Annotated in this window: 827 protein-coding genes, 2 tRNA genes, 9 pseudogenes and 3 riboswitches (2 of these 841 cut by a window edge); of the genes and pseudogenes, 380 read left to right on the forward strand and 458 right to left on the reverse strand. The window is 64.3% G+C overall.

Going from position 1 to position 914,084, the window contains the following annotated elements; genetic code table 11:
• On the reverse strand, positions 1–1,489 hold the start of the coding sequence (locus MTX21_RS10605) for a DUF5801 repeats-in-toxin domain-containing protein (RefSeq protein WP_280964747.1). 9,485 nt of this gene lie to the left of the window's left edge; only the first 1,489 of its 10,974 coding nucleotides appear in the window; it begins with the start codon at positions 1,487–1,489; its stop codon lies off the left edge, out of view.
• Positions 1,490–1,724: 235 nt separating this feature from the next.
• On the opposite strand from MTX21_RS10605, the gene MTX21_RS10610 reads away from it, so the two are divergent.
• A complete protein-coding gene (locus MTX21_RS10610; protein WP_280964748.1) occupies positions 1,725–2,144 on the forward strand; it encodes a hypothetical protein in 420 nt (139 codons plus the stop codon).
• 168 nt (positions 2,145–2,312) lie between these two features.
• Here the strand turns inward: MTX21_RS10610 and MTX21_RS10615 are convergent, their stop codons facing one another.
• Positions 2,313–4,841, reverse strand: a complete 2,529-nt coding sequence (locus MTX21_RS10615; protein ID WP_280964749.1) for a hypothetical protein — start codon at positions 4,839–4,841, stop codon at positions 2,313–2,315.
• A gap of 719 nt (positions 4,842–5,560) precedes the next feature.
• Here MTX21_RS10615 and MTX21_RS10620 point away from each other — a divergent pair.
• On the forward strand, positions 5,561–6,652 hold the full coding sequence (locus MTX21_RS10620) for a PAS domain-containing protein (protein ID WP_280964750.1): 1,092 nt from the start codon (positions 5,561–5,563) through the stop codon (positions 6,650–6,652).
• A gap of 104 nt (positions 6,653–6,756) precedes the next feature.
• Positions 6,757–7,137 carry a hypothetical protein gene (locus MTX21_RS10625; protein ID WP_280964751.1) on the forward strand — a complete coding sequence of 127 codons (381 nt, stop codon included), beginning with the start codon at positions 6,757–6,759 and terminating at the stop codon, positions 7,135–7,137.
• A 52-nt stretch (positions 7,138–7,189) separates the two neighbouring features.
• On the opposite strand, the gene MTX21_RS10630 is transcribed toward MTX21_RS10625, so the two are convergent.
• Positions 7,190–7,453, reverse strand: a complete 264-nt coding sequence (locus MTX21_RS10630) for a hypothetical protein (protein ID WP_280964752.1) — start codon at positions 7,451–7,453, stop codon at positions 7,190–7,192.
• 326 nt (positions 7,454–7,779) lie between these two features.
• Between MTX21_RS10630 and MTX21_RS10635 the strand changes: the two genes are divergently transcribed.
• Entirely contained in the window at positions 7,780–8,094 is a 315-nt protein-coding gene (locus MTX21_RS10635) for a hypothetical protein (protein ID WP_280964753.1), read from the forward strand.
• 114 nt (positions 8,095–8,208) lie between these two features.
• Here the strand turns inward: MTX21_RS10635 and MTX21_RS10640 are convergent, their stop codons facing one another.
• The 7 genes from MTX21_RS10640 to MTX21_RS10670 are packed head-to-tail and all read right to left on the reverse strand — an operon-like array spanning position 8,209 to position 15,371.
• Positions 8,209–9,246, reverse strand: coding sequence for a tagatose 1,6-diphosphate aldolase (locus tag MTX21_RS10640; RefSeq protein ID WP_280964754.1), 1,038 nt, complete (start codon positions 9,244–9,246; stop codon positions 8,209–8,211).
• Positions 9,243–10,190, reverse strand: a complete 948-nt coding sequence (locus tag MTX21_RS10645) for a sugar kinase (RefSeq protein WP_280964755.1) — start codon at positions 10,188–10,190, stop codon at positions 9,243–9,245. The genes MTX21_RS10640 and MTX21_RS10645 overlap by 4 nt, the downstream gene beginning before the upstream one ends.
• 8 nt (positions 10,191–10,198) lie before the next feature.
• On the reverse strand, positions 10,199–11,272 hold the full coding sequence (gene ugpC / locus MTX21_RS10650; protein ID WP_280964756.1) for a sn-glycerol-3-phosphate ABC transporter ATP-binding protein UgpC: 1,074 nt from the start codon (positions 11,270–11,272) through the stop codon (positions 10,199–10,201).
• Between the two features lie 5 nt (positions 11,273–11,277).
• Positions 11,278–12,282 carry an alcohol dehydrogenase catalytic domain-containing protein gene (locus tag MTX21_RS10655; RefSeq protein ID WP_280964757.1) on the reverse strand — a complete coding sequence of 335 codons (1,005 nt, stop codon included), beginning with the start codon at positions 12,280–12,282 and terminating at the stop codon, positions 11,278–11,280.
• A 7-nt stretch (positions 12,283–12,289) separates the two neighbouring features.
• Positions 12,290–13,117 (reverse strand): carbohydrate ABC transporter permease, encoded by an 828-nt coding sequence (locus MTX21_RS10660; RefSeq protein ID WP_280964758.1) that lies wholly within the window; start codon positions 13,115–13,117, stop codon positions 12,290–12,292.
• A gap of 4 nt (positions 13,118–13,121) precedes the next feature.
• Positions 13,122–14,009 (reverse strand): sugar ABC transporter permease, encoded by an 888-nt coding sequence (locus MTX21_RS10665; RefSeq protein ID WP_280964759.1) that lies wholly within the window; start codon positions 14,007–14,009, stop codon positions 13,122–13,124.
• 60 nt (positions 14,010–14,069) lie between these two features.
• Complete coding sequence (locus MTX21_RS10670; RefSeq protein WP_280964760.1) at positions 14,070–15,371, reverse strand: sugar ABC transporter substrate-binding protein; 1,302 nt, start codon at positions 15,369–15,371, stop codon at positions 14,070–14,072.
• 206 nt (positions 15,372–15,577) lie between these two features.
• Between MTX21_RS10670 and MTX21_RS10675 the strand changes: the two genes are divergently transcribed.
• Genes MTX21_RS10675 through MTX21_RS10685 form a run of 3 tightly spaced genes read left to right on the forward strand, consistent with a single transcriptional unit; the run spans position 15,578 to position 17,658 of the window.
• Positions 15,578–16,618 carry a LacI family DNA-binding transcriptional regulator gene (locus tag MTX21_RS10675; RefSeq protein ID WP_280964761.1) on the forward strand — a complete coding sequence of 347 codons (1,041 nt, stop codon included), beginning with the start codon at positions 15,578–15,580 and terminating at the stop codon, positions 16,616–16,618.
• A 10-nt stretch (positions 16,619–16,628) separates the two neighbouring features.
• Positions 16,629–17,363 carry an SDR family oxidoreductase gene (locus MTX21_RS10680; protein WP_280964762.1) on the forward strand — a complete coding sequence of 245 codons (735 nt, stop codon included), beginning with the start codon at positions 16,629–16,631 and terminating at the stop codon, positions 17,361–17,363.
• Positions 17,364–17,382: 19 nt separating this feature from the next.
• Positions 17,383–17,658 (forward strand): cupin domain-containing protein, encoded by a 276-nt coding sequence (locus MTX21_RS10685; protein WP_280964763.1) that lies wholly within the window; start codon positions 17,383–17,385, stop codon positions 17,656–17,658.
• Positions 17,659–17,742: 84 nt separating this feature from the next.
• Here MTX21_RS10685 and MTX21_RS10690 read toward each other — a convergent pair whose 3' ends face one another.
• Positions 17,743–18,777: an AraC family transcriptional regulator gene (locus tag MTX21_RS10690; RefSeq protein ID WP_280964764.1), complete on the reverse strand. Its 1,035-nt coding sequence runs from the start codon at positions 18,775–18,777 to the stop codon at positions 17,743–17,745.
• 130 nt (positions 18,778–18,907) lie between these two features.
• Here MTX21_RS10690 and MTX21_RS10695 point away from each other — a divergent pair, with 130 nt between their 5' ends.
• Both MTX21_RS10695 and MTX21_RS10700 read left to right on the forward strand, forming a co-directional pair.
• Complete coding sequence (locus MTX21_RS10695) at positions 18,908–19,444, forward strand: carboxymuconolactone decarboxylase family protein (protein ID WP_280964765.1); 537 nt, start codon at positions 18,908–18,910, stop codon at positions 19,442–19,444.
• A gap of 41 nt (positions 19,445–19,485) precedes the next feature.
• A complete protein-coding gene (locus tag MTX21_RS10700) occupies positions 19,486–19,992 on the forward strand; it encodes a DUF417 family protein (protein WP_280964766.1) in 507 nt (168 codons plus the stop codon).
• Between the two features lie 71 nt (positions 19,993–20,063).
• Here MTX21_RS10700 and mdlC read toward each other — a convergent pair.
• The 6 genes and pseudogenes from mdlC to MTX21_RS10730 all read right to left on the reverse strand — a co-directional run bounded on the left by mdlC (position 20,064) and on the right by MTX21_RS10730 (position 27,780).
• Positions 20,064–21,669, reverse strand: a pseudogene (gene mdlC / locus MTX21_RS10705) (benzoylformate decarboxylase).
• 40 nt (positions 21,670–21,709) lie between these two features.
• Complete coding sequence (locus MTX21_RS10710; RefSeq protein WP_280964767.1) at positions 21,710–23,158, reverse strand: aldehyde dehydrogenase; 1,449 nt, start codon at positions 23,156–23,158, stop codon at positions 21,710–21,712.
• Positions 23,159–23,185: 27 nt separating this feature from the next.
• Positions 23,186–24,511 (reverse strand): MFS transporter, encoded by a 1,326-nt coding sequence (locus MTX21_RS10715; protein ID WP_280964768.1) that lies wholly within the window; start codon positions 24,509–24,511, stop codon positions 23,186–23,188.
• A 76-nt stretch (positions 24,512–24,587) separates the two neighbouring features.
• The gene (locus MTX21_RS10720) at positions 24,588–26,297 is read right to left on the reverse strand and encodes an FAD-dependent oxidoreductase (protein ID WP_280964769.1); all 1,710 of its coding nucleotides are present in this window, start codon (positions 26,295–26,297) and stop codon (positions 24,588–24,590) included.
• Between the two features lie 46 nt (positions 26,298–26,343).
• Positions 26,344–26,808: a MarR family transcriptional regulator gene (locus MTX21_RS10725; RefSeq protein WP_280964770.1), complete on the reverse strand. Its 465-nt coding sequence runs from the start codon at positions 26,806–26,808 to the stop codon at positions 26,344–26,346.
• A 48-nt stretch (positions 26,809–26,856) separates the two neighbouring features.
• Entirely contained in the window at positions 26,857–27,780 is a 924-nt protein-coding gene (locus MTX21_RS10730; protein ID WP_280964771.1) for a LysR family transcriptional regulator, read from the reverse strand.
• 108 nt (positions 27,781–27,888) lie between these two features.
• Here MTX21_RS10730 and MTX21_RS10735 point away from each other — a divergent pair, with 108 nt between their 5' ends.
• The 11 genes from MTX21_RS10735 (at position 27,889) to MTX21_RS10785 (ending at position 38,763) form a co-directional block, all read left to right on the forward strand.
• On the forward strand, positions 27,889–28,212 hold the full coding sequence (locus MTX21_RS10735; protein ID WP_280964772.1) for a Dabb family protein: 324 nt from the start codon (positions 27,889–27,891) through the stop codon (positions 28,210–28,212).
• On the forward strand, positions 28,209–29,288 hold the full coding sequence (locus MTX21_RS10740; protein ID WP_280964773.1) for a maleylacetate reductase: 1,080 nt from the start codon (positions 28,209–28,211) through the stop codon (positions 29,286–29,288). The genes MTX21_RS10735 and MTX21_RS10740 overlap by 4 nt, the downstream gene beginning before the upstream one ends.
• 4 nt (positions 29,289–29,292) lie before the next feature.
• Positions 29,293–30,666 carry an amidohydrolase family protein gene (locus tag MTX21_RS10745; RefSeq protein WP_280964774.1) on the forward strand — a complete coding sequence of 458 codons (1,374 nt, stop codon included), beginning with the start codon at positions 29,293–29,295 and terminating at the stop codon, positions 30,664–30,666.
• Positions 30,667–30,687: 21 nt separating this feature from the next.
• Complete coding sequence (locus MTX21_RS10750; protein ID WP_280964775.1) at positions 30,688–31,590, forward strand: NAD(P)-dependent oxidoreductase; 903 nt, start codon at positions 30,688–30,690, stop codon at positions 31,588–31,590.
• A gap of 15 nt (positions 31,591–31,605) precedes the next feature.
• Complete coding sequence (locus tag MTX21_RS10755) at positions 31,606–32,493, forward strand: intradiol ring-cleavage dioxygenase (protein WP_280964776.1); 888 nt, start codon at positions 31,606–31,608, stop codon at positions 32,491–32,493.
• Positions 32,494–32,554: 61 nt separating this feature from the next.
• Complete coding sequence (locus MTX21_RS10760; RefSeq protein ID WP_280964777.1) at positions 32,555–33,949, forward strand: FAD-linked oxidase C-terminal domain-containing protein; 1,395 nt, start codon at positions 32,555–32,557, stop codon at positions 33,947–33,949.
• Positions 33,946–35,472, forward strand: a complete 1,527-nt coding sequence (locus MTX21_RS10765; RefSeq protein WP_280964778.1) for a sugar ABC transporter ATP-binding protein — start codon at positions 33,946–33,948, stop codon at positions 35,470–35,472. Before MTX21_RS10760 ends, MTX21_RS10765 begins: the two co-directional genes overlap by 4 nt.
• The gene (locus MTX21_RS10770) at positions 35,465–36,415 is read left to right on the forward strand and encodes an ABC transporter permease (RefSeq protein WP_280964779.1); all 951 of its coding nucleotides are present in this window, start codon (positions 35,465–35,467) and stop codon (positions 36,413–36,415) included. The genes MTX21_RS10765 and MTX21_RS10770 overlap by 8 nt, the downstream gene beginning before the upstream one ends.
• A complete protein-coding gene (locus MTX21_RS10775; RefSeq protein WP_280964780.1) occupies positions 36,412–37,389 on the forward strand; it encodes an ABC transporter permease in 978 nt (325 codons plus the stop codon). Before MTX21_RS10770 ends, MTX21_RS10775 begins: the two co-directional genes overlap by 4 nt.
• Before the next feature lie 42 nt (positions 37,390–37,431).
• On the forward strand, positions 37,432–38,409 hold the full coding sequence (locus MTX21_RS10780; protein WP_280964781.1) for a sugar ABC transporter substrate-binding protein: 978 nt from the start codon (positions 37,432–37,434) through the stop codon (positions 38,407–38,409).
• 66 nt (positions 38,410–38,475) lie between these two features.
• Positions 38,476–38,763 (forward strand): YciI family protein, encoded by a 288-nt coding sequence (locus MTX21_RS10785; RefSeq protein WP_280964782.1) that lies wholly within the window; start codon positions 38,476–38,478, stop codon positions 38,761–38,763.
• Here MTX21_RS10785 and MTX21_RS10790 read toward each other — a convergent pair.
• Genes MTX21_RS10790 through MTX21_RS10810 form a run of 5 tightly spaced genes read right to left on the reverse strand, consistent with a single transcriptional unit; the run spans position 38,735 to position 44,234 of the window.
• Complete coding sequence (locus MTX21_RS10790; RefSeq protein ID WP_280964783.1) at positions 38,735–39,745, reverse strand: dipeptide ABC transporter ATP-binding protein; 1,011 nt, start codon at positions 39,743–39,745, stop codon at positions 38,735–38,737. The two genes, MTX21_RS10785 and MTX21_RS10790, sit on opposite strands and share 29 nt — an antisense overlap.
• Positions 39,742–40,731, reverse strand: coding sequence for an ABC transporter ATP-binding protein (locus MTX21_RS10795; RefSeq protein ID WP_280964784.1), 990 nt, complete (start codon positions 40,729–40,731; stop codon positions 39,742–39,744). The genes MTX21_RS10790 and MTX21_RS10795 overlap by 4 nt, the downstream gene beginning before the upstream one ends.
• A gap of 19 nt (positions 40,732–40,750) precedes the next feature.
• Positions 40,751–41,674: an ABC transporter permease gene (locus tag MTX21_RS10800; RefSeq protein WP_280964785.1), complete on the reverse strand. Its 924-nt coding sequence runs from the start codon at positions 41,672–41,674 to the stop codon at positions 40,751–40,753.
• Positions 41,671–42,612, reverse strand: a complete 942-nt coding sequence (locus tag MTX21_RS10805; RefSeq protein ID WP_280964786.1) for an ABC transporter permease — start codon at positions 42,610–42,612, stop codon at positions 41,671–41,673. The genes MTX21_RS10800 and MTX21_RS10805 overlap by 4 nt, the downstream gene beginning before the upstream one ends.
• 17 nt (positions 42,613–42,629) lie before the next feature.
• Complete coding sequence (locus tag MTX21_RS10810) at positions 42,630–44,234, reverse strand: ABC transporter substrate-binding protein (RefSeq protein ID WP_280964787.1); 1,605 nt, start codon at positions 44,232–44,234, stop codon at positions 42,630–42,632.
• Between the two features lie 608 nt (positions 44,235–44,842).
• Here MTX21_RS10810 and MTX21_RS10815 point away from each other — a divergent pair.
• On the forward strand, positions 44,843–45,976 hold the full coding sequence (locus tag MTX21_RS10815; protein ID WP_280964788.1) for an MFS transporter: 1,134 nt from the start codon (positions 44,843–44,845) through the stop codon (positions 45,974–45,976).
• A 50-nt stretch (positions 45,977–46,026) separates the two neighbouring features.
• Here MTX21_RS10815 and MTX21_RS10820 read toward each other — a convergent pair whose 3' ends face one another.
• From MTX21_RS10820 to MTX21_RS10830, 3 genes are all read right to left on the reverse strand, one after another.
• Positions 46,027–47,460, reverse strand: coding sequence for an NAD-dependent succinate-semialdehyde dehydrogenase (locus MTX21_RS10820; protein ID WP_280964789.1), 1,434 nt, complete (start codon positions 47,458–47,460; stop codon positions 46,027–46,029).
• Positions 47,461–47,599: 139 nt separating this feature from the next.
• Positions 47,600–49,012, reverse strand: coding sequence for a PepSY domain-containing protein (locus MTX21_RS10825; protein WP_280964790.1), 1,413 nt, complete (start codon positions 49,010–49,012; stop codon positions 47,600–47,602).
• 12 nt (positions 49,013–49,024) lie between these two features.
• Positions 49,025–51,379, reverse strand: a complete 2,355-nt coding sequence (locus MTX21_RS10830; protein ID WP_280964791.1) for a TonB-dependent receptor — start codon at positions 51,377–51,379, stop codon at positions 49,025–49,027.
• 113 nt (positions 51,380–51,492) lie between these two features.
• Positions 51,493–51,694, reverse strand: a riboswitch (cobalamin riboswitch).
• A gap of 75 nt (positions 51,695–51,769) precedes the next feature.
• Here MTX21_RS10830 and MTX21_RS10835 point away from each other — a divergent pair.
• On the forward strand, positions 51,770–52,342 hold the full coding sequence (locus MTX21_RS10835) for a histidine phosphatase family protein (RefSeq protein ID WP_280964792.1): 573 nt from the start codon (positions 51,770–51,772) through the stop codon (positions 52,340–52,342).
• A 3-nt stretch (positions 52,343–52,345) separates the two neighbouring features.
• Here MTX21_RS10835 and cobT read toward each other — a convergent pair whose 3' ends face one another.
• The 7 genes from cobT to cbiE are packed head-to-tail and all read right to left on the reverse strand — an operon-like array spanning position 52,346 to position 58,517.
• Entirely contained in the window at positions 52,346–53,398 is a 1,053-nt protein-coding gene (cobT, locus tag MTX21_RS10840; RefSeq protein WP_280964793.1) for a nicotinate-nucleotide--dimethylbenzimidazole phosphoribosyltransferase, read from the reverse strand.
• Positions 53,399–53,413: 15 nt separating this feature from the next.
• Entirely contained in the window at positions 53,414–54,160 is a 747-nt protein-coding gene (gene cobF, locus MTX21_RS10845) for a precorrin-6A synthase (deacetylating) (RefSeq protein ID WP_280971022.1), read from the reverse strand.
• A gap of 2 nt (positions 54,161–54,162) precedes the next feature.
• Positions 54,163–54,888: a uroporphyrinogen-III C-methyltransferase gene (cobA, locus tag MTX21_RS10850; protein ID WP_280964794.1), complete on the reverse strand. Its 726-nt coding sequence runs from the start codon at positions 54,886–54,888 to the stop codon at positions 54,163–54,165.
• Entirely contained in the window at positions 54,885–56,195 is a 1,311-nt protein-coding gene (locus MTX21_RS10855; protein WP_280964795.1) for a cobyrinate a,c-diamide synthase, read from the reverse strand. Before MTX21_RS10855 ends, cobA begins: the two co-directional genes overlap by 4 nt.
• Positions 56,192–56,974 (reverse strand): precorrin-4 C(11)-methyltransferase, encoded by a 783-nt coding sequence (cobM, locus tag MTX21_RS10860; RefSeq protein WP_280964796.1) that lies wholly within the window; start codon positions 56,972–56,974, stop codon positions 56,192–56,194. The genes MTX21_RS10855 and cobM overlap by 4 nt, the downstream gene beginning before the upstream one ends.
• Positions 56,971–57,339, reverse strand: a complete 369-nt coding sequence (locus MTX21_RS10865) for a cobalamin biosynthesis protein (RefSeq protein ID WP_280964797.1) — start codon at positions 57,337–57,339, stop codon at positions 56,971–56,973. The genes cobM and MTX21_RS10865 overlap by 4 nt, the downstream gene beginning before the upstream one ends.
• Positions 57,336–58,517, reverse strand: coding sequence for a precorrin-6y C5,15-methyltransferase (decarboxylating) subunit CbiE (gene cbiE, locus MTX21_RS10870; RefSeq protein ID WP_280964798.1), 1,182 nt, complete (start codon positions 58,515–58,517; stop codon positions 57,336–57,338). Before cbiE ends, MTX21_RS10865 begins: the two co-directional genes overlap by 4 nt.
• Between cbiE and MTX21_RS10875 the strand changes: the two genes are divergently transcribed.
• Complete coding sequence (locus MTX21_RS10875) at positions 58,516–59,262, forward strand: cobalt-precorrin-6A reductase (RefSeq protein WP_280964799.1); 747 nt, start codon at positions 58,516–58,518, stop codon at positions 59,260–59,262. The genes cbiE and MTX21_RS10875 overlap by 2 nt on opposite strands.
• Here MTX21_RS10875 and cobJ read toward each other — a convergent pair.
• Genes cobJ through MTX21_RS10910 form a run of 7 tightly spaced genes read right to left on the reverse strand, consistent with a single transcriptional unit; the run spans position 59,238 to position 67,145 of the window.
• On the reverse strand, positions 59,238–59,972 hold the full coding sequence (cobJ, locus tag MTX21_RS10880) for a precorrin-3B C(17)-methyltransferase (RefSeq protein WP_280964800.1): 735 nt from the start codon (positions 59,970–59,972) through the stop codon (positions 59,238–59,240). The genes MTX21_RS10875 and cobJ overlap by 25 nt on opposite strands.
• The gene (locus tag MTX21_RS10885; protein ID WP_280964801.1) at positions 59,969–60,700 is read right to left on the reverse strand and encodes a precorrin-2 C(20)-methyltransferase; all 732 of its coding nucleotides are present in this window, start codon (positions 60,698–60,700) and stop codon (positions 59,969–59,971) included. Before MTX21_RS10885 ends, cobJ begins: the two co-directional genes overlap by 4 nt.
• 2 nt (positions 60,701–60,702) lie before the next feature.
• Complete coding sequence (locus MTX21_RS10890; RefSeq protein ID WP_280964802.1) at positions 60,703–61,332, reverse strand: precorrin-8X methylmutase; 630 nt, start codon at positions 61,330–61,332, stop codon at positions 60,703–60,705.
• Positions 61,332–62,495, reverse strand: coding sequence for a precorrin-3B synthase (gene cobG, locus MTX21_RS10895; protein ID WP_280964803.1), 1,164 nt, complete (start codon positions 62,493–62,495; stop codon positions 61,332–61,334). Before cobG ends, MTX21_RS10890 begins: the two co-directional genes overlap by 1 nt.
• A complete protein-coding gene (cobN, locus tag MTX21_RS10900; RefSeq protein ID WP_280964804.1) occupies positions 62,492–65,740 on the reverse strand; it encodes a cobaltochelatase subunit CobN in 3,249 nt (1,082 codons plus the stop codon). Before cobN ends, cobG begins: the two co-directional genes overlap by 4 nt.
• Positions 65,740–66,774: a cobalamin biosynthesis protein CobW gene (gene cobW / locus MTX21_RS10905; RefSeq protein ID WP_280964805.1), complete on the reverse strand. Its 1,035-nt coding sequence runs from the start codon at positions 66,772–66,774 to the stop codon at positions 65,740–65,742. The genes cobN and cobW overlap by 1 nt, the downstream gene beginning before the upstream one ends.
• On the reverse strand, positions 66,771–67,145 hold the full coding sequence (locus tag MTX21_RS10910; protein ID WP_280964806.1) for a DUF1636 domain-containing protein: 375 nt from the start codon (positions 67,143–67,145) through the stop codon (positions 66,771–66,773). The genes cobW and MTX21_RS10910 overlap by 4 nt, the downstream gene beginning before the upstream one ends.
• A gap of 92 nt (positions 67,146–67,237) precedes the next feature.
• Positions 67,238–67,456, reverse strand: a riboswitch (cobalamin riboswitch).
• 40 nt (positions 67,457–67,496) lie between these two features.
• Between MTX21_RS10910 and cobO the strand changes: the two genes are divergently transcribed.
• A complete protein-coding gene (cobO, locus tag MTX21_RS10915) occupies positions 67,497–68,132 on the forward strand; it encodes a cob(I)yrinic acid a,c-diamide adenosyltransferase (RefSeq protein WP_280964807.1) in 636 nt (211 codons plus the stop codon).
• Positions 68,133–68,144: 12 nt separating this feature from the next.
• The gene (locus tag MTX21_RS10920) at positions 68,145–69,593 is read left to right on the forward strand and encodes a cobyric acid synthase (protein ID WP_280964808.1); all 1,449 of its coding nucleotides are present in this window, start codon (positions 68,145–68,147) and stop codon (positions 69,591–69,593) included.
• Between the two features lie 4 nt (positions 69,594–69,597).
• On the opposite strand, the gene cobD is transcribed toward MTX21_RS10920, so the two are convergent.
• Both cobD and cbiB read right to left on the reverse strand, forming a co-directional pair.
• Entirely contained in the window at positions 69,598–70,563 is a 966-nt protein-coding gene (gene cobD, locus MTX21_RS10925; RefSeq protein WP_280964809.1) for a threonine-phosphate decarboxylase CobD, read from the reverse strand.
• Between the two features lie 11 nt (positions 70,564–70,574).
• Positions 70,575–71,516: an adenosylcobinamide-phosphate synthase CbiB gene (cbiB, locus tag MTX21_RS10930; protein WP_280964810.1), complete on the reverse strand. Its 942-nt coding sequence runs from the start codon at positions 71,514–71,516 to the stop codon at positions 70,575–70,577.
• Between the two features lie 127 nt (positions 71,517–71,643).
• Between cbiB and cobU the strand changes: the two genes are divergently transcribed.
• The 6 genes from cobU (at position 71,644) to MTX21_RS10960 (ending at position 77,443) form a co-directional block, all read left to right on the forward strand.
• On the forward strand, positions 71,644–72,147 hold the full coding sequence (cobU, locus tag MTX21_RS10935) for a bifunctional adenosylcobinamide kinase/adenosylcobinamide-phosphate guanylyltransferase (protein ID WP_280964811.1): 504 nt from the start codon (positions 71,644–71,646) through the stop codon (positions 72,145–72,147).
• Positions 72,144–72,929: an adenosylcobinamide-GDP ribazoletransferase gene (gene cobS, locus MTX21_RS10940; protein ID WP_280964812.1), complete on the forward strand. Its 786-nt coding sequence runs from the start codon at positions 72,144–72,146 to the stop codon at positions 72,927–72,929. Before cobU ends, cobS begins: the two co-directional genes overlap by 4 nt.
• Positions 72,930–72,933: 4 nt before the next feature.
• Entirely contained in the window at positions 72,934–73,566 is a 633-nt protein-coding gene (bluB, locus tag MTX21_RS10945; protein WP_280964813.1) for a 5,6-dimethylbenzimidazole synthase, read from the forward strand.
• A gap of 51 nt (positions 73,567–73,617) precedes the next feature.
• A complete protein-coding gene (locus tag MTX21_RS10950) occupies positions 73,618–74,454 on the forward strand; it encodes a methyltransferase domain-containing protein (RefSeq protein WP_280971376.1) in 837 nt (278 codons plus the stop codon).
• Between the two features lie 200 nt (positions 74,455–74,654).
• Positions 74,655–76,259, forward strand: coding sequence for a sensor histidine kinase (locus MTX21_RS10955; protein ID WP_280964815.1), 1,605 nt, complete (start codon positions 74,655–74,657; stop codon positions 76,257–76,259).
• A 257-nt stretch (positions 76,260–76,516) separates the two neighbouring features.
• Positions 76,517–77,443 carry an alpha/beta hydrolase gene (locus MTX21_RS10960; protein WP_280964816.1) on the forward strand — a complete coding sequence of 309 codons (927 nt, stop codon included), beginning with the start codon at positions 76,517–76,519 and terminating at the stop codon, positions 77,441–77,443.
• A gap of 131 nt (positions 77,444–77,574) precedes the next feature.
• On the opposite strand, the gene MTX21_RS10965 is transcribed toward MTX21_RS10960, so the two are convergent.
• Positions 77,575–77,871 (reverse strand): DUF1127 domain-containing protein, encoded by a 297-nt coding sequence (locus tag MTX21_RS10965; protein ID WP_280964817.1) that lies wholly within the window; start codon positions 77,869–77,871, stop codon positions 77,575–77,577.
• 174 nt (positions 77,872–78,045) lie between these two features.
• On the opposite strand from MTX21_RS10965, the gene MTX21_RS10970 reads away from it, so the two are divergent.
• Positions 78,046–79,596: a winged helix-turn-helix domain-containing tetratricopeptide repeat protein gene (locus tag MTX21_RS10970; protein WP_280964818.1), complete on the forward strand. Its 1,551-nt coding sequence runs from the start codon at positions 78,046–78,048 to the stop codon at positions 79,594–79,596.
• A gap of 153 nt (positions 79,597–79,749) precedes the next feature.
• On the opposite strand, the gene MTX21_RS10975 is transcribed toward MTX21_RS10970, so the two are convergent.
• The gene (locus tag MTX21_RS10975; protein WP_280964819.1) at positions 79,750–80,694 is read right to left on the reverse strand and encodes a LysR family transcriptional regulator; all 945 of its coding nucleotides are present in this window, start codon (positions 80,692–80,694) and stop codon (positions 79,750–79,752) included.
• Positions 80,695–80,812: 118 nt separating this feature from the next.
• Here MTX21_RS10975 and MTX21_RS10980 point away from each other — a divergent pair, with 118 nt between their 5' ends.
• Positions 80,813–81,751: a ring-cleaving dioxygenase gene (locus MTX21_RS10980; RefSeq protein ID WP_280964820.1), complete on the forward strand. Its 939-nt coding sequence runs from the start codon at positions 80,813–80,815 to the stop codon at positions 81,749–81,751.
• A pseudogene (locus MTX21_RS10985) lies at positions 81,748–82,373 on the forward strand (alpha/beta hydrolase). Before MTX21_RS10980 ends, MTX21_RS10985 begins: the two are co-directional and overlap by 4 nt.
• A gap of 51 nt (positions 82,374–82,424) precedes the next feature.
• Here MTX21_RS10985 and MTX21_RS10990 read toward each other — a convergent pair.
• From MTX21_RS10990 to MTX21_RS11105, 24 genes are all read right to left on the reverse strand, one after another.
• Positions 82,425–83,399: a magnesium transporter CorA family protein gene (locus tag MTX21_RS10990; RefSeq protein WP_280964821.1), complete on the reverse strand. Its 975-nt coding sequence runs from the start codon at positions 83,397–83,399 to the stop codon at positions 82,425–82,427.
• A 224-nt stretch (positions 83,400–83,623) separates the two neighbouring features.
• Positions 83,624–84,652 (reverse strand): amidase family protein, encoded by a 1,029-nt coding sequence (locus MTX21_RS10995; protein WP_280964822.1) that lies wholly within the window; start codon positions 84,650–84,652, stop codon positions 83,624–83,626.
• The gene (locus MTX21_RS11000) at positions 84,577–85,263 is read right to left on the reverse strand and encodes an amidase family protein (RefSeq protein ID WP_280964823.1); all 687 of its coding nucleotides are present in this window, start codon (positions 85,261–85,263) and stop codon (positions 84,577–84,579) included. The genes MTX21_RS10995 and MTX21_RS11000 overlap by 76 nt, the downstream gene beginning before the upstream one ends.
• 250 nt (positions 85,264–85,513) lie before the next feature.
• Positions 85,514–87,010, reverse strand: a complete 1,497-nt coding sequence (locus MTX21_RS11005) for an ABC transporter substrate-binding protein (RefSeq protein WP_280964824.1) — start codon at positions 87,008–87,010, stop codon at positions 85,514–85,516.
• 50 nt (positions 87,011–87,060) lie between these two features.
• Positions 87,061–88,071, reverse strand: a complete 1,011-nt coding sequence (locus MTX21_RS11010) for an oligopeptide/dipeptide ABC transporter ATP-binding protein (protein ID WP_280964825.1) — start codon at positions 88,069–88,071, stop codon at positions 87,061–87,063.
• Positions 88,068–89,087 carry an ABC transporter ATP-binding protein gene (locus MTX21_RS11015; protein ID WP_280964826.1) on the reverse strand — a complete coding sequence of 340 codons (1,020 nt, stop codon included), beginning with the start codon at positions 89,085–89,087 and terminating at the stop codon, positions 88,068–88,070. The genes MTX21_RS11010 and MTX21_RS11015 overlap by 4 nt, the downstream gene beginning before the upstream one ends.
• Complete coding sequence (locus tag MTX21_RS11020) at positions 89,084–89,977, reverse strand: ABC transporter permease (RefSeq protein ID WP_280964827.1); 894 nt, start codon at positions 89,975–89,977, stop codon at positions 89,084–89,086. Before MTX21_RS11020 ends, MTX21_RS11015 begins: the two co-directional genes overlap by 4 nt.
• Complete coding sequence (locus tag MTX21_RS11025) at positions 89,974–90,924, reverse strand: ABC transporter permease (protein WP_280964828.1); 951 nt, start codon at positions 90,922–90,924, stop codon at positions 89,974–89,976. Before MTX21_RS11025 ends, MTX21_RS11020 begins: the two co-directional genes overlap by 4 nt.
• 86 nt (positions 90,925–91,010) lie before the next feature.
• A complete protein-coding gene (locus MTX21_RS11030; RefSeq protein WP_280964829.1) occupies positions 91,011–92,432 on the reverse strand; it encodes an amidase family protein in 1,422 nt (473 codons plus the stop codon).
• Positions 92,433–92,557: 125 nt separating this feature from the next.
• Positions 92,558–93,493, reverse strand: a complete 936-nt coding sequence (locus MTX21_RS11035) for a carbohydrate kinase (protein WP_280964830.1) — start codon at positions 93,491–93,493, stop codon at positions 92,558–92,560.
• 5 nt (positions 93,494–93,498) lie between these two features.
• Positions 93,499–95,148: an FGGY-family carbohydrate kinase gene (locus tag MTX21_RS11040; RefSeq protein ID WP_280964831.1), complete on the reverse strand. Its 1,650-nt coding sequence runs from the start codon at positions 95,146–95,148 to the stop codon at positions 93,499–93,501.
• 38 nt (positions 95,149–95,186) lie between these two features.
• Complete coding sequence (locus tag MTX21_RS11045; RefSeq protein WP_280964832.1) at positions 95,187–95,960, reverse strand: SDR family oxidoreductase; 774 nt, start codon at positions 95,958–95,960, stop codon at positions 95,187–95,189.
• A gap of 34 nt (positions 95,961–95,994) precedes the next feature.
• Positions 95,995–97,002 (reverse strand): ABC transporter ATP-binding protein, encoded by a 1,008-nt coding sequence (locus MTX21_RS11050; protein WP_280964833.1) that lies wholly within the window; start codon positions 97,000–97,002, stop codon positions 95,995–95,997.
• Positions 97,003–97,017: 15 nt separating this feature from the next.
• A complete protein-coding gene (locus MTX21_RS11055; RefSeq protein WP_280964834.1) occupies positions 97,018–97,848 on the reverse strand; it encodes a carbohydrate ABC transporter permease in 831 nt (276 codons plus the stop codon).
• Between the two features lie 3 nt (positions 97,849–97,851).
• Entirely contained in the window at positions 97,852–98,724 is an 873-nt protein-coding gene (locus MTX21_RS11060) for a sugar ABC transporter permease (protein ID WP_280964835.1), read from the reverse strand.
• 96 nt (positions 98,725–98,820) lie between these two features.
• The gene (locus MTX21_RS11065) at positions 98,821–100,134 is read right to left on the reverse strand and encodes a sugar ABC transporter substrate-binding protein (protein ID WP_280964836.1); all 1,314 of its coding nucleotides are present in this window, start codon (positions 100,132–100,134) and stop codon (positions 98,821–98,823) included.
• 309 nt (positions 100,135–100,443) lie between these two features.
• The gene (locus MTX21_RS11070) at positions 100,444–101,394 is read right to left on the reverse strand and encodes a sugar-binding domain-containing protein (RefSeq protein WP_280964837.1); all 951 of its coding nucleotides are present in this window, start codon (positions 101,392–101,394) and stop codon (positions 100,444–100,446) included.
• A 7-nt stretch (positions 101,395–101,401) separates the two neighbouring features.
• On the reverse strand, positions 101,402–102,067 hold the full coding sequence (locus MTX21_RS11075; RefSeq protein WP_280964838.1) for an HAD family hydrolase: 666 nt from the start codon (positions 102,065–102,067) through the stop codon (positions 101,402–101,404).
• Positions 102,068–102,142: 75 nt separating this feature from the next.
• A complete protein-coding gene (locus MTX21_RS11080; RefSeq protein ID WP_280964839.1) occupies positions 102,143–104,053 on the reverse strand; it encodes a VWA domain-containing protein in 1,911 nt (636 codons plus the stop codon).
• Between the two features lie 10 nt (positions 104,054–104,063).
• On the reverse strand, positions 104,064–104,876 hold the full coding sequence (locus MTX21_RS11085) for a CbbQ/NirQ/NorQ/GpvN family protein (RefSeq protein ID WP_280964840.1): 813 nt from the start codon (positions 104,874–104,876) through the stop codon (positions 104,064–104,066).
• Positions 104,877–104,938: 62 nt separating this feature from the next.
• The gene (locus MTX21_RS11090; RefSeq protein ID WP_280964841.1) at positions 104,939–106,285 is read right to left on the reverse strand and encodes a cbb3-type cytochrome c oxidase subunit I; all 1,347 of its coding nucleotides are present in this window, start codon (positions 106,283–106,285) and stop codon (positions 104,939–104,941) included.
• Positions 106,286–106,322: 37 nt separating this feature from the next.
• Positions 106,323–106,775, reverse strand: a complete 453-nt coding sequence (locus MTX21_RS11095) for a cytochrome c (RefSeq protein ID WP_280964842.1) — start codon at positions 106,773–106,775, stop codon at positions 106,323–106,325.
• Positions 106,776–106,890: 115 nt separating this feature from the next.
• Positions 106,891–107,154, reverse strand: coding sequence for a cytochrome C oxidase subunit IV family protein (locus MTX21_RS11100; protein WP_280964843.1), 264 nt, complete (start codon positions 107,152–107,154; stop codon positions 106,891–106,893).
• Positions 107,154–107,729 carry a cytochrome c oxidase subunit 3 family protein gene (locus MTX21_RS11105; RefSeq protein ID WP_280964844.1) on the reverse strand — a complete coding sequence of 192 codons (576 nt, stop codon included), beginning with the start codon at positions 107,727–107,729 and terminating at the stop codon, positions 107,154–107,156. Before MTX21_RS11105 ends, MTX21_RS11100 begins: the two co-directional genes overlap by 1 nt.
• Positions 107,730–107,906: 177 nt before the next feature.
• Between MTX21_RS11105 and MTX21_RS11110 the strand changes: the two genes are divergently transcribed.
• Positions 107,907–108,062: a hypothetical protein gene (locus tag MTX21_RS11110; RefSeq protein WP_280964845.1), complete on the forward strand. Its 156-nt coding sequence runs from the start codon at positions 107,907–107,909 to the stop codon at positions 108,060–108,062.
• A 108-nt stretch (positions 108,063–108,170) separates the two neighbouring features.
• Positions 108,171–108,596 (forward strand): cupin domain-containing protein, encoded by a 426-nt coding sequence (locus MTX21_RS11115; RefSeq protein WP_280964846.1) that lies wholly within the window; start codon positions 108,171–108,173, stop codon positions 108,594–108,596.
• A 63-nt stretch (positions 108,597–108,659) separates the two neighbouring features.
• On the opposite strand, the gene mmsB is transcribed toward MTX21_RS11115, so the two are convergent.
• The 16 genes from mmsB to MTX21_RS11195 form a co-directional block, all read right to left on the reverse strand.
• Positions 108,660–109,850, reverse strand: a complete 1,191-nt coding sequence (gene mmsB, locus MTX21_RS11120; protein WP_280964847.1) for a multiple monosaccharide ABC transporter permease — start codon at positions 109,848–109,850, stop codon at positions 108,660–108,662.
• A complete protein-coding gene (mmsA, locus tag MTX21_RS11125) occupies positions 109,847–111,424 on the reverse strand; it encodes a multiple monosaccharide ABC transporter ATP-binding protein (RefSeq protein WP_280964848.1) in 1,578 nt (525 codons plus the stop codon). The genes mmsB and mmsA overlap by 4 nt, the downstream gene beginning before the upstream one ends.
• Positions 111,425–111,488: 64 nt before the next feature.
• Positions 111,489–112,562 (reverse strand): multiple monosaccharide ABC transporter substrate-binding protein, encoded by a 1,074-nt coding sequence (gene chvE / locus MTX21_RS11130; RefSeq protein WP_280964849.1) that lies wholly within the window; start codon positions 112,560–112,562, stop codon positions 111,489–111,491.
• A gap of 70 nt (positions 112,563–112,632) precedes the next feature.
• A complete protein-coding gene (locus MTX21_RS11135) occupies positions 112,633–113,511 on the reverse strand; it encodes an SMP-30/gluconolactonase/LRE family protein (protein ID WP_280964850.1) in 879 nt (292 codons plus the stop codon).
• Positions 113,511–114,587: an aldose epimerase family protein gene (locus tag MTX21_RS11140; RefSeq protein ID WP_280964851.1), complete on the reverse strand. Its 1,077-nt coding sequence runs from the start codon at positions 114,585–114,587 to the stop codon at positions 113,511–113,513. The genes MTX21_RS11135 and MTX21_RS11140 overlap by 1 nt, the downstream gene beginning before the upstream one ends.
• A gap of 2 nt (positions 114,588–114,589) precedes the next feature.
• On the reverse strand, positions 114,590–115,516 hold the full coding sequence (locus MTX21_RS11145; RefSeq protein WP_280964852.1) for a Gfo/Idh/MocA family oxidoreductase: 927 nt from the start codon (positions 115,514–115,516) through the stop codon (positions 114,590–114,592).
• The gene (locus MTX21_RS11150) at positions 115,513–116,289 is read right to left on the reverse strand and encodes a FadR/GntR family transcriptional regulator (RefSeq protein WP_280964853.1); all 777 of its coding nucleotides are present in this window, start codon (positions 116,287–116,289) and stop codon (positions 115,513–115,515) included. The genes MTX21_RS11145 and MTX21_RS11150 overlap by 4 nt, the downstream gene beginning before the upstream one ends.
• Entirely contained in the window at positions 116,286–117,266 is a 981-nt protein-coding gene (gene yjfF / locus MTX21_RS11155) for a galactofuranose ABC transporter, permease protein YjfF (protein ID WP_280964854.1), read from the reverse strand. The genes MTX21_RS11150 and yjfF overlap by 4 nt, the downstream gene beginning before the upstream one ends.
• Positions 117,263–118,255 (reverse strand): ABC transporter permease, encoded by a 993-nt coding sequence (locus MTX21_RS11160; RefSeq protein WP_280964855.1) that lies wholly within the window; start codon positions 118,253–118,255, stop codon positions 117,263–117,265. The genes yjfF and MTX21_RS11160 overlap by 4 nt, the downstream gene beginning before the upstream one ends.
• Positions 118,252–119,796: a sugar ABC transporter ATP-binding protein gene (locus MTX21_RS11165; protein ID WP_280964856.1), complete on the reverse strand. Its 1,545-nt coding sequence runs from the start codon at positions 119,794–119,796 to the stop codon at positions 118,252–118,254. Before MTX21_RS11165 ends, MTX21_RS11160 begins: the two co-directional genes overlap by 4 nt.
• A gap of 129 nt (positions 119,797–119,925) precedes the next feature.
• On the reverse strand, positions 119,926–120,891 hold the full coding sequence (gene ytfQ / locus MTX21_RS11170) for a galactofuranose ABC transporter, galactofuranose-binding protein YtfQ (RefSeq protein WP_280964857.1): 966 nt from the start codon (positions 120,889–120,891) through the stop codon (positions 119,926–119,928).
• A gap of 457 nt (positions 120,892–121,348) precedes the next feature.
• Positions 121,349–122,521: a fumarylacetoacetate hydrolase family protein gene (locus MTX21_RS11175; RefSeq protein ID WP_280964858.1), complete on the reverse strand. Its 1,173-nt coding sequence runs from the start codon at positions 122,519–122,521 to the stop codon at positions 121,349–121,351.
• A 108-nt stretch (positions 122,522–122,629) separates the two neighbouring features.
• Positions 122,630–123,607 carry a HEAT repeat domain-containing protein gene (locus MTX21_RS11180; RefSeq protein WP_280964859.1) on the reverse strand — a complete coding sequence of 326 codons (978 nt, stop codon included), beginning with the start codon at positions 123,605–123,607 and terminating at the stop codon, positions 122,630–122,632.
• Between the two features lie 2 nt (positions 123,608–123,609).
• A complete protein-coding gene (locus MTX21_RS11185; protein ID WP_280964860.1) occupies positions 123,610–123,843 on the reverse strand; it encodes a ferredoxin family protein in 234 nt (77 codons plus the stop codon).
• A 33-nt stretch (positions 123,844–123,876) separates the two neighbouring features.
• Entirely contained in the window at positions 123,877–125,619 is a 1,743-nt protein-coding gene (locus tag MTX21_RS11190) for a fumarate reductase/succinate dehydrogenase flavoprotein subunit (protein ID WP_280964861.1), read from the reverse strand.
• Between the two features lie 104 nt (positions 125,620–125,723).
• Positions 125,724–126,497, reverse strand: a complete 774-nt coding sequence (locus tag MTX21_RS11195; RefSeq protein WP_280964862.1) for a ferredoxin--NADP reductase — start codon at positions 126,495–126,497, stop codon at positions 125,724–125,726.
• A 210-nt stretch (positions 126,498–126,707) separates the two neighbouring features.
• Here MTX21_RS11195 and MTX21_RS11200 point away from each other — a divergent pair, with 210 nt between their 5' ends.
• From MTX21_RS11200 to MTX21_RS11220, 5 genes are all read left to right on the forward strand, one after another.
• A complete protein-coding gene (locus MTX21_RS11200) occupies positions 126,708–127,013 on the forward strand; it encodes a DUF971 domain-containing protein (protein ID WP_280964863.1) in 306 nt (101 codons plus the stop codon).
• 264 nt (positions 127,014–127,277) lie between these two features.
• Complete coding sequence (locus tag MTX21_RS11205; protein ID WP_280964864.1) at positions 127,278–128,051, forward strand: Crp/Fnr family transcriptional regulator; 774 nt, start codon at positions 127,278–127,280, stop codon at positions 128,049–128,051.
• Positions 128,052–128,216: 165 nt separating this feature from the next.
• Positions 128,217–129,638 carry an ABC transporter substrate-binding protein gene (locus MTX21_RS11210; RefSeq protein WP_280964865.1) on the forward strand — a complete coding sequence of 474 codons (1,422 nt, stop codon included), beginning with the start codon at positions 128,217–128,219 and terminating at the stop codon, positions 129,636–129,638.
• Positions 129,635–130,546, forward strand: a complete 912-nt coding sequence (locus MTX21_RS11215) for an ABC transporter permease (protein ID WP_280964866.1) — start codon at positions 129,635–129,637, stop codon at positions 130,544–130,546. The genes MTX21_RS11210 and MTX21_RS11215 overlap by 4 nt, the downstream gene beginning before the upstream one ends.
• Positions 130,543–131,415: an ABC transporter ATP-binding protein gene (locus MTX21_RS11220; RefSeq protein ID WP_280964867.1), complete on the forward strand. Its 873-nt coding sequence runs from the start codon at positions 130,543–130,545 to the stop codon at positions 131,413–131,415. The genes MTX21_RS11215 and MTX21_RS11220 overlap by 4 nt, the downstream gene beginning before the upstream one ends.
• Before the next feature lie 107 nt (positions 131,416–131,522).
• Here MTX21_RS11220 and MTX21_RS11225 read toward each other — a convergent pair whose 3' ends face one another.
• The 7 genes from MTX21_RS11225 to MTX21_RS11255 form a co-directional block, all read right to left on the reverse strand.
• Entirely contained in the window at positions 131,523–132,581 is a 1,059-nt protein-coding gene (locus tag MTX21_RS11225) for a putative sulfate exporter family transporter (protein ID WP_280964868.1), read from the reverse strand.
• A gap of 107 nt (positions 132,582–132,688) precedes the next feature.
• The gene (locus tag MTX21_RS11230) at positions 132,689–132,868 is read right to left on the reverse strand and encodes a hypothetical protein (RefSeq protein ID WP_280964869.1); all 180 of its coding nucleotides are present in this window, start codon (positions 132,866–132,868) and stop codon (positions 132,689–132,691) included.
• A 205-nt stretch (positions 132,869–133,073) separates the two neighbouring features.
• Positions 133,074–133,787 (reverse strand): ABC transporter ATP-binding protein, encoded by a 714-nt coding sequence (locus MTX21_RS11235; protein WP_280964870.1) that lies wholly within the window; start codon positions 133,785–133,787, stop codon positions 133,074–133,076.
• Positions 133,784–134,539: an ABC transporter ATP-binding protein gene (locus tag MTX21_RS11240; protein WP_280964871.1), complete on the reverse strand. Its 756-nt coding sequence runs from the start codon at positions 134,537–134,539 to the stop codon at positions 133,784–133,786. Before MTX21_RS11240 ends, MTX21_RS11235 begins: the two co-directional genes overlap by 4 nt.
• A 2-nt stretch (positions 134,540–134,541) precedes the next feature.
• The gene (locus tag MTX21_RS11245) at positions 134,542–135,564 is read right to left on the reverse strand and encodes a branched-chain amino acid ABC transporter permease (RefSeq protein ID WP_280964872.1); all 1,023 of its coding nucleotides are present in this window, start codon (positions 135,562–135,564) and stop codon (positions 134,542–134,544) included.
• Positions 135,561–136,463 carry a branched-chain amino acid ABC transporter permease gene (locus tag MTX21_RS11250; RefSeq protein ID WP_280964873.1) on the reverse strand — a complete coding sequence of 301 codons (903 nt, stop codon included), beginning with the start codon at positions 136,461–136,463 and terminating at the stop codon, positions 135,561–135,563. Before MTX21_RS11250 ends, MTX21_RS11245 begins: the two co-directional genes overlap by 4 nt.
• An 88-nt stretch (positions 136,464–136,551) precedes the next feature.
• A complete protein-coding gene (locus MTX21_RS11255) occupies positions 136,552–137,811 on the reverse strand; it encodes an ABC transporter substrate-binding protein (protein ID WP_280964874.1) in 1,260 nt (419 codons plus the stop codon).
• A gap of 172 nt (positions 137,812–137,983) precedes the next feature.
• Between MTX21_RS11255 and MTX21_RS11260 the strand changes: the two genes are divergently transcribed.
• The 4 genes from MTX21_RS11260 to MTX21_RS11275 all read left to right on the forward strand — a co-directional run bounded on the left by MTX21_RS11260 (position 137,984) and on the right by MTX21_RS11275 (position 142,833).
• Positions 137,984–139,477 (forward strand): AMP-binding protein, encoded by a 1,494-nt coding sequence (locus MTX21_RS11260; RefSeq protein ID WP_341510894.1) that lies wholly within the window; start codon positions 137,984–137,986, stop codon positions 139,475–139,477.
• Positions 139,474–140,121 carry a TetR/AcrR family transcriptional regulator gene (locus MTX21_RS11265; RefSeq protein ID WP_280964876.1) on the forward strand — a complete coding sequence of 216 codons (648 nt, stop codon included), beginning with the start codon at positions 139,474–139,476 and terminating at the stop codon, positions 140,119–140,121. Before MTX21_RS11260 ends, MTX21_RS11265 begins: the two co-directional genes overlap by 4 nt.
• Positions 140,118–142,028, forward strand: a complete 1,911-nt coding sequence (locus tag MTX21_RS11270) for an NAD(P)/FAD-dependent oxidoreductase (protein ID WP_280964877.1) — start codon at positions 140,118–140,120, stop codon at positions 142,026–142,028. Before MTX21_RS11265 ends, MTX21_RS11270 begins: the two co-directional genes overlap by 4 nt.
• 169 nt (positions 142,029–142,197) lie before the next feature.
• Complete coding sequence (locus MTX21_RS11275; RefSeq protein ID WP_280964878.1) at positions 142,198–142,833, forward strand: DsbA family protein; 636 nt, start codon at positions 142,198–142,200, stop codon at positions 142,831–142,833.
• A gap of 60 nt (positions 142,834–142,893) precedes the next feature.
• Here MTX21_RS11275 and rnk read toward each other — a convergent pair whose 3' ends face one another.
• From rnk to ald, 3 genes are all read right to left on the reverse strand, one after another.
• A complete protein-coding gene (rnk, locus tag MTX21_RS11280) occupies positions 142,894–143,337 on the reverse strand; it encodes a nucleoside diphosphate kinase regulator (protein WP_280971377.1) in 444 nt (147 codons plus the stop codon).
• Positions 143,338–143,356: 19 nt separating this feature from the next.
• On the reverse strand, positions 143,357–143,827 hold the full coding sequence (locus tag MTX21_RS11285) for a GreA/GreB family elongation factor (protein WP_280964879.1): 471 nt from the start codon (positions 143,825–143,827) through the stop codon (positions 143,357–143,359).
• 334 nt (positions 143,828–144,161) lie between these two features.
• Positions 144,162–145,277 carry an alanine dehydrogenase gene (ald, locus tag MTX21_RS11290; RefSeq protein WP_280964880.1) on the reverse strand — a complete coding sequence of 372 codons (1,116 nt, stop codon included), beginning with the start codon at positions 145,275–145,277 and terminating at the stop codon, positions 144,162–144,164.
• 142 nt (positions 145,278–145,419) lie between these two features.
• On the opposite strand from ald, the gene MTX21_RS11295 reads away from it, so the two are divergent.
• The 6 genes from MTX21_RS11295 to MTX21_RS11320 all read left to right on the forward strand — a co-directional run bounded on the left by MTX21_RS11295 (position 145,420) and on the right by MTX21_RS11320 (position 152,814).
• On the forward strand, positions 145,420–145,899 hold the full coding sequence (locus MTX21_RS11295) for an Lrp/AsnC family transcriptional regulator (protein WP_280964881.1): 480 nt from the start codon (positions 145,420–145,422) through the stop codon (positions 145,897–145,899).
• Positions 145,900–146,041: 142 nt separating this feature from the next.
• The gene (locus MTX21_RS11300; RefSeq protein WP_280964882.1) at positions 146,042–146,533 is read left to right on the forward strand and encodes a (2Fe-2S)-binding protein; all 492 of its coding nucleotides are present in this window, start codon (positions 146,042–146,044) and stop codon (positions 146,531–146,533) included.
• Positions 146,530–147,546 (forward strand): xanthine dehydrogenase family protein subunit M, encoded by a 1,017-nt coding sequence (locus tag MTX21_RS11305; protein WP_280964883.1) that lies wholly within the window; start codon positions 146,530–146,532, stop codon positions 147,544–147,546. Before MTX21_RS11300 ends, MTX21_RS11305 begins: the two co-directional genes overlap by 4 nt.
• A gap of 7 nt (positions 147,547–147,553) precedes the next feature.
• Positions 147,554–149,761 (forward strand): xanthine dehydrogenase family protein molybdopterin-binding subunit, encoded by a 2,208-nt coding sequence (locus MTX21_RS11310; RefSeq protein WP_280964884.1) that lies wholly within the window; start codon positions 147,554–147,556, stop codon positions 149,759–149,761.
• A gap of 110 nt (positions 149,762–149,871) precedes the next feature.
• Positions 149,872–152,229, forward strand: a complete 2,358-nt coding sequence (locus MTX21_RS11315) for an Orn/Lys/Arg decarboxylase N-terminal domain-containing protein (RefSeq protein WP_280964885.1) — start codon at positions 149,872–149,874, stop codon at positions 152,227–152,229.
• A gap of 6 nt (positions 152,230–152,235) precedes the next feature.
• Positions 152,236–152,814, forward strand: coding sequence for a GNAT family N-acetyltransferase (locus MTX21_RS11320; protein ID WP_280964886.1), 579 nt, complete (start codon positions 152,236–152,238; stop codon positions 152,812–152,814).
• A gap of 15 nt (positions 152,815–152,829) precedes the next feature.
• Here MTX21_RS11320 and MTX21_RS11325 read toward each other — a convergent pair whose 3' ends face one another.
• Together MTX21_RS11325 and MTX21_RS11330 are read right to left on the reverse strand one after the other, a co-directional pair.
• Positions 152,830–153,042, reverse strand: a complete 213-nt coding sequence (locus tag MTX21_RS11325; protein WP_280964887.1) for a hypothetical protein — start codon at positions 153,040–153,042, stop codon at positions 152,830–152,832.
• Positions 153,043–153,203: 161 nt separating this feature from the next.
• Complete coding sequence (locus tag MTX21_RS11330; RefSeq protein ID WP_280964888.1) at positions 153,204–154,253, reverse strand: hydroxyacid dehydrogenase; 1,050 nt, start codon at positions 154,251–154,253, stop codon at positions 153,204–153,206.
• Positions 154,254–154,504: 251 nt separating this feature from the next.
• Here MTX21_RS11330 and MTX21_RS11335 point away from each other — a divergent pair, with 251 nt between their 5' ends.
• The 3 genes from MTX21_RS11335 (at position 154,505) to MTX21_RS11345 (ending at position 156,137) form a co-directional block, all read left to right on the forward strand.
• Positions 154,505–155,080, forward strand: coding sequence for a thiamine pyrophosphate-binding protein (locus MTX21_RS11335; RefSeq protein WP_280964889.1), 576 nt, complete (start codon positions 154,505–154,507; stop codon positions 155,078–155,080).
• An 8-nt stretch (positions 155,081–155,088) separates the two neighbouring features.
• Complete coding sequence (locus MTX21_RS11340; RefSeq protein WP_280964890.1) at positions 155,089–155,685, forward strand: thiamine pyrophosphate-dependent enzyme; 597 nt, start codon at positions 155,089–155,091, stop codon at positions 155,683–155,685.
• A 77-nt stretch (positions 155,686–155,762) separates the two neighbouring features.
• Positions 155,763–156,137, forward strand: a complete 375-nt coding sequence (locus MTX21_RS11345; RefSeq protein ID WP_280964891.1) for a VanZ family protein — start codon at positions 155,763–155,765, stop codon at positions 156,135–156,137.
• 63 nt (positions 156,138–156,200) lie between these two features.
• Here MTX21_RS11345 and MTX21_RS11350 read toward each other — a convergent pair whose 3' ends face one another.
• From MTX21_RS11350 to MTX21_RS11370, 5 genes are all read right to left on the reverse strand, one after another.
• Positions 156,201–157,088 (reverse strand): 2-hydroxy-3-oxopropionate reductase, encoded by an 888-nt coding sequence (locus tag MTX21_RS11350; RefSeq protein WP_280971024.1) that lies wholly within the window; start codon positions 157,086–157,088, stop codon positions 156,201–156,203.
• A 12-nt stretch (positions 157,089–157,100) separates the two neighbouring features.
• Complete coding sequence (gene hyi / locus MTX21_RS11355) at positions 157,101–157,886, reverse strand: hydroxypyruvate isomerase (RefSeq protein WP_280964892.1); 786 nt, start codon at positions 157,884–157,886, stop codon at positions 157,101–157,103.
• A 13-nt stretch (positions 157,887–157,899) separates the two neighbouring features.
• Positions 157,900–159,690, reverse strand: a complete 1,791-nt coding sequence (gene gcl / locus MTX21_RS11360; RefSeq protein WP_280964893.1) for a glyoxylate carboligase — start codon at positions 159,688–159,690, stop codon at positions 157,900–157,902.
• A 177-nt stretch (positions 159,691–159,867) separates the two neighbouring features.
• Entirely contained in the window at positions 159,868–160,716 is an 849-nt protein-coding gene (locus tag MTX21_RS11365) for an IclR family transcriptional regulator C-terminal domain-containing protein (protein WP_280964894.1), read from the reverse strand.
• Positions 160,717–160,966: 250 nt separating this feature from the next.
• Positions 160,967–163,096, reverse strand: a complete 2,130-nt coding sequence (locus MTX21_RS11370; RefSeq protein WP_280964896.1) for an acetate--CoA ligase family protein — start codon at positions 163,094–163,096, stop codon at positions 160,967–160,969.
• A 313-nt stretch (positions 163,097–163,409) separates the two neighbouring features.
• Between MTX21_RS11370 and MTX21_RS11375 the strand changes: the two genes are divergently transcribed.
• The 5 genes from MTX21_RS11375 to MTX21_RS11395 all read left to right on the forward strand — a co-directional run bounded on the left by MTX21_RS11375 (position 163,410) and on the right by MTX21_RS11395 (position 169,097).
• Positions 163,410–164,141, forward strand: a complete 732-nt coding sequence (locus MTX21_RS11375; RefSeq protein ID WP_280964897.1) for a GntR family transcriptional regulator — start codon at positions 163,410–163,412, stop codon at positions 164,139–164,141.
• An 87-nt stretch (positions 164,142–164,228) separates the two neighbouring features.
• Positions 164,229–165,962, forward strand: coding sequence for an oxalyl-CoA decarboxylase (gene oxc, locus MTX21_RS11380; protein ID WP_280964898.1), 1,734 nt, complete (start codon positions 164,229–164,231; stop codon positions 165,960–165,962).
• A gap of 153 nt (positions 165,963–166,115) precedes the next feature.
• Positions 166,116–167,393 (forward strand): formyl-CoA transferase, encoded by a 1,278-nt coding sequence (gene frc / locus MTX21_RS11385; protein WP_280964899.1) that lies wholly within the window; start codon positions 166,116–166,118, stop codon positions 167,391–167,393.
• Between the two features lie 415 nt (positions 167,394–167,808).
• Positions 167,809–168,498 (forward strand): hypothetical protein, encoded by a 690-nt coding sequence (locus tag MTX21_RS11390; protein WP_280964900.1) that lies wholly within the window; start codon positions 167,809–167,811, stop codon positions 168,496–168,498.
• Between the two features lie 155 nt (positions 168,499–168,653).
• Positions 168,654–169,097 (forward strand): SRPBCC family protein, encoded by a 444-nt coding sequence (locus tag MTX21_RS11395; protein WP_280964901.1) that lies wholly within the window; start codon positions 168,654–168,656, stop codon positions 169,095–169,097.
• A 249-nt stretch (positions 169,098–169,346) separates the two neighbouring features.
• Here the strand turns inward: MTX21_RS11395 and MTX21_RS11400 are convergent, their stop codons facing one another.
• Positions 169,347–170,678 carry an Hsp70 family protein gene (locus MTX21_RS11400; protein WP_280971025.1) on the reverse strand — a complete coding sequence of 444 codons (1,332 nt, stop codon included), beginning with the start codon at positions 170,676–170,678 and terminating at the stop codon, positions 169,347–169,349.
• Positions 170,679–171,038: 360 nt separating this feature from the next.
• Between MTX21_RS11400 and MTX21_RS11405 the strand changes: the two genes are divergently transcribed.
• The 12 genes from MTX21_RS11405 to MTX21_RS11460 all read left to right on the forward strand — a co-directional run bounded on the left by MTX21_RS11405 (position 171,039) and on the right by MTX21_RS11460 (position 184,862).
• Positions 171,039–171,176 (forward strand): hypothetical protein, encoded by a 138-nt coding sequence (locus tag MTX21_RS11405; protein WP_280964902.1) that lies wholly within the window; start codon positions 171,039–171,041, stop codon positions 171,174–171,176.
• A gap of 246 nt (positions 171,177–171,422) precedes the next feature.
• Positions 171,423–172,709 (forward strand): oxalate/formate MFS antiporter, encoded by a 1,287-nt coding sequence (oxlT, locus tag MTX21_RS11410; RefSeq protein ID WP_280964903.1) that lies wholly within the window; start codon positions 171,423–171,425, stop codon positions 172,707–172,709.
• 260 nt (positions 172,710–172,969) lie between these two features.
• A complete protein-coding gene (oxlT, locus tag MTX21_RS11415; protein ID WP_280964904.1) occupies positions 172,970–174,292 on the forward strand; it encodes an oxalate/formate MFS antiporter in 1,323 nt (440 codons plus the stop codon).
• 189 nt (positions 174,293–174,481) lie between these two features.
• On the forward strand, positions 174,482–174,907 hold the full coding sequence (locus MTX21_RS11420; RefSeq protein ID WP_280964905.1) for a CBS domain-containing protein: 426 nt from the start codon (positions 174,482–174,484) through the stop codon (positions 174,905–174,907).
• 111 nt (positions 174,908–175,018) lie between these two features.
• A complete protein-coding gene (locus MTX21_RS11425) occupies positions 175,019–176,038 on the forward strand; it encodes a 2-dehydropantoate 2-reductase (RefSeq protein WP_280964906.1) in 1,020 nt (339 codons plus the stop codon).
• Entirely contained in the window at positions 176,038–176,823 is a 786-nt protein-coding gene (locus MTX21_RS11430) for a fumarylacetoacetate hydrolase family protein (protein WP_280964907.1), read from the forward strand. The genes MTX21_RS11425 and MTX21_RS11430 overlap by 1 nt, the downstream gene beginning before the upstream one ends.
• Before the next feature lie 256 nt (positions 176,824–177,079).
• Entirely contained in the window at positions 177,080–177,316 is a 237-nt protein-coding gene (locus MTX21_RS11435) for a hypothetical protein (protein ID WP_280964908.1), read from the forward strand.
• A 57-nt stretch (positions 177,317–177,373) separates the two neighbouring features.
• Positions 177,374–178,027, forward strand: coding sequence for a hypothetical protein (locus tag MTX21_RS11440; protein ID WP_280964909.1), 654 nt, complete (start codon positions 177,374–177,376; stop codon positions 178,025–178,027).
• A gap of 453 nt (positions 178,028–178,480) precedes the next feature.
• Entirely contained in the window at positions 178,481–179,476 is a 996-nt protein-coding gene (locus MTX21_RS11445) for a nitronate monooxygenase family protein (RefSeq protein WP_280964910.1), read from the forward strand.
• Positions 179,477–179,721: 245 nt separating this feature from the next.
• Complete coding sequence (locus MTX21_RS11450) at positions 179,722–180,690, forward strand: zinc-binding dehydrogenase (RefSeq protein ID WP_280964911.1); 969 nt, start codon at positions 179,722–179,724, stop codon at positions 180,688–180,690.
• 244 nt (positions 180,691–180,934) lie between these two features.
• The gene (locus MTX21_RS11455) at positions 180,935–182,308 is read left to right on the forward strand and encodes a cation-efflux pump (RefSeq protein ID WP_280964912.1); all 1,374 of its coding nucleotides are present in this window, start codon (positions 180,935–180,937) and stop codon (positions 182,306–182,308) included.
• A gap of 226 nt (positions 182,309–182,534) precedes the next feature.
• Positions 182,535–184,862, forward strand: coding sequence for an ATP-binding protein (locus MTX21_RS11460; RefSeq protein WP_280964913.1), 2,328 nt, complete (start codon positions 182,535–182,537; stop codon positions 184,860–184,862).
• A 12-nt stretch (positions 184,863–184,874) separates the two neighbouring features.
• Here the strand turns inward: MTX21_RS11460 and MTX21_RS11465 are convergent, their stop codons facing one another.
• Complete coding sequence (locus MTX21_RS11465) at positions 184,875–185,768, reverse strand: LysR family transcriptional regulator (protein ID WP_280964914.1); 894 nt, start codon at positions 185,766–185,768, stop codon at positions 184,875–184,877.
• Positions 185,769–186,003: 235 nt separating this feature from the next.
• Here MTX21_RS11465 and MTX21_RS11470 point away from each other — a divergent pair, with 235 nt between their 5' ends.
• Genes MTX21_RS11470 through MTX21_RS11490 form a run of 5 tightly spaced genes read left to right on the forward strand, consistent with a single transcriptional unit; the run spans position 186,004 to position 191,972 of the window.
• Entirely contained in the window at positions 186,004–186,480 is a 477-nt protein-coding gene (locus MTX21_RS11470) for a formate dehydrogenase subunit gamma (RefSeq protein WP_280964915.1), read from the forward strand.
• Positions 186,477–188,033 carry an NADH-quinone oxidoreductase subunit NuoF gene (locus tag MTX21_RS11475; RefSeq protein ID WP_280964916.1) on the forward strand — a complete coding sequence of 519 codons (1,557 nt, stop codon included), beginning with the start codon at positions 186,477–186,479 and terminating at the stop codon, positions 188,031–188,033. Before MTX21_RS11470 ends, MTX21_RS11475 begins: the two co-directional genes overlap by 4 nt.
• A gap of 10 nt (positions 188,034–188,043) precedes the next feature.
• Complete coding sequence (gene fdhF / locus MTX21_RS11480; protein ID WP_280964917.1) at positions 188,044–190,917, forward strand: formate dehydrogenase subunit alpha; 2,874 nt, start codon at positions 188,044–188,046, stop codon at positions 190,915–190,917.
• A gap of 4 nt (positions 190,918–190,921) precedes the next feature.
• On the forward strand, positions 190,922–191,749 hold the full coding sequence (gene fdhD / locus MTX21_RS11485; RefSeq protein WP_280964918.1) for a formate dehydrogenase accessory sulfurtransferase FdhD: 828 nt from the start codon (positions 190,922–190,924) through the stop codon (positions 191,747–191,749).
• Positions 191,739–191,972 carry a formate dehydrogenase subunit delta gene (locus tag MTX21_RS11490; RefSeq protein ID WP_280964919.1) on the forward strand — a complete coding sequence of 78 codons (234 nt, stop codon included), beginning with the start codon at positions 191,739–191,741 and terminating at the stop codon, positions 191,970–191,972. Before fdhD ends, MTX21_RS11490 begins: the two co-directional genes overlap by 11 nt.
• Before the next feature lie 9 nt (positions 191,973–191,981).
• Here MTX21_RS11490 and MTX21_RS11495 read toward each other — a convergent pair whose 3' ends face one another.
• The 16 genes from MTX21_RS11495 to MTX21_RS11570 form a co-directional block, all read right to left on the reverse strand.
• Entirely contained in the window at positions 191,982–192,767 is a 786-nt protein-coding gene (locus tag MTX21_RS11495) for a Crp/Fnr family transcriptional regulator (RefSeq protein ID WP_280964920.1), read from the reverse strand.
• A 129-nt stretch (positions 192,768–192,896) separates the two neighbouring features.
• On the reverse strand, positions 192,897–194,105 hold the full coding sequence (locus MTX21_RS11500) for an ABC transporter substrate-binding protein (protein WP_280964921.1): 1,209 nt from the start codon (positions 194,103–194,105) through the stop codon (positions 192,897–192,899).
• 148 nt (positions 194,106–194,253) lie between these two features.
• Positions 194,254–197,223, reverse strand: a complete 2,970-nt coding sequence (locus MTX21_RS11505; protein WP_280964922.1) for a bifunctional [glutamine synthetase] adenylyltransferase/[glutamine synthetase]-adenylyl-L-tyrosine phosphorylase — start codon at positions 197,221–197,223, stop codon at positions 194,254–194,256.
• Positions 197,220–198,680 (reverse strand): ATP-binding protein, encoded by a 1,461-nt coding sequence (locus MTX21_RS11510; protein ID WP_280964923.1) that lies wholly within the window; start codon positions 198,678–198,680, stop codon positions 197,220–197,222. Before MTX21_RS11510 ends, MTX21_RS11505 begins: the two co-directional genes overlap by 4 nt.
• Positions 198,664–199,344 carry a response regulator transcription factor gene (locus MTX21_RS11515; RefSeq protein ID WP_280971026.1) on the reverse strand — a complete coding sequence of 227 codons (681 nt, stop codon included), beginning with the start codon at positions 199,342–199,344 and terminating at the stop codon, positions 198,664–198,666. Before MTX21_RS11515 ends, MTX21_RS11510 begins: the two co-directional genes overlap by 17 nt.
• Before the next feature lie 285 nt (positions 199,345–199,629).
• On the reverse strand, positions 199,630–201,204 hold the full coding sequence (locus MTX21_RS11520; protein ID WP_280964924.1) for a Do family serine endopeptidase: 1,575 nt from the start codon (positions 201,202–201,204) through the stop codon (positions 199,630–199,632).
• Between the two features lie 209 nt (positions 201,205–201,413).
• Positions 201,414–202,757, reverse strand: coding sequence for a HAMP domain-containing methyl-accepting chemotaxis protein (locus MTX21_RS11525; RefSeq protein ID WP_280964925.1), 1,344 nt, complete (start codon positions 202,755–202,757; stop codon positions 201,414–201,416).
• A 105-nt stretch (positions 202,758–202,862) separates the two neighbouring features.
• The gene (locus MTX21_RS11530; protein WP_280964926.1) at positions 202,863–203,345 is read right to left on the reverse strand and encodes a cytochrome c-type biogenesis protein; all 483 of its coding nucleotides are present in this window, start codon (positions 203,343–203,345) and stop codon (positions 202,863–202,865) included.
• A 5-nt stretch (positions 203,346–203,350) separates the two neighbouring features.
• Positions 203,351–205,333, reverse strand: coding sequence for a heme lyase CcmF/NrfE family subunit (locus tag MTX21_RS11535; protein WP_280964927.1), 1,983 nt, complete (start codon positions 205,331–205,333; stop codon positions 203,351–203,353).
• Positions 205,330–205,818, reverse strand: a complete 489-nt coding sequence (ccmE, locus tag MTX21_RS11540) for a cytochrome c maturation protein CcmE (protein ID WP_280964928.1) — start codon at positions 205,816–205,818, stop codon at positions 205,330–205,332. The genes MTX21_RS11535 and ccmE overlap by 4 nt, the downstream gene beginning before the upstream one ends.
• A 37-nt stretch (positions 205,819–205,855) precedes the next feature.
• Positions 205,856–206,962 carry a c-type cytochrome biogenesis protein CcmI gene (gene ccmI, locus MTX21_RS11545; RefSeq protein ID WP_280964929.1) on the reverse strand — a complete coding sequence of 369 codons (1,107 nt, stop codon included), beginning with the start codon at positions 206,960–206,962 and terminating at the stop codon, positions 205,856–205,858.
• A 131-nt stretch (positions 206,963–207,093) separates the two neighbouring features.
• Positions 207,094–207,363, reverse strand: a complete 270-nt coding sequence (locus MTX21_RS11550) for a hypothetical protein (protein WP_280971027.1) — start codon at positions 207,361–207,363, stop codon at positions 207,094–207,096.
• Positions 207,364–207,462: 99 nt separating this feature from the next.
• Positions 207,463–208,863 (reverse strand): hypothetical protein, encoded by a 1,401-nt coding sequence (locus tag MTX21_RS11555; RefSeq protein WP_280964930.1) that lies wholly within the window; start codon positions 208,861–208,863, stop codon positions 207,463–207,465.
• Between the two features lie 159 nt (positions 208,864–209,022).
• Complete coding sequence (locus MTX21_RS11560; RefSeq protein WP_280964931.1) at positions 209,023–210,399, reverse strand: sensor histidine kinase; 1,377 nt, start codon at positions 210,397–210,399, stop codon at positions 209,023–209,025.
• Between the two features lie 106 nt (positions 210,400–210,505).
• Positions 210,506–211,174, reverse strand: a complete 669-nt coding sequence (locus tag MTX21_RS11565; protein ID WP_280964932.1) for a response regulator transcription factor — start codon at positions 211,172–211,174, stop codon at positions 210,506–210,508.
• Between the two features lie 231 nt (positions 211,175–211,405).
• A complete protein-coding gene (locus tag MTX21_RS11570; RefSeq protein ID WP_280964933.1) occupies positions 211,406–211,561 on the reverse strand; it encodes a hypothetical protein in 156 nt (51 codons plus the stop codon).
• Between the two features lie 238 nt (positions 211,562–211,799).
• Here MTX21_RS11570 and MTX21_RS11575 point away from each other — a divergent pair, with 238 nt between their 5' ends.
• The 5 genes from MTX21_RS11575 to MTX21_RS11595 all read left to right on the forward strand — a co-directional run bounded on the left by MTX21_RS11575 (position 211,800) and on the right by MTX21_RS11595 (position 216,349).
• A complete protein-coding gene (locus MTX21_RS11575) occupies positions 211,800–212,756 on the forward strand; it encodes a Ku protein (RefSeq protein WP_280964934.1) in 957 nt (318 codons plus the stop codon).
• A 58-nt stretch (positions 212,757–212,814) separates the two neighbouring features.
• Positions 212,815–213,051 carry a hypothetical protein gene (locus tag MTX21_RS11580; RefSeq protein WP_280964935.1) on the forward strand — a complete coding sequence of 79 codons (237 nt, stop codon included), beginning with the start codon at positions 212,815–212,817 and terminating at the stop codon, positions 213,049–213,051.
• 359 nt (positions 213,052–213,410) lie between these two features.
• The gene (locus MTX21_RS11585) at positions 213,411–213,575 is read left to right on the forward strand and encodes a Flp family type IVb pilin (RefSeq protein WP_280964936.1); all 165 of its coding nucleotides are present in this window, start codon (positions 213,411–213,413) and stop codon (positions 213,573–213,575) included.
• Between the two features lie 310 nt (positions 213,576–213,885).
• The gene (locus MTX21_RS11590; protein ID WP_280964937.1) at positions 213,886–214,458 is read left to right on the forward strand and encodes a hypothetical protein; all 573 of its coding nucleotides are present in this window, start codon (positions 213,886–213,888) and stop codon (positions 214,456–214,458) included.
• A 1,288-nt stretch (positions 214,459–215,746) separates the two neighbouring features.
• The gene (locus tag MTX21_RS11595; protein ID WP_280964938.1) at positions 215,747–216,349 is read left to right on the forward strand and encodes an NYN domain-containing protein; all 603 of its coding nucleotides are present in this window, start codon (positions 215,747–215,749) and stop codon (positions 216,347–216,349) included.
• A gap of 445 nt (positions 216,350–216,794) precedes the next feature.
• Here MTX21_RS11595 and MTX21_RS11600 read toward each other — a convergent pair whose 3' ends face one another.
• Positions 216,795–217,124 carry a DoxX family protein gene (locus MTX21_RS11600; protein WP_280964939.1) on the reverse strand — a complete coding sequence of 110 codons (330 nt, stop codon included), beginning with the start codon at positions 217,122–217,124 and terminating at the stop codon, positions 216,795–216,797.
• A gap of 210 nt (positions 217,125–217,334) precedes the next feature.
• On the opposite strand from MTX21_RS11600, the gene MTX21_RS11605 reads away from it, so the two are divergent.
• From MTX21_RS11605 to MTX21_RS11645, 9 genes are all read left to right on the forward strand, one after another.
• A complete protein-coding gene (locus tag MTX21_RS11605; protein ID WP_280964940.1) occupies positions 217,335–218,105 on the forward strand; it encodes a hypothetical protein in 771 nt (256 codons plus the stop codon).
• 260 nt (positions 218,106–218,365) lie between these two features.
• On the forward strand, positions 218,366–220,000 hold the full coding sequence (locus MTX21_RS11610) for a thiamine pyrophosphate-requiring protein (protein ID WP_280964941.1): 1,635 nt from the start codon (positions 218,366–218,368) through the stop codon (positions 219,998–220,000).
• A gap of 85 nt (positions 220,001–220,085) precedes the next feature.
• Positions 220,086–222,599, forward strand: a complete 2,514-nt coding sequence (locus tag MTX21_RS11615; RefSeq protein ID WP_280964942.1) for a GAF domain-containing protein — start codon at positions 220,086–220,088, stop codon at positions 222,597–222,599.
• A gap of 171 nt (positions 222,600–222,770) precedes the next feature.
• The gene (locus MTX21_RS11620; protein ID WP_280964943.1) at positions 222,771–226,382 is read left to right on the forward strand and encodes a GAF domain-containing protein; all 3,612 of its coding nucleotides are present in this window, start codon (positions 222,771–222,773) and stop codon (positions 226,380–226,382) included.
• 41 nt (positions 226,383–226,423) lie between these two features.
• Positions 226,424–228,142 carry an alpha/beta-hydrolase family protein gene (locus MTX21_RS11625; RefSeq protein ID WP_280964944.1) on the forward strand — a complete coding sequence of 573 codons (1,719 nt, stop codon included), beginning with the start codon at positions 226,424–226,426 and terminating at the stop codon, positions 228,140–228,142.
• A 204-nt stretch (positions 228,143–228,346) separates the two neighbouring features.
• A complete protein-coding gene (locus tag MTX21_RS11630; protein ID WP_280964945.1) occupies positions 228,347–229,687 on the forward strand; it encodes an extracellular solute-binding protein in 1,341 nt (446 codons plus the stop codon).
• Positions 229,688–229,797: 110 nt separating this feature from the next.
• On the forward strand, positions 229,798–230,823 hold the full coding sequence (locus MTX21_RS11635) for an ABC transporter ATP-binding protein (RefSeq protein WP_280964946.1): 1,026 nt from the start codon (positions 229,798–229,800) through the stop codon (positions 230,821–230,823).
• A 26-nt stretch (positions 230,824–230,849) separates the two neighbouring features.
• Entirely contained in the window at positions 230,850–231,779 is a 930-nt protein-coding gene (locus MTX21_RS11640; RefSeq protein WP_280964947.1) for a sugar ABC transporter permease, read from the forward strand.
• A 1-nt stretch (position 231,780) separates the two neighbouring features.
• Positions 231,781–232,626, forward strand: a complete 846-nt coding sequence (locus tag MTX21_RS11645; RefSeq protein ID WP_280964948.1) for a carbohydrate ABC transporter permease — start codon at positions 231,781–231,783, stop codon at positions 232,624–232,626.
• Between the two features lie 30 nt (positions 232,627–232,656).
• Here the strand turns inward: MTX21_RS11645 and MTX21_RS11650 are convergent, their stop codons facing one another.
• A complete protein-coding gene (locus MTX21_RS11650) occupies positions 232,657–234,240 on the reverse strand; it encodes an MDR family MFS transporter (protein WP_280964949.1) in 1,584 nt (527 codons plus the stop codon).
• A 182-nt stretch (positions 234,241–234,422) separates the two neighbouring features.
• A complete protein-coding gene (locus MTX21_RS11655) occupies positions 234,423–234,938 on the reverse strand; it encodes a YcgN family cysteine cluster protein (RefSeq protein ID WP_280964950.1) in 516 nt (171 codons plus the stop codon).
• 295 nt (positions 234,939–235,233) lie between these two features.
• Between MTX21_RS11655 and MTX21_RS11660 the strand changes: the two genes are divergently transcribed.
• The 3 genes from MTX21_RS11660 to MTX21_RS11670 are packed head-to-tail and all read left to right on the forward strand — an operon-like array spanning position 235,234 to position 238,699.
• Positions 235,234–237,531, forward strand: a complete 2,298-nt coding sequence (locus MTX21_RS11660; RefSeq protein WP_280964951.1) for a PBP1A family penicillin-binding protein — start codon at positions 235,234–235,236, stop codon at positions 237,529–237,531.
• Between the two features lie 8 nt (positions 237,532–237,539).
• Positions 237,540–238,118, forward strand: a complete 579-nt coding sequence (locus MTX21_RS11665; protein ID WP_280964952.1) for a DUF1214 domain-containing protein — start codon at positions 237,540–237,542, stop codon at positions 238,116–238,118.
• Positions 238,115–238,699 carry a DUF1254 domain-containing protein gene (locus MTX21_RS11670; protein ID WP_280964953.1) on the forward strand — a complete coding sequence of 195 codons (585 nt, stop codon included), beginning with the start codon at positions 238,115–238,117 and terminating at the stop codon, positions 238,697–238,699. The genes MTX21_RS11665 and MTX21_RS11670 overlap by 4 nt, the downstream gene beginning before the upstream one ends.
• On the opposite strand, the gene MTX21_RS11675 is transcribed toward MTX21_RS11670, so the two are convergent.
• On the reverse strand, positions 238,651–239,010 hold the full coding sequence (locus MTX21_RS11675; protein WP_280964954.1) for a hypothetical protein: 360 nt from the start codon (positions 239,008–239,010) through the stop codon (positions 238,651–238,653). The genes MTX21_RS11670 and MTX21_RS11675 overlap by 49 nt on opposite strands.
• Positions 239,011–239,060: 50 nt before the next feature.
• On the opposite strand from MTX21_RS11675, the gene MTX21_RS11680 reads away from it, so the two are divergent.
• Together MTX21_RS11680 and MTX21_RS40070 are read left to right on the forward strand one after the other, a co-directional pair.
• A complete protein-coding gene (locus MTX21_RS11680) occupies positions 239,061–239,183 on the forward strand; it encodes a hypothetical protein (RefSeq protein ID WP_280964955.1) in 123 nt (40 codons plus the stop codon).
• Between the two features lie 89 nt (positions 239,184–239,272).
• Positions 239,273–239,605 carry a hypothetical protein gene (locus tag MTX21_RS40070; protein ID WP_341510892.1) on the forward strand — a complete coding sequence of 111 codons (333 nt, stop codon included), beginning with the start codon at positions 239,273–239,275 and terminating at the stop codon, positions 239,603–239,605.
• Positions 239,606–240,932: 1,327 nt separating this feature from the next.
• On the opposite strand, the gene MTX21_RS11690 is transcribed toward MTX21_RS40070, so the two are convergent.
• A complete protein-coding gene (locus tag MTX21_RS11690) occupies positions 240,933–241,760 on the reverse strand; it encodes an MBL fold metallo-hydrolase (RefSeq protein WP_280964956.1) in 828 nt (275 codons plus the stop codon).
• A gap of 95 nt (positions 241,761–241,855) precedes the next feature.
• Between MTX21_RS11690 and MTX21_RS11695 the strand changes: the two genes are divergently transcribed.
• The gene (locus tag MTX21_RS11695; RefSeq protein WP_280964957.1) at positions 241,856–242,731 is read left to right on the forward strand and encodes a LysR family transcriptional regulator; all 876 of its coding nucleotides are present in this window, start codon (positions 241,856–241,858) and stop codon (positions 242,729–242,731) included.
• Here MTX21_RS11695 and MTX21_RS11700 read toward each other — a convergent pair.
• On the reverse strand, positions 242,715–243,476 hold the full coding sequence (locus MTX21_RS11700) for a hypothetical protein (RefSeq protein ID WP_280964958.1): 762 nt from the start codon (positions 243,474–243,476) through the stop codon (positions 242,715–242,717). The genes MTX21_RS11695 and MTX21_RS11700 overlap by 17 nt on opposite strands.
• Positions 243,477–243,492: 16 nt before the next feature.
• On the reverse strand, positions 243,493–243,681 hold the full coding sequence (locus MTX21_RS11705; RefSeq protein WP_280964959.1) for a hypothetical protein: 189 nt from the start codon (positions 243,679–243,681) through the stop codon (positions 243,493–243,495).
• Positions 243,682–243,933: 252 nt separating this feature from the next.
• Here MTX21_RS11705 and MTX21_RS11710 point away from each other — a divergent pair, with 252 nt between their 5' ends.
• Positions 243,934–244,908 (forward strand): DUF2336 domain-containing protein, encoded by a 975-nt coding sequence (locus MTX21_RS11710; protein WP_280964960.1) that lies wholly within the window; start codon positions 243,934–243,936, stop codon positions 244,906–244,908.
• 145 nt (positions 244,909–245,053) lie between these two features.
• Here MTX21_RS11710 and MTX21_RS11715 read toward each other — a convergent pair whose 3' ends face one another.
• The 4 genes from MTX21_RS11715 to MTX21_RS11730 all read right to left on the reverse strand — a co-directional run bounded on the left by MTX21_RS11715 (position 245,054) and on the right by MTX21_RS11730 (position 249,109).
• On the reverse strand, positions 245,054–246,013 hold the full coding sequence (locus MTX21_RS11715) for an IS5 family transposase (protein ID WP_280964961.1): 960 nt from the start codon (positions 246,011–246,013) through the stop codon (positions 245,054–245,056).
• Positions 246,014–246,137: 124 nt separating this feature from the next.
• Positions 246,138–246,482: a DUF1491 family protein gene (locus MTX21_RS11720; RefSeq protein WP_280964962.1), complete on the reverse strand. Its 345-nt coding sequence runs from the start codon at positions 246,480–246,482 to the stop codon at positions 246,138–246,140.
• A 58-nt stretch (positions 246,483–246,540) separates the two neighbouring features.
• Positions 246,541–247,242, reverse strand: coding sequence for a peptidoglycan-binding protein (locus tag MTX21_RS11725; RefSeq protein ID WP_280964963.1), 702 nt, complete (start codon positions 247,240–247,242; stop codon positions 246,541–246,543).
• Positions 247,235–249,109: a PAS domain-containing sensor histidine kinase gene (locus tag MTX21_RS11730; protein ID WP_280964964.1), complete on the reverse strand. Its 1,875-nt coding sequence runs from the start codon at positions 249,107–249,109 to the stop codon at positions 247,235–247,237. The genes MTX21_RS11725 and MTX21_RS11730 overlap by 8 nt, the downstream gene beginning before the upstream one ends.
• 366 nt (positions 249,110–249,475) lie before the next feature.
• On the opposite strand from MTX21_RS11730, the gene MTX21_RS11735 reads away from it, so the two are divergent.
• Both MTX21_RS11735 and MTX21_RS11740 read left to right on the forward strand, forming a co-directional pair.
• Complete coding sequence (locus MTX21_RS11735; protein ID WP_280964965.1) at positions 249,476–249,910, forward strand: DUF5330 domain-containing protein; 435 nt, start codon at positions 249,476–249,478, stop codon at positions 249,908–249,910.
• 70 nt (positions 249,911–249,980) lie between these two features.
• Positions 249,981–250,409, forward strand: a complete 429-nt coding sequence (locus MTX21_RS11740) for a SufE family protein (protein WP_280964966.1) — start codon at positions 249,981–249,983, stop codon at positions 250,407–250,409.
• 7 nt (positions 250,410–250,416) lie between these two features.
• Here the strand turns inward: MTX21_RS11740 and MTX21_RS11745 are convergent, their stop codons facing one another.
• Complete coding sequence (locus MTX21_RS11745) at positions 250,417–250,830, reverse strand: MucR family transcriptional regulator (RefSeq protein ID WP_280964967.1); 414 nt, start codon at positions 250,828–250,830, stop codon at positions 250,417–250,419.
• 161 nt (positions 250,831–250,991) lie between these two features.
• On the reverse strand, positions 250,992–251,870 hold the full coding sequence (locus tag MTX21_RS11750) for a DUF308 domain-containing protein (protein WP_280964968.1): 879 nt from the start codon (positions 251,868–251,870) through the stop codon (positions 250,992–250,994).
• A 311-nt stretch (positions 251,871–252,181) separates the two neighbouring features.
• Between MTX21_RS11750 and MTX21_RS11755 the strand changes: the two genes are divergently transcribed.
• Together MTX21_RS11755 and MTX21_RS11760 are read left to right on the forward strand one after the other, a co-directional pair.
• Positions 252,182–253,831, forward strand: a complete 1,650-nt coding sequence (locus MTX21_RS11755; protein ID WP_280964969.1) for a glycosyltransferase family 39 protein — start codon at positions 252,182–252,184, stop codon at positions 253,829–253,831.
• A 250-nt stretch (positions 253,832–254,081) separates the two neighbouring features.
• The gene (locus tag MTX21_RS11760) at positions 254,082–254,861 is read left to right on the forward strand and encodes a class II aldolase/adducin family protein (protein ID WP_280964970.1); all 780 of its coding nucleotides are present in this window, start codon (positions 254,082–254,084) and stop codon (positions 254,859–254,861) included.
• A 226-nt stretch (positions 254,862–255,087) separates the two neighbouring features.
• Here the strand turns inward: MTX21_RS11760 and MTX21_RS11765 are convergent, their stop codons facing one another.
• Complete coding sequence (locus MTX21_RS11765) at positions 255,088–256,482, reverse strand: M20/M25/M40 family metallo-hydrolase (RefSeq protein WP_280964971.1); 1,395 nt, start codon at positions 256,480–256,482, stop codon at positions 255,088–255,090.
• A 198-nt stretch (positions 256,483–256,680) separates the two neighbouring features.
• Positions 256,681–258,297: a helicase HerA-like domain-containing protein gene (locus MTX21_RS11770; RefSeq protein WP_280964972.1), complete on the reverse strand. Its 1,617-nt coding sequence runs from the start codon at positions 258,295–258,297 to the stop codon at positions 256,681–256,683.
• Positions 258,298–258,647: 350 nt separating this feature from the next.
• Between MTX21_RS11770 and MTX21_RS11775 the strand changes: the two genes are divergently transcribed.
• From MTX21_RS11775 to MTX21_RS11845, 15 genes are all read left to right on the forward strand, one after another.
• Complete coding sequence (locus MTX21_RS11775) at positions 258,648–259,013, forward strand: DUF2267 domain-containing protein (protein WP_280964973.1); 366 nt, start codon at positions 258,648–258,650, stop codon at positions 259,011–259,013.
• A gap of 24 nt (positions 259,014–259,037) precedes the next feature.
• The gene (locus MTX21_RS11780; protein ID WP_280964974.1) at positions 259,038–259,445 is read left to right on the forward strand and encodes a DUF4332 domain-containing protein; all 408 of its coding nucleotides are present in this window, start codon (positions 259,038–259,040) and stop codon (positions 259,443–259,445) included.
• Between the two features lie 306 nt (positions 259,446–259,751).
• Positions 259,752–260,612 carry a dihydropteroate synthase gene (folP, locus tag MTX21_RS11785; RefSeq protein WP_280964975.1) on the forward strand — a complete coding sequence of 287 codons (861 nt, stop codon included), beginning with the start codon at positions 259,752–259,754 and terminating at the stop codon, positions 260,610–260,612.
• Positions 260,609–260,977 carry a dihydroneopterin aldolase gene (gene folB / locus MTX21_RS11790; RefSeq protein WP_280964976.1) on the forward strand — a complete coding sequence of 123 codons (369 nt, stop codon included), beginning with the start codon at positions 260,609–260,611 and terminating at the stop codon, positions 260,975–260,977. The genes folP and folB overlap by 4 nt, the downstream gene beginning before the upstream one ends.
• Before the next feature lie 137 nt (positions 260,978–261,114).
• The gene (folK, locus tag MTX21_RS11795; protein ID WP_280964977.1) at positions 261,115–261,630 is read left to right on the forward strand and encodes a 2-amino-4-hydroxy-6-hydroxymethyldihydropteridine diphosphokinase; all 516 of its coding nucleotides are present in this window, start codon (positions 261,115–261,117) and stop codon (positions 261,628–261,630) included.
• Positions 261,631–261,711: 81 nt separating this feature from the next.
• Entirely contained in the window at positions 261,712–263,583 is a 1,872-nt protein-coding gene (locus MTX21_RS11800) for a methylmalonyl-CoA mutase family protein (protein ID WP_280964978.1), read from the forward strand.
• On the forward strand, positions 263,580–264,044 hold the full coding sequence (locus tag MTX21_RS11805) for a GFA family protein (RefSeq protein WP_280964979.1): 465 nt from the start codon (positions 263,580–263,582) through the stop codon (positions 264,042–264,044). The genes MTX21_RS11800 and MTX21_RS11805 overlap by 4 nt, the downstream gene beginning before the upstream one ends.
• A 32-nt stretch (positions 264,045–264,076) precedes the next feature.
• Positions 264,077–266,233, forward strand: coding sequence for a methylmalonyl-CoA mutase (scpA, locus tag MTX21_RS11810; protein WP_280971378.1), 2,157 nt, complete (start codon positions 264,077–264,079; stop codon positions 266,231–266,233).
• Positions 266,234–266,488: 255 nt separating this feature from the next.
• Positions 266,489–267,223, forward strand: a complete 735-nt coding sequence (locus MTX21_RS11815; protein WP_280971029.1) for an RsiV family protein — start codon at positions 266,489–266,491, stop codon at positions 267,221–267,223.
• A gap of 131 nt (positions 267,224–267,354) precedes the next feature.
• Positions 267,355–268,347 carry a tripartite tricarboxylate transporter substrate binding protein gene (locus MTX21_RS11820; protein WP_280964981.1) on the forward strand — a complete coding sequence of 331 codons (993 nt, stop codon included), beginning with the start codon at positions 267,355–267,357 and terminating at the stop codon, positions 268,345–268,347.
• 211 nt (positions 268,348–268,558) lie between these two features.
• A complete protein-coding gene (locus tag MTX21_RS11825; protein WP_280964982.1) occupies positions 268,559–269,053 on the forward strand; it encodes a tripartite tricarboxylate transporter TctB family protein in 495 nt (164 codons plus the stop codon).
• Positions 269,054–269,056: 3 nt separating this feature from the next.
• Positions 269,057–270,571, forward strand: a complete 1,515-nt coding sequence (locus tag MTX21_RS11830) for a tripartite tricarboxylate transporter permease (protein WP_280964983.1) — start codon at positions 269,057–269,059, stop codon at positions 270,569–270,571.
• 51 nt (positions 270,572–270,622) lie between these two features.
• Positions 270,623–271,612: a methylmalonyl Co-A mutase-associated GTPase MeaB gene (gene meaB / locus MTX21_RS11835; RefSeq protein WP_280964984.1), complete on the forward strand. Its 990-nt coding sequence runs from the start codon at positions 270,623–270,625 to the stop codon at positions 271,610–271,612.
• The gene (locus MTX21_RS11840) at positions 271,609–272,256 is read left to right on the forward strand and encodes a pyroglutamyl-peptidase I (RefSeq protein WP_280964985.1); all 648 of its coding nucleotides are present in this window, start codon (positions 271,609–271,611) and stop codon (positions 272,254–272,256) included. Before meaB ends, MTX21_RS11840 begins: the two co-directional genes overlap by 4 nt.
• Positions 272,257–272,482: 226 nt before the next feature.
• Positions 272,483–273,853, forward strand: a complete 1,371-nt coding sequence (locus tag MTX21_RS11845; protein WP_280964986.1) for a TIGR03808 family TAT-translocated repetitive protein — start codon at positions 272,483–272,485, stop codon at positions 273,851–273,853.
• A 309-nt stretch (positions 273,854–274,162) separates the two neighbouring features.
• On the opposite strand, the gene MTX21_RS11850 is transcribed toward MTX21_RS11845, so the two are convergent.
• The 4 genes from MTX21_RS11850 to MTX21_RS11865 form a co-directional block, all read right to left on the reverse strand.
• Positions 274,163–274,693 carry a TIGR03809 family protein gene (locus tag MTX21_RS11850; protein ID WP_280971030.1) on the reverse strand — a complete coding sequence of 177 codons (531 nt, stop codon included), beginning with the start codon at positions 274,691–274,693 and terminating at the stop codon, positions 274,163–274,165.
• A 506-nt stretch (positions 274,694–275,199) separates the two neighbouring features.
• Complete coding sequence (locus tag MTX21_RS11855) at positions 275,200–276,876, reverse strand: S8 family serine peptidase (RefSeq protein ID WP_280964987.1); 1,677 nt, start codon at positions 276,874–276,876, stop codon at positions 275,200–275,202.
• Positions 276,877–276,891: 15 nt separating this feature from the next.
• Complete coding sequence (locus MTX21_RS11860; RefSeq protein ID WP_280964988.1) at positions 276,892–277,593, reverse strand: hypothetical protein; 702 nt, start codon at positions 277,591–277,593, stop codon at positions 276,892–276,894.
• Positions 277,590–278,159: a sigma-70 family RNA polymerase sigma factor gene (locus tag MTX21_RS11865; protein ID WP_280964989.1), complete on the reverse strand. Its 570-nt coding sequence runs from the start codon at positions 278,157–278,159 to the stop codon at positions 277,590–277,592. Before MTX21_RS11865 ends, MTX21_RS11860 begins: the two co-directional genes overlap by 4 nt.
• Positions 278,160–278,595: 436 nt before the next feature.
• On the opposite strand from MTX21_RS11865, the gene MTX21_RS11870 reads away from it, so the two are divergent.
• The gene (locus MTX21_RS11870) at positions 278,596–279,753 is read left to right on the forward strand and encodes a GGDEF domain-containing protein (RefSeq protein WP_280964990.1); all 1,158 of its coding nucleotides are present in this window, start codon (positions 278,596–278,598) and stop codon (positions 279,751–279,753) included.
• Positions 279,754–279,816: 63 nt separating this feature from the next.
• Complete coding sequence (locus MTX21_RS11875) at positions 279,817–280,920, forward strand: DUF2336 domain-containing protein (RefSeq protein WP_280964991.1); 1,104 nt, start codon at positions 279,817–279,819, stop codon at positions 280,918–280,920.
• Positions 280,921–280,929: 9 nt separating this feature from the next.
• On the opposite strand, the gene MTX21_RS11880 is transcribed toward MTX21_RS11875, so the two are convergent.
• Both MTX21_RS11880 and MTX21_RS11885 read right to left on the reverse strand, forming a co-directional pair.
• Positions 280,930–281,568, reverse strand: a complete 639-nt coding sequence (locus MTX21_RS11880; RefSeq protein ID WP_280964992.1) for a DUF1109 domain-containing protein — start codon at positions 281,566–281,568, stop codon at positions 280,930–280,932.
• A gap of 2 nt (positions 281,569–281,570) precedes the next feature.
• Entirely contained in the window at positions 281,571–282,116 is a 546-nt protein-coding gene (locus MTX21_RS11885) for a sigma-70 family RNA polymerase sigma factor (protein WP_280964993.1), read from the reverse strand.
• A 298-nt stretch (positions 282,117–282,414) separates the two neighbouring features.
• Here MTX21_RS11885 and MTX21_RS11890 point away from each other — a divergent pair, with 298 nt between their 5' ends.
• Positions 282,415–283,080, forward strand: a complete 666-nt coding sequence (locus MTX21_RS11890) for a hypothetical protein (protein ID WP_280964994.1) — start codon at positions 282,415–282,417, stop codon at positions 283,078–283,080.
• Between the two features lie 107 nt (positions 283,081–283,187).
• Positions 283,188–283,967 carry an enoyl-CoA hydratase gene (locus MTX21_RS11895; protein ID WP_280964995.1) on the forward strand — a complete coding sequence of 260 codons (780 nt, stop codon included), beginning with the start codon at positions 283,188–283,190 and terminating at the stop codon, positions 283,965–283,967.
• A gap of 242 nt (positions 283,968–284,209) precedes the next feature.
• Here the strand turns inward: MTX21_RS11895 and MTX21_RS11900 are convergent, their stop codons facing one another.
• Positions 284,210–286,069 carry an acetyl-CoA hydrolase/transferase C-terminal domain-containing protein gene (locus MTX21_RS11900; protein ID WP_280971031.1) on the reverse strand — a complete coding sequence of 620 codons (1,860 nt, stop codon included), beginning with the start codon at positions 286,067–286,069 and terminating at the stop codon, positions 284,210–284,212.
• Positions 286,070–286,384: 315 nt separating this feature from the next.
• Here MTX21_RS11900 and MTX21_RS11905 point away from each other — a divergent pair, with 315 nt between their 5' ends.
• Together MTX21_RS11905 and MTX21_RS11910 are read left to right on the forward strand one after the other, a co-directional pair.
• On the forward strand, positions 286,385–287,728 hold the full coding sequence (locus MTX21_RS11905) for a TolC family outer membrane protein (protein WP_280964996.1): 1,344 nt from the start codon (positions 286,385–286,387) through the stop codon (positions 287,726–287,728).
• A gap of 163 nt (positions 287,729–287,891) precedes the next feature.
• On the forward strand, positions 287,892–288,854 hold the full coding sequence (locus tag MTX21_RS11910; protein ID WP_280964997.1) for an amidohydrolase family protein: 963 nt from the start codon (positions 287,892–287,894) through the stop codon (positions 288,852–288,854).
• A gap of 5 nt (positions 288,855–288,859) precedes the next feature.
• Here the strand turns inward: MTX21_RS11910 and MTX21_RS11915 are convergent, their stop codons facing one another.
• The 3 genes from MTX21_RS11915 to MTX21_RS11925 form a co-directional block, all read right to left on the reverse strand.
• Positions 288,860–291,976 carry a CusA/CzcA family heavy metal efflux RND transporter gene (locus tag MTX21_RS11915; protein ID WP_280964998.1) on the reverse strand — a complete coding sequence of 1,039 codons (3,117 nt, stop codon included), beginning with the start codon at positions 291,974–291,976 and terminating at the stop codon, positions 288,860–288,862.
• A gap of 29 nt (positions 291,977–292,005) precedes the next feature.
• Entirely contained in the window at positions 292,006–293,250 is a 1,245-nt protein-coding gene (locus MTX21_RS11920; protein WP_280964999.1) for an efflux RND transporter periplasmic adaptor subunit, read from the reverse strand.
• A 154-nt stretch (positions 293,251–293,404) separates the two neighbouring features.
• Positions 293,405–294,817 carry a CoA transferase gene (locus MTX21_RS11925; RefSeq protein ID WP_280965000.1) on the reverse strand — a complete coding sequence of 471 codons (1,413 nt, stop codon included), beginning with the start codon at positions 294,815–294,817 and terminating at the stop codon, positions 293,405–293,407.
• Positions 294,818–294,874: 57 nt separating this feature from the next.
• Between MTX21_RS11925 and MTX21_RS11930 the strand changes: the two genes are divergently transcribed.
• Both MTX21_RS11930 and MTX21_RS11935 read left to right on the forward strand, forming a co-directional pair.
• Positions 294,875–295,162: a hypothetical protein gene (locus MTX21_RS11930; RefSeq protein ID WP_280965001.1), complete on the forward strand. Its 288-nt coding sequence runs from the start codon at positions 294,875–294,877 to the stop codon at positions 295,160–295,162.
• 230 nt (positions 295,163–295,392) lie between these two features.
• Positions 295,393–296,163 (forward strand): SDR family oxidoreductase, encoded by a 771-nt coding sequence (locus MTX21_RS11935; RefSeq protein WP_280965002.1) that lies wholly within the window; start codon positions 295,393–295,395, stop codon positions 296,161–296,163.
• 254 nt (positions 296,164–296,417) lie between these two features.
• On the opposite strand, the gene MTX21_RS11940 is transcribed toward MTX21_RS11935, so the two are convergent.
• The 3 genes from MTX21_RS11940 to MTX21_RS11950 are packed head-to-tail and all read right to left on the reverse strand — an operon-like array spanning position 296,418 to position 302,195.
• Positions 296,418–299,903 (reverse strand): error-prone DNA polymerase, encoded by a 3,486-nt coding sequence (locus tag MTX21_RS11940; RefSeq protein ID WP_280965003.1) that lies wholly within the window; start codon positions 299,901–299,903, stop codon positions 296,418–296,420.
• Positions 299,900–301,492, reverse strand: a complete 1,593-nt coding sequence (locus tag MTX21_RS11945; RefSeq protein WP_280965004.1) for a DNA polymerase Y family protein — start codon at positions 301,490–301,492, stop codon at positions 299,900–299,902. Before MTX21_RS11945 ends, MTX21_RS11940 begins: the two co-directional genes overlap by 4 nt.
• Positions 301,389–302,195 carry a DNA repair protein gene (locus MTX21_RS11950; protein ID WP_280965005.1) on the reverse strand — a complete coding sequence of 269 codons (807 nt, stop codon included), beginning with the start codon at positions 302,193–302,195 and terminating at the stop codon, positions 301,389–301,391. Before MTX21_RS11950 ends, MTX21_RS11945 begins: the two co-directional genes overlap by 104 nt.
• A gap of 166 nt (positions 302,196–302,361) precedes the next feature.
• Here MTX21_RS11950 and MTX21_RS11955 point away from each other — a divergent pair, with 166 nt between their 5' ends.
• Together MTX21_RS11955 and MTX21_RS11960 are read left to right on the forward strand one after the other, a co-directional pair.
• A complete protein-coding gene (locus MTX21_RS11955; RefSeq protein WP_280965006.1) occupies positions 302,362–303,759 on the forward strand; it encodes a UdgX family uracil-DNA binding protein in 1,398 nt (465 codons plus the stop codon).
• Between the two features lie 107 nt (positions 303,760–303,866).
• A complete protein-coding gene (locus MTX21_RS11960) occupies positions 303,867–305,489 on the forward strand; it encodes an inorganic phosphate transporter (RefSeq protein WP_280965007.1) in 1,623 nt (540 codons plus the stop codon).
• 77 nt (positions 305,490–305,566) lie between these two features.
• Here the strand turns inward: MTX21_RS11960 and MTX21_RS11965 are convergent, their stop codons facing one another.
• Positions 305,567–306,739 (reverse strand): M20 aminoacylase family protein, encoded by a 1,173-nt coding sequence (locus tag MTX21_RS11965; RefSeq protein ID WP_280965008.1) that lies wholly within the window; start codon positions 306,737–306,739, stop codon positions 305,567–305,569.
• A 201-nt stretch (positions 306,740–306,940) separates the two neighbouring features.
• On the opposite strand from MTX21_RS11965, the gene MTX21_RS11970 reads away from it, so the two are divergent.
• The gene (locus MTX21_RS11970; protein WP_280965009.1) at positions 306,941–308,560 is read left to right on the forward strand and encodes a GMC family oxidoreductase N-terminal domain-containing protein; all 1,620 of its coding nucleotides are present in this window, start codon (positions 306,941–306,943) and stop codon (positions 308,558–308,560) included.
• Positions 308,561–308,643: 83 nt separating this feature from the next.
• On the opposite strand, the gene MTX21_RS11975 is transcribed toward MTX21_RS11970, so the two are convergent.
• From MTX21_RS11975 to MTX21_RS11990, 4 genes are all read right to left on the reverse strand, one after another.
• On the reverse strand, positions 308,644–309,876 hold the full coding sequence (locus MTX21_RS11975; protein WP_280965010.1) for an ABC transporter permease: 1,233 nt from the start codon (positions 309,874–309,876) through the stop codon (positions 308,644–308,646).
• On the reverse strand, positions 309,876–310,595 hold the full coding sequence (locus tag MTX21_RS11980; protein WP_280965011.1) for an ABC transporter ATP-binding protein: 720 nt from the start codon (positions 310,593–310,595) through the stop codon (positions 309,876–309,878). Before MTX21_RS11980 ends, MTX21_RS11975 begins: the two co-directional genes overlap by 1 nt.
• Positions 310,592–311,764: an efflux RND transporter periplasmic adaptor subunit gene (locus tag MTX21_RS11985; RefSeq protein WP_280965012.1), complete on the reverse strand. Its 1,173-nt coding sequence runs from the start codon at positions 311,762–311,764 to the stop codon at positions 310,592–310,594. The genes MTX21_RS11980 and MTX21_RS11985 overlap by 4 nt, the downstream gene beginning before the upstream one ends.
• A gap of 187 nt (positions 311,765–311,951) precedes the next feature.
• Positions 311,952–312,266 (reverse strand): hypothetical protein, encoded by a 315-nt coding sequence (locus MTX21_RS11990; RefSeq protein WP_280965013.1) that lies wholly within the window; start codon positions 312,264–312,266, stop codon positions 311,952–311,954.
• A gap of 365 nt (positions 312,267–312,631) precedes the next feature.
• Here MTX21_RS11990 and MTX21_RS11995 point away from each other — a divergent pair, with 365 nt between their 5' ends.
• From MTX21_RS11995 to MTX21_RS12010, 4 genes are all read left to right on the forward strand, one after another.
• Positions 312,632–313,570, forward strand: coding sequence for a metallophosphoesterase (locus MTX21_RS11995; protein ID WP_280965014.1), 939 nt, complete (start codon positions 312,632–312,634; stop codon positions 313,568–313,570).
• A gap of 13 nt (positions 313,571–313,583) precedes the next feature.
• Entirely contained in the window at positions 313,584–313,907 is a 324-nt protein-coding gene (locus MTX21_RS12000) for a cupredoxin family copper-binding protein (protein WP_280965015.1), read from the forward strand.
• A gap of 151 nt (positions 313,908–314,058) precedes the next feature.
• Positions 314,059–314,607 carry a sigma-70 family RNA polymerase sigma factor gene (locus tag MTX21_RS12005; protein WP_280965016.1) on the forward strand — a complete coding sequence of 183 codons (549 nt, stop codon included), beginning with the start codon at positions 314,059–314,061 and terminating at the stop codon, positions 314,605–314,607.
• Entirely contained in the window at positions 314,604–315,368 is a 765-nt protein-coding gene (locus tag MTX21_RS12010) for an anti-sigma factor (RefSeq protein WP_280965017.1), read from the forward strand. Before MTX21_RS12005 ends, MTX21_RS12010 begins: the two co-directional genes overlap by 4 nt.
• 23 nt (positions 315,369–315,391) lie before the next feature.
• Here the strand turns inward: MTX21_RS12010 and MTX21_RS12015 are convergent, their stop codons facing one another.
• Positions 315,392–315,796, reverse strand: a complete 405-nt coding sequence (locus MTX21_RS12015; protein WP_280965018.1) for a GFA family protein — start codon at positions 315,794–315,796, stop codon at positions 315,392–315,394.
• Between the two features lie 121 nt (positions 315,797–315,917).
• Positions 315,918–317,309 (reverse strand): aminobacteriohopanetriol synthase HpnO, encoded by a 1,392-nt coding sequence (gene hpnO, locus MTX21_RS12020; protein ID WP_280965019.1) that lies wholly within the window; start codon positions 317,307–317,309, stop codon positions 315,918–315,920.
• Between the two features lie 141 nt (positions 317,310–317,450).
• Here hpnO and MTX21_RS12025 point away from each other — a divergent pair, with 141 nt between their 5' ends.
• Positions 317,451–318,071 carry a DUF2147 domain-containing protein gene (locus MTX21_RS12025; protein ID WP_280965020.1) on the forward strand — a complete coding sequence of 207 codons (621 nt, stop codon included), beginning with the start codon at positions 317,451–317,453 and terminating at the stop codon, positions 318,069–318,071.
• Here MTX21_RS12025 and MTX21_RS12030 read toward each other — a convergent pair.
• Positions 318,039–320,627, reverse strand: a complete 2,589-nt coding sequence (locus MTX21_RS12030) for an MMPL family transporter (RefSeq protein WP_280965021.1) — start codon at positions 320,625–320,627, stop codon at positions 318,039–318,041. The two genes, MTX21_RS12025 and MTX21_RS12030, sit on opposite strands and share 33 nt — an antisense overlap.
• A 461-nt stretch (positions 320,628–321,088) precedes the next feature.
• Here MTX21_RS12030 and ispH point away from each other — a divergent pair, with 461 nt between their 5' ends.
• On the forward strand, positions 321,089–322,015 hold the full coding sequence (gene ispH, locus MTX21_RS12035) for a 4-hydroxy-3-methylbut-2-enyl diphosphate reductase (protein ID WP_280971032.1): 927 nt from the start codon (positions 321,089–321,091) through the stop codon (positions 322,013–322,015).
• A 35-nt stretch (positions 322,016–322,050) separates the two neighbouring features.
• Positions 322,051–323,211: an adenosyl-hopene transferase HpnH gene (gene hpnH / locus MTX21_RS12040; RefSeq protein ID WP_280965022.1), complete on the forward strand. Its 1,161-nt coding sequence runs from the start codon at positions 322,051–322,053 to the stop codon at positions 323,209–323,211.
• 166 nt (positions 323,212–323,377) lie between these two features.
• Here hpnH and MTX21_RS12045 read toward each other — a convergent pair whose 3' ends face one another.
• The 6 genes from MTX21_RS12045 to MTX21_RS12070 form a co-directional block, all read right to left on the reverse strand.
• On the reverse strand, positions 323,378–324,190 hold the full coding sequence (locus MTX21_RS12045; protein WP_341510105.1) for a phosphorylase: 813 nt from the start codon (positions 324,188–324,190) through the stop codon (positions 323,378–323,380).
• Entirely contained in the window at positions 324,124–326,076 is a 1,953-nt protein-coding gene (gene shc / locus MTX21_RS12050; protein ID WP_280965024.1) for a squalene--hopene cyclase, read from the reverse strand. The genes MTX21_RS12045 and shc overlap by 67 nt, the downstream gene beginning before the upstream one ends.
• Before the next feature lie 55 nt (positions 326,077–326,131).
• Positions 326,132–327,388: a hydroxysqualene dehydroxylase HpnE gene (gene hpnE / locus MTX21_RS12055; RefSeq protein WP_280965025.1), complete on the reverse strand. Its 1,257-nt coding sequence runs from the start codon at positions 327,386–327,388 to the stop codon at positions 326,132–326,134.
• Positions 327,388–328,227 carry a presqualene diphosphate synthase HpnD gene (gene hpnD, locus MTX21_RS12060; protein WP_280965026.1) on the reverse strand — a complete coding sequence of 280 codons (840 nt, stop codon included), beginning with the start codon at positions 328,225–328,227 and terminating at the stop codon, positions 327,388–327,390. Before hpnD ends, hpnE begins: the two co-directional genes overlap by 1 nt.
• Positions 328,217–329,101: a squalene synthase HpnC gene (gene hpnC / locus MTX21_RS12065; protein WP_280965027.1), complete on the reverse strand. Its 885-nt coding sequence runs from the start codon at positions 329,099–329,101 to the stop codon at positions 328,217–328,219. The genes hpnD and hpnC overlap by 11 nt, the downstream gene beginning before the upstream one ends.
• A gap of 190 nt (positions 329,102–329,291) precedes the next feature.
• On the reverse strand, positions 329,292–329,525 hold the full coding sequence (locus MTX21_RS12070) for a hypothetical protein (RefSeq protein WP_280965028.1): 234 nt from the start codon (positions 329,523–329,525) through the stop codon (positions 329,292–329,294).
• A gap of 460 nt (positions 329,526–329,985) precedes the next feature.
• Here MTX21_RS12070 and MTX21_RS12075 point away from each other — a divergent pair, with 460 nt between their 5' ends.
• On the forward strand, positions 329,986–330,483 hold the full coding sequence (locus tag MTX21_RS12075) for a hypothetical protein (protein WP_280965029.1): 498 nt from the start codon (positions 329,986–329,988) through the stop codon (positions 330,481–330,483).
• A 125-nt stretch (positions 330,484–330,608) separates the two neighbouring features.
• On the opposite strand, the gene MTX21_RS12080 is transcribed toward MTX21_RS12075, so the two are convergent.
• The 4 genes from MTX21_RS12080 to MTX21_RS12095 all read right to left on the reverse strand — a co-directional run bounded on the left by MTX21_RS12080 (position 330,609) and on the right by MTX21_RS12095 (position 337,103).
• Entirely contained in the window at positions 330,609–332,975 is a 2,367-nt protein-coding gene (locus MTX21_RS12080) for an MMPL family transporter (RefSeq protein ID WP_280965030.1), read from the reverse strand.
• 162 nt (positions 332,976–333,137) lie between these two features.
• On the reverse strand, positions 333,138–333,956 hold the full coding sequence (gene eutC, locus MTX21_RS12085; protein ID WP_280965031.1) for an ethanolamine ammonia-lyase subunit EutC: 819 nt from the start codon (positions 333,954–333,956) through the stop codon (positions 333,138–333,140).
• Positions 333,957–333,961: 5 nt separating this feature from the next.
• Positions 333,962–335,548 carry a B12-binding domain-containing radical SAM protein gene (locus tag MTX21_RS12090; RefSeq protein WP_280965032.1) on the reverse strand — a complete coding sequence of 529 codons (1,587 nt, stop codon included), beginning with the start codon at positions 335,546–335,548 and terminating at the stop codon, positions 333,962–333,964.
• Between the two features lie 172 nt (positions 335,549–335,720).
• Positions 335,721–337,103 (reverse strand): ethanolamine ammonia-lyase subunit EutB, encoded by a 1,383-nt coding sequence (locus MTX21_RS12095; RefSeq protein ID WP_280965033.1) that lies wholly within the window; start codon positions 337,101–337,103, stop codon positions 335,721–335,723.
• 219 nt (positions 337,104–337,322) lie between these two features.
• Here MTX21_RS12095 and MTX21_RS12100 point away from each other — a divergent pair, with 219 nt between their 5' ends.
• Positions 337,323–339,062 (forward strand): methyl-accepting chemotaxis protein, encoded by a 1,740-nt coding sequence (locus tag MTX21_RS12100; RefSeq protein ID WP_280965034.1) that lies wholly within the window; start codon positions 337,323–337,325, stop codon positions 339,060–339,062.
• Between the two features lie 405 nt (positions 339,063–339,467).
• Entirely contained in the window at positions 339,468–340,046 is a 579-nt protein-coding gene (locus MTX21_RS12105) for a YdeI/OmpD-associated family protein (RefSeq protein ID WP_280965035.1), read from the forward strand.
• A 120-nt stretch (positions 340,047–340,166) separates the two neighbouring features.
• Here the strand turns inward: MTX21_RS12105 and MTX21_RS12110 are convergent.
• The 18 genes and pseudogenes from MTX21_RS12110 to MTX21_RS12200 form a co-directional block, all read right to left on the reverse strand.
• Positions 340,167–340,547: pseudogene (locus MTX21_RS12110) on the reverse strand (acyl-CoA dehydrogenase family protein); the annotation flags it as partial.
• 127 nt (positions 340,548–340,674) lie between these two features.
• Complete coding sequence (locus MTX21_RS12115; protein ID WP_280965037.1) at positions 340,675–341,196, reverse strand: GNAT family N-acetyltransferase; 522 nt, start codon at positions 341,194–341,196, stop codon at positions 340,675–340,677.
• A gap of 139 nt (positions 341,197–341,335) precedes the next feature.
• On the reverse strand, positions 341,336–341,602 hold the full coding sequence (locus MTX21_RS12120; RefSeq protein WP_280971033.1) for a hypothetical protein: 267 nt from the start codon (positions 341,600–341,602) through the stop codon (positions 341,336–341,338).
• Between the two features lie 252 nt (positions 341,603–341,854).
• Positions 341,855–342,040: pseudogene (locus MTX21_RS12125) on the reverse strand (acyl-CoA dehydrogenase family protein); the annotation flags it as partial.
• Positions 342,041–342,144: 104 nt separating this feature from the next.
• Positions 342,145–342,537 (reverse strand): hypothetical protein, encoded by a 393-nt coding sequence (locus tag MTX21_RS12130; RefSeq protein WP_280965039.1) that lies wholly within the window; start codon positions 342,535–342,537, stop codon positions 342,145–342,147.
• A 75-nt stretch (positions 342,538–342,612) separates the two neighbouring features.
• Positions 342,613–343,290: a hypothetical protein gene (locus MTX21_RS12135; RefSeq protein ID WP_280965040.1), complete on the reverse strand. Its 678-nt coding sequence runs from the start codon at positions 343,288–343,290 to the stop codon at positions 342,613–342,615.
• A gap of 374 nt (positions 343,291–343,664) precedes the next feature.
• Positions 343,665–344,630: an ABC transporter substrate-binding protein gene (locus MTX21_RS12145; RefSeq protein WP_280965041.1), complete on the reverse strand. Its 966-nt coding sequence runs from the start codon at positions 344,628–344,630 to the stop codon at positions 343,665–343,667.
• Between the two features lie 432 nt (positions 344,631–345,062).
• The gene (locus MTX21_RS12150) at positions 345,063–346,280 is read right to left on the reverse strand and encodes an acyl-CoA dehydrogenase family protein (protein WP_280965042.1); all 1,218 of its coding nucleotides are present in this window, start codon (positions 346,278–346,280) and stop codon (positions 345,063–345,065) included.
• 27 nt (positions 346,281–346,307) lie between these two features.
• Positions 346,308–347,519, reverse strand: a complete 1,212-nt coding sequence (locus MTX21_RS12155; protein ID WP_280965043.1) for an ABC transporter substrate-binding protein — start codon at positions 347,517–347,519, stop codon at positions 346,308–346,310.
• A gap of 121 nt (positions 347,520–347,640) precedes the next feature.
• The gene (locus tag MTX21_RS12160; protein ID WP_280971034.1) at positions 347,641–347,862 is read right to left on the reverse strand and encodes a lipopolysaccharide assembly protein LapA domain-containing protein; all 222 of its coding nucleotides are present in this window, start codon (positions 347,860–347,862) and stop codon (positions 347,641–347,643) included.
• A gap of 25 nt (positions 347,863–347,887) precedes the next feature.
• Positions 347,888–348,463 carry an HdeD family acid-resistance protein gene (locus MTX21_RS12165; RefSeq protein ID WP_280965044.1) on the reverse strand — a complete coding sequence of 192 codons (576 nt, stop codon included), beginning with the start codon at positions 348,461–348,463 and terminating at the stop codon, positions 347,888–347,890.
• A 273-nt stretch (positions 348,464–348,736) separates the two neighbouring features.
• Positions 348,737–350,257 carry an FAD-dependent oxidoreductase gene (locus MTX21_RS12170; protein ID WP_280965045.1) on the reverse strand — a complete coding sequence of 507 codons (1,521 nt, stop codon included), beginning with the start codon at positions 350,255–350,257 and terminating at the stop codon, positions 348,737–348,739.
• 32 nt (positions 350,258–350,289) lie between these two features.
• Entirely contained in the window at positions 350,290–350,916 is a 627-nt protein-coding gene (gene folE / locus MTX21_RS12175) for a GTP cyclohydrolase I FolE (RefSeq protein ID WP_280965046.1), read from the reverse strand.
• Between the two features lie 157 nt (positions 350,917–351,073).
• A complete protein-coding gene (locus MTX21_RS12180; RefSeq protein ID WP_280965047.1) occupies positions 351,074–351,967 on the reverse strand; it encodes an alpha/beta hydrolase in 894 nt (297 codons plus the stop codon).
• A 112-nt stretch (positions 351,968–352,079) separates the two neighbouring features.
• Positions 352,080–352,907: a metal-dependent phosphohydrolase gene (locus MTX21_RS12185; protein WP_280965048.1), complete on the reverse strand. Its 828-nt coding sequence runs from the start codon at positions 352,905–352,907 to the stop codon at positions 352,080–352,082.
• A gap of 301 nt (positions 352,908–353,208) precedes the next feature.
• A complete protein-coding gene (locus tag MTX21_RS12190) occupies positions 353,209–354,087 on the reverse strand; it encodes a transglutaminase family protein (protein WP_280965049.1) in 879 nt (292 codons plus the stop codon).
• Entirely contained in the window at positions 354,084–356,597 is a 2,514-nt protein-coding gene (locus MTX21_RS12195) for a circularly permuted type 2 ATP-grasp protein (RefSeq protein WP_280965050.1), read from the reverse strand. Before MTX21_RS12195 ends, MTX21_RS12190 begins: the two co-directional genes overlap by 4 nt.
• A 28-nt stretch (positions 356,598–356,625) precedes the next feature.
• Positions 356,626–359,895: a transglutaminase family protein gene (locus MTX21_RS12200; protein WP_280965051.1), complete on the reverse strand. Its 3,270-nt coding sequence runs from the start codon at positions 359,893–359,895 to the stop codon at positions 356,626–356,628.
• A 129-nt stretch (positions 359,896–360,024) separates the two neighbouring features.
• Here MTX21_RS12200 and MTX21_RS12205 point away from each other — a divergent pair, with 129 nt between their 5' ends.
• Positions 360,025–361,104 (forward strand): lipase family protein, encoded by a 1,080-nt coding sequence (locus MTX21_RS12205; RefSeq protein WP_280965052.1) that lies wholly within the window; start codon positions 360,025–360,027, stop codon positions 361,102–361,104.
• Positions 361,105–361,304: 200 nt separating this feature from the next.
• On the opposite strand, the gene MTX21_RS12210 is transcribed toward MTX21_RS12205, so the two are convergent.
• The 3 genes from MTX21_RS12210 to hpaR form a co-directional block, all read right to left on the reverse strand.
• Positions 361,305–362,828 carry an altronate dehydratase family protein gene (locus MTX21_RS12210; protein ID WP_280965053.1) on the reverse strand — a complete coding sequence of 508 codons (1,524 nt, stop codon included), beginning with the start codon at positions 362,826–362,828 and terminating at the stop codon, positions 361,305–361,307.
• Between the two features lie 93 nt (positions 362,829–362,921).
• Positions 362,922–363,698, reverse strand: a complete 777-nt coding sequence (locus MTX21_RS12215; RefSeq protein ID WP_280965054.1) for an aldolase/citrate lyase family protein — start codon at positions 363,696–363,698, stop codon at positions 362,922–362,924.
• Positions 363,699–363,953: 255 nt separating this feature from the next.
• Positions 363,954–364,472: a homoprotocatechuate degradation operon regulator HpaR gene (gene hpaR / locus MTX21_RS12220; protein WP_280965055.1), complete on the reverse strand. Its 519-nt coding sequence runs from the start codon at positions 364,470–364,472 to the stop codon at positions 363,954–363,956.
• Between the two features lie 114 nt (positions 364,473–364,586).
• Between hpaR and hpaH the strand changes: the two genes are divergently transcribed.
• The 6 genes from hpaH (at position 364,587) to MTX21_RS12250 (ending at position 370,987) form a co-directional block, all read left to right on the forward strand.
• Positions 364,587–365,393, forward strand: a complete 807-nt coding sequence (gene hpaH, locus MTX21_RS12225; RefSeq protein WP_280965056.1) for a 2-oxo-hept-4-ene-1,7-dioate hydratase — start codon at positions 364,587–364,589, stop codon at positions 365,391–365,393.
• Positions 365,394–365,423: 30 nt separating this feature from the next.
• Positions 365,424–365,822 (forward strand): 5-carboxymethyl-2-hydroxymuconate Delta-isomerase, encoded by a 399-nt coding sequence (locus MTX21_RS12230; RefSeq protein ID WP_280965057.1) that lies wholly within the window; start codon positions 365,424–365,426, stop codon positions 365,820–365,822.
• Complete coding sequence (hpaE, locus tag MTX21_RS12235; protein WP_280965058.1) at positions 365,815–367,353, forward strand: 5-carboxymethyl-2-hydroxymuconate semialdehyde dehydrogenase; 1,539 nt, start codon at positions 365,815–365,817, stop codon at positions 367,351–367,353. Before MTX21_RS12230 ends, hpaE begins: the two co-directional genes overlap by 8 nt.
• 126 nt (positions 367,354–367,479) lie before the next feature.
• Entirely contained in the window at positions 367,480–368,463 is a 984-nt protein-coding gene (gene hpaD / locus MTX21_RS12240; RefSeq protein ID WP_280965059.1) for a 3,4-dihydroxyphenylacetate 2,3-dioxygenase, read from the forward strand.
• Between the two features lie 3 nt (positions 368,464–368,466).
• Positions 368,467–369,336, forward strand: coding sequence for a fumarylacetoacetate hydrolase family protein (locus MTX21_RS12245; RefSeq protein WP_280965060.1), 870 nt, complete (start codon positions 368,467–368,469; stop codon positions 369,334–369,336).
• A 25-nt stretch (positions 369,337–369,361) separates the two neighbouring features.
• Positions 369,362–370,987: a thiamine pyrophosphate-dependent enzyme gene (locus MTX21_RS12250; protein ID WP_280965061.1), complete on the forward strand. Its 1,626-nt coding sequence runs from the start codon at positions 369,362–369,364 to the stop codon at positions 370,985–370,987.
• A gap of 9 nt (positions 370,988–370,996) precedes the next feature.
• On the opposite strand, the gene alkB is transcribed toward MTX21_RS12250, so the two are convergent.
• The 4 genes from alkB to MTX21_RS12270 all read right to left on the reverse strand — a co-directional run bounded on the left by alkB (position 370,997) and on the right by MTX21_RS12270 (position 374,584).
• A complete protein-coding gene (alkB, locus tag MTX21_RS12255) occupies positions 370,997–371,650 on the reverse strand; it encodes a DNA oxidative demethylase AlkB (protein WP_280965062.1) in 654 nt (217 codons plus the stop codon).
• Positions 371,651–371,659: 9 nt separating this feature from the next.
• Positions 371,660–372,406, reverse strand: a complete 747-nt coding sequence (locus MTX21_RS12260; protein WP_280965063.1) for a 2OG-Fe(II) oxygenase — start codon at positions 372,404–372,406, stop codon at positions 371,660–371,662.
• A gap of 149 nt (positions 372,407–372,555) precedes the next feature.
• Complete coding sequence (locus MTX21_RS12265; protein WP_280965064.1) at positions 372,556–373,242, reverse strand: DUF2848 domain-containing protein; 687 nt, start codon at positions 373,240–373,242, stop codon at positions 372,556–372,558.
• Entirely contained in the window at positions 373,235–374,584 is a 1,350-nt protein-coding gene (locus MTX21_RS12270) for an amidase (RefSeq protein WP_280965065.1), read from the reverse strand. The genes MTX21_RS12265 and MTX21_RS12270 overlap by 8 nt, the downstream gene beginning before the upstream one ends.
• Positions 374,585–374,762: 178 nt before the next feature.
• Here MTX21_RS12270 and MTX21_RS12275 point away from each other — a divergent pair, with 178 nt between their 5' ends.
• The 4 genes from MTX21_RS12275 to MTX21_RS12290 all read left to right on the forward strand — a co-directional run bounded on the left by MTX21_RS12275 (position 374,763) and on the right by MTX21_RS12290 (position 378,695).
• A complete protein-coding gene (locus MTX21_RS12275) occupies positions 374,763–375,176 on the forward strand; it encodes a Zn-ribbon domain-containing OB-fold protein (protein WP_280965066.1) in 414 nt (137 codons plus the stop codon).
• A 3-nt stretch (positions 375,177–375,179) separates the two neighbouring features.
• A complete protein-coding gene (locus tag MTX21_RS12280) occupies positions 375,180–376,319 on the forward strand; it encodes a thiolase (protein ID WP_280965067.1) in 1,140 nt (379 codons plus the stop codon).
• A gap of 181 nt (positions 376,320–376,500) precedes the next feature.
• The gene (locus tag MTX21_RS12285) at positions 376,501–377,415 is read left to right on the forward strand and encodes an SDR family oxidoreductase (RefSeq protein ID WP_280965068.1); all 915 of its coding nucleotides are present in this window, start codon (positions 376,501–376,503) and stop codon (positions 377,413–377,415) included.
• Between the two features lie 113 nt (positions 377,416–377,528).
• The gene (locus MTX21_RS12290) at positions 377,529–378,695 is read left to right on the forward strand and encodes an SMP-30/gluconolactonase/LRE family protein (protein WP_280965069.1); all 1,167 of its coding nucleotides are present in this window, start codon (positions 377,529–377,531) and stop codon (positions 378,693–378,695) included.
• A 62-nt stretch (positions 378,696–378,757) separates the two neighbouring features.
• On the opposite strand, the gene ppc is transcribed toward MTX21_RS12290, so the two are convergent.
• From ppc to MTX21_RS12310, 4 genes are all read right to left on the reverse strand, one after another.
• Entirely contained in the window at positions 378,758–381,556 is a 2,799-nt protein-coding gene (ppc, locus tag MTX21_RS12295; RefSeq protein ID WP_280965070.1) for a phosphoenolpyruvate carboxylase, read from the reverse strand.
• 155 nt (positions 381,557–381,711) lie between these two features.
• Positions 381,712–382,116, reverse strand: a complete 405-nt coding sequence (locus MTX21_RS12300; protein ID WP_280965071.1) for a YccF domain-containing protein — start codon at positions 382,114–382,116, stop codon at positions 381,712–381,714.
• 83 nt (positions 382,117–382,199) lie between these two features.
• Positions 382,200–383,744: an acyl-CoA synthetase gene (locus tag MTX21_RS12305; RefSeq protein WP_280965072.1), complete on the reverse strand. Its 1,545-nt coding sequence runs from the start codon at positions 383,742–383,744 to the stop codon at positions 382,200–382,202.
• Positions 383,745–383,873: 129 nt separating this feature from the next.
• Positions 383,874–384,683, reverse strand: a complete 810-nt coding sequence (locus MTX21_RS12310) for a crotonase/enoyl-CoA hydratase family protein (protein ID WP_280965073.1) — start codon at positions 384,681–384,683, stop codon at positions 383,874–383,876.
• A 105-nt stretch (positions 384,684–384,788) separates the two neighbouring features.
• On the opposite strand from MTX21_RS12310, the gene MTX21_RS12315 reads away from it, so the two are divergent.
• On the forward strand, positions 384,789–385,661 hold the full coding sequence (locus MTX21_RS12315; RefSeq protein WP_280965074.1) for an SDR family oxidoreductase: 873 nt from the start codon (positions 384,789–384,791) through the stop codon (positions 385,659–385,661).
• Positions 385,662–385,871: 210 nt separating this feature from the next.
• Here MTX21_RS12315 and MTX21_RS12320 read toward each other — a convergent pair whose 3' ends face one another.
• The gene (locus tag MTX21_RS12320) at positions 385,872–387,146 is read right to left on the reverse strand and encodes an acyl-CoA dehydrogenase family protein (protein ID WP_280965076.1); all 1,275 of its coding nucleotides are present in this window, start codon (positions 387,144–387,146) and stop codon (positions 385,872–385,874) included.
• A 210-nt stretch (positions 387,147–387,356) separates the two neighbouring features.
• Between MTX21_RS12320 and MTX21_RS12325 the strand changes: the two genes are divergently transcribed.
• The gene (locus MTX21_RS12325; protein WP_280965077.1) at positions 387,357–388,136 is read left to right on the forward strand and encodes an enoyl-CoA hydratase-related protein; all 780 of its coding nucleotides are present in this window, start codon (positions 387,357–387,359) and stop codon (positions 388,134–388,136) included.
• 252 nt (positions 388,137–388,388) lie between these two features.
• Here the strand turns inward: MTX21_RS12325 and MTX21_RS12330 are convergent, their stop codons facing one another.
• From MTX21_RS12330 to MTX21_RS12340, 3 genes are read right to left on the reverse strand one after another with little or no spacing between them, the layout of a single operon-like run.
• Entirely contained in the window at positions 388,389–388,766 is a 378-nt protein-coding gene (locus tag MTX21_RS12330; protein WP_280965078.1) for a DUF6285 domain-containing protein, read from the reverse strand.
• A 3-nt stretch (positions 388,767–388,769) separates the two neighbouring features.
• The gene (locus MTX21_RS12335) at positions 388,770–389,756 is read right to left on the reverse strand and encodes a phosphotransferase family protein (RefSeq protein ID WP_280965079.1); all 987 of its coding nucleotides are present in this window, start codon (positions 389,754–389,756) and stop codon (positions 388,770–388,772) included.
• Positions 389,753–390,541 (reverse strand): enoyl-CoA hydratase/isomerase, encoded by a 789-nt coding sequence (locus tag MTX21_RS12340; RefSeq protein WP_280965080.1) that lies wholly within the window; start codon positions 390,539–390,541, stop codon positions 389,753–389,755. The genes MTX21_RS12335 and MTX21_RS12340 overlap by 4 nt, the downstream gene beginning before the upstream one ends.
• Positions 390,542–390,722: 181 nt before the next feature.
• On the opposite strand from MTX21_RS12340, the gene MTX21_RS12345 reads away from it, so the two are divergent.
• From MTX21_RS12345 to MTX21_RS12355, 3 genes are all read left to right on the forward strand, one after another.
• Positions 390,723–391,502, forward strand: coding sequence for an SDR family oxidoreductase (locus MTX21_RS12345; protein ID WP_280965081.1), 780 nt, complete (start codon positions 390,723–390,725; stop codon positions 391,500–391,502).
• 114 nt (positions 391,503–391,616) lie between these two features.
• Entirely contained in the window at positions 391,617–391,994 is a 378-nt protein-coding gene (locus MTX21_RS12350) for a VOC family protein (protein WP_280965082.1), read from the forward strand.
• 301 nt (positions 391,995–392,295) lie between these two features.
• Positions 392,296–393,573, forward strand: coding sequence for an acyl-CoA dehydrogenase family protein (locus MTX21_RS12355; protein ID WP_280965083.1), 1,278 nt, complete (start codon positions 392,296–392,298; stop codon positions 393,571–393,573).
• A 132-nt stretch (positions 393,574–393,705) separates the two neighbouring features.
• On the opposite strand, the gene yghU is transcribed toward MTX21_RS12355, so the two are convergent.
• Together yghU and MTX21_RS12365 are read right to left on the reverse strand one after the other, a co-directional pair.
• Complete coding sequence (gene yghU / locus MTX21_RS12360) at positions 393,706–394,584, reverse strand: glutathione-dependent disulfide-bond oxidoreductase (RefSeq protein WP_280965084.1); 879 nt, start codon at positions 394,582–394,584, stop codon at positions 393,706–393,708.
• A gap of 235 nt (positions 394,585–394,819) precedes the next feature.
• The gene (locus tag MTX21_RS12365) at positions 394,820–396,475 is read right to left on the reverse strand and encodes an NAD(P)/FAD-dependent oxidoreductase (protein WP_280965085.1); all 1,656 of its coding nucleotides are present in this window, start codon (positions 396,473–396,475) and stop codon (positions 394,820–394,822) included.
• A 249-nt stretch (positions 396,476–396,724) separates the two neighbouring features.
• Here MTX21_RS12365 and MTX21_RS12370 point away from each other — a divergent pair, with 249 nt between their 5' ends.
• Together MTX21_RS12370 and MTX21_RS12375 are read left to right on the forward strand one after the other, a co-directional pair.
• Positions 396,725–397,858, forward strand: coding sequence for a nitronate monooxygenase (locus MTX21_RS12370; protein WP_280965086.1), 1,134 nt, complete (start codon positions 396,725–396,727; stop codon positions 397,856–397,858).
• Positions 397,859–397,973: 115 nt separating this feature from the next.
• On the forward strand, positions 397,974–399,491 hold the full coding sequence (locus MTX21_RS12375; protein ID WP_280965087.1) for an acetyl-CoA acetyltransferase: 1,518 nt from the start codon (positions 397,974–397,976) through the stop codon (positions 399,489–399,491).
• 107 nt (positions 399,492–399,598) lie between these two features.
• Here MTX21_RS12375 and MTX21_RS12380 read toward each other — a convergent pair whose 3' ends face one another.
• The 6 genes from MTX21_RS12380 to ltnD all read right to left on the reverse strand — a co-directional run bounded on the left by MTX21_RS12380 (position 399,599) and on the right by ltnD (position 409,175).
• Positions 399,599–400,798: an efflux RND transporter periplasmic adaptor subunit gene (locus MTX21_RS12380; RefSeq protein WP_280965088.1), complete on the reverse strand. Its 1,200-nt coding sequence runs from the start codon at positions 400,796–400,798 to the stop codon at positions 399,599–399,601.
• Positions 400,785–403,964 (reverse strand): efflux RND transporter permease subunit, encoded by a 3,180-nt coding sequence (locus MTX21_RS12385; protein WP_280965089.1) that lies wholly within the window; start codon positions 403,962–403,964, stop codon positions 400,785–400,787. The genes MTX21_RS12380 and MTX21_RS12385 overlap by 14 nt, the downstream gene beginning before the upstream one ends.
• 252 nt (positions 403,965–404,216) lie before the next feature.
• Positions 404,217–405,905: a methyl-accepting chemotaxis protein gene (locus tag MTX21_RS12390; RefSeq protein WP_280965090.1), complete on the reverse strand. Its 1,689-nt coding sequence runs from the start codon at positions 405,903–405,905 to the stop codon at positions 404,217–404,219.
• A gap of 170 nt (positions 405,906–406,075) precedes the next feature.
• The gene (otnK, locus tag MTX21_RS12395; RefSeq protein WP_280965091.1) at positions 406,076–407,365 is read right to left on the reverse strand and encodes a 3-oxo-tetronate kinase; all 1,290 of its coding nucleotides are present in this window, start codon (positions 407,363–407,365) and stop codon (positions 406,076–406,078) included.
• Positions 407,362–408,144 carry a 2-oxo-tetronate isomerase gene (gene otnI / locus MTX21_RS12400; protein WP_280965092.1) on the reverse strand — a complete coding sequence of 261 codons (783 nt, stop codon included), beginning with the start codon at positions 408,142–408,144 and terminating at the stop codon, positions 407,362–407,364. The genes otnK and otnI overlap by 4 nt, the downstream gene beginning before the upstream one ends.
• A 14-nt stretch (positions 408,145–408,158) precedes the next feature.
• Complete coding sequence (gene ltnD / locus MTX21_RS12405) at positions 408,159–409,175, reverse strand: L-threonate dehydrogenase (RefSeq protein ID WP_280971379.1); 1,017 nt, start codon at positions 409,173–409,175, stop codon at positions 408,159–408,161.
• A 6-nt stretch (positions 409,176–409,181) separates the two neighbouring features.
• On the opposite strand from ltnD, the gene MTX21_RS12410 reads away from it, so the two are divergent.
• Complete coding sequence (locus MTX21_RS12410; protein ID WP_280965094.1) at positions 409,182–409,850, forward strand: aldolase; 669 nt, start codon at positions 409,182–409,184, stop codon at positions 409,848–409,850.
• A 181-nt stretch (positions 409,851–410,031) separates the two neighbouring features.
• Here the strand turns inward: MTX21_RS12410 and MTX21_RS12415 are convergent, their stop codons facing one another.
• From MTX21_RS12415 to MTX21_RS12440, 6 genes are all read right to left on the reverse strand, one after another.
• A complete protein-coding gene (locus MTX21_RS12415) occupies positions 410,032–410,736 on the reverse strand; it encodes an ABC transporter ATP-binding protein (protein WP_280965095.1) in 705 nt (234 codons plus the stop codon).
• Positions 410,720–411,451 carry an ABC transporter ATP-binding protein gene (locus MTX21_RS12420; RefSeq protein WP_280965096.1) on the reverse strand — a complete coding sequence of 244 codons (732 nt, stop codon included), beginning with the start codon at positions 411,449–411,451 and terminating at the stop codon, positions 410,720–410,722. The genes MTX21_RS12415 and MTX21_RS12420 overlap by 17 nt, the downstream gene beginning before the upstream one ends.
• Positions 411,448–412,443 carry a branched-chain amino acid ABC transporter permease gene (locus MTX21_RS12425; RefSeq protein WP_280965097.1) on the reverse strand — a complete coding sequence of 332 codons (996 nt, stop codon included), beginning with the start codon at positions 412,441–412,443 and terminating at the stop codon, positions 411,448–411,450. Before MTX21_RS12425 ends, MTX21_RS12420 begins: the two co-directional genes overlap by 4 nt.
• On the reverse strand, positions 412,443–413,276 hold the full coding sequence (locus tag MTX21_RS12430; protein ID WP_280971035.1) for a branched-chain amino acid ABC transporter permease: 834 nt from the start codon (positions 413,274–413,276) through the stop codon (positions 412,443–412,445). The genes MTX21_RS12425 and MTX21_RS12430 overlap by 1 nt, the downstream gene beginning before the upstream one ends.
• A gap of 363 nt (positions 413,277–413,639) precedes the next feature.
• Complete coding sequence (locus MTX21_RS12435; RefSeq protein ID WP_280965098.1) at positions 413,640–414,884, reverse strand: ABC transporter substrate-binding protein; 1,245 nt, start codon at positions 414,882–414,884, stop codon at positions 413,640–413,642.
• An 87-nt stretch (positions 414,885–414,971) separates the two neighbouring features.
• Positions 414,972–415,787 (reverse strand): putative hydro-lyase, encoded by an 816-nt coding sequence (locus tag MTX21_RS12440; protein ID WP_280965099.1) that lies wholly within the window; start codon positions 415,785–415,787, stop codon positions 414,972–414,974.
• Between the two features lie 119 nt (positions 415,788–415,906).
• Between MTX21_RS12440 and MTX21_RS12445 the strand changes: the two genes are divergently transcribed.
• The 4 genes from MTX21_RS12445 to MTX21_RS12460 all read left to right on the forward strand — a co-directional run bounded on the left by MTX21_RS12445 (position 415,907) and on the right by MTX21_RS12460 (position 420,250).
• Complete coding sequence (locus MTX21_RS12445; RefSeq protein WP_280965100.1) at positions 415,907–416,824, forward strand: LysR family transcriptional regulator; 918 nt, start codon at positions 415,907–415,909, stop codon at positions 416,822–416,824.
• A gap of 166 nt (positions 416,825–416,990) precedes the next feature.
• Positions 416,991–418,241 carry a Zn-dependent hydrolase gene (locus MTX21_RS12450; protein ID WP_280965101.1) on the forward strand — a complete coding sequence of 417 codons (1,251 nt, stop codon included), beginning with the start codon at positions 416,991–416,993 and terminating at the stop codon, positions 418,239–418,241.
• 12 nt (positions 418,242–418,253) lie between these two features.
• Positions 418,254–419,165: an NAD(P)-dependent oxidoreductase gene (locus tag MTX21_RS12455; RefSeq protein ID WP_280965102.1), complete on the forward strand. Its 912-nt coding sequence runs from the start codon at positions 418,254–418,256 to the stop codon at positions 419,163–419,165.
• Between the two features lie 11 nt (positions 419,166–419,176).
• Positions 419,177–420,250 (forward strand): malate/lactate/ureidoglycolate dehydrogenase, encoded by a 1,074-nt coding sequence (locus tag MTX21_RS12460; protein WP_280965103.1) that lies wholly within the window; start codon positions 419,177–419,179, stop codon positions 420,248–420,250.
• A gap of 229 nt (positions 420,251–420,479) precedes the next feature.
• On the opposite strand, the gene MTX21_RS12465 is transcribed toward MTX21_RS12460, so the two are convergent.
• Positions 420,480–421,553 (reverse strand): tartrate dehydrogenase, encoded by a 1,074-nt coding sequence (locus tag MTX21_RS12465; RefSeq protein ID WP_280965104.1) that lies wholly within the window; start codon positions 421,551–421,553, stop codon positions 420,480–420,482.
• Positions 421,554–421,706: 153 nt separating this feature from the next.
• Here MTX21_RS12465 and MTX21_RS12470 point away from each other — a divergent pair, with 153 nt between their 5' ends.
• Both MTX21_RS12470 and MTX21_RS12475 read left to right on the forward strand, forming a co-directional pair.
• Complete coding sequence (locus MTX21_RS12470; RefSeq protein ID WP_280965105.1) at positions 421,707–422,483, forward strand: SDR family oxidoreductase; 777 nt, start codon at positions 421,707–421,709, stop codon at positions 422,481–422,483.
• A gap of 38 nt (positions 422,484–422,521) precedes the next feature.
• Complete coding sequence (locus tag MTX21_RS12475; protein ID WP_280965106.1) at positions 422,522–423,940, forward strand: amidase family protein; 1,419 nt, start codon at positions 422,522–422,524, stop codon at positions 423,938–423,940.
• Positions 423,941–424,094: 154 nt separating this feature from the next.
• On the opposite strand, the gene MTX21_RS12480 is transcribed toward MTX21_RS12475, so the two are convergent.
• Both MTX21_RS12480 and MTX21_RS12485 read right to left on the reverse strand, forming a co-directional pair.
• Complete coding sequence (locus MTX21_RS12480) at positions 424,095–425,201, reverse strand: amino acid ABC transporter permease (RefSeq protein ID WP_280965107.1); 1,107 nt, start codon at positions 425,199–425,201, stop codon at positions 424,095–424,097.
• A 2-nt stretch (positions 425,202–425,203) separates the two neighbouring features.
• Complete coding sequence (locus MTX21_RS12485; RefSeq protein WP_280965108.1) at positions 425,204–426,391, reverse strand: ABC transporter permease subunit; 1,188 nt, start codon at positions 426,389–426,391, stop codon at positions 425,204–425,206.
• 88 nt (positions 426,392–426,479) lie between these two features.
• Between MTX21_RS12485 and MTX21_RS12490 the strand changes: the two genes are divergently transcribed.
• From MTX21_RS12490 to MTX21_RS12505, 4 genes are all read left to right on the forward strand, one after another.
• Positions 426,480–427,352, forward strand: a complete 873-nt coding sequence (locus MTX21_RS12490; RefSeq protein WP_341510111.1) for a MurR/RpiR family transcriptional regulator — start codon at positions 426,480–426,482, stop codon at positions 427,350–427,352.
• A gap of 2 nt (positions 427,353–427,354) precedes the next feature.
• Positions 427,355–428,704, forward strand: a complete 1,350-nt coding sequence (locus tag MTX21_RS12495) for an aspartate aminotransferase family protein (protein ID WP_280965110.1) — start codon at positions 427,355–427,357, stop codon at positions 428,702–428,704.
• 12 nt (positions 428,705–428,716) lie between these two features.
• On the forward strand, positions 428,717–429,730 hold the full coding sequence (locus tag MTX21_RS12500) for an amino acid ABC transporter substrate-binding protein (protein WP_280965111.1): 1,014 nt from the start codon (positions 428,717–428,719) through the stop codon (positions 429,728–429,730).
• A 153-nt stretch (positions 429,731–429,883) separates the two neighbouring features.
• Positions 429,884–430,534 carry an aspartate/glutamate racemase family protein gene (locus MTX21_RS12505; protein WP_280965112.1) on the forward strand — a complete coding sequence of 217 codons (651 nt, stop codon included), beginning with the start codon at positions 429,884–429,886 and terminating at the stop codon, positions 430,532–430,534.
• Here MTX21_RS12505 and MTX21_RS12510 read toward each other — a convergent pair.
• Entirely contained in the window at positions 430,531–431,178 is a 648-nt protein-coding gene (locus tag MTX21_RS12510) for a TetR/AcrR family transcriptional regulator (protein WP_280965113.1), read from the reverse strand. The genes MTX21_RS12505 and MTX21_RS12510 overlap by 4 nt on opposite strands.
• Before the next feature lie 151 nt (positions 431,179–431,329).
• On the opposite strand from MTX21_RS12510, the gene MTX21_RS12515 reads away from it, so the two are divergent.
• From MTX21_RS12515 to MTX21_RS12535, 5 genes are read left to right on the forward strand one after another with little or no spacing between them, the layout of a single operon-like run.
• The gene (locus tag MTX21_RS12515; protein WP_280965114.1) at positions 431,330–431,539 is read left to right on the forward strand and encodes a ferredoxin; all 210 of its coding nucleotides are present in this window, start codon (positions 431,330–431,332) and stop codon (positions 431,537–431,539) included.
• A 57-nt stretch (positions 431,540–431,596) separates the two neighbouring features.
• Positions 431,597–432,817 (forward strand): cytochrome P450, encoded by a 1,221-nt coding sequence (locus MTX21_RS12520; RefSeq protein ID WP_280965115.1) that lies wholly within the window; start codon positions 431,597–431,599, stop codon positions 432,815–432,817.
• A 32-nt stretch (positions 432,818–432,849) separates the two neighbouring features.
• On the forward strand, positions 432,850–434,172 hold the full coding sequence (locus MTX21_RS12525) for an MFS transporter (RefSeq protein ID WP_280965116.1): 1,323 nt from the start codon (positions 432,850–432,852) through the stop codon (positions 434,170–434,172).
• 3 nt (positions 434,173–434,175) lie between these two features.
• Positions 434,176–434,841, forward strand: coding sequence for a sulfite oxidase-like oxidoreductase (locus MTX21_RS12530; protein ID WP_280965117.1), 666 nt, complete (start codon positions 434,176–434,178; stop codon positions 434,839–434,841).
• A 25-nt stretch (positions 434,842–434,866) separates the two neighbouring features.
• A complete protein-coding gene (locus MTX21_RS12535; protein ID WP_280965118.1) occupies positions 434,867–436,090 on the forward strand; it encodes a bifunctional alpha/beta hydrolase/OsmC family protein in 1,224 nt (407 codons plus the stop codon).
• Between the two features lie 9 nt (positions 436,091–436,099).
• Here the strand turns inward: MTX21_RS12535 and MTX21_RS12540 are convergent.
• Positions 436,100–437,522: pseudogene (locus tag MTX21_RS12540) on the reverse strand (PLP-dependent aminotransferase family protein).
• 100 nt (positions 437,523–437,622) lie between these two features.
• Here MTX21_RS12540 and MTX21_RS12545 point away from each other — a divergent pair.
• A complete protein-coding gene (locus MTX21_RS12545; RefSeq protein ID WP_280965119.1) occupies positions 437,623–438,540 on the forward strand; it encodes a DMT family transporter in 918 nt (305 codons plus the stop codon).
• Here MTX21_RS12545 and MTX21_RS12550 read toward each other — a convergent pair.
• From MTX21_RS12550 to MTX21_RS12625, 16 genes are all read right to left on the reverse strand, one after another.
• Positions 438,519–439,577: a YeeE/YedE family protein gene (locus tag MTX21_RS12550; protein ID WP_280965120.1), complete on the reverse strand. Its 1,059-nt coding sequence runs from the start codon at positions 439,575–439,577 to the stop codon at positions 438,519–438,521. The genes MTX21_RS12545 and MTX21_RS12550 overlap by 22 nt on opposite strands.
• A gap of 2 nt (positions 439,578–439,579) precedes the next feature.
• A complete protein-coding gene (locus MTX21_RS12555; protein ID WP_280965121.1) occupies positions 439,580–440,584 on the reverse strand; it encodes a zinc-binding alcohol dehydrogenase family protein in 1,005 nt (334 codons plus the stop codon).
• Positions 440,585–440,786: 202 nt separating this feature from the next.
• Entirely contained in the window at positions 440,787–442,118 is a 1,332-nt protein-coding gene (gene paaK / locus MTX21_RS12560; RefSeq protein WP_280965122.1) for a phenylacetate--CoA ligase PaaK, read from the reverse strand.
• A 34-nt stretch (positions 442,119–442,152) separates the two neighbouring features.
• The gene (gene paaI, locus MTX21_RS12565) at positions 442,153–442,608 is read right to left on the reverse strand and encodes a hydroxyphenylacetyl-CoA thioesterase PaaI (RefSeq protein ID WP_280971036.1); all 456 of its coding nucleotides are present in this window, start codon (positions 442,606–442,608) and stop codon (positions 442,153–442,155) included.
• 56 nt (positions 442,609–442,664) lie between these two features.
• Positions 442,665–443,747 (reverse strand): 1,2-phenylacetyl-CoA epoxidase subunit PaaE, encoded by a 1,083-nt coding sequence (paaE, locus tag MTX21_RS12570; RefSeq protein ID WP_280965123.1) that lies wholly within the window; start codon positions 443,745–443,747, stop codon positions 442,665–442,667.
• Between the two features lie 130 nt (positions 443,748–443,877).
• Positions 443,878–444,381, reverse strand: coding sequence for a 1,2-phenylacetyl-CoA epoxidase subunit PaaD (gene paaD, locus MTX21_RS12575; RefSeq protein WP_280965124.1), 504 nt, complete (start codon positions 444,379–444,381; stop codon positions 443,878–443,880).
• Entirely contained in the window at positions 444,375–445,151 is a 777-nt protein-coding gene (gene paaC, locus MTX21_RS12580; RefSeq protein WP_280965125.1) for a 1,2-phenylacetyl-CoA epoxidase subunit PaaC, read from the reverse strand. The genes paaD and paaC overlap by 7 nt, the downstream gene beginning before the upstream one ends.
• A 149-nt stretch (positions 445,152–445,300) precedes the next feature.
• Positions 445,301–445,588, reverse strand: a complete 288-nt coding sequence (gene paaB / locus MTX21_RS12585) for a 1,2-phenylacetyl-CoA epoxidase subunit PaaB (RefSeq protein ID WP_008136594.1) — start codon at positions 445,586–445,588, stop codon at positions 445,301–445,303.
• A gap of 9 nt (positions 445,589–445,597) precedes the next feature.
• On the reverse strand, positions 445,598–446,590 hold the full coding sequence (gene paaA / locus MTX21_RS12590) for a 1,2-phenylacetyl-CoA epoxidase subunit PaaA (protein WP_280965127.1): 993 nt from the start codon (positions 446,588–446,590) through the stop codon (positions 445,598–445,600).
• 75 nt (positions 446,591–446,665) lie between these two features.
• Complete coding sequence (gene paaX, locus MTX21_RS12595; protein ID WP_280965128.1) at positions 446,666–447,532, reverse strand: phenylacetic acid degradation operon negative regulatory protein PaaX; 867 nt, start codon at positions 447,530–447,532, stop codon at positions 446,666–446,668.
• A 211-nt stretch (positions 447,533–447,743) separates the two neighbouring features.
• Positions 447,744–448,514, reverse strand: a complete 771-nt coding sequence (locus tag MTX21_RS12600; RefSeq protein ID WP_280965129.1) for an alpha/beta hydrolase — start codon at positions 448,512–448,514, stop codon at positions 447,744–447,746.
• 202 nt (positions 448,515–448,716) lie between these two features.
• Complete coding sequence (locus tag MTX21_RS12605) at positions 448,717–450,003, reverse strand: DUF445 domain-containing protein (protein WP_280965130.1); 1,287 nt, start codon at positions 450,001–450,003, stop codon at positions 448,717–448,719.
• A 193-nt stretch (positions 450,004–450,196) separates the two neighbouring features.
• Positions 450,197–450,652 (reverse strand): phasin, encoded by a 456-nt coding sequence (locus MTX21_RS12610; protein WP_279371151.1) that lies wholly within the window; start codon positions 450,650–450,652, stop codon positions 450,197–450,199.
• 215 nt (positions 450,653–450,867) lie between these two features.
• Complete coding sequence (locus MTX21_RS12615) at positions 450,868–451,461, reverse strand: GNAT family N-acetyltransferase (protein WP_280965131.1); 594 nt, start codon at positions 451,459–451,461, stop codon at positions 450,868–450,870.
• Positions 451,458–452,540, reverse strand: a complete 1,083-nt coding sequence (locus MTX21_RS12620) for an alpha/beta fold hydrolase (protein ID WP_280965132.1) — start codon at positions 452,538–452,540, stop codon at positions 451,458–451,460. Before MTX21_RS12620 ends, MTX21_RS12615 begins: the two co-directional genes overlap by 4 nt.
• A complete protein-coding gene (locus MTX21_RS12625) occupies positions 452,537–452,917 on the reverse strand; it encodes a hypothetical protein (protein WP_280965133.1) in 381 nt (126 codons plus the stop codon). Before MTX21_RS12625 ends, MTX21_RS12620 begins: the two co-directional genes overlap by 4 nt.
• Positions 452,918–453,087: 170 nt before the next feature.
• On the opposite strand from MTX21_RS12625, the gene MTX21_RS12630 reads away from it, so the two are divergent.
• Positions 453,088–454,008, forward strand: coding sequence for an alpha/beta hydrolase (locus MTX21_RS12630; RefSeq protein WP_280965134.1), 921 nt, complete (start codon positions 453,088–453,090; stop codon positions 454,006–454,008).
• On the opposite strand, the gene MTX21_RS12635 is transcribed toward MTX21_RS12630, so the two are convergent.
• The 6 genes from MTX21_RS12635 to MTX21_RS12660 all read right to left on the reverse strand — a co-directional run bounded on the left by MTX21_RS12635 (position 454,005) and on the right by MTX21_RS12660 (position 461,734).
• The gene (locus MTX21_RS12635) at positions 454,005–454,679 is read right to left on the reverse strand and encodes a spermidine synthase (RefSeq protein ID WP_280965135.1); all 675 of its coding nucleotides are present in this window, start codon (positions 454,677–454,679) and stop codon (positions 454,005–454,007) included. The genes MTX21_RS12630 and MTX21_RS12635 overlap by 4 nt on opposite strands.
• Positions 454,680–454,710: 31 nt before the next feature.
• Positions 454,711–457,947 carry a cytochrome P450 gene (locus MTX21_RS12640; protein WP_280965136.1) on the reverse strand — a complete coding sequence of 1,079 codons (3,237 nt, stop codon included), beginning with the start codon at positions 457,945–457,947 and terminating at the stop codon, positions 454,711–454,713.
• Positions 457,948–458,073: 126 nt separating this feature from the next.
• Positions 458,074–459,069 (reverse strand): alpha/beta hydrolase, encoded by a 996-nt coding sequence (locus tag MTX21_RS12645; protein ID WP_280965137.1) that lies wholly within the window; start codon positions 459,067–459,069, stop codon positions 458,074–458,076.
• 10 nt (positions 459,070–459,079) lie between these two features.
• Positions 459,080–460,630 carry a wax ester/triacylglycerol synthase family O-acyltransferase gene (locus MTX21_RS12650; RefSeq protein ID WP_280965138.1) on the reverse strand — a complete coding sequence of 517 codons (1,551 nt, stop codon included), beginning with the start codon at positions 460,628–460,630 and terminating at the stop codon, positions 459,080–459,082.
• Between the two features lie 46 nt (positions 460,631–460,676).
• Positions 460,677–461,477, reverse strand: coding sequence for an alpha/beta hydrolase (locus tag MTX21_RS12655; protein ID WP_280965139.1), 801 nt, complete (start codon positions 461,475–461,477; stop codon positions 460,677–460,679).
• Positions 461,477–461,734, reverse strand: coding sequence for a DUF6489 family protein (locus MTX21_RS12660; protein ID WP_280965140.1), 258 nt, complete (start codon positions 461,732–461,734; stop codon positions 461,477–461,479). Before MTX21_RS12660 ends, MTX21_RS12655 begins: the two co-directional genes overlap by 1 nt.
• Before the next feature lie 416 nt (positions 461,735–462,150).
• Between MTX21_RS12660 and MTX21_RS12665 the strand changes: the two genes are divergently transcribed.
• From MTX21_RS12665 to MTX21_RS12720, 12 genes are all read left to right on the forward strand, one after another.
• Entirely contained in the window at positions 462,151–463,752 is a 1,602-nt protein-coding gene (locus MTX21_RS12665; protein ID WP_280965141.1) for an ABC transporter substrate-binding protein, read from the forward strand.
• A 102-nt stretch (positions 463,753–463,854) separates the two neighbouring features.
• Positions 463,855–464,835: an ABC transporter permease gene (locus tag MTX21_RS12670; protein WP_280965142.1), complete on the forward strand. Its 981-nt coding sequence runs from the start codon at positions 463,855–463,857 to the stop codon at positions 464,833–464,835.
• Between the two features lies 1 nt (position 464,836).
• Positions 464,837–465,802, forward strand: a complete 966-nt coding sequence (locus MTX21_RS12675; RefSeq protein ID WP_280965143.1) for an ABC transporter permease — start codon at positions 464,837–464,839, stop codon at positions 465,800–465,802.
• A gap of 13 nt (positions 465,803–465,815) precedes the next feature.
• Positions 465,816–466,802 carry an ABC transporter ATP-binding protein gene (locus tag MTX21_RS12680; protein ID WP_280965144.1) on the forward strand — a complete coding sequence of 329 codons (987 nt, stop codon included), beginning with the start codon at positions 465,816–465,818 and terminating at the stop codon, positions 466,800–466,802.
• Positions 466,799–467,788 (forward strand): oligopeptide/dipeptide ABC transporter ATP-binding protein, encoded by a 990-nt coding sequence (locus tag MTX21_RS12685; protein WP_280965145.1) that lies wholly within the window; start codon positions 466,799–466,801, stop codon positions 467,786–467,788. The genes MTX21_RS12680 and MTX21_RS12685 overlap by 4 nt, the downstream gene beginning before the upstream one ends.
• A gap of 86 nt (positions 467,789–467,874) precedes the next feature.
• Positions 467,875–469,680, forward strand: a complete 1,806-nt coding sequence (locus MTX21_RS12690) for a gamma-glutamyltransferase family protein (protein WP_280965146.1) — start codon at positions 467,875–467,877, stop codon at positions 469,678–469,680.
• A gap of 11 nt (positions 469,681–469,691) precedes the next feature.
• Positions 469,692–470,402, forward strand: coding sequence for a DUF1028 domain-containing protein (locus MTX21_RS12695; RefSeq protein WP_280965147.1), 711 nt, complete (start codon positions 469,692–469,694; stop codon positions 470,400–470,402).
• Positions 470,399–471,388 carry an ABC transporter ATP-binding protein gene (locus MTX21_RS12700; RefSeq protein WP_280965148.1) on the forward strand — a complete coding sequence of 330 codons (990 nt, stop codon included), beginning with the start codon at positions 470,399–470,401 and terminating at the stop codon, positions 471,386–471,388. Before MTX21_RS12695 ends, MTX21_RS12700 begins: the two co-directional genes overlap by 4 nt.
• Positions 471,385–472,494 carry a dipeptide ABC transporter ATP-binding protein gene (locus tag MTX21_RS12705; RefSeq protein ID WP_280965149.1) on the forward strand — a complete coding sequence of 370 codons (1,110 nt, stop codon included), beginning with the start codon at positions 471,385–471,387 and terminating at the stop codon, positions 472,492–472,494. The genes MTX21_RS12700 and MTX21_RS12705 overlap by 4 nt, the downstream gene beginning before the upstream one ends.
• 22 nt (positions 472,495–472,516) lie before the next feature.
• Positions 472,517–474,025 (forward strand): ABC transporter substrate-binding protein, encoded by a 1,509-nt coding sequence (locus MTX21_RS12710; RefSeq protein ID WP_280965150.1) that lies wholly within the window; start codon positions 472,517–472,519, stop codon positions 474,023–474,025.
• A gap of 10 nt (positions 474,026–474,035) precedes the next feature.
• Positions 474,036–474,977, forward strand: a complete 942-nt coding sequence (locus MTX21_RS12715; RefSeq protein WP_280965151.1) for an ABC transporter permease — start codon at positions 474,036–474,038, stop codon at positions 474,975–474,977.
• Between the two features lie 3 nt (positions 474,978–474,980).
• Positions 474,981–475,868, forward strand: coding sequence for an ABC transporter permease (locus MTX21_RS12720; RefSeq protein ID WP_280965152.1), 888 nt, complete (start codon positions 474,981–474,983; stop codon positions 475,866–475,868).
• Here MTX21_RS12720 and MTX21_RS12725 read toward each other — a convergent pair.
• From MTX21_RS12725 to MTX21_RS12765, 9 genes are all read right to left on the reverse strand, one after another.
• Positions 475,865–476,611 carry a hypothetical protein gene (locus tag MTX21_RS12725; RefSeq protein ID WP_280965153.1) on the reverse strand — a complete coding sequence of 249 codons (747 nt, stop codon included), beginning with the start codon at positions 476,609–476,611 and terminating at the stop codon, positions 475,865–475,867. The genes MTX21_RS12720 and MTX21_RS12725 overlap by 4 nt on opposite strands.
• 9 nt (positions 476,612–476,620) lie before the next feature.
• Complete coding sequence (locus MTX21_RS12730) at positions 476,621–477,871, reverse strand: adenylate/guanylate cyclase domain-containing protein (RefSeq protein ID WP_280965154.1); 1,251 nt, start codon at positions 477,869–477,871, stop codon at positions 476,621–476,623.
• Positions 477,868–478,257, reverse strand: a complete 390-nt coding sequence (locus MTX21_RS12735) for a response regulator (protein WP_280965155.1) — start codon at positions 478,255–478,257, stop codon at positions 477,868–477,870. Before MTX21_RS12735 ends, MTX21_RS12730 begins: the two co-directional genes overlap by 4 nt.
• Complete coding sequence (locus MTX21_RS12740) at positions 478,254–480,833, reverse strand: cache domain-containing protein (RefSeq protein WP_280965156.1); 2,580 nt, start codon at positions 480,831–480,833, stop codon at positions 478,254–478,256. The genes MTX21_RS12735 and MTX21_RS12740 overlap by 4 nt, the downstream gene beginning before the upstream one ends.
• Positions 480,834–480,999: 166 nt before the next feature.
• On the reverse strand, positions 481,000–484,095 hold the full coding sequence (locus tag MTX21_RS12745; protein WP_280965157.1) for a MexW/MexI family multidrug efflux RND transporter permease subunit: 3,096 nt from the start codon (positions 484,093–484,095) through the stop codon (positions 481,000–481,002).
• A 68-nt stretch (positions 484,096–484,163) separates the two neighbouring features.
• Entirely contained in the window at positions 484,164–485,357 is a 1,194-nt protein-coding gene (locus tag MTX21_RS12750; RefSeq protein WP_280965158.1) for an efflux RND transporter periplasmic adaptor subunit, read from the reverse strand.
• Position 485,358: 1 nt separating this feature from the next.
• Positions 485,359–486,045, reverse strand: a complete 687-nt coding sequence (locus MTX21_RS12755; protein ID WP_280965159.1) for a TetR/AcrR family transcriptional regulator — start codon at positions 486,043–486,045, stop codon at positions 485,359–485,361.
• A gap of 185 nt (positions 486,046–486,230) precedes the next feature.
• Positions 486,231–486,821: a thiamine pyrophosphate-dependent enzyme gene (locus MTX21_RS12760; RefSeq protein ID WP_280965160.1), complete on the reverse strand. Its 591-nt coding sequence runs from the start codon at positions 486,819–486,821 to the stop codon at positions 486,231–486,233.
• A complete protein-coding gene (locus tag MTX21_RS12765) occupies positions 486,818–487,372 on the reverse strand; it encodes a phosphonopyruvate decarboxylase (protein ID WP_280965161.1) in 555 nt (184 codons plus the stop codon). The genes MTX21_RS12760 and MTX21_RS12765 overlap by 4 nt, the downstream gene beginning before the upstream one ends.
• 107 nt (positions 487,373–487,479) lie before the next feature.
• On the opposite strand from MTX21_RS12765, the gene MTX21_RS12770 reads away from it, so the two are divergent.
• The 4 genes from MTX21_RS12770 to MTX21_RS12785 all read left to right on the forward strand — a co-directional run bounded on the left by MTX21_RS12770 (position 487,480) and on the right by MTX21_RS12785 (position 492,110).
• A complete protein-coding gene (locus MTX21_RS12770; protein ID WP_280965162.1) occupies positions 487,480–488,700 on the forward strand; it encodes a cytochrome P450 in 1,221 nt (406 codons plus the stop codon).
• 67 nt (positions 488,701–488,767) lie between these two features.
• Positions 488,768–489,985, forward strand: coding sequence for an ornithine--oxo-acid transaminase (gene rocD, locus MTX21_RS12775; protein ID WP_280965163.1), 1,218 nt, complete (start codon positions 488,768–488,770; stop codon positions 489,983–489,985).
• A 120-nt stretch (positions 489,986–490,105) separates the two neighbouring features.
• On the forward strand, positions 490,106–490,468 hold the full coding sequence (locus tag MTX21_RS12780) for a hypothetical protein (RefSeq protein ID WP_280965164.1): 363 nt from the start codon (positions 490,106–490,108) through the stop codon (positions 490,466–490,468).
• Positions 490,469–490,565: 97 nt separating this feature from the next.
• Entirely contained in the window at positions 490,566–492,110 is a 1,545-nt protein-coding gene (locus MTX21_RS12785; RefSeq protein WP_280965165.1) for a Spy/CpxP family protein refolding chaperone, read from the forward strand.
• Positions 492,111–492,139: 29 nt separating this feature from the next.
• On the opposite strand, the gene MTX21_RS12790 is transcribed toward MTX21_RS12785, so the two are convergent.
• The 9 genes from MTX21_RS12790 to MTX21_RS12830 form a co-directional block, all read right to left on the reverse strand.
• Positions 492,140–493,003 carry a sugar phosphate isomerase/epimerase family protein gene (locus MTX21_RS12790; protein ID WP_280965166.1) on the reverse strand — a complete coding sequence of 288 codons (864 nt, stop codon included), beginning with the start codon at positions 493,001–493,003 and terminating at the stop codon, positions 492,140–492,142.
• Complete coding sequence (locus tag MTX21_RS12795) at positions 493,003–494,193, reverse strand: dihydrodipicolinate synthase family protein (RefSeq protein WP_280965167.1); 1,191 nt, start codon at positions 494,191–494,193, stop codon at positions 493,003–493,005. The genes MTX21_RS12790 and MTX21_RS12795 overlap by 1 nt, the downstream gene beginning before the upstream one ends.
• Before the next feature lie 10 nt (positions 494,194–494,203).
• The gene (locus tag MTX21_RS12800) at positions 494,204–495,355 is read right to left on the reverse strand and encodes a Gfo/Idh/MocA family oxidoreductase (protein WP_280965168.1); all 1,152 of its coding nucleotides are present in this window, start codon (positions 495,353–495,355) and stop codon (positions 494,204–494,206) included.
• Complete coding sequence (locus MTX21_RS12805) at positions 495,352–496,749, reverse strand: hypothetical protein (protein WP_280965169.1); 1,398 nt, start codon at positions 496,747–496,749, stop codon at positions 495,352–495,354. Before MTX21_RS12805 ends, MTX21_RS12800 begins: the two co-directional genes overlap by 4 nt.
• A 4-nt stretch (positions 496,750–496,753) precedes the next feature.
• On the reverse strand, positions 496,754–497,602 hold the full coding sequence (locus tag MTX21_RS12810) for an ABC transporter ATP-binding protein (RefSeq protein ID WP_280965170.1): 849 nt from the start codon (positions 497,600–497,602) through the stop codon (positions 496,754–496,756).
• Positions 497,599–498,591, reverse strand: coding sequence for an ABC transporter substrate-binding protein (locus MTX21_RS12815; protein WP_280965171.1), 993 nt, complete (start codon positions 498,589–498,591; stop codon positions 497,599–497,601). The genes MTX21_RS12810 and MTX21_RS12815 overlap by 4 nt, the downstream gene beginning before the upstream one ends.
• Positions 498,592–498,642: 51 nt before the next feature.
• Positions 498,643–499,452, reverse strand: coding sequence for an ABC transporter permease (locus tag MTX21_RS12820; RefSeq protein WP_280965172.1), 810 nt, complete (start codon positions 499,450–499,452; stop codon positions 498,643–498,645).
• A gap of 282 nt (positions 499,453–499,734) precedes the next feature.
• A complete protein-coding gene (locus tag MTX21_RS12825; RefSeq protein ID WP_280965173.1) occupies positions 499,735–500,442 on the reverse strand; it encodes a TetR/AcrR family transcriptional regulator in 708 nt (235 codons plus the stop codon).
• 228 nt (positions 500,443–500,670) lie between these two features.
• Positions 500,671–501,519, reverse strand: coding sequence for a VOC family protein (locus MTX21_RS12830; RefSeq protein WP_280965174.1), 849 nt, complete (start codon positions 501,517–501,519; stop codon positions 500,671–500,673).
• A 217-nt stretch (positions 501,520–501,736) separates the two neighbouring features.
• Between MTX21_RS12830 and MTX21_RS12835 the strand changes: the two genes are divergently transcribed.
• Positions 501,737–502,630 (forward strand): sugar kinase, encoded by an 894-nt coding sequence (locus tag MTX21_RS12835; protein WP_280965175.1) that lies wholly within the window; start codon positions 501,737–501,739, stop codon positions 502,628–502,630.
• Positions 502,631–502,648: 18 nt separating this feature from the next.
• On the forward strand, positions 502,649–503,557 hold the full coding sequence (gene rbsK / locus MTX21_RS12840; protein ID WP_280965176.1) for a ribokinase: 909 nt from the start codon (positions 502,649–502,651) through the stop codon (positions 503,555–503,557).
• A 30-nt stretch (positions 503,558–503,587) separates the two neighbouring features.
• On the opposite strand, the gene MTX21_RS12845 is transcribed toward rbsK, so the two are convergent.
• Positions 503,588–504,808 (reverse strand): FAD-dependent oxidoreductase, encoded by a 1,221-nt coding sequence (locus MTX21_RS12845; RefSeq protein ID WP_280965177.1) that lies wholly within the window; start codon positions 504,806–504,808, stop codon positions 503,588–503,590.
• A gap of 251 nt (positions 504,809–505,059) precedes the next feature.
• On the opposite strand from MTX21_RS12845, the gene MTX21_RS12850 reads away from it, so the two are divergent.
• Positions 505,060–505,854, forward strand: coding sequence for an enoyl-CoA hydratase/isomerase family protein (locus tag MTX21_RS12850; RefSeq protein WP_280965178.1), 795 nt, complete (start codon positions 505,060–505,062; stop codon positions 505,852–505,854).
• Between the two features lie 9 nt (positions 505,855–505,863).
• On the opposite strand, the gene MTX21_RS12855 is transcribed toward MTX21_RS12850, so the two are convergent.
• The 4 genes from MTX21_RS12855 to MTX21_RS12870 all read right to left on the reverse strand — a co-directional run bounded on the left by MTX21_RS12855 (position 505,864) and on the right by MTX21_RS12870 (position 510,618).
• Positions 505,864–507,204 carry a TRAP transporter large permease gene (locus tag MTX21_RS12855; RefSeq protein WP_280965179.1) on the reverse strand — a complete coding sequence of 447 codons (1,341 nt, stop codon included), beginning with the start codon at positions 507,202–507,204 and terminating at the stop codon, positions 505,864–505,866.
• Entirely contained in the window at positions 507,201–507,779 is a 579-nt protein-coding gene (locus MTX21_RS12860; RefSeq protein ID WP_280965180.1) for a TRAP transporter small permease, read from the reverse strand. The genes MTX21_RS12855 and MTX21_RS12860 overlap by 4 nt, the downstream gene beginning before the upstream one ends.
• A gap of 62 nt (positions 507,780–507,841) precedes the next feature.
• Positions 507,842–508,837, reverse strand: a complete 996-nt coding sequence (locus MTX21_RS12865; RefSeq protein ID WP_280965181.1) for a TRAP transporter substrate-binding protein — start codon at positions 508,835–508,837, stop codon at positions 507,842–507,844.
• A gap of 62 nt (positions 508,838–508,899) precedes the next feature.
• Positions 508,900–510,618: an IlvD/Edd family dehydratase gene (locus MTX21_RS12870; protein ID WP_280965182.1), complete on the reverse strand. Its 1,719-nt coding sequence runs from the start codon at positions 510,616–510,618 to the stop codon at positions 508,900–508,902.
• Positions 510,619–510,802: 184 nt separating this feature from the next.
• Here MTX21_RS12870 and MTX21_RS12875 point away from each other — a divergent pair, with 184 nt between their 5' ends.
• The 3 genes from MTX21_RS12875 to MTX21_RS12885 all read left to right on the forward strand — a co-directional run bounded on the left by MTX21_RS12875 (position 510,803) and on the right by MTX21_RS12885 (position 513,513).
• Positions 510,803–511,489: a GntR family transcriptional regulator gene (locus tag MTX21_RS12875; protein ID WP_280965183.1), complete on the forward strand. Its 687-nt coding sequence runs from the start codon at positions 510,803–510,805 to the stop codon at positions 511,487–511,489.
• Positions 511,490–511,694: 205 nt separating this feature from the next.
• Complete coding sequence (locus tag MTX21_RS12880; RefSeq protein WP_280965184.1) at positions 511,695–512,858, forward strand: TAXI family TRAP transporter solute-binding subunit; 1,164 nt, start codon at positions 511,695–511,697, stop codon at positions 512,856–512,858.
• 34 nt (positions 512,859–512,892) lie between these two features.
• On the forward strand, positions 512,893–513,513 hold the full coding sequence (locus tag MTX21_RS12885; protein ID WP_280965185.1) for a hypothetical protein: 621 nt from the start codon (positions 512,893–512,895) through the stop codon (positions 513,511–513,513).
• Positions 513,514–513,600: 87 nt separating this feature from the next.
• Here the strand turns inward: MTX21_RS12885 and MTX21_RS12890 are convergent, their stop codons facing one another.
• Positions 513,601–514,425, reverse strand: a complete 825-nt coding sequence (locus MTX21_RS12890) for an NAD(P)-dependent oxidoreductase (protein ID WP_280965186.1) — start codon at positions 514,423–514,425, stop codon at positions 513,601–513,603.
• 90 nt (positions 514,426–514,515) lie between these two features.
• Between MTX21_RS12890 and MTX21_RS12895 the strand changes: the two genes are divergently transcribed.
• Positions 514,516–515,511 carry an SMP-30/gluconolactonase/LRE family protein gene (locus tag MTX21_RS12895; protein ID WP_280965187.1) on the forward strand — a complete coding sequence of 332 codons (996 nt, stop codon included), beginning with the start codon at positions 514,516–514,518 and terminating at the stop codon, positions 515,509–515,511.
• Between the two features lie 140 nt (positions 515,512–515,651).
• On the opposite strand, the gene MTX21_RS12900 is transcribed toward MTX21_RS12895, so the two are convergent.
• Positions 515,652–517,082, reverse strand: a complete 1,431-nt coding sequence (locus MTX21_RS12900; protein WP_280965188.1) for an aldehyde dehydrogenase family protein — start codon at positions 517,080–517,082, stop codon at positions 515,652–515,654.
• 312 nt (positions 517,083–517,394) lie between these two features.
• The gene (locus MTX21_RS12905; RefSeq protein ID WP_280965189.1) at positions 517,395–519,758 is read right to left on the reverse strand and encodes a transketolase; all 2,364 of its coding nucleotides are present in this window, start codon (positions 519,756–519,758) and stop codon (positions 517,395–517,397) included.
• Between the two features lie 132 nt (positions 519,759–519,890).
• On the opposite strand from MTX21_RS12905, the gene MTX21_RS12910 reads away from it, so the two are divergent.
• Entirely contained in the window at positions 519,891–520,352 is a 462-nt protein-coding gene (locus MTX21_RS12910) for an Lrp/AsnC family transcriptional regulator (protein ID WP_280965190.1), read from the forward strand.
• 132 nt (positions 520,353–520,484) lie between these two features.
• Here MTX21_RS12910 and MTX21_RS12915 read toward each other — a convergent pair whose 3' ends face one another.
• From MTX21_RS12915 to MTX21_RS12960, 10 genes are all read right to left on the reverse strand, one after another.
• Complete coding sequence (locus MTX21_RS12915) at positions 520,485–521,426, reverse strand: DMT family transporter (protein ID WP_280971037.1); 942 nt, start codon at positions 521,424–521,426, stop codon at positions 520,485–520,487.
• A gap of 187 nt (positions 521,427–521,613) precedes the next feature.
• The gene (locus MTX21_RS12920) at positions 521,614–522,453 is read right to left on the reverse strand and encodes an aldo/keto reductase (RefSeq protein ID WP_280965191.1); all 840 of its coding nucleotides are present in this window, start codon (positions 522,451–522,453) and stop codon (positions 521,614–521,616) included.
• Between the two features lie 96 nt (positions 522,454–522,549).
• Positions 522,550–523,446, reverse strand: coding sequence for an SMP-30/gluconolactonase/LRE family protein (locus MTX21_RS12925; RefSeq protein WP_280971038.1), 897 nt, complete (start codon positions 523,444–523,446; stop codon positions 522,550–522,552).
• Positions 523,447–523,714: 268 nt separating this feature from the next.
• Positions 523,715–526,420, reverse strand: coding sequence for a nitrate reductase (locus MTX21_RS12930; protein ID WP_280965192.1), 2,706 nt, complete (start codon positions 526,418–526,420; stop codon positions 523,715–523,717).
• Between the two features lie 13 nt (positions 526,421–526,433).
• A complete protein-coding gene (locus MTX21_RS12935) occupies positions 526,434–527,651 on the reverse strand; it encodes an FAD-dependent oxidoreductase (RefSeq protein ID WP_280965193.1) in 1,218 nt (405 codons plus the stop codon).
• Positions 527,652–527,724: 73 nt separating this feature from the next.
• Positions 527,725–529,116, reverse strand: a complete 1,392-nt coding sequence (locus MTX21_RS12940) for an MFS transporter (protein ID WP_280965194.1) — start codon at positions 529,114–529,116, stop codon at positions 527,725–527,727.
• A gap of 340 nt (positions 529,117–529,456) precedes the next feature.
• On the reverse strand, positions 529,457–530,251 hold the full coding sequence (locus MTX21_RS12945; RefSeq protein WP_280965195.1) for an ABC transporter ATP-binding protein: 795 nt from the start codon (positions 530,249–530,251) through the stop codon (positions 529,457–529,459).
• A 12-nt stretch (positions 530,252–530,263) separates the two neighbouring features.
• Entirely contained in the window at positions 530,264–531,160 is an 897-nt protein-coding gene (gene ntrB / locus MTX21_RS12950) for a nitrate ABC transporter permease (RefSeq protein WP_280965196.1), read from the reverse strand.
• Between the two features lie 59 nt (positions 531,161–531,219).
• A complete protein-coding gene (locus MTX21_RS12955; protein WP_280965197.1) occupies positions 531,220–532,539 on the reverse strand; it encodes a CmpA/NrtA family ABC transporter substrate-binding protein in 1,320 nt (439 codons plus the stop codon).
• A gap of 347 nt (positions 532,540–532,886) precedes the next feature.
• The gene (locus MTX21_RS12960; RefSeq protein WP_280965198.1) at positions 532,887–533,804 is read right to left on the reverse strand and encodes an intradiol ring-cleavage dioxygenase; all 918 of its coding nucleotides are present in this window, start codon (positions 533,802–533,804) and stop codon (positions 532,887–532,889) included.
• A gap of 163 nt (positions 533,805–533,967) precedes the next feature.
• Here MTX21_RS12960 and MTX21_RS12965 point away from each other — a divergent pair, with 163 nt between their 5' ends.
• Positions 533,968–535,242, forward strand: a complete 1,275-nt coding sequence (locus tag MTX21_RS12965) for a serine hydrolase domain-containing protein (RefSeq protein ID WP_280965199.1) — start codon at positions 533,968–533,970, stop codon at positions 535,240–535,242.
• Positions 535,243–535,559: 317 nt separating this feature from the next.
• Complete coding sequence (locus MTX21_RS12970; RefSeq protein WP_280965200.1) at positions 535,560–535,901, forward strand: DUF1236 domain-containing protein; 342 nt, start codon at positions 535,560–535,562, stop codon at positions 535,899–535,901.
• A gap of 306 nt (positions 535,902–536,207) precedes the next feature.
• Here MTX21_RS12970 and sulP read toward each other — a convergent pair.
• Positions 536,208–537,916, reverse strand: a pseudogene (gene sulP / locus MTX21_RS12975) (sulfate permease).
• Between the two features lie 257 nt (positions 537,917–538,173).
• On the opposite strand from sulP, the gene MTX21_RS12980 reads away from it, so the two are divergent.
• Both MTX21_RS12980 and MTX21_RS12985 read left to right on the forward strand, forming a co-directional pair.
• Positions 538,174–539,682 carry a sensor histidine kinase gene (locus MTX21_RS12980; RefSeq protein WP_280965201.1) on the forward strand — a complete coding sequence of 503 codons (1,509 nt, stop codon included), beginning with the start codon at positions 538,174–538,176 and terminating at the stop codon, positions 539,680–539,682.
• 25 nt (positions 539,683–539,707) lie between these two features.
• Positions 539,708–540,844: a mandelate racemase/muconate lactonizing enzyme family protein gene (locus MTX21_RS12985; RefSeq protein ID WP_280965202.1), complete on the forward strand. Its 1,137-nt coding sequence runs from the start codon at positions 539,708–539,710 to the stop codon at positions 540,842–540,844.
• On the opposite strand, the gene MTX21_RS12990 is transcribed toward MTX21_RS12985, so the two are convergent.
• Entirely contained in the window at positions 540,841–541,572 is a 732-nt protein-coding gene (locus MTX21_RS12990; RefSeq protein WP_280965203.1) for a cytochrome c biogenesis protein CcdA, read from the reverse strand. The genes MTX21_RS12985 and MTX21_RS12990 overlap by 4 nt on opposite strands.
• 206 nt (positions 541,573–541,778) lie before the next feature.
• On the reverse strand, positions 541,779–542,015 hold the full coding sequence (locus tag MTX21_RS12995; RefSeq protein ID WP_280971039.1) for a hypothetical protein: 237 nt from the start codon (positions 542,013–542,015) through the stop codon (positions 541,779–541,781).
• A gap of 511 nt (positions 542,016–542,526) precedes the next feature.
• On the opposite strand from MTX21_RS12995, the gene MTX21_RS13000 reads away from it, so the two are divergent.
• The 4 genes from MTX21_RS13000 (at position 542,527) to MTX21_RS13015 (ending at position 545,525) form a co-directional block, all read left to right on the forward strand.
• Positions 542,527–543,573: a LysR family transcriptional regulator gene (locus MTX21_RS13000; RefSeq protein ID WP_280965204.1), complete on the forward strand. Its 1,047-nt coding sequence runs from the start codon at positions 542,527–542,529 to the stop codon at positions 543,571–543,573.
• A 28-nt stretch (positions 543,574–543,601) separates the two neighbouring features.
• Positions 543,602–543,973, forward strand: coding sequence for a helix-turn-helix transcriptional regulator (locus tag MTX21_RS13005; protein ID WP_279377845.1), 372 nt, complete (start codon positions 543,602–543,604; stop codon positions 543,971–543,973).
• A 337-nt stretch (positions 543,974–544,310) separates the two neighbouring features.
• Positions 544,311–545,132 carry an enoyl-CoA hydratase gene (locus MTX21_RS13010; protein WP_280965205.1) on the forward strand — a complete coding sequence of 274 codons (822 nt, stop codon included), beginning with the start codon at positions 544,311–544,313 and terminating at the stop codon, positions 545,130–545,132.
• 105 nt (positions 545,133–545,237) lie between these two features.
• Positions 545,238–545,525 (forward strand): hypothetical protein, encoded by a 288-nt coding sequence (locus tag MTX21_RS13015; protein WP_280965206.1) that lies wholly within the window; start codon positions 545,238–545,240, stop codon positions 545,523–545,525.
• A gap of 45 nt (positions 545,526–545,570) precedes the next feature.
• On the opposite strand, the gene MTX21_RS13020 is transcribed toward MTX21_RS13015, so the two are convergent.
• From MTX21_RS13020 to MTX21_RS13030, 3 genes are all read right to left on the reverse strand, one after another.
• Positions 545,571–546,650: an isocitrate/isopropylmalate dehydrogenase family protein gene (locus MTX21_RS13020; protein ID WP_280965207.1), complete on the reverse strand. Its 1,080-nt coding sequence runs from the start codon at positions 546,648–546,650 to the stop codon at positions 545,571–545,573.
• Positions 546,651–546,778: 128 nt separating this feature from the next.
• Positions 546,779–547,846 carry an alcohol dehydrogenase gene (locus MTX21_RS13025; protein WP_280965208.1) on the reverse strand — a complete coding sequence of 356 codons (1,068 nt, stop codon included), beginning with the start codon at positions 547,844–547,846 and terminating at the stop codon, positions 546,779–546,781.
• A 147-nt stretch (positions 547,847–547,993) separates the two neighbouring features.
• A complete protein-coding gene (locus tag MTX21_RS13030; protein ID WP_280965209.1) occupies positions 547,994–549,190 on the reverse strand; it encodes a CoA transferase in 1,197 nt (398 codons plus the stop codon).
• Between the two features lie 143 nt (positions 549,191–549,333).
• On the opposite strand from MTX21_RS13030, the gene glgA reads away from it, so the two are divergent.
• Positions 549,334–550,788: a glycogen synthase GlgA gene (gene glgA, locus MTX21_RS13035; RefSeq protein WP_280971380.1), complete on the forward strand. Its 1,455-nt coding sequence runs from the start codon at positions 549,334–549,336 to the stop codon at positions 550,786–550,788.
• Between the two features lie 53 nt (positions 550,789–550,841).
• On the opposite strand, the gene MTX21_RS13040 is transcribed toward glgA, so the two are convergent.
• Complete coding sequence (locus MTX21_RS13040) at positions 550,842–551,789, reverse strand: oxygenase MpaB family protein (protein ID WP_280965211.1); 948 nt, start codon at positions 551,787–551,789, stop codon at positions 550,842–550,844.
• A gap of 91 nt (positions 551,790–551,880) precedes the next feature.
• Positions 551,881–553,023, reverse strand: coding sequence for a patatin-like phospholipase family protein (locus MTX21_RS13045; protein ID WP_280965212.1), 1,143 nt, complete (start codon positions 553,021–553,023; stop codon positions 551,881–551,883).
• A gap of 201 nt (positions 553,024–553,224) precedes the next feature.
• Between MTX21_RS13045 and MTX21_RS13050 the strand changes: the two genes are divergently transcribed.
• The gene (locus MTX21_RS13050; protein ID WP_280965213.1) at positions 553,225–554,112 is read left to right on the forward strand and encodes a LysR family transcriptional regulator; all 888 of its coding nucleotides are present in this window, start codon (positions 553,225–553,227) and stop codon (positions 554,110–554,112) included.
• A 193-nt stretch (positions 554,113–554,305) separates the two neighbouring features.
• Here the strand turns inward: MTX21_RS13050 and MTX21_RS13055 are convergent, their stop codons facing one another.
• Both MTX21_RS13055 and MTX21_RS13060 read right to left on the reverse strand, forming a co-directional pair.
• On the reverse strand, positions 554,306–555,022 hold the full coding sequence (locus MTX21_RS13055; RefSeq protein WP_280965214.1) for a peroxiredoxin-like family protein: 717 nt from the start codon (positions 555,020–555,022) through the stop codon (positions 554,306–554,308).
• A gap of 82 nt (positions 555,023–555,104) precedes the next feature.
• Positions 555,105–555,389 carry a hypothetical protein gene (locus MTX21_RS13060; protein WP_280965215.1) on the reverse strand — a complete coding sequence of 95 codons (285 nt, stop codon included), beginning with the start codon at positions 555,387–555,389 and terminating at the stop codon, positions 555,105–555,107.
• A gap of 238 nt (positions 555,390–555,627) precedes the next feature.
• Between MTX21_RS13060 and MTX21_RS13065 the strand changes: the two genes are divergently transcribed.
• The gene (locus MTX21_RS13065) at positions 555,628–556,110 is read left to right on the forward strand and encodes a cupin domain-containing protein (RefSeq protein ID WP_280965216.1); all 483 of its coding nucleotides are present in this window, start codon (positions 555,628–555,630) and stop codon (positions 556,108–556,110) included.
• 86 nt (positions 556,111–556,196) lie between these two features.
• On the forward strand, positions 556,197–557,405 hold the full coding sequence (locus MTX21_RS13070) for an MFS transporter (RefSeq protein ID WP_280965217.1): 1,209 nt from the start codon (positions 556,197–556,199) through the stop codon (positions 557,403–557,405).
• Here MTX21_RS13070 and ccoS read toward each other — a convergent pair.
• The 10 genes from ccoS to MTX21_RS13120 form a co-directional block, all read right to left on the reverse strand.
• Positions 557,402–557,569 carry a cbb3-type cytochrome oxidase assembly protein CcoS gene (gene ccoS, locus MTX21_RS13075; protein WP_280965218.1) on the reverse strand — a complete coding sequence of 56 codons (168 nt, stop codon included), beginning with the start codon at positions 557,567–557,569 and terminating at the stop codon, positions 557,402–557,404. The two genes, MTX21_RS13070 and ccoS, sit on opposite strands and share 4 nt — an antisense overlap.
• The gene (locus tag MTX21_RS13080) at positions 557,569–559,761 is read right to left on the reverse strand and encodes a cation-translocating P-type ATPase (protein WP_280965219.1); all 2,193 of its coding nucleotides are present in this window, start codon (positions 559,759–559,761) and stop codon (positions 557,569–557,571) included. The genes ccoS and MTX21_RS13080 overlap by 1 nt, the downstream gene beginning before the upstream one ends.
• Positions 559,762–559,773: 12 nt before the next feature.
• Positions 559,774–560,259 (reverse strand): FixH family protein, encoded by a 486-nt coding sequence (locus MTX21_RS13085; protein ID WP_280965220.1) that lies wholly within the window; start codon positions 560,257–560,259, stop codon positions 559,774–559,776.
• 15 nt (positions 560,260–560,274) lie between these two features.
• The gene (gene ccoG, locus MTX21_RS13090; protein WP_280965221.1) at positions 560,275–561,741 is read right to left on the reverse strand and encodes a cytochrome c oxidase accessory protein CcoG; all 1,467 of its coding nucleotides are present in this window, start codon (positions 561,739–561,741) and stop codon (positions 560,275–560,277) included.
• A gap of 111 nt (positions 561,742–561,852) precedes the next feature.
• A complete protein-coding gene (gene ccoP / locus MTX21_RS13095; protein ID WP_280965222.1) occupies positions 561,853–562,725 on the reverse strand; it encodes a cytochrome-c oxidase, cbb3-type subunit III in 873 nt (290 codons plus the stop codon).
• A 6-nt stretch (positions 562,726–562,731) separates the two neighbouring features.
• Positions 562,732–562,896 carry a cbb3-type cytochrome c oxidase subunit 3 gene (locus MTX21_RS13100; protein WP_280965223.1) on the reverse strand — a complete coding sequence of 55 codons (165 nt, stop codon included), beginning with the start codon at positions 562,894–562,896 and terminating at the stop codon, positions 562,732–562,734.
• Between the two features lie 13 nt (positions 562,897–562,909).
• Positions 562,910–563,644, reverse strand: coding sequence for a cytochrome-c oxidase, cbb3-type subunit II (gene ccoO, locus MTX21_RS13105; protein WP_280965224.1), 735 nt, complete (start codon positions 563,642–563,644; stop codon positions 562,910–562,912).
• An 11-nt stretch (positions 563,645–563,655) separates the two neighbouring features.
• Complete coding sequence (gene ccoN, locus MTX21_RS13110; protein WP_280965225.1) at positions 563,656–565,305, reverse strand: cytochrome-c oxidase, cbb3-type subunit I; 1,650 nt, start codon at positions 565,303–565,305, stop codon at positions 563,656–563,658.
• A 275-nt stretch (positions 565,306–565,580) separates the two neighbouring features.
• On the reverse strand, positions 565,581–566,006 hold the full coding sequence (locus MTX21_RS13115) for a CBS domain-containing protein (protein ID WP_280965226.1): 426 nt from the start codon (positions 566,004–566,006) through the stop codon (positions 565,581–565,583).
• 27 nt (positions 566,007–566,033) lie between these two features.
• Positions 566,034–566,867 carry a universal stress protein gene (locus MTX21_RS13120; protein ID WP_280965227.1) on the reverse strand — a complete coding sequence of 278 codons (834 nt, stop codon included), beginning with the start codon at positions 566,865–566,867 and terminating at the stop codon, positions 566,034–566,036.
• 206 nt (positions 566,868–567,073) lie between these two features.
• Between MTX21_RS13120 and fixL the strand changes: the two genes are divergently transcribed.
• The 4 genes from fixL (at position 567,074) to MTX21_RS13140 (ending at position 570,476) form a co-directional block, all read left to right on the forward strand.
• Positions 567,074–568,591: a sensor protein FixL gene (gene fixL / locus MTX21_RS13125; RefSeq protein WP_280965228.1), complete on the forward strand. Its 1,518-nt coding sequence runs from the start codon at positions 567,074–567,076 to the stop codon at positions 568,589–568,591.
• A gap of 3 nt (positions 568,592–568,594) precedes the next feature.
• Positions 568,595–569,212, forward strand: a complete 618-nt coding sequence (gene fixJ / locus MTX21_RS13130) for a response regulator FixJ (RefSeq protein WP_280965229.1) — start codon at positions 568,595–568,597, stop codon at positions 569,210–569,212.
• Between the two features lie 43 nt (positions 569,213–569,255).
• Positions 569,256–569,687, forward strand: coding sequence for a response regulator (locus tag MTX21_RS13135; RefSeq protein WP_280965230.1), 432 nt, complete (start codon positions 569,256–569,258; stop codon positions 569,685–569,687).
• An 84-nt stretch (positions 569,688–569,771) separates the two neighbouring features.
• The gene (locus MTX21_RS13140) at positions 569,772–570,476 is read left to right on the forward strand and encodes a helix-turn-helix domain-containing protein (protein ID WP_280965231.1); all 705 of its coding nucleotides are present in this window, start codon (positions 569,772–569,774) and stop codon (positions 570,474–570,476) included.
• 34 nt (positions 570,477–570,510) lie between these two features.
• Here MTX21_RS13140 and MTX21_RS13145 read toward each other — a convergent pair whose 3' ends face one another.
• Genes MTX21_RS13145 through MTX21_RS13160 form a run of 4 tightly spaced genes read right to left on the reverse strand, consistent with a single transcriptional unit; the run spans position 570,511 to position 576,419 of the window.
• Positions 570,511–571,830: an MFS transporter gene (locus MTX21_RS13145; RefSeq protein WP_280965232.1), complete on the reverse strand. Its 1,320-nt coding sequence runs from the start codon at positions 571,828–571,830 to the stop codon at positions 570,511–570,513.
• Between the two features lie 23 nt (positions 571,831–571,853).
• Positions 571,854–572,375: a PRC-barrel domain-containing protein gene (locus tag MTX21_RS13150; protein ID WP_280965233.1), complete on the reverse strand. Its 522-nt coding sequence runs from the start codon at positions 572,373–572,375 to the stop codon at positions 571,854–571,856.
• A 23-nt stretch (positions 572,376–572,398) separates the two neighbouring features.
• The gene (locus MTX21_RS13155; RefSeq protein ID WP_280965234.1) at positions 572,399–574,603 is read right to left on the reverse strand and encodes an amylo-alpha-1,6-glucosidase; all 2,205 of its coding nucleotides are present in this window, start codon (positions 574,601–574,603) and stop codon (positions 572,399–572,401) included.
• Between the two features lie 52 nt (positions 574,604–574,655).
• On the reverse strand, positions 574,656–576,419 hold the full coding sequence (locus MTX21_RS13160) for an ABC transporter ATP-binding protein (RefSeq protein ID WP_280965235.1): 1,764 nt from the start codon (positions 576,417–576,419) through the stop codon (positions 574,656–574,658).
• A 276-nt stretch (positions 576,420–576,695) separates the two neighbouring features.
• On the opposite strand from MTX21_RS13160, the gene MTX21_RS13165 reads away from it, so the two are divergent.
• Positions 576,696–577,766, forward strand: coding sequence for a glycosyltransferase family 4 protein (locus MTX21_RS13165; protein ID WP_280965236.1), 1,071 nt, complete (start codon positions 576,696–576,698; stop codon positions 577,764–577,766).
• A gap of 146 nt (positions 577,767–577,912) precedes the next feature.
• On the opposite strand, the gene MTX21_RS13170 is transcribed toward MTX21_RS13165, so the two are convergent.
• From MTX21_RS13170 to MTX21_RS13190, 5 genes are all read right to left on the reverse strand, one after another.
• Positions 577,913–579,841: an alkyl sulfatase dimerization domain-containing protein gene (locus MTX21_RS13170; protein ID WP_280965237.1), complete on the reverse strand. Its 1,929-nt coding sequence runs from the start codon at positions 579,839–579,841 to the stop codon at positions 577,913–577,915.
• 222 nt (positions 579,842–580,063) lie between these two features.
• Positions 580,064–581,023: an IS5 family transposase gene (locus MTX21_RS13175; RefSeq protein WP_280964961.1), complete on the reverse strand. Its 960-nt coding sequence runs from the start codon at positions 581,021–581,023 to the stop codon at positions 580,064–580,066.
• A gap of 228 nt (positions 581,024–581,251) precedes the next feature.
• Positions 581,252–583,291, reverse strand: a complete 2,040-nt coding sequence (locus MTX21_RS13180; protein ID WP_280971040.1) for a TRAP transporter large permease subunit — start codon at positions 583,289–583,291, stop codon at positions 581,252–581,254.
• A 90-nt stretch (positions 583,292–583,381) separates the two neighbouring features.
• On the reverse strand, positions 583,382–584,383 hold the full coding sequence (locus tag MTX21_RS13185) for a DctP family TRAP transporter solute-binding subunit (RefSeq protein ID WP_280965238.1): 1,002 nt from the start codon (positions 584,381–584,383) through the stop codon (positions 583,382–583,384).
• 194 nt (positions 584,384–584,577) lie between these two features.
• Positions 584,578–585,348 (reverse strand): methyltransferase domain-containing protein, encoded by a 771-nt coding sequence (locus tag MTX21_RS13190; RefSeq protein WP_280965239.1) that lies wholly within the window; start codon positions 585,346–585,348, stop codon positions 584,578–584,580.
• Between the two features lie 144 nt (positions 585,349–585,492).
• Here MTX21_RS13190 and MTX21_RS13195 point away from each other — a divergent pair, with 144 nt between their 5' ends.
• From MTX21_RS13195 to MTX21_RS13225, 7 genes are all read left to right on the forward strand, one after another.
• The gene (locus MTX21_RS13195; RefSeq protein WP_280965240.1) at positions 585,493–586,236 is read left to right on the forward strand and encodes an SDR family oxidoreductase; all 744 of its coding nucleotides are present in this window, start codon (positions 585,493–585,495) and stop codon (positions 586,234–586,236) included.
• A 346-nt stretch (positions 586,237–586,582) separates the two neighbouring features.
• The gene (locus MTX21_RS13200; RefSeq protein ID WP_280965241.1) at positions 586,583–586,966 is read left to right on the forward strand and encodes a hypothetical protein; all 384 of its coding nucleotides are present in this window, start codon (positions 586,583–586,585) and stop codon (positions 586,964–586,966) included.
• Between the two features lie 355 nt (positions 586,967–587,321).
• Entirely contained in the window at positions 587,322–587,498 is a 177-nt protein-coding gene (locus MTX21_RS13205) for a hypothetical protein (RefSeq protein WP_280965242.1), read from the forward strand.
• A gap of 71 nt (positions 587,499–587,569) precedes the next feature.
• A complete protein-coding gene (locus tag MTX21_RS13210) occupies positions 587,570–588,874 on the forward strand; it encodes a peptidoglycan-binding domain-containing protein (RefSeq protein WP_280965243.1) in 1,305 nt (434 codons plus the stop codon).
• Positions 588,875–589,007: 133 nt separating this feature from the next.
• Positions 589,008–590,540 (forward strand): MFS transporter, encoded by a 1,533-nt coding sequence (locus tag MTX21_RS13215; protein WP_280965244.1) that lies wholly within the window; start codon positions 589,008–589,010, stop codon positions 590,538–590,540.
• Positions 590,541–590,985: 445 nt separating this feature from the next.
• Complete coding sequence (locus tag MTX21_RS13220) at positions 590,986–593,031, forward strand: Ig-like domain-containing protein (RefSeq protein ID WP_280965245.1); 2,046 nt, start codon at positions 590,986–590,988, stop codon at positions 593,029–593,031.
• A gap of 186 nt (positions 593,032–593,217) precedes the next feature.
• The gene (locus MTX21_RS13225; protein ID WP_280965246.1) at positions 593,218–593,904 is read left to right on the forward strand and encodes a hypothetical protein; all 687 of its coding nucleotides are present in this window, start codon (positions 593,218–593,220) and stop codon (positions 593,902–593,904) included.
• A gap of 198 nt (positions 593,905–594,102) precedes the next feature.
• Here the strand turns inward: MTX21_RS13225 and MTX21_RS13230 are convergent, their stop codons facing one another.
• The 4 genes from MTX21_RS13230 to MTX21_RS13245 all read right to left on the reverse strand — a co-directional run bounded on the left by MTX21_RS13230 (position 594,103) and on the right by MTX21_RS13245 (position 598,268).
• Positions 594,103–594,717, reverse strand: a complete 615-nt coding sequence (locus tag MTX21_RS13230) for an HAD family phosphatase (protein ID WP_280965247.1) — start codon at positions 594,715–594,717, stop codon at positions 594,103–594,105.
• 655 nt (positions 594,718–595,372) lie between these two features.
• Positions 595,373–596,662, reverse strand: a complete 1,290-nt coding sequence (locus tag MTX21_RS13235) for a glycoside hydrolase family 5 protein (protein WP_280965248.1) — start codon at positions 596,660–596,662, stop codon at positions 595,373–595,375.
• A gap of 270 nt (positions 596,663–596,932) precedes the next feature.
• The gene (locus tag MTX21_RS13240) at positions 596,933–597,133 is read right to left on the reverse strand and encodes a hypothetical protein (protein ID WP_280965249.1); all 201 of its coding nucleotides are present in this window, start codon (positions 597,131–597,133) and stop codon (positions 596,933–596,935) included.
• Positions 597,134–597,206: 73 nt separating this feature from the next.
• Positions 597,207–598,268 (reverse strand): isocitrate/isopropylmalate family dehydrogenase, encoded by a 1,062-nt coding sequence (locus tag MTX21_RS13245; protein WP_280965250.1) that lies wholly within the window; start codon positions 598,266–598,268, stop codon positions 597,207–597,209.
• 171 nt (positions 598,269–598,439) lie between these two features.
• Between MTX21_RS13245 and MTX21_RS13250 the strand changes: the two genes are divergently transcribed.
• Positions 598,440–599,828, forward strand: a complete 1,389-nt coding sequence (locus tag MTX21_RS13250; RefSeq protein WP_280965251.1) for an MFS transporter — start codon at positions 598,440–598,442, stop codon at positions 599,826–599,828.
• Between the two features lie 41 nt (positions 599,829–599,869).
• On the opposite strand, the gene MTX21_RS13255 is transcribed toward MTX21_RS13250, so the two are convergent.
• Positions 599,870–601,483: a B12-binding domain-containing radical SAM protein gene (locus MTX21_RS13255; protein WP_280965252.1), complete on the reverse strand. Its 1,614-nt coding sequence runs from the start codon at positions 601,481–601,483 to the stop codon at positions 599,870–599,872.
• A gap of 304 nt (positions 601,484–601,787) precedes the next feature.
• On the opposite strand from MTX21_RS13255, the gene MTX21_RS13260 reads away from it, so the two are divergent.
• From MTX21_RS13260 to MTX21_RS13305, 10 genes and pseudogenes are all read left to right on the forward strand, one after another.
• Positions 601,788–602,237, forward strand: a complete 450-nt coding sequence (locus tag MTX21_RS13260; RefSeq protein ID WP_280965253.1) for a (2Fe-2S)-binding protein — start codon at positions 601,788–601,790, stop codon at positions 602,235–602,237.
• 11 nt (positions 602,238–602,248) lie between these two features.
• Positions 602,249–604,433, forward strand: a pseudogene (locus tag MTX21_RS13265) (molybdopterin cofactor-binding domain-containing protein).
• 42 nt (positions 604,434–604,475) lie between these two features.
• Positions 604,476–605,753: an NAD(P)/FAD-dependent oxidoreductase gene (locus MTX21_RS13270; protein ID WP_280971041.1), complete on the forward strand. Its 1,278-nt coding sequence runs from the start codon at positions 604,476–604,478 to the stop codon at positions 605,751–605,753.
• Positions 605,746–606,198 (forward strand): sulfur oxidation c-type cytochrome SoxX, encoded by a 453-nt coding sequence (soxX, locus tag MTX21_RS13275; protein WP_280965254.1) that lies wholly within the window; start codon positions 605,746–605,748, stop codon positions 606,196–606,198. The genes MTX21_RS13270 and soxX overlap by 8 nt, the downstream gene beginning before the upstream one ends.
• Before the next feature lie 8 nt (positions 606,199–606,206).
• Entirely contained in the window at positions 606,207–606,674 is a 468-nt protein-coding gene (locus tag MTX21_RS13280) for a SoxY-related AACIE arm protein (protein WP_280965255.1), read from the forward strand.
• A complete protein-coding gene (gene soxZ, locus MTX21_RS13285; RefSeq protein ID WP_280965256.1) occupies positions 606,674–606,994 on the forward strand; it encodes a thiosulfate oxidation carrier complex protein SoxZ in 321 nt (106 codons plus the stop codon). Before MTX21_RS13280 ends, soxZ begins: the two co-directional genes overlap by 1 nt.
• Complete coding sequence (gene soxA, locus MTX21_RS13290; RefSeq protein WP_280965257.1) at positions 606,991–607,770, forward strand: sulfur oxidation c-type cytochrome SoxA; 780 nt, start codon at positions 606,991–606,993, stop codon at positions 607,768–607,770. The genes soxZ and soxA overlap by 4 nt, the downstream gene beginning before the upstream one ends.
• A gap of 79 nt (positions 607,771–607,849) precedes the next feature.
• A complete protein-coding gene (locus MTX21_RS13295) occupies positions 607,850–609,175 on the forward strand; it encodes a sugar ABC transporter substrate-binding protein (protein WP_280965258.1) in 1,326 nt (441 codons plus the stop codon).
• The gene (locus MTX21_RS13300; RefSeq protein ID WP_280965259.1) at positions 609,172–610,110 is read left to right on the forward strand and encodes a sugar ABC transporter permease; all 939 of its coding nucleotides are present in this window, start codon (positions 609,172–609,174) and stop codon (positions 610,108–610,110) included. Before MTX21_RS13295 ends, MTX21_RS13300 begins: the two co-directional genes overlap by 4 nt.
• Positions 610,107–610,931, forward strand: coding sequence for a carbohydrate ABC transporter permease (locus MTX21_RS13305; RefSeq protein ID WP_280965260.1), 825 nt, complete (start codon positions 610,107–610,109; stop codon positions 610,929–610,931). Before MTX21_RS13300 ends, MTX21_RS13305 begins: the two co-directional genes overlap by 4 nt.
• Positions 610,932–610,993: 62 nt before the next feature.
• Here the strand turns inward: MTX21_RS13305 and MTX21_RS13310 are convergent, their stop codons facing one another.
• Entirely contained in the window at positions 610,994–611,698 is a 705-nt protein-coding gene (locus MTX21_RS13310) for an isochorismatase family cysteine hydrolase (protein WP_280965261.1), read from the reverse strand.
• Positions 611,699–612,172: 474 nt separating this feature from the next.
• Between MTX21_RS13310 and MTX21_RS13315 the strand changes: the two genes are divergently transcribed.
• Positions 612,173–615,649: an indolepyruvate ferredoxin oxidoreductase family protein gene (locus tag MTX21_RS13315; RefSeq protein ID WP_280965262.1), complete on the forward strand. Its 3,477-nt coding sequence runs from the start codon at positions 612,173–612,175 to the stop codon at positions 615,647–615,649.
• Positions 615,650–615,939: 290 nt separating this feature from the next.
• Here MTX21_RS13315 and MTX21_RS13320 read toward each other — a convergent pair whose 3' ends face one another.
• From MTX21_RS13320 to MTX21_RS13335, 4 genes are all read right to left on the reverse strand, one after another.
• Positions 615,940–617,631 (reverse strand): FAD-dependent oxidoreductase, encoded by a 1,692-nt coding sequence (locus MTX21_RS13320; RefSeq protein ID WP_280965263.1) that lies wholly within the window; start codon positions 617,629–617,631, stop codon positions 615,940–615,942.
• Between the two features lie 111 nt (positions 617,632–617,742).
• Positions 617,743–618,768, reverse strand: a complete 1,026-nt coding sequence (locus MTX21_RS13325) for a trypsin-like peptidase domain-containing protein (RefSeq protein WP_280965264.1) — start codon at positions 618,766–618,768, stop codon at positions 617,743–617,745.
• A gap of 82 nt (positions 618,769–618,850) precedes the next feature.
• The gene (locus tag MTX21_RS13330) at positions 618,851–619,300 is read right to left on the reverse strand and encodes a hypothetical protein (protein WP_280965265.1); all 450 of its coding nucleotides are present in this window, start codon (positions 619,298–619,300) and stop codon (positions 618,851–618,853) included.
• Positions 619,301–619,307: 7 nt separating this feature from the next.
• Positions 619,308–620,906 carry a GMC family oxidoreductase gene (locus tag MTX21_RS13335; protein WP_280965266.1) on the reverse strand — a complete coding sequence of 533 codons (1,599 nt, stop codon included), beginning with the start codon at positions 620,904–620,906 and terminating at the stop codon, positions 619,308–619,310.
• A 202-nt stretch (positions 620,907–621,108) separates the two neighbouring features.
• Here MTX21_RS13335 and MTX21_RS13340 point away from each other — a divergent pair, with 202 nt between their 5' ends.
• Positions 621,109–621,891: a thermonuclease family protein gene (locus tag MTX21_RS13340; protein ID WP_280965267.1), complete on the forward strand. Its 783-nt coding sequence runs from the start codon at positions 621,109–621,111 to the stop codon at positions 621,889–621,891.
• Between the two features lie 220 nt (positions 621,892–622,111).
• Here the strand turns inward: MTX21_RS13340 and cyoD are convergent, their stop codons facing one another.
• Genes cyoD through MTX21_RS13360 form a run of 4 tightly spaced genes read right to left on the reverse strand, consistent with a single transcriptional unit; the run spans position 622,112 to position 625,965 of the window.
• A complete protein-coding gene (cyoD, locus tag MTX21_RS13345; protein WP_280965268.1) occupies positions 622,112–622,501 on the reverse strand; it encodes a cytochrome o ubiquinol oxidase subunit IV in 390 nt (129 codons plus the stop codon).
• The gene (locus MTX21_RS13350) at positions 622,498–623,139 is read right to left on the reverse strand and encodes a cytochrome (ubi)quinol oxidase subunit III (protein WP_280965269.1); all 642 of its coding nucleotides are present in this window, start codon (positions 623,137–623,139) and stop codon (positions 622,498–622,500) included. Before MTX21_RS13350 ends, cyoD begins: the two co-directional genes overlap by 4 nt.
• Positions 623,139–625,142 carry a cytochrome o ubiquinol oxidase subunit I gene (gene cyoB, locus MTX21_RS13355; RefSeq protein WP_280965270.1) on the reverse strand — a complete coding sequence of 668 codons (2,004 nt, stop codon included), beginning with the start codon at positions 625,140–625,142 and terminating at the stop codon, positions 623,139–623,141. The genes MTX21_RS13350 and cyoB overlap by 1 nt, the downstream gene beginning before the upstream one ends.
• Positions 625,132–625,965: a cytochrome ubiquinol oxidase subunit II gene (locus MTX21_RS13360; protein WP_280965271.1), complete on the reverse strand. Its 834-nt coding sequence runs from the start codon at positions 625,963–625,965 to the stop codon at positions 625,132–625,134. Before MTX21_RS13360 ends, cyoB begins: the two co-directional genes overlap by 11 nt.
• 146 nt (positions 625,966–626,111) lie before the next feature.
• Between MTX21_RS13360 and MTX21_RS13365 the strand changes: the two genes are divergently transcribed.
• Positions 626,112–626,861 carry an SDR family NAD(P)-dependent oxidoreductase gene (locus MTX21_RS13365; RefSeq protein WP_280965272.1) on the forward strand — a complete coding sequence of 250 codons (750 nt, stop codon included), beginning with the start codon at positions 626,112–626,114 and terminating at the stop codon, positions 626,859–626,861.
• A 184-nt stretch (positions 626,862–627,045) separates the two neighbouring features.
• Here the strand turns inward: MTX21_RS13365 and MTX21_RS13370 are convergent, their stop codons facing one another.
• Positions 627,046–628,383, reverse strand: coding sequence for a sorbosone dehydrogenase family protein (locus MTX21_RS13370; protein ID WP_280965273.1), 1,338 nt, complete (start codon positions 628,381–628,383; stop codon positions 627,046–627,048).
• Positions 628,384–628,631: 248 nt separating this feature from the next.
• Here MTX21_RS13370 and MTX21_RS13375 point away from each other — a divergent pair, with 248 nt between their 5' ends.
• From MTX21_RS13375 to MTX21_RS13395, 5 genes and pseudogenes are all read left to right on the forward strand, one after another.
• Complete coding sequence (locus MTX21_RS13375; protein WP_280971042.1) at positions 628,632–629,825, forward strand: urate hydroxylase PuuD; 1,194 nt, start codon at positions 628,632–628,634, stop codon at positions 629,823–629,825.
• Positions 629,826–629,978: 153 nt separating this feature from the next.
• Positions 629,979–630,836, forward strand: a complete 858-nt coding sequence (locus MTX21_RS13380; RefSeq protein ID WP_280965274.1) for a VOC family protein — start codon at positions 629,979–629,981, stop codon at positions 630,834–630,836.
• A gap of 78 nt (positions 630,837–630,914) precedes the next feature.
• Complete coding sequence (locus MTX21_RS13385) at positions 630,915–631,190, forward strand: hypothetical protein (RefSeq protein WP_280965275.1); 276 nt, start codon at positions 630,915–630,917, stop codon at positions 631,188–631,190.
• A gap of 38 nt (positions 631,191–631,228) precedes the next feature.
• A complete protein-coding gene (locus tag MTX21_RS13390) occupies positions 631,229–631,642 on the forward strand; it encodes a hypothetical protein (RefSeq protein ID WP_280965276.1) in 414 nt (137 codons plus the stop codon).
• A gap of 93 nt (positions 631,643–631,735) precedes the next feature.
• Positions 631,736–632,071 (forward strand): annotated as a pseudogene (locus MTX21_RS13395) (NUDIX domain-containing protein); the annotation flags it as partial.
• A gap of 134 nt (positions 632,072–632,205) precedes the next feature.
• Here the strand turns inward: MTX21_RS13395 and MTX21_RS13400 are convergent.
• From MTX21_RS13400 to MTX21_RS13410, 3 genes are read right to left on the reverse strand one after another with little or no spacing between them, the layout of a single operon-like run.
• On the reverse strand, positions 632,206–632,589 hold the full coding sequence (locus tag MTX21_RS13400; RefSeq protein ID WP_280965277.1) for a cupin domain-containing protein: 384 nt from the start codon (positions 632,587–632,589) through the stop codon (positions 632,206–632,208).
• Between the two features lie 22 nt (positions 632,590–632,611).
• Positions 632,612–633,316 (reverse strand): SDR family oxidoreductase, encoded by a 705-nt coding sequence (locus tag MTX21_RS13405; protein ID WP_280965278.1) that lies wholly within the window; start codon positions 633,314–633,316, stop codon positions 632,612–632,614.
• A gap of 48 nt (positions 633,317–633,364) precedes the next feature.
• Positions 633,365–635,164: a thiamine pyrophosphate-binding protein gene (locus MTX21_RS13410; protein WP_280965279.1), complete on the reverse strand. Its 1,800-nt coding sequence runs from the start codon at positions 635,162–635,164 to the stop codon at positions 633,365–633,367.
• 225 nt (positions 635,165–635,389) lie between these two features.
• On the opposite strand from MTX21_RS13410, the gene MTX21_RS13415 reads away from it, so the two are divergent.
• The 6 genes from MTX21_RS13415 (at position 635,390) to MTX21_RS13440 (ending at position 642,456) form a co-directional block, all read left to right on the forward strand.
• Positions 635,390–636,301, forward strand: a complete 912-nt coding sequence (locus MTX21_RS13415; RefSeq protein ID WP_280965280.1) for an IclR family transcriptional regulator — start codon at positions 635,390–635,392, stop codon at positions 636,299–636,301.
• 141 nt (positions 636,302–636,442) lie between these two features.
• Positions 636,443–637,687, forward strand: coding sequence for an ABC transporter substrate-binding protein (locus MTX21_RS13420; protein ID WP_280965281.1), 1,245 nt, complete (start codon positions 636,443–636,445; stop codon positions 637,685–637,687).
• Positions 637,688–637,771: 84 nt separating this feature from the next.
• A complete protein-coding gene (locus tag MTX21_RS13425) occupies positions 637,772–638,647 on the forward strand; it encodes a branched-chain amino acid ABC transporter permease (RefSeq protein WP_280965282.1) in 876 nt (291 codons plus the stop codon).
• A complete protein-coding gene (locus MTX21_RS13430) occupies positions 638,644–641,184 on the forward strand; it encodes a branched-chain amino acid ABC transporter ATP-binding protein/permease (RefSeq protein ID WP_280965283.1) in 2,541 nt (846 codons plus the stop codon). Before MTX21_RS13425 ends, MTX21_RS13430 begins: the two co-directional genes overlap by 4 nt.
• 346 nt (positions 641,185–641,530) lie before the next feature.
• Positions 641,531–642,190 (forward strand): hypothetical protein, encoded by a 660-nt coding sequence (locus MTX21_RS13435; RefSeq protein ID WP_280965284.1) that lies wholly within the window; start codon positions 641,531–641,533, stop codon positions 642,188–642,190.
• Between the two features lie 29 nt (positions 642,191–642,219).
• Complete coding sequence (locus tag MTX21_RS13440; protein ID WP_280971043.1) at positions 642,220–642,456, forward strand: HGGxSTG domain-containing protein; 237 nt, start codon at positions 642,220–642,222, stop codon at positions 642,454–642,456.
• A 128-nt stretch (positions 642,457–642,584) separates the two neighbouring features.
• On the opposite strand, the gene MTX21_RS13445 is transcribed toward MTX21_RS13440, so the two are convergent.
• Positions 642,585–643,181, reverse strand: coding sequence for a hypothetical protein (locus MTX21_RS13445; RefSeq protein WP_280965285.1), 597 nt, complete (start codon positions 643,179–643,181; stop codon positions 642,585–642,587).
• A 672-nt stretch (positions 643,182–643,853) separates the two neighbouring features.
• Between MTX21_RS13445 and MTX21_RS13450 the strand changes: the two genes are divergently transcribed.
• Both MTX21_RS13450 and MTX21_RS13455 read left to right on the forward strand, forming a co-directional pair.
• Positions 643,854–644,306 (forward strand): ester cyclase, encoded by a 453-nt coding sequence (locus tag MTX21_RS13450; RefSeq protein WP_280965286.1) that lies wholly within the window; start codon positions 643,854–643,856, stop codon positions 644,304–644,306.
• 138 nt (positions 644,307–644,444) lie between these two features.
• Entirely contained in the window at positions 644,445–645,392 is a 948-nt protein-coding gene (locus tag MTX21_RS13455) for an Ada metal-binding domain-containing protein (protein ID WP_280971407.1), read from the forward strand.
• Between the two features lie 92 nt (positions 645,393–645,484).
• Here MTX21_RS13455 and MTX21_RS13460 read toward each other — a convergent pair whose 3' ends face one another.
• Positions 645,485–647,059, reverse strand: coding sequence for a winged helix-turn-helix domain-containing protein (locus tag MTX21_RS13460; protein ID WP_280965287.1), 1,575 nt, complete (start codon positions 647,057–647,059; stop codon positions 645,485–645,487).
• A 414-nt stretch (positions 647,060–647,473) separates the two neighbouring features.
• On the opposite strand from MTX21_RS13460, the gene pflB reads away from it, so the two are divergent.
• The 8 genes from pflB to MTX21_RS13500 all read left to right on the forward strand — a co-directional run bounded on the left by pflB (position 647,474) and on the right by MTX21_RS13500 (position 658,141).
• A complete protein-coding gene (pflB, locus tag MTX21_RS13465) occupies positions 647,474–649,741 on the forward strand; it encodes a formate C-acetyltransferase (protein ID WP_280965288.1) in 2,268 nt (755 codons plus the stop codon).
• Between the two features lie 13 nt (positions 649,742–649,754).
• Positions 649,755–650,582, forward strand: a complete 828-nt coding sequence (gene pflA / locus MTX21_RS13470) for a pyruvate formate-lyase-activating protein (protein WP_280965289.1) — start codon at positions 649,755–649,757, stop codon at positions 650,580–650,582.
• 28 nt (positions 650,583–650,610) lie between these two features.
• The gene (locus MTX21_RS13475) at positions 650,611–652,212 is read left to right on the forward strand and encodes a TrkA C-terminal domain-containing protein (RefSeq protein ID WP_280965290.1); all 1,602 of its coding nucleotides are present in this window, start codon (positions 650,611–650,613) and stop codon (positions 652,210–652,212) included.
• Positions 652,213–652,244: 32 nt separating this feature from the next.
• Positions 652,245–653,105, forward strand: coding sequence for a formate/nitrite transporter family protein (locus MTX21_RS13480; protein ID WP_280965291.1), 861 nt, complete (start codon positions 652,245–652,247; stop codon positions 653,103–653,105).
• 115 nt (positions 653,106–653,220) lie between these two features.
• Positions 653,221–654,465, forward strand: coding sequence for an MFS transporter (locus tag MTX21_RS13485; RefSeq protein ID WP_280965292.1), 1,245 nt, complete (start codon positions 653,221–653,223; stop codon positions 654,463–654,465).
• Positions 654,466–654,532: 67 nt separating this feature from the next.
• A complete protein-coding gene (locus MTX21_RS13490) occupies positions 654,533–655,726 on the forward strand; it encodes a M20/M25/M40 family metallo-hydrolase (RefSeq protein WP_280965293.1) in 1,194 nt (397 codons plus the stop codon).
• A gap of 74 nt (positions 655,727–655,800) precedes the next feature.
• Positions 655,801–656,889 carry a mandelate racemase/muconate lactonizing enzyme family protein gene (locus MTX21_RS13495; protein WP_280965294.1) on the forward strand — a complete coding sequence of 363 codons (1,089 nt, stop codon included), beginning with the start codon at positions 655,801–655,803 and terminating at the stop codon, positions 656,887–656,889.
• 103 nt (positions 656,890–656,992) lie between these two features.
• Complete coding sequence (locus MTX21_RS13500; RefSeq protein ID WP_280965295.1) at positions 656,993–658,141, forward strand: amidohydrolase; 1,149 nt, start codon at positions 656,993–656,995, stop codon at positions 658,139–658,141.
• Between the two features lie 156 nt (positions 658,142–658,297).
• Here the strand turns inward: MTX21_RS13500 and MTX21_RS13505 are convergent, their stop codons facing one another.
• The 3 genes from MTX21_RS13505 to MTX21_RS40075 all read right to left on the reverse strand — a co-directional run bounded on the left by MTX21_RS13505 (position 658,298) and on the right by MTX21_RS40075 (position 661,138).
• Complete coding sequence (locus tag MTX21_RS13505; RefSeq protein WP_280965296.1) at positions 658,298–659,728, reverse strand: DUF1254 domain-containing protein; 1,431 nt, start codon at positions 659,726–659,728, stop codon at positions 658,298–658,300.
• Positions 659,729–659,883: 155 nt separating this feature from the next.
• Positions 659,884–660,552 carry a hypothetical protein gene (locus tag MTX21_RS13510; RefSeq protein WP_280965297.1) on the reverse strand — a complete coding sequence of 223 codons (669 nt, stop codon included), beginning with the start codon at positions 660,550–660,552 and terminating at the stop codon, positions 659,884–659,886.
• Between the two features lie 199 nt (positions 660,553–660,751).
• The gene (locus tag MTX21_RS40075) at positions 660,752–661,138 is read right to left on the reverse strand and encodes an AraC family transcriptional regulator (protein WP_341510141.1); all 387 of its coding nucleotides are present in this window, start codon (positions 661,136–661,138) and stop codon (positions 660,752–660,754) included.
• 226 nt (positions 661,139–661,364) lie between these two features.
• Here MTX21_RS40075 and MTX21_RS13520 point away from each other — a divergent pair, with 226 nt between their 5' ends.
• A complete protein-coding gene (locus tag MTX21_RS13520) occupies positions 661,365–662,381 on the forward strand; it encodes an AraC family transcriptional regulator (RefSeq protein ID WP_280965298.1) in 1,017 nt (338 codons plus the stop codon).
• A 204-nt stretch (positions 662,382–662,585) separates the two neighbouring features.
• On the opposite strand, the gene MTX21_RS13525 is transcribed toward MTX21_RS13520, so the two are convergent.
• A complete protein-coding gene (locus MTX21_RS13525) occupies positions 662,586–662,978 on the reverse strand; it encodes a VOC family protein (RefSeq protein WP_280965299.1) in 393 nt (130 codons plus the stop codon).
• A 27-nt stretch (positions 662,979–663,005) separates the two neighbouring features.
• Between MTX21_RS13525 and MTX21_RS13530 the strand changes: the two genes are divergently transcribed.
• Complete coding sequence (locus MTX21_RS13530) at positions 663,006–663,743, forward strand: alpha/beta hydrolase (protein ID WP_280971381.1); 738 nt, start codon at positions 663,006–663,008, stop codon at positions 663,741–663,743.
• A 694-nt stretch (positions 663,744–664,437) separates the two neighbouring features.
• On the forward strand, positions 664,438–665,508 hold the full coding sequence (locus MTX21_RS13535; RefSeq protein ID WP_280965301.1) for a glutamate-cysteine ligase family protein: 1,071 nt from the start codon (positions 664,438–664,440) through the stop codon (positions 665,506–665,508).
• A gap of 399 nt (positions 665,509–665,907) precedes the next feature.
• Here MTX21_RS13535 and MTX21_RS13540 read toward each other — a convergent pair.
• Positions 665,908–665,982: transfer RNA gene (locus MTX21_RS13540), tRNA-Gln, on the reverse strand.
• 268 nt (positions 665,983–666,250) lie between these two features.
• On the opposite strand from MTX21_RS13540, the gene MTX21_RS13545 reads away from it, so the two are divergent.
• On the forward strand, positions 666,251–668,029 hold the full coding sequence (locus MTX21_RS13545; RefSeq protein WP_280965302.1) for an acyl-CoA dehydrogenase: 1,779 nt from the start codon (positions 666,251–666,253) through the stop codon (positions 668,027–668,029).
• A gap of 240 nt (positions 668,030–668,269) precedes the next feature.
• Here the strand turns inward: MTX21_RS13545 and MTX21_RS13550 are convergent, their stop codons facing one another.
• Complete coding sequence (locus MTX21_RS13550) at positions 668,270–669,499, reverse strand: MFS transporter (RefSeq protein WP_280965303.1); 1,230 nt, start codon at positions 669,497–669,499, stop codon at positions 668,270–668,272.
• Positions 669,500–669,782: 283 nt separating this feature from the next.
• Here MTX21_RS13550 and MTX21_RS13555 point away from each other — a divergent pair, with 283 nt between their 5' ends.
• From MTX21_RS13555 to MTX21_RS13590, 8 genes are all read left to right on the forward strand, one after another.
• Positions 669,783–670,541 carry an enoyl-CoA hydratase-related protein gene (locus tag MTX21_RS13555; RefSeq protein ID WP_280965304.1) on the forward strand — a complete coding sequence of 253 codons (759 nt, stop codon included), beginning with the start codon at positions 669,783–669,785 and terminating at the stop codon, positions 670,539–670,541.
• An 87-nt stretch (positions 670,542–670,628) separates the two neighbouring features.
• Complete coding sequence (locus tag MTX21_RS13560) at positions 670,629–672,296, forward strand: bifunctional metallophosphatase/5'-nucleotidase (RefSeq protein WP_280965305.1); 1,668 nt, start codon at positions 670,629–670,631, stop codon at positions 672,294–672,296.
• 135 nt (positions 672,297–672,431) lie between these two features.
• Positions 672,432–673,361, forward strand: coding sequence for a histone deacetylase family protein (locus MTX21_RS13565; protein WP_280965306.1), 930 nt, complete (start codon positions 672,432–672,434; stop codon positions 673,359–673,361).
• A gap of 75 nt (positions 673,362–673,436) precedes the next feature.
• On the forward strand, positions 673,437–673,688 hold the full coding sequence (locus MTX21_RS13570; protein WP_014497196.1) for an exodeoxyribonuclease VII small subunit: 252 nt from the start codon (positions 673,437–673,439) through the stop codon (positions 673,686–673,688).
• Positions 673,689–674,208: 520 nt separating this feature from the next.
• Positions 674,209–676,137, forward strand: a complete 1,929-nt coding sequence (gene dxs, locus MTX21_RS13575; RefSeq protein WP_280965307.1) for a 1-deoxy-D-xylulose-5-phosphate synthase — start codon at positions 674,209–674,211, stop codon at positions 676,135–676,137.
• 37 nt (positions 676,138–676,174) lie between these two features.
• On the forward strand, positions 676,175–676,729 hold the full coding sequence (locus tag MTX21_RS13580) for a nucleoside 2-deoxyribosyltransferase (RefSeq protein WP_280965308.1): 555 nt from the start codon (positions 676,175–676,177) through the stop codon (positions 676,727–676,729).
• Between the two features lie 26 nt (positions 676,730–676,755).
• Positions 676,756–677,490: a TlyA family RNA methyltransferase gene (locus MTX21_RS13585; protein ID WP_280965309.1), complete on the forward strand. Its 735-nt coding sequence runs from the start codon at positions 676,756–676,758 to the stop codon at positions 677,488–677,490.
• A complete protein-coding gene (locus MTX21_RS13590) occupies positions 677,483–678,730 on the forward strand; it encodes a methyltransferase (RefSeq protein ID WP_280965310.1) in 1,248 nt (415 codons plus the stop codon). Before MTX21_RS13585 ends, MTX21_RS13590 begins: the two co-directional genes overlap by 8 nt.
• A gap of 4 nt (positions 678,731–678,734) precedes the next feature.
• Here MTX21_RS13590 and MTX21_RS13595 read toward each other — a convergent pair whose 3' ends face one another.
• Complete coding sequence (locus MTX21_RS13595; protein WP_280965311.1) at positions 678,735–679,337, reverse strand: hypothetical protein; 603 nt, start codon at positions 679,335–679,337, stop codon at positions 678,735–678,737.
• Between the two features lie 277 nt (positions 679,338–679,614).
• Here MTX21_RS13595 and MTX21_RS13600 point away from each other — a divergent pair, with 277 nt between their 5' ends.
• The gene (locus MTX21_RS13600) at positions 679,615–680,682 is read left to right on the forward strand and encodes a class I SAM-dependent methyltransferase (RefSeq protein WP_280965312.1); all 1,068 of its coding nucleotides are present in this window, start codon (positions 679,615–679,617) and stop codon (positions 680,680–680,682) included.
• A gap of 6 nt (positions 680,683–680,688) precedes the next feature.
• Here the strand turns inward: MTX21_RS13600 and MTX21_RS13605 are convergent, their stop codons facing one another.
• Complete coding sequence (locus MTX21_RS13605) at positions 680,689–681,141, reverse strand: GNAT family N-acetyltransferase (protein WP_280965313.1); 453 nt, start codon at positions 681,139–681,141, stop codon at positions 680,689–680,691.
• Between the two features lie 159 nt (positions 681,142–681,300).
• On the opposite strand from MTX21_RS13605, the gene MTX21_RS13610 reads away from it, so the two are divergent.
• Entirely contained in the window at positions 681,301–682,164 is an 864-nt protein-coding gene (locus MTX21_RS13610; protein WP_280965314.1) for a nucleotidyltransferase domain-containing protein, read from the forward strand.
• A 4-nt stretch (positions 682,165–682,168) separates the two neighbouring features.
• Here MTX21_RS13610 and MTX21_RS13615 read toward each other — a convergent pair whose 3' ends face one another.
• Together MTX21_RS13615 and MTX21_RS13620 are read right to left on the reverse strand one after the other, a co-directional pair.
• Positions 682,169–682,801, reverse strand: coding sequence for a hypothetical protein (locus MTX21_RS13615; protein ID WP_280965315.1), 633 nt, complete (start codon positions 682,799–682,801; stop codon positions 682,169–682,171).
• 179 nt (positions 682,802–682,980) lie between these two features.
• Positions 682,981–683,829: a DUF1194 domain-containing protein gene (locus MTX21_RS13620; RefSeq protein WP_280965316.1), complete on the reverse strand. Its 849-nt coding sequence runs from the start codon at positions 683,827–683,829 to the stop codon at positions 682,981–682,983.
• Positions 683,830–684,141: 312 nt separating this feature from the next.
• Positions 684,142–684,219, forward strand: a riboswitch (Fluoride riboswitch).
• Between the two features lie 89 nt (positions 684,220–684,308).
• On the opposite strand from MTX21_RS13620, the gene MTX21_RS13625 reads away from it, so the two are divergent.
• From MTX21_RS13625 to clpS, 5 genes are read left to right on the forward strand one after another with little or no spacing between them, the layout of a single operon-like run.
• Complete coding sequence (locus MTX21_RS13625) at positions 684,309–685,532, forward strand: MFS transporter (protein ID WP_341510145.1); 1,224 nt, start codon at positions 684,309–684,311, stop codon at positions 685,530–685,532.
• Between the two features lie 25 nt (positions 685,533–685,557).
• Positions 685,558–685,947, forward strand: coding sequence for a fluoride efflux transporter CrcB (crcB, locus tag MTX21_RS13630; protein ID WP_280965317.1), 390 nt, complete (start codon positions 685,558–685,560; stop codon positions 685,945–685,947).
• Positions 685,948–685,953: 6 nt separating this feature from the next.
• Positions 685,954–686,382 carry a fluoride efflux transporter CrcB gene (gene crcB, locus MTX21_RS13635; RefSeq protein WP_280965318.1) on the forward strand — a complete coding sequence of 143 codons (429 nt, stop codon included), beginning with the start codon at positions 685,954–685,956 and terminating at the stop codon, positions 686,380–686,382.
• 2 nt (positions 686,383–686,384) lie between these two features.
• Positions 686,385–686,726 (forward strand): DUF190 domain-containing protein, encoded by a 342-nt coding sequence (locus MTX21_RS13640; RefSeq protein ID WP_280965319.1) that lies wholly within the window; start codon positions 686,385–686,387, stop codon positions 686,724–686,726.
• Between the two features lie 43 nt (positions 686,727–686,769).
• Complete coding sequence (clpS, locus tag MTX21_RS13645) at positions 686,770–687,075, forward strand: ATP-dependent Clp protease adapter ClpS (RefSeq protein WP_280965320.1); 306 nt, start codon at positions 686,770–686,772, stop codon at positions 687,073–687,075.
• Positions 687,076–687,269: 194 nt separating this feature from the next.
• On the opposite strand, the gene MTX21_RS13650 is transcribed toward clpS, so the two are convergent.
• The 6 genes from MTX21_RS13650 to fabI form a co-directional block, all read right to left on the reverse strand.
• Entirely contained in the window at positions 687,270–688,451 is a 1,182-nt protein-coding gene (locus tag MTX21_RS13650; RefSeq protein ID WP_280965321.1) for a radical SAM protein, read from the reverse strand.
• A gap of 33 nt (positions 688,452–688,484) precedes the next feature.
• Positions 688,485–688,763, reverse strand: coding sequence for a hypothetical protein (locus MTX21_RS13655; RefSeq protein ID WP_280965322.1), 279 nt, complete (start codon positions 688,761–688,763; stop codon positions 688,485–688,487).
• A 184-nt stretch (positions 688,764–688,947) separates the two neighbouring features.
• Entirely contained in the window at positions 688,948–690,138 is a 1,191-nt protein-coding gene (locus MTX21_RS13660) for an adenylate/guanylate cyclase domain-containing protein (protein ID WP_280965323.1), read from the reverse strand.
• 78 nt (positions 690,139–690,216) lie between these two features.
• On the reverse strand, positions 690,217–691,305 hold the full coding sequence (gene aroC, locus MTX21_RS13665; protein WP_280965324.1) for a chorismate synthase: 1,089 nt from the start codon (positions 691,303–691,305) through the stop codon (positions 690,217–690,219).
• 128 nt (positions 691,306–691,433) lie between these two features.
• Positions 691,434–692,033 carry a histidine phosphatase family protein gene (locus tag MTX21_RS13670; RefSeq protein WP_280965325.1) on the reverse strand — a complete coding sequence of 200 codons (600 nt, stop codon included), beginning with the start codon at positions 692,031–692,033 and terminating at the stop codon, positions 691,434–691,436.
• Between the two features lie 74 nt (positions 692,034–692,107).
• A complete protein-coding gene (fabI, locus tag MTX21_RS13675; protein ID WP_280965326.1) occupies positions 692,108–692,923 on the reverse strand; it encodes an enoyl-ACP reductase FabI in 816 nt (271 codons plus the stop codon).
• 169 nt (positions 692,924–693,092) lie between these two features.
• Between fabI and MTX21_RS13680 the strand changes: the two genes are divergently transcribed.
• Positions 693,093–693,581, forward strand: coding sequence for a sigma-70 family RNA polymerase sigma factor (locus MTX21_RS13680; protein WP_279371693.1), 489 nt, complete (start codon positions 693,093–693,095; stop codon positions 693,579–693,581).
• Positions 693,582–693,687: 106 nt separating this feature from the next.
• The gene (locus MTX21_RS13685; RefSeq protein ID WP_280965327.1) at positions 693,688–694,458 is read left to right on the forward strand and encodes an anti-sigma factor; all 771 of its coding nucleotides are present in this window, start codon (positions 693,688–693,690) and stop codon (positions 694,456–694,458) included.
• A 323-nt stretch (positions 694,459–694,781) separates the two neighbouring features.
• Here MTX21_RS13685 and MTX21_RS13690 read toward each other — a convergent pair whose 3' ends face one another.
• Positions 694,782–695,741 carry a DnaJ C-terminal domain-containing protein gene (locus tag MTX21_RS13690; protein ID WP_280965328.1) on the reverse strand — a complete coding sequence of 320 codons (960 nt, stop codon included), beginning with the start codon at positions 695,739–695,741 and terminating at the stop codon, positions 694,782–694,784.
• A gap of 110 nt (positions 695,742–695,851) precedes the next feature.
• Entirely contained in the window at positions 695,852–696,418 is a 567-nt protein-coding gene (locus MTX21_RS13695; protein WP_280965329.1) for an RT0821/Lpp0805 family surface protein, read from the reverse strand.
• Between MTX21_RS13695 and pdxH the strand changes: the two genes are divergently transcribed.
• Entirely contained in the window at positions 696,376–697,017 is a 642-nt protein-coding gene (pdxH, locus tag MTX21_RS13700) for a pyridoxamine 5'-phosphate oxidase (RefSeq protein ID WP_280965330.1), read from the forward strand. The genes MTX21_RS13695 and pdxH overlap by 43 nt on opposite strands.
• Positions 697,018–697,031: 14 nt before the next feature.
• Positions 697,032–697,784: an SDR family oxidoreductase gene (locus MTX21_RS13705; protein ID WP_280965331.1), complete on the forward strand. Its 753-nt coding sequence runs from the start codon at positions 697,032–697,034 to the stop codon at positions 697,782–697,784.
• Positions 697,785–697,975: 191 nt separating this feature from the next.
• Here MTX21_RS13705 and MTX21_RS13710 read toward each other — a convergent pair whose 3' ends face one another.
• Both MTX21_RS13710 and MTX21_RS13715 read right to left on the reverse strand, forming a co-directional pair.
• Positions 697,976–698,188 (reverse strand): hypothetical protein, encoded by a 213-nt coding sequence (locus MTX21_RS13710; protein WP_279371699.1) that lies wholly within the window; start codon positions 698,186–698,188, stop codon positions 697,976–697,978.
• Between the two features lie 185 nt (positions 698,189–698,373).
• Positions 698,374–699,351 carry a magnesium transporter CorA family protein gene (locus MTX21_RS13715; protein ID WP_280965332.1) on the reverse strand — a complete coding sequence of 326 codons (978 nt, stop codon included), beginning with the start codon at positions 699,349–699,351 and terminating at the stop codon, positions 698,374–698,376.
• 337 nt (positions 699,352–699,688) lie between these two features.
• Between MTX21_RS13715 and MTX21_RS13720 the strand changes: the two genes are divergently transcribed.
• Positions 699,689–700,378 carry a L,D-transpeptidase gene (locus MTX21_RS13720; protein ID WP_280965333.1) on the forward strand — a complete coding sequence of 230 codons (690 nt, stop codon included), beginning with the start codon at positions 699,689–699,691 and terminating at the stop codon, positions 700,376–700,378.
• Positions 700,379–700,415: 37 nt separating this feature from the next.
• Here MTX21_RS13720 and MTX21_RS13725 read toward each other — a convergent pair whose 3' ends face one another.
• On the reverse strand, positions 700,416–701,552 hold the full coding sequence (locus MTX21_RS13725) for an extensin family protein (RefSeq protein WP_280965334.1): 1,137 nt from the start codon (positions 701,550–701,552) through the stop codon (positions 700,416–700,418).
• 65 nt (positions 701,553–701,617) lie between these two features.
• Here MTX21_RS13725 and MTX21_RS13730 point away from each other — a divergent pair, with 65 nt between their 5' ends.
• Complete coding sequence (locus MTX21_RS13730; protein WP_280965335.1) at positions 701,618–703,246, forward strand: fatty-acid--CoA ligase; 1,629 nt, start codon at positions 701,618–701,620, stop codon at positions 703,244–703,246.
• A gap of 307 nt (positions 703,247–703,553) precedes the next feature.
• Here the strand turns inward: MTX21_RS13730 and MTX21_RS13735 are convergent, their stop codons facing one another.
• Positions 703,554–704,687: a hypothetical protein gene (locus MTX21_RS13735; RefSeq protein ID WP_280965336.1), complete on the reverse strand. Its 1,134-nt coding sequence runs from the start codon at positions 704,685–704,687 to the stop codon at positions 703,554–703,556.
• 474 nt (positions 704,688–705,161) lie between these two features.
• Here MTX21_RS13735 and MTX21_RS13740 point away from each other — a divergent pair, with 474 nt between their 5' ends.
• Positions 705,162–706,016 (forward strand): DUF1499 domain-containing protein, encoded by an 855-nt coding sequence (locus MTX21_RS13740; RefSeq protein ID WP_280971382.1) that lies wholly within the window; start codon positions 705,162–705,164, stop codon positions 706,014–706,016.
• Between the two features lie 69 nt (positions 706,017–706,085).
• Here MTX21_RS13740 and MTX21_RS13745 read toward each other — a convergent pair whose 3' ends face one another.
• The 4 genes from MTX21_RS13745 to MTX21_RS13760 form a co-directional block, all read right to left on the reverse strand.
• Complete coding sequence (locus MTX21_RS13745) at positions 706,086–707,003, reverse strand: MBL fold metallo-hydrolase (protein ID WP_280965338.1); 918 nt, start codon at positions 707,001–707,003, stop codon at positions 706,086–706,088.
• Positions 707,004–707,193: 190 nt separating this feature from the next.
• Positions 707,194–708,408, reverse strand: coding sequence for an acyl-CoA dehydrogenase (locus MTX21_RS13750; protein WP_280965339.1), 1,215 nt, complete (start codon positions 708,406–708,408; stop codon positions 707,194–707,196).
• Positions 708,409–708,597: 189 nt separating this feature from the next.
• Positions 708,598–709,674 (reverse strand): 3,4-dihydroxy-2-butanone-4-phosphate synthase, encoded by a 1,077-nt coding sequence (gene ribB / locus MTX21_RS13755; protein WP_280965340.1) that lies wholly within the window; start codon positions 709,672–709,674, stop codon positions 708,598–708,600.
• Between the two features lie 175 nt (positions 709,675–709,849).
• Positions 709,850–711,580, reverse strand: a complete 1,731-nt coding sequence (locus MTX21_RS13760) for a cation:proton antiporter (protein WP_280965341.1) — start codon at positions 711,578–711,580, stop codon at positions 709,850–709,852.
• Between the two features lie 67 nt (positions 711,581–711,647).
• Here MTX21_RS13760 and MTX21_RS13765 point away from each other — a divergent pair, with 67 nt between their 5' ends.
• Both MTX21_RS13765 and MTX21_RS13770 read left to right on the forward strand, forming a co-directional pair.
• Positions 711,648–712,190 carry a DUF3124 domain-containing protein gene (locus MTX21_RS13765; RefSeq protein ID WP_280965342.1) on the forward strand — a complete coding sequence of 181 codons (543 nt, stop codon included), beginning with the start codon at positions 711,648–711,650 and terminating at the stop codon, positions 712,188–712,190.
• 55 nt (positions 712,191–712,245) lie between these two features.
• Positions 712,246–713,481, forward strand: a complete 1,236-nt coding sequence (locus tag MTX21_RS13770) for a PLP-dependent aminotransferase family protein (RefSeq protein WP_280965343.1) — start codon at positions 712,246–712,248, stop codon at positions 713,479–713,481.
• 10 nt (positions 713,482–713,491) lie between these two features.
• Here MTX21_RS13770 and MTX21_RS13775 read toward each other — a convergent pair whose 3' ends face one another.
• Positions 713,492–713,764, reverse strand: coding sequence for a helix-turn-helix domain-containing protein (locus MTX21_RS13775; protein ID WP_280965344.1), 273 nt, complete (start codon positions 713,762–713,764; stop codon positions 713,492–713,494).
• Positions 713,765–713,920: 156 nt separating this feature from the next.
• On the opposite strand from MTX21_RS13775, the gene MTX21_RS13780 reads away from it, so the two are divergent.
• Both MTX21_RS13780 and MTX21_RS13785 read left to right on the forward strand, forming a co-directional pair.
• The gene (locus MTX21_RS13780; RefSeq protein WP_280965345.1) at positions 713,921–714,367 is read left to right on the forward strand and encodes a hypothetical protein; all 447 of its coding nucleotides are present in this window, start codon (positions 713,921–713,923) and stop codon (positions 714,365–714,367) included.
• A gap of 127 nt (positions 714,368–714,494) precedes the next feature.
• Entirely contained in the window at positions 714,495–714,719 is a 225-nt protein-coding gene (locus tag MTX21_RS13785) for a hypothetical protein (RefSeq protein WP_280965346.1), read from the forward strand.
• Positions 714,720–714,794: 75 nt separating this feature from the next.
• Here MTX21_RS13785 and MTX21_RS13790 read toward each other — a convergent pair whose 3' ends face one another.
• The 5 genes from MTX21_RS13790 to MTX21_RS13810 form a co-directional block, all read right to left on the reverse strand.
• Positions 714,795–715,613: an aldo/keto reductase gene (locus MTX21_RS13790; protein ID WP_280965347.1), complete on the reverse strand. Its 819-nt coding sequence runs from the start codon at positions 715,611–715,613 to the stop codon at positions 714,795–714,797.
• Positions 715,614–715,909: 296 nt separating this feature from the next.
• Positions 715,910–717,484, reverse strand: coding sequence for an alkaline phosphatase D family protein (locus MTX21_RS13795; RefSeq protein ID WP_280965348.1), 1,575 nt, complete (start codon positions 717,482–717,484; stop codon positions 715,910–715,912).
• A gap of 118 nt (positions 717,485–717,602) precedes the next feature.
• Positions 717,603–718,031, reverse strand: coding sequence for a hypothetical protein (locus MTX21_RS13800; RefSeq protein WP_280965349.1), 429 nt, complete (start codon positions 718,029–718,031; stop codon positions 717,603–717,605).
• A gap of 107 nt (positions 718,032–718,138) precedes the next feature.
• Positions 718,139–719,140: a nitronate monooxygenase family protein gene (locus tag MTX21_RS13805; protein ID WP_280965350.1), complete on the reverse strand. Its 1,002-nt coding sequence runs from the start codon at positions 719,138–719,140 to the stop codon at positions 718,139–718,141.
• 62 nt (positions 719,141–719,202) lie between these two features.
• Positions 719,203–719,940, reverse strand: coding sequence for an SDR family oxidoreductase (locus tag MTX21_RS13810; RefSeq protein ID WP_280965351.1), 738 nt, complete (start codon positions 719,938–719,940; stop codon positions 719,203–719,205).
• A 185-nt stretch (positions 719,941–720,125) separates the two neighbouring features.
• Between MTX21_RS13810 and MTX21_RS13815 the strand changes: the two genes are divergently transcribed.
• Entirely contained in the window at positions 720,126–720,590 is a 465-nt protein-coding gene (locus MTX21_RS13815) for a helix-turn-helix domain-containing protein (RefSeq protein ID WP_280965352.1), read from the forward strand.
• Positions 720,591–720,719: 129 nt separating this feature from the next.
• On the opposite strand, the gene MTX21_RS13820 is transcribed toward MTX21_RS13815, so the two are convergent.
• The 4 genes from MTX21_RS13820 to MTX21_RS13835 all read right to left on the reverse strand — a co-directional run bounded on the left by MTX21_RS13820 (position 720,720) and on the right by MTX21_RS13835 (position 724,244).
• Positions 720,720–722,339, reverse strand: coding sequence for a DHA2 family efflux MFS transporter permease subunit (locus MTX21_RS13820; protein ID WP_280965353.1), 1,620 nt, complete (start codon positions 722,337–722,339; stop codon positions 720,720–720,722).
• The gene (locus MTX21_RS13825; RefSeq protein ID WP_280965354.1) at positions 722,336–723,496 is read right to left on the reverse strand and encodes an HlyD family secretion protein; all 1,161 of its coding nucleotides are present in this window, start codon (positions 723,494–723,496) and stop codon (positions 722,336–722,338) included. The genes MTX21_RS13820 and MTX21_RS13825 overlap by 4 nt, the downstream gene beginning before the upstream one ends.
• 190 nt (positions 723,497–723,686) lie before the next feature.
• Positions 723,687–723,842, reverse strand: coding sequence for a hypothetical protein (locus tag MTX21_RS13830; protein WP_280965355.1), 156 nt, complete (start codon positions 723,840–723,842; stop codon positions 723,687–723,689).
• A gap of 27 nt (positions 723,843–723,869) precedes the next feature.
• Positions 723,870–724,244: a PRC-barrel domain-containing protein gene (locus MTX21_RS13835; RefSeq protein WP_280965356.1), complete on the reverse strand. Its 375-nt coding sequence runs from the start codon at positions 724,242–724,244 to the stop codon at positions 723,870–723,872.
• Between the two features lie 208 nt (positions 724,245–724,452).
• Between MTX21_RS13835 and MTX21_RS13840 the strand changes: the two genes are divergently transcribed.
• From MTX21_RS13840 to MTX21_RS13860, 5 genes are all read left to right on the forward strand, one after another.
• Positions 724,453–724,680 carry a hypothetical protein gene (locus tag MTX21_RS13840; protein ID WP_063705953.1) on the forward strand — a complete coding sequence of 76 codons (228 nt, stop codon included), beginning with the start codon at positions 724,453–724,455 and terminating at the stop codon, positions 724,678–724,680.
• Between the two features lie 94 nt (positions 724,681–724,774).
• Positions 724,775–725,329: a DUF4142 domain-containing protein gene (locus MTX21_RS13845; RefSeq protein ID WP_280965357.1), complete on the forward strand. Its 555-nt coding sequence runs from the start codon at positions 724,775–724,777 to the stop codon at positions 725,327–725,329.
• Between the two features lie 90 nt (positions 725,330–725,419).
• On the forward strand, positions 725,420–726,004 hold the full coding sequence (locus MTX21_RS13850) for a phosphatase PAP2 family protein (protein ID WP_280965358.1): 585 nt from the start codon (positions 725,420–725,422) through the stop codon (positions 726,002–726,004).
• Entirely contained in the window at positions 726,001–726,348 is a 348-nt protein-coding gene (locus tag MTX21_RS13855) for a DUF3147 family protein (protein WP_280965359.1), read from the forward strand. The genes MTX21_RS13850 and MTX21_RS13855 overlap by 4 nt, the downstream gene beginning before the upstream one ends.
• Positions 726,348–726,836 (forward strand): hypothetical protein, encoded by a 489-nt coding sequence (locus MTX21_RS13860; protein ID WP_280965360.1) that lies wholly within the window; start codon positions 726,348–726,350, stop codon positions 726,834–726,836. The genes MTX21_RS13855 and MTX21_RS13860 overlap by 1 nt, the downstream gene beginning before the upstream one ends.
• Here MTX21_RS13860 and MTX21_RS13865 read toward each other — a convergent pair.
• The gene (locus MTX21_RS13865; RefSeq protein WP_280965361.1) at positions 726,807–727,001 is read right to left on the reverse strand and encodes a hypothetical protein; all 195 of its coding nucleotides are present in this window, start codon (positions 726,999–727,001) and stop codon (positions 726,807–726,809) included. The genes MTX21_RS13860 and MTX21_RS13865 overlap by 30 nt on opposite strands.
• A gap of 320 nt (positions 727,002–727,321) precedes the next feature.
• On the opposite strand from MTX21_RS13865, the gene MTX21_RS13870 reads away from it, so the two are divergent.
• On the forward strand, positions 727,322–727,579 hold the full coding sequence (locus MTX21_RS13870) for a hypothetical protein (protein WP_280965362.1): 258 nt from the start codon (positions 727,322–727,324) through the stop codon (positions 727,577–727,579).
• 148 nt (positions 727,580–727,727) lie between these two features.
• Here MTX21_RS13870 and MTX21_RS13875 read toward each other — a convergent pair whose 3' ends face one another.
• From MTX21_RS13875 to MTX21_RS13885, 3 genes are all read right to left on the reverse strand, one after another.
• Entirely contained in the window at positions 727,728–727,934 is a 207-nt protein-coding gene (locus tag MTX21_RS13875; protein WP_280965364.1) for a hypothetical protein, read from the reverse strand.
• Between the two features lie 83 nt (positions 727,935–728,017).
• Positions 728,018–728,149, reverse strand: coding sequence for a hypothetical protein (locus MTX21_RS13880; protein WP_280965365.1), 132 nt, complete (start codon positions 728,147–728,149; stop codon positions 728,018–728,020).
• A gap of 120 nt (positions 728,150–728,269) precedes the next feature.
• On the reverse strand, positions 728,270–728,464 hold the full coding sequence (locus tag MTX21_RS13885) for a hypothetical protein (protein ID WP_280971046.1): 195 nt from the start codon (positions 728,462–728,464) through the stop codon (positions 728,270–728,272).
• 96 nt (positions 728,465–728,560) lie between these two features.
• Here MTX21_RS13885 and MTX21_RS13890 point away from each other — a divergent pair, with 96 nt between their 5' ends.
• Entirely contained in the window at positions 728,561–729,073 is a 513-nt protein-coding gene (locus tag MTX21_RS13890; protein WP_280965366.1) for a DUF4142 domain-containing protein, read from the forward strand.
• 5 nt (positions 729,074–729,078) lie between these two features.
• Here the strand turns inward: MTX21_RS13890 and MTX21_RS13895 are convergent, their stop codons facing one another.
• A complete protein-coding gene (locus MTX21_RS13895; RefSeq protein ID WP_280965367.1) occupies positions 729,079–729,372 on the reverse strand; it encodes a hypothetical protein in 294 nt (97 codons plus the stop codon).
• A 276-nt stretch (positions 729,373–729,648) separates the two neighbouring features.
• Here MTX21_RS13895 and MTX21_RS13900 point away from each other — a divergent pair, with 276 nt between their 5' ends.
• Together MTX21_RS13900 and MTX21_RS13905 are read left to right on the forward strand one after the other, a co-directional pair.
• Positions 729,649–735,948 (forward strand): HAMP domain-containing protein, encoded by a 6,300-nt coding sequence (locus tag MTX21_RS13900; RefSeq protein WP_280965368.1) that lies wholly within the window; start codon positions 729,649–729,651, stop codon positions 735,946–735,948.
• 13 nt (positions 735,949–735,961) lie between these two features.
• Complete coding sequence (locus MTX21_RS13905) at positions 735,962–737,452, forward strand: HWE histidine kinase domain-containing protein (protein WP_280965369.1); 1,491 nt, start codon at positions 735,962–735,964, stop codon at positions 737,450–737,452.
• Here the strand turns inward: MTX21_RS13905 and MTX21_RS13910 are convergent.
• A complete protein-coding gene (locus MTX21_RS13910) occupies positions 737,449–737,670 on the reverse strand; it encodes a hypothetical protein (RefSeq protein ID WP_280965370.1) in 222 nt (73 codons plus the stop codon). The two genes, MTX21_RS13905 and MTX21_RS13910, sit on opposite strands and share 4 nt — an antisense overlap.
• Before the next feature lie 164 nt (positions 737,671–737,834).
• Here MTX21_RS13910 and MTX21_RS13915 point away from each other — a divergent pair, with 164 nt between their 5' ends.
• Together MTX21_RS13915 and MTX21_RS13920 are read left to right on the forward strand one after the other, a co-directional pair.
• Positions 737,835–738,095, forward strand: coding sequence for a hypothetical protein (locus tag MTX21_RS13915; RefSeq protein ID WP_280965371.1), 261 nt, complete (start codon positions 737,835–737,837; stop codon positions 738,093–738,095).
• Positions 738,096–738,191: 96 nt separating this feature from the next.
• Entirely contained in the window at positions 738,192–738,428 is a 237-nt protein-coding gene (locus tag MTX21_RS13920) for a hypothetical protein (RefSeq protein WP_280965372.1), read from the forward strand.
• 153 nt (positions 738,429–738,581) lie between these two features.
• Here the strand turns inward: MTX21_RS13920 and MTX21_RS13925 are convergent, their stop codons facing one another.
• Genes MTX21_RS13925 through MTX21_RS13935 form a run of 3 tightly spaced genes read right to left on the reverse strand, consistent with a single transcriptional unit; the run spans position 738,582 to position 739,264 of the window.
• Positions 738,582–738,782, reverse strand: a complete 201-nt coding sequence (locus MTX21_RS13925) for a hypothetical protein (RefSeq protein ID WP_280965373.1) — start codon at positions 738,780–738,782, stop codon at positions 738,582–738,584.
• A 60-nt stretch (positions 738,783–738,842) separates the two neighbouring features.
• Positions 738,843–739,028 carry a hypothetical protein gene (locus MTX21_RS13930; protein ID WP_280965374.1) on the reverse strand — a complete coding sequence of 62 codons (186 nt, stop codon included), beginning with the start codon at positions 739,026–739,028 and terminating at the stop codon, positions 738,843–738,845.
• 17 nt (positions 739,029–739,045) lie between these two features.
• On the reverse strand, positions 739,046–739,264 hold the full coding sequence (locus MTX21_RS13935) for a hypothetical protein (RefSeq protein ID WP_280971047.1): 219 nt from the start codon (positions 739,262–739,264) through the stop codon (positions 739,046–739,048).
• A gap of 114 nt (positions 739,265–739,378) precedes the next feature.
• Here MTX21_RS13935 and MTX21_RS13940 point away from each other — a divergent pair, with 114 nt between their 5' ends.
• Both MTX21_RS13940 and MTX21_RS13945 read left to right on the forward strand, forming a co-directional pair.
• A complete protein-coding gene (locus MTX21_RS13940; protein WP_280965375.1) occupies positions 739,379–739,573 on the forward strand; it encodes a DUF3072 domain-containing protein in 195 nt (64 codons plus the stop codon).
• Between the two features lie 86 nt (positions 739,574–739,659).
• The gene (locus MTX21_RS13945; RefSeq protein WP_280965376.1) at positions 739,660–739,914 is read left to right on the forward strand and encodes a DUF6496 domain-containing protein; all 255 of its coding nucleotides are present in this window, start codon (positions 739,660–739,662) and stop codon (positions 739,912–739,914) included.
• Positions 739,915–739,997: 83 nt separating this feature from the next.
• Here MTX21_RS13945 and MTX21_RS13950 read toward each other — a convergent pair whose 3' ends face one another.
• The 3 genes from MTX21_RS13950 to MTX21_RS13960 all read right to left on the reverse strand — a co-directional run bounded on the left by MTX21_RS13950 (position 739,998) and on the right by MTX21_RS13960 (position 743,209).
• Complete coding sequence (locus MTX21_RS13950) at positions 739,998–740,360, reverse strand: hypothetical protein (protein WP_280965377.1); 363 nt, start codon at positions 740,358–740,360, stop codon at positions 739,998–740,000.
• A gap of 288 nt (positions 740,361–740,648) precedes the next feature.
• Positions 740,649–742,190 carry a Do family serine endopeptidase gene (locus MTX21_RS13955; protein ID WP_280965378.1) on the reverse strand — a complete coding sequence of 514 codons (1,542 nt, stop codon included), beginning with the start codon at positions 742,188–742,190 and terminating at the stop codon, positions 740,649–740,651.
• 131 nt (positions 742,191–742,321) lie between these two features.
• Positions 742,322–743,209 (reverse strand): transporter substrate-binding domain-containing protein, encoded by an 888-nt coding sequence (locus MTX21_RS13960; protein ID WP_280965379.1) that lies wholly within the window; start codon positions 743,207–743,209, stop codon positions 742,322–742,324.
• Between the two features lie 111 nt (positions 743,210–743,320).
• Between MTX21_RS13960 and MTX21_RS13965 the strand changes: the two genes are divergently transcribed.
• On the forward strand, positions 743,321–744,007 hold the full coding sequence (locus tag MTX21_RS13965; RefSeq protein WP_280965380.1) for a GntR family transcriptional regulator: 687 nt from the start codon (positions 743,321–743,323) through the stop codon (positions 744,005–744,007).
• A 42-nt stretch (positions 744,008–744,049) separates the two neighbouring features.
• Positions 744,050–745,417, forward strand: a complete 1,368-nt coding sequence (locus MTX21_RS13970) for an FAD-dependent oxidoreductase (RefSeq protein ID WP_341510149.1) — start codon at positions 744,050–744,052, stop codon at positions 745,415–745,417.
• Between the two features lie 23 nt (positions 745,418–745,440).
• Here MTX21_RS13970 and MTX21_RS13975 read toward each other — a convergent pair whose 3' ends face one another.
• The 9 genes from MTX21_RS13975 to MTX21_RS14015 form a co-directional block, all read right to left on the reverse strand.
• Positions 745,441–745,653, reverse strand: a complete 213-nt coding sequence (locus MTX21_RS13975; protein ID WP_280965382.1) for a hypothetical protein — start codon at positions 745,651–745,653, stop codon at positions 745,441–745,443.
• Between the two features lie 317 nt (positions 745,654–745,970).
• Entirely contained in the window at positions 745,971–746,708 is a 738-nt protein-coding gene (gene rpe, locus MTX21_RS13980; protein WP_280965383.1) for a ribulose-phosphate 3-epimerase, read from the reverse strand.
• On the reverse strand, positions 746,705–747,634 hold the full coding sequence (gene cbbX, locus MTX21_RS13985; protein ID WP_280965384.1) for a CbbX protein: 930 nt from the start codon (positions 747,632–747,634) through the stop codon (positions 746,705–746,707). Before cbbX ends, rpe begins: the two co-directional genes overlap by 4 nt.
• 99 nt (positions 747,635–747,733) lie before the next feature.
• On the reverse strand, positions 747,734–748,141 hold the full coding sequence (locus MTX21_RS13990) for a ribulose bisphosphate carboxylase small subunit (protein WP_280965385.1): 408 nt from the start codon (positions 748,139–748,141) through the stop codon (positions 747,734–747,736).
• 12 nt (positions 748,142–748,153) lie between these two features.
• Entirely contained in the window at positions 748,154–749,614 is a 1,461-nt protein-coding gene (locus tag MTX21_RS13995; RefSeq protein WP_280965386.1) for a form I ribulose bisphosphate carboxylase large subunit, read from the reverse strand.
• Positions 749,615–749,648: 34 nt separating this feature from the next.
• Positions 749,649–750,734: a class II fructose-bisphosphate aldolase gene (fba, locus tag MTX21_RS14000; protein ID WP_280965387.1), complete on the reverse strand. Its 1,086-nt coding sequence runs from the start codon at positions 750,732–750,734 to the stop codon at positions 749,649–749,651.
• A 111-nt stretch (positions 750,735–750,845) separates the two neighbouring features.
• Positions 750,846–752,876, reverse strand: a complete 2,031-nt coding sequence (gene tkt / locus MTX21_RS14005) for a transketolase (protein WP_280965388.1) — start codon at positions 752,874–752,876, stop codon at positions 750,846–750,848.
• A gap of 31 nt (positions 752,877–752,907) precedes the next feature.
• Positions 752,908–753,783 (reverse strand): phosphoribulokinase, encoded by an 876-nt coding sequence (locus MTX21_RS14010; RefSeq protein ID WP_280965389.1) that lies wholly within the window; start codon positions 753,781–753,783, stop codon positions 752,908–752,910.
• Between the two features lie 12 nt (positions 753,784–753,795).
• Positions 753,796–754,833 (reverse strand): class 1 fructose-bisphosphatase, encoded by a 1,038-nt coding sequence (locus MTX21_RS14015; RefSeq protein WP_280965390.1) that lies wholly within the window; start codon positions 754,831–754,833, stop codon positions 753,796–753,798.
• 118 nt (positions 754,834–754,951) lie between these two features.
• Between MTX21_RS14015 and MTX21_RS14020 the strand changes: the two genes are divergently transcribed.
• Positions 754,952–755,929 (forward strand): LysR family transcriptional regulator, encoded by a 978-nt coding sequence (locus MTX21_RS14020; protein ID WP_280965391.1) that lies wholly within the window; start codon positions 754,952–754,954, stop codon positions 755,927–755,929.
• A gap of 218 nt (positions 755,930–756,147) precedes the next feature.
• On the opposite strand, the gene MTX21_RS14025 is transcribed toward MTX21_RS14020, so the two are convergent.
• The 5 genes from MTX21_RS14025 to MTX21_RS14045 form a co-directional block, all read right to left on the reverse strand.
• Positions 756,148–756,339, reverse strand: coding sequence for a hypothetical protein (locus MTX21_RS14025; RefSeq protein ID WP_280965392.1), 192 nt, complete (start codon positions 756,337–756,339; stop codon positions 756,148–756,150).
• A gap of 140 nt (positions 756,340–756,479) precedes the next feature.
• Positions 756,480–756,899 carry a DUF4118 domain-containing protein gene (locus MTX21_RS14030; RefSeq protein ID WP_280965393.1) on the reverse strand — a complete coding sequence of 140 codons (420 nt, stop codon included), beginning with the start codon at positions 756,897–756,899 and terminating at the stop codon, positions 756,480–756,482.
• Between the two features lie 141 nt (positions 756,900–757,040).
• A complete protein-coding gene (locus MTX21_RS14035; protein WP_280965394.1) occupies positions 757,041–758,237 on the reverse strand; it encodes an MFS transporter in 1,197 nt (398 codons plus the stop codon).
• A 50-nt stretch (positions 758,238–758,287) separates the two neighbouring features.
• The gene (locus MTX21_RS14040) at positions 758,288–758,908 is read right to left on the reverse strand and encodes a TetR/AcrR family transcriptional regulator (protein WP_341510230.1); all 621 of its coding nucleotides are present in this window, start codon (positions 758,906–758,908) and stop codon (positions 758,288–758,290) included.
• A gap of 212 nt (positions 758,909–759,120) precedes the next feature.
• Positions 759,121–759,636 carry a hypothetical protein gene (locus MTX21_RS14045; RefSeq protein WP_280965396.1) on the reverse strand — a complete coding sequence of 172 codons (516 nt, stop codon included), beginning with the start codon at positions 759,634–759,636 and terminating at the stop codon, positions 759,121–759,123.
• Between the two features lie 212 nt (positions 759,637–759,848).
• On the opposite strand from MTX21_RS14045, the gene MTX21_RS14050 reads away from it, so the two are divergent.
• The 3 genes from MTX21_RS14050 to MTX21_RS14060 all read left to right on the forward strand — a co-directional run bounded on the left by MTX21_RS14050 (position 759,849) and on the right by MTX21_RS14060 (position 760,777).
• Positions 759,849–760,175: a hypothetical protein gene (locus MTX21_RS14050; RefSeq protein WP_280965397.1), complete on the forward strand. Its 327-nt coding sequence runs from the start codon at positions 759,849–759,851 to the stop codon at positions 760,173–760,175.
• A gap of 125 nt (positions 760,176–760,300) precedes the next feature.
• Positions 760,301–760,531: a hypothetical protein gene (locus MTX21_RS14055; protein WP_280965398.1), complete on the forward strand. Its 231-nt coding sequence runs from the start codon at positions 760,301–760,303 to the stop codon at positions 760,529–760,531.
• A gap of 78 nt (positions 760,532–760,609) precedes the next feature.
• Positions 760,610–760,777: a hypothetical protein gene (locus tag MTX21_RS14060; RefSeq protein ID WP_280965399.1), complete on the forward strand. Its 168-nt coding sequence runs from the start codon at positions 760,610–760,612 to the stop codon at positions 760,775–760,777.
• Positions 760,778–760,927: 150 nt separating this feature from the next.
• On the opposite strand, the gene MTX21_RS14065 is transcribed toward MTX21_RS14060, so the two are convergent.
• Positions 760,928–761,004, reverse strand: a tRNA-Pro gene (locus tag MTX21_RS14065).
• A 68-nt stretch (positions 761,005–761,072) separates the two neighbouring features.
• Here MTX21_RS14065 and MTX21_RS14070 point away from each other — a divergent pair.
• From MTX21_RS14070 to MTX21_RS14095, 6 genes are all read left to right on the forward strand, one after another.
• Positions 761,073–762,062: an L-threonylcarbamoyladenylate synthase gene (locus tag MTX21_RS14070; RefSeq protein ID WP_280965400.1), complete on the forward strand. Its 990-nt coding sequence runs from the start codon at positions 761,073–761,075 to the stop codon at positions 762,060–762,062.
• 91 nt (positions 762,063–762,153) lie between these two features.
• Positions 762,154–763,581 (forward strand): FAD-binding oxidoreductase, encoded by a 1,428-nt coding sequence (locus MTX21_RS14075; RefSeq protein ID WP_280965401.1) that lies wholly within the window; start codon positions 762,154–762,156, stop codon positions 763,579–763,581.
• The gene (locus MTX21_RS14080; RefSeq protein WP_280965402.1) at positions 763,578–764,033 is read left to right on the forward strand and encodes a GNAT family acetyltransferase; all 456 of its coding nucleotides are present in this window, start codon (positions 763,578–763,580) and stop codon (positions 764,031–764,033) included. The genes MTX21_RS14075 and MTX21_RS14080 overlap by 4 nt, the downstream gene beginning before the upstream one ends.
• Positions 764,034–764,053: 20 nt before the next feature.
• Positions 764,054–764,635 carry an NUDIX domain-containing protein gene (locus MTX21_RS14085; protein ID WP_280965403.1) on the forward strand — a complete coding sequence of 194 codons (582 nt, stop codon included), beginning with the start codon at positions 764,054–764,056 and terminating at the stop codon, positions 764,633–764,635.
• Positions 764,636–764,935: 300 nt separating this feature from the next.
• On the forward strand, positions 764,936–765,865 hold the full coding sequence (locus tag MTX21_RS14090; RefSeq protein WP_280965404.1) for a glycine reductase: 930 nt from the start codon (positions 764,936–764,938) through the stop codon (positions 765,863–765,865).
• 35 nt (positions 765,866–765,900) lie between these two features.
• Positions 765,901–767,094 carry a CoA transferase gene (locus MTX21_RS14095; protein WP_280965405.1) on the forward strand — a complete coding sequence of 398 codons (1,194 nt, stop codon included), beginning with the start codon at positions 765,901–765,903 and terminating at the stop codon, positions 767,092–767,094.
• A gap of 186 nt (positions 767,095–767,280) precedes the next feature.
• Here MTX21_RS14095 and MTX21_RS14100 read toward each other — a convergent pair whose 3' ends face one another.
• Positions 767,281–768,039 (reverse strand): SOS response-associated peptidase, encoded by a 759-nt coding sequence (locus MTX21_RS14100; RefSeq protein WP_280965406.1) that lies wholly within the window; start codon positions 768,037–768,039, stop codon positions 767,281–767,283.
• 63 nt (positions 768,040–768,102) lie between these two features.
• Between MTX21_RS14100 and MTX21_RS14105 the strand changes: the two genes are divergently transcribed.
• The 4 genes from MTX21_RS14105 (at position 768,103) to MTX21_RS14120 (ending at position 770,033) form a co-directional block, all read left to right on the forward strand.
• Complete coding sequence (locus MTX21_RS14105) at positions 768,103–768,603, forward strand: hypothetical protein (RefSeq protein ID WP_280965407.1); 501 nt, start codon at positions 768,103–768,105, stop codon at positions 768,601–768,603.
• A 3-nt stretch (positions 768,604–768,606) separates the two neighbouring features.
• Positions 768,607–769,047: an NUDIX hydrolase gene (locus MTX21_RS14110; RefSeq protein WP_280965408.1), complete on the forward strand. Its 441-nt coding sequence runs from the start codon at positions 768,607–768,609 to the stop codon at positions 769,045–769,047.
• A gap of 45 nt (positions 769,048–769,092) precedes the next feature.
• Entirely contained in the window at positions 769,093–769,470 is a 378-nt protein-coding gene (locus tag MTX21_RS14115) for a TIGR02301 family protein (RefSeq protein ID WP_280965409.1), read from the forward strand.
• A 296-nt stretch (positions 769,471–769,766) separates the two neighbouring features.
• Positions 769,767–770,033, forward strand: a complete 267-nt coding sequence (locus MTX21_RS14120; RefSeq protein WP_279371778.1) for a hypothetical protein — start codon at positions 769,767–769,769, stop codon at positions 770,031–770,033.
• Positions 770,034–770,128: 95 nt separating this feature from the next.
• On the opposite strand, the gene MTX21_RS14125 is transcribed toward MTX21_RS14120, so the two are convergent.
• The 5 genes from MTX21_RS14125 to MTX21_RS14145 form a co-directional block, all read right to left on the reverse strand.
• Positions 770,129–770,449, reverse strand: a complete 321-nt coding sequence (locus tag MTX21_RS14125; RefSeq protein ID WP_280965410.1) for a cupredoxin domain-containing protein — start codon at positions 770,447–770,449, stop codon at positions 770,129–770,131.
• 10 nt (positions 770,450–770,459) lie between these two features.
• The gene (locus tag MTX21_RS14130) at positions 770,460–770,981 is read right to left on the reverse strand and encodes a DUF4142 domain-containing protein (protein WP_280965411.1); all 522 of its coding nucleotides are present in this window, start codon (positions 770,979–770,981) and stop codon (positions 770,460–770,462) included.
• 98 nt (positions 770,982–771,079) lie between these two features.
• Entirely contained in the window at positions 771,080–771,775 is a 696-nt protein-coding gene (locus MTX21_RS14135; RefSeq protein ID WP_280965412.1) for an RNA polymerase sigma factor, read from the reverse strand.
• A 116-nt stretch (positions 771,776–771,891) separates the two neighbouring features.
• Complete coding sequence (locus MTX21_RS14140; protein ID WP_280965413.1) at positions 771,892–772,764, reverse strand: sulfurtransferase; 873 nt, start codon at positions 772,762–772,764, stop codon at positions 771,892–771,894.
• A 228-nt stretch (positions 772,765–772,992) separates the two neighbouring features.
• A complete protein-coding gene (locus MTX21_RS14145; protein WP_280965414.1) occupies positions 772,993–774,327 on the reverse strand; it encodes a dihydroorotase in 1,335 nt (444 codons plus the stop codon).
• 102 nt (positions 774,328–774,429) lie between these two features.
• On the opposite strand from MTX21_RS14145, the gene MTX21_RS14150 reads away from it, so the two are divergent.
• The 6 genes from MTX21_RS14150 (at position 774,430) to MTX21_RS14175 (ending at position 780,972) form a co-directional block, all read left to right on the forward strand.
• A complete protein-coding gene (locus MTX21_RS14150; protein WP_280965415.1) occupies positions 774,430–775,311 on the forward strand; it encodes a folate-binding protein in 882 nt (293 codons plus the stop codon).
• Positions 775,308–775,934, forward strand: coding sequence for a DNA-3-methyladenine glycosylase I (locus tag MTX21_RS14155; protein WP_280965416.1), 627 nt, complete (start codon positions 775,308–775,310; stop codon positions 775,932–775,934). The genes MTX21_RS14150 and MTX21_RS14155 overlap by 4 nt, the downstream gene beginning before the upstream one ends.
• Positions 775,931–776,545, forward strand: a complete 615-nt coding sequence (locus MTX21_RS14160; RefSeq protein WP_280965417.1) for an HD family hydrolase — start codon at positions 775,931–775,933, stop codon at positions 776,543–776,545. Before MTX21_RS14155 ends, MTX21_RS14160 begins: the two co-directional genes overlap by 4 nt.
• A gap of 179 nt (positions 776,546–776,724) precedes the next feature.
• The gene (locus MTX21_RS14165) at positions 776,725–777,231 is read left to right on the forward strand and encodes a protein tyrosine phosphatase (RefSeq protein ID WP_280965418.1); all 507 of its coding nucleotides are present in this window, start codon (positions 776,725–776,727) and stop codon (positions 777,229–777,231) included.
• A gap of 25 nt (positions 777,232–777,256) precedes the next feature.
• Positions 777,257–778,222, forward strand: a complete 966-nt coding sequence (locus MTX21_RS14170; protein WP_280965419.1) for an NAD regulator — start codon at positions 777,257–777,259, stop codon at positions 778,220–778,222.
• Positions 778,223–778,269: 47 nt separating this feature from the next.
• On the forward strand, positions 778,270–780,972 hold the full coding sequence (locus MTX21_RS14175; RefSeq protein ID WP_280965420.1) for a DUF2339 domain-containing protein: 2,703 nt from the start codon (positions 778,270–778,272) through the stop codon (positions 780,970–780,972).
• A 3-nt stretch (positions 780,973–780,975) separates the two neighbouring features.
• Here MTX21_RS14175 and MTX21_RS14180 read toward each other — a convergent pair whose 3' ends face one another.
• From MTX21_RS14180 to MTX21_RS14200, 5 genes are all read right to left on the reverse strand, one after another.
• Positions 780,976–782,664, reverse strand: a complete 1,689-nt coding sequence (locus MTX21_RS14180; protein WP_280965421.1) for a methyl-accepting chemotaxis protein — start codon at positions 782,662–782,664, stop codon at positions 780,976–780,978.
• A 237-nt stretch (positions 782,665–782,901) separates the two neighbouring features.
• Complete coding sequence (locus tag MTX21_RS14185; RefSeq protein ID WP_280965422.1) at positions 782,902–783,153, reverse strand: hypothetical protein; 252 nt, start codon at positions 783,151–783,153, stop codon at positions 782,902–782,904.
• A gap of 165 nt (positions 783,154–783,318) precedes the next feature.
• The gene (locus MTX21_RS14190) at positions 783,319–783,906 is read right to left on the reverse strand and encodes a hypothetical protein (protein ID WP_280965423.1); all 588 of its coding nucleotides are present in this window, start codon (positions 783,904–783,906) and stop codon (positions 783,319–783,321) included.
• 113 nt (positions 783,907–784,019) lie between these two features.
• Positions 784,020–785,006: an MDR family oxidoreductase gene (locus MTX21_RS14195; protein ID WP_280965424.1), complete on the reverse strand. Its 987-nt coding sequence runs from the start codon at positions 785,004–785,006 to the stop codon at positions 784,020–784,022.
• Positions 785,007–785,046: 40 nt separating this feature from the next.
• A complete protein-coding gene (locus MTX21_RS14200) occupies positions 785,047–786,300 on the reverse strand; it encodes an MFS transporter (RefSeq protein WP_280965425.1) in 1,254 nt (417 codons plus the stop codon).
• A gap of 339 nt (positions 786,301–786,639) precedes the next feature.
• Between MTX21_RS14200 and nadA the strand changes: the two genes are divergently transcribed.
• From nadA to nadC, 3 genes are all read left to right on the forward strand, one after another.
• Complete coding sequence (gene nadA / locus MTX21_RS14205; protein ID WP_280965426.1) at positions 786,640–787,746, forward strand: quinolinate synthase NadA; 1,107 nt, start codon at positions 786,640–786,642, stop codon at positions 787,744–787,746.
• 169 nt (positions 787,747–787,915) lie between these two features.
• Complete coding sequence (locus MTX21_RS14210) at positions 787,916–789,520, forward strand: L-aspartate oxidase (RefSeq protein WP_280965427.1); 1,605 nt, start codon at positions 787,916–787,918, stop codon at positions 789,518–789,520.
• Positions 789,521–789,531: 11 nt separating this feature from the next.
• Positions 789,532–790,410: a carboxylating nicotinate-nucleotide diphosphorylase gene (nadC, locus tag MTX21_RS14215; protein ID WP_280965428.1), complete on the forward strand. Its 879-nt coding sequence runs from the start codon at positions 789,532–789,534 to the stop codon at positions 790,408–790,410.
• 44 nt (positions 790,411–790,454) lie between these two features.
• On the opposite strand, the gene MTX21_RS14220 is transcribed toward nadC, so the two are convergent.
• From MTX21_RS14220 to MTX21_RS14230, 3 genes are all read right to left on the reverse strand, one after another.
• Complete coding sequence (locus MTX21_RS14220) at positions 790,455–791,906, reverse strand: cell wall hydrolase (RefSeq protein WP_280965429.1); 1,452 nt, start codon at positions 791,904–791,906, stop codon at positions 790,455–790,457.
• Positions 791,907–792,425: 519 nt separating this feature from the next.
• A complete protein-coding gene (ppdK, locus tag MTX21_RS14225; protein WP_280965430.1) occupies positions 792,426–795,311 on the reverse strand; it encodes a pyruvate, phosphate dikinase in 2,886 nt (961 codons plus the stop codon).
• 96 nt (positions 795,312–795,407) lie between these two features.
• The gene (locus tag MTX21_RS14230; RefSeq protein WP_018648785.1) at positions 795,408–795,563 is read right to left on the reverse strand and encodes a DUF3096 domain-containing protein; all 156 of its coding nucleotides are present in this window, start codon (positions 795,561–795,563) and stop codon (positions 795,408–795,410) included.
• A 240-nt stretch (positions 795,564–795,803) separates the two neighbouring features.
• On the opposite strand from MTX21_RS14230, the gene MTX21_RS14235 reads away from it, so the two are divergent.
• Complete coding sequence (locus MTX21_RS14235; RefSeq protein ID WP_280965431.1) at positions 795,804–796,148, forward strand: DUF1236 domain-containing protein; 345 nt, start codon at positions 795,804–795,806, stop codon at positions 796,146–796,148.
• 241 nt (positions 796,149–796,389) lie between these two features.
• Here the strand turns inward: MTX21_RS14235 and glyS are convergent, their stop codons facing one another.
• The 6 genes from glyS to MTX21_RS14265 all read right to left on the reverse strand — a co-directional run bounded on the left by glyS (position 796,390) and on the right by MTX21_RS14265 (position 802,583).
• Entirely contained in the window at positions 796,390–798,489 is a 2,100-nt protein-coding gene (gene glyS, locus MTX21_RS14240) for a glycine--tRNA ligase subunit beta (RefSeq protein ID WP_280965432.1), read from the reverse strand.
• On the reverse strand, positions 798,489–799,427 hold the full coding sequence (locus MTX21_RS14245) for a glycine--tRNA ligase subunit alpha (protein ID WP_280965433.1): 939 nt from the start codon (positions 799,425–799,427) through the stop codon (positions 798,489–798,491). The genes glyS and MTX21_RS14245 overlap by 1 nt, the downstream gene beginning before the upstream one ends.
• A gap of 220 nt (positions 799,428–799,647) precedes the next feature.
• On the reverse strand, positions 799,648–799,839 hold the full coding sequence (locus MTX21_RS14250) for a hypothetical protein (RefSeq protein WP_280971048.1): 192 nt from the start codon (positions 799,837–799,839) through the stop codon (positions 799,648–799,650).
• Positions 799,840–799,945: 106 nt separating this feature from the next.
• On the reverse strand, positions 799,946–800,854 hold the full coding sequence (locus MTX21_RS14255; protein WP_280965434.1) for a S49 family peptidase: 909 nt from the start codon (positions 800,852–800,854) through the stop codon (positions 799,946–799,948).
• A 741-nt stretch (positions 800,855–801,595) separates the two neighbouring features.
• The gene (locus MTX21_RS14260) at positions 801,596–802,363 is read right to left on the reverse strand and encodes a methyltransferase (RefSeq protein WP_280965435.1); all 768 of its coding nucleotides are present in this window, start codon (positions 802,361–802,363) and stop codon (positions 801,596–801,598) included.
• On the reverse strand, positions 802,356–802,583 hold the full coding sequence (locus MTX21_RS14265) for a DUF2007 domain-containing protein (RefSeq protein WP_280965436.1): 228 nt from the start codon (positions 802,581–802,583) through the stop codon (positions 802,356–802,358). The genes MTX21_RS14260 and MTX21_RS14265 overlap by 8 nt, the downstream gene beginning before the upstream one ends.
• 130 nt (positions 802,584–802,713) lie before the next feature.
• Here MTX21_RS14265 and MTX21_RS14270 point away from each other — a divergent pair, with 130 nt between their 5' ends.
• The 5 genes from MTX21_RS14270 to MTX21_RS14290 all read left to right on the forward strand — a co-directional run bounded on the left by MTX21_RS14270 (position 802,714) and on the right by MTX21_RS14290 (position 807,603).
• Entirely contained in the window at positions 802,714–803,721 is a 1,008-nt protein-coding gene (locus MTX21_RS14270) for a polyprenyl synthetase family protein (protein WP_280965437.1), read from the forward strand.
• A 456-nt stretch (positions 803,722–804,177) separates the two neighbouring features.
• Positions 804,178–804,693 carry a helix-turn-helix domain-containing protein gene (locus MTX21_RS14275; protein ID WP_280965438.1) on the forward strand — a complete coding sequence of 172 codons (516 nt, stop codon included), beginning with the start codon at positions 804,178–804,180 and terminating at the stop codon, positions 804,691–804,693.
• A gap of 1 nt (position 804,694) precedes the next feature.
• A complete protein-coding gene (gene fabF / locus MTX21_RS14280; protein WP_280965439.1) occupies positions 804,695–805,957 on the forward strand; it encodes a beta-ketoacyl-ACP synthase II in 1,263 nt (420 codons plus the stop codon).
• Positions 805,958–806,068: 111 nt separating this feature from the next.
• Positions 806,069–806,701 (forward strand): LysE family translocator, encoded by a 633-nt coding sequence (locus MTX21_RS14285; RefSeq protein WP_280965440.1) that lies wholly within the window; start codon positions 806,069–806,071, stop codon positions 806,699–806,701.
• A 29-nt stretch (positions 806,702–806,730) separates the two neighbouring features.
• Positions 806,731–807,603, forward strand: coding sequence for an alpha/beta hydrolase (locus MTX21_RS14290; RefSeq protein ID WP_280965441.1), 873 nt, complete (start codon positions 806,731–806,733; stop codon positions 807,601–807,603).
• 135 nt (positions 807,604–807,738) lie between these two features.
• Here the strand turns inward: MTX21_RS14290 and MTX21_RS14295 are convergent, their stop codons facing one another.
• From MTX21_RS14295 to MTX21_RS14305, 3 genes are all read right to left on the reverse strand, one after another.
• Positions 807,739–808,623 carry a 4-(cytidine 5'-diphospho)-2-C-methyl-D-erythritol kinase gene (locus tag MTX21_RS14295; RefSeq protein ID WP_280965442.1) on the reverse strand — a complete coding sequence of 295 codons (885 nt, stop codon included), beginning with the start codon at positions 808,621–808,623 and terminating at the stop codon, positions 807,739–807,741.
• Positions 808,624–808,709: 86 nt separating this feature from the next.
• Entirely contained in the window at positions 808,710–810,506 is a 1,797-nt protein-coding gene (locus MTX21_RS14300; RefSeq protein ID WP_280965443.1) for a tetratricopeptide repeat protein, read from the reverse strand.
• Positions 810,507–810,763: 257 nt separating this feature from the next.
• On the reverse strand, positions 810,764–812,425 hold the full coding sequence (locus MTX21_RS14305) for an electron transfer flavoprotein-ubiquinone oxidoreductase (RefSeq protein ID WP_280965444.1): 1,662 nt from the start codon (positions 812,423–812,425) through the stop codon (positions 810,764–810,766).
• Between the two features lie 136 nt (positions 812,426–812,561).
• Between MTX21_RS14305 and MTX21_RS14310 the strand changes: the two genes are divergently transcribed.
• Positions 812,562–813,371 carry a uracil-DNA glycosylase gene (locus MTX21_RS14310; protein ID WP_280965445.1) on the forward strand — a complete coding sequence of 270 codons (810 nt, stop codon included), beginning with the start codon at positions 812,562–812,564 and terminating at the stop codon, positions 813,369–813,371.
• Positions 813,372–813,493: 122 nt separating this feature from the next.
• On the opposite strand, the gene MTX21_RS14315 is transcribed toward MTX21_RS14310, so the two are convergent.
• From MTX21_RS14315 to MTX21_RS14330, 4 genes are all read right to left on the reverse strand, one after another.
• Entirely contained in the window at positions 813,494–815,002 is a 1,509-nt protein-coding gene (locus MTX21_RS14315; RefSeq protein WP_280965446.1) for a glycosyltransferase family 39 protein, read from the reverse strand.
• A gap of 151 nt (positions 815,003–815,153) precedes the next feature.
• On the reverse strand, positions 815,154–816,050 hold the full coding sequence (locus tag MTX21_RS14320) for a ribonuclease HII (RefSeq protein ID WP_280965447.1): 897 nt from the start codon (positions 816,048–816,050) through the stop codon (positions 815,154–815,156).
• Between the two features lie 78 nt (positions 816,051–816,128).
• Positions 816,129–816,584, reverse strand: coding sequence for a VOC family protein (locus tag MTX21_RS14325; protein ID WP_280965448.1), 456 nt, complete (start codon positions 816,582–816,584; stop codon positions 816,129–816,131).
• Between the two features lie 24 nt (positions 816,585–816,608).
• Positions 816,609–817,772 carry a PA0069 family radical SAM protein gene (locus tag MTX21_RS14330; protein ID WP_280965449.1) on the reverse strand — a complete coding sequence of 388 codons (1,164 nt, stop codon included), beginning with the start codon at positions 817,770–817,772 and terminating at the stop codon, positions 816,609–816,611.
• A gap of 196 nt (positions 817,773–817,968) precedes the next feature.
• On the opposite strand from MTX21_RS14330, the gene MTX21_RS14335 reads away from it, so the two are divergent.
• Both MTX21_RS14335 and MTX21_RS14340 read left to right on the forward strand, forming a co-directional pair.
• Positions 817,969–820,383, forward strand: a complete 2,415-nt coding sequence (locus MTX21_RS14335) for a phosphoketolase family protein (RefSeq protein WP_280965450.1) — start codon at positions 817,969–817,971, stop codon at positions 820,381–820,383.
• A 9-nt stretch (positions 820,384–820,392) separates the two neighbouring features.
• Positions 820,393–821,583 carry an acetate/propionate family kinase gene (locus tag MTX21_RS14340; RefSeq protein WP_280965451.1) on the forward strand — a complete coding sequence of 397 codons (1,191 nt, stop codon included), beginning with the start codon at positions 820,393–820,395 and terminating at the stop codon, positions 821,581–821,583.
• A 183-nt stretch (positions 821,584–821,766) separates the two neighbouring features.
• Here the strand turns inward: MTX21_RS14340 and MTX21_RS14345 are convergent, their stop codons facing one another.
• A complete protein-coding gene (locus MTX21_RS14345; RefSeq protein WP_280965452.1) occupies positions 821,767–822,603 on the reverse strand; it encodes an RMD1 family protein in 837 nt (278 codons plus the stop codon).
• Entirely contained in the window at positions 822,600–822,971 is a 372-nt protein-coding gene (locus MTX21_RS40080; RefSeq protein ID WP_341510228.1) for an MJ0042-type zinc finger domain-containing protein, read from the reverse strand. Before MTX21_RS40080 ends, MTX21_RS14345 begins: the two co-directional genes overlap by 4 nt.
• Before the next feature lie 108 nt (positions 822,972–823,079).
• Between MTX21_RS40080 and MTX21_RS14355 the strand changes: the two genes are divergently transcribed.
• From MTX21_RS14355 to MTX21_RS14365, 3 genes are all read left to right on the forward strand, one after another.
• On the forward strand, positions 823,080–823,655 hold the full coding sequence (locus MTX21_RS14355; RefSeq protein ID WP_280965454.1) for a glycosyltransferase: 576 nt from the start codon (positions 823,080–823,082) through the stop codon (positions 823,653–823,655).
• A gap of 62 nt (positions 823,656–823,717) precedes the next feature.
• Positions 823,718–824,668, forward strand: a complete 951-nt coding sequence (locus MTX21_RS14360) for a helix-turn-helix domain-containing GNAT family N-acetyltransferase (protein WP_280965455.1) — start codon at positions 823,718–823,720, stop codon at positions 824,666–824,668.
• Complete coding sequence (locus MTX21_RS14365) at positions 824,668–824,808, forward strand: hypothetical protein (protein ID WP_280965456.1); 141 nt, start codon at positions 824,668–824,670, stop codon at positions 824,806–824,808. The genes MTX21_RS14360 and MTX21_RS14365 overlap by 1 nt, the downstream gene beginning before the upstream one ends.
• Positions 824,809–825,079: 271 nt before the next feature.
• Here MTX21_RS14365 and moaB read toward each other — a convergent pair whose 3' ends face one another.
• Together moaB and MTX21_RS14375 are read right to left on the reverse strand one after the other, a co-directional pair.
• Positions 825,080–825,643, reverse strand: coding sequence for a molybdenum cofactor biosynthesis protein B (gene moaB, locus MTX21_RS14370; protein ID WP_280965457.1), 564 nt, complete (start codon positions 825,641–825,643; stop codon positions 825,080–825,082).
• Between the two features lie 140 nt (positions 825,644–825,783).
• A complete protein-coding gene (locus tag MTX21_RS14375; protein ID WP_280965458.1) occupies positions 825,784–826,722 on the reverse strand; it encodes a neutral zinc metallopeptidase in 939 nt (312 codons plus the stop codon).
• Positions 826,723–827,127: 405 nt separating this feature from the next.
• On the opposite strand from MTX21_RS14375, the gene MTX21_RS14380 reads away from it, so the two are divergent.
• The 3 genes from MTX21_RS14380 to MTX21_RS14390 all read left to right on the forward strand — a co-directional run bounded on the left by MTX21_RS14380 (position 827,128) and on the right by MTX21_RS14390 (position 829,571).
• Positions 827,128–828,258, forward strand: coding sequence for a site-specific DNA-methyltransferase (locus MTX21_RS14380; protein ID WP_280965459.1), 1,131 nt, complete (start codon positions 827,128–827,130; stop codon positions 828,256–828,258).
• 178 nt (positions 828,259–828,436) lie between these two features.
• Positions 828,437–828,763, forward strand: coding sequence for a hypothetical protein (locus MTX21_RS14385; protein WP_280965460.1), 327 nt, complete (start codon positions 828,437–828,439; stop codon positions 828,761–828,763).
• Positions 828,764–828,890: 127 nt separating this feature from the next.
• Complete coding sequence (locus MTX21_RS14390; protein WP_280965461.1) at positions 828,891–829,571, forward strand: glutathione S-transferase N-terminal domain-containing protein; 681 nt, start codon at positions 828,891–828,893, stop codon at positions 829,569–829,571.
• Between the two features lie 68 nt (positions 829,572–829,639).
• On the opposite strand, the gene MTX21_RS14395 is transcribed toward MTX21_RS14390, so the two are convergent.
• Both MTX21_RS14395 and MTX21_RS14400 read right to left on the reverse strand, forming a co-directional pair.
• Positions 829,640–831,649 carry a HAMP domain-containing methyl-accepting chemotaxis protein gene (locus MTX21_RS14395; protein ID WP_280965462.1) on the reverse strand — a complete coding sequence of 670 codons (2,010 nt, stop codon included), beginning with the start codon at positions 831,647–831,649 and terminating at the stop codon, positions 829,640–829,642.
• A 281-nt stretch (positions 831,650–831,930) separates the two neighbouring features.
• Complete coding sequence (locus MTX21_RS14400) at positions 831,931–832,368, reverse strand: nuclear transport factor 2 family protein (RefSeq protein ID WP_280965463.1); 438 nt, start codon at positions 832,366–832,368, stop codon at positions 831,931–831,933.
• 91 nt (positions 832,369–832,459) lie between these two features.
• Between MTX21_RS14400 and MTX21_RS14405 the strand changes: the two genes are divergently transcribed.
• Positions 832,460–833,374 (forward strand): LysR family transcriptional regulator, encoded by a 915-nt coding sequence (locus MTX21_RS14405; RefSeq protein WP_280965464.1) that lies wholly within the window; start codon positions 832,460–832,462, stop codon positions 833,372–833,374.
• Positions 833,375–833,508: 134 nt separating this feature from the next.
• Here MTX21_RS14405 and MTX21_RS14410 read toward each other — a convergent pair whose 3' ends face one another.
• Complete coding sequence (locus tag MTX21_RS14410) at positions 833,509–834,129, reverse strand: glutathione S-transferase N-terminal domain-containing protein (protein ID WP_280965465.1); 621 nt, start codon at positions 834,127–834,129, stop codon at positions 833,509–833,511.
• Between the two features lie 123 nt (positions 834,130–834,252).
• Between MTX21_RS14410 and MTX21_RS14415 the strand changes: the two genes are divergently transcribed.
• Both MTX21_RS14415 and MTX21_RS14420 read left to right on the forward strand, forming a co-directional pair.
• Positions 834,253–835,536, forward strand: a complete 1,284-nt coding sequence (locus MTX21_RS14415) for a flavin-dependent oxidoreductase (protein WP_280965466.1) — start codon at positions 834,253–834,255, stop codon at positions 835,534–835,536.
• A gap of 480 nt (positions 835,537–836,016) precedes the next feature.
• Positions 836,017–837,018, forward strand: coding sequence for a helix-turn-helix domain-containing protein (locus MTX21_RS14420; protein ID WP_280965467.1), 1,002 nt, complete (start codon positions 836,017–836,019; stop codon positions 837,016–837,018).
• A gap of 207 nt (positions 837,019–837,225) precedes the next feature.
• Here MTX21_RS14420 and MTX21_RS14425 read toward each other — a convergent pair whose 3' ends face one another.
• Complete coding sequence (locus tag MTX21_RS14425) at positions 837,226–837,408, reverse strand: hypothetical protein (RefSeq protein ID WP_280965468.1); 183 nt, start codon at positions 837,406–837,408, stop codon at positions 837,226–837,228.
• A gap of 617 nt (positions 837,409–838,025) precedes the next feature.
• Here MTX21_RS14425 and MTX21_RS14430 point away from each other — a divergent pair.
• Positions 838,026–839,393, forward strand: coding sequence for a phenylacetate--CoA ligase family protein (locus MTX21_RS14430; RefSeq protein ID WP_280965469.1), 1,368 nt, complete (start codon positions 838,026–838,028; stop codon positions 839,391–839,393).
• Between the two features lie 37 nt (positions 839,394–839,430).
• Here MTX21_RS14430 and MTX21_RS14435 read toward each other — a convergent pair whose 3' ends face one another.
• Positions 839,431–839,850, reverse strand: a complete 420-nt coding sequence (locus MTX21_RS14435; RefSeq protein WP_280965470.1) for a PaaI family thioesterase — start codon at positions 839,848–839,850, stop codon at positions 839,431–839,433.
• Positions 839,851–839,919: 69 nt separating this feature from the next.
• Positions 839,920–841,041 (reverse strand): A/G-specific adenine glycosylase, encoded by a 1,122-nt coding sequence (gene mutY, locus MTX21_RS14440; RefSeq protein ID WP_280965471.1) that lies wholly within the window; start codon positions 841,039–841,041, stop codon positions 839,920–839,922.
• A gap of 127 nt (positions 841,042–841,168) precedes the next feature.
• On the opposite strand from mutY, the gene MTX21_RS14445 reads away from it, so the two are divergent.
• From MTX21_RS14445 to MTX21_RS14480, 8 genes are all read left to right on the forward strand, one after another.
• Positions 841,169–841,648 (forward strand): DciA family protein, encoded by a 480-nt coding sequence (locus tag MTX21_RS14445; protein WP_280965472.1) that lies wholly within the window; start codon positions 841,169–841,171, stop codon positions 841,646–841,648.
• A 140-nt stretch (positions 841,649–841,788) separates the two neighbouring features.
• A complete protein-coding gene (locus MTX21_RS14450) occupies positions 841,789–842,460 on the forward strand; it encodes a DsbA family protein (protein ID WP_280971049.1) in 672 nt (223 codons plus the stop codon).
• A gap of 230 nt (positions 842,461–842,690) precedes the next feature.
• Entirely contained in the window at positions 842,691–846,155 is a 3,465-nt protein-coding gene (gene smc, locus MTX21_RS14455; RefSeq protein WP_280965473.1) for a chromosome segregation protein SMC, read from the forward strand.
• Between the two features lie 137 nt (positions 846,156–846,292).
• Complete coding sequence (locus tag MTX21_RS14460) at positions 846,293–847,270, forward strand: small ribosomal subunit Rsm22 family protein (protein WP_280965474.1); 978 nt, start codon at positions 846,293–846,295, stop codon at positions 847,268–847,270.
• A gap of 135 nt (positions 847,271–847,405) precedes the next feature.
• The gene (locus MTX21_RS14465) at positions 847,406–847,966 is read left to right on the forward strand and encodes a LemA family protein (protein ID WP_280965475.1); all 561 of its coding nucleotides are present in this window, start codon (positions 847,406–847,408) and stop codon (positions 847,964–847,966) included.
• Positions 847,967–848,138: 172 nt separating this feature from the next.
• Positions 848,139–849,347, forward strand: coding sequence for a M48 family metallopeptidase (locus MTX21_RS14470; RefSeq protein ID WP_280965476.1), 1,209 nt, complete (start codon positions 848,139–848,141; stop codon positions 849,345–849,347).
• 194 nt (positions 849,348–849,541) lie between these two features.
• Positions 849,542–850,294 (forward strand): hypothetical protein, encoded by a 753-nt coding sequence (locus tag MTX21_RS14475; protein ID WP_027553825.1) that lies wholly within the window; start codon positions 849,542–849,544, stop codon positions 850,292–850,294.
• A 60-nt stretch (positions 850,295–850,354) separates the two neighbouring features.
• A complete protein-coding gene (locus MTX21_RS14480; protein WP_280965477.1) occupies positions 850,355–851,032 on the forward strand; it encodes a hypothetical protein in 678 nt (225 codons plus the stop codon).
• 116 nt (positions 851,033–851,148) lie between these two features.
• On the opposite strand, the gene MTX21_RS14485 is transcribed toward MTX21_RS14480, so the two are convergent.
• From MTX21_RS14485 to petA, 5 genes are all read right to left on the reverse strand, one after another.
• Positions 851,149–851,688 carry an adenine phosphoribosyltransferase gene (locus MTX21_RS14485; protein WP_280965478.1) on the reverse strand — a complete coding sequence of 180 codons (540 nt, stop codon included), beginning with the start codon at positions 851,686–851,688 and terminating at the stop codon, positions 851,149–851,151.
• A 152-nt stretch (positions 851,689–851,840) separates the two neighbouring features.
• Entirely contained in the window at positions 851,841–854,006 is a 2,166-nt protein-coding gene (locus MTX21_RS14490) for an anthranilate synthase component I (RefSeq protein WP_280965479.1), read from the reverse strand.
• 305 nt (positions 854,007–854,311) lie between these two features.
• Positions 854,312–854,986: a dienelactone hydrolase family protein gene (locus MTX21_RS14495; RefSeq protein WP_280965480.1), complete on the reverse strand. Its 675-nt coding sequence runs from the start codon at positions 854,984–854,986 to the stop codon at positions 854,312–854,314.
• 284 nt (positions 854,987–855,270) lie between these two features.
• Positions 855,271–857,334, reverse strand: a complete 2,064-nt coding sequence (gene fbcH, locus MTX21_RS14500; protein WP_280965481.1) for a cytochrome b/c1 — start codon at positions 857,332–857,334, stop codon at positions 855,271–855,273.
• A 62-nt stretch (positions 857,335–857,396) separates the two neighbouring features.
• Positions 857,397–857,927, reverse strand: coding sequence for a ubiquinol-cytochrome c reductase iron-sulfur subunit (gene petA, locus MTX21_RS14505; protein WP_280965483.1), 531 nt, complete (start codon positions 857,925–857,927; stop codon positions 857,397–857,399).
• 275 nt (positions 857,928–858,202) lie between these two features.
• Here petA and MTX21_RS14510 point away from each other — a divergent pair, with 275 nt between their 5' ends.
• The 6 genes from MTX21_RS14510 to MTX21_RS14535 all read left to right on the forward strand — a co-directional run bounded on the left by MTX21_RS14510 (position 858,203) and on the right by MTX21_RS14535 (position 861,990).
• Positions 858,203–858,661, forward strand: coding sequence for a tRNA (cytidine(34)-2'-O)-methyltransferase (locus MTX21_RS14510; RefSeq protein WP_280971051.1), 459 nt, complete (start codon positions 858,203–858,205; stop codon positions 858,659–858,661).
• 18 nt (positions 858,662–858,679) lie between these two features.
• The gene (gene queE / locus MTX21_RS14515) at positions 858,680–859,312 is read left to right on the forward strand and encodes a 7-carboxy-7-deazaguanine synthase (RefSeq protein ID WP_280965484.1); all 633 of its coding nucleotides are present in this window, start codon (positions 858,680–858,682) and stop codon (positions 859,310–859,312) included.
• A 17-nt stretch (positions 859,313–859,329) separates the two neighbouring features.
• Positions 859,330–859,695 (forward strand): 6-carboxytetrahydropterin synthase, encoded by a 366-nt coding sequence (locus MTX21_RS14520; protein WP_280965485.1) that lies wholly within the window; start codon positions 859,330–859,332, stop codon positions 859,693–859,695.
• A gap of 4 nt (positions 859,696–859,699) precedes the next feature.
• A complete protein-coding gene (hemF, locus tag MTX21_RS14525; protein WP_280965486.1) occupies positions 859,700–860,599 on the forward strand; it encodes an oxygen-dependent coproporphyrinogen oxidase in 900 nt (299 codons plus the stop codon).
• A complete protein-coding gene (locus MTX21_RS14530) occupies positions 860,596–861,336 on the forward strand; it encodes an HAD family hydrolase (RefSeq protein WP_280965487.1) in 741 nt (246 codons plus the stop codon). Before hemF ends, MTX21_RS14530 begins: the two co-directional genes overlap by 4 nt.
• A 432-nt stretch (positions 861,337–861,768) precedes the next feature.
• Positions 861,769–861,990, forward strand: a complete 222-nt coding sequence (locus MTX21_RS14535) for a DUF2158 domain-containing protein (RefSeq protein WP_280965488.1) — start codon at positions 861,769–861,771, stop codon at positions 861,988–861,990.
• Positions 861,991–862,179: 189 nt separating this feature from the next.
• Here the strand turns inward: MTX21_RS14535 and MTX21_RS14540 are convergent, their stop codons facing one another.
• Positions 862,180–862,929 carry a hypothetical protein gene (locus MTX21_RS14540; RefSeq protein ID WP_280965489.1) on the reverse strand — a complete coding sequence of 250 codons (750 nt, stop codon included), beginning with the start codon at positions 862,927–862,929 and terminating at the stop codon, positions 862,180–862,182.
• Positions 862,930–863,275: 346 nt separating this feature from the next.
• Between MTX21_RS14540 and MTX21_RS14545 the strand changes: the two genes are divergently transcribed.
• The 3 genes from MTX21_RS14545 (at position 863,276) to MTX21_RS14555 (ending at position 866,684) form a co-directional block, all read left to right on the forward strand.
• Positions 863,276–864,136 carry a site-specific integrase gene (locus MTX21_RS14545; RefSeq protein ID WP_128943944.1) on the forward strand — a complete coding sequence of 287 codons (861 nt, stop codon included), beginning with the start codon at positions 863,276–863,278 and terminating at the stop codon, positions 864,134–864,136.
• Positions 864,137–864,142: 6 nt separating this feature from the next.
• Positions 864,143–865,324, forward strand: coding sequence for an IS91 family transposase (locus tag MTX21_RS14550; protein ID WP_280970930.1), 1,182 nt, complete (start codon positions 864,143–864,145; stop codon positions 865,322–865,324).
• A 413-nt stretch (positions 865,325–865,737) separates the two neighbouring features.
• Positions 865,738–866,684 (forward strand): IS630 family transposase gene (locus tag MTX21_RS14555; protein ID WP_280965490.1). Its coding sequence is split into 2 segments (ribosomal slippage): positions 865,738–866,076 and positions 866,079–866,684, totalling 945 coding nucleotides; the frame shifts between segments, so codons are not numbered across the junction.
• Between the two features lie 115 nt (positions 866,685–866,799).
• Here MTX21_RS14555 and MTX21_RS14560 read toward each other — a convergent pair.
• The 5 genes from MTX21_RS14560 to MTX21_RS14580 are packed head-to-tail and all read right to left on the reverse strand — an operon-like array spanning position 866,800 to position 870,385.
• Positions 866,800–867,570 (reverse strand): sulfite exporter TauE/SafE family protein, encoded by a 771-nt coding sequence (locus tag MTX21_RS14560; protein WP_280965491.1) that lies wholly within the window; start codon positions 867,568–867,570, stop codon positions 866,800–866,802.
• Entirely contained in the window at positions 867,567–868,823 is a 1,257-nt protein-coding gene (locus MTX21_RS14565) for a CCA tRNA nucleotidyltransferase (RefSeq protein ID WP_280965492.1), read from the reverse strand. The genes MTX21_RS14560 and MTX21_RS14565 overlap by 4 nt, the downstream gene beginning before the upstream one ends.
• A gap of 10 nt (positions 868,824–868,833) precedes the next feature.
• The gene (locus MTX21_RS14570) at positions 868,834–869,097 is read right to left on the reverse strand and encodes a DUF6111 family protein (protein ID WP_280965493.1); all 264 of its coding nucleotides are present in this window, start codon (positions 869,095–869,097) and stop codon (positions 868,834–868,836) included.
• Positions 869,094–869,765, reverse strand: coding sequence for a CoA pyrophosphatase (locus tag MTX21_RS14575; RefSeq protein WP_280965494.1), 672 nt, complete (start codon positions 869,763–869,765; stop codon positions 869,094–869,096). Before MTX21_RS14575 ends, MTX21_RS14570 begins: the two co-directional genes overlap by 4 nt.
• Entirely contained in the window at positions 869,762–870,385 is a 624-nt protein-coding gene (locus MTX21_RS14580) for a DUF1285 domain-containing protein (RefSeq protein WP_280965495.1), read from the reverse strand. The genes MTX21_RS14575 and MTX21_RS14580 overlap by 4 nt, the downstream gene beginning before the upstream one ends.
• 249 nt (positions 870,386–870,634) lie before the next feature.
• Here MTX21_RS14580 and MTX21_RS14585 point away from each other — a divergent pair, with 249 nt between their 5' ends.
• The 6 genes from MTX21_RS14585 to MTX21_RS14610 all read left to right on the forward strand — a co-directional run bounded on the left by MTX21_RS14585 (position 870,635) and on the right by MTX21_RS14610 (position 880,639).
• Positions 870,635–871,633, forward strand: coding sequence for a MoxR family ATPase (locus tag MTX21_RS14585; RefSeq protein WP_280965496.1), 999 nt, complete (start codon positions 870,635–870,637; stop codon positions 871,631–871,633).
• A complete protein-coding gene (locus tag MTX21_RS14590) occupies positions 871,633–872,577 on the forward strand; it encodes a DUF58 domain-containing protein (protein ID WP_280965498.1) in 945 nt (314 codons plus the stop codon). Before MTX21_RS14585 ends, MTX21_RS14590 begins: the two co-directional genes overlap by 1 nt.
• A complete protein-coding gene (locus tag MTX21_RS14595) occupies positions 872,574–875,381 on the forward strand; it encodes a DUF4159 domain-containing protein (protein WP_280965499.1) in 2,808 nt (935 codons plus the stop codon). Before MTX21_RS14590 ends, MTX21_RS14595 begins: the two co-directional genes overlap by 4 nt.
• Before the next feature lie 7 nt (positions 875,382–875,388).
• Positions 875,389–877,452, forward strand: a complete 2,064-nt coding sequence (locus MTX21_RS14600; RefSeq protein ID WP_280965500.1) for a hypothetical protein — start codon at positions 875,389–875,391, stop codon at positions 877,450–877,452.
• Between the two features lie 245 nt (positions 877,453–877,697).
• Positions 877,698–878,102: a DUF2946 domain-containing protein gene (locus tag MTX21_RS14605; RefSeq protein ID WP_280965501.1), complete on the forward strand. Its 405-nt coding sequence runs from the start codon at positions 877,698–877,700 to the stop codon at positions 878,100–878,102.
• Between the two features lie 137 nt (positions 878,103–878,239).
• Positions 878,240–880,639 (forward strand): TonB-dependent receptor, encoded by a 2,400-nt coding sequence (locus MTX21_RS14610; RefSeq protein WP_280965502.1) that lies wholly within the window; start codon positions 878,240–878,242, stop codon positions 880,637–880,639.
• Positions 880,640–880,723: 84 nt separating this feature from the next.
• Here the strand turns inward: MTX21_RS14610 and MTX21_RS14615 are convergent, their stop codons facing one another.
• From MTX21_RS14615 to MTX21_RS14645, 7 genes are all read right to left on the reverse strand, one after another.
• A complete protein-coding gene (locus MTX21_RS14615; protein ID WP_280965503.1) occupies positions 880,724–882,046 on the reverse strand; it encodes a TAXI family TRAP transporter solute-binding subunit in 1,323 nt (440 codons plus the stop codon).
• Between the two features lie 122 nt (positions 882,047–882,168).
• The gene (locus MTX21_RS14620; protein ID WP_280965504.1) at positions 882,169–882,612 is read right to left on the reverse strand and encodes a DUF2721 domain-containing protein; all 444 of its coding nucleotides are present in this window, start codon (positions 882,610–882,612) and stop codon (positions 882,169–882,171) included.
• Positions 882,613–882,617: 5 nt separating this feature from the next.
• Positions 882,618–882,920, reverse strand: coding sequence for a hypothetical protein (locus MTX21_RS14625; protein WP_280965505.1), 303 nt, complete (start codon positions 882,918–882,920; stop codon positions 882,618–882,620).
• A 29-nt stretch (positions 882,921–882,949) separates the two neighbouring features.
• Complete coding sequence (locus tag MTX21_RS14630) at positions 882,950–883,342, reverse strand: hypothetical protein (RefSeq protein WP_280965506.1); 393 nt, start codon at positions 883,340–883,342, stop codon at positions 882,950–882,952.
• 121 nt (positions 883,343–883,463) lie between these two features.
• A complete protein-coding gene (locus MTX21_RS14635) occupies positions 883,464–885,869 on the reverse strand; it encodes an arylsulfatase (protein ID WP_280971052.1) in 2,406 nt (801 codons plus the stop codon).
• 167 nt (positions 885,870–886,036) lie between these two features.
• Entirely contained in the window at positions 886,037–888,388 is a 2,352-nt protein-coding gene (locus MTX21_RS14640; RefSeq protein ID WP_280965507.1) for an arylsulfatase, read from the reverse strand.
• 16 nt (positions 888,389–888,404) lie between these two features.
• Positions 888,405–888,716 (reverse strand): hypothetical protein, encoded by a 312-nt coding sequence (locus tag MTX21_RS14645; protein ID WP_280965508.1) that lies wholly within the window; start codon positions 888,714–888,716, stop codon positions 888,405–888,407.
• 210 nt (positions 888,717–888,926) lie between these two features.
• Here MTX21_RS14645 and MTX21_RS14650 point away from each other — a divergent pair, with 210 nt between their 5' ends.
• The 4 genes from MTX21_RS14650 (at position 888,927) to MTX21_RS14665 (ending at position 892,135) form a co-directional block, all read left to right on the forward strand.
• Positions 888,927–889,196 carry a hypothetical protein gene (locus tag MTX21_RS14650; RefSeq protein ID WP_280965509.1) on the forward strand — a complete coding sequence of 90 codons (270 nt, stop codon included), beginning with the start codon at positions 888,927–888,929 and terminating at the stop codon, positions 889,194–889,196.
• Positions 889,197–889,210: 14 nt separating this feature from the next.
• Positions 889,211–889,582: a hypothetical protein gene (locus MTX21_RS14655; RefSeq protein WP_280965510.1), complete on the forward strand. Its 372-nt coding sequence runs from the start codon at positions 889,211–889,213 to the stop codon at positions 889,580–889,582.
• 211 nt (positions 889,583–889,793) lie between these two features.
• Positions 889,794–890,600 (forward strand): hypothetical protein, encoded by an 807-nt coding sequence (locus tag MTX21_RS14660; protein WP_280965511.1) that lies wholly within the window; start codon positions 889,794–889,796, stop codon positions 890,598–890,600.
• Between the two features lie 917 nt (positions 890,601–891,517).
• A complete protein-coding gene (locus MTX21_RS14665) occupies positions 891,518–892,135 on the forward strand; it encodes a hypothetical protein (protein WP_280965512.1) in 618 nt (205 codons plus the stop codon).
• Positions 892,136–892,183: 48 nt separating this feature from the next.
• Here the strand turns inward: MTX21_RS14665 and MTX21_RS14670 are convergent, their stop codons facing one another.
• Both MTX21_RS14670 and MTX21_RS14675 read right to left on the reverse strand, forming a co-directional pair.
• On the reverse strand, positions 892,184–892,699 hold the full coding sequence (locus MTX21_RS14670; protein WP_280965513.1) for an N-acetyltransferase: 516 nt from the start codon (positions 892,697–892,699) through the stop codon (positions 892,184–892,186).
• Positions 892,700–892,845: 146 nt separating this feature from the next.
• Positions 892,846–893,337, reverse strand: a complete 492-nt coding sequence (locus MTX21_RS14675) for an NUDIX domain-containing protein (protein WP_280971053.1) — start codon at positions 893,335–893,337, stop codon at positions 892,846–892,848.
• Positions 893,338–893,442: 105 nt separating this feature from the next.
• Between MTX21_RS14675 and MTX21_RS14680 the strand changes: the two genes are divergently transcribed.
• A complete protein-coding gene (locus tag MTX21_RS14680) occupies positions 893,443–894,327 on the forward strand; it encodes a metallophosphoesterase (RefSeq protein ID WP_280965514.1) in 885 nt (294 codons plus the stop codon).
• 129 nt (positions 894,328–894,456) lie between these two features.
• Here the strand turns inward: MTX21_RS14680 and MTX21_RS14685 are convergent, their stop codons facing one another.
• The 3 genes from MTX21_RS14685 to MTX21_RS14695 all read right to left on the reverse strand — a co-directional run bounded on the left by MTX21_RS14685 (position 894,457) and on the right by MTX21_RS14695 (position 897,119).
• Positions 894,457–895,011, reverse strand: a complete 555-nt coding sequence (locus tag MTX21_RS14685) for a hypothetical protein (protein ID WP_280965515.1) — start codon at positions 895,009–895,011, stop codon at positions 894,457–894,459.
• Between the two features lie 197 nt (positions 895,012–895,208).
• A complete protein-coding gene (locus MTX21_RS14690; protein ID WP_280965516.1) occupies positions 895,209–895,421 on the reverse strand; it encodes a hypothetical protein in 213 nt (70 codons plus the stop codon).
• 72 nt (positions 895,422–895,493) lie between these two features.
• Positions 895,494–897,119 (reverse strand): isocitrate lyase, encoded by a 1,626-nt coding sequence (locus tag MTX21_RS14695; protein ID WP_280965517.1) that lies wholly within the window; start codon positions 897,117–897,119, stop codon positions 895,494–895,496.
• A gap of 241 nt (positions 897,120–897,360) precedes the next feature.
• Between MTX21_RS14695 and MTX21_RS14700 the strand changes: the two genes are divergently transcribed.
• A complete protein-coding gene (locus MTX21_RS14700; protein ID WP_280965518.1) occupies positions 897,361–898,806 on the forward strand; it encodes a short-chain fatty acyl-CoA regulator family protein in 1,446 nt (481 codons plus the stop codon).
• Positions 898,807–898,982: 176 nt separating this feature from the next.
• Here the strand turns inward: MTX21_RS14700 and MTX21_RS14705 are convergent, their stop codons facing one another.
• On the reverse strand, positions 898,983–899,276 hold the full coding sequence (locus MTX21_RS14705) for an antibiotic biosynthesis monooxygenase (protein ID WP_280965519.1): 294 nt from the start codon (positions 899,274–899,276) through the stop codon (positions 898,983–898,985).
• Positions 899,277–899,504: 228 nt separating this feature from the next.
• Here MTX21_RS14705 and MTX21_RS14710 point away from each other — a divergent pair, with 228 nt between their 5' ends.
• Positions 899,505–900,326 (forward strand): hypothetical protein, encoded by an 822-nt coding sequence (locus MTX21_RS14710; RefSeq protein ID WP_280965520.1) that lies wholly within the window; start codon positions 899,505–899,507, stop codon positions 900,324–900,326.
• 192 nt (positions 900,327–900,518) lie between these two features.
• Positions 900,519–900,881 carry a hypothetical protein gene (locus MTX21_RS14715; protein WP_280965521.1) on the forward strand — a complete coding sequence of 121 codons (363 nt, stop codon included), beginning with the start codon at positions 900,519–900,521 and terminating at the stop codon, positions 900,879–900,881.
• Between the two features lie 171 nt (positions 900,882–901,052).
• On the opposite strand, the gene MTX21_RS14720 is transcribed toward MTX21_RS14715, so the two are convergent.
• Together MTX21_RS14720 and htpX are read right to left on the reverse strand one after the other, a co-directional pair.
• Positions 901,053–901,748, reverse strand: coding sequence for a tetratricopeptide repeat protein (locus MTX21_RS14720; RefSeq protein WP_280965522.1), 696 nt, complete (start codon positions 901,746–901,748; stop codon positions 901,053–901,055).
• A 185-nt stretch (positions 901,749–901,933) separates the two neighbouring features.
• The gene (gene htpX / locus MTX21_RS14725; protein ID WP_280965523.1) at positions 901,934–902,869 is read right to left on the reverse strand and encodes a zinc metalloprotease HtpX; all 936 of its coding nucleotides are present in this window, start codon (positions 902,867–902,869) and stop codon (positions 901,934–901,936) included.
• 305 nt (positions 902,870–903,174) lie between these two features.
• Here htpX and MTX21_RS14730 point away from each other — a divergent pair, with 305 nt between their 5' ends.
• The gene (locus MTX21_RS14730; protein WP_280965524.1) at positions 903,175–903,606 is read left to right on the forward strand and encodes an SgcJ/EcaC family oxidoreductase; all 432 of its coding nucleotides are present in this window, start codon (positions 903,175–903,177) and stop codon (positions 903,604–903,606) included.
• A 100-nt stretch (positions 903,607–903,706) separates the two neighbouring features.
• Here MTX21_RS14730 and MTX21_RS14735 read toward each other — a convergent pair whose 3' ends face one another.
• Entirely contained in the window at positions 903,707–904,441 is a 735-nt protein-coding gene (locus MTX21_RS14735; RefSeq protein ID WP_280965525.1) for a hypothetical protein, read from the reverse strand.
• Between the two features lie 221 nt (positions 904,442–904,662).
• On the reverse strand, positions 904,663–904,950 hold the full coding sequence (locus MTX21_RS14740; RefSeq protein ID WP_280965526.1) for a hypothetical protein: 288 nt from the start codon (positions 904,948–904,950) through the stop codon (positions 904,663–904,665).
• Between the two features lie 306 nt (positions 904,951–905,256).
• On the opposite strand from MTX21_RS14740, the gene MTX21_RS14745 reads away from it, so the two are divergent.
• Complete coding sequence (locus tag MTX21_RS14745) at positions 905,257–905,796, forward strand: hypothetical protein (RefSeq protein WP_280965527.1); 540 nt, start codon at positions 905,257–905,259, stop codon at positions 905,794–905,796.
• A gap of 91 nt (positions 905,797–905,887) precedes the next feature.
• Positions 905,888–906,412 carry a septal ring lytic transglycosylase RlpA family protein gene (locus MTX21_RS14750; protein ID WP_348637483.1) on the forward strand — a complete coding sequence of 175 codons (525 nt, stop codon included), beginning with the start codon at positions 905,888–905,890 and terminating at the stop codon, positions 906,410–906,412.
• An 86-nt stretch (positions 906,413–906,498) separates the two neighbouring features.
• Here MTX21_RS14750 and MTX21_RS14755 read toward each other — a convergent pair whose 3' ends face one another.
• Entirely contained in the window at positions 906,499–907,977 is a 1,479-nt protein-coding gene (locus MTX21_RS14755; RefSeq protein WP_280965529.1) for an FAD-binding oxidoreductase, read from the reverse strand.
• A 164-nt stretch (positions 907,978–908,141) separates the two neighbouring features.
• Between MTX21_RS14755 and MTX21_RS14760 the strand changes: the two are divergent.
• Positions 908,142–908,529, forward strand: a pseudogene (locus tag MTX21_RS14760) (aminotransferase class I/II-fold pyridoxal phosphate-dependent enzyme); the annotation flags it as partial.
• A gap of 65 nt (positions 908,530–908,594) precedes the next feature.
• On the opposite strand, the gene MTX21_RS14765 reads toward MTX21_RS14760, so the two are convergent.
• From MTX21_RS14765 to MTX21_RS14785, 5 genes are all read right to left on the reverse strand, one after another.
• Positions 908,595–909,365, reverse strand: coding sequence for an amino acid ABC transporter ATP-binding protein (locus MTX21_RS14765; RefSeq protein WP_280965531.1), 771 nt, complete (start codon positions 909,363–909,365; stop codon positions 908,595–908,597).
• A 19-nt stretch (positions 909,366–909,384) separates the two neighbouring features.
• Positions 909,385–910,080 carry an amino acid ABC transporter permease gene (locus MTX21_RS14770; RefSeq protein WP_280965532.1) on the reverse strand — a complete coding sequence of 232 codons (696 nt, stop codon included), beginning with the start codon at positions 910,078–910,080 and terminating at the stop codon, positions 909,385–909,387.
• Positions 910,077–910,871, reverse strand: coding sequence for an amino acid ABC transporter permease (locus MTX21_RS14775; RefSeq protein WP_280965533.1), 795 nt, complete (start codon positions 910,869–910,871; stop codon positions 910,077–910,079). Before MTX21_RS14775 ends, MTX21_RS14770 begins: the two co-directional genes overlap by 4 nt.
• A gap of 62 nt (positions 910,872–910,933) precedes the next feature.
• Positions 910,934–911,836, reverse strand: coding sequence for an amino acid ABC transporter substrate-binding protein (locus MTX21_RS14780; protein ID WP_280965534.1), 903 nt, complete (start codon positions 911,834–911,836; stop codon positions 910,934–910,936).
• Between the two features lie 29 nt (positions 911,837–911,865).
• Positions 911,866–913,023 (reverse strand): aminotransferase class V-fold PLP-dependent enzyme, encoded by a 1,158-nt coding sequence (locus MTX21_RS14785; RefSeq protein WP_280965535.1) that lies wholly within the window; start codon positions 913,021–913,023, stop codon positions 911,866–911,868.
• Between the two features lie 168 nt (positions 913,024–913,191).
• On the opposite strand from MTX21_RS14785, the gene MTX21_RS14790 reads away from it, so the two are divergent.
• Complete coding sequence (locus tag MTX21_RS14790; RefSeq protein ID WP_280965536.1) at positions 913,192–913,989, forward strand: IclR family transcriptional regulator; 798 nt, start codon at positions 913,192–913,194, stop codon at positions 913,987–913,989.
• Positions 913,990–914,003: 14 nt separating this feature from the next.
• Here the strand turns inward: MTX21_RS14790 and fsrB are convergent, their stop codons facing one another.
• Positions 914,004–914,084, reverse strand: the 3' end of a protein-coding gene (gene fsrB / locus MTX21_RS14795) for a siderophore utilization protein FsrB (protein ID WP_280965537.1). It continues 1,209 nt past the right edge of the window; the window shows 81 of its 1,290 coding nt (coding positions 1,210–1,290); its start codon lies off the right edge, out of view — the gene reads right to left on this strand; it ends in the stop codon at positions 914,004–914,006.

The raw sequence follows: 914,084 nt of genomic DNA on the forward strand, positions 1-914,084 counted from the left end.
GAGTATTGGCAAGCGCCGTCGCGGTCAGGTTCGTGCCGACGGTCGCGCTCGACAGCACCAGCTTCATGACGTTGCTGATGCCGCCGTCCGGACCGGGACCATCCGTTCCGAAATCGACGAGCGCCGCGGGGAAGAGATTGATGAGCCCGCCAGCGGGCGTCGACAACTCCCCGATCGCCTGGGCCTGCGTCGGTGCAGTCGACACCGTGATGGTGGTCACCCCGGTGTCGTCCAGAGTGCCGTTCGGAAAGCCACCGTTCGATTCTGTTTCGCCGGTGTTGTAGGTGTCGGGCTGCGGGCTATCGCCGTGCCCAATCGTCTCGTCGAGATTCAACACCCCGAGGGAAGGCATTTCGCTGCCCTCGCCGCGCGTGACGGTCGGACCGTCGTCGAGGAAAGACACGCCGAGCGAACCGGTCGAAACCGCAGTGGCCGTGTTGCCGCTGCCGTCCGTCACCGTCTGCTGCACGAACACGACGTCGGCAAGCTGGGCGCCTTCGCTCGTGTCGGGTTCGGACGCGGTACCGTGCTTGATGGCTTCATACTGAGCCACGTCAAGCTTGAAGGTCACGGGATCGAGATAGAGCTCGAAAGCGATCGCACCGTTCGCATCTGCCGCACCACCGGCGGTGCCCTCGCGGCCGACGACGAGATTGCCTTCGGTGAACAGGAAGATTGCGTGGCCGGTCACCGTGGCCTGCAGACCGGAATCGACGCCCGCGAACGCCGCGCCGGTCGACGTCGTCAGTGCATAGGTGATCGTTCCAGTGCCGCCGCTCCCGAAACTGGCGCTCGACGATGCGATCTCCGAAACGGCGCTCTCGGCCCATCCGATCAATCCGACGGGAGAGAAGACCGCAGGCAATGCGGCAATGGCCCGATCGTTGGCGCCGTTGAGGGTCTGCACGTCGACGGTTTCGTCGTGGATGACTATCGTGCCCGAAAGCGTGAAGCCAGCGCTCGGCGGAATCGTTGTAGGCAGTGCCGTGAATGTCTCCGGACCGAGGGCGAAATTGCCGAGCTCTTCCTGACCCAGCAGGTCGAGCGGATTGCCCGCAACCAACGGATCGACGGCGCTGCCGGTGAAGTGGGCGCCGCTTGCTTGCGCGTTGCCGTTGCCGTCGCCGGCTGCGGGCAGCACTGACTGATCCGTCGTGATCGGGAAGAGGCTTGCGAACTCCTGCACGTTGACATCGCGCCCGGGCGCGAGCTCGATCGACAGGAGCCCGCCATCGTCATGCCGGGAGTCGAAGACGGGATCGACCGTGACCGTCGACTGGTTGTCGAACAGAATGATCAGCTTCTCGCCGACATGGACGAGCGTGATCTTCTCATTCGCGATTGCCGAAAAATCGAGCTTGACCTTCTGGTCATACCCAAGATGCACGACCACCGCCTGATCTGTCAGCGGCTTCGATAGCGAGAAAGTTCGAACTGGGGTGGAATTGGTCGGAACAGCGGAACCGGTGGCCTGAAATTGAGCATTCATTAATTGCCCCTGCCAAACACTCTGTGCGCTTGAAAAACAGAAAGTAAGCCGAAAAACTTAGGTATTAAGCTATTGTTAACTGCATCAGCGGTCAACGAAATCAACTAGTTAACGAAGACTTTTTGGTCGACCGTGGTAAATTGGTTGATATGGGTGAGCGTCGCCCGAAAAGGCATTAGAAATGAATATCTTGCCGCGAATTGATCGGAAAAGTTGCACCAAATCGGGAGCGACAATGAAGGTACTATTGTCCGCCGTCGTCGTAATGCTGTGTGGATTCGCCACGCCGGCACGGACCCAGGATGCACCCGCTCCGGTCGAGCGAACGGTCAAATCGGCGCCCAACAGGGACACGCGAATCGGCGTCTACATCAACGTGCTGCCGGACTGCACGTCAGGGCCCCTCCCCACGATCCGCCTGGTCAATCCGCCCGTATCCGGAAAGGTGACCGTCAAGTCGGCGAAGGTGAAAGCGACCAACTACAAATCTTGCCTCGCGCTGGAGGTGCCGGCCTACGTCGCGTTCTACAAGTCGCAGCCCGACTTCATCGGCGACGACGTGCTGACGATCGAGGTCAAATATGCCGGCGGCCGAACGGAAATTCAGAAGATCACGGTCAACGTGACCGGTCCGGGCACGCAGCAGAAGATTTAGGTGGGGGCGGACCTACCGCGCGCAGGTGCCAGTAGGGCCTGATCTCGCCCACGGCGTAGCGCGTAGACGCGCATCGCTAACAGCAAAAATCCGGCCGGGTATATTCCCGGCCGGACTTTCTTGCGAACCATCGAGCTGGCCGCATCGATCAGTCAGCGTCCCCTCCGCTTACGCGTGCAGGGCGAAGTCGTTCGAGCTCAAAGTACCCGAGACATTGGTCAGGTGAATTTCCATCACGTGAGCTCCGGACGTGGCGTCCTCGCTGCCACTGCCGACGTTAGCGTAGATGGTGGCGTTGCTGCCATTCTGCACGAACTCTACATGTCCCGCCGCCAAGGTCGAATTGAAGGTGGTATCGACAGCGGTCAACCCGAGACCATTCAGGAAGCTAATCGTGTCGCTTCCATGCGTGAAGTCGATGATCGTGTCCGACGCGCTATGGGTCGAGTCGACAAGAGCGGTAAAGACGAAGTTGTCATTGCCGTTGCCACCCGCCATCAAGTCAGCGCCACCGAGACCCTTGATGGTGTCGTTTCCAGATCCGCCAAGGATGTAGTCGACGCCAGCGCTGCCGGTCAGGCCGTCGGCGCCGTTTTGTCCAGCCTCAATATTGTTGGTGGGAGAAAGTACGTAGGCCGTTGAAGGCGGTACAGACGGCATGGTATCGCCCGAAGGCGTGTTTGTGCCGAGCAGCAGGGTAAACTCGACGGTGGTCGACGTGCCATCGGGCGCGTCAGCATCAGTAACTGTCACCTGCAGGTCGTGAGTGCCGGCCGATGCGTTACCTGCAATGAGCAGATTTCCAGCCGAGTCGATGCTGATACCTTGATTATTACTGTTGCTGGCCAGCGACCAGGCGTACGTGTCGGTGCTATCCTTATCGACGGCAACAAAATGACCGAGGCTGTTCCCGGTGTTTCCTGTCTGATCCGGCGCGAACAGGATGTTGGTCGGCTTGCCGGTGTCCGCGGCGACATCAAGCGAGCCATCGAGATGGATGGTCACGTACTCGGTCGTCGTGCTGACCGGCGCATACGCGTGCAGCGGATCTGTAATGCTGTAGTCGTTCAACACGACCTGGAAGGTGTCGGACGTATGAACGCCATCGATCTTTGCATCGTCGATCGAATAGTGCCAACTGACCGTGCCCGTGCTGTCATCGACGGTTGCTGTCAGTGTGCCGAGATGATTGGTGTTGTCGATCGACACCGTATGGGTGTCGTGGATATCGGCATCGGTGAACGAGAGCGTGCCATCGGCCGTGAATACCACCGGCGACGTGGTGTCGCTGGTATAAGCGTCGGTGACGGTGGCTTCCGTGTGGTTGCCCGCATCATCGTAGCTCGATGCAAACACCGCCGCATCGTCGGTGCCGGTGATCGTGTACGTGACGGTGATCGGGTCGATGGTGGTCGAGTTGTCACCCGGATGATGCTCAACCAGATTGACCGTAAAGGTCTCGACCTTGGTTTCGCCCTGACCGAGGTAATTGATCAAGCTGTCGGCCACCGAATACGAAAGATCGATCTCACCAACCGCACCATTGCCGCTGTCGGTCGCCACGGTCGCCGTCAACGTACCGAGATCGCCGGCCGCCGCCACGACGCCTGTGGTCGGGTCAATCGAGTGAGTGTCGGTCCAGTCGGCGTCGGTGAACGCGAGTGTCCCGTTCTCAGTCTCGACTCCCGTGGTGTCATCGCCGGTTGCATTTTCGGTGACCCCGGCCGTCCCAGCGAATGAGACCGGGTGACCGACAACGCCGCTCATGTCGCTCCCGGCCGTCACGACGGCCGCGTCATTGGTGCCGGTGATCGTATAACTTACCGTCGTGGTGTCGGTGGTGGTTGTACCGTCGGGGTGTTTCTCGACAAGATCGACCGTAAAGGTCTCGGTCTTGGTTTCGCCCTGACCGAGATAGTTGATGTCGCTGTCGGCCACCGAATAGGACAGGCTGATCACGCCGGTCGCGCCATTCTGGCTGTCCGTGGTCACGATCGCATCGAGATGACCGAGATTGCCGCTGAGTTCGACTGAAGCCGTATGGCTATCGTGCCAATCGGCGTCAGTGAAGTTCAGCGTACCGATCGAGGTTTCGCTCCCGGTCTCGTCCCCCTGCGCGTCCTCGGTCACCCCGACCGCCGTGAACGGTCCGTTGTCGGGGCCGCTCGTGTTGGTCGCCGCGACGATGACTGCGGCATCGTTGTCGCCCGCAACCTTGATGTCGGCCTGCGCTACGCTGAACGCGCCGTTCGACATGCGGATAATGTAAGTGAACTGACCAAAGTCGATGGTCTCGCCAGCAGAGAGATGCTGCAGAAGAGCAGTGTTCGCCGGGTCCAAAACGAAATTGATGTTGTGTGTGGCGTCGAGCAAGACTTTTCCGGTCATATCCCCGACGGTCGAATGTCCGGTCAGAGACACACTCGATGATCCGGGCAGCGGCGCGGCGAAGTTCGACAGGTCGACGTAGTGCGCCAAATTGCCCTGAACCTGAGCGACGGTGTCGGAGGTGATTCCCATGATCGTGGCGGCCGCTCCGCCACCGTCGTTCGCCAGAATGTTCTCGTTCGGGTCGCTGCCGGTGCTGAGTGACTGCGTTCCGTCGCTCAAATCATCTTCCTGCAGAAGTAGATTGTCGTTCTGCGCCTGCGGGGTGAATTTGACTGCAACCGTCAAACCGCCTTTTGCCGTTCCCATAATTTAACTCCTCAGAGGTGATGCGGCAGCACGCCGGAGCGATGTCGCGAAAAGCGCTCGCCTCGTCGGCTGCTTGAGAGATTTAGTAACGATGAAATTCGCGAGCGCTCGTAGAACCCGGCGCGCCCGCTGCTTGGTCCTTCAATTCTGTCTGTTTGCTGAGAGCGCCCGCCCTATTGAAAATGGATACGATGTTGGACCGACCGACGTGCGCGGCCGTTAAGAGAGAGTGTCTGAAATTTCGAATTTGGAGAACGCGGCACAAGATACGTATCGACGCAGCCGCGACTAACGGCTGGCGAGCGAATGGCTGAACTGGATTGAGCGTACTCACACACCGTCCGTGGACGCGCGGACGTGGAGATAGTGCCGCGAGCACAAATCGCTTCGGCGCCCAAATCAGGCGCGGAAATAAAGTCGCCTCGCGAAGAACGCACCCCAGCCCCACAGCAATCGCTTTAACCAAATATTAGCCAAAGGCTATCGTGCGCGTTTGCATTGAGGCAATAGTAGTACCTCGATTTTGTTCGCTCAAAACGATGCGCTTCGCTCAACTTGAGCCAACGCATCGCAACGTCGCGGCATTAATTCCCTATCAGACAGCATTTAAATACCTTCATGCTTCGAACCCGATACAGCAATGCGCATCTCGGCGTCACCGCGATTCGGCCTCTGCGTGTGCTCGTCGGCCACGCAGATATCAACTCTTGCGCGTCCGCATGAGCAAGCCGGAGTATCTCGGCTCCATGCCGCGGCTGTTGCTGGATGGCATTTCGATCGGCGCCGTGCTGCTCGATGCCGCGTCAGGCCGGATCGCGTATGCGAACAATGCTGCGCGACGGGCTCTGGCGTACGATGCGGAAGAGCTCCATCAGCTCACCCTGCACAATCTGCTGCATCCCGCGCACCGTGACGCGTGGTTTGCCAACTTGCGCCGCGTCGTGAATCGCACGACCGATCCGTGCCGCTTCGAGGCCCTTTACTTGGCGAAGAACGGCCACTTCGTGCGAATGAAAACCGTGCAGTCCGGCGTCGCGAATGATGACGGCACGGTCAAGTGGATCGGCTGCCTGCTCGAGCAAGTGCCTGCGGCGCATGACGAGGCCGCCTCGGATCTTGCGGGCGTGACGATCTGGCGGTGGAGCGTGCCGGGACGGCCCGACGGACTGGGCGCATATCGCGTGCTCGCAGGACCGCCTCCGGCCTCCTCTGAGGCCACATTCGATATGCTGACCGAAGCCGTCCATCCCGACGATCTCGATCAGGCGCAAGGACTGCTCAGACGAGGGCTCAGCGGCGCAGCGGGCATGCTGGCTTACCGAGAACTCGCCAGCGATGGCGATGTGCGCTGGACCCGACAGACGGTGAACCCGGTTGGCGACGACCGAGGACAGGTGACGCATCTGATCGGAATAGATGTCGACATCACCGAGCGAAGGGAGCGCAGCAGGACGTCCGAGAAGATGCTGCACTTCATCCAGCATCTGCAAACCCAGTGGGACAAACCCCTTGTCATCGCCGACGTCGCCCGCCAGCACGGCGTCAGCTTACGCGCCGTACAGAAGCATTTTGCATTGCGGGGGACCTCGGTCGCCGAATTCCTGAAGCGCATCCGCCTGGTGCACGCCTACGACATGCTGGCGGCGGCCGGCTCGCGAACAACAGTGACCAAGGTCTGTGCGAAATGCGGCTTTGGCAATCTCGGCCATTTTGCCCGCGACTACCGCAGCGAGTTCGGCGAGCTGCCCTCGGATACCCTGCTACGGGGCAGGATGCGGCGCCCTGACCTGTCGCGTGACGGCAACAGGTGAAGGCCAAGTGCGACCTCCCGGCGTCGCGGCAACGCCGCCGTTTGACGCTGTTGGCGATTTTTGCTCTCTTAGCGTGTGATTTCAAAATGTCTTTGGGGGCGGCGATGCGCAATTTAACGGCCAAATGTCTCACAGCGGCGGTTCTTTTCGGAGCCGGACTGGCTGGCAATCCCGGCGGGGCCGTCGCGGCCGACATGGCCTTGAAGGCTTCGCCCGGCGCGGTCGGCAGTTGCTCGGAGCTCGTCTTCACCTGCGAGAACGGCAGGCAGTATCCCCTGTGTCCGATCGCCGTATCGATCGAAGGCGAGGTCGTTACGGCCTCGCTACATACCGGCCGCTCCGGCGGCGTGCATGTGCGCCTGGTCCCGATGGGGGTTGGATATCGCTATGCCGGTCCGGGCGTTTGGGTCGACGGTTTCCGCGGCAATGCCTTGCTCAACTTCGGCAAGCACAGCCAGATCGCCTGCACGATCGAGAACTACTGATCGACTGGCCCAAGCGGCGCCTCCGCGAGGCGCCGCGCATCCGCTCCGCTCGCTAGCCTTTGGTGCGAACGACGATCGCCCTCGCGCGAGGGTACATGTAAGCCTTGGGACGGACGTAAACCGGGCAGTAGTCGTCCCACTGGTATTGCTGCCAATTCCACTTCCAGCAGCCGTTCGCGATCTCGGGCTCGGGCTCGGGATACCAGTTCAGCCGGTACGGCTCATCACCAAAGGGGTATGGACCGCCCAGAGCGCTGGCGGAAGATGCATACATGCAGGCGGCGGCAGCAATCGCAATAAGGCATGACTTATACATGACTTTCTCCGAATGTGCCGGCATAGTGTCAAATCGCTACATCCATATCAAGTTCGGAAAACCCCAGCCAAAGTCGCGATCTCATTCTTCCGCAGCGCGCCAATGTAGCTGCGTCTGCCCAACGATCACTATTCTTAAGACCAAGATCTTCCTAAGACCGAGACGTTCCTAAGAACCAAGACTTGGGCGTGTCGCACGCCCCGAATACGGACCGGATTATTCGGACCGAACTTGCTGACGGACCTCGGCACCAATTGCGAGAGCCGCTCGGATCATTGCAACCGAAGTCATTCAGTCACCAGTCACCACGACACAAGTCTTGCTTCATGAAACAAACCATCTCCCTCAACGCGAAGCTTCGGTGGCCGGACGTCAAGGACCATTACGTCGTCATTTACGAGGGGCATGTGATCGGCAGCGTGTATCGTTCCGGAGACAGTTGGTCCTGGTCGATAAGCGTCCCGATGGCCTTGCCTGATTGGTCGGCCGGAAATGCTCCTACTCTGCGCGACGGCATCAAGGTACTTGGCAGCGCCTGGACCCGCATATTGAGTTCGACGAGCACCGAGCGCCTGCAGCGGGCGTGGGACCTCGAGAGAGCTGCCGAGCTTCGGAGCAAGGATTCCGGCTCCAACAAATAACGAACGGACCGGGTTCTCCGCATTGAAGCGCCAGAACCTCGGTCCCTCTCGTCAGGGCTTCGAAGGCTCGAGCCGGACCATCGAATTTGCGCCCGATGAGGCCGGGCGTGTGTCTCAATAGGCGCGCGCGAAGTCGCCTTCCTGCTTGATGTCGGTGAACACCGGAAAGCGTGCCTTCCACGGGCTTGCCTTGGCCGTCGTCAGATCGTTGAGCCGCTCGAGCACGGCAAGGCCGTCCTTGCGCAGGCTCGCGGCGACTGCCGCGCGGTCGGGGAAGTTCTTCAGCACGGCGTCGAGCCAGATCGTACGGCCCGCAAGGAATCCGCCCGCGCCCGCGGCATAGGCGAAGTCGAGCACGCGTTCGAATTTTTCCGGTGCAGCACCACCCGACAGCAGCACCCACGGGATGCTTCGTTCGCGACAGATATCGCCGATCGCATCGAATTCCTTCTGCGCGGCTTTCGCCTCCGCGCTGCCGTCGCGGGCCGGCAGGCTGTTGGCCGCAAGCGGGCTCTCCAGTTTCAGAAGATCGACGCCGTACTCCGGCTTGGCAAACTCACGCACGCTCTCGATGACGAGACCGGGAAGCTTGCCGGGCGATTCCACGTAGTCCGCGGTGTGATTGGCACTGCCGAGGAACGGATAGACCAACAACTCCAGGACATAAGGAATGTCGTGCCGGGCACAATCCTGTCCGATCTCGCGGACAAAGCGCTTCTGATGCTCGTTCACCACGGGGTCCGCATCCGGCCGGTACCAGGCCAGAACCTTGACGGCGTCGCCGCCCATGGCGCGGATCTTCTCGACGTTCCAATTGCTGATCGCCCGTGACTTGCGTCCGCCGGAGGTTTCGTCGACGCGGTGCTCCTCGAGCGTCATGATGAGACCGCAGCGCGGCGGCAAGAGATCGATCGCCGCGGGCACCGCGAAGTTCGGATCGAACAGCATCGAGCTGCAGTGCGGGGCGAGGTTCTCCACGAGGAGACGCTTCGCGGCCGTGACGTCGGAGTATTCGACCTTGTCCCGTGCAATCCCCCTCGCCCTCGCGATGGCGTCGAACAGTGGCGGCCGCTGATCCAGCGCGACCATGCGGAAGTGACCATCCGCGTCAGCCAGACGCGCCAGGCCGCGGTTCTTTCCAATCGTTCTCATGGCTTCGTCCTCATGAATGCAAGACACTCGTTGATGGTAGGGATTCCGTTGCGGCCGCCTGCGTGGCGGCATTTCATCGCTGCCGCCGCGGCCGAAAACGCCATCGCCTCGCGCACGTCGAGGCCGACGCCGATCGCAAGCGCGTAGGCGCCGTGGAAGACGTCGCCCGCGCCCGTGGTGTCAACGACATCGACGGCAAAGGCGGCTTGCCGATGCAGACGGCCATTCTCGTACCAGCTCACGCCGTCCTCTCCTCGCGTCACCGCGATGACGCGGCAATTGAAGCGCGCGAGCGCGGCCAGCGAGTCATCCCCCGCCGACCCGGCGAAGGGCGTGAGCGCGGGCTCGGAGAAGATCGCGTGGTCGGTCAGCGGCAGCAACCGCTCGAACACCTCGGCATCGGCCACGTCGCCGTCGAGCACCGTCGGAATGGCCCGGGCGCGCGCTTCGCGAAACAAGGTTGCGGCTCCCTCCGCCCAGCGCGGATCGGCCAGCACGCAAGAAGCGCGGGCGACCACCTCCCGCGGCAGCCAATCCGCAGCTTCCGGATAGAGACCACGGAAATTGACGATCTGCCGTTCGCCGGACCTGTCGACGATGATCCCGGAGACTGACGAACGGCCATCGACAAACAGCCGGAAGTTCTCGACATCGACGCCTTCAGCGACAAAAGCCGACCGCATCTCCTGCCCGGCCGCATCATTCCCCGCCCGCCCCCAGAACGCGACCGACGCGCCGAGCCGCGCAACCGCGACGGCAGCATTGGCGGCCATGCCGCCACCGAGCGTCGCATAGTCGAGGCTCTTGATCTTCTCGCTTCCACCGGCAAAGAGCCGATCGACACGCCAGATCTGGTCGAGCGCGGACAGCCCGAGGCAAATGACCTGAACGCGACGCGTCTTGGACGCGACGTCCGCCAGCGCCGACAGATTTGCAATGTTCACTGGCGAGCTCACCGCAGAACCTGCCCGTTGGCTGCGTCGAACAGGTGCGTCTTGCCCGGTTGCGAACGAAGGCTGAGCCGATCTCCGACCTTCGGCCGCAGCGCCGGATCGATCCGCGCGATGGCCGACACGCCGGCGAGATCGAAATGGATCAGCGTATCCGAGCCGAGCGGCTCGACCAGCTTGACCGTCACGGCGATGCCGTCGGCCATATCGGTGGTAACGGCAAAATGTTCAGGACGAATGCCGAGCACGGCGCTGCCGGCTTGCCGCAGCCGGTCTGCGGCCGCGCCATCCAACGGCAGCACCGTTCCGCCTTGCGAAAGGATCGCGCGCTCCTGTTGCCATTCGACCGGAAAGAAGTTCATCGCCGGAGACCCGATGAAGCCGGCCACGAACTGGTTTGCCGGCCGCTCGTAGACTGTCTCCGGAGTGTCGTATTGCTGGATCGTACCGCTCTGCAGGACCACGATCCGGTCGGCCATGGTCATGGCCTCGATCTGGTCGTGGGTCACGAACACCATCGTGGTCTTGAGCTCCTGCGACAGCGCCTTGATCTCGGCCCGCACCTGCCCGCGCAGCTTCGCATCGAGGTTAGACAGCGGCTCGTCGAACAGAAACGCCTTCGGATTGCGCACGATCGCGCGTCCCATCGCGACGCGCTGGCGCTGGCCGCCGGACAATTCCTTCGGCTTGCGGTCCAGGTAAGGCTCGATGTGCAGCAGCGCCGCCGCACGCTTGACCCGGGCATCGATCTCCGCCTTCGGCGTTCCCCGCAGCTCCAGCGCAAACGACATGTTGTCATAAACGCGCATATGCGGATAGAGCGCGTAATCCTGGAACACCATGGCGATGTCGCGCTGCGCGGCCTGCACGCCGTTGACGCGCTTGTCGCCGATGTAGAGATCTCCGGACGTGATCGGCTCGAGGCCTGCGATGATGCGCAGCAGGGTCGACTTGCCGCAGCCGGACGGGCCGACGAAGACAACGAATTCATGGTCCGCGATCTCCAGGTTGAGATCCGGGATCACGGTGAAATTGCCGTAGCGCTTGACGAGGTTGCGGATCGAGATCGAGGCCATGATCGCTAGTCCAGCGCCAATACCGGCTTGATCAGCTCGCCTCTGGCGAAACGCGCGAAATTCTCCGGCAGGGCCGACAGGCCGAACTCGCCATCGACGAGCACGCGATACTCGTCCTTGTATTGCCGCAACAACGCGATGTTCGGCTCGAAATCGGAGACCGGGAAGTAGAAGGTGCGGATCATGTAGAAGTCCTTGCGGCGGAACACCTTGCCCTCCTCGATGGTCCAGGGCGCCGCATTCTCGCCAACCAGCACCAGCGCGCCGCGCGGCAATACGAGCTCGATGCCGAGATTGCGGGCCGCATGCGCGCCGGAGCATTCCATGATCAGGGCGAAGCGCTCCGACGCATCGCCGACAGGATGCGCCTTGGCGCCGAAGGACTGCGCGATCCTCAGCCGCGTCGCATTCGGATCGGCAACGTGGACGTCGTCATAACCAAGGCTGCGGAGCGCCAGGACGACCCCCAGTCCGACCGGGCCCGCGCCCATCACCAGCACCGGCCCCGCATCGCTCGGCGCCACCACGCGGCTGACAAACCGCACGGCATGACCCGACGTGCCGATCACGTCGAGCAGGAGCGGCGCGAGACTATCCTCGATGTCGTCGGGCACCGGCAGCAGGCAGTTCTCCGGCACCGGCACATATTCGGCATAGCCCCCCGGCCTGTTCCAGCCGATCAGGCTCGACACCTCCAGGCACATCTGCGTATCGCCGCGCTTGCAGGCCGCACAGTGATCGCAGTGCAGCGGGATGTAGACGGCGCAGCGGCGGCCATGCAGGCGGTGACCGGGCTGCTCGACGACCCCGAAGATCTCGTGGCCTGCGGTGAACTCGGCGCCCTTGTGCCAGAGCTTGAAATCCGAACCGCACAGCGCGGTGCGCGAGACCCGCACCAGCACCTCACCTGCCAGGACGTCGGGCATCGCCACGCGCTCGATGGTGATGCGCTCGTGGCCGTGAAAGATCGCCGCCTGCATGATCGAATTCGGACGTGGTGATACGTTCATCAGATGCCTAGCCTTTCACCGCACCGAGCGTCAGCCCGGACACCAGCCAGCGCTGAACGAGAGCCGCCAGCACGAGCGGCGGCAATGCGATCAGCGTTGCCGCGGCCATGAGCGCGCCCCACTGCGTCGAGCCTTCGCCGATAAAATTGAAAGCCGCCGCAATCAGCGTCTTGCTGTCGCCGTTGGAGAGCACCAGCGCAAACAGGAAGTAGTTCCACGAAAATACGAAGGCGAGGATCGCCGAGACGGCGATGCCGGAGGCCACCAGCGGCAGCGCGATCCGCCAGAGAATGCGCGTGACGCTGCATCCGTCGACCTGCGCCGCCTCGAACACGCTGCGCGGGATGCCGTCGAACGACGGCAGCAGGACCCAGATCACGATCGGCAAGGTGATGACGGCGTGACTGAGGATGAGCGCCGTATAGGAACCGATCATGCCGATCTGCCGGAACATCACGTACCACGGCAGCAGGAACAGCGTGCCCGGTGCCATGCGCGCCGCAAGCGTCAGGATCGCCGGCCACGAGATCCGCGTCCAGGAAACGGCAAAGGCGGCAGGAATTCCGAATAGCAGCCCGAGTGCGGTCGAACCGACCGTCACGATGAGGCTGTTGAGAGCGTAGCTCAGGAACGGCGTCGTCTTCGTGAGCTCGACGTAGTTGTCCAGCGTGGGCGTGAAGACCAGCGTCGGCGGATAAGCCGTCACCTCGAAGGACGGCTTGAGGGAGGACAGCACCATCCAGACCGTGGGCGCCATGATGATTACGCCGGCGAGCACGAGCTGCAGCAGGTTGAGCCAGCGTATCCAGCGGTCGGTGGCGGCTGCGTCCGTCATGACATCACCACGCGACCGCGCCGCGCAGGCGGTTGCAGGCGAGCACCGCGCCGAACACGATCGCGGTCAGCGTCAGCATCAAGGCGCTGGCATAGCCGATGTTGAAGAATTCGAAGCCGACCCGGAAGCCGTAGATGTTGAGCGTGTTCGACGCGTTGCCGGGGCCGCCCTGGGTCGTGATGTAGATGATGTCGAAGAAGCGCAGGAGATCGACGCTGCGGAGTATGGCTGCGGTGACGATGGTCGGCAGCAGCAGCGGCAGCGTGATGCGCTGGAAGGTCTTGAACGCAGATGCGCCGTCGATCTGTGCGGCCTCGTAGACGCTGGGCGGCAAGGACTGCAAGCCGCCGAGGACAATCAGTGCGACATAGGGCGTCCACTGCCAGCTATCGATCAGCGCGACGGTCGGAACCACCCATGTCGGCGAGGCCAGCCAGTCCGACGGCGGCAGGCCGAACGACTGGAGGATATAGTTGGCCGCGCCCAGCGACGGGTCGAGGATCACGAGCCACATCATGCCGGCCACCACCGGCGGCATCATGAACGGTGAAATGAACAGCGAGCGCACGATGCCCGGCAGGCGTTTGGCGTGGAACAGGACCAGCGCCAACCAGACGCCGAACACGAGTTGCAGCGTCAGCGAGAGCACATAGAGCGCGATGGTAACCCAGAGCCCATGCCAGAACTCGTTGTCGGACACCAGCTTGGCGTAGTTCGCCAGGCCTACGAAGGATTGCTTGCCGGTCGATGAAAAGCTCTGGAAAGCGAGCCACACCGTATAGATCACCGGAAATGCGATCATCGCCACGGTGAAGACCACCGCCGGCGCCGAGAGCGCCGACAGTTCCAGCCTTTGCCGGTCCTGCGTCAATGTCGCAGCCGTGTCCGACATGCCTGCATTCCCTGATCCGTTGAGGCGCCGGCCGCATGAAGCAGACGGCGTTCTGTGCCGTTACTTCTGCGCAATCAGCGCGTCGAGTGCCTTGTCCGCGTCCGCGCAGGCCTGGTCGACGGTCTTCTGCTTCAGGATCAAGTCCTGCACGGCCTGACCGATGAATTCGCGCGACTCCGGGTTGGCGACGATGGGATAGCCGACCTCGGACGAGCCCTTGGTTGCGAGCACGTCGAGTGCCGCCTGCCACTCTTTCCGCACCGGCTCCTCGTCGATCCACTTGCGATACTCGGGATCGTTGGCGACCGACGGCCGCGGCGGTGCGATCCCCTGCAGCGCCATCTTCTTCTGCACCTCGGGGCTGGTCGCCCACTGCACGAAGTACCACGCCGCATCCGGCTGCTTGCTGTGCGAGGACACCGCCATGCCCCAACCGATCGTGGTCGGCACCTGGCCGGCCTCGCCCGCCGGGAACGGCAGCAGGCCGGTATCCTTGAGGCGCGCGCCGCCGTCCATCACGGTGCGCAATTCGTTGGACGATTCAAACGCCATCGCGGCGCGGCCGCTGCGATAGAGCGCGGAAATCTGCTGGAAGCTGTAGTTGACAACACCGGGCGGTCCGAAATCGCGCAGCAGGCGACTATAGGTATCGAGCGCCTCCTTGCCCTTGGCCGAGCAGAGGTTCGACTTGGCATTTGCGATGTAGCTGCCGCCGATATTGTGCAGCATGTTGCTGAAGGTGTAGGCAACCGCCGGCTTCAGGCCGCGCGACACGAACGGCGTGAGCGCGCTGTCGCATGTCTTGATCTTCTCCGCGGCTGCCTCGACATCCTTGATGGTCTTCGGCCGCTCGATGCCGCACTTCTTGAAGATGTCGGTACGGTAGTAGAAGATCGGCCCTTCGATGTTCATCGGCATGCTGGTCAGCTTGCCGCCGAAGGTCGCGGCCTTCAGCAGGGCCTTGCTCAAGCCGGCCGGGTCGTACTCCTTGGCAACTTCGTTCTTGGCCATCGCCGTGAGATCGGCATACCAGCCGGCAGCGGCAAACTGCTCGCCCTCGCGCGAGGGCAGCGTCATGAACGCGTCGACCTCGTCGCTATGCGCGTTCATCACCGTGACCAGGCGCTGGCGCATCTGCTGTTCCTGATAGCCGTCGACCTTCAGGGTCATACCGGTCAGCTTTTCGAAATCGGCCTTGTAGGTCAGGAGCGCCTGCGACACCGGATTGTTGTTGGCGAGAAAGGTGACGGTCTTGCCCTGAAACTTCTTCCAGTCGAAATCGGCCCCGTGCGCCTGCGCGCTAAGTGCGGCAACCGCAAGAACCGGCAACGCGAGGCGCGTCGCGAACATCCTGGCCTTCATCGAACTCTCCTCCCGGCTGGCCGCCTTAAGCTGACGGCACCTTTAATTGACGGCAGCTTTTTGCTGACGGCACTTTCTGAAAACGGTTACATCCTAAGCATCGGATCCGCCCTGTCAAGCGATGGACAAGCGACACGATATGCGGCAGATTCGCGACAAAATCGCTTGCCAGGCGGGTTCGCCAACCGGTATGTAACGTTACATTCATGACCGTGCCGATTGCCAGATCCGAGAAGCAGGGCATCCGCGCCGTTGCGGCCCGCGCCGGCGTGTCCACGGCGTCGGTCTCGCGCGCACTCAACAATCCCGACGCGGTGAGCCCGTCCTTGCGCGCGCGCATCGCGCAGGCAATCGAAGCCGTCGGGTACATCCCGCATGCGCCGGCTCGCATCCTGTCGTCGCGACGGTCGCGTACGCTCGGCGCGATCGTGCCCACGATCGACAACACCATGTTCGCGCGCGGCATCGCCTCACTGCAAAGATATCTATCCTCGGTGGGATACATGTTGTTCCTCACCACGAGCGGATACGATCTGGACATCGAGCTGCAGCAGGCGCGCAATCTGATCGGCCGCGGCGTGGACGGCCTGGTGCTTCGCGGCGACTGCCATCACGACGGGCTGCGCAAGCTGCTCGCGGACAATGCGGTGCCCTTCATCAACGTCGGCATCTATCAGCCCGACCGGCCCTACCCTTGCGTTGGAACGAACAACGAAGCCGCGGCCCATCGCGCGGCCGCACATGTCATCGAGCTCGGTCACCGACGGATCGGAATCGTCTCTGCTCTCCAGCGCAACAACGACCGTGCCAGCGCGCGTGTCGCCGGTTTTCGCCGCGCGCTTGCGGAGAACGGACTTGAACTCCCTCCGGAATGGCATGTCGAGGTGCCCTATACCTTGGACGACGCGCGCGAGGCGGCCCGCCATCTCCTGAACCTCCGCGATCGCCCGACGGCCGTGGTCTGCGGCAACGACGTCATCGCCTATGGCGTGCTGCTCGAGGCGGAGCGTAGCGGCTTTTCGGTGCCGCGTGATCTGTCGGTCGTCGGCTTCGACGATCTCGACTGGAGCCGCCATTTGCGACCGAGCCTCACCACGATTCATGTCCCAACCGACGAGACCTGGCAGCGCGCCGGAGAATACCTGGTGCGAAGCCTCGCGGGCGAGCAGACCATTATGCATCGCGAGATCGACTTTTCGCTGGTGGTCCGGGAATCGACGGCTTCGCCTCCCACAATCCTGAAGTGAGATCCACGCGATGAGTTCCAGCTTTTCCCTCGCCCCCGGCTTTCATGTCATCGTGATCGGCGGCGCCGGCGATATCGGTGCTGCGATCAGCAACCAGTTCTGCGATCTCGGGGCGACGGTGACCGCCACGGGCGTCAACGACGCCGATCTCGCGCGCTCCACGCTCAAGCCGCGCGCTGGACTTACCCTCGCGACTCTCGATGTCACGAGCGATGAAGCCGTCGCGTCATTCGCCCGGCAACATCAGCGCGTCGACGCGCTGATCAATTGCGCCGGCATTCTGGCGCGCGACAAGGAATACGAGATCGAGACCTTCATGAGGGTGCTCGATGTCAATCTCACGGGTACGTTCCGGACCTGCATGGCATTCCGCCCACTGCTGGCGGACAGCAAAGGGGCAATCGTCAATATCGCCTCGATGAATGCGACCCTGGCCCTGCCCCGGATTCCCGCGTACTGCGCCAGCAAGGGCGGCGTCGTGATGCTGACCAAGGCGCTGGCCCTTGCCTGGGCCGAGGATGGCATCCGCGTCAACGCAGTTGCACCCGGCTACATCGAGACCGCGATCAATGCCGCGGGCCGCACCGATCGCGCGCACTATCAACGTATCGCCGACCGCACCGCGTTCAAACGTTGGGGACAACCGGAAGACATTGCCGGTGCGGTCGCCTTCCTCTGCATGCCGGCCTCACAATACGCGACCGGAACGGTGGTCGCGGTGGATGGCGGGTTTCTCGCGGGGTAGCAGCCGCCCCGCAGCTTCTTTGCAATGGCTCGCATCGAACACCGAAGGGCGGGCACGGACATTCGATTACCGTGCAGGTGATGTCGGCTACGTCCCGATGTCGATGAGCCATTTCATCGAGAACACTGGCAACGAGCCATTGCGCTTCCTCGAGCTGTTCAAGGCGCCGCGCTTCGTCGATGTCTCGCTCGCGCAATGGATGGCGCTGACTCCACCCGAGCTCGTCGCGGCGCATCTGAACATCGAGCGCGCCGTGCTTGAGCAATTGCGCAAGGCGAAGCAGCCGGTCGTGTAGACCTTTGTCCGCGCTGGACGCGCACGCCTCGGCAGAGCAGCGAGGAACGATGTGACCGGACCGGGATCACCGGACACGAACACTCTACTTCGCAGACGTCACATTGGATGTACGACCTCCCCGTTCCGAAGCGGATTCAGCCGTGCTCTCGCGATCGGTCACCGCGGGGCTTGCGAACACGTCGCGGCCGGGGGGCTCCTGTGTCTTTCGCCACTGCGCCGGCGTGACACCCATATGGCTCTTGAAAGCGCGCTGGAATGCCGCCTCGGATTGATATCCGACCGCTTCGCCAACCGCTCCGGTCGAGATCGACGATGTCCTCAATTGGTTCGCGGCGAGGATCATACGGATGTCGGTCAGGAGACCACTCGGCGAGCGTCCGAGCTTCTCCTGAAATAGACGGGCGAGTGTCGCGCGCGACATGTTGCAGAGGCGCGCCAGCGCGGGCAGCGTCCACGCGCGTGCCGGCTCGTTGAACAAGGCGGCGACAGCCGGCGCCAGGCGGGGGTGGCCTGCAAGCGCAAGGAGCCCCCGTGGCGCGCCTCCGGTCTCGCTGGCGAGCCGCAGCACAAGCGCGAACATCGCCGTCGATAGCGCGTTCAGCATCGCAAGCCCGCCCAATTGGTCTTTCGCCGTCTCGCCGCGCATCAGGGCAACGAGGCCTGCGACCTGCCCCGCGCTGCCCCGCTGTCCGGCGTGAGCGCCGGCATTCACGATGAGGATCGGCGGCAGATAACTGCGCAGCAACCGATCGTGCGGCGGAGCGATCGCGAAATGTCCGCATAAGAGATCGAGGCGCTCGTCCGAGCCGGGATTTTCGCTGATCGTGAAGTTGAGAGCCGCGCGATTGCGGGCCTTGAGCGGCGCGGCCCCGCTGCCGTCATGCATGACGTGTCGTGGATTGCCGGGAAGCAGGAGGATGTCGCCGGTCTTCAGCAGCAGCGGCCGCCCTCCCGCTGGATTTTCCAGCATCGCAGAGCCGGCAAGCACTGCATGGTACGGGATTTCGTTCACCTCCCCAGGCCCCTGCTCGATTCGCCAGGGCGCGCCGTAGGCGCAGCGCAGGTCCAGACGACCGCGCACCGGCATCATTTCGAACAGCCGGCTAAGCCAATCCATCGCGCACCTCCTCCTCCTGCTGCTTGAGACGATTGAGCATGTATCAGAGCCATATCGGCATTAAAAGTCTCGTATCGGGACCCTACTGTCACTCCGTGATCGTTCACCACCTCAACCACGGAGTGCCACCATGTCTCGTCTTTCTGTCCCGAACCTCGAAGCCGATGCCGGTCCGTCCGGTCAGGTCTATGCCCAGATCAAGAAGACCGTCGGCAGCGTGCCGAACACGTTTGCAGCCATCGCCGCCCATGGCCCCGCTGCACTCAAGGCAATCCTCGCCGCCGATACGGTGCTCGCCTCCGGCAGCCTGACCAGGCCCGACAAGGAGCTTATCAAGCTCGTCATCAGCGAAGCCGCCGGCTGTGACTATTGTGTCGCCGCCCACAGCTACCTCGCCAAGCTCGCCGGCGTGAAGCCGGATGTGCTCAAGCAGATCCGCGAAGGCGAACTCACCGGCGATGCCAAGCGCGATGCGCTGGTCGGCTTCGTCCGCAAGCTCGCGCGCACCAGCGGCACCGTCAGCGACGAGGACTTCGCCGTGATTAAGGCCGCCGGCTATAGCGACGCGCAGCTCGTCGAGATCAGCCTCGCCTTTGCGACCACGGTGTTCACCAACGTCTTCAACCGCATCAACGACACCGAGATCGACTTCCCGGCCGTCGCGTAACGCGACTGCGCCTCGTCGATCATCCCAAAGGGATCACGACCATGACCACGCTTTTCAACACCGCAACAAACCCTCTCGTCCGCATGCTGCACAGGTCCGGCCTGCTCGCTGAGGACCTCGACTACCAGGTCGTCCGCGCCGCGATGGTGATCATGTTCTTCTTCTTCGGTTACCAGAAGTGGTTTCCTTACGAATTCGAACGACTGGTCCCGTTCATCAGCAACGGTCCGCTGATCTGGTGGCTCTATCCCGTGTTCGGCCATGCAGGCGCCAGCTATTTCCTCGGCGTCTCGGAATGGACATTCGGCTCGCTGCTGCTCGCGGGCTTCTGGAGCAAGCGGCTCGGCGTACTCGGCGCCCTGGGCTCGACCGGCACCTTCATCGCGACGGTTACCATCATTCCGTTCATGCCGGAGGGCTGGGACGTCGCCGCGGGAGGCTTCCCTGCCATGACAGGAAACGTGCCCTTCCTGATGAAGGACGTCGTTCTGCTCGCAGTCTCCCTCTATCTGCTGAGACAGGACGTGGTTCGCCTGACGCGGCAATAGGGTGGCACCTGCTGAGGGCGATACGTCGCCGGCGAGCTTTCCCGCTCGCCGACGATTGCGCGTCTGACGCTCTAGCGAGAGTGGCTGAACAGGTCCGTCGTGGCGTCATCGACTGCGATATCGACCAGCGCGGGACCGCTTGACGCCAACGCTTCGGTCAGAATGCGATCGAGGTCGCCGACATCAGTCACGCGCCGGCCTGGGCAACCGAGCCCCTTGGCGAGCGACACGAAGTCGAGCCCGGGCAAGTCGATCCCAGGCGGGCGATGTGCCTGCATGAGCTGGCTGAAGGCGCGCATCGCGCCATAGCCGGAATTGTTCATGATCACGAAGGTGATCGGCAACTTACGTTGCGCCGCGGTCCAGATTGCCTGCACGCAATACATCGCCGATCCGTCGCCGATCAGGCCCACGATGCGATGGTCCGGCCGCGCCAGCGCCACGCCGATGGACGCCGGCAGGCTGTAACCAAGCCCACCGCTCGCCATGGTGTAGAAGCTGTCCGCTCCCGGTCTCGGCAGAAACTGTTGAATGGCAGGACGATGCGACGGCGCCTCCTCCACCACGATCGCATCGCGCGGCATCAACTCCGATAGCCGGCTCAGCGCATAGGCGGGTGGAATCGGATTCGTCGCTGTGGGAATCACGGGCCGTGGGCGCGCGGCGGGCGCATCGCGCTGCGCGATCTCAGGCAGCGCCGACAGTAGCGCAGTGAGCGCCTTGGGGAGCGTGCTGATGATGGCGTCGCCGACAGCGGCGGATGCGGCCTCGGTCGGATCGTCGGTGATCTGCCATACCGGCGTTCCGTCGTCGAGCAGTTCGCATTGCCCCTCGACATGGAAGGTGAACACGGGCGCCCCGACCACGACGATCAGATCGGCCCCACGCAAGGCAAGGGCGAGCCCTCCTGGCACAGCCGGAAGGAAGCCCGCGAATTGCGGATGCAGTTCCGGAAAGCTCGACCGGCTCGACATCGGGCTTGCCCAGACGGGCGCCCTCACCCGTTCGGCCACCGCGACCATCGCCTCGACGCAGCCGTTGCGATCGACCTCGGGCCCGACCACGAATGCAGGCCTCTTTGCCGCTGCGATCGCCGCACCGAGCCGAATGATCGCAGCCGGATCCGGCGCAAACTCCATCGCGATATGGCGGACCGGCGGAAGCGACGCAGGACGCCCAATCATCCGACGGCACCGACACGAATGTCGGGCCGCGCGGATGCTGCATGGCGGTGAGGAAGGCTTGCGCGATGGCCGCGGGGACATCCTCAGGCCGCGCAGGCTCCGAACTCCATTTCACATAAGGCTTTGGAAACTGTTCGGCGTCCTCGGCGAAGAGGTAGGGCCGCATCCGCAGCAGGCTGCGCGCCTGCTGCCCCGCCGTGACGACCATCGGCGTCTTGTTGCGGAACGCCGTGAAGAGATTGCCGAGCGCATGGCCGAGTCCCGCGGCCGAATGCAGGTTGACGAAGGCGGGGCGTCCGGTCGCCTGCGCATAACCATCCGCCATGCCGACGACGCAGCCTTCCTGCAGACCGAGCACGTAGTCGATGTCGTCCGGCCAATCGTGCAGGAAGGCAAGCTCGGTCGAGCCCGGATTGCCGAAGACACGATCGACGCCGAAGGACCGAAGCACACCGAGGGTCGCTTCCCGAACCGTCAAAACTTTCGAATTCATGGACTGTCTTCCTGGCATGCTTCGTCGTGTCGTGGTGCGATCAGAAGGGATAATGCTGGGGCTGCGTCTCGATGGTGATCCAGCGCAGGTCGGTGAATTCAGCGATCCCGGCCTGGCCGCCGAAGCGGCCGTAGCCCGATCCCTTCATGCCGCCGAACGGCATTTGCGCCTCGTCATGCACCGTCGGTCCGTTGACATGGCAAATGCCGCTTTCGATGCGCTGCGCCACCGTGAGCGCACGCGCAACGTCCTTGCCGAACACGGCCGCCGAGAGGCCGTACTCGGTGTCATTGGCGAGCCGGACCGCATCATCCACGCCGCGCGCGCGGATCACCGAGACGACGGGGCCGAAACTCTCTTCGGTGTAGATGCGCATGCCGGGCACGACGCGGTCGAGCACCGTTGCCGGGACGACCGTGCCGGCGCGCTCGCCGCCCGCGAGCTTGACGGCGCCCTTGCCGGTCGCATCGTCGATCAGCGCAACCACGTGCTTGGCCGGCGCCTCGTCGATCATCGAGCCGACGACGACCGGACCGGAGCGCGGGTCACCCGCCGGAAGCGCGCTGGCCTTCTTGGCAAGCTTCTCGACGAACTGATCGGCCACGAGTTCATCGACGATCACGCGCTCCGTCGACATGCAAACCTGGCCCTGGTTGATGAAGGCGCCGAACACCACGGCCGCGACTGCGGCATCGAGATCGGCATCATCGAGCACAACGAGGGGCGCCTTGCCGCCGAGCTCGAGCAGCACGGGTTTGAGATGCCGGCCGGCGAGTTCGGCGATCACGCGGCCGACGCGGGTCGAGCCGGTGAAGTTGATCCGCCTGACGGCAGGATTGGCGATCAGACGTTCGACCACGGCGGGTGCATCGGCTGGCGCATTGGTCACGACGTTCACAACACCAGGCGGGAAGCCGGCATCCCTGAACACCTCTCCGATCAGTCGGTGGGTTCCGGGACAGATTTCGGAGGCCTTGAGCACTACCGTGTTGCCGCAGGCGAGCGGCGTTGCCACCGCGCGAACGCCGAGAATAATCGGCGCATTCCACGGTGCTATGCCAAGGCATACGCCGGCAGGCTGACGAACCGACATCGCAAGGCATCCCGGCTTGTCCGACGGGATCACTTCACCGGCAATCTGCGTGGTAAGCGATGCCGCCTCGCGCAGCATGCCGGTCGCGAGCTTCACGTTGAAGGCCGACCACACTTCCGTGGTGCCGATCTCGGCCATCATGATCTGGATGAACGCGTCACGCTTGGCCTCGAGCGCATCGGCTGCCTTCAGCAGCAGAGCGCGCCTCGCATTCGGGCCGAGCGCCGACCATTGCGCCAGCGCGGCGGAAGCCGCCGCCACCGCGGCGTCGGCATCGGAAGCCGTCGCGCCGGCCGCCCGGCTTGCAAGCTCTTGCGACAGCGGATTGCGCCGTTCGAACACCTTGCCGGTGGAAGCGGCCTGATCCTGCCCGTTGATCAGAAGACTGACGTCCATGAGAACCTCCCTTTTGTTGGCGCGGGCCTAGCCGAGCAGCCGCGATTTGCTGGTTTCGCGCGCAAAGCCGAGCGCGATCATCGCCGCGAGCGCGAGCGCGATGTAATATCCGGTGATCGCATAGGTCGTGCCCGTTTGCGCAAACAGGCTGGTGGCGACGAGCGGCGCCATACCGCCGCCGAGCACCGTTCCGAGCTGCTTTCCGATCGACACGCCGGTGAAGCGGATACGGGTCGGAAACAGTTCCGGGAAATAGCTGCCTTCGGTGCTGAACATCAGCGGATGGATCACGCCGGCGGCCAGGATCAGCGCCGCCGTCACCAGCAGCGTATTGCGGCTCGCGACCACGCCGTAGAATGCAAACATCGAGGTGGTTGCGAGCGCGACACCGGCGAGGAACAAGCGTTTCCGTCCGATCCGGTCGGACCACGCGCCGATGAGCGGCATGGCAATCAGGCCAACGAGGTTTGCGAACAGCACGGCCTGCGTGATCACATCCTTTTGGACGCCGAGCTGGCGCGTGGCGAAGGAAATGGTGAAGATGGCCGTGAGGTAGAAATAGGATGTCTGCGCCATCTCGGCGAAGAACACGATGAGGATCGGTCGCCAGTGTCCCCTCACCGCCTCGACGGCGGGCACGGCTTCAACTTCCCCCGCCTTGCGGAACGTCGCGCTCTCCTCGATGCGCAAGCGCATGTAGACGCCGAGCGCAACGAGCACCGCACTGATCAGGAACGGAACGCGCCAGCCCCAAGACAGCAGGTCCGCCTCCGGCAGCCGCGAGATCGCGAGCGCGGCAGAAGATGCGAGCACGACGCCGACGGGCCCCGCGGCCTGGATCACGGCGGCCGAGAAGCCGCGCTGGTGGCCGGGAGCCGTTTCGATCGCCATGAGGATCGCCGCGGTCGACTCGCCGCCGAGGGCAAAGCCCTGAAGGAAGCGCAACACGACGAGCGCGATGGTCGCGATCAGACCCGCGCTGGCGTAGGTCGGCAATAGTCCGATCGACATGGTCGCTAGTCCCATCATGAGCAGCGTGCACAACAGGACGGATTTGCGACCCAAGCGGTCACCGAAATGGCCGAACACGATCCCGCCGAGCGGACGCGCCAGGAATCCGACGGCGAACGTCGCGAAGACCGCGATGGTCGCCGTGAGCTGATCGAACTTCGGGAAGAAAAGCTGGTCGAACACCAGCGGCGCGATCAGGCCGTAGATGAAGAAATCGTACCATTCGATCGCGGTACCGATGGTGCCGGCGATCAGAATGCGCCGCCGGCTGCTTGCCGTCTGCTCGGCGCCGATAGCGGCGGCCGCATGATCGTCGTAGTCCTCGAGCGTCCTTGTCGTCAATTTGTCCTCCTCCGGTATCATTGTCGTTTTGTTGTTATTGCTGCGCGCCGCAGGTGGGTGCGGCGGCGGGTATCGATCAGCTTGCCAGACGCGCGCCCTCGCTCGCGCCGTGCCCAAGCGCGCGGGCAAGGACGCGCCCGATCATCCCGGCCTGTGATACGGTGCCGCGCCAGGCCACGATCTGGTCAGGACGTATGAGTGCGAGATCCGCCTCGTAGAGATCGCGCAAGGATCTCGGCAGCGTGACGAGTTTCACGTCGACACCAAGCGCGCGGACAGCCTCGGCGAACGGAGTGTGAGCGAGCACGACCTCCCCAAACTGAAGCAGCGTCCATTCGAACCCGAACAGGTCGTACAGGGACACGCCGTCCTCCAGCCACGCATGCGGCGCGCGGCCGCCGGGACAGGCGCTCGGGACATAGACATTTGCAGCGTCGGGCGGCGGCTGGCTGCCGTCGGAGACAATGACCGGCGAGCCGTCGTAACGTCCGCCGAAGGTAACGCCGGGGATGTTGAACTCGGCGCGGGCGTGCCGCTCGAGATAGATACCTGCCTTACGCCGCGCCTCGTCGCCTGCTTCCGTGGCGTCTTCGATCTCCGGCGCGGGCGCAAACAGACCGAGCGAGTCGGCGAAGCGGCGCGCATAATCGGTGTTGCGGAGTGCCACCGGACGCCGCTCCACCTCGTAGCTGTCGAGCAGCGCAGCCGGGCTCACGCCCTTGACGATGCTTGCGAGCTTCCAGCCGAGATTGACCGCGTCCTCGATCGCGGTGTTGTAGCCGAGCCCACCGGTTGGCGTGAACAGGTGCGCCGCGTCACCGCCGAGGAAGACCCTACCCCGCTGCATTCCGGTCGCGACCAGCGCGTGACCTGCGGTCCAGGTCAGGAACGAGAGCACGTCGCAATCGATCGGCGCGCCGCAGGCACGCTGGAACGCGGCCCTGGCCTCGTTGACGGCGATCGCACTCTCGTCTTCGTCGGGTCGGAGCTGCGTATGGAACGCGAATTCGTCGCGACCGTTCACGGACGCCATGAAGGCACGACGATCGCCATTGAAGCAGTTGTACATCCACGCCTTGGCGTGCGGGATGTTCGCGTAGAAATCAGGTGAACGGAGATAGACCGCCAGCATCCGCCCGCCCATGAAATCGCGCTGCGTTCCCGTCTCGCCGCCATAGACGATCCCGAGCGATTGCCGGACCATCGAGCGCGGCCCGTCGGCGCCGACCAGGAAATCGGCATGGAGCTGAAAGCGGCGACCATCATCGAGACATTCGATGTCGCCGACGATGCCCTCATCGCTCTCGGTGTAGCTGACCAGCCGATGACCGTAGTTGAGCTTTATTCCAGGGAGCCGTTCGGCATGCCGGCGCAGCACCGCCTCGACATATTTCTGCGAGACGCGATGCGGCAGTTCGGCGGCGCTCCAGGAGCCGGACATGCCCTTGATGAGCTCGCTCGCGCGTGACGATGACGGCAACGAAAACCGCGCCAGCTCATAGCCGGCATAACGGGTGAAGTACGCGACATCGGTCGGATAATCGGCAGGCAAGCCTTCTCGTCTGATCTCGTCGGCAAATCCCAGCCGCCGATAGTGCTCCATCGAGCGGGCCTGCGTCGCATTGGCCTGCGGATTGAACGCCGTCCCCGGCTTTTCATCGACCAAGATCGCGGACACGCCGCGGCGGCCAAGCTCGTTGACCAGCATCAGCCCGCATGGGCCCCCGCCTACGATGAGCACCGAGGCCGTCAGACGTATCTCCAAGACGCTTCTCCCTACCAGCATTATCCTGCATGGTAAGGTCGCCTGACGATATCGTCAAGTAGCCTGACTAATCTGCGTCGAGCGTATCGAACTTCGCGCCATAGACGGCGAGGCCCTTCAGGATCGCGTCCATCGTGGCCTTGCCGAGTTCGGCGCGCATTTCCTGTTCGGCAATGTCGACCGCATCGCGAAACGCATCTAACCATTTGATCCCGGCCGGCGTGAACATGACGATACGGGCGCGCCGATCTGTCGGATCGGCAATGCGATCGACGAGGCCGAGCTCGGCGCATTGATCGACCAGCTCACCCATCGCCTGCTTGCTCATGGATGCGCGGCGGGCAAGCTCGGTGAGCCTCGTCCCCTCCACATCGAGATTGCGGGTCAGGCTGACATGCGCGATGCGCGTTTCGTCGTGCCCCCTGTCGCTCATCAATTCGAGCACGCGACCTTCGAAACGTCGCACTGCGTTATTGAGCAGGCGACCGATATTGGCATGTCGCCACGCGGTGCCGGATGTCCTGGCTTTCAAATGGATGTGCCTTCTTGGAAGCAGTCTGAATTCGAGAATGTATCTTGCTCACTTCGTTGCATCCATCCAGATCCCCGGCTCCGAATGCTCGCGGATGTAAGTCACCAGGAAGTCTGAAAAGACCCTGATCTTGGCCGGCAGCCCGGCGCGGTTCTGATACGCGATGTTCATGGTGAGCAGAGGCAGCTCCCAATCCATCAGCACCGGGACGAGACGGCCCGCCGCGATGTCGCTCTGAACGATGTAGAGCGGCTGGATGAGGATGCCGAGCCCTGCCAGTGCCGCGCCGCGGATGACCTGGCCGTCATTGCTGTCGAGCGTCGGCGTGATGCGGATGGTCTGCGCTCCATTGCCTTTGCGCAGGCGCAGGGAATAGGGATCGTTGGCAAGGTTGTAGACCAGCATGTTGTGACGCGCGAGGTCGGCCGGCTGTTCCGGCCGGCCGCAGCTTGCGAGATAAGACGGCGCGGCCGCCAGCACACGGCGCATCTGCCCGATACGGCGCACGACGATGTTCGAATCCGGTTCCTGCTCGCGCGTCCGGATCGCCACGTCGATGCCCGCCTCGATGAAATCCGGGTATCGGTTCGCGGTGGTGATCTGCAGGTTGAGCTTCGGGTAGCGCGCGCGAAACGCCGGCAGCATCGGCGCCAGATAGATCACCGCAAAGGAGAGCGAGCTGGTGACGCGCAGCATGCCCTGAGGCGACAAGGCGCGATCGCTGACGATGTCCTCGGCTTCGGCCAATTCGTTCAGAACCGGACCGCAACGTTCGAGCAGCTCCTGCCCCGCTTCCGTCAACCACAATCGGCGGGTGTTGCGCTCGATCAGCCGGACTGCAAGGCGCTCCTCCAGCGCACCTAGATAGCGGCTGGCAGCCGCATTCGACATCCGCAGCGCCTCGGCGGCTTTGGAGAGGCTGCCGAGCTCAGCCGTCTTGGAGAACACTTCAAGCTGCAGCAAGCGGTCCATTTTTTCACATATCGAAAAAGAGACTTACAATTATTGGCCTTTATTTCCGTGTTCTGCAAGGCAAAATGCCGCGCAAACAAGCAGAGCGGCAGGCGAGGAATCAGGAAAATGTCGGGCCCGATCAGGCACATCGTGATGTGGCGGCTGCGCGGGGAAACCCCCGAGGAGCGCTCCGCCGCCCGGCTCAAGGTCAAGACCTTGTTCGAAGGCCTCAAGGGCCGGATCGACGGCCTCACCCACATCGAGGTCGGCGTCGACGTCAGCGCCGTCGATTACGCCTGCGACGTCGTGCTGTTCTCGGAGTTTGCCAATCAGGCCGCGCTTGCCGCGTACGCCAACCATCCGGAACATCTGCGCGTGCGCGAGGCGCTCGGCGACTTGCGAACCGGTCGCTTCCAGGTCGATTATCCCATCAAAGAGACCGGCACATGATCGGTTCGTTCACCTTTGAAAACCTCCCCTGCCGTGTCGTGTTCGGCACCGGGACGCTCGCCGCGGCCAAAGCCGAGGTCGAGCGACTCGGCGGCAAGCGCGCGTTGGTGCTGACGACGCCGCAGCAGGAGACGCAGGGCAAAAGCCTCGGCGCGGCGCTTGGCCCACTCTATGCCGGCATCTTTCCCGGCGCGACCATGCATACGCCGGTCGACGTCACGGAGCAGGCGCTTGCCGCCATGAAGGCGTGCGATGCCGACTGCGTCGTGTCGCTCGGCGGTGGATCGACCACCGGCCTTGGCAAGGCGCTGGCCCTGCGCACCGGCGTCAACCAGCTCTGCATTCCCACCACTTACGCCGGATCGGAGATGACGCCGATCGTCGGTCAGACCGAGAACGGCCTGAAGACCACGGTGCGCGATGCTGCGGTGCTGCCTGAAACCGTGATCTACGACGTCGATCTCACCTTGACGCTGCCGGTGAGCCTCACTGCGACCTCCGGCATCAACGCGATCGCGCATGCGGTGGAAGCGCTTTACGCGCGCGACGCCAATCCCGTCACCTCGCTGATGGCGGAGGAAGGCATCCGCGCACTCGCGCGCGCCCTGCCCGCGATAGCCGCCAAGAGCGACGACCGCGAGGCGCGCACCGAGGCGCTCTATGGCGCCTGGCTGTGCGGCGTCTGCCTCGGCACGGTCGGTATGGCGCTACATCACAAGCTCTGCCATACCCTCGGCGGCACCTTCGATTTGCCGCACGCCGAGACGCACACCATCGTGCTGCCGCATGCGCTGGCCTACAACGCACCCGCCGTGCCCGATGCGATGGCGCGCATCTCGCGCGCGATCGGCGCCGCCGATGCTTCGCGTGGACTCTACGATCTGGCGAAGCGGCTGAATGCAAAGCTTGCGCTGCGCGATGTCGGCATGCCCGAGGGCGGCATCGACAAGGCGGCTGATCTCGCGGTCACTAACGCCTACTGGAATCCGCGCCCGCTCGAGCGCAATGCCATCCGCGACCTGATCGCGCGTGCCTGGGCCGGCGATCCGCCGAGCGCAACCAAAACGGCGGCTTGATTCGATGCGACGCACGCTGATCAAATCCGCCGTCGTCATCAGCATGGATGACAGGATTGGCGATCTTCGCACCGGCGACGTGCTGGTCGAGCGAAATCGCATCGTTGACGTCCGTCCATCGATCGATCTCGGCAGCGGCACGGCCGACACCGAGATCGTGGACGGTACGGGGCGCATCGTCATCCCCGGCCTTATCAACGCGCATATGCACACCTGGCAGACGGCGCTGCGCGGCTACGCAGCGAACTGGACCCTGCTCGAATATTTCCGCCGCATGCATGCCGGCCTCGCAACCGTGTTCCGGCCCGAGGACATCTACATCGCGACGCTGGTCGGCGCGCTGAACCAGATCAATTGCGGCACCACCACGCTGGTCGACTGGTGTCACAACAATCCGACGCCCAACCACACTGACGCCGCCGTGCGCGGCCTGATCGAGAGTGGCATCCGCGCCGCCTTCTTCCACGGCTCACCGAAGCCCGAGCCGAAGCCTGGCGAGCCGCATTTCTCTGAGATTCCGCATCCACGCCGCGAGGTCGAGCGGTTGCTGGCAGGCCCCCTCGCCGACCGCGACGGTCTCGTTACGGTTGGACTCGCCATTCTCGGCCCGCACTATTCGACGCTCGATGTCGCCATGCATGACTTCCGCCTCGCGCGGGAACTCAACCTGATCGCATCGATGCACCAGGGCGGCGGTCCGGCCAAGACGCCCGGCGGCTGGGAGAAGCTGATCGAGGCGCGCCTGGTCGGCCCCGGCATCAACATCGTCCATGGCAACGACCTGCCTGACGATCTCCTCGATCGCCTGGTCGGTCTCGGCGTGTCGTTCTCGGTGACGCCGGAGAACGAGATGATCCAGGGCCACGGCTTTCCGATCACCGGACGGCTCTTCAAGCGCGGAGTGCGCCCGACGATCGGCATCGATCTCGAATCCGTGCTGGCTGGCGATCTCTTCTCGGCCGCGCGCGTCGCGCTCTCGATGCAGCGGGCGCTCGACAACGCTGAGACACGCAGGGCCAACGGCACGATTCCGGCGACCACCACGATTCCGGCGCGCGAGGCGCTGCACTGGATCACGACGGAAGGCGCGCGCATGCTCGGCCGCGAGGACCAGATCGGCTCGCTGACACCGGGCAAACTCGCCGACCTCGTCATCATCAATGCGTCCGATCTCAATCTCTTCCCGGTGCACGATCCCGTTTCCACCGTCGTGATGCAGACGAGCCTCGCCAATATCGAGGCCGTCATGATCGGCGGCACCTGGAAGAAACGGAACGGTCGGCTGCTGGTTGAGGGGCTGGAGACGAAGAAAGCGCTGCTCGCGCAATCCGGCCAGCGGCTGGTGCAGGACATCGAACGACAGGGACGCGCCGCCTAGCGGCGCCAACGGACAACAACAATGACAGACGCTTCGAAGAATGTCGCCTTTATCGGGATCGGCAAGATGGGCCTGCCGATGTCGGTGCTCGTCGCCAAGGCCGGCTACGCCGTGACCGCCTTCGATCAGAGCGCCGCGCGGCTCAACGAGGCGCGCACGCAAGGCATTTCGACAGCCGCTTCGCCCACTGATGCGGTGAACGGCAGGGCTGCGGTCGTCACGTCCCTGCCCGATGACGCGGCGTTGCGCGCCGTGATGCTCGGCCCCACCGGACTCATCGGCGCGATGGCCCCTGGCGCCGTGCTGATCGAGACCAGCACCGTAAGCGCCGAGGCGTCCGCCGAGGTCGATGCGGCCGCGCAGGCGCGCGGCGTCATCTACCTGCGCGCGCCGGTCTCCGGCAATGCCAGCATCGTTCACACCGGCGCGCTGACCTGCTTCGTCTCGGGCCCCAAGGACGCCTTCGAGCGCACAAAACCGCTGTTCGCCGCCTTCACCCGCGCCCAGACCTATCTCGGGCCCGGCGAAGAGGCGCGCTACGCCAAGCTCGCCGTCAATCTGATGATTGCAGTCTCCGCAGCCATGATGGCCGAGAGCCTGGCGCTGGCACGCAAGGGCGGCATCGCCTGGCAGGACATATTGAAAGTGCTCGACGACAGCGCGGTCGCCTCGCCGATGGTGAAGTACAAGACCGCACCGCTCCGGACCCGCGATTTCGAGTCCACCTTCTCCTGCAAGCAGATGGCGAAGGATCTCGATCTGATCTTAGGGGCCGGCCACGCCGTCGGCGTGCCGCTGCAGCTCGCGGCCCAGGTGCGCGAGACCTACGGTTCGCTGGTCGCGCAAGGCGACGGCGAGACCGACTTTATCGCAACCGTCAAGCATCTCGAGCGGCTGTCCGGCCTCGGCGAGCCCAAACTCTGATCCACGGAGGCACATATGCGTAACTTCAACGAGAACACGATCACGGACGCAGTGCTGGAGCGGATCAAGGACGCGACGGATCCGCGGATCAAAGAGGTCAGCGAGGCGCTGGTGCGCCATCTTCATGCCTTCGTGCGCGAGGTGCGCCCGACCCAGAAGGAATGGGAATACGGCATCGATTTCCTGACCCGCACGGGTCACATGTGCGATGACAAGCGCCAGGAGTTCATTCTGCTGTCGGACACGCTCGGCGTCTCCATGCTGGTCGACGCGATCAACCATCCGATGCCGGAAGGTGCGACCGAGACCACGGTGCTGGGGCCGTTCTTCGTGCAGGCCGCGCCGGAGAAGGACAGCGGCGCGGATATCTCGGGCCCGATGGAGGGCGACCCGATGCTGGTCACCGGCTCGGTCTCGACCGTCGATGGACGGCCACTTGCGGGCGCCATTGTCGACGTCTGGCATTCCGACGATGACGGCTATTACGACGTGCAGCAGCTCGACGACATCGGCGGCGATCTCGCCATGCGCGCACGCTTCCACACCGACGCCAACGGCCGCTTCCATTTCTGGTCGATCAAGCCCGCCGCCTATCCTGTTCCGCATGACGGCCCGGTCGGCGAGATGCTCGAGGCGCAGGGTCGCCATCCCTGGCGCCCCGCGCACGTGCATTTCATGATCTCCGCACCGGGCTTCGAGCAGCTCGTGACCCACGTATTCGTTGCCGGCGACCAGTATCTCGACAGTGACGTGGTGTTCGGCGTCAAGGACAGCCTGATCCGCGAGTTCGTCCGCCACCCGCCCGGCCGTGCGCCGGATGGTCGCATGGTGGATAGCGCGTATTTTCATCTCAACTATGATTTCGGCTTGAAGCAGGTTGCGAGCAACGTGCAAGCCGCCTAAGCCGGACGGTAGCGGAACGGACCGACAAGAGTCCGGCATCGGGGGCAGAGAGGGAGCAAGGATGGGACCGCGGGTCAGCACAGCAGCATTGGCCGATCGCCTCACAGGCATGATTGGCCCGCGCGCGAGCGTTGCGCGCGGCGTGCTCGATCAGCATGGGCAGAGCGAATCCCACTATCGCAACCTGCCGCCGGACATCGTGGTGTTCCCGGAGACGACGCAGGAGGTCGCCGAGATCGTCAAGCTGTGTGGCAGCGCGAGTATGCCGATCATACCCTTTGGCGCCGGCACCTCGCTTGAGGGTAACGCGGCGTCGGTCGCGGGCGGCGTCTGCTTCGACTTCGCGCGCATGAACAAGGTGCTGGCGGTGCATGAGAGCGACATGGACGTCGTCGTGCAGCCCGGCATCACGCGAAAGCAGCTCAACGCGGCGCTGCGCGGCACGGGCCTGTTCTTCCCGATCGATCCCGGCGCCGACGCCTCGATCGGCGGCATGACATCGACCCGCGCTTCGGGCACCATGGCCGTGCGCTACGGCACCATGAAGGACAATGTCATGGCGCTGGAGGTGGTGCTGGCCGACGGGCGCGTGATCCGCACCTCACAGCGCGCGCGCAAAACCGCTGCCGGCTACGATCTGACGCGGATGTTCGTCGGCGCGGAAGGCACACTCGGGATCATCACCGAGATCACACTCAAGCTCCATCCCGTGCCGCAGGCGATCTCGGCGGCGGTCTGCAGCTTCGATACCCTGCACGATGCCGTCGACACGGCGATCTCCGTGATCCAGTCCGCCATTCCCGTGGCGCGCATCGAGCTGCTCGACGATGTCATGATGCGGGGCATCAATGCCTATGCAAAGCTCGGCTATCGCGAGGCCCCGACCCTGTTCTTCGAATTCCATGGTTCCGAGACCTCCGTCGCCGAGCAAGCCGAGGCCGCGCAGGCCATCGCCGCCGACCATGGCGGTCATGGCTTCGCCTGGGCCAAGGCCCCGGAAGACCGCAGCCGGCTCTGGCATGCCCGTGACAACACGCTCTATGCCGGCCTCGGCTTGCGGCCCGGCGCACGCGCCGTGATCACGGATGTCTGCGTGCCGATCTCGCGGCTCGCCGAATGCCTGACCGAGACGCGAAGGGACGCAGACGAGCACGGCTTTACGGCCCCGATCGTCGGCCACGTCGGCGACGGCAATTTCCACATGCTGATCCTGATCGATCCGGCAAGATTGGATGAGGCCGAAGCCGCCAAGGCGCTGCAGGCCCGCATGGTCGGCCGCGCCATTGCCATGGACGGCACCTGCACCGGCGAGCACGGCATCGGGCTCGGCAAGATCGACTATCTCGCCGACGAGCTCGGCGAAGCCGTCGATGTGATGCGATCGATCAAGCGGGCACTCGATCCGAACGGCCTGATGAACCCCGGAAAGATCTTTGCAGGCGGAGCCCAGGCATGAGCACGGCGATCTTGCCCACTGAGGCCCCCTCGCCCGCGCCGCTGCTGGAGCTGCGCGGCATCAGCAAGGAATTTCCCGGCGTCAAGGCGCTGGACGACGTGTCCTTCGCCGTTTTCCCCGGCGAGGTCCACATGCTGCTCGGCGAGAACGGCGCCGGCAAGTCAAGCCTGATGAAGGTGCTGTGCGGCGCCTATCGCGCCGATGCCGGCGAGTTCTTCTACAAGGGTGAAAAGGTCGCGATCAGCTCGGCCGCCGACGCGCAGAAGCTCGGCATTGCCGTGATCTTCCAGGAATTCTCGCTCGTCCCCCATCTCGATATCGCGCAAAACATCTTCCTCGGCCGCGAGCCGAAGGGGCGCATTCCCGGCACGATCGACCGCCGCAGGATCCTGGCCGACGCCAGGCGCGTGCTCGACACGATCGGCTTCGACATTGATCCCGCCATCACCGTCGACAAGCTTGGCGTGGCGCAGCAGCAGATGGTCGAGATTGCGAAAGCGATCAGCCAGAACGCCCGCATCCTGGTGATGGACGAGCCAACCGCGGCGCTGTCCGACCGCGAGACCGAACTCTTGTTCGCGCTGATCGCGCGGCTGAAGGCCGATGGCGTTTCCATCGTCTACATCTCCCACCGCATGGCCGAAGTATTCGCGCTTGGCGACCGCATCACCGTGCTGCGCGACGGTCGTCGCATCGACGGCGTCCGCCCCGCCGACGTCACCCCGGACCAGCTCGTCCGCATGATGGTCGGCCGCAACGTCGACATGACCTATCCGCGCAATTTTGCCGACAAGGCTGGCGAGGTGCTGCTCAGGGTCAAGGATCTGGCGGCGCCGACCGGCATTTCCGACATCAACATCGAGGTGCGCCAGGGCGAGATCGTCGGCCTGTGTGGCCTTGTCGGCTCGGGTCGCAGCGAGGTCGCGCGCGCCATCTTCGGCGCGGATCCCGTGACCTCCGGCGAGATCATCTTCGACGGCAAGGCGATCTCCGGAGAGCCCGACATCGCGGCCCGCCGCGGCATCGCGCTGATCCCGGAGAGCCGCAAGAGCGAGGGGCTCGCGCTGCTCCGCTCCGTCAGCGACAATCTCGTCGTCTCGGCGTTGCGAAAGCTGTTCCCGAGCGGCCTGTTCGACCAGCGCAATGCATTGCGCACATCCGACAGCCTGATCCGACAGCTCCGTATCGCGACGCCGAGCGCGCGTCAGACCGCCGGCCTGCTCTCCGGCGGCAATCAGCAGAAAGTCGTGATCGGCAAGTGGCTGGCGGCCGGCGCAAAGCTCTTCATCTTCGACGAGCCGACGCGGGGCATCGACATCGGCGCCAAATCCGAGATCTTCGCCCTGATCGACCGTCTGGTCGCCGAAGGCGCGGCGGCGCTGATGATCTCGTCCGAGCAGGTCGAGATCTGCCATGTCTGCGACCGCGCCTATGTGATGCGCGAGGGCCGTATCGCCGGGCATCTGACGCGCAATGAGCTGACGGAGGAAAACATCGTGCGACTGGGGATGCATCATGCGTGAGGCCGCGGTCGCATCACAACCAAATCCGCTGCAACGCATTCCCGGCGTCGCCATCGTGCTGGTGCTTCTGATCGCGCTGTTCGGCGTGCTCGCGCCGGGCTTCCTGTCGGTCGCCAACCTCTCCAACGTGCTGGTGCAGTCGACGATCCTGACCATGCTCGCGCTGCCGATGACGCTGATCATCATGACGGAAGGCCTGGATCTGTCGATGGGCGCGGTGTTGACGCTGACCTCGCTCTGCGTTGCGATCGTGTCGCTCGCGACCAAGTCGATGCTGCTGGGCCTGGGCGCGGGCCTGCTGGTCGGCGCGGCCTTCGGCACCGTCAACGGCTGGCTGGTTGCGATCCTCCGCATTCCGCCTTTCGTCGCGACACTCGGCACGCTCGGCATGGCACAGGGCCTGTCGCTGATCGTCAGCGACGGCCAGAGCGTGGTCGGCATCCCCCACAGCGTACGGGACATCTATTCCGCAACGCTTCTGGGCGTTCCTGTGCCGATCGTGATGGCGCTCGTCACCTATGCAGCGTTTCACGTCCTGCTCTATCATACCCGCTTCGGCACCTACATCTTCGCCCTCGGCGGCAATCGCGAGGCACTGCGCTATGCCGGCCTCTCCGCGAACCGGCTCCTGATCGCGGTCTATGCGATCGGCGGCGCCATGGCCGGCATCGCCGGCCTTTTGATGACCGCGCGCATGAATTCCGGGCATCCGACCGCGGGTCTCGGCCTCGAATTCGACGCCATCGCAGCCGTGGCGGTCGGCGGCACCTCGTTCGAGCGTGGCAATGGCTGGCTGCTCGGCACCGTGCTCGGCGTGATCGCGGTGGGCGTGCTGCGCAACGGGTTGAACCTGATCTCGCTGCCGTCCTCGGTGCAGGTCGCGAGCGTCGGCGTCCTCGTCATCGTCGCACTGTTCCTCGATGGCCTTCGGAGCCGGTCATGACCGACATCACCAAAGAGACCATCGCACCGCCCCGCTCGTTCCTGTCGCAGGACGCGATCCAGCTCTGCTATCGCCTGCTCGCCGCGTTCCTGATCTGCGCTGTGCTTGCGGTGCTCAGCGATTCCTTCCTGAGCCTCGGCAACATCCTCAACGTGCTGCGACAGGCGAGCCTGACCTTCTTCATCGCGTCAGGCCTGACGCTGGTGGTGCTGACCGCGGGCCTCGATCTCTCCGTCGGTGCCAATGTCGCGCTGTCCGCCTGCCTCGCCGGCACGGTGATCCACCAGACCGGCTCGCCCGTGCTCGGCATCCTCACCGCGCTGGTCGTCGGCGGCGTCGTCGGCTTGCTCAACGGCATCATGGTCACCGCGCTGCGCATCCCCTCCTTCATCGCCACCTATGGCATGCTGTGGGTGCTGAACGGCCTCACCTACTGGTACATGGCCGGCGACACCATCCACGGCTTCCCCGCCGGCTTCCGTCAGATCGGCAGCGGCTATCTCTTCGGCCTGCCGATCCCGGTTTATTTGCTCCTGATCTTCCTTTCGATCGGGACACTGTTCGCGCAGCGGACGATCTGGGGCCAGGAGATTTATGCGATCGGCGCCAATCCAGTCGCGGCACGGCTCTCCGGCATTCCGGTCGCCCGGCGCCTGCTCCTCGTCTATGCCGTGTCCGGCACCATGGCGGGCCTAGCCTCTATCATCTTCCTGTCGCGGCTCAATTCGGCCGAGGCCGATATCGGCGAGAGCCTGACGCTGCCCGCGATCGCGGCCGTGCTGATCGGCGGCACATCGCTGTTCGGCGGCCTCGGCACCGTGTTCGGCACCTTCGTCGGCGCGCTGATCCTGACGCTGGTGTTGAACGGCATGAACCTCTTGTCGGTCAGCGCCAACTGGCAGCCGCTCGTCACCGGCATCATCGTCATTCTCGCCGTCTGGCTGGACATGAAGACCCGGCGCCGCGGGCAATGAGTTCCTGATATCCAACAAGCCAAAATGAGGGATGGAGACGACATGAGACACCGGAAACTGGGCTACCTGGCACTGCCGCTTCTGATGGTCGCCGCGTTGACCACGCAGGCCCGCGCCGACGGCGAGACCATCGCCGTCTTCACCAAGAACCAGACCAATCCCTATTTCCAGACCGTGCGGGTCGGCGCCGACGTTGCGGCCAAGACGATGAACGCCAAGACGCTGCACTACATCCCGACCAAGCCCGACTCGATCCCCGAGCAGCTCAGCCAGATCGAGGACGTCGTGGTGAAGAAGCCGAGCTCGATCGTCTTCATCCCCGTCGACTACAAGGCCATGGTGCCGGGGGTCGAGAAGATCAACGAGGCCAAGATCCCGGTGGTCAACATCACCGACCGCTCCGCCGGCGGCAAGTTCGTCTCCTTCATCGGCGCCGACGATTACAGCCTCGGCCTCGAGACCGCGCGCTATCTCCTCAAGACGCTCGGCGGCAAGGGCAACATCGTCATCATCGAGGGCGTCAAGGGCTCGCTGACCAACGTCGACCGTATCAGAGGCTTCAACGACGCCATCAAGGAGAATCCGGGTGCCAAGCTGCTGGCCTCGCAGCCGGGCAACTACCAGCGGCTCCAGGCGCTCCAGGTGATGGAGAATTTGATGCAGTCCAACTCGCAGATCGACGGCGTTCTCGCCGCCAACGACGCCATGGCGGTCGGCGCGATCGAGGCCCTCGACGGCGCGAACCGCAAGGCGCAGGTGATCGGCATCAACGGCACCAAGGAGGCGATCGACGCCATCAAGTCGGGCAAGCTGCTCGCCAGCGGCGACTATAACGGCTTTGCGCAGGGTTGCCTCGGCACCATGATGGCGATCCGCTCCCTGCGCGACCAGCCGGTCATCAACGAGATCGTGCTGAAGCCGACCGTCATCACCAAGGACAATTACAAGCCGTTCGATGTTCCGCTGGAGCAGCGGAGCTGCCCGACCTTCGAGGAGGCCGGCAAGCTCGGCAGCAAATAGACTCCGCACATCATCGCAAGCCTGGACGGCCGCTCTCTGCGGCCGTCCATCAAGACTGGAGTTACAATGCTGTTCGCAATTCACGCGCTCGACCGCGCCGGCGCGCTGCCGATCCGGCTTTCCAACTACGACGCCCACAAGGCCTTCCTGAGCGACACCTCGCGCTTTGGCGTCAAGATCGTGATGTCGGGCCCCCTTGTCTCGGACGACGGCCAGACCATGATCGGCAGCCTGTTCCTGATCGAAGCTCCCGGCCGCGCCGAGGTCGAAGCCTTCAACCGCGCCGATCCTTTCGCCGCCGCAGGCATCTGGGAAAAGGTCACGATCACCGGCTTCCTGCGCCGCCAGGGTTGAGTCCCTGCGGCGGCTCCTCAAGATGACACGCCACCCATTGATTGCTTCCGGTGGCGCGGAGCTGCGGTTCTTCGGTCCGGCAGCGATCGAAAGCAAACGGACAGCGGGTGTGGAAGCGGCATCCGCTCGGCGGGCGGATCGGGCTGGGCACGTCGCCGCGCAGGATGATCGGGCTGCGCGCAGCGCCCGGCTCGGGCACCGGCACCGCCGACAGCAGCGCCTGGGTGTAAGGATGTCTCGGCGCGGCGAAGATCTCCTGCTTCGGCGCCAGCTCGACGATCTTGCCGAGATACATCACCGCGACGCGATGGGTCATGTGCTCGACGATCGCCAGATCATGGCTGATGAAGAGCAGCGCGAGGCCGAACTCGCGCTGGAGGTCCTGTAGCAGGTTGACGATCTGCGCCTTCACGGAGACATCAAGCGCGGAGACCGCCTCGTCGCAGACGATCAGCTCGGGGTCGGCCGCGAGCGCCCGCGCGATCCCGATGCGCTGACGCTGGCCGCCCGAAAACTCGTGCGGCCTGCGGTTCAGCGCCTCGCGCGGCAGCCGCACGGTGTCCATCAGCGACGCCACGCGTGCCTCGAGGTCGGTTGCCGACTTCGCAAGACCAAAATTGCGGATTGGCTCGGCCAGGATGTCGCGCACGCGCATCCGCGGATTGAGGCTCGAGAACGGATCCTGGAACACGACCTGCACGCGGCGGCGCATCTGGCGGAGGGCGCGCGGTGAGGCGTCATCGATGCGCTGGCCGTCGAGGATCACCTGGCCGGCCGTGACGTCGATGAGACGCAGGATGGCGCGGCCGACCGTCGACTTGCCGCAGCCGGATTCGCCCACGAGCGACAGCGTCTCGCCGCGCTCGATCTCGAAGGACACCCCGTCCACCGCGTAGACCCGCTCGGACCTGCGGCCGAACAAGCCGGCGCGCACCGGAAAATGCTTCTTGAGGTCATTGACCTGGAGCAGCGGAGGACTCATGCCGCGGCGGCTCCTTTGGCGGCGTAGTGACAGGCGGCGATATGTCGAGGGCCCTTCTCTTCGAGGCCCGGCGCATATTGGCGACAAAGATCGGTCACCAGCGGACAACGTCCGGCAAAGACACAGCCGGTGATCGGCTTGCGCAGATCCGGCACTTGGCCGGGAATCTCGGCCAGCCGTTTCGAGGCACCGGAGAGCGAGGAGCCGAGCCTCGGCACCGCGCCGAGCAGGCCTTGCGTGTAGGGATGGCGCGGCGCGCGAAACAGCTCGGCCACCGGCGCCTCCTCGACCTTGCGGCCGGCATACATGACCATGACACGCTCGGCGATCTCGGCGACGACGCCGAGATCGTGGGTGATCAGGATGATCGCCGCACCGACCCGGCTCTTGAGATCCAGCATCAGTTTAAGGATCTGCGCCTGGATCGTCACATCGAGCGCGGTGGTCGGCTCGTCCGCGATCAAAAGCTTTGGATTGCATGCGAGCGCGATCGCGATCATCACACGCTGGCGCATGCCGCCGGAGAGCTGATGCGGATATTCGCGCACGCGCCGCTTCGGCTCGGGGATGCCGACCAGCGTGAGCATCTCGATTGCGCGCGCTTCGGCCTTCTGCTTGTCGAGGCCCTGATGCATCATCAGCGTTTCGCGGATCTGCCGGCCGACAGTCAGAACCGGATTGAGGCTCGTCATCGGCTCCTGGAAGATCATCGAGACGTCGTTGCCGCGAATGGCGCGCATCTCCCGATCGGAAAGCTGCAGCAGGTCTCTGCCCGCGAAGCGGATGGTGCCCGCGATCCGGCCCGGCGGCTCCGGGATCAGCCGCATCAGCGACATCGAGGTGACCGACTTGCCGCAGCCGGACTCGCCGACGATCGCCAGCGTTTCGCCTTCGTTGACGTGGAACGACACGCCTTCGACCGCGCGGTTGATGCCGCCGGGTGTGCGGAAGTGGGTTTGCAGATTCTCGACTTCGAGCAAGGCCATCGCGATTCGACTCGACGCGCTAGAGACGCTTGGCCATGCGCGGATCGAGCGCATCGCGAAGACCATCGCCGAGCAGGTTCACGGCGAGCACGGTGACGGACAGGAAAGCCGCAGGAAAGAACACGATGTAGGGCTTGACCTGCCACAGCGCGCGGCCCTCGGCCATGATGTTGCCCCAGGACGGAACGGTGGGCGGCGTGCCGGCGCCGATGAACGACAAGATCGCCTCCGTGATCATGGCGCTGGCGCAGATGTAGGTCGCCTGGACCAGCATCGGCGCGAGCGTGTTGGGCAGGATATGGCGCAGGATGATCATCGGCGTACGCGTGCCGCAGGCCACGGCCGCGTCCACATACGGCTGCTCGCGCAGCGAAAGCACGACACTGCGCACGAGGCGCGAGACGCGCGGGATCTCGGCGATGGTGATGGCCAGGATGACGTTGCCGACGCTGCCTCGCGTCAACGCCATCAGCGCGATCGCCAGCAGGATCGGCGGGATCGCCATCAACCCGTCCATGAACCGCATCACGACGCCGTCGGCCCAGCGCACGAAGCCGGACACGACGCCGATCGCGAGGCCGGCAAACGAGGCAAGTGTCGCAACCGATAGACCAACCGTGAGTGAGACTCGTGCTCCATAGAGCACGCGCGAATAGATGTCGCGGCCGAGCACGTCGGTGCCGAACCAGAAATCGGCCGACGGCGCGCGGGTGCGCTTGGCGGGGGCCAGCGCGGTCGGATCGACGGTTCCAAGATACGGCGCGAAGATCCCGATCAGGATGAGCACAATGAGCAGCGCGCCGCCGATCGCGACCGTTGGATGGCCGCGCAGAAAGCCGATGATGCCGCGCCGGATCCTAACCGGCTGCAGCAGCTCCGGGAGCTGCGGTGCGATGACGAGGCCGGCCGGAAGCGGCTGCGTGTTAACGGTCGTGTCGGTCAATAGCGGATCCTCGGATCAACCAGGGTGTAGATGACGTCGATCAACAGGTTGACCAGCACGTAGACGAAGCTGAACAGCAGCACGATGCCCTGGATGACGGGATAGTCACGCCGCAGGATCGCATCCACCGTCAACCGGCCGAGGCCGGGAATCGCGAACACGCTTTCGGTCACGACCGCGCCGCCGATCAGGAGCGCGATGCCGATCCCGATCACGGTCACGATCGGCACCGCCGCGTTTTTCAGTGCGTGAATGAACAGGATACCGCCCTGCCCCAACCCCTTGGCGCGCGCGGTGCGGATATAATCCTGCTGCAACACTTCGAGCATGGCAGCGCGCGTGATCCGGGCGACCAGGGCGATATAGACGCAGCCGAGCGCGATCGCCGGCAGGATCAAATTCTCCAGCCACGGCCAAAAGCCATCGCTGAGCGGCGTGTAGCCCTGCACCGGAAGCCATTCGAGCTCGAGCGCGAAGATGTAGGCGAGCATGTAGCCGACCACGAAGACCGGCAACGAGAAGCCGAACACGGCGAACGCCATGATGGCACGGTCGATCAGGCTTCCCGCCTTCCACGCAGCCACCACTCCGAGCGGCACCGCGACGACGATCGTGAGCAGGAGGGTGACGGTCATCAGCGACAGCGTCGGTCCGAGACGCTGTCCGATCATTGCGGAGACCGGCAGGTTGGTGAAGATCGAGGTGCCGAGATCGCCGTGCAGGATGCGCCAGACCCAGTCACCAAACTGGATCAGGAACGGGCGGTCGAGGCCAAGGCTCTGACGGATGCGCTCCACATCCTCCGGGCTCGCCTGATCGCCTGCAATCACCACGGCCGGATCACCGGGCGCGATGTAGAGCAGGCTGAACACGAACAGAGCGACGATCGCCATCACCGGCAAGGTCGCGACGATGCGCCGGAGGATATAGGAGAGCATCTGGCTTCAGCGCACCGTCATGCGGACTTCGACACGCCCCAGAAGAACGGCAACGGCCCCTTGGTGATGCCGGCAACGTTCTTGCGCCAGGCCGTGTAGCTCAGGAAGAAACCGGTCGGCGCGTAGACGACGTCCTCGAGCGCCGCCTTGTTGAGGCGACCGACTGCGGCCTTCTCCTCGTCGAGATTCTTGGCGTCGAACCAGGCCGTGACCTCCTTCTCGACGCCTGGGCTGTTGGGCCAGCCGAACCAGGCCTTGTCGCCATTGGCGCGAACGGCGGTGTACGGGGCGGGATTGATGCAATCGGCGCCCGCATGCCAGGTGTGGAACATGTTCCAGCCACCCTGCCCTGGCGGTGTCTTCTGCGCGCGGCGGGAGCCGACCGTGCCCCAGTCGGTCGCGACGAAGTCGACATTCATGCCGAGCCTCTTCAGGAGGTCCGCAGTCACGTCGCCCTGCGCCTTGGTGATCGGCTGGTCCTGCGCCACGAGGCACGTGACCGGCTGGCCCGCATAGCCGCTTTCGGCGAGCAGCTTCTTGGCAGCGTCGAAATCGCGCTTGCCCTTCAGGATCTCGCCGCCCAGTTCGCTATAGAGCGGCGTGTCCGGCGTGAAGAAGCCGGGCAGCGGCTTCCAGAGCGCATTGTCGTCCCCGACGATCGCGCGCATGTAGTCTTCCTGACTGAGCGCCATCAGCACCGCGCGGCGCGCCCGCACGTCGTTGAAGGGCGGGAACAGGTGATTCATGCGGAACGATCCGATATTTCCCAGGGGATCGCCGATGTCGACGCTGATGTTCTTGTTCTTTTTCAGCACGGGGACGAGGTCGGCAATCGGGTTCTCCCACCAATCGACCTCGCCGTTCTGCAAGGCGGCAGCCGCGGTGGCCGGATCCGGCATCACCACCCACTCCACGCGATCGACCAGGATCTGCTTGCCGCCGGCGAGCCAGGACGCCTTCTCCTGCCGCGGCACATAGTCGGCGAACTTCTCGAACACGGACTTCGCGCCGGGCACCCACTCGGACTTGGCGAACTTCATTGGCCCGGAGCCGACATAGTCGGTGATCTGCTTGAACGGGTCGGTCTGCGCGATGCGCTCGGGCATGATGAAGCTGCAAGGCGAATTGTTCTTGGCGAGCGCGTAGAGCATCTTCGGGAAGGGCTGCTTCAGGACCCATTTGAAGGTGCGGTCGTCGACGGCGGTGAGCTCCTGTTGCAGGGCCTTGATCATCAGGCCCATCGGATCGCGCGCCGCCCAGCGCGAGAGGCTCGCGACGACGTCCTTGCTCAGCACCGGCTCGCCGTCATGGAACTTCAGCCCCGGCCGCAGTTTGAACGTCCAGGTCGTGCCGTCGTCGGTCACCTCCTCGGACTCGACCATCTGGCGCTGCGGCTGGAGCTGCGCGTCGATCCCATAAAGTGTATCCCAGACCAGCGCGGCGGCGTTGCGCACGACGTATTGCGTGCCCCAGATCGGATCGAAATTGGCGAGGTTGGCTTGCGGCACGAAACGGAGGGTGCGTGCGGCGGCGCCTTGCGCCAGCGCGGGGGCAGCGAGGCCACTGGTCAATGCCAGACCGCCTGCGCCGGCCAGTCCCTTCAATACGGTCCTGCGATCCATGAAGTCCTCCCCGTGGTGCTGTGATGCCAGCCGCTCAAGGACCGAGCGCTGGTGAAACCGACGCCGTCGCGGTGCAAATGGTATGCCAGCAATCGAGCTTTGGCCAACAGGATTCTGATCGACCCTTGACACTTCTCTTGGCACTTCTCTCTTGGCACTTCCACGCAAGCAGCTCGACACTGCCGCAATCGGCGCGCCTCGTCGTTCCCTCGATGAGAGGGCACAGGGAAGGTCGGGCGCCGGCTGGCACCCATGAGACCCCTGTGCCAAGACATTGCGCACCCTATGCACAGGGGAGAGACAGGGCAGCCAGTGGCCCATTCGCTGTCATTCCACATTGCGCAAGTGCGCAATGGGGCGCGCCATTTGGCGCGAGCCCGGTATCGATTTCTCCGCGTCGCACGCTGCACGATGGATTCCGGGCTCGCGTCATCGGGCCGCGCTCCGCGCGGACCCGTTGGCGCGCAATGACGGCATAAGTTGCGATGTCACGATGACACAATTCGTCAACTCGCTGCGCTGTCGGAACCCTGGCATGCGACCCTGGTTGATGATCTAAGCATCCTCCTCTCCCGTGATCGCGCGCTTCCTTCCCCGGAGTTTCATCGATGACTTCAGCCGACCGGCCGGCGACACGGCTTGCGACACGGCTTTCGTTTCTGGTCGCGGGCTTCGGTATCGCGTGCTGGGCGCCGCTGGTGCCGTTCGCCAAGGAACGGCTTGCCGTCGATGATGCGGTCCTTGGCTTGCTGCTGCTCAGCCTCGGCATCGGCTCCGTCGTCGCGATGCTCGCAACGGGGATCCTGAGCGCGCGCTATGGCAGCAAGCCGATCATCATCGCCGGCGGGCTCGGCCTCGCCCTCGTGCTGCCGCTGCTGACAATCGTGGGCTCGCCCGTGGCGCTGGCGCTGGCGCTGCTCGCATTCGGCGCCTCGCTCGGCTCCATCGACGTCGCCGTGAACATCCATGCGGTCGAGGTGGAGCGCGCGGCGGGGCAGCCGCTGATGTCCGGCTTTCATGCGCTCTTCAGCATCGGCGGGTTCGCCGGATCCGCCGTGATGACGACCCTGCTCTCATTCCACCTTGCACCACTCGCAAGCACGCTGATCTGCTCTATGCTGATGCTGCTCGCGATGGGGCTTGCCTGGCCGCGCCTCTTACGCTCGCCGCAGACGCAGGACGGGCCGCTGTTCGTCCTTCCGCACGGCATCGTGCTCTTGCTCGCGCTGCTTGCCGCCATCACCTTTCTGGTCGAGGGCGCAATCCTCGACTGGGGCGCGCTGCTCGTCATCGGCGCCGACCTCGTCGGCGAGGCGCAAGGCGGCATCGGCTACATCGTATTCTCGATCGCAATGACGGCGGGGCGGCTCGGCGGCGACGCCGTCGTGGCGCGTGTCGGCGATCGCGCGACGCTGGTGTCGGGAAGTTTGCTTGCAGTCGCGGGTCTTGCGGTGCTGCTGCTCGCAACCGGCGCGGCCGTTGCAATGGCCGGCTTCCTGCTCATCGGCCTCGGCGCTTCAAACCTGGTGCCGGTGCTGTTCCGCCGTTCCGCCACGCAAACCGCGATGCCGGTCGGGCTTGCGGTGGCGGCGATCACCACCGCCGGCTATGCGGGCATTCTGATCGGCCCCGCCGGCATTGGTTTTGTCGCCCATGCCGGCGGCCTGCCGTTGGCGTTCTGGATGCTCGCCGCGCTGATGTGCCTCGTCACGCTCTCGGCGCGCACGGTCACGGCGAAGTAGAAAAGCGCGCCACGGCAGGCCGTGACGCGCTTCGCTATGGACGGCGCGCGTCAAGCGCTCGCCTGGGTCACAAACTTGGTGTTGAGGTAGCCCTCGATCGCCTCAAGTCCGCCTTCCGAGCCGTAGCCGGAATCCTTGATGCCGCCGAACGGCACCTCCGGCAGCGCGAGCCCGTGATGGTTGATCGACACCATGCCGCTCTCGACGTCGGCACCGATCGCCTGCATCGTCTTGGTCGAGGTGGTGTAGGCATAAGCCGCAAGCCCATAGGGCAGACGGTTCGCCTCGGCCACCACCTCGGCGTAGCTGCGGAACGAGGTGATCGGCGCGACCGGACCGAACGGCTCCTCGTTCATGATGCGCGCATCGCGCGCCACATCGGTCAGCACCGTCGGCTCAAAGAAGAAGCCTTCGTTGCCGATGCGCTTACCGCCGGTGCGCACATTGGCGCCGCGCTGCACTGCGTCGGAGACGAGGCCTTCCATCGCATCGACGCGGCGTGGATTGGCGAGCGGCCCCATGCGGGTGTCCTTGTCGAGGCCGTTGCCGACCTTGAGGCTCTTGGCGGCCGCGACGAACTTGTCGACGAACGGCTCGTAGACGCTCTCATGCACCAGGAAGCGCGTCGGCGCCACGCAGACCTGGCCGGCGTTGCGGAACTTGTTGGCCGACAGAATCTTGGCCGCGTTGTCCAGATCGGCATCCTCGAACACGATCGCCGGTGCGTGGCCGCCGAGCTCCATAGTGACGCGCTTCATGTGGGCGCCGGCCAGCGCAGCGAGATGCTTGCCGACGGCGGTCGAGCCGGTGAAGCTGATCTTGCGGATGATCGGGTGCGGGATGAGATATTCCGACACTTCGGACGGTACGCCGAAGACGAGATTGACGACGCCGGCGGGAATGCCCGCGTCCGCATAGGCCCGCACCAGCTCCATGCAGCTTGCCGGGGTCTCCTCGGGCCCCTTGACGATGATCGAACAGCCCGCGGCGAGCGCAGCCGAGATCTTGCGCACCGCCTGGTTGATCGGGAAATTCCAGGGTGTGAAGGCGGCGACGGGGCCGACCGGCTCCTTGGTCACGAGCTGGGAGACGTTGCCCATCCGCGGCGGCACGATGCGGCCATAGGCGCGGCGCGCTTCTTCCGCGAACCAGTCGATGAGGTCGCCGGCCAGCATGGTCTCACCGGTTGCTTCCGCGATCGGCTTGCCCTGCTCCATGGTCATCACCGGCGCGATCTCGGCGGCGCGCGAGCGAATGATGTCGGCCGCTTTCCGCATCAGCTTGTAGCGGTCGAACGGCGAGGTCCGGCGCCAGGTCTCGAAGCCGGCCTTGGCGGCTTCCAGCGCCTGGTCGAGGTCCCTGCGGGAGGCGTGCGGGGTCTTGCCGATCGGCTGACCGGTCGCGGGGTTGAGGATGTCCTCCGACTTGCCGGAGGAACCATCGGTCCACTCGCCGGCGATGAACATCTGAACTTTCGGGTACATCCTTGCTGCCTCCTGACATGATTTTCGCATCGTCGGCGGGATGGGCGCCCGCCGTTCCAAGCCGGGGCAGAGCTACACTGAAAGCCGGCCGGCGAAAAGGGATCCGTGATGTCGCAGCAGCGCATCGCTGATCTTCCTCTCATGCAGCGAAAGAGAGGCGCAGGCGGCGCCAGCCGATGACGATCCCGGTGATGGAGAATACGAACCCAAGGGCGCAGAGGCCGACGATCAGGCCGTCACGCAGCATCGGGTGCGCCATCAGGACCGGAAAATCGAGCGTGTGCAGCGCGCTGTAGAGCCAGCGATAGGCCCGCCGCGACGCGTCGAGCCTTTGTAGTGCGGTGCCGTCGGCAGCGTCGATGTCGAACCAGACGTCGCCGCATATGGTACGGTAGACGGGCGCGCGAGAGACGACGGAGTACGCGGGATAGTCGTCGTTGGCCGCAAGGACGGTCGGCGTGTCGCAGCCTGTCGCAAGGCGGGCAACAAATCGCTGGACCTCGCCCGCACTGAGGAATCCCGTCTGCCGAACCGGCCCGCCCTCGTCTGCGCCGAACAGGACTTGCTTATCGAGCGCGATCCGGTCGCGGCGATAGAGTTGGCCGTTGAAGGCGAACCATTCGACCTCGCGGGCGGACGGCGACAGCGGCGCATGATCCAACGACACGGCTGCGATCCAATCCGGAGCAGCGCCCGCGGCGACCGCTTCGGCTGGCGTCAACTCGCCGCGCGAAAACAGCCGGCCGTGATCCATGGAGAGCCAGCCGCTGAAGATCCATGTCAGCACGAATGTCGTCGCCACAAGGCCGATGATGTGATGCAAGGCGTGCCAGCCGCGATAAGGCAATCTGATCCGCGCGATGCCCAACACCGCACCGAGTACGGCTGCGATCAGAGCCAGCAGCGACAACGTCCAGACCAAGCGATCCCATAGCGGCCAGTTGCTTCGGAGTACCGTCGGATAGATCCAGTGCAGGACGCTGCCGGCGAAATTCCAGCCACGCTCGCTCCGCGTCGTGTCCAGCACGACCTCGCCTGTGCGGGGCGATACATAGACCTCGGTCCCGGCGGCGTCGCCGAGCCCAACGCGAAACAACGGCCGGTGCCGATCAAAACCGTTCGGCACGCTCCATTGATCGTAGCGGGCGCGCGCGACGATGGCCGCATGCGCGGCGTCGAGCCCGCGCCGGCGGGCATGATCCCGTGCGATCGCAAGCGCGACATCGGGCGACGCCACCGCTGCATCGGTTCCATCGGAGGCGCGGACGGCGCGCAAGCGCGACGGGCCCGAGACGATGTACACGGGACCGTTGCTGCGCTGGATCAGGCGAACGCGCCTGGCGTCCGCGATCCCGCTGGCGGCGACCGCGTCAGCAGCGGCGATGACCACCGACGTGCGATCGAGACTCGCGAGGCCAGCAAAGCGTTCCGCCTCCGTCAGCGACGGAAACGGAACGAAGTGCATCACGATCCCTGTCGCGAACCACATGGCGAACAGCAGGCAAAATGCGATGCCGAGCCAGCGATGCACAAGGACGATCGCGCCCATCATACCTTCAGCGCCTCACCATTTGAACGCCGCGGAGACCTCGTAGGTGCGTGGCGCTCCCAAGAGGATCTGATCGGGATAGAACGGGTCACCCCAGATCGCATAGCGCTTGTCGGTGATGTTGCGCACGCGGAAGGTCAGGCGGGCCTGGTCGACCGCGCCAAACACCGTCCTGGGGATGTCGACGAAGGCATAGACGTCGGCCACAGTGTAGGCTTTCAGCGTCACGACGTTCGCATCGGTGTTGAAGCGGTCGCCGACATGGCGGCCGACGATGCCGAGCTCGACCGGCCAGGGCGTGAAGAAGCGGTACGATGCCCCCGCATTGGCGACGATGCGCGGTACGTTCGGCGGGGTGTTCCCTGAGAACGATCCACCGACGAAATTGTAATCGGCGTAGCGCGCATCGACATAGGCAATGTTGCCCCACAGCCGTAGCGCGTCGATGGGACGGACAGACGCCGCGAGCTCCACGCCCTTCGACTCCTGCCGTCCGGCAATGTTGAGCTGCATGCCGCCAGCCGCAGCATAGACGTTCTTGCGCTGGATGTCGTAGGCCGAGAACGACCACTCCGCCCTGTTGTCCCAGAACAAACGCTTTACGCCCGTCTCATAGGTGCGCGAAGTCGTCAGGTCGAGCGGCTGGGTGGGTGCGAGCAGGAAGATGTTGTTGGCGGAGACATCAGCCCCGGTGGCGTACTGGCTGAAGAAGGTCAGGCCGGGAACGGCCTCCCAGGTGTAGCCGAAGCGGCCCGTCACCGGTGCCCAGGACTGCGAGAACGGGAAGTTCGCCTTCTCCAGCCCGTTCACGTCGGTCGCGTTGCGGTCGAGCCCGATATGCTCGACGCGCAGGCCGCCGACCAGCGCAAAGCTGCGTGTGAGTTTCAGCCGGTCCTCGAAAGTCAGCGCCTCGTTGTCGATGCGCGCGGTCTGCTGCTGCGTCGTCAGCAGGCCGTAATAGCCGCGCACGGGATCGACCAGCGTGACCTGATCGTGCGGAAAATTGGCGGCCCCCGGCCGGACGAAGTCGAGGTTACTCACCGCAAGCGTCGTGACAAGGCGATTATCGAAGCCTGCGATATTCGTGTCCCAGGTCAGGTCGGTGATGTTGCCGACCAGCCGCTGGCTGTGCGCGACATAGAAGCGCTCGCGGTCGACCAGGTTCGAATTGGCATTGAACGCCTCGACTTCGTTGTTGAACCACTCGCGCTCCGCGCCATAACCGTAGGCCTGGCTCTTCAGGGTGAGGCCCGGCGCGAGCTTCAGCTCGAAGCCGCCGCGCAGCCACACCTCCTGAGCGACGTTACGGTTATCGAGAACGTTGTAGTTGGTATTGAAGGTTCGGTCGTCGATGGTGACGGCGCCGAGGTTCGAGCCGTTGTAGTTCGAAACGTAATTGCCGGAGACGATGCCGCTCGTCGCATGCGAGCCGCTGAAGGCGATCGGCACCAGCGGCACGCCCCAATAGGGGCTCCCGCGATCCTCGCGGTATTCGATCGCGCCCCAGATCTTAAGACTGTCGGAGATGCGGTAGTTGAGCTGGCTCGAGACGTCGAACGTCCTTGTATTGGTATCGTCGGCAAAGCCGTGCAGCGAGGAACGGCTGATGTCGAAGCGGTAGTCGAGGCCTTGTACGTTGGTGCTGCCGCCGGAGCCGTAATGGGCGCGGAACGAGTTCAGGGAATCCCAAGAAAAATCAGCTTCATTCCGGATCGGTCCGGTATGCGGCTGCTTGGTGACGACATTGACCGCGCCGCCGGCGGCGCCCTCGCCCGACATCACCGAGGCCGGGCCTTTCAGGAATTCCACGGCCTCGAGATTGGCCGTGTCCATGATGCGCGACGTCATGTTCTGCGGGCCGATCTTGATGCCGTTGTAGAGCATGTTGATCTGGCTGTTGGTGAAGCCGCGCATCGAGAAGGCCGATGGCTCGGCCGGATTGTCGCCGGAGGTGACGCCGACCGCACCTTGGGCGACCTCCGAAACGGTGCGGTAGCCCTGCTCGCGCATGGTCTCGGCCGAGATCACCTCGACGGTTGCGGGGATCTCGCGCACGGTCAGGCCGAGGCGCGAGGCGCTTACGGCCACCGCATTGGTGTTGAGCGGTGTCTGCGCCGTGGTCGCGACAACCGGGTTCTGCGCGGCCGGCACTGCGGCAGGCCTGACGGCCGCGGTTCGGCGCACGGACCGTCCCTCGCTGCGCGCAGGCTTGGCCGGTTTGCGGGACGGGGCGGGGGTCACCTCGACCGGCGGCAGCGGATCGCGGGCCTGCTCCGCGGATGCCGCAGGCATGTCAATTGACGCAAGCGATGTGAGGGCAGCGGACGCGAGCAGGACTTTGCGCGGACTCGCCGCACGGATGAAAGACATGGTTCGAACCTCGGTGTGACGTCAGTGGCACGTCACAGCGAACCAGGTCTCACCTTCGGCCTTGCAGCCCTCCGATGAAGCCGAATGTCTGTACTCCCCGACCGACATTTTCGCGTGTGACCACGGCTGACGGCAGGTCTCCTGGCTTGCGGGTCATGACCGCTTCGTCGCCTTCCCGGGACCGAGGGCCCAGTGGCTCCTGACGAAGGATTCTCCGCTCACAGTTGCGGGGGCAGCTACGGCATTGGGGATACATCCCCGCACCGCATTCCCTTTTCATCCCCTTTCGGGGAAACCGTCAGGGACATCTAGGATTAAGAGGCGGACCGAGTCAATGTATGTGGGCTGGGCTGCGGCGTTCTTGCCGCAGTGGTTTTCAGGAGACATCGAATGGAAGGCGAGACCTTCCTCTGGCTGATACGTCATGCGGCCGTCGACGGCATCGCGGGCACGATCCATGCGGCGGAGGCACCGGCCGATCTCGGCGACCGCACGCGGATCAACGCGTTGCGACGCTGCCTGCCGCGTGAAGCTGTAAGCTATGCAAGCCCTTCGCGGCGGACGGTCGATACGGCACGCGCGCTCGGGCTCAGCCCTAGGCTCGCACAGGAATTCGGCGAACAGGATTTTGGCGACTGGACCGGCCAGCGCCACGATGATCTGGCTGCGGCGGGCGGCGATACCTATGCGCAATTCTGGAACGACCCCGCGCGAGCTAAACCGCCCGGTGGTGAAAGCTTTGAGGAACAGATCGCCCGCGTCCGCCAAGGCCTCTCGACCGTCAAAACCGGTCCGGTCATTCTCGTGGTCCACTCCGGCACGATCCGCGCCGCGCTCTGCATCGCGCTCGATCTTGCGCCGCGGGCGGCGCTCCGCTTCGTCATCGATCCGTTGTCGCTCACCCGCATCGACCGGCTCGCGACCGGCTGGCGCGTCGTGTCCGTCAATCAGCGCGCCGGCTGAACATCAGGCCGGACGATCCGGCACGTTGGCCTCGGCAAACGTCGCCATGCCGTTGTGGAGTGCGCAGGCCAGACGGACCAGCGGCAACGCGATCGCGGCGCCCGATCCCTCACCCAGCCTGAGATCGAGGCTGATCAGCGGCTGGACGTTCAGCGCGCGCAGAACCAGCCGATGCCCCTGCTCCGCGGATTGGTGCGAGGCCAGCAGAAACGGCTGGCATGACGGGTTGAGACGAACCGCAGCCAGCGCCGCAACCGAGACGATGAAGCCATCGATCAGCACCGGAATGCGGCGCTGCGCGGCGGCGATGATCGCGCCGCAGATGGCCGCGATTTCGAGACCACCGACGGCGTACAGGATCTTCTCAGGCGAAGCATCGGTCAAACCATGGCGCGCGATCGCGGCGTCGATCACGCTTGCCTTGTGCGCGCGGCCGGCCGCATCGATGCCGGTGCCGCTGCCCGCGATCTCCTCGGCGCTCATAGCGAGCAGGCTCGCGGCAATCGCCGCCGAGGTCGTGGTGTTGCCGATGCCCATCTCACCGAGAATGAGTAGATTTGGCTGTGAGGCCGCGGCGCGAGCCACAGCGCGGTGCCCGCATGCAAAGGCAAATGCCAGTTCCGACGGTTCGAGCGCGGCCTCGACGCTGAAGTCGCGGGTGCCGCTGCGTGGCTTGTCGGTGATGATACCGGCCATCTTCGCCTGCGCCAGCGTGCCGGCGTCGACTACCTCGAGGGATGAGCCGAGCTCACGCGCCAGCACCGAGATCGCGGCGCCGCCGGACGCAAAATTTGCCATCATCGCAATGGTCACCGCCTGCGGATAGGCCGACACGCCTTGCGCGACCACGCCATGATCGCCGGCGAAGACGATGATCGGGACGCAGCCAGCGCGCGGCTGCTCGGTGGCCTGGAGCCCGGCAAGCTCGATCGCAAGCTGCTCGAGCCGCCCGAGCGCGCCGGTCGGCTTCGTCAGTTGCGCCTGACGCGCGGTCGCGGCGTCGCGATGGACCGCGGAGATATCAGGACATTTCTGGTAGACCCATTCGGGAAGCATGCTACCTCGTTTACGTCATGGCCTGCGTTTGAGAATGTAGCTGTCCATGATCCAGCCATGCCGCTCGCGCGCCTCTTGCCGCGCGGCGACGATGCGCGGACCGACCTCAGTGAGCGCGCCAGACATGATGATCTCATCGGGCATGCCGAGATTGGCACCCCACCAGATGTGCAGGCCCTTCGGATCGAGCGACTGAAATGCCGTGCCGCCATCAAGCATCACGACGACCGTATCTGCTCCTTGCGGCCATCCACCCTCGCGCAGGCGCCGTCCTGTCGTGACCAGAAAGGGCTCGCCGATGTCGTTCAGCGGCAGCGCATGCGCCGCACACAAGGCCTGGATCGAGGTGATGCCGGAGACCACCTCGATTGTCGGCAGTGGATCAAGCCGGCGCGCGATACGCAGCGAGGAATCGTAGAGCGAGGGATCGCCCCAGATCAGCAGCGCGACACGGCCCTCGCCTTCGAGATGATCTGCGATCGCCTGCGACCAGGTCGCGGCGACAGCGTCGTGCCAATCGTCCACCCCCTTGCGATAATCCGCTTCCTTGTCACGCACCGGCAGATCGAATTCAGCAATGCGGGTCTTTTCGTTGGTGAGCACGTCGGCGCAGATCGTCCGCCGCAAGTCGGCAAGATCGGATTTCGCGGTCCCCTTGCGCGGGATCAGGACGAGATCGGCAGCGTTGATGGCACGGATCGCAGCCAGCGTGAGCTGCTCCGGATCGCCGCAACCGATGCCTATCAGCGAGAGCGTCAGCACGATCAACCAGCCTCCGCCAGGGCGCCGAACACGATGACGGCGGCCGTCGTGGCTGCGCCGCCCCGCGCGAGCTGCCTGGCCAGCTCGGCGATCGTGGTGCGCAGCAACCGCTCGTCCGGGCGACCGAGGGATTCGGCGAACAGCGCCGGTGTGTCCGGGGAAAGCCCATGCGCGATCAGCTTCGCGGCGAGATCCGGGAATGTGCGGCGGCCCATATAGACCACGGTCGTCGCCTCTGGATCGGCCAGCGCAGCCCAATTGAGATTCTTGGGCAGTTCGCCGGTGACATCGGCCCCGGTCACGAACTGTACCCGGCGCGAGGTGTGGCGCCGGGTCAGGGGAATGCCGGCCTCGGCAGCCGCGACACATGCCGAGGTGACGCCGGGGATGATCTCGTAGCCGATGCCGGCCGCGCGCAGCGTCTCGATCTCCTCTTCCAGACGTCCGAATATTCCGGCATCGCCCGACTTCAGCCGCACCACGCGCGCGCCGGTCGCGGCATAGTCGACCAACAGGCGGTTGACGTGCTGCTGCTTGGTCGAGGGGCGCCCCGCGCGCTTGCCCACCGCGACGAGATTGGCGCCGGGCCGGGCGAGATCGAGGATCGCGCCGGAGGCGAGGTCATCATAGAGCACGACGTCGGCCTCGCGCAGCCGCGCCACCCCCTTCACCGTGAGGAGTTCGGGATCGCCGGGACCGGCGGAGACGAAGGAGACGAAGCCGCTCACCGGTCCTCCGCGATCAGATGGAAGAACGTGCCCGTGGCACGGTTGCGGCGCGAGCCGGTCTCGGCAATGACTGCGCCGGTGGCATCGCGCACGACCGCAAGTGCAGTATCAGGCTGCGCGATGATGGTTGAATAGTGGAATTCATGGCCGCGCAGGCGTGCGCCGGCCCGATGCCCCGGCATTGGCGCGGCGAGTTCGGCGAGACGATAGCCCAGATGCATGCGGCGCTTTGCAAAGCTCGTCTCCAGCCCGAGCAGGCCCGTCATCTCGTGGCGGACACCGTCGGCGTCGGTCAAGGCCGTGCCCAGCACCATATAGCCTCCGCATTCGCCATGCACGGGCCGCGTCTCGGCAAAGGCGCGCAAGCCGCTGCGAAAGCGCGCATTGGCTGCGAGCTGACCGGCATGCAGTTCGGGATAGCCGCCGGGCAGCCAGCAGACATCGGCACTCGCATCGGGTCCCTCGTCGGCGAGCGGCGAGAATGTCACGATCTCGGCGCCGGCCGCGCGCCAGGCTTCCAACATGTGCGGATAGACGAACGAGAACGCGGCGTCGCGGGCCAGCGCAATGCGCTGCCCGGGCGGCGTCACACTCAGGCCATTGGTCGCCGTTTGAGGCGTCCAGGCGGCCGCCGATCGCAACACCGCATCGAGATCGACATGCTCAGCGACGAAGCGCGCAGCCTCCCCGATCAAGCCGCCGATCTCCGCTTGCTCCTCGGCCTGCACGAGACCGAGGTGGCGCTTCGGCAGGCTGATCTCGGCGTGACGCGGCAGCGCGCCGAACACGGCGATGCCGGCATCGCTGAGCGCGCGCCGCACGAGATCTTCGTGACGCGGGCTCGCGACGCGGTTGAGCACCACGCCGGCAAGGCGCACGCCGGCGCGGTAATCACGCAGGCCCGCGGCGATCGCTGCAGCCGTCTGCGCCTGTCCGGATGGATCGATCACCAGCAGCACCGGCCAGCCCATCATCTCCGCGATATCGGCGGTGGCGCCGGTGCCGCAGACGCCGCGCGCGGCGACACCGTCGAACAGGCCCATCGAGCCCTCGGCAAGCACGATATCGGCATCAGTGCCGCGACTGACCAAGTGGGCGATCATTGCGCGGTCCATGGCCCAGCTATCGAGGTTGACGGAAGCGCGCTCCGTGGCGGCAGCGTGGAATGCCGGATCGATATAGTCGGGCCCGCTCTTGAAACACTGCACCTTGAGGCCACGATCACGCCAGGCGCGCGCAAGCGCCAGCGTCAGCGTCGTCTTGCCGACGCCGGAGGCCGGTGCGGAGATGACGAGACTGGTCGTCATGAGGCCTCCGGAAAGCGCGGCTCGGGGCCGACCGGGCGATAGCGGCGGTCATAATCTGCGGCATAGAGACGGCTCTCGGAAAAATCCGCAGAGCCCAGCGTCTTGCCGACTAGGATGAGCGCGGTGCGTTCGAGCTCGGCACCGACCGCGGCATCGAGGGTGGACAGCGTGGCGCGCACGATGCGCTGGTCCGGCCAGCTCGCGCGCCAGACGATGGCGACCGGGCAGTCCGCGCCGTAATGCGGCGTGAGCTCGACGATGACCTTGTCGAGCAGATGGATCGACAGATGGATCGCGAGCACCGCGCCGGTTGCGGCAAAGGCGGCGAGCTTCTCGCCTTCGGGCATTGCGCTGGCACGGCCCGGCGTGCGCGTCAGCACCACGGTCTGTGCGAGACCAGGCAGCGTCAGCTCGGCCTCGAGCGCCGCCGCAGCCGCCGAGAAGGCCGGCACGCCCGGCGTGACGCTGTAGGGAATGCCGAGCGCACGCAGGCGACGCAACTGCTCGCCCATCGCCGACCAGATCGACAGATCGCCGGAATGCAGCCGCGCGATGTCCTTGCCTTGCGCATGCGCGGCGGCAATCTCGGCGATGATCTCGTCGAGCGACAAAGGCGCGGTATTGACGATCCGCGCACCCGGCGGGCAATGCGCCAGCACGCCCGCGGGGACAAGCGAACCGGCATAGAGGCAGACCGGACAGGCGACGATCAGGTCGCGTCCGCGCAAGGTCAGGAGATCGGCCGCGCCCGGCCCCGCGCCGATGAAATGCACCGTCATGCGCCGTCTCCTTCTGCGATCGCCGCCGTCGCGGTCCGATCCTGCGAGACCGCCCGCGTCGCAATCAGCCGCGCGCCGGGCCCGGCCGCAGCAATTGCTGCGGCCTCGGCGATCGATCCCGTACCGAATTTTTCCACGATGAGCATTGATTGGGTCGGCGTTGCGGTGCCAGCCAGGACTTCGGCCGGAATGCCCTTGATCGGCACGCCACACTCGCGTGCGAGCAGCTTGAGTGGTTCCGCGTCCGCCTTGTGGCTGACCGTTGCGACAGCGGAAAGGCCCGCGGAACCGCCGGCCGCAACCAGCGCCTCGCGAAGCGAGGCAAGCGTCACATCCGTCTTGAACCCGAGACCGGCAACTTTCATCGGACCGCGCTCCATTGCACCACCGGACGCGCCGCCTCCCAGGAGCGATAGCGGCCGAGCGGGCCGACATGCGCGATCTCGACCCGCATCAACTCGCCGCCGTGGCGCTGGTGCAACTCACCGAGCAGCGCGTCCGTCTCCAGCGTCACGGCATGGGCAACCAGCCGCGTGCCAGCCAGAATCCGCGACCAGACAGCGTCGAACATCACGCTATCGAGACCTCCGCCGATGAAGACAGCGTTCGGCGCTTCCAGCGAAGCCAGAACTTCAGGCGCCTTTCCTGTGATGACAGCAATCCGATGCGCCAATCCGAACGCCGCCGCGTTGCGGCGAATGTTCGCAGCGCGATCCTCGCGCGCCTCGACAGCGATCGCAGTTCCTCCGCCCAGTGCCCATTCGACCGAGATCGAGCCTGAGCCGGCGCCAATGTCCCACAACCGCTCGCCAGGGCGTGGTCCCAGCGCCGACAGCGCGAGCGCGCGCACTGGCCGCTTGGTGATCTGGCCGTCGTGGACGAAGAGATCGTCCGACAGGCCCGAGCTGCGGGGAATGCCCTGCGCTCCCCTCGCCTCCAGCGCCACCGCGACCACGTTGCCGGTGGAAGCGCTCGTATAACTGTCGGCGCGATGCTGCGTCACGCTTTCACTTGGTCCGCCGAGCGCGGTGAGATTCCAGAATGTCGAAGCGCCCCAGCCGTGGGCGGTCAGCCATCTTGCGAGGTCGCCTGCCGCGTTGTTGTCGCGGACCAGGCAAATGATCCGCACACCTTGCGCCAGATGCGCCACGAGGCGTTCGAATGGCGCGGCGTGGAGACCGAGACAAACGACTGATTCGAGTCGCCAGCCCAGTCGCGCCGCGACGAGCGAGAACGTCGACGGCGCGGTGTACGCGGTCCATTCGCTGCGATCGAGTTTCTCGGCAAGGCTTCCACCGGCGCCGTGCCAGAACGGATCGCCGGAGGCGAGCACCACTGTCGGACGACCGCGACGGCTCAGCACGATTTCCGCGTCGAACGGCACCGGCCACGGACGGCCGCGGCCGGTTATGCCTGCGAGTGCAAGATGACGCTCGCCGCCGAAGACGGTTTCGGCCTCGGCGAGCGCCTTTCGGCTTGCGTCCGAGAGGCCGGCAAGGCCATCTTCGCCGATACCGATGATGGTCAGCCAGGGATCAGCCATGACGCGCGCCCTCGTTCTGGGCGGAACGGCCGACGCGAGCCTGCTCGCGGCGGAGATCGCGCGCGCGGGTATCGACGCGGTGTACTCCTATGGCGGCCGCACCCGCGCTCCTGCCGGCCAGCCGCTGCCGACCCGCATCGGCGGTTTTGGTGGGCCGAGTGGTCTTGCCGACTACATTCGACGTGAAGGCATCACGCATGTGGTCGATGCGACGCATCCCTTCGCCGCGGAGATGAGCCGCAACGCGATCGAGGCCTGCAAGGATACGGCCACGCCGCTGCTTGCACTCGAACGCGCGCCCTGGGGCCGAGCGCCCGGCGACAACTGGATCGAGGTCGCTGACGTCAACGCCGCGGTCGCTGCGCTTCCCGAGGCGCCGGCTCGCGTATTCCTCGCCATCGGCCGCCAGCACATCGCGCCGTTCGCGACCAAGCCGCAGCATGCCTACACGCTGCGTTTCGTCGATCCGCCCGCAGCGCCCCCGCCCTTCGCGGCAGACGTGATCGTGTCGCGCGGACCTTTCACGCTTGATGGCGAACTCGAAATGATGCGCACGCGCGGTATCGCGTGGATCGTCGCCCGCAACTCCGGCGGCGATGGCGCACGCGCCAAGATCGACGCCGCCCGCGCGCTCGGTCTGCCCGTGATCATGATCGCGCGGCCGGAGCTGCCCGAGAGATCGCGGGTGGAGAGCGTCACCGAAGCGATGCAGTGGCTCGGTCATCGGACCTGCCTCGGCGCATAGACCCAGCGGCCAACGCGACGCGTCTGCGAATTGCCGACGATCACGAGCGTGCGCATGTCGGCCATCTCGGGTCGGGCCTCGTGCAATGTGACGGTTTCGATCCGTTCGTCTGGTGCACTGACCGCACGCGCGAAAATCACCAGGCGCTCGCCGCAGCCAGCGTCTTTCAACACGGACAGCGCGTGGCCAAATCCTTCCGGCCGGCTCACTGATCTCGGATTGTACATTGCAATGGCAAAATCGGCTTCCGCGGCGAGCCGCAGGCGCTTCTCGATCACCGCCCATGGCTTCAGATTGTCCGAGAGATTGATCGCGCAGAAATCATGGCCGAGCGGCGCGCCCGCGCGCGCCGCCGCCGCCAGCATGGCAGTGACGCCGGGTAGCACGCGGATCGGCAGATCGCGCCATTGCGGCGTCTGTTCGAGTGCCTCGAACACGGCAGAGGCCATCGCAAAAACGCCGGGATCGCCAGAGGAGACGACGACGACCTGCCCGCCTTCGGCGGCGAGACGCAAGGCCTCGCTTGCGCGCTGCAGCTCTTCGCGATTGTCCGAGGGATGCAGCTTAAGTCCGGCCCGTGGCGCCACGCGCGCGACATAGGGCGCATAGCCCAGAATGTCGGTTGCAGCCGCAAGCGCGGCGGAGACCTCCGACGTCACCACCGCGTCGCTGCCCGGCCCAAGGCCCGCAATGGTCAGCGTACCCGTCATTCGGCGCTATCCATGAAACGTCCCTTGCCGTGCACGAGCACGATCGCGAAGTAGGGACACTCGGCCGCATCGACGTCGGCGAGCCGCGCGACCCGCTCGCCCGGCATGGTGCCGCGCTCCACCAGCCAGGCATCGTCGAGCCGGCCGGTAGCGGCGAGCGCGCGGTGCACTTTCTGGAGATTGCGGCCGGTCTTCATGATGACGAGCGCATTGGAATCGCGCATGCGCCGTTCGAGCTCATCCTCGGCCAACGTGCCCATCAGCACCGTCGTGACGTCGTCGCCGAGCGCGATCGGCTGGCCGACAGCGTTCCAGCAGCCGACCATGCCGGGAATGCCGGCGATCACCTCGATCTCGACACGACCTTGCAGGCGCGTATGCAGATGCATGAAGGAGCCGTAGAAGTAAGGATCGCCTTCGCAGAGCACGACGACATCGACAGCGCGAGCAAGCCGCGCCAGGCGCTCCGCCCATTCGTCGTAGAAACCGGCAAGGAGCCGAACATATTCTGGACTGTCGAAAGCGATCTCGGTGGTGACCGGATATTCCATCGGATACTCGGTCACCTCAGTTGCAAGCATGCCCTCGACGATGCGCCGCGCCTGGCCGGGCCCGCCCTTCTTGCGGAAATAGGCAACGTGCTTCGCCGCCCGCACCATTCGGTCCGCGCGCACGCTCATCAAATCAGGATCGCCGGGACCGAGACCGCAACAGATGATGCGTCCCATCGCTATTCGCTCCGGCTCGCCAGCGCGTTCACGGCAGCAACGGTGATCGCCGAGCCGCCGAGGCGGCCCTCGACCGTCAGCGCCGGTGCCGGCGGATCGGCCATCAGCGCGGCCTTGGATTCGGCGGCACCGACGAAGCCGACGGGACAGCCGATGATCGCTGCTGGCCGCGGACAGTCGCGATCCTCCAGCATGTTGAGAAGATGAAACAGCGCGGTCGGCGCATTGCCGATCGCAACGATCGCACCATCGAGATGCGGCCGCCATAGCTCCAGTGCCGCGGCCGAGCGCGTGTTGCGCATGGATTGCGCGAGCGTGGGAACGGCGACATCGCCGAGCGTGCAGATGACGGCATTTCCGGCGGGAAGTCGCGCGCGCGTAATTCCCTCCGAGACCATGCGCGCGTCGCACAGGATCGGCGCGCCATTCTTTAAGGCAGCCCGCGCCGCGGTTGCCATGCCCGGCGTGAAGCGGATGTGCGCCTCGAGGCCCACCATGCCGGCGGCATGGATCATCCGCACCACGACCTGCTCTTCATCAGCTGTGAAGCGGGCCAGATCCGCCTCCGCGCGGATGGTAGCAAAGGATTGCCGATAGATCGCCGCGCCATCGGTCTCATAGAGATGCGGCATCAGTGGCCTCCCAACAGAATGGAAGGATCACCGACGATGTCGGCGCCACTCAAGCCGCGCAAGACCGGCTCATCGCGCGTCGAGCCGTCGCGGACGAGATCGAATCCGGCGCGGGTCGCCACCAGCGTAACCGCAGCCGCGCCGGAATGGGCGCAGCCCTTGGCGCAGCCGGAAACATGAAGCCGGGTGTCGGCAGCGATGCGCGGCGCGAGTACCGCCGCAAGCGCCCGGGTGTCGGCATGCGCCTCGCGGCAGCGCGGCGCGCCGCTGCAGGCGATGACGCGCAGCGAGGGATCAAAGGCGTCGGTGATGAGGCCCGCCGCGCTCGGCATCTCCCGCTTGCCTTCGCTGAGGACCATTCGCCATGGCGTCATGCGCAGCGCATGTCCACAATCGGATAGCTGATGCAGCGTCGTGTGCGGCAATTGCCCGAAGGCGATGCCGACCAGCGCGCCTTGCGGATATTGGCCGGGGCGCGCCGCGGCCGTGATCGGCGCGGGCTCGGTCTCGCCGCCCAATGTCCCGGGCAATGTCACACCACGCGCGAGATGAGTGGCCATGCGCCCTCGCCCGCCCTTGATACCGCCGGAAGCGATGAACCATTCTGCCAACGCCAGCGCCGTCGTCACAGCTTGTCCACGCGTAACGGACCGACCGAGCTTTGCGCCGTCGGCCCGTACCAAAAGCCGGCCCACGCGGTCGCGCTCGATGCGCACATCGGCGGAATCGCCGGCGAGCACGCGCGATGTCCCATCATCGATAGCGAAGCCGAATTTTGTCGGAAGCTCGAGCGCGCTGTCGGCCAGCGCTTCCTCCAGCTCCGCAGCGAGCGCCTGCGTCTCGTCGCGATTGTCCCAGAACGGTGTCACCAGAATATTGCGCCGCGATTCCGTCGCCTGATCGGGGTCGAGCAATCCCAATCGCGCAAGCCCATCGAGCAGCGGCCCATGCCCCCGTTCATCGACGCCCCTGATCTGGAGATTGGCGCGGCTCGTCACGTCGATCAGGCCATTGCCGTAACGCCCGGCGAGATCGGCAATGCCGACAATTTGTGTTGCTTCGAGCCGCCCGCCGAACGGGCGGATGCGGACCACAAGGCCATCGCCCGACTGCATCGGCCGAAGCGCGCCGGGACACCAGCCCTTGATCGCGACCGCGCTCATGAGGCCTCTCGCAGCGCCGCCGCGATCGAATTGCGGCGCGTTTGCCAGAGCGACGCCTCATGCAGGCGCGTGAAGCATGCCTCCATCGCAGCCAGCGCCGCCGGATTCTCGCGCGCCATGAAGGTGCGGACGTCGTCATTGCCGAGCGTCGCGTCGAAGTAGAGATCGAACAGATGCGGCGGCACGGCGCCGGCCAGATGAGCGAAGGCGGCCATATGCTCCAGCGTCGCCGTGATCTCGGCGGCGCCGCGAAAGCCGTGGCGCATCATGCCGGCGATCCAGGCCGGGTTGGCGGCCCGCGCACGCACCACACGCGAAATCTCCTCGGTCAGCGTACGCGCATGCGGCTGCTCGGGCCGCGTTGCGTCGAGATGATAGAGCGATGGCGCGGCCGCGCCGAGGCGTGCTGCGGCTGCCGCGACGCCTGCTTCATGCGCGGCGTAATCGGCGGCGAGCAAGAGATCAGTTTCCGGCAAGTCCTGAACGTGAACGAACGCATCGGCGGCGGCAAGCCGCGCCTCGATGCCGGCGCGATCGGGCTGCATCGCGCCATCGGCGGAGAACGCCCAGGATGAAGCCGCGAGCCAGGCTTCGCCTGCGGCCTCGCGCGTATCGGGCGTGAAGACATCCGGGATCGACGATAGGCCGACGCCGTATTGTCCGGGGCGCGGCGCGAACACGCGGGCCTCGCAATGGCGATACGGATTCTCATCGCCCTCCTCCTCGCGCGCGGAGAGCGCCTCGGCTGCGGCCTCGAACATTTGAGCGAGACCTGAAAACACGTCCCGGAACAGGCCCGATACACGCAGCGTGACGTCGATGCGGGGACGGCCGAGCTCGGCCGGTGCGATGATGTCGTAGCCAGTCACACGCCCAGAGGCGTGATCCCAGCGCGGCGCAAGGCCGGCGAGATGCAGCGCCATAGCAAACTCCTCGCCTGCGGTGCGCATCGTTGCCGAGCCCCAGAGATCGACGACGAGCCCTTTCGGCCAGTCGCCGTGATCCTGCAAGTGGCGGCGGAGCAGCTCTTCCGCGAGCTTGATGCCTTGCGCATGCGCCGACGGCGTCGGCACGGCGCGCGGATCGACCGCAAACAGGTTACGCCCGGTGGGCAGCACGTCCTGGCGGCCGCGATAGGGCGAGCCCGACGGCCCCGGCGCGACGCGTTGTCCCGCAAGCGCGGCGCGCAGCGCGTCCCGCTCCGCATCGCCGCAGGCGCCGCGGCCGAACACGTGCAGCCCGTCGCCGAACTGACTTTCCTTGAGGTCGCAGACGAAGCGATCGATGCGCGGGATTGCTTCGGCCGGCGCAGCCGCGGGGCTCAGGCCGAGATCGTCCTCAAGCCCGGCGGCGCGGGCTTCGTCGCGGATCGCGGCGATCAACCGCTGGCGGCGGGCGGGATCGAGACCATCGGCCGTCGAATATTCGTCGAGGAGCCGTTCAAGCCGGCGCAAGCCTTCCGGCACCGCGGATTGCGCGAGCGGCGGCGGCAGGTGGCCGATCGTGACGGCAGAGATGCGCCGCTTGGCCTGTGCAGCCTCGCCGGGATCGTTGACGATGAAGGGATAGATGACCGGCAGATCGCCAATCAGCGCCTCCGGCCAGCAGCTCAACGACAGTGCGACGGATTTTCCGGGCAGCCATTCCAGCGTGCCGTGCGCGCCCATGTGCACGACGGCATCGATGCCCTGCTGCCGGAGCCAGAGATAGAACGCGACATAGGCGTGGCGCGGCGTGCGGGCGAGATCGTGGTAGTCAGCATCGCGCGTGCTCGCCTCACCGCGCTCCGGCTGGACGGCGATGATCGACTTGCCGCATGCAAGGCCAGCAAAATGGAACGCGCCGTTGCAGCAGCTTGGATCGTCTTCCGGCGCGCCCCAGGCTTGCGCGAGATCGTCCTGCAATTGCTGCGGAAGACGCGAGAGCGCCGCGCGATAGTCGGCAACGCTGCAGGTCAACTGCCGCGTCAGAAGGGTCTCGCCGAGCGCGTGCGCCGGCGAGACGTCGAAGCCGGTCTCAGCAAGATCGAACAATAGCGCTTCGACCGAGGCGAGCGCGTCGAGACCGACCGCGTGCGCGATCTGGTGCGGACGACCCGGATAATTCGAGAGCACGATCGCCAGCCGCCTCGTACCGGCCGGCTTCTCCGCAAGCTGCCGCCAGGCCGCAACACGTGCGGCAACCACATTCACGCGCTCTTCATCCGCACGATGAGCAAGATGGGAGAATTGCAGATCGTGATCGCGCGCAGCGGCCGATTTGAAACTCACCACGCCCGCGAACAGGCGGCCATCGACCTCGGGCAGCACCACATGCATCGCGAGGTCGCCGGGCGACAGGCCGCGCAGCGACTCCGACCAGTCCTCCCGTCGTGCCGTCGAGAGCGCGACCTGGAACACCGGGCATGAGGCTGCATCGAACGGCGTCGTGCCGTCATCGCCCGCCGCGGAGAACGCCGTCGCATTGACGATCGCCGCCGGAGGGCTTTGCGTAAGATGCGCGCGCAGCCAATCCGCAACGCCCGCAGCCTTCAGCGAGACGACGAACACGCCAAAGGCGTCAAAGCCCTGCTTGCGCAACGCCGCGATCAGGGCATCAACGGGACCGGTGTCCGCGGCGGTGAGATAGGCGCGATAGAAGGTCACAAGCGCGCGCGGCTTGCCGTCGGAGCCAGGGGGCGCCGCGATCACGCCGCGTACAGGATCGTAGAACCCCATTTCGGGAACGTTCATTTCGCCGACGACCGGCCCGGCATAGAGACCCGAGGCCAGCGCAAGCTGCGCGATCGCGGCTTGCGCTGCGACCGGACCGCCGGTGTCGCAGAGCACCTTCAGCCGCCGCAGCGTCGAGACCGGCAGGGTCGAGTACGCATCCAGCCGCGTATCGTCTCGGCCGTCGGCCGGCAGCACCGCCAGCACGATGTTACGGTCCTTTGCCAATTGGTGAAGGGCCGCGAGCCCGTAGGACCAGTAGGATTCACCGCCGATCAGGCGCACCAGAATGCCGCGCGCCTGCGAAAGCGTGCGCTCGATATAGGTATCGACCGAGAGCGGATGACGCAGCTCCGCAAGATTGGCGAGCCGCAGCGACGGCAGGCTGTCGCGGCCGCGCCGCCAGCCGGCCGCGAATGCGGCAAGATCCGAGTCCGAGAACGAGAGCACCACGAGATCGGCCGGGTCCTGGCCGATGTCCCTTGGCGTCGCGGTCTCCTCCAGACCGCGGCTCTCGCGGAAGACGACGTGCATCAGATACCAAGTCCTGCCCTGATTGCGGCCTCGTCGATATCGCCGTGTTCGCCGATCACGACCAGCTTCGACTGCCGCGCGCCCGTGCTCCAGGGCTTATCGAACTGGTGCCGCACGCGCTCGCCGACCGCCTGCAGCAACAGGCGCATCGGCTTGCCCGCGACGGCGATATAGCCCTTGGCACGCAGCACGTTCTGCTCACGCGCAAGCTTCTGGATCGATGCGACCAGCCCGTCGATATCCCTGACCTCCGGAAGATCGATCACGACGGAGGCAAAGTCGTCATGCTCGTGCTCCTCCTCGCCATCATGATGCGAGGGCCGCGCGGCGAGATCATTCTCCGCGGCAGCACCCAGGCCGAGGATCACGCGCACGTCGATCGCGCCATCTGTGACCGGCAGCATCGGCACGCGGCGCGGCATCTCGGCCAAGATCGCCGCCTTGGCTGCCTCGAGGCCTGCGGCGCCGGCAAGATCGGCCTTGGTCAGCAGCACGATGTCGGCGCAGGCGATCTGGTCCTCGAACACCTCCGACAGCGGCGTCTCGTGATCGAGATTTTCATCCGCCGCACGCTGCGCTTCGACCGCGTCGGGATCCGGCGCGAAGCGGCCGGCTGCGACGGCCTCGGCATCGGCGAGTGCGATCACGCCGTCGACCGTGATGCGCGAACGGATCTCCGGCCAGTCGAACGCCTTGAGCAGCGGCTTTGGCAGCGCCAGGCCCGATGTCTCGATCAGGATGTGATCGGGCTTCACGGGCCGCGCCAGAAGCTGCTCCATGGTCGGAATGAAATCGTCGGCGACGGTGCAGCAGATGCAGCCATTGGCGAGCTCGACGATATTCTCTTCCGGGCAGTTCGCATCAGCGCAGGATTTCAGGATCTCGCCGTCGACACCCTCGCTGCCGAACTCGTTGACGAGCACCGCGAGCTTCTTGCCGTTGGCATTGCTGAGAAGGTGCTGGATCAGCGTGGTCTTGCCGGACCCCAGAAAACCGGTGACGACCGTAACCGGCACTTTTGCGAGCGAGTTCATTCGGCGGCCTCCGGCACGACGGCAATGGGGGGAATACGGGCAAGCGACTGCTTGCGGAAGATCTCGGGACGGCTGCGCCAGGGTACGATGCCGTCAGGCGCCGCCGCATAGGCCGTGGCACCCGCGACCACATCGCGTGCGTTGGCATCGGACAATCGGCCATAAACATAGGACCAGCGGCCGGGCGCGCTCAGCGCCACCGAGCAGCCCTGGCTGCAAGCCGAAAGACATTCGACGGGAACCACGGTGACGCCCTCGGGCACACCGGCGTCGAGGATCGCGCCATGCAGGCGCTTTCCGGGCGTGACTTCGCCCTCGGCGAGCGTCTGGCCGGCACGGCAGGTGATGCAGACATGAAGCGTGACGGTCATCGCCCCTTCCACGAAAGACGGCCGGAGGCGATGAGGCGCACGAGCCGTTCTGGCGAAGGCTCGTTTCCCCGTCGCGGAACACCCCGTCCGCCGGTCTCAAACTCCGCGCTGGCAGGTCTCCCGGCTTGCGGAGCAGGGTTTGTCCCTTCGATCCCCGCCTTCCCGATCCCGGGGGATCAGTGGCTTCGGGCATCTCTCCGGTCACGGTCGCGGGGGCGGCTGCATTTTGGGCTCAAATCTTGCCGATTCGCGCCCTATCGCATTCCCTCTTCGCCTGTCGTAGGACAGGAACCAACGCGGGCCCACCATTTGCCCATGGCCGCCACTTGTCAAGCCGAAGGACCCCGTCCGATGACGCCTGAACCCGATACCCGAACCACCGAGGACACCGACACACGGCACGCTGCGAAAATGGCGAAAATCAAGGTCGCCCGCGACAAGATCATGGCGACCAAGAGCGGCGAGAAGGGCCTCATCATCGTCCATACCGGCGCCGGCAAGGGCAAGTCCTCGTCGGCCTTCGGCATGATCGTCCGCTGCGTCGCTCATGGCTTCCCCTGCGCCGTGGTCCAGTTCATCAAGGGCGCCTGGGATACAGGCGAGCGGCGGCTGCTCACCGGCCATTTCGGCGATCTCTGCCAGTTCCATGCGATGGGCGAAGGCTTCACCTGGGAGACGCAGGACCGCGCCCGCGACATCGCCGCGGCACGCGCCGGCTGGGAGAAGGCGAAGGAGCTGATATCCGATGAACGGCTGCGCATGGTCGTGCTCGACGAGATCAACATCGCGCTGCGCTACGACTATCTCGACATCGCCGAGGTCGTCGATTTCCTGAAGACCTCGAAGCCGCCGATGACGCATGTCGTCCTCACCGGCCGCAACGCGAAGGACGAGCTGATCGAGATCGCCGATCTCGTCACGGAGATGACGCTGGTTAAGCATCCGTTCCGCTCGGGCATCAAGGCGCAAGCCGGCGTCGAGTTCTGAGACAAGATCGCAATGGCGCGCGCATTGATGATCCAGGGGGCCGGCTCGGACGTGGGCAAATCGCTCATCGTCGCCGGCCTTGCGCGCGCGTTCACGCGGCGCGGCCTGCGTGTGCTCCCGTTCAAACCGCAGAACATGTCGAACAATGCCGCCGTCACGGTTGATGGCGGCGAGATCGGCCGTGCCCAGGCGCTTCAGGCCCTCGCCGCGGGCGTCGAGCCGCACACCGACATGAACCCGGTGCTGCTCAAGCCTGAGACCGATATCGGCGCACAGGTGATCGTGCACGGTAAGCGCATCGCCACCGCACGCGCCCGCGACTACGCTGCAATGAAGCCTTCCTTGATGGGCGCCGTGCTGGAGAGCTTTGAGCGGCTGAAGACGCGCGCCGACGTCGTGCTGGTCGAGGGTGCCGGCAGCCCGGCCGAAGTCAATCTGCGCAAGGCCGACATCGCCAATATGGGCTTTGCGCGCAAGGCCGACGTGCCGGTGGTGCTGGTCGGCGACATCGATCGCGGCGGTGTCATCGCGCAACTCGTCGGGATCAAGATGGTGATCGACCCGGACGATGCCGCGATGATCCGGGGCTTTGTCATCAACAAGTTCCGCGGCGATCCCACGCTGTTCGACGACGGCTACCGGCTGATCGAAACGAAAACGTCCTGGCACGGCTTCGGCGTGCTGCCGTGGTTCACGCGCGCCGGCGAGCTTCCGGCCGAGGATGCGCTGGGGCTGCGCGACGCGCGAAAGCCGGGCCAGTACAAGATCGCCTGTCTCGCATTGTCGCGGATCGCCAATTTCGACGACCTTGATCCCTTGAAGCTGGAGCCCGGCGTCGATCTTGTGATGGTGCGACCGGGCGAAGCGATCCCCGGTGACGTCCGCCTTGTCATCATCCCCGGTTCCAAGTCCACCCGGGGCGATCTCGCCTTCCTGCGCGCGCAGGGCTGGGACATTGATCTCCTCGCCCATCACCGCAGGGGTGGTCACGTGCTCGGCCTCTGCGGCGGCTACCAGATGCTGGGGCGAAGCGTCGCCGATCCCGACGGTATCGAAGGGCCGGCAGGCGAAACGCCAGGCCTCGGGCTTCTCAACGTGACGACGGAGATGAGCGCGCAGAAGACGCTGACGCGCGTCGCAGCCGTGCATACGGCTACCGACCAGCCGATCGAGGCCTACGAAATTCACATCGGCCGCACCGAAGGGCCGGATCGCGCACGCCCGTTCGCAAGGCTCGACGGCGCACCGGAAGGCGCCATCTCACGCGACGGGCGGGTGCACGGCAGCTATCTGCACGGCCTCTTCACCTCGGATGATTTCCGCAAGGCGTTTCTTGCAAAACTCGACATTCCCGGTGGCGACGAGCCCTACCACGCCAGGGTCGAAAGCGCGCTCGACGCGCTCGCCGAGCACATCGAGACGCATCTTGATGTCGAAGGCCTGCTCGCGCTGGCGCGCTGAGCGCTCAGCGCGCCAGCACATCCGCGAGGCGCGTCCATTCCGGCTCGCCGCCCGGAAGCCCCAGACGCAACCATGTCGGCTTCTGCGCGAAGACGCGCGACCAGATGTGGGCACGCGCGAGCTTGTCCTGCGCTACCAGCGCGTCGCCGGTCTCGTAGAGACGAAACAGCGGCGTGCCGCCGACGAGCCGCCAGCCTTGCGACTGCACCATGGCGTCGAGCCGAATGCTGTCGCGCACGAGCCGCGCTGCGGTTGCCTTGGCCCAGTCATCATCGCGCAAGGCGCGTTGCCCGATGGCAATCGCGGCGCCCGACACCGGCCACGGGCCGGACATCGCCGCGAGCGCTGCGACATCGGTCGCATTGCCGAGCGCGAAACCGAGCCGCAGGCCGGCAAGCCCGTAGAACTTTCCGAATGAGCGCAGGATCAACAGTCCCGGCCGATCGGCCTCACGCGCAAGCGACAGGTGCGGCAGCGCGTCGGCAAAGCTTTCGTCGATCACGAGGCGGCCGACGCGCGGCAGCAGCGCCAGCAGCGTCTCGGGTTGGTGGCATCGGCCGTCGGGATTGTTGGGGTTGACGACAAGGGCGAGGTCGGTGCCTGCGAGCGCATCCAGCTCGCCGACCTCTTCAACGTCCCAGCCCGCGGCCACAAGAACCGCGGCATACTCGTTATAAGTCGGCGCGAGAATGCGGGCGTGGCCGCGCGATGCAATGTGCGGCAGCAATTGAATCGCGGCCTGCGCGCCACCTAGCGCAACGACCGGCGCGCGCGTCCCATAGGCGTGTTGCGCGGCCTGATGCAGCGACTCGATCTCGGATCGCGACGGCAAAGCGCTCCACTGCGGCAGACTCACCTCGACGGCCGGGTAAGGCCGCCGGTTGATCCCCGTCGAGAGATCGATCCAGTCCTCCGCGCGTCCGCCGAAACGTTGCCGGGCCTGATCGAGGTTTCCACCGTGCTCGCGCATGTCTTGTTCTTTCACGCGAAGGCGAGGATCGCAAGGACGCCGGCGAGCAGCAGCATGGCGCGGCGATAGATCGTCAGCCCATGCTTGAGGTCGGCGGCGAGCGGATCGCGTGCACCTTCGTTCAGCCAGGGCTCGTTGGTGATGCTGCCGTGATAGATGCGGGGACCGCTGAGCCGCACGCCAAGCGCGCCGGCCATGGCGGCTTCCGGCCAACCGGCATTGATCGAGCGGTGGCGGTTCGCGTCCCGCGTCATGCACGACAGCGCCTCTGGCGGCCGCGGCGCCAGCAGCACGAAGAGAAAGCCGGTGAGACGCGCCGGAATGAAGTTTGCGACATCGTCGATGCGCGCTGCGGCCCAGCCGAACGCCTCGTGCCGCTCGGTGCGATGGCCGATCATCGAGTCCAGCGTGTTAATAGCCTTGTAGCCGAAGACGCCGGGCAAGCCGAACAGCGCGCCCCAGAACACGGGCGCGACGATGCCGTCGGAAGCATTCTCCGCCAGGCTCTCGAGAGCCGCACGCGCGACGCCGGCCTCGTCAAGCGTAAAGGGATCGCGCCCGACGATGCGCGACACGGCCGCGCGCGCGCCGGCGATGTCGCCGGCCTGCAACGGATCCGCGACCGCAGCCACGTGATCGCCCAGCGAACGCAACGCGACCAGCGGCCAGGCGAGGACGCCCACCAGCACGATCCCGATCCAGCCCGAGGAGAGCATGGACTGAAGCACCCAACCGAGCGCGGCGGACAGCGCGATCACGACGAGCGCGCCGGCAATGCCCGCGACGCGGCGAAGCGCCGGCGCATCGGACGGCCGATTCCAGGCGGTATCGATGGCCGTGATCAGCCGGCCGAGCCAGGTCACGGGATGGCCGATCCGCGCGAACAGCGGCGATGGCCAGCCCACCAGGGCATCCACCGCCATCGCCACCACCATCGCGCCCGCAAAACCCACGCAGCTCTCCCGTCTCGCTTTGCCCCTGATGCGCAAGACCCCGGCCGAGCGCAAGCCCCCGTCTGCCTGATTTCGGCTTTGTCTTTGCCCGCGTTTGGTGATTAGTGCTGGCCGACAGGAGACTTTGATGGCCGTCATTTTGATCACGGGCGGAGCGCGATCGGGCAAGAGCCGGCGCGCGGAGGCGCGCGCGCACAACTTTCCGGGGCAGCCCGTGTACATCGCAACGGCCGAGGCGCTCGATGCCGAAATGACGGAGCGCATTGCAGGACATCGCGCGCGGCGCGGAACCGACTGGATCGAGCGCGAGGAGCCGCTGGACCTCGTGCAGGCGCTGACTGAGACCGATGGCGGCGGCGCAAGGCTCGTCGACTGTCTGACATTATGGCTGTCCAACCTGCTCCATGCGGAGCGCGACTGGACGCGCGAGGTCGCACGGCTCGCCGAGGCCCTGCCCCGCCTCAAGAGTCCGGTCGTCCTCGTCAGCAACGAGGTCGGCCTCGGCATCGTGCCCGACAACGCGTTGGCCCGCGCCTTTCGCGACGCCGCCGGGATCATGAACCAGGCCATCGCGGCCATTGCCGACGAGGTCGAGTTCGTCGTCGCCGGACTACCGATGAAGCTGAAATGATGCTGCGCACCGAGCTTCTGCACGACATCGTCACCGATCTCAGGATCGCGGCGTCGTTCGTCACGGTCCTGCCGTTGGCACCGTCCAAGCCGGCCGGCAATGGCGCGATGGCGCGCGCGAGCTGGGCGCTGCCCGTCGCCGGCCTGCTGGTCGGGCTTGCAGGGGCGGCGGCCTACGCGATCGCGAACCGGGTCGGGCTGCCGTCAGCCGCGGCCGCCCTGTTGGCGCTGGCTGCGACCATCCTCATCACAGGTGCGCTGCACGAAGACGGGCTTGCCGATACCGTTGACGGGCTCGGCGGCGGGCGGACACGCGAGCGCAAGCTCGAGATCATGCGCGACAGCCGGATCGGGACCTATGGCGTTTGTGCGCTGATCCTGTCGTTCGGCCTGCGCTGGAGCGCGCTCGGGGCCATCACCGATCCCTGGCTGGTAGCGCTCGCGCTGTCGTCGGCGCATGTCGCATCGCGCGCGGGCCTGCCGGCCTTCATGTCGCTGGTGCCATCGGCACGGCCGGACGGACTTTCGGCGAGTGCGGGCCAGCCACCGGGCCCAAGCGTGGCCCTGGCGTTTGGTTTCGGTATCCTCGCTCTCGTCATCGCACTCGGGCCGGGCAAGGCGCTGATCGGCCTGATCCTGCTGTCGCTCGCGGGGCTGATCCTAGCGCGGCTCGCCACGCGTCAGATCGGCGGGCAGACCGGCGATATCCTCGGCGCGTTCGAGCAGATCGGCGAGATTGCGATCCTGCTGCTGGCGGCAGCAAGCCTGCAGATGGGGCGATGACCCCATGGTCGAGTTCGACGACCTCTTCCGCCGGCAACTGCACGAGCTGTTCGTGTGGCGCCGCGACGTGCGCCGCTTCCGGACCGATCCGCTGCCGGATGGCACCATGGAGCGGCTGATCGAGACGGCCTGCCTTTCGCCCTCGGTCGGCCTCAGCCAGCCCTGGCGTTTCGTCATCGTTGCGGACAGTGCCAGACGTCACGCCGTGATCGACGATTTCAAGGCGTGCAACGAAGATGCATTGAAGTCCTACGCCGGCGAGCGCGCTGGCCGCTATGCGGCGCTAAAACTCTCCGGCCTCGAACAAGCGCCAGGTCATCTCGCCGTGTTCGCGGACAAGGGAAGCGACATCGGCCATGGTCTCGGCCGCGCGACGATGCCGGAGACGACCGAATATTCCGTGGTCGCGGCGATCACCGCGATGTGGCTCGCCGCGCGCGCCGAGGGCATCGGCCTCGGCTGGGTGTCGATCCTCAATCCGGATCGCATCCACACCATTCTCGAGGTGTCGCAGACCTGGAAATTCATCGCCTATCTCTGCATCGGCTATCCCGAGGCCGCATGCGACCGGCCCGAGCTCGAGCAGGCGGAGTGGGAACATCGACGGGGAGCGGAGGAGTTCACGTTGCGGCGGTAGAGTTCGTTGGTGGCGTAAGCGCGAGGCGCACGTATGGAGTTGCCTGCTACATTGAACCTCGTTGACGTGACGGTGAGCCCACATCTGGCGCTCACAAAACCTGGACGACTGCGGTTAGACCGGTTCAGAAAGCTTGGTAGGCTCGTGACGGCACTGGCTCATGCAGCGACGCTACTTGCGGCGTTTGCCGCAACTCGCGCATACGCCGCTGATATAGGTTATCTGGCTCCCCCCGGAGTCGCTGCGAACGAGTTTCCCTCACCGCAGCGCCCTGTTGCACGGATTGTCAGCCCACGCCGCTCCGCCGAAGAGCACCGCGACGCCCTCAATGAGGCCGGCCAAATCGCACGTCTTCTTGAACTGAAACCTGGCATGACAGTCGGCGACATTGGTGCAGGCAATGGCTACCACACGGTCAGACTCTCGCACCTCGTCGGACCCGCCGGCTCTGTCGTTGCCCAGGACGTCACGCGGGACTACCTCATGGAGCTCGCCAAGCGAGCAGAACTTCTGAAGTTGACGAACGTGCAATTCGCACTCGGCGAACCACACGACCCGCGCCTGCCCGCTTCCTCGCTGGATGCCGCAATCCTTGTGCACATGTACCACGAGATCGCCCAACCCTATGCCTTCCTCTACAATCTCGCGCCCGCCTTGAAGCAGGGTGCGCGGGTCGGAATTGTCGACCTTGAACTTCCGACGTCGAAGCATGGCACGCCAATCGAGCTCTTGCGTTGCGAATTGAACGCCGTCGGCTATCGCGAGGTCGCCACATATAAGCTCGCAGGGGACGGAGGATACTTGGCGGTATTCTCTCCGCCGGAGATAGCGGGTCGAAAATCTCCCCGAGATATCGTTGCTTGTGGGGATCACTCCGGCACTCACTGATATCACGCCCGCCACCCTGCTTCTTGGCTCTGAGCTGCCTAGGCTCTGCCTAGCTGTACGTCAGTTGCTAGGGGTGAGGCAGACCCATTGTGCTCGGTGTGAGTTCTTCTCAGTTTGACCCAACTCGGACGTTAAGCGGCTAGTCTGCGGCTGCCTGGGGCGAATCCGCCCCTTCCGTCCCGATGGCCAAGACAGATAAGATGCCCGCTCTCGACCCAGGGGCGGAAATGACGCGCGTGGTAAAGACGGGCAACAAGGCAACCAAGGCGAGAGCCCGCAGGAGAAGTGCGCCAAAAGGTCGCAAATCGGCCAAGACGAAGTGCGGGATAGCCCCATCTGTCACTCGTCGCGAGGCAGTTTCGGTTGCCGATCTACAGGCGCAGCTTGAACGTCGGACTGTAGAGCTGGATCAAGCGCTGGAGCAGCAGGCCGCGACTTCGGAAGTGCTGCAAGTCATATCCAGTTCGCCTGGTGAGCTTGGGCCGGTGTTCGAGGCCATGCTGGAAAATGCCGTGCGCATCTGCAGCGCCAGTTTTGGGACGCTGCTCCTATACGAAGGCGACAGGTTCCGGCGGGTGGCGCGAATGGCCGCGCAAAACGTGCCGCAATCGTATGCGCCCGACCAGGAAACGCCGCCACACTTCATCGCGCCGTTTGATGGGACGCCTTCGCTGGGACGCCTCGTCGAGACCAAGGCGCTGGTTCACATTGCCGATATTGCCACCGAGTATCCCGACGATCTGATCTACAAGGTCGCCGCAGCCCGCACCGTTCTGATTGTGCCGATGCTCAAGGAGAGCGAGCTTGTCGGCGCCTTTGCCGTCTACCGCAAGGAGGTGCAAGAGTTCAGCGACAAGCAGGTCGAGTTGCTAGAAAATTTTGCGGCACAAGCGGTGATCGCCATCGAGAACACGCGGCTGCTCCGCGAGCTGCGCGAGCGCACTGACGATTTGACTCGTTCCCTCGACGACCTGCGCGCCGCGCAGGATCGCCTGGTGCAGACCGAGAAGCTGGCGTCGCTCGGCCAGCTCACCGCCGGCATCGCGCACGAGATCAAGAATCCGCTCAACTTCGTCAACAATTTCTCCGCGCTCTCGGCCGAGCTCACCGACGAGTTGAACGATACGCTGAAAGCCGCCGCTCTGAACGACAAGCTCCGCGAGGAAGTCAACGAACTGACGAAGTTGCTCAAGGAGAATCTTGAAAATGTCGTGCAGCACGGCAAGCGCGCCGACTCCATCGTCAAGAACATGCTGCTGCATTCCCGCGAGGGGCCGGGTGAGCAGCGGCCCGCCGACATCAATTCGCTGGTGGATGAAAGCCTCAATCTTGCCTACCACGGCGCGCGCGCCGAAAAGCCCGGCTTCAGCATCACGCTGCAGCGCGACTTCGATGCGAATGCGGGTGCGGCCGAGCTGTTTCCGCAGGAGATCACGCGCGCGTTGCTTAATCTGATCTCGAACGGTTTCTATGCCGCGACTAGGCGAAAGGCCGAAGCAGCCGACGATACCTTTGAGCCTGTCCTTAGCGCTGCCACCAAGAACCTTGGCAAGACAGTCGAAATCCGGATTCGCGACAATGGTGTCGGCATTTCGCCCGAAGTCAGAGAAAAGATTTTCGATCCCTTCTTCACCACCAAACCGGCGGGAGAAGGAACGGGGCTCGGCCTCTCAATGACCCATGACATCATTGTCAAACAACACGGCGGCAGGATCGACGTCGAGACAGAGCCTGGCGCATTTACTGAGTTTATCATTACCCTGCCGCGCGGCGACGGCACCGCATCCGGCCAGCGGCCGAAATGATTGCTTATGGCCCATCAGCGAAATTACGCCGCGTCTGATGGAGGTCCGCTCATTGCTGCAGACCGGACCAGATTTGCTCAACCTGAGTTCTTCGCATTTTGACCCAAAGGCGAATCCCGCCAGCGGCGGCCTGTGAGGCAGATTCCGCATGGATCAGGCAGCGGATTTTCCTGCTAAGATGGGATGACCATACTTTCGCGGCTGACCCGACCTCCGGCCGTGGGTGGCGGGCAACCGCAAATTCGGAGGGATTCCGCATGCGACGTTATCTTTTAGGGCTCTATGTTCTAGGGCTTTCATTTTTCGGCCCCTCTTCGAATGCGCAGCTTCTGGCACAAGAGATCAAGCCTAGCTGGTCGATTCCACCAGAAATCAAATGGGAGGCCGTTAATGGATACCCTATGGCGTACAGAGATGCAGGCAGCGGAACGCCCATCGTTCTCGTGCACGGCTCGATCAACGATTACCGAACTTGGAACGCACAGTTTAACGTTTTTAGCGAAACTCATCGGGTGATCGCGGTCAGCTTGAGGCACTTCTACCCGGAGCGATGGGATGGGGTCGGCACCGATTTTTCGATTGAGCAGCACGCTGATGACGTTGCTGCTTTGATTGAGAAACTGAACCTTGGAAAGGTACACCTTGTTGGACACTCGCGGGGCGGCGCTGTTGTAATCGAGGTTGCCAAATCGCATCCCGAAGTTATTCGAACCCTTGTTTTGCCGGATGCCAGTATCGAGATGCCGATGCCAGAGACGACCGAGGCCAAGGAGGCAGCAGGATCCACCAAAAAGCTCGTCGGCACCTTACAAACAAACCTAAAGACTGGGGACCCGGTTAAGGCAGCCGAGGTGTTCGTTGACATGGCGAACGCGGCACCTGGCACGTGGCTAAAATTGTCCGAACCTGTGAAGGAGATGATTCTGGCGAACATTTATACAGGATTGGGCGATAAAGGCCGTCCCCTTACATCATGTGATGATCTCAAGAAATTCGACTTTCCGGTTCTGTTGATGACGGGCGACAAAAGCCCGAAAAAATTTGAGTTGTTCTACCGCGAAATGCGCAAGTGCAAAGACGATCTTCCCCAAACGATAGTGATACCAAACGCCGGTCACGCCATGCAGCGAAACAACCCAGAAGCCTTCAACAAAGTTACCCTGGCGTTCGTTTCTCAGCACTAAGGATCGGCACTACTGCACCAGATGAGTCCGGTTCTGGCCCTTCTCGACCGTCACTGGCACTTGCCTGGACGTCGGCTGTGAGGGGTAGAGCCGCCATGGCCGACACGCGGCGAAAACGACGCGATTGACCCCTACCGGAAGTCGGTGGGCCCAATTTGGCCGTCCACCGTTGGCAGGTATCGCAGCCATTCGCCGGATCGGATGCCTCGCGGGTCAAGACCTCGGTGCGAGGCGACGTAGTCGATCTCGCTGCGCGTGGTGCCGATATCCATCAGCTCCCTGTCACTTAAATCGGACAGGGAGGCGCGCAATCTTTGGCGTTCGCGGCGCTCCTGAAAGGCATCCCAATATTTCCAGATAAAGCTAGAGACCTGCCGGGTCGATACGGATGTCCGTTCCAGCCACTTTGTGCCGTGGGTCGTGCTCATTGCGGTGTCTCCCTCGGACGGTGTTTTTCCACCCGCACGAGGGTGCCGCGAGATCTGCGGGCACGCTTGACCGGCAGCTTACATTTTCCTCACCGACAGTTTATCCTTCCGAATTCTAGCGGGGTTCAAAGCGGTACCCGGTGATCGGGGGGCCTCACCCAAGGGATTCGTACCTTGCGCTATCTCTTCGAGGAGTACGCATTCGATACCGACCGGCGCGAACTGCGTCGTGGAGCAGATGTCGTCCCCATCGCACCACAGGTCTTCGACCTTCTCGATTACCTGATCCGCAACAGGGAGCTGGTCGTCAGCAAAGACGACCTCATCAATGCCATTTGGAATGGGCGCAGCGTTTCGGATGCAGCACTGACGACTCGGCTGAATGTCGCCCGAAGCGCAATTGGCGATTCCGGGGAGGAACAGCGCCTGATCAAGACGTTGCCGCGCAAGGGATTCCGTTTCGTCGGACAGGTGCGGGAGGTGCGAGAAGTTGCCGGCCTAAATCACAGCGATGCGCCCGCGAGCGCTCTTGCGCTTCCCGATAAGCCGTCCATCGCCGTGCTGCCGTTCGAGAACATGAGCGGCGATCCCGAGCAGGAATACTTCGCGGACGGAATGGTTGAGGAGATCATCACCGCGCTCTCGCGGTTTAAATGGTTATTCGTCATCGCTCGGAACTCGAGCTTTACCTTCAAGGGCAAAGCCGTCGATGTGAAGGAGGTCGGACACAGGCTTGGCGTCCGGTATGTCCTTGTAGGGTCTGTGCGCAAGGCGGCGGGAAAAGTTCGCATCACTGGGCAATTGATCGATGCGACTACCGGGGCGCACATCTGGGCGGACAGGTTCGAGCGTGACCTGACAGACATCTTCGCTCTTCAGGACGATGTTACGATCGCCGTTGTCTCAGCCATTCAACCAAAATTGCTTCAAACAGAAATTTCAATGGCAACGCGGCGGCGGCCTGAGAACCTCACCGCATACGATCTTTTTCTCCGAGCCATGCAGCAGTCTTACATATCGACTCGCGAAGGGCTGGCCGAGACGCTGCGGCTGGCTCATCGCGCTTTGGAGCTAGACCCTCGGTTCGGCCTTGTCGCTGCTCTGGCAGGTATCTGCCACATGCAAAACGTCCTTTTTGGCTATGCTGCCGATGCTCAATTCGAGCGTAAGGAAGCAATTCGGCTTTCCCGCTTGGCCTTGAGCGTCGACGATGGTGATCCGGACACGTTAGCAGCGGCTGCCCAAATCTCGGCGTTCATGGTCGGCGACAGTGAAAGTACGATCGAAATGGCTGACCGGGCGGTCGCGCTCAACCCAAATTCATATCTTGCGTGGACCCGCAGAGGCTGGGTCTATAGGATCGCGGGGCTGCCGGAAGAAGCGGTGCGGAGCTTTGAACGTGCTATTCGCCTGAGCCCGGTAGACCCGCAGCTACACATAGCTTTTTTTGGGATGGGCATGGCCTTTATTGAGCTTGGTCGGTTTGACGAGGCAATCGTCGCAGGGAAAAAAGCCCAACGTCAGCACCCCTCCTATGTCGGAGCTTACCGCTGTCTCGCGTCCGCTCTCGCTCATCTCGGACGTGACGCGGAGGCCCGTGAGGCAGCGGCTCGTCTGCGTGAGGTCGATCCCGCCTTTACAATCTCTGCGTTCATCGCTCGGGGCGGTCAATCAAACGCGAAGCTGTTGATTGAGGGTCTCCGGAAGGCGGGATTGCCCGAATGAGCCCGCGACTTGTGCCGGACGAGTGATCGAATACGAGACGCAATTTGCTGCGATGCATGAGTCCGGAAGTGGCCCGAGGCCGACATGCAGCCATGTCGGCTTCAACGTCGCCTTCTTGGAGAAATGCGGACGCGACAGTTCATGAGCGCGCGCTCACTTGGTCCGCCGCCTGGCACCGGATGTGATAGACACCTCCACCGGCGCCTCCTCGTCGTTGCGCCCGAAACGCTCGACCAGAAAATCGATGAAGAGCCTCACCTTGAGCGAGAGGTGCCGCGTCGGCGGATAGACCGCGTAGAGCGCCAGCGGCGGCGCCGAATAGTCCTTAAGCACCGCGTGCAGTTCGCCCTTCTTCAGTGCGTCGGCGGCGATGAATTCCGGCAGCAGCGCCACACCCCTGCCCCGGATCGCGACATCGCGCAGCACTTCCGCATTGTTGACGCAGAGCGACCAGGCCGGCTGGATCCAGTGGTCGCCGTCCGCGCCCGTCAGCTTCCATTGATTACCGGTGAGCAGGAAGCGGTAGGTCAACGAGGCGTGATTGCGCAGCTCCTGCGGATGTTTCGGCGTGCCGTGGCGCGCCAGATAATCCGGCGAGGCGCAGATCAGCCGCGCAACGGGCACGATCTTGCGCGCGATCAGGCTGGAGGATTCCAGCTCCGCGATCCGCAGCGTCACGTCAAAACCGTCCTGGACGGGATCGAGCAGATCGTCGCTGAGCACGAGCTGGAGCTGAAGCTCCGGATATTTTTCCATGAACTCGGCCAGCACCGGCCCGAGCCGCATGGTGCCGAAGGACATCGGCGCGTTGACGCGCAACAGGCCACGCGGCGCCGACTGCAACTGCGTCACCGCCTGATCGGCGGCTTCGATCTCGGACAGGATCACGACCGCGCGCTCGAAATATTGTTGGCCGTTCTCGGTCGGGCTCGCATGCCGCGTCGTGCGGTTCAGCAATTGCACGCCGAGACTCTCCTCGAGATCGGCGATGTATTTGCTGATGGCGGAGCGCGAGAGGCGCAATTGCCGGCCGGCCTCGGCAAAGCTGCCGCTTTCGACCACTTTCACGAAGGCGCGCAGGCTGGCGAGTTTATCCACCCTGTGATTGTTTCCAAATCATAGACATAGCGGTCATAATTGCACGGATTGTCTCCAATTCAAAGCGGCACGATATTTCCTGGCAGAGCAAGGCCGCTCACGAGCTTTGGAGGATGAGATGTCTGGACTGCACCATGTCACTGCGATTGCCGGCGACCCCATCAGGAATTTCGGCTTTTACACCCGCGATCTCGGGCTGCGCTTCGTCAAGAAGACGGTCAATTTCGATGATCCGTCGACCTATCACTTCTATTATGGCGATGAGACCGGCCACCCCGGCACTATCCTGACCTTCTTCCCCTGGCAGGGCGTGCCCACGGGGCGCCGCGGCGTCGGCGAGACGCATCAGACCGCCTTCCGCGTGCCGCAGCGCTCACTCGGCTACTGGACGCAGCGCTTCACCGAAAAGGGCATCGCTTACGAGGCGCTGGAGAAGCGGTTCGGCGAGTCGGTGCTGCCGTTCACCGATCCGGACGGCATGGCGCTGGCGCTGGTCGGCGTGCCCGGTGCCGAGAATGAGCCCGGCTGGAGCAATGGCAACGTGCCGGCTGAGCATGCGATCCGCGGCTTCCATGGCGTGACACTGCTGCTCGACAGCGCGGCGAAGACGGCTGCCGTTCTCACCGACGTGTTCGGCTTCGAGGAGACGGCGCGCGAGGGCTCCGTGATCCGCTTCAAGGCGCCGGGCGATGCGCAAGGCAGCGTCGTCGACATCTACGAGGCCAAGGGCTTTCTGCGCGGACATCAGGGTGGCGGCTCGGTGCACCACATTGCTTTCCGCGCGGCCGATGATGCCGAGCAAGGCAGGATGGCGCAGAAACTCGTCTCCAACCATGGCCTGCACCCGACCGAGCAGCGCGACCGCAACTACTTCCGCTCCATCTACTTCCGCGAACCCGGCGGCGTGCTGTTCGAGATCGCGACCGACATTCCCGGCTTCGCCGTCGACGAACCCGTGGCCTCGCTGGGACGCGACCTGAAGCTGCCGGGCTTCCTCGAGCCGCATCGCAAGCAGATCGAAGGCGTCCTGCCGAAGCTGGAAGAGACCGCGTCATGACCGAGAGTTCATTCGTTTATCGCTTCGAGCCCGCGAGCAGCGCGGGCTCGGCGCCGCTCCTGCTTCTTCATGGCACCGGTGCGACGAGAACGACCTGCTTGGGCTCGGCCGGATGATCTCGCCCGGCTCCGCCCTGCTCTCGCCGCGCGGTCGCGTGCTCGAGCACGGCATGCCGCGCTTCTTCCGACGTCTCGCCGAAGGCGTGTTTGACGAGGAGGACGTGCGGCGGCGCGCGCTCGAGCTTGGCGCCTTCGTCGATGACGCCCGAGAGCGGTACGGCATCGCGGCGCCGGTCGCGGTCGGCTTTTCCAACGGCGCCAACATCGCGGCGGCACTGTTGCTGTTGAAGCCTGAGGTGCTGGCCGGCGCGGTTCTGCTGCGTGCCATGGTGCCGCTGTCGGATCCGCCCAAGGCCGAGCTCAAGGGCAAGCCGGTCCTGCTCCTGTCGGGACAGGGCGATCCGATCGTGCCTGCCACCAACTCGGCGCGGCTCGCCGCGCTGCTATCGGAGGCTGGCGCGAGCGTGACCCACAAGGTCCTGCCCGCGGGCCATCAACTCACACAGGCCGACGTCGCGCTCGCCCGCGACTGGATCGGCAACGTCGCCGCCGAAGCGGCGTGATTTGATAAGCGGCGCGCAGTGTAAGAGCTGTGCGCCGCTCACTCCTTTGCCTCAATCGAACCAGCCGCGCTGCATGAACCAGATCAGAGGCAAGACGCCGCTGGCGATGACGGCGAGCCACGCCAACGGATAGCCGAACGTCCAGCTCAGCTCGGGCATGTTCTTGAAGTTCATGCCCCAGATGCCGACCAGGATCGTCGGCGGCACACCGACCACGGATACGATCGTGAGGATCTTGAAGAGATCGTTCTGCTGGATGTTGACGAAGCCGAGGACGGCGTCGAGCAGGAGCTGGATCTTGTCTGACAAGCGCGTCTCGTAATCACTGAGCGATGCGACGTCCTTTGATACGGCTTCAAGGCGCTTCTTCGACGAGGCCGTGATCCACTCGCTTCCGACCTCGTCCGCGAAGGTTGCAATTCGGCCGACGCCAAGCAAGACGTCTCGCGCCTTGGCGAGGCGGTCGGCCAGGTCGCCGACGTCCTCCAGCGCTTCACGCATCCTGCGGCTGGAGCGAACGGGACGCTTGGTTCGAACGAGCCCACCCTTGAAGACGCGCCTCGACAGCGTATCGGTTTGCGCGCCGAGGTGCTCCAGGACATCGGCGCCGCGCTCGACCATGGATTCGAGCAGGCTGGTGAACACGCACATGCCGTTCTCGAGGCTGTCGTCCGAACCGATGCGCTTGCCGACATCGTCGAAGACAGGGAGCGGCCAGAAGTGCACGGTCACCAGCACCCGCGGCCCGATGATGAAGCCCACCGGCGTGATCTCGGCCTCGTGGTCCTCGTTAAGTCTGACGGCCGGCGAGCTGAGATAGAGCGTGCCGTGGTCGAAGATCAGGCGGCTTGAAGCTTCGATCTCGCTCAGCGTCTCTTCGGAAGGGATGCGTATCTTGAGCCGCCGCTCGACGAATTGCTTTTCTGCGGCCGTGCCATTCAGCAGATCGGCCCAGATGATCCCGGACGGCATCTCAGCGCCGATGTTCCGCCAGTCATCGGTCGGCCACCTGTACAGTTTGAGCAATGACCAAACTCCGTCATCGTGTCGGCACGCCGGATCGTGCACCCGGCCGGCCGGCTAACGCACGGGGGTTCCAAATGTTCAACGCGGCGGTAGCCTCAGCGCCACAGATTGGAGATCGCAGCGCTGTCGCGGGCGCATCGTTCACGCTGAACCGGGGCGCGTGCTCATAAACAAGCGCGAGATGAACTTCGCCGAGCATCTCTCGGCGCCGAGAGTATTGAAGTCTAAAGGGAGGGCAAACCGGGCGGCGGCTTGCGCATGTTGGAGGCCTGCTCGTAGGCGTAGGCCAGGCGCAGAAGTTTGTGCTCGCTCCAGGCACGACCCGCGAAGGTGACGCCGAGCGGATAGTCGGGCGTGTCCTTGCCATCGACCCCCGAGACGAAGCCGCCAGGCACGACGACGCTGGGATAGCCCGCTTTGGCGGCGATCGCGGCGCCCATCGCGCCGGGGAACAGGACGGCATCAAGTTTATGCAGGTTCATGTAGGCGTCCATGCCACGCGTCCTGGCGGTGAGCAAATCCATGACGCGTGCCGACTTGTACTCGCGCTCACTCAAATCGCCCCTGGTGAGGTTAGCGGCGAGGAACAGGTCCTGGCCGAAACGCAGCGTCTTGCCGGCATTCGCCTCGTTGAACGCCACGATGTCGGCGATGGTCTTGATCTTCGTGTTGGTCGCCCAGTCCTTCAGGTAGAGGTTGAGGTCACGCTTCAGTTCGTAGAGGAAAACAATCCGCTGCGCGACCGGATTGCCCTTGTTGCCGCTCAGCGGATTGCGGTTGAGCACGGCCATGGTCGTTCCTGGTCCGCTCATCCAGCCGGCCGCCGGCATACTGGCGCGCACGATGACGGCGCCCAGATCCGCCAGCACCTTGATCACGTCGGCCATCACCTTGGCCCCGCTGGGTGGCAGCTTGCCGTAGAAGCAGTCGTTCAGCGGGTCGGCTGGGTCGCTCGGCACGCCGATGCGGGCGCCCTTCATCGCATCGTGCGCGAGGTCGGCGGTGTAATCGGCCGGCCGCCGCTGCCGTTGTGTCACGGGGTCGAGCGGGTCCTCGGCCGCCAGCACGTTCAGGAGCATCGCCGCGTCGCGCACCGTACGCGTCATCGGCCCTGCGGTGTCCTGGCTGTGCGAGAGCGGCAGGATGCCGGCACGGCTGATCAGTCCGACGGTCGGCTTTACGGTGACGATGCCGTTCCGGCTGGCGGGTGCAGCAGCGAGCCCGAGGTCTCGGTGCCGATCGAGGCCGTGCATAGACCGGCCGCTACAGCGACCGCCGAACCCGAGCTTGAGCCCCCCGGGTTCACCACCGGGTTGCCTTGGTCGTCGATAAGCGTCGGCGCGTAGGGGTTCTTCACCTGACCGCCCAGCGATGAGTAGCCCGAGGGCATGTCAATTGCGAGCATGTTGGCGAATTCCGTCAGGTTCGCCTTGCCCAGGATCACCGCGCCTGCATCCCGCAGCAGCTTGACGACGGTGGCGTCGTCCTTGGCGCGCGCGCCTTCCAGCGCCAGCGAACCCGCCGTCGTCGGCTGTTCGTCGCCGGTCGCAATGTTGTCCTTCACCAGGATCGGGATGCCAGCCAGCGGCCGTTTGACCGACGGCTTCGTGTCGTCGAGCTTGCCCGCGATCGACAGCGCGTCGGGATTGAGCTCGCGTACGGAGTTGAGCATCACTCCATCGCGGTCGTAGGCCTCAATGCGCGCGAGATAAGCTTTGGTCAGCGCCGTGGCAGTAACCCGCCCACTGGCCAAAGCATGGGCGATATCGCTCATGGGCGAATTCTCGAGCTTCAGCGAGGTCGGTGCCTCGGCGCTGACGGCAGCCGCGACGCGGCGCGCATCGCGGCGGATTGGCTTCTTCATGGCGTGCCCCGCCTGGCGGCGCGTCTCGAACCATGAGGCCGAGCTCCGATGATGGTATCCTGCCGGTGTTTTGTCCGACGTGTCAACGGCTTCACAGGATGTGCAAGCCGTCCTTCCGGCCGTCACCAGCTACTTTGCATGGGGTTGTTTTTCAGATTTTTGTTTGGACCCGCCAAACGACTTACCTCACCCCACGAACGAAGGGAGAGGTAAACGTTGAGGCAACAGGCTCGCCCTGATTGGCCGGGCGTTACTCCCAGTACCAGGTCGAAAAATCGTTCTCGTACTGCGGGACGTCCTTCCAGACGCCCTTCAGCTTCTTGTTGGTGATGGTGATGAGCTGCGGCTGGTACAGGAAACCGGCGACCGCATCGGTGGCCAGCATACGCTGGGCATCGCCGAGCAGCTTGGCGCGGGCAGCCTCATCCGGCGTCGACACGATCTGCTTGTAGAGCGCGTTGAACGCCTCGTTGTTGTAGCCGAGGTAGTAGTCCGGCTCGGTGATCTTGACGAGGTCGAACGGCTCGACATGGCTCACGATGGTGAGGTCGAAATTGTGCGGACCATTGCCGGCAAACACCTGCGACAGCCACTGCGCCCATTCGACGTTCTCGATCTTGGCGATGATGCCGACCTTGGCGAGCTGGGCCGCGAGGATCTCGCCGCCCTGCCGCGCATAGGACGGCGGCGGCAGCTTCAGCGACACCTCGAGCGGCGTGGTGACGCCGGCCTCCGCCAGCAGCTTCTTCGCCTTCTCGGGATCGTAGGGATTGATGCCGGTGGTGTCGACATAGCCGAGCGCACCGGGCACGTAGAAGCTGCCGATCGGCGTGCCGAAGCCGTCGACCGCGCCGTCGATCATCGCCTTGCGATCGATCGCAGCGAGAATGGCCCGGCGCACGCGCACATCATCGAGCGGCTTCTTCCGCTCGTTGATGCCGACGATGGTCTTGGCCCTGGAGCCGCCGACCTGGACGTTGAAGCGCGGATCGGCCTTGAACTGCGCGATGGTGCGCTGGGCCGACACGCGCGGGAACGCGTCGACGTCGCCCGAGAGCAGCGCCGCGGTCTGCGCGGCCGGATCGGAGATGAAGCGGATCGTCACCTTCGACAGCTTGATCGCCGAAGTGTTGCGATAGTCCGCCCATTTGTTCAGCGTGATCGAAGAGCCCTTGGCCCAGGCGCCGAGCTGGTAGGGACCGGTGCCGATCGGTTGCGTCGCATCGGTCGGTGCGCTCTTCGGCTCGACGATCGACGCGCTTGCCTGCCCCAGCAGGAAGGGCAGGTTCGGCTCGGCATATTTCAGGGTGATCACGACCGTGTCGGCATCGGGCGCTTCGATCTTCTCGAAGCTCTGGAACAGGCTCTTGTCCTTGTTCGTGCTCGTCGCCACCGCGTTGCGTTCGAACGAGAACTTCACCGCGGCGGAGCCAAACGGCTCGCCGTTGTGGAATTTGACGCCCTTGCGCAGCTTGAACGTATAGGTCTTCAGGTCGGGCAATGCGGTCCAGCTCTCGGCCAGCAAGGGCGACGTCGAACCGTCCTCGTTGATCTTGGTCAGCGTCTCGTAGATATTGTAGAGCGTGACTTCGGCAATCGCCGCAGCGGCTGCGGTGGTGGGATCGAGTCCCGGCGGCTCCAGAGCCATCGCCATGACGACGCTGTCTTTCTTGCTCTGCGCCATGACCGGCAGCGGCGCCGCGGCGAATGCGGCGGTGAATGCGACGATGGTTAATTTCTTGAACATGCGTTACTCCCCGGCCTTCTTTCAATCTACGCCGATCCTGCCCCGAAACACTAACCTTCCATGGCAGCTTGCGGCAACGCCGCCACGGCCTCGGCCTTATGGCAGGCGGCGAGATGCGCCTCGCCGATCCTGCGTAGCGGAGGCGGAACGTCACGGCAATGCTGATCGGCGAGCGGACAGCGCGAGACATAGGGGCATCCGGTCGCGGCCGCCGATTGCGAAGCGATCGCCTGGGCGCCACGCCGCCGCCGGCCACCGCCGGCGCGGGCGCGCGGTACGGCGTCCAGCAGGGCCCGCGTATAGGGATGGGCGCAGCGCTTGAACAGGTCTTCGGGACGCCCCTGCTCCACGATCCGGCCGAGATACATCACGGCGACCTCGTCGCAGAGATAATCGACGACCGCGAGGTCATGGCTGATCAGGATGTAGCTCAGGCCGAACTGCTCCTGCAGATCCTGCATCAGGTTGAGCACCTGCGCCTGCACGGAGACGTCGAGCGCGGAGACCGGCTCGTCGGCGACGATCAGCTTCGGCTGGGTGATCAGGGCGCGCGCAATCGCGATGCGCTGGCGCTGGCCGCCGGAGAATTCGTGCGGATATTTGTCCATGTCGGCATCGCGCAGGCCGACCTGCCTCAGCACAGCCGAAACCCGCGCGCGCAGCGTGCTGCGATCGGTCTCCTCCAGCACGGTCAAGGGCTCCGCGACGATGCGCGCGATGGTCTGGCGCGGGTCGAGCGATCCATAAGGATCCTGAAACACCATCTGGAAATCGCGCCGGGCCCGGCGCAATTCATCGGCCGGGATGCGGTTGAGGTCGCGGCCGAGCAGCGCGACCTGCCCCGACGTCGGTCGCTCCAGCGCCATCACCAGTCGCGCGAAGGTCGACTTGCCCGAGCCGGATTCGCCGACGACGCCGAGGCTCCTGCCCGCCGCGACCTGCACGCTGACGCCGTTCAGCGCGAGCACTTGCGACGGCGGCCGGAACAGGCTTTCGCGCGGCAGGGTGTAACGCTGCACCAGGTCTTTGACGTCAAGGAGCGTATGCGAGGCGGCGGTCATGCGGACACTGCTCCGACGCGATCGGCCATCGAGACATCCGTGCGCAGGCAGCGCACGTCATGGCCGGGTCCGACCTCGACCATCGGCGGCAGCGCCGCGCGGCACCTGTCCTCGACGAGCGGGCAGCGATCGGAGAAGGTGCAGCCCGCCGGCAGGTCGGCGAGCTCCGGCACGGTGCCCGAGATGGTTTTCAGCCGCGTCCCTTTGCGCGCACCAAGGCGTGGGCGAGCGCGAAACAGGCCCTGCGTATAGGGATGCCCCATGCGCCTGAACACCTCGTCGGTGGGGCCGCTCTCGACCACGGTGCCGCCATACATCACCATCATGCGCTGCACGTTCTCGGCGATGACGCCGAGGTCGTGCGAGATCAGGATCATCGACATGCCGCGCTCTTCGACGAGATCGGCAATGAGATCGAGGATCTGCCCCTGGATGGTGACGTCCAGCGCGGTGGTCGGCTCGTCCGCGATCAACAGGTCCGGCTCGCAGGCAAGCGCCATGGCGATTGTGATGCGCTGGCGCTGGCCGCCGGAGAACTGGTGCGGATAGGCGTCTATGCGCTTCGCCGCATCGGGAAGGCCGACGCGGTCGAGCAAGGCGATCGCTTCCCTTCGTGCCTGCGCCGCCGAATAGTTCTTGTGACGGCGGAGCGGCTCGGCCACCTGGTGCCCGATCGTGTGCATCGGGTTGAGCGCGGTCATCGGCTCCTGGAAGATCATGCTGATGCGGTTGCCGCGCAGGCGGCAGTAGTCGCGGTCCGAGAGCCCGACCAGCTCGCGGCCCTCGAGCCGGATGCTGCCGCCGACGACGGCGCTGTCCGGCAACAGTCCCATCAGGGACAGCGCCGTAACCGACTTGCCGCAACCGGATTCGCCGACCAGTCCCAGCGTCTCGCCGCGCTTCAAGGAAAAGCTGACGCCGCGCACGGCCTGCGCCGGGCCGCGGCTGGTGTTGAGGCGGACGCCGAGATTGTCGACCTCGATCAGCGGCGCGATTGCGGGAGTGCTCATCATCATCGCTCCCGCGCCAGCCTGGGATCGAGCAGATCGCGCAATCCGTCGCCGAGCAGATTGAGACCGAGCACCGCGATCGCGATCGCCGCCCCGGGATAGACCGCGAGCATCGGCGACTGGAACAGCAGGGTTTGCGCGTCGTTCAGCATGCGCCCCCAGGACGGCTGCGGCGGTTGCGTGCCGAGGCCGAGATAGGACAAGGCGGCTTCGGCGAGAATCGCGAGCGCGAACTGGATCGTCGCCTGCACGATCAGGATCGACAGGATGTTCGGCAGCACGTGCTCGATGGTGATGCGGAAACTGCCCTTCCCCGCGGCGCGCGCCGCCAGGACGAACTCGCGGGCCCAGATCGCGTTGGCCGAACCGCGCGTCAGACGGGTCAGCGTCGGGATCTGGAAGATGCCGATGGCGACGATCGACGTCACCATGCCGGGCCCCACGACCGCAGCGAGCATGATGGCGGACAACACGGCCGGAAAGGCGAAGGTGAAGTCCGAAAAGCGCATGATGATCTCTTCGGTCCAGCCCCGGCGCGCCGCGGCGATCAGGCCGAGGCAGACGCCGAAGGTGAGACCGATGCTGACCGCGATGATGCCGACCAGGATGGTCGAGCGGGCACCGGCCAGCAGCAGCGAAACGATGTCGCGGCCGAAGGAATCGGTGCCTAGCCAGTGCGCCGCGGACGGCGGCTTGAGCTTTGCGGCGATGTCGATCTCGTAGGGCGACCACGGCGTCCACACCAGCGACAATAGTGCAGAGGCGAGAACGAGCAGGCTGAGCACGCCGCCGACCACGAAGCTGCGATGCCGCAGCGCGCGGCGCCAGAACGTGCGGGCCGGGAGAGGACGCGCGGCGACCGGCGCGTCAAGCGACGAACTCAGCGGCGCGCTCACAGGTCGTGGACCTTGATGCGGGGATCGATGAAGGCATAGAGCACATCGACCACGAAGTTGACGATCACGACCATCGCCGCGAGCAGCATCACACAGTTGCGCACCACGATCAGGTCGCGATTGGCGATCGACTGGAAGATCAGGCGGCCGAGCCCCGGCAGATAGAACACGTTCTCGATCACGATGGTGCCGGCGAGCAGATTGGCGAACTGCAGGCCCATCACCGTCATCACCGGGATCATGGCGTTGCGCAGCACGTGGCTCCACAACACCTCGCGCTTGCCGAGCCCCTTCGCACGCGCCGTGCGGACAAAATCCTCGCGCAACACTTCCAACACCGCCGAGCGCGTCACGCGCGCGAGGATCGCGGCCTGCACCACCGCGAGCGAGATCGCCGGCAGCAGCAGCGATTTGACGCCGGGCCAGATGCCGTCGTCCCAGCCGGCAAAGCCGCCGGCCGACAGCCATTGCAGCCGCACCGAGAACAACAGGATGAGGAGGATGGCGAACCAGAAGTTCGGCAGCGCCAGGCCCACTTGCGTCAGCGACATCACGCCGACGTCGCCGAGCTTGTTGTGGTTGGCGGCGGTGTAGATACCGGCGGAAAGCGCGAGCGCCACCGTGATCAGCATGGACATGATTGCGAGCGGAATGGTCAGCACCAGCCGCTCCGCGATCAGGCTAGCTACCGGCGTGCCGTAGACATAGCTGTTGCCGAGATCGCCCGAGAGCAGCCCCTCGATCCATTGCAGGTAGCGAATGGTCAGCGGCTGGTCGAGCCCGAGCTTGACGGTGAGCGCGCGCACCGCGTCCGGCGACGCATCGGCGCCCATCAGCATCTGCGCGGCGTTGCCGGGCAAGGCATCCAGCACCAGGAAAATGATCAGGGATGCGCCGACCAGCGTCGCCAGCAGGGTCAAGAGACGTCGGAGGACAAATACGCTCATGCGCGCTCGGATTCAGGGCTCACGGGCGGCACGATCAACATGTCCGGGCGCCCGACGCAAGCCCCCTGCTGCACGCCATCAACGCCTCACTCCGGCCAACGGGACAGAAGGTCGTGCGAGGCCTCGAACAGCGCGCTCACACGCAACAATTCGGCATCGGCCCGGAAGCGGCCGACGAGCTGCAGTCCGATCGGGAGGCCGTCGTGGCCGAAGCCGCAGGGCAGGCTCACCGCGGGGTGCCCGGTCATGTTGAACAGCATGGTCCACGGGAACCAATGCGGTCGGACGCTGTCGAACTGCTGACCGTCGATCTCGATGGTGCCGAACAGGTCCTGGTCGATCGGCAGCGCGGTGCGGGTGACGGTCGGCATCGCCAGCAGATGCCCACGCGCAAGCAGGGATTGCACCCGGCGGAACAGCGCGGTGCGCGCGAACATCGCCTCCTGATAGTCGACGCCGCTGACATTGGTCGCAAGAGCGACCTGCTTCACGAAAGTATCGCTCAGGACGTCGCCATGCTCGGCGACGAGCTTCGAAAACCGCGTGCGCCAGACCGTGTGGTTGATGGCGCGCCAGATCGGCTCGATGTCGAACCCCTCGCCGGAAAACTCCTCGAGCTCGGCACCTAAGCCTGCCAGCCGGTCGAGGCTCGCCTTGAAGCTGGCCGCGACGTCGGCGGACACGGGACGTCCAGGCGGCGACAGGCAGAACAGGATCCTTTGCCCGCGCAGATCGCCGCGCGGCGCTGCCGTGCCGATGAAATCGGAGACGGGAACGCCGATCGACCAGGGATCGGAGGCATCCTCGCCGGCCATCGCCTGCATCATCAGCGCAGTGTCGGCGACGGTGCGCGTGGTCGGCGTGACATAGGTCTGGTTGCCGAAGGCATCCTGCACCTGGCTGTGCGGAATGACGCCGTTGCTCTGCTTGATTCCGACCACGCCGTTGCAGGCGGCGGGGATCCGCGTCGAGCCGCCGCCATCGGTCGCGATCGCGAGCGGCGCGATGCCGCTGGCGACGGCCACCGCGGCGCCGCCGCTGGAGCCGCCGGAGGAACGGCCCGCATCCCACGCATTGCGGGTGCGGCCGAACAGCGGCGAGTCCGTCAGGCACTTGCTGCCGAATTCCGGCGTCGTAGTCTTGCCGATCAGGATCGCGCCCTGAGCGCGCAGTCGTGCGACGGCGACAGCATCCTCCTTCGGAACATTGTCCTTGTAGGGAACGGCGCCGAAGGTGGTCTTCACGCCCCTGGTGTTGACGATGTCCTTGACGGTAACGGGAAGGCCATGCAGCAGGCCGAGCGGCTCGCCTGCCATCACCTTGCGCTCCGCCTCGCGCGCCTGTGCCATCGCCTCATCGCCGCACAGCGTGATGAAGCAGTTCAGCTCTGGCTGAAGCGCCTCGGCGCGCGCGAGCACCGCGCGGGTGATCTCGACCGGCGAAAGCTCCTTGCCGCCGATACGGGCGCGCAGCTCGGTGGCGGACAGGAAACAGAGATCATTACTCATTGAAGGACCAGCTCGCATCAGAACGCGCGGACCTTGCCAGCGCACGCCAATCCTGTCCATTTCGGCTGGCGCATGGCCGCAGTCCGCCGGAACATCCCGGACATTGCGATGGCCAAACTCGCCGCTTACCAAGTCGGGGAGATCTCGCGGCTCCACGGCGGATCGGCGCCCGGACGGGTACAGGTGAGACCGGCGCAATTGGCGGCAAAGGCGAGCGCGCGGCGGAGCTCGTCGGCGCCGATATCCCTTAGCTTTTGCCGGGCGAGCCGTCCCTGCCTGTGCAAGGCAAACAACAGCGCTGCCTGAAAGCTGTCGCCGGCGCCGATGGTGTCGGCCACTTCAACTTTTGGCGCGGCGACTGCGATCTGCCCTGCCCGCCCATGCCACGCCACGGCGCCGCTGTTGCCGCGGGTGATGACGACGAGGCTCGCGCCCTGCCCCAGCAGCGCGTTCGCCCGCTGCGGACAAGGCTCGTCGCCGAAGAGATAAGCGAAGTCGACGTCGGACATCTTGATCAGGTCGGCGCTATCCGCGAACTCCACCATGCGCGCGAGGTAGGCTGGCTTGTCCTTGACCAGGTTGGGCCGGCAGTTCGGATCGAACGAGATCGTCGACGTCGCCCGTGCATCCGCGATCAGGGCCTTGGTCTCGGCCGCGCCCTTGTCGTTGACCAGCGTGGTCGAGCCGACATGGACGGCCTCGACCGTCTCGAACGGAATGGTGCCGCGCCGGTAGGTCCAGTTCCGCGTTGCGGTTTCGGCGTCATAGAAGGCATAATGCGACTCGCCCGCGACGATGCGGACAAAGGCGAGCGTTGTCTGGTGATCGCCGCGAGTCGCAAGGCCGAGCTCGACATTCGAGGCCGTCGCGTGATCGGCGATCATCTGTCCGAACAGATCGGTCGAAATGCCGCCCACGAAGCCGGTCGGCGCACCCAGCCGCGCCATGCCGATCGCGACATTGAGACAGGAGCCGCCAACGGCCGGCATCGCCGCCTCGCGGCCCTCGGCATTGCGCGTGGGCACGAAATCGATCAGCGCATCGCCGCAGGCAATCAGCATCCGATTCAACCTCCGGACAGGGCAACGCCGCGCATCGCCACGCGGCTGCTGCGGTCGACCTCGCGCAGCAGCCTGTAGACGTCCCGCTTGCGGCTGTGAAACGCGGCCATATCAGGCGTGGTCGGCTCGCTCAGGCGCCCCAACGCCGACATCTTTGCCATGGTCTCGCCGATCGAGGCGTAGGCGCCGCCGGCCACCGCCCCGAGCATCGCGGCGCCCAGCAGCACCGGCTCCTTTGTCTGCGGCAGCGCCACCGTCAGGCCCGTCGTATCGGCCATGATCTGCCGCACCAAGGGGCTCCGGCTCGCGCCGCCACCCATGATCATGATGCTGGAGTGAACGCCATGTGCGGCAAAGGCCTCGATCACTTCAGCGAGCCCATAGGCAAGCCCGCACAGGCCGGCGACGAACAGTCGTTCCATCGACCCGATATCGGTATCCAGATCGAGGCCCGCGATCACCGCGCGCGTATCGGGGTCGGCGTAAGGCGAGCGGTTACCGATGAACTCGGGGAGGACATGGACGTCGCGGGCGAACAGCGCGGCGCGGCTGGCATCGCCGGCGCGCGCGATGATGCGGCGCTCGAGAAAGTCGATGACATCGAGGCCGCCCTTGCGGGCCGCCGCGCTTGCCTCGGCATAGCCCGGATGCGACTTGAGAAGATGGTCGATCGCAGCGCCCGCGGCCGACTGCCCGCCCTCGTTGAGCCAGAAGTCCGGCACCATGCCGGAATAATAAGGGCCCCATACGCCCGGCACGAAACATGGGTCCTTCGTCGTTGCCATGATGCAGGCCGACGTTCCCATGATGTAGGCCAGGCGATCGCAGACATCCGTCGTTCCGCCCGACCCGTCGCGGCCGCCGATCGCGCCGATGCCGCCGGCATGCGCGTCGATCAGCGATGCGCCGACCGGCGTGCCCGGTGACAGGCCGAGGTCGGCGGCAGCCACGCAGGTGAGGCCGGCGCCGAGCCTTGTGCCAGGCGCGACAATCTCGGTGCCGATGCGGGCGTATTTCTCCGCGACGAAGTCCGTGAGGCCGATGCGCTGGAAGAACGGCGCGCTCCATCCGCCATCATGCGCGAGATAGTTCCACTTGCAGGTGACCGTGCAGGTCGAGCGTTGCAGCGAGCCGGTCGCTCGCCAGGTCAAATAGTCCGCCAGATCGAAGAAGTGGCCGGCTGCATCGAAACTCGCGCGCAGGTGCCGCTTCAGCCACAACAGCTTCGGCATCTCCATCTCGGGCGAGATCGAGCCGCCGACATAGCGCAGCACCGCGTCCTCGGTTTCGTTGATCAGCCGCGCCTCGGTCGTGGCGCGATGGTCCATCCAGACGATGACGTTGCGTTGCGGCTCACCGGAGGCGCTGACGGTGAGCGACTGGCCTTCGGAATCGAGGACCACCAGCGAACAGGTGGCGTCGAAGCCGATGCCGCCGACGCTGTCGGGCGCAATGCCGGCCTCCGCAATCGCCGCCCGCACGGATTTCGCGCACGCATCCCATATATCGGACGAGGACTGCTCGACGATGTCGCCGGCCTCGTGCCATATCCGGATCGGGTGCCGGGCGGTCGCAAGGAGGTTACCGGCCGCATCAAAAACCCCTGCCCGCGTGCTCGTGGTTCCCACGTCGACGCCGATATACGCTTGCGGCATTGTCGCTCCCGGTCGCTCTCGTCAGTTTTGACGCAAGCCTACCAGCAAGTGTAGCCGCCATCCACCAGCACGATGCTGCCGGTCATCAGGCTCGCGGCCTCGGAAGAGAGGAACAGCACGACGGAGGCGATCTCCTCCACCTGCCCCATCCGCGCCATCGGGGTTCCGCCGATCCAGGCGTCATACATCTTCGGATTGCTCTTTACGAAGGCATTGAGCGGCGTCTCGATATATGTCGGCGCGACCGCATTGACGCGAATGCCGCGCGCACCCCATTCGGCAGCCAGCGACTTGGTCAGATGATGCACCGCGGCCTTGGAGGCATTGTAGAAGCACTGCTCCTGCGGCTTATTGACGATGAAGCCGGACATCGAGCCGACATTGACGATGGCGCCGCTGTTCGCCTTCAGCATGTGCTTGCCGAACTCTCGGCAGCACCAGAAGGTGCCATTGAGATTGACGTCGATGACGTTCAGCCAGTGCTCATCCGTCACAGTCTCGGCCGGGGTCTCGCTGCGTGCAATGCCGGCATTGTTGACGAGGATGTCGACCTTGCCGTGGCGCGCCACGAGATCGCCCGCAACCTCCGCCACGCGTTTGGTGTCGGTCACGTCCATGATCACGGTTTCGGTGTCGTAACCCTTTGACTTCAGGCCGGCTCGGGCGCTGTCGGCGACCTTGCTGTCCCGATCGCCAATGATGACCCTGGCGCCGGCTTCCGCGAGCGCCTCGGCGCAGGCGAGCCCGATACCCTGCCCGCCGCCGGTGATGAACGCCGTCTTGCCGTTCAGCTTGAATTTTTCCAGGTACATGTTGGTTTTCCCGTTTCTTGTCTGCCCCAGTTGATCAGGACCGGATCGCGTTGCCGCCGTCGTCGAAGCGGTGAATGCGTGCAGGATCCGGCACGAGTGACACGCGATCCCCTGTGCTCAGGCTCAGCTCGCCGATGTAGCGCGCGGTCAGCATGCCGAGCGGACCGGCGTCGACATAGAGGAAGGTGTCGCTGCCGAGGTGCTCGGCGACCGAGATGGTGCCGGGCCAGCCGCCGGCGCCATCACGCTCGATCTTCAGATGCTCCGGCCGCACGCCGATGGTGGCGGCCCCGCGTTGTTGAGCGGATTCGCCGGTCACGAAATTCATCTTCGGCGAGCCGATGAAGCCGGCGACGAACAGGTTCGCAGGCTTCTCATAGAGCTCGAGGGGCGAACCATATTGCTCGATCTTGCCGCCGTTGAGCACCACGATCTTGTCGGCCATGGTCATGGCCTCGACCTGGTCATGGGTGACGTAGATCGCGGTGGTGCCGAGCTGCTTCTGGAGCCGCGTGACCTCGATCCGCATCTGCACACGCAGCGCCGCATCCAGGTTCGACAGCGGCTCGTCGAACAGGAACGCCTTGGGCTCGCGCACGATGGCGCGGCCGATCGCGACGCGCTGACGCTGGCCGCCGGACAGCTCGCGCGGCTTGCGGTCGAGATAGGGCGTAAGGTTCAGCGTCGCGGCGGCCGCCTCGACCTTGCGGTTGATCTCGTCCTTGGCGAGGCCCGCCATCTTCAACCCGAAGCCGATATTGCCGCGCACGCTCATATGCGGATAGAGCGCGTACGACTGGAACACCATGGACAGCCCGCGCTTTGCGGGCGGAACGGCGACGACGTTCTTACCGTCTATCAGAATTCGTCCATCGGTTACGTCCTCGAGCCCTGCGATCAACCGCAACAGCGTGGTCTTGCCGCAGCCCGACGGCCCGACGAACACCACGAAGGAGCCATCCGCGATATCAAGATTGGCGCCCTTGATGATATGGACCGGCCCGAACGCCTTTTGTACATCTTGAAGAGTGATCTGACCCATGATCCGGCAGCCCTTCTACTTCACAGCGCCAAAGGTGAGCCCGCGCACGAGCTGCTTCTGGCTGAACCAACCGAGGACGAGAATGGGTGCGATCGCCAGCGTCGACGCCGCCGACAGTTTTGCCCAGAACAGCCCTTCCGGGCTCGAATACGAGGCGATGAACACGGTAAGCGGCGCAGCGCTCGAGGTCGACAAATTGAGCGTCCAAAACGCCTCGTTCCAGGCGAGGATCAGATTGAGCAGCAATGTCGAGGCAAGGCCCGGGATCGCCATCGGCGTCAGCACATAGACGAGCTCGCGGCCGACGGTGGCGCCGTCCATGCGCGCGGCTTCCAGGATGTCGCGCGGGATTTCCTTGAAATAGGTGAAGAGCATCCAGATCACGATCGGCAGATTGCCGAGGCAGAGGATGAAGACGAGGCCGATGCGGGAATCGAGCAGGCCGAAGCTCTTGTAGATCAGGTAGATCGGCACCAGCACGCCGACCGGCGGCATCATCTTGGTCGAGAGCATCCAGAGCAGGATGTCCTTGGTGCGCTTGGTCGGCGAGAACGCCATCGACCAGGCCGCCGGAATTGCGATCAGCAGCGCGATCAGCGTCGAACCGCCGGCGATGATGATCGAGTTCAGCGCATGGTGCAGATAGTCGCTGCGCTCCTGTACGGTCGCATAGTTTTCCGTGGTCCAGTGAAAGAACAGGAAGGACGGCGGAACAGCAAAGGCCTCGAGCTCGGTCTTGAAGCTCGCCAGCACCATCCACAGGATCGGAAAGAAGATCAGGAAGCCGCACAGCCAAGCTGCCACCGTGGATACCGCCACCCGCCGACTCGTCGCCATCCGTGCCATGGCTCAGGCCTCCAGGTTCCGGCCGACGATGCGGACGAGGAAGAAGGCGACGATGTTGGCGATCACCACCGCGACGAGGCCGCCCGCGGACGCACTGCCGACGTCGAACTGGATCAGCGCCTGCGAATAGATCAGGAAAGCGATGTTGGTGGTCTGAAGGCCCGGCCCGCCGCCGGTGGTGACGAAGATCTCGGCGAACACCGTGAGCAGGAAGATGGTCTCGATCAGGATCACCACCGTGATCGGACGCGCGAGGTGCGGCAGCGTGATGTAGATGAAGGTCGAGACCGCGCTGGCGCCGTCCATCTCGGCGGCCTCCTTCTGCTCCTCGTCGAGCGATTGCAGCGCAGTGAGCAAGATCAGCGTCGCGAACGGCAGCCATTGCCAGGCGACGATCAGGATCACCGAGAACAGCGGCACGTCGTTGAACCAGTCGATCGGCGTCAGTCCGAACAGCGACGCGAGCCAGGCGAACAGCCCGGATACCGGATGCATCAACAGGTTCTTCCAGACCAGTGCGCTCACCGTCGGCATCACGAAGAACGGCGCGATCACCATCAGCCGCACGATGTTGCGGCCAATCACGGGCTGATCGAGCAGCAGCGCCAGGGGAATACCGAGCAGGATGGTCAGCGCAAGTACCGAGCCGACCAGCACCAGCGTGTTCTGGAGCGAAGCGAGGAAGGCGGGATCAGTGAGGAAGTAGCGGAAATTTTCCAGCCCGACGAACGCTTCCGAGCCGGGATCGAGCAGGCTGTAATGCAGCGTCGAGAAATAGATCGTCAGCGCGAGCGGGACGATCATCCAGATGAACAAGAGCCCGACCGCAGGCGTCAGGAGCGAACGCGCAAGAAACTGCGTCTGCCGGGTTGCCATCTCTGGCTTCTCCTTTGCCGGGAAGAAGGCGACCATCCGTCGGTTGGGGCGGATGGCCGCCAGTTTGAGCTCAGGAGGGAGAGCTCGGGTTTCGCCTCACTTGATGTAGCCGGCGCGCTTCATCTCGCGCTCGGTCGAGGATTGCGCGGCGGAGAGCGCCGCATCGACAGTGGTCGATCCGGCAAGGGCCGCGGAGAATTGCTGACCCACCTGCGTGCCGATGCCCTGGAATTCGGGGATGGCGGCGTACTGCACGCCGACATAGGGCACGGGCTTCACGGTCGGCTTGTTCGGATCGGCGGCGTCGATGGAGGCCAGCGTCAGCTTGGCGAACGGCGCGACCTTCAGGTAGTCAGGGTTCTGGTAGAGCGAGGTCCGCGTGCCCGGCGGCACGTTGGCCCAGCCTTCCTTCGAGGCCACGAGCTTGGTGTAGTCCTTGCTGGTGGCCCAGGCGATGAATTTCTCGGCCGCTTCCGTCTTCTTCGAGCCGGCAGGAATCGCGAGATTCCAGGCCCACAGCCAGTTGGCATTCTTGCCGAGCCCGCTGTTCGGCGCGAGTGCGAAGCCGACCTTGTCGGCGACCTTGGAGTCCTTCGGATTGGTGACGAAGGAGGCCGCGACCGTGGCATCGATCCACATCGCGCACTTGCCGGCATTGAACAGCGCCAGGTTCTCGTTGAAGCCGTTCGAACTCGCGCCGGGAGGCCCGGCCTGCTTCATCAGGTCGACATAGGTCGCCAGCGTCTTCTTCCATTCCGGCGTGTTGAACTGCGGCTCCCACTTCTCGTCGAACCAGCGCGCGCCATAGGAATTGGCCATGGCGGAGAGGAAAGCCATGTTCTCGCCCCAGCCGGCCTTGCCGCGCAGGCAGATGCCGTAGACGCCGGCGCTCTTGTCGGTGAGCTTCTTGGCCGCGTCGATCACGAAATCCCAGGTCGGCTTCTCCGGCATGGTGAGGCCAGCCTTCTGGAACAGGTCGGTACGGTACATCACCATGGAACTCTCGCCGTAGAACGGCGCGGCGTAGAGCTTGCCGTCGACGGAGACCGCGTCCCGGATCTTCGGCAGAAGATCGGCGACGTCGTAATCGGCGCCGAGATTGGCGAGCGGCACCAGCCAGCCCTTCTTGGCCCAGATCGGCACCTCATAGGTGCCGATGGTCAGCACGTCGAACTGGCCACCCTTGGTGGCGATGTCGGTGGTGACGCGCTGGCGCAGCACGTTCTCTTCCAGAGTCACCCATTTGACGGTGACGTCGGGATTTTTCGCGGTGAACTCACTGGTCAGTCCCTGCATGCGGATCATGTCGCCGTTGTTGACGGTGGCGATCGTCAGGGTGGTTTCGGCCATCGCCGGGACGGCCAGCAACAGGCAAGACGCGCCACAAACGGCGCCCAGGACGTTTTTCATGATGACCTCCCTACTCGCGTTTTGAGCATATGCCCACGCGTTGAGCGTATGTTCAACCCAAGGCGAAGCGTTGTCAAGCAGGCGCACGGGTCATCCAGCGACTTCTGAGTGCTGCGGTGCGGGAGGGAGACGCCGCACCATCGCCCGTCATGCCCCGCGAAGGCGGGGCATCCAGTACTCCGTGCGGTCAGTTGGTTTGCCCCAAGCGGGGCCGCGGCGTACTGGATCATCCGCTTTCGCGGATGATGACAGCATTACGGATGGCAAGACCGCCTACCAAACTTGGAAGATGTTGAGAAAGCGAGCCGCCTACCGCTCGAGGATCGCCCGGGCGGTGACTTCGTCGGTGATCAGCCCGTTGATCAGGCGGCCGTTGAGCGCAGCCGCGATTGCTGGAACTTTTGCCGCACCGACTGCGGCGCCGATCGTCGTGGTTTTGGCCGGCACGTCGGGGGGAATGCTGGTAAGGCGCTTGTTGGTCCCGGCCTTGAGCAGACGGCCCTTGGAATCATAGGCCCAGCCGGTGATCTCGCCGATCGCGCCGAGACGCATCATCTCGAACAATTCGTCGCGGGTGACGAAGCCGTCGATGTGGACCTGCGCCTTCTGATCCATCTGACCGATGCCGACGAGGCGAAGATCGGCCTTGGCCGCCACCGCCTTCACCCTCGCGATCGGCTCGATGCGGACCATCTTGTTTCGCTCGTCCTCCGACGACATCAGGAACGGCAGCGGCATCGGATAGTGCCGTGCGCCGGTGCGGTCGGCGAGGCGGCCGACGGTATCGTAGAAGCTCGCCGACCCATCGGCGGAGATGTTGCCGACCAGGGAGACGATCTGGTGATTGGGCCGATCGATCGGCGTGACGCGCTCGACGGCGGCGCGCACCGCCCGCCCCGTACCCAGCGCGACGATCACGGGCGTCTCGGAGCGCAGCGTTGAGTCGAGCAGATTGGCGCAGCGTTCGGCAATTCCCGCGGTTGCCTGCGGCGCCGCAGGATCCGCCGGCACCACCTCGCAATGGGCGAGATCAAACCGCTCCTTCAGGCGCGCCGCCAATTCCATGCAAGCGGCAATGGGATGTTCGAGCCGGAACGTAATCAGCCGCTCGGCAAGGCATAGCGAGACCAGACGCTGCGCCGACGCACGCGAGACCTGGAGCATTTTTGCGATCTCGTCCTGCGTATGGCCGGCAATGAAATAGAGCCAGCCGGCGCGCGCGGCATCGTCGAGCCTGGATTTTTCATTCTCGGCGGCCATGGCAGCGTCAAGCGTCCTTCCAGAAATCGATCATGCGCGAGAAGACCCGATCAGCCCCGGCGCTGCCCAATATAGCGCGGCCGTCGCGGCCGCGATAATGGCTGCCGCCGACAAATCCCCAGACGGTCATGCCGGCGGCCTTCGCCGCCTGCACGCCGCTGACGCTGTCCTCGATCACCAGCGTGCGCGCCGGATCGGCGTCCATCCTCGCCGCCGCATGGAGGAAGAGATCCGGCGCCGGCTTGCCGTGCTTCACCATCTGTGCCGTGTAGAGCCGGTCGCCGAAATGCGGTCTGAGGCCGGTGACATCAAGCGAGAGCGAGACACGGTCGAGGTCGCTGGACGAAGCCACGCAGAACGGCGCGCCCAGTTCGGACACCACGGCGCTCACCCCGGGAACCGGTGCGAGCGAGGCGGCAAATGTCTTCAGGACGTGCGACTTCAGCCGCGGCAGAAATCCCTCCGGCACGACCTGCCCGACTTCGCGATAGTGCTGTTCGATCGCCTTCGTGCTGCGTCCGAGGAACAGTTCGAGTGCTCGTTCTGCGCTGAGCGCGATCCCGAATTCCGCCAACACCTCGGACAGACAGCGGCAGCTCAGCAGCTCGCTGTCGACGAGCACGCCGTCGCAGTCGAAGATGATCAGATCAGGCTTCGGGCGGCCATTTTCCATCCGGCCATTCGATCATATACCCAATCGATGGGCAATAGCTCACCTGGAACACGTCGTCGCGGGCTTTCCAGCGCCTTAATGCGCCAACTGGCGGTAGATCGCCGGCAGCGCGGCGGGCAAGCGCCGGATATTGCCGACGATCGCGTAACCGCCGCGCCCGAACAGCGTCGGAAAGTAACACTGCGCGGTCGCATCGACCGTGACGCCGAACACGGCGATGCCGAGCCGCCGCGCCTCCCGCACGGATTTGCGGGTGTCTTCGATCGCAAAACGTCCCTCGTAGTGATCGACATCGTTCGGTTTGCCATCGGTCAGAACGAGCAGCAGCTTCTTGCGCTGTGGCTGGCGGGCAAGCTCGGCCGTCACGTGGCGCACAGCCGCACCGATCCTCGTGTAATAGCCCGGCCTGAGCGCGCCGATCCGGCGCTCCACTGTCCCGCTCATGGGTTCGCCGAAGGCCTTGATGGTCTCTAACCGCACCCAGGACCGCCTGCGTGATGTAAAGGTCAGGATGCTGTGGTGATCGCCACAAGCCGAAAGCCCATGGGCGAGCACCAGAAGCGCCTCCTTCTCGACGTCCAGCACGCGGTGACCATCGATCCACGCATCGGTCGATAGCGAGACGTCGACCAGCAGGGTGACGGCGAGATCGTGGCCCTGCGGCCGCATGGCCACATGGACGCGATCGAGCCCGCCGCTGCCGGCACGCAGATCGCAGCGTGCACGCACCAGCGCGTCGAGATCGAGGTCGTATCCGTCCGCCTGCGCCCGCATCAATTCGTGACGCGGTCGCAAGACCTCGAACCTGCGTCGCACCTGGCGGATCTGATGGCGCATGCTCTCATCCGGCACCCAGCACTCGCCGCTCTCGGCCGCATCGGCGGCGAGCACGCGGCAATGATCCGGCAGGTACGCTCCGCTGCGATAATCCCATTCCGGATAGGTGAGGCTGGCGTCGAGCCGCAAAGCATCAATGGCCTCCGGCGGCAGGTCGAGATCGAATTTAAGCCGGGTTGCGGGCTTGCCGCTCCGCCGCCCGAGTGTGATCTCGTCGAGATCGTCGGCCGCCTTCTGCGCGTCCTCGTCTTCGCTGTCGTCGGCGGGACGATCGACATGGACCATCTCGGCCATCGCGAGGATTTTTTCGAAGCGGTTCAGCACGAAGGGATCACGGCGGGCACCGTCCTCGCGCTCGCGGATGGCGAAGCGCTTGCGATCGTCCGGTGGCGTGGACGCCGCAGTCCCGGTGGCCTCGTCGTCATGCGTTCCCGCCGGCGCGAGGTCGCGCGTCCAGCAATCGCCCCAGAGCGGGCAAGGCAGAATGGCGTGATATCCTGGCGGCGCCTGGTCCGGGAGCGGCCCCGTGCCCATCATGGCCGGCCATAGCTTGCCCGCCGGCCGCGCTTCGGCGCCAAGCAGGGCGAGCACGATCTGCTCCATCTCCTGCTCGATGCGCGGCAATGGCCGGCGCGGCCGGGCCATGGCTGTTGCCGCGGTCAGCTGCGCGTAATCTTCGGTCAGGCCGGGACATTCCGCCAGCACGAGGACCGCGATTTCGCTCGCACGCCGCAACATCAGGAGATCGCGCCGCAGCGGATCGACCTCTTCGATCGCTTCGGCGGGAGCGAATGCGAACCACGCGGCGAGCCACCGATACAACGCCGCGTTCAGCGCACGATCGGCAAAGATCGCGATCCGGTCGGGAAGGAACACGGTCGCGGCGTCACGTCCGGGCTGATCGAGGCGCTCATCGCCGAGGCCGATGCGTTGCCGCCATCCGAGCCTGTGTCCCGCACGGCGGGCGCCGGCGCTGGCGATCTGGACGCCGGCCTCGCCGCCGAGCGCGCGGAACATCACCGCAATCCGCGGGCGCACCTCGCTAAGCGAGAGCGCATGCTCGGCATGAACCGGATAGCTCGCGGTGCCGCCGACCAGGCGATGCCAGGCGCGACCGACCGTCTCTTCCAGCTCGAGGAAATCGAGCATTGCACCGCCCTCAGGAGATCACGGCGCGCGTGACGTCGAGCAGGGCCGCCTTGACATCGGCATCATCGGTCAAGGGCTCGATCATGCCCGCCAGCACGGCCTCGGCGGTCGGGACGCCGGCTGCGATCAGGGTCGCGCAATAGACGACGAGCCGCGTCGAGACACCCTCCTCCAGGTCGTGTCCTTTCAGCGCCCGCAGCCGGCCGGCGAGCTGAACCAGCGGCCGCACGCGCTCCGGCGTGAGACCGCTTTCGGCCGCCACCACCGCGACCTCCTGCTCCGGCGGCAGGAAGCCGAACTCGATGGCGATGAAGCGCTGCCGCGTCGATGGTTTCAGCGCCTTCAGGAGCGTCTGGTAACCGGGATTGTAGGAGACCACCAGCATGAAGCTCGCAGGCGCCGCGAGCTCCTCGCCGGTGCGCTCGAGCGGCAGGATGCGGCGATCGTCTGTGAGCGGATGCAGGACGACGGTCACGTCCTTGCGCGCCTCCACTACCTCGTCGAGATAGCAGATGCCGCCTTCTCTCACCGAACGCGTCAGCGGACCATCAGTCCAAACGGTGTCGCCGCCCCTCAAGAGATAGCGGCCGGTGAGATCGGCCGCGGTGAGATCGTCGTGGCAGGCGACGGTATGGAGCGGCAAGCGAAGGCGCCCCGCCATATGGGCGACGAAGCGCGTCTTGCCGCAGCCGGTCGGCCCCTTGAGCAGAACCGGCAGGCGATGACGCCAGGCATGTTCGAACAGCGCGCATTCGTGGCCGCTCGCGACATAGGCCGGAAGCTCGGACGCGGGCGTCGTCACGGCGTGAAGTGCAGGTTTCATGATCTCTCTCCGGAATTCCTGACGGGCGGCCGCGCTTTTTCTTGCGCAGCCGCCCCTCGCGCCTATTCGGCAGGTTGTAGCGCGGCGGGGATGGCCGCCTGCTTCTCGCGGCCGGGCACGAGCACCGCCCAGACGAACATCAGCGCGGAGATGCCGACGAATACGCCGGAGCCGAGGCGAACCCAGTAGAACATCGCGAGCTGATCCTGCACGTCCATGTAGCTCTGACCTAGCACGCGCTGGAGATGGACCTGGATCACGCCGGCGAAGGTCAAGGCGAACGTCATGGTCATCATGGCCGTGCACATGATCCAGAAGCTCGTCATGCTGAGCCACTGGTTGTACGGCGCACGCCGCTTGAGCTGCGGAACTGCATAGGCCATCACCGCGAGATTCAGCATCACATAGGCGCCGAAGAAGGCGAGATGGCCGTGGGCGGCCGTCACCTGCGTGCCGTGGGTGTAGTAGTTCACCGAGGACAGCGTGTGCAGGAAGCCCCAGACGCCGGCCCCTAAGAACGCCATCACCGAACAGCCGACCGACCACAGCAGAGCAGCGCGGTTGGGATGCTTGCGCCCGGCTTTCCAGGTCATCTGCACGGTGAAGATCACCATGGTGAAGAAGGGCGCGACCTCGAGCGTGGAGAACAGCGAGCCGATCCACTGCCAGTAGCCGGGGGCGCCGATCCAGTAGAAGTGATGGCCGGTGCCGAGAATGCCCGAGAACAGCGCGAGCCCGATGATGACATAGAGCCACTTCTCGACCACCTCGCGATCGATGCCATTGAGCTTGATCATCAGGAAGGCGAGCACGGACGCCATGATCAGCTCCCAGACGCCCTCGACCCAGAGGTGGACGATGTACCACCAGTACATCTTGTCGACAGCGAGATTGGCCGGATTGTAGAAGGCGAACAGGAAGAAGATCGCGACGCCCCAAAGCCCGAACAGCAGGATGTTGGTGACCGTGGTCTTGCGTCCTTTGAGCGCCGTCATCGTCACGTTGAACAAAAACATCAGGCAGACGACGACGATGCCGACCTTGATGATGAAGGGCTGCTCGAGGAATTCACGGCCCTCGTGGTAGTGAAAGAGATAGCCGACCACGGCGACACCGGCCGCACCGAAGAACATCCAGAACTGAATCTTCGCGAGCAGCGGGCTGAACAGCTCGGTCTCGGTCTCCTCCGGCAGCAAGAAGTAGGTGGCACCCATGAAGCCGATCAGGGACCACACGATCAGCGCATTGGCGTGGATCATCCTGACGATGTTGAACGGCAGGATGGATGATAGGGTATTGGGCAGGACGTAGATGGTCCCGGCGAGGACGCCGAACGCGACCTGGGCGAGGAACAGCGTCAGCGCGCCGTAGAAATACAGCATCGCGACTTTTTGGGTCTGATATTTCATCGAAGTGCTCTCTGTCTTGAGGTCGGGACGCGGATGCTCAGCCGGCCTTGTTCGGCGGCCAATCCTGGCGCTTGATCGTGCTCGTCCACTGCAGGAAGTCGGCGAGATCGTTGAGTTCCTGATCTGTGAGATTGAACTGCGGCATCTGCCGCCGGCCCGGCGCGCCGGACGGCTGCGCCTGCATCCAGGCCTTCAGCGTCTCGCGCGCACCGTCAGGATCCTCCTTGCCGCCCCAGCGGTCCCAGACATTGCCGACTTCGGGCGCGAAATAGGCGCCCTCGCCGAGCAGAGTGTGGCAGTTGATGCAGGAGTTTCTCTCCCAGACGTGCTTGCCGCGGGCGACCGACGCGGTCAGCGTCGTCGCATCGGTCGAGCTCGTGACCATGTAGTAGTGGCTGTGCGCCGTCAGCCCTATGAAGATGGCGAAGAAGAAGGCCGATCCGCCGTAAAAGACGTTTCGTGCCGCCGACTTGGTCAGGCGTTCAGCCATTGCCAATCCTTTCCGGTTGAGTCGTATCGAGAGAAGCGATGATGGCTTTTATTGCCGGTCGGCACCGTCCGGTCTTTGTCTGGGCGCAATGAGCGCGACGATGGCCGCCCAGCCGTCAGATCAAGACGACGGCGGCAGACGCAAGCCAGGCAAACAGAGTGAGGACGACGATCCACCCACCCACAAGGCTGCGCCACAGCGCGGGCGCTGCGCGAAGATCGAGATAGTCGAGCACGATCCGGCGGCCCTTCACGGCGGCGAGGACAAGCAGCAGAGCGTTGGCGAGCAGCGGCCGCGGCAGGAACGATGGCACCAGGATGGTTGCAAGCGCGAGCCCGATCAGCACCATCCAGGTCGTGTCGAGACGATCGGGCGCCATCATCGCACCAAATAGAGAACCGGGAACATGACGATCCAGACCAGGTCGACCATGTGCCAAAACGCGGTTCCCGTCTCGACGCCGGTCGGCTCCGCGCGGCGGCAGACCACGGCAAGGATGACGATGCCGAGGCAGACGTGCAGGAGGTGAAAGCCGGTCAGGAGAAAGTACAGCGTGAAGAACGTGCTGGTTTCCAGGCTAATGTCGCGGCCGATCTCACCGCCATATTCGACGAGCTTGATCGCCACGAACAGGCCGCCGAGCACCATGGCACCGACGAGCCAGCGGCGCGATCTCGGCCTTTCCCCGGCGCGCGCGGATTTCGTGCCGTGGGCGGCCGCCCAGCCGCTTGTCACCAGGACGACCGTGTTGAGCCCGGCAAGACGCGAATCAAGAGCCGCCTGCCCGGCTGCGAACATTGCCGGGTGAAGCACCCGGGCGGTCACGAAGGCGCCAATGAACAGACCGAACGCGGCCAGTTCGCTGAAGATCAGCACCCAGATCATGGGATCGCCGGGAAGATCTTCCAAAATGCCCCACCCGCTCCCCTCTTGTTCGCACTCGGTTGCCGACATCTGCTCTCCGGATCAGGACACCGGCCAGCCTTAGCCCACACCTCGCGGCTCAAATTTGTCGCGCGACAAACAAGGCGACCGAGAGAAAGTTGTTTGCCCCCGCGCAACGTCGAGCCCGCCGCCCCGCCGTACGAACGGTCTCAGTCAGGGAGTTCCATGGAGCGGCGAACGGCCATCATGAGCGATGCACAAATCGGGCTGGTGACTGTCGCCCCCATCATCATCCTGTTCGCGGTGGCGCTCAGAAGGATGGGCGTGCTGTCGGCCGTGGCGAGCGCATCCGCGGTCGGCCTCTCCGTCGCCATCGCGGTGGTGCTCTTCACGACCCAGTAGTCGCAGGGTACGCAGAGCATCCGCGTGCCCAATCCTACGACAGAGCCCCTTGGCTTATCGCCATAACGCGATAGTGTTGGCTATCGCACACGATCCGATGAGATCGCCATGCCTGAGATCATCAATCTTGGCGCGCTGCAGCTCACGTTTCTGCAGAGCAAGGAAGATACCGCCGGCAGCCTCGATCTGTTCGAGATGACGCTCCAGCCGAACGCGCGCATGCCGATCCCTCACTATCACGATCGCTGGGACGAGACGATCTATGGACTGAGCGGCATCTCGACCTGGCGGATCGACGGAGAGGATGTCGACGTGGCCCCGGGCGAGACCGCGTTCATCCGGCGCGGCGCGGTACACAGCTTCACCAACCGCTCGCCCCGGCCAGCGACCTGCCTGTGCATCCTCAGCCCAGGCGTGCTGGGCCCGCAGTACTTCAAGGAAATGGCCGCCCTGCTCTCGAGCGGCACGCCTGACCCGGCCAAGTTGAAGGAAACGATGCTGCGCTACGGATTGGTTCCGGTGCTGCAGTCCTGAGCGACTGCTGAAGACGACGGGCACGGCGCTTTCGCGCCTTTGCCCGCCGATCTCGTCGCCAGCCTACCGGCGCTGGTTGTACACGTCGATGCAGACAGCACCGAGCAGCACCAGGCCCTTGATGACCTGCTGGTAATCGATGCCGATGCCGAGGATCGACATACCGTTGTTCATCACGCCCATGATCATGGCGCCGACCACGGCACCGCCGACGCGCCCCACTCCGCCATAGGCCGAGGCGCCGCCGATGAAGCAGGCGGCGATGACGTCGAGCTCGAAGCCGAGGCCTGCCTTCGGGGTCGCGGTGTTGAGGCGTGCCGCGAAGACGAGGCCGGCCAGCGCAGCAAGCACGCCCATGTTGACGAAGGTGAAGAAGGTGAGCCGCTCGGTCTTGATACCCGAGAGCTTTGCTGCCTTGGCATTGCCGCCGACGGCGTAGATCTGACGTCCGATCACGGTGCGGCGGGTGACGAAGCCGTAGAGCGCGATCAGCGCACTCATGATCACCAGCACGTTCGGCAGGCCCCGATAGGTCGCGATCAGATAGGTGAAATAGAGCACAGCGCAGGCAAGCACGACGCTCTTGCCGAGGAAGAACGCGTAAGGCTCGACCTCGATTCCGTGCGACTGCTCGCGCGAGCGGCTCTTGGCGCTGGCATAGACCAGCGCCAGCGCCAGCACGGCGCCGATCAGCATCGAGGTCGGATGCAGCGTGCCGGCCTCGGGCAGAAGCTCCGGAATGAAGCCCGAGGACAGTTTCTGGAAGGTCGGCGGGAACGGCCCGAGCGATTGACCCTGCAAGACCGCGAGCGCAAGCCCTTTGAATACGAGCATGCCGGCCAGCGTGACGATGAAGGACGGGATGCCGAAATAGGCCACCCAATAGCCCTGAGCCGCGCCGATGGCGGCACCGACCAAGAGGCAGGCGATGAAGGCGATGGTGTAGTCGACCTTGTACGTCACCATCAGCACCGCAGCCACGGCGCCGATGAAGCCCGCGACCGAGCCGACCGAGAGATCGATATGGCCGGTCACGATCACCAGCAGCATGCCCAGCGCCATGATGACGATGTAGCTGTTCTGCAGCACGAGATTGGTGAGGTTGAGCGGCTGGAGCAGCGTGCCGCCGGTGACCACCTGGAAGAACAACATGATCGCAACGAGCGATATCAGCATGCCGTAGTTGCGTAAGTTGTTCTTGATGAAGCTACCGTGCCGGCGCTCCTCGGGCAGCGAAACCGTCTTGTCGGTCATGGCTGCGATCCTCCCATCTCCGCGGCCTCAGGCACGCCGCTCCCAAAGTCTCTGTCGTTGCGCATGATGGCGCGCATGATCTTCTCCTGCGTCGCCTCGGTTGCGGGAAACTCGCCGACGAAAGCACCGTCGTTCATGACGCAGATGCGATCGCAGATACCGAGCAGCTCGGGCATTTCCGAGGAGATCACCACGACACCGCGGCCGGCCTCCGCGAGCTCGTTGATGATACAGTAAATCTCGTATTTGGCACCGACGTCGATGCCGCGTGTCGGCTCATCCAGGACCAGCACCTTAGGATCGGTCATCAGCCATTTCGACAGCACGACCTTCTGCTGGTTGCCGCCAGAGAGCTGGCCGGTCTCCTGATAGACGTCGGAGCAGCGTATGCGCATCCGGTTGCGGTAGTCGCTCGCGACCTTCAGCTCGGCGATGTCGTCGATCATCCGGCCGGGCGCGACCTGATCGAGGCTTGCGAGCGTGATGTTCTTGCGCACGTCGTCGGCGAGGATCAGCCCGAGCTGCTTGCGGTCCTCGGTGACATAGGCAAGGCCCGCGTCGATCGCGGCCGCCACGCTCGGCAGCACCATCTCCCTGCCTTCGAGCCGGAGACCGCCGCTGACATTGGTGCCCCAGGAACGCCCGAACAGGCTCATGGCGAACTCGGTGCGGCCCGCGCCCATCAGTCCCGCGATGCCCACGACCTCGCCGCGCTTGACGCTGAAACCGACGTTCTTGATAACCTGCCGTTCGGGATGGATCGGATGGTAGACCGACCAATTCGAGACCTCGAGCACGGGCTCGCCGATCGTCGCGCTGCGCTCCGGAAAGCGATGGGCGAGATCGCGGTTGACCATGCTGCGGATGATGCGGTCTTCCTCGACCGGTCCGGCACGGCAGTCGATGCTGTCGACGGTGCGGCCATCGCGCAGCACCGTGATGTGGTCGGCGACGCGGGCGACCTCGTTCAGCTTGTGCGAGATCAGGATCGAGCCGATGCCCTGCTCCCGGAATTTCATCAGGCGATCGAGCAGCGCCGCGCTGTCGGCCTCGTTGAGGCTCGCGGTCGGCTCGTCCAGGATCAGCATCCGCACCCGCTTGGACAGTGCTTTCGCAATCTCGACGAGCTGCTGCTTGCCGACACCGAGATCGGTGATCAGCGTGTCCGGCGACTCCCTTAGGCCGACCTGGGCCAGAAGCTCCCGCGTGCGACGGTACACCTCGTCACGGTCGATGACGCCGAGCTTCGATGGCGGGTGCGACAGGAAGATGTTCTCCGCGATCGACATCAGCGGGATCAGCGCCAGCTCCTGGTGGATGATGATGATGCCGAGCGCCTCCGAATCGTTGATGTCGCGGAAGCGGCGCTCCTCGCCGTCGAAGACGATGGTGCCTTCGTAGCTGCCATGCGCATAGACTCCGCTCAGCACTTTCATCAGCGTGGACTTGCCGGCGCCGTTCTCGCCGACGAGCGCGTGGATCTGCCCTGCCTCGACCGAGAAATTGACGTCGCGCAGCGCCTGCACACCGGCGAAGCTCTTGCTGACGTTGCGCATCTCCAGCATCGGGGTCATCGTCGTTGTCCCATCCTAAGGAAGTATGGTCCGGCAGGCGCCGCCCGCCTGCCGGACCCGTCGCTCACTGGAATTGCGACTTCTTGTAGTAGCCGCTGTCAACCAAAACCTTCTCCCAATTGTTCTTGTAGACCACGACCGGCTTGAGCAGATAGGACGGCACCGTCTTGACGCCGTTCTCGTAGGTCTTGGTGTCGTTGACGGTGACCTGCTTGCCGGCGAGGGCCGCGTCGACCATGTCGGCGGTGACCTTGGCGAGATCGCGGGTATCCTTGAAGATGGTCGAATACTGATCGCCGCGCAGCATCGCCTTGATCGAGGGCACTTCCGCATCCTGGCCGCTGATAACAGGCATCGGCTGGTCGGCGCTGCCATAGCCGACGCCCTTCAGCGACGAGATGATGCCGATCGAGAGGCCATCATAGGGCGACAGCACGGCGTTGACCTTCTTGTTGCCGTAGTAGGCGCTGAGCAGGTTGTCCATGCGGGCCTGCGCGGTGGCGCCATCCCAGCGCAGCGTTGCGACCTTGTCCATGCCCATCTGGCCGGAGACGACGACGAGCTTGCCGCTGTCAATGTAGGGTTTCAGCACTGACATTGCGCCATTGTAGAAGAAGTAGGCGTTGTTGTCGTCCGGCGAGCCGCCGAACAACTCGATGTTGAAGGGGCCTTTGCCTTCCTTCAGACCAAGACCCTGCTCGATCGACTGCGCCTGGAGCACGCCGACCTGGAAGTTGTCGAACGTCGCGTAGTAGTCGACGTTGGGCGTGCCGCGGATCAGGCGATCATAGGCGATGACGGTGATGCCCTTGGCCTTGGCCTGCTTCAGCACGTCGGAAAGCGTGGTGCCGTCAATCGCTGCAATGACCAGCGCCTTGGCGCCCTTGGTCACCATGTTCTCGACCTGCGAGAGCTGGTTCGGAATGTCATCCTCCGCATATTGCAGGTCGGTGTTGTACCCGCGCTCCTTCAGCACCTTGACCATGTTGTTGCCGTCGTCGATCCAGCGCGCGGAGGATTTCGTCGGCATGGCGATGCCGACGGTCGGCTTGTCTTGGGCGAATACAGGGCCGTCCGCAGCCATGGCGGCGGCTCCCGCCAGGGCGAGCGCAAGGAACGTCGTCTTCAATTTCAGCATGTTTCACTCCCTTTGGGTGTCGTTGCGTAGTCGTTGACGTCAGAAGTCGGTGTGATTGCTTCGTTGTCTCCTATGCAAGCTTGACGTCGGGCTCCGCACGACCGCGTGCGGATGCCTCGAGCAGAAAGGTGCAGCCTGCGTTCGGATCGGCGGCGCGCGCCGCCGCGTCCATATCCTGCCAGGCGGAAGTGACCAGCAAGCGCGACAGATCGGGACCAACGAAAGCGGGGCAACTCGCCTGCCGTGCCGGCACCTTCAATGAGCGAATGCGCTCGCCCTGCGGGCTGTAGATGTCGATGCGGCCAGCACCCCAGCAGGCATTCCAGATCAGGCCTTCGGCGTCGCACACCGAGCCGTCGAGGCCGCCGATGCCGGTGTGACGCAACAGCACCTGGGGCTCGGCGCGCGGCAAACCGGTGGATGGATTGAGCGGAACGGCATAGAGCACCGCGCGCGCGGTGTCGGCAAAGTAGCCGGTGGCACCATCCGGCGAGAAGCAGATCGAGTTGGGAATGCTGATGCCGGGGAACAGCGTCGAGATCTTGCCGCCATGGAGCGCGTAGATCGCACCGGCCCCTCGCTCGGCCTTGCGGCCCATGGTGCCGATCCAGAATGTGCCGGACTGGTGAACACGGGCGTCGTTGGAACGCGTGGCGGGGTTGTCGGCTTCGAGCGGACAAAACAGCGTCATCGCGCCGTCGGCGATCTGCCGGACGTAGAGCCCGTCCTCCGCGACGATCAATTGGTGTTCGGCATCGATGCGCCCGAGCGCACTCGCCATCCGGCCGAGCGCGTGGACACGGATGTTGCCGTTGCTCAAGTGCGCCTCAAACAGCCGCCCCTCGCGAATGTCGAACCACCAGGCGGTATCGGTGGTTACGTCATAGGTAGGTCCCTCGCCGAGGTGACAAGGCTCCGGGGAGAGAACGGACGTCGGCACTTGTTCCATTATGACGACCTCACCGCAAACCGATAGACCGTGTGATGCCGATAGACCTCGCCCGGCGCGAGGCGCGGGCTCGGGAAATCCGGCCGGTTCGGCGCGTCCGGCCAGATCTGCGGCTCCAGACACATGGCGTCCGACTGCCGGTACAGCTTGCCGCCTTTCCCTGCGATCGTGCCGTCGAGATAGTTGCCGGAATAGACCTGAAGTCCGGGCTGATCAGTGAACAGCTCCATGACACGTCCCGAGCGAGGAGCCTCCAGCCGCGCAGCAAGGTGAAGCTTTCCATCACGCGCCAGGCAGTAGGTGTGATCGTAGCCCTTGCCGTTGCGCAATTGCTGATCGTTCTCGCGGATGCGTTCGCCCACCTGCTTTGCCGTGCGGAAGTCGAACGGCGTGCCGGCGACCGCGCGCGGCGGCTCGGGCAGCGGAATCGCGTTCGGATCGATCGCAAGAAAATGCTCCGCCGCGACCGTGAGCCGGTGGTCGAGGATCGGCATAGCGGACGTCGCCCCTTCCAGATTGAAGAAGCTGTGATTGGTCAGGTTGACGATGGTCGGCCGGTCCGTCCGCGCCTCCATGCTCAGTGACAGCTCGGTCGGGCCGGTGACGCGATAGGTCAGGCGCACATCGAGCCGGCCGGGATAATTCTCCTCGCCGTCCGCGCTGACATAGGTGAGCGTGACCGCGGGCTCGGCGCCCTCGTCGATCTCGGCAATTTCCCAGAGCTTGCGATCAAATCCATCCAGCCCGCCATGCAGCGCATTCGGGCCGTTGTTGACGGCGAGCTGCACCGTCTCGCCGTCGAGCGAAAACTGTCCCTTGGCGATGCGGTTGGCGTAGCGGCCGACGGTCGCGCCGAAAAACTTCCGCGCGGCGAGATAGCCGGCGAACGCGTCGTGACCGAGCACGACGTCGTCATAGCCGCCCTTGGCATCCGCCGCGATCAGCGCCTGCAACACCGCGCCGTGGGTGATGATGCGCGCCTCGAAGCCACCCTCCCCGCGCAGCACGATACGCTCCACCGTGCGACCGTCCGGCAGCGTCCCGAAAGCGTCTCTTATGATTTTTGAGCCAGCCATGTTCAGTCCACAAACGGTTCGACGATATTGCGCTTGCCGAGCAGGAAGGCATCGGCGACGAGACGAAGCGGCGCAAGATCGACATCGCTTGCGCCGGTCGCGGTGAGGTCGACGAAACGCCGGTAGAGTTCGCGATATTCCTCATCGGCTGCCTCGGCAATGACCTTGCCGTCGACCGCCATGCGCCTGCCACCGCCGGACAACGTCATCCGGCCCTGGTCTGTTTCCACGAGGATATCCCAGCTCTGCGGTCCGGTCTGGCGGAAGTCGAACTCGGCGGTGATCGGCAGACCGCCGATGTCGGTCAGCGTCAGGTTCGCGGCGATCGGCGCTTGGCAATTAGCGGGAAAAGCGAGCTCGGCCGCCGTGACGAACACAGGCTTTGGAAGGATACGGGTCAAGATCGACAGCGCGTTGATGCCGGGATCGAACACGCCGAGCCCGCCGGGCTCCCAGATCCACCCCTGCCCGGGATGCCAGACGCGGACATCCTCCTTCCAGCTAATGTGCACGGAGGCGATGCGACGCGCGGCGAGCCATTGCCGCGCCGGCTCGACCGCCGGGGCATAGCGCGAGTGCCAAGTTGCAAACAGCGTTCGCTTTGCCGCTGCCGCCATCGCGATCAGCGGATCGAGCTCTGCGACGCCGGTGCCGGGCGGCTTCTCCAGCATCACGTGTTTGCCAGCGGCGAGCGCCGCGGCGGCCTGAGCGCGCCGCACCTGCGGCGGAGTGCAAAGCGACACCGCGTCGATCGGCGGTCCCAGCTCCAGCAGCTCCTCGATGGTCGCAAAATGCGGCAGTCCCGGCAGCGAGGCGTTGCGGCTCGCGATGGCCGCCAGCGTCGCGCCCGGTGTGGCCGAGATCGCGCCGACATGCTGGTCGCGCGCGATCTTGCCGAAGCCGACAATGGCAATGCGAAGTTCGGTCACGATTCCTCTCCGGATTTCACGGATGGCAGCGCGTCGGCCGGTGCGGTCTCGATCACCGTGTCCTCATGGCGGCGCATGCCGTTGTGAATGACAAAGATCATCGCCTCAGACGCGGCATCGGCATCGCCCGCGGCGATCGCATCGACGATCTTCTGGTGCCAGAGCAGCACGGTATCGCGGTCTTCGGGCTCGACCGGGGCGCTCAGCAGGAACGAGGCGCGAAGAGCGGCCTCGATGACATGGCCGATCGAGCGCATGAACAGATTGCCCGATGCGCGCGCCACCGCGACGTGCAGCGCGAGGTCGGCGTCGGCAAAGCCGACGGAATCGGAAGCTTCGTTCCGCATGCGCTCCATGCTGCGCCGGAGCTGAGCAAGGTCCTCCTCCGACCGCCGACCGGCCGCGAGCATCGCCGCCCGCGGCTCGACCGCGAGGCGAATCTCGGCAAGGTCGTTGAGGAACCGCTTGTCGATGCCGGCGTCCAGATGCCAGGCGAGCACATCGGCGTCGAACATGTTCCAGGCACCGCGCTCGCGCACGACGGTGCCGACCCGCGCCTTGGTCGTGAGCAGGCCCTTGGCGACGAGCGTCTTCACGCTCTCGCGCAACACCGGCCGCGACACGCCGAACATGGCGATCATCTCGGCATCGCCCGGCAGCCGCGTCCCCTCCCCGTAGCGGCCGGCGATGATGTCGACGCCGATCGAGCGGGCCACTTCCGCATGATTGGAATGCGCCCGCCGTGTCGGAATCACCACGATGCGCGAGGTCATGAGGCTGCTCCTGCACTCCTGGTGACCGGCCGGCGCGCGATCGCGACCAGCGCCTGCTGCAAGGCGATGAACGCGAACAGCAGCACGCCGGTCGCGATCTTGGTCCACCAGCTCGACAGCGTCCCGTCGAAGTTGATGTAGGTCTGGATCAGGCCCTGGATCAGAACGCCGAGGAAGGTGCCGATCACCGAGCCCTGCCCGCCCGTGAGCAGCGTGCCGCCGATCACCACCGCCGCGATGGTGTCGAGCTCGACGCCGACGGCGGAGAGCGAGTAACCGGCGCTGGTGTAGAACGAGAACACGATGCCGGCAATCCCTGCGAGCAGGCTCGACAGCATGTAGATCTTGACCGTCATCTTGCCCACCGCGACACCCATCAGGCTGGCAGTCGACCGGCTGCCGCCGAGTGCGTAGACATTAGCGCCGAACCGCGTGAGATGCAGCAGGAGCACGCCGCCGATCACGATCGCGAGCATGATGATCGCGATCGCCGTCAGCCGCCCGCCCCCGGGCAATCGCAGCGCAAAGTCGGAGACCGTCGAATAGACCGGCGCGGTGATCGGCACCGATTCCGTCGAGAGCAGGAAGCTCGCGCCGCGAGCCAGGAACATTCCTGCGAGCGTCACGATGAAGGGCGGCAGATCAAAGACATGGATAACGGCGCCCATCGCCGCGCCGAACGCAGCAGAGAGCACAAGAACCGCAACGAAGGCGACGAACGGCGGCATACCCCAGCGCTCGATCGCAAGCGCAACGAAGACGGTGGTGAAGCCGATCACCGAGCCGACCGAAAGATCGATCCCGCCGGAGATGATGACGAAGGTCATGCCGGTCGCCACGATTCCGAGGAAGGCATTGTCAGTGAGAAGATTACCGACCACGCGGGTCGAGGCAATGTTGGGAAACTGCACCGCACAGAGCGCAAAGCCAGCAACGAGCACCATGGCCGTGACGAGGACGGGCGGCAGGCCTTTCATGCTTTCGTCCTCCGCAGCCGCGCGACGATGCCGGCGACACCTGAAAATTTCGGCGATTGCAGCAGCAGCACTGCCAGCACCACCACCGCCTTGACCAGCAGGTTGAACTCCGGCGGATAGCCGGACAAGAGGATGCCCGTGTTCATGGTCTGGATGATCAGCGCGCCGAGCACCGCGAGGATGAGGCTGAAGCGGCCACCGAACAGCGAGGTGCCGCCGATCACCACCGCGAGAATGGCGTCGAGCTCGAGCCACAGGCCGGCATTATTGGCATCCGCCCCCATGATGTCAGCCGCCGCGATCACGCCGGCGAGCGCGGCGCAGATGCCGCACCAGACATAGACCGCCAGGATCATCGCGCGCGTACCGACGCCTGCGAGCTCGCTCGCCCGCGCATTGCCGCCGGTCGCCTCGATCAGGAGCCCGAGGGCCGAGCCGCGCACCACCGCGCCGGTGAGGATCAGCATCCCGAGCGCGATTGCGACCGGCACCGGCAGGCCGAGCACCGCACCGTTGCCGAGCCAGACCAGATCGGGCGAGGTGAAGGTCACGATGCGTCCCTCAGTGATGAGCTGCGCGATGCCGCGGCCGGCCACCATCAGGATCAGCGTCGCGACGATCGGCTGCATGCCGAGCACGCTGACGAGAAAGCCGTTCCAGAGGCCACAGAGAAGGCCCGCGCCGAGCGCGGCCGCAAGTACGACCGGAAGGCCGTGACTATCGGCGAGGCTCGCCGCGATCGCGCCCGAGATCGCCATGACCGCGCCGACCGACAGATCGATGCCGCGCGTCGCGATCACCAGCACCATGCCGAGCGAGAGCAGCGCCACCGGCGTGCCGCGGTTGAGCACGTCGATGAGGCTGCCGAACAGCCGGCCGTCCTGGAGACGCAGGTCGAAGAACTGCGGCGACACCGCGCGATCGACCGCCAGGATGACGATCAGGGCAAGAATCTGGGCAAGGCCGCGGCGCGGCAAGAGCGCTGTCATGCCCGGCCCTCATGCGCAACGGCGGCACCGTCAGCAGCAATGGCCGCGAGAATGTTGGTGACGTCGATCGCCTCACCGGTGAGCTCGTCGACATGGGCGCGATCGCGCAGCACCACGACGCGGTCGGAATAGGTCACGATCTCGTCGAGCTCGGAGGAGATGACGAGCAGCGCGAGCCCGTCGTCGCAGAGCTCGCGGATCAGGCGGATGATCTCGGCATGCGCACCGACATCGATGCCGCGGGTCGGCTCGTCCAGCACCAAGAGCCGCGGCGAGGTCGCGAGCCAGCGCGCCAGCAGTACCTTCTGCTGATTGCCGCCGGACAGCAGACCGACGGGGCGCTCGGGGTCGGGCGGGCGAATGTCGAGCATCTTGACGTAACGGCGCGCGATCTCGTCCTGCTCGCGGCGTGACAGCGGCAGGTAGAGGCCGCGCTTGGCCTGGAGCGCCAGCACGATGTTCTCGCGCACGGTGAGATCGGCGACGATGCCATCGGTCTTGCGCTCCTCCGGGCAATAGCCGAAGCCGTGGCGCACGCCGTCGCGCGGCGTCTGGAGTCGCACCGGGGCGCCCTCCACCCTCGCCTGCCCGCGATCGGCGCGCTCGGCGCCGAACACCAGCCGCGCCGTCTCGGTTCGGCCCGAGCCGAGCAGGCCGGCGAGCCCGACGACCTCGCCGTGGCGCAGCTCGAGATTGAACGGCGCGACATAGCCGGCCTTGCCATAATTCTCGAAACTCGCGCAGACCTCGCGCACTTTATGCTCGCCTGCCGAGGCCCGTTCACTGGTCGTCTCCGCGAGCTCGCGGCCGAGCATCAGCCTGATCAGCTCGAGCCGCGGCAGCGAGGCGGTCTCGCGCTCGCCGACCAGTCGCCCGTTGCGCAGCACAGTGATTCGGTCGGAAATCTCATAGACCTGATCGAGAAAATGGCTGACGAAGACGATGCCGATGCCGCGGCCGGCAAGCTGGCGCATAATGCCAAAGAGGATCTCGACCTCGTGACGGTCGAGGCTCGCGGTCGGCTCGTCGAGGATCAGCACGCGCGCCGAGAGATCGACGGCGCGCGCGATTGCCGTGACGTGCTGCACGGCGACGGAATAGCTGCCGAGCGGCGCGGCGACGTCGATGTCGAGGCCGAAGCCCGCGAGCAGCACTTTCGCGCGGCGGCGCATCTCGGCTTCGCGTACGATGCCGAAGCGCATCGGCTGGCGGTCGAGAAACAGGTTCTGTGCCACCGAAAGGTTCGGCAGCAGGTTGACCTCCTGGTAGACGGTGGCGATGCCGGCCTGAAGCGCCGCCTTGGCCGAGCGCGGCGCAACCTCCGTGCCGCCGAGCCGGACGATGCCAGCATCGCGCGGAAACACACCGGTGATCACCTTGATCAGCGTGGATTTGCCGGCGCCGTTTTCGCCGAGCAGAGCGTGGATCTCGCCGGCGCGGAGCGTGAAGTCGACCTCCTGCAACGCGCGCACCGCGCCAAAGCTCTTGCTGATCCCGCGCACCTGAAGGAGCGGCGGAGCAGGATCGAGGCTGTTTTCCATCGCAACGTCACTCCCGCCGGCGTCCGCAGGCGATGCGGACGCCCAGCCTATTCGTTCGCGCAGCGGTTTCGAAGAGGGTTGCACCGCCGTCCCCCCGCTCAAATGGCGGTCCGGCGGCGCGGCTCCCGCTCAGTAACCGAGGCCCTTCTTGCTGTCGTAGATCTTCTGCGGATCGTCGGCAGCGGTATAGAGCTTCGAGTCGGTCTGGATCCATTTCGGCGGAACGGTGCCCTTGGCCTTGAAGGCCGCGACGACATCGAGCGCGGGGCCCGCCATGTTGGGCGTCAGCTCCACCGTGGCATTGGCTTCGCCGGCGACCATCGCCTTGAAGATGTCGGGAACCGCGTCGATCGAGACGGTGAGGATGTCCTTGCCGGGCTTGAGGCCGGCCTCCTTCATCGCCTGGATCGCGCCGACCATCATGTCGTCGTTGTGCGCATAGACTGCGCAGATCGACTTGCCGCCGCCTTCGGCCTTGATGAAGCTCTCCATCACCTCCTTACCCTTGGCGCGGGTGAAGTCGCCGGTCTGGCTGCGCACCACCTTCAGATTCGGATGCTTGGCGATCGCGGTGTCAAAACCCTTCTTGCGATTGGTGGCGACGCTCGCGCCGACCGTGCCCTGCAATTCGACGACGTTACAAGCCTTCTCGCCAACAGCCTTGGCGAGCCAGTCGCCGGCGACCTCGCCTTCGTGCACGCTGTCCGAGGTCACCGCGGTGAGATAGAGGTCCTTGCCGGAGGGATCGATGTCGCGGTCGAGCAGCACGACCGGGATCTTGGCTTCCTTAGCCTCCTTCAGCACCGCGTCCCAGCCGGTCGAGACGACGGGCGCGAGGAAGATCGCATCGACGTTCTGCGCGATGAAGGAGCGGATCGCCTTGATCTGGTTCTCCTGCTTCTGCTGGGCGTCGGCGATCTTGAGATTGACCTGGCGCTTGGCGGCTTCCTGCTTGGAGACCGAGGTCTCGGCCGCGCGCCAGCCGGATTCGGATCCGATCTGCGAGAAGCCGATGGTGAGTTGGGCGGCGCTGGCCGGAAGCGCGAGCAGCAACGCGCCCGTGGCGGTTGCCGCAAAGAGGGCTTTGAAGGTCATCAGGCGTGTCTCCCCAAGAGTCGTCTTGTGTTATCCCGGGCGCCTGTTGGTAGCATAGCACCCGAAGACCGCTCCTAGCGGGCGGCGGGAGGCACTATTTCACGGAAGTTTGGTTCCGTATAGTCATATTATTTGACTATTTAGTGGAAAGCGCGGGCGAACCCTGTGGGCGGTCATATGACACCCTGAGCGCGATTTTGTTCCGTGGATGCAACGGGGAGATGAAGGAAAGAATGCGGCTCGCCGGCGAACTTGAAGGCCGGTTGAGTGAGCGCAACAGCGAAAGTGCGCTCTCCCGCCGCGCTTGCGGGCGCGCGACGAACTTTGCTCGCTCTGAGAGGGTTGGCGCGGAGACGGTGATGGACGGACTCGCGGAGAGCCCCCTCACCCGAAATCCGCGCCATGCGTGAATTTCGACCTCTCCTCGCAAGCGGGGCGAGGTGAAGTAAAGCTGGCGCTAGATCAGCTTGCGCTGCGCCAGATTTTTCATCAGCGCGCCGATGCCGAAGGTCCAGGGCTCGCATTCGTCGCTTGCGCGCATGCGGTTGACCAGCTTGCCGAGCTGAGGTGCTGCGATCGTGACGATGTCGTCGCGCTTGTGGGTGAAGCCCTGCCCCGGCGCATCGCGATCCTCGACCGGCGCGAACATCGTGCCGAGGAATAGCACGAAGCCATCCGGATACTGATGCACCTTGCCGATCGTCTGCGCGACAAGGTCGGTCGGATCGCGGCTGATCTTGCTGATCGAGGAATGGCCGTTGAGGACAAAACCATCCGGACCCTTCACGTTCAAGCTGATGTCGAGCTTGCGGGCGTCGTCGAGCGAGAAGCTGTCGTCGAACAGACGCAGCAACGGCCCGATCGAACAGGAAGCATTGTTGTCCTTGGCCTTCGACAGCAGCAGCGCGGAGCGTCCCTCGAAGTCGCGCAGATTGACGTCGTTGCCGAGCGATCCGCCGACGATCTTGCCACGGCTCGAGACGAACAGCACCAGCTCCGGCTCCGGGTTATTCCAGGTCGACTTGGGATGCAGGCCTGCATCCATGCCGGTGCCGACCGACGACAATGTCGGCGCCTTGGTGAAAACCTCCGCATCCGGACCGATGCCGACCTCGAGATACTGGCTCCAGGCGTTCTGCTCGATCAGCACCTGCTTCAGCCGCATTGCCTGGTCAGAGCCCGGCTTGAGCTTTGACAGGTCGTCGCCGATCAGCCGCGTCACTTCCTTGCGGATCGCTTCGGCGGAGGCCGGATTGCCCTTCGCCCGCTCCTCGATCACGCGCTCCAGCATCGAGATGGCGAAGGTGACGCCGGCGGCCTTCAGTGTCTGGAGATCGACGGGCGCGAGCAGCCACGGCTTCTGCGGGTCGCGTTGATCCGGCGGCGTGTTGGCCACGATCGCCTCGAGATCGCCGATACGCTCGCCCTTGGTCGCGCTGAGCGCCTTGGCGGGATCGCTCTCCTCGCAGAGCGCGCTAATGGTCGGAAATCTGGCGGTGACGTCGAAGACGCCGTCGCTGCGCACGGCGACCACGGCCGGACCGTTCGCCTGCGGCAGCCAGACGCGCCCTGCCAGCGTGCCCCTTGTTCCATCCTCGGGCAGAAGGTCCCTGGTCGTCAGTGTCGTCATGGCCGCGTCCTCGCTGTTTCTTCGATTGGCCGCGCTCACCCGGCGTCGCGGACCAATCCAGTTGGCGAAGACCAATAAACGTCTGGCTCTGGAAGTCCAGAGCGGTGGCTACGACCCTGCCCGCGCCTTCCGTGCCGCGATCTGCTGCAGCGCCCAACGCGCATTCTTGCGCACATCGGGATCCGGATCGTCGGCGATGACTGCCAGGAATGCCTCACCATCCGGATGGGCGATCTCGCCGAGCGCGGCAGCCGCCTCCTTGCGCAGGTTCGCCTGGTCGTGATTGATACAGTTACCGATCGGGCGCACCGCTCGCTCGACCTTCATCTTGCCGAGGCTGCGGATCGCCTTCAGCCGTACCTGCCAAAATCCATCGGCGAGCGAGGCAACGAGCTGATCGGCGGCGAGTGTTCCATTGACGTTGAGGCCCAGCGTCTCCGCTGCCATCTCGCGGACCATCCAGTCCGCGTCCTTCAATGCGCGAGTGATGGTCTCGGCCGCGGGCTTCATCTGCGAGAAGGCGAGCGCACTCACCGCAGCGCGGCGCACATGCGCGTCGGGATCGTTGATCAAAGCGGTCAGCGCTGGAATGGATTCTTCGAGCTTCAAAAAGCCGATCACCCCGATCGCCTGCACGCGCACGGCGGCGTCCGTATCCTGGAGCGCTTCCAGCGCCGGTTTCAGCGTGTCCTTGCGGCGCAGCTCCTTCAACGCGCGCAGCGCGCCCATACGGACGAACGCGTGAGCATGCTTCACCAGGGGCAGGATGGCGTCGGCGCAGCCGGGATCCTTGAACTCGGCCATGCTGTCGGCCGCGGCCGCAGCCACGATCCGCTCGGGGTCGACCAGTAGCTTGACGAGCGCGCTTGCCGCCTCAGGCCCGTCGAATTCGCCGAGCGCCATCGCAACCTGCTGACGCACGCCGGCATCGGGATCCGACACCATGTTGGCGAGATGGCCGACCGCGGCGGGATCGCCGGAATGGCCGAGCGCGATAATGGCGACGCGGCGCTCGGCGGGATCGGCGGCCTGCAACCGCTCGTCGGCGTCTTCGAGGTCGTCATAGGCTTCGAACGGGCTCGACATGACTACCTCAAGAGATAAGGAATGTTGACGGTGACCGCGCCGGTCGGGCAGTCCGCTTCGCAGGGCATGCAGTACCAGCACTCGTCATAGGCCATGTAGGCCTTGCCGGTCATGTCGCTGATGCGGAGCACGTCGAGCGGGCAGACATCGACGCATACGGTGCAGCCCTTGTCCGCGATGCATCTGGCATCGTCGACGACCACCGGCACCGATGTCTGGTAGGAAGCGAGAGGCATCGTCAATCTCCAATTGGCTGGTGTTGCGGCGGATCACGCACTGGCGCGGATGCGCTGTTTGTCATAGAGGTCCTTCTCGTCGTCGGCGATCGGCACGACATAGGGCTCCACGGCGCGCTTCTCGCTGGTCATCTTGCCGTCCCGCTTGCTCAGCAGGGTATGGCAGAACCAGTTCTCGTTGTCCTTCTCCGGAAAATCCGTGCACCAGTGGTAGAGGCCCCAGCGGCTCTCCTCACGGTAGAGCGAGGCATGCGCGGCCATGTCGGCGCAGTCCATGATCGACTGCACCTCGAGGGCGCGGAGCAATTCATGCGCGTTGCGCGCGATCATGCGCTCCTGCATGTCGTCCCTCACCTCGGCGAGCCGGCGCATGCCGAGCTCGTACTTCCGGGTGACCTTCGGCGGCTGGAGATAGTCGTTGACGAGGCGCCGCGTCTTGTACTCGACCTGGTTCGGCGGAATGCCGTCCTCGCGCTTGGTTGGAGCCATCACGCGATCGCGTTCCTTCGCAACCTCTTCCGCGTCGAACTCCGCAAAGTCGTGGCTGTCGGCGAACTCCATCGCGTCGATGCCGGCGACCGAGCCGTTGGTGAAGGCGCCGAGCATGTAGTTGTGCGGCACGCTCGCCATGTCGCCAGCGGCGTAGAGGCCGGGCACGGTGGTGCGCGCATTGTCGTCAACGAACACGCCGGAAGCGCTGTGGCCGGAGCAGAAGCCGATCTCGGAGATATGCATCTCGATCGACTCGCTGCGGTAGTCGATGCCGCGACCGTGCTGGAACAGGCCACGTGTCGGTCGCTCGACCTTGTGCAGCGTCGACTCGATCTCGGAGATCGTGTCGGGATGGAGATGCTTGAGCTGGAGGAACACCGGCCCCTTGCCGGACAGGAGCTCGTTGTAGAACTCCAGCATCATCTGGCCGGACCAGTAGTCGCATTCGATGAAACGCGAGCCCTCGTTGTTGGCGGTATAGGCACCGAAGGGGCCAGCGACATAGGCGCAGGCGGGACCGTTATAATCCTTGATCAGCGGATTGATCTGGAAGCATTCGAGGTTCGCGAGCGCCGCCCCCGCGTGATAGGCCATGGCGTAGCCGTCGCCGGAATTGGCTGCGTTCTCGTAGGTGCCGAACATGTAGCCGGAGGTCGGAAGTCCAAGCCGGCCGGCGGCGCCCATGCACAGGATCACTGCCTTGGCCTTGATGACGAGCATCTCGGCGGTGCGCGTGTTGACGCTGATCACACCCGCAATCCGGCCGTCGGTCGACTTGAGCAGCCGGGTCGCCATGTAGCGGTTGGAGATCAGGATGCGGGCGCGGCGAAGCTGCCGATACAGCGCCTTCTTCACGGTCTCGCCGTTCGGCATCGGCAGAACGTAGGTACCGATATGATGCACCTTCTTCACGGCGTAGTCGCCGTTCTCGTTCTTCAGGAAGCGGATGCCAAAACTGTCGAGCTCTTCGATGATGTTGTAGCAGTTCTGCGCGTATTTATAGACCGCCTTCTGGTCGACGATGCCATCGTTCGCGATGGTGATTTCCTTGGTGTACTGCTCCGGCGTCGCGTAGCCGGGGATGACGGCGTTGTTCAGCCCATCCATACCCATCGAGATCGCGCCGGACCGCTTGACGTTGGCCTTTTCGAGCAGGACGACATTGGCCTTCGGGTTCTTCAGCTTCGCCTTCAGCGCCGCCATCGGGCCGGCCGTGCCGCCGCCGATGACCAGCACATCGCAGGAAACCTCCGAAAGTCCGTCGACGATCTGATCTAGTGCCATCGCTTACTCCTGGTTCGCCGGAACGTCCGGCGCCTTTGCATCAGATTTGTTCAGGTGGCTTGCCGGCGATAGCAATTAGTTGTCACCGGCGAGAGATTTGGCCCTCAACGCTCCACGAAGGCCTTTTCGATCACGAAGTGGCCAGGCTGGCTGTGGTTGCCCTCCACGAAGCCACGCGCGGAAAACATCGCGTGGAGTTCTTCGAGCATTGCGGGGCTGCCGCACAGCATGATGCGGTCGGTGTCGCGGCTAAGGCCGGACTGTCCAATGTCGTCGAAGAGCTGGTTGGAGGCGATCAGATCGGTGATGCGGCCGCGATTGCGGAACGGCTCGCGGGTGACGGTCGGGTAGTAGACGAGCTTATCGCGAATCAGGGGCCCAAAGAATTCGTGATTGCGCAGATTCTCGACAAGGTGCTCGCCGTAAGCGAGCTCCGAGACCTGCCGGCAGCCATGAGCGAGCACGATGGTCTCGTAGTTTTCGTAGACATCAGGGTCCTTGATCAGGCTGGCGAACGGCGCGAGCCCTGTGCCAGTGGAGAGCAGCAACAGGCGCCTGCCGGGAATGAGATTGCCGGTGATCAGCGTGCCCGTGGCCTTGCGGCCGACCAGGATGATGTCTCCCTCCCTGATTTTCTGAAGACGCGAGGTCAACGGGCCGTCCTGAACCTTGATCGAGAAGAACTCGAGCGCCTCCTCGTGATTGGCGCTCGCCATGCTGTAGGCCCGCATCAACGGCCGGCCGTCGACCTCGAGCCCGATCATCGCAAACTGGCCGTTCTGGAAACGGAAACCGGGATCGCGCGTCGCGGTGAAGCTGAACAGGGATTCGGTCCAGTGCCTGACCGACAGAACCGTTTCCTTCTGAAAAGCACTCATTCTTCGTCTCTCCTTCATTCGCGATGCGCCGCAAAATTTCGGAGAGAGGGGGAGTCCGGCAATGCCGAACTGAAATCCCCGGTCGATTAGTTTCACATTTCGCGGCGAGGACTGAAGAGAAGGCAGCGCGGCGCGGATGATCGCCCCCTTTCTGGCAATTAGTTGCTATCGCTGTGCCGCACGACGACGTAGAAAGGAGCTGGAGGTTGCATGACCATGACCGCGTTGGTGGCGCCGACAGTGACCGACTATCAAGCGAGCGCAGACCTCGCCTCGCTCGTCGTGCGTACGACGGACGATGCCGAGCTGAGCTTGCCCGCCGAGCAGCTCCGCCTCTCCTGTAAATGCGCCCACTGCACGCGCGCCCGCTTCGAAGGCCGCTTCCCCGAGCGCTTCCCGGGCATCGCCATCACCGAGATCGGCGATCTCGGCTACGGGCTGAACATCGCGTTCTCGGACGGGCACAATCGGGGGATTTACCCGAAGCCGTATCTGCTCGGCTTGGCGGGGCTCTGAGCGCACGCAGAGTCGAGGTGCGAAGCGCTAACCACCTTCTCCGCTGTCATGCCCCGGCTTGACCGGGGCATCCAGTGCGCCGCGGCCTATCCGTATCCCATCGCTGTCTCTGGAATACTGGATCGTCCGCCTTCGCGGGCGATGACGGCTGAGTGAATGGCGCCAGCCCATTACAAACGCACCGCCGACCATCTCTCCCCGCCCCCAATCTGGCACGGACATTGCTCCTCTTTAGAACGGTTTGAACAAATCCAGAGGCGGGTAATGTTGCAGGCGGCCAATGTGGGTCGCGGGACGGTTCCCGCTGCGGTGCGGCCCACCGGCAGCTCCTCCCTGCTGCTCACCGAGAACCAGCAGTGGATCGGCGGGCCGCCGCCGCTGATGGACAAGCTCACCTTACGCGAGCGGGAGCTGGTGCTGAAGCAGGGCCGCCGCAAGGTGCTGAACCGCGGCCAGACGCTGTTCAGCCAGGGCGGCAAGCATGACGGCATCTGGCTGATCGAGAGCGGCCGCATCCGCGTGTTCTACACCTCGCCGCTCGGCCGCGAGATCACGCTGGCCTACTGGCATGTCGGCAATTTCGTCGGCGGGCCTGAAGTGTTCGACGGCACCGTGCATCAATGGTCTGGCGTTGCGTCCAGCAATTGCAGCGTCGTCCACCTGCCCGGAAAGGAACTGCGATCCCTTGCCGCAGAGATCCCGAACCTCGCGATCGGCCTCATCGAAGGCCTGACCTTCAAGGGCAAATGCTATTCAGCATTGGCGCAGATGCTGGGAACGCGCTCGATCACGCAGCGCCTTGCGCATCTGCTTCTGCATCTCGTCGAACTCTACGGCGTCGAGGATGCCGACGGCACCGTGATCGCCGCCGCTTTCACCCATGCCGACATCGCCCACATGGTCGGCGCCACCCGGCAATGGGTCACGATCAGCCTGAAGCGCATGCAGGAGAAGGGAATCGTGGTGACCAAGCGCTCGCAGATCGTGGTCTGTCGGTCCGAGGTCCTGGAGGAGATGCGCGGTCAGGCCAGCGACTAAGGTCGATGCACATGCAAGCGGCTTTCAAGTGCGAAACTGCCCAAGGACTATGCAACCGGCTTTTCCCGGCAACTAATCGACTGCGACGGTAAATCCGGATTTGCCCCGCCCGCGCCCTCACCCAATCATGGCAACCACAGCACATCCAACCGAATGAGGATGAGAATGGTCCGCCATCTTCCCACGCTCTCGATCGCGATGTCGATGACGTCGCTGGCGCTGTTCCTGGTGCAGCCGGCCTCGGCGGAAACCGTCACGCTCGGCATCGGAACGCAGGACACCACGACCAACACGGTGACCGCTGGCGTCGTCATCCGGCAGCTCCATCTCCTCGAAAAATACCTGCCGAGAGATGGCAAATACGCCAACATTAAGTTCGAGCTGGAGTGGCAGAACTTCACGTCCGGTCCGCCCGTCACTAATGCGATGATGGCGAACAAGCTTCAGATCGGCATGATGGGCGACTATCCGCTGATCGTGAACGGATTCACGTTCGACAGTAATCCCGAGAGCAAGAGTCGACTGATCGGGGTCGCCGCCTATAGCCTCTCCGGCTCGGGCAACGGCATCGTCGTCCACAAGGACTCGCCCTACTACGATCTCGCCGATCTCAAGGGCAAGCTCGTCAGCGTGCCCTTCGGCTCCGCCGCGCACGGCATGGTGCTGAAGGCGATGCAGGACCGCGGCTATCCGTCCGATTTCTTCCAGCTCGTCAGCCAGAGCCCGGAGGTCGGATCGACCAATCTCCAGGAGAAGAAGATCGACGCCCATGCCGACTTCGTCCCCTTCGCCGAGCTGCTGCCCTTCCGCGGCTTCGCGCGAAAAATCTTCGACGGTGTCGAGACCAACCTGCCGACCTTCCACGGCATCGTGGTCCGCACCGACTTCGCCGAGAAATATCCAGAGGTCGTCGTCGCCTACATGAAGGCGCTGATCGCCGCCAACCAGTGGCTGCGCGACGACCCGAAGCTCGCCGCCGAGAAGATACAGGAATGGACCGGCATCAACAAGGAAGTCGTCTACATCTTCCTCGGCCCCGGCGGCAACATGATCACCGATCCCACGATCAAGCCGGCGCTGATCGATGCAGCGACGACCGATGTCAAGGTGCTTCAAAACCTCGGCCGCATGAAGGAGTTCGATCCGAAGACATGGGTCGACGACTCCTACCTCCGCAAGGCTTATGTCGAGATGAAGCTGGACTACGACGCGCAGCTTGGCAGCACCAAGAACTACGAGATCTCCGGCGAGGACAGCTTTTGCAAGAAGCCGATCGCCGATCCGCGCAAGGCCGGCGAGGTCTGGGTCGACGACGTCGGCATCGTGCCGTTCGCATCCGCGGCCTGCACGCTCGGCGCCTATGCCGATTACAAGGCGAAGGGAAGGAAGATCAACGTCGCCTACGTCTTCGACACCACGCGCGGCATCAAGCTGTTCGCCGACCAGGCCTTCTTCGCGGTCGGCAGTGGCGACGTCGCGCCTTTCCTGCTGAAGAAGGACGCCGAGGCCTACGCGGCCAAGATCGGCGGCAGGGTGCTCGGCTTCGATGACGCGGTGAAGGCGGCGGTTGGCGGAGGCAAGACGTGAGCAGTCCCGCCTTCCTCAGACATCCCGAGGACAGCATGCCCGCAGCTCCAGCGATCGCAGAGGCGGACGCCTTGCCCGCCGCTCCGCCCGTAGCACCACCTTCCTTCGGCGCGCTGGCCGCGCGCTGGTACCGACTCAACCGGGACCGCCTGCGCGCGACCGCGCTCGGCATCGTCTCGCTGGTCGCGTTCCTCCTGGTCTGGCACCTGCTCACGACCTACCGCGTCGTATTCTTCGTGCGCTTCACCAACGTGCCCTCGCCGCTCGCGGTCTATGCGAGCTTCACCAAGGCGATCCACGATCCAAAATTTCTGATGCACATCCTCTTGAGCTGCCGGCGCATCTTCATCGGCTTCTCGTTAGCAGCCATCGTTGGCGTGCCGCTCGGGCTGATCATGGGCCGCTTCAAGCTGGTGCATGAGGTGATCTTTCCGGTGACGGAGGTGTTGCGGCCGATCCCGGCGATCGCCTGGGTGCCGATGGCGATCATGCTGTGGCCGACCAACGAGCAGAGCATCGTCTTCATCACTTTCCTGGGTTCATTCTTCCCGATCCTGGTCAACACGCTGCATGGCATGTCGCTGGTCGATCCCGTGTTGGTGCGGGCCGCGCAATGTCTCGGCGCGCGCGAGCGCTCCATCTTCCGTGAGGTCTATTTTCCGGCATCCTTGCCGCATATCTTCACCGGCCTCACCATCGGTATGGGGGTGGTAGCCTGGGTGTCGCTTATCGCGGCCGAGATGATCTCGGGGCAGTACGGCATCGGCTACTTCACCTGGGAAGCTTATTCGCTGGTCCAATATGCCGACATCGCGCTCGGCATGATCGCGATCGGCGTGCTCGGCCTCGGATCGAGCCTGTTGATCCGCAGCGCGGGTCACCTCGTGATGCCATGGAGATCGACATGAGCGAGATCGCGACCAGCACACCGAAGGGGCACATCGAGGTCAAGGGCTTCTCGCTGAGCTATGAGACCATCGATGGCTCGGTCCAGGCCGTCACCGACACCCACATCCACGTGAAGCCGGGCGAGTTCGTCTCGATCGTCGGGCCGTCGGGCTGCGGCAAGTCCACCTTTCTGAATGCGGTGGCCGGCTTTCTCAAGCCCACCACCGGCACCATTACGGTCGACGGCGAGCGCGTCAGCGGCCCCAGCGCCGAACGCGGCATGGTGTTCCAGCAATATTCGCTGTTTCCCTGGAAGACGGTGCGGGAGAACGTCGAGTTCGGCCTGAAGATGCGCGGCATGGCGCGTTCGCAGCGCGAACGCGCCGCGCGCACCCTGCTCGGGCTTGCCGGGCTCGAGGCCTTCGAGAAGCACTATCCGGAAAAGCTCTCCGGCGGCATGAAGCAGCGTGTCGGAATCGTCCGCGCACTCGCTACCGGGCCGAAGGTGCTGCTGCTGGACGAACCCTTCGGCGCGCTCGACGCGCAGACGCGCGTCATCATGCAGCAGATCCTCACCAACATGTGGCAGCGGCTGAAGATCTCGGTGCTGTTCGTCACCCACGATATCGACGAAGCGATCTTCCTGTCCGACCGGGTCTACTGCATGACCGCGCGCCCCGGCTCGATCAAGGCGGAAATTCCCATTCCGCTCGAGCGGCCGCGCCAGCAATCGATGATGATGTCGTCGGAATTCCTCGCGCTGCGCCGCGGGCTGATGTCACTGATCCGCGAGGAGAGCCTGAAGGCGATGGGCGGCGAGATCAACGATCTGGGCATGCAGGGCCTCAACATCGAGCTGCACGGCCATTCGCTGGCGGATGTGATCTGATTCACCTCTCCCGCTCGCGGGGAGAGCTCGGTCACTGCCCTCGAGGAGCCCCCTCACCCCACCCTCACCCCGCAAGCGGGGCGAGGGAGTGCGCGAGCAACCGTCGCTTACTTGAACCAGTGCACCAGGGTGATGCTGATGCCCAGCAGCAGCATCAGCGACAGCGTCACGGCCGCCGTCACCCGGCCACCGACATTGGCGAGCACGCGCACGTCGACGCCGAGGCCGAGGGCGGCCATGGACACCACGGTGAGAAAGCTCGTGATCTTCGTCACCGGTCCCACCACCGTCACAGGCACGATCTCCAGCGAGCGCAAGGTGGCGAGCGCAAGGAAGCCGAGGATGAACCAGGGGACGAGGCGGAAGAAGCCGACATTGGTCTTCTTGGCGCCACTCTGCCAGCGCGAGGCAACGAGCGACAAGCCGACGACGACCGGCCCCAGCATCAGGACGCGCATCAGCTTGACCAGCGTGCCGATCTGCGTGCTGACGAGACCGGCCGGCACCGTTGCCGCCAGCACCTGCGGCACGGCATAAACGGTCAGGCCTGCGAGTATGCCGTATTGCGTGGCGGACAACTGCAGCAGCGGAATCAGCAGCGGCAGGCCCAGCACCATCATCACGCCGAGGATCGCGGTGAAAGAGATCGAGGATGCGATCTCGTCATTGTTGGCGCCGATGATCGGCGCCACGGCCGCGATCGCCGAATTGCCGCAGATCGAGTTGCCGCAGGCGATCAGGATCGACAGCCGCGTCGACAGGCCGAGCAGACGGCTGAGGCCGAAGGAGACGCAGAGCGCGACCACGACGACCGCCGCGATCGATGCCAGCAGCGCGATGCCGGAGGCCGCAATCGCGGCAAAGCTGATGGAGGCCCCGAGCAGCATCACCGCGACTTCCAGGAGCTGCTTGGCACTGAAGGCGATGCCAGCCTGCCAGCGCGGCGCGGGCTTCCAGAAGCTGCGCACGGCCATGCCGAGCAGGATCGCCATCACCAGCGCCTCGACATAGGGATGCTCGAAGAGTCCCAGTTCCGCCCGTTCGAGCAGAGCCGAGAGGCCGGCCAGGGCGATGCAGAGAAGGATGCCGGGAATCAGCGCGAGGATGCGGCTTGCGGCGGTCGTTGGCTTGGCGTCGGCCGGGCTGGATGCTTGATTCTGCGACACAAATCTCTCCCAGAGGGGAAGGATTTATACGCAGGGCCACTCGATAGGGGAATAAGTTTTCGACATATCAGGGCCCAGGGAAGTTCTGTCCTCAGGCCGTGACAGCCTCAGAAGATCAGGCTCTTGGCGAGCGAGGCCACGCGGCTGAAGCCGTCATAGACGCCGGGCTCGAAGAAGGCCGCGCGCGCGAACACGATCGCCGCGACCAGCGACCAGAACAGGCCTGTGCCGGCCCGCAACAGGTATTTGGACGCGCGCGACTGTGGCTGGGCATCCGTCGCGGACACCAAGCGCTCGCCGAAGGGTTCAAATCCACCGCGTTCCATGGCTGGGCACAATCCATCAATTAGTGACGGAAATGTCGTCGTTTCCGGCCCAAACGGCAATGGAAGCGATTGGCTTTTTTGTCCCTCGCGAGGGAAACTCCTTTCGCCGCGACTGGGCGCCGCGATAGTTTTCTTCTTCAAGCGGCTTGGGTCCGGGATAGCCGGGCTAGAGCGCCAGGTAGCGGCGCCGGATCGCCTCGTTCGCCTTGAGATCCTCGATCCCGGCAGCATAGACGATCTGACCCTTGTCGATCACCGTGGCATGGCTCGCCAGCCCCAGGCAGAAATGCATGTTCTGCTCGGCAATCAGCACCGTCGACCCGATGCTGCGAAGCTGCCGCAACAATTCGCCGATGCGCTGCACGATGATCGGCGCAAGTCCCTCGCTCGGCTCGTCCAGCAGCAGCAGCGCCGGATTGCCCATCAGCGTGCGTGCGATCGCTAGCATTTGCTGCTCGCCGCCCGAAAGCCGCCCGGCGATGCGATTGCGCAAGGGCTCCAGCAGCGGGAAGACCTCGTAGATGCGCTTGATCGGCCATTCGTCCTGGCCGTCAGGCCCGCGCTTCTTGCCGATGACGAGATTGTCCTCGACCGTGTGCTCCGGGAAGATCTGGCGATCCTCGGGCACGAAGCCGAGACCGGCGCGCGCGATCACGTGCGGCTTGAGGCCGGAGATCACCGCGCCGCGTAGGCTGACCTTGCCGCGCCGCGGCGGCGCCAGCCCCATGATCGCCTTCATGGTCGTCGACTTGCCCGCGCCGTTGCGGCCGAGCAGTGCCATGGTCTCGCCCTGCCGCACCGACAGGCCGACGCCGAACAGGATCTGGCTCGTGCCATAGTAGACGTCGAGATCGGCGACTTCGATGACGGCTTCGCTCATGCGGCGGCTCCCGCATGTTCGGTGCCGAGATAGGCGTCGATCACGGCGCTGTTGCTGCGAATCTCGTCGGGCGTGCCGGTAGCGAGGATGCGGCCATAGCAGAGCACGACGATCTTCGGCGCGATCTTGAACACGATGTCCATGTCGTGCTCGATGAACACGACTGTGATCTTCTGCGTCTCCCAGAGCTCGCGCACCTTGTCGATCATGCGCCAGCGCTCCTCCGGGCCCATGCCGGCGGTCGGCTCGTCCAGCAGCAGCACCTTCGGTTCGAGCACCAGCGCCAGCGCAATGTCGAGCAGCTTCTGGTCGCCGTGCGACAGCGCCGCCGCGGTGCGGTTGCGCTTGCCGGCGAGACCTAGCAGCTCCATCACGTGCTCGGCGCGATCGCGCGTCTCGGGCAATGGAAAGCGCTTGTGCAGCACCGCGGAGGTGCGCTGATCGGCACTGACGGCGGCGAGCATGGTCTCCTGCACCGTGAGCGAGCGAAAGATGCTGGCGACCTGGAACGCGCGGCCGATGCCGTGACGAACAATCTCCGGCGGCGAGCGTCCGGCAAGGTCGACGCCATCGAGCAGCACTTGCCCCGCATCCGGCTTCAGCGCGCCGGTGATCAGGTTGAAGAAAGTGCTCTTGCCGGCGCCGTTCGGGCCTATCACGGCGGTCAGCGAGCCATCGGGGAAGTCAAGCGTGACGTCATTGGTCGCCTTCACGCCGCCAAAGGATTTTGCGAGGTTGCGGATCTCGAGCATTGCTAGCGCCCCTCGCCTGCCTCGCGCCGATGCGCGAACCATTCGGCGACGAAATCCAACAGGCCTTTGCGCAGCCCCAGCGCGAAGAACAAGATGACGACGCCGAGCACGATGCCATGATACTCGGTGAATCGCGTCACGGTGTCGTTGAGCAGCAACAGCAGCACGGTGCCGACCATCGGGCCGAGGAAGGTCGAGACGCCGCCGAGCATGTTGATGAAGATGCCCTCGCCCGAGATGGTCCAATAGGCGAATTCCGGATAGGCGCCGGAGACGAACAGCGCCATCACCATGCCGCCCGTCGACGCGAACAACGCCGCCAACACGAAGACGGTGAGCTTTGCGCGCCAGACGTCGATGCCGAGGAAGCTCGCGCGCGCGGCGTTGTCGCGGATCATGCGCAGCGTATAGCCGAACGGTGACTGCGCGATCTGGCGCATCGCGAGCAGGCCAAGGATCAGGAGCGCGCAGCTCGCGACGTAGAGATGGATCTGATTGGAGAGATCGACGCCGAGGAAGACGGGGCGCGGAATGCCGCCGCGCAGCCCCTGATCGCCGCCGGTGAAGGAGGCCCATGACAGGATGGTCGAATGGATCAGCATCTGGAAGGCCAGCGTCACGAAAGCGAAATAGATTTCCTTCAGCCGCACACAGATCGCGCCGATGATGGCGGCGACCACCGCCGTGATCGCCAGCATCGCGACGAAAGCGACCGGGATCGGCACGCCAAGCTTCTGCATGATGAGGCCAAAACTGTAGGCGCCCAGGCCGAAGAACATGCCGTGGCCAAATGAGATCAGACCGGTATAGCCAACCAGCAGATTGAGCGAGGTCGCAAACAACCCATAGGCCGAGCAGCGGATGACGAAATCGAGCAGCGCCTTGCTGCCGGTGAACAGCGGCAAGCTCGCCAGCACGGCGAACGCGATCAATGCAATCAGGATGTCGCGATAGCGTTGCCAAGCTGTGGTGACGCCGCGCGCCGGCACCAGCGTCTCCGCGCGTCCGGCCTCGAGCTCGGTCATGCCGCCTCCTTGCCGAACAGGCCGGTGGGCTTTGAAACCAGCACGATCACCATGAACAGGTACATCAGGCCTTCGGTGAACAAGGGAAAGCCGAGCGAGCCGAAGGAGCGGATCAGGCCCAGCAGCAACGCGCCGATCAGCGCGCCGAGGATCGAGCCCATGCCGCCGATCACGGTGACGATGAAGGATTCGATCAGCACCGAAAATCCCATACCCGGGGTCAGCGAGCGCACCGGCGCTGCAAGCGCGCCGGCAAGGCCCGCAAGCATGCCGCCGAGCGCGAACACGCCGCCATAGATCAGTCCGGTGTTGATGCCGAGCGCGGACACCATGCCGGGATTATGCGCGGCGGCCCGGATCACCTTGCCGATGCGGCTGCGCGACAGGCCCATGCCGAGCACGACGGCCGCGACGAGCGCGACGCCGATCAACAACAGATAGTAAGGCGGCACCACGCCGCCGGCGATGAACAGCGGCACCACCTGGAATGCCGCCGGCATGCCCATCGACTTGAATTCCGGTCCCCAGATGATGCGTACGACGTCGTCGAAGATCAGCACGAAGGCGTAGCAGACGAGAAGCTGCATCAGCACGTCGGCGCCATAGACGCGGCTCATGAAGACACGCTCGAAGATCAGCCCGAGGATCGCGGTACCGGCTGCACCCGCGAGCATCGCGAGCGCAAAGCTTCCGGTGAGCTGATAGGCCGTCATCGCGAAATAAGCGCCGAACATGTAGAAGGCGCCGTGGCTGAAATTGACGACCTTGAGCACCCCGAAGATCAGCGTCAGCCCGACCGCCACCAGAAACAGCAGCATGCCGATGATAAGGCCGCTGGTGGTCTGCGTCACCAGGCAGGCGGAACTGGAGAGGCAGCCGGCAAGCGCGTCGAGATCCACGGGAGCACTTTCATTACGGCGCCGAGCCCGGCGCGGAAAACCAGACGAAGCCGGCGGAGACGGTCACCCGTCTCCGCCGCGCACACGATCAGGTGTAGCCCTTGCTCTTCTTCCACTCGGCTTCGAGCTCGAAGATAGTCTTCCAGTCGCCGGCTTTCACCTCCGGCACATAGGGCTCCTGCGGAATCGTGGTGCCCCAGCCGATGGCGTAGCCGACCAGCGTGTGATCCTCGGCGCGCATCGTCACGGTCCCGTCGGCGCCGAACGGGCACTTGATCGTAAGGCCCGCCAGTGCTTCGGCAAGCTTCTTGCCGTCAGCGGAGTTCGCCTTTTTCGCGGCTTCCGCCATCAGCATGACCGCGGTCGCGTTCTCCCACGACCAGTTGGTCGGATATTCGCTGTACTTCGCCTTGTAGGCATCGCCCCACGCCGCATTCTCCGGCGTCGCCGGAAACGTCTTGATGTAGCGGTTGCCCGAGTGAATGCCCTTCGGCAGGTTCTTCACGACGGTGAGCGCGGTGTAGTCGGCCATGTTGACCGCGAACACCTCCATCTGGCCGAACATCGCGTAGATGTTGGCCTGGTCGATATAGGAGGTGAGATCGCCGCCCCACAGGCAGGAGTACAGCGCCTGCGGCTTCGCCTGCAGAATCTTCGTCACCACCTCGGTGTAGTCGGGCTGGAACAGTTTTGGCCAGGATTCGCTGATGATCTCGACGTCCGGCGCAAAGCGCTTCAGGTACAGCGTGAACTCGGCCGTCGTGTCGCGGCCATACGCATAGTCTGGCGAGCATGTCGCCCACTTCTTCAGACCCTTGGCCTTGGCGATCGCGGCGGCATAGCTGCCGCCGACGATGGAGTCGTGCACGCCCTGCCGCGCGGTGCGGAAGGCGTTCGGAATGCGCTGCTTGGGATCGGCGGTGAGCGCCGATGTCTCGGAATTGGTGTGGATGCAGAACACGCCGAGATCGCGCGCGACCTCATGCACCGCAAAGGCGCCGGAGGAAGCTTCCGCATCGATCAGCAGCTCGCAGCCATCGGTGTTGACGAGTTCGCGCGCGACGCGCGCGGCTTCCTGCGGCTGTCCCTTGGAGTCGCGGATCACCATCTCGATCTGGCGGCCGGCAAGGCCGCCGCCGGCGTTGACCTTCTCGACCTCGAGCATCACGGCATTGCGCGACGACGTGCCGAGCTGCGCCACGCGGCCCGATAGGATCGTCGGCATGCCGATCTTGATGGTCTTGGCCTGGGCGCGCGCCACCCAGGGCGCGGCAACAGTCATCGCACCGGCGCCCATCAGCGCCAGCGTTGAACGGCGGCTGATGCCCGGCCTGCGGGTTCTCGTCATTCTTCCCTCCCTCTGTCGGGTCGGCGTTTCCTGTCCCTTGCCGGAGATCGTCTCGTCTCCGTGTTCCCAACAATTTCAGAGCGCAGGGGGTGACGTCAAGCCAAAGATGAATTACGAGTCAGAATTCATCACGGAGGAAGCGAGGCCAGCGACCGGCCCAAAACGCGCGCAAATGATCAATCTGTCGAGCTTCATCGCCTTTCATGCCCGGCGGACGCCGGACCGGCCTGCGCTGAAATACAGCGGCGAGGAGATTTCCTACGCGACCTTCGACGCGCGCATCCGGCAAGTGGCCGGCTGGCTGGCCGCACAGGGCATTGGCGCCAGCGATGTCGTGGCCGTCCTGATGAAGAACAGCGCGGCCTTCCTCGAGCTGGTCTTTGCCACCAGCCATATCGGCGCCGTGTTCCTGCCGATCAACTTCCGCCTCTCCCGCGACGAGGTCGGCTACATCGCAGGCAATGCCGGGGCGCAGCTTCTGATCGTCGATGAGGAATTGGCTGCGAACGCCACAGGCGCGACGATCGTCGTGCTCGATGAGGCCGCACAGCGGAGCGTCACGCACCTTGCACACGGCGCGTCACCGGCGCCGATGCATGTCCGCGCGCCATCCGACCTGATGCGGCTGATGTACACCTCGGGCACCACCGACCGTCCCAAGGGGGTGATGCTCTCTTACGACAATTTCTACTGGAAGTCGGCCGACCAGACCATCGCACTGGGCCTCAGCGCCGACACCCGGCTTCTCGTCGTCGGCCCGCTCTATCACGTCGGAGCGCTCGATCTGCCCGGCATCGCCGTGCTCTGGCACGGCGGCTTCATCGCCATCCAGCGCAATTTCGAGCCGGAGGCGGCGCTCGCGGCTATTGCCGAAGATAGGCTCAATGCGGCCTGGTTGGCGCCGGTCATGACCACTGCGATCCTCACCTGCCCCACCCGCGACCGCTACGACGTCTCCAGCCTGAAATGGGCGATCGGCGGCGGTGAGAAGACGCCGGAGGTTCGAATCCGCGCCTTCTCCGAATTCTTTCGCAATGCGCGCTACATCGATGCCTATGGCCTCACCGAGACGGTGGGTGGCGACACCTTCATGGACGCCGGCCGCGAGATCGAGAAGATCGGCTCGACGGGCCGCACCATTGCCCATGTCGAGATCGAAATCCGCGACGAGGCCGGCAAGACGCTGCCACCGAACGTCAATGGCGAGATCTGCCTGCGCGGGCCGAAGATCACGCGCGGCTACTGGAAGGATCCGGAGAAGACGGCTTCGGCCTTCTTCGGCGACTGGTTCCGCAGCGGCGATGTCGGCTATCTCGACGACGATGGCTTTCTGTACCTGACTGACCGCAAGAAAGACATGATCATCTCCGGCGGCGAGAACATCGCTTCCTCCGAGGTCGAGCGCGTCATCTACGAACTATCAGAGGTGCGCGAGGTCGCGGTGATCGGCCTGCGCGATGCGCGCTGGGGCGAGAAGCCGGTCGCAATCGTCGTGCTGGCCGAAGGCGCGAGCCTCGAACTCCCTGCCCTCATCGAGCACTGCCGCGCGCGGCTTGCAAGCTTCAAGGTGCCGAAAGAGCTCGTCATCCGCGACAGCCTGCCGCGCAACCCATCAGGCAAGATCCTCAAGCGCGTGCTGCGCGCCGAGCTGGAGACCTCCGAATGATGCAAGCAGACGCGACCGCAAAGGTGACGAAGCTCAACCGCGTCGAGCGCAACGCCTGGACCAAGCAGAAGATCTTCGAGGCCGCGACCAAGGTCGTCGGCAAATATGGCTATGCCGAAGCCTCGGTCGCCCGTATCACCGAACAGGCCGGTGTCGCGCAAGGCACGTTCTACAATCATTTCGAGAACCGCCAGGAGCTGCTCGACCAGCTCCTGCCCAAGATCGGCCTCGACATGGTCGAGTTCATCCGCGCCCGCACGGGCACCGCGCATGCGGCGCGGCAGGAGATCGAACGCTTCGCGGCCTTCTTCGACTTCATCCGCGAGGTTCCGGAATTTTTGCGCATCCTCAACGAGGCCGAATTCTTCGCGCCCAGCGGCTACCAGAAGCATCTCGATAATATCTCGACTGCGTATGTGCGCATCCTGCGGCGCGCGAGGCTCGCCGGCGCGATCGAGGACTATAGCGACGAAGAGTTCGAGGCCATCGTCCACATGCTGATGGGCTCGCGCGGCTATCTCAGCCGGCGCTACTCCTATTCGGCCGATGGCGTCACTGCCGTGCCCGATCACGTCATCTCCGCCTATCGCAAACTGATGACGCGCGGCCTCTTCAATGCCCCCGGGGATCAGGACAAGCCATGAACATCGAGTCTCCGCACAAGCCGCTCGACCTCGCCTCGACCATCGCCGAGGGCGATATCCGCTGCCTGCTGATGGTGCTCGTGCACATGACGGGCGATGAGCGCTGGCTCGAGCCGCCCTATTTGCCCAAGCGCGACATCCGCCTCATTCCCGATCCCGATGCCGGCGTGCCGGAGAACGTACAGGACGAAATCCGCGCCGCCGTCGTCAAACTTTTCGCCAACGGCACGCCGAAGCCGGTCATCACCGACCCCGGCGAGGAGCTGCTGCTGAGGATGATGCGCGCCTGCCTCGGCGAGAACGTCGCGCCGGAATATGCGCCCTTGATGCGCGAGGAGATGGGCTTTGTGCCGCGCGATGCGCGCTGGACCCACCGTCCTTCCGATCAGAAGCTCGCGCAGCAGCATGTGCTGATCGTCGGCGCCGGCGTCTGCGCCATCGCGCTTGGCGTGGCCCTCGGTCATCTCGGCATCCCCTATACCATCGTCGAGAAGAACGACGAACTCGGCGGCACCTGGTGGATCAACCGCTATCCCGGCTGCGGCGTCGATACGCCGAACCATTCCTATTCCTATTCCTTCGGCTCGCGCAACGCGTGGACGCGCTATTTCTGCCCGCGCGAAGAATTGCTCGGATATCTTCTGAAAGTCGCCGACGAATACGGCATCCGCAATCATCTGCGTGTCAACACGGAGCTCACCTCATCGCACTGGGACGAAGGCAAGCGTCGCTGGATCTCCACGCTCAAGACCAAAAATGGCGAGGAGACTTTCGAATCCACCGCGCTGGTCAGCGCGATCGGCCAGCTCAACGATCCCTCCCGCGCCCGTTTCAAGGGTGAGGAGGATTTTAAGGGAACGATCCTGCACTCGGCGCTGTGGTCGAGTGACATCGAGCTTGACGGCAAACATGTCGCCGTGATCGGCACCGGAGCGACATCGATGCAGCTCGTGCCGTCAATCGCCGGCCGGGTCGCCTCGGTCACGGTCTATCAGCGCACCGCGCAATGGGCGCGCCCGGTGAAGGGCTATTCCGATCCAATCACCGAAGGCGCGCGCTGGCTGCTCGCCCATCTGCCGTTCTATGTGCAGTGGTATCGCTTCAACATGTTCTGGCGCTACGGCGATGGGCTGTTGCCCTTCCTGCGCAAGGACCCGGCCTGGCCGTATCCGGAGCGCGCGGTCAACAAGGGCAATGACCGCCACCGCCAGGAGCTGACCGAGTTCATCCTGACCGAGCTGAGGGACCGTCCAGACCTGATCGCGAAATGCGTGCCAACTTATCCTCCTTACGGCAAGCGAATCCTGCTCGACAACAATTGGTTCAAGACCTTGACGCGGGCGAATGTCGAGCTCGTCACCGACGCGATCGACCATTTCGACCAGGGCGGCATCGTCACCGCAGACGGCGAGCATCGCCCCGCCGACATCATCGTGATCGCGACCGGCTTCAAGGTCACGGAGATGGCGGCCCGTCTCAACATCAGGGGCCGCGACAGCAAAGACTTGAGCGACGCCTGGGGCAACGACAACCCGACCGCGTTTCTTGGCCTCACCGTGCCGGGCTTTCCGAACTTCTTCTGCATGCTCGGCCCCAACTCCGGTCCCGCTCATGGCGGCAGCGTCATCTTCCAGTCTGAATGCCAGAGCCGCTACATCTCCGCGTGCCTCGTCGACATGATCGAGCACGACGTCGCCGCTATCGACGTTCGCCAGGATGTGCTCGACGACTACGTCCGCAAGGTCGACGCCGAGCACGAGGCGATGATCTGGACCCATCCGGGCATGACCACCTACTACCGCAACAAGAGCGGCCGCGTGTTCTCGGCCATGCCGTGGCGCTTCGTCGACTACTGGCGCATGACGCACGACCCGGATCTCGGGCAGTACAAGCTGACGAAGGGGTGATCCACCTGTCCACGGAGATTTGCCGAAGTGGTAGCGTTCACTCTCACCATCGTCATTGCGAGCCAACGGGGCCGCGCTTCGCGCGGACCCGTTGGCTCGCAATGACGGAGCTTGCTGCGCTCACCTTTGCACATTGCTAACAGCGCGGCGTGCTCGAAAGGAGCCCACCATGCCCAAGCCGCACGTCCGCATCTACACCGACTACAAAAGCCCGTACGCATTCGTCGCCAACAAGCGCCTGTTCGAGCTCGAGGAAAAACACGGCGTCGAGCTGGAATGGCTGCCCTACACGCTACGTGTCGCCGAATTCATGGGAACGGTCGAGGAGCGAACGCCGCATTTCTGGCGCAAGGTACGTTACGCCTATATGGACGCGCGCCGCTTTGCCAATGCGCAAGGCCTCACCATGAAAGGCCCGCGACGGATCTACGACGCCTTCTACTCAAGCGTCGGCATGCTGTTCGCGCAAGCCAATGGCTTCTTTCGTCCCTATCACGACACGGTGTTCCACCGCTTCTGGAGACACGAGCTCGAGATCGACGATGTCTCCGAAATCGCCGCTGTCATCACCGCGTGCGGCGGTTCGGCCGGCGCGTTCGAAGACTACGTCAACGGCCCTGCCCGCGCCGAGCATGATCGCATCATCGACGAGGCCGAAGCGCTCGGCGTGTTCGGCGTACCCACCATGATGTTCAATGGCGAGCTGTTCTGGGGCGGCGATCGCATCGACATGCTGATCGAGCGCATCCACAGGCCGGAGACGATCGAGACCGCACTGGGGAGCCGGTATCGAAAGCCCGCGTAGCCGCTCCAGCATCGCTTTGGCCTATATGGATACGATCAATCAATTGACCGTGCCCAGCGATCAGCCTTGCACGTCCGTGCTCGCGCACGGAAGACGTTCGAAGACTACGTCCAGGACGGTCAGCATCCGCGCGTGATGACCCGGCGTCTGAAACTCGATCGCCTGGCCGACGGATAGTCCTATCAGAGCCGCGCCGACCGGCGTCAGCACTGAAATCCGTCCCTGCGAAATGTCGGCTTCGTGCGGATAGACCAGGAGCACCCCTCGGACATCGCCGGTGCTCTCGTCGCGATAGCTGACCCTCGAACCCATCCGCACCACGCCAGACAGGTCGCTGTCATCGGGCACGACATTAGCGCGCTCCATCTCACGCGCGAGAAACTGCGCCACGCGCGGGAAAATCTCCATGCTGGAGTTCGCCAGCGCGTTCAATCGGCGCATCTCGTCTGTTGTTACCAGGATAGACGGGAGTTCAGATCCGGTCGCGGACTTCTTCGGTTTCATTGCGGTCCTCAATTCGCAGTTAGGCGGCGGTCGGTCCCGGATCATCGTCGATCGGATCGTTCCTTGTGAATTCAGAGGCGCGAAACAGCGGGACCACGTTGGGCCCGGACCTCCTCACGCTTTGGACCCTGACGAGATTCAGGCAGCCGGCGACGAAATATGGCATCTGATCGTCGACGCGCAGACCGATCAATGCTGCGCCCAGCGACGACAGGACGGATATTCGGGCGGAATCTACGCTGCGATCTTCTGGCCAGACCAACCGGACCATCCTTCGTGGCACGCCCCAATTCGTCCAGTAGGTGATCCAGGACCCGATCGTCACGATCGAGTCGATGTCGCGTGCGTCGTCCGGAACGATCTCGGCGCGGCTGATCTCGCCCATAAGGAAGATCGCATCCATGTCCCCTCGCTGCACGGCTGCGCGCGCAAGCTGCTCCAGGCGGGGATAGTCGGATACTGGCAGTGCAATCTTGGGAAGAGGCAACACGGCACACTCCTTCGCGCAAGGCATCGCGCTCCCGGATGGAAGCCGCGAACTCGAATTGTGTACGAAAGGAACGCCCGGACGGCGCAACCAGCCGTCCGGCTAAACGCCTGCGTGGAGGCGGCCGGCGTGCAGACAGAAGCGCGCTACGCGCGGATCAATGTCGACGACATAGGTCATGGCGCGATGAACATAGTGCCTTATCGCGCCGACGACATTGCGGCGAAAGCGCGCATGCATTATCGCGCGTCGCGCTCTCGTGCGGCTTCCGGGTTGCATTCGGCGCGCGCGCAGCGCGCTCCGGAATTCGCGGCGGAAAATTCGTCTCGCGGCATGACTATGCCGCCAGTCCGCTCTCCGGTGGAGCGAACTCCAGCCCGAGACTGTCGGCCACCGCTTTGTTGGTGATGCGGCCGCGATGCACGTTCAGCCCGCTCCGCAGATGCGGATTTTCCAGCACCGCGGCAAAACCCTTGCTCGCGAGCATCAAGCCGAACGGCAGCGTCGCGTTGTTCAGCGCCTGGCTCGACGTCACCGGCACCGAGCCCGGCATGTTGGCGACGCAATAGTGCACGATGCCGTCGATCTCGTAGGTCGGATCAGTGTGCGTGGTCGGATGCGATGTCTCGAAGCAGCCGCCCTGGTCGATCGCGACGTCCACCAGCACGGCGCCCGGCTTCATCGATTTCAGCATCGCGCGCGTGACGAGTTTTGGCGCGCTGGCCCCGGGCACCAGCACGGCGCCGATCACCACGTCGGCGGCGAACACCTCGTCTTCAACCGTCTCGATGGTCGAAAAGCGGGTGCGCACCCGTCCGAGGAAGAGATCATCCAGTTCGCGCAGCCGAGAAATGGAGCGGTCGATCACCGTGACTTCGGCACCGAGCCCTGCCGCCATGCGCGCGGCCTGCGTTCCGACGACGCCGCCGCCGAGCACGACGAGCCGCGCGGGCTGCACGCCGGGCACGCCGCCAAGCAGCAAGCCGCGCCCGCCGGCCGAACGTTTGAGCGCGGCGCCGGCGGCCTCGATGGCGAGGCGGCCGGCGACTTCGCTCATCGGCGCGAGCAGCGGGAGGTGGCCGTCCGCGTCCGTGACGGTTTCATAGGCGATCGCGGTGCAGCCGGAAGCGAGCAAGCCCTTGGCCTGTTCGGGATCCGGCGCGAGATGGAGATAAGTGAAGAGGATCTGGTTTTCGCGAAGCTGCACCCATTCGCTCTTCTGAGGCTCCTTCACCTTCACGATCATATCGGACCTGGCAAAGATGTCGCGAGCGCTCTCCGCAATCGCGGCTCCTGCCCGCCGATAGACCTCGTCGGAAGCGCCGATGCCGCTGCCCGCGCCGGTCTCGACCATGACCTGATGCCCGGCCGCGACATATTCGCGGACGGCGCCCGGTGTGAGCCCGACGCGATATTCCTGCACCTTGATCTCCCGGGGGACACCGACGCGCATCGCAAGCTCCTTGGCCAATATGCTGATTCCTTGTTCATCGTAGCGGCAGGTGCGGTTTGGTTTCGTGCAAATATCCGCTAGTTTTGCCATCCTGGCGCCGGTTTCCGGCGCGGCTGCACCCTTTCACGCTGGAAACGAAACCTTGGCCCTCGACCGGAAAGACCTCGCCATCCTCGCGGAACTCACCACCAACGCGCGGGCCAGCCACACCGAGCTTGCCAACAAGGTCGGCCTGTCGAGCACGGCGCTGGCGCGGCGGCAGAAGGCGCTGGAGGACGACGGCTATATCCAGGCTTACCAGGCAGCGCTCGATCTGGGGCAATTCGGCCTCACCACCACGGTTTTGGTCCGCATCGCGCTGGAGAGCCAGAGCGATGACGCACTGAAGGCGTTCGAGGCGGAGGTCGTGAAATGCCCCTCCGTCGTGCGCTGCTTCCTGATGTCGGGTACCGACGACTACATCCTGATCGTGCTTGCCCGCGACATCCAGGATTTCGAACGCATCCACCGCACCGAGTTGTCTCGGCTGCCGCGCGTGGCGAGGGTGCAATCGAGCTTCGCGCTGCGCGAGATCGTCAATCGCGCGGTGCCGACGGTGGTGTTCGGCGAGGCGAAGCGCTGACCACTCCCTTGCGGCACGGAAACTCCCGCAAGGAACCAAGCGATCGGTCGTCCGTTAGGCGCTATTGGCCAGCGGAGACGACGCGCCCTCGCGTCAGCCCGGTTGACTTCTCGGCTCGGCCTTTCGTCGCAGGGGAAACGACATGGCCGATGCCGCAAATCAAATTCCCGACCGCATTCCAATCAATCTCGTCGTCAATGGCGTCAGGCGCTCGCTTGATCTCGCGCCCTGGACCACGCTCCTGGATGCCCTGCGCGACCATCTCGCGCTGACCGGCACCAAGAAAGGCTGCGATCACGGTCAGTGCGGCGCCTGCACCGTGCTGATCGATGGCCGGCGCGTCAATTCCTGCCTGACCCTCGCCGTCATGAAGGACGGCGCGGAGATCACGACCATCGAAGGACTTGCCAGGGATGGCGCGCTGCATCCCCTGCAACAGGCCTTCATCGACCACGACGCCTTCCAGTGCGGCTATTGCACCTCGGGACAGATTTGTTCGGCGGCCGGTCTCTTGGCCGAAGGCCACGTCAGGGATGCTGACGAGATCCGCGAGCTGATGAGCGGAAATCTCTGCCGCTGCGGCGCCTATCCGAACATCGTCGCTGCCATCCAGCAGGCAATGGGCCGGCCATGATCAACTTCCAATATTCCCGCGCCACCGACGTCGCCGATGCGATCCTCCTGCTCGCCGCCCATCCCGGCGCCAAGCTCATCGCCGGCGGCACCAACCTGATCGACCTGATGAAGGAGAATGTCGAGCAGCCCTCCCGGCTGATCGATATTTCCCGCCTGCCGCTCCGCAAGGTCGAGCAGACGGCCGACGGAGGCCTGCGCATCGGTGCCTTGGTGCCGAACTCGGACCTTGCCTACGATCCGCTGATCGAGCAGCGCTATCCGCTGCTCGCCAGCGCCATCCTTGCCGGCGCCTCGGCACAACTGCGCAACATGGCGTCCGTCGGCGGCAATCTGATGCAGCGAACGCGTTGCGCCTACTTCTATGACACGGCAACGCCTTGCAACAAGCGCAGTCCCGGCAGCGGCTGCTCGGCGATCGACGGCCTCAACCGTAACCATGCGATCCTCGGTGCGAGCCCTTCCTGCATCGCGACCAACCCGTCCGACATGAGCGTGGCGCTGGCCGCGCTCGATGCGCTCGTGCACGTCGCAGGCCCGTCCGGCGAACGCACTATGGCGTTGACCGATTTCCATCGGGTCCCCGGCGACACGCCCCATGTCGACACCAATCTCGGTGCCGGCGAGATCATCACGGCGATCGAACTGCCGCCGCGCGGCTTTGCCCATCACTACAGCTATCTGAAAGTCCGCGACCGACTGTCCTATGCCTTCGCCCTGGTCTCTGTGGCGGCGGCGCTCGAACTCGACGGCAACGCGATCAGGGAGGCGCGCCTGGCGCTCGGCGGCGTAGCCCACAAGCCCTGGCGCAGCCTTGAGGCCGAAACGGCGTTGCGCGGCCAGGCAGCAACAGTGGATCATTTCTCTCGTGCTGCGGACGTCCTGCTGCAGAGCGCAAAGTCGTATGCGCATAACGGTTTCAAGATCGAGCTCGCGCGCCGCGCCATCGTTCGAACGCTGATGCAGGCCGCGAACGCCACGCCGCAGTCGCAGGCTCACAAGAAGATCGCGTGAGGGACCGATGAACGCCTATGTCGGAACACCAACATCCCGCGTCGATGGTCGGGCCAAGGTCACCGGCGCCGCCAAATATGCTGGCGAATTCGCCGCCGACGGACTCCTCCACGGCGTAGCCGTCGCAGCCACCATTCCCCGCGGGCGCATAGCCCGCCTCGACACCAGCGAGGCGCTGAATGTGAAGGGCGTGATCGACGTGCTCACCCATGCGCATCGTCCGCCGCTCGCCGACAAGGACGAGGCCTGGAAGGATGAGGTGGCGCCGGAGGAAGGATCGCCGTTCCGTCCGCTCTATGATGACAGCATCAAATTCAACGGCCAGCCGATCGCACTGGTCGTGGCGGAGGACTGGGAGACCGCGAAATTCGCCGCAACGCTGGTGCGCGTCGACTATCAGGAGGAGCAGGCGTTTGCCACCGATCTCGAAGCCGAGCGCAACAAGGCGACCAAGGTGAAGCAGCCGAACAAGCCGCGCGGCGACGCCGCTAGCGCGCTTGCCGGCGCGGCCGTGCGGCACGAAGCGGACTACTTCATTCCGACCGAACATCACAATCCGATGGAGCTCTTTGCGACTACGGCCGTCTGGGACGGCAACGGCAGGCTCACGGTCTACGACAAGACGCAAGGCGTGCAGAACGTCCACAAATTTCTGTGCAGCGTGTTCGACAAGAAGCCGAACGACATCCGTGTGATCTCGCCCTATGTCGGCGGCGCCTTCGGCTCCGGCCTGCGGCCGCAATATCAGGTCGTGCTTGCAACACTTGCCGCGCTCGCGCTGAAGCGCTCAGTGCGCGTCGTGCTGACTCGTCAGCAGATGTATGGGCTCGGCCACCGGCCAGCGACGATCGAGCGCGTCGGGCTCGGCGCCAAGCCCGACGGCACGCTCGAAGCGGTCACGCACGAGGCCACGGCCGTCACCTCACGCTACGAGGATTTTGCGCGCAACGACAGCAGTTGGGCGGAACAGCTCTACAAGAGCCCGAACAGCCGCTATTCCCACAAGCTCGTCCGCCTCGATGTCTCCACGCCCTGCGACATGCGCGCGCCCGGCGCGGCTTCGGGCGTCTGCGCGCTTGAATGCGCTATGGACGAGTTGGCGGTCGCGCTCAAGCTCGACCCGATCGAACTGCGACTGAAGTGCTACTCGGATCGCGACCAGAGCGAAGATCTCCCCTACACCAGCAAGCAGCTACGCGAATGCTACGCCCGTGGCGCCGAGGCCTTCGGGTGGAGCAGGCGCAATCCCGCCGCCCGCTCGATGCGTGATGGCGAGGAGCTGGTCGGCTGGGGCATGGCGACAGGCGTCTGGGAGGCGCTGCAGGTGCCGGTCGCAGCCCGCATCGTGCTGACCGCCAATGGCCATGCCGAGGTCTCCTGCGCGGCGTCCGACATCGGCACCGGCACTTACACGATCGTGGCGCAGGTGGCGGCAGATGCGCTCGGACTGCCGATCGAGAACATCGGCGTCAAGCTCGCCGATTCGACCTTGCCGCAGGCTCCCGTCGAGGGCGGCTCCTGGATGGCTGCATCGAGCGCGCATGCGGTGCTGGGAGCGGCCGAGGACATTCGCCAGGATCTCGCGCGTCTTGCCAGCGCGATGCCTGCCTCGCCGCTCGCCGGCGTCGATGCCGCCGATGTCATCCTGATCGACGGCACGATCGCCAGCAACGGCGAGAAGAGCCGCGCGGTCTCGATCACAGATGCGATGCGCTACGGCAAGCTCGAGCGGATGGAGAAGCAAAAGCTCAACCAGTTCGCGGGGGACAAGTCGCACGCGCGCAACACGCATTCGGCTGTCTTCGCCGAGGTGAAGGTGGACGAGCAGCTCGGCGTCATCCGCGTGACCCGGATGGTCAGCGCGGTCGCGGCCGGGCGGATCCTGAACACCAAGACCGGCCGCAGCCAGATCATGGGCGGCGTGGTCTGGGGGATCGGGATGGCCCTGCACGAGGAGACGGTGATGGATCACCGCTTCGGCCGGATCATGAATCCGAATATCGCCGAGTACCACATCCCCGTGAATGCCGACGTTCACGACATCGACGTGATCTTCGTCGAAGAGCGCGACGACCACATCAACGCCCTGGGCGTCAAGGGCCTGGGCGAGATCGGCATCGTCGGAGTCCCCGCGGCGATCGCGAATGCCGTCTATCACGCCACCGGCAAGCGCATCCGCCGCTTCCCGATCACGCTGGACAAGCTCCTCGCCTGACGCGCCGGGTCAGTGTTCCCGGCGGCTGACGGGTGTGAGGCCAGCCCCTGTCATCCAACTGTCATCGAATGTGCCGAGACCTGTTTGCTCTGGCACATTCGGGACCTGACATGGACTATTTCAAGCGCTTCAACTTCCTGTTCGCCGCACCGGTGTTCGACGCCGATGACCTCGAAGGCATCCGCTTCAACCAGATCATCGAGGAGATCCAGCGCTCCGGCTTCGAGGTGGTCCGCGCCCGCAAGCTGGAGGACGCCGAGATCGCGGTGCAGACCGATGCCGCGATCGGCTGCATGGTGGTGGACTGGGGCAAGAAGGGCCTAGAGGGCAAGACCTCGGCGCTGATCAACCTGATGCGCCGTCGCGGCCTCGATTTTCCGATCATCCTCCTGATCCGGCGCAAGCGGTTCGAGGACCTGCCGGTCGAAGTGCTCGACTTCATCGACGGCTACGTCTTCCTGTCCGAGGAGACCCCGCCCTTCATCGCCAAGAACCTGATCAGCCGACTCAAGCAGTATGCCGAGACGCTGAAGACGCCCTTCTTCGGCGCGCTGGTCGACTATGCCGAGGAAGGCAACCAGCTCTGGACCTGCCCGGGCCACAATGGCGGCATGTTCTACAGCCGCAGCCCGATCGGCCGCGTCTTCGTCGAGCATCTCGGCGAGTCCGTGTTCCGCGACGATCTGGACAATTCCGTGCTCGACCTCGGCGACCTCCTCACCCATGAAGGCCCGGCGCTGAAGGCACAGAAAGAGGCGGCCGCGATCTTCGGCGCGGAAAAGACCTATTTCGTGCTCAACGGCACTTCGACCTCCAACAAGGTCGCGCTCGGCGCGCTCGTCACCGACGGCGATCTCGTGCTGTTCGACCGCAACAACCACAAGGCCGCCCATCACGGCGCGCTGATGATCAACGGCGGCATCCCCGTCTATGTCCCAACCATTCGCAACGCCTGGGGCCTGATCGGCCCGATGCGCTGGGACGCGCTCGACGAGAAGGCCCTGCGCGAGGCGATCCGCAACCATCCGCTGGTCCAGGACCGCGACGCCTGGCGCAGGGAGCGGCCGTTCCGCGTCGCCGTGGTCGAGCAGTGTACCTATGACGGCTCGATCCACAGCGCCGAGATGATCTTGAACCGCATCGGCCATCTCTGTGAGTACATCCTGTTCGACGAGGCCTGGGCCGGCTTCATGAAGTTCCACCCGCTCTATGCCGGCCGCTTCGCGATGGGGCTGTCGAACCTTTCTCCGGATGCGCCGGGCATCATCGCAACGCAGTCGACCCACAAGCAACTTGCCAGCTTTTCGCAGGCCTCCCAGATCCACATCAGAGACCGTCACATCCGCGGCCAGAAGCGACGCGTCGAGCACCGCCGCTTCAACGAGAGTTTTATGCAGCACGCCTCGACCTCGCCGTTCTATCCGCTGTTCGCCTCCCTCGATGTCGGCGCGCAGATGATGAAGGGACGCTCCGGCGAGGTGTTGTGGGATGACACGATCCGACTCGGCATCGAGTTGCGCAAGAAGATCCGCGCCATGGGCCGCGAGTTCGAGGAGAAGGAGCAGAATCCCGAGCGCCGCTGGTTCTTCGAACCCTTCGTCCCCGATCGCATCGCCATTCCCGATGTCAGCCGCCCCGGCGCCGTGCACAACGTCGCCTGGGAGACGCTTTCGACCGACGAGCTCGCTACCAATCCCGCTTTGTGGCAACTCGCCCCTGACGATACCTGGCACGGTTTTCCCGGCATGACCGAGGGCTTTGCCATGACCGATCCGAACAAGCTGACGCTGCTCACGCCCGGCTTCGATCGCGCCACCGGCGCCTATGCCGATCACGGCATCCCGGCGCCGGTCGTCGCGCAATTCCTGCGCGAGAACCGCATCGTTCCCGAGAAGAATGACCTCAACTCCCTGCTCTTCCTGCTCACCCCGGGCGTCGAGGCGAGCAAGGCCGGCACGCTGATCTCCGGCCTCGTCGCCTTCAAGAAGCTGCACGACGACAATGCGCTTCTGGCGGACGCCATTCCGGAGTTCTATCAGCGGCGGCAGCCGCGCTATGCCGGCGTGCGGCTGCGCGACCTCTGCGCCGAGATGCACCGCTTCTTCCGCGCCGCCGATGTCAGCGCACTTCAGGCCCGGCAGTTCCTACCCGAGCATTTGCCGGAGATCGCCATGTCGCCCCGCGATGCAGCGCGCCTCCTGTTCCGCAACGACGTCGATTATCTGCCGATCGAGGCGATCGCGGGTCGCATCGCGACCACGCCCTTCGTGGTCTATCCACCCGGCATCGCCACCATCGTGCCCGGCGAGCGGCTGACGGAACGAGCCAAGCCCATGATCGACTACCTCAAGATGTTCGAGACCTGCTTCAACACGTTTCCGGGTTTTGAGGTCGAGATCCAGGGCGTCTACAAGGAGGTCGATGCCGCCGGCCGCATCGGGCTCTACACTTACGTCGTCGCCGAGTAGCCGCCGATGAACGAAACGGGCGTGATGCGCGCGGAGGATGAGCCGGTCCTGGTCCGGCCCTCGCGCGACAGCGATGTCGAGGCGATGCTGGCGATCTACCGCCATCACGTCCGCCGCGGTGTGCCGCGCGATGTCGAGGGAACCGGCGCGCCTGAGCCCGACGATCTGCGCGACCGGCGCAAGAACCTGAAGCAGACCCGCCTGCCGCATCTGGTCGCGACCTTTCGCGGCGAGGTCGTCGGCTATGCCTATGCAGTGCTGTTCCGCAAGCGTCCGGCCTATCGCTACACGGCAAAGCACTCGATCTACGTCCACCACGCGCATCTCGGGCGCGGCGTCGGACGGCTGTTGCTCCGGGAGCTGATCGACGCCTGCGCGGCAGCCGGCTTCCGTCAGATGATCGGTTACATCGATGCCGACAACGCGCCCTCGCTGGCACTGCATGAAAAGTTCGGCTTTGGCCGCGTCGGGCTGCTGTGCGGCGTCGCCTATCGCAACGGCCGCTGGTCCGACACAGTCATGGTGCAGCGCTCGCTCGGCGCCGGTGCAACTGCGCCGCCGCCAGCAACGTCTCCTGGACGCTAGACGGGCTCGCAGCCCTTACGATGGAAAGTCAGCCGCTTTCACCTGGATGCGGTCGGCATGCAGGGACCAATGAGGCAAGGCCTGGTCCTTGCAGAACTTCGCCTTCGCCCGCTCCGTGGCTTCGTTCTCGTCAGAGGCATCGATCTCGAGCGCGCCCTGGCAAACCTCGATCTGCCGGCCGTACCCACCGAGCACGTCCTTCATGAACCTGACGACATAAGTCGACATAGGACCTCCTGCGCCCCCGAAGCACTCTAACCCCATTTAGCCCGGACAGGGAAAGGAGATTTTGACGCGGATCAAGTCCAATCGCGGTTCCACGCTTGCTCCGTCATTCCGAGGGCAACGCGAAGCATCGAGCCCGGAATGACCGAGTCAGTTTGCCTGCCCTACCCCGGCGCAACCCCAAACGCCTGCTTGAATCGCTCCGCGTAACGCGGCCAGACCTCGGGATTGATGATGCGCGGCGGCCGCTTGCCGTCGAGCGTATCCAGCACCTGCTCGGCCGCGATCCGCCCCATGTTCTGACGCGCCTCCTTGGTGACACCGGCGGTATGCGGGCTCGCCAGCACGTTGTCGAACTGGAGCAGCGGATGCTCCGGCGGCGGCGGCTCCTTGGACCAGACGTCGAGGCCCGCTCCCGCGATGCGTTGGTCGCGCAGCGCCTGGAGCAGCGCGTCCTCGTCGTGGATGAAGCCGCGGGCGGTTGTGATGAAATAAGCGTGAGGCTGCATCAGCGCGAATTCGCGCACGCTGATCATGCCACGGCTGCCCTTGTTGAGCGGACAGGAGATCGAGACGAAGTCGGCCCGCCGCAGCAATTCGTCGAGCTCGACCTTCTCCCCGCCCCGCTCGGCCATCACCTCGGCCGACAGATATGGATCATAGGCCAGCACCTTCATGCCGAGCAGACTTTTGCACAGCGCGGCGATGCGGCGGCCGACATTGCCGAGGCCAACGATGCCGACGGTCTTGCCCTCGACCTCGTTGCCGACGAGGTCATTGCGGTTCACGTCGCGCTCGCGGCGGAGGCGACGGTCGGACTGGATGATGCGCTTGGACAGCGTGAGCATCATCGCCAGCGCATGCTCGGCGACGGAATGCGCGTTGCCGCCGGACTGGTTGACGACGAGCACGCCCGCAGCCGTGCAGGCTTCGACGTCGACAGGGTCGAAGCCCGCGCCGTTGCTGGAGACGAGCAGCAGGTTCGGCGTCCGCTTCAGCAAGGCGGCATCGACGTGGAAGTGCGGCGCGAGCTCGTCGCGGGCCGCGCCGATCTGGTAGACATGGGCCGCGCTGAGGATCGGCGCATAGACATCCTCGGGGCTTTCGTTCTCGATGCGGTCGAGCCGGACGTCAGGGCGCGCCTTCAGGATGTCGATATAGATTGGATGGGCCAGATATTTGACGTAGAAGACGCGCTTGTTGTTGACGGACATCAGGACCCTTCCGGCTCTCTCCGGGAGATCCGCAAGGCCGGCGCCGCACGCACCTCTTCCATGCTGTCCTCCCGCTTTTTTCGTTGTCGTGGCTTATGACATGGCGGTGCCGGCCGCGGCAGGCCGTCTGGCGCAGATCACGGTGCCGGCCGGGACATGTTGACAATCCCGCTCGCCGCGTCAAGTTCGGCACAGGCCGCCGCGACAGCCAGAGACCAAGAACCGTGCAGCGCGGCCCAAGGGAGAACGCAATGGCGATTGCGGAGCAGCACACCCCACCGGCGCAAGCGTCGAGCGACAAGGCGTCCGCCGGGAAGACCTGGCACGGCATCGTCCTGCAGACGCTGAAGCGGAACGAGGTCAGCCTCGTGCCTTACGTGCCGGACCGCGTGCTGACGCCGCTGATCAGGAACCTGCACGCCGATCCCTTCTTCACCACCTTTGCCACCGCGCGCGAGGAGGAGGCCGTCGGCATCGTCTCGGGCGCCTGGATGGGCGGACGGCGCGGCGCGGTGCTGATGCAGACCTCGGGCTTCGCCACGCTCGCCAACGTTCTCGCTTCGCTCGCCGTGCCCTACCAGATCCCGCTCATCATGTTCGTCTCCGAGCGCGGCACGCTCGGCGAGTTCAACTACGGCCAGTCGCTGGTCTGCCGCACCATGCGCCCCGTGCTGGACTCGCTGGCGCTCGAGCACCACACCATCACCCGGCTCGACGAGCTCGAATTCATCGTCGACCGCTCGATCAAGCAGGCCGTGACCACCCAGGCGCCGGTCGCGCTGATCCTCAATCCGCTGCTGACGGGCGGCAAGGTGTTCGACAAGTGAGGCCGGCCATGGACACGCGCAACACCAAAGTGATGAACCGGTTCGATATCACCTCGCGCCTGGTCGCGAAGCTCAAGAACGAGGAAGCCGTGGTCGGCGGCATCGGCAACACCAATTTCGACCTCTGGGCCGCCGGCCACCGCCCGCAGAATTTCTACATGCTGGGCAGCATGGGCCTGGCCTTTCCGATCGCGCTCGGGGTGGCGCTGGCGCAGCCCGACCGCCATGTCTTTGCCCTAGAAGGCGACGGCTCGCTCTTGATGCAGCTCGGCGCGCTCTCGACCATCGCGGCCTTGAGGCCGAAGAACCTCACCATGATCGTGATGGACAACGGCATCTACCAGATCACCGGCGCGCAGCCGACGCCGGCCGCTGGTATCGCCGACATCGTCACGATCGCCGCCGGTTCAGGGCTCGCCAACAGCACCTGGGCCGCGGACGAGGAGGATTTCGAGCGGCTGGTCGAGGAGGCAATGTCCGCCTCGGAGCCGAGCCTGATCGCGGTCCGCATCGACGACAAGCCGGGCGTCGGCACCACCCGCCGCGATCCCGTGCAGATCAGGGAACGCTTCATGCACGGCCTCGGCGTACGCGAGCCACTTTAACGTTTCGTCATTAACTACACGGCGATCTGATCCCGGCGCCGTAACGGTCCGCAGCAAATCCGTGCTAAGCGGTGCGGATGTCCTTTCTATTGCGTTCCTTTGCCTGGCTGCTCGCAGCCGCCGTCACCTTCGCCACCCTTGGACCGCCCGGCCTGCGGCCGCATTCCGATCTCGGCCAGGATGGCGAACATGCCCTCGCCTTCATCCTGATCGGGCTGGCCTTCGGCCTCGCCTACAGCCGGCGGCGCCTCGCAATCGCGGCTTTCTCCGTGGTCCTGATCGGCCTGCTCGAGCTGATGCAGTTCTGGGCACCGGGACGGCATGCGCGGCTGGAGGATTTTTTGGTCGATGCGCTGACGGCCTGCCTCGGCTTTGCGCTCGCGGCGGCAGCCGACTGGACCATCGCCCGCTTTGGCGCAAGGACCGTGGCAAGCGAAAGCCCCGCGGAGTGATGCTCCGCAGGGCTCATTATCTTCGCCTGCTCACGAGACTGGCGACCATGACCACGTAAGACGTCACGCCGCGGCGATTTCGTGGCCTGCCATGAGTTCCAGAGCTCGCACCATCGCCGAATGATCCCAGGCCTTGCCGCCGTGCGCGGTACAGGCCGAGAACAACTGCTGCGCCACCGCCGTGCTCGGCAGCGACAGCCCGAGTGAGCGAGCGCCTTCGAGCGCGAGGTTGAGATCCTTCTGGTGCAGCTCGATGCGGAAGCCCGGATCGAAGTTGCGCTTCACCATGCGCTCGCCATGCACTTCGAGAATCCGCGACGAGGCAAAGCCGCCCATCAGCGCCTGCCGCACCAGAGCAGGATCAGCACCGGCTTTGGATGCGAACAGCAGCGCTTCGCTCACCGCCTCGATCGTCAGCGCCACGATGATCTGGTTGGCCACCTTCGTGGTCTGGCCGTCGCCGTTGGCACCGACGCGAGTGACGTTCTTGCCCATCCTGTCGAAGACCGGCTTCATGGTGTTGAAGGCACGCTCGGGCCCGCCGACCATGATGGTGAGGCTCGCCGCCTTGGCGCCGACCTCGCCGCCGGAGACCGGCGCATCGAGATAATCCGCACCGAGCGCCTCGATCTTCTTCGCGAACTCTTTTGTGGCCAGCGGCGAGATCGAGCTCATGTCGACGACGATCTTGCCCTTGGAGATGCCGCTCGCGACGCCGTCCTTGCCGAACAGCACGGCTTCGACATGCGGCGTGTCTGGCACCATGATGATGACGGCGTCGGCTTCCTCCGCGACTTCCTTCGCCGATTTGCAGGCGACGCCGCCGGCCGCGATCAGCTCTGGCGAGATCGGCCCGACGTCGTGCAGGAAGAGACGATGACCCGCAGTGAGGAGATGGTTGGCCATCGGCCGTCCCATGGTGCCAAGTCCGATGAAGCCGATATCGATCATGTCTGTCATTCCTCAGGTCTCGAAGGTCTGCGCCGCATGCCACGACAGGCCTTCCAGCGTCGTGGTACGCGGCTTGTATTCGCATCCGATCCAGCCGCGATAACCGATTGCGTCGAGGTGGCGGAACAGGAAGGGATAATTGATCTCGCCCGTGCCGGGCTCGTGGCGGCCGGGATTGTCGGCGAGCTGGATGTGGGCGATGCGGTCGAGATATTCCTGCATGGTGCGGGCGAGATCGCCCTCCATGATCTGCATGTGATAGATGTCGTACTGGATGAAGAGATTGTTCGACCGCACCTCGGAGATGAGCTGCACCGCCTGCTCGGTGCCGCTCAGGAAGAAGCCGGGAATGTCGAGCGTATTGATCGGCTCGACCAGGAGCTTGATGTTCTCCCGCGCCAGCGTCGAGGCCGCAAAGCGCAAATTGCCGACCAGCGTCTCGTTGAGTTCGCGCGGATCGGCATCAACGGGCGCGATGCCGACGAGGCAGTTGAGCTGGTCGCAATCGAGCGCCTTGGCATAATCGATGGCGCGGAACACGCCGTCGCGGAATTCGCTGACGCGATCGGGCAGGATCGCAATGCCGCGCTCGCCCGCTGCCCAGTTTCCGGCCGGCAGGTTGTGCAGCACCTGCGTGAGCCCATGGCTCTCGAGCTGCTCGCGCAGCAGCGCTTTGTCAAAATCATAGGGAAAGAGATATTCGACCCCGCTGAAGCCTGCCGCCTTCGCCGCCGCAAAGCGGTCGACAAACGGCATCTCGTTGAAGAGCATGGTGAGGTTGGCGGCGAATCTCGGCACGATGCTGTCCTCCCTATTCCGCCGGCTCGAGTGCGCCGGGCCGCGTGCTCTTGACCTCGTCGAGCGGCAGATCCAGCACCTCCTCGAACTCGACGATGTTGTCGATCTCCATCCCCATCGCGATGTTGGTGACGCGTTCGAGGATGAACTCGACCACGACGGGCACGCGATGCTTCGCCATCAGCTCGCGCGCGGTCGCGAACGCAGCCTGCGCGTCCTTCGGATCGGTGACGCGGATCGCCTTGCAGCCGAGGCCTTCGGCCACCGCGACGTGATCGACTCCGTAGACGCCGATCTCGGGCGCGTTGATGTTCTCGAAGGAGAGCTGGACGTGATAGTCCATGTCGAAACCGCGCTGGGCCTGGCGGATCAGGCCGAGATAGGAATTATTCACGACGACGTGGATGTAGGGCAGATTGAACTGCGCACCGACCGCCAGTTCCTCGATCAGGAACTGGAAGTCGTAGTCGCCCGACAGCGCGACGACGTCGCGGTCAGGACACGCCGCGCGCACGCCGAGCGCAGCCGGCAGCGTCCAGCCGAGCGGACCCGCCTGCCCTGCATTGATCCAGTTGCGCGGCTTGTAGACGCCCAGGAACTGCGCGCCGGCGATCTGCGACAGGCCGATCACGGTGACATAGCAGGTGTCGCGGCCGAAAGCCTTGTTCATCTCCTCATAGACGCGCTGCGGCTTGATCGGCACGTTGTCGAAATGGCTCTTGCGCAGCATCGAACGCTTGCGGTCGCGGCAGGCCGCGGGCCACGCCTGGCGCTCGCGCAACCTGCCTGACCGGCGCCACTCCCTGGCGACGGTGACGAACAGTTCGAGCGCGGCCTTCGCGTCCGAGACGATGCCGAGATCGGGATTGAACACGCGCCCGATCTGGGTCGGCTCGATGTCGACGTGCACGAAGGTGCGGCCCTTGGTGTAGGTCTCGATCGAGCCGGTGTGGCGGTTGGCCCAGCGGTTGCCGATGCCGAGCACGAAATCGGACTCGAGCATGGTGGCGTTGCCATAGCGGTGGCTGGTCTGCAGGCCGACCATGCCGGCCATGAGCACGTGATCGTCGGGAATTGCGCCCCACCCCATCAGCGTCGGCACCACTGGCACGTTGAGGGTCTCTGCAAATTCGACCAGGAGATCCGAGGCATCGGCGTTGATGACACCGCCGCCCGCCACGATCAGCGGCCGCTCGGCGGCATTGAGCATCTCCAGCGCCTTCTCGACCTGCTTGCGCGTCGCGGCGGGTTTGTAGACCGGCAGCGGCTCGTAGGTCTCGTCGTCGAATTCGATCTCTGCGAGCTGGACGTCGAGCGGCAAGTCAATCAGCACCGGACCCGGCCGGCCCGAGCGCATCACATGCAAGGCCTGGCTGAACACGCGCGGAACCAGCGCCGGCTCGCGCACGGTGACCGCCCATTTGGTCACGGGCTTTGCGATCTGTTCGATGTCGACGGCCTGGAAATCCTCCTTGTAGAGCCGCGCGCGCGGCGCCTGGCCGGTGATGCAGAGGATCGGAATGGAATCGGCGATCGCCGAATAGAGCCCGGTGATCATGTCGGTGCCGGCCGGCCCCGACGTGCCGATGCAGACGCCGATATTGCCGGCCTTGGCGCGCGTATAGCCTTCCGCCATGTGCGAGGCGCCTTCGACGTGGCGTGCCAGGATGTGGCGGATCGAGCCGCGCTTCTTCAGCGCCGAGTAAAGCGGATTGATCGCAGCTCCCGGAACGCCGAAGGCGGTCGAGATGCCTTCCTTCTCCAGAATTCGCACGGCTGCATCGACGGCTCGCATCTTCGCCATATCGGACCTCGCTCGGTTGCGTCAGCGAGCGGGATCATCGAATGCGCAGGCGCTGATCTCAACGAGATCGGTTTTATTTCCCACGGAGTGGAAGGGTCGCGAGAAAGTCATCAAAAATCAGGCGGTTGGCGACGCGCCCGCATGGAAACAGACGAGCATCGAGATCGCGAGATCTATTCAGACCCGCTTCGTCCCCGGCATCACACCACCCAGCGCCGCCGTGAGCTCCGCGGCCGTCTCGCGCACGACGCAACCGATCTCCGGCAAACGCTCGTCCGTGATGCGGCTCGTCATGCCGGAGACGGAGATCGCGGCCAGCGGTTCGGCGCGATCATCATAGACCACGGCGGCGACGCAGCGCAGGCCCATCTGCGCTTCCTCGTCGTCGATGGCGTAGCCTTGCTCGCGGATTCGCGCGAGCTCGCGGAACAGATCGCTCGGCCGCACGATCGACTTCTCGGTCAGCCTCGGCATGCCGTGATGGCGGATGATGGCGCCGACATCCTCGTCGGAATAGGTCGCGAGCACCGCCTTGCCCACGCCGGAGGTGACCATCGCGACGCGGCCACCGACCTTGGTAAGCGATCGCATGATCTCGCGGCTCTCCATGCGGGTCAGCACGATGATGAACTCGTCGTCGACCACGGCGAGGTTTGCGGTTTCGCGGGTGAGATCGCGCAGCTTGCGCAAATATGGGACCGCCTGGGCCGAAAAATTGCGCCGCCGCGCGAAGCTCGCGCCCACCGTGAAGCTGCGCACGCCGACATGCCATTTCGACTGGGTGCGGTCGAACTGCACGAAGCGGCGGCTTTCCAGCGTCGCCAGCAGGCGGTGCACGGTCGAGGTCGACAACCCGGTACGGACGGCGAGATCGCTGAGGCGATAGCCCTCGTCGTCCTCGGCCAGCGTCTCCAGGATCGACAGCGCGCGGTCGACCGACTGCACGCCGCCGTCGCGCGCCTCAGAGTCGGCCTCCGCCGGCGATCGAGGTTCGAGCGATTTGCGCCGGATCACGTTCTTGCTCATCGCGACCTGCATTCGTCAATCAGACAAAGCGCGAGCTGCCTCCTCTCCCTCGCCCCGTTCTTACGGGGAGAGGGTCGGGGTGAGGGGCTGCTTCCGCGATCACGGTAAGAGATGGACTCGCGGAGAGTCCCCCTCACCCGAATTCGAGCTCCGCTCGATTCGACCTCTCCCCGCAAGCGGCGCGAGGCAAGCAAACGTCCTCAGATGAAAATGCCGCTTCGGAAGACTTCCGAAGCGGCACTTCCTCGTCTCAGAGCAGCCCTGCCCCGCGCGCCCACTTGTACTTGGCGCCCAAGACCTCGACCGGCAGTTCGGTCGAATAGGCATAGGCCGGGATGCCGTTCTGGTAGAGATATTCGGCGGCTTCCTCGACCTCGACGTCGCCGGCGAGCGAGGCGACCATGGGCTTCACGAAGCCCTTGGCCTCCATTTCCTTCTTCACCTCGACCATGTTGCGGGCGAACACCATCGGCGGGGTGACGATGGTGTGCCAGTATCCGAGGATCAGCGCGTGGATGCGATCATCGGACAGGCCGAGCTTCACCGTGTTGACGTAGGTGATCGGCGGCTCGCCGCCGGTGATATCCACAGGATTTCCGGCAGCGCCGAACGGCGGGATGAACTTGCGGAAGGCAGCATCCAGATCCGGCGGCATCGACATCAGCGACAGGCCGTTGTCGACGCAGGAGTCCGACAGCAGCACGCCCGAGCCGCCAGCGCCAGTGATGATCAGCACGTTCTCGCCCTTGGGCGTCGGCAGTACCGGCACGCCGCGGGCGAATTCGAGCAGTTGCCGCAGGCTGCGGGCGCGGATCACGCCCGACTGCTTGAACACGTCCTCGTAGATCCGGTCGTTGCCGGCAAGCGCGCCGGTGTGCGAGGACGCGGCCTTCGCGCCGGCCGAGGTGCGGCCCGCCTTGAGCACGACAACCGGCTTCTTCTTGGAGACGCGTTTTGCCGCTTCCGCGAAGGCGCGGCCATCCTTGAGGTCCTCGCAGTGCTGCGCGATCAGATTGGTGTTCGGATCCTGCTCGAAGAAGGCGAGCAGATCGTCCTCGTCGATATCCGACTTGTTGCCGAGGCCGACGATCGCGGAGACGCCCATCTTCGCCGAGCGCGAGAAGCCGATGATGGCCATGCCGATGCCGCCCGACTGCGAGGACAGCGCCGCGTGGCCCTTCACGTCGTAGGCCGTGCAGAAGGTCGCGCAGAGATTCGCCGGCGTATAGTAGAAGCCGTAGATGTTCGGCCCCATCAGGCGAATGTCGTACTTCTTGCCGACCTCGACGATCTCGGCCTGCAATTCCGGCGCACCGGCTTCAGCAAAGCCCGAGGGAATCAGAACCGCGCCCGGAATCTTCTTCTCACCGCACTCGGTCAGCGCGCCGGCGACGAACTTCGCGGGGATTGCGAACACCGCAACGTCGATGACGCCCGGCACGTCCTTGACGCTCTTGTAGGCCTTGTAGCCGAGGATTTCGGGGGCCTTAGGATGGATCGGAATGATCTCGCCCTTGTAGCCACCGTTGATGAGGTTCTTCATCACGGAGTTGCCGATCTTGCCGTCTTCGGCCGAGGCGCCGATCACGGCGACGGCCTTCGGCTGCATGATGCGGTTCATGGCGGCGACGATCTCTTCGGTCGGGCGCGGCTTCGGTTTGGGCTTGTAGGCGAAATCGACGACGATGCGGACGTCGGCGGCGGTCGCATCCTTCGGGGTCGCGAACACCGGGTTGAGGTCGAGCTCGACGATTTCCGGGAAGTCCGAAACGAGCTGCGAGACCTTGACGATGACGTCGGCCAGCGCCGTGCGGTTCACCGGCTCGCCGCCGCGCACGCCCTTGAGGATCTCATGCGCCTGGATGCCGTCGAGCATCGACAGCGCGTCTTCCTTGGTCGCGGGCGCAAGGCGGAAGGTGATATCCTTCAGTACCTCGACCAGCACGCCGCCGAGGCCGAAGGCGACCAGCTTGCCGAACGAGCCGTCGGTGATCGAGCCGATGATCACTTCGGTGCCGCCGGCCAGCATCTGCTGCACCTGGATGCCCTCGATCTTGGCGTCGGCCTTGTACTTCTTGGCGTTGGAGAGAATGGTCTCGTAGGCCTTCTCGGCGTCCTGCGCCGTCTTCACGCCGACAATGACGCCGCCGGCTTCGGTCTTGTGGAGAATGTCGGGCGAGACGATCTTCATCACGACCGGGAAGCCCATCGAGGAGGCGATCTTACCGGCCTCCCCGGCCGACTTCGCGACCCCCTCCTTCGGCACCGGAATGCCGTAGGCGTCGCAGACCAGCTTACCCTCCGGCGCCGTCAGGCTGGTGCGCTTGTCCGCCTTGACCTGGTCAAGCACCTTGCGGACGGCATCTTTGGAATTGGACATATGATTCTCCCTTGACCTCAGTTCTTGCTTTGCAAAGCGCGCGCGTATTGCGGCCGCCAGTGATGCTTGCCATTCGCCGCGCTCTGCTCCATGCCGCGGAACGGAGTGGCGTAAGGCCAAGACTACTCCGCCGGCTTGGATCAAAAATGGCTGGCGATGGCATTTGGTATGCCAGAAGCCAACTTGTCAAGCCGCCGCATGGCTTAGAACGCCGCAAAAAATAGGCAGCTTGACATTCTGGCATGTGGTATGCCAAAAACTTTCCGGTAAATAATCCTGTAAAAGACGACTCCCCTAGAGGAGGAGAATCGTCATGTCCCTGCGGAAACCAACCAAGGCGTTGCCGAACATGGCCGAGGCAGACATCGCAATCGTTCGTATTGCCCCGGAGAGCAGCTTCAAGAACAAGGCGTATGACGCCTTGAAGGAAGCGATCCTCAAGATGGACATCTACTCGACGCCCGAGCCGGTGATGCTGGACGAGCGCGCGCTGTCCGAACGCCTGGGTGTCAGCCGCACGCCGATCCGCGAAGCGATTGCCATGCTCGAGCAGGACGGTTTCGTGAAGACGGTTCCGCGCCGCGGCATCATGGTGGTGCGCAGGACCAAGAGCGAGATCGTCGACATGATCCGCGCCTGGGCCGCGCTGGAGAGCATGGCGGCCCGCCTGATCACCACCACCGCGCGCAAGAAGGACATCTCGGCGCTGCGCGACTTCTTCAAGGATTTCGGCAAGGACCGCCTGCCCGAGGATCACGTCGAGGAATATTCCAAGGCGAACATCGCCTTCCATCAGGCGTTGATCTCGCTGTCGGAATCGCCGGTGCTGGTCGATCTCACCAACGATCTCTTGCTGCACGTGCGCGGCTATCGGCAACTGACCATCGGGCGGAAGGACCGCACCGCGACCTCGCTGCCCGAGCATCTCGGCATCATCGAAGCGCTGGAAGCGCGCGACACCGAGCTCGCCGAGAAGCGCGCCCGCGATCACACCCTTGGCCTTGCGGCTTACGTCGAAGCCCACGGCCAGGAACTATTCACGTAGCTCTTGAGCTAGCAACGTTCACCAGAAGGGCGAACCATTCGCCCCCAAAGCCAAAAACGGCACCTTGAGACCAGGGAGACAAGGCCCATGCTGAATACCGCGACCAAGTCCGAAGCACCGGGCACCGAGCAGGAACTGACGGATGGCTTCCATCTCGTCATCGACGCGCTCAAGCTGAACGGCATCAACACCATCTATAATGTGCCGGGCATCCCGATCACGGATTTGGGCCGCATGGCGCAGGCCGCCGGCATCCGCGTGATCTCGTTCCGCCACGAGCAGAACGCCGGTTACGCGGCGAGCATCGCCGGCTTCCTCACCAAGAAGCCCGGCGTCTGCCTCACCGTCTCCGCGCCCGGCTTCCTCAACGGTCTCACCGCGCTCGCCCACGCCACCACCAACTGCTACCCGATGATCCTGATCTCGGGCTCCTCCGAGCGCGAGATCGTCGACCTGCAGCAGGGCGACTATGAGGAGATGGACCAGCTCGCGATCGCAAAGCCCCTGTGCAAGGCGGCCTATCGCGTGCTGCACGCCCAGGACATCGGCATCGGTCTTGCCCGCGCCATCCGCGCCGCGGTCTCGGGCCGTCCCGGCGGTGTCTATCTCGACCTTCCGGCAAAGCTGTTCGGCCAGGTGATGAACGCCGATGCCGGCCAGAAATCGCTGGTCAAGGTGATCGACGCAGCTCCCGCGCAGATCCCCTCGCCTGCTTCGGTCAAGCGCGCACTCGACGTGCTCAAGGGCGCCAAGCGCCCGCTCATCATCCTCGGCAAGGGCGCGGCCTACGCGCAGGCCGACGAGGAGATCAAGACCTTCGTCGAGAAGAGCGGCGTGCCCTTCCTGCCGATGAGCATGGCCAAGGGTCTGCTGCCCGACACGCATCCGCAGTGCGCCGGTGCGGCCCGCTCGACGGTGCTCAAGGAATCCGACGTGGTGCTGCTGATCGGCGCGCGGCTCAACTGGCTGCTCTCGCATGGCAAGGGCAAGAGCTGGGGCGAAGCGCCGAAGAAGTTCATCCAGGTCGACATCGAGCCGAAGGAGATGGACTCCAACGTCGAGATCGTCGCGCCCGCCGTCGGCGACATCGGCTCCGTCGTCGCAGCGTTCAACCAGGCGATGGGTTCGAGCTGGACCGCACCGCCGGCCGAATGGACCAAGGCTGTTTCGACCAAGCGCGAAGAGAACGTCGCCAAGATGGCGCCGAAGCTCATGAACAACAAGTCGCCGATGGATTATCACGGTGCGCTCGGCGTGCTGAAGAACGTGATCAAGGAGTATCCCGAGGCGATCCTGGTCAACGAGGGCGCCAACACGCTCGACCTCGCCCGCGGCGTCATCGACATGTACAAGCCGCGCAAGCGTCTCGATGTCGGTACCTGGGGCGTGATGGGCATCGGCATGGGCCAGGCGATCGCCGCTGCGCTCGAGACCGGCAACCCCGTGCTGGCCGTGGAAGGCGACAGCGCCTTCGGCTTCTCCGGCATGGAGGTCGAGACCATCTGCCGCTACAACCTGCCGATCTGCGTCGTCATCTTCAACAATGACGGCATCTATCGCGGCACCGACGTCAACAGCGCCAACTCCGATCCCGCGACCACCGTGTTCGTCAAGGGCGCGCGCTACGACAAGATGATGGAAGCCTTCGGCGGCGTCGGCGTGAACGCCACCTCGCCGGACGAATTGAAGCGTGCCGTGAACGAGGCGATGAAGTCGGGCAAGCCAACGCTGATCAACGCAGTGATCGATCCGGCCGCAGGCTCGGAAAGCGGCCGCATCGGCAACCTCAATCCGCAGAGCGTCCTGCAGAAGAAGAAGTGAACACTCATCGGGTCATTCCCCGCGCAGGCGGGGAATCCAGTAATCGCCGACCATCCTTGATGGCGAACACTGAGCCCGACTGAACTTGCAGCGAATACTGGATGCCCGCCTTCGCGGGCATGACGGCAACAGATTGGAAAAGGAGCAGACACGATGACAAAGGCGCTCACGGGCGTACGCATTCTCGACTTCACCCACGTCCAGTCCGGACCAACCTGCACGCAGTTGCTGGCATGGTTCGGCGCGGACGTGATCAAGGTGGAGCGGCCGGGCGTCGGCGACATCACCCGCGGCCAGCTACAGGACATCCCGAACGTGGACAGCCTGTATTTCACCATGCTCAACCACAACAAGCGCTCGATCACGCTCGACACCAAGAACCCCAAGGGCAAGGAAGTCCTGACCGAGCTGATCAAGAAATGCGACGTGCTGGTCGAGAACTTCGGCCCCGGCGTGCTCGATCGCATGGGCTTCCCCTGGGAGAGGATTCAAGCGATCAACCCGAAGATGATCGTCGCTTCGATCAAGGGTTTCGGCCCCGGGCCGTACGAGGACTGCAAGGTCTATGAGAACGTCGCGCAGTGCACCGGCGGCGCCGCCTCGACCACCGGCTTCCGCGACGGCCTGCCGCTCGTCACCGGCGCGCAGATCGGCGATAGCGGCACCGGCCTGCATCTTGCGCTCGGCATCGTCACCGCGCTCTACCACCGCACCCATTCGGGCAAGGGCCAGCGCGTCACGGCTGCGATGCAGGACGGCGTGCTCAACCTCGCCCGCGTCAAGCTGCGCGACCAGCAGCGTCTCGCCCACGGCCCGCTTAAGGAATACAGCCAGTTCGGCGAAGGCATTCCGTTCGGCGACGCCGTGCCGCGCGCCGGCAACGACTCGGGTGGCGGTCAGCCCGGCCGTATTCTCAAGTGCAAGGGCTGGGAGACCGATCCCAACGCCTACATCTACTTCATCACCCAGGCCCCGGTCTGGGAGAAGATCTGCGACGTGATCGGCGAGCCGACTTGGAAGACCGATCCGAACTACGCCAAGCCGGCCGCGCGCCTGCCGCGGCTCAACGAAATCTTCGCCCGCATCGAACAGTGGACGATGACCAAGACCAAGTTCGAGGCGATGGAAATCCTCAACAAGGACGACATCCCCTGCGGCCCGATCCTGTCGATGAAGGAGATCGCGGAGGACCAGTCGCTGCGCAAGACCGGCACCGTGGTCGAGGTCGATCACCCCACCCGCGGCAAGTATCTCTCGGTCGGCAACCCGATCAAGCTGTCGGATAGCCCAAGCGACGTGCAGCGCTCCCCGCTGCTCGGCGAGCACACCGACGAGATCCTGCGCCAGGTGCTGGGCTTCTCGGATCACCAGGTCGCCGAGATCCACAAGTCCGGCGCGCTCGATCCGCCGCAGAAGCAGGCCGCCGAGTAAGCGGAAGCACTTCCGAGACGAAAGGGCCGCCTGTTCAGGCGGCCCTTTTTGCATGGGGAATCATCCGGCAAGCGGGTCGGATGGCGTGCCCGACATAGGCACAACAAGCGGCGAAGCAGACGCGCGCCCTCTCCCGCTCGCGGGCTCCCACCAAAATTTGAAAAACAACCCCATGCAAAGTAGCTGTCAAGTGCCGGCGCCACCGTTTTCGATTTTACGAAGCCCTTTGACACGTCGGGCAAAACAGTGGCACCAAGCTATCATGGCGCAATTCGGAAGACGTCCCCCGGGGCGCTAAGATCACGAGGGCCGAGTCGCATCTTGCGGCGGCAAGGCCTTGATGCTCATCTTCGGCGATCCTCTGGTTTTCGCTGGCACTGCTGCCGTCGAGTTGCAGAAGAGCATTGAGGTCAGCATGTCATTGTTGGGCGAGGCAGCCGTCGCGATGTGGTGGAGCGTTGGCGCCGAGCAACGCTCGGAGTTCGGCGACTGGCATTCGCATGAGCATTTTCCGGAGCGGATGAGCATTCCCGGCTTCCGGCGCGGATCGCGGTGGACCAGCACGGAGGACGCCGAGGGCTTCTTCGTGCTCTACGAGCTGGCGCAGTACGAAACCCTCACATCGCGCGGATATCTCGACCGGCTCAACGCGCCGACGCCCTGGTCGACCAAGATGATGCCGCATCATCTCGGCATGGTCCGCAGCCAGTGCCGGGTCGCGGCGAGTTTTGGTGGCGGCATCGCAACCTTGCTCGCCACCATCAGGCTGTCGCCGGATACCGGACGCGAGGCGGACCTTCAGGCCGCACTCGCGGAGACGCTCCGCGCACTCGCACCGCAACCGGGATTGACCGGCGCCCACCTGCTCTTGACCGACACCCCCAGCACGAGCGCGCCCACAACCGAGCAGCAGATCCGGGGCGCCGACGGCGCGGCCGACTGGATCGCCCTGCTGTCCGGCTACGATTCCGCGGTGGTCGAGAGCGTGTTGACCAACCAGCTTTCGCCGGCAGTGCTTGGCGCTGCGGGCGCGCGGGACAACCCGACGATCGGCCGCTACAGGCTTGCGTTCACGATGACGCCGCAGGATGTGACGGCGATTTAGCCGCTCCGGCCACAGCATCGGCAACGGCGCTCCACACAAAAGCCAACAAGAAAATCCGCGATGTCGTGTCGGACCGGCAACGTCTCGTTCGTCCTCGGGGCATGAATGGGCGATCATCGTCAACGCCGCGCCCATCAATGAAAGGATGAACGAGCATGCCCAGCACCGTACGCCTGCACCGCGTCTTGGCGACCAGCCCGGAGAAAGTCTATCGCGCCTTCCTCGAGGCGGACGCGCTGGCGAAATGGCTTCCGCCCAATGGCTTTGCCTGCACGGTCCATCACCTCGAGCCCAGGGTCGGCGGCACCTTCAGAATGTCGTTCCGGAACTTCACGACGGGCAACAGCCACGCGTTTGGCGGCGAATATGTCGAGCTCGTTCCGGGTGAACGGCTGCGCTATACCGACAAATTCGAGGACCCCAATCTGCCCGGCGAAATTCAGGTGACCGTGACGCTGAAGAAAGTCTCTGTCGGCACCGAGCTGGACGTTACGCAGGCGGGCATCCCGGACGTCATCCCGCCCGAGGCTTGCTATCTCGGCTGGCAGGAGTCGCTGCGGAATCTCGCAAGGCTCGTCGAGCCCGAGATCAAGCAGTAACAAGAGCGCCGGATCAGCGGGCCATGCAGCCGCTTCAAAGAGCTCGGTGTCGTCCCCGCCCAGGCGGGGACCCATAACCCCGGGCAATCGTTGTGGCGCGGGATATGGGCCACCGATCTTCGCCAAACACGATCCTGGGGTTATGGGTCCCGGGCTCGCGCTATGCGCGCCCCGGGACGACGATGTTCTCTATCAAATGCGGAAGCCCTGCTCTGCTTGGCATCCGTCGGCAGCCCGCCTGACCGTGGGCTACGCGCCCGCCCTCGCCTTGAGTCCACCGGCCGCGGTCCAGCGGTCCGGGTCGGGACTGTGTCCGATCAGGGCGAGGCCGTAGGCGATCGACTCGAACTGGTCTCCCGACATCAGCCGTTCGTTGCCGAACCGGTCGGCGAACAGCCGCCGGACGGCGGGCACGAAGGAGGTCCCGCCGGTCAAAAACACCTTTTCCACCTCGCGCGCGGTGATGCCGGCCTCGCCCAGCACCTTGTCGATGGTGGCCCCTAGCCGGGCGATATCGTCGGCGATCCAGGCTTCGAAGTTTTTCCGCGTGATGGCTGCGCCAATCTCGACCCCGCCGCCCTTGAAGCGGAAGTCCACCTGATCCCGGGCCGACAGCGCGACCTTGGCATCGGACACTGCGCGGTACAGCGAAAAGCCGAGGTCGAGGTCGACGATGGTGATGAAGTCGTGGAGCGGAGCCGGCTTCAGCGCGGTGCGTGCAAGCTCCCGCAGTTCGCGCAACTCGCCGCTGCTCTTCATCATCGCGAGTTGATGCCAGCGCGCGAGGTTCGTGTAGTAGCTGTTGGGGAGCGGCAGCACCTTGTCGAAGGAGCGGAAGCTCGAGCCTTTTCCCAGCCGCGGCGAGACGACGTGGTCGACGATGCGATAGTCGAACGTGTCGCCCGCGATGCCGATGCCGGCATGGCCGAGCGGCTCGGCGCGCAAGCTGCCGCCTGCGCGCGAGAAACGCATCACCGAGAAATCGCTGGTGCCGCCGCCGAAATCGGCAACCAAGACGGTGGCATCGCGCTCCAGCCGGCGGGCGAACGAGAACGCGGCGCCCACGGGCTCATAGACATAGCGCGCGTGGCCGGCGCCCAGGCGTTCGAATGCGGCCCGATAGCGCTGCATCGCCAGCGCCTCGTCGGGATTGCCACCGGCGAAACGCACGGGGCGGCCGACCACGATGTTTGCCGCATCGAAGCCGAACCTGTCTCCACCATGGCGCGCCAGCGTTCGCAGAAACGCCGCGAGAATGTCCTCGAAGCGGTAGCGCTGCCGGAACACCTGGGTGGAATTGAAGCTGCTACTTGCAGCGAAGGTCTTGAACGACTGGAGGAAGCGGTAGACGTGGCGTCCTTCGAGAAACTGCTCGATCGCCCACGGGCCGCCTTCGGCCAGGGCTCCACTTCCCGGCCGGTCCTCCCAGAAGCACAGGGCCGACACGTAGACGCTGTGCCGTTGTCCGCCATGATCGAAGCGAATGGCTTCGACCCGGCGGTCGTCCGACGCGAGCGCGACGACCGTATTGCTGGTCCCAAAATCAATGCCGATCGAGACGGCGGACGAGGCGCTCGACATGAACCACTCTGACAGATGCTTGGAAAAAGGGGGCAGACCACTAGCGGCTTTGGATTGCCCTGCCAAGACCCCGGTCCAGTGTGGCCCCGTCGGAATTCGCCGCCGCGGTGGCGCCGGGTCCGCCTCAGGCGGAACAGTGCGCCCCACCTCCACGTCTTGCTGCGACCGGGGAAGGCATTCACCTCGCGGCTTTCTCGTAATTTTAAACCCGGAATGGCCCCTTTAACGGACCATTATGCTGCAATGCGGTAGATCGCATGCTGCTATGCAATGGCGTGCATGGACTCTGGCATCTGGTATACATAGATTGCCCTTCGAAATGAGACAGCAATACCGACCGTCTCGAGAAAGGGAACTCCGATGTCCAAGACCGCTTCCGTTGCGCTCCAGCCTACCTCTTCGCTGCTCGCCCGCCTGATCGCCACCTTCGATCGCCTCCTGATGGCCAGCGCCGAGATCTCCAACCGCAACGGCGACCAGCCCCGCTTCGGCCTGTAAGCATTCGCCTTTCCCGCATTGCGATAAGGCGGCGCGGGTTTCAAAACCGTCGATATGCTACTTTTGATGAATGGCCCCGCACGACGGGGCCATCTCTATTTGTGCTGTCCCGAGTCACAACCGCAGCCGGGAAGGCCTGCGGCATTTGCGCACGGTGACCGGACCGGCGCTTGAACCCTTGGCATAATGAATACAAGAATGCCGTCCCAGCGCTCGCAAGAAATTAGAGGCGCCTCGGGAGGTTTTATGACGGACATGGTGCAGGCAACGGCCCCCACGGCCGGACGCGTAAGCGACACCTATCGCTGGGCTCAGTTGGCAATCGGCGTCGCGGCGATGGTGATGATCGCCAACTATCAATACGGCTGGACGTTCTTCGTCCCCGACATCCAGAAAACTTTCGGTTGGGATCGTGCCTCGATCCAGTGGGCCTTCACGCTGTTCGTTCTGTTCGAGACCTGGCTCGTGCCGGTCGAAGGATGGTTCGTCGACAAATACGGCCCGCGCATCGTCGTGCTGGTCGGCGGCGTGCTCTGCGCGCTCGGCTGGGTGATCAACGCCAAGGCCACCTCGCTCAACGGCTACTATCTCGGCATGATCATCGCGGGCATCGGCGCCGGCGGCGTCTATGGCACCTGCGTCGGCAACGCGCTGAAATGGTTTCCCGACAAGCGCGGTCTTGCCGCCGGCATCACGGCCGCGGGCTTCGGTGCGGGCTCCGCACTCACCGTTGCGCCGATCCAGGCCATGATCAAGGATAGCGGCTTCCAGTCCACCTTCCTGTTTTTCGGTCTCGGCCAGGGCATCATCGTCTGCATCCTCGCCTTCTTCCTGATTGCGCCAAAGGCAGGACAAACGCCGGCCGCCGTGCAGAACGCTACGCTGCAGCAGACCCGGCGCAACTACCAGCCGACCGAAGTGCTGCGTCAGCCGATCTTCTGGCTGATGTACTTCATGTTCGTGATCGTCGGCGCCGGCGGCTTGATGGTGACGGCGAACCTGAAGCCGATCGCGGTCGACTGGAAGGTCGACGCCGTTCCGGTCACGCTGATCGGCATGACCATGACGGCGGTGACGTTCGCGGCGACGATCGACCGCGTGCTCAACGGCCTGACGCGTCCGTTCTTCGGCTGGATCTCCGACATGATCGGTCGCGAGAATACGATGTTTCTCGCCTTCGGCATGGAGGGTATCGGCATCTACGCGCTGTATTTGCTCGGGCACGATCCAGTATGGTTCGTGATCCTTTCGGGCTTCGTGTTCTTCGCCTGGGGTGAGATCTACTCGCTGTTCCCCTCGACCTGCACCGACACGTTCGGCGCGAAGTTCGCCACGACCAATGCCGGCCTGCTCTACACCGCAAAAGGCACCGCCGCGCTACTGGTGCCGATCGCGAACCTGATGCAGCAGACCTCGGGCCATTGGGACAACGTGTTCATCATCGCGGCTGGCGCCAACATCCTGGCTTCGCTGCTCGCGATCCTGGTGCTGAAACCCTGGCGCAAGACGGTGGTCGCGCGATCGACCGTCTGATACGCCTTCAAAGAAGCTTCGCTCGACGCGCCCGGCCCTTGTGGCCGGGCGTTTTCGTTTTGGCCGAAGATCATCCAATTCCGCAAAACCGAAGGGAACCGCGCATTTTCCTGCCCCCTGGAGCAAGTTAGGACTTGCATTCTGGGATATGGTATACCAAGGTGCGCGCCGCGCTTGCGACGATAAGCCACAACATTTGCGACATCAGGTCATCTTGGCAACCTGGTTCGCCACCAGACAGGCGCATTGGGAGGTTGTTGATGATTTCCAGCACCGAGGGCGCTGTCACCGCCGCGCCCCTTCGTACCGGCTTCCGTTGGCTCCAGCTCGTCATGGGCATCGTCTGCATGGCGATGATCGCCAACCTGCAATATGGCTGGACGCTGTTCGTCGATCCGATCGACGCGGCCCACCATTGGGGACGCGCTGCGATCCAGCTCGCCTTCACCATCTTCGTCGTCACCGAGACCTGGCTCGTACCGGTCGAGGCGTGGTTCGTCGACAAGTACGGCCCGCGCATCGTCATCATGTTTGGCGGCGTGATGATCGCGCTCTCATGGATTCTCAATTCCTACGCCAACAGCCTCACCCTGCTCTACGCGGCCGCGATCATCGGCGGCGTGGGCGCCGGCGCGGTGTACGGCACCTGTGTCGGCAACGCGCTGAAGTGGTTTCCGGACCGCCGCGGCCTTGCAGCCGGCGCGACCGCCGCGGGCTTTGGCGCAGGCGCTGCGATCACCGTGGTGCCGATCGCGACCATGATCGCATCGAGCGGCTATCAGAACGCGTTCTTCACCTTCGGCATCGGCCAGGGCCTGATCGTCTTCGTGCTCGCCTTCTTCATCCAGCCGCCGCGCATCGCGATCCCGCCGAAGAAGAAGCAGCTCAACCTGCCGCAGACCAAGATCGACTTCACCCCGCCGCAGGTGCTGCGCAGCCCTATTTTCTGGGTGATGTATCTCGTCTTCGTCATGGTCGCCTCCGGTGGCCTGATGACCGCGGCGCAGATCGCCCCGATCGCGCACGACTTCAAGATCGCCAATACGCCGGTGACGCTCGCCGGCTTCCAGATGGCGGCGCTGACCTTCGCGATCTCGCTCGACCGCATCTTCGACGGCTTCGGCCGCCCGTTCTTCGGCTTTGTCTCCGACACGATCGGCCGCGAGCACACCATGTTCATCGCGTTCGGCACGGCTGCCTTGATGCTGCTGACGCTGTCGGCCTACGGTCACATTCCGGTGGTGTTCGTGCTGGCGACCGCGGTTTACTTCGGCGTGTTCGGCGAGATCTACTCGCTATTCCCGGCAACCTGCGGCGACACCTTTGGCTCGAAGTTCGCCACCACCAACAACGGCATGCTCTACACCGCGAAGGGCACCGCGTCGCTGCTGGTGCCGCTGGCGAGCGTGATCTCGGCGACCTACGGCTGGAAGGCCGTGTTCGTGGTCGCGGTGGCGCTGAACGCCACGGCCGCGCTGATGGCACTGTTCGTGATCAAGCCGCTGCGCCGCTCCTTCATCCTCGGCAAGGAAGCCGAGAGCGCCGATACCGCGACGAGCACCGCAAAGACCGAGACGGCGTAGCGACCACACGCCTTTTGCATCGGTCGGAAAGGGGCGCTGCACGGCGCCCCTTTTCTTTTGCCCCGCGCTCGCGCGCGAAAACGTCAATATTGCTGCCGCAAGATTTTTCGGATCAACCAAATCCAGCGCTTGACGCTTGGCATAATGTATACCAGAATTTCACCCATACATTCACCCAGGGAGGTTGCAATGCTGGTCGGAGACATTCTGCGCAAGAAGACGTCGCGCGTTGTGACGGTGCGGATGAACGAGACGGTGGGTATCGCCGCCAAGCTGATGCGCGCCAACAACATCAGCGCGCTGGTGGTCAAGGACGTCGTCCGCTCGGAAGGCAACACCGCGGTCGGCATGTTCACCGAGCGTGACGTGGTGCGCGCCATCGCCGAGCACGGCGCGAACGGTGTCAACATCAAGGTCTCGCAGCTCGTCTCGGTGCAGCAGCTCGTCTCCTGCACATCGAGCGACACGATCGAGCACGTCCGTCACCTGATGAACCGGCACCACATCCGCCACCTGCCGGTGATCGACGATTACAGCCTCGTCTCGGTCATCAGCATGCGCGACATTGCGGCCGCCGTCGACGAAGCCGCCAACTCTACGCCGCAAGCGGCCTAGAGCCGCCGCACCATTCCCCTGTGACTTCCGGCCCCGGCTCGGATCTGTCCGAGCCGGACCGGGCCTTGTCGTGCCCAGAAAACCCGTTCCTGCTCCCCTCGCGAGGATTTCATGAAGATCTGCATCTACGGCGCCGGCGCGATCGGCGGATATCTCGGTGTTCAGCTCGCGCGCGCAGGCGCCGACGTCAGCCTGGTCGCGCGCGGTGCCCATCTCGCCGCGATGCGCGAACGCGGTCTCACGCTGCTCGCCGGCGGCGAGGAACATGTCGTGCATCCCCGCTGCACCGACAACGCCGCCGAGCTCGGCGTGCAGGACTACGTCATCATCACGCTGAAGGCACATTCGATCACCGGCGTGATCGAGAAGATGCAGCCGCTGCTCGGACCGCACACCCGCATCATCACCGCGGTCAACGGCATCCCCTATTGGTACTTCTACAAGCACGGCGGGCAATACGAGAACTCGACGCTGGAGAGCATCGACGCCGGCGGCCGGCAGTGGCGCGAGCTCGGACCCGAACGCGCCATCGGCTGCATCGTCTATCCCGCGACCGAGATCGAGGCGCCCGGTGTGATCCGCCACGTCTACGGCAACAATTTTCCGCTCGGCGAGCCCTCCGGCGAGATCACGTCGGACGTGCAGCGCCTCGCCGATCTCTTCGTCGAAGCCGGCATGAAAGCGCCCGTTCTCGACAACATCCGCGACGAGATCTGGCTAAAGCTCTGGGGCAACGTCTGCTTCAACCCGATCAGCGCGCTCACCCACGCAACCCTCGACGTGATCTGCACCGATCCCGCCACCCGCGCGCTGTCGCGCGCGATCATGCTGGAGGCGCAGACCATCGCCGAGACCTTTGGCGTCAAATTCCGCGTCGACGTCGAGCGCCGCATCGAGGGCGCCCGCAAGGTCGGCGCGCACAAGACCTCGATGCTGCAGGACCTCGAGCGCGGCCGCCCGATGGAGATCGACCCGCTCGTGACCGTGGTCCAGGAGATGGGCCGCCTGACCGGCATCGCCACGCCCGCGCTCGACTCGGTGCTGGCAATGGTCACCCAGCGCGCCCGCATCGCAGGCCTCTATGACGGCGTCTCCGCGCCGACCGATCCTCGCGCGCTGGCGGTGGCGTGATGGCTGGCGCGGTGACCAAATGGCTGCGCTTCCGCCATGGCGGCGCGACCGGCTTCGGCACGCTGACGCCATCAGGCATCAGCGTGCATGACGGCGAGATGTTCGGCCGCAATGCGCCGAACGGCAAGACGCTGGCGCTGACCGAGGTCGAGCTGTTCGCTCCTTGCGCGCCCAGCAAGATCGTCGCGCTGTGGAATAATTTTCATGCGCTCGCGGCCAAGCTCAACCAGCCCGAGCCGCCGGAGCCGCTCTATCTCTTGAAGGCCACCACCAGTGTCGCCGCGCCCGGCGCGGTGATCCGCCGTCCCTCCTATTACGACGGCAAGACGACCTATGAGGGCGAGCTCGGCATCGTCGTCGGCAAGACCTGCGCGCGCGTCTCCCCGGCCGAGGCCGGCGCCTTCATCTTCGGCTACACCTGCGTCAACGACATCACCGCCAACGACATCCTGACCCGCGATCCCACCTTCGCCCAATGGGCGCGCGCCAAGGGCATCGACGATTACGGCCCGTTCGGCCCGGTGATCGCGACCGGCCTCGATCCAGCAAAGCTCGTGGTGCGCACCATCCTCAACGGCGCGGAGCGGCAGAACTATCCGATATCGGACATGATCTTCAGCGCGCAGGAGCTGGTCAGCAAGATCTCGCACGACATGACGCTGCTGCCCGGCGACCTCATCGCCGTCGGCACGTCCGTTGGCGTCGGCGTGATGAAGGAGCCGGTGAATACGGTGACGGTCGCGATCGAGGGTATCGGCGAGCTGACCAACGAGTTTCGGCTGTAGCCGCGACGGCGGAGAATTCTACCGTCATTATCGCGCCCTCTCCTCCTCGTCATGGCCGGGCTTGTCCCGGGCATGACGTGCTTACGACGGGCCGTCAAAAAGGACGGCGCAGCAAGGACTGAACCATCCTGCATGCTGCGCAGAAGCCACACCTCCCGCTCGCCGGACATATGCCGCCAACATGTCCCGCGGGCGCCGCACTGTGGACGCATTCCGACGCCCATCTGTGTGGCGTGTCTGGGGGGCACGGCAGGTCATGCCCGTGCTTGGACTAACCTTCAGGGGAGTCACTGTGAAGAAGATTGTATTTGTCGTGGGCGCAACGCTTGCCCTGGTGACGGTCGCGAACGCCGCGGATTTGCCGCGTCGGCAGCCCGTGCCCGTCTATCCGCAGCAGGGGCCGGCTCCGATCGGCAAGATGCCGATTGGCAAGAGCCCGGTTGGCAAAGCCCCGATCGGCAAGGCGCCCGGCCCGGTCGCGGCGCGCTACTGACGCGCCGGCATTGCAGCGCTCAATCTGAGTGAACGGCCGACAGTCGAGGGGCAGAGCGTGACGAACAAGTCTTATCGACCGGGATCCTGCCTGATCGCGGGGTTGGCCCTCGCGGCCATGATCTCGTGCACGATGCCATCGGTTTCGGCCCACGAAGCGAACAAGCGCATCGCCGATGCGAATGCGCTTGTCTCGAACGACCCCGGATCGCAGCCGGCACCGCAATCGACGAGACGCTCTGTCGCGCGAGCGGAGAAAGGCCCCTACTACGTCGATTTCCGTGCCCGTACGGCCGCGAGCTGGGGCCACGCCTTCGTCTGGTACGGCAAGACCAGCGAGCGCGCCGTCGAGGTCGCGGGCCTCACGCCGGCCGGCGACACGTTCGCCTACGTGCTCGGCCACCTCACCTGGGTGCCCTCCGAGACCGGCGCGAGCTATGGCGATCTCGATCCGGAGTATTTGACCGCGAGCTATCGCGTCTACCTGAACGAAGCCGACGCCAAGCGCGTGTTTGCCTATATCAAGCACTTGCAGGCCACGTCGCCGGTCTGGAATGCCGAGACCACCAACTGTACCGGCTTCATCGGCGACATCGCGGAGTTCATGGGATTGAAGGTCCCCTACCGCTGGCAGCGCCCGGAAAACTTCGTCAACCGCCTCAAGGAAATGAACGGCGGCCGCCAGATCGTGCGCCTGTCGGCGGAGCAGTAGCTTTCGACGCGCAGCCCGGATCGAGCGCAGCGAAATCCGGGACCGGCATCGCCCGCTGCACGCGCACCCCGGATTACGCTTCGCTCCATCCGGGCTACGCATCGCAAAAGTCTTTCCGCCTCCCAATCACCTCTCGCTGTCATTGCCCGCGCAGGCGGGCAATCCAGTATTCCAGAGGCAGCGCAAGGATAGGGAGAAGCCGCGGCGTACTGGATACCCCGCCTTCGCGGGGTATGACGACGGAGTGTGGGAAAACGTTTTGCCCATCGTCGCGCAAACACCTGCCCGACCGACACCAATGCCCGCCCCACGGAATCACCCTCACCCCTCGCATGATCGCCCTGCCCGCACCGCACGGCGCGGCAATAGACTTTTGCCGACCCGGGCGGCATCCTGCCGCGGACATCAACCGATAGAAGAGCCTGCGACATGCGCGGGCGGGGGGAACAGATCATGTTGCAGACACGGTTCACCAAGCTCGTCGGCGTCGAGCACCCGATCGTCCAGGGCGGCATGCAATGGGTCGGACGCGCGGAGCTGGTTGCGGCCGTCGCCAACGCCGGCGCGCTCGGCTTCATCACCGCGCTGACGCAACCGACGCCAGAGGATCTGACCAAGGAGATCGCGCGCTGCCGCGACCTCACCGACAAGCCGTTCGGCGTCAATCTCACCATCCTGCCCGCGATCAAGCCACCGCCCTACGCCGAATACCGTGCCGCCATCATCGAGAGCGGCATCAAGGTGGTCGAGACCGCCGGCAACAAGCCACAGGAGCATGTCGACGAGTTCAAGAAGCACGGCGTCAAGGTGGTGCACAAATGCACCAGCGTCCGCCACGCGCTCTCGGCCGAGCGCATGGGTGTCGATGCGATCTCGATCGACGGGTTCGAATGCGCCGGTCACCCCGGCGAGGACGACACGCCCGGCCTGATCCTGATTCCGGCCGCCGCCAACAAGATCAAGATCCCGATGATCGCCTCCGGCGGGTTTGCCGATGCGCGCGGCCTCGTCGCGGCGCTGGCGCTGGGAGCCGACGGCATCAACATGGGTACCCGCTTCATGGCGACGAAGGAAAGCCCTATCCACCAGCTCATCAAGGAGAAGATCGTCGCCAATGATGAGCGCGAGACCGAGCTGATCTTCCGCACCATGCGCAATACCTCGCGCGTCGCCAGGAATGCGGTCTCCACCAAGGTCGTCGCGATGGAGAAGGAAGGCGCCAAGTTCGAGGACATCCGCGAGCTCGTCGCAGGCGCCCGTGGCAAGATGGTCTATGCCACCGGCAATTCCGACGAGGGCATCTGGTCGGCCGGCCAGGTTCAGGGCCTGATCCAGGACATCCCGACCTGCGCCGAGCTGGTCTCCCGCATCGTGCGCGAGGCGGAGACCATCATCAGGAACAGGCTGGAAGGCATGATCGTTAGCAAACAACTTGAAGCAGCAGAGTAGGTCCCTGCAACAATCGGAGCGACGCTGGCCCCGGCGCCGAAGGTGCTCTCCCTCTCCCCGTCCTTACGGCGAGAGGGTCGGGGTGAGGGGCTATCTCCGCGATACCGGTAAGAGTGAGATTCGCGGAAGCTCCCCCTCACCCGGATCGCATCTTCCGATGCGATCCGGCTCTCCCCGCACGCAGCGAGAGGCGAAGTGGCACCGCCGTCGCTTAAACAGGTTTATCAAGCGAGAAAGAGCAATACATGAAGGCTTACGTCTACGGCCCTGATGGCGCTAGGATTTCCGACGTCGCTCAACCTACACCTAAAGGTTCACAGGTGCTGGTTCGCGTCCGCGCCTGCGGGCTGAACCGCGCCGACACCGGCATGCGCAAAGGCCATGCCCATGGCGCTGCCGGCGGCGTCGGCACCGTGCTCGGCATGGAATGGGCTGGCGAAGTCGCTGCGCTCGGCCCGGACGCCAAGGGCGTCAAGATCGGTGACCGCATCATGGGCTCCGGCGCCGCGGCCTTCGCCGAATACACGCTTGCCGATCACGGCCGCCTGTTCCGCGCGCCCTCCAACATGAATTTTGAGGAAGCCGCCAGCCTCCCCGTCGCGCTCGCGACCATGCACAACGCCGTCGTCACGGTCGGCGGCGTGCAGCCCGGGCAAGCCGTGCTGATCCAGGGCGCAAGCTCCGGCGTCGGCCTGATGGCGATGCAGATCGCCAAGCTCAAGGGCGCAAAACTCGTGATCGGTTCGTCGACGGACGCCTATCGCCGCGGCCGGCTGACCGACTACGGCGCGGATCTGGCGATCGACTCCTCCGACCCCGGCTGGGTCGACCAGGTGCTGAAGGCGACGAACGGCGAAGGCGTCGATCTCATTGTCGACCAGGTCTCGGGCAAGGTCGCCAACCAGAACCTCGCCGCGACCAAGGTCAAGGGTCGCATCGTCAATGTCGGCCGGCTCGGCGGCACGCATGCCGACTTCAATTTCGACCTGCACGCGGCCCGCCGCATCAACTACATCGGCGTCACCTTCCGCACCCGCACCATCGAGGAGATTCGCGAGATCTTTGACGAGGTCAGGAAGGACATCTGGGGCGCAGTCGAGTCGCGCAAGCTGCAGCTTCCGATCGACAAGGTGTTTGCGTTCGACGACATCGACAGCGCATTCGAGCACATGGAAGCCAACAAGCATCTGGGGAAGATCGTCGTGACGGTGTGAGCTATGGCCGGGCAAAAGCGCGAAGCGCGTCTTCGCCAAAATGACCCGGCCATCCACGCTGCTGCCGCGCGTGCATGCGGCCAGACGTGGATGCCCGGGACGAGCCCGGGCATGACGGAGTTGGTGGCACTGCTCCCTTGCTCAACTCGGAAGATTTCGCAGCCGACCCGCTCCTGCAACTCACTTGCGACTAGACTTGTGCGCGGCGGCTTGATGTTCGCCTGCGGGCTGCTAAATCCCCGCCATGACCTCCCAGCACAGCAAAACATCGGTCGCAGCGATCTCGATCTTCGCCAGCGGCGGCATGGCGGCGGCCAAGTTCGTGGTCGGGCTCGCTATCGGCTCGCTCGCATTGATCTCGGAAGCCCTGCACTCCTCGATCGACCTGGTCGCGACCATCATCACTTGGGCCGTGGTGCGGGTATCCGACAAGCCCGCGGACGAGGAGCACCATTACGGCCACGGCAAGCTGGAAAGCGTCTCCGCGCTCGGCGTTACCGCCCTGCTCTACGTGCTCGCCGGCGGCATTCTGGTCGAGGCCTATAGCCGCCTGCACGAGGGAACCCCGCCGCCGACCATTTCGGCTGTCCCCTTCGTCGTGCTGGTGATCGACATCGTCGTCAATCTGTGGCGCGCCCGCGCGCTCCACCGTGCGGCGCGGGAGACCCGCAGCCAGGCGCTGGCCGCCGACGCGCTGCATTTCGCTTCCGACGTCATGGGCTCCCTTGCCGTCATTGTCGGCCTGGTCCTCGCCGCCTTCGGCTTCTGGTGGGGCGACGCCGCGGCGGCGGCCGCCGTGGCCGTGATGATCGCGGCGCTCGGCCTGCGCATGGCCGGCTCGACAGTGCAGACGCTGGTCGATCGCGCGCCGGAGGGCGCGCAGGAAAAGGCCACGGCCGCGATCCGCAGCGTCCCCGGCGTGATCGACGTCGAGCGGTTGCGGGTGCGCATGGTCGGGGCGACCACGTTCATCGACACCATCGCCAAGGTACCGCGAACCTATCCGATCGACCGCGTCGAGGACATCAAGCGCAATGCGCAGGCTGCCGTCGGCAAGGCGTTCGGCGATGCCGACCTCACCTTCACGGCAGTCCCCGTCGCGCGCAACAACGAGACCGTGCGCGACCGCATCATGGTGATCGCGCGCAATTCAGGCCTCGCCATCCACCACGTCACGGTGCACGACCTCGGCGCCAAGCTGATCGTCGGCATCGACCTCGAGGTCTACGGCGAGATGCAGCTCGTGGCCGCCCATGACATCGCCAACACGCTGGAGCGCAACATCAAGGAGGAATTCGGCGAGGACGTCGAGGTCGACGTCCATATCGAGCCGCTGGACCCGGAACTGCCGTTCGGCGTCGACGCACCGCCGGAGCGGGTGCAGACGATCGCAGCCGCGCTCGCCGACTATGCGCGCGGCGGAGAGATCCACGACGTGCACAATGTCCGTGTCCGCAACACCGATGCCGGCGAGATCGTCAACTTCCACTGCCGCGCGGCGCCGTCGATGAGCGTGATCAAGGTGCACGAGCAGGTCGACGCGATCGAGCGCGCGCTACGCCGCAACTTCCCGAGCGTGAAGCGCGTGATCAGTCACGCCGAACCGCCGCGCTCATGACGCGACACGCGCAGAGGAGTCACACGTTCTCGTTTCGGACTCGCAGCGCACGCAAGATTGCGTACGCTCGGCGCGCAAACTCTCCATTGGATAAGAATTATTTCGCGTTAACGATTCGTTGACTCTCGACAGGCCGCGAAAACTGGATTCAAATCGCTGTGATTCGGAAGGGTTGTGGGGCTGCTTCCGGACAGTGTTGCAAGCAGGTTTTCAGGGGGCCGAAGGCATGGCGCGCGCAGACGCCGCGAACGCGTGTGCTCAATCCGATTCGATCAAGGGATTGGCGCAGTCGATCGCGAAACCTGCCTACCACCGGCTGCTGATCGCCGAGCCGGCGCTGCGACGCGCCGTGCCCACGCTCATCATCGCCTTCCTCATCACCATCTGCCTTGGCGCCTTCGTGCAAGTCGTCGACCAGACGCGCCAGAAGCGGCAGGTGATGCGACGCGACATCTCCGCGCTGGCCGACCTGCTCGCCGAGCGCATCGACCGCCTCACCTCGTCGCGCATTGAGCGGCTGAAGAACATCGAGAGCCTGCCGACGCTGCTGCCCGATCTGATCCCGTCGTGGGGGACGGCCTCGGGCCGCCACATCATCGTCACCTCGGCCGGCGTCGACCGCCGCATCCTCGCCCGCATTCCCGTCGACACCGACCCGGCCGGCAATGACCGCCTGCTCGATGCGATCACCACGGCGCAGTTGGTGGCGACGCCACCGCGCGACACCAACGTCTCAGAGATGATTCTGCCGAACGGCAACGCCGCGATGACGACGTCGCGGCCGATCCGGTCGCTGCCCGGCACGGTCACCGTGATTCAGGAGCGCAACGAGCCGATCTGGGGCTCCGACGCGGCGCTCTCGGTGACGCTGTCGGCGACCACAGGCTTCGTCGTCCTGATCCTCGGTTTCGCCTTCCACTGGCAGTCGACGCGCGCCCGCGAGGGCGACTTGATCAACGACGCCGTGCGTGGCCGGATCGACACCGCGCTCAACCGCGGCCGCTGCGGCCTGTGGGACTGGGATCTGTCGCGCGGCCGAATCTTCTGGTCGCAGTCGATGTTCTCGATGCTCGGCCTTGACGGCCGCAACGAGCTCCTCACTTTCGGCGAGGTCAATGCGCTGGTGAAGTCCGACGACATCGACCTGTTCGCGATCGCCGACCAGCTCATCTCTGAGAAGATCGACCACATCGACCGGACCTTCCGCATGCAGCACGTCGACGGCCACTGGATCTGGCTGCGCGTCCGCTGCGAAAAGGTGCGCGGGGCGACCGACTCCAGCGTGCACCTGATCGGGATCGCGGTCGACATCACCGAGCAGAAGAGCCTCGCCGAGAAGACCGTCGAAGCCGACCTGCGCCTGCGCGACGCGATCGAGACGATTCCCGAGGCCTTCGTGCTGTGGGACGCCAGCGACCGCCTCGTGCTCTGCAACTCGCACTTCCAGCGCCTGCACAAGCTGCCCGACACCGCCGTGATCCCCGGCACCTCCTACGAGACCGTGCTCGAGGTCGGCCGCATGCCGGAGGTGCGCACCCGCCACAACGAGACAGCAAGCAAGAGCCCGGGCGCGCGCACCTTCGAGGCGCAGCTCGACGACGGAAGCTGGCTGCACATCAGCGAGCGCCGCACCAAGGACGGCGGCTACGTTTCGGTCGGCACCGACATCACCCGCATCAAGGAACACGAGCAGAAGCTCGTCGACAATGATCTGCGCCTGCGCGCCACCGTGATCGACCTGAAGCGTTCGCAGGCGGCGCTGGAGCGCCAGGCGATCGAGCTCGCCGACCTCGCCGAGAAATATCAGCGGGAGAAGACCCGCGCCGAGGAAGCCAACCAGACCAAGTCGAAATTCCTCGCCAATATGAGCCACGAGCTGCGCACGCCGCTGAACGCGATCATCGGCTTCTCCGAGATCATGGGCAGCGGCATGTTCGGCGAGCTCGGCTCCGAGAAGTACCAGGAGTACTGCCAGGATATCCTGACCAGTGGCCACTATCTGCTCGAGGTCATCAACGACATCCTCGACATGTCCAAGATCGAGGCCGGCCGCATGAAGCTCGACATGGAGGATCTCGACCTGTCGCGGACGCTCGCGGAATCCTTAAGGGTCGTCTCGGGCCGGGCCGAGGACAAGAACCTGACGCTCGATGCCGACATCGCGAAATCGATCTCGGTCGTCGCCGACCGCCGCGCCACCAAGCAGATCATCGTCAACCTGCTGTCCAACGCGGTGAAATTCACGCCCGACGGCGGCCGCATCGTCGTGCGCAGCCGCCAGCTCGACGACAGGATCGTGCTGATGATCGCCGACACCGGCATCGGGATCGCGCCGCACTCGCTGGCGCGGTTGGGACGCCCGTTCGAACAGGTCGAAAGTCAGCTCACCAAGACCTATCACGGCTCGGGACTTGGGCTTGCGATCGCGCGCTCGCTGGCACAGCTCCACGGCGGCTCGATGCGGCTGCGATCGAAGATCGACGTCGGCACCGTCGTGCGGGTGACCCTGCCCCGCGACGCCAAGCTGACCGCCCGGATTTCGGCGGCGGCGTGAGGCGCCACTAATTTAGACCTGAAGCCCAGGCGCCACCTCGCGCGCGACGTTGACCAACGCCGCGATCAGCGGCGTCATCGGGTCGCGCTGCGGGATCACCATGCCGATGCTGTAATTGACGTCGGGATCGACGATCGGGATCGAGCGGACGGTATCGGAAAGGCCGAGAGTCTCGGCCAGCTTGGCCGGCATCACGCTCGCCCAGCGTCCGGTCTTGACGTGGGTGAACAGCACGAGCAGCGAATTCGAGGTCAGCGTCGGCGTCGCCTCAGCGCCGACCGAGCGCAGCGCACGGTCGATGATCCGGCGGTTCTGCATGTCGGGCGTCAGTAGGCAGAGCGGCACTTGCCCGACCTCTTTCCAGGTTACCGTCTCGCGGTCGCCGAACATCGCATCCGGCGCGGTCAGGAGACGATAGCTCTCGTTGTAGAGCGGGATGGTGCGCACCCTGCCGATCGGTTCGTTCTCGATATAGGTCAGCCCCGCATCGACCTCGAGATTTTCGAGCAACCCCAGCACTTCGGATGACGTGGTGGACTGGATGCGGAAGCGCACGTCGGGATGCCTGGCGCGGAACGGCGTCGTCAGTGCGGCGACCATGCCGAGCACCGTCGGGATCGCCGCGATGCGTATCTCGCCGGAGAGCTTGTCCTTCAGCGAGTTGATCTCCTGGCGCATCGCGCGCGCATCGCCGACGATCCGCCGCGCCCAATCCAACGCGCGCTCGCCTTCGGGCGTGAAGCCCTGGAAGCGGGAGCCGCGCTGGACCAGCATCACGCCCAGGATCTCCTCAAGCTGCTTCAGCCCGGTCGACATTGTCGGCTGGGTGACACCGCAGGCCTCCGCAGCCCGTCCGAAGTGCCGCTCCTTGGCGAGCGCCAGCAGCAGTTCAAGCTTATCGATCAACCGTCCGTCCCCTTGTCCGTCCCGTTGGGTTTGCGCGTGGCATGCAAGCTAGCACGCCCGGCCTGCACCAACACGCAAAAACCGCCAGCGGATACGAGTTTCATTAGCGTTCCGTATCGACCAATTGCACCCGCCAATCGATCCGAATTCCCGATCGCAGCATGAGACAGCTTTATTGATCTTCGAATGATTCCAAATACTCATGGGGCGTCGGACACCGAGTTGAGAATGAAGAATGACAACGGTCTACGAACCTTGGGACGAAACGCGCGGCGCTGAGATCATCGCCGAACACGCTCAGCAGGAGGGCGCTACGCTGGTCATCCTCCATGCCCTTCAGGAGGCGTTCGGCTACGTGCCGGAGGCGGCGATTCCGATGGTGGCGCAAGCGCTCAACCTGTCGCGCGCCGAGGTGCATGGCGTCTTCACCTTCTATCATGATTTCCGCCACAAGCCGGCCGGCCGTCACGTGCTCAAACTCTGCCGCGCGGAAGCGTGTCAGGCGGCGGGCGGCGATGCGCTGGCTGCGCGCGCCGAGGCGAAGCTCGGCGTGTCGCTCGGCAACACCACGGCGGACGACCGCGTTACGTTGGAGCCGATCTACTGCCTCGGACTGTGCGCGACCGCGCCATCCGCGATGCTCGACGGCCGCCTCGTTGGCCGCCTCGACGAAAAGCGCCTCGACGCGCTGGTCGCGGAGGCACAGCGATGAAAATGCGTCTCTTCGTCTCACGCGATGCCGGTGCGGTCGCCGTTGGCGCCGACGAAGTCGCGCTGACGCTGGAACAGGCTGCGGCCAAGCGCGGCCTTGCTGTCGAGATCATCCGGACCGGCTCGCGCGGCCTGTACTGGCTCGAGCCGATGGTCGAGGTCGCGACCCCGCAGGGCCGGATCGCCTTCGGGCCTGTGACCGATGCCGATGTGCCCTCGCTGCTCGATGCGCTCGCCAACAACACGCCGCATCTGCTGCGGATCGGTGCGACTGACGAGATCCCGTGGCTGAAGCGTCAGACTCGCCTCACCTTCGCCCGCTGCGGCGTGATCGACCCGCGCTCGCTTCACGACTATCGCGCTCATGGCGGCTACAAGGGCCTGGAGCGTGCGCTGTCGCTCGGCTCGGATGCGATCCTCACCGAGGTCACCGCGTCCGGCTTGCGCGGCCGCGGCGGCGCAGGCTTTCCGACCGGCATCAAGTGGAAGACGGTCGCGCAGGCGAAAGCCGATCGCAAGTTCATCGTCTGCAACGCCGACGAAGGCGACAGCGGCACCTTCGCCGACCGCATGATCATGGAAGGCGATCCCTTCCTGGTGATCGAGGGCATGACCATCGCCGCACTCACTGTCGGCGCGACCAAGGGCTACATCTACATCCGCAGCGAATACCCGCACGCGGTCGAAGCGATGAACGCGGCCATCATTGCCGCCAAGCGCGGCGGCTATCTCGGCGCCAATATCGGTGGCTCCACGCAAAGCTTCGATCTCGAGGTGCGAGTCGGCGCCGGCGCCTACGTCTGTGGCGAAGAGACCTCGCTGCTGGAGAGCCTCGAAGGCCGCCGCGGCATCGTGCGCGCAAAGCCGCCGCTGCCGGCGCATCACGGCCTGTTCGGCAAGCCGACGGTGATCAACAACGTTCTGTCGTTCGCCGCCGTCCCCTTCATCCTCGCCGAAGGCGCCAAGGCCTATGCCGACTTCGGCATGGGCCGCTCGCGCGGCACGATGCCGATCCAGCTCGCGGGCAACATCCGCTATGGCGGGCTGTTCGAGACGGCGTTCGGCGTGACGCTCGGCGAGCTCGTCGACGACATCGGCGGTGGCACGTTCACGGGCCGCCCGGTTCGCGCCGTGCAGGTCGGCGGCCCGCTCGGCGCCTATTTCCCGCGCGCGCTGTTCGACACACCGTTCGACTACGAAGCCTTCGCCGCCCGTGACGGCCTGATCGGCCATGGCGGCATCGTCGTGTTCGACGACAGTGTCGACATGCGCAAGCAGGCGCGCTTCGCCATGGAGTTCTGCGCCGTCGAGTCCTGCGGTAAATGCACGCCGTGCCGGATCGGCTCGACCCGCGGCGTCGAGACCATCGAGAAGATCATGCGCGGCGAGCGCGTGATCGAAAACCTCGCGCTGGTCGAAGACCTTTGCAACACCATGAAATTCGGCTCGCTCTGTGCACTCGGCGGCTTCACGCCCTACCCCGTGCTCAGCGCAATGAAGCATTTCCGGGAGGATTTCGCCCCGGCGCCGACCACGCTTCAGGCCGCGGAATAGGAGAACGACAATGTCTCTGATCGAAGAAATCGACTTCGGCACGCCGCGCTCGAAATCGGAAACGATGGTGACGCTGACCATCGACGGCAAGGAGATCTCGGTGCCCGAGGGGACCTCGATCATGCGCGCGGCCATGGAAGCCGGTCATCAGATTCCGAAACTGTGCGCGACCGACATGGTAGATGCGTTCGGGTCCTGCCGCCTGTGCCTCGTCGAGATCGAGGGCCGCGCCGGCACGCCGGCGTCCTGTACCACGCCGGTGATGCCCGGTCTCGTCGTGCACACCCAGACCGAGCGGCTGAAGAAGCTGCGCAAGGGCGTGATGGAGCTCTACATCTCCGACCATCCGCTCGACTGCCTCACCTGCGGCGCCAATGGCGACTGCGAATTGCAGGACATGGCCGGCGCCGTCGGCCCGCGCGATGTGCGCTACGGCTATGAGGGCGAGAACCACGTCTTCGCTAAGTCCAACGGCGACGTGAATCCCGCCTGGATGCCGAAGGACGAGTCCAATCCGTACTTCACCTACGATCCCTCCAAATGCATCGTCTGCTCGCGCTGCGTCCGCGCCTGCGAGGAGGTGCAAGGAACCTTCGCGCTGACGATCTCGGGCCGCGGCTTCGACAGCCGCGTCTCGCCCGGCATGAGCGAGAGTTTCCTGGGCTCCGAATGCGTTTCCTGCGGCGCCTGCGTGCAGGCCTGCCCGACCGCGACGCTGACGGAAAAGTCCGTGATCGACATCGGCCAGCCCGAGCATTCGGTCGTGACCACCTGCGCCTATTGCGGCGTCGGCTGCGCCTTCAAGGCCGAGATGCGCGGCGAGGAAGTCGTGCGCATGGTGCCCTACAAGGACGGCAAGGCCAATCGCGGCCATTCCTGCGTCAAGGGCCGCTTCGCCTGGGGTTACACCAACCACAGGGAGCGCATCCTCAAGCCGATGATCCGCGAGCGGATCGAGGACCCCTGGCGCGAGGTGTCGTGGGACGAAGCGTTCTCGTTTGCCGCGGCCAAGATGCGCGGCATCCAGAAGACATACGGCCGCGACGCCATCGGCGGCATCACCTCGTCCCGTTGCACCAATGAAGAAACCTATCTGGTGCAGAAGCTGATCCGCGCAGGCTTCGGCAACAACAACGTCGATACCTGCGCCCGCGTCTGTCACTCGCCGACCGGCTACGGTCTTGCCACCACATTCGGCACCTCCGCCGGCACGCAGGATTTCGACTCGGTCGAGGACACCGACGTCGTCGTCATCATCGGCGCCAACCCGGCCTCGGCCCACCCCGTCTTCGCCTCGCGTCTGAAGAAGCGGCTGCGCCAGGGCGCGAAGCTGATCGTGATCGATCCGCGCCGCACCGAGATGGTGGAATCGCCGCATGTGAAGGCGCTGCATCTGCCCTTGATGCCCGGCACCAACGTCGCGGTGATGACCGCTCTCGCGCATGTCATCGTCACCGAGGGCCTCGTCAACGAAGCCTTCGTGCGCGAGCGCTGCGACTGGAGCGAGTTCGAGGAGTGGGCCGCGTTCGTTGCCCAGCCGAACAACAGCCCGGAGGCGACCGCGATCCTGACCGGCGTCGATCCCAAGGCGCTGCGTGAAGCGGCGCGCACCTACGCCACCGGCGGCAATGGTGCGATCTATTACGGCCTCGGCGTCACCGAGCACAGCCAGGGCTCGACCACCGTGATCGCGATCGCCAACCTCGCGATGGCGACTGGCAATATCGGCCGCCCCGGCGTCGGCGTGAACCCGCTGCGCGGCCAGAACAACGTGCAGGGCTCCTGCGACATGGGCTCGTTCCCGCACGAGCTGCCCGGCTATCGCCATATCGCAGGCGATGCCGTGCGCGAACAGTTCGAGGCGCTGTGGAACGTCAAGCTCAACCCGGAACCGGGCCTGCGCATCCCCAACATGTTCGACGCTGCGGTCGAAGGCACCTTCATGGGCCTCTACGTGCAGGGCGAGGACATCCTGCAGTCCGATCCGAACACCTCGCACGTTGTGGCGGCACTATCGGCGATGGAATGCGTGATCGTCCACGACCTCTTCCTGAACGAGACCGCGAACTACGCCCACGTCTTTCTGCCCGGCTCGAGCTTCCTCGAGAAGGACGGCACCTTCACCAACGCCGAGCGTCGCATCCAGCGCGTGCGCAAGGTGGTGACGCCGAAGAACGGCATGGCCGATTGGGAGGTCACCATCGGCCTTGCCAAGGCCATGGGCTTCGAGATGAACTACAATCACCCCTCCGAGATCATGGACGAGATTGCGGCGCTGACACCGACCTTCGCAGGCGTCTCCTACGCCAAGCTCGAGGAGCTCGGCTCGGTGCAGTGGCCCTGCAACGAGACGGCGCCGGCGGGCACGCCGGTGATGCATATCGACGGCTTCGTCCGCGGCAAGGGCAAGTTCGTCGTCACCGAATATGTCGCGACCGACGAGCGCACCGGTCCGCGCTATCCGCTGCTGCTGACCACGGGCCGTATCCTCAGCCAGTACAATGTCGGCGCGCAGACGCGGCGCACCGAGAACTTGGTCTGGCACAGCGAAGACCGGCTGGAGATCCATCCGCACGATGCCGAGCAGCGCGGCGTGCGCGATGGCGACTGGGTGCGGCTGAAGAGCCGCGCCGGCGAAACCACGCTGCGCGCCGAGATCACCGACCGCGTCGCACCGGGCGTCGTCTACACCACCTTCCATCACCCGGACACGCAGGCCAACGTGATCACGACCGACTATTCGGACTGGGCGACCAACTGCCCCGAGTACAAGGTCACGGCGGTGCAGGTATCGCCGTCGAACGGCCCGTCCGACTGGCAGAAGGCATATGATGCGCAGGCACGGCATTCGCGCCGCATCGCGCCGGCCGAGGCTGCGGAGTAGGCGCATGCACGTGCCGGTCCAAGCCATCGACCGCGAGATCTGGCGCGATGGCGCAGCCTCCAAAGGGACGCGTCTGATCCCGGAGGAGAGCCCGCTCGCGCTGACCTACAATGGCGGTACATATGCCGTCATGATGGGGACGCCGCAGAACCTGGAAGACTTTGCCGTCGGCTTCAGTCTCAGCGAAGGCATCGTCAAATCGGTCGACGACATCCAGTCGCTCGAAGTGATCCGCCTCGACGAAGGCATCGAGCTGCGCATGTGGCTGGCATCGGAACATGCCGGACGCATCAGCGAGCGCCGGCGGCACATTGCGGGGCCGACCGGCTGTGGCATCTGCGGCATCGATTCCATCGCCGAAGCCGTGCGGCCCGCGGCCGTGGTGCTGCAGGGGCAGAGCTTTACGCCTGAGCAGATCATGGCGGCAATGCAGGCCATCGCGCCGCTGCAATCGATCAACCTGCAAACCCGCGCCGTTCACGCCGCTGGGTTCTGGTCTCCTGCCGGCGGCATCGTCGCCCTGCGCGAGGATGTCGGCCGCCATAATGCGCTCGACAAGCTCGCCGGCGCGCTGGCGCGCAGCCGGACGAATGCAAGCGGCGGCATGGTGCTGCTGACGAGCCGTGTCTCGGTGGAGATGGTGCAGAAGACCGCCGCGATCGGCGCGCCAGTGATAGTTGCGGTCTCCGCCCCCACTGCGCTTGCGGTCCGCACGGCGGAAGCCGCCGGCATCACGTTGATTGCCATTGCCCGCCAGGACGGGTTCGAAGTGTTCACACATGGCAGCCGGGTTGTCGTCCGCGTTGCCACGGAGGTTGCCGATGTCGCCTGACCGCCTGATCTACATGGCCAACCAGATCGGCACGTTCTTCCGAAGCCAGGGCCACGACAAGGCCGTGCCTGGGATCGCCGAGCACATCAAGAAATTCTGGGATCCCCGGATGAAGCGCGCGATCTTCGCCCATCTCGATGCCGGCGGCGCGGGCCTGGAGCCGAACGTGCGCGAGGCCATCGCCTCGCTGAAGCAGGCTACGTCCCTTCCAGCAGCGCCGTGAGAGGCCGCTCTAGCGAGAGCACTCGCTATCGGGGGCGAGCCGCGCTTCCACCGGATGAGTGTCGACGGATTCGAGGCTAAGTTGCCTCTGATATTCGCGTTCGATCACACTGAAGCAGCTACAGGAAGTCTGCTGCAACAATTTCGCATCCGCGATTGTTACCAGCCCGCGCGAGCTGCGTATCGCCCCTTCGCTGTCGAGCACTTCCAGGCAATCCGTTACGCTGGCCCGCCGCACGTTGAGAAGCTGGCTTAAAACGTCGTGCGTCAGAGGCACGTTGTCGTCGTCGAGAGCATTCCTCGCAACAAGCAGCCACCGCGCCAGTCTTTGCTTCAGCGAGTGTGCAGCATTGCAAACTCCCGATTGCGAGGTCTGCAGCAGCACAACATCTATGTATCGGAAAAGCACCCTTCGAAGAGTTGGAAGCTCTGGAAGAGCTGCGAGAAATTCGCGGGAGGAAGTCCGCAGCGCCGTGCCGCCTACTTGCACTACACGACGGTGCGGAGGCGCCTTATCGTCTTCAGCCAGGACAAGCGGCGCACCGATCATACCTTCCGAACCGATCAGCCACGCTTCGACGAACCGATCCTCGTCAATTCGCGCCGACACCGAAACCAGTCCTCGTTCGATGAAATAGACGTGATCCATTGGCGATCTCCAATGATGCAGTATCTGCCGCGGCAGGATCTGCACCGCCTCCGACTTTGATCGCAGCAGGAGAAGCTCATTGTCGGGAATAAGCCGCAGAAGCCTGTTCCGCGTCCGACCGAAACCCTGGCTGCCGAAACTGATCATCCCAGCGGACTCCTGAGCCCTATCGGGATCTATGGTCTCAGAACCAGTCGTCACAAGTGCGATGGGGCATGGCTTTCGTTGCCCGATCCGGCCCGAATTCGGCTAAAACGTCATGACAGCAATGCTGAGCTAATGAGTGAGCAGCGGGCATGCGCTGTCAGCCAATTTCCCGAACGCCTGATCACCGGACATCGTCTGTACGAGACGATAGTAATCCCAGGGATGCTTCGATTCTTCGGGCTTCTTGACCTGCATGATGTACATGTCGTGCTCCATCAAGCCATCGGGACGGATCACGCCGTTGGACGTGAACATGTCGTTGATCTTTGCCTTGTGCAGTTGGTCCATGACCTTATCCGGATCCGTCGAGCCGACCGCCTTCACAGCGTTCAGATAGGTCAGCGTCGCCGAATAATATGCAGCCTGGGTCATGGTCGGCTCACGCTGGGTGCTTTCGAAGAACCGCTTCGCGAATGCGCGCGCTTTATCGTTGAGGTCCCAATACCAACCGGTGGTGAGATACAGCCCCTGCGCAGTTTTCAACCCGAGCGCATGAATGTCGGTGATGAACGCCAGGAGCGCAGCAGGTTTCATCGTCTTTGCGATGCCGAACTCATCGGCGGCCTTGATCGAGTTGGTGAAGTCCTGTCCGGCATTTGCCAACCCAAGGACCTGCGCTCCCGAGTTCTGCGCCTGTAGTAGATAGCTCGAGAAATCCGACGTCGCCAACGGCACGCGGACCGCGCCAATTACCTTTCCTCCGTTTGCCTCGACAACCTTGGAGGCCGCCTGCTGAAGCTGCGTGCCGAAGGCGTAGTCCGCCGTGACGAAGAACCACGTCTTGCTGCCCTGCTTCACGACCGTGCTGGCCGTCCCGTTCGCCAGCGACGTCGTATCGTAGGCATAGTGCACCGTGTAGGGCGTACAGTCCTTTCCGGTAAGCGATGCAGCGGCTGCGCCGATCGAGAACAACGGCGTCTTCTTTTCCCTTGCGATGGTCGCCATTGCCAAGTTGACCCCGCTATTCGATCCGCCCAGCACCATCGTGACGTTGTCACGATCGACATATTCACGGAATTTTTGCTCCCCGAGATCCGGCTTGTTCTGATGATCGGCGACAAGCAGCTCGATCTTGTTGCCCAGCACGCTGCCGCCGAAATCCTCAATGGCCATCTTGGCAGCAGTCACTCCGCCAGGCCCGATGATGTCGGCATAAACTCCGGACATGTCATCTATGTCACCGATGACGACCTTGTTCGATGCAGCGTTCGCCACAGTGGGCGCCGCCAGCAATGCCAGACTGGAGAAAAGCAATCTGATAGTAAGATGTGGGGTCATTTCCGGTCTCCTTTGCCGGCTCACTGCCCTCTATTGAACTCTATCGATGCACGATTGTTCAGCCATAGGCCTTTTGGAGGAGATTTGGCGCGAGGGTACGGTAACGTACCAACTGGTCATCGTCTTGCCATCGCCTCGCTGAAGCAGGCTAGCCCCCTTCCAACAGCGCCGTGAACACGCGCCGCACCTCGCTTTGCGTCTCCTTCACGCGCGCCTCCAGTGCGGAGAAATCCGGCGCGTCGCCGGCGCGCGCCATCACGCGCTGAAGGTCGACGCCGGCCGTTTCCGGCTTGAAGCGGTCGCTGACGCACAGCCGCAGGATTTGCGTGAGATCGTGATAGAGCCGCGTTGCCGCGCGCAGGATCTCGGCCTCCGATTGCGCGAGCACGCCCAGCTTCGCGGCATTCTCCAGGACCTGTAACGTGCTGACGTCGAGAATGTCCGGCTTGTCGTGGGCATGTACGAGCTGGAGATATTGCGCGATGAAGTCGATATCGATCATGCCGCCGGCCGCATATTTGAGATCCCAATAATCGGCCTCGCCCTTTTCCTGTGCGATGGCACGGCGCATGTCGGCGACGTCGTTGGCGATGATCGCCACGTCGCGGCGACGGGTCAGGACCTCGCGGATGACGCGCTCGATCCGCTCGCGGAATTCGGGCGATGCCGACACCACGCGCGCGCGCGTCAGGGCCATGTGCTCCCAGGTCCAGGCCTCATTGGCCTGGTAGTCGGCGAACGAGGCGATGCTGGATGCGACCGGACCGGCGCGTCCCGACGGGCGCAGCCGCATGTCGATCTCGTAGAGCACGCCGTAGTTGGTTCGCGTGGTGAAGGCGCTGATCAGACGCTGGGTGAAGCGGGCGAAATAATGCGCGCCCTGGAGCGATTTGGGTCCGTCGGAATCCGGATTCTCGCTGTCGAAGTCGTACAGCAGGATCAGGTCGAGATCGGAGGACGCCGTCATCTCACGGCCGCCGAGCCGGCCCATGGCGATGATCGCAGTCTCCTGCCCCTTGATGCGGCCGTGCTGGGCGGCGAAGCGATCCGCGACGAGGCCATGCACGGTGTGGACGATGCCTTCCGCGACATCTGCAAATGCGGTGCTCGCCTGCTGCGCCGAGACGGTGCCGGAGAGAATGCGCGTACCGATCAGGAACAGGCTCTCCTGGCCGAACAGGCGCAGACGATCGAGGAACTCCTCATAGGAATCGGCATCCCGCACGGTGGTTGCAAGTCGCGCCGACAATTCCTGCTTGTCCGGCATGGCACCGAAGAAACGCGGGTCGATCAGGCCGTCCATGAGCTGCGGCTGCCGCGCCAGCATCTCGCCGAGCCGCGGCGCTGCGCCCAGCACCAAAGCGACGAGCGCAACGAGGTCGCGGTTCTGACTGAGCAGCGTGATCAAACGCCCGCCACGCTGCAATGCCTGGAGGAAATGATCGAAGGCCGCGACCGCGCGGTCCGGCTCCTCGGCATGCGCTAAGCCGTCGATGAGAGCCGGCACGAACTCGACGAATGCGCTCCGCGTCTGCTGGGCGCGGAACACGCGGTAGTCGCCGGTGATCCAGTCGCGCACGGTCTGCGCCACCGCCGCGGGCTTCTTGAAGCCGAGCATCGTCAGGTGCTGCAGCAGGCGGGGATCTTCGGGACCGGCACGGTAATCGAGGGCCGGCAGTTTTTCCGTCCCGGTCGGATCGTCCCCCTCGAACAGCTTTTCGTAATGCCCCTGCACGATCTCGAGCTGGCGCAGCAGATCGCGGGCAAAGGCCTCGCGATTCTCATAGCCGAAGAACCAGGCAAAGCGCTCGACCGCCTCCTTGTCCTCGGGCAGCGCGTGGGTCTGCTCGTCGGCGATCATCTGGAGGCGGTGCTCGACCCGGCGCAGGAATTGATAGGCCTTGGTCAGCTCGTCGCGGGCCTCGAAGGTGATCCAGTTGCTGGAGGCGAGCACGTCGAGCGCGGCCAGTGTCGGCCGCACCCGCAATTCCGGATGGCGGCCGCCGGCGATCAATTGCTGGGTCTGCGCAAAGAACTCGATCTCGCGGATCCCGCCGCGGCCGACCTTCACGTTATGGCCTTCGACTGCGATCTCGCTCTGGCCGCGATAGGTCTGCATCTGCCGCTTCATGTCGTGAACGTCGGCAAGCGCGGCGAAGTCGAGATGCTTGCGCCAGACGAACGGGGCGATCTCCGCCAGCAGCGCCTCGCCTGCCACCGAATCACCGGCACAGGCGCGCGCCTTGATCATGGCGGCGCGTTCCCAGGTCCGCCCTTCGCGCTCGTAGTAGTTCAGCGCGGCGTCGCGCGAGATCGCCACCTGCGTCGAGGACGGATCCGGGCGTAGGCGCAGGTCGACGCGGAAGACGTAGCCGTCGTAGGTCCGCTGCTGCAGAATGCGCGCCATCCCCTGCGTCACCCGGACGAAGAACGGCTGCGGCTCGATGTCCGGCGCCAGAGTCGTGGCCTCGGGATCGAAGAACACGATGAGATCGATGTCGCTTGAATAGTTCAGCTCGCCTGCGCCCATCTTGCCCATGGCGAGCACGATGAGGCCGCAGCCCTCTTCCGGAGCCTCGGGATTGGGCGGCGAGAGCTTGCCACGTGCGGCTTCCTGCCGCAGGATGAACTGAAGTGCCGCCTGCACCGAAGAGACGGCCACATCGGTCAGCGCCGCCGTCACCCGCATTACCGGCCAGACCCCGCCGATGTCGCAGAGCGCGGTCAGGAGCGCTGTGTCCGCCTTCATGCGGCGAAGAATTCGCATCACCTCGGCTTCATCGGCCGCGGCAAACACCGCGCCCCTCGCCTCCTCGATCAGCGCCGACAGATGCGCATCGGGATCACATTGCAGGAGCCGGATCAGGCGTGCCGGATCGGCGCGAACAAGTTCAAACAGATAGGGCGAGAATTCCGCGATGCCGGCCAGGATATCCTTCGCGAAAGGATGGGCCAGCAATCCCTCGATACTGGCCGATTGTGCCGGCTCGAGCTCGGCCAGCCAAATCCCAAGACGTCGGTCGTCGGTTACGGAAGCGGCAATATGGGGAGCTTCCGCGAAGCGTGCGGCCAGCCTCTCACCAGTCTTGTCCGCGTTTCCCGGCGCGGAGAGGTTCATGCCACCTTCTGTGACACATCCTGCATTGGGGGAGCAACCCTGTCGCCGACACCGGCGCGGGCCGGCAGGACCAGCGTGGCGACGAGACCCGGACGGGCATCATCCAGCCGCAGTTCACCGCCATGCAATGTCGCAACCGCTGACGCCAAACTGAGGCCGAGGCCGGAGCCCGGCAAGGTGCGGCTCGCCTCCAGTCGCACGAATCGCTCGACGACATGCTTGCGGTCGGCCTCGGGGATGCCGGACCCGTGATCGGTGACGCTGAGCAACACCTGCTCGCCCTCGCGCTTGGCTTCGATCGTGATCTGCCGGCTGTCCATGCTGACCACGGTTCCCGGCGCCTGGGCTGCCGGCTTGCCGTATTTGATCGCATTCTCGACCAGGTTGGCGAGCGCCTGGCTGATCAGCTCGCGGTTGCCGTGAATGGGTGCGGCCTCCGCCTTGACCCTCAGGGTCATGCCGTCGTCCTCGGCGAGCGGCTCGTACAGCTCGTGGATGCCATTGGCGACCTCGGCAGCGTCGAAGTCATCCATATTGCCGCGCGCCTGCCCGGACTCCGCGCGCGCGATCATCAGGAGGGCGTTGAAGGTGCGGATCAGGCCATCGGATTCCTCGATGGTCCGCTCCAGCGCCGCGCGGTAGTCGGCCTCGCAGCCCGATTTCGCCAGCGCCTCCTCGGCACGGTTACGCAAACGTGTCAGCGGCGTCTTGAGGTCGTGGGCGATGTTGTCGGAAACCTCCTTGAGGCCCGCCATCAGCGCCTCGATGCGCTCCAGCATGGCATTGAGATTCTCGGCGAGCCGGTCGAGCTCGTCGCCGCTGCGGCCCACCGGCAGCCGTTCGCTGAGATCGCCGGTCATGATGCGCTGAGCGGTGCCAGTCATCGCGTCGATGCGCGTCAACACGCGTCGCGCCACGAAGATGCCGCCGCCAAGGCCCAGCACCACGACGATCAGGATCGACCATTGCGCCGCCCTCGCCACGATGCCGAACAGCCGCCGCCGCTCGTCGAGATCGCGGCCGATCAGGAGACGGAAGCCGTTCTCCAATTCGGTGACGCGCACCAGCGCGCGATGATCGCGGTCGTCCGCATCCTCGATCCGCCGATAGGCCGTCTCGGACCAACCCGGCGTTGCCATCACGCCCGGCGCCAGCGAGCCGACATTGCCGGCAACCGCCTGCCCCGTCGGCGTGGTGACGAGATAGAGGTTGGCGCCCGGCCGCAGCGCCCGGTACTCGATCGCGCGCACGAGACCGAACAGGCCGCGGCGGCCATAGATCTCGTTGATCTCCGAGGTTTCGGCATTCACCGTCTGCGTGATCTCCTCGGTGATCAGCCGCCGCGTATTCCAGGCGAAATAGCCGAGTAGCGAGGCCGCGAACACGGCAAACAGCAGCAGATAGACCAGCGTCAGCCGGAACGCCGTGGTGCGGACGAGTTTACCGAATGCCGTCACGGATCATGTACCCCGCGCCGCGGATCGTGTGCAGCAGCGGCCGATCGAATCCCTTGTCGATCTTGGAGCGCAGCCGCGAGATGTGCACGTCGATCACGTTGGTCTGCGGATCGAAATGATAATCCCACACGTTCTCTAGCAGCATGGTGCGCGTCACCACCTGGCCGGCATGCTTCATCAGATATTCGAGCAGGCGGAATTCGCGCGGCTGGAGCGTCAGCTCGTCCTTGCCGCGAGCCACGCGATGCGACAGCCGGTCGAGCTCGAGATCGCCGACGCGGTAGACCGTGTCCTCGGCGGGGCCGCCGCGACGGCGCGACAGCACCTCGACGCGGGCCAGGAGCTCGGCGAAGGAATAGGGTTTTGGCAGGTAGTCGTCGCCGCCGGCGCGCAGGCCCTTGATACGGTCATCGACCTGCCCGAGTGCCGACAGGATCAGCACCGGCGTCGACTCGCCCTTTTCACGCAGGGCGCCGATCAGCGACAGGCCGTCGCGCTTGGGCAGCATGCGGTCGACCACCAGCACGTCGTAGTCGCCGTTCTCGGCCATGGATAGACCTTCCTCGCCGTCGCCGGCGTGATCGGCAATGTGGCCGACTTCGCGAAACGCCTTCACGAGATAGTCGGCGGATTCGCGGTCGTCTTCGATGATGAGGAGGCGCATCGTGCGGTCGGCGGCGGTCAAGGAGGTCAACCCTTTATGAACATGGCGCGAGCGGCGGTCGCATGCAAGCCGAGCGAAACAGACTTGGGCAGGGAAAAAGGCGGGCGGTGAAGCTGGGGGGACCTCACCGCCCTAGGCCCTTCCGACGGAGGGGGGCGTATTCCACCGGAAGGTAGATGGGGTGAGCGAACGTTGCGCCGCTCCCCGGAAGGGCGTCGACGGCGGGGGCGACTGATGCCGGCGACACCCTTCATTTCTGAAGCCTCCTGGGGTTAACCCTTGGCGTTACCCCTTGGCCAGGGGCACCGCGACGAAGCGCGACTGGCCGCCGCTCTTCACGCGCATCAGGACGCTGTTCTTGTTGTCGGTCCGCGCCGAGTTGATTGCTTCGCGCACGTCGCCGGCGGAGCTCACGCTCTTGCCGCCGACTTCGAGAATGACATCGCCTTCCTTGAAGCCGCGTTCGGCCGCGGCGCTCTTCGGGTCGACTTCGGTGACCACGACGCCTTCCTTGCCGGCGCCGGCCACGGAGTCGGCGGGAGCAACCGTCATGCCGAGCTTGGGCACGTCGGTGCCGCGGGTCGCACCCTTGCCGCTATCCTTGTCGGTGTCGGCCTTGGCCTCGACCGTGTTCGGAAGCTGACCCAGGGTGAGGTTGACGACCTTGTCCTGGCCCTTGTGCAGCACATTGAGCTTCACGGTCGCGCCGGGCGCCATGGCGCCGATGGTGCGGGCGAGCTCGCGCGCGTCCTTGACGGATTCGCCGTTGACCGCCGTGATCACGTCGCCGGACTCGATGCCGGCCTTCGCAGCCGGACCGTTCGCCTGCGGCTCCGCCACCAGCGCGCCTTCGGCCTTCTTCATGCCGAGGCTGTCGGCGATGTCGGACGTCACGGGCTGGATCTGCACGCCGATCCAGCCGCGGCTGACCGAGCCTTTGTCCTTGAGCTGGGCAACAACGCTTTTCACGGTGTTCGCCGGAATCGAGAAGGCGATGCCGACGCTGCCGCCGGAGGGTGAGTAGATCGCGGTGTTGACGCCCATCACCTCGCCCTCGGTGTTGAAGGCCGGACCGCCCGAATTGCCCTTGTTCACCGGCGCGTCGATCTGGATGAAATCGTCATAGGGGCCGTTGCCGATGTCGCGGCCGCTGGCCGAGACGATGCCCGCGGTGACGGTGCCGCCGAGGCCGAAGGGATTGCCGACCGCAAGCACCCAATCGCCGATCCGCGGCTTGCCATCGGCAAGCTTGGCGAACGAGAAGTTCGAGCCACCCTCGACCTTGATCAGGGCGAGGTCGGTGCGCTGGTCGGTGCCGATCACCCTGGCGGTGTAGGTCTTGCCGTCGTCGGTCGTGACCTCGACCTTGTCCGCGCCGTCGACCACGTGGTTGTTGGTCACGGCGAAGCCATCAGCCGAGATGAAGAAGCCGGAGCCCTGGCCCTGGACGACGCGGCCACGACCACCCTTCAGGCCCGGGAAGCCGTCCGGACCGCCGAAGCGGCGGAAGAAACGCTCCATCGGCGAGCCAGGCTGGAACGGCGAGGAATCATCACCGTCATCGTTGCTGGCGGTCTTCTCCTTGATGTTGACCTTCACCGAGATCACCGAGGGCTTCACGCGCTCGACGATGTCGGCGAAACCGACCGGGCGTTCGACCTTCCGGACCTCGTTGTTGACCTGCGCATGCGCGGGGCTGGAGAACAGGTCGGCCGGCGAAGTCGACGGGCTGAAGCCATAGACGGCGACGCCGAGACCGGCGACCACCGAGGCCATCAGCGCGACCTTGCGGGCCGAGAAAATCGACCGGCGCGGCTGCCGGTAGGACGGAAGATTCGAAAGATCGGGACGGTCGGTCATGCAGAGGTCTCCAAGGCCTTGAAATCCATTTGATGCCTGAGAGTGGCACCTTACGGCCCTGAAGATGGGGTCTTGCGCCTTACCGTGCGCTGGCGGCGGGGTTAAACTTTCGTAATGAAGGCCGATGCGGATGCGGCAGTTTATCGCAGCCAGAAAGTCCTGATCCTGCAGGAACTTAATAGGGTTCCTGTGACGAACTTCTGAACGCCCTAGCTCGCCCTGACGCTGATGATGAATTCATCGACTTCGCGCTTCAAAGTCTCGGCCTGCTGCGACAGATCGACAGCGGAATCGCGGGCCTCCGCGGCCATACGCCCGGTCTCGGCAGAGGTCGAGGTGATCTGGACGATGTGATTGGACACGTCGAGCGTTCCGCGTGCGGCATCCTGCACGCTGCGCGTGATGTCCTGTGTGGCATTGCGCTGCTGGGCGGTGTCGACCTCGATGCCGGACATGATCGAGGAGATCTCGGACAGCGTCCTGGAGATACCGTCGATTGCGCCGCGCGTCTCCGCGGTAATGCCCTGGATGCTGGCGACATGGGAGGTGATCTCCTCCGTCGCCTTGCTGGTCTGATGCGCGAGATTCTTCACCTCGGAGGCGACCACCGCGAAGCCCTTGCCGGCCTCCCCTGCCCGCGCTGCCTCGATCGTCGCGTTGAGCGCCAAAAGATTTGTCTGCGATGCGATCGCCTGCACGAGCTGCACGACTTCGCCGATCTTGTCGGCCGCGTCCGAGAGCGCATGAATGGTGTCGCGGCTCCTCTCGGCTTGTGCTGCTGCGCCCTCGGCGCGCTGGGTCGCATCCGTAACGCGGCGGCTGATCGTTCCGATCGAATTGGTCATCTCCTCGGCGGAGCCCGCGACCGTCTGGACGCTGGCGCTGGCCTGGCTCGCGGCGCTCGCCACCGCGTTGGCCTTGCTGCTGGTCTCGTTAGCCGCACGTGACAAGGTCTCGGCATTGCGCTCGAGCTGCACCGCCGAGGACGCTACGCTGTCGACGACGCTGGCAACGAGTTCGTTGAAGCTCTTGATGCGCGCATCGAGATATGTCGACCGCTCGGCCTGGTGCTGTGCCTCCTGCAACTGCCGCTCGGTGAGCCGGCGCCGCTCGATGCCGTTGGTCTTGAAGACCTCCAGCGCTCCTGCCAAAAGACCGATCTCGTTCGAGCCGCCTAGTCCCGGGACGGGCGTATCGAACTTCTGGTCGGCGACCTCGCGCATGGCATGCACGATCGCCGCCAGCGGGTGCAGAATGCCGTTGCGCACGACAAACCAGGTCGTGAGACAGATCGCGAAGGCAATGACGGTGATCACGCCGCAAGCAACCAGGAAATAGGAGAACGCGGTCTGCGCCTGCTGATAGATCTGCACCGCGTGCTCGCGCGAGGGGCCGCTCAACGCGGCGAAGTCGGACGACAGACTGGTGATCTCGTTGTTGAGATAGAGTACCGCCACAAACCCGGTACCTCCGCCGATAGCCAGCAAGAACAATAGTGCCGCGACGACGGCTCCAACCAGAAAGCGGATCGTCAGGTTGCTGTTGGCGAACATCGGAAGAACTCTAAGTCTGGAATCAAATCTCGCGACAAGCTTCCAGACAAAGGTCAACAGAGCATGAAGCGCGCTACCTTGTGCAGCTTACGTATCATTACGTAGCTAGCGCGACGCTGCGTCGTCTGACATCAACGCCGTAAGCCGCGCCTTTTCGTCGGGCGTGAGCGGCGGCGTTGGTACATCCGCACCACTTCGCGAGCGCCGCCGAATTTGCAGCCACAGCGCCAGGCCGCCACCGACGAGCAGCACCGGCGCAAGTAGCCAGAGCAGCAAGGTCTGGCGCTCGAAACGCGGCTTGAGCAGCACGAACTCGCCATAGCGGGCGACCAGGAAGTCGAGCACCTGCGAATTGCTGTCGCCGGCAGCGATCCGCTCGCGCACCAACAGCCGCAGGTCGCGCGCGAGCGGCGCCTCGGAATCGTCAATCGACTGGTTCTGGCAGACCATGCAGCGCAGCTCCCGCGACAATTCGCGCGCGCGGGCCTCCTTCGCCGGATCAGCCATGATCTCGTCGGGCTGCACCGCGCGAGCCGTCGGTGCTCCCAGCAGCGCGAGCGCGATGAGCGCGACAAACATCCGGCGCATGGCGATCACTCCGCCGGTTGCAGGCGCTGCTTCGCCCGCGCCGGCTTCGGCGCACCGACGCGCAAGCGCCGGTCGGACAGCGACAGCATGCCGCCGAACGCCATCAACACCGGGCCCCACCAGATCAGCAGCACCAGGGGCTTGTGATAGATGCGCACGGCGATAGCGCCTTCGGCGGTGGCATCACCGAGCGAGATGTAGAGCTGGCTCGCGCCGCGGGTCAGGAGCGCGGCCTCGGTGGTCGAGGAGCCGCGCGTGGTGAAGCTGCGCTTCGACGGCGTCATGACGCTGAGGGGCGCGCCGTGGCGGCTGACGTTGAATTCAGCGATCATCTCGCGATAGTTCGGACCCTGACGCTGAAACAGCCCGTCGAGCTTCAGATCGTAACCCGCGACATGCGCGACGTCGTTCTGCTTCATCGTCGCGATGTACTCGCTGTTCCAGGTGGTCTCGCAGACGATCCCGATCAGCGCGATCCCGAGACCGGCATGCGCAAACACCGTGCCCCAGGCCGAGCGCGGCAGGCCACGTGCGCGGTGCAGCGTCGTCGCGAACGGCAGGCGGAACAGGCCGGTCCGCTCCGCCAGATCCGTCACGGCGCCGGCGATCACGAAGATCCCAAGGCCGATCGCCAGCGGAGCGAGCGCGCTGCCGCCGCGGGCCCAGCCCCAGGCGATGGCGACGGCGACGAGTCCGGCCACACCGGCCGCGAGCAGGCGCTGCGTCACGCCGAGCAGATCGCCTCGCTTCCATGCCAGCATCGGCCCGAACGGCACGGCGAGCAGCAACAGCGCGAACAGCGGAACGAAGCTGAGATTGTAGAACGGCGCGCCGACCGACATCTTGAAATCGGCCAGCACCTCCATCGCCAGTGGATAGAGCGTGCCGAACAGCACGACCGCGCAGGCCACCGTGAGCAGCAGGTTGTTGAGGACCAGCGCACCTTCACGCGAGATCGGCGCGAACAGGCCCCCCTGCTTCAGGGCCGTGGCGCGCCCTGCGAACAGCGAGAGACTTCCGCCGATGAACAGGCAGAGGATCAGAAGGATGAACACGCCGCGCGTGGGATCGTTGGCGAAGGCATGGACCGAGGTGATGACGCCCGAGCGCACCAGGAAGGTGCCGAGCAGCGACAACGAGAAGGTCAGGATCGACAGCAGGATGGTCCAGACCTTCAGTGCGCTCCGCTTCTCCATCACCAGCGCCGAGTGCAGCAGCGCCGTGCCGGCAAGCCACGGCATCAGTGAGGCATTCTCGACCGGATCCCAGAACCACCAGCCGCCCCAGCCGAGCTCGTAATAGGCCCAGTAGGAGCCCATGGCGATGCCGAGCGTCAGGAAGATCCAGGCGACCAGCGTCCAGGGCCGCACCCAACGCGCCCAAGCCGCATCGATCCGGCCCTCGATCAGTGCCGCGATCGCGAAGGAGAACGAGATCGAGAACCCGACATAGCCGAGATAGAGCATCGGCGGATGCACGGCGAGGCCGATGTCCTGCAGCACCGGATTGAGATCGCGCCCCTCGATCGGCGGATTGGCGATGCGCAGGAACGGATTCGAGGTCATCAGGATGAAGAGGTAGAAGGCACTGGCGATCCAGGCCTGCACGCTCAGCACGTGCGCGCGCAGAGACAGCGGCAGATTGTTGCCGAAGATCGCGACCAGGCCGCCGAACAGCGCCAGGATCGACACCCACAGCAGCATCGAGCCTTCATGGTTCCCCCAGACGCCGGTGATCTTGTAGATCAGCGGCTTCATGGAGTGCGAATTCTCGTAGACGTTGGCGACGGAGAAATCCGAGGTCACGTGCAGCATGACGAGCGCTGTGAACGAGGCGCCGACGAACAAAAGCTGCGCCAGTGCCGTCGACCGCGCCACATTCATCAGCGCGGGGTCGCGCAGCCGTGCGCCGATCAGCGGCACGAAGGACTGGATCAGCGCCAGTGCGAGCGCGAGCACCAGCGCATAGTGTCCGGATTCCGCAATCACCGCACTGCTCCCTGTGGATTGCCCTGCGCCGTCGTCGCAGGCTTGGTGCCGTAGTCGTCCTTCCAGTGCCCCTGCTTCTTCAGGGCGTCGGCGACGTCCTTCGGCATGTAGGTCTCGTCGTGCTTGGCGAGCACGGTGTCGGCCTTGAACACGCCGTTGGCGTCGAGCACGCCTTCGGCGACGACGCCCTGCCCTTCACGGAACAGATCAGGCAGGATGCCCTTGTAGGCGACCGGCAGTTTCGCGTTGCCGTCGGCAACCTCGAAGGTCACCGCGAGATTGTCGCCGCGCTGGAGCGAGCCGGGCTGCACCAGCCCGCCAAGGCGAAACCGCTTGCCGGGTGCGAGGTGCTTCTCCGCGACCATGCTGGGGGTCGAGAAGAACACGATGGAGTCGCGCAAGGCATTCAGCACCAGCGCGGCGGCAAGCGCGAGCACGGCAAGCGAGCCGCCGATAATGGTCATACGTCGCTGCTTGCGCGTCATGGCGTGTCCGTTCTCCGCTCGTTCCGTCCCGCAATCGTCATCCGTCGAGCCCGAGATTCTTCAGGCCCTCGTTGAGCTGGCGCAACCGCTCGGCGTCATTGCTCACCGCCTGACGGGCATCGGTCGAGGCGCCCATCGCCTTGTCGCGTTCGCCCATCACGAGATAGGCACGCACCAGGCGCAGCCAGCCGTCGACATCGTCGCCGTTCTGCTTCAGGCGGCTCGCCAGACGCTCGACCATGCCACGGATCATTGCGCCGCGATCGCCCTCGGTCATGTCCTTGGCGGCCGCCATCGTCTCGTCCGACAGCGCCGGCGCGGTGCTGCCGCCGCCGACCCGCGTCAGCGAGGACTGCACGAGGTGACGCCACGGCGCATCCGCCGGCGCCTTCGCAAGCAGCGCGCGCCAGATGCTGGCCGCATCGTCCTTGCGGCCGTCCTGCTCGGCGGCGAGCCCGAGGAAGTAGTTCGCCTTGGGATCGTCGGCGTTGAGCGCATGCGCGCGCTCGAATTCGGTCTTGGCTTCAGTGGTCACGACGCCACCGGCAGTGGCCGTGAGCGCTTCGCCGAGATCCGACCTGCGCTCCGCACTCTCGCCATTGTAGGTGAGCGAGTTGCGATAGGCGCGCACCGCGTCGTCATAGCGACCGAGCCGCTCCAGGACCGGCGCAAGCACATTCCAGCCGCGACCGTCGGTCGGATTCTTCTCCAGATGTTGCTCGACCTGCACGACGAGGTTTTCGAGCGACTGCGCCATACCGGGCGCGCGGTCCCGCTGCGCCAGTGGAAAGTCGCGCAGCGCGGGCGAGCCGAGCGGGATGTAGACGCCGATCGCAATCAGCGGCAGGCCAACGAGAGCAAGAACGGCCGCGGCACGGCGCCATTTGAGGCTCGACATGAGTGCCGCCGCGGGCCCGCTGCCGGCGGCGGCAAGCAGCCTGCGTCCGATCTCGACGCGCGCGGCCTCCGCCTCCGGAGCCGCGATCAGCCCGACCGCAAGATCACGCTCGATCTCGGCCAATTGGTCTTTGTAGACTGCGACCTCGCTGCCTTCGCTCCGAGCCCGACCGCCACGGCCGAGCGGCCAGAGCACGGCGAAAATCGCCGCGACCGTCATCAGCGCGAACACGAACCATAGTGTCATCAGGCAAGCTTCCGGCAGCGCGTGGTTCGCGCCCATGGCTGGCTTTACACCACGGCTGGACGATGCGGCAATTGACAATTGTCAATTTGGCGCGACCGGTCGCAGTCCCGAAATAGTGAAAATCCAACGGCTTAGCCGATCTCGAACTCCGCGCTCTGGGCGGCATCCTCGCCGTGCCCATTGAGAGCCTTGAGGAAGTATGTTCCCGGCCTGATCGCATCGGGCAACCTGATGCGCAGCGCACCGACGGGAACCGGCGATGCAATCGTCGTGACCGTCTCCGGCAGTTGGCGGCCACTCGCCTTCTCGACCAGCACCACCTTCGCTCTGACCATCAATCTCCGATATGTCGCCGAGATCACGCGGTTCTCGAGTTCAACAAAGCTGATAATCGGTTTCATGCGCCCACAGATAGAAATTCCCAAAATGTGCACGAAACCGTACGGCCCGCCGCCGGCATCGTCAACCACAAATTGTAACAGCGAAAATGCGCGCCTGGATCAGCTTGCGCGCGACGATTTGCGCTCGCCGGTCAGCGCATTCTCCGCGGCCCGGCTCATCAGCGACGCATAGTCGTCGCCGAACAGCACCTCGCAGAAGCGGATCGCGGCCTGAACCTGTTGCTGCCGGTAGGTCCGGACCTTGTGATCGGCGGCGCGCAGGGACTGCACCAGCGATTCTGTCGATCGTTCGACATATTGCTGCAGGTCGGAGAACGTCCGCAGCGTCACCTCGTTGATGGCGAGTTCGCTCGCATAGTTGCGGCAGGTCGCAACGAAATCGATCAGCGCCGCCGCCTCCTCCACTTCGGTGCTGTCGACCCGCGCACCCGGAGGAATGTCCTTCTCGGCGCGCTGGCGCAAGATGCGGCGAACGCGGCCGGGAACGCTGTCGATCTCCGATTGCAGCGCATTGGAGATGTCCGCCCGGATCGACGTCAACTGCTTGCCCCAGGCGGAATCGTTGCGCAGATCGAGCTCGGTGCGTAGGCCGCGCACGCCGTCGTGGAGCGCTTTCAGATTGTCGGCGACGGTGTCAAAGCGACCGCGCTTGATGTCCATGCGCAGGATGGCGGCGAGACGGGACAGGTCGTGCAGCGCGATGGTGACGGCTACGCCATAGGGCGTCGCCGCGACGCGGATCTCGTCGTCGGAGGCGGCGATCTTGACCGCGAGGCGGATGATCTGCCAGGGCGCGGTCATCCGCTGGATCACCATCGACAGCGCGAAGGGCAGCATCTGCGGCGTCTGGAGCACGGGGATGTTGAGAGCCGCCGTCACCGAGGCGATCTGGGAATCGCCGAACGCGCGCAGGAAGCGCGGCAGCTTTTCGCTGAGGGTCGCCATGGCCTCGCGAACGGCAAGCACCGCACCGATCGAATAGAGATCCTCGATCACATTGGGCGGGCCGACGCGGGCGAGCGCACGCGACTTGTCGCCGCCGCCGGGTCCGATCAGCTCGGCGATGGCATCGGAGGCCACCGCTTGCAGCTTCAGTGCCAGGGCTTCGAGCTGGCCCGCATTGTCGGTCGGCAGGCGCGCCAGCGTCGCCTCGAGTTCATTCAGCTTGGCCGGAGCGCCGTCGCGGCCGAGCCATTGCCAGATCGGGTGCAGCGAGGAGCGGCGGATCTGCCCGACCCGAATCGGCGCACCGGCCTCGACGAGGAACGGTTCCAGCGGCTGGAACAAAAGCCGGGACAGATCGTCGGTGCGCGGCGGCGCGGCCTCCTCGACCTCGGTCTTGCGCACGATCTTGCGCAGTTGCTCGAGCACGAGGGTGGCGACCGCCGTGTCCTGGCCGCGCTCCAGCGCACGCTCGAACTCCCGCATCAGCAGCGCCTGCGACTGCGGCGGGAGCTGCGCGAGATACTCTCTCAGCCGCTCGATCGATGTCTGGCTCATGCGCCCGGGTAATGCACGGTAAAATGGCGGACGTGAGATGCGTCCGAGCGCGATCATAGAAGGGGCCGCCTTAAGAAGCCGTTTAGGAAGTTGGGTCGGATGCCCCGGTTTCCTGTGGAATGGTGCCCGTCACGGCAAAAAGGCGTGTCGGAACAGGCACTAAATGCCGGGGAGCACCAGCTCCGCGCGCAGGCCGCCGATCGGCGCGCTTCCGAGCGAGAGACTGCCGCCATAAAGCCCCGCCAGATCCACCACGATCGACAGCCCCAGCCCCGATCCCGGCTTGGATTCATCGAGCCGCTGGCCGCGCCGCGAGACCTGGGTGCGCTCGGCCTCGGACAGGCCGCGGCCATCGTCATCGACCATGATCCGCAGACGGTGGCCCACGCCGGCCTGGTGTGGCGTCTCCACCAGGACCTCGATGAAGACACGGGAGGTGGCCCATTTGCAGGCATTGTCGACGAGATTGCCGACCATCTCCTCCAGATCCTGGCGCTCGCCGCGAAATTTTGCGGACGGATCGGCCTTGGCCTCGACCATGATGCCACGGTCGCGATAGATTTTCTCCATGGTCCGGCGCAGCGCCTCGATCGCGGGCGCGACCTCCGTCACGGTGGCCACGACCGAGATCCTGGCCGCGATGCGCGCCCGCTCCAGATGATGGGCGACCTGGTCGCGCATCACATCGGCCTGCTCCATGACCTTGGCCGCGAACGGGTCGGCCGCGTGTACCCCCGCCTCGTTGACGATGACCGAGAGCGGCGTCTTGATCGCATGTGCGAGATTGCCGACATGGGTGCGCGCACGCTCGACGATTTCGCGATTGGCATCGATCAGCGCGTTGGTCTCGCGGGCCAGCGGCGCGATCTCGACCGGAAATTCGCCCTCGAGCCGCTCCGCCCGCCCGGAGCGGATGTCGGCGATCGCCTCCGAGATGCGCTTCAGGGGTGCAAGACCGAAGCGAACCTGGAACACCGTCGTCAGCAGCAGCACGATGCCGAGCGCGGTGAAGGTGCCGCCGAGGTAGTAGTCGAAGCTGCGCGTCTCGTCGAAGATTTCCGTGGCATCCCCCGCGACGCTGACCAGATATTTGCCGTCGGCGCCGAGATCGACCGGCCGCTCCACCATCCGCAGGTTCTGCCCTTCGGGCCCGTCGACATAAGCGAGCCGGATGCCGGCGGCGGTGAGCTCGGCCCCCTGCTCCTCCAGCTTCGGCAGCTTCTTGTCCCAGAGTGAGCGCGACGAGCGCACCTCCGGCTTCTCGGTATCGGTGCGCGTGATCTGCCAATACCAGCCGGACAGCGGCAGCTCAAACAACGGCTCGCCGAGCGACTGGAACTGACGGTCCGGCGGCTCGTCAGGCGTTGCGACCTCGGCGATCAGCGTGCGGAGATAGAGATTGAGACGGCGGTCGAAGGCACGTTCGGTGGCATTCTTGTAGACCGAGGACAGCACAACGCCGGTGATCGCCAGGATCACCACGAGCCACGCGGTCGCCGACAGGAACAGGCGGTTCGCAAGCGAGCTAGCGGGCATCGGAACGGTCCCGGAAGGCGCAGTACGGCGGGGCGTCAGAGATCATGACCGAGCAAGAGCCCTGTTCCGCCGCCCGGTCAAGCTTCGGATGCTTCAAGCCCCAACTTCAGGGGGCTGCCGGCGGGGTCAGGAGATAGCCCAATCCGCGGACGGTCTGGATGATATCGACGTCGAGCTTCTTGCGGATACGGCCGACAAACACCTCGATGGTGTTGGAGTCGCGGTCGAAGTCCTGATCATAGAGGTGCTCGACGAGCTCTGTGCGGGAGACCACGCGGCCGGAATGGTGCATCAGATAAGCCAGCAGTCGATATTCATGCGAGGTCATCTTCACCGGGTTGCCGGAGACGCTGACACGGCCGGTTCTCGTGTCCAGCGTGACGGGACCGCAGGTCAATTCGCTCTGGGCGTGGCCGGTGGAACGGCGCAGCAGCGCGCGAATGCGGGCCAGCACCTCCTCGAGATGGAAAGGCTTTGCGACATAGTCGTCGGCACCGGCATCGAACCCCTGGACCTTGTCGCTCCAGCGGTCGCGCGCGGTGAGGATCAGGACCGGCATGGTACGGCCATTGCGGCGCCAGGCCTCCAGCACCGAGATGCCGTCCTTCTTCGGCAGGCCAATGTCGAGCACCACGGCATCGTAGGGCTCTGTGTCGCCGAGATAGTGCCCCTCCTCGCCGTCGAAGGCGCGATCGACGACGTAGCCTGCATCGCTCAGCGCCTTGGTGAGCTGGCGATTGAGATCGGGGTCGTCCTCAACAACGAGCAGGCGCACGTTTCTCTCCAGCAATGGTTCGGTCCGATGGACTGCACGGCATCAAGATGATCAATCCCGGCGTGAACTGAATATGAACGCCGGGAACCGGAAAACGTTACTTTTTGGTCATAAACGATTTTCACGCACTGATGCGACTGCGCCCGCCAGGCCACCGGAGGAGCCGATGGCATGGCGGGCGCAATGTGCCGTGTTGTGCAGCGAGTCGGAAGGTCTTCTCGATCGCGGCTCCTAGGTCCGGAAGAACACGAACCAGATGACCGCCAGGATCAGGATCGCCAGCCCGGTCGAGATGGCGAGCAACGCCGCCACGGAAGGTCCCGGCTCACCCTGACGCGCTTCGGTCGGGGTTTCGATGATCTGACGTTGGTCTCGCGTGGTTGCCATGGTGACCTCGATCTATCGCTGGCGCGTCCGATTGCCGCGACCTCCTCGCGGCCCTAAGTCCTTGAGGCAACGCCCGATCGTGAACGATGTTCCGGGCCGGCCGCCCTCACCCCCGATGGCAACCCCAGCCCGGCTCCGCGGTTAACGTCGTTGCAAGATTCCACCCGGCCGCTTGCTATGATTCGCAGGTACCCGGTGGTATCTTTGGAGGTTGTCCCTGTTGCGTTTGGAGTAACCCATGGCCCCCCGAGCCAATTGGAAGGGTTTTTTGCGGCTCTCGCTCGTGACCTGCCCGGTCGCGCTCTATCCCGCCACTTCGGATACCGAGAAGGTCTCGTTCAACCAGATCAATCGCAAGACCGGCCACCGGATCAAGTATCTCAAGGTCGACGCCGAGACCGGTGACGAGGTGACCTCCGAGGACATCGTCAAGGGCTACAAGGTCGACACCGACACCTATATCGAGGTCACCAAGGACGAACTCGACGACATCGCGCTCGATTCGACCCACACGATCGAGATCGATGAATTCGTGCCCAAGGCCGACATCGACAACCGCTATCTGATCCGGCCCTATTATCTCGTGCCGGACGGCAAGGTCGGCCACGACGCCTATGCCGTGATCCGCGAGACCATCCGCAGCATGAACAAGGTCGCGATCGGCCGTGTGGTGCTGACCAACCGCGAGCACATCATTGCGCTGGAGCCGCTGGAGAGCGGCCTGATGGGCACGCTGCTGCGCTACCCGTACGAAGTGCGCAGCGAGACGGAGTATTTCGACGATATCCAGGACGTGAAGCTCACCAAGGACATGCTCGACCTCGCCAAGCACATCGTCGAGAAGAAGTCCGGGGCCTTCGAGCCCGAACTGTTCGAGGATCATTACGAGACTGCGCTGATCGATCTCATCAACAAGAAGCGCAGCGGCATGCCCATTGCCGCCAAGGCGGCGCCGAAGACCGGCGGCAACGTCATCAACCTGATGGACGCGCTGAAGAAGAGCCTCGCCAGCGAGAAGGAAGCGGCGCCCGCGGCGAAGGTCGCCAAGGGTAAGAAGCCGAAGAAGCGCGTCGAAGGCCAGCGCGAGATGCTGCTGCCGATTGCCGGCAAGGGCGGCAAGGAGGCGGCGGCTAAGGAAGCCCCGAAGAAGGACAAGCCGGTGCGCGCGCCGGCACGGGCGAAGAAGGCCGGATAGCAGCAGCGGTCGGGGGCGAAGCGCGTCGTGATGTCTCCCGCAGACGGGCCGGCCTGACATGCCCTGGTCGGCGACGTTCGACGATCCCATTCCCCTCCGCAACGGGCGCAAGCTGCAGACCCTGCAAGAGGCGGCCGATCACATCATGCAACTGCCCGAGGACGCGCAGCACGCGCGTCACTGGCAGACCGCGATCGAGACCTTGATCAACGCGGCCGAGACCGGCGGCGGCTGGATGTTGTTTGCCCGCATAGCGATGTTGCGGGCGCTGAACGCGGACGCTCGTCGCGGGTGAGGCCTGCCCGGCCCGAGATCGTTTGCACAGTGGGCTATCGATTGCGGGTCCCGTGCCGAGCCGCTGGAGAGCCGCCTCAACAATCCGTTAAGCACGCCGCCGCTTTGGTGAGACAGCCGGCTCCTCTTCACGCTGCGCGAGGTATCCTTTCGGAACACAAAATTAACCTTCGATTCCCGCGGCCGATCTTAAATCCACACGAATTGGGTGAGGAAACCTTAAGTTAGTCGATGGCAACATAGGTGGCAGCAGGCGAGGACGGCCGGACCTGTTGTTTCAACGCGCCCCAAAAGTTGATGGATCAATTTACATTCCGAAGACGGCGCGAGCATACGTTGAGGGATGAACAGGAGTTGACGATGACCTTGCTCAGGTCCTTTCTTGCCGACGAAAATGGTGCCACCGCCATCGAGTATTGTCTGATTGCCGCTGGTATTGCGCTCGCAATCGTCACCGTCGTGAACAACGTCGGGACGGCACTCCTGAACAACAAGTTCGACTCGATCAACGCGGCCACGAAGTAACCGCCATTTTTGATCCTCCGCCATCTCGCCATTGCGAGCGCAGCGAAGCAATCCAGAATCCCTCAGCGGAAACACCCTGGATTGCTCCGATGCACTCGCAGTGACGGAGTATGATCAACCACGTTCTTCCTTCCAATTGACCGGACTGCGCTGTCCTCGACCTCCGCTGGTCGATCAACCTGTATTTTGGGTGCAGCCGGATAGATGACCGCAGCAAGTCATTGAACTGGGTGCAAGCCGCTGACGACTAAAACTATGGGCTCAGCGGTTTTGAGCTGCGGCCGCGTTGTCGCGTCTGCAGGAGATTGTCATGTTTTTGGACCCAACCGACATAAAGAAGTTTCCCAAGGCAACGAAATTCATACAGGGCATCGACAGCGCCCTAAGCGCACAGCCGAAAATACGGAAGGCATTTTTCGAAGCTTGCATGGCCGATGATCAATTCCAGCCTGCCTCGGTAGCCGAGAACATTGCCAAGAAGGCGCTGAGGTTTGCATCCCCACCACGCGTAGACGTTCACGAGGGGCTGATAAAACCACCGGTGCAAGGCGAGATCGTCGACGCGTGCGGGTTTACGGATACGTTCGGCGTTGCCTTCGGCCGGAAGTCGATCGTTGTTATTACGTCCTTTTGGTTTGATGCATTCGAGGACGGCTTTGACGTTGATCCGACCCGCGCCGGAAATCGGCTGATGAGAACGCTGCTACACGAGCTTGTCCATTGGGTCCGCAACGAGGCCAAGGCGTCCGACGAAATTCTGATCGGTGGATATAAAGGACAGTACAAGGAAGCCGGTCACGTTTTCGAGGAATGGGCCTACGGCACCGCGAATATCTGCACCGAAAACGAAATATGGGCCGCAATCCTTTCGAGGCGGAAGTAAGGGTTTCAGCCGTTCGGGTGCATCCGGACAATCCGATCGGCGACCATAAGAATGAGGGCGGCGAGATCTGCTCTCGGGCGTGGCCAACGCCGGCGCCCGAAGCTGCCCCGGACATGCACCACAGTTCAGGCTGTCAGAGCCGAACCATGCATTGGTCATCGCCGGACGTCAGGGCTCAAGATCCTGAATTTTCCGCTCGCGTACCCGTGAGCAGATTTCGTCAACCGCGCGGAACGAAACAATCGACCTTTGGATCGAAGCCGCTTTCCAGCGACCACGAAGTCACGGCGAAGCATCGCCGAGCTAGCATGGATGCTGTTCTGGTTTGGAGAGGCAACAATGCGGTCGCATCAGACTTTCGTCGCTCCAGTCATCATCCTTTGTTATTCGCTGCTGAGCATCGCCACTCTGGTGATGGTCGGAGCGTGGTAATGTCGGTTAAACGTCCATGCGCGAAGAATTTACATCAATGGCTTTTCTGGCCGTGACCATCGCCGGTGTCGCCCTACTCGGATCGGGTCTGCTTGCACTGGTTTTTGTGGGATAGGCCGCGCGGCGGCTCAGAGCCGCGCATTGAGAGAGTCGATTTCTTTCCAGGCGGGCTGCTGACCGCCGCGCGAAGACTCGGGTGCCGACAGCATCGCATTGTCTCTGACGCGCATGGTTCGTGCCGATTCGGCGCCATCTAGTCCATTCGAGCTAGCCCGCAAAACCCGCCAGGCGCCATGGTGGCGGCCGCCGCGGCCTGCGGCAGCCATCCGCCAGCCCTAAGCCGTACGGTCAACCGGGCCCGCTGTCCGACGACGGGTCAGCTCCGCAGCGTGCACCGCAGAGGACCGCGAGCGCTCGCGATGCGTGGCATGGAGAAGGAGGAGGAACAGGGCGCTCCCTGCCCTGTAGCGTGCAGCGGCACGAGTTGTCTCTCGACCACACATCAACAACTTTCCGGCCTCGTCGCACACGGTCCAGCGCCACGTGCGGCTTCGGCGTCTTATCCCGGTCTCGAACAATCGGAATTCGCTGGTCATGGCGGCTTCCTATGTTTCTGCTTGAGGCAAGGAGACCCACAATAAGCAAAAAGCGTGACAAAGCTGATATAAAGGATGTAACGTCGCGTTCGGAATATTGTGGCCGCAAAGGTGTTGTTAGTAACTTATGCGGCCAAAAAATTCATTTTAGACTTTCCGCGGGAGTCACCTTCTACTTCCGCTTGAGCGAGTTTGCGGCCGATCCCCGCAATTCGCTGTATAGTTGACCAACTCACGATACTCGCGGCAGGTTAGAAATAATGTCGCCTACGTTAGACAGGATCGCGCTTTTTATCGACGGGCCCAATCTCTATGCGACGGCCAAAACGCTGGGCTTCGATATCGACTACAAGCGCCTGCTGAAGGAATTTCAGAGCCGCGGAATGCTGCTGCGGGCTTTCTATTACACCGCGCTCATCGAGGACCAGGAATACTCCTCAATCCGCCCCCTGATCGACTGGCTGGACTACAATGGCTACACCGTCGTCACCAAGGCGACGAAGGAATTCATCGATGCCTCCGGCCGCCGCAAGGTCAAGGGCAACATGGACATCGAGCTCGCGGTCGACGCGATGGAGATCGCTGAGCACATCGATCAGATGGTGCTGTTTTCCGGTGACGGCGATTTTCGCTCGCTGGTCGAGGCCGTGCAGCGTCGCGGCGTGAGGGTGACCGTAGTCTCCACTATCACCAGCCAGCCTCCGATGATCGCGGACGAATTGCGCCGCCAGGCCGACGTCTTCACCGATCTGATCGAGCTCCAGCCGAATGTCGGCCGCGATCCGTCCGGGCGTCCAGTGCTGCGCGAGCGCGAACCACTCCAGCGTGGTCCTGCAAGTCCGAAGGGAAATGATGCGCGGTAACGAGGTCCGCATTATTCCGAAACTCCGGCATTTCCCGAGTGTTTCGGTGCACTGCCACTTTTAGGAAGACTTGTCGCATCGGCGCCGTTCAGTAACACTGCTCCTATTTCACTATTTCATAGAAATTTTTAGGAGGGCATGATGCCCAGGATATTGGAAGTCATGTTGTGGTGTGCCGCGCTCGCTACGTGGCTTATGTTTTTCTTCGCAATCATAGGCGAGTGCTTGAAGCCGCTCTCAAAGAGCATCCGTCGGTTCGTTCAGGGAACTCTCAGAGCCAAAGTGAAGTGACGCAGCGGTGATTCCACGCGCGAGTTGATAGCCGCTACACCAATACTCTGAGGTTCAGCAGGGCGAGCAGCCACGATCATGATGGACGAGCCGAGCCAGGCCCCGGCCGCCCGTGCGGAGGGATATGCTCGCGAAAGGGAATGGGCCGAAGCCGCTATCTTCCGAACTTCCGGTCGAGGGAGAATCGGCCTCCACCGGTTACAAAGATCAGCATCGCGCCTCCCATGATCGAGATATTCTTCAAAAAATTATTGTACTGCCCAATCTGCTGCGAACCGGGCGGATAATCCCAGTAGCGATGGGCGATGGCGGTAGCCGCCAACACAAACAGAAAAACCAAAACCGCGGAGTAGCGCGTACCAACCCCCAATATCAAACCAGCCGATATCAGGACCTCCAGCGCCACGGTCGTCGCGGTGAACAGCTCAGGCGCTGGCAGGTTCAGCGATCTGAAATAGCCCACGGAGCCAGCGAAATTGGTCATTGCTCCGTACGCACTCCCGACGAACACCCATGCAAGCAGGATGCGGCCGATCAGAATCAGGAGGTCGGCGCTCCTACTGGCGAACGCGTCTGCCCGAGAGATTAGCGAGCGAGGATCGAATTGCACTGGCCATTGCCCCATAGCTTTTGTTGTCCGTGGGCGCACGACACTTAACCATCGACAGTAAAGCTAACATAACCAGCGAATGACATGAAGGCAGTTACCGGGTCCTTGATGCGCTGCAAACTTGCAAAGGGCGGCAGCGACACCTTCACTGGCAGGAGCGGCTCCGCCAACACTTTCTTCGGCGATGCGGGCGGCACCATGTCCGGCCATGCTCAGGGCGGCGATGACGAGGCGGTCTTCGCAGGCAATGCTCCGTTCAACGTCAGGGTCCCTAATTTTGCGTATGGCGATGCCCTTACGATGACTGGCAACGCCGTGGGCGGCAACGATCGCCTGACCGGCGGCGCCGCCACCGGCGATGTTCTCAACCAGTTCTACGGCGACGCGAAATCCATGTCCGATTCTGCGCACGGAGGTAACGATACGCTTACTGGCGGCAACGCCACCGGCCCGGGCACGGTGACCAACATTCTTTTCGGCGACGCCGAGTCCTTGTCCGGCTCAGCCAAAGGCGGCGACGATATCCTGTACGCAGGGACCGCGGCCGCTGGCTCCACGGTCACGAACGACATGTGGGGCGACGGGCAATTGAGCGGCGGCGCTCAGGGTGGCGCGGATCTATTCGTGTTCAAGGACTCGGGTTCGATGACAGTTGGGACCCACAACACCATCGAAGACTTCAGCCAGGCCCAACAGGACAAAATTGAGTTTGCCGGTGTGACGGGCGTGCAGTCGTTCGCGAACCTTGTCGTCGCCCAAAGTGGGACTGACACCGTCATCACCGCGGGAGCAGATCAAATCACTCTCCACAACTTCAGCAGCGCGCTAACAGCGAATGACTTTTTGTTCGCCTGAAAGCAGATAGCGCGGCTCGCTCGGGTTGCACTGGCACTGTGTCCGCATGACAGCGTCGGGCGAATGTCCGTTCATGTACAAAAAGCGGTCCGGAACCGTTAAGCGCTTGGCTAACATCACGCCGACACCGGCTGCACGCTCGCGCCGCATAGCTGACCTACCGCAGCCCTCCCGCGGCCGAGCTTTACGCTTCTGGAAAATCCTGATCCTCTGTCTTCCAAATCGGCCGGGCCAACCGGCCTGCTCAGGGGAGAGACGCCATGAAGCTCGGCACTGCGATCGCGGAAATCATGAAGCGCGAGGGGATCGAGATCCTCTGCGGTTATCCGGTCAACCACCTGATCGAGCACGCGGCGAAAGCCGAGATCCGACCCGTGATGGTGCGCCAGGAGCGCGTCGGGATCCACATGGCGGACGCCATCTCCCGCATCACTTCGGGACGCAGCATCGGCGCGTTCTGCATGCAGCACGGCCCCGGCGCGGAGAACGCCATGGGCGGGGTTGCGCAATGCTTCGGCGAGTCCGTGCCTGTGCTGGTGCTGCCCATGGGCTATCAGCGGCGACTGTCGCATGTCGAACCCAACTTCAACTCCAGCGAGGTGATGAAGGCATTTGCCAAGTCCTCCGAGCCGATCATCCTGGCAGCCGAGGTCGCCAACATCTTCCGCCGCGCCTTCACCAAGCTGAAGAACGGCCGTGGCGGTCCTGTCATCGTCGAGATCCCCTCGGACATGTGGAATGAGGACGTGCCGGAGCCCCTCAACTACGCCCCGGTGCTGCGCACCCGCTACGGCGCCGATCCCGTGCATGTGAGGGAAGCCGCAAGCCTCCTCGTCAATGCGAAGCGGCCGGTGATCTATGCCGGCCAGGGCGTGCACTACGCGCAGGCCTGGCCGCAACTGAAGCGGCTCGCCGAACGGCTGGCTATTCCGGTCACAACGAGCCTCGGCGGCAAGTCGTCGTTCCCGGAGACCCATCCGCTGTCGCTCGGCTCCGGCGGTCTCGCGGTGCCGCGCTCTGTGCCGAAATTCTTGGGGGAAGCCGACGTCATCTTCGGCATCGGCTGCTCCTTCACCGAAACCAGCTTCGGCATCGCGATGCCGAAGGGCAAGACCATCATCCATTCCACGCTTGACCCGAACCATCTCAACAAGGATGTCGAAGCCAAAATCGGCCTCGTCGGCGACGCCGGCCTCGTGCTCGATGCGCTGCTGGAGGAGATCGGCAAGACCGTCACATCGGATCGCGATGCCTCAGCGGTCGCGGCCGAGATCGCGGCCTCGCACAAGGAGTGGCTCGCAAAGTGGATGCCGAAGCTCACCAGCAATGACGCGCCGCTCAATCCCTATCGCGTGCTCTGGGACCTCCAGCACACCGTCGACATCCACAACACCATCATCACACACGATGCCGGCAGCCCGCGCGACCAGCTCTCGCCGTTCTGGAAGGCCGTCGAGCCCCTCTCCTATCTCGGCTGGGGCAAGACGACGCAGCTCGGCTACGGCCTCGGGCTTGCGATGGGCGCCAAGCTCGCAAAGCCCGACAAGCTCTGTATCAACGTCTGGGGCGATGCCGCGATCGGCTTCACGGGGATGGATTTCGAGACCGCGGTGCGCGAGCGCATTCCGATCATGTCGATCCTGCTCAACAATTTCTCGATGGCGATCGAGCTGAAGGTGATGCCGGTCTCGACCGAAAAATACCGCTCGACCGACATTTCCGGGGACTATGCCGCGATGGCGCGCGCCTTCGGCGGCCATGGCGAGCGGGTGACTAAGCCGGAGGACATCGTGCCCGCGATCAGGCGCGGCATCCAAAAGACGCGGGAGGGCGTCCCGGTGCTGCTGGAGTTCATCACCAGCAAGGAGACCGAGGTGTCGCGGCCGGGCACCTGAAACCTCTACTTGAGTCTTGGCCAAGCGGGCTTTTGGCGCTAAAGGCGCGGCCGTGGGACTGGCTCCCGGCCGCACCGGACGATCAATGACCGCGCTTTCCGAGGATATGGCTGCCGCGCTGAAGCGCAGGATCGACGAGCTCGAGCAGCAACTCAACTCCGGCGCGGCCGAGAAAGCGCGGCTGGCCGACGAGAAGCGGCAAGCCCTCGAACGGCTGGCCGCAACGGCCGACGTCCTGAAAGTCATCGCAGCCTCCCCGTCCGATGCACGGCCGGTGTTCGAGGCGATCGCCACCAGCTCCAAGCGTCTGCTCGGCGGCTTCTCGGCCACCGTGCTTCAGTTCATCGGCGACGAGCTCCATCTGGTGGCCTACACGCCCACGAGCCCCGAAGCCGACCGGGGATTGAAGGCCTCGTTTCCGCGGCGGATCGCGGACTTTCCGACCTTTGAACTGGTGCGCGGCGGCAAGACGATCCAGTTTCCCGACAGCGAGGCCGACGACGTCCCGCAGCTCAACAGGGAGCTGGCGCGGCTGCGCGGCTTCCGCAGCGTCCTGTTCGCGCCGCTGATGAACCGGGGAACGCCGGTCGGCATGATCAGCGTCACGCGCGCCGCGCCCGGCGCCTTCGCCGCCGAGCACGTGCAGTTGCTTCAGACGTTCGCCGACCAGGCCGTGATCGCGATCGAGAACGCGCGGCTCTTCAACGAGACGCGGGAGGCGCTGGAGCGCCAGACCGCGACCGCCGACATCCTGAAGGTGATGGCGGCCTCACCGGCCGACGTGCACCCGGTGTTCCAGGCCATCGCGTCCAACGCCAACCGGCTGATCGGCGGCTTTTCCACCGCTGTGCTTCGCTATATCGACGGCGCCGCACATCTGGCGGCCTTCACGCCGACCGACCCGGCCGGCGATCGCGTGCTGCAGGCATCGTTCCCGGTGCCATTCGCGCAATTCCCGCCATATCAGCTCGTGGCGAATGGCACGGCAGCGCAACTGCCCGACACCGAGGTCGAGCCAGCGGCGCGGGACATCGCGCGCGCCCGCGGCTTTCGCAGCATGCTGTTCGCTCCGCTGATGAGCGAGGGGCAGGCCATCGGCGTCATCATCGCGACGCGCAAGGCCACCGGCCCATTCAGCGAGCACCATGTCAGGTTGCTCCAGACCTTCGCCGACCAGGCGGCGATCGCAGTCAAGAATGTCGGCCTGTTCAACGCGACCAGGGAGGCGCTGGAACGGCAAACCGCAACCGCCGACATCCTCAAGGTGATTGCCGCCTCGCCGGCGGATGTCACGCCAGTGTTCCAGGCCATCTCCGACAGCGCCAAGGCGCTGATCGGGGGACATTCCTCCACCGTCACACGCGTCATCGACGGCATGCTGCATCTGGAGGCCTTCACCACCGACAATGAAGCCGGCAATGAGGATCTGCTCCGCTCATTCCCGACACCGTTGTCGGCGTCCGGCATCCACAGCCGGGTGGCGACGAGCGGACAATTCGCGTTCCGCACCGATATGCAGACCGAACCCGACCTCACCGAGGCAATGAGGGCGCTTGCGCGAGCCAGAGGCTATCGCAGCATCCTGGTGGTCCCGATGCTGCGCGATGGCACTGCGATCGGCACCATCGGCGTCACGCGACCGGAGGCCGGTCATTTCCCGGACAAAGCGATCAGCTTGCTCAAGACCTTCGCAGACCAAGCGGTGATCGCCATCGAGAACACGCGGCTGTTCAACGAGGTTCAGGCCCGCACCAGCGACTTAGCGAAGTCGCTCGACGATCTGCGCGCCGCGCAGGACCGCCTGATCCAGACTGAAAAACTCGCATCGCTAGGTCAGCTCACCGCCGGCATCGCACACGAGATCAAGAACCCGCTCAACTTCATCAACAATTTCGCCGCGCTCTCTGTCGAGCTCGCCGACGAGGTGAACGAGGTGCTCGCAGCCGTCACGACGCTCACGGGCGACGTCCGTGCCGATATCGACGAGCTGACCGCTCTCTTGAAGGACAACCTGCAAAAGGTGGTGCAGCACGGCAAGCGCGCCGATTCCATCGTCAAGAACATGCTGCTGCATTCGCGTGAGGGCGGCGGCGAGCACGGCCCGGCCGACATCAACGCGCTGGTCGAGGAGAGCCTGAATCTCGCCTATCACGGCGCACGCGCTGAGAAGCCGCAGTTCGACGTCACGCTCAAGCGCGATCTCGATCCCGAGGCCGGGACGGCCGAGATATTTCCGCAGGAAATCACCCGCGTGCTGCTGAACCTGATCTCGAACGGCTTCTATGCGGTGCTCAAACGCGGCAGCCACGTCGGCGGAGATTTCGAGCCCACGCTGAGCGCCGCAACCCGCGACCGCGGCAGCCATGTCGAGATCCGCATCCGCGACAACGGCATGGGCATCCCGCCGGAGGTGAAGGAGAAGATGTTCAATCCCTTCTTCACGACGAAGCCGGCCGGCGAAGGCACCGGCCTCGGCCTCTCCATCAGCCACGACATCGTCGTCAAGCAGCACGGCGGCACGCTCGATATCGAGACCAAGCCCGGCGAGTTCACCGAGTTCAGAATCCTGCTGCCGCGCAAGAGCAATTTTCCGGACTGAGGCAAGGATTCGCCCTGACAGCGAGATACCGCTCCGCCGATATCTCCGGCGCCAAAATCGCCAAAAGCACCCTAGCCCCTTCGCGCCCGGGATGGAATAATCGACCTCAGAACAGGCCGTTAAGGATTGGGCCGAGCCGCCGAATTGTCCGGTGACATGGATTTCCCAAGAATGACTGCGCTTCCCCAGGACGTTGAAGCCGATCTCAGGCGCAGAATTCTGGAGCTTGAGCGGCGGCTGGAAACGAGCACCGCGGAGCGCGGCGCGGCGGTCGAGCGGCAGACCGCGACATCAGACATCTTGAAGGTGATCGCCAGCTCTCCCTCCGATGTGCAGCCGGTGTTTGATGCAATCGTCACCAGCGCCAAGCGGCTGCTTGGAAGCTTTTCGAGCACCGTCTTCAGCGTCATTGACGGCATGGCCCACCTGAAGGCGTACACACCGACGACCCCCGAGGCAGATGAAATCCTGAAGTCGACCTTCCCGCGGGCAGTTGCCGATTTCGTGCCGTTTCAGATGACGCAGGCCGGAGAGGTTATGCAAATCCCCGATACGGACGCCGAAGCGAACGCGATCGGGGACATTGCGCGGGCACGCGGCTACCGAAGCATGCTTTTCGTACCGCTGATGAACAAGGGCGTGCCGATCGGGCAGATCAGCGTCACCCGCGTTCAGCCCGGCAGGTTCGCCGACCATGACATCCAGTTGTTGCAGACCTTCGCCGACCAGGCCGTGATTGCGATCGAGAACGTGCGCCTGTTCGACGAGGTGCAGCAGCGCACCAACGATTTAGGCGAATCTCTGCGGCAGCAGACGGCGATCGGGGACGTGCTGAAAACCATCAGCCGCTCGACATTCGAGCTGCAGCCGGTGCTCGATACGCTAGTGGCGACCGCAGCGCGGCTGTGCGAGGCCGAGATGGCGTTCATCATGCGGCGCGAGGGCGATGTGTACCGCGCCGGCGCAGCGGTCGGCTACACCACGGCATATATCGAGTTCCTCAAGAACCATCCGATCACGGCCGATCGAGGCACCATCACTGGACGCGCCGTGCTCGACCGGCGCACCGTGCAGATCCTCGACGTCGCAACTGATCCCGAATATACCTTGAACGAGTCGGTCACCCTCGCCAGCCAGCACACCGCACTTTGCGTGCCGCTGCTCCGCGAGAACGAGCCGATCGGAACCATCGTGCTGGCACGCCAGCGTGTCGAGCCGTTCACGCAAAAGCAGGTCGATCTTGTCACGACGTTTGCCGACCAGGCCGTGATTGCGATCGAAAATGTGCGCCTGTTCGATCAGCTTCGGCAGCGCACCGATGATCTCACCGAAGCCCTCACCTACCAGACCGGCAGCGCCGACATCCTGAACGTTATCGCTTCCTCGCCAACCGATGTCGGGCCGGTCCTGAAGGCGATCGTCGAAAGCGCATGCGAGCTTTGCGAAGCTTATGACGCCGTTGCGATCCTGACGGACGGAAACGACCTGTCGGTCAGTGCGCATCACGGACCGATTCCGATGGGTCAGCAACAATGGACAAACGATCGCACCTCGGTTTCCGGGCGCGCTATTGCGGATCATTTGCCCATACATTTGCACGATGTTCTATCCGATGAAGGCGCGTCATTCCCGACCGCGCAGGAGATGTCGAGCCGTGACGGCTGCCGCACCATGCTGGCTATGCCGCTTTTGCGCGAGAAGGAAAGCATTGGCGCGATCGTTCTCCGCCGCAGGGAGGTGCATCCCTTCACCGACAAGCAGATCGCATTGCTCAAGACCTTCGCCGACCAGGCCGTGATTGCGATCGGCAATGTCCGCCTGTTCGAGGAAGTGCAGGCGCGGACGCGCGAGCTTACCGAAGCACTGGAGCAGCAGACCGCGACATCGGAGGTGCTGAGCGTCATCAGCCGATCGGCCGGCGATCTCGCGCCGGTGTTCGAGGCGATGCTGAGCAAGGCAATGCAGCTCTGCGGCGCCAGTTTCGGCGTGCTCAACACCTACGATGGAGCGCACTTCCACACAGCGGCCACTTACGGCCTGCCGTCCGCTTACGATGAGTTCCGGCGCCAGATGCCACTCAATTATGGTCCGGCCACCGCGCCTGCGCGCCTTTTGAAGGGGGAAGCGTTCGTCGAAATCGCCGACCTGCTCGAGTCAGAGGCCTATCGCAGCGGAGAGCCGAACCGGCGGGCGCTGGTCGATCTCGGCGGCGCGCGCTGCGTGCTCGCGGTGCCGCTGTTGAAGGACGAGCGAGTGGTCGGCAACGTTATGATCTTCCGACAGGAAAACCGGCGTTTTTCCGAGAAGCAGATCGCGCTCCTGCAGCAATTTGCTGCCCAGGCGGTCATCGCCATAGAGAACACGCGGCTGCTCAGCGAATTGCGCCAGCGCACCGAGGATTTGACCGAGGCGCTGCAGCAGCAAACCGCGACCGCAGACGTGCTCAAGGTGATCAGCCGCTCGGCCTTCGACCTGCAGTCCGTGCTCGATACGCTGGTCGAATCGGCGGCACGGCTATGCGAAGCGGATATGGCGGCAATTACCCGCAAGACCGGCAATGTCTATTTCCGGGCGGGTTCCTACGGCTTCCCGGCCGAATTCGCCGAATATGCAAGGGATCTCCCGGTCCGGCCGGACAAGCGCACCATCACGGGCCGGACCTTGCTCGGTGACAAGGTGGTCCATGTCACCGACGTGCTCGAAGATCCTGACTACTTCTTTGAAGGCCAGGAACTGAGCGGCAATCCGCGTAGCTTTCTTGGTGTACCGTTGCTGCGCGAAGGCAGCCCGGTCGGCGCCATTGTCCTCGCGCGTCGAGCAGTCCGGCCGTTCAGCGAAAAGCAGATCGAACTCGTTACAAGCTTCGCCGACCAAGCCGTCATCGCGATCGAGAATGTACGCCTCTTCGACGAAGTGCAGGCGCGCACCAAAGAACTTGCCGCCTCGCTCGATGACCTCCGCACCGCGCAGGACCGCCTGATCCAGACGGAAAAGCTCGCTTCCCTCGGCCAGCTCACCGCCGGCATCGCACACGAGATCAAGAACCCGCTCAACTTCGTCAATAATTTTGCCGAGCTGTCATCGGAATTAACGGACGAGCTCAACGATGTTCTGAAGTCGGCCAGTCTCACCGGCAAGCTCCGCGACGAAGTCGATGATTTGACGGCCATTTTGAAGGATAACCTGCAGAAGGTGGTGCAGCACGGCAAGCGCGCCGATTCCATCGTCAAGAACATGCTGCTGCATTCGCGTGAGGGCAGCGGCGAGCACGGACTGGCCGACGTCAACACGCTGGTCGAGGAGAGCCTGAATCTCGCCTATCACGGCGCACGCGCTGAGAAGCCGCAGTTCGACGTCACGCTCAAGCGCGATCTCGATCCCGAGGCCGGGACGGCCGAGATATTTCCGCAGGAAATCACCCGCGTGCTGCTGAACCTGATCTCGAACGGCTTCTATGCGGTGCTCAAGCGCGGCAGCCAGGCCGGCGGAGATTTCGAGCCCACGCTGAGCGCCGCAACCCGCGACCGCGGCAGCCATGTCGAGATCCGCATCCGCGACAACGGCACGGGCATCCCGGCGGAGGTGAAGGAGAAGATGTTCAATCCGTTCTTCACGACGAAGCCGGCTGGCGAAGGCACCGGTCTCGGCCTCTCCATCAGCCACGACATCGTCGTCAAGCAGCACGGCGGCACGCTCGATGTCGAGACCAAGCCCGGCGAGTTCACCGAGTTCAGAATCCTGTTGCCGCGCAAGAGCAATTTTTCGGACGAGAACAGAGGATAGCCGTATCGTAGGTTCTACGGGATTAGGAAAATCGTCGCTCGATGGGTGCTTTCAAGAATCTGGCGTGGCTCATTCGGTGGCAATTGCTCTCGCTGTCCGGCGTCGGCCTCATGCTGGGCGCCCTTTTCTTCGCGGCCGCGCTGACGCCGACGCTGATTCCGCGAAGCTATCTCACCCAAGGCGTCCTCGCCGGCGCCTGCTTTGCGATCGGCTACCTCGCCGGCACACTCTGGCGTTGGATGTGGCACTATCTCGAGTTGCCCGAACCTTCGGCGCGCGCAAGGTCGATCGCCAATGCACTGGTCGCGGCCGGCTGCCTGCTCGTCGTCATCATCTATCTGTGGCGGGCCGCGGAATGGCAGAACTCGATCCGCGCAGTCATGAAGATGGCGCCGGTCGATACCGCACATCCGCTCAAGGTCTGCCTCATCGCGCTGCTCACATTCGTCGCGCTTCTGGCGCTGGGGCGGCTGTTCGCGCTTGTCGCCCGCGTCCTCGCCGCGCGCACAACGCGCGTCATTCCGCAAAGAATCGCTAACGTCATCGGCGTGCTCGTTGCCGGCCTCTTGTTCTGGTCGATCGCCAACAATCTCCTGATCCGCACGGCGTTTCGCGCGCTCGATTCGTCCTTCCGCGAATTCGACGCACTTCTCGAGCCCGAGCGGCCGCAACCGACGGCGCCTGGGAAGACGGGAAGCGCTGCGTCGCTGGTGAAGTGGAAGCAGCTCGGACGTGCGGGGCGCGAGTTCGTTGCCTCAGGTCCGACCGCAGCGGAGATCAGCGCCCTCACGGGGAAACCCGCGAAGGACCCCGTACGTGTTTATGTCGGTCTCGGCGGCGGTAACACGGCTAAGGCGCGCGCCAGGCTTGCGCTCGACGAGCTCAAACGCCAGCACGGATTTGAACGCGCGGTCCTGATCGTCATCACGCCAACCGGCACCGGCTGGATCGACCCCGCCGCGATGAATTCGGTCGAATATCTCCACCATGGCGACGTTGCAAGCGTTGCGGTGCAGTACTCCTATCTCAACAGCCCGCTGTCTCTGCTATTCCAGCCCGAATACGGCGCGGAAGCCGCGCGCGCCCTATTCTCCGAAATCTACGGCTACTGGACGACGCTGCCGAGGGACAAGCGGCCAAAACTTTACCTGCATGGGCTCAGCCTCGGCGCCATGAACTCGGAAAAATCCGCGGAGCTGTTCGAAACGATAGGCGATCCGATAGCCGGCGCGCTGTGGAGCGGGCCGCCGTTCGAGAGCCGCATCTGGCGCTCGGTTACAGCGAACCGCAATCAGGGCTCGCCGGCCTGGCTGCCGGAGTTTCGTGATGGCCGCTTCGTGCGCTTCATGAATCAGAACGGGCCGACGGTCCCGGCGGATGCGCCCTGGGGCGCGCTGCGCGTCGTCTATCTGCAATATGCCAGTGACCCGATCGTGTTGTTCGCCTACCGCGACGCCTACCAGGTCCCGGCCTGGATGGCAGCGCCGCGCGGGCCCGACGTGTCACCGGAGCTGCGCTGGTATCCCGTCGTCACGATGCTGCAACTCGCGCTCGACATGGCGGTCGCAACCAACACGCCGATGGGCTTTGGCCATGTCTACGCGCCCGAGCATTACGTCGATGCCTGGGTCGCGGTGACCGACGTCCAGGACTGGTCTGCCGACGCGCTGGCGCGGCTCAAAGATCACCTTGCCGCGGAGGCGCGGAAGGCAAACGAAGGCAGCGCGAACGACAACCCCTATGCCGGCCGCGGGGGATAGGACCGGTTGGTGACAAGCGGATTGCGTTCGATCCGTTTAAGGAGCTGCGGATGGGTCATATCTATTGACCGGCTTTCGTCGAGATATCGCAGGCCATATCGCCGCACTATGTTAGCCAAAAAGAACAATCCAGGGGAGCGAGGCTGATCTCTCATAGGAATCGGCCTGATCTAACCGGAAAACCAAACGGAGGAGGATTCGCAGATGAACACGCCCAGTCGTGTCACGCGACGCCGGCTCCTGAAGGACACGGGGCTCGCCCTTCTCGCAGCCGGTTCAGCACCGGTACTTTCGACACCATTCATCTCCCGCGCCATGGCCGACACAAAAACGCTGTCCATCGTGCAGTGGAGTCACTTCGTGCCGGCCTATGATAAATGGTTCGACAATTTCGCCAGGGATTGGGGAACCCAGAACCACATCGAAGTCACAGTCGACCATATCCCCGTTGCAGACGTTGCCGCACGCGCTGCCGCCGAGGCATCGGCCGGATCCGGCCACGATCTGTTCGGGTGGAACGGAGCCGGCGGCGCGCACCTCTACCGCAAGTTCCTCGTCGATGTGACGGACCTCGTCGAGTCGGTGGAGAAGAAATACGGCAAGATCACCGTCATCGGACGGCAGATCGGCTACAACCAGGACGACAAGACGTGGTCCGCATTCCCCGACTACTACATCAATTTCCCGGTGATGTACCGCAAGAGCCTGTGGGACGGGATCGGGGTGGTGCCCGACACGTGGGACAATGTGCGGATCGGCGGCGCGAAGCTGAAACAGAAGGGCAACCCGGTCGGGATTTCGCTCGGCCACAGCAACGACCCCAATACGACCTGGCGCGGCCTGCTCTGGAGCTATGGCGGCGCATTCCAGGACGAGAGCGGAAAGCATGTGGTGCTCGACAGCAAGGAGACGGTCGAGGCGGTCAAATTCGTCGCGGCCCTCTACAAGGAAGCGATGACGGCGGAAGTGCTCTCATGGAGTGACGCCAGCAACAATCAGTACATCGACTCCGGCGTCAGCTCGCTGATCATCAACCCGATCTCCGCCTATCGGACGGCACAGCAGCTCAACAAGAAAGTTGCTGACGACATCTTCGTGATGAAGCCGCCCAAAGGCCCCGTTCGTCAGATCATGGGCGGTGCCGCCGAGTTCTATGGCATCTGGAAGTTCGCCAAGAACAAGGAGACGGCGCTCGAGTTCCTGAAATACTACGCCGACAACTGGATCGAAGCCTTCAAGGCCAGCTCGGGTTACAACAACCCCACCTTCGCCAACATCGTCCCAAAACCGATGCCGCTGTTGTCCGACGATCCGACGTCGACACCACGTGACAAGCTGTCTGTGCTGCAGACCTCCGACGAATGGTCCGCCGTGCCCGGCTATCCCGGACCGGCATGGCCAGCCACTGACGAGATCTACAACAACTTCATCGTCTGCGACATGATGGCGAAAGCTGCGACCGGAGCAATGACTGCCGAACAGGCTGTCAAATGGGCCGCACAGCAATGCGAGGCCATCTTCGACAAGTGGCTGCACAGATCGTGAATGACGATTGCGCCTGCGAACCGCATGCACAGGCGGTTCGGAGGCGAGCCTCCAGGCGACAGCCGCACGGCACACGGCTGATCCGCATGGGCTGATTTTGGAATTCAACAATGGCCGCAGTGTCTGCAAGAAATATTTTCAAGAAGTTCGACGACGTTCTCGCGGTCAACGGCATTACGCTCACGGTGCCGGACGGCGAATTCATGGTCCTGCTCGGGCCATCCGGCTGCGGGAAGACGACTTTCCTGCGCATCGTCTGCGGCCTCGAGCGGCAGACGAGCGGCGATCTCGTGATCGGCGGCAACCTCGTCAACGACGTACCGCCCCGCGCGCGGGGCGTGGCCATGATGTTCCAGAGCTACGGGCTTTATCCGCACTACACGGTACGCAACAACATCGCCTTTCCGCTGAAGACGCAGCACGTTCGCCGCGCAGACATCGAGAGGAAGGTGAGCTGGGCGGCGAGCCTGCTCGGGATCTCGCATCTGCTTGATCGCCGGCCACGCCAGCTCTCCGGCGGCGAGCGCCAGCGTGTCGCGCTCGCGCGCGCTCTCGTGCGCGAGCCGACGGCGCTGCTCCTCGACGAGCCGTTGTCCAATTTGGACGCCAAGATGCGCGCCTCGGCGCGCCATGAAATCCGACAATTCCAGCAACGCGTCGGGATCACGACCATCTACGTGACACACGACCAGGTGGAGGCAATGGGCATGGGCGACCGCATTGCCGTGATCGACCGTGGGCAGATCCGGCAGGTGGGAACGCCGGTGGAGATCTATGAAGACCCGGCCGACCGTTTCGTCGCAACCTTTGTCGGCACGCCGCCGATGAACCTGCTGGCGCGCAACGGCGGGTATCTCGGCTTTCGGCCCGAGAACTTTCTCCCCAGGGAAATGGTCAATGGCGCCGATGCGGAGGAGTTCTCATTCCGGATCGATCGTTCCGAATATCTCGGCTCGGAGCGCATCGTCTATGGCGCGGTCGAGGGCTTCGATCCGACGCAGGTGATCGCGGCGAAGCTGCCCCCGGCACATGTCGCCGAGGAAAGCATTCGTCCTGGCGAGTGGCACCGTTTTGCCATCCGCCGCGGCGCATTGCGGTATTTCGATGCGGACGGCAAGCGGACGATGTCTCACTAGGGCGCATCACCAGAACGGGTTCTCTTATGGTCACGATCGCCGAACCAATCGCCAAGCCGGCATCGCGCTACCGCTTCATCCTGGACCGACGCGACGTGCTCGGCAGCGTCATGGTCGCGCCCGCGATCCTCTACGTGCTTCTGCTTGTCGGCCTGCCGTTCCTCCTCGCGGTCTACTACTCGGTCAGCGCCTATACGATCTACGATCCGACCTGGCGCTTCGTGGGCCTTTCGAATTTCAGGCAGATCGTCAGTAACCCGGTCTTTCAGGAAACGCTGGGCAATACCTTTCTCTTCACCTTCGGATCCCAGCTTCTCGGACTCGTGCTCGGCAAGTTCGGTGCGCTGCTGCTGATGCGACCGTTCCCTGGCCGCAAGATCGTCCGGGCCCTGATCATCCTGCCGTGGGCCGTGCCCATCGCACTCGCCACCGTTGCCTGGGAGTGGATGTTCGATTCGCTCTACAGCGTCATCAACTGGACGCTGATCGCGATCGGCGTCATCACCCGCTCCGAGGCGCCAAACTGGCTCGGCAACCCGCATTTGGCGATGCTGTGCGTGATCGTCGTGAATGCCTGGCGGTTCTTTCCATTCGCGGTCGTCATCTTCCTGGCCGGCATGACCTCGATCCCGCAAGACGTCATTGATGCCGCGACGGTTGATGGCGCCGGCTTCTGGCGGCGCAACTACCAGATCGTCCTGCCGATGATCCTGCCCATTGTCGCAGTTGGCCTCATCTTCGGCATCGTGTTCACCTTCACCGACCTTTCCATCGTGTTTCTCTTGACCAATGGCGGTCCGGTCGGCGCAACCTCCGTGCTGGGGTTCGAGGGTTTCCAGGTCGGCATCGTCTCCGGCGACGTGTCGCATGGCGCCGCCATCTCGTTGTTCATGCTGCCGGTGCTGTTCTTCGTGGTGGTCGGCATGCTGCGCTTCATCCGGCGGCGGGAGATCTGACGTGCGCCGTGCTCTCCTCAACGTCGCGGGCGAGAGCGCCTTCTACAGCGCGGTGGCGGCCTTCGTCGTTCTGACCGCCTTTCCGTTCTACTGGATGCTGATCACCTCGTTGAAGAGCAATCCCGATCTCTACAACGTCACCAACATTCCGTTCTGGTTCAACGAGACGCCGACGCTCGAGCACTTCCAATATCTGTTCGAGCAGACGCTGTTCGCGCGCTGGCTCCTCAACTCGCTGATCATCGGTCTCTGCGTCGTCGCGATCACGCTCATCGCCGCACTGCCGGCCGGCTATAGCCTGGCGCGGATGGTCGGCCGGAACGGCGAGGCGCTCGGCATCGGCATTTTCCTGACCTATCTCGTTCCGCCGACCCTTCTGTTCCTGCCACTCTCGCGCATCGTCGCATCGCTTGGCTTGCAGAATTCGATGTGGTCGCTGGTGTTGGTCTACCCGACCTTCACGATCCCATTCTGCACCTGGCTATTGATGGGATTCTTCAAGGCGATGCCGGTCGAAATCGAGGAGGCGGCGATCGTCGACGGTTGCAGCCTGTTCGGCGCTTTCGTCAGGATGGTCCTCCCGCTGTCCCTGCCAGCCATTCTGACAGCGGTGATTTTCACCTTCACGCTGACCTTGCAGGAATTCGTCTATGCGCTGACGTTCATCTCCGCTTCGGCGCAGAAGCCGGTTACGCTCGGTGTCGCCACCGATCTGGTTCGCGGCGACATCTTCTTCTGGGGCGAGATCATGGCCGGCGCGCTGATTGCCAGCATCCCCGTTGCCATCGCCTATAACCTGTTCCTTGATCGCTTCATCTCCGGCATCACAGGCGGCGCCGTCAAATAGCCGGTACCCGACTTGCGGGCAGGCAACTCCCTACTCCGCCATCTCGACGGGCTGAGCGCTCGCCGGCCCTGCCAGGGGCCGCTCCTCCATCAGGATCAGGCAGAGCGCGGCGGTGGCCATCATCGCGGCCGCCGCACCGAACACGTAGCGGAACGCGACCATCATGTCGGCCGAGGGGATCGCGTTGATGGCGCCGTGATGCTCGCCGGCAAGCGGAATGTCCGCGCCCAGCGAGATCAGCAGGATGGCCGCGAAAGCCGCAACCGCGAACGAGGACATCAGCGAGCGGAAGAAATTCATCGCGCCGGTGATGGTGCCGACCTGGGCGCGGGCGACCGAATTCTGCAGCGAGACGACGCAGACCGGGAAGGTCGTGCCGAGCCCCAGCGCAAACGCGGCCATCAGGAGCAGAAGCCCCCACAGCGGCAGCGTCAAGAAGGTCAGGCCGAGGCCACAGAGCGCGGCCCAGGACGTGCCGACGACGGCGACGCGCTTGTAGTGCTTGGCGCGCGCCATGGTGCGGCCGGCGATCGCCGCGCCGCAGGTCGAGACCGCCGCGAGCGGGATCAGCGCAAGCCCCGCCTCGCTGGCGCTGAGACGGTAGACGGACTCGTAGTAGAGCGGGAGCTGGACGGTCAGGCCAGTGATCGCGCCGAGCGCACAGCCGCCGGCCGTGAGCGCGTAAGGTGCAACCGTTCCGCCAAGCAGCGGCAGCAGCAGGAATGGCTCGTCCGCCCGGCGCGCGTGCCATACGAAGGTGAATGCCAGCGCGACGGCGGCCCCGACCATCGCAAGGACGGTTGGCGAGAGCCATGGGTAACGGGTCCCGCCCCAGGTCAGCACCAGCATGAAGACGACCGCAGATGCCATCAGCAGCACGCCGCCGAGCCAGTCGACCTCGCGCTTGCGATGGAACACGGGGATCTTGTTCATCTTCGGCAGCAGCAGCGCAAGCGCCGCAGCCGCGAGCGGCAGATTGATCCAGAAGATCATCGACCAGTGCAGATGTTCGGCGAACACGCCGCCGATCACGGGGCCAAGGATGCCGCCGACCATCCAGACGCTGGAGAAATAGGCCTGGTACTGGCCGCGCTCGCGCGGTGAGACGACGTCGGAGATCACGGTCTGCACCACCGGCATGATGCCGCCGCCGCCGAGGCCCTGCAGGCCGCGGGCCAGGATGAGCATCGGCATGTTCGGCGCGATCGCGCAGAGGATCGAGCCGGCCACGAACAGGCTGAGCGAGGTGATGATCATGGCGCGGCGGCCATAGATGTCGCTCAGCGTCCCGAACACCGGTGCGACCGCGGTCGAGGCGAGCAGATAGGCCGTGATCACCCAGGACAGGTTCGAGACGTCGTGGAACTGGCGCCCGATGGTCGGCAGCGCTGTCGCCACGATGGTCTGGTCAAGCGCCGCCAGGAACATCGTCAGCATCAGGCTGATCACGATGGTCCGCACCTCATCGGTCGAGAGCGACGCCGGCGGAGCGATGGAGGGCGAGTTGCTGACGCTGATGACCTCGGACGGAAGTCGGGAGAGCTCTTCGGCGATGTCGTCAGGCAATGCCTGGGTATCGGCAGGTTGGCTGCTCTGCCGTTCGAACTTGTTCATGTCGATCGGACGTCGTGGGAAGCGGCGCAACGCCGCGAAGGATTCGTTCTATCTAAGCAATCTAAGCAGCAAATATCTTTCCTGGCAGGCGCCGCGACGCATGGGAGCATCCCGCCCCCGCGCCATCCCGAAGACGTGATCGCCTCGGCGCGGAACAGCGAGCAGTTCTTCAGATGTCGCTTTCAGTCCTTCGGACGTCGTTTGAGGCGTGCCCGTTTCGGCAGCAGCGCCGGCCATTGCACGATGTGATCCTCGAGCTCCTCGTCCGGGATGTCCTCCTCGCTGCCCTCAACCCGGCCACGGACGGAGACGCCAGCCTCGTGAACGGTGTTGGGATCGCCGGAGACCAGGGGATGCCACCAATAGAGATCACGTCCCTCGGCGACGAGCTTGTAGCCGCAGCTCGGCGGCAGCCAGTTCAGGGTGCGGACATTGGCCGGGGTCAGGCGAACGCAGTCCGGAACCTTGTCCGAGCGATTCGGATAGTCCTTGCAGGCGCATGTCCCGGCATCGAGCAGCTTGCAGCCGACATGCGTGAAGTAGATCCGCCCGGTATCCTCATCCTCGAGCTTGTTCAGGCAGCAGCGGCCGCAGCCGTCGCAAAGGCTCTCCCATTCGACCTCAGACATCTCGTCCAACGTCTTGGTTTTCCAGAAAAATCCGTCCTGGTCTGAAGGCTTTTTGCGAGCTGCGGTCATGCGCCTCAACAAGATTCGAAAGAACTACGGCCAACTCATCTAGGGCGATGGCCGACAACGCTGCAAGCACCGCCCCCTGAAAGCCCGGTAAAGAAACGGGGCCAATTGGGCCTGTTTGTTCAAAATCGCGAGCGTAGCCATTGGTTTATAGGCCTCGCTCGGCTAGAAGAAACCCTCAAGTCCCCTCGGACGCGAACCGGGCGCCTTGGCTTTGCCGCAACGCTCCCGCAAGACGTCTCGATGCCGCCCCGGCCGGGTGCTTGAACGGTTTCGAACCGAGCCTCAAGGGTTCTAGGTGCGCCAGATCATACCACCGCATTGGAAGACCAGGATCCGGAATTTCTTCCTGGATCTCGATGCGCGCATCGACTCCTCGCTGTTCTCCTCGGCCAAGGGCATCCGCGAGCTCTATGAGCGCTACTCGACCTTCATGGATCGCTTCTATGTCGGGCGGTGGAAGCGGTGGGTGTTCATCGAGCCGCTGTCGGAAGCCGCGACCCTCGGGCTCGGCGGCCTGGTGGTGCTGCTCGCGCTCGCCATCCCCGCCTTCCGCGAGACGGCGGACGAGGACTGGCTGAAGAAATCCGATCTCGCGGTGACGTTCCTCGACCGCTACGGCAACCCGATCGGCAGCCGCGGCATCAAGCACAACGACTCGATCCCGCTGGAAGACTTTCCGGATGTGCTGATCAAGGCGACGCTCGCGACCGAAGACCGCCGCTTCTACGACCATTTCGGCATCGACATCGCCGGTACCGCGCGCGCCCTCCTCACCAACGCCCAGGCCGGCGGCGTGCGCCAGGGCGGCTCCTCGATCACCCAGCAGCTCGCCAAGAACCTGTTCCTGAGCAACGAGCGTACCATCGAGCGCAAGATCAACGAGGCGTTCCTCGCGATCTGGCTGGAATGGCGCCTGACCAAAAACGAGATCCTTAAGCTGTATCTCGACCGCGCCTATATGGGCGGCGGCACCTTCGGCGTCGACGGCGCGGCGCATTTCTACTTCAACAAGTCGGCACGCGACGTGAACCTCGCGGAAGCCGCCATGCTCGCCGGCCTGTTCAAGGCCCCGACCAAATACGCCCCGCACATCAACCTGCCTGCCGCCCGCGCCCGCGCCAACGTCGTGCTCGACAACCTCGTCGATGCCGGCTTCATGACCGAGGGCCAGGTGTTCGGCGCCCGCCGCAACCCGGCCTTCGCGGTCGACCGGCGCGACGAGAACTCGCCGAACTACTATCTCGACTACGCCTTCGACGAGATGCGCAAGCTCGTCGACACTTTCCCGAAGTCGTATACCGAGCGTGTCTTCGTGGTCCGGACCGCGATCGACACCAACGTGCAGAAGGCCGCCGAAGAGGCGATCGAGAACCAGCTTCGCCAGTTCGGCCGCGACTACCACGCCACGCAGGCGGCGACCGTCGTCGCCGATCTCGATGGCGGCATCCGCGCCATGGTCGGGGGCCGCGACTACGGTGCGAGCCAGTTCAACCGCGCCACCGACGCCTACCGCCAGCCCGGCTCGTCGTTCAAGCCTTACGTCTACACCACCGCGCTGCTGAACGGTTACACGCCGAACTCGGTCATCGTCGACGGCCCGGTCTGCATCGGCAACTGGTGCCCGCAGAACTATGGCCATTCCTATTCCGGCTCGGTGACGCTGACCCAGGCGATCACGCGCTCGATCAACGTGGTGCCGGTGAAGCTGTCGATCGAGATCGGCCGGAGGGAGCAGCCGAAGGCGCCGAATCCGGCCAAGATCGGCCGCGCCAAGATCGTCGAGGTGGCCCGCCGCTTCGGCATCAAGGCCCCCCTGCCCGACACGCCGTCGCTGCCGATCGGCTCCGACGAGGTCACCGTGCTCGAGCATGCGGTGGCCTACGCGACCTTCCCGAACAGGGGCAAGGCCGTCACGCCGCATGCGGTGCTGGAGGTGCGCACGGGTGCCGGCGATCTGGTCTGGCGCTGGGACCGCGACGGTCCCAAGCCGCGGCAGGCCATTCCACCGAATACCGCCGCCGACATGGCCGGCATGATGAGCCACGTCGTCAGCGAGGGTACCGCGCGCCGCGCCGCGCTCGACGGCATTCCGACCGCGGGCAAGACCGGCACCACCAACGCCTATCGCGACGCCTGGTTCGTCGGTTACACCGGCAACTTCACCTGCGCGGTCTGGTACGGCAATGACGACTACTCGCCGACCAACCGCATGACCGGCGGCTCGCTGCCGGCGCAAACCTGGCATGACATCATGGTCGCCGCCCATCAGGGCGTCGAGGTCAGGGAGATTCCCGGCATCGGCATGGGCCAGAAGCTGCCGCCGCAGCCGATGGCCGCCAACGCGCAGGCCAATGCGGCGCCGAAGGTGCTGGAGACCAAGCCCGGCCCGCCGCCGGTGCTGACCAAGCGCGGCGCCGATATCCTGGTGCACGTCGAGAAGCTGCTCGACGAGGCGGCCAAGACCGCGACCAAAACGACATCCGACGACACGACGAAGCCGGCCAAGCCCGCCTCCTCGTCGAGCGCGCTCGCCTTCCCGCAGAATTACGCGGCGGAAGAGAATGCAAGCTCGTCCGCCCCACGCAAGAACTGATCGATACCGTGCGGCTGATCCTGATCACATTGACGGCGCTTCTGCTCGCGACCGTCGTCGGCGTCGGGGCGACGTGGATGACCACGACGCGGGGCACCGATATCGGCGCACTGACCATCGGCGCCTGGACTGCGCGCCCCAGAACCGGCACCGCCGACGTCGATCCCTATTCGCGCGCCACCATCGTGCGCAACGGCGAGCTGCCGATCGGCACCGGTGACGGCGTGGCGTTCACGGCGACCGCCGACGACAAGAACAAGGCGCTCGACGGCCGCTGCGATGTCGTCGTTTCCGGCGTGACGCCGCCGGCGCGGTTCTGGACACTGACGCTTTACGACCGCAAGGGCCACCTCGTCGCCAACTCGCTGCAGCGCTACGGCTTCACCAGCCAGGAGATCGTCCGCGGGTCCGACGGCTCGTTCGAAATCCACATCGCCTCGCGCTCGCGCGCGGGCAACTGGCTGCCGACCGGCGGCATCGAGCGCTACGCGCTGATGCTTCGCCTCTACGACACGCCGGTGGGTGTTGCGACGCGCACCCAGCGCGATGCGCCGATGCCCACGATCACGACGGTGGGCTGCTCATGATCCGTCTGCTGTTCACCATTGTCGCCGGTATCCTCCTGGGCCTCGTGGTCCATCTGGTCAGCGTGCTGGCGCTGCCGCGAATCGCGACCCAGGACGCCTATTCGCGGCTGACGCCGATGACCAAGCTCAATGCCGTCACGCAGCTTCCCCTCGCGGACCCCAACACCTCGCCGATGCCGTTCATGGATCCGGCCTTTGCGCAGGCGATCTGCCGCTACGATCTGTCGGGCGGGCCGCTCAAGCTCGCGGTGCCGGTGAGCCAAGCCTACACCTCGGTGTCGTTCTACACCCGCAACGAGATCGCCTATTACGCGATCAACGACCGTTCGGCGGGCAAGAAGGTGATCGAGCTCGACTTGATGACGGAAGCACAGCACAACGAGCTGCCCGAGGACGAAGAGATCACGTCCGCCGACCGCCTGATCATCGACTCGCCCAGTGCGACCGGTCTGATCGTGATGAAGGCGCTCGCCGCAGAGCCCGGCCTGATGCAGCAGGCACAGGCTTCGCTCGGCGCCGCAACCTGCGCGGTTCAGACCGAGCCGCCCGCGAAGGCCGAGACGCCGCGCGGTCGCCGCTGAGCCGCCTGTTTCGCAAGCTCACTAAAAATCCGCAAAACAACCCCATGCAAAGTAGAGGGGCAGAGAGCCGACTTATTCTGCTCATTTGAGTTTTGACTGGTTTGGGCCCCCTTCGCGCAGCAACTCCTTGAGCTGCCGGCAAGCTGATTGGCGGCTTCCTCGTCAATGAGGAAATCATAATGACCTTTCTGAGTGACGAGGGTTACCGTCCCCAGAAGCTCATGAGGAGAGTCTTGGGCTGCCAGGACCCCGCATTCCAAAACGATCATATCGATAATATCGTCGCTCATGTTCAGTGGCGGATCGGGCATAGCGCGAATATCCAATCTCAGAGGTCATGATGTGTCCAAGTCAGCAAATCATGGTCGCGGCCGGTATCGAGCTTTTCCTCACCGGATGGCTGCTCATCGCCCCGCCTATCAGCAAAGTGCAGGCAAGAATGATCCGCAAGCGCGGAGAACTGATCGTGGTGAGCAACCTCTGAGACCTGTGAGAGTGACCAAGGGGTTACTCGGTCGAGATTCCGAGCGGGCGACAATCTTTACTATTTGAAATTGCGCTGCGATCGGCAGCATGATCACCCTACCCGCTCCCATTTCTCTTGCGCCCGTCCTGCCGTTGCGATTTGATACCCTGATTAAGTACCGAATTGATTTTTGCGTTTCCCGGTCCGAACTTGGTGAGGGGGGAATGATGATTGATCTTGAAGGGAAATTGGTGCGGTTCGAAGAACTCGCTGGTGAATGCGAACTCATTGCCAAACTGGCCACGGACCATAAAAAACGTGAGCTGTTTCTGCGCGTGGGAGGTCACTACCGTGACTTGGCGGCCGACATCAAAACAGCCATCATGAATGCTGCGATCGACCGGCCTAACGATCCGGACGGCAGATTGCCGTCCCGATAGTCGCGAGCCCAGATCACTGCACCTGTCATGCGTTCACGCCGGCGGTGAGCGGCGAGTTGCGCGAGACGGCCAAGTAGCGAAGCGGGCGGGGGCGCATCCGTGTCGATTTACGATCCATTGCAGCAAAGACTGGCCAGAGTCCAAGATCGGACCGTCCGACTTACCTTTGCTGAGATCGAAGCCCTCCTGGGCCGGTCTCTGCCCGCCTCCGCCTACAGGTTCTCGGCATGGTGGGGCAACGAGACCTCTCGGACGGCCGGCCACACGCAGTCGAGGGCGTGGCTCCTGGCAGGATTCCGCGCAAGAGTTTCGCTCAAGCTTCGCACCGTCGAATTTGAACGCAGGTACGTGAGCGATCACAGTCCGAAGCATCCATTGGCGCGCGCACCGAACGAGCAGTCGGGCGGGTGAAGCGCGTCCTGATCGCTTTCGATATCGCTGGTCCGAAGCAGGAAAGACTCCGGCCACCCGCCTGGCCCGGCGCCACCAGCCTCCTGAAGCGGTTCCCGAATTAACGAATTGCCGCGACATCAAGCTTAATTCGTGAGTTTGATTGCGGGGGCTCAATCGCCAGCTAACATCGCTGCCGTCGGACAATTGTCCTGGTCCGAGCCCACCATCACGAAGTCGTCGCGCCAATATACTCGGTGCGGCGGCTTCGTTGGTTGCAACCGCTTTTATTGGCTCAGTTTTGAAAATGCCGTCGGACAACGAGCACCTCGATCTGATCGAAATGCGTCGGCAGCTCACGGCCTTGCGTTCGCAGAACTCCGACAAGCGTCTCGTTACGACGCTATTGAACCGTTTCCTGGTGAAGATCGCACTTCTGTCAGCGCCGCAAGATCGGGCGCACGAAAGACATCTTCGAGCCGAGTTCGCACGGACGCTGAAGAGGGTCGAAGCAATCGCCTTGCGCAGATCATCGTCCAAGCGATCTGCTGTTGCTAAACCGCCAAAGTAACATCAACGATGAGCCAGCAGCCGTGAACTGTCACAATTCCTTGGCATGATCATTGCAGATTTAGGACCAACTGGGATTTCAGTGCTCAGTTGGACAATAGAGCGCTGCCGGGACGTGTATTTCGAGCCCGGCAGCGCTTCTTTATTGCCCTGCCCGCCAGGCCCGTCAACGTTCGACCGGTGCTGTAGCTCGGCATAGCCCCAAGGAAACGGCCCCGCCTCTTTCCGGGCAGAAAGAAGCGAGGCCGCCGCATTCCAAGAAATCGCGGCCGAATGGGGTAAGGTTTAAGGAATCAGCCGCAGACCAAGTCTAGCATGGCCTCCCGCGATCTCCGAGGCGCCGGAGCGATCGCAATCTCATCAGTCCCTAGTGCGCGCCGCACCGGCAGTTCTCGTAGTCGACGGGATCATGGCTGTTGAAGACCGTCACGCGATCGCCGTGTTTCAGCTTGAGCGCACGCAGCCGCGCCTGGTTCGCGATCCGCGCGTTGCGATCCATGTCGACCCGGCGCTGGAAATAGCCGAGCACCAGCGGCATGCGAGCCGATGCCTCGAGCTGACCGTGAAAGAAATAGCTGTCGCCGGCATGTAGCAGCCATTTGTCGCTGATGCGCACCGCGATGCCGCAATGACCGAGCGTGTGACCGGCGAGCGGGATGATCAGGACGTCCGCCTCGCGATCGCCCAGCGCGCGGACGCCCTTGAAGCCGAACCAGTCTTCGCCGGCTTCATCGTAGAACTTCCAGCTTGGTCTGTGCTGCCACTGCTCGGTGACATATCGCCCCTCTGGTGGCGGCGGCTTTCGCAGCACCGCCATGTCGTATTCGGCGCGGTGAACGTGAATCGCGGCATGGGGAAAGTCGGGAACGCCGCCGGCATGATCGCGATCGAGATGCGTCAGCAACACGTGACGCACATCATTGGGCGAATAGCCGAGCGCCCTCACCTGCTCGACTGCGGTCTCGGATGGATCGAGTTTTGGCGCGGTCTGCCGCAGCCATCGCCGTCCCAGCCGCCCCGGCGCCGCGATATCGCCGAGCCCGATGCCGGTGTCGACCAGGACTAATCCAATATCGGTTTCGATCAGCAGGCAGTGGCAGACCATGCGTGCGCGCTGGAACAGGCTTCCGGTGCCGTTCACCAGACGCTGCCCCATCGGGCACATGGTGCCAGTGTTGAGATGATGGACTTTCATCGAGAACCCTTTGCCGGTTGTGAGCAAAGCGTTCTTGTCATCGCCCGAACCATAGGTAAAATATCAAATATTGATAACATCCATAGGACTTCCCTATGGATATCCGCGAACTTCGCTACTTCGCCGCTGTCTACCGCGCGCGCAATCTGACCGCGGCGGCGCGCGCATGCTTCGTGTCACAGCCGTCGATCTCCACCGCGATCACCAATCTGGAGGCCGAGCTCGGGACGACTCTCTTCATCCGGCACAAGAAGGGCGTCGCGCCCACCGCCTCGGCAGAGCAGTTTCACGCCCACGCGCGCCGCATCATCGACGAGGCCGACGCCGCACGCAGCCTGTTCAGGAAGCCGAGCGCGAAGACCACGGTAACTCTCGGCCTGATGCGCACGCTCGACGCGCCGCGGGCCATCGCCCTGTTGAAGCCACTGACGGCCCATCCGGACGTTTCGCTCCGCCTCGTCGGTAGCGACGAGTACGCCGATGCGCGGATCATTTCGAAGAACATGCTCCGCGCAGACGAGCAATTCGTCACGCTCTGGAGCGAACACTACGTCGCAGCGCTGCCGCCGTCACACCCGCTGACGCTCAAGGACAGGCTCCGCGCGGCCGACCTCGCCGATGTTCCCCTGATCGATCGCTGCCACTGCGAGAGAGGCGAATTCTTCGGACGCACCGCGCAGCGGCGCCCGCCTGCCGCGATCGCGCAATCCGAGGATTGGGCCATGGCGCTGGTCGCGGCCGGCGTCGGCATCGCCATCGTCCCCGAAGGCGTGGCGCGCGGCAATCCGGACGTCGCAGTGCGCGAGATCGAGGTGAAGGTGCGGCGGGAGGTCGGGCTCGCCTATCGCGCATCAGTGCCGCTGGCGGATGCGCTGAAGGATTTTGTCGCGAAGCTTGGGAAGCAACGGCCTCGGTCGAAGCGGATCGCGCGCCAAACGAGCGCGCGCAAGACTCCTAGCCGCGCACGCTAACCGAACGTCCGTAAGACGGCTGCGCCGCGACCGGCGGATTGGCGGTTTGGGCTGCGAGCTCGCCGATCAGGCGGTCGGCATCGGCCGCCATGCCGTCGGGCGCGTGGATCACCAGCCGCTCGAGCGCCCAGCGATAGGACGAGACGCGCTGCTCGAGGCACTGCTGCACCCACTGGACGATCAGCGAGTTCTCCTGCATGCGCCCGACCGCATCGGCCCTCTCCTTCGGCGACAATTCGGAGACGCGCGCCATGCTGGCATTGCGCTTGCGATCGAGATCGATGACGCGGATCGCACTGGCAAAGAACGGCTCGAAGCGGGTGATGTCGTTGCGCACGTCCTCGATGAGCTGAGCATAGCGCGAGGTGTGCGTGCGATGCGGCTCGTCGATCAGGGTGCGTCCATACATGGTGCGGTCGAACACGACCTTCTGCCGCCAGGGCGACGGCAACGCCTGGTAATCACCGAACACGCTCTTCCAGGCCGGGCGCGACAGCGGCGGCTCGATCAGGGGATAGGCGAGATCACGGAGTTGGCGTTCTTCCTCGGTAAGCTGGAAGTCCGAGGGGCGCACGCCGACGCTCGAGGTGACTTCAGCGCCGAGCCAGCGATGCATGTCGTCGCTGCGCATGTCGGCACGGGTGCGGCCGAAATCGCCGCCGCTGCAGCCCGCAAGCGCTGCACCGATAAGCGCGAGCAGCACGGCCGATGAGAGAGACCGGATCTGGCGGATTGTTTCCGGCATTGCACGAGAGCCGGATCTAGCGACGGCGACGACGGCGCCCTGGCGCTGTGCCCTGTTCCGGCCCACGACCGCCGCTGGTCTCATCCGCCTCGCGCTCGATGCGGATCACGGGAAGGATCAGGACCGTCCCCATTTCCGTGCGCGGTGCCATTTCCCCCGACGAGGCGAGCCGGCGACCGGCCGGAAATTCGATGATGGTCCCCATGTCAGCTCTCTTCAATTGCCGCGCGACCGAAGGCGGTGCCGCAACATGGGTTCATTAAGATCAGCACATGGTTAACGAGGTGTAAACATGGCGTTCGGACCGTAACCACACGGACCGCGCCGCGCAGTCCCGTTGCGGCACGACAACACCCTGAAATGCGCGTCGCGTTTCACGTCTCGTTTTCCTTAACGAGCCTTTAAACGAACCCGCGATAGGCTCGTCCAAGGACCTTTCCAAGTTGCGTACGCCTCAATGACCAAGTCGCTGTTTCCCGGATTCGACGGGCTGATGACCCTCTCCCGTCGCGAAGGCGTCGATATCCGCCCGACGCTGCTGCGCGTGCTGACGGACCTCTATGTCCAGGCGAGCAGCCACAGTGACGACGAACAGCGGCAGTTCGTCGAACTCGCCACGCGCCTGATCGATCAGGTCGACGATGCGACGCGCGCCGCCGTCAAGGCGCGGCTTGCGATCTACCCGGCAACGCCCGCACCGATCATGCAGAAGCTCGGGCTGATGGCCGCGCAGGAGGGCCGCCGGATTCCGCTCGCGCGGGAAATCCCCACGCCGCCGCCGGCTCCCATGCCCGCGCGCACGCCGACCGATGCGGAACTGCGCATGGCCTCGAACATGGCGATGCAGCCAACGGACGCCGCCGATATCCACGACATGTTCTTTCGCGCCGACGAATCCGAGCGCGCCCTGATCCTGCAAAACCTGGCGCAGACACCGCTCAAGGCCGCGCCGCGCATTCCGACCGTGCGGGCCAAGCGCGCGATCCAGATCCTGGAGATGGCGGCCATCGCCAACGACGTCGAGAACTTCACCCTCGAGCTCGGCGACAGCCTGATCCTGCCCTCGCGCGTCGCGGCGGAGATCGTCGACGATCCCGGCGGCGAAGCGCTGGCGGTCGCCGCACGTGCGCTCGACATGCCGAGCCCCAACTTCCAGCGCATCCTGCTGTTCTTCAAGCCGGAGATCGGCACGTCGGTGAACACGGTGTACCGGCTGTCGCGGCTTTACGACCGTCTGAGCGACCGCTCTGCGCTGGTGATGCTAGCTGCCTGGCGCGGCTCGACGCTCGCAGTCACGCGCGCCAAGTACCAGTCCTCGCTGTACGAGGGCGAGCGCCAGCGCGCGCGTGCAATCGCTAACCAGCCGCGGCCCACTATGCAGCCCGGCGCGATCCCCGCGACGCGAACCGGCACGGGTGGCTCGGATCGCTAGAGCATAGCCTGCCGCTCGTGAGTCACCTCTCCCCAGCAGGGCCTGTTGCGCTACTGGCTTTTGAGGCCGAGACAGGTCAGGGGAGAAGCTGGTTGCCGGGGTAGCGGGCCGACGAAGGGGTCGGCTGGTGCCCTCGGCGGGCGGCTCAGGCTGTGATCGCAGCCCATTTCCTCATGTTGAACGCGATGGAGGCGAGCAGGACTTGCCCGCTTGCTTTGGCAAGACCGACATAACGGATGCAGGTCAGTCGCATGCGGCGTTTGAGGGTGGCGAAGGTGGTCTCCACCGTTGCCCGTCGTCGGGCGATGAGAAGGTTGTAGCGTTTGAGCCTCGGCGGCAGCTCCGGGTGATGCCTGTTGGGACGACGTGCGATGCGGGGCTTTTTGCCTTCAGCTTTCAGCCGGGCCCGCCTGGCATGGGTGTCATAGGCGGCATCGGCCCACACCACGGCTTCGTCGCCGCGGATCAGATCGTCCGCAGGCGTCGTGTCGTTGATATTGGCGGGCGTGGTCAGCACCGACCGGATCAGGCCGGAGCCCTCATCGACACCCATGTGAGCCTTGTAACCGAAGGTCGAGCCGCTTTTGCCTTGCCGCTTGGCAAACCGGGCATCGGGATCCTTCGACGGCTGTTCTTGCGTCGGAGGCGCTGACACCGCCTGGATCAATGTCGCATCCAGCATCGTGCCGCGCTTCAGGATGACACCAGCATTCTCAAGCTGACGATCGAGCTCACCAAACAGCTTGTCCAGCAGCCCTTGCTCAACAAGCTGGTTCCGGAAGCGGTTCAGGACCGTGTGATCAGGCGTCGCATCTTCGAGACTGAGACCCACGAAGCGCTTGAACGACAAGCGGTCCCCCAGCGCCTCCTCGAGCTCGCGCTCCGAAAGACCATAGAGCGACTGCAACAGCAGCGCGCGAAACAGCACCAGCACCGGATAGCCCGGGCGGCCAGGGCTTCCTTCATCCCGCAAATGCGCCATCAGCTTCTCGAACCGGTACCATTTGACCAAGCTCGACAACCGATCCAGCGCCGCATTGGCACCGGCTCCCTTCGGCAGCCACGCCTCAATAAAACTCGGCTGCCCCGTCTGCTTCACCGCCATCGTCAGTCCTCCAGGGCTCTGCCCTACAGAATCACAGTCGTGGGATTACGCAACAGGCCCCAGCAGGGAGAGGTGAAGCACGTTCCTCGCCGCGCTGGCTCAATTGAGATTGATATCCGCCCAATCAGGTCTTCGCCAGCTCCAGGAAATGCCGCCCCGCGCGGTCCTCGGTCTCAACGATCCAGGCGTCGGGGTCGAAGCGGATTTCCTTGGTCAGGCGGTCCTCGACGGACTGCTCCGGCTGAGGCTGCGGCGCAACGGGCACGAAGAAGCGATCGACCGGCCGGCCGTCCTCATAGACGGTCTGCGGCGCCGGCACGTACAGCATCGCATTACCGTCAAGCAGCGAGACCTTCACGAACACCGCGCCCGCCTCTTCGGCGCCGCGACGGCGTACCGCGCCGAACACGCCCTCGGTTTGGCAACGGCGCAAGTAAGCCGCCACCCAGATGCTGGATTTCAATCTCATGAGCAGGATAGATAGGCCAGCGCCGGGGTCGGCACCAGCCTGCGCGCAACGATGACGATTATTCGACGGGGTGCCCGATCGCGGCCGCGAGCTCGCGCAACAGGCGATCAGACACCTGCCCGGTAACGGCCATCCTGTGCTCGCGCTCGAACTTCTGGATCGCGGACTGGGTCTCGCCGCTCATCGTCCCCGTGACCTTCAACTGGCCGTAGCCATATTCGGACAGCGCGCGCTGGACGCCGGCGATGCGTCGCGCCGCAGGGCTCTGCGGCACCGGGATCGGCGCCGGCGGTCGGGCGATGGCGACGGATGGCGGCGTCGACGTCGTGGCCTTGACCAGATTGGTCATAGGATCGCCCGATCTCGGCGTCGATGCGGTCGCCTCGACCGGTTTCTCCGGCGCCCTCTCTGCAGGCTTCGGTTCGACGCGAAATTCAGTCGGTTTCGGCTCGAGCGGCGACATATCGGCGCCGACCGGACGCGGCCGCGGAAGCGGGCTCGACAGCGCAGCGGACGATGGCGCGGGCAGATTGATCACGGTTCCGAACATCGGCGCCGGATGCCGGCCGGTCTGGAGAAATAGCGCATTGCCGATGATGGCGCAGACAGCGGCGATAGCGACGAAGCCGGCCAGCGTGTCCTTGGGGCTGTGCAGCAGAATCCGCATCGCGAGATTGCGCTCGGTCTCGATATCGACAACAGCAGCCTTGGCGCCACGGCGGCGCGGAGCGGCAGCGTCCTTTGCAGACTTTCTAGGCACTTTTCTTCACCAGAGCAGGTTGGTCCTGGGGGTGGTCTTGAGTTTGGTCTTGCGTTTCCTGGCGCGGCGCCGGCGTCAACGTCGCGATGTTGCTCTCGGGCGGCTTGACTTGCGGCGGCGTGTAGACGAGCGGCAGCTTGACCGTGACGGCCGTGCCCTCGCCGAGCCTGCTTTGTACCGTCAATTCGCCGAGATGCAACGCCACGAGGCTCTTCACGATCGAAAGGCCGAGGCCCGTGCCTTCGTGGCGGCGTTGATAGGTCTTGCCGGCCTGGAAGAACGGCGCGCCGATGCGCTTGAGGTCATCGGGCGCGATGCCGACGCCGGTGTCGCTGATGCGAAGTGTGAGCTGCGAGGCGGACGCCGCGGCGGCGACCGTGACCTGACCGTCGCGCTCGGTGAATTTGATGGCATTGGCGACGAGGTTGAGCACGATCTGCTTGAAGGCGCGCGGGTCGCCGGTCATCATCGGCAGGTCCTGCGGCGCATCGGTGATCAGATCGATGCCGTTCTCCCGCGCCTTCAGCGCGAGTAGATTGCAGCAATGAAGCAGCGCGCCACGCGGCGCGAATGGCTCCGACGAAATCTCGAAATTTCCCGACTCCATCTTCGACATGTCGAGGATGCCGTTGACGACCGACAGCAGGTGCTGGCCGGAATCGTTGATGAGCTGGGCATATTCCTTGCGCTGGGCTGCGCCGAGCATCAAGCTCTGCTCCTGCGCGATCATCTCCGAGAATCCGATGATGGCGTTGAGCGGCGTGCGCAGTTCGTGGCTCATGGTGGCGAGGAAGCGCGTCTTGGCGGCATCGGCGGCTTCAGCGGCGCTACGCGCCTCTTCGAGCGCCTGCTCCTGGTTCTTGCGATCGGTAACGTCGCGCATCACCGCGACGACCTCCGCTTCGCACGCCATGTCGCGCGCCGACTCCTGATCGAGCGGCCGGCAACGCATCTCGACCCAGAGGAAATCGACCTGGCCGCGTTCGGGCCCCGCATTGTCGCGCCGCAGCCGGAACTCGACGCTGCGGACCTCGCCACGCGCTGCATCCGACAGTGCGGTGAGATAGGCCGGACGATCGGCGACATGGACGCGGTCGAACAGACCGTGGCCGAGCAGTTGTGCAACCGGAATCCCGAGCATGCTCTCGGCCGCCGGCGAGATGAACTGCACCGCGCCGCCGCGCTGATGCCGCGAGATGACATCACTCATATTGCGCGCCAGCAGCCGGTAACGCCCCTCTTCACGCGACAAGAGCGCGACGCTCGTGCGCGCCAGCGATTCCGCGCCAAAGGCGAGGCCCGCGGCGTAGAGCGTCGCCGAGGCGACACCGAATGCCAAGTAGACGCCGCGTTCCATGGCGCTCGGTTCTGCCGGCGGAAGCCAGCCGAACTGGCTGACAAGGATCAGCATCCCCGCACAGGACAGGGCGAGCAGCGAGGCAAAGGCCGCGGCGCGGCGCGAGGCCGACAATGCGGCTTCGAGTGGAACCGCGACCAGCCAGATCGCGGCAAAGGATTCGATGCCGCCGGTCGTGGCCACGACCGCCATGATCAGGCCGGCGAGTGCCAGCGACGACAGCACATGCGCACCTTCATAATGGCCCGTGCGCGACAGAAACCACGACAGCAGGATCGGTGCGATCAGCCATGCGAACGCCGCGACTTCGATCGCGCTCGGCGCGCCACGCATGGCAAGATAGACGGGAAAGGCGGCGAAGGCGGCCAGGCTGCCGAGCAGCCGCGGCGCCATGAAGGCACGGTGGCGCGCCCGCGTCAGCGCATCGTAACGCGCAGAGGGATGCAGCAGTGCATCGAGACAATCGCGGATGATACTCAAAACTGTCACGGGTCTCGCGCTTCGGCTCATTCGTCGAAAAGACGCGCCGGAACGCCTCCTTATCGTTGAGCCACCGTGTCAGAGTGACATTAAACGAACGCTAAGGCGGCTGCCCTCGCCGCCGAACACCGCGTGATCGCGGACATTTTTAGACGATTTGACGAGGTCTTCGACAGGGATGGTGAACGCGGGGTTTCGCTGCAACCCTCATGGTTTCGAATTGGTGGACGCGCAGGCGCCGTCAATCGAAAATTTACGAGACTGTCGGCCGCCAGGAAATTTGCGTCAATTTTCCAAGAATTAAGCTCAAGGCAATCACTTGCGATTTATCGAGGATTGCTAGATCGGACGCGTGCGGGGACCGCCGCGGGCGGGATCTAACCTACAGGTCGCAAGATGCGCTTTCTGCTCCGCATCACATTCTGGCTCGGGCTGGTGCTGGTGCTCCTGCCGCGGGACAAGACGCCCGAATCGGAGAAGCTGCCGCAGCTCGGCGCCGCCGATGCCGTGCAGGCTGCGACCGCGGCCGTTTCGGACATGAGCCAGTTCTGCAAGCGCCAACCGGCGGCCTGCGAGGTCGGCGGACAGGCGGCGACCATCATAGGCCAGCGCGCCCAGGACGGCGCGCGCAAGCTGTACCAGATCATCAACGACAAGAAAGAGCAGATCACCAACGACAAGAACGAAAAGAACGAGAAGAAGGCGCCCGACCACACCGGCTCGATCGCGATGGCCGGCGAAGGCGATACGGCCGCGAGCGAGGCGCCGCCCGACACCCTGACCCAGGACGACCTCGCGCTGGAATGGCGCGGGCCAGCAGCGGCGAATTAGAGCCCAAACCCTATCGATTTCGCGCCTTCGCGTCCCTATATTGGCGGGAACAGGGATCCACGGGCCGACTATGACGACGATTGACGAAATCAGGGATAATTTCGAGATACTGGACGACTGGGACGACCGCTACCGCTACGTCATCGAGCTCGGCCGCACCTTGGAACCGATGTCCGAGGCGTTGCACTCGGCCGAGAACAAGGTGCAGGGCTGCGTCAGCCAGGTCTGGCTGTCCAAGAGCATCGAGCGCGGCAACGGCGCGCCAGTCCTGAAATATCTCGGCGACAGCGACGCGCATATCGTGCGCGGGCTCGTCGCGATCCTGCTTTCGCTCTATTCAGGCCGCACGCCGCAAGAGATCCTGTCGACCGACGCGATCGCGGTGTTCGACGAATTCGGCTTTCGCGAGCACCTGACGCCGCAGCGTTCCAATGGCCTGCGCTCGATGGTCGAACGGATCCGGGTCGACGCGAGAGAGGCGCTCGCCGAAGCCTCCTGAAGCGGCGCTATTTCCGTTTCCGCTGCTGCTGCCCGAGCCCCATCTGCTTCGCCAGTTGCGAGCGCGCCACCGCATAGTTCGGCGCGACCATAGGATAGTCGGCCGGCAGGCCCCATTTCTCGCGGTATTGTTCCGGCGTCATGTTGTACTGGGTGCGCAGATGGCGCTTCAGCGACTTGAAGCGCTTGCCGTCCTCCAGACACACCAGATAGTCCGGCGCGATCGACTTCTTCAGCGAGACCGCCGGTTTCGCCGGCTCGAGCAGCGCCTCGGTTCGGCCCGCGGAGACCCGCACCAAGGCGCCATGCACCTGGCTGATGAGATTCGGAATCTCGCCGGCGGGTGTCGGATTGTTGCTGAGATAGGCCGACACGATGTTCGCCGTCAGCTCGATGAAATTTTTGCCGCCAGCATCCGACATGGCTCGCCCCCTCTCCAATCTGGCTTCGTCGCGCTGGATTGGCGACGCCTAAGTATTCTCTGTCAACAATACGTTCGGCTCAAATACGACGACTGGCCAATATGGGCTGGTTACTGGTGGAATGACAACAACCCCAGCGCTTTACTTGATCGCCCAAGGCGTCAGGAGCGCTGGTCGAGATGGGCGCGCAATTCGTCGATCGAGGCGAAGCGCATCATGCCCTCCGGCATCTGCGCTTCGATCGATCCGTCGGAATAAAGCGAATAGGCCATGCCGTCGACGACGCCGGATTTGAGCACGGTGACGGGTGGCTGCTCGGCCGGAGCTGGCGGAGGCGGCGGAGATTCGGACGCGGGCGGAGCAGCTTCGGTGAAGGCCGAGGGCGAGCGCGGCGGTGGCGCCGGACGACGCGACGCTGCGGGCTCGGCCGGCCGCATCCGGTCGGGCTTCGGCCAGGCATCGTCGAAGCTCGCAGGCGGCGCCTCCGGCGCAGCGGGGGTCGCAGGCTCGGCAGGCGGTTGCGGCGGCAGGCCTTCGGCAGCCTTGCCCTGGGCGCGCTCGCGCTCCTTGCGCGAGGTCGAGGCAAACAGCAGGTTGCGCCGCCGTGGCGCCTCGGGAGTCGCGGGCGGCGGCGCGGGCACTTCCGGAGCGGATGGCGCCTCGGCGCGCGACCGCTCGCGTGCGGCGTCGTCGAGCCATGGCGGGGGCGCAACGGGCGACGGCGGCGGCTCGGCCTTCATTGCTGGCGCGGACGCCGCCTCGGCCATTGGCACGCCGGCCGGCGCGAGGCCCGGCGGCAGCACGGGCCGGACCCGGACGTCCGACGGCGCTGTCAGGTTCGCAAGGCGCCGGGCGATGCTCTTCAGTTCCAGGACCACGACGTAGAGGCCCATCAGTAACATTCCGGAGCAGACGCCGATTGCGCCGACAAGTATCAGCGTGTTGCCGAAACCGAATTCCTTGATCGGGATGCCAAAAAGGATCGCAAGGAGGCCCGCCACGACAGCGACGATCCCCGCGATCAACAATGCCAACGTCATCGAACACACCCCCGGCCGCCGATCCGCTCGCGACACCCGTCGCGCCACGATACCGTCATATTGCGTACCTCGCCAACGGCCAATTGCCGCCACCGTTCCTTAAAGGAAGGAAATCAGAGACTTATTCACATTCCCTTCAGCATCGGTTCGCTAGCACTAGAATGCTGCGAAAGCTGGAAATTGCTGCGTCGCATCAGGAATTTAGCCATAATGCCCAATTACTTGGTAATGGAACTGCGCTATAGGGATTCCGGGGAACAGGCCCGCGCGCACCAGCAGGGCCAAGAGGGGATTCCGGGTCACCGATAGCCATGACGTCCATAACGACCTCGGCGATCGACACGCCTGCGCGGCGCTCGATTGAACGGACATGCGACGATCTCGCCATGCTGGTGCTGGCGGCGGTCGCTGTCATTGCGGGCCTGACTTTCCGCGACTACGGGCTCGGCTGGGACGATTACACTCACGCCGAATATGCCGACCTCCTGTTGCGCATGTTCGGTTCCGGCTACAAGGACACCGCGGCGCTGTCTTTCGCCAACCTCTATATGTATGGCGGCGGCTTCGACATGGCCGCGGCTCTCCTGCACAAGATCCTACCGCTCGAGCTGTTCGAGACGCGCCGTCTGGTCGGTGCGATCGTGGGCGTCATCGGGCTCGCCGTGACATGGCGGCTCGGCCGCCGCATCGGCGGACCGCTCGCCGGACTTGCGGCGCTGCTCCTGCTCGCGCTGTGCCCGATCTTCTACGGCCACATGTTCATGAACCCGAAGGATGCGCCCTTCGCGGTGGCGATGATCATCCTGATGCTGGGCCTGGTGCGGCTCGCCGAGGAATATCCGCAGCCCTCGCCGCGCACGATCCTGATCGTCGGCCTCGGCGCCGGCCTGTCGATCGGCTCGCGCATTCTCGGCGGCCTTGCGCTGGTTTATGCCATGGTCGGCTTCGTGCCGATGTTCCTGGAAGAGCTGCGTATCGAAGGCGCGCACGAAGCGGTCCGCCGCTTCGCCCATGTCATCTATGTGCTGCTGCCCGGCCTCGTGCTCGGCTATCTTGTGATGGGCCTGATCTGGCCGTGGTCGATCATGCAGCCCGGCAATCCCTTCGAGGCATTGACCTACTTCTCGCACTTCTTCGAAAAGCCGTGGAAGGAGATGTTCGACGGCGCGATCGTGTCCGTGCCGGACATGCCCTGGTCCTATCTGCCGACGCTGTTCGCGCTCCAGCTTCCCGAGGTGATGCTGGTGCTGACGATCGGCGCCGTGATCGGCACCTTCGCCCTGCTGCCGCGCCGCGAGGTTCCGGCGCGCCGCAAGACCATCATGCTGATGCTCACGCTGGCGGCGACGCTGCCGCTCGCGATCGCGATGGTGAAGCGGCCGGCGCTCTACAACGGCATCCGCCATTTCGTCTTCGTGATCCCGCCGATGGCGGTGCTCGGGGGCGTTGCCTTCGCCTGGGCCATGGAGCGCCTGCGCGCCAATCACCGCGCCTGGCAGCCGGCCGTGGTCGCCACGTTCTGCTTCGGCCTTGCGCTGCCACTCGCCGAGATGATCCGGCTGCATCCCTATCAATACACCCACTTCAACTACATCGCCGGCACCGTGCGCGGCGCCGACGACCGCTTCATGCTCGACTATTGGGGCCTGGCGCTGAAGCAGGCCTCCGACGAGTTGCGCGAGCAGTTGATCGAGCGCCAGGAGGTGCCGCCGCGTAATCGCAAATGGAAGGTCGCGGTGTGCGGTCCGCAGCGTCCGGCGCAGGTCGCGCTCGGACCCGATTTCACCATCGGCTGGGACTCCAACGCCGCCGATTTCGCGATGACGCTCGGCGAGTTCTACTGCAAGGGTCTCACTGCCCCCGTCATGGTCGAGATCAAGCGCGACGACGTGGTGTTCGCCCGCGTCTACGACATCCGCGGCCGCAGCATTTCCAGCCTGCTGTCGATCCCGGCGCCGTAACAATCTTGTCGGGTCGGCTGTCATTGCAGCCGATCCATCATCCAGGCTCCGTAACGCGGATGGAGCGAAGCGAAATCCGGGACAGCCAGACTCCCCGCATTCCGCGGAGCCTGTCATCGGGCGGCGCTTTGCGCCGACCCGTTGGCTCCATGCGGGCTACGCTTGACTGCTGCGCATCGGGTGCCTTGCTGGCGGCAGCTTGCGAGACTACGCTTCCTTCCCGCAACAACGATGTTCGGAGAGACCAGCCATGTCGCCAGCGGAAGCGCGCCTGAAGGAAGTGCCGTCGAACATGACGGAGGCGGAGTGGCAGCAACGGGTCAATCTCGCCGCCTGCTACCGCCTCGTCGCGCTCTATGGCTGGGACGACCTGGTCGACACCCACATCTCAGCGCGTGTGCCCGGACCGGACCATCACTTCCTCATCAACCCCTACGGACTGATGTTCGACGAGATCACGGCGTCGAGCCTCGTCAAGGTCGACCTGCACGGCAACCAGCTCACCGAAAGCGAGTACAGCATCAACCCGGCCGGCTTCACCATCCATTCGGCGATTCACGAGGTCCGCGAGGACGCGATCTGCGTGCTACATCTTCACACGCTCGATGGCACCGCGGTCTCCAGCAGCGCCGAGGGCCTCCTGCCGCTGAACCAGACCGCGCAGCTCGTGACTCACGACCTCGCTTATCACGACTATGAAGGTATTGCACTCGATCACGACGAGCGGCCACGGTTGCAGAAAGATCTCGGCAATCACAACCACATGCTCCTGCGCAACCACGGCACGCTGACGGTCGGCCGCTCGGTCGCCTCCGCCTTCGAGCGCATGTACCACCTCGAGCGCGCCTGCTCGATGCAGGTGCGCACGCGCGCGCTGGGCACACCGGTCTATCCGGTCGACGAGACCGCGATCGACAAGAACACCGAGTTATTGTCGAACCGTGATCGCGCCGAGCTGCGTGCCACCAACCTGGTGTGGCCGCCGTTGCTGCGCAAGCTCGACCGCGTCAATCCGGGCTACAGGACTTGAGATTTTCGGGATTTGGTGTAGAGTAGCGGTCAACTACCTCTGCACATTTTGGAATGAAACGCCGTCCAATCCCGGGCGGCGTTTTTATTTTGTGCGCCTTCGCAGGGTGAGTTAGCCCCGCGGCTGCGCGAAGCGCAGTCCGCCAGGCGTAACCCACCACTTCTGTCGCCGCGCAAGCGGAGGTGGCTTGCGCTTCGCTAACCCACCCTACACATTTGCGCGGTGCCTACTTCACCTCCGCCAGCGCCGCGAGGATACGGGCCCAGGAGCGGATGCCCTTCTGAAAACTTTTCAGATCGTACTTCTCGTTCGGCGAGTGGATGTTGTCGTCGTCGAGGCCGAAGCCGACCAGTAGCGAGTCCAGCCCAAGCGTGCGCTTGAAATCGGCGACGATCGGGATCGAGGCGCCCGAGCCCATCAGCACGGTCTCTTTGCCCCATTCGTCGGTCAGTGCCTTCCTGGCGGCGGCGAGCGGCTTCATGTTCCAGTCGAGCGCGACCGCGGGCGCGGCGGAATGGTCGCCGAACTCGACCTTGCAATCCCCCGGGATCCGCGCCGATACGTAATCGCGGAAAGCCTTGCGGATCTTTTGGGGATCCTGCCCCTGGACCAGCCGGAACGATACCTTGGCCGATGCGTGCGAGGGGATCACCGTCTTGGAGCCTTCGCCGATATAGCCGCCCCAGATGCCGTTGACATCGCAAGTCGGACGCGTGGAGGCTTGCTCGACCAGGAGCCTGCCCTTCTCGCCAGCGGGGATCGACAGCCCAACCGGCTTGAGGAACGTCGCCGGCGTGAAGTCGAGCTTCTTCCACTGCTCAAGGACGTCCGGCGGCGTATCCTTTACGCCATCATAGAAGCCGGGAATGGTGATACGGTTGTCGTCGTCGAACAATCCGCCGAGAATTTTGGTCAGCAAGCGGATCGGGTTCATCGCGGTGCCGCCGAACACACCGGAATGCAGGTCGCGATTGGCGGCGGTGATCTTCACCTCTTCATAGAGCAGGCCGCGCAGCGACGTCGTGATCGCCGGCGTATTCTGGTCCCACATGCCGGTGTCGCAGACCAGCACGTAGTCGGCCTTGAACTCATCCTTGTTGGTTTCGATGAAGGGTACGAAGTTCTTCGAGCCGACCTCCTCCTCGCCCTCGATCAGGAAGGTGATGTCGATCGGCAGCGAACCCGTCACCTTCTTCCAGGCGCGGCAGGCCTCGACGAAGGTCATCACCTGCCCTTTGTCGTCCTCGGCCCCGCGCGCAACGATGATCTTGCGGCCGTCAGCGTGATCGGTGACGACGGGCTCGAACGGCGGACGGTGCCAGAGATCGAGCGGATCGACCGGCTGCACGTCGTAGTGGCCGTAGAACAGCACATGCGGCCGCCCGCCCGCCTTGCTTCGACCGACGACGGCGGGATGACCGGCGGTCGGCCGGACCTCGGTCGCGACGCCGAGGCCTGCGATGTCCTTCGCCAGATGCTCGGCCGCCGCCTTGCAATCATTGGCGAAGGCCGGGTCGGCCGAGATCGACTTGATCCGCAGCAGCGCGAACAGGCGCTCGAGGCTGTTGTCGAAATCCTTGTCGATATGGTCGAGCACGGACTGAAGCTGCGCGTTGGGCATTGTCGTGTTCCTGGCTGTGGTCCCGAGAGGCCTGCGGTTTTAGCGCCGCTGCGCCGTCGGAGCCAGCGCAACCGGCGGATGGCGGATGTGCCGGACCAGCACAGCGGCGAGGACAGCCGTGGTCGCGAGATTGTTGCCCCGCGAGGTGAACTACGCCCGCATAGAAAACCGTTTTAAGGAAAGTCTCTGCCTTCCCGCCTATCGCCGCAGCAATCCGCCAAGGGCGCCGCGGACGAGGGCGCGGCCGACCGAACCGCCAAGCTGGCCGCCGACCGACTTGCCGAGATCGGCCACGACGCCGCCGACCACCTTGTCGGTGACCGTGCGCGTCACGTCGCGCGCGATACGCTGGCCTGTCGTCAGCCGGCCGCGCCTGGTGTTAGTGCCGAAGATGGTGCCGACGATCGAGCCGATCTGGCCGAGAATGCCGCCGCCGCCTCCCGCGCCGTTCGCCGTTACGGCCGTGCCGGCAATGCGCTTCTGCAGGATCTCATAGGCGGATTCGGAATCGATCGCAGTGTCGTATTTGCCCTTCACTGGGCTTGCATCCATGATCGCCTTGCGCTCCTCCGGCGTGATCGGCCCGATGCGTGCCGACGGCGGCCGGATCATCACCCGCTCGACCATCGCCGGCGTGCCATTGCCTTCGAGGAAGGACACCAGCGCTTCGCCCTTCCCGAGCTCCATGATCACCTTGGCGGTGTCGAGCTTCGGGTTGGGCCGGAAGGTCTGGGCCGCAGCGGCAACAGCTTTCTGGTCGCGCGGGGTAAAGGCGCGTAGCGCATGCTGCACCCGGTTGCCCAACTGCCCCAGCACGCGGTCGGGCACGTCGATCGGATTTTGCGTCACGAAGTAGACGCCGACGCCTTTCGAGCGGATTAGCCGCACCACCTGCTCGATCTTGTCCATCAGCGCCTTCGGCGCGTCGTTGAACAACAGATGCGCCTCGTCGAAGAAGAACACCAGCTTCGGCTTGGGCAGGTCGCCGGCCTCGGGCAACTCCTCGAACAGCTCCGACAGCATCCAGAGCAGGAATGTCGCATAGAGCCGTGGGCTCTGGAGCAGCTTGTCGGCGACAAGGATGTTGATCATGCCGCGTCCGTCGCGGTCGGTCTTCATGAAATCCTTCAGCGACAGCGCCGGCTCGCCGAAGAATTTGGTGCCGCCCTGGTTTTCCAGCACGAGGAGCTGGCGCTGAATGGTGCCGACGGTGGCCTTGGTGACGTTGCCAAAACCCTGGGCAGCTTTCCTGATCGGCGCGAGCGGATCCTCTTCGGCGTCCGGCCCCTTCTTGCCGCTATCGGGGACGATCGCATCCAGCAGTGACCGCAGGTCTTTCATGTCGAGGATAGGCAGGCCGTTTTCGTCGGCGACACGAAAGGCGACGTTGAGCACGCCCTCCTGCACGTCGTTGAGATCGAGCATCCGTGCCAGGAGGAGCGGCCCCATCTCGGTGACGGTTGCACGGACCGGGTGGCCTTGCTCGCCGAACACGTCCCAGAACACCGTCGAGAACTGGTCCGGCTGAAATGTCAGCCCTATTTCTGCGGCACGCTTGAGGATGAAATCCTTGGTCTCGCCGACCTCGGAGATGCCGGAGAGATCGCCCTTGATATCGGCTGCGAAAACCGGAACACCGGCGCGGGCAAATCCTTCCGCCATGACTTGCAGCGTGACCGTCTTGCCGGTTCCAGTTGCACCGGTGACGAGGCCGTGGCGATTGGCGAGCGCCAGCGTCAGCCAGGCCTGCTCGTCTCCCTTGCCGACGAAAATCTTCTCGCCGGTATCGCCGAGCTTGCTGTCCTGTGCCGTCATCAGTCTCTTGCCTCATTTGTCTCAGCATGTTTCGCGTATTGAAACGCAAACGCGTCAGTTCCGTAGTTTAACCCATGTTGCGAGCCGGTTAAACGGTTCGCCGCGTGCATGCGACATTGTCGGAGAATGAGTGCATGACATCCGCCCAAAGTCGGAACGATAGGTTCGCAACCGCGGCAATTTTTCTCTGATTTCGTCTCTGCTCTTGCATTGCTGCAACACTTTTCGTGCGATTGAAGATGAATCGCGACGCCGTGTGCGTTGATCGCTTGTATTTCACTTCGCACCGGCTCAAGATCAATTTTCGAAAACAAAACTCCGGCATGTGAACCGGCTGAGGGGCAGGCCATATGGACGAGCTGATCGGGCGGCTGGCGACAAACGCCAGCATAGATAGTGCTGTCGCTGAAAAGACCGTCGGCATTATCCTGGGCTTCCTTCGCAGCGAGGGGCCTTCCGATAGCGTCCAGACCCTGATCGACCAGATTCCCGGCGCAGAAGCGGCAATCGAGGCGTCCAAGAGTGGCGGCGGACTGTCGCGGCTGATGGGCGGCGGCCTGATGGCCGTCGGCACGCGCTTGATGGGCCTGGGTCTCGGCATGTCCGATATCCAGAAGGTCGCCCGTGAACTTTTTCGTTTCGGCCGAGACAAAATCGGAGCGGATCAGATGGGCAAGATCATCGCGGGGACGCCGGGCCTCAGCCAGTTCGCCTGAAGCTCGCATTGCATATCAAGTATCATGACATATCCCATCTCCGAGATTGAGGGCCTGCCGACCTTCGCCGCCAGCAAGCTGAAGGCGCAAGGTATCCGCACCACCGACGCCCTGCTCGAAGCAGCCAGCACTGCCAAGGGCCGCAAGGCGCTCTCCGCCAAAACCGGCATCAGCGAGCAGCAGCTCTTGGAATGGGCCAACGTCTCCGACTACATGCGCATTCCTGGCATGGGCAGAGCCAAGGTCGGCCTGGTCCGCGCCGCCGGCGTCACCACTGTGCGCGAGCTCGCTTATCGAAATCCGGCGAGACTCGCCCAGAGCATGCGCGAAGCGAACGAAAAGAGGAAGCTCGTCCGCATCCTGCCGTCAGAGAAATCAGTCGGCGATATCATCGCCAAGGCGAAGAAACTGGCGCCGAAGATTACGTATTAGGTCGCCCACGCATTAAGGCGTCTCTCTCAGCATACGATTGCCACGCCACACTTTCGGTGTCGTCTAGCCCGACGAGCAGCGATTCATCCCCTAACTCCGCCGTCATACCCCGCGAAAGCAGGGGTATCGAGCACGCCGCGCCCCCCGCATCGCGGCATTGTCACTGAAATACTGGATTGTCCGCCTCAGTGCGCAAGTACGCACAAGGCGGGCAATGACAGCGAATGTGTGCGACGCCATGCCGAGATGCGGCCATTGCTCCATCCCGTCTTGACTCCCCATGCCTGACCGCGCAAAGCGAGCCGCATGAACGCCTCGCCCTCCCCATCCGTCGCACCGGCCGGTTCGGCCGGGCCCGGCGTACTGCGGACGCTGCTCGGACGACCGATCCCGGCGGTGATGGGCGTGCTCAACATCACCCCGGATTCCTTTTCCGACGCCGGACAGTTCATGGCGCCCGACCAGGCGCTGGCGCGGGCGCGGGCGATGATCGCTGATGGCGTCGATATCATCGACATCGGCGCCGAATCCACCCGACCCTACAAGGGTGCCCAGCCGGTGACGGCGGCGGACGAACTCGCCCGGCTGAAGCCGGTGTTGGCCGAGGTGGTGGCGCTCGGCGTGCCCGTGTCGATCGACAGCATGAAGGCGGAGGTCGTGGCTTTCGCGCTCGACCAGGGCGTTGCCATCGCCAACGACGTCTGGGGCCTGCAACGAGACGCCGGCATGGCACCACTGGTCGCCGCGCGAAATGTCCCTGTCATCGTCATGCACAATCGCGACAGCGTCGATCCCGCCATCGACATCGTGCAGGACATGGTCGCATTCTTCCAGCGCTCGCTCGACATCGCGGCGAAGGCCGGCATCGCACGCGACATGATCGTGCTCGATCCCGGCATCGGCTTCGGCAAGACGGCGGAGCAGAGCATGACGGCCTTGGCGCGGCTCGACGCACTCAGCGCGCTCGGCCTGCCGATCCTGGTCGGCGCCTCGCGCAAGCGCTTCATCGCATCAGTGTCGCCGTCGGAGCCACAAGAGCGACTCGCCGGCTCGATCGCCGCCCATCTCCTCGCCGCGCAGCGCGGCGCCAGGATCATCCGGACCCATGACGTCGCCGAGACGCTGCAGGCCCTGCGGGTCGCGGCCGCAATCGAGAGCAAGCAATGACCGATACGATCTTCGTGACCGGCCTCGTGATCCATGCCCGCCACGGCGTGATGGAGCACGAGACCGAGGTCGGTCAGCGCTTCGTGCTCGACCTCGAGCTCTACACCGATTTGTCGGAGTCCTCCCGCACCGACCGGCTCGCCGACACCGTCTCCTATTCCGATGTGGTGGCAACCACGACGGCTGCATTCAAGAACACCAATTACAAGCTGCTGGAGCGCGCCGCCGGCGCGGTCGCCGACGCCATCCTGTCGCACTTCCCGCGCATTCGCGCCGTGAAGGTCACCGTGCACAAGCCGCACGCGCCGATCGCGGCGATCTTCGACGACGTCGGCATCATGCTGACGCGGTCGCGGCATCCCTGAGATGGCGAGTGGCCCGATCCTGACATTCGCACAGACTCGCGGAGCCACGTTTGCGAATGTCAGGATCAAAAGGGCCACTCGTACATTATTGTTTGCTCGCGGAGCGGATTTGACGTTCGCAGAAGGAAGCTCGGCAAATGGTTAGCGAACGTCAAATCCGCTCCGCGAGCGCGCTGATCGCACTCGGCGGCAATGTCGGCGATGTCCGCGCGACGTTCAAAAAGGCGATCGCCCACATCTGCAGCATGGCGCAAGCCGCGCTGTTGGCGCGCTCATCAGACTATACGACCCCGCCCTGGGGCGACGAGGAGCAGGATCCCTTCATCAATGCCTGCATCGAGATCGAGACGAACCTCGATCCGCACGCGCTGCTGTTCGTGATGCAGAAAGTCGAGCAGAAATTCGGCCGCACGCGGACCAAGGAGCGGCGCTGGGGACCGCGCACGCTCGACCTCGACATGATCGCCTATGACGATGTGGCGCTGCAGACGCCCGACCTGACGCTGCCACATCCGCGCCTGTTCGAGCGCGCCTTCGTGCTGGTACCGCTCGCCGAAATCGCGCCGGACCGCCTGATCGCCGGGATCAAGGTCCGCGATGCGCTCGCCAGCGTCTCAACGCAAGGAATTGAGCGGCTGCCGGATACCGGCTAACCAAAAACAACCGTTTGCAGGGACGGTCGACCGTGGCAATTTCGCCGCCGATAACAAGGATCTTTGGGAGTCCCTCGCTGTATGACCTCAGTGACTGATGATCTGCCGCTGGCGGCCGAGTTTCCCACGGCGCAGTACGAGGACTGGCGCAAGCTGGTCGACGGAGTGCTGAAGGGCGCGCCATTCGAGAAACTGGTCGGCAAGACCTACGATGGGCTGAAGATCGATCCGCTCTATCAGCGCGCCAAGGGCGTTGCACCTGTGGCCGGACGCCCGGCGGCAGCGCCATGGCAGATCATGCAGCGGATCGATCATCCCGACGCTGCGCTCGCGAACGCGCAGGCGCTCACCGATCTAGAGAACGGCGCCACGGGGCTTGCACTGGTGTTTGCCGGTGGCACCGGCAGCCACGGCTTTGGCCTGGAACCGACGGCGGATACGGTCGCAAGGGTCTTGAAGGACATTCAGCTCGATGCCGGCATCGGCATCGAGCTCCAGGTCGGGCCGCAATCGCGGTTGGCCGCGATCCATGTGGCGGAATACGTAAAGAGCACAGGCATCGATCCCGCCGCCTGCGACATCCGCTTCGGGCTAGATCCGCTCGCAGCCGGCGCAGAGTGGGGCAGCAGCCCCTATACCTGGGAAGAGATCGTTCCGGCCGTCACGGGGGCTATCCGCGGCCTTGCCGCGCTCGGCTTCAAGGGACCGTTCGCATCAAGCGACGGACGCGTGATCCACGATGCCGGCGGATCGGAGGCGCAAGAGCTCGCCTTCGTGCTCGCCTGCGGCATCGCCTATTTGCGCGCGATCGAAGGCGCCGGCGTCCCGCTGGAGCAGGCACAAGGCATGGTCTATGCGCGACTCGCCGCGGATGCCGACCAGTTCCTGACTATGGCCAAGTTCCGCGCGCTGCGGCTGCTGTGGGCGCGGATCGAGCAGGCCTGCGGCCTGACGCCGAAGCCGCTGTTCATCGCCGCCGACACAGCTTGGCGCATGCTGACGCAGCGCGATCCCTACGTGAACATGCTGCGCGCGACCATGGCGACATTCGCCGCCGGGCTTGCCGGTGCCAACGCCGTCACGGTGCTGCCGTACACGTTGGCGCTCGGCCTGCCCGATCCCTTTGCGCGGCGCATAGCGCGCAATACGCAGCTTCTGCTGCTGGAGGAAAGCAACCTCGGAAAGGTCTCTGATCCCGCGGCGGGCGCAGGTGGCATCGAGACGCTGACTGCGCAACTCTGCGAAGCGGCCTGGGCGCTGTTCCAGGAGAGCGAAAAGGCCGGCGGCGCTTTTGCCGCGCTTCAGCAGAACCTGTTCCAGGGGAAGGTCGCCGCCGCACGCAAGGCGCGCGAGGCCAACATCGACAAGCGCCGCGACGTGCTGACCGGCGCGAGCGAGTTTCCGAACCTGCACGAGAGCGTGACGGTTGTGCTCAAGGCGACGCCGGTCGCGCTCCCGCCCTATGGCGAGCAGAAATACAAGTTCGATGCACTGCCGCCGATCCGGCTCGCGGAACCGTTCGAGGCGCTTCGCGACAAGTCGGATGCAACCTTGAAGGCCCACGGCGCGCGGCCGAAGGTGTTTTTGGCCAATCTCGGCACGCCCGCCGATTTCACCGCACGCGCGAACTTTGCGAAAAGCTTCTTCGAGGCCGGCGGAATCCAGGGCGTCGACAGCGACGGTTTTGCCGATCCGGCGAAGCTCGCGGCTGCGTTCAAAGCCTCCGGCGCCGGGCTCGCCTGCCTTTGTTCCAGCGACAAGGTCTATACGGACCAGGCCGAAGCTGCGGCGCGAGCCCTGCAACAGGCCGGTGCACGACATATCTATCTCGTAGGCCGTCCCACTGATGCCGAGGCGGCCCTGCGCGCGGCCGGCATCGGCGGCTTCATCTTTGCCGGCGCGGATGCGCTTGCCACGCTGCAAGACGCCTATCGACGGATGGAACAGCGATGACCGAAGCAGGCAAACCAGTTCTCACCGGCGGCTGCCAATGCGGCGCGGTGCGCTTTGCTGTGACAACGGCGCCGACCCGGATTTCGATCTGCCATTGCCGGATGTGCCAGAAGGCGAGCGGCGCACCGTTCGCCTCCTTTGCCGATATCAACAAGACCGATTTCGCCTGGACCAAGGGGGCACCCTCGGCGTTCCGCTCCTCCTCGATCGCGGAGCGTGATTTCTGCCCGGCCTGCGGCACGCCGCTGAGCTTCCGTCGCATCGATGGCGACAGGATCGAGATCATGACCGGCGCATTCGACCGCCCCGACCAGGTGATTCCGACGCGGCAATTTGGAACCGAGTCCCGCCTCGGCTGGGTGGTCGGCATCGCCAATTTGCCGAGCCAGACCACGCAGCAGAACTACGGGCCGGAGAAGATGGCGACCATCGTCAGCCATCAGCATCCGGACCATGATTAGCTTACGCGCTCACCTCTGATATGGTTGGAACCATGAGCCGCATTCCCAATTTCGCCGAGATCCCCTTCGAGCGTGCCGCAACAGCCGCACCGGCCGGCAGCGCTGAGCCGTGGTTGACGCCCGAGGGCATTCTGGTGAAGCCCGCCTATGGCGAGGCCGATCTTGCCGGCGTCGATTTCCTTGAGACGTACCCGGGCATCGCGCCCTACCTGCGCGGCCCCTACCCGACCATGTATGTCAACCAGCCCTGGACGATCAGGCAATATGCCGGCTTCTCCACGGCCGAAGACTCCAACGCGTTCTACCGCCGCAACCTCGCGGCGGGACAGAAGGGCCTCTCGGTCGCCTTCGACCTTGCCACCCATCGCGGCTATGATTCCGATCATCCGCGCGTCGCCGGCGACGTCGGCATGGCCGGCGTTGCGATCGACTCCATCTATGACATGCGCACATTGTTCGCGGGCATCCCGCTCGACCAGATGAGCGTGTCCATGACCATGAACGGCGCGGTGCTGCCGATCCTCGCGCTGTTCGTGGTGGCGGCCGAGGAACAGGGCGTGCCGCCGGAGAAACTGTCGGGCACCATTCAGAACGACATTCTGAAAGAGTTCATGGTGCGCAACACCTACATCTATCCACCCTCGCCATCGATGCGGATCATCTCCGACATCTTCGCCTTCACATCGCAGCGGATGCCGAAATTCAATTCGATCTCGATCTCCGGCTATCACATGCAGGAGGCCGGCGCGACGCAGGATCTCGAGCTCGCCTATACGCTTGCCGACGGTGTCGAATATCTTCGCGCCGGCCTTGCCGCCGGCCTCGACGTCGACCGTTTCGCGCCGCGGCTGTCGTTCTTCTGGGCGATCGGCATGAACTTCTTCATGGAAGTCGCCAAGATGCGCGCCGCTCGGCTGCTCTGGGCCAAGCTGCTCAAGCCGTTCGGTCCGAAGGACCCGCGCTCGCTTTCTTTGCGCACCCATTGCCAGACCTCGGGCTGGTCGCTGACCGCGCAGGACGTCTTCAACAATGTGATGCGCACGACAGTGGAGGCGATGGCGGCCACCCAAGGCCACACTCAGTCCCTGCACACCAACGCGCTCGACGAAGCCTTGGCGCTGCCGACCGATTTTTCGGCGCGCATCGCCCGCAACACCCAGCTCTTCCTGCAGCAGGAGAGCGGCACCTACCGCATCATCGATCCCTGGGGCGGCTCCTACTATGTCGAGCGGCTGACGCGCGATCTCGCCGCGAAAGCATGGGGCCATATCCAGGAGGTCGAGGAGCTCGGCGGCATGGCCAAGGCGATCGAGGCCGGCGTGCCGAAGCTGCGCATCGAGGAAGCGTCCGCCAAGACGCAGGCCCGCATCGATGCCGGCAAGCAGGCCGTGATCGGCGTCAACAAGTACAAGCCGACCGACGAGACGCCGATCGAGATTCTGAAAGTCGACAACACCAACGTTCGCCGACTCCAGATCGACAAGCTGACGCGGCTGAAATCCGAGCGCAACCAGAAGGACGTCGATGCCGCGCTCGCGGCGCTGACGCGTTCGGCCGGCGAAGGCAACGGTAATCTGCTCGCGCTAGCCATCGACGCGGCGCGCGTGAAGGCGACCGTCGGCGAGATCTCGGACGCGATGGAGAAGGTGTTCGGCCGGCACCGCGCCGAGATCAAGTCCATCACCGGCGTCTACAAGCGGGAGGCGTCCAGCATGGGTAATCAGGTCGAGAAGGTGCAGGCGCTGATCGACGCGTTCGAGGAGGCGGAAGGCCGCCGGCCGCGCATCCTCGTCGCCAAAATCGGCCAGGACGGCCACGACCGCGGTCAGAAGGTGATTGCCTCGGCGTTCGCCGACATCGGCTTCGACGTCGACATCGGGCCGCTATTTGCCACCGCCGACGAAGCGGCGCGACAGGCAGTGGAGAATGACGTCCACATCCTCGGCGTCTCTTCGCTCGCGGCCGCGCACCTCACTGCGGTGCCGGAATTGAAGGCGGCACTGAAGAAGCAGGGCCGCGACGACATCATGATCATCGTCGGCGGCGTGGTCCCCCCGCAGGATTACGATGCGCTCCATGCCGCCGGCGCCGAAGCCATCTTCCCGCCGGGCACCGTGATCGCGGACGCGGCCGAGGAGCTGATCCGCAAGCTCAATGCCCGGCTCGGGCATAGCGAGGCGGCGGAATAGATCACCGCCGCTCGACGCTTTCTGCATCAAACCGGCAGGCGCGTTGCCGTGACCAATCTTCGCGACCCGGTGGACGCACCGGGCGTTCTGCACCGGTTCATCTTGTGATGCTTATGCCGTGGCAGAGTTTGGCCGCTGCCCTGGCGGCCTCCCGAAGGCGCATGAAAATTCATGGATATTGATGTGACATACCATCGTGCAACCGCGCGCGCAGGGCTGCTCCTGCACACGATCGCGATCCTTTCGGCTGTCGCGATGCTCTCCTCCTCCCGCGCCGCCGATCCCAAGCCTGACGCCGTGATCAAGACCAAGAGCATCGAGGCGCGCGTGCTGCTCGATGACAAGATCAAGGCGGATGCGGCGCTGGCGGCGGATTGCCTCGCCGAGGGCAAAAAATGGCTCGACAAGAACGCGGCTGAAGCGGCCGCCTCGCGCAAGCAGGATCCGCAATTCTTCAAGGACGGCGGCTGGGATTTCGAGCGCAAATATTCGATCCGCTCGGTGGTCGCCGACCGCTATGTCAGCATCCTGCGCAACGACTACATGGATACCCACGGCGCTCATCCCAATTCCGACGTGAACACGATCCTGTGGGACAAGGCCGAGAACAAGCGCATCTCGATCCGCCCATTCTTCACCGAGACCGCCGATAACGGCCCGACCATGAGGGCGATGGTGAAGGCCGTGATCGCCTCGCTCACGATCGAAAAGAAGAAGCGTGACACCAGCGAGACCGCGACCGCCGAATGGTTCAAGGGCGTCGAGCCGAGCCTGCTCAAGATCGGCGCGGTGACGCTGGCGCCGTCGACCGAAGCCGGCAAGAGCTCCGGCCTCACCTTCCACTACCCGCCTTATGCCGTCGGCCCCTACGCCGAAGGCGAATATGTCGCCTTCGTGCCCTGGGAGGCGCTGAGACCCTACCTTGCAGCGGAAGGCGTGCACATCTTTGGCGGCTCACGACAGAAGGGCGATGAGGATGATGGCCAGTGACCACGCTTTGAGCACCGCGCCGTTGCTCACAGCGCGTTGGTAGCGCTACCTTGCGGCGGCGCCGCAAAGCCGACTAGAATGCCGTCATCGACAAGAGCGCCCGATGTTACGGGCGCCGCTGGGAGGCATTCATGTCCAAGCTCACCCGCCGCGCGTTTGCGGCTTCGTCCGCTGCAGTCGCAGCATCCGCCGTCTTCGGTTTCAAACCCGCGCTCGCGCAAGCCTATCCGGCACGACCGGTCACCGTGATCGTGCCCTGGGGCGCCGGCGGCGGCACGGATGCGACTGCGCGCATTGTCGCAGCGCTGCTGGAAAAGGATCTTGGCCAGCCCTTCAACGTGGTCAACCGCACTGGCGGATCCGGCGTGGTCGGCCACACCGCAATCGCGACCGCCCAGCCCGACGGCTACACCATCGGCATGCTCACCGTCGAAATCTCGATGATGCACTGGCAGGGCCTGACCGACCTGACGCCGCGGAGCTACACCCCGCTCGCGCTGATGAACGAGGACCCGCCGGGCATCCAGGTCTCCTCCTCCTCACCCTACAAGACGGTCAAGGACCTCGCCGACGCGATCAAGGCCGCACCTCCCGGCAAGTTCAAGGCCTCCGGCACCGGCCAGGGCGGCATCTGGCACCTCGCGCTGGTCGGCTGGATGCAGGCGATGGGCCTGCCCGCCAATCAGGTGGCCTGGGTGCCGTCGAACGGCGCAGCACCGGCGATGCAGGATCTCGCCGCCGGCGGTCTCGACCTCACCACCTGCTCGGTGCCCGAAGCGCGCGCCATCATCGAGGCGGGCAAGGCGAAGAGCCTCGCCATCATGGCGCCCGCGCGCAACCCGATCTTCCCCGACGTGCCGACGCTGAAGGAATCGATGGGCGTAAACTACTCCACCGGCGCTTGGCGCGGCATCGGCGCGCCGAAGAACCTGCCGCCGGAGATCACGGCCAAGCTCACTGCGGCGCTGAAGAAGGTCTACGACTCCGCCGAGTTCAAGGAGTTCATGAGCAACCGCGGCTTCGGCACGGTGTGGGGCGACGGCGGCCAGTTCGGCAGCTTCATGGACAAGGGCGATGCGCAGATGGGCGAAGCGATGAAGGCTGCTGGCCTGACGAAGGCTTGACGTCTCACCTCTCCCCGCTCTTGTCCGCCGAAGCTTTCAGCGAAGGCGGATGCGGGAGAGGTCGAATCCGAGCGCAACTCGATTTCGGTGAGGAGGTCTCCTCGAGCCCAACTCTCACCGCTCTCGCGGAGAGTCCCCCCCTCACCCCACCTCTCTCCCCGCACGCGGGGAGAGAGAGCGCACCTCCCGGAATTCTGACAGGACTCCTCCCATGCGTCTTCCCGACTCCGTCACGGGATCGTTTCTCGTCGCACTCGGCGCGGCGGCTGCCTACGGCGGCTGGATCTTGCCGCCGGTGCCCGGCCAGCCGGTCGGCCCCAACGTGTTTCCGCTCGTGATCGGCACCGGCCTTGCACTTTGCGGGCTCGCAATCGTGTTTGGCATCGGCCATTCCTTCGAGGAGGAGGAAGAGTTGGTCCCGCTCGAGGACGGCCAGGCGGCGACCGCACCGCCGCCGCAAGGAAAGCTCTACAGCCTGCGCGCTTTGCTGCCGCCGGCACTGTTGCTGTTCTACGTCTTCGCGGCCGACCGGCTCGGCTTCATCATCACCGCGGCGATCATGGTCTACGTGACCTCGACCGCGCTCGGCGCGAAGTGGAAGCTCGCGCTGCCGCTCGCGGCGCTGTCGCCGTTCGCCATCCACCTCATCTTCGCCAAGCTGCTGCGCGTGCCGCTGCCCGCCGGCCTGTTGCCGACGCCCTGGTGATCCATGCTGAAAACGCTGATTGACGCATTCTCGCTGATCTCCACCTGGGAGGTCATCATCGCGATGTTCGCGGCCTCCGTATACGGGCTCGTCATCGGCTCGCTGCCGGGCCTGTCGGCGACGATGGCGACCGCCCTGCTCGTCCCCGTCACCTTCTATCTGTCGCCGATCGCGGCGATCGCGACCATCGTCGCGGCGTCCTCGATGGCAATCTTCTCCGGCGACATCCCCGGCGCGCTCTTGCGCATTCCCGGCACGCCGGCCTCCGCCGCCTATGCCGACGAGGCCTATGCCATGACGCGCAAGGGCCAGGCCGAACTCGCGCTCGGAGCTGGTGTATGGTTCTCGGCGGTCGGCGGCATCGCCGGCGTGCTGTCGCTGATGATTTTGGCGCCGCCCCTCGCCGAGATCGCGCTGTCGTTCTCGACCTTCGAATATTTCTGGCTGGCGCTGCTCGGCCTGATGTGCGCGACGCTGGTGGCGCGCTCCTCGCCGGTGAAGGCGATCGCCGGCATGTTCATCGGCCTTCTCGTCTCCTGTATCGGCATCGAGAATCCCGGCGGCATCCCGCGCTTCACCTTTGGCATCACCGATCTGTTTGGCGGCATCGAGCCGATCCCAGCGCTCGTCGGCGTGTTCGCGGTGGCGCAGGTGATGCGCGCGATGCTGACGCCCGAACCGCCGCCGCTGCCCCGGCGAAAATTCGGAAGCATCATGGCCGGCCAGTGGAACCTGACGAAAAAATACCACTGGCAGATGACGCGCGGAAACATCGTCGGCATCATCATCGGCGTGCTTCCAGGCGCGGGCGCCGACATGGCCGCCTGGGTGAGCTATGCGATGTCAAAACGTTTCTCCAGGGAGCCGGAAAAATTCGGCACGGGCCATGTCGAGGGCCTGGTCGAGGCCGGCGCCAGCAACAATGCCAGCATCGCCTCGGGCTGGGTGCCGTCGCTGCTGTTCGGCATCCCCGGCGACACCATCGCCGCGATCGCGATCGGCGTGCTCTATATGAAGGGGCTCAACCCGGGCCCGACGCTGTTCACGGAGAAGGCGTCGAGCATGTATGCGATCTACCTGATGTTCATCATCGCGAACATCCTGATGATCCCGCTCGGCATCGCCATGATCCGGGTCGCCGCCTACATCCTGCTGGCGCCGCGCTCCACGGTGATGCCGATCATCATGCTCTGCTGCGCTGTCGGCTCGTTCGCGATCGGCAACAATATGTTCGGCGTCGTCACCGTCGCCGCCTTCGGGGTGATCGGCTACGTGATGGAGGCGAACGGCTATCCCGTGGCCGCCATGGTGCTCGGCATCGTCATGGGCACCATGGTCGAGCAGGCCTTCGTCACCTCGCTGATCAAGTCCGACGGCAGCATTCTGCCGTTCTTCGAGCGCCCGGTCGCTGCGATCCTCGCCGCCATGGCCATCGGCGCGCTGCTCTGGCCGGTGATGGTGTGGGTGTGGCGGAAGGTGAAACCGGCGCAGACGGCGGCGGCAGCAACATCGCGGTGATTTGGGGCGAGCGGCCCTCGCCTGCTTCGCCGGGGCGTTGTAAAGCAGGGCATGACTGAGAAGAAGGCCTCGCTGGACATCAAATCCCTCGCCCGCGACCTCCGCGCGGGTCACCGCGCCGCACTGGCGCGCGCCATAACGCTGATCGAGAGCCGGCGCGGCGACCATCAGGCCCTGGCGCGCGAGCTCGTGCAGATGCTGTTGCCCGACACCGGCAAGGCTGTTCGCGTCGGCATCACCGGCTCGCCCGGCGTCGGCAAATCCACCACCATCGACGCGCTCGGCATTTACCTGATCGAGCAGGGCCACAAGGTCGCGGTGCTTGCGGTCGATCCGTCCTCTGCGCGCAGCGGCGGCTCAATCCTCGGCGACAAGACGCGGATGGCGCGGCTTTCGGCCTCCGACCACGCCTTCATCCGTCCCTCGCCGTCTTCCGGAACGCTCGGCGGCGTTGCTGCGAAAACGCGCGAGGCGATGCTGCTGTGCGAGGCGGGGGGCTTTGGCGTCGTGCTGGTCGAGACCGTCGGTATCGGCCAGTCGGAGACGGCCGTCTGCGACATGACGGATTTCTTCTTGGCATTGATGCTGCCGGGTGGCGGCGACGAGCTGCAAGGCATCAAGAAGGGCTTGGTCGAGCTCGCCGACATGATCGCGATCAACAAGGCCGACGGCGACAATCTCAAGCGCGCCAACATCACCGCCGCCGACTATCGCGGCGCGCTGCATATCCTCGCGCCGCGCTCAGAGCACTGGCACCCGCCGGTCGAGACCTATTCGGCGCTAACCGGAAACGGCATCGCAAAGCTCTGGCAAAAGATCCTCGACCATCGCAAGGCGACAAGCGCGTCCGGCGAGTTCGCCGCGCGGCGACGCGAGCAACAGGTGAAGTGGATGTGGTCGATGCTGGAGCAGCGCATGCTGGCGCGGCTGCGCACGGAGGCGTCAATCCGCGCCAAGGTGAAGAAGATCGAGCACGAGGTCGCTGACGGACGCATCACGCCTTCGCTTGCGGCCGAACAGATTATGGAGCTGTTGCAGTGAGCGATCGGCTCCGCATTCTCCTCACCGGCTTCGGGCCCTTTCCCGGCGCGCCCTACAACCCGACCCAGCCGCTAGTCACGCGATTGGCGCACCTGCGCCGTCCGGCGCTCGACGATGTCGAGATTGCAAGCCACATCTTCCCGGTCACCTATGCTGCGGTCGACCGGCAACTACCGGAGGTGCTCGCGAGGGTGAAGCCGGATGCACTTCTGATGTTCGGCCTCGCGGCGCGCACGTCGTATCTGCGCATCGAGACCCGCGCGCGCAACGCGGTCACCATGCTCTGGCCCGATGGCGCCAACACGCGCTCGCGCAAGCGCGCCGTCGCCGCCAATGCGGACGCGATGATGTTCGGCCCGCACACGGCAAGGCTGCTGCGCGCCGCACGCCTCACCGGCATCGACGCGCGGTCCTCGCGCGATGCCGGCGCCTACCTCTGCAACTACCTGAGCTGGCGCGCGATCGAAGGCGCGAAGGCCGGCGGACCGCAGCTCGCGGCGTTCATCCATGTCCCACTGCTCGCGCGGAGCGGCGCGATGCGGCGCAAGGGATTTCCGCGCATCACCCTGGAGGAACTGGTGGATGCCGGGGAAGCGATGCTGATGGAGATGGTACAGTTGGCACGGAAGGCGCGTGCATCGTAGCTTGGTAGGGTGGGTTAGCGCAGCGTAACCCACCACTTTTGACTTCCACGGGCTCCGTGCTCGAGACGGTGGGTTACGTCTTCGGCTAACCCACCCTTACGGCATCACCACCGGGGTAAACATTTAACCCTACCTCGAACAATCTGGCCGACGCCGACCGCCCCGCTCCCATTTCTGCGTTACCTAGACCGTGCGGACACTTCCCGCCTCCGCCGGAGGACGCCTCATGGACCTCAACCGCCGCCACCTCATCGGAGCCTCCGCCGCAGGCGTTGCCGGCGCGCTGGCCATGCCTGCCGGTGCCACGCGCGGTGCGCCGCTGACGTCACAGCTCGGCCGCGACGCCACGCAATATGGCGTGCGCCCCGGCAGCAGCGAGGACCAGACGCGCGCGCTTCAGCGCGCAATCGACGAGGCCGCGCGGGCGCAGATGCCGCTCGCCCTGCCGCCCGGCGTCTACCGCACCGGCCTGCTGCGATTGCCAAACGGCTCGCAACTGATCGGCGTACGTGGCGCCACCAAGCTTATCTTCACGGGCGGGGCCTCGGCGGTCCAGAGCGACGGCTCCGATGCGATCGGCCTCGCCGGCATCACCTTCGACGGCGGCGACATGCCGCTGCCGACGCGGCGCGGCCTGATCCATTGCCTCGGCGGTCGCGCCATCCGCATCACGGATTGCGAGATCACCGGCGCCGGCGGCAGCGGCATCTGGTTCGAGCAGGTGTCGGGCGACATCTCCGGCAACATCTTCACCAACATCGCCGCGACGGCCGTGGTCTCGTTCGACGCCAAGGGCCTCAGCGTCGCGCGCAACACGATCATCGGCACCAACGACAACGGCATCGAGATCCTGCGCACCGCGATCGGCGACGACGGCACGCTGGTTGCCGACAACCGCATCGAGGACATCAAGGCCGGCCCTGGCGGCTCCGGACAGTACGGCAACGCCATCAACGCCTTCCGCGCCGGCAACGTCATCGTCCGCGGCAACCGCATCAGGAACTGCGACTATTCCGCGGTGCGCGGCAATTCGGCCTCGAACATCCACATAACGGACAACAGCGTCAGCGACGTGCGCGAAGTCGCGCTCTATTCAGAGTTCTCGTTCGAGGCCGCGGTGATCGCCAACAACACGGTGGACGGCGCGGCCGTCGGCGTCTCCGTCTGCAATTTCAACGAGGGCGGCCGCATCGCCGTGGTCCAGGGCAACATCATCCGCAACCTGATCCCGAAGCGGCCGATCGGCACCACGCCGGATGACGATGCCGGCGTCGGCATCTACGTCGAGGCGGATTCGTCCGTGACCGGAAATGTGATCGAGAACGCGCCGTCCTATGGCATCGTCGCCGGCTGGGGTAAATATCTGCGCGACGTCGTGATCTCGGGCAACGTGATCCGCAAAGCGCTCGCCGGCGTCGGCGTCTCGGTCGTGCCGGGCGCGGGCTCCGCGCTTATCAACAACAACATGATCTCCGAGACACCGCGCGGCGCCGTGGTCGGTCTCGACCACGCACGCGTGGTCACGACGGATCTGTCGGCGGAGGGCGCACAGCATTTCGCGCAGGTGGTGGTCGGCGGGAATGCCGTGCGGCGGTAGCGATTGACAGAGAGCCCCTGCCATTGTCCGAGATGCGAGCCTCAACTACCCGTCATTGCGAGCGAAGCGAAGCAATCCAGAATCTGTCCGCAGCGACAGTCTGGATTGCTTCGTCGCTCCGCTCCTCGCAATGACGGCCTTTCGCGGAAACAGCTTCCATGCACTTCGTCGTTCAGGCCAAGCAACGTGCAATGCAGGACTCGTCTTGGGTGATGCGTGTGGTACAGGGCGCGCGTTCCGGAGAGATTCCGCGATGCGGATCCTGGCTTTCGCCACGACGACAGCGGAGTGTCTGGAAAAATCCTGGCCCTAAAACGCGTTCCTCAGCAGCGGGTATTTGGCTTCGATACCGTCGAGGCTGAGGGTGAGTTCGACGACACGCTCGGGGGCCGCGACGACGTCGGCGGCAGGCGGCGAGAAAGTCCGCAGGAACGCCGCAATCGGAGCGAGCGTCGCAATTGGAGCGATCGGGGCTTCGGTCACGTCAGCGAGCACGTCCGGCGCGGGGGCGAATGCGATCGGCACGGCCGTTTCAGGCGCGATATGCACGGCCTTCGGCTGCACGGTCTGGGCCTGCTCGCGCGGAGCCATGCTTGGTATGGTCGCCGGAGACCAGCCGAACGCGCCCGTCACGCTCGCAGCGGCCGCCGAGACATCCTCGCCGGCCGCGATCGCGCGCCAGGTCTGGAGCGCGCGCTTGGCTTCCTGGATGTTTTCGAGGAATGCGAGCTCCGAGTGATAGCGGCGCCAGCGCCCGGTCTCGAACATTTCCGTGAGATGTTCCAGCCGCTGCTCGGCGAGCGCGCACCAGCGCTTTGCAACGTCGCGGCCGCAAGCCACGCCTTGGCGATGTGTCATGAACCAGCCCGTTGGGAGAAAACACGGACGCGGAGGACGCAACGCTCACGAATCAATTTAGACGCGACATGAATATTTTGTGGAAAAGTTTTGACTTGTCCAGATGCGACGCGGCCGTCGTCATCAGATACCGCGAGTCTACGGAGTTTGCAGCCGATTTGCCGTCAAGCCTCACACAAGCATAGCGGTCTTGCAGCCCTCGGGGCGAATCGCTGACGAGGGACCGCAGGCGCGAGCTCAACCAAAAGCTGATATCGCAAGGAGGCCTTCAAGGAATAAGTCCCCCCCAAAAAGAAAAGACCCGTCCGGGGGGACAACCGGACGGGTCGAGCCATATGGGCGCTTGGGGTGGATGGGCGCTCGCGCCTGATATGACCGATGGGGAGGGATGACCGCTCCCACATATTTTGGTCGTGGCAGCGGGCTGAACGTTCAACGCAGCGTTCGAATTTTTAACCTTCTCGCCACGTGCATCTTTGTCGCAGCAGTTATCGTGACGCCGGCCTATCCGTCTGAGAAACCGTGGATTTATCGTCCGCGCTCGACAGTGACGGTTGGTCGATCGCGCGGATCCCAGGCTCCTCGCGACGCCCCTCGCCGCCTTCACGTTTTGTTGTACCGGACGTCGCGGCAACCGGCGTCGCACCATCGGTGGGAACGGCCATCACGGCCGCGTAAGCATCGGCCTCGCCATCGCCGAACAGATCATCACGCCCAGGCGAGCCGAGGTCGCGCGCGGTCTTCGCAAGCGTCATGCGCAGTGCCTCGGGCTTCAGGGCGAAATTGCGCTCCAGAAGCAGGGCCGCGACGCCGGAGACATAGGCCGCCGAGAACGAGGTGCCCGACGTCATCTGATACTTGCCGTCCGGTGCGGGCAAGAAGATGTCGACGCCGGGCGCCGCCAATGCGATGTAGTTGCCGCGATTGGAGGCGGTGAACAGCCTGTCCTGCTGGTCCGTCGCGCTGACCGCAATCACGTTGGGATTGGCGGCGGGATAGAGCGGCGGAGATTTCGCGCCGGCATTGCCGGCGGCCGCGACCAGCACAAGGCCGCGGGCGGCGGTCGCCGCGAGGGCGCGTCCGATCACCGCGTCCTTCGGACCGGCAAAGCTCATATTGACGATCTGCGCGCCGTGCTCGGCGGCGTAATTCAGCGATCGCAGAATGATGTAGGAGTTGCTCTCGGCACCCCTCGTGGTGCCGCCGAAGGCGCGGATGGCAATGATGCGCGCCTCCGGCGCGCTGCCCATGAGCCGCGCATGCGCCACGATGGCGCCCGCGATGCCGGTGCCGTGGACGTGCGGGCCTTCGGGGCTGCCGAGCGCGTCGAAATTGTCGGTGATCGAATTGGCGAGCTCGGGATGCTTGACGTCGATTCCGGAATCGATCACCGCGACCGTGACATTGGCGCCGTGCACCAGCGTGTGCGCCTGCGGCAGGCGGAGCTTGGCCAGCGCATATTGCGCCGGATCACCTTCGGTCGGCGCCGCTTTCTGGTCCTGGAGCATGTAGCGATAGTTCGGCTGGAGCGAATGCACGCTGCCGTCGGCGGCGAACTCGCGCCGCACAGTGTCGTAGGGCCGGCCGTCGGTGATGCGAAACAGGCCGATCGTGGCGCCGATCAGCGGAAAGTTCTCCGAGGCGACGCGCCTCAAACCATGTCGCCTGGCCAGCTCGTCGGCCTCGGCCAGCGAGAGCGCGCCGTCGATCTCGGCGACGAATTCATTGGCGAAGGTGCGCAGGTTTGCGGCGGCCTGAGCATTATTGCGGCGCGCATTGCCGGCGCTCTTCTTGCCCGATTTGCCGGCGCCGTCGCCGTCGCCCTTCGGCTGCGCGAGGCAGTCGCCATCGGCGTCGCGATAGGGCGCGGTGCAGGCCGGATAGAGGTTCGGCGAGTAGCGCACATAGGGCTGCACCGGGATCGCCAGCCGCGGCGTCAGCCGGGGCGTAGTGGCGACGCGGGGGGCGCGGCCGACACTCACGGCCCTTGCGGCAATGCTCGGACTGATGGTCGGTGTACGCGAGGGGACGCTGATCGTGGGCGTGCGCATGATCGCCTGCGCGTGGGCGACCTCGACGCCGAGCGAGGTGGCGAGGAGAAGCACGGCGGCCACGGATGATGCGTAGGCCCCTGCTCTCACCCCAGTCTCGGACTTGCGCGTCATGAGCCCGAGGCGCGCTTAAGGCGCCGCCACGGCGAGGTTGACGATCTTTTCGCGCTGCATCCGCCCGAGCAGCGCGGTGAGCTCGTCCTGGCTCATCGGCTTTTCGAATTGGAGGCGGAACATGCCGCCCTTGGCGCCGTCGATGATAGAGGCGTGATAGCTGTCGAGCAGCGACGTGATGTCGGCCACTCGCGCCTCCGGCGTGAAGCGCACCAACGCGCGCGCCGGCGCGGCGGCGGATTTACCGAACTCACGCGTGATCGGGGCGTCGGTGGTGGAGAGCGACGCCGTCTGGAAGGTCGCGGTCTGGTTCTTCATCAGCACCGCGCCGATGATGCCGGCTTGCAGCAACAGCACGATCGCACCAAGGCTCGCCGACCAGGCCAGCGTCCGCGGTGACAGACTCGCGAAGAAGGTCGAAATGCGCGCCGAGGGCGGCCGCGCACCGGTTGGGCGCGAGGGCTCGGCGTCGATCGCCGCGAACAGCTTCTGCATCGCGCGCGCCGACGGTGCGCCGAGGCTCTCGTTCAGATGGATGGTCTCTTCGTACTCGCCGCGGATCGCGGCATACTGCCGGGCGAGCTCGGGATCACGCGCGAGCGCTTCCTCGACACGGCGGGCGTCGCGCGCATTCAGCGTGCCGGCGGCATGCCATGGCAGCAGCATTTCAATTTCACTGGGCTCTTGCTCCAGCATCTTCTTGCTCAAAGCCATCATGGCCAGCCTCGCTCCACGCCGGCTGCCTTCAGCAGTTCGGCCAGTTTCTTGCGCGCGTAGAACAGGCGCGTTTTTACCGTGTTCTCAGGTATCCCGACGATCTCGGCCACCTCCTCCACGGACTTCTCGTGGTAGTAGACAAGATCGACGATTTCCCGATGTTCCGGCGAAAGCGCCGTCAGGCACCCCCGCAACGCTTCACTGGTATCCTTCTTCTGCACCACCGTTTCCGGATCGTCCGACGAATCCTCGATCGCGTTGGCAGCTTCTTCGTCCAGCTCGAGGTCCTTCCTGCGCCGGAGCGCAGACAGGGCCTTAAATCGGGTGATTGCCAGCAGCCAGGTGGAGACAGCGGATCGGCCCTCGAACTTGCCGGCCTGACGCCAGACGTCGAGAAACACCTCGCTAATGAGGTCCTCCGCCACCTGTTCGTCGCGCACGAGCCGGAGCCCGAAGCGATACACCCTGACATGGTGCCGCCCGTACAGCACCTGCATGGCGAGCCGGTCGCCTTGGGCGATCCTGGCGATCAGGACCTCGTCCGAAGCCGCCTGTGTCACGCTCAACGCCCGTCTCGCAAGGTTGGTCGGGGCGGAACGGCGGACGGTTCGACGGCAGGCGCAAAATTCTTCAACTTACCGCAATCGTACGGGGCCCTGTGTGATCTACCCCACATCGCCGCATTTTCCTTTCGCCGCCTGTGGCGGCTGGCTGCCCTAATCCAGATCGGTAACATAATACTGAAAAACTTTCCTGCGGAATGCCTGCCCAGCGCAGGCGGCCTGACCAAAACTCGGTCAATGGCGGCGGCCCTGCACGACGTATGTCTCACGAACCCCTGCCTTGGCTCGACCGATCACCGACGATCCCTCATCGCGCACTAATTTCCGCGTCGGATCAAGGCCATTTGCCCTGCGCAAGCCCGGATTCGCGAGGCGAGGATACCAAACCTAAAGGCTTGCCACGTAGATTTTTGGACTGACATCCAGCAACGGCAAGAGCATGAGCACGGCCGCCACGTCCTTCCCGGACCGGAATGCCGCAGAAGCCGCGGAGCTCGCGTTGACGCCCGACGCGACGGCGCCGGAGGTGCGCGCGCGCCGGATGCGACAGCGGCGCCAGATGTATGTCGGCCAGGCCGTGAGCTACTCGCTCGGCGCGTCGGTTCTGCTGCTCTACGCCTACGATGGCGCGGTCTCGATGGCCGTGCCATCGCTGTTCTGGCTCGGCGGCCTGATGATCATCGGCACGTTCACCGTGCTCTCGGAATCCGGCTTCGGCGACCAGTTCGAGGACCACTACCTCACCGTCTTCCAGATCTCGGCGCATATGGCGCTGCAGATGGTATTCCTGCTCGCGGTCCCAACGGTCGGGGTCGCCTTCATCAGCGTGCTGTTCCTGATCTTCGCGTTCGGCACGCTGCGCATGACCTCGGGCCAGGCGATGATCACCTGGGGTCTGGCAACCGTCGGGCTCGCATTCGTCTTCCTGGTCTCGAACCTGCCGATCGGACTGCCGGTCGCAACACGGCTCGAGCGGACCGCGTCGATGCTGTGCTTCGTGCTCGTGATCGGCCAATGCGCCTTCCTCGGCTTGTTCGGCAGCACGCTGCGCAAGATTCTGTATCGGCGCAGCATCGAGCTGAAGACTGCCTACCAGCGCATCGAGGAGCTCGCCGAGCTCGACGAGCTCACCGGCTCCTACAACCGCCGCTGCATCATGCGGCTGCTGGACGCCGAAATCGAGCGCTCGCGCGGGACGGCAGGATCCTGCGCGATCGCGCTGATCGACCTCGACTGGTTCAAGCGTATCAACGACGTCCACGGCCATCCCGTCGGTGACGAGGTTCTGCGCACCTTCGCAATCACCATCTTCGCCAATATCGGCCCGGACGACCGCTTCGGCCGCTACGGCGGCGAGGAATTTCTGCTCCTGCTGCCGCATACGCAAGCCGACGCCGCTGCGCGGATGCTCGAGCGTCTGCGCGGGATCGTCGCCGATCTCGACTGGAACGCATTTTCTCCCGGCATGAACGTGACGATTTCCGCCGGGGTCGCCTCGCTGCGCGACAACGATACTGCCGACACATTTCTCGCGCGCGCCGACGGCGCGCTTTATTCCGCCAAAGCGCAAGGGCGCAACCGCATTGCAACGAGCTGACTATCCCATTTGCCGCCGGTCGCGCAGAAGCCGCCGCCGGACCGAACGCTCCAGGACAGGGCCATGAGATCCAAATCCGCCAAACCTTCCGAAAACCTGCTCGACGAATTGCAGGCCGCGCTCTCGCACGGCACGGTGGCGCGCCGGGTGGAGACCCTGCGCCGCGTCACCGATCTCTTCATCAACAACGCGGTGGATTATTCGGATGAGCACATCCGCCTGTTCGACGACGTCTTCCAGTGCCTGGTTGAGCAGATCGAAACCTCGGCCAAGGCGTTGCTCGCCGACCGTCTCGCGCCGGCCGGCGCCGCGCCCCCCAAAATCATCCGCACGCTGGCACTCGATGACGTCATCGACGTCGCCGGCCCCGTGCTGTCGAAGTCGGAACGGCTGGACGAGGCAACCCTGCTCGAGATCGCGCGCAGCAAGAGCCAGGCCCATCTCAAGGCGATCTCGCTGCGCCGCGTGCTCTCGGACGCGCTCACTGACGTGCTGGTGGCGCGCGGCAACGACGAGGTGGTGCAGTCAACCGTCAGCAATCCGGGCGCCCATTTCTCCGAAGAAAGCCTCGTGGACCTCGTCACCCGCGCCGAGCGCGACGACGACCTCGCCACCTGCATAGGCCTACGGCCCGACCTGCCGCGCCACCACTATCTGAAGCTGGTCGCGAAGGCATCGCTGAGCGTGCGCCGGAAGCTCGAAGCCGCCAATCCGGAGCTCGCCGGCGAAGTGTCCAGCGTCGTCCAGGAAGCGACCCAGCGCATCCGCGCGGCCGCCATGACCAGGCAAACCAAGATGGCGCGTGCGCTGGTGAAGTCGCTGCACGAGGACGGCCGCCTCAACGAATACCAGGTCGGGACCTTCGCCGAGCAAGGCAAGTTCGACGAGACCAATGCCGGGCTTGCGGCCCTCGCCGGCGTCTCGATCGAGATCGCCGAAAACATGATGATCGAAAGCCGCACCGAGGGTGTGATGATCCTCGCCAAAGTCGCAAACATGTCGTGGTCGAGCGTGCGCGCGATCATCGCCATGCGCGAAAAGCTGTCCGGCGGCTCGCAGACCGACATGCTGACGCTGCGGGATACCTATGAGGCGCTGCGCAGCTCCACAGCGCAGCAGGTGCTGCGCTTCCACCGCATGCAACAGAGCACGACGCCGGCAGCCTGAACCGGCGCGCTAGTAGCGCAAAACCTTCGACCCGACGAGCGCACCGATCGCCGTCACCAGCGCGGTCGCGATCGTGTACCAGGTCGCGACGAACAGGGGAGAGTCGTCGGTGCAGTGCGAGGCATAGAGCGTCGCGGCGAGCCCGGCCGACAGCAAGCCGGCCAGCGCGCCGGCGAGCGCGGGCCGCGACGGCGCGCCGTGACGCAGGCCAAACAGCGCGCCCGCAAGCAGTGGCAGCGACATCGCCGGGATTGCCGACAGGCATACCCTGGAATTCTTGCCGACCATCCGCATCGTCATCGGCATGGCCGGCGCCATCATCATCTCGCCGCCGATCGCGACCGCGAGCAGTCCCGCGGGGAGCAGCAGCAGCCAGCCCCAGCCGCGCATCAAGGCTTCGGGGCGCGACAGGTGCAGGCTGATGATGATCGCAGGGATCGCCAGCGACAGCGTCACCGCGAACTTCATGTCGAAGAACGGGTTGTGCATCGCGCTCATGACGTCCGGCCGAACGCCGAGGAAGGTCGCGAAGATCAGGATCGACAAGGGCGCCGCCACCAGCAGCGCCATGGTCAGCACCGCGCCGACGCGCGGCGCACGATGGGCGTTGTCGGCCGCGAGCGTGCGAATGAGTTGATCGGTATCCATGACTAGTGGTCCCGCAGTTTGGCTGTGAGCGCGGCAAGACCTCGATGCAGCGCGACGCGCACCGCACCTTCGCTCATCGAGAACTTTGCCGCCGTGTCCCTGATCGAGGCGCTATCGACGGCGATCGACTGCAACACCTCGCGCTGGCGTTGTGGCAGGGTGTTGAGCTGGGTCGCGACCTCGCTCGCCGAGGCCGTGTCCTGCGGCGTCTCGCCCGGCAGCGTCTCGGCGAAATCGTCGATGTTGACGAAGACACGCCTGCCGCGGCGTCTCAGCGCATCGATCAGCTTGTTGCGGGCGATCGCGAACAGCCACGGGGCGAAGGGGGCTTGGCTATCCCAAGTGTGCCGCTTCAGATGCACCGCCAACAGAATGTCCTGCACGATATCCTCGGCTTGATCGGCAGGCTGCCCAGCCCGCGCCAGACCGCGCCTTGCGGCAGCCCGCAGCACCGGCGTGATCGCCTTCAACAGGCGATGATACGCCGCACCATCGCCCGCCATGGCCGACCGCATCAGGCCGGTCCACTCGTCCTCACGTCCGCGCACGCGCGCCCCTCACCATGCAATTCGGCCGCTCTTTCAATTTGTTACGCCGATCCCACAAGATCACAAATTCGTGATCAATGGTCAGCCTCCCAAGTCCCGGCCGCGAAGCCCGGGGAGGCTCATAACACCGATCAGTCCCGCTCGCATCCGAGGGCGGGTCAGAGAGCGGATCAGGAGGTGCTGGTTTGCCCCGTTTTTGCCCGGTGTAGCCCGAAGATTCCCATTTTCTGCCCCGCTGTGGTCACGCCCCGGCGTCTCTCTTCGCCCCCGGGACGGGCGGATTGGGGAGATCGTCAACATGATGAAAACCAGTGGACGCGCGGCCTTGATTCTTCTGGCCGGACTTTTCTTGCTGTGCGGGGGCGCGGCACAGGCGGCGCCGGATGCTGCCACCAAAACGGACAGCGCGAGCAAACAGGCCGACGAGGTCAAGCCCAGCAAGCACCGGCGCCACACCTCGCACCGCCGCAGCAGTAGCAGCAAGACGGCGGAAAAATCCTCCGACGACCAGGCCGGCAAGAAGGACGCGGCAAAGGCAGCCGACGCAAAGGCCAACAACGACACGCCGGCCTCCAGTCAGATGCCGCCGACAGTCGCCAACGCCAATGCGCAGCTTGCTGCCGCCGACACACCGACTGCGGCTGCGGCCACTGCAATGACCAATCGGGCCAACGACAACGTGCAGGCGGCCGCCGACAATGCCGCCGCCTCCTCCGGCGCCGAGAACCAGGTGGTCGCGTCCGACCAGCTCAACGAGGTCGACCGCGCCCTGCAACAGGACAACCCGCCCGCGCAGAAGGCGGTGGCCGCAGCAACCGACGCGCAGCCGCGTCCGGCGCCGGTGATGGCCGCAAGCAGCCAGCAGAGCTCGGCCTGGGACCAGAGCTCGCTGATCGGCAAGATCTTCATCGGTGCCGGCGCACTTCTGACGCTGGCATCCGCCGCGCGCATGTTCATGGCCTGACGCCTGTTCCGGGGCGCGCGGCACGCGCGTCCCGGTGGCTTTTGGCCCCTTGAAGCCCACCGCGCCAGCGGGCAAATTGCCCGCTCAATCAAAAGCGTGGGTGGAGCATGAGCACGTTCGAACACATCATCGTCGAAAGCAAAGGCGCGGTCGGCATCATCAAGCTGAACCGGCCGAAGATGCTCAATGCGCTGTCTTTCGGCGTCTTCCGCGAGATCGCCGCGGCCGTCGACGATCTCGAGGCCGATGACGCCATCGGCTGCATCGTCCTGACCGGCAGCGAGAAGGCCTTCGCCGCCGGCGCCGACATCAAGGAGATGCAGCCGAAGGCCTTCATCGACATGTTCTCCGAGGATTTTGCCGCGATCGGCGGCGATCGCGTGGCACGCTGCCGCAAGCCTACGATTGCGGCGGTCGCGGGCTATGCGCTCGGCGGCGGCTGCGAGCTCGCCATGATGTGCGACATCATCATCGCCGCCGACACCGCGAAGTTCGGCCAGCCCGAGATCACGCTCGGCACCATTCCCGGCATCGGCGGCACGCAGCGCCTGACGCGCGCGATCGGCAAGTCCAAGGCCATGGACCTTTGCCTCACCGGCCGCATGATGGATGCGGCGGAAGCCGAACGCAGCGGCCTCGTCAGCCGCATCGTTCCGGCCGACAAGCTGATCGACGAGGCGCTGGCGGCCGCCGAGAAGATCGCTTCGATGTCGCGGCCCGCGGCCGCGATGGCCAAGGAGGCGGTGAACCGCGCGTTCGAGACCACGCTCGCCGAGGGCATGAGCGTCGAACGCAACCTGTTCCACTCGACCTTCGCGCTGGAAGACCGCTCCGAGGGCATGGCCGCGTTCATCGAGAAGCGCAAGCCGGTGAACAAGAACCGGTAGGGGTCCGCTAATTAAAATTCGCCGTCGTGCCGGACAAGCGCAGCGAAGCGGAGCGCAGATCGGGGACCCCCGCGCGAGCGCTTTGCGCTCGTCGCGATAGCCAGAGGAAGTGGTTTGGCGAAGACTCGCGGTTACCGGTTCGCGCGACAACTTCTCCCTGGGTTTATGGGTCCCGGCCTTCGCCAGGCCTTCGCCGGGACGACGGTGATTAAACATTCGCAGTCGTCCCGGCGACGGCCGAGTTAGTTGCTACGGCTCCGCGCCAAGGCTGCACTCACCAGCGCGCGATAGCCGTGTTCCGGCCAGGTCTTGGGACGATCAAGGCCAAGGCGTGCGAGGCAGGCCTCGTCGGCCGCGTCGGGAATGCGTGTCACTCCCTGCCATAGCAGGCCCGCGAGCACGCGTGGCGAGCGCTGCGCACCTTGCAGGATCTGCAGCGCAGGGATGAGACGTTGCTCGACCTCGGTGAAATCAGAGCCGAACGGAAACGACGGCAGCAGCCCGGCTTCGCGCGCGCCTTTGAGCGCCTTCGCAATCCGCTCGGGGTGGTTCTCGCGATGGACCGCCCGGAGCTCGTAGCCGCGGGGCAGTTTGCCGGCCTCCTGCGCAACCCGCATCAGCTCGTCCTGGAAGCGCGAGTCGGCGATCGCAAGCATTGCGGCGATCACGTCGGCGTCCGACTTTCCCCTGAGATCGGCAACGCCATATTCGGTGACGAAGACATCGCGCAGATGCCGCGGGATGGTCTCATGCCCGTATCGCCAGAGGACGTTTGATCGGAGCTTACCGCCGGCCTGCCGCGTCGCCTCGAGCGTCAGCACCGATCGTGCTCCCTTCAGCGCAAAGGCTTGCGCCACGAAATTGTACTGCCCGCCGACGCCGCTCACCACCTGCCCATCGTCGAGGCCGTCGGAGACGGCGGCTCCCATGAGAGTCGCCATCATCGTGTTGTTGACGAAGCGCGCATCGACGCGGGCGCGGCGCTTCTGCTCCTCCTCGCCATACAGCGCGTTGGTGAACGACACCGGCATCATCTGGATGCGCGCGATCTGGTCGGGCGGCATCTCGCGCAGCGCGCGATAGAAGGACTTTGGACCGAGAAAGAAAGCGCCGTGCAGCACGACGCCGTCGACTGCGCGCTTGAGAATGCCGGCATCGATCAGCCCGATGAACGCCTCCGTCAGCATCTCGCTGACGCCGTAGAGGCCTAAGTCGAACGAACTGGTCTCCTGAGCGACCGCCGGCCGCGCCGGCGACAGCCGGGTCATGATGTCGTGAAAGGCTGCACTGTCGCGATGGCGCAGGATCAGGCCCTGCGCCAGTGCGTCGCCGATCTGCCCGATGCCGATCTGAAGCGAGCCGCCATCGGGCACCAGCGATGCCGCATTCAGCCCGATGGCATATTTGGTATCGGAGATCGGCTCCGACGGCGGCGCGAACAGCGGAAAGTCGGTCGCAGCACTCTCCAGAACCGCGCTGAACTCATCGGCCGGAAGATCGCCCGCGCCGGGCATGAACGGCAGTTCGGAATTCACCTGCGCGATCAGCTTGAACGATGCGCGTCCGGCGCGGCGCTCGCGCAGCACGTCCAGCGTCGTGTCCGTATTGCAGGACAGGCTGTAGCGCGGCACGCCATTGACGATGCGCTTGGCGACAAGCTGCGTCACCACGTTGAGCCCGCATGCGAGGAGATAGTCCGCGGCGTGGGTGTAGTTGGCCGAGATGTAGTTCTGCTGCGCTGCAGGCACATGCAGCCAGCGCCCTGCAAGAAAGAAGAATTCGAAGACACTGACATTGGGCGGCAACCTGCCCTCGCGCAGCGCGCCGGCATAGGCGAGATCGGGATAGCCGCCGAACAGGCGGTCGATGACGGGCGTGATGAAGCGGCGCTCGATCAGGCTCGCCGGCTTCGGCTTTTCCAGTGTCAGCGCCGAGAGCAGTGTCAGCTTGATGTCAGGATCGGCGCAAGCCCGCGCATAGAGAGCATTGACCACATGATTGGCCTTGCCGAGGCCGAGCGGCAGCCCGACCACAAGATCGGTCCCGACGTCGCGAATGATCTCCTCGGCGAGAGCGTCGGCGTCGGAGAACAGTTTCGGCATCATCCGCGAGGTCCGGACCGCAAGGCAAAGGCGCCTTCCGGGATCGAGAGGCGTCTGTGCTCTCCTATAGCGCATTTGGGGATGGGATTCGTGTGTGACGCACCTGCAACAAGCACGGATTTCATGGGGGTTTCATCCGCGGCAGTTTGCCTGCGAGACCTCCGCTGGTTAAACAGTTAAGAGGGCCGCCGTCGGCGGGGGCGGACAGCCGGGGTTTTGCGGGATCATATGAACGGGCGGACCGCCAGTACTGGCCGCGAGTGGATGCGGCGTCGACCGGGCGCGGGCCCTGCTCTTGTCGCATGGTCTGCGCTGATGCTGACGTGCGCCCTGCCGGCCCCTGTGCGGGCCGAAGCCCTGCCCGAGGCCCTGGCCAAGGCCTACCAGACCAATCCGCAGCTCAATGCCGAGCGCGCGCGGCAGCGCGCGACTGACGAGAATGTGCCGCAGGCGCTCGTCGGCTACCGGCCGCAGATCGTGGCGAGCCTGAGCGCCGGCCTGCAAGCGGTACGAGACCTGCTGCCCAACAACACCATCCAGACCGCGACGCTGAAGCCCTGGACCATCGGCGTCACCGTGACGCAGACCCTGTTCAACGGCTTCCGGACCGCCAACAGCGTGCGGGTCGCCGAGCTCCAGGTGCAGTCTGGCCGCGAGGCACTGCGCAATGTCGGACAGGGCGTGCTGCTCGACGCGGTCACGGCCTACACCAACGTGCTTGCCAACCAGTCGTTGGTCGAAGCCCAACGCTCCAACGTCGCCTTCCTGCGCGAGACGCTCGCTGTCACCCAGCGACGCCTCAACGCCGGAGACGTCACCCCGACCGACACCGCGCAGGCGGAGGCCCGCCTCAACCGCGGGCTCGCCGATCTCAACGCCGCCGAAGTCGCGCTTGCGGTGAGCCAGGCGACCTATGCGCAGGTGATCGGCAATCCGCCCGCGCAGCTTCGCCCCGCCGAGGTCGTCGATCGCTATCTGCCGAAGAGCCGGGAGGATTCGATGGCGATGGCGATCCGCGAGCATCCGGCGGTGATGGCCGCCGGTTTCGACGTCGACGTCGCCTCGACCAACATCCGCGTGGCCGAAGGCGCGCTGCTGCCCAGCGCCAGCGTCCAGGGCAGCGTCAGCCGCAGCCGCGACAGCGACCCGACGCTCGGCACCTTCGGCACCGACCAGGCCTCGATCGTCGCCAACGTCACCGCCCCGATCTACGACGGCGGCCAGGCCGCCTCGCAAACCCGGCAGGCCAAGGAAGTCACGGCGCAGAGCCGGCTCGTGCTCGACCAAGTCCGCAACCAGGCGCGCACCGCCGCGGTCAGCGCCTGGGTTGCCAATGAGGGCGCCAAGATCGCAGTCTCTGCTTCCGAGTCCGAAGTGAAGGCAGCCACGGTCGCCCTGCAAGGCGTGCAGCGCGAGGCGGCCGGCGGACAGCGCACGACGGTGGACGTGCTGAACTCGCAGGCCGACCTGATCCAGGCCAAGGCACGCCTGATCGGCGCGCTGCGCGACCGCGTCATCGCGTCCTACACGCTGCTCAGCGCCATCGGGCATCTCGACGTCAAGACGTTGAACCTGAACACGCCGGACTATCTGCCCGAAGTGCACTATCACCAGGTCCGCGACGCCTGGCACGGCCTGCGCACGCCGTCGGGGCAGTGATCGCTCGCGACATATCCGCCTCCGGCGTCCGGCCCCCAATCCCGCCGGCCAGCCCTGAAGAAACTCCCTGCAACGCTCACCAGCCATGCGGCCGCTGGACGAAGGCGCCGCCGGCGGACGTGATATTCTCCCTCGATCAGAACAATAAGCGGGGAGAGAAACCATGCTCAACCGACGCAGCGTCCTGCTTGCCTCCCTTGCCGCAGGAGTAGCCATGACCAGCAAAGCCCACGCCAAGGCAGCGCAGCCCGCGACGCCGGTCAATTTCGATGTCCCGGCCCACGCGTGCGACTGCCACACCCATATCCACGGCGATCCCGAGAAGTTTCCGTTCTTTGCAGGGCGCGTCTATACGCCGGAGCCGGCCTCTCCGGAGGAGATGGCGGCGCTGCACAAGGCGCTGCATATCGAGCGCGTGGTGATCGTGACGCCGAGCGTCTACGGCACCGACAACTCCTCCACCCTGTTCGGCATGAAGGCGCGCGGCGCGACCGCGCGCGGGGTCGCGGTGATCGACGACAAGACGACGGAGGCCCAGCTCGATACGATGCAGCAGGACGGCTTCCGCGGCATCCGCATCAATCTCGCCACCGGCGGCATCAGCGATCCCAATGTCGGACGTACCCGCTTCACCGCGGCGGTCGAGCGCATGAAGGCGCGCGGCTGGCACGTGCAGCTCTACACGACGCTGCCGATGATCTCGGCGATCAAGGATCTCGTGCTTGCGGCACCCGTGCCGGCCGTGTTCGACCATTTCGGCGGCCTTGAGGCCTCGCTCGGGCTGGAGCAGCCGGGATTTGCCGACCTGATCGCGCTCGTCAAATCCGGCAAGGCCTATGTGAAGATTTCCGGAGCCTATCGTTCGTCAAAGCTCGCGCCCGACTATCAGGACATGGTGCCCTATGCGCGCGCGCTGATCGCGGCCAATCCGGACCGCATCGTCTGGGGCACCGACTGGCCGCATCCGGATTCGAGCCATGTCGAGGGGCGCAAGGCCACCGACATCGCGCCGCTCTACCAGATCGACGACGGCCGCTTGCTCAACCAGCTTCCGGTCTGGGCGCCGGATGCCGATGTGCGCAAGAAAATCCTGGTCGACAATCCGGCGCGGCTCTACGGGTTCTGAGGCTCTCAGCGCGCGCGACGCGAGAAGAAGGAGATCAGGACCGGCAACGTCACCAGGATGACGACCGGCGCCAGCATCATGCCGGTGACGACGACGACCGCCAGCGGCTTCTGCACCTGCGAACCGATGCCTTGCGAGAGCGCCGCGGGCAACAGCCCGACGCCTGCAACCACGCAGGTCATCAGCACGGGGCGGAGCTGCAATTCGCCGGTCCGGATCACCGCGGTCATCCGGTCGATTCCCTCCTCGATGAGCTGGTTGAACTGCGAGATGATGATGATGCCGTCCATCACGGCGATGCCGAACAGCGCGATGAAGCCGATCGCCGCGGAGACGCTGAAGGGAGTGCCGGTGATGACGAGGCCGAGCACGCCGCCGAAAATCGCCATCGGGATCACGCTCATGGCGAGCAGTGTTTCTGTCATCGAGCCGAAATTGAACCAGAGCAGGATGGCGATTAGCGCCAGCGAAATCGGCACCACGATGGACAGCCGCCGGATCGCGTCCTGGAGGTTGCCGTACTCACCGACCCACTCCATGTGCGAGCCCGGCGGCAACTGCACCTGGTCGGCGATCTTCTGCTGCGCTTCTCGGATCGCGCTGCCGAGGTCGCGCTCACGCACCGAGAACTTGATCGGCAGGTAACGCTCCTGCTGCTCGCGATAGATGTAAGCGGCGCCGGAGACGAGGCTGATGGTCGCGACCTCGCTCAGGGGGATCTGCGTGATGGTGCCGTTCGGCCCGGGCGCGCCGATGCGCAAATTCTGGATCGCCTCGGCGCTCTTGCGGTATTCCGGCGCGAGGCGGACGATGATCGGGAAGTGGCGGTCCGAGCCGGGCTCGTAGAGATCGCCCGCGGTATCGCCGCCGATCGCGACCTTGATGGTCGCATTGATGTCGCCGGGCGCAAGGCCGTAGCGTGCGGCCTTGGCACGGTTGATGTCGATCTGAATGGTCGGCTGTCCGAGCGAGGTGAACACCGCAAGGTCGGTGACGCCCTGCACGGTCGCCAGCACCGATTTGATCTTGTTGGCGGTGTCTGTCAGCGCCTGGAGATCGCTGCCGAACAGCTTGATCGAGTTCTCGCCCTTCACGCCGGAGACGGCCTCGGAAACGTTGTCCTGGAGATATTGCGAGAAATTGAACTCGACGCCGGGGAAGCGATCGTCGAGCTGCTTGAGCAATTGCGCGGTCAGCTCTTCCTTGTCATGCGTGCCCGGCCATTCGCTCGCGGGCTTGAGCGGCGCGAAGAACTCGGCGTTGAAGAAGCCGGCCGCGTCGGTACCGTCATCGGGGCGGCCGTGCTGCGACACCACGGACTCGACCTCAGGCCGGCTGCGGATCAGCTTGCGCATCTCGTTGACGTAGGTGTTGCCTTCCTGGAGCGAGATGGTCGGCGGCAGCGTGGCTCGGATCCAGAGATTGCCCTCCTCCAGCTTCGGCAGGAATTCGAGGCCGAGCAGCCGGCTGAGCGCCAGCGTCATCACGACGATGCCGACTGCACCGCCGAGCACGATGTTACGATTGGCGACCGCCCAATGCAGCACCGGCGAATAGATCCGGTGCAGGATCAGCATGACCTTGGTTTCGGTTTCCTCGACATGCGCCGGCAGAATGATTGCGGATAGCGCCGGCGTCACCGTGAAGGTCGCGAGCAGCCCGCCGGCGAGAGCATAGGCATAGGTGCGCGCCATCGGCCCGAAGATGTTGCCCTCGACGCCGGAGAGCGTGAACAGCGGCAGGAAGGCCGCGATGATGATGGCAGCGGCAAAGAAGATCGAGCGCGACACGTCGGCCGCGGCGCTGAGGATCGCATGGCTCTTCATGCCGAACAGCGTCTCGTTCGAGACCTGCTCGAACTCGGTGAGCGGCGTGGTCTGAGTCAGGCGGCGGAAGATCGCCTCCACCATGATGACGGTGGCGTCCACGATCAGGCCGAAGTCGATCGCGCCGACCGATAGCAGGTTCGCCGATTCCCCGCGCAGCACCAGGATGATCACGGCGAAGAACAGCGCGAACGGAATGGTGGCGCCGACGATCAGCGCGCTGCGCAGATCGCCTAAGAATATCCACTGCAGCAGCACGATCAGCAAAATGCCGACCACCATGTTGTGCAGCACGGTATGAGTGGTGAGGTCGATCAGGTCCTTGCGGTCGTAGATGCGCTCGATGTGCACGCCGGGCGGCAGGATGGAGGAGTTGTTGATCTGTTGAACGAGCTGTTCGACGCGCTTGATGGTCGGTGTGCTTTGCTCGCCGCGGCGCATCAAGACGATGCCTTGTACGATGTCGTCTGCATCGTCGAGCCCGGCGATGCCGAGCCGCGGCTTCTCGCCGACGGTCACGGTCGCGACGTCCTTGACCAGCACCGGATTGCCCGCGGTCTGCGCGATCATGGTGTTGGCGAGATCGTCGATGGAACGGATCAGGCCGACGCCTCGCACCACGGCCGACTGCGAACCGATGTTGACGGTATTGCCGCCAACATTGACGTTGGAGTTGCTCACCGCCTGGAGCACCTGCGGTAGCGTGAGCCCATTGGCGATCAGCTTGTTGAAGTCGACCTGCATTTCGTAGGTCTTGGTCTTGCCGCCCCACCCCGTCACGTCGATCACGCCCGGCACGGCGCGGAAGCGGCGCTGCAGGATCCAGTCCTGGATGGTCTTGAGATCGAGCACGCTGTAGTTCGGCGGACCGACAAGGCGATAGCGGAAGATTTCGCCGATCGGGCTCAAGGGCGAGATCTGCGGCTGCACGTTGCCGGGCAAGGGCGCGAGCTGCGCCAACCGGTTCAGGACCTGCTGCAGCGCCTCGTCATAGGTGTAGGCGAAGGAGAACTGCAGCTTGATGTCGGACAGGCCATAGAGCGAAATGGTGCGGATGGTCGTGAGATTTTTCAGACCCGCCACCTGGGTCTCGATCGGAATCGTGATGTAGCGCTCGATCTCCTCTGCCGACAGGCCCGGGCTCTGGGTCACCACATCGACCATCGGCGGGGTCGGATCGGGATAGGCCTCGATGTTGAGCTGGTTGAACGCAATCAGGCCGCCGATCAGCACGGCGACGAACATGCCGACCATCAGGAAGCGCCGGTTGACGGCAAAGGCGACGAGGCGATCCATTCAGGTCTTCGTTATGCTGGGGTCGTCGATCAGCTACCGGACGCCGCGCGGTCGATGAACAGGCTGCCCTTGGTGATGATCTGCTCGCCGGGCTTGAGGTTGCTGGTGACCTCGACGAGGTCGCCATTGACGAGACCGATCTTGATGTGGCGCAGCTCGACCGACTTGTCGTCGCGCGCGACCCAGATGCGCACCTGGTCGCCCTCATAGATCAGCGCCTGCTTCGGCACCGCGGGCGCGGCGCGGTCGCCTGCCGAATAGATCGTGACGTTGGCGAACATCTCGGGCTTGAGCAGGCCGTCCTTGTTCTCGATGGTGGCGCGCACCAGCAGGCGGCGGGTGCTGGGATCGATCGCCGCGGCGACGTAGTTGATCTTGGCGGTCAGCGGGCGGCCCGGCAGCGCCATCACGTTGACGCTGATGTCCTGCCCGATGCAGACGGAGGCCGCATCGCTCTCGCGCACGAAGGCGGTGAGCCAGACCGTGGAAAGGTCGCCGATCACGAAGACCGGATCGCTGGCGCCGGAGTTGACATACTGGCCGGGACCGATTTTTCGCTGCACGACCGTGCCTGACAGCGGCGAATAGATCGTGATCTCCGGATTGATGCTGCCCTTGTCCTGGAACGCCTTGATCGCCTCATCGCTGAAGCCGAGGATGTGCAGCTTGTTCCGTGCGGCTTCCAGCGCCGTCACCGACGAGCGCATGTCGTTCTGCGCCTGGATCTGGTTGGTCTCGGCCTGCTGGTAATCTTTCAGCGGAACGGCGTGTCCTTCGTACAGATCCTTGGCGCGCTTGTACTGGATGTCGGCGAGCTCGAGCGCCGACTTCGCCTTGTTCTGCGAGGTCATCGCCGAGATGAAATCGTTCTGGGCCTGCACGGTGTCGGCGGCCTCGATCGTGAACAGCGGTTGACCTTGCTTGACGCTCTCGCCGGGCTTCACCAGCAGCTTGGTTACGCGGCCCGCATAGGGCGAGAACACCGGCGTCGAGCGATCCTCGTCGACTGCGACCTTGCCTTCGGTGACATATTCGGCGCGGAAGGTCTTGGCCTTGACCGGCTCCATTGTAAGCGTCGCCCATTCGGACGGGGTCGGCGTGAAATTCTGGGCGTTCCTGCGCGACTGGCTGGAGATTTCGGAGTGATTCTTCTCCTTGGCCCCTACAAAGACGAAGCCATAGACGCCGGCTCCGGCAAGTAACAGTAAAACTACGGATGTGATCACCCGTTGCTTTGTAAGCACCTGCAATCGCTTGGTATTTTCAACTACCATGGGGCCCGGTCATGTCTGCGATGATATCGGCAAATGACCGCGTCATCGGTTGCGCTAATAGTGCCGAATTGGGATTTCAAACAACCAAAAAACGCAGGTCGCCTTTCGGTTTGCGTTAAAATTCTGCCACGTGAGCGCTTACGTCAGCTTGGTGTCAGCTACGAGCCGGCCACAGTGCCGGATGGCTGCCGAGCGGCATCGCCGGACGACTCCATTGTGCCGGCGTTTTCGACAGCAGCGCCGAATGGCGCACCGCCTGCAGTGTGCCGAAGCCAGATGGCATGGTTTCGATGAACGCCAGATGTACGGCATCCCCCGGAATCTCCGGGGTGTTTAGCCCACCTTCGAGCCGTCCGAGATTCCACAGCCAGCGTCCGGTTTGCGCCAACGATACGCTAACGTGCCAGCTTCCGCCTTCGCGCGCCTGGCGGACCTTGGCCATCATCGCGCCGAACGCCATCAGGTAGCCGGTGGCATGATCGAGCATCTGCGCCGGTAATTCCTTCGGCCCGTCAATGCCGGCCGCCTGGCCCTCGGCATGGTTGAAGCCGGTCGTGGTCTGCACCAACGAGTCGAAGCCGCGCCGCTCGGCCCACGGGCCGGCATGGCCGTAAGCCGACAGCGTCACATAGACGATGCCGGGATTGATCTTGGCTGCGTCCTGCGGTGAAAAGCCGAGCGCGGCGAGCGCGCGCGGGCGATAGCCTTGCGAGAAGATGTCGGCGTCTTTCAGAAGCTCGCGCAATTGCGCCCGCCCCGTCTCACTCTTCAGTTCGACGAACGTGGTGAGCTTGCCGCGCCCGGTATCGATGGTGAGCCAGGGGATCGCCGGCAGTTCGGGTCCCGAGATCAGGAGCACGTCTGCACCGTGTGCCGCGAGCGTGCGGCCTGCGACAGGGCCCGCGATCACGCGGGAAAGATCGAGCACGCGAAGGCCGGACAGTGGGCGGTCGCTCTTCGATAACCCCTTGGGCCAGGGTTTTGGCGGCGCGTCACCGATCTTCTCGATCGAGACCAGCGGCAGTTCGGCGAGCGCGCGCGCCTGCGGCAGCGCCGACCATTCTTCGTAGGATCGCATCAAGGCGACGACCCCGCCGGCAGCGTACGTCGCGGTCTCGAAATCCTCGCCCTTCCACTGCACCAGCGCGGACTGCACCTTCTCGCGCTGAGGCTCGCAGGCCAGCACCTTGCAGACGGCCTCACGGTGATGCGGGAAGTTGGTGTGGCAGCGGACGAAGCGGTTGTCGCCGGTCTTGTAGACTCCGGCGATCGCGTCCCAGGCGGGCGGCGGTGGCTTGTCGTCGACGCGCAAGTAGCGCTCGGAACGGCATTCGACGACGGCGTGGCGCATGTCGACGCAAACGTCCTGTGCCTCGCCGCTGCGCAGTCGCCAGATTTCCGCCGCGGCAAGACCCGCGGCCGCAACGCTGGCCTGGCCTGCGGCCGCGACACGAAACGAGGACGGGATTTGCGGCTCCTCGCCTGTCAGGCGCACGCGTTCGAGCGCGGACACCTCGCCGCCGACGGAGGTCCAGATGTCCCTGAGGATACCGGCGGGGCTTTGCATGGCCGTTGCTCTCCCTTTAGTTTTGCCGACCATCCCATTAGCACGGAAAGGACTGCAATGGTCGCCATCGATCCCCTCACTGCGGGTGCCGTGTTGGTCGCGACGGCAGCAACCGACGCGGTGTATGTGATGTTCACCTCCGCCGTCGTCGCGCGCAAGCGCGTGCCCGCCGCGACCTGGAGCGCGGTCTGGTACCTGCTCTCGTCTTACGCGGTGATCAGCTACACCGAAAATGCCTTCTATGTCGGTTTCGCAGCGATCGGCTCATGGGTCGGCGCCTACGTATCGCTGACCTTCCTGCACCGCCCACCCGGCGGCCCGCCGGTGGGCGCCGCGCCGGAGTGAGGGCGTTCGATGTGAGCGACGCAATCAACCGCAGACGCGATGTCGTCCTGGCGAAAGCCAGGACCCATTACCCCGGTCGAACGTTGTTAGACGCGCCCTGGCCACAGCATCACGCAACAACGCGCGTTCATGGTAATGGGTCCTGGCTTTCGCCAGGACGACATTGGCGAGGCTCCGCGTTTCATCGCGGTTAGATTGCTCGCGGCCAACAACAAGAAGGAAAACCAACAATGGATCTCGGTCTCAAAGGAAAAACCGCCGTCGTGCTGGGTGGCACGCGCGGCATCGGGCGGGCGATTGCGGCGACGCTTGCCGGTGAAGGTGCTGATGTCGCGGTGTGCGCGCGCAATGCGGATCAGGTTGCCACCACCGTCGCCGAGTTGAAGGCGAGCGGGATTCGCGCGACCGGCAGCCCGGTCGACGTCACCGATGGCGCGGCGCTGAAATCCTGGATCGAGGGCGTCGCAAAAGAACTCGGCGGCATCGACATGCTGTTCTCCAATGCCGGCGCGATGGCGCAAGGAGCGGATGCCGCGTCATGGGAGCAGAATTTCCGGCTCGACGTGCTCGGCGCCGTGCATGCGTTCGACGCCGCGCGGCCGTTCCTCGAGGCAAGCGGCGAAAAGAGCGGCGATGCCGCTTTCGTCATCATCTCTTCGATCTCGGCGGCGCAGGCCGACCAGGCAAGCTCCTACGGCCCGGTCAAGGCGGCGCTGATCCACATGGCCAAGGGACTGGCGCGGCAATACGCAAAGAAGAAGATCCGCGTCAATGTGGTGTCGCCGGGCACCGTCTATTTCAAGGGCGGCGTCTGGAACATGGTCGAGCAGAACATGCCCACGCGCTACGAAGATGCGCTGTCCCGCAATCCAACGGGACGCATGGCGACGCCGCAGGAAATCGCGAGCGCGGCGGTGTTTCTGGCAAGTCCGGTGTCGTCGTTCACCACGGGCTCCAATCTTGTCGTCGATGGCGGGATCTCGAACCGGGTGAATTTTTAGGAAGGCACTCCGTCATCGTCCGACTTGATCGGACGATCCAGTATTCCAGAGGCGGCTGTAGCTTCGCAGAGATACCGCGGCGTACTGGATACCCCGCTTTCGCGGGGTATGACGACTGAGAATGTGGCCCGCAATCGCCTCAACAATCTCGTCATTGCGAGCGCAGCGAAGCAATCCAGACTATCTCCACGGAAAGATTCTGGATTGCTCGCTGCGCTCGCAATGACGGTGTGGCAACATTCTGCGTGACAGCCTCAATGAAAATCCCGCGACGGCGGCAGGATGCGGACGTCGCGGGGGTGACGGATTTTTTGCGCCGGGCTATCGGCGTGATCGCGGCGGTCGTCGTTGAGGGGCTCGATCAGGGCGGCGCCGGCCGGCACCGGATGCTTGCGGCTTAACACGTCATTCGCAAGCCCGATCAGATCGCGCGAGCGGTCGATCATGCGCTGCGCGATGAGATGCGTCACCTTTTCGGGGCTGCTCTGGATATAACCCTCGACCAGGATGAGGCGCGCACCCATCACCTCCTTCCGGTATCGCTCCATGATCTTGGGCCACACCACGACATTGGCGATGCCGGTTTCGTCCTCCAGCGTCATGAAGACGACGCCGCTGGCACTGCCCGGCCGCTGCCGGACCAGCACCACACCGGCGCAGCGGACGCGGCGCCGCTCGTTCTCATGACTGACGTCCTTGCAGGCCACTACGCGCTCGCGCGTGAACATCTCGCGCAAAAATTCCATCGGGTGGCCCTTCAGCGACAGGCGGATGGTCTGGTAGTCCGCAACCACCTGCTCGGCGCGCGGCATCACCGGCAGCGGTCTTGCGCCTTCGTCCGCCTGCTCGCGCGCGGTAGCCGCCTCGAACAACGGCAGCGGCACATCGTCAGGCAGGCGCCGCACCTGCCACAGCGCCTCGCGACGGTCGAGCCCGAGCGAGCGGAACGCATCGGCATCGGCGAGCAGGATCAGCGCGCGCTTGGGGAGGCCGGTGTCGCGGGCGAAGTCTTCGAGCGAAGTGAAGGGACGGCGGTTGCGGGCGGCGACGATGCGGTCGGCCCAGTCTATCGCCCGCTCTACATTGTCATTCCACATTGCGCAAGTGCGCAATGGGGGCGTCGCGTCAGCGACGAACCCGGAATCCATTCCGCCAGGAATATGCTGCTCGATGGATTCCGGGCTCGCGCCAAGTGGCGCGCCCCGGAATGACATCTGAGAATGCTTCAGCCTCTCCTCATCTTCATCCAGCCAATGAAACCCATCGATCTGGCGGAAGCCCAGGCGCACGGCGCAGTATTTGTCGTCCGTGTTCTCCAGCGTGTTCTGCGCGAAGCTGTAGGAGACGTCGATGTCACGTACCTCGACGCCGTTCTTGCGGGCGTCACCGACGATCTGTGCCGGCGCATAGAAGCCCATCGGCTGCGAGTTCAACAAGCCGCAGCAGAATGCGTCGGGGTGATAATGCTTCAGCCAGGAGGAAATGTAGACGAGCTGCGCGAAGCTTGCGGCATGGCTTTCCGGGAAGCCGTAGGAGCCAAAACCCTTGATCTGGTCAAAACAACTCCTGGCAAAGTCGGGATCGTAGCCGCGCGCGACCATGTTGCCGATCAGCTTATCCTCGTATTTGCCGATGGTGCCGACATTGCGGAAGGTCGCCATCGAACGGCGCAAGCCGTTGGCTTCCTCGGACGTGAATTTCGCTGCCTCGATTGCGATGCGCATCGCCTGCTCCTGGAACAAGGGGACGCCCTTCGTCTTGTGCAGCACCTTGTAAAGTTCGTCCGCGGGACCATGCTCGGGCGATGGGGAAGGATAGGTCACCTTCTCCTGACCGTTCCGCCGCCGCAAGTAAGGATGCACCATGTCGCCCTGAATCGGCCCCGGGCGCACGATCGCGACTTCGATGACGAGATCGTAGAATTCGCGCGGCTTCAGACGCGGCAGCATGTTCATCTGCGCGCGGCTTTCGACCTGGAATACGCCGAGAGATTCTCCACGACATAGCATGTCGTAGACATTTTTATCGTCCTGCGGGACGCTCGCCAGAACCCAGCGCTCGCCCTTGTGCTTGTCGATCAGGTCAAAGCATTTGCGGATGCAGGTCAGCATGCCCAGCGCCAGCACATCGACCTTCATCATGTTGAGCGCATCGACGTCGTCCTTGTCCCATTCGATGAAGGTGCGGTCGTCCATCGCGGCATTGCCGATCGGCACATAGGTGTCGAGCCGGTCTTGCGTCAGTACATAGCCGCCGACATGCTGGGAGAGATGGCGCGGGAATTCGATCAGCTCGGTCGCAAGCTCGACCGCGAGGCTGATCATGGGATTGTTGGGATCGAGACCGGCCTGCTTGACCTGCATATCGTTGAGGCCCTTGCCCCAGCTTCCCCAGACGGTGTCGGCAAGCGCGGCGGTGACGTCCTCGGTCAGACCCAGCGCCTTGCCGACGTCGCGAATGGCGCTGCGCGGACGATAATGGATGACGGTGGCGATGATCGCGGCGCGGTGGCGACCATAGCGGCGATAGACATATTGCATCACCTCCTCACGCCGCGAATGTTCGAAATCGACGTCGATGTCCGGCGGCTCCAGCCGCTCCTTGGAGATGAAGCGCTCGAACAAGAGATCAACCTTGGTCGGGTCGACCGAGGTGATTCCGAGCACGTAGCACACGGCCGAATTCGCCGCCGAGCCGCGCCCTTGGCATAAAATGTTCTGGCTGCGCGCGTAGTGCACGATGTCGTGCACGGTGAGGAAATAATGCGCGTATTTCAGCTCGGCGATCAGTGCGAGCTCTTTCTTCAGCGTGGCGCGCAGCTTGTCATCAATGTTGCCACCGAAATATTTCTGCACGCCCGCCCAGGTCAGGTCCTCCAGATGCCCTTGCGCGGTCTTGCCCGGCGGCACCGGTTCGTCCGGATACTGGTATTTGAGCTGGTCGAGCGAGAAGTCGATTTTGTTCGCAAAGCGCATGGTCTCTGCGAGAGCATCGGGGAAGTCGCGGAACAGCCGTGCCATTTCTCTGGGCGTCTTCAGAAACCGCTCGGCATTGGCCTCCAGCTTCCTCCCGACCGCCTCGATCGTGGTCTTTTCCCGGATGCAGGTCAGCACGTCCTGCAGGGGACGGCGCGCGGGATGGTGATAGAGCACCTCGTTGGTCGCGAGCAGCGGCACGTTGGCTTTCGCTGCGAGATCATCGAGCCGCGCGAGGCGTCGCCGGTCGTCGCCGCGATAGAGCAGGCTCGCCGCCAGCCACACGTCTTCGGCGCGGCTCGCCTTGAGCTTGGCGAGAACGTCCAGCGCTTGTCCCGGCTCGAAGCGATGCGGCAGTGCCAGGACCAGGAGCTGGCCTTCGGCATATTCCAGAAGATCATCGAAGAAGAGATGGCACTCGCCTTTCTCGATCCGCGTGACCTCATCGCCGCGCTTACCCCTGGTGAGGAGCTGGCACAGCCGGCCATAGGCCGCGCGGTCACGCGGATAGACCAGGATGTCCGGCGTACCATCGATGAAGACGATACGCGCACCGATCAGGAGTTTCGGCTTGTGCAGCACCTCGGCATTGTCGAGCTCCTTATAGGCCCGCACCACACCGGCGAGCGTGTTGTGATCGGCAAGGCCGATCACGGGAATACCTAAGATGCTGGCCTGATGCACATAGGCGCGCGGATCCGAGCCGCCGCGCAGGAAGGAGAAATTGGTGGTGATGCCGATCTCGGCATAGGCTGACGTGTTCATGCGAAGAGCCCGTGCACATACCAGTTGGCGGGAACGGGCTTACCCTCCTCGTCCATGAGCTCGCTGTCGTAGAGACCGTCGCGAAAGATCCAGAAGCGCAGGCCTTCGGCATCTTCCACGCGAAAATAGTCCCGCGTGAGCTGCTTGCCGTCCTGCCGCCACCATTCCATGGCGATGCGCTCGGGCCCTTCCACCCGCACCACCGCATGCAACGCGCGCCGCCAGGTGAATTGATGTGGCGCGCCGTCGGGCACGGTTGCGAACGGCACCTTGATCGGCTCCGGCTTGTCGAACAGCCTGAGCGGACGCAGCGGCGGCTCGCTCTCGATGCGCGCCGGCCATTCGGCCTGCATGGCCGCGGCGAGATGGTGCTGCGCGGGCGCAGCCAGCACCGCGCGCTCGGGGATATGGGTGTCTTGCGGCAGGTGCACGACGACGCGTTTTCCCCCGATGCGCGCGGCGATGCGGTCGATCAGCGCGGCGAGCTCGTCATTGTCGTGAACATGGGCGTCGAGATCGCGCTGCTCCTGCACCACGATCTCGGTGCGGCTCGCCGACAGCCGCACCATGTCGAAGCCGAAACCGGGATCGAGGGGATCGGCGAGCGCATCGAGCCGCTCGCGAAACAGCCGATCGATGATGGCGCCTCGCGTCACCGGCCGCCCGGTCTCGACCATGATCGTGCGCACCACACCGTCGGTGCGGAAGAAGGCGGCCTCTAGCCGCCGCGCGCCCTTGCCCTGCTTCTCCATGGAGGCCACGAGCGTGTCTGCGAGCCGCGACAGCGTCATCGCGATCATGGTGTCGGTCGCGATCGGCTCGGCAAAACGTTTCTCCACGATGTAATCGGGGAGCGGCTTGCGCGGACTGATCGGCGCATCGCCCTGTCCCACCGCATGCGCGAGCAGCATGGAGAACCGGGCGCCGAACCGCGCGGTGATCTCGTGCGGCTCGCGCGAGGCGACATCGCCGATGGTCTTCAGTCCCGCGCGGCGCAGACCGACGGTGATGGCATCAACCGCACCAAGCGCAGACACCGGAAGCCGACTGACCGCCTCCGCCTCTCCGCCATCGGCGACGATGGTACCAGATGCCTGCCGCGTCAGCGTGCGCGCGCAGACCGAGGTGCCGGCGATCGCCGCGCTGACGGCAAAGCCCTGCCGCGCGAGCGCACGGACCAGCGTCTGCAGCAGTGCAGCCTCGCCGCCGAACAAATGCGCGCAGCCGGTGATGTCCAGGAACAGCCCATGCGGCGGATCGAGCGCCACCAGCGGCGTGAAGCGGTCGCACCAGTCGGCGATATCGCTGAGCGTCTTTGCATCGGCCGCGATATCCGCGTCGAACACTTTCAGGTCCGGACACATCGCCCGCGCATTCGCCAAGGGCAGGCCGATGTGCAGGCCGAGGCGCTCGGCGGCCTCATCGAGCGCGTGGATCACCAGCGCGTTATTGTCCTTGGCAACGACGATGCTGGGCTCATTGTTTTTATCCAGCCCGACGTTGCCGAAGAACCGCTTGATCCGGTCGATGGGCAGGCGCGGCAGCCACAGGCTGAGAATACGCCGACGGTTCACTGAACAGGCACTCATCACATTTCCATTCCATGATCCACCGGCCACACGGGCCATGACGATTGCGCAAGAGCTCGGCATCGAAGCGCGGCGCGCCCCAGGCACTCCAAGGCGCCGCAGGCATTGAAGCCGGCCCCGGCGGCGAAGGCGCCGCGCGCAGCATCCATCGCGTCTCCGCGGTCGAGGGCAGTGGCTGCGCCGCCATCCGCAGCAAGAACCCGGTCACGCCCGAGGCTTTTGCAGTGAGCGTCAGCTTGCGGCTCGCCACGAGATCGAACTGTCGCGTCTCGCCCCAGAGCTCGAGCACGACGGCGCCGAGCGCATCGCAGGCGAGCGCGTCGGCTGACATGCGCAATGCGGTCTCGACATCGGCGGCGCGCACTATCACTACGCGACGCGGATCGAGGCCGAGCTCGGCGAGCCCGCTCATCGACAGCGCGCCCGCCTCCATGTCCGAAAAATCCTGCCGCACCCACAACAGCGGCCGGCGCGCGGTCACGCGGCCCGCAAGCCCGGTGACGAAACCCGTCGCGGCCGTGCCCTGGCGCCCCTCGCAAAACACCTCGTGGATTGCCGCGCGGGCGAGTCCGCCCTGCAAGGCGCTATCGGCCTCGCTGTGGCCCAGCGCCACGCAATCGCGATGATGCGCGGCCACTGCCGTCTCGATGCGTTCGATCTGGCCGCGCAAGGTCGCAAGCGCGCTTCTACGTGCGCCGCTCATGCTCGCCGCTCCTTAGCTGATGGGTGGCCGTGGCTCTCAAAAAGAAAACCAACGGCTGGCTCATTTGTTCATGATATGTTCTAATATAAAGCTAACGGCGCCCCTGGAGTCAATCGAATTGGCGCGCCAGCAAATTCATGAGCGGAATCAAGAGGATTCAAGTGCCATGTACCTCATCACCCTCGACAGCGAGACCGATTTCGACGGCTGGCGCAAAACCGCTCGCGCGCTCGCACTGCATCATGTCGCGCCGGCTGAGGTGACGTGGAGCGTACAGGGCCGCACGAAAGACGAGATGCCACCCGGCCTGTGCGAAGCGCCAGGCCTTCCACCGATCGAAACCGACAGCACCTTCAGCGTGCCGGCCAATTTCATCGAGCTCGCACGCGTCGCGATCCTGCATCACAACAGTGAGCGCTTTGCGCTGCTCTATCGCCTGCTGTGGCGATTGCGGAGCGATCACGACCTGCTCGAGACCAGGACAGATCCCGATGTCGCGATAGCAACAGCGATGGCTGGCAGCGTGCATCGCGACGTACAGCGGATGCGCGACGTCGTCCGGTTCCGCGAGATCGGACGCGAGCACAAGACGCACTTCGCCGCTTGGTTCGTGCCGGAGCATCACATCGTCGAATTCGCAGCCCCCTTCTTTGCGCGCCGCTATGCCGACATGCCCTGGTCGATCCTCACGCCCGACATTTGCGCCCACTGGGACGGCCACGCGATCTCGTTCACGCCAGGGATCAGCCAGACGGAGATGCCCGCCCCAAACCGGCTGGAGGAAACCTGGCGCCGTCACTTCCGATCGGACCAACCGATCGCACCGGAGGCGCCGAAGAAGCGCCGCAGGAACTTGTCGGAAGCTTCGATACTTGAACCTCTGCTCTCTGATGCCGAACGCTGGACCGGCGGAAGGATCACCCCGCCCTCGGAGCCATCCATGAAACGCAAATCCGCCGCTGACGATCTCGAAACGCTGCGCGACGAAGCCGCCCATTGCCGCGCCTGCCATCTCTACAAGGATGCGACGCAGACTGTATTCGGCGAAGGTCCAAAGAGTGCCACCATCATGCTGGTCGGCGAGCAGCCCGGCGACAAGGAAGACCTCGCCGGCCATCCCTTCGTCGGACCTGCCGGCCAGATACTCGACCGCGCGCTGGAAGAGGCCGGCGTCGACCGCAAGAAGGTCTATGTCACCAACGCGGTCAAACATTTCAAATTCGTGCCCCGCGGAAAAATCCGCCTGCACCAGAAGCCGAACACGCCGGAGATCCGCGCCTGCCGGCAATGGTACGAGCGGGAACTGGCAGCCCTTCAGCCCAGTCTCGTCGTCGCGATGGGAGCGACCGCCGCACAGAGCGTGTTCGGCAAGATCACCCCGATCGGCAAAAACCGCGGTCGGCTGATCGAGCTGCCTGATGGGCGCAAGGCGCTGGTGACGGTGCATCCGTCCTATCTGCTACGGCTGCCTGACCCCGAAGCCAAGGAACAGGAGTATCGCCGCTTCGTCGGCGATCTCAGGCTCGCGGCCGGCTTCCGGGAAAAATCAGCAAGGGCAGCGTGACGTAGCGCACGCCGCATCGCAACAGATTCGGTAGTGAAGCACCGTCATTTCAACTGCCTGTCACATGCCGCGCGCAAAATCGCGGCCTTGTGACAGGAGAATTTGAAATGAGTGACGTTGCTTTGCCCGGCTCCATCGAGCCAGCCTTGCGGAGGGGACCCGACCTTGACCGCGGATTCCATCCCCTCACCGGCGTGATCTACATGGGGGTGATCGCCGCTGCACTGCTCTTCGTCGCCTACAGCATTTGGGTCGACGTTGATGCGACCGGCACGCAGGTCAAGACCATCGCGCCCTTCCTCCTGCTCTTCGTCGCGCTTCTGATCGCGCTCGGCTTTGAGTTCGTCAACGGCTTCCACGACACCGCCAACGCGGTCGCGACCGTGATCTACACGCGCTCGCTGCCCGCCCACGTCGCCGTCGTGTGGTCCGGCATGTTCAACCTGTTCGGCGTGCTGCTCTCGTCCGGCGCGGTCGCATTCGGCATCGTGTCGCTGCTGCCGGTCGAGCTGATCCTCCAGGTCGGCTCCAGCGCCGGCTTCGCCATGGTGTTCGCGCTTCTGATCGCGGCCATCATCTGGAACGCCGGGACCTGGTATTTCGGCCTGCCGGCCTCGAGCTCGCACACACTGATCGGCTCGATCATGGGCGTGGGCATCATGAACGCGGTCCTGCATGGCCGCAGTGGCACCTCGGGCGTCGACTGGACGCAGGCTACCAACATCGGCAAGGCACTGCTGCTGTCGCCGCTGTTCGGCTTCGCGCTCGCCGCCGGCCTTCTCCTGATCCTCCGTACCGTGCTGCTGCGCGCCACGCCCGCTTTGTTCGGCGAGCCGAAGGGCGACCAGCCGCCGCCGTGGTGGATCCGTGGCATCTTGATCCTCACCTGCACGCTGGTGAGCTTCTTCCATGGCTCCAACGACGGCCAGAAGGGCATGGGCTTGATCATGCTGATCCTGATCGGCACCGTGCCGACCGCCTACGCGCTCAACCGCGCGCTGCCGGCGAACCAGATCGAGCAGTTCAGCAAGAACTCGGAAGCAGCGAGCAAGGTGATCGAATCCAAGGCTGCCGGCTACAACGTGATCGGCAACCCGCGGCCCGCGGTGACCAACTACGTGGCCGCGCACGAGATCAACGGCGGCACGTTCCCCTCGCTCGCCGTGCTGGTTCGCGATATCGCAAAGCAGGTCACCACCTACGGCTCGCTCGCCAAAGTGCCGGCGGAAGCCGTCGGCAACACCCGCAACGACATGTACCTCGCCTCGGAAGCGCTGCGCTTCCTGATGAAGGACAAGGAAGCCGAGCTTAGCGCCGACGATGTCGCTGTGCTTAATGCCTACAAGGGCTCGCTCGACAGCGCCACGAAGTTCATCCCCGGCTGGGTGAAGATCGCGGTCGCCATCGCGCTCGGCCTCGGCACCATGGTCGGCTGGAAGCGCATCGTGGTCACAGTCGGCGAGAAGATCGGCAAGACACACCTTACCTATGCGCAAGGCGCCTGCGCCGAGATCACGGCGGCTGCCACCATCGCCGCTGCCGACGTTTACGGCCTGCCGGTCTCGACCACCCACGTGCTGTCGTCCGGCATCGCCGGCACCATGGCCGCCAACGGCTCGGGCCTGCAATGGGCCACGATCCGCAACATCGCCATGGCCTGGGTACTGACCCTGCCGGCCGCGATGATCATCTCGGGCGTGCTGTACTACGTCTTCTCGCGCATGTTCTGAGCGATCAGATAAACTCGAAAGCAAAAGGGCCCGTGTTGATGCACGGGCCCTTTTCCGATGCACTCGTCGTCAAAAGATCACGACGCCGGCAGCGACTCCTCGACCAGCTTGATCCAGTAGGACGTGCCGTAGACGATCGCCTCGTCGTTGAAATTGTAGGCGGGGTGATGCAGGCCCGCGCTGTCGCCATTGCCGCAGAAGATGAAGGCGCCGGGACGCGCTTCCAGCATATAGGCAAAATCCTCGCCGCCCATCAGCGGCGGCATCTCGAGAACGTTGGCTTCGCCCGCCACCTGCTTCGCGATACGCGTCGCCACCTCGGTCTGCGCGACGTGATTGTTCACCACGGGATAGTTGCGCTTGTAGTGCAGGTCGATCTTGGCGCCCGTGATCTGCGTCACGCCCGCCACCACTTCGTGCACGCGCTTCTCGACGAGCTTGCGCACCTCCGGGGTGAGCGTGCGGATGGTGCCCCGCAGCTCCGCGGTCTGCGGAATGACGTTGCGGGCGTTGCCGGCGTGGAATTCGCAGATCGAGATCACGGCCGATTCCAGGGGATCGACGCTGCGCGCGACGATCGACTGCAATGCCGTGATGAGTTGCGCGCCGACCAGAACGGAATCAACGCATTTGTGCGGGCGCGCGGCATGGCCGCCGAGGCCCTCGATCTTGATGTCGACCTCGTCGGTCGCCGCCATGATCGGGCCCGGCCGGATCGCGAACGAGCCGATCGGAATACCAGGGCCATTATGCATGCCGTAGACCTGGTCGATGCCGAACCGCTCCATCAGCCCGTCCTTGACCATGGCCGCACCGCCGGCGCCGCCCTCCTCGGCCGGCTGGAAGATCACCACCGCATCGCCGGCGAAGTTCCGGGTCTCGGCGAGGTAGCGCGCCGCACCGAGCAGCATCGCGGTGTGGCCGTCATGGCCGCAGGCATGCATCTTGCCGGGGTTCTTGGAGGCGTAAGGCAGGTCGGTCTGCTCCTCGACAGGCAGGGCGTCCATGTCGGCGCGCAGGCCGATCGCCTTGAGCCCCTCGCCGGCCGGCCTCTTGCCCTTGATCACACCGACCACGCCGGTCTGACCGAGGCCGGTCACGACCTCATCGCAGCCGAACTCGCGCAGCCGGTCCGCGACGAATGCGGCAGTGCGGTGGACGTCATACAGCAGTTCGGGGTGCTGGTGGATGTCCCGCCTCCAGGCCTGGATATCCGGCTGGAGGTCGGCGACACGGTTCACGATGGGCATGGAGGATCTCAAGCTCTTAATTGGGAATACAGGACTGTCTACCATGCAAGCGCCGCTCCACCCAACTGCCGCGGGCCGGGTGGCCCTGCCCGCCCGGCATGGCCGGGCTTGTCCCGGTCGGCTTCGTCCGATTATTAGGACGGAAGGCGCGTGGATGCCCGGGACAAGCCCCGGCATGACGCCTGTTTGGGTAGAAGCAGAATGCCAAGACGGCTCGAAGGTGAGTTTGACTACATTGTCGTCGGGGCCGGCACGGCGGGCTGCATCGTCGCCAACCGGCTCTCGGCCGCCCCCGGAAACCGCGTGCTGATCCTGGAGGCCGGCGGCGACGACAACTGGATCTGGTTCCACATCCCGGTCGGCTATCTCTTCGCAATCGGCAATCCGCGCTCGGACTGGATGTTCAAGACCGAGGCCGAGCCGGGCCTCAATGGCCGTTTGCTGGCCTATCCGCGCGGCAAGGTCATCGGCGGCTGCTCGGCAATCAACGCCATGATCTCGATGCGCGGTCAGGCTGCCGACTACGATCATTGGCGCCAGCACGGCATGACCGGCTGGGGCTACGACGACGTCTTGCCGCTGTTCAAGCGGCTGGAGGACCACTTTCTCGGCGCGAGCGAGCATCACGGTGTCGGCGGTGGCTGGCGCATCGAGGCGCCGCGGCTGTCATGGGTAGTCCTCGATGCCGTTGGCGACGCGGCCGAGGAGATGGGCATCAAGCGCATTCCGGATTTCAACACCGGCGACAACGAAGGCACGAGCTATTTCCACGTCAACCAGAAACGCGGCCGGCGCTGGTCGTCGGCCCGCGGCTTCCTCAAGCCCGCATTGAACCGTCCCAACCTGCGGCTCGAGAAGCATGTGCTGGTCGATCGCCTGATCATCGAGCAGGGCCGCGCGGTCGGTGTGCGCTTCATCCAGAACGGCGAGATCATCGAGGCGCGCGCCAAGCGCGAGGTGATCCTCTCCGCCGGTGCGATCGGCTCGGTCCAGGTGCTGCATCGCTCCGGCATCGGCCCTGCCGACTGGCTCTCGCCGCTCGGCATCGATGTGGTGATGGACCAGCCCGGTGTCGGCCGCAACTTGCAGGACCACCTCCAGCAGCGCGCGATCTACAAGGTCGAGGGCGTGCGCACCCTGAACGAGACCTATTACAATCTATTCCGCCGCGGGCTGATGGGGCTCGACTACGCCTTCCGCCGCCGCGGTCCACTGACCATGGCGCCATCGCAGCTTGGCATCTTCACCCGCTCCGATGCGACGCGCGCACGCGCCAACATCCAGTTCCACGTGCAGCCGCTGTCGCTCGACAAGTTCGGCGATCCCCTGCACCGCTTCCCCGCGATCACGGTCAGCGCCTGCAACCTGCAGCCGACCTCGCGCGGCACCGTGCGCCTGCGCTCGGCGACGCCAGACGAGAAGCCGATGATCGCACCGAATTATCTTTCGACCGACGACGACCGCCAGGTCGCCGCCGACGCGATTCGCACCACGCGCCGCCTGATGCAGCAGAAGGCGCTCGCCAAATATCGCCCGAGCGAGTACCTGCCCGGCCCCTCCGTCGGCGACGACGATGCCTCGCTCGCCAAGGCCGCCGGCGACATCGGCACCACCATCTTCCATCCCGTCGGTACCGCGAAGATGGGCACTGCCAACGATCCCATGGCCGTCGTCGACGAGCGCCTGCGCTTCCACGGTCTCGGCAATCTGCGCGTCGTCGATGCCTCGATCATGCCGACCATCACCTCGGGCAACACCAACACGCCGACCGCGATGATAGCCGAGAAGGGTGCGACGATGATTTTGGAGGACGCGAAGTAGAGACGTAGCCCGGATGGAGCGCAGCGCAATCCGGGGACCCGTCGCACGCTTAATTCCGGTTTCGCTGCGCTCCCTCCGGCTTCCTATGCAGATCTCAATACGACGGCCGGATCCAAACGCGCGGCCCGCTCAGCGGGCAGCAGACCGAAGACGGTCCCGACGAGGCTGGAGCAGGCGATCGCGATCAGTGCCATCGCATCGTTGAACTCGACGGGCCACCCGAGCGCAGAGGGGACGACGCGCGCGCTTGCGTAGCCAACGATGAGTCCCAACAAACCGCCGATCGTGCACAGGAGCACCGCTTCCAACAGGAACTGTCGACGGATGTCCTGCGGTCGGGCACCAAATGCCAGTCGAATGCCTATTTCATTGATCCGTTCGGCCACGGATACCAGCATGATGTTCATCACTCCGATGCCGCCGACCAGCAGCGAGATTCCTGCAAGCGTGGACACCAGCAACGTGAACTGGCGATAGGCTCGGTCACGCGTCTGGGCGACCTGAATGAGATTCTGAATTCGGAAATCGTCGGCCTTGTGCCCCATGATCCTGTGACGCTGCCGCAGGACGCGGGCAATCGCACCTCCCATCGTTGTCATTGACTGGGCGGAATCGGTCTTCACCAGAATTGTATGCACGGCATCCGGATTGGCCTGACTCCGTCCGGTGGCGAAGATTCTTGCGGACGACAAAGGAATGAAGATGACGTCGTCCTGGTCGCGGCCGGTGAAGTCCTGCCCCTTCTCGGCAAGCACTCCGATCACGACATAAGACGTGCGGTCGATGCGGACGAAACGGCCGAGCGGGTCACTTCCGCGGAACAGTTCGCGGGCAATGGTATGTCCGATCACCGCGACCTTTGCGACTGATGCAACCTGATCCTGATTGAATAGTTGCCCCTCCCCTATCCGCCAGTCACGGGCATCAAAAAACTCCGGCGTCACGCCTGCAACGAGGGTCGACCAGTTCAAGTCTCTCGCGATGACCGTCTCTTGCCCGCCGACGAATGGCGCGGCAATGACGACGTCGGGCACCTCGCGAGCAACCGCGAGCGCATCGGTCGTCGTGAGTGACAGGACCGTGCCCGCCTGCAGTCGCACGCCTTGCGCGTTTTGCGCACCTGGCTGCACCAGCAATAGATTCGATCCAAGGGAATTGATCTGTCTCGAAATCTCGGCACGCGCCCCCTCCGCCACGGCGACCACGATCAGCACGGCGGCAATGCCGATGACAATGCCCGTTACGGCGAGAACAGAGCGCAACATGTGCGCGCGTATCGACTGAAACGCCAGATAGACGTAGCCGAGCGATCGCATCAGAACCCCGCGACGGTCAAAGTTGAGGAGGCGCCGGGGGATTTCGAGTCGTCGACAACCGCGCCGTCCCGGAGCCTGATCGTGCGCTGCGCGCGCCCTGCGACCTCGGCGTCGTGGGTTACAAGCATGACCGTGAGGCCGTCACGCCGGAGTTCGGCGAGTATCGAGAGGATGGTGTCGCGTGTGCTCGTATCGAGTGCCCCGGTCGGCTCGTCGGCCAAGAGGAGGTCGGGTTCGTTGACAATCGCACGCGCAACGGCGACACGCTGCTGCTCACCGCCCGAGAGCTGGCTAGGCAGGTGCTGCATCCTGCTGCCGAGACCGACCCGATCGAGCGCAGCGCGCGCCCTTGCGATCGGATTGCGCAACCCGTCACGCCGATAGAATAACGGCAACCCCACATTCTCAAGTGCGGTCAGGCGCGGCAACAGATTGAAGTTCTGAAACACAAAGCCGAAGCGCCGGTTTCGCAGCTCGCTCAAGCGGCTCCTTGACTGCACAAGTACATCGTGACCGTGAAGAAAGTAGCTTCCGGACGAGGGTCGATCGAGGCAGCCTATGATCGAAAGCAAGGTGGATTTTCCTGACCCCGACGGGCCCACGACGGCAACGAACTCGCCCGGATCGATTTGCATGGTTATGTCCGACAGCGCGTGAACGCTTTGGCTGCCGAGCCGGTGTTGCTTGCGGATATGCTCCAGGGCGACGAGCGATGTCATGGCTTGCTACGGTAACCAATGGCGACCCGCTGGCCTATTTGGACGTCCGGCGAGACGATCTGGGTCAGGGAGTCGCTGGTGGCGCCCAGTGAAACCGTGGCGTGGTCCAGATGGCCGGACTTGGTACGGACCCAGATCACCCCCTGTCCGGGAGCGCGGTCGGTTGTGCCCTCGCGCACCGGCCGAAAGCTGAGTGCGGCATTTGGAACAACCATCACATCGTGTTGCTCCTGAACCACGATGCGAACATCAGCCGTCATCCCGGGAAGCAGCAAATCTTCTGGATTGGGGGCTGAAATCATCACGGTGTAGGTCACCACGTTTTGCACCATCCGCGCTGCCTTTCGGATCTCGAGTACGCGGCCCTCGAATGTCCGGCCCGGATAGGAATCGACGCTGAACAGTGCGCGCTGGCCAGTTCGCACCGCGCCAATGTCGGCTTCGCTGACGGACGCATTGACACGCATGTCCGACAGATCCCGTGCAATGGTGAAGAGAGTCGGGGCCTGGAGGCTTGCAGCCACTGTCTGGCCAAGCTCGACGCTGCGCCGGATGACTATTCCATCGATCGGCGACTTGACGGTGCTTCGTTCGAGATCAAGTCGAGCCCGTTCGAGCGAGGCACGCGCAACCATCACACCGGCCGCGCGCACCTGCTCGCGCGCCTGCGCCGCGGATAATTCCGCGGCGAGAGAGCGAGCCGTCGTCTGCGCTCGCTCGGCGTCGCGTTGGGAAACGCTGCCGTTCTTGCTGAGTGAGCTCTTGACCTGAAGATCGCGCAAGGCGTCATCGTAGTGCGCCTGCGCACCATCGACGGCCGCCTTGGCCTCCTCATGTTGCGCGAGCGCGACGGTGAGCGCGGCTTCTGCTTCCTTGACCGAGACTTCGAAAGTGGCGCTGTCGAGTGCAGCAAGGGGCTCGCCGGCCCGAACGATGGAATTGTGGTCTGCCATCAGCTTGCCGACCTGCCCCGAAAGCTGCGAGCTGACCTCGACGGTATCAACGGCTTCGAGCGTTCCGGCAGCGGTGACGTTCTGAATGATGTTGTCGCGGGCAATGCTGACATAGCGCAGATCATCATGGTCGCCGCCGGCAGCAGGGAGCGAGCTGTCCGGAGCCCACAACGGATAGGCAACTGCAACCACACAGCCTCCCAAGGCTGCGCGCATCAGAAGGCTTCGGGGCGACGTCAGTTGATTATCCGTGCGAATGATAATCTCCCTGCATTGGCTTTTGTGGCGCTCCGCGCTGAACGTTGTCGCCCTGGGAATTCCGCAGGCGGCGCGATCAGACCAGGTGAACTGAGAGTGAACGCGCCGCTTATGGCGCGATGCGAAGTGATCGCAGTCGGCTGGATTAGGGCACCGAAGGGCTGCCCGTGGGCACGGTCTTTGTCCCGGCCAGCGCCGGCGGAGGTGTCTTGAGCATCTTCACCCCGGTCGTCGTGTCCGTTGCCGGGACGGTATGGTCCTCGCCCTGAAACACGCTGCCTTGACCTGGGACTTCGTCGCCCGGCCGCCCCGGATTATTCATGCCGTTCAGGAATGGTTGACTCGTGGTGGTTGACAGTCCGCCCGCAGCCACGGCGGTGAATAGATGGTCTGCTGCATAGCTCGGGCAGGCTCCTGCAAGCAGTGATGCGCCTGCCGCAAGGATCGCAAGTTTCCTCATCGTTGACTCCTCTGTGATTTGCGGATGCCAAGACCACCAATCGCTAGCTACGCCTCGGCAACGCTTGAATGCAGTCGATCTCGGGCAGTTCCTAATTTTCCCGCAATGAAGCTCAATGTCTCCATGACGAATGGGTTGGTTTCTGACACACAGGTCAGAATCGCGGATCGTTGAAGGGACGACGGCATCAACCACAGGGATCGCGGAGCATTGCTCGGTGATGATTCTTTCCGGCCCCCGCTCGGTGTCACACCGCGTCCGGGCACGAAACATTCCTCACGAAATCGTCATCCCACCGGGGAATAAACCCGCTCCTCCCCCGATCACCTCCCCGAAGCCCAATTCAGGGCGAGAGGAGATGCGCGATGAGCGGACACGACCATGGGGAAGACGGCGTCAGCCGCCGCAAGGTGCTGGAATGCATGACCTGGGCCGGCACCGGAGTGCTCTGGACCATCACCGGCGGCGTGCCGCGCTCGCTCGGCATCATCGATTCCGCAGAGGCCGCGACCAACCCCGGCATGACCTTCTTGCAGATCAGCGACAGCCATATCGGCTTCGACAAGCCGGCCAATCCCAACGCGCTTGGTACGCTGGAGGAAGCCGTCAACAAGATCAACGCGATGCCGGACAAGCCGTCCTTCATGATCCACACCGGCGACATCACCCACTTGTCCAAGGCCGCCGAGTTCGACAATGCCGAGCGAATCATCTCGCAAACCAAGCTCGATGTGCACTACGTACCCGGCGAGCATGACTTCCTCGACGAGGAGGTGAAGTTCTATCGCGAACGCTACGGCCGCGGCACCAAGGGCCAAGGCTGGTACTCCTTCGATGCCGGCGGCGTGCACTTCATCGGCCTCGTCAACGTCGTCGACCTCAAGGCCGGCGGACTCGGCAATCTCGGCGCCGAGCAGCTCGCCTGGCTCCAGGACGATCTGCGCGGCAAATCGAAATCGACGCCGATCGTGCTGTTCGCCCATATCCCGCTCTGGACCGTCTATCCGGAATGGGGCTGGGGCACCGAGGATGGCGGCCGCGCGCTGGAATACGTCAAGGGCTTCGGCTCCGTCACCGTGCTCAATGGCCACATCCACCAGGTGATGCAGAAGGTCGAGGGCAACGTCACCTTCCACACCGCACGGTCGACCGCCTTCCCGCAACCGGCGCCGGGCGCCGCCTCCTCGCCCGGACCGATGAAGGTCGAGGACGCCAGGCTGCGTTCCATGCTCGGCGTCGCCAGCATCAACTTCAAGCAGGGCGATCAGCGCCTCGCCATCATCGACACTCCGCTGCAGAGCTGACGGAAACAAGGTCATGAAGACGCTTAACCGCCGCGACTTCGGTGTCGCCGTGGCCGCGGCCATCCTGCTGCCTGCCACAACCGCCCGTGCCGACGACATGGAGGTGCATATCGACAATTTCGTCTTTCAACCGGCCGAGCTGAAGATCAAAGTCGGCACGACAGTGACCTGGACCAACCGCGACGACATCCCCCACACCGTCGTATCGGCCGGAAAGTTCAGGTCCAAGACCTTGGACACCGACGACAAATTCTCGTTCACCTTCACGAATGCGGGCGACTACAAATATTTTTGTTCGTTGCACCCGCACATGACGGCGATGATCAAGGTTGAGTAACATCTCGAACCACGGCATCTCCGTCCTGCCCGGCCGGTGGTCCCACGCCGGCCGGGCTCACGCGTCTACCGTCAGGCCCAGGGAAGAAACGAAGCAAGAGACGAAGCGCGAACCGAAGCAACAAGCAAGACAAGAGGCAAAGCGAGAGGCGATGCCCGTTACCGACGATTTTCAGAAGGCGCAGCGCTTCCGCGAGGCGGCGCTGCCCTATCTCGACGACGTCTACACCCTCGCGCGCTATCTGCTGCGCGATGCCTCCGACGCCGAGGATGCGGTGCAGGAGTGCTATCTGCGTGCGCTGAAGCACTTTGACAGCTATCGCGGACCGGCGATGAAGCCCTGGCTGTTCGCCATCCTGCGCAACGTCTGCAACGCCGAATATGCACGGCGCGCGCATTCGCATGCCGCGATCGAGGATACGCCCGGGGCCGCCGAGCAAACGCCGATGTGGCAAGAAACCGAAACGAGCCCGGAGACCGAAGTGCTGCGCAGCCGCGATGCCGGCGCCATCCGCAGGCTGATCGATGCGCTCGCCGAACCGTTCAAGGAAACATTCGTGCTGCGGGAGATCAACAACCTGTCCTATCGCGAAATCGCCGAGGCCGTCGGTGCGCCCGTCGGCACCGTCATGTCCCGCCTCGCGCGAGCCCGCGCCATGCTGCGCGCAGCCTGGGTGGCGGAAGAGGAGCATTCGAGATGACCTGCGACGAAGCAAAAGTCCTGCTTCACGCGCTGCTCGACAACGAGCTCGATGCCGGCCATGTGCGCGAGATCGAGGCGCATATCGCAGGCTGCCCGGCTTGCGCCGCCGAACTGGCGGCACAACGCGAAATGAAGCGCGTGCTCGCCGACGCCAACCTGCGCTACACCGCGCCCGAGAGCTTGCGCGCGCGCATCGAGGCGTCGCTGCCGAAACCGCAACGCCAACCCAGCCGACGCTCTGTACTGCGCGGCTTCGCGATGGGCTCGGCGGTTTCCGCGCTCGCCGCCAGCGGGGTCGTTGCCGTGGTGCTGCGCCAGGACGATCAGCAGCGCATCCTCTCGGAAGTCGTTTCCGCGCATCTTCGCTCGCTTCAGGCCGGCCACCTCACCGACGTGATTTCGACCGACCAGCACACGGTCAAGCCGTGGTTCAACGGCAAGCTCGACGTCGCCCCGCCGGTGATCGATCTCACCGCGCAAGGTTTCACGCTCGTCGGCGGCCGGCTCGACTATATCGACGCCCGCGCGATCGGCGCGGTGGTCTACCGGCGCCGGCAGCACATCATCAACCTGTTCGTGTCGCAGACCTCCAACACCGAGTATCGCGCGCCGAAGACCGAGACCATGCAGGGCTTCAACTGCCGCCGCTGGGGCAATCGCGGCCTGAACTTCTGGGCCGTCAGCGACATCGGCGCCGACGAGCTCGCCGAATTCGTCGACAAGTTCGAGGCGGCAATGAAGGCGAATGTGGAAGGATAATTGTGCGGCGCCTGCGCACGCCGTTATTCGAGCGGAGGAAACCGTTCGAAGATCGGCAGTTCGTGAGCCCGCTCCATCCAGCGAATCCGCTCGGCGACCTGGATGTGCATCATGGCTGGAACGGCATCGGGGTCATCATAGGTGCCGCTCTGTATGTCGATGACGCCGGGCATCATGTTTTCGTTGATGTAGAAGAGTCCCGTACCGCAATCGGCGCAGAAGTGCCGTCGTCCATGCTCGGATGATTGATAGATCTTCGGCTGGCCGCGCACCACTTTGACCGCCTCGAGCGGATACATCGCCCAACCGACCATCGGCGCCCCGGAATGGCGACGGCAGTCCGCGCAATGGCAGAGCGCGTGCACCATCATGTCGCCGTTCACCTCATAGCGGATCGCACCGCAATGACAGCCGCCAGTCACTCGCATCGCCCACTCCTCTCCCGGTCAGGTCAACGCAGGGAAAGTAAGTGCTGCTTTGAAGGTTCCGTCGGCTGAGTGCTTCAGCAGGTCGCACGTTGCGACACTAGGCGGCGACCGGGCCTAGATCCTACGCCGAGCGCCGTACCGCGTTGTCCACCAGCGTCTTGCCGAGCGACCAGATCGCGCCGGGGACCTTGTGGCTGCCGGCGATGACGTCGTCGAAGGCGCGCTCGATCCAGTTACAGTCTTCTTCGGTGATGGTAAGCGGCGGCAGCAGCTTGATGGTGTGGCTGCCGTGGCCGGCGACCTGGGTCAGAATCTTGTGATCCTTGAACAGCGGCACGGTGATGAGCTGGCAGAACAGGCCTTTGTTGGCGGTCTCCAGCACGTTCCAGGACGCCCGCAGGCGCAGCGACTTCGGCGGGCCGAACTCGATGCCGATCATCAGCCCCTTGCCGCGCACCTCTTTCATCAGCTCGTAGCCGGGCACCATGCGCGTCAGCGCCAGCCGCAGCTCGGCGCCGCGCTTGGCGGCCGCCTCGATCAGCTTCTCCGATTCCATCACGTCAAGCGTGGCGATGCCGGCGGCCATGGCGAGGTCATTCTTGGAGAAGGTCGAGCCGTGCACGACCGCACGGTCCATCTGGTTGAAGATCTTGTCGAAGATGTTCTTGCGCGTCAGCACGGCGCCGACCGGCACGTGGCCGCCCGACAGCGATTTCGACAGGAGCACCATATCGGGCTCGACGTCCCAGTGCTCGACCGCGAGGAAGCGGCCGGTGCGGCCCATGCCGGTCTGGATCTCGTCGGCGACGAACAACGTGCCATACTTCTTGCAGAGCGCGGCGGCGCCCGGCAGGAACTCGTCCGCGGGCATGTTCACGCCCTTGCCCTGAATCGGTTCGACGATGAAGGCCGCGACCTCGCGGGACGACAGTGCCTTCTCGAGTGCGGCAAGATCATTGAACGGAACAGGGGTGCAGCCCGGCAGCAGCGGCTCGAAACCGCTGCGGAAGTTCGGATCGCCAGTCAGCGACAGCGCGCCATAGGTCAGGCCGTGATAGCCGTGGGCGCAATAGACGATGCCTGGCCGCCCTGTAGCGCCGCGCGCGAACTTGATCGCCGCCTCGACGCATTCCGCGCCGGAATTGGCAAAGAACGCCTTGTCGAGATAGGGAACGTATTTCAAAAGCCGTTCGGCGAGCACGCCGGCGAGCGTGGAGACGTCGAATTGGACGAGGTTGGGCAGATCGGCATCGAGCACGCTCTTGAGCGCCTCGCGCATCACCGGATGATTGCGCCCGATCGCGAACACGCCAAATCCGGACAGAAGGTCGAGATAGCGAGCGCCATCGCGATCGTAGAGGTACTGTCCCTGCCCTTTCTGGAAGCCGACATCGTAACCGATGGTCTTGAGAACCCGAACGAACTGCTCGTTCAGATACCGATTATGCAGGGCGCTGCGCTGGGCCTGACGGTCCGCGAACAGCTTGGACATGTCTGGATTTGGACTGTGCATCCGCTACATACTTCGGTTGAGGGTCGCTTCGTCAACAGAAAACGGACCGCAGCAGATTACGGTCTGTGCGGCCTTTTGCCCTTTTTCGGACCATCTTCGCAAGCACAGCTTTAGACCATGTTGCACTGCCGAGGGAATATCATGCGTTTGGCCATTTACACCGGAATATTACTGGCTGGCGGTTTCACCTGTTTGACCACGGCGCGCGCGGCCGATCCCACTGGCGACTGGCGGGTCGCCGACGGCGTCGCCAACATCCGCGTCGCGCAATGCAATGGCAGCATGTGGGGCGCAGTTTCCTGGGAAAAGCAGCCCGGCGGCCGCGACGAAAACAACCCGGATGTCTCAAAAAAGAACAGGCCGACGCTGGGCATGCCGACCCTGATCGACATGAAGAAAAAGTCCGGCGCCGAGCAGTGGGAAGGTCAGGTCTATAACGCCAAGGACGGCCAGCTCTACAGCGCGACCATCACCCCCGTCGGCACCGACCAGCTCGAGATCAAAGGCTGCGTGCTGGGCTTCCTGTGCGGCGGCGAGACCTGGACCCGGGTCAGCCCGCCGATTCCCGCCAGCCCCGCCATGATCAAGGGTGCGCCGAAGTCGACCGGCGCTGCGCCAAAAGCCGGAGCCACGACAGGTGCGACCGCGCCTGCGCCCGGAACTGCAAAGAGCGCTGGCGCGTCCAAGCCCGGTCAGAAGAGTGCCGCCGACCCTGTCGGCGACATCTGCCTACTCCCTGAGATTGCGGGGTTTACCCATTAGGGCTGGCTGGAACAGCAGCACGGCGGCAAGCGTCGTCACCAGCGACAGCGCCAGCAGCTTTCCCATGCTGGATGTGCCGGGATGGCTCGACAGCCACAGGCTGCCGAACGCGGTCGCTGTCGTCAGCGCGCTGAAGAAGATCGCGCGTGTCAGACTGGTCTGCAGCAGATTCGTTCTGCCGGAGCGCCAGGCGACGACATAGTAGATCTTGAAGGCGACGCCGACGCCGAGCAGCAGCGGGAACGCGACGATATTGGCGAAGTTGAGCGGCAGGCCGATCAGCACGCAGATCTCGAGCGTCACGGCACCGGCGACCAGCAGCGGCACCAGCGTCATCAACACGTCGACGAACCGGCGCAGCGTGATCCACAGCAACAGGCCGATCACTAGCAGCGCGTAAATGCCGGCGTGGATGAACGCCTTCACCACGGTATCGCCGGATTTGAGGATGGAGACCGGTCCGCCGATCGCGGTCGGCTCGGCCGCGAGCACGGCGGCCGCGAATTTGCGCAGGGTGTCGTTGTCGTTGGGGTCGCCCTTGGGCAGCGCCTCGACACGGATGATCCCGTCCTTGCTCTTCCAGGCGTTGACGAGATCGGCAGGCAGCGACTTCAGGGTGACGGGTTCGGCCTGCAGCGCGTTCCTGAGCTGATTGAACACGATCTTCATCGGCGTGACGAAGACGTCCTGCGCCTTGTTGCGCGTGGCTTCATCCGCATTGGCGAGCTTCTCGAGCGCGTCCGCGAGCCGGCGTGAGGCGACCGCACCCGGGCCCTTCGCATCGCCTGCCGTCCTGCGCAAATTGTCGACCGAGGATTTCAGCGACTCGACGTTCTCCTGGTCCGACGGCGCCGCATCGATCTGGTCCGGATTGAGCGCGGGGTTCAGCACCTTGGCGCCCTGCGCGATCAGCTTCAGCTTCGGTTGCTGGTCCTGCGGCACGAAGCTGTCGAGCGACATCACCCGCAGCACTTCGGGCACCTTCTCCAGCCTGGCCTCGACCTGCCTCGCCTGCTCCTCGGACGTGGTCATCACGTTGATGGCGTTGGCGCCGGTGTTCGGATCCTTGCGCAGGTCGAGGAAGGTCGCGATCGATTCGGCGTTCGGGTTGCGCAGGTTCATCGGGTTGAAGTCGAACTTCATGAAGTAGAGCAGCGGCAGACCGCCGAGCGCGAGCAGCAGCGTGCCGCCCACGATCACCACGCGGTGCTTCTCCAGGAAGTGATCGAGCGGCGCCAGGAAGGCATAGCCGACCGGCTCCTTCTCGCCGGGCGGGTTCAGAAGCTTCAGAAGCGCGGGCAGCACCGTGATGCTGGAAAGGAACGCCACCAGCATGCCGACGCCGGCGATCTGGCCGAGCTCGGAGATGCCCTTATAGTCGGTCGGCATGAAGCAGAGGAAGCCGGCGGCGGTCGCCATCGCCGCGAGCGACAGCGGCACCGCGGAGCGCTTTGCGGCCAGCACCAGCGCGCCCGAGAGATCGCCGTGCTTGAAGCGCTCCGAGCGGTAACGGACGCTGTACTGGATACCGAAATCGACGCCGAGACCCACGAACAGCACGGCGAACGCGATCGACAGCAGATTGAGCGAACCGACCATCATCAGGCCGGCGGCGGTGGTCACCGCGAGGCCAATGAACAGGTTGACGAACACCGCGAAGATGATCTTCGCCGAATGCAGCGCAAGCCAGAGAATGAACAGCACGACCACAACGGTGCCGATACCGTTCACGACGGCGCCTTCCTGGACGGTGGCGTATTCCTCGTTGGCGATCGGGACCGGACCTGTCAGCCGAACCTGCGCCTGGTACTTGGCCGGAAAATCGAGGTCCGCCGCCGCTTTCCGGATCGCGTCGGTCGCGCCCTTGCCCGGCTCCAGCGCGTTGTAGTCGAGGATCGGCTTGAACTCGATGAAGGCGCGCTTATCCGAATCCGACAGCGGCTCGTCGCTGACGAGCTCACGCCAGGAGAAGGTCGCATTGCCCTTGTTGAGCACGGTCTCGACGGTCTGCGCGATCATATTGAACGGCCGCTCAGTGCTGTCGAGCTTCACCTGCCCCCGCTTGACGCCGGCAAGCCCGGTCTCGAGCGCGCCGGTCAGGCCGCGAATCGAGGGATCGCCCGCCATGATCTCGATCAGCGGGGCCGCGGATTCGAACTGGCCGGTGGCCTTGGCGACCTCTTCGGTCGGAAGGAACAGAAAGCCGTTTCTCTCGAAGAACTCGCCGGAGCCGAGCTGCTGCATCGACTGGAAGTTGGTCTTGTCGTCCTTGAGCTTGGTATAGAGCGCGTCCGCCGCGGCAGTCGCCATCTCCGGCGTCTTCGCCTCCACGACCGCCAAAATCGTCGCGTCGCGGTCGAAGGCGCGGTCGAACTGCTGGTCGCGCTGCCGCCAATCGAGATTTTGCGAGATAAGGGAATTGATGTCGGTGTTGATGGCGAAATGACGCGCAGCGTAATAGCCCCCCGCGACCGCCAAAAGGAGCCCGAGGACGACAACGAGGGAAGCAAACCGGGTACAGGCCCTGACGACGGCGACGACTACGCTCTGCAGCACATCTATTCTTTCTGGTGTTAACCGGAAACGCCCGCTGTTTATCGGAGTTCCCTGGCGAAACCTATTGCTGTTTTGAGTGGTTCTCGTCGGAGGAAGGTTCGAAGCAAACGACGGGAGACCAATGGCAAAATCATGCGGGACGGTCGGTATAGCCGGCGAGTTGAGGCGGGAAAGTGACGATGGAGTGAGGACAAATGCCGCTCCCTTCGTCTTTGATCGTTCCTACCATAATACCGTCAAGGCTATCGGAGATGGAACTCGAGGCGCATTCCGCCTTTCCTCGGGGCCGATTTTTTGACACAAAGTGCTGCGCCTCCATGCACCTGGAACCCGGACGGGTGTGTCGTTACCGCGCATGCGCGAAACCAATGGTGCGGATATTGCAACTCATCATTGGTCGGGAACGGGGCGCTGCCGGCCACAATTGAGCGGATTGGTGCGATTTGCGTGATGGACGTCCAATGGAAGTTTTTCTAGCGCAGCCACGCGGCTTTTGCGCGGGCGTGGTGCGTGCGATCGAGATCGTGGAACGGGCCCTGGAGAAGTACGGCCCGCCCGTCTACGTGCGCCATGAGATCGTGCACAACAAACACGTCGTCGAAAGCCTGAAGAGCAAGGGCGCGATCTTCGTCGAGGAACTGTCCGAAGTTCCAGCCAAGGCGGTGACCGTGTTCAGCGCCCATGGCGTCGCCCGCAGCGTCGAGGAAGAGGCCGCCGCGCGCGACCTTCCGGTGCTGAACGCCACCTGTCCCCTGGTCACGAAAGTTCACAATCAGGGGAAGCGCTACATCACCAAGGGCCGCACCCTGATCCTGATCGGACATGCGGGTCATCCCGAAGTTGAGGGTACGATGGGCCAGGTTCCGGGCCCTGTGCTGCTCGTGCAAAGCGTTGAAGAGGTTAACGCCTTGACGCTGCCGGCAGATGCGCCAGTGGCCTACATCACCCAAACCACGCTCTCGGTCGATGATACCAAGGACATCATTGCGGCCCTCCAGGCCCGATTTACAGATATTCAAGGCCCGGATATCCGGGATATCTGCTATGCGACACAGAACCGCCAATCTGCGGTAAGGAACTTGAGCAAGCTGGTCGACGTGATTTTGGTGGTGGGCGCCGCCAACAGCTCGAACTCGAACCGGCTCCGCGAAATCGGCACTGAGGCCGGCGTCGCGAGTTATCTGATCGCCGATGGCCGCGAGCTCAATCCGCAATGGTTGAAAGGTGCAAGGACCGTCGGCATCACGGCTGGCGCTTCGGCGCCTGAGGTGCTCGTGGATGACGTGATCGAAGCGCTGCGGCGGATCGGACCGGTGACGGTCTCCGTGCTGCCCGGCCGCGAGGAAGACATCGAATTCCGGCTTCCGGCCGAACTGGCTGCAAGCTGACCTACCCGAATTCCAAGCCCAGAAAGAAACGTGTGATGGCAATACCCTTCTTCAAGGAAATGCGTATCGGCGGCTATTTGCTCAAGCAGAAACTGCTTGGCCGCAAGCGCTATCCGCTCGTGTTGATGCTGGAGCCGCTGTTTCGCTGCAACCTCGCCTGCGCCGGCTGCGGCAAGATCGATTACCCGGATGCGATCCTCAACCGCCGCATGTCCGCACAGGAGTGCTGGGACGCGGCTGACGAGTGCGGCGCGCCGATGGTCGCCATTCCCGGCGGCGAGCCGCTGATCCACAAGGAGATCGGCGAGATCGTGCGTGGCCTCGTCGCGCGCAAGAAGTTCGTCTCGCTCTGCACCAACGCGCTGCTGCTCGAGAAGAAGCTCGATCTGTTCGAACCCTCCCCTTACCTGTTCTTCTCGGTGCATCTCGACGGCCTGCGTGACCACCACGACAAGGCCGTTTCGCAGAAGGGCGTGTTCGATCGCGCCGTGTCCGCGATCAAGGCGGCGAAGGCGCGCGGCTTCACCGTCAACGTCAACGCCACGATCTTCGACGGCCATCCGGCCGAAGAGATCGCGAAGTACCTCGACTTCTGCGCCGAGCTCGGCGTCGGCGTGTCGATGTCGCCGGGCTATGCCTATGAGCGTGCGCCCGACCAGGAGCACTTCCTCAACCGCACCAAGACCAAGAAGCTGTTCCGCGACGTCTTCGCGCTAGGCAAGGGCAAGAAGTGGAACTTCATGCATTCCGGCCTCTTCCTGGATTTCCTCGCAGGCAACCAGGAATATGAGTGCACCCCGTGGGGCATGCCCGCGCGCAACATCTTTGGCTGGCAGAAGCCCTGCTACCTGCTGGGTGAAGGCTACGCCAAGACCTTCAAGGAGCTGATGGAGACCACCGACTGGGATTCCTACGGCACCGGCCGCTACGAAAAGTGCGCCGACTGCATGGCGCATTGCGGCTACGAGCCGACCGCGGCCACTGCGGCTCTCAACAACCCGCTGAAGGCGATGTGGGTGTCGCTGCGCGGCATCAAGACCTCGGGGCCGATGGCGCCGGAGATCGACATGTCCAAGCAGCGCCCGGCGCAGTACATCTTCTCCGAGCAGGTCCAGAAGAAGCTCTCGGAAATCCGCCGCGACGAGGCGCTCGCCGCCCAGCAGAAGGCCGCTCAGAAGGCATCGACCGCCGCGTAGGCGCGACCGTCGACCTGAAGCCCGGATGCAGCCAAGCGAAATCCGGGAGCAAGGTTACTGCAGTCGGCCCCGGATTGCGCTTCGCTCCATCCGGGCTACGCGCATCAAAAGAAAAAGGCCCGATCGCATCGCGATCGGGCCTTTTCGTTGGTCCGTTGGTCGCCGCTCAGACGGTCTCAGGAACCAGGCCCTCGCCCTCAAGCCCCTCGCTGCCGATCAGGAAGTCGCGGCAACCGCGCAAGGAGCGCAGCGCGCGGTTGAAATCGATGCCAGTCGAGACCAACGCATGCAGCGTTCCCGGATTGCGTACGATCCCGCGCAGCACGGCCGCCACGTCGATCTGGCCGTTCGGTTTGATTGCGGCGCGGGCGATCGCCGGCAGCGCGCGGTGGGCGGGGTCGCTGATGACCCGGACCGCGGCAAACGGAAGCCCGACCTGGGCGGCGTAGGCCGCCGCGATGTGGCTTTCCATGTCCACGGCCGCCGCTCCCGTCTCCAGGTGCAACGCCTCCTTACAGGACCGCCCCGTGACCACTTGCTCGGCGCCGGCGAGACTGCCGCGCACCACGCGGCGGCGGCCCGATGTCAGGCGGTCGATGAGGTCGTCGCTGAGCGACAGCCCGGCGGCCCAGCGGGTATCGCCGGAGAGCACTTCGGTCGCCACCACCACGTCTCCAGAGCGCAGCGTCGGGTCGAGCCCGCCGGCCACGCCGAAGGAAATCACGCCGCGAATCGATTCGGGATCCACCACCGTCAGAAGCGCCCGCAACTGAGTCGGGCTGCTGGAAGAGCAGATGACAGCCATTCCCGGCCCGGCGGCGATGCGGGCCTCCTGAACCAGTCCAGTCACGATCAATATCGGCCGCGGGTCTATAGCATTACCCGCGGTAATCTCGTCCCCCGTCCCCAAAGTCACATTCCGACCCCTACCACCCTGCTGTTGGTGTTCCGCAAGTTCCGGTACCGCGCCAGTGCCCACAGCGGAAAGAACTTCGGGTAACCATGGTACCGTAGATAGAATACGCGGGGGAAGCCTGTGGCGGTATACCGCTGCTCGTCCCACAGTCCTTTTTCGTTCTGTGTTGCAATCAGGTACCCTACCCCGCGGGCGACGGCCGGGTGATCGACCTCACCGGCCGCCATCAGGGCAAGCAAAGCCCATGCCGTTTGCGAGGCGGTCGAGGGCGCAGCCTCCCAGCCCTTGTAATCCAGCCGGTAGCTGACCGCGTCCTCACCCCAGCCGCCGTCCTCGTTCTGAATCGAGGCCAGCCAGTCGGCCGCTTTGCGAATCATCGGGTCCTTTTGGTCAACGCCGGCCATGTTCAGGGCGCACAGCACCGACCAGGTGCCATAGATGAAGTTCATGCCCCAGCGGCCATACCAGGACCCCTCGGGGTGCTGGGTGCGCCGGAGATAGGCGACCCCGTCGGCCACGTGCTTGCTCGTCTTTTCGGTCTGTCCGAGCTGAGCCAGCATCGAGATGCAGCGGGCGGTCACGTCCTCGGTCGGCGGATCGAGCAGCGCGCCGTGGTCGGAGAACGGGATATTGTTCAGATAGTACTCGAGGTTATTCACGTCGAAGGCAGCCCAGCCGCCGTCGTCGCTCTGCATGCCCTCGATCCACTCCCGGCCGCGGTCGATCGCCGCATCATAGCCTGCGATCCCGTGCTCGCGGCGCATGCGGTCCATCGACATCACCACGACGGCGGTGTCGTCGAGATCGGGATAGTGGGCGTTGTTGTACTGGAAGGCCCAGCCGCCCGGCCGGGTCTCGGGCCGCTTCACGGCCCAGTCGCCCTTCACGTCCAGGACCTGCTTGGGGATCAGCCAGTCGAGCCCCTGCTTCGCCGCGGGCACCGCTTGCGGGCCGCCGGCTTCCAGCAGGGCGTGGGCAGTCAGCGTGGTGTCCCACACCGGCGAGACGCAGGGCTGGCAATAGGCCTCGTCGTCCTTGATGACGAGCAGCTTGTCGAGACCGCGGCGCGTCGCGGCGCGCGGGGGATAGTTCTCGTCCTTGCCGAGCGCATCGTACATCATGACGATGTTCGCCATGGGCGGATAGATCGCACCCATGCCGTCCTCGCCGTTGAGCCGCTCCTCAGTGAAGGCGAGCGCGGCATCGATCGCACGCTTGCGCAGGCTCTTCGGAAACATCGGCTCGACCGCGCGCAAGATATGTTCAAGTGCACGGAACAGCAGGAACCAGGCCATGCTCTGATGCGGTGCCTTTGCGGTCATGCCGATCGAGCGCGGATCCTGAAGAAACAGCTCGTCGATGCCGACGCCCTTCGGATTCCGCGCGCGCGGCTTCAGCGCCGCAAGCACCAAGAGCGGCACCATGGTGGTGCGCGCCCAATAGGAAATCTTGTTGAGATGGAACGGCGACCAGAACGGCAGCAGCACGATCTCGACCGGCAGCACCGGCACCGCGCGCCAGGTCACGACGCCGAACATCGCGAGTGTGAAGCGGGTGAAGACGTTGCTATGAATCGCACCACCGCGCGAGCGGATCGCCTCGCGCGCACGCACCATGTGCGGCGCGTCGACGGAGTCGCCAATCATCTTGAGCGCGAAGTAGGCCTTCACGCTGGCGCTCATGTCGAACTCGCCGTCATGCACCAGCGGCCAGCCGCCATGGGCCCCCTGCACGCGGCGCAGATAATTGCCGATCTTGGCTTCGAGCACGGTGTCGATCGGCTCAGCCAAATGATGGCGCAGCAGGATGTACTCGGCCGGAATCGTGCAGTCCGCCTCGAGCTCGAACACCCAGTGGCCGTCGGACTGCTGGAAGCCGAGGACGCCTTGCGTGGCCGACGCAATGCTCGATTCCAGGACTTCGCGGTTGGTCGCGTTCACGGAATCCATCTCGCTCGATTTCTCCGATAGTTGTTGGGGTAAAATTGACCGGGACGAATGCCCGTCAGGGCCGCTGCGCGGCCAGAACCAGATCGGCGGCACGATCGCCGGACCGGACCGATCCCTCGATCGTTGCAGGCAATCCCGTAGCAGTCCAATCGCCCGCGAGAAACAGGTTTTTCAGCGCGGTGACCGGCCCCGGACGCAGGGCATTCTGCGCCGGCGTTGCCGCAAATGTGGCGCGGCGTTCACGCACGATCTGCCAGGGCGGCAATTCGCCGGACACGCCGCCCGCCTTGCAGACGTCGTTCCAGATCGCCTGCGCAAGCTCCTCGCGCGGCATGTCGACCAGGCGGTCGCCATTGCTGATGGTCACCGAGAGGCGATTGGGGAAGGCGAATAGCCACTCCACGATCCCGCCGATCACCCCCAGGATGGGCGCTGCGCCTTTCGGCGGCTCAAAACGGAAATGCGCGTTCACGATGGCGCGGAATTCGGTCGGGGTCTTGAGGCCCGGCAGCAGGCTCGCGGCGGCGCGCGGCGGCACCGCCATCACGATGGCATCGCCGTCGGCGATCCGGATCACATCCTCGCCGCCGAAATTCAGCGCAATGACCTTGCCGTCCGTGCTCTCGAACGAACGCAGCTCATGGCCGAGCTGAACGGAATGGCCGCGCTCGGTCAGGAATTTCACGGCGGGCTCGATCAGCACCGCGCTGAGGCCGTCGCGCGCGATCAGCGGCCGGCACGCCTGGCCGCCGGCGAGCAGCGTCTCGCGCACGATCGCACCGGCAAGCCCGGCCGAGCCTTCCGGCGGGTCGACGTTGAGCGCTGCGAGCAGCAGCGGCTGCACCAAGCGCTGATAGAGCATGCCCTCGCAAGGGATGGACTTACCGACCAGCGCCTCCTCCGACGCCCAGATCAACGGCGCCAGCTTCAGATAGTCCGTGAGCCCGGTGTCGGGAACGCGCCGGCTTTCGTCGAGCACCCAGGTCGGCAGCCGCCCGTCACCAAGATCGAGCTGCCAGCGCTGTCCGGTCGCGAGATCGACGAAGGGAAACTGCGCGCGCTCCGGGCCGACGAGGCCCGCCTCCGAGCCGATCGAGCGCGCATAGGCCCGTGCATGGCCGTTGCCCGACAGCATCAGATGGTTGCCGTTGTCGATGGTGAGGTTGGTCGCGCCGTCGAAATAGGAGCGGCAACGGCCGCCGGCCTGGTGCGTCGCCTCGTGCACGGCGACCTTGAAGCCGGCATTGGCGAGCCGCGCAGCGGCGGAGAGGCCGGAAATTCCGGCGCCGATGATGTGAGCTGTGTTTTGCATCAGATGAAAGCGTAACGGAGCAGGATGCCGATCCGTGCGATCTTCGACACACGCACCGGCTGGCGCGGCGCGTTGAAGCCGCGCGCGATCAGGAGGTCCAGAATGGCATGATAGTATTTCGACATGATCCGCGGCGCGCGCACCGCGCGACGCCTGTTGCGGTTCATGATCTCGTCCGATTTCTCGAAATGCACTTTCGCGCGCTGCGCCAGCGGCAGGCAGACCTTCGGCAGGGCGCGCTCGGCGATCACGCGGTTCGGATCGTTGGAGGTGATTCCGGCATGCAGCAGGCCCTCGCGCGGCAGATAGAGCCGGCCAAGCCCCGCGTCCTCGTCGATGTCGCGCAGGATGTTGGTGAGCTGGAGCGCGCGGCCGAGATGATAGGCGAGTTGGATGCCGTCCTCTTCCGGCAGGCCGAACACCCGCACCGACAGCCGCCCCACCGCGCTCGCGACGCGATCGCAGTAGAGATCGAGCGTCGCGATGTCGGGCGCGCGGATATCCTGCGGCACGTCCATCTCCATGCCGTCGACGATGGCGAGGAAATCCTCCCGCTTCAGTCCGAACGTCTTCACCGACGCGACATAGTCCTTCAGTCGTGCCGGCGGATGCCCTTGATAGAGCGCATCGATGTCGTTGCGCCACTCCTGGAGCGCGGCGAGCCGCTCTTCGCGCGGCCCGTCGGAATCGGCGATATCATCGACCTGGCGGCAGAAGCTGTAGATCTGGAACATGGCCTCGCGCTGGTCATGCGGCAGGATACGCATCGCGGCATAGAAGGAGCTGCCGGATGCGGTCGAGCCATAACTGGCGCCGGGCGAGGTCGCCTCAAGCGTCATGCGCGGTCCCCGGTCTGGAAATGGCCTTGCGTCCGATTGCGCGGCGGCCGACTTCACCGATGATGCCGGCAAGGCTGAAGGTGAGAAGCTCGAACTTGCTCAGGTGCACGCGCTCGCGCAGGGGATCGCGCACCTTGAGCAGGCGCACGATGCGGTCGGCGTAGGCCTGGATCACGGCGATGTCGACGCCGAGACGGAAATCCCTGACTTCCGCGCTCAGCGACTTGCTCTCGTTGAGAAGCCGTTCATTGCGCGCGGCGAGCGCTTGGAGACATTGCAGCAGCGCCGGCGGCGACTGAGCGAGTCCAAGCTGCTCGACGGACGCGCCGCTTGCGGCCAGCGCATCGCGCGGCAGGTAGACGCGATTGAGCTCGCGAAAATCCTTGCCGCAATCCTGCAGGTGGTTGTTGATCTGAAGACCCGCGCAAAGCGCATCCGACGCGGCCCAGGTCGAGGTGCTCTCACCATGGACGTCGAGCATGAAGCGGCCGACCGGCATCGCCGAATAGCGGCAATAGTGGCTGACTTCGTCCCAGCTCTCGTAGCGCAGCTTGGTCACATCCATGCGGAACGCAACCAGCACGTCGAGCGCATGGCGCGGAGCCATGCCCCGCTCTGCGAGCGCACGCCGCAGATTGACGGCTTCGGCTTGAGTATCGCCCTTGCCGAGCAATTCGCCCTCAAGCAGGTCGAGATAGGCCAGCTTCTCGTCGGGAGGCAGCGTCGCGTGATCGGCGATGTCGTCGGCGGTGCGGACGAAGTTGTAGAACGCCAGGATCAGCGCGCGATGACGCGGATGAATGATCCAGGACGCGACGGGAAAGTTCTCGTCGCGGTCACCCTTGCCGGATCGCAATTCGCTCGCAGAGGTCATCGAGGGCTGGTTAACAATCGTTTGGACAGGAAGGCTTTTTCGCCCGCACGGGCTCACGGCGGCAATGCCGCCGCGGCCCCCATATAGGGGAATACGGCCGCAAAACCAATCCTGTCTCTCGATGGCTGCCCTGCGGATACGGCCCGAAAAGACGGTCCAAAAACCGCCTTTTGTGGGCCAGTGGACGAGCTTACTGGTTGTGGTTCTTCAAAACCTGGTCGCAGGCCTGCGAGATCTTCGCCCGGTTCTCCTTGAGGCAGGCCAGGATGGTGAAATCGCCCTGATCGATGACGGGACGGCAGAACTTCTGCACGTCGCGCGTGCAAGCCTTCTGCTCCTCGGCAGTGCCGCGCCCTTGCTGGGCGAACGCCGCGGTCGAAAAGGATGCCGACAGCAGGGTGAGAGCGACGAGAAATTTACGCATTGTATTCCTTCATTCTGACGGCAGAATCGCACCGATCCCGGACAGCACAGGGCGGACGACCGGAACGGATTGTTCTGATAGCGAGTTGCCGCAGACGCGCGGCATCCGAGAGAGCACAAGCGCTGGCAAATGCGGCCAAATTGGCGCCACGCCTGCCAAATCACGCCTTCCCCGCCTCTTCATTGGCAGATGTAAGGGATTGATACTACGTCATAATTCGCATACGGCGCGTTTTGGCACCGACCTGTTGCAGACGTGCATCTGTCGCTCCCGGGTTCCACGGCAGAAACACGCTGAAACACAGCGAATCGCGGAACGGAGAGCCGATGGAAGCAGTTCGCCAGCCCATATCTCAGGCGGTCAGGCATTGAACCTGACACAGGCTTGGAACACTAAACCTTCGATGTGGCGAGACGTCCTTTGTTAAGCGGACGGTCACTTCCAAAACGGGATATTCAGCATGAAATTTTCTGGGCGATCTGGACAGGCAATCAAGGCGGCCGGCATTGGCGCTGCGCTGCTCTTCTCGGTCTCGGCAAGCCATGCTCAGTCGTCCGGACCGTTCGCCGGCTTCGACGGCGCGTGGTCGGGGACCGGCACGGTGTCCCTGTCCGACGGCTCCACCGAGCGCATCCGCTGCAAGGCGGACTACAAGGTTGCCGGCAGCGGCCTCAACCTGAAGCAGAGCCTGCACTGCGCCAGCGACAGCTACAAGTTCGACCTCACCAGCGACGTGACGAGCCAGGGCGAGCGCATCTCCGGCAACTGGAGCGAGGCCAGCCGCAACATCTTCGGCAACCTTCAGGGCACCGCCGGCGGCGGCCAGATCGACGTGTTCGTCGAGGCCAACGGCTTTGCCGCCAATCTGTCGCTGCGCACCAACGGCACCAAGCAGACGGTGCAGATCAGCTCCAAAGGCGAGATCCGCGGCGTCAACATCACGATGGTGAAGAGCTAGAGGCCCTCCCGATCGGAAAGGATTTGGCCCCCGGCCCTCGCAAGCCGGGGGCTTTTTGCTGACATCGACCAGCTTCAATCCGTACGGGATAGTGCGTGAGCGTGACGCAACCTCCGTTGCCCTGCTCAGATCGCGCGCTTGTCCGCGCCTTGAAGCTTCTCGTGCAGGTTGATCAGCCACATCGCCGTCGGCCGCAGGATGAAGAGGTCGGCGACGAGGGCCATGACCATCGAGAAAGCACTGAGCCAGCCGAACAGTCGCAAGGACGGCAAGTCGGAGAACACGGTGACGACGAGGCCGCAGGCCAGCACCACTGTGGTCAGGATCAGCGCAGGACCGACCAGGACCGTGGCGCGCTCGACCGCGAGCGAGGATGAAACCCCGGGCTTGCTCTCGAGCCTCAGGCGGTTGAGGAAGTGGATGGTCGCACTGAGGCCGAGGCCGAACGAGACGGTCAGTGCCACGACGCTGGCGAATTGCAGGCCCTCGCCCATCGCCCACAGCACCGTACCCGACATCACCACAGGGAAGATGCCCGGCAGGATGCAGGCGAGCATCACCACCCAGGAGCGGAAGGCAAGGCCGATGAATAACGCGACGAGGGCGAATTCGACGGTGAGGCCGCGGTTCAGCTTCTCGATCATGTTGGCCGAGTTGCGCGCGGCGATGGCGGCAAGGCCGGTGACCGCGACCTCATAGCCGGGATGCTTCTTGCGGACGGCGTCGAGCTCGGAATCGAGCTTGTCGACGATCGGCAAAAGCTGGCTGGAATCCTTGTCGGGCACGCGGCCAGCGACCACGACCGCATCCTGCTCAGCATCGATGAAGCGTCGTACCAGATGCTCGGGGATGAGGCTCACATATTCCTTGAGCGTCGCAACATCAGCGCTGCCGGCCTTCTCCGCAAGCCAGCGGCGCAGGGTTTCGAGCGACCAGACGTTACCGACGCCCGCGGCCTTCTCCACGGTCGCGTGCACCTCGGCGATCGTCTGCAGCGTCTCCGGCGAATACAGTGATTCGCCCTTGGGGAACTGGATCAGCACGTTGACGGGGTTGGCGCCGGTCAGCTTGGCGTCGAGCCGGTCGCTGGCGGCAACCGCCTGACGCTTGTCCGGCACCTGGTCGGCGAGCCGGTAGCGCGGCTCGAGATTGGCGTAGATGATGCCGAGGCTGCCGACGAACAGCACCGCGATCAGGCTGAACAGGCCGGGCCGGCCCACCATGCGCACGGCGATCCAGTAGCAGAAATTACGCAGCGCCTGGACGCCGGCGTCGGCGCTCTGGAATTTGACGGCGAAGACCCTCTCGTTGCGGACGAACAGGACGCCGAAGACCGGCACGAGCGACAGCACCGCAACCAGCGCGATGATGGTCGCCGCGAGCCCGGCTTCCCCGAATTTGCGGATCAGGTCGGAGTCGGAGAACTGGAGCGCGATGAAGGAAATGCCGGCGGTGCCGTGCGTCAGCACGCAGGCCGGTCCCACCACCAGCACCGCGTTCTTGAATGCGGTGAACTTGTCCTGCCCCGCGATCAGCCGGTCACGCGCGGCGAAGGTAAGCTGCATCGAGTCGGAGAAGCTGATGACCATGATGAGCGGCGTCATCACGTTCAGGAACATGTTGAGATTGAAGTTGGCCCAGCCGAGCGCGCCGAGCGCCAGCAGGATCGCGATCATCGGCGGGAACGCCGCGGCCACCATGAACGAGATCTTGCGGAAGAAGATGATGGCAATGATGCAACCGGCGAGAATGCCGAGAACGTTATAGGTCAGCCCGTCGCGCTCGACCGCATTGCGGATCTCGAGCTGCATCACCGGCACCCCGGAGAGTTGGACGTTGAGGCCAGTCTCGCCGAGATCCTCCTTCATCAGCGCGCGGATGTCGCCGACGGTCTTGCTCAGCTTGCTGGAGGCGACCACATCCGGATCGAGCGAAAGCACGATCAGCGCGAGCGTGCCGTCCTCAGACAACAGCTTGCCACGAATGATCTCGTTGGCTTTGACGGTCTCGATGAACTTGTTATAGGCCTCGCCCTCGGGCAGCTCGCCGGGGAATAGCGCGGCCGGCAGTTTGCCCGGCGCTGGCGCCTGGCGCGCGGAAAACAGCGAGACCAGCCCGCGCGTGCCTTCGACGAGCTGCAGGTCGGTGACGAAGTCGCGGAGCTTCTCCAGATTGCTCCGCTCCAAGAGATTCTTCCCTTCGACGACGACGAGAACGTCGAACTCCTCGGCCGGGAACTTCTTCGTCACCTCTTCGTATTGACGGAATTCGCGGCTGTTGGAGCGGAAGAGCTGCGACAGCGAATCGTCGATCTTGATCCGCTGGATGCCGAACACGGCGCCGACGATCAGCGCGATCAGGACGAGGCAGGAGACGACCGGCGCCCGGACGGCGATCAGCCCGAGACGTTCCAGCCCGAAGGCGATGGAGGACGCGGGTCCCTGCTCGACCTTGTCGACATGAACCTCACTCTCGCTGTGCTTTTCGAGCATGCCTTGTCCAGTTCCTGAATCGGCTCGGATTATGAGCTTATTGCGTCCCGCGAACAGCCTGAAACGCCATACGGATGGGAGGCTTGCCCCTTGAAAATGCGCGGAAAATCGCCGCAGGGGTTTAGCAGGTCCCGCCATGGTCTCGCAAGCAGGCCACACCGATCAAGATGAGGACATTTTGGCCCCCGATTCCGTTCCTTCGATCAGGACTGTGCCAATTCGGCGCGGGGCGCGATCGCCACTCTCGTCCTTCAGCGCGACCCCGGTCACCCGCCGAGCCAGGCCCTCCCGCACGAGCCAGTCGATCTTGACCGCCGCCTCGTAATGGCTGAGCCCGCCGTGGTGGATGTTCGAGACGCAGTTGCGCTCGGCATCGGTGCGCCCCGGCTTTGGCGCGAAGGTCAGATAGGCACCGAGACTGTCGGGTACGGACAGGCCCGGCCGCTCGCCGATCAGCATCACGACCATACGCGCTCCCAGGATGGCCCCGATCTCGTCGCCGAGCGCCACGCGTGCGCCGGAGGCGACAACGACATGGCCGATCGCGACGGGGTCCCCGGCCGCGAGCCGCAGCAGCAGGCTCTTCATCAAGGCCGCGGCATGCGCATGCACGGCAGCCGGCGACAGGCCGTCGCCGATGACGATCGCAAGCCGGCCCGGCTCGGTGGCGTTTCGCGCCAATGCCTCGGCGGAAGAGGCATCGAGCTGCCGCCCCAAATCCGGCCGCCGCAGGTAGTCCCTGCGATCGACCGCCCGGCTGCTGGCGGCGACCGGTGAGAGGCCGACTTCGCCGAGCTCGGCGGCCAGCCGCGCCGCATCGAAAACGGCGTGCACGGCATCGCGGGCGCGGGCGTGGTCCAGCGTGAAATCGAGCAGCGGCTTTGTCGGCAGGCTCGCGCCGCTGCGCCCGAGCGCGACGCGCGCAGGCGTGAAGTACCGCAGATCGCGTGTCGCGCGGGCCGGGACGGCCGGATCGGGCATGTCGCTCACTCGGCGGGAACGGCCGCCTCGCGCAGCCGGATCGAGTAGTTCGAAGCGTTCTGCTTGCCGCTGGACGCCGCACGCGCAAACGTAATGAGATGATGCGCGACCAATGTGCTGCCGATCAGGCCTTCGAGATCGCCACGCCGGATACGCCCCAGCGCGAACTTCCAGAACACGCGCCTGTAGTTGCCGAGCACCCCGACCTTCCAGAAGATGTTTCTCAGCATGACGAGTGCACGCCGGATATTGGGCCAGGTCTTCATCTCGTCGGGCACCGGCACCTTGAGCCGGTTTGAATAGGTGTGGTCGCACTGATACTGGAAGCGCGCATAGACCTTCGCGGGCTCGTAGGCGACCTCCATGCAGTGCTTCCAGGAGGCGATGACCTCGTCATAAGGCAGCAGGAAGTCGACGTTGGAATCGCGCCCCTCGTCATGGATCAGGCGCCCTTCCCGCTCCAACCGGTCCCACAGCGGCGTCTTCGGCAGCGCCTGAAGCAGGTTGATGGTGAGTAGCGGAATCTGGGAGTCCTCGACGAAAGCCAGCAGCGCATCGGATGTATTCGGCTTGTCGGTGTCCAGCCCCATGATGATGCCGGAGACGACTTCCATTCCGTAGGAGTTGATGGTGCGCACGCCCTCCAGGATCGGGACCATCATGTTGTGGTCCTTGTGCATCGCGTGCAGCGCGTCCGGATCGGGTGTCTCGATGCCGCAGAAGATGGTGATGAAATAGGCCTCCCGCATCTTCTCCAGGATCTCGGGCCGCTTGGCGATGTTCAGCGTGGCCTCGCAGGCGAGCCGCATCACATAGCCAGTCTTCTTCTGCCATTCGATCAGATGCGGCAGCAGGTCCATCGTCGCCTTGCGGTTGCCGATGAAATTGTCGTCGACGAAATAGACCGTGTCGGTCATGCCGCATTCGCGCAAGCGGTCGAGCTCGGCGATGATCTGCTGCGGCGTCTTGATGCGCGGGTTGCGGCCATAGAGACCGGGAATGTCGCAGAACTCGCACTGATAGGGACAGCCGCTGGAATACTGGATGCTGCCGAGAAAGTATTTCCTTACGTCGGCGAGCTCGTAGGCCGGGATCGGAAATTCGGTCATCGGCACGCGGTCCTTGGTGGTCAGCACCACCTGCTCGTCGGGACGCGAAGTGTCGCGCGACAGGATTTCGATCAGCTCATCGGTCGCATCACCAAGCTCGCCGACATGGAGGTAGTCGAAGGACGGATAATAGTCGGGACACGCGCTGACCGAGGGGCCGCCGAGCGCGACCGGTAGATCGAATTCATGGGCGCGGCGACAGATGTCGTTCATCTGCTGGCGCTGGATGTGCATGCCGCTGACGAAGACGACTTCGGCCCACTCGAATTCCTCCTTGGTCGTGCGGCGGAGGTTCTCGTCGACGAATTTGACCTGCCATTCCTTGGGCAGATAGGCCGAGATCAGCAACAGCCCCTGGGGCGGCATGAATGCCTTCACCCCGTCAGTCAGCGGATAGGAATACTCGAACGTCCCGAACGATGAGGTGTAGCGCGGGAAGACGCAGAGGATGTGCCGGATCGTTCCGTTGCTGTTAGCGCGCATCGAACTTCCCCCAACAACGACGTTCTACAACCTGTGCAGAATGGACGGTCAGACACATAACGTAACGCTGCGACCGAAATTCCTCAATATTGTGGCACCAGTCTAATTCGTAAGACGTGCCAATGGTTTCTCCGGTTCATTGCCGCCGGGCGCATTTTCTGCGCGGGTGTGCTCAGGCGATCAGCCGCGACGCAAAATCGGGCAGCAGGACGGCATCGCCGGCGAGGCGGAAATCGGCCCCCGCAATGCCCGACTGCACCAGCCAGTCGTCGAATTCCGGCGCGCGGCGCAGGCCGAAGACATCACGGACATAGAGCGCGTCATGGAAGGAAGTCGACTGGTAGTTCAGCATGACGTCGTCGGCGCCGGGCACCCCCATGATGAAGGTGACGCCGGCGGCGGCGAGCAGCGTCAGGAGATTATCCATGTCGTCCTGGTCCGCCTCGGCATGGTTGGTGTAACAAATGTCAATGCCGAGCGGCAGGCCGAGCAGCTTGCCGCAGAAATGGTCCTCGAGCCCCGCCCGGATGATCTCCTTGCCGTCATAGAGGTATTCCGGGCCGATGAAGCCGACTACGCTGTTGACCAGGAGGGGCGCAAAGGCGCGGGCGACGGCATAGGCGCGCGCCTCGCAGGTCTGCTGGTCGACGCCGTGATGGGCGTTGGCCGACAACGCCGAGCCCTGTCCTGTCTCGAAATACATCACGTTCTGCCCGACGGTGCCGCGCCGCAGCGACAGTCCGGCCTGTTGCGCTTCCTTCAGCAAGGCGAGATCGATGCCGAAGCTGCGGTTGGCGGCCTCGGTGCCTGCGACCGACTGGAAGACGAGGTCGACCGGCACGCCCTGCCCGATCAGCGACAGCGTCGTGCTGACATGGGTCAGCACGCAGCCCTGGGTCGGGATCTTGAGCCGAACAATGATCTCGTCGAGCAGCCGCAACAATTGCGCGATGACCGCCGGATCGTCACTTGCCGGATTGATGCCGATGCAGGCATCGCCGGCGCCGAGCAGGATGCCGTCGAGGATCGAAGCGGTGATGCCCCTGGCATCGTCGAAGGGATGGTTGGGCTGGAGCCGCGTGCTCATCCGTCCCTTCAAGCCGATGGTGTTGCGGAAGGCGGTGGTCACCTCGCACTTCCGCGCCGCCAGGATCAGGTCCTGGTTGCGCATCAGTTTTGATACGGCGGCCGCCATTTCCGGGGTGATGCCGGGCGCCAGCTTGCGCAAGACCTCGGGCGTCGTGGCATCCGACAGCAGCCAGTCGCGGAAGGCGCCGACCGTCAGCGAGGCCACCGGCGCGAATGCCTTGGCGTCATGACCGTCGATGACGAGGCGGGTGACCTCATCGGCTTCGTAGGGAATGACGGCCTCCTGGAGGAATTGCGCGAGCGGGACGTCGGCGAGCGCCATCCGCGCCGCTATCGTCTGCTCGGCGCTATCGGCGGCGATCCCCGCCAGCCGGTCGCCGGAGCGCGGCGGCGTAGCCTTGGCCAGGAGGTCCCGCAGGCCGGGGAAGGTGTAGGTCGTAGCGTCGATGGTGTGGCGGTAGACCAAAGGCCCCTCCGGATTCGTCGGCCAATGACCGAGCTCAAATCGATCGTTTGAACGCGGTTCTCAGCAAACCGATAGATTCTATCAAAGCACTGAAACGGCTCAAGTTTCCGCAAGTGACCGCGTTAACAATGCATCCATCTTCATTCTGCATAATTTTGCATCAATTTTTGCACGACCGCGCTCACCGGCCATCGACGGCCATTTCGGGCCCCTGACACTATGACAACTGACCGATCTGGGAATGCCGCCGGCCTGGCAGGCCGTTTCACGCTTGCGAACAGGCTCTATGCGATCTTCGCGCTGTTTGCGCTGCTTACCGCCGCGATCGCGATGCTGTCCGACTACAACAGCCGCCGCAGCGCCGAACTGATCGCCGCGATCGAGACGGCGAACGCGGCGGCGTTCAACGTCGAGCGCGTCAACTCGCTGGTCTATGCCGTGGTGATGGAATCCCGCGGCGTCTACATGTCGACCGACCCGGCGGTGGTGAAGAAATACGGCGATGGCCTGCTCAAGTTCAATGCGCAGATCCTGGACGTGGTCAAGCGCTGGGAGACCATCGTCAAGGCCGACGACGCCGAGCAGTTCGCTACCTTCAAGAAGCGCATCGAGCAGTTCGTCGACTTCCGCAAGGAGCTGGTCCGCCGCGCCAACGAGATCAGCCCGGCCGCGGGCCGCGAATGGGGCGACAACGACGCCAACCGCTCCGTGCGCTCGGCGCTGAACAAGGATCTCGAAGCGCTGTCGAAGGTCTATGCCGAGCGCGCGAGGCAAATCTCGCAGGAGACCGAGACCAACCGCACGCTGTCGTTCGTCCTGACCTGCCTCGGCGGCCTCGCGCTGGCGCTGGTGGTCATCGGCATCATCATCATCGCCCGCTCCATCGCCCGTCCGCTTTCGGCGATCACTGCGACCATCAAGCAGGTCGCCGACGGCGCCGAGAACGTCACGGTGCCGCACACGGAGCGCGCCGACGAGATCGGCGCGCTGGCCCGCGCGATCCGGATATTCCAGGAGGCCATGGGCCGCAACCGCAACCTCGCCTCTCAGGTCTCGCAGGAATCCGCCTCGCGCGAGGAACGCGCCCGCCATATCGAGAAATCGGTCGAGGAGTTTCGCGACGCGATCGGCGCGGTCATGCGCGGCCTCACCGACAACGCCTCCGTCATGCGCGAGACCGCGCAGACCATCACGCGCGTCACCGCGGATGCGAGCAGCCGCGCCGGCACGGCGGCGAATGCCACCGAGCTCGCCTCGAACAACGTCACCGCTGTGGCGGGCGCGGCCGAGGAGCTGTCGGCGTCCGTCGAGGAGATCGGCCGCCAGGTGCGGCAATCGGCCGGCGCGGTCGAGCAGACCGGCCAGCGCACCGAGAAATCGATCGCCGAGATCGAGAGCCTCGCGGCGGCAACGCAGCGCATCGATGGCGTGCTGAACCTGATCCAGGCGATCGCCGAGCAGACCAACTTGCTTGCACTCAACGCCACGATCGAAGCGGCGCGCGCCGGTGACGCAGGCCGCGGCTTTGCCGTCGTCGCCCATGAGGTCAAGGCGCTCGCGGGGCAGACCGCCAAGGCGACCGCCGAGATCGGCGAGAACGTCTCGATGATCCAGGCCTCGACCCGCAACGCGGTGGAGGCCGTGCGCGAGATCGGCGGCGCAGTGCGCGAGATCAACGAGGTCACCTCGGCGATCGCCGGCGCCATCGGCCAGCAGGACTCCGCCACGCGTGAGATTTCCTCCAACGCACAATCGGCCGCGCAGGGCAACGAGACGCTGGTCGCCAACATCGCCTCGCTGCGCGACGCCATCGGCGAGACCGACACGGCGGCGGCCTCCGTGCTGACGCAAGCGAGCAGCCTGACCGCCACCGCGGAGACGCTGTCACGGGAGGTGGAGAAGTTCTTCCGGAACCTGCGCTCGGGGCCGGCGGATAGCCGCCTCGCGAAGGCGGGATGACAGCGCGGCCACCGCTGCGAAGTCGGCGGTGGGGTCGCTTCGACAAAAATCTCGAAAACAACCCCATGCAAAGTAGCCGGTGACAGCTTTATCAATGGCTTGACTGCCGGCGCGACCTTGCGGATTTTACGAAGTCATTTGACACGTCGGGCAAAACACCAGCACAATCCCATCATGGCGGCGGCCCACCTCCCCGAATCAAACCATCCCGCCCTCAGCCCCTGGACCTGGGCGTGTGCTCATAGATCATCAGCCAGCGAGGGCATGCCTTGTCCGCTTTACTGGCCAGATCGCCGCCCTAGCAAGTCGGCGAAGGGCCCAACAACAGACCTCAGCCAAGAGAGCTTGCCACTGGGTTTGTTGTCCGCAGATGGAGGCTTTGCTGCCTACGTGGTAGAGTTGCCTATGGTTCGCAAAAAGCAGCAAGCCCCGTTGGTATTTAAGAACGCATCCAAGCTTGGGGACTGGCTTGAGAAGCACCATGGCACTGCGACCGAACTCTGGGTGCGGATCTTCAAATCAGACACGGGCGTGCCGTCGGTGACGTGGAACGATTGCGTTATTGAGTCCATCCGCGTCGGTTGGATCGATGGCCAGATGAAACCTTTCGACGACACGTCGTACTTGCAACGACTTACCCCGAGGAAGGTGAATTCCAATTGGTCGGCCAAGAACTGCCGTCATGCAACAACCCTGATCGCGGAAGGGCGGATGCTTCCCGCTGGATTGGCTCAGGTCGAAGCGGCCAGGTCGGATGGACGATGGAACACCGCATACGCGGGCTCAGCGGACATGACTATCCCGCAAGACTTTCTCGACGCCTTGGAGCACATGCCCGCGGCGAAAGCGTTCTTCGCGACGCTCGATCGCAGAAATCTCTATTCAATCTACTATCGCCTTCATACAGCGAAGAAGCCCGAGACGCGCGCCAGGCGGATCGCGCAAATTGTTGCGAAACTGGATCGTGGCGAGAAGTTTCACTGACCCATGCGGCCTCTCGGAGTCAGTAAGCCATAGCGGGCAGATGATCGGCTGCACTGTGCCGCTTGTGAAGCAAAACCGGCCGACGCTCCACCATTTCGATGCGGCATCACCCTAGCGGCCCTACCCCGCCATCACCCCGCCGCGTTTAATCAGCTCCTTGCCGATCGCGGCGAGGTGCACTTGGTCGGGGCCGTCGCCGATGCGGATGAAGCGGGCGTAGACGTAAGCGCGGGCAGGAACGAGTCCTGCGAGACGCCGGCGGCGCCGTGGATCTGGATGGCGCGGTCGATCACGCGCGCGGCCATGCTCGGCACCGCGATCTTGGCCGCGGCGATCAGGTCGCGCGTGGCCTTGTTGCCGTCGCGGTCCGGAGGCCTGCAGCGTGAGCAGCCGCGCGTGTGCGATCTCGCAGAAGGAGTGCGTGATGTCCTCGCGCACCGAGCCCTGCTCGGCAGGCGGCTTGCCTAAGGCGACGCGCAAGACCGCGCGCGGGCACATCAGACGCCGCAAAGACCTTTGACACGTCGGGCAAAACAGCCGCATGACGTCATCATGGCTGTTGAAGCGCAGCCGCAGTGGTGCTGAGACAGTCGCTGCCGGGACGGTACCTTTCGAGCCCGGCGTAGCTTTACGCGAGCTCGAGCTTCAAATGGACCGTTTGCGGGTCGCGGCCCGAGACGGGCTTGAAGCCGAACTTGCTGAATACTCTAAGCATTGCTGAATTCTCGGGCAGCACTTCTGCTGTCAATTCCCTTAGTCCTGCATCCCCGGCGAGCCCGATGAGATGGCGCATCAGAATCGAACCAATGCCTCGCGCCTGCCAATTGTCTACGACGACGAATGCCATCTCGGCGCGCCCTGGCTCGAAGACAATATACCGACCGCCTCCGACGATAGCCTTTTGGCCGGCTTGCTCCGCGAGCGCAACCAGCGCGACATGAGACCTGAAATCGATGTCCATGAAGAAGGCGCGCTCCTTGTCGGAGAAATGGCGCTTCATCGCGAAGAAGCGGCGCTGCAGCGACTGGATGCTGGTCTGCTCCAATGCTGCCAGCATAGCGGCTTCGTCCTCCGACCGGAGCGCCCGGATTTGGACCGGGCTGCCGTCGCGCAAGTGCTCGTCCACGCTGTAATTGGCGGCGACTGACACTGAGGCTCTCCAGTCCGGTAGAGTTCAATTTCAATCGATGTCGCTCGATAAAGCCCATAAACCGGATTATGGCCGCTTCATCTGCTGGATAGCGATCCGGGAGGCTTCGTCGCCGCCAAGGGGCACGTGACGCGCGAACCTACCGCCGCACCCCAACGCGATTGACACCGCCATTCAGGTTGCCCGGGCCAGCCGTGCCAGCGCGGACCGCTGCTCGCGCCACCGGCCGAGGCCTGAGCACGACGCCTGCCCTGGCAACGCAACCCTGCGGATAGTCAACGTACTGGCAGTACACGACTGCCTTGGCTGGCGCTGGATTGAGAGTGAGGCCTGCAAGCCCCATCAGGACGCCAGCAGCAATCTCGGCAATCGCTGACTTGATCGGAAGACACTTCCTCGGATGCATCGCCATCCTCCCTCCTCGCGCTTGCCGAACTGAAAGGCGATGGGAGCCGCCCCAGGTCCGGCTGAACGCACCATGAGCGCCAAAGGATCGCTGACGTTGACCTAGATCAACGGAACGTCTGCATAGCGTCAAGCCATGAGACCGAACGTCCGCTTAGCATCAAAAGGCGGAGTCCAGTTGGCCCGCCTTAGATTCGCTTCACGCCCATAAACAGACATCTGTGAGTGCACGCCCTTGCGGAGGGTAACGGCCCTACCCCGCCATCACGCCGCCGCGCTTGATCAGCTCGTTGCCGACCGCGGCAAGATGCACCTGGTCGGGCCCGCCGCCGATGCGGATGAAGCGGGCATAGACGTAGCCGCGCGCCAGGAACGTGTCCTGCGAGACGTCGGCGGCACAGTGGATCTGGATGGTGCGGTCGATCACGCGCGCGGCCATGCCCGACGCCATGCCGTCGGCGAGCTCACGACGTTTGACGTCGGGCAAAACACCATTTCTCGCGATCGGCTGGTTTGACCGGCATGGTCAAACGCAGCGCGAGATCAGGGGCACCGCTGATACGTCTTGAGACTGCCGAAATCGGGGCCGGCCGAAATCTGGTTGGTGTCGTCAGGACGGATGACCAGGTTGGTTTCCGACCATTTCTGCTGCCCGTTTTTAATCGGGCAGCGCAAACGGGCGGAATAGACTGCCCCGTGCGGGCTGGGGGTTTCGCTCACCGACATCACGGCACAGTTCCCCGCGGGACCGGCGTAAGTCTTGGCTGCGAGCGCGACGGCTGATTTGTCCGCGATTTTGCAGGCATCCGCGCTCGTCGCCCACGATCCCTGCAGCGCCTGCGGGATCGACGCGTGCCGTTTTACACCGGCGATCGCAGCCTGCGACGAGATCGCGATCATAACGATGATAACGACGAGAGGAATAGCTGTACGCATGATACACCCCGCTTCGGTCGGGTCATGGGCGGGGCCGAGCGCGCAACTGCCCCATGCGCAGCGCCGAGACCGTGGTCAGTTCGCAGTCGTGGCGCTGCTCGCCTTGCCATCTGGAATTCGCGTCCAATACTGATGGTATTCGTCACCGATAGCGTAGATGGTTTGATCCGACTTGAGGTCCAACACCAGATCCTCGCTCAGCTCTCTGGTTCGGAACTTCCAGCCAGGCGGCAGTTTCAGCTTCTCGCCAAGCTTCGCAAGCGCCTCGATCGGAAACTTTTCCTCGTGCGCCTGCAGGACGTAGACGTTGCCGTCGGGATCGATGAGTTCGTAAACGGGCTTGCCCTTCGCATAAACCATCCTCTGCGTCTTCTTCGGGGTGAAGACCTTGTAGGGTTTGGAGCCCGTCGCGGCCTCCACGGCCGTGAGCAGCGGCAGCCGGGCAACCCACCGCGCGTCAATACCACCAAATGATGCCTTGGTCCCAAACGATACCGTTTGCGAGTCCATCATCCAAAAATGCGGCCCGTTCTTCTCGATCTTGAGCGCGCGGAATTGCCGCCGGATTTTCCGCACGTCGAGGGTATCCCATAGTTGGGCCGGGCAATCGCTGACGCCCGTCGTGTTGTAAACCTCGATGCCTCTCGCCTTCACGACGAGGTTCTCAAACGAAAAGGAGTCTTGAGCAAAACCTGAAATGGTCGTCGTAAAAAAAGCTGCGGTGATCAACACCGCCGACAATCGAACGCCCATGTCAATCTCCGTAGCGTCTACGAAGTAGGCGGCGCGATGCTTAGCCAAAGCATCAATCGCGTATTGATTTAGATCAATAATAGCGGCGGTATTCTCCGGAGGAGGGTACCATGTCCGCTAATGGGATGGTCCGGCTGTGTTCCGGCTCAAGCGCTATCGATATCGTCGGAGCCATGCGACTTGCGCGCGACCTCGGTCCAGGCAAAACCATCGCCCCCTTCTCGCGGATGGGGGACAGCGCTATCGATCCAAGCTGTTCAATCCGGAATCCCTGCGCAAGAAAATCTGTCCATACCACGTTGGATGGGATAGCAGGCCGCCATCGGCCGGGCTGTTATCCGTTTTGCTGTCGGTCGGAAGCCGACATCTCGCGACTATTCGATCACTTCGTCAGCCAGCGCCAGCAAGTTTGAGGGAGCCTTGATCCCGAGTTGTCTTGCTGTCTTGAGATTGATCACCAACCAGAACTTGCTGGCCTGTTCGATCGGCAGATCACCGGGATTTGCACCTCGGATGATTTTGGCGGCATAGGCCCCTGCGCGCCGAAAACCATCTACCGCATCACTGGAATACGTCAGGAGCAGACCGGCTCGCGCCCAATCGGGATAAGGGCCAAACGTAGGCTTACCCGTCGCCAGAATACGGGGCATAACGACGGAGATTTTATAAGTCAGAACCGGATCGCCAGACACGTAGAATGCTTCGACGCCGTCACCCAAAGCCTTCGTAAGGACCGCTTCGAGATCGTCGAGAGTGGGCTTGATCTCATAACTGTCAAAGCTGATTCCCAATTGCGCTGTGACCTTGCGCAACGCTGCTTCTTCGGAGGTCTCGAGACGCGCCAGGCCGTAATCCGCAACTCCGATCATGCCAATTCGCCGGATGTCCGGGACGAGATCCCTGAAAAAGCCAAGGCGCTTTGCGGTCAGACTCTCCTCCCCGCCGACTGCGTTCATCACGTTACCAGTGGCTGTACCGCCCGGCCTCGTGTAACTCTCTGCAAGTCCGACCGCGATCGGGTCAATGGCCATGGCGGTGAATACCAGCGGAGCGTCGGGTCGCAAGCTATGCACAGTCGCAACCGCATGGGCGGCGGCCACGAACACCCGAGGCTGCAACGCATCCAGTTCTTGGGCGAGCCGAGGCAGTTGTGAAAGATCGCCACTCGCGAAGCGTGCCTCAAGGAAATAGTCGCGGCCCTCGACCATCCCTTCGTCCTTCAGGCCCCCACGCACTGCCGCCACTCTTGGCTTGAAGAGTTCTTCAGTGCCTGGAAACAGCACCGCCACCAGCGGCAGCTTCGTGTCCCTTTGAGCCCACGCCCGCATCGGCCACGCCATGGCCGCGCTTCCCGCCGCTTGCAAAAACGCCCGTCGCCTCATGTATTGCCCCGGCGTTTCGTTCAGTTCGACCCAGCTATCAAACCACGAGGACTATCGGCCTGCCAGCACCGTTTCGGCAGGAAGCCTCAGTCGGCAATGTCTGGGTTGGGTCAAGGCGAAGTGCGCGACTGCCAAGGTAAGGCAGAAACGCGATCGCGCGAGATAGAAATCTTCTTCCAGAATTTGCGTCGGATGCCCGCGCCAAGGCGAGCTAGTCCCTCTCCCCCCTCTTACGGGGTCGCGACGAGCTTCGCTCGCGCTGAAAGTGAGGGGCTGCTTCTGCGATCTCGGCGCCGGCGACTCGTGGAGACTCCCCATCACCCGGATTGCATCTTCGGTGCAATCCGGCCTCTCCCCGCAAGCGGGCAGAGGCGAAGGACAGCCGGCACCCTACCCCGCCATCACGCCGCCGCGCCTGATCAGCTCCTTGCCGATCGCGGCGAGGTGCACCTGATCGGGGCCATCGCCGATGCGGATGAAGCGGGCGTAGACGTAGGCGCGCGCCAGGAAAGTGTCCTGCGACACGCCGGCGGCGCCGTGGATCTGGATGGCGCGGTCGATCACGCGCGCGGCCATGCTCGGCACTACGATCTTGGCCGCGGCGATCAGGTCGCGTGCGGCCTTGTTGCCCTCGCGATCCATCTTGTCGGCGGCCTGCAGCGTGAGCAGCCGGGCCTGTGCGATCTCGCAGAAGGAGTGCGCGATGTCCTCACGCACCGAGCCCTGCTCGGCGAGCGGCTTGCCGAAGGCGACGCGCGAGGCCGCCCGCTGGCACATCAATTCCAGCGCGCGCTGGGCGCAGCCGATCAGCCGCATGCAATGGTGGATCCGGCCCGGCCCAAGCCGGCCCTGCGCGATCTCGAAGCCACGGCCCTCGCCAAGCAAAATGTTCTCGGCCGGCACGCGGACGTTGTCATAGACGATCTCGGGATGGCCGACGGGCGCATCATCATAGCCGAAAGTGAGCATGTCGCGCACGATGCGCACGCCCGGCGTCGCCTTCGGCACCAGGATCATGGATTGCTGGCGATGGCGGTCCGGGTGATCGGGCGCGGTCTTGCCCATCACGATCAGGATCTCGCAATCCTCGTTCATCGCGCCGGAGGTGAACCATTTGCGCCCGTTGATGACGTAGTCGTCGCCGTCGCGCCGGATCTCGCACTGGATGTTGGTGGCATCGCTGGAGGCGACCTGCGGCTCGGTCATCGAGAAGCCGGAGCGGATGCGCCCCTCCAGGAGCGGCTTGAGCCAACGCTGCTGCTGCGCTCGCGTGCCGTAATGGCTAAGCACTTCCATGTTGCCGACATCGGGCGCCGAGCAGTTGAAGACCTCGGGCGCCCAGAGGATGCGGCCCATGATCTCCTTCACCGGGGCATATTCGAGATTGGTAAGCCCTGGGCCATGCTCGCCCGACAAGAACAGGTTCCAGAGCCCCTGCTCGCGCGCCAGCCGCTTGAGGTCCTGCAGGACGGGCGGCGTCCGGTAGCGCGCGGCCTCTGGCCTCACCTGCTCGTAATAGAGCTCCTCGACCGGCTCGACATGCTGGCGCATGAAGTGGCGGACGCGCTCCTGGAGCTCCAGCGAACGTTCGGAGTGTTGAAAGTCCATGTGTCCTCCCGTGCGCCGGTCCGCCCGTCACGTGCCGCGCAACAGCTCGCTCGCCACGATCCAGTCATTGCCGTCGAACTGGAGCATATAGCCGTCCTTGATCGGGCGGAAATCCTGCGGCGTGGTGTTGAGCGTGATGCCGGGCATCAAGAGCGACAGCGGCACGCTTCTGAGGTTCGCCGCCTGCGCCATGATGTTCTCGCGCGTCAGATTGTCCTTGCACTGCCTGAGCACGACCACCAGCGCCTCGGCGACGGTGTAGCCGTAGAGGCCGGCGACATTGTTGACATCCGCATTGGGCAGGCGACGCTTCATGAAGTCGATATAGGCCGACATCGCCGGATCGTCCTTCGGCTCGGCCACGAACGGCTTCAGCGAGCCGAGCGACAGCACGCCCTTGCCCGCATCGAGGCCCGCCGGCACCATCACGGTCGCCTTGTTGGCACAGCCGCTGGCGAGGAAGCGCTGCGGCTGCCAGCCGACCTCGTGGGCTTTGCGGATCGCCTGCGCGCAAGCTCGCGGCGTCACCGAATAGATCATGAAGACGTCCGCCTTGGTATTGGCGAGCGTCAGCACCTGGGAATCGACGGTCGGGTCAGTGACCTCGAAGCTCGAGGCCATCGCGATCGCCTTGTCGGCATCGGCGCCGAGTGCTTCCTTGATACCGCGAAGATATTCCTTGCCGGCATCGTCGTTCTGATAGAGCACCGCGAAGCGCGCATTCGGGTTCTTGGCGCGGGCGTAGGCGACGTCGATCGCGGCCTCGCTGGTGTAGTTCGGCGCCCAAGGCAGCGCCATCGACCACGGCATGTTGACGGGATCGTTCCACTTCGAGGCCGAGCTGATCAAAAAGAGCTGCGGCACTTTGTTGCTGTTGAGATATTTCGCGATCGCCGAGCTCGGCGCCGTGCCCATGGTCGCAAAAATGAAGGCGACGCCATCGCCCTCGACCAGCCGCCGGGCCGCTTCCATGGTCTTGGGCGGAGAGAACGCATCGTCGAGCGAGAGCAGATTGAGCTTGCGGCCGTTGACGCCGCCCTTCTCGTTGACCTCGTCGAAATAGGCCGCAATGACCTTGCCGGTGATGCTGAGCGGCGAAGCCGGCCCGCTATAGGGCATGGTGTTGCCGATCTTGATCTCGGTGTCGCTGACGCCGGGACCGTAGGATTTCTGCGCGGAAGCGGGCGCGGACAGAGAGGCGGCAGCAAGCGCTGCGGCCAGGGCCAAAGCGGCTTTCATGGTTTCTCCCCAGTGATTTGTCACCCGCGCGACGCGGCGAGGCGAACGCGAGGCGTGCTGCTTTTGTCAGCGCGCCAGATCACCGGAGATCCACAACACGGTCTTGCGTCGAGTTGCTGGTTTATCCGCCTCGCTTCGAGCGTGCGTAAGAGCGCCGCAGCAGGGCAAAGAGGCTGCCGCCCGTCGCCGCGCCGAGCAGATACACCACCAGGGTCTGGAGCGCGAGCGGCAGGCTGATGTTCATCTTGAAGAAGGAGATCGTCACCGTCTCGAAATTCTGCGCGGCAAAGATCAACGTCGCCGCGGCGAACAGCACGATGACGGCGAGATGAAACCAGCGCATCACGATCCCACTCCGGCGGCGCGGCCTAGTGCCGATGCCGCAGGCTGAAGCCCAGGCTGACCCAGCCGGCGCCCGCCATGATCAGGTCGATGCCGAGGAACAGGCCGAGGATGTAGACGCTGTTCACCGGCCAGCGCGCCACGATCAATAGTCCGAGCAGCAGCGTGATGGCGCCCGACAGCGCCACCCACACCCACGGGCTTTCCCGCTTCATGCTGAAGGCGAGAAACAACCTGACGGCCCCCGAGGCGATCAGCGATGCGCCCAGGAAGAGAGTCAGCAGCACGGCCGCGAACAGCGGATTCTCGAAGGTCAGCAAACCGGCGATGACGTAGAGCACGCCGAGCAGGGCCCAGATCAAAAACTTGCCCCAGCTCTTCAACTGGAACGCGCCGATCACCTCGGTCACGCCGGCGACGATCATCATCGCGCCGACCACGAGCACGCTCGCCACCGTCGCCATCATCACACTGCCGAGTGCGATGAAGCCGGCGATGAGATAGACGACGCCGAGGGCGACGATCCATCCCCATTTGCCGTGCAGTGCGGCGATGCCGGAGCCCAAGCCTAGATTTTGAGACGTATCCGAAGCAGTTGTCATCACAGCCACTCCCGCATGCGAAGCCCGGAGGCACACGCCAGGATAGCACGGACCGTGCCGGGACAACAGCCAGAAGAACAGCCCCCCGGCCGCGCGACATTGACGCAAATCAACATCAAATGGACGCCTTAGACTTACTGTTCATCCCTCATGGTGAGGAGCGCGGAACGCGCGTCTCCGGACGATGCTTTGCTGTCGCCCGCGGCCATCCTTCGAGACGCCCGCTTGTCGCGGGCTCCTCAGGATGAGGTAAGTCCTTGTCACGCAGTAGGGTTAGCGCGCCCGCTCCATCTCGAGCTCGGACTTGAGACTGTCGAGATCGCGATAAATTGAAGCAACCGCGAGCACGCGACCGCCCTTGCTGTACTTCAAAAGGCAGTCCTTTCCGGCGATGCTGCCGTCGATTGAGATGTCGTCGAAGCTTTCGGCGTGGCCGACATAGTTGATCGGCACGTCATAATGCTGGGACCAGAAGAACGGCACGGCGTCGAAGCGCTCGCGCCGGCCGAGCATGTTGCGCGCCGCGGTCTGGCCCTGGCGCTCGGCAACCACCCAGTGCTCGACGCGGATGTTTTGGCCCGAATGCGGGTCGGGCCAGCGCGCGATGTCGCCGGCGGCGAAGATGCCGGGCGCACTGGTCTCGAGATAGCCGTCCACCGTCAGGCCGCGATCGATCGCAAGTCCCGCCTGTTCGGCCAGCGCGAGGCGCGGCCTCACGCCGATCCCGGTCACGACGAGGTCGGCCTCGATGACGCCGCCGCTCTTCAGCGTCGCGCGCGTGCCGTCGAAACGCACGACCGTGTCGTTGAGGTGGAAATTGACGCCGTTCTCCTCGTGCAACGCGCGAACGAAGTCGCCCATTTCCGGCCCAAGGATACGCTCCATCGGCCGCGGCTCCGGCGCAACCACGTGAACCTCGAGCTTGCGCGCCCGCAACGAAGCCGCGACTTCGAGCCCGATGAAGCTGGCGCCGATCACCAGCGCACGCTTCGCACTACTGGCGGCCTTGATGATGGCGCGGCTGTCGGCGACGGAGCGCAACGTGTAGACGTGCGGCTGATCGGCGCCCGGGATCTGCAATGTCACGGGCTCGGCGCCGGTCGCGAGCAGGAGCCGGTCGAACGGCAGCTCGTCGCCATTGCCGAGCGTCACGCTGCGCGCCTTCGGATCGATCGCGGCAACAGCGGTGTTGAGGCGGAGGTCGATCCCGGCATCCTGATAGTAGTCCTCCGGACGGAGCGGCAGCCAGTCCTCCGGGGCGTTGCCGGCGAGATAGTCCTTGGAGAGGTTCGGCCGGTCGACCGGCATTGCGCCGTCATGGCTGAGCATGGTGATGCCGCCGGCAAATCCCTCGCGCCGAAGTATCTCAGCCGCTGCGAAGCCGGCTGCGCCGCCGCCGATGATGACGAACCGGTCCGGAGTTGGCGCCGCGCGATGCGGCGCAGACGGCTGCGGCACCGCGCGTTTGCGCTGCATGAGGATCCTGTCCTGATCGCGCGTCACTTCCCACACCGCAAGCGTGTTCAGCGCCGGCGGACGCGTGGCCTCGCCAGTGCGCAAGGAGAAGCAGGCGTGATGCCAGGGACACCTGATGGTGTCGCCGACCACCAGTCCTTCGGCCAGCGGACCGTGGTAATGGCTGCAAGCGGGCTCGATTGCAAACACCTCCGCGCCGACCTGCACCAGCAGGACATCTTCCTCGCCGACATGGCCGAGCAGCTTGCCGTCCTTGAAGTCGGTCGGCAAAACGCCTTGCGTCAGGTCGGGTCCGCTCGGCTTCTTCTCCTCGGTCATGGCGTCGTCTCCCTTTGCTATCGCAGCACGGATCACGCATCCGCATTGGCCAAGCCCAGCAACTCCTGGCGCGTCAGCGCATTATCGCGGAACACACCCAGCATGCGGCTGGTAACGAGATCGGTCCCGGGCTTGTGCGTGCCGCGCGTGGTCATGCAGTGATGCGTCGCCTTGATGATGACGCCGACGCCTTCAGGCTTTAGCGCGTCGTTGATCGTATTGGCGATCTGCGCCGTCATCTTCTCCTGGATCTGGAGGCGCTTGGCATAGATATCCACCACCCGCGCGAGCTTGGAGATGCCGACCACGCGCCCTTGCGGAATATAGGCGACCCAGGCGCGGCCTACGATGGGCGCAATGTGGTGCTCGCAATGGCTCTCGAAGCGAACGCCGCGCAAGACGATCATCTCGTCATAGCCTTCGATCTCCTCGAAGGTCTTTCGCAGGATTTCGGTCGGATCCTGCGCATAGCCGGAAAAATACTCCTCGAAGGCGCGCGCGACCCGATCCGGCGTTTCGCGCAGACCATCGCGCGCGGGATCGTCGCCTGCCCAGCGGATCATGGTCCGGACCGCTTGCTCGACCTCCGCCCGGCTCGGCCGTTCGCTCGGCGCCTGCGCCACCGCGACACGCTCCATCCTACGCGCGTGTGAAGTCATGAATAACCTCTCCTCGAATGCTCCGCACATCTGCGGCCCTCAGCTTGGACGGCCGCAATCGGAAAAGGTTCCCGTATTCGCGAAAAATCGGATGGCCGGCAGACCGGCCAGCCGGCGGGACGAAGAGCCAGGCGCTCTGTGACGTATCCGGAATGGCCTAGCGTTCTGCCGCCTTCCGTACGTCGAGCACGGCCTGCGCCCATGCGGCGGGCCGCTCCTGCGGCAGATTGTGGCCGGCACCAGCGAACACGCGGCGCTCGAAAAAGCCCTCGAACTTGCGCGCATGATGCGCGGTGCCGGGATTGACACCGTCGCTGTCGCCATCGATCGCGATCGTCGGTACGCGAATCGGCGGCTGGCCTGCAAGCTTCGCCTCGATCCCGGCATAAGCTGGATCGCCTTCGACCAGCGCGTAGCGGTGGCGATAGGAGTGGATCACGACGTCGACAAAATCAGGATTGTCGAAGGACAAGGCACTCCGCTCGAACGTGGCATCGTCGAACGCCCATGTGGGCGACCACATCGACCAGAGCTGACGGGCAAAGCCGCGGCGATTGCGCTCCAGCGCGCGGCGGCCGCGCTCGTTATGGAAAAGATATTGATACCAGAGCGCGGCCTCCTCCGGCGGCGAAGCCGGCTCCATCGAACGCGCGATGTTCTGGATGTTGTAGGAATTGCCGGAGACGAGCCCGATCACGCGCTCCGGATAGAGCGCAGAGACCACGCAGGCTGCGCGGCCGCCCCAGTCATAGCCGCCAACGACGGCGCGCGCGATTCCAAGGGCATCCATGAAGGCAAGCAGATCTGCGCCGAGCGCCGCCTGCTCTCCGGAGCGCAGCGTCGTGGCGGAACGGAAACGGGTCGGGCCGTAACCGCGCAAATACGGGACCAGCACGCGCGCCCCCTCTTGCGCGATCAGAGGCGCGGCCTCGGCATAGGCACTCACGTCGTAGGGGAAACCGTGACCCATGATGCAAGGCCAGCCGCCGGGCGCGCCGAACTCCAGATAGGCGATGTCGAGAATGTCGGTGGTGACGGACTTCTGTTGCATCACGCACTCACGGATGGCTCGGTGCGGTAGCCCGGATGAGCGAAGCGACGTCCGGGATCACGTTCATGCCGCCAGCCCCCGGATATCGCTTCGCTCATCCGGGCTGCTGCATCTACTTCTGCGGCCCGGAGAGCGAGATATCGCGCTCGGCGCGGAAGACGTTGCTGTAGAGATTGGCGATCCACTGCCGGCCGATCTCGGTCTTGTTGAGATAGCCGATCTCGGTCTGGATGTGCGGCGCGACGCTATTCCAATAGAATTGCGGGTAGCGATTGACGATATCGGCGGGCGAATCGTAGCCGAGTTGGCGGTTGATGCCGACCTCCTCGAACTCGTAATACAGCGCGTTGGCCTTGCGCAGATAGTTGGGATCGCCGAGTTGCCCGATGAAATCGGCGGCGCGCAGGACCGAGGCCTCCTCGTCATACTCCTGCCCTTCGCGGGCGGGAAAGCGCGTTCCCTCGATGGCGCGGGCGACTCGCTCGCTGTCGATGCCGCGGATCGGCGGCAACCGCCGCCTCACAAAAAGCTTCGACCGGTCAACGTGATACATCATGAGACTGGCATCGGATGCACCGCGCGGCAGCGACACCTTGGTCCCCGCCTCGTCGATCAAGAAACCGTCCTCGTCATCCTCCGCGAACAGGCCTCGCACATAGCCGATGTCGTGTGCGAGGCAGGCGATGAGGACATGAATGTAGTCCTCCGCCGAAAGGTGCGTATGGAGATTGCGTCCCATGAGGATCGCCTGGCCCGCCAGCGTCACCAGCATCGTATGCTCGATGTTGTGGTAGAGCGCATCGCTGTTGCCGATGCATTCCAGCGCCGTGCGGGTCGCGCCCTCCAGCACCCTGGCATAGGACTCGTCGTACCTGCGACGCATGAACGAGCCCAGTAGCTTCTCCAGGGTTTCGGCCGCCAGTCTCGGTAACGTCAACATGGATGCAGCCCCGTTGTCGGTGGTGTGTCACGCCAACCCCCGACGTCTCGTTTCCCGTCCGCGACGCGGGGGTAGCATAGCCCATCTCGGGCGGGCTCGCCCAAATTCGGGGGCGAAAATACGAAAATATGTTTATTGCTTTGCCACGCAATGTTGCGCCAGCGATCACGGTCCGCCGGCCTCGGGGACGCGTGAGCCGACCTGCCCGACGGAGGACGACGACACCAAATTCGCCTTATCGGTTTTGGATTGCAGAAGCCCGTCGCCTCGTGAATACCCGGGCAGCAGGACTGACGCAGCGTCACTCCACCAGCAGCACGTCCACGGCGACGGCGAGCTTTTGCTTGGGCGAGCCGACGATGACGCCGTCGACCGGCGAGACGTCGGAGAAGTCGCGGCCGACCGCGAGCACAATGTGATCGTTGGCGACCAGGAGATCATTGGTCGGATCGAAATCGACCCAACCCAGCTCCGCCCCGCACCACAGCGACACCCAGGCGTGCGTGGCGTCAGCACCTTGCAGGCGCGGTTGGCCCGGCGGCGGAATGGTACGCAAATAGCCGCTGACATAGGCCGCCGGCAGGCCGAGCCCGCGAAGGCCGGCGATCATCACATGGGCAAAGTCCTGGCAGACGCCGTGGCGCTGGTCGAAGACCTCGTTGAGCGGTGTCGAGATCACCGTCGCCTTGGGATCGTAGCGAAACTGGTTGCGGATGCGCTGCATCAGATCGACCGCTCCGGCAAGGATGCCCACACCCGGCGCGAAGCTCTCCGCCGCATAGTCGCTGACGGGACGCAAGACAGGCACCAGCGGGCTCGCGAAGACATAGCCGACCGGCGAGGCCGGCCCCAGGCTCGTTGCTTCGAAGGCGATGTCGCGGATGCTCTCCCAGGACAGGCTTGATGCATCGCGCGCCGGCGGCTGGCGCGACACCGAGACGCGCGAGCGGGAGTCGATCCGCAAGTTGCGATGCGCCGCCTCGATCACGACGCTCTCGGTCAGCGTGCCGAAGAAATCGCGCCGTACGTTGCGCTCCGCCGGACGCGGATGGATCTCGACACGATGCGAGATCAGCTCCTGGCCGCGACCGTTCATCGGCTCCAGCCGCAGCGTGCAGCGGGCGAAGCTGACGGGGCTCTCGTAGTCGTAGGTGGTGACATGGCGGACGTCGTAGATCACGCCAGACCCGTTAGCTTTTCCGGACGGCTGGCATTGGGTCCGTGCGGGAAGTAATGCAGCCCGATTGCGTCGGCGAGCTTGAGCAGGTCCTGCTCCAGCGAAAACAGGGTCTTGACCTCGAGCTTCTCGGCCTCGGCGGTGGCGAGCATCGCCTGCACGGCAACCGCGAGCCGCTGCGGCCGCTCGATCAGCCCGTATTCCTTCAGGCTCGGCAACGCGGCGATGTGCTCGTTCAATGTCGTCACCTGGAACGCGACCGAGCGCGGATTGTAGCCGTCGAGCACCGCAAGATCGCGCACCGGCGCGAGCACCGGCGCCAGCAGATAGCGCGAGCGGTACGTGATCTGGCAATCGATCAGCGTCAACAGCACGTCGAGCTCCTCGTCGCCGGCCTCGTCATAGGCGAACTGCCGCGCAAAGCGTGTGGTGTTGATGGCGCGCTCGGCGCGGCGTCCGATGTCGAGGAAGCGCCAGCCGGCGGCGCGGTTCATGTTCTCCTGGGCAAGGCCGGCAAAGCTCGCAAGCTCCTGCAAGGTCAGCTCGGCCGCGCTGATGACGCTGTCGTCGTCCTCGACCTCATAGGCAAGGCGCTCGGCCATCTCCGTGATCACCTGCCAGGCGTCGGGCGACAGCCGCTCGCGCAAGGAGGTTGCGGTGCGCTGCGCCGCGCGCACCAGCGACAGCGCCGAGCCGAAACGATCCGCGCTCTGGAGCGCTTCGGCCACGATGCGCCCGGTCGCCGCGCGCGAAGTCTGCGAGATCGCGCCCCAGGCCACCAGCAGGCGCTGGATGCGCTCGGCCGACTGCGTCGTGGCCGAGGTGCCCTTGTTGAGCCCGCTCGGCGAGCCCAGGGCGCGCACCAGCCGCAGCGTGGCCTCCGCACGCTCGAGATAGCGGCCAAGCCAGAACAGATTGTCGGCGGCACGGCTCGGCAGCACGCCGGCAATACGGCGGATCCGAACCTTGTCGGTCGCTGGCAGCAGGGTGGCCGTCGAGACCTGCTGCTCGGAGACGACCCAGACGTCGGCCGCACGTGCGCCGTCGCCCATCGACACCGCGCGGGCATCCGCCTGCTCGGCGATCCGGCAAAAGCCGCCGGGCATGATGGTCCAGCCGTCGGCCGTCGCCGCCGCGAACACGCGCAACACGAAGGGGCGCGGCGTGATCCGTCCGTGCTCCCACACCGGCATGGTCGAGAGCCGCACCACCTCCTGGCCGACATAGTCCATGCCGCGGGCGGTGATGGCGTCGACCAGACGCTGGCGCCCGCCTGCGTCGAGCTCGCTCGCGAGCACCGGGCCGTTGCTGTCGAAACCGGGAACGCCGCGCCGGTAGGCGCCTTCGATCGCGACCTGGTCGAGCCGCGACAAGACCTCGTCGCGCGCCGCGCGCTGGCCGCACCACCAGGTCGCGATATGCGGCATCTTCAATTCGTCGCCGAGCAGGCGGCGGCAGAGCGCCGGCAGGAAGCCGAGCAGCGCACGCGCCTCCAGCACGCCAGAGCCCGGCATATTGGCGACGACGACGCCGTCCTTGCGCAGCACGTCGATCAGGCCGGGCACACCGAGATGCGAGGACGCGTCCAGCTCGAGCGGATCAAGCGAGTTGGAATCGACCCGGCGGAGCAGCACGTCGAGCCGCTTGAGCCCCGCGACGGTGCGGATGTGAACGCGGTTGTCGCTGACGGCGAGGTCGTCGCCTTCGACCAGCAGGAAGCCGAGATAGCGCGCGAGGGTAGCGTGCTCGAAATAGGTCTCGCTGAAGCTGCCGGGCGTCAGCACGCCGATGCGCGGCTCGTCGCGATCGGCGCTGGCGCGAAGACTATCCCGAAATGCCTCGAAGAACGGCGCGACGCGCGGCACGTTCATCGACTTGTAGAGATCGGAGAAGGCGCGCGAGAGCACCAAGCGGTTCTCCAGCGCATAGCCCGCGCCGGACGGCGCCTGGGTGCGATCGCCGAGCACCCACCAGCGCCCGTCGGGCCCGCGGCCGACATCGGCGGCATAGATCGACAGATAGCGTCCGCCGGGCGGCGGCACGCCGCAGACCGGGCGCAGATATTCGGGGCTGCCGGCAATGGCGGCGGCCGGCAGCGCGCCTTCGGCCACCAGCCGGCCTTCGCCATAGATGTCCCGCAGCACCAACTCCAGAAGCTCGGCGCGCTGCTTGATGCCGGCGCAGAGCTGCTGCCAGTCGGCCTCGTCGATCAGGAGCGGCAGATGGCTGAGCGACCAGGGCCGGTCGGCACCGTCGCCGGGCGCGCGGTAGGTGACGCCGGCCTCGCGCAGGTGGCGGTCGGCCATGCCAAAGCGGCGTTCGATCTCGTCGGGCGACAGCGCGCCGAAGGCGTCGAAGAACCTGTTCCAGACCGCGCGCGGGCTGCCGTCCGGCCCGAGGAACTCGTCGGGGATGCCGGGCAGCCGGCTATAGTCGCGTACCCATTGCGCGACGCGGTGCTGGCCGGGCGCCCTGCCTGTCTCGCCAGTCCCTTCGGTTGCGCCCTCGCCCATGCGCCTCTCCCTTGCCCCGTCCCCATTCTCATTGCAGGAGCGGCATTCGCAAGTCGAGGGTCAGCGGAAACTCATTTGTGCGTTCGTCAGGGGGCGGCTGGACCGGGCCCGGCGTATGGCCGTGGTCCTGGAAGCGCGCCAGCCGGCGCGCCTCGGCCTCGTAGGTGTTGACGGGCTTGGTATCGTAGTTGCGCCCACCGGGATGGGCGACGTGATAGACGCAGCCGCCGAGCGAGCGGCCGTTCCAGGTGTCGATCAGGTCAAAGGTCAGCGGCGCATGCACCGGAATGGTCGGGTGCAGGCCGGAGGCCGGCTGCCAGGCCTTGAAGCGGACGCCGGCCACGGCCTCGCCCGAGCGGCCGGTCGAGGTCATCGGCAGACGGCGGCCATTGCAGGTCACGATATGGCGTCCCTCGACAACGCCTTCAGCTTTCACTTGAAGCCGTTCGACCGAGCTGTCGACGTAGCGCACCGTGCCGCTGGCCGACCCCTCCTCGCCCAGCACATGCCAGGGCTCCAGCGCCTGACGCAGCTCCAGCGTCACGCCACCATGATGGACGCGGCCGAAGGCGGGAAAACGGAACTCGAGCTGAGCGAGATACCATTCAGGCTCAAAGGGATAACCGGACTGCTTCAAGTCAGAAATCACTTCAACGAAATCTTCCCAAATGAAGTGAGGCAGCATGAAGCGATCATGCAGCGCCGTGCCCCAGCGCACGAACTTGCCGGACTGCGGCTCGCGCCAGAATCTTGCGATCAGCGCGCGGATCAGGAGCTGCTGCGCCAGCGACATGCGCGGATCGGGCGGCATTTCGAGCGCGCGGAATTCGACAAGGCCGAGCCGGCCCGTCGGCCCCTCCGGCGAATACAGCTTGTCGATGCAGATCTCGGCGCGGTGGGTGTTGCCGGTGGTGTCGACGAGCAGATGGCGGAACAGCCGGTCGACCAGCCACAGCGGCGTCTGGTAGCCCGGCGGCGGCACGTGCGAGAGCGCGATCTCGAGCTCATAGATGCTGTCGTGCCGCGCCTCGTCGATGCGCGGCGCCTGGCTGGTCGGACCGATGAAAAGGCCGGAGAAGAAGTAGGACAGCGACGGATGCCGCTGCCAGTACAGCACCAGGCTCTTCAACAGATCAGGCCGGCGCAGGAACGGCGAGTCCTGCGGACTGGGGCCGCCGACCACGACGTGATTGCCGCCGCCGGTGCCGGTGTGGCGGCCATCGATCAGGAAACGGTTGGCGCCGAGGCGCACCTTCGCGGCGTCTTCATAAAGCCCGGAGGTGATGTCGACCACCTCGCGCCAGTTCTTGGCCGGCTGGATGTTGATTTCGATCACGCCGGGATCGGGCGTCACCTTGATGACGTCGATGCGCGGATCGAACGGCGGTGGATAGCCTTCGACATGAACCGGGAGCTGCATCTCCTCGGCCGTGGCTTCGAGCGCCGCGATCAGTTCGAGATAATCCTCGACGCGCTCGACCGGCGGCATGAAGGCGCAGAGCACGCCGTCGCGGATCTCGACGGCCATCGCGGTGCGAACGGGAATCGTGGTGTTGAGATAGTCGGGCGCAACGCGCGGCGGTGATGGCGGGCGCGGTATCCGGCTGAACACCGGCAGCTTGCCCCGCGGCTCCATCGGGTCCTGCTCGACGACGTAAGGGTATTGGTCGGGCGGAACATGAGCGAGCGAACTCATCGGCAGCCGCAGCCCCAACGGGGAATCGCCCGGGGACAGGAACAGATGATTGCGGCGGAGTTGCCAGCGTTCGCTGCGCCAGCGCGGCGGCGCATTCCAGCGCTGGATCGGGAGCACGAAGCCGCGCGGCATGCCCACGCCCTGGTCGAACACCCGCGCCATCCGCGCCCGCGCTTCGGGATCGGACAATTTGGAATCGGACGGATCGACGTTGACGGGAAGGTCGGCCTCCTTCTGCAGCCAGTATGCCGGATCCTCATAGGCCGGCATGATGTAGCCGAGATTGAGCCCGAGCCGCGCGGCGGTGCCTTCCATGAAGGCTTCGGCGTCTTTCACCTCAGGCCGGCGCGGATTTTCGATCCTGGCGATGAGGTCGGCGTTCTTCCAGATCGGCACGCCGTCCTTGCGCCAGTAGAGCCCAAAGGCCCAGCGCGGCAGGCTCTCGCCGGGATACCATTTGCCCTGGCCGTAATGCAGAAGGCCACCCGGCGCGAAGCGCGTGCGCAGGCGACGGATCAGGTCGTCGGCGAACGTGCGCTTGGTGGGACCGACGGCCTCGGTATTCCACTCGGGTGCCTCGAGATCATCGACCGAGACGAAGGTCGGCTCGCCGCCCATGGTGAGCCGCACGTCCTGCGCGCTAAGATCACCATCGACCTGCTCGCCGAGATCGTTGAGCCGCGCCCAGGCTTCGTCTGAGAATGGCTTTGTGATGCGCGGCGCCTCGCGGATGCGCCGGACGCTCATCTCGAAGGCGAACTCGACCTCGGCCATGCCGGCGCTGCCGGAGATCGGCGCGGCCGAACGGTAATGCGGTGTCGCGGCGACGGGAATGTGTCCCTCGCCCGCGAGCATGCCGGAGGTCGCATCGAAGCCGATCCAGCCCGCGCCCGGCAGATAGACCTCGGCCCAGGCGTGCAAATCGGTGAAATCGTTTTCCACCTCGGGCGGTCCTTCGATCGGATCGATGTCGGGGCGGATCTGGATGAGGTAGCCAGAGACGAAGCGCGCCGCGAGGCCGAGATGGCGCAGCGTCTGGATCAGGAGCCAGGCGGAGTCGCGGCACGAGCCGGCGCCGGAGGCGAGCGTCTCCTCCGGCGGCTGCACGCCGGCCTCCATGCGGATGACGTAGCGGACGCGCTTCTGCAGCTCGCGATTGAGCTCGACCAGGAAGTTGACGGTGTTGCCGGCCTCGCGCGGGATCGAGGCGAGGTATCGCGCGAAGAGCGGACCGGGCTCGATGGTCTCGAGATAGGGCGCAAGCTCGGTCTTCAGGTCCTTCGGATATTCGAACGGAAAGCTGTCGGCATACGGCTCGACGAAGAAATCGAACGGGTTGATCACGGTCATCTGCGCCGTGAAGTCGACCTCGATCTTGAGCTCCGTCGTCTTCTCCGGAAAGACATAGCGCGCCAGCCAGTTGCCTTGCGGATCCTGCTGCCAGTTCACGAAGTGATTGGGTGGCGTGACCTTGAGCGAGTAGCTCAGGATCGGCGTGCGCGTATGCGGCGCGGGCCGCAGGCGGATGGTCTGCGGGCCGAGATCGATCGGACGGTCGTACTTGTAGTGCGTGACGTGATGCAGTGCGACGTAGATCGACACGGGTTGCGGTGCTCCGGCAGCTTTTTGAGCAGAACACTGCCGGTTGTCGCGATCAAGCACTAACAACGGGCAACCGGTGCCTACGGGACGGGCTGGTTTACGCGATACACTTGCCGAAGCGATCTACCCGTGGTCGAATGGACCATTGCCTGCGCAAGCCGCGCCCGACGCTGCGCCTTGCGCATGATGGACTCTCCCGTTCGTAATAATTGTCGCGCGGCGCATCGATGCGAAGCGCGGCCTGAAACAGGAGACATTTCCATGAGTTTTCTGGTCGAACAACCCCGAGAGCTATTTCCTGAAGACGCGCTGGACGGTCTCGATACAACCGCGAAAGACTTCAAGCTCGAAAACGCGCAGGCCTTAATGTGGATGTCGCAGCTCGCTTACGAGACGGCGCACGAAGGCAAGGTCAATGACATCCTGAAGGCCTGGGGCATGACGAGACTTGCCTTCGGCAGCAATGATCCTGTGACGGGTCTGCCGGCCAAGAGCGCTTGTTTCGTCGTCGCCGAAGGACACGGCGCGACGATCGTCTCCTTTTCCGGCACCGATCCGCTCAAGATCAATGACTGGATCAAGGACTTCACCCTGGCACCGGAGCCGAACGTTCTCCATCTCGGGTTCACGACCGCCATCGATGCGGTTTGGCCTATCGTCGAAGCGGCGATCAAGCGACGCACCGAGCAGCCGCTGTTCTTTACCGGACACAGCATGGGAGCCGCATTGGCCCTGCTTGGGGCGGAGCGCGCACTCAACAGGGCCAGCATCACGCCAACGGCCGTCTACACCTTCGGAAGTCCGCGAACCGGCGGCCTGGACTTCTTCAACAGCTACGCGACGCTCGGTGACAAGACGTTCCGCCTCGTCCACGGCCACGATATCGTTGCAACCGTCCCGCCGAGCGCGAACGGCAATTTTCGCCATGTCGGACGGTTGCTCCATTGCGGGAGCGGCGAACGGTTTGCCGGGCTAACACCTGCGCCGTCGGATCAAAATCAGCCGGACCTCGATATCGGCTTCCTCGCTGCCAATGGCTTCGCCAACGTCGCCGCTGTCATCGGGGAGATCAAGGCATTGCGACAAACCGGGCTAATTGCCAGCGTCGGTGCGAGGCTCCTCGGGCCGCCGACAAATGCGCTGCCGTCGATAGTGCGAGATCACATACCGACAAGCTATTTTCAGGCGCTGTCGATCCCGCTGGAATAGACGCCACCCGTTAAGCCCGGATGGAGTGGAGCCTATCCTTACTGCGTCACAAGTCCCCGGCCTCATCCTGAGGAGCCCGCGACAAGCGGGCGTCTCGAAGGATGGCCGCGGGCGACAGCCGGGCCTTCATGGTCCGCCCGGCGATGCAGCATCGTCCGGAGACGCGCGTCCCGCGCTCCTCACCATGAGGGTATTTCGGGCTACATTGTCGCTCCAAGCACCCAGGGCGCAAACTCGGCGCCGCCGAAATCAAAGCTCTCGCTCTTGGTCGGCTGGCCCGAGGCGGTCTTCAGGATAAGATCGAAGATGCGCTGGCCGCATTGCTCGACCGTCTCGGAGCCTTCGAGGATGGTGCCGCAATTGACGTCCATGTCGTCTTCCATCCGCTTGTACATCGGTGTGTTGGTCGCCAGCTTGATCGACGGCGCGGGCTTGCAGCCGAACACGCTACCGCGGCCCGTGGTGAAGCAGACGAGATTGGCGCCGCCGGCGACCTGTCCGGTCGCAGCGACCGGGTCGTAGCCGGGCGTGTCCATGAACACAAAACCCTTCTTCGTCACCGGCTCGGCGTAGCGCAGCACGTCGACGAGATTGGTGGTGCCGGCCTTCGCCATCGCACCGAGCGATTTTTCCAGGATGGTGGTGAGCCCGCCGGCCTTGTTGCCGGGGCTCGGATTGGCGTTCATCTCGGCGCCTTCGCGGTCGGTATATTGCTCCCACCAGCGCATGAGATCGACCAGCTTCTCCCCGACCTCGCGGCTGACGGCGCGGCGCGTGAGCAGATGCTCGGCGCCGTAGGTCTCCGGCGTCTCCGACAGGATCACGGTCCCGCCGTGACGCACGATGAGATCGCTGGCCGCGCCGAGCGCAGGGTTGGCGGAGACGCCGGAGTAGCCGTCCGAGCCGCCGCATTGCAGGGCGACGGTCAGTTCGCTCGCAGCGACCTTCTCGCGCTTGACCTTGTTGGCGTCCGCGAGCGCCTCGCGCACGAAGGCAACGCCCGCCTCCACCGTCTTGCGCGTGCCGCCGACCTCCTGAATGTCCATCGCGCGCAGACGGCCGGCGAGCTTCTGCTCCTCCATCAGGCCGCCGATCTGGTTCACCTCGCAGCCGAGGCCGAGCACGATGACGTGGGAGAAATTGACGTGCCGCGCATAGCCGCCGAGCGTGCGGCGGAGCAGCGCCAGAGGCTCGTTCTGCGTCATACCGCAGCCGGTCTTGTGGGTCAGTGCGACCACGCCGTCGACATTGGGGAAATCAGCCAGCGGATTGTCGCCGGTAAACGGATTCTTCTTGAAGACGTCGGCGACGAGGCCGGCAACATGCGCGCTGCAATTCACCGAGGTGAGAATGCCAATATAGTTGCGCGTGGCAACGCGGCCGTCGGGCCGGCGGATGCCTTCGAAGGTCGCCGGCAGGTCGAAATTCGGCGTCGGCTTCACGTCGGCGCAATAGGCATAGTCCTTGGAGAAATCGCCCATGCCGCAGTTCTGCGTGTGCACGTGCTGCCCCGGCGCGATCGGCGCCGTGGCAAAGCCGATGATCTGGCCGTAGCGCCTGACCGGCTCGCCCACGGCGATCGGCTTGATCGCGACCTTGTGCCCGGAGGGAATGCGATCGACCGTCGCGACTCCGTCGGCCACCATCGTTCCGGGCGGCAGGCTCGCGCGCGCGATCACCACGCCATCATCGGGGTGCAGGCGGATGACGGGGCTGATGGTCATAGGTGTCTCCATAGGCGAGTAACGAATAGCGAGTGGCGAATGGAGAAAGGGAGCGGCACTATTCGCTACTCCCTATTCGCCATTCGCAAGGTCTCAGGCCTTTCCGGCGGAATCCTTCCGGGTCTGGTTGACCTGCATTTTCGCGTAGGTCGTCATCAGGCCGACCTCGTTCGAGAGCGTCACCAGCTTGAAGCCCATGTTGATCGCACGGGCCGCGCCTTCTGCGCCGCTGCAATGGATGCCGGGATTGAGGCCGCGCTTGCCGCACTCCTTGATGATCTTCTCATAGATCGCGAGGATCTCCGGCTCGGTGCGGTCGAGCTTCGGCTCGAGGCCGTAGGAGAAGCCGAGGTCGGACGGGCCGATATAGACGCCGTCGAGGCCCTCGACGTCGAGGATCGCCTCCATGTTCTCGACAGCGGTCCTGGTCTCCATCATCGGCAGCAGCACGATCTCGTCGTTCGCCGTCTTCTGGTAGGAGCCCGCGGTACCGTACATGCCGGCGCGGATCGGACCGTTGGAGCGCACGCCCTTCGGCGGGTACTTGGAATAGGAGACGAGGTTCCGCGCTTCCTGCGGCGTGTTGACCATCGGGCAGATCACGCCATAGGCGCCGCCATCGAGCACCTTGCCGATAATGCCGGGCTCGTTCCAGGGCACGCGCACCATCGGGGTAATCGGATGCTTGTCCATGGCCTGGAAGCACTGAACCATCGACAGATAGTCCTGCACGCCATGCTGCATGTCGACGGTGACGCTGTCGAAGCCACATTGCGCGACCATCTCGGCCGAGAAGCCGGAGGGAATCGCGAGCCACGCGTTGACCACGGCCTTGCCCGACTTCCAGATTTCTTTGACTTTGTTCGCCACGTTGCCTTCCTTCCCTGTTGGCCAATGCCGCCGTCACTTACGAGCGGCGCGAAATAATCCGGAAACTCGCCGCTGCGAGATTCTGGATTGCCCCGGAGCCGACGCTTTCGCAATGACGAAATTGTCTCAGTCGCGCGCCTGGTGCGGCACACCCGTCCCCTCGCCGATTTTGCATAGATCGGCCTGGGCGGCACTTTGAGCCAAAAATCGCGCAGATGTCCATGGCTGTCGCCGCGCGCACGCGCATATCTGCTTTCACTCCTCGGCTATTGCTTCGTCACCTGCACCGAGCCCTGCGAGACTCTGTTCGAGCTCGCCGAGCATCTCCTGCAACTCGGCAAGCTTGCGCACCCCGTAGCGCCGCGTGATCTCCGCATAGATCGCTTCCGAGGACGGCGCAACGGAGGCCATCAGCTTGACGCCCTTCTCCGAGATCGAGACCATGCTGCGGCGTTGATCCGCCTTCGCGGTCTTGCGCTCGATCAGGTGGCGCGCCTCGAGATCGCGCAGGATGCGCGACAGGCTGGGTCCCAGCAGAAACGCCGTGCGCGCCAGTTCCGTGACCTCGACGGCCTCGATCGCGGCAAGTGCCCGCAGGATGCGCCACTGCTGCTCGGTAAGCCCATGCTGGCGCAGCGAGGGACGGAACTGCCGCATCACGGCCTCGCGGGCTCGCAACAGCGACATCGGCAGCGAGCGCGAGAAATCGCGCATCGGCACCTGCCGGGCGGCAGGCGCGCTTCCGTTCGCAGGATCAGCCGGTCTCTTCGCCATGATACCCCGCCTTCAAACTGCAAAATGTTTGCAGTGCAGCAAGCCGGAATTGTCTTTGACGCATTCACTTAACATGTTAAGTATCTCCCGGCACCACGATTTGTAAGACCACGAATGGCGCTTTCCAACGACGATATTCTGAGCTGCGCGAACCGCCTGCACCAGGCGGAGAAGACCCGCTCGCAGATCCGGCAGCTTTCGCAGGCCTTCCCCGGCATCACCATCAATGACGCTTACGCGATTCAGAAGGCATGGGTCGACCTCAAGCTCACCGAGGGCCGCATCGTCAAAGGCCACAAGATCGGCCTGACCTCGAAGGCGATGCAGAGCGCGCTCAACATCGACGAGCCGGATTCCGGCGTGCTGCTCGACGACATGTTCTTTGCCGACGGCGGCCTCGTTCCGATCGACCGCTTCATCGCCACGCGCGTCGAGGCTGAACTCGCCTTCATCATGAGCAAGCGCCTCAAAGGTCCCGACTGCACGATGTTCGACGTGCTGAATGCCACCGACTTCGTGGTGCCGGCGTTGGAAATCCTGGATACGCGGATCGAGCGCGTCGATCCCGCAACCAAGGCGACGCGAAAAATCTTCGACACCATCGCCGACAACGCGGCGAATGCCGGCATCGTGCTCGGCGGGCGGCCGATCCGCCCCTTGGAGACTGACCTGCGCTGGATCGGCGCGCTGTGCTTCAAGAACGGCCAGCTCGAGGAAACCGGTCTTGCCGCCGGCGTGCTCAATCATCCCGCGACTGCGGTTGCCTGGCTCGCCAACAAGATCGCCCCGCTCGGGCTGGCGCTTGAGCCCGGCCAGGTCGTGCTCGCCGGCTCCTTCATCCGTCCGATCGAGACCCGCAAGGGCGACACAATTCAGGCCGACTATGGCGCCTACGGCTCGGTGAGCTGCTACTTCGCCTGACGAACAAAGAAGACAGGGAGCGAAACCGCCATGCCGCATTTCACGATCGAATATTCGGCGAATCTCGACGGCCGTCTCGATATGAGCGCGGTGTGCGAAGTCGTACGCAAGGCGGCGGTGGACACAGGCATCTTCCCGCTCGGAGGCATCCGCGTCCGCGCGATCAGGTGCGAGCACTATGCGATCGCCGACGCGCGGCAGGACTACGGCTTTCTTGATGTTGTCCTGCGCATCGGCGAGGGCCGCGATCTCGCCACCCGCAAGAAGGCCGGTGAGCACGTCTTCCAGGCGCTCTCCCGGCATCTCGATCTCGTCTTCGCAAGCTCGAAATTTGCCCTGTCGTTCGACATGCAGATCAACGACAAGGAGACGAGCTGGAAGCGCAACAACATCCACGATGCCCTGAAAGTGGAGGCTGCCCATGGATAAACCCGCGCCGAAAGCCGACGTGTTCCAGGCCAACCGCGACCGCGCGGCGCCGCTCCTGAAGAAGCTGCGGGCCGACGGCATCGGCCACATGATCGACGGCAAGATCGTCGCCTCGATCTCGGGGGAGACATTTGAGACGAAGTCGCCGGTCGACGGCGCAACGCTCGCGAGCGTTGCGCGCGGCAATGCCGAGGACGTCGATCGCGCGGCAACCGCCGCCGCTCTCGCCTTCAAGTCCTGGCGCGACATGGGACCTGCGATGCGGCGCAAGCTCTTGCATCGGGTCGCCGATGCGATCGAGGACAATGCCGACGACATCGCGGTGCTCGAATGCATCGACACCGGCCAGGCCTACCGCTTCATGGCCAAGGCCGCGATCCGCGCCGCCGAAAACTTCCGCTTCTTCGCCGACAAATGCGGCGAAGCGCGCGACGGCCTCAATACGCCGAGCGAGGAGCACTGGAACATCTCCACGCGGGTGCCGATCGGTCCCGTCGGCGTGATCACGCCGTGGAACACCCCGTTCATGCTCTCGACCTGGAAGATCGCTCCGGCGCTGGCCGCCGGCTGCACCGTCGTGCACAAGCCCGCGGAGTGGTCGCCGGTGACCGCGGATATGCTCGCAAAACTGGTCAAGGAAGCCGGCGTTCCCGACGGCGTGCTCAACACCGTCCACGGTTTCGGTGAAGAGGCGGGCAAGGCCCTGACCGAGCATCCCGCGATCAAGGCAATCGGCTTCGTCGGCGAGAGCGCAACGGGCTCGGCGATCATGAAGCAGGGTGCGCCGACGCTGAAGCGCGTGCATTTCGAGCTTGGCGGCAAGAACCCGGTGATCGTGTTCGACGATGCCGAGCTCGACCGCGCGCTCGATGCGGTCGTGTTCATGATCTACTCGCTCAATGGCGAGCGCTGCACGTCGTCCAGCCGCCTGCTGATCCAGGCGAGCATCGCCGACAAGTTCATCGAGAAGCTGACGACACGGGTGAAGGCCTTGAAGGTCGGCCATCCCCTCGATCCCTCAACCGAGATCGGGCCGCTGATCCATGAGCGGCATCTGGCAAAGGTCTGCTCCTATTTCGACGTCGCGCGCCAGGACGGCGCAGTGATCGCGGTCGGCGGCAAGGCCTATGACGGCCCGGGCGGCGGACATTACGTCGAGCCGACGCTGGTGACCGGCGCGCATGGCAAGATGCGCGTTGCGCAGGAGGAGGTGTTCGGCCCCTTCCTCACCGTGCTGCCATTCCGCGACGAGGCGGACGCGGTCGAGATCGCCAACGACATCCGCTATGGCCTCACCGGCTATGTCTGGACCAACGATATGGGCCGCGCGCTGCGCGTCGCGGACGCGTTAGAGGCCGGCATGATCTGGCTGAACTCGGAGAATGTCCGCCATCTGCCGACGCCGTTCGGCGGCATGAAGGCAAGCGGCATCGGCCGCGACGGCGGCGACTACTCGTTCGACTTCTACATGGAAACCAAGCACGTCTCGCTGGCGCGGGGCACGCATAAGATTCAGAAGCTGGGAATCTAGGGAAACTGTCATTCCGGGGCGATGCGAAGCATCGAGCCCGGAATCCATAACCACCAGTCGGGAGTATGGATTCCGGGCCTGGCCCTTCGGGCCATCCCGGAATGACGAGCCGAGAGGGGAAACGCAATGCCCGTACCGCAACATGTCTTCGAGCCACCATTCAACATCATCCGCTCGAGCCATGCCGTGCTCGATGTCACGGACCTGAAGCTCAGCCGCGAGTTCTACGAGACCACCGTCGGCCTGCATGTCGAGGATGCCGACGACAACGTGGTTTACTTGCGCGGCGCGGAAGAGCATCAGCACCACTCGCTGGTGCTGCGCAAGGCGGCGGTGCCGGCCTGCAACCGGCTCGGCTTCAAGGTCGGCAACGACAAGGATCTCGACAAGGCGGCGGCGTTCCTGTCCGAGAACGGCCTTAGCTACGCCTTCGTCGACCAGCCGTTCCAGGGCCGCACGCTGCAATTCACCGATCCCTTCGGCTTCCAGATCGAGCTCTACGCCGCGATGGACCGGCGGCCGCATCTGCTCCGCCGCTACGACCTCTACCGGGGCTGCCATCCGCAGCGGCTCGATCATTTCAACGTCTTCGCCGCCGAGGTGCAGGATACCGTCGACTTCTACGCGCGGCTCGGCTTCCGCCTCACCGAATATGCCGAGGAGGACGGGCCGAACGGGCGCATCGCCGCCGCCTGGATGCATCGCAAGGGCAACGTCCACGACTTCGCCATCACCAACGGCAAGGGCCCGCGGCTGCATCACTTCGCCTACTGGACGCCGACGGCGATGAACATCATCCACCTCTGCGACGTGATGGCCTCCGCGGGCTTCGTCAAGAACATCGAGCGCGGGCCCGGACGCCACGGCATCTCGAACGCATTCTTCCTCTACGTCCGCGACCCCGACGGCCACCGGCTCGAGCTCTACACCAGCGATTATTTCACGGGCGATCACGACCACGAGCCGCTGCGCTGGTCACTGCGCGATCCGCGCCGCCAGACGCTGTGGGGCGCGCCGGCGCCGCGCTCCTGGTTCGAGCAGGGCTCGCCCTTCACGGGCCAGGCCGTGCGCGAGCCGAAATTCGTGGCCGACGTCTTGGTGGCGGACTAAGCAATGACGCTGCCTCGCCTCGCCACCTATTCCGTCAAGGGCATGACCAAATACGGCGCCGTCACCGACGGCGGCGTCGTCGATCTCTCCGCGCGCCATGCCAAGGACTATCCGACCCTGCGCGAGGTGATCGCGGCCGGGAAGCTCGCGAGCCTCGCCGAGAAAGCCGCCGGCCGCGCGCCGGATCATGCGCTCAGTGACATCACCTGGCTCCCGCCGGTACCCGCACCGGAAAAGATCATCTGCATCGGCGTCAACTATCCCGACCGCAACGCCGAGTACAAGGACGGGCAGGACGCGCCGAAATATCCGAGCATGTTCATGCGCTCGCCCCGCTCCTTCGTCGGCCACGATACGCCACTGGTGCGGCCGCGCGCCTCGGCGCAACTCGACTATGAAGGCGAGATCGTGCTGGTGATCGGCAAGGGCGGACGGCACATTCCGGAAAGCGCAGCGCTCGACCACATCGCGGCGTTGACTCTTTGCAACGAAGGCTCCGTGCGCGACTGGTTGCGCCACGCCAAGTTCAACGTCACGCAAGGCAAGAATTTCGACTCCAGCGGCAGCCTCGGCCCGTGGCTCGTGCCTTACATCCAGGAATCGCAGATCGCCGACATTCGTCTGACCACACGTGTCAACGGCGAACTGCGGCAGGACGATCGCACCAGCCGGCTCATGTTCCCGTTCCGCTATCTCATCAACTATATCTCGACCTTCGCAACGCTCGTTCCCGGCGACATCATTGTCACGGGCACGCCGACCGGCGCCGGCGCGCGGTTCGATCCGCCGCGCTACTTAACGCCCGGCGATGTCATTGAAGTCGAGGCCGAGGGCATCGGCCTGCTTCGCAATGGCGTCGTCGACGAGGCCTGATCAACGAAACGAATGGAATAGTGCAATGACCACCCTCACCGGCGGGGAAGCGATCGTAAGCGGGCTTGTTGCGCATGGCGTCGATACCGTATTCGGCCTGCCCGGTGCGCAGGTCTACGGCCTGTTCGATGCCTTCCACCAGGCTCAGCTCAAGGTGATCGGCGCCCGGCACGAGCAGGCGTGCGGCTACATGGCGTTCGGCTATGCGCGATCGAGCGGCAGGCCCGGCGTGTTCAGCGTGGTGCCTGGCCCCGGCGTGCTCAACGCCAGCGCGGCGCTGCTCACCGCTTTCGGCTGCAACGAGCCGGTGCTGTGCGTCACCGGCCAGGTACCGACGCAGTTCCTGGGCAAAGGCCGCGGTCATCTGCACGAGATGCCGGATCAACTCGCGACCTTGCGCACCTATGTGAAATGGGCGGAGCGGATCGAATATCCCGGCAATGCGCCGACGGTCGTGGCGCGCGCCTTCCAGGAAATGATGTCGGGACGGCGGGGTCCCGTCTCGGTCGAAATGCCCTGGGACGTCTTCACCCAGCGCGCCGACACGGCAGCCGCACCGGTTCTTGAGCCCCTGGCCGCGCCGCAGCCCGATCCTGACCTCGTGAAGCAGGCGGCCGCGCTCATCAAGGCGAGCAAGGCGCCGATGATCTTCGTCGGCAGCGGCGCGATCGAGGCGCGCGAAGAGATCCTCGAGCTCGCCGAGATGATCGATGCGCCGGTGGTCGCGTTCCGCAGCGGCCGCGGCATCGTCTCCAACGCGCATGAGCTCGGGCTGACGATGGCGGCTGCCTACAAGTTGTGGCCGAACACCGACCTCATGATCGGCATCGGCACGCGGCTGGAGCTGCCGACCATGTCGCGCTGGCCTTATCGCCCCGATGGCCTGAAGAGCATCCGCATCGACATCGACCCGGTCGAGATGCGGCGCTTCGCCTCAGATGCGGCCATCATCGCCGATGCCAAATCCGCGACCGCCGATCTCGCCGCCGCCGTGCGCAAGGCAGGCTACAGCAAGACCGCCGGACGCCGCGCGGCGATCCGCGAGGCCACGGCATCAGCGCAAGCCGAAATCCAGCGCATCCAGCCGCAGATGGCGTATCTCAACATCCTGCGCGAGGTGCTGCCGGCGAACGCAATCGTCACCGATGAATTGTCGCAGGTCGGCTTTGCCTCCTGGTACGGGTTTCCGATCTACGAGCCGCGCACCTTCATCACCTCCGGCTACCAGGGTACGCTCGGCTCGGGCTTCCCGACCGCGTTAGGCGCCAAGATCGCCAATCCCGACAAGCCGGTGGTGGCGATCACCGGCGACGGCGGCTTCATGTTCGGCGTGCAGGAGCTTTCCACGGCGGTGCAGTTCAACATCGGCGTGGTGACGCTGGTGTTCAACAACAACGCCTATGGCAATGTCCGCCGCGACCAGCGCGAGCGTTTTGACGGCCGCGTGGTGGCGTCCGATCTCGTCAACCCGGATTTCGTCAAGCTCGCGGAGTCCTTCGGCGTCGCTGCAGCACGCGTAGCCTCGCCGGATCATTTCAAGGCGGCGATGGAGAAGGCGCTCACCCATGGCGGGCCGTATCTGATTTCGGTCGAGGTGCCGCGGGACTCCGAAGTCAGTCCCTGGGCATTCATCCATCCGCCGAAGCCGTAAGACGCAGCGTCACCGCGTCCTGCGGAACGTCAGATTGATGCGCTGACGGCCGAGCAGCGCGTGCTCGCCATCGGCGAGCGGCGCGACGCCGTGATAGGCGAGCCGCGATGGGCCGCCCCAGACCACGACATCGCCATGCACGAGCCGAAAACGGCGCGGCTTGTCGCTGCGCGCCATGCCACCGAACAGGAAGATCGCGGGCAGCCCAAGCGAGACCGAGACGATCGGCGCCGAATAGTCCAGCTCGTCCTTGTCCTGATGCAGCGACAGCCGCGTGCCGGGCTCATAACGATTGACGAGGCAGGCATCCGGCGCGAAGCCGGCGAAACCGCCCTGCTCCGCCGCGCGGTGGGCCAGATCGCGGAAGACAAGGGGCATCTCCGGCCATGGCGTGTCGGATCGCGGATCGATCGCATCGTAGCGATAGCTGGTGTGGTCGGTGATCCAGCCGCGCTCGCCGCAATTCGTCATCGCCACGGACATCTGATAGCCGCCGGGCGTGGTCATCCGGCGGAACGGCGCCTGCGCCACGATCGCGCGCACCGCCGCGATCAGCTCGCTCTCGATCGGCTTGGCAAAGCCGCGCAGCAGCACCGCGCCTTCCGCGATCTGCTCGCGCGACGGCCGCGCCTCAATGACATCGTCGAACAAATCCGCCGTCAACGGCAACGCTCACTTGGAATCATGGAAGATCACACCCAGCGTGTGGCGCTGGCCGGACCGAAGCCGGCTGACGCCATGGCGCAGATTAACGCGGTAGGTGCCGCGCGTCCCCTGCACCGGGCGATGATGCACGGCGAAGGCCACCGCGTCGCCCTGCGCGAGCGGCACCACCTCGGCGCGGGATTGCATGCGCGGGCGCTGCTCGGTCAGCACGAACTCGCCGCCGGTGAAGTCACGTCCCGGTTCGGAGAGCAGGATCGCGACCTGCAGCGGGAACACGTGCTCGCCATAGAGGTCCTGGTGCAGGCAGTTGTAGTCGCCGGCCTCGTATTGCAGCAGCAGCGGCGTTGGCCGCGTCTGCCCCGCATCATGGCAGCGCTTCAGGAAGGCCGAATGCACCGCGGGATAGCGGATGTCGATCCCCATCGCCTCGTTCCAGCGATTGGCGACGCCGTGCAGATGCGCATACAGCGCCGGGCGCAATTGTGCGATCAGGTCGGGCAGCGGATAGGTGAAATATTTGTACTCGCCGCGACCAAAACCGTGACTGCCCATGACGATGCGGCTGCGGAAGGTTGCATCGTCCGGGTAGAGCGCGGCGACGGCGCGGCATTCGTCCGGCGCGAGCAGCCCCTTCAGGACGGCGCAGCCCTGGGCGTCGAGCTCGCCGGTGATCTGCGCCCAGTCGAGGGCGTCGACGCGAGCGGCGATGTCGAGCGAAGGCGAATGAGGAGATTTGCGTGCTGTTGCTGTCATGGCCGCGACTCTCGCAAGACCGGTCCGCCCTCCGCCACCCGATTTCCGGCTGCCTCCCCGTCATTGCGAGCGAAGCGAAGCAATCCAGTGTCTTTCCGCGGAACCAGTCTGGATTGCTTCGCTTCGCTCGCAATGACAGTGGGGATGCATCAGCCCAGCACCGGCAGCGTCACCACGTCATACGCGTGCTTGATCGTGCGCTTGAGCACGGGATCCTCCAGTTCGAACTCGAAACGGTCCGCAGGGCGGATGCCGCCCTTGGCGGCGAAGGTGCCGCCGAACATGGCGCAGCCGTCCGGCAGCGTCTTGCCGTCGAAGCCGCGCGCAATGAGTTCGCCGACCGGCAACATCGCGTCCAGCGTGCCCTCCTGGTAGAGCACGCGCTCGCCGTTGATCCAGGCATAGGAGCGCAGGATCATCTTGTCCCAATGGCCGACGACGTCCTCGAGTTCCCACAGGGTCGGCGCGAGCACCTTGTCGCACATCTGCTTCGAGACCGTGACGTTGTAGGCTTCGACCTTGCGGTCGGTATGGTCGGAGCCGCAACCGACGAAGATGCGGCCCTGCCAGCCCACCAGCACGAACTCGACCTCGCCAGAGGAATCGCCGCCGCAGCATTCGATGCTGTCTTCCGTGGTCAGCCGCCGCGCCGAGACGCGGTAGTAGATCGGCGTCGAGGCCGGACGGGCGATGCCGACCGCCTCCAGCTCCGCGATGTGCTTGTCGCGCGCCACGGGATCGCGGCCGGTCCAGCCGGCGATGACGGCCTGGTCAATCGCAAGCGTCAGCGGAGTTGTCGTGTCCTGGGCGTCTACGGTGAAGGTCAGATCAAACACGGATCACGGCCTCCATGCCGGCAGCAAGTTCGAAAATGCGGCGATCCGATCCGCCCGCGCCCGCCAGCATTAGCCCGACGGGCACGTCGCCTTCGCGATGCGCAGGCAGCGAGATGGCGCAACCATCGATCATGTTGATCAGGGTGCAATTGCGCAGGGAGCGCAGATTCGCCGTGGCGAACGCCTTGTCGTCGGCGAGATCGGCGATCTTCGGCGGCGTGTTGGCGGTGGTCGGGAGCACCAGCGCGTCATAGGGCGCAATCCGCGCATTGACACGCGCGATCAGCGAGCGGCGCTCGTTGACGAGATCGATATAATCGGCCGCGCTCTGCGCCTCGCCGCGCATGATGCGCACGAAGACACGGGGATCATAGACATCGCCCTTGGACGTGATGAGATAGCGGTGCCAGGCGAAGCTTTCGGCCGCAGCAAAGCCGCCCTTGGCGTTCATCGGGCCGATGTCGTGGAACTCCGCCATTTCGATGCGCTCGATGACGGCACCATGAGCAGTGAGCGTCGCAAGCGCGCGCTCGAATGTGTCAGCCACCGGCGCGTCGAGATCGTCAAGTGCGATCGTGGTCGGCACCGCCAGCCGCATGCCCTGGATCGGCCGCGGCTTCAACGCAGCCACAGGCTCGTTCGCCAGCACCGCATCGAGTATGGCACAGCAACTGACCGATCGTGCCAGCGGTCCGATGCTGTCGAGCGAGAACGACAGCGGCACCGAGCCATCGAGCGGCACGCGACGCTGCGTCGGCTTGTAGCCGACGATGCCGTTATAGGCGGCGGGAATCCGGCACGAGCCACCGGTGTCGGTGCCGAGCGCGCCATGCGCCATGCCGTCCAGCACGGAAACCGCCGCGCCTGAGGACGAGCCGCCGGGCACGTGGCCTTCAGCCCGGTTCCAGGCGCCCTTCGGCGTGCCATAGTGCGGATTGATACCGATACCGGAATAGGCGAACTCGGTCATGTTGGTCCGTCCGATCAGGATGAAGCCGGCCTGGCGCAGCCGCGCAACCGCCGCCGCATCGTGCTCCGCCGGATCGGAATCATCGAGCGCGCGAGAGCCGGCGCGTGTCGTCTGTCCCTTGATGTCGAAGAGATCCTTGATCGAGACCGGGATACCGGCATAGCGCGACGGCGCGGTCTTGGCCTTGCGCAAGGTATCCATCGCATCCGCGGTCGCGAGCGCCGCGTCCTTGTCGACATGGATGAAGGTGCGCCGCCCCTCGCCGGCCGGATCGGCGATCCTGGCGATACACGCCTCGACCAGCTTGCGAGAGGTCGTGCGGCCGCTTTCGAGGTCTTCGGCAAGCTTTGCCAGTGTCGGGTAATTGGGCATGTCTGTCTCACGGAATATTGGCGCGCGCAATCTATCGCGCTGGCTCAGTCCGACACAAGCACTGTGCGCATGATGGCATGCGCGCGCGTTGCTGGACCGTTGACGCGCCATGGTCGATTGTCGCATCAAGATCGAAACAGGCAGGCGCCAAGCCTGCGCACTGGGAGGACCTGCCGACATGGCCGAACCGCAGCGTGCGCGACCGAAACCGACGCCGGAAACCCAGCATTTCTGGGACGGCACGAAAGCGGGCGAGCTGCGCTTGCAGCGCTGCGACGCCTGCGCGCATGTCTACTTTCCGCCGCGTCCGTTCTGTCCCTCCTGCGCCTCGCGCAAGGTCTCCGTCTTCAAGGCGAGCGGCAAGGGCTCTCTCTACAGCTACGTGATCAACCACCGTCCGGCCGCGCCCGGCTTCACGCCGCCTTACGCGATCGCTGTCGTCGAGCTTGCCGAGGGGCCGCGGATGATGAGCAACATCATCGATTGCCCCCAGACGCCGGAGGCGCTCGCGCTCGACATGAAGCTCGAGGTCGCCTTCGAGAAGCTCGATGACAACATCACCCTCCCCGTGTTCCGTCCGGCGAAGGGATAGGCCATGCGCAGAAACCAGGTTGCCGTCGTCGGCGCGGCCGAGACCACCGAGCTCGGCGTCATCCCCAACATGTCGCAGCTCCAGCTCCATGCGGATGCTGCGCTCAATGCCATTGCCGATGCCGGGCTGAAACTCTCCGACATCGACGGCTTCGCCACCGCGGTCGAGACGCCGCAGCAGGTCTGTCACTATCTCGGCATCAAGCCGACCTGGGTCGACGGTACCTCGGTCGGCGGCTGCTCCTTCATGCTGCACGTCCGCCATGCCGCTGCGGCGATCGAGGCGGGCCTGTGCAAGACCGTGCTGATCACCCATGCCGAGAGCGGAAAATCGATGATCGGCAAGCTGCCGCGCTCGATCCCTGCCGACAGCCTGCAGGGCCAGTTCGAGGCGCCGTTCGGCGTCTACGGCCCGCCCAGCATGTTCCCGATCCCCGTGCTGCGGTTCATGAAGACCTACGGCATCACGCATGAGCAGCTCGCCGCGGTCGCCGTGGTACAGCGGGAATGGGCGGCAAAGAATCCGCGCGCGATGATGAAGGACCCGATCACGGTCGCCGACGTGCTCAACTCGCGCATGATCGCCTATCCATTCCGCCTGCTGCAGTGCTGCCTCGTCACCGACGGCGGCGGCGCGCTGATCCTGACCTCGGCCGACCGCGCCAAGGACTTTCCCAGGAAGCCCGTCTACATCATGGGCACTGGCGAGAGCGTGGAGACGCCGATGGTCAGCCAGATGGAGACCTTCAACTCCTCGCGCGCCTTCAAGGTCGCAGGGCCCCTCGCCTTCAAGGAGGCCGGCATTGCGCACAAGGACGTCGACCATCTCATGATCTACGACGCATTTGCGCATCTGCCGCTGTTCGGCCTCGGCGACCTCGGCTTCATGCCGTACGAGGAAACCGGCAAATTCATCGCCGACGGCAACACACGGCCCGGCGGCAAGCTGCCACTCAACACCAATGGTGGCGGCCTCTCCTACATGCATTCGGGCATGTACGGCATGTACGCCCTCCAGGAGAGCGTGCGCCAGATGCGCGGCATCGCGCCGGCGCAGGTGCCGAACGCGAAGATTTCGGTGTGCCACGGCGTCGGCGGCATGTTCGCGGCATCCGGCACGATCGTGTTTACGAACGAGAAATGAGCGAGCTGCCCGCCTCTCCCTCTCCCCGTTCTTACGGGGAGAGGGTTGGGGTGAGGGCCGCTTCCACACACTCCGACTCGCGGAGAGTCCCCCTCACCCGGATCGCATCTGCGATGCGATCCGACCTCTCCCCGCAAGCGGGGCGAGGTAAGAATCACCGGATCGATAGCGGAGAATCCACATGACGAAATCACTGCAAGACAAGGTCATCATCGTCACCGGCGCAGGCCGGGGCATCGGCCGCGAGATCGCGCTGCTCTGCGCCGCCGAAGGCGCGAAGGTCGTCGTCAACGACCCCGGCGGTGCCGCCGACGGCGCCGGTTCGAACGCTGCGCCCGCCGAGGAGGTGGTCGAGGAGATCAAGAAGCGCGGCGGCACCGCGGTCGCCAACTTCGAGTCGGTGGCGGAAGCGATCCCCGCGAGCAAGATCGTCAAGACCGCGACCGATCATTTCGGCCGGCTCGACGGCGTCGTCAACAATGCCGGCATCTTGCGCGACATGATCTTCCATAAGATGAGCGTGGAAGCCTTCGAGGCCGTCGTCAAAGTGCATCTGATGGGCTCGTTCTACGTTTCTCACGCCGCGGCGCGGATCTTCCGTGAGCAGGAGAGCGGCTCCTTCGTGCACTTCACCTCGACCTCGGGCCTGATCGGCAATTTCGGCCAGGCCAACTATGCGGCCGCCAAGCTCGGCATCGTCGGCCTGTCGAAGTCGATTGCGCTGGACATGGGCCGCTTCAACGTCCGCTCCAACTGCGTCTCGCCTTTCGCCTGGACCCGCATGATCGGCACCATCCCGACCGAGACCGAAGCCGAGAAGGCGCGCGTCGAGAAGATCAAGCAGATGGGACCGGAAAAGATCGCGCCGGTCTGCGGCTACCTGCTCTCCGATGCCGCCAAGGACGTCACCGGGCAGATCTTCGGCGTGCGCATGAACGAGATCTTCCTGTTCAGCCAGAATCGTCCGATCCGCTCCGTGCAGAGCAGCGACGGCTGGACGCCGCAATCGATCGCGGAACATGCGATGCCGGCGCTGAAGGGCTCGTTCTACAAGCTCGACCGCTCGGCTGACATCTTCACCTGGGATCCCGTCTAGGCGAATCCCGACTTTGCTGCGTTGCGATCTCCGGTTATCCCGCCGGAGATCGCCTGCATTACGCCCGAATGCGGTCGGATGGTTTTCCTCTCAACAAAAAATGGGAGGCAACTATGACAAGACCACTGACCATCTCGGCCGATACCAGTGAGCCCTCTCTCGCGCGCCGCACCCTGTTGAAGGGCGCCGCGGCCACAGTAGCCGCGACGGGGGTGACCATGAACGCTGCCCTGGCAGCTTCCGTCGCGCCATTGGGCCAGACGGGCGCTCCGACGAGGTCGACGGGGCCATTGCCCTTGGGACCTCTGCCCGGCAGCCGCTACCCGGACTCCCATCTGGAATCCGCCAAGAAAGGGCCGCCATCGTTCGGCCCCCCCGGTTTTCCGGCCTTCGCCGGCACGATGGCCGTTGAGCGCGTCGCGACCGGCTTCCGCTGGGCCGAGGGGCCGGTGTATTTCGCGGCCGGGCGATACGTGTTGTTCAGCGACATTCCCAACAACCGCATCATGCGTTTCTCGGAGGATGACGGTCACGTCAGCGTCTACCGTCAGCCGTCGATGAACTCGAACGGCAACACCATCGATCGCGAAGGACGCCTGATCACATGCGAGCATAGCGGGCGGCGCGTGACGCGGACCGAACTCGACGGTTCGATCACCATCATCGCCGACAAGTACAACGGCAAGCGGCTGAATTCGCCGAACGATGCGGTCGTCACCGCCGATGGCGCGATCTGGTTCACCGACCCAGTCTACGGCATTGGCGGCTACTACGAGGGTATCAAGGCCGAGCCCGAACAGGAAAAGCACAACGTCTACCGGGTCGATCCGAAATCGGGGGACGTCAAGGTTGTCATCGATGACTTCGTTGAACCCAACGGCATCACCCTGTCGCCTGACGAGAAGAAGCTTTATGTCATCGATACCGGCTTCACGGATGGGCCGGACAATCCATCTCACATCCGCGTGTTCGACCTCGACGTCGCCGGCGGAAAGGTGTCGAACGGCAAGGTCTTTGCCGAGATGCCGAAGCCCAGCATCACCGACGGCTTGCGTTGTGACATGGATGGACGCGTCTGGTGTTCGGTGGGCTGGGGCGATCCGAACGAAGACGGCGTGCGCTGTTATACGCCATCGGGCGAATTGCTCGGCAAGATTCATATTCCGGAAACAGTTGCAAATCTGTGCTTCGGCGGTCAGCAGCGAAACAGGCTTTATATTTGTGGCTCGACATCGCTCTATGCGGTCTACACGAGCGTACAGGGCGCAATGAAGCCGTGAGCGAATAGCGAGTGGGGAGTAGCGAATAGTTGGCAGCACCCCCGCCTGTTCGCTACTCACCCCTAACCGGTATTCCTCAACCCCGCCGAGATGCCGTTGATCGTGAGCTGAATCCCGCGCAGCACCTGCTCGTTCGGGTTCTGCGCGCGGTGCTCCTTCAGAAGCTCGACCTGCACGTGGTTGAGCGGGTCGAGATAGGGGAAGCGGTGGCGAACCGAGCGCTCCAGCAGCGGGTTGCCCTGGAGCAGCCGGTCCTGGCCCATGATGTCCAGGAGCGTCTCGATGCAGGAATGCCATTCGCGGCGGATGCGGCCGAAGATCTTTTCGCGTAGCGCCTCATCCGGCACGAGCTCGGCATAGCGCGAGGCGATCGCGATCGAGCTCTTGGCGAGCACCATGTCCATGTTCGACAACAGCATCCGGAAGAACGGCCAGTCGCGGTAGAGTTCTTTGAGGAACGGCATGCCCTTGTCGGGATGCTCGGCGATCCAGGTCTCGACCGCGCTGCCAAAGCCGTACCAGCCCGGCAGCATCAGGCGGCATTGGGCCCAGGAGAACACCCAGGGAATCGCGCGAAGGTCCTCGATGGCGCGGGTCTTCTTGCGCGAGGCCGGGCGGCTGCCGATGTTGAGGGTCGCGATCTCGTTGATCACGGTCGAGGCCCAGAAATAATCGACGAAGCCGTCGGTCTCGTAGACGAGACCGCGGTAGGCCTTGAAGGCGAGGTTCGACAATTCGTCCATCGCGGTCAGATATTCGCCCCGCGGCGCGCTCTGGCGCGGATGCAGCAGGCTCGCCTCCAGCGTCGCGGCTGCGAGGATCTCCAGATTATTGCGACCGACCTCGGCGTTGGAATATTTCGACGAGATGATCTCGCCCTGCTCGGTGATGCGGATCTGACCGTTCACCGCGCCGCCAGGCTGGGCGATGATGGCGTCATAGCTCGGACCGCCGCCGCGACCGACCGAGCCGCCGCGGCCGTGGAACAGGCGCAGGCGCACGCCGTGGCGCTCGAACACCTCGACGAGGCCGATCTCCGCCTTGTACAGCTCCCAGCCCGAGGTGACGAAGCCGCCATCCTTGTTGCTGTCGGAATAGCCGAGCATCACCTCCTGCACGCCGCCGCGGCTGTCGACGAGGCGGCGGTAGTCGTGCAGGGACAGCATGCGGTCCATGATGCCGCTCGATGCCTGCAAATCCTCGATGGTCTCGAACAGCGGCACGATGTTGATGGCGCTGCGTCCCGACGGATTGACGAGGCCGACCTCCTTGAGCAGCACCGCCACCTCGAGCATGTCCGACATGCCCTTGCACATCGAGATGATGCATTGGGGGATGGCGTCCGAGCCGAACTTCGCATGCGCCTCCGCGGCAGCATGGAATACGTTGAGCTCACCCATCGTCTCGTCGCTGTACTTGACGAATTGCGAGACCAGCGAGCGGGTGCTGCGCAGCTCGTTGGTGAGCAACGCGATGCGCGCCTCCTCGCCGAGCGCGAGATAGGACATGCCGGGATTGGCCGCATCGAACAGTTCGGCGATGGTACGCTCGTGCACGGCGGAGTTCTGGCGGATGTCGAGCCGCGCAAGATGGAAGCCGAAGCAATCGACCGCGCGCCTGAGCAGCCGCAGCCGGCCGCGCGCGATGACGCGGGCGTTGTTCGCGATCAGCGAGCGGTGCAGCACGTCGAGATCGGCTTGCAGCTCCTTGACACTCTCGTAAGGCGCGCCCTTGCCGACGGGACGCCGCGTAATCTCGACCGCGAGCTTTTCGGCGGTCGCAGTGAGGCGGGCATAGATGCCGGAGACCGCGAGGCGGTAGGGCTCGCCGCTCCGGTGCGGCGAGGTGTCGGGCGAGCGCTCCGCGAGCGCACGCAGCTCTTCGGAGACGTCGGCAAGATGCGCCGCGATCGACAGCTCGGAGCCGAGCACGTGCAGCTCCTGGAGATAGAACTGCATCACGCGGCTCGACTGCAGCCGCAGCGTGCCGCGCATCACGTCGGCGGTGACAAAGGGATTGCCGTCGCGGTCGCCGCCGATCCAGCTTCCCATGCGCAGGAACGAGGCGAGCTCACCTGCCGCCTGCTCGCCGCCCTCCTCCAGCCGGTCTTCCAGCACATTGATGAGGCGCGGCACTTCGCGAAGGAAGGTGTAGTCATAGAAGGACAGCCCGTTGCCGACCTCGTCGAGCACGGTGAGCTTGGTCCGGCGCAAGAGGTTCGTCTGCCACAGCGTCAGCACCTCGCGGCGGAGCTGCTCGTCGCTCGCCTCAGTCTCCTCCGCTGTCATGGCGAGGCGCTCGCGGCGATCGAGCAGCGCCGCGATCTCCATCTCGCGGTCCATGGTGCTCTTGCGGCGGACCTCGGTCGGATGCGCGGTCAACACCGGGCTGACCAGCGCGCCCTTGAAGAATCCGCGTAGCTCCTCGGCGCTGATGCCGGCGTCTTTCGCGTGTGCCAGCGTTTCGGCCAAGACGCCCGATCCGCCGCTGTGCGTCGCCGCGCGGGCCCGCATCTGGCGTATATTGTTCTGGTCCTCGGCGATGTTGGCGAGGTGGGAGAAATAGCTGAAGGCGCGGACGATCCGCACCGTCTCGGTGGTCGACATGCTGTCGAGGATCTGCTCGAGTTCGCGGCGGGCGAGCCGATCCTCGTCGCGGTGGAACCGGATCGAGGTCTGCCGGATGCGCTCGACCAGGTCGAACACGTCGGGGCCCTCCTGGTCACGCACGGTGTCGCCGAGGATGCGCCCGAGCAGGCGGATGTCGTCCCGCAGCCGCGCATCCGCCTCCTGCGCCTGGACGTCCTCGGGACGGTTCGGGCGCTGATCAGCGGTGTCGGATGATACGGTCTGGAGGGACATTGCTCGCTCCCAAAAGCTGCCCGGCCGGCCGAGTGTGCAAGTTTTTTGCCGCAGCGCAAGGTGAAGTTGGGGGCGGTGCACATAGAGGCTGGAGCTGGGCCAATTCCTCAGCCGTCGTTCTGGCGAACCGCGCGATCTATCGCCTCTTTTCGACGCTACGCCGGCACGATCACCTTTCCGATCGGCCAGAGCGCGATGCCCGCAAGCTTCAGGTGGGCCCAGGCGAAGGGGATGCCGATAATGGTGATCGCGAGGATCACGGCGGTAATGACGTGGCCGAGCGCCAGCCACCAACCGGCGAGCAGAAACCAGACGATATTGCCGAGCACTCCGAGCGGGCCGGTGCCGATATCGCTCTCGCCGGTGACCTCGTCGCGCCGCACCGCCTTCGAGCCGAACGGCAGGAGAGTGTAGGCGGCGATGTTGAACGCCGCCCGCGCCCAGGGCAGGCCGACAATGGTGATGGCCATGATGATCGAGGCTACCAGCCAGCCGAACGCCATCCAGGCACCGCCGATGAGAATCCAGAGCAAGTTAAGCAGGATGGAAACAGGAGCCATGGGACTATCCGTGGTCAATGACCCTGCTTGTATAGGCTCGAATATTGTCTCTGCGAAGACAGATCCCGTAGGCCCGAACCGTGTCAGATCTTCCGTCCCGCCTGCTCCCAATAGGGATCGCGCAGGCGGCGCTTGAAGATTTTGCCGGAATCTTCGCGCGGCAAGTCGGTACGTATCTCGATGTGCTTGGGTACCTTGTAGTCGGCAAGCTGTGTCTTCAGCCTGGCGCGGATGTCGGCAGCATCGATCGTGATACCGGTTTGCGGCTCGACCACTGCCATCAGCGCCTCGCCGAACTCCGCATCGGGAATGCCGAACACCGCGCAATCATGCACGCCGGGCACCGCATGCAGCACCGATTCGATCTCGGCCGGATAGATGTTGACGCCGCCCGAGATCACCATGTCGCGCTTGCGGTCGCAGATGAAGACGTAGCCGTCCTCGTCGATGTAACCGACGTCGCCGGAGGTGATGAAACCGTCGCGGTCGATCTCGGCGCGCTTCTCCGGCTTGTTGTGATAGGTGAAGTCCGCCATCTCGGCCATACGGGAATAGATCTCGCCGATCTTGCCCACCGGCAGCACGCGGCCATCTTCCCCGATGAAGCGCAGCTCGGCGCCTGGCGAGATCTTGCCGACGGTGCACGGCTTCTTGAGCGCATCCTCGGAGGTCGCGAAGGTCACGGCACTGGATTCGGTTGAGCCGTAGAATTCGTAGATCACCGGCCCCCACCATTCGATCATGGCACGCTTGACGTCTGCCGGGCACGGCGCAGCCGCGTGGATGACATGGCGCAGCGAGGAGACATCGTACTTCCTGCGCATCGCCTCCGGCAGCTTCATCAGGCGAATGAACATGGTCGGCACCATGAAGATGGTGTCGATCCTGTACCTCGAGATCAGCTCGAGAAACTCTTCCGCCTCGAAGCGTGGCATCAGCACCAGCGCACCGCCTAGCTTGCCCGACCGGATGCCGAACGAGTTCGGTGCGGAATGATAGAGCGGGCCCGGCAGCAATGCGCGGGCGCCCGGCTTCAGGCCATAGATCATTGCGCGCATGCGTTCGCCGGCGGCTTGCTGCTCCGGCGTCGGCGCATTGCGCCGCACGCCCTTGGGATGGCCGGTCGTGCCTGAGGTGTAGATCATGTTCATGGGCTGCGGCACGACCGGGCCATCATAAGGCTGGAATTGCGCGAGCCAGGCATCGAAGTCGATCGCGAAATCCGGCGCTGCCAAATGATCCGGATCGATCTTGTAGCTGATGAGGATCTCCGGCGGCGTCGGCACGCCGAGCACGGTGACTCCCTCGGGGATCGCATCGCGCAAGGCGTGCAGCATGTCGGCATGCGCGATCAGCACCGAGGTGCCGGAGTCCTTCAGGATGTAGTTGATCTCCTCCGGCTTGAAATGCCAGTTGATCGGCACGCCATAGGCACCCAGCCGCATCGCGGCGTAGGCAGCCTCCAGAAAGGCGATGTCGTTGCGCATGAGCATACAGACGCAATCGCCCTGCCCAACGCCGATCCTGGCAAGGCCGCTCGCGATGCGGTCGGCACGATTGGCGACATCGGCATGGGAACGGCGGCGCGCGCCGGAGACGATGCCGAGGAATTGGGACGTTTCGCTCATTGTTGTTTTTCTTTGTTGTTTGGAGTTTCACCTCATGGTGAGGAGGCGCGGAGCGCCGTCTCGAACCATGAACGCCCGTGGCCCATCCCTCGAGACGCCGCTTCGCGGCTCCTCGGGATGAGGTCTGTGCTAGTCCGCAAATTTCGGTGCGCGCTTTTCGAGATTGGCGCGGACGGCTTCGGTCTGGTTCGCACTACCGATCAGCTTCTGCTGCTCGACGGACTCGGCGAGCAGCGCCGGGCCCGGATCGACCGAGAGATTGTTGAGCAGCCGTTTCGCGGCGCGGATCGCATCGGGGCTCTTGCCGGCGATCTCGCGTGCGACTTCGAGCGCGCTGGCACGCGGATCATCGCAAATGCGCGTGGCGAGACCGTAAGACATCGCCTCCTGCGCCGAGAAGATGCGCCCGGTGTAGGTGAGATCGCGCAGGATGTCGTCGCGCACGAGCGAGGCCAGGATCGGCGTGCCCGCCATGTCGGGGACCAAACCCCATTTGATCTCCATCACCGACATTCGCGCATCGGGCGCAACAAAGCGCATGTCCGCACCGAGCGCGAGCTGAAAGCCGCCGCCGAAGGCCACGCCATGCACGGCCGCGATCACCGGCACTGCAAGCTGACGCCAGCCCCACACCGCCTGCTGCGGAAAGTTCGCCTTGCCGTGCGTGCGCACGGTGAGGTCGCGTTTTTCGCCACCCGGAATTCCGTTGCCGCCCTTCTCCTTCATGGCGGCAAAGCGTCCCATGTCGAGGCCGGCACAGAAGGCACGGCCCTCGCCGGACAGCACCACGACGCGCACACCTTTTTCCCTGGAAAGGCGGTCGGTTGCGGCAACCAGCGCCTCGAACATGGCCTGATCCAGTGCGTTCATCTTGTCCGCGCGCACCAAGCGGACATCGGCAACGCCTTCCGAGATCGAAATCGAGACGCGCTCTTCCATGGATCAATTCTCCCCTGTTCTTGTTCGGTGCCGCTTTACAGGAAGCCGACGGCCGGATTTAGTCAATCGACCAATTAACTGACAATCCCTACGGGGGAAACACCCATGTTCAAGGAAAATCTTCTGGCCGGCCGGCGCATTCTCGTGACCGGCGGTGGTACGGGTCTCGGCAAGTCGATGGCGGCGCGCTTCCTCCAGCTCGGCGCGGAGGTGCACATCTGCGGGCGGCGCAAGATCGTCTGCGACGAGACCGCGACCGAATTGATGGATCAGTATGGCGGCCGCGTCACCAGCCACGGCGTCGACATCCGCAACGCGCTCGCGGTCGAGGAGATGGTCGAGAACATCTTTCGCGAGGCGCCGCTCACCGATCTCATCAACAACGCCGCCGGCAATTTCATCTCGCGCACCGAAGAGCTCTCGCCGCGCGGCTTCGATGCCGTCGCCAACATCGTCATGCACGGCACGTTCTACGTGACGCATGCGGTCGGCAAGCGTTGGATCGCCGCGCGCCAACCCGGCAACGTCGTCTCGATCACCGTGACCTGGGTGCGCAACGGCTCGCCCTACGTGGTGCCGTCGGCGATGAGCAAGTCGGCGATCCACGCCATGACGATGTCGCTTGCGACCGAATGGGGCAAACACGGCATCCGCCTCAACACGATCGCGCCGGGCGAGATCCCGACCGAGGGCATGAGCAAGCGCATCAAGCCCGGTGATGAGGCCGGCGCGCGCACCAAGGCAATGAACCCGATGGGCCGCGTCGGCACCATGGAGGAGCTGCAGAACCTCGCGGTGTTCCTGATCTCCGGCGGCTGCGACTGGATCAACGGCGAGACCATCGCCATGGACGGCGCGCAGGCGCTCGCGATGGGCGGCAACTTCTACCAGCTCCGCGACTGGAGCGACGACGACTGGAAGCAGGCGCGCGAGAGCATCATGGCGCAGAACGAGAAGGACCGGGCTGCGAGGGGGTAGTGTCGTCCTGGCGGAAGGCAGGACTGTGTAAGGAGGCCGGCGCTCTCCCCCGGCTTTCAATTGTCGTCCTGGCGAAAGCCAGGACCCATACCCACAGGATTGGGTTTGGCGAAGACTCGTGGTTGGCACTTCGCGCCAAACCCCTCCCTGGGGTTATGGGTCCCGGCCTTCGCCGGGACGACGTTGGGAGAGATAACGGGCAATAACGCCTCAATGCTTCCCCGGCCCCATATATCCGAACAAGAACCCCGCCACTTTGCGCATCTGAATCTCCTCGCTGCCTTCGGTGATGCGGTAGCGGCGGTGGTGGCGGTAGATGTGCTCGAACGGCTTGTGGCGTGAGTAGCCCATGCCGCCGTGGACCTGCATGGCGCGGTCGGCGGATTCGCAGCAGAGGCGGTTTGCCCAGTAGTTGCACATCGAGACGCGGTCGGAGAGCGTGCGTTCGATCTGCTCCTCGGTGAGCTTGTCCATCTCCCAGGCGGTCTTCCTGATCAAGAGGCGCAGCATCTCGGCCTGCGTGGCAAGCTCGACCAGCGGGAACTGGATCGCCTGGTTCTCGGCGAGCGCCTTGCCGAACGGCTTTCGCTCGCGTGCATACCTCACGCTCTCGTTGATGCAGTAGACGGCCGCTCCCAGCGAGCTCGCCGCCTGCCGGATGCGATTCTGATGCACAAAACATTGCGCCAGCGACAGCCCGCGGCCGACCTCACCGAACAGCGCATCCTCCGGCACGAACACGTCGGTGAAACTCACGCGGGGATGGTCGGTCGGCATGTTGAACGTCCACATGTACTCCTCGACCTTCACGCCCGGGCTCTTGGCCGGTACCAGGAAGCAGGTGATGCCGCGGGCATCGCCGTCATTGCCGCCGGTGCGCGCGAACAGCGCGCAATGGGTGGCGACATGCATGCCGGTCGTCCACATCTTCTCGCCGTTGATGATCCAGCCCTTGACGTTGTCGCGCGTTGCCGGCACCGCGCGCGTTTCCATGTGGGTGGCATCAGAGCCATGATGCGGCTCGGTCAAGCCGAAGGTGATACGGTACTTGCCCCTGATCGAGCCGTCGATCATCGCCTTCTGGTCGTCGCGGCCGTAGCGGTCGAGCATGGTCACGACGGGAAAATTGCCGACGATCGAGTGCTCGTTCTGGAGATCGTTGTGCAGGCCGAGACCCTTGGCGGCAAAATGCTCGCGGATCACCGCCATCCAGAGGTTGGAACCGTCCTTGCCGCCATATTGCTTCGGCACCGGAAAGCGCAGGTGACCGGCCACATCGGCAAGGTCCTTCGCCTTGCGCAGCAGCGCCTCCCATTCGTGGCGCGGCAGGCCGCCATTCTCGAAATCGGTGCGCGCCCATTCGCGGCGATGATCGAAGAAGCGGATGTTGTCGTCGGCCTCTTCCAGCGGCTTGATCTCGCGCTCGATGAAACGGTCGAGCTCTCCGAGATAGGAGACGAGATCGGCAGGCAATGAGAAATCCACTGTTCTCTCCCGGAATGTTTTTTCGTTTTGCGTTAAGGCGCTAAGCGTGTTTCTGGTTGGATCGATTAAGGTGAGAAGAGCGCGCGCAAGTCAAGCAAGCCGAGGCGTGTGAAGCGTGCAAGGCGCGTTGCGCAATTCGATGGTGTTGCAGCGTGGTCGCGCGCTACTATGCAGCCATATTCTCTGCCACAGAAAAATGCGGGAGCGACCATGGAGCTGAAATTTTCCAAAGTGGAACGCAAGGGGCCGATCACGATCGTCACGCTGTCGCGGCCCGAGGTCTACAACGCGCTGCACATCGACGCGCATTTCGAGCTCAACAAGGTGTTCGACGATTTCTCCGCCGACCCCGAGCAGTGGGTCGCGATCGTCACAGGTAGCGGCGACAAGGCGTTCTGCGCCGGCAACGATCTGAAGTGGCAGGCGGCGGGCGGCAAGCGCGGTTGGGACAAGGGCGGTTTTGCCGGGCTGACCTCGCGCTTCGACTGCGACAAGCCGATCATCGCCGCCGTCAACGGCGTCGCGATGGGTGGTGGCTTCGAGATCGCGCTCGCCTGCGACCTCATCATTGCCTCGGAGAACGCGACCTTCGCGCTGCCCGAGCCGCGCGTCGGCCTCGCCGCGCTCGCCGGCGGCCTGCACCGGCTGCCGCGCCAGATCGGCCTGAAGCGCGCCATGGGCATGATCCTCACGGCGCGCCATGTCAGCGCCAAGGAAGGTCTTGAGCTCGGCTTCGTCAACGAGGTGGTGCCGCAGGGTGAAGCCCTCGCGGCTGCGCTGCGCTGGGCCGAGATGATCACCAAAAACTCGCCGATGTCGATCCGGGCGTCGAAGCAGACGATTCAGAAGGGGCTCGCCGTCTCGCTGGAGCAGGCAATCACCGAGCAGCGGGACTATCCGGCAGTGAAGGCGATGGTGGCCTCGCAGGATTATATCGAGGGCCCGAAGGCGTTCGCGGAGAAGCGGCCGCCGAAGTGGCTGGGGAAGTGACGCGCTTTCCGCCCGTCACGACGACGGACGCCGCAACACCCACCACTGTCATGCCCCGGCTTGACCGGGGCATCCAGTACGCCGCGGCTTCTCCATATCCCATCGCTGTCTCTGGAATACTGGATCGCCCGCTTTCGCGGGCGATGACAGGGAGAGCTCATGGTACAGCGCGTAGGATGGAAAGAGCGCAGCGAAACCCATCAATGAGCAGAGTAAGGATTGAGATGGTGGGTTTCGCTGCGCTCTACCCACCTACGAATTTTGCGACAGCTCCCGCTTGTAGGACGCGTAGTTCGGCTGGTCGACGACCAGCTTGTCCATCGTGGTCTGCCAAAGGTGCTCGGCGAGACCTGGCGTTGCGAGATCCACCTCGCCGTTGGCGATGCGTCCGGCGAGCGCGCGATTGAGCTCGGTCACCGAACCGTCCATGCCGAGCAGCGCGCGCAGCCGCTCGACCTCTCTCGCGTCGCTCCCCTCCTCCAGCGTGAGTTGCCGTGTGACCAGGTCGAGGATGTTGATGGCGACGCGCAGCTTGAAGGCCTGGTGACCGGAGATCAGCGGCGCAATGTCGTTGCGGAGGAAATCGGCGACCGCCTTGGTCAGCTCGATCGGCGTCGGTTCGTCCTGCATGCTTCACCTCCCGCGCGGCGCGAGCAGCCGCAACAGATCGATCTCGGTCTCGGAGGCGCGGCGGCCGATCATGGCGCGCTCCATGGAATGGTCAGGCCCCTCGCGAAACCGCTGCATCATGCCGCCGCACATGATGCCCCAGCGCAGCGTGCCCATCACTTCCCAGAATTTCACGCGCGCCGGATCGACTTTGCGGCCCGCGGCCTCGTAACCGGCGAACAGCTCCTCGCGCGAGCCGAAGCCGCCGACGGGCTTGTCGATCTCGCCAAAGCGCCAGGAATTGACGCAGACCCAGCCGAGATCCTCCATGGGATCGCCGAGATGAGCGAGCTCCCAATCGAGCACGGCGCGCACGCCCTCGGCGCCGATGATGAGATTGCCGTTGCGGAAGTCGCCGTGCACCAGCGTCACCTCAGTCGAGGGGCCGGGATCGTGGTCGCGCAGCCAGCGCAGCGCGAGCTCGAACACGGGCTTGGGCCAGTTCAGGCTGCGATAGTCGCGCTCGAACTCGTCGATCTCCTTCGCCGCCGTCATCTGCCGCAGCGCGGGCAGTTTGTCCTGCGGCAGATTGTGCAGGCCGGCGAGCACGCCACCGATCTGCCGCGCCAGCATGGGCCGCGCCGCGGCGAACTCGTCATCGCGCAGGATCTTGCGCGCGATGGTCTCGCCCTCGACCCGCTGCATGATGAAGCCGATGCCGAGATCGTCCTCCGGCACCAGGACGTGGAGCACCCACGGCGACGGCACGCCGGCCTCATAGGCAAGCTGCATCAACCTCGCCTCGGCGGCGAGGCCCGCCGCGCGCGTCGGCGCGGCCCCATACCCCTTCGGCGCGCGACGCAAAATCGCGCCGATCACCCCGTCGGGATGCTCGATGTCGAAGCGCCAGGTTTCCTGGCTGGCGCCGCCGGACAGCTTCGCGGCACAGCTCGCGCCGGTGGCACCCGGGCACCAGCGCACGACGCTGTGGGAAAGCTCCGCTTCGATCATTTGCCTTTGAACTGCGCCGGCCGCTTCTCCAGGAACGCGCCGACGCCCTCACGAAAGTCCTGCGTGTCGCCCGCACGCAGTTGACACTGGAATTCGAGATTGAGCTGATCTTCGAAGGAATTCTCCGGGCTGTCCCAGTACAGTTCACGGATCAGCGACAGCGCGACCGTCGGGCCGCTCGCAAGTTCATGCGCAAGCTTCATCGCCTCGTCCATCAGGACGGCGTCGTCATAGACGCGGTTGACGAGGCCCCATTCCAGAGCCTTCTCCGCAGGCAGCCGCTCCCCCATCAGCGACAGCTCGATGGATCGCGCCCTGCCAACAAGGCGTGGCAACAGCCAGGTCGAACCGCAGTCGGGCACTAGGCCGATACGGCGGAAGGCCTGGAGAAAATAGGACGAGCGCCCGCATAGGATCATATCGCCGAGCAGCGCGAAGCTCATGCCGGCGCCGGCGGCCGGGCCATTGACCGCAGTGACAATCGGGCAATGCAGATTGCGGATGCGCCGCAAGAACGGGTGAAAGCTCGTCTCCAGCGCCACGCCGGCCTTGGTCTTCTTCGACTGGTTGTTGCGGCCCTGGAGATTCGCGCCCGTGCAGAACGCCCGCCCCGCGCCGGTCAGCACGACACAGCGTACCTCCTCCTTCTTTTCCTCGATCGCATCGAGCGCGTCCGACAGGCCGCCGAGCATGTCCATCGAGACCGCGTTCATGACCTCCTGATGGTCGAGCTTCAGGACGGCCACCGGTCCGTCGAATTCGAGCGTGACGTGTTTGAACTGCATCGCTTCCTCGTCAGTTGCCGCCTGCGATGTTTCGCAGACCGGAATTACTTTTGCCGGAGCGCATATTTGATTTTTGGCGCGGCCTTGTCCATGGTGGACTGAACATACCGTACCGTCGTATCGCACAATCTTGCGGGCACCGGCTGGCACGCAGGCGTGCCAAAACCAGGAAACGCTTCCCATGAACATTTTCGACCTCACCGGCCGCGTGGCCGTAATCACCGGCGGCAATGGCGGTATCGGGCTTGGCATCGCACAGGCGCTCGCCGGCCAGGGCTGTAACGTCTCAATCTGGGGCCGCAATCCCGACAAGAACAGAATCGCCGCCGCGAGCATGGCGGGGCTGCCCGGCAAGGTCGATGGCCGCGTCTGCGACGTCACCGACCCGGCTTCCGTCAACGCCGCGATGAAGGCCACGCTCGATACGTTCGGCCGGGTCGACGGCTGCTTCGCCAATGCCGGTATCGGCGGCGGTGGCCGGCGTTCCTTCATCGAGCGCACCGAGGATGAATGGCGCACGATGTTCGCCACCAATCTCGACGGCGTGTTCCACGCGTTCCAGGCCGCTGCAAAGCACATGACCGACCGCGCCAATGCGGGCGATCCCTTCGGCCGGCTGGTCGCAACCTCGAGCCTCGCTTCGATCTTCGGCACCGCGCGCAACGAGCACTATGCCGCAACCAAGGCCGCGATCAATGCAGTGGTCCGTGCGCTCGGCGTCGAGCTCGCGCGCTACGGCGTCACCGCGAATGCGATCCTGCCCGGCTGGATCAAGAGCGACATGACCGCCGGCATCATGGCCAACGAAAAGTTCGTCGCCAACGTGATGCCGCGGATTCCGCAGCGCCGCTTCGGCGAGCCCAGCGATTTCGGCGGCATCGCGGTCTACCTCATGAGCAAGGCCTCGTCGTATCACACCGCCGATACGTTCGTGATCGACGGCGGCTATACCGCGTTTTGAGTTTGCAAGCCCGTAGCCCGGATGGAGCGAAGCGCAATCCGGGACTATGGACGTTGAACGAACCCGGATTTCGCTTCGCTCCATCCGGGCTACCAACTCAAGGAGGGGCAAAACATGTTCTCACACGTGATGGTCGGCACCAACGATCTCGACAAGGCCAAGGCGTTCTACGATAGGCTGCTCGGTACGCTCGAGGTGCGGCCGGCCAGGGTCGACGGCCACCGCATCTTCTACATCACCAAGGCCGGTGTCTTCTCCGTCTCCAAGCCGATCAACGGTGAACCTGCAACGCCCGCCAATGGCGGCACCATCGGCTTTGCCTGCAACTCGCCGGAGCAGGTCGACGCCTGGCATGCCGCCGGCATCGCCGGTGGCGGCAAGACCTGCGAGGATCCGCCCGGCATCCGGCAGGGCTCGACCGGCAAGCTCTACCTCGCCTATTTGCGCGACCTCGACGGCAACAAGCTCTGCGCGATGCATCGGCTGGGGTAAGCTGACTATACGCACCGCGCACCCGTCACAATATCCGCCGTCATCGCCCGACTTGATCGGGCGATCCAGCGTTCCAGAGGCGTCGGTGATTCACGGAGAGGCCGCGGCGTACTGGATTCCCCGCTTTCGCGGGGAATGACAGCCATGTGTTGGCGCCGCCGTTCAAACAACATTTCAAACGCTCTCGCGATATTCCATCGCGTGGCATGGCTCTCGTGAAAAATGCGCGCTCGCGCTTTGGCAGCGCTGCGACTATTCTCGCAGCCAACACGCTTCAGCGAAACGGGAAACGGGAGGAACAATGACGAAACACACCTACATTCCCCGCACCACCAACTACACGCTCAACCCCGGCGACGAACTCAATGATTTGCGGATGTCGGACCAGGTCCGGCCGCTCTATGATCACGTCAAGAGGTTCATCCGCGACACCGTCGATCCGATGTCGATCGAGTTCGCCAAGGCCGGCGAGAACAAGGAAGACCGCTGGAGCTTTACGCCGAAGCAGCTCGAGTTGCTGGAGGCGGCCAAGAACAAGGCCAAGAAGGAAGGCCTCTGGAACTTCTTTCTGCCCGACGACGAGACCGGGCAGGGCCTGAAGAACCTCGACTACGCCTATATCGCGGCCGAGCTCGGCAAGAGCCCGCTGGCCTCGGAGACCATGAACTGCTCAGCGCCCGATACCGGCAACATGGAGGTGCTGGAGCGCGTCGGCACCAAGGAGCAGAAGGAGAAGTGGCTGAAGCCGCTGCTCAACGGTGAGATCCGCTCGGCATACGTCATGACCGAGCCCAACGTCGCCTCCTCGGACGCCAAGAACATCTCGACGACCGCAAAACTCGTCGGCGACGAGTGGGTCATCAATGGCGAGAAGTATTACATCTCCGGCCTCGGCGATCCCCGCTGCAAGATCCTGATCGTGATGGTGAAGACCAATCCGGACGCGCCGCCGAGCAAGCAGCAGTCGCAGATCCTGGTGCCGCGCGACACGCCCGGCGTCGAGGTGCTCGGGCCCATGTACGTGTTCGGCCAGGACCACGCACCGCGCGGTCACATGCACATGCGCTTCAACAATGTGCGGGTGCCGAAGGAGAACATGCTGCTCGGCGAAGGCCGGGGCTTCGAGATCTCGCAGCTCCGCCTCGGACCGGGTCGCATCCATCACTGCATGCGCACCATCGGCAAGGCCGAGAAGGCGCTCGACCTGATGGTGCAGCGTGGCCTCACCCGCGAAGCCTTCGGCAAGAAGATCGCCCATCTCGGCGGCAACATGCAGATCATCGCGCAGGCGCGCTGCGAGATCGAGGCGATGCGGCTGATGGTGTTGAAGGCGGCGAAGGCTATGGACGTGCTCGGCAACAAGGAGGCCCGCGTCTGGGTCTCCATGGTCAAGGCCATGGTGCCGGAGCGCGCCTGCAAGATCATCGACCAGGCGATCCAGATGCATGGCGCGACCGGCATCTCGCACTGGACGCCGCTCGCCGAGATGTATCAGGACGTGCGCCACCTCCGCTTCGCCGACGGTCCGGACGAGGTGCACTGGATGGTGGTCGGACGCCACGAGCTGAGCATGGCGTGAGGTACGATCTCTCCTCTCCCTTTCCCCGTTCTTACGGGGAGAGGGTCAGGGTGAGGGGCTCTTTCCACACGAACGATCGGAGTTGAACTCGCGGAGAGTCCCCTCCCCGCAAGCGGGGCGAGGTGAAGTGACCTACGACGCCGCCGCGGCGATCTTGTCCTGCGTCTTGGTCTCGAAGTCGCTTGCGTCGTGACGTTCGTGGAGTTGGCTTGCGGGGTCGCCGGAGACGCGGTTGACCATGCGGCCGCGCTTCACGGCGGGACGCTTGGCGATCTGGTCGGTCCAGCGCTGCACGTTCTTGTAGTCCTGCACGGACAAAAATTCGCCCGCGCCATAGACCAGCCCCTTGGCGAGCGCGCCGTACCAGGGCCACACCGCGATATCGGCGATGGTGTACTCGTTGCCCGCGAGATACTCGTTGTCCGCGAGCCGGCGGTCGAGCACGTCGAGCTGGCGCTTGGTCTCCATCGCGAAACGGTCGATGGCATATTCGATCTTGCTCGGCGCATAGGCGTAGAAGTGGCCGAAGCCGCCGCCGAGGTAGGGGGCGCTGCCCATCTGCCAGAACAGCCAGGACATCGCTTCGGTGCGGGTCTTGATGTCCTTGGGCAGGAAGGCGCCGAACTTCTCGGCGAGGTAGAAGAGGATCGAACCGGACTCGAACACCCGGATTGGCTCCGGTCCGGAGCGATCCATCAGTGCGGGAATCTTCGAGTTCGGATTGACCGCGACGAAACCGCTGCCGAACTGGTCGCCGTTGCCAATTTTGATGAGCCAGGCGTCGTATTCGGCGCCCTTATAGCCGAGCGCCAGCAGCTCCTCCAGCATCACAGTGACCTTCACCCCGTTCGGCGTCGCCAGCGAATAGAGCTGGAGGGGATGGCGGCCGACCGGCAGCTCCTTGTCGTGGGTGGGACCGGCGATCGGCCGGTTGATGTTGGCGAACTGCCCGCCGTTCTCCTTATTCCAGGTCCAGACTTTGGGCGGCACGTAGGCGGGGGTGTCAGTCATGAAAATGCTCCGGCGCGGAAGGGCGCGTGGGGTGTTAGCTAGCGACCGGGGCGGGATTGGCAAGGGTACGGGAATGCAGCGCCGGGAGGACACCCTGCCCGTTTCGTCATGGCCGCCGCTCATACCGTGGCATTCCGGGGCGCCCGAAGGGCGAGCCCGAAATCCATCGCGCCGCGGGAATGCTCGGAGAAATGGATTTCGGGTTCTCGCTTCGCGAGGCCCGGAATGACGACATCTACGACGCAGCCGCCCCCGCCTGCTCCGCCCGCTCCATCACAAACCCCTCGTATCCCTTGGCCGCGACGTCGTTGCAGATCTGCCGGTAGACGCCGACGCCGCCGATATAGGGCATGAAGATGCGCGGCTTGCCGGGGATGTTGGCACCCATGTACCAGGAATTGGCCTGCGGATAGAGCGTGCCATGGGCAACCTCGTTGACGTGGGCGACCCATTTGTCCTCAGCCGCCCTGCCCGCCTCCATCGCGGCGAGGCCATGCTTGCGCATGTGGACGAGACAGTCCGCGATCCAGTCGACATGCTGCTCGATCGAGACGATCATGTTCGACAGCACCGACGGGCTGCCGGGGCCAGTGACGATGAAGAGGTTCGGAAAGCCCGCACTCATCAGGCCGAGATAGGTCTTTGGCCCTTCCGCCCATTTCCGGTTCAGCGTGTGTCCGCCGCGGCCGCGAATGTCGATCTTCGCCACCGATCCGGTCATGGCGTCGAACCCGGTTGCGAGCACCAGCGCATCGACTTCATAGTCGGTGCCTGCGACACGGACGGCGTTCGCGGTGATTTCCTCGATCGGGTTGGACTTGATATCGACCAGCGAGACGTTCGGCCGGTTGAAGGTCGCGAAATAATCGGTGTCGATGCAGATGCGCTTGGTGCCGATCGGATGGCTGTCGGGCTGGAGCAGTCTTGCGGTCTCAGGGTCCTTCACAATCTCGGCGATCTTGCCGCGCACGAAATCGGCGGCCGTGTCGTTCGCGGCCCGGTCGAGAGCGAGATTGTTGTAGACATACATGAAGGTGAGCCCGCCGCGCTCCCAGCGCGTTTCATACTTGGCGCGCCTCGCGTCCGTGTCGTCATCGAGCGCGCCGCGATCGGGCTGCTGCGCATAGATGCCGTTGCGTGTCACCTCGCGGGCAAAGCGGCGGATCTCCGGATAGTTTTTCCGGAACGCGCTGCGCTCCTCCTCGGTCAGCGCGGCGTTGCGGGCGGGAATCGAAAAATTCGCGGTGCGCTGAAATACGGTCAGATGCCTTGCCTGCTCCGCGATAACAGGTGCCGACTGGATGCCCGAGGAGCCGGTGCCGATGAGGCCGACGCGCAAGCCCGTGAAATCAACCGGCTCATGGGGCCAGTTGCCGGTGTGATAGACCGCTCCCTCAAAGTCCTCGAGGCCCTTGATGTCAGGCTTGCGCGCATTCGACAGGCAGCCGGTCGCAAGCACCACGAATTTGGCGCTCACTGTTTTTCCGTCAGAGGTCGTCACCGACCAACTATTCGAGCGCGCATCGAATGCGGCGCGATCGACGCGGGTGTCGAATTGGATGTCGCGACGCAGATCGAAGCGGTCGGCGACGTGGTTGGCGTATTTCAGGATCTCCGGCTGCGGCGCGTAGCGCTCGCTCCAGTCCCATTCCTGCTGCAGCTCTTCCGAGAACGAGTAGGAATACTGCATGCTCTCGACGTCGCAGCGCGCGCCGGGATAGCGGTTCCAGTACCAGGTGCCGCCGACGCCTCCACCCTGCTCATAGACCCGCACCGAGAAACCAAGCCCGCGCAGACGATGCAGCATGTACATGCCGGCAAAGCCCGCGCCGACGACGACCACGTCGTAGGCTTCGGTTGCATGGGCCGGGCTCGAATCCGCTGACGACATCGCTGGGCGCTCCCTCGTTATTGCTTGCTGTCGGACAGCATTCTCTTCGCCTCGCGAAAGCGCAAGTGGCAAATCGGCGTTGCTCTGACCGCTTATTTTGTGGAGCGGAATGCGTTACCCACCACGCGACGCCTGCACGCAAGATGTACGGCGAAATCCGGCGTGGCATCATGCGCGACGATGGGCTAGCGTCGAATGCTGCGCCAGCAACAGCAACAACAGCAGCGCAAACGCCGCCGGGAGAGGATCATGAAATCGCCGATCTGCGACATGCTGGGCATCGAGTTCCCGCTGCTCGCCTTCAGCCATTGCCGCGACGTCGTCGCGGCCGTCAGCCGCGCCGGCGGATTCGGCGTGCTGGGCGCAACCGTGCATACGCCGGAGACGATCGAGCAGGAACTGAAATGGATCGACGACCACGTCGACGGCAAACCTTATGGCGTCGACGTTCTGATCCCCGAGAACATCTCGACCGCGGGCGAGAAGGACGTCACCTGGAAGAGCCTGGAGGCGCGCGTGCCACAAGGGCACCGCGACTATACCCGTGATCTCCTCAAGAAGTACGATATCGAGCTGACGACGACCTCCGTCGCCGACAACCAGCCGCAGCCGTTCGACACCAAAACGGCGATGGAACTGCTGGAGGTCTCTTTCCGCCATCCGATCCGGCTGATCGCGAACGCACTCGGCGTGCCGCCGAAGGCGATGATCGAGATGGGCAAGAAGCACGACGTGCCGGTCGCCGCGCTCGTCGGCGCCAAGGAGCATGCGCTGCGCCAAGTTGCGGCCGGGGTCGACATCCTCGTCGTGCAGGGCACCGAGGCCGGCGGGCATTGTGGCGAGGTCTCGACCATGGTGCTGGTGCCGGAAGTGATCAAGGCCATCAAGCCGATCCGCGACGTGCCGGTGCTGGCGGCCGGCGGCATCATGACCGGGCGGCAGATGGCCGCCTGCATGGCGATGGGCGCTGCTGGCGTCTGGACCGGCTCGGTGTGGCTCGCGACCGTCGAGGCCGAGACCACGGAGATTTTTCGCGAGAAGATGATCGCAGCGTCCTCGCGCGATGCGGTGCGATCGAAGGGCCGCACGGGAAAACCGGCTCGGCAACTCCGCTCGGTCTGGACGGATGCCTGGGACCGCGCGCCGGAGAGCCCGGGCGCGCTGCCCATGCCGCTGCAAAGCATCATCAGCCGCGACGCCTTTCACTCGATTGATCGCGCCGCGGCCGCCGGCAACGACAAGGCACGCGATCTCGTCAGCTATTTCGTCGGCCAGGGTGTCGGCCTGATCGACAGCGTCAAGTCGGCCGGCGCCGTGGTGCAGGAGTTCAAGGAAGAATTTGCCGAAGCCGTCGAGCACATGAATGCGCTGGTGGGGGAGTAGCAGCCACACCGTCATTGCGAGCGCAGCGAAGCAATCCAGGATCTTTCCGCGGCGGCAGTCTGGATTGCTTCGCTGCGCTCGCAATGACGAACAATCAACACCGTGAATTGAAGTCATGACAGACAAGACCAACGTTCCCCCAGACCGCATCCCCGTCATCGTCGGCATCGGTGAGATCATCGACCGCCCCAAGGAGATCACAGAGGGCCTCGAGCCGCTCGATCTGCTCGAGCAAGCGCTGCGCCGCGCGGAGCAGGATGCAGGCGCAAAGCTGCTCGGCGAGGTGCAGTCGCTCGACGTCGTCAACTTCCTGAGTTGGCGCTATCGCGACCCGGAGAAGCTGCTGGCGCAGCGCCTCGGCGTTACGCCTGCGCATTGCTACTACGGCCCGGTCGGCGGCGAGAGCCCGATCCGCTATATCCACGAGGCGGCGCAGCGAATTGCGCGCGGCGAATGCACCGTCGCCGCGGTCTGCGGCGCCGAGGCGCAATCGACCGCGACCAAGGCCGAGCGCGCCGGCGCCAAGCTGCCGTGGACACCGTTCGCCCATGACGTCGAGGAGCCCAAGCGCGGCGCGGCGTTCCAGAAGCCGCTCGCCGTGAAGCTCGGCGTATTCCGCCCCGTTACGGTCTATCCATTCTATGAAGCGGCATCCTCGGCGCATTGGGGCCAGACGCCGCGCGAGGCGATGGCGGAATCGGGGACGTTGTGGTCGCGCTATTCAGAGGCCGCCGCGCACAATCCCAGCGCCTGGTTGAAGCGCCGCTATGCGCCGGAGGAGATCACGACGCCGACCGCCGACAACCGCCTGATCGCCTGGCCCTACACGAAACTGATGGTGGCCAACCCCACGGTCAACATGGGCGGCGCGCTGCTCCTCACCAGCCTCGCCAAGGCGCGTGCGGCCGGCATCGCCGAGGACCGGCTGGTGTACCCGCTCGGCGGCGCCTCGGCGGAGGAGCCGCGCGACTATCTGCTGCGCGACCAATTTTATGAGAGCCATCCGCAGAACGCCGTCTTGAAAGCCGTGATGGATCTCGCCGGCGGCGACGGCAGCAAGTTCGACGCGATCGAGCTCTATAGCTGCTTCCCCTGCGTGCCGAAGATGGCACGGCGAACGCTGGGCCTGGGACCGGACGTGCAACCCACCGTGAACGGCGGCCTCACCTTCTTCGGCGCCCCGCTCAACACCTATATGACGCATGCGGCCTGCGCGATGGTGCGGCGCCTGCGCGACGGCGCGAAACTCGGCCTGCTCTATGGCCAGGGCGGCTTCGTCACCAAGCACCACGCCCTGTTGGTGTCGAAGACGCCACCACGCGACGTGCTGGCGCAGGAGACCAGCGTGCAGGCCGTAGCCGACCGCAACAAGCGCGCGGTGCCGGAGTTCGTCACGGCGGCTAGCGGCACGGGCAAGGTCGAGAGCTTTACGGTGCTCTATGGCCGTGGCGGCGAGGTGGAGCACGGCGTGGTCATGCTTCGCACGAGCGACGACCGGCGCACACTGGCGCGGATTCCGGCGAGCGACGAGGCGACGCTGGCGTATCTGCTCAACATGGACCGCACACCGGTCGGCTCACTCGGCGAGATCACGACGGCTGCCGACGGCGTGCCGGAATGGCGGGTGGGATAAATTCTTGTAGGGTGGGCAAAGGCGTCAGCGCCGTGCCCACCTTTCTTTCCGAAATTGTGAGGAAAATGGTGGGCACGCTTCGCTTTGCCCACCCTACAGGCTCAGAGCTAGCTCCTCGGCGCCTGCTTCTCCGACGCCGTGGCGGGCTTGCCGCCGGCGGCGCCGACGACGCGGACCTGATCGCCATCGGAGAGGCCGTCCGGCGGGGCCGTGATGATGCGGTCGTCCGGGGCTATGCCCGAGGCGAGCTCGATCTCGCGACCGAGATCGCGCGCGATCGTCACGGTCTTGAACAGCACCTTGTCGTCGGGACCGACGGTCGCGACGCGCAGGCCGCTGCTGTTGAAGATCAGAGCGCTGGCGGGAATGCTGAGCGGCGCGGAGTCGCGCTGCAGGCTCAGCTTCACGCTGGCGTAGCCGCCAGGCATCAATTCGCCGCTGGAATTGTCGAGCCCGAGCTGCATCCGCGTGGTACCGGAGGCGACGTCGACGGCCTGCGAGGAAGCTTCCACCGTGGCCTGGAACGTCCGGTTCGGGTACTCCGGCAGGGTGATGGTGGCCTTGGCGCCGATCTTGATCGCCGGCACGTAATTCTGCGGCACGTTGACGTAGACCCGCAGCTTGGTGATATCAGAGATCACGAACATCGCCGGACCCGAACCGCCGCCGGCATTGATCAGCGCGCCGACGTCGGTGTCGCGCGCCGTGACCACGCCGTCGAACGGCGCGGTGATCTTCTTGTAGCCGGCCAGCGCTTCCAGCCGCTCGACATTGGCCTGGCCCGAGTGGACGGCCGCGTTCTTGTTGGAGAGGTCGGCGGTGCGCTCGTCGATTTCCTGCGCCGAAACGAAGTTGGAGGCGACCAGCGTCTTGCGCCGGTTCAGTGTCGCTTCCGACAGCCGCGCGCTGGCCTGCTGGCTGGCGAGGTCGGCGCGGGCCTGGAGCAGTTGCTGATCGAGATCGGGCGCCTCGATCTCGGCGATCACCTGCCCCGCCTTGACGCGCGCACCGATGTCGGCGCTCCAGCTCTTCAGGTAACCGCTGACACGGGCGAAGATCGGCGCGCGGTAATAGGCCTCGAGCCGGCCCGGCAGGTCGATGGTGGCGTTGAGACCCTTGGCATTGGGCAGGGTGACGGCGACGCTGGGAACAGCCTGATCGTCGGTCCATTCCTTCAGCTTGGAGCCTTGCTCCTCGCGGGCGCGGATGCCGGTGCCGACGACGAGGCCTGCCGCGATCAGTGCCACCACGCCGAAGATGCCCAGTTTCCGGTGCGACACCGGCGAGCGGAGTTCAGTGGGCGACATGCGGAGTCTCCAATGGGGCGGCGGCTTTGGCGCCTTGTTTCTTGTGGACCATACTGAACACCACCGGAACAAACATCAGCGTCGCGAAAGTTGCAAAGATCAAGCCACCGATTACGGCGCGGCCAAGTGGCGCATTCTGCTCGCCGCCCTCGCCCAGCCCCAGGGCCATCGGCGCCATTCCGATGATCATGGCGAGCGCCGTCATCAGCACCGGGCGGAAGCGGACGAAGCCGGCCTCGAGCGCGGCCGCGACGGGATCGCCCAGCTCCTCATAGCGCTCGCGGGCGAAGGAGATCACGAGCACGCTGTTGGCGGTGGCAACGCCCATACACATGATGGCACCGGTAAGCGCCGGCACCGACAGCGTGGTCTCGGTCGTGAACAGCATCCAGACGATGCCGGCCAGCGCGGCCGGCAGCGCCGTGATGATCACGAAGGGATCCGACCAGGACTGGAAGTTCACGACGATCAGGAAGTAGATCAGCACGACGGCCCCAAGCAGGCCGAACAAGAGGCCGGTGAAGGCGCTGTTCATGGTCTGCACCTGACCGAGCAGCACGACGGAAGAGCCCTTCGGCACTTCCTTCGCGGTATCGGCGATCACCTGGCGGATGTCGGCGGCGACCGCGCCGAGGTCGCGGCCCTGCGTCGTCGCGAAGATCTGCACCAGCGACTGGATGTCGTATTGCGACACCACCGCGCTCGATGTCGAGCGCTTGATGTCGGCGATGCCGCCAAGGATCGGCGACTGCGAATTGCCGGACGCCGGCATCGGCAGCGTCTGCAGCGCGCTGAGCGAGTCGATCTGGTATTGCGGCGTCTGCATCACGATGGAATAGGACACGCCGTTGTCCGGATTGAGGTAGTAGGTCGGCGCCACCTGCGAGGAGCCCGCGAGATTGACCACGAGGCTGTTGGTGACGTCGCGCTCGGTCAGGCCGACATATTGCGCACGGGTGCGGTCGACATCAATGTTGAAGGTCGGGCTGTTCGGCGACTGCTGGATGCGCGCATCGGCGACACCGGGGATCCTGCGGACCTTCGCCAGCAGCTTGTTGGCATAGGCGAAGTTGGCCTCCTGGTTGGCACCACGGATCTGCAGGTCGATCGGGGCCGGCGCGCCGAAATTCAGGATCTGGCTGACGATGTCGGCCGGAAGGAAGGCGAAGCTGACGCCCGGGAACAGCCGCGGCAACTGCTCGCGCAGCACACGCACATGCTCATCGGTCGGCTTGTGGCCTTCCTTCAGCTTGATCTGGATGTCGCCGTCCTGCGGGCCGATCACGCCGGTGTTGTTGTATGTCATGTTGATGCCGGAGATCGGCATGCCGATGTTGTCGGTCAGCGTCTCGATCTCGCCCGAGATCAGCTTGCGGATCGCCTTCTGCACGTCGGCGAGCTGGTTAGCGGTCTCTTCCACGCGGGTGCCGACCTGGGTGCGGACATGCATCAAGATGTTGCCGGCGTCGACCGCGGGGAAGAAGTTACGCCCGAGGAACGGCACCAGCGCGAACGACGCGCCGACCACGCAGAGGAAGCCGATCACAAACACGGCACGGTGTGCCAGCGCCATACCCAGAAGGCCGCGATAGCCGCCGCGGAGACGCTCGAACCGCGCCTCGAAGCCGCGCTGGAACCAAACGAGCGGATTGCGCGACTTCGGCGGTGCACCCTCGTGATGGACGTGCGCCTGCAAAAGGTAGTTCGCCATGGTCGGCACCAGCGTGCGCGACAGGATGAACGACCAGATCATCGCGAACATCACGGCTTCGGCCATCGGCACGAACAGGAAGCGCGCGACGCCGGTGAGGAAGAACATCGGCACGAACACGATGCAGATGCAGAGCAGCGAGACGAAGGCCGGCGTCACGATCTGGTTGGCGCCGTCCAGGATCGACTGCTCGACCGGCTTGCCCTGCTCCAGATGGTAGTTGATGTTCTCGATCGTCACCGTGGCGTCGTCGACGAGGATGCCGACCGCGAGCGCGAGACCGCCGAGCGTCATGATGTTGAGCGTCTCGCCGATTGCCGAGAGCATGATGATCGCCCCGAGCACCGACAGCGGGATCGAGATCGCGATGATGATGGTCGAGCGCCAGCTACCGAGGAACAGGAGGATCATGACGCTGGTGAGCAGCGCCGCGATCACGCCTTCGAAGGCAACGCCTTGAATCGCGCCGCGGACGAACACCGACTGGTCGCCGATGAAGCCGATCTTCAATGCGTCCGGTAGCTGGTCCTTGACGTCGATCACCTTCTGCTTGATGCCGGCGATGATGTCGAGCGTCGAGGTCGCGCCGGCCTTCAGCACCATCATCAGCACCGAGCGGTTACCGTCGACGTGGACGATGTTGGTCTGCGGCGGATTGCCGTCTCTGACGGTTGCGACGTCGCGCACATAGACCATCGCGCCGTTGACCTGACGGATAGGGAGGTCGCCCAGTTCCTCGATCCGGAGCGGCGAGTTGTTGAGCTGGATCGAGTATTCGAAACTGCCGATCTTCTGGGTCCCGACCGGCGTGATCAGGTTTTGCGCCGCAAGCGCGTTGGCCACGTCCTGGCCGGAGAGGCCGCGGGCCTGCAGCGCGGTCGGGTTGAGGTCGATCTGGATCTGGCGCTGCTTGCCGCCGAACGGATAGGGTATCGCCGCGCCGGGCACGGTGACCAGCGGCGTACGGAGCTGGTTGATGCCGAGGTCCGCGAGGTTCTGCTCGGTGAGCCCCTCGCCCGACAGCGCCACCTGGATGATCGGCACGGTGGACGCCGAGTAGTTGAGGATCAGCGGCGGGGTTGCGCCCGGCGGCATCTGCTTCAGCAGCGTCTGCGAGATCGCGGTGACCTGTGCGTTCGCAGTGCGGATGTCGACATTGGGCTGGAAGAAGATCTTGATGATGCCGACGCCGTTATAGGAGTTGGCGACGATGTGCTCGATGTCGTTGACGGTGGTCGTCAGCGCGCGCTGAAACGGCGTGGTGATGCGGCCCGACATCTGGTCCGGCGGCAGGCCCGTGTACTGCCAGACCACGCCGATCACAGGGATGCGGATATCCGGGAAGATGTCGGTCGGCGTCCGCAGCGCGGCGAGCGGTCCGATGATCAGAAGCAGCAGCGCGAGCACGACAAACGTGTAGGGCCGGCTCAGGGCAATACGGACCAGAGCTATCATTCGCCAGGCAATTCCGGGTCATGCGAGGAAAAAAGAGTCCGCCCCCGCGGGTATTCCTCTTTCCCTTTACCCGGACACTGCCGGAAGCGCCAACGCGAAGCGGCGTCGCGCCATTCAATTCACTGCTACCGCACTGCGGAACAAGCATCGCAGCTATGCGAGCGAGGACAGGTCACGGTGCAGTCCCGACCTCGTGCGCAATTGCGCACGGGGGCCGGGACGACGTTCGGATACAAAGGCAACCTCAGCAGATCACGCCGCGCGGACGTTGGTCAGGAACTTGCCGACCTCGGTCCTCAGCCGGCTCGAGTCGTTCGACAGCATCTGCGCCGCGGACAGCACCTGCGAGGAGGCGGTCCCGGTCTCGGTCGCGCCACGCTGCACGTCGGTGATATTGGAGGACACCTGCTGGGTGCCCTGCGCCGCCTGCTGCACGTTGCGGGCGATCTCCTGGGTCGCCGCGCTCTGCTCTTCCACTGCGGCGGCAATGGCCGAGGAGATTTCCGAAAGACGCTCGATGGTCGAGGAGATCTCCTTGATGGCGCCGACCGAGTCGTTGGTCGCCGCCTGAATGCCGGCGATCTGCTGGCCGATCTCGCCGGTTGCCTTCGCGGTCTGCTCGGCGAGAGCCTTCACTTCGGAAGCCACCACTGCGAAGCCGCGGCCGGCCTCACCGGCGCGCGCCGCTTCGATGGTCGCGTTCAGCGCCAGCAGATTGGTCTGGCCGGCAATGGTGTTGATCAGCTCGACAACGTCGCCGATGCGGGAGGCCGCCTTCGACAGCTCGCTAACGCGCTCGGTGGTGGCGCGCGCCTGGCCGACGGCATCGCCCGCCATCCGCGCCGATTCCTGCACCTGGCGGCTGATCTCGCCGACCGACGAGGCCATCTCCTCGGTCGCCGATGCAACCGACTGCACGTTGGTGGAAGCTTCTTCCGACGCCGCCGCGACGGTGGTCGCCATCTTCTGCGAGCGGTCGGCCGTCGAGGTCAGCGTCGAGGCCGAGGCTTCAAGCTGGGTCGATGCCGACGACACGGTCTGGACGATCTCGCCGATCATCGATTCGAACTCACGGGTGATATTGTCGACGCGGCGACCGCGCTCGATCTTGGCTTCGGCGTCGCGCGCGGCGGCCTCGTCGGCTTCCTTCTTGGCGATCAGCGCCTCCTTGAAGACCTGGAGCACGTCGGCCATGACGCCGATCTCGGTCTTCTCGCCGCGATGCGGGACTTCCGCGCTGAGGTCGCCCTTGCCCAGCGCCTGCATCGGCTCGGTGATGGAGTTGATGCCGCTGGAGACATCGTGAACGAGGTAGAAGCTGACGGCGATACCGACCACGACAGCCGTGCCGAGGATGATCGAGAGCAGCATGAAGGTGGAGAAGTAGCTGTCGGCCGCATCCTGGGCGGCCTGGTCGCCACCCTTGGTGTTCAGCTCGATGTCCTTGTTCAGGATTTCGTCCGCCCGCAAACCGATCTTGTTCACCTTGACGTTGAGCTCATGGGCTTCGTGCGGGACCTTGCCGGCCTCATTCCGCGAAAGCGCCATGACTTCCTGGGTGCCCTTCTTGTATTCGTCCCAGACCTTGGACCACTCGTTGTAGAGCGCTCGCTCATCGGGCGAAGTGATCATCGGCTCATACTTCTGGCGGAACTTGGTATTGGCTTCCACCACAGTCGCGAGCGTCTTTTCGTTTGCCAGCTTCTCCTCCAGCGTCTCGGCAAGCATGTGCTCGCGAATGACGTTGCGATAGGTGATCACGCCAGCGCGCAAATCGCCCAAAAACCGCACGCTCGGCATCCAGCTTGTCGTGATATCCGCCGTGTTGGCGTTCATCGACCGCATCTTCATGACGGCGAGCAGGCCCATGCCGGTCATCGCGACGAGCAGGAGCGCCACGACACTAATGATCTTGGCGCGAATGGAGATCTTGGCAAACATAATCGGGTCTCGTGGTGCAGGCGCGGGCGCGCATCCGGAAGCTGTAAGAATCAACCAAAGGGGAGCAGCGCCGACATCTGACCGCAGAGCACCTACGCAAATGTTAACTACGACTCCGTGCGAGTACCGAAGCCGAAACAAATGAACAGGCGGCTAAGAGTGCTCTGCGCTCAGCGCATGAGCCTAAGCGCGTCGGAGAAAAACTCCGGTCCGCCGAAGTTGCCCGACTTCAGCGCGAGCAGCATGTCGCCCACATCAGTGCCAACCGCGCGCAAAACGGGCACGCCGGCGGCGATCTCCGCGCCGACCAGGAAGCCGGGAATCTTCAGGCGATCGACGACGGCACCAGAGGTCTCGCCCCCGGCCACGATTAGGCGCCGAACGCCCGCGTTCACAAGGCTTTCCGCAATGTCGGCCATGGCCTGCTCGATGGCGTGGCCGGCGGCGTCGCGGCCGTGACGCGCCTGCAAGGCTGCGACCTGATCCGGTGTCGCGCTCGACGCGATCAAGACCGGACCGTCGGCGAGCCTCGGCTGGGCCCAGGCCAACGCGCGCTGCGCTTCGTCCTTGCCCGTAATAGTACGGTCCGGGTCGAGATGGAGCACCGGCATGATGGCTTCAGCGTTGGCGATCTGCCGCAGCGTCGCCTGCGAGCAGCTTCCGGCAAGGCAGGCCGCAGGTCCGGCGACCACGGCGCCCGTCGCACTGCCGGGCGCGGTCGATCCGACCTTGCCTGTCGAAACCAGCGCCCGCGCCAGCCCGAGGCCGATGCCGGAGGCGCCGACCGAGAGCCGATGCTCAGCAGCGACGAGGCCGATGGTCTCGAGATCGCGATCGAACACGGCATCGATGATCGCAGCACCGATGCCCTTGCCTGCGAGCTCGGCCAGCCGCGCCCGCACGGCATCCGCGCCGCGGGTGACGGTCGCGAGGTCGACGAGACCGACTTGCGTCCTGCTCTGGCGCGCCAGCACGCGCACCAGGTTGGAATCGTGCATGGGGTTGAGCGGGTGATCCTTCAGCGGGCTCTCGTTGAGCGGCACGGCGCCGACGAACAGGTTGCCCTGGTAGACGGTGCGGCCGGTCTCCGGGAAGGCCGGCGTCACCAACACGATCGCTTCGCCGCAATCGGTGCGCAGGGCATCCATCACCGGGCCGATATTGCCGGCATCGGTCGAATCGAAGGTCGAGCAGATCTTGAACAGAACGTGGCGCGCGCCGCGGCCGCGCAGCCATGCCTCCGCCGCGCGCGAGCGCGACACGGCAAGACCCGCCTCGATCGAGCGGCTTTTCAGCGACACCACGACGGCGTCGACCTCGGGCAGCGCGAGGTCGTCGGCGGGCACGCCGATGGTCTGCACGGTGCGCAGGCCCGCGCGCGTCAGCGTGTTGGCGAGATCGGAGGCGCCGGTGTAGTCGTCGGCGATGCAGCCAAGAGAAATTTGCGCTGCAAGCGTCACGGCTTCACTCCTGCATAGGGCTTGAACCAGGCGAGTCCGTCTGTGGTCTTGCCGCGCGGATTGTATTCGCAGCCGACGAAGCCGGGATAGCCGAGCCGGTCGAGCTCGGCGAACAGGAACGGATAGTTCAGCTCCTCGCCGTCGGGCTCGTTGCGCGAGGGAATGCTGGCGATCTGGACGTGGCCGATGATCGGCATCATCTCGCGCAGGCGCATCGTCACGTCGCCATGGATGATCTGGCAGTGGTAGATGTCGAACTGGAGCCTCAGGTTGGGCAGCCTCAACTCCTGGACCACGTCGCGCGCGAAGCCGAAGTCGTTGAGGAAGTAGCCGGGCACGTTGCGCGAGTTAATCGGCTCGATCACGATGTCGATGCCGTGGGGTGCGAAGAATTCCGCGGCCCAGGCCACCGACTTGTAGAAGGCCTCGATCGCAAGCCGGTCGCCGCGATTGGCGATGCCGGCCATCAGGTGCAGGCGCTTGACGCCGGTCGCCTTGGCGTAGGGCAGCGCCGTCTCAAGGCTCTGCTTGAGATCGGCAAAGCGCGCCGGCAACGCCGCAAAGCCCTTCTCGCCGGCATTCCAGTCGCCCGGCGGCAGGTTGAACAGGGCCTGCGTCAGGCCGTTGCGCTTGAGCCGTTCGCCGATCGCCTCGGCCGGATGCTCGTAGGGGAAGAGGAATTCGACCGCGGTGAAGCCGGCTTGCGCGGCGGCATCGAAGCGGTCGAGGAACGGCACCTCGGTGAACATCATCGAGAGATTGGCGGCAAAACGGGGCATTGGAATCCTCTTGCTTACTTGTCGCCGGGCAGCTTCACGCCGGTGACCTGCGCATATATCCGCGCCACCGACGCGTCATCGTCGCGGCCCATGCCGGCGGCGGCCGTCATCAGAAACATCTGGAGCGCCGCGGCGGAGACCGGTACCGGGAATCTGGCGCTGCGCGCCATATCCTGGATGATGCCGAGATCCTTGACGAAGATCTCAACCGCGCTGCGAGGCGTATAGTCGCCGTCGAGCACATGCGGCATGCGGTTCTCGAACATCCAGGAGTTGCCGGCGGAGGCCGTGATCACCTCATAGACCTTGCGTATGTCCAGGCCCTGCCTGGCCGCGAACGCCATCGCTTCGGAGGCGGCGGCGATATGCACGCCGGCCAGGAGTTGGTTGATCATCTTGAAGGCGGCGCCTTGGCCGGCGGCATCGCCGAGCTCGTAGAGCTTGGCCGCCATGGCATCGAGCGCGGGGCGCGCTTTTGCAAAAGCGACGGAACTGCCCGAGGCGAGAATCGTCAGCTCGCCTTGTGCGGCGCGCTGCGCGCCGCCGGAGATTGGCGCATCCAGATAATGCCGACCACTCGCCTCGAGCTGCTTGGCGAGGCGCCGCGCCACTTCCGGATCCATGGTGGCGGAGGACACAAACACGCTGTCTTTCGGCATGGTCTCGGCGGCGCCATCCTTGCCGAATAGGATGGCCTCGGTCTGCGCGGCGTTGACGACCACGCTGACGACGATGTCGGCACCTTTGGCGGCTTCGGCCGGTGTTTTGGCGCCCGCACCGCCATCCTTGACAAAACGCGCCACCGCATCGGCCGAAACATCGCAGCCCGTCACGGCAAAACCAGCGCGTTTCAGCGATGTCGCCATGCCAAAGCCCATCGAGCCGAGCCCGATGACGGCAACGCGCTGATTCTGTGAGGTGGAGGCGGACATGCAACTAATCCTTTGGAACGTTCCCCGGTGGCCGGCTTTGGTCGGCGGCTTGGCAAACCGAATATCACGGCTTGGCCGCGCTGCCAAAGCATGAGACAAGCGGGCATGACGGCCATGAGCAACGAAACACGGCTTCGCGAGGACATCTGCCGCTTCGGGCGCTCCCTGTTCGAGCGCGGGCTGACGCCGGGCTCCTCCGGCAATATCAGCGTCAAGCTGGATGACGGCGGCTGGCTGGTGACGCCGACCAATGCCTCGCTCGGTTTCCTCGATCCGACGCGACTCTCGCGGCTGGATGCACAGCGCCGGCTGATCTCCGGCGACGCGCCCACCAAGGAAGTTCCGCTGCACACCGCGCTCTATGACACGCGCGGGAGTGCGCGCGCGATCGTACATCTGCACTCGACCCATTCGGTGGCGCTGTCGATGCTGCCCGAGATCGACCCGCGCGCCGCGCTGCCGCCGATGACAGCCTATTATCTGATGAAATGCGGCGCCACCGCGCTCGTGCCCTATTACCGGCCGGGCGATCCGGCGGTGGCGGACGCCATCAAGGGACTGGCCGGCCAATACTCGTCCGTGCTGCTCGCCAATCACGGCCCGGTGGTCGCCGGCGACACGCTGGAGGCGGCGGTGTTCGCGACCGAGGAGCTGGAGGAGACGGCGAAGCTGTACCTGCTGCTGCGCGGCCTGAACCCGCGTTATCTGTCACCGGAGCAGGTGACGGATCTGGTGAAGGTGTTCGGAGTCACGCTGCCGGAGCATGGGCATTAGCGTTATGCGGTCATGAGCGGGATGGTGCCGTCTCGTCCACACTGTCATTCCCCGCGAAGGCGGGGAATCCAGTATTCCAGAGACGTCAAACGTTCCCCGCTAGCGCTGCGGCGTACTGGATCGCCCGCCTTCGCCGGCGACGACAGCGAGAGAGTGTCGCGAGGACGTGCCGCGATCTCGGCTACAGCCCCAGATACGCCTTCCTGACGTCCGGGTTGCCCTTGATCTCGGCGGACGGGCCCTGCATCAGCACGCGGCCAGTTTGCAGGATGTAGGCGCGGTCGGCGATCTCCAGGCACTCGGCCATGCGCTGCTCGACAATCAGCACAGTCATGCCGGCGTCGCGGATGCGCTTGACCGCCTGGAAGATCTCGTCGACGAGTTTCGGCATGATGCCTTGCGATGGCTCGTCGAGCATCAGAAGCCGCGGGCGCGTCATCAACGCGCGGCCGATCGCGAGCATCTGCTGCTCGCCGCCGCTTAGCGTCTCGGCACGTTGGTCGAGACGTTCGGACAGGCGCGGGAACAGCTTGAAAACGAGATCGAGCGGGCCCTCGCGGCCCGCTTCGCCGCGGTAGAGATAGCTGCCGAGGCGGAGATTGTCGCGCACCGACAGGCGCGGAAACAGCCGGCGGTTTTCCGGCACATAGGCGATGCCGGCGGCCGTGATGTGATGCTGCGCCATGCCGTCGAGGCGCTTGCCGTCGAAGGTCACCGTCCCCGCGCGTGGACGCTCGGCGCCGGCGATGGATTTCAGCAGCGTCGACTTGCCCGCGCCGTTGGCGCCGGCGACGCAGACGATCTCGCCCTTCTCGACCTCGATCGAGACTGCGGAGATCGCGACCAGGCCCTGATAGGCAGTCGTGACCTCATGCACTGACAGCATGACGATCTCCCAGATATGCGCTGATCACCTTGGGATTGCGGACGACGTCGGCGGGCGTGCCCTCGACCAGCACCTTGCCGAGGTCGAGAACGATGGCGCGGTCGACCAGCGGCATCACGATCTCCATGACGTGCTCGACCATCAGCACGGTGATGCCGGCATCGCGCACCTTGCGCACCAGCGCGACGCCGGTCTGCGCCTCGGTCGGCGTGAGGCCGGTGAGGACTTCGTCGAGCAGCAGCAGCTTCGGCTCGGTCGCGAGCGCACGCGCGACCTCGAGGCGGCGCTTCTCGGCCGGCACGAGGTCGCTCGCGAGCACGTCGGCGCGCGCGGCAAGGCCGGTGAATTCGAGCACCTCATGCGCCTTGCGGCGCGCCTCGCGCATCACGGTCGTGCGCACAAGCGCGCCGACGATGACGTTGTCGACGACCGTCATGGTCTCGAAGCTCTTGACCACCTGGAAGGTGCGCCCGATGCCGAGTTGGCAGCGCTCGGCTGCGCGCATCCGGGTCACGTCTTGCCCGTCGAACCAGATCGAGCCTTGGGTCGGCGGCAACACGCCGGCGATGAGATTGAACAGGGTCGACTTGCCGGCGCCGTTGGGGCCGATCAGGCCGACGATCTCGCCGCGGCCGACGGAGACCGAGACGTCGCTATTGGCGACGAGGCCGCCGAAGCGTTGCCAGACGCCGCGGGTTTGAAGGAGCGCGGTCATCGTGTGGCTCCCTTGACTTGGTTCTTGGCCCTCGCACGCGAGAACAGGCTCACCAATCCCTGCGGCAAGGCCAGCGAGATCAGCACGATCAGCGTGCCGTAGACGATGAGGTCGACGCCGCGTCCGGAGCCGCCGATATAGGAGCGCGTCAGCTCCGTCATCGGGATCAGGATGGCCGCGCCAAGCACCGGGCCCCAGAGCGTGCCGATGCCGCCGAGCACGGCCGGCAGGGCCATCAGCAGCGAGAACTGGAAGCCCATGACGCTTTCGGGGTCGATATAGGCAAGGTACTGCGCATAGAAGCTGCCGCCGACGGCGACGAGGAAGGCGGAAACGGCGGCCGCACCCATCTTGGAATTGAACACGACGACGCCGAGGCTTTCGGCGGCATCCGGATTGTCCTTCACCGCGCGCCACCAGAAGCCCCATTTGGAATCTTCCAGCCACCAGGTGACGAACCAAGCGAGACAGCAGAGCGCGAGCGCGAAATAGAAGTACGGCAGCTTGCTGCGCATGAACTGGAATTTCAGCCAGCTATCGCCGCGGACCGGGATGGTGATGCCCAGCGCGGCCCCGGCCCAGTCCCAGTTCTGGAACAGCAGGAGCCCGATCTCGGCGATGACGATGGTCGCGATCACGAAGTAATGTCCGCGCAGGCGGAAGAAGGGATAGCCGAGCGCCATTGCGATCGCCGCCGCGATCACGCCGCCACTGAGCATGCCGAACCAGGGCAGCACGCCGAACTTGGTGAACAGGAGTTCGGTGGTGTAGGCGCCGATGCCGAAATAGAGTGCGTGTCCGAGCGATATCTGCCCGCAATAGCCGGAGAGGATGTTCCAGCTCTGCGACAGCGCCGCATACATCAGGGTCAGGATAAGAATGTTCTGGACGTAGACGTCCTTCACGAACAACGGCGCAAGCGCTGCCAGAACCGCGAGAACAGCGGCGATCAGAAGGTCGCGGCGGCGCCGCGCGGCAAAATTCTTGTCCATCACATCGACCCGAAAAGGCCGCGCGGCCGGATGAAGACGACCAACAGGTAGACGGCGTAGATGCCAACCGATTTCAGCGACGGCGGCAGCACAAGCGCCGTAACGGCTTCGACGAGACCGACGACGATGCCGCCGGCGAAGGCGCCGAACACGCTGCCGAAGCCGCCGAGCGCGACGGTGACGTACGCGATCAGCGCAAAGGACGCGCCGACGTCGGGATAGACGTAGAAGAACACCGCCATGATCGCGCCGGCCAGACCGACCAGCGCGGCGCCCAGGCCCCAGCCGAGTGCGAACACGCGGTTCTTGTCGATGCCGACCAGCGCCACCGCGCCGGGATCCTCGCGCGTCGCTTCCAGTGCGCGGCCGAAATCGGTGCGGTTGATGAAGAAGTAGAGGCCGGCAAAGGCCGCGATCGAGACCAGCGCACCGATGAGCTGCGGCTCCGGCAGGAAGATGCCGGCGACCGACACTGTCTTGCCGCCGAGCCAGGACTGCGGAATGCTGCGGTAATCCGGCGTGAAGAAGAACTGCGCGAGACCGCGCATCACGATGGCGAGACCAAACGTCGAGAAGATCTGCACCATGCCGGCGTTTGCTTTGGCGCGCATGGCAAAGCGCACGATCAACAAGTAGACCACCGCCCCGAATATGAAGAGCGCCGCGGCGACCAGCGGCGCCGACAGCAAGGGGTCGATGGCGAAGAACGCGAACAGGAAGAACGTCGCGTACATCGCGATCATCAGGAACTCGCCATGGGCGAAATTCACAACGTCCATCAGGCCGAAGATCAGCGCGAGACCGACCGCGATCAGCCCGTAGAGCAGCCCCATCAGGAGGCCGCTCGCGAGACTTTGGATAATAGCTTGGGCTGTCACTGCATCGTCCCCCACACTCCGACCTCATCCTGGGGAGCGCGCCCCAGCGCGCGTCTCGAAGGATGGGCTCGCCCTCGTCCTTGACACGGGCTACGCCCGCTCCTCAGGATGAGGGCGGGAGCTACAGCTTCCGTCATTGCGAGGAGCTCGCGACAAAATTGCGAAGCAATTTTGCGCTGATGCGACGAAGCAATACAGACTATCTCCGCGGATACATTTCTGGATTGCTTCGCTGCGCTCGCAATGACAACGCGGTTAAGCAGTACGGTCCTCTCGGCTGTCACAGCGCCTGGTCCCCACCCTGCCTGCGCGCCCCGCTTACTTCATCGGCCAGGCCGCTTCGGCGATCGCAGCCTGCGGCGGGAAGACGGTGACGAACTTGCCGCCGCGATATTGCAGCAACACCGGGTCGGCATCGTTGTTCTGGCCCGCCTCGTCGAACTTCACGCGCTTCCACGGCATGATGGTCTGCTCGCCCGGGATGTCGGTGGCGGCGAGCGCATCGCGGATCTTCTCGCCGTCGGCCGACTTGGCGCGATTGATCGCGTCCGCCAGGATGATCAGGCCCATGAACTGGCGCGAGGTGAGATCGTTGAAGTCCTTGCCAGACTTCGCCTTGAACATGTCGTTGATCTTGCCGACCATAGGGCGCTTCTGCGCGAGGTCGAGCGAGAAGGTGCCGCGCGAGATCACGCCTTCGAGCTTGTCGCCGACGGCGTCATAGAGCGCCTTCTCGGAGAAGCCGGCGTCCTGCGCCACGATCGCGTTGGGCTTGTAGCCGAGCTCGGCCATGGTCTTCACTAGGAGGATGCCGTCGGTGGTGTAGCTCGATGGCATCAGCACGTCGGCATTGGCGGTCTTGAGCTGCTGCACCTCGGCCGACAGCGACGGCGAGTTGGCGCGGTACTTGATGTCGGAGACGATCTTGTAGCCGCGCTCGGCGGCGATCTTGGCCTGTGCGTTGCCGGAGTCGGTGCCGAAGATGGTGTCCTCGTGGAACAGCGACAGCGTCTCGATCTTGGTGCCCTTCTTCTTCATGGCATCGAAGAAATCGAACATCGCGGCCGAGTACATCTCGTCGTGCGGGGATGCACGGAAGTAATATTTCAGGCCGCGGCGATGCAGGCTCGGCGAGGAATTATCGGCGGACACGAACGGGATCTGGTAACGTTCGCAGATCTGGCTGACGGTGACGGCGACCGCGCTCTGATAGGTGCCGATGATGGCGCAGACCTTTTCCTGAGTGATCAGGCGCTCGGCTTCGGCACGGCCCTTCTGCGGATCGGCCTGATGGTCGGCGAACACGAGGCGGACTTTTGCGCCGCCGAGGCCGGGCAGGCCCTCGCCCTTCGCCAGCGGCAGGTCGAAATCGGTGTCCTTGTTGATGACCTCGAGCGCGGTCTCATAGGCCTTCTGCGCATCGATGCCCTGCTGCGCGCTGCCGCCGGAGAACGGATAGATCACGCCGATCACGACTTCCGAGGTCTGGGCACGGGCCGCCAGCGGCACGAGCGCCGCAGTCGCGGTGGCACCCAACAATACGTCGCGGCGAGTGATCGTCATGGCAAATTCCCCTGTTACGAATTTTGGCTCTCGAATGGAGCGATTGATGGATGCCGTAAAGCCTGAAGAAGCAGCAATCGCTGCCCACTAAATCACGGCCATGTTCTTGTTCTTGAGATCCGTCACTAGCATCAGCCCCGGCGAATGCGTGATCGCGAAGGGGAGCTTGGCGGCGTTGATGACCGATTGCGGCGTGACGCCACAGGCCCAGAACACCGGGATCTCATCATCGGCAACCGGCACTGGATCGCCGTAGTCGGGCTTTGCGATGTCCTTGATGCCGATCAGATGCGGATGGCCGAGATGCACGGGCGCACCGTGCACGGCGGGATAGCGCGAGGTGATCTGCACCGCGCGGATCGCGTCCGCCGGCTTGAAGGGACGCATCGACACCACCATGGGACCGGCGAACGGGCCCGACGCGCTGCACGCGATGTTGGTGCGGTACATCGGCACGCGCACATTGCGCTCGATGTGACGGATCGGCATCCCCTCGTCGAGCAGCGCCTCTTCAAACGAGAAGGAGCAGCCGAGCACGAAGGTGACGAGATCGTCGCGCCAGTAGCGGGTCACATCGGTCGGCTCGTCGACGACTTCACCGTCGCGCCAGACGCGATAGCGCGGCACGTCGGTGCGGATGTCGAGGTCCGCGCCGAGCGCAGGGATGTGCGGGCTGCCGACGTCGGACATGCCGATGATCGGGCACGGCTTTGGATTGAGCTGGCAGAAGCGGTGGAAGGCGCTGGCGTATTTCTCGGGAAGGATCGCCAGATTGCCCTGGACGAAACTGGGGGCGATGCCCGCGGTGGAGGCGACGAGCCCATCGCGGTATGCGAGCCGGGCCTGACGGCTCGGGAGGGTGTCGGGCGTTTCAGTTTGCTGCGCTGCCACTAAAACAGTCATGGGATCGACCTGCCTATAAACTCGACAAGGACAGCCAACACCAAGCGTGCTATAAAGTCTAATCGTCCTTTCTAATCAATATCGATAAAACGGATTTATCGATCGGGAGAATCCTTCCAATGCTGGACTTCAGATCGATCGAAACGTTCCTCTGGGTCGTAAAGCTCGGCAGCTTCCGTGGCGCCGCGGCGCGGCTCAACACCACCCAACCGGCGATCTCCCAGCGCATCGCCCAGCTCGAGCGCGAGATGGGCGTGAAGTTGCTCAACCGCGATCATCGCGTCGCATCGCCCACGCCGAGCGGTCGGCAGATGATGGTCTACGCCGAAAAGCTGATCGGCCTGCGCGCCGCAATGATGGCCGAGATCGGCAACGCCTCCGCGATGCGCGGCGTGATGCGGCTCGGCGTCGCCGAAACCATCGTGCACACCTGGCTGCCACGGCTCGTCAAGAGCGTGAACCAGGCTTATCCGAACCTGTCGCTGGAGATCGAAGTCGACATCACGCCGAATCTGACCGCACGCCTGCTCGGCCAGGAGATCGAGCTTGCCTTCGTCGTGGGGCCGCTATCGGCTTCTGGCGTGCACAACCGCGTGCTCGCCGATTATCCGATCGGCCTCCTTGCAAGCCCTTCGCTCGGACTCGGGAGCGGTCCGGTGACGCGAGCCGAGCTTGCTCGGTTCCCGATCATCACCTTCCCGCGCAAGACGCGGCCCTACGAGGTGGTACGCGAGATGTTCGATCGACCGGAGCTGCCGCCGATTCGTCTTCATGCCTCCGCGTCGCTTGCGACCGTCATCCACATGGCGGTCGAGGGGCTCGGCATCGCCGTGATTCCGGCGGCCATCGTTGAGAATGAGCTCGCCGACGGGCGGCTGCAATTGCTCGACACCGACCTCAACATCTCGCCACTGACGTTCACGGCGAGCTGGCTCGCCTCGCCCGACGTCGTGGCGGTCGAGCGCGTCGCCGAGCTCGCGCGGCAGATCGCGCAGACCAGCCTCGCGGTTGACGCCGTCGCGACGGCGCGTCATTGAAATGGACGCCGGACAATCTTCAACGTCATTCCGGGGCTCGCGACGGGACCGCAAGCGCGGCCCGGGAGCGAGAACCCCAATGCGCAATTGCGCATTGTGGAATCCTTGGATTCCGGGTTCGCTCCTGCGGACCGCCCCGGAATGACAGCGACAATGGAACGAACGCATGAGCCGAGCCGCCACCAATCTGCAAATCGATTCCGCCCGCCTCTGGGGCTCCATCCACGAGACCGCGCAGTTCGGCGCGACGGCCAAGGGCGGCGTGCGGCGGCTGACGCTAAGTGCCGAGGACAAGCAGGTACGCGACTGGTTTCGCAAGGCCTGCGAGGATGCCGGCCTTGAGGTGCATGTCGATGCGCTCGGCTCAATGTTTGGACTGCGCAAGGGCCGCGACATGTCGAAACTGCCCATCGGCATCGGCTCGCATCTCGACACGCAGCCAACCGGCGGCAAGTATGACGGCATTCTGGGCACGCTCGGCGCACTCGAGGTCATCCGCACGCTGAACGACGCCGGCATCGAAACCGAGGCGCCGATCTGCGTCGTGAACTGGACCAACGAGGAAGGCTCGCGCTTTGCACCGGCGATGATGGCCTCCGCCGCCTATGTCGGCGACTTCACCACCGACGACATCCTGTCGCGCAAGGACGCCGAAGGCACCACGGTTGGCCAGGCACTCGACGGCATCGGATATCGTGGCGACAGGCCGGTCGGCTTCCAGAAGCTCGGCTGCTTCGTCGAGCTGCATATCGAGCAGGGCCCGATCCTGGAGGCCGAGGGCAAGACCATCGGGGTGGTCGATTCCGGCCAGGGCGTCTTGTGGTACGACGGCAAGATCACCGGCTTCGAGAGCCATGCGGGCTCGACGCCGATGCCGCTGCGGCGCGATGCGCTGGCGACGCTGTCGGAGATCGTGCTGGCAATGGAGGCCATCGCCAGGAAGCACGGGCCGAACGCAGTCGGCACCATCGGCGAAGCCGTGATCGCCAGCCCCTCGCGCAACGTCATTCCCGGCGAGGTCGCCTTCACCGTAGATTGCCGCAGCGCCGACGCCGCCATCATGGACGCGCTCGATCGCGACCTGCGCGCTGCGATCGCCGAGATCGCCGCGCGTCGTAAGGTCGAGGTCAAGCTCGACCTGGTCTGGCGCAAGCCGCCGACGCACTTCGATCCGAAGCTCGTCGCGGCCGTCGAGAACGCGGCAAAGACCCTCGGCTATTCCAGCCGCCGCATCACCTCCGGTGCCGGCCACGACGCCTGCAACCTCAACACGGTCATTCCGGCGGCGATGGTGTTCGTACCCTGCAAGGACGGCATCAGTCACAACGAGCTGGAAGACGCCACGCAGCCCGACTGCGCCGCGGGCACCAACGTCCTCATGCATACCGTGCTGGCGATCGCCGGCGTCGCGTCCTGATCGGAGACAGTCATGCGCGGAGTTTTCGTCGACGCCAGTGAAGCCCTGGCCGTGATCATGGAGCGGCTAACGAGGCCCGGCGATCCCAAGGTGCGGATCCACCGCGATCCCGACATCAAGCCCGAGCAGTATCCTGAGATACTCGATGGCGCCGAGATCGCAATCGTCGACCACACTGCGCTGCCGACCGAGGTCGCGAAGCAGTGTGCAGGGCTCAAGCACGTGGTGTTCCTCGGCACCGGCGCGCGCAGCTATATGAATCCGGAGGAGCTTAGCCAACTCGGCATCTCCGTGCATCTGATCAAGGGCTATGGCGACACCGCGGTGGCGGAATCCGCGATCGCGCTGATGTGGGCCTCAGCCCGCGTGATCGCGATGATGGATCGCGAGATGCGCGTCGGCAACTGGCTGCGCGAGGACGGCATGCAGCTCACCGGCAAGACGCTCGGCCTGATCGGCTTCGGCGGCATTGCCGCGGAAGTCGCGCGCATCGCCTTGGGCAGCGGCATGAAGGTGATCGCCTGGAACCGCACGCCGAAAAGCCATCCGGGCGTGGAATTCACCGACCTCGACACGGTGCTGGCCAGAAGCGACGTGGTGTCGCTGCATCTTTTGCTCAACGACGAGACCCGCGGCATGATCACGCGCGAGAGGATCGCGAAGATGAAGCCCGGCGTCATCCTCATCAACACCGCGCGCGGCGCCATTGTCGACGAGCAAGCGATGATCGACGCGCTGAAGTCGGGTCACATCCGTCATGCCGGCCTCGACGTCTTCAACATCGAGCCGCTGCCCGGCGATCATCCGCTGACCAAGCTGCCGAACGTGACGCTGTCGGCGCATTCAGCCTTCCGCACGCCGGAGGCCAGCGAGAACCTGATTTTTGCGGCGTGGGAGCACTGCCGCCGGATCGCGAAACGATAAGAGCAACAACAATGGCCGATTACCGCACCATCAAAGCCGAGCCCCTCACCAACGTCATCCGCGCCATCGCCCGAGCGGGCGGCTCCACGGACCGCGAGGCGGACCTCGTTGCGACCAACCTCGTCGAGGCGAACCTGAAGGGCCACGACTCGCACGGCGTCGGCATGATCCCGCGCTATGCCGAAGCGGTCAACGAAGGCGGCCTCGCCGTCAACCAGCACGTCAAGATCGTGATGGACACGGGTCCCCTGCTCACCCTCGACGGCCTCACCGGCTACGGCCAGGTGATGGGCTATGAGGCGATGGAGCTGGGCGCCGAGCGCGCCAAGCGCAACGGCGTATGCGTGATCGGCCTTTCCAACTCGCACCATATCGGCCGCATCGGCCACTGGGCCGAGCAGTGCATCGACCACGGCCTGGTCTCGATCCACTTCGTCAACGTGATCTCGCGGCCCATCGTGGCGCCCTGGGGTGGCAGCGATGCACGCCACGGCACCAACCCGTTCTGCGTCGGCATCCCGCGCGCCGGCAAGGAGCCGATCGTGCTCGACTTCGCCACCAGCAAGATCGCGCAGGGCAAGACGCGCGTCGCCTTCAACAAAGGCGTTGAGCTCGAGCCCGGCACCATCATCGACAATGAGGGCAAGCCGACCGTCAATCCGCGCTACACCGTGATCGCGCCGCACGGCGCCATCTTGCCGTTCGGCGAGCACAAGGGTTCGGGGCTCGCGCTGGTGTGCGAAATCCTCGGCGGCGCGCTCTCCGGCGGCGAGACTGTGAAGGGGCCGGCCGACGGCAAGCGCCGCGTTCTCAACGGCATGCTCTCGATCATCATCGACCCGACCAAGCTCGGCACCGCCGAGAATCTGGCGCGCGAGGTCGAGAGCTTCGTCGCCTGGCACACCGGCTCGCCGCCCGGCCCCGGCGTCGACAAGGTCAAGATCGCCGGAGAGCCCGAGCGTGAGACCAAGAAGAAGCGGCTCGCCGAGGGCGTCCCGGTCGATCCGAATACGTGGCAGGAGATCCTGGACGCCGGGAAAAAGTTCGGCCTGGACCAGGCGGCGATCGAGAAGATCGCGGGGTGATTGGAGAAAGAAGCGCTATCTTTCGGTGTCGTCCCGGACAAGCGGAGCGCAGATCCGGGACCCATAACCACAGGACGTGGTTATGGGAAGGCTCGGGTTGCCAGCTCGCGCCACAACCCCTCCCTGGGGTTATGGGTCCCGGCCTTCGCCGGGACGACAACGGAGTTTGCCGCGATAGCGGAGTTAGCCAACGCAAGAGACAGTTAGTCCCTTTCGGCAGCTCCCTGCCCTAATCCACCATCTCTGCGACCGCCTTACCGCAGGCCGTGGTGTCGGCATTGCCGCCGAGGTCGCGAGTGCGCAGCGTGCGCTCGGCGAGCGTGCGTTCGATCGCATCGACGATCGATTTGCCGGCTTCCTTCTCTCCGAGATGCTCGAACATCATCGCGCCCGACCAGATCATGCCGATCGGATTGGCGATGCCTTGGCCCGCGATATCCGGCGCCGAGCCGTGCACCGGCTCGAACACCGAGGGGAAATTGCGCTCGGGGTTGATGTTGCCGGATGGCGCGATGCCGATCGTGCCGGTGCAGGCAGGACCCAGATCAGAAAGAATGTCGCCGAACAGGTTGGAACCGACGACCACGTCGAACCAGTCCGGGTGCAGCACGAAGTTCGCCGTCAGGATGTCGATGTGGTACTTGTCCCACTTCACGCCTGGATACTTCTTCGCCATCGCCTCCACGCGCTCGTCCCAATAGGGCATGGTGATGGAGATGCCGTTGGACTTGGTGGCCGAGGTCAGGTGCTTCTTCGGCCGCGACTGCGCGAGCTCGAAGGCGAATTTCAGGATGCGGTCGACGCCGGTGCGCGTCATCACCGTCTGCTGTGTGACGAATTCTCGATCGGTGTCCGGGAACATGCGGCCGCCGACGGAGGAATATTCACCTTCGGTGTTCTCGCGCACCACCCAGAAATCGATGTCACCCGGCTTGCGGTTCGCGAGCGGCGACGGCACGCCCGGCATCAGCCGCACCGGGCGCAGGTTCACATACTGGTCGAACTCGCGGCGGAATTTTATGAGCGAGCCCCACAGCGAGACGTGATCCGGAATCTTGGCCGGCCAGCCGACCGCGCCGAAATAGATCGCGTCGTGCTTGCCGATCTTCTCCTTCCAATCGTCCGGCATCATCTGGCCGTGCCTCTCGTAATAGTCCCAGGACGAGAAGTCGAAATGGTCGAAATGCACGGCGACCCCGTGCTTCTTCGCCGCCGCCTCCAAAACGCGCAGGCCCTCCGGCATCACTTCCTTGCCGATGCCGTCGCCGGGAATGACCGCGATGCGGTATTGTTTTTTGCTCATCGAGAACGTCCTTGGTTGGTCCGGCAGCCGCCGCGTTTTGATCGCCCTGCAATGGACCAAACTCGCGGGCAGTGCAACGCTGCACTGCAATGTTGACCATGGCGCGGCCGACCGCCTACTGATTTCATCCTGTTCCCACCGAGCGAGTCATCCATGGATCTGCATCTGCGTGGCAAGCGCGTCCTGATCACTGGCGCGTCCAAGGGCATCGGCGCAGCCGCCGCCGAGGCATTTGCCGAGGAAGGCTGTCATCTCCTGCTCGCCGCCCGCAGCGGCGACCAGCTCAAGGCACTGGCCGACCGCCTGCGCTCCGCGCACCAGATCGATACAGCGACGAGCGTGGTGGACCTGCGCAAGGCCGAGGACGTGGCGCGGCTCGCCAAGGAGGCCACCGACATCGACGTCCTCGTCAACAATGCCGGCGACATTCCCGGCGGCTCGATCGACAAGATCGACGAGGCCACCTGGCGGCACGCCTGGGAATTGAAAGTGTTCGGCTACATCAACCTGACACGGCAGGTCTACGCACAAATGAAGGCGAAAGGCGGCGGCGTCATCGTCAACGACATCGGCGCGGCCGGCGAGAAATTCGACGCCAACTACGTCTGCGGCAGCGCCGGCAATGCCGCGCTGATGGCCTTCACCCGCGCGCTCGGCGGCAAGAGCCTCGCCGACAACATCCGCGTGGTCGGCATCAATCCCGGCCCGGTCGGAACCGACCGCCACGTCACGCTGCTCAAGACGCGGGCCAAGCACCAGTTCGGCGACGAGAACCGCTACAAGGAATTCCAGAAGGGTCTACCGCTCGGCCGTCCCGCGCATGCGCGCGAGATCGGTGACCTCATGGCATTCCTCGCCTCGGATCGCTCCGGCTACACCTCGGGCGTGATCTACACGGTGGATGGCGGCATCAGCGCGGGGTGGAGTTGAGTTTTTCGACACCAAGAATTGGCACAGGAGTAAAATAATTGTCTCAAGACCTGATCCGCGAAACCGCATGCGCTGTCGTCGACAAGCTGCGTTCGGGCGACGTCACACCGCTCGAGCTGCTGGATGTGCTGGAGCAACGCATCGCGGAGGTCGACGACAAGGTCAACGCGTTGCCGACGCTGTGCTTCGATCGTGCGCGGGATAGCGCGAAGGCGCTGATGCAGAAGCCGGCCGGTGCGCGCGGACTGCTCGCGGGCCTGCCGGTGCCGATCAAGGATCTCTCCGACGTCGCCGGCGTCTTGAACACGCAGGGCTCGCCTATCTTCAAGGATAACATCCCCGCGAAGTCCGACCTCATGGTCGAGAATCTCGAGGCCAACGGCGCCGTCGTCTACGCCAAATCCAACACGCCGGAATTCGGCGCCGGCGCCAACACCTTCAACGAGGTGTTCGGCGCAACGCTCAATCCCTGGGATACATCGAAGTCGGCGGCGGGCTCCTCGGGCGGCGCGGCGGTGGCGCTCGCCACCGGCATGGCCTGGCTCGCGCAGGGCTCCGACATGGGTGGAAGCTTGCGCAATCCCGCGAGCTTCTGCGGCATCGTCGGCATGCGGCCGAGCATCGGCCGCGTCGCGCACACGCCGAAATCGGCGATCGACCGTAACCTCGGCGTCCAGGGCCCGATGGCCCGCAATGTCGAGGACCTTGCGCTGCTGCTCGATGCCATGAGCGGCGACTACGCGGCCGATCCGCTGTCGCTGCCGGCGCCCGCAGCCTCGTTCCTGTCGGCCGCGTGCTCCGGCAAAAAGCCGAAGCGCATCGCCTATTCACCCGATCTCGGCATCACGCCGGTCGACCCCGAGATCAAGGCGATCACGCGCAAGGCGGCGGAACGCTTCACTGAGGCCGGCGCCACGGTCGAGGAGGCTCATCCGGACTGGCGCGATGCGCATGAATGCTTCCATGTGCTGCGCGCGTTCGATTTCGCGATCAGCAAGGCGCAATTGTTGCGGACCAAGCGCGATCTCCTCAAGCCCGAGGTGATCTGGAACATCGAGGAAGGCCTCAAGCTCACGGTCGAGCAACTCGAACGCGCCGAGGCGCAGCGCGTCGGAATGACCGCGCGCGCGATCGAATTCTTCAAGACCTACGATCTGCTGCTGGTGCCGACGACGATCGTGCCGCCCTTCCCGGTCGAAAACCGCTATGTCGCCGAATGCGCAGGCAAGAGGTTTGACAACTATGTCGAATGGCTCGGCATCGTCTACGCCGTCACGCTCGCCTGCTGTCCGTCGCTGTCGCTGCCCTGCGGGTTCACCGCCTCGGGCCTGCCGGTTGGCATCCAGATTGTCGGCGCGCCTCGTGCCGACGCGCAGGTGCTAGCGGGTGCAAAGGCGCTGGAGGATATTCTGGATCTGCGCGAGACGACGCCGATCGATCCAAGGGTGAAGAAGTAACTTCTCTCGTGCCCCGGACGCAGCGCAGCGCTTCTTCAGCGGTGCGCTGCAGAGCCAGGGCCCATTCATCAACAATCCACTGTGCATCCTCTGGGTCCCGGCTCTGCGGCGCAGCGCTGACGCGCTGCACCTTGTCCGGGACACGAGGGAGACGTCACCTCCCGCGCGTCGCCTCCAGGCTGCGGCTGTAGCGCGACATGGCAAAGCAGAACGCAAAGTAGATCGCGGCGACGAAGATGTAGACCTCGACCGAGAACTGCTGCCAAGCGGGATCGATGATCGCGGTCTTGGCCGTCGTGAGCAGATCGAAGATGCCGATGATGAGGACGAGGCTCGTATCCTTGAAGAACGCGATGAAGGTATTCACCAGCGGCGGAATGACGTGGCGGATCGCCTGCGGCAGGATGATCAGTCGGTTCTTGCGCCAGTAGGATAGTCCGAGCGCATCGGCGGCCTCATATTGCCCACGCGGCACGGCCTGGAGGCCGCCGCGGATGACTTCGGCGAGATAAGCACCTGCAAACAGGATGATCGCTATCTGCGCGCGCAATAGCTTGTCGATATTGAAGCCGCTTGGCATGAACAGCGGAAACATCACGCTCGCCATGAACAGCAGGCTCACCAGCGGCACGCCACGGATCAGTTCGACATAGAGCACACTCAGCGAACGAATCGCCGGCAGCTTTGAACGCCGGCCGAGCGCGACGAGGATGCCGAGCGGAAAGCCGAAGGCGAGACCGAAGGTAGCGAGGATCAGCGTCACCGGCAGCCCGCCCCAACGGTCCTGCGAGACGAAGCTGAGCCCGAACACACCGCCCCACATCAGTACGCTGATCAAGGCCAGCGCGCCGACCCAGATATAGATCAGTTCGCGGCGCCACCAGGCGCGGCGCGTGGAGAGATAGAACAGCGCGATGAACAAGAGCACCGACAGCGCCGGCCGCCACTGCTCGTCGAACGGATAGGTGCCGAACAGGATGAAGCGGTATTTCTCGGGGATGATCGCCCAGCACGCGCCGATACCGCGGGCTGCGCGACAGGCGCTGGAATCGTTTGCCGGCGTCAGCCAGACGGCGTTGGCGATGCCCCATTGCACGAAGCTGAAGATACCCTTGGCGAGCACGGCCAGCAGCACCAGCGAAATGATGGAGTTTGGAATCGACGAAAACAGATTTGCGCGGAGCCAGCGCAGCACCGGGTTACCCGTTTGCGGGCGGCGTGCGGCGCGCGGTGCGTCCGGAACGTCGGTGATCACCGTCATGATCAGCGCTCCACCAGCGCGATACGCGCGTTGTACCAATTCATGAAGAAGCTGATGCCGAGGCTGATCGTCAAAAACACCGCCATGATCAGCGCGATCGCCTCGATCGCCTGCCCGGTCTGGTTCAGCGTGGTGTTCGCGATCGAGACCACATCCTGGTAGCCGATCGCGACCGCGAGCGAAGAGTTTTTGGTGAGATTGAGATACTGGCTCGTCATCGGCGGCACGATCACGCGCAGCGCCTGCGGCAGGATGATCTGCCGCAGCATGAAGCTGCGGCGCAGGCCGAGCGCATTGGCGGCGTCCCACTGGCCGCGCGGTACCGACTGAATGCCGCTACGCACGATCTCGGCGATGAAGGCCGAGGTGTAGGTGATGAGCGCGATCAGCAGTGCAAAATATTCCGGCGCGAGCGTGAGCCCGCCGACGAAATTGAAGCCGCGCAGCTCCGGCCATTCAATTTTCCAGGACACGCCAAGCAGCACGGACACCAGCGCCGGCAGCACAACGATGAGGCCGAGGGCAATCGGCCACGCCTTGCGCGGCTTGCCGTCACGCATCTGCTGCGCGATCAACGCCCGCCGGATGACATAGAACGCGGCAAGGCCCAGCAAGGCCGTGCCGAGTACCCAAAGCTGGGGCATCCCGATCGGGATCGACGGCAGGATGAGGCCGCGATTGGACAGGAACACACCGTCGACCGGCCGCCACGCCAAGCGCGCGGCCGGCAGTGCCTGCATCAGCACGTACCAGAACAGAAGCTGAAGCAGCAGCGGGATGTCGCGCAGCACTTCGACATAAACGGCGGCGAGCCGCGACAACAGCCAGTTGGCCGACAGCCGCGAGATGCCGATCAGCGTACCCAAGATGGTCGCGAGCACGATTCCGATGACGGCAACGCGCAAGGTGTTGGCGACGCCAACGACGAAGGCCCAGAAGTAGGTGTCCCTCGGACTGTACGAGAGCAGGCTGTCTGCGATGGGCATGCCGGCCTCGCGGCCGAGAAAGGCAAAGCCGGTCGAGATACGGCGGGCCGAGAGGTTGGTGACGGTGTTGGACCAGAGGAAGGCGATGACCGCGACCGCGATCCCGACGACAAGAAGCTGCCAGAATAGGCCCTTGAGCTCTCGGCGTCCCCATGCGCCGAAAAAACTGCGGCGCGGCGGCGGTCTGGGATGATCGGTGGTCACAGCACAAAAATCCTTCGTCAGAGGCGGCGATTTCCGGCAGCGTACGTCAACTGTTGCACCAATCTGCAATTCGTGCAACAAATGTTTCATGGTCGAGCCCGCGAAATCCTCGCCCTTGAGCGAACTCTGCAGCGCATTGCCATCGCTCCCCCTGCGATTGCAGGAGGTCGGGCGTTTCGTGGCGGCCAATGATTACGACGCCACCACCCGTTCGATGCGCGATCTCGCGGCGGAAGCCGGCGCCGATCCCGCCGCATTCACGCGTCTTGCCAAGGCGATCGGCTATTCCGGCTGGGAGGAGTTGCGCGCAGCGCTGACGGAGGCCCGGCGGCCGTCGCAGACCTCCCCCTTCTCCGGACGCGCCAAAAGTCGTCGCCATGGCCCCAACGCCGATGTCACGCTCGTCACCGACAAACTGAAGGCAGAGGCCGCCGGTCTTCCGCGGATCCCGGCTCAATCGATCGCGGATGCCGCCCGCGCGCTCCACAGCGCAAAGCGGATCTGGATCGCGGGCTATCGTAGCTGCCGCAGTGTCGCGGAACTGCTCAACTACGAGCTACGGCTGTTCCGACCCGATCAGGTGCAGATCGTCGGCGGCTCCGGGCCCGATGACCTCGATCTCGGCGCCTTCCGCCCCGGCGAAGCCGTCATCGTCATCGGCTTCATGCCCTATACCCACGCGAGCGTCCGTGTCGCACGGGCCGCCTACCGTGCCGGTGCGACGCTGATAGCGATCGCCGATAGCGTGTCGGCGCCAATGGCCGAGGGCGCCGATCAGGTGCTGCTGTTCGAAGCGGCTTCGCCGCCCGGCTTCTTTCCGAGCCTCACCGGCGCCATCGCAATCGCACAATCGCTGGCGGCGGTGACGTTCTCGCTCGGCGGCATGACCGCGAAGAAACGCCTTGAGGACACCGAGGCGCGGCTTGCCGCAGCCTCCACCTACGTCTCAGAGAAAGGTTGACCATGGCCGTTCGCACCAGCCGCGTGCTGCACCGTTCGTTGCGCGAAACGCCACCCAAGGCGATCGGCGGCGAAGGCGTCTATCTCTTTGCCGAGGACGGCCGGCGCGTGATCGACGCTTCCGGCGGCGCAGCCGTTTCCTGCCTCGGCCACCAGCATCCACGCGTGATTGCGGCGATAGCTAAGCAGACCTCGACCTTGGCCTATGCCCACACGGCGTTCTTCTCGTCCGAGCCGGCGGAAGCGCTGGCCGAGATGCTCGTCGGCCATGAGCCCGGCGGCCTCGCCTACGCCTATTTCGTCAGCGGCGGATCGGAGGCAATCGAAGCCAGCATCAAGCTTGCGCGGCAATACTTCATCGAGCGTGGCGAGCCGCAGCGGCAGCATTTCATCGCGCGCCGGCAGAGCTATCACGGCAACACGCTCGGTGCGCTCGCCGCCGGCGGCAATGCCTGGCGCCGCGCGCCCTATGCGCCGCTGCTCTCGGCCGCGTTCAGCCATGTGGCGCCGGCCTTCGCCTATCACGAGAAGCACGACGGCGAGTCGGATGCCCAATTCGTGGCGCGGCTTGCCGCCGAGTTAGAGGCCGAATTTCAGCGGCTCGGCCCCGACACCGTCGCGGCGTTTCTCGCCGAGCCCGTCGTCGGCGCCACTGCGGGCGCCGTGACGGCACCGGACGGCTACTTCAGGGCGGTGCGCGAGATCTGCGAGCGGCACGGCGCGCTGCTCATCCTAGACGAGGTTATGAGTGGCATGGGCCGCACCGGCACCACGCATGCCTGGGAGCAGGAGGGCATCGCACCCGACATCCAGGCGATCGCAAAGGGGCTCGGCGGCGGCTATCAGCCGATCGGCGCGATGCTCGCGAGCGGCAAGATCATCGAGACGATTCGCGCGGGAAGCGGCGCTTTCCAGCACGGCCATACCTACCTCGCCCATCCCCTCGCCTGCGCGGCCGCGCTCGCGGTGCAGGAGGTGATCCGCGAGGATCGCCTGCTCGACCGGGTGAAGGAGCGTGGCAAGCAGCTCGAGCAGCGCCTCATCGAGCGCTTCGGAAATCACCGCCATGTCGGCGATATCAGAGGCCGGGGCCTGTTCTGGGCAATCGAGCTCGTCGCCGATCGCGCCAGCCGCACCTCGTTCGATCCCGCGCTCAAGCTGCACCAGAAGATCAAGGCCGAGGCTTTTGCCAACGGGCTCGGCTGCTATCCCGGCGGCGGCACCGTGGATGGTGTTCGCGGCGACCATGTGTTGCTGGCCCCGCCCTATATCGCCTCCGCGGAGGAGATCGACCTGATCGTCGACAAGCTCGGCACGGCCGTCGACAACGTGTTGCGTAATGTCAATCACTGAGGGGAGACTAGTATGATGAGGAAAGTGGTTATCGCGGCAGGTGTTTTCGTGGCATCGACGGCGATGGCGTCGGCCGCGACGCTGGATACGGTGAAGAGCCGCGGCACGCTGGTGTGCGGCGTCAGCACCGGGTTTGCCGGCTTCTCCGCGCCGGACTCGCAAGGCAACTTCAAGGGCCTCGACGTCGACTATTGCCGCGCGCTCGCGGCCGGCGTGCTCGGCGATCCCAACAAGGTACGCTACGTCGCGCTGACCGCGCAGAACCGCTTCACCGCACTGCAATCGGGCGAGATCGACGTGCTCTACCGCAACTCGACGCAGACCTATTTGCGCGGCGTCACGCTCGGCCTCCGCCAGGGCCCGATCAACTTCTACGACGGCCAGGGTTTTGTCGTGAAGAAGGATCTCGGCGTGAAGGAGCTCAAGGATCTGAAGGGCGCTACCGTCTGCGTCGCGCAAGGCACCACCCATGAGGTCACGCTCGGCGACTACGGCCGCGCCAACGGCATCGACTGGAAGCCCTTGGTGTTCGATCGCGTCGACACCATGTACCAGACCTTCTTCGGCGGCCGCTGCGATGCCATGACCCAGGACGCTTCCGCGCTCGCCGGCGCGGTGACCACAGCAGCGCCAAACCCGGCCGACTACGTCGTGCTGCCGCAGACCATCAGCAAGGAGCCGCTCGGGCCCTTCACCCGCAACGGCGACGAGGTCTGGAGCGATATCATCACCTGGCTGCATTACGGACTGATCGAGGCCGAGGAACTCGGCGTGATGCAGGCCAATGTGGAGGAGATGACGAAGTCGAGCACGCCCGCGATCCAGCGCCTGCTCGGCGCTTCCGGCGACCTCGGCTCGCGACTGGGGCTCGATAACAAGTGGCTGGTCGCGGCGATCAAGGCCGGTGGCAATTACGGCGAGATCTATGACCGCAACGTCGGCAAGGCGAGCCCGCTCAAGCTCGAGCGCGGCCTCAACGGGCTCTGGAGCAAGGGCGGTTTGATGTACGCCATCCCGTTCAAGTAGACACTCGCGTGTGTCCCCGGACGCGCTGCAGCGTGTAACGCTGCTGCGCTGAGCCGGGACCTAGTGGCCACGAATGAGTCCCGGCTCAGCAGCGCAATACTGCGCATTGCGCTGCGTCCGGGGCGCGATACCTTCGCCAGGTAACAAGGTTCAATGACGACGCCTCCTCGCATCGCCCTCATCCACGCCCTCAAGCATTCCATCGCGCCGATCGAGGCTGCGTTCGCAAAGGCCTGGCCGCAGGCGCGGCTGATGAACCTGCTCGATGACAGCCTTTCGGCAGACCTGGCGCACGACGGCGAGCTCAGCGACGCCATGACCGAGCGCTTCCTCGCGCTCGGCGATTATGCGGTGGCGACGGGGGCAAACGCGATCCTGTTCACTTGCTCGGCCTTCGGTCCCTGCATCGAGGCGGTGGCGCGCGCGCATGCACCGATGCCGGTGCTCAAGCCCAACGAGGCGATGATCGAGCGAGCCGTGACGATGGGCAGGCGGATCGGCCTGCTCTCGACCTTCCCGCCAACGCTGGTCTCGATGCCGCCGGAGTTTCCGGCCTCGGTCCAGGTCGTACCGAAGCTCGCCGAGGGCGCGCTGGCCGCGCTCGACCGCGGCGACCGCGCCGAGCATGACCGGCTGATCGCTCAGGCTTCGCGGGACTTGCGCGACTGCGACGTCGTCGCGCTCGCGCAGTTCAGCATCGCCGCCACGGCGCCGCTGGTCGCGGAGGCAACCGGGCGGCCCGTCGTGACCACACCGGACAGCGCGGTCGAGAAGCTGATGACGCTGCTTGGCGCGAAGGCTTAAGCGCTGGCCTTGTTCCGGCGCCGCGCGTCCTTGATCGCGGCCGCAAGCGCAGTCTTCGTCTCGTTGACGAAATCCTCGACGAGTTCTTCACGCGTGGCATGCGCCGCCTCCCCGGTGAACAGGCCCTGCTCGGCCAGCATCACTACGCCGTGCAGCGCCGCCCAGATCTTGAGCGCCTGCCGCTCGCGCAAGTAACCCACAGCCGGTGCATCCAGAGCTTCGATCACGAGTGCGAAGGTCTCGCGCGTGGCCTCATGCAGCTCGCTGCCCTTGGCCGCGCATGACACTGTGCGCGATGCGAACATCAGACGATAGATGCCGTTGCGGCGGAGGCCGAAATCGAGCGTCGCCTGGGCCAGCCGGGATAGTTTCGACTGCTTAGACGGCTTCGCCATCGCCGCGCGCAGCACGGCGGTGAATTGCCGGAACGCCTCAGTCGTCACCGCCGCGAGCAGCGCCTCGCGGTCGGCGAAATGCCGGTACGGTGCCGGCTGCGAGACGCCGAGCTCTTTCGCCAGCGCCTTGATGCTGATCGCCTCGGCTCCGGCCTGCTCCGCTTCGCGCAAGGCGGCCTTGATCAGAGCGTCGCGGAGATCGCCGTGATGATAGGTGTTCTGCGGCTTGCGGACGAGTTGTGACGGCATGTTGACGCGAAACCTATAAGTTTGCGCTTGACAGGGGAAGCCCACCGCGAATGTAATATACTATAACTTAGATCGGCGAAGGGCGCCGATAAATCGAACATGGGGAAACGCGTCCGGCCTTCCAGGCCCGCGCATACGACCGAGGACGCCAATGGCAGAGCGACTCAAGGTTCACGTTGATCCGGACAAATGCCAGGGCCACGCCCGCTGCAAGGCACTGGCGCCGGAACTGTTCGAGCTCGATGAATACGGCAACGCCCGCGAGGCCGGGGACGGCACCGTGCCGGCCGGGCTGGAAGACAAGGCCTGGCTTGCCAGATCCAACTGCCCGGAAATCGCGATCGACGTAATCAAGGAATAGCGCGCCTTTCACGACGCGCGTGCCTTCAGCGAACACCAGCTTCGAGGATTCCCTGAGATGTCCGACGTCAGCCAACCCGTTGTCCATCCGCCCGTCACCGACTGGCTCAACGATTTCGACCACACCGATCCGCAATGGACGGAAGATCCCTTCCCGATCTGGGACGAGCTGCGCGCCGCAAGCCCGGTCGTGCACACCAGACGCTTCCTCGGCTGCTACCTGCCGACGACCTATGAAGCGGTGCGCGAGATCGCCAACGATCCAGAGCATTTCTCCTCGCGCCGCATCATCGTGCGCGACGTGCGGCCCGAGGTGACCCAGAACGCCGCCCCGCCGATCACCTCCGATCCGCCCGCGCACAAACCGGCCAAGCAATTGCTGCTTCCGCCGTTCACGCCCGACGCGATGAAGAAGCTCGAGCCGCGGGTCCGCGCGATCTGCAATGAACTGATCGACGGCTTCATCGGCGAGAAAAAGGTGGATGCGGCGGCACGCTACACCAAGCACATTCCGGTGCGTGCGATCGCGCATATGCTCGGCATTCCCGAAAGCGACAGCGACCTCTTCATCAACTGGATCCACATGATCCTGGAGCTCGGCATCAAGGACGAGAACCTGCTGCTCCAGGCCGTCCACGAGATGAGCGACTATTTCAGGGCGCATATCGAGCAGCGCAGGAAGCACCCGACCGACGATCTCATCTCCTATCTGATGAATGCCAGGAACAAGGACGGCCAGCCGCTGGAGGAAGCGCACGTACTGGGCTCGCTGCGGCTGCTCCTGATCGCCGGCATCGATACCACCTGGAGCGCGATCGGTTCCTCGCTCTGGCATCTCGCCCGCACGCCGGCCGACCGCGAGCGCCTGATCGCCGAACCCAAGCTGATGCCGACGGCCGTCGAAGAATTCTTGCGCGCTTATTCCCCGGTGACGATGGCACGCGAGGTGGTCAAGGAGAGGACGGTCTCGGGCTGCCCGGTCAAGCCGGGCAACATGGTGCTGCTGTCCTTCCCGGCAGCCAACCGCGATCCCAAGATGTTTCCGGACGCTGACAAAGTTGTGATCGACCGGCGGGAAAACCGCCACGCCGCCTTCGGCCTCGGCATACACCGCTGTGTCGGTTCCAACCTGGCGCGGATGGAGATGCAGGTCGCGCTGGAGGAGTGGCTGAAGCGGATTCCGGATTTCCGGCTCGACCCGGCAGGCACCGTGACTTGGTCGCAGGGCACCGTGAGAGGCCCCCGCCAGTTGCCATTTCTGCTTGGAAAGGCGATGTAGGCCTCTCCAAAACCAGAGCGGAGAGGCCGGATATGACAGAGCAAGCAATCAAACCGGCCTCCGAGCATTTTGACGTCGCCGATGCCAAGCGGCGGATCAAGGCGATCTTCATCGGCTCCGTCGGCAATCTCGTCGAATGGTATGATTTTTACGCCTATACGGCGTTCGCTCTCTATTTCGCTCCGGCTTTCTTCCCCGGCAACGATCCCGTTGTCCAACAATTGAACGCCGCGGTCGTGTTCGCCGCGACCTTCCTGATGCGCCCCTTGGGCGGCTGGTTCTTCGGCTATCTCGCTGATCATTTCGGCCGGCGCATTTCGCTGACGCTGTCGGTCGTCTTCATGTGCTTCGGCTCGCTGATCATCGCGGTGACGCCGACCTACGCCACGATCGGCTTCGCCGCGCCCGCGATCCTGGCGCTGGCCCGCGTGATCGAGGGCCTGAGCCTCGGCGGCGAGTACGGCGCCAGCGCGACTTACTTGAGCGAGGTCGCCGACCCCCGGTACCGCGGCTTTTATTCAAGCTTTCAGTACGTCACCCTGATCGGCGGCCAGCTCACCGCGATCATCGTGCTCTTGCTCCTGCAAAAGGTCTTCCTCACGCCGGAAGAGCTGAAGGGCTGGGGCTGGCGCATCCCGTTTGCGATCGGCGCGATGCTGGCGATCTTCGCCGCGGTGATGCGGCGCAGCCTGCATGAGACCGAAGCGTTCGAAGAAGCCAAGAAGGTGGTCAAGCCGACCGGCTCGATCACCAACCTGCTGAGATATCCGCGCGAGCTGCTATTGGTGATGGGCCTCACCGCCGGCGGCACCGCAGCGTTCTATACCTTCACCACCTACATGCAGACCTTCGTCAAGCTCTCGGTCGGGCTGACCGAGGACCAGACCACCTTCGTGATCTTCGGCACGCTGATCTTCGCGACCATCCTGCAGCCGATCTATGGCGCGATCTCGGACAAGATCGGGCGCAAGCCGCTCCTGATCTTCTTCGGCATCGCGGGCACGCTCTCGACCGTGCCGCTGCTGATGACGCTGAAAGAGACCAAATCGCCGTTCGTCGCGTTCGTCCTGATCTGCGCCGCCTGGCTGTTCGTGGCCGGCTACACCTCGATCAATGCGGTGGTGAAGGCCGAGCTGTTCCCGACCAATGTCCGCGCTCTGGGCGTCGGCCTGCCCTATGCGATCACCGTCTCGCTCTTCGGCGGCACGGCACCTGCGATCGCACTCTACTTCAAGAGCGTCGGGCGCGAGGAATGGTTCTACTTCTACCTCAGCGGCATCATCTGCATCTCGCTGATCATCTATGCTACGATGCGCGACACCAAGCATGCGTCCGCGATGCATCGCCACGAGTAGCCAATGGCCGACGAGAACGAGCCACCGCCCGACAGCAAGCTGACGCGCACCAAGGAGAAATGGGCGCGCGAGGGCCGCTTCCTCACCGGCAGGATCACGCGCCTGGAGGATCATCGGCTGCCGCCCGGCCAGCACCTCACCAAGGACTGGCCGGTGCTGGATCTTGGCCTTTCACCCGAGATCTCGCGCGAGCGCTGGCGGCTCGACGTCTATGGTGCGATCGACAATCCGCTGTTCTGGAGCTTTGCGGAGTTTAGCGCGCAGAAGCAGGCGCAATTCACCTCCGACATCCACTGCGTGACGACCTGGTCGCGCTATGACAATCAGTGGGAGGGCCTCGCAACGCGCGCGTTGCTCGCGATCTGCCAGCCCCGCGACGATGCGCGCTTCGTGGTGCTGCATTCCTATGACGGTTACACCACCAATCTCGCGCTGGAAGATTTTGCCGCGGAAGACGCTTTGCTCGCCCATAGCTGGTCGGGCCAGCCGCTGACGAACGAGCACGGCGGTCCGGTACGGCTGGTCGTGCCGCATCTCTATTTCTGGAAGAGCGCCAAATGGCTCCAGGCCATCGAATTCCTGACCGAGGATGCGCGGGGTTTCTGGGAAGTCCGCGGTTACCATAACCGCGGCGATCCCTGGGCCGAACAGCGCTATTCGGGCGACTAGATTTCAAGCAGAACGGGGAAAGCCCATGGCTACGGAACGCTTTCAATTCCAGGGCGAAGGCGGTCATCAGCTTGCAGCGGCGTTGGAGTTGCCGGACGGCGAGCCGGCGGCCTACGCGTTGTTCGCGCATTGCTTCACCTGCGGCAAGGATACGCTGGCCGCCAAGCGCATCGCGGTGGCGCTCGCGGCCAAAGGCATCGCGGTACTCCGCTTCGACTTCACCGGACTCGGCTCCAGCGAGGGCGACTTCGCCAATTCGACGTTCTCTTCCAACGTCGCCGATCTCGTCCACGCCGCCGACCACTTGCGCAAAGTCCGCAAGGCGCCGTCGATCCTGATCGGACACAGCCTCGGCGGCGCCGCGATCCTTGCTGCGGCCGAGAAGGTTCCAGAGGCGAAGGCGGTCGCGACCATCGCGGCGCCGTCCGATCCGGCGCACGTCACCGGGCTCTTCAAAGAACATGTCGAAACAATCCGCTCGCAAGGCGAGCTTGAAGTGTCCCTCGCGGGACGTCCGTTTCGGATCAAGCGCGAATTCCTCGACGACATCGTCGAGCACGAACTGATGAAGGACGTCACCGGCCTGCACAAGGCGCTCCTGGTGATGCATTCGCCGGTCGACGACACTGTCGGTATCGAAAATGCGACCAAGATCTTCGTCGCGGCAAAACATCCCAAGAGCTTCATCTCGCTCGACCACGCCGATCATCTGCTCACGAAGCCTGCAGACGCGCTCTATGTAGCCGACGTGATCACAGCCTGGGCGAGCCGCTACATCGAGACGGCAAAGCCGGCAAGGGCGATGGATCTCGCCGAGGCGCCGCGCCAGGTCGTGGTGCAGGAGACGCGCAAGAGCAAGTTCAACCAGATCGTCTCGGTCGGGCCGCATCGCCTGGTCGCGGACGAGCCGGTTGCCGTCGGCGGCGAGGATGCCGGCCCCGGACCCTATGATTTCCTGCTCGCCGGCCTTGGCGCCTGCACCTCCATGACGATGCGGCTCTATGCCGACCGCAAGTCGCTGCCGCTCGACCGCGTCACCGTCACGCTGAAGCATTCGAAGATCTACGCCAAGGATTGCGCGGAGTGCGAGACGCGCGAGGGCATGCTCGACCAGATCGATCGCGTGATCGCGATGGAAGGCACGCTCGATGCCGAACAGCGCAAGAAGCTGATGGAGATCGCCGACAAGTGTCCGGTACACCGAACGCTGACCTCGGAGATCCGCATCGTGACGAAGGCCGCGGATTGAGGTATCGCTCTAGAAGCAGGACGTCATCGTTCGCACGGCCGCGCTGATCTCGTTCTCGCGCCATGCCGCAAAGCCGAGCAGCAGGCCGTGATCGCGCGGCTGGCCGAGCGACAGGCTCGATAGCGCCCGCGTCTCGACTCCGGCCGCGACCAGCCGTTTGACCGCCGCCCGGTCCGTGCTGCCGCGCTTGAGGCGCGCAACGAGCTGAATACCGCCCGAGGGCACCTCCGCCTCGAGAACATCGCCCAGACGGCGTTCCATCTCGCTGACGAGATGATCGCGGCGCGCATGATAGAGACGGCGCATCCGCCGGAGATGCGCGAGAAAATGCCCATCGGCGATGAACTCGGCCAGTGCTTCCTGGATATGGCTGGCCGCGATCGACCCCATGTGCCGCTGCGCGATCTCCAGCGTATCGCGCAGGGCCGGCGGTGCAACGAGGTAGCCGAGCCGGATGTCCGAGGTCATCGCCTTTGAAAAGGTACCGACATAGAACACGCGGCCATGGGCATCGAGCCCTTGCAAGGACGGCACCGGCCGGCTGTCATAGTGGAATTCGCCGTCGTAATCGTCTTCGATGATCCAAGTCTTGCCCGGCCGGCTTGCGGTGAGAAATTCGGTGCGGCGGGCAAGCGACATCAAACGCCCCGTCGGGTGCTGGTGCGACGGCGTCATGAAGATGAGCTTTGGCGCGGCCATTCCGGTCACCCGCTGCATGCCCTGCTCGTCCAGCCCCCAGGCCAACCACGCGCGCGCCGGAGGCGCGGAAGGCGGCCGCAGCGCCGGGATAGCCGGGATCCTCGACCCAGACCTCATCTCCGGGCGTGATGAGGGTGGCTGCAATCAAGGTCAGCGCCGCCTGCGCGCTCGGCAGGATCAAGATCTGCTCTGACGCCGCGCGCACGCCCCTGTTGCTCGCGAGGTAGTGCGCCAACGCCTCGCGCAGACGCGGCCGGTTGATCGGTCCGAGCTCGCGTTTCGCAGCGCGCACGGCGCTGCGGCGCAGGCAGCGCGCCCAGATCTCGTTCGGAAACTCCCGGGCATCGGCGTGGCCGGGCCTCAGGGGTCGCAACCGCGCGAGATAGGACATCGGCCAATCCGTCTCGCGCAGCCTCGAGGCCCAGGGCGAGAGCCGGGGTTGCACACGCGATGTTGCAACGCCTGTGCGTTCGATGCGTTCGCCACCCTCGACCATCACTACCGGACGCCTGCCGTGGGACATCTCCAGGTAACCCTCGGCGGCGAGCTGCTCGAACGCGAAACTGACGGTATTGCGCGACACGCCGAGATCGCTCGCGAGCCGGCGGCTCGACGGCAGCGCACGACCCTTGCCGAGCCGCCCGCTTGCAATCAGGCGCCTGAGCTGGCTCGTCAATTGCGCCACCAGCCCTTCCTCGCTGGATCGCTCCAGCACGATCAGCCCGGAAATCATCGTCTCTAGAACTGGCACTTTGATTCTTTCAAATCTGGCACTTTTTTGAGTGCCAATTGCGATGCTATCTGTCGGACTACGCCGCTTCAAGGATCTTGCAATGAACACCTCCCTGTCACCCCGCGCGGCCGTAGGCCTGTTCGTCATCGTCGTTTTGGCCTGGGGCGTGAACTGGTCGGTAACGAAGCAGCTGGTGCAGTTAGTGCCGCCGCTGTGGAGCGCGGCAATCAGGAGCTGGATCGCGCTCATCGGTCTGTTCGTGATTCTGCGCGCAAGCAATAATCTGGTCATTCCGGAGCGACACGACGTCCCCGTGATCCTGAGCGTGTCGCTGCTGCACATGACGCTATTCTCGACGTTGGCGGCCGCGGGCTTGCGCTTCATTCCCGCCAGCAAGGGCGTCGTGCTCGGCTACACGACGCCGCTCTGGGTGGCGCTCGCCGCGCCCCTGCTCGGCAAGGACACGCTGACCGCGCCGAAGCTCGGCGGCGCGTTGCTGGGCCTGGCCGGACTTGCCGTGATCCTGAATCCATCCTCGATCGATTGGACCAACGTCAACGTCGTGCTCGGCGCCGGCATGGTGATCCTGGCCGCCATCTGCTGGGCCGCGAACATCATCTATCTGCGCTCGCATCGCTGGATCGCGTCCCCGCTCCAACTCCTGATCTGGCAGGTGCTCGTGGCAACGGTGGTGCTATCAGTCGCGGCGACGATTGCGGACGGCCTGCCGCACGCCGAATGGTCGTGGCGGCTCGTGCTGCTGTTCCTCTATTCAGGCCTGATCGGGACGGCGCTGGCCTATTGGGCGATGTCGATGGTCAACAAGAGCATCTCGGCCTTGACGACGTCGCTGGGCACCACGGGGACGCCGATCGTCGGCATCGCCAGTGCTGCGGCCCTCCTGGGCGAACCCATCGACATCAGCCTTGCCGTCGCGGCAGCGCTGATCGTCGCGGGCATCGGCCTCGCCACTCTGACCGACCGGCCACTGCGCGGTCAGGCGACTGCGAGAGGCTGAACGCGCAGCGCACCGCGCAAGCCCGCAGCAGTGCCGAGCAGGATACCGGCGACCGCGACGAATGACGCCAGTGCGAGGGTGGACAGGCCGGTGAGCCCCTGCCCGATCGAGCAGCCGAACGCCATCACGCCGCCGATACCCATCAGCGCTGCGCCGCTGGCCGAGCGCAGCATGTGGCGCGGCGAGGAATAGCCTTCGAGCTTGAAACGACCCGTGGCCAGTGCCGTCACGAGGCTACCTGCGAACACGCCGGCGACCGTCGCGATGCCGAAGTTCGGCGTCAGGCCGGTCGAGAGCATGGCGTATTGCAGCGCGTCCGCAATCGGCGCGATGAAGGTGAGCGAGGTGACCGGTACCGGGTTGAAATCATCGGCACCGAGGTAACCTGTGACGAACCAGCCGCCGGCAACGAGGAGGCCGACGATGATGCCGGCCGCGATCTGGCCCGGCGAGCGCCGGAAACTGGCGTGAGCGAATGCAAAAAGGATCAGGGCGACAGCGATCGCGGCTGCGGCCAGCGTGCGCGAGACGGCTTCGCCAAGGCCAAGCGTTGCCAGCAGGGACGGCAGCGAGTTCGCGTTCACCGTGCCCTGCGAGGCTTGAACGAGCGCGATGCGCGCCGGCGCGATCAGGCCCTTGAGCGTCATCTGTGCGGCGATGGCGAGCACGATCACGACGACGAAGGAGCGGAGATTGCCGCGGCCGAGCAGCACCAGCGCACGCGAGCCGCAGCCGTTCGACAGCACCATGCCGTAACCGAACAACAGGCCGCCGAGGAACAGCACCGGCGCCGAAAACGTCTGCTGCAGATAGATCGACTTGCCGAGATCGATCGTGCCGCTGCCGGCAAGAAGCTGGCTCGCCGCAATCGCGACGGCGATCGCCAGCGCATAGGTGCGCACCAGCCGCCCGTCTCCCTCCGCGAGCCAGCCGCGCATGCTGCTCATCAGGCAGAAGCCACTGAGCAGGCCGACGGCGCCGTAGATCAGGCCGATGGCGAGGCCGGCGAGGATGACGACTTGCGCGGACGATTCCATGACTACGGCTTCAGGATCACGCGATCGCGCGAGGAGCCGGCGACGGCGACATACGCCTCCTTGGCGCGCTCCAGCGGATAGATCGCACTCGCCCTGATCGGGAACGGCTTCAAGTGGCCGCTCGCAAAGCCGGGGCCCAGGTCGCGCAGCACCGCGCCGGTTGCCGCCGACGAGAGGCCGAGCGTATCGATGCCCACATAAGTGTGCTGTCCCCGGTAGAATTCGAGGATGTTGAACTGCACGATGCGGTCGATCGCGGCAATCAGGATCTGGCGGCCACGAAGTGCGAGCGACTTGTGCGCGGCCTGAAAATAGGGATCGCCGACGGTGTTGAAGACGAGGTCGACGCCCTTGCCGCCGGTCACATCGCGCACGCGCGCCGCGACATCGGTTGCGGAGGCATCGATCACCTCGATGGCTGCGTTGGTATGGCCTTCATAGGCTTCGGCCTTGCGCACCACGCCGATGACGCGCGCGCCCTGCCAAGTCGCGATCTGCACCGCGGCCTGGCCGACCTTGCCGTTGACGCCAAACACCAGCACGGTCTCGCCGGTCCTCGGCACACCGGCGCGACGAAAGCCCTCCATGGCGGTGACGAAGGGCACACCGATGCCGGCCGCCTCCTCCCAGGAGACGGTCTTCGGCCTCTCCACCACTGCATCCGTCTCGACGACGAGATGGGTGGCATGGGTGCCGTCGCGGCGGATGCCGAGATCGCCGGAGGAACCGAACACCTCGCGGCCGACCGTGCCGGCCGGGCCATCGATGACCACGCCGGCATAGTCGCGGCCGGGCGTACGCGGGAACACGGCATAGGGCATCAGCCCGGTCGCGGCCTTCACGTCGGACGGATTGACGGCGGCGGCCTTGACCTCGATCAGGAGATCGTTTGGACCGCGCGTGAGCATGTGCCGTTCGACGACCGGCGCCAGCGCGGCGGCGGTCTCAGCCTTGGCATTGAGGCGCACGCAGCGCGCTTCGACGGCGTTGGTATCGGCTGGTGACATCAAAAGACCCACGATTTCTCGCGGGCCTTGTCGCCCTTGCGGAGACTCAAGTCAACCTGCCCCCTCATCCTGAGGAGCCTGCGAAGCAGGTGTCTCGAAGGATGAAGGCCGCCTCGCAGCAGCCGGTCTCGTGGTTCTCGCGGCGATACGAGGCATCGTCCGCTACACGGCGCTGACGCGCTCCTCACCATGAGGGTCGAGGCTAGTCCTTCGGCCGCTTGTCGTAGACCCGCTTGGCCTTTCCGAGCGACCGCTCCAGCGTGGCCGGCGCGACCGCCTGCACCTTCGCCGTGACGCCAATGGTGTTCTTGATGTGGGTCGAGATCCGCTCGGCGTGCTCGACGAGCCCGCGGCCGTCCCAGCTTTCGGGCCGCGCCTCGGCGATGATGGTCAGCTCGTCCATACGGCCTTCGCGCGTCAGTTCGAGGATGAAGTGGCCGCCGCACCAATCGGTCGCGAGCAGCACCTCCTCGATCTGGGTCGGGAACAGGTTGACGCCGCGCAGGATGATCATGTCATCCGAGCGCCCCGTCACCTTCTCCATGCGCCGCATGCCGGGGCGCGCGGTGCCCGGCAACAGCCGCGTCAGGTCGCGGGTGCGGTAGCGGATCACCGGGAAGGCTTCCTTGGTCAGCGACGTGAACACCAGTTCGCCCTTCGCGCCATCCGGCAGCACCGCGCCGGTCTCGGGATCGATCACCTCGGGATAGAAGTGATCCTCCCAGATGTGCAGGCCGTCTTTGGTCTCGATGCATTCCTGCGCGACGCCGGGACCGATCACCTCCGAGAGGCCATAGATGTCGGTCGCGTCCATGTCGAAGGCCTCTTCGATCTCGCCGCGCATCGCATTGGTCCAGGGTTCGGCGCCGAAGATGCCGACCTTGAGCGAGCACCGGCGCGGATCGAGCCCCTGGCGCTTGAACTCATCGAGGATCGCCAGCATGTAGCTCGGCGTCACCGTGATGATATCAGGACGGAAATCGTTGATGAGCTGCACCTGCCGCTCGGTCATGCCGCCCGAGATCGGCACCACGGTACAGCCGAGCTTTTCCGCGCCGTAGTGCACTCCTAACCCGCCGGTGAAGAGGCCATAGCCATAGGCGTTATGGATGATCATGCCGGTGCGGCCGCCGGCGGCGCGGATCGAGCGCGCCATCACTTCCGACCACGTATCGATATCGCGTTGGGTGTAGCCGACCACGATCGGCTTGCCCGTCGTGCCCGAGGAGGCATGCACGCGCACCAGCTTTTCGCGGGGAACGGCGAACATGTTGAATGGATAGTTGTCGCGCAGGTCCGTCTTCACCGTGAACGGAAACTTTGCGAGGTCGGACAATTCGCGAAAGTCAGAGGGATGCACGCCGGCCTTGTCGAAGGCTTTGCGAAAATGCGCAACATTGTCGTAGGCGTGCTTCAGCGACCAGGCCAGGCGCTGCGTCTGCAACGCCATGATCTCGTCGCGCGACGCGCGCTCATGCGCGTCCATCTCCGGACTATAGGTGCTGCCACCTTCCTTGAGCCTGGTCAGAGCCATCCTCGTTTCCCCACATCATTGGTTTGTTTTTTCTTTAGTCTTGATGACCTTGCGTCGGCAGCCACGTGCCGGGAATGACACGCGAGTGCCCGCGAAACTCAGCGATGACGGTGTCGCCGACAGTGACGCGCACGTCATAGATGCCCGAGCGTCCGCCGCGGCTGATCTCTCGGGCCTTCGCAATGAGCCGATCGCCGAGCCTGCCCGGCTTGATGAAGGTGATCTGCCCTTGCGCGGCGACCACGCGCTCATTGTGCGAGTTGCAGGCAAACGCGAAAGCCGAGTCGGCCAGTGTGAAGATGAAGCCGCCATGGGCAATGCGCTGGCCGTTGACCATGTCAGGCCGGACCGTCATTGCCAGCGTCGCAAAGCCGGGGCCGATCTCGACGATCTCCATACCGAGACCTTTCGAGGCATCGTCCTCCGCCCACATCGCGTCGGCGCAGGCGCGGGCCACATCTTCGGGCGACAGGGCTGCTTTGACGTTCACGCGCTTCTCCCGGCCAAATGTTTTTCCCATGATGTTCTGCTGCTTGGCGAAGCCTGTCAAACGTGGTCGTAGTCAACCACGACCCGCTCCGACGACGGCTTCGCCTGGCAGGTCAGCACGAAACCCGCCTTCAGCTCCCAGGGCTCCAGCGAATAATTGATGTCCATCGGCGCCTCGCCCTCGACCAGCTTGGCGCGGCAGGTCGAGCACATACCCCCCTTGCAGGCGAAGGGCAGATCGACGCCGGCACGCAGCGCGGCATCGAGGATCGCTTCGTCTTCGGCGACTGGAACATCGCGGCGCTTGCCATCGATAATCAGCGAGGCGATCGCCTTCGGCGGCGCGTCCACTGCGACAACCTTCTTTGTCCGAGGCTTTCCGCCGAATTCCGAGACGAAACGTTCGACATGGATGCGGTCCTCGGCGATGCCGATGTCGCGGCAGGTCGCCTCGATCTCCTCGCTCATGCCGAGAGGACCGCAGACGAAGACGTGATCGATGCTTTCCGCCGGCACCAGTGCGCGCAACAGCACTCTCACCTTCTCACCGTCGAGCCGGCCATGCAGGATGGGAATGTCCTGCTCCTCGCCGGAAATGACGTGGAAGATCGAGAGACGATCGATGAAGCGGTCCTTGAGTTCCTCGAGGTCCTCCAGGAACATGATGTTGGCGCTCGCGCGATTGCCATAGAACAGGAAGAAGCGGCTGCTCGGCTCACCCGTCAGCACGCCCTTGACGATCGACAGGATCGGCGTGATGCCGGAGCCGGCGGCAAAGCCGACATGGATGCGTCCGCTATCTGCCGATGGGATCGCACCGAAGCGGCCGGTCGGCGTCATCACGTCGAGCTCATCGCCGCATTTCAACTCGTCCGCAGCCCAGCTCGAGAACGCGCCGCCGTCGACCCTCTTCACGGCGATGCGGATCTCGCCGTCATCCGGACCGGAGCAGATCGAGTAGGAGCGGCGCACCTCCTCGCCATCGAGCGTGGTGCGGAGCGTGAGGTACTGGCCGGGCGAGAAGGCGTAATCGCTCGCAAGTTCGCTCGGGATGGTGAAGGTCATCGACACGGCGTCCGACGCCTCGCGGCGAAGGTCGTTGACGGCGAGGCGATGGAAGCGTGGTGCGGCTGCGGACATGATGAACACTCTAAGTTTGGCTCACCGGCGTCATTGCGAGCGCAGCGAAGCAATCCAGAATCCTTCCGCGGGAACACTCTGGATTGCTTCGCTGCGCTCGCAATGACGGTTGGGCTGACATCGTGCCTTCTCAATGACACTTGAAGTAGTCGAAGGGTTCGCGGCAGGCCTTGCAGCGCCACAGCGCCTTGCAGGAGGTCGAGCCGAATTCGGACAGCAGCTCGGTGTTGCCAGACCCGCACTGCGGGCATGCGACCGCCTGCTCGCCGAACAGCGCGCGACGAGAGCTCGAAGCTTGCGGCGGTGCAATGCCATAGGCGCGCAACTTCCGGCGCCCCTCCTCGCTCATCCAGTCGGTGGTCCAGGCCGGCGAAAGCACGGTGTGCACCTTCGGACGCCGGAAGCCGGCGCGCTCCAGCGCGAGTTCGATTTCCAGCGCGATCATGTTCATGGCGGGGCAGCCCGAATACGTCGGAGTGATCGAGACCTCGATCTGATCGCCTTGGAGCGCGACGTCGCGCAGGACGCCGAGATCGGCGATGGTCAGCACCGGGATCTCCGGATCGACGACGCTCGCTGCAGCGTCCCAGGCACGCTGCCGCAGCTCGGTGTCGCTGTCGAGCGCGGTCACCATGTCAGCCCCGGGAAGGTGCGCTGCATCGATTGCAGCTCGCTGAGCAGATGGCCGAGATGCTCGCTGTGCCGGCCCGAACGACCGCCCTCCTGCATCCAGTCGTTTTGCGGCAATGTGAGTGTCGTCTCGCCGATGATGCCGGTCACCGTCTTAAGCCAGCGATCGCGCAAACCCGCCGGATCGATGGCGACGCCGGCGTCGATCAGACCGCGCTCGCTGTCGTCGACGACGAACATCTCGCCGGAGAAGGCCCAGAGGTGATCGATCGCCGCCTGCGCGCGGACGTGGCTCTCTTCCGTGCCGTCGCCGAGCCGGATGATCCATTCCGAGGCGTGGCGCAGATGGTAGGCGCTCTCCTTCTCCGATTTGGCCGCAACCGCAGCCAGCGTCGCATCGCGCGATGTCATCATCGCGCGCCAGTAGAGATCGGCGAAGGCGGAATAGAAGAACTGCCGCACCAGGGTCTGGGCGAAATCGCCGTTCGGCTGCTCGACCAGCAACAAATTGCGGTATTGCCTGACGTCGCGAAGATAGGCGAACTTGTCCTCGTCGTTGTCCTTGCCTTCGACCCTGGCCGCGTAGGTGTAGAGCTCGCGGGCCTGGCCGAGCAGGTCGAGCGCGATATTGGAGAGCGCCATGTCCTCTTCCAGCATCGGCGCATGCCCGCACCATTCCGACAACCGATGGCCGAGGATCAACGCGTCGTCGGCGCGGCGCAGTGTGTAGAGCACCAGCGGCGTTTCGGAGACCTGGATGTTGGCGAGGGGCATTGCTTCGATCCGCTGTTCACTTGCCACTTGTTCCGACCTCATCCCGAGGAACCCGCGTAGCGGACGTTTCGAAGGATGGGCCGCGAGGCCTGGGGCCCTCATGATTCGATACGGCGCTATGCGCCTCCTCACCATGAGGGGCGAAAGGGTCACATGTGTCCGACTTCTTCAGGCACCTCATAAAACGTTGGGTGCCGGTAGATCTTCGATTCCGCCGGCTCGAACATCATGCCCTTCTCGGCGGGATCGCTCGCGGTGATCGCGGTCGACGGCACGACCCAGATCGAGAGCCCCTCGCCGCGGCGGGTGTAGATGTCACGCGCGGCCTGCAACGCCATGGTGGCATCGCTCGCATGCAGCGAGCCGACATGCTTGTGCGCGAGCCCGTTGCGGCTGCGAATGAAGACTTCCCATAACGGTGTGTTCGGCGTGGCCATCGTGATCTCCTACTCCGCAGCTTGCGCGGTCTGACGGTTTGCGCGCTTCGCGGCATAAGCCGCGGCGGCCGCGCGCACCCAAGCGCCCTCATCGTGCGCCTTGCGGCGCGCGGAGATGCGATCGCGGTTGCAGGGGCCGTTACCGGCGAGCACCTGCTTGAACTCGGTCCAGTCGATCTCGCTGTAGCGCCAGTGTCCCCCGGCATCCTGCGTCATGCCGGGATCGGGAACGGTGAGGCCGAGATATTGCGCCTGCGGCACGGTGGCATCGACGAACTTCTGGCGCAGCTCGTCGTTGGAGAAGCGCTTGATCTTCCACCTGGTCGAAGTGTCGCTGTGCTGGCTCGCGGCATCGGGCGGGCCGAACATCATCAGCACCGGCCACCACCAGCGGTTCAACGCATCCTGCGCCATCGCCTTCTGCTCGTCGGAGCCGCGGCACAGCGTCAGCATGATCTCGTAGCCCTGGCGCTGGTGGAACGACTCCTCCTTGCAGACCCGGATCATCGCACGCGCATAGGGGCCGTAGGAGCAGCGGCACAGCGGGATCTGGTTCATGATTGCGGCGCCATCGACCAGCCAGCCGATGGTGCCGATGTCGGCCCAAGTCAGCGTCGGATAGTTGAAGATCGAGGAGTACTTGGCTTTGCCCGCAAGCATGGCGTCGACCAGTTCCTCGCGCGAGGAGCCGAGCGTCTCGGCCGCGGCATAGAGATAAAGCCCGTGGCCGCACTCGTCCTGCACCTTGGCGAGCAGCGCGGCCTTGCGGCGCAGCGTTGGTGCGCGCGTGATCCAATTGCCCTCGGGCAGCATGCCGACGATTTCGGAGTGGGCGTGCTGGGAGATCTGGCGGGTGAGCGTTTTGCGATAGGCCGCCGGCATCCAGTCGTTCGGCTCGATACGCTCCTCGGCATCGATGCGCGCCTGGAATTGCGCAGCCTTGGCCGCGTCCTCAAGGCCGCGATCCTCGGCCTCGGCCGTGTTCAGCGCCTGCGTATACATGCGCATCCTCCCGTATGATTGGGAGGCAATATATAACAAAAATTAGATCATGCAAGATATTTCTGTAACATAAATTCAGACCCCGAACCGCAGCGCGAGAAGCTTCCGTGCGGGCGGCAATGCTCCCTTTTCATTGGTTCCATGGCCATCAAGCCATTGTTCCGACGGGGCAAGCAGGGCGCGATAGATCCCGCCGCAGAGCTCGCGCGCAGCCCTGCCCGGCCAATCCGCCGGCAGCAGGCCGTCAGGCAGCAGCGGATCGCGCAGCACCACACGGCGGTAATAGTGGATCAGCAGGATGCGCGCGGTGAAAGCATCGGCATCGGAGAGATCCGTACCGCGGTGAAGCGCAGCGTGCAGCGGCTCGAACATCTTCATAAATTTGAGATAGGCATCGGCGGTGCGATCGAGCGGCCAGCTCGCGCTGAGCAAGCGGCGTCCGCTGTCATCCTCGGCGGAGACCTCGAGGCGAATGGCGCCGGCAGCTTCCTCCGGCACGGGGACGCCGGACGGTGCGACCCAGACTCCCGGCAGCGGACTGCCGAAGCCGGCATTGCGCAGCGCCTCGCGCGAGGCGTCGCGGTCTTCGCCATTGCCGATCAGCAGGAGCTCGAAGCGTCCGGTCCAGTCCGACGGCGGTGGATCATAGATGTGGCGCGTGGCCGCCTCGAAGGTCTGCCGGCCTTTTTCGGCGAGCCGATAAAAGCTGTTGCGGCCGACCTTTTCGCGGGTCAGCCAGCCATCGGCCGCAAGGCGTGACATCGCGGTGCGAACCACACCGCTGTCGATGTCGAGGCCTTCGAAGAATTCCAGCAGCGTACCAAGCCACACCGAGCCGCCGCGCGGCACGATGGCATCGCCAAACACGGTGATGACGATGGAGCCGGTGCGCGACGGCTCGCGCTTGAGCTGGTCGATGATGCGGGAGAGCGGATGCGCCATGCACGAGCCATAGCGCGTTTGGTGCGGGCGGGACAATGGAGGGCGTGACGCTGGCTCCGCAGCTTCTTCTCCTTCTCCCCGTTCTTACCGGGAGAGGGCTGCATCCGCCCAAACGGTGACGGTGGGACTCGCGGAGAGTCCCCCTCACCCGGATCGCATCTCCGATGCGATCCGACCTCTTCCCGCAAGCGGGGCGAGGTGAAGGAGAGCACTACCGATGCGGGTCGGGATACGCTAGGCTGCGCCAGCCGCTGCGGTCGAAGGGCCGCCACTGGCCTTCCTTCTGAGCGAGGCGATCGGCCACCGCATAGATCACGGCGGGATGGTGGCCCATGCCGCAATGGCTGCTCTCGACCTCAATGCTCTCGCTCTGCGCGCCCTCCTTCTCCATGCAGCCCTGCCAGGCGCAGACGCCGTCGGTGCGGCTGAAGATGGCGGTGGTCGGCACCGGCGGCGGAACGGCGAGTTCGCCGCCGAAGCGGGGGTCGACCTCGTCGGCCTTGCGCCCGCTCACCCACTCATAGACGCGCCAGGCATTCGTGGAGCGCGGATCGCCTGCAAACGGGCTGCCCAGCGTGATCACCTGGCGCACGCGCTCCGGCATCATCTTGGCGAGCTGCCGCGCATAGAGGCCGCCGAGGCTCCAGCCGACCAGGCTGATCTTGCGGCCATGGCTATCGTTGAGCTCTTGGACCAGATCGACCATGGCATGCTGCACGCCCGAGCGCAGGCCGTAGTTGCGACCCTGACGCCAGCCGCTCACCGCATAGCCCTTGCTCTTCAGGAAGGTGCGCAGCGGGCGTGTCGAGACATCGGACGCAACCAGGCCCGGCGGCACCAGCACCGGATGGCCGTCACCGCGCGGCGCAAGACTGAGCAGCGGCAGCGCGCCGAGGAATGCGCCGAGTTCGTGGATCGCCCGTCCCTCCAGAAACATCAGGATGCGGGACGGCGGTCGCAGCGTCTGGGCAGTAGCGGTCATCAATGCTTCCCCTGCAAGAATCCTTGGAAAGGACGCCGGCCGCGATGCCGGCAATGGACATGAATTCCAATATACGCCGGCATCTTGAACGTTCTGCAGCGCAACATGAATCAGCTAGGCGGCCGGTTCCCGACATTCAAGCGGCTGGAACCGAGGACGACAATAGGGCCGCGCGTCAATCCGAACGGCCGTGACGCAAAAGTCACAACAATCGCAGCAGGAATTCGACGGTGTAGAGCGTAAGTCCGGCGATCCCACCGATCAGCGAACCGTTGAAGCGGATGTATTGCAGGTCGCGGCCGATGTTGATTTCGATCAGCGAAATCAACTGCGTCATATTCCACGACTTGACCTGATCGGAGATGAAGGTCGAGACGCCGCTCTTCTGGTCGGCGACGAAGCTGCGCAGCACGGTGACCAGACCCTTGTTGATCTCGGCGCGCAGCTCGGCGTCCCCCGCAAGCGCTTCGCCGGCGGCGACGAACATGCCGGCGAGATGATGCTGCAGCACCTGCGTCTCGCCGCTCGCGCTGCGCTCGATGAATGAGCGCGTGTTCGCCCACACCGTGTGCGCGAGATCGGCGAGTTCGGGGCGCGCGAGCAGATCGCGCTTCAGCCCGTCGATGCGGTCGATATAGATTTGGTCGGTACCGAGCCGATCGACGAAGGTCAGCACCATGCGGTCGAACTCGCCGCGGAACGGATGCTTGGGATCGCTGCGCACTTCATTGAAGAAGGCGGTTGCCGAAGCCACGATCTTGTTCACCAGAAACTTGTCGGCGCGATAGAGCCTGAGCAGGGTCGGCAGCTCCGCGCGCACCTTTTCGCGGATCATCGCCATGGACTGCTTTCCAGTCAGCGTGTCGTGCATCACGCGCAGGAGATCGTCGAACAGAACCTGATGCCGCCCCTCCGAAACGAAACCGCGCAGCGTGCCGGCGGCAAGCGGCGCGAGATCGATGGCCTGAAGCTGCGAGGACATGCGGCGGATGATGAAGGTCATCAGGCCCGAGTTTTCCGTCGCGTAAAAGGCTTCCGGCAAGAGGCGCAGCGCGAAGCGCGCGAGATCGTCGCTGCGCTTGCGGTCGCGCAGCCAGTCCGCGACGAAGGAGCCGAAATCGATCTCTTTCAACTTGGCCTCGACGGGACCTGCCTCGAGGAAATGCACCTGGATGAACTCGCCGAGCTTGTCGGCGATGCGGGCCTGGTTGCTCTGGATGATTGCGGTGTGCGGGATTGGCAGGCCGAGCGGCCGCTTGAACAACGCCACGACAGCGTACCAGTCGGCGAGCCCGCCGATGGTCGCGGCCTCCGCGAAGGCGGCGATGAAGCCGAACACCGGATGCACGTTTAACAGCCACTTCGCGACCACGAACAAGAGAAGCGTCGAGGCCAGCACCAGCGTCGCCAGCGCCTTGACGCGGCGCAGCTCCGCCGCGCGTTTGGTGTCGCCGGGGGCATCGAAGGAGAAGGTTGCCTGCGCGGTCATGGCGGTATTCGTTCCTCATCCCGAGGAGCCGCGTCAGCGGCGTCTCGAAGGATGAGGCCGCGCGCGGACCTCATGGTTCGAGACGGCGCTTCGCGCCTCCTCACCATGCGGGTCAGCGGTATACGGGCTTCAGATAAAAACAAGGCCCGCCGAAGCGGGCCTTAAAATTCAGTTTCTCAACTCAACGCACAAATTACGCGGTCTTGTTGTAGACCTTGGCGAAATTGTCCTGAGCGGCCTTCGCGCCGTTGGCGGCGAGCTTACCGAAATAGTCCGAGGTCGCCTTGGCGCGCGAGACGAGTACTTCGCCGCGGGCGCGGAGCAGGCCGGACTGGATCTCGACGGCTTCGCTGATCGACTTGGCCGACGCGAGCTTGTCGATACCGGAGAAGAACGCCTCGGCATCCTCATAGATCGCCTGCTGGATGTTGCGGCTGATCTTGCCGGCCTCGGTGACGGATTCGGTCACCGCGTTCTCGATGGCGGCGGTCACCCGCTCGGAGCCAGCGAAAACCTCGGCAGCACGGTCCTTGGCAGTGTTGGCAGTCTTCTTGACGAACTCGCGGGCGGCCTCGGGAACTTCCAGGTTCTGGATGTTCTTGAATGCGTCCTTGAAGCCCTCGAAAGCGCCGTTCGTTTCAGTGGTCATTGGGGTCTCTCCATCCTCATTGGTCTGAGCTATGGGCTCACCCCGTCCGGTTTTGGCCCGGGGCACTGCTTATATGACACGACTAATTGTGCGATGCAATATCCGTGCTGCGGTGCGACATCACGAAATCGTGAACATCCTAAATGGGAGGCATCCTGATGCCTCTGCCACGTCCGGAACTGATGCCCGGACGGCGACCTGATGCTGGATGGGACCTAGTGCTGGACCGCTCCCGGTAGCCCGTAGGCCTCCATCTGGGCCTGGACCTGCGCGATGTTGTGCCCAAGCACGACAATATCGTGCGTCTTGCCGTCGACATCCCGGACATGGTCCCGGAGCAAGGCCTCCGCCTTGAAGCCGAGGCTTTCGAACAGGGTGATCGCGGCCTGCTGGTCGACAGTCATCTGGACCGAGAGCTTTTCCAGGCCGGCGCCGAGTGCGAGCGCAAAGGTCTCCTGCGACAGCGCCCGCCCCACCCCGTTTCCGCGCACGTCGAGCGAGACCACCATGCGGATCTCCCCGACATGGGGCGACCAGGAATGCGGATCGCGCACCAAGGTGCCGCAGCCGACGACCTTGCCCTCCTTCACCGCGAGCAGACTCGTGATCGCCCCGCGCTCGATCTCCTTGACCCAGGCGGAGAGCACCTTCGGCTCGCTGATGTTGCGCGGCAGGAACAACAAATCGTGCGTCGGCAACGCCTTTCCGAAGCCGAGTACGGCGGCTTCGTCCGCCGGCGACATCAGGCGGATCTCGATATCACCGGCATCCGTCTTGACGTGACGCGGATAGGAACGCTGCTCGCTCATGTCGATCTCTTCCCCAACCAGGAGTCCAGTTTCGGCCACAGCCGCTTGACCGCATTGGCGCCGGCGACGAGGGAGACGTGACCGCCCTTTAGGATCACCTCTTCCTTGTCCTCGGATCCGATCTTCGCGATGAGGTGCTTTGCCGCCTCATAGGGCACGATGTGATCGTGCTCGGCGACCGCATGCAGGATCGGCACCTTGATGTTTTCGAGCTTCGCCGCGCGGCCGCCGACCGACATGGTGTCGTTGAAGAGCTTGTTGTCCCACATCAGGTCCTTGGTGATGGCGCGGAAATACTCGCCGGCGAGCGGCAGCGTGTCGGTCGCCCAGCGATCGAACATCCGGTAGGACTTCACGAACTCGTCGTTCCAGATGTTCTCCCAGAGCTGGATCTGGCTCACCGTGCGCGAGGCGGGGCGCAGCATCTCGAACGACGACAGGATCATCTCCGGCGGCATGTTGCCGATGCTGTCGACGAGGCGGTCGACGTCGAAATAGCGGCGATCGGAAAAGTTGGAGAACAGCTTCATCTCGCGGAAATCGATCGGCGTCGTGAAGCAGATCAGGTTCTTCATCGGCCCGTCATTGACGATCGAGCCGTAGAGCAGCGACAGCACCCCGCCGAAGCAGTAGCCGATGACGGAGACGTCCTGCTCGCCGGAATCCTGCTGCACGCGGCGGACGCAATCGGGGATGAAATCGAGGACATAGTCCTCCATCCGAAGGTTCCTTTCCTCCGGCCGCGGCGCGCTCCAGTCCAGCATATAGACGTCGTAGCCGCGCTTGAGCAGGAACTCGATGAAGCTCTGGCCCGGCACGAGGTCGAGGATGTAACCGCGATTGGTGGTCGCCATCACGATCAGCACCGGCACGCGGTAGATCTCGTCCGACATCGAACGATAGTGATAGAGGCTCATCGTGCCGCGCGAATGCAGCACGTCCTTCGGCGTCGACCCGATTGTTGGACCGGAGGTCGAGAAATATTCGACGCCCTTGATGCTGCGCATGATGGCGCGCTGCACCTCGGATTGAATGCGCTCCGGGATCGATGCGAAATCAAGTCCCGTCGGCGCGTTCATTTCTGCTCTCCGCCTTCGGGGGGTGGGCGCTTCGTCCGCGGCGGCCGCGGTGCCGCACCGATCTGCGATCGGCCCGAGGTCGCCGACATCTGGCTCAGCATGGACTTGATCTCGCCGAGTTGCCCTTCGATGGATTGCAGCCGCTCCGCGATGCCGGTCATCTGCTCACGGCTCGGCAGATTCATCGAGAGAAGATATTTCTCCATGACATCGCCGAACTGCTTCTGAGCACCCGCAGCAACACCGCCGGCCCGGTTCATGGCTTGCGAGAATTCGGGCGTTTCCATCGCCTTGGTGGCAAACGAGTTGAAGCCTTTCTCCATCTCGCCAATCATCTTCTGCCACAAGGCGACCGGATCGTTGATCTTGTCGGTCATCGGCGTCCTCCAGGTCACGAGAGCTTTTGCGCTCCTCTTTTTCCGCCATACCACACCGTTGCGACGGGCCGGTCAACGGGTAAGCGGCGGCCTGGTGTCGCGCGCATGGCTTCTTTGCGGCGGCAAACCGTGCAATACAACAGGTGTTGACCTGCAAGAGGAGCACGCCCGTGAACGCCTCCGTCCATCAGCCGCCGCAGATCGTCCGCGCCAACGGCATCGACATCTGCTACGAGATCTTCGGGAGCGATAGTGCCGAGCCGCTGCTGCTGATCATGGGGCTTGGCGCCCAGATGATCCATTGGGATGACGCCTTCTGCGAACAACTCGCCGCGCGCGGCTTTCGCGTGATCCGCTTCGACAATCGCGACATCGGCAAGTCCAGCCACCTGAGCGGCGGCAAGCGGCTCACGCCCTTTGAGCTGTTGAAGCTGCGCTTCCTGAAGATCCCGGTGGCAGCCACCTACAGATTAATCGACATGGCGAAGGACACGGTCGGCCTGATGGATGCACTCGGCATCAAGTCGGCGCATCTGGTCGGTGCCTCCATGGGCGGCATGATCGCCCAGGAGGTCACGCTGTCGTTTCCGCAGCGCGTCCGCTCGCTCACCTCGATCATGTCGACGACGGGAAATCCGCGAGTGCCGCCACCAACTCGCGAAGCCTCGGCCATGCTGATGGCGCCGCCGCCGCGCAGCAAGGAGGAGTTCATCGTTCGCTTCGGCCAGACCTGGAAGGTCTTGCGCGCCGGTCATTTCCCGGAAGAGGAGGCGCTCGATCCAGGCCGCGCCGAGCGGGTGTTCGCACGCGGGCTCAACCCGGCCGGCGTTGGCCGACAGCTCCGCGCCGTGCTCGCCTCGGGCAGCCGCAAGGAGCGGCTGCACGCCGTCAAGACGCCGACGCTGGTGATCCACGGCACCGTCGATCCGCTGGTGCGGCCCGAGGGCGGTCAGGACACGGCGGCATCGATTCCCGGAGCAAAGCTGTTGATGATCGAGGGCATGGGCCACGCGCTGCCGATGCGGTTCTGGGGCGAGATCATCGACGCCATCGACAAGCATGCGCATGGCGCGGCGGCGAAGGCGGCCTAACGCTTCTTCGCGATCCAGATCACATGGCGCGCACCACCGCCTTTTCCAGTGGCGCGGACGTTGACTTCGTCGACCTCGAAGCCCGCAGCACGAAGATGGCGTGAAAATTTCGCATGCGGTCCGGACGACCAGACTGCGAGTACCCCGCCCGGCCGCAGCGCGGTATGAGCTATTCTCAACCCGGCGATATCGTACAAGGCATCATTGGCCTTGCGGGTGAGACCTTCGGGACCATTGTCGACGTCAAGCAGGATCGCATCGAACCCGAGCGGATGTCTTTCGATCAACTGCGCAACATCCGCTTCACGTATATCAACGCGAGAGTCACTGAGACTGTCGCCGAAAATCTCGGCCATCGGACCTTGCGCCCATGCCACCACCGCAGGGACCAGTTCGGCCACAACGATCTGCGCCTTGCTTCCGAGCACGGCGAGTGCCGCACGCAGCGTAAAGCCCATGCCCAACCCGCCGATGAGGACAACCGGCATGGCGACCGTCTCGATTCGCTTCGCCGCGAGCGTCGCGAGCGCGGCCTCGGAGCCCGACAGCCGGCTGTTCATCAACTCGTTGGTACCGAGCATGATGGAGAACTCTCTGCCGCGGCGCATCAGGCGAAGCTCGCCATCAGAGCCGGGTATCCGGGTGCTATCGATTTTTTCCCAGGGAATCATGCCTGAGGTTTAGCACGATCCGGCCGGCGGGTTATCGGCCCGCCCAGACATCGAGCACGTAGCGGTCCTTTGCACCCAACTCCTCGATCCAGCGCGCGCCTGCGGCCGCATCGCCGCCGCTCTTCTCGCGATAGATGGCGACGAGCGCAGCCTTCACCTCCGGCTCCATCTTGCCGCCGTCACCGCAGACATAGATGATCGCGCCCTGCTCGATCAGCGTCCAGACCCTGTCCTTCTGGCTCGCGAGCAGGTGCTGCACATAGGTCTTCGGACCATCTGCGCGCGAGAACGCGGTGAAGAGCTCGGTGATACCACTCGCCTCCAGCACCTTCAATTCGTCCCTGTAGAGATAGTCCTGGTCGGGATGGCGGCAGCCGAAGAACAGCATCGCCGGTCCAAGGGCGGCGTCCTTCGCCTTGCGCGCGGCGCGCTCCTGAAGGAAGCCGCGGAACGGCGCCAGTCCCGTGCCCGGACCGATCATGATGATGGGCACCGATGCATCGTCCGGCAGTCGGAAACCGGCCTTGGTCTCGCGCACGGTTGCATAGATCATATCGCCCGCGCGGCGGTCGCTGAGATAGTTCGAGCAGATGCCCTTGTAGATCCCGCGCCCCGACGCGGCAGGCCCGCCGACCACGCCTACGGTGACGCTGCATCGCATGGGATCGACCGACGGCGAAGACGAGATCGAATAATAGCGCGGCGCGAGCAGCGACAGCATCTCGAGATAGGCATGGAACGGCAGTTCGCAGGCCGGATGTTCGATCAACAGGTCGAACACCGATTTGCGCTTGACCAGGATCTCGTCGCGATAGCGCTCGCCCGCTTCCGCATCGTCGCCGACGAAGGCCAGCAGCTTCGGCTTGGTGACCGGGCAGCGCGTGTGCTCCGACATGATCTGGATCTGCTTGCGCGTTGCCACTTGCTGGAGCTCGACAAAATCGGTGAGGAGCTGGCCGATCGAGACACTCTCGCCGACCGGCAGTTGCGCGCGGCGTCCCTCGGCGACCTGCAACCTGACCTGGTCAGCAGGCAAGAAGCCAAAACGGCGCGCGACGGCATCGACCAGCGCGGGGTCGTTGCGCGGCACCACGCTGAGATGGTCGCCGACGCGGTAACTCGCGCCTTGCGGCAACTGGACCTCTATATGCCTTGTTGAACGCTCCGACGGATTGGGGCCGCTCCTGTTCTGGAGCTCGTCGTTGACCAGCACCTTCATCGCCACCGTGCCGCCAAGCGCTGCGACCGCATTCACCGCACCGGGCGCGACCGGCTCGACCTTGTAAAGCGGCTCGTCGTCGGCGCTGCGGCTGAAGCTTTGGGTAAGCCCCCATTCTTTCATCGCTGCGGGTGCGGCGGCCGCGAACCATTTTTCGAACTGGCCGTCGAGATCGCTGCGCGCATCACCCTCGCCGCGGGCATAGACGCTGCGCGCGCCGCGGGCCGCAAGCTGCTCATCGATGAAGCGCGGCACGGATTGATAGGTCGCCGCCCAATCGCTGTTGCCGCAGCCGAACACCGCATAGCGCACTCTGGACAGCTCATCCTTCAACACGTCGCCGTGCAGCCATTTGACGAACTGGGTGGCATTATCGGGCGGCGCGCCGTTGTATGAGGCGCAGAAGATCAAGACGCCGCCCTCTTCCGGCAGCTTGCCGGCATGATCGTCGAGCGGCGCGAGCTTGGTGGCAAAGCCGTTGACCTCGGCAAGATCGGCGACGCGCATAGCCAGCTCCTCGGCGGTGCCGAGATTTGAACCGTACAGTACGAGCAGTGGCGTGTTGTGCCCGGGGCGCGTCGTGGCGCGCGGCGCGGCCGTATCGGCGCCCGAGGTCGCCGTCACCGGACCGGCATAGGCCCCGCGCTCGCGATCGGCACGCGGGCGAACCTTGATCTTGAAGCCTTCCGGCTTGATCGTCAGCGTCTCCTTCAGATGCATCTGGTAGCGCTGATGGTCGATCAGGCGAAAGCGCTGCAGGATCATGCCGAGCGCGAGCGCGGCCTCGTGCATGGCAAAGCCGCGGCCGATGCAGGCGCGCTGGCCATTGCCGAACGGCTTCCAGGCATTGATCGGTCGCTTGGCCTCCGCCTCGCGGCTGAAATTCTCCGGGTCGAACGCATCGGGATTGGGCCCCCAAACGCTGGGATCGCGATGCAGGGCCGTCACGAGAATGGTGGTGAAGGTGCTTTTCTTGAGCCTGTACTTGCCGCCACCGATGGTCTCGTCCTTCAACGGCGAAATGCCGTAGGCGGGCGCGGGCGGCCACAGCCGCAGCGCCTCTTTGAGGATCTGCGTGATGTAGGCGAGCTGCGTCACCTGTTGATAGGTCGGCTTGGCATCGACGTCCGGACCGAAGATGCGATCGACCTCGTCATAGGCCTTCTTCAGTATCTCGGGGTGCTTGAGCAGCGCGTAGATCGTGTAGGACAAAAGGCCGCTGGTGGTCTCATGGCCCGCGATCAGAAAGGTGTTGATCTGGTAGCGGATATTGACGTCGTCGAGCTGCTCGCCGGTCGAGCGGTCAACGCCGGTCATCATCGCCGCGAGCATGTCTTTCTTGTCGTCGATGGCCTCGGTGCTCTTGCGCCGTTCGGCGATGATCTCGTCGACCATCTTGTTCATGAAGGCGACGTCTTCGGCCAGCGTCTTGCGCCGCTTCTGCATCCAGAGCTGCTCGAACGGCAGGCCGCGGGTCATCATGATGGTTTCGAGCGAGCGCACCAGCGACTCGACGAAGGGATGGTAGTCGCGCCGGTAGAACGAATTGAAGCGGTAGTCGAAGCCGCACAGCCCGATCGTGTCCAGCGTCAGCGCGGTCATGTCGTGAACGACGTCGATCTCGTCGTCGGCGTTGAGCCGCTCCCACTTCTTCACGAGCTGCTCGGCGATGTCGACCATGCTCGGATGATAGGACTGCATGGCGCGGTTGCCGAAGGGCTGGAGCAGGATGTTGTGCGCCTTGCTCCAGTTCGGCTCGTTGGTGTCGGCCGTGAACAGGCCGTCGCCGCCGACAGCGCGTACGCGGCGCAGCGCTCCGCGCACCGTCTTGTCGAACCGCTTCTCGTCGGAGAGCTCGTCGACAAGTTCATGGCCCGAGACGACGACGATCGGCGAGCCCATCATGTCGAGCCAGAAGATCGGGCCGAGCTCCTTGGCCAGCCGCGTCAGGTGCTGCACCGGCGCGGCCGAGTCCAGCGACAGCATGTTGCCGACCACCGGCTTGGTCGGCGGATGCGGAATCGGGTCCAGACGGTTCTTGGATGGCATTGACGTGCGTATCCCCCTGCCTCGATCAGTACCCCGTCATTGCGAGGAGCTCTCGCGACGAAGCAATCCAGGCTGCCGCGCGCGGAGAGATTCCTGGATTGCGTCGCTTCGCTCGCAATGACGAGTTTAGCCAAACCGCCTTCTACGCCATTCGATCAGCTTGGCGCTGACCTCTTCCGGCTTCTCCTGCTGCGTCCAATGGCCGCTGTCGCGCACGAGATATTTCTCCAGATCCGGAATCAGCTTTTCCATGCCGTCGGCGGAGGACGGCGGCAGCACCGCATCGTTCTCGGCCATGATCATCAGCGACGGCACCCGAACGGTGTGATCGAGGCCTTCGGAGCGCACCCAGTTGCGCGACATGTTGCGGTACCAGTTGATACCACCGGTGAAGCCGGTCCTGGTGAAGGCGTCGACGAACACCTGCTTCTCCTCCGGCGACAGGATCGGCGTCCGCGGATCGTGCTTGGCGTCATAGCCGGCGATCATCTGCGGAAACGCCAGATTAAGCCGCGGCGAAGCGCCGACACCGGCAATCACTTCCTCTGCCGGCGCGTCGGCCGGGCGTGGCACCGGCTTGCGCATGAAAGCGTCGAAGGTCTGCTCGACGCGACTGCCGAATATCCCGTCAGGCTCGCGCGCCGGATCCTGGAACTGCACGATGTACATTTTGTCGCCGAAGCGCGCACGCAGCAGCTCGATCGGATCGGCCCAAGCCCGGTTGGTATGGGGTGTGTTGATCCCCACCACGCCCGCGACGCGGTCGATGTGCCGCAGCGGCATCTGCCAGACGACGAACCCACCCCAGTCGTGGCCGACGAAGATCGCCTTGTCGATCTTCAGATGATCAAGCAGCCCGACCAGATCGCCGGTCAGATGTTCGATGTCATAGGCCTCGACCGGCTCGGGCCGGTCGGTCGCGCCATAACCGCGCTGGTCCGGCGCGATAACCCGGATACCGGCTCCGCTCAGCGCCTTGATCTGGTGGCGCCAGGAGAAGGCAAGCTCGGGCCAGCCATGACAGAGCACCATCGGCGGTTTGTCGCTCTTCGGGCCCGCGTCGTAATAGCCCACACGGATTCCGTTCGTCTGCACGAACTCGAGCGGCGGCATTTCGATCATTGCAAGCTTCCTATTCGGCGGCGCCTTTGACGTCGGTTGCCGGCGGCGCATAGGCCGCCTCCAGCGCGGCAAACTCCTCCGGCAGCATGTCGCACATCACCTGCACGTGCGGAATGATGTTGGCCCCGACGATGAAGCCGAAATCGAGCTGGTCGCGATAGCTCTGCACGGTAATATTGAGCGCCTGTCCATGCGTCGAGATTGACACCGGGAATATGTGCAAGAGCTCGGCACCGGCGGCGTAGAGCGTCTGCCGCGGTCCCGGCACGTTGGATACGGTGATGTTGGCGGCCGGCGGCAGCACGTCCGAGAGGTTCGAGCGGCTGTAGAGCAGCGCCAGGATCTGCACCATGATCGGGGCGCCCAGCATCGAGATGTTGGAGACCTGCGGCATCAAGGCGCGCAGCGGATGCGACATCTCCTTGGCCTTGGTCGATTGCGCGATGATCGCCTCCAGCCGCGCCTTGGGATCGTCGATGTTGGTGGCGATCGAGCAGATCATGCCGAACACCTGGTTGTTGGCCTCGGTGTTGCCTTCCTCGCGCAACGAAATCGGCACCGCCGCCGTCATCGATTTCGCAGGCAGCGTGCCGTACTGCTGCAGGTAGCGGCGGACCACGCCGGAGGCGAGCGCCAGCACCACGTCGTTGAGCTTGCCGCCGGCCTGCTTGGCGAGCGCCTTGGCCCGTGACAGCGAAATCGACACACCGGCGAAGCTGCGCTCGGACGAGATCGATTTGTTGAGCATGGTCGGCGGCGACACCATGCTGGCGAGGCTCTCGCGCGATTTCGGATCGGCGATCTTGCCGAGCACGTCGGACACGCTCTTGAGCACGGTCGGGATGTTGCCGGCGAAACGCACCGCGCTCTCGATCTGGTACATCGCATTGTCGAACAGGATCGAGCCGATGTCACTCTTGCCGGTGCGCGGCAGTTGCAGATTCTTGGCGGCCTGCGAAGCGTCGAGCGGCTGGCTGAAGAGCTGCTGATAGGAATCGAGCAGGTTCGCCGCAATGTCGCGCGGCTCCGGTCCGGGCTTTGCGCCTCCCGTCGGCGGATCGACCGTCCGCGGGATCGGCGAGATGTCGTAGATCATGTTGGTCAGCGCCGCGCCGGCACCGCCGTCGATGGCGGCGTGATGCATCTTGGAATAGAGCCCGACCTCGTTGTCCTTCATGCCCTCGAACACGTAGAACTCCCAGAGCGGACGGGCGCGGTTCAGCAGTTTTGCATGCATCCAGCCGACGATGCGCTCGAGCGTGGCGCGGTCGCGCGGCTCCGGCAGGCTGGCGCGGAAGATGTGGCGGTCGATGTCGAACTGATCGTCCTCAACCCAGGTGGGATGATCGATGTCGAGCGGCGCCTTTTCCAGCCGCGCTTTGAGGATCGGCGCGATGTGCAGGCGCGAGACGATCATCGCCTTGAAGGCTTCGAAGAAGTCGCCCTTGTAGTCGTCGGGCAGGCGAAAGATCGCCATGCTGCCGACGTGCATCGGCATTTCCGGCGTTTCCAGATAGAGAAACGACGCATCCAATGACGACAGCTTCTTCCCGTCGGCCATCATTCCCTCCCGCAAATTCGACGGGCACCTTGGTTGGCGCTTCTCGTCAGGCGGATACTGCCTGTTCCGGCGGGGCATATGCAATGGCAAACGGCCCCTCCCGGTCAAATGGCCAGAATTCCCCTTCCGGCTGCGCTAGACGGTCCGCCACGGCCCACAGGGCGGCCGGGTTCACCCCGAGCCCGATGTGGCTCGCAAGAAAGACCTCGATGTTTTCGGCACGTTCGGAGGGACGGAGCAGGCAGGTCCGCCAGTTCACGACGCCGTCGGCGCGCGAATAGATCGAGCTGGCCGGCACCGGCAGATCGCCGGCGATCGCCGCACGCAGCTCGGCAAAATCCTCGACGCGCTCGCCGGACAGCGATTCGTACAGCCGCGTGGCATTGGTTGCCCGTACGTCATTGGCAAAGGGGCTTCCGAGCGTAACCACATAGCGGACCATGTCGGGCGCCTGCAGCGCAAGGTCGCGCGCATAGACGCCGCCGAGACTCCATCCGACCAGACTGACCTTGCGACCCGTCGCGGCGTGGATCTCCGCGAGGCGGCCGCGCAACGCCTCCCGCATTCGCGCCAGGCCTCCGAGATTGCGGCCCATCCGCCAGGCATGCGTATCGTAGCCCAGCTCGCTCAGATAGCGCCGCATCGGCGCCATCGACAGGTCGCTGGCGAGAAAGCCCGGCAGCGCCAGTACCGGATGGCCGCCACCCCTCGGCGCACGCATCAGGATGGGCGACAGCAGGACGCTGGCGTTGAATTCGAACAGGCTGCGTGCTTCGGCAAACAGCAGTCCGAGGCCCGGCGGACGAAGCCGGCCTGACGCCAGGGCCCCGTCCCGCTCAAACGGCATTATTTCTTCTTGTCATTGCCGCGGGTGCCGCCGAGACCGGCCATCGTCACGAACATGTTCTGAAACTGCTCGGCCAGCTTCGGATCGAAGGTGAACCAGCTCTGGATCAGCGATTCCGGCGAGACCTTCTCGATGTTGCTCAGCACCTGCTGCTGCAATTTGTCCATCACCGCCGTCTGCATCGGCGCAACGTCGGGCAATCCGAAGAACTGGCGGGCTTCGAGGGGGGTGCAGTCGATTTCTATATTAACTTTCATATCCCCTCCTAAGAACGGATTCGAGCGGCCTGCACAGTATCGCCGCGACCTGGTGTGCGACGCAAGCGACCTGACGCAAGCGGCAGACCGCCGGTTTCGACAATCGGCGGACATGATCAATCAAATCGCGCCGCCAGGAGTGGTGGGCCGGGCGCATCTGGCGCAGACCACCGCAGGCGGCCCAACGGCCGGCCGGGGCCGCTTCCGTCCGCCATTCTGGGACTTCACGGGCCGAAAGTCGAACATCACCTGCAGCCCGTCCTGCAATTGTTGGTCAGCATTGCTGCACAGCGGCGCAACTTGGCGCGTTCCTTGCTGGAATGACGCTTGCACGGTTCAGCAACTCTGGGCAACATGGATCAATAAGCCCGCCGAACAATCAAAAAACACCGGTGCGGCATTGGAGAGGGTCAGGGATGTCAATAGGTCGTAGTCTGTTCGCGGCGACGCTTGCCGGTATGCTTGCGTTGACGCTCACGCCGGCGTCGAGCCAGACGCTGCGTTACGCCAATCAGGGCGAGCTCAAGTCACTGGATCCCTACACGCTGAACGAAAGCACCACCCATGCCCACCTCGGTCACGTCTATGAGGGCCTGGTCGAACGCGACAAGGACCTGAAAATCATTCCGGCTCTGGCCGAAAGCTGGGAAACGCCCGAGCCGACCCGCTGGCGCTTCCATTTGCGCAAGGGCGTTAAATTCCACAACGGCGATCCCTTCACCGCCGACGACGTGGTGTTCTCCGCCGAACGCGTCCGCGCGCAGGGCTCCAACCTGCTGAACCGCCTGCCGGCCGATGCCAAGGTCGTCAAGGTCGACGATTACACCGTCGATTTCATCCTCAGTTCGCCCAATCCCATCCTCATAGGGCAATGGGACGTCTGGTACATCATGGACAAAAAATGGGCGGAGGCGAACAACGCGGTGGCACCGACGCCGGCCGCAGCCACGACCCCGAGCTATGCCTCGCTGCACGCCAACGGCACCGGCCCCTTCATGATCGAGAGCCACCAGCCCGGCGTGAAGACCGTGTTCAAGGCCAATCCGAACTACTGGAAGAAGCCGGAACATAACCTCAAGGAGATCGTGTTTACCCCGATCGCATCGGACGCCACGCGCGTGGCGGCGCTTCTGTCGGGCGAGGTCGACGTGATCGAGCCGGTTCCGATCCAGGATATCCAGCGCGTCAATGCAAGTCCCAACGCGACGGTGCTGTCCGGACCGGAACTGCGCACGATCTTCATCGGCATGGACCAGTCGCGCGACGAGCTCCTGTATTCGAACATCAAGGGCAAGAATCCGTTCAAGGACATCCGCGTACGCGAGGCTTTTTACAAGGCGATCGACGTCGAGTTGATCAAGAATCGCGTCATGCGCGGGCTCTCCACCCCGTCAGCCCTGATGATCGCACCGGAGCTCTACCCGCTGTCGAAGGAATTCACGCGGCCGAAATTCGATCTCGAGGGCGCCAAGAAGCTGCTGACGGAGGCAGGCTATCCCGATGGTTTCGAGGTCACGATGGACTGTCCGAACGATCGCTACGTCAACGACGCCGCGATCTGCCAGGCCGTCGTCGGCATGCTCGCCCGCATCGGCGTCAAAGTGAACCTGCTGGCGCAGCCCAAGGCGCAGTATTTCGCCAAGGTGCTGAAGCCCGGCGGCTACAAGACTTCGTTCTTCCTCCTGGGCTGGACGCCCGCCACGATGGATTCCCAGAACGTGCTGCACGACATCATGGGCTGTCGTGACGATCCGAAGGATCCCAACCGTGGCGAAGCCAATCTCGGCGGCTACTGCAACAAGCAGCTCGACGAGCTCACGGACAAGATTCTGGTTGAGCCCGACATGACCAAGCGCAATCTGCTGATCAAGCAGGCCTTCGAGATCGGCAACAAGGACTGGGCCTACATCCCGCTACATCAGCAGGCGCTGGCATGGGGCGTGTCCAAGAAGGTGAAACTGGTTCAGCGCGCGGACAACCAGGTCCTGCTGTACTGGGCCACCAAGCAGGAAGAATAGGTGCCGACGAGTTGTGAAGTCCCGGAAGCCTCGGCTTCCGGGACTTGCCATTCGCACCTCACGCAAATGATGCGCACGTCTGAAGAGACGTGAAAGGACCAGATGCTCGCTTTCACCCTTCGCAGGGCAATCCAGGCTATCGGCGTCATGATCGCCGTCGGGATCATCTCGTTCTCGATGTTCCGCTTCGCCGGCGATCCCGTGAACCAGATGGTGTCGATGGACACCTCGGGCGCCGAACGTGCCGCGATCCGCAAGTCGCTCGGCCTCGATGATCCCGTGATCGTGCAGTTCGGCCGCTATGTGGCCAACGCCGCCGAGTTCAAATTCGGCGTCTCCTATCAGTTCCGGCTGCCCGTATCGCAGCTCCTGTCGGAGCGGATGCCGGCGACGCTGGAACTGGCGGTCTGCGCCACCATTCTCGCGATGGTCTGCGGCATCCTGATGGGAGTCTATTCGGCGCTCCGCCGCGACACCTGGCTTGCTCATGCGTTCCAGGCGATCTCGCTGATCGGCATCTCGCTGCCGACCTTCCTAATCGGCATTCTCCTGATCTACCTGTTCTCGGTGACGCTCGGCTGGTTGCCCTCGTTCGGACGCGGCGAGGTCGTGCATATCGGCTGGTGGACGACGGGTCTTCTGACACTCTCAGGACTGAGGGCGTTGATCATGCCCTCGATCACGCTTGGCCTGTTCCAGATGACGCTGATCATGCGGCTGGTGCGCGCCGAGATGCTGGAAGTGATGCGCACCGACTACATCCGCTTCGCCCGCGCCCGCGGATTAACCACCCGAGCCATCCATTTCGGTCACGCGCTGCGGAACACGCTGGTTCCGGTCATCACCGTCGCCGGCCTGCAATTTGGCTCGGTCATTGCCTTTGCCATCATCACCGAGACCGTGTTCCAGTGGCCGGGAATGGGACTGTTGTTCGTGCAGGCCGTGCAGAATGTCGATATCCCGATCATGGCCGCCTATCTGATGATGGTGTCCCTGATCTTCGTCACCATCAATCTCGTGGTTGATATCCTCTACACCATCGTCGACCCGCGTCTGCGCTCGACGGTCAGCCGGGCACACTAAAATGAGCGAAGCGATCGTCCCGCACAAGGTCGAAGATCGCGGCTCGCGCTCCGCCGCTGGCTGGTTCAAACGCGCGCTCGACAGCGACCTGTTCTACTCGTTCCGCCGCTCCAGGATCACCATGATCGCTGCCGGTGTGACGCTGCTGTTCTTCCTGCTCGCGATCTTCGCATCACTGTTTGCCGTGCAAAATCCGTTCGATCCGGCCCAGCTTCAGCTAATGAACTCGCGCATCTCGCCGCTGTGGACCGCCGATGGCCAGAGCCCGTTCCTGCTCGGCACCGATGAGCAGGGCCGCGACGTGCTCTCCGCGATCCTCTACGGCCTGCGCATCTCGCTCGTCGTCGGCGTGCTGGGCGTGTTCTTCTCGGGCGCGCTCGGCATCCTGCTCGGGCTGACGGCCGGCTATTTCGGCGGTGCCATCGACGGCTTGATCATGCGCATCGCCGACGTACAGCTCTCCTTCCCGGCGATCCTGATCGCGCTCCTGATCAACGGTATCGCCAAATCGGTGCTGGGGAACAGGCTCGACGAGATGAGCATGCTGGGCGTGCTAGTGCTCGCGATCGGCCTGAGTTTTTGGGTTCAATATGCCCGCACGGTGCGCGGCTCGGTGATGGTCGAGAAGAACAAGGACTATGTCGCCGCCGCGCAACTGATCGGCCTGCCTGCGCCGGTGATCATGCTGCGGCACGTGCTGCCGAACACGATGGGGCCGATCCTGGTCATCGCCACCATCAATCTCGCGCTTGCCATCATCACCGAGGCGACGCTGTCCTTCCTCGGCTCGGGCATGCCAGAGACAATGCCGTCACTCGGCACGCTCATCCGCATCGGCAACAACTATCTGTTTGCGGGCGAATGGTGGATCGTCGCGTTCCCTGGCCTCGCGCTTGCCGCGCTGATCCTCTCCATCAACCTGCTCGGTGACTGGCTGCGCGACGCGCTCAACCCGAAACTCAGATGAATACGCTTCGCTCATGACCGAACCCGTCCTCTCCGTCCGCGATCTTCAGGTGGAGTTTGCCTCCCGCCGCGGCACCCTGCGCGCCATCGACGGCGTCTCCTTCGACATCGCCAAGGGCGAAGTGCTGGGCGTGGTCGGCGAGTCCGGCGCCGGCAAATCCGTGACCGGGCTCTCGGTGATCGGCCTGATCGATCCGCCCGGCCGCATCGCGGGCGGCGAGATCCGCCTGTCCGGCCTGCGCATCGACAATCTACCGCCGGAGGACATGCGCCGCGTCCGCGGCAAGCGCATCGGCATGATCTTTCAGGATCCCCTTACCTCGCTCAATCCGCTGTACCGGATCGGCGAACAGATCGTGGAGACGATCCGCACCCACCTCGATCTTTCGGAGCAGGCTGCGCGCCGGCGTGCCATCGACCTGCTCGCCGAGGTCGGAATCCCAGCGCCGGAGAAGCGCATCGACGGCTATCCGCACGAGTTCTCCGGCGGCATGCGCCAGCGCGTGGTGATTGCGCTCGCGATCTGCGCGGAGCCGGAGCTGATCATCGCGGACGAGCCGACCACCGCGCTCGACGTCTCCGTGCAGGCGCAGATCATCTCGCTGATCAAGCGGCTCGGGCGCGACCACGGCACCGCGGTGATGCTGGTGACACACGACATGGGCGTGATTGCGGAAACCTCCGACCGCGTCGCCGTGATGTATGCCGGCCGTATCGCCGAAATTGGCCCAGTGCAGGACGTCGTGAAAAACCCGTTGCACCCCTACGCCAAGGGCTTGATGGGCGCGATCCCGACGCTCGGGGGCGACGACAAGCGCCTGGTGCAGATTCCCGGATCAATGCCGCGTCTCTCCGCGATCCCGCGCGGCTGCTCCTTCAACCCGCGCTGCGCGTTCGCCTTCGATCGCTGCCGCGTCGAGCGACCTGAGCCGCTGCCACGGGGCGCGCAATCGGTCGCGTGCCATCTCTATGACAGCGTGCCGACGGAGAGCGCGGCATGAATGGGCCCTTCGTCCAGGTCAGGAACCTCCGCCGCGTCTTCGACGTCTCGAAACCCTGGCTCAACCGCGTGCTCGAAGGGGGGCATCTCGAGTATCTCAAGGCGGTCGACAGCGTCACCTTCGATATCAGGAAAGGCGAGACCTTTGCGCTGGTCGGCGAATCCGGCTCGGGTAAGACCACGGTGGCGCGGATGGTTGTCGGCCTGCTGCCGCCGAGCTCCGGCAGCGTCTTGATCGACGGCGTCTCCATGACCGATCCGCGGCAGGCGCCAGCACGGCGAAAGCTGCGCCGCCGCATCCAGATGATCTTCCAGGACCCGTATGCGAGCCTGAACCCGCGCTTCCGGGTCGACGCCATCATCGCCGAGCCGATCCGCGCCTTCGACCTGATCCAGGGCGAGCGCGACATCCAGGCCCGCGTCGGCGAGCTGCTCAGCCTCGTCGGCCTGCATCCCGACGACCGGCTCAAATATCCGCACGAGTTTTCCGGCGGCCAGCGCCAGCGCATCGCGATCGCGCGGGCGCTTGCCTCCGATGCCGAATTCATCGTCTGCGACGAGCCGACCTCGGCGCTCGACGTCTCGGTGCAGGCGCAGATCCTGAACCTGATGCGCGACCTCCAGGACAAGTTCGGCCTGACCTACATGTTCATCAGCCACAATCTGGCCGTCGTCCGCCACATGGCGAGCCGTGTCGGCGTGATGTATCTCGGCCGCATCGTCGAGATCGCGGAGGGGCGCGAACTGTTCGCGCACCCCCGCATGCCCTACACCAAGATGCTGTTGGGCGCCGTGCCCGATCTCGCGATGAGCGGCCGCCAGCGCATTCCGGTGAAGGGCGAGATCCCGAATCCGATCGATCCGCCGCCCGGCTGCGCCTTCAACCCGCGCTGCCCGCTGGCATTCGATCTCTGTCGCAAGGAAACCCCGGAACTCATCGACGGCGTCGCCTGCCACGCGGTTAACACCACGCCGGTCCCGGCGTGACGCGCGCGTGCCATGCGGCCGGTGCATTGGCGACCCCGCACGGCCTGTGATCAATTGCGCGCGCCGCAAATGAGGTAACGAAGTCCATGACCAGCAAAATCAATCCCGATCCCTTCACGACCAGGCCCGAAATCGAAGGCACGTTCGGGGTCGTCGCCTCCACGCATTGGATCGCAACCGCCGTCGGCATGGCCACGCTGGAAAAGGGCGGCAATGCCTTCGATGCCGGTGTCGCCACCGCCTTCACCTTGCAGGTGGTCGAGCCGCATCTGAACGGCCCCGGCGGCGACGTGCCGATCATCGTGCATGATGTGAAACGCAGTCGCACCGAAGTGATCTGCGGCCAGGGACCGGCGCCGGCCCGCGCCACCATCGCCCATTACAGGAGCGAAGGCCTCGACATGGTGCCCGGCACCGGCCTGCTCGCGGCCTGCGTTCCTGGCACCTTCGAATCCTGGATGCTGCTATTGCGGGACTACGGCACGCTACGCGTGCGCGACGTGCTGGAGCCCGCCATCTCCTATGCGCGTGATGGCTATCCGCTGGTCGAACGGGCCTGCGCCACGATCCAGACCGTCGAGCAACTGTTTCGCAAGCACTGGCCGACCTCGGCCGCAGTCTACCTGCCGAATGGCGAGGTGCCGAAGCCCGGTACGCTCTTCAGCAACAAGACGCTGGCCGCTACCTACGCGCGGATCCTGAGCGAAGCCGAGAGTGGCGGCGGTGGCCGCGAAGCCGAGATCGAGCGCGCGCGAAAGGCCTGGTCGCAAGGCTTCGTTGCCGAAGCCATCGACAAATTCTGCCGCACCCAGGAGGTCATGGACGTCAGCGGCTCGCCGCATCGCGGCGTGCTCTCGGGCGACGACATGGCGCGCTGGCAGCCGACGATCGAGGCCCCGCTCACCTACGATTACGGCCGGTACGCCGTCTGCAAGGCGGGCGTCTGGAGCCAGGGCCCGGTGACGCTCCAACAGCTCGCGCTGCTGAAGGGTTTTGCGCTCGACGGGCTCGATCCGACTGGACCGGAATTCATCCATCTCCAGATCGAATGCGCCAAACTTGCATTCGCGGACCGCGAAAAGTTCTACGGCGATCCCAAGTTCAACGAGATCCCGATCGCGACGCTGCTGTCGGATGCCTATAACGACGAGCGCCGCAAGCTCGTCACTGACAAGGCCTCGCTCGATTTTCGACCAGGCTCGGTCGAGGGCTTCGGCGGCGTGGTCAAGCTGCGGCGCGCCGAGGGGCAGCGCGAGGCGGTCGGTGCGCTCGGTGCCGGCGAGCCGACGGTGGGGCGCTTCGGCGAGGTACGCGGCGACACCGTGCATTTCGACATCATCGACAAGGCTGGCAACATGGTCTCCTCGACGCCATCGGGCGGCTGGCTGCAATCCTCGCCCGTGATTCCGGAGCTCGGCTTCTGTCTCGGCAGCCGCGCGCAGATGTTCTGGCTGGAGGAAGGCCATCCCGCTTCGCTTGCGCCGGGCAAGCGGCCGCGCACCACGCTCTCGCCGACCATGGCGCTGCGCGACGGCGAACCGTATCTAGCCTGGGGCTCGCCAGGCGGCGACCAGCAGGATCAATGGATCACGCAGTTCTTCCTGCGGCACGTCCACTGCAACCTCAACCTCCAGGAGGCGATCGACGCGCCGGCATGGCATTCCGAGCACTTCCCTATCTCGTTCTGGCCCCGCACAGCGCGCCCCGGCGTGCTCGTGGTCGAGAACCGCGTGCCCAAGGCAACGATCGAGAACCTGCGGGAGCGCGGACATGTCGTAGAGGTCGGCCCGGACTGGTCGGAAGGCCGCCTCACCGCGGCCTCGCGCGTCGGCCCGCGCCGCCGCGCCGCCGCCAACCCGCGCGGCATGCAGGGCTACGCGGCGGGACGCTGACGGATAACGACATGACCTGGTCGATCATCGCGCGCGATCCTGCCACCGGCCAGTTCGGCATTGCGGTTGCAACGCGCTTCTTCGCCGTCGGCGCCCGCGTTCCCTTCATCGCGGCCGGCCTCGGCGCCATCGCGACACAGGCTTTCGTCAATCCCTATTACGGCATCGATGGCGTCAAGCTCTTGCGCGAGGGCCTGAACGCCCACGACGTCCTGGCCGCCCTGCTCGCCACCGATGACGGCCGCGAAAGCCGGCAGGTGCACATCATGGATGCGAGCGGCGCGATCGCGGCGCATACGGGCCGTGACTGTACCGGCTGGTGTGGCCAAATCGCGGGCAGCGGCCTTTCCCTCGCCGGCAACATGCTTACGGGGCCCGACGTGCTCGACGAGACGGCCAAGACGTACATCGCCAATGACGGCCTGCCCTTCCCGCGCCGCCTGCTCGCGGCCATGCGCGCAGGCGAGGCCGCCGGCGGCGACAAGCGCGGCAAGCAATCCGCCGCGCTCCTGATCCACGGCGAAGAGGAATGGCCGGCGCTCGATTTGCGCGCCGACGATCATTCCGACCCGCTCGGCGAGCTCGAGCGGCTCGAGCAAGTCAGTCACGAGGTCTGGGTGCACTTCCGCGACTCGCTCCCGACGCGGCAGAACCCGGCCGGGAACACCGATCGCAGCGTCATAGACGCCAGCATCGCGGCCGCGCGCGCGAAAGTCCAATGACCGCGGCCCCGCTGATCGAGATCGAGGGACTGCGCATCCGTTTCCGCGGCGACGATGGCCGCATCACGCATGCGGTCGACAGCGTCGATCTCAGCGTCGCCAATGGCGCAACGCTCGGCCTTGTCGGCGAATCCGGCTGCGGCAAGAGCGTGACGTCGCTCGCGATCATGGGACTGCTGCCCAAACAGAGCGCGGAGGTCACCGGCGCGATCCGCTTCGACGGCTTCGATCTGCTGCAAGCGCCGGACCAGACCTTGCGCGACCTGCGCGGCAATCGGCTCGCGATGATCTTCCAGGAGCCGATGACTTCACTCAATCCGAGCTTCACCATCGGCGACCAGATCATCGAGACGATCCTGCGTCACCGCAGCGGCTCCCGCAAGAGCGCGCGCGAGCGGGCCATCGCACTCCTGCGTCGCGTCCACATCCCCTCGCCCGAGCAACGGATCGACGAGTATCCGCACAAGCTGTCCGGCGGCATGCGCCAGCGCGTGATGATCGCGATGGCGCTCGCCTGCGATCCGCGGCTGCTGATCGCCGACGAGCCCACCACGGCCCTTGACGTCACCCTGCAGGCCCAGATCCTGGAGCTGATGCGTGAATTGAAGGCGGCAAGCGGGGCGGCCATCATCCTGATCACGCACGATCTCGGGGTCGTCGCCGAGGTCTGCGACGAGGTCGCAGTGATGTATGCCGGCGAGATTGTCGAACGCGCGCCGGTGGACGAGTTGTTTGCCTCGCCACAGCATCCCTACACTGTCGGGCTCCTGGGCTCGATCCCGCGGCTTGATCACCGCGCGGACCAGCTCGCGACGATCGAAGGCATGGTGCCGAACATGGCGCAGCCGCCTGCGGCCTGCCGCTTCGCGGCACGCTGTCCCTTCGTGCGCGAGGCCTGCACCGAGGCGCCACCCCCGCTCGTCGAGGTCACCCCCGGTCACCTCTCCCGCTGCATCCGCGCGCCACTCGAGCTCCTGGTGTCATGATGGCGCTGCTCGAGGTCGAAAACCTGGTCAAGCATTTCGTGGTCGAGCGTTCGCTGCTTGGCCGTCCGAAAGCCTTCATCAAGGCGGTCGATGGCGTCAGTTTCACGCTCGAGGCGGGCAAGACGCTCGCCCTCGTCGGCGAATCCGGTTGCGGCAAGTCGACGGTCAGCCGCCTCGTGCTGCGGCTGATCGAGCCGGACGCCGGGTCGATCCGCTTCGACGGCGGCGACCTGCTCTCTCTCGACGCCGGCGCCTTGCGTGCATTCCGTCGCCAGGCGCAGATCATTTTTCAAGACCCCTACGCGTCGCTCAACCCGCGCATGACGGTCGGCCAGATCCTCACCGAGCCGCTGGCTTTGCACGATCTTGTGCCGCCGCCGCAGCGGCGCGCGCGTGTCGATGAGCTATTGCGGCTGGTCGGGCTGGAGCCACGGCTGGCGCGGCGCTATCCGCACGAATTCTCCGGCGGCCAGCGCCAGCGCATCGCGATTGCACGCGCTCTCGCGGTCGAGCCGAAGCTGATCATCTGCGACGAGCCGGTCTCGGCGCTGGATGTCTCGATCCGCTCGCAGATCCTCAACCTTCTGCGCGGGCTCCAGGGTCGGCTCGGACTTGCCTACATCTTCGTCTCGCATGACCTCGCGGTGGTCAAGCACATCGCCGATCGCGTCGCGGTGATGAATCTCGGGAGCATCGTCGAGGAAGCCGACGCGGACGCCCTGTTCGCCGCACCACGCCATCCCTATAGCCGCGCGCTGCTGTCCGCGATCCCCCTGCCGCAACCCCACGCCAAGCGCACGACGGTCCTGCTGGAGGGCGAGATCCCGAGCGCGCTCAATCCGCCGTCGGGCTGCCGCTTCCACACCCGCTGCCCGTTCGTGGTCGCGCGCTGCCGCACCACATCGCCGGAGCTGCTGGCTGACGACACAGGCCATGCCACCGCCTGTCATCGCGTCGCCGAGCTGCCGTCCGCCGAGGCCATTCTGCCGACCGCGGGCGGCTTTTCGCCGGCGCTGGCAAAATTGGTCGCAGCTTTCAGCCAAAAGGCGGAAGGCGGAACCGCTTCCGGGGTTGGTATACATGGTGCAACGCCTACAACGACGTAGCCGCAGCAATGGGGACTGTCCGATGAAGACTCTTCGCCTCGCCACAGCAGCAGCCGCTTTCGTACTGTCGTTTGCGGCGGCCCAAGCCCAGACCACGCTGCGCATCGGCCTGGCCGAGGACCCTGACGTGCTCGATCCGACCATAGCGCGCACCTATGTCGGACGCATCGTGTTTTCCTCGTTCTGCGACAAGCTGTTCGACATCGACGAGAAGCTCAACATCGTGCCTCAGCTCGCGCTGTCCAGCGAGACGGCCGACGACGGCAAGGCCCTTGTCATCAAGCTCAGGCCCGGCGTGAAATTCCATGACGGAGAGCCCTTCGATGCGGAAGCCGCAAAATTCTCGCTTGAACGGCACCTGACGTTCCCCGGCTCCTTCCGCAAGCCCGAGCTCGCCTCGGTCGATCATGTCGAGGTCCTCGATCCACTCACCGTCAAGCTGGCGTTGAAGGCGCCGTTCTCGCCCCTGCTTGCGCAGCTCACCGATCGTGCCGGCATGATGGTGTCGCCCAAGGCCGCGAAGGCAGCCGGCGACAAGTTCGGCCTGCATCCAGTCTGCGCCGGTCCCTACAAGTTCGTCGAGCGGGTCCAGCAGGACCGTATCGTGTTCGAGAAATTCGCCGACTACTGGAACAAGGACAACGTGTTCATCGACCGCATCGTGTTCCAGCCGATCGTCGACGCCACCGTGCGGCTGGCGAACCTGAAATCGGGCGGGCTCGACCTGATCGAGCGCGTGCTCGCCACCGACCTCAAGGAGGTGCGTGCGGACTCGCGGCTGAAGGTCGCGACTGCCATTGAGCTGGGCTATCAGGGCGTCACGCTCAACATCGGCAAGGACAAGGCCAAAGGTCCTCTCAGCCAGTCTGCGAAGGTCCGGCAGGCGCTCGATCTTGCGATCGACCGCGAGGCAATCAACCAGGTCGTGTTCAACGGCGAATTCCAGCCCGGCAATCAATGGGTCAATCCCGACCATCCCTACTACCAGAAGGCCTTTCCACTCCGTGCCCGCAACGTGGAAAAGGCCAAGGCTTTGCTGAAGGAAGCCGGCGTTACGCCACCGGTCAGCGTCGACTTCCTGGTGCCGAAAGGTGCAGAAACCGAGACGCCGGCGCAGGTGATCCAGTCGATGGCCGCGGAAGCCGGATTCGACATGAAGATCCGCGTCACTGAATTCGCAACCGGTCTCAAGCAGGCCGAAGCCGGCGATTACCAGGCCTATATGCTCGCCTGGAGCGGTCGCGTCGACCCTGACGGCAACAGCTACGTCTTCCTGCACAGCGACGCCCCGCAGAATTACAGCGGGTGGAACAATGCGCAGGCTGACAAGGCTTTGGATGAAGCCAGGCTGGTCACCGACCCCGACAAGCGCAAGGCCAGCTACGAAGCGCTGGCGAGGCTGGTCCAGGACGATGAACCAATCCTCTATCTCTACCATCGCCGCATCATCATTGCCCACTCGACCAGGCTCGAAGGCTACAAGCAGATGCCGGACGGCCTCGTTCGCGTCATTGGCCTCAAGCTGAAGTGACTTCGGCCGAATGCTGAGCTTCCTCGCCCGCCGTCTTGCGCAGATCGTGCCGACGCTGTTCTTCGTCTCGGTGCTGATCTTCTCGCTCCAGCAATTGCTGCCGGGCGATCCCGCACTGGTGATGGCGGGCGAAGAGCGCGATCCGGCGGTCATCGAGCAAATCCGCCGTCAATACCGGCTCGATCAGCCGATTCCGGTACAATACGCCTATTGGGTCGGCGGCGTGCTCAGGGGCGATTTTGGCGAGTCGCTGCGCAACAAGATGCCGGTGCGCGAGCTGATCGCGCAGAAGCTTCCCGTCACGCTGCAGCTCGGCGCCATGGCGATCCTGATCGCATTCCTGATCGGGATTCCCGCCGGCATCGTCGCGGCCGTGAAGAAAGGGACCGCTTGGGACTACGGTGCCAACCTGTTCGCGCTGTGGGGCATCTCGACCCCGAATTTCTGGCTTGGCATCATGCTGATCTTTCTGTTCTCGATCGAGCTCGGCTGGCTGCCGGCGTCGGGCTACGTGCCGCTCACCGAGAACTGGCGCGCGAGCATAGCAGCCACCATCATGCCCGCCTTCGTGCTCGGCAATGCGATTGCCGCGATCCTGATGCGGCATACCCGCAGCGCCATGCTGCAGGTGCTCGAAAGCGATTACGTCCGCACCGCGCGCGCGAAGGGACTTTTGGAACGCTCGGTCATTCTCAAGCACGCCATGCGCAATGCACTCACACCGGTGATCACATTGGGCGCGCTCGAGCTCGGCACATTGTTATCGGGCGCCGTGCTGACCGAGCAGATCTTCTCCATTCCCGGATTCGGCAAGCTGATCGTGGATGCCGTCTTCAACCGCGACTACGCCGTCGTGCAGGGCGTCGTGCTGGTAACGGCGACGATCTACATCACGCTCAACCTGATCGCCGATATCGCCTATATCCTCGTCAATCCGCGACTGAGGGGTTAGGCCATGACCGACGCCGCACTCGCAGTCAGCCCCACCGCCGAGACCAACGAGCTGGACAGTCCCGCGCGGCGGGCACGCCGGCGGCTGTTCAAGCGCAAGGCGGCGGTCGCCGGCCTCGTCGTGCTCTGCTTTTTCATCGTCCTTGCGCTGTTTGCACCACTGATCGTGCCCTACGATCCCATCGCGACGAGCTGGAGCCTGGTCCGAAAGCCGCCGACGGCGCTGCACTGGTTCGGCACCGACGAGCTCGGCCGCGATATCTTGAGCCGCGTCGTCTACGGCGCACGCGCATCGCTCCTCGCGGGCCTGATCTCGGTCGCGATCGCGCTCGGCATTGGGGTGCCGCTCGGTCTTCTCGCCGGTTATCGCGGCGGCGCCATTGATGCATTAATCAGCCGCATCACGGACGCGATGCTGGCCTGCCCGTTCCTGATCCTCGCAATCGCGCTCGCGGCGTTCCTGGGGCCCAGCCTCGGCAACGCCATGATCGCGATCGGCATCTCGGCAACGCCGGTGTTCATCCGCCTGACGCGTGGCCAGGTCCTGAGTGTCAAGGCCGAGGACTATGTCGAAGCGGCGCGCGCGCTCGGCAACCCGCCCTGGCGGATTGCCTTCGCTCATATTCTGCCGAACATTCTCCCGGCGCTGCTGGTTCAGGCCACGCTCTCGATCGCCGCCGCAATCATCGCCGAAGCGGCGCTGTCGTTCCTCGGCCTCGGCCAACAGCCGCCGGCGCCGTCCTGGGGCAGCATGCTCAACGCCGCGCAACGTTTCCTGACGCAAGCGCCCTGGATGGCCGTCTGGCCGGGCCTCGCGATCTTCCTGGTGGTGCTATCGCTGAACCTGCTGGGCGACGGCCTGCGTGATGCGCTCGATCCACGCGCGCGCTAGATGACCGTTTCCCGCATCACGCGGCGGCAATCCATCTCATATTCGAGATCGACCACCGGCGGACGCGCGAAGTGCCAAGTCAGGCCCGAACGCAGCGCGCCGCGTCGGACTAGCTCGTCGGCCAGCGCGTGATGGAAATCGTGCACGGAATAGGCCTGTACGCCCGTGGCGTCCCTCCAGCCGAAACCGAGAGCCGTCATCCGGGCCTCCATCTGTGACGTCGTGAAGCGCACCTTCTCCCGTAAACCGTCCGGGCTGAGATCACGGTAGCGCACCGTGCGCCGCTCGACATAGCTACCGCTGCCTTCGCGCGCCTCGGCACCGCCCGCGATCACGAAGGTCGGCGTCTTCGACCCCGTCGGCTTCGTGAAGGAGAACGCATAGAACGACGGCTCGGACGGCGGGTCGATCTCCGGACAGACATTGCTTCGCGCCACCGGATTGCTCGTCCCGTCGAAGATGTCCCATTCGGAGAGCGTCTTCACGTAATGCAGGTTGAACGCGCGAAAGCCCTCTTCGCTGAAAGCTGCCGGCGAGCGCAACTCGCAGGCGCAGAAGGCGGTCAGCGGGCGCCCCACTTCCCGGATGAATTTCGCAGCACGCGCAAATCCCTCGGCAAGCGGCACCAACCGATCGAATCGGACACGCTCGATCTCATAGCCGTCGTCTGCCGCTGCACCCGCAGAATACTGGAATACGGACGGGATGAAGCGATAATTGCCGGCAGAGAATTCACGCGTCATGTCGAGCTCCTAGTCCAGTTGCATGCGGACGCCCTTGGCGCCGTTGAGCAGGCGCCTGAGATGAAGGCCAGCCAGGGGATCATCGGCATGAACGCCGATCAACGCGGCGAATGCGGGCATGGCCGCGGAATCGCCTGCCTCCAGCTTGGCAAAGGCCTCGAAATATAGCGCCGTTGCGGGCGCTTCGAATTTTACCGGCGGCAGCGGCTCAAAGGCACGCAAGGGCTCACTGCGCCCGCGCAGCATCAGGTCTCCCACCGGGCGTCCCTGAAAATTCTCGGCGCTCCCGGCAATGCTCGCGCTGACGCAAATCCGCGTGCCCAGATATTTGTTGGCGGCCTCCAGCCGCGCGGCGATGTTGATGGTATCGCCATAGGCGGTGTAGTCGAAGAAACGGTTGCCGCCGAAATTGCCGACGAGCGCCGGCCCGGCATGGACTCCGATGCGGGTGGTGCCGAAGTTCACGCCCTTGGCCTTTTGGCGTGCGCAAAAATCCTGCGCCCAGGCATCGAGATCATGGGCACAGGCGACTGCACGCGTCGCATAGTCCGGCTGGTCACCGGGCGCGTTGAAGAGCACCTGGATCGCATCGCCGATGATCTTGGCGACCGTTCCTTCATGTGCGAAGACGACTTCAGTCATTCCGCCGACATATTCGTTGAGGAGCGCGCCGAGCGTCTCGGGCGGTGCGCTCTCGATCAGCGACGTGAACCCGGTGATGTCGGTGAAAATGGTCGCAACGTCGCGCCACTGCACCTCCATCCCGTCGCCTTCAGCGCTTGCCGCCAGACGCCTGGCGAGCTCCGGCGAGAAATGGCGCGACAAAGCGGTATGGGCCCGCTCCGCCTCCATCTGGCGCCGCCGCACCTCGCGCAGCATCTCGATATGGCGGAGGGTCTTCTCGATCGTCGTCTCGAGGTCCGCGAAGTCGATCGGTTTGGTGAGAAAATCGAAGGCGCCGCGGTTCATGGCGGTGCGGATGTTGCTCATGTCGCCATAGGCCGAGACGATGATGGTCGACTTCTTGTCCTCGGCCTCCTGGAGCTTCTGCAGCAGCGACAGCCCGTCCATCCGCGGCATGTTGATATCGGAGACGACCATGTCGACATGCGGATGCTGCGCGATCGACTCCAGCGCCTCGACGCCGTCGCGCGCAAACATGAAGTTGACCAACCCATCGCGAAGCTGCCTGCGGAATTTCTGCAGGACCAACGCCTCGAGATCGGGCTCGTCGTCGACGAAGAGGATGGTCGCCGTCATGCCGCCTGCTCGAGCCTGGTATCGATCTCCTGGCGTAGCTGCGCGAAGTCGATCGGCTTGGTGAGAAGTCCGACAGCGCCCCGCTCGATCGCCTTCCTGCGCGTCTCGGCGTCGCCATAGGCCGTGATCATGATGACGGGAACATGCGGATGTTCGGCCCGCACCTTCGGCAGCATGTCGAGCCCGCTCATCCCGGGCATGTTGATGTCGGACAGGATCAGGATCAACGCGGGATCGCGGACCTCGGCGGCGCGCCTGAGCGCATCGGGCGCAGAGGGAGCGAACTCCATCTGAAAACGGCCGGCGCGCAAGTCGCGCCGGAACTGCTGTCGGAACAGCGCCTCGACGTCGGGCTCGTCATCGACGACCAGGATGTAAACGTTCAAGTCTTGCCTCCGGTAGTGCCTGCCGCCGCCAGCGTGCGCTGCAGCGTTATGATGAACTCGGTAAATACACCGGGCTCGGTATTCACGTCGATCGTTCCGCCATGCTGTTTCACGACGATGTCATGGCTCATGGAAAGGCCAAGCCCGGTGCCCTCGCCGGCCGGCTTAGTGGTGAAGAAGGGATTGAACATCTTCTCCCTCACTTCGGACGGAATCCCGGTGCCGTTGTCGCGAATCCGGATCTCGATCTTGTTGCCGAGATTTCGGGTCGTCGCGCTCAAGATCGGCTCGAAGCCCTCCCCGGCGCTCTGCTTGCGTTTGGCCGACGCATAGAAGCCGTTCGAGACCAGATTGAGGAGGACGCGCGTGATCTCCTGCGGATAGACGTCGACCGCGCCGGCCGCCGGATCCAGATCGCGCTCGAGCGTGACGTTGAAGCTGGGCCTTTCGGCGCGCGCGCCATGATAGGCCAGATTCAGGCTCTCCTCGACGATCGCATTGATGTCGACAAGGCGATGCTCGCCCGAGCCTTCGCGCGAATGCAACAGCATGTTCTTGACGATGGAGTCCGCGCGCTTGCCGTGCAGCACCACCTTTTCGAGATTGCCTTTGAGCATGTGGGTGAGCTCGCCGATCTCCTCCTTCGTCTTGTCGCTGATCTCGACCGATTGCAGGAGCTCGTTGAGTTCGTCGATCAACTCCGTCGAGACCGCGGAGAAATTGTTGACGAAGTTCAGCGGGTTCTTGATTTCGTGGGCGATGCCGGCGGTAAGCTGGCCGAGCGATGCGAGCTTCTCGGTCTGGATGAGGCGGTCCTGCGCCGCGCGCAACTCGTCGAGCGACTGCGATAGCTCCCTGGTGCGATCCTGCACCTCCTCAAACAGCCGGGCATTTTCGATCGCGATAAGGGCCTGATCGGCAAAGGTAGTCGCGAGTTCGATTTGCTTCTCGCTAAAGGGCCGCACCATGTGCCGGGTCAGGACGAATACTCCGATTGGCTCACCCTCGCGAAGCAGAGGCACACCAAGCATCGTACGCACGTCAGAGCGCCTTCGAGCAGAGGAAGGCGCAAATTCCGCGTCGGCCTGCACGTCCGGGACATGAACCGTTTTGCGATCGAGCAGCGTACGTCCAACCACACTTCCTCGCTCGGGCACGGAAGCGAAAGTCCGAAGATGGCTTTCCTGCTCGGCTCCGAGGCCGCAGCTTGCTGCCAAATAGAAAATCCCGTCATTGGGCCGAAAGATCGTGCCTTCGTCCGCGTCACACAGACGGGCCGCCGACTCGACAAGCGTGTTCAACACCATTTGCAGATCGAACGCCGAGCGGCTGATGACTTTCAGCACATCGGCAGTCGCTGTCTGCTGCTGCAGCGACTCCCTCAATTCCGCCGTGCGCTGCTCGACCTTCCTTTCCAAGTCCGCATAGGATTCCTGCAATCGCGCGCCCATGTCGTTGAACTGGTCGGCCAGCCCTTCGAGCTCGTCGCCGGTTCTGATCGAGATGCGCTGGGAGAAATCACCGCCGCCGATGCGCTCGGCGCCGCTGCGCAGCGCCTGGATCGGGCCGACCATGCGGCGCGCGAGAAAGATCCCGGCGAGCACGGCGAAGATCGACGCCACCAGCAGCACGACCGCAAGCCGCTCCAACGAGGCATGAAGCGCCGCATAAGCCTCCTCGACCGGCAACTCGACGAACATGGTCCAGCCGAGCGGCGCGATCGGCGCCGACGCCGTCAGAACCTTCTGTCCCTGGATGTTGGTCGCTTCCTGAAGCGAATCCGGCATGACGCCACCGCCGGCTTGCGCGGCACGCACCTGCGCCAGTCCCGACATGTCGGTGTTACGCAGGACGAGGCTGATATCGGGATGCGCGATCAGGCGCCCCTCCGGGCCGACCACATAGGCATGCCCGTGCTCGCCGACCTTGATCTGCGAGACCACGTCCCAGATCAGCTTGAGGTTAACCTCCGCGATGCTGACGCCGGCATCCTTGCGCGCGCCGGCCAGCGCCAGCGCCATGTAGGGTTCGGACTCCCGGCGAAAGTAAACCGGGCCGTAATAGACCTTGTGCGCGACCGCCTCGGTGAATTTCGGATCGCTCGACAGGTCCACCCCGCTGTCGATCGCGTCCATCGCGAGCCGCGACACGCGCAGGCGCTCCTTGCCGGTCGCATCCACCTGCGCGAGCTCGGTGATGGCGGGCACCTGGCGCAGCAGCCGCAACGCATCGAACCGCCGCTGCTCGATCGAGCTCGCGGACCACGGCATTTGCGTGGTCCAGCCGAGCTGGTTCTCGATCTCCTTGACGAACTGACTGATCTTGGCCGCGGCCGCCTCGGCCTGCTCATGCTGGACCCGGATCAGCGACGCCTTGTGCTCCCGATAATAAAAGAAGACCTCGAAAAGCCCATTGGCAAGCAGCGCAACCGCAACGACGGCCACGAACAGCGCGACATATTTGATGAACAGCCGGCTCCCGGTCCGCGGCCTCTGCGCCTCATCGGACGCGCTATCCCGGGCCGCGCTTGGCAGTGTCCGGGTTTGCGAGGTGTCGGGATGGATGGAAATGCTCATCCCGGCAAGCCTAGCAAGAAGGCCGGACCTTGTCTCTCGCAAGCGCGGGAAAAGACCCGTCCGGTGCGGGCTCGCCGCGCTGCGGAATCCTCGCCAATGCCAGCCACAAAAAAAGGGGCGGCAACGGTGTCAGCCGATGCCGCCCCTTTTGTTCAGTTGGCCTTTCTCAGGTCGGACGGAGCGCCTTGGAGCCAATATCCATGGCGTCGATCTGCTTGTTGCGCTCCGATTCGGCCTCCTTGCTGTGATCGGTCGCCAGCACAACGTAGACCGCCGGCAGCACGAACAGCGTGAACAGGGTGCCGATCGACATGCCGGCCACGACCACGAGGCCGATCGAGAAGCGGCTGGCGGCGCCGGCGCCGGTGGCCGTCAGCAGCGGGATCAGGCCGGTGACCATGGCGGCCGTCGTCATCAGGATCGGCCGAAGGCGGATGCGGGCCGACATTTCGATCGCCGAGCGGCGGTCGAGCCGTTCCCTGATCTGAAGCTCGTTGGCGAACTCCACCATGAGGATGCCATGCTTGGTGATCAGGCCGACCAGGGTGAGCAGACCGACCTGAGTGTAAATGTTCATGGTCGCAACACCGAAGAACAGCGGGATCAGAGCTCCCACGATCGCCATCGGCACCGAGATCATGATCACCAGCGGGTCACGCAAGCTCTCGAACTGCGCCGCCAGCACCAGGAAGATGATGATCAGCGCGAAGCCGAAGGTGATCGCGAGCTGGTTGCCCTCCTGCACGTACTGGCGGGAGTCCGCGAGATAGTCGTGGCTGAAGCCCTGCGGCAGCTTCTTGGCCTCACTCTCGAGGAAGTCCACCGCCTGACCGATGGTCACGCCGGGCATCGGCACCGCCGAGAACGTCGCCGAATTGAGCTGATTGTAGTGGGTCAGCGAGTTCGGATCGGTGGTGGTCTTGATCGATACCACCGTCGACAGCGGGAGCTGCTGGCCGGTGTTGGTGGTCACGTAGTAGCCGCCCAGCGATTCCGGCGAGAGCCGCTTGCCGCGCGGCACCTGCGGGATCACTTGGTAGGAGCGGCCCTCAAGGTTGAAGCGGTTGATGTAGTTGCCGCCGAGCAGAACCGCGAGCGTGCTGCCGAGATTCTGCATGTTGACGCCGAGGTCCTGGGCCTTGGTGCGGTCGATCGTGATCTTCACGTTCGGCTGGTTGAAGGCAAGGTCGCTGTCGGAGACGATGAACATGCCGCTCTTGCGCGCAGCGTCCTTCAACTTCTCCATCTGCTCATAGACCGTCTGGAATCCGGCGGTGGAGTTGATCACCATCTGCACCGGCAGGCCGCCCGGCCCGCCCGGCAGCGGCGGCAGGTTGAATGCGAACGCCTGGACGCCCTCGATCTTGGACAGTTCCGCCTGCACCAGCGGCTTCAACGCGATCGACGAGCGCTTGCGCTCGTCCCAGGGCTTGAGCAGCATGCCAGCGATACCGCCCTGCGGACCGTTGATACCGTTCAGCACGAAGCGGAGATCGGTCTCGGGGAATTTCTGGAATTCCTTGTCGAGCTTGTCACCATAGAAGTCGAGATAGTCGATGTTGGCGTATTTCGGCGCCTTGGTCACCGCGAACACGATGCCTTGATCTTCCTCGGGCGCCAGCTCCTTCGACGTATGCATGTAAAGGAACCCGACGAGGCCGAGGATCGTCAGCGCGAACAGTCCCGTCACCGCTTTGTAGTCGAGCGAGCGGTCGAGCTTGCGGCCGTACCAGCGCGTCACTGCGCCGAACACCTTGTTGACGAGCTTGGCGAAACGCCCTTCCTCGGTGTTCTTCAGCAGCACCGAGCACATCATCGGCGACAGCGTCAGCGCGATCACGCCTGATACGATCACCGAGCCCGCGAGGGTAAAGGCGAATTCGCGGAACAGCGAGCCGGTGAGGCCGCCGAGGAAACCGATCGGCGCATACACTGCGGCGAGCGTGATGGTCATGGAAATGACCGGACCCACGATCTCGCGCGCGCCTTGCAGCGCCGCCTGGACCGGCGTCTTGCCCTCCTCCAGATGGCGGTGGATGTTCTCCACCACGACGATGGCGTCGTCGACCACGAGGCCGATGGCGAGCACCATGGCGAGCAGCGTCAGCAGGTTGAAGCTGAAGCCCAGCGCCAGCATCAGCGTGCAGACGCCGATCATCGACAGCGGGATGGTGACCACCGGAATGATGACCGAGCGGAGTGAGGCCAGGAACAGGAAGATCACCACGATGACGATGATGACGGCTTCGCCCAGCGTCTTCTCGACCTCGTCGATCGACGACTGGATGAACTTGGTCGAGTCGTAGGCGACCTTCATCTTCATCGACGGCGGCAAATTGCGCTCGAGTTCGGGGAACAGCGCGCGCACGCCCTTGACCAGCGTCAGCGGGTTTCCTTGTGGGGTCGCCTGCACGCCGATGAAGATCGCGTGCTCGCCGTTGAAGGCGACGCTCGCATCCGTGCTCTGCGCGGCAAGTTCGACGGTCGCGATGTCCTCCATCCGCACGAAGCCGCCGTCCTTGGCCTTGACGATCATCTTCTTGAACTGATTGACGTCGGTGAGGCCCGTGTTCGTCGAGACGTTCGAGACGATGAGGTAGCCCTTGGTCTGGCCTGCCGCGGACTGGAAGTTGTTGGCGGTGATCGCCGCGGCGACATCGGCCGGCGACACGTTGCGGCCCGCCATCTTCACCGGATCAAGCCACAGCCGCATCGCGAAGGTCTGGCCGCCGAGAATGTCGGCGGAGGCCACGCCGTCGACGGTCGACAGCACCGGCTGCACCACGCGCGTCAGATAGTCCGAGATCGCCGATCCCGACAGCTCCTCGGACGAGAAGCCGAGATACATCACGGCCGTGGTCTGGCCCGTGGTCTTGGTGACGATCGGGTCGTTGGATTCCTTCGGGATCAGATATTTGACCGAATTGGTCTTGGCGAGCACCTCGGTGAGCGCCTGGTTCGGATCGAAATTCAGTTTGATGTAGACCTGGATCGTCGAGGTGCCGAGCACCGAGGACGAGGTGATGTAGTCGACGCCTTCGGCCGAGGCGACCGCCTGCTCGATCGGCGTCGTGATGAAGCCCTGGATCAGGTCTGCGGACGCGCCGGGATAGACGGTCGTGATGTTGATGACCGTGTTCGAAAGCTTCGGATATTGCCGGATCGGCAACACCATCGCCGCGCGCAGACCGATCAGCAGGATCAGCAGGCTAACGACGACCGACAGAACCGGGCGCTTGATGAAAATATCGGTAAAGGCCATCGCGGCGATCTCGATTTCTTTGTCTCAAGAGGCATGATCCGGCCGGGCCGGATCATGCGAGCGTTATGTCAATAGCGCGGCGGTTGCGCGGGGATCGGCGGCGCGGAATCGGGCGAAATCGACACAGCGGCGCCCGATTGCAGCTTGAGCTGGCCGACGGCGACGACCTTGTCGCCCGCCTTCACGCCCTTCAGGATTTCGACACGTCCCTCGACCCGGTTGCCGGTCTGCACGAAGGTGCGAACCGCGCTCAGGCTGGTCTTGCCGTCGTCTTCCTTCTTCTCGGTGATCACGAACACCGAGTCGCCGTAGAGCGTGTAGTCAACCGCCGTCTCCGGGACGGTGATCACCGCCGGCTTCTCCGGCAGCACCACCGTGGTGGTCACGAACATGCCCGGCTTCAGGATCTTCTCCGGATTGGCGATCGTCGCCTGCACGCGGATGTTGCGGGTGTCGGTCGAGATCTGCGGCTCGATCGTCGTGATCTTGCCCTCGAAGGTGCGGCCCGGATAGGCGTCGACCTTCAGCCGGACGGGCTGGCCGACCTTGAGGTTGCCAGAGTCCTTTTCCGTCACGGTGAAGTTGGCCCACAGCTCCGACAGATCAGTCAGCGACACGATGGCCGTGCCCGCGGTGAGATACTGGCCGACCTCGACCTTGCGGACGCCGAGATCGCCGGAGAACGGCGCACGCACCAGTTTCTGCGAGATCAGCGCCTCGGTCTTGGCGATGCCCGCCATCGCCTGGTCGTAGGCGGCCTGCGCGGAATCGACGGTCGCCTGCGGGCCGAACTGGCGCGACGCGAGCTGCTTGGCGCGGTCGAGCGAAAGCTGCCCGACGGTCGCCTGCGCCTTGAAGCTGGCGAGGTCGCCCTGCTCGGGCGCGTCGAATAGCTGCACCAGAGGCGTGCCGGCTTCGACATGCGCACCCGGCTCGAACTTGATCTCGGTGACACGGCCGTTGACGTCAGCGGTGACGTTGACCTGGTGCACGGCGGCGAGCTCGCCGACCGCGGTCAAGAGATTCGGCACCACCTCCGACTTCGCCTCGGCCGCGCTGACGGCCACCGGCGGCGGCTTGTTGTTGGCAAAGAACTGCTTGATCATCTGGCCCCGGAACGAGTTGAACCAGACAAGGCCGCCGACGAGCGCGCCCAGCAGGACGCCGACGATGATAAACCAGCGCACTGGCTTAACTGGACGCTTGGGAGTCTTGTTGTCGATCGGTTCGCCCGAAATCTTGTGTTCGGCTACGATGTTCATGTCATGCACTTTCTGCAATCGCCGTCTTGCCGCCACCCGGCGCCAAGGCGCGGTCCAGATGCGAAGCAATTGCGGCGTCGTTAAGTCCTATACCCCTCAGGAGAAACTCACAGAGCTGCCGTTCCAGATCGTTCGCCTTGCCGTAAGCGAGGCAGGGCGTGGCCGGCAGCCTGGTCAGCGCAGCCGTCATCACCGAATGATGCGCAAACCAGAACAGGTTGAGCGGCTCGCCGCCGCAAGGCCGCGCGTCGCCAGCGGCGACCGCACGCTCGAGCGAGGCGACGAATACTGCGCCGATCAGCTTCTCGATCTTGGCATATAGCAAGCGCGCGAACTCGCCATCATCCAAATGGCTAGTGGCCATCAGTCGCAGGCGCTGCGCCTCCTCCTGGTCGGGACCGTCGGCGATCTCGAGGAAATGCTGGACCATGCCGCAGATCAGCTCGACCAGCGCGGCGGTCGATGGCTCCCGCTCGAGGAGCTCCATCAGCGCCGGGTCGGCCTCGCATTCGTCGGAGAGGATTTCGGCATAAAGTGCCGCCTTGGACGGGAAATGCTTGAACAACAGCGCCTCGGAAATGGCGGCAGCGGCCGCCACGCTCTTGGTCGTGGTGCCGTTATAGCCGTGCCGGGCAAAGCAACGTTTGGCGGCGCCGAGGATCAATTGACGCCTCAGGTCGCTCGTCATGCGTAATGAGTTCATGCTAGTGAGTAAGCACTCACCCACGCAAAAGTCAAGCAAAATGCTGCGACGCAACCTAAATGGGTTGTAGATTCAACGGAAACTTGAGCGCCGGCAATCGCCCGCCGGCACCGCAGCGGCCGGCAGCTCGGCCGGCAGTTCTCTTGGGACGGTCGATTCGAGCGAAAGGGCTAGATCGGCTGGAAGCCAAGGTCGCCGCGGATTCGGTTGACGATGTAAGTCCCGTCCCGGCTCGGCAAAATCCGCTCGAGGCTGGCGCTGTCGATCTTCACATTGGCAAAGCGCGGCCCGGTCGAGACGTCATGGACGGCTTTGGCAAAGGCCTCCACCTCGGCCATGGTCGAGATCGGCCGGCTATCCGGGATGCCGCAGGCCCTGGCGACGCCGACGAGGTCCGCGGCCGCGGAGGTATGGCTGGTCTGGCCGCCGGTTTCGCCATAGCACTCGTTGTCGAGCACCACGATCGAGAGGTTGGACGGCTTCTGCAGGCCGATGGTGGCAAGGCTGCCCATGCCCATCAGCATCTCGCCGTCGCCGGTGATGACCAGCACCGGCAGTTTTGGCTGCGCCAGTGCGAGTCCGAGGCCAATCATCGCGGCGCCGCCCATGCCGCCCCAGAGATAGAAGTTGCGCGCGTGGTCGCCGGCGGCGGTGATGTCGTTGGTGGAGGCCCCGAGGCCGCCGATCGCGACGACATCCTTGCGGTTCGCAAGCAGCCTGGACACCACCTGGCGGCGGTCGAGGAGATTGGCTTTGCTCATTTGGTGAAAACCTTGGCACCGATCAGGCGCTGCGACAACAGCACGGCGGTCGGCGTGAGGGCATTGTAGGCCTGCGCCGCAGCCGCTTCGAGCACGGCCGGCACCTCGGCTGCGTTCGCAGCGCGCAGCACCTTGACGCCACAGAGCTCGAAGACGCCCTGCGTGGTCGAGCCCATCGGTACCTGCCATGGATTGAACTCGCCCCACTCCCCTCGCATGGTCACGAGGGTCAGGAACGGGAAGCGCAGGATCGGGATCAGCGACAGCATGTTGATGCAATTGCCGACCCCGCTCGACTGCATCAGCAGCACGCCGCGCTGTCCGCCGGCCCAGGCGCCGGCCAGAAGCGCCACGCCCTCCTCCTCCGTCGTCAGCGGAATGCCGCGCATCGTGGACGAGCCCAGCACGCGCTGGATCAGCTTCGAGTGACCGGCGTCAGGTACGTAAGGCACCTGCCGGACATCGAAGCGTTGCAATGTCGCGAAAATATCGTCCGGCCAAAGAGGGCTGGATTCGGGGGCCGTGTCGGCAGCATCAGCGCGGGCGTGCATTTTCCTGTCCGGTCGGCTAGCAAATCGTGGCACGACTGTAGACGGTGAGCCGCATCGCTCGAAACAGCGAAAACGGCATATCGGTCTCAACCGGCGAGTATGGCGGCATGAACGCAGATGCGAGAGAACTGGCGGCCAGTTTCGATCTGGAGAAGCTGACGCCAGAATTCTACGACAATCCCTACCCAACTTATCGTGCACTGCGGGAGAATGAGCCGATCAAGCGCCTGCCGAACGGCACCGTGTTCCTGACCCGCTACGACGATCTCGTCGCCGCCTACAAGAACACAAAGTCGTTCAGCTCGGACAAGAAGCGCGAGTTCGCACCGAAATACGGTGATTCCCTGCTCTACGAGCACCACACCACCAGTCTCGTTTTCAACGATCCGCCCTCCCATACCCGCGTACGGCGCCTGATCATGGGCGCGTTGTCGCCGCGCGCGATCGCCGGCATGGAACCTGACCTGATCAGATTGGTCGACGGCCTGCTCGACGCCATCGCCGCCAAAGACCATTGCGAGCTGATCGACGACTTTGCAGCCTCCATTCCCATCGAGGTGATCGGCAACCTGCTCGACGTTCCCCACGAGGAGCGCGAGCCGCTCCGCGACTGGTCGCTGGCAATCCTGGGAGCGCTCGAACCGGTCGTGTCGACCGAAGCCGCTGCACGCGGCAATCGCGCCGTGAAGGACTTCCTCGCCTATCTCGAGACGCTGGTTGCGCGCCGGCGCCGCAAGCCCGGCAATCCCGAGCGCGACGTGCTGACGCGCCTGATCCAGGGCGAGGAGAATGGCGAGCGTCTGACCGAGAAGGAATTGCTGCACAACTGCATCTTCCTGCTCAATGCCGGACACGAGACCACGACCAACCTGATCGGCAACGGTCTGGTGGCGCTGCACCGCAATCCCGATCAGAAGCAGCGTCTGATCGACAATCCGGAGCTGATCAAGACGGCGGTGGAGGAGATGCTGCGTTATGAGAGCTCCAACCAGCTCGGCAACCGCATGACCACGGAACGCGTCGAGCTCGGTGGCGTCATGCTCGATGCGGGCACGTCGGTCACGCTGTGCATCGGCGCGGCCAACCGCGATCCCGCGCAGTTTCCGGATCCCGAACGCTTCGACATCGCGCGCACACCGAACCGGCATCTCGCCTTCGCCACCGGCGCGCATCAATGCGCCGGCATGGCGCTGGCGCGGCTCGAAGGCGCCATCGCGATTTCCCGCTTTCTGGCGCGCTTCCCGCGTTATGCCGTGAACGGTCAGCCGGTGCGGGGCGGGCGGGTGCGGTTCCGCGGCTTTTTGAGCGTACCCTGCTCCACCGGCTGAGCATTTTTGAAAGAGCCGCGCATGATCGGTTAGAATGCGCGAGGCACATGAGCGGGAGTGACGAAGGATGAGTAGTCCGCCAGTCGCTGATTTCATCGCCAGGGAGGCGCGCTTCGGCGCCCGCAATTACGAGCCGCTCGGCGTTGTCCTGTCGCGCGGCGAAGGCGTCTTCGTTTGGGACACCCAGGGCAACCGATATCTGGATTGCCTCTCCGCCTATTCGGCGCTCAACCAGGGCCACTGCCATCCGAAAATCCTGGCCGCGATGGTCGAACAGGCCAGCCGACTGACCCTGACCTCGCGCGCATTCCACAATGATCAGCTCGCTCCCTTCTATGAAGAGATCGCGGAGCTGACGGGCTCCCACAAGGTGCTGCCGATGAACAGCGGGGCCGAGGCGGTGGAGAGCGCGATCAAATCCGTGCGCAAATGGGGCTACGAGGTGAAGGGGGTGCCCGACGGGCAAGCCGAGATCATAGTCTGCGCCAACAATTTCCACGGACGCACCCTCGGTATCGTCGGCTTCTCGACCGACGCGACCACGCGCGAACATTTCGGTCCCTTTGCACCGGGCTTCAAAATCATTCCCTTCGGCGATCTCGCAGCGCTGGAAGAGGCAATCACGCCGAACACAGTCGCTTTCCTGGTCGAGCCGATCCAGGGCGAAGCCGGCGTCATCATTCCACCGGCAGGCTATTTCACGGGGGTGCGCGAGCTATGCACCGCACACGAGGTGATGCTGATCCTCGACGAGATCCAGACCGGGCTCGGCCGCACCGGCAAGCTGCTTGCGGAACAGCACGAGGGCATCGAGGCGGATGTCACGCTGCTCGGCAAGGCTTTGTCCGGCGGCTTCTATCCCGTCTCCGCCGTGCTTTCCAACAACGACGTCCTCGGCACGCTGAAACCGGGCCAGCATGGCTCGACATTCGGTGGCAACCCGCTGGCCTGTGCGGTGGCGCGGGCGGCGCTCCGCGTTCTCGTCGAGGAAGGGATGATCGAAAACGCTGCGGTACAGGGTGAACGCTTTCTGCAAGGCCTCAGAAACATCCGCGCCAACACTGTCCGCGAGGTGCGCGGACGCGGGCTGATGCTGGCGGTCGAGCTCAACCCTGAGGCCGGACGTGCGCGCCGCTACTGCGAGGCCCTGCAGCTCGAGGGCATCCTCGCCAAGGATACTCACGAGCACACGATCCGCTTCGCCCCGCCGCTGGTGATCACCAGCGACCAGGTTGACTGGGCGCTGGAGGGCATCGCGGCCACGCTTACACGGGATTTGGCGTAAGGTCTGCCTGCGTCCGAATAGCGCAATGCCGGCGGCGGCCGAACGATTTCGCCATCTGCGCGTTGAAGGTTGCGGGCGACTGGATGAGCGGAGAGCTGCTGTCATGCTTCCGCGTGGCGTTTGGCTTACGGCTTTCCTGGTTGGCGTCTCCGTGCTGGCGGCGAATGTCGGCGCACTCGCCCAGGAGCATGGAAGAGGTGGACCACCGGCTGCACGACCGGCAGCGCCACCTGCGATGGCCCGTCCGGCGGCGCCGCCAGCCATGGCGCGGCCCGCCGCGCCGCCAGCCATGGCGCGGCCTGCCGCACCGCCGGCCATGGCGCGGCCTGCCGCACCGGCATTCCATCCACCGGCCATGCCGCAGCGACCGGCGATGGCACCACATCCGGCGCCCCATATCGCCTCACCGCCGCCGCGTCCGACCCCGCACTTCGCTGCACCACCGCCGCGAGCTGCCCCGCACGTGGCGGCACCGCGGCCTGAAATCCGTCGCCCGCCGGCAGCACCGCAGCGCCCGGCCGTGGCACAGCGGCCGACGCCGCATGTCGCACCCGCCTCACGCCCCGGAGCGCCGCCGGCTGTGAGCGAGCGGCCGGAACGGCCGCGCGAGATGCTGTCGCGCCAATCCGCGGAACGCCAGGGCCGCATCGACCGCATGCAGCAGCGAGTGCAGCAATTGCAGTCGCAAAAGCCCGCAGAAGGCGCAAGGGCGCAACGCGAGCAGCAACGGTTACTGCAGTCGCAGAGCCGGCTGCTTGAGCGCGAGCAGCGAGTGCAACAACGCGAGCAGCACGTCGAGCAGCGGCAGCGCGAGATGCTTAATCGCCAGAGCGCAGAACGGCAGAGCCGCATCGATCGCATGCAGCAGCGCGTCCAGCAATTGCAGTCGCAGAAGCCGGAAGGCCTGCGGGCGCAACGCGCGCAGGAGCGGGCGCTGCAGACGCAGAACCGGTTGCTCCAGCGCGAGCAGCGCATGCAAGAGCGCGATCAGGCGCGCCTGCAGCGGTTGGGACCGCAGCCTTCGGCCGAGCGATCCGCCGCTGCCGCTGCCGTCGCGGCACAAGCTGCGGCACGCGGACGGTTTGCCGCCCGCTTCCGCGGCGACGACACGCTGCAAGCGCGCGCGGCCATCGACGCCCGGCAACACGGTTGGGCTCCCCGCTCTGCCTGGCGACATGGCAGGCGCGCAGCGTTTGTGGCCTGGCTCGGCCCGGTGTTCTGGCCCTATGCCTATTCCGACATCTTCGACTACACGTTTTGGCCTTACGCTTATGAGCCCGGTTACTGGGCCTACGCCTACGACGACTTCGTCGACACCGTGTTCTGGGGCGGCGATAACGTGTATTCCGCCTACGCCGCCTATCCGCAATCCGGCGCGACGATACCGAGCGGTCGGCCGCGCCAACGCGCGAGCGCAAGCGCGCAGACCGTCCGGCAGTTGTGCGGAGATCCGGAAAAAGGCGTGACCGCCTGGCCCTTCGCGTCGATCACGCAGGCAGTGCGGCCGACACCGGAGCAGCGTACCCTGCTCGATGACTTGAAGGCTGCGGCCGCGAAGGCTGCCGACGTGTTCAAGCAATCCTGCAATGACTCATACGCGCTGACGCCACCCGGCCGGTTGCGCGCGATGACGAACCGCGTCAGCGTCACGCTCGAAGCGGTGAAAATCGTGCGGCCGGCGCTCGAACGATTCTATAGCTCACTCAGCGACGAGCAGCAGGCGCGTTTCAACGCGCTCGGCCCCAATTTGGGCGAGCGCGCGCAACAGCAGCCGCAGCAACAGGAAGCGAATGCCCAGCCCGAAAGCTGCGGCGATCCGAAAGCCAGCCTGACGCAGCTCCCGATCGAACGAATCGAGGCGGTGGTACACCCGGCGGGCAAGCAAAAGGAAGCGCTCGAACGCTTGGGCGATGCGACCAAGCAGGCGGTACAAGCCCTACAGGCTGCCTGCCCGGACGACGTGCCGTTGACGCCAGTCGGGCGTCTCGAAGCGATGCAGAAGCGGCTCGAAGCTATGCTGGAGGCAGCCAATCGGGTGCAGCCGGCCTTGGACGAGTTCTATGCGACGCTGAGCAGCGAGCAGAAGGCCCGCTTCAACACGCTTCCCCAGACGGCAAGCCAGTGACCGCCACCAGCGTTGCCTGAGTGCCGATCCTAAACCACGCTCCGGTGCCGCTCGATGCAGGTGCGCAGCACCTCGTCCATCGGTCTGCCCCACCAGTCGTTGGAAAAGATCTCGATCTCCGAATAGCCTGCGTAACCCTGCGCCTCGACCGCTGCGCGCACGGATTTGATGTCGATCACGCCGTCACCCATCATGCCGCGGTCATTGAGGATGTCCTTGGTCGGCACCAGCCAGTCGCAGACGTGAAACGCCAGCAGGCGATCCTTGCCGGCGCGCGCGATCTGGCCCATCAGCTCCGGATCCCACCAGATATGATAGACATCGAGCGCAACCCCGAGCATGCCTGTATGATCAGGGTCGAGACGGTCGCAGATATCGAGCGCCTGCTTGGTCGTGTTCACGCAGGCCCGGTCCGCCGCGTAGGCCGGATGCAGAGGCTCGATCGCCAGCGGCAGTTTTGCCTGCCTGGCGTAGTCGAGCATCTCGGCCAAGGCGTCCTCAACCTGCCCCCGCGCCGCAACGATATCTTTCGAGACTGCGCTGCCCGGCCGCGAGTATTGCGGCAGGCCACCGACGACCAGCACGATGCAGGATGCGCCCAGCGCCTTGGCTTCATCGACACAGCGCCGGTTATCATCGCGCACCTCGGTTCGGCGCGACTTGTCAGACGTGAACATGCCGCCCCGGCAATAGCCCGAGAGCTCCAGGCCGGCGTCGCGCACCGCGCGCACGGCGCGGTCGAGGCCAACGGATGCGACTTGGTCGCGCCAGGGATCGATGGCACGGATGCCATGGCGGGCGCAGGCCTCGACGATCGCAACGAGGTCACCCTGCTTGCGAACCGTCGCCGTGTTCAGCGACAGCCAGCGATGATCGGACGAAAAATCACGCATCAGGATTCGATTCCGTGCGAGGCCAGCACGGTCTTCATCCGCCGCGCCGCGAGTTCGGGGTTGGCGAGCAGGCCGGCCTGATCGGCGAGGCGGAACAGCTCGGCCAGATGCAGCATCGACCGCGCGCTCTCCTGGCCGCCGACCATGGTGAAGTGATCCTGGTGGCCGTTGAGATAGGCCATGAACACCACGCCGGTCTTGTAGAAGCGTGTCGGTGCTTTGAAGATATGGCGCGACAGCGGCACGGTTGGCCCCAGAACGTCGTGGAAGCCGGCTTCGTCGCCGGCCGCAAGCCGCGACAGTGCATAAGAGGCCGCCGGCGCGATAGCATCGAAGATGCCCAGCAGCGCGTGCGAAAAGCCTTGGCTATCGCCGGCGATCAGCTCCGCATAGTTGAAGTCGTCGCCAGTATACATCTTGATGCGCTTGTCGAGGCGGCGGCGCATATCGATCTCGCGCTGTTTGTCGAGCAGCGAGACCTTGACGCCGTCGACCTTGGCGGCGTTGCCGTTGATGATGGCAACGGCCGTGTCCATCGCCTTGTCGAGATCCTTGGTGCCCCAATATCCCGTCAGCGCCGGATCGAACATGTCGCCGAGCCAGTGAATGATCACGGGTTCGCGGACCTGCGATAGCACACGATCATAGACCTTGGCATAGTCGTCGGCGTTGCGGCCGAGCTTGGCGAGCGCGCGCGAGGCCATCAAGATGATCCGGCCGCCAACCTTCTCGACCGCCGAGATCTGCTCCTCATAGGCGCGGATCACATCGTCGAGGCTCTTCGCATCCTCGACCGCGAGATGGTCGGTGCCGGCACCGGAGAACACCAGAGCTTTGCGGCGCTTGGCGGCCGCGACCGAGCGCGTGATCAGTTCCAGCGACGTCGGCCAATCCAAGCCCATACCGCGCTGCGCGGTGTCCATGGCCTCCGCGACGCCAAGACCGAGATCCCAGACGTGCTCCCGGAAGGCGATGGTCTTGTCCCAGTCGACGGACACCGAGAGCCAGGGATCATTATCCGCGAAGGGATCGGCAACCGTGTGCACGGCCGAGAAGGCGACACGGTTCAGCGTGCCCTCGAGCTTGGCCGGAAAGTTGCGCGAAGCCGCGAGTCGATAGGTCTCGATCGACCGGTCGGCCTTCGGTAGTTTCAATGAAAGCGATGACATAGGCTGGATGGGCTTGTTCATGTCAGCCTCCTCAGACCTTGATCGGCGCGACGTCGATCCAACGCCGTTCCTTCCAGCTCTTCAGTGCACATTCGGCGAGCTGCACGCCCTTGGCGCCCTCGAGCAGCGTGAACTTGTACGGCGCATCCTCGTAGACGTGGCGGATGAACATCTCCCACTGCTCCTTGAAGCCGTTGTCGTAGGTGACGTTGTCCGGCAGCTTCTGCCAGTCGCCGTAGAAATCGTGCAACCGCTTCTCGTCGGGATTCCAGACCGGACGCGGCGTCGCCTGCCGCGCCTGGATCATGCAGTCGGACAGGCCTGCGACGGCCGAACCGAGCGTGCCGTCGACCTGGAAGGTGACGAGGTCGTCGCGATAGACACGCGTGACCCAGGACATGTTGATGTGCGCGATAATGCCGCCCTTGAGCTGGAACGTCGCATAGGCGGAATCGTCGGCGGTCGCCTTGTACTTCTCCCCTTGCTCGTCATAGCGCTCGGGAATGTCGGTGTTGCCGATGCAGACCACGCTCTCGACGTCGCCGAACAGGTTGTCGAGCACGTAGCGCCAGTGGCAGACCATGTCGAGGATGATGCCGCCGCCGTCCTCGCTGCGATAGTTCCAGGACGGCCGCTGCGCCTCCTGCCAGCCGCCCTCGAACACCCAGTAGCCGAATTCGCCACGCACCGAGAGGATGCGGCCGAAGAAGCCGGAGTCGCGCAGGAAGGCGATCTTCTTCAGGCCCGGCAGGAACAGCTTGTCCTGCACCGTGCCATGCTTGACGCCCTTGGCGTTGGCGAGCTTGACGACCTCAACCGCCTCCTCGAACGTCGTCGCAATCGGCTTCTCGCAATAGACATGCTTGCCGGCGTTGATCGCGCGGGACAGCAGGCCGGGCCGCGCCTGCGTGGTCGCGGCGTCGAAGAACATGGTATCGTTCTTGTCGGCGAGCGCGGCGTCGAGGTCGGTGGTCCAGCGCGTGATGTTGAACTGCTTGGCCAGCCGCTCGAGCTTGTCGGCACTGCGGCCGACCAGAATTGGATCTGGCATCACGCGATCGCCATTCTTGAGCTTGACGCCGCCCTGGTCGCGAATCGCCACGATCGAGCGGATCAGATGCTGGTTGAGCCCCATGCGGCCGGTGACGCCGTTCATGATGAGGCCGAGGCGTTGCGTGGTCATGCCAATTGCTCCTGACGTGATTTTGGCTGTTCAAGCGGGCGCAGTGCCGACCAGTCCGGATGGACCGACGTCGCAAAGCCCGTTGCGGTCAGCGATCCCGTGACGAGATCGCCGTTGTGAATGGAGAGCCGGATGCCTTTGCCGGCATCGGCGTAGAGATCGGGATGGGCCTTCGCGAAGGCCTCGGCTTCTGCGGCGGGCGTCTCGCCGAAACCGTCGACGTAGTGATGGCCATTGCGCTCGGCATGGGTGACGCCGATGAACGCACCGAGCGCGAGATCCTGCTGCACGGCAAGGCCGGCCTGGCAAGTCAGGTCCTCGCCGGTGACGAAGAACGTCTCTCCGCCCGTGCTCCACTTCGCCGCGCGCGTTGCGTTGACGATGGACTTGTAGAGTCCCTTGCAGGATTTCGACGAGATCCCGCGATAGCCGAGCGCTCGCGCTGCCGGGAATGCGTCGTAGGAATCATCAGCCTCGTCGATGATGAAGGCGCGCGCCGCGAGCGAGCCGAGCGGCGAATGCCGCGTGATGTCGCGCGGCATCGGCTGTTCGACATAGAGCAGGCGCGACGAGATCGATCGAAGCAGGGAATCGCGATCGAGCTGGTCGATCAACGCGCGCAGCGCGTCGAGATCGGCATACTGCTCGTTCGCGTCCAGGGTCACCTTGTAATCATGACCCAGCTTATCGAGCTCCTTGCCGATGCGCGCCAGCCTTGCTGCATCGGCCGTCGGATTGCCCGACAGCTTCAGCTTGAAATAACGTGCACCGGCATTCTCGTGCGCATCGGCGACACCGCTCTCGCCTTCGACGACGTCGTCGAGACCCACGGTGTGGCGAACCGCGACGCGCAGCAGCGGCTTCCGTTCCGCAAGGAATTCCCCGACGTCCGATTCCCTTAGATCGGGCGAGAGTCGCGCATCGATACCGGCAATGTTGCCGGCCATTCCGTCGAAGAAATTGCTGTCATTGCCACGCAGCACCGCATCGAGAATTGCCTTGTCAATCTCGGCCGGGCCATAGGCTGCAGCCAGCGGCGGAATGTTCTCCTTCGCGCAGGCTGCAACCTGCGCGCCGATGCAGGCAGCATGCAGCCCGAAGGCCGTGTTAAAGCCGCTCTGCGCCAGATAGAGACCGCGCGCAATGCGCAGCGAGCGTCTGAGCCCATCGACCGTCTGCGCCGGCGACAGCTCCGGCCGCTTGTCGAACCATTTTGGCACCAGCAGTTCGGCGCTGGCGCCGACTGCGGTCCCCCTGCCCTCGACCTCGATCTCGGCCCGCACGAAGAGCTGCGGGGTCGCATGAATCGTGATGGCGCCGAAGCGGAACGGCCGCGCGAAACGCACGGGCCGTTCAAAGAACGCGATATCTCGCAGTTTCAGGCGCACAGACATGGCTCTAGTCCAGCGAACCCTGCGTGAAGAAGTGCTTGCGGATGCGTTGCACGAGCTCGGTGAAGACCGGGTCGGCCATCACGTCGAGCGAGCGCGGGCGCGGCAGCGGCACATCGTAGATCGCGGCGACCGCGCCCGGCCGCTCGGTCATGACCAGCACGCGGTCGGCAAGGAACACGGCCTCCGGAATCGAATGGGTGATCAGGAGCACGGTCTTGCGCGTTTCGCGCTGGATCCGCATCAGCTCGACGTTCATGCGCTCGCGCGTCAGCGCGTCCAGCGCGCCGAACGGCTCGTCCATAAGCATGATCTTGGGATCATGCACCAGTGCACGGCAGATCGAGGCGCGCTGCTGCATGCCGCCGGAGAGCTGCCAGGGCAGCTTCTTCTCGAAGCCTTCGAGCCCGACCAGCTTCAACAGCTCCTTGGCGCGGGCGAGATATTCGGCCCGTGGCAGCCGCTTCATGTCGATCGGCAGCATCACGTTTGAGATGATGTTGCGCCAGGGCAGAAGCAGCGCGTTCTGGAAGACGATACCGACATTGCCGTGCGGCGTCGTCACCTTCTCGCCCTCGACCAGGATCTCGCCGGTCGTCGGCGGCAACAGTCCGGAGATCAGCTTGAGCAGCGTCGACTTGCCGCAGCCGGAGGGACCGACCACGACGAAGAACTCGCCGTCATTGATGTGGAAATCGAGCGGCCGCAGCGACGGCACATCGCCGTCGCGCGTCCGATAGGTCTTCGACACGCCGGACAGCTTGATGCCCGACGCGTCGCTGCCGGCCCGATCGCTCACCAGTCTCAGATGCGCGGCCGGTTGCACGTCATCACTCGGTCTTGTCGCTGGTTTCACGAGTTGCCCTTTGGCAGGTAGTCGTTGGTATAGAAGGCCTTCGGGTTCTCCTTGGCCTTGGCATCGAGCCCGCCATATTCGACCATCAGATTGACCGAGTCGGTCATGTTCTGGTCGGTGACCTGGAACGGCCGTTTGCTCTTGGTCTCCGCCGTCCGATAGAGCGGGATGGTCAGCTCAAAGCCCTGAGTCAACGTCTCGATCTTGCCGCCCTTCGGGTTGGCGTCGAGGATCGACTGCGCCGCCGCCTTCGGCTCCTTTTCGGCGGCTTCAACCGCCTTTGTCGTCGCCGACATGAAGCGGCGGACGAGATCCGCATTGGCCTTTACGTAGTCGGAATTGGCGATAATGCCCGAGGAGACCATGTTGATGCCGTAGTCGGCGAACTTGATCGGATAGACGTCCTTGCCGGTGGCATCCTTGATCTTCATCGACTGGTCCATGACGTAGCCGAGCAGGAGATCGGCCTGGCCGTTGATGACGGCATTGAGCTTGGTCTGGCCGTCGCCGGCCACGGTGTGGAAGTCGCTTTCCTTCAGCCCGGTCTTCTTCAGGAACAGCGGCCAGATCTGCGTCATGGAGTCGGCCGGCGTGATCGCCACCGTCTTGCCCTTGATGTCCTCGGGCTTTTTGATGTTCTTGTCAGCGAAGCCCATGGCCGACATCGGGCTGGTCTGGAGCAGCACGCCGGTCGCGATCACGGGCGCGCCTTTGATCGCGGCGCGCATCATGGTGGGAACGTCGACATAGCCGAAGTCGGCGGTCTTGGCCGCAACGGCCTGCGTGGTCGCCGCAGAGCCGCGGCCTTCCTGGATTTCGAGGTCGATGCCCTCGGCGGCATAGATGCCCTTGGCCTTGCCGTAATAGAACGGCGCGTGCTCGCCATAGACGTACCAGTTCAGCATCAGCACGACCTTGTCGGCAGCCTGCGCCGGCGCAACCGAAAGCGCCATCAGCGCCGCCGAGACAGCTCCTATCCACCGCTTCATCTACTTTCTCCCTTGTCCTTGTTGCTTCGGCCGTTGGTGGCCGTTCGTTGCTTAAGAGGTGAAAATCACATCCTCACGCTGGCTGACATGCCAGGGAATGACCAGCCGCTCTATCCGGTCCACGATCCAGAACAGCACCACGCCGAGCAACGCGAGGATCACGAGTGCAGCAAACATCGTCGGCAGGTCGAATGTGCCGATCGAGCGTTGCATCACGTAGCCGATGCCGGAATTGGAACCGACGAATTCGCCGACGACGGCGCCGACCACTGCGAGCGTCACCGACACTTTGAGGCCGGAGAAGATCGCGGGCAGCGCATGCGGCAGATTCACCGCGCGGAACACCTGAAACCGGCTGCCTTGCATGGCGCGGGCAAGATCGACCATGTCAGGATCGACCGATTTGAAGCCCTGGACGGCCGAGACCACCACCGGAAAGAAGCCGAGCAGGAACGCCGAGATCACTTTCGGCAGGATGCCGAAGCCGAACCAGACCACGAACAGCGGCGCGATCGCGATCTTCGGCACGGATTGGGAGAACACCAGCAGCGGATAGACGTAGCTCTCCACCGTCTTCGATCCCGCGATCAGCATCGCCACGGGAATGCCGAACAGCGCGGAAAGCACGAAGCCCCATATGGTCGCGTAAGTGGTGGGCCAGGACTGACGCAGCAGCTCCGGCCAGTCGCTGCGCAGCACGGCCACGACGTCGGCCGGCGCCGGGATCTGATAGGCGGGGATCTTGAACAGCCGGATCGAGAGATCCCAGGCCACGACAATGAAGACCAGAAACAACAGCGGCCGCACCCAGGCCGCATTCAAGATCTTGGACACCGCACTTTGCGGCTTCGGTTCAGCCACGCCTCACTCCCGGCAGTCTTTTTGGTTCGGTGAGAAATTAACCCGTTGGATAAATACTGTCCAGCGGTTTCCCCTGTGACGTTTTGCGCAGTGGTTCCCACGGTTAGCTCGCGTTCCCGTTAAGCGGCCGGTCAATCATGCCGCATCTTCGGTGTCATCCCCCGCGAAAGCAGGGGATCCAGTACGCGGCGACTTCTCCGTATTGGCTCAGCGCCTCCGGAAAACTGAATCGCCCGGTCGAGCCGGGCGATGATATCTGAGATTGTGGAATAAAGAATTCCGCTAGACGGGCTGATGCTGCGGGAGGCGCGACTTTGGCGCCTTGACGATCTCGAGCAGTTCCGCCGATCGTCCCGTCAGCGCGGCCAGAACCAGGCCCACCATGTGGGCAAGCCGCTCATCCTTGGCGTCCTTGGCGAGCAGGTCGCGTCCGAAGATCACGCTCAAGGTGGCCGAGTTCGAGAGATAGAAGAAGCACAGCGCCGCGATCGAGATGTAGAGCTGCACCGGATCGACCGCGACCTGGAAATCGCCGCTGTCGACGCCGCGCCGCACCACGGTGCGGATCATCTCGACGAAGGGCGAATGCATCGACTTGACCTTGGTCGAGCGCTTCAGATGCTTTGCCCGCGCGAGGTTCTCGGTCTGCAGCAGCGACAGGAATTCGGGGTTGCGCAGAAAATAGTTCCAGGTGAATTCGATCAGCCGTCTGATCGCCTCGGGCGGATCGAGATGCTCGAGATCGAGTCCCCGCTCCTCGCTGCGGATCTTGTCATAGGCACCCTCAAGCACCGCGAGATATAGCTCGTCCTTGTTGCCGACGTGATAGTAGAGCATGCGCTTGTTGGCGCCGGCCTCGGCCGCGATACGGTCGACCCGTGCACCGGCAAGCCCGTGGGCCGAAAACTCCTGCTTGGCAGCCTCGAGAATGCGCAGCCGCATCCCTTCGGGATCACGCTGCCATCTCAGATTTCGCTTTGCCTTCGCCAAACCGGTTGCTCGCTGGATGCTCTCACAACGTCATGTAACACGCGCGCGACGGTTTGAGAATGAAGGATGGCGGGACTCCCCGGGGAATCTGGGCGGCGTGGCAGTAAGGCGGAAGGTGGCGCCGCATAGTTCGTCATTGCGAGCGCAGCGAAGCAATCCAGAAATGCATCCGCGGAAAGATTCTGGATTGCTTCGCTGCGCTCGCAATGACGTGGAGAGGCCAGGGCCTCAGTCCGTCGGCTTCGGCGTACGCTCCAGCAGGATGGTCTGGATCCCGCAGGTGCCGTTCCTGATGCTCATCACCCGCGTGCCCGGCTTGCGGCCGTTGCGTACCTCGCTGACGTCGACGCCGGCCGAGATCAGGCGGGCGCGCGTGGCCTCGAGGTCGGCCACCCGCCAGCTCAGGCCCCACAGCCGATCATGCGCGAGATCGCCGCCGGCGACCGGCCTCCGCACCACCTCGACGATGAGATCGCCGCAGCGGAAGAACATGAGCTGGCCCCAATCCTGGTGTGAGCGGTCGAGCGCCAGATCGAGCCCGAGCCGCGCGCCATAGAGCGCCGCGGCACGTTCGGAATCCTCGGTCGCGACCACGACGTGGTCGAGCGCGTCGATCGGCGCGACGTCGCTCGCCGCCGACTGCGGACGCTCCTCGGCGAGCTCAAGGAAGAACATGCGCACGCCGCGCGTCAGCTCGGTCGCAGCGCGCGTGCGTTTCCAGTGCAGAACCGCGCCGGTCTCGGCATCGCTGCTTTCGACCTCGGCGACCGGGTCCGGACGCAAGGCCACCCGCTCCAGCCGCCGGTACATCTTGCCCATGTCTGCAACACGAAAGCACAGGCTCGCGAGCACGCCTTCGCGGTCCTCCAGCAACGCGCGCATGCGATCGGCGGCCACGCTGAAGCCGCTCGGCGCCATCAGCTCGATCGTCATGTTGGCAAGCGTGAACAGCACCCGGTCGGCGCCCTCGCCTGAATTCTGCCAGGCCGGTGCCCGCCCCAGCAGCGTCTGATAGGCCGCCTTGGCCGCACCGATGTCCTTGACCAGAGCAACGACGTGATCGAGGCCGGTGATCATTTTCCCTCCCCCTTCGACGCGCCTGGAACTGCAGATCGATCCGGCGCGGCGCTCCGCTTGGGCATTGCGTTGGCCCTGTCATGGTCGTATTCCGACGCAAAGCTCACCTCAAGCGCTTCGGGTGGCGGCTTTGCGAATAATTTCGGCGTCTCCTGAACGGAACCGGTGCTAGAGTAATTCCGCCGGCCGGGACCACCCAGCGCATTACGGACAACCAATGCAGGCCCTCTTTATCGGACAGACCTATATCGACGTCGTCTTCATCACCGACCACATGCCGACCGGCGACGAGAAGCACGTGGCCTCGGACTACGCAGTCTCCTTCGGCGGCAACGCGGTTACGGCGGCGTTCTGCTGCGCCAAGCTCGGCATCGTGCCGGACCTGATCGCCACCGTCGCCAATGACTGGCTGGGCCGCATGTTCCAGGACATGTGCGCGAAGTATGCGATCTCGCTGCACGGCCGGAAGGTGAACACCTCCTCGCTGTCCTTCATCATGCCCAAGGACGGCAAGCGCGCCATCGTCCGCTGCCGCGACGACACCCACATCCATCCCTTCCCGATCCTCAATCTCGGCAACTGCCGCGCGCTGCATATCGACGGCCACCAGCCGGACGCCGCGATCCATTATGCAAAAGTCTGCCGCGAGGCCGGCATCCTCACCTCGCTCGATGGCGGCGGTCTGCGCACCAACACGCACGAGCTCTTGGAATTCATCGACGTCGCGATCGTCGCTGAACGCTTGTGCGAGCAGATGGATCTGACCCCGGAGCAGATGCTGGACTACCTGAAGGGCCGCGGCTGCAAGATCGGCGGCGTCACCATGGGCGAGAAGGGCCTGCTCTGGTACAACGAGACCGGCACGGTCGAGATCATGCCGGCAATGCCGATCCCGCGCGAGCGCGTGCTCGACACCAATGGCGCCGGCGACGTGTTCCACGGCGCCTATATCTATTCCTACCTCGCCCATCCCGGCAAAACCTGGCGCGAGCATTTCGACTTCGCCCGTGCGGCCTCGACGTTCAAGATCCAGCGCCTCGGCAACGAGGCCGGCCTGCCGACGCTTGTCGACATCGCCAAGGTCAGGCACGAATTCGAGGTCAGGGTTTAGCGTTCGCTGGAGTCTCGCATGGGACGTGTCTTCGTTGCCGGCAGCATCAACATGGATGTGGTGGCGACGGCCGATCGCCATCCCAGGGTCGGCGAAACCGTCGCAGGCCGGCAGGTGCTGTATTTTCCCGGCGGCAAGGGCGCGAACCAGGCCGTGGCCGCGTCGCGGCTGGGTGCCCGGACCACGCTGATCGGCCGGCTGGGGAAGGATTCCTTCGGGGCGGAGCTGAAGGCCTTCCTGGGCGGTCAGGGCGTCGATCTCGGTTACGTCCAGGAGACGGCCGAGGCGCACACCGGCACAGCAATCATCACGGTGGCGGACGCCGACAACACCATCGTCGTCATTCCCGGCACCAATGCGCTGGTCGGCGCGGACGATGTCAGTGTCGTGCCGCTGCTGAACGGCGATGTCGCGGTCAGCCAGTTCGAGATCCCCCTGCCCACGATCGCCGCGTTCTTCCAGCGGGCACGGTCCGCCGGGGCGACCACGCTGCTCAATCCGGCGCCCGCGCAGAAATGTTCCCACGACCTGCTCGAGCTCGTCGATATCCTCGTGCTGAACGAGACCGAGCTCGGCTTCCTCGCAGGCGTCGAGCTGTCCGAGAGCGACGAGCCGGCGCGCATCGTGGACGTCGCACGGCAGCTTCGGGCGCGCGAGGACCAGACCATCTGCGTGACGCTGGGCAAGCGCGGCGTGCTGACGCTCGCCGCTCCCGAAGAGATCGTCGTGCCGGGCCGCCTGGTGAAGGCGATCGACACAACAGGCGCCGGCGACTGCTTCGTCGGCGCGCTCGCGGCGCGACTCGCCGGTGGCGCGCCCTTGCGTGATGCGCTCACCTTCGCCAACGCCGCCGCTTCGATCTCGGTGCAGCGGATGGGCGCCGGTCCCTCAATGCCGACAGCGGCGGAGGTTGCGGCGGTTTTGTAGGGCGTTTCTTCCCGGCTTGCGGGGGGAAGATCAAGCCAGCGCGCTCTTCAGGTCAAAATTTTCATCGCCGGCCTGCTCCGGCGAGATCGAGCGGTCCATCCCAAGCAGGCGACGGCCGAACATGTGATCGCCGGCGCGGTTGATCGACTCGATGCCGAGCAGCGTGTCGCCCTTGTAGCAGAACGCGGAGAACGCCTTGCCTGCGGGGTTGCCGCGCAGCACGACGCGGTCGTAGCCGGTGGTGAGCCCCGCGATCTGGAGCTTGTCATCACCCTGGTCGCTCCAGAACCAGGGGTGACCGTCGTAAGGCTTGCTGTCGCCGGTCAGCCGCGCCGCCACGCATCGGGCGTGATCGGTGGCGTTCTGCACCGACTCCAGCCGCAGCGATCCGCCGAAGCGCGGACTCGCAAACAGTGCGCAATCGCCGACTGCCGAGATGCTGGGATCGGATGTGAGCAGATGCTCGTCGACGATGATGCCCGATGCGACTGGCAGCCCCGCTTCCGCCGCGAGCTCGATGTTCGGCAGCACGCCGACGCCGACCACGATGAGGTCGGCCGGCAAGTGCCGGCCGTCGCTGAGGCTGACGCCGGTGACCTTGCCGCCCTCCGCCTCGATGCTGGTTGCCTGCACACCGAGGTGAATACGAATGCCGGCTTCGCGGTGCCGGGCCTGGAAATAGTCCGAGACCTCGGCCGTCACCGCGCGCGCCATCACGCGCGGGGCGAGCTCGATCACGTCGACCTCCAGCCCCTTGATTCGCGCAGTGGAGGCGAATTCCAAGCCGATGAAGCCCGCGCCGATGATCACGGCCCGCTTCTTCGATGGCATGATTTTTCGCAGCGCTTCGCTCTCATCGAGGATGCGCAGATATTTCACGTCGGACAGGTTTGCGTTGGGCAGATCGAGCAGCCGGTTGCGTGCGCCCGTGGCCAGCACGAGGTGGCCATAGGGAAGCGTCTCGCCCGAGGCGAGAAGGACCGTGCGTTTCGCGCGTTCGATCGACACCGCGCGGCCCGCGATCAGCTCGATCTTCTGGTCCTGGTAAAACTTTTCCGGCCGGAACATCAGGCTTTCCGGACCGGCGGAGCCCTTGATGTAGGCCTTGGACAGAGGCGGCCGCTGATAGGGCAGATGCGCCTCGTCGTTGACGAGGCAGATGCGGCCGGAAAAACCTGCCTGACGCAGGGATGCCGCGACCTGGTAGCCGCCATGGCCCGCACCGACAATGATCACCGGGCCATCCGTCATTGGAACAGACCTCTTCCCAAGACACGAGCGTTAGCCATGTCGTCTCCTCTCTCGCTGATTTTGGCTTGCTGGCCTCGCCCGGAGGAGCCGGCGCTCGTGTCCGTTCCTAAACGAAGGCAGCGCCATTTGACCCCATCGTTCCGGGTTGCGCAAGAGCGCCAGCCTGGCATGCAAGCTGCCATGACCGGGATTGTCACCCCTCGGCTTCTGCGATTTAGTTGCGCCAACGACCTCATGCCGGGGATTTTCCGATGTCTGCTCCCGTCTCCCGTCCCGATGATGCCGCCCTGCTGCGGATCGATGGCCCGATCGCAACCATCACGCTCAACCGCCCCGCCGCGTTTAACTCGATCAATCTTGCGATTGCGCAGCGGCTCGAACAGCTCGCGGCGTATATCGAGGGCGCCGACGAGATCAGGGTCGTGGTCATCGAGGGCGAAGGCCGCGCCTTCTGCGCCGGCGGCGATCTGCAGACAATCGGCGCTGCGGCCGAAGCCAATACGGTGACGCCGGTCGTCGGCGAACTGCTGAAGCATTATCACGCCTTCATCGAGACCATCCGGCGCATGCCCAAACTGTCGCTATCCAGCGTTCACGGTTCGGCGGCCGGCGCCGGCATGGGTCTCGCCTTCGTCACCGACCTCTGCATTGCCGCAGAGGATGCCCGCTTCACGCCGGCCTATGCCAAGATCGGCGTCTCGCCGGACGGTGGCAGCACGGTCGGCATCGTCGGCACAGTCGGATCCCGCCGCGCGCTTCAGATATTCCTGTCCGAGGACAATTTTACCGCGCAGCAGGCCTATGAGTGGGGTCTGGTCGCCAAGATCGTGCCTCCGGCCGAGCTGAAGGAGGCGACACGGCAGCTCGCCGAGCGCCTCGCGCAGAACCCGCCGGCGGCGATCGCCGGCACCAAGTCGCTAGTCTACCAGGCCGCGACCACGCCGGTGAAGCAGCAGCTCGACGCCGAAGAGCACAAGATCATCATGGCGATGAACACAGAAGAATTTCGCGTCGCCGTGAAGAAATTCACGAGCAAGGGCAAGTAGCCGCGACACTCACTGCGGACAGATGTAGCCCGTCCCTGCCGGCGACTTGAAGCAGCCGACCGACTCCGGCAGCACGTGCCGCGGCAGCCAGAGCACCACGCTCGGGAAGTAGATCGCAAACGCGATGGTGGCGAAGAACACGACGTAGATCGGCAGCGCCGCGCGCAACGCCTTGGCGAAGCTGATGCCGACGAATTTCGACGCCATCAGCAGCACCAGCCCATAGGGCGGCGTAATCAGGCCGAACGCGAGCGTGGCGATCAGCACCACGCCCATATGCACGCCATTGATGTCGCCCGCCTCCGTCAGCGCGTTGACCAGCGGCATGAAGATGATGATGGTCGGCACCGGCTCGATGAAGTCACCCACCACGGTGAACAGCAGCACCATCAACAGCATGATCAGATGCGGATCGTTGCCGGCGATGGAGGTGATCCATTCCGCGATGTAGTTCGCGCCACGCAAATAGGCCAGCATCCAGCCGAAGGCGTTGGCGGCGCCGATCGTGATCAGCGGCAGCGAGAAGATCAGGCCGGCGAGGCAGAAATCGTAAGGGATCTTCTTGAAGTGGCCGCGATTGAGCGCGGGGATCACGACCAGGATAATCCAGGCCACGGCGACGACGCCGGCCTCCGTCGGCGTGAACCAGCCGGTCAGGATGCCGCCGAGCAGGATCACCGGGATCATCAGCGGCAAGGCGGCATCGCCGGCAGCGAACGCCACCTGGCGCAACGGCGCCCGCGGCTTGCGCAAGCCCGAAGGCCCGAAGAAATAGCAGTAGATCATCAGGCCGAAGCCGATCATGAGGCCCGGCACCACGCCCGCCATGAACAGGCCGGCGATCGAGACATTGCCGACCGCGCCATAGACCACGGCCGTGATGCTCGGCGGCACCAGCGCCGCGATGGTCGAGGCCGAGGCGATGATGGCCGCGATGAAGGCGGGCTCATAGCCCTCGCGCTTCATTGGACCGCCCAGCGCGCGGCTCATCACGGCGACGTCGGCGGTGGTCGAGCCGGACATCTCCGAAAAGAACATGCTGAAGACGACCACGACCTGCGACAGGCCGCCCCTGATGTGCCCGACCAGCGACACCGACAAGTTCGCGATCCGCACCACGACATTCGCCGAACTCATGAGCTCGCCGACCAGCAGAAAGAACGGGATCGCCAGCAGCGCCTCGGAGTCCACGCCGTCAAAGATCTTCTGGATGATCGCGGCAAGGGAGACGTCCGAGAGGATCGCACCGATGAATACGCCGGCCATCAGCGAAAACGGCACCGGCACGCCGAGATAACCGAAGAACAGGAAGCAGAAGGACATCAAGGCCAGGACGACTGGTGCGCTCACGGCTGCGCCCTCATCTGTGCGTCTGTAACGACGGGCGTTGCGTCCTCGTCCGGTGGCTCGGGATGGTCAAAACCGTTCCGAAGGCCGTTGACAAGCTGCTCGATGGTGAACAGGCCTATCAGCACGCCCGACAGCGGGATGATGGCATAGAGCGAGGCAATCGGCGTACCCGACGGCAGGCGGAAGCTGCCGAAGCCGCGCAGATAATTCTGATAGCCGTACCAGATCAGGCAGAAGGCGACGCCGAGAACGACGATGCGAATGACGACTTCCACGATCAGCCGCGGCGTGCCGTGCATCGCCTCGGAGATCGCGGTGAGATAGAGATGGTCGTTGCGCCTTGTCGCGGCCGCCGTGCCGATGAAGATCGCATAGATGAACAGCGTCGAGGTGACTTCCTGGAGCCACAGCCAGGGATGGCCGATGGTGCGGGTAACGATGTCGGCGGTCACCGACAGCGAGAAGCCGAAGCACAACGTGCCGCAGAGAAGCATCAGCGCGAGCTCGAGCCAGTCGAGCGCGCGCCATTTGAGGTGACGCTGCCGTCTGAGAACCAGTTTGTCGGCGATGGCCATTTACTTTCCCCATCGTCCCGGCTTACGCCGGCCCGACTCGCGGAGGTGACGGCAAGCCCAGCCTAGTTAACCGACCGGATCAGGTTCTTGATCTTCTCGGCGTGCGGGCCGAGCTCCTTGGCGAGCTTGTCGAGATAGGGATCGGCGATCGCCGTGAAGCTCTTCTTGTCGACGTCCTGGACGATCTTGACGCCCATCTTCTTCAGCTTCTCGGCCGCGGTCCGCTCGAGCTCGAACGCCTTCTGCGGCTCCTTGGTGCTGATCTCGTTGGCCGCCGTCTGTACCCACTGCTTCTGCTCGGCGGACAGGCTCTGCCAGAGCTTGTCGGAGACGAACACCAGCGCATTATTGGCCTCGTGCTCGGTGATGTTCAGGATAGGGGCAACCTCGTAGTGCTTGTTGACGAGGTAGACGTTGATGCTGTTCTCGGCGACGTCCACGACACCGGTTTGCAGCGAGGTGTAGACGCTGCCGAACGGCATATGCACGGTCTGGGCGCCATAGGCCGGGAACATGGTGTCCTCGGTCGCGGTCGCCTGGACGCGGACCTTGAGCCCCTTGATGTCGCCGACGTTGTGAATCTCCTTCTTGGAGTACATGTGGCGCACGCCCTGCGAGCCGGTTGCGATCACATGCAGGCCCTGCGTTGTCTCCTCGATCATGGTCTTGAGCGCTTCGAACACGCGGGGATCGGCCAGCCCCTTGATCACGTGGTTCTCGTCGCGGAACAGGAAGTGCAGCGACATCACGCCGGCCTGCGGCGAGATCGTCGCCGTGTTGGCCGACGAGATGATGGCGAATTCGATATCGCCGGATTTCACGAGCTGGAGGACCTGCGGCTCCTGCCCGAGCTGAGCGCCGGGATACTGATCGATGATCATCGTCCCCTTGCTCAATTCCTTGAGCTTGTCGGCGAAGAGGTCACCCGCGATGGAATAGCCGGTATTGCGCGGCTGGTCGTAGGCGAAGCGATAATGCTTCACCTCCTGCGCCCCGGCCCCAGCGACGAACAGGACGGCGGCCAAAGCCGCCAACCCACGCATGGATCGTGCAATCATCGTTTCCCCCTGTTTTATCGCCCGCCGCTTTTGCGGTCTGAGCTACGTTTTCGGGTGGTTGGTCACCCCTTCCCAGTCACTTGCCCAGTCCTCTGCATGAAATCGAAGTCGCAGCCCTCATCGGCCTGCAAGATGGTCTCGTTGAAAAGCCAGGCGTAGCCGCGCCGCGCCTCGTCCGGCGCAGCGATCGGCTTCAGCGCAGCGCGGCGCCGTTCCAGCTCCGCGGCCTTGACCAGCAGCTCGATGCTGCGCTTGGCAACGTCCAGCCGGATCATGTCGCCGTTCTTCACCAGCGCAAGCGGACCGCCGACGGCGGATTCCGGCGTGATGTGCAGCACGATGGTGCCGAACGCCGTGCCGCTCATGCGCGCGTCCGAAATACGCACCATGTCCTTGGTGCCGCCCCGCGCGAGCTTCTTCGGGATCGGCAGATAGCCCGCTTCGGGCATGCCGGGCGCGCCCTTCGGACCAGCATTGCGCAGCACCAGCACGTCGTCAGCGTTCACATCGAGATCGGGATCGTCGACCCGCAGGGTCATGTCCTCGACGGATTCGAACACGACGGCACGCCCGGTGTGCTGCAACAATTTCGGGCTCGCGGCCGATTGCTTGATGACCGCGCCGCGTGGCGCGAGATTGCCGTGCAGGACGGCAAGGCCGCCTTCCGGCTTGATCGGATTGTCGCGGGAGCGGATCGCGTCCTGACCGGGCACCTCTTCCGCATTCGCCACGACATCGCGCAGCGTCTGCCCCGTGATGGTCCTGGCGTCGAGATCGATGAGATCGCCGAGCTGCGCCAGCAGCTTCGGCACGCCGCCGGCGTGATGGAAATGCTCCATATAGTGCTCGCCGGACGGCTTGAGATCGACCAGCACCGGCACCTCGCGGCCGAGCTTGTCGAAGGCCTCGAGATCGAGCCGGTGCGGCGAGCGATGCGCCATCGCGGTCAGATGGATCAGACCGTTGGTCGAGCCGCCGATCGCCTGGAGCACGACCTGCGCATTCCTGAACGAGGCCGGCGTCAGCACTTCGCTCGGCTTCGGCCCCTTCGTCTTCGCCATCTCCGCAGCAACCTTGCCGCTCGCCTCCGCCAGGCGGAAGCGCTCGGCATGTGGCGCCGGAATGGTTGCGCTCATCGGCAACGACAGGCCGAGCGCCTCGATCATGCAGGCCATGGTCGAGGCCGTGCCCATCACCATGCAGGTGCCGACCGACGGCGCCAGGCGTCCATTGACCGCCTCGATCTCGGCATCGTCGATATCGCCGGCGCGATACTTGGCCCACAGCCTGCGGCAGTCGGTGCAGGCGCCCAGTACCTCGCCCTTGTGATGGCCGACCACCATGGGCCCAACCGGAATGACCACAGTCGGCAGATCGGCGCTGATCGCCGCCATCACCTGCGCAGGCAGCGTCTTGTCGCAGCCGCCGATGACGATCACCGCGTCCATCGGCTGGGCGCGGATCATCTCCTCGGTGTCCATCGCCATCAGGTTGCGCAGATACATCGAGGTCGGATGCGCAAAGCTCTCGGCGATCGAGATGGTCGGAAACACGAACGGCATCGCGCCCGACAGCATCACGCCGCGCTTGGCGGCCTCGATGATCTGCGGCACGTTGCCGTGGCAGGGATTGTAGTCGCTATAGGTGTTGGTGATGCCGACGATGGGGCGCTCGAGCGCGTCGTCGGAATAGCCCATGGCCTTGATGAACGCCTTGCGCAGGAACAGCGAGAAGCCGGCGTCGCCATAGCTCGTCAGACCCTTGCGCAAGCCACTCGTCATCATGCCACTCCATTCCGCCTAGCCATTGTCGTACAGCCTGCCCCCTGATTGTCAATAAGATTGGCCTTCGCTTCGGCGAATTCATCACAGAACGGCGGTCGAGCGGTCCAGATTATTGACAATCTGACTGCTCCCTGCTCCACAGGGATGGCGGGACCGGGGAGCCCTGCTGGAGGCTGGAGGGATGCAGCACATTCGCACCGCGAACGCCGTGACGGTTCGGCGCGACGACCCGGACGATGTCGTCGCGCGACTCGAGGAGGACATCATCTTCGGCCGTCTCGCGCCCGGCGCGCGCCTGACCGAAGACGCGCTGATGGCGCGCTACGGCACTTCGCGGCACTTCGTGCGCCAGGCGCTGATGGAGGCGGAGCGGCGCGGCATCGTCCGCCGCGAGAAGAATGTCGGTGCCACCGTGCGGTTCTACTCGGCCGAGGAGGTCCGGCAGATCTACGAGGTCCGGGAAATGTTGACGCGGCAGGCCGCGCTGATGATCCCGCTGCCCGCGCCGCAAAGCCTGATCGACGTGCTCATTGAGCTGCAGCGGCAATATTGCGCCAGGGCCGAGTTGCAGGACCTGCGCGGCATTCACGAGACCAACGATGCCTTCCATGTCGCGCTGTTCGGCGCCTGCGGCAATCCCTATCTGGTACACTCGCTCCAGGACTACATGAACCTGACGCTGCCTATGCGCGCGAAGAATCTCGCCGACCGCGAGGGGCTGGCGCTGTCGAAGCGCCAGCACGAGCTGATGATCGAGCTGTTGAAGGGCCGCGATAGCTGGGCCCTGGCTCAGCTCTGCGTCGATCACATGCAGTTCAGCAAGTCGGATTATCTGAAGCGCATCGCGGAGGATAAGGCTGGGCGCTAGTTGGGCAATTTCCCGCCACGAGCGAGCCGCACACTCCTTGACGGAACGTCGCTGGCCTGGGCGCGTTGGAAGGCTTTAGCGAGATCGATTTGCCCAGCGGTGCTTCGGACGTGGCCGGATTTGCCTGAGCAGTTGCCGCCAAGCGAGGGCTGGCCTGGGCGAGCAGGTTTGAACAATGAGGGTCTGCGGAGCGATGCGGGCCGGTTTGTTCATCGCCTTGATTGCGGCGGCCTGGCTCGGCGGACAGGTCCAGGACTGCCTCGCGCAAAAGCGGCCGCCCAATTCCCCGAGCGAGCTCGCGAAGGCGTCTCCGCGAAAAGAAGGCACTCCCAGGAAGGAAACGGGGCGATCTGCGGACCCGTATACGGTGGGATTCGTAACCGGTACGCCGCAATGCACTGAATTCGGGATCGCTCAGGACATTGCGACCACGCTTGCTAGCGGCCAGGAGACCGGCCCTCATGGCGAGGTTGCTTTGCGGGTCCTGCCCATCGTGGGAAACGGCGGCGTCCGCAACGTCCTTGACGTGCTCACCCTCGCAGGTGCCGACGTGGCAATCGCGCCTGTCGTCCTGGTTGACCGGCTTCGGGAGACGAGGACGTTCGGAGACATCTCTGACAAGCTTGCCTACATTGCCCCGCTCTATATCGAAGAGTTCCATCTTCTCGCGCGGCCGGAGATCGGAAGCCTGCCGGACCTGGCAGGAAAGAGGGTCAATCTCGGCGAAGACGGCAGTGCCGGCGCCGTCCTTGGCCGCGAGGTGTTGAACCGGCTGGGCGTGAAGATCAGCGAATCGAACCTGGGACCGGAGGCCGCGCTGGATGGTCTGCAGAAGGGCGACCTCTCCGCCGCTCTGCTGGTGTCAGGAAAACCGGTCAGCTTCCTGACGCATGCCCCGCAAGCCGGCGGTATTCACTTCCTGCCCATCCCCTATTCCCTGGAGCTGCTGCAGCAAGATTATCTGCCATCAACGCTCCGCCACGAAGACTACCCGAACATCATCGCCGCCGATGCGAACGTCGATACGATTGCGGTCAAATCTGCCCTCTTCGTCTACAACTGGCCGACCCGCAACGAGCGGTTTCGGCTGCTGGAATTGTTCGTCCAGACATTGTTCACGCGCTTTCCTGAATTTCTCGGCGACCAACATCACCCTAAGTGGCGCGAGGTGAACCTGGCCGCGCTGCTCCCCGGATGGCGACGATTCCGACCGGCAGAGCGCTGGCTCCAGCAGCAATCGGGCGGCGAGGCCGCGCTTCGCAGGGCGTTCGGCCGATTCCTCGAGGGAAAGCCAACCGCCAATCCGCCCGACCGCGAAGAATTGTTCCGGGATTTCTTGCGCTGGCGAGAACGCAATCCGGCCAAGTGAGCAAACTTTGGCAAGCAAACCTCGGGAGGTGTCGATGCGCAATGCGCTTGTAAGCGCAGCCCTGGTTGCGTTGCTCGCTTTGATCGCCGACGTGAGGCGTCCGGCCGCCCAGTTTGCTCCTTTCTCGCCACCAGCCTTCTCGCCACCAGCGCCGCAGACGCTCGCGCCGGCTGCGGCACCACCCGCCGCGGCGCCACCGGCGGCGGCGCCAGCGGCCGGCAAGGTCGGGCAAACCAGGACAGCCTCTTACCGACGTGGCAAGGCGCACAGGAAGCACGAAGCGAAGCACGAAGCCGTTCGTCCGCCGCCAAATCAGCGGAAAATCGCCGAAAAAAACGGATACAAGCGGATCAGCGACCTCGTGAACTTCCCAAAATTCTTTCCGGGCCTCGGTATCATCTTCGTCAAGCCCGACACGTTGCCGCTGGGGCCGTTCCTGTGCTTCGATCGCAAGGATCGTTTGGTCGCGACGGTGTACATGGTCCCGAACAAAGACATCGACGATCACAAGTCGTTGGAGGGAACGGGGTCCGCGGGATCAGTCGATCATGTCAGCTTCTACTTCAACCCGGGTCACCCCGGAGTGGATGTGCCGCACTATCATGTTGTGCTCTGGCACGTGACCAAACAGCAGGAAGCGCGCGTTGCGAAATGATGCGCTTCGACGATGCGAGTCGGTCTCTCCCTGCTGAAAAGCAGGTGAATGTCCGGCCCGCACCGCGTCAACTATTACTCGTCCGCCCTAGCGCTTCGTCCAGTCGATGATCCGGCTCGGATCGGCATCGAACTCCATGCTGCAGAACGTGCCGCCCTGAAAATAGTCGCCGACCGGGTCCGGCTTCAGTTTGGCCTGCTCGGCCATCGCGTGCTGCCAGAAATCCTCGGCGCGGCCCGTCGGGCGATAGCCGAACTCGTAGGCGCGGTGGTTGTCCCACCACGCGCGCTCGTTCAGCGAGGCACCGTAGAAGATCTCGAAATGGATGTCGGGATGTTCGAGCCCGATGCGGCAGAGTTGCACGAGGTCTTCCGGCTTCAGCCAGATCGCGAGCCGACGATGATCGAGCGGCATCTCGCCGAAATTGCCGATGCGGATGCAGGTCACTTGCAGCCCATGCTTGTCGGCATAGAGCGCACCGACCGCTTCGCCGAACACCTTGCTGACGCCATAGCGGCCGTCGGGACGCGGGGTCACGTCGGTGCCGATCTTGTGGTGGCGGGGGTAGAAGCCGACCGCGTGGTTGGATGAGGCGAAGACCACGCGCTTGACGCCCTTCTTGCGCGCCGCCTCGAACAAATTGTAGCCGCCGATGATGTTGGCCTGGAGGATATCGTCCCAGGAGCCTTCGACCGAATAGCCGCCGAAATGCAGGATGCCGTCGACGCCCTCGCAGATCGCCTCGCATTGCGCCAGATCGGACAGGTCGGCCGCCTTGAACTTCTCGTTCGGGGCGAGATTGGCGGGCGGCTTGATGTCAGAGAGCAGGAGATCCGGATAGATCGGCGGCAGCAACTTACGCAAGCTCGAGCCGATTCCCCCTGAAGCTCCAGTCATCAAAATGCGCGGCATGTCTTTCCTCGTCGGTAGTGACCGATTTGCGGTCGTAGGTCTCTAATGATAGCAGACTTGGGCAGAGGGAACGCAATAACGAGAACTGCAATGAGCGATGCATCGTCCCACACCCAAGAACGGCCTCAAGGTGAAAGGCCTCAAGGCTGGCGGCCGGCGACCTATTACCCCGATCCGGCGATTCATGCACTCGATCCCCGTTTCGAAAAATACTGGTTGAAGCTCTCGGCCGTGGAACGGCTTGCCACCGGCCTGCGCTGGGCCGAGGGCCCGGTGTGGTTCGGCGATGGGCGATATCTCCTGTGCAGCGACATTCCGAACCAGCGCATCATCAAATGGGAGGAGGAGACCGGCGCCGTCAGCGTCTATCGCAAGCCCTCCAATTTCGCCAACGGCAACACGCGCGACCGCCAGGGCCGGCTGATCACCTGCGAGCACGGCGGCCGGCGCGTGGTGCGCACCGAATATGACGGCGAGATCACGGTGCTGATGGATTCCTTTGACGGCAAGCGGTTGAACTCGCCGAACGACGTCGTGGTGAAGTCCGACGGATCGATCTGGTTCACCGACCCCACTTTCGGCCTGCTCGGCAATTACGAGGGCTACAAGGCCGAGTCCGAGATCGATCCGAACGTCTATCGGCTCGATCCTGCAAGCGGCAAGGCGACCATTGTTGCCGAGGGCGTGCTTGGGCCAAACGGACTGTGCTTCTCGCCGGACGAGAAGATCCTCTACGTCGTGGAGTCGCGTGGGCTGCCGAACCGCAAGATCCTCGCCTATGACGTCTCACCCGACGGCACCACGATCTCCAACAAGCGCGTGTTCATCGATGCAGGTCCCGGCACGCCGGACGGCATGCGCTGCGACATCGACGGCAATCTCTGGTGCGGCTGGGGCATGGGCGATCCCGAGCTCGACGGCGTCGTGGTCTTCGCGCCCGACGGCGTCATGATCGGCCGCATCGCGCTGCCCGAGCGCTGCGCCAACCTCTGCTTCGGCGGCGTCAAGCGCAACCGCCTGTTCATGGCGGCGAGCCAGTCGATCTATGCGCTGTACGTGAACACGCAAGGCGCGGTCGGCGGGTAGTCCCTCCTCCGTCATTGCGAGGAGCTCTTGCGACGAAGCAATCCAGACTGTCTCCGCGGAAGGATTCTGGATTGCTTCGCTTAATCGAACGACAACGCCGGAGCGACTTCCCGCTCCGGCGTCGTTCCGGACAGTAACGCTTACGCCGCGTTGAAGCCGGCGACCGCCTTCACCTCGAGGAAGTCCTCGAGGCCGTACTTGCCCCACTCGCGGCCGTTGCCCGACTGCTTGTAGCCGCCGAACGGCGCGGTGCGGTCATTCGGCACGCCCTGGAGGTTGACGTTGCCGGCACGGATCTGGCGCGCGACCTTCTTGGCATTCTCGACCGTGTCGGCCGAGACGTAGCCGGCAAGACCGTAGGGCGTATCGTTGGCGATGCGCACGGCATCGGCCTCGTCCTTGGCGCCGATGATGGTGAGCACCGGCCCGAAGATCTCCTCGCGGGCGATCGTCATCTCATTGGTGACGTCGGCAAAGATGGTCGGGCGGACATAGAAGCCCTTGTTGACGCCTTCGGGCAGGCCCGGGCCGCCGGCGACGAGCGTTGCGCCCTCGTCGATGCCCTTCTTGATCAGCGCCTGGATCTTGTCCCACTGGCCGCGGTTGACGACGGGGCCGATGGTGGTGCCCTCGGCGCGCGGATCGCCGGCCTTGGTCTTGTCGGCGACCGCCTTCGCGATCGCGGCGACTTCCTTCATCTTCGACAGCGGCACGATCATGCGCGAGGGCGCGTTGCAGGACTGGCCCGAATTGTTGAACATGTGCATCACGCCGCCGGTCACCGCCTTCGTGAGGTCCGCACCTTCGAGGATGACGTTCGGCGACTTGCCGCCGAGCTCCTGGCTGACGCGCTTCACGGTCGGAGCCGCGCGCTTGGCGACATCGATGCCGGCGCGGGTCGAGCCGGTGAACGAGATCATGTCGATGTCGGGATGCTCGCTCATGGCAGCGCCGACCTCGGGGCCGAGGCCGTTGACGAGGTTGAACACGCCCATCGGCACGCCGGCTTCATGGAGGATCTCCGCGAAGATCAGCGCCGAGGTCGGCGTGAACTCGGACGGCTTGAGGATCATGGTGCAGCCGGCAGCGAGCGCGGGCGCGACCTTGCAGGCGATCTGGTTGAGCGGCCAGTTCCAGGGCGTGATCATGCCGACGACACCGACCGGCTCGCGCAGCACCATGGCGGTGCCAGCGGGTTCCTCGAAGTGATAGTTCTTGAGCACGTCGAGCGTGGTCATGAGGTGACCGAGGCCGGCGCCGGCCTGGAGCTTCTCCGCCATCGGCAGCGGTGCGCCCATCTCGTCGGAGACGGCCGCGCCGATTTCCTTGAGACGGCCCTTGTAGACCTCGATGATCTTGGAGAGCAGCGCGACGCGCTCCTCGCGGCTGGTCTGGGAGTAAGTCTGGAAGGCGCGCTTGGCGGCCGCAACGGCCTTGTCAACGTCGGCCTTGGAGCCGAGCGCAACCTCGTACATCGCCTCTTCCGTCGCCGGATTGACGACGGGCGTGGACTTCTTGACGGCGGGATCGACCCAGGCGCCGTCGATGTAGAATTGCATGCGATTGACCATCTTTGACCTCTTCTTGGGGGCATGGAGGGGGCGTTTCGGCAGGCATCCTCGCACGAAAGCGTCAGCAGTTGAACCCGCCATATGCGGAGCCAGCGTTGCGGCGGACGGAATATGGAGCGCGTCGCGAAGGGAGGCAAGCGCGGCCATGGGTCCCGGCTCAGCGTCGCGACATTTCATGTCGCGCCGCGTCCAGGACACGAGATTGTACCGAGCCCAACCACTCTCGTGCCCGGACGCAGCGCAGCGCTTCCCTGGCGATGCGAAGCATTGTCCAGTAGCGGTGCGCTGCTGAGCCGGGGCCCATGCGAACGATCACACCGCCATCTTGCGATGGAGCACCGGCGCGCCGGTGGTGAGGCTTTCGGCCGCATCGATGATGGCGTTGGCGTCGATGCCGTAGTGGCGATAGAGGTCGGCGATCGCGCCGGTCTGGCCAAACCGCTCGACGCCGAGCGCCTCGACGCGATGTCCGCGGACGCTGCCGAGCCAGCCGAGTGCCGCCGGATGGCCGTCGATTACGGTCACGATGCCACAGTCGCGCGGCAGCGGTGCCAGCAGCTTTTCGATGTGGCTCAAGTGCTGCACGCCGCGATGATCGCGCCGCAACTTTCGCGCGGCAGTCCAGCCTGCGTGGAGGCGGTCCGCCGAGGTGATTGCGAGCAGGCCGATGTCGCGCCGGCTCTCGCCGATGAAGCCGGTCGCCTCGATCGCTTCCGGCGCGATCGCACCGGTATAGGCGATCACGACCTCGGCATTGGGACCGGGCTTGCGCAGCCAATAGCCGCCGTCGGTGATGCCCTTCGCCAACTCGGGCGTCATGATCCGCTGCGCCTGCTCGATCGTGCGCGTCGAGAGCCTCAAGTAAACCGAGCCGCCCTCGCCCGCATCGCGCTGCATGTGGTCAAAACCCCAGCCCATGATCACGGCGAGCTCGTCGACGAAAGCCGGCTCGAACGAGGCGAGTCCATCCTGCGCCATGCCGATCAGCGGCGTCGCGATCGACTGATGCGCGCCGCCCTCGGGCGCGAGCGTGATGCCGGACGGCGTCGCCGCCACCATGAAGCGCGCATCCTGGTAGCAGGCATAGTTCAGCGCATCGAGGCCGCGCTCGATGAAGGGATCGTAGAGCGTGCCGACCGGCAGCAGCCGCTCGCCGTTGATCTGATGCGACAGACCGAGCGCCGAGAGCATGATGAACAGATTCATCTCGGCGATGCCGAGCTCGAGATGCTGGCCCTTGGGCGACGCATCCCAATTATAGGTGGAGGGAATTTTCTCGCTGCGGAATAGGTCCGCCTTCTCGGCGCGCGCGAACAGGCCGCGTCGGTTCACCCAGGGACCGAGATTGGTCGAGACGGTGACGTCAGGTGAGGTCGTCACGATGCGCTTGGCAAGCTCGCTGCCGCTGCGCGCGATCTCGTTCAGCACGAGGCCAAAGCCCTGCTGGGTCGACATCTGCGGCGACGGCTTGAAGGTGAGCTGCGACGGCACCTCGACTGCGGGCGCGGTCAGCCGGCGGCCGTCCTGGTTGAATGGCACGCGCGCGAGGAACGCTTCGAGCTCGGCAGCATCCTGCGAAAGACCTTCGAACTTGTCCCACTCGTGGCCGGGCCGGATGTCCTGGCTCGCGCGCCACTTCTCCATCTGCGCGACCGTCATGAGGCCGGCGTGGTTGTCCTTGTGGCCCTGGAACGGCAGGCCGACACCCTTAATGGTGTAGGCGATGAAGCAGACGGGGCGATCGTGATCGATGGATTCGAACGCCTCCAGCATGCTCGCCATGTCGTGGCCGCCGAGGTTCGACATCAGCGCCAAGAGCTCGTCGTCGCTGCGGCGGTCGATCAGCTTCGTGATCGGGCCCTGATCGCCGATCTCGTCGTGCAGGTGCTTGCGGAACGCCGCGCCACCCTGGAAGCACAGCGCCGCATAGAGCGCGTTCGGGCAATTGTCGATCCAGGTTTTCAACGCCTCGCCGCCGGGCTCGGCGAAGGCCTCGCGCATCAAGCGGCCGTATTTCACGATCATCACGTCCCAGCCGAAATTGCGGAACATGGTCTCGAACTTTTCCCAGAGCCCTTCGCGCACGACGGCATCTAGCGACTGACGGTTATAGTCGACCACCCACCAAGTGTTGCGCAGGCCGTGCTTCCAGCCCTCCGCGAGCGCCTCGAAGATGTTGCCCTCGTCCATCTCGGCGTCGCCGACCAGCGCGATCATCCGTCCCTCGCGGCGGTCCTTCATCCAGCCATGTGACTTGACGTAGTCCTGCACCAGCGAGGCGAACAGCGTCTGCGCAACACCGAGGCCGACCGAACCGGTCGAGAAGTCGACGTCGTCGATATCCTTGGTGCGCGAAGGATAGGACTGCGCGCCCTTGAAGCCGCGGAAATTCTCCAGCTTCTCGCGAGTCTGCCGGCCGAACAGATACTGGATGGCGTGGAACACCGGGCTCGCATGCGGCTTCACGGCGACGCGGTCCTCTGGTTTCAGCACCGAGAAATAGAGCGCCGACATGATGGTGGCGAGCGAGGCGGATGAGGCCTGGTGGCCGCCGACCTTGAGGCCGTCCGCGTTCAGACGAATGTGGTTGGCGTGATGGATCGTCCACGACGACAGCCACAGCACCTTGCGGCTCAGTGCGGACAGGGTTTCGAGGCGGGCGGAATCGACGGGCATGGCACGGCTCCCGGACATAACGCCCCGATGATACGCCCGGGAGCGGCGCCAAACTTCTCAATTTTTCGCGCCATACCTCCCGATATTGGGATATCTTACCAATGGAGAGCTCGTAGAACAGGTTTCATTCCAATGCCCGACCTCGACGCCATCGACCGCAAGATCCTCGCTTTGCTCCAGACTGACAGCCGCCTGACCATGCAGGAGCTCGCCGACAAGGTCGGCCTCTCGGTCTCGCCCTGCCATCGCCGGGTCAAGCTCTTGGAGGAGCGCGGCGTCATCACCCGCTACGTCGCGACCGTCGACCAGAAGGCGCTGGGCTTGCACGTCAGCGTCTTCATCTCGATCAAGCTCGCGCGGCAAAAGGAGGAGGACCTCAACCGCTTTGCGCGCGCGATCTCGAAATGGGACGAGGTGCTGGAATGCTATCTGATGACCGGCAACCGCGATTACCTGCTCCGCGTCGTCGCTGCCGATCTCTCCTCCTATGAAGCGTTCCTCAAGAACAAGCTGACCCGCCTCGACGGCATCGCGTCGATCGAGTCGAGCTTTGCGCTGAGCCAGGTGAAGTATTCGATCGCGCTGCCGGTGTGAGGCATACTCGCTCCCGTCATTGCGAGCCAACGGGTCCGCGCGAAGCGCGGCCCGATGACAGGCTCCGCGAAGCAATCCAAAGTCCCTCTGCGGTAAGATTCTGTAGCACGACGCGCCAGGCGCGATATTGCGTCAGGCGTTCGGCGAACGCTCTTCCAGCACCAGGAGCTGCGCGCGGCGGATACGCTCGCGATGGGCGATGTAGAGGCCGCTGGCGACGATGAAGGCCGCGCCGGTGACGGTCCAGACGTCCGGCACCTCGCCGAACAGGAAGAAGCCCAAAATACTGACCCACAGCAGTTGCGTATAGGAGAACGGCGCCAGCACCGAGGCATCGCCGTAGCGATAGGCGAGCACCACGATCCATTGGCCCACCGTCGATGCGACGCCGATGAAGATGCCGAAGCCGATCGCACTCCAGCTCGGCGTGACCCAGACGAACGGCACCATCAGGGAAAGAATGGCGACGCCCGTCAGCGCCGAATAGGCCATGGTGGTGGCGACGGCTTCGCGGCCGCTCATCATGCGCGTCAGGATCAAGGCGGCAGCCCAGCAGAAGGCCGACACGATCGGGAAGAACGCAGCGGCGTGAAACGCGCTCGAGCCCGGCCGCAGGATGATCATCACGCCCATCAGGCCGATCGCGGTTGCGATCCAGCGGCGCAAGCCGACCTTCTCGCTCAGGAAGAAGATCGACAACGCGGTCACGAACAATGGCGAAACAAAGCCGGTGGCGGAGGCTTCCGCGATCGGCAGGAATCCCAATCCTGTGATGAAGAACAAGGACGAGCCAAGCAGTGCCGCGCCGCGCATGACATGAAGGCCGAGCCGCTCGGTACGCATTGCATGGAACGGCGAGCCCGGCAGCATCACCGGCACGAACATCAGCGCGAAGGTCAGGAAGCGGATCCAGGTGATCTCGATCGACGGCAAGCTCGACGATAAATATTTCGCGGTGACGTCGGAGCAGCCGAGGAACACCGTCGACAACAGCACCAGTGAGATGCCTTTGAAGGGATGATCGACGCGCGCGGGTGCGCGGCGGCGAGCCTGCTTCTTCTCCGGCACGGGCATGGAGATATTGTCGAGCCTTGCGGCTGCGGCGGGCGGCGGGGTCACGGCTGGAACTCGGAAAAATGCGAATCGAGTACCCTCGTAAAAAACGACAATTGGGCGCGGTTCACAACTTCCGAAAACAGGATGCCGATATGCGCTGACGAGCGCGCGTGTCAACGCTCCATTAATAATACGCGTTTGTGCACTACAGCATCGGCAGGCTGCGCGGCTTCGGGCCGCGCGGAAACGCCGTATCGAGCGCCGCAATCTCGTCTTTCGTCAGCGCGAGATCGCCAGCCATCGCATTTTCGCCAGCATGTTCCGCGGACGACGCCTTCGGAATTGCGAACACCGTAGTTGCACGGGTGAGGAAGCTCAGCGCGACCTGCCGGGGCTTGGCGCGATGCGCCTCTGCGATGCGCGCGAGCACGGCGCCGCCCTTGCCGCCGTTGGCGGGGAAGTCGTCGTGGCCGAACGGCGAATAGGCCACCACCGCCACACCGTGCCGCTCGCACCAGGGGATCACAGCGTGCTCGATCGCACGCTCCTTCAGATGATAGAGCACCTGGTTGCAGGCGATCCTGCCTTCGCCGGCGACTTCGAGCATCTCATCGAGATCGTCGGCATCGAAATTGGAGACGCCCCAGGACTTGATCTTGCCGGCCTTCACCAGTTCCTCGAAAGCGGCGACGGTGTCCTCGAGCGGATAGGAGCCGCGCCAATGCAACAAATAGCAATCGAGCCGGTCGGTCTTCAACCGCTTCAACGATCGCTCACAGGCCGTGATCGTGCCTTTGCGCGAAGCGTTGCTCGGCAGCACCTTCGACACCAGGAACACCTCATCGCGGCGGCCCGCGATCGCATCCGCAATCAGGAGCTCTGCATCGCCATACATCTCGGCGGTGTCGATGTGGGTCATGCCGAGATCGAGACCGCGCTGAAGCGCCGCAATCGCGCGCCTGCGGTCGCCGTGGTCGAGATACCAGGTGCCTTGCCCGATGACGGAGACGCTCGTGCCGGTCTGGCCGAAGGGATTTGATTTCATATCTTGATCCAGTTCATCAGTTCGAGCGCTGCTCCTCCTCTCTCCCCATCATTGGAAAGGGAGCGCGGCGCCGCGCAAGTCAACGATCATCCCATGCTAGAGTTCACCGATATCCGCGACCAGCACGCTGCCGGTCGAAGACTCCGTGATGTAGAGGCGATCCTTCCTGACGCCGCCGATCGCGACGTTGGTGCAGTTCGGCCCCGCGCACGATTTGATGCGCGCGACCAACTCGCCATTCGGCGCAAACACGAAGACGTGGCCGAGCGACGCATGGCCGACGAACAAGCGGCCTTTGGCGTCCATCGTCATGCCGTCAGGGCCGCTGGTGCCGAACAGCGAGCAGAACCGCCCCACTTTCGAGACGCTGCCGTCTTTCATGAACGGCAGCCGCCACACCGCGTTGTCGCGCGTCATTGCAACGAACAGCACGGTTTCGGTCGGATCGAGCACGAGCCCGTTCGGGCTGATGCCGGTGTCGATGAGGCAATCGAGCCGGCCGTTCGCCGCCAGCCGATAGACGCGGCCGCTCGGATCATGCAGGCCGGTCTGGCCCTGATCGGTGAAATAGATGTCGCCGTTCGAGGCCAGATGCAGATCGTTGCAGCCGCGGAAGGATTCCGAATTGCGCGCAGTCAGCACCGGCGTGATGCGCCCTGCCCCGGCGTCGAGCTGCATGATGCCATGTCTATAGTCGGCCACCAGGATGCGGCCGTCGGCCGCGATCTTCAGCCCGTTCGGCCAGCCTTCATATTCAATCACCAGCGACCATTCGCCGTCCGGCGCGATGCGGAAGATGCGGCCGAAGGGAATGTCGACGACGTAGAGATTACCGTCGGCGTCGAATGACGGGCCTTCGATGAAGGAGTCCGTCGCAATACCCGGCCGGTTGGCGTCGGCCCAATCGGTCCGCACGCCCTTGCGGCGGAATTTGTCGGGCATGGCGGAGTAGATTTGCGTTTCGATCAAGCGCGGCGGCGTTTCCAGGTACATCATGGTTGTTGTGGTTGTTGTGTGTGGCGGGATGCGCGGGAGCATAGGCCACAATACCGGGTCCGTCGATTGGCGCAGATATCATGGCAGCCTTGGCGCAAGCCGACGCCCCACGCTCAGCCTTCGCCGGGACGACGTTGGGGAGGTAGCGTGCGCAACTGCCTCAACCCGTCATTGCGAGCGCAGCGAAGCAATCCAGACTGTCGCCGCGGTGGGATTCTGGACTGCTTCGCTGCGCTTGCAATGACGATGGGAAAGAGCCCGGCCGTTAGCGCGCCGCGCCCGCGAGCTTCGCCTCTTTGCCGGAAACGGCTTCGGTTTGCGCAATCAGCCGCCTCAGCTCCGGGATGCAGGAGCCGCAATTGGTGCCGGCCTTCAGCCTTGCGCCGATCTCCGCCGCTGTGCGCGCGCCGGCGGCGATGGTGTCGCAGATGGTGCCGCGGCCGACGCCGAAGCAGGCGCAGACGATCGGACCGGTCGAGGCGGCGCCCTCGGTGGATTTGCCGGAGAGCAGCAGGCGGCGCTGCTCGTCGGTGACGACGTCAGCCGCGAACACGCTCTTCACCACCTCCCAGTCGCCGGCGTCATGAGCAGGCCCGACGAACAGGCAGGTCTCCACGCGCTCGCCGGCGAACGAGGCCGCGCGATAGACCCCGCCGCCGAAATCGCGGTACTCGGCGACGTCCTCGCCGCCGATGGTAGCGAGCCACGCCGGCCAGCGCGCGAGATCGGCGTTGTCGGCGAACAGGTAGCCGAAGCCGCCGGCGACGCGCACGCGCGTCCACCACAGATGCGGCGGCAGATCGAGCTCCTTGCGCGAGAGCGCAAAGCCGCGGAAGACATATTCATACGGCGCAATCGCGGCCGGTGTCGCCTTCGACTCGGGCTGGCCAGAGAACGGATCGGTGAACGACTGCACCAGCGCACCGACGCGGCCGTGCGAGGTGTTCATCGCACTCCAGTGGATCGGCGCGAACAACGTGCCGCGCTGCTGGCCCCCGCTGACGACGGCCTTCAGGATACACTGGCCATAGTCGGTGGTGATGCGGGCGAAGCCGTCATTGACAATGCCATATTTGCCGGCGTCGTCGGGATGGATCTCGACGAACGGCTCGGGCAGATGCGCGCCCAGCCGTTGGCTCAAACCCGTGCGCGTCATGGTGTGCCACTGGTCGCGGATGCGCCCGGTGTTGAGCCGGAGCGGCCGTGCCGGGCTGATCTCGCTGCGCAGCGACGGCAACTCGGGCGCGACGAAGCGGCCCTTGCCATCATTGGTGAAGAAACCGCCGCCCGCGAAGAAGCGCTCGCCGGAAGCCTGGCCTTCGCGCGCCGGCCACTGCACCGGCGCAAGCGCGTCGAACGCCTCATTGGAGATCGACTTCAGCGCGCCGATGTCGAAATCGCGGCTGCCGTCGTTCTCGAAGGCCGAGAGCGCGGCGTGCTCGCGGAATATCTCGGCCGCCGATTTGTAATTGAAGCTATCGCCGAAGCCGAGGCGCCTCGCCACCTCGCTCAGGATCCACCAATCCGGCCGCGCCTCGCCCGGCGCCGGCAGGAAGGAGCGCTGGCGTGAGATGCGGCGCTCGGAATTGGTGACGGTGCCCGACTTCTCTCCCCAGGCGAGCGCAGGCAGCAGCACGTGCGGGCCGGCCTCGACCGTGTCGTTGGAGAGCACATTCTCGGAGACCACGAACAGCTCGAGCTTCTTCAGCGCCTCGCGCACGACATCGGCGTCGGGGAGTGATACCGCCGGGTTGGTGCCCATTACCCACAACGCCTTGACCTCGCCGCGGTTGATGGCCTCGAACAACTGCACCGCCTTCAACCCCTCATGGGTGGCGATGCGCGGCGCCTTCCAGAACCGCCGCACGCGATCGACCTCGGGCGGCGCGAAGCCCATATGCGCGGCGAGCTGGTTGGCGAGGCCGCCGACCTCGCGGCCGCCCATCGCATTGGGCTGGCCGGTGAGCGAGAACGGCGAGGCGCCGACCTTGCCGATGCGGCCGGTGGCGAGATGGCAGTTGAGGATGGCGTTGACCTTGTCGGTGCCCTGCGCCGACTGATTGACGCCCTGCGAGTACAGCGTGACGACGCGCTCCGTATCGCGGAACATCTGGAAGAAGGTCGCGACGTCCTGCTCGGACAGGCCGGTGGCGAGCGCGGTCGCGGTGACGCTGCCGGCGATGCTGCGGGCGCGTGCCAGCGCATCGTCGAAGCCGCTCGTGTTTTGTGCGATGTAGTCGTTGTCGAGTGCGCCATTGTCGGCGAGATGAACGAAGAGGCCGGAGAACAGCGCGGTATCCGTGCCGGGCTTCAATCCAAGGAACAGGTCGACATCGCTCGCGGTGTCGGTGCGGCGCGGATCGATCACGATCATGCGCGCGCCGCGCTCCTGCCTGTTCCTCAGCATGCGCTGGAACAGCACCGGATGGCACCATGCCGCGTTCGAGCCGACGAAGACCAGCAGATCGGCCTGGTCGAGATCCTCGTAACAGCCGGGCACGGTGTCGGCGCCAAACGCGCGGCGGTGGCCGGCGACGGAGGACGACATGCAGAGCCGCGAATTGGTGTCGACGTTCGCCGTGCCGACAAATCCCTTCATCAGCTTGTTGGCGACGTAATAGTCCTCGGTCAGGAGCTGGCCGGAGAGGTAGAACGCGACCGCGTCGGCGCCGTCGCGCGCGACGATGTGCTGCATGCGGTGGGCGACGTGATCGAGCGCATCGCTCCAGGCGACGCGCTCGAGCATGCCCTTGCAGCGGATCATCGGATAAAGCAGCCGGCTTTCGAGACCGATGGTCTCGCCGAGCGCGGAGCCCTTGGAGCACAGCCGGCCGAAATTGGCGGGATGATCGGGATCGCCTGATATCGCCGCGCCGCCGCTACCGTCGGGCGTCGCCAGCACGCCGCAGCCGACGCCGCAATAGGGGCAGGTCGTTTTGGTTGTGCGGAGCGTCGGATCGATTGCAGTCATTCAGGCAACACCATCAAGCAGCTTTCGGCGGCAGCGCGAGCGCGCGGCCGAACATCATGTCGGTGCGGATGGCCGCGATCTTCTCACGGGTGCGGATCAGCTCGAGATACCAGAGCGCATCGACGGTATCGCCGATCAGCACGGCGCCGGTGAGCCGGCCGTCGGCGATCACGAGCTTCTTGTAGGTGCCGCGCTTGGCGTCAGAGAGCACGAGGCTCTCGCTGCCCTCGCCGCCGATGAAGTCCCCGGCGGAGAACACGCTGACGCCCGACACCTTCAGATTGGTCGAAACCACGCTGCCCTGATAGGCCGCAGGGCGGCCGGCGAGATGCCGCGCCAGCACGCGCGCCTGCTCGTAGGCCGGTTCGACCAGGCCGTAGCAGATGCCGCGATGCTCGGCGCATTCGCCGAGCGCGAAAATGTCGGGCGAGGCAGTCTGCATTACGTCGTTGACGACGATGCCGCGGTTCACCGCGATGCCGGCCTCGTTGGCGAGCGCGACATTGGGCTTGATGCCGGCCGCAAAGATCACGGCGTCGGCCTCGATGCGGCTGCCGTCGGCGAGCTCGACTGCTTCGACATGGCCTTCGCCATGGATGCGCGCAGTCGAGGCGTTGAGCATGACGCGAACGCCCTTGCGCTCGACCAGCGTCTTGAGCAGGTCGGCGGCGGGCAGATCGAGCTGGCGCTCCATCAGCCGGTCCATCAGATGCAGAAGCGTCACCGGCGCGCCGGCCTTGGCAAGGCCATAGGCCGCTTCGAGGCCGAGCAGGCCGCCGCCGATCACGACGACGCGCTTCCTAGCGGCGGCGAGCGTCAGCAGCAGGTCGACGTCGCGGCTGTCGCGAAAGGTGTGCACGCCGGCAAGATCGGCGCCGGGAACATTGAGCCGCAGCGGCGTCGAGCCGGTGGCGAGCACGAGCTTCGAATATTCCATGCTCTCTTCGCCGGCGATCTTGAGCTCACGACGGCCGGTGTCGATCTCGGTGACGCGATAACCGTAACGCACGGTGACGCCGCGATCGCGCCACCAGCCGGCCGGCCTCAGCTCAATCTCGTGCGAGCCGGTCTCGCCGGCAAGTACGGAGGAGAGCAGCACGCGATTGTAGGCGAGCCGCGGCTCCTCGCCGATCACGGCAATGGCGTAGCGTCCGAGCGCGGTCTTGGCGAGCTCGTCGACAAGACGCGCGGCCGCCATACCGTTACCGACGATGACGAGCGGTTCACTCATGAAAGTCCCCTATTCTGCGGCCTTCGGGTTTGCTTCCCCCCGCGTACGGGGGGAAGCGACTTTTGTGCCAAGCTCAGACCCGCGCTTCGGCGAGGCTTGGCGCGCCTTCGCGCTGCGGGCCACGACGCAGGTAGAACCACCAGGTCAGCCCGAGGCAGGAGGCGTAGAAGGCGAGATAGATCGCGAGCGCGAGCTGCGGGCCGCCGGTCAGGGCGATCGACTTGCCGAAGCCGCTCGGGATCAGGTAGCCGCCGACCGCGCCGATCGCGCCGATGAAGCCGACTGCCGCACCGCTCTCGATGCTCGCCGTCTTCAATGCGAGCGCGCGTGCCGCATCGCCCTTGCCGCGCACCTTGAACAGGTTCTCCTCGCGGAAGATCGATGGGATCATCCGGTAGGTCGAGCCGTTGCCGATGCCGGTCGTGACGAACAGGATCAGGAACATCGACAGGAAGCCGATGAAGTCCTTCTCTCCGACGAAGTAGAGTACGCCGATCGTCGCCGCCGCCATCGCGATGAAGTTCCAGAACGTGATGATGGAGCCACCGACCTTGTCGGCGAGCCAGCCGCCGAGCGGACGCGACAGCGAGCCGACCAGCGGTCCCAGGAACGCGATCGAGATCGTCATCGCCGGGAACTGCGTCTTGATCAGCAGCGGAAACGCCGCCGAGTAGCCGATGAAGGATCCGAACGTGCCGATATAGAGATACGCCATGATCCAGGTATGCTTGCGCTTGACGATCGCGAGCTGGTTCTTCACCGACGACTTGGCCGAGGTCAGGTTGTTCATGAAGAACACGGCACCGAACACCGCGATTGCGATCGGCAGCACCCACATCAGGCCGGCGTTCTGCAGGAAGATGCCGTCGACCGGCGTCGCCTGGAACAGGTTGATGACGCCGAGCGTCATCAGGATCGGGGTGAGAAGCTGCACGCTGGACACGCCGATATTGCCGCCGGCCGCGTTCAGACCCAGCGCCGATCCCTTCATCCGGTCGGGAAAGAAGAAGGAGATGTTGGTCATGCTGGAGGCGAAATTGCCGCCGCCGAGGCCCGCGGTCGAGGCAATCAGCAGCATGAGCCAGAACGGCGTATCCGGCTCGCTCACGAAATAGGCGAGCGACAGCGTCGGGATGAACAGCACCGCCGCGCTGAAGATAGTCCAGTTACGGCCGCCGAACGTCGTGACCGCAAATGTATACGGGAAGCGCATCAAGGCCCCGATCAGGCCGGGGACGGCGACGAGCTGAAAGAGCTGGTCGGTGGTGTAGTGAAAGCCTGCCTGGGGCAGCTTGGTGGTGACAATGCTCCAGATCAGCCAGACCGAGAAGCCGATATGCTCGGCTACGATCGACCAGATCAGATTGCGTCGCGCGATAGTCTTGCCAGTCGCATTCCAGAACGCCTCGTCTTCGGGGCGCCAGTCCGAAATCCAAGTGGAGTTCAGAGTCGGATCTTTCGTCATTGATAATCCCTTCCAGGCTCACCGCTGCGTCGTTGCAGGCTCGGCCTCCAGGCATGGAGGCGTGCTCCGAGGCTTCACCCCCGGTGGCGAGTTCACGATGCTGATTGATGATGTTGAGGGACGTCGTCGTTGGCGTCGCAAATTGACAGTTCAATTTCCGTGCCAACTGCGAGAGATCTGGAAATACAGGGATTTCAGCGCTTTATTCGCCTTGCCCGAAATGCTTGCATGTCGTTTTCGCACGCTAATTTTGCGATTCGCTCAATCCTTGTGCGGCGCACAAGGATTGAGCGAGATGTCGATTATTTAGGCGTAGACGGTCTGCGCGTTAAACCTTGGTTTACGCCGCCTCAACGAAGCGATGACGCTCATAAAGGAATTCGAGCACGCGCCGCCGGCACTTCAGATAAGCGGCGTTGGTCGCGAGCTCGAGCCGCTTGCGCGGGCGCGCGAGCGGCACGTCCAGCACCTCGCCGATGCGCGCGGACGGGCCATTGGTCATCATCACGATGCGGTCGGACAGCAGCACGGCCTCGTCGACGTCGTGGGTGATCATCAGGATGGTATTGCCGAGCTTCTGATGCAGCGCCATCACCGAATCCTGCAAATGCGCGCGGGTCAGCGCGTCGAGCGCACCGAAGGGTTCGTCGAGCAGGAGAACCTTCGGCTCCATCGCAAGTGCGCGAGCAATGCCGACGCGCTGCTTCATTCCGCCGGAGATCTCCGAGGGACGCTTGTCCTTGGCATGCGCCATCTGCACGAGGTTGAGATTGTGCATGACCCAGGCCTCGCGCTCGCCCCGCGACTTGGTCTTGGCGAAGACCTTGTCGACGCCGAGCTTGACGTTCTCGTAGACGGTGAGCCAGGGCAACAGGCTGTGGTTCTGGAACACCACGGCGCGATCAGGCCCCGGCGAATTCACCTCGCGGTTCTCGAGCAGCACGCCGCCGGTGGTGGCACGGGTCAGGCCTGCGATGATGTTGAGCAGGGTCGACTTGCCGCAACCGGAGTGACCGATGATCGAGACATATTCGCCCTTCTCGATGGTGAGGTTGATCTCCTTCAGCACCTCGGTCGTCGCGCTGCCGCGGGTAAAGGTCTTGTCGATGTGGTCGAGCTTCAGATAGGCGGTCATTTGCCCTCTCCTTCAGTTCTGCGCGGTGCCGCGGGTGACGATCTTGCCGAGGCCCGCGATCAGGCGATCGAGCACGAAGCCGACGATGCCGACATAGAACAGCGCCAGGATGATCTCGCTGATATGCGAGGAGTTCCAGGCGTCCCAGATGAAGAAGCCGATGCCGACGCCTCCGATCAGCATCTCGGCCGCGACGATCGCGAGCCATGAGAGGCCAATGCCGATGCGAAGCCCCGTGAAGATGTAGGGTGCGGCTGCCGGGATCATGATCTTGGCGAAGAACTCCAGCGGATTAAGCTGCACCACCGCGGCGACGTTGCGGTAGTCCTGTGGGATGTTGCGGACGCCCACCGCGGTGTTGATGATGATCGGCCAGATCGAGGTGATGAAGATGACGAAGATCGCCGACGGCTGGCCGTCGCGGAAAGCCGCGAGCGAGAGCGGCAGCCAGGCGAGCGGCGGAATCGTGCGCAGCACCTGGAATAGCGGATCGAGCCCGCGCATCGCCCAGACCGACTGCCCGACCAGCACACCGAGTGCGATGCCGGCGACCGCGGAGAGCGAATAGCCGAAGGCGACACGCTGGAGACTGGCGGAGAGATGCCAGAACAGGCCCTTGTCGATGCCGCCATGGTCGAAGAACGGATCGAAGATCAGCTCCTTGGTGTCCTTGAACACCTTCGACGGCGGCGGCAGGGTCGAGCCGGCGCGGCGGCAGACGAGCTCCCACATCAGCGTCAACAGCGCGAGCACGACGAGCGGCGGAATGACGCGCACAGCCGCCTCTTTCGCCATCCGCACGTAAGTCTCGCTTCGCGACGGGCGCTTCGGTGTCATCGCAACGATCGGCGCGGCGGCACCCGCGGGGGTCGCAGTTTCAATGTCCATCTTCGTGGCAGGCATGTTCATCGCAATCTTCTCCGGCTTCCCAAGACGATGCGGCCGCCTGACGGCGGCCGCGGGCTCCATCAGACTTCGACGCGCTTGATCGCGAGCGACTTCAGATAGGCAGCCGGATTTTCAGGATCGAACACCTTGCCGTCGAAGAAGGTCTCCTTGCCGCGCGAGGTGGAGGTCGGGATGTCGGAGCTTGCTACGCCGAGCGCCTTGGCCGCGTCTTTCCAGAGGTCCTCGCGATTGACCTTGGCAATCAGCGCCTTGCTGTCGAAGCCGGGCTCGTACTTGCCCCAGCGGATGTCCTCCGTCATGAACCAGAGATCGTGGCTCTGGAACGGATAGGAGGCGTGGTCCTTCCAGAAACGCATCTGCTGCGGCGAATTCTCGACCACACGGCCGGTGCCGTAGTCGAACTTGCCCTTCATGCGGTCGGTGACGTCCTCGACCGGGCAGTTGATCCACTGCCGCTTGGCGCAGATGGCTGCGGCTTCCTCACGGTTCTCGACCTTCTCGGCCCATTGCTGGGCTTCCATCACCGCCATCAGCAGGGCCTTCGCCGCCTTCGGGTATTTGTCGACCCAGGCCGCGCGCATGCCAAGCGACTTTTCGGGATGCTTGTCCCAGAGCTCCCCGGTGGTGATCGCGGTGTAGCCGATCTCCTGGTGGATGAGCTGGAGATTCCAAGGCTCGCAAACGCAGAAGCAGTCCATCGTGCCAACCTTCATGTTGGCGACCATCTGCGGCGGCGGCACGACGATGGTCTCGATGTCCTTGTCCGGATCGATACCGCCGGCGGCGAGCCAGTAGCGGATCCAGAGATCGTGGGTGCCGCCGGGAAAGGTCATCGCCGCCTTCACGGCCTTGCCGGAGGCCTTCTTCTTCTTCTCGAGGGCGATCTTGAAGGGCGCGGTGTCGATGCCGACCTTGACGTCGGCATATTCCTTCGCCACCGAGATGCACTGGCCGTTGAGATTGAGCCGCGCCAGGATGTACATCGGCGTTGGCTGGTTGTTCTGCGTCACCTTGCCGGCGGAGATCAGGTACGGCATCGGCGTGAGGATATGCGCGCCATCGATGCCGTTGCCTTCCGAGCCGAGCACCAGGTTGTCGCGCGTCGTGCCCCAGGAGGCCTGCTTCTGCACCTCGACATCGGGCATGCCGAATTTGGCGAAGATACCCTTCTCCTTCGCAACGAACAGCGGGGTCGCATCGGTGAGTGCGATGAAGCCGAGCTTGGCGCCCTTGACCTCGGGGCCTGTGTCTTGCGCGAACGCACCGGCGGGGAAATTCAATTTGGCGGCGGCGAGAAGTGCGGCGGTGCTGCCGGTCGCCTTCAACAATTGACGGCGGCTGAGGCCACTCTCCGAGGGCCGGCGAATGCGCTTGGTCATAGGTCGTGTCGTCCTTTGCGTCGTTGCAGGAAATGAGTGCGTCAGTGCACACGAGCCCGCTCGTCCGGTGACGCCGCCATTGGCGCATGCGAACGCATGACGGGAGAGACCCCCGTCGCGGTGGCGTCGGCAAAGTCGGATGAGAAGTCTCGCGGGACGGCTTCAATGGCGTCGGCACAAGCTATTCAAGCTTTGTGCCAAGCCGATCGACGCAAATATTACATGTAGATCAATGAATTACGCCCACAGGAACAGATTGTCGCGGGCCGCCTTCCGCACGCGGAACTTGCGGCCCGCTCAATTTTTGTGCGCCGCATATAAACTAGGCGGCGCCGGGGTGCGTCTTTTCAGGCGGGCTCCCCGACCTTCACCCCGAGCGGCTTCGGGGCCTGGCCGCCGCCCGGCTTGAGGTGGAATTCGTAACTCATCAGGTGCCAGCGCCCATTGGACTTGGTGCCGTCGGGCATCGCCGGATCGTCGCGCGGCTCGACCTTGGCGATGAGGTCGTCCTTGACCCCGAACACCACGTCGGAATCGAGATATTTGTCGCCGCCGATGAAGACGTGGGTGATCAGCGGCTCAAAGCCCTTCGCGTTCACCAGGAAATGCACGTGCGCGGGGCGCATCGGATGACGCTTGGTCTGCATGATCATCTCGCCGACCGGCCCATCGGTCGGGATCGGGTAGCTGCAGGGCAGGATGGTGCGGAAGAAGAAGCGGCCGTCGCTATCCGTCACGAAGCGCGCCCGCGCCGAGGCGCCGACCTCGTCGTAGTTCGGCTTCTGTGAATCGTAGAAGCCGTCGTCATCCGCATGCCAGACGTCGACGGGGACGCCTGCGAGCGGCTTACCCTGGAGATCGGTGACGCGGCTTTGCACGAACATCTTCTCGCCGGTCAGGTTGTTCGGGGAGATGTCGGTGCCGTGCGCGGTCACCTTGTGCTCGCCGACATAGAAGGGGCCGAGCACGGTGGTCTGGGTGGCGCCGTCGCGATCGCGATGGTTGACGGCATCGACCAGCATGGAGACGCCGAGCACGTCGGACAGGAGGATGAATTCCTGCCGCGTGTCGGTGCATTTCTGGCCGGTACGGGTCAGGAAGTCGATCGCATATTCCCATTCCTCGAAGCTGAGACCGGTCTTGCTCACGTAATCGTGCAGCGACTTCACCAGTTCCTGGAGCAGGAATTTCGCGCGTGGGGTCGGTGTATTGTCGAAACTGCGGACGACGGCTTCGGTGAGTTCGGTCTCGCTGAACTGGGTCATAGGCTGCCTGCTCTCAATTTTTCTCGTTGGCCCGGTGGGCTCCCTGGAAGCGTTCCAGAGTGCAGCCTACACCACTCGACCCGGCTGCGTTAAGCGCGACCGGCTTGGAATGGGCGCGCCATTTCGCTATCAACTGGCCTACAAAAACTGCCCGGAGGAACTGATGCTCGCCCCCACTCCCGCCTCCCCCGAATCCGTCGGCATGTCCAAGGCTGCGCTCGACCGCATCGATGCGCATCTGAAGAACCGGTACATCGATGCCGGCCGCTTCCCCGGCACGCATCTCCTCGTCTACCGTCGCGGCAAGGTCGCGCACAGCTCGGTCCAGGGCCTTGCCGACGTCGAGCGCAAGCTGCCGGTCAAGGACGACACCATCTACCGCATTTATTCCATGACCAAGCCGCTCACCAGCGTCGCCTTCATGATGCTGGTCGAGGAGGGCCTCGTCGCGATCGACGAGCCCGTTGCCAAATACATTCCGGAATGGAAGGATCTCGGCGTGTTCGTCGCCGGCACCTCGCCGGCCTTCCTGACCCGGCCGCCGACCCGGCCCATGCTGATCGTCGACCTCCTGCGCCACACCTCCGGTCTCACCTACGGCTTCCAGCAGCGCTCCAACGTCGATGCCGCGTACCGCGCCGAGAAGATCGGCGAGGTGGAGAAATCCGGTACGCTGCAAACGATGATCGAGGGGCTCGCCAAGATCCCGCTGGAGTTCTCGCCCGGAGAAGCCTGGAACTACTCGGTCTCAACCGACGTGATCGGCTACCTCATCGGCAAGATCTCAGGGATTCCGTTCGAGCAGTTTCTGAAGCAGCGGATCCTCGATCCGCTCGGCATGATTGACACCGATTTCCACGTGCCGGCCTCCAAGGCGCATCGCTTCGCCGCCTGCTATTCCGCCGATCCGGGTGGCGGCATGACCTTCCATGCCGGTCAGCGCCGCGAGGGCCTGACGCTCCAGGACGACCCGACGACGAGTTCGTTTCTGTCGCCGCCCTCCTTCATCTCGGGCGGAGGCGGCCTGTGCTCGACGGTTGCCGACTATCTCACCTTCTGCCGCGCGCTGCTCAACGGCGGCGAGCTCGGCGGCGTCCGGCTGATTGGACCGAAGACGCTGGCGCTGATGACGACCAACCACATTCCGGGTGGCCGCGCGCTCCCGGAAGTGTCGCGCTCATTGTTCTCCGAGGCGACGTATAACGGCATCGGCTTCGGTCTCGGCTTCGCCGTGACCATGCGCCCGGCCGAAACGCTGATCGCCGGCAGCCCCGGCGAGTACAATTGGGGCGGCGCGGCCACGACGTCATTCTGGATCGATCCGGCCGAGGAGCTGATCGCGATCTTCATGACGCAGGTGCTGCCGTCGAGCGCCTATCCGATCCGCCGCGAGCTGCGCAGCATGGTCTACGCCGCGATCACCGAGAGTAACCTGTAGTTCGTTCGCGACGGGCTTTTCCGCGATCACTCGCGAGAGGGACTGATGACGGTCATGGGCTGTGCGCCGGCTTCTTGTCGACGACGGTGCGCCTCTTCGTCTTGATGTCCTGGACGACATAGAATTCGTCGGCCGCAAACACCTCCCTCCAGCAACCATCAGCGCTGCGGTTACCATCTCCAGCTTCATTTGGTCCGCCGGGTGTTCCGGATCGGACGATCCTTGAACGGGAAGAAGCGGCAGTTTGTTCCTCGTCCCGGGAACGTCGCTCAACGTGAGTTGTTGATGCCGCACTTAGTTCGTTTGAGGAGAACAAGATGAAAAAGCTGTTCCTGCTTTCTGCGGCGGCGGTCTTTATCTCGACCGGCGCGATCGCGCAAACCACCGTGACGACGACGACCGGAACCGGTCACGCCGCGGTTCAGATCGAGCCGCAATACCGTACCAAGATCAAAAGCTATATCACCGAGCACCGCGTGCGCCCGATCGTGACGAAGGAAAAGATCATCGTCGGCGGGACGGTGCCGCAAGACGTCGAGCTCGAGGCGGTTCCGGCGGACTGGGGTCCGTCCCTGACGCAATATCGCTATGTCTACTCCGGCGATCGCGTGATGCTCGTGGATCCGGGCACGCGAACGGTGGTTCAGGAAATCGATTGATCGAGATGCGATGGAAACCAGGCGGTCGCCTTCGCGGCGACCGCCTTCCGGAGCTGACCTCATGTCCCCATATCGGGAAGCCAGGATCGCCGGGCTGAGCCTGGCTGCCGTTTACGCTATCTGCCTGGTGCTGACCGCGATCAGCATGACCTGAGCGCTGCAGGCGATTGCGCTGCAAAATTTCGTGCTGCGACCGGCGCGGGCGACGAAAGTAATCTATAGCCTCGGCACCGGCGGATCACGCAATCGGTCTTTGCACTTCGGCGCCGAGGCGGTTCCGCGTACGCTCGAAAGCCGGCAAATGACCTAGCCTTCGGTTCGGTCCTCCCAGTCGTCCCACTTCACAGATAACGAGAAACGGCGACGCCGATGGTTGGAAAGAAATAGTTCTCGCCAAGCTGCGCGAACAAGCCGAATTTCTTCAGCTTGTCCTTTGCCGGATCCTTCAGCTCGGCAAAGCACAACTCTATGCCCTGCGCATGCAGCGCCTGATCCAATTCGGCAACCACATCGCAGGCAGTGACGTCCACACTGGTCACCGGCTCCGCCGCAACGACCAGCCAGCGTACGGGTGTTGGCGATGTCGCTACGGCATCCAGGACACGTTCCTTGAAGAATTCAGCGTTGGCGAAGAACAGCGGCGCATCCCACCGAAACAGGACCAGCCCGGGGATGCGGCGCGCATCCGGGTACCTCGTGATGTCGTGATAGCCTTTGACGCCGTCGGCGCGCCCCAATACGGCGGAGTGAGGGCGCCAGCCGTCCCAGAGAAACTCAACGATGGCGATTGCGATCGCCAGACCTATTCCCGGAATCACACCGAGCACTGCGACACCGACAAAGCAGACGATCGCCAACCAGAATTCCCAGCGCTGAATGCGATAGATTCGCTTGAGGTCGGCGATCTCAACCAAGCCGATCGCCGCGGCGATGACCACGGCCGCCAATGCCGCGCTGGGCAAATGCCGAAGGAGATTCGGCGCCACCAGCAGGAGTGCAGCGATGGCAAGTGCGCCAACGACACTGGCGAGTTGGGTCCGAGCGCCGGCGGCTTCCGCAACGGGTGTACGCGAACTGCTGCTGCTGATCGAGAAGCCCTGAAAGAATCCGGTCACCAGATTGGCGGCACCAAGCCCCACCAATTCCTGGTTCGGATCGGCCCGCGCCCCCAACCTTGCGGCATAGGCACGTGACAGCACACTGGTATCGGCAAATGACACCAGCGCGATTGCGCAACCGCCGACCAGCACCGGGACCACATCGCCGTAGCTGATCCAGGGAACGACGAAACCCGGCAGCCCCTGAGGAAGAGGACCCACGACCTTCAAGCCGTAAGCTGCTCCAAGATCCAGCACACCGACAACGATCGTTGCCCCGACAACCGCGATCAGGATGCCTGGGAGTCGCTTGCTGTCCTTGAGAAGAAGGATCACGACCAATGTGGCGAGCCCGATCCCGAGCGCGACCCAGTTTGTCCGTCCTTCCAGGATTGCGCCGACGATCGCCAATAAGCTTTGCAAGGGTCCTTTGCTCTCGATGGAGAAGCCGAAAAGCGTTGGCAATTGGCTGATCAAGACGGTCAGCGCTATTCCGTTCATGTAGCCATAACGGATCGGCTTGGAGAGAAGTTCGGTGACAAAGCCCAGGCGCGCAAGACCCGCCAGAATGCACACTATCCCCGAAACGATCGCCATCATGCCGGCGAGCGTCGCGGCCCGCAGGGGATCGCCGCCGGCCAACGGAGTGACAACACCCAGGATGATCCCCACAAGCGCCGAGTCCGGGCCCAGGACAAGTATGCGGCTTGGGCCGAACAACGCGTAGACCAGCAGCGGCACGATTGTTGCGTAAAGACCATAGATGCCAGGCAGGCCCGATGCCGCCGCGTAGGCGATTCCAACCGGAACGAGCATTGTCGCCAGGACAACCCCGGCGAAGATATCATGCGGAAGCCACGCTGCCTCATATAGACGGAGCGTCTCCAACCCTGGCAGCCGGTGGATCCAATGCTTCATTGGGTCACTCTCAAACGCGGATCGGACTTGTCAGCCGCGCGTCGTGAGTTGCGCCGCGATTGGCGGACCAGAATCCACTATAGGCCATGTTCGCCTGGCATGTTGCATCATGGCGCCGCGATCGAGCAATCTGCCGGCGCTTTTGCACTGCAGCTTGAGTGCCGTCCACGCGATCAAAATGCGGGGTGGCACAATCGCGGCGCTGCTTTATGCTCCGCCCGTCCGGCGCCGTCGCGCCGGAGCTAGGGCATCTGCGTTTGTCAAAGCTCACCCTGCCGGTCCGGCTCGCTCTCCTGGTCGCAGGAACGACGCTGCCGCTGATCGTCTTTGCCGTCGGCCTCGCCTACTACAACTACGACCAGGATCGCAGCAATGCGACGCGCCGGGTGTTGGAGACGGTCCGCAGCATGCGCCTCGTGCTCGACTCCGAGGTTCAGCGGATGACGGGTGGATTGCAAGTGCTCGCGCTCAGCGACTCCTTGCGAAGCGGTGACTTCGACGGCTTCCGGCGCTTGGCGGACGGCTTCATCGCCCAGTACGGCGGAGACAGCGTCCTGCTCGTTGCCGACAGGTCCGGACGTCAGATATTCTCGACCGTGACGACCGATACGGCGAGCCTGCCGCCGCGCAACAATCATGCGATCGTGGAGCGGGTCTTTGCGAGCAAGGCGCCGCAATATTCCGATCTGTTCATCGGCTCGGTCAAGAAGCGCCCGATCGTGACGGTCGAAGTCCCCGTGCTGCGCAACGGCGAGGTCGTCTACGCGCTCTCGTTCAGCCCGCCGATCGACGTCTTCCAGCGGCTGGTCGAGCAACAACGGCCCGACGACCACTGGGCGGTCTCGCTTCTGGACACCAAGGGCTTCGTGTTCGCACGCACGCCCAATCCAGCCGAGACGTTCGGCAAGCGGGCCTCACCTTCGCTCTACAACGCGATGTTTCGCGCGAGCGAAGCCGCCCTCCCGACGATCTCGCTCGACGGTGTCGCGCTCGCAGCCGCCTATACGCGCTCGAGGCTGACCGGCTGGACGGTCGCCGCAGGCGTCGCGGAGAGTTCGCTGATCGCGCCGCTTTGGCGCAACATCGCGATCACCGGCCTGATCGGCGGCGTGCTGCTCCTGATCGGCCTCACCTTCGCGGTGCGGATGGCGACCACGATCGCGCGCGGCGAGATGCTGCACGACCTGCTGATCGAGGAGCTCAACCATCGCGTCAAGAATACGCTGGCGCTGATGCAGGCGATCGCGGTGCAGACCTTCCGCAGCGCGAGCCGGGACGAGCGGACGAAGTTCGAGGGGCGGCTCGGCGCGCTCGCCGAGGCGCATAATCTGTTGAGCCAGGAGAAGTGGCAGGGCTCGGAGCTGAAGGACGTGCTCGACCGCGTGCTACAGGCCTTCATGCTTACCGCTCCCGAACGCATCCGGATGTTCGGCCCCACGGCGCCGCTGTCGCCGCGGCTTGCCGTGGTGCTCTCGATGATCGTGCACGAGATGGCCACTAACGCCGCGAAATACGGCGCGCTGTCCAACGAGACCGGCAGGGTAACGCTGGATTGGGAGGTGATCGCCGATTCGCCGAAGCCGCGGCTGCGGCTGATCTGGACCGAGATCGGTGGACCGCCCGTGACGGCCCCCGTTCAGCGCGGCTTCGGCTCGCGCCTGATCGAGCGCAGCGCGCGCGACCAGCTCGGCGGCGAAGCGACCGTCGACTTCCTGCCGCGCGGCGTCGTCTACACCATCAGTTGCGCGCTGGACGAGGCGCGCTGAAGCGGACCAACAGGACAGGCATGACATGAAGATCACCAACGTTCGCGCACACGTTCTCGAAGCAAAGCTGTCGCAGCCCTTTGCCTATTCGCGGGCCTGGTACGACACGCGCACCGCGATGCTGGTCGAGATCGAGACCGATGCGGGCGTCATCGGCTGGGGCGAATGCTACGGGCCGGCGAGGATGACCGCCGCGGTGGTTCAAAGCGTCGCGCCATGGCTGATCGGTGAGGATCCGTTGCGCACCGACGTGCTGTGGCAGACTATCTACGCACGCTTGCGCGATCACGGCCAAAAGGGCGTCGTCATCCAGGGACTGAGCGGCATCGACATCGCTCTGTGGGACGTCAAGGGCAAGCACTTCGGCGTGCCCGTGCATCAGCTCCTCGGCGGCGCGGCGCGCCTGGAGGTGCAGGCCTATGCAACCGGACTCTACCGGCGCAAATCAGGCGACCCGCTGCAGTACCTCCCGGAGGAAGCGGCCGGTTATGCCGCGGAAGGGTTCGGTGCGGTGAAGCTGAAGGTCGGCTTCGATATCGCCGAGGATGCCGCGGTGACGCGTGCGGTGCGCGAGGCGATCGGCCCGGATGTCGCGCTGATGGTCGATGCGAACCACGCCTATGACTCGACGGCGGCGATCCGGCTCGGCCGCCTGATCGAACGCCACGATATCGCCTGGTTCGAGGAGCCTGTTCCGCCGGAGGACATCGCGGGCTATCGCGCGGTGAGATCCGCGCTGACCATTCCCATCGCGGGCGGCGAATGCGAGTTCACCCGCTTCGGCTTCCGTGAGATGTTCGCCTCCCATGCGCTGGACATCGCCCAGCCCGACACCTGCGCGGCCGGGGGTTTCAGCGAATGCAAGAAGATCGCCGATATGAGCGAGGCGTTCGGCATTCGATACAATCCCCATGTCTGGGGCACCGGCATCGCGATCGCGGCCTCGCTTCAGCTTCTCGCAGTGCTGCCCTCGCATACGCCGACGTCGCTGGCGCCGCTCCAGCCCTTGCTCGAATTCGACCGCACCGAGCATCCCATCCGCCAGGCGGTCCTGAAGAATCCGATCGAGCACAAGGACGGCACTGTTCGCGTCCCCGACGGTCCCGGCCTCGGGATCGAGATCGACCGCAAGGCGCTCGCGCGCTTCGCGGTGAGCGCCTAACCGATCGTCTGAAGCACCGGGAACGTCTCGAGCAGCCAGATGCTCACGTTCGAGACAGCACCGGTCAGAAATCCGATTCCGGTGATCACCATCAACACGCCCATGGCGCGCTCGACATTGACGAGCTGCCGCTTCATGCGCGCGAACAGTTTCGAGAACTGCTCGATCATCAGCGCGGCGATCAGGAAGGGAATGCCGAGACCTGCGGAATAGACCGCGAGCAGCCCTGCCCCCTTCGTCACCGTCGCCTCTGCCGCGGCGATCGAGAGGATCGCGGCGAGGATCGGGCCGATGCAGGGCGTCCAGCCGAAGGCGAAGGCAAGCCCCATGACGTAGGCGCCCCAGAGGCCGACGGGTTTCGGGATCGGCAGCCGGCCTTCGCGCATCAGGAACCCAATGCGCGTCAATCCGAGGAAGTGCAGACCCATCACGATGATGACGATGCCGGCGAGGATCGAAAGCTCGGCCGACCAGGCGCGGATCAGCCCGCCGATCAGTGAGGCGCTGGCACCCAGGGCGACGAAGACCGTGGAGAAGCCGAGAACGAACAGCAGCGCCGACATCATGACCGCGCGCTTGGAGGCCGATGCCGGCTCCTCGCTCTCGACATGCTCGATCGTGGCACCGGTGAGATAGATCAGATAGGGCGGAACCAGGGGCAGGACGCAGGGGGAGAGAAAGCTGACGAGGCCGGCTATCAGCGCCGCCGGGATCGAAACATTTTGCATGATGCAGTCGGAGCCATTTCAGGCCCCAGGCACAGCGCGCGAGGACTGCGCGAGACCGGAGCCGGACCGGCTCTGGTGTAGCCGATGCCGGAGAATGCGCAACAGAGGCGCAGGCAAACCAGGGCTCCTCCCGATGCCGTCTGTGATCACAGATGCGGCATCGGGACGCGCACAAATCTCGCAAAAGCGGGATTGGGGCGGCGCGGCTATTTCACCACGCGGAGCAGCGGACGCCGGGGCTGGTCCTGCGTCTGCTTGGAAGGCGGCTGCGGTTCGCTTCCAGCGCTCCGCAGCATTTCGTCGCACAATGCCCGAAGATCGGCATTGTCAATTCCTTTGAGCCTCATCCTCAAATCGAGGATGACAATCGAGAGCAATTCGGCCGTCTCCCGGCCGTTGTTCTGGTTGAGGACCTTGCGGCACTCCTCGAGCGTTCCCAGCACCGACTGCAATTGTTCGTCTAAATGCGACACCGGCGTTCTTTCCGTTCGTTCGGCCTGTGAGAAGTGACGGTAATGTTCCCCACGGCCCCCATACCAGGGTGAGGATAGCACGTGGACTTTACGCCTTCGAACACGAATTCAGGGCGTTCCGAGCCCAAAGCCGGGATTCCACCCAAGAGTAACCCACAGCGCGAGCGGCGGAGGTCGAACCGGCGAAGAGCACAACGCCTGGCGCGGGACGAACGATCCCCATCGCAGCCTCGGACAGGCCACCGCGCAACGCCCATCCTTCCGGACGGATCCGCTCTCCTCGCAGCCATCTCAAGGCTCGCTACGGAACGCACGCGATACCCCTCTTCCGGACGATCTTCTGTCCGATTCCAGCCCCCCAGCGCACCCAAATACCACTCGTGGCGAGTAAAGGATGACGTTCAAAAGTCGTCGCCCCGCAACCCGCCGTGGTTGTGGTTTGCGCAAGATTCTGCCAGTTTAGCGGGCCGGAAGGACTTGTATGCACCTCTTGGCGGAAAGGGGCGTTCCACTGGAAGAACGCCAGAAAGCAAATCTCGGCGGCCTCTCGGATTGGGATGCGGCCCGGATATTCCTTGAAGTTGTCCGTTGCGGCAGTTTCCGCTCGGCGGCCGAACGCCTTTCGTTGTCGATCAACGCAGTCCGCCGGCGAATCGACGATTTCGAGCGCCAGACCGGCACCACCCTGTTCACGCGCGACGTTCACGGCACGCATCTGACTGACGACGGCGCGCTGGTGGTCTCGGCGGTCGAACGAATGGAGGCGGCCACCTTCGACGTCCTGCGCGCCAGCGATTCGATGGTCAACGCGCTGACCGGCGAGGTTCGGGTCGCCGTCACCGAGGGACTCGGGACATTCTGGCTGGCCCCGCGGCTCGTCGAATTCCAGCAGGCCTATCCGAAGATTCTGGTCGACCTGCATTGCGCGATGCGCTCGGCCGACGTCTCCCGCCACGAGGCCGACGTCGCCATCCATCTGTCGCGCCCCTCCGCGCTCGACATCAAGCTGGTGCGGCTCGGCCGCATGCATCTGATGTTCTGGGCCGCGAAGAAATATGTCGAGAAGCATGGCGCGCCGCGATCGGCGACGGAATTGATCAAGCATCGTCTGGTGCTGCAGTTCGCCGACCAGCTCGCCGCCAAGGAAACTTTTGAGAGCTTCTTCCCAGGCGTTCCCGAGCGTGACCTTCTGGTCATGAAGACCAACGTCTCAAGCGCCAACTACTGGGCTGTCGCGAATGGCGCCGGAATCGGCGTATTCCCGAGCTACGCCATTGCGCTTGGCGGGAAGTTGACTCCACTGGACGTCGAGCTGAACAGACCGCTGGATATCTGGTTGTCCTACCATCCCGGTAGCGGCCGGATTCCGAGAGTGCGGCACATGATTGACTGGCTGATCGAAGCTTTCAATCCGGCACGCTTCCCGTGGTTTAAGGACGAGTTCGTGCATCCGCATGAATTCAAGGACTTGTATATGGGCGAACCCCTGACCCAGCTCTTCGGGGGATTTTCAACCGAAGAACGGTGAGAACAATATGAAAGCAGCGGCAAAGAGAATGAAGCAGCGCAGTGCCGGCAAGCCGGACATCGAGCTTGGCAAGCGGATCCGGCTCCGCCGCGTCGAGATGAAGATCTCGCAGGCCGAGCTGGGCGAAAAGCTCGGCGTCAGCTTCCAGCAGGTCCAAAAGTACGAGAAGGGCGTCAATCGGGTCGGCGCGGCTCGCCTTCAGCAGATCGCCGCCGCCCTCGATGTGCCCGTCACCTTCTTCTATGACGGCGACAACAAGGCGCGCGAGGTCGAGAGCCTGCTCTTCCTCGACAGCGCCTTCAGCCTCCGGCTGCTGCGCGCCTACAGCAAGATCAAGGACCAGACGGTGCAGCGTCAGCTCGTCTCGCTGATGGAATCGATCGCGGCGAACGAAGGCTGAGATCGACCGGAGGTCTGGCCATCAGGGCCGGTGTTCAATCCGCCGCGTCGCGGGGGCGTGGCCGGATTGAACGAGACCGTGCGGCGCGCGCATGACGCGATTCTTTTTCTTTCGGGGCGGTCTGACTGCCCCTTTTTTCTTTTCCGGCATCCTGCCGGCCATCGCACCCGCGGTTTTCGCGAACCCATTCAGGCTCTGCCGCGACCTGGTCCCGCCGACTGCGCACGTGGCCATGCAATCGCGGCGCAGGCGGATGCAAAGTCCTTGCCTCGCCGCCGTTGACCCTGACATCGCGTCAGCCGCACATTGCGCCCGTCAAAAGAAAAGCGGGTGCGCGATGCCGGACCAATCCAACACGACCGAAACCTCCCACGCCGACGGCAAGATCCTCAAGCACACTGCCGACGGCGTCGGCGTGATCACCTTCAACAATCCCGACAAGCGCAATGCAATGTCGCTGGAGATGTGGGCGGGATTTGGCGAGGCGCTGACGAGCTTGCGCGACGACGATGCGGTGCGCGTCGTGATCCTGCGCGGCGCCGGCGGCAAGGCGTTCGTGTCGGGTGCCGACATCAGCCAATTCGAGAAGTCCCGACACAATGCAGCGGCGTCGGAAGAATACGCCAAGCGTAGTGCGGCCCAGCGCGCGCTTCTCGCCGACTATCCCAAGCCGACGATCGCCTGCATCCAGGGCTTTTGTCTCGGCGGCGGCATGCAGGTCGCGATGCTCGCCGACATTCGCATTGCTTCCCACGGCAGCCAGTTCGGCATTCCCGCGGCGAAACTCGGCATCGCCTATGGCTATGACGGGTTGCGGAATCTGGTGTCGCTGGTCGGGCCGTCCTGGGCGCGGCTGCTGATGTACACGGGCATGCGCATCGATGCGGAGGAGGCGCTGCGCATCGGGCTGATCGAGCGGATGATCCCGGATGATCAGCTCTGGGGCGAGACCATGGCAATTGCGGAAACGATCTCGGGGAACGCACCGCTCTCGATCAAGGCCGCCAAGATCACCATCGCGCAGGTGCTGAAGGACGAAAGCCGGCGCGACATGGAGGCGATCAAGACGATCGGGAACGCCTGCATGGACAGTGCGGATTTCCGCGAGGGTCGACAGGCCTTCATGGAGAAGCGCAAGCCGCAGTTCCAGGGGCGCTGAAGCTGAACCCGCATTCAGGAAGATTAAATTCCTCGCTGCCCCGCGCTGCAACAGCAACCAACTGATCTCCCGAGTGTTCTTCCGCCACCAACGAGGGAGATTGCGATGAAACTCAAGTTTGCTGTTCTTGGTCTGGCTGCCATGGGCGGTGCTGCGCTCGCGTCAGGGCAGGCTCTGGCGGCGATGCCGAACGGCATTCCGCAAGCCGATCGAATCGCAAGCGGCCCGGCCGCGAACGTCGATCAGGTGCGCATGGTGTGTAACGCCTGGGGCCGCTGCTGGTGGCGCCCGAACTATTACGGCGCCTACGGCTATTATGGCGGCCCGCGACGCTTCTACGGACCGCGTCCGTGGGGCTGGGGCCACCCCTGGCACCGCTGGCACCGCTGGTGAACGATGAAGGGGCCCACGGGCCCCTTTCTCTTGTGCGCGTTCTGACTACAACGCCGCAAGCACGGCTTTCGCGATATCGGCAGTGCCATTGCTGCCGCCGAATTCCATCGGCTTGATGCCGTCGGCATAGACCTGATCCACCGCGCGCTCGATCTTTTCGCCAGCCTCGGCTGCGCTTTCCAAACCGTGCTTGTCGGCGAGCCAGTCCAGCATCATCGCGGCCGACAGGATCATGCCGGTGGGATTGGCCTTGCCCTGCCCCATGATATCAGGTGCCGTGCCATGGCACGGCTGGAACACCGCGTAGCGGTCACCGATGTCGGCTGACGGGGCCATGCCGAGGCCGCCGATCAGGCTGGCAGTGATGTCGGAGACGATGTCGCCGAACATGTTCTCCATCACCATCACGTCGAAATCCCAGGGCCGCTTGACCAGCATCGCCGAACAGGCATCGACATAGAGGCGGTCCGTCTTCACCTCGGGATGGCCTTTGGCGATCTCGTCGAAGATGCCGCGGAAGAAAGCGAAGGCCTTGAACACGTTCGCCTTGTCGACGCAGGCGAGCGCACCCGGCCGGCCGCGCGCCTTGCGCCGCTCGGCGAGCCGGAACGAGAACTCGAACAGGCGCTCGGAGGTCTTGCGCGAGATCACCATGGTCTCGCGCGCGTCCTCATGCGTGACGACGCCCTTGCCCATCGACGCGAACAGGCCTTCGGTGGACTCCCTAATCACGACAAGATCGATGCCGCGCTGATCAGCGCCGACGATCGGGCTCGGCACGCCCGGAATGAGCCGCGCCGGACGCACGCCGGCATAGAGATCGAAGATGAAGCGCAGCTCGATCTGCGGCGCGATCTCGGTGTTATCGGGGTAGCGCACCGACGGCAGGCCACAGGCGCCGAGCAGGATCGCATCCGCCTCTTCGCAAAGTTTGATCGTAGAGTCCGGCATCGACTTGCCGGTCGCGAGATAATTGTTGGCGCCGGCCGGCGCGTCGGTGAAGCGGAAGCTCAAGCCCGATTTAGACTCGATCTTGCGCAACACCTCGATCGCGGGCGCCATGACCTCGGGACCGATGCCGTCGCCGGCGAGCACGGCAATGTGGAAGGCGTTATTTGCGGACATGGGGGTTCCTGAGCGAAGAGAAGAACCAAGTTGTCATTGCGAGCGCAGCGAAGCAATCCAGAAATGCATCCGCGGAAACAGTCTGGATTGCTTCGCTGCGCTCGCAATGACGGAGGATAGTGCGTTTGCTACGGCGTCAGCACCGTGCGTCCGACCACCGCGCCCTGCTGCAATTGCATCAGTGCGTCATTGGCCTTGGCCAGCGGCAACGGCGTCACCGGGATCGGCGGCACCTTCTTGGTGCGGACGAGGTCGAGCAGCTCCTGCGTCTCGCGCAGGTTGCCGACATAGCTGCCCTGGATCGTCACCGCCTTGATCGGGATCAGCGGCAGCGCCCAGGTCGCACCGCCGCCGAACAGGCCGACGATGATAAGCTTGCCGCCCTTGGTCAGGCAGTCGAAGCCAAGCTGCGTCGTCGCGGCATTGCCGACGAGGTCGATCACGGCGCGGATCGGCCCGCCCGCCTTCCTGGCGAGCTGCTCCAGTGCGTCCGGCGCCTTGGGATCGACGGTGGCGAGCGCGCCGGCCTTCTCCGCCGCCTCGCGCTTCCGCGCGTCGATGTCGACCATGATCGCGCCCTTGCCGCCCATCGCCTTGAGCAGCGACAGCGCCATCAGGCCGAGGCCGCCGGCGCCGAACATCACGATCGGCGTGTCGAAATGCTGCTCGACCTTCTTCAGCGCGCTGTAGGTGGTGACGCCCGAGCAGGCGTAGGGCGCAGTCGTCGCAGGATCAAGTCCCCTAAGATTGAGCAGATAGCGCGGATGCGGCACCAGCATGTGGTCGGCATAGCCGCCGTCGCAATAGACGCCGAGCGAGCGCGGCGTCAGGCACATGTTCTCGTCGCCGGCAAGGCAGGTCGCGCATTTGCCGCAGCCGATCCAGGGATAGACGAGACCGACATCGCCGAGCCTGAGATCGCCCTGGTCGGTTGGCTTCACGTCCGGTCCGAAGGCGATGACCTCGCCTACCGTCTCGTGGCCCATGGTCAGCGGCAGGTTGATGCCGCGATCTTTGAGCGACAGCGGTTTGCGGCCGTGGCCGAGATCGTAGCCGCCTTCCCAGATATGCAGGTCGCTGTGGCAGACGCCGGCCGCCTTCACCTTGATCAGCACCTGCGTGCCCTGGGGCTCCGGCGTCGGCTGATCGAACTCCTTCAGCGGCGCCTTGAAATCGGCAACCTTGAAACTCTTCATGGGCGTCTCCCGCATGCTTCTTGTTGTCGCCGCCAGCATGCCACGGCCGGCCCAGCGAGACAAATTCGGACCTGTCTTAGTTTACGCCGCCGGACGATGGCAAGCGGCCGCGGGAAACTGCATCGCATGCAGCCGCCACGATGTCCTTCAACCCTGCGCAGCCGTTTTGCCTGACGGAATTGACGCATTGTCGGCGAGGCCAATCTCCTCGCGCAGCGCGCGCGTATGCTCGCCGAGCACGGCCATCGTCGTGCCCGGCATGGTATCGGCGCCCGACATCCGGAACGGCAGGTTGAGGACCTGGAAGGAGCCACCTTCGTCCTCGACGTAAGACAGCGCCTTGCGATACGCGAGCTGCGGGTCGCGCAGCGCTTCGGCCACGGTGCGGTAGGCCGAAGCCGGTACGCCGGCCTCAGCGAGCGCGGCAAGGCATGCGTCGGTCGTGAGCTGCCGCGACCACGCCTCGACGCCGTCCATCATGTCAGCCCAGTTGTCGCGCCGCGCGCCATAGCTCGAGAAGCGCGGGTCCAATATCCATTCCGGCTGGCCGATCACGCCCATCAGCGCCTGAAACGTCTTCTCGCTGGCGACGGTGATCATGAGGTAGCCGTTCGCCGTCTCGGTCGGGCCGAACATCGGGCGCGGCGGCGGCTTCACGGCGAACTGCGAGCTCTGCAACTCGATCACCGTCAGCGTCAGCATCGATTCCAGCATGGAGACGTCGATGTGCTGGCCGCGGCCGGTGACCGTACGCTGATACAGCGCAGAGGCGATCGCGCCGAAGCCGTAGGTGCCGGTCACGACGTCGGCATGGTAGATGCCGCAATAGTCGGGACGGTTGCGGCCGGGCTGGTAGGCGAGATGCGCCATGTCATAGCCGGACGCCGCATGGATCACCGGCGCATAGGCCGGCAGCTCGGCCGACGGGCCGGCCTGGCCATAGCCGGAGATCGAGCAGTAGATCAGCTTCGGATTGACCGGGCGCAGGCTGTCGTAGTCGAGCCGCAGGCGGCGCATCACCCCGGGACGGAAATTCTCGACCAGGATATCGGCGGTCGCGGCCAGCCGCCGCACAGCCTCCTTGCCGTCCTCCGACTTCAGGTCGAGCACGATGCTCTTCTTGCCGACATTGAGCTGGCCGAACACGGTGCTGCAGCCCTTGCGCAGCGGCGGCCGGGTCCGCATCGTCTCGCCGCCGTCGGTCTCGATCTTGATCACCTCGGCGCCCATGTCGGCGAGCATCCGCGCGCAATGGGGGCCGGCGATCGTCGTCGAAAAGTCGAGGACCCGCAGGCCGGCGAAGGCCTTTGTCGTCGTCCCCTCATGCTTGTCTGCTAGCTGCATTCCGGGAGTCCCCCCTAGGAACAATGGGTGTTCTTCTTGGTTGATGCGGCGACCCTAGATGGCGCCGGCCCGGTAGGAAAGTCCTTACCGGGCGGACGTGTATTGCGGGCGGACTTGGGAATGCCGGGTAACTGGACCCGTTCTTGCATAGCAGCAAACGGGCTCGGAAGAGGGCATCATTCTTGAGGGTCTTATTCGTCACGACCGAGATGGACGATTTCGTCCGCGTAGGCGGACTTGGCGCCGTTTCGGCTGCCCTCCCCAGAGCCCTCCGCTCCTTCGCCGATATCCGGATCATGCTCCCCGGCTATCGCGATATCATCGAACAACTCACGCATGTTCAGGTCGTTGGCCGCTGTCCGGCCTTCGCGGAGATGCCGGCCTGCTCGCTGGGCCGGGCCTCGACCAAGGACGGTCTGCCGGTCTATGTGCTGTTGTGCTCGCAACTCTACGACCGTCCCGGCAACCCTTACGGCGACGAGACCGGGCGCGACTGGCCGGACAACGATATCCGCTTCGCGCGCCTTGCTTCGGCGGCCGCTGAGCTGGCCGCAGGCAGCCTGGACAAGGATTGGGCAGCAGACCTGGTCCATGCCAATGACTGGCAGGCCTCGCTGGTGCCGGCTTATCTCGCCTGGCGCGGCTCCGGTATCCCGTCGATCCTGACCATCCACAACCTCGCCTATCAGGGACTCTTCCCGAAGGACGCGCTGCGACGCATCGGCGCACCGGAGAGCTCCTTCCATATCGACGGCATCGAGTTCTATGACCAGCTCTCCTTCCTCAAGGCGGGGCTGGTCTATGCCTCGCACCTTACGACCGTCAGCGGCACCTATGCGCGGGAGATCACCACGCCGGAATTCGGCTGCGGGCTGGAAGGCCTGTTGCGGGTCCGTTCCGATGCCGCCGAGCTCACCGGTATCCTGAACGGTATCGACGAGAGCTGGGACCCGCGCTCCTGCGCGCAGCTCGCCCAGCAATTCGGCGCCGGCGACTGGGTCGGCAAGAAAGCCAATGCGGACTATGTCCGCAAGCAGTTCGGGCTTGCGGTGTCGCGCGGGCCGATGTTCGGGATCGTCGCGCGCCTGGTGCACCAGAAGGGCATCGACCTCGTGCTGTCGGCGGCCGACGAGATCATCGATGCCGGCGGCCAGATCGTGGTCACCGGCTCCGGCGAGCCGGCGCTCGAGCAGGCGCTGATCGCGGCGCATCGCCGCCGCCCGGACTCCATCGGCGTCGTCATCGGCTTCAACGAGGCCCAGGCCCGACGGATCTTCGCCGGTAGTGATTTCATCCTCATGCCGTCGCGTTTCGAGCCGTGCGGCCTCAGTCAGATGTACGCCCAGCGCTTCGGCTCGCTGCCGATCGGCCACCAGACCGGCGGGCTGGCCGAGACCATCACCGATGGTGAGACCGGATTCCTATTCCCGAAGCCGTCGCACGAATCATTTCTCGGCGGCGTCCGCCGGGCGTTCTCGACCTTCATGGCACAGGACCGCCTCGACTCCATGCGCCGCAGCGCGATGGCACGCTCGTTCTCGTGGAAAATCTCAGCCGGCTGCTACAATGCGCTGTACCGAAGGGTGGCCTCTGTGTGAGGGCGCGACGGCGCGTCCACATTTTCCGTCATTGCGAGCATCTTCCCGAGCCTCTACCTGCCGCGGTCATCCATTTGCGGCCGTCCGATCCACGCCCGATTCAGACAGCGCGTCATCCAATCGGGCTCGGTCTTGCCATTCAACCGCGCCTGCGCTTCCTGATAGGGGCCGACATAACGCAGCCGGTCGGGCAATCTCGGATAGACGCGTCGTATCCACGTCAGCGCACGGTCGGCGGTCCTGACGTCCGGCTCGTCAAGCGCAAGGCCGAAGCCCGCGCGCAGCCGCTCCGGCAGCATGCTCGCAGTCACGGCGCGATACCATCGCGGTGGCCGCAACCACGGACGCGCACCGCCAAGAATCTGCGTGGCGACCTCGCGCGCCGCGGCGCTGACGGTGAGCGTGTCCGATTGCGCCATCGCCTCGTTGTAGGCTGCAAAGGCTGACCAGTCCGCCGGAAGGTCGTCCGGCGTGAGCCCAAACAAGGCGCCGTACATCCTGCTCTCGCTCCAGTAACGCTCGCGCTCCTCCGCCGAGAATGGCGGCAGAACCAGGTCATGTGCCATGAGCGCGGTCTCGACCAAGGTCGCGTGGACCCAGCGCAGCGCCGCAACGTCGTTGGCGCAGTAGCTCGAGCCGGCCGCGAACGGACCGACCGCCTCAGGCATGTGTCCAACGATCATGGTATGGCGCCGATGGAGCTGCCGGGCCGACAGAAGCGCCCTGTCGAGCGAGCCGAACACCATGGCGAACATGATGTCGAACGTGCGATGGAAGCGACCGATCGGATCGGCAAGCGTCCGCGAGTGCTCGGCGATCGCGGCAGCGACCCAGGGATGCGCAAGTTGAAGCAGCAGCGCGCGGCCCGCGCCGAGAAAAATCACGGCTTCCCGATCGAGCCGCCACGTCACCGAGGCCGGGCCGAAAACGCCCGCATTCGATCCCGCGGCGTCAGCCCGGACGAGATTGAGCGCAGCCTCCAGATCTTTCTCGGCGACCAATTGCAAGCCCCTCGACGCGGATGCACCGACAATAGCCTAGCCTTGCGGTCCCGCGAAGTCGTCATTGCGTGAAGCGACGTGTGATCCGGTGTCACTCCGCCGCCATCGGCATCTCCTCGATGTGCTCGTGCAGCACCACGCCGGACAGCGGATCGAACTCCCCGATCCACGGCGCGCGCGCAAGCACCGTGCTGGTGTGAGCATAGCCGGCATCCCAGCGCCGCATGATGCCTGACGGGCTGAAGTCGATGTCCTTGGTGTGGGTCTCGCGATCGAGTTGCGGCGCCAGCAGGCGCACCACGTGCATGCGTGTCGGACAGCCATAGCTCATCAGCTCGCGCACGGCCGGATCGCTGCGCTCGCTCTCGGGCAATCGCGCCGCGAGCTGGTTGATGACGTGACGCAGACGATGAGCCTGCTGTTGGCGGACGATCTGGCTCGCGATCCGGCTGGAATACTGCACGTCCTTGTGCCGGTTCAGCACCTCCGCCATCGTCGTCGGCTCGGCGCCGACGGGATTCCACAGATGGACGGCGAAGATCAGCGAGTCCTTGCGCGGGTTGTCGTCGAAGACGGCCTCGGTCGGCGTGTTCGACAGAATGCCGCCGTCCCAATAGAGCTCGCCGTCGATGCGCACCGCAGGGAAGGCCGGCGGCAGCGCTCCCGAGGCCATGACATGCTTCACCGTCAGATCGCCGTCGCGACTGTCGAAGTACCGCATCCGGCTGGTCCGGACGTGAGCCGCACCGACCGTGAGGCGCGGCACGCAGCGATTGACCAGATTGAAGTCGACGAGATCGAGCAACGTCTTTTCCAGCGGAGCGGTCGAATAGAATCCGGCGTGATCCGCCCCAAGTGGATATGAATCTCCGGCATGCGCCAACGGATTGGGCCGGAAGAAACCTGGAATGCCGCTCGTAATCGTCGACCAATAGGCCAATTTCTCGTTGAAGCCCGGGAACGCGATACGCGGATTCCAGACCGGATTCTGCTCCACCCGCTTCCAGAACTCTTTCAGCCGCGGCAGCCGGTCCTGCGGCTCATTGCCGGCGATCAGACTGGCGTTGATCGCCCCGATGGAGGTGCCGATGATCCAGTCCGGCTCGATGCCGGCCTCGTGCAGCGCCTGGTAGACGCCGGCCTGGTAGGAGCCGAGCGCGCCGCCGCCCTGGAGCACCAGGACGACCTGGCCCGGCAGGTCCCCTGACCTGATGCGTTGAATGGTGCTCTGCATGTGCCACCTCCCGTCAAGCTCGACGTCGCTTAGACTACGTCGACCTAGCGCGATTGTTACGCTCTCCCTTGTGCGGGACGAACGGGCGCTGCGCAAATGCCCATTGGCTTCCGAAACCATGCGCGGACGCTATTGCCGTCAGGGTGTCATTCCCCACCCCGATCGGCTAGATTTCGGGCCGGTCTTGCTGGGAGCCGATCCATGGAGATGCACCAGGTCCGCTATTTCCTCGCGGTGGCGCAGCTATTGAATTTCACGCGCGCCGCTGAAGAGTGCAACGTGACGCAGCCTTCGCTGACGCGTGCGATCAAGCAGCTCGAGGCCGAGCTCGGCGGCGACCTGTTCCGCCGCGAACGGCCGGCGGCTCAATTGACTGAGCTCGGCCAGCGTATGCATCCGCTCCTGAAGCAGTGCTACGATGCGGCCGTCGGCGCACGCTCGCTCGCCTCCTCGTTCAAGAGCGGGGAGATCGGCGCGCTGCGCATCGCGTTGACGCATTCGGTCGATCTCGCTTTGCTCATTCCCCATCTCAAGCAGATCAAGCGGCAATTCAACCGGCTCGAACTCCGCTTCCTGCGCGGCTCGAGCCGCGAGGTCGCCGATTTCCTGAAGAAGGGCGAAGCCGAGCTCGGCATCGCCGCCGATATCGACGAGGCCTGGGAGCGGCTCGATGTCTGGCCGTTGTTCACCGAGACATTCGAGCTCGTCGTCAACAGAGAGCATCGACTGGCCGATCGCAGCACGATCGAGCTCGACGACCTGCGCTCGGAGCAATTGCTCGGCCGGACCTTCTGCGAGCAATCCCGGCGCATCTCGGCTAGCCTCCGCGAGCACGGGATCGACGTCGACCATGGCCACGAGATTGCGAGCGAGCACGATCTGATCGAGCTGGTGGAAGCCGATATCGGCATTGCGATGATGCCGCATACCTCGTCCGTGCCGCAGACCCTAAAGCGGACCGCAGTCGCAGGACTGGACGCCCGCCGCACCGTAAGCCTGTATGGCGTCGCCGGCCGCCAGCGCACGGCGGTGGCCAACGCCGTCATGCGCCTGCTGCGTGGCGCGGATTGGCGGGAGATTGCGGGGTAGTGCAGAAGCAATGCTCACTGCACCCTCTCTCCTTGTGGGAGAGGGTGGCTTCGCGAAGCGAAGCCGGGTGAGGGGTCTCTCTCCGCAAGTCACCCTCTCAGCTTGTATTCATGGAAGCAAACCCCTCATCCGGCGCTTCGCGCCACCTTCTCCCACAAGGGGAGAAGGAAGAGCAGCCCGCTTCACGTGAAACTTAGTCCTCCCGGCTCGCGCTCTCCAACGCCGCAAGCAGATCGTCGATCTCCATGCGCCTGCGGAAATCGGGATCGACGAAGCGGGCTTTCACGGTGCCGTCGCGGCCGACGACGAACACGGCCGGGATCGGCAGCATCCAGCCATCGTTGCCGTGAAACTTCGCCATGTCCTGATAGGACAACAGCTCTTGAATCTCGGCACCGAGCCAGATCGCGAGATTGAGCGAGAGCGCATAGCCGTTGTCCAGATCGGTCAGTACCGGAAACGGCGCTCCGGACTCGGTCTTGAACCTTCCGGTGAACTCCTGTGTCTCCGGCATGATCGCGACGATCTGCGCTCCCATTGCCTTGATGCGGTCCTGTGCCTGAGTCACCGCGCCAACATTGAGCCGGCAATAAGGGCACCAATGGCCGCGAAAGAACATCACCGCGACCGGACCGTTCGCCAGCAGCGCGGGCAATGTGACGAGATGGCCACTCTCGTCGGGCAGCACGAATGGCGGCATGGCATCGCCCGGCCGCGGCGCGGTCTCGCCGCCACCGTTCCCGTTCAATCTCGCGACCAGGCGATCGACTGCTTGGCCATAGGCCGGGAACACCTCGCGGCTTGCGTCGGCATAGGCGCGGAGCTGTTCGTTCAGCGTGCCCTCCATCTCGCGGCAGCGCTGGAGGGCAAGCCTGAGCCGCTCGGCATTGGCTGGTGAGAGAGACGTCATCTTCCGCTCCGGCGTTCTTGGGGCGAATACTAGTTTCGTGGTCCGGCCGCCCGCAAGGGGCGGCCGTCGCGCGAAGGCCGCTTCAGTTCACGTAGAAATTGCCGGTCGGATCGAGCCGCCCTGGCGTGTAATACAGCGCGCCATCGTCCATGAAGAAGACGGTGTTTTCAGGCACTTTCTTCGCATTCTTCATCATCGCGCCGTGGTTCTTCTCGGTCGAGGCCATGGCCATTGCCGACATCTTGCCGGGCCCGCCATAGACGTAGGCCATTCCGGCCTTGAAATCCCAGGCGGCCTCCGAGAAGGCCGAGGTGGCGATGACCGCGAACGCGGCGGTGGCGATCAGGGTCTTGGACAGCTTCGTCATGGATGCTCCTCCGGATTGACGTGAACGCCCGCCAATCGGGCGCCCTGCCATCGAACGCCGGACGCCGCGCAAGCGGAAATGCCGTTTCCGGATCGGTTCGATAGCCGCCGCCTATCGACATAGCGCGGAGCTATCGCAGCGAGAGCAAGACGGCATTTCAGGAGAGGCGCGGCTTCGGCGAAGCTGATGCCATTGCCGGCGGTCGATGAACCCCGGCGAGCAACAAAGGAGTTTATCCATGTTCACGCATCTGACAGCGTCGCGCGCGGTCTGGACAGGCCTTGCCATCGCCGGCGCACTCGTGGTCTCGGCGCAAGCAGCGCTCGCCGGCGAATGCCCGGCCGACAAGATCAAGCCGAATGCACGCCAGATGGTCGACCATAAGCCCGTCGGCGTCACCGACGTGACCCTCGGCGCGATCGACCTGGCGAAGCAGCCCGCCAATATCAGGGATCGCGAGTTGCGCTTCCGCAAACTGACGATCGAGCCCGGCGGCATCGTGCCCTGGCACAGCCATGACGACCGCCCCGCCCTGATCTTCGTCCAGCAAGGCGAGATCGTCGAATACGCCTCCAACTGCATCGATCCGATCGTGCACAAGGCCGGCGATCTCCGTCCCGAGGTCTACGGCACCTCGCACTGGTGGAAGAATCTCGGCAAGGAGACCGTCATCCTCTATGTGGGCGACGTCCGCAGGGACCCGCATGACCACAACATGTGACGGGTGCAATCGCCCGCCCGCGTCATTCCGGGGCGGCTCGAAGCGCCGAACCCGGAATGGCGCCTGCCCTGCACAGGAGCCGTTCCATGACTGATCTTTCCGCGCGCATAAAGCCCGCCGCCATCGAGATGCACGTCCACTCGCCAAACGTTGCACTTCGCTCTCTCGTGATCGGTCTCACCGCATTCCTCACCGTGGTCGACCTGTTCGCCACGCAGGCGATCCTTCCTTCGCTGACGCGGCACTACGGCGTGACGCCGGCCGCGATGGGCTTTGCCGTCAATGCAAGCACCTTCGGCATGGCGATCGCCAGCCTCGTGGTCGGCTTCTTCAGCCCGCGCATCGATCGACGGCTCGGCATCCTCTTGAGCCTGACCATGCTTGCCGTTCCCACCAGCCTGCTCGCGTGGGCGCCCAATCTCGCCGTTTTCACCGGTTTGCGCGTCGTCCAGGGCCTCTGCATGGCCTCCGCTTTCGCGCTGACGCTCGCCTATCTCGGCGAGCAGTGCAGCGCCATGGACGCCGGCGGCGCATTCGCCGCCTACATCACCGGCAATGTCGCGAGCAATCTGGTCGGCCGGCTGATGTCGGCCGCACTCGCCGACACCCTCGGCCTCGCCTGGAACTTCTACGTCTTCGCTGCGCTCAACCTCGCGGGAGCGGTGCTGGTTTATTTCACCATCGCGCGCGTCGAGCCGATGCAAGCCATGACGCTGACGGCCTCCCCGCTCAGGGCCGTATCGGCTCACTGGCGCAATCCGCGGCTGCGCGCGGCTTACGGGCTCGGCTTCTGTATCCTGTTCGCCTTCATCGGTACCTTCACGTTCGTCAATTTCGTGCTGGTGCGACCGCCACTGTCGCTGGGCATGATGGACCTCGGTCTGGTGTATCTGGTTTTCCTGCCATCGGTCGTCACGACCCTATTCGCCGGCGGCGCTGCGGCGCGGATCGGAACGCGCCCGACCATCTGGGCTGCGCTTGGCGTTGCCGCGATCGGCCTGCCGTTGATGCTGACCGCGCATCTTGCCGCCGTCCTCGCGGGCATGGTGCTGGTTGGTGCCGGCACCTTCTTTGCCCAGGCGGCCGCGACCGGCTTCGTCGGACAGGCGGCCGCCGAAAACCGCGGCGTTGCCAGCGGAACCTATCTCGCCTGCTATTTCTGCGGCGGCCTCGCCGGCACCGCCGTGCTCGGCCGGCTGTTCGATTCCTTGGGATGGCCCGCCTGTGTGGCTGGTATTGGAGCCGCGCTCGCGATTGCGGCGCTCCTGACGTTTGCGCTGAAGAGCGACCGCTAGCGCTTGGCTTGCGCCTCCTGCGGCGGATCGTCGTCGGCGATCGCACGCCAGGCGGCGCCCTCGAGGTCGTCGTACTGGCCGCTGCGGAGCGACCAGAGAAAGGCGGCGAGGCCTGCAAGCCCGAGCGCCAGCGCCAGCGGGACCAGGATGACGAGGATTTCCATCACACTCTCTCCTGCGAGACGCTGCGGGCCCGCAGCGAATTCAACATGACGAGGATCGACGAGCCGCTCATGGCGGCGGCCGCGATGAGGGGCGTCACGACGCCGCTGATCGCGATCGGCACCGACAGGACGTTGTAGCCGATCGCAAGCCAGAGGTTTTCGCGCATCAAATGCAGCGCCTTGCGCGAGAAGTCGACCGCGGCAACCACCGGCGCCAGCGGCTTGCCGAGGAAGATGAGATCGGCCGTCGACTGGCTGAGATGCGCAGCGGAGATCGGCGACATCGAGACATGGGCCGCCGCAAGCGAGGGCGCATCGTTCATGCCGTCGCCGACCATCAGCACCTTTTGGCCACGCCGTTTCAACTCCTCGATCCGCGCGATCTTGTCGGCCGGCGTGAGGCCAGCGCGCCACTCGGCGATGCCGAGCGCGTCGGCCGCCGCCCTTACCGCCGGCTCGCGGTCGCCGGAGAGGATCTCGATGCCGACATTTCGCGCCTTCAGCGCCGCGATCACGCCTCGCGCATCGGGACGCAGGCCTTGCCGCACCGACAGGATGAACTTTTCGCTGCCCTTGCGGAACGCCACCACGGACGCCTCGGCTTCGAGAGTGTCGCCGGCCCCGATCAGCGTCTCGGCGCCGCAGAATGACGGACGGCCGAGGCGAAGCTCGACGCCGTCAAGCGTCGCGCGCACGCCCTGCCCGGCCTCCTCGACCGCGCCGATGATGGGCGACTTGGCGCCGGAAGCCCGTGCGACCGCGGCCGCCACCGGATGATGGCTCGATAGCGCGAGCCGGCCCGCAAGCTCGAAGATGTCAGCAGGAATATCGGCCGCATTCGCCACCTCGAGATCGGGCAGCGTCAGCGTCCCGGTCTTGTCGAAGATGACATGGTCGGCTTCGGCCATGCGCTCGATGGCGTCGCCCGAGTTGAGCAGCACGCCGGATTTGAACATCGCGCCCGAGGCCACCGTCTGCACGGTCGGGATCGCGAGCCCCAGCGCGCAGGGGCAGGTGATGATCAGCACGGCGACACCGGTGACGATCGCATCGTGCCAGCTCGCGCCGGCGAAAACCCAACCGATGATGGTGAGGAGCGCGGCTGCATGCACCACCGGTGCGTAAAGCCGCGAGGCACGGTCGGCAAGTCGCATGTAGCGCGAGCGCGCCTGCAGCGCGTTGTCGAGCAGACGCGCGATCTCCGCGAGCAGCGTCGCTTCGGACGCGGCCGAAACCCGTACCCGCAGCGTGCCGGAGATGTTCATCGATCCGGCATAGACCGGGGTGCCCTGCTCCGCCGTGACATAGAGCGTCTCGCCGGTGATCAGGCTCTGGTCGATCTCGGAGCGCCCCTCGATCACGGTGCCGTCGACCGCGCAGCGCTCACCCGGCCGCAGCAGCACGATGTCGCCGGGACGGATCGCCGCCACCGGCACCTGCGAGATCTCGTCGGTCCCGATGAACTTCGCCGCCGTCTCCGCCTTCAGCGCGGCGAGATTGCCGGCGACCGCGCGCGTCCGCCGTCGCATGTTCTGGTCGAGGAAGCGGCCGACCAGGAGGAAGGTGAGCAGCATGATCGCCGCATCGAAATAGGCGTGCTCGGCGTGATGGACGGTTTCGACGATGGACATGCCGAGCGCGAGGATCACGCCGATCGAGATCGGCACGTCCATGTTGGTCGTCTTCGCCGACAGCGCGCGCCAGGCCGAGCGGAAGAACGGTTGACCGGCATAGGCCGCCGCCGGCAGGGCGATCAGCGCCGACAGCCAGTGGAAGAAGTCGCGCTGCTCGGGCAGCATGTCCGAGACGTTGCCGGACCACACGGGAACCGACAGCATCATCACGTTCATGGTGGCGAAGGCGGCCACGCCAAGGCAGCGCAGCAGGAAGCGCGATTCCGCAACCTCGGTCGCCTCCGCACTCTCGGTCTCGTACGGGTAGGCCTTGTAACCAAGCTCCTCGAGGCGATCGATGAAGCGGGCCGGATCGAGCGTGCCCTGCTTCCATTCCAGCGCGACGCGGCGGTCGGTGAGGTTCACCCGCGCCAGCGTGACGTCGGGAATGGCGGCGAGGCCGCGTTCGATCTTGGCCATGCATCCGGCGCAGTGGACGCCTTCGACCGCGAGATCGATGTGCTGGAGTCCCTGGCCCGCGGCCCGGACGTAATGCGAGAAATCCCGCGTCACCTGCATGGCGCGTCCCTCTCAGTTCAGGATCACGCGGTTGCGCGACAGGAAGACGCGTGTCCCCCGCGCCTCGCCCTCGATCACCAGATCCCACTGGCCCGGCGCGACGGAAGCGGCGGTGCCGCGATAGATGCCGATGCCGGCCTCGGCGAGCTCGACCGCGAGGTCGGCCCGCTTGTCGGTCGGCCGCTCCAGACGGCCGCCGAATTTCAATCCGCTCATCGGTCGGCCTGCCGCATCGCGTGCCTCGACCTGGAGCACGGCGCCGCCATCGGTGCGGCGCTCGATATGGGCATCGACCTGCCATTTGCGCGCGGCCTGGTCCTGCGCCGCCGAGATCTCCCGCTCATAGGTGAGCCCCGCCGCATAGGGGCTGTCGACGTCGGTGCCGGGCAGCGTCGCGATCGCGAGCTTCATCATGGTCACGTTGACCCCGATCACGACGCCGAAGAAGGCGACCAGCATCAGGAAGACCTTGATTCCGGTCAGCGGCTTGGATGCCATGGCAGTCTCCTGGTCTTAAGGCGAGACGAAATTGTCTGTCGCAGAGGCGGCCTCGCCGAGCCCGATATCGGTGACATGGAAGTGCACGGGGATCGACTTCTCCGGATTGCTCTCGGCTGGGGCGGTGACGAGCAGCCGCAGCTCGCTGGTCGAGTCGCGCGGGATCACGATCATCGGCCGATCCGGCGTCACCGAATCAACGCCGACGACGTGGACCGTGGGATTGGCCGGACCGTCCGCGTCGATCGCGACGACGCGGTCGTAGCCGCTCTTGTTCAAGAGCCGGACCGTATAGGCATTGCGGATCGAGCCGTCGCTGAGCTTGACCGCGATCGGATTGCGGTCGTGCAGCACGTTGACGTCGAGCAGGCTGCGCGTTGCCAGCGTATAGAGCATGATGCCGCCGACGGCCGCGATCATCGCGCTGTAGATGATAGTGCGGGGCCGGACGATACGGTAGATCGGCGCCTTGCCGTTCTGGCGGCGCTGGATGTTGATGTCGTTGTCGTAGCCGATCAGGCGCGTGGGCCGGCCGATCTTCGTCATCACGTTGTCGCAGGCGTCGATGCAGAGCCCACACTGGATGCATTCGAGCTGCGGTCCGTTGCGGATGTCGATGCCGGTCGGGCAGACCGCGACGCATTGATAGCAATCGACGCAGTCGCCGACATGCTCGCCGATCGCGCGCAGCTCCGCGGCCTTCTTGACCGAGGTGCGCTTCTCGCCGCGGTCGTAGCGATAGGTGACGTTGAGCGCCCATTCGTCGGTGAGCGCCGCCTGGATGCGCGGCCACGGGCACATGTAGGTGCAGACCTGCTCGCGCATGTGGCCGGCCAGCACATAGGTCGTCGCGGTGAGAATGCCGATCCAGATGTAGGCGATCATCGGCGCCTGGAAGGTCAGGAGCTCCTTCACCAGCGTCGGCGCATCGTTGAAATAGAGCACCCAGGCGCCGCCGGTCCACCAGGCGATCAGGAGCCAGATCGAATGCTTGAGCGCGATCTCGGAGCCGCGCTTGAGCGTCAGCGCACCGGATGACTTATCCTTCCTCATGCGCTCGCGCCGGTCGCCTTCGACGAACCGCTCGACGGCGTAGAACAGGTCGGTCCAGACCGTCTGCGGGCAGAGATAGCCGCACCAGATGCGGCCACCGATGGAATTCATCAGGAACAGCGCCACCGCGGCGACGATCAACAGGCCGGTGAAGTAGTAGACCTCCTGCGGCCACAGCTCGATGAAGAAGAAATAGAAGCGGCTGTTGGGAAGATCGATCAGGACCGCCTGGCTCGGTGCACCCAAGCCGCGATTCCAGCGCACGAAGGGCAGGAAGTAGTAGACGCCGAGGCAGAACGCCATCAGGCCCCATTTGATCCGGCGGAAGGTGCCGGAGACGCTCTGGGGATAGACCTTCTTGCGGGCGGCGTAGAGCGGCCCGTAATCGTCGTCCGATGTGAGCTCGTTCGGGTTCACGGTCTTGTTCATCGCTGAAAGCTTCTTAGGAGGTGCGATCGAACCTAGACCGGGGGCCGGCGCGTCAATTGATTCAGCGCAAAACGGGGGCGCTTTTCTTCACCCCCGCCAGCCGCCGGTCCGCTATTTTCCGCCGCCCAGCGAGTGGACATAGACCGCCATCGCCTTGATGGTGGCGGGATCGAGCCGGCCTTCCCAGGCCGGCATGACGCCGGCGCGTCCCTGGCTGATGGTCTCGATCAGGGTCGGCTCGTCGGCGCCATAGAGCCAGATCTTGTCGGTCAGGTTCGGTGCGCCGAGTTCCTGATTGCCCTTGCCGCCGTCGCCGTGGCAGGCGACGCAATTCTCGGCGAAGATCTTCTCGCCCTTCACGGCATCATAGCCCTTGCCGGTCGAGAGGCCAGACAGCGACCGTACGTAGTTGGCGACCGTGACGATCTCGTCCGGCTTCAGCACGCCGTCCTTGCCGAACGCCAGCATCTGGCCTTCATGCGTCTTGGCATGTCCCGAGCGCGCGCCATACTGGATGGTCTGCATGATCTGGTCGAGTGTGCCGCCCCACAGCCAGTCGTCGTCGTTCAGGTTCGGGTATCCCTTTGCTCCGGCCGCGCCGCTGCCGTGGCACGGTGCGCAATTGTCGCCGAACACGGTCTTGCCCTTGGCACGGGCGAGCGCCAGCAGTGCCGGATCCTTCTCAATGTCGGCAAGCGAAGCCGCGCCCAGCGCCGCCATCTTGTCACCCCGGATCTTCTCGAGGTTGGCGAATTCGACCGCGACGTTCGCGCGGGACGAGTAGCCGAACAGTCCCGTCGTATTGCCTTGGATCAGCGGCCAGGCGGGATAGACGATCCAGTAGCCGATCGCCCAGACGATGGTGAGGTAGAAGCTGATCACCCACCAGCGCGGCAGCGGCGTATTGAGCTCCCTGATGCCGTCCCATTCATGTCCGGTCGTTGACTTGCCGGAGACGGAATCGATGTCGCTGTGATCGGTCATGATCTCTCACTCCTCCCGCAACGGCAGCCGCGCCGCTTCGTCGAAGACGGCCTTGTTGCGAGGCCAGAATGCGTAGGTGATGATCGCGAGAAAGATCGCGACGAAGGCCGGCGTCCAGATCGTCGTCACGAGTTCGGACGCAAGGTTGTGGACTGTCAAAATCGCTTTCATCGGTGATGCCTTTTCAGCGGAGATTGGCTTTCTCGTTGTAGAGCTTGAAGTCGACCAGTGTGCCGAGCATCTGCAGATAGGCGATCAGCGCGTCCATTTCGGTCGGCGTGCCGGGTTTGCCATCGAAGTTGCGTACCGCGGCCTTGGCGTACCGCTTGCCGAAAGCATCGGTGCCGGCGTTGTCGGGATCGGCCTGGGCCTTGAGGTCCGCCGCAGCGCTGGCGATCTGGTCGTCGGTATAGGGAACGCCGACGGTCCTCAGCGTGCGCATGTGATCCGCGATCGAATCCGGATCGACCTCCGTCTGGCTGAGGAACGGATAGCCCGGCATCACCGACTGCGGCACGATCGCGCGCGGATTGGTCAGATGGGTGACGTGCCAGTCGTCGGAATATTTGGCGCCGACGCGGGCGAGATCCGGACCGGTGCGCTTCGAACCCCACTGAAACGGGTGGTCGAACATGCTCTCGGCGGCGAGCGAGAAGTGGCCGTAGCGCTCGACCTCGTCACGCAGGGCTCGGATCATCTGAGAATGACAGAGATAGCAGCCTTCGCGGACGTAGATGTTGCGGCCAGCGAGCTCGAGCGGCGTGTAGGGCCTGACCCCGTCAACCACCTCGATCGTGCTCTTGAGGTAGAACAGCGGCGTGATCTCCACGAGGCCGCCGATCGCGATCACGACGAGAATGCCGACGATCAGGATAATCGAGTTCTTTTCGAAGATTTGATGGCGTGTCCAGAACGACATGGTCGAGCTCCTCATTCCGCCGGCTGAAGAGCGACGGGCATCTGCACTTCCGCCTCGCCCACGCGGACCGTCATCCACAGATTGAAGGCCATGATCAGCGAGCCGATCAGGAACAGCGCGCCGCCGGCCGCGCGGATGATGTAGAACGGATGCATCGCCTCGACGGTCTCGATGAAGGAGTACTCGAGGAAGCCGAGCGAGGTGTAGGCGCGCCACATCAGGCCCTGGAGGATGCCGGACACCCACATCGCCGAGATGTAGAGGACGATGCCGAGGGTGGCGATCCAGAAGTGCCAGTTGACCAGCTTCAGGCTGTACAGCGCCTTGCGATTCCAGGCCCACGGCACCAGGCAGTACAGCGCGCCGAAAGAGACGAAGCCGACCCAGCCGAGCGCGCCGGAATGCACGTGGCCGATGGTCCAGTCAGTGTAGTGGCTGAGCGAGTTGACGACCTTGATCGACATCATCGGGCCTTCGAAGGTCGACATGCCGTAGAAGGCGACGGAGACAACGAGCATGCGCAGCACAGGGTCGGTTCGCAGCTTGTCCCAGGCGCCCGACAGCGTCATCAGGCCGTTGATCATGCCGCCCCAGGAAGGCATCCACAGCATCACCGAGAAGGTCATGCCCAGCGTCTGCGTCCAGTCCGGCAGCGCCGTGTAGTGCAGATGGTGGGGACCGGCCCAGATGTAGAGGAAGATCAGCGCCCAGAAATGGATGATCGAAAGCCTGTACGAATAAACCGGCCGCTCGGCGCGCTTGGGGATGAAGTAGTACATGATGGCGAGGAAGCCCGCAGTCAGGAAGAAGCCGACCGCGTTATGGCCGTACCACCACTGGAACATGGCGTCCTGGATGCCGCCCCACGCGATATAGGACTTCGAGCCGAACACCGAGACGGGAAGCGCGGGATTGTTGCCGAGATGCAGGACCGCGATCGTCACGATGAAGGCGAGATAGAACCAGTTCGCGACGAAGATGTGTGGTTCCTTGCGCTTGACGATCGTCACGAGGAAAACGAGCAGATAGGTCACCCAGACGATGGTCAGCCAGAGATCGGCGTACCATTCCGGCTCGGCATATTCCTTGGACTGGGTGACGCCGAGCAGATAGCCGGTGCCGGCGATCAGGATGAAGAAGTTGTAGCCGACCACGACGAACCAGGGCGCGAGATCGCCGGCGAGACGCGCGCGGCACGATTTCTGCACCACGTAAAAGGATGTTGCGATCAGCACATTTCCGCCGAAGGCGAAGATCACCACCGAGGTGTGCAGCGGCCTCAAGCGGCCGAAGCTCGTCCAGGGCAGATCAAAATTCAGCCAGGGCCAGGCGAGTTGGGAGGCGATGAGGAGGCCGACGAGGAATCCGGCGATGCCCCAGAACATCGCCATGACGGCGGAGAACTTGATCGGGCCCATGTTGTAGTTGGGACGGCCGTTGATCTCTGCCGGCGGCAGCGCCGCCGGACGCTCGAAGTAGCGGTTGATGATAACGAAGACCGCGACGAGGCTCGCGGCCGCGCTGAGTCCGGCATGGAAAGCGAACGGCGCATCGAGGGCCTTGGCCGAAGCGATCACGCAGAGAAAAGCGGTGACCGCGAACACTGCCGCCAGGCCGCTTTCGCCGATGGTCATGGATTTCAACGTGGAGGGCTGGCTCATCGCGGATTCTCTCTGAAAGAACACGCGAGCCAGAAACCACATTTGTCCTCGCGGCGAATTGATTGAAATCAAGAGGGGTGATTTCTGGTCGGGCCAGGCGGCTGCCAATTGGAGGGCCCTCTCCCCTTGTGAGAGGGCAACGAGGACGGTGCCGCAGACTCGTTGGGGTGAGGGGCTTGGGTCCCCAGAAAAAAGTCCCTCTGAGGAGAGAGACCCCTCATCCGGCGCTTGGCGCCACCTTCTCCCACTAGGGGAAAAGGGGAAGTAGCATCTCGTCAGTCGCGCGCTGTCGCCTTGAGCGCCGCGATCACGTCCTCGCGGGCGATGATGCCGACCAGCTTCTGGGCGCCGTCGAGCACGATGATGCTCCTGATCCGGTGCTCGACCATGATCTGGAGGACTCGGGTCAGCCTTGTTTCGCGGCTGACGTAGATGAACTCCGGCGTCATGACGTCGCCGACCTTGCGGCTCATCAGGTCGAGATAGCGCGGCAACATCTGGCTCGGCGTGAAGGCGAAGCACTTCAGGATGTCGAACTTGGTGACGATGCCGACGACCTGCCCGTCATCCTCGACCGGATAGCCGTTGAAATCGTCGCGCTCGAACATCTCGCTGAGCGCGAGCATATCGAGCTCGCGCTTGACCGTCCTGACGTTGCGCGTCATGTAGCCGTCGACGGTGGCCTCAAGGAATTTGTACATGGCGCGTCCTCATCGATTCGTCATGTCTCAGTGCGACAGCAGCACGCAGCGGGCGGATTGCGTGACCAGGTACTCGGTGACACCGCCGAGGATCAGTTCGCTGAACCGCGAATGACCGTAGGCGCCCGCGACGATCAGGCCGGCCCCGATGTCGTCGGCAATACTTCCCAATTGGTCGCCCGTGCTTTGGTTCCTGGCTGGTTCGCAGACGCGCGCAGTGGCCGTGACGCCGTGCCGGGCAAGCCAGGCGCTGACATCCGTAACGCGCGCCATCGCGGCCGAACGGTCGTTGTCGCGCTCTGGAATCTCGACGACGGCGACATCTCTGGCCTTGCGCAGCATCGGCAGTGCGTCGGCGAGTGTCCGCCGGGCTTCCGCCGAGTCCTTCCACGCCACGAGCACGCTGCGCAGATCAAGCCAATTGACCTTGTCGGGCACGACGAGAATCGGGCGGCCGGCCTGCATCACCAGGTCCCTGGGGCTCGCGAGCGCGAAGGCATCGGAGAAGGCCGGGCTCTGTCCGCCACTGACGATGATGTCAGCGCAACGCGCCTGCGCAAGGACGAACCGAGCCGGAAAATCCATGGCGCTGCGCCACTCCACGTGCCCGCCGCGGTTTCTGGTCGCGGCACGGAATTGCACCTCGAGCTTGGCGAGGCGCTGCCTGACCGACGCGCGGCCCTGATCGATCACGTCCTGAGCCGCGGCGCCATCGGTGAAATAGAGCGGTGGCGGGAACCGCGCCGCCCCGACACCGACGATCGCCGACTCGAACCGTTCGGCGAGTTCGCCTGCGACCTGAAGACGCGCATCATTGGGCTGATCGAGCGCGAGGCTGACCATGACGGTCGCGTATGTCATCAGGGATCTCCGGTGCAATGAGCTTCCAGAGAGCTTAGGCCGCCGCACCTTCGGCAGGATGAGATAGATCAAATTGCCCGGCGCCGCGCAGCGTGAAATCGGCCAATGGAATCAGACCTCCGAACTTGCCTCCGGCGCGGCCATGGGCGAAATTGCCGCGATGTGGCGGCACCCGGGCCGGCCATCGGAAGGATTGGAGCAGCTATTTGTCGCCGACCCGCGTAACGCATCCGCAAGACGACGATCGCGGCGAGCATTTCCGGGTCCGGATCGAGGGGTTCGGCGTCGGCACCTGGGATCTCGACCTCAGGACGCGCGATCTGGAGTGGTCGGACACCGCCAGGGCACTGCTCGGCATCGGACGAGATCAGGCGGCGAGCTTTGAGCTGTTCCTGTTACGCCTCGCGCCCGACGACCGCGAGCGCGTCGAGAGCGCGATCAGACGCGTGTCCGACGAGGGCGGCGGTTTTGACGTATCGTTCAGGGTCGCCCATGCCTCCGGCCGCGGACACTGGATCCGTGCCAGGGCGGGTCTCATTCGGGACGAGGCCGGCGCCGCCCGCCATCTCAACGGCATCTTGTTTGACATCGACCAGGAGAAGCAGGTCGAGGAGGCGCTCCGCACCCGCGAGACCCACCTCCGCTCGATCCTCGAGACCGTTCCCGATGCCATGATCGTCATCGACGGCCGCGGCATCATGCAGCTCTTCAGCACCGCCGCCGAGCGCCTGTTCGGATGGTCCGCGCACGAGGCCATCGGTCAGAACGTCAGCATCCTGATGCCGGAGCCGGACCGCACGCGTCATGACAGCTACATCGCCCGCTACCGCACCACGCACGATCCGCACATCGTCGGCATCGGCCGCATCGTGACCGGCATGCGCCGCGACGGCACCACTTTCCCGATGCATCTGTCGGTCGGCGAGATGCAGTCCGGCGGCGAGCCCCATTTCACCGGCTTCGTTCGCGATCTCACCGAGCACCAGCAGACCCAGGCGCGGCTCCAGGAGCTGCAATCCGAGCTGGTCCACGTCTCGCGGCTGACCGCCATGGGCGAGATGGCGTCCGCGCTGGCACACGAGCTCAACCAGCCGCTGGCCGCGATCAGCAACTACATGAAGGGCTCGCGGCGCCTGCTTGCAGGCAGCAACGATCCGAACACGCCGAAGATCGAGAGTGCGCTGGACCGCGCCGCCGAGCAGGCGCTGCGCGCCGGCCAGATCATCCGGCGCCTGCGCGACTTCGTCTCGCGCGGCGAATCCGAGAAGCGGGTCGAGAGCCTGTCTAAGTTGATCGAGGAAGCCGGCGCGCTCGGGCTCGCCGGCGCGCGTGAGCAGAACGTGCAGCTCCGCTTCACCCTCGATCCAAATGCCGATCTCGTGCTTGCCGACCGGGTGCAGATCCAGCAGGTGCTGGTCAACCTGTTCCGCAACGCGCTGGAAGCGATGGCCCAATCGTCGCGCCGCGAGCTCGTCGTCATCAACAGGCACATCGCCGACGACATGATCGAGGTGGAGGTGTCGGACACCGGCTCCGGCTTCCAGGACGACGTCGTTCCAAACCTGTTCCAGACCTTCTTCACGACAAAAGAGAGCGGCATGGGCGTGGGACTGTCGATCAGCCGCTCGATCATCGAGGCTCACGGCGGCCGCATGTGGGCCGAGAGCAATGCATCGCACGGCGCGACGTTCCGCTTCACCTTGCCGGCAGCCGACGGGGCCTGATCCATGACGACCAAGGGAATGGTGTACGTTATCGACGACGACGAGGCGATGCGGGACTCGCTGAACTTCCTGCTGGATTCCACCGGCTTCGGCGTCACGCTGTTCGACAGCGCGCAAGTCTTTCTTGACGCCCTGCCCGGCCTCGCCTTCGGCTGCGTCGTCTCCGACGTGCGCATGCCCGGAATAGACGGCATCGAGCTGTTGAAGCGGATGAAGGCACGGCAATGCCCGTTTCCGATCCTGATCATGACCGGTCACGGCGACGTGCCGCTTGCGGTCGAGGCCATGAAGCTCGGTGCAGTCGACTTCCTGGAAAAGCCGTTCGAGGACGACCGCCTCACCACCATGATCGAATCGGCGATCCGCCAGGCGGAGCCGGCGGCCAAGAACGAGGTGATCGCGCAGGACATCGCCGCTCGCGTCGCCTCCTTGAGCCCGCGCGAGCGCCAGGTCATGGAGGGACTGATCGCGGGCCTCTCCAACAAGCTGATCGCCCGCGAATATGACATCAGCCCGCGCACGATCGAGGTGTACCGGGCCAATGTGATGACCAAGATGCAGGCCAACAGCCTGTCGGAGCTGGTGCGGCTCGCCATGCGCGCCGGCCTGATCAGGGATTGAGGCAGGTCAATATCCGCGCCCACCGCCGTGTTAGCCAAACAGCATGATCGAGGTTGGCTCGCATGAGCGGCTCTCGTCCGCCGCAAAACCCACGGTGTTTGTGGTCGACGACGATGCTGCCGTTTTGGGATCGCTGCAGTTTCTGCTGGAAACCGACGGCTTTGCCGTGCGGACCTTCCGGAACGGCACCGCGCTGCTCAATGCGGCCGGCACCACGGGCGCTGATTGCTATGTCATCGACTACAAGATGCCCGGCATCAACGGCATCGAGCTTGCTGGCTACTTGCGGAAATCGGGCGGCGACACGCCGGTGATCCTGATCACCGGCTATCCGGACGAGAACATCTCGGCGCGAGCCGCGGCAGCCGGGGTGACAGACGTGATTTTGAAGCCGCTTCTCGATGAGAGCCTGGTCAAACGCATTCGCCGGGCCATTCAGGACAGGCGTGGAACCGACCTACGGAATTCTACGTAAGGAAACCTCCCTAAGGTATCGTTCGAATTTTCGCGACGCTCCATCGCGGGTAGCAATGGGTTCATCACAGCGGAGATGGCTCAGATGCTCACCCAGTCGCTCAACGCCCCGGCGATCAGCACCCCAATCACCCGCAGCAAGGTTGCGCCGGCCGCCCATCCCGTTTCCGACCAGTTCCGCGCGATCACCCGCCATGTCGGCCTTGTCGCCACCGAATTTTCCTACCGCAAGGAAGAGGAGATCTACGGCGAGGACGAGCCGGCCGAATACGTCTACCAGGTCGTCTCCGGCGCGGTGCGCAGCTACAAGCTTCTCTCCGATGGCCGCCGTCAGATCGGCGCCTTTCATCTTCCCGGCGATGTGTTCGGTCTGGAATCCGGCGCCAGCCATCGGCTCGCCGCCGAGGCCATCATCGACACCACGGTGCGTCTGGTGAAGCGCGCGAGCCTCGAGAAGGCTGCCGGCACCGACGTCCAGGTCGCCCGCAAGCTCTGGACCATGACCGCCTCGGAGCTGCGCCACGCCGAAGACCACATGCTACTGCTGGGACGCAAGACCGCGATGGAGCGCGTCGCCACCTTCCTGCTTGAAATGGACCGCCGCCTCGCCGTCGCCGGCATGATGGCGCTGCCGATGTGCCGCCGCGACATCGGCGACTATCTCGGCCTCACGCTCGAGACCGTGTCGCGCGCGCTGTCGCAGCTTCACGCTCAGGGCATTCTCGGTTTCTCCGGCGCCCGCCAGATCGTGCTGCGCAACCGCCAGCGCCTGCACAATCTCGACGCCTGATTTCCTCCTCCCCCAACCTCCCAGCCGGCCGAAGTCATTTCGGCCGGCCTTTTTCTTGCGATCCCAAGGCGCTGCGCCGAGTTTCCGGCATCATCGCCAAGATCAGCAGGAAGCCTGTCGCGGCGACGCCGGAGAGCCCGATGAAAGCGGTTGCATTGCCGAACTTGTCGCTGATGAAGCCGCCGAGCACCGTGCTCAGGGACGCACCGATGCCGGTCGCAGTGCCGACGATGCCCTGGGCGAGATTGAAATGGCCGCTGCCGAAGGCGACGTCGGCGACGATCAGCGGAATCATCACCGCGAACACCGCTGCGGTGATCCCGTCGAACACCTGCACAAGCACGACCAGATAGGGATCGCGCACGGTCGCGAACAGCAGGCCGCGCATCGTCAGCGCGCCGAATCCGATCAGGAGCAGCGGCCGGCGGCCCCAGGCCTGCGCCTTGCGTCCGACCGAGGGCGACAGCAGCGCCACGATCGCCTGCGGCACGATGATGCAGGCAGCGACGAGGATGGTTGCCCACTGGCTTGACCGCGCCGTCACCGCGCTCGCCATCAGTGGCAGCATCGCGGCATTCGCGAGCTGCAGCAGGATGACGGTGAACGCGAACACCAGGAGCGGCCGCTGCCGCACCAGATGCCAGACATTGGTGTCGCCGCGATCGGCCGCCTCGCGCGGCATCTCGCCATGACAACGCGCGATGTCGACCTCTTCGTCGCGGATGCGCGACAGTGCGATCAGGGTCGGGATCGCGAGCAGGAAGGTGACCAGGAAGACCGAGCGGCTCGACAAGAGATAGCCGGCCGTGCCCATCACCGCCGCGGCGACACCGTTGCCGAGGGACGCGAAGCGGGCGTTGCGGCCGAGCCGCTCGCCGATGGCGAGCGGACCCACGAGGCCGAGGCTGATCGCCGCGATCGCCGGGCCCAGCACGCAGCTTGCCGCGGCATGCAGCGTCGCGGCCGTCACCACAACCGGAAAGATCGGCATCGCCGCATAGGCGAGCGCGCAGCAGCCGATAGTTGCGATCGCAAGCGCTGCGACCAGGCGCTCGGATTTCGCGGCGTCGATGATCGCCCCGCCCGGCATCTGCCCGATCAGTCCGACGATGCCGCCGATCGACAGCACGAGGCCGATCTCGACCTGGGTCCATTTCTGCGTCGTCAGATAGACCGCGATGAAGGGACCAAACCCGGTCTGAACATCGGCAAGGAAGAAGATGAACCAGTCGAGGCCGCGCAGGCTCTGGCGCGACGGCGCCGGAAGACCGGCCGGTGCCGGGGCGGCGCCGATGTGTCCGGCGCGGCCAGCGCGATCATCGATTGCGTGGTTCGGCTTCCTCGACAAGAGCACCAGTGGTCAGCCCTCCCCGCACCTCACTGAATGGCTTGCAGCGGCTGCAGGCTGCCCGACGCGCCGAGCACGACGATCGGCGTGTCCTCCTTGTATTCCGGCGCAGCCGCGACCTGCGCCTTGGTCAGCTCAAGCGTGATGCTGCCTTTCTTCTTGGCGATTTTGCCGAAACGCAGCGCGTTCCAGTCCACCACGATCTTGCGGCTGCCGACCCCGAGGAAACCGCCGAAGTCGATCGCGGCTGCGCGGACGTGGCCGTCACGGTCGACGATGACGTCGACGATACGGCCCATGTCCTCGTCCGCCGCGCTGCGGACGTCGCGACCCAGCACACCGTGGGCGTCGCTCGCGCCAATGATGGTCACCGACGGCGGCGGCGCCGCGTCCTTCGGCGTGACCGGCACCGCCGATGCTGGCGGCGCCGTTGTCGGCGTCGTCGGCTCGGTCTGGACCGCGGCTGGCTGTTGCTCCGCGGCACGCAACGGGGCAAGCGTCGAGTTCGCAACGATCGCCGCACCCAGGATCAATCGCCCGACGGCACGCATCACTCCCTCCCTCCGGCGCGCCCTCAGCGCGCCAGCACGATCGACACTTGGATCTGGCCGCGCGTGCGCAACACCTCCAGCGCCACGTCGTCGGCGTGGCGGCTGACGCGCAGATCGACGCTGGAATCGCCCAATCGCAGCTCGCGCAGGATTACCTCGTTCAAGAACGCCGGCAGGTGCGGATTGCGCAGCCGGATCTCGCCGCGCGCGACATCGAATTCGATGCCGAGCGCCGCCTCCAGCAGCGTGAACGGCGTCGCGCTCGCCCAGGCCTGCGGCGCGCAGGCGACGGGATAGAGCGTCGGGCCGCGCCGCTTCTCGCGCCGAAAACCGCAGAACAGTTCCGGCAACCGCCGCAGGTCCATATAGGTCGCAGCGTCGAACAGCCCCTTGAAGACGTGCGCCACCGAATGCTTGAGCCCATACTGCGCGAGCCCGAGTGCGATCAGCGCATTGTCATGCGGCCACACCGAGCCGTCGTGGTAGGACATCGGGTTGTAGCGCACCTCGCCTCGCGCGACCGTGCGGATGCCCCAGCCGGAGAAGAAATGCGGCTGCATCAGGTCGGCCGCGACCCGCCGGGCACGGTCCTCGCGAATCATGCCGCTGAACAGGAGCTGCCCGGCATTGGAGGTCCGCACCTTGCACGGACGCTTCTTGCCATCAAGTGCGAGCGCATAGGTGCCGAGTTCCTCGCACCAGAACGCGCTCTCGAAGCGCTCGGCCAGCGCCTTGGCTTGCGCCTCGAGCTGCCTTACGCGCTCCGGCTTGCCAAGCCGCAGCGCGCAGCGCGCAGCGAGCTGCTTGGCCGCGAAGACGTAACCCTGCACCTCGGCCAGCGCGATATAGCCTTCCGCGAGCTGGCCGTCGGCGTGGAAGATCGCGTCGTAGGAGTCCTTCCAGCCCTGGTTGGCAAGCCCCTGCTCGGAGGCGCGCTGGTATTCGACAAAACCATCCTGATCGGGATCGCCGGGACCATCGATCCAGGCCAGCCCCGCCTCGATCGCCGGCCACAGCTCGATCAAAGTCTCCTCATCGCCGGTGCGCTCGAAATACCGCCCCGCAAGCAGGACGAACAACGCAGTCGAATCCACACTGCCGTAATATTGCGCGAACGGCACCTCGCGCAGCGCGGCCATCTCACCGCCGCGCATCTCGTGCAGGATCTTTCCGGGCGCGGCGTCGGCCAGCGGATCGACCGACTGTGCCTGGAAATGAGCGAGCCGTCGCAAGACGCCCTTCGCGACGCGCGGATCGACCCACAGCATCTGAAGAGCCGTGATCAGCCCATCACGGCCGAAGGTTGTCGAGTACCAGGGGATGCCGGCATAGGGATAACGGCCCTGCGGCGTCTCCGTCATCAGCATGTTGAGGTCGGCCATGGCCTGGCACAGCACCTCGTTGAAGATGTTGTTCGAGGTTTCGATGCTGGCCGCGCCCATCGTCGACTGGCGCATCTCACGGCGATGGGCAAGCAGGCCTCTGAAGAAGCGCGCCGGCTTCTGCGCTATCGGCCGGTTGCAGGATACGGCCACGAACAGCGATTTTGCCTCATGCGGATCCAGCTCGAGCTGCCAGGTGGCGGCATTCACCGAAAGCCGGGTCGGGCGTGGATCGAAATGCAGTCCGGTGGTGCGCTCGGCTTCGTCGAGGCCGCGATATTCGAACAGGACGTCGGTGGGCCCAAGCAGCCGGCTCGCGCCGACGCCGCGGCGCGGACGCCGCTCGCCGCGGACCTCGAACAGGTCGGCGAAATCATTGTCGAACAGGAGCGTCAGCTCGAAGCTGGCGCGCTGCTCGCCATGGTTCTGTACGCCGATGCGCTGGTAAGCCGTGCCGCGCCACAGGAAGATCGTGCGCACGATGTGCAGCAGGTCCTTTTGCAGCACAATGCGTCCCTGGCGATAGATGTCGGGGTTGGTGAGGTCGACCGTCAATCCGGAATTGTCGTCGCGCAGGTTCGACCCGAGCAGCAGCGGCTGAAGGTCGTCGAGCACGAGCTCCAGCCGCGCGAGATAGCGCGTGTCGCAGTGAAACAGCCCATCGGGGCCGCCGGCGGAGGCGCCGATGTCGCCATGGCTGTCGAGCACGATGAAGGTGTCATCGTGCTTGAGCGAACGCCGCGGCCGCGCCGCGGGTCCCGTCATCGGAATGTAGAATGCCTGCTCCGCGACGGTCTCCACGGTCCGCGACACGGAAACGATCTGGGTTACGGCTTCGGCTGCCATCAACTGCTCCCCTGCGCCTTGTTTCGAAACGCAACCGATTAGAACGCGCCTCTTACGCGGCGAACTTCGCGAGCCGGCTCATCTCCTGCGTCACCAGCTCACGGTAGGGCCCATGACCCTGCATCAGGCGGTCAGGCGCGCCGTCCTCGATGATCTTGCCGGCCTTCAGCACCACGACGCGATCGAAGTTGCGCAGCGTCGCCAGGCGGTGCGCGATCGCGATCACGGTGCGTCCACGCATCAGGCGTGTCAATGCCTCGCGGATCGCCTCCTCGGACTCGCTGTCGAGGGCCGCGGTCGCTTCGTCCAGCAACAGGATCGGCGCGTCCTTCAGGAAGGCGCGCGCAATCGCGATGCGCTGCCGCTGGCCGCCGGACATCTTGACCCCGCGGTCGCCGACCATGGTGTCGAGACCTTCCGGCAAGCTCTCGACGAAATCGCAGCGCGCCGCAATCGCCGCGCGCAGCACCTCGTCGTCCGTCGCGTTCGGCCGGCCGTAACGGATGTTCTCGCGAATCGAGCGGTGGAATAGCGATATGTCCTGCGGCACGACGGAGATGGCTTCGCGCAGGCTCTGCTGAGTCACCATGGAGATATCCTGGCCGTCGACGGTCACGTTGCCCTCGTCTACATCGTAGAAGCGCTGAAGCAGGGTGAACAGGGTCGACTTGCCGCCACCAGACTGGCCGACGAGGCCGACCCGCTGACCCGGCTGCAGACGCAGGCTGAACCGCTCGAAAATTTTCTCGCCGCCTGGATAGCCGAAGGTGACATTGTTGAATGCTATCGCGGCACCGTTCTTCACCAGCGGCTCGGCCTCGGGGTGATCACGCAATTCATGCGGCACCAATAGCGTGGCGATCGCCTCGGTCAACCGCGCGACATGCTGGGTGACGTCGACCAGCGCGACCGCCAGGTCGCGCGTCGCATTCAGGATGGACAGGCCCAGGGTACAGACCAGCACGACGTCGCCGGTGGTCGCCTCGCCCTTCTGCCAGAGCGTGATCGCCCATGCCATCAGCGCCACCGTCAAGACGACGGTCACGCCGGCATGTGTGAGCCGAAGCTTCTCCAGGTAACGCAGGCTGCGGCCGCGCGCAGTGAGTTCCCGGCTCACGGTGCCATCGAACCGTTCATGCTCGTGAGTGATGCCGCAGAAGGCCCGCACCAGGGGCATGTTGCTGATGACGTCGATCATCTCGCCGTCAACGACAGCGGCCTTGTCGGCGAAGTCGTCGTGCAATGGCTTGCCGGCCGCTGCCAGGCGGAACATTGCGATCACCATTCCCCCCGCGATTACAATCAGCCCCGCTGCCATATAGGGGCTCACGGTTCCAATCAGCAAGATCGCCGCAACCGTGGCGATGCAGGGCGGCAACACATTCCAGACGAACATGTTCTCGACGGTGAACACGGCATTGGATGTCGCCGTGATACGACTCGTCAGCATGCCCGGCATGCGATCGGAGAAGTAGCTCGGCGCATGTCCGGTGAGATGCCGAAAGATGTCACGCCGCAGATCTCCGGTGACGCGGACAAAGGTAAAGCTCGCTGTCCAGCTCGCGATCCGCCACAGAAAATTGTCCGCAGCGATCAGCGACATGAGCAAAATGAATGCCAGCCATACACCCCCCCCATGGGACGGACCGGCAGACAGGCTGTCGACCAGCGATTTGACGCCATATTGCGTGCCCACTGAGCAGCCAACGGCTGCAACGACGGCGGTCAGGATCACCAGATGCGACGCGAGCCGGCGGCGAAGATAGCGCAAGACAAAGGCAAACGGCCTGCGTGCGTATCTGGAAAGGTGATCCATGTGACTGCAACCCCGATGATGACTTCAATTTTTCTACTGGTCGACAGAACATCGGCCGGTTCGCCTCGGTTCCGTCCCAATGCAATCACGACATGCGGATAAGGACGATCTGAGAAGAGGAGATGGCAGCATCGAGACAATGCGCGACGTGTCGAATATGTAACCTTTGCCATAGGGAACTTCGCAATTGCGGGAACGTTCCCTTGGCTGGCATTGCCGGTGCCGAACACGCTGGGGGCTTTTCAACTTCCATGATCGTACAGAGGAGATGATGAGATGCGCATCGCGCAGGTAGCCCCGTTGACGGAGGCTGTTCCACCCAAGCTGTATGGCGGCACCGAGCGGGTGGTGCATTGGTTGACGGAAGAGCTGGTGGCCCTTGGACACGACGTGACGCTGTTCGCCAGCGGCGACTCGAAGACGTCAGGGAAGTTGGATGCGCTTTGGCCGAAGGCGCTCCGGCTCGACGGGTCCGTGCGCGATCCCAATGCCCTTCACATGGTGATGCTGGAGCGCGTGCGGCAGAAATGTGACGACGAGGAATTCGACTTCCTGCACTTCCATCTCGACTACTATCCGTGGTCGCTGTTCTACCGCCAGCCCACGCCGTTCGTGACCACGCTGCACGGCCGGCTCGATCTTCCGGAGCATCAGCCGGTCTTCAACACCTTTCCCCAGGTACCGGTGATCTCGATCTCCAACGCGCAGCGGCGCCCAGTGCCGCAGGCGAACTGGGTGACGACCATTCATCACGGCCTGCCCGAGAACCTGCTGACGCCAACGCCGGCCAAACAGGAATATCTCGCTGTGCTCGGCCGCATCGCGCCGGAGAAAGGTGTCGATCGCGCCATCAAGATCGCAACCCATTGCGGCATCCCGCTGAAGATTGCGGCCAAGGTCGATCGCGCCGATCAGGACTATTATGACGAGCTGATCCGCCCCATGATCGAGAACAATCCGCTTGTGGAATTCATCGGCGAGATCAGCGATCACGAGAAGTCGGAATTCTTGTGCGGCGCGCTCGGGCTGCTGCTGCCGATCGACTGGCCAGAGCCGTTTGGCCTCGTGATGATAGAAGCCATGGCCTGCGGAACGCCCGTTGTCGCCTTCAATCGCGGCTCGGCGCCCGAGATCATCGACGAAGGCCTGACCGGCTTTGTCGTCGAAGACGTCATCAGCGCGGCCGGCGTCGTCAATCGCCTTCCGCAGTTGAACCGCGCGGCGATCCGCAAGCAATTCGAAGCGCGCTTCACGGCGCGGCGGATGGCACTGGATTATCTCGCGGCGTATCGCGGCCTGACCGAGGCACAGGCGCCGCGGATCAAGCTGGTGAGCAGCGCGGAGTAGCGGAGCCGATTCCTCGCACGTGGTCATGCCGCGCGAAGGCGGGGCATCCAGTACGCCCCGGCCTATCCGTATGCGTCACCGCCTCTGCAATACTGATCGCCCGGTCAAGCCGGGCGATGACAAGGAAAACGTGGCGCTGACCGCTTCTAAGTCACCACAGCCCGCTTCGGCTCGACGATCTCGAACATGCGCGGGAATTCATCCATCAGGCCCATCAGCTCGGCGAGCCGCATCGGATTGCCGGCGAGCTTGACCTTGCCGGCAGCCACCGCCTCCGGAAAGCTGGTCTGCTTGGCGATGACCTCGTCGAGCGTCGACCGCGCCAGCGTGAAGCTGGCGTCCGCGCCTTCGGCCTGCACGCCTTCGGTGTAGGTCAGCGCGGAGTTTTCAAGGTTGAGCACGAAAGTCTCGCTAGTGTCGGAAAAACTCCAGTTCAGCACGATGCGTTTGCCTTCGGCCTTGGGGCCGTTGAGGCGGACACCGAGCACGTCCCAAAGCTGCTCGGTGCGCAGCGCCGCGAGCGTCTCGCGCGGCATCGGCGGGCGCGCGGGCACCTTCGGCATGCCCTGTCGCAGCTCCTGCGCGCCGAACAGATAGGCGTTGCGCCAGGTCGCACTTTCGGCGGCGTAGCCGAGCTGCTCGAGCGTGTCCGCAAGCAGCGCGCGCGCTGCCTGGTTGTCCGGCTCGGCGAAGACGAGATGGCCAAGCGCCTGCGCCACGAAGCGGAATTCGCCCTTGTCGAAATCCTTGCGCGCCCGCGCGAGTATCGCGTCGGCGCCGCCCATATACTCGACATATTTCTTACCCGACTCCACCGGCGGCAGCGGATCGAGATTGACCGGATTGGCGTCGTACCAGCCGAGATACTTCTGATAGATCGCCTTCACGTTATGCCGGATGTGGCCGTAATAGCCGCGGCCGTGCCAAGCCCCTTCGAGGCTCTTCGGAAGCTGGATGGTCTCGGCGATCTCGGCTGCGGTCAGGCCGTGATTCATCAGACGAATGGTCTGGTCATGGGCGAATTTGTAGAGGTCGCGCTGCTGCCGGATCATGGTGTCGATGCGCTCGCGGCCCCACACCGGCCAGTGATGCTGGCCACACATCGCCTCCGCCTTGCCGCCCCACAATAGCAGCGCTTCGTTCAGATACTTTGACCACGCCAGCGCATCGCGCACGTCCGCGCCGCGGAACGGCAGCAGGTTGTGGAAATTGTGGGTGCAGTTCTCGGCGAGGTTGAGGAGCTTGTAGCGCGGGATGAAGAAATGCATCTCGGCCGGCGCTTCGCTGTTCGGCGCCATCTGGAATTCGAATTCGACGCCGTCGATGACGCGCCTGTCGCCGGTTGCCATGATCAGGTCCGTGGGGCGCAGCAGCGCGACTGCGCCCGCCGCGATCGACTTGCCGAGACCGCAATCGACCTGCCCGCGCGGGCCCTTGGCGAGAAGCGGGCCGAACTGGTACTGCGCCCGGCGCAGCATCGCAGGACCGGCGATGATGTTCTCGGAGACGGCGTGCTCCATGAACAGGTTCGGCGCGATGATCGGCACCTGGCCGGTGGCGAGCGCGTCCTCCTCCAGCACACCGCGGGCGCCGCCCCAGTGATCGGTGTGGGTATGGGTGAAGATGACGGCCGCGACCGGCCGTATCCCACGATGCTTGAAATAGAGCTCCAGCGCGGCATGAGCGCCCTCGATCGAGGTCAGCGTGTCGACCACGATGACGCCGCTGTCACCCTCGATCAGCGTCATGTTGGCGATGTCGAGCCCGCGCACCTGGTAGACGCCGGGCACGACCTCGAACAGGCCGTGATGCATGTTGAGGCGCGACTGCCGCCACAGGCTCGGATTGACGGTCGCTGGCGCCGCTTCAGTCGACAAGAAGTCATAGGGCTCGAGGCTCCAGACCACGCGTCCCTGCGGATTGGTGATCTTCGCGTCCTCGATCGTGCCGAGGAAGCCGCGCGCGGCATCGTCGAAATCCCGCGTGTCGGAAAATGGCAGCGCGTTCCGTGTCGCCTCATGCTGCGCGATGACGGACGATGTGGCGTCCTTCCGCTCGCTGCTGGATTCTGTCATCCTTGTCTCCTCCCGGCCTGTTGCGGTCATCTAACCGCATCTCGCAGCCGATTGCCATCGGCGGCGGCGACCAGGGAGGCACGAGAATGCATTTCCTGTTCCCTTCTCCCCTTGTGGGCCTGTTGCGCTACTGGCTTTTGAGGCCGAGACAGGTCAGGGGAGAAGCTGGTTGCCGGGGTAGCGGGCCGACGAAGGGGTCGGCTGGTGCCCTCGGCGGGCGGCTCAGGCTGTGATCGCAGCCCATTTCCTCATGTTGAACGCGATGGAGGCGAGCAGGACTTGCCCGCTTGCTTTGGCAAGACCGACATAACGGATGCAGGTCAGTCGCATGCGGCGTTTGAGGGTGGCGAAGGTGGTCTCCACCGTTGCCCGTCGTCGGGCGATGAGAAGGTTGTAGCGTTTGAGCCTCGGCGGCAGCTCCGGGTGATGCCTGTTGGGACGACGTGCGATGCGGGGCTTTTTGCCTTCAGCTTTCAGCCGGGCCCGCCTGGCATGGGTGTCATAGGCGGCATCGGCCCACACCACGGCTTCGTCGCCGCGGATCAGATCGTCCGCAGGCGTCGTGTCGTTGATATTGGCGGGCGTGGTCAGCACCGACCGGATCAGGCCGGAGCCCTCATCGACACCCATGTGAGCCTTGTAACCGAAGGTCGAGCCGCTTTTGCCTTGCCGCTTGGCAAACCGGGCATCGGGATCCTTCGACGGCTGTTCTTGCGTCGGAGGCGCTGACACCGCCTGGATCAATGTCGCATCCAGCATCGTGCCGCGCTTCAGGATGACACCAGCATTCTCAAGCTGACGATCGAGCTCACCAAACAGCTTGTCCAGCAGCCCTTGCTCAACAAGCTGGTTCCGGAAGCGGTTCAGGACCGTGTGATCAGGCGTCGCATCTTCGAGACTGAGACCCACGAAGCGCTTGAACGACAAGCGGTCCCCCAGCGCCTCCTCGAGCTCGCGCTCCGAAAGACCATAGAGCGACTGCAACAGCAGCGCGCGAAACAGCACCAGCACCGGATAGCCCGGGCGGCCAGGGCTTCCTTCATCCCGCAAATGCGCCATCAGCTTCTCGAACCGGTACCATTTGACCAAGCTCGACAACCGATCCAGCGCCGCATTGGCACCGGCTCCCTTCGGCAGCCACGCCTCAATAAAACTCGGCTGCCCCGTCTGCTTCACCGCCATCGTCAGTCCTCCAGGGCTCTGCCCTACAGAATCACAGTCGTGGGATTACGCAACAGGCCCCTTGTGGGAGAAGGTGGCGCGCGCAGCGCGCCGGATGAGGGGTCTCTATCCGCGAAATCTACTGCGCGAGGGGCGTTCGCGGAGAGAGACCCCTCACCCGCCTTCGCGTTCCGCGAAGCCACCCTCTCCCACAAGGGGAGAGGGTGCACCCGTATACGCGGCTCGCGCCTACATCATCCCGAGGACCCGCGGCAGCCACAGTGTCAACTCGGGCCAGTAGGTCACGACGATGAGGAAGCCGAGCATGGTGATGAGCCATGGCATCACGGCCCCCGCCAGGTCGGTGATACGCATTCGCGCGATCATCGACGCAACGTAGAGATTCAACCCGACAGGGGGGTGGCAGAGCCCGACCTCCATGTTGACGTCGATGACGATGCCGAAATGCACGAGGTCGATGCCGAGCTTCTTGGCCGCGGGCGCGAGGATCGGCGCCATGATCAGGATGATCGAGTTGGGCTCCATGAAGTTGCCGGCGAGCAGCAGCAGCACGTTGACCAGAGCCAGGAAGCCGACCCAGCCGAGATTCTGCGCCGTGATCCAGTCGGCGAGCGTCGCCGGCAGGTTCTCGTTGGAGAGCACGAAGGAGAACAGCACCGCGTTGGTGACGATGTAGAGCAACATCGCGCTGGTGTTGGCAGCGCGCAGCAACACGCGCGGCACGTCCTTCAGCCCGATCGCCTTGTAGACGAACACCGAGATGAAGAAGGAATAGACTGCCGCCATCGCAGCAGCCTCGGTCGCCGTGAACAGGCCGCTATAGATACCGCCGATGATGATGACGACCAGCATCAATCCCCAGATGCTCTCGCGGAAGGTGCGCACCGTCTCGCTCCAGCTTGCCTTGGGCAGGCGCGGATAGTCACGATTGCGCGCCAGCCACCAGGTCACGATGCACAGCATCGTGGTCAGCAGCATGCCGGGCAGAAGGCCCGCGACGAACAACGCGCCGATCGACGTGTTGGTGGAGACCGCGTACACGATCTTCGGGATCGAGGGCAGCATCAGGATGCCGAGCGAGCCGGCAACCGTGATGATGCCGGCGCCGAAGCGCATCGGGTAGCCGTGCCTGACCATTTCCGGCAGCACAATCGCGCCGATCGCGGCGACGGTCGCGACGCTCGAGCCGCACACCAGCGCGAACATCGCGCAGGCGACGATGCCGGCGAGTCCGAGGCCGCCATGCCAGTGGCCGATCAGCGAGGTCGCGAAGTTGATCATGCGCCGCGCGACGCCGCCATGGGTCAGGAAATTGCCCGCCAGGATGAAGAACGGAATCGCCATGATCTCAAAGCTCTCGATGCCCGTGAAGAGCTTCATCGAGACCGCCTCGATCGGCACCGTCGTCAGCGTGAACAGGAACGTCATCACGGTGAGGCCGAGCGCGATCGAGACCGGGATGCCGGTCAGCATCAGGGCGATCAGCAGTGCAAAGACGGTGGCGGCGCGCATCCAGTGCGGCAGCACGAGCACGCCGGACTTTTCGGCGAGGCACAGCATGAAGATCAGGATCGGTGCGAGAATCAGGATCACGCCGAGCGGCGAGATCTTTCGCGAAGCAGCCTTGGTCGCGGCGCCTGCGGGCTGCGGATGCAGCGCGGGCGAGACGCCGGTCTCCACGCCCTCGACATGGGTCTCGTCATGATGCGGCAGCTCGCCGGTCCGGTAATAGGACCATGCGACCTGAAGGAAGCGGAAGCACATCAGACCGGAGCCGAGCGGGATCGCGAGGTAGACGATCCACATCGGCGCTTCGAGATCGTTCGACTGCTGTCCGGTGTGGAACATCTCGCCGACGAAGGAGGCACCGAAGGCCGCGATCATGCCGGTGAAGATCGCGCCGCAGAGCAGCGCGAACAGGATCACCTGCTTGCGGGAATATTCGGGGAGACGGTTGACGAGAAGGTCGACGCCGACATGGATGCCGGTGCGTACGCCATAGGCTGCGCCGAACTTCGCCATCCAGATGAACATGTAGATGCAGAGTTCCTGCGCCCAGGACAGGTCGAGCTCGGACAGGAAGGTGAACACGGCTTTCGACAGCGCCGCGAGCCAGGTCAGCCCGTGCGCAGTCGCCCATCTCGAAAGCGCGATCGATTCGCCGGCGCCGTAGCGGTGCACGACGGCAACGAAGATCAGGCCCGTTGCAGCCGCAATGAGCGTCGCGATCAACCACTCCTCGAGGTGATCGAGCGCACGATTTAGCACGCGAAGCAAATCAAGTCCCCCTTATTAGAGCGAAACGGCCGGGAGTGCGTTCACTCCCGACCGTTTCTTGTTGTTCTACGCCAGGCAGCGTCAGTTCATCTTGACGTCGAGTTCCTTGGCAACGAGATCGAGCACCTCCTGCCCGACCCGGCCCTTGGCCCATTTATAGGTCGGCTGCATTGCTTCCTGCCATGCCTTGCGGTCGGCGTCAGTCAGATAATGCAGTGTGGTCTTGCCCGACTTCTTGATCTCGGCCAGCGCGTCCTCGTTCTCCTTGCGCGCGATCGAGTTGGTGTAGTCGGTCGCGTCCGCCATCGCCTTCTCGAGCTGAGTGCGGATGTCGGGCGGCAGACCGGACCAGAATTTCGAGTTGACGATCACGGCGTATTGCAGGTGAGCGTGATAGGACACGGTGATGTCCTTCTGCACCTCGAAGAACTTTTGCGTCAGATAATTGGACGCGGTGTTCTCACAGCCGTCAACCACGCCGGTCTGCAGCGCCTGGTAGACTTCGGAGAACGCCATGATCTGCGGGATCGACCCCATCAGGCGGAAATACTGGTCGGCAATCTTCGAGCCGGAGATGCGGAACTTCTGCCCCTGGAAGTCCGAGGGCTTCATCAGCGGACGATTCGAGGAGACCATATGGAAGCCGTTGTCCCAGTAAGCGAGGCCCGTGATTCCCTTCGCTTCGAGCTTCTGGAACAGCCACTTGCCGACGGTGCCCTTCATCGCGCTGGCATAGGTCTCTTCGTCCTTGAACAGCCAGGGCAGGTCGAGCGCCTCGAACTCCTTGACGCCGAGCGGCGCGAATTTCGCGGTCGAGGGCGCGAGCATCTGCACCGAGCCGAGCTGGAGCGCCTCGATCTCCTCCTTGTCCTTGTAAAGCGAGGAGTTCGGATAGACTTCGATCTTGACCTTGCCGTCGGTGTACTTCTCGGCGAGCTCCTTGAATTTCAGCGCACCCTTCCCCTTCGGGGTGTCATTGGCGACGACGTGGCTGAACTTGATGACGATGGGGCTCTGGGCCATGACGGCAGCAGGAGCCAAGGCGAGCGCGGCCGCCGCGGCCGCGAGAAGCAGTTTGCGCATATTTCCTCCCAACAACCTCAAACCGGTTCTTTTTTTGTTTTCCGGTTCAGTAGTGGCAGCAATCGGCCACCCGAACAACTAGACCTAAGCCCAATTTGCCGCAGCCAAGCTATCTTGACGGACGTTGTATACGCAACTTAGCGCCCGCTCCAGCCCCGCTGGGCGAGCGCTTATGTCGCATCGCGGCAGTGCAATTAACTCTTGCGCTGGGCCACCATGAAGAGACGCCGGAAAGGAAACAGCGTCTGTCCCGCCGCATTCTTCGGATAGGCCTTTGCCACCCGCTCGCCATAAGCCGCCTCGAAGGCGGCTTTCTCGTCGCCCTGCAACACGTCGAGATAGCGCGTCAGCCAGGTCCCCTTGGTCCATTCCTTCACCGGGTTGTCGCCTTCGAGCACCTGGAGATATTCGGTCTCCCAGATGTCGATATTGGCCGACATCGGAGCAAGAAGATCGTGGTAGAAGGCTGGCCCCTCGACCGGCGGCGGGGTCACGAGATGCTCGACCTTGGTCCGCCAGGGTCCGTTCAGGGCGGTCTCCCCGATCAGCACATGCGAGGGCGCGGTAAAATTGCGCGGCATCTGCACCGCAAGCATACCGCCCGGCGTGACCTTCTCCATCACTGACGGAAAGAGTGCCGCATGATTGGGCAGCCAGTGCAGTGCGGCATTGGAATAGATCAGGTCATACTGCTTGGCCGGGTGCCAATGTCCGAGATCCTCATGTGACCAAACCACGTCCGGGGCCGCCTTCCGCCCCGCGGCGACCATCTCGGCCGAGCCCTCGACGCCGGTGACGGTCGCGCTTGGCCAGCGCTCCTTGATCAGCTTGGTGACATTGCCGGCGCCGGCGCCGAGATCGGCGATCTCGCGTACCGCGAAATCCGGTATTCGCATCAACAGGTCGATCGCGGGCCGCAAGCGGTGACCGGAGAACTTCAGATATTGCTGCGGGTCCCAGACCATCGCTCAGAGCCTTTTCTTTTTCGTGTTTCCTTCACTGTCGCTCTTCGTTACCACTGCTCGTCCCGATCCGGCAAATCGCGCCGGTGAGGGACAGGGCTGGAAACGAACAGCAACAAGCAAGAAGCAACCAAGAGAGCGTTGACCATGGATCTCGGGCTCAAGTCGAAAACCGCCGTCGTGACCGGCGCAAGCATCGGCATCGGACGCGCCATCGCCAAGGGATTGGCTGCGGAAGGCGTGCGCATCGTGGCGGTTGCGCGCCGGACAGACCTGCTTGGCCAGCTCGTGCAGGAAGTCGGCGGCGGACTCATCACTCCGTTCGAGCAGGACGTGATGGCAAAGGACGCGGCGGAGAACATCGCGGCCTTTGCGGTGAAAGCGCTCGGCCATGTCGACATCCTCGTCAACAATGCCGGCGGCAGCCGCCCGCTGCCGGTCGACGCGCCCGACAGCAAATGGGACGAGGCGCTCGCGCTGAACTTCACCAGCTATCGGCGCATCGCCCATGCGCTGCTGCCGCAGATGGTGGAGCGCAAATGGGGCCGCATCATCAACATCACCGGCAAGTCCGAGCCGGAAGGGCTGAACGCCGCGTTCGCGGCCAAGGCCGCGGTGCACGCCTGGGCCAAGGGCCTGTCGCGCGAGATCGGCAAGGACGGCATCACCATCAACTGCATCCCGCCCGGCCGCATCATGAGCGAGCAGATCCGCCGCAACTATGCGCCGGACTATCGCGAGCGCTTTGCCGAAGAGGAGATCCCGGTCGGCTATTGGGGCGAGCCGGAAGACCTCGCGGCGCTCGCGGTGTTCCTGGCCTCGCCGGTGGCTCGGTACATCACGGGCACCGTGATCCCGGTGGATGGCGGCCTGCGGCGCTATCAGTTCTAGGGCGTGGACTCTGATCGATGACGCGCGTCGATCGGCTCTGCAGCCGATCGCGCAGCGTCCGGCAATGAGCGCACCGCCGTTCCAGTTGAAAGTCACGAGTACGCTAAACCGCCTCAGTGCTGGGGAGGGAACGCGCCGCCATGCGATCTACGAACGGAACAGCCGGCGTATGGATCTCTCCCGCCAACCCGATCAGTCATGAGGCGGGCGCCATCACGGTGCGCGGGTTCATCGAGATGAACGCCCATTTATTTTCGTGACTCCTGTTGCCAGCGGGCGCGCTTGCAACCTTTGCCTGTCGTTAATGTTGGCACGACGTCGACCCACTAACGAAGGAGAGACGCACATGAATAGGGCCGCACTTGTTCTGACAACAATCGGCGCACTCGGCGCAAGCGCTGTGGCGGCGCCGACGCCGGCGGAAGCCCAATGGCGCGGTTTCGCTCCAGCGGTGGCCGGCGGATTGGTCGCAGGTGCCGTGATCGGCGGCCTCGCCTCGTCCGCTTACGCGTATGGTCCGGGCTACGGCTACTACGGCTATGATGACGGCTATTACGCACCGGCCTACTACGGCGGCTACGAGCCATATGCCTGGGGCGGCTACACCAGGACCTACTACAGCACTGGCTACGCCCCCGCCTATTACGGCTATCGCCGCGTCGTGCGCCCGGCCTACGCTTATTATGGCGGACCGTTCCCCCGGCGGCACTTCTATTACAATCGTTGGTAATGCGAAGCCGCAAGCCGGCGCGAGACGCTGAGCCCTCGGCGCGGATTTTGGGGTCGATCTCTTCTTCGACCCCGGAGAGTTCAACGTGCGCGGTAGCATCGAGACGGAACCGCGCAACTCCCTGCATGAACGGGAACGATGGCATCGGCACTCCGTTCACCGGGGGATCGGCAAATTCGATCGGGAAACTCGGATGAGGACTCGTTTGTCTCGAGTTCTGTCGTTCGAAAGCACCCATCGAAAAATGCTGCGAAGCAAATGGAGGAGATTCAGATGAACACGAGAAAGAGCAGGTTCCTGCTGACCACAGCAGTGCTGCTCGCCGGCGTCAGCCTGGCGTCGGCGCAAGGCATGCGTGAAGGTGGCGGCGGCGGAATGGGCGCTGGCGGAGGCGGAATTGGCGCTGGTGGCGGATCCAGCGGAGGCGCTGCGGAACACGGCCGGTCTGGCGGAGGAATGTCGCAAGGCGCAGGTAGCGCGTCCCACAGTGGTGGAATGTCGCAAGGTGGTGCTTCCCGCAGCGAAGGAATGACGCAGGGCCGCGCAGGCGGTCGGACCGAGGGTCCGTCTGCGGCACGATCGCGTGCCGAGCGCAGCGAAGGAATGCGCGATAGCGGCCGAACCGCCGGCAAGGCCGACAGGGGCGAGCGGCAGACCATCGGACAGGGTCGCGGCGAGCGCGCGCAACCTCGTCAATCCGAGCAAAAGGCGCCGCAGGGCCAGAAGGGCCCGAGCGCGACAACCGGCGCCAACACCAGGCCGAGCAACGCCCAGGGTCAAGCCACGCAGGGTCAGAGCACGCAGGGTCAGAAGGGCCAGAGCACGACAACCGGTGCTAACACCAGGCCGAGCAATGCTCCGGGTCAAGCCACGCAGGGTCAGACCACGCAGGGCCAGAGGGACCAGAGCACGACCACAGGCGCCAACACCAGGCCGAGCAACGCTCCTGCCCCGGGTCAGGCCACACAGGGTCAGACCACGCAGCAGAATCAGGGCGCAACGACTGGCAGCCAGGCCACTGCGCCGGCGCAAAACCAGAGTACGACGACCCAGAGCATGTCGGGCCGCGTATCGGTAAATGCGCAACAGCAGGCAACGCTTCAGCAGTCGGTGCTCAGTTCGCGCAACGTGGCGCGGGTTAACGTCAACTCGATCAACTTCCGGGTCAATACCGGCGTGGTGGTGCCGAGAAACATCAACGTGGTCGCCGTCTCGGCATTCCCGGCGCTGATCGACATCGATCCGCGCTTCCGCGACGACAGTTTCTTCGTCGTGGATGATGAAGTCGTCGTCCTCGACCGAAGCCGCAGGATCGTCGACGTCGTTCCGGCCGGGCCGCGGACGCACTTCGCCCGCCGTGCCAGCGTGAGCAGTGGCAGCGTCGCCGCGCTGAATCTCAGCTCCGACGAGATCCGCATCGTTCAACGGGTCCTGATTGAACGTGGCCTGCTGCACGGCGAAGCAGACGGCAACCTCGGGCCCGCGACGCGCGCCGCACTGACCACCTTCCAGAGACAGGAAGGTTTCCAGACCACCGGCTCGATCGATAGCCGCACGGTCTCCGCACTTGGCGTGTCCAACCAGATCAGGGCCACGCAGGGCCAATCGACCACCGTTGGTCAGGGGCGGAGTGGCCAGTCAATGGACCAGAACACGACCGGGCAAAGCACCGGTCAGTCCAACGCGCCGGCGGAGAACCAGACCACCGGCCAGGCTGGGCAGAACCAACCGACGACATCGGGCCAGGCAGGCACACAACCGCCTCCGGGCCAGACCACCGGACAGGCCCCGGCCCAAGGCACTAACCAAGGCACTAACCAAGGCACTAACCAGAACATGCAGTCTGGACAAACCAACCAGAATAATGCTCCGCCGCCTTCGACGTCGGGTCAGCCGGCTCAGAAGTAACCCTGCCGGTAAGCGCCCCGAGCCCCGCCTCCGGCGGGGCTCTTTTTGCGACCTGCCTGTTTACGGCCAATGTTGCCAACTTTCTGCGCGAAGCGCACCCTGATCGGTAACCACCATCCCTCTCGAGCATACAATGGTTGGGTTCACACGGCCGCCCTGCGACACGGGTGTCATCCAGGCGGCAATTTGTTCTGACGCGGCGCTGTCGCAAAGACGCAAGCGGCTGACGCTGGCGGCGACCATTGTCGGATCCAGCATGGCGTTCCTCGACGGCTCGGTCGTGAACATCGCGCTACCCGAAATCCAGCAGGCACTGCATTCGGACGCGGCAGCAACGCAGTGGATCGTCAACGCCTACATGCTGCTGCTGGGCTCACTCGTGCTGATCGGTGGCTCGGCCGCCGACCTTTACGGTCGACGCCGGATCTTTGTTCTCGGCGTTACCGTCTTCACTGCGGCCTCCATCGCTTGCGGGCTCTCGCCAAATATTGCGGCGCTCGTCGCCAGCCGCGCGGTTCAAGGCCTGGGCGCGGCGCTCTTGGTGCCGGCGAGTCTGGCAATGTTAGGCGCGAGTTTCGACGAGCGCGAACGGAGCCAGGCAATCGGGACATGGGCAGGTGCAGGTGCACTGATGTTGGCGGCAGGCCCGCCGCTCGGCGGCTGGCTGGTCGATCAGGTCTCGTGGCGCGCGATCTTCCTCCTCAATGTCCCGCTCGCCTTTGCCGCGGCTGGACTTGCGCTTCGCTTCGCCTGCGAGAGCAGCGATCCTCACGCGAAGTACCTCGACTGGAGCGGCGCCGTCACGATCGCGATTGGCCTCGCTGCGATCACGTGGGGTCTCAGCGCCGTTCCGGCGGTAGGATTTCGCGACAAGACAGTCCTAGCCGTTCTCGGCGTGGGAATTGCATTCCTTGCTTTGTTCGTCGCGATCGAAGCCCGGCTCCGTGAATGGGCGATGATGCCGCTGTCGCTTTATCGATCTCGCAATTTTTCCGCAACGAATGCCCTGACGTTGTTGCTCTACTTTGCCCTCGGAGGTGCGCTCTATTATCTGCCGTTCGGCCTGATCCGTCTCGGCGGCTACTCCGCGACGCAAGCCGGCGCGGCGTTGTTGCCGTTTGCTCTGATCATGGGTTTCGGCGCGTCATTCGCGGGCACCCTCACCAACCGTTTGGGACCGCGGTCGCTGCTCACGACCGGGCCCATTATCGCGGCGAGCGGCTTGGCGATGCTCGCTTTGGTCGATTTCAGGCAGTCCTTTTGGGTTGGCGTGCTTCCGCCGATGGTCCTGTTGGGTGTCGGGATGGCAATTACCGTTCCGCCGCTGACGTCGACCGTGATGGGGGCTGCCGGCAAAGCTCACGCCGGCATTGCTTCGGGCATCAACAACGCGGTCGCGCGAATAGCCGGCCTGCTCGCGGTCGCAGCGCTGGGGGCCGTGCTGTTTGCAAGCTTTTCATATCATCTCGTCGGGCCGACGCTCACACAAGCCAACGAAGCCATGACTGCCGTCATGTCCGGACAGCCCGGTCTTCATGAAGAGGCGATCGCCGCTTTCGCACGAGCGCTGCGCGCCATCATACTGGTGACCGCAACGTGCGCCGCGCTCGCCGGTCTCATCGGCTGGCTCTGGACCGAGCCGAATGGCGCCCATGCGAGTGCCTGAGATATACTGCCGCCAAGGGACATCATCGGGAAGTTCGCAACGAGTCAAAAGGCGACTGCGTACGTCTGCCTCCCCAAGAAGTGGACATCGCACATTCACTGCCGTGCCCCCATGATCAACCTCGCTGACCCATTGCTCTGGACTGAATGAATGTAAACAGGGCCTTGCTCAAACGAGCTTTGGGTGTATCGTTGACTGAGTAGCAGGGACCGAGAGCCAGCGTCGATGCTGGGACAACCTCCGGCGATTCCCGACGAGGCATACGCCTTCACGGCACATCATTTCAAATTGGTCTAGTTGCGGCTTTGCTTTCCGGCTGACGGCACGTTCGCTCGGGCGTGCCTTTCGCGCGGAGACGGGCGCGCGCACGAGTAGCTGTACGGCGTCCTAGGAACCAGAGGCCGCAGGAAAGAGGAGAAAAACGCAAAGGCAAAGGGAGGAAACCATGAGCGAGACAATGGTCGCCGCGACGACGGCGGGTGCCCCAGTTGTCACCATTGGTGCCAATTTTGCGGGAACTAATTTACTTGATTTCGGCGCCAACCCACCAGACACCGATGGCGCCGTCGGCCCCAGCCAGTTTGTTGAATTCCTCAACTCGGATTTCCGCGTCTACGACAAGTCCGGAAACGTCCTCCAGCAGTCAACTCTGAGCGACTTCTGGTCATCGGCAGGCGTCCCGCAACCTTCTCCTTTCGATCCGCGCATACTCTTTGATCCTGATAGCCAGCGTTGGTATGCAGCCGCACTGGATTTCACGGGCGCCTTTTTACTTGCCGTGTCAAATACGTCGGACCCGGCACAAGGTTGGCAGGCGGTCAGAATTCCTATCGACCCTACTGGGCAAAGCTTTGGGGATTTCACGAGGCTCGGCTTCAACGAAGATGGCGTCTACCTTTCCGCCACCCAGATTCCGGTCGGCCCTGAACCGGCTACAAGTATATTAGTAGCCATCCCAAAGTCTGACCTACTGGGGCCAGTTCCAAGCACGTCCAACGCCACGGTGTTTGCCAACATTAGTCACGGCGAAATTGGGGTTGTTCAGCAGCCGGCCGTTGCGCCTGAATTATCCGGCAGTGAACCGATTCTCTCGGCCTTCAACGTGGACATGCCCAGCACACTACTGAAGGTTTCGTCTATCGATGGGCTGATTACAAGTCCCACACTCGATACCGCGAACCGTGCAATTACGGTGTCGCCATTCCAAAATCCCCCCGGTGCCATTCAAAAGGACACGACCGTACCAATCAACGCCGCAGATTCAAGCTTCACATCTAGTGTGGTCTTACAAGACGGCAAACTGTTCGGTGTTCACACGATTTCGAGCGACGACAATCACTCAGCACTGCAGTGGTTCGAGATCGGCACTCCGCTGACGAACCCGGTTGTTCTGGATACCGGCCTCATCAGCCCGCTCGGGCTTGATGTCTATTACGGCTCGATAGCGGTGAATCCCCTCGGCGAGGTAGTCATCGGCTTCTCCGGTTCAGGACCGAATGATTTTCCAAGCGCCTACGCAGTTGCCGGCCAGCTCAACGGCGATGTGATCCAATTCGGAGATCCTATGCTACTGCAGGCCGGCGTCGCACCGCAGACCTCCAATTCCGGGCGCTTTGGCGATTACAGCGCCACAACTTTCGATCCGACCGACCCGTCGCATTTCTGGACTATTGAGGAATGGACTTCAGCGTCGGATTCGGTTTGGTCCACCCAAATTTCAGAAATCATCTTCGGCACGACATCTCCTCCCGTCGCGCACAACGACATCGCCGGAGTATCCAAGAATCATGAGGTTTCAGGCAATGTTCTGACCAACGACACCGATCCAAACAACGAGCCTTTGACGGTGACGGCAGTCGCGGGGGCGACAACCAATGACGCAGGTGAGTTTGTTGCGAATGGGACTTTTGGCACGCTCGTTGTGGACGGCGACGGAACGTTTACCTATGACGCAAACAAGAAGATCGATTTTCCGGACCACGGGCTCGCTCAGGATACATTCACCTACACGGCAACGAACACCGACCAGTTGAGCTCCGAGGCCACATTGACCGTGACCGTCGTCAAACCGGGTCAGACCTACATTGGTGGAATGCCGGGTACCGACGCCGATCATCTCACCGTTGTTACGGGCGGGAATGGCAGGCAAGTCATCGACGGGAGCCTCGGGTTCGAGCAGATCAGCGGCGGGAATGGTAGGGATGTTCTAGTGGGCGGAGCGGGGGATCTTCTCACGGGCGGGAGAGGCAACGACACGTTCGTGTTCAAGAACGACTTCGGTGCAAACACGATCACCGATTTCGGCAAGGGCCACGACACCATCCAGCTAGATCAAAGCCACTTTTCCAATTTCGCAGTGGTCATCGCCAACGCCGCGTCCGACGGGCACGAAGGCACTCTCATCACTGATCCGAGCCATTCCGGAAACACGATCGATCTACTCGGCGTAAAGGTCGCTGACTTGCACGCGAACGAGTTTTTCTTCGTCTGAGGAGATTTTGGCGCATCGCCAAGAGCTGCGCCGGCGCCGTGCGAGGTTCCGCCTGCGAAAGTGTCGAACGGTTGCTGAACCGTCATCAACCGAGCGGGCACTAACCTTTCAGCGCGGCTGGTCTGACCGGAAGTCGCAAACGGCCGCGAAGCCGCCGCAGGCGAATTCCTTATATGGAGCGTCTCCATGTCAGACACCCATACCCGCGACCCCTCGTGGAAAACCGATTTGATCTGGCACTATTTCCACACCGTCACGACGCCGGCCAGGACGCCCGCCTATCGCAAGTTCTACAGCAACCAGGACCCCAGCGACGAATTGGACAACCGCCATCGCGTCTATGAAATGCTAGTGGATGAGCCGCTGCACTCCCATCCCACCCTGTCGGCGACCTCGACGGACGAGTCGATGGAAAACTACAAGAAGAGCAAGCTGCCGTGGAACCAGAACAATGGCGGGTTCCTCAAGGCGGTGAACAATGAATATTGGTGCGGTTCGATCCTCAAGATCGTGTTCGTCCGCTACATGGGCTGGAAAATGGCCGAACCGACGGCGCGCGACCAGGTGAGCGTAGGCCGGGATCCCAGCAAAGCAGTGGATTGGACAATCAAGAATCTCGAAAAGAAGGTGCCGGTGCGGGCCTCCCTCGGCGGCGCCCATTATGTCGGCATCGTCGGCCACCGCACTGCAGGACCCGATAACAAGATCACCGAGTTTCTGTGCCTCGACCCGTGGGCCTATGGCATCGACGGCGGCAATCAGGACATGAAATATGCTGGTACGGCGACCGCCTTTCTCGGGATCAGCAAACGCGACGGCGCGACGTGGACCTATAGCAACAAGGCCGTCGCCTTCGTCGAACGGCCATCCTAGGAAATCATGGCAGCGAGTTGCGATCATGCTCGCTCGCCGCCGAGCTGTTTTGGTCGTCTACGCAATGGGATGTTTTTGAAATCCCGCCCAAGTGCCGATTCATCTCAGTCACGAAAAGCTGGGACAACTGGTAAACCTGTCCGGAAGCGCAATTGGTGCCACGAGCCGCAAGGTTGAAGAGGGCCTCGCAAAACCCGTCTAGAACGAAAGGCCCAACGCCTGTAAGTCTGCCTCACAACGGCTTGGCGTTGTGAATAGTCTTGCTTCCAATCCGATCGATCGCGCACCTTCCACATTGACTTCAACGTCATCAAAGAAGACCGTTTCCTCGGCGAGGAGGCCGAACTTATCCAGTGCATGCTGAAAGATGGCAGGTGCTGGTTTCAACATGCCGACCTCCGCCGACACCACTGCTCCCTCGAACACGTCCCAAAATCGTTGGCGGGCTTTGAGATGTGCGACGATCTCATGCACGTTGTCAGTAAGGGCGAAAATTCGGTAACCTGCTTTCCTGAGGCGGTACGCGATCTCTTCCGTGCCCTCGATTAAGTCCTGATGATCCATAACGTGGAAGAACAACGTCGTGGTCTCCTTCTCGGAAAGGCCAAACTCGGCCTGATAGGCCTGCTCGGCCTCCCGCTGGGTTAATTCGCCGCGGTTGAGACTCATCCACAAAGGACAACGAAACAAGGCCTCTGCCCTCTGCACGTTCTCATCGGAGCCCTTTTGCAGATTGAAGCACCGCTCCACGATGTCTTGTGGGGACCATTTCACAAAGACGTTTCCCACGTCGAAGATAATGTTCTTGATCATAGGGTTTCTTGGCCGTCCCGGTCAGTTGATCCGCTAGCCTGTGATCTGCCATGGCCCGGGATTAAGCACCAGGCCTGTCGCCTTACCAACCTCATCGTGCAGGAACGCAAGGCGCGCATGGCCGCCGCCATCGACAAAAACACTCATCGCTCGACATGGGAACGACCGTGACCGGCGTGCCCTTCTCAAAATCGAGGATCGGCAGCGCTCCACCGGCCTCGACCTGGAGCTTGCCATTCTTGGCTCTCTCAATGTTCGTCGAGCAGTAATGGTTTGCACTGTTTGAGGACATGCTGCTCGAATCTACGAAGTCCGCGCTGGGGTCACTTGCGGACATCGCAGGAGCGGGAGCTAGAGTCGACTACGGGCTAACAGCGGAAGTAATGGCCCGGCGCGGCTAGTAGTACAGATCAAACACCGCTCTAGTGTTGAATGGACAGCATGAGAACAGAGCCAAGCAACCATGCGTGCAACCTCTTCGACGGCGCGCCAAGTCGATTAGGAGACATGGTGAATCCCAACGTGAATTGTGACCCCACCGTAGGCTATCAAAGATGACAAATCACTGATTTTGTCGATGCCCATGCAAGATGGGCGCTCCGACGTGCAGGTCGGAACGCCCTGGTCAACACCCCAGTGAAGATACGCGAGACGACTAGCCCCAAACGTGTTCGAAGTGATGGGTGAAGTGTCCGAACTGGTGATGGGTGAAGCTCGGCGCGCTTCCGGGATCTGCCGCACTCGCCGCGTGCGCATCGTTGCCGAGCACGGTCACGGCATTGTTGATCGCGTTCGTGTTGTTCTGGTGCAGCGCCGCTCCATGGTTGTGATGCGTATCCGACGACGAGTCCTGACCGGTCCCTGTTGCCGTAGACGAGTTGGTGGCCGGAGCCGAGTTGGTGTCCGATGATGAGCTGGTAGCCGCCGTTTGGTTGTCGCCAGGGTCGGTGGCCGGAGTTGAGTTCGTGGCAGTCGTAGAACTGGCCGCCTGTGTCCCGCCAGTGCCCGACGCGCTATGGGTAGCACCGTCAGTGTACCGATTAAGGACGGCCATTTGGGGTTGGTCTACCCCATTTTCCGGCTCGACGGAGAACATGTAGTTGCCCCACCACGGGCCGGCGGCCCAATAGGTTCCGCCCTGCCACACATCGGAGTGCTGCTGCATATAACTCAGCATGTTGTCCATCGCCTTTAGGCTCGTCGGATCGGACGCGACGCCGAACTCGCCCAAGAATAGCTTGTTGCCGGTAGCCTCGGCCCATTGCGTGACGGCGGTCAACCTTTCGACACCGATCGTATCCGAAACCACGTTTGCATGGGTCCCGCTGCCATCGGAATCAAGGTAGTTGTGCACCTCGAAGGCGTAGTTGTGAAGGGGATCATGCACCTGCGTGCCGACCACGGCTGCATTGTCGCTCGTGGTCCAGCTCGCGGCACCGTCCCAGTATGATCCTGGCACCAGCACCTCCTGCGTTGCACCGGCTTGGCGGATCGCCGCGATGGCCGCATTGGCGCCGCCGATCCAGTCGCTGGCGCTCTGCTGGTTCGGCTCATTCATGAGTCCAAAAATGACGTTGGAATTGTCGGCGAAATGGCTTGCGAGCTTGCCCCAGACATCGGCGAAGGCAGCATTGGCTGCATCAGATGTTCCGACCAGCATGTTATGAACGGTGCCGTAGTCGTGCATGTCGAGCACAACATCGATCCCTTTTGACGCCGCATAGTTGACGATGTCGTCCATGCGCGCGAGCTCGGCGGGATCGAGTGGGCCATTGGTATTCGGCTGGACCCGCTCTGCCTCGAACCCGAGCCTGATCACGTCCATCCCTTTGGACGCAAAATAGTCGATGTCCTGATGCGTTGGATAAGTGTAGTCCGTCCCAAAGGTGCCCGGGACGTTTTGATCACCGAAGGTGGCGCTTGGGAAATTCACGCCCAGCAACATTCTGTTCTCCTGCTCATGAGCCTGGTTGCACAATCGAAAGGAAGTCGACCGGCAGTCCGCTTGATCTGGAAACGACACAGCAATCGAGACGAGTAAAAGGCGGGCTGGCGGCGAAATGTCACCGCCACGGGGCAATTTTGCGATCGAGTGCAAATCGCGTGCGGACAGATTGCCACAGCACAATCAAAGGTAACTCAACGCGATCTCCTCGCGTATCACACTGCCATCTCGTCTGCGCTCGCGGTTTAGCGGTTAAGCTACTGCTCAGGGTCAAAAGGCGAAGTTGCCCGGCTGCCTGCGTAAGTCTGGCTCACCCCTGGACGCGGACACGCGCATTCGCGAGCACACGCCCTGATCTTCGCCCGGATCGCCGCCATGATAATATCGTGCCGGTGTTTTGCCCGACGTGTCAATGTCGTCGTGGCGCAAGATGTCGCCGGGACGCAGCTCGAAAAACTCCTTGCCGGCCAAGGCCATTTCTACTTTGCATGGGGTTGTTTTCGCGGTTTTTGTTCTGAGCTCCCCTTGCCGGCGCAGAGGCAGCTCACTTTCCCTGCAATATCTCCGCGATTGCGGCGCCCGCCGCGATCGTGCCGAGCTTGCCGCCCATATCGCGCGTCGCCTTGCCGTCTGCGATCGCCTGCGCCACCGCCGCCTCGATCGCGCTTGCCGCCTCCTCGTAACGCATGGCACCGCTCCTCTCGCCGTGCCAGGCCAGCAGCAGCGCGATCGACAGGATCAGCGACACCGGGTTGGCGACGTCCTGCCCGGCGATGTCGGGCGCCGAGCCGTGCGCGGCCTGCGCCATGGCATGGCGGTCGCCGACATTGAGCGAGCCGCCGAGACCGAGACTGCCGGACAATTCCGCGGTGAGATCCGACAGAATGTCGCCGAACATGTTGGTGGCGACGATGACGTCGAAACGATCAGGGTTACGCACGACATGCGCCATCATCGCGTCGACCAGGATGTCGTCGACTTCGAGGCCCGGATAGGCCTTCGCCGCCTCCCGGCAGATGTCCAGGAACATCCCGTCGCCGATTTTGAGCACGTTGGCCTTGTGCACGATGGTGAGATGCTTGCGCCGCTTCATCGCGAGCCGGCAGGCCGCGTGCGCGATGCGCTCGCAGCACGGGCGCGTGATCCGGCGCAGCGAGATCGCGACATCGGGCGTGACCAGCATCTCGCCATTGCCCGCTTCCATGTTGCGGTCGGCGTAGAAGCCTTCGGTGTTCTCGCGCACCACGACGAGATCGAACTCGCCGAGCCGGCCGGGCCTGCCAGCATAGGTGCGCGCGGGCCTGACATTGGCGAAGAGGTCGAGGTTTTTGCGGAAGTAGCGCGACGGGTTGATCTCGCCACGCGCCTCGTCCTTGAAGTCGAAGGTCGCGGTGGGGCCGAGGATCAGGCCATCGGCCGTGCGCACCACGTCCACCAGCCCACCCTGCACCGTCGTGCCGAACTGCTTGAGGCTGGCGTGACCGATGGGGTGCTCTTCCAGCCTCAGATCGAGCTGGAAGCGCTCGGACGCCACGCGCAGCACGCCGGTGGTCGCGGCCGTGATCTCCGGTCCAATGCCGTCACCCGGCAGCACGACAATTTGCATCGATCATCCACTCGACTTCAGCCCATCCGATCATACGCGCATGCGGCACGATCATCGCCCGATCTTCGCGCATACACCGCATGCACGCATATGCCTGTGGCGGGCCGCCCGGCCGTAGTACATGCCGCAAGCACCCATGACGCCATGCCGCCGGAGAAAAAGCGCGAGGCAATGACAATCACGTTACCTGCGGCCGCGCGCGAACCGGATCACCCCATCGCCGACGGCCTTCCGGCCGCGCGCCGGCGCTGGGCGATCGCCGCGATCTTCACTGCGCTGGCGATGGCCTCGCTCGACACGGCGATCGCCAACATCGCCCTGCCCGCCATCGCCGCCGATCTGCACGTCAGCCCGGAGCAGTCGGTCTGGGTGGTCAATGTCTACCAGATCGCGCTGGTCGCGACGCTGCTGCCGCTCGGCGCGCTCGGCGAGATCGTCGGGCATCAGCGCATCTATATCGGCGGCCTCGTGCTGTTCACCATCGCCTCGCTCTTCTGCGCGGTGGCGTGGTCGCTGCCGAGCCTCCTGTTGGCGCGCACGCTGCAGGGCCTCGGCGCCAGCGGCATCATGAGCGTCAACACGGCGCTGGTGCGCTACGTCTATCCCGGCCGGATGCAGGGTCGCGGTTTCGGCCACAACGCGCTTGTGGTCGCAACCGCCTTCACTTTCGGGCCTTCGATCGCATCTGCAATCCTCGCCATCGGCCCGTGGCCGTGGCTGTTCGCGGTCAACATCCCCTTCGGCCTCGTCGCGATCGGCATCGGCTTTACGATGCTGCCGAAGACGCCGCGGGCGGATCACGGCTTCGACTTTCTTGGCGCGCTCCTTGCCGCGATCTGCCTCGGCCTGTTCATTACGGGAATCGGCAGCGCAGCGCATAACCTCTCGCCTGCCCTCGTGGCGGCCGAACTGGCGACAGCCCTCCTGCTTGGTATCATCCTGACGCGCCGTCATGCCGACCATCCCGCGCCGATGCTGCCGATCGACCTGTTCAGCCGGCCGATGTTCGCGCTGTCCGCGGCAACCGCGGTCTGCTCCTTCGCGGTGCAGGGCCTCGCCTTCGTCTCTCTGCCGTTCTATTTCGAGGACGTGCTCGGACGCTCGCAGGTCGAGACCGGATTTTTCATGACGCCATGGCCGCTGGTGGTCGGCATCATGGCGCCGATCGCCGGCCGCCTCGCCGACCGGCATGCGGTTGGCCTCCTCGGCGGTATCGGCCTCGTGCTGCTCGGCATCGGCATGGCGCTGCTCGCTTTGCTGCCTGCAGACCCGAGCATCCCCGACATCATCTGGCGGATGGTGATCTGCGGCATGGGCTTTGGCTTCTTCCAGGCGCCCAACATGAAGGCGGTAATGGGCAGCGCGCCGCCGCACCGCAGCGGCAGCGCCTCGGGCATCGTCGCGACCGCACGCCTGACCGGCCAGACCACCGGCGCGGCACTCGCCGCGCTGTGCTTTGCACTTGCCGGCCATAATGGTGCGACGATGGCGCTCGCGCTCGGCGCAGGCTTCGCCGCGCTCGGCAGCGTGATGAGCTTCCTGCGCCTCGCAGTGAAATAGCGCGGCCGGCAGCTCTGGTTGTCTGGAGATCAGGCCAGGCTTCAGGCGGTTCTCGCGTCGGCGGTCACCACATCTGCCATTGGCTGGTCGAGCGCGGCCAGACGCATATCGATGGCATCGATGACCTTGCGCGAGAACGGTCCGAGATGCGCATAGGCTGCGATCATCTGCACCGCGATTCGTGCCGATGATGTGTCGCGCTTGGCGCAGTTGAGGAAGGTCTGCCAGAGCGGTCCGCGTGCCTCCGGAATGGCGGTGACCACACGATGCACCGTCTCCATCGCCCCGATCTTGGCGCGGATGTCGCCCTCGGCCAGCTCGTGGCGCTGCTTCGACCGGTCGAGCAGTGTCATCAGGCGATCGACACGTCTCGCATAGGCCGCGGGGCTATAGACGTGCTCCAGCACCCGCTTGTAGTCCGTCAGGATCTCGCGCAACGGGCGGATCGGATCGAAGTTGATCCCGCTCGTGCATTGATCGGCGCCGATGGTCGGCGCCACATCGTGGCCCGGATGCAGCCGGCCTTCGCGGGCGAGGCGACGCGTGAGCTGCGTGTTCGGCAAGGCATAGAGCAGGCCGACCATGCAGACGGGAATGGCGGCCTCCTCGATGAAGTCGATCATGGCCTCCGCCATCGAGACCTTCTCGTTGTCGAAGCCGACGATGAAGCCCGCGGTGACAAGCATGCCGGCGGCGTAGATCTTGTGGATGCTCTCGGCGATGTTGCGCCTGGTGTTCTGCTTCTTCCGCATCGCGACAAGCGTCGCGGGATCCGGACTCTCGATGCCGACGAAGATGCCGAAGAAATTGGCTGCACCCATCAGGTCCAGCAGCTCCGGATCATCGGCCAGATTGACCGAGGCCTCGGTCGAGAATTCGAAGGGATAGCCGTGGGCGCGCTGCCACTCGGCGAGCTGGGGTAGAAACTGCCTGAGCGACTTCTTGTTGCCGATGAAGTTGTCATCGACGAAGTCGAGATGGCCGCGATAGCCCATCTGGTAGAGCGTCTCGAGTTCGACGAACATCTGCGCGTTGGTCTTGGTGCGCGGGACGCGTCCATAGAGCTCGATGATGTCGCAGAACTCGCAGGTGAACGGACAGCCGCGCGAGTACTGCACACCGAGATAGAGATAGTCCTCGAAGTTGAGCAGATCGAAACGCGGAACCGGCGTCTTGGTGACATCGGCCTGGAATTTCGGTGCGGTGAAAACGCCGGAGCGCGCGCCGCTGTCCCAGGCCTCGATGAACGCGTCGATGACGCTCTCGGCCTCGCCGAGCACCCGGAAGTCGGCCCGCTCGTAGATGTGGGGGCTCGACGTCGGATCGGGACCGCCGACCACCACCGGCTTGCCCGCCGCGCGACATAGCTCGATCAGGCGCAGCGTGTCGGCCTGTTGCGGCATCATTCCGCCGGTGAAGACCACGTCGGCCCAGGCAAGATCGTCATCACCGAAGGCCGCCGTGTTGCAGTCGATGAGACGGACCGTCCAGCTTTCTGGCAGCATTGCCGCAACGGTGATCAGGCCGAGGGGAGCAGCGGGACGCCGGACGCCCATGAGCTTGCAGGACTCGCCAAAACTCCAGAAGGACTCCGCGCTGAAGAGCGGATAGAGCATCAGCACATTGCAAGGGCGCGACACTTCATGGAACTCCATATTGCTTCGCCTCACTTTATCAAAGCCGCGCCGTCTTGCACCCCCACAAAAGGGACAAACTGTCGCCCATTCCAATGGAGTCCGCCCAAACGTTGCCACAAACAGTGTCCTGCCGTTCACAGCTCAGCCCCGATTTCCTGCGGCGACCGAGGAGGTCGCAACACCGCCCGATCCACAATCTTCCCATGCCCGGGAGAATCTTCGACAACTCACCCTCAGACTGTTGATTTGAACGGGTCCAATTTGCCGGACACATTGCTCCCCTGAGTCCAAATCGGTGGATTGGGCCAATCAGGGGACTGCGATGGCAAACCTAACAATAAACGGAAAAACCTTCACGCTTGACGTCGAGCCGGATACGCCGCTGCTTTGGGCGATCCGCGAGAATGCCGGCCTGACCGGCACAAAATACGGCTGCGGCATCGCACAATGCGGCGCCTGCACCGTTCATGTCGACGGCGTCGCCACCCGCTCCTGCGGAGTCTCGGTCAGCGAGGCCGAGGGCAAGCGCATCACCACCATCGAGGGGCTGGCCGCCGGCGGCACGCTGCACAAGGTGCAGGAAGCCTGGATTGCCCAGGACGTTCCGCAGTGCGGCTATTGCCAGAGCGGCATGATCATGGCGGTGGCGGCGCTCCTGAGCGAGAAGCCGAAGCCGACCGACGCCGACATCGACGAGGCTATCACCAATATCTGCCGCTGCGGCACCTTCCAGCAGGTGCGCGAGGCGATCCACACGATCGCAAGCGCGTAAGGAGCGGCCCCATGAACAAGCATGTTTCGCCGCGGCTCAATCGCCGCGCCTTCGTTATCGGCACTGCCGCCGCAGGTGCCGGCCTCGCGCTTGGCCTCGACATTCCCTTCGGCGGCCCGGCCGTGGTCCGCGCGGCCGACGGCTCGCCTGAGATCAACGCCTGGGTCGTGGTCAGACCCGACGATACCGTCGTGATCCGCGTCGCCCGCTCCGAGATGGGCCAGGGCTCGCTGACCGGCCTCGCCCAGCTCGTCGCCGAGGAGCTCGAATGCGACTGGACCAAGGTCACGACCGAATTCCCCTCGCCCGGACAGAACGTCGCCCGCAAGCGCGTCTGGGGCGACTATTCGACCGGCGGCAGCCGCGGCATCCGCAGCTCGCAGGACTATGTCCGCAAAGGCGGCGCCACCGCGCGCATGATGCTGATCCAGGCCGCGGCGAATGAGTGGAAGGTGCCGGCGTCCGAATGCGCGGCGGATAACAGCGTCATCACGCATAAGCCGTCCGGCAGAACCACGACCTATGGCAAGGTTGCCGAGGCCGCGGCGAAGCTGACACCGCCGGCCGACGTCAAGCTGAAGGACCCGAAGAACTGGCGGCTGGTCGGCAAGGGCGTCAAGCGGCTCGACACGCCGGACAAGGTCACCGGCACAACCGTCTACGGCGTCGACGTCAAGCTGCCCGGCATGCTCAACGCGGCGATCAAGGACTGCCCGGTCACCGGCGGCAAGCTGAAGAGCTATGACGAAGCCAAGATCACCGGCATGAAGGGCGTCAAGAAGGTCGTGAAGGTCGGCGACAGCGCGGTTGCTGTCGTGGCCGACACCTTCTGGCACGCCAAGTCCGCGCTCGATGCGCTGCCGATCGTCTGGGACGAAGGCGAGAACGCGAAGGTCTCGAGCGCCTCGATCGCGAAATGGCTGGCGGAAGGCCTCGACAGCGGCCCGGCCTATGTCGGCAACTCGAATGGCGATGCCAAGGCCCGCGCTCGCCGGCGCGGCGAAGACAATCGAAGCCGTCTACAACTATCCCTACCAGAACCACGCCACCATGGAGCCGATGAACGCGACCGCGCTCTACACGGCCGACAAGTGTGAAGTCTGGTGCGGCACGCAGAACGGCGAAGCGGCCCTCGCCGCCGTGCTGGAAGCGTCCGAGCTTCCGGCCGACAAATGCGACGTCCACAAGCTGATGCTCGGCGGCGGCTTCGGCCGGCGCGGCCAGACCGACTATGTCCGGCAGGCCGTGCTGATCGCCAAGCAGATGCCGGGCACACCGGTCAAGCTGCTATGGACGCGCGAAGAGGACATGACGCACGGCCGCTATCATCCGATCACGCAATGCAAGCTGACCGCAGGCTTCGATGCCGGCAACAACCTGACGTCGCTGCACATCCGGATATCCGGGCAGTCGATCCTCTCGAGCCTGCGGCCGGAAGCGCTGGTCAACGGCATGGACACGGCGACCTTCGCCGGTCTCAATCCCAAGGGCGACGCGCCGTTCGGGTACTCAGTGCCCAACCTCCTGATCGAGCATTCGATGCGCAACCCGCACATCATTCCGGGCTTCTGGCGCGGCGTGAACGTGAATCAGAATGCGATCTATGTCGAATGCTTCATGGACGAGCTGGCGCACGCCGTGAACCAGGACCCGCTTGAGTTCCGGCGCAAGCTGATGAAGGACCACCCCAAGCACCTGGCGGTGCTGGAGGCCGTGGCCGAGAAGATCGGCTGGGACAAGCCCGCGCCGCAGGGCATTTTCCGCGGGCTCGCTCACTTCGCGTCCTATGGCAGCTATGTCGCGGCAGCCGCGGAAATCTCCGTGATCGACGGCACCAAGATCAAGGTGCATCGCATCGTCGCGGCCACCGATCCCGGCTATGCCCTCAACCCGGCGCAGATCGAGCGCCAGATCGCGGGCTCCTTCGTCTACGGCCTGAGCGGATTGTTCTATGGCGGCTGCACCGTGAAGGACGGCGCGATCGTCGAGACCAACTTCGACACCTACGACTCGATGCGCATTGCCGCGATGCCGAAGGTCGAATCGATCGTGATGCCGAGCGGCGGCTTCTGGGGCGGCGTCGGCGAGCCGACGATCGGCGTCGCCGGCCCTGCGGTGCTCAACGCCTATTTCGCGGCGACGGGCAAGCGCATCCGCTCGGTGCCGCTGCGCGACCAGAACATCACCTTCGCCTGAGAAAACGGCTGCGGCGGCATGGGCTGCCGCAGCCACTTCCGGATGATGCTCATGACGACGCGCCCGGTGACACGGCGGAATGCCGTGGTCGGCATCGCCGCGGCGGCCGCAGCGCTGGCGCGGCCATCGATTTCGCGCGCGCAGTCCGCGGGCCGCGCGATCGTGGTCGGCGGCGGCTTTGGCGGCGCAGCCTGCGCCCGCGCGCTCAAGCGCGCGGCGCTCCAGGTCACGCTGATCGAACCCAATAAGATCTTCACCGCCTGCCCGTTCAGCAACGAGGTGATCGCGGGCCTGCGCGGAATCGAGCTGCAGCAATTCGGCTATGATAGGCTTGCCGCCGAAGGCATTAATGTCGTCAATCAGGGCGCAACGAAGATCGACGTTCGGCAACGAAGCGCCACGGTAGCCGACGGCACCTCGTTTCCCTACGATCGCCTGGTGCTCTCGCCCGGCATCGACTTCCACTTCGAAGGCCTGCCCGGCTATGATGAAGCCGCATCGGAGAAGATGCCGCACGCCTGGAAGGCCGGCGCGCAGACACTTCTACTGCGCAAGCAATTGGAGGCGATGGAGGATGGCGGCCTCGTCGCCATCGCAATCCCGGCCAATCCGTCGCGCTGTCCGCCGGCTCCGTACGAGCGCGCCAGCATGATCGCACATTACCTGAAGACGAAGAAGCCGCGCTCGAAGGTCCTGATCCTCGATGCCAAGGACAATTTCACGCAGCAGCGGCTGTTCGAGAAGGCATGGAGGGAGTTCTACGGTGAGATGATCGAGCGCGTCGCGCTGTCCCAAGGCGGCCGCGTTACGTCGGTCGATCCGTCGACCAGGACCATCGTCACCGAATTCGGCAATTACAGCCCAGAGGTCGCCAACGTCATTCCGCCGCAGCGCGCAGGCCGCATCGCCGAGATCGCGGGCGCGGCGGACGCGACCGGCTGGTGCCCGATCGATCCCGTGAGCTTCGAATCGAAGCTCGCACCGGGCATTCACATCATCGGCGACGCCTGCCTTGGCGGCGGCATTCCCAAATCGGCATCCGCCGCCAGCGCGCAAGGCAAGGCTTGCGCAGCCGCCATCGTCAATTTGCTTGCAGGCCGTGCACCGGAAACGCCGCGGCTGACCGGCGTCTGCTACAACACCGTCGCACCTGCTTACGGCTTCTCGCTTGCCGGCAACTACCAGCCGAAGGGCGACATCTATGCCGAAGTCGAGGGCGGGGCCACCAGCCCGGTCGATGGGCCACGCGAACTGCGCGCCCGCGAGGCCGCCGACGCGGAACGCTGGTTTCGAACCATCACGGCGGACTGCTTTGGCTAGATCGATGATTCATATCACCGCGCTGGTCGCCGCGACTCTCGCCTTCGCCACTTGCGCGAAAGCCGAGGCGCTTGTGCCCTATAGGATCGTCGGCGATGGCGTTCCGGAATCGCTTACCGGTGCGCCGGGCGATGCGGCGCGCGGACGTGCGCTGGTGCTCGCGCGCGGCACGACCTGCATGCTCTGCCATTCCGGGCCCTTCCCGGAGACGCGGTTCCAGGGCGATCTCGCTCCTGACCTCACCGGCGCGGGGAACCGGTGGTCGGTGAGCCAGTTGCGGCTTCGTCTGGTCGATGCGTCGCACTTCAACCCAGAGACCATCATGCCGTCCTACTATCGAACCGATGGGCTCGCTCGCGTCGGACGCAATTTCGCCGGCAAGCCGATTCTAACAGCCGCGGAGATCGAGGATATCGTGGCCTTTCTTGCAATGCTTCGGGACTAGAGCAATCCATGCCAACCACGCGACGACAATTTTTGAGTCTTGCCGGAAGCGTCACAGCGGCCGGGACCATCCCGATCGTTACGCTGCGGCCGCTCGAGGCGACGCCCGCGATGCTCAACACAGCGATCCGCAACGTCGTCGGCGAGGCGCAGATACGCACCGGCAAGGTGAAGCTCGATATTCCGCCGCTGGTCGAGAACGGCAACACGGTGCCGATGACGGTCAGCGTCGCAAGCCCGATGACGGCGACCGATTACGTCAAGAGCATCCACGTCTTCAACGAGAAGAATCCGCAGCCGAACATCGGCAATTTCCATCTCGGTCCCTCGTCCGGACGCGCCCAGGTCTCGACCCGGATCCGGCTTGCCGACAGCCAGAAGGTGGTCGCGATCGCTCGCCTCTCCGACGATTCCTTCTGGCAGGTCAGCACTGACGTGGTCGTCACACTGGCCGCCTGCACCGAGGAGGTGAACTGATGGCCGCAGCCCTGATCAACGTTCCGGCAAAAGCCAAACGCGGCGACGTCATCGAGATCCGCACCCTGACCTCGCACATCATGGAGACCGGCTTTCGCCATACCGCGGCCGGCGATCTCGTGCCCCGCGACATCATCACGAGCTTCACCTGCCGCTACAACGGCACCGAGATCTTTCGCGCCGATCTCTATCCGGCGATCGCCGCCAATCCGTACCTGTCGTTCTATGCGGTCGCGAAGGAGAGCGGCAAGTTCGAGTTCGAATGGATCGGCGACAACGGCTATTCGTCCACTGCATCGGCCTCGATTATCGTCGAATGACTCATTGGCGCGCGATAGCGACGGCGGCGCTGCTCGTCACAGCTCCGGCCCTGCTCGCCGGCGAAATTTCGCAGGATGCGCGCCGCTCCGGCTATTCCTTCATGGGGCCGGAGACGCGCGCCATGCAGGATGACGACACCGCCAACCCCGGCATGCTGTTCGTGCTCGACGGCGAGGCGCTCTGGAGCAAGAAGACCGGCCGCGCCGACAAGGCCTGCGCGGACTGCCATGGCGATGCACGGAGCAGCATGAAGGGCGTCGCGGCGCGCTATCCCGCCTTCGACAAGGCGCAGGGGCGCCCCGTCACGCTCGACCAGCGCATCAATCTCTGCCGGGCCGATCACCAGCAGGCAACGCCACTGCCCTACGAGAGTCGCGACCTCTTGGCGCTGTCGGCCTTCGTCGCGCACCAGTCGCGCGGCGTCGCGATCACGGCCGGCGATGATCCGGAGCTGAAACCTTTCGTTGCACAGGGCCGCGATCTCTTCATGCAACGCGAGGGCCAGCTCAACCTCGCCTGCACCAACTGTCACGACGACAATTTCGACAAGCGCCTCGCCGGCGCGCCGATCACGCAAGGACAGCCGACCGGCTATCCGCTCTATCGCCTGGAATGGCAGACGCTGGGATCGCTGGAGCGGCGGCTGCGAAGCTGCATGACCGGCGTCCGCGCCCAAGCTTATGATTACGGGTCGCCCGAGCTGGTCGCGCTCGAGCTCTATCTGATGTCGCGGGCACGCGGCCTGCCGATGGAAACGCCGGCCGTGCGGCCCTGATCCGCAGAATGGGACTAGGCAGGCGTGGCACGGTCGCTAGTATCCCTCCCAAAGATATGAGTCACAGGGAGGGACTAAAGTGGCTAATCACAAAATCTCGCGCCGCACGCTTTTGGCAGGCACCGCCGCGGCTGGCGCGCTCAGCCTGACCGGTTTTCCGGCCCACGCCGATGTCAACTGGAAGAAATATGCCGGGACCAAGCTCGAGGTGATCCTCGCCAAAGGCCCGCGCGGCGACAACCTGCAAAAGAACATCAAGGAATTCACCGACCTCACCGGCATCCAGGTCGAATCCGAGCAGATCCCGGAGCAGCAGCAGCGGCAGAAGGTCGTGATCGAGCTCACCTCGGGCCGGCCGAGCTTCGACGTCGTGCATCTCAGCTATCACGTGCAGAAGCGGCAGTTCGAGAAGGCCGGCTGGCTCGCCGACATGACGCCCTACATGAAGGATCCGACGCTGACCGCACCCGATCTCGTGGAGAGCGATTTCTCGGCCGCCGGCCTGCAATACGCCAAGAACGACAAGGGGCAGATGCTTTCGCTGCCGTGGTCGGTCGACTATTTCATCCTCTATTACAACAAGGAGCTGTTCCAGAAGAAGGGCGTCGCGGTGCCCAAGACCTTCGACGAGATGGTCGCCGCCGCCGAGAAGTTGACCGACCCCAAGGAAGGGATTTACGGTTTCGTCGGACGCGGCTTGCGCAACGCCAACATGACGTTGTGGACCAACTTTTTCCTCAACTATGGCGGTGAATTCCTCGACGCCAAGGGCAATATCCTGACCGACGGCCCGGAGGCGATTGAGGCAACAAAACTCTACCAGACGCTGCTGACGAAGGTGGCCCCGCCCGGCGTGGCCGGCTTCAACTGGATGGAGTCGATGGCCTCGTTCACGCAAGGACGCTCGGCGATGTGGATCGATGGCGTCGGCTGGGCACCGCCGCTGGAGGACCCGGCCGCCTCGCGCGTGGTCGGCAAGGTCGGCTACACCGTCGTACCCGCCGGACCCAAGGGACAGTATTCGGCGACCTATGGCGACGGCATCGGCATTGCAGCCGCCAGCAAGAACAAGGAAGCCGCCTATCTGCTCTGCCAATGGGTGGTCTCGAAGCAACAGGGCGCAAGGCTGTTACAGGCCGGCGGCGGCGTGCCGTTCCGCAACTCGATCCTGAACGATCCCGAGATCCAGAAGGGCGTGAAGATGCCCAAGGAGTGGCTGCAATCGGTGATCGATTCCGCCAAGATCAGCAAGCTGGGCCTGCCCGTGGTGATCCCGGTCGCCGAATTCCGCGATATCGTCGGCGCGGCGCTCACCTCGACCCTGTCCGGCGCCGATCCTGCGACTGAGCTGAAGAAGGCAAACGATCAGTACCGGCCCATCCTGGAGCGCAGCGAAAAGGCGTGAGTGCGTTGACACAATCAGCTCCGGCGGCGGCTCGCACCGAGACCGCGCCGGAGAAACAATTGCGGCCGCCGTCTTACTGGCCGTTCGTGGTGCCGGCGCTGGTCGTCGTGCTCGCCATCATCATCTTCCCGTGGGTCTTCACCATCTGGATGAGCCTGAACGAGTGGAAGGTCGGCTCGCCGACCACCTTCGTCGGGCTTTCCAACTATCTGCGGCTGACGAGCGATCCCCGTTTCCTCGAGGCGGTCGGACATACACTGGTCTACACCGTGCTCTCGGTGCTGCTGCCGCTGGTGCTCGGCACGCTCGCGGCCGTGGTGTTCCATCAGAAATTCGCCGGCCGCGGCTTCCTGCGCGGCATCTTCATCATGCCGATGATGGCAACGCCGGTGGCGATCGCGCTGGTGTGGACCATGATGTTCCATCCGCAACTCGGCGTGCTCAACTACCTCTTGTCGCTTGTCGGCATTCCGCCGCAGCTCTGGGTGTTTCACCCCGCGACCGTGATCCCCTCGCTGGTGCTGGTCGAGACCTGGCAATGGACGCCGCTCGTGATGCTGATCGTGCTGGGCGGCCTCGCCGCGATCCCGGCCGAGCCCTATGAGAGCGCCCAGATCGACGGCGCCAGTTTCTGGCAGGTGTTCCGCTTCATCACGCTGCCGCTGATCATGCCGTTTCTGTTCATCGCGGGCATGATCCGCATGATCGATGCGGTGAAGAGCTTCGATATCATCTTCGCGATCACGCAGGGCGGACCGGGCTCGGCGTCGGAGACGATCAACATCTACCTCTACAGCGTCGCCTTCACCTATTACGACCTCGGTTATGGCTCGGCGATCGCGGTGGTGTTCTTCCTCCTCATCGTCGCACTCGCTGCCGTGATGCTTTACGCGCGCCAGCGCATGCTGTGGACCGAAATAGCGAGCGGCGCATGAACCCACGTCAGATCATTGGCAGGATCGGGCTGTGGTTCGCGGTGTTCGTGATCGTGTCGCCGGCAATCCTGTTCTTCCTGTGGATGCTCTCGCTCTCGCTCAAGTTCGAGGTCGACAACGCCGCCTACCCGCCGGTTTTCATCCCCGAGCATTTTGCCTGGAAGAACTATGCCGACGTGCTCGCCTCCAACCGCTTCCTGACCTATTTCATCAACAGCCTGGTCGTGACCGGCAGCGCGACGGCGCTCGCGCTGATCGTCGGCGTTCCTGCCGGCTACGGCATCGCGCGCATGGCGGCACACAAATCTGCGATCGTGATCCTGATCGCGCGCATCACGCCGGGCCTGTCCTATCTGATCCCGCTGTTTCTTTTGTTTCAATGGCTGGGCTTGCTCGGCACGCTGCTGCCGCAGATCATCATCCACCTCGTGGTGACCGTGCCGATCGTGATCTGGATCATGATCGGCTATTTCGAGACCACGCCGCTCGAACTGGAAGAAGCAGCACTGATCGACGGCGCCACGCGCTGGCAGGTCTTCCACCACGTCGCGTTGCCGATCGCCCGGCCGGGAATTGCGGTCGCCTTCATCCTGGCCGTCATCTTCTCCTGGAACAATTTCGTCTTCGGCATCGTGCTGGCGGGACGCGAGACGCGCACCCTGCCCGTTGCCGTCTACAATATGATCTCGTTCGACCAGTTGAGCTGGGGACCGCTCGCAGCCGCCGCGCTGATCGTCACCTTCCCGGTGCTGCTGCTGACGGTGCTCGCCCAACGGCAGATCGTCGCCGGGCTCACGGCGGGGGCGGTCAAGGGCGGGTAGTTACACCGTTCTCAATCCTCATCCTCAGTATGATGAGTCAGAGTGTTTGTTCGCAGTAAAGGCTAAGGTGATCCGTTCGCCGTCTTCAACGCGTCCAGCACTGCGGCGGAGTCGGAGACCCAGCCGAAGATGCCGCCCTGGGCCTTGATCATCTTCAGGCCCATCTCATGGAATTCGGGAAAGTAGGACGCGCAGCCATCCGAGATGACGACGCAGCGATAGCCGCGGTCGTTGGCTTCGCGCACGGTGGTGTTCACGCACACCTCCGTGGTGACGCCGCACACCAGCAGAGTCTCGATGCCGTATTTCTCGAGGACATCACCGAACTCGGTGGCGTAGAACGCGCCCTTGCCGGGCTTGTCGATCACGACCTCGCTGTCGAGCGGATAAAGCTCGGGGATGATGTCGTGACCGGCTTCGCCGCGGATCAGGATGCGGCCCATCGGGCCGGGATCGCCGATGCGCAAGGACGGCGCGCCGCGCTCGATCTTCGCAGGCGGCGCGTCGGACAGGTCCGGCAAGTGGCCTTCGCGGGTGTGGATCACCAGCATGCCGGCATCGCGCGCCGCCTTGAGCACGGCACCGATCGGCTTCACCGCGCGCGCGAGCTGGCGGACATCGTTGCCGAGCGTCTCGCCGAAGCCGCCGGGCTCGAGAAAATCGCGCTGCATGTCGATGATAACGAGCGCGGTCGTCGACCAATCGAGTTTGATCGGCTCGGGCTCGGCGTTGACGACGCCCACTGTCGCCTTCTCTGAGTTCAACATGACGCATGCCCCCCCCGCGAGAAGTCTCTCTGCGACGAATTCTGCAAGCGCCGTGCCATTGTGTACAATGGCACGCGGCACAGAGACGCGGAGGAATTCATCGCGCGTTCAGCACGTTACGCTGAGGGCGAGAGCTGCTTTTGTCTGCGCAACGGCTCCACGACGGGCATTTTGCTCAAACGGTGGGCGGCGGCCGACACTCTCGCCGCTCGTCATTCCGCGGCGACGCGAAGCGTCGAGCCTGGAATCCATTTCACCGTTTGCGCTGCGGCTCGATGGATTCCGGGCTCGCGATTTTCGTCGCGCCCCGGAATGACGAGCGGTAGCCATGACCAGCAGGACCGCCACGGATGCGGCGAGCGATATTGACTTCGCCCGTGCATGCCTTTGACTGTCGCAATCCGCTTCGCGCAGCCGCAATCCCTCCCGCAGCGCAAACCTCCAACGCCGAAACAAGAGATAAGGACACCCGAAATGACGCTGTTGCAGGTCGAGCTGGAGGATAAATACCGGCTCGAATCGAAGCGGATCTACCTGTCCGGCACGCAGGCGCTGGTTCGATTGCCCATGCTGCAGCGCGAACGCGACCGGCTTCAGGGGCTCAACACCGGCGGGTTCATCTCTGGCTATCGCGGCTCGCCACTCGGGATGTACGACCATGCGCTGTGGCGCGCAAAGTCGTTCCTGCAAGCGCACGACATCGCCTTCGTGCCCGGTCTGAACGAGGACCTGGCCGCGACCGCTGTGTGGGGCAGCCAGCAGGTCGGCCTGTTCCCCGGCGCCAAGGTCGATGGCGTGTTCGGCATGTGGTACGGCAAGGGCCCGGGCGTTGATCGCTCGGTCGATGCGCTGAAGCATGCGAACTCGGCCGGCACCTCGCGCCACGGCGGCGTGCTGGCGCTCGCCGGCGACGATCACGGCTGCCAGTCTTCGACGCTCGCCCACCAGAGCGAGCAAGTGTTCGCCGCGGCGCTGATTCCCGTCATCAACCCGTCGACACTGCAGGATTATCTTGATCTCGGCCTCTACGGCTTCGCGCTGTCGCGTTTCTCCGGCTGCTGGGTCGGCTTCAAGGCGATCGGCGAGACGGTCGAGAGTTCTGCGTCGATCTACAGCGATCCCGAACGGATCCAGATCAAGATCCCCGACGATTTCGAGATGCCGCCGGGCGGTCTCAACATCCGCTGGCCCGATCCGCCGCTGGAGGCCGAGAAGCGCCTGTTCGGCCCGAAGATGGCCGCGGTGCAAGCCTTTGCCCGCGCCAACCAGCTCGATCGCATCGTGCTTGATTCAAAACCTGCGCGCCTCGGCATCCTCGCCACCGGCAAGGCCTATCTCGACCTGCGCCAGGCGCTCGCCGACTTCGGCATCAGCGACAAGGACGCGCAGGATCTCGGCCTTCGCATCTACAAGGTCGCGATGACGTGGCCGCTGGAGGAGAGCGGCGCGCGACGCTTTGCTGAGGGTCTTCAGGATGTGCTCGTCGTCGAGGAGAAGCGCGGCTTCATCGAAGACCAGCTCATGCGCATCCTCTACAACGTGGAGGCCTCTAAGCGCCCGATCGTCACCGGCAAGCGCGACGAACGCGGCGCGCCGCTATTGCCGAGCGAGGGCGAGCTGACGCCGACCATCGTCGCGTCCGCGCTGGTGGCGCGGCTGCGCCGGCTCGGCCACCAGAGCCCGGTGCTGGAGCAGCGGCTGGCGCGGCTCGAAGCATTCGAGAACCCCGCCACCACCAGCGCGCCGATCAAGCTGGCGCGCACGCCGTTCTTCTGCTCGGGCTGCCCCCACAACTCTTCGACCAAGGTGCCCGAGGGGAGCCGCGCCATGGCGGGCATCGGTTGCCACGGCATGGCCTTGAGCATGCCGAGCCGCCGCACCGATCTGATCTCGCATATGGGCGCCGAAGGCGTGAACTGGATCGGCCAGGCGCCCTTCACCACCGAGCAGCACATCTTCCAGAATCTCGGCGACGGCACCTACACGCATTCGGGGCTGCTTGCGCTGCGCGCGGCCTCCGCTGCCGGCATCAGCATCACCTACAAGATCCTCTACAACGACGCGGTTGCGATGACTGGCGGCCAGCCGGCCGAGGGCAGCTTCAATGTCGCCCAGATCGCGCACCAGGTCTGGGCGGAAGGCGTCAAGCGGCTCGCCATCGTCTCCGATGATCCGAGCAAATACCCGCAAGGCAACTACTTCCCGCAAGGCGCGAGCGTCCATCACCGCCGCGAGCTCGACCAAGTGCAGCGCGAATTGCGCGACATCAAGGGTCTCACCGTCATCATCTACGACCAGACCTGCGCGGCTGAGAAGCGCCGCCGCCGCAAGCGCGGGCTCTATCCCGATCCGCAGAAGCGCGCCTTCATCAACGAGCTCGTTTGCGAAGGCTGCGGCGATTGCTCGCAAGCCTCCAACTGCGTCTCGGTGCAGCCGCTGGAGACCGAGTTCGGCCGCAAGCGCCAGATCGACCAGTCGAACTGCAACAAAGACTTTTCCTGCGTCGAGGGCTTTTGCCCGAGCTTCGTCACCGTGCATGGCGGCACGCTGAAGCGGATCAAGACGTCGACGATCGACTCCGGCCAATTGTTCGCCGACCTGCCGCTGCCGCCGGCGCGCGAACTCGATGGTCCCTACAACATTCTCGTCACCGGCATTGGCGGCACCGGCGTCATCACCATCGGCGCGCTGCTCGGCATGGCCGCCCATGTCGACGGACGCGGCTGCTCGGCGCTCGACTTCACCGGCCTGTCGCAGAAGAACGGCGCCGTGATGAGCCACGTGCGCATCGCACGGAGGCCGGAGGACATCTCCGCGGTCCGCATCACCACCGGCGGTGCCGACGTCATCCTCGGCTGCGACATGATCGTCTCGGCAGGCCCGACCGCGCTCAGCCGCGCCGAGCGCGGGGCGACGAAGGCCTATATCAACGCCGATCTGCAGCCGACCGCGAGCTTCGTGCAAAACCCCGATCTCGATTTCGAGATGGGCACGATGCAGACGGTGCTGCGGGACGCGATCGGCGACAAGAATCTCGACATCGTCGATGCCACCGGCATTGCCGCGGCGCTGATGGGCGACTCGATCGCGACCAATCCGTTCATGCTCGGCTTCGCCTTCCAGAAGGGCGCGATCCCGCTGTCGCTGGAAGCGCTGCTGCGGGCCATCGAGATCAACGGCGCCGCGGTCGAGATGAACAAGCTCGCCTTCACCTGGGGGCGCCTAGCCGCCCACGACATGTCGCGGGTGCGCAGCGTGCTCCAGTTCAAGAGCCGGGCGTCCGCGCCGACGAAGTCACTCGACGATGTCATCGCGACGCGCGCAGGGTTTTTGACTGGCTATCAGGACAAGGCGTATGCGGACCGCTATCTCGCGGCCGTCGCCAAGGTGCGCAAGGCGGAGACCGCTGCTTCGCCCACCTCCACCGAACTGACCGAAGCCGTGGCCAAGAACCTGTTCAAGCTGATGGCCTACAAGGACGAATACGAGGTCGCGCGGCTCTATACCGACGGCAGCTTTGCCAAGAAGCTGTCGGAGAAATTCGACGGCGATTTCAGCCTGAGGTTCTACCTCGCCCCGCCGATCTTCGCGCGGCGCGACAAGGCGACCGGTCGCTTGCAGAAGCAGGAGTTCGGCGGCTGGATGATCCACGCCTTCCGGCTGCTCTCAAAGCTGAAGTTCTTACGCGGCACCGCGCTTGACCCGTTCGGCCGCACCGAGGAGCGCAAAACCGAACGCAAGCTGGTCGAGGATTATCTCAGCATGATCGATCAGCGGATTGCCGGCCTGAAGGCGGAGCAGATCCCACTGCTGACGAGGCTCGCGCGCCTGCCCGAGACGATCCGCGGCTTCGGGCATGTCAAGGAAGCCAACATCAAGCAAGCGGAAGCCGAGAAGGCGCGGCTCGAAGCGGAGCTGGAGAACAGTCGCTTTGCTGCCGCGGCGGAGTAGCGGTTCTGCGCGCCCTCTCTCCCCGCGTCATTGCGAGGAGCTCTTGCGACAAAGCAATCCAGACTGCCTCCGCGGAAACATTCTGGATTGCTTCGCTGCGCTCGCAATGACGAGGTTGCGGAACGAGCGCGCCACGCTCTCAACTGTCATCGCCCGGCTTGACCGGGCGATCCAGTACGCCGCGGCGGTCGTGTGAATCTCGCTGTCTCTGGAATACTGGATGCCCCGCTTTCGCGGGGCATGACGGCGGAGGAGATGCAGGGTCGTTGCCACGGTCGACGCCAACGTCATCACACCCCCTCCGCCAGATGCCGCCCCGCGATGTACCCGAACGTCAGCGCCGGTCCGAGCGTGATCCCCGGTCCCGGATAGTTGCCGTTCATGATCGAGCCCATGTCGTTGCCGCAGGCGTAGAGGCCGGCGATCGGCGAGCCATCCTCGCGCAGCACGCGGGCCTGGGCATCGACCTTCATGCCGATCGCCGTGCCGAGATCGGCCGGATAGATGCGCATCGCGAAGAACGGGGCGCGGATGATCGGCGCCACGCAGGGGTTGGGCTTGTGAGCCGCATCTCCGAGATGGCGCTGATAGACGGTGCTGCCGCGGCCGAATTCCGGATCGCGGCCGTCCCTGGCGTCGGCGTTGTAAGCCGCGATCGTGGCCGCGAGCGCGGACGGCTTGATGCCGATCTTGGCGGCGAGTTGCTCGATCTTCGCGGCCTCGATCAATTCGCCGCTTGCTACATAGCGGCGGACGTTGCGCGTGAACGGCTTGATGCGGCCGAGGCCGTAGCTCCACAGGAATTGGCGGTCGCAGATGAGATAGAACGGGCGATCAGGCTCGCCGTTGCCATCGCGCAGCATGGCAAGCACGAATTCGTGGTAGGACAGCGCCTCGTTGACGAAGCGCCGGCCGGCCGCGTTCACCGCGATCACGCCCGGCTTGGCGCGGTCGGTCACCGTGTGCGGAAAGACACCGCGGCTGCCGTCGGCGCGGCGAAACAGCGAGGCCGGCACCCAATAGGCCGGGCTGGTCGCTTCCATGTTCAGCGCGGCGCCGCTTGCGCTCGCAAGGCGAAGCCCATCCCCGGTGTCGGAGGTGTTGGTCGCCGAGACGAACCCCGCAGCCGCCGGGAAAAAGCGCTTGCGCAAGCCTGGGTCGTGCGAGAAGCCGCCGGTCGCCAGCACCACGCCGCGGCGCGCGGCGATAGTGCGGTCGCGGGAGCCGTGACGGATGACCACGCCACTGACGCGATCGCCCTGTATCGACAGCTCCTCAACGTCGGTGCTGAAGAGGATCTCGACCTGCCGCGCCAACAGCGAGGCGTACAGCCGTGCGGCGAGCGCATTGCCGAGATGCAGCGTCGTGCCGCGCGGTGCGCGCAGCCGCTGCCAAGCGTATTCTGAAATGAGCCGCGCCGCACGCAAGGTCGAAGGCAGCGATTTGCCGACCCGGCGCAGATGCGGGATGTCGAGGCGGTTGACCATCATCCCGCCGAACAGCGTGAACTCCGGCAGCGGCGACCGCAGACGGGCGAAGTTTGCACCGAGGCTCGTTCCGTCGAAGGCGACCGGCTCGAGCACGCGCCCACCGGCCGTGGCGCCCAGCCGCTCCGGATAATAGTCCGGATACGTCTTCACCGGCTGCAGCCGCACCTCGGTGTTGGCCTCGAGATAGGCGACCGCCTCCGGCCCGCGCGCGAGGAAGGCAGCGCGCAACCCGGCATTGGCGGGTTCGGGCACCGTGCTCGACAGATACCGGACCGCGTCCGAGACGCTGTCGGACAGCCCCGCCTCTTTCATCTTGAGATTGGCCGGAATCCAGACCATGCCGCCGGACCAGGCGGTGGTGCCACCGACGAAGGCGGTCTTCTCGATCACCAGCACGCGCAAGCCTTCGGTGGCGGCAACGGCCGCCGCCGTCATGCCACCCGCACCGGCGCCGATGACGATGACGTCGTAGGGCTCGTGCGCCGGCATCATGCGGCCAACTTCCGGGAGCGAGGCATGCCGCTGTCATACCCCGCCCGGAGGGACGAGCGCTCTATTTTTTGCACATGATTTTATCGGAAAACCGCTTCGCACTTTTCCGGATCATGTGCCCCGCGCCGGCTTGCGCTCGACCGGATCGATGTCGATGGCCCGCAGGCGGCCGAGCCGCAGCACGTCCATGGCAAGACGTCGGCCGATCCGGTCGCGATCGAGCACGCGGATCAGGTCGTCAACGCCGTTGATCTCGACGCCGTCGAGCCTGATGACGACGTCGCCGGGCAGCAGGCCCGCCTTCGCCGCCGGGCCGTCCGGCTCGATCTGCATCAAGAGCGCGCCCATCTTGTTCTCGACACCGGCCAGCACCGCATGCCGCCGCGGGATCGGCGCGGTCTGCCCGGCAACGCCAATATAGGCACGGCGGACATAGCCGTGGCGGATGATCTCCGACAGCACGAACTGCGCGGTGTTGCTGGCGACCGCGAAACAGATGCCTTGCGCACCGCTGATGATGGCGGTGTTGATGCCGATCACCTCGGAATTCGACGACACCAGCGGCCCGCCGGAATTGCCGGGATTGAGCGCGGCATCGGTCTGGATCACGTCCTCGATGGTCCGCCCGCTCACCGAGCGGATCGAGCGCCCGAGCGCCGAGACCACGCCGGCCGTCACGGTCGACTCGAAGCCGAGCGGATTGCCGATCGCGATCACGAGCTGGCCGCGCCGCAACGTCTTGGAGTTGCCGAGCGCGGCATAGGGCAGGTCGCGCACGCCGTTGGCGCGCAGCAGTGCAAGGTCGGTGTCGGGGTCGACGCCGAGCACCCGGGCGTCGCCGACATGACCCTCGACGTCGCGCAGCCGGATCTCCTTGGAGGAGCCGACCACGTGGCTGTTGGTGAGGACCAGCCCGTCCGGCGAGATCACGATGCCCGAGCCAAGCCCGCCGCGCTCGCGGCCGTTCGGCACCTTCGGTCCGGTCTCGACGCGCACGACGGCAGGGCCGACGCGGTCGGTCACGTCGATCACGGCATTGGAATAGGCGTCCAGCAGGGCCCGATCATTGTCCGGGGCAGCCGCTGTGATTCGCGATGACAGGCCGTCATCGGCGATATCTGAGGTAAAATCCAACATGGCGAGAGTCCTTGAGGCTCACACAGATGGTGGCCTATTCCGTCTCGCGCAAGTGGCCCGCATCAAGCGCAGGGCTGGGCTGCTAGGGCACCTGTCGCAGCGTGCCTGCCCTTGCCCTGACCGGATCGAGCAACGACCAGTCGCCGTCCGGAAGCACGTGCCCCTTGGGGAACGGCGCACGCAGCTCCAGCCCGAGCGAGCGCAGCACACGGTCATCGCGGTAGTAGCATTGCAGCACGACGCGGACCAGGGTCGCAGCGGCAGCGCCGCCAGAGCTGCGGAATTCCCGTGCCACCGCGTCGCGCCTCGCCGCATCGAGCTCGGCGAGCGGTCGGCCCGCCAGGCGCCCCAAATGGTCCAGCGCCTGGCGCACCAGCGCCGTGTCACGGCCGAGCGTCGCCAGCATGTCGGCCTGGATCGCAGGGTCGTCCGCGCCGGGCACCTTGTACTCGTCGCTGGCGGGAATGATCATCGCGGCGACAGTGCGGAGATCGTCGCGTTGGGCGCGCGTGAGTTGATTGTCTGCGGACATGACGGCCTCAGTCGAACAAATTGGCGAGGCGCTGCTTCATCTGGTCGGCGACGTAGAGCGCTATGGCCTGGATGGTCGAGGTCGGGTTGACCCCGCCCGAGGTGACGAAGACGCTGCCGTCGACGATGAAGAGGTTCTTCACATCGTGCGAGCGGCCCCATTCGTTGACCACGGAGCGTTCGGGATCGGTGCCCATCCGCGCCGTGCTGAGCAGGTGCCAGCCGCCCCAGGGGATAGGATTGTTGATGCAGATGTCGGTTGCGCCGGCGGTCTCGAGAATCTCCCGGCCACGGGCGAGCGCGTGGTCCATCATCTTGCGGCTGTTCTCGCTGATCGTGTAGTCGATCTTCGGCGCGGGAATGCCGTTAGTGTCCTTCAGGACCGGATCGAGCGTAACGCGGTTGTGTTCCTCCGGGAGATCCTCGCAGATCGCCGAGACAGCAACACGGTGGCCGTTGAGCCTGCGGAACACGCGATGATGCTCCGCACCCCACGGCAGAATGCCCTTCTGCTCGCTCGCGACCGCCTCGAACACCGGCCCGGCGCCGCGCCCGAACTGGATGCCGTAGCCACGAACGAAGCCGCGCGACAGATCGGTGTCGTAGAATTCCTTGCTCCAGAGACAAGTCGGCGGGGCGCGGTTGGAGTCGGTCGGCTCCTTCACGTAGCCATAGATCTGCGCGTAAGGGTGGAACATCAGGTTCTTGCCGACGAGGCCCGATGAATTGGCAAGGCCGTTCGGGAAGCGGCTGGACGCCGAGTTCAGCAGGAGCCGCGGCGTGCCGACACCGTTGCAGGCGATGATGACGACATGCGCCGGCTGAAACTGCTCGATGCCGTCTTTGTCGTAATAGACCACACCGGAGGCCATGCCGTTCTCGTCGGTCGTGATCTCGCGCACCCGGCAATGGGTACGCAGCTCGACCCCGGCGCGGATCGCCTGCGGCCAGTAGGTGATGTCGGTCGAGGATTTTGCGCCTTGCGCACAGGCCGGCGTGCAATGGCCGAGATTGATGCAGCGCGCCCGGCCCTCATAGTCCATTGTCGCAACCGTCGTGTCCGATGGCCACCAGTGCCAACCGAGCTTGTTCATGGCATTGCCGATCAGCGGCCCGGACAGGCCGAGCGGCTGCGGCGGCATCGGCGGATGCGTCAGCGGCGAGAGCGGATCGCCTGACAGGCCGGATGTACCCATGATCCGGTCGTTCTCCTCGAAGAACGGCTCCAGCGTGTCGTAGTCGATCGGCCAGTCGTCGGCGACGCCGTCGAGCGTCTTCACCCTGAAATCGGAAGGGTGCAGCCGCGGCCAATGGGCCGTGTACATCACGGTCGAGCCGCCGACCGCGTTGAAGCTGACGACCTTGATCGGCGAATTGTCGTCGTTGATGGGATAGTCCTCGGGCCTGCCACGAACGTTCGGGCTGGTCGACCATTCGCCGTAGAACTTGGCTTCCCAGTCGCGGCCCGTGCTCGGATATTCCGCGGGGTTCATCCAGCCGCCCTGCTCCAGGCAGAGAATGTGCATCTTGGTCTCGGCCAGCGACCACGCGACGGCGGCGCCCGAAGCGCCGGCGCCGATGATCAGGACGTCCACGGGGTCTTTCATCGAAACATTGTCCTCCCGCCCTCGCCGCTTCGCGGGCGATTCGGCCTTTCGCAGCTTGTCTGAACGGCAAACGATAGGGGCAGACCGGCCGGCGAGTAAAGGCGTGGTGCACGAATGTCGCACTTCGCACAGCGCAGACCATTGGTGTTGCCATGTCCGGATGCTAGGAACGAAGGGCAAGAGCAATCGATAGTGAGATCGTATGTCCTTCAAGAATTCCTTTGCCGGCGCTATCGCGCTTGTTTTGTTTCTCGCTCTGTCCGGACTTCTGATCACCACCGGATCCGGCTTCGCGCTGACCGCAGCCGCAACCGTCCGGGATGCCAACTCCATCCAGCTCGGCGACACCACCTATCGGCTCGATGGCGTCGACGCGCCGGAGCTGGACCAAGTCTGTATCGACGATCACGCCGATCCCTGGACCTGCGGGCTGGACGCCCGCGACCAACTCACGAAATTGATCGGCGGGCGGACCGTTCGCTGCGACGATGTCGGGCCAGAGAAGAGCTTCGGCAAGCGGCACCGTGCGATCTGTACGGCGGAAGGCGACAAGGTCAGTTTGAACGAGCAACTGGTCAAACTCGGCTTTGCCCTCGCGCGCGAGCCCGTCAAGGCGAACGTCAAGCCGGCGGCGGCCGAAGCCAAGGCCGCCTCGGCCGGCATCTGGAAGGGCTGCTTTGCTGCACCGCAAGAGTTCCGCACCGGCAAGAAGGACGGCGCGCTCCTTGGGGCCGCCTGCCGCCCCGATCGCGACAAGGAAATTCGCGCCGTGCTGTTCCCGGAGGATCTGGCGATGCCGCCGAACTGCAGCATCAAAGGCAAGCTCGCGGTGCGCGCCCGCGTCACCGGCAATATCGGCATCTATCATTTGCGAGGCTGCCCGAGTTATCCGGCGACGACGAAACCGGACCGCTGGTTCTGCTCGGAGGACGACGCGCAGGCTGCCGGCTTCCGCAAGGCGTATAATTGCCGCCGGCCGAAATGAGAGAGCGCTTCACGCAACTGTGAGCGGTAATCCGAGACAGTATTGATCCGGAATTGAACTCTATCGGGAGTTGTTGCATCTCATATATGTGCGGTAGCACGTGGTGCTAACGCTTCCTTGGCAGCAATCCGGCTCCGGCCCGATTGTCTTTGCTTGGGCGTTTCCTCCCTAGACTTGGGCCGCTTGTTCATCGCAAGCGGCTCTTTTTCTTTGCCCCAGGCTAGCTGCGCATCTGCATGATCTGGTCCATCGGCGGCATGTTCTGATTGAGGTGCGCCATGATCCAAACGGTGCCACCGACCACCAGGAAGACGATCAGGAGGCCGAAGGCGAGCGCCAGAACGTTGTTGGTGTTGTCCGGGCCCGTCGTGATGTGCAGGAAGAACACGAGATGCACGCCCATCTGCGCGATCGCGAGCACGATCAGCGCGACCGGAATCGAAGGCTGCCAGACCAGATCCGTGCCAGCGATGAAGAACGACGTCGCGGTCAGGAGCAGCGCCAGGACGAGGCCGACGACGTAGCCGAGGATCCGCTCGCCGACGCTGTGTTGTTCTTCCTCGCCCGGTGCGAGGTCGAGCCGCGTGGGCACATGCGTCTCATCGCTCATGGCGCGCCTCCAAGCAGGTAGACGACTGAAAAGATCGCGACCCAGATGATGTCGAGCGCGTGCCAGAACAGCGCGAAGCACATCTGGCGGCGCAGGATGTCGGCGCGAAAACCCTTGGCGAAGACCTGGGCCATCATGGTGAGAAGCCACAGCACACCGGCCGAGACATGCAGGCCGTGGCATCCGACGAGCGAGAAGAACGCGGTCAGGAACGCACTGCGCGACGGCCCGTAGCCGCGGGACACCAGATCGGCGAATTCACGGAATTCAATGCTGAGAAAGGCAAGCCCCAGCACGCAGGTCACGGCCATGCAGAGATAGAACCACAGCCTGTTGCGCACGTCGGCGGCAATGCTCGCCATGCCGCAGGTGAAGCTCGACAGGAGCAGGCAGACCGTCTCGATCGCGACGTTCTTCTGCTCGAAGATCTCCGAGCCTTTCGGGCCACCGGCGGTCTGGTGGACGAGCACCGCATAGGCCGCAAAGAAGCAGGAGAACATCACGATGTCGGAGAGCAGGAAGACCCAGAAGCCATAGGCGGTGACGATGCGCTTCGGTGCCGGCCCGGGATGCTCGAGGACGCGGCCGATATGGTGCGGGTCGGCATGCGCGTGGCCATAGGTCGCGGTCATCGCCATTAGAGGGCTCCCGCCATGCTGACGAGGTTGCGGCGTTCCTCGATGTTGGCCTGATCGATCCGCGCGACCTCAGCCGCCGGTATGACGTATTCGTCATGGTCGCGCCAGGCGAATACGACGAAGGTCGCGAACGCGCCAAGGACGCCCAGGATCACCATCCACCAGATGTGCCAGATCAGCGCAAAGCCCGTGACACTGGCGAAGAACGCGCAGACGAATCCGGTCGGCGAGTTTCTCGGCATCTCGATATCCTCGTATTCGGGCTCGAAATGATGCGCGAGCTGCTGCTCCTTGGCGTGCTGCTTCATCGCCCAATAGGCATCCTCGCCGCGCACATCGGGATGGAAGGCGAAGTTGAACACCGGCGGCGGCGACGAGGTTGCCCATTCCAGCGAGCGGCCGTCCCAGGGATCGCCGGTGCGATCGCGCAAAGCCTCCCGGTTGCGGATGCTGACCACGAGCTGCATGACCTGGCAGATGACGCCGACCGTCAGCACCGCCATGCCGATCGCGGCCACGAGCATCCAGGGCCGCCAGGCCGCGACGTCGTAGTGCTGCATGCGCCGCGTCATGCCCAGCATGCCCACGATGTAGAGCGGCATGAACGTAATGTAGAAGCCGGTGAAGGTGAACCAGAACGCCGCCTTGCCCCAACGCTCATCGAGGCGGAAGCCGAACGCCTTCGGAAACCAGTATTCGAAGCCGGCGAAGGCGCCGAACAGCACGCCGCCGATGATGACGTTGTGGAAGTGCGCCACCAGGAACATGCTGTTGTGGAGCAGGAAGTCGGCCGGCGGCACCGCCACGAGGACGCCGGTCAGGCCGCCGATGATGAAGGTCACCATAAATCCGATGGACCACAGCATCGGCGTCGCGAAGCGGATGCGGCCGCCATACATCGTGAACAGCCAGTTGTAGATCTTCACCCCCGTCGGCACCGCGATGATCATGCTGGCGATGCCGAAGATCGCGTTGACGTCGGGCCCCGCGCCCATCGTGAAGAAGTGATGCAGCCAGACCATGAAGGAGATGACGCAGATCGCCATGGTGGCAAGGACCATCGAGCGGTAGCCGAACAGCGGCTTGTGAGAGAAGGTCGACACCACCTCCGAGTAGATGCCGAAGGCCGGCAGCACGAGGATGTAGACCTCCGGATGTCCCCAGGCCCAGATCAGATTCATGAACATCATGACGTTGCCGCCGGCCTCGTTGGTGAAGAAGTGAAAGCCGAGATAGCGGTCGAGCAGCAGCATCGCGAGCGTTGCCGTGAGGATCGGGAACGCCGCGACGATGAGCAGGTTCGAGGCCAGCGTCGTCCAGCAGAACATCGGCATGCGCAGATAGTTCATGCCCCTGGTGCGCAGCTTCAGCACGGTGGTCACGAGATTGATGCCGGCCACCAGCGTGCCGACGCCGGAAATCTGGAGCGACCAGGCATAATAGTCGACGCCGACGCCCGGCGAATAGGTCAGCCCCGACAGCGGCGGAAAGGCGAGCCAGCCGGTGCGCGCGAATTCGCCGACCACGAGCGAGATGTTGACGAGCAGCGCGCCGGTCGCGGTCAGCCAGAAGCCGACCGAATTCAGCGTCGGAAAGGCGACGTCGCGCACGCCGAGCTGGAGCGGCACGACGAGGTTCATCAACCCAATCACGAACGGCATCGCCACGAAGAAGATCATGATGGTGCCGTGGGCCGAGAAGATCTGATTGTAATGCTCCGGCGGCAGATAACCCTGCGATTGGTAGGCGATCGCCTGCTGGATTCGCATCATGATCGCGTCGCTGCCGCCGCGCAGCAACATTACCGAGGCCAGCAGCACATACATGACGCCGATGCGCTTGTGATCGACGCTGGTGATCCATTCGTGCCAGAGATAGGGCAGATGCCCTTTCACCACGACCCAGGCCAGCACGCCCAGGATTGCGACCAGCACCACCGCGCCTGCGATGAGCGGAATCGGCTGGCCGAACGGGATCGCCGACCAATCGAGCTTACCGAACATCATGGCCTCCCCTGTGCGACCGGTCCGCCTCGGATGCGACTTGCGGTCCGGGCCCGGGCGGAATGTGCTGGGTCGCGATGAGGTCAAAGAGCCGGGGATCCTCGAGCCGGTAGGTCGGCCTGCCTGTCTCGATGCCCTGCTGCATCAGTTTCTTGTAGCTGTCTTCGTTCAGCACGGAATCGGTCTTCGCCGTGCTCGCCACCCAGTCGGGAAAGACGAGCGGCGAGATCACGTTGACGTCGAACATCATGTCCGGGAAGCCATCCCCGGAAAAATGCGCCGAGAGCCCCTGAAGCTTGCCCTCGTTGTCGGCGCGCAGGTTGAGCCGCGTCACCATGCCGTTCATCGTGTAGATCATGCTGCCGAGCTGCGGGATGAAGAATACGTTCATCACGCTCGACGACGTGAGCTGGAAATTCAGCTCGGCGCCGGCCGGCACCGTCAGCGTGTTGACGGTGGCAATGCGCTGGTCCGGATAGATGAACAGCCACTTCCAGTCGAGCGAGACGGCCTGAATCCGCACCGGGCTGCCGGTCCCCGGCACCGGTGCTGCGGGGTCGAGCTGATGCGAGCCGATCCAGGCGACACCGCCGAGCAGGATGACGGTCAGAGCGGGGATCGCCCACACCACCATTTCGACCCGGCCGGAATAGACGAAGTCGGGCTGATAGTGCGCGCGCGGATTGGACGCCCGAAACCAGAAGGCGAAGCCCAGGATCGCGATGATGGTCGGCACCACGATCGTCAGCATGATGAAAACGGAATCGACCAGGATGGTGCTGTTCGCAGCAGCAACGGGCCCTTGCGGATCGAGCAGATTCATCGGCGAGCCACTTGTGGTTGGGAAGCCCCGAGGAAGAGCGTAGCGCGAAACAGTGCCCGCAACAAACGCAGTTGTGTGAAGACGGTTCCGGCGCAGCGGCGAGCCGTTGGGCGCCACGCACTATCATCGCGGCGAAGGAGCCATGCATGGCCGGCATGGGCAATGGCCGCGCCACCGCACTCACGTTCGCGCGCGAGGGCGCGAAGGTGCTGTGCGTCGATCATCATCTCGAGTCGGCCGAGGAAACTGTCGCGATGATTGTGGCGAAGCAGGGCACCGCCGCGGCCTTCAAGGCCGACGTCACGCGGTCAGCCGACATCAAGGCGATGGTGGCGGATGCGCAGGCGCGCTGGGGCCGGATCGACGTGCTGCACAACAATGTCGGCGTTAGCCTCGCCGGCGGCGACGCCGAGTTGCTTCAGTTGACCGAGGAGGCGTTCGACCGCGTCGTCGCCATCAACCTGAAGAGCTGCATTCTGGCGGCGAAAGAGGTGATCCCGATCATGCGCGCGCAGAGAAACGGCGCCATCATCAACATCTCCTCGATGGCCGCGATCACGACCTATCCCTACGTCGCCTACAAGGCGACGAAGTCGGCGATGATCGCCTTCACCGAACAGCTCGCCTACCAGAACGCCGAATACGGCATCCGCGCCAATGTCATCCTGCCGGGCCTGATGAACACGCCGATGGCGGTCGACACCCGCGCCCGCGAATGGCACAAGACCCGCGCCGAGGTCGAAGCCGAGCGTGACAGCAAGGTGCCGCTGCGGAAGAAGATGGGCACAGGATGGGACGTGGCCAATGCCGCGCTGTTCCTGGCGTCGGATGAAGCGAACTTCATCACCGGCGTGACGCTGCCGGTGGACGGCGGAGCGAGCGTGCGACGGGGGTAAGCCGAGGCGAACACGATGCCCTTCCCTTCTCCCCTTGTGAGAAGGAGGCGCGAAGCGCCGGATGAGGGGTCTCTATCCACAAACTCAACTGCGCGAGATCGCTCGCGGAGAGAGGCCCCTCACCCGGCTTCTCTATCGCGAAGCCACTACCCTCTCCCACAACAAGGGGAGAGGGGCAGCAGCATCATTGCGGCGCGTTTGTCACCCGCCAGATCGTGCCGTTGCCGTCTTCCGAGATCAGCAGCGAGCCATCCTTCGCCACTGCGACCCCAACGGGCCGGCCCCACACTTCGCGGTCGTTGACGACGAAGCCGGTGATGAAGTCTTCGTATTCGCCGGTCGGCTTGCCGTCCTTCATCCGGATTCGGATCACCTTGTAACCGGTACGTTTCGACCTGTTCCAGGAGCCGTGCTCGGCTGCGAAGGCATCGCCCCGATACTCGGCTGGAAACTGCGTGCCCTGGTAGAACGTCATGCCGAGCGAGGCCGAGTGCGGCTGCACCAGCACGTCGGGGACCGTCACCTTGTCCTTGAGGTCCGGCCTCGCGCCGGCGTGGCGCGGGTCCTCGTTGCCGCCGATATAGAACCATGGCCAGCCGTAGAAGGCGCCTTCCTTCACGCTCGTCACGTAGTCGGGCACGAGATCGTCGCCGAGACCGTCGCGCTCGTTGGTCGAGCACCACGGCAGCCCGGTCTGCGGCTGAATCGCCAGACCGACGCAGTTGCGGATGCCGGTGGCGTAGATCTTCCGCTCCTTGCCGTCCGGATTGAAGGCAAGCACGGCGCCGCGCTCGGTCTCACTCGCCCAGGCAGCGCCCAGCGGCTGCGTGCGCGACCAGGCTGCCAATCCGCCCGGCGGATTGCCCATGCCTTCCGCGAGATTGCTGTGCGATCCGACCGACACCAGCATGCGCTTGTTGTCCGGCGTGAAGACGATGTCGCGGGTGGAATGGCCGCCATCATGCGGCAGGCTCGCCACGACCGTCTCCGGTTTGCCCCGCGCCTTGAGATCGCCGGCCTGATAGGGAAAGCGGACGACACCGTCGGTATTGGCGACATAGACCCATTGCGGGTCGTCGCCATTTGGAAAGAACGCAATGCCGAACGGCTGTCTCAGGCCGCTGGCATAGACGTCGTTGGTCGCGACCTTGCCCTCGCCGGCGCGGAGCACGCGGATAGTCCCCGCGCGCGTCTCCGCGACGAAAATATCGCCGTTCGGCGCAACCCGCACGGTGCGTGGACCGCGCAGCCCTTCCGCGAACAGCTCGACCTTGAAGCCAGCCGGCACCTGCAAGGACGCTTCCGGCGAACGCGGCACGACGCGCGGAAAACTCGCAGCCGACGGCGTGCCGCCCGGCCTGGCGAGATCCTGCGGGCGGATCAGCCTGACCGTGCCGGGCTTGTCGGATTGCCAATTGCCATAGGCCGCCTTGCCTTGCAGCACCGGCTCGGCCTGCACACCGGTCGCGGCGGCGGCCAGCAACCAGGCGGATGTCGCCACGGACCAGATATTGTTCTTCACGTCGCCTTCCTCCCGGCTCGCACCGTCGAGCTTCGCTCCCGCTGCACAACGCCGATCGCATCACATACGTTCTTCGGCGGGTCTAACGCCTGCCGAATCCCACGTCAGCTCATGCCCGCACGATGTGCAGCAAGGTGCGCCCATCGTACTGGAAAATGCCGCTGATCGGTGCGACACATTGTAAAGGCGCGGCCGTATTGCGGTCATCAAAGCTGCGGCATATCGGCGCCGTGACTGACGGGGTGATCATGTGGGGATCCATCGTATCGGAATGGGCGAGCCTGCTGTTGCGCTGGCTGCACGTGGTGGCCGCGATCGCCTGGATCGGCAGTTCCTTCTACTTCATCCACCTCGATCTCAGCCTGAGGCCAACGCGTGATCTGCCGGACGGCGTGCACGGCGAAGCCTGGCAGGTCCATGGCGGCGGCTTCTATCGGATCATGAAATATCTGGTGGCCCCCCACCGGATGCCGGAGGAGCTCACCTGGTTCAAATGGGAAGCCTACACCACCTGGCTCTCCGGCTTCGCGCTGATGGTGGTGGTCTATTATCTCGATGCCGACCTGTTCCTGGTCGACAAGTCGATCCTCGACCTGACGCCGGCACAGGCCGGCTTCTTCAGCTTCTGCAGCCTGGCGCTGGCGTGGGCACTCTATGAGGTCGCCTGCCGCACCGGGCTTGCGCAGCGCGAGCTCGCCTTCGCCATCGGCGGCTACGTGTTCCTGGTCGCGCTGACTTACGCCTTCACGCACGTCCTGAGTGGCCGCGGCGCCTTCAACCAGATCGGGGCGATCGTCGGCACCATCATGGTCGCCAACGTCTTCGCGGTGATCATCCCGAACCAAAAGAAGATCGTAGCTGCGCTGATCGCGGGCCAGGCCCCCGATCCGAAGCTCGGAAAAGCCAGCAAGGAGCGTTCGGTCCACAACAATTATCTGACGCTGCCCGTCGTCGTGCTGATGATCAGCAACCACTATCCGCTGCTCTACGCCACCCGCTTCAACTGGATCATCGTCGCGATCGTGCTGGCGCTGGGGCCGGTGATCCGCCACTTCTTCAACGCGCGGCATGCCGGACGCAAATCGCCATGGTGGGTGTGGGGCGTGGCGGCGATTGGCGTGATCGCCATCGGCCTCCTCTCCGCGGCCGGACCGCGCGAGATCAATACGGGGGCGCTGGCGACGCAGCCAACGCTTGCCGATGTCGAGGAGATCGTGATGTCCCGCTGCAGCATGTGCCATGCCGCCGAGCCGGTCTGGGCCGGCATCGTGTCCGCGCCGAAAGGCATCTTGCTTGACGGCAGTGAGCACATCCGGCGCAACATTCGCCTCATCGGCCGTGTGGCGGCATGGTCCAACGCGATGCCGCCGGGCAACATCACCGACATGACCACCGAGGAGCGCGCGATCCTCGCCGCCTATATCAGCCGGCAGGATCGCTGACGCCGTCGACTGCAGCGCGTCGACGCGGCGCTTCGCGGAAAGAAATTGCGCATCCGCCGCCGATTTCAAAATGACTCGCGCGTCCATCCAGCGTAGACATGCTACGGCCGCTTGTGCGGTCCGTCAGCCCATTCATACGCCGGGGAAATAGCAGTGGCCCTCAAGAACGTCATCGGTATCGACCACGCCGTGGTCATGGTGAAGGACCTCGACAAGGCAGCCGAGAATTACAAGCGGCTCGGCTTCACCGTGTCGCCGCGCGGCACCCACAGCGCGCATATGGGTACGGGCAACTACACCATCATGTTCGACCCCGACTATATGGAGCTGCTCGGCGTGCTCGCGCCGACCGAACAAAACGCGCCGGCACGCGCCTTCCTCGACACGCGCGGCGAAGGCATCGAGCGCATAGCTTTCACCGCGGTCGATTCGGCCGCCGGTGCGGAGGAGATCCGCGCGCGCGGCCTCACGCCGATCGGTCCGACCGATTTCGAACGGCCGGTCACGCTGCCGAACGGCACGGTGTCCGCAGCGAAGTTTCGCACCTTCATGTGGCCGACCGAGGAAGCGCCGGGCGGCGTGCGCATCTTCGCCTGTCAGCACAAGACCCGCGAGACCGTGTGGATCCCCGAGCTGATGGCGCACGCTAATGCGGCCAAGCGCATCAAGCAGGTGCTGATCGCAACACCCGATCCCGCGAAGGAGGCATCGCATCTGTCGCGGCTGATCAATCGCGAGCCGAAGACGGAAGCCGACGGCGCCGTTAGCGTCGCCTCCGGCGGCGATCGTGCCGATTTCGTCTATCTGACGCTGGATCAGCTTGGCAAACGCTATTCCGGTGTGGCGCTGGAAGGTCTCTCGAAGCGCGGCGGCGCGGCGCTGGTGCTCGCCAGCAGCGATCTCGCCGCGACCGAAAAGGCGCTGGGCCCGGTGGCCTCGCGCAGCGGAGCGGCGATCTGCGTGCCGCCGGCCAAGGCCAACGGCACCCTGCTCGCCTTCATTGCCGGCTGATTTGAACTAATTCTTTAACATGCGTTTACCCGGCGGCCTTAGGATTTCCGGCAATTCACGCCGCCTGGGGCTAAGCGCATGTTTAGAGAAGGCTCGCCGATCGCCTATGACGCGCCGGCCGAATTGAAGAAGTGGCCGTCGCTCAGAGGACAGAGACAGAAGGACAGAGGTCCGCCCTATCTCGTCTATAACGGCACGCTCGCCGAATGCGTCCGCGAGCTCATGGCCAAGCCGATCAAGGGCATCTCGCTCTACGACATCATGACCAAGCCGCAAGCAGCCTTCGACCAGACCGTGCTGTCGCCGGGCGATGCCGCCGAGATCGCGATGCGCAAGGATTTTCCGAAGGACTAGCCGGCGTCATTTCAGCACGCGCCTCGCAGCCTGCTCCATTGAGTTTGGCAGTTGCGGGCTGCTTCGTGCCGCGCGAGACGCGCGACTACGTCCGCAGTATCACCGGTACCAAGGCCGAAGACTGGATCGAGCGCTCCGAGGCCCTCGCGATCCGGATCGACCTGCCGCGCGAAGCCCCATGCAAAGGCGTCGGCAGCCTGTCCAAGACCAAGGATGTCGCCTGGGTTCCCGTGAACCTGACACGCGCGGTTACCACCATCATCCAGAAGGCCGAGGCCGCACAGGTGGCTGCGCGGCAGACGGCGAGCCGTGCGCGCAAGCGGTTCGCATCCTTGCTCAAGAAAACTACCTCGGCCCACGGCAAGGGGCGCGGCATGATCGCGGCGCGTGCTACAAAGGGCGCGAAGGCACGCGCCATTCGCGTCGCGTCACGCGAGCGATCCTCGAGCTGATGCGCAGATCGGAGGTCGCTTTAGGGCGCGCCTTCCCATAGTCCGCGGGAGCTCGCGATGGCATCAAAGAGCGCTGGAATTATTGCCTATCGGATGCGACCGGAGATCGAGGTCCTGCTCGTTCATCCGGGCGGGCCGTTCTGGCGTAACAAGGATCTCGGCGCCTGGTCGATCCCGAAAGGCGAATATGCGGACGGACAAGACGCTGAAGCCACCGCGCGGCGGGAATTTGCCGAGGAGCTCGGACTGGAGCTGACTGTCCCGCTGGTCGCGCTGGGGCAGGTCAAGCAACGCGGCGGCAAGATCGTCACCGCCTTTGCTGCCGAGGTCGACATCGATACCCACAGCATTCGCAGCAACACCTTCCAGATCGAATGGCCGCCGCGCAGCGGCAAACGGCAAGACTTTCCCGAGGTCGACCGCGCTGAATTTTTCGCACTTGATGAGGCAGGCGAGAAAATCAACGAGGGCCAGCGCCCCCTGCTCGCTCGACCGGCTGGCGCAGCTTGTCGGCGGCGGCTCCCGCTAGAACGCGGCGACCGCCACACGCTGCGTGGCATCGCTCAGACCGGCTTCTCGTTGTCCGTCACCGGCGAGGTGACCACCAGGAACACGAGGTCGGTCAGGCCCGAATTCGAGATCGCATGCTCGACGCCGGGCGGCAGGAAGATCACGTCGTGCTTGCGCACCACATGGTTCTTGCCCGCGATCTCCATCAGCCCCTCACCTTCGAGCACGTGATAGACCTGCTCCTGCACCTTGTGATGATGCCGCGCCACATAGGCCATCGGCTGATACATCGAGATGCGATAATCGATGCGGCGCGAGCCTGCGGTTTCCGGCATCACCAGCGGCTTTGACAACGCGCCGCCGAAATGGTTCGGGAATTCGCGCCAAGGCACCTCGGCAATGTTGCGGATGAAGGCGCCGTTGCTTTCGTCGGCCATGATCGTGCTCCTTTCGCGCGTCTCAATTCACCAGCGCGCCGCCGTCGATGTAGACGATCGAGCCGGTCGCAAAACCGTTAGCCATGAAGCCTGCGATCTGCTGGGCAATGTCCCCGGCCATGCCGACCCGGCCGACCGGCAGTGCAGCAGCGGTCTTGGCCAGCATATCGCGCCGTGCCTGTTCCGGCATCGCGGCCCGGATGGGCGTGTCGATCACGCCAGGTGACACGGCGTTGACGCGCACCGGTGCAAGCTCGAGCGCCAGGGCTCGCGCAAGCGATTCCAGCGCTCCGTTCGCAGCGCTGATGATCGCCGAGTTCGGCCGCGGCCGGACGCTGAGGAAACCGGTAACCAACGTGAGCGAGCCGCCGGGCCGGATCATGGCCTCGCGCGCCACGCGCCAGGCACCCCAGAACTTGCCTTCCATCGTGGCGCGCACGTCCTCCATCGCAACCGTCTTGAACGGCCCGGTGCGAAGCTGCGCCGCCGTCAGGACGACGTGGTCGACGGCGCCGGTGCGGCGAAACAGCTCGGCAACGCTTTGGTCGCTGGTGACATCGGCCGGGATCGCCGTCACCTTCAACCGCTCCGCGACGGGATCAAGCTTCGCGGCACTGCGCGAGGCGATGATGACCTCCGCGCCTAGCGTCTTGGCAAGCTCTGCCGTCGCAAGACCGATGCCTGAGGAGCCGCCGATCACGACGACCTTCTTGCCTGCGAGCGTCATTCCCATCTCCCCGATATCTCGTTGATTGCAGATCTGCGAGCTGCGTGATCAGCCCGGCTGATAGCGCGTGCCGATGCCGGCCTTGCTCTGGCCCAGTCCCGGCAACTCCCAGACGCCGGCACCGGCCGGATTGACGTCAGCAGCGATGTCGACGTCGATCAGATACGGCTTGTTGGCAGCGATGCCCTTGCGGATCGCTTCGCCGAGGTCGCCCGGGCGATCGACCCGCACGCCCTCGACGCCGCAGGAGCGCGCCATTGCGGCGAAATCGGGATTGTAGCGCTCTCCCGTCTCGGGATGCCTGAAGTCGGTCGCAAGCTCGCGTCCGCCGAGATAGCCGCGCTGGAGACCTCGGATCGAAGCGTAGGCGTAATTGTTCCAGACCACCCAGACCACTGGCAGATTGTACTCGACCGCCGTGCCCAGCACGTTGGCGTGCATGAAGAAGGCACCGTCGCCGCACACCGAAACGCAGGGACGATCGGGGGCCGCGAATTTTGCGCCCATCACGCCGGCGACGCCAAAGCCCATCGGGCCGAAGCCCGTCGAGCCGATCAGCGAATCCGGCCGCTTCGGCTTGCAGAAGCCGAGCAGCCAGTTGTGGTGCACGCCAATGTCGGACACGAGGATCGCATCCTCCGGCAGCGCCTTGTCGATCTCGGCGGCCGCGCGCTGCGGATTGATCGGCGTGGTGTCGTCGGAGAATCCGGGCGCGACGAACTTGTCCCACTCGTTGCGATATCCATCGATCTGCGCCAGCCATTTCTTGCGCGCATCGGATTTCCTGGAGAGGTTGTCGCGGCGATCGAGCTCGGCATGAACCTGACGCAGGAAAGTGCGAACATCGGCCATCAATCCGAGCGCGACGGGATAGTTGCGGCCGATCTCCTCGGGATCGATGTCGACATGGATCAGTTTCGTCGGCGGGATCGTGAAGGAATAGCCAGGAATCCATGAGCTCGAAGTGCGGTCGTCGAAACGGACGCCGAGCGCGAGCAGCACGTCGGCCTGACGTGTCGCGTGATTGGCTTGGTAATGCCCGGCGCGCGCGACGAGGCCAAGTGCCAGGGGATGGTTGACGTCGAGCGCGCCGAGACCGCTGGCAGAGGCAGCGACCGGAATCTGAAGCCGCTCGGCGAGCCTACGCAGCTCGTCGGCGGCACCGCCATAGCGCACGCCCTGCCCGACCAGCATCACCGGCCGTTCCGCCGAGAGCAGCATGTCGACCGCTTTCTCGACGCCATCAGGGTCGGCACCGCAGCGGCTCGAGATGTTGGCGTTCCACTCGATCGCCTTCGGCGCCTCTTCGGCAGCCGACTCCATGAACACGTCGAAGGGCACGTCCACAACGACAGGGCCCGGACGTCCCGTGATCATGGTCTTCCAGGCCTGTCGCACCGCGAGCGGCACCATCTCGCCGCGCGTCGGCTGAAATACCTTCTTGCAGATCGAGCGCACGGTGGAAGGAAAGTCGGCCTGGTAGTGCCGGTACATCTCCTGGAACGCTCCGCGATTGAACTGGCTGGTCGGCACATTGCCGGTAATCGCCATGAACGGCACGGAGTCGAGAAAGGCGTTGGCGAGCGAGATCGGCAGATTGGCCGAGCCTGGTCCGCACGACGTGAAGGTCGCGGTCGGCTTGCCCGAGACGCGGTAGTAGACATCGGCCATGAAGCCGGCGACGCTCTCGTGATGCACGGAGATCGTCTTGATCTCGGAGGAGCGCGCGTACAGCGCGTCGATGAACTGGATGTTGCCGTGGCCGCACAGCCCGAACACCTGCGGCACCTTCTCCTGGATCAGATAATCGACAATGACCTCGGCGCCATTGAGCATGTTTCGCGACATCAACCGGTCTCCCTCTCGGCCCGACGACTTCTTATGTACCGATGCGGAGAACGCGGCCGGTCATCACTGGGCCGCGAGCACCCTATTTCTCATAATGCTGTACGTCAATTTATATTGTGATAGGCTCTTCCTGGAGGAAGCGCGGGTTCTGCTCCGACGCTTGCGTGGTTGCATGCTACTGTCGAGCACCGAGTCATAACGGATTTGCCAGAGGGGGCCTTTTCCTTGAGATCGCGCACCAAGCCCAGTACCAGCGAGAAGCCTGCCAGCCCGCGCAAGGCTGCGATTGCCAAGCTGGTTCCCGCACCCCAGGTCGATGGCGACGACGAGGCCGACGACAAACAGCGGGGCGGCGGTGTCCAGTCGCTTGGCCGCGCCTTCTCGATCCTCGAAGAGGTGGCGCGTCACCGCGAAGGAATTGGGCTTGCGGAATTGAGCAAGCTCGTCGGCCTGCACAATTCGACCACCTTCCACCTTGCGAAGACGCTGGTCTCGCTCGGCTATCTCCGCCAGGAGAAAGACAACAAGCGCTACCGCATCGGCCGTCCGCTGTTTGCGCTCGCGGCATCCGCGCTCGATGAGATCGAGATGGTCAATGTCGCGACGCCCGTGCTGGAGGAGCTGTCGCGCCAGACCAGCGAAAGCAGCCATTTTGCCGTGCGCATGGGCGATGCCGTGGTCGTCATCGCCCGCACCAGCGGTCCCGGCGCATTTCAACTGACCGACCGCGTCGGCGTGGTGCGGCCGGCTCATTGCACCGCGCTCGGCAAGATCATCCTCGCCTCGCTCCGGCCCGACCAGCTCAAGCGGTTTCTCGACCGTGCGGAGCTCAAGCCGTCGACGCCAAAATCCATCACCGATGCCGGCGTGCTGATGCGCGAGATCGCCGAGGTTCAGCGCACCGGCGTTGCGTTCGACGATGGCGAGTTCAATCCGGAAGTGCGCTGCGTCGCCGTGCCCGTGACCGATTTCACCGGCCAGGTGATCGGCGCGCTCGGCATTTCCGGTCCGATCTGGCGGCTCTCCAACCAGGCGCTGCACGCGAGCGCGCAGGTCGTGCAGGCCGCGGCCAACCGCCTGTCGGCCGAGTTCGGCGCCAAAGGCGCGGCGCACAAGGCGATCACGCAAAAAGTCTAAGGCCCACGCAAGCGGCGATTTTGCCGGTTGACACCGGCGATGCCGTTCGGGATTATCCTCCAGCATTAGAAAAACGTCTCTCACAATATCGGATACGCGGTTTTGAAGAGAGACACGCGATGCACCGGGGAGGAGACAGACATGATCCGCTACCGCCGACGGACGTTGTTACGGGCGGGCGCTGCCTTCGCAGGCGCGGCCGCACTGGGGTTTCCGGCAATCGCGAGAGCCCAGGCCGAGAAGATCCGGATCGGGCATCTGACCCCGCTGACCGGCTTTCTCGGCGTGATCGGCGGCTACGCGCAGTTGGGCGTGAAGCTCGCTGCCGAAGAGATCAACCAGTCCGGCGGTGTTCTCGGCAAGCAGATCGACCTCGTCTCGGAGGATTCGATCAATCCTGCGACGGCCGCCACCAAGGCGCAGCGCATGCTGGAGCAGGACGGCGCGGTGGTGCTGCTCGGCGAGATCTCCTCGGCCTCCTCGCTCACCATCATGCAGGTCGCCGAGCGCAACAAGAAGGTGTTCTTCTCGACCGGCGCACGGTCGGACGCGCTGCGCGGCAAGAATTGCAACAAATATTCCTTCCACTGCGACATCCCCAACACCGTGATGGTCAACGCGGTCGGCACCGCGCTGTCGCAGAAGGGCATGGTGAAGGGCAAGAAGTTCTTCACGCTCACGGCCGACTACATCTTCGGCCACGACCTTTTGAAGGCGGCGAAAGCGTTCTTCGGCGCGCATGACGCCAACCTGATCGGCGACGAGCTGATCGCGACCGACGTCACCGACTTCAGCCCCTATCTGCTCAAGGTGCGGCAGGCAAAGCCCGACGTGGTCTGCTGCAACCTCGCCGGCAACCAGGTCACCAATCTCGTCAAGCAATATGCCGAGTTCGGCCTGCCCTATCCGCTGGTCGGCTTCAACCTCAACACCGGCGATGCCTGGGCCGCGGGCGCGGGCAATCTCAGCGGCACCTGGCCGACGGTCTGGTATCACACGTTGAACAATCCGGCGTCGCAGGCCTTCGTCGCGGCCTTCACCAAGAAGTACGGCAAGCCGCCGGAGAACCACGCCTGGATCGAATATGTGACGCTCAAGCTGCTGGCGGAGGCGATCAACACCACGAAGTCGACCGACAGCAATGAGCTGATCGCCTATTTCGAGAAGCAGTCGCAGTTCGACATCATGAAAGCGCGCAAAGCCTATTTCCGCTCTTGGGATCACCAGATGGTGCAGGAGGCCTATCCCTTCACCGTCAAGCCGAAGGACCAGATGAAGGACCAGTGGGACATGCTGGTGCTGGGCGAAGCAGTACCGGCCGCGAACGACCCGCTGGAACAGATCTATCCGACCAGGGAACAGAACCCCTGCGAGATGAAGGCCTGACGCGCTCGCGCGCGCCAGGGCCGATTGGCGTCAGCGGCGCCGGCACCAACGCCGGCGCCGTTTTGCCAAAGCGATGGACGCAACATGCAGTTCGAGTTCTTGCTGGAACAGGTGGTGAATGGCCTCGTGCTCGGAGGCTATTATCTCCTCATCGCGCTCGGGCTGTCGCTGATCTTTTCCGTCGGCGGCATCGTCAACCTCGCGCATGGCGCCTTCTACGCGCTCGGCGCCTATGTCTTCGTCGAGCTGGTGAAGCATCTCGGTTTCGGCGCGTCCGTCGTGATTTCGCCGTTCGCGGTCGCCCTGCTCGGCATCCTCTTTGAACGCTTCATCCTGCGCCGTTTCTACACGGCCGACCCGATCCTCAGCCTGCTCGTGACCTTCGGGCTTGCGATGGTCGCCGAGCAGGCGATCCGCATGATCTGGGGCGCCGCGCCCGTGTCGACCGGGATCCCGCAGAGCTTCCGCGGCTCCGTCGTCGTCGGCGATTTCCTGTTCTCGCGCTATCGCCTCCTGATCCTCGGCGTGGTGGCCGCCGTGCTGCTCGGGATCTGGCTCTTGCTGCACAAGACCTCGTTCGGGCGCGTGGTGCGCGCCGGCATCCAGCGGCCGGACATGGTCGCCGCGCTCGGCATCCGCCTGCAGCCCTACATGACCGCGATCGTCATGCTCGGCGTCGGCATGGCCGCGCTCGGCGGCGCCTTCTTCGCGCCGATCACCACGGTGCATCCAGCGATGGGCGCCGAGATCATGACGGTGGCCTTCGTCGTCGTCGTGATCGGCGGGCTCGGCAGCTTCTGGGGCGTCGTCATCGCCGCCCTCCTTGTCGGCGTGGTGCGCGGCATCGCCATTCATTTCGAGCCGGCCGCAGGTGAAGCCTCGATCTACATCCTGATGTTCCTGGTGCTGCTGGTGCGCCCGCGCGGCCTGCTCGGCGAACGCATCGAGAAGTTCGAATGACCCGCACCTCCGCCACCGAGAAGTTGAAGCCGCTCCTGATCGCGGCCGTTGCGGTCATCGCGCTGCCCTTCGTGCTCAGGGCACTCGGCCTGTCCGTGAACACCGGCACCTGGATCGTCGGGCTTGCGATCGCGACCATGGGGCTCAACCTCTGCATCGGCTATACCGGACTCGTCTCGTTCGGCCACAGCACCTGGTTCGGCGTCGGCGCCTACGCCGCCGGCCTGATCCAGCTTCGCTTCTTTCCCGGCGATATCTGGCTGCCGCTGCTCTCATCGATGATCGTCGTCGCGATCGCATCGACCGTGATCGGCATGCTGATCCTGCGCCGGCGCGGCGTGTACTTCTCGCTGCTGACGCTCGCGCTGGCCGCGCTGGTCTATACCACCGCCTTCCGCTGGACCAGCCTGACCGGCGGCGAGGACGGGCTCGGCGGACTGAAGCGCGGCGACATCGGTCCCATCAGCCTCGACAGCGCGCTCAACTACTACGCCGTCGTCGCCGGAAGCGGGCTCGTCGTGCTCTATGTCCTGATGCGTCTCGTGCGCTCGCCCTTCGGCCATGTGCTGGTTGCGATCCGCGAGAACCAGCTCCGCGCGAGCTTCCAGGGCTATCCGGTCGAGCGCTACAAGCTCGCGGTGTTCGTGATCTCGGCCGTCGTGACCGGTCTTGCGGGTGCGCTGATCGCGTTCCTGAACTACCTCGTCTCGGCCGAAGCCGTCTCGGTGCCGTTTGCCGGCGAGCTGCTGGCGATGGTGGTCATCGGCGGCATGCGCAGCCTGCTCGGGCCTGCGCTCGGCGCGCTGTTCTTCATCCTGTTCCGCGAGCTGTTCTCGATCTGGACATCGGACTGGCTGTTCTGGTTCGGCGTCACTTTCGTGGCCTTCGTGATGTATTCGCCGGGCGGCCTCGTCGGCATCGGCGCGCTGATCATGCGCCGCTTCCGTCCCGCCGCGGAAGAGTCCGCCGCGATGAGCCGGCGCAAGATCTATGACGGCCTGCCGATGCCAGATTTCCTGCGGCCGGAGGCGCGACGAGGCACCGTGCTCGAGGTCAACGGCGTCTCCAGAAAGTTCGGCGGTATCCGCGCGGTGGAGAACGCGAGCATGACCGTCGCCGCCGGCGAGATCCACGCGCTGATCGGACCGAACGGCGCCGGCAAGACCACGCTGTTCAACCTGGTCTCCGGCCTCTACGCGCCGGACCAGGGCACGATCCGCCTCAACGGCCGCGACATCGCCGGCGTGCCGGCGAATTTGATCTGCCACCAGGGGCTGGCGCGCTCGTTCCAGATCACCAACCTGTTCCGTGGCCTCACGATCTACGAGAACCTGCGCCTGTCGCTGCAGGCACGGCGCGCCATGCGCTTCAACATCTGGAACGATATCGATGCCTATGAGGAGATCCACGCCGAGACGGCCGCGCTGATCAAGTTTCTCGGGCTCGAGGGCATCGAAACGATCGAGGGCGGCGAGCTCTCCTATGGCGGGCAGCGGCTGGTCGATCTCGGCATCGCGCTCGGCTCCAAGCCGCAGGTGCTGCTGCTCGACGAGCCGCTCGCCGGCCTTGCCGCCGCCGAGCGCGAGCGCGTGTCCAATCTCGTCAAGAACATCGCCGCCAACATTCCCGTTCTGATCGTCGAGCACGACATCGACCGCGTGCTGGGCTTATCGCAAGTTGTCACCGTGATGAACCAGGGCGAGGTGCTGATGTCCGACTGCCCGAAGGCGGTGCGGGCAGATCTACGCGTGCAGGAGATCTATACCGGCAAGGGCATTCCCGCCGTCGAGCATCAGCGCAGCGACGAGGCGGCCGGCGCGCGCGAAAGCGTGCTGCGCCTCGATCGCGTCAACACCTTCTACGGCAAGAGCCACATCCTGAGCGACGCCGCGCTCAACGTGCGCGAGGGCGAGATCGTCGCGCTACTCGGGCGCAACGGCGCCGGCAAGTCAACGCTGCTGAAGACCATCGCCGGCCTCGTGCCGGCCGCAAGCGGCAGCATCATCTATCGCGGCGACGACATCGCGAGCCTCCCCGCGCCCGACATCGCGCGCCGCGGCATCGGCTACGTGCCGCAAGGACGCGGCCTGTTCGCCGGCATGACCGTGCGCGAAAACCTCGCGCTCGGCCGCCTCGCGCGCAAGACCGACGGCTCTGGCGGCGTGGTCTGGAACGAAGAGCAGATCCTGCACACCTTCCCGCGCCTGAAGGAGCGCATGAACGTCGCCGCCGACTATCTCTCCGGCGGCGAGCAGCAGATGGTGGCGGTTGCCCGCGCGATGTCCGGCAATGTCCGCCTGCTGCTGCTCGACGAGCCCTTCGAGGGCCTCGCGCCGGCCGTGACGCTGGAGCTGTTCAAAGTGTTCGACCAGCTCCGCAAGCACATGTCGATCGTAATCGTCGAGCACAATCTCGATCTCGTGCTCGCGCTTGCCGACCGCGTCTTCGCGCTGGAGCGCGGCGCCGTGTTCCACCATGGACCGGCGGCCCCGCTGTTGAACGATCTTGGCTATCGCAAGCAGATTCTTTGGCTCTGACGGATCGCCGACGCCAGTCGCGCGTGATGCCTGGCAATTCTGCCGCCGGGCACGTGGGAGCCGGCCTCCAACAAAAAACGCGAAAACGACCCCATGCAAAGTAGCCGGCGCCTGTCAGAACAAGGCCTTGCGCATCCGCAAAACGCCATTTGACACGTCGGGCAAAACACCGGCACGATGGCATCATCGCAACGATCCGTCAGCGTCCACGCTGACCACGGCCATGGCCGCTTCGACACCGTTGCGTGGAATCCCCTCACCGACATCTCAATCATCGCACCCGCGCGGCAGGCGGGCGAAGCCCGCGCCGCGACCGCAGGCCTGCGCCGACAAAGGACCCATCGACATGACCAAAACTCCGACACGCACCAGGACGGCGCCGATCGCGGCAGACGATCGCAGCGCCCTCGCCGCGGGCCCGCGGATCAAGCTCTACAGGCGGCGAATTGCGATCGACCATCCCGACCCGCAAACCGGCGAACGGCTCTTGGCCGACGCGCTCGGCGCCGTCGACCGTGACGCGCTGGATGGCATTCTGAAACAGTTGGTCAAGGCCAGCGTGATCGGACAAAAGCCCGATGAAGCCAATCTCGCCTTCATGATCTCGATGATGAAGAGCATAAGCCCTCGGGACTCCATCGAAGCCATGCTGGCGGCGCAGATGGTGTCCGTGCACGTGACGGCGATGCGATGCGCCTACCGCCTAGCCTGCGCCAGCGATCTAGCCAGCCAGGACAGCGCCTCGCGCGCATTGGCCAAGCTCGTGCGCACCTTCCCGGCCCAGATCGAAGCGCTGAGCCGCTACCGCAACAACGGCGAGCGCGCCATTACCGTGCAAGCCCTGTCGGACCAGGATGGTGGAAAGACGATCGTCGCCAACGTGACGCAGCATGCGAGCATGATCGTTGCAGAGACGGGCTCGAAGGATGCGGCGATGGTTTCCACGCATGAAGCTGGCGAACGAGGGCATGAGGAGGCCGACGCCACGCAAGGCGCCGCTGCATGAGCCGCGACCACGCCCGCAACACAGGCCCAATGCTGGCGGCCCCGCGCTGCGGAGCCAGGACCCGCCATGGCTCTGCTTGCCGCGCTCCGGCGGTGCTGGGCAAGACGCGCTGCCGCATGCACGGCGGCGCGGACGGATGCGGGGCACCCAGGGGAAATCGGAATGCAAGGAAGTATGGGCTATTCACCACGGAGGCGATCGCCGAGCGAAGGCAGATGCGGGCGTTGCTGGATGAAGCACGGAAGCTGCTGGGAGAGATGGAGTGAGCTGGCGGTGACGCCGGGCAGCCAACAGCCTGGATCAGCTATGGGCACAAAAGCCCCCAGCGAAGATGGAGGCGTTCGAGACGCTACGCAACTCCTCAACTTGGGGCTGTACCGTCGATGCGTGGCGCCTATAATGCTCCCAATTTAAAGGGGGCCTCGACATGCTTGATACAAATCGGTGCTTTATGCGGTTTAGAGATCGTGCTGAGCGGATTGATTCGCAGGAAATCGCTGAGACTTTCGTATCGGTCGGGCCGTTGCTCGATGTACTCGATTCGACGAACAACCAAATAATCTACGGTAGACGGGGAACGGGTAAAACGCATGCCCGTCACGATCAGCTCAAAAGAGACCTCGTAGTCTTCGTCAAGCGCGGCAGCAAGTTCAGAGAGCTTGCGCTGCAGCTTGGGATTCGCGACGTTTTGCAGGCGGGCCAAGTCCTTAATCTGCAGCCAGGAAGAAAGTATCTCGCGCAGAGGTTCCGCATCAACCGTGTCGCCTTGGATGAATTTACCTTGTACGATATGAACTAGCGTTTTGTCGTTGTCGATGACGATTGCATCTATCTGCTTATCGTTGCTTCCGTCGGTGATATCGTCACGTGTTTCGTTCATATCACGAAAGAGAATATTGCGGAGGTACCACGCTACGAAGCGCTGCCCGTCATTGGCAAAGCGCGTTTGGAAATAGTCAGCCGCAGTTTGTTTTTTTATAAGTTCGTACATCGCTCGCCCCCGACCCAATCGGGGGAATATGCCAAAGATACAACCGCCGGTACACCGGTTTATTGGCGACTGATCGACTTGTTAACAGAGGTGGCAGCGCTCTAACTTGATCGCACGACTTCGGTCTGAACCGGATCATCACCTTGCCCCCAACAACATATCCTCATCCAATTGGCCAGTGCGAGCCAGGTCGCTCAGCTCTTAGGATGGGTTGAGCTCTTCGCGAATCCATCATCGTCGTGAATGAAATGATGGGTTTCGCTTTGCTCTATCCATCCTACGAGCTGCGGCACCAGGACCCGCATCGGCCGAGGCTGCCGTGCGCCCGCGGTACACGGCAAGACCCGCTGCCGCATACACGGGAGCGCACCGGGATCGGGCGCGCCGCGAGGAAACCAGAATGCACAGAAGTACGGGTTGTTCACGAGCCATGCGATCGCCGAGCGAAGGCACGCCCGAACGTTGCTAGGTGAAGCGCGGAGGCTGCTGCGAGAACTGGAGTGATGTCGGGGCCCCCCTCGCCGCAAGCGAGAGCATCGCCAGACCTCGAGCATCGCGTTCGATTTCAGGACAAGAAACGGAGTTTAGTCGGCGCGGATCAGACGTAGTCCTCTTTCGGAGATCACTGAGCGACACCGGTGATCGGTTCTCAGTCGAGAGAGGAGCTTTCCAATGAGCAAGGAAGAAAATAACAAGGCCGTTGTCGGCCGCTGGTTCACCGATTTCTGGGGCAAGAACGTCAATCTCGGGGTCATCGATGAAATCGCTGCCCCCGACATGCTGCTGAAATACTCCCTGCACGAACCCCGCCGCGGCCGGGACGATATCAAGGCGTTCATGACCGACTTCCGCGCCGCGTTTCCCGATCTCAACTTCTGGGGAACGGCGGACTTGATCGCCGAGGGCGACTACGTCGTCGGTCAATGGGAAGGCGGCGGCACGCACACGGGGCCGGCATTCGCTGACTTCCTGGCGGGCGGCTTGCCGGCGGCAACCGGCCGCAAGATGCACTTCACCGGCACCACTGTCCTGAAGGTCATCAACGGCAAGATCGTCGAGGAAATCGGCCTTGACGACGGCGTGACCGCGCTGACCCAACTTGGCCTGATCAAGAAGGCTGCCTAATCGAAGCGTCCGGGGAACTGGAAGGAGCCGAATGAGGCTGGCACACACCGTGTCGGCCTCACTTGCATTTGGGAGGAGAGATCGAATTCGCGGAAAGCGGGTGGCATCAAAAGCTCGATCATGAAATCTATTCGCGCCATGACCGCAAGACCTGCCAGCAATCCGAACCCAAAATCTCTGCCTGTGGCGGAAGATCCGCGATGGGCGCGCGTCCTTGCGCGGGACAAGACGGCCGACGGGCAGTTCTGGTATTCGGTTTCCACGACTGGGGTCTATTGCCGGCCGTCATGCCCATCGCGTGTCGCCAATCCCAGGAATGTGCAGATGCATGACAGCTTGGAGGCTGCCAAGGCGACGGGCTTCCGGCCGTGCCGGCGCTGCAAGCCGGACGGACCATCGAAGGACGCCGAGAATGCGAAACTGATCGCCAGGGCGTGCCGCCTTATCGAAGCGAGCGAAGACGAACCATCCCTTGAGGAACTGGCGCGAGCGTTCGGCCTGAGCCCCCGCTACTTTCATCGCCTGTTCAGGGCCGCCACCGGTCTCACGCCGAAGGACTACGCTGTCGCTTATCGCGCCAAGAGGGTCCGAGAAGGCCTCGCCCGCGGCAGCTCCGTGACTGAAGCGATCTATGATGCGGGCTTCAATTCGAGTGGACGCTTTTATGCCAAGTCGACCGGCATGCTCGGCATGACGCCGTCGCACTACCGTGCCGGAGGCCTCAACGAGGAAATCAAGTTTGCCGTCGGCCAGACACATCTGGGCGCGATTGTCGTCGCCTCGAGCAAGAAAGGGGTTGCTGCCATCTTGCTGGGCGATGACGCGGATGAGCTCGTCCGCGACCTCCAGGACCGCTTCCCAAAAGCACGGCTGACCGGCGCTGACCCGGACTATGAAGTGATGATCGCGCATGTCGTCGGCCTTGTGGAGGCGCCGGAACTTGGGCTGGATCTTCCTCTCGATGTTCGCGGCACGGCCTTCCAGCAACGCGTTTGGCAGGCGCTTCAGGACATCCCGGTCGGCGCAACGACCTCCTACGCCGAGATCGCACGGCGGAAGCCCGAATCCGCGGTCAGGAAGGATTGAGTTGCAAGGCCTGAAGGCGCGCGAGGCCGGCGACACCGAACCGATCTGACGTCAGGCACATGCTGTCGACGTTGCTGCGTACCATCCTCGCGTCAATCCGGAAGACCCGCATTGCGGAGAGCTTTCGCAAAGATTGCGAAGTTCTCCGGCCGGCGAAATGGCGTCAACTCGCTCAAGCTGGATGCCGTCAGACCAGGATTGTCTTCGAGCGCCCGCGAGATGGCTCTGCGTGCCGGCTCCATCCGCCCTGCCAGTACACCACTGGCGGCGTAAATGCAGATTGTCAGCAGGAAAGCCGGATTGTCGCGCATTGCCTTTTCTGCGCACGACAGCGCGATGTCGTGGCGACCCGCCAGGAAGTGAGCATAGGCCATGGCGCTGTGCGTGGTGTAATACATCGACGGATCGAGCGGACTTAGCCGCATGGCATGCGCGCAGTGCTCGAGCACGAGATCAGGCTCGCCTCGCCAGACTCTCAGCCAGGCACTGAGCATCCAGGCCCGTGCCAGATTGGGATTGACAGCCAATGCGCGATCCATGAAATCCGCAGCATCGTCGAACTCGCGGGCTACAAAGGCGAGCGCGTAAGCGCCCATCGATAGCGCAAACGGATCATCTGCCCCCAGATCCACCGCTTTGCGAGCCAATCGTATGGCTTCCGCGCTTTCCAGCGGCTGGTCGTTCATCTCACCGAGCGCCTTGCGTCGGACATGGCACCACGCGGCCATGCCGTAGGCACAGGCCAGACGAGGATCGAGCTCGATCGCCTTGTAAAAGAGGTCCAGCGCATCGCTGTTCGCGTGCTTGGACCAACGGGCTTTCGCCAGCCCGCGCAGATAATAATCGTAGGCATCCAGGTTTTCGGTTGGCTTGCGCCTGGCCCGCTTGATCTCCTCGTGCTGCAGCTTCGGCGCGATCGCCCCCACCACGCTGGAGGTCAGATGATCCTGCAGATCGAACATATCCTCGACCGGCCCCTCGAAACGGTCGGCCCAGAGATGGGCTCCCGTCTCGGCGTCGATAAGCTGAGCCGCAATGCGAACGCGCTTTCCGGCCCTGCGCACGCTGCCTTCGAGGACATACCGCACTCCGAGCTCGCGGCCGACCTGCTTCACGTCCACTGGCCGCCCCTTGTATGCAAAGCTGGAATTGCGTGCGACCACGAACAGCCAACGAAAGAGCGATAGCGCCATGGTGATATCCTCCACGACGCCATCCGCGAAATAGTCCTGCTCGGGATCGGAGCTCAGGTTAGAGAACGGGAGTACGGCGATCGAGGGTTTATCGGGCAGCGGGAGGGCGGCGACTATCCTCGCTTCTTGCTGGTCGTGGACGGCGGCCAAAGGGTCCGGCTTCGGTGATTCCCGAACTTCCCCGACGAAACGGAAGCCCTTGCGCGGGAGTGTTTTGATCAGGCGCTGCGCTTCCCCGCAATCGCCGATTGCGGTGCGTGCGGCATTCAGGCGGGTCGTAAGCGCAGCCTCGGACACGATGCGCCCTTTCCAGATGGCCTCCAGGAGATCGTCTTTGCTGACAACACGCTCCCTGTTGCGGATCAGGTAATCGAGAATGTCGAAGACCTGGGGCGCAACGGAAACAAGATCAGCTCCGCGATGCAGCTCGCGCCGATCCGTGTCGAACACGTACTCCTCAAAGAGATAGCGCAAGCTGTCCATCCCTGTCGGCGACCTCCGCCGAGCGGCGCCGCCTTTGCACCGGTTCGCAAGTAAAGACTAAGCCGCCGGTGCGGAAAATGTAAGCCGCGCATCACGGGTGTCCGGCCGAGTCGTGGCAGCCCTACTCCGGTACAAGCAATGCCCGGGGAGTGAGCGCCACCGGCGGCGCTGCGCGGATGCGACCGACTGCCGCATCGATGCTGCGGTCGCGCAATGATCATGCCGATACAAAAAGCCGCAATTATTTCGGCTGCCCATCGCCGATGGCTCCCACAGGTTGACATAGGTCAATCAACGCATCCGCCTGCCGCCCCTAACATTGAGCAACAGCCTGGCGCGCCCCGATGCCTCCTTTGCAGATCGGATGCGATGCCAGGACAAACGACAACGCCAGGGAGATTCGTCATGAAAGGCAGCGCGGCGCTCGAGAAAGACGCCAAGGCGGATAGCTGGAGAGGTTTCCAGCCGGGCGACTGGTCCTCCTCCATCAGCGTGCGCGACTTCATCGTCCGAAATGTTGCCTCCTACTCCGGGGACGAGACATTCCTGGTGGGCCCTTCGCAGCGCACCAAGGCGGTATGGGCCAAGCTGCAGCCCTACTTTGCCGAGGAACGAAAGAAGGGCGTCCTGGCCGTCGATGCGAAAAATCCGTCGACGATGCTGGCGCATGAGGCCGGGTACATCGACCGCGACAACGAGGTCATCATCGGTCTTCAGACCGACCAGCCGTTCAAGCGGGCGATCTTTCCGTTCGGCGGCCTACGCATGGTGGAAGCTGGCCTCAAGGCCGCAGGATTCGAACCCGACGCAAAGGTGCACGAGGCCTTCACGAAGTACCGCAAGTCGCACAATGACGGCGTGTTCGATGCCTACACGCCGGAGATCATGAACTGCCGGCGGTCCGGCATCATCACCGGCCTTCCCGACGCCTATGGCCGCGGCCGCATCATCGGCGACTATCGCCGCGTTGCACTCTACGGCACCGACCGTCTGCTGGAGGGTAAGCGCCAGGAGCGGGCCCAGATCGATGACATGTGGCCGACTGACGAGGTGATCCGCCAGCGCGAAGAACTCGCCGAACAAATGCGCGCGCTGGAAGACCTTGCATCGATGGCGAAGCTCTATGGCCATGATATCACCCAGCCCGCCATGAACGCGCGCGAGGCGTTCCAGTGGACCTACTTCGCCTATCTCGGCGCGATCAAGGAAGCGAACGGCGCGGCAATGTCGATCGGCCGCATCTCGAGCTTCCTCGACATCTACATCGAGCGCGACATGAAGGAAGGCGTGCTCGACGAGGCAGGCGCACAGGAGTTGTGGGATCAGCTTGTGCAGAAGCTGCGCATCGTGCGCTTCCTCCGCACGCCCGAATACGACGCGTTGTTCAGTGGAGATCCCTACTGGGCGACCGAATGCGTCGGCGGCATGGACCTCGATGGACGGGCGCTGGTGACGAAGAGCAGCTACCGCATGCTCCATACCCTCTACAACCTCGGGCCGGCGCCGGAGCCGAACATCACGGTGCTGTGGTCCAACCACATGCCCGCGGCCTTCAAGCGCTTCTGCGTCAAGGTCAGCAAGGACACCTCGTCCCTGCAATACGAGAATGACGATCTGATGCGCCCGCACTGGGGCGACGATTATGCAATCGCCTGCTGCGTTTCGGCGATGCGGCTCGGCAAGCAGATGCAGTTCTTCGGGGCGCGCGTGAACCTCGCAAAGGCCCTGCTCTACGCCATCAACGGCGGACGCGATGAGGTTTCCGGCGATCAGGTCGCTCCCCGGACGATGCCGGTCATCGGCGACTTCCTCGACTATGACGACGTCATGGCGAAGTTCGACACCACCATGGAGTGGCTCGCCAAGACCTATGTGCATGCCATGAACTGCATCCATTACATGCACGACAAGTACTTCTACGAGCGCCTGGAGATGGCGCTCCATGATCGCGACATATTGCGCACCATGGCATTCGGCATCGCCGGACTTTCGGTGGTAGCCGACAGTCTCAGCGCGATCAAATATGGCAAGATCCGTGTCACCCGCGATGCGACGGGACTGGTGGTCGACTACCAGAACGAGGGCAACGCCTCGACGCCGCAATTCGGCAACAACGACGATCGGGTCGATCAGATCGCATCCGAGCTCGTGACGCGGTTCATGCAAAAGATCCGCAAGCATCCGACCTACAGGAACGCGACGCATACACAGAGCGTCCTTACCATCACCTCCAACGTCGTCTACGGCAAGGCAACCGGCAATACGCCGGACGGCCGCCGCAAGGGCGAGCCGTTTGGGCCGGGCGCGAACCCGATGCACGGCCGGGACAGCCATGGCTGGCTCGCGTCGTGTCTGTCGGTCGCGAAACTTCCCTACAAGGATTCGCTCGACGGCATCAGCTACACCGTCTCGGTCGCGCCGCAGAAGGCCCATCTCTCCGAAGAGAAGCTGATCGACGAGGCCACCAAGGCCTTTGACCTCTATTTCGAGCGCGGCGGCTTCCACATGAACCTGAACGTGATCGACAGGGAGACGCTGGAAGACGCCATCAAGAACCCGGACAAATATCCGCAGCTCACGATCCGCGTGTCCGGCTATGCCGTCAATTTCGTCCGGCTGACGCCGGAACAACAGAGGGATGTGATCAGCCGCACCTTCCACGGGCAGATCTGAGCCGGGGTGTTCGATGTCGACCCAGCAGGCACTCGAATCGGGAAGCCGTCATGACCTGCGTACGGGCGCTTCGCCCGACGCTCCCGATGAGGACAAGTTCAGGGACGAGGACGGCGCGTTCGGCTACTGCCATTCCTACGAAACGTCGTCGCGTTACGACGGTCCGGGCCTAAGGATCGTCCTGTTCGTCTCGGGCTGCCTGCTCCGCTGTACCTATTGCCACAACCCGGACACCTGGCACCTCAAGGACGGAACATATGTTTCGGCCGAACAGGTGCTGCGTCGTCTCGGCGACTTCGCGCCATCCGTGCGCAGCCTCGGAGGCGGACTGACGATATCGGGCGGTGAACCTATGGTGCAGCTAGCCTTCGTCAGGCGCATCTTCGCTGGCGCCAAGGACATGGGCCTGCACACGGCCATTGAGACTTCCGGCTTTCTCGGCGATCGTGCCGATGACGCCTTTCTCTCGACCATCGACCTCGTACTGCTCGACATCAAGAGCTCCGACCCGGACACCTATCGCAAGGTGACAGGGCGAGACATCGCGCCGACGCTGCATTTTGCCGAGCGCCTCGCCTCGATCGGCAAACCAGTTTGGGTCCGCTTCACGCTCGTGCCCGGTGCCACCGACGATCCGGCGAATGTGGAGGGCATCGCCCGCTTCGTCGCCCCCATGAAGAATGTCGAATGCCTCGAGGTGCAGCCCTTCCATCAAATGGGTGAGTTCAAATGGAAGGCGATGGGGCTCGACTACAAGCACTTCGATACGCCACCGCCCTCCCGCGAGCTGGTCAACCGGGTCATCGGCCAGTTTCGCGATGCCGGCTGTAACGCCCGGTAACAGACCTCGGATTACCCCGGAGAGATGAATGTTGGACCTTGCCCGCGACATCATTGGAAGCCAGCCGATCCTGACGGCATTTCTCGCCATTGGTGTGGGCTATCTGGTCGGACAGATCAGCATTAGCGGCTTCTCGCTCGGCGTAGGCGCCGTGCTCTTTGTCGGTCTCGCCATCGGCGCGTTCGCGCCGAAGGCCCAGATCATCGGGCCGATCGGATTGACCGGCCTCGTCATGTTCCTCTACGGCATCGGCATCCTCTATGGCCGCCAGTTCTTCGAGGGCATTGTCGGCTCAGGCCGGAAGTACAATCTTCTCGCGCTCATCGCCTGCCTCGCGAGCCTGGGCGTAGCGCTCGCGCTTGGAAAGGCCTTTGGTATCAAGATCGGCCACACGCTGGGAATTTATGCCGGATCGATGACAAGCACCGCGACACTCCAGGCCGCGCTTGACGTCACCAACAGCAAGGATCCTTCCATCGGTTATTCGATCGCCTACCCGTTCGGCGTCATTGGCCCGATCTTGTGCATCTATTTCATGACGCGCATGGTGAAGCCGAAATTCCCGGCCAAGGCCCAGCGCTTTCACATGGGCGAAATTTCGATCGGTGCCGGCTTGGCCGGACGCACGCTCGACGAATTGAGCAGGGAGATCCTGGGTGGCGTCCAGGTGACGATGGTTCGCAAGGCGGGGGTGAATATCGTTCCCGCGGGGGATACAGTTCTGTCCGCCGGTGATGCCGTGCTCGTTGTTGCCGAAAGTCAGGACGCGATCGCAAACGCGGCATCCAAGCTTGGAAAGCTCGAACCGGGCCGGCTGGCCAGTGACCGGGCCGATCTGGACTACGTTCGCGTGTTCGTCGGCAAAGCCGGCGTGGTGGGGATTCCGCTTTCCGAGCTGCCGATGCCGCCGGGCTTTCCGACGCATCTCCTGCATGTGCGGCGCTACGATGCCGACCTTGTGCCTTCACCCGACCTGATGCTGGAATTCGGCGACCGCGTCGGCGTGCTGACCCCTCCGGATCGCAAGGAGGACGTCCGCAAGCATTTCGGCGACACGGTCAAGGCGACCGCCGAGTTCAGCTACGTGTCCCTCGGACTCGGGATGGTGATGGGCGTACTCCTCGGCCTGATACCGATACCGATTCCGGGCGTCGGAATCGTAACCCTCGGCATAGGCGGCGGGCCGCTGATCGTGGCCCTCATCCTCGGCAAATTGCGCCGCACCGGGCCGATGCTCTGGACCATGCCACTGCCGGCGAACATCGTCCTGCGAAACTTCGGCCTTGCGATGTTCCTTGCCACGGTCGGTGTCAATGCGGGCCAACCCTTTGTGCGCACCGTCGCCGAATCCGGCTTTACCATGCTGTTTATCGGCGTTGCCGTCCTCCTCACCACCGTGGCGATCGTACTGCTGGTCGGCCACTACCTCATGCGCATTCCGTATGACGACCTCGTCGGCGTTGCGTCAGGAGCAACCGGCAATCCCGCCATTCTCGTCTACTCGACCAAAATGGCACCGACGGAGCGGCCTGACATCGGCTACGCCATGATCTTCCCGTCAATGACGCTGGTGAAGGTGATCGCCGTGCAGATCGTCGGACTATTGGCGATAGGTAGCGCCGGCGGGTAACGGCGCATTCCGTTCGAGTGAGGAAATTCCGGATGGCCGAACCGGTCCCCGCGCCCATCTTCAATTTGCAGGCTTACAGCCCCGCGGAGATTAAGCAGGCCGTCGAGAAGGTTGGTGTGAAAAAGGCCAATCTGCCTTTTCTGGCCTCCTTCATGCTGGCGATCGTGGCAGGTGGCGGCATCGGGTTCGGCGCACTTTACTATACCGTCGTTGCCAGTGACGCGACACTCAGCTTCGCGACTGCACGCGTCGTTGGAGGACTGGTTTTCACGCTCGGATTGTCGCTCGTTCTTGTGGGAGGCGCCGAGCTGTTTACGGGCAACAACCTGATCGTGATGGCCTGGGCCAGTGGCAATGTTTCCACGCGTACGATGCTGCGCAATTGGGCGATCGTCTACTTCGGCAACTTCATCGGAGCCCTTGGGCTCATTGTCCTGGTCTTTTATTCTCATCATCTCGACATGAATGATGGCCGCATCGGTTTGTCGGTATTGAACACGGCAGCGGGAAAAATTCGTCCGGATGTGGTCGCGCTATTCTTCAAGGGCATTCTGTGCAACGTGCTCGTGTGCGCGGCTGTCTGGCTCGCCTATGCAGGTCGATCGGTCACGGACAAGATGGTCGCCGTCATATTGCCGGTCTCAGCCTTCATCGCAGCCGGCTTCGAGCATTGCGTGGCCAACATGTATTTCCTGCCGTTGGCGTGGCTGTTGGTCCGGACGGGTCACGCTCCGGCAAATTTCGACGCGTCGCTCATCACCATCTCCGGCATCCTGCACAATCTCGTGCCCGTGACGCTGGGCAACATCGTGGGCGGTGCCGGCTTTGTCGGCGCGGTCTATTGGGCGATCTATCGGGCAGCGTTTGGTCCGCCGTATCGAGACGAAAGGTAATACCTCAAAAGTGAGCGCTAGCCACAATCCGGAATAAGAGACCTGCCGGTCCCGCCATTGGCACCCTCTCCCCAATCATGTACCTCACCCAAAACCCTTGCCGGGACGGGAGCTCATGACTGCGGTGGCGACGGATGAAGCGGGAGATGGCACCCGCGCGTTGATTTTTGCGCTGCTGGCGCTGGCCTGTGGGCACATGCTGTCGACGTTGCTGCGCACCATCCCGGCGGTCAGCCTCGATCTGATGGCGGCGGATTTCCGGATGGAGCCGCAGGCGCTGGCGAGCCTCACCTCGGTCTATCCGTTCGCCTTTGCCGCGGCGCAGATCCCGGTCGGCGCGGCGATGGATCGCTTTGGCGTGCGCCCGGTGTCGCTCAGCCTGCTCGCGGGAACCGTGGTCGGCGCCATCGCTTCTGGTTTCGCGACGGGGCCGGAAAGCTTTGCGGTCGGGCAAGTTCTCCTCGGCGTCGCCACGTCCGGCATGCTGATGTGCCCGATGACGCTGGCCGCCAAGCAATTGTCGGCGGCACGGTTCGGCCTGTGGTCGGGCGCAATCCTCTCGATCGGCAATATCGGCATGCTGCTGTCGTCGAGCCCGCTCGCTTTCGTGGTCGACAATTACGGCTGGCGCGCCGGGTTCTGGATCTCGGCGGCCGCCGGCGTCGCGGTGGCGCTCGCGGTGTTCGCGCTGGTGCCGAACCAGCCGGCGGAGCACAAGGACGATTCCTCGCCGCTGGCGCAGATGATCGCGGTGCTGCGCCTCGGCTTCTCGCGTCCGCTACGCGGTCTGATCGCGCTCGCGCTGGTGTCGCTTGCGACCTCGCTGGTGTTGCGCGGCCTGTGGGGCGGGCCGTGGCTGATGCAGGTCAAGGGACTGTCGCGGGTCGAGGCGGGCAACCAGCTCGGCGCCTTCACGATCGCCATGATCATCGGCCCGCTTCTCATCGGCATGATCGATCGCAAGCTCAATCGCCGCCGCGAGCTGGTGGCCGGCTCGCACCTGACCGGAGCGCTGCTGCTGGCGCTGATGGCGCTCGGCGCGCCGCACTACGCCGTCTCCATGCTGCTCGGCGTCGCCGTCATGCCGCCGCAATACGACCTGGTGCTGTTCGTGCTGATTGGCCTTGCGACCTCGGCGCAGCCGCTGCTGTTCGGCATGTCCCGGCAGCTCGTCGACGCGCAGGTTGCGGGCAAGGCGCTCGCCGCGATCAACCTGGCCTTTTTCCTCGGCGCGGCCCTGATGCAGTCGACGACAGGCGCGGTGGCGGCGCTCGCGGGGCTGCCGGCGGTGCTGCTGTTCATGGCGGCAGCGCTGCTGTTGGGCTCGCTGATCTTTTTGGCTTACACGCGGAGTGTCTGAGAAGCCCTTGCGAAATGCGGTGCCGCAGGGGATGCTGACAAGCACTGTGCAGCAAAGGGAATAAGTCATGCCTGTCGACACGCAAGCCGCCACCGGCCGCCTCATGCGCTTCCTCGCCGTCGAGGGCGTGACCGGACAGGAAGCCGCGATCGGGCGCGAGCTTGCCGTGGCGCTAAAGGAGGCCGGCGTGCCGGCAAACGCGATCCGCCTCGACGACGCCAACACGCGTATTCCCGTGCCGACGGAGACCGGCAACCTGATCGTCGACCTGCCCGGCCGCGGCGCGCTGCACAACCAGCCGCGGATCATGTTCATGACCCACATGGACACCGTGCCGCTGTGCGCCGGCGCCAAGCCGAAGGTCTCCGGGCGCAAGATCGTCAACACGGCGAAGACCGCGCTCGGCGGCGACAACCGCTGCGGCTGCGGCGTGCTGGTGACGCTGGCGGCGGAGCTCGAGAAGCAGAAGCTCGATCATCCGCCGATCACGCTTCTGTTCTGCGTGCGGGAGGAGAGTGGGCTCTATGGCGCGCGCCACGTCAAGCTGGAGGAGCTTGGCTCGCCGGTGATGGCCTTCAACTACGACGGCGGCTCCGCCTCCAACGTCACCATCGGCGCCGTCGGCGCGGATCGCTGGCATGTCGAGATCTTTGGCCGCGCCTCGCATGCCGGCGTCGCGCCGGAGCGCGGCATCTCTTCGACCATGATCCTTGCGCTCGCGCTCGCCGACCTCAAGGCGGGCGGCTGGTTCGGCAAGGTGGTGAAGGGCAAGCGGCAGGGCACCAGCAATGTCGGGCCTGTCACCGGCGGCGACGGCCGCCCGGCCGGGGATGCCACCAATGTCGTCACCGACTACGTGCATGTGCGCGGCGAGAGCCGCAGCCATGATGGAAAGTTCTTCAAGGAGATCACCAAGGCCTACAAGGCGGCGTTCGAGAAGGCGGCGAAGCGCGTCAAGAACAGCGAGGGCAAGTCGGGTCGCGTCAAGTTCAAGGCCGAGACCGACTACTATCCGTTCCGCATGAAGGAGGGCCTCCCCGTGGTCAAACGCGCGATCGAAGCCGTGTCCGCCGTCGGCGGCACGCCGTCCATCCGCGCCGCGAATGGCGGCCTGGACGCAAACTGGATGGTCCGCCACGGTGTTCCGACCGTGACCTTCGGCGCCGGGCAGAACGAGCCGCACACCATCGACGAATGGATCAATCTCAGCGAATACGACCGCGCCTGCGCGCTGGCCGTGCAGCTTGCGACGATGCGGTGAGCTGCCTTGCATCGCCTGCAGTTGCCCGGCGGCGCCCGTCGGCCTAACCTGCAAGGAAAAGCCGGGAAGGAAGCATGGCACGCATCGCGACGATCGAGACCGGGCTCTACCGGATCCCCCTGCCCGTCACCCTCTCCGACAGCACGCATGGCGAGATTGCGGCGTTTGAGCTGATCACCTGCCGCATCCGCGATGCCGATGGCGCCGAAGGCGTGGGCTACACCTACACCGTCGGGCGCAATGGCGGTGCTGTCGCTGACATCCTGAAGCGCGAGACGCCGGCGCTGATCGAGGGCCGCGAGGCCGACGACACCGAGGCGATCTGGCATCACGTCTGGTGGGCGCTGCACTATGGCGGCCGCGGCGGGCCGACGGTGCTCGCGCTCTCCGCGCTCGACATCGCGCTGTGGGATCTGAAGGCGCGGCGCGCCGGTCTGCCGCTGTTCCGCCTGCTCGGCGGCTTCGACGCGCGCGTGCCTTGCTATGCCGGCGGCATCGACCTCGATCTCCCGGTCGAGGCGCTGCTCGAGCAGACCGACGGCAATCTCGCCAAGGGATTTCGTGCCATCAAGATGAAGGTCGGCCGGCCCGACCTCAAATCCGACGTCGCGCGCGTCGCGGCGATGCGCAAGCATCTGGGCGACGGCTTTCCGCTAATGGCGGACGCCAACATGAAATGGACGGTCGAGGAAGCGATTCGCGCCGCCCGCGCCTTTGTTCCCTTCGACCTCACCTGGCTCGAGGAGCCGATCATCCCCGACGACGTCGCCGGCCACGCCCGCATCATGCAGGCCGGCGGCGTGCCGATCGCGGCCGGCGAGAACCTGCGCTCGCTCTGGGAGTTCAAGAACTACATCACCGCCGGCGCGGTGTCCTATCCCGAGCCTGATGTCACCAATTGCGGCGGCGTCTCCGCCTTCATGAAGATCGCGCGGCTTGCGGAGGCCTTCAACCTTCCCGTCACCAGCCACGGCGCGCACGACATCACCGTGCATCTGCTCGCGGCCTGCCCGAACCGCTCCTATCTCGAGGCGCACGGCTTCGGGCTCGATAAATACATCGAGCATCCGCTCGTGCTCGAGCAGGGCATGGCACTGGCGCCGGCACGCCCAGGCCACGGCATCAGCTTCGACTGGAAGGGACTGGCGAAGCTTTCGCCTTAGAACAAGCGCTTTGCTGCACGCGGGGCATTCCCTGATACTGGATGCAGAGGCCGGCGATTCCGCTATGGTGGCGGGCGCCGACACCGTCCAGAGATCAAAACCCTTGACACCAGAGCTTCACCAGAAACTGACCACTTGGCGCCAGCACCTGCATGCGCATCCCGAGCTGTCCCTGCAGGAGAAGGCCACCGCCGCTTTCGTGCAGGAGAAGCTCACCGAGCTCGGCATTCCCTTCGAGGCCGGCATCGGCGGGCACGGCATCGTCGCGACGCTGACGCGCGGGTCGGCGCAGGGACGTGTCGGCTTGCGCGCCGACATGGATGCGCTGCCGATCACCGAGGATACCGGGCTGCCGTATGCTTCGCGCAATCCCGGCGTGATGCATGCCTGCGGCCATGACGGGCACACCGCCTCGCTGCTCGGCGCGGCCGCGCTGCTGGCGGCGGACGCGGACTGGAGCGGTACTGTCGATTTCATCTTCCAGCCGGCCGAGGAAGGCTTTGGCGGCGCGCGCGCGATGGTCGCGGCCGGCCTGTTCGACCGCTTCCCGATGACGAAGCTGTTCGGCTTTCACAACTGGCCGGGCCTCGAAGCCGGCACGATCGCGGTCCATGACGGTGTCGTGATGGCCTCGGGCGGGCGCGTCAGCATCACCGTCGAGGGTCATGCGGGACATGCCGGCATGCCGCACCTTACGCGCGATCCGGTGATGGCCGCGGGCCATCTCATCGTGGCGCTGCAGTCGATCGTTTCGCGCAGCATCGATCCGCTCGACACCGCCGTGCTCTCGCTGTGCACGCTCGAAGGCGGCACGGCACGCAACCAGATCGCCGGACGCGTCGTGATCGGCGGCACGCTGCGGTATCATCGCGAAGCAGTGAAAAACACCATCGTCGCGCGGATTGAACAGATCTGCGCCGGCATTGCCACGACTTTTGGCGTCAAGGTGACGCCCGAGATCGTCATGGGCGTCGGCACGGTCATCAACACACCGGCGGAAGCCGGCCTTGCGCGACTGGCCGCGGAGAGAGTGCAGGCCAGGTTGCGAACCGATTTGCCGCCCAGCATGGCCGGCGAGGATTTCGCCTTTTATCTCCAGCAGCGACCCGGCGCCTTCGCCTGGATCGGCAATGGCGAACTGCGCGACGGCGCGGAGCTGCACGGCCCGCGCTACGATTTCAACGATACGATCCTGCCGGTCGCATCCGGCTGGATGGCCGAGGTCGCCAAGACCGCACTATCGGCGAACTAGCAAAATCGAGCCGTGGCCACTCCCGATCGGCTGCAGTACGCGCTCGCTCAAGCAGGCGAGATCCAAATGAACGGGCGCGTTCGTTTCGGGATTGACCGTTGCAACCGCGGTTGGGGGCTTGCTCATGCCGGCCCGCGAGCCGGCATGAGCAAGGTTTCAAGTGGCGACCTTCTTGGCGGCAGGAACCTTCCATGTGTCGTTGATGATCGACGGGTCCGTTTCCTGCGGCCAATACATACGAAGCATGAGGATGAAATCGCCCTCAGGCGCCGGAAGCCAATTGGATTCCTTGTCCTTGCCCGGCGAGTCCTTCTGAATGTAGAGATCGGTTGAACCGTCCGGATTCTCCTTCAGGTCTTGCCGTGCGCTGATCGAATAACGGTTGAGCGGGTTGTTCACAAAGAAGTAGCCGCTATCGTACATGGTGAGCGACCAAAATCCGTCCGCGGGAGGCAGGTGGCCTTTGGGAAACCGCATCACGTATTTGTTCGCGCCGTTATACTTGTCGCCGTTCGCATCCTTTTGCGAGGTCGGGTAGACCGCATCTTGCGGACGATTGGCGCCGAGCCCGATCGCGGTTACCAGGGCCCGCATCAGATAGTCGGTGCCGTAAATGCCGGTTTTGGTGGTGAAGGCAAAGCCGTTCTCGTCCGTGATGGCCTTGTTGATCTTGAACTGAAGCATGATCCGGTCGAACGAGACTTCCGGCACGCGCTTGAGGAAGTCCGCCTTGAGCTTGCTCTCGTCAAAATCCTGGCCAGGGACGATGCCGATCCGGGCAAATTTGGCAAGCTGGGGCGTGTCCGCCGCGTAAGGTGGATTGGCCTTCATCAGCTCGCACAGCAGCTTGAAATACGACACCGCGTCCATGCGATTGACCTGCTCGCGGACCGCCGTCTTCATGTCGATCGATGGATCGACCTTTCCCGGAGGAGGCGTGTACGGCTTGCCATAGGCACTGAGCGGCACCAGCTTGCACTCGTCTTGCAGCTTGTGGACGGCCGCATAGTCCTCCGGCGTGCCGGTGCAATAAATGCGACCGAGCAGCCACACGATGTTGGTCTGCGATTTGTACTGCTTCACGCCATCGGGCAGCGTGCCTTTCCATCCGGGTCCGGTGATCGCGTAGGTCTGCGCCCCCGTGCCGGTGGTGCGCTTGCCGGGCACCTGAAACACCGTCGTCCAGCCATCCAGCATCGGCATCAGGAAATAGCGTCCCTTCATGTCGGGGATGCTGAGGACCCACGGTTCTTTCCCGACATCGAAGAACGAAGTCGTGTACAGAGTGTCCGCGTTCGGCGCCGTGACGTCCCTGAACGACGCATCCGGATATTGGCGCAGCTTGATGATGTGGCCCATCGGCCCGCGCGTGCCCACGGGTTCGGCAACGTTGGTGATGATCCGGCGCGTCATCTCCATCGTCACCAACGGATAGCCAAAGATATAGGCGTCGCTTGCGAGCCAGAAATCCTCCAGGCCTTGCCCCACTCCCAGGAACGAATCCTGCGCAAGCGCTGATCGTGCTGCTGCCGCTCCTGCCAGCAGGCCCATGCCGCCAAGTGCAAGGGATCGACGGGTGACGTTCATTGTAATCTCCTTCCTGAACACAAATAAACGACGGTAGCGATTTCAGAGGCGAGCCTCTTGCCTGCCGGACGACACCGATCGCCGCAAAGACAGCTTGGTCGGAATGAGCTTCGCTTCGCTGCGCTGCGACGGCCACGCTGCCGCCGATCAGCGGCTTAATAGCAGGGCGGATAAGGATAATATCCGCACCGAGGTGCGTAGTACGGGTAAGCCGCAGCTCCCGCCACGGCGGCCGCTCCCGCCAGGGCCGCACCGCGATAGTAAGCACCGCGCCAGGCCGTGCGGCGGGCGACGCCGGCGAAGGACAGCGGCGTAAATGGTCGGCCAATGATGTCGATGAAGACCGACGCCGGTCCATCGGCTCCCGCAAGATCTCCTTCGAGCACGTCGACGTCGAAGGTCAGCTTGTCGCCGTCGAGCTTGGGCGATTTCAGGACCACGACGGCGTCAGCCACCGCCGATCCGTCCTTCCTGAATCCGGAAACCGTGGCGTTCGGAGGATCTTTCGCGAAATTGTCGCTGCCGTTGCCCCAATCCTCGACGATGCGCGACGTGAGATCGTGGCCGGCCGCCCGAACAGGCCGATCGGCAAAGACGATCGCATTCGGCGAAATCCCGGTCAGCACAAGCTTCCCATTACTCAAGCTTGCACCGCGCGAGTTGAGCACAAAGAGAGAGGGAACGACTTCCGGCTTTGCCTGGCCGATGGATTTTTCAAGCGGTACGTGGGGCTTGGCCTCGGATACCGATTGAGCAAACAGGTTTTGGGGTAGAGCGGCAAATCCGATGGCGCAAATTGCGATGAGAGTGGCGCGAAGTGTCATGCTGATTATCTCCTTGAAAGCGGATTGTTCTCTTTGCAGCACGTCCGCTGGACCTGTCCGCCCTGCGTAGCGCCTCGTTAATCAAACAGATGGCTCCTCCAGGAGCGCCGCAATGAATATCGACCAGCAGCTTCGCTAAACATTTCGCGCCAATTCGGTCCGCGCGTCTTGCCATTTCGCGCCAATCTTTCCGACGCGTTCAATCACCAATTGCACGAGGCTTTTTGTGGCGACGTCCCTGCCGGTGCAGGCGCGCAAGCTGCTGTCGCCTGTAGGCAACGGGTCGAACTCTCATCAAGCGCACGAAAACGCGGCTGAAGCTGCTTGGGTTCGAATAGCCGAGGAATTTCGCGATATCCGAGAGGCGCTTGCTGGACTCTGCGAGCAAACGACACGCCATTTCGAGGCGAACCTCCGCGAGCATTTCGCTGTGACTTGTGCCCATTCGACCGAGGTGACGCTGCAACGTGCGGACGCTGATCTTCAGCGCGCCGGCGGTTCTATCGAGAGTTGCGTCACCATGTCGCAGCGACGCGGCAATGGTCGCGCGGACGACATGAACTGGAGGCGCGCGGACAGCTCTCATCGGCAAGTGAGGCGCAAGGCCTGTGCTCTCTTCGAAAAAAGACCCGATGCCGCAAAGCTATATCCATGCGGGCGACCAATCTGGCCATTGCCCGCCAAAAATTTTCGTCAAAAGCGTTCAAACGAAATTGGTCAGGCGCCTCACGCGCAAATGACACGACAATGACACCCAAAAAGGCGGCGGCCTGCTATCTTGCAAGCGCGACAAAGTGTTGGGGCAAATGATAATGACCATCATTCCTTTGACTCGTTGCCAATTCCTCATGCCTTTCGCTGAAATCCATTCCGAGGTCGGGGGGTCTACTTCCTCGCTTCTGGCCAAGTTTCGACTTCCCACGTCCCTGGAAGATAAGGCTGATCACTACATCCCGCTTTTGCCGGCGATTCGCTTCGCGACGGCAGCCCAGCATGTCCAAGGGATATCAGACATCGCCTTTCGGGCAGCCCAGCGGTTGACCTTCAGCCATCTGAGCGAAGCACTGCGCGCTCAAATCCGCCATTCACCGACCCTGTTGTTTGCGCTTCAGCAGGTGTGCAAATGGGCGCCGGTCGAAGACACAAACCTGCACATCTGGCTGGAACGCTCCAACGAGAAGCTGAACATTTGCAGCAGAATCGTTGGAACGGAAGGCATAGCTCATCTCGAGATATCTCAGTGGCTCCAGAATGTTTTCATCATGCACGTCGTCCGCCAGTTCGCTGGAGCCGATTGGACCCCGGCAGTCATTGCATTTGAGGCAACCCACACGCCCAGCACTCACGTTCAGTCGCACTGGCCGAACACCCGTTTCGTATCAGGTCAAAGAGCCTCATGGATCGAAGTGCCGCTCAAACTCCTGAGCCTGCCGAATCTCGCAAATGCCACGCCGTCGGATTTGCCTGAGAGCGATCTTCAACCATTCGGCAAAGACACCGTCAGCGCGCTCAGGCTGAGCCTGCCGTCCTACCTCGATGAAGGAGGCCCCACGGTAACCGAAGCGGCGGAGATGATCGGCTTGAGTGTCAGGAGTCTGCAGCGACGACTTTCGCAAGCGGGTCTTACATACTCGGGATTGCTCGAGCAGGTCCGATTTGACAATGCCATGAAGCTCCTATGCGATACCGAGAATAAGATCATCGACGTCGCGTTCTCGTCGGGCTACGCTGATCCCGCTCACTTCACCCGTGCGTTTCGCCGGATCTCCGGCTGCACGCCGCGAGAGTTTCGCGATAGATCGAAGAACGGAGCTGTTACGCCCGTCTGACTTGTCCGGCTCGCAGCGACCCGCCGATCGTTTTCGGTGATTGGAGTTCGACGTCGCCGTATTGGCCTTCTTCCGCCAGCATCTCGGCAGGAACTGATCAGCCCTGAAGGGGCACGGCGGATTCGACGTGCTGATGCCCCCTGAGGCGAGGCGGAGCTGTGTGGTTCCTTCGCCGCCGCGCCCGGCTCCTTCGGCGTCAGGCGCCTACGGATTCCAGCCGCCGCTGCCGTATGGACGCGTGATGATTTCGAGCAGATGCCCGTTCAACTCTTCGAAATAGAGGCCGCGTCCGCCGTCGTGATCGTTGATCTTGCCCGGATTTCGCTGCGCGGGATCAGCCCAGTAGGTGAGCTTCCGCTTGCGAATCCGATCGAAGATCGCGTCGAACTCGGCATCGCCGACCAGGAAGGCGTAGTGCTGGCGCGCGAACTCTCCTTTGCTTTCCATATAGTCGAGATTGGCGTCGTTGTCGGTCGTCACCATGTGGAATGGTCCCCAGCGCCGCGGCGCGGGGAGCCCTAGCACCTCGGCCAGGAAATCGGCCGACGCCTTGCTGTCGCGAGCTGCCAGAATCGTATGATTGAAGTCGATAGCCATGTTTAGATCTCTGCAACGCAACGATGGATGAGATCAAAACGAGTGAGATGCGGAGCTAGTTCCTGCTTGAAATGCGCTGGTGATTCTGAAAAGCCTCCTGGCGGCTACGACAAGGCGACCATGGCTGCAGATATTCGCGCGCTTGTCCATCAACTTGGCGCAAGCCAGCTACATCTGGTTGGCCGCGACATCGGCGTGATGGTTGCCTACGCGTACGCAGCACAATGGCCGGACGAGGTCCAGACGCTCACCATGCTCGACGTGCCGATTCCAGCGACGACGGCATGGAACGAAGCAAAATCAAAGCCCGACCCGGAGCTTTGGCATTTTGGGCTTTTCCAGCAGCGCGACATTGCCGAGCTGCTCGTGAGGGGACACGAGTATCAGTTCATCCGCGATTTCTACAGGAAGAGGGCCTTTCGGCCGGTCTTGGATGAAGACATCGCCGTCTGCGCAACCGCTTACGCGGCGCCCGGTGGTTTGCGTGCCGGCTTCGAGCTTTATCGCGCCTTCCCCGAGGATGAGCGCCGCTTTGCGGAGCTCGAAAAACGAAAACTATCGATGCCTGTCCTGGCGCTCGCCGGCGATAAAAGCAACGGCATGGTCGAGGTCACGATGGCAAGAGAGATTGCCCAAGATGTTCGCGGCGGCGTTGCGCCCGAGACGGGCCATTGGTTGCCGGACGAAAATCCAGAGTTCCTGACTGCGCAACTTCTGGGCTTCCTGCAACAGCCAAACCGCACGCAGGGACAATCGAACCGCTGACAGTCCAACCTGAATGTTCTTACTACGCGCCCGCTCTTGCTCCCCAGAGGGGTCCGACTGCTGTGGCGCGCGGTCTGGGCTGTATCGGAGCCGATTGCCGCTGCTTATAGGTCTTGGATAATTCGGAGGCTTCGGCAGATGCGGGAACCAAGGCAAAGGACAACGATATTGCCGTTGCTACTGCAAGAACAAAAATGATCTCTCCTCCTCCGTTCGACGGAGGCTAACGGCTCCTGCAAACTTCGGTTCGCAAAGACAAACTGGTCTCCGGAGGCCCACCAACCAAGCACAACTAAGTGCGACCATTTGGTTGGCTTACTGCGGTAGCACGGGCTCCCTGCACAGTTGCGGTGTTACCCCAACAGGCTTGCGTCAGCAGGGAAAGTTCACTAGCCTGCATTGCACGGGGTAAGCAGTCTCCCCGTCAGACAGCTCCTTGTCCAAGCACTGCGCAGCGCTTGATTTTTCGGGCAGATTGCGCACGGACAAATGGGCTACTTATTTTCCGACACCACTGTGTTGCAAGCGGTCAGGCATCACGTGCCGGCGCTGGCCGGTATCCGCCCGCCGCAAGGTTCTGCTCGGAAACTAGGGCGGTCGACGGAACAGCCAGCCACCCCAGAAAGAGCGGGACTTCGCGACCTGACGGGTTCGTCACGCTGGGTCGCACTCTCTTGCGTGCGTGAGCCTAGTCATGATTGAGCGTCGTCATAGAGGGTTTCGCTTTGGTCTTGAGGCGGAATTCCTCTTGGTCGATGCCGTGTCATTCCGTCCCTTGTGGCACCCGGATTTAATCTTTCAGACGTTGAACTCCACGCTTGAGGCCATTCCGGTAGACGACTTCCAATGCGATGGCTTCAAGGTCGAGCCGCCTCATCGTAAACCGAGCCCCTACGTCGTCGAGGGTTATCACCTTCCCGATCCCGACATGAATCCCATCGACTTGCTGCCGAAGGGCGTGGAGATTCGCACACCGATCTGCGAATCCATCGACGAATGCCTTGCGTCGCTCAAGGTTCTGCACGCTCGTCTGCAGCAGGCTTTGCAGCACCTTGGCTTTCAAGCCGTCGTGCTGTCGTTCCATCCGACCGAAGTCGCCTTCCGAGGTCCACAAAACAAGCGGCGGTACGACTTTTGGCAGTGGGCGATGGAAGCCATGGTGACCTACGGCCCGGACGTCAATATCAGCCTTCCGGAGAGCCTCTCGGCACGCATCGATCTGAAAGATTTGAATGAGAAGGTGAATTACTACATACCCGCCCTTACCGCACTCACTCTCGCTTCACCGCTACGGCAAGGCGAGCTCTGGCGCATTCGGGGACGCATTGGCAAGTCCGTGCGGACCTATCATCGCAGCGTAACAGCTCCCGCAATCGAGATTCATCCTGACGAGGGTCTGCGTCTGGAGCTGAAACCTTTTGAAATGACAAATTCGCTCACGGATTATCGCAACTACTTTTTGCTCTGGCTCGCACTCCTCCTGGACGACGACTTGAAGGGCCGGGCTTCTGACCAGACGCGCGTTTACGATATGGGTCGGATTGCCTGTGACGGTATCAATATCGGCTTCGTGAGGGAGCGCGCCACCGAAGTGCTTACACGAATGCCGGACGTGCTCGCCCCATGGGGGTTCGATTGTGGATCTCTCGATGGCTTACGCCGGCGGTTGGAAACAGGTCGCGTGCCGGCCGATGACATCATTGCGATATTCGAACGGGAGAGGTCCGTCCCGGCAACCTTGCGTCACCTTTGCGATATAAATTGACTCGCTTTTTGCAGCATCCAATTGACCGGTGTTCATCTTTGACGCGGGCTTGGCGACATCATCGGCGTGGCTAATCCTTGGGCATTTTCGCGCCTGCCCAACGTATCATTCGTAATCGACAGATCCTGGTTAGCCGCGCGTCGTCAAAGGACAGTAGGTGACATGAGGCCCACGGACCCAAGGATGTCACCTCCAAGCATCCGGGCAGATCGAGGCGGAGATCGTCGCCGTGGAAACTCAGCGCGCAAGCTTCACGTAGGAGTCCGCAGCGCTATGCCGCTGTCGGTGGAGAAAAAAGATACGTAGCGCGAAGTAGCGACGTCTTTCTTCAACGGAGCAGCGAATTACGCAATTTCCAAATGAAGCAACGAAAGAGATGATTTGGCGAGCAATATCAACTGGCTGGGGCGGGAGGGATCGAACCTCCGAATGGCGGAATCAAAATCCGCTGCCTTACCGCTTGGCTACGCCCCAACAGACCTGAAGCAACGACGGAAGAACGGGCTACCGCAGATTCCCTCAAGCCGTGCCGGTCTATAGGGAGCGGCGCGGCATTTCAACCGCCTGGACGGGCAAAATACCATAGGTCCCGGGGTGGAGCGCCATACTCTATTATGATCGCGACGATTGGCCCGTTCCGGGCGGGACTTGCCCGTCCGATCACCGATCGGCCCGTCCCGGCAGTTGAGACCTCCCCCGTTTCATGGGAATACGGCGCCAATGATGCCTACGGGAGTGAGCTATGACCTACCGCGCGCCGATCTCTGACATGCTGCTGTCGCTCAACCATGGCGCCGGCCTGAAGGCCGCCGTGGAGGCCGGCCATTACGGCGATTTCGACGCCGAGATCGCGAGCGCCGTGCTGGAGGAAGCCGGCAAGTTCGCAACCGACGTGCTGGCGCCGCTCAACCGCGTCGGCGACGAGCACGGCATCAAGCTCGATGCCGGCAAGGTCACCACCGCGCCGGGCTGGCCCGACGCCTACAAGCGCTGGACCGACGGCGGCTGGAACGCGGTGTCCGGGCCGGAAGCCTTCGGCGGCCAAGGGCTGCCGCTCGCGATCAACGCCGCCTGCACCGAGATCTGGAGCGCCTCCAATGTCGCCTTCGGCCTCTGCCCGCTGCTCACGGCCTCCGCGATGGAGGCGCTTGAGGCGCATGGCAGCGAGGAGCTGAAGAGGATCTATCTCGAGAAGCTCGTCACCGGCGAATGGACCGGCACCATGCAGCTCACCGAACCGCAGGCCGGCTCCGACGTCGGCGCGCTGCGCACCCGCGCCGAGCGGCAGGCCGACGGCACCTACCGCATCAAGGGGACGAAGATCTTCATCACCTATGGCGAGCACGACATGACCGACAATATCGTGCATTTCGTGCTGGCCCGCCTGCCGGACGCGCCCGCCGGCACCAAGGGCATTTCGCTCTTTCTTGTTCCCAAGTTCATGGTCAACGCCGACGGCTCGCTTGGCGCGCGCAACGACATCTATGCGAGCGGCGTCGAGCACAAGCTCGGCATGCATGCATCCCCAACCTGTACCATGACCATGGGCGACCATGGCGGCGCGATCGGATTTTTGATCGGCGAAGAGAACCAGGGCATGCGCTGCATGTTCACCATGATGAACCAGGCCCGACTCGGTGTCGGCCTCGAAGGCGTCGGGGTTGCCGATCGCGCCTATCAGCAGGCTCTGGCCTACGCCCAGGAGCGCCGCCAAGGCCGCGCCGTCGGCAAGAGGGGCGACGGCTCGGATGCAATCTTCGTCCACCCGGACGTCAAGCGCACACTGATGCGGATGCGGGCGCAGACCGCGGCGGCGCGCACCATCTGCTACGCCACGGCGGTGGCGATCGACGTCTCCACGCGCGCCAAGGACGCCAAGGTGCGGGCCGACGCCGCCGCGCGCGCGGCATTGCTGACGCCGATCGCAAAGGCCTATTCCACCGATGTCGGCAACGAGGTCGCCTATCTTGGCGTGCAGGTGCATGGCGGCATGGGTTTCATCGAGGAGACCGGCGCCGCCCAGCACTATCGCGACGCGCGCATCACCACGATCTATGAGGGCACCAACGGCATTCAGGCGATCGACCTCGTCACGCGCAAGCTCGCAGCGAACGGCGGCGCGTCGGTGTGGGCGCTGCTTGACGAGCTCGCCGCCATCGTCAAGCAGGTCGAAGCCTCCAACGATCCCGCCTTCGGCACCACGCCCGCAAAGCTGCGCGAGGCGCTTGCAGCCTTGATGCGCACCAGCAAGTGGCTGCTGGAGCGGGTCGCCTCCGCGCCGAACGATGCACTCGCCGGCGCCACGCCCTATTTACAGCAATTCGGCGCCACGCTCGGCGGCTGCATGCTGGCGGCCGAGGCGCTCGCCGCCAAGGGCGACGGCAATACGGAGGCGCCGCGCTACGTCTCGCTCGCCCGCTTCTTCGCCGAGAACATTACCGTGCAGGCGGGAGCGCTCGAGCGCACGGTGACGGAAAGCGCGGAGTCGGTTGCGGCGGCGGATGCGGTGTTGTTGGGGTAAGGCGGGCGCGCTGCCGTCCCGTCGTCACCGCGACGCTAGGAAAGCCGCGAGCCCGTTCTCCGCTGTCATTCCCCGCGAAAGCGGGGAATGACAGTACGCCGCGGCTTCTCAAGGGACGACAGACGTCTCGGAGTACTGGATCGCCCGATCAAGTCGGGCGATGACGCCGAATGTGCGGAGCGCGCGTGCCGCACTCTCGTGCGGTCCCGGATTACGCTTCGCTCCACCCGGGCTACGGACCTACGATCCCTGCATGCCCTGCCCAGGCCGCCATAGTACGATTCCCGCGGCGACCAGGTCGAGCACGACGCAAAGTGTGAACGCCATCGTGTAATCGCCGGTGAAGCTGCGCGCGAGGCCGACGATGCCGGGGCCGAACGCGCTGACGATGCCACTGATCGAGGTTCCCAGTCCCATCGCGGCCGCGAACGCATCGCGCCCGATCTCGCGCTGGATGATCAGCGGCGGGAAGGTGATCATGTTGCCGATCGAGAAGCCGTAGACGGCGCAGCACACGAGCAGCACCGTCGGGCTCGTGCTTTGCAGGAGAACGAACAGCGCCGCCGCCTGGCTCGTCATCGACGCCGCGCTTGCGAGCCGCGGATCGAGCCGGTCGACGAACAGGCCGAGCGACAGGCGGCCGACGACGGCCATGGTCGCCATGATGGTCACCGCGAGCCCCGCAGCCGAGCGGCCGATGGCCGGCTCGAGGAACGTCACCTGATGGATGATGAAGCCCATCTGCGCCAGCAGCGCGATCGCGATCGGCAGCACCATGGTCCAGAACGCCGGGTTGCCGAGCAGCGCCTTGCGGGAATGCACCGCAGGCGCGCCGCCCGCGGGCCCACCTCCGCCGGCGGCCTGCGTCATGTCCGCCGGCCAGGCGACGAAGGCCACGATCACCGGCAACAGCAGCACCACCATCGCGGTGGTGGCCGCCAGCATCGCGGAGCGGAAGCCGATGCTGCCGGTCAGCGTCAGCAGCACGGGCACGAGCACGATGCCGCCGCAGGTCGCGCCGTTGAAGGCGAGGCTGAGCGCGAGCCCGCGCCGCCGCTCGAACCAGGAATTGAGCACGGTCGCGATCACCACGGTACCCATCCCGGTCCAGCCGAGCGACATCAGCGCGTAGGCGAGATAGAGCTGCCAGGGCGCCGCCATCAGCGCCAGCAGGATCGTCGATGCGCCGAGCGCCGAAAGGCCGCACAGGATCAGCGAACGCAGCCCGAAGCGAGCCAACAGATCGTCGGTGAAGATGACGAGGACGGAGGTCAGCAGGAACGAGAAGGTGCTGGCCGCGGAGACGAGCGTGCCTGGCCAGCCATGTGCACGCTGAAGTTCCGAAAGATAGACGCCCTGCCCGTACAGACCGAAGCCGAACATGAAGAAGGCCATCAGAAAACAGGCAAGCACGACGCGCCAGCCGCGATAGTGTGGCGAGGACTCGTTGATGCTCTCTGCGGCAACCATCGATCGCGCAATCAGCCAGATGGAGCGGGACGGGTGATCGTGAGCCACAACCACCGGTTTTTCAAATGAAACATTGTAGCCGATTGTTGCAACGCGCAACAGGGCATGCGGAGTAGCCCGGTGCAGACCCGGCGCGGCTTTCGCGGCGAACACGCCCCGCGCCAACGTTATACGCCGAGGGCACGCGGCTCACCGTCGAAAAGGCTGAACCCGGGATTGGCACGCCCGTGAGATCATGTAGGCTGAGACGGCGAGACTCGGCAATGGCGCGCGGGGGATCCTTATGGCGAACGGCAACATCATCGTGACCGGGGAACACGCAACGCGCGTGATCACCTTGCGCCGGCCGAACAAGAAGAACGCGATCACGCAGGACATGTATCGCGAGATGAGCCACGCGATCGACACCGCGCAGAACAATCCCGACATCCGCTGCATGATCATCACCGGAGGCTCCGGCGTGTTTACCGCCGGCGACGACATCGATGATTTCCTAAGGGCCGACAAGTCGGGCGGAGAAACGCTGACGGAAGGAGCAAAATTCCTCTACTCGCTTGCTCTCAACACCAAGCCGATCATCGCCGCGGTGGACGGCGTCGCGATCGGCATGGGCACCGCGCTGCTGTTCCATTGCGACTATGTGCTGGCCTCGACGGCCGCGACCTTTTCCGCGCCTTACATCCATCTCGGGCTCGTCCCGGTCGGCGCAGCCAGCCTGTTGATGCCGCAGACCATGGGCTATCAGCGCGCTTTTGCGATGCTGGTGATGGGACGCACCTTCACCGCCGCCGAGGCGCACGTCGCCGGCTTCGTCAACACCGTGGTCTCGCCGGGACACACCGAAGTCGAGGCGCGCAAGGTGGCGCGCGAGATCTGCAGGCTGCCGGCCGAGGCGGTTGCGATCTCACGCAAATTGCTGCGCGTGCCGCCGGAAGAGCTCACCCGCCGCATCGACCAGGAAGGCCATCTGTTCGGCGAGCGGTTGAAGTCCGCCGAGGCCGTAGCCGCCTTCAACGCGTTTGCGAACAGGAAGCGGCGGTGAAGACGAGCACGCTGTGACCCTCTCCCCTTTGTGGGAGAAGGAAGAAAGCTTCGTGAAATCTTCGCCTGGAGCGTCTAGTCTTGTTCCATGCGACACACGCTCCGACTCATACCGATCGCCCTCACACTGGCGCTCTCTACCACCCTGCCCGCCGCCGCGCAGAGCGCGGCGCCCGTGGAGCTGCGCATCCTGGCGATCAACGATTTTCATGGCAATCTGATGCCGCCGCCCGGCGGCATCCGCATCGGCGATCCCGAGGACAAGGCCAAGAAGGTGCCGGTCGCGGCCGGCGGCGCCGAGTACATGGCGACGCTGGTCAAGCAACTGCGCGAGGGGCACAAGAACACGATCTTCGTCGCGGCCGGCGACCTGATCGGGGCAAGTCCGTTCCTGTCCGCCATGTTCCACGACGAGCCATCGATCGAGTCGCTGTCAATGATGGGGCTTGCGATCACCTCGGTCGGCAACCACGAATTCGACGAGAGCAAGGCCGAGCTCTTACGAATGCAGAATGGCGGCTGTCATCCGGAGGATGGATGCCAGGGGCCGCATCCCTTCCTGGGTGCGAAATTCCACTATCTCGCGGCCTCCACGATCGAGACCGCGACCGGCAAGAGCATCTTGCCGCCCTTTGAGATCAGGGAGTTCGACGGCATTCCCGTCGCCTTCATCGGACTGACCTTGAAAGATACCGCCGGCATCGTCTCGCCCAAAGGCATTGCCGGCCTCGAATTCCGCGACGAGGCCGAGACGGTGAACGCGCTCGTGCCGCAACTGAAGGCGGGTGGCGTCGAGGCGATCGTGGTGCTGATCCACCAGGGCGGCGAGCCCTCAGGCGACTACAATGAATGTCCGGGCATAACAGGGCCGATCGTCGAGATCGCAAGGAAATTCGACCGCGCGGTCGACGTCGTCGTCAGCGGCCACACCCATCGTGCATACGTCTGCAACATCGACGGACGGCTCGTCACCAGCGGCGACAAATACGGCACACTGGTCACCGCGATCGACCTCACACTCGATCCGGCGAGCCGTGACGTCGTCAGCGCCAAGGCCGAGAACGTCATCGTCGCGACTGCCTCGCTGGCAAAGGATCCAGAGCAGACTGCGCTGATCGAGGCTTACGACAAGCTGTCGGCGCCGATCGCCAACCGCCCGGCGGGATCGGTGACGCAGACGCTGTCGCGGATGCCGAACGAGGCCGGCGAAAGCGCGCTCGGCGACGTCATCGCGGATGCGCAGCTCGCCGCAACGCGCGACGCAAGGGACGGCGCCGCCGTCATTGCCGCCACCAATCCGGGCGGCATCCGCAGCGACATCGTGCCGAAGGAGAATGGCGCGGTGACGTTCGGCGACGTGTTTGCGAGCCAGCCGTTCCGCAACCGCCTCGTCACCATGACGCTCACCGGCAGCCAGCTCAAGGACCTGCTCGAGCAGCAATGGCTCGATCCGAAGCGGCCGCGCATCCTCCAGGTCTCGAACGGATTCAGCTACACCTGGGATGCGTCAAAGCCGTTCGGCGAGCGCGTGGCCGCGGACAAGATGACGCTCGACGGCAAGCCGATCGAGCCGGCGCAAGGCTATCGCGTCACCGTCAACGACTACCTCGCCGTCGGGGGCGACGGCTTCACCGTCGCCAAGCAGGGCGCATCGCCGCAATATGGCGGCTACGATGTCGACGCACTGTATGCGTTCTTCCGGGCACATGGTCCGATCGGTCCTCTGCCGCCCACCCGCATCCTGCGCGTGAATTGATCCGGATCAAACGGGCCGAACCGGAACCACCGTTTGCCATTCCCGGCCAAACGCATAGATTGGGTTTTGCATTGCGTTTTGGCGCAGGATGCGCCAAGCGACATCGAGAGCCCGTATTGACGTGAGCACGATCTGATGAGCACGCTCCTCCTCTCCCACAAGGCCTGCCTCGACCACGTCACGCCGCCGGGACATCCCGAGCGGCCGGACCGCTTGCGCGCGGTGGAAGAAGCGCTGTCGCATGAGCGATTCCAGTATCTGGTGCGCGACCAGGCGCCCGAGGGCGATCTCGATCTCGTCACACTCTGCCACAACGAGCATTACGTCACCGAGCTGCGCCACATCGCGCCAACCAGCGGCCAGGTCTATATCGACGGCGACACCTCGATGTCGCCGGGTACCTGGGAAGCGGTGATGCGCGGGGTCGGCGGCGCCGTCGCCGCGACCGAACGGGTGATGGCGGGCGAGCATCGCAACGCCTTCGTCGCGGTGCGCCCGCCCGGCCATCACGCCGAGATCGGCAAGCCGATGGGCTTCTGCTTCTTCGACAATGTCGCCATCGCCGCGCGCCATGCGCAGCGCAAATACGGCATCAAGCGTGTCGGCATCATCGATTTCGACGTGCATCACGGCAACGGTACGCAGGATATCTTCTGGTCGGATCCGACCGTGATGTACTGCTCGACCCACCAGATGCCGCTGTTCCCGGGCACCGGCGCCCGCTCCGAGCGCGGCGATCACGACACCATCGTCAACGCGCCGCTCGCCTCAGAGGACGGCGGCGTGGAATTCCGTGCCGCATTCGAGAACCTGATCCTGCCGCAGCTCACCAAGTTCAGCCCTGAGCTCCTGATCGTCTCCGCGGGCTTCGATGCGCATTATCGCGATCCGCTGGCGTCGCTGAACCTGCGTGCAGAGGACTACGCCTGGGTGACGCGGAAGCTGATGGACCTTGCCGACAAGACCGCAGGTAGCCGAATTGTTTCGGTGCTCGAGGGTGGCTATGATCTGCAAGGACTGAAAGAATCTGTTACGGCGCATGTCGGCGCCCTGATGGGCGCTTGAAGACACCCGCCACATTACGCCCGCAAAACTCTGCTTTCTCGGTGAGGAACGCGAGTCGGGCAATCGGAAATGGATATGGCCGAAAATACCCAAGTCGACGTCTCCAGGCTCACCTTCGAGCGCGCGATCGAGGAACTCGAAACGATCGTGAAGCGGCTCGAGGACGGCAAGGTGCCGCTCGAGGAATCGGTGACGATCTATGAGCGCGGCGAGGCGCTGAAGCGCCGCTGCGAGGAACTTCTGCGCCAGGCCGAGGCGCGCGTCGACAAGATCACCACGGACGCCAGTGGCCAGGCCGCCGGCACCGCGCCGCTCGACGTGCAGTAACCCTGTCCTCTTTTCCACCCTCCAAAAGCCATTTGAGAAGCCATTTGGAACCTTGAGGCCCTTGCCGGAGCGGCGAAGGGCCAAAAATATCCTCAATTTCGCCCCCGAAAGCCTGCCAGGGAACCGGGCGAGAGGAACGTTCCGCCCGGGGCCGTGGTTAACCAAGCCGGCCTGCCGGGTGCGCCTGCATACCCCTAATCGGCCCAGCGGGTTGGCTTTGGTCCAAGGTTTGGTGTAAAGCTGCGCGGACTGTGGCTTTTTGCAAGCCTTTCGTAAGCACCGATTGCTGGCGATAAGTGCTTCAAATCGCTAATGAAATTGGCTGGGACGGACGAAGCCGATCTTCGTGACAGGGATCACAGAGACTGAACCGGAGCGCACTTAAGCTCACTTAAGCTTGAAGACGGGGCTGTGCCCCTCGCAGGTGGCTCCGACGGTTGAGGACTCGCGCTGCGCCTATATTGTGCAAACCCATCGCGCGCCGGAATGACCTTCCGGCGCTGAAAAATTGGAAATCGCCGTGAACGCATACAGTAAGACGCCGCTTCTCGACACCATCCGGACACCGGAAGACCTTCGCAAGCTCAAGATCGAGCAGGTCCGTCAGGTCGCCGACGAGCTGCGGCAGGAGACCATCGACGCCGTTTCCGTGACCGGCGGTCACTTCGGCGCGGGCCTCGGTGTCGTCGAGCTCACCACCGCGATCCACTACATCTTCGACACGCCGCGGGACCGGCTGATCTGGGACGTCGGCCACCAGGCCTATCCGCACAAGATCCTCACCGGCCGGCGTGACCGCATCCGCACGCTGCGCACCGGCGGCGGCCTGTCCGGTTTCACCAAGCGCAGCGAGAGCGATTACGATCCGTTTGGCGCCGCGCACTCCTCGACCTCGATCTCGGCCGGCCTCGGCATGGCGGTGGCGCGCGACCTCGCCGGCGGAACCAACAACGTCATTGCCGTCATCGGTGACGGCGCGATGTCGGCAGGCATGGCCTATGAGGCCATGAACAATGCGGGCGCGATGAATTCGCGCCTGATCGTCATCCTCAACGACAACGACATGTCGATCGCGCCGCCGGTCGGCGCCATGAGCGCCTATCTGTCGCGGCTCTATTCCGGCAAGACCTACCGCACGCTGCGCGAGGCGGCCAAGCAGATCAACAAGCGCCTGCCGAAGATCATCGCCAACCGCGCCAACCGCGTCGAGGAATATTCCCGCGGCTTCATGATGGACGGCGGCACGCTGTTCGAGGAGCTCGGCTTCTACTATGTCGGCCCGATCGACGGTCACAACCTCGACCATCTGCTGCCCGTGCTGAAGAACGTCCGCGACATGGAGACCGGCCCGATCCTGGTCCACGTCGTAACGCAGAAGGGCAAGGGCTACGGCCCGGCGGAAGCCTCCGCCGACAAGTACCACGCCGTCGTCAAGTTCGACGTCGCGACCGGTACGCAGGTCAAGGCCAAGCCCAACGCGCCGGCCTATCAGAACGTGTTCGGCCAGAGCCTCGTCAAGGAAGCGCAGAAGGACGACAAGATCGTCGCCATCACTGCGGCGATGCCGTCGGGCACCGGCGTCGACATCTTCAACAAGGCGTTCCCGGACCGCACTTTCGACGTCGGCATCGCCGAACAGCATGCAGTGACCTTCGCCGCGGGTCTTGCGACCGAAGGCTACAAGCCGTTCTGCGCGATCTACTCGACCTTCCTGCAGCGCGGCTACGACCAGGTCGTGCATGACGTCGCGATCCAGAACCTGCCCGTGCGCTTCGCCATCGACCGCGCCGGCCTCGTCGGCGCCGACGGTGCGACGCATGCCGGCTCGTTCGACAACGCTTATCTGGGCTGTCTGCCGAACATGGTGATCATGGCGGCTAGCGACGAAGCCGAAATGGTGCACATGGTCGCGACTCAGGTCGCGATCAACGACCGCCCCAGCGCGCTGCGCTATCCTCGCGGCGAAGGCCGTGGCGTCGAAATGCCCGACGTCGGCGTTCCCCTCGAGATCGGCAAGGGCCGCGTCATCCGCCAGGGCAACAAGATCGCCCTGCTCTCCTTCGGCACGCGCCTGGCCGAGTGCGAGAAGGCGGCCGACGAACTCGCCGCGCACGGCCTCTCCACCACCATCGCGGATGCCCGCTTCATGAAGCCGCTCGACACCGACCTGGTGCTCAAGCTCGCCCGCGACCACGAAATCCTGATCACGATCGAGGAAGGCTCGGTCGGCGGCTTCGGCTCGCATGTTGCGCAGTTCCTGACCGATCAGGGCGTGCTCGACAGCGGCATGGTGAAGTTCCGCACGATGGTGCTGCCCGACGTGTTCCTCGACCATGACACGCCGGCCGCGATGTACGGCCGCGCCGGTCTCGACGCCAAGGGCATCGTCGCCAAGGTGTTCGAGGCGCTCGGCAAGGACGCCAAGACCGAGACGGTCAAGCTCGCCTGACGGCGAGCTTCGACCTTCGCGAAGCAGCACCGCTTCCATGAAAATCTATCTGGCAGGCCCCGACGTGTTCCTGCCGGATGCGGTGGAGATCGGCCGGCAGAAGGCTGCGATCTGCGCTCGCTTCGGGCTCACCGGCCTTTATCCCCTCGATAACGAGATCGACCTCACCGCGCCCGACGCCTCGCGGCAGATCTTCTGCGGCAACGAGGCGATGATGGACGCGGCCGACGCCATCATTGCCAATTTGACGCCGTTCCGCGGCGCCGGAGCAGATCCCGGTACCGTCTACGAGCTCGGCTACATGGCCGGCCGCGGCAAGTTTTGTCTGGCCTATTCCAACGATCCCGCTATCTACGTCGACCGCGTCGGCCGCTTCATCGATGTTGCGTCCGAGAACGGGCGGCTGGTCGATGCGCAGGGCCTGACCGTCGAGGATTTTGGTCTGGTCGACAATCTCATGATGATCCACGCGCTGGAGCTGCACGGCTGCCCGCTGGTGACGCCGGCAGAGATGCCGGTCGACGTCTGGCACGATCTTACCGCGTTCGAGGCTTGCGTCCGGATGGCGGCCGCGCGACTTATCGCTACATAAGCGCCAGTCGCTTCCCGGAGAGCGTGATGTCCCTTGCCCGCAAGCGCGCGGATGTTCTTTTGGTCGAGCGCGGCCTGTTCGAGAGCCGGGCACGGGCGCGCGCGGCGATCGAGGCCGGCCTCGTCACCGCCGACGACAAACTGGTGGCGAAGCCCTCCGAGACCATCGCCGAGGACGCGGTGATCCAGGCGGAGCCGGCGCATCCCTTCGTCTCGCGCGGCGGCGTCAAGCTTGCGGGTGCGCTGGAGCGCTATCCCATCGATATCGAGGACCATGTCTGCCTCGACGTCGGCGCCTCTACCGGCGGTTTCACCGAAGTGCTGCTGGCCAACGGCGCGAGCCTCGTTTTCGCCGTCGATGTCGGGCGCGAGCAGTTGCACCCCTCGCTGCGCGGCCACTCCAAGATCGTGTCGATGGAGGAGACCGACATCCGCAGCTACGAGGGCAAACGGCTGCCGGCGCGGCCCGATATCGTCGTCATCGATGTCAGCTTCATCTCGCTGAAGACGGTGCTGCCCGTGGCGCTGTCGCTCGCGGCCGCGCCGATGAGCCTGCTCGCATTGATCAAGCCGCAGTTCGAGGCGAAGCGGAAGCACAACAAGCGCGGCATCATCCGCGACGCCGCCGTGCACAAGGAGATCTGCGACGACATCGCGGCGTTCGCCGCCTCGCTCGGCTGCACCGACATCGAGGTGTTTCCCTCACCGATCAAGGGCGGCGACGGCAACATCGAATTCTTCCTGGGCGCGCGCCGTGGTTGAGAGCTTGAGGATCGATCACGTCGGCCATCGCGGCGACGGCGTCTGTCTCGACGCACGCGAGGCGATTTATGTGCCTTTTGCGCTCGGCGGCGAGACCGTCGAGGTCGAGCATGTCGCGGGCAACCATCCCGACCGCCGCAAACTGCTTGCGGTCGACGTCGCGAGCCCCGAGCGCATCGAACCGTTCTGTCCGCATTTCGGCATCTGCGGCGGCTGCGCGATCCAGCATTGGGCGGCCGCGCCCTATCACGCCTGGAAGCGCGGCCTCGTGGTCGAGACACTGGCGCAGGCTGGCATCGAATGCGAGGTGGCACCGCTGGTCGATGCTCATGGCGCCGGCCGTCGCCGCATCACGCTGCATGGCCGGTTCGGCACGCACGACATCCTCAAGGTTGGCTTTGCCGCCGCAAGCTCGCACGACGTCATCCCGATCCATCGCTGCCCGATCCTCGATCCCGCGCTCGAGGGCGCGCTCGATGCGGCCTGGGCGATCGCGGAACCCTTGACGTCCAAGATGCCGGTGACGAAGCCACTCGACATCCAGATCACGGCCACCAAGAACGGCCTCGATGTCGATGTGCGCGGCTCCGGCCGGTTGCCGGCAGCGATGGTGGCGGTGCTGTCGCGCATCGCCGAGCAGCATCGCCTGGCGCGGCTGTCGCGGCACGGCGAACTGGTGCTGCAGCGGCTGCCGCCGACGCTGCAGATGGGCCGCGCCGAGGTGACGCTGCCCCCGGGGTCCTTCCTGCAAGCAACCGTGGCGGGCGAGGAGACGCTTGCCGCGCTCGTCGCGATGCGCGTCGTCAAGGCCAAGGAGATCGCCGATCTCTTCTGCGGTGTCGGCCCGTTCGCGCTCCGGCTTGCGGAAAAGGCGCGCATCGCCGCCTATGACAGCGATGCCGCCGCAATCGCAGCGCTATCGAAGGCCGCGCGCACCCCGGGCCTGAAGCCGATCAAGGCCGAGCCGCGCGACCTGTTCCGCCGACCGCTGATGCCGCAGGAGCTGCGCGACTTCGACGCCGTCGTGTTCGACCCGCCGCGCCAGGGCGCGCAAGCGCAGGCGCTGAAGCTCGCCGCAAGCAAAGTGCCGGTCGTGGTCGCGGTGTCCTGCAACGTCGCAACCTTCGCCCGCGACGCGCGGCTCCTGATCGACGGCGGTTACAAGATCGAGGCTGTGGTGCCCGTCGACCAATTCCGGCACACGCCGCATGTGGAGCTTGTGGCGCGGTTTACGCGGTAAACTCTTAGCGCCGAAGGCCGCCGAAAACCGGCGACTCGCCCGGCAGCATGGACGAATTGATGTCGCTGTCCATGCGCCCCGATTGCTGCTGGGTGTAACCGGCCCCGAACGACAGGCTGAGGTTGGAGGTCGGCTTGAATTCGACACCCGCGAATGCGCCGTAGCCGGGTGTAGCGCTGGAGGTGAGCGGCGCAAGCGAACCACCGAGGCCGTTGCCGTATTTCAGCGTGTCAAATCCGGCAAAGAACGTGACGGGCATGCCGCCCGCAGTCTTGTAGTTGTAACCGAACTGCGTGCCCTCATAAGAGAGCGCACTGAAATTGCTGGATGTCTGGACCTGGCTGAGGCCGTTCCAGCCAACGTTGCCGCGTGCACTTCCGACAAAGAATCCATTCGCAAAATCGTAGCGCCCGCCTGTGTCGCCGGCCTTGAAGCTCGGAAAGTTGCCGTAGGTATCGCCGCTCTGGCTGACACTGTCACCGAAGCCGAACGGCCCGCCCGGTATCCAATACCTCAGGGGCGCCACTTGCGCGTCAACCGGCGCTCCGCCGAGACAAAGCGCTGCGAATAGAACTGCGAGACCAGATGAATCTGCGAGCTTGGACATTCAGCTACCGTCAAAAAGTGCGCAAATTATACTCTGGGGATGTCACGAATGCCAGCGATGGCGACCGGTCATCGCTTGATCCAGTTCCAGGAATACGTCTTCCGCGATTTCAAGAACACTCCAAGTCACAAGGTGCTGTCGTTGTCGTGAGGCGTTGAACCTGCCGCGCGCCGGCCTGACCCACATAGAGGAACCGCGGAGTTCTGGGACTCGTCCCCTCCTGCGGATAAGCGGCCGGTCCGGCAGCACGCAAGATTTGTAAATGCCCCGACATTGCATGGAGGCTCTCGTGGAGGTCAATTCCGACAGGTTGAATGCCTTTATGGGCAAGATGGTCACTGAGCTCGGCGCGGCGATGAATGCATCGCTGGTCTTGCTGGGCGACAAGCTCGGTCTCTACCGCGCCCTCGCCAAGGGGCCGATGAACTCCGCTGAGCTCGCGAGCGCGACCGGAACGAAGGAGCGCTACGTCCGCGAGTGGCTGGCGAGCCAGGCGGCTTCCGGCTACATCGAATACGATTCCGCGACCGGCAAGTTCTCCATGCAGCCAGAGCAAGCGATGGCGCTTGCCGACGAGGACAGCCCGGTGTTCCTCGGCGCATTCGGCAGTGTCGTTGCCTCGACGTTTCTCGACGAGCCGAAGGTTACGGACGCCTTCAAGAGCGGCAAGGGTGTCGGCTGGAACCGCCGCAGCGAATGCCTGTTCTGCGGCACGGCGCGCTTCTTCCGCACCGGCTACAAGCATCATCTGGTGCAGGAGTGGCTGCCGGCGCTCGAAGGCGTGGTGGACAAGCTCAAGCGCGGCGCCAAGGTCGCCGATGTCGGCTGCGGGCACGGCGTCTCGACACGGCTGATGGCAGAGGCCTTCCCGAATTCGCGCTTCTACGGCTTCGACTATCACGAGGGCTCGATCGAGGCCGCGCGAAAGTCTACCGCCGAGGCGAAGATGGACGATCGGGTCTCCTTCGCCGTTCATTCGGCGAAGACCTATCCGGCCGAAGGCTATGATCTCGTCTGCTTCTTCGATTGCCTGCACGACATGGGCGATCCCGTCGGCGCCCTCAGTCACGTGCGCGAATCCATGGCCGAGGACGGCACCTGCATGCTGGTCGAGCCGTTCGCGGGCGACCGCCTCGAGGATAACCTCAATCCGGTCGGGCGGGTCTACTACGCAGCGTCGACCATGATCTGCACGCCGGCATCGCTCGATCAGGAGGTCGGCCTGGCGCTGGGCGCGCAAGCCGGCGAGGCAAGGCTGCGCAAGGTCGCGCGCGAGGGTGGCCTGACGCGCTTCCGTCGCGCCGCAGAGACGCCCTTCAACCTGATCCTGGAGGCGCGGATCTGATCTCAGTTACGCCGGGGGCGCGGGCCTGTGCGCGACATAGCCGACCCGCAAGCCCGGCACGAAGCCACAGGCCTCATAGAAGCGATGCACGCGCGGATCCTTGCGGCCGCTTTGCATCAGCACGTGGTAACAATCCCGGCGCCAGGCTTCCGCGAGCGCGCCTGCAACGACGGCGCGCCCGTGGCCGCGTCCCTGATAGACGGGATGGGTCACGACATTCTCGAGAAAGCCGTGGCGCCGGCCGCCGCGCAACAGATTGGGCGCGGTGATGAGCATGCAGGTGGCGACGATTTGGCCGTCGGCTTCCGACACGAACACGGCGAGGTCGCCACGAGCCAGGGTCTGACACCAGATGTCTGCGGCCTCCTCAGGCGCAGCGCTCGCACTGACGTCGGAGGCGCGGAATAGCGCGAGCAGCCCCGCAAGGTCGGATGTTTCGGCAAGTCTGGCGTTCGCCATCGATTTCACCCAGCTCGAACGATGTGCCAGTCTTGCCTGCCGCCGGCCGCGTTGGCAACGCGAACCATCAGTCAGTCACTCGTCCGGGAGTTGACCATCCCCCACAAGAGGACCATACCCGCGGCCGGAAGCACACAGCACCGTGCGGGGCTTCGCCCGATGGCAGCGCAGACGGACATCCAGCACGATCCGCTCATCGAGCGGCTGACATCCACGCTCGGCGGCGTCGCAGGCGTCGAGGCCATCGTGCTCGGTGGCTCGCGGGCGCGAGGGACGTCGCACGAAAACTCCGACTACGACATCGGGCTGTATTTCTCTGACAACCGCAAGCTCGACACTGATCGCCTGCAACAGGCGGCGCGGCAGCTCGCCGACGATCCGGAGGCGACGACGGTCACCTCGGTTGGCGAATGGGGACCGTGGATCGTCGGTGGCGCCTGGCTGACCATCGAGGGACAGAAGGTCGATCTGCTCTACCGGAACATCGATGCGGTCCGGCGCACGATGGAGGCCTGCCGGGCGGGACAGATCAGCATGGACTATCAACCCGGACATCCGCACGGGTTCTGCTCGGCGATCTGGATGGGCGAGATCGCCTGCTGTCAGGCGCTGCGCGATGAGCGCGCGGTGATTGCGGAGCTGAAGTCGATCGCACTTCCCTATCCGCAGCCGCTGCGCGACGCGCTGATCCAGCGATTTCGGTGGGAGATCCTGTTCAGCATCGAGAATGCCGAGCTTGCCGCGCTGCGTGAGGATCAGGTCCATGTCGCGGGCTGCGCCTACCGCGCGCTCGCCTGCATCGCCCAGGTCCTATTTGCGCTGAACGGGGAATATCTCATCAACGAGAAGGCGGCGTTGCAGCAGGCGGCGGAGTTTCCGCTGACGATTCCGGACCTGATGGAGCAAACGTCGGCGATCTGGCGACGCATCGGAAACCACGCGTTCGGGACGGCGCTTTTGAACCTGCGCACGATCGACCGGCAATTGAAGACGCTGACGCAATCCTGCGTGGCTCGGCTTTGAGCCGCTACGCCGTCTTGTCCACCGCTGATGACGAATCCGCTGGCGGATATTTCGTCACCGGTACCACGAAGGACTTGGTGCCAAACTGATAGATGATCTTGCCGTTCTTGCCGTCATCCGTCGAAATCTGTGCCTGCCCGAACATGATGACGTTCTGGTACACGATACCGGTGCCCTGGCGGGTGATGCCGTCGGTGGTGACGCTGACCTGCGCTTCCTTGCCGTTGACGGAGAGCACGCGAAAGCTCGCGCTCTTGCCGTTGTCGGCTGAATAGCCGCCCCAGCTTCCGATGAGGCGGTTGTCGTCGGCCGGCGGCGCCTGCTTTTCCAGATACGCGCTCGCCTTGCCGCCGCCCGCGGAGAACACGAGCGCCGCGCCCTTGCCGTCCTTGGTTCCGATCGTGACGGAGCCGAAGCTGATGGTCGCGCCGTCGACCTGGCCGAAGCCGCGCTCGGTATGTCCGTTATGGGTGTATTCGACCTGCGCCCGGGCGCCGCGGATGTTCACCACCTTGAAGGCGACGGCCTGGCTGTTTCCTGCCCACGTGCCTTTCCACTCACCGAGCAGATTGCTCTGGTGATAGACCCGCTCCATGGCGGGCGAAATCTGGCTGGTGCTTTGCGTGACGATGGCCATGGGACTGCGAGACGGATCAGTTCGACAAAACCGCTTTCGTTGGGACGGGCAATAGCAATATCAGGACACAGCCCGACACGACTGGAGACGGTCGGATTAGGGCCGTGCGGTGGTTAACGAGCCGTTAAATTCAACCGGCGGCTGAGATGGGGCAAATGGTCTCATCTTACGGTAACGCCTCAGCGTCCCCAGCGGTCCTGCCAGATTTTTTCGCCGATCAGGCAGTTCACCCGCGGCTCCTTGTCGGCGACCCTCGTCACCGGAGGCTCCGGCTTGCGGCCGGCGACCTCCATCAGCAGCTTGGTACGGATCGCCTCCTTGAACTTCTCGCGATCCTTGATCGCGATCACGAAGGAGCCGGGGCCGCCGACGACGCAGTCCTCGTAGTAGTAGTCGAGATTGTCGATATCCATGGTCGAGTAGGACGGCTCCTTGACCATGATCGGCAGGCCATTGATGACGATGCCCTTCTCGAGCGCCGCGTCGCGCGCCACCGTGACCGGACCGCCATTGTTGTTGGGGCCGTCACCGGAAATGTCGATCACGCGGCGAAGCCCGTGATAGGGATTCTCGTCGAACAGCGGCATCGCAAAGCCGATCGCGCCTGAGATCGAGGTGCGCGAGGCGCGCCGGATTGGCGTCTTCAAGATCTCGGCGGCGACAGCATCGGCCGTTTCGGGTCCATCGATCAGTCGCCAGGGAATGATGATCTTCTGGTCGCTGGAGGCGGCCCATTCGAAATAGGTCACCGCGATCCGGCCGTTCGGACCCAACTTGAGCGCCTGCAAGAACTCCTTCGACTGGATTGCCTGCGCGTAGCCTTCGCGCTGGATCGCGAGCTCGTCCATGTCCATGGAGTAGGAGACGTCGACCGCGAGGATCAGCTCGACATCGACCGACTGGGCATCCTTGTCGGCCGCTTGCCGCTGCGGCTGATATTTCGGCCCCGGCGCCGCGACGCTCGCGACATCCCAACCGGCAAGCACGCCGGCAACCAGCACAGCCCCGATCGAGAATAGCAAGCGCATCGCGCCCTCCCGTCGTATGACGCGATGGTGACATGCAATTGCGCGGCCGAAAAGCGCGAAGATCGCCTGGGCTTCACATTCGAGTTAAGGATGTGCGCCGTTGCGCAAAGCTGCCGCAGCTCTGCCATGGTCGTGCCGCGAGACCGCGCACGCGATCGTACATACAGCGTCATTCCGGGGCTCGCGAAGCGAGAACCCGGAATCTCGAGATTCCGGGTCTGGCGCTGACGCGCCATCCCGGAATGACGGGGCGTGATTGATGCGCGCGCGGCGCCAACTCTTGTCCGCCGCAATTTCCATGCTAGGCTTGCGCTCGCAGATGGGGATGGAGTCCCCCGATAACCGCCCGGCGGCAGACGACCGTAATGGGCTGATGACTCCTGCTCGAGGTGGGGCAATGCGAAGCCCTGCCTTCGGCGGGAGCATGGACGAGCCCGCCGATGGCGGGTTTTTTGTTGTCTGGTAACGAAAGGCACGACGTGACGACGACGCCACATGCCGCGCTCGACCGGGTCCCGAAGGGGGTCTGGATACTCGGCTTCGTTTCGATGCTGATGGATATCTCCTCCGAGATGATCCACGCGCTTTTGCCGGTCTATCTCGTCACGGTGCTCGGCACTTCGACGCTCACGGTCGGTTTCATCGAGGGCATTGCGGAGGCGACCGCCTCGATCACGAAGATCTTCTCGGGCGCGCTGTCGGACTGGCTCGGCCGGCGCAAGCTGCTCGCGGCCCTCGGCTATGGGCTGGCCGCCTTCACCAAGCCGCTGTTCCCGCTGGCGCCAAGCGCCGGATGGCTGGTCGCGGCACGCTTCATCGACCGGGTCGGCAAGGGCATTCGCGGCGCGCCGCGGGACGCCCTGATCGCCGATCTCGCCCCGCCCGGCCTGCGCGGCGCGAGCTTCGGCCTGCGCCAGTCGCTCGATACCATCGGCGCCTTCGTCGGGCCGCTGGCGGCGATCGGGCTGATGTGGTGGACCGCGGACAATTTTGCTGCGGTATTCTGGGTGGCGGTGGTGCCGGGCTTCCTGTCCTTCGGACTGATCGCGCTCGCGGTGAACGAGCCTGAGCCGGACGCAAAGGGGGAGCCCGCGAAAAATCCGCTCAACCTCGCCGCAATGCGGCAGCTTGGCGCGGTCTATTGGCGCGTGGTGGCGGTCGGCGTCGTCTTCACGCTCGCACGCTTCAGCGAGGCCTTCCTGATCCTGCGGGCGCAGAGCATCGGGATCAACGCGATGTGGGTCCCGGCCGTGCTGGTGCTGATGAACATCGTCTATGCGCTCTCTGCCTATCCGGCCGGCGTGCTGTCGGACCGGATCAACCGCACCAGCCTGCTCGCACTTGGCCTCGTGGTTCTCGCCGCGGCCGATCTCGCGCTCGCATTGCTGCCGAGCATGGCCGGCCTCGCGCTCGGCATCGTGCTGTGGGGCCTGCATATGGGGCTGACGCAGGGCCTGTTCGCGGCGCTCGTGGCCGATGCCGCACCGCCAAGCTTGCGCGGCACCGCGTTCGGCTATTTCAACCTGTTCACGGGGCTTGCGATGCTGGCGGCGAGCATCATCGCCGGCGCGCTGTGGGACGCTTACGGCCCGGCCGGTACGTTCCTCGCCGGGCTCGGCTTCGCGCTGGTCTCGCTGGCGGGCCTGCTCGCGATCGGCGACGGCATCACGACACCAACGACGACGTCAAAGGGGCAACGATGAACACAACGACGCATGAGGATCGGACGTGCTGAGCGGATTGGTCGCAATCGTGATCGGCTGCGCGCTCGGCGGATGCGCGCGCTATTTCATCTCCGGTGCGATCGCGCGGCGGCTGGGCGAGACATTTCCCTGGGGCACCATGACCATCAACGTCACCGGCGCGTTCCTGATCGGCATCCTCGGCGCGCTGGCGACGCATCCGGGCTCGGTCTTCGCCTCGCCCACCCCATGGCTGTTCGCGGTTACCGGCTTCCTCGGCTGCTACACCACCGTGTCCTCCTTCAGCCTGCAAACGCTGACGCTGGCACGCAGCGGCGAGCAGCTCCATGCGCTCGGCAACGTGGTGTTCTCGGTCGGCCTGTGCCTCGTGGCCGTCAGTTGCGGCTTCCTCCTTGCGGATCGGTTTGGAGGTTAGCTGCGCATGAGCGTCCCCACCTCCGCCGACCGCTGGCGCAGCGCGGTGCTCTATGCCTGGGTCGCCGCCGGCAGCATTGTCGGCGGGCTGACGCGCTATCTGGTCGGGCTCGCGCTCGATACCGGCCCCGGATTTCCCTTCGCGACGCTGTTCATCAACGCCACGGGCTCGCTGATCATCGGCTTCTATGCGACGCTGACCGGCCCTGACGGCCGCCTCCTGGCGCGGCCTGAGCACCGGCAATTCGTCATGACCGGGTTCTGCGGCGGCTACACCACCTTTTCGACTTTCAGCCTGGAAACCTTCCGCCTGTTGCACGGCAGCATGAAAGCGACGGCACTGGCCTATATTGCGGCGTCCCTGATCTGCTGGCTGGCCTCGGTGTGGCTCGGCCATATGATGGCGAGCCGCTATAATCGCTTGAAAAGGAGCTGATCATGCAAATTCCCAATCAGGCAGTGTTGCTCCGGATCTTTATCGGCGAGAGCGACCATTTCGACGGCAAGCCGCTCTATGAAGCGATCGTGATGACGGCGCGCGAGCGGCACCTTGCCGGCGCCACCGTGCTGCGCGGACCGATGGGCTTCGGCAAGTCGAGCCGGCTGCACACCTCGAAGATCCTGCGGCTGTCGGAGGACCTGCCGCTGCTGATCGAGATCGTCGACAGTGAGGACAACATCAACGCATTCCTGCCCATCCTGGACGGCATGATGTCGAGCGGCCTGATCACCTTGGAGAAGGTCCAGGTCCTACAATATGGTGAGAAGGCCGCGACCTGACCGTCGCGGCTGGAACCCGAAGCCCGCCGTTTCAGGAGGCGGAATGAGCGACACCGTCACCGCGCCGAAGACGCGGACCAAAACCAAAGTCGAGCGGCCGCGGCTGCACAAGGTCATCCTGATCAACGATGACTACACGCCGCGCGAATTCGTCACACTGGTGCTCAAGGCCGAATTCCGCATGACCGAGGATGAGGCCTACAAGGTCATGATCACCGCGCACAAGCTTGGCGCCTGCGTCGTCGCCGTGTTCACCAGGGACGTCGCCGAGACCAAGGCGACGCGCGCCACCGACGCCGGCCGCGCCAAGGGCTATCCGCTGCTGTTCACGACCGAGCCTGAGGAATAGACCTCAAGGCGGCTTTCCGGCTTTGCATTCCCGCCACAGAGCATCAGCAATAGTGCAGAACCGGCGCACGCTGGACAGCGAAGCAGCCGTGCACTAAAGCGCGATGAGATTAGGATAAATCGTCATCGCGCTTTAGGTTATTGTTTGAGCATGATCTTTTCGGAAAACCGCTGCACACTTTTCCGGATCATGCTCTAGGCGCCCGCCAACGTGTCACGCACGCTGACGCGATCGCCGTCCGGCTTGCTGACGTAGAGATGGCTCTCCAGTACGGATTGCATGTTCTCGAACATCGAATAGAGATCGTCGCAATAGACCGAAGGATTGTCGTAGCCGTTCGTCCTGGAGAAGCGGTGCGGAAGATAGCCTCCCCCGCAGGCGTTCATGAATTTGCACTGGCGACACTTCGCGCAAAGATTGATCGAAGCATCGCGGGCGGCCTTCCAGCGCGGCTCATTCCGGACCTCGTCGATCGCATGATCGAAGATGTTGAAGCTGGTGTTGGTGAAGCCGTCGCCCGCAATCCGCAGCACGTCATGGGCCTCCACAGTGCCGTCGGTCATCACGGTGCAAAGCTCGACGGGTTTGTGGCCCACGCCCTCGGTCGGCGCATTGTTGCCAAGCAGGGCGGTGATCATGTCGGATATGATGCGGATATCGGTCGCCGCAGTCGTGCGATTTGCCTCCAGCCAGATCTCGAACAGCCCCTTGTAGAAGGCGGCAATGGATGGCGGCTTCTCATCCACCGTCGCGTCGGGGATCATGATGTCGTAGTTGGAGATTCCACACGCGGCGAAAAAATCGGCGTATTCCTGCGGCGCGTAAGCGGGATTGCAGACGGCAAGGGCAATGACGCCAATGTTGCGCGCCACCAGCATGCGGGCGGCACGCTCTACGGCGGCATGAGTGCCCGTACCCTGAAACGTCTTGCGATGGAGGTCGTGAATATGGGCCGGCCCGTCTACGCTGATCGCAACCGAAATGTTGCGAGCCTCGAAGCAAGCCAGCCACTCGTCGTCGATCAACACGCCGTTGGTCGTGACCGCGATGGGTATCTCGCAGCCCGTGCGCGATGAAATGCCCTCGCAGGCCTCGGCAAAGCGGTGGAAGTTCTCGACGCCCCACAGCAGCGGCTCGCCGCCGTGCAGAATAATGGGAAAATCGGCGAGGGAATATCTGACGACGTGCTCCTCGATCCGCAGCAGCAATCGATGCTGCACCTCAGGGCCCATCAGCTTCGGCTTGCTATAAACGGACGCGTCGCGGAACCAGTAACAATAGGAGCAGTCGATGTTGCATCTCGCCGCGACCTTGACCAGCAATTGCGTGATCGGCTGATCGTGGAAGGCGGCACAATCTGAACCGTCAGCCGACATACCGATTACCGAGACGGGCTGGAGGACACTCAGCTAGTAGCCTCGAACAAATCCCCCTCGGCGGAATGCGCCGACGCCCGGAGCATATGCCCCCCTGCGAAAGGCACCTGCATTGGCACCTTTGGCAAAACCGCCTCGTCTGAACGCGGCCTCGGTCGCCACGGGCTTGTCGGAGACAACGCCTTGCTCCGTACCTTGTCCGCGCAGATCGTTCAGCAATGCGTCGATCCCCTGATGGTCGCTCTGAATGGTTGCGCCCGGCCCATGCAATTGAATGAGGCTTGCCAAAACCTTCAGCGTCGTAATCGGCATGATCGTGCTCCTGTTTTTCGCGACGCAATGCAGGATCGAACGAAAGACCGGCATGTGGAGCCGGCCGAGCAACGCCGAATATTATACCGTTTTGATTGCAGCGGCAATGTGTCGGGGCCGGTCGGACGTCTGCCTGGTCTGCTTCACTCAAAGAGCCAATATCGGTCTTTGACCGAAACACGCCTTACGCCATCACCACCGGTGCCTCCTCGGCGAGCCCGTACACGCGCTGCGCCTTGGAAAACCCCGCGATCGGAAACTCGCCGAGTTCGCGCCAGCCATGGTGGCAGACGTTGGCGAAGCCTTCCGAGGCCACAACGGTCCGCCCCATGCGGCCGGCGATCTTCTCCAGCCGTGCCGCAAGATTGACCGCGGGTCCGATGCAGGTGAAGTCGAGCCGGTTGCCCCCGCCGATATTGCCGTAGAGGATGTTGCCGACATGCAGCGCAACGCCGAAGCGGAAGCGCTCGATGATGTCGCCGACCGGGAAGGCGAGCGCTTCGACACTGGCGCGGGATTTGCGCGCGGCTTCCAGCACCCGCGAACAGACATGCGCGGCATCGCCGACATATTCGTCGATCGGAAACACCGCGAGCAGGCCGTCGCCCATGAATTTCAGGACCTCGCCGCCGTGGCCGCGGATCGCGGTCACCTGACAGTCGAAGTATTGGTTGAGGATCTCGACCACGGTCTCGGCAGGCAGCCGGTCGGACAGCGCGGTGAAGCCGCGCAAGTCCGACAGCCAGATCACCGCCTGCATGGTGTCGGTGTGGCCGCGGCGGATCTGGCCGCCGAGGATGCGCGCGCCGGCGCGATTGCCGACATAGGTATCGAGCAGCATCGCGGCGGTGCGGCGCAGGCTGACGATCTCGCTGACGCGCGCGAGCGGCGCCATGACGGCCCGGATCGTCGCAATGTGGTCATCGCTGAAGCCGCCGGGATGCCGTGTCATCCAGCTCGTCGCGTGGATCGATCCGTCGAGAAACGGCATCGGCACCGCGACGTAGTCGGTCGCGCCTTCGGCGCGCATGTCGTTGATGATCGGAAACCGCTTGCTGTCGGGGTCGTCGACGCGTCCTCTGACCTCCAAGCCTTGCTCGAACACGATCCGAAGCGGGCTCTGAGCGAATTCGGGCGTATCCAGGATGTCGAAGTCGACGGTGCCGACCTCGACCTCCTCGCCCTGCCGCCAGATAAAGTTGCGGCCGAAGATTTCGGGATGCAGCGTGCGAATGAAGATGCCGAACCGCCACACCGGCAGGCCGGCTGCGACCAGGCGTTCGCAGACATCGGCGATCATCCTGGCGGGTTCGCCCGATGACCTCGCGCCATCGATCAGCCAGTTGGTGATCCGCTGCAGCTCGGGGCTTTCCATGGCCGCATTTGCGGACGAAGTTGTGGGGCCGTCAAGCCGCGCGTAGGGCTAGTGGCGCGACCTCAAGGCGCGATGGCTTTAACGCCCCACCTGCCCGCGGTCGCGCAGGAAGTGGTCGGCGAGAACGCAGGCCATCATGGCCTCACCGACGGGAACGGCGCGGATGCCGACGCAGGGGTCATGCCGACCCTTGGTCATGATCTCGGTATCGGTGCCCTTGCGATCGACCGTCAGGCGCGGCTGCAGGATCGACGAGGTCGGCTTCACCGCGAAGCGCACCACCACCGGCTGGCCGGTGGAGATGCCGCCAAGAACGCCGCCGGCATGATTGGACAGGAAGCGCGTGACGTCATTGCCGGTACGCATCTCGTCGGCGTTCTCTTCGCCGGTGAGCTCGGCCGCGCCGAAACCGGCGCCGATCTCGACGCCCTTCACGGCGTTGATGGTCATCATCGCGGCCGCCAGATCGGAATCGAGCTTGGCGTAGATCGGTGCGCCAAGGCCAGCCGGCACGCCTTCGGCGACGACCTCGATGACGGCGCCGATCGAGGAGCCACTCTTGCGGATGCCGTCGAGGTAGGTCTCGAAAAATGCGGCCTTGTCCTTGTCGGGACAGAAGAACGGGTTCTTCGCAATCTCGTCCCAGTCCCATTTGTCTCGGTCGATCTTGTGCGGGCCGATCTGCACCAGCGCGCCGCGCACGGTCACGCCGGGTAGCACCTTGCGCGCGATCGCGCCGGCGGCCACCCGCATCGCCGTCTCGCGCGCCGAGGAGCGTCCACCGCCGCGATAGTCGCGCAGGCCGTACTTGGCCTCATAGGTGAAGTCGGCATGACCGGGCCGGAACTTGTCCTTGATCTCGGAATAGTCCTTCGAGCGCTGGTCGGTGTTTTCGATCAGAAGCCCGATCGGCGTACCCGTCGTCACCTGCACGCCGGTCTCCGGATGCGCCATGACGCCGGAGAGGATCTTGACCTGGTCCGGCTCCTGGCGCTGGGTCGTGAAGCGCGACTGGCCGGGCCGGCGGCGATCGAGATCGCGCTGGATGTCGGCCTCGGTGAGCGGGATCAGCGGCGGACAGCCGTCGACCACGCAGCCGATCGCCACCCCGTGGCTCTCGCCAAAGGTGGTGACGCGGAACATGTGGCCGAAGGTGTTGAAGGACATTCGTCTCTGGCTCGTAAGTCAGTTCTGACTTGTGTTGTGGTAACGCCCAGGGGCACAGCGTTCAACCCTGTTGCCGTCATTCCGGGCGATGCAGAAGGGCGACGACCCCGGAATGATGGCGTGCGGGGTTAACTATACTTCTCCAGCCGCCCGTCACGGAACACGTAGACCGCGCCCTGCTCGATATAGAGCTCGGCGGCGCTGGCCGGGGTCTCGATGCCGAGGGCGACCATCAGGGCCCGGGCGGTGCCGCCATGGGCGACCGCGACGGTGTCGACGAGCAGCGACTCGTACCAGTCGAGCATGCGGAGCTGCACGGCAGCGTAGGTCTCCCCGCCCTGTGGAGCCACCGACCATTTATCGGCGAGGCGGCGGGCATAGACTTCGGGATCGGAGGCTTCGCTCTCGGCCAGCGTCAGGCCTTCCCACGTGCCATAGCCGATCTCACGCAGGCGATCATCAAGTGAGTAGTGCGTGGCCGGCAATGCGAGCTTGGCGCGCACGAGCTCCATGGTCGAGCGCGCACGACCGAGCGGGCTCGACACAAAGGGCAGCGCGGTCTTGTCGCGACCATCGCGCTTGAACAGATCGGCCAAAATGCCGGCGGCCTGCACCGCCTGAACGCGGCCGCGCGCGTTCAATGGAACGTCCTTGGTGCCCTGCAGCCGCCCGAGCGCATTCCATTCGGTCTCGCCGTGGCGAAGAAAGTAGATCGTGGGCACGAGCATTGCAGTCGGCGGCTAGCTCTTTTCTTCGAGCATGATCTTGTCGGAAAACCGGTTCCCACTTTTCCGGATCATGCTCACTCCTTCCCGCCCAGCGCGATGTCGGGCGCATCGGGGCGCTTCATGCCCAGCACATGATAGCCGGAATCGACGTGATGCACTTCGCCCGTGACGCCGCGCGACAGGTCGGAGAGGAAATACAGCGCGCTGCCGCCGACGTCCTCGGTCGACACGTTGCGCCGCATCGGCGCGTTGTACTCGTTCCACTTCAGGATATAGCGGAAATCACCGATACCGGAAGCGGCGAGCGTCTTGATCGGCCCGGCCGAGATCGCGTTGACGCGGATGTTCTTCTCGCCGAGATCGGCGGCAAGGTAGCGCACGCTGGCCTCCAGCGCCGCCTTCGCCACGCCCATCACGTTGTAGTGCGGCATCCATTTCTCGGCGCCGTAATAGGACAGCGTGATGATCGAGCCGCCGTCGGTCATCAGCTTCTCGGCGCGCTGCGCCACCGCGGTCAGCGAGTAGCAGGAGATCAGCATCGACTTGGTGAAGTTCTCCTGCGTGGTGTCGACATAGCGGCCGTCGAGCTGCTCGCCATAGGCGATCGCGTGCACGAGGAAGTCGATCTTGCCCCACTTCTCCTTCAGCACCGCGAATGCGGCATCGATGGTTGCAGCGTCCGTGACGTCGCAATGGCCCAGCACGAGGCCACCGATTTCGGCAGCGAGCGGCTCGACACGCTTCTTCAGCGCATCGCCCTGATAGGTGAACGCGAGCTCGGCGCCGGCCGCGTGGCATGCCTTGGCGATGCCCCAGGCAATCGAGCGGTTGTTGGCAACGCCGAGGATCACCCCGCGCTTGCCCTGCATCAGACCTGAATTCTGCGCCATTTCCTGTCGTCCCATCGAGCGGGTTGAAATCTGGAGGTACACCAGCCCTCCTTCGCGGTACAGTCCTAATACGCGGCGTTAACGCTGTTTCGAAGGCCGGAATAGCCGTTCCGCTCGGGTGTTATGATGATCGAGGCGCTCGCGCCGAACGGCAGGACTTCAAGACGGCATGAGTGCATTTCGCCAGAGCGTGGAAGCGATGATCCCGGCGCTGCGCCGCTACGCCCGCGCGCTGACGCGCGATGCGGATGCGGCCGACGATCTGGTGCAGGATACCCTGGTACGGGCGCTGCGCTCGGAACGGCTGTTCCTCGGAGGCGACGTCAGGAGCTGGCTCTACACCATCCTGACCAACCTCAACAAGAATCGCAGACGCTCGCTGGCGCGACGGCCGCAGTTCATGCAGCTCACGGAGAACAATCCGGATGCCAGCGGGACGGAGGCCGAAGGGCGCGACATCGAGAAGGCGCTGTCAACGCTCGTCGAGGAGCAGCGCTCGGTGCTGCTGCTGGTGATGCTGGAGGGCCTGAGCTACCGCGAGGTCGCCGATATCCAGGGCGTGCCGATCGGCACCGTAATGTCACGCCTGGCGCGAGCCCGGGCTCACGTTAAAGCTTCGCTGGAAGGTGAGCGTCCGGCGCTCAGGCGGGTGAAATGATGGCAGGATTAATGCATCGCGCATGTCGCGTGCCCCGCATGCAGCGGGACAAAGCGCAGGCAAGTCGCGAACTATATTTTGGGCCGCGGAGCCAGAGACGACCGATATGAACGACCGCAAGATTGCAGTGACCGAGGACGAATTGCACGCCTATATCGACGGCGAGTTGCCGGTGGAGCGCCGCGCCGACGTCGAGGCCTGGCTGGCCGCCAACCCCGAGGATGCCGAGCGGGTGCAATCCTGGCGCGCCATGGCCGAGATGCTGCACGCCCGCTACGACTCCGTCGCCCAGGAGCCGGTGCCGGCGCGGCTGGAGCTCGAGCGGCTCGAGCGCCGTCCGCGGCAATGGCTCTACGGCGCCGCCGCGGCGGTGCTGGTGGCTTTCGTCGCCGGCGGTACGGCCGGCTGGTTCGCGCATGGAGCTGCGGCCGTGCCGTCGACCTTCCAGAGCTTCACCGAGGATGCGGTCGATGCCCACCGCCTCTACGTCGTCGAGGTCCGCCATCCCGTCGAGGTCCCCGGCAACGAGCGCGACCATCTCCAGGCCTGGCTGACCAAGCGCTGCGGCTGGACCGTGTTTGCGCCGAACCTGGAAGCGAGCGGCCTCAAGCTCGTCGGCGGCAGGCTGCTGCCGGGGCCGAACGGACCGGCGTCATTCCTGATGTATGAGGGCACGTCGGGCGAGCGGTTCACGATCTACACCGCCAAGACAGAGAGCGGCGCGACACAGATGCGCTATGCCAAGACGGACAAGGATGGATCGCTGTTCTGGGCCGACCGCGGCGTCGGCTATGTCGTCACCGGCGGCAGCGACCGTGACCGGCTGACCAAGGTGGCGCAGGCCGTTTACGACCAAGCCGAGAAACACGGCACGTAAACAACTGCACAAGCGCCGTGCCTCGATTCCGACATTGAAAATTTGGAATCAGGACATGCGTGCGTCTCATTATCGCACCGGATGATCACGCGAAAATGAGTGGCGTTCGATCCGCCGATCGACGCGGGCGGCCTCGATTGGGGTTTTTGGTACCGCGCTGGTCCCCCTCTCGAGGCCGCACCTTATCGGCGGCTGCCCCGCCGGGCAGCCGACACGCCGAGCACGCTTAGCGTCGAAGCGCTCACAGCGCTTCAGGCGCATATTCGGGCATCATCTGTCGGGAAGAGAATGCTCCGATGGTCTCATCGGTCTCGGCCAGCGCCCTAGCCGAGCCCGCTACGCGGATTATAGGGATGTTGGTCCCGCCACTTCTCCATCAATGCCTCAAGCTCGGCGTCGTTCCCGTCCGGTAGCATAATCCTGATGGTGACGAAGAGGTCGCCGGTTCCGCCCGCCTTCGGCAGGCCCTTGCCCTTGAGGCGGAAGGTTCGGCCACTGGAGGTGTTCTTGGGGACCGAGAGCTCCACGGCATTGCCGAGAGTGGGCACGCGGACCTTGCCGCCGAGCACGGCCTCGTAGAGCGCGACTGGCAGATCGATTCGCAGGTCGGCGCCCTCGACCTTGAAGAACGGATGCGGGGCGATGTTGATGGTGATCAGGAGGTCGCCGGGCGGATGACCCTGTGCTGTCTCGCCCTGTCCCCTCAGCCGGATCTGCTGGCCTTCGGTGACGCCGACCGGGATCTTGACGTTGAGTTCCTTGCCGTTCGGCAGCCGGACCCGCTTGTCCCCGCCCTTCACCGATTCTTCCAGCGAGACGGTCATGGCGACCTTCAGGTCGAGATCGAGCCCGATCCCGCCGGTGTCGAATTCGAACTGGGCACCGCCGCCGGCCCCGGGCCGCGCGCCGCGCATTCCGCCGCCGAACATGCTGTTGAGGATGTCCTCGAACGCGCCCGCCCCGGCTCCGCCGCCACCGCTGCGGAACGTATAGCTCTCGAAGCCACCCGGACCTGACCGCCCGCGCGGGCCGCCGCCGCCCGGAAAACCCTGGAAGCGCGGCTTGCCCTCGGCGTCGATCTCGCCGCGATCGAACTGCTTGCGCTTGTCCTCGTCACCAAGGATCTCGTTGGCCGTGTTGATCTCGGCGAAGCGCTCGGCAGCCTTCGGGTCGTTCTTGTTGCTGTCGGGATGATGCTTCTTGGCAAGCTTGCGATAGGCGCTCTTGATCGCGGCAGCGTTGGCGCTCCGCGGCACCCCCAAGACCTCATAGGGGTCGCGCATCCGTCACGTCTCCTCTTGGGAAATCGATGTGTTCAAAGGGCTCCCCGCCCCACCTGCACTTCATGTGGTGGGCGCGTGGCATTTTTGCAACTAGGGTCGCGACGCGATTCCTAGCTCCGCCACGGCTTTAGCGTATGAATCTCCCAGCGGCCATGGCTGCTTTCGCAGCCGGCCCCTTGGAGCCAGCTTTCGGTATTGCCGTTGACATAGCTTGCCAGGAAATCGCGGCACTTGCGGCCGTCCTCCGCCGCGTAGGACTGCGCGATCGGCGTCACCGAGCCGCGGGCCCCCGTTTCCGGATTCTCCCAATGCTGGCTGGAATCCTTGTCGCCCTTGCTCAGGACGTCGGAGGCGGCGTTGCGGGCAAAGGCGAGATCGGTCTCGGTCGGTGCGGCGTCCTTCGCAGAGCGCGTAATCGAGCCGGTGAGATCGCCCTCGTCGGCCTTGGCGAAGGGGCCGCCAGTGTCATTGCGGGAGAAGCTGCAGCCACCCGTGCCCAGGCCGATTAGAATCATTGTCATGAGAAGGCCGGACGGGCGGATCGCCGATAGGCCAACGCGTCCCCATGCCCTATATAGGGCGGAAGCGGACAACAACGCGCTTTGGGCCGCGGGACGCAACTCGGACTCCGGACATGACCGACACGACCTCGATGAAACACCAGACACCCTTAACATCCGGTGATTTCACCGCCGCCGACGAGCCGTTCGCGCTGTTCGAGACCTGGCTGAACGAGGCGATCAAAGGCGAACCCAACGATCCGAACGCGATGGCGCTCGCAACCGTCGATCCCGACGGCCTGCCTGACGTGCGCATGGTGCTGATGAAGGGCTTCGATTCCGACGGTTTCGTCTTCTACAGCCATATTGCGAGCCAGAAAGGCCGCGAACTCGCCGCAAATCCTAAGGCCGCGTTGCTTTTCCACTGGAAGTCGCTGCGCCGCCAGGTTCGCATCCGCGGCAACGTGACGCCGGTGACCGATGCCGAAGCCGACGCCTATTTCGCCACCCGTCCCAAGCAGGCCCAGATCGGGGCCTGGGCCAGCAAGCAGTCGCAGCCGCTCGAAAGCCGCTTCGCCTTCGAGCAGGCGATCGCCAAAGTCGCCGCCAAATACGTCATCGGCGAGGTGCCGCGGCCGCCGGGCTGGAGCGGCTGGCGCATCACGCCGATGCGCATCGAGTTCTGGCACGATCGCCCATTCCGTCTGCACGACCGCATCGAATTTCGTCGTGACGCCGTCGGCCAGCCGTGGTCCAAGACGCGGATGTATCCTTGAAGTGAAAGATCTCCATGCCGCATCCAACCAACGTGCCGCGACGTACGCTGCTCCTCACTGGCGCGAGCCGCGGCATCGGCCACGCCACCGTGATCCGCTTCTCCTCGGCAGGCTGGCGCGTCATCACCTGCTCGCGGCATCCATTTCCGGAGGACTGCCCCTGGGACGCCGGCCCTGAGGATCACATCCAGGTCGACCTCGGCGACCCCGAGGACACCACGCGCGCGATCTCCGAGATCCGCCGCCGTCTCGAGGGCGGCACGCTGCATGCGCTCGTCAACAACGCCGCGATCTCGCCGAAGGGTCCCGGCGGGACGCGGCTCGGCTCGGTCGATACCGACCTCGACACCTGGACGCACGTCTTCCACGTCAATTTCTTCGCACCGATCATGATGGCGCGCGGGCTGATCGAGGAGCTGAAGGCAGCCAAGGGATCGGTCGTGAACGTCACCTCGATCGCGGGCTCGCGCGTGCATCCTTTCGCGGGCGCGGCTTACGCCACCTCGAAGGCCGCGCTCGCGTCGCTGACGCGGGAGATGGCTTCCGACTTCGGCCGCGTCGGCGTGCGCGTCAACGCGATCGCGCCGGGCGAGATCGACACCTCGATCCTGTCGCCCGGCACCGAGAAGATCGTCGACCAGCAGATCCCGATGCACCGGCTCGGCACCCCGGACGAGGTCGCCAAGATCATCTACGTGCTGTGCACGGACACCTCGTCCTACGTCAACGGCGCCGAGATCCACATCAACGGCGGCCAGCACGTTTAGACGCCCATCGTCATTGCGAGCGGAGCGAAGCAATCCAGGTTGCCTTCGCGGCGGCAATCTGGATTGCTTCGTCGCTTCGCTCCTCGCAATGACGGAATTGGAAATGGCGATCGCGTGCAACCAACGCTAGGGAAGCAAGGCGATCCAGACAACGCCGCCGCAAGACCTGGATCGCCCTTACCTTCCGTTCCTCAATCGACTCGAATCCGACGCGACGTCTCGCGCAGCCGCGGAGCGGCCCTGCTGAACGCAGTCGAGCAGTCGTCGTCATTCTCGCCATCGAGCAGCGGAGCACCACAGTGCCGGCACAGACGTGCCGACATCGCCTTGCCGCTCGCCAGGACCTGACGATAGCTCGCCAGATCGATGACGTTGCGGGGCGACGTTATGCGTTTTTCAACCATGGCTGTTCCTCGCGGCTACCCCTGTCTTATCGCAGACAAGTTTCGCCCAAACGTTCAGCCCACCGCTCAAATTTTACCGGAGGAATTGGGGCAGAGCGCACGCACCACGTCGCGGCCAGAATCCCGATCTATTCTGCGACACCAACCGGCGTGTCTTTGCGCACAGCGTAAGGTCTCGGTAGGTATCACAGCCACTTCTTGAACTTGAAGATCCAGTACGGGACGATCGCCGCGACCAGCATCATCACCAGCGCCATCGGATAGCCGTGCACCCATTCGAGTTCCGGCATCACCTTGAAGTTCATGCCGTAGATCGAGGCGATCAGCGTCGGCGGCATCAGGACAACGGCCATGACCGAAAACAGCTTGATGATGTTGTTCTGCTCGAGATTGACGACGCCGAGCATGGCATCGAGCACGAACGTGATCTTGTTCGAAAGATAGGAGGCGTGGTCGGTCAGTGACGCGACGTCACGCTGCATGGTCTTGAGCTGCTCACGCATGTCCTTGGACCATTTCACGCCTTCGACCACCGCCGACAGGAAGGTGACGACGCGGCCGATCGACACCAGACTCTCGCGAACCTTCGAGGTCAGGTCGCCCTTACGGCCGATCGAGATCAGGATCTGGGAATATTGCTTGGCGTGACCGTGACGTTCGCTCTCGGGCTCGAAGATGTCGTGCGAGACCTGGTCAATCTCGGCGCCGCAGCGCTCCAGGATGTCGGCGCAGCGGTCGATCACCGCGTCCAGCAGTTCCATCAGCACCATCTCGCCGGTGATGGCCGGGGTGCAGGAACGGGCGAGCTTGGCCTCCACCAGCGAGAACGGCTTGGGCAGGTCGTAGCGGACCGTCACCAGCCGATGGTCGCCGAGGATGAAGGTCACCGCCGTGGTCCGGGGCATGTCGGTATCGGAGTTGCACATCAGCGTCGCGGTCATGTAGCGCGCGCCGTTCTCGATATAGAGGCGGCTGGAGATCTCGATCTCCTGCATATCTTCCCGGGTCGGGATCGCGATCCCCGCCAGCCGCTCCACCGCCTTGTCCTCAACGGCGGTCGGGTTGACCAGATCGATCCAGACGGCGCTCTCCGGCAGCACCGAGAGATCGTCGATGACGGCCTTCCTCAGGGAGGACTCGAACGGAACAAACACGGAAAACATAAACTACTCCAGTAGAGGCCTCTGACCCGACCAAGAGTCCTTAGCGCGATTCTGACAAGTTCATGATGACACGCAGATTAACGGAGTCTTCGTATTTGCAGCCGTCCTGTGGCTCAACCGCCGCACGGAATCGACGGTTGGGCAGCTCTTGCCCAAAAATCAGCCCAAGGCCGCAAAACTTGCGGCAAAAAAGCCACAGCTTCGGTCTTGCAGCGCGGGAAAAGGCCCTAAACGCTGGAATTGTGGCAGATTTCAACGATAATGGGACCAACGGAGTCGAGGAACTGCGGCGATAAGCTCAGGACCTGCGCGGTATAGTTTTGATTGGAACCAAACCATGTCGTCGCTGAAAGTTAAGCTGGGAATTTTGGCCGCCGGCCTGATGCTGTCGGGTTGCATGCAGGCAACACATTACGAGGCGACCGACACCAAGGCCTTCAAGCCGAAGGACAAGGAACTCCTTGCCAAAGTTCGGTACGAGAACACCCCCGTTGCGGAACCGTTCCGCCGCGCCATCGTCGACTATCACCGCAAGGAGTCGCCCGGCTCGATCGTGGTCGATTCCGACAATCACTACCTCTACTACGTGCTGGATGGTGGCAAGGCGATTCGTTACGGCATCACCGTCGGCGAAGAGGCCATGGCTTGGTCCGGCATCGCCAAGGTCGGCAGCATGACCGAGTGGCCGGCCTGGCATCCGACCCCCGGCGAGATTTCGCGCCTGGGCGTGCCGACTTACGTTGCCCCGGGCCCGGACAATCCGATGGGCTCGCGCGCGATGTATCTCTACTCGGGCGGCAAGGACACGCTGTTCCGCATCCACGGCACCAACCAGCCGGAATATATCGGCGCCTCGATCTCCTCGGGCTGCATCCGCCTGACCAACGAGGACGCGATCGACCTCTACAACCGCGTCAAGGTCGGCACCATCGTGGTCGTGCTCGAACCGAAGCACGGCGACTCCCCGTACAACTCGCGGCTCGCGCTGCAGGGCGGCGGTTCGAACGGCCAGGCGGGCAGCTACTGATCTGCTCTCGATCTGAAGACCACCAAAAGCGCCGGTTTCACTGGCGCTTTTTTGTTGCGCGCTTGTTTGCTGAGCCCTTGCGCGGCGGCGGGCTGGCGTCGGCATGAGGCGGCGACTTGTCCGCCGGTGCGGCCGTCTTCTCCGTCTCGGCCTCGTCAGCCTGATCCTTCGCCGTCTCGGACTTGGCCGCGACCTCGCGCGGCGGCGCCTCCTCGGGACGCTCCGCAGGCAATAGCGGCGCGACCTGTGGCAGGGGATCCCAGACGTTCCACTGGCAGATGCGGTAATCATTGCGCCGCTGTGCGAGATCAAGATGGATGTGATCCTCGTGGTACCAGTCCGAACCCGGCCCGAGCACCGTGGTAAAGCGCGAGCAGACCGAATGCAGGATCCGCTCGCGCACGTCACGTGAGACGGTGCGCTCGGTCAGGCCGATCGACTGGCCATTGGCGAGCTTGAGCGACCGCACGTCGAGCGCATTCGCCTTGCCATGCTCGGACAGCATCGCGCCGGCAATGCGATTGCGGCCACGGCACTCGAAGGAATCGAAATTATCGAGATCGCTGATGGTCGAGCCGAGGCTCGCGGCGAGCGGCACCATGTCCGAGCGCACCCAGGCGGCGATCGCGGACGCCATGGGGCAGCGGAGGATCGCCGCCGGCTTCACCGCCACCTTGCGCTTGTCCGGCAGCACGATCGCTTCCAGCCGCACCAAATCCTCGCCGCCGCAGCCGCCCGGACCGCGGATCGCGGGAATGGACGGCGCAATCGCGATCTCCTCGGTTAGCGCGAGCCGACAGGCCGAGGGTTGGGGCTCCGCCGGCGGGCGCTCGGCCGCTGACGGTTCGCTCGGCTTGCCGGCGGGGGTCTCCGGCTCGGTCTTGTCCGATGCCTTGTCTGATTCCTTTTCTTTGTCTGATCCTTTGGGGGCCTCGTCCGGACGTGGTCGCGGCAAGGGGATTTGCAAGGGGATTTTCTTGGCCGCATGAACCGTTCCGCGCGGCCGTGGTGTACCAATGCCAAAGATATCCAGCGGCGTAGCAAATTTTCGCGCCTCCGCCGTGCCGGTGAGCACGAGCGAGACCCCGAGCGCGACGGTAACCATTGCCGCGCCAGCGGACATATAGCCGCGACAAGACCATTTGCGGCGAAAGTCCGGCAGGCTAAAACTCATGACAATTCTTTGGCCCAGCGCTGAGAGCGACAACCCGCCCAGCAAATTCTCGGAGGAACGTCGGAATGCTTGGTTTGATGCAAGATTGGCCCCTGCTCTGCCACCGGATCATCGAACACGCCGCCAGGATTCATGGCAAGCAGGAGGTCGTCACGCGATCGGTCGAGGGACCGATCCATCGCACCAACTATGCCGAAATCCACAAGCGTGCGCTCAAGGTCTCGCAGATGCTGGAGCGCGACGGCATCAAGCTCGGCGACCGTATTGCCACCATCGCCTGGAACACCTGGCGCCATCTCGAAGTCTGGTACGGCATCATGGGCATCGGCGCCATCTGCCATACCGTCAATCCCCGTCTTTTCCCCGAGCAGATCGCCTGGATCATCAACCATGCGCAGGACCGCATCGTGATGACCGACATCACCTTCGTGCCGGTCCTGGAGAAGATCGCCGACAAGCTCCCGAGCGTGGAGCGCTATGTCGTTCTCACCGACAAAGCGCATATGCCGGAGACCACGCTGAAGGATGCCGTCGCCTACGAGGACTGGATCGCAGAGGCCGACGGCAAGTTCAAATGGAAGGACTTTGACGAGAACACGGCAGCCGCGATGTGCTACACCTCCGGCACGACGGGCGATCCCAAGGGTGTGTTGTATTCGCATCGCTCCAACGTGCTGCACGCGCTGATGGCCAACAATGTCGACGCGCTCGGCACCAGCGCCTCCGAGACAATGCTGCCGGTGGTTCCGCTGTTCCATGCCAATAGCTGGGGCATCGCTTTCTCCGCACCCTCGCAGGGCACCAAGCTGGTGATGCCCGGCGCCAAGCTCGACGGCGCTTCGGTCTACGAGCTGCTCTCGACCGAGAAGGTGACGCACACCGCCGGCGTGCCGACGGTGTGGCTGATGCTGCTCCAGCACATGGCCGCCAACAATCTGAAGCTGCCGCATCTGAAGATGGTGATCTGCGGCGGCTCGGCGATGCCGCGCTCGATGATCAAGGCGTTCCTCGACATGGGCTCGAACGTGCGCCACGCCTGGGGCATGACCGAGATGAGCCCGATCGGCAGTGTTTCGGCGCTGAAGCCGCCGTTTAATGATGCGACCGGCGAGCAGCGGCTCGACGTGCTCCAGATGCAGGGCTATGCGCCCTTCGGCGTGCAGATGAAGATTACCGACGACGCCGGCAAGGAGCTGCCCTGGGACGGCAAGACGTTCGGCCGCCTGAAGGTCTCCGGCCCCGCCGTCGCCAAGGCCTACTACCGCGTCGACGCCGACATTCTCGACGAGGAGGGCTTCTTCGACACCGGCGACGTCTCGACCATCGACGAGGGCGGATACATGCGGATCACCGACCGCTCCAAGGACGTGATCAAGTCGGGTGGCGAGTGGATCTCCTCCATCGACCTGGAGAACCTCGCGGTCGGTCATCCGGCCGTGGCGGAGGCCGCCGTGATCGGCGTCTATCATCCCAAATGGGACGAGCGTCCGCTCTTGATCGTGCAGCTCAAGCAGGGCCAGCAGGCCACGCGCGAGGACATCCTGAAGTTCATGGACGGCAAGATCGCCAAATGGTGGATGCCCGATGACGTCGCCTTCGTCGACGGCATTCCGCATACGGCGACGGGCAAGATCCTGAAGACCGCGCTGCGCGACCAGTTTAAGGACTACCGCTTCCCGAACGCGGCGGCGTGAGCCGGATAGCTTGCCCTAAAACCTGTTCGGTCCTGCGGTTGCTCCCCCGCGCGGACAGGGCAATCGCATACGCATATAAGCCGTCACCAGACGCGTCATGCCCGCGACAAGCCCGGGCATGACGACGTCATCACGAACGCATTCGATCCTATGTCGTGAGGGCCTCTGGCGCTCCGGGAAGTATCGAGATCAGGCAGGCAGAATGGTCATGATCTGATCCGACCTTCTGCGGATCATGCTCTAACGCTTTGCCTCCGCCTGACCCGTGGTCGAGATTGACAGGCACGCGCGACGCGCGGTGCTGGGATCAGCGGGTGGGCGTGAGCGCATCAAGCTGTCGCTGAGCCTCGGGGTCGCCCCGTTCTTTTGCCCTCTGGTACCAGTTGCGGGCCTGCGCGAGGTCCGCGAGCGGGCCACTGGCGCCCAACTGCTTGAGCACGGTCGGATCGTATGTCCTGGCCACCAGCAGCGCGGCGCGCGCGTCTCCTCCTTCGGCCGCGCGCAGCAGCAGTAGCCTCGCCGCCGAGACGTCGCCGCTTGTGAGCAAATCCTGTCCACGTTTGACGAGGCCAGAAATTTCCTTCGGATCCAGGTTGCGCACGGCGTCCGTCTGCGGCGGTGGGGCGGTCACCAAGGAGCGCGCCGGCGGTACGGCCGTAACGGCTGTCGACGGCTGCGGAGCGACTCTGGCGGCGGGCTTCCAGGAAAGTCGGCTCGAGCCAACCGCGAGCACGGCGCCGTTGCTGTCACGCAATTCTGCCATCGCGACCATTTGGCCTACGAAACCGTCTGGCGGAACGACTGACAAGGCGGAAATTTCCGACGCGGGCACGCGCCACTCGTTGGCGACGCGCTTGCCAGAGGTCAACCGTGCGTCGGTTGGCAGTCCGTTGATGGCAACGATGGCGCCGGAAGGGGGCGCACCCACGCGCATCCTGAGCGGCAAGGGGACGTCGGCAAGCCCGCTGCTGTCCTCCACCGCAAGCGTCGCGGCCTGCTTGCGTTGCGGTGCCGGCCCGATCGCGGCTTTCACCGATTGCCAAAGCGACGAGATCGATGTGGCGTCGTTCGATTGAACGCCGGGCCTTTGCGACGCTGGAATGATCATGACGAGAATCAGCGCGATGCCTGCTGCAACTGATGTCGCGATCGCGAACCTGACCCCTACGCTGAGCAGCGCGCGCCTTCCCGAGTTACGGAGGGCGACCGGCACCTCGATGGGCCCCATCGCCTCGTACATGGCTTGGGCGACGGCTTTGGAGAATACGTCCGAATGGTCACTGCGCCGCGGGTTGCCGGGGCCATCGGCAGCCAACGGTGGATGCTCCGCGGACCGTTTCGGCGCCGCCGTCGGCCGCATAGTCCGCTCGCGCAAGTCGCGCGGCGCGTAGTACATCGGATCGTGCGGATCGATATAGCCTTCGTGCCGTCCACCACTCATACTGAACACTCGCCCTGATGGGGGCTGCCCACCAGCCGCGCTGGTCGGCACCGGCTACGCTGTCAGCGATCCATGCAGCTCATGAGCGCAACCGCGCACGTCCGGTCAGCCTTTGCTGCGACAACCGGGAGCTGTGGTCACTCTTGCAACGTTTCCGGCTGACGCCCGCCGTTGTTCCTGCCGTTGCTCTTTTTTGATTGCGGTTCGCCGACGTCCCTTTCGCCGGATAGTCCCTCGCTTCGGCGGTTCCAACAACCTGCAGTAGAGCCTTGAGGTGAAATTGCGACCAAGTCAATCTACAACTAAAGATCATTTAGATTGAATGGTTAATCAATCAAGTTGCCGAATCCGCCGGTTCTCGGTGCCATATCGCCCGCAAACCTTGAAATTGTCGGGCCGCCGTGATCTCAAGCAGCCAGTTTTCAACCAAGCCCCCCTGGCGGCGGGGCAAGCCCCAACCCGGCAGTTTCATCGATGGCCCGCAGGTTTTCCGCTCCCTATCAGTCGGAGCCCGTATCCAGCCTCGCGAACTGGGCGCGCAATCTGGCCGTGTTCGCGGTGGTGGCGGTCGTGGTGTCGATCATCATCGTCCGCTTCGACTTTCTGGAGATGAAGCCCGCGCTCGTCACCTTCTTCGGCGGACTTGCAATCGCCGGGCTTTCGATCCTGTTCGGGCTCGCTGGCTTTGCCGCGATCTGGCAGAACGGCTCGCGCGGCATGGCGCGCATCCTGTTCGCCTTCCTGATCGACGCGCTGATCCTCGCCTATCCCGCCTATCTCGCCCTGCAATATCGCAGGCTGCCGGCGATCCACGACGTCACCACCGATCCGATCGATCCGCCGCGTTTCGACGCATTGGCGCGCTTGCGCACCGGCGACGGCACCAACACTGCGGTCTATGCCGGCCTCTATTCGGCCGAGCAGCAGCGCCACTTCTATCCCGACATCGAGCCGATCGAGCTCGAGATCCCCGCCGAGCGCGCCTATGCGATCACGCTTCAGCTCGTCCACAAGCGCAAATGGCTGGTCATCGACGAGCGCGCGCCGCAGCCGCCGCGCCGCATTGGCCGCATCGAGGCGGTGGCGCGCACGCCGATCATGGGGTTCCGCGAGGACATCTCGATCCGGGTCGTGCCTGACAGCGACGATTCCCGCGTCGATATCCGTTCCGCCTCGCGCTATTTCGACAGCGACCTCGGCAGCAACGCCGCACGCGTCACCAAGTTCATCGATGATCTCAATACCGCCGCCGATGCGGATGCACTGAAGCCGGTCAAGAAGGCGCCGGTCATTCCGCCGAAGACCCCGGCGAAGACGGTGAAGAAGTGAGATTGGCGAATAGGGAGTAGCGAATGGAAAAAGGCGCCTATTGGCTACTCGCCATTTCGCTATTCGCCCTCAAGCCATCCTGTAGGTCCCCGTAATCACGGGATCGCCGTCAGTCGCCACCACGCCGCGCGCAACCAGGTCTTCCAGATGCGCCAGCACGGAATAGCCGGCGGCCGTTGTCAGCCGCGGATCGATGCCAATATAGATCGCCCGCACCATGGTCGGGATATCGGCCTCGCCCTTGGCGAGGCGATGCAGGATCGACGCCTCGCGCGCCTTGCGGTGACGGATCAGGAACCGCACGAAACGCGGCCCGTCCGGAATCTCGGGCCCATGGCCGGAGAAATAGAGATCCTCCTCGCGGCCGGCGAGCCGTTCGAGTGACTCCATGTAGTCGATCATCGAACCGTCGGGCGGCGCCACGATCGAGGTCGACCAGCCCATCACGTGATCGCCGACGAAGTTGAACTTTCGCTCGGGCCAGGCGAACGCAAGATGGTTGGCGGTATGGCCGGGCGTCGCCACCGCCTCGAGCTGCCAGCCGGCGCCCTCGATGACGTCGCCATGGGCGATCCTGACGTCGGGCGCGAAGTCGCGATCGGCGCCTGACTCCGGATTGTGCTTCTCGCTCTCGAAGCGCGGCCGCGCGGCGCGGTGCGGCCCCTCGGCATAGACGGTAGCGCCGGTCGCCTGCTTGATCCGCGCCGTGTTCGGCGAGTGATCGCGGTGGGTGTGGGTGACGAGGATATGGCTCACGGTCTCGCCGCGCACGGCATCGAGCAGCGCGGCGGCATGGGCCTCATTGTCCGGACCGGGGTCGATGATCGCAACATTGCCCTTGCCGACGATGTAGCTGACCGTCCCGGTGAAGGTGAAGGGGCTCGGATTGTCACACAGCACGCGCCGTACGCCGGGGCGGACTTCCTCGACGATTCCGGGCTTCAGCGGAAAGTTGCGGTTGAACGGGACGTCGTCGTTGTCGGACATTGGACTTCCTGTACGCTGCTGCCCCAACCCTCTCCGTCATACCCCGCGAAAGCGGGGTATCCAGTACTCGGCGGCGTCTGAGGCGAAGGCAAGGTCTCTGGAATACTGGATCGTCCGCTCCAGTGCGCTATTGCGCACAAGGCGGACGACGACAGCGGAGCACATCAACCACGTCCGAATTCCGTGGCGCTCAGAAAAACGCCTGAATGCCCGTGATGGCGCGGCCGAGGATCAGGGCGTGGACGTCGTGGGTGCCCTCGTAGGTGTTGACCGTCTCGAGGTTATGGACGTGCCGCATCACCTGGTACTCGATCGAGATGCCGTTACCGCCGTGCATGTCGCGCGCCTGGCGGGCGATGTCGAGCGCCTTGCCGCAATTGTTGCGCTTGACGATCGAGATCATTTCAGGCGCGAACTTGCCCTCGTCCATCAGCCGGCCGACGCGCAATGAAGCCTGCAGGCCCAGCGCGATCTCGGTCTCCATGTCGGCGAGCTTCTTCTGCACGAGCTGGGTCGCGGCAAGCGGCTTGCCGAACTGCTTGCGGTCGAGCGTGTACTGGCGGGCGCGATGCATGCAGTCCTCTGCGGCGCCAAGCGCGCCCCAGGAGATGCCGTAGCGGGCGCGGTTGAGGCAGCCGAACGGGCCCTTCAGACCGCATACGTTGGGCAGCAGCGCGCTCTCGGGAACCACGACGCCGTCCATCACGACTTCGCCGGTGATGGAGGCGCGCAAGGACAGCTTGCCGCCGATCTTCGGGGCAGAGAGGCCCTTCATGCCCTTCTCCAGCACGAAGCCGCGGATCTGGTTGTCGTGCTCGGCCGACTTGGCCCAGACCACGAACACGTCGGCGATCGGCGCGTTCGAGATCCACATCTTGCTGCCGGTCAGGCGATAGCCGTCCGAAACCCTCTCGGCGCGGGTCTTCATCCCGGCCGGGTCGGAGCCGGCGTCCGGCTCGGTGAGGCCGAAGCAGCCGACCCACTCGCCGCTGGCGAGCTTCGGCAGGTACTTCTTGCGCTGGCTCTCGTCGCCATAGGCGTAGATCGGATACATCACCAGCGAGGACTGCACCGAGTTCATGGAGCGATAGCCGGAATCGACCCGCTCGATCTCGCGCGCGACGAGGCCATAGGCGACATAGCTCGCATTGGCGCAGCCATATTCCTCCGGCAGCGTGATGCCGATCAGGCCGAGCTCACCCATTTCGTTGAAGATCTCGCGGTCGGTTTTCTCTTCCAGATAGGCCTTGGTGACGCGCGGCAGCAGCTTGTCCTGCGCATAGGCGCGCGCGGTGTCGCGCACCATACGCTCGTCTTCGGTGAGCTGTTCATCGAGCAGGAACGGATCGTCCCACTGGAAAGAAGCCGCAGCCGGCTTGTCCTTGGCCTGAGGGCGCACGCTCATGAAACGTCCTTTCGCGTCTGGTTCCGTCTAAAAATTGCCCGACAAATTAAAGCGCCGGGACAACAAGTGCAAATGCATCCTGGTTTCGGTCGTTCCGGGACGCGCGATGCGAACCCGAAATCTTGCGACATCAACCAACATCGACGTTCCGGATCTGGCGCTATCGCGCCATCCCGGGATGACAACGCCTCAGGTCTCGAGCTGTTCGTTCGCAACGATCTCGATCCCGAAGCCGGACAGGCCCTTGTAGTCATGCACCGAGGAGGTGAGATGCCGGATCGAGGTGACGCCGAGATCGCGCAGGATCTGTGCGCCGACGCCGACCTCGCGCCACTGCCGGTTGCGGTCCGCCTCCGCCGAGGTCTCGTCCGGCAGCGGCTCGACAGGGACACCGGCCGCGCCATCGCGCAAGTACACCAGCACGCCGCGACCCGACTTCTTGAAATGCTCGAGCACGGCCGCCATGCGCTTGTGGCCGGTGAAAATGTCCTTGACGATGTTCGGCTTGTGGAAGCGCGTCAGCACGTTCCTGCCGTCGCCGACCCCATTATAGACGAAGGCGACGTGAGCGATGGAATCGAAGGGCGAACGGTAGGCATAGCCCTGCAAGGGGCCGATCGGGCTTTCGGTGACGAAGGTCGCGACCCGCTCGATCAGTTTTTCGCGCGCCTGACGGTATGCGATCAGATCCGCGATGGTGACGTGCTTGAGCTTGTTCCGGGCGGCGAAGCGCGCAACCTGCTCGCCCTTCATCACGCTGCCGTCGTCGTTCATCAGCTCGCTGATCACGCCGACCGGCGGAAGCCCCGAGAGCTTGCAGAGATCGACCGCGGCCTCGGTATGGCCGGAGCGCAAGAGCACGCCGCCGTCCTTGGCGATCAGCGGGAAGATGTGGCCCGGACGGGCAAAGTCGTTGGCGCCAACGTTGGGATTGGCGAGCGCGCGGCAGCACGAGGCGCGTTCCTCCGCCGAGATACCGGTGCCGCCGTCGGGCTTGTAGTCGATCGAGACCGTGAACGCGGTGGTGTGGGCGGAGTCGTTGTGGGCGACCATCGGGTCGAGCCGCAGGCGGCGCGCGTCCTCGGTGGTAACAGGCGCGCAGACGATGCCGGAGGTGTGGCGGATGATGAACGCCATCTTCTCAGCGGTGCATAGCGAGGCAGCGACGATCAGATCGCCCTCGCCCTCACGGTCCTCATCGTCGGTGACGACGACGAGCTCGCCCCGGGCAAAGGCCTGCAAAACTTCCTGAACGGTATCGGGCATTTCCCAATCTCTATCGGTTATGGGCCGGAGGCTTAGCCGGACTTGCGCCGGCGCGCTAGTGTCCTGGACGCAACCACATATGCCGGGGGGCAGGCCTGCTTACGGGTTTCAGGCTTGCACCGAAGATACCAGCGATATAGGCGCGGCCCGATCGGGCGGAAGATGGCCGGTCGCCTCAGGGCAGCACTTCGCGCCGCTCGCTGAGCCTTACCTCGAGCTCCGCGCGCTTGTCGGTCAACAGGCCGGCCTGGGCGGCCTCGATCACCGTGAACAGCTCATGGGCGTCGCTAAGCCGGGTTACCGTGACGTAGCTGGCGCCGGCCTTGTAGAGCTCGCCGACATCGGCCAGCAGATCGGCGGTCGCCACGACCAGGGCGTTCGGGTTGAGCGCGCGGACGTGGCGGACCAGCTTCTCGTTGGTTGCACCTTTCAGGAGCGAATCCGGCACGCTGAGGATGATCATCTCGGATTTGGCGACGCCGGCATGGACCAGCGTATCGACGTTGCTGATGTCGCCATAGATCACGTGCAGGCCGCGCGAAAGCAGCGTCTGGTACACATTGGGGTTGAAATCCACGACCGTGATCTGCTCCAGCAGCACGGGCGCCTGTCGCTCGATCTCCGCCAGCAGCGCGCTCGCCGCGCGGAAAAAGCCGAGGATGACGATACGGCGGGCCTCGCCGTGTCCGCCCCCATGCCCCTCTTCGGCGTGCGCGTGGCCGTCATCGAGGTCGCGCAGGCCGATCCGCTTCAACGGGCCGATCGCCCAGCGGGTGATCTCGTCGCTGCGCACCATCACGAAGGTCGAGAGCACGGCCAGCACCACGAAGGCGAACGAGGCCGCGTTCGCCGTCTCCGGCGCGATATGGTGGTCGGCGACGCCAGTCTGGATCACCACGAGCGAGAACTCGGAGATCTGCGCCAGGTTGATCGCCGGCAGCAGGCTCGCGCGCAGCCCCTGCTTCATCAGATAGAGCGGCGCGAAGGTGGTGATGATGCGGCTCACCACCGTGAAGGCCGCGATCATCACAGCGAGCCCGATGACGGAGAGCCCCGGCACCGGAATGGTCATGCCGAGCGCAACGAAGAACAGGGTGATGAAGAAGTCGCGGAGCGTCGTGACCTTGGCCGTGACGTCGAGCGCATAGGGGAAGGTCGAGAGCGAGACGCCGGCGATCAGGGCGCCCATCTCGCGCGACAGCGACAGCCGCTCCGCGGTCTCGGCGACCAGGAAGCACCAGGCGAGCGCGCCGAGCAGGATCAGCTCGGGCCGGCGGGCGATCTGGTGGAATAGCCGCGGCAGCACATAGCGGCTGATCAGGAGCGCGGCCGCGACCAGCACGGCGACGCGGCCGATCGAGAGCAGGATGACGCTGACCTGCAGATTGGCGAGGCTCGGCTGCACCGCCAGGAACAGGATGGCGAAGATGTCCTGGAGCACCAGGACGCCGAGCGTGATGCGGCCGGGCAGCGTGTCGAGCTCGCGCTTCTCGTAGAGCACCTTGACGATGATGACTGTGCTGGAGAGCGCGCAGGCGACGCAGAGATAGAGCGCATCGAAATGCCCGCCCCCGAGCGACAGGCCGATGCCGACGAAGAATAGGATGCCGAGCAGGCAGCCGCCGAGGAGCTGGCCCCCGGCCGCGAACAGGATCACCCGCCCTGCCCGCACGATCTTCTTAAGGTCGATCTCCAGCCCGATCATGAACAGCATGAAGATCAGGCCAAGCTCGGAGATGACGGCGATCGATTCCTGCGACTTGACCCAGCCGGCGCCGAATGGACCAATGCAGAAGCCGGCGATAAGGTAGGCCAGGATCAACGGTTGCCGTGAAAAATGGGCCAAAAGGCCCAGCATCCAGGCAAACAGAATACAGAGAGTGATGTCGCGAATGAGCTCGTGCATGCCAAATTGGTCCGTTTTGCCGCACCGTAGAGACGGGTTGCGGCGCGGCAAGCGAGCAATTCGTCACATGCGAATGGCGTTAGCCGCTGCAATCCTGCTATGTCCAATCGTCTCCGCGCCCCTGGCAACCGCTCAGCCCAAGATCAATCTCGACAAGGTGAATCTCGAGCAGAGCTTTGCCGATTCGCTCACCGCGCTGCCGAAGGAGGAACTCAGTGTCTCCGGCGGCTTCTACGTGCCGGCCTATTCCAGCGTCGCGATGAGCCAGGGCAAGCTGCGCGTCGACTTCTCGGTGACGTTGAGCGTCCACAACGCCTCAGAAACCCAGCCGCTGGTCGTCAAACGCATCGCCTATTTCGACACCGCAGGCAAGCAGGTCGAGAGCTATCTGAAGGCGCCGGTCGCACTGAAGCCGCTCGCCACAGTCTCGATCTTCATTCCCACCGACGACGTACGTGGCGGGACCGGGGCCAATTTCATCGTCGACTGGGCCGCCACCAGCGAGATCGCCGAGCCGGTCGTCGAAGCCTTGATGGTTGGCGGCGTCGCCAACGCGCATTACGCTTTCGTCAGCCAAGGACGTCCGACCCGGACGGCCAGCAAGAAGTAACCAGCCAGCCGGTGCAACGCCGGCCGGCTCAACAAGAACAGAACGAGGAACATCCATGACGTCCAGCTTCGATTTCGCGCCCCTGTTTCCGCCGGGGCTGCCGGCCCCCACTGCGCGCTGGACGGGCCTTGCCAAATACAGCTTTGTCGGCGGCAACAATGATCCCGAGCAGGTGCCCGTCGATCGACTGGTCGAGGCGGTCGACGCGGTGTTGCGGCGCGAGGGCCGGACGCTTGCGACCTACGGCCTGGCGCACGGGCCCCAGGGCTATCTGCCCTTGCGCGAATTCCTGGTGACAAAGCTCAAGCGCGATGCCGGCATCGCCTGCACCGTCGACGATCTCCTGATCGTCTCGGGGTCCCTGCAGGCGCTCGACCTCGTCAACCACACGCTGCTCGCGCGCGGCGACACCGTGATCGTGGAGCAGGAGACCTATCAGGGCTCGCTCAACCGCCTGACGCGGCTCGGGGTCAATACGATCGGCATCCCGCTCGACGAAGACGGCATGCGCATGGACGTGCTGGCCACGACATTGGCCGACCTCAAGAGCCGCGGCATCCGACCGAAATACATCTACACCATTCCGACCGTGCAGAACCCGACCGGCAGCATCATGCCCGAAAGCCGACGTGCCGAACTGCTGCGGTTGTCGGCCGAGTACGGCGTGCCGGTCTTCGAGGACGATTGCTACGCCGACCTCGTATGGTCGGGGCAGCGCCCCCCCGCGATCCACGCGATGAGCCCCAGGGGCGGCGTGATCCATATCGGTTCGTTCTCGAAATCGATCGCGCCGGCGCTGCGCGTCGGCTTCATCGTCGCCCCCTGGGAGGTGATGTCGCGGATGCTGTCGCTGAAGACGGATGCCGGCTCCGGCGCGCTGGAGCAGATGGTGCTCGCCGAATATTGCAAGCCGCATTTCGCAACCCACGTGCCGGCACTGACGAAAGCACTGCGCACCAAGCTTGATACGTTGATGGAGGCCCTGAACGAGCAGTTCGGGACGGCCGCGGAATTCGAGGAGCCGAAGGGCGGCATCTTCCTGTGGGTGAAGCTGCCGGACCAGGTCGATACGCTAAAACTGTATCAGGCCGCGCTTGCCGCCGGAGTCTCGATCAATCCAGGGCCGGAATGGTCGACCGACAAGGGCCATTCGCGCCCGCGCCTGCGGCTATGCTTTGCCAGCCCGACGCATCAACAGATCCGCGAAGGCGTCGCCGTTTTGGCCGAGGTCTGCCGCAAGGAGTTCGGCGTGCCCTCGCGCAGCGCCAATGTGGAGAAGGCGCGCGCCTAACGGTTAGACGTCAGGCCGCCTGGGGCTGGCTGCCGTGAATCGCGGAGGCCAGCCGCAGCAACAGCACGATCGAAACGTTGCCCTTGCCGGCCTCGATCTGAGCGATGTAGCGCTCGGAAATCCCCGATCTGCGGGCAAGCTCGCGGCGCGACAGCTCGCAGCGCAGGCGCGATGACCGGAGCCGGTCGCCCAACTCGGCCAGGAACGCGGTCTCGGAATAAGGCGGCGCGGCGCGGCCGCCCGGCAGCACCTCGCCCGCGAACTCGACGACTTCATCCAGCATTGATCTATCCACGATCGCCCTCCGGAAATTCCATCCTATCCGAGAACCGGGCGGCCTCATTGATGCGGATCAAATTGGGGGAGCGTTGGTAGACTGGCGGGCCGGAGATGCTAGACTTCGGCCTCGATCGAGGGCGGGGCTTTCTCCGGATATGATATGTTGCTTGAGCCGCTGGACCGCAGCCGCGCTGCTTTGCGCTGCGCTGACGTCTACAGCACAGCCGAAACGCTGGCGACGACGGTCGAGCAATGGGGTCTGCTCGGCTCATGGTCGGTCGACTGCTCGTTGCAGCCCGACCGCGACAAGGGCGCCGTGCTGAGCTACGAAATCAGGCCAGACGGCCGGGTGATGTACCGGCGCAATTTCGGCGAGGCCAGGGACGAGAACGAAGTCGTGGCGGCCGCGATCGATGCGGAGGGCCTGCTCGATCTGATGGTGTTCTTCCCGTCGCTGCATCAGACGCGTGAATTCGGCCTGCTGCTGTCGAAGGACGGCAGCCTGCGCGCGATCTACAATCGCAGCGAGCGCGGCCACTACACCATCAAGGACGGCAAATACGTCAAGACCGGCACACCGACTCCTGCGCAGTATCGCTGCGACTAGCGCACGAGCAGATTTGAGAGCGGTTGCGGACTGCTCACCTGAACAGCCATTCAGAATTCTCCCAGTTCCTCCGGAACGTTCATGTATACGCGCGGTTTAAATTTGCATTCGATTGGAGGAGGACATCATGAGGAAGATTGGCTACGTCGTTGCGGCTCTCGGTGCGCTTGCGATCGTGGCGCCGACGCTGGCGAATGCCGACACGGTGGTGGTCAAGCGCCACCATTACGGCCCTTACGGCGCCCGCGCCGAATTCCGCGAGCATCGCGACTATGGCTGGCATCGCGGCTGGCGCCATCACGGCGACAAGGTCGTGGTGATCAAGCGCAGTCATCGCCATTATGACTACTAATGCATGACTACTAATGCGCAACACGGAAATGGCCCCTTGCGGGGCCATTTCTTTGCGCATCTGGAACCGACGAACCTAGTCCCAGGCCGGTGCGAAGCCCGGATCGACGCAGCGCCTGTCCTTCGGCAGCGCGGCGATCTTTCGGCGGTCGGCATCGTCGAGCGTGATTTTCAACGCGTCGAGATTGGCCTTTTGGCTCTCGCGCCGGGATGCCTTGGGGATCGCAGCGACACCGTCCTGGTCGACCAGCCATTTCAGCGCCACCTGCGCGGCGGTCGCATTGTGCTTGGCGCCGATCTCGCTCAGCACCGGATCCGACGCGAAGCGCCCCTGCGCCAGCGGGCAATAAGCAACCAGCGGAATCGACTTGGCTGCGAGATAGGCCAACACCTTCGATTGATCGAGCATCGCGTGATATTCGACCTGGTTGCAGGCGATCGGGGCCCTGATGTCCTCGACGGCGGCCTTCAGCAGCGCAGTGGTGAAATTGGCGACGCCAATGGCTCGCGTACGACCTTCCTCCTTCAGCTTCATCAGCGTTTCGAACACCGCGCCCCAGTTCGCGGCGCTGGACGGCCAATGCACGAGGTAGAGGTCGACATGGTCGAGCCGGAGTTTTTTCAGGCTGGCGTCGAAGGCCCGGCGGATCGCGTCGGGGGTCAGATTTTCATGCCAGACTTTGGTTGTGACATGCAGCTCATCGCGCGGCACGCGGGCGCCGGCGATCGCGGCGCCGATCGGCTCCTCATTTGCATACATCTCCGCGGTGTCGATATGGCGATAGCCGAGCGACAGCGCGCTCTCAACCGCGGCGCGGCAGGCATCGCCCTGCATGCGGAAGGTGCCGAGGCCGAGCTTGGGCATGCTGATGCCCTGGGTCTTCAGATTGTCCATGAACAGGCTCCTGACGTACTCAGCCCGCCAGACGCGCGCCGGCGCCGCGTGAGCAGACTCTTCGGTGATGGAAAGGAGATGGCGGGAGACGACACCATAGCGCCGCAGCCGCGAGGCGGCCAATCAAGATCAGGTTAGGTGCTTCCCGTCGTCATGGCCGGGCTCGTCCCGGGCATCCACGTTCTTCGCGCCTTGGCGATAAGGCGTGGATGGCCGGGCCATAGGCGAGCGGAAGCGACGCTCTCCTTCGGACGGCTATGCCCGACCGTGACGCTTGGGCGATCGATTCGTGTCCCTCACGAATGCTGCGCCAGCACGGCTGGACGCGCTTGCGGCTGCGGCACGATGTCGACCGACCAGAGGTCGCGGTTGTCGACGTCCTTCAGCGTCACGGTCATCACTGCGGTATCGCCATCGATGTCGACGCGGCCGAAGAATTGGAGTCCGAAGCAGGGCGCCAGGTTCTCGCCCTGCGCTACGCTGCATCCGTTCTGGTACATCGCGACCGGGCCAAACGTGTTGTCGAGCTCGCCCGGCGCCCAGGTACCGGCATGCAGCGGGCCGGAGACGAACTCCCAGAACGGCTCGAATTCGCTGAATTGCGCCTTGCCCGGATCGTAGTAGTGCGCCGCGGTGTAGTGCATATCGGCCGTGAGCCAGACGACGTTGCGAACGCCGGCGCGTTTGATGGACGCAAGCAGATCGGCGATCTCGTGCTCGCGCCGGTCAGGTGGCCCATCGCCGAGAGCGACCGCATCGAGGCTGATCAGGCCGATCGGCAGGTCAGCCGCGATCACCTTCCAGGTCGCACGCGAAGAAGCCAACTCGTGCTTCAGCCACGCGAGCTGCTCGGCGCCAAGAATCCAGCCGCGATGGTCGTCGCCTCTGTTCCAGGTGTCGTCGCGAAAACTGCGCATGTCGATCATGAAGATGTCGAGCAGCGGCCCGTAACCGATGCGGCGATAGATCCGGCCCTGCCGCGCGCCGATGCCGCGGATCGGCATGAAATCGAAGAAGGCGCGGCGGGCGCGCGCGACCAGGCGCGGCGTGCCGTCGGCATCAAAGCCGGCGTCATCGTAGCTGCCGGTCGGCGACCAGTCGTTGGTGACCTCGTGATCGTCCCATTGCGCGAACATCGGCACCTGCGCGTGGAAGGCGCGAAAATGCTCGTCGAGGTGATTGTATTTGTAGTTGCCGCGAAACTGCGCCAGCGTGTGCGCGACCTCGGATTTTTCCTCGGTGACGACGTTGCGCCAGGTCTCACCATTCGGCAGCTTCAATTCGGACGGAATGGTGCAGTCGGCGTAGATGTGATCGCCCGAGTGGATGAAGAAGTCCGGGTGATTGTCGAGCATGGTGCGATAGCTGCGATAGCCGCCGCGCGAAATATCGATGCCCCAGCCCTGCCCCGCCGTGTCGCCCGACCACACGAACGAGATCGACCGGCCCGCGGCCGGCGCGGTGCGGAAATGGCCGATGCGGGCTTCGCCGGCAACGCCGGTCGCGATGTCGTCGAAGCGCACGCGATAGAAGATGTCCTGCCCTGGCGGCAGGTCGCTCAGCAGAAGCCTCGAGGTGAAATCGGTATCCGGCAACGCGTCGCCTGACGCGGTCGCCATGATTGTCCTGAAGCTTTCCACGGTCGAATACTCGACCTGCATGCGCGCGGGGCGGTCGGCGCGCGCCCAGACCACGGCAGAGCCATCCGACACGTCACCGGACTGGATGCCACCCGCAATCTGCGGGCGGTCGGCAGCGCGGCTGATATAGGGCTTCGCGAGCGTGCCGAGCGAGGTGATGGCGAGGCTGGAGGTGGAGCGGACCAGGAACTGCCGCCGGGTCCATGCGCGCGAGGCGCGGAGCGTTGCCATTCAGGAGACCTTCGTCGAATCGCGACGGAAGGTGCCTGCGCTCCTTGACTCCTATCCTTACGGTTTTTTGACTCCGCGCCTACGGTTTTGCGACGCGCGGATGACGCTCCAGGACCAACTAGCGCTTCCAATTGCAGATGCCGCCGGAGCGGCACGGCCAGGTCTGGATGCGGGTATCCATCGCCTGCGCGTCGAGCGGATTGCCGTGACGATGCGCGAGCTTGGCACGCGCGGCGCCGCGCGGCGCTGCGCTCCTCGTGTGAGCAAGCTTCGGCTGAGCGAGCTTCGGCGCCGGCACGTGCACGCGCTCGGCCGCAACCTTCTTCGGCACGTCCATCGGCCGGGCGCGCGCCTGCGCGTCGTTGCCGCCGCGCGCTTCGAGCGCGACCGGCGCGAACTGCGTCTCCGGTCCGAGCCGCTTCGGCGACAGCACGGCCTTGGACAGATCGAGGCTCAGATAGTCGTCGGGTTTGTATTCGTCGGCGCGCGAGATGTTGCTCCACGCGAGCGCGGCAACAACTGCAAAACGAACGCCTTTCAGGACCAAGGACGCCTCCTGAAACCTGATTATAGGGGCAATTTACCCCTATTTAGGAGGCGCCGCGGGCAATTCCAGCGACCGATTGCCGCCAAGGTTAAGACTGTACGGACGGATCAGGCGACCTTTCGCGCGGTAGCCGCCCCGTCCAGGAACCCCATCAGGCGGTTGCGGATGATGGTTTCCGCCTCGTCCATGATGCGATCGACGAGTTCCTTGCAGGAGGGAACGTCACGGATGAGCCCTGCGACCATGCCGCAGCTCCAGGCGCCGGCATCCATCGCGCCCTCGATCATGATCTTTGGATAGACGCCCGCGACTTGATCGTGGATGTCGTGGATCTTGAGTTTATCGCCTTTCTCGCGCTCGATCTCGAGCAGGCGATCGACATTGGCGTTCTTCAGCACACGCTCGGTGTTGCGCAGCGCGCGCATGATCAGGCGGGTGTCGAGCTCGGTGGCCGCGACCAGTGCGTTCTTCACGTTCTGGTGCACCGGTGCTTCCTTGGTGGCGATGAAGCGCGTGCCCATGTTCATGCCGGCCGCGCCCAGCGACAATGCGGCGACGAGGCTGCGCCCGTCGGCCATGCCGCCGGAGGCGACGAACGGGATCTTCAACTCTTCTGCTGCGCGCGGCAGCAGAATCATGTTCGGGATGTCGTCTTCACCGGGATGACCACCGCACTCGAAACCATCGACGCTGACGGCATCACAGCCGATCCGCTCGGCCTTGAGCGAGTGGCGCACCGAGGTGCATTTGTGGATGACCTTGATGCCGGCCGCCTTCATCGCCGGCATGTATTGTTCGGGACTGCGGCCCGCGGTCTCCACGATCTTGACCCCGCCCTCGACGACGGCGGCGATATATTCCGGATAGGGCGGCGCCGCGAAGGTCGGCAGGAAGGTGAGGTTCACGCCGAACGGCTTGTCGGTCATGTCGCGGCAGCGCGCGATCTCCTTGGCGAGCAATTCCGGCGTCTTCTGCGTGAGTCCGGTGATGATGCCGAGCCCGCCGGCGTTGGAGACAGCGGAGGCAAGCTCCGCAAAGCCGACGAAATGCATGCCGCCCTGGATGATGGGGTGCTCGATGCCGAACAGTTCGGTGATCGCAGTCTTCACGTATTGGCCTCCCGGAGTTCTGGTCGCGTTTGTGACAGTCTAGTCGGACTTTTGCGCCGCGGTCACCATTTCTCTCCGAAGGGGCGGATCTCCATCTCGAAGGTCCAGGCGCTTTTCGGCTGCTGATAGAGCTGCCAATAGGCGTTCGCGACCGACGACGGCGGCATCAGGAGGTCGGGATTGTCGAGTGCGTTGGGGCCGAGCGCCTCGAGCCTGCGCTGCCGCACCCATTCGGTGTCGACCCCGGAATCGATGATGAGATGGGCGACGTGAATGTTCTTCGGTCCCAATTCGCGCGCCATCGCCTGCGCCACTGCACGAAGGCCGAACTTGGCGCTGGCGAAAGCGGCAAAGCCGCTACCACCGCGCAAGGAGGCGGTGGCTCCGGTGAAGAAGATGTTGCCGCCGCCGCGCGGCAGCATCAACCGCGTTGCCTCGCGGCCGGCGAGAAAGCCGGAATAGCAGGCCATCTCCCACACTTTCCGGAATACGCGTTCGGTGGTGTCGAGGATCGGGAAATTGACGTTGGCGCCGACGTTGAAGATGCAGACCTCGAGGGGCGCATGCTTGTCGGCATCGTTGAGAAAGGAGATGATCTCCTCTTCCTTCCGCGCGTCCAGCGAGCGAGCGTGGATCTCGCCGCCGGCGGCCTCGACATCCCTCACCAGCGGCGCGAGCTTGTCGCCGTTGCGGCGGCCGGCGAAGATCGAAAAGCCCTCTGCGGCGAACTTCTTGGCAATCTCGGCACCGATGTAGTCGCCGGCGCCGATGACGGCGGCTGTGGCGTTTCGCTTGGGCAAGGTCGCTCCTCCGGTGAATGCCGCCGCTTCGTCTAGGAGCTGCGGCTGATGCGATTGATCGAAGACTATAGTTCTAAAATAGAACTGTCAAATTTCGAACATGGATGTTAGAGTTCGCCAGAAATCCTCTTTATCCTTCAGATAAGTTCCTTTTTCAGACTAACACGCACCGGAGATATCCGATCATGAAATGGGACACGCTCGAGGAAGAGCCCTGCTCGCTGGCCCGCACCGTCGCTGTGGTCGGTGACCGCTGGACGCTTCTGATCCTGCGCGAGTGCTTCCTGCGGGTGCGCCGTTTCGAGGGTTTCCAGTCCGCGCTCCAGATCACGCGGCATTTGCTCTCGGAGCGGCTGAAGAAGCTGGTCCGCTTCGGTATCCTGCGTCGCATCCCCTATTCGGAGGCGCCCAAGCGCTACGAGTACATCCTCACGCAAAAGGGACTCGACCTCTATCCGATCATCATGGCGATGGTGCATTGGGGCGACATCCACATGGGTGACGAGCGCGGCCGCCCGCTGCTGCACGAGCACAAGGGCTGCGGCAAGCTGTTCGATCCCGTGATGGTGTGCTCCGAATGCGGCGAGGTGCTGCACGCCAAGCAGGTGCATGTGCATGCGGGGCCGGGACGAAGGGGGGCGGCGGGTTGAGCAATGTTGGGGCTTCGCCGAACGTTGGAATTTTAAGATCTTCTGGTGTCGTCCTGGCTTTCGCCAGGATGACGTTGTTGATGCACGAGTACGCAACGGCATCAGCATCGGGCGTTGCAGCCCGCTTCCTCAATGCCCCCGCGCCGGCGCGTGCAGGTCGATCGGGCGCAGCACCGCGGCGGTCGGGATCATCAGCGCAGCGATGATGGCGAGTGTCCAGAACACGTCGATATAGGCGAGGAGGTCGACCTGCTGCTGCAAGGTCTTGCCGACCCAGGCGATCGCTTGCGACGCGGCGTCCGTCGCGCTGGAGCCTTGCGCCTGGAAGAAGCGCGTCATCGCGTCGATGGTCTGCTGGTAGCCGATATCGGACGGCGCGACGTGCTCGATCAGCCGGCTTTGATGGAATTGCTGGCGTTGGGCCAAGAGCGTCTGCGCCAGCGCAACCCCCATCGAGCCGCCAATATTGCGCGCGACATTGATCAGGGCGGAGGCCTGGTTGGTCTTCTCGGGTGGCAAGCCGTCATAGGACGCCGTCGTCACCGGAAGGAACAGGAAGGGAAGAGCGACCGCGAGATAGATCCGCGCCATCGCGGCATAGCCGTAGGTGATGTCCCCGGTTAGCCCGGTCAAATGCCACATGGAAACTGCGGCAACCGCAGCGCCGAACATGATCAGATATTTCGGCTGCACTATCGTGACCAGTCGTCCCGCCACCGGCATCAACATCATCGTCACGACGCCGCTCGGTGACAGCACCAATCCCGCGAGCATGGCGGTATAGCCGAGCTCAGTCTGCAAAAGCTGCGGCAATAGCTGCGTCGTTGAGATCAGCACCGCAAACGTAGCGAGCATAACCAGGAAACAGGCTCCGAACTGCCGCCTGCCGAGCAGGCGGATGTCAATTATCGGATCATCCCGCATCAACTCCCATGGGATCAACGCGAGCAGGCAGAAAGCGGCAAGCAGTGCAAAGGACAGGATCATGTTCGATCCAAACCAATCATTGCGTTGGCCTTCGTCGAGGACGAATTCGAGCGCACCGAGGCCGATGGCAACCAGAATGAACCCGACATAGTCGACCCGAAGCCCCCTGCTCAACAGCTCCGCTCTCTCCTCTTCCGCGCCTGACGGCTCCTTGACCAGCGCGCCGACCAGGAACAGCGAGACGAGGCCCATCGGCACGTTAATCAAAAACACCCAGTGCCAGGAGTAGGTATCGGTGATCCAGCCGCCGAGCGTCGGACCGATCACCGGCGCGACCACGACTGCGACGCCATAGATCGCAAACGCCTGACCGCGTTTTTGCGGCGGAAACGAATCAGCGAGGATCGCCTGCTCGCTGGTCGCCATTCCGCCGCCGCCCAGCCCCTGCAGAATGCGGAACAACACCAGCGCCTGCAAATTCCAGGCAAGGCCGCAGAACAACGAAGCAACCGAGAAGGTCGCAACGCAGATCATGTAGAAGCGTTTGCGCCCCAGCACGGTCGAAAGCCACCCCGAGATCGACAGCACGATGGCGTTGGCGACGAGATAGCTGGTGATGACATAGGTGCTCTCGTCTAGACCGACGGCGAGCCCGCCCGCGATGTGGCGCAGCGCGACGTTGGCGATCGTGGTGTCGAGCACCTCCATGAAGGTCGCGATCGAGACGACGAAGGCGATCAGATAGGGATTGTGCCCGCCGGCCGCCGAGCGCTCCGGCGACCAGCCGCCGGCGGACGCGCCGCCTTGCGAGATATCCGTCATCGCACCTTCGTCCAGGGCACGACCGACATGCCGGGACCGACCGGCAGGTCGGCCGGCCAGTTGTCGACCACAATCTTCACGGGCACGCGCTGTACGACCTTGACGAAATTGCCTGTGGCATTCTCCGCCGGCAGCAGGCTGAACGCAGTGCCCGAGCCGGGCTGCACCGATTCCACGTGGCCCGTCAGCTTGTGCCCGGGATAGGCATCGATGCGGATCTCGACCGGCTGGCCCGGCCGCATGTCGTCGAGCTGGGTTTCCTTGTAGTTGGCGACGATCCAGACCTCGTCGGGCACGAACATCATCAGGCTCTGCCCCGCCGCGACGAACGTACCCTTGGCGCCGCTGAGCTTGACGACGCGGCCGGACTGCGCCGCGACGATACTGGTATATTCCAGGTTCAGCTTGGCCTGATCGAGCTGCGCCTGCGATTGCTGGAGCTGCGCTCTTACGCCCTCGAGCTGGGCCTGAAGAGTCTTGATGCCGACTTCCGCCGCGGTCACCGCTGTCTTCGCGCGCTCGGTATTGGCCTGCTGCGCCAAAAGATCGGAGCGGGTCTGTTGCTGGCGCTGTACGGTGCCGGCGCCCTTCTCGACGAGGTCTTCAGCGCGCGAAAACTCTTCCTGGGAGAACTGGAGCTGGGCCTGCGCCTGTTCGAGCTGGGCCTTGGCCTGCTTGATCTGCTCCTGTTGTGAATCGATCTGCGCCTCGACATTGGCGATGTTCGCTTTCGAGACCTCCACCTGCGCCGCAGCCTGATCGACGGCGATCCGGTAGTCGCGCTCATCGATCTTGGCCAGAAGATCACCGGCATTGACATGCTGGTTGTCCGTGACCGGGATATCGGTCACATAGCCGCCCACCTTCGAGGCCACGGAAAAGCTGCGCGCCGCGACGAAGGCGTCATCGGTGGATTCATAGTGGCGGATCTGGAGCCAGTAGACCAAACCGCCCGCCAGCGCGGCAAGCAGAACGATCGCGCCGACCGTGGCGAGCAGCCAATTCTCGCGAAGCCGGTAGCGCAGCGATGGCGTCTTCGCCTGCTCTTGCGACCGGTCTGCGCCCTCGCGGGATCTATCGGATACAGTCCTTGGAGCTTCCTTCGTCCTCTGCGGCTGCTCCGCGGACGGCCCATGCTCCCGGGTTTGAGCATCCACGGTGAACACCTCTATCGGGGATTGAACCGGCGCCAACCGGGCTGAACCAAGCTCGCGCCCCCGGGGCGTAACCGCAACGCCAAAACATCGTTCCGACGTCTGGAGCACCGCAGGCATTCGTGAATGCGCTGCTCAAAAAAAGCGCGACACTCTGAGTGCCGCGCTGTTCATGCCATGAAGACGCCTTGCGTCAATGCGTCTTGCTCTCATGCCACTTTTCGAGGTCCGGTTTTGCTTTCGACCTCTGCTCCTTCTCCGGCTTCTCCTCCCAGGGCTTATTCGTCTGGGAGTGCGATCCCCAGTCGTTCTGCTGCCGGGGATCGTCGTTGGGCCGTTCCTTGCTCATCAGATCCTCGCACTTAGCCCTCAAGCGCTATGCGACCGGAACACCATAATAGGCGTTGATGCCGCGCAGCGCAGCGTCATCGCCCCAGTTCCAGTCGCTCCGCTCTCCGTATTTCGGCGCGCCTTCCAGCGCTTTGGCGGTGATTCCGGTGACGTAGCCGCCGAGCTCGGGATCGTATTTCAATGATTGCCAGGGCAACGGATAGTGATCATTGCCGAGCCCCAGAAACCCGCCGAAGCCAAGTACGGCGTAGGACACCTTGCCGCTGATCTTGTCGATCATCACGCGTTCGATCGAACCGATCTTGTTGCGATCGGCGCCATAGACCGATGTTCCCTCGACCTTGTCGCTGCCGATCAAGCGGCCTGTCTCGCTTCGGTCCAGTTCGCCTTGGTCCATCATCTCGATTCTCCACTCAGCCTTGGTGTGAACCAACCGGGTACACGCGCGATCGTTCCGAAAGCCGGTTCCATGCGCGATCGGGAACATCGCCGGGAAAGCGCGGTTCTCTGATTTCAATGGCGGAAAATCGGGAGCCGCCCGCGATGTCACAGGCGGTCTCCGACTTCATCGTTCAGCGTCTGCATCCGAGAAAGAAGTGAGGTGAACCATGAGCGATTTCCGCGACATCCAGCATGGCGTCAACGACCCCGTCGACGGTGTCGACGTGAAGCGGCAATTCAACGACAACAAGACGCCGCATGAGCGGGCACAGCGCCATGCCGACGTGCGTGCCGAGCCGACGGCCTCGCCGAGCGAGCCGTTTCTCCCCGAGGGACTTCGGCGCAAGCCGACCGATCCGATCAACCCGCGCACCGGTCGCAACCCGACGGACTAGGCGTTTGGAACATCGACCTCCGGTGCGTGTTGGTCGCCGCAAACATCGCGCGGCGCAGAGCGGCCGCGCCGCCGACCCGTGGAAGGATCGAGCCATGAAACGAACCATCATTGCCTTGAGCTGCGTGCTTCTCGCCAGCCCGGTGCTCGCCCAGTCGCTCGGCGAAAAGACTGGCGTCAATTCGGCGCTCGGCGTCGCGCCGACCACCACCGACTTCGTCAACGAGGTCGCGATCAGCGACGTCTTCGAGATCGAGTCGAGCAAGCTCGCCGAGCAGAAGGGCAATGCGCAGGAGAAATCCTTCGCACAGCAGATGGTGACCGACCACACCAAGACCAGCAGCGAACTAAAGGGCCTGATCGGCAACGGTAAGATCCAGGCAACGCTGCCGACGACGCTCGACAGCTCGCACCAGAGCAAGCTCGACAAGCTCAAGAGCGCGACGGGTAAGGATTTCAGCTCTGACTACGATTCCTATCAGGTCAGCGCGCACGAGGACGCGGTCTCGCTGTTCGACCGCTACGCCAAGGGCGGCGACAATGCCGAATTGAAGGACTGGGCCGGCAAGACGCTGCCGGCACTGAAGCATCACCTCGACATGGCCAAGGAGCTTGGCAAGGCGCCGACCGTCGGCCAATCGAACAGGTAAGCCGAATACGCAGCCCGCCCGCCTGGGAACGATCATTGTCTCCCGGGTTTACAAAATCGTCATGGAGGATATTTCGCCGACCGCAGACCGATGGCGCTCGCAACAGTCAAACCCACTCGGATTGATAGTGTGATCGCGAATGAGATCGCGGACCACACCAACTCAAGGCTCGAGCGCACCGCCCAGACGCTGACATGGGCCGCCGACGAGCATGTGCTGCTCGCGTCGGCCGCAGCGGGTTGGCTCTACACCCAGCTCCGTCGTCCAGACGATCGTCCCGTTGCAAATCACGTCCTGACGGTTTCATTGGCGGCAACGGTGCTGCCGCACGTGCTGAAGTCCGTGTTCGATCAGACCAGGCCGGACCGGCTGATGGTTCGTGCCCATTTGCGCGGTGTTCCCTTCTCCGGACGATCCCGCGATGCATTTCCCTCCGGTCATGCCGTACACATGGGTGCACTCGCTTCTGCCGCCGGCCTGCTTCCAACAGGACCGCGCCGACTGGTCCGCACCGTTGCGGTAGGGCTCTCGCTGACGCGCGTCACGCTGCTCGCACACTGGACGAGCGACGTGGTCGCCGGCTTTGCACTCGGCATCGTCGTCGAAAGGCTGCTGCGACCCTGGACGCTGACGAGGCCGCGCCGCGAGCACCCTATTCCGCGAGCAAGACCATGACCGAATATCTCTTACGCTTCATCGCCGGTGGCGTGATTGTCTCCGCTTTTGCGATCCTCGGCGATATGCTCAGACCCAAGAGCTTCGCGGGCCTGCTCGGCGCGGCGCCCTCGGTCGCGTTGGCGACGCTCGGCATCGCGGTCGTCCATCATGGCGCAGGCTACGCGGCGGCCGAAAGCTGGACCATGATCTATGGCGCCGTGGCGCTCGCCTGCTACTGCCGCGTCGTGTGCCAGTTGCTGATGCGATTTCGCCTCCCTGCGCTGCCCGCCACCATCGCCGCCTTTGCCGTGTGGCTTGCGATCGCCTTCGGCCTGCTCGCCGGCTTCGGAGGCGCCGCCTGATGCTCGTCAAGCTGTCATCGTCGTCGCTGAAGCAGACTCATTGGTACGAATACGCCACTCGCTTCGTACTCGGTGGGCTGGCGACGATCCTCGCCGGTGCAGTCGGCGCGCGGTTCGGCGTGTCGGTGGGCGGGCTGTTCCTCGCGCTTCCCGCCATCTTCTGTGCCAGCGCGACATTGATCGAAAGCCATGAGCGGCGCGCGAAGGAGAAGGCCGGGCTCAGCGGACGGCGCCGCGGACAGAAGGCGGCGGCGCTCGATGCCGCGGGTGCGGCCCTCGGCAGTATCGGTCTCGTCGCATTTGCCGCTGTTTTCCACATCACCGTCACGGCGAGCATCGCCGGTGCCTTCGTTGCCGCCCTGTCGACCTGGGCCGCGGTTTCGGTGACGGCCTGGTGGCTCAGGCGAAAACTGCGTACCGTCTCCCATCATCCGCGCCGATCGAACCATTGGTCCCGATCAGCGGACAACCCTCGCCTGTCCCCGTAGCGACAGGAATTTATGCATCTCCGCCGCAGCCTGGAGCTGCTCGATCCGCCTCGCCGCGGCGTCCCGCTCCTTCCCCAGTGGCAGGCTCGCAAGCTTGCGCTCGAGCCGTTGCCGCTGCGCGTCAAGACGCTGCTCGAATGTGTGTGGCTCAGACCGCTGTCTCATCTCGTGTCCTCGGGGGCTGCAGACCGGGACTGTTGGCCCAGCGCTCCAATTGCTCGATGACCTTTCGATGGCTTTCACGTAGCGGCTTCGGCGCTTCCGGTTCGTCGGAAAGCTTGCGGGGTAACCTGACTTCTTCCGTCATCACATCTCTCCCGTTACCCCAAAAGATGCACCTCCCCTCTCCTGTGTTGCAATATCTTAAGTTATTGATTTTCCTTTTATTTTTTACTAATTTAGCATCGCTATCGTATCCTGTGGAACTCCGGCCAAATTGGTTGGTTGAGTAAACCACTCAACCCGCACATTTTGCGTGATTGACGATGAACGATCTTCGCGCCGACCGTCTTCAGGTCATGCTCTCGCCGGACGAGCTGGCCGCCATCGACGACTTCCGGTTCAAGCATCGCATGCCGACCCGCGCGGCCGCCGTCCGCGAGTTGCTCAAGTTCGGACTTGCCGCCGCCAGCGTCGATGCGGCGGCGGGCACCAAGTCGAGTGATTTTGGGGTGTTCGGCCGAGGCCCCGAAGGACACACGCCGGCCAATGGCGATCACGACAGTAACGACGAGTCCGCCTGAGACGGAGCCCACGAATAGGAGCGCTTAACCAAACGGCCCCGGCACCGGGAGTGCCAGGGCCGCCCTTGGAGATTGCTTCCGGAGCACCGGGGGCATGACAGCCGGAAGCAATCAGTCGACTCCTGATGCGCGTAATTGTTCCTCGCAACTAGCCAGTCGGCGCGTCGCCCGAATCATCCGACGACATGCCTGAGCCCGGTGTCCTGTTGTTGTCATTGAGCTTGGGATCGCGTGTCGCCTCGCGCGACGGCGAACCCTTTGGATCGGACTTGTGCACAGTCTGTGCGCGCTGCTTATCGCGCGGCTGATCCTCCGCCCTCTTGTCCTTGACGATGCCGTGGTCGGAATGCGCCATGATGTTCTCTCTCGTCTCTGCTGATCTCTTGCAGCGCCCTACGCGCCGGGGCGTCGAAGGTTCCGGTCACGCCCTTCGCCGCGCTAACTATGCACCGCGTGCACCGGCGCAGGCGTATGCGCCAGATGCATCTGCCGGACCGTCGTTACCGTCGCGAAGGCGACCGAGACGCCAAAGGCGAGAACGAGGGAGAGAAGGGCCAGACGTGGAGCCATAAGGAAATCCTCCTTCTGGAGTCGAAAAATCAACGCGATCGACCATTCCACGATGATTGTCGGTTGGTCGCCGTCACTCCGTGCGCGGTCTCACACGCAGATTCACGAAAACGAGAGCGCTCAGGCATCCTGCTTTCGGGGGACGCGGACCGTCACGGGCGGGATTTCGCCATCGAGCCAATCCTGCTCTTCGGCCAGCGCCATCCAGGCCTCCGCCATGCGCGTATAGCGCTTATGGGCGGGTTGTCCTTCCGCACGCTCGGCAAGATGCAGGCAGTTCTCGGCGTTATCTCTGAAAATGTCGGATTGCTTCATGGAAAGCACGTGGGCACGGAACCCATGCTCCGCAACGGGTCTTACCGGATCGTAACGTTTGCGGGAACTTCGCGCGAGACGCGTCATTAGACATCCATGCGAATTCTCCTTGCGATAGTCCTGCTGTTCTTCAGCACTGCGGTGTTCGCCGACAGCACCGGCGAGCGGATGCGCGGCGATCGCACGCCGACTGCAACCGACGTCATCAGCGGTCTCTACGCATTCAGCCGCTTCCAGCAGGGTCTCCTGGAGAGTACCGATCTGAAGGGCAACGCAGAGGTCAAAAATCTCGCTGCGCTGCGCGCCGAAGAGGCGACCAAGCGCGACAGGACCCTGAAGGACATTCAACAGACGATCGGCGCCGAGCCGCACGTCGGCAAGACAACGCTCGCCGGTGCAAGCCTGGCCGCGCCCGAAAATTCAGACGGACCCGCCTACGTCAGAAGTTTCTACGCGGCCCAAATCCCTGAATATGAATCCGCCCTCGCCCTGCTCGAGCACTATCTGCGGGCGCCCGACAATACTGCGCTTGCAATCTTCGCCCGCGAGCACCTGCCGATCCTGCGTTCGCAGCTAAAAGACGCGGAGCGCACCATGGCCGACAAGTAACAGATCTATTTATCCTGCGGATGATGCTGCTGGCTCTCCGGCCGCATCCTACGGTCGGTCTCGGGCATCTTGTCCCGGCCCTGATCGGCATTGTCATCCTTGCCGCCGGACGTCGAAGTGCCGCTGCCGCTTCGACTCGGCTTGGTCACTGCGCCGGTGGTCGGGGATTCCGCCCGCGGGGTCGCAGAGCTGGCGGCGGGATCGCCGGTCGTGGCACCGCGACCGCTGGGTGTGCCCTGCGCGAGCACCGATCCGGCGGCAAGCAACGTAAGGACGAGAGCGGAAAATCCGGCTTTCATACGAGCTCTCCCTTTATCTTGCGGGCTAACAGCAGCCCCTGTTCCTACGTTCCGAACGCGGCAGCCCGGGCGGGCTCCGGTCCGAGGGCCGATTTTTGTTGGAACCGGGAAGGAACCAATTATGCGGACAGCCGTTAATTTCACCGGGCTGAGCGAGGCAGGTTCCATTTTCCTGCGACGCAAGGTTGCTGCTTGATTTGGAATTTGGCTGACGTTCTATTTCGGATACTGCGTCTGGACCGGATTCGGCGACGTAACCGGCGGGGGGAATTGAGAATGAGCGACCTTGATCCCGGAGCTACATCACGGTCCGGTCGTCGCACCCCGAAACGGACGTCCAACGGCACCTCGGAGCCCGACTCTCGGCAGGAATTGCTGCTCGCGCTGCAGGCCGTGCGCAGCGGCGATTTCTCGGTGCGAATGAGCGGCGACTATCTCGGCATCGACGGCAAAATCGCCGACACTCTTAATGAAATCATTGCTGCCAACCAGCGCATGGCGCAGCAGCTCGAACTGGTCGGGCAAGTGGTGGGGCGCGAAGGCAAGACGCGCCAACGCGTGAAATTTGGTCTCGCCAGCGGCTCCTGGGCCGACATGGAAGGTTCGGTCAACACGCTCATCGACGACCTGTTGTGGCCGACGCGCGAGGTAACGCGCGCGGTCGCGGCGGTTGCACAAGGCGACCTGCTACAGACCGTCAAGCTCGACGTCGAAGGCCGCCCGCTGCGCGGCGAATTTTTGCAGTCGGCGACCATCGTCAACACCATGATCAAGCAGCTCGGCGTGTTCACCTCGGAGGTGACGCGCGTGGCGCGCGAGGTCGGCACCGAAGGCAAGCTCGGCGGCCAGGCGCAGGTGCCAGAAGTGACCGGCGTCTGGAAGGACCTGACCGAGAGCGTCAACTCGATGGCGAACAACCTGACCAACCAGGTTCGCAACATCGCCGAGGTGACGATCGCGGTCGCCAACGGCGACTTGTCCAAGAAGATCACCGTCGACGTCCGCGGCGAGATTCTTCAGCTCAAGGAAGCCATCAACACGATGGTGGACCAGCTCCGCTCCTTCGCCTCCGAAGTCACGCGCGTCGCGCGTGAGGTCGGCACCGACGGCAAGCTCGGCGGCCAGGCAATCGTGCCCGGCGTCGCCGGCACCTGGAAGGACCTCACCGACTCCGTGAACGCGATGTGCGGCAACCTGACCGCGCAAGTGCGCAACATCGCCAACGTCACCACGGCCGTGGCGCGCGGCGACTTGTCCCGCAAGATCACCGTCGACGTGCGCGGCGAGATCCTGGAGCTGAAGGACACCATCAATACCATGGTGGACCAGCTCAACTCGTTCGCGTCGGAAGTCACGCGCGTCGCACGCGAGGTCGGCACCGAAGGCAAGCTCGGCGGCCAGGCGCAGGTTCCCGGCGTCGCCGGCACCTGGAAGGACCTCACCGACAACGTCAATTTCATGGCGTCGAACCTGACCGCCCAGGTCCGCAACATCGCCGACGTCGCCACCGCGATCGCCGGCGGCGACCTCTCCAAGAAGATCACCGTGAACGTGTCGGGCGAAATCCTTCAGTTGAAGGAAACGCTGAACACGATGGTCGACCAGCTCAACGCCTTTGCCGGCGAAGTCACGCGCGTCGCGCGTGAGGTCGGCACCGACGGACGGCTCGGCGGCCAGGCCAACGTGCTCGGCGTTGCCGGCACCTGGAAGGACCTCACCGAGAGCGTCAACTCGATGGCCTCGAACCTCACCGCGCAGGTCCGCAACATCGCCGAGGTGACGACGGCAGTCGCAGGCGGCGACCTCTCCAAGAAGATCACCGTGGACGTGCGCGGCGAGATCCTGGAGCTGAAGGACACGATCAACACGATGGTGGACCAGCTCAACGCCTTCGCCGGCGAAGTCACGCGCGTCGCACGCGAGGTCGGCACCGAAGGCAAGCTCGGTGGTCAGGCTCAGGTGCGCGGCGTCGCCGGCACCTGGAAGGACTTGACCGACTCGGTCAACTCGATGGCCTCGAACCTGACCGGCCAGGTCCGCAACATCGCCGAGGTCGCGACCGCCGTGGCGAAGGGCGACCTGTCGAAGAAGATCACCGTGAACGTGTCGGGCGAGATCCTTCAGTTGAAGGAAACGCTGAACACCATGGTCGACCAGCTCAACGCTTTTGCCGGCGAAGTGACGCGCGTTGCTCGCGAGGTCGGCACCGAAGGCAAGCTCGGCGGCCAGGCCGAGGTGCCCGGCGTCGCCGGCACCTGGAAGGACCTCACCGACTCCGTGAACTCGATGGCGGGCAACCTCACCGCCCAGGTCCGCAACATCGCCGAGGTCGCAACAGCGATCGCCGGCGGCGACCTGTCCCGCAAGATCACCGTGGACGTACGCGGCGAAATCCTTCAGCTCAAGGACACGCTGAACACGATGGTCGACCAGCTCAACCGCTTCGCAGGCGAGGTGACGCGCGTGGCGCGCGAGGTCGGCACCGAGGGTCGTCTCGGCGGCCAAGCCAACGTGCCGGGCGTCGCCGGCACCTGGAAGGATCTCACCGATAGCGTGAACTCGATGGCGGGCAACCTCACCGCCCAGGTCCGCAACATCGCCGAGGTGACGACCGCCGTGGCGCGCGGCGACCTGTCGCGCAAGATCACCGTCGACGTGCGCGGCGAAATCCTGGAGCTGAAGAACACCATCAACACGATGGTGGACCAGCTCAACGGCTTTGCCGGCGAGGTGACGCGCGTTGCCCGCGAGGTCGGTACCGAAGGCAAGCTCGGCGGCCAGGCCGAGGTGCCTGGCGTCGCCGGCACCTGGAAGGACCTCACCGACAACGTGAACTTCATGGCCTCGAACTTGACGGCCCAGGTCCGCAACATCGCCGAGGTCGCGACCGCGATCGCCGGCGGCGACCTGTCCAAGAAGATCACCGTGGACGTGCGCGGCGAAATCCTTCTGCTGAAGGACACGCTGAACACGATGGTCGAGCAGCTCCGCTCCTTCGCCGCCGAAGTGACGCGCGTCGCCCGCGAGGTCGGCACTGAAGGCCGCCTCGGCGGCCAGGCCGTCGTGCCCGGCGTCGGCGGCACCTGGAAGGACCTCACCGACAACGTCAACCTGCTCGCCGCGAATCTTACCACGCAGGTCCGCAACATCGCCGAGGTCACCACCGCCGTGGCACGCGGCGACTTGTCTCGCAAGATCACGGTCGATGTGAAGGGTGAAATCCTCGAGCTGAAGAACACCATCAACACGATGGTGGACCAGCTCAATGCGTTCGCCGGCGAAGTGACGCGCGTTGCCCGCGAGGTCGGCACCGAGGGCAAGCTCGGCGGCCAGGCGCAGGTGCCCGGCGTTGCCGGCACCTGGAAGGATCTGACCGACACCGTCAACTTCATGGCGGCGAACCTGACCGAGCAGGTGCGTGGCATCGTCAAGGTCGTGACCGCGGTAGCCAACGGCGACCTGAAGCAGAACCTGACGGTGAAATCGAAGGGCGAAGTCGCAGCACTCGCCGACACCATCAACAACATGACCGAAACGCTCGCGACCTTCGCCGACCAGGTGACGTCGGTGGCGCGCGAGGTCGGCGTCGAAGGCCGGCTCGGCGGTCAGGCCAACGTGCCCGGCGCCGCCGGCACCTGGAAGGATCTCACCGGCAACGTCAACCTGCTCGCGGCCAACCTCACCTCGCAGGTGCGCGCGATCGCGGAGGTGGCGACCGCAGTGACCAAGGGCGACCTGACACGGTCGATCCAGGTCGACGCCCGCGGCGAGGTCGCGGAGCTGAAAGACAACATCAACACGATGATCACGAACCTTCGTCTCACGACGGACGTGAACACCGAGCAGGACTGGCTGAAGACCAATCTCGCCAAATTCACCAACATGCTCCAAGGCCAGCGCGACCTGACCACCGTCGGCCGGTTGCTGCTGACCGAGCTGTCGCCGCTGGTGAACGGGCATACCGGCGTGATCTACCAGGTCGAGAACGAGGACAATCCGCAGCTCCTGCTGCTCGCCTCCTACGCCAGCGACGGGGTCTATCCGTATCAACGCGCGTTGCAATTCGGCGAAGGCCTAATCGGCCAGTGCGCACTCGACAAGCGGCCGCGCTTGGTCGCTGACATTCCCGCCGACGTGGTGCCGATCAACTCGGCGCTGTTCCGCGTCGCGCCGAAGAATCTCGTCGTGCTGCCGGTGCTGTTCGAGGGCCAGGTCAAGGCCGTGATCGAGCTTGCCTCGCTCACCTCGTTCACGACGTCGCAGATGACGTTCCTGGAGCAGCTCACCGACTCCATCGGCATCGTGCTCAACTCGATCGAGGCGACGATGCAGACCGAAGGTCTGCTCAAGCAGTCTCAACAGCTCGCCGGCGAACTCCAGACCCAGCAGCGCGAGCTGCAACAGACCAACGACCAGCTCGAGCAGAAGGCGCAGCAGCTCGCCGAGCGCAACGTCGAGGTCGAGCGCAAGAACCAGGAGATCGAGCAGGCCCGCCGCGCGCTCGAGGAAAAGGCGACCGAGCTCGCGCTGACATCGAAGTACAAGTCCGAATTCCTCGCCAATATGAGCCACGAGCTGCGCACGCCGCTGAACTCGATCCTGATCCTCGGCCAGCAGCTCACCGACAATCCGGACGGCAATCTCTCACCCAAGCAGGTCGAATTCGCCCGCACCATCCACGGCGCCGGCACCGATCTGCTCAACCTCATCAGCGACATTCTCGACCTCTCCAAGATCGAGTCCGGCACGGTGACGGTCGAGGCCGAGGAGATTCTCACCGCGAACCTGCTCGAGACGGTTGGGCGGCCGTTCCGGCACGAGGCGGAGAACCGCAACCTGTCGTTCAACATCGACGTCGATTCGAACCTCGCGCGCAGCATCGTCACCGACTCCAAGCGCCTGCAGCAGGTCTTGAAGAACCTGCTCTCCAACGCCTTCAAATTCACGGCAGAAGGCGGCGTGCGGCTGAAGGTTGCCGGCGCACTCGGCGGCTGGAGCACGGATCATCCCTTGTTGAACGCCGCGCCGGCGGTGATCGCGTTCGAGGTAACCGATAGCGGCATCGGCATTCCGCTGGAGAAGCAAAAGCTGATCTTCGAGGCGTTCCAGCAGGCCGATGCCGGCACCAGCCGCAAATACGGCGGCACCGGCCTTGGCCTTGCGATCAGCCGTGAGCTCGCAAGCCTGCTCGGCGGCGAGATCCACCTGCGCAGCGCGCCCGGCAAGGGCTCGACCTTCACGCTCTATTTGCCGCTCAAATATTCTGGCCCGACGCTGGCGCCGCGCGCTGCCGCGCCTGCACCGCAACAATACAGCCAGCCGCCGGCGTTGCAGCCGACGGCGCCCGAGCAGCAGCGCGCCATCGAGCAGCTTCCCGACGACCGGCTCAATCTCGAGCCCGGCGATACCATCCTGCTGATCGTGGAGGACGATCCGCACTATGCGCGCGTACTGGTCGACCTCGCCCGCGACAAGGGCTTCAAGGTGCTGGTCGCCGCCCGCGGTGCCGAGGCGCTCGAGCTTGCCAAGCAGTACCAACCGACGGCCGTCTCGCTCGACGTGTTCCTGCCGGACATGCTCGGCTGGACGGTGCTGAGCCAGCTCAAGCACAACCCTCTGACGCGCCATATTCCGGTGCAGATCATCACGCTCGACGAGGACCGCCAGCATGCGCTGGCTCGTGGCGCCTTCTCCTTCGTCAACAAGCCGACGACGACCGAGGGCGTCTCCGCCGCGCTGACACAGATCAAGGAATATGCACGGCCGCGGCGCAAGCGGCTCCTGATCGTCGAGGACAACGAGGCCGAGCAGCTCTCGATCCGCGAGCTCCTGCATCACGACGACATTGAGATCGTGGCGACCGACACCGGCGCCGGCGCGCTCTCGACGCTGCGCGAGCAGCCCTGCGACTGCGTGGTGCTGGACCTGCGGCTGCCCGACATGAGCGGCTTCGACGTGCTGGACGAGATCCGCAACGACCAAATGCTGTCGAACATCCCCGTGGTCGTATTCACCGGCCGCGAGCTCTCGGCGGAGGAGGATGCGGAACTGCACACCATGGCGCGCAGCATCGTGGTCAAGGGCGTGGAGTCACCGGAACGCTTGCTCGACGAGACCGCGCTGTTCCTTCACCGCGTCATCACCGAACTTCCGGTCGAAAAGCAGCGCATGCTGGAGAAGCTGAACAGTTCCGACGAGGACCTGGTCGGCAAGACCGCGCTGCTCGTCGACGACGATGCCCGCAACATCTTCGCGCTGTCGAGCGTGCTCGAACGGCGCGGCATGAAAGTGCTGACGGCGACGACCGGCAGCGAGGCGGTGACGCTGGTCGATTCCAACCCGGAGATCGCGATCGTGCTGATGGACATCATGATGCCGCAGATGGATGGCTATCAGACCATCGGCGTGATCCGCGAGAACCCAGCCTTCTCCCGCGTGCCGATCATCGCGCTCACGGCAAAGGCGATGAAAGGCGACCGCGAGAAATGCCTGGAAGCCGGCGCGTCCGACTACCTCGCCAAACCCGTCAATACTGATCAATTGCTGCTTGCGATCCGCATGTGGCTGCATCGCTGAGTGGGATCCGCGAATGGACCACGAAAAGGTCAACATCCTCCTCGTCGACGATCAGCCGGCCAAGCTGCTCGCCTACGAGGTGATCCTGAAGGACCTCGGTGAGAACCTCGTAATCGCCTCGTCGGGCCGCGAGGCGCTGGAAGTCCTACTGAAGACCGAGATCGCAGTGATCCTGGTCGACGTCTGTATGCCTGAGCTCGACGGCTTCGAGCTTGCCGCGATGATCCGGGAACATCCGCGCTTTCAGAAGACCGCGATGATCTTCATCTCGGCGATCCAGGTCTCCGACATCGACCGGCTGCGCGGCTATGAGATGGGTGCGGTCGACTACGTTCCGGTGCCCGTCGTGCCGGAGGTGCTGCGCGCCAAGATCAAGGTATTTGCCGAGCTCTACCGCAAGACGCGCGAGCTCGAGCGGCTGAATCAGGAGCTCGAGGACCGCGTTCGCGCCCGCACGGCCGAGCTGGAAAACTCCACCGCGAAGCTGCGCGAGAGCGAGCAGCGGCGCAGCATGGCCATAGCCGCCGGCAAGATGGGATCCTGGGACTGGGACTGGATCAACGGCGACTGGATGTGGGACGAAGGCCAGTACCGCATCTTCGGCGTAACGCCAGAGACGTTCAACGTCAGCTCGGCGAACATCCAGGCCCTGCTCCACCCCGATGACGTCGATCAGTTCCGCCAGGCAATTTCTGCATTCAACACCGGTGCGCGATCCTATGAGGGCGAGTTCCGCGTCAGCCGGCCCGACGGCGAGGTGCGTTGGTGCGTCGGCACGGCGGCCGCGACGGTCGACGCAAGCGGCCGGGTGGTGCGCGTGAGCGGCGTCACCGTCGACATTACCGAGCGCAAGCTCGCCGAGGAGCGGCAGAATCTTCTGGCGCGGGAAGTCGATCATCGCGCCAAGAATGCTCTGGCGCTGGCGCAGTCGATCGTGCGCCTCACCCGCGCCGACGAGGTCAAGGCCTATGTCAACGCGGTCGAGGGGCGCATCAATGCACTGGCGCGCGTGCACACCATTTTGTCGCTGTCGAGCTGGCAGGGTGCCGAACTCTCCAAGCTGATCGAGGAGGAGCTCGCGCCCTACTCGCTCGGCGGGCAGATCAAGCTCGCGGGCCCCGAGGTTCAGTTGCTGCCTGCCACCGCACAGACGCTGGCGCTGGCGCTGCATGAGCTGTTCACCAATTCAGCGAAGTATGGCGCGCTCTCGACACGCTCGGGACGGCTCGCGATCGGCTGGCAGGTCGAAAACGACGTCCTTTCATTGACCTGGGAGGAATCCGGTGGCCCAATGGTCAGGACGCCGAAATCTCGCGGCTTTGGCACGCGGAGCCTGCTCGCCAGCGTCGAATCCCAGCTCGGCGGACATGCCCAATTCGATTGGCGTGCCGAAGGACTGCTCTGCCGGCTGGAGGTACCGCTGACGCCGAGGGCTGCAACGTCGACCTCACCAGCGCAGCTCGACGCGGCCCCCTCCGGCCAGCTTCAACGCGCGTCGGGTTAGCGCGAGGCGGCCGTCCTCATTCGCTGCACCGGACGCGGTTCGTCCGCGACGCGTCCTTCGAGCCAGGCTTCGGTTTGGGCCAGATCGCGCAACGCCTGCGCATAACGCCTTGCCGCGCGCTGCTCCGCGCCACGCGGCAGCTTGCGCGCCTTTCGCAGCATTTCGGCGGCCGCGTTGCGATAGGCTAGCGAGCGATACAGATAGACCACCTTTCCCATGATCACATGTCCCTTTTCTTTCTCCGGGACATCCTCGCAAGCCCGGCATGAACGTCGGATGAAGCCTCGCGTGACATTTCGTTCATCGGCCGGGAACTCGCCATCATCAGCCGCGTTTCCATGATCATCAGCCGCGTTTCCATGCAGTTCATGGTGGCGGTTCCATGCGCACGAAGAAAAAGCCGTCCGGCCTGATTTCCCCCACCGGTGCCATCAAGGTGATGACACATGCGATGATGGGCGCCGCGCTGGGACTGCTCTTTGGCCTGATCCTCATACTGGCGAATCCAGCGGTAGCCACCCTGCTCAACAATGGTGGAAGTCCGGCGATTTTCGGCTTCGTCATCACGCTGGTGACGACATTTGCGATCGGCGCAGCCCTGACGGGAGCCGTGTTCATTCTCGTCGAGGACAAGGAATTTTGAAGCGCACGTGGAGGGTGCGAACGCGCTTTGATCGGAACTCTTGCGAAGTGCGGAGGTTGGCTGCCTGCGTCAATCTAACTCAGGGAGTTCCCACGCATGAAGACGACCAAGCTCGCTCTCGCCGTGATGTTGGCAACCGGCCTCGCCGCCGCGCCGTTCGCAGCGCAGGCCAAGTCGCACAAGGCCAAACATCAATCGTCGACGACGTCATCGCAGACGACGGGCGCCAACATGAAGTCCAAGGGTGGCGACGTCTCCGGCCAAGGCGGTTCTGGTCCTGGATCCGACCAAGGCGGCACCATGACGAACAAGGGCATGAGCAACACCAAGTAAGCTCCTGCCGGAAAGACACGCAAAAGCCCCGCGATGACGCGGGGCTTTCCCGTTGAGCAATCAGCCGGTCTGCATCTCAAGCGGCGCTGCGCTGGAAATCGCGGATGGAGCCATCGTTCCCAATCGGGCGCGCACATGGATGTGCAGGAGTTCTCAGCGCCACATCGTCGGCGCTGCGGTCAGAGCATCCCGACCGGCCTGCCTCAAATCCTCCGGCGAGCAACGATCGCTTTGCACGGCTTCGCGCAGTTTCGCGGCGACGCGCTCGCGCGTCGCGATCGCGGAGAGCGGTACGTCGGCGCAGACCTCGTCGAGAACGGCCTGCAGCAGAGATGTCAGTTCGGCATCCGGCATCAGCGAACTCCGACGTGTCGCGTTGCGCGCACGCTTTAGCTGCTTCGGATGTCCGTGATGTTAAGCCGGGCGCCTTTCGGGATTTGTCTTGACGAGCTGATCGAGCTGCGCCCGCTTGCGCGAGATCAGGAGCTGGGCCGCCGCATGGTCCAGGCCCTCGCGCTGCAATTGGCGGACAGCGGAGCCCAGTTCGAGAATCTCCGCGCGCAGTTTCAGAATCCGGTACGTGTCCGGGTCTTCGTCCATTGCGCGCCTCCAAAGTCTCAACGGCGCGCAATCGCGCGTGCCGCTTTACCATCCTTCATCGGGCGGTGACGCATTCGGTTGGCAAGGTCGGGCAAGACATCTCCGCCGCCGGCCGCCTTCCACTCGCTGATCAAGAGATTGATCTTCCGCCGTAAGCCGATCTGCTCCAGCGCCCGTTCAGTGCAATCGCGATCGCGATTAAGGAGCTCGCGAACGGACGCCTCAACATCGGCCATCTTCAGCCTCAAGGCACTGATTTTACGTCGAATTTCATTAATTCTGTTGTCCACGGCTTGTTAGAACAAAATAAGAACATATAGTCAAGTCACGATTCAGGACGGAGAATGGACATGCAGCTTCAAGGTAAATACGACGCCAAGATCTTTCTCACGGAGCAGATGACGCGGGCTCAGGGGCTCAAGCTGAAACGGCTGAGCGAAGAGGCCTACCAGCCCGCACAATATGCGCGGGACCTCTCGTTCGCCGAAGCCGCACGACGCATTCACGCGCTGGAGGCGGAGATCGAGCTGGCGAATTCGTTCTAGGCCGCTGCGCTTGTAGACGCTTTACGCACGCTTTCGGAACCAATGTCTGCCGCGAACGGTTCTCCCTCTGCCGAAGGAGGACATTCATGGCACGCAAGGCAAAGAAACGGCGCTATTCGCGCAGCTCCGGCCAAGACGTCGAAAGTGAGGTGCGACGCTACAAGAAGGGTACCGCGAAGAGCGGCCGCGGCGGTCGTGGCGGACGCGTGAAGAGCCGCAAGCAGGCGATCGCAATCGGACTCTCGAAGGCGCGCAAGAAGGGCAAGAAGGTCCCGAAGAAGAAGACCACGAGGAAGACATCGAAGACGCGGAAGTCGTCAAAGAAGAAGCGCTCACGCTAAGACGAGATTCGGCAAGGCGCGTGAGCAGCGCGCCCCTCGCCCAAGATCGACAATCCTTCAGATCAATCGCTCAGATCACGCTGTCAGATCATGCTGCCCGGCATGAAGCAGCGAATCGAGATGCCGAATGCAGTCTTGACCGGCCACACCATGGTGCGACCGGCGAGGTTTGGCTCGGTGATCACGGCCTCGTCCGGCACCTCGACCCATTGCCCCTCGAGCCGCACCCGATAGTGTCCGTTGTGCGATTCCCAGTCGGGGTCGGCGACGGCGACACCATCGGCATCCGAACAACAGGGACCGAGATGGCTGCGCAAGCTGTCAAACCACGGCTTGAGCGGAGAATCGGTGTAGCGGCCATCGTCGCGGCTCAGCGCGCCGTGGGTACTGAGCACCACCAGCGCGATCAGCAGCGCGCCCCTGCCGAAGCCCCGCAATCGATCCATTGTCGGCACCGATCTATGTAGAAGTCCGGTTCCACAAAGCGGCAGTTCGACCGAAGTTCCGCTGCAGAACCGTCGTTCGCCCGCGAGCCGCGGTCGCAGCTCGCATCATCGCTCAAGTCAACGTGCTGTTTTGGGCGGAACCCTGTCTGAGGGGTTCCGTTAACGCGAATGTTATCGGTCCGCGCCGCCTTGCCCCGGAATTTCGACCCTGCGCCACGTCCATCACCGAGCAGGACGAATACGAAAGAGGCGGCCGTCCGGCCGCCTCCTCTTTACGATCGGATTCGTTCAGGCGAGCGGCACGGCGACAAATCGCGTGGCGTCGGCGCTCTTCACCTGCAGCAGCACACTGCGCTTGCCGGACGACTTCGCCTGCATCAGCTCCGAGCGGACGTCGCCGACATTGGCGACGGCCTTGCCGCCGACATTGAGAATGATGTCGCCGGTCTGGATTCCGCGCTGCGCCGCCGGCCCCTGCGGGTCAACCTCGGTGACGACAACGCCCTTCTGGCCTGCACCCTGCACGTCGCCGGCCGGCGCCAGGCTGAGGCCAAGGCGCGGCGTGCCGGCATTCGGCTGGGCCTTGCCTTCATCAGCTTTGTCGTTTCCGTTGGCCTGCCGCTCGTTCGGCAGCGCGCCGAGCGCGAGCGTCACCGTCTTGCTCTCGCCCTTATGCCAGACGTCGAGCTTCACCGAGCTGCCTGGCGCCATCGTGCCGATGGTACGGGCGAGGTCACGGGAGTCCTTGACCGCAGTGCCGTTGACGGCGGTGATGACGTCGCCCGCCTCGATGCCGGCCTTCGCCGCGGGGCTGCCGTCCTGCGGATTGTCGACAATGGCGCCGCTCGCCTCCTTCAGGCCAAGACTGTCGGCGATATCAGCGGTCACCGGCTGCACCTGCACGCCGAGCCAGCCGCGGGTGACCGCGCCCTTGTCCTTGAGCTGGGCGACGACGAGCTTTGCGGTCGCCGCCGGAATGTCGAAGCCGATGCCGACCGAGCCGCCGGAGGGCGAGAAGATCGCAGTGTTCACGCCGATCACGTTGCCGTTCATGTCGAAGGCCGGACCGCCGGAATTGCCCTTGTTGATGGGCGCGTCGATCTGGATGAAGTCGTCATAGGGGCCGTTGCCGATGTCGCGGCCGCTTGCGGAGACGATGCCAGCGGTCACCGTGCCACCAAGGCCGAAGGGATTGCCGACCGCGACCACCCAGTCACCGATCCGCGGCTTCTGGTCGGAGAATTTGACGAACGGAAAGTCCCTCTTGCCCTCGACCTTGATCAGCGCAAGATCGGTCTTCGGATCGGTGCCGACCACCTTCGCGGTGTAGATCGTGCCGTCATCGGTGGTCACCTGCACGGACTCGGCATGGTCGACGACGTGGTTGTTGGTCACGGCATAGCCGTCAGCCGAGATGAAGAAGCCGGAGCCCTCGCCTGTGATCATCTGGTGGCGCTGGTGCGGCATGCCATTCATCCCATTGGGGAAACGGAAGCCGAACTGTCGCGAGAACTGGTCGAACGGCGTATCCTCGTCGGACTGCATCCGGTTCTGCTGCAGCATCGCGCTCTTGTCGTTGTCCTGGTCGATCTTCACCCGCACCGAGATCACGGCGGGCTTCACCTTGGCAACGAGATCGGCGAAGCCGGTTGGCGTCGCGGCCGTCTCCGCGGCCTGCGCCGGCGCAATCAAGGAAGCATGAAAGAAAGACGTGCCCGGAGCCGTGGCCAGCACGGCAAGGCCCAGCGCGCCTACAGTGCCGAGCAAGGCGAGCCGGCGCGGCCGGAGAATGGTACGGGTTTTGGTGCCGAAATTGACGGGATCGTTCATGTCGAAATGTCCATGTTGGAAGATGTCGCCTTGCATCCAACATGGACGCCGCAACCTTACGACGTCCCGTCCACGCGATTAAATCTTGGCAAAGAACGTGCGACCGGGAGCCGCGCGCTACCGTTTCGCGATCAGACCCCCTTGTCGTTCGGCTTGGCGACCGCATCCTTGAGCGAAGCCGGCATGGGGAAGTTCAGGTTCACGTTCTTGGGTGGAATGGGTTTCGTGAACCATTTCCCGTAGAGCTCCGCGAACTGATTGCTCTTCATCATGGCGACCAGCGCCCGGTCGACCAGCCCCTTGAACTCCGGATCGTCCCTGCGGATGATCAGCCCGTAAGGCTCGGTGCGAAGGCTGTCGTCGATGATCCGCCAGTTGTCGGGAGTCTGGCTGTTGGCGATGAGCCCGGCGAGCAGGATGTCATCCATGACAAATGCCTCGCTGCGTCCGCTCGTCAACGCGAGGAAGGATGCCGCGTGGTCGGGAGAGAGGACCTGCTTGACCTGGAAATTCTTCTCCTGTCCACGCGCCAGCAACAGGCCGATCGACGTTGATCCGGTGGTCAGCGAGACAGGCTTGTCGTTCAAGTTCTCGAAGGTCTTGACGGGAGAGTCCTTTCTGACCACCGCGCGAATGCTCGAGACGAAGATGGTGTTACTGAAGGCCACCACTTTCTGGCGCTCCAATGTGTTGGTCGCCGGACCGCAGACAATGTCGATGGTCCCGTTCTGGATCAGCGGAATCTGGGTGCTGAGCTGGATCGGCTGAAACCTGGTCTGAAGCGTCGGAAGCTTGAGCTCTTCCTTCACGGCATCGACGATCCGTGCACAGAGGTCCATCGCAAAGCCGACGGGTTTCTGGTTGTCGTCGAGATAGGAAAAGGGGACCGAGACGTCGCGATGGCCGAGCCGGATTTCCCCGGCGTCCCGGATCTTGGCGAGCGTACCACCGGGAGATTGGGCGTGGGCGGGGACGGCAACCGCGGTTGCTAAGATGAAAGAATAAATCAGTCCCTTCATGGCCTTACTCCCTGACGGATATAATATCGGCATATTTTATACACACGATTGCATAATCTGCCAAATAATTTTATACAATATATAGTCCCGAGGCAGTGGAAGAGACGCCGGATGAGATCAGCAGAAGCTGCAAGACAACGAGGTCACGGCTCGACGCCCGATGCTGTCCGCGAGGCCTTGCGGCGCGCGATCAGCGCAGGCGAGCTCGCTCCCGGCTTTCAGCTCAGGCAGGACGAATTGGCCGAGCGGTTTGGCACCAGCCGCATCCCCGTGAGGGAGGCGCTGCGGCAACTGGAAGCGGAAGGCTTCGTGACCTTCCTGCCCAACCGCGGGGCGGTCGTGTCGGATCTGTCCATCGACGAGGTCGTGGAATTGCTCGAGATTCGCATCGCGCTCGAATGTCATGCGCTTCGTCTCGCAATCCCGGCCATGGGTGACATCGATCTCGATGATGCAAAGAGGATCCTTCGTTCCTACGACGAGGAGCCCGACCCGGAGAAATGGGGCGCCTTCAACTGGCGCTTCCACAAGGCGCTCTACGCCCCCTGCAATCGCCCGCGCCTGCTTGCGATGATCGAGGCGAATTACGGCCATGTGAGCCGCTTCACCCGCGCTCTCGTGTCGCGTGCGACCGGCAAGGAGCGTCCCCAGCGCGAACATTACCAGTTGCTCGAACTCTGCCGGGACGGCGAGATTGAGAAGGCCGTGCGCCTCCTCCGCGAGCACATCGTTCAGACGCAAAAGACGCTGCGATCGGCGCAGCGCCATGCGTTGCGGGACGACAAGGCCGAAGCCTGATCCGAAGGTCGGCCGTTCCGTTGAGTTTGAAGGAGAGTGCGTTTGAAAGCGAACGACGTTGAAATTCTCGTCATCGGCGCAGGGATCGCCGGTCTGGCCACGGCCTACTTTCTTGCGGTCCAGCACAAGCGCTCGCGCCTGCTGATCGTGGATGAGGGGCAGCCGATGGCGCTCACGTCAGCACAATCCGGCGAGAACTATCGCAACTGGTGGCCACATCCGACGATGGCAGCGTTTACCGATCACAGCACCGACCTGATGGAGGATATTGCGCGCCGCACCGGCAACCGCATCAACATGACGCGGCGCGGATACTTCCTTGCGACCCGCGAAGAGAAACCGGAAGAGCTGCTCCGGCAGCTCTACACAGGCTACGGCGCTTCGGCATCGAAACTGATCCGCCTGCACGAGGGCGTGAGCAAGAATTATTCGCCGCCGCTATCCGAGGACTGGCAGACGGCGCCCGACGGCGTCGACGTGTTGCTCGGCCGCAACCTGATTCAGCAATACTATCCGGCCTTCGACAAGGATGTCGCCACGGGACTGCACATCCGCAGGGCCGGCGATATCAGCGGTCAGCAGCTCGGACAGTACATGCTCGAGACGATGCGCCCGCTGGGCGCGCAATTCCAGCAGGCCCGCGTGCTCGGCATCTCGAAGCCGGACCGCTTCGTGGTCGACGTCCTTGCCGGTGGCGATCGCCGGACGGTCAAGGCCGATATCATCGTCAACGCGGCTGGTCCTTTTGCGGCGCACATCTCCGCGATGCATGGCGAGAAGCTGCCGATCCAGAACGTCCTTCAGCAGAAAATTGCCTTCATCGATCGCCATCGCGCGGTCGATCGCCGGATGCCGTTTGCGATCGACCTCGATGGACAGACGCTGGCGTGGTCATCCGACGAACGCGAGGCGCTGGCGGCGGCGCCGGAACTCGCCCGCCTGCTCAAACCCATGCCGGGCAGCATCCATTGCCGTCCCGACGGCGGCGACCACGGTCAATGGATCAAGCTCGGCTGGGCTTTCAACACGGAGCCGGCCGAGCCGGTCCGGGAACCCGAGCTGAATCCCTTTTTCCCAGAACTCGTACTTCGCGCCGCGAGTCGGCTGCAGCCCGCGCTGGCGCAGTATCTCGGCGCCCTGCCACGGGGCAGGGTGCATTACGGCGGCTTCTATCCGATGACGAAGGAAAACTGGCCGCTGATCGGCGCGGCAAAAACGCCCGGCGTGTTCCTGACGACCGCGTTGTCGGGATATGGAACGATGTCGGCATGCGCCGCCGGCGATCTCTGCGCTCGGGCCGTGGTCGGCGCTCCACCTCCGTCATTCGCCGACACTCTGTCACTCGCGCGTTACGAGAACAAGGCGCTGATGGACGAACTCGAAGGTGCCGAGAGCCGCGGCTTGCTGTGAAAGCTACATCTGCTCCGACTTCGTCAGGCCGCAGCCGGAGCTTCCCATACCGGTGCGACTGCCGGCTTGTCTTCGCTCTTCGCATTGCACGCGTCGAAGTGAGCTCTCAGCTCGATTTCAGCAAGATGTTCGAAATGCTCGGCCTGGCCCAGGAGCTCCCAACTCTGGAGCGGCCGATAGGCCGCCTGCTGACGACAGAGGGATGCAAGTGCCCGGTAGCGACGTACGTTCTCCATCAGACCCTCCCTCGCGCTCAACCCGGCTTATTGCGTTAATTTGCGTCAGGCCGATGGCGATTGTGCAAAAGATTTTCTGCGAGCCCAACTCGCCAATCTGCTCGCCTAACCTGGGTTAATTTCTAGGAAACGCTTGAGGGGCTTTTAGTTCCAGTCCGCGCGCGAAACCCGACGACCCCGCAGCTATGCGTAAGGCCGGCGCTCCACGCTGACACCAATCGGATCGAGATACCGCTCGATCAGTCCGGCCGGCCGATGAGAGATAGCCTGCATCTCCTCGCAGGGCCGCACTGTTGCGGCAATGAACTCCCCGTAGTCTACCGGATGAGTGCCGCCTCGGCGGCGCGCGCCGGCTGCGCAGAGATATGTTGCGAGTTGGGAACCCGGCCGGCCTCCGCGGCGAGGCGAATGGCCGCGATGTTGCGGGCATAGTCGGCGCTGTCGTTGCCGCGAAACACCGCCGATCCCGCAACCAGCGTATCGGCGCCCGCGGCAGCCACGGCCGCAGCGTTGTCGCGCGTGATGCCGCCGTCCACCTCGATCCGGATCGGCCGGTCGCCAATCATGCTGCGAATCCGCCTGATCTTCTCGATCTGCGCGTCGAGAAACGACTGCCCGCCAAAGCCGGGATTGACCGTCATCACCAGGATGAGGTCGATGCGATCAAGGACATATTCGATCGCGGCTTCCGGCGTCGCCGGGCACAGGCTCACCCCGGCCTTCTTGCCAAGCGCACCGATCGCCTGCAACGAGCGGTCGAGATGCGGGCCGGCCTCGGCATGGACCGTGATGATGTCGGCACCGGCCTTGGCAAAAGCCTCGATGTAGGGATCCACCGGCGCGATCATGAGATGGACATCGAACGTCTTGCGCGTCAATGGCCGGATCGCCTTGATGATGTCGGCCCCGAAGCTGATGTTCGGCACGAAATGCCCGTCCATCACGTCGCAATGGATCCAGTCGGCGCCAGCCGCGTCGATCGCGGCGATCTCCTCGCCGAGTCTCGCGAAATTGGCGGCCAGGATTGAGGGCGCGATCACGATGTCCCTGGTCATGGTTTTGCACTCCTCGCGTCGGTTGCGGCCCCGCCGCTGAACACACGGCTCGCCAGCACGTCGGCGGCATCGATGGTTTCGAGGTCGGCGATGTCGAGCATGCGGTCGAGATCGGACACCAGGCGGTCGGCCTGGCGTAGCCGGATGCGATCAACGGCGTTGCGGATCGAGCGTGCATTGGAGAAGAACGGCTGAGTCCGGCGCAGCGCAATGTACTTCTCGAGCGCATCGCGCGCCGCGCTCGACAGGCGGTAGCCGCGCTCTCCGAGCATCAGCTCCGCGATGAAGAGCAGCTCCGCTTCGGAGTAGTCCGGGAATTCGATGTGATGAGCAATACGTGAGCGGAAGCCGGGATTGGAGGCAAAGAAGTTCGTCATGCGCTCGCCATAACCGGCGAGGATCACGACGAGATCCTCACGCTGGTTCTCCATCACCTGGAGCAGGATCTCGATCGCCTCCTGGCCATAGTCGCGCTCGTTGTCGGGCCGGTGCAGATAATAGGCCTCATCGATGAACAGCACGCCGCCCATCGCCTTCTTCAGGATCTCCTTGGTCTTCGGCGCGGTGTGACCGATGTACTGGCCGACGAGGTCGTCACGCGTCACCGATATCACTTGCCCTCGCCGCACGAAGCCGAGGCCGTGCAGGATCTTTGCCATGCGCAGGGCGACGGTGGTCTTGCCGGTGCCGGGATTTCCGGTGAACGACATGTGCAGGGTCGGCGGGGCAGAGGCCAGTCCCGCGCGCTGCCGCATGCGCTCGACCAGCAGCAGCGAGGCGATCTGGCGCACCCGGCTCTTGACCGGCTTGAGCCCGATCAGCTCCTGCTCGAGCTGTTGCAGCGTCGTCGTGATCCCGGCCGCTTCAGCCTCCTTGCGCAGGTCGAAGGCCGTCTCCGTGGTATTTGCGTTCGGCACATCAAGCATCGGCGTCTCGAAGAAAAGGGCTTCGCCGCGGGGGAGCGGCGAAGCAGTGGTCCGCCAAGGAAACGGAGCAGGGAGCGCTCCGCGCGGAAATGAAGAGGCTTACGGCGCTGCGTGCGGCGTGGCCTTGCGCACGGTCGTGTAGCGGATCGCGCGTCCGGCCACTTCCTGCCGCACCAGCTCGAACTCGGCCTCCTGCTTCGGCCGGTTCACGAGGAACGAGATCCGCACCGATTCCCAGCCATGGCTGGAATCGAAGCCGCTGATACGGATGTAGCGGTCGCCGTACACCCTGCGGCATTCGGCGAGCTCCATCATCACGCCGGCGGCGTCCTGCAGGTCGAACATCGGCAGGCCCCACATCTCCCAATAGGTATTGCGGGGATGCGGATCGTCGGTGAATTCGATGTTCACCGCCCAGCCGTTGGCGAGGCAGTACTGCACTTGGCTGTAGATCTGGTCGTCGGTCAGATCGGGCAGGAACGAGAAGCAGCCTTGAGTCAGCTTCATGTCAAAATCTCCTCAAGCGGTTTCCAGCGCCGTCGGCACGAAGTCCGGCGTGTCGGTGGATTGATAGTTGAAGGTGACGTCCTTCCAGACGTCGAGCGCGGCCTTCAGCGGCGTGCAGGTCTGAGCCGCCTTGGCGAGGATCTCCGGGCCTTCATGGACGTAGTCGCGACCCTCGTTGCGCGCGAGGATCATCGCCTCCAGCGCCACGCGGTTGGCGGTGGCACCAGCCTGGATGCCCATGGGATGGCCGATGGTGCCGCCGCCGAATTGCAGCACGACGTCCTCGCCGAGAAGGTCGAGTAGCTGGTGCATCTGGCCAGCATGGATGCCGCCGGACGCCACCGGCATCAGCTTGTTGAGGCTCGCCCAGGACTGATCGAAGAAGATGCCATGCTCGAGCTTCGTTGGGTTGAAATCCTCGCGGCAGACGTCGTAGTAGCCGCGCGTGGTGTTGGGATCGCCCTCGAGCTTGCCGACCACCGTGCCGGCATGGATGTGGTCGACACCGGCGAGCCGCATCCACTTGGCGATGACGCGGAACGACACGCCGTGGCTCTTCTGCCGCGTATAGGTCGAGTGACCGGCACGATGCAGATGCAGGATCATGTCGTTGCGACGTGCCCATTTGGCCATGGACTGGATCGCTGTGTAGCCGATCACGAGATCGATCATGACCACAACCGAGCCCAGCTCTTTCGCGAACTCCGCGCGCTCGTACATGTCTTCCATCGTCCCCGCGGTGACGTTAAGGTAAGTTCCCTTCACCTCACCGGAGGCCGCCTGCGCACGGTTCACGGCTTCCATGCAGTAGAGGAAGCGGTCGCGCCAGTGCATGAAGGGCTGCGAGTTGATGTTCTCGTCGTCCTTGGTGAAGTCGAGCCCGCCCTTCAGCGCCTCGTAGACGACGCGGCCGTAGTTGCGGCCGGAGAGCCCGAGCTTGGGTTTGATGGTCGCGCCCAGGAGCGGCCGGCCGAACTTGTCGAGCCGCTCACGCTCGACCACGATGCCGGTCGCGGGGCCCTGGAACGTCTTCACATAGGCGACTGGGAAGCGCATGTCCTCGAGCCGCAGCGCCTTCAATGGCTTGAAGCCGAAGACGTTGCCGATGATCGAGGCCGAGAGATTGGCGATCGAGCCCGGCTCGAACAGGTCGAGATCATAGGCGATGTAGGCGAAATAGGAGTCCGGCGAGCCCGGCACCGGATCGACGCGATAGCATTTCGCGCGATACTTCTCGGCGGCGGTCAAGCGGTCGGTCCACACCACTGTCCAGGTCGCGGTCGAGGATTCACCGGCAACTGCGGCCGACGCCTCGATCGGATCGACACCCTCCTGCGGCGTCACGCGGAACAGCGCGATGACGTCGGTGTCCTTCGGCGTATAGTCGGGCTCCCAATAGCCCATGCGCTTATATTCCATGACGCCCGAGCGATAGCGCTCTTTGCCGCGGACAGTGCCGGTATGTGCGTTCATGTCTCTCTCCTGCTCTTCTCTCTATTCTGATTGATCAGGCCGCGACGGGCTCGCGGGCATCGATCCGCGGGTCGAGTTCGCCGGCGCGGTACCGCCGCGCCATCTCGCTCATCGGGATCACCTTGATCTTGCTGGCATGGCCGGCGGTGCCGAACTGCTCGAACCGCTCGCGGCAGAGCTCGCGCATCGCGTCCATCGCGGGCTTGAGGAATTTGCGCGGATCGAACTCGGAGCGCGCTTCCGCTGCCACTTTGCGAAACACCGCAGTCATCGCCAGCCGGCAGTCGGTGTCGATATTGACCTTGCGCACACCGCTCTTGATACCGCGGACAATCTCCTCCACCGGCACGCCCCAGGTCTGCGGCATCTCGCCGCCGAAGGCGTTAAACATGTCCTGAAGCGGCTGCGGCACCGACGAGGAACCGTGCATCACAAGATGCGTGTTCGGCAGCCGGCGATGGATCTCCTCGACCACCCGCATAGCCAGGATGTCTCCGTCCGGCTTGCGGCTGAACTTGTAGGCGCCATGCGAGGTGCCCATCGCGATCGCCAGCGCATCGACTTTCGTTGCGCGGACGAAATCGACGGCCTGATCGGGATCGGTCAGCAACTGGTCGTGGCTGACCTTGCCCTCGACGCCGTGACCGTCCTCCTGCTCGCCGCCCCCATGCTCGAGTGAGCCGAGCACGCCGAGCTCGCCTTCGACGGACGCGCCGACCCAATGGGCGAGATCAACCACGCGGCGGGTGATCGCAACGTTGTAATCGTAATCGGCCGCCGTCTTGGCGTCGGCCTTCAGCGAGCCGTCCATCATCACCGAGGTGAAGCCATGGGCGATGGCGCTGGCACAGGTCGCCTCGTCATTGCCGTGGTCCTGGTGCATGCAGAGCGGAATGTCCGGATAGGTCCGCTCCAGCGCATCGATCATGTGCGAGAGCATGAGATCGCCGGCATAGCTGCGCGCGCCGCGCGAGGCCTGGATGATGACGGGCGCATCGACCTCGGCCGCCGCCTGCATGATCGCGATCCCCTGCTCCATGTTGTTGATGTTGAACGCAGGCACCGCGTAGCCATGGTGAGCTGCGTGGTCGAGCAGTTGTCGAAGGGTAATGCGTGCCAAAGGAGTTCTCCGTTTCTCGTCTTCCGTCAGCTCAGATCAGCCGGCCCGTCGCAGCGGCGGTGTCGGCCATTCGATTGGAAAAGGCCCATTCGTTGATGGCGACGTGCAAGCTCATGCTGCTTTTCCATCGTCCCGACGTGCGACCGCGCGCCTGGCTGCTTCCGCAATGCTCTGCGGAGTGATGCCGAATTCGCGGTACAGCACCGGCGCCGGCGCCGAGGCGCCGAAGCCGCGCATGCCGATGAACTCGCCGTCAGCACCGAGCCAGCGCGGCCAGTCGCCCGGCACGGCTGCCTCGATGCCGACACGCGGCGCGGTGCCGAGAACGGTGGCGCGGTAATCTTCCGGCTGCTCCGCGAACAGGGCGAAGCAGGGTGCAGAGACCACGGCGGCACGGATGTGCTCGGTCGCGAGCAGGCGCGCAGCTTCCAGCGCGATCGACACTTCCGACCCGGTCGCGATCAGCGTGACGTCCCGGCCGCCATCCGGCGTGACGATGAGATAGGCGCCACGCGCGACGCGATTTCTGCCGCGCGCATCGCTGCGGAAGGTCGGCAGGGCCTGACGCGACAGGCAGAGCACGGACGGACGATTCTCGGTCTCAAGCGCGCAGTCCCAGGCCTCCAGCGTCTCCACCGCATCGGCCGGGCGGAACACCAGAAGGTTTGGAATGACGCGCAACGCCGCGAGATGCTCGACCGGCTGATGCGTCGGGCCGTCCTCGCCAAGCCCGATGGAGTCATGGGTCATGACATGGATGACTCGCAGCCGCATCAGAGCCGCAAGGCGGATCGCCGGCCGACTATAGTCGGAGAAGGCGAGGAAGGTGCCGCCATAGGGAATGAAGCCGCCGTGCAGCGCGATCCCGTTCATCGCAGCCGCCATGCCGTGTTCGCGAATGCCATAGTGAACATAGTCGCCGGCGAACACGCCGCGCATGACCGGAGTCTGGCCCTTGGCATGCGTCAGGTTTGAATGCGTCAGGTCGGCTGAGCCTCCGACAAATCCGGGAATCGTCGCGGCGATGTTGTCGAGCACCTGTTGCGAGGCCTGCCGCGTCGCGATCTTCGGACGTTCGGTGGCAAAACGCTCGCGCAGCTTCGCCGACGCCTGGGCATAGGCGCTCGGCAGGGCAACAGCCTTGCCCTCGATGAACAATTCGCGCTGCTCGGGCGCCGCGCATTCGTAGCGATCGAGCCAGGCGAGGCGCGCGACCTGGCCGCGCTGCCCGATCATCCGCCATGCCTTCAGGACGGGAATCGGCACCACGAAGGGCTGATAGTCCCAGCCGAGCGTCCGTCGCGCCGCCGCGGCCTGGTCGGCACCGAGCGGAGCGCCATGCGCCTTCTCGGTGCCCTGCCGGTCCGGCGCGCCATAGCCGATGATGGTGCGGCAGGCGATCAGCGACGGCTTTGCCGTCTCGCGTTCTTCGGCAATCGCCAGTGCGATCGCCTCGGGATCATGTCCGTCGACGCGACGCACCGACCAGCCGGAGGCAGCGAAGCGCGCGAGCTGGTCATCCGAGGTCGCAAGTGAGGTCGGGCCGTCGATAGAGATGCCGTTGTCGTCGAACAGCACGATCAGGCGGCCAAGCTGGAGATGACCGGCGAGCGAGATCGCCTCCTGGCTGATGCCCTCCATCAGGCAGCCGTCGCCGGCGATCACGTAGGTGAAGTGATCGACGAGGCTGTCGCCGTGCCGCGCATTGCCCATGCGCTCAGCGAGCGCCATCCCGACGGCGGTCGCAATCCCCTGACCCAGCGGGCCCGTCGTGGTCTCGACGCCGGGCGTATGGCCATACTCGGGATGACCCGGCGTCTTCGAGCCCCATTGCCGGAACGCCTTGAGGTCGTCGAGGCTGACATCGCCGCCCGTGAGATGAAGCAGCGCATAGAGCAGCATCGAGCCATGGCCCGCCGACAGCACGAAACGGTCGCGATCCGGCCAGTTGGGGTGGGCCGAGTCGAATTTGAGGAAGCGCGAGAACAGCACGGTCGCGACGTCCGCCATGCCCATCGGCAGGCCGGGATGGCCGGACTGCGCGGCCTCGATGGCGTCGACCGCGAGGAAGCGAACGGCGTTGGCGAGATCGTTGTGCGTGACCGCCGTGAGGTCGGCTTCGGCGTGAACCGAGATGTTCATCGGGCCCTCCCGTTGTTGTCGTGGTTGCGCGTCACTTCAGGCCCCGCTTGCGCTCGATGAGCTGCATGATCAGCGGCGTCAGGATGAGCTGCATTGCGAGATCGAGCTTGGCACCCGGGCAGACGATCGAGTTCGCGCGCGACATCCAACTGTGCGGTAGCATCGAGAGCAGGTAGGGGAAGTCGATGCCGCGCGGATTCTTGAAGCGGATCACGACCATCGATTCATCAGGCGTCGGGATCCAGCGCGCGATGAACGGGTTGGAGGTGTCCACCGTCGGCACGCGCTGGAAGTTGATGTCGGTCTCGGTGAATTGCGGGCAGATGTAGTGGATGTAATCCGGCATCCGCCGCAGGATGGTGTCGGTGACGGCCTCGGTCGAATAGCCGCGCGCGCTGCGGTCGCGGTGCAGCTTCTGAATCCATTCGAGATTGATGACGGGCACAACGCCGATCTTCAGGTCGGCATAGCGCGCGACGTTGACCTTGTCGGTGACGACGGCGCCGTGCAGACCCTCGTAGAACAACAGGTCCGAATTCTCGGGTAACCGCTTCCATTCTGTGAAAGTGCCGGGAGGCACGCCATGAAGCGCCGATTCCTCAGCGTCGTGGACGTAGTGCCGCGTCGTCGCGGTGCCGGTCTCGCCATAGTCGCGGAACGCCCGCTCCAGCTCTTCGAAAAGGTTGGTCTCGGGGCTGAAATGGCTGAAATGCTTGTTGCCGCGCTCGGCCTCCTGCGCCATCTGCGTGCGCATCTCGGCGCGGTCGTAGCTATGGAACGCGTCGCCTTCGATGTAGACGGCGTTGACGTGCTCACGGAAGAATATCTGCTCAAACGTCTTCTTGACTGAGGTCGTGCCCGCGCCGGAGGAGCCGGTGATGGAAATGATCGGATGCTTCCTGGACATGCGCCACCTCGCTTAGAGCCGGAAGAAGCCGCGCCGTGCGAACAGCGGAGCGGAGACACTCGCCACCAACAGCGGATCGCAATGCAGTTCTTCGACGCGTCGCACCTCGTTGCTGGAGCCCATGATCAGCGGCACGCGCTGGTGCAGATCGCGCGCGGCAAGGTCGAGGATGCGCTCGCGCCCGGTTGAGGCAGAGCCGCCGGCCTGCTCGACGATGAAGGCCATCGGATGCGCCTCGTAAGTGAGGCGCAGGCGGCCGTCGCCGTAGCCGGGCCGCGCATCGGAGGGATAGAGGAAGACGCCGCCGCGGGTGAGGATGCGGTAGGCTTCCGCGACCAGCGAGCCGATCCAGCGCATATTGAAGTCATGGTTGGCCGGCCCTTCGACGCCGGCGAGGCATTCGTCGATGAAGGCACGCACGGGCGGATCCCAGTGCCGGCGGTTGGAGCCGTTGATCGCGAACTCCTCGCAGGACTCGGCGATCTGCACGTTGGTGCGCGCGAGGCGGAAGCAGCCGGATTTGCGATCATGGGTGAAGATGTCGACACCCTCGCCGAGCGTCAGCACCAGCGAGGTCTGCGGCCCGTAGGTGATGAAGCCGGCCGCAAGCTGCGCCGAACCGCGCTGGTGGAAGGCGAGAGCGATATCGTCCGGCGCCGGCAGGATCGAGAAGATCGTACCCACCGTCATGTTGATGTCGATGTTGGACGAGCCGTCGAGCGGATCGATCGCAACGCAGATCCTGCCCTCGCGATCGCCGAGCTGCGGCTCGCGCATCTCTTCCGACGCGAGCGCTGCGATCGGCAGCTTGCCGAGGCAGCGGCGCAGGATCGCGTCCGCCTGGACGTCGAGATCGCGCTGGAGATCGCCGTCGCTGTTGCGGCCCGTCGCCAAGCCGGAGGCGTCGGCGAGCTGCCCGGTGCTGGCGAGATCGGCGATCTCGAGCGAGGCGCTCGCGATGGCATCAACCGCCGCCGCGACAGACAGCGCGTGGGGCGCGGTCTCCGAGTACCGCTGAAGGTGGTCGTCCAACCTGAGTTGCCCGGTCATCTGCGTCCATCCCCTCGCTGGCGCCGCCTCCCTTTCCCTCCCCGTGGAGGTCGGTGCGGTCCGTCCCAGCACGATGAGATTGACAGGGCCGGCCTAATAAGGAAAATTTCTAATCATAATGAGCCTCAAAGAATTTTCTTATAACGGCCCTGGCCACGCAGCAGCCCAGCTCCGGCATCTCACGGTCCGGCAGCTTCGCTCGCTCGCGGCGCTCTCGGCCAAAGGCAGCGTCACGGCCGCCTCCAGCCATCTCGGGCTGACTCAGCCGGCGGTGACCCAGCAGCTCCGGCAGCTTCAAGACCTTGCCGGCCTGCCGCTGGTGCAGCGGACCGGCGACGGCATGCTGCTGACGGAGGCGGGCAAAGAAGTGCTGGCGCTGGCCGAGCGCGTTGAGGCCGCGATTGCGGACTGCCAGGGCGCGCTCGACCTGCTGGCCGGCCGGACCGGCGGCACGGTCCGACTAGGCGCCGTCTCCACCGCCAAATACTTCGTGCCGCATGCGATAGCGGCGTTCTCGAAGCGGTTTCCGAAAATCGAGATCAAGCTGACCATCGGCAACCGCGAGGATATTCGCGAGGCGATGCACGGCTACGATCTCGATTTCGCGGTAATGGGTCGGCCACCGGCCGACGTCAGCGTCGACGTGCGTCAGCTCGGGCGCAATCCGCACATCATCGTCGCGCGCAAGGGGCACTGGCTGGAGAAGGATGCCGGCCTCAGCCTCACCGATCTCGTCCACGAGACCTTCCTCACACGCGAACCGGGCTCGGGCACGCGGACGCTGATGGAAGGCATGTTCCAGAAGTCGGATCTCGAGCCGATCATCGGCATGGAGATGAGCAGCAACGAGACCATAAAGCAGGCGGTGATCGCCGGACTCGGCATCGCCTTCATCTCGGCCCACACCGTCGCGCATGAGCTCGCGGAGGGCCGGCTTATCGTGCTTGATGTCGCCGGCCTACCCATCGTCCGGCAATGGTACGTGATCCGCCGCAGCGACAAGGTTCTGCTGCCGCCGGCGCAGGCGATGTTCGATTTTCTCGGCTCGGAAGGATCGAACTATTTGCCCGACGTGCCGGAACTCGGCGGCCGGTAGCCTTCAGCTCATCAACTTCATGGCGACCGTTGCCGCCAGAATCACGATGATCTGGAGCAGACGCTGCGTCGTGAAGATGCGGTTGAAGGTGGTCATCGCTTGCCCCTGCCGACGTGAATGAGATTCGACGGAGGCGTTGCTATCACACGCGTGCGCCGGGGTAACTCCGTAGAGGTCACGGATTCTGCCGGCGTGCCGCCGCTCCTGTTGGTTAACACTTAGGCAGCGAGGGCCAGATCCGCGCGCGCCGCGAAATAGGCTTCCAGCTCCGCCAGCGCCCGCCCTTCCCATTCCCTGGCCTGCTCCAGCAGCGACCAGCTCTGGCGCGGCCGGAACGCAGCGGTCTGCCGGTACAGCGATGCGATTCCGCGGTAGCGGCGCACATTCTCCAAGATGGCCTGGCCGTTCATGTCCGAAAACTCCCTCGTCATTCCCGGGGGAGAACCTGCGGCCAAACGATTTTCGAAAAGTTAGCGGCGCGAGGTAATCGGGCGGATGGTTGCCGGACCGTTGCGCAGACGCAACGCCCCTCCCTGCAGAACGCGCGTACCTATCGCGAATTCGTTGCCGCGCTCTCACCTGTCCGGTTGAGTCCGCCACGATGGACGATCGCTATCGTCTCGCGGCAGAGATCGGCAAGGCCGATCAGGAGCACGGCGAACAAAAAGAACAGGTTGATGGAATCCGCATAGGCGCTGGTCAATTGGCTGAACTCGAAGAAGGGCGGAATCAACGCCCACCACACCAGCGGAATGGTGAGCAGCACCGCGAACACGGCTGCCGGCGCGCCGGCGACGATCCCGACCAGGAAGACGCTGGGGAGGAACGCCGCGAAATAGAGCCGCTCGCCGAGCGCGACCCAGATGCCCTGAAGCGCGGCCGACACCGCCACGATTGCAAAGCCGAGCAGAAATGCCTGCCACGACCATGGCCGTACCCGCGGTACGCCACGCAGTCCCGCACGCCTCATTCGCCTCCCCCTGCCGCCTGTTTCGACCAGGTCCTATTGTGACCAAAGTACTACAGCCGCGCCAAAACCGCGAGGCGGAAATGGCCCAGTCGGAGGCTTGGTAAATCGACCGCAGCGCACCATCGGGCGCGCCGTCGGAGGTTACTCCGTGGCGGCGTAGATCAGGGCCGCGACAGGCAAGGCGAGGCCGATCCAGGCGGCTAGCGTCCAGCCGCCTTGCGCGAAGGCCCAGGCGCCGAGCGCGGAGCCTGCGGCGCCCGCCGTGAAGAACGTCGCCATGTAGACGCCGTTGAGACGACTGCGGTGCTCCGGCCCGAGTGCGAAGATGGCACGGAAACCCAGCACGACATTGCCCTGCACGCCGAAATCGAGCGCGATGGCGGCGACGACGAGGCCAGCCAGACTGAGCCCCGATCCAGGCGCGCCGACATGGGCCATCAGGAACGCCAACGCGACCAGCAGCATCGAGATCAGGGTCGCGGTGCGGCTATGCCCGCGATCGGCGAGCCGTCCAGCAATCGGCGCCGCGGCAACGCCGGAGGCGCCGGCGAGCGCGAACAGCGCGATGCCACGCTGGGAGAAGCCGAATTCGGGGCTTGCGAGCAAGAGCGGCGTCACGGTCCAGAACAGGCTGAACGCGGCAAATAGGCAGGCCTGGTAGAGCGCGCGACGCCGCAACAGCGGCGTGGTCCGCACCAAGTGCGGCATCGAGATCAACAGCGCGCCGTAGTGCATGCGCGCCACGGGCCTGCGCTCGGGCAGCGCGATCCAGAGCACGGCAGCGAGCGCGATCATCAGTGCCGTCGCGCCGAAGAACACGGCGTGCCACGACAGCGCCGCGGTGACGAAGCTGGAGGCGGGCCGCGCCAGCATGACGCCGAGCATCAAGCCGGTCGAGACGTTGCCGACCACGCGGCCGCGAATGGCTTCCGGCGCGAGATGGGCGGCGTATGGAATGATGATCTGCACCGCGACCGAGCCGAGCCCGATGAAGAGCGCCGCGGTCAGGAACGGCAGCGCCTGCGTCGCGAAGGCGGCGGCGAGCAATGCCGCGGCCCCGAGGCCGATCACCGAGCAGATCAGCTTGCGGTTCTCGACGAGGTCGCCGAGCGGGACGATCAGAAGCAGCCCAAGGCCGTAGCCGATCTGCGTCATGGTCACGATCAGCCCCGCCGCGGCATGCGACAGGCCGAGCGCGGTGCTGATCGGTCCGATCAGCGGCTGGGCGTAGTAGATGTTGGCGGCAACCATGCCGCAGGCCGCAGCCAGCAGGAAGGTCAGTCGATACGACACCGCGCGCGAGTCCGGCGCAGCGTCGATCGTGGCATTCATCGTCATTCACAAATCTCCGAATATAGGGAACGATCATTCCCTAATTTGACAAAGGTTCAGGCCAGCAGCTTCATCGCGGCCGCGACCAGGCGGTCCGCATCGAGCGGCAGCCGCGCCTTGCCGACGACGCGCAGGCCTTGGGTGATGCAGATCATCAGCCGCGCGGTGTCCTCGGCCGCAACGCTGCGGGGAATCGAACCATCGGCCTGTCCCTCGCGGATGAGACCGGCGATGAAATTCTCGTTGCTCCTGAGCTGAGCGGTCACGCGCGCCCCGATCTCGGGATCGAGCGCCGACAATTCGACCGCGCTGCCGACGACGAGGCAGCCGCGGCGCCCTTCGCTACCCTGGGAATGCTCGACATAGGAGCACAGCACGTTGCGCACCCGCTCCCGGCCGTTCACCCCGATCGCCGCGGCGCTGCGGGTCTGCTCCTGCCGCCGTGCGGTGTAACGCTCGAAGGCGGCGAGGAAGACGGCATGCTTGTCACGAAAAGCCTTGTAGATGCTGCCGGTCGCCAGCCTCATCGCCGCGGTGAGGTCGCCGATCGAGGTGGCGTGATAGCCACGCTCGCGGAACACCCGCACCGCGCGGTCGAGGGCGGTATCCATGTCGAACTCCCGGGGACGACCGGGCGGACGGCGCGCAGATGGCGATCGGCGGGCGACTTTTTGCATTGCGACATAATAGGGAATGAACGTTTCCGAATAAAGACACGTGGTCGTGAACGGTGGGGTGGGCTTTCGCCAGGACGACATCGCGGATGCATTGCGCACAACTTCTCCCACATCATCCAGCTCTCACATCAATCGCAGGGCTGATTTCGCCGGAGCTTTGCTTCCGAAACAGGCTGCGGCCCGCAGCGGTTGGAGGCGAGCGATTGCGCCGATCACCACCATCCCTCCGACAGGCGCGGTCCAAAGAACATCGTCTGGTTGCTCGCGAATGCGCGCGGCACCGGATGCCGATGATGACGTTGTGCGACACGCCTGTTCGCAGCCCGCGGCGTCGCATGCTTCGACTCGGCCGTCGACTTTGCCGCCATCGCGAACGCCTCGCCCGTGCGGCCCCGCGCGGCTTGTATCTCCGATGGCGGCGAAGGCGGCGCTGCAGTCGCGGCAACGTCAGGTGGCGGAACTTGCGGCGCGCTGGTGTCCAAGATGATCTTCTCCGGCCATCGTTGCGCGGAATGAATCCGCACGACAGACACATCCTGCCCGTCTGGGGTGACCGTGCTCACGGGACTGCCCATGTAGTGGCCCGCGAGAAGCAGCAGAACTAGCAGAACGCCGCCAGTGAAGATGAAGTAGCGGATGACCAGCATGTGTCCCTCGATCACCTCGTCATCGAGGTCGGCACGGCAACCGGAAGGGACGGCAATGGTTCCGGGCGAGAGCCGACGCATCCTGCGTGATGGCGTTCGGACGCAACCGGCAAAAGGAACCAACATCCGCCAGCGCCATTCTCCATGAGAGCTAAGGAGCGGAATCATGACCAGGCACCTGACGCGAGCCGATCTCGCGCGCGGCGTGGCCGGCGCGGTTTCCACGCTGGTCCTTTGCGCAACGGCAGTGTTCACCATTGCCAGCCATTTTGCATCGTGAGGTAGACGTTCGCATGACATCCGACCCCGAGGAGTCGGTGAGATTGCAAGGCTACGGCGAGATGACGCTGCGCACCGCCATCGCGACGCTGATGGCGCTTGCGCCGCGCGACCGTTCCGATGCCGCCATCTTCCGCGTGCGCGACGGCTCGCGACTGGCCTCGAGCGAGATCGCCGAACTCGCATCGGACTGGGGCATCGATTCGAAGCCTCGGATCAGGTCACCGAGCCTCGTCCCCGACCAGCATTGGCCTGATATTGTCCGCGACATGGTGCGCGAAGCGCCGCTGCCTTCATTGATGGTGGCCTTTCTGCTAGGCGTGCTGGTGGCGCGGCGGTAATTTTCGACGAGCATCATCGTTGCCAAATTGCAACGGTTCCCGCCAATCAAACGCCGAACAAAAGAAACTCCCATTACGGCCACGAACCCTGCTCACAACGCCGTGAGACAAGCGGGGAATCTTCGATGCGTGCGCAACGGGTCTGGAAAGTGAATGGATCTGCCAACACCAACATTGGACAGCTTCAATCCAGATTGGACGATCTGAACAAACGTCTCACCCAACTCGAGAGTGAGCACCCCGAGAGCGCGAAAATCGAAGCCCTGAAATCGAATGCCGCGAACCTGTCGCGCGATATCGATGACATCCGATGCGCCGAGGCGACGGCAGCGCTGAGAGAATTGCTGCGGAAGTAAGATGAGAGTCGAGCCGCTGCGGCAGATTGCGCGGCGCTTCAACCGCACTATCATCATAGTTGCGCTATCTTCGAGCTGATGGAGATCGAGCTTTTCGATTTCATGGAAGCCAGGATCATGTTCGGGCTCGATGTCGACTTCGATCGCGATCGCACGACACTAAGCTTCGATTCCAGCTACGGCGTGCATGGCCGGATCAAGGCCAAGCGCGCTGCCATCTCGTTCAAGCCACGGCCGGCGGGATAGTCCTGCGGACCATATAGCCATGCCCCACCGACAGGCCCCTCTGTCCGCTCAAATCCGGCGTGGACCCATCCTCCAAATCGGTGCAAAAAGCCCCCCGGGCGCTGGCGGCCGATCCGCCAAGCCTCTGGAAAACGGTAACTTTTGGAAGAATGGTCGGAGTGGCAGGATTCGAACCTGCGACCCCTGCGTCCCGAACGCAGTGCTCTACCGGGCTGAGCCACACTCCGACAAGAAGGCGGCTTATAGCGTCGGCTTTGGCGCACCGCAAGCGGCGGGTTTGAGGAATTTTGTCCCAGTGAAGACGGGTCTTGAAACACTGATTCTGCCGGCCGGCTCGGCCGCCTCGGAGGCCTCTGCCCGGACGCTCGCTGCCGGCGGGCTGGTCGCGTTCCCGACCGAGACGGTCTACGGGCTCGGGGCTGACGCCGCCAACGCGACCGCGATTGCCCATCTCTACGCCGCCAAGGGACGACCGGCCTTTAATCCGCTGATCGCGCATGTCGCCGATCTTGCCGCCGCGCGGCGGATCGGCCGGTTCGATGCGCGCGCGCTGAAGCTTGCGGAGGCGTTCTGGCCGGGACCGCTGACGCTCGTGCTGCCGAAGGCGGAAAACTGCCCGGTGGCTGATCTTGCCACCGCGGGCCTCGACACCGTCGCGATCCGCATTCCCGCCCATCCGGTCGCGCAGGAAATCCTGCGCGCCTTCGGCGGAGTGGTGGTGGCGCCGTCCGCAAACATCTCCGGCCATGTCTCGCCGACGCTGGCTGCCCATGTCGAAAGCGACCTTTCGGGACGCATCGACCTGATCGTCGACGGCGGGCCGGTCAACGTCGGCGTCGAATCGACGATTCTCGGCTGCTTCGAGGCGCCGATGCTGTTGCGCCCCGGAGGGCTATCGCGCGAGCGGATCGAGGCCGTGCTGGGTGCGCCGCTGTCGCGGCCGCCCGCAAACGTCGAGAGCGACGATTCGCAGCCGCTGGCGCCGGGCATGCTGGCCTCGCACTACGCCCCGCGCGCGACCGTGCGGCTCAATGCGCGCGATGTTGCTGGAGGTGAAGCGCTGCTGGCCTTTGGCCCTGCGCGCCTGCCTGGAACGGATGCCGCGGCCGCCGTCATGAATCTGTCGCCTGCGGCCGATCTCGATGAAGCCGCGGTCAATTTGTTCGGCTATCTTCGCAGCCTCGATGCCAAAAGCCCCCGAGCGATCGCGGTGATGCCAATTCCCGAAGAAGGCTTGGGCGAAGCCATCAACGACCGGCTGCGCCGCGCGGCTGTGGCGCGCTAGCGCATGATCCGAACCCGGAGGCCGCGTTCAGCAGCGGTTTTCCGAGAAGACCATGTGCAAACAGAAAAGAAGCGGAATGAAAGAAGACGACATGAACATCAATAAATCGGCCACCCCTCCGCTTGCGCCCGAGCTGATCGAGAAATTTCGCAAGATCGTCGGCGACCGGCACGCAATCACCGATGCGGCTGACATCGAGGCCTACGTCACCGAGGAGCGCAACCTGTTCCACGGCCGCTCGCCGCTGGTGCTGCGCCCGGGCTCGACTGCCGAAGTCTCCGCGATCTGCAAGCTCGCCTCCGAGCACCGCATCGCGCTGGTGCCGCAGGGCGGCAATACCGGGCTCGTCGGCGGGCAGACCCCGCACAATGGCGAGGTCGTGGTGTCGCTGCGCCGGCTGGACAAGATCCGCGAGGTCGATACCGCCTCGAACACGATGACCTGCGAGTCCGGCGTAGTGTTGCAAATCGCGCAGCAGAAGGCGGCCGAGGTCGACCGGCTGTTTCCGCTCTCGTTAGGCGCGGAGGGAAGCTGCACGATCGGCGGCAATCTCTCGACCAATGCCGGCGGCACGGCCGCGCTCGCCTTTGGCGTCGCACGCGAGATGGCGCTGGGGCTCGAAGTGGTGCTGGCCGACGGACGCGTGCTCAACGTGCTGTCGAAGCTGAAGAAGGACAACACCGGCTACAATTTGCACAACCTCTTCATCGGCGCGGAAGGCACGCTCGGCATCATCACGGCGGCGACGCTGAAACTGTTTCCGAAGCCGAGGGCGATCGAGACCGCTTTCGTCGGGCTGAAGTCGCCGGATGCGGCGCTGAAACTGCTCACGATCGCGCAGGGCGAGGCCGCCAACGCGCTGACGAGCTTCGAGCTGCTGTCGGAGATGGCGGTCGACTTCTCGATCCGCCACGGCATCGACGTGCGCGATCCGCTCGAGCAGAAACATCCCTGGTACGTGCTGATGGAATTGTCCTCGCCGCGCGACGATGCGCGCGGGACGCTGGAATCGATCCTCGGCCGCGCCATGGAGGAGGAGATCGTCGACGACGCCGTGATCGCGGCCAATCTCACCCAGCGATCCGGCTTCTGGAAGCTGCGTGACGAGATGTCGGCGGCGCAGAAGCCGGAAGGCGGCTCGATCAAGCACGACATCTCCGTGCCGGTCGCCGCCGTGCCTGCCTTCATTGCGGAAGCCGATGCCGCGGTGGTGAAGCTGATCCCCGGCGCGCGGCCGGTGCCGTTCGGCCATCTCGGCGACGGCAACCTGCACTATAACGTTAGCCAGCCGGTCGGCGCCGACAGCGCGGACTTCCTTGCGCGCTGGCACGAGATGAACGCGGTGGTGTTCGAGATCGTGCTGCGCATGGGCGGCTCGATCTCGGCCGAGCACGGCATCGGCGTGCTCAAGCGAGATGAACTGCCCGACGTGAAGGACAAGACCGCGATCGAGCTCATGCGCTCGATCAAGGCGATGCTCGACCCCCTCGGAATCATGAACCCCGGTAAAGTGCTGTGAACGCCCCTCTCTCCCCTGCTCCGCTCGCGATCGCTTCGATCAACGATGCCGACGTCGAGACCGTCGTTGCGCTGTGGCAGCGTTGCGGCCTGACGCGGCCCTGGAACGATCCGCATACCGACATCGCGCTGGCGCGGCGCCGCGAGAACTCAACGGTGCTGATCGGGCGCGACGGCAGTGCGATCGTCGCGACCGCCATGGTCGGCCATGACGGCCATCGCGGCTGGGTCTATTACGTCGCAGTCGATCCCGACTGCCGCAAGCGCGGCTATGGCCGCGTGATCATGGCCGCGGTGGAAGACTGGTTGCGTCAGGCCGGGATCTTGAAGCTCCAGCTCCTCGTCCGCCGCGAGAACGCGCAGGCCAATGCATTCTACCAGTCGCTCGGCTTTGCCGAGTCGACCTCGGTGATGTTCGCAAAGTGGCTCGACGGCCGGGAGCCAACGCCTTAGCGCTTACCTGGAAGACAACGATGCCTCTTTCCGACCGCGTCCGCATCAAGGACGTCCGCGTGCTCTCGGACAATTGGACCGTCCTGAAAGAAACGACGTTCGACTTCCGGCGCGCCAATGGCGAATGGCAGACGCAGCGTCGGGAAACCTATGAGCGCGACAACGCCGCAGCCGTGCTGCCCTACAATCGCGCACAGCGCACGGTGATCCTGGTGCGCCAGTTCCGTCTGCCGGCGTATATCCGCGGCTACGACGACCTGCTGATCGAAGCGGCCGCCGGCGTGCTTGACGATGCCTCTCCGGAAGAGCGCATCCGCGCCGAGACCGAGGAGGAAACCGGCTATCGCCTCCATCACGTGCAGAAGATATTCGAGGCTTTCATGAGCCCCGGCGCCGTGACGGAGAAGATGCATTTCTTCATCGCCGAGTATGAGCCGGAGATGCGCGTCAGCGACGGCGGCGGCCTTCCTCACGAAGGCGAGGACATCGAGGTGCTGGAGCTTTCGATCGACGAGGCCCTCGCCATGATCGCCGACGGTCGCATCATCGATGCCAAGACGATCATGCTATTGCAATACGCAGCGCTGCATGTGTTTCGGTAGCTAGATCGATCCTATGGCACGCCGCTCTCCCTTCTCCCCTTGTGGGAGAAGGTGGCGCGAAGCGCCGGATGAGGGGTCTGCCTCCGCAATATCGAACTCGAAGAGGTTCACCCGGGACGGAGACCCCTGACCCGCCTCGCTTCGCGAGGCACCCTCTCCCACAAGGGGAGAGGGGAAGGCAGCGCAATTTGCTGCTCCACTCCAGTTGCAATTCAGGCCTGCACCATCCCGCTCCCCCGTTGAGCAAATCGCCGACTATCTCTAGTCTGGCCTCAACAAGAACCAGAGGAGACGCACTCCATGTCCGCGCCGCGCGACGACGAATTCGGCTTTGCGCCCGACTACGACTCTCCTGTCCCCTATATGCAGCGCACGCGCGACTATTACGCGGCGATCGGCTACACTACGCCGTATCGCTGGGCGCATCATGTCGAGGCACCGTTCCAGCCGCTGAAGAAGCCGCTGGCGCAATCGCGCGTCACGATCATCACGACGGCGGCACCTTTCGATCCCACCAAAGGCGACCAGGGACCAGGCGCGGCGTATAACGGCAGCGCCAAGTTCTATCAGGTCTATGACGGCGACACGTCCAAGCAGCACGATTTGCGCATCTCGCACATCGGCTACGACCGCAAGCACACGTCGGCCACCGACAGCGGCACCTGGTTTCCGCTGCCGCAACTCCTCAAGGCGAGTGCCGCCGGGCGCATCGGCGAGGTTGCCCCGCGCTTCTTCGGCGCACCGACCAATCGCAGCCATCGTGTCACCCTCGACACCGACGCGCCGGAAATCCTGGCACGCTGCCTCGCCGACAAGGTTGACGTCGCGGTGCTGGTGCCGAACTGCCCGGTCTGCCACCAGACCACGGCGCTAGTGGCACGGCACCTGGAGAGAAACGGCATTCCGACCGTGATCATGGGCTGCGCCAAGGACATTATCGAGCATGCCGCCGTGCCGCGCTTCCTGTTTTCCGATTTCCCGCTCGGCAATTCCGCCGGCAAGCCGCACGATGTCACCTCGCAGGCGCAGACGCTGGAGCTGGCGCTGAGGCTGCTGGAGACCGCGAGCGGGCCCCAGACGACGATGCAGTCGCCGCTGCGCTGGAGCGAGGACGCGTCCTGGAAGCTCGACTACAACAACATCGCGCAGCTCTCCCCCGAAGAGCTCGCACGACGCCGCGCCGAATTCGACAAGCAGAAGGAGATCGCGCGCGGCAACCGGGCGGCCTGACGTCCCCCGACAACAATAATCGACGGGAGAGAGACGTGACGCGACCGTTCGAAGGCGTGAAGATCCTGGACTTCACGCAAGTGCTCGCCGGCCCCTATGCGAGCTACCAGCTCGCGCTATTGGGCGCCGACGTCATCAAGGTCGAGCGGCGCGAGGGCGAGGACATGCGCCGCACGCCGCTCTCCCGCGAATGGGCGGAACGAGGGCTGGCGCCGGCGTTCCAGGCCATCAACGGCAACAAGCGCAGCCTGACGCTCGATCTGCAAAAGCGAGAGGCCATCGCCATCGTGAAGAAGCTCGCCGCGCAGGTCGACGTGGTCATGGAGAATTTTCGTCCGGGCGTGATGGACAAGCTCGGCATCGGCTATGAGGCGCTCTCCGCGATCAATCCGAAGCTGATCTATTGCGCGGTGTCCGGCTTCGGCCAGACCGGCCCCGACCGCTTGCGGCCCGGCTATGACGGCAAGATGCAGGCACTGTCAGGTATCATGGCGATCACCGGGCATCCCGAGACCGGCCCAACGCGCGCCGGCTTTGCGGCGTGCGACGTGCTCTCGGGCGCGACCGCCGCGTTTGCGGTGTCGAGCGCGCTGTACCAGCGCGACCACACCGGCAAGGGGCAGCTCGTCGACGTCTCCATGCTGGAGGCGACGCTGGCTTTTCTGTCCGGCCAGATCGCGGACTGGTCGGTCGCCGGCCACCGCCAGCAGCTCTCGGGCAACCAGGCGGTCAGCCGCAGAACCACTGCAAACCTGTTCAAGTGCGGCGACGGCCACATCCTGCTCGCCGTCAACAACGAGAAGCAGTACCGCGCGCTGATGAGGGCGCTCGGCCGCGAGGACACGCTCTCCGATCCGCGCTTCGCCGACTGGTTCTCGCGCAACGAAAACGAGGGCGCGCTGCGCGCCATCATCGAGCAGGCGCTCGCGGCGAAGCCCGCGCGCGAATGGGAGACGATTTTGGAAGACGCCGGCGCGCCCTGCGCCAGCATCTGGAAGATCGAGGAGATCATCGACCATCCGCAGATTTTGGCGCGCGGCGCGATCCAGGAGCTCGACACGCCCTACGGCCGCCTGCGCTTCGCCGGCAGCGGCTTCAAGCTCGCGCATGGCGGCGGCAAGCTGGACCGCATGGCGCCGGAGCTCGGAGCGGATACCGATGCGGTGCTCAGTGAGTTAGGGATCGATGCGGAAGCGATCGCGGAATTGCGGGCACGAGAGATTGTTTGACAGTGCCGCCACACAACCACTGTCGTCCCGGACAAGCGAGCGTAGCGAGCGCAGATCCGGGACACATACCCCCAGGATCATGTTTGGCGAAAACTGGTAGCCACTATCTCGCGCCACAACTACTCCCTGTGGTTATGGGTCCCGGCCTTCGCCGGGACGACAGTGGAGTGAATGGCGACAGCTTACCTAAAACAACGACCCCTGCCCGTCATCGGCCGAAGTGGCCGCCACCTTCCGCGCCGCGCGCTTCGGCTTCGGTGCCTCCGCTTCGATCTCCTCGGCGCTGATCGGCAGCAAGAGCTGCGCGTCGTCATTGGCGACGCGGTTGACGCGGCTGGAGACCGGGTGCCAGGCGAACTCGCCGATGCGCGGGGCGGCCATCAGCGGCAGCACGGCGTCGACCTCGTCGCCGCGACAATCGAGCCAGCGCTCGAAGTCACGCGGGCCGATGGTCACGGGCACGCGGTCGTGCAGCATGGCGAGATCTTCGCCCGCCGCCGACGTGACGATAGCGACTGTGTCGAGCTCCTCGCCATTAGGCCCGACCCAGGTCTCGAACACCGCGGCAAAGCCGAGTGGCTCGCCATTGGCGCGGTGGATGAAGAAGGGCTGCTTGCGGCCGTCGACTGCCTTCCACTCGTAATAGCCGTCGGCCGGGATCAGGCCGCGCCGCCTGCGAATTGCGTTCTTGAAGGCGGGCCTTTCCAGCACCGTCTCCGAGCGCGCGTTGATCAGAAGCGTAAATCCACGGGGCTCCTTGACCCAGCTTGGCAACAGGCCCCAACGCATCAGGCGGAAGTGCCGCGCTCCGTTCTCGACCAGCACCACGGGGATCGGTTGTGTCGGCGCGACATTGTACCGGGGCGGGAAATTCGGCTGCTCGATATAGCCGAAGAGTTGCCGCAAAGCCGCGGGGGCCGAAGTTATGACGAAACGTCCGCACATCCTTGGAGGCCTATGTAAGATCCGTTCAGTACCTTTTAACCCCGAACGTTAACACTGCGGCCGATGAGCTCAACGGTCTCAGAACCCGCCCGGACGCATGCACAGACGGGCCCCGAGGCTGCGGCCTGGGCCGAGCGCCTGCGCGTGGCCAACATCAACCCGCGGACCGGGCTTGCCACAGACTATCTGAACCATTTCAATGAAGCCGTGATGCTGCTCGAAATGGTCCCGGACATGCCGGAATGCGCGGAAGATTTTTTGACCTGGACGCCACTGTCCTATGCCGAGCATTTCACCGCCTCGAACTTCAAGGCACGCGATCTCGCGATCGAGGCCTATGAGAAGGCCGACCCGTCCGTGCGCGCCCAGTTCGACCACCTTACCGACGCCATGACCGCGATCCTGACCGCGGTCGGTACGGCGATGCGTGAGGTGGAGAAGGACACGACGCGCGTTCGCCTCGCCGAGCAGGCCACCCTCTGGGTCAAGCCGCTGATCGCCGCCTGCGGCGGCATCATCAATGGCGGCGCGGAGGCCGACGTCGACACCATCATGGCGAACTGAGCCGTGGCCGACCCCGTGCAGCCCACCCATCCCCAGCTCGCGGTCAGCGCCGCGATCTTCCGCGACGGCAAGGTGCTGCTGGTCCGCCGCGCCCGCTCGCCCGCCAAGGGCTTTTATTCGCTGCCGGGCGGCCGGGTCGAGTTCGGCGAATCGCTGCACCAGGCGCTGACGCGCGAGGTCGACGAGGAGACCGGGCTCAAGATCGAGATCATCGGCCTTGCTGGCTGGCGCGAGGTGCTGCCGTCCACGGGCGGGGCCGGCCATTACCTCATCATGTCCTTTGCCGCGCGCTGGATCGCCAGGGAACCGGCTTTGAATGACGAACTCGACGATCACCGCTGGCTCGCACCCGATGCCCTCGCCAGCCTCTGCGACCTCAAGCTGACGGGGGGCCTGGAGGAGGTCATCCAGGCAGCACAGCGGCTGATCGGGCCTCAACGGTAGTTCCGTGCCTTGCGTCCACCGTCCGGAGGGGGCATACACCGGCCGATGTCCACGCGATTTCTGGCCATTTTTGCCGTGATTCTTGCCTGCGCCGCGGGGCCCGCCCGCGCCCAGGACGTGACGGCACCGTTCGACGCCGATTTGCAGCGGCTGGCCGAGATCCTCGGCGGGCTGCATTACCTGCGCGCCATCTGCGGGGCCAATGAGGGCAACAAATGGCGCAACGAGATGCAGGCGCTGATCGACGCCGAAACCCCCTCCGGCGAGCGCCGCACCCGCATGATTGCTGGCTTCAACCGCGGCTATAACGGCTTCCAGCAGACTTACCGGAGCTGCACCCCGGCCGCCACCGTCGCGATCCGCCGCTACATCGAGGAAGGCTCGAAGATCTCGCGCGACCTCACGGCGCGTTACGCGAATTGAAGTTGCTGCGGCCGCATCCCGATCCCTCTCACCTCATCCTGAGGAGCGCGGAACGCGCGTCTCGAAGGATGCACGCCCGGCTGCCGGCAGCGGGCCTTCATGGTTCGAGACGGCGCGAACGCGTCTCCTCACCATGAGGATCGAACGTTCGAAGGCGCAGCGGGGAACAACGACATCATCTTTGTCCACCGCCGTTAACCTTTCCTAAAGATGTGGCCTAGGCGGCGTTAATACGCGTGCTACACCTCTCGTGCAGCGCATCGCCGTGGATCGCGCCTCCAGCCTTGTCGAGTTTCATGAGCCAGCCGATTTCCTACGCCCCCGCCCGCGCGCCGCTGCCCGATCACGAGCAGAAGCAGGCCGCGCTCAGCTATCTCAACGAGGCCTGGGCCGAGGCGCGCCATGACGGCGTCGACGGCGACTGCCTGGCGCAGGCCAGCCTGTTCGCGGCGTTTGCCGAGCTCGTCGGCACCTATGGCGAGGACGCAGTGGCGAAGTTCGTCGAGGGCCTGCCCGGCCGCGTCCGCAACGGCGAATTCTCGGTCGGCATCGCACGGCAGTAAGCCGGCTCACAGGGAAACGATCTTGCACGGATAAGCAATAGCCTGGACCCGGCCGGGAGGTTTTCCCGATACGGCCGGGGCGCATTCCCTGTCCGTCACGGCTCGATCTTGAGGATCGCTTTCATGTTCGGATGATAGCGGCAGTAATAGTCGACCTTTCCTGCTTTCTTCAGAACGAATTTCGCCGACTTCTTCGGCGGTAGGTTCACGTCAAAGTCGCCGTTCTTCGCGGTGGCGGTGTGGGCAAAGACGTCCTTGTTGACCCACTCGATGGTGTCGCCGACCTTCGCGGACACGTCCGCCGGCGATACCACGAGATTCTCCATCACGATCTGAACGGTCGCGGCCTGCGCCGGAACGACCATCGACAGGAAGACGACCGCGAGCGCGATCGAGGGAAGTCGCCCCGGCTTCATCGCACGCCCCCTATTTCAGCTCCGCCGCGACATGCTCGGCGTGCTGCTCATGACCCTGGAAGATCTTCAAGCCGGTCTGCAACAGGCCCTTGAGCTCCGCATTGCTGGCGGCGGGAATGAGCTGGGTCTCCAACGCGCTGTTGACCGCCTTGTGGTAGGCGACCTCGTTCTCGACATAGGCCTTGTCGAAAGCCGCGCCCTTCAGCTTGCCGAGCTCGGCGAGCTTGTCGCTCGCCTGCTTCGATAGCGTGCGACTGGTGTCGTTCTCTTCAGGCTTCACGTTCAGCTTCTTGACCAGCGCGAGCGCCTGCTTGTTGACCGCCTCGTGATCGCGCACCATGTCCTGCGCGAACGCCTTCACGTCCTTGCTCTTGGCCTTCTTCAGCGCCTGCTTTGCGGCGTTGATGTCGATCACGCCAGCGGTGTAGGCGATATGGGCGATCTGCGGATCGGTCGGCTTTGCGCCTTGCGCGAGCGCAGGGCCGGACAGAAGGGCGATCGTTGCGATCGCCAGGCTCCATCGGACGAACATGTCTAACACTCCTGTGGTGCCGGCTTTCCCCGGCTCGTTTCTTCACAGGGATTGGATGGTCGTGCGCGGCGGAGGTTCCCGAAAAATCGACGCCTGACCTAAATACCGAGGCCGAGCCGTCTCAGCACAGCCTGGGTCAGGCGCTCGCAGCGATGACCGGCGAACGGAAACGCGTCCATCACCACCGGGCCGATCTTCTTCTCGACGTTCTCGCGCAGCATCGTGCGGGCGCGATGCAACCGCGTCTTCACCGTCTCCGGCTTGATGCCGAGCAGTTCGGCCGTCTCCTCGACATTCATCCCCTCCATCACGCGGGCAATGAAGACCATGCGGAAGACGTCCGGCAATTCATCGACGGCGTGCTCGACGACGCGCTGGATCTCACGTTGGGCCATGGACTTTTCCGGATCGGCTGAAGCGGAGGAAAGAGGAAACTGGATGATCTCGGCGTTGAGTGTCGCCTCCGGGAGCGCGCCCAGTTCCACCTGCGGCTTCCGCCCTCTCGCCCGGCCAAGCGCCTCGTTGATGGCAATGCGCGACAGCCAGGTGGATAGCCCGGACTCGCCGCGAAAGCCGTCGAGATGCGTAAAGGCCCGGACATAGGTCTCCTGCACCACGTCTTCGGCCTCGCTGTCGCTGCGCAGGATGCCGCGCGCGAGGCGATAGAGCCTGCGGTTGTTGGCCTGCATGATCGCGCGCAGCGCCGCTTCGTCACGGGCCCGCGCACGGTCGATCAGCTCGGTTTCCGATGTCCTGGCCTCAGTGGGGAGGCCGGCGGTCGGTTGGGGCTTCATGCACTCGTCTCCAATTCAGCCATTGGATGCGCGCCTGCCGAAAAGGTTCCCGGCCATTTTACAGGAGTGGGGAAAAGGGCCGCAATGTCCGGAGCGGTCAGCCGCAGCCGTCGCCTTCAATCCGTTTCAATCGGTAACGCGGGATCCCGCGCCCATTCCCCCATTGAACCGTCGTAGAGGGCGAGCTTGTCGTAGCCGAGCTGCGTCAGCAGGAAGAGACCGATGGTGGCGGAGATGCCGCCGCCGCAATAGCAGACCACGGTCTTGTCGGGCGTGACGCCTTGCGCCGCAAACTTCGCCTCAGCATCGGCCAGCGTGGTCAGTGTCTTGCCGGCAGGATTGACCAGCGTGGCCGCCGGGACGTTGACGCTGCCGGGAATGCGACCGGGCCGGCCATAGCGGCTCGGCTCCAGTCCGCGATGAAATTGCGGGCCGAGCGCATTGACGATGACGGTCGCGGGATCGCCCGTTCGTGCCAGCACCGAAGATTTGTCGACGAAGAAGCCCGCACGCGGCGCGGCCTTGAAGGTCGAGGCTGGGTATCCCCTGGGCGCGCCCGTCTCGACCGGCCGCCCCTCGGCCTTCCATTTGTCGAAGCCGCCGTCGAGCACACGCGCGTCGACCCCGAGCGAGCGCAACATCCACCAGAACCGCGTCGCCCACATCATGGTGCCGATACTGTAGAGCACGATGGTCTTGGACGCGTCGAGACCGTGCCGGCCGAAGGCGGCCTCGAGCCGCGTGGTCGCCGGCATCATGAAGCGCAGATGCGTGGACGGGTCGGAGAACTCGCCTTCCAGATCGAGGAAATCGGCGCCCGGAATGTGGCCGGCCGCGAAGGTCTTGTCGCCGGGCACGACGAGATAGGGATCGTTGCTACCTTCTGGTGCGGGCTCGAGATAAGTCGTGCAATCGTAGATGCGCAAGTCGGGCGCACCGAGCATGGCGGCAAGCTGCTCGGTGGTGATGAGGGATGCCGGCTGGGTCATTCTCGCCTCACATTGCAGAGCCGTAGCCCGGGTGAGCGTAGCGAAACCCGGGACCGGCCAAAAGCAAAATCCCGCATGTCGCTACGCTCATGCGGGCTACGCGCTCTGTCATTGCCCGCGAAGGCGAGCAATCCAGTATTGCAGAGGCCGCAGCCGTATCAACCAACTATCGCCGCGGAGTACTGGATGCCCCGGTCAAGCCGGGGCATGACAGCAGAGCAAGAAGCCCTACGCCTTCAGCGTCTCCAGAAACCGCACCGCCTCGCCTTGCGACGGCGTGACGAGCTCGCCCTGCCACATCACGCGGCGGCCGCGGATGAAGGTGCCGACGGGCCAACCCGTAACGCGCATGCCGTCATAGGGGGTCCAGCCGGCGCGCGAGGCGACCCATTTGTTGGTGATGGTCTCGCTGCGCTTGAGATCCACGATGGTGAAATCGGCATCACAGCCTGCGGCGATCCGGCCCTTGCACGCCATATTGTAGAGACGCGCCGGGCCGGCGCTGGTGAGATCGACGAAGCGCGCCAGCGAGAGCCGGCCCGCATTGACGTGATCGAGCATCACCGGCACGAGCGTCTGCACGCCGGTCATGCCGGAGGGCGAGGCGGGATAAGTCTTCGCCTTCTCCTCCAGCGTATGCGGGGCGTGATCGGAGCCGAGCACGTCGATGATGCCCTGCTCGATGCCGCGCCAGATGCCGGCGCGGTGATCGGCCGAGCGCACCGGCGGGTTCATCTGCGCCAGCGTGCCGAGCCGCTCGTAGCATTCGGGCGCGGCCAGCGTGAGATGATGCGGCGTCGCCTCGCAGGAGGCGACGTCCTTGTGATCGCGCAAAAACTCGATCTCTTCCTTGGTCGAGATGTGCAGCACGTGGATGCGCTTGCCGCTCTCGTGCGCGAGGTTCACCAAGCGCTGCGTCGCCATCAGTGCCGCGGTCTCGTCGCGCCAGACCGGGTGCGAGCGCGCATCGCCCTCGATGCGCAGCGACTTGCGATCGTTCAGGCGATATTCGTCCTCGGCATGGAAGGCGGCGCGACGGCGGATCACCTGGAAGATACGGCGCAGGCTTTCGTCATCCTCCACCAGCAGCGCGCCGGTGGAGGAGCCGATGAACACCTTGACGCCCGCGCAGCCCGGTGCGCGTTCGAGCACCGGGAGGTCCTGCACGTTCTCGCGGGTGCCGCCGATGAAGAAGGCAAAATCGCAATGCATGCGGTGATGGGCGCGCTTCACCTTGTCGGTGAAATCGGCCTCCGTCACCGTCAGCGGCGAGGTGTTCGGCATCTCGAACACGGCGGTCACGCCGCCCATCACGGCGCTGCGCGAGCCGGTCTCGAGGTCTTCCTTCTGCGTCAACCCGGGCTCGCGGAAATGCACCTGCGTGTCCATCACGCCGGGAAGGATGTGCAGGCCCTTGCAGTCGATCACCTCGGCGGCGCTGCCTTGCGGCAGCGCGCCGATCTCGGCAATGCGGCCACCCGCGATGCCGATGTCGCGCAGTCCCTCGCCGTCCTGGTTGACGACGGTGCCGCCCCTAAGGATCACGTCGAAGCGCTGGGTCATGACTGAAGGCCCTCTCTCATCCCCAAGCGCAGGGCTCGAGGTCTTGTCGTTTACGCGTTGCGGGCTTACGTTCCGGAGCAACATGTCGCAAGAGATTTTCACATGAAAGCAGCGTTTCTTCCCGACCGGGGCGTGGTCAAGGTCGCGGGCGAGGATGCGCGCAACTTCCTCAACGGCCTCATCACCACCGACATCGACAGGCTCAAGCCCGGCCTCGGCCGATTCGGGGCGCTGCTCACGCCGCAGGGCAAGATCATCGTCGATTTCCTGATCACGGAGGTGCCGTCCGGCCATGGCGGCGGGTTCCTGATCGACTGCCCGAAGGCGCTGGCCGAAACCCTTGCCACCAAGCTGAAGTTCTACAAGCTGCGCGCCAAGGTGACGGTGGAAGATCTGTCCGCCGATCTCGGCGTGCTCACGGCCTGGGACGGCCCGCTTGCGGCCCAGCCGGACCTCAGCTTCGCCGATCCGCGCGACGAAGCACTCGGCTACCGCATCCTGATTCCGGAACAGCTCAAGCAAAAGCTTGCCGAGCTCATCGGCGCCGAGCCGGTCGATGCGTCCGAATATGACGCGCACCGCATTGCGCTCGGCGTGCCGCGCGGCGGGCTCGACTTCATGTACAGCGATGCGTTCCCGCACGAGACCAACATGGATCGCCTCGCCGGCGTCGATTTCGACAAGGGCTGCTATGTCGGCCAGGAGGTCGTCTCGCGAATGCAGCATCGCGGCACCGCGCGCACCCGCAGCGTCAAGGTGCTGCTCGACGGCCCCTCGCCCGAGGCCGGCGCGGCCATCCTTGCCGGCGACAAACAGGTCGGCACGATCGGCTCGAGCGCCGATGGCAAGGGCATCGCGCTGGTGCGCATCGATCGTGTCGCCGACGCGCTCGATGCGGGCCAGACGCTCACCGCCGGTGGGCTCGCGTTGAAGCTCGCGGAGCCTGAGGTCGTTCGCATCCCAGCCAAGCAGCCTGTCACATGAGCCGCACCCCTCGCTTGCATCCCGACGGCCTGACGCGCTGTCCCTGGCCCGGCGAAGATCCGCTTTACATCACCTATCACGACACCGAATGGGGCGTGCCGGAATATGACGACCGCGCGCTCTACGAGAAGCTGATCCTCGACGGTTTCCAGGCGGGCCTGTCCTGGATCACGATCCTGCGCAAGCGCGACAATTTCCGCAAAGCATTCGACGATTTCCAGCCGGAGAAGATCGCGCGCTACAACGCGAAGAAGGTCCATGCGCTGATGAACGATGTCGGCATCGTTCGCAACCGCGCCAAGATCGACGGCACGATCCTGAGCGCAAAGTCCTATCTGGAAATCATGGAGAAGGGCCCGGGCTTCTCGAAGCTGCTATGGGACTTCCTCGACGGCCGGCCCAAGGTCAACCATTTCAAGACCACCGCGAGCGTTCCGGCCTCGACGCCGCTGTCGGTGCAGATCTCCAAGGAGCTGTCCTCGCGCGGCTTCAAGTTCGTTGGCCCGACCATCGTCTATGCCTTCATGCAGGCGACCGGCATGGTCAACGACCATCTCGTCGATTGCCACTGTCACGCGACCTGCGGCAAGACGCAGCGCAAGCCGCGCCTCAAGGCCAGATGACGGCGAAGAAGACGGCGCGCGATGCGCAGTCCCGCGCCTGGCAGCGGATGCTGTCGGGTCGACGGCTCGACCTGCTCGATCCTTCGCCGCTCGATGTCGAGATCACCGACATCGCGCATGGCTTGGCGCGTGTCGCGCGCTGGAACGGGCAGACCACCGGCGCACACATCTTCTCGGTCGCGCAACACACGCTGCTGGTAGAGACCGTGATGCGGCACGAAGCGCCGCGCGTCGATCAGCGCATGCGGCTCGCAGCGCTGCTGCACGATGCCCCCGAATATGTGATTGGCGACATGATCTCGCCGTTCAAGGCCGTGCTCGACGGCCACTACAAGGCGGTCGAGAAGCGCCTGCTCGGCGCGATCCATATCCGCTTCGGCCTGCCGCCCGTGCTGCCCGAGGAGATCACGCAGGCGATCAAGACGGCCGATCGCGGCGCCGCCTATCTGGAGGCGACCGAGCTGGCCGGCTTTGGCGAGGCCGAGGCAAAACGCCTTTTCGGCCGCGATCCCGGCCTGCCCGACAGCGTCCGGCGCGATTACCTCACGCCCTGGACGGCGGCGCGGGCCGAGAAGCAGTTCCTGGAACGGTTCAATGCGGTGTTTGCGTAACTGAGCCGCTCCTATCCTTTCGTAGGGTGGGCAAAGGCGCGAAGCGCCGTGCCCACCATCTTGCCTCCTGCTCGAGTGATGGTGGGCACGCTTCCGCCTTCGCTCTTCGAGCTACGGCGGACAAGTCGCTTTGCCCACCCTACAAGTGCTCGCTATAATCGCCGGCAAAAAGGTCCGTCATGATCCACGTCTGTTCCCTCGCCGCGCTTCCCGAAACCGTCCGTCTGACCGGAGCCAGCCACGTGCTGACGGTGATGGCAAATGTCGAGCAGGTGGCACGGCCAGTGTCGGTGCTGCCGGCCAATCATCTCAAGGTGTCGATGGACGACATCATCGAAGAGATGGATGGCTTCGTTGCGCCGTCGGAAGCGCATATCGACCAAGTGCTGAATTTCGTGCGCGGCTGGGACCGCATCGCGCCGCTGGTCGTGCATTGCTACGCCGGCATCAGCCGCTCCACCGCGAGCGCGTTCGCCGCTGTCTGCGCACTCAACCCGCAGCGCGACGAGATCGAGATCGCCAGAAAGATCCGCGCGGCCTCTCCGATCGCCTCGCCGAACCGGCGCATCGTCAGCCTCGCCGACCGCGTGTTGGGGCGCAACGGCCGCATGCTGCGCGCACTCGACGAGATGGGGCCAGGTTCGATGATGGTCGAAGGCCGCCCCTTCGCGATCGAGCTCGAATGACCGCAACGCCCGCGATCGCTGCCGCATGAGCGACAAGCTGCTGACGCCGATCGAGATCGGCCTGACCGCCGCGATCGTCGCGATCGAGGACCACGAGCCGCTGATCCTCACCGCGCGCGGCGATGACGGGCTCATCGGCTTGCCGTTCGGTCCGTTCGATGCGCTCAGGCACCGTACCTTCGAAATCGGCTTGCGCGCCTGGGTCGAGGAGCAGGCGGGCTTGAGGCTCGGCTATGTCGAGCAGCTCTACACGTTCGGCGATCGCGGCCGCGCGGAGGTTGCCGACAGCGGCGCGCACATCGTGTCGATCGGCTATCTCGCGCTCACGCGTGCAGTGGACGGTGCTGTCGCGGCGACGGCGGCGAGCTTCGAGCCCTGGTACCGGTTCTTTCCCTGGGAAGACTGGCGCGAGGAGCCGCCCGCGATCATCGCCCGCGACATCATCCCGGCGCTGACGAAATGGGCCGAGGAGGAGACGCCGGAGACGACGCGCGCGCTGCCGCGCAAGGATCGCGTGCGGCTCTATTTCGGCCTCGATGGCGCGGCCTGGGACGAGGAGCGCGTGCTCGACCGCTACGAGCTGCTCTATGAGGCCGGCCTGATCGAGGAGGCGCGGCGCGACGGCCGCCCTGCGGCATTAGCGCGCGAGGCGCCTCCCGCGCTCGGCACCTCAATGCGCTTCGACCACCGCCGGATTCTCGCCACCGGCATTGCTCGGCTGCGTGCAAAACTGAAGTATCGTCCTGTCGTCTTTGAACTTTTGCCTGCCGAGTTCACACTTACCGAATTGCAGTACACGGTGGAGGCGATCTCCGGCCGACACCTGCACAAGCAGAACTTCCGCCGCTTGGTCGAAACGGAAGCCCTGGTCGAACCGACCGGGGTGATGTCGACACAGACGGGCGGACGGCCGGCGGCGCTCTACCGCTTCCGGCGCGAAGTGCTCCAGGAGCGGCCGGCGCCCGGCTTGCGCGTGCGCTCCCGGCGCTAGAAGATTTGCGTGATCGGCCGGTTGCGCGCCGCTCGCCTGGAGGCCTTATGTTCGACGCCCCGTTCGACGTCTTTGCGGTGATGCTCGCGGTCGCCGCCTTCCTGATCGCGATCAAGACCTCCAATCAGGCGACCGAGCTGCGCAGGCGGCTGAGCAGGCTGGAAGCCGCGCTGCAAGGCCAGCGGCCGGTCCAGCCGCCGCCGCTGATGCCTTTCCAGGAAGAGGCCTCGGCGCCCGGGGAAGCCACGCCAGAGCCGCCGCCCATCGCGCCCGGGGCCGAACTGGCGCCGCCGCTCGTCGCCGATGCCGCCGCACCGCTGCCGCTCGAGCCGAGCGCTGATGCGCCGCCTCCGCTACCGACCGCTCCTGCTACGCCCGGATTCGAAGAGCGCCTCGGCACGCGCTGGGTGGTGTGGATCGGCGGCCTTGCGCTCGCGCTCGGCGGCTTCTTCATGGTGCGCTATTCGATCGAGGCCGGCCTCGTCGGGCCCGGCGTGCGCGTCTTCCTCGGTGGCCTGTTCGCGCTGGCGCTGCTCGGCGCCGGTGAATGGACGCGGCGCAAGGAAAGCATCTCCAACATCCAGGCGCTACCGATCGCCAACATCCCGGCGATCCTCACCGCGGCCGGAACGGCGGTGGCGTTTGCGACCATCTACGCCGCCTACGCGCTCTACGGCTTCCTCGTTCCCGCCACCGCCTTCGTGCTGCTCGGTCTCGTCGCGCTCGCAACGCTCGCCGCCGCGCTGCTGCACGGGCCCGCGCTTGCGGGCCTCGGCGTGGTCGGCGCCTTCGTCACGCCGGTCCTCGTCTCCAGCGGCAGGGCGGACTATTGGGCGCTCTACGTCTATCTCGCCATCGTCACCGCCGCGAGCTTCGGCCTCGCGCGCATCCGGCTGTGGCGCTGGCTGGCGGTGACCACCATCGTGTTCGCCGTGCTCTGGACCTTCCCGGGGCTCGATACCGGCGACCTGCAGGTTGCGCCGCACGCCTTTCATGTGATGGCCGGCTTCGTGCTCGCCGCGCTGCTCGTTGTTTGCAGCTTCATGTTCGGCCCCACGATCGAGGACGGACAGATCGAACCGGTCTCCTCGAGCGCGCTCGCCGCCTATCTGTTCGGGGCCATGCTGATCGTGCTGTCGAGCGCACATGCCGATCTCGCGCTGATCGCCTTCGCGCTGCTCGTCGCAGCGACGGTGCTTGTAGCTTGGCGCGCGTCGGCCGCGACCGGCGCGCTGAGCGCAGCCAGCGCGACCGTCTTCATCGTGTTCGCTGAATGGGCGGTGCGCGCCAATCCGGATATGCTGGTGCTGCCGGGTGGTCCCCTGCCCGGCATCGGGCCGACCGCGATAGACAGTGCCGTGACACTGCATCTCGTGACGGCGGCGCTCTTCACAGGCGGCTTCGGTATCGCCGGCTTCCTCGCGCAGGGACGATCGAACTCGGCGATCATCCCCGTGGTGTGGTCGGCGACGGCGGTCGCGACACCGATCGCGCTCCTCGTCGCGCTCTACGCACGCATCGCCCATCTCGACCGCTCGATTCCGTTTGCGATTCTCGCAGTGCTCCTTGCCGCAGCGTTCGGCGCCGCCACCGAAGCGCTCACCCGCCGCGAGACCCGGCCGGGTGTCGCGATCTCCACCGCGCTGTTCGCCACCGGCACGCTCGGCGCCCTGGCGCTGGCGCTGACTTTCGCGCTGGAGAAGGGCTGGCTCACGATCGCGCTGGCGCTGATGTCGCTCGGCACTGCCTGGATCTCGATGCAGCGGTCGATCCCGTTCCTGCGCTGGCTCGCCGCCATCTTCGCGGCGATCGTCACCGCGCGCATCGCCTATGATCCGCGTATCGTCGGCGACGCCGTCGGCACCACGCCGATCTTCAATTGGCTGCTGTGGGGCTATGGCCTGCCCGCGCTGTCGTTCTGGGCGGCAAGCCACTTCCTGCGCCGCCGCGGCGACGACGCGCCGCTGCGCATGGTGGAGGCCGCCGCGATCCTGTTCACGGCGCTGCTCGCCTTCATGGAGATCCGTCACCTCGCAACCGGCGGCCGCATGACCTCGCCGCCCTCGCTGCTCGAATTCGCGCTCCAGGTCTGCGTGACGCTCGCGATGGCGATCGGGCTGGAGCGGCTGCGGCTGAGGAGCCACAGCATCGTGCACAATGTCGGCGCCGTCGTCCTCACGGTGGTCGCCGGGCTCGTCAGCGTGATCGGCCTACTGATCCTGGAGAACCCGTGGCAGTGGAGCCGCATCGATGTCGGCGGCGTCGTGTTCAACCTGCTGCTGCTCGGCTACGCGCTGCCGGCAGTGCTGATGCTGCTGCTCTCCTATGCGGTGGCGGGGCATCGTCCCATCGCCTACGCCAACACGATTGCCGGCGGCGCACTGGTGTTCGCACTCGCCTACGTGACGCTGGAGATCCGCCGTTTCTATCACGGGCCGATCCTGCTCGACGGCGCGATGACGGGCGCCGAGCAATACACCTATTCGATCGCTTGGCTTACCTTCGGCGTGGTGCTGCTCGGCGTCGGCATCCTCGTCAATTCGGAGCGCGCACGGCTTGCCTCCGCCGTCGTGATCGCGCTCACGATCCTCAAAGCCTTCGTCATCGACATGTCGACGCTGACGGGCATCTACCGCGCGCTGTCGTTCATGTGCCTCGGCGTCGTGCTGGTCGCGATCGGTTGGCTCTACCAGCGCATCCTGTTCCGGCGGCAGGCTTCGCCGCCGCCGGCACCGCAGACAAGCGCGTAGGCGTCAGGCCGCGCGGACCGAGTCCAGGAACTGCGCGACCTCGACCTTGAGGCGCGTGCTGTCGCTCGCGAGCGACTTAGCAGCCGACAGCACCTGCGTCGAGGCCGAGCCGGTCTCGATCGCGCCGCGCTGCACGTCGGTGATGTTCGAGGAGACCTCCTGCGTGCCGATCGACGCCTGCTGCACGTTGCGCGAAATCTCCTGCGTGGCCGCACCCTGCTCCTCGACGGCGGCGGCGATGGCGGAGGACACCTCGGACAACCGTTCTATGGTGCCGCCGATTTCCTGGATGGCGCTGACGGACTCGTGCGTCGCCGCCTGGATGCCCGCGACCTGCTGGCCGATCTCGCCGGTCGCCTTCGCGGTCTGCTCAGCCAGCGCCTTGACTTCGGAGGCGACCACGGCGAAGCCGCGGCCGGCCTCGCCCGCGCGCGCCGCCTCGATGGTCGCATTCAGCGCCAAGAGGTTGGTCTGACCTGCGATCGTGTTGATGAGCTCGACGACGTCGCCGATGCGGGAGGCTGCTTGCGATAGCGCGTTGACGCGCTCGTTGGTGCGGGTCGCCTGCTCGACGGCCTCCGCGGCCATCCGCGCCGAATCCTGCACCCGGCGGCTAATCTCGGTGATGGAGGACGATAGCTCTTCCGAGGCCGATGCGACGGCCTGGACGTTGGTGGACGCCTCCTCGGACGCGGCCGCAACGACGGTTGCGAGTTCCTGGCCGCGCTGCGCGGTGCTACTCAGTGTCGTGGCGGATGCCTCGAGCTCGGTCGAGGCCGAGGACACGGTCTCGACGACCTCGCCGATCATGGCTTCGAATTTGCGGGTGATGGCGTCGACACGGCGACCGCGTTCGATCTTGGCCTCGGCATCGCGCGCTGCCGCCTCGTCGGCGGCATTCTTTGCGATCAGCGCGTCCTTGAAGATCTGGAGCGCGTCCGCCATCGAGCCGATCTCGGTCCTCTCGCCGCGATGCGGCACTTCGGCCGAGAGGTCGCCCTCACCAAGCGCCTGCATCGGGCGGATGATCGAGGCGATGCCGCGCGAGACGTCGCGCACGAGATAATAGGCGGCGCCGATCGCGATCGCGACGGCGGCAACGATGACGCCGACCAGCACGCGGAAGATGGTGGCGTAGCTGTCGGCCGCCTGCTTCGTCTCCATCTCGGCGCCCTGGTTGTTGAGCTCGATGCCCTTCTGGAGCAGCGGATCGGCCGCCTGGGCCATCTTCGCGACCTTGGTCTGCAATAGCTCGCTGGCATCGGTCGGGAAGCGGCCAACGCTCTTGCGCGACAGCGCCATTACGTCCTGCACGCCGTTCAGATATTCCGCCCACGCCTGCGTCCATTGCCCATAGAGGGCCCGCTCCTCGGCCGACGTGATCAGGTGCTCGTAGACCTTGCGCGTCTTTTCGATGCGCTCTCGTAGCGAGGCCAGCCGCTTCTCGGCGGCATCCTTGCCCTCAATGGTGTCCTGCATCAGGTGCAGACGCAGCGCGACGCGCAGCTCATTGATGTCGGCGCGGAGAGAGCCGAGCGCGCGCACGCTCGGCAGCCAGCTCTGCGCGATCTCGACAGTGTGGGCATTGATGCTCTGCATGGTCCCGATCGCCATCACACCGACGCCGGCGAGTGAGAGCACGAGAACTGACAGCACGGTCAGAATCTTGAAAACGATCGACAATTTCGACATCAGGCAAAAATCCCGGACGGTGATGATAGCTCGCAACGCGGCGCCGCCATCGTCACGACGGACGACAGGACGGAGGTCAGTTCAACAATGCTGGCTGGTTCTTATCCGGTAAGATTGCGCGCATAGTCGCAAACAGCCGTTAACGGGAAGCTCCGTAGAAATACCAATATCCAGATTGTCGGCATTTAACTCACCCGCAGTCATTCGTTGCGAGTGCCTCAGCACGACGCTGCGCGCTCAATCGGTGTTGTTGGGAAGCGGGTACGTCTCGCCGACCAAGCTGACGCGAAAAACCGGCTGCTTGTTCTCGTCGAGCAGCTCCATGCTCCATTTGGCATTCGGCTTCAGGCTGCGTGCGATGCCGCCAAGCAGGTTGGCGCAGACCTCGGTCATCTCCGTCCAGGCGGCTGCGCGGTCCTCGAACTCGTACGGCTGATCGGCGGCGCCGGAATAGCGGCCGGTACTGATGCGAAAGAAATAAAGCGACATCGTTGAACCCTTTTATCGGGTTGCCCCGGCCATGACGCAAACTGAGCGCGAGTCGCTACCAAGGCATGAAAGAAGCCGCCCGTATGACTACGGCGCGGCGGCTTGACGGCCGGCGGATATTGTCAACAAGGCGTGCGCACGGGCATGCCGTGCGCGGTCAAAAACTCACTCGGTCGAGCGGCGCAGCTCGAGCGGCCCCTCGTTCTTTGCGGGCTCCGACTTGACCGGCTCGAGCCGCCCGCTCTCGACGCGCGGCGTCTCGACCCGTGCGGCGACTTCGGTGCTCGGCGAGGCGACCGAACCGGTACGCTCGGACCTGCGCAGCGAGCGCGGCCGCGCAACGGCGCGCGCCATCAGCATCTGGTTGCCGCCCTGGTGGTGGAAGTCGCAATAGGCGAAGCCCATGCCCGACACCGAGCCGCGGAAGCTGCGCTCGTCGGTCTTTTCGAGATTGAAGCAAGGTTCGAACGGAATGCCCTTGATCGAGGCGCAGACGTTCTGGCCACGGATCTGGAGCGTATTGCCGGGCAGGCGGATGTGGCGAACCGGACCTGCACCGGAGAACTGAACCGCACCGGCGGCGCCGAGATCGTCGAGAATACGGCCTGCGCCGCGGGTGCCGTCGAAGCAAGTGAAGGCGAAGACCTTGCCGGCTACGAAACGGCGCGCCTCATCCGCGTTCATGCTCCCGGCAATGGCCGGCCCAAACGTCGCTGCCGCCGTGACGGCCCCCAACACAATACGCGCAAGCATGCTCAAACTCCGAACAACCCCCGCAGCGGGCGATGCCTGATACCTTTACCTGCTGCTTACCATACCAACCGTGGCAACATTGGAGCAGCTTCGTTGGTAAAGTCTGAACGTCGTTAGACAATTTTTACCACGATCCGGCCTCGGACCTGGCCGGCGAGAATTTTCGGGCCCCATTCGATGGCTTCGCCGAGCGAAATTTCATGAGTGATTTCAGATAGTTTGGTCCGGTCCAAATCGGAGGCTAAGCGCTGCCAGGCGGCCTTCCGCGGCTCGAGCGGGCACATCACCGAATCGATGCCGAGAAGGCACACTCCGCGCAAAATGAACGGCGCGACCGAGGACGGCAGATCCATACCGGCGGCAAGGCCACACGCCGCGATCGCTCCGCCATACTTGGTCATCGAGAGGAGATTGGCGAGAGTGGTCGAGCCGACGCTGTCGACCCCGCCCGCCCAGCGCTCCTTAGCGAGGGGCTTGGCTGGTGCCGACAATTCGTTGCGGTCGATGACTTCGGCTGCCCCCAAGTGCTTCAGGTAGTCAGCCTCGGAGGCGCGGCCGGTCGAAGCGATGACGTGATAGCCGAGCTTCGATAGCACGGCGGTGGCGACCGAACCGACGCCGCCGGCCGCGCCCGTCACCACCACGGGGCCGCTTTTCGGCGACAGCCCGTGCTTCTCCAGCGCCAGCACCGAGAGCATCGCGGTGAAGCCGGCGGTACCGATCGCCATGGCGTCGCGTGCCGATAGCCCTTGCGGCAGAGCGACCAGCCAGTCGCCCCTCACCCGCGTCTTCTCTGCATAAGCGCCGAGATGGGTCTCGCCCATGCCCCAGCCGGTGCAGACCACCTTGTCGCCGGCCTTCCATTGCGGATGCGAGGATTGCTCGACCGTGCCGGCAAAGTCGATGCCGGCGATCATCGGGAAGCGGCGCACCACCGGCGCCTTGCCGGTGAGCGCGAGGCCGTCCTTGTAGTTCAGCGTCGACCATTCCACGCGCACGGTGACGTCGCCGTCCATCAGCTCGGCTTCGTCGAACTGCGTGAGCGCGGCGGTGGTGCCCTTGTCCGCCTTGTCGATCCGGATCGCCTTGAATGTGGCCACGACTGAACTCCCTGACTTTGTTTCAGGGATGTTTAGCCGATCAGGCGGGCTGCGCAACCGCCCGCTGGACCGGTTTCTCGACGATCGGCAGATTGATCAGCGCCGAGAGCACGCCGAACAGGATCGAGAGCCACCAGATCGGCGTATAGGAACCGAACCGCTCGAACACGATGCCGCCGAGCCAGACGCCGAGGAAGCCGCCGACCTGATGGCTGACGAACGCGAAGCCATAGAGAGTCGCAAGCCAGCGCGTGCCGAACATCAGCGCCACCAGCGCCGAGGTCGGCGGCACCGTCGACAACCAGGTCAGGCCCGAAACCGCGCCGAACGCGATCGCGGAGAACGGCGTGATCGGGAATGAGATGAAGGCAAGCGTCGCGAGCGCGCGGGCAAAGTAGATCGTGGAGAGAATGAAACGCTTGGGCAAATAGTTCTGAAGGTAGCCGACGCTCAGCGAGCCCATGATGTTGAACAAGCCGATCGCCGCGATCACCCAGCCGCCCGTTTGCGTCGAGATGCCGCGGTCGACCAGGAAGGCCGGCAGATGCACCGTGATGAACGCAAGCTGGAAGCCGCAGGTGAAGAAGCCGAGCACCAGCAGCACATAGGAACGATGACCGAAGGCCTCGGCGAGCGCCTTGGTGAAGGACTGCTCGTCCGCGGGTGCTGCGCTGGCGGAGCCTTCGACCGGCGGCGTGGAGAGCGCCAGCGACAGCGGGATGATCAGCAGCATCAGGAAGCCGAACACGGTGAGCGCCTGCTGCCAGCCGAAATTGTCGATCAGCGCGACACCGACCGGCGCGAACAGGAATTGGCCGAACGAGCCCGCCGCGGTGCCGGCGCCAAGCGCAAGGCCGCGCTTCTCGGCCGGCAGCAGCTTGGTGAACGCCGACAGCACCAGATTGAACGAGCAGCCGGCCAGACCAAACCCGATCATGACACCCGCACCGATGTCCAGCGACAGCGGCGTCGACGAATAGCGCATCAGCAACAGGCCGCCGGCATAGAGCACGGCGCCGACGCACATCACCCGGAACAGCCCGAAGCGGTCGGCGATTGCGCCGGCAAACGGCTGGCCCAATCCCCACAACAAATTCTGCACGGCGATCGCGAAGCCGAACACATCGCGGCCCCAAGCGAACTCATGGCTCATCGGCTGCACGAAGAAGCCGAGCGCAGAGCGCGGACCGAAGCCGAGCATGCCGATCGCGCAGCCGCAGAGGATGATGACCGCCGGCGTCCGCCAGGTCGAGGAACGTGAAACTGGACCGAGTTCGCCCACTTGTGTCGACATGCACTTCCTCATCTGTCGTTCGCGGGTCCGGAATAGGCAGCCGCGAGTCAGCCCGTTTAATGCAAATGCATGAAAACCCCAAGACCAAAATGATTGCGTTCTACGAGGGGCTGTCGCGGGAGCATTGCATTTCAACGAGACCTCGCCTGACGCGGGAGGCGCGATTTAACGAGAATGTGTGCCGAGAGGCCTAGCGGCTGTCAGCCCGACGTGCTATTTTTGATCTACTCAGATTGAGCATATCTGAGCCCAGACGAAGTCCGGCCCGGCCTTTTGGCCGGATTTCTCAGGCCTCATATATACTCATCTAGAGCATAATTAACGCACGGGGAGACTTCGATGCCGATCACTGGAATTTACGGCCCTGACGATTTTGCCAGCCGGCCTCAAGGCCAACCCACCATACCCGCGCGCCCCGCGCCGGCGCGCACCGAGGCCGCGCTGCCTATGCCGTCGCTCGAATGGACGGCCGAGGTCGAAGCGGCCACCGCGCATCTCTACGATCGCGTCAAGCACGTGATCCCGCCGATCGAGTGGCCGCTGATGGCGCCGACGATCAAGGCGATCAACGAGCTGAAGCAAGCGCGCAACGCAGTGATCCTTGCGCACAACTACCAGGCGCCCGAGATCTTCCACTGCGTCGCCGACATCGGCGGTGACTCGCTCCAGCTCGCGGTCGAAGCGACCAAGGTGAAGGCCGGCATCATCGTCCAGTGCGGCGTGCACTTCATGGCGGAGACCTCGAAGCTGCTCAATCCGGACAAGACGGTGCTGATCCCCGACACGCGCGCCGGCTGCTCGCTTGCCGCCAGCATCACCGGTGCGGACGTTCGCCTGCTTCGCGAAAAATTCCCCGGCGTACCGGTGGTCGCCTATGTCAACACGTCGGCGGAGGTGAAGGCCGAGGTCGACATCTGCTGCACCTCGTCCAACGCAGTGCAGGTGGTGGAGAGCCTGAACGCACCAAGCGTGATCTTCCTGCCCGACCGCTATCTCGCGACCTATGTGGCCTCAAAAACCGACGTGAAGATCATCGCGTGGAAGGGCGCCTGCGAGGTGCATGAGCGCTTCACCGGCGCGGAGCTGCGCGGGTTTCGCGAGGCCGATCCGTCCGTGCAGATCATCGCGCATCCGGAATGCCCGCCGGACGTGCTGGCGGAAGCCGACTTCACGGGCTCGACCGCACATATGATCAATTGGGTGCGCGAGAAGCGGCCGCGGCGTCTCGTCATGATCACCGAATGCTCGATGGCCGACAATGTGCGCGCCGAGCTTCCCGATGTCGAGATGCTACGTCCCTGCAATCTCTGCCCGCACATGAAGCGCATCACCCTCGCCAACATTTTGGAGAGCCTGTTGTCGCTTCGCGAGGAGGTGACGATCGATCCCGCCCTCGCCGCACGTGCACGCCGGTCGGTCGAGCGGATGATCAATCTGAAGAATTGAAGGCAACAGCAACAAGCAAAGCTGTCGTCCCGGCGAGGGGCCGGGACCCATACCCACAGGCGGATGTCGTTGCGAAGAACGACGTCGAACAGCTTCGCACAACAACTACTCCCCGGGGTCATGGGTCCCGGCCTTCGCCGGGACGACAGCAGAGAACTTGGAGAGAGCCATGACAAACATCCACGATCTCACCCGCACCACCGACGACGTCGTCATCGTCGGCGGCGGCCTTGCCGGACTGTTCTGCGCACTGAAACTGGCACCGCGGCCGGTGATGCTGATCTCGGCGGCGCCGCTCGGACAGGGCGCGTCGTCCGCATGGGCGCAAGGCGGCATCGCCGCGGCGGTGGCCGAGGGCGACAGCGCCGAAGCGCATGCCGCCGATACCGTCGCGGTCGGCGGCGGCCTCGTCGATGAAGCGGTCGCACTTGGGATCGCGCGCGAAGCGACTCCGCGCATCCACGATCTGCTGGCTTACGGCGTGCCGTTCGATCGCGATCTCGAAGGCAAGCTCGCGGTCGGCCGCGAGGCCGCGCATTCGACGCGGCGCATCGTGCATGTGCGCGGCGATAGGGCGGGCGCAGCAATCATCGCGGCCTTGAGCGACGCCGTGCGCCGCACGCCATCGATTCGCGTCATCGAGGGTCTTGCTGCCGAAGCCCTCCTCACCGAAGACGGTGCCGTGACCGGTCTTCAGTTGCGCGACGCCGCGAACGCGGCGTCACGGCCGACGGTCCTCGCCGCCCGCGCGGTTGTGCTCGCAACCGGCGGCATCGGCCATCTCTATGGCGTCACTACCAACCCGGTCGAGGCCGGCGGATCGGGCCTTGCGATCGCTGCGCGCGCCGGAGCCGTGATCGCCGATCCCGAATTCGTCCAGTTCCACCCGACCGCGATCATGGTCGGTCGCGATCCGGCGCCACTGGCGACCGAAGCGCTGCGCGGCGAAGGTGCGACGCTGATCAACGGCAGCGGCGAGCGCTTCATGCTCGCGCGCCATCCGCTCGCCGAGCTCGCGCCGCGCGACATCGTAGCCCGCGGCGTCTTCGCCGAGATCGTGGCCGGGCGCGGCGCTTTCCTCGACGCACGGGAGGCGCTCGGCGCGAGCTTCGCCGAAAAGTTTCCAACCGTGCATGCGAGCTGCATCGCCGCCGGCATCGATCCCGCCACGCAAGCAATCCCGATCGCACCGGCCGCGCACTACCACATGGGCGGCATCGCGGTGGACGCGCGCGGCCGCAGCTCGATCGACGGGCTCTGGGCCGGCGGCGAAGTATCGTCGACCGGGGCGCATGGCGCGAACCGGCTCGCCTCCAATTCGCTGCTGGAAGCGGTGGTCTATGCCGCGCGCATTGCCGATGACATTGCGGGCTGTGCGATCCCCTCGCCTGCCCGCCTCCCGGACGCGCTGGTGACGCCGCGCGGCGGCACGGCGGATGTTGCGGCCGTGAAGCGGCTGCGCGCGATGATGAGCTCACGGGTCGGAGTGATCCGCAACAGTGACGGACTTGCGGAGGCGGTGCGCCACTTTGGCGCGCTCGAACGCGAGACCACGAGCGTTGCGCTGCGCAACATGGCGACGACAGCCCTGCTGGTGGCGGCCGCAGCCTGGACCCGCCGCGAAAGCCGCGGCGCACATTTCCGCTCCGATCATCCGGCGGATGTTGCCTCACGCGGCCATCGAACCATGACCACGCTCGCAGCGGCGCGCGAGGTGGCCGAGGGCCTCGCCGAACATCCGCTGCCGCGAACAGCCCAACCCATGATCGCTTGATGGAGACCTCCGTGATCACCCCGACTTCGCTGCTCAATCCCGATGCCTTCCTCTCGCCGCTCGCAATCGACGACGCCGTGCAGCGCGCGCTCGACGAGGACCTTGGCCGCGCCGGCGACATCACATCGCTTGCGACCATTCCCGAGGCCACGACAGCGCAGGCGATCCTCGTCGCGCGCCAGTCCGGCGTGATCGCCGGACTGCCGCTGGCGCTCGCGACCTTGCAAAAGCTCTCACCCGGCATCGACGTGCGGGCACATGTCCGCGACGCCGCGCGCGTCGCCCGCGGGCAGCACGTGCTGACGATCACCGGGCCCGCGCGCGCCATACTCACGGCAGAACGGACCGCGCTGAACTTCGTCGGCCGCCTGTCGGGCGTCGCGACGCTGACGGCCGAGTACGTCCGCCGGACCGAAGGCACCAAGATGCGGATTTGCTGCACGCGCAAGACCACGCCGGGGTTGCGGGCGCTGGAGAAATACGCGGTGCGCTGCGGCGGCGGCTTCAACCACCGCTTCGGCCTCGACGATGCGATCCTAATCAAGGACAATCACATCGCGGTCGCCGGCGGCATCCGCCCGGTGCTGCAGCGCGCCCGCGCTCATGCCGGTCATCTCGTGAAGATCGAGATCGAGGTCGACACGCTTGCGCAACTCCGCGAGGTGCTGGACAGCGGGCTTGCCGACGCCGTGCTGCTCGACAACATGGACCTCGCGACGCTGCGCGAGGCGGTCAAGCTTGCAGCCGGCCGCGTCGCGCTGGAGGCCTCCGGCAGCGTCACGCTGGAGTCGATCGCAGCGATCGCCGCGACCGGCGTCGACTACGCCTCGTCCGGCGCACTGACGCATTCGGCACCGAATTTCGACTGCGCGCTGGATATCGAGGCGTGAGGTGGTCTTCTCCCTCTCCCCGCCTGCGGGGAGAGGTAAGCGAGCTACCGTCGCTCGCTCACACCCATCTCGGCTGAGCTCTTCGCCTCCTGGACGAGCTCGGCGGAGAGCGCCGCGGTCTGCGCCGGCGTGCCCCAGCTCGGCTCCTCGCTGCCGTCGCCCCAGGCGCGCGGCCGATAGAAAGTGTGCACGCCGAACTTGTACATCTTCTTCATCTCGGCGACCCAGGACGGGCGCACCCAATAGGCGTGGTAGTGCGTGGACTTGCCGACCTCGGGCAGCCAGACCTGACCGTCCAGCACTGCTTTCGCGATCTTCCTGGCGCGCTCCCACATCTCGGGCTCGCGGATCACATCGGGATTGTTGTCGCAGGCGAACGTGAACTGGCAGGCGAAGTGGCGGTACTTGTTCTGATAGACCACGCCACACACGGTGTCCGGATATTTGCCGGAGAACACCCGGTTCATCACCACTTGCGCCACCGCGATCTGGCCGCGCACGGCTTCGCCGCGGGACTCGAAGTAGACGGCTTCCGCGAGGCACTTCTCGGATTTCGCCCGCGACTTCTCGTCGAGCGCGAGCCGCTCGGCCGGGGATTTTGCGCGCTGGTTGTCGGCATTGACCTCGCCCTTCGGCGCGACGCTCTCGCCGCTCTCGGTCGCCCTCGCGATGTCCTCCGACGGCGACGGCAGCGCGGTCATCACCTTCATGTCGGGATCGGGCACCACGATCAGCGGCTCGGCGCCGGGCTGCCAGCTCTCGATGCTCTCGAGGCTGCCGCCCAGCGAGGAACTGCCGAAGAAGAGGTTCGACGTCTTCACGCTGAAGGGATCGCGCGACGGTCGGGCCGCCGCAGCCTGCTTCGTCGCATCGAGCGGCTCAGCGGCCAGCGACGGCGCGGCATCGCCAGCTTTCGGGGGGGTTGAATATTGCGGCAGCGGCGGCGCGCGCATCGCTTCCTGGAGCTCGGGATCGAGTGCGGCCGCGGACTCAGGCGACATCGGTTGCGGCAGCGCTGCGGTCTTGGCGCCGAACACCGAGCTGTTTGACGTGGCGGGATCTTGCTGCGCGGGTGCGACCGGCGGCGTCGCCGTCTCGGGCGCTGGCGTGGGCGTAACGGTGGCGAGACGATCACCCTTCAGCGAGCGATCGACCTTGGGAAAATCGGAGGCCTGGTAGCGCGGCGGCGTCTGCAGCGCCGGATTGCGAGTGATCGTGCCGGTGATGGCTCGGCCATCGAGGCTTGCGAGGCGATACATCGCGCTCTGCGGCACAGATGTTCCGATCGGACGTGCGAAGCTGTAAGTGGCGAGCTGGATCGAGGATGCCGCCGAAAACACCTGCTTCTGCCAGCGCTCGGCGACGCCGGGCTGACGCGCCAGCAACGAGGCAATGTCCTGATAGCCGGTCTCTCTCGGCATCAATGCGAAGATGCAGAGACCGATGCCGAAGGACGCGAACCGCGCGCCCTTCGGATGGTTACGCAACATAAACATCGATACGCCCACGCAACGCTTACGCTCGTTTGATCGAAGTCGGTACATCCGTGCAATTCGATCCATTTCGTCAGTATCTAATTTAGGTTGCCGGGGAGTTAATCGGCGTTGCGCACCTGGCACACGCAAGCAAACGCAGGTGTTCTCACGGGCGGATCGCGCGAATTGGTAAATGTCCGCTGTCGTGAAGCGGTAAACATTCGGTCAATGCGAATGGTGAAGGAACTGTTGATGGCGTGTATCGTTGCGGGACGCGCGGTTTCGTTGTTGCAGAGCGCACCGCGCCGCATCACCGGTGTCATGCCCCGCGAAGGCGGGGCATCCAGTACGCCGCCGCCTCCCCGTATCCCTGAGCGGTCTCTGGAATACTGGATCGCCCGCCGTCGCGGGCGATGACAGTGAGTATGGGACGTGCACCCTCCCTAATCTCGTCATTGCGATGTGGCGGCGAGCAGGACTCGAAATGAAAGAGGCGGGGACTGGCCCCGCCTCTGTCGCATTTGAAGTTTCAGTCTTCGCTCACGCCTGGCTCGCAATCTCCTTGCCGAGCGCGGCCTGCGCGCCAGCGAGGCGGGCGATCGGCACGCGATAGGGCGAGCAGGAAACGTAGTCGAGACCGACCGCGTGGCAGAACGCGACGGAGGCGGGATCGCCGCCGTGCTCGCCGCAGATGCCCATCTTGAGCGAGGCCCGCGTCTTGCGGCCGCGTGCGACGCCGATCTTGACGAGCTCGCCGACGCCTTCCTGGTCGAGCGAGATGAAGGGGTCGATCTGCAGAATGCCCTTCGTCACGTAAGGCCCGAGGAAGCTCGCGGCGTCGTCGCGGCTGATGCCGTAGGTGGTCTGGGTGAGATCGTTGGTGCCGAAGGAGAAGAACTCGGCGCTCTCCGCGATCTCACCGGCGATCAGGCAGGCGCGCGGCAGCTCGATCATGGTGCCGACCTGATAGGCGAGCTTGGTGTTGGCGTCGCGCATCACGGACTGTGCGGTCGCATCGATCCGCGCCTTGACGAGGTCAAGCTCGGCCTTGGTCGCGATCAGCGGCACCATCACCTCGAGACCGACGGCCTTGCCGGTGCGCTTCTGCGCCTCGACTGCCGCCTCGAAGATCGCGCGCGCCTGCATCTCGGCGATCTCCGGATAGGCGATCGCGATACGGCAGCCACGGAAGCCGAGCATCGGATTGAACTCCGACAGCTCGCGCGCGCGGTCAGCCAGGCGCCGCGGATCGGTGTTCATGGCACGCGCCACTTCCTCGATCTCGGCGTGGGTGTGCGGCAGGAACTCGTGCAGCGGCGGATCAAGCAGACGAATCGTGACGGGCAGGCCCTTCATGATCTCGAACAGCTCGACGAAGTCGGCGCGCTGCATCGGCAGGAGCTTGGCGAGCGCGGCGCGGCGCGACTGCTCATCCTCGGAGAGGATCATCTCGCGCACCGTGCGGATGCGCGTCTCCTCGAAGAACATGTGCTCGGTGCGGCACAGGCCGATGCCCTGCGCGCCGAACTTGAGCGCAGTACGCGCGTCCTCCGGCGTATCGGCATTGACGCGCACGCCGATCTTGCGGACCTGGTCGGCCCAGGTCATCAGCGTGCCGAACTCGCCGGACAGCTCCGGCTCGATCATCGGCATGCGGCCGGCCAGCACCTGGCCGAGCGAGCCGTCGATGGTGATGACGTCGCCGGTCTTGAAGGTGCGCGAACCGACACTCATGGTGCCGCGGCCGTAATCGACGCGGATGGTGCCGCAGCCGGAGACGCAGGGCTTGCCCATGCCGCGCGCGACCACCGCGGCATGCGAGGTCATGCCGCCGCGCGTGGTCAAGATGCCTTCGGCGGCGTGCATGCCGTGGATGTCTTCGGGGCTGGTCTCGATGCGAACCAGGATGACCTTGTGCCCGTCGGCCTGGAGCTTGGCCGCTTCATCCGAGGAGAACACGATCTCGCCGGAGGCAGCACCCGGCGAAGCCGGCAGGCCGGTCGCGATCACGTCGCGCTTGGCGTTGGGATCTATGGTCGGATGCAGGAGCTGGTCGAGCGACGCCGGATCGATCCGGGTCACCGCTTCCTTCTTGGAGATCAGGCCTTCATTGGCGAGCTCGACCGCAATGCGCAGCGCCGCCTTGGCGGTGCGCTTGCCGCCGCGGGTCTGGAGCATCCAGAGCTTGCCCTGCTCGACCGTGAACTCCATGTCCTGCATGTCGCGGTAGTGCTTCTCGAGCAGCGTATAGAAGCGCGTCAGCTCCTTGAAGGCCTCCGGCATCGCCGTCTCCATCGAAGGCTTGTCGGAGCCGGATTCCTGGCGCGCCTGCTCGGTGATGTCCTGCGGCGTGCGGATGCCCGCCACCACGTCCTCGCCTTGCGCGTTGATCAGGAACTCGCCGTAGAGCTTGCTCTCGCCGGTCGAGGGGTTGCGCGTGAACGCGACGCCGGTCGCCGAAGTCTCGCCCATGTTGCCGAACACCATGGCCTGCACGTTGACAGCGGTGCCCCAGGATTCCGGAATGTCGTGCAGCTTGCGGTATGTCACCGCGCGCGCGTTCATCCAGGAGGAAAACACCGCGCCGATGGCTCCCCAGAGCTGATCGTGCGGATCCTGCGGGAAATCCCGGCCGATTTCGCGCGCGACCGCGTCCTTGTATTTGCCGACCAGATCGACCCAGTCCTCGGCGGACAGGTCAGTATCGAGCGAGTAGCCCTGGCTGTCCTTGAAGGTGTCGAGGATCTCCTCGAAGTGATGATGTTCGAAGCCGAGCACCACGTCGGAATACATGGTGATGAAGCGGCGATAGCTGTCGTAGGCGAAGCGGCGATCGCCCGACAGTTCGGCCAGCGCTTCCACGGTCTCGTCGTTGAGGCCGAGATTGAGCACGGTATCCATCATGCCCGGCATCGAGGCGCGCGCGCCGGAGCGCACGGAGACGAGTAGCGGGTTCTTGGCATCGCCGAAGATCTTGCCGGTCAATTTGCCGACATAGTCGAGCGCCTTCTCAACCTGCGCTTTCAATTCCTTCGGATAGGTCTTGCCGTGTGCGTAGAAGTAGGTGCAGACCGAGGTCGGGATGGTGAAGCCGGGAGGCACTGGCAGGCCGAGATTGGCCATTTCGGCGAGGTTGGCGCCCTTGCCGCCGAGCAGGTCGCGCATCTCGGCCTTGCCCTCAGCCTTGCCGTCACCGAACGTGAAGACCCACTTGCCGGCCTTGACCGCGCTGGGCGCCGGCTTCGCAGCCACCTTGGGGGCCGCCGGCTTGGTCGCGGCCTTCGCGGCCACCTTGGCAGCCGGCTTCACGACCCGCTTTGTAGCGCTCTTCGGAAGTGCTTTGCGGGCTGGCGGGGCGGCTTTCGCCTTGGCATAGGACTTTGATTTCGCTGGCATTTTCTTAGGCTTCGAGGCGGCTTTGGCCATGGCTTGCAAACAACCTGCGAGAGGGAAGGGAAATCGCGGGCCTTACACCATTTTGGGCCGGCCCGCGCAAGTCGAACAGTTCCGGAAAATGAACGCCTAGAGGTGGAGCCACTTCAGGAGCCCGAGTCCGATCGCGCCATTCACGATAAGGAAGATCGCGACGATCAGGTTGAGAAGCCGCGGCATGATCAGGATGAGCACGCCCGCAATCAACGACAGGATCGGCGAAATGTGGGCGACGGTGATGTGCATGAATGATCTTTCTGTGGCGTGGGACGTGACGCGAATCGCGGGCGGATCATAGCCGGGCGGGTTCCGCGAGTCCGGGAGTAGAGACGCGTTGAGACCTCTGCAGGTTCCCGCCTTCGCGAAAATCGCCCGAAATTGCCGCGAATGCGGCGGTGTTTTTGTCGGAACATTGCAAAGGCGCATGCATTGGCCACCAGTCGCGCTCCTTGCGCTTCCGAAAATATCACGTCGAAGGAGTTGTCCATGCGGAACAGGATTCTTGCTCTTGCAGCGCTCGCGGCCGCGGTCGGCTCGCCCGTCGCGGCGCAGGCGCAAACGGTGGGACGCGCTCCCGCCGTGGTCGATAGCGCCCCGACCATTGCGGTCGAGCAGCGGCCGGCCTTCCGCGCATATGTCACCGAGCAGCGCGTGCCGACCTTCACCGTGCCCGATCGCATCGTGGTCGGTGCCACCTTACCTGAAAGCGGTGTGACCTATTATGACGTCCCGCAACGTTTCGGCGCGACGACCTACCGCTACACCGTCGTGAACGGCGAGACCGTGCTGGTCGAACCACGCTCGCGGCGCATCGTCGAGGTGTTGGACTAGCAACCTTCGATTCGATGTCCGGCGCGCCGACCGAGATTGGCGCGAGCAGTGTTAACGCGGACATCAGGCCCTGCTCGGTCCTCCCCCCGCCGGGCGGGGCTTTTTTGCGCTCTCGTGTCCCGGGCAAGCGAAGCGCAGACCCGGGACCCAGGAGTCGAGCGCACGGTGCGTGGGCCCGGATCAGCAGCGCATCACGCCGCGAAGCGCGCGGCGCGCTGCGCAGCATCCGGGGAACGAGAGCTCAATCCTGGATCTTCGAGAAGTCCGCGACCGCACGCGTGGCGCTGCGGATTTCGTTGAGCAGCCTCAGACGGTTCTCGCGCACTTTCGGATCGTCGTCGTTGACGCGGACCTTGTCGAAGAAGGCATCGACCGGCGGACGCAGCTTCGCCATCGCGCTCATCGCGGCGGCAAAGTCTTCCTTCGCAACGGCGCTGCTTGCTTCCGTCTTCACCTCGTCGATCGCCTTGGCCAGCGCCTTCTCCTCGCCGAGGCTGTAGAGCGCCGCATCGGGCGCGCCGTCGAACGTGCGCTTGTCCTTCTTCTCCTCGATCGCGAGGATGTTGCTGGCACGCTTGGTGCCGGCGAGCAGGTTCTTGCCGTCGTCGGTATCGAGGAACTTGCCGAGCGCGTCGACACGGCGAATGATCATCAGGAGATCATCCTGGCCGCCAAGCGCAAACACGGCGTCGACTAGATCGTGCCGCGCGCCCTGCTCGCGGAGCTGGACCTTGAGGCGGTCGGCGAAGAAGGCGAGCAGATCACTCGGGAGCTTCTGCGCGTCGGCCGACTTGACCGACAAACCGGCATGCGCGGACGCCGCCACGTTCAACAGCGAGAGGCGCAGCGTATTCTCCGCGATCAACCGGATCACGCCCAGCGCAGCGCGGCGCAGCGCGTAAGGGTCCTTGCTTCCCGTCGGCTTTTCGTCGATCGCCCAGAAGCCGACGAGCGTATCGAGCTTGTCGGCGAGCGCGACAGCGACGCTGACCGGATCGGTCGGCACGTGATCGGCGGGCCCTTGCGGCTTGTAGTGCTCTTCGCAGGCCGCGGCGACGGAGGCGTCCTCGCCTTGCGCCAGCGCGTAGTACTTGCCCATCAGGCCCTGCACTTCCGGGAATTCGCCGACGACTTCGGTCAGCAGATCCGCCTTGGCGAGATGCGCGGCGCGCTTGGCCTTGGCGACGTCGGCGCCGACCAGCGGCGCAACCTCCGCTGTCAAACGCTCGATGCGCTTGATGCGCTCAGCCTGCGTACCGAGCTTCTCGTGGAACACGATTTGCTCGAACTTCGGCAGCCGGTCCTCGAGCTTGGTCTTCAGGTCGGTCTCGTAGAAGAACTTCGCGTCCGACAGGCGCGCGCGGATCACGCGCTCGTTGCCGGCGATGATGGTCTTGCCGCCGTCGGTCGCCTCTATATTGGCGACCAGGATGAACTTGTTGGCGAGTTTTCCGGTCTTCGGGTCTCTGACCACGAAACATTTTTGGTTGTTGCGGATGGTGGCGCGGATCACTTCCGCAGGCGTCGCCAAAAATTCCTGATCGAACGAGCCCATCAGCACGACCGGCCACTCGACGAGGCCCGCGACCTCGTCGAGCAGGTTCTGGTCCTCGACCAGTTCGAACCCTTGCGCGAAGGCAAGCTGCTTGGCGTCGGTCAAGATCGCGTCCTTGCGCCGCTCGGGGTCGAGCACGACCTTGGCGTTCAAGAGCTTGGCTTCGTAGTCCTCGAAGCGGCGCACGGGAATCGCAGCGGGCGCTAGGAAGCGATGGCCGTAGGTGGTGCTGCCGGCCTCGATGCCATTCACTGAGAAGTTTACGACATCAGGCTCTTCGGTCTCGAGCCCGAACGTCGCGGTGATCGCGTGCAACGGACGCACCCAGTTGAGCGCGCCTGATTTGGCCGAACGCGCGCCCCAGCGCATCGATTTCGGCCAGGGGAAGGTGCGGATGATCACCGGCAGGATCTCGGCGAGCACGTCGATCGCGGCGCGGCCGGGCTTCTCGATCAGCGCGATGTAGAAGTCGCCCTTTTTGTCGCTCTGGATTTTTGCTTCGCTGAGTGAAGCAAGGCCCGTGGCTTTCAGGAATCCCTGGATCGCGGGCTCGGGTCCGCCGACGCGCGGACCGCGGCGCTCTTCCTTGAGGTCGGGCTGGCGCGCGGGAACGCCGTGCACGGTCAGCGCAAGGCGGCGCGGCGTCGCGAACGCCCTTGCGCCCTCATAGACGAGGCCTTCGGCAACGAGCCTATCGGTGACCATGCGGCGCAGATCGTCGGCCGCCTTCGCCTGCATGCGCGCGGGAATTTCTTCGGAGAACAGTTCAAGCAACAAATCGGGCATCAGGCCGCTCCACCGGCTTCGGTGTGCATCCAGGCTTCGCCGCAGGCCTTTGCCAATTCGCGCACCCGGAAGATGTAGCTCTGCCGCTCCGTCACTGAGATCACGCCGCGCGCATCGAGCAGGTTGAAGACATGGCTCGCCTTGATGCACTGGTCATAGGCGGGCAGCGCCATCAGGTGCTGCTTGCTGTTGCCGCCTTCGCGCCAGCCGGCGGCGAGATATTTCTTGCAGGCCTCCTCGGCCATCTTGAACTGTTCGAACAGCATCGCCGTGTCGGCATATTCGAAGTTATGCCGCGAATATTCCTGCTCGGCCTGGAGGAAGACGTCGCCGTAGGTGACCTTGTCGGCGCCCTCGCGGCCGTTGAAGTTGAGGTCATAGACGCGGTCGACCCCCTGCACATACATCGCGAGGCGCTCGAGCCCGTAGGTGAGTTCGCCGGCCACCGGCGCGCATTCGAAGCCCGCGACCTGCTGGAAGTAGGTGAACTGCGACACTTCCATCCCGTCGCACCAGCACTCCCAGCCGAGGCCCCAGGCGCCCAGCGTCGGGCTCTCCCAGTCGTCCTCGACGAAGCGGATGTCGTGCACGGCGGAATTGATGCCGATCGCGGCGAGCGACTTCAGGTACAGCTCCTGAAGATTCGGCGGCGACGGCTTCATGATCACCTGGAACTGGTAGTAGTGCTGCATCCGGTTCGGATTCTCGCCGTAGCGGCCATCCTTGGGCCGGCGCGAGGGCTGCACATAGGCCGCGTTCCAGGGTTTTGGCCCCAGCGCCCGCAGCGTGGTCGCCGGATGGAAGGTGCCCGCGCCCATCTCCATGTCGTAAGGCTGCAGGATCACGCAGCCCTGCTCGGCCCAGAATCGCTGGAGCGCGAGGATGAAGCCCTGGAACGAACGTTCCGGGCGCATATGGGCGGGCAATGAGGCGTCCATCGTCAGATCGGGCTCTCGCGGGGGTTTTGAATCGCGCGGGACCGTATCGACGGCAGGGATGGGAATCAAGGCAAAGGGCCTGTAAAGCAGCCAAAGCCACCGTCATTCCGGGACGATACGACGGGACCGCGAAAGCGGCCTGGAGCATCGAACCCGGAATCTGGGGATTCTGGGGGCGCCCTTCGGGCGCCCCAGAATGATGTCGTGTGAAAAAGCGCAGCTAACCCGGGCGATACGCTCCGGTCACGGGGTCACGCTTCAGCGTCTGTATTTCCCCCATGCGAGCGGCTTCGGCGACGCGCGACAGGCGCATCTCCTCCAGCTCCTCGTTGATCCGGATGGCGGTCTTGTAGGCCCAGCGGACCACGGCAAGCCCGCCCAAGACGCCCGCGAAAGCGACGAACGGCGGCATCGGTCGATCCTTGTTCAATGCTCAGCCCCCATGCACATTCTTGCGCAGACGGGCCGGCACCGCAATTGGTTCGCTGCGGACCAAATGGCGCGGGCCGACGAAACCTCTAGAACCCGAATTTCGCCCAAATCGCCCTGGTTTCCAGCGCCGAAATCAGTTCGTCCGGCAGCCCCGCCACCGATTCCATGGCCGAAAGCTGGCCTGCGCCCGGCGATTTCCGCCCCAGAAGGCCGGAGAGCAGCCCGGTCGGCTGCGCGATCACGGGGGTGAGAACCTTCTCGCCGTAACGGGCACGAAGAGTTGAGCGGAGATCGCCGATGCCGTCGGCCAGTCCCAGCGCGATCGCGCTTTCGCCGGCCCAGTATTCGCCGGTGAACAGGGTATCGTCCGCACCCTTCAGCCGCGCGCCGCGGCTTCCCTTCACCAGCGCGATGAAGATGTCGTGGATCTCGCGCTGAATCGATTTGAGCCGCGCCACGTCATCGGGGTTTTCCGGGAGGAACGGATCGAGCATCGCCTTGTGCGCGCCGGCGGTGTAGAGGCGCCGCTCGATGCCGAGCCGCTTGATCGCCTCCTGGAAGCCGAAGCTGCCGCCGACCACGCCGATCGAGCCGAGGATCGAGGAGGGATCGCAGAAGATCTCGTCGCCCGCGCAGGCGATCATGTAGCCGCCGGAGGCCGCGACGTCCTCGACGAACACCAGCACCGGCAGCTTCTTCTCCGCCGCGAGCTGCTTGATGCGCAAGAATATCTGGCGCGACTGCACCGGCGAGCCGCCGGGCGAATTGATCACCAGCGCCACCGCCTTGGCATTGCGATACGCGAAGGCGCGCTCCAGCACCCGGGCAACGCCGGCGAGCGTCATGCCCGGACGCAGCGGCGTCACCGCGCCGATAACGCCCGACAGCCGCACCACCGGTACGACCGCCGCACCGGGGCGAAAGCGCGCCGGCAGATATTGCATCAGTTTGTCGGCAAGGCCCGAGCCCCCGCGATCATTCAATTGCTCGGCCATGCCGTTACCTCACAGTCCTCTGTACCGAACAATAGTGATCGGCTTGTCCTGCCGGACATCCGGTCGACGGTGGGGTTCCGTTGGCATGTCGATGTCGGCATCCTCGGCGTCCTCAGCCCCGCAATCGGCAGGCTGCAGGGGCTGATAGCAGATGGTTTCGAAGCCGGAAAGAGAAGCAGGTCCCAGCAAGGACAGGGAATGCCGCGTCCGGACCAGGATCGGGCAGCAGCAGAGGACCCGTCCGCCCATCACCGAAGGTGACGCGCGCATAATTTGCGGAGCGTGAGGTATCAGCCGCTATTGTGAAAACGCCTCGTCTTCCGAGAACAGCGTTTCGGAGGCGGCATGACTCGATCTCCTCACAAGCTGCGTGATCGATCAACATTGGTGCAACCCGCCGCTGCCGGAGTTCACGCCCTTACGCGCTGACCGGCTTACAGCGGACTTCACCATGTTCTGATGCGGCTCGAACGGCGGAGCAAATCGTCCTGAACCGAAACGACATTGCTTCATCTTTCGCCCCGCGCGTTACCTCACATTAACCCTTCCTTATCACGCGACTGTCATTGGAGGTGCCTGGAACGTGTTTTGCAAAGCAGCCGTTGGGAGGCTGGAATGAAACAGCGGAGACAAACACCATGAAAATCTATCTGCTGTTGATGCTGATCGGTGCACTTTTCACGGCGATTCGCTTCACGTCCCCGCAGGAACAGCAGTCGGAATCGCTTCCGCAGTAAGCTTTCAGGACGCTGCCAGCGGCAGGACCGCCCTGCCTTCGAGAATCTCCTTCACCTCATTTTTGGGCACGGCTGACGCTTCGTTAAGCATGAGGCCGGGCAGCAGTTGGGTCGGCGCCTTGCCCCCTTTGACTGCACGCACCAGCACACGGATCGCAGGCCGTCCTGCCTCGCCATGAACGGGCAGGACGGACAAGCTGCCGAAGCCGCGTGACAGCGCTGCCAGCACCTCCGCAATCCCATCCGCACGCCAGATCAAGGTAAGCGCGCCACCCGACTTGAGGATGCGTCGCGCCGCATGCACCCACGCATGCAGCGTTTCGTCAGTGGCCACATGCGCGGTGTGGCGCGCCTGATCCGGCGAGCCGCGATGCCGCGCCGGATCGTTGAAGGGCGGGTTCATCAGCACCACGTCGGTGCTGTCGGGCGAAAGCCCGTTCGCAGCGAAGGCTGACGCATCCGCCGTGACGTCGAGCACGATCGCATCGGCGGAAATCGCGTTCGTCGCTGCATTGGCGCGCGCGAGTTCCGCCTGCTCCGGATCGATCTCGACCAGACTGAGCCTAATTCCGGGGACGCGCCGGGCGAGCGCAAGCCCGGCCGCGCCAACGCCGGCGCCGAGATCGACCACCCGCTCGCCGGCCTCGGCTCGCGTCGCAGCCGCAAGCAGAATGGCGTCATGCCCGGCGCGGTGGCCGGACCGTTTCTGCCTCAGCCGCAACTGCCCGCCGAGAAAGGCGTCCTCGGTGATATCTGCAATGGCCTCAGTCATCGCCGCGCAATTCGTGACGGAGCCCGGCTTCGGTCAGGAGCTGCCGCGCCTCCCGGGCATCCTCCTCGTGGACCAGGATCCGGCGCGGCAGGATGCCGAGCGAGCCCTCGATGATGCTCATGTTCTGGTCCAGCACCAGATGATGGATGTTCGCGCCGTCGAGCAGCGCGCCGATCGCCGACACCAGCACCAAATCGTTGGTCCGAACCAGTTCGCGCAAAACGAGCCTCCTGCCTGAAAGGGGGTAAGCGGCCAATGTCAATGGTTCCGCGGCACTTGCCGCATCCGCCGGCAGTTTCTATTGTCTTTCCATCAGAATAGCCCCTCCGGGGCAAATATTGGAGACCGGCGTGGCCGTCATCGTACCTTTCGAAACCCCCGGCGCGTCGATCGAAGAGCTGGTTGCCCTTGTCGCCCCCGACATGGAGCGCGTCAACGCGACGATACTGTCGCGAACCGGCTCCGAGGTGACCATGATCCCGGAGGTAGCCAACCACCTGATCTCCTCCGGAGGAAAACGCCTGCGGCCGATGCTGACGCTCGCCATGGCCAACCTCGCCGGCTACACCGGCGATGGCCACATCAAGCTAGCCGCCTCCGTCGAGTTCATGCACACCGCGACCCTGCTCCACGACGACGTCGTCGACGAGAGCGAGATGCGGCGCGGCAAGCTGTCGGCGCGCATGCTCTGGGGCAACGAGGCAAGCGTCCTGGTCGGCGACTTCCTGCTGGGCCAGGCCTTTCGCATGATGGTGGAGGTCGGCTCGCTCCGGGCGCTCGACATCCTCTCCGCGGCCGCCGCGACCATCGCCGAGGGCGAGGTGATGCAGCTTGCCGCCGCCAAGAATACCGCAACCACCGAGGACGAATATCTTGCCGTGATCCGCGGCAAGACGGCCGAGCTGTTCGCGGCCGCCTGCGAGGTCGGGCCGGTGATCGCCAACCGCCCGAAGGCGGAGCAGACAGCCTGCCGCTCGGTCGGCATGAATCTCGGCATCGCCTTCCAGCTCGTCGATGACGTGCTCGACTATGGCGGCAAAAGCGCCAAGCTCGGCAAGAACATCGGCGACGATTTCCGCGAAGGCAAGATCACGCTGCCGGTGGTGCTCGCCTTCCGCCGCGGCAATGATAGTGAGCGCGCGTTCTGGGTACGCGCGCTCGAGCGCGGCGAGATCGGCGACGCCGACCTCGACCACGCCATCGGCCTGATGAACAAGCACCGCGCGCTCGAGGATACGCTGAGCCGCGCCCAGCACTACGGCGCCATGGCGGTGGACGCGCTCGCTCTGTTCCCGTCCTCGCCGATGAAGAGTGCGCTGGAGCAGGTCGTCGCGTTCTGCCTGGCGCGATCGCACTAGCTCACGTTTCGGCACACAGCCCGCTTCATACTCGGTGTCGTCCCGGCCGAGTGCGCAGTTGCGCACTAGGCCGGGACGACGCCGCTGAGATAGCACCGCTTCTGCATCAACATCGTCATTGCGAGCGCAGCGAAGCAATCCAGTCTGTCCGCGCGGTAAGACTCTGGATTGCTTCGCTGCGCTCGCAATGACGGAGGATCACCATTCAGTCTCGTGTCCTGGACGCGCTGCAATGCCCCTTTAGCGTTGCAGCGCAGAGCCGGGACTCACGCAACACGCGCGACAATCGGCAACATGGGCCCCGGCTCTGCAGCGCATCGCCAAAGAAGCGCTGCGCTGCGTCCGAGGCACGAGAGCGGCAAACGCCTGCCGCACATCTCTATTCGCTCCACCCGCGATCTGATGCTATCGGTTAAGTTACTTGCATTTTGAAAGTTACCCCTCTAGCATGCTCCGATGCAGCCCAAATCCCCCTCCATCCTCGAATGCCCGGTGGGTCGCGCCGTGGAAACGGTCGGCGAATGGTGGAGCATCCTGATCCTGCGGGATGCGTTTCAGGGCGCGACGCGCTTCGACGAGTTTTCGCAAAGTCTCGGGATCGCGCCGAACATCCTGTCGCGGCGCCTCGCCCATCTCACCGAGACCGGCATGTTCATCCGCCGCCGCTACAGCGAGCGTCCGCCGCGCTACGAATATGTCCTGACACCGAAGGCGCGGGATTTCTTCCCGGTGATCGTGGCGCTGCTCGCCTGGGGCAATAAGCATCTCGCGCCGAAGGGCGAGGCGATCGTGCTGGCGAGCAGGGACGACATTCGCCCGCTCGATCCGGTCGTCGTCGACGCCGCCAACATGCATCCGATCACGCTGGCCAATGCGGTCGTCATTCCCGGCCCGCGCGCGAGCCGCGGGATGCGGCAGCGGCTCGCCTCACTCAGGGCCATGAACCCGGCCGTCGCGCCGGCTGGAGACTGACATGCGTCGTATCGTCGTGACGGGAATGGGAGCGGTGTCGCCGCTCGGCTGCGGTGTCGAACTGTCCTGGCGCCGGCTGCTCGCCGGACGCAGCGGGCTGCGTGTTCTGCCCGAGTGGTCGCAGCCGCTGCCGGCGCGCATCGCCGGACTGGTGCCCGACAAGACCGACGACATCGAAGGCGGCTTCGACCCCGCACAGGCGGCAGCGCAGAAGGATCAGCGCAAGATGGACCGCTTCATCCTGTTCGCACTGCTCGCCGCCGCAGAGGCAGTCGCGCAGGCCAGATGGACGCCGCAGGACGCGGCGGCGCTGGAGCGGACCGCGACGATCATCGCCTCCGGTGTCGGCGGATTTCCGGCGATGGTGGAAGCGGCGCGCACTACCGACCAGCGCGGCGTGCGCCGGCTGTCGCCGTTCACCATCCCCTCGTTTCTGGCCAATCTCGCCGCCGGTCACGTCTCGATCAAACACGGCTACAGGGGACCGCTGGGGACGCCGGTCACGGCCTGCGCCGCCGGTGTGCAGGCGATCGGTGATGCCGCGCGCATGATCCGCGCGGGCGAGGCCGACGTCGCGATCTGCGGCGGCACTGAGGCCTGCATCGATCTCGTCAGTCTCGGCGGCTTCGCGGCCGCCCGCGCCCTGTCGAGCCGCTTCAACGATGAGCCCGCGCGGGCCTCCCGCCCGTTCGATCGCGACCGCGACGGCTTTGTCATGGGCGAAGGCGCCGGCATCCTGGTGATCGAGGAGCTGGATCATGCCCTCGCCCGCGGCGCTGCACCGATCGCCGAGATCGTCGGATATGGCACGACGGCGGACGCCTATCACATGACGTCGGGTCCGCCCGATGGCGACGGCGCCCGCCGCGCCATGGAGATCGCGCTGCGTCAGGCGCGGCTGGAGCCGGCCGATCTGCAGCACCTGAATGCGCATGCAACGTCGACGCCGGCCGGCGACGAGAGCGAGCTTGCCGCCATCGGCGCACTGTTCGGCCGCGACCGCAGCATTGCGGTGAGCGCGACGAAATCGGCCACCGGTCATCTGCTCGGCGCCGCCGGAGGGCTGGAGGCGATCTTCACCATCCTCGCCTTGCGCGACCAGACCGCTCCGCCGACACTCAATCTCGAAAGCCCCGATCCAGGGGCCGAGGGCATCGACATCGTGGCGGGGGCGGCACGATCGATGCCGATGGCGTACGCCATCTCCAACGGGTTCGGCTTCGGCGGTGTCAATGCCAGCGTGATCTTCCGGCAGATGGGCTAGACGATCTCGTCAGGACCGCAAGATCACGACGATCCTCCGCTTGCGTGCGGTCGAACTTGTTGGCAAGCAGGTGAGCGGCGAGCCTACTCTCGAAGCATGGATCCGCGCGCAATGAGTGAAACGAGTTTCTGGCTGTTTCTGGCGGCCGCTATCGTCATTGCCGCCGTGCCCGGCCCCGGCATCTTCTACGTCGCGGCACGAACCTTGTCGGAAGGGCGTGCGAGCGGCTTCGCATCGACGGCGGGCACCGCGCTGGGCGGGATGGTTCACGTGGTGGCGGGCAGCCTCGGCATCTCCGCGATCATCCTTGCGAGCGCCGAGCTGTTTGCCGTGGTGAAATTCGTCGGCGCGTTATATCTGGTGTGGCTCGGCATCCGCACATTTCGCGGCGCCGGCCGCGCACTTTCGCTGGAGAGCGAGGCCGTCGGCGAGAGGCGCGCCTTTCGCGACGGCATGCTGGTCGAGGCGCTGAACCCGAAGACCGCAGCGTTCTTCCTCGCCTTCGTTCCGCAGTTCCTCAATCCCTTGGGATCGAGCCTCACGCTGCAATTCATCATGCTCGGCGCGATCTCGGTGGCGCTGAACACGCTAGCCGATGTCGTCGTCGTGCTGATGGCATCCGCAACACGCAGGCACCTGATCGGCCGGCCGCATCTGATGCGGCGCCTCACGCAAGGCTCCGGCGTCTTCATCGCGGGCCTCGGCCTTTCGCTCGCGCTGGCGCGGCGGCCGGTGCATAGCTAGCGCAACCGGTCAGAGAGGATCGCAGCACGATGCTCGTTCCGCAAAGTCGCTACTACGAGTCCCACAGCCTGCGGCTGCATTATGCCGACTGGGGCAACGAGGGGGCGCCAACCGTCATCCTGGTTCACGGCGGCCGCGATCATTGCCGGAGCTGGGACAGCATCGCCCGATCGTTGCAGCCGCACTTTCACGTGCTCGCGCCCGACCTCCGCGGGCACGGCGATTCCGATTGGACCAGGGGCGGCAGCTACGCCCTGACCGAATATGTGTACGATCTCGCGCAGCTCGTCCGCGCCGTCGCGGCGCCCCAGGTGATCCTGATCGGCCACTCGATGGGCGGGATGGTGAGCCTGATCTATTCGGGATCATGTCCCGAGCAGGTCTCTGCGCTGGTGGTCCTCGACGGTGTGACCGTCCTGCCGGATGCGGAGAAGCCGCCGGCACACGAGCGCATCACCAAATGGATCGGCCAGCTCGACAAGCTGCACGACCGCACACCGCGTCGCTATCGCACGATCGAAGACGCGGCGGCGCAGATGATCGCCTACAACAAACGCCTGTCGCGCGAACTCGCGCTGCATCTCGCAACTCATGGCGTGCGCCAGAACGAGGACGGCAGCTTTAGCTGGAAGTTCGATCCCTACCAGCGCGCCAGCGCGCCGCACCGGCTCTGGCCGGACGATCACGTCGCGCTGTGGTCGCGCATCGCCTGCCCGACGCTGCTGCTCAATGCCAGCGAGAGCTTCCTCGCCGGTACCAAGGCGACAGGCCTGGAGCGCTACTTTCAACGAGCGCGCGCTGAGACCATCTCCGGCGCCGGACACTGGCTGCATCACGACCGGCCAGATCAGGTGCTCGGCGCGATCCGGAGGTTTCTGGGGCTTGCCGATGAAGGCGGTTAGCCGTGTGCCCAATGCTCGGCTGCGCGAGTGGCCGACATCTACATCCCCGTCATTGCGAGCGCAGCGAAGCAATCCAGACTGTCGCCGCGGGCGGATGCTGGGTTGCTTCGCTTCGCTCGCAATGACGCGGGAGGCTTAGCTCAACGTCCCCGCATGCACCCACCAGCCGGGATGATCCCTGCGGATTTGCTCGGCTGCAGCGTGCGCCTCGGCGGGCGCGCCGAAGATCGCAAAGCAGGTGGCGCCGGAGCCCGACATGCGGGCGAGCTTGACGCCGGCAGACGCGCGCAAGGCTTCCAGCACGTCGCCGATCACGGGCTCGATGCGCATCGCGGGCGCTTCGAGGTCGTTGGCCACGGTTTCGAGAACCTCGACCCAGTCGGCGATGGACGCCCCCTCCTCCGGCCAGGCCGGAGCCTCGATGACGTCGGTGGCGCCGACCAGGAGCTCACCGTTGAGCAGGCCAAGCGCCTGGAACACATCCTTGGTCGCAACCGGCACGCGCGGATTGACCATGACGCAAGGCATGCTCGGGAGCATCAAGGGCAAGAGCTGTTCGCCGACGCCGGTCATGTCGCAGGCGCGCGAGAGCAGACACACTGGCACGTCGGCACCGGTCGCCAGCGCGACCCGCTGCAAGCGGGGATCATCGAGTGCGAGATCGTTAAGACGGGCGAGCAGCCGCAGCGCTGCCGCCGCATCGGCCGAGCCGCCGCCGATGCCCGCTGCGACCGGCAGAACCTTGTCGAGCGCGAAGGCGCCTAACTTCAGGTTCGGCACAGCGTCGGCCAAAAGCTTGGCCGCCTTGAAAACAAGATTGTCGGACGTGTCGCCGCAGGCCGCGGCGAGCGGCCCCGTGGTGGTAAGCCGAAGCTCGCCGCCCGGCTCCAGCGTGAGCCGGTCAGCGCAGTCGGCGAAGGCGACCACGCTTTCGAGATCATGATAGCCGTCGGCGCGACGGCCGACCACGCGAAGGCTTAAGTTGACCTTCGCACGCCCCTCTTCGATCAACGCCGGCATCGGCGACACGCCCCCAGGAGTCTCTTTGTTTTGCGCATGATCTTATCGGAAAACCGCTGCACACTTTTCCGGATCATGCGCGCAGCTCAGCCGCCCTTGCCGTCGTCCTTCTTCTTCTCGGCTTGGGCAGCCGAGGAGTTCGAATTGTCGTCGGTGAGACCGCCTGCGATCTTGGCCTCGATCTTCGGCAGCTCCTCCGGCTCGGGCTTGAGATCGCGGGCATGCGCCCACTGGAATTTCGCTTCCAGCGTGCGGCCGACGCGCCAATAGGCATCGCCGAGGTGATCGTTGATGGTGGGATCCTCGGGCTTCAGGTCGATCGCGCGCTCGAGGTTCTTCACCGCTTCTTCGTAATTGCCGATGCGGTAATAGGCCCAGCCGAGAGAATCGACGATGTAGCCGTCATCGGGGCGCTGCTCGACGGCACGCTTGATCATCTTCATGCCTTCGTCGAGGTTGATGCCCTGGTCGATCCAGGAATAGCCGAGATAATTGAGCACGTGCGGCTGGTCGGGCTGCAGCTCGAGCGCCTTCTTCATGTCGGCCTCGGCCTTGCTCCACTGCTTGGAGCGCTCCTCGCAAATGCCGCGATAGTAATACCAGACGCTGTTGGCCTTGTCGTTGCCGGGCGGCAGCACGTCGACGCCTTGCGAATAGGTCGCACCGCAGTCGCCGAACTTCTTGCGGCCGCGCTCGATGTTGCCGAGCGCCATGATGGCTTCAAGATCCTTGGGATCCTCGCTCACCACGCCCTTGAGAATCTTGATCGACTCGTCGGTACGATCGGCGGAGTCGAGGTCGACCGCGAGTTGGATCTGCGCGTTGCGCTTCAGGGGCGAGGACGCCGGCACGCGCTCGTAGACCTTGATCGCCATCTGCGGCCGCTTCACCGATTCGTAGAGATCGGCGAGCGAGAGCAGCGCCAGCGGATGGCTGGGCTGGAGATAGAGCGAGAGCTGGAGATAGACCAGCGCCAGATCCTCGCCACCGCGGCGGGTCAGCGTGGCGCCGATGCCGTAGAGCGCCTCGGCCGCACCGGCCTGCGCGGAATCGACCAGCGGCGGCATCTTCTTGCCGGCGCGGGTCTCGCGCAGGCCTTCCTGGATCAGCGGATGACGGGCAAGCTTCTTGTCGAAGGCCGCGTAGATGGCGGTTGCGGCGGCCGCGTCCTTGTTGCGCGACAGCCAGCGCGCATAGGCCTCGGCCACGCGCAGCATGGAATCGTCGAGCTTGTAGGCGCGCTCGAAGCGGGTACCGGCATCCTTCTCCTTGCCGGCGAGCTCGAGGATCATGCCGGTATGGAGGTCCTTGAACAGCGGATACCATTCGGGGCCGGCCAGCTTGTCGATGCCAGCGACAGCGCCCTTGGAATCGCCGGCGCCGTAAGCGGCCCAGCCCGACAGCAGCGTAGCGACGAGATCGGTGATCGGACCGCGGATCGACTGGTTGATGTTGCTCTGCGCGGCCGAATATTTCTTCAGCTTGAGATCATGCACGCCGACCACGAGACGCGCGACGCGGTTGGTCTTGTCGATGGTGAGGATGCGCTCGGCGAGCTTGACCGCTTCATCGATGTCGCCGTCGGCGACCGACGAGATGAAGGCGCGGTCGAGCAGCTCGTTGTTCTTGGGATCGGTGCGCAGCGCCGAGCGGTAGAAGGCGGCTGCGGAGGCGGCATCGCGTTCGACGCTGGCGTGGCGGGCGGCGAGATAGCTGCCGGAGGTGGTCAGCGACTTCAGATCGTTTCGGGTCGGAAACTGCGCCGCCGTGTTCTCCGGATGATCCGGCGTCTGCGCCAGGACCGCACCGGGGGCCGCGACGAGCGCGGAGCCCGCAAGGGCGATGGCGGCAACAGTCCAGCGGTTGAAACGATTTGAAAACATCAGGGCTCGCCTTGAGTTGGTAGTGCCTGGGTTTGCAGCAGAAGGCCGTCTCGCATACGAACGCGGCCGGCGGCATCTGGACCCGGAACCGTCAGGCCGACAATGCCGCTTTTGGCGCCTCACCGCAAGGATTCGGACCGGCGATCCCCTCCGCGCGCCCCAAGACGCTCCCACTATGGCCTTATCGTGGCCGCGAGCGACCTGCCGCGGCCCGTTCCTCACGCGAACGTGCGTCGGATTAACTTTTCGGCCTTCCCCTACATCGCCTCGTAGTTCGGACCGCCGCCGCCCTCCGGGGGAACCCAGGTAATGTTGCCGTTGGGGTCCTTCACGTCGCAGGTTTTGCAGTGGACGCAGTTCTGGGCATTGATGACGAAGCGCGGGCTTGTGTCTTCGTCGACCCACTCATAAACGCCGGCCGGGCAATAGCGGTTCGAGGGTCCTGCGAAGACATCGTGTTCGGACGTCTTCTGCAGATTCATGTCCGTGACCTTGAGGTGAACCGGCTGGTCCTCCTCATGGTTGGTGTTGGACAGGAACACCGAGGACAGCTTGTCGAACGAAATCTTGCCATCCGGCTTCGGGTAGACCTTCGGCGTATGCTGCTTGGCCGGATCGAGCGTGGCGCGGTCGGGCTTGGCATGCGACTGGGTGCCGAACAGCGACGCGCCGAACAGCGTGTTGCACCACATGTCGAAGCCGCCGAGCGCGACTCCGAGCACCGTGCCGAACTTCGACCACAGCGGCTTGACGTTGCGGACCAGGAACAGATCCTTGCCGACCGACGAGGAACGCCAGGCGTTCTCGTACTCGACGAGCTCATCATTGGCGCGATCGGCGGCGATGGCGGCCGCGACGTGCTCGGCGGCGAGCATGCCGCTGCCCATCGCATTGTGCACGCCCTTGATGCGCGGCACGTTGACGAAGCCGGCCGCGCAGCCGATCAGCGCGCCGCCGGGGAAGCTGAGCTTCGGCACCGACTGGTAGCCGCCTTCGGTGATGGCGCGCGCGCCGTAGGCGAGCCGCTTGGCGCCCTCGAAGGTGCCGCGGATCGACGGATGAGTCTTGAAGCGCTGGAACTCGTCGAACGGCGACAGGTACGGGTCGTCGTAGTTCAGATGCACGACGAAGCCGACGGCGACGAGGTTGTCGTCGTAGTGATAGAGGAACGAGCCGCCGCCGGTCTTCATGTCGAGCGGCCAGCCGAACGAATGCTGGATCATGCCCTTCTGATGCTTGGCGGGGTCGATCTGCCAGACCTCCTTGAGGCCGATGCCGAATTTCGGCGGCTCGCACTTCGCATCGAGCGCGAACTTGTTGATGAGCTGCTTGGTGAGGCTGCCGCGGGCGCCCTCGGCGAACAGCGTGTACTTGCCGAGCAATTCCATGCCACGGGTAAAGGAGTCCTTCGGCTTGCCGTCCCTGCCGATGCCCATGTCGCCGGTGGCGATGCCGCGCACCTTGCCCTCATCGTCGTAGAGCACTTCGGCGGCCGCAAAGCCCGGATAGATCTCGACGCCGAGCGCTTCGGCCTTGCGCGCCAGCCAGCGGCAGACATTGCCGAGCGAGCCGATGTAGCAGTGATGGTTGTCCATCAGCGGCGGCATGATGAAGTTCGGCAGCTTGATCGCGCCGCCACCCGTCATCCAGTAGAAGCGGTCGTCCTTGACTTGCGTTTTCAACGAGCAGTCGGGATCATTCCGCCAGTCGGGAATCAGCTTGTCGAGGCCCGCAGGATCGATCACCGCGCCCGAGAGAATGTGTGCGCCGACCTCGGAGCCTTTTTCAACTACGACGACGTTGAGATCGGCATTGAGCTGCTTCAGCCGGATCGCGGCCGCCAGGCCCGAAGGGCCGGCGCCGACAATGACGACGTCGAATTCCATGGATTCGCGCGGGGGGAGTTCTTCGGTGCTCATCTGATCTCAGCCCTTGAGACGGTTCCTTGTCATTTGCGCCCCCTTGTTTCCGATTTTTCCGGGTAGGACAACCTCGGAAATGCGTTCCGCTGGGATGCAAGGCGGCCCAAACTGATATAAAAGTCAGACCTTCCAGATGATCCCCGAACCTACCCCCACCGTCCGCGAGCTTCTAGCCTTCTATCTGGAGGCCGGTGTCGATTGCGCGCTGGCGGAAGAACCGATCGACCGGCTGGCCGAGGTCGACGCCCCGCCGCCGCCCGCGCGCGTGGCACAGCCGGCGGAGGCGCCGCCGCCAGTGGCCGCGCCCGCCGTGATGCGCGGCGAGGCGGCGCCCGCTCCCGACATTGCAATCGCCTCGGCGCGCGAGGCCGCGCGCACCGCGCCGACGCTCGAGGCGCTGCGCGAGCTGATGCAAAGCTTCGAGGGCTGCGCGCTGAAACACACCGCGACGCGGCTGGTGTTCGCCGACGGCAATCCGCAGGCGCGCATCATGTTCGTCGGCGAGGCGCCGGGGCGCGACGAGGACATCGAGGGCCTGCCCTTCGTCGGCCGAAGCGGAAAACTGCTCGACCGCATGATCGGCGCGATCGGGCTCGACCGCAGCAACGCCTATATCGCCAACGTGATCCCGTGGCGGCCGCCCGGCAACCGAACGCCGACGCCGCAGGAGACACAGATCTGCCTGCCCTTCATCCAGCGCCAGATCGAACTGGTGAATCCCGACGTGCTGGTGACGCTCGGCAATCCCTCGACGCAGACGCTGCTGTCGACGCGTGAAGGCATCATGCGCACCCGCGGCCGCTGGTTCGACTACGACACAGGCCAACGCACGATCCGCGCGCTGCCGACCTTCCACCCGGCCTATCTGCTCCGCTCGCCGGCCTACAAGCGGCTGGCCTGGCAGGATCTGCGCGCGATCGCGAAGGTGCTGGCAACATCGTGAGGGGCGGAACGGCCCCTCCCCGTCATTGCGAGCGCAGCGAAACAATCCAGACCGTCACAGCGGAAAGATTCTGGATTGCTTCGCTGCGCTCGCAATGACGACGGACAAAACGCGAGAATGCGTCACGTCCCCTTCGGCCGCACGATGGCCCAGCCGACGCGCAGGAGTTGCTGGCGTCCGGTCACCAGCCATTCGAAGGCGCGCGGCACTTCGGGCACGATGCCGGGGAAGCGTTTGAGGATGTCCGGCGGCGGCGTGCCGGCCGTGTCGGAGGCGCGCCAGACCACGACGCCGCCGGTCTCGCTGAATTTCGCCGATGTCATCCAGGGCGTGCGTGCAGGATCGGCATCGATGAAGAGATGCGGCCGACCGGAATGCAGCGCAATCAGGCTTGCAAGCTGGGTCTCGCCGGCGACGGCGCGCAGGCGATGATTGGTACGTCGTGCAAAGCTCTCGTCGAAGAAGTCGGAGATCGCGCGCGCCGGCATCGAGGTCGCGATCTCGCCGGTGCCGGTCCAGGGCATCGCCAGGACGGCCAGCACAACGCCCGCCGCCGGCGCCACGACCGCCGCGGCCCACACCGTGCGCAGCATCCGCGCGCGCCGCATCGCGATCAGATCGCCGGCCGCCACGACCACGGCAAGCCCCGCCATCACCAGCACGACGCCGGCGCCGCCGACGACACCGTCGAGACCGAACAGGCCAGCGATCAGGACCGCACCGAGGGCCGGCGCGAGCGCGAAGAAGTAGACGAAGCTTTGCGCCAGCGGCGCGACCGACGGCCGATAGATGATCGGCGGCTCCTCGGTCTTGCCGGCGAACCAACCGGTGTTGAGGAAGGCCAGCGCGGGAACCGCCGCTGCGCCGAGCACGAGACCGCCGAGCAGCCAGGCCGCGTTGAGTGCGCGGGCGTTCAGCTCGGAGACTTGCGGCAGGGGCGGCAGGACGAGCGTCTCGGCGCGCATCAGCCAGACCGCATAGGGCAGTGCCAGCACGGCGACGACCACGATCGCAAACAGCGGGTCGAGCGCGCGCAGTGTCCGGCGGCCGCCGGCGGTCGCAACCGCGAAGATGGCGAGCAGCGAGAGGAGAAAGATCGCCGCCGGCGTCGTCAGCAGCAACAGCCCCGCCTCGATCGACCAGGCGAACCAGGCATTGCCGCGGCGCTGGCCGATGATTTGCCAGGAATGCAGCAGGAGCAGCGTCCAGAGCGGCCGCGCCAGCACCAAGGGGCCGAAGTCGAGCGCGGGCGAAGAGAAGGCCAGCACCGTCATGGTTAGCAGCACCGCGAGCACCGCCTGCTGGCTGCCGACCACGGCGCGCGCGAGATGATAAAGCGCGACGAAGGTCGCGATCTCGCAGAGCTCGGCCAGGACGTAGACGCCGAACATATGGCCGCCCGCGGTACGGTAAGCGATGTCGGCAAGCCAGATCGGCAAGGGCGGGCCGAGATCGGTGCCGACCTGGTATTCGCGGCCGAAGGCCAGAAGGGTTGCGAGGTTGCCGGGCGGGCTGCGGTAGAACACGAGCGCCACGAACAGCCACATCGCGGCCTGCAACAACACCACGATCCACACGACCAGCCGCGGCCGGGCGCGAATGAGCTCGATGACGAGGGAGGTAAACCGCATGCAACGTCCGAAAGATGCAGCCAACCCGTCCAAGCCGGCCCTATTCGCTTTGCCCTGATTTGATAAAGCGCGCTGCGCGTCGTGGCAACGACCGTCTACTCCCTCTCCCCGTTCTTACGGGGAGAGGCGAAGAAGGTGCACTGCGGGCGTTCTAGAGATTCGCGGAAGCGTCGGCTTCCACCTCCGCGTCGACCTCCACCTCCGTCACAGAGAACAGATCCACCACCGGCTCTACGGTCCAGGGCATGTGCTTGGCGCGGGCGGCGGCGACGGGGGCGAAGAAGCTGCGGTGGTGGACGGAGGGGCCGAGGCGGTCGAGCGCCTCGAGGTGCTCCGGAACGGCATAGCCCTTGTGCTGCTCGAAGCCGTAGCCCGGGCAGTCCTGCGCCAGCGCGCACATTAGACGATCCCGCGTCACCTTGGCGACGATCGAGGCCGCGGCGATCGACACGACGAGTCCATCGCCGCCGATCACGGCCTCGCAGTCGCAAGCCGTGTCGAGCCGGTCGCGACCGTCGACAAAGACATGGCGGGGCGCCTCGGGCAGCGCCAGCACCGCACGCTTCAGCGCCCACAGCGAAGCGCGCAAAATATTGTCGCGATCGATCCGCCCCGGCGAGGCGACGGCGACCGAGACCTGTGCGGTCGCGCAGATCTTGTCGAACAACTTCTCGCGCTCCTCCGCGGTCAGCCGCTTGGAATCGTCGATGCCGCGCGGAATGCGGTTGGGATCGAGGATCACGGCAGCCGCCACCACGGGGCCGGCGAGCGGCCCGCGGCCGGCCTCGTCGCAGCCCGCCACCGGCCAGACGCCACGCTTGATCAGCGCCCGCTCGCGGCGAAAGCTCGGCGGCGCGACGACGATGATCTCTTTCTTGGCTGCGCTCTTGGCGGCCTCGGCGCTGCCCGCCGCAACCTTGTCTCCTGAAGTCTTGTCTACTGAAGTCTTGCCAACTGACGCTTTGGCCGCCTTTGGCACAGCCTTCTTGGCCGCGTCCTTCTTTGGCGCGTCCTTGGCTGGCTTGCTGGCGGATTTGTCTCGAATCATGGTCGGGACAGTGCGCAAGCGGTCCCGGTTGCGCAACCGGGAACCCGGGATAATTCCCGTTATTCAGATGGAGCCGCCTCACTCTGCGAGATGCACGCGCCGATCGTCGCCGACCTCAATGCCCGGCGCGACTACCACCTCCCAGGGATGGCCATCGGGATCGGTAAAATAGCCGGAATAGCCGCCATAGTCGGTCTCGTGCGCGGCCTTTAGCAAAGCGGCTCCCTTGCCGACGGCAAACGCCAGCACCGCGTCGACCTCCTCGCGCGTCCGGCAGTTCCAGGCGAGCGTCATGCCGCGAAAGGCAGGTGGCCTTGGCCTATCCGGCAGGGTGGCATCCGCAGCGAGCTTGTCCCAGTGAAACAGGGCAAGCACCGGACCGCCGGTGTCGAAGAAGGCGACCGCCTCGCCGGTCACCTTCAGCCTGCGGGCAAAGCCGAGCGCTTCATAGAAGGCGATGCTGGCACGGATGTCGCTCACGCCGAGCGTGATGACGGTGAGCCGCGGCACCGGGACGGTGAATTCCTCGCTCATACACGCCTCGTCAGTTTTTGTTTCTCAGAACAGGCTGAGCTGATCGCCGTTCCGTTTGGGCTTCGCAAAATGATCCGTCGTCAGTTTCGAGCGCCGCTTGTTGAGCCCGAGCCTGTCACAGGCGATCTCGAAGCGACGGCCGATGGTCCAGGCCATCGGGCCGGTGCCCTTCATCCGCTCGCCCCATTTCGAATCGTAGTCGCGACCGCCGCGCATGTCGCGGATCAGGGTGAAGACGTGGCGATAACGGTCCGGATAGTTCGCCAGCAGCCATTCGCGGAAGAGATCGCGCACCTCGAGCGGCAGCCGCAACAGGACATAGGATGCTTCCTTGACACCGGCATGCGCGGCGGCATCCAGAATGCGCTCGATCTCGGAATCGTTCAGCGCGGGGATCACGGGCGCGACCATGACGGTGGTCGGGATGCCGGCATCCGAGAGCTTCTTCAGCGCCTCCAGCCGCTTCGGCGGCGTGGACGCCCGCGGCTCCATGGTGCGCGCGAGTTTGGGATCGAGCGTCGTGACCGAGAGCGCGACCTTCGCAAGGTTCCGCTTCGCCATCCGCGCGAGAACGTCGATGTCGCGCACCACCAGCGCCGATTTGGTGACGATGCCGACCGGATGGCCGGCGCGCTCAAGCACCTCCAGAATGCCGCGCATGATTTTGCGCTCGCGCTCAATCGGCTGGTACGGATCGGTGTTGGTCCCGATCGCGATCATCCGCGGCTCGTAACCGGGTGCGGCGAGCTCTTTCTCCAGCAGCGCCGCCGCTTCGGGCTTGGCGAACAGTTTTGACTCGAAATCGAGCCCGGGGGAGAGGCCGAGATAGGCGTGGGTCGGCCGCGCGAAGCAATAGACGCAGCCGTGCTCACAGCCGCGATACGGATTGATCGAGCGGTCGAAGCCGATATCGGGGGAATCGTTGCGGGTGATCACCTTGCGCGAGGTGTCGACAGCAACCGTGGTCTTGAACGCCGGCAGCTCGTCCAGGCTCTGCCAGCCATCGTCGAAGGCGACGCGCGCCTCGGCCTCATAGCGGCCGCTGGCGTTGGATTGCGCGCCCCGCCCTCGCCTGCGCTCGCGGTCGATGGCGACCGAAAGCTCGGGGAAATCGGAAGGCGCACCCGCCGGCTCGGAGGGCGCCGTGACCGGCGGGTGCCTGAGGGCATGAGAGGATGCTCGACTCATGCAGCCAAGATAGCATCTGACAGGAACAAATCAAGAACGAGAGCAAAAATCCGCAAAACAAGCCGCCCAAAGTTTGGGCGGAGGATTTTGACATCGCGCAAGGGGTCGCCGTCGCGATCCCGTTCGATGCCCGCCAGGGATCGATCTTGCGCCAACAAGGTTGGTGACGGTCGTTGCGTGAAGGGTCGGCAGAAACATGACAGACAGACAACAAGCAGGCGCCGCGACCGGCGACCTCGACCTCCTCGATCAATATTGGCGCGCCGCCAATTATCTCTCGGTCGGCCAGATCTACCTCATGGACAATCCGCTGTTGCGCGAACCCTTGCGGCCCGAGCACATCAAGCCGCGCCTGCTCGGCCATTGGGGCACCACGCCGGGACTGAACTTCATCTATGCCCATCTCAACCGCGTCATCCGCGCGCTCGACCTCAACGTCCTCTACGTCTGCGGTCCCGGCCATGGCGGCCCGGGCATGGTCGCCAACACCTATCTCGAAGGCACTTACAGCGAGATCTATCCCGATATCGGGCGCGACGCGGACGGATTGCGGAAGCTTTTCAGGCAGTTCTCCTTCCCCGGCGGCATTCCGAGTCACGCGGCACCGGAAACACCGGGCTCGATCCATGAAGGCGGCGAGCTCGGCTACGCGCTGGTGCACGCCTATGGCGCAGCGTTCGACAATCCAGGCCTGATCGTCGCCTGCGTCGTCGGCGACGGCGAAGCCGAGACCGGCCCGCTCGCCGCGTCCTGGCACTCGAACAAGTTCCTGAACCCGGCCCATGATGGCGCTGTGCTGCCGATCCTCCATCTCAACGGCTACAAGATCGCCAACCCGACCGTGCTCGGGCGGATGCGCGACGAGGAGATCCGCGAGCTGTTCCGGGGCTATGGCCACGAGCCGCTATTCGTCGAGGGCGACGATCCGAAACTCATGCATCGAACCATGGCGGATGCGCTCGACGTCGCGCTCACCAGCATCCGCTCGATCCAGCAGCACGCCCGCGACGGGCGCACGGCGGTCGAGCGGCCGCGCTGGCCGATGATCGTGCTGCGCAGCCCGAAGGGCTGGACCGGCCCGAAAGAGGTCGACGGCCTCAAGGTCGAAGGATTCTGGCGTGCGCATCAGGTGCCGGTTGCCAATTGCCGGGAAAATCCCGCGCATCTGAAGCTGCTCGAGCACTGGATGCGCAGCTACGAGCCGGAAAAACTCTTCGACGCCGACGGCAGGCTGATTCCCGAGCTCCAGGCGCTGGCGCCTGAAGGCGACCGCCGCATGGGCGCCAATCCGCATGCCAATGGCGGGCTGTTGAAGAAGGAGCTGAAGCTGCCGGACTATCGCGGCTTCGCGGTCGAGCTACAGCGGCCCCGCGGCGTAGCGGCGGAAGCCACGCGCGAGCTCGGCAAGTTCCTGCGCGAGGTCGTCCGCCTCAATGCGGATGCGCGCAACTTCCGCATCATGGGACCGGACGAGACCGCGTCAAACCGGCTCGATGCGGTGTTCGAGGCCACCGAGCGGGCGTGGATGGAGAAAACCGAGCCCTACGACGTGCATCTCGCGCAGGACGGCCGCGTGATGGAGGTCTTGAGCGAGCATCTCTGCCAGGGCTGGCTCGAAGGCTATCTGCTCACCGGACGCCACGGCTTCTTCTCCTGCTATGAAGCCTTCATCCACATCGTGGATTCCATGTTCAATCAGCATGCCAAATGGCTGAAGGTCTCGCGCGATCTGCCGTGGCGGCGCCCGATCGCCTCACTCAATTATCTCCTGACCTCGCATGTCTGGCGTCAGGACCACAACGGTTTCAGCCACCAGGACCCCGGCTTCGTCGATCTTGTCACCAACAAGAAAGCCGACATCGTCCGCGTCTATTTCCCGCCGGACGCCAACACGCTCTTGTGGATCGCAGATCACTGCCTGCGCACCTACGACCGCGTCAACGTGATCGTCGCGGGTAAGCAGCCGGCGCCGCAATGGCTCTCGATGCAAGAGGCCATCACCCATTGCGATGCCGGCATCGGCATCTGGACGTGGGCGGGGACAGAAGATGCGAGCAGCGAGCCCGACGTGGTGATGGCCTGCGCCGGCGACGTGCCGACGCTGGAGACGCTCGCCGCCGTGGACCTCCTGCGCAAGGCGCTGCCGGATCTGAAGATCCGCGTCGTCAACGTGGTCGACCTGATGACGCTGCAACCGAAGGAGCAGCATCCGCATGGCCTGTCCGATCGCGACTTCGACAGCCTGTTCACGCGCGACAAGCCGGTGATCTTCGCCTATCACGGCTATCCCTATTTGATCCATCGCCTGACTTATAACCGCACCAATCACGGCGGCATGCATGTGCGCGGCTTCGCCGAGGAAGGCACCACGACGACGCCGTTCGACATGGTCGTGCTCAACCAGCTCGACCGCTATCACCTCGCGATCGAGGCGATCGAGCGCGTGCCTGATCTCGCGACCAAAGCTGCACAAGTGAAACAGCAATTCCGCGACGCGCTGATCAGGCATTCGCGTTATGTGCGCGAGCATGGCGAGGACATGCCGGAGATCCGCGACTGGGTCTGGCCGGGCAGCGCGGGCGGCAAGACTCCGGCGGAAGCCGGCGACTGACGGTGGGCCATGTCAGACGCAGCTCTCGTCCTCAACACCGGCTCGTCCAGCATCAAGTTTGGCCTGTTCGATATCTCGGCGGCCGCACCCGTCCTGCTCTGCAACGGTCTGCTCGACGAGCACGAGACCAAGCCGCAGCTCGTTGTGAGAAGCCCCGCAGGTGAAGATCTGTACGAAACGCAACGGACAGCGTCGGAGGCGGGCGGCGATGCTCTGTTCGCCGATGTCCTCGGCTTCGTCGAAAAATCCTTCGGCGATTGCCGCCTGCGCTGCGTCGGCCACCGCATCGTGCATGGCGGCCCTGAGTATTCCGGTCCGGTCGAGTTGACGGAGCATGTCGTCGCGAGGCTCGACGCGCTGACGCCGCTTGCGCCGCTGCATCAGCCGCGCTGCCTGGCGCCGGTCCGCGCCATCAGCGCGATCCGGCCCGGACTGACGCAGATCGCCTGTTTCGACACTGCCTTTCACGACGGCCTCGCACCGCCGGCGAGCCGGTTCGCCATTCCGAGGCGCTATGAAGAGCGCGGCCTCCGGCGCTACGGCTTCCACGGCCTCTCGTTCGAATATGTTGCAGGCCGCCTTGCCGAGATCGCACCGCCGCGTGTCGCGGGCCGCACCGTCATCGCGCATCTCGGCAATGGCGCGAGCCTTTGCGCGCTCCGTGCCGGCCGCAGCGTCGACACCACGATGGGACTGACGCCGCTCGACGGGCTGGTGATGGGCACGCGTTGCGGCACCATCGATCCCGGCGTCCTGCTCTATTTGCTCGATCACGAGAAGATGTCGCGCGCTGCCGTGCAGCACCTACTCTATCACGAGTCGGGCCTGCTCGGCGTCTCCGCAATCTCGGCAGACATGCGCACGCTGCTCGCAAGCGGCGACGCCGCGGCGAAAGAGGCGATCGATCTCTTCACCTTCCGTGTGGCGCAGCAGGTGGCGATGATGGCGAGCACGCTGCAGGGGCTGGACTGCCTGGTCTTCACCGGCGGCATCGGCGAGCACAGCCGCGAGATCCGCAGCGAGATCTGTGCGCGGCTCGCCTGGCTCGGCGTGCGGATCGATGCAACTGCCAATGGCGAGGCGCGCGAGGCCATCCACCGCCACGATAGCGCCGTCGACGTCTTCGTCATACCGACCAACGAGGAACTGGCCATGGCGTGGCACTGCGCGGCGGTGCTGCGGCAGAGCGAGCGCCCTTGAGAGAGTGGCTCAGTCTCTTTGTGGCCATCCTTCGAGACGCCCGCTGCTGGCAGGCTCCTCAGGATGAGGTCTTATTTCGTGGCGAAATTCTAGACCCTCATGGTGAGGAGCGCCGCCCTGCGGCGCGTCTCCGGACGATGCTTTGCATCGCCGGGCGAACCATGAGGACGAGCAACAAAGACGTCAGTGAGTCCCGGACAGGATCTGGAAAACGCCGATCACGACCTCGATCACGATCAGCACCACCACCGCCACCTCGAGGCGCAGCGAGCGCTGCGTGTCGATGATGTCCGTCAGCGCGTTGGCCGTCTCTGAAATGGCCGTGAGCTTGCGCTCGAGCGTCTCGAGGCGCTCCGTCAGCTCGTACTCGTCTTCGAGACGGGCATAGAGCCGGTCGAGCTCCGGCTTCTCCCAGAGCACGTCGGGCTTCTCGGCAATCGCGACGCGGCCGGCCACGCGCTGCTGGACCAGGAGCGCGTTGCCGATTAACTGCAGAATGCCCTTGCGCCGGGGCGGCGTGCGGCCCTGCTCGGCGAGCTTGCGCGCGAAGGGCTCGATGACGTCGAACACTGCAGCGACGCGCCGCTCGTCGCGCGCCAGCGACGTGCTTTTGGCGAGCGCGTCCGCAATCAGGAGCAACCGGTCGTCGGAGAACTTGGCGAGGCAGATCGGGCCGCCCGGCTGAATCGCCTCGGCGCTTTCGTCGCTGCAGAGCTGAGCCTGCGCGGTCTCCTCCTCATAGGGGCTGAGCTCGCCGATCACACGCGGCTTCAGATTGTCGATAAAGACCTTCTCCTCCGACGGGAGCAGCCCGATCAGGACCACGACACCGTAGCGGAAGATCACGGCAAGTCCAGCATGGACGCGGAACGCGGCGGGCATCGATGAGACCAGCGGGCCGATCTCGAGCCCCGAGGCATTGATGCGGTCGCCGAGCATCACGGCGCGGATCCGCAGGGTCGGCGCGGCGTCCTGCTTCGGCGATGTCGTCGTGCCAATGGTGAGCTGATCGGCCTTCACGCAACTATCCTGCTCGGGGCCACGGTGAGGCGGTAGATGACGGCCCGGGATCCATCGAAGACGTCGAGCACGTGATCGCAGACGGTGCAGCGGAATTCACCGGGCTCGCCGGTCAATGATGATAGCGTAATCCGACGGAACCCGGCTCCACATTTCGGACAGATGATGTCGCTTTTTTCCATGATTGCGCGCTTTCCTGTCTGAGCGGCCGATCCGCGACCCGCGCTGCGGGAGCATGATCGGCCCACGCTCGACAATCGCTGCGGCGATACCGGGTTTCTGTCATCGCGGGCATTTGCCGAAACATTCGGCATAGTTGTCTGCCAAGGGCCAAACATCGGATGCGACGGGTCGTTCGGGTTTACCATCCAACGCCGACGCCCGGCCGAGACGTTGCGCCCGGCCTCGCCGCATGTTTATGACACCGTCATAACAAGGTACGCTTCTCCGAAATTTGAGCCACTGAAGCCTCAATCATGCTGAGCGTCATCATTCCGACCAAAGGGGTCGAACAGACGGCGGTCGCTACGCTGGCCGCGCTGGTACCGGGTGCCGCCGCCGGCGTCATCCGCGAAGTTCTCCTGGTCGACGGCACCCGCAATGGCGTCATCGAGCGCGTGGCAGACGTTGCCGGCTGTCGTTTCATCGGTTTCGAGGGATCCTCGCAAGGTGCAGCGCTCGCCGCCGGCGCGCTGCAGGCCCGTTCGCCCTGGCTGATGTTCCTGCACGCCGGCGCCGTGCTCGAAACCGGCTGGATCGAGGAAACCACCCAGTTCATCCAGACCGTCGCGGCCAGCGGCCGCGACCGGGCCGCCGTGTTCCGCTATTCCCGCTCGCCATACTCGGATACCACACCGCGCGACTTGTTTCGCGCGGTGGCGCGAATGCTCGTCGGCCCGTTCGGCGACCAGGGGCTTTTGATCGCGCGCGATCACTACGACCGGATCGGCGGCTACCCTCCCCAGGCGCGCCGTTCCGAGGCCCGCCTGTTGCGGCGGCTCGGCCGCTCCTCCCGGACGCTGCTGCGCAGCCGGATCGTCATGGTGGGCTGAGCCTGCATGATGCTTGCCAAAGTCAAATAATTAATTGACAATGGCAAGTATCGAGGTGCCCCATGACAACAAGCCTGACGCATTCGACCGCAGAGGTTTCCAACGACCAGGTCCAGGCGGTTCGCGCATTCAACCGCTTCTACACCCACAAGCTCGGCGTGCTCGACCAGCAGCTCCTGAAGAGTCCGTTCTCGCTGAGCGAAGCGCGCGTCCTCTATGAGCTCGCCCATGGCGGCGAGCAATCGGCCAAGGAGATCGGCGGCGCGCTCGGGCTCGATCCGGGCTATCTCAGCCGCATCGTACAGAGCTTTGACGAGAGCGGCCTGATCGCGCGCAAGCCGCTCGCATCCGACCGCCGGCAATACCAGTTGAGCCTGACGGCGAAGGGCCGTCAGGCCTTCGCCAAGCTCGAGCGGGTGACGCAGGAGGATGTCGCCGCGATGTTGCGGCCCCTCTCGGGCGAGGACCGCCGACGGCTGACCGCTTCGATGGAGACGATCGAGCGGCTGCTCGCGATGCCGCGCACGCCGACGCCGCCCGCGACCCTGCGCGAGCCGCGGCCCGGCGACATGGGCTGGGTGGTGCAGAGCCACGGCGCGCTCTATGCCGGCGAATACGGCTTCGATTCCGGTTTCGAGGCGCTGGTGGCCGAGATCGTCGCAAAATACATGACCTCCTACGACGCCTCGCGCGAGCGCTGCTGGATCGCCGACATCGAGGGCCGTCCGGTCGGTTCGGTGTTTCTGGTGAAGGCGAGCGACGACGTCGCCAAGCTGCGTCTCCTGCTGCTCGATCCGGCAGCGCGCGGACAGGGCCTCGGCCAGCGCCTTGTCGCCGAATGCGTCTCGTTCGCGCGCGCCTGCGGCTATCGCCGCATGACGCTGTGGACGCAGAGCATTCTGGTCGCCGCGCGGAAAATCTACCAGGACGCCGGCTTCAAGCTGGTCGCCACCGAGCCGCATCGCAGCTTTGGGCAGAACCTGACCGGAGAGACCTGGGAGCGGGATCTCTGATGCATCAGTGGGACGACGCCACGCACCGCGTCGCCGCCGAATTGGTCGACCTCTACAAGCGCCGCGCCCACCGGCTGCGGCGCAATGCGTGCCGAGATCTCTGGCGCATGATGTGGTGCTCGCTGACGCGGAAGAGCTAGCAATTGGATCAACCAGCGCGGTGCACGTTGATGTGCCCTCGCCCCTTGTGGGAGAGGGCAGCTCCGCTGGCAGACGCGTGCTCACGTGGGTGAGGGGTTTCTCTCCACGCTTTCGGTGCTGAGAGAGACCCCTCATCCGGCGCTTCGCGCCACCTTCTCCCACAAGGGGAGAAGGAAGAATGCGCGTTGATGTGCCCTCGCCCCTTGCGGGAGAGGCCAGCGACGCTGGCAGACGCGAACTCGTTTGGGTGAGCAGCGCCTGCAATTGCGATTATACCGTCGCGCCCTGCGCCTTCGGGCGGCGCAGATGCTCATCGAGCCGCGGCATGATCTCGACGAAGTTGCAGGGGCGCGTGCGGTAGTCGAGCTGGGCGGCGAGGATGCCGTCCCAGCCGTCGCGGCAGGCGCCAGGCGAGCCAGGCAGGCAGAAGATGTAGGTCGCGCCCGCGACGCCCGCCGTGGCACGACTCTGGATCGTCGACGTGCCGATCTTGGCGTGGCTCATCAAGTGAAACGCGATCGAGAAGCCGTCCATGCGCTTCTCGAACAGAGGCTCGACCGCCTCCGGCGTCACGTCACGCCCGGTGAAACCGGTGCCGCCGGTGGTGATGACGACATCGATGCCGGCGTCTGCGATCCAGCGGCGGATCACGGCTCGGATCGTCTCGACGTCGTCGGTAACGATCTCGCGGGCGGCGAGATGATGACCGGCAGCAAGGATCCGGTCGGCCAGCGTCTGGCCGGACTTGTCGTCGGCGAGCGAGCGCGTGTCGGAGACCGTCAGCACCGCGATGTTGAGCGGGATGAATTGCTTTGACTCGTCGATGGAAACCATCGTGACCTCCTACCTTTCTGCCAATCCTCCGACGTCATCCTGAGGTGCGCGCGCCAGCGCGCCTCGAAGAATGGGCCCGGGATCATCATCCTCTAGGGCTCGCCAAGAGGCGAGCGCCTCAGGATGACGCCAACGCCAGCCTACAACGACCCGTTTCCGAACGTGTTGCAGGCTTCCACCGTGCCGCGCTGGTAGCCGGTCATGAACCAGCGCTTGCGCTGCTCGGCCGAGCCGTGGGTGAAGGAATCGGGCACGACGCGTCCCGTCGCCTGGCGCTGCAGCGTGTCGTCGCCGATCGCGCTCGCCGTGGTCAGCGCCGCGTCGATATCGCCCGGTTCCAGGAAGTTCGGACGCTTCTTCGCCTCGCGGTTGACCCAGACGCCGGACAGACAGTCGGCCTGCAGCTCCACCTTCACCTGGAGCGCATTGGCTTCAGCCTTGGAACCGACCTGCTGCTGCAGCCGCGTCACGCGCGGAATGATGCCGAGCAGGTTCTGGATGTGGTGGCCGGCTTCATGCGCGATGATGTAGGCCGTGGTGAAATTGCACGCCGACTTGCCCGAACAGCCGCGGAAGCGCGTCTCGACCTCGCGAAAGAAACCGGTATCGAGAAAGATCGTTCGGTCCGGCGGACAGTAGAACGGACCCATCGCCGACTGCGCCATGCCGCAGCGGCCACCATTGGTGGCGTTGCGGAACAGCACGATCTTCGGACCTGTGTAGGACTGGCCGCTGGCCTGGAAGATCTCGCTCCAGCGGTCGTCGATCTCGCCGAGGATGCCGGAGATCATGCTGCCCATCTCGTCGGTCGGCGCGCCGCGCTTGCCCGAGGACGCATGCCGATCGGTCTGGTAGGTCGGCGCACCGCCGCCGGAGAGGATCTCGGCGCCGCCGATCAGGATCCGCGGATCGATGCCGAAAGCGTAGCCGATCAGGCCGAGCACGATGATGGTGCCGATCCCGAGCCCGCCGCCGCCCATGGGAAGGCCGAACCCGCCGCCTCCGCCGCCGCCAAATCCACCACCTTCGTCGCGACGATCCTCGATGTCGTCGCTGCGGCGAAAGTCATCGTAACGCATGGCGGCCTTCCCTTAAGGTCCCTGATTTCGCTTCGTCGGCGCGCCGGAGCGCGAAAGTCCAACATGCGACAGACGTAGAATTTCCATTGTGTTAATCAATATCCCGCTCGGCAAAAATTGCCTAGTGCGACGGCGTGCCGGCGCCAGCAATTTTTTCCGACCTTCGTGCAATTTTTTCCGAGAGAAATTTGCAGGCGACGCGGCGGCCGCGACCCGAACGGATGCGAAATACACTGCAAAACACGGCGATTGCGCGCAACACGCCGCATGCGGCGCGCGATGCAGCGCCTGCTCACAAAAGCAGCGGGTTAAGTCGATTTTTACTTTGCGCCGTCAATGTAACGGCCAGTCGGTTGTTTGGTCCCGCGTCGCCGACAGCGTCGCCTGAGTCAGAGTTCTTGAGTCATGGTAGTGTCGCGTCGCGGGGCGTCTGCAAGGGCGCCCCGCACAAATTTTGAGTCTGCTTCGCATCACATCATCGTCGGCGATTGCGTCGCGGAGATGTCGAAGCTTCAGGCTGGCACCGTCGATCTGGTGTTCGCCGACCCCCCCTACAATCTCCAGCTCAAGGGCGATCTCAAGCGCCCCGACGAGTCGCATGTCGACGCCGTCGACGATGCCTGGGACAAGTTCGAATCGTTTTCGGCCTACGACGATTTCACCCGCGCCTGGCTGCTCGCCTGCCGCCGCGTGATGAAGCCGTCGGCGACGATCTGGGTGATCGGTTCCTATCACAACATCTTCCGCGTCGGCGCGATCATGCAGGACCTCGGCTTCTGGCTCCTGAACGACATCGTCTGGCGCAAGTCCAACCCGATGCCGAATTTCCGCGGCCGCCGCTTCACCAACGCGCACGAGACCATGATATGGGCCGCGCGCGACGAGAAGGCCAAAGGCTATACGTTCAATTACGAGGCGCTGAAGGCGGCCAACGAGGACGTGCAGGCACGTTCCGACTGGCTGATCCCGCTCTGCACCGGCGAGGAGCGTCTCAAGGACGCCGACGGCAAGAAAGTTCACCCGACGCAGAAGCCTGAGGGCCTGCTCGCGCGCGTGCTGCTATCGTCGTCGAAACCCGGCGATCTCGTGATCGATCCGTTCAACGGCACCGGCACCACCGGCGCCGTCGCCAAACGCCTCGGCCGCTCCTACATCGGCTTCGAGCGCGACAAGGTCTACGCCAAGGCCGCCGAAGCCCGCATCGACGCGGTCGAACCGCTGCCGGCGGACAGCCTCGCCCCGTTCATGACCGCGCGCGAAGCGCCGCGGGTGGCGTTCTCCGAACTGATCGAGCGCGGCATGATCATGCCCGGCACGAAACTGTTCGACGCCAAGAAGAAGCTCGGCGCGCTCGTCCGCGCCGATGGCGCCATCATGCTCGGCGACAAGGTCGGCTCGATCCACCGCATCGGCGCCGTCGCACAAGGCTCGGCCGCCTGCAACGGCTGGACCTATTGGCACGTCGAGACCAAGAAGGGCCTCAAGCTGATCGACGAGTTGCGCGCCGAGATCCGCGCCGGCATGGCGGCGGAGTAGCCTCCCTCTATATCGTCATTCCGGGTCGCGAGCACAGCGAGCGAGCCCGGAATCCATCGGGCCACGGCACAAGTGGCGGGCTCGAGGAGGCGCGCCCCGGAATGACAGGACTGGTTGAACGGCGCAGCCGCCGGGACTAGAATTAGCCCTCAGTTCTCGTCTTGATCGATCGATCCCGATGCGCCGTCAGTCCGAGACATTGCTGCTGCTGCCGCTCCTGCCGATCTTCCTCGCCGGCATGTTTCCGATGCTGCTGATCGGACTATTGGGATTTTTCGGGCTCGCTTTGTTCGGTGTGCTGCTGCTCTGCGCCGGGCTCGCCTGCGGCAACGAAGCCCACGACACCTTCCATCACGATGTCATCGTCCACGGCTACGCGCGGGGACCGGAGCGCGCTGCGCAGGCCTCCAGCATGCACGCCGCGACGCGGCTGGCGCTGTGGGTGGAGGCCATTGGCCTCACCCTCATCATCGCGGCGGTGATCGGCTTCCTCTGCGCCGGCTGATCTGCGCGGTGCGCAGACGCCGCCCGGCAAACTCGCCGGTTGTGCTGCCCCTGAGGCTTCGGCAAGAGAAGCCGCCCAGCGGCAATCACGCTGCGTTCGATCTCGGCAACAGACAGGAAAGATGCTGATGCTCAAATTCTACTTCAACGGATCGCCGAACCCGACCAAGGTCGCGCTGTTTCTGGAGGAAGCCGGACTGCCTTTCGAGCCGGTCGCGGTCGACACCCGCAAGGGCGAGCAGTTCAAGCCGGAATTCCTCAGGATCAATCCGAACGCCAAGGTGCCGGCGATCGACGATGACGGCACGTTCGTGTTCGACTCGAACGCCATCCTGCTCTACCTCGCCGAGAAGACCGGCAAATTCCTGCCCGGCCCCGCCGTCCGCGGCCAGACGCTGTCATGGCTGATGTTTGTCGCCACCGGCCTTGGGCCCTATTCGGGTCAGGCCGTGCACTTCAAGCACTTCTCGCCCAAGGACCAGGACTACGCGCATAACCGCTATCAGTTCGAAGGCCATCGCCACTACCAGATCCTCGATGATCATCTCGCCAAGCACCGCTACATGGTCGGCGATGCCTACTCCATCGTCGACATGGCGTTGTGGGGCTGGGCGCGTATGGCCGCCTTCGTGCTCGGCGAGGACGCGCCGGGCAAATATCCGAACGTCAAGCGGCTGGTCGACGAGATCTCGGCGCGTCCTGCGGCTGCGCGCGCCATCGGGCTGAAGGACAAGTTCACCTTCAAGGCCGAGATGGACGACGAGGCCCGCCGCAACATGTTCAAGCACATGGCGACAAAGGTAGCGTGATCGCGACTTCTCGTGTGGAAGGTCCACGCGCACGCGCGTGGACCTTTGTTTTCGGATGCCCGCGCTGGTCAGGCAGCGTGGACCGAGTTCAGGAACTTGCTGACCTCAAGCTTCAGACGGCTGCTGTCGGCCGATAGCGAGCGCGCCGCCGACAACACCTGCGACGAGGCCGAGCCGGTCTCGGACGCGCCGCGCTGCACGTCGCCGATGTTGGTCGAGACCCGCTGCGTGCCGTGAGCCGCCTGCTGGACGTTGCGCGAGATCTCCTGCGTCGCGGCGCCCTGCTCTTCCACGGCGGCCGCGACCGCCGACGAGATTTCCGACAGCCGCTCGATGGTGTCGCTGATCTCCCGGATCGAGCCGACCGATTCCTCCGTCGCAGTCTGGATCCCCGAGACCTGCTGGGCGATCTCGCCGGTGGCCTTCGCGGTCTGCTCGGCGAGCGCCTTGACCTCGGAGGCGACGACGGCGAAGCCGCGCCCAGCCTCGCCCGCGCGCGCCGCCTCGATGGTGGCGTTGAGCGCCAACAGATTAGTCTGTCCGGCGATCGTGCTGATGAGCTCGACCACATCGCCGATGCGCGCCGCCGCTTTGGAGAGCTCGCCGACCCGTTCGTTGGTCCTGATCGCCTGGCTGACAGCCTCGCCGGCGATGCGGGCGGATTCCTGCACCTGGCGGGCGATCTCGCTCACCGAGGAGGAGAGCTCTTCGGTCGCCGAGGCAACCGCCTGCACGTTGGCCGAAGCCTCCTGCGAGGCGGCGGCGACTTCCGTCGACAGGTCCTGAGCGCGTGATGCGGTTGCCGTCAACGTCCCAGCGGAGGCCTCCAACTCGCCGGAGGCCGACGACACGGTGTCCACGATCTCGCCGACGGCACGTTCGAACTGACCGGCGAGCTTAACCATATCGGCCTTGCGCTGCTCGGCTTGACGCGCCTCGAACTCCGCCTGCTCGCGGCGCAGGCGTTCGGTCTCGACCATGCTGTCCTTGAACACCTGGATCGCCTTGGCCATGTCCCCGATCTCGTCGGCCTTGCCGCGGCCGGGAACTTCGACCTCGAGATCGCCGCCAGCGAGCAGCCCCATCGCACGCGTCATCGAAGTCAGCGGCCCGACGATGCTGCGGGCGATCAGGAACGCGACGATGGCGCCGAACAGGATGGCAAGGCCGCCGGCGATCTCCTGAACCGACGTGGTTCCGGCGATCACGGCTTCGGCATTGGCGCGCGAGTCCCGGTAGTCCGTCTTCAAGGTGGTTTCCGCAAGCTTAAGCTTGCCGATGCTCTCGACGATGAGCGGGGCGAGGTTATTGTGGTAGATCTCGTCGGCCTGAAGCATCGCGGCGGAGGTCGTCTCGAACGCGGACTTGTAGATTCCGAGCGAGGTCTTCACCGGCGCGAGCGCGGCCCGCAGCTCCGCCGGCGGTGAGCCCTTTTCGATCGCTGCGAGCCGTTGCGCTGCCCTGTCCGCATTCGTCCTGAAATTCGCAGGTCCCTTGGTGTCGCGCAGGGCCAGAAAACGCCAGTTTGCAATTTGAACAAGAAGGATCCTGGATTCGAGGTCCGCGACGAGGGCCGCGGTGTCCTCATCGGCGGATGCGCGCGCCGCATCGACCAGCTTGCCCATCTTGACGGTCAGTTCGTCACCGCTCGGCAGCAGCGACGCCTTGCCCGTTCGCGCCTCATTGACGGCGTCGCCGAGATTGTCACGCAGGCTGCGCATTTTGGCGATGTCGTCGATGAGACCGTTGTAGAGCTTCCGCCGCTCCTCGGAGAGCGTACCCTTCGCGCCAACCTGCAATAGCTCGATCGCCGCGGCCTCCCGTTCTGCCGCCTCCCTCATCGCCGGCTCGTTCGCGTCATAAATGTATCGCAAGTTCGCCCGCTGGATGGCTTGCAGATGGGTCGATATCTCCAGTACCCGCGCGGTGCTGTCGGAAAGCGCGGATTGTCTGGCGACCTGATCCTGGACCGCCCGCAAATTCCAGACCGCGACCACGGCCATTGTCAGGCCCACCACCGCGAGCGCTGCGAAGCCGGCGTAAAGCCGGCCCCTGATCCCTAAACGAAAGTTCAGCATTTCCACTGTCCACCCAGAAGCGCAGAGATTTGAGTGGCCGAACGATTCTGGAGATCGCAGGCGGCCGCCCCGGCAGCCACGTCTCACATATCAGGCGATTCATGCTGCGCTTCGCCACATTGATGGACACTTGTTAATTGCGCCCTTCCATTTCTTCGCGCGGGCACGCATTGGGCAGGAAAACTCTGCTGATCTTGTAATCATTTGCGCAATTGTTCGGCAGTGCAGCCCTGGGCAAGATGGCGGCGAGCGCGCCTTTCTGACCGCGCTCGCCTCGGCGATCAGACCGCGGCGCCCTCACCCGGAAAACGCCCCAGCGCCCTCTCGGTCAAAACCGAGTCGCAATACTCTCTGATCTCCTTGATCTTGCCGCCCTCTAGGCGGAACACCAGGCAATAGTCGTTGTCGTAGCGCACGCCCTCGGGCGTGACGTTGTCGCCCTTGGCCTCCACCACGACGATGTCGCCGTCGGCGATGAAGCTGTGGGCGACCGTGCGCGTCCGGTCGCGAAGCCGCGTGCGCACATAGCCGTGGAGATCGTTGAGGATCGACTCCTTACCCGAGAAGGTGCGCGACCAGGAATATTGCCCGGTCACGACCCATTTGGCGTCGTCGGCGAGGCTGGCGGTGAATAGCGCACGGTCGCGCGCGGCCGGATCGGGGTTCGCGGCGGCGGCGAAAATGTCCTGCATCAGTTTCTTGTTGGTTGCGGCGCTCATGGCAGCATCTCCGTTGGTGGGAAACACGGAGATCATCGCCGCGGGATCGAAATTCTTCAAATCGATAGCGAATATGATATCTATTCGGCTCATGAATTTGAATTCGCTTGACCTCAATCTCCTGACCGCGCTCGACGCGCTGCTGCGCGAGGCCAATGTCAGCCGCGCCGCTTTGAGGATCGGCCTGTCGCAGCCGGCGACCAGCCACGCGCTGCAGCGCCTGCGCGACATCTTCGGCGACCCGCTTCTGGTGCGCACCGGTTCGCGCATGGAGCTGACGCCGCGGGCCCAGGCGTTGCGCGCACCCCTGGTACAGGCGCTCGACCAGGTGCGCGGGCTGTTCGTGGCCGAGGACTTCGATGCGGCCCGCAGCGAGCGGCAGTTCCGCCTGATGATGCCGGATCTCGCGGTCGAGCTTCTGATGCCGCCCTTGATGGAGAAGGTCACGCGCCTTGCGCCCAATGTCCGCATCGACGTCGTGCCGTGGCGGGGGCCGGCGATCTTCCACGCCGAGTTCGCCCGCACCATCGACCTCGTGATCTCGATCGGCAACGCCTTCAAGGGATTTCACCGCCAGCTTCTCTATACCGACAGCGATGCACTGGCGGTGCGGCGCGGCCATCCCCTGGGAGCGAAGCTGAAGCGGCGCGAGACCTTCCTCGCAGCGCGCCATGTCGGCGTGATCATCCGCGGCCAGGCCGAAGACCTGATCGACACCTGGCTGCGCGCCAAGGGTATCGAGCGGCACATCGCGCTGGTCGTGTCAGGCTATCTCGAGGCGCTGCATGTCGCCGCCCGCACCGACCTCGTCGCCTTCGTGCCGCGCCGGCTGATTGCGGCCCTGTCGAAACAGCTCGGGCTAGCCGCGGTGACGCCGCCGCTCGACCCCGGCATCGACGAGCAGTTCATGTTCTATCCGACCCGCGCGCAGATGGACCCCGGCTCGATCTGGCTGAGGCGCCTGATGCTGGAGACAGGACGGGAGTTGGAGAAGAAAGCTTCGTAGGGGGTTAGCCCTGCGGCTGCGCGAAGCGCAGTCCGCTGGGCGTAACCCACCGCAGGTCTATCCGCGTGGAAGCTAAAAGAGGTGGGTTACGCTTCGCTACCGACCCTACGATCGCCGGAACGACACCGAGTTTGTTACGCCTTCTGCGCGTCCATCACCTTGCGCACGGCGGGCCGGTCGGACATCCGCTTGAAATGGTCCGCGACCTTCGACGTGGCGTTGATGTCGACACCGTCGCCTTCGAGCCAGAGCGACAGCGTGTAAAGATAGGGATCGCAGATCGTATACTGCTCGCCCATCACCCACGGCCCCCTCAACATCTTCTGCTCGATCAGGGAGAAGCAGGCGCCCATGGTCTTCGGGATCATCTGCTTCATATCGGCGAACGAGCTCTCTTCGGTCGCCCAACGTGCGCCGCGCATCTTGTGGGCATGCGCCACGTGCACGGTCGAGCAGAGATAGGAGTTGAACGACTGCACCTGCGCAAATGCAAAGGCGTCGTCGAGCGGCGCAAGCTTCGCCTTGGGAAAGGTTTGCGCGATGTAGGCGAGCATTGCCGGCGTCTCGGTGAGGACGCCGCGATCGGTCAACAGCGCCGGCACGCGGCCTTTCGGATTGATCGCGAGGTAGTCCGGGCTGTTCTGCTGGTTGGCCTTGAAGTTCAGTCGTTCGGCCGTGTAGTCGGCACCGACCTCTTCCAGGGCGATGTAGGTGGCGAGCGCGCAGGTGCCGGGGGCATAGTAGAGCTTGAACATGTCGGACCTCGTGAGAAAGGGAGAAGGTAACGGCCGCGCACCGCCGCGTCCATAGGGCTCTCTTCGCAGTTGCCCACGGCCGCCTCCTCATGCGAAGACCCGCCAATCGGAGGGGGATTTGTCATGACCGCACTCATCGCCGGTGGCGGCATCGGCGGGCTGACGCTTGCGCTCAGCCTGCACCAGATCGGCGTTCCCGCAAAAGTGTTCGAGAGCGTGGCCGAACTCCGGCCGCTCGGCGTCGGCATCAATGTGCTGCCGCATGCGGTGCGCGAGCTGATCGAGCTCGGACTGATGGACAGGCTCGATGCCAGCGGCGTGCGCACCCGCGAGCTCGCCTACTTCTCCAAGCACGGCAGGCCGATCTGGAGCGAGCCGCGCGGATTAGAGGCCGGCTACAAATGGCCGCAATTCTCGATCCATCGCGGCACCCTCCAGCAGCTCCTGCTCGACACCGCGATCGAGCGGCTCGGCCGCGACAACATCCTCACCAGCCATCATCTGACCGGCTGGAGCGAGACCGCCAACGGCGTGCGCGCCGACTTCATCGACCGGGCGACCGGCAAGCCCGCCGGCAGTTACGAAGGCGCGATCCTGATCGCAGCCGACGGCATTCATTCCGCCGCACGAGAAAAGCTCTATCCGCAGGAGGGGCCGCCGATCTGGAACGGCCGCATCCTCTGGCGCGGCGTGACGCCGGCAAAGGCGTTCCTGACCGGCCGCACCATGATCATGGCCGGCCACGAGATCCTGAAGTTTGTCTGCTATCCGATCAGCAAGGAGCCGGACGCCGCAGGCAACCACCAGATCAACTGGGTCGCCGAGCGGCACATGCCGCCGACCTATCAGTGGCGGCGCGAGGACTATAACCGCACCGCGCGCCTGGAAGAATTTTTGCCGTGGTTCGAGAGCTGGCAGTTCGATTGGCTCGACGTGACCGGCCTGATCCGGAACTGCCCGCACGCCTACGAATATCCGCTGGTCGACCGCGATCCGGTATCGCAATGGACCTTCAGCCGCGTCACGCTGATGGGCGATGCCGCGCATCCGATGTACCCGATCGGATCGAACGGCGCCTCGCAGGCGATCCTCGATGCCCGCGTCATCACCCGCGAGATCTTGGCGCACGGCCCGACGCAAGGAGCGCTAGAGGCCTATGAGGCCGAGCGCCGGCCGGCGACCACCGACCTCGTCCTGCTCAACCGCAAGAACGGCCCCGAGCAGGTGATGCAACTCGTCGAGGAGCGCGCGCCCGACGGCTACAACGTCGTCACCGACGTGCTGTCCCAGCAGGAGCTGGAGGACATCGCCGCGAATTACAAGCGCGTCGCCGGCTTCCAGGTCGAAGCGCTCAACGCCAAGCCGCCGATCGTGCCGCGGCCGGATGGAAAACGCGTGAGGGCTTAGAAGATCAAGGTTGGTGACGCACTGACGCTGCACCCTCTCCCTGTGGCCCCTGTTGGAGAGGGTCAGCCTCGCGGAACGCGAAGCTGGGGATCTGACCGGCGCCGGACTGCTGGGCCTCGTGGCGTGGATAGGTCCGATGTCACGGTTTGACCGGACCTGCCTCGTGCGGGCCTTGGACCGCCGCTTTTGAGACCCATAGCGGTCTCGATGCCCGAGTTGGAAACACGCTCAGCTTCGGCCGTACCGCATTGGTTTCATCAAATGGTCTAAAAATTTTAAGCGTGGCACGCGAAGGCTGAAGATGCCACTAAAACCATTGACTACGTCAAAATAGGTACATTGATCAGAGGTAACAACGATATTACGATACAACCGGATTTGCAGCCATTTTGGCTAGGCCGCTTTTGCGATCCGAAGACTCTTTGCTGTCAATTTGCTTCCCGACCAAATTGTAGTTTTGTTTTTTTGGGGAGAACAGAAGTGGCGTGGAGTAGAGTTCTTTGCTTTACCGATCCACTGGCGTGCCAGGCAGCCTTCCCGTATTCCGACATAGAAATACTTCCCACGACGAAAGAGTTTCGGATCGACATGACCCAGGTCGCCCTGAGCCGGCTCTGGTTGCAACGTACTCACTTATCCTCGCCAACTGTCAGCACCGCCACAAGCAAGCCTGGTCGGCGATCGATCGGCTTTCTTACCGAGTCCAATTTGTCACCCTACCATCACTGTGGAATTGAGGTCATGCCCGGTGACATCATTGACAACACGCTTGAAGCCGAGCATCGACGATGCGGCCCTGGTCTTGACTACGGCGCGATGTCCATCCCCACCGACGAGCTCGATACTGCAGTCGAAGCCATAATTGGCTGCGAGTTGATGGAAAAGTCAGGACGGCACATTTTTCGTCCACCCCCTCATTCGATGTCACGACTGCTGAAGTTACACCGGGCGATCGGACAGCTCGCATGCGACACTCCCGATATTTTGCAACTGCCGGAGGTGCTTCGCGCGCTGGAGAATGAATTCGTGCACGTCATGGTCAGATGCCTCGCCGATACGGTCGACGCAAAGACCAGCACTCGCGGCCGAGGCCATAATGCTATCACGGCGCGGTTCGAGGAGTTTCTGGAGGCAAATCCCGACCGGCCGCTCTATCTCACCGAAATCTGTGCAGCTATTGGTGTCGCGGAGCGAACGCTTCGCGCCTCCTGCGAAGAGCATCTGGGCATGGGACCGATCCGTTTTCTCACCCTCCGTCGAATGCACCTCGTGCATCGCGCGTTGCTAAGCGCGGTTCCATCGACGTCAACCGTCACGCAGATAGCTACCGACCATGGCTTTTGCGAGCTTGGCCGCTTTGCGGTGGCGTATCGCGCCGCGTTCGGAGAGTCGCCGTCCGAGACCTTGAGGCGCCCCACGCAGCAGATTGCGATCCACCTCAATCGCCCATCATCACTCGTGGCCGCTGAGGCCAACGCATAGCCTTGCAAATGGGGGCCTCTTTGCGAAGTCTGCTTGTGGGCCCTCAGCGGCGGAAATCCATGTCGGCTTACACGGCATCGTGCAGGACGGCTTCGGGTCAGAATTGGGAAGAGCTCACGTTGAGCAAAACGAGTCCGCTCCTGCTTTGAATGATGACGCGCCGCATTTGCGACGCAGCAATTGCATCGTCAGCGGGTGCGACGACCATCAATGCGTGATACGCTGTGTCCCGTCGTCCTCAAGATGCAATGAGGATCGAATGAAGCGGCGGGAGTTCATAGCGGGCACTGCGGCGCGTTCGTTTTGCCACGATATTCGCGCGCGCAAGGAAAACGCCGCCGGCTTGGTTTCCTTGCCGTAGGTGATGGCAGCGGGAAGGTCCTCAATCAAGCGCTACTCGTCCGCGCCGACGAGGTCATCGAATGATGTCGGCTTCCGGCCCCGACTAGGACCTCCGGCGATGTCCGCTGTCGCGCCGCAGTTGGAGGCATAGCGGACATCAATGCGCCTGATCCAGGCCGCCCTCATCTCAGGAGATTGGGATCACGGATGGGCATTCGCGTCATCCGACGAGCCGCCCGGCGGCCCGTCCGCCCGAATTCAGGCCCGGTAGAGCCACGGCGCGACGCCCGTTTTCCCGTTAGGCGGATCAGGCCCTAACCCGATTTCGCCTTTCACCTAGTCGTGAGTTGGGTCCGCTGCCTGCGCGGGTCTACATCAGAAGTGGGTTGATCGAGACGGTCTCTCGCGCCACGAGCGCCACAGGAGCAGGCCGACAGTGCCAGTGCCCGACGGGGCCAGCGCCGACAGTGCCAGCGTCCTTGCGGCCAGAGAAAGCGAGCATCAACCTCCGCGCCCCACGCGGCGCAAGCGCTTGCGTCCGCGAGTCGGGCGCGGTTGTTTGATAGGCCGTTTTCGTGATGATCCTGTAGGCCTTCGCGAGCCGCTTGCGGGTGGCGCGACGTGATGGCGCCTGAGCGCGCGCACCACGCCTATGTGAGCTTGTCATGAGCGAAAGCATCTCATCGGTATTGCTCGATGCGCACCGCGCAAGAAGGCAAGGTCTCAACGCTATCGCGCAGCGACAACGCGCCCGGCTTGGCGAGGCCGTCGCCTTCGCTCGCACCAACTCGCCCTATTATCGCGAGCTCTATCAGGGTCTACCGGAGCGGATTGAGAGTTCGTCCGTGCTGCCGGTGGCTAATAAGCAAGAGCTGATGCGTCATTTTGACGACTGGGTCACCGATCGCGAGGTTAGTTTCGCGGCAGTGCGGGCGTTCGTCGATAACCCTGAGCTGATCGGACAACGCCTCCTTGGCAAATATTCAGTGGCAACCACCTCGGGCACCACCGGGACACCTGGAATATTCCTGTTGGACAAGCACAATTGGACGGTCACACTTGCGTTTTCGCTGCGCATGATGATCGGCGCGCTTAGCGCCAGCGAGATATTCTGTCTCCTCGTCCGCGGCGGCCGCACGGCTTCGGTGCTGGCGATGGGGGGCCACTACATCGGTGCAGCCAGCTTTGCTGCGATCCGCGCAAATTGGTCGGCCCGACGATTCCGGGCGCTCCCGGCGCAGGCCCCGTTGCGGAATCTGGTCACCGAACTCAATCGGTTCCACCCGGCTCTGCTTATCGGATACGCCGGCGTCATGGCGCTATTGGCCGCCGAGCAGGATGCGGGTCGCCTGCATATTCGGCCGGTGCTGGTTCTTCCGACCTCGGAAGGGCTTTCGCAGGACGGATACGACCGGATCGCAAAGGCATTCCACGCCAAGGTCCGGACCGTTTACGTCGCGACGGAATGCCTGTTCATGGCTATCGGCTGTGAACACGGTTGGCATCATGTCAACAGCGATTGGGCGATTCTCGAACCCGTCGATGCGAGCTATCAGCCGGTTCCGCCCGGCGAGGAGGCGCATACGGTCCTCGTGAGCAACCTCGCCAATCGCGTGCAGCCGATCCTCCGCTACGATCTCGGCGACCGCATCCTGCAACGACCTGATCCCTATCCTTGCGGCAACCCACTTCCGGCGATCCGCGTGCGGGGCCGCGCTGCCGACATCCTCACGTTTCCAACCGAGCGCGGCGAGAAAGTCGCAATGCCATCGCTCGCGCTTGAGATCGATCATGTACCCGGCGTGGAGCTGTTTCAGATCGTGCAGACAGCGCCGACACAATTGCGCGTTCGCCTCCATCCCGCAGCCGACGCTGACCCAAACCGGGTTTGGCGGGCGGTGCATTCCGAATTGACCAAGCTGCTGAATGAGCATGGGCTTGGTCAGGTGTCTGTTGAGTTGGCCGCCGAACCACCAGTCCCATCTTCCGCCGGAAAATACCGCACCGTCATCCCACTGGTTCTGAGTGCTTGAAGACGCCGATGGGTGGACAACGATTATCCCCTCCGCCTCAGCGCACGACCCTTGCCGCCTCGAGCAGGCGCTCACTCGCGGTTGCAGTCGCAAGCAGCGTGCCATCCTCGGCCATCAGCTTGCCCTCGACGAAGGCGATGGTCTTGCCGAGCTGCGTCACAGTCGCCTCGCCGATGATCGGCCCGGGCTTTGCGGGGCTAAGAAAGTTCACGGTCATGCTGATGGTAGTGGTGTAGAGCCGGCCTTCGCTCATCACGAGCACCGCGGGGCCCATGGTGTCGTCGAGCATGGCCGAGAGCATGCCGCCCTGGATGAAGCCGGCCGGGTTGCAGAACTCGGATTTTCCGTCAAAGGAAAGCCTGATCCAGCCCTGCTCTGGGCGAGCATCGAGCAGGCGCCATCCCAAAAGCTCGGCGCAGGGCGGCCTGGGAAAGTTATCGAGCGCGGTCTTGACCATGCGAAGCCTCCGTTGCCGCTCGCTGGTAACGCAAGCCTGCTGACAGCCTGATGTCAGCAGCATGGGCGGCTACAGGTCCAGTCCGTGCGCAATCACCTTGCGCATAACATTGGGCAGCGCTTCGCTCGCAAGGGTCGCAATCGGCACCCAGCGCATGCCGTCCGGCGCCCGCGCACGAATCTCGGCGCGCGCAGTGTAGACCACGAGCTCCAGCGGAAAATGCGTGAAGACGTGGGTGACGACGCCGAGCTTGCGCTGCCAGCGCGAAAGCCCCTTCAGCTCCGGCGCCTGCTCTTTCGCCGCCTTGTCGTCCTGGCCGGCGAGCCAGTCCGAGCCCGGCACCTCGGTCATTCCGCCGAGCAATCCCTGCTCCGGCCGGGTGCGGACGAGGAGTTCGTCGCCACGCGTGACGACGAAGGCTGCGCCGCGCCGCAACGTCCCGCTCTTCTTCGGCGCTTTGCGTGGAAACGTCTCCTGCGTTCCTTGTGCGCGCGCCGCGCAATCATCGTTGAGCGGGCAGAGCGAGCAGGCCGGCTTTTTCGGCGTGCAGATCGAAGCGCCGAGATCCATCAGCGCCTGTGCGCTGTCGCCGGCGCGAGACTTCTCGTCACCGGCGCGCGAGTCGGCAAGGAGCGTCGCTGCCAGTTGCTGGATCAGCGGCTTGGCCTGCGGGAGTTCCTCTTCGACTGCAAAGAGCCGCGACACCACCCGCTCGATATTGCCGTCGACCGGCATGGTTCGGCGATCGAACGCGATCGCTGCGATCGCGGCCGCCGTGTAGGGCCCGATCCCCGGCAGCGCGCGCAGCCCTTCCTCGGTTTCGGGAAACACGCCGCCATGATCGCGCGTCACGGCGACCGCGCAAGCGTAAAGGTTGCGTGCGCGCGAGTAATAGCCGAGCCCGGCCCACATCCGCAGCACGTCGTCGAGCGAGGCTCGCCCCAGCGCCGTGACATCCGGCCAGCGCGCGACGAATTTCTCGAAATAGGGCCCGACCGCCTTCACGGTGGTCTGCTGCAGCATGATCTCCGACAGCCAGACGCGGTAGGGATCCGCGGCATCGCCCGGCGCCGCGCGCCAAGGCAGCCTGCGGCGGTGACGGTCGTACCACGCGAGCAGCGCCAGGGGGCGTGCCAAACGTTCCGGCTCGACTGGTTCCGACTTCGCCTTTAGGGTGGCTCTGAGGTTCATGTCGCCACTGTAACGGGCTGGCGCCGATCTCTCCACGTCATGCCCGCGCTCGTCGCAGGCATCCACGTCTTTCTTCTCGCAAGGCTCCGGGATTTCTGACCGACTACACACGGTGCTATAAGGCCCCATGTCCAAACCCGGCCCTGTCATCGCAAAGCCGCTTTCGATTCTCCTCAACGACGTCTTTGCCGAGGCCTATGCCAGGCAGGGCTTTGCCGCGCGCGAGCTGGTGACGCGGTGGGCGCAGATTGCCGGGCCGGAGATCGCAGCCCACGCGGAGCCATTGAAGATGCAATGGCCGCGCCCGGTGGAGGGCCAGCCGCAGGAGCCGGCAACGCTGGTGCTGCGGGTCGAGGGGCCGATGGCGCTGGAAATTCAGCACTCCGCGGACGTCATCCTGGAGCGGGTCAACCGCTTCTTCGGCTGGAGTGCGGTCGGCAAGCTCGCTTTCCGCCAGGCCCCCCTGTCGCGGTCCCGGCGACCGGTGCGGCCCGGCCCGCCGGACCCGAAGGCGGTCGCCAAGATGGCGGAGAGCCTTACCGACATCGAAGATGAACAGTTGAAGACGGCGCTGGCGCGCCTCGGGGCCGCAATCAAGCGAAATTGAGCCTTATTGCGCCGGCAATCTGGACCCGTCCTTGCGCCTCGCCATTGCCTCAAACGACATTTCAAGCTAGCGACAGGCCGCCCGAGAAGGGAACCTTGATACGAACTTTGGGCGAGACCACGCCAACCCGGGAGCCGACCTTGATCATCACCCGCCGCGCCTTCACCACGATGCTGTCGCTGACCGGGCTCGCCGCGCTCGCCGGGCTCTCGCCGCTGCGGTTCATCTCCGAGGCCATGATCCCTGAAGCAAAGGCGCAGACCGCCGCCGATGTGGCCAAGCCGGTGTCGCTGCCCGACATGGCGCTGGGCCCGGCAGACGCCGCCGTCACCATCACCGAATACGCCTCGATGACCTGCCCGCACTGCGCCGCCTTCAACGAGCAGGTGTTCCCCAAGATCAAGAAGGAATACATCGACGCCGGCAAGGTGCGTTACATCTTCCGCGAGTTCCCGCTCGACATCAAAGCAGCCGCCGGCTCGATGCTGTCGCGCTGCATCGCCAATGGCGACGCGCCGAAATATTTTGCGGTCACCGACATGCTGTTCCGCCAGCAGAGCGACTGGGTGACGAAGAACACCACCGAGACGCTGACGCGGATCGGCAAGCAGGCCGGACTCACTCAGCAACAGGTCGAGGCCTGCCTGAAGGACCAGGCGCTGCTCGACAAGATTGCCGCAGACCAGAAATATGCCAGCGATGTGCTGAAGGTCGATTCGACGCCGACCTTCTTCATCAACGGTGAGAAGATCAAGGGCGAGGCCTCGTTCGAGGAATTCGCGAAGAAGATCAATCCGCTGCTCAAGAGCTGATTTGAGCGCTGATTCGCACGCACGAAGCCTGATTCGCGCGGCTGTCGCCGCATCATTCCCGGCACAAATCCCTTGGGAAAAGCGGCTTTCGCTGGTTGCCCTCGCGGCACGGCGCGGCCATTGTCCAGCCGCATGAGCCGCCTTACGCGACTCGTCCAGACAGCGACATTGCCTTCCATGGTATTGTCCCGGCAGGGAGATTCGCGCCCTGTCAACAGAGATGCGTGTTTATGAAGATCACTCGCCTGCGCCTTCATGGCTTCAAGTCGTTCGTTGAGCCCACCGACTTCGTGATCGAGGCCGGCCTGACCGGCGTGGTCGGACCCAACGGCTGCGGCAAGTCGAACCTCGTCGAAGCGCTGCGCTGGGCGATGGGCGAGACCTCGCACAAATCGCTGCGCGCCGCTGACATGGATGCGGTGATCTTCGCGGGCTCCGGCAACCGCCCGGCGCGCAACCACGCCGAAGTGACGATGACGATCGACAATGCCGATCGCACCGCGCCGGCGGCGATGAACGACAGCCAGCTTCTGGAGATCTCCCGCCGCATCGAACGCGAGGCGGGCTCGGTCTATCGCATCAACGGCCGCGACGTCCGCGCCCGCGACGTGCAGATCCTGTTCGCCGACGCCGCCACCGGCGCGCGGTCGCCGGCCCTCGTCCACCAGGGCAAGATCGGCGAGATCATCCAGGCCAAGCCCGAGCAGCGCCGCCGCGTGCTGGAGGACGCCGCCGGCGTCGCCGGCCTGCACGCCCGCCGCCACGAGGCCGAGCTGCGGCTGAAGGCCGCCGAAACCAATCTCACCCGCGTCGAGGACGTGATCGGCCAGCTCTCCGGCCAGATGGAAGGCCTGAAGAAGCAGGCCCGCCAGGCCGTGCGCTATCGCGAGGTCGCGGCGAAGGTCCGTAAGGCGGAGGCCACGCTGTTCCATCTGCGCTGGATCGCGGCCCATGCCGAGGTCAACGATTCCGGCCAGACCCATGATCTCGCCGTGCGCGAGATGGCCGAGCGCACCCAGCATCAGGCGGAAGCCGCCCGCATCCAGGCGATCCGGGCTGCCGAGATGCCGGCGCTGCGCGATGCGGAAGCGCGTGCCGCGGCCGGCCTGCAGCGGCTGACCAATGCCCGCGAGATGCTCGACCGCGAGGAAGAGCGCGCCAAGGAGCGCGTCGCCGAGCTCGAGCGCCGGCTGACGCAGTTCGAGGGCGATATAGCCCGCGCCCAGCAGCAGACCATGGATGCGGACGTCGCGCTGCAGCGGCTCGACACCGAAGACGCCGAGCTGAAGGAAGAGATCAAGTCGCGCGTCGAGAAGCGCTCCGGCGTCGATGAGCGCGTGTCAGAGGCTGAGGCGACGCTCGCCGAAGTCGAGCAGCAGTTCGCCGAACTCACCACCTCGCTCGCCGACCTCACTGCCAAGCGCAACCAATTAGAGGCCAACGTCCGCACCCATCGCGACAAGCTCGCCCGGCTCGACCAGGAGATCGCCAATGTCGCGGCCGAGGAGCAGAAGCTCGCGGAGGAGACCGGCGGTTTCGGCGATCTCGACGAGCTGACCGCGGCGGTCGAGAACGCGGAACAGACGCTTGCAGCTTCGGAAGCCGCTGCCCAAGCGAGCGAAGCCGCCCACGTCGCCGCGCGCCAGACGCTGGAATCCTCGCGCTCGCCGCTGAATGAGGCCGACAAGCGGGTACAGCGGCTCGAGACCGAGGCGCGCACGATCTCCAAGATCGTCAACGGCGAGACCAAGAACCTGTGGCCGCCGATCATCGACGGCATCACCGTCGACAAGGGCTTTGAAAAGGCGATCGGCGCCGCGCTTGGCGACGATCTCGATGCGCCGGTCGATCCGTCGGCGCCGATGCGCTGGACCAATGCCGGCGTCACCGAAGGCGATCCGGCGCTGCCCGACGGCGTCGTGCCGCTCGCCAACCATGTGCAGGCGCCAGCCGAACTGGCGCGCCGCCTGGCGCAGATCGGCGTGGTGCCGCGCGAGCGCGGCGCCGAGCTGGTGTCGCAGCTCAAGACCGGCCAGCGGCTGGTCTCGCCCGAAGGCGACGTCTGGCGTTGGGACGGCTTTGTCGCGGCGGCTCACGCGCCGACCGGCGCCGCGCGGCGTCTTGCCGAACGCGCGCGCCTCGTCGACATCGAGAACGAGCTGGAGCAGGCCCGTATCGATGCGCAGATCAAGCGTCAGGCGCTGGAGAATGCCGAAGCCGAATTGCAGATGGCCGCGAGCACCGAAGGCGCCTCGCGCGAAGCCTGGCGCGCCGCGCAGCGCGAGCTCAACGCCGCGCGCGAGCGCCATGCCACGACCGAACGCGAGATCAATCGTCACTCCGCCCGCAAGTCGGCGCTCATCGAAGCGCACAGCCGCCTTGCGGCCGATCGCGCCGAGGCCGAAGCCGCACACGAATATGCCGCGGCCGCGATCACCGAGCTGCCGTCGAGCGAAGACACCGAAACCCGGCTCGCCGCCGTCCGCAGCGACATCGAGGGCCATCGCCGCATGGCTGCCCAGGTCCGCGCCGAGGCGCAGGCGCTGGCGCGCGAGGCCGAGCTCGCCGACCGCCGCGTGCAGGCGATCCTCGCCGAGCGCACCGAGTGGCAGAACCGCAAGGGCAGCGCAGCCTCCCACATCGACACCATCCAGGCCCGCATCACCGAAGTCTCGATCGAGCGCAGCGATCTCGAAAACGCGCCGGCCGTGTTCGCCGAGAAGCGCAGCGCGCTGATCACCGAGATCGAATATGCCGAGAACGACCGCCGCATCGCCGCCGACGCGCTCGCCGCCGCGGAAACCGCGATGGCGGAGACGGATCGTGTCGCGAAGTTGACGCTCGAGGCGCTGTCGAGCTCGCGTGAGGCCACCGCCCGCGCCGAGGAGCGCATGGAAGGCGCACGGCGCCGACTCGAGGACATCGAGCGCGAAATCCGCGACATGCTGGAAGTCGAGCCGCAGGCCGTCGCCGGCCTCGCCGAGATCGAGCCCGGTGCCGAGCTGCCGCCGCTGCACGAGATCGAGGAAGATCTCGAAAAGATGCGCCGCGACCGCGAGCGCCTGGGCGCGGTCAACCTGCGCGCCGAGGAAGAGCTGCGCGAAGTCGAGGGCCAGCACACCGGCCTCGTTACCGAGCGCGACGACCTCGTCGAGGCCATCAAGCGGCTGCGCCAGGGCATCCAGAGCCTCAACAAGGAAGCCCGCGAGCGGCTCCTCACCTCGTTCGAGGTGGTCAACAACCACTTCAAGCGCCTGTTCGTCGAGCTGTTCGGCGGCGGCGAGGCGGCGCTGCACCTGATCGAGAGCGACGATCCGCTGGAGGCCGGCCTCGAGATCATCGCAAAGCCCCCGGGCAAGAAGCCGCAGACGCTGTCGCTGCTCTCGGGCGGCGAGCAGGCGCTGACGGCGATGGCGTTGATCTTCGCCGTGTTCCTCACCAACCCCTCGCCGATCTGCGTGCTGGACGAAGTCGACGCACCGCTGGACGATCACAACGTCGAGCGCTACTGCAACCTCTTGCACGAGATGACCGGCTCGACCGACACGCGCTTCATCATCATCACGCACAACCCGATCACCATGGCGCGGATGAACCGGCTGTTCGGCGTCACCATGGCCGAGCGCGGCGTCTCGCAGCTCGTGTCGGTGAGCCTGCAAGAGGCGGTGGAGATCCTCGATCAGAACGTGGCGTGAGACTGCGGTCGCTCCACAACCATTGACGTCATCATCCGCCCAGGCGGATGATCCAGTACGCTGCGGCTTCTCCTCAATTGACCGGCGCTGCCTCGGAGTACTGGATGCCCCGCCTGCACAGGGCATGACGGTGGAAAATGATCTCGCCCACGCTTCCCGCTGAACTGAAAGCCGCGCTCGACGGCAAGCTCCAGGGCTTTTCCCGCAGCGATGCGGCACGACGGTCGTCGCAGATCTCCAGCACCTATCGCGCGGGCGGCGGCTCGGGCACGATCAAGTCCGAGGCCGATGCGCTCGCCTACGCGCTGGCGCGGATGCCGGCGACCTACGCCGCCGTCGCCGCAAGCCTGAACGCGCTGACCGCGATCGTGCCGGACTTGGCTCCCGAAATCCTGCTCGACGTCGGCGCAGGCCCGGGCACTGCGAGCTGGGCCGCTGCGGAGGCCTTTCCTTCACTGCAAGACTTCACCCTGCTCGATGCCAACGCCACGCTAAGCCGGCTGGCGCTCGAGCTCGCCGGCGACAGCGCGCGTCTGGCGGATTGCCGCTACCTGTCGGGCGACGCCGGAACCAACCTCGCAGAGGTCCCGCCCGCCGACATCGTCATCGCCAGCTACGTCATTGGCGAGCTCGCTGAGAGCGATCAGCGTGCGCTTACGGAAGCCATGTGGGCAAAGGCGCGCCATGCGCTGGTCGTGATCGAGCCCGGCACGCCGGCCGGCTACGCCCGCATCCTCGCGCTGCGCCAGCACCTGATCACGGCAGGCGCCTATGTCGCGGCTCCTTGCCCGCACGAAAAGCCTTGTCCGCTCACCGCGCCCGACTGGTGCCATTTCTCCCAACGCCTGCCGCGCTCGCAGGCGCACCGGCAGATCAAGGGCGCCGAGGTGCCGTTCGAGGACGAGCGGTTCATCTACGTGGCACTGACCCGCGCGCCGCCCGCGGGGCGCGCCACACGCGTACTGGCGCCGCCTGACGTCGGCAAGGCCGAGATCACGGCAAAGCTCTGCACTCCAAACGGCCTTGCCATCACGAAGGTGCCGCGGCGCGACAAGGCCGCTTATGCGAGCGCCCGGCGCTGGCGCTGGGGCGATGGCGTCATGTCCGAAAGTTAACGCCGTTCTGCGCTTTTTCCATTGAACTCGGACGGGTCCACGTCCGACCAAGGCTTACCTCCCCTCCGCGCCGGCCTGCCGTCCGGCGCCGTTTTGGTTTACCCTGCCCGCCTCAATCCCCTTCAGGAGTTCTCCATGTCGACCGGCTGGATCGTTCTCGGCGTTATCGTCGTCCTCGTGCTGTTCGCCTTCGGCGCCTACAACCGGCTTGTGACGCTGAGCCAGCGCGTCGGCCAGGCCTTTGCCGACATCGACGTGCAGCTCAAGCAGCGCCACGACCTGATCCCGAACCTAGTCGAGACAGTGAAGGGCTACGCAGCGCATGAGCGCGGCACGCTGGACGACGTCATCAAGGCGCGCAATTCGGCGATGTCGGCGCAGGGGCCGGCGCAGGTCTCCGCGGCCGAGAACCAGCTCTCCGGCGCACTCGGCCGGCTGATCGCGCTGTCGGAGGCCTATCCGGACCTCAAGGCCAATGCCAATTTCCAGCAGCTCGCCGCCGAGCTCTCCGACCTCGAGAACAAGATCGCGGCGAGCCGCCGCTTCTTCAACAACGCGGTGCAGGAGTACAACACCGGCATCCAGCAGATGCCCGCCGCGCTGTTCGCCGGCATGTTCGGCTTCACGCGCAAGGATTTCTTCGATCTCGGCGCAAGCCGTACCGAGGTCGAGGCGACGCCGCAGGTGAAGTTCTGATTGCCCGGGTGGCCCGCACTCCTTCTCACATTCTCACATTCGTCATTGCGCAAGTGCGCAATGGAGCGCGTCGGTGACGCGAACCCGGACTCTCGATCGAGACACTAAGCTCCAGATTCCGGGTTCACGCCGCTAGCGTGCCCCCGATTGAGAGGAGCTAACGGAAACAGCCATGGCTGCGTATGGTCTCTACACGCATATCGCCTCGAACAAGTTCCGTTCGATACTGCTGCTCGCCGGCCTGTTCCTGCTGTTCTACGTGCTGGTCTTCGCCGGCGCGCTGGTTGCCGAAGTCGTCCTCGACAGCAATCGGACCGTCAGTTTCTACCTCAGCCGCGCGTTCCACGACTTGATCGTCGCCTCGCCCTTCGCAACGATCGCGGCGATTGCGTGGATCGTGATTGCCTACTTCTTCCACCAGTCGATGATCGACGCGGTGACCGGCGGCCATAGCGTGACTCGCCAGGAGCAGCCGCGGCTCTACAATCTCCTCGAAAATCTCTGCATCTCGCGCGGCATCACGATGCCGAAGCTGAAGATCATGGAGAGCCCGGCGCTGAACGCCTTCGCGACCGGCCTCAATCCGCGGCAATATGCGATCACCGTCACCACGGGTCTCCTCAAAGCGCTGAACGACCAGGAGATCGAGGCGGTGCTGGGTCACGAGCTGACCCACATCAGGAACGGCGACGTGCAGCTCATGGTCGTCGCCGTCATCATCGCCGGCGTGGTCGGCTTCTTCGGCGAACTGTTCTTCCGCCTGTTCACGAGCTTCGACTGGAGCCCGAGCTCCGGCGGCTCATGGTCATCGGGCTCATCCTCCTCGTCGCGCTCGTCCTCGTCATCGAGCGACAGAAAGAGTTCCGGCGGCGGCGCGGTGATCGTCATCATCATCGCGGTGGCGCTGATCGTGCTGGCCTGGCTGTTGTCGCAGGTGGTGAAGCTCGCGCTGTCGCGTTCGCGCGAATTTCTCGCCGACGCCGGTTCGGTGGAGCTGACGAAGAATCCCGACGCGATGATCACGGCGCTGCGCAAGATCGAAGGCCGCGGCGAATTGCCGGGCGCGACCTCGGCGGTGATGGAGCTCTGCGTCGACAATCCCCGCGAGGGTTTTGCCGACCTGTTCGCGACCCACCCGTCGGTCAAGTCCCGGGTCGACGCGCTGATCAAGTTTGCCGGCGGCCATGACCCCGGCCGGCTGCGGACGCTTACCGCCGAGGCCGAAGAGCCCGAGGCCCAGGCCGACCAGAAGGACGCCTCGCCGTCGCCGACAGGTCCGTGGAACGATTCCGGCAAGCCAACCGCGGCTGCGCCGGGCCCCGCACCCGGCCCGTCCGGAACCGCTGTCGGCAATCCAGTGGGTCCTTGGGGCCGGCATTGAGCCGAGATTTCCCCTCTTATCCCGGCCGATCTCCGGCGGATTCACAGCGATTGGGAAAAACTCAGGGATTTGCGACAACACTGCTGCAAAGAATTGAATTCTCCCTCGTTTCTGCCATGTTCGCGCCCAACAACAGACAAGGGGCCTTACCGATCGCGTTCAAGCGATCGGCGGGCACGCGTTAGGGGACAGCAATGGCAAAGCCGGCAGTGGTTGTGGTGGGCGCGGACAAGGGCGGGGTCGGCAAGACCACGGTGTCGCGTACCTTGCTCGATTATTTTTCCGCCAACAACGTGCCGACGCGCGCGTTCGACACGGAGTCGCCGCGTGGCACGCTGAAGCGCTTCCACCCGGAGATCACCGAGATCGTCGACATGATGACGACGGCCGACCAGATGAAGATCTTCGACACGCTCAACGCGGCGAGCCCGTCGGTGACCGTGATCGACGTCCGCGCCGGCCTGCTCTCGCCGGCGCTGGCCTCGCTGCGCGATATCGGTTTCCTGGACGCGGCCAAGGCGGGCCAGATCACCTTCGCAGTGTTCCACATCCTCGGCCCCTCGATCGCCTCGCTGGACGAGATCGCGGAGACCGCGGGCTTCATGACCGGCGCAAAGTATTTCCTGGTGAAGAACTTCATCAACGACACCCAGTTCTTCCAGTGGGACCAGTCGACCTACAATTCCTATTTCCACCGCATCAAGGACGCCACCGAGCTGACCATCCCCAAGCTCAACGAAATGGCCTATGAGCAGGTCGAGGTTTCGTCCGTTCCGTTCCTGAAGTTCGTTGCCAACAAGGGGATGAACGACGAGGCCGCAAACTACTCCTTCGTGCTGCGCGGCTATGTCCGGCATTGGCTGGCGAACGTCTGGAGCGAATTCGACCGCATCCGGCTGACCGATATCGTCGGCTCCAAGCCCGCGGCCCGCAGCAGCGAAAAATAGTTGCACAACACGGGTGGATGCGGCTGGATTGGGCGGTGAATTCGACTGATATAGCTGTCGATGCCCGCGACGCCCGTCTACATCATCTGCTCGCCCCGCCCGCAGGTCGGCAAGACCCTGCTGGCGCGGCTATTGAGCGAATTCCTGCTGCTCAAGAACGGCGATGTCGCGGCCTTCGACGTCAATCTGAAGGAACCGTCGCTGCTCGATTACCTGCCGAAGATCACCGAGACGGCCGACGTCATCGACACCTACGGCAAGATGCAGCTCATGGACCGCGTCATCGTCGATGATGGCCTCGCCAAGGTGATCGACCTCGGCTTCCACGCCTTTGACGAGTTCTTCAAGATGACCGACGAGATCGGCCTGTTGAAGGAGGCCGCGCGCCGCCACGTCGCGCCCATGATCCTGTTCGTTGCCGACACCGACCGCGTCTCGGCGCGGGCCCATGAGATGCTGCGCGGCCAAATCCCGCGGATCAACCTGATCACGGTGGACAACGAATATGTCGTGCGCGGCGAGCTGCCGCCCGCGATGGAAGGCGGCCGGCTGTTCCGCCTGCCGGCCCTGCCCGGCTTCCTGAAGACCTATATCGATCGGCTGACCTTCTCCTTCACCGGCTATCTGCGCCAGGAGAAGGATTCGTCCACCGAGTTGCACCAGTGGATTCGGCGAAACTATCTCGCCTTCCGGGAGCTCGAGCTCAGCCTGATCCTGCAGCGGTCCCAAGTACGATGACGTCTGGTCCGACGACCTCGGTCTTTACTTCTCCCCAGCCGGGAGAGGTGAACCGAGTTCTGCGGCCGAGAGCGAATGAATTTACCCGGGCAATATCGTGGCCGCCCGTGTCTCGCTCAGTGCCCCTCGAACGTCATCAGCGTGCGGACCGGCACGTCCATGGCGCGCAGCTTGGCGGCGCCGCCGAGCTCGGGCAGGTCGATGATGAAGCAGGCGGCGACCACATTGGCACCGATCTGCCGGAGCAGCTTCACCGCGCCCTCCGCGGTGCCGCCGGTGGCAATGAGATCGTCGACCAGGATCACGCGCTCGCCGGGCGCGACGGCATCGACATGCATCTCCATCTCGTCAATGCCGTACTCCAACGAATAGGCGATGCGCACGGTGGTGTGCGGCAGCTTGCCCTTCTTGCGGATCGGCACGAAGCCGGCGGAGAGCTGGTGCGCCACCGCGCCGCCGAGGATGAAGCCGCGCGCCTCCATGCCGGCGACCTTGTCGATCTTGTTGCCGGCCCAGGGATGCACGAGCTGGTCGACCGCGCGGCGGAAGGCGCGCGCGTCGGCGAGCAGCGTGGTGATGTCGCGGAACATGATCCCCGGCTTGGGATAGTCGGGAATCGTGCGGACGCTGGCCTTCAGATCGTGGTCAAAAGTCATTGGTGTCTCACTTTAGACTTCATACTGTCATTGCGAGCGAAGCGAAGCAATCCAGACCTTGTTCGCTGAGACAAACTGGATTGCTTCGTCCGCGGAGCCTGTGATCCGGCCCGCCAAACGCGGGACCGGGTGGCTCCTCGCAATGACAGCACTCAATTCGCCCCCGCATCCAGCCGGAATGCGTTCTCGACGATGCGCAGGCCGACCTCGCCACCCAGCGACATCAGCGACTCCGGGTGGAATTGCACGCCGGCGACTGGCAGCGTCTTGTGCTCCAGCGCCATGGCGACGCCATCCTCGGTGCTTGCGGTCACGTTCAGAACATCCGGCATGCTGTCGCGCTCGACATAGAGCGAATGATAGCGGCCGATCACGATCTCGTTCGGCAGATTGCGCATCAACCTGCCGCCACGCACCTGAACGCGCGAGGGCCGGCCGTGGGCGGGATGGACGAGCTGCCCGAGTTCGCCGCCGAAATATTCGCCGATCGCCTGCACGCCGAGGCAGACGCCGAACACCGGCAGCTTCTTCTCCAGCGCTGAATCGATCGTCTTCTTGATCCCGAAATCCTCTGGCCGTCCCGGCCCGGGCGACAGCACCAGCAGATCCCACTTCTTCTGCTTGAGCATGTCGAGCGCATGCACATAGCGGACCACGGTGACGCTGGCGCCGACCTGGCGGAAATAGTCGGCGAGCATGTGCACGAAGCTGTCATCGTGATCGATCAGCAGCACCTGCTTGCCCGAGCCGGTCGCATCGGGCGCGAAGGTCGATAGCGGCTTCGGCGGATCGCCGCGCAGCGCCTGGAACAGTGCCGCCGCCTTTACCTGGCATTCGCGGTCTTCGGCGGCGGGGTCCGAATCGAACAAACAGGTCGCGCCGACGCGCACTTCGGCGAGACCGTCCTTCATCCGGATGGTGCGGATGGTGAGGCCGGTGTTGATGCTGCCGTCGAAATTCACCGCGCCGATTGCGCCGGCGTACCAGCGCCGCGGCGAACGCTCGTGATCCTCGACGAACTGCATCGCCCAGAGTTTTGGCGCGCCGGTCACCGTCACCGCCCAGGCATGGGTGAGGAACGCATCGAGCGCATCGAAGCCGGGACGCAGCATACCCTCGACGTGATCGACAGTATGGAAGAGCTTTGAATAGGTCTCGATCTGGCGGCGCGCCAAAACCTTGATCGTGCCGGGGACACAGACGCGCGCCTTGTCGTTGCGGTCGACGTCGGTGCACATGTTGAGCTCGAACTCGTCCTTCTCCGAGTTCAGGAGCTGGCGGATCTGCTCGGCGTCGCCGATCGCATCGGTGCCGCGCGCGATGGTGCCCGAGATCGGGCAAGTCTCGACGCGGCGCCCGTCGGAGCGCACGAACATTTCCGGCGAGGCCGACACCAGGAATTCGCCGTCGCCGAGATTCATCAGCGCGCCGTAGGGCGACGGGTTGATGACGCAGAGGCGTTGAAAAACTTCGGCCGGCGAGCGGTCGCACGGTTCTGCGAAAAGCTGCCCCGGCACCGCCTCGAACAAATCGCCGCGCGCAAATGCCGCGCGCGCGGTCTCGACCGTTGCCTGATATTCGCCGGGCGCGTGATCGGCAAAGCCCTGACGTTGTGTCTTCAGGTAAGGGCTGTCGGCGGTCTCGCGCGGCAGGCCTTCCGTGCCCCTGCCCTTCCAGGCGAAATCGTAGGTCAGGACCACGCCGCGGCCGGTGGCGCGGTCATAGGCAAGCAGCCGATCCGGAACATAGAGCACGATGTCGCGCTGGTCCTGTTCGCGCGGGCGCTTCTGCACGAGGTCCTCGATCTGGAACACGAGGTCGTAGGCGAAGGCGCCGAACAGGCCGAGCAGCGCGTCGTCATTGGCAGAGAAGGCGGCGATGAGATCGCGCACCAGCGACATCACGCTGGCGCGTCGCGTGCGCTGGTCTTCCTCGACCGGGGCATCGCCGCGGATGATGTGGCCGGCGAGGCGCGAAGCGGTCCTCTCGGAGATCACCACGCAGGGCTCGCGCAAGACGTCGCCGAGGAAGGCGATCAGCACTTGCCCGCGCCCGTTCAGCGCTTCGAGGGTGAAGTTGAAGCCGACCGTCTCGAGCTTGAGCGGCGGGTCCGAGAAGCCGAGGTCAAAACTCTCGTAGCGGCCGGGCACGGTCGTGCCCGAGGACAGCACTACGCCGCGGCGGCGATCAAGCAGGCTGATGAGATCGTCGAGCCTGTTGGCGCCGCCGGTGAACTGCTCCACCACGCGCGTGATCGCAAGGCCGGCACGGGTCGCATATTCGCTTCTGGCCGGAAGGGCAAAGACTGTCCTGTTCATGTGATCCTCTTGGGCTCCTCTTACGAGACTTGCCGAGGGAACGCCACACAGGACGAACGATCAGGCCGCCGCACTGCGTTGGCGACCTTCGACGATTTTGAGAAAAGAAATCGCACCGGCCACCTCTTTAGGAGGTGCGCCACCAACGACGGGCTGGGCGGACGGCGGTGCTCATGGGGGAACTAACACCATGGCGCGGGAGCGGCGTCAAGGGCGGGTCTCCGGGCTACACTTCGTCGTCCCGGACAAGCGAAGCGCAGATCCGGGACCCATAACCACAGGAAGTGGTTTGGCGAAGACGTCCCCTACCCCAGATGCTTCCTGAAAAACTCCGCCGCCCGGCCCCAGGCGAGCTCGGCAGCTTCTCGGTCGTGCACGGCCTGGCGCTGCTCGTTGACGAAGGCGTGCTCGGCGTCATAGCGGAACAGCTCCAGCGACTTGCCGGCGGCCTTCATGCCCTTTTCGAAGGCATCCACCACCTGCGGCGTGCACCAGTCGTCCTTGTTGGCGAAGTGGGCCTGGAGCGGAATCTTGACATCGGCGGGCTTGGCCGCCTGCTCCGGCGGGATGCCGTAGAATACGACGCCGGCTGCAAGCTCCGGGATTTTCGTGGCTCCGATGATGGTCACCGCGCCGCCGAGGCAGAAGCCGGTCAAGCCGACCTTGGCACCGTTGCGCGACAGATATTGCGTGGCGCCGCGCACCGTCTGCGTGGTGGCATCCATGAAGTCGAGCGAGTTCATCTCGTTGTTGGCGCTCTCCGTGTCGTGATACGGCACGACCTTGCCCTTGTAGAGATCGGGCGCCAGCGCGTCGAAGCCGGCCAACGCGAAGCGGTCGCACAGACCCTTGATCTGGTCCGACAGCCCCCACCACTCCTGGATCACGACCACGCCCGGCGCATTGCCGCGCGCGGCGTTGGCGAGATAGCCCGATGCATCCTTGCCGTCCGGTCGCTTGAAGGTGATGACGGTTCCCATGTTGTCCTCCGACGGTGTTCTGGGGGCGGTCGGCGGTATTTTGGCCGGTGGGCACGCGATAGGCAATCGCGCCAAACAACACACTCTCGTGCCCCGGATGCAATGCAGTGCGCCGCGCTTCGCGGCGTGATGCATTGCTGATCCGGGGCCTAGCCACGCACGAAAGGCTGGGTCCCGGCTCAGGGGCGCACCGTTGCACGCTGCGCCGCCTCCGGGACATGAGTGCGCGCAACAAAAAAGCCCCCGTCTCGGGGGCTTTTTCATTCTTATCGCGCCTTCGCCGCTCAATGCGAGTCGGCCCAGACCTTCTTCTTGGTGAAGTACATCAGGCCCGCGAAGATGATCAGGAACACGAACACCTGGAAGCCCAGGCGCTTGCGCGCTTCCATGTGCGGCTCGGCGGTCCACATCAGGAAGGTGGTGACGTCGTGAGCGTACTGCGCGACTGTGGTCGGCGAGCCGTCGTCATAGGTCACCTGGCCGTCGCTGAGCGGCTTCGGCATCTTGATGGCATGGCCCGGGAAGTACTTGTTGTAGTAGGAGCCCTCCGGGATGGTCACACCCTCCGGCACCTTCTCCTCGAAGCCCTGAAGCACAGCCGCGACGTAGTCCGGCCCCTGCTCCTGGTACTGGGTGAAGAAGTCGAAGATGAACCAGGGGAAGCCGCGTTCGTAGGAGCGCGCCTTGGTGATCAACGACAGGTCGGGCGGCGCCGCACCGCCGTTCGCCGCACGAGCCGCCTGCTCGTTCGGGAATGGCGAGGGGAAATAGTCGGCTGGGCGGCCCGGGCGCTCGAACATGTCACCGGCATCGTTCGGGCCATCCTTGATCTTGTATTCCGAGGCAAACGCCACCGCCTGCGCCGGCGAATAGCCGGGGCCGCCGGCTTCCGCGAGATTGCGGAAGGCGACGTAGGACAGGCCGTGGCAGTTGGCGCAGACCTCCTTGTAGACCTTCAACCCGCGCTGAAGCGCGCCGCGGTCGAACTTGCCGAAGGGACCCGCGAACGACCACTTGTTGGCCGGCGGCTTGTCGTTGCCTTCGGCGGCGCGGGCGTCCTGCAACGTGCCGAGGAACAGCGCACCCGCAGCAACGAGCGCAACAGCGACGGAAGCCACCACCTTGCCGCCCCTGGCAAGCACCGCCTCCGAGATCGAGTTCGGCACCGGCCGCGGCGTCTCGATGCGCGAGAGCAGCGGCAGCACGATCAGGAAGTAGGCGAAGTAGCAAACCGTCAGGATGCGGCCGGCGATCACATAGATGCCCTCCGGCGGCTGTGCGCCGAGATAGCCGAGCAGCAGGCAGACCACGACGAAGATCCAGAAGAACTGCTTGGCCAGCGGACGGTACTTCGAGGACCTGGTCCTGGCGCTATCGAGCCAGGGCAGGAAGCACAGGATGAGGATCGCCGAGAACATCGCGATGACGCCGGCGAGCTTGTTCGGGATCGAGCGCAGGATCGCGTAGAACGGCAGGTAGTACCACTCCGGCACGATGTGCGGCGGTGTCACGCCCGGGTTCGCCGGGATGTAGTTGTCGGCATCGCCGAGATAGTTCGGCATGTAGAAGATGAACCAAGCGTAGAGGATCATGAAGCAGGCGACGCCGAACATGTCCTTGATGGTCGCATGCGGCGTGAATGGTACCGTGTCCTTTTCCGACTTCGGCTCGACGCCGTCAGGATTGTTCTGGCCTGCGACATGCAGCGCCCAGACGTGGAGCACGACCACGCCTGCGATCAGGAACGGCAGGAGGTAATGCAGCGAGAAGAAGCGGTTCAGCGTCGGGTTGCCGACCGAGTAGCCGCCCCACAACAGCGTCACGATGCTCTCACCGACATAAGGAATGGCGGAGAACAGGTTGGTGATGACGGTGGCGCCCCAGAAGCTCATCTGGCCCCACGGCAGCACGTAGCCCATGAAGCCGGTCGCCATCATCAAGAGGTAGATGATGACGCCGAGGATCCACAGCACCTCGCGCGGCTGCTTGTACGACCCGTAATAGAGGCCGCGGAACATGTGGACGTAGACGGCGAAGAAGAACATCGACGCGCCGACGGCGTGCATGTTGCGCAGCAGCCAGCCATAGTTGACGTCGCGCACGATCAGCTCGACCGACTTGAAGGCCAGATCGGCATAGGGCGTGTAGTGCATCGCCAGAATCACGCCGGTCAGGATCTGCATCCCGAGCATGAAGGAGAGGATGGCGCCGAAGGTCCACCAGTAGTTCAGGTTGCGCGGGGTGGGATAGGCGACGAAAGACGAGTGCATGAGACCAAAGATCGGCAGGCGCCGCTCGATCCACTGCAGTGCCGGATTGCTCGGCTGGTAGTCGGATGGTCCGCTCATGATGCGATCCTGAGGAAATAAAACGACGTGACGGCGCGAAGCTTCGGACGAAGGCCCGAGGCTCAGCCGATCTGAATTTTGGTGTCGGAGACGAACTGGTAGGGCGGCACCGCCAGGTTGGCGGGCGCAGGCCCCTGGCGGATACGGCCGGACGTGTCGTACTGCGAACCGTGGCACGGGCAGAAGAAGCCGTCGTAATTGCCCTCATGGGCGATCGGGATACAGCCGAGATGGGTGCAGATGCCGATCACGACCAGCCATTGATCATGGCCGGACTTGACGCGCGCCTCGTCGCTCTGCGGATCGGGCAGGCTCGCCACGTTGACGGCGCGCGCTTCCTCGATCTGCTTCTTGGTGCGGTGGCTGATGTAGATCGGCTTGCCGCGCCAGAACACCTTGACGTCCTGGCCCTCGGCGATCGGGCTGAGATCGACCTCGATCGGCGCGCCGGCGGCGATCGTGGAGGCATCCGGATTCATCTGGGAAATGAAGGGCCAAAGCGCTGCTGCGCCCCCCACTGCGGCCGCTGCCCCCGTTGCAACGAATAGGAAATCACGGCGTGTCGGATGATCCGCCGAAGACGCTGTCGTCACGATTCCAACCCTTTCTTCTTATGCGACCGGTGGAACCGCCCCAGGGGGCGCCCAAAGGTCCCCAGAACAGGCTGCCGGCGCCCGCGGCCCCCCGCGGCAGAACTTTGCTTGCCCACGCCGAAACGGGTGAAACAGCAGTCCAGAATCGTTCTATTGGCACCCTTGCCGGGCGAGCGCAAGCCCGCTATCGGCGCGGAAGCGTGCAATGCACGAATTCCCGGGCGAGCGATGTTTTATTGAGACATTTCCGCCCCGCAACCGACGCCGCCACGCCCATGCAGATAGCACTTTTCCAGCCCGACATTCCGCAGAACACCGGTACGATTCTCAGGCTCTGCGCCTGCCTGGGGTTGGCCGCCCACATCATCGAACCCGCCGGTTTTCCTGTCTCAGACCGCTTGTTCCGCCGGGCGGGAATGGACTATCTCAACCATGTCAGCGTGACGCGGCACGACTCCTGGTCGAAATTTTCGGCCTGGCGCACGGAACAAGGCTACCGCCTGCTGCTGTTCACCACCAAGGGCGCCACGAACTATCTCGATTTCCGTTACCAGACGTCCGACATCCTGCTATTCGGGCGCGAGAGCGCCGGCGTCACTGACGAGGTGGTCGAGGCCGCGGATGCGCGGCTGGTGATCCCGATCAATCCGGGGCTGCGGTCGCTCAATGTGGCGATGACCGCGGCGATGGCCGCAGGCGAAGCGCTGCGGCAGGTCCGGAACCCGCAAGTTTGATACGTTGAGGAGAGAAGTTTGAGTTACGCGGTCAAGGAGATCTTCCTGACCCTGCAAGGCGAAGGCGCCCATGCCGGACGCGCCTCCGTGTTCTGCCGCTTTGCCGGCTGCAATCTCTGGAGCGGCCGCGAGGCCGATCGCGCGGAGGCGGTCTGCAAATTCTGCGACACGGATTTCGTCGGCACCGACGGCACGCTCGGCGGACGCTACGCGACGGCCGCGGAACTTGCCGACACCATCGCCGGACAATGGACCGGCGCAGGCCACAACCGCTACGTGGTGCTGACCGGGGGCGAGCCGCTGCTCCAGGTCGACGCCGCCCTGATCGAGGCGCTCCATGCGCGCGGCTTCGAGATCGGCGTCGAGACCAACGGCACGATCGCGCCCCCCGAGGGGCTGGACTGGATCTGCGTCAGCCCCAAGGGCGGAAGCGAGCTCGTGTTGCGGCACGGCCACGAATTGAAGCTGGTCTATCCTCAGCCGCTCGCTGCGCCGGAATCTTTCGAGGGCCTGGCCTTCGAGCGCTTCTCGCTGCAGCCGATGGACGGGCCCGAGGTCGCCGAGAACACGGCACGCGCCATCGACTATTGCCTGCGTCATCCGCAATGGCGGCTCAGCGTACAGACGCACAAGTCACTCGGCATCAGATAGGATCGGTCTGCGAACAGATGTGGGAATTGACGAAATCCTTCCGCTTCGAGGCTGCGCACTCGCTGTCCGGAACGACCTTCGGTGCGGCGAGCGAGGAAATCCACGGCCACTCCTTCCGCGCCGAGGTGAGCCTGCGCGGCACGCCTGATCCGGTGACCGGCATGGTGGTCGATCTCGGCCTCGTCCAGCGCGCGATCGAGGACGTGCGGCTGACGCTCGACCACAAGTACCTCAACAAGATCGAGGCCATTGGCGTGCCGACGCTGGAAAACCTCTCGCGCTTCGTCTGGGAGCGCCTCCAGCATATCGAGGGGCTGACCCGCGTCAGCATTTACCGTGACAGTTGCAACGAGAGCTGCACCTATTACGGTCCGCAGGGCTGACGGGATGGCATCTGTAGTGGACCTGAGCACGATCGAAGAACGCAAGGCTCGCGCGCGTGCCTGGTTCGAGCGCTTGCGCGACGACATCTGCGAAAGCTTCGAGCGGCTCGAAGACGACGCACCCACGGCACTCTATCCCGGCGAGGCCGGCCGCTTCGAACGCACGCCGTGGCAGCGCACCGACCATACCGGCGCGCCCGGCGGTGGCGGCGTGATGTCGATGATGTATGGCCGCCTGTTCGAGAAGGTCGGCGTGCACTGCTCGACCGTCCACGGCGAATTCGCGCCCGAATTCCGGGCGCAGATCCCGGGCGCTGCGGAGGATCCGCGCTTCTGGGCCTCCGGCATCTCGCTGATCGCGCACATGCGCAATCCGCACGTGCCGGCGGTGCACATGAACACGCGCTTCGTCGTCACCAGCAAGGCGTGGTTCGGCGGCGGCGCCGATCTCACGCCCGTGCTCGACCGCCGGCGCACGCAGGAGGATGCCGACACGATCGCTTTCCACGCCGCGATGAAAGAGGCCTGCAGCGGACCGAACGGCGTCGCCGACTACGACAAGTACAAGACATGGTGCGACGAGTATTTCTACCTGCCGCACCGGAAGGAGGCGCGCGGCGTCGGCGGCATCTTCTACGACTGGCACGACAGCGGCGACTGGGACGCCGACCTTGCCTTCACCCAGGATGTCGGCCGTGCCTTCCTGAAGATCTACCCTGAAATCGTGCGGCGCAATTTTGCGACGAAGTGGACTGCCGGTGATCGCGAGGAGCAGCTCATCCGCCGCGGACGCTATGTCGAGTTCAACCTGCTCTACGACCGTGGCACGATCTTCGGGCTCAGGACCGGCGGCAATGTGGATTCGATCCTGTCGTCGCTGCCGCCGGAGGTGAAGTGGCCATGACCGCGATGAAGCCACTGCCCCGCGCCATGCTGATCGACATGGACGACACCATCCTGTCGGCCTATGGCCGTCCCGAGATCGCCTGGAACACGATCGCAACCGAGTTTGCCGAGGAGCTTGCGCCGCTGCCGCCGCAGCAGGTCGCAACCGCGGTGCTGTCCTTCGCGCGAAATTTCTGGGCGAATGCGGAAGCCGCGTGGCGGCTGAAGCTTGGCGAGGCGCGCCGCCTGACAGTCAAGGGCGGCTTCGCGGCGCTTGCGGCAGCCGGCCATCGCGCCCTTCCCGACGATCTCGCCATCCGCCTCGCCGATCGCTTCACCGCCTATCGCGAGGATGAAATGTTCGTCTTCCCCGGCGCGCATGATGCCATCGACCGGCTGAAGGCGCTCGGCATCAAGCTCGCGCTGGTCACGAACGGTGCTGCCGACATGCAGCGCGCCAAGGTCGAGCGCTTCGAGCTCGCGCACCGCTTCCACCACATCCAGATCGAGGGCGAGCACGGTTTCGGCAAGCCCGAGGAACGCGCCTATCTGCACGCGATGGACGCACTCGGCGTCACCGCGAAAGACACCTGGATGATCGGCGATAACCTCGAATGGGAAGTCGTGACACCGCAGCGCCTCGGCATCTACGCGGTCTGGATGGACGTGCATGGCGACGGCCTGCCCGAAGGCTCGACCGTGAAGCCCGACCGCATCATCCGCTCGCTGACCGAACTGGTGCCGGACCGGGTCTAAGCGGGGCGCACAACAAAAATCGAAAAACAACCCCATGCACTGTAGCCGGCTGCTGCAAATTCAACGACTTACGGATTTTACGAAACGTCTTTGACACGTCGGGCAAAACAGGGGCATGATGCCATCCTCGTGATGGCTGCAATGGAAGGCCTTAGTAGGCAGTCACCTGCGGCCCATCCTTCGAGATGCCCGCTAGCGCGGGCTCCTCAGGATGAGGTCTTGTCTCGGCGCAATGTGAGACCCTCATGGTGAGGAGCCCGCCCCAGCGGGCGTCTCCCGGACGATGCTTCGCATCGCCTAGAGAACCATGCAGGCCGAGCACCCACGTAGTCGTAAGAGCCAATCGGGATCCCCCACCACATTCGCCCGTGTTCGACATGTCATGACAAATTGCTAGCCTCGTCCGGGTCGATCAACTCGAAAGGACTATCTATGGAATTGAAAGTCGGCGATGTCGTGATGCTGAAATCCGGCGGCCAGCCGCTGACCGTCGCGGAGATCAAGGAGGACGAGGTGCTCTGCCTCTGGATGGGCATGGAAGGCGACCTGTTCCGCGAGACGCTGCCGCTCGCCACACTCATGCAGGTCGAAGAAGACCACGATGAGGATGAGGACGACGAGGACGAGGAAGAAGACGACGAGGATGACGAGTAAGTCCGCCTAAGACCCCATCCTGGTCAGATCGGAGCGTTCCGCTCCGGCGCGCCTGATGTCCGCTTCTTTGCCAACAACGGCGCGATAGCGGACATCGCTGGATGTCGCAGATGGGGCCAGAAGCGGCAGTCACCGATGTCCAGTCTTACACCATCGCCGGACCCGGCACGCTACACCTTTGGCGAACGATCAGAAGCCCACATACTCGTTCATGTAAAAGGTGTTGAGAATGGAAATCCGAGGCTGATCGGTTTTGATGGGCGGGCGGCCGTGCCAGCTCATCTTTGTCAGCGAGTGATAGGCCTTCAGGACCACGAACGCGTATCCGACATTGGGCAGGAAAGGGATGGTTTTCACAGGCTCCAGGCAGTACGAACCCACATGAAACAGGCCTTTGAGGGAAGCCCGATAGAGCGTCGTGCCGAGAGCTTCCTGGCTGATGTCGGCCGGACAATAAAGCTGCATCGTCACGACCTTTTTGCGTGTGTCCGGATGCGGCTTGATCTGGTAGCCATCCCTGTCCCAGTAGACCACCGGCTTCGCTATCAGCTTCAGAGCGTCGGCGTCGGGCACCTTGTCGCCGCGGGCGCGAATTGCGAGCCCGTCATGCAGTCTGTTCCGGATCGCCCGCTCGACCCCCTTCGAGGTCAACATGATCGATACCGCAGCCCATGCAAATCGCAGTGCCGGGTCGATCTTTTCGATGTTCTCGCCATAGAGGCGCAATGCCACACGAGTTCCCGTGTCAGTGATCGGATCATATCCTTGAGTGGGGACACTCCGTATCAGATCCCGGTAGAAATCCGCGGGAAAGAAATTGCGGAAGACAATATGCGGGAAGGGAAAAGAGAAATAATCGGCAGTCTCGATGCTGGTAACCGCATGTGCGGTGAGCTCGTCGGCCAGATCAGAAGGAGCTATCTCCGCAAGTGCCGCCATGAGGACACCTCAGAACACGCTTTTGTCTAACTCTTTCAATGCTCGCTTTCTGGCCGAAACAAGGCACAAGCAGTCACCGCGGAGAGAAATGAAGGGCATAATCGCCTTGGCTCGTCCGCTCAGAGTTCGCCAATCGGCGCCTCCGGGTCACGTAATACGCACGGCCAGCAAATGACGTCGGCCCAGCCTCCGAAATGAGACCTAGAGCGGTTCCCGACCAAATTGAATCGTTAGGGATTGAACGAAGCCGCTGGCGCGGCATGTAGGGAGGCGTAGCAAGGATTGCCTCCTGTCTGAGAGGATTGCGGGTTTTCGAAGCCCAACCCTTTAGACAGGAGGTTTTCCGATGGCTGAGATCAGCCCACTTCGCCGCCGCATGATCGAGGACATGACGGTCCGCAATCTGTCACCGGCGACGCAGCAATCCTACCTCAACGCCGTAGCGAAGTTGAGCCGATATTTCGGTCGTTCTCCTGACCGCCTCGACCTGGAGGATATCCGTGCCTTCCAGGTTCATCTGGTTGCGACGGGGATGTCCTGGCCGGCGCTGAACCAGATCGTTTGCGCACTGCGGTTCTTCTACGGTGTGACCCTTGGTCATGACACCGTTCCGGAGCGCATCGCCTATGCGCGTAAACCGCGCAAACTGCCGGTCGTGCTGAGCGCCGACGAGGTCGTGCGCTTCCTGGAAGCAATCCCAAGCCTCAAGAGCCGTACCGCGCTGACCACCGTCTATGCCGCAGGCTTGCGCGTATCGGAAGTGGTCCTCTTGAAGGTTGTCGACATTGATAGCCAACGGATGTTGATCCGGGTCGAGCACGGCAAGGGCGGCAAGGACCGTTACGTTATGCTCTCGCCGCAGCTTTTGAGGATTCTGCGGACGTATTGGCGGCTCACTCGGCCAAAGCGATGGCTGTTTCCCGGCCGAGACGACGAGCGTCCGCTCGTCCCCAACGTGCTGCACGCCGCCTGCCGTTCAGCCTGCGCTGCGGCCGGCTTGAGCAAGTCGGTGACAGTGCATACGCTGCGGCACACATTCGCGACCCATCTCCTGGAGAACGGGGCCGACGTGCGCATCATCCAGGTGCTGCTCGGTCATGCCAGTCTGGCCAGCACGGCGCGCTATACCCAAGTCGCCACCAAGACCATCAGCAATACGCCAAGTCCGCTTGACCGGCTCCGCCTGGAGGTCGTGCCGCCCGGCTGAGCGGACCTGATGGCTCCGGTTCTGGAAGTGGCGGATATCTTCCGCCGCCACGGCGAAGCGTTTCGGCAAGCCCGTGCCGAGCATCTGGGCCGCGTCGAGCGGCGCGTCATGGGCGCGATCACGGCATGCCGGACGGCTGTGCTCGGCGGCCACGTCGAGCAGTGCGATGACTGCGGCGCCACACGCATTGCCTACAACTCCTGTCGCAATCGGCATTGCCCGAAGTGCCAGGGCGCGGCGCGCGCGCAATGGCTCGCCGAACGGCAAGCCGAACTCCTTCCCGTACCGTATTTCCACGTCGTCTTCACCCTGCCGGCCCCCGCCGGAGAGATCGCCTTCCAGAACAAGGCCGTCGTCTACGCCATCCTGTTCCGCTGCGCGGCCGAGACGCTCGCCACCATCGCGGCCGACCCCAAGCATCTCGGCGCTCAGCTCGGCGTGACCGCCGTCCTCCACACCTGGGGCCAGACCCTGCAACACCATCCGCATCTCCACTGCGTCGTGCCCGGCGGTGGACCCTCGCTCGACGGCACACGCTGGGTCGCTTGCCGGCCCGGCTTCTTCCTGCCAGTACGCGTCCTCTCCCGGTTGTTCCGCCGCCTGTTTCTGCAAGAGCTGCAAGCTGCCTTCGCGGCTGGCCAGTTGGGTTTCTTTGGCGATCTCGCGCATCTGGCGGATCCCGCCGCGTTCACCCAACGCCTCGCTCAACTCCGACGGACCGACTGGGTCGTCTATGCCAAGCCGCCATTCGGCGGCCCCGAACAGGTGCTGGCTTATCTCGGCCGCTATACGCATCGCGTCGCCATCGCCAACAGCCGGCTGATCTCGCTTGCCGACGGCAAGGTCAGCTTTTCCTGGAAGGACTATCGGCAGAATCGCAAAGCCAAAGTGATGACGCTTAATGCCGATGAGTTCATTCGTCGCTTTCTCCTGCACACCCTGCCGGACGGCTTCCACCGCATCCGCCACTATGGTTTCCTCGCCAATGGCGGACGCAGCGATAAAATCGCCTTCTGCCGTCAACTCCTTACTGTCCGCAACCCTCCGACTGATCAAGAAGCCGGCGACGATCCCCTCACCAAATGGAAGATCCCCGTCTGCCCGCATTGTGGCGGCACCATGCGGCGCGTCGATGTCGTCCCGCGAGCCTGCGCCCGCGACCATCCGTTTCGTTGTGATACGTCATGACCAGCGCCTGCACCATCCACCTCCTCTGTGATCACCTTCGCGGTGGCAACGTCCGAAGTCGCCGCGGCCGCGCTCGTCACCGAACACCACGCCAATCGTTCGGCAACGCATCCCAGCGCAGCAAGTCGCTCGCTGGATCGCGCCCTTGGCCCTATCAAACGGGCTGCTCACATCCGATGAATGTCTCGCCGACGCGCGGCGACCACAGGAGCGCCTTCCCAGCAGCCGCACCCGCTGCACTATTCCCATAGCGCCCACAACTCCGCAGCTTCGTTCAATCCGGCTTCTATGAGGTCGCACGCACGACAGAGCGCGCGGCTCGCGCCTGCCACGCGACCTCACAGAACCCTCAAGATTCCCAAATCACGCCGGTTCTGATTCAAACTGCCTGCTGGCGAAGGAGGCCGGCGGGCATGGCGCCACCTCTTTCGATTGATCTCCGCAAGCGTGTGGTTGCCGCCGTTGCGGGCGGCATGTCGTGTCGGGAGGCCGCTGCGCACTTTCGAGTGGGCGTGTCGAGTGCGATCCGCTGGATGGCGCAAGCGCGCGAGACGGGCGAAGTGACGCCGAAGCCACAGGGCGGCGATCGACGCTCGCAGGCGATCGAAGCGCAAGCTGAACGCATCCTCGCGCTGATTGCGGCCAAGCCCGACAGCACATTGGAGGAACTGAAGGCGGCGCTCGCCGCCGATGGACACGCTTTCAGCGTCTCCGCGTTGTCGCGCTTCTTCCAGCGTCGCAAGATCACGCTCAAAAAAAGACTGTATACGCCACTGAGCAAGAGCGGCCGGACGTCCTGAAGAAGCGAGAAGAGTGGGTCGACGGCCAGATTGGCCTCGATCCTGACAAGCTCATCTTCATTGACGAGACATGGGCGTCAACCAACATGGCACGCCCGCGCGGGCGTGCGCCCCGCGGCGAGCGGCTGCGGGCCTCCATTCCGCACGGCCACTGGAAGACAACGACCTTTGTTGCAGGCCTGCGCCTGTCGGGCATGGTCGCGCCGATGGTTCTCGATGGGCCGATCAACGGGCTCGCCTTCCAGGCTTATGTGGACCAGGTGCTCGTTCCAGAATTGCGGGAAGGAGATATCGTCGTCATGGACAATCTCGGCAGCCACAAGGGCGCAGGCGTGCGCGCAGCGATCGAGGCTGCCGGCGCAAAGCTCCTCTATCTCCCGCCCTACAGTCCCGACCTCAATCCCATCGAGAACGCCTTCGCCAAGCTGAAAGCGCTGCTGCGCAGGGCCGCCGAGCGCACCGTCGAAGGCTTGTGGAACGCAATCGGACGCTGCCTCGATCGCTTCACGCCGCGCGAATGCGCCAACTACTTCGCAGCCGCTGGATACGAACCAACCTGATCGGGAACCGCTCTAAGCGAGACCTGCCAAATTCGTCGCAATGGGCCTGGAAGCCGACTCTTTTAACTCCACGCCTTGGACGAGCTTGGATCCGCGGTCCAGGCGCAAATGCCATCTACGCGATGAGCTGCTTCGCGGCCGCCGAGATCATCACCAGGCCACCGGTAATCACGGCGACGTCGAGGATCGCGGTGTGGATATGCACCGGCATCCGCTCGACGAAAGCTTTCGCCAGGAACGCGCCGGGTATGGCGATCGCGCCGATCAGAAGCGCAAGGGCGAGCACCTGCGCGGTCACGGCGCCGGCCAGGCCGAACACCGAGATCTTGATGAGGCCGGTGCCGAGCGAGATCATCGCATCGGTCGCGATCACCGCGGCGCCTTCGAGCCCCGCCGCCATCAATAGCGAGAGCAGGATCACGCCGGAGCCCGACGTGCCGCCCACCAGCACGCCATAACCGACGGAACCTGCCGCAAGGCCGGTATTGCCGATCTTGACCTCACGACGGCGGAGCACGCGACGCAATGGCACGCTCAGGATCAGCATGGTGCCGATCACGAGAGCGGCGCCGGCATTGGTGAGGCGCGTATAGCCGTAGGCGCCGAGCGCGGTCGTCACTGCCGCGCAGGCGAGCACGATCAGCGCGCGGCGGCGATCGGCATAGCGGACATAGGCAGCCGCGCGGCTGAGATTGGTGAAGATCGCGGAGATCGCGATGATCGGCACTACCGGCTCGGCGCCGACCAGAGGCACCAGCACCAGCGGCATCAAGGCGCCGGTGCCGTAGCCGGCAAGGCCGCCGATGATCGAAGCAAACAACGCCATCAACGCGACCAGCAAGAGCTGAAGGATCGAGATGTCAGCGAAGCCTGAGACGATGGTCACGTTTTCTGATCGCGGCTGACGCGTGCCGCAGCTTGATCGGCGATGGAGGCGAGCGCCGCCTCGTCTAGGGGAAAATTCGCGGCAAGCCAAGCGTCCTCGGCGAGCGTCAGCACGTGCCCGAGCGAAGGTCCTTCCGCAAGACCGCGCGCGATGAAGTCGGCCGCGCGAAGCGGAAACTTCGGCGCGGTCCAGCGCTGCGGCAGTTCGGCGAGCTCGCGCCAGCGCGATGCATCCACGTCAACGCCGCTCCTCGCCCAGGCCAGCAACACGCGATCGTGATAACGCTCGGCACCCAACCGGTACAGCAGCCGCCGCGCATGGGCCTCGTCCTTGGCGACAAACCGCCACCAGCGATGCCCCATCGAATCGAGCGCCTTGGCTTCGGCATTGGAGAGCCTTAGGCGCACGGCGACGCGCTTCGCATCCTCGGTCACGGCCACCGTCAATGCGGCAAGGCGCCGGGTCGCACTCGCCGGCAGACCGAGCGTGCGCTCGATCGCGATCATCGCCGACAGCGGCCCGGTATAGGCGACGCCTCCGATCAGGGCTTGCAGCAAACCGCCCTCGACCATCGCGCCGACCGCAGCGGCCGCGCCGCCCGCTACCAACAGCTTCAGCATCTCCATGCGCACGCGTTCGGCCGAAAGATTCGCAAGGCCGGCGCGGCCGCGGATGCAGGCGAGACAGCCGTCGCGATCGGGCTCGCCGACGCCGAAGGCGGCGTGGATGCGGAAGAAGCGCAGGATACGCAAATAGTCCTCGGCAATGCGCCGGTCGGGATCGCCGATGAAGCGCACACGGCGCGCGGCGACGTCGGCGAGCCCGCCGACATAGTCGTGCACGGCGCCGCTCGCATCGACCGACAATCCGTTCATGGTGAAGTCGCGCCGCTCGGCGTCCCTCATCCAGTCGCGGCCGAAGGCGACCTTGGCCTTGCGGCCGAACGTCTCGGTATCCTGGCGCAGCGTCGTGATCTCGTAAGGGTGCCCGTCGATGACGAGCGTGACGGTGCCGTGGTCGACGCCGGTCGGCACGCTCTTGATGCCGGCGCTCTTGGCGCGCCGCATCACCTCTTCCGGCAGCGCAGTGGTCGCGATGTCGATGTCGCCCGGCGACAGGCCGAGCAGCGCGTTGCGTACGGCGCCGCCGACCACGCGCGCTTCCTCGCCATTGGCGTTGAGCAGTTGCAGGACGCGCGCAGTCCCGCCGGAGGTCAGCCAGGGCGCATCGGCAAGCAATGGCTCCGCGCTCATCTCTCAGCCCCTATCTTTCCATGCCCGGCACGAGCTTGCCGTTCTCGAGATGGGCGGGAACGTAGGTCGAATCCGGTGCGGCGCCGGAGAAATGCGCAAGCCCGATCAGGCCCGCGATCACCAGCACGAGCGCAACCAGCGCAAGACGAGCGATGGTGTAGATCTGCCAGGATGACTGCACGAACAGGCCGGAGCGCGTAGCGACCAGGAAAAGCGCATAGACCGCAAAAGGAATGAGGAAAATTCCGATCTCGGTCAGCGCCGGCCGGATCATGACACATAGATCCGCTCATAAAGCACACGCAACATTCCGGCCGTCGCGCCCCAGATGTAGCGTTCCGCAAACGGCATCGCGTAGTAAAATCGCTCCATGCCGCGGAATTCCTTGCTGTGCACCTGGTGGTTCGTCGGGTTCATCAGGAAGGATAGCGGCACCTCGAACGCATCATCAACCTCGGAATGATTGATCGTGAGCTGAAAGCCCGGCCGCACCCTGGCGACGGTCGGCAGGATGCGGAAGCCGAAGGCGGTGCCATAGAGATCGAGATAGCCGATCGGCTCGACGAAATCGCGGGAAAGTCCGACCTCTTCCTCGGCCTCGCGCAGCGCAGCATCGAGCGGGGACGCGTCGGTCGCGTCGATCTTGCCGCCGGGAAAGGCGATCTGGCCGGCGTGATCGCTCAGATGCGCCGAGCGCTGCGTCAGCAGCACGGTCGGCTCGGGATGGTCGACCACCGCGATCAGCACCGCGGCCGGGCGCACCGGCTGCTCGCGCGCGACGATCTCGAGCATCTTGTCGGTGCCGGGATCGCCGGAGGCCGGAATGATGTTGGGATCGTAGAGGCCGGGCGGGACGTCGAAACGGAGGCGCGCGTTGGCGCGGGCGAAGAAATCCGCCGCGCTGGTCGCGACGGGCTCGTTCTTCAGGACAGGCTTGTTCAAAGTGCGGCCCTCACCTGCTCCGCGTCGGCCATGGCGAAGAATTCGCCGGCCGACTCGACGCCGAACATCGGCTGGCCATCGACCATCCGCTCCTCGCCCATGTCAACCAGATCGTAATAGAGCGCGCGGGTCACCTTGGCCCAGAGATCGGCACGCACATGCAGGTAGGGCGTCAACCCGCCGTCGTCAGCCTCTTCGAAGCGAAGCCTATGCGCGGCATCGCAGATGACCCAGTCGTCGACATTGGTGCGGAAGCGGAGCACGCGATGGTTGTCGTCGCCGTCCTGCTGCATCTCGACCGCCATGAACGGCGCATCGTCGACGCGGATGCCGACCTTCTCCACCGGCGTGACGAGGAAATGCTTGCCGTCTTCGCGCTTCAGGATCGTCGAGAACAGGCGGACGAGCGCGGGCCGCCCGATTGGTGTGCCCATGTAGAACCATGTACCATCAGCGGCGATTCGGATGTCGAGATCGCCGCAGAACGGCGGATTCCAGAGATGCACGGGCGGTAACCCTTTTTGCGCGCCTTGCGTGTTGGCGGCACTCTTTGCAGCGCTCTTGGCGGCGGCAGTCAGCCCCTCAAGACCGCGATCGGTGCTCTGCCCTTGGTTCGCCATGGTTTGCCCTGACTTTGTCGTTTGGCACGTTTGCTGCAGGTCTACGTTGTATGTGGGTGCGCGGTTCCATACCGGACTAATCCGGTATGGGAGGTCGCCACTTCGTGATGCCGTACATATCCCGAAGCCGATAAGGTGGGGATAGGTTAATTCAACGAATACATGGCCTTCCCTGCAAGTCTAGCATGGGGCCCATGTCATGACATGACGACGCAAGCGAGCCGCATGGCAGGTTCAAGGAGCTGACGGATGGCGGAAAGTGTCGAAAAACTCGAGGACGGAGTAGTCCGTTCGGCCGAGCAGGTGTCGAGCCAGATTCGCGCGGCGAAGGACGCGATCGCGACCGTCATATTCGGCCAGGATCGCGTGATCGAGAACACGCTGGTCACGATTCTCTCCGGCGGTCACGCACTCCTGATCGGCGTGCCCGGCCTTGCCAAGACCAAGCTGGTGGAGACGCTCGGCGTGACGCTCGGTCTCGATGCCAAGCGCATCCAGTTCACGCCCGACCTGATGCCGTCGGACATTCTCGGCGCCGAAGTGCTCGACGAGAGCACCGCCGGCAAGCGCTCGTTCCGCTTCATCGCGGGTCCCGTGTTCGCGCAGCTCCTGATGGCCGACGAGATCAACCGCGCGAGCCCGCGCACGCAATCGGCGCTGCTGCAATCGATGCAGGAGCAGCACATCACGGTTGCCGGCGCGCGCCACGATCTGCCGAAGCCATTCCATGTGCTGGCGACGCAGAACCCGCTGGAACAGGAAGGCACCTATCCGCTGCCCGAGGCGCAGCTCGACCGCTTCCTCATGGAGATCGACGTCGACTACCCCGACCGCGACGCCGAGCGGCGCATCCTGTTCGAGACCACCGGCGCCGAGGAGACGCTGGCCAAGGGATCGATGACGGCGGATGCGCTGATCACCGCACAACGGCTGGTCCGGCGGCTGCCGGTCGGCGATTCCGTGGTGGAAGCGATCCTGTCGCTGGTGCGCTCGGCCCGTCCGGGACCCGAGGGCGGTGACGCCGGCAAGTTCATCGCCTGGGGACCCGGCCCGCGCGCCAGCCAATCCTTGATGCTCGCGGTGCGCGCCCGCGCGCTGATCGACGGACGTCTGGCGCCTTCGATCGACGACGTACTCGACCTCGCCGAGCCCGTGCTGAAGCACCGCATGGCGCTGACCTTCCAGGCGCGCGCCGAAGGTCGCACGATTCCGGACGTGATCGGGCAATTGAAGACACGGATCGGTTGATGGCCGCAGACAACGGGCACAAAGCGAAGGAGACCGTAGCGATCCGACGTGCCGATGGCGAAAGCCGCACGCTCGCCGCATCGCTGCCGCGCCTGGTGCTGGAAGCCCGCCGCATCGCCGCCAACGTCATTCACGGCCTGCATGGCCGCCGCCGTGCCGGCTCGGGCGAAAGCTTCTGGCAGTACCGCCGCTTCGTCTCCGGCGAGCCGTCGCAGAATGTCGACTGGCGGCGCTCGGCACGGGACGAGCATCTTTATGTCCGCGAGCATGAATGGGAGGCGGCGCATACGGTCTGGATCTGGCCCGATCGCTCGCCCTCGATGGCGTTCGCCTCGAAGCAGGCGCGCGAGTCCAAGCTCGAACGCACGCTGATCGTGGCCTTTGCGCTGGCCGAGCTCCTGGTCTCCGGCGGCGAGCGCGTCGGGATTCCCGGCCTGATGGCGCCAACCGCAAGCCGCAGCGTCATCGACAAGATGGCGCAGGCGATGTTGCATGACGATGCCGACCGCCTGAGCCTGCCGCCGTCCTTCATTCCCTCGGCGCTCGCCGAAACGGTCGTGCTGTCCGACTTCTGGTCGCCGATTGCGGAGATCAGAACCATGCTTGCCGGGCTGTCCGGCTCCGGTGCCCACGGCACGCTGGTGCAGATCGTCGATCCTGCCGAAGAGACCTTCCCCTATGCCGGCCGGGTCGAGTTCGTCGAGCCGGAAGGCTTCGGCATGATCACCGCCGGCCGCGCCGAAAGCTGGGTGCAGGATTACACCGAACGCCTCGCGCAGCATCGCGACCAGATCCGCGCCGAGACCAACAAGCTCGACTGGTTGTTCTCGACGCATGCGACCGACCGCTCGGCCGCAGAACTGCTGCTATTCCTGCATGCCGGCATGCAGGTGAGCAAGTCGGGCGCGCGCTCCACCACGATCAAGGCGGGGCCGGCCGCATGATGGGATTGCCGCTCGCCTTCACCGAACCGCTGCTCCTGATCGGGCTCGTCAGCCTTCCCGTGCTGTGGTGGCTGCTCCGCGTCATGCCGCCGCGGCCGCGCCGCATCGAGTTTCCGCCGACGCGGCTGTTGTTCGACATCGCGCCGCGGGAGGAGACGCCTTCGCGGACACCCTGGTGGCTGACCGCGCTGCGCCTGCTGGCTGCGGCGCTCGTGATCTTCGCCGCCGCCGGCCCGATCTGGAATCCGCAGACCGGGATTGCCGGCAGCAAGGCGCCGCTGATGATCATGTTCGACGACGGCTGGAGCGCCGCCTCCAACTGGGAGGCCCGGATCAGGGCTGCCGACGAGCTGATTGCCAATGCCGACAACGACCGCCGCGCCATCGCGCTGGTGCCGCTGTCGGAGCCGAACCGCGACATCACCCTGATGCCGGCCGGCGCTGCGCGCGTTGCGCTGCGGCAGCTCGCGCCAAAGCCCTATTCGATCGAGCGCGTTGAAACTCTCACGGCGATCGACCGTTTCCTCAAGGCGACCGGCGACTGCGAGATCGCCTGGCTGTCGGACGGTGTCGACACCGGACGCGGCGAGGAATTTCTGCAAGGCCTCGGCAAGACGATCGGAGATCGCAGCTTGACCGTGTTCGAAGGCGGCACGTCCTCACCGCTGGCGCTCGCCGCAGCAGAGAACGCGGCTGCCCGGATGACGGTGAAGGTGCTGCGCACCGACAGCGGCATCGCCGCCGGCACCGTTCGGGCGCTGGACCAGAAGGGATCGCCGATCGGCGAAGCGCGCTACACTTTCGGCTCGCAGGACAAGGAGACGGAAGCCGCGTTCGACCTGCCGGTCGAGCTGCGCAACGACATCACCCGGCTCGAGATCTCCGGCGAGCGTTCCGCCGGCGCGGTGCAATTGCTGGACAAGCGCTGGCGTCGCCGCGCCATCGGCATCGTCTCGGGCTCGACCAGCGAGACCGCACAGCCGCTGCTGGCGCCGACGTTCTATCTCACCCGCGCGCTGGCGCCGTTCGCCGACGTGCGGCTGGCCGACAAGGGTTCGCCGCAGCAGGGCATCACTCAGTTCCTCGACCAGAAGCTGCCGATGATCATCCTGGCCGATGTCGGGACCATCGCGCCTGAGCTGCGCGAGCGTCTCAACGCCTGGCTCGACCAGGGCGGCGTGCTGGTGCGCTTCGCCGGTCCCCGCCTCGCGCAGGCCGAAGACGATCTCGTGCCGGTCAAGCTGCGCAAGGGCGGCCGCACGCTCGGCGGCAGCCTGACCTGGGAGAAGCCGCAGCATCTCGCCGCCTTTGCCGGCGACGGGCCGTTTGCCGGCGTCGCCGTCCCCAAGGACGTTACCGTGAGCCGCCAGGTTCTGGCCGAGCCCGACGCGGTGCTCTCGACCAAAAGCTGGGCCTCGCTCGAAGACGGCACGCCGCTCGTGACCGGCGAGCATCGCGGCAAGGGTCTCGTCAGCCTGTTCCACGTCAGTGCGGATATGCGCTGGTCGGACCTGCCGATGTCCGGCACCTTCGTCGAAATGCTGCGACGGATCGTCGACATGTCCGGCTACACGTCAAAACCGGGCCCCGGCGTCGCCAGCGAGGCAAGCAGCGAGACGGTGGCGCCGCTGCACATCCTCGACGGCTTCGGCGCGTTCGGTCCGCCGCCGGCAAGCGCCAAGCCACTGCCCGCGGATTATCGCGACCGTGCCACGCCGGACCATCCGCCCGGCTTCTATGGCCCGGCGGAAGGACCGCTCGCCGTGAACACGCTCGCCGCCGCCGACCGCATCGCACCGCTCAACACCGCGAGCCTGCGCGCGCGGCACGCCACCTACAGCAATGCCGAGCCGCGGGACTTGCGCGGATGGCTGCTGTCATCGGCGCTGGCGCTGTTCCTGATCGACGCCTTGATCGTCGCGCTGCTCGGCGGCGGCCTCGCCGCGCTGCTGCGCCGCCGTGGCGCAACCGCCGTACTCGCGATCGGACTGGTCGTTGCCGGCCTGGTGTCGCCCTCACCGTCGCGCGCTGACGGCGCCGCGGACGAGTTCGCGATGAAGGCGGTGTCGCAGACCCGGCTTGCCTATGTCGTCACCGGCAATGCCGACGTCGATTCCATCGTCAAGGCCGGCATGGCCGGACTGACGCTGTTCCTGGCGCAGCGCACCGCGCTCGAGGCCGGCGACCCCGTCGGCGTCGATCCGGCGCGCGACGAGCTGGCCTTCTTCCCGCTGGTCTACTGGCCGATCGTACCGGGTGCCCCGAAGCCGCCACAGGACGCGATCAACAGGATCGACGCCTATATGAAGCAGGGCGGCACCGTGATCTTCGACACCCGTGATGCGGTGGAAGCACCGCCCGGCGGGAACGGCGCATCGCAGACGCCCGGCATGCAGGCGCTGCGCGAGATCCTGTCCTCGCTCGACGTGCCCGAGCTCGAGCCGGTGCCGCGCGAGCACGTGCTGACCAAGACCTTCTACCTGCTGCGCGACTTCCCCGGCCGCTTCAACTCCGGCCAGACCTGGGTCGAGACGTTGCCGCGCGAGGACGACGACGAGAGCGCGCAGCGGCCCGCGCGCGGTGGCGACGGCGTCTCGCCGATCATCATTACCTCGAACGATTTTGCGGGAGCCTGGGCGATCCGTCCCGACGGCCAGCCGATGCTACCGCTCACGCCGGGCGAGCCGCGCCAGCGCGAATTCGCCTTCCGCGCCGGCGTCAACATCGTGATGTACACGCTGACCGGCAACTACAAGGCCGACCAGGTGCACGCGCCGGCCCTGATCGAGCGGCTGGGACAATAGGATCGACATGAATTACGGCATCGCGTTCACGCCGCTTGTCCCCGCGATCGTGCTCTGGGTAGCGCTCGCCGCGATCGTGGTGATCGCGGCCATCCTGCTGCTCGCGCGCGCGCGCGGCGCTGCCGTGCGCGTGGCAGCGCTGGCGCTGTTCCTGCTGGCGCTCGCCAACCCGTCCTTCACGCGCGAAGACCGCGATCCCCTCACCTCGGTTGCCGCCGTCGTCGTCGACAAAAGCCCAAGCCAGAACTTCGGCAACCGCACCCGCGAGACCGCGCAGGCGCAGCAATCGCTCGTCGACACTCTGAAGAAGATCAAGGGTCTCGAAGTGCGCGTCGTCGACGCCGGGCAGGCCGACGGCGAAACCGACGGCACGAGGCTGTTCGGCGCGCTCGCCTCTGCGCTGTCGGACGTGCCGGTCGACCGCGTCGCCGGCGCGTTCCTGATCACCGACGGCCGCGTCCACGACATTCCGGCCAACGCCGCCGCGCTCGGCTTCCAGGCGCCGGTGCACGCGCTGATCACGGGACAGAAGGACGAGCGCGATCGCCGCATCGCGATCACGGCGGCGCCGCGCTTCGGCATCGTCGGCCAGACCCAGACCATCACCTACCGCCTCGACGATCAGGGCGTCAGCGGCGAGCGCGCCAAGGTCACGGTCCGCCGCGACGGCGAGACGATCAACGAGCGCACGCTGTCGAGCGGACAGAGCGCGAGCGTCGACGTCGACATCAAGCATGCCGGCCCGAACATCGTCGAGATCGAGGCGTCACCGCTCGAGCGTGAGCTGACGCCGGTGAACAACCGCGCCGTCGTTGCCATCGACGGCGTGCGCGACAAGCTGCGCGTGCTGCTCGTCTCCGGCGAGCCGCATTCCGGCGAACGTACCTGGCGCAACCTGCTGAAGTCAGACGCCAGCGTCGATCTCGTGCATTTCACCATTCTCCGGCCCCCGGAGAAGCAGGACGGCACGCCGATCAACGAATTGTCGCTGATCGCGTTTCCGACCCGCGAGCTGTTCCAGCAGAAGATCAACGAATTCCAGCTCATCATCTTCGACCGCTATGCCCGCCAGGGCGTGCTGCCGATCGCCTATTTCGACAACATCGCGCGCTATGTGCGCTCGGGCGGCGCGGTGCTGGTTTCGGCCGGCCCCGATTACGCGTCGAACACCAGCATCTGGCGCACGCCGCTGGATTCCGTGCTGCCCGCCGAGCCTGTCGGCGTGACCGAGAAGCCGTTCTATGCGCATCTGTCCGACATCGGCAAACGCCATCCCGTCACGCGCGGGCTGGAGGGCTCCGCGAGCGAGCCGCCGCATTGGAGCCGCTTCTTCCGCACCGTCGACACCCGCAATGCCGTCAACCCGCCGGTGATGACGGGCGTGGACGGCAAGCCGCTGTTGTTCCTGTCGCGCTTCGGCGAGGGCCGCGTCGCGCTGCTGCTCTCCGATCACATCTGGCTGTGGGCGCGCGGCTATGAGGGCGGCGGCCCGCATCTCGATCTGCTCCGGCGGACGTCGCACTGGCTGATGAAGCAGCCCGATCTCGACGAGGAAGCCCTGCGCCTCCAGGTGCAGGGCAAGGATCTCGTGGTGATTCGCCAGACCATGTCGGACAGCGTCCAGCCGGTCAGCGTCACCTCGCCCTCGGGGGTGAGCCACGATCTCACCTTGAGCGCCGGCGAGCCCGGCGAATGGCGCGCCAGCCTGCCGGCCAACGAGCTCGGCCTGTGGCAGGCGACCGACGGCACGCTGAAGGCGCTGATCAACGTCGGCCCGACCAATCCGAAGGAATTTTCGGAGGTCACCTCCACCACCGAGACGTTGAAGCCGCTCGCGCAGGCGACCGGCGGCAACGCCGTGCGGGTGGTCGACGGCTCCAGCGTCGATCTGCCCCGCATCGTGCCGGTGCGGTCGTCCAGCGTGTTCCATGGCGATGGCTGGATGGGGGTCAGGATGCGCGACGCCAGCGTGGTGAAGGGCGTCGGCGTGCTGCCGATCTTCGCCGGCCTGATAGGGCTCCTGCTGCTGCTCGGCGCGTTCGCCGCGACCTGGGTCCGCGAAGGACGCTGACCCTAAAGCGCGATGTCATCGCGCTTTGGCGGTATTGTTTGAGCATTGTTTGAGTATGATCTTCTCGGAGAACCGCGTCGCGCTTTTCCGGATCATGCTCCGTTGCCCGAACGACACATCGCACGGCCGGTCTGCCCCGGCCCGCCGGGCGACGGTTGACATCCGCTGAGCGTTCCTGCGATGTTACTTTATAACATCGCGATGTCAGGGGATTGGCGCCTCGCGATGTGGGGTGCGTTCACAAGATGAAATGGTTCCGGTCGAACATCAGGCACGGCGCTCGGCTCGCGCTTTTCGCGCTGCTGGTGCAGTTCGCGCTGACGTTCGGACATAGCCATTGGTTCGCGCAGGCCGCACCGCTCGCACAGCAATCGCTGCAGCAGCCTGACGGCTACAAGGGTGTTACCGCGGTCGACCGCGCCGCGGTCCAGAAGCAAACGCCCTCGAGCCCCGATCGCGAGCAGCCCGGCGACGACAATTGCGCGATCTGCGCCGTGGTCGCGATGGCGGGCACCGTCGTGTTCGCGACGCCGCCTTTGCTGCTGCTGCCGCAAGCCGTGGAGCTGCTCTACCGCTCCACTGACGCTGAATTCATCCATCTGAAATCGGCCGGTGCGGCATTCCAGCCCCGCGCCCCTCCCGCGTCCTGACCTCCAACGCTTGATCACGCCCGGACTCGTCGCGGCCTTGAGCAGCGGCAATCGCCCGGGAGCCGTTGAAGTCGAATTGCAGGCCGCCTCCGATCAACAAGCAGACTTTCGGACGGCGCCTGACCGGAATCAGGACAATGACATCTAGATTGCGACGCGCGCAGCGCCTTAGCGGAGCAAGCCTGCTCCTGCTCGGCGCCGCCGCGACCCCGGCGCTCGCCCAAGAGTTGGCCCAGGAAAAGCCGGCCGCCACCGAGCTTCCCGCCGTCACGGTCACGGCGCCGAGCCCCATCCAGCGCAGGGCGGTCGTGCCGTCACGCACCCCAAGCCGCGTCGCCCGCGCCGCGCCTGCACGCCACCGCGAACGTGCGGCCGAACCCGCGCCGCCGGCCCCTACTCCACCCGCTGCACCTCAGCAAGGCGTGCTGCCGATCGTGACCAACCAGTTCGCCACAGTCACCGTTGTGCCGAACGAGGAGATCCGCCGCGAGGGCGGCGGGCAGCTCGGCGACCTCCTGTTCTCCAAGCCCGGCATCACCGGATCGAGCTTCGCGCCTGGTGCCTCCAGCCGGCCGATCATCAGGGGTCTCGACGTCAATCGCGTCGGCATCGTCGAGAACGGCACCAATTCCGGCGGCGCATCCGACCTCGGCGAGGATCACTTCGTCCCGATCGATACCCTTGCAACCAACCAGGTCGAAGTGGTGCGCGGGCCCGCCGCGCTTCGCTACGGCTCGACCTCGATCGGCGGCGTCGTGAGCGCCACCAACAACCGGATTCCGGATGCAGTGCCGACCTGCGACGCGCCGCCGTTCCAAACTTACGGCCTGCCGGCCAAGGCACCGCTCGCCACAGCCGCGACATCGCCCTGCGTCACGGCCGAGACGCGCTCCGCCTTCACTTCGGTCGATCGCGGCGTCGAAAGCGGTGTGCTGCTCGATACCGGCGGCGGCAACTACGCCTTCCATGCCGACGTGTATGGCCGCAACACAACGGATTACGGCATCCCGAGCTACCCGTATCTGTTCGACCAGACGCGGCCCATCACGAACGGCCGTCAGCCCAATTCGGCGACGCGCTCGGACGGCGCCTCGCTCGGCGGCTCCTACTTCTTCCAGGGCGGCTATATCGGCGCAGCGATCACGCAGAACGACTCGCTCTACCACATTCCCGGCATCGACGGCGCCGACCACAACACGCGGATTGACGCCCACCAGACCAAGATCAACGTCAAGGGCGAGTACCGGCCCGATGCCGCCGCGATCGACACCATCCGCTTCTGGGCCGGCGCCACCGACTACCGGCACAACGAGATCGGCCTTGCCGATCCCCTCGATCCCAACAGCGACGGCGTGCGGCAGACCTTCACCAACAAGGAGCAGGAGATCCGCACCGAGGTGCAGTTGATGCCGTTCAACGCCCGCTTCGCCGAGGTGACCACGGCGTTCGGCGTCCAGGCCGGCCACCAGGAATTGACCGCGCCGAGCCCCGACGATCCGGGCAGCCCACTCAACGGATTATGGGACCCTAACAATAACAACAGGGTCGCCGGTTACGTCTTCAACGAGCTGAAATTCACCGAGACCACCAAGGCGCAGATTGCCGGACGCATCGAACATGTCGATCTCTCCGGGACAACGCCGGCATTCATACCTCCCGTGTTCGACGTTAATATCGACCCTGCCAGTATTGGTCCTGCCACGCCGCGGAACCTGCACTTCACGCCCAAGAGTGCGAGCATTGGCCTGCTCCAGGATCTGCCGTGGGGTCTGGTTGCCAGCGTTACCGGTCAATACGTCGAACGAGCGCCGAAACCGGCAGAGCTGTTTTCGCGCGGCGCGCATGACGCGACCGCTACCTTCGACATCGGCAATCCGGACCTCGGCATCGAAACGGCAAAATCGATCGAGGTCGGCCTGCGGCGGGCGACAGGGCCGTTCCGTTTCGAACTCACCGGCTACTACACGAGGTTCAACGGCTTCATATTCCGCCGATTGACCGGCAACACGTGCGACGATGCCGCTTGTGTGGACATCGCCAATCCGGACCAGCTTGAACTGCAGCAAGCGAGATATTCGCAGCGCGATGCCATCTTCCGCGGCGGCGAATTCCAGTCGCAACTCGACGTCGGCGCGTTCCATGGCGGCATCTGGGGCATCGAGAACCAGCTCGACGCGGTGCGCGCCACCTTCACCGACGGCACCAACGTGCCGCGCATTCCGCCCGTGCGGATCGGCGGCGGCGTGTTCTGGCGCGACGACAACTGGCTGATGCGCGTCAACCTGTTGCACGCCTTCGCGCAGAACAACGTCGCCCCGATCGCGGAGACGCCGACGCCGGGCTATAACCTGCTGAAGGCCGAGGTCAGCTACAAGACCAAGCTCGGTCCCAATCCGTTCGGCGCGCGCGAGATGACGGCCGGCCTCGTCGGCAACAATCTCCTCAACGAGAGCATCCGTAACGCGGTGTCCTACACGAAAGATCAGGTTCTGATGCCCGGCATCGGCGTACGGGCGTTCGCCAACTTCAAGTTCTAGCCGAGACACGAAGTATCGGGTTTGGCTTCCGAATCGCGCCGGAGGTGCGCTGCACCTCCGGTTGCAGGCGTTCACCCCTTGCGTCTAAGCCGCAGTGGAAATTGCAGGTTTGGTCGCAAGCAGTGTCCTCCGATCGTGGATCAAGTTCTCCAACCTGTGGGCCGCGACATTCAATGTAGCCTCGTCCACCGCACTCTCGTCTCCCTTTGCGGCCTTGCTGCGCTGCTCTTTCAGAATACCGTCAATCTCTTCTTCGATTTCCACCAGCTCGGCCTCCGTGCCGACCTTCCGGATCCGTCGCGCCAGGGCATAAAGAGAATCCAACGGCCCTTCCACAGTTGCAGGCTGCCCGATTCCGAGAAATTTCCAGGCCGCCGCCAGAACCGATGCCAGGCCGCCTAAAATCATCGGGGTCAGATAGATCCAGTTGCCGTATTCATCCATGAAGCTCTGTTGGGTGCCGTTGTAGAAGGCTGCTGCCCCAGGATGCACGGCAAGGTAGGCATCCGGGTCGGTACTGGGGGCGGTAATTTGTGCAAACAGCGGCTGCTCGGTTAACAGGTCTCTACGAACGCTCATGATCGTTTGCGTGAGAGTGCCGATCAAATCGGAGCTAAGCTTCTTTCTCGCAACCAAATACAGCGACGTTCTCACGGTCGTGAGATCATCGTCTGGAACCGGCGGGGCTCCGCGTAACGTTCCCTTCGGCACGTCGAAGCTTTCATAGGCTCGATCATACTCCGCAATCGCGCCTGCGGACTCGATTGCAATCAGGACCGGCAACGCCTTCGGGCTTTGCTGAAACAAGCCCCGCACCTGCGCCAGGTATCGCTCGGCCAAAGGGATCACAACAAGCAGCGCGGCAACCTCCTTGGATTGAATCGCACGCCGCGCATCCGCAAGCTCAATGTCTTTGAACGTCTTGGCGCGATCCAGGCCATATTCCTTGCTCAGCACGTCGACAAGTCTGGCATTTGCGGCGCCTGCGATGACGCCCACTCGGCGGCCCTTCAGCTTATCCATGCTGTCGATCGTCGAGCCCGGTGGAGCGATGAGAAGTGCGACCATGCGGCTCACGACAACGACAGCCTGGGCTTGAGACAGATCGCCGACATCGCCACGAACAACCGCGAGATCAACGTCACCCGCCGAAAAGGTCTTGGCGGCTTCGAGTGTCGTACCGACGTCGATCACCTTGAGGCGCACCGCCGCATTCGTCGAAACGAGCCGGCTTGCGATAGCGGACATTGCCTTGACGGCCTCACCGTCAACCGAGCCCGCCGCCACGGTCAGCGTCACCGGCCGGGTATAGTATCGATAGCCAAGAAGACCTGCGCCCGTCGCAAGAATGGCAAGTCCTACGAGCAGGACAAAGCGAAGCCAGAGCGGAAGTTTGATCGAGATCATGCTCATCACTCCGTCGGATTTCAGGCCGTATCCCAATCCCCATTCATGTGTGCACGGCGTTCCGAGCTCGTGCACGCAAGCTCGGACCTTCCCTCGCAAGTCGCGATTTCCTTGGTCGAAATCTACACATGATGGTCGAAATCCCTTAGGGCAATTCGAGTCTCGCGAGCGAGATTGACCAGTGACAGGACGAAAAACACCAGTGCGGCAATAAACAGAATGGCAAAGCCATATTCGTGCGTGAGGTGCAGCAGAGCGCTCACGAACGCAATGATGATCAGGCAGGCTGTGATGATGGCACACATGGTGGAATAGAATATCGACTGGTTGAGGAGCGCCGCCCGGCGCTTAAGACGGGGGATATCCACCTTGAGGTATGCTTTGGGATCTTCTCTGTCGGCGATGCTGTGAAGGAATTGCGAGCGATCGATCACGCGGTTCATGCGCGACATCAGCACCGAAATGAACGCTGCAACGGCCCCAAGCAGAAACGCCGGTGCCGCCACGCTGCCGATGATGCGGGATAGCTGGTCGATCGATGGAATCAGCGGCAGCGCATCGCTCATGTCAGCTACTCCAGCGGCACCACCTTCGCGGCCATGTCGGGTGCGCGGCTCACGCGATAGTTCGCGTTGCTGCATTTGAGCACCCACACGTCATGGTCCGGCTTGGATCGCTTCGCGTCCTTGGTCGCGCCAAGCGCTTTTTCGCAGGTAAAGCCTTGCGTACGTATTTGGGCCGCGAGCATGGTCTGAACCGTTTCCTCGGCGGCCTGCGCCGATCCCACGAGGCCGCTTCCCGGCCTCAGTACCGACGGAAGGGCCGGCAGAGCTATAGCGAGCGCAACCGCAATGCAGTGGCTGAGGACTTTCATGTGACACTCCATCAAGCAAAGACCGTGAACTAAATCGAAAAGTCTTCTTCCTGGATTTCCCGTGTTGAGAACCAGGCCGCACCGAGCAGCAGTGCAAAAATCGCGTGGAGCGCGGTCGCCGGCCACAACAGGATGCCCGTCAATTTGCCGCCAAGCCCAACATAGACGAGATAGATCGCTGCGAGAAGGTTATAGATCAGAAGCGTTCGAACAGACGATAGTTGGTTGGGAGTCTTGGCAGTCGACGGCCACGTCGCGAGCACCAGCGCGAGCAATACGATGGCCGTGAGCCCTCCCAGCGCATCCCCGGCGTTGGAGAATTCGGCGCCGAAGACCAGCCAGGCGAACAGCGGTGGCCAGACGAACAGAACGAGGCCGGTGACGGCGGCCTCGAGAGCGGCAGCGAGAATCGTCCATTTCACGATGCTCGGACTGACCCACATGGTTTCAAAACCGACAGATGCACTCTCGAAGTCGACCTCTCGAGGTCGACTTCATCTTGCTGTGTGTAATTCAGCGACATCGCGTCGCCCCGTGTACCTGCTAGTTCTTGCCTTGCGTTTGCGTCTGCGGCTCTGGTTCGAGCTTGAACGTCAGCTTGTCGATCTTGCCGGTGAACTTGAACGGAGGATCGTAGCGATACTCCACCAGCGCCAATCCAGTGCGCGTGTCCTGGCCGATGTCGAAGCTTTCGTCCTCGGGGAAGGTAATCGGAGTCGTGTGTTCCAGCGTATTCCGCGCCACTTCCTTGCCGTCCACCGACAAGATGCCTGTGCCGCCCTTACCGAGGCCCGGACCATCGGACTTGAAGTCGAAAACGATGGCGTGCTTGCCGGCCGTCAGTTCGGGCCCCTCCCAGGCCGTGCGCTTGAGGTCGAGCAGGTTATAGAGGAACACCACCTTGCCTCGGCCGATTCCAAATTCGCCTTTGCTCAGGAACAGGCCATAGCCGCCGAAGCGCCCACCCTGGGTGACGATCATGCCTTCCGCGCCACGCTCAGGGATGTCGACGTCGGCGGTGATGGTGTAGCCCTTGTTCAGGATGCTCGGCGCCGCGCTGCCGGGCGTGCCGATCAGCTCGCCCGTATAGGTAAACACCGTTCGCCCGGCCGTGAGGCTCGGACGCGGCGTGTTCCAGCGCGCAAGCGTCGTATTATCAAGCGGCAGCACGTTGTACTTCTTCGCTTCGGAGTAGAAGAGGTCCTGCAACTGCTTCAGCTTATCCGGCATCTTGTCCGCGAGGTCGGTGTACTGCGTGGGGTCCTCCTGCACATTGTAGAGTTCCCACTTGTACCCCGTAATCACGTCCGGAGGTGCCTTGGTGCTCAGCTCCCAGGGAAGCGTTACGGGAATTGTCGCCGCAACCCACCCATCATGATAAATTGAGCGATTACCGAGCATCTCGAAATATTGCGTCGTGTGCTTCGTGGGTGCTGCGGCGTTTGCGTTATCCCACGTGTAGGCCATGCTGGTGCCTTCGATCGGGATTTGCTTGATCCCGTTGATCGTATCCGGTTGCTGAATGCCGGCCGCTTCGAGGATGGTCGGCACGATATCGATCACATGATGGAATTGGCGGCGGATGCCGCCGGCGTCCGTGATGTGCCCGGGCCATGACATGACCACGCCCTGGGCGGTCCCGCCGAAGTGTGACGGCACCTGCTTGACCCATTTGAAGGGCGTATCCATCGTCCACGCCCAACCGGCGGCGTAATGCGGGAAGGTCCGCTCCGATCCCCAGAACGGATACCAGAGGAACTGATCCTTCACCGGCACGGCAACGCCGTTGAAGGTGGTGAACTCGTTTGGTGTGCCGTTGAGCATGCCTTCAGCGCTCGCACCATTGTCGCCGCCAATGTAGATGATCAAGGTGTTGTCAAGCTCGCCTAGGTCTTCGACGGCCTGGATGATCCGTCCGATCTCATGGTCGGCATAGGCGAGATAGGCTCCATAGATGTCCGCTTGCTTGATGAAGAGCCTCTTCTCGTCCCAGCTCAGCGAATCCCATTCGGGCAAGTCTTTCGGCCACGGCGTGAGCTTGGCATTCTCGGGCATGATGCCCAGCCGCTTCTGATTGGCGAAGATTTTCTCGCGCACCTTATTCCAGCCCTCGTCGAAGAGGTGCATGTCGCTGATCTTCTTCACCCACTCGGGCGTCGGATGATGCGGAGCATGGGTGGCGCCAGGCACGTAGTAGACGAGCCACGGCTTGCCTGGTGCGATTTCCTTGAGCTGCTTCATGTACTGGATCGCCTCGTCGGCCATCGCGGTCTCGAGATTCCAGCCGGGATTGTTGAGGAAGGGATAGATCGCCGTCGTGTTGCGGAACAGGTTCGGCTGCCACTGGCTCGCATCGCCGCCGACGAAACCGTAGAAGTAGTCGAAGCCCATGCCATTCGGCCACTGATCGAATGGGCCGGCTTGGCTGTCCTGATAGGAAGGCGTGTTGTGGTCCTTGCCGAACCACGAGGTCGCGTAGCCGTTCGCCTTAAGGATGGTGCCGATGGTACCTTTCTCAATCGGGATGATCGAATCGTAGCCCGGGAAACCGGTTCCGATTTCATTGACCACTCCATAGCCAACCGAGTGATGGTTGCGGCCCGTGATGATCGCGGCCCGCGTGGGTGAACAGAGCGACGTCGAATGGAAGTTAGTGTAGCGCAGTCCGGCCTGCGCGATGCGATCCATGGATGGCGTAGGAATCACACCGCCGAAGGTACCGGGAGCGCCGAAACCCTGATCATCCGTCATGATCAGCAGAACGTTGGGGGCGCCCTTCGGCGGCACGACGCGCGGCGCCCACCATGGTTTCGACTCCGAGGCTCTTTCCTTGATGATACCGCCAAATTTCGGATCGGGCGGCGGGAGCTGCTTTCCATCAATTGTTGTGGTGGCGCCCGGCGATCCAATCGGGGCGGCACTTTGGGCAAATGCTGCCGCAGAGATCATGAATGGGGAAATATACAGAAGCGCAATGAAGATCTTGCGAGTACACATGACAAGTCCTCCCGAAATTGCGAGGGCCCAAAGCACGCGAGTTGCCTTTCATTTTCGTCACCACATTCGAAAGAGAACAAAGGCGGGGAGTGCCCCGCCTCTGTTGCTTCGTGCCGCGATCAATCAGCCTGGGCCTTCTCATGCATCCCCGCCTGCAATCTCTTGATGTCCGCAGGCGACAGTTGCGGGCGGTCGACCTTGACCGTCAGCTTGTTGAGCTTGGCCGTCAGCGCGAACGGAGGCTTGTAGTCGGCATCGTTCACGCCGGTGAGCGTGTCGGAGCCGATGTCGAAGCTTTCGTCCCACTGCAGGATCATTGGCAGCGTCTTCGGCATCCGCTTCCTGGCGACGTCCTTGCCATCGACCTTCAGCGTGCCTGTGCCGGGCTGCGCGAGACCGCTGAAGTTGTTGTACTCGAGCGTCTGCGCGCCGATGCCCTCATATTTGAAGTCGAACTCGACCGTGTGCCGGCCCGGCGGCAGCGCATCCGGCCCTTCCCACTTGATGCGTTCGAGATCGACCATGTTCCACAGGAACACCGGCTTGCCCTGCAGCAGGTAGAAGCCGTAGCCGGCGAAGCGGCCTCCCGAGGTCAGGATCATGCCCTCGGCGCCGCCCTGCGGCACGTCGATGTCAGCGGTGATCGTGTAGGAGGTGTTGAGCAGCACGGGCGAGTCCCCCTGCGGCAATCCAGTCATCGGCCGCGTGTACACGAACTCCTTGCGGCCGGCCGTGATGTTCGGACGTGGCGCGATGATGCGGGCCGCAACCGACGCGTCCATCGGGAAGACCTGGTACTTCCTGGCTTCCGCGACGAACTTCTGCCGCATCTCCTTGACCTTCTGCGGATTCTGCGCCGCGATGTCGTCGGTCTGGCTGAAGTCCTTGGTCAGGTTGTAGAGTTGGAAGACCTGGTTGTTGAGCGGATCCGGGTTCGCCGGACCGAACGCCTGCCAGGGTGCGCGGTTGACTTTGGTGGAGAGCATCCAGCCGTCGTCATAGAGCGCCCATTGGCCCATCATCTCGAAGTATTGGGTCTTGTGGCGGGACGCCGTTTTCGCGTTCGCCGCATCGAAGGTGTATGCGAAGCTCGTGCCCTCGATCGGCGCCTGCTTGATGCCGTCGACGACGTCGGGCGCACGGATGCCGGCCGCCTCGAGAATCGTCGGCACCACGTCGATCACGTGGACGAATTGCTCGCGCAGGGCGCCCTTGTCCTTGATGCGCGCCGGCCATGACACCACCATGTTCTGGTTGATGCCGCCGAGCCTGGAGGCATTCTGCTTGAACCAGTCGAAGGGCGTGTCAAACGCCCACGACCAGCCGGCTGACATGTGGTTGTATGTCTGCTCGGTGCCCCAGACGTCGTAGAACTTCATCTGCACGTCGACCGGCAGTTCATTCAGGCCGTTGAAGAACGCCACCTCGTTGGGCGTGCCGAGCGGTCCGCCCTCGGCGCTGGTGCCGTTGTCGCCGTTGATGTAGATGACAAGCGTGTTGTCGAGCCGGCCAAGATCCTGGAAGTGCTGGATCACGCGACCGATTTCGTGATCGTTATAGGCGGCGTAGGCCGCAAACACCTCGACCTGGCGGATGAAGAGCTTCTTCTCCTCGGCGCTCAACTGGTCCCATGGCTTGAGGATGTCCTTGGGCCAAGGCGCCAGCTTGGTGTCCTTCGGGACCACGCCGAGCCGCTTCTGGTTCTCCAGGATGCGCTCGCGCACCTTTTCGTAGCCGTCGTCGAACAGATGCATTGCGCTGATCTTGTCCACCCACTCCTTGGTCGGGTGGTGCGGCGCGTGCGTGGCGCCGGGCGCGTATTTGATGAAGAGCGGCTTCGACGGATCGGTCTGGTGAAGCCGCGTCATCCAGTCGATGGCCTCATCGGCCATCGCGGTGACGAGATTCCAGGTGCCGGGCGGCTTGCCCTGGAACGGATAGATCTGTGTCGTGTTGCGGAAGAGATTCGGCTCCCACTGGTTTGCGTCGCCGCCGACGAAACCGTAGAAGTATTCGAAGCCCATGCCGATGGGCCACTGGTCGAACGGACCGATCTGGCTGGCCGCGAACGCCGGCGTGTTGTGGTCCTTGCCGAACCATGATGTCGCGTAGCCGTTGTCGAGCAAAATCCGGCCGATCGTCGCTTTGTCCTTCGCAATGATGCTGTTGTAACCGGGGAAGCCGGTCGACTGCTCGGAGATCACGCCGAAGCCGGCCGAATGGTGATTGCGTCCGGTAATCAGCGCCGCGCGGGTCGGTGAGCACAGCGCGGTCGAGAAGACGCGATTGTAGCGCAACCCCTCATTCGCGATGCGCTCCATCGTCGGGGTCGGGATGACGCCACCGAAGGTGCTGGGCACACCGAAACCGGCATCGTCCGTGATGATCAGCAGCACGTTCGGTGCGCTCTTCGGCGGCACGACACGCGGCGGCCACCACGGCTTCGATTGCAGCGCGTCGTCCTTGATCACGCCGCCGAATTTCGGATCAGGCGGCGGAAGCTGCCTTCCGTCTATCGGGGCCGTGGCGGCGGCTGAACCGGGCGGCGGCGCGCTTAGTTGCGTCTGTTGCGCAAACGCCGGCGCTGAAGAAGCAAATACAAATATAAGTGCAAATGCAGCCGCGAAGGATCGGGTAGCGCTCATTGCAATACCTCCCTTCAAATGAAGCGTAATCCTTGGCTAATCTCGACAAGAGGGACTTGACCTGGATCAACGGACAAAATGGCTGACCAGAGGCGGAGATATCTTTCTCCGCGGCATGCTTCGCCACAGATAAGCGGCGCAAGAACTGATCCATACGAAATCCATACGAAAATGTATCTGATTGCTCCGATGCCCCCAGCATTTGGCGCGAACACCGCCGCAGTGCCGGGTATCATCGAAGGTTTGAACCGATGCGCGATGGGCGGTACTCTTCCGCGCCCGTCGATGTTGATCTAGATCAACATCCGTCACGAGATGCCGTGGCCGTCTGCGCGGGCGGTTTATTGATTGCAGGAGAGTTCATATGTTCTCCAATGCATCGTTCGTCCTCATTCTTGCTGCTGCCGCTTTCGCAACGGCGGGCACTGCGTCTGCCCAAACGGCGGCGGCCCGACATGTTTCACCGCAGAAAACGATCGGCACAGCCAAGCCCGAGGCGCCATCAATTTTCGACCTCAATGCCCTTTCTGCCAAGCGTGGCTTCGCGTTGCGCCAGGATCTGTTCGATCGCAACAATCCCACCAATATCAGGTCTGATTGGCCCGGCCCGCCGGCGCAGCCCGGACAGTTCTAGAGATGGAGAGATAGATGAAGGCCATCCTTTTTGCATTTGGATTGCTCGCAAGCCCTTCGTTGATACCCGTGTCCGATCGCGTGCCCGAACTGAAGGTCGAAGCGCTCTGCGAGTCGACGTCCGAGACGGACAAGGCGATGGGATTGGCGTTGGCGCAAAGCTTTGCCGATTGTATGCGCGATGAGACGGCAGCGCAGAAGCAGCTCGGCACGGTATGGGCGACGGCCAAACCCGCAGTCCGTGACTCCTGCGAGAACGAGGCGACATCGCTCGGAACCCAAAGCTATGTCGATCTGCTCACCTGCATCCAGATGACGGAGACGGCAAGCGCGCTGTCGTCGACGCCGCCGCACAGGGGCGCGAGCAAGAATCGAAACAAGCAGTAGCGGAGCACCGCGGGCGCTGCTCACGAGCCTCTGAACAAACGGCGGAGCACCTAAGTAAACCTGCGGTACGACGCTCAAGTGGTGGGGGGACGCAGACGGCGAATGTACACGTCCCGTTCGCGGTGATAAGCTCCGCAGCAGACGTGACCGTCCATACTCGCCACGACAGAACTTTCAGACCGGCACGTCGACGCTGTCAGCGGAGGCGACCATGGGACCGATCGATTTCAAGTTCGGCACGCTCATCCGGACAGGGCCGAAACTGACCTACGGCGGCAAGTGGGACGCCGATCTTGTCGATTGGAAGATCGACCATTCCACCAATGCCTATCTCACGATCTTTATCCGTATCTTCTTCGCGAAGATCGACCCCGCCGGAAAAACCGGGACCTACGGCGATGCGGACGATACCGCCACGCATCCGTCCAAGAAATCCATTCAGAAATGGAAACCCGGCGAGTTCGAACAGTACGTTCGGAATCTCACGAGTAGTGCGCAACGTTTCTGGGACGGCCAGTTCTGGTTGAAGACGCCGAAAACGTATGACGGGCTAAACTATCTCGCCCACGGTCGTCCAGCCTACCGATGCAACGTGTATTGCAAGCTTGATCTCAAGGCGGTCTCAGCGGCCCACGACGCGCACTATACAATTGCCGTCGTTCGCGCACGGGACGGTGTGGACTTCCGTTCGAACTCAGTCCTTTACAGCCAGAACGACATCAAATCGGAGCAGATGATTCCGCACTCAACAGTGAAGTTCTGGACTCACTTCCACGAGGTCGGTCATCTGATCGGCCTCGGCCATGTCGGCACGGGCGGAAAGATCAATGTCCACAACGACAACAGCGCAACGGCCTATGGCGTGACGGCAGCGGAAATGCGGGACGTCATGGGGCGGGGTCATGCCCGCCACAACTGGCACGCGACCCCTTGGCAAGAGGCCGCCGAAGCTTTTACGGGCGTGAAGATCGCAGACTGGAAGGTTTTTCAGCACCACATCGCGCCCGAGCGCGTCTGAGTGCAAACCGAGCATTTATTTCCGAGACCGTGCCGGCGTCGGCCAATATCCGCTCAGACTTTGGTTGGGCACTAAGGGCCGATCGCACAGCGCCGTCTATGTTGCCGCATCAAGCGCGATCATCGCACAATCCGAGAAGCGTAACCCCGTAGCATCCCGGCAACCGTAGAGTTCCGGATTTCCAATTTTGGAAAGGGGTGTTCTACTGATGGAACGCCCCAAGTGTTTTGACCGCTCATTGCATCTGCGGCAGTCGCCGCTCTTAAATTATAGAAATGAGAATGCGCAAAGTAATTTTTTCAGTGGGACCCGTCCTGGCGGTCGCTCTCGCCGTCACGGCGCTTTGGCCGATACCGCATCCGGACGTGGAGCGGCTCGGCGACAGTGTTTACGAAACCATCTGGCTCTGGCGTATCCCGGCCTACGCCAATAATCCGGTTTGGCGCGTGCGCTGGACGTGGAGTGATCCACTTCGCGCACAGGCAAGGTGCTGTCGGGCGACACCGCAGTCGATGATCGACCCTGGTGAACTGCGAATTGCGCCGCGGTCCAATCCGTCGATCGCAAGGTTGACTGGCTAGCCGATCGTCGCAGTTCGGTTTGAAGAGTTCCGTTTTCGATCGCTTTGATCTGACGAGACGCTGCGGGCGTATCGCGGCATGCCTGATTCGGGCAGCGCTTCCATGCATGCCATCTTCAAACACGGCGCTCGCATTGCCAATGCGTTTGCACCTCCGCTGCTGTCAGACAGCCTCGGTTTCGCGACGCCAGTTCATAAGTATTTCTTCGAAATCATCTCAAACTTATCCTGCGATTTTATTATGTGTTTAGACCTTAACTAGGAACCTACTCTTTGATTTACATCTGAAATCGACGGTTTACCTTCTCCTTGAAGTAGCAATTCAAGGCCGACAACAATGCGCCGCAAATGGCTCAAACCGTCTCTCGTCGCAGTGCTGGCAATATGGGCGGGCAACGCAAGGCCGGACGAGAACAAGCCTGCTAACGGCGGATCGGCGTCGGTTATTCCTGGTAGCAGGATCGAATGCTCGCTCACGCGAAAGCCTGGCGAACCGTTCGATCCTCCGTCAACCTCAGCGATACCCCAGACCGGGGCCTTCGTTGCTCGCGAGCATTTTCGCGAAGACATGACGCCAGCGGCCGAGGTCAAAATTTCTTGGCTTGGCGCGACCTTTGTGCGCCGGTTCGCGGTCAAGGCTGAAACCGCTGGCGATACATCTTTGCAATCGTACGCGTTGAAGGCTCCCTCAAGTGCCACGGAGATCTCCGGAGACTTAAATTCGCGCGATGAGACCAAACTCGCGGATGTCTGGTGCCTGTTGAGGCTGCAGGCCAATGGAGAAAGCGGCGCGCTGGATATCAGCTCTTCCCCCAACATATTTTTTGTCCGTGATGCCATGGGTGAGCTTGGCGTGGTTGACGCCCTATGGGGCGGCGCGGGCTGGGAAATTGGAGCCAGTCCGCTCGGAAACCAACAGACATGGCCTCGTGGCACGCGCGTCTTCTCTCGCTGACGGAGCCGGTCGTTCATCCAGAGATCGCCGATTGCTCGAGCGCGCGCCCTAAACCCGCGCCTTGCTCCAGTCGGGGCCCACGGCCCCCGACACGCCTTCGAAGGCGCCGTCGACGAGCTCGAACACCAGGATGCGGTTTGCGTCGACCGGGCCTGGCATGGTGACGCGGCCCTTCGGCACCGGCTTGAAGCCGACGCGGCTGTAATAGGGCTCGTCACCGACCAGCAGCACCAGCCGGTGCCCCTTCTCCTTGGCGTCCTTCAGCGCGCGCTCCATCAAGAGCCGTCCGATGCCGCGGTCGCGGAACGGCGGCTCGACGGTGAGCGGCCCGAGCAGCAGCGCGGGCGTCTCGCCGATCAGCACCGGCAATTGCCTGACAGAGCCGACCAGAAGCGTGCCGATGCGCGCAGTGAAGGAGAGCTCGAGCAGGTGATCGACGTGCTCGCGGATCCGGTAGGCGCTGAGGACGAAGCGACCGGGACCGAACGTGCGTTCGTGCAGCCGCTCGATCGCCTGGGCGTCGCCGGCGGATTCGGGAAGGATAGTGAGCGAGAGATCGTTCATGTCAGCACGGCGTTTTCGAGCGAAGTGGACCCTGGTTCGCGTTCAGAAAACGCGTCAATATCAGGAGGCGGAGTAGCATCTGGCGATGCGCAGGTCCATGGCAGCCAGGCTCCGCTTCAGTTCCTTTAAGGCGTCCCGAGGCCCTCTCACCGCCACGTCGCAATCGCCGGCTTGCCGTCGAGCACCTCGGCGATGCGCAGCCGCGTGCCGGGCGTGGTGTCGTCCGGCAGCGCCGTGCTTGCGAAAAAGCCGCATTCGATGATCTCGCGGTTGGGCTCGGGCAGACGGTCCTGCCGGAAATGCCTGACGACGTAGACCGCGACATGATCACGCCGCGAGACGTGGCTGTTGAGGAAGATGCCGTGCAGCACCGCTTCGCCCGTGAGGTCGATATCTCCCTCCTCCTTGAGCTCGCGCCGCATCGCCTCCTCCATGGTCTCGCCGTAGTCGACGCCGCCGCCGGGGAGGTACCAGCCGCTGACATAGCTATGCTTGACCAGGAACACCCTGTTGTCGGCGTCCAGCACTACGGCGCGGACACCGAGGGTCATGCCGCGGACGAGCAGGAAATAGGCGTGGAAGAATCGCCGCAGCAGCGGCTCGCATCTTCGTCTTATCTGGTCCAGTCGTCCCCCCATCACGCCGCTTGCGTGGCCCCCCTTCAAGCCGTCCTTCAAGCTATCCTTGCCTCCACCGCCCGAGCTTGCCATTACAGCGGAGCAATAGCGAGGCAATCGCGCTCCATGGCACCGTTCACGCTCGCCCATCTCTCCGACCCGCATCTGCCGCCGCTACCGAGGCCCAGGGCGATCGAACTCGCGGGCAAGCGGGCGCTCGGCTACGTCAACTGGACGCGCAACCGGCACAAATACCAGCGCCGCGAGGTGCTCGACGCGCTGGTTGCCGACATCCATGCCCAGGCGCCGGACCACATCGCCGTAACCGGCGATCTCGTCAACCTGGCGCTGGAAGCGGAATTTGGACCGGCTCTGGCCTGGCTCGAAGGCGTCGGCCCGCCGGATTGCGTCACCGCCATCCCGGGCAATCACGACGCCTATGTCAGCGCCACGCGCCACCGCTTCGGCGAGACGTTCCTGCACTACATCGCAGGCGATGCGCCGGCGGCCGCGGCCTTCCCCGCCATCCGGCGCCGCGGACCGGTTGTGCTGATCAGCCTGTCCACGGCCGTGCCGACCCTGCCGCTGATGGCGACAGGCACGCTCGGCCGCGACCAGCTCGCAGCCCTCGAGGAGGTTCTCGCACAGCTTGCGAGTGAGGACGTCTTCCGCGTCCTCCTCGTGCATCATCCACTGCGCTCGCGCTCGCGTCACAAGAGGCTGACCGATTCGGCCGACCTCCTCGCCCTCGTCAGGCGGCACGGCGTCGAGCTGATCCTGCACGGCCACGACCATGTGCACTCGACGATGTGGTTCGACGGGCCGAACGGCAACGTCCCCGCGATCGGCGTACCTTCGGCCTCCGCGCTCGCCCATGGGCGCTATCCCGCGGCGGCGTACAACCTGTTCGCCATCGAGAGGGACAATGCCGGCTGGCGCTGCGAGCAGACGGTGCGCAGCCTCGATCATGGATTGAAGGTCCGGCAGATCAAGCACACGCGGCTGATTTAGTTTCGCCGTCGTTGCGAGCCACCGGGTCCGCGCAAAGCGCGGCCCGATGACAGGCTCCGCGAAGTAATCCAGAATCCCTCCGCGGAAACATTGCTGGATTGCTTCGCTGCGCTCGCAATGACGAGACTTTCACCAGCTCTGCAGCGCCGCAACCACGGCGACGCCAAACAGGGCGGCGGCGCCGAGGATGAAGCCGAACACGAACGGCCAGATGCGCGAGCGGCGCGGCGGCTCCGGCGCGACCGGCTTCGGCTCGGGCAATACGACCATCGCATGCTCGCGCTCGATCATGCGGCGGGCGACATACTCGGTGACGGCGTCGACGATCACGGCGGTATCGTGCGATTCGGCGAGAACGATGCGGCCAAAGCGGCTGTCCTGGACGAAGCGGTACATCCGCTTGTCGCGCCCCATCACGATGTGCGCGACGACATCGATCCAGAGCCTTGGCGCATCGCCCTGGCTGATGCCGCGGTCGAACAGGTCGATCTGCTCGGGCACCTGCGCAAACAACGGGTCGAGCGCGTCGTTGAGAATCTCCAGCCGCGCGACCTCGGCGTCGCGCAAATCGACCACGACGCCGGTCCGGTCGGCAGCCTCGATCCGCGCCCGCAGCAGCGCATCGCGCAGCCGTACCGGGCGCGGCTGGCTGGCATGGGTCCCGCTCGTCTCCGGCTCAGACATTCTCGGCCTCGCTACTCGAATACGGCCGTTAACCTATCAGCAACCACAACGTCCGCAAAGGGCCTACAATTCCAGATACTTACGGTGCCCACAGCCGGTTCACATGTGCCAAAAACAGACGATCCCACCCAGGCAGGGCCTGGATGGGACCGTCCGTCCTTGGACGTCTTCTTGAATTCGAGCTGGCAGCAACGCCGTTAAGCTGCCGGGGCGCGGTTCGGCTCTTCGACGATCGAGAAGCGGACGCCGGCCATGTGGCGGCTCTCTTCCGATACCTCGCGCCAGCAGTCCTCGGCTTCCTTGCGGGTCTTGAACGGGCCTTTGACCTGGGCCGAGCCTTCCACGAGCTTATGGAAGTTCATCGAGCCGAACTCACCGCCGATCACCCAGAAATTGCTGCCTTTGGTCATTGTCAGTCTCCTGTTGCCCTCGCGTGATCAGTCCGAAATCCGGCCGGACCCCGGACTGATCAATTCAAGCTGTTAGCCGAACTGGTTCATCGTGTTGTGGACGCCGCCCGCCTTCAGGGCAGCCTCGCCGGCGAAGTACTCCTTGTGGTCGTCACCGATGTCGGAGCCCGCCATGTTCTGATGCTTCACGCAGGCGATGCCCTGACGGATCTCGGCGCGCTGGACGTTCTTCACATAGCCGAGCATGCCCTGCTCGCCGAAGTACTCCCTCGCCAGATTATCGGTCGAGAGGGCTGCCGTGTGATAGGTCGGCAACGTGATCAGATGGTGGAAGATGCCGGCACGCTTGGCGGAGTCGGCCTGGAAGGTCCGGATCCGCTCGTCGGCTTCCTTCGCCAGCGGCGTGTCGTCATATTCCGCCTTCATCAGCTCAGCACGGTTGTACTTGCTGACATCCTTGCCGGCTTCCTTCATCGCATCATAGACCTGCCAACGGAAGTTGAGCGTCCAGTTGAAGGACGGCGAGTTGTTGTAGGCCAGCTTCGCGTTCGGGATCACCTTGCGGATGCGATCGACCATCTTGGCGATCTGCTCGATATGCGGCTTCTCGGTCTCGATCCACAACAGGTCGGCGCCGTTCTGCAGCGAAGTGATGCAGTCGAGCACGCAGCGGTCCTCACCGGTGCCGGGGCGGAACTGGTAGAGGTTGGAGGGCAGTCGCTTCGGACGCATCATCTTGCCGTTCTGGTTGATGATGACGTCGCCGTTCCGGGCGGTCGCGGCCGTCACTTCCTCGCAATCCAGGAAGCTGTTGTACTGATCGCCGATGTCGCCGGGCTTGTGGCTCACGGCGATCTGCTGCGTGAGGCCGGCGCCGAGCGAGTCGGTGCGGGTCACGATGATGCCGTCTTCGACGCCGAGCTCGAGGAACGCGTGGCGGCAGGCGCGGATCTTCGCCAGGAAGACCTCGTGCGGCACGGTCACCTTGCCGTCCTGGTGCCCGCACTGCTTCTCGTCGGAGACCTGGTTTTCGATCTGCAGCGCGCAGGCACCCGCCTCGATCATCTTCTTGGCGAGCAGGTAGGTCGCCTCTGCGTTGCCGAAGCCGGCGTCGATGTCGGCGATCACGGGCACGACGTGCGTCTGGAAATTGTCGATCTTCTCGATCAGCGCCTTTTCCTTCGCCTTGTCGCCTTCCTTGCGGGCGGCATCGAGCGCGCGGAAGATGTCGTTGAGCTCGCGGGAGTCCGCCTGACGCAGGAAGGTGTAGAGCTCCTCGATCAGGGCCGGCACCGAGGTCTTCTCGTGCATCGACTGATCCGGCAGCGGCCCGAACTCGGAGCGCAGCGCGGCGATCATCCAACCAGAGAGGTACAGATAGCGGCGATCGGTCGTGCCGAAGTGCTTCTTCACCGAGATCAGCTTCTGCTGGGCGATGAAGCCATGCCAGCAACCGAGCGACTGCGTGTACTTGGTGGGGTCGCCGTCATAGGCGGCCATGTCGGCGCGCATCAGCGCCGCGGTGTAGCGGGCGACGTCGAGGCCGGTCTTGAAGCGGTTCTGCAGGCGCATGCGCGCGACGGCCTCGGCCGTCACCCCGTTCCAGGTCGGCTGGATGTCGAGGAGCGCCTGAGCCGCCTCGATCTCGCTCCGATACGAAGCCGGGCCCTGGGTGATTCCGCGCGGTTGGAAGTTCATGTTCGTAATCCTTTCGGTAGCGACAGACCTGCAGCGTGGTGTCGCTATTTCTCAACATTCTTGACACTGCACTGCGAAATGCGTGACGAGAGCTAAACGCGAGAAACCGAAGTTCGTACAGAGTACTTGTATTTGAATGGTGATGTCTTGTAACATAAGAACTTGTAATAGATGTTATTTTGTAAAATCTGTAAAGATATGGGTCAGCTAGGCTGTCCTTAGCGCTCTGGAGAACTCGAAAATGGCCGTCGATTCCGGGAAGAAATTGTTCGTCGGCCCGCGCTTCCGGCGGATCCGGCAGCAATTGGGGCTGTCGCAGACCCAGATCGCCGAGGGGCTCGGAATCTCGCCGAGCTACATCAACCTGATCGAGCGCAATCAGCGCCCGGTAACCGCGCAGATCCTGCTGCGGCTTGCCGAGACCTACGACCTCGACTTGCGCGATCTCGCCACCGCCGATGAGGACCGTTTCTTCGCCGAGCTGAACGAAATCTTCTCCGATCCCCTGTTCCGTCAGATCGACGTGCCCAAGCAGGAGCTGCGCGACCTCGCCGAGCTCTGCCCCGGCGTGACCCACGCGCTGCAGCGGCTCTACGCCGCCTACGCCGAAGCGCGCCAGGGCGAGACCCTGGCCGCAGCGCAGATGGCGGACCGCGATGTCGGCACGCGCTTTGAAGCCAATCCGGTCGAGCGCGTGCGGGAATTGATCGAAGCCAACCGCAACTATTTCCCGGAGCTCGAGCAGGCCGCGGAAAGCCTGCGCGACGAACTGAACGTGCCGGCGGAGGGGCTCTATGCCGCGCTCGCCGCGCGGTTGCGCGAAAAGCATTCGATCCAGACTCGGATCATGCCGGTCGACGTGATGCGCGAGACCTTGCGGCGCTTCGACCGCCATCGCCGCCAGCTCCTGATCTCGGAGCTGGTCGATCCGCCCGGCCGTGCGTTCCAGCTTGCCTTCCAGCTCGGGCTCGGCGAATGCGCGCAGCAACTCGAGGCCATCATCGGTCGCGCCGGCCCGCTCGACGACGCGCCGCGGCGCCTGTTCCGCATCACGCTCGCCAATTATTTCGCAGCCAGCGTGATGATGCCCTACCCGGCGTTCCTGGCGGCGGCCGAGGCGTTGAACTACGACATCCACGTGCTGGCGCAGCGCTTCAATGCCGGCTTCGAGCAGGTCTGCCATCGCCTCACCACCTTGCAGCGGCCGAACGCGCGCGGCATTCCGTTCTTCCTGCTCCGCGTCGACAATGCCGGCAACGTGTCGAAGCGCTTCTCCTCCGGCACCTTCCCGTTCTCGAAGTTCGGCGGCACCTGCCCCTTATGGAACGTGCATTCGACCTTCGACACACCCGATCGGCTGCTGAAACAGGTGATCGAGCTGCCCGACGGCACGCGCTATTTCTCGATCGCGCAGATGGTCCGGCGGCCGGTGGCGCCGCATCCGCTGCCGCAGCCGCGCTTTGCCATCGGCCTCGGATGTGAGATGCGTCACGCCGCGCGGCTCGTCTATGCCGCCGGCATGGATCTGGAGAAGGTCGAGGGCACGCCGATCGGCGTCAACTGCCGTCTCTGCGAACGCGAGAACTGCGCCCAGCGCGCCGAGCCGCCGATCACGCGCACGCTGATCCTGGACGAGACGACGCGGCGGGTGAGCTCGTTCGCGTTCTCGAACGCGCGGGAGTTGTGAGGGGCGTGTTGCGGTTGTTGCGTACCACATACACCGCCGTCATGCCCCGCGAAGGCGGGGCATCCAGTACACACAGCAGCCTGTCGGTTCTATCACAGCCGTCTCGGAGTACTTCATCGCCCGGTCAAGCCGGGCGATGACAGGTGAGAATGCGGCGTGAGCGATCTGTCCAATTCCTACGCCAGCGTATGCACGATCACCGGCCCCGCGGCCGCGCTCGCGTGCCCGGCGAGCAGCGAGCCGAGCTCCTTCTCGATCCAGGCGATCGCGCGCCGGTTGGCCTCCTCCGCCTGCTCGAACTTGTCGAAGATCGAGATCGCGGTGACGGTGTCGTCGCCGGCATAGACGACGTAATAGGCACGAAAACCGTCGACGTCGCTGATGATCGGAACGGCGCCGTCCTTGATGCGGCGTGCCAGCTCTTCCGCACTCCCGCTTTTCGCCTTGGCCTGACGGATGGCGGCATACATGGGATCCTCCTTCCGGCTGCTGATGTCGGGCATGGTGCCCTGGCCGGGATGTTACGCCGAAGTGCGGGGCCGATCCACGCTTGGTTAACCCCGGACTAACCCGCACCCCGCGGTCTGCAACCAACCATTAAGCACGCCTCAACATCGGTGCCTTAGTCTCGCCTCACTCACTTTTCGCAAACAACGACGGCCTATTCTGCCGCGCGAAGTGACATCAGGGGGTTCATCATGCGCGTTGCATTGCTGCTTGTGGCGACCGTCATCGGCGCGCTGTCCGCAGGTCCGCTGAACGCGGAGCCGGCGCAGCAGACATCCAATGCATCCGGGGAAGCGGCGCAGGCGCTGCCGCCCGGCTTCCAGAGCTATCGCGGCTACGCGTTCGACCTGACGGAGAACTCCGACCGCAAGGATGTCGACGCGCTCGCGGACAATCTGAAGCGCCAGCTCGACGTGGTGGAGAGCGCCGGCCTCAGCCCGCGCGTGCTGCGCTTCTTCCATTCGGTGCCGATCGTCGCGAGCGAGATGGCCTGCCTCGACGAAGGCGCCGCCGCCGCATGCTACGGCCGGGTCACGCCGGACATCCGGCGCACCGCTCCCCGGACGCTGACGGTGTGGGACCACGACAAGCAGCAATGGACCAACCCGAACGCGGTCGATCTCGCAGTCGATTCCGGGATCGGCGTGATCATGCTGCGGCCGAACATGATGGCCTATGAGAAGGCGCCCGTGATGCTGCACGAGCTGCTCCACGCCTATCATGCGCGGTTGTTGCCGGACGGCTACGCCAACAAGGGCGTGCTCGGCTACTATGCCTACGCCAAGTCCAAGGACCTGCTGCCCAAGGACACCTATGCCCTGAAGAACCAGATGGAGTTCTTCGCGGTCACCGCCAGCATCTTCCTTGCGGGCAAGGATGAGATCCACGAGCCGAAAACCCGCGAGACGCTCAAGGAGAAGATGCCGGACTACTACAAGTACCTGGTCGGCGTCTTCGGCTTCGATCCCGACCCGCAGGCCGCTTCCAGCGGACCGGTTGCCTCGCTGAAGTGAGGCGGAAAATAGCGCGCTAGCGCAAAACTACGCCAAGAAATCACGTCAAGAGCCGCGCGAGAAGCGCGGCTTTTTTGTTTTGTAAACCGGAACATGCGGATGACGCAGAGCCGGGAATTGCCAAGGCGGGGCCCGATCTGCATAGTCCCGCGCGCATCGATTTGGTGACTGTTTCAAAGAGGATAGAAGAACATGGCGGACGCCGACCTGGATGTCGTGATCCGGCAACTGGCCAGACAGCTACATACGGGCCTAATGACCCGCGCCAAGGAGCGACGGGATCGCTTCAATGGCCTCGCGGCCAAGGCCAAGGGCAAGGACACCCGGGACCGCTTCAAGATGATGGCTAAGGCCACCATGGAGCAGGCGACCGCCGCTGCAAGGCGCCTGCAGATGTCCGCCGACAACGTCGCCGACAGCTACGCGCGCTCGATGCGGCTCGTGGCCAGCACGCCCGTCGCGGAGAAGGCCGAGAAGAAGGCGGCGCCGAACGAGAAGCCGGTCAAGGAGAAGCCGGCGAAGAAGGCCAGGGCGAAAGCGAAGAAGGCCAAGTAGGATAAAGCCCCCTTCCTTCTTCCATTGTGGGCGAAGGTGACAAAGGCGGCCTTCGCCGCCGTTCTTAACAACGCCGAAGCGAAGCTTCGGCTATGGCGCCGGATGAGGGGTCGTATCCACGAACTCGACGCAGGAGGCTCGCGCGCGGAGGCCCCCTCACCCGTCTCGCCGCTATCGCCGCGAGCCACCCACAAGGGGAGAGGGTGCAGCATCAAGCGCTGCTCTAGAATCCTTCTCAACGCCGCGGCGCGTGGGCTCGGCACTCGACAGTTCGGCGAGGCGCGCGCGTGCGATCTGGCGGGCGCGATCGTCCTTGCCGGCCGGCAGCGTCAGCGCGGCCTTGAAATCGGCACGGGCATCGTCGACCTGTCCGCGCGCGAGATAGGCGAGACCACGGTCGAGCCGGACCTCCGGGTCGGATGGCGCAAGACGCATGGCGGTGGTGTAGCTCAGGATGGCGCGGTCGAGATCGCCATCGGCAGCGAGCGCGAGGCCGCGTTCGCGATAGGCTGCGGCATGTTTCGGGTCGAGCGCGATCGCTTCGTCGAAGTCGGCAATCGCGAGCCCCAGCGCACCGTCGTGCCGATGGGCAAGGCCGCGGTCGCGATAGAGCGAGGCGCGGTTGGGGTTGAGGCGGATGGCCTCGTCGAAATCGGCGATCGCCCGTCGCCAGTCAGCATGACGCAGCGAAATCCGCCCCCGCCCCTCATAGGCGAAGGCGATGAGCGACCCGCGGAACGGGCTGAAGCCGATCACGGCCGAGCAGATGTCCGGATCATCCTCGTCACCGCAATTGACGACCATGTGCGTGGACAGGCCGACAAGGATGCCCAGGACAATCAACACTGGCACCGCTGCTCTGGTCATCGTTGACCGCCACCGGCAACACGCCGGCCGCGCATCCCCTTTTGAAGAAACTCTCACGACGGGGGTGTTAGCACCCGCCGGAGAGATCCTATGTGCGCCAGCTCACAAAGCCGGATGCGATTTCCGGACGTACCGGCCGCGGATTTGCCTCAATCCCAAGCTCCTGCCCAAGCTCCTGCCGAAGTTCAGCCCCAAGGCCCGCGCGAGGACGAGCGGCCCCAGGGGCCGCGCGGCGGATAGTTTTCGTTGGCGCCGACGGACGGCGCCCCATGCGCGCCGAGCTCGGCGGCAAGCTGCTGGAGCGCCGCGATGCGGTTCTGCGTCGAAGGATGGGTGGTGAAGAGATTGTCCATACCGTGGCCCGACAGCGGGTTGATGATGAACATGTGCGCGGTCGCCGGGTTGCGCTCGGCCTCGACGTTCGGGACCTGATGCGCGGCGTTCTCGATCTTGACCAGTGCGGATGCGAGCCACATCGGCTGGCCGACGATACGCCCGCCGAGATTGTCGGCGGCGTATTCGCGGGTACGGCTGATCGCCATCTGCACCAGCATGGCGCCGAGCGGCGCCAGGATCATCATCACGATCGAGCCGACGATGCCGGGACCGCTGTTGTTGTCGCGATGGCCGCCGAAGAACATGCCGAACTGCGCCAGCATCGAGATGGCGCCGGCGATGGTCGCGGTAATCGTCATCAACAGCGTGTCGTGATGCTTGATGTGCGCGAGCTCGTGCGCGATCACGCCGGCGAGCTCCTCGCGGCTGAGCTGGTGCATCAGACCGGTGGTGACGGCAACCGCGGCGTTCTCGGGATTGCGCCCCGTCGCAAACGCGTTGGGCTGCGGCTCGTCCATCACGAACACGCGCGGCATCGGCAGGCCGGCACGGCCCGCGAGCTCGGCAACCAGGCCGACGAGGTCGGGGGCGCTGGCGCGGTCGACCTCATGGGCACCATACATGCTGAGCACCATGCGGTCGGAGTTCCAGTAGGTGAAGAGATTGGTTGCCGCCGCGATGACGAGCGCGATCATGGCGCCGGAGGCGCCACCGATGAGATAGCCGACGCCCATGAACAGGGCGGTGAGGCCTGCGAGAAGAATTGCGGTGCGAAGATAGTTCATGGCCGTCTCCCGAGCCGGCCGCGGGGCGAGCCTTCCGGGAACACGCCGGGCCGGCCCTAGTCAGGTAGGGACGCGGTTGGGCCAACTGCAAGGTTTGGAGGTGCGTCCCGGAGCCGCGGCCGCATTTTTGCACAGTCATTCCAGGCCGATGCGCAGCTCGCCACCGCAATCCCGGAGAGCTGCTGACGGTAATTCCCCGGAGTTGCTGTTGCGCCATACGCGACCTGAGATCCGGCATTGAACGCATACACTTCGAGCCAGGCGAACTGCCGCCACTGTATTCACATCGCAAACCGGGTTAGGAGATGATCGTGCGCAGCATAGCATTGATAATTTCATTCATAATCTCGTTGAACGCGCCGGCTTTGGCCCAGAAGACTGAGATTGAAGCGATCAACGCGAAATGGATTGAATTCTTTAATAAGGGTGACTTCTCTGGGATTGCGTCACTCTACAGCACTGATGCGACCGCATTCCCGCCCGGTTCTCCGATCGTGCACGGCCGAGCTGCTATCGAGGCAATGTGGAAGAGCATGGCTGAACAGGTTGGCGATCCGAAGCTCACATCGGTCGATGTCAGGCCACTTGGCCCTGCCGCAGCACGCGAGATCGGCACGTTCGTCCTGAAGACCAAGGGACCGATACCGCAGGAAGTGACCGGAAAGTATGTCGTTGTTTGGGAGAAGATCGGAGATGAGTGGAAGCTCGCTACCGACATATGGAACGACGGCAAGTAGGCCTCTCTTCGTTCGTAGAACCGCTTTGCGCCAGAAGCTGCCTTCCGCGCGAGGCCTCGTCTGACCAGCAGTTGCACCGACGCGCGAAAGATTTCTCCGGCTAGTGGTGCAGTAGCACGGCCCCCCGAACGGCTCGGCTCGAGGCTAAGACCGATGCGAGCCCCAGAGCCATCAGCAGCACGCCAAGCCACCTCCAGCCCCACTCATCATCGCTAGCTTCGACGGCGGGAAAGGCGTGCGGCGTCGCCGAGGGCGCGGAAGCGTCAACCACATCACTGGCGGCCGGCGCGGCCGCCAGAAGTGCCTCCACGTCGACCTGACGTGGCGTGATCCGGTCAGGCGTCAGCCGGTCGTTCGCGCGGTTGAGAATGAGGGCCGGCGTGGTTGCCGTGGCAAGGGTATCGGCATCGGCCACCTGCACGGGCGCGGAGGGGTTCGGCCGAGACGTATCCATAGATCCTGAGCGAAGCAGCTCCGCGCGCGCATCCACCGCCACCTTCCGCTTACGCGCTGTGGTTTCGTTCTCCTCGGCAGTGGCAACACCATATTTGGATTTGGCGGCGCGGCGCTGAAGCAGCCTCTTCACCGTCGCGGTCCCTTCTGCAGCCTGAAACCAGCATTTGCGGCGACCCTCCAATCGATAGACCCAGTGTTGGCCGTCGGCGGTCGACTTACCAGGTCGTGGCGCGCAGGCCTCTTCCCCGGATGTGGGCGCAGGAGCTGTCGCGGGAGCGGTATTAAAGAGGGTTGCGAAAGGGTTCGAAGACGCAGGCGACGTCGAAAGACCTGCGAGAAGAACAAAACCGGCGAAATAAAATCGCAAATAACCGGACATGGAACACCCCGGTGTCGCGCCCCCCGGTCGTGACCTTTGGCCGTGACCTGGGTCGCAATGCGACTTAAATCCGGCAGCGCGGTGGATTCATTCTGACACCCGGCGTCGAAAGTGCGGACTACCAGACTGCCTCTTCTGAGGTTAATCAGAAATGGTGGATTCGCATGCCAAGAGCACTCGGCAGCTCGAAGCGGAGCAAGTGAGCCCCAGATCGGGCGTCGTTATTTGATTTTGGCGAGGCACTCCTTTAGCCGCTCAAGCTCAGAGCGAATTTGGGATTCCATGGCGCCTTGTAATGCCACCGTACCTTTGCTGAACAATTCACCCGAGGCCTTTCTATCCAGGCTTTCTCTCCATTCACGGATTGCCTGCTTGATTTCCCTTTGCGCCTGCGTGGTGGCCTTCAGATACGTCTGTATGCAAGCGTCGGCCGACGAGCAGGTTTGGCACTCCTGTGCGGCGGCCGGAGTCGATACGAGCAGGGCGAGTATCGCGGCAAGGACCTTCATCGCTCATCCTCCCGCTGCAACATAGCAGCGTGCCGGCACCTCGTCGCGTGCCAAGAATCCGCCACAAATCGCAACGCGGTGGTTCCATCTACTGCTAACTCCATCATCGAGTCGCAAAGGGTTTCCGCAGAGGAACAGCACGCGTGCATTCACCGAGCAACAAACGTTGCAGTTAGTTTAAGCGACGAGGAGGAGCCGCTATTGCACTCCCAACGTCACGCCTCAATCGCCTTCGGCCATTGATTTCCGGCCCGATGCGCAACGGCGGATGTTCGCATCACATCTTCAACTTGGGTAGGGGATTTAATGAAAATACTGTCTGCGCTGCTCACGGCAGCGCTCTTGCTCGCGGGCATAGAGTCAAGCCACGCGGCGGTTCGGATTGCAGACGACCCGGGCGGGCAGATTGGGGAGTACCTCTCGAGGTACAGCGAACTCCGCGCTTCAGGCCAGACAGTGATGATTGATGGCCTTTGCGCTTCGGCCTGCACCATTCTCCTCTCGACAATCCCTCACGACAAGATTTGCGTCACCCCGAACGCGACACTTGGCTTCCACGCCGCTTATGATTTCGTCGGCAATGGCCGAACTGTCACCAATCCTGAAGCAACTCAGTTGCTCTATTCGGGGTATCCATCCCAAGTGCGGCGATGGATTACAAGGCGCGGCGGTCTTACCCCCAGAATGATCTTCCTTCGCGGCAAACAGCTCCAAGCCATGTATCGCCCGTGCTACGTCGATGCCCGTGCTCCCGCGGCGATGCCAAGCCATTCTGATTTGGTCAACCAGGACCAGCGTGGCTTCTTTGCCGGCTATGGCGCTCCATTGGCACGAGTCCACAAATAGATGGCTCGAGTCCGCTAACGCTTCCTCCCTCGCTCAATCTCCCGCCTCAGCAAGTCAGCTACTGCATCCAAAATCAGTCTAAGGAGTCCTGATCGTGTTTCGCTTGAGCGCCGCAATCTGCGGCGCTGTAATGACGCTTGCCATTTCACCTGTTGCCATGGCTCGAAGTGATACTGTTGCCCTGGCTCGAAGTGATAGCGGTGCGGTTCGTCCAGATACCCTCGATGGCGCCGCTTCTGGGCCCGCGATTGTCGGCGCAGCATCCATGTACAACCCGTTCCGGCCCGGATATCGGGAGGGCGGCCCGAATACAGCATCCGGGGAGCGCTATGATCCATCCGCATGGGCGGCTGCCATCAAAACCGATTTGCGCAAGAAGTTTGGCGGGGTTCAATATGGCGCGAGGCCGAAATATGCCCTCGTTGAGGGTGCAGGCAAGAAGGTCATCGTCAAAATAAATGATGTAGGGCCTCTCACGCCTGGTCGCATCATTGATCTGAATGAGCGGACGATGCGCCATTTCGATCCAAGCCTGCAACTGGGAGTCATTGCTAACGTCAAGGTTACGCCACTGTCAGGCGACGGCTGGACACCCGGACCAATCGGCTCGACCTGACTGCAGGCGAGCATGGTTGCTGCGGCAACAGCAGAGGCTCGCGAAACACTGGAATGCCGGGTCGAGTCACGACACCCGCGTCTCGCTCACGACAGGCGCAGCACCTTGCCCGGATTCATGATGTTCTTGGGATCGAGCGCCCGCTTGATCGTGCGCATGACGTCGAGCTCGGTCCTGGAGCGATAGTGCGCCAGCTCGTCGAGCTTCTCGATGCCGATGCCGTGCTCCGCCGAAATTGAGCCTCCCATGGAGGTGATGAGGTCGTTGACGGCACGCGTGATCGCCGCGGCGTACTGGGTGAGCGTCTCACGATCCATGCCCTTCGGCCCCATGAAGGAGAAGTGCACGTTGCCGTCTCCGATATGACCGAGCGGATATGGGCGGATCGTCGGCAGGATCTCCAGCGCGGCCTTGAGACCGTTGTCGATGAACTCGGGGATTTTGGAGACCGCGACCGACACGTCATAGCTCAAGCCGGGGCCTTCGGCGCGCGAGGCCTCGGCGACGCTTTCGCGAATGCGCCACATGTTGCGCGACTGCGCTTCTGTTTGCGCGATCACCGCATCCAGCACGCGTCCCGCCTCGAGCTGATCGGCCAAGAACTGCTCCATCTTGTCCGACATGCCCGGGGCGCCTTCCTGCCGCGGCCGGGCCGACGACCATTCGAGCAGGAGATACCATTCGGTCGCCGCCTTGAGAGGATCCTGGGTGCCGGGGATATGGCGCAGCACCATGTCGGTGCAGGCGCGGCTCATAAGCTCGCAGGAGCCGACGTTATCGTCGGACGCGGCATACGCTTCCGACAGGATGTCGATAGCGGCCCTGGGATCGCGGATCGCGAGCCACGCCGTGCAAACGTCCTTCGGCGCGGGCCAGAGCTTCAGCACCGCCTTGGTGATGATACCGAGCGTGCCTTCGGCGCCCATGAACAGATGCTTGAGGTCGTAGCCGGTGTTGTCTTTCTTGAGTGCGCGTAAGCCATCCCAGACATCGCCGTTGGCGAGCACGACCTCGAGGCCCAACACCAGATTTCGCGCATTGCCATAGCGCAGCACCTGCACGCCCCCGGCATTTGTCGACAGATTGCCTCCGATCATGCACGAGCCCTGAGCACCCAGGCTGAGCGGAAAGAAGCGGTCGTGGCGCGCGGCCGCGTCCTGAAGCGTCTCGAGAATGCAGCCCGCCTCCACGGTCATGGCATAGCCGGCGGGGTCGACGTTGAGCACGTGGTTCATGCGGCCGAGCGACAGCAGGATGCCGCGGTGCGTAGGCCACGGCGTGGCACCGCCCATCAGGCCGGTGTTGCCGCCCTGCGGCACGATGGCAATGCCGCTGTCGTAGCAGAGTCTTACGACAGCGGAGACTTCCGCGGTATTGGCGGGACGCACGACCGCTGCGGCCTGCCCGGCCAGCGTGCCGCGCCAATCGGTCACGAACGGCTGCTTGTCCTGCTCGTCCAGGATCAGGCCCTTATCGCCAACGATTGTCTGCAAGCGGTCGAGAATGGCTGATGTCACGGGCGCGGTCGGAATGGAGGGCGTGGTGGGAAGGGCTGCACCCGGCATATGGTCCTCTCCTTGCGGCTCTTCTGCGCTTGGGAGCGCCGGCCTTCGTTGTTTGTTTTCAATTCTGAGACGAACCTAGCACGAAGGTCACACTTGCGGGAATGTCCTGACGACGGCGCTTGTGCAAATCTACCTTAAATGCGGGATCGCAAGCGCACTTCCGCCGACGCCCAGCATATCCTACTGTGCCTGGAACGGGTGAAGGACAGCTTCAACTCCTATCCCCTCGATTGCCTTGCCATCGCCGGCGCCATCGCGGCAATCGAGGACGACGGGTGGTTTCAGGAGACCCGCGCCAATATCATCGCGAGCCGCGAAGCGCTGGCCCGCGAGCTCGGACAACTCGGCTTCGAGGTTCTGCCGTCGCTCGCAAACTTCGTCTTCGCGCGTCATCGAAGCCGGCACGGAGCCGATCTCGCGGCCGCGCTTCGTCAGCGTGGCATCCTGGTTCGGCATTTCAGCAAGCCGCGCATCGAAGACTTCTTGCGTATCACGGTCGGAACGGAGGAACAGTGCGGTCGGCTAATTGAGGTGCTGCGCGGTTTGGTCTGATCCAAGCCGAGACAGACGCCGTTCAACCCGGGCACTGGCGGTGCCCGGAGGGGCTTCAGGTCCCGCTAGTGGATGATCTGGTTCAGAAAGCCCCTGGCGCGCTCCGTGCGCGGTGCCCGGAAGAACGTCCCGGGATCGCTCTCCTCGACAATGGTGCCCTGGTCCATGAACACGACACGGTCGGCGACCTCGCGCGCAAAGCCCATTTCGTGCGTCACACAGACCATGGTCATGCCGTCCGCCGCGAGCTGCACCATCGTGTCCAGCACCTCCTTGACCATCTCCGGATCGAGTGCCGAGGTCGGCTCGTCGAACAGCATGATCTTCGGCTGCATGCACAATGCCCGGGCGATCGCGACGCGCTGCTGCTGACCACCCGAGAGCTGAGCGGGATATTTCTCCGCCTGACTATGGATGCGCACCTTCCGGAGCAGGTCCATCGCACGCTCGCGCGCCTCGGGACGCGAGAGCCCGCGCGCCTTCATCGGCGCCAGCATGCAATTCTCGACGACCGAGAGGTGCGGGAACAGATTGAAGCTCTGAAACACCATGCCGACCTCGGACCGCACGCCGTTGATGTCGGCCATGCGGTCGGTCAGCTCCACGCCGTCGACGACGATCCGTCCGCCATCATGCCTTTCGATGTGGTTGATGCAGCGGATCAGCGTCGACTTGCCTGAGCCTGACGGTCCGCACAGGACGATCTTCTCACCCTTGGCGACAGTGAGGTTGATGTCATTCAGGGCCGTGAAGCGGCCGAACCGCTTCACCAGGTTCTCGACAACGACAATGGTGGACGAACGATCGATCGGGAACGTTGCGCTTTCGTGTTGCATCCTGGTCTTCCTCTCCAGACTACTTGTGCACCCCGCTGAATGCGTAGCGCCGCCTCAGCGAGGCGACGCATTGCGAGGCGGCCGAACTGATGGCGAGATAGACCACCGCCACCGCGAGATACATTTCGACGAGACGGCCGTTGAGCTGCGCGAGCTTCGAGGCTGCGCCGAGAAGATCGGTGAGCGAGAGCACATAGACGAGCGAAGTGTCCTGGAACAGGATGATGGTCTGGCTCAGGATGATCGGGCTCGCGACACGGACGACTTGCGGCAGGATCACGCATCGATAGGTATCGAAGGTGGACAAAGCGAGCGCCTGGCACGCTTCAAACTGCCCCTTGTTCACCGCGCGCAAGCCGACGCGGATGATCTCGGAATAATAGGCCGCCTCGAACAAGCCGAAGGTGATGAAGGCCGTCCAGGTCGCGCCGATCGGAATCGGACGACCGTTGCCCGAGAGGTGCCCGAGCACGATCGGCACCAGGAAGAAGAACCAGAACAGGACGAGGATCAGCGGGATCGAACGGATCAGCGCGATGTAGCCGCGCACGATCCGGGCGATGACCAGCACCTCGAAGTGCTGCACGAGGGCGAAGCAGGTCCCCAGCAGCATGCCGATGACGAAGGCCGCGGCGGTCAGCGCAAGGGAAAACAGAAGCCCCGACCAGAGATAGGGCCAGGCCTGAAGGAGGATCGAGAAATCGAGGCTGTTCATTTCACGACCTCCATTCCGTGCGGCAATGCGGCGTCCGGCTGCACGTCGTCCGCCAGGGGCGGCTCGATCGCAGCCTTTGCCGGCGTGGAGCCCGGGATACGCGCGGCCCTGTCGATGAGCATCATCGATTGATAGGCAATGAGCGCGAGCGCGAGATAGATGAGCGTCGCGGCGCCGAATGCCGTGAACGTCTGGAAGGTCGCTTCACTGATCTGGCGCGCCTGCGCAGTCAGCTCCATCAGGCCGATGGTGAGCGCCACCGACGTATTCTTGTAGATGCCCATGACCTCGCTGGTCAGGCTCGGCACGATCAGGCGTAACGCCTGCGGCACGATGATGTAACGATAGGTCAGGTATCCGCCAAGACCGAGCGCGCTCGCCGCCTCGGTCTGTCCCTTTGGCAAGGCCTCGATGCCCGCGCGCACCTGCTCGGCGATGCGCGCCGCGGTGTAGAGACCCAGGCACAGCAGCGCTGGGAAGAACGATCCCCAGGGCGGCGGGATCTGCTTGATGGCGTCGCCAAGCGAGGTCGGGAGAATCTCCGGCAGCACGAAGTACCAGAGAAACATCTGGACCAGGACGGGGATGTTCCGGAAGATCTCCACGTAGAGCCGCGCGAGGGCCGCCACGAGCCGGTTCTGCACGGTCCGGCCGATGCCGACGACGACGCCGACAGCGAAGGCGATCCACCAGCCGAAGAAGGCCAGCGCCAGCGTCCAACCGAGACCTGAGAGAAGCCAGTCGATATAGCGCTGACCATCTGCCGTCTGTTCAAAAAGCACTCCGAACATCGCGAACCTCAGGGTTTGGATGCGAGCGAAGGCGACTACATGGAGTCTCGTGGCGTTTGCGGTCAGTCGACGGCATCACTCGGATGCGCGATCCGCTCCATCAGCGTCTCGGTGAGCGGGAATGCAAGATTCTCGCCCTTGGGCGGGATCGGCCTGGTGAACCATTTCGCGTACGTCTTCTCGAACTGACCCGACGCCATCTGCTTGGACAAGACGTCGTCGACGAGTGCCTTGAAGCCGGCATCGCCCTTGGTGAACATCAGCCCGTAATAGATCCGCGCATAACCTTCGGGCAGGAAGATCAGCGCATCCGGCTTCGGTGCTGCCGCCTTGAGGCCGGCGAGGAGGATGTCGTCTTCCATGAAGGCGGCGGCACGTCCCGTGTTCAGCATCAGGAACGATTCCGCGTGATCCTTGGCCTGGACGATGTTGAGGCCGAGCTGCTCCTTGGCGTTGACGCCTTGCGCGAAACCCACCGCGTTCGAGCCCTGGGTGACGACGATCGTCTTGCCCTTGAGATTACCGGCGGTCTTCAGGCCGCTGTCGGCCTTGACCAGCCAGCGCGGCTGGCTGACGAAGGTCGTCACGGAAAACGAAACCTGCTCCTGCCGCTTCTTGTCGTTGGCCGTTCCGCCGCACTCGATATCGACGGTGCCGCTCTGGATCAGCGGAATGCGATTGGACGAGTTCACCGGCGTGTAGTTGACGTTGAGATTGGGCAGGCCGAGCTCCACCTTGACGCGCTCGACGACGGCTGCGCAGAGATCGAGCGAGAAGCCGATGGGCTTCTGATCGGAACCGAGATAGGAGAACGGGATCGAGGCTTCGCGATAGCCAATCGTGATCGCGCCGCTCGACTTGATCTTGCTCAGCGTCGGACTGTCGGCCGCGGTCGACGGCCCGGCCATGGCCGCGAGGGCCATGAGAGCTGACAGAGCTCCGGATATCCGTGCAAAATTTCTCATGTCCTGCACCCTCCTCTGTGATCTCCGGCCTAAGCGGCTCTGGATGATGTCTTCACCCGCCGGCGGATCAGCTCGACCAGGCGGTCGACATCCCCTGACGTATTGAACATGCCGAACGACACGCGAATGCCGTCCCGTTCCGGCGACACCCGCACACCGTTCTCCTCGAAGTAGCCAAGCCAATCGGCGGCGGGCAACGCGATGACATAGATGTGTGGTGCGCGGTGCTTCCGATCACGCGGACCGACGAGGCGAATATCGAGCGCGTCAAGCTCAGCGATGAGGTGATCGCCGAGATCGAAGCAATGGTTCTGGATGTTTTCGACGCCGATCTGCTCGATCATGTCGAGCGCAGCGCCGAGCGCATGGATTGCGGGAAGATTGAAATTGCCAAGCTCGAAGCGGCGGGCGCTCGGCGCCGGCGCAAGCCTGTCCGGGCGCGCGATGAGATCGGCCGGAATCTCGTCAAGGCTTGCCGCCGCGAGATAGGCGGGCGCGAGCTCCGCATGCGCGCTGTTCCAATAGAGCAGCCCGAGCCCCTGGGGTACGAGCAGACCCTTGTGACTTCCCGATCCGACAAACGTCGCACCGATGGCCTTGGCGTCGATCGGCACGATGCCGATGGCCTGCATCACGTCGACGACGAAATGAAGCTTCTTCTCCGCACACAGGCGACCAATGCTTTCGATATCGAAGCGATGGCCGGCGTGAAACGTCACATGCGACATCGAGATCGCACGGGTGTTCACATCAATGTGGGGGCGAAAACTCGCCGCGTCGACGATTTCGGTCATCGGCACGAAGCGCACCTCTACACCCTTCCGTTGCAGATTGAGGAAGGCATAGACGTTGTTCGGATGATCGCCGTGAACCATCAGGACATTGTCGCCCGCCCGCAAGGCAAGCGCATTCGCGGCGATGTTGATGCTTTCCGAGGTGTTCTTGGTGAAGGCGATCTCGTCGGCCGACGCACCGAGGAAGCGCGCGACCTTGGTGCGCGTCTGCTCGACGCGGTCGAGCCACACGCTCTTCGGTCCGGCCGTCTCCAGGCCTTCGCGCAGGAAAAGGTCGATCGCCCCTTTCACGGGACGCGCAAGCGGCGCCTGGAAGCCGGAGTCGAGATAGATCATCCGCTCCGCAGCCGGGAATTCCTTCCGCACGGCATCGACATCGTAATGACCTGACATCCCACTCTCCTGTTGGGCACGGACCAGATTTGCACTGCACAAATCCTGCTCACGTGCCGGCAAAGCCAACGATATGGGCAACCGGCGAGATGGACTAGAATGTTTTTCATATTTCAGTATATTTCATTCCGAAAAATGATAATTATCTACTGCAGCAGAGAGGCGCAAATGGCAGAGTCAGCCAAAACCGACGGCCCCCTCGATCGAGCATTTGCCATTGTCGGGCACATCGCGAGCCAAACCAAAGCCGTCTCGGTCGCCGAGATCGCGCAGGCACTGGCGCTTCCACTTCCGACCGCGCATCGGCTGATCGGAAACCTCGAGGAGCGCGGCCTTCTTCAGAAGGCGCTCGGGACCAAGCGCTACGTGGTCGGCAATCAACTGGTCACCTTGTCGGCCAAGGTCATCGGAGCGGCGTTTCGCACCGCGCGCCGGCATGCCGTGTTGCGTGCGGTCGCCGGAGAAATCGGCGAGCAGTGCGAGATCGGCGTCGTGCGCGACAACGTCGTGACCTATGTCGACAGCGTCCGCGTGTCGCAACCGCAAGGCCTGCAGTTCAATCCAGGCGAGGCTGCGCCCCTGCACTGCACGTCGACCGGCAAGATCTACATGAGCCGTCTGCCAGAGAAGGCGCGCGAAAAGCTCTGCTCGGCGCTCGCGCTGACGAAATTCACCGACAACACCATCGTGGATCGTGGCAGGCTGATGCAGGTTCTCGCGGAAACCCGCCACCGCGGCTGGGCCAAGACCAATGAGGAGTACGTCAAGGGGGTTGTCGGATGCGCTGTCCCGATTGTTTCACCTGATCGAGATCTGATTGCGTGCCTCGGCGTCTCCGTTCCGGTGGCCCGCGTGAGCTTCACCGAGCTCGATCGCTTCATCGCGCCGCTTCAGAAGGCCGCCGCTCTCCTGTCGGAAACCATCCTCCAGGCAGACGATGATCACGAAGGTGGTCGCGTGGCGTAGAGCCGAGGAGACGTTCATTCTGCCGCCACGACGCGCTCGCTCGCGCGGATCGCGGCGGTTTCCCGCACCTTGATCCGGGCGCGGCGCTTGCGCCA

Origin of the sequence: Bradyrhizobium sp. ISRA430 (assembly GCF_029909975.1) — a bacterium.
Taxonomy (GTDB): Bacteria; Pseudomonadota; Alphaproteobacteria; order Rhizobiales; family Xanthobacteraceae; genus Bradyrhizobium.

Excerpts from the sequence above, each read along its gene's own strand:
- MTX21_RS10610 (WP_280964748.1), top strand. The coding sequence starts at position 1,725 with ATGAAGGTACTATTGTCCGCCGTCGTCGTAATGCTGTGTGGATTCGCC.
- MTX21_RS10615 (WP_280964749.1), bottom strand. The coding sequence starts at position 4,841 with ATGGGAACGGCAAAAGGCGGTTTGACGGTTGCAGTCAAATTCACCCCG.
- MTX21_RS10620 (WP_280964750.1), top strand. The coding sequence starts at position 5,561 with ATGAGCAAGCCGGAGTATCTCGGCTCCATGCCGCGGCTGTTGCTGGAT.
- MTX21_RS10625 (WP_280964751.1), top strand. The coding sequence starts at position 6,757 with ATGCGCAATTTAACGGCCAAATGTCTCACAGCGGCGGTTCTTTTCGGA.
- MTX21_RS10630 (WP_280964752.1), bottom strand. The coding sequence starts at position 7,453 with ATGTATAAGTCATGCCTTATTGCGATTGCTGCCGCCGCCTGCATGTAT.
- MTX21_RS10635 (WP_280964753.1), top strand. The coding sequence starts at position 7,780 with ATGAAACAAACCATCTCCCTCAACGCGAAGCTTCGGTGGCCGGACGTC.
- MTX21_RS10640 (WP_280964754.1), bottom strand. The coding sequence starts at position 9,246 with ATGAGAACGATTGGAAAGAACCGCGGCCTGGCGCGTCTGGCTGACGCG.
- ugpC (WP_280964756.1), bottom strand. The coding sequence starts at position 11,272 with ATGGCCTCGATCTCGATCCGCAACCTCGTCAAGCGCTACGGCAATTTC.
- MTX21_RS10655 (WP_280964757.1), bottom strand. The coding sequence starts at position 12,282 with ATGAACGTATCACCACGTCCGAATTCGATCATGCAGGCGGCGATCTTT.
- MTX21_RS10660 (WP_280964758.1), bottom strand. The coding sequence starts at position 13,117 with ATGACGGACGCAGCCGCCACCGACCGCTGGATACGCTGGCTCAACCTG.
- MTX21_RS10665 (WP_280964759.1), bottom strand. The coding sequence starts at position 14,009 with ATGTCGGACACGGCTGCGACATTGACGCAGGACCGGCAAAGGCTGGAA.
- MTX21_RS10670 (WP_280964760.1), bottom strand. The coding sequence starts at position 15,371 with ATGAAGGCCAGGATGTTCGCGACGCGCCTCGCGTTGCCGGTTCTTGCG.
- MTX21_RS10675 (WP_280964761.1), top strand. The coding sequence starts at position 15,578 with ATGACCGTGCCGATTGCCAGATCCGAGAAGCAGGGCATCCGCGCCGTT.
- MTX21_RS10680 (WP_280964762.1), top strand. The coding sequence starts at position 16,629 with ATGAGTTCCAGCTTTTCCCTCGCCCCCGGCTTTCATGTCATCGTGATC.
- MTX21_RS10690 (WP_280964764.1), bottom strand. The coding sequence starts at position 18,777 with ATGGATTGGCTTAGCCGGCTGTTCGAAATGATGCCGGTGCGCGGTCGT.
- MTX21_RS10695 (WP_280964765.1), top strand. The coding sequence starts at position 18,908 with ATGTCTCGTCTTTCTGTCCCGAACCTCGAAGCCGATGCCGGTCCGTCC.
- MTX21_RS10700 (WP_280964766.1), top strand. The coding sequence starts at position 19,486 with ATGACCACGCTTTTCAACACCGCAACAAACCCTCTCGTCCGCATGCTG.
- MTX21_RS10710 (WP_280964767.1), bottom strand. The coding sequence starts at position 23,158 with ATGGACGTCAGTCTTCTGATCAACGGGCAGGATCAGGCCGCTTCCACC.
- MTX21_RS10720 (WP_280964769.1), bottom strand. The coding sequence starts at position 26,297 with ATGCTGGTAGGGAGAAGCGTCTTGGAGATACGTCTGACGGCCTCGGTG.
- MTX21_RS10730 (WP_280964771.1), bottom strand. The coding sequence starts at position 27,780 with ATGGACCGCTTGCTGCAGCTTGAAGTGTTCTCCAAGACGGCTGAGCTC.
- MTX21_RS10735 (WP_280964772.1), top strand. The coding sequence starts at position 27,889 with ATGTCGGGCCCGATCAGGCACATCGTGATGTGGCGGCTGCGCGGGGAA.
- MTX21_RS10740 (WP_280964773.1), top strand. The coding sequence starts at position 28,209 with ATGATCGGTTCGTTCACCTTTGAAAACCTCCCCTGCCGTGTCGTGTTC.
- MTX21_RS10745 (WP_280964774.1), top strand. The coding sequence starts at position 29,293 with ATGCGACGCACGCTGATCAAATCCGCCGTCGTCATCAGCATGGATGAC.
- MTX21_RS10750 (WP_280964775.1), top strand. The coding sequence starts at position 30,688 with ATGACAGACGCTTCGAAGAATGTCGCCTTTATCGGGATCGGCAAGATG.
- MTX21_RS10755 (WP_280964776.1), top strand. The coding sequence starts at position 31,606 with ATGCGTAACTTCAACGAGAACACGATCACGGACGCAGTGCTGGAGCGG.
- MTX21_RS10760 (WP_280964777.1), top strand. The coding sequence starts at position 32,555 with ATGGGACCGCGGGTCAGCACAGCAGCATTGGCCGATCGCCTCACAGGC.
- MTX21_RS10765 (WP_280964778.1), top strand. The coding sequence starts at position 33,946 with ATGAGCACGGCGATCTTGCCCACTGAGGCCCCCTCGCCCGCGCCGCTG.
- MTX21_RS10770 (WP_280964779.1), top strand. The coding sequence starts at position 35,465 with ATGCGTGAGGCCGCGGTCGCATCACAACCAAATCCGCTGCAACGCATT.
- MTX21_RS10775 (WP_280964780.1), top strand. The coding sequence starts at position 36,412 with ATGACCGACATCACCAAAGAGACCATCGCACCGCCCCGCTCGTTCCTG.
- MTX21_RS10780 (WP_280964781.1), top strand. The coding sequence starts at position 37,432 with ATGAGACACCGGAAACTGGGCTACCTGGCACTGCCGCTTCTGATGGTC.
- MTX21_RS10785 (WP_280964782.1), top strand. The coding sequence starts at position 38,476 with ATGCTGTTCGCAATTCACGCGCTCGACCGCGCCGGCGCGCTGCCGATC.
- MTX21_RS10790 (WP_280964783.1), bottom strand. The coding sequence starts at position 39,745 with ATGAGTCCTCCGCTGCTCCAGGTCAATGACCTCAAGAAGCATTTTCCG.
- MTX21_RS10795 (WP_280964784.1), bottom strand. The coding sequence starts at position 40,731 with ATGGCCTTGCTCGAAGTCGAGAATCTGCAAACCCACTTCCGCACACCC.
- MTX21_RS10805 (WP_280964786.1), bottom strand. The coding sequence starts at position 42,612 with ATGCTCTCCTATATCCTCCGGCGCATCGTCGCGACCTTGCCGGTGATG.
- MTX21_RS10810 (WP_280964787.1), bottom strand. The coding sequence starts at position 44,234 with ATGGATCGCAGGACCGTATTGAAGGGACTGGCCGGCGCAGGCGGTCTG.
- MTX21_RS10815 (WP_280964788.1), top strand. The coding sequence starts at position 44,843 with ATGACTTCAGCCGACCGGCCGGCGACACGGCTTGCGACACGGCTTTCG.
- MTX21_RS10820 (WP_280964789.1), bottom strand. The coding sequence starts at position 47,460 with ATGTACCCGAAAGTTCAGATGTTCATCGCCGGCGAGTGGACCGATGGT.
- MTX21_RS10825 (WP_280964790.1), bottom strand. The coding sequence starts at position 49,012 with ATGATGGGCGCGATCGTCCTTGTGCATCGCTGGCTCGGCATCGCATTT.
- MTX21_RS10830 (WP_280964791.1), bottom strand. The coding sequence starts at position 51,379 with ATGTCTTTCATCCGTGCGGCGAGTCCGCGCAAAGTCCTGCTCGCGTCC.
- MTX21_RS10835 (WP_280964792.1), top strand. The coding sequence starts at position 51,770 with ATGGAAGGCGAGACCTTCCTCTGGCTGATACGTCATGCGGCCGTCGAC.
- cobT (WP_280964793.1), bottom strand. The coding sequence starts at position 53,398 with ATGCTTCCCGAATGGGTCTACCAGAAATGTCCTGATATCTCCGCGGTC.
- MTX21_RS10855 (WP_280964795.1), bottom strand. The coding sequence starts at position 56,195 with ATGACGACCAGTCTCGTCATCTCCGCACCGGCCTCCGGCGTCGGCAAG.
- cobM (WP_280964796.1), bottom strand. The coding sequence starts at position 56,974 with ATGACGGTGCATTTCATCGGCGCGGGGCCGGGCGCGGCCGATCTCCTG.
- MTX21_RS10865 (WP_280964797.1), bottom strand. The coding sequence starts at position 57,339 with ATGAAAGTTGCCGGTCTCGGGTTCAAGACGGATGTGACGCTTGCCTCG.
- MTX21_RS10875 (WP_280964799.1), top strand. The coding sequence starts at position 58,516 with ATGACGCGCGCCCTCGTTCTGGGCGGAACGGCCGACGCGAGCCTGCTC.
- cbiE (WP_280964798.1), bottom strand. The coding sequence starts at position 58,517 with ATGGCTGATCCCTGGCTGACCATCATCGGTATCGGCGAAGATGGCCTT.
- cobJ (WP_280964800.1), bottom strand. The coding sequence starts at position 59,972 with ATGACGGGTACGCTGACCATTGCGGGCCTTGGGCCGGGCAGCGACGCG.
- MTX21_RS10885 (WP_280964801.1), bottom strand. The coding sequence starts at position 60,700 with ATGGGACGCATCATCTGTTGCGGTCTCGGTCCCGGCGATCCTGATTTG.
- MTX21_RS10890 (WP_280964802.1), bottom strand. The coding sequence starts at position 61,332 with ATGCCGCATCTCTATGAGACCGATGGCGCGGCGATCTATCGGCAATCC.
- cobG (WP_280964803.1), bottom strand. The coding sequence starts at position 62,495 with ATGAGCGCGGTCGCGATCAAGGGCTGGTGTCCCGGCGCGCTTCGGCCG.
- cobN (WP_280964804.1), bottom strand. The coding sequence starts at position 65,740 with ATGCACGTCGTCTTCCGCGAGAGCCGCGGTCTGGAGGAGACCGCGACG.
- cobW (WP_280964805.1), bottom strand. The coding sequence starts at position 66,774 with ATGAACTCGCTCGCAAAAGTGCCGGTTACGGTCGTCACCGGTTTTCTG.
- MTX21_RS10910 (WP_280964806.1), bottom strand. The coding sequence starts at position 67,145 with ATGACCGTCACGCTTCATGTCTGCATCACCTGCCGTGCCGGCCAGACG.
- cobO (WP_280964807.1), top strand. The coding sequence starts at position 67,497 with ATGACGCCTGAACCCGATACCCGAACCACCGAGGACACCGACACACGG.
- MTX21_RS10920 (WP_280964808.1), top strand. The coding sequence starts at position 68,145 with ATGGCGCGCGCATTGATGATCCAGGGGGCCGGCTCGGACGTGGGCAAA.
- cobD (WP_280964809.1), bottom strand. The coding sequence starts at position 70,563 with ATGCGCGAGCACGGTGGAAACCTCGATCAGGCCCGGCAACGTTTCGGC.
- cobU (WP_280964811.1), top strand. The coding sequence starts at position 71,644 with ATGGCCGTCATTTTGATCACGGGCGGAGCGCGATCGGGCAAGAGCCGG.
- cobS (WP_280964812.1), top strand. The coding sequence starts at position 72,144 with ATGATGCTGCGCACCGAGCTTCTGCACGACATCGTCACCGATCTCAGG.
- bluB (WP_280964813.1), top strand. The coding sequence starts at position 72,934 with ATGGTCGAGTTCGACGACCTCTTCCGCCGGCAACTGCACGAGCTGTTC.
- MTX21_RS10955 (WP_280964815.1), top strand. The coding sequence starts at position 74,655 with ATGCCCGCTCTCGACCCAGGGGCGGAAATGACGCGCGTGGTAAAGACG.
- MTX21_RS10960 (WP_280964816.1), top strand. The coding sequence starts at position 76,517 with ATGCGACGTTATCTTTTAGGGCTCTATGTTCTAGGGCTTTCATTTTTC.
- MTX21_RS10965 (WP_280964817.1), bottom strand. The coding sequence starts at position 77,871 with ATGAGCACGACCCACGGCACAAAGTGGCTGGAACGGACATCCGTATCG.
- MTX21_RS10980 (WP_280964820.1), top strand. The coding sequence starts at position 80,813 with ATGTCTGGACTGCACCATGTCACTGCGATTGCCGGCGACCCCATCAGG.
- MTX21_RS10995 (WP_280964822.1), bottom strand. The coding sequence starts at position 84,652 with ATGCACGGCCTCGATCGGCACCGAGACCTCGGGCTCGCTGCTGCACCC.
- MTX21_RS11000 (WP_280964823.1), bottom strand. The coding sequence starts at position 85,263 with ATGAAGAAGCCAATCCGCCGCGATGCGCGCCGCGTCGCGGCTGCCGTC.
- MTX21_RS11005 (WP_280964824.1), bottom strand. The coding sequence starts at position 87,010 with ATGTTCAAGAAATTAACCATCGTCGCATTCACCGCCGCATTCGCCGCG.
- MTX21_RS11010 (WP_280964825.1), bottom strand. The coding sequence starts at position 88,071 with ATGACCGCCGCCTCGCATACGCTCCTTGACGTCAAAGACCTGGTGCAG.
- MTX21_RS11015 (WP_280964826.1), bottom strand. The coding sequence starts at position 89,087 with ATGATGATGAGCACTCCCGCAATCGCGCCGCTGATCGAGGTCGACAAT.
- MTX21_RS11025 (WP_280964828.1), bottom strand. The coding sequence starts at position 90,924 with ATGAGCGTATTTGTCCTCCGACGTCTCTTGACCCTGCTGGCGACGCTG.
- MTX21_RS11030 (WP_280964829.1), bottom strand. The coding sequence starts at position 92,432 with ATGAGTAATGATCTCTGTTTCCTGTCCGCCACCGAGCTGCGCGCCCGT.
- MTX21_RS11035 (WP_280964830.1), bottom strand. The coding sequence starts at position 93,493 with ATGCTGATTGCCTGCGGCGATGCGCTGATCGATTTCGTGCCCACGCGC.
- MTX21_RS11040 (WP_280964831.1), bottom strand. The coding sequence starts at position 95,148 with ATGCCGCAAGCGTATATCGGCGTCGACGTGGGAACCACGAGCACGCGG.
- MTX21_RS11045 (WP_280964832.1), bottom strand. The coding sequence starts at position 95,960 with ATGTACCTGGAAAAATTCAAGCTGAACGGCAAGACGGCGTTCATCACC.
- MTX21_RS11050 (WP_280964833.1), bottom strand. The coding sequence starts at position 97,002 with ATGGGTCAGATCACTCTTCAAGATGTACAAAAGGCGTTCGGGCCGGTC.
- MTX21_RS11055 (WP_280964834.1), bottom strand. The coding sequence starts at position 97,848 with ATGGCACGGATGGCGACGAGTCGGCGGGTGGCGGTATCCACGGTGGCA.
- MTX21_RS11060 (WP_280964835.1), bottom strand. The coding sequence starts at position 98,724 with ATGGCAACCCGGCAGACGCAGTTTCTTGCGCGTTCGCTCCTGACGCCT.
- MTX21_RS11065 (WP_280964836.1), bottom strand. The coding sequence starts at position 100,134 with ATGAAAAACGTCCTGGGCGCCGTTTGTGGCGCGTCTTGCCTGTTGCTG.
- MTX21_RS11070 (WP_280964837.1), bottom strand. The coding sequence starts at position 101,394 with ATGGCCGCCGAGAATGAAAAATCCAGGCTCGACGATGCCGCGCGCGCC.
- MTX21_RS11075 (WP_280964838.1), bottom strand. The coding sequence starts at position 102,067 with ATGGAAAATGGCCGCCCGAAGCCTGATCTGATCATCTTCGACTGCGAC.
- MTX21_RS11080 (WP_280964839.1), bottom strand. The coding sequence starts at position 104,053 with ATGCTCGATTTCCTCGAGCTGGAAGAGACGGTCGGTCGCGCCTGGCAT.
- MTX21_RS11085 (WP_280964840.1), bottom strand. The coding sequence starts at position 104,876 with ATGAAACCTGCACTTCACGCCGTGACGACGCCCGCGTCCGAGCTTCCG.
- MTX21_RS11090 (WP_280964841.1), bottom strand. The coding sequence starts at position 106,285 with ATGAAATATCAGACCCAAAAAGTCGCGATGCTGTATTTCTACGGCGCG.
- MTX21_RS11095 (WP_280964842.1), bottom strand. The coding sequence starts at position 106,775 with ATGGCTGAACGCCTGACCAAGTCGGCGGCACGAAACGTCTTTTACGGC.
- MTX21_RS11100 (WP_280964843.1), bottom strand. The coding sequence starts at position 107,154 with ATGGCGCCCGATCGTCTCGACACGACCTGGATGGTGCTGATCGGGCTC.
- MTX21_RS11105 (WP_280964844.1), bottom strand. The coding sequence starts at position 107,729 with ATGTCGGCAACCGAGTGCGAACAAGAGGGGAGCGGGTGGGGCATTTTG.
- MTX21_RS11110 (WP_280964845.1), top strand. The coding sequence starts at position 107,907 with ATGAGCGATGCACAAATCGGGCTGGTGACTGTCGCCCCCATCATCATC.
- MTX21_RS11115 (WP_280964846.1), top strand. The coding sequence starts at position 108,171 with ATGCCTGAGATCATCAATCTTGGCGCGCTGCAGCTCACGTTTCTGCAG.
- mmsB (WP_280964847.1), bottom strand. The coding sequence starts at position 109,850 with ATGACCGACAAGACGGTTTCGCTGCCCGAGGAGCGCCGGCACGGTAGC.
- mmsA (WP_280964848.1), bottom strand. The coding sequence starts at position 111,424 with ATGACCCCGATGCTGGAGATGCGCAACGTCAGCAAGAGCTTCGCCGGT.
- chvE (WP_280964849.1), bottom strand. The coding sequence starts at position 112,562 with ATGCTGAAATTGAAGACGACGTTCCTTGCGCTCGCCCTGGCGGGAGCC.
- MTX21_RS11135 (WP_280964850.1), bottom strand. The coding sequence starts at position 113,511 with ATGGAACAAGTGCCGACGTCCGTTCTCTCCCCGGAGCCTTGTCACCTC.
- MTX21_RS11140 (WP_280964851.1), bottom strand. The coding sequence starts at position 114,587 with ATGGCTGGCTCAAAAATCATAAGAGACGCTTTCGGGACGCTGCCGGAC.
- MTX21_RS11150 (WP_280964853.1), bottom strand. The coding sequence starts at position 116,289 with ATGACCTCGCGCATCGTGGTGATTCCGACACGGCGGGCGCATTCCAAT.
- yjfF (WP_280964854.1), bottom strand. The coding sequence starts at position 117,266 with ATGAAAGGCCTGCCGCCCGTCCTCGTCACGGCCATGGTGCTCGTTGCT.
- MTX21_RS11160 (WP_280964855.1), bottom strand. The coding sequence starts at position 118,255 with ATGACAGCGCTCTTGCCGCGCCGCGGCCTTGCCCAGATTCTTGCCCTG.
- MTX21_RS11165 (WP_280964856.1), bottom strand. The coding sequence starts at position 119,796 with ATGGAAAACAGCCTCGATCCTGCTCCGCCGCTCCTTCAGGTGCGCGGG.
- ytfQ (WP_280964857.1), bottom strand. The coding sequence starts at position 120,891 with ATGACCTTCAAAGCCCTCTTTGCGGCAACCGCCACGGGCGCGTTGCTG.
- MTX21_RS11175 (WP_280964858.1), bottom strand. The coding sequence starts at position 122,521 with ATGACGACACTGACGACCAGGGACCTTCTGCCCGAGGATGGAACAAGG.
- MTX21_RS11180 (WP_280964859.1), bottom strand. The coding sequence starts at position 123,607 with ATGTCGAGCCCGTTCGAAGCCTATGACGACCTCGAAGACGCCGACGAG.
- MTX21_RS11185 (WP_280964860.1), bottom strand. The coding sequence starts at position 123,843 with ATGCCTCTCGCTTCCTACCAGACATCGGTGCCGGTGGTCGTCGACGAT.
- MTX21_RS11190 (WP_280964861.1), bottom strand. The coding sequence starts at position 125,619 with ATGGCACTAGATCAGATCGTCGACGGACTTTCGGAGGTTTCCTGCGAT.
- MTX21_RS11195 (WP_280964862.1), bottom strand. The coding sequence starts at position 126,497 with ATGAGTGCTTTTCAGAAGGAAACGGTTCTGTCGGTCAGGCACTGGACC.
- MTX21_RS11200 (WP_280964863.1), top strand. The coding sequence starts at position 126,708 with ATGACCATGACCGCGTTGGTGGCGCCGACAGTGACCGACTATCAAGCG.
- MTX21_RS11205 (WP_280964864.1), top strand. The coding sequence starts at position 127,278 with ATGTTGCAGGCGGCCAATGTGGGTCGCGGGACGGTTCCCGCTGCGGTG.
- MTX21_RS11210 (WP_280964865.1), top strand. The coding sequence starts at position 128,217 with ATGGTCCGCCATCTTCCCACGCTCTCGATCGCGATGTCGATGACGTCG.
- MTX21_RS11220 (WP_280964867.1), top strand. The coding sequence starts at position 130,543 with ATGAGCGAGATCGCGACCAGCACACCGAAGGGGCACATCGAGGTCAAG.
- MTX21_RS11235 (WP_280964870.1), bottom strand. The coding sequence starts at position 133,787 with ATGAGCGAAGCCGTCATCGAAGTCGCCGATCTCGACGTCTACTATGGC.
- MTX21_RS11240 (WP_280964871.1), bottom strand. The coding sequence starts at position 134,539 with ATGCTCGAGATCCGCAACCTCGCAAAATCCTTTGGCGGCGTGAAGGCG.
- MTX21_RS11245 (WP_280964872.1), bottom strand. The coding sequence starts at position 135,564 with ATGACCGAGCTCGAGGCCGGACGCGCGGAGACGCTGGTGCCGGCGCGC.
- MTX21_RS11255 (WP_280964874.1), bottom strand. The coding sequence starts at position 137,811 with ATGACGAGAACCCGCAGGCCGGGCATCAGCCGCCGTTCAACGCTGGCG.
- MTX21_RS11260 (WP_341510894.1), top strand. The coding sequence starts at position 137,984 with ATGATCAATCTGTCGAGCTTCATCGCCTTTCATGCCCGGCGGACGCCG.
- MTX21_RS11265 (WP_280964876.1), top strand. The coding sequence starts at position 139,474 with ATGATGCAAGCAGACGCGACCGCAAAGGTGACGAAGCTCAACCGCGTC.
- MTX21_RS11270 (WP_280964877.1), top strand. The coding sequence starts at position 140,118 with ATGAACATCGAGTCTCCGCACAAGCCGCTCGACCTCGCCTCGACCATC.
- MTX21_RS11275 (WP_280964878.1), top strand. The coding sequence starts at position 142,198 with ATGCCCAAGCCGCACGTCCGCATCTACACCGACTACAAAAGCCCGTAC.
- rnk (WP_280971377.1), bottom strand. The coding sequence starts at position 143,337 with ATGAAACCGAAGAAGTCCGCGACCGGATCTGAACTCCCGTCTATCCTG.
- ald (WP_280964880.1), bottom strand. The coding sequence starts at position 145,277 with ATGCGCGTCGGTGTCCCCCGGGAGATCAAGGTGCAGGAATATCGCGTC.
- MTX21_RS11300 (WP_280964882.1), top strand. The coding sequence starts at position 146,042 with ATGGCCGATGCCGCAAATCAAATTCCCGACCGCATTCCAATCAATCTC.
- MTX21_RS11305 (WP_280964883.1), top strand. The coding sequence starts at position 146,530 with ATGATCAACTTCCAATATTCCCGCGCCACCGACGTCGCCGATGCGATC.
- MTX21_RS11310 (WP_280964884.1), top strand. The coding sequence starts at position 147,554 with ATGAACGCCTATGTCGGAACACCAACATCCCGCGTCGATGGTCGGGCC.
- MTX21_RS11315 (WP_280964885.1), top strand. The coding sequence starts at position 149,872 with ATGGACTATTTCAAGCGCTTCAACTTCCTGTTCGCCGCACCGGTGTTC.
- MTX21_RS11320 (WP_280964886.1), top strand. The coding sequence starts at position 152,236 with ATGAACGAAACGGGCGTGATGCGCGCGGAGGATGAGCCGGTCCTGGTC.
- MTX21_RS11325 (WP_280964887.1), bottom strand. The coding sequence starts at position 153,042 with ATGTCGACTTATGTCGTCAGGTTCATGAAGGACGTGCTCGGTGGGTAC.
- MTX21_RS11330 (WP_280964888.1), bottom strand. The coding sequence starts at position 154,253 with ATGTCCGTCAACAACAAGCGCGTCTTCTACGTCAAATATCTGGCCCAT.
- MTX21_RS11335 (WP_280964889.1), top strand. The coding sequence starts at position 154,505 with ATGGCGATTGCGGAGCAGCACACCCCACCGGCGCAAGCGTCGAGCGAC.
- MTX21_RS11340 (WP_280964890.1), top strand. The coding sequence starts at position 155,089 with ATGGACACGCGCAACACCAAAGTGATGAACCGGTTCGATATCACCTCG.
- MTX21_RS11345 (WP_280964891.1), top strand. The coding sequence starts at position 155,763 with ATGTCCTTTCTATTGCGTTCCTTTGCCTGGCTGCTCGCAGCCGCCGTC.
- MTX21_RS11350 (WP_280971024.1), bottom strand. The coding sequence starts at position 157,088 with ATGATCGATATCGGCTTCATCGGACTTGGCACCATGGGACGGCCGATG.
- gcl (WP_280964893.1), bottom strand. The coding sequence starts at position 159,690 with ATGGCGAAGATGCGAGCCGTCGATGCAGCCGTGCGAATTCTGGAGAAG.
- MTX21_RS11365 (WP_280964894.1), bottom strand. The coding sequence starts at position 160,716 with ATGAGCAAGAACGTGATCCGGCGCAAATCGCTCGAACCTCGATCGCCG.
- MTX21_RS11370 (WP_280964896.1), bottom strand. The coding sequence starts at position 163,096 with ATGTCCAATTCCAAAGATGCCGTCCGCAAGGTGCTTGACCAGGTCAAG.
- MTX21_RS11375 (WP_280964897.1), top strand. The coding sequence starts at position 163,410 with ATGTCCCTGCGGAAACCAACCAAGGCGTTGCCGAACATGGCCGAGGCA.
- oxc (WP_280964898.1), top strand. The coding sequence starts at position 164,229 with ATGCTGAATACCGCGACCAAGTCCGAAGCACCGGGCACCGAGCAGGAA.
- frc (WP_280964899.1), top strand. The coding sequence starts at position 166,116 with ATGACAAAGGCGCTCACGGGCGTACGCATTCTCGACTTCACCCACGTC.
- MTX21_RS11390 (WP_280964900.1), top strand. The coding sequence starts at position 167,809 with ATGTCATTGTTGGGCGAGGCAGCCGTCGCGATGTGGTGGAGCGTTGGC.
- MTX21_RS11395 (WP_280964901.1), top strand. The coding sequence starts at position 168,654 with ATGCCCAGCACCGTACGCCTGCACCGCGTCTTGGCGACCAGCCCGGAG.
- MTX21_RS11400 (WP_280971025.1), bottom strand. The coding sequence starts at position 170,678 with ATGTCGAGCGCCTCGTCCGCCGTCTCGATCGGCATTGATTTTGGGACC.
- MTX21_RS11405 (WP_280964902.1), top strand. The coding sequence starts at position 171,039 with ATGTCCAAGACCGCTTCCGTTGCGCTCCAGCCTACCTCTTCGCTGCTC.
- oxlT (WP_280964903.1), top strand. The coding sequence starts at position 171,423 with ATGACGGACATGGTGCAGGCAACGGCCCCCACGGCCGGACGCGTAAGC.
- oxlT (WP_280964904.1), top strand. The coding sequence starts at position 172,970 with ATGATTTCCAGCACCGAGGGCGCTGTCACCGCCGCGCCCCTTCGTACC.
- MTX21_RS11420 (WP_280964905.1), top strand. The coding sequence starts at position 174,482 with ATGCTGGTCGGAGACATTCTGCGCAAGAAGACGTCGCGCGTTGTGACG.
- MTX21_RS11425 (WP_280964906.1), top strand. The coding sequence starts at position 175,019 with ATGAAGATCTGCATCTACGGCGCCGGCGCGATCGGCGGATATCTCGGT.
- MTX21_RS11430 (WP_280964907.1), top strand. The coding sequence starts at position 176,038 with ATGGCTGGCGCGGTGACCAAATGGCTGCGCTTCCGCCATGGCGGCGCG.
- MTX21_RS11435 (WP_280964908.1), top strand. The coding sequence starts at position 177,080 with ATGCCCGTGCTTGGACTAACCTTCAGGGGAGTCACTGTGAAGAAGATT.
- MTX21_RS11445 (WP_280964910.1), top strand. The coding sequence starts at position 178,481 with ATGTTGCAGACACGGTTCACCAAGCTCGTCGGCGTCGAGCACCCGATC.
- MTX21_RS11450 (WP_280964911.1), top strand. The coding sequence starts at position 179,722 with ATGAAGGCTTACGTCTACGGCCCTGATGGCGCTAGGATTTCCGACGTC.
- MTX21_RS11455 (WP_280964912.1), top strand. The coding sequence starts at position 180,935 with ATGACCTCCCAGCACAGCAAAACATCGGTCGCAGCGATCTCGATCTTC.
- MTX21_RS11460 (WP_280964913.1), top strand. The coding sequence starts at position 182,535 with ATGGCGCGCGCAGACGCCGCGAACGCGTGTGCTCAATCCGATTCGATC.
- MTX21_RS11470 (WP_280964915.1), top strand. The coding sequence starts at position 186,004 with ATGACAACGGTCTACGAACCTTGGGACGAAACGCGCGGCGCTGAGATC.
- MTX21_RS11475 (WP_280964916.1), top strand. The coding sequence starts at position 186,477 with ATGAAAATGCGTCTCTTCGTCTCACGCGATGCCGGTGCGGTCGCCGTT.
- fdhF (WP_280964917.1), top strand. The coding sequence starts at position 188,044 with ATGTCTCTGATCGAAGAAATCGACTTCGGCACGCCGCGCTCGAAATCG.
- fdhD (WP_280964918.1), top strand. The coding sequence starts at position 190,922 with ATGCACGTGCCGGTCCAAGCCATCGACCGCGAGATCTGGCGCGATGGC.
- MTX21_RS11490 (WP_280964919.1), top strand. The coding sequence starts at position 191,739 with ATGTCGCCTGACCGCCTGATCTACATGGCCAACCAGATCGGCACGTTC.
- MTX21_RS11495 (WP_280964920.1), bottom strand. The coding sequence starts at position 192,767 with ATGATCAGTTTCGGCAGCCAGGGTTTCGGTCGGACGCGGAACAGGCTT.
- MTX21_RS11500 (WP_280964921.1), bottom strand. The coding sequence starts at position 194,105 with ATGACCCCACATCTTACTATCAGATTGCTTTTCTCCAGTCTGGCATTG.
- MTX21_RS11505 (WP_280964922.1), bottom strand. The coding sequence starts at position 197,223 with ATGAACCTCTCCGCGCCGGGAAACGCGGACAAGACTGGTGAGAGGCTG.
- MTX21_RS11515 (WP_280971026.1), bottom strand. The coding sequence starts at position 199,344 with ATGCGCCTCCTCATCATCGAAGACGACCGCGAATCCGCCGACTATCTC.
- MTX21_RS11520 (WP_280964924.1), bottom strand. The coding sequence starts at position 201,204 with ATGACCGACCGTCCCGATCTTTCGAATCTTCCGTCCTACCGGCAGCCG.
- MTX21_RS11525 (WP_280964925.1), bottom strand. The coding sequence starts at position 202,757 with ATGTTCGCCAACAGCAACCTGACGATCCGCTTTCTGGTTGGAGCCGTC.
- MTX21_RS11530 (WP_280964926.1), bottom strand. The coding sequence starts at position 203,345 with ATGCGCCGGATGTTTGTCGCGCTCATCGCGCTCGCGCTGCTGGGAGCA.
- ccmE (WP_280964928.1), bottom strand. The coding sequence starts at position 205,818 with ATGACGCGCAAGCAGCGACGTATGACCATTATCGGCGGCTCGCTTGCC.
- ccmI (WP_280964929.1), bottom strand. The coding sequence starts at position 206,962 with ATGACACTATGGTTCGTGTTCGCGCTGATGACGGTCGCGGCGATTTTC.
- MTX21_RS11550 (WP_280971027.1), bottom strand. The coding sequence starts at position 207,363 with ATGAAACCGATTATCAGCTTTGTTGAACTCGAGAACCGCGTGATCTCG.
- MTX21_RS11555 (WP_280964930.1), bottom strand. The coding sequence starts at position 208,863 with ATGAGCCAGACATCGATCGAGCGGCTGAGAGAGTATCTCGCGCAGCTC.
- MTX21_RS11560 (WP_280964931.1), bottom strand. The coding sequence starts at position 210,399 with ATGCCCGCTAGCTCGCTTGCGAACCGCCTGTTCCTGTCGGCGACCGCG.
- MTX21_RS11570 (WP_280964933.1), bottom strand. The coding sequence starts at position 211,561 with ATGGCAACCACGCGAGACCAACGTCAGATCATCGAAACCCCGACCGAA.
- MTX21_RS11575 (WP_280964934.1), top strand. The coding sequence starts at position 211,800 with ATGGCCCCCCGAGCCAATTGGAAGGGTTTTTTGCGGCTCTCGCTCGTG.
- MTX21_RS11580 (WP_280964935.1), top strand. The coding sequence starts at position 212,815 with ATGCCCTGGTCGGCGACGTTCGACGATCCCATTCCCCTCCGCAACGGG.
- MTX21_RS11585 (WP_280964936.1), top strand. The coding sequence starts at position 213,411 with ATGACCTTGCTCAGGTCCTTTCTTGCCGACGAAAATGGTGCCACCGCC.
- MTX21_RS11590 (WP_280964937.1), top strand. The coding sequence starts at position 213,886 with ATGTTTTTGGACCCAACCGACATAAAGAAGTTTCCCAAGGCAACGAAA.
- MTX21_RS11595 (WP_280964938.1), top strand. The coding sequence starts at position 215,747 with ATGTCGCCTACGTTAGACAGGATCGCGCTTTTTATCGACGGGCCCAAT.
- MTX21_RS11600 (WP_280964939.1), bottom strand. The coding sequence starts at position 217,124 with ATGACCAATTTCGCTGGCTCCGTGGGCTATTTCAGATCGCTGAACCTG.
- MTX21_RS11605 (WP_280964940.1), top strand. The coding sequence starts at position 217,335 with ATGAAGGCAGTTACCGGGTCCTTGATGCGCTGCAAACTTGCAAAGGGC.
- MTX21_RS11610 (WP_280964941.1), top strand. The coding sequence starts at position 218,366 with ATGAAGCTCGGCACTGCGATCGCGGAAATCATGAAGCGCGAGGGGATC.
- MTX21_RS11615 (WP_280964942.1), top strand. The coding sequence starts at position 220,086 with ATGACCGCGCTTTCCGAGGATATGGCTGCCGCGCTGAAGCGCAGGATC.
- MTX21_RS11620 (WP_280964943.1), top strand. The coding sequence starts at position 222,771 with ATGACTGCGCTTCCCCAGGACGTTGAAGCCGATCTCAGGCGCAGAATT.
- MTX21_RS11625 (WP_280964944.1), top strand. The coding sequence starts at position 226,424 with ATGGGTGCTTTCAAGAATCTGGCGTGGCTCATTCGGTGGCAATTGCTC.
- MTX21_RS11630 (WP_280964945.1), top strand. The coding sequence starts at position 228,347 with ATGAACACGCCCAGTCGTGTCACGCGACGCCGGCTCCTGAAGGACACG.
- MTX21_RS11635 (WP_280964946.1), top strand. The coding sequence starts at position 229,798 with ATGGCCGCAGTGTCTGCAAGAAATATTTTCAAGAAGTTCGACGACGTT.
- MTX21_RS11640 (WP_280964947.1), top strand. The coding sequence starts at position 230,850 with ATGGTCACGATCGCCGAACCAATCGCCAAGCCGGCATCGCGCTACCGC.
- MTX21_RS11650 (WP_280964949.1), bottom strand. The coding sequence starts at position 234,240 with ATGAACAAGTTCGAACGGCAGAGCAGCCAACCTGCCGATACCCAGGCA.
- MTX21_RS11655 (WP_280964950.1), bottom strand. The coding sequence starts at position 234,938 with ATGACCGCAGCTCGCAAAAAGCCTTCAGACCAGGACGGATTTTTCTGG.
- MTX21_RS11670 (WP_280964953.1), top strand. The coding sequence starts at position 238,115 with ATGATCCGTCTGCTGTTCACCATTGTCGCCGGTATCCTCCTGGGCCTC.
- MTX21_RS11675 (WP_280964954.1), bottom strand. The coding sequence starts at position 239,010 with ATGCCCGATCCGCCACTGAACATGAGCGACGATATTATCGATATGATC.
- MTX21_RS11680 (WP_280964955.1), top strand. The coding sequence starts at position 239,061 with ATGGTCGCGGCCGGTATCGAGCTTTTCCTCACCGGATGGCTGCTCATC.
- MTX21_RS40070 (WP_341510892.1), top strand. The coding sequence starts at position 239,273 with ATGATCACCCTACCCGCTCCCATTTCTCTTGCGCCCGTCCTGCCGTTG.
- MTX21_RS11690 (WP_280964956.1), bottom strand. The coding sequence starts at position 241,760 with ATGAAAGTCCATCATCTCAACACTGGCACCATGTGCCCGATGGGGCAG.
- MTX21_RS11695 (WP_280964957.1), top strand. The coding sequence starts at position 241,856 with ATGGATATCCGCGAACTTCGCTACTTCGCCGCTGTCTACCGCGCGCGC.
- MTX21_RS11700 (WP_280964958.1), bottom strand. The coding sequence starts at position 243,476 with ATGCCGGAAACAATCCGCCAGATCCGGTCTCTCTCATCGGCCGTGCTG.
- MTX21_RS11705 (WP_280964959.1), bottom strand. The coding sequence starts at position 243,681 with ATGGGGACCATCATCGAATTTCCGGCCGGTCGCCGGCTCGCCTCGTCG.
- MTX21_RS11710 (WP_280964960.1), top strand. The coding sequence starts at position 243,934 with ATGACCAAGTCGCTGTTTCCCGGATTCGACGGGCTGATGACCCTCTCC.
- MTX21_RS11715 (WP_280964961.1), bottom strand. The coding sequence starts at position 246,013 with ATGGCGGTGAAGCAGACGGGGCAGCCGAGTTTTATTGAGGCGTGGCTG.
- MTX21_RS11720 (WP_280964962.1), bottom strand. The coding sequence starts at position 246,482 with ATGAGATTGAAATCCAGCATCTGGGTGGCGGCTTACTTGCGCCGTTGC.
- MTX21_RS11730 (WP_280964964.1), bottom strand. The coding sequence starts at position 249,109 with ATGAGCCGAAGCGCGAGACCCGTGACAGTTTTGAGTATCATCCGCGAT.
- MTX21_RS11735 (WP_280964965.1), top strand. The coding sequence starts at position 249,476 with ATGCGCTTTCTGCTCCGCATCACATTCTGGCTCGGGCTGGTGCTGGTG.
- MTX21_RS11740 (WP_280964966.1), top strand. The coding sequence starts at position 249,981 with ATGACGACGATTGACGAAATCAGGGATAATTTCGAGATACTGGACGAC.
- MTX21_RS11745 (WP_280964967.1), bottom strand. The coding sequence starts at position 250,830 with ATGTCGGATGCTGGCGGCAAAAATTTCATCGAGCTGACGGCGAACATC.
- MTX21_RS11750 (WP_280964968.1), bottom strand. The coding sequence starts at position 251,870 with ATGACGTTGGCATTGTTGATCGCGGGGATCGTCGCTGTCGTGGCGGGC.
- MTX21_RS11755 (WP_280964969.1), top strand. The coding sequence starts at position 252,182 with ATGACGTCCATAACGACCTCGGCGATCGACACGCCTGCGCGGCGCTCG.
- MTX21_RS11760 (WP_280964970.1), top strand. The coding sequence starts at position 254,082 with ATGTCGCCAGCGGAAGCGCGCCTGAAGGAAGTGCCGTCGAACATGACG.
- MTX21_RS11765 (WP_280964971.1), bottom strand. The coding sequence starts at position 256,482 with ATGCCCAACGCGCAGCTTCAGTCCGTGCTCGACCATATCGACAAGGAT.
- MTX21_RS11770 (WP_280964972.1), bottom strand. The coding sequence starts at position 258,297 with ATGACGGCACAGGACAGCAAGCTCGGCGATACCGGCGAGAAGATTTTC.
- MTX21_RS11775 (WP_280964973.1), top strand. The coding sequence starts at position 258,648 with ATGGACGAGCTGATCGGGCGGCTGGCGACAAACGCCAGCATAGATAGT.
- MTX21_RS11780 (WP_280964974.1), top strand. The coding sequence starts at position 259,038 with ATGACATATCCCATCTCCGAGATTGAGGGCCTGCCGACCTTCGCCGCC.
- folP (WP_280964975.1), top strand. The coding sequence starts at position 259,752 with ATGAACGCCTCGCCCTCCCCATCCGTCGCACCGGCCGGTTCGGCCGGG.
- folB (WP_280964976.1), top strand. The coding sequence starts at position 260,609 with ATGACCGATACGATCTTCGTGACCGGCCTCGTGATCCATGCCCGCCAC.
- folK (WP_280964977.1), top strand. The coding sequence starts at position 261,115 with ATGGTTAGCGAACGTCAAATCCGCTCCGCGAGCGCGCTGATCGCACTC.
- MTX21_RS11800 (WP_280964978.1), top strand. The coding sequence starts at position 261,712 with ATGACCTCAGTGACTGATGATCTGCCGCTGGCGGCCGAGTTTCCCACG.
- MTX21_RS11805 (WP_280964979.1), top strand. The coding sequence starts at position 263,580 with ATGACCGAAGCAGGCAAACCAGTTCTCACCGGCGGCTGCCAATGCGGC.
- scpA (WP_280971378.1), top strand. The coding sequence starts at position 264,077 with ATGAGCCGCATTCCCAATTTCGCCGAGATCCCCTTCGAGCGTGCCGCA.
- MTX21_RS11815 (WP_280971029.1), top strand. The coding sequence starts at position 266,489 with ATGCTCTCCTCCTCCCGCGCCGCCGATCCCAAGCCTGACGCCGTGATC.
- MTX21_RS11820 (WP_280964981.1), top strand. The coding sequence starts at position 267,355 with ATGTCCAAGCTCACCCGCCGCGCGTTTGCGGCTTCGTCCGCTGCAGTC.
- MTX21_RS11825 (WP_280964982.1), top strand. The coding sequence starts at position 268,559 with ATGCGTCTTCCCGACTCCGTCACGGGATCGTTTCTCGTCGCACTCGGC.
- MTX21_RS11830 (WP_280964983.1), top strand. The coding sequence starts at position 269,057 with ATGCTGAAAACGCTGATTGACGCATTCTCGCTGATCTCCACCTGGGAG.
- meaB (WP_280964984.1), top strand. The coding sequence starts at position 270,623 with ATGACTGAGAAGAAGGCCTCGCTGGACATCAAATCCCTCGCCCGCGAC.
- MTX21_RS11845 (WP_280964986.1), top strand. The coding sequence starts at position 272,483 with ATGGACCTCAACCGCCGCCACCTCATCGGAGCCTCCGCCGCAGGCGTT.
- MTX21_RS11855 (WP_280964987.1), bottom strand. The coding sequence starts at position 276,876 with ATGACGCGCAAGTCCGAGACTGGGGTGAGAGCAGGGGCCTACGCATCA.
- MTX21_RS11860 (WP_280964988.1), bottom strand. The coding sequence starts at position 277,593 with ATGATGGCTTTGAGCAAGAAGATGCTGGAGCAAGAGCCCAGTGAAATT.
- MTX21_RS11870 (WP_280964990.1), top strand. The coding sequence starts at position 278,596 with ATGAGCACGGCCGCCACGTCCTTCCCGGACCGGAATGCCGCAGAAGCC.
- MTX21_RS11875 (WP_280964991.1), top strand. The coding sequence starts at position 279,817 with ATGAGATCCAAATCCGCCAAACCTTCCGAAAACCTGCTCGACGAATTG.
- MTX21_RS11880 (WP_280964992.1), bottom strand. The coding sequence starts at position 281,568 with ATGGATACCGATCAACTCATTCGCACGCTCGCGGCCGACAACGCCCAT.
- MTX21_RS11890 (WP_280964994.1), top strand. The coding sequence starts at position 282,415 with ATGATGAAAACCAGTGGACGCGCGGCCTTGATTCTTCTGGCCGGACTT.
- MTX21_RS11895 (WP_280964995.1), top strand. The coding sequence starts at position 283,188 with ATGAGCACGTTCGAACACATCATCGTCGAAAGCAAAGGCGCGGTCGGC.
- MTX21_RS11900 (WP_280971031.1), bottom strand. The coding sequence starts at position 286,069 with ATGCCGAAACTGTTCTCCGACGCCGACGCTCTCGCCGAGGAGATCATT.
- MTX21_RS11905 (WP_280964996.1), top strand. The coding sequence starts at position 286,385 with ATGCTGACGTGCGCCCTGCCGGCCCCTGTGCGGGCCGAAGCCCTGCCC.
- MTX21_RS11910 (WP_280964997.1), top strand. The coding sequence starts at position 287,892 with ATGCTCAACCGACGCAGCGTCCTGCTTGCCTCCCTTGCCGCAGGAGTA.
- MTX21_RS11915 (WP_280964998.1), bottom strand. The coding sequence starts at position 291,976 with ATGGATCGCCTCGTCGCCTTTGCCGTCAACCGGCGCTTCCTGATGGTC.
- MTX21_RS11920 (WP_280964999.1), bottom strand. The coding sequence starts at position 293,250 with ATGGTAGTTGAAAATACCAAGCGATTGCAGGTGCTTACAAAGCAACGG.
- MTX21_RS11925 (WP_280965000.1), bottom strand. The coding sequence starts at position 294,817 with ATGCAAAGCCCCGCCGGTATCCTCAGGGACATCTGGACCTCCGTCGGC.
- MTX21_RS11930 (WP_280965001.1), top strand. The coding sequence starts at position 294,875 with ATGGTCGCCATCGATCCCCTCACTGCGGGTGCCGTGTTGGTCGCGACG.
- MTX21_RS11935 (WP_280965002.1), top strand. The coding sequence starts at position 295,393 with ATGGATCTCGGTCTCAAAGGAAAAACCGCCGTCGTGCTGGGTGGCACG.
- MTX21_RS11940 (WP_280965003.1), bottom strand. The coding sequence starts at position 299,903 with ATGAACACGTCAGCCTATGCCGAGATCGGCATCACCACCAATTTCTCC.
- MTX21_RS11945 (WP_280965004.1), bottom strand. The coding sequence starts at position 301,492 with ATGAGTGCCTGTTCAGTGAACCGTCGGCGTATTCTCAGCCTGTGGCTG.
- MTX21_RS11950 (WP_280965005.1), bottom strand. The coding sequence starts at position 302,195 with ATGAGCGGCGCACGTAGAAGCGCGCTTGCGACCTTGCGCGGCCAGATC.
- MTX21_RS11955 (WP_280965006.1), top strand. The coding sequence starts at position 302,362 with ATGTACCTCATCACCCTCGACAGCGAGACCGATTTCGACGGCTGGCGC.
- MTX21_RS11960 (WP_280965007.1), top strand. The coding sequence starts at position 303,867 with ATGAGTGACGTTGCTTTGCCCGGCTCCATCGAGCCAGCCTTGCGGAGG.
- MTX21_RS11965 (WP_280965008.1), bottom strand. The coding sequence starts at position 306,739 with ATGCCCATCGTGAACCGTGTCGCCGACCTCCAGCCGGATATCCAGGCC.
- MTX21_RS11970 (WP_280965009.1), top strand. The coding sequence starts at position 306,941 with ATGCCAAGACGGCTCGAAGGTGAGTTTGACTACATTGTCGTCGGGGCC.
- MTX21_RS11975 (WP_280965010.1), bottom strand. The coding sequence starts at position 309,876 with ATGCGATCGCTCGGCTACGTCTATCTGGCGTTTCAGTCGATACGCGCG.
- MTX21_RS11980 (WP_280965011.1), bottom strand. The coding sequence starts at position 310,595 with ATGACATCGCTCGTCGCCCTGGAGCATATCCGCAAGCAACACCGGCTC.
- MTX21_RS11985 (WP_280965012.1), bottom strand. The coding sequence starts at position 311,764 with ATGCGCGCAGCCTTGGGAGGCTGTGTGGTTGCAGTTGCCTATCCGTTG.
- MTX21_RS11990 (WP_280965013.1), bottom strand. The coding sequence starts at position 312,266 with ATGAGGAAACTTGCGATCCTTGCGGCAGGCGCATCACTGCTTGCAGGA.
- MTX21_RS11995 (WP_280965014.1), top strand. The coding sequence starts at position 312,632 with ATGAGCGGACACGACCATGGGGAAGACGGCGTCAGCCGCCGCAAGGTG.
- MTX21_RS12000 (WP_280965015.1), top strand. The coding sequence starts at position 313,584 with ATGAAGACGCTTAACCGCCGCGACTTCGGTGTCGCCGTGGCCGCGGCC.
- MTX21_RS12005 (WP_280965016.1), top strand. The coding sequence starts at position 314,059 with ATGCCCGTTACCGACGATTTTCAGAAGGCGCAGCGCTTCCGCGAGGCG.
- MTX21_RS12010 (WP_280965017.1), top strand. The coding sequence starts at position 314,604 with ATGACCTGCGACGAAGCAAAAGTCCTGCTTCACGCGCTGCTCGACAAC.
- MTX21_RS12015 (WP_280965018.1), bottom strand. The coding sequence starts at position 315,796 with ATGCGAGTGACTGGCGGCTGTCATTGCGGTGCGATCCGCTATGAGGTG.
- hpnO (WP_280965019.1), bottom strand. The coding sequence starts at position 317,309 with ATGCACAGTCCAAATCCAGACATGTCCAAGCTGTTCGCGGACCGTCAG.
- MTX21_RS12025 (WP_280965020.1), top strand. The coding sequence starts at position 317,451 with ATGCGTTTGGCCATTTACACCGGAATATTACTGGCTGGCGGTTTCACC.
- ispH (WP_280971032.1), top strand. The coding sequence starts at position 321,089 with ATGGAAGTTTTTCTAGCGCAGCCACGCGGCTTTTGCGCGGGCGTGGTG.
- hpnH (WP_280965022.1), top strand. The coding sequence starts at position 322,051 with ATGGCAATACCCTTCTTCAAGGAAATGCGTATCGGCGGCTATTTGCTC.
- shc (WP_280965024.1), bottom strand. The coding sequence starts at position 326,076 with ATGGATTCCGTGAACGCGACCAACCGCGAAGTCCTGGAATCGAGCATT.
- hpnE (WP_280965025.1), bottom strand. The coding sequence starts at position 327,388 with ATGCAAAACACAGCTCACATCATCGGCGCCGGAATTTCCGGCCTCTCC.
- hpnD (WP_280965026.1), bottom strand. The coding sequence starts at position 328,227 with ATGACGCTTGAGGCGACCTCGCCCGGCGCCAGTTATGGCTCGACCGCA.
- hpnC (WP_280965027.1), bottom strand. The coding sequence starts at position 329,101 with ATGACCTCTGCGAGCGAATTGCGATCCGGCAAGGGTGACCGCGACGAG.
- MTX21_RS12070 (WP_280965028.1), bottom strand. The coding sequence starts at position 329,525 with ATGCGTAAATTTCTCGTCGCTCTCACCCTGCTGTCGGCATCCTTTTCG.
- MTX21_RS12075 (WP_280965029.1), top strand. The coding sequence starts at position 329,986 with ATGAAATTTTCTGGGCGATCTGGACAGGCAATCAAGGCGGCCGGCATT.
- MTX21_RS12080 (WP_280965030.1), bottom strand. The coding sequence starts at position 332,975 with ATGCTCGAAAAGCACAGCGAGAGTGAGGTTCATGTCGACAAGGTCGAG.
- eutC (WP_280965031.1), bottom strand. The coding sequence starts at position 333,956 with ATGCCCGATCCGGCCGTCCCGGCCCGCGCGACACGCGATCTGCGGTAC.
- MTX21_RS12090 (WP_280965032.1), bottom strand. The coding sequence starts at position 335,548 with ATGCGCGCTAACAGCAACGGAACGATCCGGCACATCCTCTGCGTCTTC.
- MTX21_RS12100 (WP_280965034.1), top strand. The coding sequence starts at position 337,323 with ATGACAACTGACCGATCTGGGAATGCCGCCGGCCTGGCAGGCCGTTTC.
- MTX21_RS12105 (WP_280965035.1), top strand. The coding sequence starts at position 339,468 with ATGGTTCGCAAAAAGCAGCAAGCCCCGTTGGTATTTAAGAACGCATCC.
- MTX21_RS12120 (WP_280971033.1), bottom strand. The coding sequence starts at position 341,602 with ATGCATCCGAGGAAGTGTCTTCCGATCAAGTCAGCGATTGCCGAGATT.
- MTX21_RS12130 (WP_280965039.1), bottom strand. The coding sequence starts at position 342,537 with ATGCGTACAGCTATTCCTCTCGTCGTTATCATCGTTATGATCGCGATC.
- MTX21_RS12135 (WP_280965040.1), bottom strand. The coding sequence starts at position 343,290 with ATGGGCGTTCGATTGTCGGCGGTGTTGATCACCGCAGCTTTTTTTACG.
- MTX21_RS12145 (WP_280965041.1), bottom strand. The coding sequence starts at position 344,630 with ATGGCGTGGCCGATGCGGGCGTGGGCTCAAAGGGACACGAAGCTGCCG.
- MTX21_RS12150 (WP_280965042.1), bottom strand. The coding sequence starts at position 346,280 with ATGGACTTTCAACACTCCGAACGTTCGCTGGAGCTCCAGGAGCGCGTC.
- MTX21_RS12155 (WP_280965043.1), bottom strand. The coding sequence starts at position 347,519 with ATGAAAGCCGCTTTGGCCCTGGCCGCAGCGCTTGCTGCCGCCTCTCTG.
- MTX21_RS12160 (WP_280971034.1), bottom strand. The coding sequence starts at position 347,862 with ATGCGCTGGTTTCATCTCGCCGTCATCGTGCTGTTCGCCGCGGCGACG.
- MTX21_RS12165 (WP_280965044.1), bottom strand. The coding sequence starts at position 348,463 with ATGACAACTGCTTCGGATACGTCTCAAAATCTAGGCTTGGGCTCCGGC.
- MTX21_RS12170 (WP_280965045.1), bottom strand. The coding sequence starts at position 350,257 with ATGACCGAGGAGAAGAAGCCGAGCGGACCCGACCTGACGCAAGGCGTT.
- folE (WP_280965046.1), bottom strand. The coding sequence starts at position 350,916 with ATGACTTCACACGCGCGTAGGATGGAGCGTGTCGCGGTGGCGCAGGCG.
- MTX21_RS12180 (WP_280965047.1), bottom strand. The coding sequence starts at position 351,967 with ATGCAACAGAAGTCCGTCACCACCGACATTCTCGACATCGCCTATCTG.
- MTX21_RS12185 (WP_280965048.1), bottom strand. The coding sequence starts at position 352,907 with ATGTTGACGTTACCGAGACTGGCGGCCGAAACCCTGGAGAAGCTACTG.
- MTX21_RS12195 (WP_280965050.1), bottom strand. The coding sequence starts at position 356,597 with ATGGGCGAGGGCGCAACCGAAGGGACTGGCGAGACAGGCAGGGCGCCC.
- MTX21_RS12210 (WP_280965053.1), bottom strand. The coding sequence starts at position 362,828 with ATGACCATCAGCCCCGTCATCCGCCTGCACCCCGATGATGGCGTGGTG.
- hpaR (WP_280965055.1), bottom strand. The coding sequence starts at position 364,472 with ATGGCGAAGAGACCGGCTGATCCTGCGAACGGAAGCGCGCCTGCCGCC.
- hpaH (WP_280965056.1), top strand. The coding sequence starts at position 364,587 with ATGGCGCTTTCCAACGACGATATTCTGAGCTGCGCGAACCGCCTGCAC.
- MTX21_RS12230 (WP_280965057.1), top strand. The coding sequence starts at position 365,424 with ATGCCGCATTTCACGATCGAATATTCGGCGAATCTCGACGGCCGTCTC.
- hpaE (WP_280965058.1), top strand. The coding sequence starts at position 365,815 with ATGGATAAACCCGCGCCGAAAGCCGACGTGTTCCAGGCCAACCGCGAC.
- hpaD (WP_280965059.1), top strand. The coding sequence starts at position 367,480 with ATGCCCGTACCGCAACATGTCTTCGAGCCACCATTCAACATCATCCGC.
- MTX21_RS12245 (WP_280965060.1), top strand. The coding sequence starts at position 368,467 with ATGACGCTGCCTCGCCTCGCCACCTATTCCGTCAAGGGCATGACCAAA.
- MTX21_RS12250 (WP_280965061.1), top strand. The coding sequence starts at position 369,362 with ATGACCACCCTCACCGGCGGGGAAGCGATCGTAAGCGGGCTTGTTGCG.
- MTX21_RS12260 (WP_280965063.1), bottom strand. The coding sequence starts at position 372,406 with ATGACAGCAACAGCACGCAAATCTCCTCATTCGCCTTCGCTCGACATC.
- MTX21_RS12270 (WP_280965065.1), bottom strand. The coding sequence starts at position 374,584 with ATGCCCAATTACCCGACACTGGCAAAGCTTGCCGAAGACCTCGAAAGC.
- MTX21_RS12275 (WP_280965066.1), top strand. The coding sequence starts at position 374,763 with ATGGCCGAACCGCAGCGTGCGCGACCGAAACCGACGCCGGAAACCCAG.
- MTX21_RS12280 (WP_280965067.1), top strand. The coding sequence starts at position 375,180 with ATGCGCAGAAACCAGGTTGCCGTCGTCGGCGCGGCCGAGACCACCGAG.
- MTX21_RS12285 (WP_280965068.1), top strand. The coding sequence starts at position 376,501 with ATGACGAAATCACTGCAAGACAAGGTCATCATCGTCACCGGCGCAGGC.
- MTX21_RS12290 (WP_280965069.1), top strand. The coding sequence starts at position 377,529 with ATGACAAGACCACTGACCATCTCGGCCGATACCAGTGAGCCCTCTCTC.
- ppc (WP_280965070.1), bottom strand. The coding sequence starts at position 381,556 with ATGTCCCTCCAGACCGTATCATCCGACACCGCTGATCAGCGCCCGAAC.
- MTX21_RS12300 (WP_280965071.1), bottom strand. The coding sequence starts at position 382,116 with ATGGCTCCTGTTTCCATCCTGCTTAACTTGCTCTGGATTCTCATCGGC.
- MTX21_RS12305 (WP_280965072.1), bottom strand. The coding sequence starts at position 383,744 with ATGAGCGAAACGTCCCAATTCCTCGGCATCGTCTCCGGCGCGCGCCGC.
- MTX21_RS12310 (WP_280965073.1), bottom strand. The coding sequence starts at position 384,683 with ATGGAAGAGCGCGTCTCGATTTCGATCTCGGAAGGCGTTGCCGATGTC.
- MTX21_RS12315 (WP_280965074.1), top strand. The coding sequence starts at position 384,789 with ATGTTCAAGGAAAATCTTCTGGCCGGCCGGCGCATTCTCGTGACCGGC.
- MTX21_RS12325 (WP_280965077.1), top strand. The coding sequence starts at position 387,357 with ATGGAGCTGAAATTTTCCAAAGTGGAACGCAAGGGGCCGATCACGATC.
- MTX21_RS12330 (WP_280965078.1), bottom strand. The coding sequence starts at position 388,766 with ATGCAGGACGAACCGACGCCGATCGAGCTGACCAAGGCGGTCGCCGAT.
- MTX21_RS12335 (WP_280965079.1), bottom strand. The coding sequence starts at position 389,756 with ATGATCGAAGCGGAGCTTTCCCACAGCGTCGTGCGCTGGTGCCCGGGT.
- MTX21_RS12340 (WP_280965080.1), bottom strand. The coding sequence starts at position 390,541 with ATGCAGTTCAAACACGTCACGCTCGAATTCGACGGACCGGTGGCCGTC.
- MTX21_RS12345 (WP_280965081.1), top strand. The coding sequence starts at position 390,723 with ATGAACATTTTCGACCTCACCGGCCGCGTGGCCGTAATCACCGGCGGC.
- MTX21_RS12350 (WP_280965082.1), top strand. The coding sequence starts at position 391,617 with ATGTTCTCACACGTGATGGTCGGCACCAACGATCTCGACAAGGCCAAG.
- MTX21_RS12355 (WP_280965083.1), top strand. The coding sequence starts at position 392,296 with ATGACGAAACACACCTACATTCCCCGCACCACCAACTACACGCTCAAC.
- yghU (WP_280965084.1), bottom strand. The coding sequence starts at position 394,584 with ATGACTGACACCCCCGCCTACGTGCCGCCCAAAGTCTGGACCTGGAAT.
- MTX21_RS12365 (WP_280965085.1), bottom strand. The coding sequence starts at position 396,475 with ATGTCGTCAGCGGATTCGAGCCCGGCCCATGCAACCGAAGCCTACGAC.
- MTX21_RS12370 (WP_280965086.1), top strand. The coding sequence starts at position 396,725 with ATGAAATCGCCGATCTGCGACATGCTGGGCATCGAGTTCCCGCTGCTC.
- MTX21_RS12375 (WP_280965087.1), top strand. The coding sequence starts at position 397,974 with ATGACAGACAAGACCAACGTTCCCCCAGACCGCATCCCCGTCATCGTC.
- MTX21_RS12380 (WP_280965088.1), bottom strand. The coding sequence starts at position 400,798 with ATGTCGCCCACTGAACTCCGCTCGCCGGTGTCGCACCGGAAACTGGGC.
- MTX21_RS12385 (WP_280965089.1), bottom strand. The coding sequence starts at position 403,964 with ATGATAGCTCTGGTCCGTATTGCCCTGAGCCGGCCCTACACGTTTGTC.
- MTX21_RS12390 (WP_280965090.1), bottom strand. The coding sequence starts at position 405,905 with ATGTTTGCCAAGATCTCCATTCGCGCCAAGATCATTAGTGTCGTGGCG.
- otnI (WP_280965092.1), bottom strand. The coding sequence starts at position 408,144 with ATGCCCCGTTTTGCCGCCAATCTCTCGATGATGTTCACCGAGGTGCCG.
- MTX21_RS12410 (WP_280965094.1), top strand. The coding sequence starts at position 409,182 with ATGACGGCCATGAGCAACGAAACACGGCTTCGCGAGGACATCTGCCGC.
- MTX21_RS12415 (WP_280965095.1), bottom strand. The coding sequence starts at position 410,736 with ATGCTGTCAGTGCATGAGGTCACGACTGCCTATCAGGGCCTGGTCGCG.
- MTX21_RS12420 (WP_280965096.1), bottom strand. The coding sequence starts at position 411,451 with ATGACCGCGCTCCTTCAAACCCGCGGCGTCTGGCAACGCTTCGGCGGC.
- MTX21_RS12425 (WP_280965097.1), bottom strand. The coding sequence starts at position 412,443 with ATGGACAAGAATTTTGCCGCGCGGCGCCGCCGCGACCTTCTGATCGCC.
- MTX21_RS12430 (WP_280971035.1), bottom strand. The coding sequence starts at position 413,276 with ATGGGGCTGCTCTACGGGCTGATCGCGGTCGGTCTCGCGCTGATCTTC.
- MTX21_RS12435 (WP_280965098.1), bottom strand. The coding sequence starts at position 414,884 with ATGACGATCACTCGCCGCGACGTATTGTTGGGTGCCACCGCGACTGCG.
- MTX21_RS12440 (WP_280965099.1), bottom strand. The coding sequence starts at position 415,787 with ATGACTGTTTTAGTGGCAGCGCAGCAAACTGAAACGCCCGACACCCTC.
- MTX21_RS12445 (WP_280965100.1), top strand. The coding sequence starts at position 415,907 with ATGCTGGACTTCAGATCGATCGAAACGTTCCTCTGGGTCGTAAAGCTC.
- MTX21_RS12450 (WP_280965101.1), top strand. The coding sequence starts at position 416,991 with ATGAGCCGAGCCGCCACCAATCTGCAAATCGATTCCGCCCGCCTCTGG.
- MTX21_RS12455 (WP_280965102.1), top strand. The coding sequence starts at position 418,254 with ATGCGCGGAGTTTTCGTCGACGCCAGTGAAGCCCTGGCCGTGATCATG.
- MTX21_RS12460 (WP_280965103.1), top strand. The coding sequence starts at position 419,177 with ATGGCCGATTACCGCACCATCAAAGCCGAGCCCCTCACCAACGTCATC.
- MTX21_RS12465 (WP_280965104.1), bottom strand. The coding sequence starts at position 421,553 with ATGAGCAAAAAACAATACCGCATCGCGGTCATTCCCGGCGACGGCATC.
- MTX21_RS12470 (WP_280965105.1), top strand. The coding sequence starts at position 421,707 with ATGGATCTGCATCTGCGTGGCAAGCGCGTCCTGATCACTGGCGCGTCC.
- MTX21_RS12480 (WP_280965107.1), bottom strand. The coding sequence starts at position 425,201 with ATGACGGTGATCACCGACGTTCCGGACGCACCGCGCGCCGCACGCCGC.
- MTX21_RS12490 (WP_341510111.1), top strand. The coding sequence starts at position 426,480 with ATGGTCGAGCCCGCGAAATCCTCGCCCTTGAGCGAACTCTGCAGCGCA.
- MTX21_RS12495 (WP_280965110.1), top strand. The coding sequence starts at position 427,355 with ATGGCCGTTCGCACCAGCCGCGTGCTGCACCGTTCGTTGCGCGAAACG.
- MTX21_RS12500 (WP_280965111.1), top strand. The coding sequence starts at position 428,717 with ATGATGAGGAAAGTGGTTATCGCGGCAGGTGTTTTCGTGGCATCGACG.
- MTX21_RS12505 (WP_280965112.1), top strand. The coding sequence starts at position 429,884 with ATGACGACGCCTCCTCGCATCGCCCTCATCCACGCCCTCAAGCATTCC.
- MTX21_RS12510 (WP_280965113.1), bottom strand. The coding sequence starts at position 431,178 with ATGCCGTCACAACTCGTCCGCAAGCCGCAGAACACCTATCATCACGGC.
- MTX21_RS12515 (WP_280965114.1), top strand. The coding sequence starts at position 431,330 with ATGGCAGAGCGACTCAAGGTTCACGTTGATCCGGACAAATGCCAGGGC.
- MTX21_RS12520 (WP_280965115.1), top strand. The coding sequence starts at position 431,597 with ATGTCCGACGTCAGCCAACCCGTTGTCCATCCGCCCGTCACCGACTGG.
- MTX21_RS12525 (WP_280965116.1), top strand. The coding sequence starts at position 432,850 with ATGACAGAGCAAGCAATCAAACCGGCCTCCGAGCATTTTGACGTCGCC.
- MTX21_RS12530 (WP_280965117.1), top strand. The coding sequence starts at position 434,176 with ATGGCCGACGAGAACGAGCCACCGCCCGACAGCAAGCTGACGCGCACC.
- MTX21_RS12535 (WP_280965118.1), top strand. The coding sequence starts at position 434,867 with ATGGCTACGGAACGCTTTCAATTCCAGGGCGAAGGCGGTCATCAGCTT.
- MTX21_RS12545 (WP_280965119.1), top strand. The coding sequence starts at position 437,623 with ATGAACACCTCCCTGTCACCCCGCGCGGCCGTAGGCCTGTTCGTCATC.
- MTX21_RS12550 (WP_280965120.1), bottom strand. The coding sequence starts at position 439,577 with ATGGAATCGTCCGCGCAAGTCGTCATCCTCGCCGGCCTCGCCATCGGC.
- MTX21_RS12555 (WP_280965121.1), bottom strand. The coding sequence starts at position 440,584 with ATGTCACCAGCCGATACCAACGCCGTCGAAGCGCGCTGCGTGCGCCTC.
- paaK (WP_280965122.1), bottom strand. The coding sequence starts at position 442,118 with ATGGCTCTGACCAGGCTCAAGGAAGGTGGCAGCACCTATAGTCCGGAG.
- paaE (WP_280965123.1), bottom strand. The coding sequence starts at position 443,747 with ATGTCCGCAGCCGCACCACGCTTCCATCGCCTCGCCGTCAACGACCTT.
- paaD (WP_280965124.1), bottom strand. The coding sequence starts at position 444,381 with ATGGTGACCGCGCTCGACAGCGACACCGAGCTGCGGCAGCGTGCCTGG.
- paaC (WP_280965125.1), bottom strand. The coding sequence starts at position 445,151 with ATGCCCCTCGCCAACATCCAGGTCTCCGAAACGCCGCTGGTGCTCTAC.
- paaB (WP_008136594.1), bottom strand. The coding sequence starts at position 445,588 with ATGGCCACGCCGAACACACCGTTATGGGAAGTCTTCATTCGCAGCCGC.
- paaA (WP_280965127.1), bottom strand. The coding sequence starts at position 446,590 with ATGTATACGCAGGCGCTGAACACGGCCGAGGCCGAGGATCGCGGCCTT.
- paaX (WP_280965128.1), bottom strand. The coding sequence starts at position 447,532 with ATGGCGCATCCGCTCTCCCGCATCATCGACCAGCTCAAGCGCGAGCCG.
- MTX21_RS12600 (WP_280965129.1), bottom strand. The coding sequence starts at position 448,514 with ATGACCGCTACTGCCCAGACGCTGCGACCGCCGTCCCGCATCCTGATG.
- MTX21_RS12605 (WP_280965130.1), bottom strand. The coding sequence starts at position 450,003 with ATGACCGCGCAGGCAACCTTCTCCTTCGATGCCCCCGGCGACACCAAA.
- MTX21_RS12610 (WP_279371151.1), bottom strand. The coding sequence starts at position 450,652 with ATGACCACTGAAACGAACGGCGCTTTCGAGGGCTTCAAGGACGCATTC.
- MTX21_RS12615 (WP_280965131.1), bottom strand. The coding sequence starts at position 451,461 with ATGAGCGAGCAGCGTTCCTATCCGCGTCACGTCAAGACGGATGCCGGT.
- MTX21_RS12620 (WP_280965132.1), bottom strand. The coding sequence starts at position 452,540 with ATGAACGCGCCGACGGGACTTGATTTCGCATCGATCCCGGAGCGCATT.
- MTX21_RS12625 (WP_280965133.1), bottom strand. The coding sequence starts at position 452,917 with ATGACCGACAAGATCAACGATCCGGTCGCCTTGTGGCAGAAGATGATT.
- MTX21_RS12635 (WP_280965135.1), bottom strand. The coding sequence starts at position 454,679 with ATGATTCCCTGGGAAAAAATCGATAGCACCCGGATACCCGGCTCTGAT.
- MTX21_RS12640 (WP_280965136.1), bottom strand. The coding sequence starts at position 457,947 with ATGCCATCCAAGAACCGTCTGGACCCGATTCCGCATCCGCCGACCAAG.
- MTX21_RS12645 (WP_280965137.1), bottom strand. The coding sequence starts at position 459,069 with ATGATCGAAATGCCGCCGCTCGAGTTCGTGCAGACGAACGGAATCCGT.
- MTX21_RS12650 (WP_280965138.1), bottom strand. The coding sequence starts at position 460,630 with ATGGCCGACGGGAAGAAGCTGTCGTCATTGGATGCGTCGTTTCTCTAT.
- MTX21_RS12655 (WP_280965139.1), bottom strand. The coding sequence starts at position 461,477 with ATGCCGTTTGAGCGGGACGGGGCCCTGGCGTCAGGCCGGCTTCGTCCG.
- MTX21_RS12660 (WP_280965140.1), bottom strand. The coding sequence starts at position 461,734 with ATGAAAGTTAATATAGAAATCGACTGCACCCCCCTCGAAGCCCGCCAG.
- MTX21_RS12665 (WP_280965141.1), top strand. The coding sequence starts at position 462,151 with ATGTCAATAGGTCGTAGTCTGTTCGCGGCGACGCTTGCCGGTATGCTT.
- MTX21_RS12670 (WP_280965142.1), top strand. The coding sequence starts at position 463,855 with ATGCTCGCTTTCACCCTTCGCAGGGCAATCCAGGCTATCGGCGTCATG.
- MTX21_RS12675 (WP_280965143.1), top strand. The coding sequence starts at position 464,837 with ATGAGCGAAGCGATCGTCCCGCACAAGGTCGAAGATCGCGGCTCGCGC.
- MTX21_RS12680 (WP_280965144.1), top strand. The coding sequence starts at position 465,816 with ATGACCGAACCCGTCCTCTCCGTCCGCGATCTTCAGGTGGAGTTTGCC.
- MTX21_RS12685 (WP_280965145.1), top strand. The coding sequence starts at position 466,799 with ATGAATGGGCCCTTCGTCCAGGTCAGGAACCTCCGCCGCGTCTTCGAC.
- MTX21_RS12690 (WP_280965146.1), top strand. The coding sequence starts at position 467,875 with ATGACCAGCAAAATCAATCCCGATCCCTTCACGACCAGGCCCGAAATC.
- MTX21_RS12695 (WP_280965147.1), top strand. The coding sequence starts at position 469,692 with ATGACCTGGTCGATCATCGCGCGCGATCCTGCCACCGGCCAGTTCGGC.
- MTX21_RS12700 (WP_280965148.1), top strand. The coding sequence starts at position 470,399 with ATGACCGCGGCCCCGCTGATCGAGATCGAGGGACTGCGCATCCGTTTC.
- MTX21_RS12705 (WP_280965149.1), top strand. The coding sequence starts at position 471,385 with ATGATGGCGCTGCTCGAGGTCGAAAACCTGGTCAAGCATTTCGTGGTC.
- MTX21_RS12710 (WP_280965150.1), top strand. The coding sequence starts at position 472,517 with ATGAAGACTCTTCGCCTCGCCACAGCAGCAGCCGCTTTCGTACTGTCG.
- MTX21_RS12715 (WP_280965151.1), top strand. The coding sequence starts at position 474,036 with ATGCTGAGCTTCCTCGCCCGCCGTCTTGCGCAGATCGTGCCGACGCTG.
- MTX21_RS12720 (WP_280965152.1), top strand. The coding sequence starts at position 474,981 with ATGACCGACGCCGCACTCGCAGTCAGCCCCACCGCCGAGACCAACGAG.
- MTX21_RS12725 (WP_280965153.1), bottom strand. The coding sequence starts at position 476,611 with ATGACGCGTGAATTCTCTGCCGGCAATTATCGCTTCATCCCGTCCGTA.
- MTX21_RS12730 (WP_280965154.1), bottom strand. The coding sequence starts at position 477,871 with ATGACGGCGACCATCCTCTTCGTCGACGACGAGCCCGATCTCGAGGCG.
- MTX21_RS12740 (WP_280965156.1), bottom strand. The coding sequence starts at position 480,833 with ATGAGCATTTCCATCCATCCCGACACCTCGCAAACCCGGACACTGCCA.
- MTX21_RS12745 (WP_280965157.1), bottom strand. The coding sequence starts at position 484,095 with ATGGCCTTTACCGATATTTTCATCAAGCGCCCGGTTCTGTCGGTCGTC.
- MTX21_RS12750 (WP_280965158.1), bottom strand. The coding sequence starts at position 485,357 with ATGAACATCGTAGCCGAACACAAGATTTCGGGCGAACCGATCGACAAC.
- MTX21_RS12755 (WP_280965159.1), bottom strand. The coding sequence starts at position 486,045 with ATGACGAGCGACCTGAGGCGTCAATTGATCCTCGGCGCCGCCAAACGT.
- MTX21_RS12760 (WP_280965160.1), bottom strand. The coding sequence starts at position 486,821 with ATGAGCAAAGCCAATCTCCTCGACCGCCGCCAGGTGGTGTCCAGGCTG.
- MTX21_RS12765 (WP_280965161.1), bottom strand. The coding sequence starts at position 487,372 with ATGCACGCCCGCGCTGATGCTGCCGACACGGCCCCCGAATCCAGCCCT.
- MTX21_RS12770 (WP_280965162.1), top strand. The coding sequence starts at position 487,480 with ATGAACGCAGATGCGAGAGAACTGGCGGCCAGTTTCGATCTGGAGAAG.
- rocD (WP_280965163.1), top strand. The coding sequence starts at position 488,768 with ATGAGTAGTCCGCCAGTCGCTGATTTCATCGCCAGGGAGGCGCGCTTC.
- MTX21_RS12790 (WP_280965166.1), bottom strand. The coding sequence starts at position 493,003 with ATGCGTGATTTTTCGTCCGATCATCGCTGGCTGTCGCTGAACACGGCG.
- MTX21_RS12795 (WP_280965167.1), bottom strand. The coding sequence starts at position 494,193 with ATGAACAAGCCCATCCAGCCTATGTCATCGCTTTCATTGAAACTACCG.
- MTX21_RS12800 (WP_280965168.1), bottom strand. The coding sequence starts at position 495,355 with ATGACCACGCAACGCCTCGGCCTCATCATGAACGGCGTCACCGGCCGC.
- MTX21_RS12805 (WP_280965169.1), bottom strand. The coding sequence starts at position 496,749 with ATGTCTGTGCGCCTGAAACTGCGAGATATCGCGTTCTTTGAACGGCCC.
- MTX21_RS12815 (WP_280965171.1), bottom strand. The coding sequence starts at position 498,591 with ATGAAGCGGTGGATAGGAGCTGTCTCGGCGGCGCTGATGGCGCTTTCG.
- MTX21_RS12830 (WP_280965174.1), bottom strand. The coding sequence starts at position 501,519 with ATGATCACCGGCCTCGATCACGTCGTTGCTCTGGTCAAGGACATCGGT.
- MTX21_RS12835 (WP_280965175.1), top strand. The coding sequence starts at position 501,737 with ATGCAGGCCCTCTTTATCGGACAGACCTATATCGACGTCGTCTTCATC.
- rbsK (WP_280965176.1), top strand. The coding sequence starts at position 502,649 with ATGGGACGTGTCTTCGTTGCCGGCAGCATCAACATGGATGTGGTGGCG.
- MTX21_RS12845 (WP_280965177.1), bottom strand. The coding sequence starts at position 504,808 with ATGACGGATGGCCCGGTGATCATTGTCGGTGCGGGCCATGGCGGCTAC.
- MTX21_RS12850 (WP_280965178.1), top strand. The coding sequence starts at position 505,060 with ATGTCTGCTCCCGTCTCCCGTCCCGATGATGCCGCCCTGCTGCGGATC.
- MTX21_RS12860 (WP_280965180.1), bottom strand. The coding sequence starts at position 507,779 with ATGGCCATCGCCGACAAACTGGTTCTCAGACGGCAGCGTCACCTCAAA.
- MTX21_RS12865 (WP_280965181.1), bottom strand. The coding sequence starts at position 508,837 with ATGATTGCACGATCCATGCGTGGGTTGGCGGCTTTGGCCGCCGTCCTG.
- MTX21_RS12870 (WP_280965182.1), bottom strand. The coding sequence starts at position 510,618 with ATGACGAGTGGCTTGCGCAAGGGTCTGACGAGCTATGGCGACGCCGGC.
- MTX21_RS12875 (WP_280965183.1), top strand. The coding sequence starts at position 510,803 with ATGCAGCACATTCGCACCGCGAACGCCGTGACGGTTCGGCGCGACGAC.
- MTX21_RS12885 (WP_280965185.1), top strand. The coding sequence starts at position 512,893 with ATGCGCAATGCGCTTGTAAGCGCAGCCCTGGTTGCGTTGCTCGCTTTG.
- MTX21_RS12890 (WP_280965186.1), bottom strand. The coding sequence starts at position 514,425 with ATGCCGCGCATTTTGATGACTGGAGCTTCAGGGGGAATCGGCTCGAGC.
- MTX21_RS12895 (WP_280965187.1), top strand. The coding sequence starts at position 514,516 with ATGAGCGATGCATCGTCCCACACCCAAGAACGGCCTCAAGGTGAAAGG.
- MTX21_RS12900 (WP_280965188.1), bottom strand. The coding sequence starts at position 517,082 with ATGGTCAATCGCATGCAATTCTACATCGACGGCGCCTGGGTCGATCCC.
- MTX21_RS12905 (WP_280965189.1), bottom strand. The coding sequence starts at position 519,758 with ATGCCCGTCGATTCCGCCCGCCTCGAAACCCTGTCCGCACTGAGCCGC.
- MTX21_RS12910 (WP_280965190.1), top strand. The coding sequence starts at position 519,891 with ATGCCCGACCTCGACGCCATCGACCGCAAGATCCTCGCTTTGCTCCAG.
- MTX21_RS12915 (WP_280971037.1), bottom strand. The coding sequence starts at position 521,426 with ATGCCCGTGCCGGAGAAGAAGCAGGCTCGCCGCCGCGCACCCGCGCGC.
- MTX21_RS12920 (WP_280965191.1), bottom strand. The coding sequence starts at position 522,453 with ATGAAATCAAATCCCTTCGGCCAGACCGGCACGAGCGTCTCCGTCATC.
- MTX21_RS12925 (WP_280971038.1), bottom strand. The coding sequence starts at position 523,446 with ATGTACCTGGAAACGCCGCCGCGCTTGATCGAAACGCAAATCTACTCC.
- MTX21_RS12930 (WP_280965192.1), bottom strand. The coding sequence starts at position 526,420 with ATGACTGCAATCGATCCGACGCTCCGCACAACCAAAACGACCTGCCCC.
- MTX21_RS12935 (WP_280965193.1), bottom strand. The coding sequence starts at position 527,651 with ATGAGTGAACCGCTCGTCATCGTCGGTAACGGTATGGCGGCCGCGCGT.
- MTX21_RS12940 (WP_280965194.1), bottom strand. The coding sequence starts at position 529,116 with ATGACGAAAGATCCGACTCTGAACTCCACTTGGATTTCGGACTGGCGC.
- MTX21_RS12945 (WP_280965195.1), bottom strand. The coding sequence starts at position 530,251 with ATGACCGCCTATCTGAAGCTCGACCACATCGACAAGACCTTTACCCGC.
- ntrB (WP_280965196.1), bottom strand. The coding sequence starts at position 531,160 with ATGAACATGCCTGCCACGAAGATGGACATTGAAACTGCGACCCCCGCG.
- MTX21_RS12955 (WP_280965197.1), bottom strand. The coding sequence starts at position 532,539 with ATGACCAAGCGCATTCGCCGGCCCTCGGAGAGTGGCCTCAGCCGCCGT.
- MTX21_RS12960 (WP_280965198.1), bottom strand. The coding sequence starts at position 533,804 with ATGACCCAGTTCAGCGAGACCGAACTCACCGAAGCCGTCGTCCGCAGT.
- MTX21_RS12965 (WP_280965199.1), top strand. The coding sequence starts at position 533,968 with ATGCTCGCCCCCACTCCCGCCTCCCCCGAATCCGTCGGCATGTCCAAG.
- MTX21_RS12970 (WP_280965200.1), top strand. The coding sequence starts at position 535,560 with ATGAAAAAGCTGTTCCTGCTTTCTGCGGCGGCGGTCTTTATCTCGACC.
- MTX21_RS12985 (WP_280965202.1), top strand. The coding sequence starts at position 539,708 with ATGAAGATCACCAACGTTCGCGCACACGTTCTCGAAGCAAAGCTGTCG.
- MTX21_RS12990 (WP_280965203.1), bottom strand. The coding sequence starts at position 541,572 with ATGCAAAATGTTTCGATCCCGGCGGCGCTGATAGCCGGCCTCGTCAGC.
- MTX21_RS13000 (WP_280965204.1), top strand. The coding sequence starts at position 542,527 with ATGCACCTCTTGGCGGAAAGGGGCGTTCCACTGGAAGAACGCCAGAAA.
- MTX21_RS13005 (WP_279377845.1), top strand. The coding sequence starts at position 543,602 with ATGAAGCAGCGCAGTGCCGGCAAGCCGGACATCGAGCTTGGCAAGCGG.
- MTX21_RS13010 (WP_280965205.1), top strand. The coding sequence starts at position 544,311 with ATGCCGGACCAATCCAACACGACCGAAACCTCCCACGCCGACGGCAAG.
- MTX21_RS13015 (WP_280965206.1), top strand. The coding sequence starts at position 545,238 with ATGAAACTCAAGTTTGCTGTTCTTGGTCTGGCTGCCATGGGCGGTGCT.
- MTX21_RS13020 (WP_280965207.1), bottom strand. The coding sequence starts at position 546,650 with ATGTCCGCAAATAACGCCTTCCACATTGCCGTGCTCGCCGGCGACGGC.
- MTX21_RS13025 (WP_280965208.1), bottom strand. The coding sequence starts at position 547,846 with ATGAAGAGTTTCAAGGTTGCCGATTTCAAGGCGCCGCTGAAGGAGTTC.
- MTX21_RS13030 (WP_280965209.1), bottom strand. The coding sequence starts at position 549,190 with ATGCAGCTAGCAGACAAGCATGAGGGGACGACGACAAAGGCCTTCGCC.
- MTX21_RS13045 (WP_280965212.1), bottom strand. The coding sequence starts at position 553,023 with ATGCAGAGCACCATTCAACGCATCAGGTCAGGGGACCTGCCGGGCCAG.
- MTX21_RS13050 (WP_280965213.1), top strand. The coding sequence starts at position 553,225 with ATGGAGATGCACCAGGTCCGCTATTTCCTCGCGGTGGCGCAGCTATTG.
- MTX21_RS13055 (WP_280965214.1), bottom strand. The coding sequence starts at position 555,022 with ATGACGTCTCTCTCACCAGCCAATGCCGAGCGGCTCAGGCTTGCCCTC.
- MTX21_RS13060 (WP_280965215.1), bottom strand. The coding sequence starts at position 555,389 with ATGACGAAGCTGTCCAAGACCCTGATCGCCACCGCCGCGTTCGCGGTC.
- MTX21_RS13065 (WP_280965216.1), top strand. The coding sequence starts at position 555,628 with ATGTTCACGCATCTGACAGCGTCGCGCGCGGTCTGGACAGGCCTTGCC.
- MTX21_RS13070 (WP_280965217.1), top strand. The coding sequence starts at position 556,197 with ATGACTGATCTTTCCGCGCGCATAAAGCCCGCCGCCATCGAGATGCAC.
- ccoS (WP_280965218.1), bottom strand. The coding sequence starts at position 557,569 with ATGGAAATCCTCGTCATCCTGGTCCCGCTGGCGCTGGCGCTCGGGCTT.
- MTX21_RS13080 (WP_280965219.1), bottom strand. The coding sequence starts at position 559,761 with ATGCAGGTGACGCGGGATTTCTCGCATTACGTCCGGGCCGCGGGCCAG.
- MTX21_RS13085 (WP_280965220.1), bottom strand. The coding sequence starts at position 560,259 with ATGGCATCCAAGCCGCTGACCGGAATCAAGGTCTTCCTGATGCTGGTC.
- ccoG (WP_280965221.1), bottom strand. The coding sequence starts at position 561,741 with ATGAACAAGACCGTGAACCCGAACGAGCTCACATCGGACGACGATTAC.
- ccoP (WP_280965222.1), bottom strand. The coding sequence starts at position 562,725 with ATGACCGATCACAGCGACATCGATTCCGTCTCCGGCAAGTCAACGACC.
- MTX21_RS13100 (WP_280965223.1), bottom strand. The coding sequence starts at position 562,896 with ATGAAAGCGATTTTGACAGTCCACAACCTTGCGTCCGAACTCGTGACG.
- ccoO (WP_280965224.1), bottom strand. The coding sequence starts at position 563,644 with ATGTCGTTCTGGACACGCCATCAAATCTTCGAAAAGAACTCGATTATC.
- ccoN (WP_280965225.1), bottom strand. The coding sequence starts at position 565,305 with ATGAGCCAGCCCTCCACGTTGAAATCCATGACCATCGGCGAAAGCGGC.
- MTX21_RS13115 (WP_280965226.1), bottom strand. The coding sequence starts at position 566,006 with ATGTACAAATTCCTTGAGGCCACCGTCGACGGCTACATGACGCGCAAC.
- MTX21_RS13120 (WP_280965227.1), bottom strand. The coding sequence starts at position 566,867 with ATGACATACGCGACCGTCATGGTCAGCCTCGCGCTCGATCAGCCCAAT.
- fixJ (WP_280965229.1), top strand. The coding sequence starts at position 568,595 with ATGACGACCAAGGGAATGGTGTACGTTATCGACGACGACGAGGCGATG.
- MTX21_RS13135 (WP_280965230.1), top strand. The coding sequence starts at position 569,256 with ATGATCGAGGTTGGCTCGCATGAGCGGCTCTCGTCCGCCGCAAAACCC.
- MTX21_RS13140 (WP_280965231.1), top strand. The coding sequence starts at position 569,772 with ATGCTCACCCAGTCGCTCAACGCCCCGGCGATCAGCACCCCAATCACC.
- MTX21_RS13150 (WP_280965233.1), bottom strand. The coding sequence starts at position 572,375 with ATGCGTGCCGTCGGGCGATTGATCCTGGGTGCGGCGATCGTTGCGAAC.
- MTX21_RS13155 (WP_280965234.1), bottom strand. The coding sequence starts at position 574,603 with ATGGCAGCCGAAGCCGTAACCCAGATCGTTTCCGTGTCGCGGACCGTG.
- MTX21_RS13160 (WP_280965235.1), bottom strand. The coding sequence starts at position 576,419 with ATGGATCACCTTTCCAGATACGCACGCAGGCCGTTTGCCTTTGTCTTG.
- MTX21_RS13165 (WP_280965236.1), top strand. The coding sequence starts at position 576,696 with ATGCGCATCGCGCAGGTAGCCCCGTTGACGGAGGCTGTTCCACCCAAG.
- MTX21_RS13170 (WP_280965237.1), bottom strand. The coding sequence starts at position 579,841 with ATGACAGAATCCAGCAGCGAGCGGAAGGACGCCACATCGTCCGTCATC.
- MTX21_RS13175 (WP_280964961.1), bottom strand. The coding sequence starts at position 581,023 with ATGGCGGTGAAGCAGACGGGGCAGCCGAGTTTTATTGAGGCGTGGCTG.
- MTX21_RS13185 (WP_280965238.1), bottom strand. The coding sequence starts at position 584,383 with ATGCGCAAACTGCTTCTCGCGGCCGCGGCGGCCGCGCTCGCCTTGGCT.
- MTX21_RS13190 (WP_280965239.1), bottom strand. The coding sequence starts at position 585,348 with ATGGTCTGGGACCCGCAGCAATATCTGAAGTTCTCCGGTCACCGCTTG.
- MTX21_RS13195 (WP_280965240.1), top strand. The coding sequence starts at position 585,493 with ATGGATCTCGGGCTCAAGTCGAAAACCGCCGTCGTGACCGGCGCAAGC.
- MTX21_RS13200 (WP_280965241.1), top strand. The coding sequence starts at position 586,583 with ATGAATAGGGCCGCACTTGTTCTGACAACAATCGGCGCACTCGGCGCA.
- MTX21_RS13210 (WP_280965243.1), top strand. The coding sequence starts at position 587,570 with ATGCGCGATAGCGGCCGAACCGCCGGCAAGGCCGACAGGGGCGAGCGG.
- MTX21_RS13215 (WP_280965244.1), top strand. The coding sequence starts at position 589,008 with ATGGTTGGGTTCACACGGCCGCCCTGCGACACGGGTGTCATCCAGGCG.
- MTX21_RS13220 (WP_280965245.1), top strand. The coding sequence starts at position 590,986 with ATGAGCGAGACAATGGTCGCCGCGACGACGGCGGGTGCCCCAGTTGTC.
- MTX21_RS13225 (WP_280965246.1), top strand. The coding sequence starts at position 593,218 with ATGTCAGACACCCATACCCGCGACCCCTCGTGGAAAACCGATTTGATC.
- MTX21_RS13230 (WP_280965247.1), bottom strand. The coding sequence starts at position 594,717 with ATGATCAAGAACATTATCTTCGACGTGGGAAACGTCTTTGTGAAATGG.
- MTX21_RS13235 (WP_280965248.1), bottom strand. The coding sequence starts at position 596,662 with ATGTTGCTGGGCGTGAATTTCCCAAGCGCCACCTTCGGTGATCAAAAC.
- MTX21_RS13245 (WP_280965250.1), bottom strand. The coding sequence starts at position 598,268 with ATGCAAATTGTCGTGCTGCCGGGTGACGGCATTGGACCGGAGATCACG.
- MTX21_RS13250 (WP_280965251.1), top strand. The coding sequence starts at position 598,440 with ATGACAATCACGTTACCTGCGGCCGCGCGCGAACCGGATCACCCCATC.
- MTX21_RS13255 (WP_280965252.1), bottom strand. The coding sequence starts at position 601,483 with ATGGAGTTCCATGAAGTGTCGCGCCCTTGCAATGTGCTGATGCTCTAT.
- MTX21_RS13260 (WP_280965253.1), top strand. The coding sequence starts at position 601,788 with ATGGCAAACCTAACAATAAACGGAAAAACCTTCACGCTTGACGTCGAG.
- MTX21_RS13270 (WP_280971041.1), top strand. The coding sequence starts at position 604,476 with ATGATGCTCATGACGACGCGCCCGGTGACACGGCGGAATGCCGTGGTC.
- MTX21_RS13280 (WP_280965255.1), top strand. The coding sequence starts at position 606,207 with ATGCCAACCACGCGACGACAATTTTTGAGTCTTGCCGGAAGCGTCACA.
- soxZ (WP_280965256.1), top strand. The coding sequence starts at position 606,674 with ATGGCCGCAGCCCTGATCAACGTTCCGGCAAAAGCCAAACGCGGCGAC.
- soxA (WP_280965257.1), top strand. The coding sequence starts at position 606,991 with ATGACTCATTGGCGCGCGATAGCGACGGCGGCGCTGCTCGTCACAGCT.
- MTX21_RS13305 (WP_280965260.1), top strand. The coding sequence starts at position 610,107 with ATGAACCCACGTCAGATCATTGGCAGGATCGGGCTGTGGTTCGCGGTG.
- MTX21_RS13310 (WP_280965261.1), bottom strand. The coding sequence starts at position 611,698 with ATGTTGAACTCAGAGAAGGCGACAGTGGGCGTCGTCAACGCCGAGCCC.
- MTX21_RS13315 (WP_280965262.1), top strand. The coding sequence starts at position 612,173 with ATGACGCTGTTGCAGGTCGAGCTGGAGGATAAATACCGGCTCGAATCG.
- MTX21_RS13320 (WP_280965263.1), bottom strand. The coding sequence starts at position 617,631 with ATGATGCCGGCGCACGAGCCCTACGACGTCATCGTCATCGGCGCCGGT.
- MTX21_RS13325 (WP_280965264.1), bottom strand. The coding sequence starts at position 618,768 with ATGTTGGATTTTACCTCAGATATCGCCGATGACGGCCTGTCATCGCGA.
- MTX21_RS13330 (WP_280965265.1), bottom strand. The coding sequence starts at position 619,300 with ATGTCCGCAGACAATCAACTCACGCGCGCCCAACGCGACGATCTCCGC.
- MTX21_RS13335 (WP_280965266.1), bottom strand. The coding sequence starts at position 620,906 with ATGAAAGACCCCGTGGACGTCCTGATCATCGGCGCCGGCGCTTCGGGC.
- MTX21_RS13340 (WP_280965267.1), top strand. The coding sequence starts at position 621,109 with ATGTCCTTCAAGAATTCCTTTGCCGGCGCTATCGCGCTTGTTTTGTTT.
- cyoD (WP_280965268.1), bottom strand. The coding sequence starts at position 622,501 with ATGAGCGATGAGACGCATGTGCCCACGCGGCTCGACCTCGCACCGGGC.
- MTX21_RS13350 (WP_280965269.1), bottom strand. The coding sequence starts at position 623,139 with ATGGCGATGACCGCGACCTATGGCCACGCGCATGCCGACCCGCACCAT.
- cyoB (WP_280965270.1), bottom strand. The coding sequence starts at position 625,142 with ATGTTCGGTAAGCTCGATTGGTCGGCGATCCCGTTCGGCCAGCCGATT.
- MTX21_RS13360 (WP_280965271.1), bottom strand. The coding sequence starts at position 625,965 with ATGAATCTGCTCGATCCGCAAGGGCCCGTTGCTGCTGCGAACAGCACC.
- MTX21_RS13365 (WP_280965272.1), top strand. The coding sequence starts at position 626,112 with ATGGCCGGCATGGGCAATGGCCGCGCCACCGCACTCACGTTCGCGCGC.
- MTX21_RS13375 (WP_280971042.1), top strand. The coding sequence starts at position 628,632 with ATGTGGGGATCCATCGTATCGGAATGGGCGAGCCTGCTGTTGCGCTGG.
- MTX21_RS13385 (WP_280965275.1), top strand. The coding sequence starts at position 630,915 with ATGTTTAGAGAAGGCTCGCCGATCGCCTATGACGCGCCGGCCGAATTG.
- MTX21_RS13400 (WP_280965277.1), bottom strand. The coding sequence starts at position 632,589 with ATGGCCGACGAAAGCAACGGCGCCTTCATCCGCAACATTGCCGAGGTG.
- MTX21_RS13405 (WP_280965278.1), bottom strand. The coding sequence starts at position 633,316 with ATGACGCTCGCAGGCAAGAAGGTCGTCGTGATCGGCGGCTCCTCAGGC.
- MTX21_RS13410 (WP_280965279.1), bottom strand. The coding sequence starts at position 635,164 with ATGTCGCGAAACATGCTCAATGGCGCCGAGGTCATTGTCGATTATCTG.
- MTX21_RS13420 (WP_280965281.1), top strand. The coding sequence starts at position 636,443 with ATGATCCGCTACCGCCGACGGACGTTGTTACGGGCGGGCGCTGCCTTC.
- MTX21_RS13425 (WP_280965282.1), top strand. The coding sequence starts at position 637,772 with ATGCAGTTCGAGTTCTTGCTGGAACAGGTGGTGAATGGCCTCGTGCTC.
- MTX21_RS13430 (WP_280965283.1), top strand. The coding sequence starts at position 638,644 with ATGACCCGCACCTCCGCCACCGAGAAGTTGAAGCCGCTCCTGATCGCG.
- MTX21_RS13435 (WP_280965284.1), top strand. The coding sequence starts at position 641,531 with ATGACCAAAACTCCGACACGCACCAGGACGGCGCCGATCGCGGCAGAC.
- MTX21_RS13440 (WP_280971043.1), top strand. The coding sequence starts at position 642,220 with ATGCTGGCGGCCCCGCGCTGCGGAGCCAGGACCCGCCATGGCTCTGCT.
- MTX21_RS13445 (WP_280965285.1), bottom strand. The coding sequence starts at position 643,181 with ATGTACGAACTTATAAAAAAACAAACTGCGGCTGACTATTTCCAAACG.
- MTX21_RS13450 (WP_280965286.1), top strand. The coding sequence starts at position 643,854 with ATGAGCAAGGAAGAAAATAACAAGGCCGTTGTCGGCCGCTGGTTCACC.
- MTX21_RS13455 (WP_280971407.1), top strand. The coding sequence starts at position 644,445 with ATGACCGCAAGACCTGCCAGCAATCCGAACCCAAAATCTCTGCCTGTG.
- pflB (WP_280965288.1), top strand. The coding sequence starts at position 647,474 with ATGAAAGGCAGCGCGGCGCTCGAGAAAGACGCCAAGGCGGATAGCTGG.
- pflA (WP_280965289.1), top strand. The coding sequence starts at position 649,755 with ATGTCGACCCAGCAGGCACTCGAATCGGGAAGCCGTCATGACCTGCGT.
- MTX21_RS13475 (WP_280965290.1), top strand. The coding sequence starts at position 650,611 with ATGTTGGACCTTGCCCGCGACATCATTGGAAGCCAGCCGATCCTGACG.
- MTX21_RS13480 (WP_280965291.1), top strand. The coding sequence starts at position 652,245 with ATGGCCGAACCGGTCCCCGCGCCCATCTTCAATTTGCAGGCTTACAGC.
- MTX21_RS13485 (WP_280965292.1), top strand. The coding sequence starts at position 653,221 with ATGACTGCGGTGGCGACGGATGAAGCGGGAGATGGCACCCGCGCGTTG.
- MTX21_RS13490 (WP_280965293.1), top strand. The coding sequence starts at position 654,533 with ATGCCTGTCGACACGCAAGCCGCCACCGGCCGCCTCATGCGCTTCCTC.
- MTX21_RS13495 (WP_280965294.1), top strand. The coding sequence starts at position 655,801 with ATGGCACGCATCGCGACGATCGAGACCGGGCTCTACCGGATCCCCCTG.
- MTX21_RS13505 (WP_280965296.1), bottom strand. The coding sequence starts at position 659,728 with ATGAACGTCACCCGTCGATCCCTTGCACTTGGCGGCATGGGCCTGCTG.
- MTX21_RS13510 (WP_280965297.1), bottom strand. The coding sequence starts at position 660,552 with ATGACACTTCGCGCCACTCTCATCGCAATTTGCGCCATCGGATTTGCC.
- MTX21_RS40075 (WP_341510141.1), bottom strand. The coding sequence starts at position 661,138 with ATGAGAGCTGTCCGCGCGCCTCCAGTTCATGTCGTCCGCGCGACCATT.
- MTX21_RS13520 (WP_280965298.1), top strand. The coding sequence starts at position 661,365 with ATGACCATCATTCCTTTGACTCGTTGCCAATTCCTCATGCCTTTCGCT.
- MTX21_RS13525 (WP_280965299.1), bottom strand. The coding sequence starts at position 662,978 with ATGGCTATCGACTTCAATCATACGATTCTGGCAGCTCGCGACAGCAAG.
- MTX21_RS13530 (WP_280971381.1), top strand. The coding sequence starts at position 663,006 with ATGAGATCAAAACGAGTGAGATGCGGAGCTAGTTCCTGCTTGAAATGC.
- MTX21_RS13535 (WP_280965301.1), top strand. The coding sequence starts at position 664,438 with ATGATTGAGCGTCGTCATAGAGGGTTTCGCTTTGGTCTTGAGGCGGAA.
- MTX21_RS13545 (WP_280965302.1), top strand. The coding sequence starts at position 666,251 with ATGACCTACCGCGCGCCGATCTCTGACATGCTGCTGTCGCTCAACCAT.
- MTX21_RS13550 (WP_280965303.1), bottom strand. The coding sequence starts at position 669,499 with ATGGTTGCCGCAGAGAGCATCAACGAGTCCTCGCCACACTATCGCGGC.
- MTX21_RS13555 (WP_280965304.1), top strand. The coding sequence starts at position 669,783 with ATGGCGAACGGCAACATCATCGTGACCGGGGAACACGCAACGCGCGTG.
- MTX21_RS13560 (WP_280965305.1), top strand. The coding sequence starts at position 670,629 with ATGCGACACACGCTCCGACTCATACCGATCGCCCTCACACTGGCGCTC.
- MTX21_RS13565 (WP_280965306.1), top strand. The coding sequence starts at position 672,432 with ATGAGCACGCTCCTCCTCTCCCACAAGGCCTGCCTCGACCACGTCACG.
- MTX21_RS13570 (WP_014497196.1), top strand. The coding sequence starts at position 673,437 with ATGGCCGAAAATACCCAAGTCGACGTCTCCAGGCTCACCTTCGAGCGC.
- MTX21_RS13580 (WP_280965308.1), top strand. The coding sequence starts at position 676,175 with ATGAAAATCTATCTGGCAGGCCCCGACGTGTTCCTGCCGGATGCGGTG.
- MTX21_RS13585 (WP_280965309.1), top strand. The coding sequence starts at position 676,756 with ATGTCCCTTGCCCGCAAGCGCGCGGATGTTCTTTTGGTCGAGCGCGGC.
- MTX21_RS13595 (WP_280965311.1), bottom strand. The coding sequence starts at position 679,337 with ATGTCCAAGCTCGCAGATTCATCTGGTCTCGCAGTTCTATTCGCAGCG.
- MTX21_RS13600 (WP_280965312.1), top strand. The coding sequence starts at position 679,615 with ATGGAGGCTCTCGTGGAGGTCAATTCCGACAGGTTGAATGCCTTTATG.
- MTX21_RS13605 (WP_280965313.1), bottom strand. The coding sequence starts at position 681,141 with ATGGCGAACGCCAGACTTGCCGAAACATCCGACCTTGCGGGGCTGCTC.
- MTX21_RS13610 (WP_280965314.1), top strand. The coding sequence starts at position 681,301 with ATGGCAGCGCAGACGGACATCCAGCACGATCCGCTCATCGAGCGGCTG.
- MTX21_RS13615 (WP_280965315.1), bottom strand. The coding sequence starts at position 682,801 with ATGGCCATCGTCACGCAAAGCACCAGCCAGATTTCGCCCGCCATGGAG.
- MTX21_RS13620 (WP_280965316.1), bottom strand. The coding sequence starts at position 683,829 with ATGCGCTTGCTATTCTCGATCGGGGCTGTGCTGGTTGCCGGCGTGCTT.
- crcB (WP_280965318.1), top strand. The coding sequence starts at position 685,954 with ATGAGCGTCCCCACCTCCGCCGACCGCTGGCGCAGCGCGGTGCTCTAT.
- MTX21_RS13640 (WP_280965319.1), top strand. The coding sequence starts at position 686,385 with ATGCAAATTCCCAATCAGGCAGTGTTGCTCCGGATCTTTATCGGCGAG.
- clpS (WP_280965320.1), top strand. The coding sequence starts at position 686,770 with ATGAGCGACACCGTCACCGCGCCGAAGACGCGGACCAAAACCAAAGTC.
- MTX21_RS13650 (WP_280965321.1), bottom strand. The coding sequence starts at position 688,451 with ATGTCGGCTGACGGTTCAGATTGTGCCGCCTTCCACGATCAGCCGATC.
- MTX21_RS13655 (WP_280965322.1), bottom strand. The coding sequence starts at position 688,763 with ATGCCGATTACGACGCTGAAGGTTTTGGCAAGCCTCATTCAATTGCAT.
- MTX21_RS13660 (WP_280965323.1), bottom strand. The coding sequence starts at position 690,138 with ATGGAAAGCCCCGAGCTGCAGCGGATCACCAACTGGCTGATCGATGGC.
- aroC (WP_280965324.1), bottom strand. The coding sequence starts at position 691,305 with ATGTCCTTCAACACCTTCGGCCACATGTTCCGCGTCACCACCTTTGGC.
- MTX21_RS13670 (WP_280965325.1), bottom strand. The coding sequence starts at position 692,033 with ATGCTCGTGCCCACGATCTACTTTCTTCGCCACGGCGAGACCGAATGG.
- fabI (WP_280965326.1), bottom strand. The coding sequence starts at position 692,923 with ATGGCGCAGAATTCAGGTCTGATGCAGGGCAAGCGCGGGGTGATCCTC.
- MTX21_RS13680 (WP_279371693.1), top strand. The coding sequence starts at position 693,093 with ATGAGTGCATTTCGCCAGAGCGTGGAAGCGATGATCCCGGCGCTGCGC.
- MTX21_RS13685 (WP_280965327.1), top strand. The coding sequence starts at position 693,688 with ATGAACGACCGCAAGATTGCAGTGACCGAGGACGAATTGCACGCCTAT.
- MTX21_RS13690 (WP_280965328.1), bottom strand. The coding sequence starts at position 695,741 with ATGCGCGACCCCTATGAGGTCTTGGGGGTGCCGCGGAGCGCCAACGCT.
- pdxH (WP_280965330.1), top strand. The coding sequence starts at position 696,376 with ATGACCGACACGACCTCGATGAAACACCAGACACCCTTAACATCCGGT.
- MTX21_RS13695 (WP_280965329.1), bottom strand. The coding sequence starts at position 696,418 with ATGTTAAGGGTGTCTGGTGTTTCATCGAGGTCGTGTCGGTCATGTCCG.
- MTX21_RS13705 (WP_280965331.1), top strand. The coding sequence starts at position 697,032 with ATGCCGCATCCAACCAACGTGCCGCGACGTACGCTGCTCCTCACTGGC.
- MTX21_RS13710 (WP_279371699.1), bottom strand. The coding sequence starts at position 698,188 with ATGGTTGAAAAACGCATAACGTCGCCCCGCAACGTCATCGATCTGGCG.
- MTX21_RS13715 (WP_280965332.1), bottom strand. The coding sequence starts at position 699,351 with ATGTTTTCCGTGTTTGTTCCGTTCGAGTCCTCCCTGAGGAAGGCCGTC.
- MTX21_RS13720 (WP_280965333.1), top strand. The coding sequence starts at position 699,689 with ATGTCGTCGCTGAAAGTTAAGCTGGGAATTTTGGCCGCCGGCCTGATG.
- MTX21_RS13725 (WP_280965334.1), bottom strand. The coding sequence starts at position 701,552 with ATGAGTTTTAGCCTGCCGGACTTTCGCCGCAAATGGTCTTGTCGCGGC.
- MTX21_RS13730 (WP_280965335.1), top strand. The coding sequence starts at position 701,618 with ATGCTTGGTTTGATGCAAGATTGGCCCCTGCTCTGCCACCGGATCATC.
- MTX21_RS13735 (WP_280965336.1), bottom strand. The coding sequence starts at position 704,687 with ATGAGTGGTGGACGGCACGAAGGCTATATCGATCCGCACGATCCGATG.
- MTX21_RS13740 (WP_280971382.1), top strand. The coding sequence starts at position 705,162 with ATGGCCCGCAGGTTTTCCGCTCCCTATCAGTCGGAGCCCGTATCCAGC.
- MTX21_RS13745 (WP_280965338.1), bottom strand. The coding sequence starts at position 707,003 with ATGTCCGACAACGACGACGTCCCGTTCAACCGCAACTTTCCGCTGAAG.
- MTX21_RS13750 (WP_280965339.1), bottom strand. The coding sequence starts at position 708,408 with ATGAGCGTGCGCCCTCAGGCCAAGGACAAGCCGGCTGCGGCTTCTTTC.
- ribB (WP_280965340.1), bottom strand. The coding sequence starts at position 709,674 with ATGCCCGATACCGTTCAGGAAGTTTTGCAGGCCTTTGCCCGGGGCGAG.
- MTX21_RS13760 (WP_280965341.1), bottom strand. The coding sequence starts at position 711,580 with ATGCACGAGCTCATTCGCGACATCACTCTCTGTATTCTGTTTGCCTGG.
- MTX21_RS13765 (WP_280965342.1), top strand. The coding sequence starts at position 711,648 with ATGCGAATGGCGTTAGCCGCTGCAATCCTGCTATGTCCAATCGTCTCC.
- MTX21_RS13770 (WP_280965343.1), top strand. The coding sequence starts at position 712,246 with ATGACGTCCAGCTTCGATTTCGCGCCCCTGTTTCCGCCGGGGCTGCCG.
- MTX21_RS13775 (WP_280965344.1), bottom strand. The coding sequence starts at position 713,764 with ATGCTGGATGAAGTCGTCGAGTTCGCGGGCGAGGTGCTGCCGGGCGGC.
- MTX21_RS13780 (WP_280965345.1), top strand. The coding sequence starts at position 713,921 with ATGTTGCTTGAGCCGCTGGACCGCAGCCGCGCTGCTTTGCGCTGCGCT.
- MTX21_RS13785 (WP_280965346.1), top strand. The coding sequence starts at position 714,495 with ATGAGGAAGATTGGCTACGTCGTTGCGGCTCTCGGTGCGCTTGCGATC.
- MTX21_RS13790 (WP_280965347.1), bottom strand. The coding sequence starts at position 715,613 with ATGGACAATCTGAAGACCCAGGGCATCAGCATGCCCAAGCTCGGCCTC.
- MTX21_RS13795 (WP_280965348.1), bottom strand. The coding sequence starts at position 717,484 with ATGGCAACGCTCCGCGCCTCGCGCGCATGGACCCGGCGGCAGTTCCTG.
- MTX21_RS13815 (WP_280965352.1), top strand. The coding sequence starts at position 720,126 with ATGAAATGGGACACGCTCGAGGAAGAGCCCTGCTCGCTGGCCCGCACC.
- MTX21_RS13820 (WP_280965353.1), bottom strand. The coding sequence starts at position 722,339 with ATGACGGATATCTCGCAAGGCGGCGCGTCCGCCGGCGGCTGGTCGCCG.
- MTX21_RS13830 (WP_280965355.1), bottom strand. The coding sequence starts at position 723,842 with ATGAGCAAGGAACGGCCCAACGACGATCCCCGGCAGCAGAACGACTGG.
- MTX21_RS13835 (WP_280965356.1), bottom strand. The coding sequence starts at position 724,244 with ATGATGGACCAAGGCGAACTGGACCGAAGCGAGACAGGCCGCTTGATC.
- MTX21_RS13840 (WP_063705953.1), top strand. The coding sequence starts at position 724,453 with ATGAGCGATTTCCGCGACATCCAGCATGGCGTCAACGACCCCGTCGAC.
- MTX21_RS13845 (WP_280965357.1), top strand. The coding sequence starts at position 724,775 with ATGAAACGAACCATCATTGCCTTGAGCTGCGTGCTTCTCGCCAGCCCG.
- MTX21_RS13850 (WP_280965358.1), top strand. The coding sequence starts at position 725,420 with ATGGCGCTCGCAACAGTCAAACCCACTCGGATTGATAGTGTGATCGCG.
- MTX21_RS13855 (WP_280965359.1), top strand. The coding sequence starts at position 726,001 with ATGACCGAATATCTCTTACGCTTCATCGCCGGTGGCGTGATTGTCTCC.
- MTX21_RS13860 (WP_280965360.1), top strand. The coding sequence starts at position 726,348 with ATGCTCGTCAAGCTGTCATCGTCGTCGCTGAAGCAGACTCATTGGTAC.
- MTX21_RS13865 (WP_280965361.1), bottom strand. The coding sequence starts at position 727,001 with ATGAGACAGCGGTCTGAGCCACACACATTCGAGCAGCGTCTTGACGCG.
- MTX21_RS13870 (WP_280965362.1), top strand. The coding sequence starts at position 727,322 with ATGAACGATCTTCGCGCCGACCGTCTTCAGGTCATGCTCTCGCCGGAC.
- MTX21_RS13875 (WP_280965364.1), bottom strand. The coding sequence starts at position 727,934 with ATGGCGCATTCCGACCACGGCATCGTCAAGGACAAGAGGGCGGAGGAT.
- MTX21_RS13880 (WP_280965365.1), bottom strand. The coding sequence starts at position 728,149 with ATGGCTCCACGTCTGGCCCTTCTCTCCCTCGTTCTCGCCTTTGGCGTC.
- MTX21_RS13885 (WP_280971046.1), bottom strand. The coding sequence starts at position 728,464 with ATGAAGCAATCCGACATTTTCAGAGATAACGCCGAGAACTGCCTGCAT.
- MTX21_RS13890 (WP_280965366.1), top strand. The coding sequence starts at position 728,561 with ATGCGAATTCTCCTTGCGATAGTCCTGCTGTTCTTCAGCACTGCGGTG.
- MTX21_RS13895 (WP_280965367.1), bottom strand. The coding sequence starts at position 729,372 with ATGAAAGCCGGATTTTCCGCTCTCGTCCTTACGTTGCTTGCCGCCGGA.
- MTX21_RS13900 (WP_280965368.1), top strand. The coding sequence starts at position 729,649 with ATGAGCGACCTTGATCCCGGAGCTACATCACGGTCCGGTCGTCGCACC.
- MTX21_RS13905 (WP_280965369.1), top strand. The coding sequence starts at position 735,962 with ATGGACCACGAAAAGGTCAACATCCTCCTCGTCGACGATCAGCCGGCC.
- MTX21_RS13910 (WP_280965370.1), bottom strand. The coding sequence starts at position 737,670 with ATGGGAAAGGTGGTCTATCTGTATCGCTCGCTAGCCTATCGCAACGCG.
- MTX21_RS13915 (WP_280965371.1), top strand. The coding sequence starts at position 737,835 with ATGCGCACGAAGAAAAAGCCGTCCGGCCTGATTTCCCCCACCGGTGCC.
- MTX21_RS13920 (WP_280965372.1), top strand. The coding sequence starts at position 738,192 with ATGAAGACGACCAAGCTCGCTCTCGCCGTGATGTTGGCAACCGGCCTC.
- MTX21_RS13925 (WP_280965373.1), bottom strand. The coding sequence starts at position 738,782 with ATGCCGGATGCCGAACTGACATCTCTGCTGCAGGCCGTTCTCGACGAG.
- MTX21_RS13930 (WP_280965374.1), bottom strand. The coding sequence starts at position 739,028 with ATGGACGAAGACCCGGACACGTACCGGATTCTGAAACTGCGCGCGGAG.
- MTX21_RS13935 (WP_280971047.1), bottom strand. The coding sequence starts at position 739,264 with ATGGCCGATGTTGAGGCGTCCGTTCGCGAGCTCCTTAATCGCGATCGC.
- MTX21_RS13940 (WP_280965375.1), top strand. The coding sequence starts at position 739,379 with ATGCAGCTTCAAGGTAAATACGACGCCAAGATCTTTCTCACGGAGCAG.
- MTX21_RS13945 (WP_280965376.1), top strand. The coding sequence starts at position 739,660 with ATGGCACGCAAGGCAAAGAAACGGCGCTATTCGCGCAGCTCCGGCCAA.
- MTX21_RS13950 (WP_280965377.1), bottom strand. The coding sequence starts at position 740,360 with ATGGATCGATTGCGGGGCTTCGGCAGGGGCGCGCTGCTGATCGCGCTG.
- MTX21_RS13955 (WP_280965378.1), bottom strand. The coding sequence starts at position 742,190 with ATGAACGATCCCGTCAATTTCGGCACCAAAACCCGTACCATTCTCCGG.
- MTX21_RS13960 (WP_280965379.1), bottom strand. The coding sequence starts at position 743,209 with ATGAAGGGACTGATTTATTCTTTCATCTTAGCAACCGCGGTTGCCGTC.
- MTX21_RS13965 (WP_280965380.1), top strand. The coding sequence starts at position 743,321 with ATGAGATCAGCAGAAGCTGCAAGACAACGAGGTCACGGCTCGACGCCC.
- MTX21_RS13975 (WP_280965382.1), bottom strand. The coding sequence starts at position 745,653 with ATGGAGAACGTACGTCGCTACCGGGCACTTGCATCCCTCTGTCGTCAG.
- rpe (WP_280965383.1), bottom strand. The coding sequence starts at position 746,708 with ATGACCAGGGACATCGTGATCGCGCCCTCAATCCTGGCCGCCAATTTC.
- cbbX (WP_280965384.1), bottom strand. The coding sequence starts at position 747,634 with ATGCTTGATGTGCCGAACGCAAATACCACGGAGACGGCCTTCGACCTG.
- MTX21_RS13990 (WP_280965385.1), bottom strand. The coding sequence starts at position 748,141 with ATGAAGCTGACTCAAGGCTGCTTCTCGTTCCTGCCCGATCTGACCGAC.
- MTX21_RS13995 (WP_280965386.1), bottom strand. The coding sequence starts at position 749,614 with ATGAACGCACATACCGGCACTGTCCGCGGCAAAGAGCGCTATCGCTCG.
- tkt (WP_280965388.1), bottom strand. The coding sequence starts at position 752,876 with ATGAACATCTCGGTTCACGCCGAAGCCGACCTCACGGCGGTCACGCAC.
- MTX21_RS14010 (WP_280965389.1), bottom strand. The coding sequence starts at position 753,783 with ATGTCCAGGAAGCATCCGATCATTTCCATCACCGGCTCCTCCGGCGCG.
- MTX21_RS14015 (WP_280965390.1), bottom strand. The coding sequence starts at position 754,833 with ATGACCGGGCAACTCAGGTTGGACGACCACCTTCAGCGGTACTCGGAG.
- MTX21_RS14020 (WP_280965391.1), top strand. The coding sequence starts at position 754,952 with ATGAGCCTCAAAGAATTTTCTTATAACGGCCCTGGCCACGCAGCAGCC.
- MTX21_RS14025 (WP_280965392.1), bottom strand. The coding sequence starts at position 756,339 with ATGAACGGCCAGGCCATCTTGGAGAATGTGCGCCGCTACCGCGGAATC.
- MTX21_RS14030 (WP_280965393.1), bottom strand. The coding sequence starts at position 756,899 with ATGAGGCGTGCGGGACTGCGTGGCGTACCGCGGGTACGGCCATGGTCG.
- MTX21_RS14035 (WP_280965394.1), bottom strand. The coding sequence starts at position 758,237 with ATGACGATGAATGCCACGATCGACGCTGCGCCGGACTCGCGCGCGGTG.
- MTX21_RS14040 (WP_341510230.1), bottom strand. The coding sequence starts at position 758,908 with ATGCAAAAAGTCGCCCGCCGATCGCCATCTGCGCGCCGTCCGCCCGGT.
- MTX21_RS14045 (WP_280965396.1), bottom strand. The coding sequence starts at position 759,636 with ATGCGTCGGCTCTCGCCCGGAACCATTGCCGTCCCTTCCGGTTGCCGT.
- MTX21_RS14050 (WP_280965397.1), top strand. The coding sequence starts at position 759,849 with ATGACATCCGACCCCGAGGAGTCGGTGAGATTGCAAGGCTACGGCGAG.
- MTX21_RS14055 (WP_280965398.1), top strand. The coding sequence starts at position 760,301 with ATGCGTGCGCAACGGGTCTGGAAAGTGAATGGATCTGCCAACACCAAC.
- MTX21_RS14060 (WP_280965399.1), top strand. The coding sequence starts at position 760,610 with ATGGAGATCGAGCTTTTCGATTTCATGGAAGCCAGGATCATGTTCGGG.
- MTX21_RS14075 (WP_280965401.1), top strand. The coding sequence starts at position 762,154 with ATGAACATCAATAAATCGGCCACCCCTCCGCTTGCGCCCGAGCTGATC.
- MTX21_RS14085 (WP_280965403.1), top strand. The coding sequence starts at position 764,054 with ATGCCTCTTTCCGACCGCGTCCGCATCAAGGACGTCCGCGTGCTCTCG.
- MTX21_RS14090 (WP_280965404.1), top strand. The coding sequence starts at position 764,936 with ATGTCCGCGCCGCGCGACGACGAATTCGGCTTTGCGCCCGACTACGAC.
- MTX21_RS14100 (WP_280965406.1), bottom strand. The coding sequence starts at position 768,039 with ATGTGCGGACGTTTCGTCATAACTTCGGCCCCCGCGGCTTTGCGGCAA.
- MTX21_RS14105 (WP_280965407.1), top strand. The coding sequence starts at position 768,103 with ATGAGCTCAACGGTCTCAGAACCCGCCCGGACGCATGCACAGACGGGC.
- MTX21_RS14115 (WP_280965409.1), top strand. The coding sequence starts at position 769,093 with ATGTCCACGCGATTTCTGGCCATTTTTGCCGTGATTCTTGCCTGCGCC.
- MTX21_RS14120 (WP_279371778.1), top strand. The coding sequence starts at position 769,767 with ATGAGCCAGCCGATTTCCTACGCCCCCGCCCGCGCGCCGCTGCCCGAT.
- MTX21_RS14125 (WP_280965410.1), bottom strand. The coding sequence starts at position 770,449 with ATGAAGCCGGGGCGACTTCCCTCGATCGCGCTCGCGGTCGTCTTCCTG.
- MTX21_RS14130 (WP_280965411.1), bottom strand. The coding sequence starts at position 770,981 with ATGTTCGTCCGATGGAGCCTGGCGATCGCAACGATCGCCCTTCTGTCC.
- MTX21_RS14135 (WP_280965412.1), bottom strand. The coding sequence starts at position 771,775 with ATGAAGCCCCAACCGACCGCCGGCCTCCCCACTGAGGCCAGGACATCG.
- MTX21_RS14140 (WP_280965413.1), bottom strand. The coding sequence starts at position 772,764 with ATGACCCAGCCGGCATCCCTCATCACCACCGAGCAGCTTGCCGCCATG.
- MTX21_RS14145 (WP_280965414.1), bottom strand. The coding sequence starts at position 774,327 with ATGACCCAGCGCTTCGACGTGATCCTTAGGGGCGGCACCGTCGTCAAC.
- MTX21_RS14150 (WP_280965415.1), top strand. The coding sequence starts at position 774,430 with ATGAAAGCAGCGTTTCTTCCCGACCGGGGCGTGGTCAAGGTCGCGGGC.
- MTX21_RS14155 (WP_280965416.1), top strand. The coding sequence starts at position 775,308 with ATGAGCCGCACCCCTCGCTTGCATCCCGACGGCCTGACGCGCTGTCCC.
- MTX21_RS14160 (WP_280965417.1), top strand. The coding sequence starts at position 775,931 with ATGACGGCGAAGAAGACGGCGCGCGATGCGCAGTCCCGCGCCTGGCAG.
- MTX21_RS14165 (WP_280965418.1), top strand. The coding sequence starts at position 776,725 with ATGATCCACGTCTGTTCCCTCGCCGCGCTTCCCGAAACCGTCCGTCTG.
- MTX21_RS14170 (WP_280965419.1), top strand. The coding sequence starts at position 777,257 with ATGAGCGACAAGCTGCTGACGCCGATCGAGATCGGCCTGACCGCCGCG.
- MTX21_RS14175 (WP_280965420.1), top strand. The coding sequence starts at position 778,270 with ATGTTCGACGCCCCGTTCGACGTCTTTGCGGTGATGCTCGCGGTCGCC.
- MTX21_RS14180 (WP_280965421.1), bottom strand. The coding sequence starts at position 782,664 with ATGTCGAAATTGTCGATCGTTTTCAAGATTCTGACCGTGCTGTCAGTT.
- MTX21_RS14185 (WP_280965422.1), bottom strand. The coding sequence starts at position 783,153 with ATGTCGCTTTATTTCTTTCGCATCAGTACCGGCCGCTATTCCGGCGCC.
- MTX21_RS14190 (WP_280965423.1), bottom strand. The coding sequence starts at position 783,906 with ATGCTTGCGCGTATTGTGTTGGGGGCCGTCACGGCGGCAGCGACGTTT.
- MTX21_RS14200 (WP_280965425.1), bottom strand. The coding sequence starts at position 786,300 with ATGTCGACACAAGTGGGCGAACTCGGTCCAGTTTCACGTTCCTCGACC.
- nadA (WP_280965426.1), top strand. The coding sequence starts at position 786,640 with ATGCCGATCACTGGAATTTACGGCCCTGACGATTTTGCCAGCCGGCCT.
- MTX21_RS14210 (WP_280965427.1), top strand. The coding sequence starts at position 787,916 with ATGACAAACATCCACGATCTCACCCGCACCACCGACGACGTCGTCATC.
- MTX21_RS14220 (WP_280965429.1), bottom strand. The coding sequence starts at position 791,906 with ATGTTTATGTTGCGTAACCATCCGAAGGGCGCGCGGTTCGCGTCCTTC.
- ppdK (WP_280965430.1), bottom strand. The coding sequence starts at position 795,311 with ATGGCCAAAGCCGCCTCGAAGCCTAAGAAAATGCCAGCGAAATCAAAG.
- MTX21_RS14230 (WP_018648785.1), bottom strand. The coding sequence starts at position 795,563 with ATGCACATCACCGTCGCCCACATTTCGCCGATCCTGTCGTTGATTGCG.
- MTX21_RS14235 (WP_280965431.1), top strand. The coding sequence starts at position 795,804 with ATGCGGAACAGGATTCTTGCTCTTGCAGCGCTCGCGGCCGCGGTCGGC.
- glyS (WP_280965432.1), bottom strand. The coding sequence starts at position 798,489 with ATGCCCGATTTGTTGCTTGAACTGTTCTCCGAAGAAATTCCCGCGCGC.
- MTX21_RS14245 (WP_280965433.1), bottom strand. The coding sequence starts at position 799,427 with ATGGACGCCTCATTGCCCGCCCATATGCGCCCGGAACGTTCGTTCCAG.
- MTX21_RS14250 (WP_280971048.1), bottom strand. The coding sequence starts at position 799,839 with ATGCCGCCGTTCGTCGCTTTCGCGGGCGTCTTGGGCGGGCTTGCCGTG.
- MTX21_RS14255 (WP_280965434.1), bottom strand. The coding sequence starts at position 800,854 with ATGGCCGAGCAATTGAATGATCGCGGGGGCTCGGGCCTTGCCGACAAA.
- MTX21_RS14260 (WP_280965435.1), bottom strand. The coding sequence starts at position 802,363 with ATGACTGAGGCCATTGCAGATATCACCGAGGACGCCTTTCTCGGCGGG.
- MTX21_RS14275 (WP_280965438.1), top strand. The coding sequence starts at position 804,178 with ATGCAGCCCAAATCCCCCTCCATCCTCGAATGCCCGGTGGGTCGCGCC.
- fabF (WP_280965439.1), top strand. The coding sequence starts at position 804,695 with ATGCGTCGTATCGTCGTGACGGGAATGGGAGCGGTGTCGCCGCTCGGC.
- MTX21_RS14285 (WP_280965440.1), top strand. The coding sequence starts at position 806,069 with ATGAGTGAAACGAGTTTCTGGCTGTTTCTGGCGGCCGCTATCGTCATT.
- MTX21_RS14290 (WP_280965441.1), top strand. The coding sequence starts at position 806,731 with ATGCTCGTTCCGCAAAGTCGCTACTACGAGTCCCACAGCCTGCGGCTG.
- MTX21_RS14295 (WP_280965442.1), bottom strand. The coding sequence starts at position 808,623 with ATGCCGGCGTTGATCGAAGAGGGGCGTGCGAAGGTCAACTTAAGCCTT.
- MTX21_RS14300 (WP_280965443.1), bottom strand. The coding sequence starts at position 810,506 with ATGTTTTCAAATCGTTTCAACCGCTGGACTGTTGCCGCCATCGCCCTT.
- MTX21_RS14305 (WP_280965444.1), bottom strand. The coding sequence starts at position 812,425 with ATGAGCACCGAAGAACTCCCCCCGCGCGAATCCATGGAATTCGACGTC.
- MTX21_RS14310 (WP_280965445.1), top strand. The coding sequence starts at position 812,562 with ATGATCCCCGAACCTACCCCCACCGTCCGCGAGCTTCTAGCCTTCTAT.
- MTX21_RS14315 (WP_280965446.1), bottom strand. The coding sequence starts at position 815,002 with ATGCGGTTTACCTCCCTCGTCATCGAGCTCATTCGCGCCCGGCCGCGG.
- MTX21_RS14320 (WP_280965447.1), bottom strand. The coding sequence starts at position 816,050 with ATGATTCGAGACAAATCCGCCAGCAAGCCAGCCAAGGACGCGCCAAAG.
- MTX21_RS14325 (WP_280965448.1), bottom strand. The coding sequence starts at position 816,584 with ATGAGCGAGGAATTCACCGTCCCGGTGCCGCGGCTCACCGTCATCACG.
- MTX21_RS14330 (WP_280965449.1), bottom strand. The coding sequence starts at position 817,772 with ATGAGTCGAGCATCCTCTCATGCCCTCAGGCACCCGCCGGTCACGGCG.
- MTX21_RS14335 (WP_280965450.1), top strand. The coding sequence starts at position 817,969 with ATGACAGACAGACAACAAGCAGGCGCCGCGACCGGCGACCTCGACCTC.
- MTX21_RS14340 (WP_280965451.1), top strand. The coding sequence starts at position 820,393 with ATGTCAGACGCAGCTCTCGTCCTCAACACCGGCTCGTCCAGCATCAAG.
- MTX21_RS40080 (WP_341510228.1), bottom strand. The coding sequence starts at position 822,971 with ATGGTAAACCCGAACGACCCGTCGCATCCGATGTTTGGCCCTTGGCAG.
- MTX21_RS14355 (WP_280965454.1), top strand. The coding sequence starts at position 823,080 with ATGCTGAGCGTCATCATTCCGACCAAAGGGGTCGAACAGACGGCGGTC.
- MTX21_RS14360 (WP_280965455.1), top strand. The coding sequence starts at position 823,718 with ATGACAACAAGCCTGACGCATTCGACCGCAGAGGTTTCCAACGACCAG.
- MTX21_RS14365 (WP_280965456.1), top strand. The coding sequence starts at position 824,668 with ATGCATCAGTGGGACGACGCCACGCACCGCGTCGCCGCCGAATTGGTC.
- moaB (WP_280965457.1), bottom strand. The coding sequence starts at position 825,643 with ATGGTTTCCATCGACGAGTCAAAGCAATTCATCCCGCTCAACATCGCG.
- MTX21_RS14375 (WP_280965458.1), bottom strand. The coding sequence starts at position 826,722 with ATGCGTTACGATGACTTTCGCCGCAGCGACGACATCGAGGATCGTCGC.
- MTX21_RS14380 (WP_280965459.1), top strand. The coding sequence starts at position 827,128 with ATGGTAGTGTCGCGTCGCGGGGCGTCTGCAAGGGCGCCCCGCACAAAT.
- MTX21_RS14385 (WP_280965460.1), top strand. The coding sequence starts at position 828,437 with ATGCGCCGTCAGTCCGAGACATTGCTGCTGCTGCCGCTCCTGCCGATC.
- MTX21_RS14390 (WP_280965461.1), top strand. The coding sequence starts at position 828,891 with ATGCTCAAATTCTACTTCAACGGATCGCCGAACCCGACCAAGGTCGCG.
- MTX21_RS14395 (WP_280965462.1), bottom strand. The coding sequence starts at position 831,649 with ATGCTGAACTTTCGTTTAGGGATCAGGGGCCGGCTTTACGCCGGCTTC.
- MTX21_RS14400 (WP_280965463.1), bottom strand. The coding sequence starts at position 832,368 with ATGAGCGCCGCAACCAACAAGAAACTGATGCAGGACATTTTCGCCGCC.
- MTX21_RS14405 (WP_280965464.1), top strand. The coding sequence starts at position 832,460 with ATGAATTTGAATTCGCTTGACCTCAATCTCCTGACCGCGCTCGACGCG.
- MTX21_RS14410 (WP_280965465.1), bottom strand. The coding sequence starts at position 834,129 with ATGTTCAAGCTCTACTATGCCCCCGGCACCTGCGCGCTCGCCACCTAC.
- MTX21_RS14415 (WP_280965466.1), top strand. The coding sequence starts at position 834,253 with ATGACCGCACTCATCGCCGGTGGCGGCATCGGCGGGCTGACGCTTGCG.
- MTX21_RS14430 (WP_280965469.1), top strand. The coding sequence starts at position 838,026 with ATGAGCGAAAGCATCTCATCGGTATTGCTCGATGCGCACCGCGCAAGA.
- MTX21_RS14435 (WP_280965470.1), bottom strand. The coding sequence starts at position 839,850 with ATGGTCAAGACCGCGCTCGATAACTTTCCCAGGCCGCCCTGCGCCGAG.
- mutY (WP_280965471.1), bottom strand. The coding sequence starts at position 841,041 with ATGAACCTCAGAGCCACCCTAAAGGCGAAGTCGGAACCAGTCGAGCCG.
- MTX21_RS14445 (WP_280965472.1), top strand. The coding sequence starts at position 841,169 with ATGTCCAAACCCGGCCCTGTCATCGCAAAGCCGCTTTCGATTCTCCTC.
- smc (WP_280965473.1), top strand. The coding sequence starts at position 842,691 with ATGAAGATCACTCGCCTGCGCCTTCATGGCTTCAAGTCGTTCGTTGAG.
- MTX21_RS14460 (WP_280965474.1), top strand. The coding sequence starts at position 846,293 with ATGATCTCGCCCACGCTTCCCGCTGAACTGAAAGCCGCGCTCGACGGC.
- MTX21_RS14465 (WP_280965475.1), top strand. The coding sequence starts at position 847,406 with ATGTCGACCGGCTGGATCGTTCTCGGCGTTATCGTCGTCCTCGTGCTG.
- MTX21_RS14470 (WP_280965476.1), top strand. The coding sequence starts at position 848,139 with ATGGCTGCGTATGGTCTCTACACGCATATCGCCTCGAACAAGTTCCGT.
- MTX21_RS14475 (WP_027553825.1), top strand. The coding sequence starts at position 849,542 with ATGGCAAAGCCGGCAGTGGTTGTGGTGGGCGCGGACAAGGGCGGGGTC.
- MTX21_RS14480 (WP_280965477.1), top strand. The coding sequence starts at position 850,355 with ATGCCCGCGACGCCCGTCTACATCATCTGCTCGCCCCGCCCGCAGGTC.
- MTX21_RS14485 (WP_280965478.1), bottom strand. The coding sequence starts at position 851,688 with ATGACTTTTGACCACGATCTGAAGGCCAGCGTCCGCACGATTCCCGAC.
- MTX21_RS14490 (WP_280965479.1), bottom strand. The coding sequence starts at position 854,006 with ATGAACAGGACAGTCTTTGCCCTTCCGGCCAGAAGCGAATATGCGACC.
- MTX21_RS14495 (WP_280965480.1), bottom strand. The coding sequence starts at position 854,986 with ATGGGAACCGTCATCACCTTCAAGCGACCGGACGGCAAGGATGCATCG.
- fbcH (WP_280965481.1), bottom strand. The coding sequence starts at position 857,334 with ATGAGCGGACCATCCGACTACCAGCCGAGCAATCCGGCACTGCAGTGG.
- MTX21_RS14510 (WP_280971051.1), top strand. The coding sequence starts at position 858,203 with ATGCAGATAGCACTTTTCCAGCCCGACATTCCGCAGAACACCGGTACG.
- MTX21_RS14520 (WP_280965485.1), top strand. The coding sequence starts at position 859,330 with ATGTGGGAATTGACGAAATCCTTCCGCTTCGAGGCTGCGCACTCGCTG.
- hemF (WP_280965486.1), top strand. The coding sequence starts at position 859,700 with ATGGCATCTGTAGTGGACCTGAGCACGATCGAAGAACGCAAGGCTCGC.
- MTX21_RS14530 (WP_280965487.1), top strand. The coding sequence starts at position 860,596 with ATGACCGCGATGAAGCCACTGCCCCGCGCCATGCTGATCGACATGGAC.
- MTX21_RS14535 (WP_280965488.1), top strand. The coding sequence starts at position 861,769 with ATGGAATTGAAAGTCGGCGATGTCGTGATGCTGAAATCCGGCGGCCAG.
- MTX21_RS14540 (WP_280965489.1), bottom strand. The coding sequence starts at position 862,929 with ATGGCGGCACTTGCGGAGATAGCTCCTTCTGATCTGGCCGACGAGCTC.
- MTX21_RS14545 (WP_128943944.1), top strand. The coding sequence starts at position 863,276 with ATGGCTGAGATCAGCCCACTTCGCCGCCGCATGATCGAGGACATGACG.
- MTX21_RS14565 (WP_280965492.1), bottom strand. The coding sequence starts at position 868,823 with ATGAGCGCGGAGCCATTGCTTGCCGATGCGCCCTGGCTGACCTCCGGC.
- MTX21_RS14570 (WP_280965493.1), bottom strand. The coding sequence starts at position 869,097 with ATGATCCGGCCGGCGCTGACCGAGATCGGAATTTTCCTCATTCCTTTT.
- MTX21_RS14580 (WP_280965495.1), bottom strand. The coding sequence starts at position 870,385 with ATGGCGAACCAAGGGCAGAGCACCGATCGCGGTCTTGAGGGGCTGACT.
- MTX21_RS14585 (WP_280965496.1), top strand. The coding sequence starts at position 870,635 with ATGGCGGAAAGTGTCGAAAAACTCGAGGACGGAGTAGTCCGTTCGGCC.
- MTX21_RS14590 (WP_280965498.1), top strand. The coding sequence starts at position 871,633 with ATGGCCGCAGACAACGGGCACAAAGCGAAGGAGACCGTAGCGATCCGA.
- MTX21_RS14595 (WP_280965499.1), top strand. The coding sequence starts at position 872,574 with ATGATGGGATTGCCGCTCGCCTTCACCGAACCGCTGCTCCTGATCGGG.
- MTX21_RS14600 (WP_280965500.1), top strand. The coding sequence starts at position 875,389 with ATGAATTACGGCATCGCGTTCACGCCGCTTGTCCCCGCGATCGTGCTC.
- MTX21_RS14605 (WP_280965501.1), top strand. The coding sequence starts at position 877,698 with ATGAAATGGTTCCGGTCGAACATCAGGCACGGCGCTCGGCTCGCGCTT.
- MTX21_RS14610 (WP_280965502.1), top strand. The coding sequence starts at position 878,240 with ATGACATCTAGATTGCGACGCGCGCAGCGCCTTAGCGGAGCAAGCCTG.
- MTX21_RS14615 (WP_280965503.1), bottom strand. The coding sequence starts at position 882,046 with ATGATCTCGATCAAACTTCCGCTCTGGCTTCGCTTTGTCCTGCTCGTA.
- MTX21_RS14620 (WP_280965504.1), bottom strand. The coding sequence starts at position 882,612 with ATGAGCGATGCGCTGCCGCTGATTCCATCGATCGACCAGCTATCCCGC.
- MTX21_RS14625 (WP_280965505.1), bottom strand. The coding sequence starts at position 882,920 with ATGAAAGTCCTCAGCCACTGCATTGCGGTTGCGCTCGCTATAGCTCTG.
- MTX21_RS14635 (WP_280971052.1), bottom strand. The coding sequence starts at position 885,869 with ATGATCTCTGCGGCAGCATTTGCCCAAAGTGCCGCCCCGATTGGATCG.
- MTX21_RS14645 (WP_280965508.1), bottom strand. The coding sequence starts at position 888,716 with ATGGATCAGTTCTTGCGCCGCTTATCTGTGGCGAAGCATGCCGCGGAG.
- MTX21_RS14650 (WP_280965509.1), top strand. The coding sequence starts at position 888,927 with ATGTTCTCCAATGCATCGTTCGTCCTCATTCTTGCTGCTGCCGCTTTC.
- MTX21_RS14655 (WP_280965510.1), top strand. The coding sequence starts at position 889,211 with ATGAAGGCCATCCTTTTTGCATTTGGATTGCTCGCAAGCCCTTCGTTG.
- MTX21_RS14660 (WP_280965511.1), top strand. The coding sequence starts at position 889,794 with ATGGGACCGATCGATTTCAAGTTCGGCACGCTCATCCGGACAGGGCCG.
- MTX21_RS14665 (WP_280965512.1), top strand. The coding sequence starts at position 891,518 with ATGCGCCGCAAATGGCTCAAACCGTCTCTCGTCGCAGTGCTGGCAATA.
- MTX21_RS14670 (WP_280965513.1), bottom strand. The coding sequence starts at position 892,699 with ATGAACGATCTCTCGCTCACTATCCTTCCCGAATCCGCCGGCGACGCC.
- MTX21_RS14675 (WP_280971053.1), bottom strand. The coding sequence starts at position 893,337 with ATGGGGGGACGACTGGACCAGATAAGACGAAGATGCGAGCCGCTGCTG.
- MTX21_RS14680 (WP_280965514.1), top strand. The coding sequence starts at position 893,443 with ATGGCACCGTTCACGCTCGCCCATCTCTCCGACCCGCATCTGCCGCCG.
- MTX21_RS14685 (WP_280965515.1), bottom strand. The coding sequence starts at position 895,011 with ATGTCTGAGCCGGAGACGAGCGGGACCCATGCCAGCCAGCCGCGCCCG.
- MTX21_RS14690 (WP_280965516.1), bottom strand. The coding sequence starts at position 895,421 with ATGACCAAAGGCAGCAATTTCTGGGTGATCGGCGGTGAGTTCGGCTCG.
- MTX21_RS14695 (WP_280965517.1), bottom strand. The coding sequence starts at position 897,119 with ATGAACTTCCAACCGCGCGGAATCACCCAGGGCCCGGCTTCGTATCGG.
- MTX21_RS14700 (WP_280965518.1), top strand. The coding sequence starts at position 897,361 with ATGGCCGTCGATTCCGGGAAGAAATTGTTCGTCGGCCCGCGCTTCCGG.
- MTX21_RS14705 (WP_280965519.1), bottom strand. The coding sequence starts at position 899,276 with ATGTATGCCGCCATCCGTCAGGCCAAGGCGAAAAGCGGGAGTGCGGAA.
- MTX21_RS14710 (WP_280965520.1), top strand. The coding sequence starts at position 899,505 with ATGCGCGTTGCATTGCTGCTTGTGGCGACCGTCATCGGCGCGCTGTCC.
- MTX21_RS14715 (WP_280965521.1), top strand. The coding sequence starts at position 900,519 with ATGGCGGACGCCGACCTGGATGTCGTGATCCGGCAACTGGCCAGACAG.
- MTX21_RS14720 (WP_280965522.1), bottom strand. The coding sequence starts at position 901,748 with ATGACCAGAGCAGCGGTGCCAGTGTTGATTGTCCTGGGCATCCTTGTC.
- htpX (WP_280965523.1), bottom strand. The coding sequence starts at position 902,869 with ATGAACTATCTTCGCACCGCAATTCTTCTCGCAGGCCTCACCGCCCTG.
- MTX21_RS14730 (WP_280965524.1), top strand. The coding sequence starts at position 903,175 with ATGATCGTGCGCAGCATAGCATTGATAATTTCATTCATAATCTCGTTG.
- MTX21_RS14735 (WP_280965525.1), bottom strand. The coding sequence starts at position 904,441 with ATGTCCGGTTATTTGCGATTTTATTTCGCCGGTTTTGTTCTTCTCGCA.
- MTX21_RS14740 (WP_280965526.1), bottom strand. The coding sequence starts at position 904,950 with ATGAAGGTCCTTGCCGCGATACTCGCCCTGCTCGTATCGACTCCGGCC.
- MTX21_RS14745 (WP_280965527.1), top strand. The coding sequence starts at position 905,257 with ATGAAAATACTGTCTGCGCTGCTCACGGCAGCGCTCTTGCTCGCGGGC.
- MTX21_RS14755 (WP_280965529.1), bottom strand. The coding sequence starts at position 907,977 with ATGCCGGGTGCAGCCCTTCCCACCACGCCCTCCATTCCGACCGCGCCC.
- MTX21_RS14765 (WP_280965531.1), bottom strand. The coding sequence starts at position 909,365 with ATGCAACACGAAAGCGCAACGTTCCCGATCGATCGTTCGTCCACCATT.
- MTX21_RS14770 (WP_280965532.1), bottom strand. The coding sequence starts at position 910,080 with ATGAACAGCCTCGATTTCTCGATCCTCCTTCAGGCCTGGCCCTATCTC.
- MTX21_RS14775 (WP_280965533.1), bottom strand. The coding sequence starts at position 910,871 with ATGTTCGGAGTGCTTTTTGAACAGACGGCAGATGGTCAGCGCTATATC.
- MTX21_RS14780 (WP_280965534.1), bottom strand. The coding sequence starts at position 911,836 with ATGAGAAATTTTGCACGGATATCCGGAGCTCTGTCAGCTCTCATGGCC.
- MTX21_RS14785 (WP_280965535.1), bottom strand. The coding sequence starts at position 913,023 with ATGTCAGGTCATTACGATGTCGATGCCGTGCGGAAGGAATTCCCGGCT.
- MTX21_RS14790 (WP_280965536.1), top strand. The coding sequence starts at position 913,192 with ATGGCAGAGTCAGCCAAAACCGACGGCCCCCTCGATCGAGCATTTGCC.